Origin of the sequence: Paenibacillus sp. FSL W7-1287 (assembly GCF_038004245.1) — a bacterium.
Lineage (GTDB): Bacteria > Bacillota > Bacilli > Paenibacillales > Paenibacillaceae > Pristimantibacillus > Pristimantibacillus camelliae.
Genome location: NZ_JBBORD010000001.1, coordinates 3,610,001 through 4,401,003, shown reverse-complemented (window position 1 = coordinate 4,401,003; position 791,003 = coordinate 3,610,001). Strand labels below are relative to the sequence as shown.

General features: G+C 42.3%; 747 protein-coding genes, 9 pseudogenes, 1 riboswitch and 1 other annotated feature (1 of these 758 cut by a window edge). Of the genes and pseudogenes, 639 read left to right on the top strand and 117 right to left on the bottom strand.

Translation table 11 applies throughout. The features are described from left to right. Positions 1-100 precede the first annotated feature (100 nt). The 35 genes and pseudogenes from NSQ99_RS20165 to NSQ99_RS20005 all read left to right on the top strand — a co-directional run bounded on the left by NSQ99_RS20165 (position 101) and on the right by NSQ99_RS20005 (position 27,826). Positions 101-568 carry a hypothetical protein gene (locus NSQ99_RS20165; protein ID WP_340838706.1) on the top strand — a complete coding sequence of 156 codons (468 nt, stop codon included), beginning with the start codon at positions 101-103 and terminating at the stop codon, positions 566-568. A gap of 139 nt (positions 569-707) precedes the next feature. Further along, positions 708-1,253, top strand: coding sequence for a hypothetical protein (locus NSQ99_RS20160; protein ID WP_340838705.1), 546 nt, complete (start codon positions 708-710; stop codon positions 1,251-1,253). A 386-nt stretch (positions 1,254-1,639) separates the two neighbouring features. Beyond that, positions 1,640-1,774, top strand: coding sequence for a hypothetical protein (locus tag NSQ99_RS20155; RefSeq protein WP_340838704.1), 135 nt, complete (start codon positions 1,640-1,642; stop codon positions 1,772-1,774). Between the two features lie 803 nt (positions 1,775-2,577). Beyond that, positions 2,578-3,033: a DUF4279 domain-containing protein gene (locus NSQ99_RS20150; RefSeq protein ID WP_340838703.1), complete on the top strand. Its 456-nt coding sequence runs from the start codon at positions 2,578-2,580 to the stop codon at positions 3,031-3,033. Between the two features lie 126 nt (positions 3,034-3,159). Further along, positions 3,160-3,636, top strand: a complete 477-nt coding sequence (locus NSQ99_RS20145; protein WP_340838702.1) for a GNAT family N-acetyltransferase — start codon at positions 3,160-3,162, stop codon at positions 3,634-3,636. 177 nt (positions 3,637-3,813) lie between these two features. Beyond that, the gene (locus NSQ99_RS20140; RefSeq protein WP_340838846.1) at positions 3,814-4,281 is read left to right on the top strand and encodes a DUF2691 family protein; all 468 of its coding nucleotides are present in this window, start codon (positions 3,814-3,816) and stop codon (positions 4,279-4,281) included. Between the two features lie 2,533 nt (positions 4,282-6,814). Then, positions 6,815-7,603, top strand: coding sequence for a DUF5677 domain-containing protein (locus NSQ99_RS20135; RefSeq protein WP_340838700.1), 789 nt, complete (start codon positions 6,815-6,817; stop codon positions 7,601-7,603). Positions 7,604-8,450: 847 nt separating this feature from the next. Beyond that, a complete protein-coding gene (locus tag NSQ99_RS20130) occupies positions 8,451-8,867 on the top strand; it encodes a GNAT family N-acetyltransferase (RefSeq protein WP_340838699.1) in 417 nt (138 codons plus the stop codon). Between the two features lie 205 nt (positions 8,868-9,072). Next, positions 9,073-9,612 (top strand): hypothetical protein, encoded by a 540-nt coding sequence (locus tag NSQ99_RS20125; protein ID WP_340838698.1) that lies wholly within the window; start codon positions 9,073-9,075, stop codon positions 9,610-9,612. A 190-nt stretch (positions 9,613-9,802) separates the two neighbouring features. After that, the gene (locus tag NSQ99_RS20120; RefSeq protein ID WP_340838698.1) at positions 9,803-10,342 is read left to right on the top strand and encodes a hypothetical protein; all 540 of its coding nucleotides are present in this window, start codon (positions 9,803-9,805) and stop codon (positions 10,340-10,342) included. Between the two features lie 173 nt (positions 10,343-10,515). Continuing rightward, positions 10,516-11,022 carry a GNAT family N-acetyltransferase gene (locus tag NSQ99_RS20115; protein WP_340838697.1) on the top strand — a complete coding sequence of 169 codons (507 nt, stop codon included), beginning with the start codon at positions 10,516-10,518 and terminating at the stop codon, positions 11,020-11,022. A gap of 185 nt (positions 11,023-11,207) precedes the next feature. Beyond that, positions 11,208-11,720 (top strand): hypothetical protein, encoded by a 513-nt coding sequence (locus NSQ99_RS20110; RefSeq protein ID WP_340838696.1) that lies wholly within the window; start codon positions 11,208-11,210, stop codon positions 11,718-11,720. A 209-nt stretch (positions 11,721-11,929) separates the two neighbouring features. Next, positions 11,930-12,424: a DUF6933 domain-containing protein gene (locus NSQ99_RS20105; RefSeq protein ID WP_445670534.1), complete on the top strand. Its 495-nt coding sequence runs from the start codon at positions 11,930-11,932 to the stop codon at positions 12,422-12,424. Positions 12,425-12,646: 222 nt separating this feature from the next. Continuing rightward, the gene (locus NSQ99_RS20100; RefSeq protein ID WP_340838694.1) at positions 12,647-12,988 is read left to right on the top strand and encodes a hypothetical protein; all 342 of its coding nucleotides are present in this window, start codon (positions 12,647-12,649) and stop codon (positions 12,986-12,988) included. A gap of 1,014 nt (positions 12,989-14,002) precedes the next feature. Further along, entirely contained in the window at positions 14,003-14,176 is a 174-nt protein-coding gene (locus NSQ99_RS20095) for a hypothetical protein (RefSeq protein ID WP_340838693.1), read from the top strand. A gap of 92 nt (positions 14,177-14,268) precedes the next feature. Further along, positions 14,269-14,427, top strand: coding sequence for a Fic family protein (locus NSQ99_RS23280; RefSeq protein ID WP_445670533.1), 159 nt, complete (start codon positions 14,269-14,271; stop codon positions 14,425-14,427). 344 nt (positions 14,428-14,771) lie between these two features. Beyond that, positions 14,772-15,050, top strand: coding sequence for a hypothetical protein (locus NSQ99_RS20090; RefSeq protein WP_340838692.1), 279 nt, complete (start codon positions 14,772-14,774; stop codon positions 15,048-15,050). A 326-nt stretch (positions 15,051-15,376) separates the two neighbouring features. Then, complete coding sequence (locus NSQ99_RS20085; RefSeq protein ID WP_340838691.1) at positions 15,377-16,006, top strand: hypothetical protein; 630 nt, start codon at positions 15,377-15,379, stop codon at positions 16,004-16,006. 246 nt (positions 16,007-16,252) lie between these two features. After that, the gene (locus NSQ99_RS20080) at positions 16,253-16,801 is read left to right on the top strand and encodes a GNAT family N-acetyltransferase (RefSeq protein WP_340838690.1); all 549 of its coding nucleotides are present in this window, start codon (positions 16,253-16,255) and stop codon (positions 16,799-16,801) included. Between the two features lie 224 nt (positions 16,802-17,025). Further along, positions 17,026-17,577, top strand: a complete 552-nt coding sequence (locus NSQ99_RS20075) for a GNAT family N-acetyltransferase (RefSeq protein ID WP_340838689.1) — start codon at positions 17,026-17,028, stop codon at positions 17,575-17,577. A 284-nt stretch (positions 17,578-17,861) separates the two neighbouring features. Continuing rightward, a pseudogene (locus NSQ99_RS20070) lies at positions 17,862-18,308 on the top strand (GNAT family N-acetyltransferase); the annotation flags it as partial. Positions 18,309-18,531: 223 nt separating this feature from the next. Continuing rightward, positions 18,532-19,188 carry a 3'-5' exonuclease gene (locus NSQ99_RS20065; protein ID WP_340838688.1) on the top strand — a complete coding sequence of 219 codons (657 nt, stop codon included), beginning with the start codon at positions 18,532-18,534 and terminating at the stop codon, positions 19,186-19,188. Between the two features lie 279 nt (positions 19,189-19,467). After that, positions 19,468-19,905 (top strand): annotated as a pseudogene (locus NSQ99_RS23275) (DUF2569 domain-containing protein); the annotation flags it as partial. Between the two features lie 219 nt (positions 19,906-20,124). Beyond that, on the top strand, positions 20,125-20,580 hold the full coding sequence (locus NSQ99_RS20060; protein ID WP_340838687.1) for a GNAT family N-acetyltransferase: 456 nt from the start codon (positions 20,125-20,127) through the stop codon (positions 20,578-20,580). A gap of 261 nt (positions 20,581-20,841) precedes the next feature. Further along, the gene (locus tag NSQ99_RS20055; RefSeq protein ID WP_340838686.1) at positions 20,842-21,798 is read left to right on the top strand and encodes a phosphotransferase; all 957 of its coding nucleotides are present in this window, start codon (positions 20,842-20,844) and stop codon (positions 21,796-21,798) included. A 20-nt stretch (positions 21,799-21,818) separates the two neighbouring features. Then, positions 21,819-22,334, top strand: coding sequence for a DNA topology modulation protein FlaR (locus NSQ99_RS20050; protein WP_251667111.1), 516 nt, complete (start codon positions 21,819-21,821; stop codon positions 22,332-22,334). 214 nt (positions 22,335-22,548) lie between these two features. After that, a complete protein-coding gene (locus tag NSQ99_RS20045; RefSeq protein WP_340838685.1) occupies positions 22,549-23,073 on the top strand; it encodes a GNAT family N-acetyltransferase in 525 nt (174 codons plus the stop codon). Positions 23,074-23,125: 52 nt separating this feature from the next. Further along, on the top strand, positions 23,126-23,512 hold the full coding sequence (locus NSQ99_RS20040; protein WP_340838683.1) for a hypothetical protein: 387 nt from the start codon (positions 23,126-23,128) through the stop codon (positions 23,510-23,512). A 241-nt stretch (positions 23,513-23,753) separates the two neighbouring features. After that, on the top strand, positions 23,754-24,041 hold the full coding sequence (locus NSQ99_RS20035; protein ID WP_340838682.1) for a hypothetical protein: 288 nt from the start codon (positions 23,754-23,756) through the stop codon (positions 24,039-24,041). Positions 24,042-24,163: 122 nt separating this feature from the next. After that, the gene (locus NSQ99_RS20030) at positions 24,164-24,673 is read left to right on the top strand and encodes a hypothetical protein (RefSeq protein ID WP_340838681.1); all 510 of its coding nucleotides are present in this window, start codon (positions 24,164-24,166) and stop codon (positions 24,671-24,673) included. A 143-nt stretch (positions 24,674-24,816) separates the two neighbouring features. Then, positions 24,817-25,011 (top strand): hypothetical protein, encoded by a 195-nt coding sequence (locus tag NSQ99_RS20025; protein ID WP_251667116.1) that lies wholly within the window; start codon positions 24,817-24,819, stop codon positions 25,009-25,011. A gap of 358 nt (positions 25,012-25,369) precedes the next feature. After that, positions 25,370-25,699 (top strand): hypothetical protein, encoded by a 330-nt coding sequence (locus tag NSQ99_RS20020; RefSeq protein WP_340838680.1) that lies wholly within the window; start codon positions 25,370-25,372, stop codon positions 25,697-25,699. A gap of 212 nt (positions 25,700-25,911) precedes the next feature. Beyond that, positions 25,912-26,679, top strand: coding sequence for a nucleotidyltransferase domain-containing protein (locus tag NSQ99_RS20015; RefSeq protein ID WP_340838679.1), 768 nt, complete (start codon positions 25,912-25,914; stop codon positions 26,677-26,679). 58 nt (positions 26,680-26,737) lie between these two features. After that, positions 26,738-27,190: an immunity 26/phosphotriesterase HocA family protein gene (locus tag NSQ99_RS20010; RefSeq protein ID WP_340838677.1), complete on the top strand. Its 453-nt coding sequence runs from the start codon at positions 26,738-26,740 to the stop codon at positions 27,188-27,190. A 60-nt stretch (positions 27,191-27,250) separates the two neighbouring features. Beyond that, positions 27,251-27,826 (top strand): hypothetical protein, encoded by a 576-nt coding sequence (locus NSQ99_RS20005; RefSeq protein WP_340838676.1) that lies wholly within the window; start codon positions 27,251-27,253, stop codon positions 27,824-27,826. A gap of 582 nt (positions 27,827-28,408) precedes the next feature. On the opposite strand, the gene istB (NSQ99_RS20000) is transcribed toward NSQ99_RS20005, so the two are convergent. Together istB (NSQ99_RS20000) and istA (NSQ99_RS19995) are read right to left on the bottom strand one after the other, a co-directional pair. Then, positions 28,409-29,164, bottom strand: coding sequence for an IS21-like element helper ATPase IstB (gene istB, locus NSQ99_RS20000; RefSeq protein ID WP_340836581.1), 756 nt, complete (start codon positions 29,162-29,164; stop codon positions 28,409-28,411). Then, positions 29,161-30,444, bottom strand: coding sequence for an IS21 family transposase (istA, locus tag NSQ99_RS19995; RefSeq protein ID WP_340838675.1), 1,284 nt, complete (start codon positions 30,442-30,444; stop codon positions 29,161-29,163). The genes istB (NSQ99_RS20000) and istA (NSQ99_RS19995) overlap by 4 nt, the downstream gene beginning before the upstream one ends. Positions 30,445-30,517: 73 nt before the next feature. Between istA (NSQ99_RS19995) and NSQ99_RS19990 the strand changes: the two genes are divergently transcribed. From NSQ99_RS19990 to NSQ99_RS19875, 24 genes are all read left to right on the top strand, one after another. After that, the gene (locus tag NSQ99_RS19990) at positions 30,518-30,775 is read left to right on the top strand and encodes a GNAT family N-acetyltransferase (RefSeq protein WP_340838674.1); all 258 of its coding nucleotides are present in this window, start codon (positions 30,518-30,520) and stop codon (positions 30,773-30,775) included. A 545-nt stretch (positions 30,776-31,320) separates the two neighbouring features. Next, positions 31,321-31,683 (top strand): hypothetical protein, encoded by a 363-nt coding sequence (locus NSQ99_RS19985; RefSeq protein ID WP_340838673.1) that lies wholly within the window; start codon positions 31,321-31,323, stop codon positions 31,681-31,683. 231 nt (positions 31,684-31,914) lie between these two features. Then, on the top strand, positions 31,915-32,655 hold the full coding sequence (locus tag NSQ99_RS19980; RefSeq protein WP_340838672.1) for a class I SAM-dependent methyltransferase: 741 nt from the start codon (positions 31,915-31,917) through the stop codon (positions 32,653-32,655). A gap of 242 nt (positions 32,656-32,897) precedes the next feature. Next, entirely contained in the window at positions 32,898-33,047 is a 150-nt protein-coding gene (locus NSQ99_RS19975) for a hypothetical protein (protein ID WP_251667124.1), read from the top strand. Positions 33,048-33,310: 263 nt separating this feature from the next. Then, positions 33,311-33,826: a GrpB family protein gene (locus tag NSQ99_RS19970; RefSeq protein ID WP_340838671.1), complete on the top strand. Its 516-nt coding sequence runs from the start codon at positions 33,311-33,313 to the stop codon at positions 33,824-33,826. Positions 33,827-33,963: 137 nt separating this feature from the next. Then, positions 33,964-34,173, top strand: a complete 210-nt coding sequence (locus NSQ99_RS19965) for a DUF6366 family protein (RefSeq protein WP_251667128.1) — start codon at positions 33,964-33,966, stop codon at positions 34,171-34,173. Between the two features lie 419 nt (positions 34,174-34,592). After that, a complete protein-coding gene (locus NSQ99_RS19960) occupies positions 34,593-34,991 on the top strand; it encodes a hypothetical protein (protein ID WP_340838670.1) in 399 nt (132 codons plus the stop codon). Positions 34,992-35,445: 454 nt separating this feature from the next. After that, positions 35,446-36,015 (top strand): histidine phosphatase family protein, encoded by a 570-nt coding sequence (locus NSQ99_RS19955; RefSeq protein WP_340838668.1) that lies wholly within the window; start codon positions 35,446-35,448, stop codon positions 36,013-36,015. Between the two features lie 126 nt (positions 36,016-36,141). Continuing rightward, on the top strand, positions 36,142-36,594 hold the full coding sequence (locus NSQ99_RS19950) for an NUDIX hydrolase (RefSeq protein WP_340838667.1): 453 nt from the start codon (positions 36,142-36,144) through the stop codon (positions 36,592-36,594). 118 nt (positions 36,595-36,712) lie between these two features. Then, a complete protein-coding gene (locus NSQ99_RS19945; protein ID WP_340838666.1) occupies positions 36,713-37,147 on the top strand; it encodes a hypothetical protein in 435 nt (144 codons plus the stop codon). A gap of 167 nt (positions 37,148-37,314) precedes the next feature. Beyond that, positions 37,315-38,163 carry an AraC family transcriptional regulator gene (locus NSQ99_RS19940; RefSeq protein ID WP_340838665.1) on the top strand — a complete coding sequence of 283 codons (849 nt, stop codon included), beginning with the start codon at positions 37,315-37,317 and terminating at the stop codon, positions 38,161-38,163. A 100-nt stretch (positions 38,164-38,263) separates the two neighbouring features. Continuing rightward, on the top strand, positions 38,264-38,725 hold the full coding sequence (locus tag NSQ99_RS19935) for a hypothetical protein (RefSeq protein WP_340838664.1): 462 nt from the start codon (positions 38,264-38,266) through the stop codon (positions 38,723-38,725). 24 nt (positions 38,726-38,749) lie between these two features. Next, positions 38,750-39,199, top strand: coding sequence for a GNAT family N-acetyltransferase (locus NSQ99_RS19930; protein ID WP_340838663.1), 450 nt, complete (start codon positions 38,750-38,752; stop codon positions 39,197-39,199). 46 nt (positions 39,200-39,245) lie between these two features. Beyond that, entirely contained in the window at positions 39,246-39,824 is a 579-nt protein-coding gene (locus tag NSQ99_RS19925; RefSeq protein ID WP_340838662.1) for a hypothetical protein, read from the top strand. A gap of 1,088 nt (positions 39,825-40,912) precedes the next feature. Beyond that, a complete protein-coding gene (locus NSQ99_RS19920) occupies positions 40,913-41,206 on the top strand; it encodes a hypothetical protein (protein WP_340838661.1) in 294 nt (97 codons plus the stop codon). A 71-nt stretch (positions 41,207-41,277) separates the two neighbouring features. Further along, on the top strand, positions 41,278-41,733 hold the full coding sequence (locus NSQ99_RS19915; RefSeq protein WP_340838845.1) for an NUDIX domain-containing protein: 456 nt from the start codon (positions 41,278-41,280) through the stop codon (positions 41,731-41,733). Between the two features lie 256 nt (positions 41,734-41,989). Beyond that, positions 41,990-42,373 carry an NUDIX hydrolase gene (locus tag NSQ99_RS19910; RefSeq protein WP_340838660.1) on the top strand — a complete coding sequence of 128 codons (384 nt, stop codon included), beginning with the start codon at positions 41,990-41,992 and terminating at the stop codon, positions 42,371-42,373. Between the two features lie 75 nt (positions 42,374-42,448). Next, a complete protein-coding gene (locus NSQ99_RS19905; protein WP_340838659.1) occupies positions 42,449-42,895 on the top strand; it encodes a hypothetical protein in 447 nt (148 codons plus the stop codon). 124 nt (positions 42,896-43,019) lie between these two features. Further along, on the top strand, positions 43,020-43,778 hold the full coding sequence (locus NSQ99_RS19900) for a class I SAM-dependent methyltransferase (RefSeq protein WP_340838658.1): 759 nt from the start codon (positions 43,020-43,022) through the stop codon (positions 43,776-43,778). Positions 43,779-43,836: 58 nt separating this feature from the next. Then, complete coding sequence (locus NSQ99_RS19895; RefSeq protein WP_340838657.1) at positions 43,837-44,220, top strand: nuclear transport factor 2 family protein; 384 nt, start codon at positions 43,837-43,839, stop codon at positions 44,218-44,220. Between the two features lie 98 nt (positions 44,221-44,318). Beyond that, positions 44,319-44,654 carry a cytoplasmic protein gene (locus NSQ99_RS19890; RefSeq protein ID WP_340838656.1) on the top strand — a complete coding sequence of 112 codons (336 nt, stop codon included), beginning with the start codon at positions 44,319-44,321 and terminating at the stop codon, positions 44,652-44,654. Positions 44,655-44,728: 74 nt separating this feature from the next. Continuing rightward, positions 44,729-45,577: a sugar phosphate isomerase/epimerase family protein gene (locus NSQ99_RS19885; RefSeq protein ID WP_340838655.1), complete on the top strand. Its 849-nt coding sequence runs from the start codon at positions 44,729-44,731 to the stop codon at positions 45,575-45,577. A 151-nt stretch (positions 45,578-45,728) separates the two neighbouring features. Further along, positions 45,729-46,214 (top strand): NUDIX domain-containing protein, encoded by a 486-nt coding sequence (locus tag NSQ99_RS19880; RefSeq protein ID WP_340838654.1) that lies wholly within the window; start codon positions 45,729-45,731, stop codon positions 46,212-46,214. Positions 46,215-46,368: 154 nt separating this feature from the next. Continuing rightward, entirely contained in the window at positions 46,369-46,551 is a 183-nt protein-coding gene (locus NSQ99_RS19875; protein WP_340838653.1) for a PspC domain-containing protein, read from the top strand. 184 nt (positions 46,552-46,735) lie between these two features. Here NSQ99_RS19875 and NSQ99_RS19870 read toward each other — a convergent pair whose 3' ends face one another. Next, positions 46,736-47,695 (bottom strand): IS30 family transposase, encoded by a 960-nt coding sequence (locus NSQ99_RS19870; protein ID WP_340834498.1) that lies wholly within the window; start codon positions 47,693-47,695, stop codon positions 46,736-46,738. Between the two features lie 61 nt (positions 47,696-47,756). Here NSQ99_RS19870 and NSQ99_RS19865 point away from each other — a divergent pair, with 61 nt between their 5' ends. The 3 genes from NSQ99_RS19865 to NSQ99_RS19855 all read left to right on the top strand — a co-directional run bounded on the left by NSQ99_RS19865 (position 47,757) and on the right by NSQ99_RS19855 (position 49,713). Then, positions 47,757-48,569, top strand: a complete 813-nt coding sequence (locus NSQ99_RS19865; protein ID WP_340838844.1) for an alpha/beta hydrolase — start codon at positions 47,757-47,759, stop codon at positions 48,567-48,569. 153 nt (positions 48,570-48,722) lie between these two features. Further along, positions 48,723-49,181 carry a GNAT family N-acetyltransferase gene (locus NSQ99_RS19860; RefSeq protein ID WP_340838652.1) on the top strand — a complete coding sequence of 153 codons (459 nt, stop codon included), beginning with the start codon at positions 48,723-48,725 and terminating at the stop codon, positions 49,179-49,181. 28 nt (positions 49,182-49,209) lie between these two features. Further along, positions 49,210-49,713 carry a GNAT family N-acetyltransferase gene (locus NSQ99_RS19855; RefSeq protein WP_340838651.1) on the top strand — a complete coding sequence of 168 codons (504 nt, stop codon included), beginning with the start codon at positions 49,210-49,212 and terminating at the stop codon, positions 49,711-49,713. 1 nt (position 49,714) lies between these two features. Here NSQ99_RS19855 and NSQ99_RS19850 read toward each other — a convergent pair. Then, a protein-coding gene (locus NSQ99_RS19850) for an IS3 family transposase (RefSeq protein ID WP_340835616.1) occupies positions 49,715-50,835 on the bottom strand; the annotation gives its coding sequence in 2 pieces (ribosomal slippage) (positions 49,715-50,586 and positions 50,586-50,835; 1,122 coding nt in all). Between the two features lie 191 nt (positions 50,836-51,026). On the opposite strand from NSQ99_RS19850, the gene NSQ99_RS19845 reads away from it, so the two are divergent. The 98 genes and pseudogenes from NSQ99_RS19845 (at position 51,027) to NSQ99_RS19360 (ending at position 110,134) form a co-directional block, all read left to right on the top strand. Beyond that, positions 51,027-51,416 (top strand): tautomerase family protein, encoded by a 390-nt coding sequence (locus NSQ99_RS19845; RefSeq protein ID WP_340838650.1) that lies wholly within the window; start codon positions 51,027-51,029, stop codon positions 51,414-51,416. Between the two features lie 44 nt (positions 51,417-51,460). Continuing rightward, complete coding sequence (locus NSQ99_RS19840; protein ID WP_251667153.1) at positions 51,461-52,024, top strand: histidine phosphatase family protein; 564 nt, start codon at positions 51,461-51,463, stop codon at positions 52,022-52,024. A gap of 118 nt (positions 52,025-52,142) precedes the next feature. Then, a complete protein-coding gene (locus tag NSQ99_RS19835) occupies positions 52,143-52,667 on the top strand; it encodes a phosphotransferase-like protein (RefSeq protein ID WP_340838843.1) in 525 nt (174 codons plus the stop codon). Positions 52,668-52,703: 36 nt separating this feature from the next. Next, positions 52,704-52,853 (top strand): hypothetical protein, encoded by a 150-nt coding sequence (locus NSQ99_RS19830; RefSeq protein WP_340838649.1) that lies wholly within the window; start codon positions 52,704-52,706, stop codon positions 52,851-52,853. 6 nt (positions 52,854-52,859) lie between these two features. Beyond that, complete coding sequence (locus NSQ99_RS19825; RefSeq protein WP_340838648.1) at positions 52,860-53,417, top strand: HAD-IIIA family hydrolase; 558 nt, start codon at positions 52,860-52,862, stop codon at positions 53,415-53,417. Between the two features lie 38 nt (positions 53,418-53,455). Beyond that, entirely contained in the window at positions 53,456-54,229 is a 774-nt protein-coding gene (locus NSQ99_RS19820) for a nucleotidyltransferase domain-containing protein (RefSeq protein ID WP_340838647.1), read from the top strand. Between the two features lie 262 nt (positions 54,230-54,491). Beyond that, complete coding sequence (locus tag NSQ99_RS19815; protein ID WP_340838646.1) at positions 54,492-55,055, top strand: hypothetical protein; 564 nt, start codon at positions 54,492-54,494, stop codon at positions 55,053-55,055. A gap of 26 nt (positions 55,056-55,081) precedes the next feature. Beyond that, the gene (locus tag NSQ99_RS19810; protein ID WP_340838645.1) at positions 55,082-55,867 is read left to right on the top strand and encodes an HAD family hydrolase; all 786 of its coding nucleotides are present in this window, start codon (positions 55,082-55,084) and stop codon (positions 55,865-55,867) included. A 277-nt stretch (positions 55,868-56,144) separates the two neighbouring features. Continuing rightward, positions 56,145-56,705, top strand: coding sequence for a 2'-5' RNA ligase family protein (locus tag NSQ99_RS19805; RefSeq protein ID WP_340838644.1), 561 nt, complete (start codon positions 56,145-56,147; stop codon positions 56,703-56,705). Continuing rightward, the gene (locus NSQ99_RS19800; protein ID WP_340838643.1) at positions 56,705-57,208 is read left to right on the top strand and encodes a hypothetical protein; all 504 of its coding nucleotides are present in this window, start codon (positions 56,705-56,707) and stop codon (positions 57,206-57,208) included. Before NSQ99_RS19805 ends, NSQ99_RS19800 begins: the two co-directional genes overlap by 1 nt. After that, positions 57,205-57,723: a DNA topology modulation protein gene (locus tag NSQ99_RS19795; RefSeq protein WP_340838642.1), complete on the top strand. Its 519-nt coding sequence runs from the start codon at positions 57,205-57,207 to the stop codon at positions 57,721-57,723. Before NSQ99_RS19800 ends, NSQ99_RS19795 begins: the two co-directional genes overlap by 4 nt. Next, complete coding sequence (locus tag NSQ99_RS19790; RefSeq protein ID WP_340838641.1) at positions 57,724-57,912, top strand: hypothetical protein; 189 nt, start codon at positions 57,724-57,726, stop codon at positions 57,910-57,912. 246 nt (positions 57,913-58,158) lie between these two features. After that, the gene (locus tag NSQ99_RS19785; RefSeq protein ID WP_340838640.1) at positions 58,159-58,539 is read left to right on the top strand and encodes a VOC family protein; all 381 of its coding nucleotides are present in this window, start codon (positions 58,159-58,161) and stop codon (positions 58,537-58,539) included. A gap of 58 nt (positions 58,540-58,597) precedes the next feature. Further along, a complete protein-coding gene (locus tag NSQ99_RS19780; protein WP_340838639.1) occupies positions 58,598-59,074 on the top strand; it encodes an NUDIX hydrolase in 477 nt (158 codons plus the stop codon). 19 nt (positions 59,075-59,093) lie between these two features. Continuing rightward, positions 59,094-59,999, top strand: coding sequence for a serine hydrolase domain-containing protein (locus tag NSQ99_RS19775; RefSeq protein ID WP_340838638.1), 906 nt, complete (start codon positions 59,094-59,096; stop codon positions 59,997-59,999). 84 nt (positions 60,000-60,083) lie between these two features. Further along, positions 60,084-61,094, top strand: coding sequence for a hypothetical protein (locus NSQ99_RS19770; protein ID WP_340838637.1), 1,011 nt, complete (start codon positions 60,084-60,086; stop codon positions 61,092-61,094). Positions 61,095-61,146: 52 nt separating this feature from the next. Then, the gene (locus tag NSQ99_RS19765) at positions 61,147-61,671 is read left to right on the top strand and encodes a hypothetical protein (protein ID WP_340838636.1); all 525 of its coding nucleotides are present in this window, start codon (positions 61,147-61,149) and stop codon (positions 61,669-61,671) included. 29 nt (positions 61,672-61,700) lie between these two features. After that, on the top strand, positions 61,701-62,171 hold the full coding sequence (locus NSQ99_RS19760; protein ID WP_340838635.1) for a hypothetical protein: 471 nt from the start codon (positions 61,701-61,703) through the stop codon (positions 62,169-62,171). A gap of 102 nt (positions 62,172-62,273) precedes the next feature. After that, complete coding sequence (locus NSQ99_RS19755) at positions 62,274-63,089, top strand: GNAT family N-acetyltransferase (protein ID WP_340838634.1); 816 nt, start codon at positions 62,274-62,276, stop codon at positions 63,087-63,089. Between the two features lie 108 nt (positions 63,090-63,197). Further along, positions 63,198-64,010, top strand: a complete 813-nt coding sequence (locus NSQ99_RS19750; protein ID WP_340838633.1) for an aminoglycoside phosphotransferase family protein — start codon at positions 63,198-63,200, stop codon at positions 64,008-64,010. Between the two features lie 7 nt (positions 64,011-64,017). Beyond that, positions 64,018-64,605, top strand: a complete 588-nt coding sequence (locus NSQ99_RS19745; RefSeq protein ID WP_340838631.1) for a hypothetical protein — start codon at positions 64,018-64,020, stop codon at positions 64,603-64,605. Between the two features lie 149 nt (positions 64,606-64,754). After that, positions 64,755-65,153 (top strand): DUF2500 domain-containing protein, encoded by a 399-nt coding sequence (locus tag NSQ99_RS19740; RefSeq protein ID WP_340838630.1) that lies wholly within the window; start codon positions 64,755-64,757, stop codon positions 65,151-65,153. 43 nt (positions 65,154-65,196) lie between these two features. Further along, entirely contained in the window at positions 65,197-65,628 is a 432-nt protein-coding gene (locus NSQ99_RS19735) for a VOC family protein (protein ID WP_340838629.1), read from the top strand. Between the two features lie 44 nt (positions 65,629-65,672). Next, a complete protein-coding gene (locus NSQ99_RS19730) occupies positions 65,673-65,954 on the top strand; it encodes a hypothetical protein (RefSeq protein ID WP_340838628.1) in 282 nt (93 codons plus the stop codon). Further along, positions 65,951-66,451: a hypothetical protein gene (locus tag NSQ99_RS19725; RefSeq protein ID WP_340838627.1), complete on the top strand. Its 501-nt coding sequence runs from the start codon at positions 65,951-65,953 to the stop codon at positions 66,449-66,451. Before NSQ99_RS19730 ends, NSQ99_RS19725 begins: the two co-directional genes overlap by 4 nt. A 169-nt stretch (positions 66,452-66,620) precedes the next feature. Next, positions 66,621-67,058 (top strand): GNAT family N-acetyltransferase, encoded by a 438-nt coding sequence (locus NSQ99_RS19720; RefSeq protein WP_340838626.1) that lies wholly within the window; start codon positions 66,621-66,623, stop codon positions 67,056-67,058. A gap of 40 nt (positions 67,059-67,098) precedes the next feature. Beyond that, positions 67,099-67,515, top strand: coding sequence for an NUDIX hydrolase (locus tag NSQ99_RS19715; RefSeq protein ID WP_340838625.1), 417 nt, complete (start codon positions 67,099-67,101; stop codon positions 67,513-67,515). Between the two features lie 32 nt (positions 67,516-67,547). After that, entirely contained in the window at positions 67,548-67,994 is a 447-nt protein-coding gene (locus tag NSQ99_RS19710; RefSeq protein WP_340838624.1) for a DUF1569 domain-containing protein, read from the top strand. A 32-nt stretch (positions 67,995-68,026) separates the two neighbouring features. Further along, positions 68,027-68,527 carry an AAA family ATPase gene (locus NSQ99_RS19705; protein ID WP_340838622.1) on the top strand — a complete coding sequence of 167 codons (501 nt, stop codon included), beginning with the start codon at positions 68,027-68,029 and terminating at the stop codon, positions 68,525-68,527. A gap of 91 nt (positions 68,528-68,618) precedes the next feature. Further along, entirely contained in the window at positions 68,619-68,924 is a 306-nt protein-coding gene (locus tag NSQ99_RS19700; RefSeq protein WP_340838621.1) for a hypothetical protein, read from the top strand. Positions 68,925-69,299: 375 nt separating this feature from the next. Next, positions 69,300-70,070 (top strand): nucleotidyltransferase domain-containing protein, encoded by a 771-nt coding sequence (locus tag NSQ99_RS19695; RefSeq protein ID WP_340838620.1) that lies wholly within the window; start codon positions 69,300-69,302, stop codon positions 70,068-70,070. Between the two features lie 86 nt (positions 70,071-70,156). Then, complete coding sequence (locus NSQ99_RS19690; RefSeq protein ID WP_340838619.1) at positions 70,157-70,618, top strand: RNA polymerase subunit sigma; 462 nt, start codon at positions 70,157-70,159, stop codon at positions 70,616-70,618. Between the two features lie 33 nt (positions 70,619-70,651). After that, positions 70,652-71,176, top strand: a complete 525-nt coding sequence (locus NSQ99_RS19685) for a GNAT family N-acetyltransferase (RefSeq protein WP_340838618.1) — start codon at positions 70,652-70,654, stop codon at positions 71,174-71,176. A gap of 54 nt (positions 71,177-71,230) precedes the next feature. Then, positions 71,231-71,743 carry an AAA family ATPase gene (locus NSQ99_RS19680; RefSeq protein WP_340838617.1) on the top strand — a complete coding sequence of 171 codons (513 nt, stop codon included), beginning with the start codon at positions 71,231-71,233 and terminating at the stop codon, positions 71,741-71,743. A 29-nt stretch (positions 71,744-71,772) separates the two neighbouring features. Beyond that, complete coding sequence (locus NSQ99_RS19675) at positions 71,773-72,171, top strand: HIT family protein (RefSeq protein ID WP_340838616.1); 399 nt, start codon at positions 71,773-71,775, stop codon at positions 72,169-72,171. 339 nt (positions 72,172-72,510) lie between these two features. Beyond that, the gene (locus NSQ99_RS19670; RefSeq protein ID WP_340838614.1) at positions 72,511-73,116 is read left to right on the top strand and encodes a class I SAM-dependent methyltransferase; all 606 of its coding nucleotides are present in this window, start codon (positions 72,511-72,513) and stop codon (positions 73,114-73,116) included. Positions 73,117-73,163: 47 nt separating this feature from the next. Further along, positions 73,164-74,138, top strand: coding sequence for a serine hydrolase domain-containing protein (locus NSQ99_RS19665; protein WP_340838613.1), 975 nt, complete (start codon positions 73,164-73,166; stop codon positions 74,136-74,138). Positions 74,139-74,212: 74 nt separating this feature from the next. Continuing rightward, positions 74,213-75,070, top strand: a complete 858-nt coding sequence (locus NSQ99_RS19660) for a GNAT family N-acetyltransferase (RefSeq protein ID WP_340838612.1) — start codon at positions 74,213-74,215, stop codon at positions 75,068-75,070. 40 nt (positions 75,071-75,110) lie between these two features. Then, positions 75,111-75,464 (top strand): hypothetical protein, encoded by a 354-nt coding sequence (locus NSQ99_RS19655; RefSeq protein ID WP_340838610.1) that lies wholly within the window; start codon positions 75,111-75,113, stop codon positions 75,462-75,464. Continuing rightward, complete coding sequence (locus NSQ99_RS19650) at positions 75,461-76,228, top strand: class I SAM-dependent methyltransferase (RefSeq protein WP_340838842.1); 768 nt, start codon at positions 75,461-75,463, stop codon at positions 76,226-76,228. The genes NSQ99_RS19655 and NSQ99_RS19650 overlap by 4 nt, the downstream gene beginning before the upstream one ends. Before the next feature lie 361 nt (positions 76,229-76,589). Continuing rightward, entirely contained in the window at positions 76,590-77,102 is a 513-nt protein-coding gene (locus NSQ99_RS19645) for a DUF6886 family protein (protein WP_340838608.1), read from the top strand. Positions 77,103-77,133: 31 nt separating this feature from the next. Next, positions 77,134-77,607: a VOC family protein gene (locus NSQ99_RS19640; protein ID WP_340838606.1), complete on the top strand. Its 474-nt coding sequence runs from the start codon at positions 77,134-77,136 to the stop codon at positions 77,605-77,607. Between the two features lie 41 nt (positions 77,608-77,648). Continuing rightward, complete coding sequence (locus tag NSQ99_RS19635; protein WP_340838605.1) at positions 77,649-78,059, top strand: GNAT family N-acetyltransferase; 411 nt, start codon at positions 77,649-77,651, stop codon at positions 78,057-78,059. A 105-nt stretch (positions 78,060-78,164) separates the two neighbouring features. Continuing rightward, a complete protein-coding gene (locus tag NSQ99_RS19630; RefSeq protein ID WP_340838841.1) occupies positions 78,165-78,641 on the top strand; it encodes an NUDIX domain-containing protein in 477 nt (158 codons plus the stop codon). Between the two features lie 15 nt (positions 78,642-78,656). After that, positions 78,657-79,412, top strand: a complete 756-nt coding sequence (locus NSQ99_RS19625) for a class I SAM-dependent methyltransferase (protein ID WP_340838603.1) — start codon at positions 78,657-78,659, stop codon at positions 79,410-79,412. A 239-nt stretch (positions 79,413-79,651) separates the two neighbouring features. Next, positions 79,652-80,122: an NUDIX hydrolase gene (locus NSQ99_RS19620; protein WP_340838602.1), complete on the top strand. Its 471-nt coding sequence runs from the start codon at positions 79,652-79,654 to the stop codon at positions 80,120-80,122. 79 nt (positions 80,123-80,201) lie between these two features. Beyond that, entirely contained in the window at positions 80,202-80,603 is a 402-nt protein-coding gene (locus NSQ99_RS19615; RefSeq protein ID WP_340838601.1) for a hypothetical protein, read from the top strand. Continuing rightward, positions 80,603-80,758, top strand: a complete 156-nt coding sequence (locus tag NSQ99_RS19610; RefSeq protein ID WP_251667204.1) for a hypothetical protein — start codon at positions 80,603-80,605, stop codon at positions 80,756-80,758. Before NSQ99_RS19615 ends, NSQ99_RS19610 begins: the two co-directional genes overlap by 1 nt. An 87-nt stretch (positions 80,759-80,845) precedes the next feature. Beyond that, positions 80,846-81,523 (top strand): ribose-5-phosphate isomerase RpiA, encoded by a 678-nt coding sequence (gene rpiA, locus NSQ99_RS19605; RefSeq protein ID WP_340838600.1) that lies wholly within the window; start codon positions 80,846-80,848, stop codon positions 81,521-81,523. Positions 81,524-81,574: 51 nt separating this feature from the next. After that, positions 81,575-82,015, top strand: coding sequence for an aminoglycoside 6'-N-acetyltransferase (aac(6'), locus tag NSQ99_RS19600; protein WP_340838599.1), 441 nt, complete (start codon positions 81,575-81,577; stop codon positions 82,013-82,015). A 147-nt stretch (positions 82,016-82,162) separates the two neighbouring features. Then, the gene (locus NSQ99_RS19595) at positions 82,163-82,618 is read left to right on the top strand and encodes a GNAT family N-acetyltransferase (protein WP_340838598.1); all 456 of its coding nucleotides are present in this window, start codon (positions 82,163-82,165) and stop codon (positions 82,616-82,618) included. 58 nt (positions 82,619-82,676) lie between these two features. Beyond that, a complete protein-coding gene (locus NSQ99_RS19590; RefSeq protein WP_340838597.1) occupies positions 82,677-83,060 on the top strand; it encodes a VOC family protein in 384 nt (127 codons plus the stop codon). A 72-nt stretch (positions 83,061-83,132) separates the two neighbouring features. Continuing rightward, entirely contained in the window at positions 83,133-83,669 is a 537-nt protein-coding gene (locus NSQ99_RS19585) for a hypothetical protein (protein WP_251667208.1), read from the top strand. Between the two features lie 26 nt (positions 83,670-83,695). Continuing rightward, the gene (locus tag NSQ99_RS19580; RefSeq protein ID WP_340838596.1) at positions 83,696-84,127 is read left to right on the top strand and encodes a hypothetical protein; all 432 of its coding nucleotides are present in this window, start codon (positions 83,696-83,698) and stop codon (positions 84,125-84,127) included. A 29-nt stretch (positions 84,128-84,156) separates the two neighbouring features. After that, positions 84,157-84,519 (top strand): n-acetylglutamate synthase, encoded by a 363-nt coding sequence (locus tag NSQ99_RS19575; RefSeq protein WP_340838595.1) that lies wholly within the window; start codon positions 84,157-84,159, stop codon positions 84,517-84,519. 1 nt (position 84,520) lies between these two features. Then, a complete protein-coding gene (locus NSQ99_RS19570) occupies positions 84,521-84,958 on the top strand; it encodes an oxidoreductase (protein WP_340838594.1) in 438 nt (145 codons plus the stop codon). A 25-nt stretch (positions 84,959-84,983) separates the two neighbouring features. After that, a complete protein-coding gene (locus tag NSQ99_RS19565) occupies positions 84,984-85,355 on the top strand; it encodes a DUF4180 domain-containing protein (protein ID WP_340838593.1) in 372 nt (123 codons plus the stop codon). 40 nt (positions 85,356-85,395) lie between these two features. Continuing rightward, the gene (locus tag NSQ99_RS19560; protein WP_251667212.1) at positions 85,396-85,785 is read left to right on the top strand and encodes a hypothetical protein; all 390 of its coding nucleotides are present in this window, start codon (positions 85,396-85,398) and stop codon (positions 85,783-85,785) included. 35 nt (positions 85,786-85,820) lie between these two features. Next, complete coding sequence (locus tag NSQ99_RS19555) at positions 85,821-86,045, top strand: DNA-directed RNA polymerase subunit alpha C-terminal domain-containing protein (protein ID WP_432806925.1); 225 nt, start codon at positions 85,821-85,823, stop codon at positions 86,043-86,045. An 81-nt stretch (positions 86,046-86,126) separates the two neighbouring features. Further along, a complete protein-coding gene (locus tag NSQ99_RS19550) occupies positions 86,127-86,882 on the top strand; it encodes a class I SAM-dependent methyltransferase (RefSeq protein ID WP_340838592.1) in 756 nt (251 codons plus the stop codon). Position 86,883: 1 nt separating this feature from the next. Beyond that, positions 86,884-87,606, top strand: a complete 723-nt coding sequence (locus NSQ99_RS19545) for a hypothetical protein (RefSeq protein WP_340838591.1) — start codon at positions 86,884-86,886, stop codon at positions 87,604-87,606. A gap of 426 nt (positions 87,607-88,032) precedes the next feature. Continuing rightward, positions 88,033-88,812 (top strand): class I SAM-dependent methyltransferase, encoded by a 780-nt coding sequence (locus tag NSQ99_RS19540; RefSeq protein WP_340838589.1) that lies wholly within the window; start codon positions 88,033-88,035, stop codon positions 88,810-88,812. Positions 88,813-88,926: 114 nt separating this feature from the next. After that, on the top strand, positions 88,927-89,517 hold the full coding sequence (locus NSQ99_RS19535; protein ID WP_340838588.1) for an AAA family ATPase: 591 nt from the start codon (positions 88,927-88,929) through the stop codon (positions 89,515-89,517). 62 nt (positions 89,518-89,579) lie between these two features. Next, on the top strand, positions 89,580-90,089 hold the full coding sequence (locus NSQ99_RS19530) for an HXXEE domain-containing protein (protein ID WP_340838586.1): 510 nt from the start codon (positions 89,580-89,582) through the stop codon (positions 90,087-90,089). Between the two features lie 14 nt (positions 90,090-90,103). Continuing rightward, on the top strand, positions 90,104-90,397 hold the full coding sequence (locus tag NSQ99_RS19525; RefSeq protein WP_340838585.1) for a hypothetical protein: 294 nt from the start codon (positions 90,104-90,106) through the stop codon (positions 90,395-90,397). Between the two features lie 28 nt (positions 90,398-90,425). Further along, entirely contained in the window at positions 90,426-90,953 is a 528-nt protein-coding gene (locus NSQ99_RS19520; protein ID WP_340838584.1) for a DUF4275 family protein, read from the top strand. Between the two features lie 2 nt (positions 90,954-90,955). After that, positions 90,956-91,387 (top strand): NUDIX domain-containing protein, encoded by a 432-nt coding sequence (locus tag NSQ99_RS19515; RefSeq protein ID WP_340838583.1) that lies wholly within the window; start codon positions 90,956-90,958, stop codon positions 91,385-91,387. 14 nt (positions 91,388-91,401) lie between these two features. Beyond that, on the top strand, positions 91,402-92,238 hold the full coding sequence (locus NSQ99_RS19510; RefSeq protein WP_340838839.1) for a YwqG family protein: 837 nt from the start codon (positions 91,402-91,404) through the stop codon (positions 92,236-92,238). 52 nt (positions 92,239-92,290) lie between these two features. Next, positions 92,291-92,749, top strand: coding sequence for a hypothetical protein (locus NSQ99_RS19505; RefSeq protein ID WP_340838582.1), 459 nt, complete (start codon positions 92,291-92,293; stop codon positions 92,747-92,749). Between the two features lie 46 nt (positions 92,750-92,795). After that, positions 92,796-93,071 carry a hypothetical protein gene (locus tag NSQ99_RS19500; RefSeq protein ID WP_340838581.1) on the top strand — a complete coding sequence of 92 codons (276 nt, stop codon included), beginning with the start codon at positions 92,796-92,798 and terminating at the stop codon, positions 93,069-93,071. A 35-nt stretch (positions 93,072-93,106) separates the two neighbouring features. Then, positions 93,107-93,775: a hypothetical protein gene (locus tag NSQ99_RS19495; RefSeq protein ID WP_340838580.1), complete on the top strand. Its 669-nt coding sequence runs from the start codon at positions 93,107-93,109 to the stop codon at positions 93,773-93,775. Next, a complete protein-coding gene (locus NSQ99_RS19490) occupies positions 93,765-94,301 on the top strand; it encodes an SMI1/KNR4 family protein (RefSeq protein ID WP_340838579.1) in 537 nt (178 codons plus the stop codon). The genes NSQ99_RS19495 and NSQ99_RS19490 overlap by 11 nt, the downstream gene beginning before the upstream one ends. Positions 94,302-94,336: 35 nt before the next feature. Next, on the top strand, positions 94,337-94,954 hold the full coding sequence (gene yqeK, locus NSQ99_RS19485) for a bis(5'-nucleosyl)-tetraphosphatase (symmetrical) YqeK (protein WP_340838578.1): 618 nt from the start codon (positions 94,337-94,339) through the stop codon (positions 94,952-94,954). Positions 94,955-95,015: 61 nt separating this feature from the next. After that, a complete protein-coding gene (locus NSQ99_RS19480; RefSeq protein ID WP_340838577.1) occupies positions 95,016-95,876 on the top strand; it encodes an aminoglycoside phosphotransferase family protein in 861 nt (286 codons plus the stop codon). 260 nt (positions 95,877-96,136) lie between these two features. Then, positions 96,137-96,877 (top strand): class I SAM-dependent methyltransferase, encoded by a 741-nt coding sequence (locus tag NSQ99_RS19475; RefSeq protein ID WP_340838576.1) that lies wholly within the window; start codon positions 96,137-96,139, stop codon positions 96,875-96,877. Positions 96,878-96,919: 42 nt separating this feature from the next. Further along, entirely contained in the window at positions 96,920-97,351 is a 432-nt protein-coding gene (locus NSQ99_RS19470; protein WP_251667227.1) for an NUDIX hydrolase, read from the top strand. 43 nt (positions 97,352-97,394) lie between these two features. Further along, positions 97,395-97,958, top strand: a complete 564-nt coding sequence (locus NSQ99_RS19465; protein WP_340838837.1) for a YdcF family protein — start codon at positions 97,395-97,397, stop codon at positions 97,956-97,958. 6 nt (positions 97,959-97,964) lie between these two features. Next, positions 97,965-98,528: a GNAT family N-acetyltransferase gene (locus NSQ99_RS19460; protein WP_340838575.1), complete on the top strand. Its 564-nt coding sequence runs from the start codon at positions 97,965-97,967 to the stop codon at positions 98,526-98,528. Between the two features lie 69 nt (positions 98,529-98,597). Then, positions 98,598-99,113, top strand: coding sequence for a DinB family protein (locus tag NSQ99_RS19455; RefSeq protein WP_340838574.1), 516 nt, complete (start codon positions 98,598-98,600; stop codon positions 99,111-99,113). Between the two features lie 34 nt (positions 99,114-99,147). Further along, positions 99,148-99,690 (top strand): annotated as a pseudogene (locus tag NSQ99_RS19450) (AAA family ATPase). A gap of 16 nt (positions 99,691-99,706) precedes the next feature. Beyond that, a complete protein-coding gene (locus NSQ99_RS19445; RefSeq protein ID WP_340838573.1) occupies positions 99,707-100,507 on the top strand; it encodes an aminoglycoside adenylyltransferase domain-containing protein in 801 nt (266 codons plus the stop codon). A gap of 13 nt (positions 100,508-100,520) precedes the next feature. Continuing rightward, the gene (locus NSQ99_RS19440; protein ID WP_340838572.1) at positions 100,521-101,036 is read left to right on the top strand and encodes a GNAT family N-acetyltransferase; all 516 of its coding nucleotides are present in this window, start codon (positions 100,521-100,523) and stop codon (positions 101,034-101,036) included. A gap of 24 nt (positions 101,037-101,060) precedes the next feature. Next, positions 101,061-101,543, top strand: coding sequence for a hypothetical protein (locus NSQ99_RS19435; protein WP_340838571.1), 483 nt, complete (start codon positions 101,061-101,063; stop codon positions 101,541-101,543). Positions 101,544-101,566: 23 nt separating this feature from the next. Continuing rightward, a complete protein-coding gene (locus NSQ99_RS19430) occupies positions 101,567-101,827 on the top strand; it encodes a hypothetical protein (RefSeq protein ID WP_251667234.1) in 261 nt (86 codons plus the stop codon). 255 nt (positions 101,828-102,082) lie between these two features. After that, entirely contained in the window at positions 102,083-102,574 is a 492-nt protein-coding gene (locus tag NSQ99_RS19425; protein ID WP_340838569.1) for an NUDIX hydrolase, read from the top strand. Further along, on the top strand, positions 102,567-103,043 hold the full coding sequence (locus tag NSQ99_RS19420; RefSeq protein ID WP_340838568.1) for a DinB family protein: 477 nt from the start codon (positions 102,567-102,569) through the stop codon (positions 103,041-103,043). Before NSQ99_RS19425 ends, NSQ99_RS19420 begins: the two co-directional genes overlap by 8 nt. 71 nt (positions 103,044-103,114) lie before the next feature. Continuing rightward, positions 103,115-103,726 carry a hypothetical protein gene (locus tag NSQ99_RS19415; protein ID WP_340838567.1) on the top strand — a complete coding sequence of 204 codons (612 nt, stop codon included), beginning with the start codon at positions 103,115-103,117 and terminating at the stop codon, positions 103,724-103,726. Between the two features lie 17 nt (positions 103,727-103,743). Next, complete coding sequence (locus NSQ99_RS19410; RefSeq protein ID WP_340838566.1) at positions 103,744-104,379, top strand: histidine phosphatase family protein; 636 nt, start codon at positions 103,744-103,746, stop codon at positions 104,377-104,379. 45 nt (positions 104,380-104,424) lie between these two features. Next, positions 104,425-104,853 carry a GNAT family N-acetyltransferase gene (locus NSQ99_RS19405; protein ID WP_340838565.1) on the top strand — a complete coding sequence of 143 codons (429 nt, stop codon included), beginning with the start codon at positions 104,425-104,427 and terminating at the stop codon, positions 104,851-104,853. A 68-nt stretch (positions 104,854-104,921) separates the two neighbouring features. Further along, positions 104,922-105,569 (top strand): HAD family hydrolase, encoded by a 648-nt coding sequence (locus NSQ99_RS19400; RefSeq protein WP_340838564.1) that lies wholly within the window; start codon positions 104,922-104,924, stop codon positions 105,567-105,569. Positions 105,570-105,735: 166 nt separating this feature from the next. Next, complete coding sequence (locus NSQ99_RS19395; RefSeq protein ID WP_251667242.1) at positions 105,736-106,239, top strand: HIT family protein; 504 nt, start codon at positions 105,736-105,738, stop codon at positions 106,237-106,239. Positions 106,240-106,322: 83 nt separating this feature from the next. Next, entirely contained in the window at positions 106,323-107,111 is a 789-nt protein-coding gene (locus tag NSQ99_RS19390; protein WP_340838563.1) for a class I SAM-dependent methyltransferase, read from the top strand. 13 nt (positions 107,112-107,124) lie between these two features. Beyond that, a complete protein-coding gene (locus NSQ99_RS19385; RefSeq protein WP_251667244.1) occupies positions 107,125-107,490 on the top strand; it encodes a VOC family protein in 366 nt (121 codons plus the stop codon). A 14-nt stretch (positions 107,491-107,504) separates the two neighbouring features. After that, on the top strand, positions 107,505-108,209 hold the full coding sequence (locus NSQ99_RS19380; RefSeq protein WP_340838562.1) for a class I SAM-dependent methyltransferase: 705 nt from the start codon (positions 107,505-107,507) through the stop codon (positions 108,207-108,209). A gap of 17 nt (positions 108,210-108,226) precedes the next feature. After that, complete coding sequence (locus NSQ99_RS19375) at positions 108,227-108,772, top strand: GrpB family protein (protein WP_340838561.1); 546 nt, start codon at positions 108,227-108,229, stop codon at positions 108,770-108,772. Continuing rightward, entirely contained in the window at positions 108,769-108,975 is a 207-nt protein-coding gene (locus NSQ99_RS19370; protein WP_340838560.1) for a hypothetical protein, read from the top strand. Before NSQ99_RS19375 ends, NSQ99_RS19370 begins: the two co-directional genes overlap by 4 nt. Before the next feature lie 58 nt (positions 108,976-109,033). Further along, positions 109,034-109,492, top strand: a complete 459-nt coding sequence (locus tag NSQ99_RS19365) for a GNAT family N-acetyltransferase (protein ID WP_340838559.1) — start codon at positions 109,034-109,036, stop codon at positions 109,490-109,492. A gap of 33 nt (positions 109,493-109,525) precedes the next feature. Beyond that, positions 109,526-110,134, top strand: a complete 609-nt coding sequence (locus NSQ99_RS19360; protein ID WP_340838558.1) for a hypothetical protein — start codon at positions 109,526-109,528, stop codon at positions 110,132-110,134. A gap of 52 nt (positions 110,135-110,186) precedes the next feature. Here NSQ99_RS19360 and NSQ99_RS19355 read toward each other — a convergent pair whose 3' ends face one another. Continuing rightward, entirely contained in the window at positions 110,187-110,594 is a 408-nt protein-coding gene (locus NSQ99_RS19355) for a hypothetical protein (RefSeq protein WP_340838557.1), read from the bottom strand. A 104-nt stretch (positions 110,595-110,698) separates the two neighbouring features. Between NSQ99_RS19355 and NSQ99_RS19350 the strand changes: the two genes are divergently transcribed. From NSQ99_RS19350 to NSQ99_RS19260, 19 genes are all read left to right on the top strand, one after another. Then, entirely contained in the window at positions 110,699-111,643 is a 945-nt protein-coding gene (locus NSQ99_RS19350) for an acetamidase/formamidase family protein (RefSeq protein WP_340838556.1), read from the top strand. Between the two features lie 33 nt (positions 111,644-111,676). After that, positions 111,677-112,375, top strand: coding sequence for a metallophosphoesterase (locus NSQ99_RS19345; protein ID WP_340838555.1), 699 nt, complete (start codon positions 111,677-111,679; stop codon positions 112,373-112,375). 12 nt (positions 112,376-112,387) lie between these two features. After that, positions 112,388-112,792: a hypothetical protein gene (locus NSQ99_RS19340; protein ID WP_340838554.1), complete on the top strand. Its 405-nt coding sequence runs from the start codon at positions 112,388-112,390 to the stop codon at positions 112,790-112,792. A 5-nt stretch (positions 112,793-112,797) separates the two neighbouring features. Next, positions 112,798-113,190: a zinc ribbon domain-containing protein gene (locus NSQ99_RS19335; RefSeq protein ID WP_340838553.1), complete on the top strand. Its 393-nt coding sequence runs from the start codon at positions 112,798-112,800 to the stop codon at positions 113,188-113,190. Positions 113,191-113,194: 4 nt separating this feature from the next. Continuing rightward, entirely contained in the window at positions 113,195-113,740 is a 546-nt protein-coding gene (locus NSQ99_RS19330) for a nucleotidyltransferase family protein (RefSeq protein WP_340838552.1), read from the top strand. Between the two features lie 9 nt (positions 113,741-113,749). Then, a complete protein-coding gene (locus NSQ99_RS19325; RefSeq protein WP_340838550.1) occupies positions 113,750-114,448 on the top strand; it encodes an HAD family hydrolase in 699 nt (232 codons plus the stop codon). 132 nt (positions 114,449-114,580) lie between these two features. Then, on the top strand, positions 114,581-115,252 hold the full coding sequence (locus NSQ99_RS19320; protein ID WP_340838549.1) for an AlkZ-related protein: 672 nt from the start codon (positions 114,581-114,583) through the stop codon (positions 115,250-115,252). 49 nt (positions 115,253-115,301) lie between these two features. Next, positions 115,302-115,940 carry a CPBP family intramembrane glutamic endopeptidase gene (locus NSQ99_RS19315; RefSeq protein ID WP_340838548.1) on the top strand — a complete coding sequence of 213 codons (639 nt, stop codon included), beginning with the start codon at positions 115,302-115,304 and terminating at the stop codon, positions 115,938-115,940. 2 nt (positions 115,941-115,942) lie between these two features. Then, positions 115,943-116,779: an inositol monophosphatase family protein gene (locus NSQ99_RS19310; RefSeq protein WP_340838836.1), complete on the top strand. Its 837-nt coding sequence runs from the start codon at positions 115,943-115,945 to the stop codon at positions 116,777-116,779. A gap of 48 nt (positions 116,780-116,827) precedes the next feature. Then, a complete protein-coding gene (locus NSQ99_RS19305) occupies positions 116,828-117,631 on the top strand; it encodes a hypothetical protein (protein WP_340838547.1) in 804 nt (267 codons plus the stop codon). A gap of 38 nt (positions 117,632-117,669) precedes the next feature. Next, positions 117,670-118,272 carry a histidine phosphatase family protein gene (locus NSQ99_RS19300; protein WP_340838546.1) on the top strand — a complete coding sequence of 201 codons (603 nt, stop codon included), beginning with the start codon at positions 117,670-117,672 and terminating at the stop codon, positions 118,270-118,272. Beyond that, positions 118,217-118,681 (top strand): RidA family protein, encoded by a 465-nt coding sequence (locus tag NSQ99_RS19295; protein ID WP_251667259.1) that lies wholly within the window; start codon positions 118,217-118,219, stop codon positions 118,679-118,681. The genes NSQ99_RS19300 and NSQ99_RS19295 overlap by 56 nt, the downstream gene beginning before the upstream one ends. Positions 118,682-118,702: 21 nt before the next feature. Continuing rightward, entirely contained in the window at positions 118,703-119,161 is a 459-nt protein-coding gene (locus tag NSQ99_RS19290) for a GNAT family N-acetyltransferase (RefSeq protein ID WP_340838545.1), read from the top strand. Between the two features lie 135 nt (positions 119,162-119,296). Further along, positions 119,297-120,172, top strand: coding sequence for an alpha/beta fold hydrolase (locus tag NSQ99_RS19285; RefSeq protein WP_340838544.1), 876 nt, complete (start codon positions 119,297-119,299; stop codon positions 120,170-120,172). A 47-nt stretch (positions 120,173-120,219) separates the two neighbouring features. Continuing rightward, the gene (locus NSQ99_RS19280; protein WP_340838543.1) at positions 120,220-121,032 is read left to right on the top strand and encodes a hypothetical protein; all 813 of its coding nucleotides are present in this window, start codon (positions 120,220-120,222) and stop codon (positions 121,030-121,032) included. 193 nt (positions 121,033-121,225) lie between these two features. After that, on the top strand, positions 121,226-121,858 hold the full coding sequence (locus NSQ99_RS19275) for an NUDIX hydrolase (RefSeq protein WP_340838542.1): 633 nt from the start codon (positions 121,226-121,228) through the stop codon (positions 121,856-121,858). Further along, positions 121,848-122,231 (top strand): glyoxalase superfamily protein, encoded by a 384-nt coding sequence (locus NSQ99_RS19270; RefSeq protein WP_340838541.1) that lies wholly within the window; start codon positions 121,848-121,850, stop codon positions 122,229-122,231. Before NSQ99_RS19275 ends, NSQ99_RS19270 begins: the two co-directional genes overlap by 11 nt. Before the next feature lie 151 nt (positions 122,232-122,382). After that, on the top strand, positions 122,383-123,135 hold the full coding sequence (locus tag NSQ99_RS19265; protein WP_340838540.1) for a class I SAM-dependent methyltransferase: 753 nt from the start codon (positions 122,383-122,385) through the stop codon (positions 123,133-123,135). A 32-nt stretch (positions 123,136-123,167) separates the two neighbouring features. Continuing rightward, positions 123,168-123,566 carry a hypothetical protein gene (locus NSQ99_RS19260; protein WP_340838539.1) on the top strand — a complete coding sequence of 133 codons (399 nt, stop codon included), beginning with the start codon at positions 123,168-123,170 and terminating at the stop codon, positions 123,564-123,566. A gap of 22 nt (positions 123,567-123,588) precedes the next feature. Here NSQ99_RS19260 and NSQ99_RS19255 read toward each other — a convergent pair whose 3' ends face one another. Next, positions 123,589-124,335 (bottom strand): YqjF family protein, encoded by a 747-nt coding sequence (locus tag NSQ99_RS19255; protein ID WP_251667269.1) that lies wholly within the window; start codon positions 124,333-124,335, stop codon positions 123,589-123,591. A 134-nt stretch (positions 124,336-124,469) separates the two neighbouring features. Here NSQ99_RS19255 and NSQ99_RS19250 point away from each other — a divergent pair, with 134 nt between their 5' ends. The 23 genes from NSQ99_RS19250 (at position 124,470) to NSQ99_RS19140 (ending at position 138,198) form a co-directional block, all read left to right on the top strand. Beyond that, positions 124,470-124,955 (top strand): NUDIX hydrolase, encoded by a 486-nt coding sequence (locus tag NSQ99_RS19250; protein WP_251667270.1) that lies wholly within the window; start codon positions 124,470-124,472, stop codon positions 124,953-124,955. Positions 124,956-124,978: 23 nt separating this feature from the next. Then, positions 124,979-125,173: a hypothetical protein gene (locus NSQ99_RS19245; RefSeq protein WP_251667271.1), complete on the top strand. Its 195-nt coding sequence runs from the start codon at positions 124,979-124,981 to the stop codon at positions 125,171-125,173. An 86-nt stretch (positions 125,174-125,259) separates the two neighbouring features. Beyond that, the gene (locus NSQ99_RS19240) at positions 125,260-125,904 is read left to right on the top strand and encodes a pyridoxamine 5'-phosphate oxidase family protein (RefSeq protein WP_251667272.1); all 645 of its coding nucleotides are present in this window, start codon (positions 125,260-125,262) and stop codon (positions 125,902-125,904) included. A gap of 63 nt (positions 125,905-125,967) precedes the next feature. Beyond that, positions 125,968-126,825, top strand: coding sequence for a pentapeptide repeat-containing protein (locus NSQ99_RS19235; RefSeq protein ID WP_340838538.1), 858 nt, complete (start codon positions 125,968-125,970; stop codon positions 126,823-126,825). 21 nt (positions 126,826-126,846) lie between these two features. Next, complete coding sequence (locus tag NSQ99_RS19230; protein WP_340838537.1) at positions 126,847-127,104, top strand: DUF2164 domain-containing protein; 258 nt, start codon at positions 126,847-126,849, stop codon at positions 127,102-127,104. A gap of 43 nt (positions 127,105-127,147) precedes the next feature. Beyond that, a complete protein-coding gene (locus NSQ99_RS19225; protein WP_340838536.1) occupies positions 127,148-127,426 on the top strand; it encodes a hypothetical protein in 279 nt (92 codons plus the stop codon). 19 nt (positions 127,427-127,445) lie between these two features. Then, a complete protein-coding gene (locus NSQ99_RS19220) occupies positions 127,446-128,330 on the top strand; it encodes a PhzF family phenazine biosynthesis protein (RefSeq protein WP_340838535.1) in 885 nt (294 codons plus the stop codon). Between the two features lie 134 nt (positions 128,331-128,464). Then, the gene (locus tag NSQ99_RS19215) at positions 128,465-128,902 is read left to right on the top strand and encodes a GNAT family N-acetyltransferase (RefSeq protein WP_340838534.1); all 438 of its coding nucleotides are present in this window, start codon (positions 128,465-128,467) and stop codon (positions 128,900-128,902) included. A 207-nt stretch (positions 128,903-129,109) separates the two neighbouring features. After that, positions 129,110-129,658 (top strand): GNAT family N-acetyltransferase, encoded by a 549-nt coding sequence (locus NSQ99_RS19210; RefSeq protein ID WP_340838533.1) that lies wholly within the window; start codon positions 129,110-129,112, stop codon positions 129,656-129,658. 61 nt (positions 129,659-129,719) lie between these two features. After that, positions 129,720-130,223 (top strand): GNAT family N-acetyltransferase, encoded by a 504-nt coding sequence (locus NSQ99_RS19205; protein ID WP_340838531.1) that lies wholly within the window; start codon positions 129,720-129,722, stop codon positions 130,221-130,223. A gap of 15 nt (positions 130,224-130,238) precedes the next feature. Further along, a complete protein-coding gene (locus NSQ99_RS19200; RefSeq protein WP_340838530.1) occupies positions 130,239-131,225 on the top strand; it encodes a GNAT family N-acetyltransferase in 987 nt (328 codons plus the stop codon). A 71-nt stretch (positions 131,226-131,296) separates the two neighbouring features. Beyond that, positions 131,297-131,911 (top strand): hypothetical protein, encoded by a 615-nt coding sequence (locus tag NSQ99_RS19195; RefSeq protein WP_340838529.1) that lies wholly within the window; start codon positions 131,297-131,299, stop codon positions 131,909-131,911. Positions 131,912-131,952: 41 nt separating this feature from the next. Then, the gene (locus NSQ99_RS19190; RefSeq protein ID WP_251667286.1) at positions 131,953-132,273 is read left to right on the top strand and encodes an antibiotic biosynthesis monooxygenase family protein; all 321 of its coding nucleotides are present in this window, start codon (positions 131,953-131,955) and stop codon (positions 132,271-132,273) included. Positions 132,274-132,296: 23 nt separating this feature from the next. Beyond that, positions 132,297-132,515, top strand: a complete 219-nt coding sequence (locus NSQ99_RS19185; RefSeq protein ID WP_340838527.1) for a DUF4083 family protein — start codon at positions 132,297-132,299, stop codon at positions 132,513-132,515. Then, positions 132,512-133,057 carry a hypothetical protein gene (locus NSQ99_RS19180; RefSeq protein ID WP_340838526.1) on the top strand — a complete coding sequence of 182 codons (546 nt, stop codon included), beginning with the start codon at positions 132,512-132,514 and terminating at the stop codon, positions 133,055-133,057. The genes NSQ99_RS19185 and NSQ99_RS19180 overlap by 4 nt, the downstream gene beginning before the upstream one ends. 7 nt (positions 133,058-133,064) lie before the next feature. Next, positions 133,065-133,517, top strand: a complete 453-nt coding sequence (locus NSQ99_RS19175) for a VanZ family protein (RefSeq protein WP_340838525.1) — start codon at positions 133,065-133,067, stop codon at positions 133,515-133,517. Between the two features lie 31 nt (positions 133,518-133,548). After that, positions 133,549-134,211 carry an HAD family hydrolase gene (locus tag NSQ99_RS19170; protein WP_340838524.1) on the top strand — a complete coding sequence of 221 codons (663 nt, stop codon included), beginning with the start codon at positions 133,549-133,551 and terminating at the stop codon, positions 134,209-134,211. Between the two features lie 19 nt (positions 134,212-134,230). Continuing rightward, positions 134,231-134,512, top strand: a complete 282-nt coding sequence (locus NSQ99_RS19165; RefSeq protein WP_251667297.1) for a hypothetical protein — start codon at positions 134,231-134,233, stop codon at positions 134,510-134,512. 88 nt (positions 134,513-134,600) lie between these two features. Next, positions 134,601-135,107, top strand: coding sequence for a DinB family protein (locus NSQ99_RS19160; protein WP_340838523.1), 507 nt, complete (start codon positions 134,601-134,603; stop codon positions 135,105-135,107). A gap of 230 nt (positions 135,108-135,337) precedes the next feature. Continuing rightward, positions 135,338-136,129, top strand: a complete 792-nt coding sequence (locus NSQ99_RS19155) for a GNAT family N-acetyltransferase (RefSeq protein WP_340838834.1) — start codon at positions 135,338-135,340, stop codon at positions 136,127-136,129. 175 nt (positions 136,130-136,304) lie between these two features. Beyond that, positions 136,305-136,670 (top strand): hypothetical protein, encoded by a 366-nt coding sequence (locus tag NSQ99_RS19150; protein WP_340838522.1) that lies wholly within the window; start codon positions 136,305-136,307, stop codon positions 136,668-136,670. Between the two features lie 18 nt (positions 136,671-136,688). Next, on the top strand, positions 136,689-137,636 hold the full coding sequence (locus NSQ99_RS19145; RefSeq protein ID WP_251667302.1) for an aminoglycoside phosphotransferase family protein: 948 nt from the start codon (positions 136,689-136,691) through the stop codon (positions 137,634-137,636). A gap of 118 nt (positions 137,637-137,754) precedes the next feature. Next, a complete protein-coding gene (locus NSQ99_RS19140; protein ID WP_340838521.1) occupies positions 137,755-138,198 on the top strand; it encodes a VOC family protein in 444 nt (147 codons plus the stop codon). A 59-nt stretch (positions 138,199-138,257) separates the two neighbouring features. Here NSQ99_RS19140 and NSQ99_RS19135 read toward each other — a convergent pair whose 3' ends face one another. Next, complete coding sequence (locus tag NSQ99_RS19135; RefSeq protein ID WP_251667305.1) at positions 138,258-139,307, bottom strand: flavin-containing monooxygenase; 1,050 nt, start codon at positions 139,305-139,307, stop codon at positions 138,258-138,260. 217 nt (positions 139,308-139,524) lie between these two features. Between NSQ99_RS19135 and NSQ99_RS19130 the strand changes: the two genes are divergently transcribed. From NSQ99_RS19130 to NSQ99_RS19110, 5 genes are all read left to right on the top strand, one after another. Next, on the top strand, positions 139,525-139,671 hold the full coding sequence (locus NSQ99_RS19130) for a hypothetical protein (protein ID WP_251667307.1): 147 nt from the start codon (positions 139,525-139,527) through the stop codon (positions 139,669-139,671). Positions 139,672-140,166: 495 nt separating this feature from the next. Beyond that, positions 140,167-140,709: an AAA family ATPase gene (locus NSQ99_RS19125; RefSeq protein ID WP_340838520.1), complete on the top strand. Its 543-nt coding sequence runs from the start codon at positions 140,167-140,169 to the stop codon at positions 140,707-140,709. A gap of 93 nt (positions 140,710-140,802) precedes the next feature. Next, the gene (locus NSQ99_RS19120; RefSeq protein WP_340838519.1) at positions 140,803-140,943 is read left to right on the top strand and encodes a hypothetical protein; all 141 of its coding nucleotides are present in this window, start codon (positions 140,803-140,805) and stop codon (positions 140,941-140,943) included. Further along, positions 140,943-141,098, top strand: a complete 156-nt coding sequence (locus tag NSQ99_RS19115; protein ID WP_340838518.1) for a hypothetical protein — start codon at positions 140,943-140,945, stop codon at positions 141,096-141,098. The genes NSQ99_RS19120 and NSQ99_RS19115 overlap by 1 nt, the downstream gene beginning before the upstream one ends. Before the next feature lie 53 nt (positions 141,099-141,151). Beyond that, on the top strand, positions 141,152-141,472 hold the full coding sequence (locus tag NSQ99_RS19110) for a hypothetical protein (RefSeq protein WP_251667310.1): 321 nt from the start codon (positions 141,152-141,154) through the stop codon (positions 141,470-141,472). 93 nt (positions 141,473-141,565) lie between these two features. Here the strand turns inward: NSQ99_RS19110 and NSQ99_RS19105 are convergent, their stop codons facing one another. Beyond that, the gene (locus tag NSQ99_RS19105; protein WP_251667311.1) at positions 141,566-142,030 is read right to left on the bottom strand and encodes a cupin domain-containing protein; all 465 of its coding nucleotides are present in this window, start codon (positions 142,028-142,030) and stop codon (positions 141,566-141,568) included. A 164-nt stretch (positions 142,031-142,194) separates the two neighbouring features. On the opposite strand from NSQ99_RS19105, the gene NSQ99_RS19100 reads away from it, so the two are divergent. The 5 genes from NSQ99_RS19100 to NSQ99_RS19080 all read left to right on the top strand — a co-directional run bounded on the left by NSQ99_RS19100 (position 142,195) and on the right by NSQ99_RS19080 (position 147,269). Next, positions 142,195-142,962, top strand: coding sequence for a DUF4184 family protein (locus tag NSQ99_RS19100; RefSeq protein WP_251667312.1), 768 nt, complete (start codon positions 142,195-142,197; stop codon positions 142,960-142,962). A 171-nt stretch (positions 142,963-143,133) separates the two neighbouring features. After that, the gene (locus tag NSQ99_RS19095) at positions 143,134-143,514 is read left to right on the top strand and encodes a glyoxalase (protein ID WP_340838517.1); all 381 of its coding nucleotides are present in this window, start codon (positions 143,134-143,136) and stop codon (positions 143,512-143,514) included. Between the two features lie 195 nt (positions 143,515-143,709). Then, on the top strand, positions 143,710-143,892 hold the full coding sequence (locus tag NSQ99_RS19090; protein WP_340838516.1) for a hypothetical protein: 183 nt from the start codon (positions 143,710-143,712) through the stop codon (positions 143,890-143,892). A 125-nt stretch (positions 143,893-144,017) separates the two neighbouring features. After that, positions 144,018-145,337, top strand: coding sequence for a sensor histidine kinase (locus tag NSQ99_RS19085; RefSeq protein WP_340838515.1), 1,320 nt, complete (start codon positions 144,018-144,020; stop codon positions 145,335-145,337). 213 nt (positions 145,338-145,550) lie between these two features. Further along, positions 145,551-147,269, top strand: coding sequence for an ABC transporter ATP-binding protein (locus tag NSQ99_RS19080; RefSeq protein ID WP_251667316.1), 1,719 nt, complete (start codon positions 145,551-145,553; stop codon positions 147,267-147,269). A 135-nt stretch (positions 147,270-147,404) separates the two neighbouring features. Here NSQ99_RS19080 and NSQ99_RS19075 read toward each other — a convergent pair whose 3' ends face one another. Beyond that, the gene (locus NSQ99_RS19075; protein WP_251667318.1) at positions 147,405-147,878 is read right to left on the bottom strand and encodes a glutathione peroxidase; all 474 of its coding nucleotides are present in this window, start codon (positions 147,876-147,878) and stop codon (positions 147,405-147,407) included. 37 nt (positions 147,879-147,915) lie between these two features. Then, positions 147,916-148,575 (bottom strand): response regulator transcription factor, encoded by a 660-nt coding sequence (locus tag NSQ99_RS19070; RefSeq protein ID WP_340838514.1) that lies wholly within the window; start codon positions 148,573-148,575, stop codon positions 147,916-147,918. 214 nt (positions 148,576-148,789) lie between these two features. On the opposite strand from NSQ99_RS19070, the gene NSQ99_RS19065 reads away from it, so the two are divergent. From NSQ99_RS19065 to NSQ99_RS19040, 6 genes are all read left to right on the top strand, one after another. After that, a complete protein-coding gene (locus NSQ99_RS19065) occupies positions 148,790-150,154 on the top strand; it encodes an MFS transporter (RefSeq protein WP_340838513.1) in 1,365 nt (454 codons plus the stop codon). Positions 150,155-150,270: 116 nt separating this feature from the next. Further along, complete coding sequence (locus NSQ99_RS19060; RefSeq protein WP_251667324.1) at positions 150,271-150,612, top strand: DUF1516 family protein; 342 nt, start codon at positions 150,271-150,273, stop codon at positions 150,610-150,612. Positions 150,613-151,522: 910 nt separating this feature from the next. Further along, a complete protein-coding gene (locus NSQ99_RS19055; RefSeq protein ID WP_340838512.1) occupies positions 151,523-153,838 on the top strand; it encodes a sensor domain-containing protein in 2,316 nt (771 codons plus the stop codon). A 164-nt stretch (positions 153,839-154,002) separates the two neighbouring features. Beyond that, positions 154,003-154,881, top strand: a complete 879-nt coding sequence (locus NSQ99_RS19050; protein WP_340838511.1) for an SMP-30/gluconolactonase/LRE family protein — start codon at positions 154,003-154,005, stop codon at positions 154,879-154,881. Between the two features lie 126 nt (positions 154,882-155,007). Continuing rightward, a complete protein-coding gene (gene pepT, locus NSQ99_RS19045; protein ID WP_340838509.1) occupies positions 155,008-156,228 on the top strand; it encodes a peptidase T in 1,221 nt (406 codons plus the stop codon). Positions 156,229-156,266: 38 nt separating this feature from the next. Next, the gene (locus NSQ99_RS19040; protein ID WP_340838508.1) at positions 156,267-157,349 is read left to right on the top strand and encodes a Gfo/Idh/MocA family protein; all 1,083 of its coding nucleotides are present in this window, start codon (positions 156,267-156,269) and stop codon (positions 157,347-157,349) included. A gap of 835 nt (positions 157,350-158,184) precedes the next feature. Here the strand turns inward: NSQ99_RS19040 and NSQ99_RS19035 are convergent. Then, positions 158,185-158,622 carry a hypothetical protein gene (locus NSQ99_RS19035; RefSeq protein ID WP_340838507.1) on the bottom strand — a complete coding sequence of 146 codons (438 nt, stop codon included), beginning with the start codon at positions 158,620-158,622 and terminating at the stop codon, positions 158,185-158,187. Positions 158,623-159,225: 603 nt separating this feature from the next. Between NSQ99_RS19035 and NSQ99_RS19030 the strand changes: the two genes are divergently transcribed. The 13 genes from NSQ99_RS19030 to NSQ99_RS18970 all read left to right on the top strand — a co-directional run bounded on the left by NSQ99_RS19030 (position 159,226) and on the right by NSQ99_RS18970 (position 178,016). Then, positions 159,226-160,797, top strand: a complete 1,572-nt coding sequence (locus NSQ99_RS19030) for a response regulator transcription factor (RefSeq protein ID WP_251667332.1) — start codon at positions 159,226-159,228, stop codon at positions 160,795-160,797. Next, a complete protein-coding gene (locus NSQ99_RS19025) occupies positions 160,797-162,590 on the top strand; it encodes a sensor histidine kinase (protein ID WP_340838506.1) in 1,794 nt (597 codons plus the stop codon). The genes NSQ99_RS19030 and NSQ99_RS19025 overlap by 1 nt, the downstream gene beginning before the upstream one ends. A 106-nt stretch (positions 162,591-162,696) precedes the next feature. Then, positions 162,697-164,412, top strand: coding sequence for an extracellular solute-binding protein (locus tag NSQ99_RS19020; protein WP_251667335.1), 1,716 nt, complete (start codon positions 162,697-162,699; stop codon positions 164,410-164,412). A 98-nt stretch (positions 164,413-164,510) separates the two neighbouring features. Then, positions 164,511-165,476 (top strand): ABC transporter permease, encoded by a 966-nt coding sequence (locus NSQ99_RS19015; RefSeq protein ID WP_251667337.1) that lies wholly within the window; start codon positions 164,511-164,513, stop codon positions 165,474-165,476. 12 nt (positions 165,477-165,488) lie between these two features. Beyond that, positions 165,489-166,394 carry a carbohydrate ABC transporter permease gene (locus NSQ99_RS19010; RefSeq protein WP_251667339.1) on the top strand — a complete coding sequence of 302 codons (906 nt, stop codon included), beginning with the start codon at positions 165,489-165,491 and terminating at the stop codon, positions 166,392-166,394. 114 nt (positions 166,395-166,508) lie between these two features. After that, complete coding sequence (locus NSQ99_RS19005; protein WP_251667340.1) at positions 166,509-167,645, top strand: glycosyl hydrolase family 8; 1,137 nt, start codon at positions 166,509-166,511, stop codon at positions 167,643-167,645. A 397-nt stretch (positions 167,646-168,042) separates the two neighbouring features. Further along, positions 168,043-168,597, top strand: a complete 555-nt coding sequence (locus NSQ99_RS19000; protein ID WP_340838505.1) for a glycerol-3-phosphate responsive antiterminator — start codon at positions 168,043-168,045, stop codon at positions 168,595-168,597. 23 nt (positions 168,598-168,620) lie between these two features. Next, a complete protein-coding gene (gene glpK / locus NSQ99_RS18995; RefSeq protein WP_340838504.1) occupies positions 168,621-170,111 on the top strand; it encodes a glycerol kinase GlpK in 1,491 nt (496 codons plus the stop codon). A gap of 146 nt (positions 170,112-170,257) precedes the next feature. Continuing rightward, entirely contained in the window at positions 170,258-171,946 is a 1,689-nt protein-coding gene (locus NSQ99_RS18990; protein WP_340838503.1) for a glycerol-3-phosphate dehydrogenase/oxidase, read from the top strand. A 324-nt stretch (positions 171,947-172,270) separates the two neighbouring features. Further along, positions 172,271-173,386: a sugar ABC transporter substrate-binding protein gene (locus tag NSQ99_RS18985; RefSeq protein WP_251667343.1), complete on the top strand. Its 1,116-nt coding sequence runs from the start codon at positions 172,271-172,273 to the stop codon at positions 173,384-173,386. 178 nt (positions 173,387-173,564) lie between these two features. Next, the gene (locus NSQ99_RS18980) at positions 173,565-175,085 is read left to right on the top strand and encodes a sugar ABC transporter ATP-binding protein (RefSeq protein ID WP_340838502.1); all 1,521 of its coding nucleotides are present in this window, start codon (positions 173,565-173,567) and stop codon (positions 175,083-175,085) included. Next, positions 175,082-176,068 (top strand): ABC transporter permease, encoded by a 987-nt coding sequence (locus NSQ99_RS18975; protein ID WP_251667344.1) that lies wholly within the window; start codon positions 175,082-175,084, stop codon positions 176,066-176,068. The genes NSQ99_RS18980 and NSQ99_RS18975 overlap by 4 nt, the downstream gene beginning before the upstream one ends. Before the next feature lie 421 nt (positions 176,069-176,489). Next, the gene (locus NSQ99_RS18970; RefSeq protein WP_340838500.1) at positions 176,490-178,016 is read left to right on the top strand and encodes a carboxylesterase/lipase family protein; all 1,527 of its coding nucleotides are present in this window, start codon (positions 176,490-176,492) and stop codon (positions 178,014-178,016) included. A gap of 24 nt (positions 178,017-178,040) precedes the next feature. Here the strand turns inward: NSQ99_RS18970 and NSQ99_RS18965 are convergent, their stop codons facing one another. Then, entirely contained in the window at positions 178,041-178,796 is a 756-nt protein-coding gene (locus NSQ99_RS18965; RefSeq protein WP_340838498.1) for a helix-turn-helix transcriptional regulator, read from the bottom strand. A 130-nt stretch (positions 178,797-178,926) separates the two neighbouring features. Between NSQ99_RS18965 and NSQ99_RS18960 the strand changes: the two genes are divergently transcribed. Next, positions 178,927-179,868 carry an alpha/beta hydrolase gene (locus tag NSQ99_RS18960; protein WP_340838497.1) on the top strand — a complete coding sequence of 314 codons (942 nt, stop codon included), beginning with the start codon at positions 178,927-178,929 and terminating at the stop codon, positions 179,866-179,868. Between the two features lie 97 nt (positions 179,869-179,965). Next, on the top strand, positions 179,966-180,382 hold the full coding sequence (locus NSQ99_RS18955) for a DUF3237 domain-containing protein (RefSeq protein WP_340838496.1): 417 nt from the start codon (positions 179,966-179,968) through the stop codon (positions 180,380-180,382). Between the two features lie 307 nt (positions 180,383-180,689). Here NSQ99_RS18955 and hflX read toward each other — a convergent pair whose 3' ends face one another. Further along, complete coding sequence (hflX, locus tag NSQ99_RS18950) at positions 180,690-181,976, bottom strand: GTPase HflX (RefSeq protein ID WP_340838495.1); 1,287 nt, start codon at positions 181,974-181,976, stop codon at positions 180,690-180,692. 170 nt (positions 181,977-182,146) lie between these two features. Here hflX and modA point away from each other — a divergent pair, with 170 nt between their 5' ends. From modA to NSQ99_RS18930, 4 genes are all read left to right on the top strand, one after another. Then, a complete protein-coding gene (gene modA, locus NSQ99_RS18945) occupies positions 182,147-182,938 on the top strand; it encodes a molybdate ABC transporter substrate-binding protein (protein ID WP_340838494.1) in 792 nt (263 codons plus the stop codon). Next, on the top strand, positions 182,935-183,609 hold the full coding sequence (gene modB, locus NSQ99_RS18940; protein ID WP_340838493.1) for a molybdate ABC transporter permease subunit: 675 nt from the start codon (positions 182,935-182,937) through the stop codon (positions 183,607-183,609). Before modA ends, modB begins: the two co-directional genes overlap by 4 nt. A 124-nt stretch (positions 183,610-183,733) precedes the next feature. After that, positions 183,734-184,513: a Cof-type HAD-IIB family hydrolase gene (locus NSQ99_RS18935; RefSeq protein WP_251667357.1), complete on the top strand. Its 780-nt coding sequence runs from the start codon at positions 183,734-183,736 to the stop codon at positions 184,511-184,513. Positions 184,514-184,590: 77 nt separating this feature from the next. Continuing rightward, positions 184,591-185,406 carry a protein-glutamine gamma-glutamyltransferase gene (locus NSQ99_RS18930; protein ID WP_251667358.1) on the top strand — a complete coding sequence of 272 codons (816 nt, stop codon included), beginning with the start codon at positions 184,591-184,593 and terminating at the stop codon, positions 185,404-185,406. A gap of 696 nt (positions 185,407-186,102) precedes the next feature. On the opposite strand, the gene NSQ99_RS18925 is transcribed toward NSQ99_RS18930, so the two are convergent. Further along, positions 186,103-186,561, bottom strand: a complete 459-nt coding sequence (locus NSQ99_RS18925) for a DUF4395 family protein (RefSeq protein ID WP_340838492.1) — start codon at positions 186,559-186,561, stop codon at positions 186,103-186,105. Between the two features lie 27 nt (positions 186,562-186,588). Beyond that, positions 186,589-187,242 (bottom strand): peptidylprolyl isomerase, encoded by a 654-nt coding sequence (locus NSQ99_RS18920; RefSeq protein WP_340838490.1) that lies wholly within the window; start codon positions 187,240-187,242, stop codon positions 186,589-186,591. Positions 187,243-187,945: 703 nt separating this feature from the next. Between NSQ99_RS18920 and NSQ99_RS18915 the strand changes: the two genes are divergently transcribed. After that, positions 187,946-188,728: a YheC/YheD family protein gene (locus tag NSQ99_RS18915; RefSeq protein WP_251667362.1), complete on the top strand. Its 783-nt coding sequence runs from the start codon at positions 187,946-187,948 to the stop codon at positions 188,726-188,728. A 66-nt stretch (positions 188,729-188,794) separates the two neighbouring features. Here the strand turns inward: NSQ99_RS18915 and ytxJ are convergent, their stop codons facing one another. Next, positions 188,795-189,133: a bacillithiol system redox-active protein YtxJ gene (gene ytxJ / locus NSQ99_RS18910; RefSeq protein ID WP_340838488.1), complete on the bottom strand. Its 339-nt coding sequence runs from the start codon at positions 189,131-189,133 to the stop codon at positions 188,795-188,797. A gap of 169 nt (positions 189,134-189,302) precedes the next feature. Between ytxJ and NSQ99_RS18905 the strand changes: the two genes are divergently transcribed. The 9 genes from NSQ99_RS18905 to deoC all read left to right on the top strand — a co-directional run bounded on the left by NSQ99_RS18905 (position 189,303) and on the right by deoC (position 200,384). Next, positions 189,303-189,878, top strand: coding sequence for a TetR/AcrR family transcriptional regulator (locus NSQ99_RS18905; RefSeq protein ID WP_340838486.1), 576 nt, complete (start codon positions 189,303-189,305; stop codon positions 189,876-189,878). A gap of 72 nt (positions 189,879-189,950) precedes the next feature. Continuing rightward, on the top strand, positions 189,951-191,951 hold the full coding sequence (locus NSQ99_RS18900) for a YhgE/Pip domain-containing protein (RefSeq protein WP_340838485.1): 2,001 nt from the start codon (positions 189,951-189,953) through the stop codon (positions 191,949-191,951). 475 nt (positions 191,952-192,426) lie between these two features. Next, positions 192,427-193,563 carry an ABC transporter ATP-binding protein gene (locus NSQ99_RS18895; RefSeq protein ID WP_251667368.1) on the top strand — a complete coding sequence of 379 codons (1,137 nt, stop codon included), beginning with the start codon at positions 192,427-192,429 and terminating at the stop codon, positions 193,561-193,563. Further along, complete coding sequence (locus NSQ99_RS18890) at positions 193,553-194,368, top strand: ABC transporter permease (RefSeq protein ID WP_251667370.1); 816 nt, start codon at positions 193,553-193,555, stop codon at positions 194,366-194,368. The genes NSQ99_RS18895 and NSQ99_RS18890 overlap by 11 nt, the downstream gene beginning before the upstream one ends. After that, positions 194,355-195,158, top strand: coding sequence for an ABC transporter permease (locus tag NSQ99_RS18885; RefSeq protein ID WP_285855684.1), 804 nt, complete (start codon positions 194,355-194,357; stop codon positions 195,156-195,158). Before NSQ99_RS18890 ends, NSQ99_RS18885 begins: the two co-directional genes overlap by 14 nt. Continuing rightward, entirely contained in the window at positions 195,155-196,228 is a 1,074-nt protein-coding gene (locus NSQ99_RS18880; RefSeq protein WP_251667371.1) for an ABC transporter substrate-binding protein, read from the top strand. Before NSQ99_RS18885 ends, NSQ99_RS18880 begins: the two co-directional genes overlap by 4 nt. A 530-nt stretch (positions 196,229-196,758) precedes the next feature. Beyond that, positions 196,759-198,036, top strand: a complete 1,278-nt coding sequence (locus tag NSQ99_RS18875; RefSeq protein WP_432806926.1) for a Glu/Leu/Phe/Val family dehydrogenase — start codon at positions 196,759-196,761, stop codon at positions 198,034-198,036. Positions 198,037-198,068: 32 nt separating this feature from the next. Next, positions 198,069-199,046: a diaminopimelate dehydrogenase gene (locus NSQ99_RS18870; RefSeq protein ID WP_251667372.1), complete on the top strand. Its 978-nt coding sequence runs from the start codon at positions 198,069-198,071 to the stop codon at positions 199,044-199,046. 657 nt (positions 199,047-199,703) lie between these two features. Beyond that, the gene (gene deoC, locus NSQ99_RS18865; protein ID WP_340838477.1) at positions 199,704-200,384 is read left to right on the top strand and encodes a deoxyribose-phosphate aldolase; all 681 of its coding nucleotides are present in this window, start codon (positions 199,704-199,706) and stop codon (positions 200,382-200,384) included. A 99-nt stretch (positions 200,385-200,483) separates the two neighbouring features. Here the strand turns inward: deoC and NSQ99_RS18860 are convergent, their stop codons facing one another. Continuing rightward, complete coding sequence (locus tag NSQ99_RS18860; RefSeq protein WP_340838475.1) at positions 200,484-201,548, bottom strand: peptidylprolyl isomerase; 1,065 nt, start codon at positions 201,546-201,548, stop codon at positions 200,484-200,486. A gap of 241 nt (positions 201,549-201,789) precedes the next feature. On the opposite strand from NSQ99_RS18860, the gene NSQ99_RS18855 reads away from it, so the two are divergent. The 5 genes from NSQ99_RS18855 (at position 201,790) to NSQ99_RS18835 (ending at position 211,293) form a co-directional block, all read left to right on the top strand. Next, a complete protein-coding gene (locus NSQ99_RS18855; RefSeq protein WP_340838473.1) occupies positions 201,790-203,793 on the top strand; it encodes a bifunctional diguanylate cyclase/phosphodiesterase in 2,004 nt (667 codons plus the stop codon). A gap of 38 nt (positions 203,794-203,831) precedes the next feature. Next, positions 203,832-205,268 (top strand): HD-GYP domain-containing protein, encoded by a 1,437-nt coding sequence (locus NSQ99_RS18850; protein WP_340838472.1) that lies wholly within the window; start codon positions 203,832-203,834, stop codon positions 205,266-205,268. 22 nt (positions 205,269-205,290) lie between these two features. Next, positions 205,291-209,157 (top strand): response regulator, encoded by a 3,867-nt coding sequence (locus NSQ99_RS18845; RefSeq protein WP_340838471.1) that lies wholly within the window; start codon positions 205,291-205,293, stop codon positions 209,155-209,157. Positions 209,158-209,285: 128 nt separating this feature from the next. After that, positions 209,286-209,987 (top strand): response regulator transcription factor, encoded by a 702-nt coding sequence (locus NSQ99_RS18840; RefSeq protein ID WP_251667392.1) that lies wholly within the window; start codon positions 209,286-209,288, stop codon positions 209,985-209,987. A gap of 112 nt (positions 209,988-210,099) precedes the next feature. Then, on the top strand, positions 210,100-211,293 hold the full coding sequence (locus NSQ99_RS18835) for a putative bifunctional diguanylate cyclase/phosphodiesterase (RefSeq protein ID WP_340838469.1): 1,194 nt from the start codon (positions 210,100-210,102) through the stop codon (positions 211,291-211,293). 162 nt (positions 211,294-211,455) lie between these two features. Here NSQ99_RS18835 and NSQ99_RS18830 read toward each other — a convergent pair whose 3' ends face one another. The 5 genes from NSQ99_RS18830 to ilvA form a co-directional block, all read right to left on the bottom strand. After that, positions 211,456-211,674 (bottom strand): hypothetical protein, encoded by a 219-nt coding sequence (locus NSQ99_RS18830; RefSeq protein WP_251667395.1) that lies wholly within the window; start codon positions 211,672-211,674, stop codon positions 211,456-211,458. 113 nt (positions 211,675-211,787) lie between these two features. Beyond that, positions 211,788-212,408 (bottom strand): TraX family protein, encoded by a 621-nt coding sequence (locus NSQ99_RS18825; RefSeq protein WP_340838467.1) that lies wholly within the window; start codon positions 212,406-212,408, stop codon positions 211,788-211,790. Between the two features lie 195 nt (positions 212,409-212,603). Then, positions 212,604-213,080: a large-conductance mechanosensitive channel protein MscL gene (gene mscL, locus NSQ99_RS18820; RefSeq protein ID WP_340838465.1), complete on the bottom strand. Its 477-nt coding sequence runs from the start codon at positions 213,078-213,080 to the stop codon at positions 212,604-212,606. Between the two features lie 133 nt (positions 213,081-213,213). Beyond that, positions 213,214-213,777: a TVP38/TMEM64 family protein gene (locus NSQ99_RS18815; protein WP_251667400.1), complete on the bottom strand. Its 564-nt coding sequence runs from the start codon at positions 213,775-213,777 to the stop codon at positions 213,214-213,216. Positions 213,778-214,303: 526 nt separating this feature from the next. Continuing rightward, positions 214,304-215,569, bottom strand: coding sequence for a threonine ammonia-lyase IlvA (gene ilvA, locus NSQ99_RS18810; RefSeq protein WP_251667401.1), 1,266 nt, complete (start codon positions 215,567-215,569; stop codon positions 214,304-214,306). A 95-nt stretch (positions 215,570-215,664) separates the two neighbouring features. Here ilvA and NSQ99_RS18805 point away from each other — a divergent pair, with 95 nt between their 5' ends. The 6 genes from NSQ99_RS18805 (at position 215,665) to ltrA (NSQ99_RS18780) (ending at position 224,161) form a co-directional block, all read left to right on the top strand. Further along, positions 215,665-216,201, top strand: a complete 537-nt coding sequence (locus tag NSQ99_RS18805; protein WP_340838464.1) for a hypothetical protein — start codon at positions 215,665-215,667, stop codon at positions 216,199-216,201. 68 nt (positions 216,202-216,269) lie between these two features. Beyond that, entirely contained in the window at positions 216,270-217,121 is an 852-nt protein-coding gene (locus NSQ99_RS18800; protein ID WP_251667403.1) for a helix-turn-helix transcriptional regulator, read from the top strand. Between the two features lie 67 nt (positions 217,122-217,188). Continuing rightward, the gene (locus NSQ99_RS18795; RefSeq protein WP_340838463.1) at positions 217,189-217,860 is read left to right on the top strand and encodes an SOS response-associated peptidase family protein; all 672 of its coding nucleotides are present in this window, start codon (positions 217,189-217,191) and stop codon (positions 217,858-217,860) included. 601 nt (positions 217,861-218,461) lie between these two features. After that, complete coding sequence (locus NSQ99_RS18790) at positions 218,462-220,294, top strand: assimilatory sulfite reductase (NADPH) flavoprotein subunit (protein ID WP_340838462.1); 1,833 nt, start codon at positions 218,462-218,464, stop codon at positions 220,292-220,294. Positions 220,295-220,363: 69 nt separating this feature from the next. Further along, the gene (cysI, locus tag NSQ99_RS18785) at positions 220,364-222,103 is read left to right on the top strand and encodes an assimilatory sulfite reductase (NADPH) hemoprotein subunit (RefSeq protein WP_340838461.1); all 1,740 of its coding nucleotides are present in this window, start codon (positions 220,364-220,366) and stop codon (positions 222,101-222,103) included. A 732-nt stretch (positions 222,104-222,835) separates the two neighbouring features. Beyond that, complete coding sequence (gene ltrA, locus NSQ99_RS18780) at positions 222,836-224,161, top strand: group II intron reverse transcriptase/maturase (protein ID WP_251670020.1); 1,326 nt, start codon at positions 222,836-222,838, stop codon at positions 224,159-224,161. Between the two features lie 288 nt (positions 224,162-224,449). On the opposite strand, the gene NSQ99_RS18775 is transcribed toward ltrA (NSQ99_RS18780), so the two are convergent. From NSQ99_RS18775 to NSQ99_RS18750, 6 genes are all read right to left on the bottom strand, one after another. Beyond that, positions 224,450-225,343 (bottom strand): carbohydrate ABC transporter permease, encoded by an 894-nt coding sequence (locus tag NSQ99_RS18775; RefSeq protein WP_340838460.1) that lies wholly within the window; start codon positions 225,341-225,343, stop codon positions 224,450-224,452. Between the two features lie 49 nt (positions 225,344-225,392). Then, positions 225,393-226,304, bottom strand: coding sequence for an ABC transporter permease (locus NSQ99_RS18770; protein ID WP_340838459.1), 912 nt, complete (start codon positions 226,302-226,304; stop codon positions 225,393-225,395). A 61-nt stretch (positions 226,305-226,365) separates the two neighbouring features. After that, positions 226,366-227,979: an extracellular solute-binding protein gene (locus NSQ99_RS18765; RefSeq protein WP_251667409.1), complete on the bottom strand. Its 1,614-nt coding sequence runs from the start codon at positions 227,977-227,979 to the stop codon at positions 226,366-226,368. Positions 227,980-228,337: 358 nt separating this feature from the next. Next, on the bottom strand, positions 228,338-230,644 hold the full coding sequence (locus NSQ99_RS18760) for a helix-turn-helix domain-containing protein (protein WP_340838457.1): 2,307 nt from the start codon (positions 230,642-230,644) through the stop codon (positions 228,338-228,340). Positions 230,645-232,180: 1,536 nt separating this feature from the next. Continuing rightward, a complete protein-coding gene (locus NSQ99_RS18755; protein WP_251667412.1) occupies positions 232,181-232,903 on the bottom strand; it encodes an amino acid ABC transporter ATP-binding protein in 723 nt (240 codons plus the stop codon). Next, positions 232,896-234,371, bottom strand: a complete 1,476-nt coding sequence (locus NSQ99_RS18750) for an ABC transporter substrate-binding protein/permease (protein WP_251667413.1) — start codon at positions 234,369-234,371, stop codon at positions 232,896-232,898. Before NSQ99_RS18750 ends, NSQ99_RS18755 begins: the two co-directional genes overlap by 8 nt. A gap of 254 nt (positions 234,372-234,625) precedes the next feature. Between NSQ99_RS18750 and NSQ99_RS18745 the strand changes: the two genes are divergently transcribed. From NSQ99_RS18745 to NSQ99_RS18735, 3 genes are read left to right on the top strand one after another with little or no spacing between them, the layout of a single operon-like run. Further along, a complete protein-coding gene (locus tag NSQ99_RS18745; protein WP_340838456.1) occupies positions 234,626-236,362 on the top strand; it encodes an ABC transporter ATP-binding protein in 1,737 nt (578 codons plus the stop codon). Next, complete coding sequence (locus tag NSQ99_RS18740; RefSeq protein ID WP_340838455.1) at positions 236,359-238,263, top strand: ABC transporter ATP-binding protein; 1,905 nt, start codon at positions 236,359-236,361, stop codon at positions 238,261-238,263. Before NSQ99_RS18745 ends, NSQ99_RS18740 begins: the two co-directional genes overlap by 4 nt. A 20-nt stretch (positions 238,264-238,283) precedes the next feature. After that, positions 238,284-238,652, top strand: coding sequence for a hypothetical protein (locus NSQ99_RS18735; protein WP_251667416.1), 369 nt, complete (start codon positions 238,284-238,286; stop codon positions 238,650-238,652). A 70-nt stretch (positions 238,653-238,722) separates the two neighbouring features. Here the strand turns inward: NSQ99_RS18735 and NSQ99_RS18730 are convergent, their stop codons facing one another. Both NSQ99_RS18730 and NSQ99_RS18725 read right to left on the bottom strand, forming a co-directional pair. Then, on the bottom strand, positions 238,723-239,502 hold the full coding sequence (locus tag NSQ99_RS18730; RefSeq protein WP_340838454.1) for an exodeoxyribonuclease III: 780 nt from the start codon (positions 239,500-239,502) through the stop codon (positions 238,723-238,725). Positions 239,503-239,556: 54 nt separating this feature from the next. Continuing rightward, positions 239,557-240,246 carry a DUF4190 domain-containing protein gene (locus NSQ99_RS18725; RefSeq protein WP_340838453.1) on the bottom strand — a complete coding sequence of 230 codons (690 nt, stop codon included), beginning with the start codon at positions 240,244-240,246 and terminating at the stop codon, positions 239,557-239,559. A gap of 185 nt (positions 240,247-240,431) precedes the next feature. On the opposite strand from NSQ99_RS18725, the gene NSQ99_RS18720 reads away from it, so the two are divergent. Further along, positions 240,432-242,309, top strand: a complete 1,878-nt coding sequence (locus tag NSQ99_RS18720; protein ID WP_340838451.1) for an LTA synthase family protein — start codon at positions 240,432-240,434, stop codon at positions 242,307-242,309. A gap of 119 nt (positions 242,310-242,428) precedes the next feature. Further along, a complete protein-coding gene (locus tag NSQ99_RS18715) occupies positions 242,429-243,928 on the top strand; it encodes an ABC transporter substrate-binding protein (RefSeq protein WP_340838450.1) in 1,500 nt (499 codons plus the stop codon). 62 nt (positions 243,929-243,990) lie between these two features. Here the strand turns inward: NSQ99_RS18715 and NSQ99_RS18710 are convergent, their stop codons facing one another. Next, positions 243,991-244,959, bottom strand: coding sequence for an acetylxylan esterase (locus NSQ99_RS18710; RefSeq protein WP_340838449.1), 969 nt, complete (start codon positions 244,957-244,959; stop codon positions 243,991-243,993). A 295-nt stretch (positions 244,960-245,254) separates the two neighbouring features. On the opposite strand from NSQ99_RS18710, the gene NSQ99_RS18705 reads away from it, so the two are divergent. The 9 genes from NSQ99_RS18705 (at position 245,255) to trhA (ending at position 252,253) form a co-directional block, all read left to right on the top strand. Further along, a complete protein-coding gene (locus tag NSQ99_RS18705; RefSeq protein ID WP_251667422.1) occupies positions 245,255-245,815 on the top strand; it encodes a hypothetical protein in 561 nt (186 codons plus the stop codon). 79 nt (positions 245,816-245,894) lie between these two features. Then, entirely contained in the window at positions 245,895-246,578 is a 684-nt protein-coding gene (locus NSQ99_RS18700; RefSeq protein WP_251667423.1) for a response regulator transcription factor, read from the top strand. Beyond that, the gene (locus NSQ99_RS18695) at positions 246,571-247,704 is read left to right on the top strand and encodes a HAMP domain-containing sensor histidine kinase (RefSeq protein ID WP_340838448.1); all 1,134 of its coding nucleotides are present in this window, start codon (positions 246,571-246,573) and stop codon (positions 247,702-247,704) included. Before NSQ99_RS18700 ends, NSQ99_RS18695 begins: the two co-directional genes overlap by 8 nt. 887 nt (positions 247,705-248,591) lie before the next feature. Next, positions 248,592-249,449 carry a M15 family metallopeptidase gene (locus NSQ99_RS18690; protein ID WP_340838447.1) on the top strand — a complete coding sequence of 286 codons (858 nt, stop codon included), beginning with the start codon at positions 248,592-248,594 and terminating at the stop codon, positions 249,447-249,449. Next, a complete protein-coding gene (locus tag NSQ99_RS18685; RefSeq protein ID WP_340838446.1) occupies positions 249,446-249,955 on the top strand; it encodes a VanZ family protein in 510 nt (169 codons plus the stop codon). Before NSQ99_RS18690 ends, NSQ99_RS18685 begins: the two co-directional genes overlap by 4 nt. A 105-nt stretch (positions 249,956-250,060) precedes the next feature. Further along, the gene (locus NSQ99_RS18680; protein ID WP_340838445.1) at positions 250,061-250,405 is read left to right on the top strand and encodes a LapA family protein; all 345 of its coding nucleotides are present in this window, start codon (positions 250,061-250,063) and stop codon (positions 250,403-250,405) included. Positions 250,406-250,489: 84 nt separating this feature from the next. Then, positions 250,490-250,681 carry a hypothetical protein gene (locus tag NSQ99_RS18675; RefSeq protein WP_251667428.1) on the top strand — a complete coding sequence of 64 codons (192 nt, stop codon included), beginning with the start codon at positions 250,490-250,492 and terminating at the stop codon, positions 250,679-250,681. 181 nt (positions 250,682-250,862) lie between these two features. After that, on the top strand, positions 250,863-251,576 hold the full coding sequence (locus tag NSQ99_RS18670; protein ID WP_251667429.1) for a hypothetical protein: 714 nt from the start codon (positions 250,863-250,865) through the stop codon (positions 251,574-251,576). A 32-nt stretch (positions 251,577-251,608) separates the two neighbouring features. Continuing rightward, positions 251,609-252,253, top strand: coding sequence for a PAQR family membrane homeostasis protein TrhA (gene trhA / locus NSQ99_RS18665; protein WP_251667430.1), 645 nt, complete (start codon positions 251,609-251,611; stop codon positions 252,251-252,253). On the opposite strand, the gene NSQ99_RS18660 is transcribed toward trhA, so the two are convergent. Next, complete coding sequence (locus tag NSQ99_RS18660) at positions 252,250-253,068, bottom strand: lipase family protein (RefSeq protein WP_251667431.1); 819 nt, start codon at positions 253,066-253,068, stop codon at positions 252,250-252,252. The two genes, trhA and NSQ99_RS18660, sit on opposite strands and share 4 nt — an antisense overlap. A 199-nt stretch (positions 253,069-253,267) precedes the next feature. Between NSQ99_RS18660 and NSQ99_RS18655 the strand changes: the two genes are divergently transcribed. The 15 genes and pseudogenes from NSQ99_RS18655 (at position 253,268) to NSQ99_RS18590 (ending at position 263,658) form a co-directional block, all read left to right on the top strand. Then, entirely contained in the window at positions 253,268-254,239 is a 972-nt protein-coding gene (locus NSQ99_RS18655) for a Gfo/Idh/MocA family protein (protein ID WP_340838444.1), read from the top strand. Positions 254,240-254,376: 137 nt separating this feature from the next. Next, entirely contained in the window at positions 254,377-255,066 is a 690-nt protein-coding gene (locus tag NSQ99_RS18650; RefSeq protein WP_340838443.1) for a helix-turn-helix domain-containing protein, read from the top strand. Positions 255,067-255,086: 20 nt separating this feature from the next. Beyond that, entirely contained in the window at positions 255,087-255,941 is an 855-nt protein-coding gene (locus NSQ99_RS18645) for an IS3 family transposase (RefSeq protein ID WP_340838442.1), read from the top strand. A 188-nt stretch (positions 255,942-256,129) separates the two neighbouring features. After that, positions 256,130-256,375: a tyrosine-type recombinase/integrase gene (locus NSQ99_RS23270; protein ID WP_445670556.1), complete on the top strand. Its 246-nt coding sequence runs from the start codon at positions 256,130-256,132 to the stop codon at positions 256,373-256,375. A gap of 635 nt (positions 256,376-257,010) precedes the next feature. Beyond that, on the top strand, positions 257,011-257,388 hold the full coding sequence (gene tnpA / locus NSQ99_RS18640; RefSeq protein WP_340838441.1) for an IS66 family insertion sequence element accessory protein TnpA: 378 nt from the start codon (positions 257,011-257,013) through the stop codon (positions 257,386-257,388). Next, positions 257,378-257,734 carry an IS66 family insertion sequence element accessory protein TnpB gene (gene tnpB, locus NSQ99_RS18635; RefSeq protein ID WP_340838440.1) on the top strand — a complete coding sequence of 119 codons (357 nt, stop codon included), beginning with the start codon at positions 257,378-257,380 and terminating at the stop codon, positions 257,732-257,734. The genes tnpA and tnpB overlap by 11 nt, the downstream gene beginning before the upstream one ends. Before the next feature lie 74 nt (positions 257,735-257,808). Continuing rightward, positions 257,809-257,952: a hypothetical protein gene (locus NSQ99_RS18630; protein WP_340838847.1), complete on the top strand. Its 144-nt coding sequence runs from the start codon at positions 257,809-257,811 to the stop codon at positions 257,950-257,952. 49 nt (positions 257,953-258,001) lie between these two features. Beyond that, positions 258,002-258,187, top strand: a complete 186-nt coding sequence (locus tag NSQ99_RS18625) for a transposase (protein WP_340838439.1) — start codon at positions 258,002-258,004, stop codon at positions 258,185-258,187. A gap of 183 nt (positions 258,188-258,370) precedes the next feature. After that, positions 258,371-259,357, top strand: coding sequence for a S8 family peptidase (locus NSQ99_RS18620; protein WP_340838438.1), 987 nt, complete (start codon positions 258,371-258,373; stop codon positions 259,355-259,357). Between the two features lie 14 nt (positions 259,358-259,371). After that, a complete protein-coding gene (locus tag NSQ99_RS18615; protein WP_340838437.1) occupies positions 259,372-260,301 on the top strand; it encodes an SAR2788 family putative toxin in 930 nt (309 codons plus the stop codon). A gap of 145 nt (positions 260,302-260,446) precedes the next feature. Then, the gene (locus tag NSQ99_RS18610; protein WP_340838436.1) at positions 260,447-260,911 is read left to right on the top strand and encodes a hypothetical protein; all 465 of its coding nucleotides are present in this window, start codon (positions 260,447-260,449) and stop codon (positions 260,909-260,911) included. Between the two features lie 504 nt (positions 260,912-261,415). Continuing rightward, positions 261,416-261,898, top strand: a pseudogene (locus NSQ99_RS18605) (IS21 family transposase); the annotation flags it as partial. Between the two features lie 305 nt (positions 261,899-262,203). Beyond that, positions 262,204-262,608: a helix-turn-helix domain-containing protein gene (locus NSQ99_RS18600; protein ID WP_340838434.1), complete on the top strand. Its 405-nt coding sequence runs from the start codon at positions 262,204-262,206 to the stop codon at positions 262,606-262,608. Between the two features lie 192 nt (positions 262,609-262,800). Continuing rightward, the gene (locus NSQ99_RS18595; RefSeq protein WP_340838432.1) at positions 262,801-263,217 is read left to right on the top strand and encodes an ATP-dependent DNA ligase; all 417 of its coding nucleotides are present in this window, start codon (positions 262,801-262,803) and stop codon (positions 263,215-263,217) included. Between the two features lie 84 nt (positions 263,218-263,301). After that, on the top strand, positions 263,302-263,658 hold the full coding sequence (locus NSQ99_RS18590) for a hypothetical protein (protein WP_340838431.1): 357 nt from the start codon (positions 263,302-263,304) through the stop codon (positions 263,656-263,658). Positions 263,659-264,935: 1,277 nt separating this feature from the next. Here NSQ99_RS18590 and NSQ99_RS18585 read toward each other — a convergent pair. After that, positions 264,936-265,175: a hypothetical protein gene (locus NSQ99_RS18585; RefSeq protein ID WP_340838430.1), complete on the bottom strand. Its 240-nt coding sequence runs from the start codon at positions 265,173-265,175 to the stop codon at positions 264,936-264,938. Positions 265,176-265,284: 109 nt separating this feature from the next. Between NSQ99_RS18585 and NSQ99_RS18580 the strand changes: the two genes are divergently transcribed. The 3 genes from NSQ99_RS18580 (at position 265,285) to NSQ99_RS18570 (ending at position 266,144) form a co-directional block, all read left to right on the top strand. Continuing rightward, positions 265,285-265,536 (top strand): DUF7662 domain-containing protein, encoded by a 252-nt coding sequence (locus tag NSQ99_RS18580; protein ID WP_340838429.1) that lies wholly within the window; start codon positions 265,285-265,287, stop codon positions 265,534-265,536. Between the two features lies 1 nt (position 265,537). Beyond that, entirely contained in the window at positions 265,538-265,714 is a 177-nt protein-coding gene (locus NSQ99_RS18575; protein ID WP_340838428.1) for a hypothetical protein, read from the top strand. A gap of 130 nt (positions 265,715-265,844) precedes the next feature. Further along, entirely contained in the window at positions 265,845-266,144 is a 300-nt protein-coding gene (locus NSQ99_RS18570; protein WP_340838427.1) for a Cthe_2314 family HEPN domain-containing protein, read from the top strand. Between the two features lie 175 nt (positions 266,145-266,319). Here the strand turns inward: NSQ99_RS18570 and NSQ99_RS18565 are convergent, their stop codons facing one another. Then, positions 266,320-267,279: an IS30 family transposase gene (locus tag NSQ99_RS18565; RefSeq protein WP_340834498.1), complete on the bottom strand. Its 960-nt coding sequence runs from the start codon at positions 267,277-267,279 to the stop codon at positions 266,320-266,322. A 998-nt stretch (positions 267,280-268,277) separates the two neighbouring features. On the opposite strand from NSQ99_RS18565, the gene NSQ99_RS18560 reads away from it, so the two are divergent. Next, positions 268,278-268,595 (top strand): hypothetical protein, encoded by a 318-nt coding sequence (locus NSQ99_RS18560; RefSeq protein ID WP_340838425.1) that lies wholly within the window; start codon positions 268,278-268,280, stop codon positions 268,593-268,595. A gap of 1,023 nt (positions 268,596-269,618) precedes the next feature. Here NSQ99_RS18560 and istB (NSQ99_RS18555) read toward each other — a convergent pair. Together istB (NSQ99_RS18555) and istA (NSQ99_RS18550) are read right to left on the bottom strand one after the other, a co-directional pair. Further along, positions 269,619-270,368, bottom strand: a pseudogene (istB, locus tag NSQ99_RS18555) (IS21-like element helper ATPase IstB); the annotation flags it as partial. Then, a pseudogene (gene istA, locus NSQ99_RS18550) lies at positions 270,365-271,566 on the bottom strand (IS21 family transposase). The pseudogenes istA (NSQ99_RS18550) and istB (NSQ99_RS18555), both read right to left, overlap by 4 nt. A gap of 286 nt (positions 271,567-271,852) precedes the next feature. On the opposite strand from istA (NSQ99_RS18550), the gene NSQ99_RS18545 reads away from it, so the two are divergent. The 3 genes from NSQ99_RS18545 to NSQ99_RS18535 all read left to right on the top strand — a co-directional run bounded on the left by NSQ99_RS18545 (position 271,853) and on the right by NSQ99_RS18535 (position 275,361). Further along, the gene (locus NSQ99_RS18545; RefSeq protein WP_340838423.1) at positions 271,853-272,269 is read left to right on the top strand and encodes a hypothetical protein; all 417 of its coding nucleotides are present in this window, start codon (positions 271,853-271,855) and stop codon (positions 272,267-272,269) included. Between the two features lie 1,355 nt (positions 272,270-273,624). Then, entirely contained in the window at positions 273,625-274,632 is a 1,008-nt protein-coding gene (locus NSQ99_RS18540; RefSeq protein ID WP_340838422.1) for a restriction endonuclease, read from the top strand. Positions 274,633-274,758: 126 nt separating this feature from the next. Beyond that, on the top strand, positions 274,759-275,361 hold the full coding sequence (locus tag NSQ99_RS18535; RefSeq protein ID WP_340838420.1) for a hypothetical protein: 603 nt from the start codon (positions 274,759-274,761) through the stop codon (positions 275,359-275,361). A gap of 120 nt (positions 275,362-275,481) precedes the next feature. Here the strand turns inward: NSQ99_RS18535 and NSQ99_RS18530 are convergent, their stop codons facing one another. Next, positions 275,482-276,276 (bottom strand): hypothetical protein, encoded by a 795-nt coding sequence (locus NSQ99_RS18530; protein WP_340838418.1) that lies wholly within the window; start codon positions 276,274-276,276, stop codon positions 275,482-275,484. 357 nt (positions 276,277-276,633) lie between these two features. On the opposite strand from NSQ99_RS18530, the gene NSQ99_RS18525 reads away from it, so the two are divergent. Continuing rightward, positions 276,634-277,377 carry a site-specific integrase gene (locus NSQ99_RS18525; protein WP_340838416.1) on the top strand — a complete coding sequence of 248 codons (744 nt, stop codon included), beginning with the start codon at positions 276,634-276,636 and terminating at the stop codon, positions 277,375-277,377. A 566-nt stretch (positions 277,378-277,943) separates the two neighbouring features. Here the strand turns inward: NSQ99_RS18525 and NSQ99_RS18520 are convergent. Further along, positions 277,944-279,125: a magnesium transporter CorA family protein gene (locus NSQ99_RS18520; protein ID WP_340838415.1), complete on the bottom strand. Its 1,182-nt coding sequence runs from the start codon at positions 279,123-279,125 to the stop codon at positions 277,944-277,946. Positions 279,126-279,335: 210 nt separating this feature from the next. Here NSQ99_RS18520 and NSQ99_RS18515 point away from each other — a divergent pair, with 210 nt between their 5' ends. Further along, entirely contained in the window at positions 279,336-279,860 is a 525-nt protein-coding gene (locus NSQ99_RS18515) for a hypothetical protein (RefSeq protein WP_340838413.1), read from the top strand. 54 nt (positions 279,861-279,914) lie between these two features. Here the strand turns inward: NSQ99_RS18515 and NSQ99_RS18510 are convergent, their stop codons facing one another. Both NSQ99_RS18510 and NSQ99_RS18505 read right to left on the bottom strand, forming a co-directional pair. Continuing rightward, positions 279,915-281,156, bottom strand: a complete 1,242-nt coding sequence (locus NSQ99_RS18510; RefSeq protein ID WP_340838411.1) for an NAD(P)/FAD-dependent oxidoreductase — start codon at positions 281,154-281,156, stop codon at positions 279,915-279,917. Between the two features lie 35 nt (positions 281,157-281,191). Next, positions 281,192-282,103 (bottom strand): AraC family transcriptional regulator, encoded by a 912-nt coding sequence (locus NSQ99_RS18505; RefSeq protein WP_340838409.1) that lies wholly within the window; start codon positions 282,101-282,103, stop codon positions 281,192-281,194. Between the two features lie 159 nt (positions 282,104-282,262). Here NSQ99_RS18505 and NSQ99_RS18500 point away from each other — a divergent pair, with 159 nt between their 5' ends. From NSQ99_RS18500 to NSQ99_RS18485, 4 genes are all read left to right on the top strand, one after another. Beyond that, a complete protein-coding gene (locus NSQ99_RS18500) occupies positions 282,263-283,435 on the top strand; it encodes a galactokinase (RefSeq protein ID WP_340838407.1) in 1,173 nt (390 codons plus the stop codon). 552 nt (positions 283,436-283,987) lie between these two features. Next, positions 283,988-284,974 carry a UDP-glucose 4-epimerase GalE gene (galE, locus tag NSQ99_RS18495; RefSeq protein WP_251667437.1) on the top strand — a complete coding sequence of 329 codons (987 nt, stop codon included), beginning with the start codon at positions 283,988-283,990 and terminating at the stop codon, positions 284,972-284,974. A 30-nt stretch (positions 284,975-285,004) separates the two neighbouring features. Next, positions 285,005-286,585, top strand: coding sequence for a UDP-glucose--hexose-1-phosphate uridylyltransferase (locus NSQ99_RS18490; protein WP_340838405.1), 1,581 nt, complete (start codon positions 285,005-285,007; stop codon positions 286,583-286,585). Positions 286,586-286,702: 117 nt separating this feature from the next. Further along, positions 286,703-287,140, top strand: coding sequence for a hypothetical protein (locus NSQ99_RS18485; protein ID WP_251667439.1), 438 nt, complete (start codon positions 286,703-286,705; stop codon positions 287,138-287,140). An 83-nt stretch (positions 287,141-287,223) separates the two neighbouring features. Here NSQ99_RS18485 and NSQ99_RS18480 read toward each other — a convergent pair whose 3' ends face one another. After that, positions 287,224-287,445, bottom strand: coding sequence for a DUF1128 family protein (locus NSQ99_RS18480; protein WP_251667440.1), 222 nt, complete (start codon positions 287,443-287,445; stop codon positions 287,224-287,226). A 133-nt stretch (positions 287,446-287,578) separates the two neighbouring features. On the opposite strand from NSQ99_RS18480, the gene yyaC reads away from it, so the two are divergent. The 10 genes from yyaC (at position 287,579) to NSQ99_RS18430 (ending at position 297,522) form a co-directional block, all read left to right on the top strand. Continuing rightward, positions 287,579-288,136, top strand: a complete 558-nt coding sequence (gene yyaC / locus NSQ99_RS18475) for a spore protease YyaC (protein WP_340838403.1) — start codon at positions 287,579-287,581, stop codon at positions 288,134-288,136. Further along, complete coding sequence (locus NSQ99_RS18470) at positions 288,133-288,966, top strand: alpha/beta fold hydrolase (protein WP_340838401.1); 834 nt, start codon at positions 288,133-288,135, stop codon at positions 288,964-288,966. The genes yyaC and NSQ99_RS18470 overlap by 4 nt, the downstream gene beginning before the upstream one ends. After that, the gene (locus NSQ99_RS18465) at positions 288,963-290,165 is read left to right on the top strand and encodes a class I SAM-dependent methyltransferase (protein ID WP_340838397.1); all 1,203 of its coding nucleotides are present in this window, start codon (positions 288,963-288,965) and stop codon (positions 290,163-290,165) included. Before NSQ99_RS18470 ends, NSQ99_RS18465 begins: the two co-directional genes overlap by 4 nt. An 87-nt stretch (positions 290,166-290,252) precedes the next feature. After that, complete coding sequence (locus tag NSQ99_RS18460) at positions 290,253-291,947, top strand: histidine kinase N-terminal 7TM domain-containing diguanylate cyclase (RefSeq protein ID WP_251667444.1); 1,695 nt, start codon at positions 290,253-290,255, stop codon at positions 291,945-291,947. 76 nt (positions 291,948-292,023) lie between these two features. Then, positions 292,024-293,106: an HD-GYP domain-containing protein gene (locus NSQ99_RS18455; RefSeq protein WP_340838395.1), complete on the top strand. Its 1,083-nt coding sequence runs from the start codon at positions 292,024-292,026 to the stop codon at positions 293,104-293,106. Positions 293,107-293,285: 179 nt separating this feature from the next. After that, the gene (gene tsaE, locus NSQ99_RS18450) at positions 293,286-293,762 is read left to right on the top strand and encodes a tRNA (adenosine(37)-N6)-threonylcarbamoyltransferase complex ATPase subunit type 1 TsaE (RefSeq protein ID WP_340838393.1); all 477 of its coding nucleotides are present in this window, start codon (positions 293,286-293,288) and stop codon (positions 293,760-293,762) included. After that, positions 293,762-294,550, top strand: a complete 789-nt coding sequence (gene tsaB / locus NSQ99_RS18445; RefSeq protein ID WP_340838391.1) for a tRNA (adenosine(37)-N6)-threonylcarbamoyltransferase complex dimerization subunit type 1 TsaB — start codon at positions 293,762-293,764, stop codon at positions 294,548-294,550. The genes tsaE and tsaB overlap by 1 nt, the downstream gene beginning before the upstream one ends. 32 nt (positions 294,551-294,582) lie before the next feature. Beyond that, positions 294,583-295,035 carry a ribosomal protein S18-alanine N-acetyltransferase gene (rimI, locus tag NSQ99_RS18440; RefSeq protein ID WP_340838833.1) on the top strand — a complete coding sequence of 151 codons (453 nt, stop codon included), beginning with the start codon at positions 294,583-294,585 and terminating at the stop codon, positions 295,033-295,035. Further along, positions 295,028-296,053, top strand: a complete 1,026-nt coding sequence (gene tsaD / locus NSQ99_RS18435; protein WP_340838389.1) for a tRNA (adenosine(37)-N6)-threonylcarbamoyltransferase complex transferase subunit TsaD — start codon at positions 295,028-295,030, stop codon at positions 296,051-296,053. Before rimI ends, tsaD begins: the two co-directional genes overlap by 8 nt. 788 nt (positions 296,054-296,841) lie before the next feature. Further along, positions 296,842-297,522 carry a response regulator transcription factor gene (locus tag NSQ99_RS18430; RefSeq protein WP_251667449.1) on the top strand — a complete coding sequence of 227 codons (681 nt, stop codon included), beginning with the start codon at positions 296,842-296,844 and terminating at the stop codon, positions 297,520-297,522. A 223-nt stretch (positions 297,523-297,745) separates the two neighbouring features. On the opposite strand, the gene NSQ99_RS18425 is transcribed toward NSQ99_RS18430, so the two are convergent. Further along, positions 297,746-299,686 carry an ABC-F family ATP-binding cassette domain-containing protein gene (locus NSQ99_RS18425; RefSeq protein ID WP_340838387.1) on the bottom strand — a complete coding sequence of 647 codons (1,941 nt, stop codon included), beginning with the start codon at positions 299,684-299,686 and terminating at the stop codon, positions 297,746-297,748. Between the two features lie 139 nt (positions 299,687-299,825). Here NSQ99_RS18425 and NSQ99_RS18420 point away from each other — a divergent pair, with 139 nt between their 5' ends. From NSQ99_RS18420 to NSQ99_RS18330, 19 genes are all read left to right on the top strand, one after another. Then, positions 299,826-300,407, top strand: coding sequence for a 5-formyltetrahydrofolate cyclo-ligase (locus tag NSQ99_RS18420; protein ID WP_340838386.1), 582 nt, complete (start codon positions 299,826-299,828; stop codon positions 300,405-300,407). A 21-nt stretch (positions 300,408-300,428) separates the two neighbouring features. After that, complete coding sequence (gene moaC / locus NSQ99_RS18415; protein ID WP_340838384.1) at positions 300,429-300,902, top strand: cyclic pyranopterin monophosphate synthase MoaC; 474 nt, start codon at positions 300,429-300,431, stop codon at positions 300,900-300,902. A gap of 29 nt (positions 300,903-300,931) precedes the next feature. Further along, a complete protein-coding gene (locus NSQ99_RS18410; protein WP_251667453.1) occupies positions 300,932-301,420 on the top strand; it encodes a MogA/MoaB family molybdenum cofactor biosynthesis protein in 489 nt (162 codons plus the stop codon). A 15-nt stretch (positions 301,421-301,435) separates the two neighbouring features. Continuing rightward, positions 301,436-302,506, top strand: a complete 1,071-nt coding sequence (locus NSQ99_RS18405; RefSeq protein WP_340838381.1) for a molybdopterin-binding protein — start codon at positions 301,436-301,438, stop codon at positions 302,504-302,506. A gap of 33 nt (positions 302,507-302,539) precedes the next feature. Then, positions 302,540-302,773 (top strand): twin-arginine translocase TatA/TatE family subunit, encoded by a 234-nt coding sequence (tatA, locus tag NSQ99_RS18400; protein WP_251667455.1) that lies wholly within the window; start codon positions 302,540-302,542, stop codon positions 302,771-302,773. A gap of 58 nt (positions 302,774-302,831) precedes the next feature. Continuing rightward, the gene (gene tatC / locus NSQ99_RS18395) at positions 302,832-303,647 is read left to right on the top strand and encodes a twin-arginine translocase subunit TatC (protein ID WP_340838378.1); all 816 of its coding nucleotides are present in this window, start codon (positions 302,832-302,834) and stop codon (positions 303,645-303,647) included. 316 nt (positions 303,648-303,963) lie between these two features. Then, positions 303,964-304,308: a PadR family transcriptional regulator gene (locus NSQ99_RS18390; RefSeq protein ID WP_251667457.1), complete on the top strand. Its 345-nt coding sequence runs from the start codon at positions 303,964-303,966 to the stop codon at positions 304,306-304,308. Next, positions 304,308-305,327, top strand: coding sequence for a hypothetical protein (locus tag NSQ99_RS18385; protein ID WP_340838376.1), 1,020 nt, complete (start codon positions 304,308-304,310; stop codon positions 305,325-305,327). The genes NSQ99_RS18390 and NSQ99_RS18385 overlap by 1 nt, the downstream gene beginning before the upstream one ends. A 115-nt stretch (positions 305,328-305,442) precedes the next feature. Next, positions 305,443-306,579, top strand: a complete 1,137-nt coding sequence (locus NSQ99_RS18380; protein ID WP_251667459.1) for a zinc-dependent alcohol dehydrogenase — start codon at positions 305,443-305,445, stop codon at positions 306,577-306,579. 318 nt (positions 306,580-306,897) lie between these two features. Next, positions 306,898-308,100 (top strand): NEAT domain-containing protein, encoded by a 1,203-nt coding sequence (locus NSQ99_RS18375; RefSeq protein ID WP_340838372.1) that lies wholly within the window; start codon positions 306,898-306,900, stop codon positions 308,098-308,100. Between the two features lie 29 nt (positions 308,101-308,129). Next, positions 308,130-309,857, top strand: coding sequence for an S-layer homology domain-containing protein (locus NSQ99_RS18370; RefSeq protein ID WP_340838370.1), 1,728 nt, complete (start codon positions 308,130-308,132; stop codon positions 309,855-309,857). A 79-nt stretch (positions 309,858-309,936) separates the two neighbouring features. Beyond that, positions 309,937-310,908, top strand: a complete 972-nt coding sequence (gene isdE / locus NSQ99_RS18365; protein ID WP_340838368.1) for a heme ABC transporter substrate-binding protein IsdE — start codon at positions 309,937-309,939, stop codon at positions 310,906-310,908. A 12-nt stretch (positions 310,909-310,920) separates the two neighbouring features. Next, positions 310,921-311,901 carry a FecCD family ABC transporter permease gene (locus tag NSQ99_RS18360; protein ID WP_340838366.1) on the top strand — a complete coding sequence of 327 codons (981 nt, stop codon included), beginning with the start codon at positions 310,921-310,923 and terminating at the stop codon, positions 311,899-311,901. Beyond that, positions 311,891-312,667 (top strand): ABC transporter ATP-binding protein, encoded by a 777-nt coding sequence (locus NSQ99_RS18355; RefSeq protein ID WP_340838365.1) that lies wholly within the window; start codon positions 311,891-311,893, stop codon positions 312,665-312,667. The genes NSQ99_RS18360 and NSQ99_RS18355 overlap by 11 nt, the downstream gene beginning before the upstream one ends. Positions 312,668-312,791: 124 nt before the next feature. Further along, positions 312,792-313,073 (top strand): co-chaperone GroES, encoded by a 282-nt coding sequence (gene groES / locus NSQ99_RS18350; RefSeq protein WP_251667465.1) that lies wholly within the window; start codon positions 312,792-312,794, stop codon positions 313,071-313,073. Positions 313,074-313,137: 64 nt separating this feature from the next. After that, positions 313,138-314,766 carry a chaperonin GroEL gene (gene groL / locus NSQ99_RS18345; protein WP_340838361.1) on the top strand — a complete coding sequence of 543 codons (1,629 nt, stop codon included), beginning with the start codon at positions 313,138-313,140 and terminating at the stop codon, positions 314,764-314,766. 787 nt (positions 314,767-315,553) lie between these two features. Next, entirely contained in the window at positions 315,554-317,719 is a 2,166-nt protein-coding gene (locus NSQ99_RS18340; protein ID WP_340838359.1) for an ATP-binding protein, read from the top strand. Further along, complete coding sequence (locus tag NSQ99_RS18335; RefSeq protein ID WP_251667487.1) at positions 317,703-318,401, top strand: response regulator transcription factor; 699 nt, start codon at positions 317,703-317,705, stop codon at positions 318,399-318,401. Before NSQ99_RS18340 ends, NSQ99_RS18335 begins: the two co-directional genes overlap by 17 nt. A gap of 192 nt (positions 318,402-318,593) precedes the next feature. Further along, entirely contained in the window at positions 318,594-319,247 is a 654-nt protein-coding gene (locus tag NSQ99_RS18330) for a hypothetical protein (protein WP_340838358.1), read from the top strand. Between the two features lie 222 nt (positions 319,248-319,469). Here the strand turns inward: NSQ99_RS18330 and NSQ99_RS18325 are convergent, their stop codons facing one another. The 3 genes from NSQ99_RS18325 to uidA form a co-directional block, all read right to left on the bottom strand. Further along, entirely contained in the window at positions 319,470-320,276 is an 807-nt protein-coding gene (locus NSQ99_RS18325; RefSeq protein ID WP_340838357.1) for a LysM peptidoglycan-binding domain-containing protein, read from the bottom strand. A gap of 185 nt (positions 320,277-320,461) precedes the next feature. Further along, a complete protein-coding gene (locus tag NSQ99_RS18320; protein WP_340838355.1) occupies positions 320,462-321,850 on the bottom strand; it encodes an MFS transporter in 1,389 nt (462 codons plus the stop codon). Between the two features lie 183 nt (positions 321,851-322,033). After that, complete coding sequence (uidA, locus tag NSQ99_RS18315) at positions 322,034-323,848, bottom strand: beta-glucuronidase (RefSeq protein ID WP_340838353.1); 1,815 nt, start codon at positions 323,846-323,848, stop codon at positions 322,034-322,036. A gap of 173 nt (positions 323,849-324,021) precedes the next feature. Here uidA and NSQ99_RS18310 point away from each other — a divergent pair, with 173 nt between their 5' ends. After that, complete coding sequence (locus NSQ99_RS18310; RefSeq protein ID WP_251667492.1) at positions 324,022-325,248, top strand: helix-turn-helix transcriptional regulator; 1,227 nt, start codon at positions 324,022-324,024, stop codon at positions 325,246-325,248. A 161-nt stretch (positions 325,249-325,409) separates the two neighbouring features. Here the strand turns inward: NSQ99_RS18310 and NSQ99_RS18305 are convergent, their stop codons facing one another. The 6 genes from NSQ99_RS18305 to NSQ99_RS18280 are packed head-to-tail and all read right to left on the bottom strand — an operon-like array spanning position 325,410 to position 330,976. Continuing rightward, positions 325,410-326,240, bottom strand: a complete 831-nt coding sequence (locus NSQ99_RS18305) for a carbon-nitrogen hydrolase family protein (protein ID WP_340838350.1) — start codon at positions 326,238-326,240, stop codon at positions 325,410-325,412. Positions 326,241-326,257: 17 nt separating this feature from the next. Beyond that, positions 326,258-326,926: a cyclase family protein gene (locus NSQ99_RS18300; protein ID WP_251667494.1), complete on the bottom strand. Its 669-nt coding sequence runs from the start codon at positions 326,924-326,926 to the stop codon at positions 326,258-326,260. A gap of 42 nt (positions 326,927-326,968) precedes the next feature. Then, positions 326,969-328,069, bottom strand: coding sequence for an ABC transporter substrate-binding protein (locus NSQ99_RS18295; protein ID WP_251667495.1), 1,101 nt, complete (start codon positions 328,067-328,069; stop codon positions 326,969-326,971). Positions 328,070-328,098: 29 nt separating this feature from the next. Beyond that, on the bottom strand, positions 328,099-328,923 hold the full coding sequence (locus tag NSQ99_RS18290) for an ABC transporter permease (protein WP_251667496.1): 825 nt from the start codon (positions 328,921-328,923) through the stop codon (positions 328,099-328,101). Position 328,924: 1 nt separating this feature from the next. After that, positions 328,925-329,686, bottom strand: a complete 762-nt coding sequence (locus tag NSQ99_RS18285) for an ABC transporter ATP-binding protein (RefSeq protein ID WP_251667497.1) — start codon at positions 329,684-329,686, stop codon at positions 328,925-328,927. A 6-nt stretch (positions 329,687-329,692) separates the two neighbouring features. Next, positions 329,693-330,976 carry an MFS transporter gene (locus NSQ99_RS18280; protein ID WP_251667498.1) on the bottom strand — a complete coding sequence of 428 codons (1,284 nt, stop codon included), beginning with the start codon at positions 330,974-330,976 and terminating at the stop codon, positions 329,693-329,695. A 219-nt stretch (positions 330,977-331,195) separates the two neighbouring features. On the opposite strand from NSQ99_RS18280, the gene NSQ99_RS18275 reads away from it, so the two are divergent. Then, positions 331,196-332,089 carry a LysR family transcriptional regulator gene (locus NSQ99_RS18275; RefSeq protein WP_251667499.1) on the top strand — a complete coding sequence of 298 codons (894 nt, stop codon included), beginning with the start codon at positions 331,196-331,198 and terminating at the stop codon, positions 332,087-332,089. 70 nt (positions 332,090-332,159) lie between these two features. Here NSQ99_RS18275 and NSQ99_RS18270 read toward each other — a convergent pair whose 3' ends face one another. The 3 genes from NSQ99_RS18270 to NSQ99_RS18260 form a co-directional block, all read right to left on the bottom strand. Beyond that, positions 332,160-332,597 (bottom strand): MarR family winged helix-turn-helix transcriptional regulator, encoded by a 438-nt coding sequence (locus NSQ99_RS18270; RefSeq protein ID WP_251667500.1) that lies wholly within the window; start codon positions 332,595-332,597, stop codon positions 332,160-332,162. Positions 332,598-332,612: 15 nt separating this feature from the next. Then, entirely contained in the window at positions 332,613-333,089 is a 477-nt protein-coding gene (locus tag NSQ99_RS18265; protein ID WP_251667676.1) for a glutathione peroxidase, read from the bottom strand. Positions 333,090-333,371: 282 nt separating this feature from the next. Further along, on the bottom strand, positions 333,372-334,856 hold the full coding sequence (locus NSQ99_RS18260; RefSeq protein ID WP_340838346.1) for an ABC transporter substrate-binding protein: 1,485 nt from the start codon (positions 334,854-334,856) through the stop codon (positions 333,372-333,374). 398 nt (positions 334,857-335,254) lie between these two features. On the opposite strand from NSQ99_RS18260, the gene NSQ99_RS18255 reads away from it, so the two are divergent. The 3 genes from NSQ99_RS18255 (at position 335,255) to NSQ99_RS18245 (ending at position 347,494) form a co-directional block, all read left to right on the top strand. Beyond that, complete coding sequence (locus NSQ99_RS18255; protein WP_340838344.1) at positions 335,255-337,243, top strand: cohesin domain-containing protein; 1,989 nt, start codon at positions 335,255-335,257, stop codon at positions 337,241-337,243. A 103-nt stretch (positions 337,244-337,346) separates the two neighbouring features. Then, the gene (locus tag NSQ99_RS18250) at positions 337,347-338,372 is read left to right on the top strand and encodes an S-layer homology domain-containing protein (protein WP_340838342.1); all 1,026 of its coding nucleotides are present in this window, start codon (positions 337,347-337,349) and stop codon (positions 338,370-338,372) included. Between the two features lie 509 nt (positions 338,373-338,881). Beyond that, entirely contained in the window at positions 338,882-347,494 is an 8,613-nt protein-coding gene (locus NSQ99_RS18245; protein WP_340838341.1) for a family 10 glycosylhydrolase, read from the top strand. A gap of 109 nt (positions 347,495-347,603) precedes the next feature. On the opposite strand, the gene NSQ99_RS18240 is transcribed toward NSQ99_RS18245, so the two are convergent. Beyond that, positions 347,604-348,278, bottom strand: coding sequence for a DUF1129 family protein (locus tag NSQ99_RS18240; RefSeq protein ID WP_251667504.1), 675 nt, complete (start codon positions 348,276-348,278; stop codon positions 347,604-347,606). Beyond that, positions 348,256-348,606 carry a PadR family transcriptional regulator gene (locus NSQ99_RS18235; RefSeq protein ID WP_251667505.1) on the bottom strand — a complete coding sequence of 117 codons (351 nt, stop codon included), beginning with the start codon at positions 348,604-348,606 and terminating at the stop codon, positions 348,256-348,258. Before NSQ99_RS18235 ends, NSQ99_RS18240 begins: the two co-directional genes overlap by 23 nt. Positions 348,607-348,861: 255 nt before the next feature. Between NSQ99_RS18235 and NSQ99_RS18230 the strand changes: the two genes are divergently transcribed. Then, entirely contained in the window at positions 348,862-349,455 is a 594-nt protein-coding gene (locus NSQ99_RS18230) for a sigma-70 family RNA polymerase sigma factor (protein WP_251667506.1), read from the top strand. Next, entirely contained in the window at positions 349,430-350,389 is a 960-nt protein-coding gene (locus NSQ99_RS18225) for a DUF4367 domain-containing protein (protein ID WP_340838335.1), read from the top strand. Before NSQ99_RS18230 ends, NSQ99_RS18225 begins: the two co-directional genes overlap by 26 nt. A gap of 145 nt (positions 350,390-350,534) precedes the next feature. On the opposite strand, the gene NSQ99_RS18220 is transcribed toward NSQ99_RS18225, so the two are convergent. After that, positions 350,535-350,870, bottom strand: coding sequence for a type II toxin-antitoxin system PemK/MazF family toxin (locus NSQ99_RS18220; protein WP_340838333.1), 336 nt, complete (start codon positions 350,868-350,870; stop codon positions 350,535-350,537). Then, a complete protein-coding gene (locus tag NSQ99_RS18215) occupies positions 350,867-351,133 on the bottom strand; it encodes an AbrB/MazE/SpoVT family DNA-binding domain-containing protein (RefSeq protein WP_340838331.1) in 267 nt (88 codons plus the stop codon). Before NSQ99_RS18215 ends, NSQ99_RS18220 begins: the two co-directional genes overlap by 4 nt. A gap of 356 nt (positions 351,134-351,489) precedes the next feature. Between NSQ99_RS18215 and NSQ99_RS18210 the strand changes: the two genes are divergently transcribed. Genes NSQ99_RS18210 through NSQ99_RS18185 form a run of 6 tightly spaced genes read left to right on the top strand, consistent with a single transcriptional unit; the run spans position 351,490 to position 359,912 of the window. Beyond that, on the top strand, positions 351,490-352,536 hold the full coding sequence (locus NSQ99_RS18210) for a hypothetical protein (protein WP_340838329.1): 1,047 nt from the start codon (positions 351,490-351,492) through the stop codon (positions 352,534-352,536). 24 nt (positions 352,537-352,560) lie between these two features. Then, the gene (gene wsfD / locus NSQ99_RS18205) at positions 352,561-354,015 is read left to right on the top strand and encodes a glycan biosynthesis hexose transferase WsfD (protein ID WP_340838327.1); all 1,455 of its coding nucleotides are present in this window, start codon (positions 352,561-352,563) and stop codon (positions 354,013-354,015) included. A gap of 22 nt (positions 354,016-354,037) precedes the next feature. Beyond that, positions 354,038-355,678 carry a hypothetical protein gene (locus NSQ99_RS18200; protein ID WP_340838325.1) on the top strand — a complete coding sequence of 547 codons (1,641 nt, stop codon included), beginning with the start codon at positions 354,038-354,040 and terminating at the stop codon, positions 355,676-355,678. A gap of 10 nt (positions 355,679-355,688) precedes the next feature. After that, complete coding sequence (locus tag NSQ99_RS18195) at positions 355,689-356,939, top strand: glycosyltransferase family 2 protein (protein ID WP_340838324.1); 1,251 nt, start codon at positions 355,689-355,691, stop codon at positions 356,937-356,939. Positions 356,940-356,989: 50 nt separating this feature from the next. Next, entirely contained in the window at positions 356,990-359,089 is a 2,100-nt protein-coding gene (locus NSQ99_RS18190) for a cellulose biosynthesis cyclic di-GMP-binding regulatory protein BcsB (protein WP_340838323.1), read from the top strand. Beyond that, positions 359,058-359,912, top strand: a complete 855-nt coding sequence (locus NSQ99_RS18185) for a diguanylate cyclase domain-containing protein (RefSeq protein ID WP_340838321.1) — start codon at positions 359,058-359,060, stop codon at positions 359,910-359,912. Before NSQ99_RS18190 ends, NSQ99_RS18185 begins: the two co-directional genes overlap by 32 nt. Before the next feature lie 95 nt (positions 359,913-360,007). On the opposite strand, the gene NSQ99_RS18180 is transcribed toward NSQ99_RS18185, so the two are convergent. Next, entirely contained in the window at positions 360,008-361,780 is a 1,773-nt protein-coding gene (locus NSQ99_RS18180) for a glycerophosphodiester phosphodiesterase (RefSeq protein ID WP_340838319.1), read from the bottom strand. Between the two features lie 279 nt (positions 361,781-362,059). Between NSQ99_RS18180 and nirB the strand changes: the two genes are divergently transcribed. The 5 genes from nirB to NSQ99_RS18155 all read left to right on the top strand — a co-directional run bounded on the left by nirB (position 362,060) and on the right by NSQ99_RS18155 (position 369,333). Beyond that, positions 362,060-364,468 (top strand): nitrite reductase large subunit NirB, encoded by a 2,409-nt coding sequence (nirB, locus tag NSQ99_RS18175; RefSeq protein ID WP_340838316.1) that lies wholly within the window; start codon positions 362,060-362,062, stop codon positions 364,466-364,468. A 2-nt stretch (positions 364,469-364,470) separates the two neighbouring features. Next, positions 364,471-364,788: a nitrite reductase small subunit NirD gene (nirD, locus tag NSQ99_RS18170; protein ID WP_251667527.1), complete on the top strand. Its 318-nt coding sequence runs from the start codon at positions 364,471-364,473 to the stop codon at positions 364,786-364,788. Between the two features lie 279 nt (positions 364,789-365,067). Then, positions 365,068-365,865 carry a formate/nitrite transporter family protein gene (locus tag NSQ99_RS18165; protein ID WP_340838313.1) on the top strand — a complete coding sequence of 266 codons (798 nt, stop codon included), beginning with the start codon at positions 365,068-365,070 and terminating at the stop codon, positions 365,863-365,865. A gap of 187 nt (positions 365,866-366,052) precedes the next feature. Continuing rightward, the gene (locus NSQ99_RS18160) at positions 366,053-368,455 is read left to right on the top strand and encodes an S-layer homology domain-containing protein (RefSeq protein ID WP_340838311.1); all 2,403 of its coding nucleotides are present in this window, start codon (positions 366,053-366,055) and stop codon (positions 368,453-368,455) included. A gap of 374 nt (positions 368,456-368,829) precedes the next feature. After that, positions 368,830-369,333, top strand: a complete 504-nt coding sequence (locus NSQ99_RS18155; RefSeq protein ID WP_251667530.1) for a CarD family transcriptional regulator — start codon at positions 368,830-368,832, stop codon at positions 369,331-369,333. A 126-nt stretch (positions 369,334-369,459) separates the two neighbouring features. Here NSQ99_RS18155 and NSQ99_RS18150 read toward each other — a convergent pair whose 3' ends face one another. Genes NSQ99_RS18150 through NSQ99_RS18140 form a run of 3 tightly spaced genes read right to left on the bottom strand, consistent with a single transcriptional unit; the run spans position 369,460 to position 372,856 of the window. Beyond that, complete coding sequence (locus NSQ99_RS18150; protein WP_340838309.1) at positions 369,460-370,047, bottom strand: HAD family hydrolase; 588 nt, start codon at positions 370,045-370,047, stop codon at positions 369,460-369,462. Between the two features lie 44 nt (positions 370,048-370,091). Further along, on the bottom strand, positions 370,092-370,610 hold the full coding sequence (locus tag NSQ99_RS18145) for an MgtC/SapB family protein (protein WP_340838307.1): 519 nt from the start codon (positions 370,608-370,610) through the stop codon (positions 370,092-370,094). 26 nt (positions 370,611-370,636) lie between these two features. Further along, positions 370,637-372,856 carry a glycoside hydrolase family 88/105 protein gene (locus NSQ99_RS18140; RefSeq protein WP_340838304.1) on the bottom strand — a complete coding sequence of 740 codons (2,220 nt, stop codon included), beginning with the start codon at positions 372,854-372,856 and terminating at the stop codon, positions 370,637-370,639. A gap of 226 nt (positions 372,857-373,082) precedes the next feature. On the opposite strand from NSQ99_RS18140, the gene NSQ99_RS18135 reads away from it, so the two are divergent. The 9 genes from NSQ99_RS18135 (at position 373,083) to NSQ99_RS18095 (ending at position 383,702) form a co-directional block, all read left to right on the top strand. Further along, on the top strand, positions 373,083-374,090 hold the full coding sequence (locus NSQ99_RS18135) for a LacI family DNA-binding transcriptional regulator (protein WP_340838303.1): 1,008 nt from the start codon (positions 373,083-373,085) through the stop codon (positions 374,088-374,090). 380 nt (positions 374,091-374,470) lie between these two features. Beyond that, entirely contained in the window at positions 374,471-374,644 is a 174-nt protein-coding gene (locus NSQ99_RS18130) for a hypothetical protein (RefSeq protein ID WP_251671621.1), read from the top strand. A 163-nt stretch (positions 374,645-374,807) separates the two neighbouring features. Then, positions 374,808-376,070, top strand: coding sequence for a group II intron reverse transcriptase/maturase (gene ltrA / locus NSQ99_RS18125; RefSeq protein WP_340838301.1), 1,263 nt, complete (start codon positions 374,808-374,810; stop codon positions 376,068-376,070). A gap of 274 nt (positions 376,071-376,344) precedes the next feature. After that, positions 376,345-378,207 (top strand): 3D-(3,5/4)-trihydroxycyclohexane-1,2-dione acylhydrolase (decyclizing), encoded by a 1,863-nt coding sequence (gene iolD / locus NSQ99_RS18120; RefSeq protein ID WP_340838300.1) that lies wholly within the window; start codon positions 376,345-376,347, stop codon positions 378,205-378,207. A gap of 63 nt (positions 378,208-378,270) precedes the next feature. Beyond that, positions 378,271-379,158, top strand: coding sequence for a myo-inosose-2 dehydratase (gene iolE / locus NSQ99_RS18115; RefSeq protein ID WP_340838298.1), 888 nt, complete (start codon positions 378,271-378,273; stop codon positions 379,156-379,158). Between the two features lie 56 nt (positions 379,159-379,214). Beyond that, positions 379,215-380,228, top strand: a complete 1,014-nt coding sequence (gene iolG / locus NSQ99_RS18110; protein ID WP_340838295.1) for an inositol 2-dehydrogenase — start codon at positions 379,215-379,217, stop codon at positions 380,226-380,228. A gap of 106 nt (positions 380,229-380,334) precedes the next feature. Beyond that, the gene (iolB, locus tag NSQ99_RS18105; protein WP_340838293.1) at positions 380,335-381,168 is read left to right on the top strand and encodes a 5-deoxy-glucuronate isomerase; all 834 of its coding nucleotides are present in this window, start codon (positions 380,335-380,337) and stop codon (positions 381,166-381,168) included. Then, a complete protein-coding gene (gene iolC, locus NSQ99_RS18100) occupies positions 381,169-382,170 on the top strand; it encodes a 5-dehydro-2-deoxygluconokinase (protein ID WP_340838291.1) in 1,002 nt (333 codons plus the stop codon). A gap of 83 nt (positions 382,171-382,253) precedes the next feature. Further along, on the top strand, positions 382,254-383,702 hold the full coding sequence (locus NSQ99_RS18095) for a CoA-acylating methylmalonate-semialdehyde dehydrogenase (protein ID WP_340838289.1): 1,449 nt from the start codon (positions 382,254-382,256) through the stop codon (positions 383,700-383,702). A 195-nt stretch (positions 383,703-383,897) separates the two neighbouring features. Here the strand turns inward: NSQ99_RS18095 and plsY are convergent, their stop codons facing one another. Continuing rightward, positions 383,898-384,509, bottom strand: a complete 612-nt coding sequence (gene plsY / locus NSQ99_RS18090; protein WP_251667541.1) for a glycerol-3-phosphate 1-O-acyltransferase PlsY — start codon at positions 384,507-384,509, stop codon at positions 383,898-383,900. Positions 384,510-384,695: 186 nt separating this feature from the next. Here plsY and NSQ99_RS18085 point away from each other — a divergent pair, with 186 nt between their 5' ends. The 10 genes from NSQ99_RS18085 (at position 384,696) to NSQ99_RS18040 (ending at position 395,671) form a co-directional block, all read left to right on the top strand. After that, a complete protein-coding gene (locus tag NSQ99_RS18085) occupies positions 384,696-385,007 on the top strand; it encodes a hypothetical protein (RefSeq protein ID WP_340838286.1) in 312 nt (103 codons plus the stop codon). Positions 385,008-385,018: 11 nt separating this feature from the next. Continuing rightward, positions 385,019-385,180 carry a hypothetical protein gene (locus NSQ99_RS18080; protein WP_251667543.1) on the top strand — a complete coding sequence of 54 codons (162 nt, stop codon included), beginning with the start codon at positions 385,019-385,021 and terminating at the stop codon, positions 385,178-385,180. 47 nt (positions 385,181-385,227) lie between these two features. Further along, the gene (locus NSQ99_RS18075) at positions 385,228-385,896 is read left to right on the top strand and encodes a DNA alkylation repair protein (protein WP_340838283.1); all 669 of its coding nucleotides are present in this window, start codon (positions 385,228-385,230) and stop codon (positions 385,894-385,896) included. Positions 385,897-387,040: 1,144 nt separating this feature from the next. Further along, entirely contained in the window at positions 387,041-388,450 is a 1,410-nt protein-coding gene (locus NSQ99_RS18070; protein ID WP_340838282.1) for an extracellular solute-binding protein, read from the top strand. Positions 388,451-388,523: 73 nt separating this feature from the next. Continuing rightward, on the top strand, positions 388,524-389,396 hold the full coding sequence (locus NSQ99_RS18065) for a carbohydrate ABC transporter permease (RefSeq protein ID WP_340838281.1): 873 nt from the start codon (positions 388,524-388,526) through the stop codon (positions 389,394-389,396). 7 nt (positions 389,397-389,403) lie between these two features. Further along, the gene (locus NSQ99_RS18060; protein WP_340838280.1) at positions 389,404-390,231 is read left to right on the top strand and encodes a carbohydrate ABC transporter permease; all 828 of its coding nucleotides are present in this window, start codon (positions 389,404-389,406) and stop codon (positions 390,229-390,231) included. Between the two features lie 21 nt (positions 390,232-390,252). Then, positions 390,253-392,076, top strand: a complete 1,824-nt coding sequence (locus NSQ99_RS18055; RefSeq protein ID WP_340838278.1) for a cache domain-containing sensor histidine kinase — start codon at positions 390,253-390,255, stop codon at positions 392,074-392,076. Then, complete coding sequence (locus tag NSQ99_RS18050; protein WP_340838276.1) at positions 392,051-393,601, top strand: response regulator; 1,551 nt, start codon at positions 392,051-392,053, stop codon at positions 393,599-393,601. The genes NSQ99_RS18055 and NSQ99_RS18050 overlap by 26 nt, the downstream gene beginning before the upstream one ends. A 3-nt stretch (positions 393,602-393,604) precedes the next feature. Further along, complete coding sequence (gene nagZ, locus NSQ99_RS18045; protein ID WP_340838832.1) at positions 393,605-395,209, top strand: beta-N-acetylhexosaminidase; 1,605 nt, start codon at positions 393,605-393,607, stop codon at positions 395,207-395,209. A 315-nt stretch (positions 395,210-395,524) separates the two neighbouring features. Then, positions 395,525-395,671 carry a DUF3953 domain-containing protein gene (locus NSQ99_RS18040; protein WP_340838831.1) on the top strand — a complete coding sequence of 49 codons (147 nt, stop codon included), beginning with the start codon at positions 395,525-395,527 and terminating at the stop codon, positions 395,669-395,671. A gap of 388 nt (positions 395,672-396,059) precedes the next feature. Here the strand turns inward: NSQ99_RS18040 and NSQ99_RS18035 are convergent, their stop codons facing one another. Next, entirely contained in the window at positions 396,060-397,418 is a 1,359-nt protein-coding gene (locus NSQ99_RS18035; RefSeq protein WP_340838275.1) for an MATE family efflux transporter, read from the bottom strand. A gap of 169 nt (positions 397,419-397,587) precedes the next feature. On the opposite strand from NSQ99_RS18035, the gene NSQ99_RS18030 reads away from it, so the two are divergent. From NSQ99_RS18030 to NSQ99_RS18000, 7 genes are all read left to right on the top strand, one after another. Continuing rightward, on the top strand, positions 397,588-398,544 hold the full coding sequence (locus NSQ99_RS18030; RefSeq protein ID WP_340838274.1) for an ROK family protein: 957 nt from the start codon (positions 397,588-397,590) through the stop codon (positions 398,542-398,544). A 22-nt stretch (positions 398,545-398,566) separates the two neighbouring features. Further along, positions 398,567-399,415: a MurR/RpiR family transcriptional regulator gene (locus NSQ99_RS18025; protein ID WP_251667680.1), complete on the top strand. Its 849-nt coding sequence runs from the start codon at positions 398,567-398,569 to the stop codon at positions 399,413-399,415. A 1-nt stretch (position 399,416) separates the two neighbouring features. Further along, positions 399,417-400,145: a glucosamine-6-phosphate deaminase gene (gene nagB, locus NSQ99_RS18020; protein ID WP_340838273.1), complete on the top strand. Its 729-nt coding sequence runs from the start codon at positions 399,417-399,419 to the stop codon at positions 400,143-400,145. Next, positions 400,142-401,308: an N-acetylglucosamine-6-phosphate deacetylase gene (gene nagA, locus NSQ99_RS18015; protein ID WP_340838271.1), complete on the top strand. Its 1,167-nt coding sequence runs from the start codon at positions 400,142-400,144 to the stop codon at positions 401,306-401,308. Before nagB ends, nagA begins: the two co-directional genes overlap by 4 nt. Positions 401,309-402,165: 857 nt before the next feature. After that, complete coding sequence (locus NSQ99_RS18010) at positions 402,166-402,384, top strand: hypothetical protein (RefSeq protein ID WP_340838270.1); 219 nt, start codon at positions 402,166-402,168, stop codon at positions 402,382-402,384. A 103-nt stretch (positions 402,385-402,487) separates the two neighbouring features. Further along, the gene (locus tag NSQ99_RS18005) at positions 402,488-403,432 is read left to right on the top strand and encodes a serine hydrolase domain-containing protein (protein ID WP_340838268.1); all 945 of its coding nucleotides are present in this window, start codon (positions 402,488-402,490) and stop codon (positions 403,430-403,432) included. Positions 403,433-403,591: 159 nt separating this feature from the next. Then, positions 403,592-404,770, top strand: coding sequence for an MFS transporter (locus tag NSQ99_RS18000; protein WP_340838267.1), 1,179 nt, complete (start codon positions 403,592-403,594; stop codon positions 404,768-404,770). A gap of 698 nt (positions 404,771-405,468) precedes the next feature. On the opposite strand, the gene NSQ99_RS17995 is transcribed toward NSQ99_RS18000, so the two are convergent. Next, positions 405,469-405,993 carry a superoxide dismutase family protein gene (locus NSQ99_RS17995; RefSeq protein ID WP_251667561.1) on the bottom strand — a complete coding sequence of 175 codons (525 nt, stop codon included), beginning with the start codon at positions 405,991-405,993 and terminating at the stop codon, positions 405,469-405,471. A 288-nt stretch (positions 405,994-406,281) separates the two neighbouring features. Between NSQ99_RS17995 and NSQ99_RS17990 the strand changes: the two genes are divergently transcribed. From NSQ99_RS17990 to pulA, 6 genes are all read left to right on the top strand, one after another. Beyond that, positions 406,282-407,682 carry a circularly permuted type 2 ATP-grasp protein gene (locus tag NSQ99_RS17990; RefSeq protein ID WP_340838266.1) on the top strand — a complete coding sequence of 467 codons (1,401 nt, stop codon included), beginning with the start codon at positions 406,282-406,284 and terminating at the stop codon, positions 407,680-407,682. Between the two features lie 24 nt (positions 407,683-407,706). Further along, positions 407,707-408,681: an alpha-E domain-containing protein gene (locus NSQ99_RS17985; protein ID WP_340838264.1), complete on the top strand. Its 975-nt coding sequence runs from the start codon at positions 407,707-407,709 to the stop codon at positions 408,679-408,681. Continuing rightward, a complete protein-coding gene (locus tag NSQ99_RS17980; RefSeq protein ID WP_340838263.1) occupies positions 408,678-409,598 on the top strand; it encodes a transglutaminase family protein in 921 nt (306 codons plus the stop codon). The genes NSQ99_RS17985 and NSQ99_RS17980 overlap by 4 nt, the downstream gene beginning before the upstream one ends. A gap of 185 nt (positions 409,599-409,783) precedes the next feature. Next, positions 409,784-411,208 carry an amidase gene (locus NSQ99_RS17975; protein ID WP_340838262.1) on the top strand — a complete coding sequence of 475 codons (1,425 nt, stop codon included), beginning with the start codon at positions 409,784-409,786 and terminating at the stop codon, positions 411,206-411,208. A gap of 993 nt (positions 411,209-412,201) precedes the next feature. Beyond that, positions 412,202-413,098, top strand: coding sequence for an alpha/beta fold hydrolase (locus NSQ99_RS17970; protein WP_340838260.1), 897 nt, complete (start codon positions 412,202-412,204; stop codon positions 413,096-413,098). A 327-nt stretch (positions 413,099-413,425) separates the two neighbouring features. Beyond that, the gene (gene pulA, locus NSQ99_RS17965) at positions 413,426-421,162 is read left to right on the top strand and encodes a type I pullulanase (protein WP_340838259.1); all 7,737 of its coding nucleotides are present in this window, start codon (positions 413,426-413,428) and stop codon (positions 421,160-421,162) included. Positions 421,163-421,700: 538 nt separating this feature from the next. Here pulA and NSQ99_RS17960 read toward each other — a convergent pair. The 4 genes from NSQ99_RS17960 to NSQ99_RS17945 form a co-directional block, all read right to left on the bottom strand. After that, complete coding sequence (locus NSQ99_RS17960; protein WP_340838258.1) at positions 421,701-422,693, bottom strand: cation diffusion facilitator family transporter; 993 nt, start codon at positions 422,691-422,693, stop codon at positions 421,701-421,703. Between the two features lie 282 nt (positions 422,694-422,975). Beyond that, positions 422,976-423,155, bottom strand: coding sequence for a YjfB family protein (locus NSQ99_RS17955; RefSeq protein WP_340838256.1), 180 nt, complete (start codon positions 423,153-423,155; stop codon positions 422,976-422,978). A gap of 337 nt (positions 423,156-423,492) precedes the next feature. Next, positions 423,493-424,326: a carbohydrate ABC transporter permease gene (locus NSQ99_RS17950; protein ID WP_340838255.1), complete on the bottom strand. Its 834-nt coding sequence runs from the start codon at positions 424,324-424,326 to the stop codon at positions 423,493-423,495. Continuing rightward, on the bottom strand, positions 424,326-425,216 hold the full coding sequence (locus tag NSQ99_RS17945) for a carbohydrate ABC transporter permease (protein ID WP_251667571.1): 891 nt from the start codon (positions 425,214-425,216) through the stop codon (positions 424,326-424,328). Before NSQ99_RS17945 ends, NSQ99_RS17950 begins: the two co-directional genes overlap by 1 nt. A gap of 150 nt (positions 425,217-425,366) precedes the next feature. Between NSQ99_RS17945 and NSQ99_RS17940 the strand changes: the two genes are divergently transcribed. The 11 genes from NSQ99_RS17940 to NSQ99_RS17890 all read left to right on the top strand — a co-directional run bounded on the left by NSQ99_RS17940 (position 425,367) and on the right by NSQ99_RS17890 (position 438,798). Further along, positions 425,367-427,184, top strand: a complete 1,818-nt coding sequence (locus NSQ99_RS17940) for a sensor histidine kinase (protein WP_340838253.1) — start codon at positions 425,367-425,369, stop codon at positions 427,182-427,184. Continuing rightward, positions 427,177-428,820, top strand: a complete 1,644-nt coding sequence (locus NSQ99_RS17935; protein ID WP_340838251.1) for a response regulator transcription factor — start codon at positions 427,177-427,179, stop codon at positions 428,818-428,820. The genes NSQ99_RS17940 and NSQ99_RS17935 overlap by 8 nt, the downstream gene beginning before the upstream one ends. Positions 428,821-428,950: 130 nt before the next feature. After that, the gene (locus NSQ99_RS17930; RefSeq protein ID WP_340838249.1) at positions 428,951-430,261 is read left to right on the top strand and encodes an ABC transporter substrate-binding protein; all 1,311 of its coding nucleotides are present in this window, start codon (positions 428,951-428,953) and stop codon (positions 430,259-430,261) included. 441 nt (positions 430,262-430,702) lie between these two features. Continuing rightward, positions 430,703-432,790 (top strand): alpha-galactosidase, encoded by a 2,088-nt coding sequence (locus tag NSQ99_RS17925; protein WP_340838248.1) that lies wholly within the window; start codon positions 430,703-430,705, stop codon positions 432,788-432,790. Positions 432,791-433,243: 453 nt separating this feature from the next. Continuing rightward, positions 433,244-433,606, top strand: coding sequence for a hypothetical protein (locus tag NSQ99_RS17920; protein ID WP_340838246.1), 363 nt, complete (start codon positions 433,244-433,246; stop codon positions 433,604-433,606). A gap of 203 nt (positions 433,607-433,809) precedes the next feature. Then, a complete protein-coding gene (locus tag NSQ99_RS17915) occupies positions 433,810-434,328 on the top strand; it encodes an SRPBCC family protein (RefSeq protein WP_251667577.1) in 519 nt (172 codons plus the stop codon). A 134-nt stretch (positions 434,329-434,462) separates the two neighbouring features. Then, positions 434,463-435,607, top strand: a protein-coding gene (locus NSQ99_RS17910) for an IS3 family transposase (RefSeq protein WP_340836217.1) whose coding sequence is annotated in 2 segments (ribosomal slippage) — positions 434,463-434,736 and positions 434,736-435,607 — 1,146 coding nt in all. Because the reading frame shifts where the segments join, the coding sequence is not laid out codon by codon here. Positions 435,608-435,812: 205 nt separating this feature from the next. After that, positions 435,813-436,481 carry a hypothetical protein gene (locus tag NSQ99_RS17905; RefSeq protein ID WP_251667578.1) on the top strand — a complete coding sequence of 223 codons (669 nt, stop codon included), beginning with the start codon at positions 435,813-435,815 and terminating at the stop codon, positions 436,479-436,481. A 105-nt stretch (positions 436,482-436,586) separates the two neighbouring features. Continuing rightward, positions 436,587-437,003, top strand: coding sequence for a DUF6157 family protein (locus tag NSQ99_RS17900; protein WP_340838245.1), 417 nt, complete (start codon positions 436,587-436,589; stop codon positions 437,001-437,003). A 268-nt stretch (positions 437,004-437,271) separates the two neighbouring features. Continuing rightward, on the top strand, positions 437,272-437,649 hold the full coding sequence (locus NSQ99_RS17895; RefSeq protein ID WP_251667580.1) for a hypothetical protein: 378 nt from the start codon (positions 437,272-437,274) through the stop codon (positions 437,647-437,649). A gap of 180 nt (positions 437,650-437,829) precedes the next feature. Further along, positions 437,830-438,798 carry an ArsR/SmtB family transcription factor gene (locus NSQ99_RS17890; RefSeq protein WP_251667581.1) on the top strand — a complete coding sequence of 323 codons (969 nt, stop codon included), beginning with the start codon at positions 437,830-437,832 and terminating at the stop codon, positions 438,796-438,798. A 397-nt stretch (positions 438,799-439,195) separates the two neighbouring features. On the opposite strand, the gene NSQ99_RS17885 is transcribed toward NSQ99_RS17890, so the two are convergent. Further along, positions 439,196-440,182, bottom strand: coding sequence for a glycoside hydrolase family 43 protein (locus NSQ99_RS17885; protein WP_251667582.1), 987 nt, complete (start codon positions 440,180-440,182; stop codon positions 439,196-439,198). Positions 440,183-440,419: 237 nt separating this feature from the next. Between NSQ99_RS17885 and NSQ99_RS17880 the strand changes: the two genes are divergently transcribed. The 12 genes from NSQ99_RS17880 (at position 440,420) to NSQ99_RS17825 (ending at position 465,455) form a co-directional block, all read left to right on the top strand. After that, a complete protein-coding gene (locus tag NSQ99_RS17880) occupies positions 440,420-444,337 on the top strand; it encodes an alpha-L-arabinofuranosidase C-terminal domain-containing protein (RefSeq protein ID WP_340838242.1) in 3,918 nt (1,305 codons plus the stop codon). Between the two features lie 918 nt (positions 444,338-445,255). Next, positions 445,256-446,662: an ABC transporter substrate-binding protein gene (locus NSQ99_RS17875; protein ID WP_340838239.1), complete on the top strand. Its 1,407-nt coding sequence runs from the start codon at positions 445,256-445,258 to the stop codon at positions 446,660-446,662. 102 nt (positions 446,663-446,764) lie between these two features. Then, positions 446,765-449,743 (top strand): extracellular solute-binding protein, encoded by a 2,979-nt coding sequence (locus NSQ99_RS17870; protein ID WP_340838237.1) that lies wholly within the window; start codon positions 446,765-446,767, stop codon positions 449,741-449,743. After that, positions 449,740-450,705, top strand: coding sequence for a carbohydrate ABC transporter permease (locus NSQ99_RS17865; RefSeq protein ID WP_251667586.1), 966 nt, complete (start codon positions 449,740-449,742; stop codon positions 450,703-450,705). Before NSQ99_RS17870 ends, NSQ99_RS17865 begins: the two co-directional genes overlap by 4 nt. Then, positions 450,705-451,574 (top strand): carbohydrate ABC transporter permease, encoded by an 870-nt coding sequence (locus tag NSQ99_RS17860; RefSeq protein WP_251667587.1) that lies wholly within the window; start codon positions 450,705-450,707, stop codon positions 451,572-451,574. The genes NSQ99_RS17865 and NSQ99_RS17860 overlap by 1 nt, the downstream gene beginning before the upstream one ends. A 10-nt stretch (positions 451,575-451,584) precedes the next feature. Then, entirely contained in the window at positions 451,585-453,084 is a 1,500-nt protein-coding gene (locus NSQ99_RS17855) for a hypothetical protein (protein WP_340838235.1), read from the top strand. Next, entirely contained in the window at positions 453,081-453,695 is a 615-nt protein-coding gene (locus NSQ99_RS17850) for a Yip1 family protein (protein WP_251667589.1), read from the top strand. Before NSQ99_RS17855 ends, NSQ99_RS17850 begins: the two co-directional genes overlap by 4 nt. A gap of 12 nt (positions 453,696-453,707) precedes the next feature. Continuing rightward, positions 453,708-456,209, top strand: a complete 2,502-nt coding sequence (locus tag NSQ99_RS17845) for a DUF5696 domain-containing protein (RefSeq protein ID WP_340838231.1) — start codon at positions 453,708-453,710, stop codon at positions 456,207-456,209. Positions 456,210-456,231: 22 nt separating this feature from the next. Further along, positions 456,232-457,089, top strand: coding sequence for a carbohydrate ABC transporter permease (locus tag NSQ99_RS17840; protein ID WP_340838230.1), 858 nt, complete (start codon positions 456,232-456,234; stop codon positions 457,087-457,089). Positions 457,090-457,093: 4 nt separating this feature from the next. Next, complete coding sequence (locus tag NSQ99_RS17835) at positions 457,094-458,074, top strand: carbohydrate ABC transporter permease (protein WP_340838228.1); 981 nt, start codon at positions 457,094-457,096, stop codon at positions 458,072-458,074. A 557-nt stretch (positions 458,075-458,631) separates the two neighbouring features. After that, positions 458,632-460,197 carry a glycoside hydrolase family 43 protein gene (locus NSQ99_RS17830; protein ID WP_340838227.1) on the top strand — a complete coding sequence of 522 codons (1,566 nt, stop codon included), beginning with the start codon at positions 458,632-458,634 and terminating at the stop codon, positions 460,195-460,197. Between the two features lie 533 nt (positions 460,198-460,730). Further along, a complete protein-coding gene (locus tag NSQ99_RS17825; protein WP_340838226.1) occupies positions 460,731-465,455 on the top strand; it encodes a LamG-like jellyroll fold domain-containing protein in 4,725 nt (1,574 codons plus the stop codon). A gap of 129 nt (positions 465,456-465,584) precedes the next feature. On the opposite strand, the gene NSQ99_RS17820 is transcribed toward NSQ99_RS17825, so the two are convergent. Then, positions 465,585-465,983 (bottom strand): SRPBCC family protein, encoded by a 399-nt coding sequence (locus NSQ99_RS17820; RefSeq protein WP_340838224.1) that lies wholly within the window; start codon positions 465,981-465,983, stop codon positions 465,585-465,587. A 314-nt stretch (positions 465,984-466,297) separates the two neighbouring features. On the opposite strand from NSQ99_RS17820, the gene NSQ99_RS17815 reads away from it, so the two are divergent. The 23 genes from NSQ99_RS17815 (at position 466,298) to NSQ99_RS17705 (ending at position 491,270) form a co-directional block, all read left to right on the top strand. After that, positions 466,298-466,930, top strand: coding sequence for an FMN-dependent NADH-azoreductase (locus tag NSQ99_RS17815; protein WP_251667596.1), 633 nt, complete (start codon positions 466,298-466,300; stop codon positions 466,928-466,930). 790 nt (positions 466,931-467,720) lie between these two features. Further along, positions 467,721-468,674, top strand: a complete 954-nt coding sequence (gene trhO / locus NSQ99_RS17810; protein WP_340838222.1) for an oxygen-dependent tRNA uridine(34) hydroxylase TrhO — start codon at positions 467,721-467,723, stop codon at positions 468,672-468,674. Between the two features lie 334 nt (positions 468,675-469,008). Further along, positions 469,009-469,764, top strand: a complete 756-nt coding sequence (locus tag NSQ99_RS17805) for a tyrosine-protein phosphatase (protein WP_340838219.1) — start codon at positions 469,009-469,011, stop codon at positions 469,762-469,764. A 23-nt stretch (positions 469,765-469,787) separates the two neighbouring features. Beyond that, positions 469,788-470,783, top strand: coding sequence for a stalk domain-containing protein (locus NSQ99_RS17800; RefSeq protein WP_340838218.1), 996 nt, complete (start codon positions 469,788-469,790; stop codon positions 470,781-470,783). Positions 470,784-470,811: 28 nt separating this feature from the next. Further along, the gene (locus tag NSQ99_RS17795; RefSeq protein WP_340838217.1) at positions 470,812-473,184 is read left to right on the top strand and encodes an S-layer homology domain-containing protein; all 2,373 of its coding nucleotides are present in this window, start codon (positions 470,812-470,814) and stop codon (positions 473,182-473,184) included. Positions 473,185-473,304: 120 nt separating this feature from the next. Further along, on the top strand, positions 473,305-474,054 hold the full coding sequence (locus tag NSQ99_RS17790) for a YveK family protein (protein ID WP_340838215.1): 750 nt from the start codon (positions 473,305-473,307) through the stop codon (positions 474,052-474,054). Next, positions 474,035-474,736, top strand: coding sequence for a CpsD/CapB family tyrosine-protein kinase (locus NSQ99_RS17785; protein ID WP_340838213.1), 702 nt, complete (start codon positions 474,035-474,037; stop codon positions 474,734-474,736). Before NSQ99_RS17790 ends, NSQ99_RS17785 begins: the two co-directional genes overlap by 20 nt. A 22-nt stretch (positions 474,737-474,758) precedes the next feature. Further along, a complete protein-coding gene (locus NSQ99_RS17780) occupies positions 474,759-476,612 on the top strand; it encodes a polysaccharide biosynthesis protein (RefSeq protein ID WP_340838211.1) in 1,854 nt (617 codons plus the stop codon). A 66-nt stretch (positions 476,613-476,678) separates the two neighbouring features. Then, positions 476,679-477,800, top strand: a complete 1,122-nt coding sequence (locus NSQ99_RS17775; protein ID WP_340838209.1) for a DegT/DnrJ/EryC1/StrS family aminotransferase — start codon at positions 476,679-476,681, stop codon at positions 477,798-477,800. Then, entirely contained in the window at positions 477,797-478,435 is a 639-nt protein-coding gene (locus tag NSQ99_RS17770; RefSeq protein ID WP_340838207.1) for a sugar transferase, read from the top strand. Before NSQ99_RS17775 ends, NSQ99_RS17770 begins: the two co-directional genes overlap by 4 nt. After that, complete coding sequence (locus tag NSQ99_RS17765; protein ID WP_340838206.1) at positions 478,432-479,055, top strand: acetyltransferase; 624 nt, start codon at positions 478,432-478,434, stop codon at positions 479,053-479,055. Before NSQ99_RS17770 ends, NSQ99_RS17765 begins: the two co-directional genes overlap by 4 nt. A 137-nt stretch (positions 479,056-479,192) precedes the next feature. Further along, complete coding sequence (locus NSQ99_RS17760; RefSeq protein ID WP_340838204.1) at positions 479,193-480,245, top strand: glycosyltransferase; 1,053 nt, start codon at positions 479,193-479,195, stop codon at positions 480,243-480,245. Positions 480,246-480,278: 33 nt separating this feature from the next. After that, positions 480,279-481,067, top strand: coding sequence for a glycosyltransferase family A protein (locus tag NSQ99_RS17755; protein ID WP_340838202.1), 789 nt, complete (start codon positions 480,279-480,281; stop codon positions 481,065-481,067). Between the two features lie 54 nt (positions 481,068-481,121). Continuing rightward, positions 481,122-482,285, top strand: a complete 1,164-nt coding sequence (locus NSQ99_RS17750; protein ID WP_340838201.1) for a glycosyltransferase family 4 protein — start codon at positions 481,122-481,124, stop codon at positions 482,283-482,285. Between the two features lie 97 nt (positions 482,286-482,382). Next, positions 482,383-483,759 carry an O-antigen polymerase gene (locus NSQ99_RS17745; RefSeq protein ID WP_340838199.1) on the top strand — a complete coding sequence of 459 codons (1,377 nt, stop codon included), beginning with the start codon at positions 482,383-482,385 and terminating at the stop codon, positions 483,757-483,759. Beyond that, positions 483,743-484,318: a serine acetyltransferase gene (locus NSQ99_RS17740; protein ID WP_340838198.1), complete on the top strand. Its 576-nt coding sequence runs from the start codon at positions 483,743-483,745 to the stop codon at positions 484,316-484,318. Before NSQ99_RS17745 ends, NSQ99_RS17740 begins: the two co-directional genes overlap by 17 nt. A 22-nt stretch (positions 484,319-484,340) precedes the next feature. Next, on the top strand, positions 484,341-485,261 hold the full coding sequence (locus NSQ99_RS17735) for an ATP-grasp fold amidoligase family protein (RefSeq protein WP_340838196.1): 921 nt from the start codon (positions 484,341-484,343) through the stop codon (positions 485,259-485,261). A gap of 68 nt (positions 485,262-485,329) precedes the next feature. Continuing rightward, entirely contained in the window at positions 485,330-486,778 is a 1,449-nt protein-coding gene (locus NSQ99_RS17730) for a lipopolysaccharide biosynthesis protein (RefSeq protein WP_340838195.1), read from the top strand. A 68-nt stretch (positions 486,779-486,846) separates the two neighbouring features. Beyond that, positions 486,847-488,217 (top strand): UDP-glucose dehydrogenase family protein, encoded by a 1,371-nt coding sequence (locus NSQ99_RS17725; protein WP_340838193.1) that lies wholly within the window; start codon positions 486,847-486,849, stop codon positions 488,215-488,217. Continuing rightward, on the top strand, positions 488,198-489,223 hold the full coding sequence (locus NSQ99_RS17720) for an NAD-dependent epimerase/dehydratase family protein (RefSeq protein WP_340838192.1): 1,026 nt from the start codon (positions 488,198-488,200) through the stop codon (positions 489,221-489,223). The genes NSQ99_RS17725 and NSQ99_RS17720 overlap by 20 nt, the downstream gene beginning before the upstream one ends. A gap of 51 nt (positions 489,224-489,274) precedes the next feature. Then, positions 489,275-490,150: a UTP--glucose-1-phosphate uridylyltransferase GalU gene (galU, locus tag NSQ99_RS17715; protein WP_340838190.1), complete on the top strand. Its 876-nt coding sequence runs from the start codon at positions 489,275-489,277 to the stop codon at positions 490,148-490,150. Further along, positions 490,150-490,605: a VanZ family protein gene (locus NSQ99_RS17710; RefSeq protein WP_340838188.1), complete on the top strand. Its 456-nt coding sequence runs from the start codon at positions 490,150-490,152 to the stop codon at positions 490,603-490,605. Before galU ends, NSQ99_RS17710 begins: the two co-directional genes overlap by 1 nt. Then, on the top strand, positions 490,602-491,270 hold the full coding sequence (locus NSQ99_RS17705; RefSeq protein ID WP_340838186.1) for a hypothetical protein: 669 nt from the start codon (positions 490,602-490,604) through the stop codon (positions 491,268-491,270). The genes NSQ99_RS17710 and NSQ99_RS17705 overlap by 4 nt, the downstream gene beginning before the upstream one ends. A gap of 73 nt (positions 491,271-491,343) precedes the next feature. Here the strand turns inward: NSQ99_RS17705 and NSQ99_RS17700 are convergent. Then, a pseudogene (locus NSQ99_RS17700) lies at positions 491,344-492,675 on the bottom strand (IS3 family transposase). A gap of 459 nt (positions 492,676-493,134) precedes the next feature. Between NSQ99_RS17700 and NSQ99_RS17695 the strand changes: the two are divergent. The 8 genes from NSQ99_RS17695 to NSQ99_RS17660 all read left to right on the top strand — a co-directional run bounded on the left by NSQ99_RS17695 (position 493,135) and on the right by NSQ99_RS17660 (position 500,594). Continuing rightward, the gene (locus tag NSQ99_RS17695) at positions 493,135-493,272 is read left to right on the top strand and encodes a sporulation protein YjcZ (RefSeq protein ID WP_251667619.1); all 138 of its coding nucleotides are present in this window, start codon (positions 493,135-493,137) and stop codon (positions 493,270-493,272) included. A gap of 114 nt (positions 493,273-493,386) precedes the next feature. Continuing rightward, positions 493,387-494,538, top strand: a complete 1,152-nt coding sequence (locus NSQ99_RS17690) for a CobW family GTP-binding protein (protein WP_340838184.1) — start codon at positions 493,387-493,389, stop codon at positions 494,536-494,538. Positions 494,539-494,610: 72 nt separating this feature from the next. Further along, complete coding sequence (locus tag NSQ99_RS17685) at positions 494,611-495,081, top strand: hypothetical protein (protein WP_340838182.1); 471 nt, start codon at positions 494,611-494,613, stop codon at positions 495,079-495,081. 176 nt (positions 495,082-495,257) lie between these two features. Then, positions 495,258-495,485, top strand: a complete 228-nt coding sequence (locus NSQ99_RS17680) for a hypothetical protein (RefSeq protein WP_340838180.1) — start codon at positions 495,258-495,260, stop codon at positions 495,483-495,485. Positions 495,486-495,700: 215 nt separating this feature from the next. Then, complete coding sequence (locus NSQ99_RS17675) at positions 495,701-495,910, top strand: hypothetical protein (protein ID WP_251667623.1); 210 nt, start codon at positions 495,701-495,703, stop codon at positions 495,908-495,910. A 292-nt stretch (positions 495,911-496,202) separates the two neighbouring features. After that, a complete protein-coding gene (locus tag NSQ99_RS17670; RefSeq protein WP_340838177.1) occupies positions 496,203-497,096 on the top strand; it encodes a DUF6612 family protein in 894 nt (297 codons plus the stop codon). 236 nt (positions 497,097-497,332) lie between these two features. Next, entirely contained in the window at positions 497,333-498,370 is a 1,038-nt protein-coding gene (locus NSQ99_RS17665) for a LacI family DNA-binding transcriptional regulator (RefSeq protein ID WP_340838176.1), read from the top strand. A gap of 28 nt (positions 498,371-498,398) precedes the next feature. Continuing rightward, complete coding sequence (locus NSQ99_RS17660; protein ID WP_340838174.1) at positions 498,399-500,594, top strand: alpha-galactosidase; 2,196 nt, start codon at positions 498,399-498,401, stop codon at positions 500,592-500,594. 559 nt (positions 500,595-501,153) lie between these two features. Here NSQ99_RS17660 and NSQ99_RS17655 read toward each other — a convergent pair. Further along, positions 501,154-501,585 (bottom strand): GreA/GreB family elongation factor, encoded by a 432-nt coding sequence (locus tag NSQ99_RS17655; RefSeq protein WP_251667627.1) that lies wholly within the window; start codon positions 501,583-501,585, stop codon positions 501,154-501,156. A 491-nt stretch (positions 501,586-502,076) separates the two neighbouring features. Here NSQ99_RS17655 and NSQ99_RS17650 point away from each other — a divergent pair, with 491 nt between their 5' ends. Beyond that, on the top strand, positions 502,077-503,075 hold the full coding sequence (locus NSQ99_RS17650; RefSeq protein ID WP_340838172.1) for a cell wall hydrolase: 999 nt from the start codon (positions 502,077-502,079) through the stop codon (positions 503,073-503,075). 353 nt (positions 503,076-503,428) lie between these two features. Here NSQ99_RS17650 and NSQ99_RS17645 read toward each other — a convergent pair whose 3' ends face one another. Both NSQ99_RS17645 and NSQ99_RS17640 read right to left on the bottom strand, forming a co-directional pair. Then, a complete protein-coding gene (locus NSQ99_RS17645; protein WP_340838171.1) occupies positions 503,429-504,802 on the bottom strand; it encodes a sodium/glutamate symporter in 1,374 nt (457 codons plus the stop codon). Between the two features lie 3 nt (positions 504,803-504,805). Beyond that, entirely contained in the window at positions 504,806-506,005 is a 1,200-nt protein-coding gene (locus NSQ99_RS17640; protein ID WP_340838168.1) for a lysophospholipid acyltransferase family protein, read from the bottom strand. A gap of 213 nt (positions 506,006-506,218) precedes the next feature. On the opposite strand from NSQ99_RS17640, the gene NSQ99_RS17635 reads away from it, so the two are divergent. From NSQ99_RS17635 to glpX, 13 genes are all read left to right on the top strand, one after another. Next, a complete protein-coding gene (locus NSQ99_RS17635; protein ID WP_340838166.1) occupies positions 506,219-506,653 on the top strand; it encodes a GNAT family N-acetyltransferase in 435 nt (144 codons plus the stop codon). A 230-nt stretch (positions 506,654-506,883) separates the two neighbouring features. Then, complete coding sequence (locus tag NSQ99_RS17630; RefSeq protein WP_340838165.1) at positions 506,884-507,831, top strand: ABC transporter ATP-binding protein; 948 nt, start codon at positions 506,884-506,886, stop codon at positions 507,829-507,831. Further along, positions 507,828-508,571, top strand: coding sequence for an ABC transporter permease (locus NSQ99_RS17625; protein WP_340838163.1), 744 nt, complete (start codon positions 507,828-507,830; stop codon positions 508,569-508,571). Before NSQ99_RS17630 ends, NSQ99_RS17625 begins: the two co-directional genes overlap by 4 nt. Continuing rightward, a complete protein-coding gene (locus NSQ99_RS17620; RefSeq protein ID WP_340838161.1) occupies positions 508,558-509,244 on the top strand; it encodes an ABC transporter permease in 687 nt (228 codons plus the stop codon). The genes NSQ99_RS17625 and NSQ99_RS17620 overlap by 14 nt, the downstream gene beginning before the upstream one ends. A gap of 23 nt (positions 509,245-509,267) precedes the next feature. Then, positions 509,268-510,395, top strand: a complete 1,128-nt coding sequence (locus tag NSQ99_RS17615) for a sensor histidine kinase (protein ID WP_340838159.1) — start codon at positions 509,268-509,270, stop codon at positions 510,393-510,395. Continuing rightward, on the top strand, positions 510,373-511,119 hold the full coding sequence (locus tag NSQ99_RS17610) for a response regulator transcription factor (protein ID WP_340838157.1): 747 nt from the start codon (positions 510,373-510,375) through the stop codon (positions 511,117-511,119). The genes NSQ99_RS17615 and NSQ99_RS17610 overlap by 23 nt, the downstream gene beginning before the upstream one ends. A gap of 744 nt (positions 511,120-511,863) precedes the next feature. Further along, positions 511,864-512,577: a YwaF family protein gene (locus NSQ99_RS17605; protein ID WP_340838155.1), complete on the top strand. Its 714-nt coding sequence runs from the start codon at positions 511,864-511,866 to the stop codon at positions 512,575-512,577. Positions 512,578-513,353: 776 nt separating this feature from the next. Next, positions 513,354-513,710, top strand: a complete 357-nt coding sequence (locus NSQ99_RS17600) for a helix-turn-helix domain-containing protein (RefSeq protein WP_340838153.1) — start codon at positions 513,354-513,356, stop codon at positions 513,708-513,710. Continuing rightward, on the top strand, positions 513,668-514,594 hold the full coding sequence (locus tag NSQ99_RS17595; RefSeq protein ID WP_340838152.1) for an IS3 family transposase: 927 nt from the start codon (positions 513,668-513,670) through the stop codon (positions 514,592-514,594). Before NSQ99_RS17600 ends, NSQ99_RS17595 begins: the two co-directional genes overlap by 43 nt. A 383-nt stretch (positions 514,595-514,977) precedes the next feature. Beyond that, positions 514,978-515,724 carry an ABC transporter ATP-binding protein gene (locus NSQ99_RS17590; protein ID WP_340838150.1) on the top strand — a complete coding sequence of 249 codons (747 nt, stop codon included), beginning with the start codon at positions 514,978-514,980 and terminating at the stop codon, positions 515,722-515,724. Then, the gene (locus NSQ99_RS17585; RefSeq protein WP_340838148.1) at positions 515,718-516,860 is read left to right on the top strand and encodes an ABC transporter permease; all 1,143 of its coding nucleotides are present in this window, start codon (positions 515,718-515,720) and stop codon (positions 516,858-516,860) included. The genes NSQ99_RS17590 and NSQ99_RS17585 overlap by 7 nt, the downstream gene beginning before the upstream one ends. Positions 516,861-517,109: 249 nt before the next feature. Continuing rightward, entirely contained in the window at positions 517,110-518,171 is a 1,062-nt protein-coding gene (locus tag NSQ99_RS17580; RefSeq protein ID WP_340838830.1) for a M42 family metallopeptidase, read from the top strand. 202 nt (positions 518,172-518,373) lie between these two features. Continuing rightward, positions 518,374-519,393: a class II fructose-bisphosphatase gene (glpX, locus tag NSQ99_RS17575; RefSeq protein WP_340838146.1), complete on the top strand. Its 1,020-nt coding sequence runs from the start codon at positions 518,374-518,376 to the stop codon at positions 519,391-519,393. A 481-nt stretch (positions 519,394-519,874) separates the two neighbouring features. Here glpX and NSQ99_RS17570 read toward each other — a convergent pair whose 3' ends face one another. Continuing rightward, entirely contained in the window at positions 519,875-521,377 is a 1,503-nt protein-coding gene (locus NSQ99_RS17570) for an FAD-dependent oxidoreductase (RefSeq protein ID WP_251667642.1), read from the bottom strand. A 207-nt stretch (positions 521,378-521,584) separates the two neighbouring features. Between NSQ99_RS17570 and NSQ99_RS17565 the strand changes: the two genes are divergently transcribed. Beyond that, entirely contained in the window at positions 521,585-522,028 is a 444-nt protein-coding gene (locus tag NSQ99_RS17565; protein WP_340838143.1) for a CBS domain-containing protein, read from the top strand. A gap of 57 nt (positions 522,029-522,085) precedes the next feature. On the opposite strand, the gene NSQ99_RS17560 is transcribed toward NSQ99_RS17565, so the two are convergent. From NSQ99_RS17560 to NSQ99_RS17545, 4 genes are all read right to left on the bottom strand, one after another. Continuing rightward, positions 522,086-522,760 carry a stalk domain-containing protein gene (locus NSQ99_RS17560; protein WP_340838141.1) on the bottom strand — a complete coding sequence of 225 codons (675 nt, stop codon included), beginning with the start codon at positions 522,758-522,760 and terminating at the stop codon, positions 522,086-522,088. Positions 522,761-522,978: 218 nt separating this feature from the next. Next, the gene (locus NSQ99_RS17555) at positions 522,979-524,406 is read right to left on the bottom strand and encodes an ABC transporter substrate-binding protein (protein ID WP_340838139.1); all 1,428 of its coding nucleotides are present in this window, start codon (positions 524,404-524,406) and stop codon (positions 522,979-522,981) included. 680 nt (positions 524,407-525,086) lie between these two features. Further along, entirely contained in the window at positions 525,087-525,917 is an 831-nt protein-coding gene (locus tag NSQ99_RS17550) for a carbohydrate ABC transporter permease (protein ID WP_340838138.1), read from the bottom strand. Further along, the gene (locus tag NSQ99_RS17545) at positions 525,914-526,768 is read right to left on the bottom strand and encodes a carbohydrate ABC transporter permease (RefSeq protein WP_340838829.1); all 855 of its coding nucleotides are present in this window, start codon (positions 526,766-526,768) and stop codon (positions 525,914-525,916) included. The genes NSQ99_RS17550 and NSQ99_RS17545 overlap by 4 nt, the downstream gene beginning before the upstream one ends. A gap of 339 nt (positions 526,769-527,107) precedes the next feature. Between NSQ99_RS17545 and NSQ99_RS17540 the strand changes: the two genes are divergently transcribed. The 3 genes from NSQ99_RS17540 (at position 527,108) to NSQ99_RS17530 (ending at position 528,480) form a co-directional block, all read left to right on the top strand. Further along, positions 527,108-527,605: a PCYCGC motif-containing (lipo)protein gene (locus NSQ99_RS17540; protein ID WP_340838137.1), complete on the top strand. Its 498-nt coding sequence runs from the start codon at positions 527,108-527,110 to the stop codon at positions 527,603-527,605. A gap of 53 nt (positions 527,606-527,658) precedes the next feature. Continuing rightward, positions 527,659-527,755: riboswitch (guanidine-I (ykkC/yxkD leader) on the top strand. Between the two features lie 69 nt (positions 527,756-527,824). Beyond that, positions 527,825-528,166 (top strand): DMT family transporter, encoded by a 342-nt coding sequence (locus NSQ99_RS17535; RefSeq protein WP_251667648.1) that lies wholly within the window; start codon positions 527,825-527,827, stop codon positions 528,164-528,166. Continuing rightward, positions 528,166-528,480, top strand: a complete 315-nt coding sequence (locus NSQ99_RS17530) for a DMT family transporter (protein WP_251667649.1) — start codon at positions 528,166-528,168, stop codon at positions 528,478-528,480. Before NSQ99_RS17535 ends, NSQ99_RS17530 begins: the two co-directional genes overlap by 1 nt. A gap of 89 nt (positions 528,481-528,569) precedes the next feature. Here NSQ99_RS17530 and NSQ99_RS17525 read toward each other — a convergent pair whose 3' ends face one another. Beyond that, positions 528,570-529,025 carry a DinB family protein gene (locus tag NSQ99_RS17525; protein ID WP_340838135.1) on the bottom strand — a complete coding sequence of 152 codons (456 nt, stop codon included), beginning with the start codon at positions 529,023-529,025 and terminating at the stop codon, positions 528,570-528,572. 231 nt (positions 529,026-529,256) lie between these two features. Between NSQ99_RS17525 and NSQ99_RS17520 the strand changes: the two genes are divergently transcribed. The 4 genes from NSQ99_RS17520 to NSQ99_RS17505 are packed head-to-tail and all read left to right on the top strand — an operon-like array spanning position 529,257 to position 531,428. Beyond that, positions 529,257-529,634: a GntR family transcriptional regulator gene (locus NSQ99_RS17520; RefSeq protein WP_340838134.1), complete on the top strand. Its 378-nt coding sequence runs from the start codon at positions 529,257-529,259 to the stop codon at positions 529,632-529,634. Further along, positions 529,634-530,515, top strand: a complete 882-nt coding sequence (locus NSQ99_RS17515) for an ABC transporter ATP-binding protein (RefSeq protein WP_340838828.1) — start codon at positions 529,634-529,636, stop codon at positions 530,513-530,515. Before NSQ99_RS17520 ends, NSQ99_RS17515 begins: the two co-directional genes overlap by 1 nt. Continuing rightward, positions 530,496-531,107: an ABC-2 transporter permease gene (locus NSQ99_RS17510; protein ID WP_340838133.1), complete on the top strand. Its 612-nt coding sequence runs from the start codon at positions 530,496-530,498 to the stop codon at positions 531,105-531,107. The genes NSQ99_RS17515 and NSQ99_RS17510 overlap by 20 nt, the downstream gene beginning before the upstream one ends. 39 nt (positions 531,108-531,146) lie before the next feature. Then, a complete protein-coding gene (locus NSQ99_RS17505) occupies positions 531,147-531,428 on the top strand; it encodes a YfzA family protein (RefSeq protein WP_340838131.1) in 282 nt (93 codons plus the stop codon). Positions 531,429-531,515: 87 nt separating this feature from the next. Here the strand turns inward: NSQ99_RS17505 and NSQ99_RS17500 are convergent, their stop codons facing one another. Further along, positions 531,516-532,202: a metal-dependent hydrolase gene (locus tag NSQ99_RS17500; protein WP_340838130.1), complete on the bottom strand. Its 687-nt coding sequence runs from the start codon at positions 532,200-532,202 to the stop codon at positions 531,516-531,518. A gap of 375 nt (positions 532,203-532,577) precedes the next feature. Between NSQ99_RS17500 and NSQ99_RS17495 the strand changes: the two genes are divergently transcribed. From NSQ99_RS17495 to NSQ99_RS17470, 6 genes are all read left to right on the top strand, one after another. Further along, positions 532,578-534,047: a PTS mannitol transporter subunit IICB gene (locus tag NSQ99_RS17495; RefSeq protein ID WP_340838129.1), complete on the top strand. Its 1,470-nt coding sequence runs from the start codon at positions 532,578-532,580 to the stop codon at positions 534,045-534,047. 75 nt (positions 534,048-534,122) lie between these two features. Further along, complete coding sequence (locus NSQ99_RS17490; protein ID WP_340838127.1) at positions 534,123-536,183, top strand: BglG family transcription antiterminator; 2,061 nt, start codon at positions 534,123-534,125, stop codon at positions 536,181-536,183. Positions 536,184-536,201: 18 nt separating this feature from the next. Further along, entirely contained in the window at positions 536,202-536,636 is a 435-nt protein-coding gene (locus tag NSQ99_RS17485; RefSeq protein WP_251667658.1) for a PTS sugar transporter subunit IIA, read from the top strand. 1 nt (position 536,637) lies between these two features. Beyond that, positions 536,638-537,786, top strand: a complete 1,149-nt coding sequence (locus tag NSQ99_RS17480; RefSeq protein ID WP_340838125.1) for a mannitol-1-phosphate 5-dehydrogenase — start codon at positions 536,638-536,640, stop codon at positions 537,784-537,786. Between the two features lie 22 nt (positions 537,787-537,808). Next, a complete protein-coding gene (gene ptsP, locus NSQ99_RS17475; RefSeq protein ID WP_340838123.1) occupies positions 537,809-539,530 on the top strand; it encodes a phosphoenolpyruvate--protein phosphotransferase in 1,722 nt (573 codons plus the stop codon). A 168-nt stretch (positions 539,531-539,698) separates the two neighbouring features. Continuing rightward, positions 539,699-539,962, top strand: a complete 264-nt coding sequence (locus NSQ99_RS17470; RefSeq protein WP_340838122.1) for an HPr family phosphocarrier protein — start codon at positions 539,699-539,701, stop codon at positions 539,960-539,962. Between the two features lie 152 nt (positions 539,963-540,114). Here NSQ99_RS17470 and NSQ99_RS17465 read toward each other — a convergent pair whose 3' ends face one another. Then, complete coding sequence (locus tag NSQ99_RS17465) at positions 540,115-540,570, bottom strand: XF1762 family protein (protein WP_340838121.1); 456 nt, start codon at positions 540,568-540,570, stop codon at positions 540,115-540,117. 129 nt (positions 540,571-540,699) lie between these two features. Here NSQ99_RS17465 and NSQ99_RS17460 point away from each other — a divergent pair, with 129 nt between their 5' ends. Then, entirely contained in the window at positions 540,700-540,900 is a 201-nt protein-coding gene (locus NSQ99_RS17460) for a hypothetical protein (RefSeq protein WP_340838119.1), read from the top strand. A 698-nt stretch (positions 540,901-541,598) separates the two neighbouring features. Here NSQ99_RS17460 and NSQ99_RS17455 read toward each other — a convergent pair. Beyond that, positions 541,599-542,435, bottom strand: a complete 837-nt coding sequence (locus NSQ99_RS17455) for a patatin-like phospholipase family protein (protein ID WP_340838117.1) — start codon at positions 542,433-542,435, stop codon at positions 541,599-541,601. Positions 542,436-542,662: 227 nt separating this feature from the next. Here NSQ99_RS17455 and NSQ99_RS17450 point away from each other — a divergent pair, with 227 nt between their 5' ends. The 10 genes from NSQ99_RS17450 (at position 542,663) to NSQ99_RS17405 (ending at position 552,195) form a co-directional block, all read left to right on the top strand. Beyond that, positions 542,663-543,040: a GntR family transcriptional regulator gene (locus NSQ99_RS17450; protein ID WP_251667664.1), complete on the top strand. Its 378-nt coding sequence runs from the start codon at positions 542,663-542,665 to the stop codon at positions 543,038-543,040. Between the two features lie 61 nt (positions 543,041-543,101). Continuing rightward, on the top strand, positions 543,102-543,890 hold the full coding sequence (locus NSQ99_RS17445; protein WP_340838115.1) for a hypothetical protein: 789 nt from the start codon (positions 543,102-543,104) through the stop codon (positions 543,888-543,890). A gap of 13 nt (positions 543,891-543,903) precedes the next feature. Then, positions 543,904-545,211, top strand: coding sequence for a hypothetical protein (locus tag NSQ99_RS17440; protein ID WP_340838114.1), 1,308 nt, complete (start codon positions 543,904-543,906; stop codon positions 545,209-545,211). 194 nt (positions 545,212-545,405) lie between these two features. Continuing rightward, entirely contained in the window at positions 545,406-546,695 is a 1,290-nt protein-coding gene (locus NSQ99_RS17435; protein WP_340838113.1) for a hypothetical protein, read from the top strand. 97 nt (positions 546,696-546,792) lie between these two features. Then, positions 546,793-547,494 (top strand): ABC transporter ATP-binding protein, encoded by a 702-nt coding sequence (locus NSQ99_RS17430; RefSeq protein ID WP_340838111.1) that lies wholly within the window; start codon positions 546,793-546,795, stop codon positions 547,492-547,494. Positions 547,495-547,668: 174 nt separating this feature from the next. Then, a complete protein-coding gene (locus NSQ99_RS17425) occupies positions 547,669-548,640 on the top strand; it encodes an ABC transporter substrate-binding protein (protein WP_340838109.1) in 972 nt (323 codons plus the stop codon). 60 nt (positions 548,641-548,700) lie between these two features. Next, entirely contained in the window at positions 548,701-549,702 is a 1,002-nt protein-coding gene (locus NSQ99_RS17420) for a FecCD family ABC transporter permease (RefSeq protein ID WP_432806930.1), read from the top strand. Beyond that, the gene (locus tag NSQ99_RS17415) at positions 549,699-550,733 is read left to right on the top strand and encodes a FecCD family ABC transporter permease (protein WP_340838106.1); all 1,035 of its coding nucleotides are present in this window, start codon (positions 549,699-549,701) and stop codon (positions 550,731-550,733) included. The genes NSQ99_RS17420 and NSQ99_RS17415 overlap by 4 nt, the downstream gene beginning before the upstream one ends. A gap of 11 nt (positions 550,734-550,744) precedes the next feature. Continuing rightward, positions 550,745-551,545, top strand: a complete 801-nt coding sequence (locus NSQ99_RS17410; RefSeq protein WP_445670529.1) for an ABC transporter ATP-binding protein — start codon at positions 550,745-550,747, stop codon at positions 551,543-551,545. Continuing rightward, positions 551,542-552,195, top strand: coding sequence for an IucA/IucC family C-terminal-domain containing protein (locus tag NSQ99_RS17405; RefSeq protein ID WP_340838104.1), 654 nt, complete (start codon positions 551,542-551,544; stop codon positions 552,193-552,195). The genes NSQ99_RS17410 and NSQ99_RS17405 overlap by 4 nt, the downstream gene beginning before the upstream one ends. 56 nt (positions 552,196-552,251) lie before the next feature. Here the strand turns inward: NSQ99_RS17405 and NSQ99_RS17400 are convergent, their stop codons facing one another. After that, positions 552,252-552,815: a GbsR/MarR family transcriptional regulator gene (locus NSQ99_RS17400; protein WP_251667672.1), complete on the bottom strand. Its 564-nt coding sequence runs from the start codon at positions 552,813-552,815 to the stop codon at positions 552,252-552,254. Positions 552,816-553,053: 238 nt separating this feature from the next. Here NSQ99_RS17400 and NSQ99_RS17395 point away from each other — a divergent pair, with 238 nt between their 5' ends. The 15 genes from NSQ99_RS17395 (at position 553,054) to NSQ99_RS17325 (ending at position 567,133) form a co-directional block, all read left to right on the top strand. Then, the gene (locus tag NSQ99_RS17395; protein ID WP_340838103.1) at positions 553,054-554,253 is read left to right on the top strand and encodes a quaternary amine ABC transporter ATP-binding protein; all 1,200 of its coding nucleotides are present in this window, start codon (positions 553,054-553,056) and stop codon (positions 554,251-554,253) included. After that, a complete protein-coding gene (locus NSQ99_RS17390; RefSeq protein ID WP_251667674.1) occupies positions 554,250-555,080 on the top strand; it encodes an ABC transporter permease in 831 nt (276 codons plus the stop codon). Before NSQ99_RS17395 ends, NSQ99_RS17390 begins: the two co-directional genes overlap by 4 nt. Before the next feature lie 19 nt (positions 555,081-555,099). Then, positions 555,100-555,984: a glycine betaine ABC transporter substrate-binding protein gene (locus NSQ99_RS17385; RefSeq protein WP_251667675.1), complete on the top strand. Its 885-nt coding sequence runs from the start codon at positions 555,100-555,102 to the stop codon at positions 555,982-555,984. A gap of 437 nt (positions 555,985-556,421) precedes the next feature. Next, the gene (ehuB, locus tag NSQ99_RS17380; RefSeq protein WP_340838101.1) at positions 556,422-557,309 is read left to right on the top strand and encodes an ectoine/hydroxyectoine ABC transporter substrate-binding protein EhuB; all 888 of its coding nucleotides are present in this window, start codon (positions 556,422-556,424) and stop codon (positions 557,307-557,309) included. After that, positions 557,309-557,965, top strand: coding sequence for an ectoine/hydroxyectoine ABC transporter permease subunit EhuC (gene ehuC / locus NSQ99_RS17375; protein ID WP_251669039.1), 657 nt, complete (start codon positions 557,309-557,311; stop codon positions 557,963-557,965). The genes ehuB and ehuC overlap by 1 nt, the downstream gene beginning before the upstream one ends. Positions 557,966-557,967: 2 nt before the next feature. Then, entirely contained in the window at positions 557,968-558,642 is a 675-nt protein-coding gene (ehuD, locus tag NSQ99_RS17370) for an ectoine/hydroxyectoine ABC transporter permease subunit EhuD (RefSeq protein ID WP_340838099.1), read from the top strand. 359 nt (positions 558,643-559,001) lie between these two features. Further along, positions 559,002-559,850 (top strand): ectoine/hydroxyectoine ABC transporter ATP-binding protein EhuA, encoded by an 849-nt coding sequence (gene ehuA, locus NSQ99_RS17365; RefSeq protein ID WP_340838825.1) that lies wholly within the window; start codon positions 559,002-559,004, stop codon positions 559,848-559,850. After that, positions 559,847-560,383 carry a diaminobutyrate acetyltransferase gene (gene ectA / locus NSQ99_RS17360; protein WP_340838098.1) on the top strand — a complete coding sequence of 179 codons (537 nt, stop codon included), beginning with the start codon at positions 559,847-559,849 and terminating at the stop codon, positions 560,381-560,383. The genes ehuA and ectA overlap by 4 nt, the downstream gene beginning before the upstream one ends. After that, positions 560,380-561,687, top strand: a complete 1,308-nt coding sequence (ectB, locus tag NSQ99_RS17355) for a diaminobutyrate--2-oxoglutarate transaminase (RefSeq protein ID WP_340838097.1) — start codon at positions 560,380-560,382, stop codon at positions 561,685-561,687. Before ectA ends, ectB begins: the two co-directional genes overlap by 4 nt. 21 nt (positions 561,688-561,708) lie before the next feature. Next, the gene (locus NSQ99_RS17350; protein WP_251669031.1) at positions 561,709-562,092 is read left to right on the top strand and encodes an ectoine synthase; all 384 of its coding nucleotides are present in this window, start codon (positions 561,709-561,711) and stop codon (positions 562,090-562,092) included. Positions 562,093-562,607: 515 nt separating this feature from the next. After that, a complete protein-coding gene (gene thpD, locus NSQ99_RS17345) occupies positions 562,608-563,480 on the top strand; it encodes an ectoine hydroxylase (RefSeq protein ID WP_340838095.1) in 873 nt (290 codons plus the stop codon). Positions 563,481-564,595: 1,115 nt separating this feature from the next. After that, positions 564,596-565,213, top strand: a complete 618-nt coding sequence (locus NSQ99_RS17340; RefSeq protein WP_340838094.1) for a hypothetical protein — start codon at positions 564,596-564,598, stop codon at positions 565,211-565,213. A gap of 72 nt (positions 565,214-565,285) precedes the next feature. Beyond that, positions 565,286-565,477, top strand: coding sequence for a helix-turn-helix transcriptional regulator (locus NSQ99_RS17335; protein WP_251669025.1), 192 nt, complete (start codon positions 565,286-565,288; stop codon positions 565,475-565,477). Positions 565,478-565,488: 11 nt separating this feature from the next. After that, positions 565,489-565,965: a hypothetical protein gene (locus NSQ99_RS17330; RefSeq protein ID WP_251669023.1), complete on the top strand. Its 477-nt coding sequence runs from the start codon at positions 565,489-565,491 to the stop codon at positions 565,963-565,965. Between the two features lie 484 nt (positions 565,966-566,449). Continuing rightward, positions 566,450-567,133 (top strand): hypothetical protein, encoded by a 684-nt coding sequence (locus NSQ99_RS17325; protein WP_251669021.1) that lies wholly within the window; start codon positions 566,450-566,452, stop codon positions 567,131-567,133. Between the two features lie 200 nt (positions 567,134-567,333). Here NSQ99_RS17325 and NSQ99_RS17320 read toward each other — a convergent pair whose 3' ends face one another. Next, on the bottom strand, positions 567,334-567,798 hold the full coding sequence (locus NSQ99_RS17320; RefSeq protein ID WP_340838090.1) for a hypothetical protein: 465 nt from the start codon (positions 567,796-567,798) through the stop codon (positions 567,334-567,336). A gap of 262 nt (positions 567,799-568,060) precedes the next feature. On the opposite strand from NSQ99_RS17320, the gene NSQ99_RS17315 reads away from it, so the two are divergent. From NSQ99_RS17315 to NSQ99_RS17290, 6 genes are all read left to right on the top strand, one after another. Next, positions 568,061-568,558, top strand: coding sequence for a GNAT family N-acetyltransferase (locus tag NSQ99_RS17315; RefSeq protein WP_251669017.1), 498 nt, complete (start codon positions 568,061-568,063; stop codon positions 568,556-568,558). Positions 568,559-568,575: 17 nt separating this feature from the next. After that, positions 568,576-569,085, top strand: a complete 510-nt coding sequence (locus NSQ99_RS17310; protein WP_251669015.1) for a phage tail protein — start codon at positions 568,576-568,578, stop codon at positions 569,083-569,085. An 84-nt stretch (positions 569,086-569,169) separates the two neighbouring features. Then, on the top strand, positions 569,170-569,673 hold the full coding sequence (locus NSQ99_RS17305) for a phage tail protein (protein WP_340838087.1): 504 nt from the start codon (positions 569,170-569,172) through the stop codon (positions 569,671-569,673). 10 nt (positions 569,674-569,683) lie between these two features. After that, positions 569,684-570,214: a phage tail protein gene (locus NSQ99_RS17300; protein WP_251669011.1), complete on the top strand. Its 531-nt coding sequence runs from the start codon at positions 569,684-569,686 to the stop codon at positions 570,212-570,214. An 87-nt stretch (positions 570,215-570,301) separates the two neighbouring features. Beyond that, entirely contained in the window at positions 570,302-578,878 is an 8,577-nt protein-coding gene (locus tag NSQ99_RS17295) for an Ig-like domain-containing protein (protein ID WP_340838085.1), read from the top strand. Between the two features lie 435 nt (positions 578,879-579,313). Next, the gene (locus NSQ99_RS17290) at positions 579,314-581,431 is read left to right on the top strand and encodes a glycoside hydrolase family 3 protein (protein ID WP_340838083.1); all 2,118 of its coding nucleotides are present in this window, start codon (positions 579,314-579,316) and stop codon (positions 581,429-581,431) included. A gap of 368 nt (positions 581,432-581,799) precedes the next feature. Here NSQ99_RS17290 and NSQ99_RS17285 read toward each other — a convergent pair whose 3' ends face one another. From NSQ99_RS17285 to NSQ99_RS17275, 3 genes and pseudogenes are all read right to left on the bottom strand, one after another. Further along, complete coding sequence (locus NSQ99_RS17285) at positions 581,800-582,984, bottom strand: IS256 family transposase (protein WP_210178541.1); 1,185 nt, start codon at positions 582,982-582,984, stop codon at positions 581,800-581,802. 469 nt (positions 582,985-583,453) lie between these two features. Further along, positions 583,454-583,935, bottom strand: a pseudogene (locus NSQ99_RS17280) (nucleoside deaminase). A gap of 407 nt (positions 583,936-584,342) precedes the next feature. Then, complete coding sequence (locus NSQ99_RS17275) at positions 584,343-585,638, bottom strand: IS110 family transposase (protein WP_340838081.1); 1,296 nt, start codon at positions 585,636-585,638, stop codon at positions 584,343-584,345. Between the two features lie 365 nt (positions 585,639-586,003). Between NSQ99_RS17275 and NSQ99_RS17270 the strand changes: the two genes are divergently transcribed. From NSQ99_RS17270 to NSQ99_RS17220, 11 genes are all read left to right on the top strand, one after another. After that, positions 586,004-586,879, top strand: coding sequence for a cell wall hydrolase (locus NSQ99_RS17270; RefSeq protein WP_340838080.1), 876 nt, complete (start codon positions 586,004-586,006; stop codon positions 586,877-586,879). Between the two features lie 284 nt (positions 586,880-587,163). Continuing rightward, entirely contained in the window at positions 587,164-587,718 is a 555-nt protein-coding gene (locus NSQ99_RS17265; protein ID WP_340838078.1) for a glycerol-3-phosphate responsive antiterminator, read from the top strand. Between the two features lie 243 nt (positions 587,719-587,961). Further along, the gene (locus NSQ99_RS17260) at positions 587,962-589,311 is read left to right on the top strand and encodes an ABC transporter substrate-binding protein (RefSeq protein ID WP_340838076.1); all 1,350 of its coding nucleotides are present in this window, start codon (positions 587,962-587,964) and stop codon (positions 589,309-589,311) included. Beyond that, on the top strand, positions 589,304-590,266 hold the full coding sequence (locus tag NSQ99_RS17255) for a carbohydrate ABC transporter permease (RefSeq protein ID WP_251668992.1): 963 nt from the start codon (positions 589,304-589,306) through the stop codon (positions 590,264-590,266). The genes NSQ99_RS17260 and NSQ99_RS17255 overlap by 8 nt, the downstream gene beginning before the upstream one ends. Next, positions 590,256-591,113 carry a carbohydrate ABC transporter permease gene (locus NSQ99_RS17250; RefSeq protein WP_251668991.1) on the top strand — a complete coding sequence of 286 codons (858 nt, stop codon included), beginning with the start codon at positions 590,256-590,258 and terminating at the stop codon, positions 591,111-591,113. The genes NSQ99_RS17255 and NSQ99_RS17250 overlap by 11 nt, the downstream gene beginning before the upstream one ends. Before the next feature lie 99 nt (positions 591,114-591,212). Continuing rightward, the gene (locus tag NSQ99_RS17245; protein ID WP_340838071.1) at positions 591,213-592,028 is read left to right on the top strand and encodes an HAD family hydrolase; all 816 of its coding nucleotides are present in this window, start codon (positions 591,213-591,215) and stop codon (positions 592,026-592,028) included. After that, complete coding sequence (locus NSQ99_RS17240; protein WP_340838069.1) at positions 592,025-592,732, top strand: glycerophosphodiester phosphodiesterase; 708 nt, start codon at positions 592,025-592,027, stop codon at positions 592,730-592,732. The genes NSQ99_RS17245 and NSQ99_RS17240 overlap by 4 nt, the downstream gene beginning before the upstream one ends. Before the next feature lie 415 nt (positions 592,733-593,147). Next, the gene (locus tag NSQ99_RS17235; RefSeq protein ID WP_340838068.1) at positions 593,148-593,921 is read left to right on the top strand and encodes an ABC transporter ATP-binding protein; all 774 of its coding nucleotides are present in this window, start codon (positions 593,148-593,150) and stop codon (positions 593,919-593,921) included. 112 nt (positions 593,922-594,033) lie between these two features. Continuing rightward, positions 594,034-594,768 (top strand): ABC transporter permease, encoded by a 735-nt coding sequence (locus NSQ99_RS17230; protein WP_445670555.1) that lies wholly within the window; start codon positions 594,034-594,036, stop codon positions 594,766-594,768. Between the two features lie 120 nt (positions 594,769-594,888). Continuing rightward, positions 594,889-595,779, top strand: coding sequence for a TauD/TfdA dioxygenase family protein (locus NSQ99_RS17225; protein ID WP_340838064.1), 891 nt, complete (start codon positions 594,889-594,891; stop codon positions 595,777-595,779). Between the two features lie 146 nt (positions 595,780-595,925). Continuing rightward, positions 595,926-596,909: an ABC transporter substrate-binding protein gene (locus NSQ99_RS17220; protein ID WP_340838063.1), complete on the top strand. Its 984-nt coding sequence runs from the start codon at positions 595,926-595,928 to the stop codon at positions 596,907-596,909. A 67-nt stretch (positions 596,910-596,976) separates the two neighbouring features. Here the strand turns inward: NSQ99_RS17220 and NSQ99_RS17215 are convergent, their stop codons facing one another. Both NSQ99_RS17215 and NSQ99_RS17210 read right to left on the bottom strand, forming a co-directional pair. Continuing rightward, the gene (locus NSQ99_RS17215) at positions 596,977-597,261 is read right to left on the bottom strand and encodes a helix-turn-helix transcriptional regulator (RefSeq protein WP_340838061.1); all 285 of its coding nucleotides are present in this window, start codon (positions 597,259-597,261) and stop codon (positions 596,977-596,979) included. A 17-nt stretch (positions 597,262-597,278) separates the two neighbouring features. Then, entirely contained in the window at positions 597,279-597,443 is a 165-nt protein-coding gene (locus tag NSQ99_RS17210) for a hypothetical protein (RefSeq protein WP_340838059.1), read from the bottom strand. Positions 597,444-597,604: 161 nt separating this feature from the next. On the opposite strand from NSQ99_RS17210, the pseudogene NSQ99_RS23265 reads away from it, so the two are divergent. From NSQ99_RS23265 to NSQ99_RS17195, 3 genes and pseudogenes are all read left to right on the top strand, one after another. After that, positions 597,605-597,751, top strand: a pseudogene (locus tag NSQ99_RS23265) (beta-xylosidase family glycoside hydrolase); the annotation flags it as partial. A 1,356-nt stretch (positions 597,752-599,107) separates the two neighbouring features. After that, positions 599,108-600,400: a group II intron reverse transcriptase/maturase gene (gene ltrA, locus NSQ99_RS17200; protein ID WP_340835877.1), complete on the top strand. Its 1,293-nt coding sequence runs from the start codon at positions 599,108-599,110 to the stop codon at positions 600,398-600,400. Positions 600,401-600,613: 213 nt separating this feature from the next. Next, positions 600,614-601,417: a DUF2935 domain-containing protein gene (locus NSQ99_RS17195; RefSeq protein WP_340838055.1), complete on the top strand. Its 804-nt coding sequence runs from the start codon at positions 600,614-600,616 to the stop codon at positions 601,415-601,417. Positions 601,418-601,516: 99 nt separating this feature from the next. Here NSQ99_RS17195 and NSQ99_RS17190 read toward each other — a convergent pair whose 3' ends face one another. After that, positions 601,517-603,082, bottom strand: coding sequence for a histidine kinase N-terminal 7TM domain-containing diguanylate cyclase (locus tag NSQ99_RS17190; RefSeq protein WP_340838053.1), 1,566 nt, complete (start codon positions 603,080-603,082; stop codon positions 601,517-601,519). Positions 603,083-603,342: 260 nt separating this feature from the next. Here NSQ99_RS17190 and NSQ99_RS17185 point away from each other — a divergent pair, with 260 nt between their 5' ends. The 17 genes from NSQ99_RS17185 (at position 603,343) to NSQ99_RS17105 (ending at position 616,775) form a co-directional block, all read left to right on the top strand. Continuing rightward, a complete protein-coding gene (locus tag NSQ99_RS17185; RefSeq protein ID WP_340838052.1) occupies positions 603,343-604,572 on the top strand; it encodes a DUF4367 domain-containing protein in 1,230 nt (409 codons plus the stop codon). A gap of 175 nt (positions 604,573-604,747) precedes the next feature. Then, the gene (alr, locus tag NSQ99_RS17180) at positions 604,748-605,920 is read left to right on the top strand and encodes an alanine racemase (protein WP_340838050.1); all 1,173 of its coding nucleotides are present in this window, start codon (positions 604,748-604,750) and stop codon (positions 605,918-605,920) included. A 342-nt stretch (positions 605,921-606,262) separates the two neighbouring features. Further along, the gene (locus tag NSQ99_RS17175) at positions 606,263-606,544 is read left to right on the top strand and encodes a CopG family ribbon-helix-helix protein (RefSeq protein WP_340838048.1); all 282 of its coding nucleotides are present in this window, start codon (positions 606,263-606,265) and stop codon (positions 606,542-606,544) included. Between the two features lie 3 nt (positions 606,545-606,547). After that, positions 606,548-606,898: a type II toxin-antitoxin system PemK/MazF family toxin gene (locus NSQ99_RS17170; RefSeq protein WP_251668965.1), complete on the top strand. Its 351-nt coding sequence runs from the start codon at positions 606,548-606,550 to the stop codon at positions 606,896-606,898. 181 nt (positions 606,899-607,079) lie between these two features. Then, the gene (locus NSQ99_RS17165) at positions 607,080-607,817 is read left to right on the top strand and encodes a flagellar biosynthesis protein FlgA (RefSeq protein WP_340838046.1); all 738 of its coding nucleotides are present in this window, start codon (positions 607,080-607,082) and stop codon (positions 607,815-607,817) included. Beyond that, complete coding sequence (locus tag NSQ99_RS17160) at positions 607,801-608,652, top strand: hypothetical protein (RefSeq protein ID WP_340838045.1); 852 nt, start codon at positions 607,801-607,803, stop codon at positions 608,650-608,652. The genes NSQ99_RS17165 and NSQ99_RS17160 overlap by 17 nt, the downstream gene beginning before the upstream one ends. A 15-nt stretch (positions 608,653-608,667) precedes the next feature. Then, positions 608,668-610,029: an ATPase, T2SS/T4P/T4SS family gene (locus tag NSQ99_RS17155; RefSeq protein WP_340838043.1), complete on the top strand. Its 1,362-nt coding sequence runs from the start codon at positions 608,668-608,670 to the stop codon at positions 610,027-610,029. Further along, a complete protein-coding gene (locus NSQ99_RS17150) occupies positions 610,019-610,966 on the top strand; it encodes a type II secretion system F family protein (RefSeq protein WP_340838042.1) in 948 nt (315 codons plus the stop codon). Before NSQ99_RS17155 ends, NSQ99_RS17150 begins: the two co-directional genes overlap by 11 nt. A 14-nt stretch (positions 610,967-610,980) precedes the next feature. After that, the gene (locus NSQ99_RS17145; protein WP_340838040.1) at positions 610,981-611,865 is read left to right on the top strand and encodes a hypothetical protein; all 885 of its coding nucleotides are present in this window, start codon (positions 610,981-610,983) and stop codon (positions 611,863-611,865) included. Positions 611,866-611,892: 27 nt separating this feature from the next. Continuing rightward, on the top strand, positions 611,893-612,042 hold the full coding sequence (locus NSQ99_RS17140) for a hypothetical protein (RefSeq protein ID WP_251668953.1): 150 nt from the start codon (positions 611,893-611,895) through the stop codon (positions 612,040-612,042). 131 nt (positions 612,043-612,173) lie between these two features. Continuing rightward, a complete protein-coding gene (locus NSQ99_RS17135; protein ID WP_251668951.1) occupies positions 612,174-612,320 on the top strand; it encodes a hypothetical protein in 147 nt (48 codons plus the stop codon). Then, complete coding sequence (locus tag NSQ99_RS17130) at positions 612,317-612,742, top strand: hypothetical protein (RefSeq protein ID WP_340838038.1); 426 nt, start codon at positions 612,317-612,319, stop codon at positions 612,740-612,742. The genes NSQ99_RS17135 and NSQ99_RS17130 overlap by 4 nt, the downstream gene beginning before the upstream one ends. Positions 612,743-612,755: 13 nt before the next feature. Next, complete coding sequence (locus NSQ99_RS17125) at positions 612,756-613,241, top strand: hypothetical protein (protein WP_251668947.1); 486 nt, start codon at positions 612,756-612,758, stop codon at positions 613,239-613,241. A gap of 23 nt (positions 613,242-613,264) precedes the next feature. Further along, entirely contained in the window at positions 613,265-613,744 is a 480-nt protein-coding gene (locus NSQ99_RS17120; RefSeq protein ID WP_340838036.1) for a PH domain-containing protein, read from the top strand. Next, the gene (locus tag NSQ99_RS17115; protein ID WP_340838034.1) at positions 613,737-615,395 is read left to right on the top strand and encodes a PH domain-containing protein; all 1,659 of its coding nucleotides are present in this window, start codon (positions 613,737-613,739) and stop codon (positions 615,393-615,395) included. Before NSQ99_RS17120 ends, NSQ99_RS17115 begins: the two co-directional genes overlap by 8 nt. Before the next feature lie 51 nt (positions 615,396-615,446). Then, positions 615,447-616,427 carry a phosphotransferase family protein gene (locus tag NSQ99_RS17110; RefSeq protein WP_340838032.1) on the top strand — a complete coding sequence of 327 codons (981 nt, stop codon included), beginning with the start codon at positions 615,447-615,449 and terminating at the stop codon, positions 616,425-616,427. 30 nt (positions 616,428-616,457) lie between these two features. Further along, complete coding sequence (locus NSQ99_RS17105; RefSeq protein WP_340838031.1) at positions 616,458-616,775, top strand: HesB/YadR/YfhF family protein; 318 nt, start codon at positions 616,458-616,460, stop codon at positions 616,773-616,775. Between the two features lie 209 nt (positions 616,776-616,984). On the opposite strand, the gene NSQ99_RS17100 is transcribed toward NSQ99_RS17105, so the two are convergent. From NSQ99_RS17100 to NSQ99_RS17090, 3 genes are read right to left on the bottom strand one after another with little or no spacing between them, the layout of a single operon-like run. Beyond that, positions 616,985-617,842 (bottom strand): SDR family oxidoreductase, encoded by an 858-nt coding sequence (locus NSQ99_RS17100; RefSeq protein WP_251668937.1) that lies wholly within the window; start codon positions 617,840-617,842, stop codon positions 616,985-616,987. Positions 617,843-617,880: 38 nt separating this feature from the next. Continuing rightward, positions 617,881-618,957, bottom strand: a complete 1,077-nt coding sequence (gene uxuA / locus NSQ99_RS17095; protein ID WP_251668935.1) for a mannonate dehydratase — start codon at positions 618,955-618,957, stop codon at positions 617,881-617,883. A gap of 46 nt (positions 618,958-619,003) precedes the next feature. Continuing rightward, positions 619,004-619,687 carry a GntR family transcriptional regulator gene (locus tag NSQ99_RS17090; RefSeq protein WP_340838029.1) on the bottom strand — a complete coding sequence of 228 codons (684 nt, stop codon included), beginning with the start codon at positions 619,685-619,687 and terminating at the stop codon, positions 619,004-619,006. A 240-nt stretch (positions 619,688-619,927) separates the two neighbouring features. On the opposite strand from NSQ99_RS17090, the gene NSQ99_RS17085 reads away from it, so the two are divergent. After that, positions 619,928-620,773 (top strand): YitT family protein, encoded by an 846-nt coding sequence (locus tag NSQ99_RS17085; RefSeq protein ID WP_251668931.1) that lies wholly within the window; start codon positions 619,928-619,930, stop codon positions 620,771-620,773. A gap of 561 nt (positions 620,774-621,334) precedes the next feature. Here the strand turns inward: NSQ99_RS17085 and NSQ99_RS17080 are convergent. Both NSQ99_RS17080 and NSQ99_RS17075 read right to left on the bottom strand, forming a co-directional pair. Then, entirely contained in the window at positions 621,335-622,603 is a 1,269-nt protein-coding gene (locus NSQ99_RS17080) for an MFS transporter (RefSeq protein WP_340838027.1), read from the bottom strand. Positions 622,604-622,607: 4 nt separating this feature from the next. Continuing rightward, positions 622,608-623,333 (bottom strand): glycerophosphodiester phosphodiesterase, encoded by a 726-nt coding sequence (locus NSQ99_RS17075; RefSeq protein WP_340838025.1) that lies wholly within the window; start codon positions 623,331-623,333, stop codon positions 622,608-622,610. A gap of 205 nt (positions 623,334-623,538) precedes the next feature. Between NSQ99_RS17075 and NSQ99_RS17070 the strand changes: the two genes are divergently transcribed. Then, a complete protein-coding gene (locus NSQ99_RS17070; RefSeq protein WP_340838024.1) occupies positions 623,539-624,354 on the top strand; it encodes a DUF421 domain-containing protein in 816 nt (271 codons plus the stop codon). A 38-nt stretch (positions 624,355-624,392) separates the two neighbouring features. On the opposite strand, the gene NSQ99_RS17065 is transcribed toward NSQ99_RS17070, so the two are convergent. Further along, positions 624,393-625,106 carry a hypothetical protein gene (locus tag NSQ99_RS17065; protein ID WP_340838022.1) on the bottom strand — a complete coding sequence of 238 codons (714 nt, stop codon included), beginning with the start codon at positions 625,104-625,106 and terminating at the stop codon, positions 624,393-624,395. 362 nt (positions 625,107-625,468) lie between these two features. On the opposite strand from NSQ99_RS17065, the gene coxB reads away from it, so the two are divergent. The 21 genes from coxB (at position 625,469) to NSQ99_RS16960 (ending at position 650,370) form a co-directional block, all read left to right on the top strand. Then, positions 625,469-626,521, top strand: coding sequence for a cytochrome c oxidase subunit II (gene coxB / locus NSQ99_RS17060; protein ID WP_251668923.1), 1,053 nt, complete (start codon positions 625,469-625,471; stop codon positions 626,519-626,521). Between the two features lie 77 nt (positions 626,522-626,598). Beyond that, positions 626,599-628,434, top strand: a complete 1,836-nt coding sequence (gene ctaD, locus NSQ99_RS17055; protein ID WP_340838824.1) for a cytochrome c oxidase subunit I — start codon at positions 626,599-626,601, stop codon at positions 628,432-628,434. Next, a complete protein-coding gene (locus NSQ99_RS17050; protein ID WP_340838019.1) occupies positions 628,431-629,048 on the top strand; it encodes a cytochrome (ubi)quinol oxidase subunit III in 618 nt (205 codons plus the stop codon). The genes ctaD and NSQ99_RS17050 overlap by 4 nt, the downstream gene beginning before the upstream one ends. 4 nt (positions 629,049-629,052) lie before the next feature. Continuing rightward, positions 629,053-629,373, top strand: a complete 321-nt coding sequence (locus NSQ99_RS17045) for a cytochrome C oxidase subunit IV family protein (protein ID WP_251668919.1) — start codon at positions 629,053-629,055, stop codon at positions 629,371-629,373. A 123-nt stretch (positions 629,374-629,496) separates the two neighbouring features. Beyond that, the gene (gene ctaG / locus NSQ99_RS17040) at positions 629,497-630,411 is read left to right on the top strand and encodes a cytochrome c oxidase assembly factor CtaG (RefSeq protein ID WP_340838016.1); all 915 of its coding nucleotides are present in this window, start codon (positions 629,497-629,499) and stop codon (positions 630,409-630,411) included. Between the two features lie 26 nt (positions 630,412-630,437). Next, positions 630,438-630,908, top strand: coding sequence for a DUF420 domain-containing protein (locus tag NSQ99_RS17035; protein ID WP_251668915.1), 471 nt, complete (start codon positions 630,438-630,440; stop codon positions 630,906-630,908). Positions 630,909-631,116: 208 nt separating this feature from the next. Continuing rightward, a complete protein-coding gene (locus NSQ99_RS17030; RefSeq protein ID WP_340838013.1) occupies positions 631,117-631,842 on the top strand; it encodes a hypothetical protein in 726 nt (241 codons plus the stop codon). 14 nt (positions 631,843-631,856) lie between these two features. Further along, complete coding sequence (locus NSQ99_RS17025) at positions 631,857-632,243, top strand: GntR family transcriptional regulator (protein ID WP_251668911.1); 387 nt, start codon at positions 631,857-631,859, stop codon at positions 632,241-632,243. A 12-nt stretch (positions 632,244-632,255) separates the two neighbouring features. Beyond that, positions 632,256-633,161, top strand: a complete 906-nt coding sequence (locus tag NSQ99_RS17020; RefSeq protein ID WP_251668909.1) for an ABC transporter ATP-binding protein — start codon at positions 632,256-632,258, stop codon at positions 633,159-633,161. Between the two features lie 19 nt (positions 633,162-633,180). Beyond that, positions 633,181-634,083, top strand: coding sequence for an ABC transporter ATP-binding protein (locus NSQ99_RS17015; protein WP_251668907.1), 903 nt, complete (start codon positions 633,181-633,183; stop codon positions 634,081-634,083). After that, complete coding sequence (locus NSQ99_RS17010; protein WP_340838010.1) at positions 634,043-635,389, top strand: ABC transporter permease; 1,347 nt, start codon at positions 634,043-634,045, stop codon at positions 635,387-635,389. The genes NSQ99_RS17015 and NSQ99_RS17010 overlap by 41 nt, the downstream gene beginning before the upstream one ends. A gap of 78 nt (positions 635,390-635,467) precedes the next feature. Next, positions 635,468-635,647: a hypothetical protein gene (locus NSQ99_RS17005; protein ID WP_340838008.1), complete on the top strand. Its 180-nt coding sequence runs from the start codon at positions 635,468-635,470 to the stop codon at positions 635,645-635,647. Positions 635,648-635,761: 114 nt separating this feature from the next. Beyond that, positions 635,762-636,247 (top strand): small multi-drug export protein, encoded by a 486-nt coding sequence (locus NSQ99_RS17000; protein WP_340838007.1) that lies wholly within the window; start codon positions 635,762-635,764, stop codon positions 636,245-636,247. 355 nt (positions 636,248-636,602) lie between these two features. Beyond that, a complete protein-coding gene (locus NSQ99_RS16995; protein ID WP_340838004.1) occupies positions 636,603-639,584 on the top strand; it encodes a family 43 glycosylhydrolase in 2,982 nt (993 codons plus the stop codon). A 252-nt stretch (positions 639,585-639,836) separates the two neighbouring features. Then, positions 639,837-642,143 (top strand): glycoside hydrolase family 95 protein, encoded by a 2,307-nt coding sequence (locus NSQ99_RS16990; protein WP_340838003.1) that lies wholly within the window; start codon positions 639,837-639,839, stop codon positions 642,141-642,143. A gap of 22 nt (positions 642,144-642,165) precedes the next feature. Further along, on the top strand, positions 642,166-643,449 hold the full coding sequence (locus NSQ99_RS16985; protein ID WP_340838001.1) for a Gfo/Idh/MocA family protein: 1,284 nt from the start codon (positions 642,166-642,168) through the stop codon (positions 643,447-643,449). Between the two features lie 20 nt (positions 643,450-643,469). Beyond that, the gene (locus NSQ99_RS16980; RefSeq protein ID WP_340838000.1) at positions 643,470-645,116 is read left to right on the top strand and encodes a pectinesterase family protein; all 1,647 of its coding nucleotides are present in this window, start codon (positions 643,470-643,472) and stop codon (positions 645,114-645,116) included. Positions 645,117-645,130: 14 nt separating this feature from the next. Then, positions 645,131-646,234 (top strand): glycoside hydrolase family 88/105 protein, encoded by a 1,104-nt coding sequence (locus NSQ99_RS16975; protein ID WP_340837998.1) that lies wholly within the window; start codon positions 645,131-645,133, stop codon positions 646,232-646,234. Between the two features lie 17 nt (positions 646,235-646,251). After that, the gene (locus NSQ99_RS16970; protein ID WP_340837996.1) at positions 646,252-647,814 is read left to right on the top strand and encodes a glycoside hydrolase family 43 protein; all 1,563 of its coding nucleotides are present in this window, start codon (positions 646,252-646,254) and stop codon (positions 647,812-647,814) included. A 20-nt stretch (positions 647,815-647,834) separates the two neighbouring features. Beyond that, positions 647,835-648,851 (top strand): pectinesterase family protein, encoded by a 1,017-nt coding sequence (locus tag NSQ99_RS16965; RefSeq protein ID WP_340837994.1) that lies wholly within the window; start codon positions 647,835-647,837, stop codon positions 648,849-648,851. Then, positions 648,841-650,370, top strand: a complete 1,530-nt coding sequence (locus NSQ99_RS16960; RefSeq protein ID WP_340837993.1) for a glycoside hydrolase family 43 protein — start codon at positions 648,841-648,843, stop codon at positions 650,368-650,370. The genes NSQ99_RS16965 and NSQ99_RS16960 overlap by 11 nt, the downstream gene beginning before the upstream one ends. A 7-nt stretch (positions 650,371-650,377) precedes the next feature. On the opposite strand, the gene NSQ99_RS16955 is transcribed toward NSQ99_RS16960, so the two are convergent. Beyond that, positions 650,378-651,223 carry an AraC family transcriptional regulator gene (locus NSQ99_RS16955; RefSeq protein ID WP_340837991.1) on the bottom strand — a complete coding sequence of 282 codons (846 nt, stop codon included), beginning with the start codon at positions 651,221-651,223 and terminating at the stop codon, positions 650,378-650,380. A gap of 241 nt (positions 651,224-651,464) precedes the next feature. Here NSQ99_RS16955 and NSQ99_RS16950 point away from each other — a divergent pair, with 241 nt between their 5' ends. The 18 genes from NSQ99_RS16950 (at position 651,465) to NSQ99_RS16865 (ending at position 684,250) form a co-directional block, all read left to right on the top strand. Further along, entirely contained in the window at positions 651,465-652,589 is a 1,125-nt protein-coding gene (locus NSQ99_RS16950) for an ABC transporter ATP-binding protein (protein WP_340837990.1), read from the top strand. Between the two features lie 24 nt (positions 652,590-652,613). Then, positions 652,614-655,598: an extracellular solute-binding protein gene (locus NSQ99_RS16945; RefSeq protein ID WP_340837989.1), complete on the top strand. Its 2,985-nt coding sequence runs from the start codon at positions 652,614-652,616 to the stop codon at positions 655,596-655,598. After that, a complete protein-coding gene (locus NSQ99_RS16940) occupies positions 655,588-656,556 on the top strand; it encodes a carbohydrate ABC transporter permease (protein ID WP_340837988.1) in 969 nt (322 codons plus the stop codon). The genes NSQ99_RS16945 and NSQ99_RS16940 overlap by 11 nt, the downstream gene beginning before the upstream one ends. Then, positions 656,556-657,425: a carbohydrate ABC transporter permease gene (locus NSQ99_RS16935; RefSeq protein WP_445670527.1), complete on the top strand. Its 870-nt coding sequence runs from the start codon at positions 656,556-656,558 to the stop codon at positions 657,423-657,425. Before NSQ99_RS16940 ends, NSQ99_RS16935 begins: the two co-directional genes overlap by 1 nt. A gap of 24 nt (positions 657,426-657,449) precedes the next feature. Next, on the top strand, positions 657,450-659,603 hold the full coding sequence (locus tag NSQ99_RS16930; RefSeq protein WP_340837985.1) for a YIP1 family protein: 2,154 nt from the start codon (positions 657,450-657,452) through the stop codon (positions 659,601-659,603). After that, entirely contained in the window at positions 659,600-661,843 is a 2,244-nt protein-coding gene (locus tag NSQ99_RS16925; RefSeq protein WP_340837984.1) for a DUF5696 domain-containing protein, read from the top strand. The genes NSQ99_RS16930 and NSQ99_RS16925 overlap by 4 nt, the downstream gene beginning before the upstream one ends. Next, positions 661,840-662,709 (top strand): carbohydrate ABC transporter permease, encoded by an 870-nt coding sequence (locus NSQ99_RS16920; RefSeq protein WP_340837983.1) that lies wholly within the window; start codon positions 661,840-661,842, stop codon positions 662,707-662,709. Before NSQ99_RS16925 ends, NSQ99_RS16920 begins: the two co-directional genes overlap by 4 nt. 29 nt (positions 662,710-662,738) lie before the next feature. Continuing rightward, positions 662,739-663,707 (top strand): carbohydrate ABC transporter permease, encoded by a 969-nt coding sequence (locus NSQ99_RS16915; protein ID WP_340837982.1) that lies wholly within the window; start codon positions 662,739-662,741, stop codon positions 663,705-663,707. A 55-nt stretch (positions 663,708-663,762) separates the two neighbouring features. Further along, a complete protein-coding gene (locus NSQ99_RS16910) occupies positions 663,763-664,446 on the top strand; it encodes a response regulator transcription factor (RefSeq protein WP_340837981.1) in 684 nt (227 codons plus the stop codon). Positions 664,447-664,451: 5 nt separating this feature from the next. After that, a complete protein-coding gene (locus NSQ99_RS16905) occupies positions 664,452-665,840 on the top strand; it encodes a sensor histidine kinase (RefSeq protein WP_340837980.1) in 1,389 nt (462 codons plus the stop codon). Between the two features lie 17 nt (positions 665,841-665,857). Then, the gene (locus NSQ99_RS16900; protein ID WP_340837979.1) at positions 665,858-668,116 is read left to right on the top strand and encodes an exo-rhamnogalacturonan lyase family protein; all 2,259 of its coding nucleotides are present in this window, start codon (positions 665,858-665,860) and stop codon (positions 668,114-668,116) included. Positions 668,117-668,273: 157 nt separating this feature from the next. Then, the gene (locus NSQ99_RS16895; RefSeq protein ID WP_340837978.1) at positions 668,274-669,662 is read left to right on the top strand and encodes an ABC transporter substrate-binding protein; all 1,389 of its coding nucleotides are present in this window, start codon (positions 668,274-668,276) and stop codon (positions 669,660-669,662) included. A 129-nt stretch (positions 669,663-669,791) separates the two neighbouring features. Further along, positions 669,792-671,672, top strand: a complete 1,881-nt coding sequence (locus tag NSQ99_RS16890) for a GDSL-type esterase/lipase family protein (protein WP_340837976.1) — start codon at positions 669,792-669,794, stop codon at positions 671,670-671,672. 21 nt (positions 671,673-671,693) lie between these two features. Further along, positions 671,694-673,319, top strand: a complete 1,626-nt coding sequence (locus NSQ99_RS16885) for a hypothetical protein (RefSeq protein ID WP_340837975.1) — start codon at positions 671,694-671,696, stop codon at positions 673,317-673,319. A gap of 193 nt (positions 673,320-673,512) precedes the next feature. After that, entirely contained in the window at positions 673,513-678,861 is a 5,349-nt protein-coding gene (locus NSQ99_RS16880) for a pectinesterase family protein (RefSeq protein ID WP_340837973.1), read from the top strand. A gap of 237 nt (positions 678,862-679,098) precedes the next feature. Next, a complete protein-coding gene (locus NSQ99_RS16875; RefSeq protein WP_340837972.1) occupies positions 679,099-681,834 on the top strand; it encodes a glycoside hydrolase family 95 protein in 2,736 nt (911 codons plus the stop codon). A 56-nt stretch (positions 681,835-681,890) separates the two neighbouring features. Then, entirely contained in the window at positions 681,891-682,916 is a 1,026-nt protein-coding gene (locus NSQ99_RS16870; RefSeq protein ID WP_340837970.1) for an alpha/beta hydrolase family protein, read from the top strand. A gap of 527 nt (positions 682,917-683,443) precedes the next feature. Then, the gene (locus NSQ99_RS16865) at positions 683,444-684,250 is read left to right on the top strand and encodes a phosphotransferase (RefSeq protein WP_340837969.1); all 807 of its coding nucleotides are present in this window, start codon (positions 683,444-683,446) and stop codon (positions 684,248-684,250) included. 210 nt (positions 684,251-684,460) lie between these two features. On the opposite strand, the gene NSQ99_RS16860 is transcribed toward NSQ99_RS16865, so the two are convergent. Continuing rightward, positions 684,461-684,778, bottom strand: a complete 318-nt coding sequence (locus NSQ99_RS16860; RefSeq protein ID WP_251668896.1) for a hypothetical protein — start codon at positions 684,776-684,778, stop codon at positions 684,461-684,463. Between the two features lie 213 nt (positions 684,779-684,991). Between NSQ99_RS16860 and NSQ99_RS16855 the strand changes: the two genes are divergently transcribed. Next, on the top strand, positions 684,992-685,876 hold the full coding sequence (locus tag NSQ99_RS16855) for an alpha/beta fold hydrolase (RefSeq protein ID WP_251668894.1): 885 nt from the start codon (positions 684,992-684,994) through the stop codon (positions 685,874-685,876). Positions 685,877-685,961: 85 nt separating this feature from the next. Here the strand turns inward: NSQ99_RS16855 and NSQ99_RS16850 are convergent, their stop codons facing one another. Beyond that, complete coding sequence (locus NSQ99_RS16850; RefSeq protein ID WP_340838823.1) at positions 685,962-686,912, bottom strand: AraC family transcriptional regulator; 951 nt, start codon at positions 686,910-686,912, stop codon at positions 685,962-685,964. Positions 686,913-686,990: 78 nt separating this feature from the next. Here NSQ99_RS16850 and NSQ99_RS16845 point away from each other — a divergent pair, with 78 nt between their 5' ends. The 4 genes from NSQ99_RS16845 to NSQ99_RS16830 all read left to right on the top strand — a co-directional run bounded on the left by NSQ99_RS16845 (position 686,991) and on the right by NSQ99_RS16830 (position 690,979). After that, on the top strand, positions 686,991-689,090 hold the full coding sequence (locus NSQ99_RS16845) for an alpha-L-rhamnosidase-related protein (RefSeq protein ID WP_340837966.1): 2,100 nt from the start codon (positions 686,991-686,993) through the stop codon (positions 689,088-689,090). Between the two features lie 175 nt (positions 689,091-689,265). Continuing rightward, a complete protein-coding gene (gene hxlA, locus NSQ99_RS16840) occupies positions 689,266-689,898 on the top strand; it encodes a 3-hexulose-6-phosphate synthase (RefSeq protein WP_251668890.1) in 633 nt (210 codons plus the stop codon). A 5-nt stretch (positions 689,899-689,903) separates the two neighbouring features. Further along, a complete protein-coding gene (gene hxlB / locus NSQ99_RS16835) occupies positions 689,904-690,467 on the top strand; it encodes a 6-phospho-3-hexuloisomerase (protein WP_340837965.1) in 564 nt (187 codons plus the stop codon). A gap of 155 nt (positions 690,468-690,622) precedes the next feature. Continuing rightward, the gene (locus tag NSQ99_RS16830) at positions 690,623-690,979 is read left to right on the top strand and encodes a winged helix-turn-helix transcriptional regulator (RefSeq protein WP_251668886.1); all 357 of its coding nucleotides are present in this window, start codon (positions 690,623-690,625) and stop codon (positions 690,977-690,979) included. 15 nt (positions 690,980-690,994) lie between these two features. On the opposite strand, the gene NSQ99_RS16825 is transcribed toward NSQ99_RS16830, so the two are convergent. Further along, entirely contained in the window at positions 690,995-691,855 is an 861-nt protein-coding gene (locus tag NSQ99_RS16825; RefSeq protein ID WP_340837964.1) for an AraC family transcriptional regulator, read from the bottom strand. Positions 691,856-691,984: 129 nt separating this feature from the next. Between NSQ99_RS16825 and NSQ99_RS16820 the strand changes: the two genes are divergently transcribed. The 7 genes from NSQ99_RS16820 (at position 691,985) to NSQ99_RS16790 (ending at position 707,496) form a co-directional block, all read left to right on the top strand. Beyond that, on the top strand, positions 691,985-692,839 hold the full coding sequence (locus tag NSQ99_RS16820; RefSeq protein ID WP_251668882.1) for an amidohydrolase family protein: 855 nt from the start codon (positions 691,985-691,987) through the stop codon (positions 692,837-692,839). Positions 692,840-692,938: 99 nt separating this feature from the next. Next, the gene (locus tag NSQ99_RS16815) at positions 692,939-693,871 is read left to right on the top strand and encodes an aldo/keto reductase (protein WP_340837962.1); all 933 of its coding nucleotides are present in this window, start codon (positions 692,939-692,941) and stop codon (positions 693,869-693,871) included. 32 nt (positions 693,872-693,903) lie between these two features. Beyond that, positions 693,904-694,950 (top strand): zinc-binding alcohol dehydrogenase family protein, encoded by a 1,047-nt coding sequence (locus NSQ99_RS16810; RefSeq protein WP_340837961.1) that lies wholly within the window; start codon positions 693,904-693,906, stop codon positions 694,948-694,950. 29 nt (positions 694,951-694,979) lie between these two features. After that, on the top strand, positions 694,980-697,370 hold the full coding sequence (locus NSQ99_RS16805; protein ID WP_340837959.1) for a glycoside hydrolase family 95 protein: 2,391 nt from the start codon (positions 694,980-694,982) through the stop codon (positions 697,368-697,370). Between the two features lie 212 nt (positions 697,371-697,582). Continuing rightward, a complete protein-coding gene (locus NSQ99_RS16800) occupies positions 697,583-699,889 on the top strand; it encodes an AraC family transcriptional regulator (RefSeq protein WP_340837958.1) in 2,307 nt (768 codons plus the stop codon). A 324-nt stretch (positions 699,890-700,213) separates the two neighbouring features. After that, positions 700,214-701,215: an S-layer homology domain-containing protein gene (locus tag NSQ99_RS16795; RefSeq protein WP_340837956.1), complete on the top strand. Its 1,002-nt coding sequence runs from the start codon at positions 700,214-700,216 to the stop codon at positions 701,213-701,215. A 92-nt stretch (positions 701,216-701,307) separates the two neighbouring features. Beyond that, positions 701,308-707,496 (top strand): rhamnogalacturonan lyase family protein, encoded by a 6,189-nt coding sequence (locus tag NSQ99_RS16790; RefSeq protein WP_340838822.1) that lies wholly within the window; start codon positions 701,308-701,310, stop codon positions 707,494-707,496. Positions 707,497-707,607: 111 nt separating this feature from the next. Here the strand turns inward: NSQ99_RS16790 and NSQ99_RS16785 are convergent, their stop codons facing one another. After that, the gene (locus NSQ99_RS16785; protein ID WP_251668854.1) at positions 707,608-708,444 is read right to left on the bottom strand and encodes a helix-turn-helix domain-containing protein; all 837 of its coding nucleotides are present in this window, start codon (positions 708,442-708,444) and stop codon (positions 707,608-707,610) included. Positions 708,445-708,562: 118 nt separating this feature from the next. Here NSQ99_RS16785 and NSQ99_RS16780 point away from each other — a divergent pair, with 118 nt between their 5' ends. Together NSQ99_RS16780 and NSQ99_RS16775 are read left to right on the top strand one after the other, a co-directional pair. Beyond that, on the top strand, positions 708,563-710,617 hold the full coding sequence (locus tag NSQ99_RS16780) for a beta-galactosidase (RefSeq protein ID WP_340837954.1): 2,055 nt from the start codon (positions 708,563-708,565) through the stop codon (positions 710,615-710,617). Between the two features lie 157 nt (positions 710,618-710,774). Further along, positions 710,775-711,398 carry a GDSL-type esterase/lipase family protein gene (locus NSQ99_RS16775; protein ID WP_251668850.1) on the top strand — a complete coding sequence of 208 codons (624 nt, stop codon included), beginning with the start codon at positions 710,775-710,777 and terminating at the stop codon, positions 711,396-711,398. Positions 711,399-711,476: 78 nt separating this feature from the next. Here NSQ99_RS16775 and NSQ99_RS16770 read toward each other — a convergent pair whose 3' ends face one another. Continuing rightward, entirely contained in the window at positions 711,477-712,742 is a 1,266-nt protein-coding gene (locus NSQ99_RS16770) for a copper amine oxidase N-terminal domain-containing protein (protein WP_340837950.1), read from the bottom strand. A gap of 597 nt (positions 712,743-713,339) precedes the next feature. Here NSQ99_RS16770 and NSQ99_RS16765 point away from each other — a divergent pair. The 5 genes from NSQ99_RS16765 (at position 713,340) to NSQ99_RS16745 (ending at position 717,309) form a co-directional block, all read left to right on the top strand. Beyond that, positions 713,340-713,522, top strand: coding sequence for a hypothetical protein (locus tag NSQ99_RS16765; RefSeq protein WP_340837948.1), 183 nt, complete (start codon positions 713,340-713,342; stop codon positions 713,520-713,522). Positions 713,523-713,582: 60 nt separating this feature from the next. After that, positions 713,583-714,296 (top strand): hypothetical protein, encoded by a 714-nt coding sequence (locus NSQ99_RS16760; RefSeq protein WP_340837947.1) that lies wholly within the window; start codon positions 713,583-713,585, stop codon positions 714,294-714,296. 237 nt (positions 714,297-714,533) lie between these two features. Next, entirely contained in the window at positions 714,534-715,229 is a 696-nt protein-coding gene (locus NSQ99_RS16755) for a class I SAM-dependent methyltransferase (protein ID WP_340837945.1), read from the top strand. Between the two features lie 101 nt (positions 715,230-715,330). Beyond that, positions 715,331-716,191, top strand: a complete 861-nt coding sequence (locus NSQ99_RS16750; protein ID WP_340837943.1) for a serine hydrolase domain-containing protein — start codon at positions 715,331-715,333, stop codon at positions 716,189-716,191. 317 nt (positions 716,192-716,508) lie between these two features. Then, entirely contained in the window at positions 716,509-717,309 is an 801-nt protein-coding gene (locus tag NSQ99_RS16745; RefSeq protein WP_340837941.1) for a polysaccharide deacetylase family protein, read from the top strand. Positions 717,310-717,403: 94 nt separating this feature from the next. Here the strand turns inward: NSQ99_RS16745 and NSQ99_RS16740 are convergent, their stop codons facing one another. The 3 genes from NSQ99_RS16740 to NSQ99_RS16730 form a co-directional block, all read right to left on the bottom strand. Beyond that, complete coding sequence (locus NSQ99_RS16740; protein WP_340837939.1) at positions 717,404-717,901, bottom strand: hypothetical protein; 498 nt, start codon at positions 717,899-717,901, stop codon at positions 717,404-717,406. A 78-nt stretch (positions 717,902-717,979) separates the two neighbouring features. Beyond that, on the bottom strand, positions 717,980-718,702 hold the full coding sequence (locus tag NSQ99_RS16735; RefSeq protein WP_340837937.1) for a rhamnogalacturonan acetylesterase: 723 nt from the start codon (positions 718,700-718,702) through the stop codon (positions 717,980-717,982). Next, positions 718,699-719,610 carry an AraC family transcriptional regulator gene (locus tag NSQ99_RS16730; RefSeq protein WP_340837935.1) on the bottom strand — a complete coding sequence of 304 codons (912 nt, stop codon included), beginning with the start codon at positions 719,608-719,610 and terminating at the stop codon, positions 718,699-718,701. The genes NSQ99_RS16735 and NSQ99_RS16730 overlap by 4 nt, the downstream gene beginning before the upstream one ends. A gap of 279 nt (positions 719,611-719,889) precedes the next feature. Here NSQ99_RS16730 and NSQ99_RS16725 point away from each other — a divergent pair, with 279 nt between their 5' ends. From NSQ99_RS16725 to recD2, 6 genes are all read left to right on the top strand, one after another. After that, positions 719,890-720,210: a UxaA family hydrolase gene (locus NSQ99_RS16725; RefSeq protein ID WP_340837933.1), complete on the top strand. Its 321-nt coding sequence runs from the start codon at positions 719,890-719,892 to the stop codon at positions 720,208-720,210. Positions 720,211-720,214: 4 nt separating this feature from the next. Beyond that, the gene (locus NSQ99_RS16720; RefSeq protein ID WP_340837931.1) at positions 720,215-721,384 is read left to right on the top strand and encodes a UxaA family hydrolase; all 1,170 of its coding nucleotides are present in this window, start codon (positions 720,215-720,217) and stop codon (positions 721,382-721,384) included. A gap of 22 nt (positions 721,385-721,406) precedes the next feature. Further along, positions 721,407-722,198: an SDR family NAD(P)-dependent oxidoreductase gene (locus NSQ99_RS16715; protein ID WP_340837929.1), complete on the top strand. Its 792-nt coding sequence runs from the start codon at positions 721,407-721,409 to the stop codon at positions 722,196-722,198. A 35-nt stretch (positions 722,199-722,233) separates the two neighbouring features. Further along, a complete protein-coding gene (locus NSQ99_RS16710; RefSeq protein WP_340837927.1) occupies positions 722,234-723,007 on the top strand; it encodes an SDR family NAD(P)-dependent oxidoreductase in 774 nt (257 codons plus the stop codon). Positions 723,008-723,094: 87 nt separating this feature from the next. Continuing rightward, positions 723,095-724,027 carry a fumarylacetoacetate hydrolase family protein gene (locus NSQ99_RS16705; protein WP_251668828.1) on the top strand — a complete coding sequence of 311 codons (933 nt, stop codon included), beginning with the start codon at positions 723,095-723,097 and terminating at the stop codon, positions 724,025-724,027. 204 nt (positions 724,028-724,231) lie between these two features. Beyond that, positions 724,232-726,637 carry an SF1B family DNA helicase RecD2 gene (gene recD2 / locus NSQ99_RS16700; RefSeq protein WP_340837925.1) on the top strand — a complete coding sequence of 802 codons (2,406 nt, stop codon included), beginning with the start codon at positions 724,232-724,234 and terminating at the stop codon, positions 726,635-726,637. Positions 726,638-726,691: 54 nt separating this feature from the next. On the opposite strand, the gene NSQ99_RS16695 is transcribed toward recD2, so the two are convergent. The 6 genes from NSQ99_RS16695 to NSQ99_RS16670 form a co-directional block, all read right to left on the bottom strand. After that, positions 726,692-727,621 (bottom strand): metallophosphoesterase family protein, encoded by a 930-nt coding sequence (locus tag NSQ99_RS16695; RefSeq protein WP_340837923.1) that lies wholly within the window; start codon positions 727,619-727,621, stop codon positions 726,692-726,694. A 97-nt stretch (positions 727,622-727,718) separates the two neighbouring features. After that, entirely contained in the window at positions 727,719-728,042 is a 324-nt protein-coding gene (locus NSQ99_RS16690; RefSeq protein WP_251668821.1) for a DMT family transporter, read from the bottom strand. Positions 728,043-728,069: 27 nt separating this feature from the next. Continuing rightward, entirely contained in the window at positions 728,070-728,840 is a 771-nt protein-coding gene (locus tag NSQ99_RS16685) for an HAD family hydrolase (protein ID WP_340837921.1), read from the bottom strand. Between the two features lie 22 nt (positions 728,841-728,862). After that, positions 728,863-730,218, bottom strand: a complete 1,356-nt coding sequence (locus NSQ99_RS16680; protein WP_251668818.1) for an ABC transporter substrate-binding protein — start codon at positions 730,216-730,218, stop codon at positions 728,863-728,865. Between the two features lie 94 nt (positions 730,219-730,312). After that, the gene (locus NSQ99_RS16675; RefSeq protein ID WP_251668816.1) at positions 730,313-731,155 is read right to left on the bottom strand and encodes a carbohydrate ABC transporter permease; all 843 of its coding nucleotides are present in this window, start codon (positions 731,153-731,155) and stop codon (positions 730,313-730,315) included. Positions 731,156-731,174: 19 nt separating this feature from the next. After that, on the bottom strand, positions 731,175-732,053 hold the full coding sequence (locus NSQ99_RS16670; protein ID WP_340837918.1) for a carbohydrate ABC transporter permease: 879 nt from the start codon (positions 732,051-732,053) through the stop codon (positions 731,175-731,177). 190 nt (positions 732,054-732,243) lie between these two features. On the opposite strand from NSQ99_RS16670, the gene NSQ99_RS16665 reads away from it, so the two are divergent. The 39 genes from NSQ99_RS16665 (at position 732,244) to moaA (ending at position 774,946) form a co-directional block, all read left to right on the top strand. After that, the gene (locus NSQ99_RS16665; protein ID WP_340837915.1) at positions 732,244-732,807 is read left to right on the top strand and encodes a GbsR/MarR family transcriptional regulator; all 564 of its coding nucleotides are present in this window, start codon (positions 732,244-732,246) and stop codon (positions 732,805-732,807) included. A 202-nt stretch (positions 732,808-733,009) separates the two neighbouring features. After that, complete coding sequence (locus tag NSQ99_RS16660) at positions 733,010-734,026, top strand: LacI family DNA-binding transcriptional regulator (RefSeq protein WP_340837913.1); 1,017 nt, start codon at positions 733,010-733,012, stop codon at positions 734,024-734,026. A gap of 90 nt (positions 734,027-734,116) precedes the next feature. Continuing rightward, positions 734,117-734,827: an RraA family protein gene (locus tag NSQ99_RS16655; RefSeq protein WP_251668808.1), complete on the top strand. Its 711-nt coding sequence runs from the start codon at positions 734,117-734,119 to the stop codon at positions 734,825-734,827. Between the two features lie 111 nt (positions 734,828-734,938). Further along, the gene (locus NSQ99_RS16650; protein ID WP_340837910.1) at positions 734,939-735,808 is read left to right on the top strand and encodes an NAD(P)-dependent oxidoreductase; all 870 of its coding nucleotides are present in this window, start codon (positions 734,939-734,941) and stop codon (positions 735,806-735,808) included. 34 nt (positions 735,809-735,842) lie between these two features. Then, positions 735,843-737,213, top strand: coding sequence for an ABC transporter substrate-binding protein (locus NSQ99_RS16645; protein WP_340837908.1), 1,371 nt, complete (start codon positions 735,843-735,845; stop codon positions 737,211-737,213). Between the two features lie 57 nt (positions 737,214-737,270). Then, positions 737,271-738,161, top strand: coding sequence for a carbohydrate ABC transporter permease (locus NSQ99_RS16640; protein WP_340837906.1), 891 nt, complete (start codon positions 737,271-737,273; stop codon positions 738,159-738,161). A 13-nt stretch (positions 738,162-738,174) separates the two neighbouring features. Continuing rightward, positions 738,175-739,059, top strand: coding sequence for a carbohydrate ABC transporter permease (locus NSQ99_RS16635; RefSeq protein WP_251668800.1), 885 nt, complete (start codon positions 738,175-738,177; stop codon positions 739,057-739,059). Positions 739,060-739,082: 23 nt separating this feature from the next. Next, positions 739,083-739,778 carry an RraA family protein gene (locus tag NSQ99_RS16630; protein WP_251668798.1) on the top strand — a complete coding sequence of 232 codons (696 nt, stop codon included), beginning with the start codon at positions 739,083-739,085 and terminating at the stop codon, positions 739,776-739,778. Further along, positions 739,756-740,823: an Ldh family oxidoreductase gene (locus tag NSQ99_RS16625; RefSeq protein ID WP_340837904.1), complete on the top strand. Its 1,068-nt coding sequence runs from the start codon at positions 739,756-739,758 to the stop codon at positions 740,821-740,823. Before NSQ99_RS16630 ends, NSQ99_RS16625 begins: the two co-directional genes overlap by 23 nt. Positions 740,824-740,827: 4 nt before the next feature. Next, positions 740,828-741,991 (top strand): iron-containing alcohol dehydrogenase, encoded by a 1,164-nt coding sequence (locus tag NSQ99_RS16620; RefSeq protein WP_340837903.1) that lies wholly within the window; start codon positions 740,828-740,830, stop codon positions 741,989-741,991. Between the two features lie 20 nt (positions 741,992-742,011). Next, on the top strand, positions 742,012-743,478 hold the full coding sequence (locus NSQ99_RS16615) for an aldehyde dehydrogenase family protein (RefSeq protein ID WP_340837902.1): 1,467 nt from the start codon (positions 742,012-742,014) through the stop codon (positions 743,476-743,478). A gap of 59 nt (positions 743,479-743,537) precedes the next feature. After that, complete coding sequence (locus NSQ99_RS16610; RefSeq protein ID WP_340837900.1) at positions 743,538-744,683, top strand: glycerate kinase; 1,146 nt, start codon at positions 743,538-743,540, stop codon at positions 744,681-744,683. Positions 744,684-744,691: 8 nt separating this feature from the next. Next, on the top strand, positions 744,692-745,657 hold the full coding sequence (locus NSQ99_RS16605) for a 2-hydroxyacid dehydrogenase (RefSeq protein ID WP_340837899.1): 966 nt from the start codon (positions 744,692-744,694) through the stop codon (positions 745,655-745,657). Positions 745,658-745,787: 130 nt separating this feature from the next. Then, positions 745,788-746,456, top strand: a complete 669-nt coding sequence (locus tag NSQ99_RS16600) for a hypothetical protein (protein ID WP_340837897.1) — start codon at positions 745,788-745,790, stop codon at positions 746,454-746,456. 168 nt (positions 746,457-746,624) lie between these two features. After that, a complete protein-coding gene (locus tag NSQ99_RS16595; RefSeq protein WP_340837895.1) occupies positions 746,625-748,892 on the top strand; it encodes an MFS transporter in 2,268 nt (755 codons plus the stop codon). A 291-nt stretch (positions 748,893-749,183) separates the two neighbouring features. Then, positions 749,184-749,840 (top strand): SGNH/GDSL hydrolase family protein, encoded by a 657-nt coding sequence (locus NSQ99_RS16590; RefSeq protein WP_340837893.1) that lies wholly within the window; start codon positions 749,184-749,186, stop codon positions 749,838-749,840. Positions 749,841-749,961: 121 nt separating this feature from the next. Beyond that, positions 749,962-750,181: a binding site (T-box leader), on the top strand. Positions 750,182-750,229: 48 nt separating this feature from the next. Continuing rightward, a complete protein-coding gene (gene argS / locus NSQ99_RS16585) occupies positions 750,230-751,942 on the top strand; it encodes an arginine--tRNA ligase (RefSeq protein WP_340837891.1) in 1,713 nt (570 codons plus the stop codon). 212 nt (positions 751,943-752,154) lie between these two features. Continuing rightward, positions 752,155-753,981 (top strand): copper amine oxidase N-terminal domain-containing protein, encoded by a 1,827-nt coding sequence (locus NSQ99_RS16580; RefSeq protein ID WP_340838821.1) that lies wholly within the window; start codon positions 752,155-752,157, stop codon positions 753,979-753,981. A gap of 244 nt (positions 753,982-754,225) precedes the next feature. Further along, positions 754,226-754,768 carry a hypothetical protein gene (locus tag NSQ99_RS16575; RefSeq protein WP_251668782.1) on the top strand — a complete coding sequence of 181 codons (543 nt, stop codon included), beginning with the start codon at positions 754,226-754,228 and terminating at the stop codon, positions 754,766-754,768. Positions 754,769-754,937: 169 nt separating this feature from the next. Continuing rightward, positions 754,938-755,225: an SGNH/GDSL hydrolase family protein gene (locus NSQ99_RS16570; protein WP_340837889.1), complete on the top strand. Its 288-nt coding sequence runs from the start codon at positions 754,938-754,940 to the stop codon at positions 755,223-755,225. A gap of 112 nt (positions 755,226-755,337) precedes the next feature. Then, positions 755,338-755,928 carry a DNA-3-methyladenine glycosylase gene (locus NSQ99_RS16565; protein ID WP_340837886.1) on the top strand — a complete coding sequence of 197 codons (591 nt, stop codon included), beginning with the start codon at positions 755,338-755,340 and terminating at the stop codon, positions 755,926-755,928. Between the two features lie 83 nt (positions 755,929-756,011). Next, positions 756,012-757,181, top strand: coding sequence for a MalY/PatB family protein (locus tag NSQ99_RS16560; RefSeq protein WP_340837885.1), 1,170 nt, complete (start codon positions 756,012-756,014; stop codon positions 757,179-757,181). Positions 757,182-757,435: 254 nt separating this feature from the next. Next, a complete protein-coding gene (locus tag NSQ99_RS16555; RefSeq protein WP_340837882.1) occupies positions 757,436-757,669 on the top strand; it encodes a DUF2249 domain-containing protein in 234 nt (77 codons plus the stop codon). A gap of 21 nt (positions 757,670-757,690) precedes the next feature. Next, positions 757,691-758,014, top strand: a complete 324-nt coding sequence (locus NSQ99_RS16550; protein ID WP_251668772.1) for a hypothetical protein — start codon at positions 757,691-757,693, stop codon at positions 758,012-758,014. Between the two features lie 331 nt (positions 758,015-758,345). Beyond that, on the top strand, positions 758,346-762,023 hold the full coding sequence (locus tag NSQ99_RS16545) for a nitrate reductase subunit alpha (RefSeq protein ID WP_340837879.1): 3,678 nt from the start codon (positions 758,346-758,348) through the stop codon (positions 762,021-762,023). After that, the gene (gene narH, locus NSQ99_RS16540) at positions 762,013-763,554 is read left to right on the top strand and encodes a nitrate reductase subunit beta (protein WP_251668769.1); all 1,542 of its coding nucleotides are present in this window, start codon (positions 762,013-762,015) and stop codon (positions 763,552-763,554) included. Before NSQ99_RS16545 ends, narH begins: the two co-directional genes overlap by 11 nt. Next, positions 763,547-764,113, top strand: coding sequence for a nitrate reductase molybdenum cofactor assembly chaperone (narJ, locus tag NSQ99_RS16535; protein WP_340837877.1), 567 nt, complete (start codon positions 763,547-763,549; stop codon positions 764,111-764,113). Before narH ends, narJ begins: the two co-directional genes overlap by 8 nt. After that, complete coding sequence (gene narI / locus NSQ99_RS16530; protein WP_251668764.1) at positions 764,100-764,798, top strand: respiratory nitrate reductase subunit gamma; 699 nt, start codon at positions 764,100-764,102, stop codon at positions 764,796-764,798. The genes narJ and narI overlap by 14 nt, the downstream gene beginning before the upstream one ends. A gap of 26 nt (positions 764,799-764,824) precedes the next feature. After that, the gene (locus NSQ99_RS16525) at positions 764,825-765,292 is read left to right on the top strand and encodes a GAF domain-containing protein (protein ID WP_340837875.1); all 468 of its coding nucleotides are present in this window, start codon (positions 764,825-764,827) and stop codon (positions 765,290-765,292) included. Continuing rightward, on the top strand, positions 765,289-766,347 hold the full coding sequence (locus tag NSQ99_RS16520; protein ID WP_432806946.1) for a sensor histidine kinase: 1,059 nt from the start codon (positions 765,289-765,291) through the stop codon (positions 766,345-766,347). Before NSQ99_RS16525 ends, NSQ99_RS16520 begins: the two co-directional genes overlap by 4 nt. Positions 766,348-766,350: 3 nt before the next feature. Beyond that, positions 766,351-766,998, top strand: coding sequence for a response regulator transcription factor (locus NSQ99_RS16515; RefSeq protein WP_340837873.1), 648 nt, complete (start codon positions 766,351-766,353; stop codon positions 766,996-766,998). 56 nt (positions 766,999-767,054) lie between these two features. After that, positions 767,055-767,573, top strand: a complete 519-nt coding sequence (locus NSQ99_RS16510; RefSeq protein ID WP_340837871.1) for a hemerythrin domain-containing protein — start codon at positions 767,055-767,057, stop codon at positions 767,571-767,573. A 195-nt stretch (positions 767,574-767,768) separates the two neighbouring features. Continuing rightward, positions 767,769-769,259, top strand: a complete 1,491-nt coding sequence (locus NSQ99_RS16505) for a nitrate/nitrite transporter (protein WP_340837869.1) — start codon at positions 767,769-767,771, stop codon at positions 769,257-769,259. 28 nt (positions 769,260-769,287) lie between these two features. Beyond that, positions 769,288-770,307 (top strand): ThiF family adenylyltransferase, encoded by a 1,020-nt coding sequence (locus NSQ99_RS16500; protein ID WP_340837866.1) that lies wholly within the window; start codon positions 769,288-769,290, stop codon positions 770,305-770,307. A 936-nt stretch (positions 770,308-771,243) separates the two neighbouring features. After that, positions 771,244-772,503, top strand: coding sequence for a molybdopterin molybdotransferase MoeA (locus tag NSQ99_RS16495; protein WP_340837863.1), 1,260 nt, complete (start codon positions 771,244-771,246; stop codon positions 772,501-772,503). Then, on the top strand, positions 772,500-773,063 hold the full coding sequence (mobB, locus tag NSQ99_RS16490) for a molybdopterin-guanine dinucleotide biosynthesis protein B (RefSeq protein WP_251669047.1): 564 nt from the start codon (positions 772,500-772,502) through the stop codon (positions 773,061-773,063). Before NSQ99_RS16495 ends, mobB begins: the two co-directional genes overlap by 4 nt. Positions 773,064-773,114: 51 nt before the next feature. Beyond that, a complete protein-coding gene (moaD, locus tag NSQ99_RS16485; protein ID WP_251668753.1) occupies positions 773,115-773,354 on the top strand; it encodes a molybdopterin converting factor subunit 1 in 240 nt (79 codons plus the stop codon). 1 nt (position 773,355) lies between these two features. Then, entirely contained in the window at positions 773,356-773,964 is a 609-nt protein-coding gene (gene mobA, locus NSQ99_RS16480; protein WP_251668751.1) for a molybdenum cofactor guanylyltransferase, read from the top strand. After that, entirely contained in the window at positions 773,933-774,946 is a 1,014-nt protein-coding gene (gene moaA, locus NSQ99_RS16475; RefSeq protein WP_251668749.1) for a GTP 3',8-cyclase MoaA, read from the top strand. Before mobA ends, moaA begins: the two co-directional genes overlap by 32 nt. 143 nt (positions 774,947-775,089) lie before the next feature. Here moaA and NSQ99_RS16470 read toward each other — a convergent pair whose 3' ends face one another. The 3 genes from NSQ99_RS16470 to uraA form a co-directional block, all read right to left on the bottom strand. Then, on the bottom strand, positions 775,090-776,970 hold the full coding sequence (locus NSQ99_RS16470) for a cyclic nucleotide-binding domain-containing protein (RefSeq protein WP_340837859.1): 1,881 nt from the start codon (positions 776,968-776,970) through the stop codon (positions 775,090-775,092). A gap of 97 nt (positions 776,971-777,067) precedes the next feature. Then, positions 777,068-777,682, bottom strand: a complete 615-nt coding sequence (locus NSQ99_RS16465) for a hypothetical protein (RefSeq protein WP_340837857.1) — start codon at positions 777,680-777,682, stop codon at positions 777,068-777,070. Between the two features lie 123 nt (positions 777,683-777,805). Beyond that, the gene (uraA, locus tag NSQ99_RS16460; protein WP_251668743.1) at positions 777,806-779,095 is read right to left on the bottom strand and encodes a uracil permease; all 1,290 of its coding nucleotides are present in this window, start codon (positions 779,093-779,095) and stop codon (positions 777,806-777,808) included. Between the two features lie 257 nt (positions 779,096-779,352). On the opposite strand from uraA, the gene NSQ99_RS16455 reads away from it, so the two are divergent. The 9 genes from NSQ99_RS16455 to NSQ99_RS16415 all read left to right on the top strand — a co-directional run bounded on the left by NSQ99_RS16455 (position 779,353) and on the right by NSQ99_RS16415 (position 789,523). Continuing rightward, a complete protein-coding gene (locus NSQ99_RS16455; protein ID WP_251668741.1) occupies positions 779,353-780,135 on the top strand; it encodes a GTP pyrophosphokinase in 783 nt (260 codons plus the stop codon). A gap of 103 nt (positions 780,136-780,238) precedes the next feature. Further along, the gene (locus NSQ99_RS16450) at positions 780,239-780,616 is read left to right on the top strand and encodes an ATPase (protein WP_340838818.1); all 378 of its coding nucleotides are present in this window, start codon (positions 780,239-780,241) and stop codon (positions 780,614-780,616) included. A gap of 188 nt (positions 780,617-780,804) precedes the next feature. After that, a complete protein-coding gene (gatC, locus tag NSQ99_RS16445) occupies positions 780,805-781,092 on the top strand; it encodes an Asp-tRNA(Asn)/Glu-tRNA(Gln) amidotransferase subunit GatC (RefSeq protein WP_251668739.1) in 288 nt (95 codons plus the stop codon). A 28-nt stretch (positions 781,093-781,120) separates the two neighbouring features. Beyond that, positions 781,121-782,578, top strand: a complete 1,458-nt coding sequence (gatA, locus tag NSQ99_RS16440; RefSeq protein ID WP_340837856.1) for an Asp-tRNA(Asn)/Glu-tRNA(Gln) amidotransferase subunit GatA — start codon at positions 781,121-781,123, stop codon at positions 782,576-782,578. A 25-nt stretch (positions 782,579-782,603) separates the two neighbouring features. Then, complete coding sequence (gatB, locus tag NSQ99_RS16435; RefSeq protein WP_340837855.1) at positions 782,604-784,052, top strand: Asp-tRNA(Asn)/Glu-tRNA(Gln) amidotransferase subunit GatB; 1,449 nt, start codon at positions 782,604-782,606, stop codon at positions 784,050-784,052. Positions 784,053-784,932: 880 nt separating this feature from the next. Next, the gene (locus NSQ99_RS16430) at positions 784,933-785,655 is read left to right on the top strand and encodes an MgtC/SapB family protein (RefSeq protein WP_340838817.1); all 723 of its coding nucleotides are present in this window, start codon (positions 784,933-784,935) and stop codon (positions 785,653-785,655) included. Continuing rightward, positions 785,637-787,232: a DUF4097 family beta strand repeat-containing protein gene (locus tag NSQ99_RS16425; RefSeq protein WP_251668733.1), complete on the top strand. Its 1,596-nt coding sequence runs from the start codon at positions 785,637-785,639 to the stop codon at positions 787,230-787,232. The genes NSQ99_RS16430 and NSQ99_RS16425 overlap by 19 nt, the downstream gene beginning before the upstream one ends. Before the next feature lie 58 nt (positions 787,233-787,290). Then, positions 787,291-787,716 (top strand): peroxide-responsive transcriptional repressor PerR, encoded by a 426-nt coding sequence (gene perR / locus NSQ99_RS16420; protein ID WP_251668731.1) that lies wholly within the window; start codon positions 787,291-787,293, stop codon positions 787,714-787,716. Positions 787,717-787,810: 94 nt separating this feature from the next. Continuing rightward, positions 787,811-789,523 (top strand): glycosyl hydrolase family 18 protein, encoded by a 1,713-nt coding sequence (locus NSQ99_RS16415; protein WP_340837852.1) that lies wholly within the window; start codon positions 787,811-787,813, stop codon positions 789,521-789,523. Positions 789,524-789,642: 119 nt separating this feature from the next. Here the strand turns inward: NSQ99_RS16415 and NSQ99_RS16410 are convergent, their stop codons facing one another. Beyond that, complete coding sequence (locus tag NSQ99_RS16410; RefSeq protein ID WP_251668727.1) at positions 789,643-789,996, bottom strand: DUF2614 family zinc ribbon-containing protein; 354 nt, start codon at positions 789,994-789,996, stop codon at positions 789,643-789,645. An 85-nt stretch (positions 789,997-790,081) separates the two neighbouring features. Here NSQ99_RS16410 and NSQ99_RS16405 point away from each other — a divergent pair, with 85 nt between their 5' ends. After that, positions 790,082-791,003 carry the 5' portion of a nucleotidyltransferase-like protein gene (locus NSQ99_RS16405; protein WP_340837848.1) on the top strand. The gene runs 29 nt beyond the window's last position, so 922 of the gene's 951 nt are visible here — the first part of the coding sequence; the start codon lies at positions 790,082-790,084; its stop codon lies beyond the right edge, outside the window.

Below are 791,003 nucleotides of genomic sequence, written 5' to 3'. Positions count from 1 at the left end.
GTGACAACCTGCTTTAGGCAGGTTCGTTAATGCAAGAACGTTATGCGTAATTAATACTGATATATCAAAAAAGTGGTTCAGAAAGTAGAGGTGGTAACACTTGGATGGGATCATCAATGAAATACTAAGCAACTTGAAACAGATATGCTTGGATTTGAGACCTGATTCTAAGATAAATAAAGTAGCTTTCAACCAAGTATATCAGTTGTTAGAAAGCCATCGAATAGAACTAAAGAAGCTTGAAGTTGTCCCTGCAGATTTTGCAATGGGGATACTGTATACTTCATTTTCACTAATACACCAATGTAATTATTCTAAATCTAAAACTGAATTAGGGAATGAATGCAGGATGTTCTATCAATCAATTTTAAGAACGTTTGATATAGAAATCGAAATAAGTGAATTGAATGATGAATGGATCAAAAGTAAATTTAAAGAAGAAAAAAAGGAAGTAAGGATAAACGATTTTATTAGATTGATAAAAACTTTGTATGAATTAAAACTGAAGGACGAAAATGAAGAATTAATACCGGTTATTAATAAAGCAATGACAGAATTAATGAAGTAATCTCGTAAGTTCTGCCAGGAAGGCATTAACTACGCATAACACAGCATTAACGCATCGTCGCATACGCTCCTTGGTCACTGGTGATGCTTTTGGCAGAGAAGTAGATTCACGTGACAACCTGCTGTGCGCAGGTTCGTTAATGCAAGAACGTTATATGAAAGGGGCGAAGAGCTTGAACTCAATTTTAGTAGATTCAAGCGAAGTAGAATATTATACGTATCTTGGTCCAATATTTGAAGCCATTCAAAACAAGCAGAATGATTATAATTGGCTAATAACAGAATTGAATACTAATTGGATCCCTGATAATTTTCTTAATTATTTTGATCAGTATACGATTTATGAGGGCTATTGGGATCCTGAGAATAGATATTTGATATCAGGAACTCAACTAACAAAATTGATTAAAGATCATAAAATTCAATTCATTTGGGGAGTACTATCAGGCTTTAATAAATCAGAAAAGATTGATATTAATTCTTTGGATGTTGTTCCCTTCGCTGATGGTAATACAGCATTTTGGGAAGTGGGAGTTTCAGTTCAACATCCTAAAGCAGAAATTGAAATTATATGTTGGGATTCAACATTAACCCTTCTAATTAGTAAGGATCAATCAATAGTTAAAAACTTTAAGGAATATTTTAAAGAAGCGAGAGATCTTGATGAATACAATATAAAAGAATAGTTTCCAGAAGTATCGAGGAAGTTGCCCCCATCATATAACACAGCATTAACGCATCGTCGCATACGCTCCTTGGTCACTGGTGATGCTTTTGACAGAGAAGGAGATTCATGTGACAACCTGCTGTGCGCAGGTTCGTTAATGCAAGAACGTTATGTGACATAATCGAAAAACGAATGTTAAGTAGGCTCTTGACAGAGAAGTAGATTAAAACCGAATGGTTGAGAAGGCTTTTGGCAGCGAAGCAGATTAAACCAAATGGTTGAGAAGGCTTTTGACAGAGAAGTAGATTAAAAACCGGATGGTTGAGAAGGCTTTTGGCAGCGTAGTAGATTAAAAACCGGATGGTTGAGAAGGCTTTTAGCAGCGAAGCAGATTAAACCAAATGGTTGAGAAGGCTTTTAGCAGAGAAGCCGATTAAAAACCAGATGATCGCGCAGGCTTTTGACCGAGAAGTAGGTTCAAAAAGCGATGGTTTGAAAGCAATGAGCAGGAAGCGATTACGTCACATAACACAGCATTAACGCATCGTCGCATGCGCTCCACGGTCACTGGTGATGTGTTTGGCAGTGCAGTAGATCCATGTGACAACCTGCTGTGCGCAGGTTCGTTAATGCAAGAACGTTATATGCCAGTGACAATCCCGAAAAAAAGTTTAGAACGTATATCGTCCACAACGTCCTGTTGTTGAAGTGAATTCGATTTAAAGATTAGTTAGTTAAAGGCGTTAAAAACTGGAAACACATGTTAAAATATAATCATCAATGATTCATACGATAGTACCCAAGTATGGAAAAGACGTAGTTATGAAGTGAACTCGGTGATGTTCGCAGGCGCGGATTGAAAAGATTTGATTACGAAGCAGACTCGATGATGTTCGCAGGCGCAGATTAAAGACTTAATTACGAAGCAGACTCGGTGGCGTTCGCAGGCGCGAATTGAAAGCCGTATTCGAGAAGCAAGGTTGTTATTAATTCATTATCTACATAAAAAGAACAAGTTTTTTGTTTTCACTGTAAGAGTCCACAAAGAGGCTGAAGTTTGAAGCCAAATCCTACCGAAGAAGTTAACCCCATAAATAAAAAACACAAGTGTATTTAGGAATTGATTAAAAAGCATGAGGGACGCCGTCCATGGCTTAATTCGAAGAAGCCGGGATCGCGCCAGCATATAACACAGCATTAGCGCATCGTCGCATGCGCTCCTCGGTCACTGGCGATGTATTTGGCAGAGAAGGTTATTCATGTGACAACCTGCTATAGGCAGGTTCGTTAATGCAAAAACGTTATACAACATCCCGCAATTATTAAACCATATGAGGTAGTTTATGCTAGAGAAAACAAATGCAAGAGTTTATCTAAGAATATATGGTGATAGTTTTCCAATTGATTTATTAACAGAATTACTAAAAATACAACCTACCCAAGCATACAGTAAGGGAGAAGAAATAATTAGAAAACCCAATCCAAATGTTATTTATAGAGGTAAACATTATAGACAAGAGTCAGCATGGGAATTAAGCACAGAATATGAAGAAACATATGATTTAGAAAAACCAATAGATGAAATATTAATACGATTAAAAAACAAAGAAGAAATAATTAAAGATTTTTGTAAGGAATATGATTTAAAGTGTCATTTTATGATTGTGATTGTAATCAAAAATGGGGAAACGCCATCTATAGTTTTAAATAAAGAATTAATAAGTATAGCGAATTACATAGAAGCAGAAATTCATTTTGATTTGTATGCTCACCCATATGAGTCTGAATTTGATAGTTAATACGAAGATGGCGGGACGTCGTATAACACAGCATTAACGCATCGTCGCATACGCTCCTCGGTCACTGGCGATGCTTTTGGCAGAGAAGTAGAATCATGTGACAACCTGCTATACGCAGGTTCGTTAATGCAAGAACGTTATGAGAAATTCCTGAAACATATGAAAGAAAAAGGTAAAGTGACTTTAATGATTAATTTAATAGAATATAAAAATCGACAGGAAATAATTAATTTACTAGCTGAATGTATGTATCCAGATGAAGAGCGAGTAAAACGAGTATACGAGCAATATAATAATGATGAATCAAGAATTTTATTTGGAAAAATCAAGAACAATCAATTAGTCGGAATTATCGGAATTATATGGTTATCGAAGTGCGAAGTTGAATTAAAACATATATCAGTGAAATCAAGCAATAGAAGGCAAGGACTAGGAAAAGAAATGATTAATGAATTTATAGAAGAAAATCATATAAAGAGGGTGGAAGTGGAAACAGATAAAAACGCAGTGGATTTTTATAAAAAGATCGGATTCAATGTAACAAGTTTAGGCGAGAAGTATCCTGGAGTAGAAAGATTTAAATGTATTAAAGATTGTTGTTAAGAGTAATTACAAGAGGTCAGGAACTTCTCATAACACAGCATTAGCGCATCGTCGCATACGCTCCTTGGTCACTGGCGATGCTTTTGGCAGAGAGGTAAATTCATGTGACAACCTGCTATGCGCAGGTTCGTTAATGCAAGAACGTTATCAGAAATCAGCATAAAGAGCGGTGAAGAGATGAAAAGAGGAATTAGTTTTGAAATCCCTAATGAGTATGGGAGATTTCTAGAAGAGATTCTGAAACCATTGGATGTAACAGCATTTGATTGGTTTGTTGGGGGAGAAGAAGCCTATATTGTGACAGATAAGGGTCTTTCAAATCCACTCTTTCCAGAAATGGTTTTAGGAATGAAAGGAGAAATCCTGAAAGATATCATTGAAAATAATAAGTACTACTTAATATTTGCAGATCTAAAGGCTTATCCAAAAGGAACATATATAACCGAAATTAATACTTATAAGGAATATCTAGATTGTGATTGTCAACTATCATTACTTGTAATTGATAGTTCTTATATATCCATTTACTGTAAAGAATCTGAACTACTCGAGGATCTTTATGAGAATGCAAGGATAAGTGGATTTAATCCACTTGAATATATAACAGATGAGAATGATTTTAGAACTGGCTTATCAGTGTGGTAATGAATTGCTAAACATTGATAGTTTTACTTAGAAGTCGCTGACATCTGATAACACCGTGTTCACGCATCGGGGGACAAGCCCCCTCGGTCTGGCAGAGGGATTTCGGGGAAGCTGTAGCAGCCAGACACATCCGCACCGACTAAGCGCATCGCGCCCGGTCACTACTTGACCTTAAGTCGGTGGGACGTCGTGAACACAACAACGTTATATGCCAGTGACAATTCCGAAATGGTTTAGAACGTACCTCGACCACAACGTCCTGTTGTTGGAAGTCGATTCGATTTAATTACTCGAAAAGCAAAAGATTAGTTAGTTAAAGACATTAAAAACTGGAAACACATGTTAAAATATAATCATCAATAATTGATACTATAGCAAGTTCAAGAAGCAAGGTTGTTATTAATAAATCATTTAAAAACCCAAAGAGTACAAGTTTTTTATTTTCATTTCAAGAGTCTACAAAGAGGCTGTATCTTGAGCCAACTCCTACCGAAGAAATTAACCCCATAACTAAAAGACACAAGTGTATTTTGGAATATATATAAAAACATGAGGGACGCCGTCCATGGCTTAACACGAAGAAGCCGGGATTGCACCAGCATATAACACAGCATTAACGCATCGTCGCATGCGCTCCTCGGTCACTGGTGATGCTTTTGGCAGAGAAGTAAATTCATGTGACAACCTGCTTTAGGCAGGTTCGTTAATGCAAGAACGTTATATGCCAGTGACAATCCCGAAATGGTTTAGAACGCACCTCGACCACAACGTCCTGTTGTTTGAAGTCAATTCGATTGAATTACTTGAAATGCAAAAGATTAGTTAGTTAAAGGCATTAAAAACTGGAAACACATGTTAAAATATAATAATCAATGATTGATAAGATAGTACCTGAGTATGGAATTGAAAGACTTATTTACGAAGTGAACTCGGTGGTGTTCGCAGGCGCGGATTAAAAATAGAGTTTCGAAGCGGACTCGGTGATGTTCGCGGCGCGAATTGAAAGACGTAGTTCAAGATGTATGGTTGTTATTAATTAATCATTTGAAAACCCAAAGAACAAGTTTTTTGTTCTCACTGTAAGAGTCCACAGAGAGGCTTAGTTTGAAGAGCCAAATCCTACCGTAGATATAACCCCCATAAAAAGACACAAGTGTATTTAGGTATTGATTAAAAACATGAGGGCCGCCGTCCATGGCTTAACTCGAAGAAGTCGGGATTGCACCAGCATATAACACAGCATTAACGCTACGTCGCATGCGCTCCTCGGTCACTGGTGGTGCTTTCGGCAGAGAAGTAGATTCATGTGACAACCTGCTTTAGGCAGGTTCGTTAATGCAAGAACGTTATATGCCAGTGACAATCCCGAAATGGTTTAGAACGCACCTCGACCACAACGTCCTGTTGTTTGAAGTCAATTCGATTGAATTACTTGAAATGCAAAAGATTAGTTAGTTAAAGGCATTAAAAACTGGAAACACATGTTAAAATATAATAATCAATGATTGATAAGATAGTACCTGAGTATGGAATTGAAAGACTTATTTACGAAGTGAACTCGGTGGTGTTCGCAGGCGCGGATTAAAAATAGAGTTTCGAAGCGGACTCGGTGATGTTCGCGGCGCGAATTGAAAGACGTAGTTCAAGATGTATGGTTGTTATTAATTAATCATTTGAAAACCCAAAGAACAAGTTTTTTGTTCTCACTGTAAGAGTCCACAGAGAGGCTTAGTTTGAAGAGCCAAATCCTACCGTAGATATAACCCCCATAAAAAGACACAAGTGTATTTAGGTATTGATTAAAAACATGAGGGCCGCCGTCCATGGCTTAACTCGAAGAAGTCGGGATTGCACCAGCATATAACACAGCATTAACGCTACGTCGCATGCGCTCCTCGGTCACTGGTGGTGCTTTCGGCAGAGAAGTAGATTCATGTGACAACCTGCTTTAGGCAGGTTCGTTAATGCAAGAACGTTAGACGTAATGCGAAGGTTAAAAACTATATGATGGTTAAAAGCCTTTTCTAAGGAATGTTCCCACACGGGAACTGATTGAGGTTAAAAGCATTTTTCTAAGGAATGTTCCCACACGGGAACTGATTGAGGTTAAAAGCATTTTTCTAAGGAATGTTCCCATACGGGAACTGATTGAGGTTAAAAGCACTTTCTAAGGAATGTTCTCACACGAGAACTGATTGAAGTTAAAAGCATTTTTCTAAGGAATGTTCCCATACGGGAACTGATTGAGGTTAAAGCACTTTTCTGAGGAATGTTCTCACACGAGAACTGATTGAAGTTAAGGGCGTTTTTATCTAAGGAATGTTCTCACTCGAGAACTGATTAAAGTTAATAGATTTTGCAATAGTAATTCGAAGGAGGCACTCCGTCTAACACAGCATTAGCGCATCGTCGCATGCGCTCCTAGGTCACTGGTGATGCTTTCGGCAGAGAAGATTATTCATGTGACAACCTGCTGTGCGCAGGTTCGTTAATGCAAGAACGTTAGGCGAAATTATTCTAAAGGATGTTATTTATGTATATCAAAGAAATAGCATGTGAAATGAAACAAAACCATGAAAAATCTTTGGAAGCAAATAAGTTAATGCTAGAACAGTTCGAGAAATTTTTACTTGCTGGTCAGATCCCAGATAACCTCCTTTCACATCTGACACTTTATTTTCTTACTAAGTTCCATAAATCAGCACTTTCTTTTCGATTATTAGTGATTACGGGTTTTGACGAGGATGCAAGTGTTATTTTACGAACGCTTGTAGAAATCGCTATTACTCTTGGTTATATTTCTAATAAACCCGATGAAAGAGCTGATAGATTCATAGAGTACGAATATATAAATCAGTACAGGCTATTACAAGTTATAGACAAGCATTTTTTTGATACAGTTATTGACAGTGAGCGTAGAAATCAAATTTATAATGACTACGAAAATAATAAACACCATTATAGGAATAAAACACAATGGTCAGATAAGAGTATCGCGAAAATGGCAGATGAAATCGGAATGAGTTTTTGGTACGATGCAGTTTACAAATTTGATTCAAGCTATGTACATTCAAATATTAGTGCTACAAGAGGATTTATAAAAGATGGAGTTGACGGATTGTTATTAGCTGTTGGTCCACAAGTATTTAGTGCAACAGACATTATTTCTAAAGTGTGTGAATTATCTAGAATGATTTTGTATACAGGTTTTAATAATATTGGAGTAGACACGACTGAAATGATTGAAACATGGAATAAAGCACAGGAATTGATTAAAGGAGAATTTCGTTTGCTTCACAATAAAGAGAATAACTTCGCCTAACAGAACATTAACGCATCGTCGCTTGCGCTCCTAGGTTGAAAGAGGTATCTACAACGGAGTATGCTCATCAACACAGACACCCACCTAAGATAAGAGCTTTCTAAGGTGGGTGTCCGTCGTTAATGCAAGAACGTTATATGCCAGTGACAATCCCGAAATGGTTTAGAACGTATCTCGTCCACAACGTCCTGTTGTTGAAGTGAATTCGATTTAGAGATTAGTTAGCTAAAGGCATCAAAAAATGGAAGCATATGTTAAAATATAATCATCAATAATTGATATGATATTACCCGAGTATGGAATAGACGTAGTTACGAAGTGAACTCGGTGATGTTCGCAGGCGCGGATTGAAAAGATTTGATTACGAAGCAGACTCGATGATGTTCGCAGGCGCAGATTAAAGACTTAATTACGAAGCAGACTCGATGATGTTCGCAGGCGCTAATTGAAAGCCGTATTCGAGAAGCAAGGTTGTTATTAATTCATTATTACATAAAAAGAACAAGTTTTTTGTTTTCACTGTAAGAGTCCACAAAGAGGCTGAAGTTTGAAGCCAAATCCTACCGAAGAAGTTAACCCCATAAATAAAAAACACAAGTGTATTTAGGAATTGATTAAAAAGCATGAGGGACGCCGTCCATGGCTTAATTCGAAGAAGTCGGGATCGCACCAGCATATAACACATTCATTAGCGCATCGTCGCATACGCTCCTCGGTCACTGGTGAAGCTTTCGGCAGAGAAGTAGATTCACGTGACAACCTGCTGTGCGCAGGTTCGTTAATGCAAAAACGTTATGAGAAATTCCTGAAACATATGAAAGAATAGAAAAAAGGTAAAGTGATTTTAATGATTAATTTAATAGAATATAAAAATCGACAGGAAATAATTAATTTACTAGCTGAATGTATGTATCCAGATGAAGAGCGAGTAAAACGAGTATTGGAGCAATATAATAATGATGAATCAAGAATTTTATTTGGAAAAATCAAGAACAATGAATTAGTCGGAATTATCGGAGTTATATGGTTATCGAAGTGCGAAGTTGAATTAAAACATATATCAGTCAAATCAAGCAATAGAAGGCAAGGAGTAGGAAAAGAAATGATTAATGAATTTATAGAAGAAAATCATATAAAGAGGGTGGAAGTGGAAACAGATAAAAACGCAGTTGATTTTTATAAAAAGATCGGATTCAATATAACAAGTTTAGGAGAGAAGTATCCTGGAGTAGAAAGATTTAAATGTATTAAAGATTGTTGTTGAGAGTAATTACAAGAGGTCAGGAACTTCTCATAACACAGCATTAACGCATCGTCGCATTCGCTCCTTGGTCACTGGTGATGCTTTTGACAGAGAAGCTGATTCATGTGACAACCTGCTATAAGCAGGTTCGTTAATGCAAGAACGTTAGATGAAATCTTCAAGTGCTATTAAAAACTTTAAAAATAAAAAGAAAAGGAAATTTTAAATGACATTCAATTTGTATCATTACTTTGATAAAGACGTTGGTCCGTTCAGAAACTTATCCAAACTAACAATTGAGGAAGCAGAAGAGGTTTCAAACCGAATTAAGATAGACGGAAAGGCTTTTGCAAGTCGAAGATCAAATGATTATATGAGTATTAGAAGAGAATTGGAAGCCATAGCCCGCGAGCAATTCATTGCCAAGGGGGGTAGACCCTATAATAGATTTCCGCATTACATGACATTGGAGTCTTGTGATTGGTTATTGTCGTGGTATAAGAACCCGGGTCAAATTGTAATTTCATGGGAAGAGTTGTTAGAAGAGACAGTTAGTTTTACATACGGAGATTTGTTCCCCACAATGAGATATGAGGATGGCAAACCCTATCGGAAACAAGTCTACACTAAAAGTGAAATCAAAGAAATAATAAGTCAGTATGGATTTCCACAAGAATGGAATTCGAATGGGTCTCACGGACCAGAGAGATATATTGAAGTTCAGGTATGGGATGAAGAAGTAATAAAACGGTTTTTGAATGATTGATTGAGGGATGAAGACTTCATCTAACACAGTATTCACGAGTCGGGCATATGCCCTTGGTCACTTTGATGCTTTTGGCTTAGTAGTAGATTCAGTGACAACTTCCTGCGGAAGTTCGTGAATACCTAAACGTTAGATGAAATCTTCAAGTGCTATTAAAAACTTTAAAAATAAAAAGAAAAGGAAATTTTAAATGACATTCAATTTGTATCATTATTTTGATAAAGACGTTGGTCCGTTCAGAAACTTATCTAAATTAACAATTGAGGAAGCAGAAGAGGTTTCAAACCGAATTAAGATAGACGGAAAGGCTTTTGCAAGTCGACGATCAAATGATTATATGAGTATTAGAAGAGAATTGGAAGCCATAGCTCGCGAGCAATTCATTGCCAAGGGAGGTAGACCCTATAATAGATTTCCGCATTACATGACATTGGAGTCTTGTGATTGGTTATTGTCGTGGTATAAGAACCCTGGTCAAATTGTAATTTCATGGGAAGAGTTGTTAGAAGAGACAGTTAGTTTTACATACGGAGATTTGTTCCCCACAATGAGATATGAGGATGGCAAACCCTATCGGAAACAAGTCTACACTAAGAGTGAAATCAAAGAAATAATAAGTCAGTATGGATTTCCACAAGAATGGAATTCGAATGGGTCTCACGGACCAGAGAGATATATTGAAGTTCAGGTATGGGATGAAGAAGTAATAAAACGGTTTTTGAATGATTGATTGAGGGATGAAGACTTCACATAACACCGCATAACGCTACGTCGCATGCGCTCTTCGGTCACTAGTCATGCTTTTGGCAGGGAAGTCTATCCACGTGACAACCTGCTATACGCAGGTTCGTTAATGTAAAAACGTTATGTGAAACCCCGAAATACATTTTTTGAGGTGAAGTCATGGAAGCAATTCGAATATTGGTCCCTGAAGATGCGGAAACATTCCGCGATATTAGACTTGAAGGTCTATTTGAATCACCTGATTCATTCGGTTTGACTTATGAGGAGTATCTTAATCGAGATATTGAAGTTATTAAAAGAGGATTAGAAGCAAAGTCTGGTAGTTTTACTCTTGGTGCTTTTGATTCGAGTAGTCAATTAATAGGGGTAATTGGATTTGTACAAGAACAATCCATCAAGTTTAAACATAAAGGTTTTGTATGGGGAATGTATGTAAGATCAGGATATCGAAATCAAGGAGTAGGTAGACGCCTCGTAGAGCAGGTAATTGAGCAAGCTAAACAGATAGAAGATCTTGAACAAATTAATCTATGTGTGGTTGTAGGTAACGAGAATGCAAAGAGCTTATATGAATTGATTGGATTCCATGTATATGGAATGGAGAAAAGAGCTCTCAAACATAATGGTAAATACTATGATGAAGAACTAATGACTTTGTGGTTGTAAATCTAAAATGTCGGGGCATCACATAACACAGCACTAACGCATCATCGCATGCGCTCTTTGGTCACTGGTAATCTTATGACAGAGAAGTAGATTCACGTGACAACTTGCTATGCGCAGGTTCGTAATGCAAGAACGTTATATGAAAGAGTCGTATACAAATCCGTATTGCATTTCAGAGGAGAGATATGAAAAAAACTCTATTTATAATAGTAGGACTGATTATAGTTGGTTCAATCTTTTATTTGGATTTCTCAAGTAAATACTCGATTGATAATAATATATTTGAAATTGAGGAGGAAATTGAAAACCGACTAGAAGCTGACATCGAAATTAAGAAATCTCAATTAACTAATAATAAATTTCATTTTGTTTTTGATATGAATGGAGTATTGGGATCTGGAGAACTAAGAAGAGGCTGGAATAACAAATATAAATTTGAATATGTAGGACATGGGACAAATTCGATAAGAGAAAGAATAATTAAAACCAACAAAGGACAATATTTGAAACTTGCTGGTCGAAACATTGAAAACATCGGAAAAGTCAAAGCTTATATTGATGATGAGATATATGAAATTGATGTTCCCGATGGAGAGTACTTCTTAGTATTAGAACCAGTTAAGGAAACAGAGCTTGAATTTACAAAAGCAAAGATCATTTTTGATAGAAAAGGAAATGAAATGAAATATATAGAATAAGCCTACCTGAAGAGTAATCCGATGAGGGCGTGACTCCATTATATAACACAGCATTAGCGCATCATCGCATCATCGCATCATCGCATACGCTCCTCGGCCACTGGTGATGTTTTTGGCAGAGAAGGTGATTCACGTGACAACCTGCTAAGTGCAGGTTCGTTAATGTAAGAACGTTATGCGAAACCAGAACCAGAAAGGAGAGTGACGAAGTGCTCACCCTCAGACTAACAAAAGATCTGTTGAAAGATATGAAGACATTACCGATTGAAGTTGATAATGCTCCTAGATTATTGAGTTGGCATGTGAATATATACAATTTGAATAAACGAAAACACATTGTCTTTGTGAATGATATGACGAGATTATCTATCATTATTAATGGAGTAAGAACCGGTCAGTTAGAGAGATTGAAAGAGAAATTTCTAGATACTCTTAAAGACTACCTACTCAGAGAAGGTGTTAATAAGGCTCACATTATTGAATACTTTGAATTTTGCAGTGAAATCGTTATTTCAAAGACAAATAATCGAAGTGTTTTAGGAACAATGAAAGAAGTTACGTTCTTTGTTGAGGATGATTTTAAGAGTGACTTTGAACGGTTAAAGTGGTTAAACAGATTCATTCATAAACCTATAGACTACCAGGAACCAATTAAACTATTTAAGGAAGTTTTAAAGGATCCTAATAACTATAATACGTTGTAAGTAACTCGAGGTGGCACTGGCATCGCATAACACCGCATTCACGCTGCGGGCCGCTGTCGCGCCCCTTCCTCCGACTGAGGATTTTCGAGGGAGTGGAAGCAGGCGGACAACCCTGTACTGGCTAAGTCCGTCGGACCCGCTTGCTTCGCTCACTTAAGCCTTTCGGGTTCGTTAATGCAAAAACGTTATCGGAAATTGCTACAAAAATATTGAGGTGTTTCGATGAAGCAAAAGAACCCAAAGCAAATAAGAATTCTATCGTTTTTTTTAATAATAGAATCCTTAATATTAATTGGATTACTTACATTAAGTTATTTTTTATATATGGATCATGTAAACACTAAAATTTTTATTGATGATATCACTGATTTGATACTCTTGTATTTTATGAACTTTATGCTTTGGTTAAATGAAGTGTATAAATTTACAGAATTTAACAATAGAGAGATAGCTATTGGAATCGGTTTATTACTCTTTGTTGCTTTTGTCCTTTCTGTAAAAAATGTCCGGGGACTAATTCCAAATCTTATAAGGTCAGCTCTAGACCGAAAATTAATATACTGATATATTTCAATGATCTTATATTTTATTGGCTTAATTTATATTCTGAATCAAATTGGTTTTTGGGAGGTTAGATTATTAAAGGATTCAGTAATATGGTACTTAACTGTAGCATTTGTAACTACTTTTAGATCCACAACAAAAGCAAGAGATTTAGGCTTCTTTTACTTATTTTTGAAAGATAATATAAAAATTATCGTAGTTTTTGAATTTATTATGAATATGTATACATTCTCTGTGTTAATAGAATTCATCTTAGTCTTCGCGATAACATTTTTTTCTATACTTATTTCTTTTATCCATTCATCTCCTAAATATCAGGACAAGAACAGCAAAATATTAAAGAACTTCTTTAATACTTTATTATCAATATTGGTCTTAACGATTTTTATTAACTCTGTACGAAAATTTATTTTAGAATTTGAAAACTTGATAATTCTTGATGTATTGAAGGATGTAATGTTACCCATTGCATTGTCGCTTCTTTTTGTATTTTATATTTATGCTTTTGTAGTAGTGGTATCATATGAAACATTATTAATGGGGATTAAAAGACTTAAGACGATCCAAGATAGTCTTCGACCGAAACTTATATTAAAAGTTTTGATATTTTGCAACATTAATATTGTTAGAATCAAGAATTTTATTCATTGGAGTGGGGTTTTCAAAAATTATATAAACAATGACCAAGATATTAAAAACTTATTTAGAAGGTATAAGGAAACTAAAGAAATCAAGCGTAGTCAAGAAGGTAGCAACTTCAGTTAACACTGCATTAACGCATCGTCGCATGCGCTCCTCGGTCAATGGTGATGCATCTGGCAGAGAAGCTCATTCATGTGACAACCCTGCAAGGCTAAGTCTGTCGCCCCGTTGCGCTACGCTCTACTCAAGCCTTTCGTGTTCGTTAATGCAAGAACGTTATATGAAATAACAGGATTCTAAATTGAATGACCAGAAGTGTATTTTTTATACATGTAGAGTATAATGTAAGTAAATGGATTTGAGGTATTTTGAATGAGACTTGAGGAGAAATTAGTTCAAGATTTTTTAAAACTAACCCACGAAAAACAACTAGAAGTAATTGATTTCGTTGAGTTTTTGAATAGAAAGAATGACCAACAGATTGAAAGCTTAATGGACAGCATCATACATGAAAATAAAGAAGCACTTGATGAGTTAGCGAAATAATGAAGACAATGACAATAACTATAGAACAACTTCTACATTTCCATAAAGATTATTAACCAACTAGTGGAAGTGATGGGATTAGAGATCGATGAATGATTGTGAGTGCTATTGGTCGAGCATTTGTGACTTTCGAAGGGCAAGATTTATACCCTGATGTATATAAAAAGATCGCAGTAACAACACACGCTTTAATAAAAAACCACGGATTTGTAGATGGAAACAAGCGAATAGGTATTGCAACCATGATTTAACTACTAAAATTAAATGAAATAAGAATTGAATATACTCAGAAGGAATTAGTTGATTTAGGTACTGGCATAGCAGAAGGTAACTTAACTGAAGTTGATATTGAACTCTGGATTAAAAGACATCAGGTATAAGAGCTTGGTGTCTTTTTGTATTTCAAGGAGTCCGTTACTTCGTCTAACACCATATTCACGCATCGTCGCATACGCTCCGCGGTCACTGGTGATGATTCTGGCTGAGAAGGAGATTCATGTGACAACCTGCTGTGCGCAGGTTCGCTAATGCTAGAACGTTAGCAGAAATCATCGAGAACATATAATAAATAACTTTTGAGAAAGAGAGGTGCTTTATGGAAAAGATTCACCCACATTATTATTTAGGAGCATTGATTGGTTTGGTTATAGGTTACGTAATATCAAAGATTTATCAAATATGGGCAATTGTATATCGTGAGAGTAATTTTGACCCTCATATGATAGATTCTTTGGAGACTAATTCACCACCACTTTGGATTACAGCAACTGAAAACCCAAACTTGTTTTCATTTTGGGTTACTTTGATATATATCATTGTCGGTGTTATTTTTGTGAGAATATTACATAAAAGAAAAATAGCTAAACATGATTAATCGGTAACATCGAGCGAATGTTTTGATTATCAATTTAAAATAACATAAACGAAAATTAAGTTAGATTAAAAGATCGGATATAAAGGCGAGTTAGTGCAATTATATCATCAATTCGGGAAAGCTAGGGACTTCTGCTAACACCGTATTCACGCATCGTAGCCTTTCGGCTGCTCGGTCTGCCCGTTGCAATCCGGAGAAGAGGGTTCAGGCAGACAACTCTGCGAGGCCAAGTCCGCTGGACCCGGTGCCTTAAGCCTCTCGGGTTCGTTAATGCAAGAACGTTAGGTGAAACCACTTGCGAAAGTGATAACCAGGGGAGATTTGAAATGAAAAAATATATTGTAGTAGTTTCTATAGTTGTGATTACATGCCTGTTGGTAGGATGTGAGGCAAACGTAAATAATACGATTAATAGTAATGAAAGGAATACTAGCCAAACAAAAACTAATAATCATATAGTTATTGATGCCATTAGCTTGTTAGATGAAGAATACTCGATACTAAAAGCAGCAGGTACAAACAATTCGATGGTTTTTCAAATTAGTTTAGGGAATGTAAATGTACAAAAAATCAACTATTGGATTGATTATTATAGAGACGGGGAATTGTTCGAAACAATATTGAATATGGGAAGTCAAGTTCCAGAACTATCTGAATCTAGAGAGTATAGGTTGTATCTAACAACAACTGGAATACATTCTAGTCAAGAAATATGGACGTTGGCATTAAGAGAAAATGGAAACGTTAGTAGTGGGCAATACGAGAATAAGATTAACGAATTTGATAGTACAATGACTCATCCATTACATGAAATATCAACAGGAATAAATGAAATTACTGATTTAGGAATGATCATAAGAAATAATGGGAAAGACCATATGGCATCAAGCAATGATATAAAGAGTGTTATTAAAGAAAATCAAGAAGTATATGTTTTAAGATGCAAGTTTGATTGAGGGAAGGGGCATCGCCTAACACCATATTCACGCATCGGCCATTCGCCCTCGGTCGCCGGGAGGTATCTCAGGGAAGGGAAGTCAAGCGACAACCCTGCACTGGCTAAATCCGTCGGACCCGCGCAGTCGCGCTTAAGGCAGTGAGGGTTCTTAAATACAAGAACGTTATAAGAAATGGGGCAATGCGATTGAAACCAATAAAATAACCTCCACAAGAATTGATAATATTATAGGAGGTAGTGAAGCATGATCAAAGAGACAAATATACAAACAGATAGACTAATTATTAGACCATATCAAGAGAGTGATCTCTTGGAAGCCTTTCACTTGATGCAAGATAAAGAGTTATTCCAATTCTTGCCAATGGATGTTATGCCTTTGGAAGAATACAAGGATCTTTTTAGTTGGTTAATTAGTTGCTATGAAGTTAACTTTACAGCAGATTGGTTTAAGTATTCATTTGTAATCACGGATAGAGATACCGGACGTCATATTGGATGGTGTGGAGTTGGATGCTTAGATTTTAGTCACAATTGTAAAGAAGTGTTTTATCTAATTGGTAAGAATTATTGGGGTCGAGGATATGCGACAGAAGCACTTCAAGGACTAATTGATTATTGTTTTAATAATCTTAGATTGAATAAACTGACCGCAGTAGTAAAGCCAGAAAACATATCATCTAGGAAAGTACTAGAAAAATTAGGGTTTAGTTATGAATATACGGTTTCAGAATTGCCGGAAGAATTTGAATTTTATAACGGAGAATTGTTCTATTCAATAAGTAAGGATACCTAATTTTCTCGTAAAGCAAAGCTTCGATGGCCCCCACATCTTATAACACTGCATAAACTCATCATCGCATGCGCTCCTGGTTGAAAGAGGTATTCACAATGAAGCAAGCTCACCAACACAGACGCCCACCTAAGATAAGAGCTATCTAAGGTGGGCGTCCGTCGTTAATGCAAGAACGTTATGAAACCGACGAGAAAGTTAAAAAACCTTGAAAGGATGTTTTAGACATGCCACATCTAATTGGCGACAGAATTGCTCTTAGGGAATATCGGATTTCGGATTTAGATAGTATAAGCCAATGGGTTAATGATCCTGAAATAACTAACACTTTATCTGATGTTTTCTTGTATCCTCATTCAAGGAATGAATCAGAGACTTACTTAAACGTGATAATGGAAGGAAAATCTAGTACCAAAAGTTTTGTCATCGCAGAAAAAGACTCTTTAGAATACATCGGTCAAATAGATCTATTTAACCTTGACTGGAAGAACCGATTTGCTGTAATGGCTATCGTCATAGGGAAAAAAGAATATTTGGGTAAAGGATATGGCAGTGAAGCAATTCGAGTATTACAAAAGTTTGCTTTCGAGGAATTAAATTTAAATAGAATAGAACTTGATGTCTATGATTATAACGCTCGAGCCTATAAATGTTATCTTAAATGTGGATTTAAGGAAGAAGGAAGAATGCGACAAAAACTATTTAAAAATGGCCGATATCGGGATGTCATTAGAATGGCAATATTGAAAGAAGAATTTGAAGAACTGCCTTGTAAGTGAATCGATGAAGTCATCGGCGTCATATAACAATTTGTTCTTGCATCGGGGCATACGCCCCTTAGTCACGGTAGTTAAGTTCGGAAAAGTAATTGCCGAGACACATCCGCACCGACTAACCGCATCGCTGTCGATCAATTTATCGTTCGCTTAACTCGGTGGGACGTCGTGAACACGGAAACGTTATAAGAAATCATCGCAAAATTTCATAAAACAATATCTGATAGGAGAATATCATGATAGAAACAAATAGATGTAGATTATTTAAATGACAAGACAGTGACTATGATGAATTGAAAAAACTATATACAAATCATCAAGTCAGAAAGTATCTCGGAGGAGCAATTGATGATGAGATTCTATTAAGGAATAAGTTCGAAGAAATTTTAGGAATCTGGAGCAATACCTATGTTAACTATTGGGTTATCAGATTAATAGCTAATAATGAATTTATGGGTCTCGTGACATTGGATAATTATCATGATGGAAAGAATATTGAAGTATCCTATCAATTTCTACCAGAATGGTGGGGCTCTGGATATGCTACAGAAGTACTCAAAACAATAATTGATTATTCATTTAAGGAATTGGGACTTTTAAGATTAGTGGCTGAAACACAAACAGCAAATATATCGTCTTGTAGACTCTTAGAAAGAGTCGGAATGATATTAGAAAGTAATCTATATAGATTCAATGCGAAACAATCTCTATATAGTATTGAACGTAAAATTTAAGTAATACTAGAAAGGCTATGATTATGACATCACATAACACAGCATTAGCGCATCGTCGCACACGTTCCTCGCATACTGTGATGTTTTTGGCATTGAAGTTGACTCAAGTGACAACCCTGCAAGGCTGAGTCTACGACCCGTTGCGCTACGCTCCACTTAAGCCTTTCGGGTTCGTTAATGCAAGAACGATAGCTGAAATTACTACGAAGAAAGAGGGGAAGCAATGAAGGTAATAAATCTATCTGAAAGTGAGTATGTCATTAATGAGTTTTCTCTTGAAGAGATAGGAACAAGAAAATTCTGTGTGTTTGATTTTGAAGCAACTGGACCGGATCAGTTGAATGATTTTATAACGCAAATTGGAGCAGTGATACTTGGTAAAGATGGTTTAATAGTTGAACAATATAAGACTTTCGTACGACCACCAAAACCAATACCTGAACTCATTGAAAAACTAACCGGCATCTTTAACAAGGATGTGGAAAACGCTCGTTCCTTTTCAGATGTTATAGATGAATTCTTTACTTTCTTCAGTGGATGCGTATTAGTAACACAAGCTGGATATGAATATGATCTCCCACTCTTACTCGAAGAGTGTAGAAGAAATAATAAACCACTGGAAGCTCCCCTAGTAATAGATACGAAAGCGCTGTTTACATACTTACACCCAGAATATACTGAAATTGTTTCAACTAACTCTTTGATTAGTTATTATATGATCGATGATACGGACATTCAAAGGCATGACGCATTGGGGGACAGCATTCTAATATCGCGAATTTTTAACAAGATGATGGATGAATGCTGGGACAAGGGTATTGATCAGATTAGATTCAATAATTTGAAAGTAAAGAAAGTAAGGCTTACACCTTTGGAATAGTAGATTAGAGACGGTAATAACTTCAGCTAACACCGCCTTAGCGCATCGTCGCATACGCTCCTTGGTCACAGGTGGTGCTCTTGTGGAGAAGCTAATTCATTAACCCTGCAACACTGCAAGGCTCTAAGTCTACGCCCCGTTACGCATGCGCTACACTTAAGCCTTTCAGGTTCATGCAAAACAATTATAAAAGATAGGAAGTGTTACTCGATGGAAACGAAACGTGAAGAAAATATAAATGCTTCAAAGCCACTTGGGATATAAGGTTTTGGAGGCTGGCTTATTCTTGTTCAAATTGGAATTTTTGGGACATTAATTTTAACAGGTATACAATTGTTCATTTACTCAATTCCAACATTGAACTCTGAGACATGGTCTATGTTAACATCAAGAGAATCTGAATTTTATCACGAATTATGGGGGCCATTAATTATATTTGAAGTAATCTATAACACTTTATTAATTGGATTTTGTATTTATGTATTATTCACTTTTTATTCTAAGAAACGTATGCTTCCTAAACTAATGATCATCTTTTACGCTGGAAGCTTATTAATAGGTGTAATTGACTATATTCTAATGCAAATGATCCCTTTAGCTAAGGAATTAGAAGATGGTAGTTCTGTTAGAGATTTATTTCAATCTACTTTGATATGTTTAATTTGGATACCTTATTTTTTGAAATCAGTTAGAGTGAAAAACACGTTTGTAAGATGAATCAGGCATTAATATCGTATAACACTGCATTAATGCATTGGGACATTCGTCCCACGGTCAGCAGAAGCTTTTGGTAGAGAAGTAGATGCTGCTGATAGGCCTGCGAGCCTAAATATATCTATCCGTTCCGCTTTGCTTCACTTAAGGCTCCTGGGTTAATTAATGCAAAGACGTTTTATGAAATGGCTGATATATCAAAAACCTTTAGGAGAGAGAATAATGAAACTTTGTATTATAGGAATTAGAGATAACTCAAATTATGTTGAACAAGCAATTAAATATTTTACTGACTGTTGGGGAATTGATGAAAGAATTTATCGAGATTGTATTACTCACAGTTTAACAACCCAAAGTAGTCTTCCTCGTTTTTATTTAATGCTTGAAGGTGCTCGAATAATAGGAGGATATGGATTAGTAACGAATGATTTTGTAAGTAGACAAGATTTATTTCCATACTTATGCGCACTATATATTGAAGAAGATATGAGAGGGAAGGAATTAGGATCCGTATTGTTAGAACACGGTAGGAAAGAAACAAAAAAATTAGGGTTTGATAAGTTGTATTTATGCACGGAACACAAGGGATATTATGAAAAGTATGACTGGAAGAAAATCGGTGAAGGCTATCACCCTTGGAATCAAACTAGTCAAATCTATGAAGTAGATACATTCTAGTGTAAGGATACCATAGAAGCCAGCATATCTTATAACAAAGCATTAACACACCGTCGCATGCGCTCCTCGATCATTGGTGATGCTTTTGGCAGGGAAGCTTATTCATATGACAACCTGTTATGCGCAGGTCCGTGAATGCAAGAATGTTATATGACATTCGGAAGAACGGGTGAAAATACCATTTATCAGAAAGAAATATCAATCGAAGTTTAGAGATACCAATCCATTATGTCCTAAAAAATTTTAGGAGGAATCTATAGAATGGCATTAGAGAAAATTGATGTTTCAAAAATTATGGCTAATTACGGATTTCATGAGGTTAATGAATTTCAATTAATTAGTCAGGGATTAAATGATACCTATTTAGTATCAATAAAAAATGATAATCAATTTATTTTAAGGGTTTATCGACCAAAGTGGAGGAATGTTAATGAGATTAATTTCGAGTTAGAACTTTTAATGCATCTTCAAAGAAAAGGTTTTTCTTTATCCACACCAATTTCTAAAAAAGATGGGACCCTAATAAATGAAGTCATAGTAAATGGGATTAACAGAATTGCTGTATTATTTACCTTTGTGCAAGGAGAACCCTTTTTAGTAAATGAAGAGAATAGTTATTTGTTTGGAAGAAAGGTAGCACAATTCCATACGTTAACCGAAGACTTTCAAAGTAAATATGATCGATTTGATATAGACTTAGAGCATTTGATCGATAGACCTCTCATAACCATTAAACCGTTCTTAAAACAACGTCCCTCTGATTGGATATATTTGAAAACTCTTGGAGAGAAACTTAAAGAACAAGTATTAAAATTATCCTTAAATCATTTAGATTGGGGTATTTGTCATGGGGACTTAGGTAATGGAAATGTTCATTTCTACCAAAAGAATTTAACTTTCTTTGATTTTGATTGCTGTGGAGTTGGATGGAGAGGCTACGATATCGCAGTATATAGATGGGATACAAAAAAAAGTGGGGAGCCTAATAGTGAAGAGGATAAAATATGGGAAGCATTTCTTAAAGGATATAAGGAAATAAAACATTTAAGAGCAATAGATTTGAATATTGTCCCTTTGTTTGTTTCAATACGACAACTGTGGTGGATGGGGTTACATATGAGTAATGGTGATGTTTGGGGGTTAGATTGGATAAATGATGATTATTTCGATCGTACAATACAATTTTTAAGGGAATGGGAATCCAATTATTTGGTTTAAATAAACAGGAGAATTTAATTATGTCTAGACTTTTAAGAATCCATATTATAGGTTCAACGGGTAGCGGAAAAACATATCTCGCTCAAGCTTTGTCAGAGAAGTTGAATATAAAATATTATGAACTAGACACAGTAATGTGGAGTAGTAAAGTGGAATTCGCCGGAAAGAATTCTCCAGACGTAAGGGATAAATTATTACATGAAATAATTGATAATGATAGTTGGATTGTAGAGGGAGTTTATTATAAATGGCTTTCCGATAGCTTTTCAAGAGCAGATATAATTTATTACCTGGATACTAATGTTATGATTCGACACATCAGAATCATTATGAGATTTATTAAACAACGAATAGGCGTCGAAAGATCTACATACAAGCAAACATTAGGAGGTCTGATAAAAATGCTCATCTGGAATCATAAATTTAATAATACAAACCGCAAACAAATCTGTAGTTTCTTAGCCCCCTATAAAGTTAAAGTAAAAGTATTAAAAACCAACAGGAAAATTATTAGATCACTAGAAGAAGGCAAGTGACATCACATAACACAGCTTTAATGCATCGTCGTTCAAAGCCTAGGTGTTGATCCTTCGAAGGAAGGAGAATTTATGGAGAGCTGATTCACGTGACAACCCTGCAAGGCTAAGTCTACCGACCCGTTACGCTACGCTTCACTTAAGCCTTTCGGGTCCGTTAATGCAAGAACGATATATGAAATGGAAGCAAATTATAAAAAAAAGGTGATATCTAATGAATGTAGATGTAACAAGAATTCAATTAGACCAAAAGGACAAATTCCTAAATCTATATAATCTTTATCTGTATGATTTATCGCAGTATACAGGTGAAGACCCGCAAGATAACGGTGAATTTGATCCGACCAATACTTATTTATACTTAGAGAGGGAGGAGTTGTATCCCTTCTTTCTTCAGTACGAAGAAAAAACAATTGGTTTTATATTAATCTGTTCACCTCCGTTTGTACCCGAGGGAATTGATTATACTGTACAAGAGTTATTTTTACTAAAGAAGTATCGAGGCATGAATCTTGCTTCTAAAGGTGTAGCAAAGGTATTAAAACAGTTTGAAGGAAAGTTTAGTATTAGTCAGCTTGAGGCGAATAAGCCAGCAGTTAATTTTTGGAGAAAATACTACCAAAAATACAATCTAAAGATTGTTGAAGAGGAAGAAAATATTGAGATTGAAGGCTTACAAGGAGTACATAAAGTAATAACCCAAACTTTTGAAATTCTGAAATGCAATAAAATCAAATAGATGGAGATAACAAATGATAAAGAGCATATTCGTTTTTTTACTTATAATCACTATGATTTCAGGATTTGTATTGTTATTTCATTACAGGAATGATAAACAAAAAGTTTTTGGTGTTTGTTTTTTAACTATTTTCATATGTTTTCTATTATCGATACCCTTGTATATAGGAATGAAGAATTCTATAGAAAATACAATAAAGGAGTCAATAATTGCTCGAAATGGTGTCATCATATCTATCAATAAGAATGAAAGTGACAATACTCCATTTAAGGACAAAGTTGAAAGATATAACACTATATATGAAATTAAATACCAAGTGGGTAAAGAAGTTTTTACAGCATGGTATCGGTCAGTTGATATACCTGTAACAAATATTGAAGAGGACTTAACTAGTACAAGGGGTAGATTTTATAAAGAAGAATGGATTTATAATGATTGATACAAAGATGTATTGCACTTCAGATAACACCGCATTAGCGCATCGTCGTTAACGCTCCTCTGTCACGGCGATGCAGTTGGCAGGTAACAGATTCACATGCTAAACCAGCAAGGCAAAGTCTGCGACCCGTTACGCTCCGCTCCGCTTAAGCCCTTCGGCTTCGTGGATCCAAGAAATGTTAGCAGAAATGAGTTCAAAATTAATGAAGATACTAAAGAAGTTTAAAAAACAGGAGGTATTTATGAGTGTAAATACAAAGGTTTTAAATTATTCTCTTTGGATTTCTTTAATAACAATGATTATCTTTCCTGGTAGTCCTGAAGGTGTGAAGGGTATAAAATATGGTTTTCCAATTTCATTTATAACATATTATCACCAAGATCGTTGGCTTATTAGAGGGGTTAATCTAAACATTCTTAACTACTTTATCAATACACTTATTATTTATGCACTTCTTCTCATAATTATTAAATTATATAGTAAGTTTTCAAAACGTAATGTAAGACAAGATAAAGACGGTGGTTTATAAAAATGAAGAATCATATTTGTGAGAATAGTCGAGAAGGCATTTACTTCTGTTAAACTTAAATAACATAAAAAGAGGTGAGTTACCTGAAGCCTAAGGCAGTCACATCTATAATTTTTCTATTATTGATTGCATTGATTTTTATTAATCTTCAAAAAGTTAAACCAAATGACCACACAACAGTAGAAGAAGCGATGAATTATGCGGGTATTGATTATGATGAGATTTATTACATTATTGAAAACATAGGAAATAATATTATTTTTTACGGAAAAGATGATATATTCTCGGTTGGATTAGTAACAAAAAATAGATCGAAATATCAATGGATATATGGGTTCGGTAGTAAACAATTTAATGAAACCGATCAAATCCTAACAAGAGCTTTTACAAATTTACCTACTAAGGAATCTGCAAACGATGATGAACTTGTATCGTTAACTTTTGGTGTAATAAATGATGAAGATATTGAAGAGTTAAAGATCCAATACAAGGACCAGTTATTAAGAAATGCAACGATTATTCCAACATCAAAAGGTCCAATATGGTTTTGTTTTTCTGATACTCCAGTTAATTATGATCCTGATGTGGTACGAATTTATAAAAATGGAGAAACAAGACCGGGATGGTATTGAAATGATTATATGGATAGGTGAATCGAGGAAAAAGGAGCATCAGCTAACTCAGTTTTCACGCAGCGGCTGAGCGTTGGTCACTTTGATGCTTTTGGCAGCTGACAGAAGATTCAATAGATAAAGAGAAAGGTAATGAAGGGAAGATGAAAGATTATATTTATGTAATTTATGTGCTGGCTCTAGGAGTGGTCTCATTTTTCACAGGAGAGATTGTAACATTCATAATGTTAGGAATTATTTTAATGGCATTAACGAATATGTTGAGGGTTCAAAAAGAAATTTTAAAGAAATTAAGTGATCAAAACAGTAAAGACAAAGAGAAAAGAGAGTCCAATTAAAAGCAAGTTTGAAGTTAAGATGCTCCCAAAAGTTGAAAGGTGAAATATAAATTTTGGTAAAGCATGAAAACATAAAAATCCAAACATGAAGAAAATGATACGAATGGTTTTGAACGTAAATCAGAGAAGGCTAGATAACTACATACAGCTAACACAGTATTAGCGCCACGTCACATTCGCTCCTCGCTTAATAGTGATGTTTTTCGCAGAGAAGCAGATTCACGTGACAACCTGCTATGCGCAGGTTCGATAATACAAGAACGTTAAGTGAAAATACCAGCAAACAGTTTAATTAAGTATGCTTCTCAGGAAGATGTATTACATTCATAAATTAAATTACCTTATTAAGGAACTTGAAATGACGACAATAGTGATTATTATCTTAACGTTTTTGATTTCAATTTATTTAGGTCCTTATGGAGTGTTGATTGTGTTAAGTGTTATTTGTGGTGTGGTTGTAAGTAATTATAAAAGAAATAAAAGAATAGAAACGGATCTTCAGAAAATCAAAGAAAAACTAGGAATTGAAGAAAGAGAAGAAGCTAAGGTATCAAATGAAGAGATCGAAAAGGAATTAGAATCTGAGTTATTAAGTGAAGAAGAAAATGATGAGAAAAATAAGCATATCGAGAATGAGTTTGACGAATATACTAAAACAGAAGATAATAAGAAAAATCAAAATGAGTAACGAGTTTATGGAGTTTTCACAGAAGGCGGTAACCTCAATTAACACAGCTTTAAAGCATCGTCGCTCCGACTCCTCTGTTGGAAGAATTAGCAGAGAAGTAAGCTCATCACCAACACAGACGCCCACCTAAGATAAGAGCTATCTAAGGTGGGCGTCTGTCGTTAATGCATGAAAGCTAGCCGAAAGAAGTTCTTAATTTAGGAGGAGTCGATATGATATTAGAAAAAGTTATTAATAGAATTGTAATACAACGTGAATATAGGGATTTTGTTGATCAATATCTAGATAATATACTTACCGAATTTAAAGATAAGATTGATAGCATTTATATGTGTGGCTCGATTCCAAAAGGAACGGCTAAACCTTTTTTGTCAGATGCAGACTTTACTATTGTATGTGCAAATCCCAAAGATATTGATTACGAAAGATTGACAAATATTAAAGACAGGCTTTTGGAAGAATATCCATTAGTAACTAAGATTGATACGATAATTTGCTCGATTGACGATGTATTAAGTAAACCGAATGAGTGGGGTTTTTGGGTTAAGATAATTTGTGTATGCATATATGGTCAAGACGTTGGTGAAAAAGTACCACCGATAAATATCTCTCCAGAATTCATTCTAGATTTAAATACAGAGACCAAGAAAGAAATAGATCGAATACATAATTTACTTTCTAATGCTAGTGATACAACAATGAAAACTAGATATATTAAAGGCTACTCTAAGAAATTAATTCGTGCATTATATTCTTTGGTTTTAGAAGATACAGGTGTATGGCAAGATGACATTATTAAGATGAAGAATGCCATAATCAACTATTGCGAGATTGACTCCGCTTTAGTCGATTATCTGTATGCTTGTTACTTGGATAGTGATGTACCTGTTGAAGAGTTTCTGGGAATTGCAGGTGAAGTATATAGCTATTTTGAGAACGCCTTAAATACACTGGCTGCTTCCAGAACTTCCTTCGGCTAAAAGAGGGGGAAATGAGAATTAAACCAAACTGAATAGTGAGTTTACAGATTTAATTCAGATGTCTAAAAGCAGGAAAAGACCGGTTGTGGGTGATGTTTTTGTTGTTCAACCTTTCGAAGGATCCTATTATTTTTGTAAAGTAATAAAAACTAAGTTACAGACTAAGAATGAAAATCACAAAAATATGAATTTAATTTACATTTACAATTATGAGTCAAAAAACAAAGAAGTTCCGGATGATCTTGATAGATATTCTTTTTTATTACCTCCAACGGTAGTGAATAATCAAGGATGGCTAAAGGGCTATTACGAGACGGTACAAAACTTAAACGTTTCTGATCTTGAAGAGAACACTGAATTTGGTTTTTTTGATAATTATGAAAACAGAAATACCTTTTATGATATTAATGGAGAAAAGATAGATTATAAACCGAAATATTCTTCATTCTACTGGTTAGCTAGTTATGGAGCAATTGGAAGAGGCATACATAGGGTTCTAAAAGGTGAATAAATTTTTTAATGCAATAACGTTATGAGAAATCGGTGAGATTTGAAAGTTGGTGATAAATAGATGATTGACGAAATAGAATGCCATAGATATTTTTATAAATTCCTTAAAGGAACAATAACATTAAGTGAGTTAGAGCAATGGCTATATAACCATGAAGAGCTCGAAGAAATCCTTGGGAAATCTGTATATTTCGAATTGATATCTAGAGATTATAAGAACAAATATGCATTAGAAGATACAAAAAAACAAATAAAAGGACTAATAAATATAGGCTTCTTTGAACAAGAACGTATCATTAATAGTCTAGAGAAATTAATTGATACTTCAGAAGGATACTTAGAGAATTTGGAAGCTTTGTATGATGACTACTGTGATGGATATACTTTTCTTCGATACATAGCACTAGTATACATCACGACATCTGATGAATATATAGAAGTTTTGAAACAAGATAAAGTCAAGTTAAAAGACTACAGTGAAAAGATAAACAAAGAAGCAAATAGAATATTGCGATTTTTTGCAAATAATGAACTGAGAATTGTGATTGAAAATGAATATATTGATATAAGGGAACTCGGAGATAGGATTGAATTACATAGTATTAATGAAATGCTTGCAGAACGTAGCGATTGTTAAGTATTTCAGGAAGTCACCAACATTTCTAACATCACATTAGCTAGGCGTCGCATAAGCTCCTCGGTAACTGGTGAAGTTTTCGTCTGAGAAGCTGATTTACGTGACAACCCTGCAAAGCTAAGTCTGTCGACGCGGTGCGCTGCGCTTCACTTAAGCCTTTAGAGTCGTCAATGTAAGAACGTTAAAGAATCGAAAACCTTTAAGATAGGGAGTGATCGTATTAACCTATTACATACTTGTTGGGAAACGGAAAAGTTAATTGTTGAAGATGTTAATCTTAATGAAATTAATGAAATTCAACAAATATATGAAACAAGTAGCAATATCGAGATCTGGGATGGAGTAAAAACAGATGTAGATTATACTTTGAATTGTTATATGAAAGGAGATTTACCTCCAGGGGGCAAGAAGGAAAGTTATAAGATGCAGTCTATAAAGATTAAAAAACAAGATAAGAGATTGATTGGAATAATAAGCTTATATCATGGTTATCCAAAAGATAACAATATCTATATTACTTCGATGTGTATGTAAATGTCAACATAAACATGTACACTTTCGCTTGTCTAAGGATGTACAAAATCACTTGTCCTCTTGAACTAAATGATCCTTCAATCGGTAAGATTCGCCTACAATGGTAACAACGGTTGCGTGATGCAGAATACGATCTAAGATTGCATTGGCTAGCTTCGGTTCACGAAACACTTCATCCCATGCTCTGAAATTAACATTCGTTGTAAAGATCGTGCTACGTTTCTCATAACGCATATCAATGAGCTGAAAGAACAGTTTGGCATCTTCGGGTTCAATAGGAAGATAGCCAATCTCATCAATGATGAGCAGCTTGTATTTTGTGTAGTGCTTCAATCTTGCTTCCAGACGATTTTCTAGCATGGCGCGTTTCAAATTCTGAATCAGATCATGACATTTTATGAAGTACGTACTTGTACGTTTCTTTGCTGCAGCGATGCCAATTGACGTAGCTAAATGGGTTTTCCCAACACCACTGGGACCTAGGAATACAATGTTTTCATTTCCTTCAATGAAGCGCAAGCTAGCGAAGTCTAGCATTTGTTCACGGTTTACGGAGGGCTGGAAACTAAAGTCAAACTCTGAAAACTCCTTCTGGTGGGGAAAAGCACCAACCTTCACCATCGCGTGAATCATGTTCTGTTCACGCACATCAATCTCATAGCTTGTGAGCTTCACAAGCGTATCCATAAACGACAGTTGGTTGTGAATACTGAAATCGACGACTTCGTTCAGATGGCTTACCATTTGCTTAAGGCCTAAATACTCTAGGCTTCTTACGGCTTGCTGGTAGGTGGTTATATTCAATCGAATGCACCTCCAATCGCTCGTAGGTTCTTCTTGGCCAAGTCATTAATATCTGGATAGCTCGGCATAGACAATCTTAAGTTTTCTCTATAATGCTCTTCTTTGTAATTCAATTTCGCTTCACCAAGAGGATGGCATACAAGAAGTTTCGTGTTATAATAAGCATACAAATGGTTATCATAGACTTGTATACCTACCGTTTTTCCTTGATACCCAGTGGGGACTGAGTATTGTCTGGATTGGTAGGAGATCATGTTCGATACATTGATCTTCACAAGCTTATAATGTATGCGATAGGAACTTCTTACACGCTCCGCTGGTAACGGGTGTAAGGAGTTCTTTTCCTTTTCTAAGGCTAGAACTGGTACTTTTCCCGTTCCTTGATGAAACGATTGGTTTATACGATCGCATAGCCTCTGAATGTAGACTTGAAGCTCTAGTAAGCTTAACTGACCTTGGTAGGCATGGATCTCATCTAAGATTTTCATTTGTGCTTCCACCTTTCCTTTGGTGCGAGGACGTCCTGCGATACAGGGTCTCACTCGAAATCCAAAGTCAGCTGCATATCCAGCAAACCTCGTATTCACTTTTCCAGCAGTATGTTCCGTTCTGGCTTCGTCCATGACCGTCTTCATGTTGTCAGTTAGGATCTCGTGCGGAACACCACCAATAATTTCAAAGGCCTCGGTCAGGAAGGATAGAAGCACGCTTTGTGACTTTGACACGCTCATATGGTACACCCTAAACCGTGAATAGGAGAGCAACAGCACAGCTACATTCACTTCCACCTTTTCTCCTTCTTTCGTTTCAAAGGGAATGCTTTCTTTCCAGTCTAACTGAGCCTGCACACCTGGATCTGTTTCAAAGCGAATGGTTCCTTGTGGTGAAGACATACGCTGTCCATGCTTAAAGTAAGCTTCAAACTCTGGTTTCCGAGCGATGTATGCTCTAAAGGCAGATGCAGAACATTGCAGTCCATGATTGTCTGTTAGGTACTGCCAAAGCACTCGTTTGTAGTAAAACACTTGCTTGCTGTCTGTGGATAGCAGTGCAGCAATGATTTCATAATACTCATCGATTTTGGAACCTTTGTCCCGTGATCTCTTTCGTGTAAATCCATCTAAGTATTTCTGAATGGTTCGACGATCCACACCCAGTTCTCTTGCTAACTGACTTTTATTAATTTTCATATTGAGATTCTCCATTAATAATTTGAGTTTAGGTAAATCTAGTAAACTACGAATCTCCATATTCGATTGAACATTCAACGTGATGTACATACTCATCTCTCCCTTGAGACAAGTATGATTGCTCTCGTCAAATCTGTACATCCTTATTCAAGCACTTCTGTACATGTTAAGAATAGCATTTATAATGTGTATAAAAAATGACTATAAGAAGAAAGGATTTGGACAAGAAGTTATAGAGCAACTAATTAATGAGTTGAAAATGTTAGGATATAAAGAAATTAGAGTAAATGTATCGTTAAAGAATTGGCCAGCTTTAAGATTTTGGATCAACCAAGGATTTAATAGTGTTAATGGAGTGCATGGAGATAAAATATATTCCGAGAAAACATTTGCGAGTCTAGAATTGACAAGGATTTTGTAAGTATTTCAAAAAGGGCCGATTCCATCAGATAAAGCGAAAGATAAAGAAAATAAATTAAGAGCATCAAAAAATGGAAACACATGTTAAAATATAATAAACAAAAATTGGTTCCCCAGCATGTTCAAGAAGTCCACAATGAAACTATATCTTGAAGCCGAAACCCACCTTAGATGTTAACCCCCATAAATAAAACACACAAGAGTATTTAGGATTTGAGTAAAAAGCATGAAGGCCGCCGTCCATGGATTAATTCGAGGAAGTCGGCCATAGTTTCTAATATAGCATTAACGCATCGGGCCATTCGCTCCTAAGTGATGCATTTGACAGAGGAGTGTATTCACGTGACAACCCTGCAAGGCTAAGTCTGTCATCCCGTTGCGCTATGCTTCACTTAAACCTTTCGGGTTCGTGAATGCAAAAACATATAAGAAATCGGCGGAAAGGTATTAAGAAAGAATATCGGCATAGAGGACTATGGATTTAGGAGGAGCTGTGAGGGTTATTAATTAATAAAATCAAACTCTTTAAGATAAGGGTGGGGTATTTTGATATTTTTAAGGAAATCTTTAGGGTTTGTTTTAACTACTTTGTTAATTGGAATATTTCTTACTTTATTTTATTCGATAACAGAAGGTACAAGTTTCTTAGCAATTGGAGTTCTTTTTACAGGTGCTTTTCCATTTGTCCTTTTAATTGGGGTACCTGTATCTTGCTTTTCTGATTATCTAACAAAAAAATTAAACGGAATACAAAGAAACCTAGTGGCATTATTTATTCATAGTACATTTGGTTTAATAGCTGGATTAGTGATTTCTTTTTTCTTTGAGAGTTTATTTCTTGTTGGGGTAACAATGATAGCTGCACTTTTATTTTGGTTAGTTGACGAAATTTTGAGGAAGAAAATTTAATGGCCTGATCCTCAAAGATTGAGGAACGATAGTTAGTTTAACATCGAACGCGAAAGATCTTTGAAGTAACTTGAAGGAGTCGCTGACATCAATTAACAACGCATTCACGCAACGGGTCTAACGGCCCTTGTTCGCTGACGTGAGCTTGAGGGCGTTGGAGCTGAGACAACCTGCTTTGCGCAGGTTCGTTAATGCAAGAATGTTATACGAAAGGATCGAAAGGGGAATTCGATGGATTTAAATGAGGAAGTAAAGAAAAGATGGGATGACTTTGCAGAGGATATGGGTAGAGCTTATACGACAGAAGGTGACCTTAACAGAATATATTTACTAAATCCAGCGATATTACAATTAGTTGGCCAACTAAAAGGTAAGCATGTATTGGATGCAGTTTGTGGTGAAGGTTACTTAAGCAGGAAAATGTTTGCTGACGGGGCTAAGGTAAAAGCGTTTGATTTCTCTTCTCGAATGGTAGAAGTAGCAAAACAAAAGAGCAAAGGATTTAACATACCAATATTACAAGGTGATTTTCAAGATTTAAGTATGATTAAAGATAATGAATTTGATATCGTTATTTCGAATATGGTGATTCATGATTTACCTTATCACAACTTAGCGATAGGTGAAGCATATAGAGTATTGAAGCCTGGTGGTATTTTTGTGTTTTCTATCTTACATCCGTGTTTTGATACTCCTGAAAGCGGTTGGGTCAAAGACAGTAATGGTAATAAATTGTATTGGAAGGTATCCAAATATTTCACGGAAGGGATAGTCAGGCAAGAGACAAGTAATGGAAGTATACTTATGTTCCATCGAACTTTATCGAACTATTTCAAGACATTAAGACAATGCGGTTTCGTAATCGATGATTTGATTGAGCCAGAACCAACAGATGAAGCAATTGAAGCACACAACGATTATATGAACTTTAAGAATATGTGTCACTTTATCGTTATAAAGGCAGTGAAGTGATTTGGAGTAGATTCGAAGAAGGAGGTCCATTCGTATAGCATCGCATTCACGCTACGACGCTGCGCTCCTCGCTCATTGGTGATGCATTGGCAGAGAAGTTATTCCACATGACAACCATGCAAGGCTAAGTTTTCGACCAGTATCTCTACGCTCCACATGAGTCTTTCGAGTTCGTTAATACAAGGACGTTATACGGTATTACGATCACAACGTCTCTTACAATAATTTAAAGGTGGGTTGAAATGATAGTAATTATTATCATATTAATTTTAATATTTTTTGCTGTTCTTGATATTAGTGTTACAGGTCATAAGCAATTAAAACAATCAGAAGATATTGAACATGCAATATATCGATTGATAGAAATTACAAAACAAAAGGATAAAGAATAAATAGAGACCACACAATAAAATAAAACGCTCAGAGACGTCCTTTCTATATTTGAGAAATTCGGTTCACAACCACCTATAACACAGCATTCTGCGTCGCATACGCTCCTTGGTTGAATGAGGTATTACAAAAAAGCTAGCTCACCAACATAGACGCCCACCTAAGATAAGAGCTATTTAAGGTGGGCATCCGTCATTAATTCAAGACCGCTATCAGAAATGACCGCAATATAGTTTTGAAGAAAATTCTAAGGAGTGTTAACCAAATGGAAATAGTAACTGTATCTGATTATAATCCATTATGGAAAAAGGAATATGAAACAGAAAGAGGAAAGATTATTAAAGAGCTCAAAGGTATTTTAATTGGAATCGAACATATAGGCAGCACATCCATCCCAGGGTTATCTGCAAAGCCTATAATAGATATCATGGTTGGGGTAAAGTCACTAGAGGATGTAACAGATGTTTACAAAGAACGATTATATACTATTGGATATGAGTTTGTTGAACACGCTAATTTCCCACATAGGAGATTTTTTCGAAAAGGAGAATGGCGTGCGGGAACCCATCATTTGCATATTTACGAATTTGAAGGAGTTCATTGGAATAATAACTTGTTTTTTAAAGAATATTTGATTAACAACAGAGAAGCAAAAGAAGAATATAGTAAGTTAAAGAAAGAATTAGAACAGCAATATAAGCATGATCGGGTAGGGTATACCAAAGCAAAGGAACCATTTATACAAGGAATAATGAAAAAAATAAGTTTGAAACAAATATAGAAAGTTTGTAAGTACTGCAAAGCAGGTAGCCACTTCTGCTAACACAGTATTAACTTATCGTCGCAATCTTTCAGATCAGAAGTCAACGAGAGAGAATCTAGTTGCAGAAGTATTGAATTTTATCAGGAGGTGGGTACATGGAGCTTCAAAAAGAGACACCTGAAGAAAAAAGAGAACGTTTAAGACAAGAAGAATTAAAGAACAATCCCAGTGGAGCGTTTGGTGATGGATTAAACAGGGCTGGATCAGGAAATTTTGCTGATTTAATTGGAGGAATGGGCTGGAAAGGCACAGGAATTTTAATTCTAATAATTATAGGGTATTTACTTTATAAATATTTTTCTTGAACAAGAAGAATATAGTGCATTTACAAGCATTCTTAATAACTATTGAAAAATACTATTATGCGTATTGCTTTCAAGCCAAAATATTAATTTACTTGAAAAGCAAAAGGTTATGATAATTAACGGCATCCAAAAATGTAAACATATGTTAAAATGTAATAATCAAAGATCGATCTCCCAGCATGTTCGAGAAGTAAGGTTGTTATCGCTATTCATTGAAACCTGAAAAGAACATGTTTTTTTAATTTTTATTATGCATCTACAATGAGGGCTGCTTTTGAAGCTCAAACCTACTTTAATATTAATCTCATAAAGAAAACCAATAATAAAGATCAAATCATAGAAAAAGGAATGATCTAATGGTTTAACTAAAGAACAAAAAGCTAGTAGGCTTGATTTTATTCTTAATTGGATTAGTACTATTGTTTTCATTAATAATACCAAAAAAAGAGGATCATCAATTATTTTATATTAGTGGATTGGGAGCATCTATTTCTTCAGCTCCAAGCGAGATGGAGGTTCTTAATTATAATTTGAAATTCTCCATACTTAGTAGTAAGAATTTTAAGATTAAAAGTATTAAACCGATCTTAAACGAGAAACTTGAAAATATATTGTTAAGTAATTCTATAAATATATCAGTAGAAAAGACTCTATCTAAGAGCAATGAATTGTTAATAGAAGGAGAAATGATAGTTGATACAAGCACCTTAGAAGAAGAGGAATTAAATCACCTCTTGCTAGATTTAAATACATTTAAAGTGGTGTTTAATAATGGGGAAGAAATAATCTTAAGTAATGGAAGTGGAAGTGGAAGTTAGCCGAGCATGATAATTGTTTGGGAGTACTGAAACATCAATCGTTCATATAAGGAGGCGGGGGGTTATAAAACTAAGATATCTCATGGGTCTCACAGTATCCTTTCTATTAATTATTTATGGTTTTTGGAAATTAAACAATTTCTTTGAACCAAAGGTTGGGCCCGTTGGAAATGGACCAAGTGATACAATTATTAATTTAGTTTGGATAATATTCAGTGCGAATATGTTATTAGGTTTCGGAGGAATTGTATTTTTTACTTATTTAATTTTTAAGAAGAAAAAATGAGTAGTTAAAAACTTGCTTTTGGCAGAGAAGTACATTCAAGTGCCCCCACAAGGCAAGTATACGACCCGTCTCGCATACGCTCCACCTAAGCCTTTCGAGTTCGTTATGTAATGACGTTCTCTACAATCGCAGACAGACAATGCAGATAAATTTATGGAGAATGAATATATGGAAACCTATATATATTTGGTGAGACATGCGGAATCTCCATATACAGAGGGGAACGAACGTACAAGAGGTCTGACTACTAAAGGATACTCTGACTTAGCAACCGTAACTGAAATACTTCAAAGTGAAGAAATAGATGTGATCGTTTCAAGTCCTTATACTCGTGCAGTGTTAACTGTGGAGCCGATCGCAAAGATACTTGGTTTAGAAATAAAAATCTTTGAGGATTTAAGAGAACATCATTTTTGTTCAGAAGACTATAATCTTTCTGATGATGATTTGTCAGTATCCATCGAAAGATTACTCTCCGATCAATACTTTTCATTACCTGGTGGAGAGTCAAACAAGCAGCTTTTAGCTAGGTCACTACCTGTATTTATGAAAATGCTAGATCAATTCAAAGGGAAGAGAGTGGTGATTGGAACTCATGGAATCATAATGACTGCATTAATGGGTTATTATGATTCACAATTCGATTATAAATTCTTCAAACAAACAACAAAACCTGATATTTACAAAATGACTTTCAGAGAAGAACAATTAATACAAGTTGTAAGGTTATGGAGATAGTGCATGTACCTAAGTAATCATTATTCTATAACTCAGCGCTAATGCATATTCGCATACAGTCCTCGGTTAATGCAAAACATTAGAAAGGGCAACAATTATCAAAGTATATGAAAGAAGGGGATTGTATTGGGGTATATTATGGATTTGCGAAAAATAGTTGGAACGAGACCTATAATTATGGCCGGTGCATGTGTACTTTTAATACGTGATGGTACGTTATTGTTGGAAAAAAGAACTGATAACGGCTTGTGGGGACTTCCAGGAGGCTCGTTAGAACCAGGAGAAACTATGGAAGAAGTAGCTGTAAGAGAGCTTTATGAAGAAACGGGATTAAGAGCGAAAAGTCTTGAATTAATGAATGTTTTCTCTGGTGAAGACCTTTATTACAAGTATCCACACGGTGATGAAGTCTATAACGTAGTTGCAGCCTATATATGTAATGAATTTGATGGAAGCATAAAAAAAGATCATCGCGAAGTAGATGAGATTAAGTTTTTTAATATTAATAATATCCCTAAGAATATAAGCCCTCCGGATAAACCTGCTATTCAAGAATTTTTAAGACGAATAGAGATGTAATAAATAGGAGAACAGAATTGATACTAGCCAAAGAAGAAACTAGATTCAAAATGACGTGGTTCTTTAATATGAGACCGTTAGAAGACATCTCAGCATCAGTTTCTATAGGAGGGAATCAATGAAGCAATATCAAGTAAGATCAACATTTATCTCTACAAAAGGCTTATTAATAATGTGCATATTGATGTTACTCAATGTAGTATTGACAGCTATTTTCTTCAGTGGACCATTTCAAGGTGAATGGTTTTCATTATTGTTATCTATTTTTTTATTAATATTTCTAGTTGGGATCGTTTTTGAGTCACGTACAGTAAAGTTATTCAAATTCAATAGAGATCAAATCACTTTAGGTTCAAGCGTGGTTAATCCTGATAATTTAGTAAAGATTACGATTACTCATAAACAGATAGAGTTGACTCAGGCAGAAAAGATGCTTTTCAAAAAGGCTATATTTATTCGTATTGTTCATTCGGAAGAATTGAAGTCAATAACTGAGCACTTATCGAAATTTGCGAAAGAACATGGAATTACAATAGAAAAACAAATGGGATAGGATGACTTCGAAGAAGACCGAGCTCCCTATAACAATTCGTCTCAACGCGTAGAAGAATGTTAAGCTAACGGGAAATATAGCTCAACGGTACTGACAATTTCGTGCAGGAAATGCACGGTAAGTCATCTCTAACTGCTGTAGTATTTAACTCGAAGGGAGGGAGAACGATGGATTGGTTGGAGAGGATGAATAGTGCTATGGATTATATCGAATCGAATATGACGGATCACATTTCGATTGATGACATAGCGAAGATCGCTTGTTGCTCTACGTATCATTTTCAACGAATGTTTCCGTTCATTACGGGGATTTCGTTATCCGAGTATATCCGGCGTCGACGATTGACATTGGCTGCATTTGAACTGCAGACAACGGCAGCAAAGGTTATTGATATATCCATGAAATACGGATACCAATCGCCAGAAGCATTCGCACGGGCGTTCAAGAATCTCCATGGAATCATGCCAATATCTGCGCGCGATAAAGGTGTTTCCTTAAAAGCCTATCCTCGAATGTCCTTTCATATTTCTATAAAAGGAGATGTCGAGATGGATTATCGTATTGAGCAAAGAGGGGCATTTGAGATGTTCGGCGTTGATAGTGTTGTTAGTCAGAATTTGCAAACAGCGTTTATGGAAGTTCCAGCGTTCCGTAAGCAATGTGATGAAGACGGCAGTGTAGACCTAATGAACGAGCTTCTGGGGCGCTTTGGTAATACTGTGTTGCACGCTGCCTTATATGATCACACGGGAGAATCATTCAAGTACATGGTCTGTTATCACTTACCAAAGGGACTTGAAATTCCAGATAGATTTACACAGCTTTCTGTCCCTGCATTAACATGGGCCATATTCCCTGAGCCACAATGTGATTTGCAAAAACTATGGGAACGTATATATTCGGAATGGTTTCCGACATCTGGATATGAACAGGTTGAGGGTCCTCAATTCGAAATGTATTATGGAATGCAAGGGCATACACAGGGTGAAATCTGGATACCTGTAAAGAAAAAGTAATGATTGCGGGTACGAGAGTGCGGCGATGGATCCGATCCATCGCTTCTTCTGCGTTCAACAAAACTGCTCAACTAATGGCTAATGAAAAGGAGCTAATCAATTGGAAATATTGAAGAACAACAAACTCATAATCTTGCAGTTATTACCGTTTATTCTAGGGTTGCTACTCAACTATATTGTAGTTTATTTGCCTTTCTATGTTTTTATTATTTGGCTTTTAAGTATTGGTTTCGTTTTATATTGGTTTTGGGTAGGTAAACAGTTTGGACAATTAAGTTTAAATAAGCTATTAAGCTTTTGTTTAGGCAATATTTTATGGGCAATCTCATTTGTACTTTTCATTTGGCAATTCCTACTTGTGGATGATTCAAAACGCAATATGTTTTTAGCAATAGTTTCACAATGTTATGGTCAATTTACAGTATTGTTTTCAACAAAAATTGTTATGGCATATGGAGAGGTCATTGATAGTAACCAGGTGATGATCACGTCATATATTTTAATGTTTTTCATTTACGTTATTGGGTTTATCTATGGTGCAGTTAGAGCAAGTAAAACATAAACTCAAGAAAATGAGGGAGCTCTTATGACGAATATATCTGTTCGAGTCATAAAACCGAATGAATTAGATCAATTACTAGCATTGTATAAACATCTAAACCCGGATGACCCAGAATTGAATATTAGCGAGATTCATAATCATTGGAATGAAATAATTAGTGACCCGTTAATGAAGATCATTGTTGTTGAGTGTGATGGAAAGATAGTTTCGTCATGTGTTTTAGTGTTAGTTAGAAATCTTACAAGAGGAGCTAGGTCTTACGGGTTAATTGAAAATGTTGTTACTCATTCAGATTATAGAAAACAAGGTTACGGAAGATTAGTCCTTCAGAAATCAATTGAACTCGCCCAAGAGCATAATTGTTATAAAGTTATGTTAATGACAAGCTCTAGAATGGAAGGAACGCATAGATTTTATGAAGAATGTGGATTTGAAAAAGGGGATAAAACAGCATTTATCAAAAAAATGTTGTGAAGTTAGATCAAAGAAGCGGTGACAGCCTAACAGGTAGGAGAAATCTATGAAGAGACGATTAAAAAAGTATATTTTCTTCTTAATTGCCGGATTAATTTTTATTCTTGGATTTGTTTTGCAAGGGATCGATTTATTCTTAAATCCACCTCTTAGTGACAAAAAGAGTTTGACTTCTAATGAAATAAATTCCTTTTATTTTCAAGAAGGTGAGTATAATTTGTTTTATGAGTACGACACAAATAAAAGGGATTTTGGGATTGTCAATTTTACAAGAACAATAGAAATTAGTCCTGATTCGCTTAACGTTAAAATATTTGCGGTTCAGGATCAATTAGAGATTGTAGCTAAAGAAGACGAGTCGATGACGTTTACAGATCATACGATTCAAGGCAAGTCGTTATATAGTTTTAACATTGAAAAAAGCGGTATGTACAATGTCGAATTAGATGATAAGAATTATGTATGGAATACAGAAGTTCAATATAGCATATTAGCTAATTTCAAAGGTATTATACTTTCAGGTTTTAAGCGAATAGGTATTCATATTTTAGTATCGATTCCATTTTTATTAATCGGTTTGTATATGTATTTAAGGGATAGGAGGAACAAAACATTAATAACATAATGGAACTTGGTCAAATGAATATATGATCAAAATGTTTAGAATGTTCCTCGCGTCCACAACGGCGAGTTTGTTGAAGTGAATACGCTTGATTTACTTGAAAAGTGCGAGAAAAAAATAAAGGTACCAAGCGACTGGAAACATATGTTAAAATTGATTAACCGAAGTTAAACCTCCAAAGCCGATGCCTACCTTAGATGAAAACTCCATAAATAGAAGACATAAGATTATTTGATGATTAAAAACATGAGACTGCCGTCATGGCTAATCCGAGGTAGTCGATCATAGTTCATCGTATAACACAACAATAACGCTTCGCAGCATGCACTCCTCGGTATTTACAGAGGATGCAAGCAAGCACATTAATGCACGCGCCCACCTAAGATATGAGCTATCTAAGATGGGCGTTTGTTGTTCGTGTAAGACGATATGAGAAATAGCCGCAAAGCATATACTTACTCATCCGAGCTTAGCTAACTTTAGGAGATACCAACGAAAGCGACAATTACGACAAAATATTAATAATCAAGGGAGGTGTAGTTGCATGTTGTTAATCATAGTAAGCATGTTAATCACTGTTTTATATCTCGCCTTTTTGATCTTTGGACTTGTACTATGTAGAAAAAATTCATTTAAAGAAGGATTTTACTTCTTTCTAATCCTAATTGTGCACAAGATTGCATCTTACCTTTACATACCGTTACTTAATAAATTAACTGATACACTTGCAACCAGGAATAAGCCTCTTCCGATGAATATGACGATTGGAGAAGTTGTTGGTTGGTGGACGTTATTCCCCATAATGATAGACCTCGTTGCTTTTGGAATTTTAGCCTTTGGGTTATACAAAATGTGGAGAAATAAGATCACTTTACATAAAAGTAAAGATTAAAGTTCACTTTCTTTCAATTTGAATGGGGGAATAATATTGGATTGGCTCATATCTTTGATTGCGATATCTATAGCAATTGGTGCCTTTGTTGAAGTTGAATTAAAAAATAGGAAGTTAGAAAAGAGAATTAGGAACTTAGAAGATAAAATCAAATGATTCTGATTAAATTTAGATAAAGATTTAAGGAGGAACAAACGCCATGAGAATTATTTCACTGCTCTTTCATAAAAAATTCGACTATGTCGTATTTCCGATTGGATTAATTGCGATCTTGATGTTAATTGTAAACTTATTTTCAACGTCAAAGATGGATACTTCTATGCTATGGGGACAAATTTTTATGGTAGTTCTATATTATTTGGTTACTAGGGGAAAGGCAGAAAGAAACTTTATTAAGCAGGGGATAGAACCAGTAATTGTCCTATCGTTGTTTGGAATTTTAGTTATTTTAGGTTGCCTTGCTAATGTAATAATTTTGATGGATTTAGTATGAGGCTCACTCATGAGATAGTTTTGCTTACTGGGGAATTTGAAAAAATCAGTTATTAGGAGGATTTATTAGTGATGATCAGAAGCTCCGTCTGCGCCATGATAACGAGAAATAATGAGATTCTAACGATAAAGAAACAAGAGGAGGAGAATGCCATTATATTTATTATGCCTGGAGGAGGGCAGGAATTCGGAGAAACACTACTAGAAGCTCTTCGCCGAGAGGTTCGGGAAGAAGTCGGAGCGAGTATAAAAAACGAGAAATTGATATTTGTAAGAGAATATATTGGAATGAATCATGAGAATTCGGAAAGGGATAGGAAACTTCATATCGTTAGTCATATCTTCTCTTGTGAAATTGAAGAAGAAGGTAAATATCACTTAGAACCCGATCAAGATCAGATCGGAATGGAATGGCTCAAAATAGATGAATTAGAAAAATATAATTTTTATCCGAGAGAAGTGATTAATGAACTTAAAAAGCTTAATACAAGTACATACACTGCAACCTATCTTGGAGATATCAATTAAAACCTTTAAAGAGAGGATGAATAGCCAATAGATAGTTTATTTGAATTATTATTTGGTTCAATTTATGCCATAGAATATGTTGAATTTGTTTTTGGACAAGAATTATAGAAAAGAGCTGAATGAAAACATAGAAATTAGGACTACATTTATATACGAGTTGGAGAAGCGGCTTTAGTTATGAATAGATAACAGAAATAAAAAAGATGTACCTATCTTAAATAGAAAATGATTAACACACAGTAGGGAGAGGTTCTGTATGATATCTCAAGCAGTGATCATAAAGAACAATAAAGTCTTAATGGTTCGTCAATACGTTCAAAGAGGAGATATTGTTTGGAATTTTCCAGGGGGAGGAATTGAAGAAAATGAAACTCCTGAAGAAGCAGGTATTAGAGAAGTCAAAGAAGAGACAGGGCTAGAAGTCACAAAACTGAAATTAATACATGTGGAAGACGAGAAGTACACTTATTTGATCAATAACATAAGGGGTAGAGTAGTACTTGATAAAACCATTAAGGACAATGAAGATATTCTAGAAGTTAAGTGGGTATCGCTAAATGATGAAAATAAATTTGATACGTATACAAAACCTATAATAGCTATATTAAGTGAACTAGAAGAAGGTCCGTCCGCCATATAACACATGCTTCGGATTCGCATCTCGGTCACCAGATTACGAAATTCAACTCTAGCTTGTATGAAAGAAGATGAGTGAATGGATGAATTAAGAGGAAATAGAAACTCATTTGTTCTGTCAAATGGCTTATCAACCAAAAGTCTTTATTTAAATCTAGGCATGATGTTAGTACTTCTCTGCTTTTATGCTACGTCTATTTTTTATGAAATTCCTATTCTAGTAAAAGTTATGAGTCTACTGATTTTTCTTACTTTAGCTTTATTTAGTATCCGGGAAGTATTCAAAAGTACAATGTTGATCGTTGAGAATAATAGATTATTAATGGGGATCGATGAAATTAAAGCATCAGAAGTGGAGGAAATCATCTACAATAGTTGGATTATTTATATCAAACGTAGGAACAGAAGTACACTTAGAAAGTACGTAACGATTTCGCTACGGGATAACAAAGAAATTGAACATTTAAAATGTATATTAAATGAGTTTGGAAAGAGTAACGACATAAAAGTTAGAAAAGCGTTGTAGGTGACTTATTAGTGAGCGCTATGCTTTGAAATATCTCAAAATAAGATCCATCTAAGATGGTTATCTGTCGTTAATGCAAGGGGGTTACCAAATACCCAAACTTTAAAATAGAAAGAGGTGTCTAATGCAAGAAAAACAAACGATGACTAATAGCATAGCATGGAATACAAATGCTTATGAAGCATGGACGAATCATTATGGGCACCCTGAAGTACAAGCAGAAAACTTAAAACTCAATGGGTCACATAAGCTTCGTAGATGGTTAAAGTATATCGGCGACCCAAATGAAAAGAGAATAATTAATCTTCTTGGTTCAACGGGGAGCAAGGCCATACCATTGGCGCTGCTCGGCTCAGATGTCACGATTGTTGATATTTCCAATGAGAACCAACGATATGCTCTAGAAGTTGCGCATTATGCTAATGTGAAACTTAATTATGTTTTGGCGGATGTTCTAAATATACCAGCTGAGATGAATCTTAGTAATTATGATTTAGTGCTAATGGAATTTGGTATTTTACATTACTTTTCTGACTTAAACCCTATCTTTGAGTTGGTAAATAACTTACTAAGTAACAATGGCCGACTAATATTGACGGATTTTCATCCTTTTTCAAGCAAAGGCTCTAATTATTTCGATTCTAGTCTGGTAGTAGAGAAGATAGCCTTTTCAGACTTCCTTTCAGAAGAAGATCGTAAAGACCAACCAAAAGTTCTTTTGAGAAAATGGACGATGGGTGAAATTCTATCTACATTAGCAGATAAGAATATGGTTTTAAGAAAGTTAGAAGAGGAGCCGCATCCTATAAATAGTGGTGTACCAGCATTCTATACAATCGTAGCTGATAAAATAAATGAATATCAAACACCCCTAATTCCATAAAACATAGTATCAGTAACTCCGGAAGATAGCATGAGAGTAAAGTGTTGGAGGATTATTTATGATGAGAAATACGATGAAAAGACTGGTTCAAGAGTATGTTAAGGCATACAATTCTTTCGATGTCGAGGGGATGATTCAACTTCTACATAGGGATGTTATCTTTAAGAACTATTCTAACGGAAAAGTTAATGTTGAGACTAAAGGAATCAATGAGTTTAGACATGTTGCAGAACAATCTAAGACTTTATTTACTTTCAGAGAGCAGAAAATAAAGGAAATATCATTCTCTAGTGAAGTCGCCGAAGTTCTAATTGATTACATCGGAGTACTTGCAATCGACTTACCTAATGGACTTAAAGTGGGGGAAAGAATTAATTTAGAAGGTAAATCGATTTTTCATTTTTGTAATGGGAAAATATCGATAATCGAGGATTATAGTTAATTCAGCCGCCCACCCAGATAAGACATATCTCTAAGGTGGGCGGCTGTTGTAAAAACGAAAGAAGAAATACCCAAAAAAAGATAAGGGATGTGACGTCAATGTTTTATAGAAGAAAATTTTATATCTTAAAAAATGAGTTTGTAGATATTTTTAATAAACATTTTATTGAGACCAATTTGCCAAATCAAATTAAGTATGGAGCTAAATTAGTGGGAAGATGGATGGTTCCTCATTCGGATACGACCACTGAAATATTTGCTATTTGGGAATATGAGAGCTATGAAAAGTATCTGGAAATCGAACGAAATGTTAGAAGTGATATTAAACATCTTAAACGAATTAAGAAATGGTATGAAGATCATGGCGGCAGAGATTATGTAATGAAGGAATATTTAATCGAGATTAGGGAAGAGGAATTAGTTTCAACGGTGTGACCGCAGTCGTACATCGTCACTGTGCTATTCAGTCACAAGTGGTGCTTTGTGCATAGACATTAACAGTAGATTAAATGGAGGGATCAAGGAATGTTAGAACATTCTTAAGATTAGAAGAAACAAGAAAGGGTTGGCTTATGCTTACTATTTATGATTGGTTCGGCTATCAGTTGCCGAATAGGGAACGTTTTCGACTTATAAAAGATGCTGGCTTTGACGGGGTTTTATTATGGTGGAGTAATGGTTTTGAGCGTGACTGTTTTGGCCAGAACGATTACCGTAAAGGACCGGAAATTGCGCGAGAGGTCGGTCTATTTATAGAAAATATCCATGCACCTGTCCAAAGTGAAAACAACCTCTGGCTTGATAATCTAGAAGGTGAAATGGTTACCGATTGCTATTTGCAATGTATTGCGGATTGTGCCGAATTCGAAATACCAACAATGGTGTTGCACTTGCCTAACGAGGAAAATCCATGTAACACACTCGGTTTGGATAGAATCAAGAGAATCACTGAAAAAGCTGAACAACTTGGTGTCAATGTTGCACTCGAGAATTTATGGAACATATCCAATTTATCATATGTGCTGGATCAGGTGGATTCCCTGCGTATCGGTATCTGTTATGACTCCGGACACCACTACCGCCATTATCCGGAAATTGATTTATTATCCAAGTATAGTTCTCGGCTGATGGCACTACATTTACATGATAATAATGGAAGTTATGCTCAACACGGGTTACCCTTTGACGGTACGATTGATTGGTCTACAATTATGCAGAAGATTGCTAACATAAATTATTCGGGTGCGATTGCAATAGAGGCTATGAATTGGGATTATAAGGAATTAACAGCTATTGAATTCCTACATAAAGCGTCTGAACGAGCAAGAAAGCTGGAAGCATTAAAAATTGAGGCTTAAAAATTAATCAGCATATGCACGAGAAAAAAGAATAGGAAAACCCTCTAGGATGCGACTCGTGAAATCATCAACAACCGATAAAACAGTATTATTGCCATGGTCGCTTAGACGCGCGCATTAGTCCGCCCGAGCAAATTTTAGGAGGTAATTTGTGACATCTCATATTCGTATTAGACCAACTGCTCTTATTATGAATGAAGGACATATTCTCTTAATTGAATATCAAGAGAACAATCAATATCATTACAATTTACCTGGTGGTGGAGTTGAACAGGGTGAGTCGGTTACGGATACGCTTAGGAGGGAATTGTTAGAGGAAGCAAATGTTGAAATCAAAATTGGGAAGATTGCGTTTCTATATGAGTACTGTCCCCACAAGCAATCAGGAGATTATGACTCTGAGACCCCAGTACTAAATATTATTTTTGACTGTGAAATTCAGGATGGATTCATAGCAAAGTTACCCGAAAGTCCAGACCCCAATCAAGTTGGAGTACGATGGATACCGATAGATAAACTAGATTCAATAATCCTATATCCTAACATTAGAGAACATATAGTTGAGTACTCAAAAACGAGAAGAAATATTGAGCTAATAGAAGATCATCAATTAAAGAGTTATTTTGAGCAATATTGAATAGCTAATATAAGAGATAAGCAGATCAAGTAAAGTCATGTAATTCCCGGAATGTTGACCTACGAAAACGATTTTCGAATAGGAATAATATCTAAGAAACTTTAGTCCTTTGAAGATCAAGGTCATCGTCTAACAGAAAGGTGGTCATTCCTAATTGAAAAAACTTAGAAAGTCTGCGAAACATAGATCCATATTTGGAATTTGTGGTGGCATTGCTGATTTTTTAGGTATTTCCGCGTTAAGTGTACGATTAATCTTTTTAATCACGTTACCAACATCGATCTTAATATACATCATCTTGCATAACTCAATGGATGAAGAAAGAAGGACTTTATAAGTTTCAAGCTTTACTGGCTCGTAATGCAAAGCTTGTTAGCGGAGCTGAGAGATGAAAAAGGAAGTGGGATCATAGAAATGATATATGAATCCAAAGTCTATAAAAGGACTGAGCAGTCTTCGATTTATGCTGATATCTACTATCATGGAAGCCAAACTCCGGTAATTATTTATATGATAGATTGTCAAGCTAAGTGCGACAACTCGTCCATAATCGCTTCGTGAGAAGTTTTCCAACCTAGACATTTACGTGGTCTATGGTTGATTAAATCTAAAGCACATTCAAGTTCAGCTTGATCTATCGTGTTTAAGTCGAACTTCTTAGGAAAGAATTCTCTGAGAAGCCCATTGGCATTTTCGTTACTGCCTCTTTGCCAAGATGAATAAGGATCAGCAAAGTAAACCATCAAGCCGTGCTCTTCTAACAATGCTTGATGGCAAGCGAATTCCTTCCCACGGTCAACGGTAGCTGTAAACATAGGTAAAGCAAGCTCTTCTAAAGCCGTAGCAACAGCTTTCTCCATAGACAAGGCTGAACGGTCAGGCATTTTTACAGCGTAGTAATAGCGTGTTTTTCGTTCGACAAAGGTAGCCAAGCAGCCTTTACTTTTACCACGGCTAGAAACGACAGTATCAAGCTCCCAATGACCAAAGGTTTCACGTTGCTTCACTTCTTTTGGACGTTGCCTGATGGATAATCCAAGATTAAAGCGACCTCTGCTTTCACGAGGCTTTCTACGCTTTCCCTTGTGTCGCAAGAAGATGGTGTTTCCTTGGACGAGCTTCCCCTGGTAAATCCAGCGATAGATGGTCTTAAAGGATACCGCGTGCTCAGGATCGTCTTGTTTCATTCGACCTTCAATTTGTTCTGGAGACCATGTTGCAGCCAGAGTTTGAGTAAGGTAATGTGCTCTGTCTTTGTTCCACTTTCCTTTTGGTTTACTTTGCATCCGCTTGTGCTGATAATCGGCTTGTGCGTCGCTAGCCTCATAAGTAGAAGAGTGGTTATTCATGCGTTGTATTTCACGAGAAACCGTAGAATGGTGGCGCTTGATCTGCTGTGCAATGGCTCTTGCACTCCATCCTAAATGTAATAATGTTTCTATTTTTGTACGCTCGTTTATGGTAAGATGTGTATAGCTCATGACGAGTTCTCCTTGTAGGTGGTGTCTGGTAACTTCATTCTACACGAATTCGTCATGAGTTATTTTTTTAGGTGTCGCACTTCATATTACAATCTTTCATATACATAGTGGAGCATTGATATTTGGTACTCGAAAGTGGTTACCAATAGAGCAGGTTGAAATATTTAAGAATGCTGGATTTAGTATTATAAGCATTGACTATAGGCTTGCACCAGAGACGAAACTCCAATTCATTATTGAGGATATAGAAGATGCCATACATTGGATTAGATCTACTGCATCTAAAATGTATGATTTTAACACGGATAAGATAGGTCTTATTGGATGTTCTGCCGGAGCTTATCTTAGCTTGGTCAGTGGGACAATGAAGCATAAACCTAATGCAATCGTTTCCTTTTACGGCTACGGTGATATCCTTGGAAAGTGGTATTCTGAGCCAAGCGAATATTACTGCAAAAGAGTAGCTGTTAACCTTATGGAAGCTGAAAAACATCTTAGTAAAGGTGAAGTATCTGAAGGCTCGTGGGATAGGTTTAATTACTACCTTTGGTGCCGTCAGCATGGAAACTGGGTTGAAAAGGTAACAGGCTTTGATCGAAATGGAGATAGCGAATTATTAAAAAGGTATAACCCTATCGATAATATTTCTAAGGACTTTCCTCCGACCCTCTTTTTACACGGAGACAAAGACACAGACGTACCTTACGAACAATCTTTAATGATGTATGAACAATTACGAAAAGCTGGAATTGAAACTGACCTAGTTACTATTCATGGTGCTGATCATGTATTTGATCAATATATTAATGATGTACAGGTTAAAAATGCGTTTGAGAAAACAGTAGTATTTCTCAAAAAACATTTAAGTGAATAAGGGCTTTCGCCCGCTTATAGTCAGATGTATAATTAAGGAATTAAGCTCAGAGAATGACAATCAAAGAACTAACCTAAGATAAGAGCTATCTAAGGTTGGGGCTTTTCGTAAATGCAAGAACCGGACGAATGAATATTGAATGGAGTAAGATCAATGGAAGTAATCATAAAGGAATTAACTGAAGGGCAGAGCATACCTTATCATTTATTGCTACTCGCGGACCCTTCAAAAGAAATGGTTGATACTTATATTAAGAGAGGTATTTGCTACACCGCATCTTTTCGAGATGAAGTGATAGGGGGCTTTGTCATCTTAACAACCAAACCAGAGACAATGGAAATTGCTAATGTCGCAGTTCGAGAGGATTTTCAAGGATTAGGGATTGGAAAGAAATTAGTCTTAAGTGCAATAGAAAAAGCCAAGGAGAAACAGGCAAAAACTATTGAAGTTGGTACAGGAAACTCGAGCGTAAACCAAATTGCACTATACCAGAAATGCGGTTTTCGGATTGTTGGAATTGATCAAGATTTTTTTATAAGAAACTACAGTGAAGAGATATTTGAGAACGGCATACAATGCAGGGATATGATTAGATTCAGATTAGATATTTGAGAATCACTGAATAAGAGGTGGCTAGCGAATGGCTATAGCGCTATGTAGAGCAGGTCTGAATGAAGCAACTATTATTCACGAGATGCAAGTAAGAGCATTTTTACCATTGTTAAATAAGTACCTTGACTATGAAACAAGTCCTGCTAATGAACCGTTAAATAGAATCATACATAGGTTGAATCAAACATTTACGGATTATTACCTTATAAGGCTATCGGATATTAACGTAGGAGCAATACGGATCGTTAGAAAAGAGAATCAAGTGCACCGAGTAAGTCCTATTTTTATTTTGCCCGAATATCAAGGTAGAGGGATCGCACAACAAGTATTTGCCTTAATCGAAGAGAAATATAATAACGCAAGAAAATGGGAATTAGACACCATAGCACAGGAAAAAGGAAATTGTTATTTATATGAGAAATTAGGATATCAGCAGACAGGAGAAGAAAAAGAAATCAATCATAAGATGTCTATTGTTTTTTATGAAAAGAAGCTAACCAACACAGACGCCACCTTGGATTGTCAACAGTAAATCAGACAACTTTTTTAAGGGCTTCTTGGCGATACTGAACAGGCGTCATATAGTCTAAGGTTCCATGAATACGATGCTTGTTGAACCAGTTAACGTAATCGTATAATTCCAATTCCAAATGACGAAGGCTCTGGAAGTTCATCTGGTTCACAAACTCTGTTTTCATGATCTTGTAGGTAGCTTCAGCCACTGCGTTGTCGTATGGACAGCCTTTCATACTTAGTGATCGACCAATTTCAAACGTCTTTAAAAGCTCGTCCATCTTTTGATTTTTGAACTCGCTGCCACGGTCGGTATGAAACCATTGAATCTGACGCAGATCACCCTTAACGGTCGCAAAGGCGCGTGTAATCAGGGCCGCGTCCTTGTTCGGGCCTGCACTATGACCAATAATTTCTCGATTAAATAGATCCACCAGCACACAAATGTAATGCCATCGGCTCTGGACTTTTACATACGTCAAATCACTGACCACGAAGCGTTTCGATTCCGTTTGTTCAAACTCGCGCTTCAGGACATTCGCCGTTGCAGCTTCGTTACAGTCCGTTTTAAGGGGCTTATATTGTGCCACCGTGTAGGTGGAAACGAGCCCTTGCTCTTTCATGATGCGACCAATGCGGCGCCTGGAGACGATAAACCCTCGCTCGCGGAGCTTCACTTTGATCTTGCGTGTGCCGTAGGCTTTTCGATTCTTGAGAAAGATATCTACAATAGCTCCAGTGATATCGTCCTCAGTATTCCGTTCTTGGGCGTCGTAATAGAATGTACTTCTTGCGATTTGCAGGACGTCGCACATTGCTGATACCGAGTATTTATCACGGTTATTCTGGATGATAGCTACTTTCGTCCCATGATCAGCGCGGCTTGCTTTAAAATGTCGTTCTCCATCTTGAGTCGTTGAATCTCTTTACGCATGGCAATGAGCTCATTTTCTTCCGAAGAGCGATTGTCCTTCTCCTTGAAGGAGCCCGTTGTCTGAGCTTGGTTGATCCAGCGGTCCAAAGCAGAAGCTGTAAGGTCATATTCTTCCACAATCGCTGCTCTGGTTTTCCCATTTTCGTAGAGCTGCACCATTTGCTTTTTGAATTCAGTCGTAAACGTACGTCGTTGTTTTTTAGGCATTGTAGAGATCCGCTCCTTAATATAATAGTTTTATTCTACAAGCCCTTATTTTTTCTGTCCAACTTAGTGTAGCCGATCCACCTAAGATAATGAGCTATCTAAGGGGGCGTCTGTTATTTTAGATTTAGAGTGGCAGGAAGTAAGTAAGATTAGCGTAAAGCATTCAATATTAAAAAAGAGGTGAAGTAGATATGGCTCAAGTCAAAGTATATGGACTGAAAGAACACTTAAAACCTAATCAAGCACATGTATCCGAGGCAATTCATTCATGTATTGTCGAGGCGTTTGAATATCCGGTTGAAAGGAAATTTCAACGTTTTTTTAACTTAGAGAGAGAAGATTTTATTTACTCGAAAGATCGTACAGAAAGATACATGATTATTGAGATCAGTATCTTCGAGGGGCGATCAGTAGAGGCGAAAAAAAGACTCATTCACTTATTATTTGAAAGAGTTTGCAACGCAATGAAAATCGATAAGAACGATCTTGAGATTACTATATTTGAGACACCGAAACATAATTGGGGGATCAGAGGTCTACCTGGCGATGAACTGCAGCTTAACTATAAAGTGAAGATCTAAGTGCGCATATTGTAAATGAGTTGCGAAAGGGAGAAACAGCGTTAATGGAGACCATAATATATTTTGTTAGGCATGCTGAATCGATTTATGTAGAAGGCGAAGAAAGAACAAGGGGATTATCAATCCAAGGAACAAATGATGCAGAAACTATTAAAGAAACACTGAAATCTGAAGAGATAGATTTGTTTATCTCAAGTCCATACGGGAGAGCAATTGATACGATCCGTCCTACAGCTTTATTGCATCAAAAAGACATTTTAATAGAAGAGGATTTAAGAGAGAGAATGATTGGTGATTTTGCACCAGCGACATTTACAGAAGCTAAAAAACGTGTTTACGAAGAATGCCAATTTGCTTTCCCAAACGGAGAATCTAGTATACTCGCACAACAAAGAGCTTCGAATGTAATTGAGAGAATAGTTGATGCACATAAAGGAAAGAAGATCGTCATTGGCACACACGGCGATATTATGACGCTAATGCTGAATAATTTTGATAAACGTTTTGGATATAATTTTTGGTTATCCACATCAATGCCTGATATCTATAAGGCAGGCTTCAAGGGATCAGAGCTCATTGAGGTTATAAGAATGTGGAAGCATCAATAGGAAAATTATGTTACACAGCTAAATAAACTAAATGAAGCTGCACATTGCACATGCTGAAATATTATTACGTTTAATTAATATAGTCAAAAAACACTTCAATCTAAAGGATGATACAAAAATGGATAAAGGAAAAATTATATTCTTAAACGGTGTAACAAGTTCTGGAAAAACATCTATTGTGGAAGCTATGCAGGGTTATTCTGAACCATTTTTCTATGTTGTTGCTAATGATCTTTTTGAACAAATGGTAGGAGACAAACATCTGCAGGAGGACTATTGGAAGCATTTAAGTGAAGTAATTATTATGATGTATCAAATAGCAAGAACATTTTCAGATAGCGGGAAGAATATCTTAATTGATGGAATACTTGTTGAAAGACCTGAATTAAAGCCACACTACGATAAAGTGAAAGACATTTTTGATGGGTATCCGTTAGAAATCGTTGAAGTTTACTGCCCGTTAGATATATGTCGTGAACGGAATATAGAGCGTGGTGACAGAACAGAGGATCAATCAGAAATGCAAAGTAGAATAATGGCGGAAAACATTAACTATAGTTGCTTTGTTGATACCAGTGTGAATTCACCAGAAGAGTGTGCTGAAGTTATTATAAAGACATATTTTGGGGATGCCACGACATAAATGAACAATTGTAACTGAAATAAAAGGAGAATAGGAATGGAATTACTAATAATAATTGCAGCAGTTGTTGTATCAGTTATTATCAGCAACCAATATTACAGCTTGAAAAGGATGGATAAACTACAAAACTCGTTGGATAAGTTAAATCAAAATTTAGAAAAAATGGTTACAAAGAAAGTGGAGTGATTGGCAGTGGGTGTGATTGAAGCAGTCTTTATCGATCGTGATGGAACCATTGGCGGGGTAGAAGATAAGGTGATCTATCCAAATGAAATGATAATTTTTCCTGAAGTGGAGGAATCGATTAAGAGGCTTAAAGAGAAAGGGTTACTCATTTTATCATTCACTAATCAACCTGGGATTTCACGAGGGGAAGCAAATAGGGATGATTTTGAGGTTGAATTAAAAAGCATCGGCTTCGATAGGATATATCTCTGTCCGCACGAGCATAACACAGGATGTAATTGTAGAAAACCATTGCCAGGAATGCTGTTACAAGCTGCTAATGAAAATGATTTGGATTTACGAAAATGTGTAGTGATAGGAGACCGTTGGACAGATCTTGTATCAGCCCAAGAAGCGGGGTGTATTAAGATCTTAGTGCAAACCGGTGCAGGCAAAAAAGATCTGAAGAAATATGAAGATGGACAGTATTTTGGAAAGTATAGAGAAGCATATCCAGACTATATGGCAACAAACATTAAAGATGCTGCCCAGTGTTTCTTAAATCATTGCAAGGAACCCTCATAACACAGAACGCTAGACGAAACGAGGAGGAGAGAATTGAAGTGAAAACCACTATATTACAATCTCTTAAGCAAATCGAAACGGAGAACAATATAAAAATACTATATGCGTGCGAGTCAGGTAGTCGAGCATGGGGAGTTCCATCTCAAGACAGTGATTACGATGTGCGATTCGTTTATATCCATCATCCAGATTGGTATCTATCTATAGATGAAAAAAGAGATGTGATAGAGCTACCTGTTAATAGCTTATTAGATATAAACGGCTGGGATATTAGGAAGGCACTTAAATTATTCAGAAAATCTAACCCATCCTTTCAAGAGTGGCTGCAATCAGGAATTGTATATGACCAAAGGAATTCATTTATAAATAAAGTGAAGGATTTACGCTCTGAGGTGTTTTCTCCAATGGCATGTGTTCATCATTACCTGAGTATGGCCAAAGGCAATTATCACAAGTACCTTCAAGGAGAACAAGTAAAATCTAAAAGATACTTGTATGTTTTACGTCCATTATTGGCAAGCAGGTGGATAGAAGAATACAGCACAATGCCACCACTATTATTTAATGAATTACTACAAGCTATCCTTCCAGAAGGTGAGCTACGTGATCAAGTTGATTCCTTACTACATAGAAAATTGAGTGGAGCTGCAAAGGATGTAGAATCAAAAATTGACATTATAAATAGGTATATTGAAAGTGAACTGAAAAGCCTAGAAGCGTTCGCAAAGCATATGGATCATGAGCCAATGGATCCGACAAATAAATTAGACCAGCTATTTAGGGAAACACTCAAGGAAGTATGGTCAACGTAGGTTAGAGAAGTGAAGATAGGCATGAAGGCTAATATGAAAGGTAGCTGTGAATAAGATGAATTTTAAGGTCAGAGTGCAAAATCCACCGTTAATTTCGATGCTATGCCTACTAATTAGTTTCATCATGTTAGTTAATAGTTCAGAAGGAATGGTTCAAAATAAAAATAGAAGATAAATCAGAGATTGTAAGAAGGATGAAGGAAGTGACAAAAGATAAAGACGTACAAATCATATTGAGATAAATGATGTAATGGAGGGAAAGATGAAATCCAAAATACTATCTACGCTCATACCAGTATTGCTGGTATGTTCTTTAATATACTTTATGGGGTTTAGGTTAGATGGATTAACGGCTGCAAGAGCAAATTCATTCGTCCCTAAGGACTCCATACTACAAGATCAAGTCGATTATAAATGGGGCACCGTTTATATATTTGATTCCCCTGAAAAACCTATGACAGCTATTAGTATGAAAAAACTTGGATTCCTCTGGATTTCAGATACGTCAGTATATTTTTTACGTAACGAAGAACCAATTAGGACAATTGGTGGGGTTAGTTTAGCTAATGAGAAAGAAAAAGCAACAGTATTCAGTGTGATGGTTGAGGATCGAGATGTTGCTTATATAGAGGCTGGACCAGAGTCGCATCGGAAACAAAAGCAGGTCATTCTAGGAGAACCGATCACATTCTCATGGGACGTACATATTCAATGGAATAACTTGAACCCGAAGGCATTAAACGGCGAAGGCGAAGTTATCTATGAATATCGATATGCAAAGTCTAACATTATACGACTAGAGGATTTGAAATGGTATCCTGTTTAAATTAGAGGAAGAAAGGCAGGTGAATCATGGTGTACTCTGCAATAGTTTTAGATCTAGATGGAACACTTCTTAATTCAGAAAAGAAGATTTCAGACAGGAATTACAAGAGTGTCATGGCTTGTCTTGAGCGAGGAATGCATGTCATCTTTGCTACTGCTCGTCCTCCAAGAGCCGTATATCGTTTTCTACCAAAGGAATTATTAGATGTCGGCTCATTTGTATTTTATAATGGAGCCTTAATTTCCAGTACTAGTCTAGCTACGCACCTTCATGAGCCTATTCCTTCGATTCTATCATCAGAAGTTCTTGATTATTGCATAAACGATAATCCAAATATTGAAATAGCGATTGAAGTACAAGATGAATGGTTTAGTCTGAAGCATATTGACCACTCTGCTGTCACAGGAGTGAAAGAAAGCCCAACGGTAAGGTCTCTTAAGGATCTCAAAGAGCTAGACGCTACAAAAATTTTGATAACTGGAGACATGAATGTAGAGGGGCTCAGGGGGAAATTCGATTCAGACTTAAACATCATAGTAACGGATAGTGGACAGTTGATTCAAATCATGTCGAAGAGGGCATCAAAAGAACTTGGAGTAGCTAGATTACTTAAAGGATTAGGGATATCGAGTGAAGAGGTTATTGTTTTTGGCGATGATCATAATGATATTGGACTATTCACCACTTGTGGGTGGTCAGTTGCAATGGGGAATGCCATAAAAGAATTGAAAGATATTGCAAGTAATATTACGGAAAGCAACGATAATGATGGAGTTGCCATTGAATTAGATCGGATTTGGGGAGCCATTTGACCCAAGTGGTCATGAACCTGGAGATTGATCCATCAGACTGGAGAGCGTATGATTTCATCTATAATTTCAATTCGTGGAACGCAAACACCCAACATTATTACTAGCTGGCACTTATGACCCTGTATGCTGTAATGAGCAACAATCAGGATACTTAAATAACATCCAGAATGGTCAAATTATAAATTTTGAGAGAAGTGCTCATTTTCCAAGACTGGAACAACCTGAAAAGTATACGACCGAGGTAATAAAATAAATTTGAAGTTTCAGAGCTGATTGAATGAAGCACTATGCAATCGAAGTATTTTTTGATCAAGCGTTTGCTACATACGTTCGCGAACTTTGGAGACAATGTGATCGTCATAATCTGTCATCATTTATGAATCAGGTTGAGGGTACCGAACCACATATAGCACTTGCCCTATATGAAAATATTGATTTGGAGAGTATATCAAAGAAATTTAAAGAGTTTGCTAGCCAAAATCTAGTTAGTTTTGAGTTATTGTTTGATGCGGTAGCGATCTTTCCAACCTCCAACGTGACTTTCTTACAACCTAATGTAAAGCCTGAATTAGTAGATTTAATGATCAATATTCATGATTATTTTGGAGAATTTAAGAACCAATGTAACTTGTATTACTCACCCGACAGATGGTTTCCACACGTTACAGTAGCAAAGAATAATACATCGGAGGAACGAAGGGAAACCGTTGAGTTTATTATGAATAGAGTTAAACCTCAAGAGACTGGAGTTGAAAGATTAGTTTTAGTAGAAATCGAATATGTCGATGGGAACGTCATATGTAGAAATATTGAGAGCAAGATTTTGGAGAACACGTAATGAAGAAGCAGATAATATTAAGCTTATTATTTATTTTAATTCTTACAGCATGCAGCAAAAGTAACACTACTGAAATACGAACTAATTTAATAGATGCGACAAGTGAAGTGGATATTTGGAATAGTATGCAATATGAAGTTACTTCAGATATTAACTTGATAAGAGCCATTGAGCCTGAATCGTCTGAAGGAGTTATTCTAATTAATTTTTGGATTAGACTTGAGAATAGAGGGAGTCAACCAGCTCAAGATTTCAAAGTGACATTGATTGGTGCGAAGCCGAGTTTGCATATTAATGGATCAATGAGTCAGGGAGTAGATGGTAAAGAGCTTGAAGTTGATACCGTTTATGAATTAATGGGGCATTTTACATTTGCTAATATGGAGGATCTGAATCAATTCATCGAAACATCTACCATACTAGTAGAGTGGAAAGAACAGAATAATCATAAAAGAATGGAGTTGAAGCTTCCTGTAAAACAAACTAAGGGTGATATAGAATGAAAAAAGTGATGCTAATTGGGCCTGGTGGTTCGGGGAAATCTACTTTATCTAGAAAACTAGGTCTGTTATTACATCTACCCGTTTACCATCTAGACGCATTACATTGGAAGCCAGGGTGGGTTCCAACTCCAGATGATGAGTGGGATGATTTGCAAAAGGAACTGATAAAAAGAGATGAGTGGATCATCGACGGGAATTATGGTCGCACCATTGATATTCGACTTTCAGAAGCTGACACCATTATCTTCTTTGATTATCCAAGAGTAATACCCATTTACAGAGTGATAAAACGTAGAATAAAGTATCACGGCAAGACGCGGCCTGACTTACATGAAGGCTGTCCAGAGAGAATTAGTCTGGAGTTTCTGAAATGGATATGGAACTATAAAAGGGATAAACGACCAGGTATACTTGAAAGACTTGAGAAAGTTAAAGACGATAAGAGAATCATTGTTTTAAGAAATCAAGCTGAGGTATATAGACTTATTGAAGAGATTAAGAGAGGAAGTAGTTAGATGGATAACTTGATGTACGTTACTGAAATTGTAGTTTTAGTAGTAGGTGCTGTACTTCTTATTGTAGGAAAACTTAAGAAGAAAAATATAATGTTCGGCATTGGTATTGGAATATTAATTGCATCCATTGTGTTAGGCGTTCCGGATTTTATTAGAGGCTTTAATGATGCTCTCGGAGAAAATCTTTAAGTTGCGAAGAACAAACACAGGAGGTATTGCTCATTTTTGGATATCTGAAGGAGTTCGATTTCAAAAGCTTCTGATTTTAATGATTTATTAAGTACAATTAATTCCGAGAAGTAGCTAACCAACATCAACATAGACGCCCACTTAAGATAAGAGTTATCTAGGTGGGCGTCTGTCGTTTAATGTAAAAATACTATGTAATTAGCGCATTGCAAAGCAACATTAATTTAACTTTGGAGGTCTATGATTATGAAAAAGCCAATAGCCAATCGAGTAGATACCATATTTATTCATGTAATGGATTTGCAGAAATCAGTAGAATGGTATAGCCAATTGCTAGGTGTGGAAGTTAAAGGTGAAGTTCATGGGCCGATATATACATTCAATATGGGAGAGGGGCGACCTGGGTTAACGCTTGATAATCATTGCTTTGATGAAGGTTACGAACTCAAACCCCTGAACCAACCACTCTTTAACTTGAGTGCTTCAGATATACATGAAGCATATCAGCATGTAAAAGATATTGGCACAAAATTCTTAAGTGACATTCAGCATTATCCAGATCTATCTGAGTTCACCTTTAAAGATCCGGATGGAAATATCATTATGATTTGTACTTGCTTTAGCTAATGCTAGAGATAAATCAAATGAGATATATCCAAATTTCCTAGACAAGGATGTGATTTCTATGATGATATCATTTGATGTAGGTGAATCACAGAAGTTTAGCGTAAGAGCCGTTGCTATAATCATCAAGGAAGACCGAATATTGTTTCAGCAATTCAACAATAGTGAATACTGGTTTTTGCCTGGCGGTAGAGTTGAAATGATGGAAGAGCTGCACGAAACCATTGAAAGAGAAATTAGTGAGGAATATGGATGGAGTATCAAAAATAAAAAGCTGGTATGGCTTGTAGAAAACTTTTTCAACCTAGATAACATAGAATTTCATGAGTTGGGATTCTACTTTTTGGTACAGGTTGAAGATAAATTAGAAATTATGGAAAGTGACTTTCATTGCCTAGAAGGAATCTCTGTAAGCAGGTGGTTTCGCATCAGTGAGTTAAACCAGCATCCAGTCGTTCCTGATTTCGTCAAACAGGGGATTGATGTAGAACAGCTTCGTACTACCAATGAAGTGAAGCATATTATTAACCGTGGGTAGCAATTGGAGGTACTGAATAATGGATACGAGAACTCTTAGTGATCGCAAATTCAAAGCATTAATTACGTATACAGAAAATGCTAAAGAGAAGTTTGGGGCTTCAGCCGCGTCTATTGTTATCCTTCAAGACAATAGAATATTAGCTGAATGGTATTCTGGTAAGCATCACTACAAGAAAGGATCTCTAGAAGTAACGTCGGATTCTATGTTTAATTTGTATTCATTAAGGAAGACCTATGTAGGCCTAGCAACTGCGATTGCAGTTGTAGAGAGTGAAATATCCATTGACAGCAAGCTTTCTGATGTCCTAACTAAGCCTAAATTAGAACTCGGCCACACCACAATAAGAGATCTTGCAACAAAAACAGGTGCTAAATACTTTGGAGCAGATAGGATCGAACGCGAGGAAGTAGCGTGTTATCTCATCAAAGAACTTACAGGCTATAATATCGCTGAATTAATCAGAGAACGAATATATAAACCGATGAAATTAACTAATACGGAGTGGATTTCAGTTCCGAAAGAAAGGTTAGTATGTGACTTTCAAGCTGCGGACGGCTATGCATCCGTAAGAATTGGATCCAATGAAGGTCACGAAAGAAACCTATATTCGAGTGCGAGAGAGCTTGCTCAATGGGGTAATTTACATCTTAATAGAGGACAGCATCATGCTATTCAGTTAGTACCTAAGGAAGTATTTGCGCTCAGTGAGCAATTGAGATTAGATACAGTAGATAAGCATCGAATCTTTGGATGGTACTATCAGGATAAGTGCTACTATGCTACTGGTGCAGCAGGTTGTCACTGTGTAATTATTCCCGAGTTCAATGCAGTAGCAGTTCGAATGCTCAATAAATATACAGAAGATTATACGGTGGATCAAAAATTATTTAATGAGCTATTTTATCATTGCCTTCAAGCATGATGTCTAGAAGTCTAAACATCAGCTGCTATAGCATGAAGGTTAGTACGTAAGACACTGACATGTCACACGATTGGAGAAGGATCAATGTCAAAACGAGCTTGGAAGGTTGAGCCCAATGAAGCACTGGATCTCACCTTTTTCGTTAATGCCATATCGCCTGATGAATTCTATAACGCTCACTATCAAGACGTCCAAATACGCTGGCTACAAATACTATCCGAGAGCGAGTATAGTAGGATTACAAAAATAACGCAAATCTTGCCTGTTTCAGCTCTCGCCACAGTGTTTAGTACCTTTAATGTGAATACACTTGAAGACATTATTGAATTTCTAACTCACATGGATGAAAGCTATCAGGCCAATGTACGAGGGACGGATTACAGTAGAATTGAAGGCTGGTTTAAGATTTTATGTAATCACCGAGATGATGTAGTGGATAGTTTTCATATCATCCAACAACACAATATACATCTTCGTTGGAGAGAGAGCATACAGCCACAGATTAAAATGGTTACCGAGCAGTACACACACATTCTTTCCGAACTTTACTCGCTGCAATCCTTTCAACTATTGATATCTAAATTTCTAGGAGAGCCTGAAGTAGAATCAGACTATATCATTTACATGTGTACATACATAAAGCCAATAGCAGTACAGTTAAGCCAAAACGCTATGGCAGTTCATCAAGGGCCGCCAGGTTACATGCCGTTACTATCTAATCTATTAAGCGTCATTGTTCATGAATCTTTACATGGATTCGGAGGGACAGATGAAGCGCAGAGAGAACAGAATATTTATCTTGAAAAATATCCGCCGCTGATGAAGAAGTATGAAGAAATGATAACGACATGGAAGAGTGGTCCGGAAGAGTTTTTTGTTATAGCAGCGGAGACATATATTACTGAAAAGCTAGGTATCCGCTCCTACGCGCAATGTATCAATTATTTAAGGAGTCAGAATGGGGGCATGCCTTTTTCCGAGGTGATCTACATAAAATTAAGGGAAGAGAAGCCGGAGACGAAACCGGAATGGAAAGGGTATGGCGACTGGTTAGTTCATGTGATGAGAAATAATGAATTAATAAATTTTGATTAATAGCGTGAAGAAGTTATACATAGCTTTGTAAGCATACGTTAGTTATTAGGTGGTGGGAAGAATTAAAATTAAAGCGGTTTATCTTTTCATAGTGCTGCTTCTCGCAACAAGTATCATCTTCCTTTTTCTATTATTAAATGGGAAGAACACCAAATCAAACGTTGAAGTCTTTACACTAAATGGTGAGGGAATATATTGGACCGTGGAGAACCATAAAGTGATTAGGACTAAAAATACAATTTGGAGAGGCTCTGCAGGTTTGCACTACTTAGGAAATGAGGAAGACATTGTAGACTCAAATTACTTCAGCTATCAATTCGTTGAGGTCAAAGGGAATTATGAGACAGAAACAGTATTGGCGGGATCATCTAACTCATCAACTAATGAAGGTGTAAATATACTGGGGAATATTGATAAATTAGGATCTATAAGTGGACCATTATCCCCACGTGAGAAACAAATGACAAAAGATGATTTTGAACGATCTTATATGATTGTAGCTTGGACAGATAGTAAAGGCGAAGAGAAGAGTGAAAGGATTGAGTTAAATATAGCGGACCATATTGAGTTGAAATAAATCCAAATAAACGTATGACTGAGGTTCTTATGAAGAAGATCAAGATTGTACTCTTAATAATCGTATTGCTTATTCCGCTATCTATTGCTTCTCTCTTTGTTGTTTTTCCGATACTAAACAACATCAGTTTGAGTAAGTTCGAGAGATATCCATTACCAGAAGAGACTTCCTTAATAGAGGTGAAATCCGTTGTGGGGAAGCTCAATGGTAATGGAAATAGCATAGATTTTTTTGTTGGATTACTAATCCAGAGTGAGCTCTCGAAGGATGAGCTAACGCTTTACTATGAACATGCACAATATGCAGGCGCAAAGGTTGAGAAACGAAATGTGTTAATTGAAGTACTTACGGTTGAGGATAGAGTATTACACTCTAAGTACCTCGAGCATAGACAAATGAAATTCAATAAGCTCGAAACTATAAATGATCTCACGGGATACTATTTTGTAACGATCTACGATGGAGGGTATCAGGCTATATTTGATCTTAGAGGAAATTGAAAAGTGAATCCAAGCAGGTGAGTTCAATATGAATGTACAAGAAAAAGACAATGATTATGTAACTTTTTTGTATGGTAATAATAACGAAACGAGTGAACGATTATGATCGAGTTGAACCCAAAGGACTATGCTCTTGTCGAGTCATTGTTCGCAATGAAGAAACAATATATTCCGGCTTTATCTGTTATTCATGAGAATTTTCCAGGAAGAGTATTTGTTAATCGAATATATGAGCCTAGTATCGCCATAGTATGGGCAACGGGCAGATGGATGTATTTAGAAGGCTGCATAAATAGTGAGGATGACAAAGTAGAACTGAGCAGTTTTATTCACGATGTAGTGGTGCCCGATTGTAAGCAGCAAAACATAAATTGGTTCGAGATCTATACCTCAGATAATGAGTGCTGGGATGATCTTCTGCTAAATAATACATACCTACATCGTCTTAAAGCAGATAAGCATTATGAGTCAGTGTATACCTTCAATTTAGAAAAATATATGAAGCTTAACAACAGGAATACTAGATCACTAGACGATATAACAATTGACCTATTGGAGTATGAAATCCTTCCTCAAAAGCTACGCTATTTACCATACGTAGCTGATAAGTTTATGACAAAAACTTGTATAGGTGTCGAGCTTAGAAGAGAAGATGTACGAATCGCAGTATGCAGAAATAACGGCTTTGTGTTCGGGAATGAGTATTTTATTGACGTGGATACCTTTGCTGAAGAAATGAGAGGCAAGGGGTACGCAACGTTAGCTGCAGCGCGATTAATTGATCATTTACTGGATAACAAAATGTTTCCGTTGTGGGAGACGACGCATCAGAATATTCCATCTCATAAGCTGGCGTTGAAATTAGGATTTGAGGTACACGATAGCTATCCAGTGTATGCATTTATGCTGGAGGAGTAAGAAAACTGATTATTGAACAAACTCTAAGCTCAGACAACAAACGACCTAGCCTAAGATAAGAGCAATCTATGGCTAGGTCGTTTCATATCTTATGAAGGAGTATCGATAATGGAAGAGTTGAAACTTATAGGACAAGGTCGAACAGCTGATATATATGAATTTCAAGATGATACGATTATCAAACTTTACAAGCAGAGTTTCCCGCATGACGCTATTGTTCAAGAATTTGAAGTAAGTAAATTCGTTTATTCGCTTGGTATTAAAACCCCACTCCCGGTGAAAATAACCCAAGCTGACAGTAGAACGGGCATAGTCTATGAGAGAATTCATGGAACATCGCTACTTAAGTTAATAACGACAATGCCGTGGTTAATAGATAAACATTCAAAGACATTAGCGAAGCTGCACTATGACATCCATAGTCATCCTGATGTAAGCGGGGAATTGAGAGATCAAAAGGGATGCTTAATAGAAAATATTAATAAAGCCCCCTTGCTAGACAAAGATGAAAAGGAGAAGATCATCGCGTATCTTAAGGAGCTCCCTACGAAGAGTAAGCTATGTCATGGTGATTTTCATCCGGACAATGTGCTAGTTGGTGAGAAAACGATCATTATTGATTGGATGACGGGGATGTCTGGTAACCCAGCAGGAGATGTTGCTCGAACAGCGTTACTGCTTAGTCATGGAACCATGCCTGAAGAAAGTCCGCAGATGGTAAAAAATATGGTTGCGAAGCTCCGTAACAGAATGAAATCGGTGTACTTAAAGCACTATATGAGATGGAGTGGACTTGCTTTATCTGATATTGAGAGCTGGATATTACCTGTAGCTGCCGCTAGATTAACGGAATGGCTACCTGATGAAGAAAAAGAAGAGTTAATAAAGATTATAAGGGAGCGCTTGAGTGATGGGAGGTAGCCGTTCAATGATTAGAGCCCTAACAAAATACGTTATTGCTATTGCAATATTATCCATGTTACTCCTTAATACTGTAAAGGCTACAAGCTGGGTTGATCTAAAACCAGAGGAAGTCCTTGAAAGGGCGACAGTTATTGTTCAAGGAACATATGACTTTTCCAAGAAGCTGAAAGGAAGCAATTCTATTTGGCTAGGTTATGCATTTCATGTAGAACAGGTGTATAAAGGCAGTGCTTCCAGTACAATCATCGCTGGTATAGATGGGTATGATACTGGCTGGGTAGACGCTATTCAACGAGAACATGGAAGCTTCGTTTTGTTTCTGGAACAGCAGGATGGAGTCGATTTTTTAACCCCTGTAGGTGGCCCTAACGGAATGATTCATATGCAGAACAACGAAGTTCAGCATCATGATGAGAGTGAAAAAGAATTTTTTACTCAGTTTTTGAAAAATACAAACAGTTACTCACCTGATAAAGGTTTAGAGAAAGTTCGTACAGCAAACAGCTGGAATTATCTCGTCATTGGACTTATATGTGCATTCATGATTGCCGTTCTCTATATCGTTTATAGAAAACGAAAAAATTTGGCCTGAATATATTCCTGGCAAAGAAGAAAAGTTAGTCGAATGCAACAATATATGGAAACATATGTTAAACTAAATACGTTATAAGATTGAGATCGTTTTATCGTTAATACAATTAAATATTTAATGGATCAATTCTTAAAGGAGAAGATCACAACATGCATTATAATGATAGTTTTTCTGGCTTTGTTAATGGAGCACCACCAATGTTCAAGTTATTCGGAGGACTTATATTTTTAATAGTCATTGGGGGCTTTCTATTCGTTATTATCAAAGGCTTAAGCACTTGGACATCAAATAATAGTGCAGAGAGAATATATACACCATGTAAAATTGTTGATAAAAGAACGGAAGTCTGGGGAGGCTCCGGCGATTCAAGGGCTAGTACAAATTACTATGTAACATTTGAATTTAATGATAGTACTCGAAAAGAATTTTATGTGAAGCCAAGTCAGTTTGGATTATTAGTCATTGGAGATAGCGGTGAGCTGGCGTATCAGGGGACTCGATTTCTAGGCTTTAATAGAGTAATTGATGGTCATAACAACACAATATAGTCGACGCGATAGTACAAAATAATAAAAAGAAGGTGCAAATATTATGGTACCAGAACGAGTGAGCCTAGTAACAATTGGTGCAAAGAATCTTCCTGCGTTAAGGAAGTTTTATCAGCAATTAGGTTGGCGTGAGACAGAAATTAGCTCAGATGACTATTGCGTATTTAGGACAGCAGGTGTTCTATTGTCTCTCTTCCCGATTGAAGAATTGTTAAAGGACGCAGGTGTACATCCAGATCAAATGACAGAGGGCTTCAAAGGTATTACACTCGCAATTAATGTTGAGCAGCCTGAGGAAGTAGATCGGGTTACGACTGAGGTTAGAAATGCAGGAGGAACAATAATACGAGAAGCTAGCGATGCATTCTGGGGAGGAAGAACATCATATTTTATGGACCCGGAAGGGAACGCTTGGGAAATTGCTTGGAATCCAACTGCGATCTTTGATGATCGAGGGGCAATGATTAGCTTTTAGTTTCTTTATAACTGATGAAATTTCAGAAAGACCGGAGGGGAAAATTGAAGAAATTCTATGGATTAGTTCTTTTAATCACAGGAATAATGCTAGTTGGCTTAAGCGGCTTAGAAAGAATTATAATTTATGTGGCTTTGCATGATAGGGTAGGCGATTATCGGCACTTAAAAATGATAACACCCAATGAAATTTGGAATATAGCGACACTCACATTAACTTTAGGAATACTGCTTTCGATTATTGGGCTGATTGCTTTATCGTGGAAATACATAGCTACATATAGGAATGAAGTTAAAGAAATAGAACAAGGGTTGAAGTCGGAATGAAAAAGAACGTAATCTTAGTTCTAGTTATTTTTATACTTATCGTTGCTGTAATCATGTTATTGCTCTATCAAAAAAGTGAGCGAGAAAGATTAGATATTATTAAAGAAAGACTAACCTTTAATTTAATCCAATTACAGTTGATCGAGCTTAAAAATGTGATAAAGGAACAGTCGACAAGTCACTCGATTGATTATGAAGAGATAAATGAAAAGTTTGAATATCTGACTAAAGGAATAGCTATAACATTGTCGGTTTCCAGTCTAGCTAAAGGGATAAGTAAAGAAGACGAGGAATTACTCTTTACATTATATGAACATTTCAGTCATTACGTCGATAAGAGTGAAGGTGTAATTTACTCAGAGAGTGAATGGATTGAGATTATCAAGATTGGTGAATCTATAAAATTATCAGGGTTTGATGAAAGTGAGACGATCTCAGAGAACTGGAGCGACACTATAATTAAATTAAGAAAGTTATCAGCTAACATAAATGAATGAAACCTGCCAATTTTGATATCAAACGTTCATCACTGTGCTAGAAAAAATGAGCAAGCTCATACATACACAACCACAGACGCCCACCTAGATGAGACTATCTACGGTGGGCGTCTGTCATTATGTTAGTAACAGTTATGCTTAAACCATTTCACTAAAGGAGAAAAGCTAAATGAATATAAGAGAATACAATAGCAATGATCTCCATGCATTAGTTGAATTAATGGGCGAGCTAGGTTATCCGACAGAAGAAGAGATCTTGAAAAAGCGAATGGAAAGAATAGAGTGTGATCCTATGTGTTTTACATTTGTAGCAGAGGTGCACAGTCAAGTCGTGGGAATGATAGGTATTAGGCAGCTGTATTCATATGAAATAGATGAAGTGGCGACACAAATCAACGCATTAGTTACAAAAAAAGAGTACCAAAGAAAAGGAATTGGGACAGCACTTATACTTTATGTGGAAGAATGGACAAGGAATAATGGATCGGAAACGATTGTTTTAAATAGTGGTATTAAAGAAAGTAGAAAAGCAGCACATGAATTTTACAAAGCATTAGGATTCGAAGTAACAGGCTACAGATTTATAAAAATGGTAACGATGCGCTAGATGCTGATGGTGATAAAGATTAGAAAAAGGAGGAATTGACATGAATAGACATACGCATTTGGGCGTATACGGCATCCTAATTAAGGATGCAAAGATATTACTAATAAAAAAATCTAGAGGTCCGCATAAGGGGAAGTGGGATTTGCCGGGAGGATCGATTGAATTTGGGGAAGAACCATATGAAGCACTAACCAGAGAGCTATATGAAGAAACGGGTATACAACAGTTTTCTGCAACGCTTAGAACTGCAAAGTCATATACGTTAATATATCCGATTAAAGAGAATCAATTAGAAGAATTGCATCATATAGGTATCCTCTATGATGTGGAGTTAACTAGTAAAGCGTTTGAGCTTAAGATAGATGGGGATGGAGAGGATTCTTTGGGTGCCGAGTGGGTACCAATTGAAGAGCTTGAACATATGGAGACGACACCATTTGTTAAGGAGATCTTTTAGATAATAGATGCTCTTTAGAAGGAGTTAAATGTATGTATAACATATTCGAACAGGATCGGACCGATGAAATTATCAATCGTATTCAACAATTACGACCAGATTCAGAGCCCCTTTGGGGGAAAATGAATGTCACACAAATGCTGGCTCATTGCTCATCCTTTCAGGACATAGCAACGGGGGATTTAACTTCTGCAAGAAGCTGGCTTGGAATGGTAGTAGGAAGATTTGTGAAGCCCATGTTTTATAATGATAAGCCACTGCCGCAAAACATGTCCACCATTCCTGATATTATGATTACAGACGAGAGAGATTTCGAGCTAGAGAGGGAATCCTTAATCCAAAAAATCATTACGTTCCAACATAATGGACGAGATCAATGGACAGCTTCACATCCATTTTTCGGTAAACTTTCATCGGATGAATGGGGTAAGGGGATATATAAACATTTAGATCATCATTTAAGACAATTTGGTGTGTAATGTATGTGAAAGAAGAGAAGGGGATATTAGTAGTGGAGAGAAAATTACCTTTGTTTATCGTAACGGGTGCAAGCGGGTCAGGTAAAACATTTGTGATAAAAGAACTACGGAGAATACTTCCAGATTTTGATATATTTGATCCAGATCATCTTGTAGAGTTTATCGGGTATGATTGGGAAAAAATGCGTAATATATGGCTGCGCGTTGCACGGAATATCGCTCAAGGTGGTCGAATGACGATATTATGTGGAACCATGATGCCTTGGGATATTGAAAAATGTGTAGACTTTCCATTTTTTGATCATGTATATTATATAAACTTACATTGTAATGAAGAAATACGTGAGCAGCGTTTACGTGAAAGAAACTGGTCAGATGAAGAAATAGAAAATCATAAGCATTTTGCAAAACGATTGCTAGAGATTGCCGATGAGGCATACAGCCCGCCTATGCCTACAGTTGACACGTCGAATACAGATGTAACTGAGGTCGCATCCCAGATAAAAGAATGGGTGCTTCAATATGCTTATTAGTAAAAACGATGAACATCTCTAAACAGTCGCTAGCATCACTTAATAAATACCTGAAAGTAATTAAAGAATGTGACACGGAGGAGGTTATGATTTGGCTATTACAGTAATATTACTTACTATTGCTATCGTGTACTTGATATCCATACTTATTAAAAGAAGCATAATAAGAGCGCACACGGCTGAAATTAATAGAGTAATTAACAAGAAAGGGGGAGAAATAATTACAATCGAGAGTTATATTCTAAGAAAATTTATTCATTACAACATAAAGTATAAAATGAACGGAAAGATGTACTATGCGGAGTATCTTTCCTCTAAAACAATCAATAATGTTCATGTAAAAGCTAGATTTGGAAGAGGAGAAGAATGGACGTTTTATAATGACGAAATAAATTAAAATGAAAGAGGAAGAAGACTAAAATGGCTACTCTTATCAATTGTCGTGTATGTAAAAACACAGTCTCATCAAATGCAAAACTTTGTCCTCATTGTGGAGAAAGATCTCCTGAGCCGTATATCGACACATTAAAATACGGACTAATAGGTTTTACAGTAGTTATTGTAGTTGTCTTAATTTTAGCTGGTCTACTCAATTATATATTGTAATGTAATCATGATGAACTGCAACGGTCCAAATGAGTATAAGATATGTACACGCAAGCTCACCAACACGGACGCCCACCTAAGATAAGAGCAATCTGAGGTGGGCGTCCGTCTATATGCATACGGGGTAGATGAAGCTACTCAGAATTAGATTAAAGGCGGTGGATGAATGAAGTCTTGGGAAACAGCATTAGATCAATTTCTTGTTAATTGGAGGCAAAGAAAAGAGGTTATTGGGATAGTCGTATGTGGCAGCTATATCACGGGAAATCCTTCGAAACGCTCAGATATTGATGTACATATTATTATACAGGATGAATGCGACTGGAGAGAACGTGGCAATCAGGTCGTGAATGGGTTCTTGATCGAATACTTTGTAAATCCACCTAAGCAGATTAGAAGCTACTACGTAGAAGACTTTAATGACCGCAGAACCATGTCGATGGTTCAATTTATGACAGGTAAAGTTATTCAGGATAAAGTTGGAGCGGTAAAAGAACTAATAGAAGAGGCACATGTTTGGAAGGAAAAGCAGTATGAACCAGTAAAAGCGCCAATAGCCGAATTAAAAAAGTACGAATTGTGGGATACACTTGATAACTTATTAGATTGTTACGAAGAAGGCAGAAGCGATTTTAACGTAGTATTTTATCATTCACTACAAAGGCTGTATTGCGTCTACTCTTCATTGCTATGTATCGAGGAGATTCCATACTACCAGTTATCCCGTTATTTCACTGATCCTAACTATCTAAAAAAGTATATGAAGGAACCGTTTCCCGATATGTACTTTTCTCAACGTTTTATAAATGCAATGACGGCAGAAAATCAGGATGAAAAAATTAGAATATTTACAGAGCTAACAGAGCACGTGCTTCATACATTCGGCGGTTTCGATATAGATGGTTGGAGAATAAGAAGTGAGTTGAGCCTTCTGTAAGCGTAAGCCTTGTGGGTGCGTTATTATTCGGTTAGTCATCTCAATAAAACGTAGGGCGGTGTAAAGTGAGATATTTATCGGCTATCATGGTTATTTCATTAATGTTAATGACTGTAGGTTGTGTTTCTCCCGAGTCGAAGTCTAGCACACTATTCGAATTAAGTAAGGATGAAACGAGAATATACGAAAGTCTGAAACAGGATTCAGATGTATCTTTATTGCATGGTGTCGATCCGCTAACTATTGCAAAGCTCTATGTATTATCCCTATATGAATCTAGCTATGATGTCACATATGAATTGTATACGCAAAGAGAAGGGTATGTAGCATGGACAAAAGAGGAGGATCAGCAAATACCGGTAGAGCATCGAGGAACGAAAGAGAAAATTAAAGATATTTACAACAATATTGAAGATGGAAGGTTTGTGCAAACGAGTGATTATGAAGGGTATATAGAGTATGAGGCTGAGAAGGGTGAGAAGTCTTATTTTGGAATGATTCAAGATGAGAATGGGATATGGAAGGTATCGTTCATGCCAATTCAATAGAAAGTTGGACTATATCAAAAAGGGATGAGTTATATGAATAATCATTTAATCTTGGTAAAGCCGCAAGCGGAGCTTAAAGATGAGTATTTATCTTATTATCAAGAATGGAAAGACTCAGGGGAAGTGATGATTCCTTGGGTAATAAGCAAGGATCCAAGCGATTTTCCAACAATGCTGAACTGGCTTTCTGACCATGAGATTGGCAAAGGTTTGCCTGATGGATGGGTACCGTGCTCTACCTTTTGGTTGATCAATACCAATCGCAGCATACTAGGTGTTGTAAACATCCGACACCAGTTAACCGAATTTTTGTTTAATGCGGGTGGACATATAGGTTATGGCATTAGGCCGTCAGAAAGACGCAAGGGAAACGCTACTAAAATATTGGAGTTAGCCCTTATAGAGGCTAAAAAACTCGGCATAGATGACGTGCTAGTTGTATGTGATGCGAATAATATAGGCTCGGAAAAAGCTATTGTAAAAAATGGAGGAATACCAGACTCGGACTACGTTGAAGAGGATGGAAATGTCATTAAAAGATACTGGTTGAAAGCATAATGAAAATTAGTTGATGTCTTAGGATTGATGAAATGGAAAGCAATAGTTCAAGAGGTGGTAAGAATTATGCGGATCCACATCATTGGTGGTTGCGGAAGCGGGAAAACATACATAGCTAAAAGACTTTCTAAGGAACTAGGAATCGAACATTACCAAACAGATAATCTAGTGTGGGATCGAAGTGATCCCAATAATCATATTAAATATCCTAAAAGTATCAGAGATGAACTTCTTCAAAATATAATCCTACAAGATTCGTGGATCGTTGAAGGTGTACATCAAGAGTGGGTACATAGTAGCTTCGCAGAGGCAGACTATATTTTCATTATAAAACCTAGTCTGTTTATTCGAAATAGGAGAACATTAACGAGATTTATTAAAACAAGATTGGGAATGGAAGAGCGTAACTATACGCAGGACATAAAGAACTTATTAGTCATGTTCCGCTGGAATCGTGATTTTGAAAGAAAAAATATCTATGAAGTTATGGAAGCAACCTCACGATTTGCAGAAAAGCGACATATTGTTAAAAGCAATATGGAAATTTTAAAGCTGCTCAATATTTAGAGTGGAGAGAGTGGAAGGAAAGGGTTCATATGAAGTGTATAGGATGTCAGTTGGCGAACAAAGAAGTTGAAGCCTATGTAATTTACGAAGATGAATGGATAACTTGTATTCTTGATATTGATCCTATACAAGAAGGACATACTTTGATTCTGCCTAAAAAGCATATTGAAGATTTACGTCAATTAAATAATGAGCCTAGTCAGGCAATCATGAACGCTTCTATTAAAATTTCTCAAGCATTAACGAAACGATATAAACCAGATGGTATCACCGTCATTCAAAATAACGGAATATTTAATGATCTTAATCATTATCATATGCATGTATTTCCGCGATACCTAGAAGATGGATTTGGATGGACAGAGCCTAACATAGAACAATCCATATCACTGAACGAAGTAAAGAATAAACTTATTCAATGTTTTTAGAGGAGTGAAATTCTGTGTTAATTTCCCGCTCAATTTGGATTTCCCGATTACACATTCGTTGCAGATATAGATAACCCAAGACCATTTATAGTGAATAATGAAGCGAGCAGTATTACTTTTTGGGATGGCGAAACGGACATAGGATATATCAATGAAATTGATAAAGAGCTATTAAACTATTATTAGTATCGTTAAGTATATATAGAATGAGGCGGATATATGAGTAAAAGCAGATCTGCAATGTATTCAATAGTTATAAGTTACTAGGTTCTATGAATCACAACTAATGAGAATGCGAGAAGCACTTGGAATCAGAATTAAAGGGAGGAGCTAGTTAACATGAATGTCAAAGAAACCCTTAGAAGCAGCTACAATCAAAATGCAAAATTAAGAGACAAACCTGATGTGGTGTCGTGGAAATTACTAGAGCGTGATCATTTTCTTTCACTCCTAGATAAGAGAGAACAAACGACTATTTTAGACTTGGGGGCAGGTACTGGTCAACATGGAAGGTATATGGCGGATCATGGCTTTGACGTTACCTGTGTTGACCTAAGTCCGAACATGGTTGATGCATGTATCCAAAAGGGACTAAAAGCTATCGAAATGGATATGTATCGTCTGAGCTTTGAGGACGATGCTTTTGATGGTATATGGGCGTTAAATTCATTGCTTCACATTCCTAAGGCAGATTTATTAAATGTGCTTAGAGAAATAAGACGCGTGCTGAAGCCTGGTGGTGTTTTTTATATGGGTGTTTATGGCGGATACAATAGCGAAGGAATTTGGGAGGATGATCCATACCAGCCACAGCGTTTCTTTTCCTTTTATGATGAGATAGCAATGAAAGAGACAGTCTCCCAAGTATTCACGCTTCAAGAGTTTAGAACCGTTTCACTGGATGGGATGAAGTTAGATTTTCAAGGCATAGTGTTAAGAAAGTGAGTGGTGGATTGCTGCATGAAACAAAACTAGAAAAATAGGGGGCATATATGATATCGACGAATAAAATAAAAGATCAAATTTCAACAGTTCTTGAACAAGCCAATTTCAAAGGAAGCTTTTTGGCTGCTAATCGTGAAGGTATCATTTATACTGGCTCCTACGGATTAGCTAATGCAGAACTTAATGTTCGAAATACAACATCAACAAAATTCAGAATCGGGTCCCTGACTAAGCAGTTCACTGCTTTATCCATCTTACAACTAGTCGAGAATAATTACCTAACCGTAAATGATACGTTAGATCGTTTTATACCGGAATATCCTAGCGGGAAAGAGATCACCATTCATCAACTACTTTCGCACTCTTCGGGGATCTATAACTTTTCGAATCGAAGCGATATTATGGAATGGTACAAAAGCTCAATGACAATTAAAGAAACCATTGATAGCTTTCAGCACCAACCAACAAGCTTTAATCCTGGCGAGAAATACGAATACTCAAATTCAAATTATGTTCTATTAACGTATATTATTGAACAAGTATCTGGATTGAGCTATGAGGTATATCTCCAAAATAATATATTTAATGTTCTTGGAATGAACGATACTGGATATGACAATGAATCAGAAATAATTATCAATCGTGCTACTGGCTACTATTATAAAGATGAGATACTTAATAATGCGCCCTACATCAATATGAGTATTCCGCAAGGAGCGGGAGGACTTTATTCTACAATAGAAGATTTATATAAATGGGATCGAGCACTATATTGTGACAATTTGTTGGGTGAGAAGATAAGAGCGGATTTCTTCACTCCTAAAATCGAAAGTTATGCATACGGCTGGATGGTGCAGTATTTTGGAAATATGAAAGTGCTGTTTCATACAGGAGGAATTCATGGGTTTAGCTCATTTATTTGTAGATTTCCTGAAGAACAAGTGTGTGTTATTGCCTTAAATAACTATTCGCAGGATATTAGCGGTATTGCTGTTCAAGTTTCACAAATGATTCTTCGATGATCTACGGATCAATAGTCTAACGACGTGCAAGTGATCGTAAAGGGTACTTTCAAAAATGATGTGAGGTGAGCTTTATGGTGGAGTACTCTTTAGAGAAAGCAGATATGGATTTATTTGCGGTGTATCAGGTTATATACTCGGGTACAGATATTGAAATGTGGTTTGATTGGAATACTCGCTTGAACGATACCAAGTTTACTGATCATTGCTATTGGATTATGCATGAAGATGTGAAAATAGGCGGAGCAATTATCAACAGCGATACAGTAATATATCCATTTATCATTCCTCCTTTTTCAGACAGATTCAAGTTTTGGGACATTCTATTAAAGTGTTGTAAGGAGATAAAGCATATTAATGGGATGCTGCACGATGATGTTAACATATTGCTTTCGTCAGGCTTTAAGGTGAATGTAGTACGGCAGGTTATGTGTCGTCCAGCTGATATAAACAATAAAGTAGATCTTCCGGATGGATTTTCAATGTATGCGTTGAATGAAGCGGTTCATGTCAATGAATTATCAAAAGTTATAATAAGTGGTTATGCTGGAGGAATTGATCATGAGATCTATGGTGTTCCTAATGAGGATCAAGTAATAAAGGACAATAAATATTTAATGGAAGTTTATAAACATAGAAATCTATCTATATATATCGTTAATGAAATGAACCAGGAAATCGTAGCACTTTGTATTGCTGGTATTAGTGAGAACATGCCATTAGGCTTTGCAGAAATAGGCGAAGTATGTGTTTTACCCCAGTATAGAAATAAAGGAATCGCTGAATTTATGCTCCGACATATTATTGCGACTGCATTTGATTACACACCCGTTGTTAAACTCTGTGTAACTGTGGGGAATCAAGCAGAGAATCTTTACCGAAAAGTAGGATTTCAACCTGGACCGCGATTCGCAAATATGAGCAAAAGATAACGCTGAACTATGAAAAAATATATCAAAGGAGCTGAGTCGTATGAAGGCCATGAAATTACGTCCCTTTATTCCGTCTGGCACGGACTACCCTCGTGCCGTACAATTTTATATCGACCTTGGTTTTGAAAAGGTTTATTACAGTGATGAGCTTACAATCTTCAAATTCGATGATATAGAATTTCATTTGCAGAACTATCAAAACACAGAATTACAACATAATTACATGGTTGAACTATGCGTTCAGGACTTGGATGCATGGTGGCAGCATATTCAAGACTCCGAGTTAGTGAACAAATACGATATTAGAGTGAAGCCCCCTCAGATTCAGCCATATGGGAAACGTGCTATCCATCTTATCGATACTGCAGGTGTTCTCTGGCACATGACTGAATAGGAGAGGAGTTCACCGACTTGAATAAATATAAGATTCATAAAACTAACAGCAATTATTGGAATACAAAAGGCAATGACGTGTTAGGAGCAATCGTGCTTCCACTCTATGGAGCATATATCTCAGAAGACAAACATCAGCTTTTTGGGGATGTCGCAGGGAAAAACATGTTAGAGATTGGGTGTGGAAACGGACACTCCTTGCAGTATCACGGAGAGCGTAAAGCAGCCGAACTATGGGGAATAGATATATCAGAAAAACAAATTGAAAAGGCAAATCAGCATTTGACTGACTGTGGACTTTCTGCAAAATTAATCTGTACGCCTATGGAAGAAGAGTGTGGCCTACCTGTCGATTATTTCGACTTTGTATACTCAATTTATGCCCTAGGCTGGACAACCGACCTAGAAGGTACTTTTTCTCGGGTTGCTTCTTATCTAAAAAGAGATGGTGTATTTATTTTCAGTTGGTCTCATCCTATACACAAATGTGTTGTTGAAGAAAGTGATCGTTTTGTATTTAACAAAAGTTATTTCGACGATTCCTGGTATTCCGTATCTCCTGACTTTTGTGAAGGAGCATTAACCTTATCTGACCGCAAGCTATCAACCTATGTAAATGCGTTAGCGAAGGCAGGGTTTGTCATTGAACAAATGATTGAGGAAACGGACGATGAATTGATGCCGCTTCGCGATGAAAATGATCGTCTTGCAAAAAGAGCGAGGATGTATCCGGTTACCTTCGTTATTAAGGCAAGAAAGCTTTAACCTACTGAAGAAAGTGTCAATAAGTTCGAGAGGAAGAGCAATTAATAAATGCATCCAAATACGAAGTGTTTGGGAAGTACCGCAATTTCTTCAGATCCATTCTCAATTAGCGGAAGATCCCAATAATGTGACGCTTAGAGCAAGATTTAACCAGTTGGAGCATATTATTGAAGTTCATAAAGAAATGCTTGCAATCGAAGTGCCATCATCATAATAAGCAAGCTCACAAGTCGAGACGCCCACCTAAGATCAGAGCTATCCAAGGGGGGCGTTTGTCGTTCATGCATAATTTGATGGAAACGTGCGCCAAATAGGCTAGATCGGCTAGATCAGGCATAAAAACAAGGAGAGGATGCTCATCATGTTCCTATATCATTTTAGTGAGGAATCAGATATAAAAATATTTCACCCTCGTAAAAACTTGCATCATGAACATTTGCCACCTGTCGTTTGGGCGATAGATGAGGAGCATTCCGTCAATTATTTATTCCCAAGGGATTGTCCAAGAGTAATATTTAGAAGGTCTGAACGTATGAGCAAGGAGGATGAGTTGCATTTTTTCAGGGATAGTCATGCTGACACAATTATAGCTGTCGAGAATGACTGGTTGGAGCAAATAAGCAATACTAAGCTGTTTAGATACACATTTCCAAAAGAAAGCTTTGAGATGGAAGATGGCATTGCTGGCTACTATATCTCAACAGTATCGGTTGAACCGCTGAGGATAGAGCCGATAGAAAACCTACTACTAGAGATCGTAAAACGGAAAGTTGAGCTAAGATTCACACCAAACCTTTACCCAATTAAGGAGTCGATTTTATCGTCATCAATCGATGATTATTCCATCATTAGATTTAGAAATGCTAAGCAGTGATGCAGTGATATAAAGAAGAGGAGGAAAAACAATGGGTGAAAATGAGGAAGCTAAAGTGGGAGAAAGACTAGAGGACATTACCGGTGTAACTTGTATCTATGTTCCGGTAAGCGATGTTTACAAGTCTATTAAGTGGTATCAGGAGAATTTAGGATACCAGCCTTCAGACAAAGAACGAGTGGAGCCAGGGATGGTCACGGCTATACTAAATATTCCTAATCGCAATCGCAATGGAGATATGCCTATACCCGGTTTAAGGCAAGTAGTGCCTGCATTGTTCCTTCACCAATCAGATGAAGAGGGTGGGCGACTTCGCTTTACCTGGTCAATGGACGACAGTGACAAACCGCATGCAATGGCGTGCTTTATCACTCCACGGATAGAGGAGCTTATTAATCGTTTCAAGGATAACGGAGTCCATATTATAAGCGAACGGATGACAAGTGGACCCAACATAACTTTCGCTGACCCTGACGGTAACGTCTGGGAGGTTTGGCAACCATAAAAAGATAATCTCATTAAATTAAGTATAAGGTGGTTTCGTTTATGGAAGTTATAACTGAAGAATATATGATTAGCTCCGATAAAAATCTGTTAAATTATGATGTAATATATGATTTACTATCAGGATCATATTGGGCTAGTCATAGAAGTAAAGAGAGGATAGTTAACTCAATAGAACATTCATTGTGTTTTGGGGTATATCAATCAGGTGAGCAGATAGGCTTTGCGCGGGTAATTACAGATTGGTCTACGATGTATTGGTTATGTGATGTGATCATTGACGAAAGGCATAGGGGAAAAGGAATAGGGAAAAAGCTAGTAAAAACAATCATTGGCTGTGAAGAATTAAGAGGTTTATCTGGATATTTAGGAACCGCCGATGCACACGGGTTATATGAACAATATGGATTTGAAAGAAATGCGGAAAGATTTATGGCTAAAAGACCCAAATGAATCCACTTATTGTACGGACAATCCGAAGCAGTAATTCATGGGGAGTTATAACAAGTATGTAATCCCTCCCTAATAATAAGTTACATGGAGGTGTTATCTGTGGGAATGTCTGATTATTATAAAGACCTCAGAGAACTTATTGGTGACGAACTAATATTTATGCCAGCTGTAGCAGGAATTATAAGGAATGCAGAAAAAGAGATTTTATTCGGTAGAAAACATAATGAATCTAATTGGGGGTTAATTGCTGGAGCTATTGAAATTGGAGAGACGCCCGCAGAAGCAATGGTAAGAGAAGCTTTTGAAGAGACAGGACTTGTTATAGAACCAGAGCGAATTATTGGGATTTACGGAGGAAGAGATCATCGTTTTATTTATAAAAATGGCCACAAAGTTGAATATTTAACAATTGTGTTCGAATGTAGCATTAAGGGTGGAAATTTAAACAGTGATAACGAGGAAATGAAAGAACTGCAGTATTTCTCTGAAAATAATATACCTCCAATAGAAAATAACTACCCAACATACATATTTAGATCTCAACAAGATGAACGAGCACATTTTGAACGTAACTCTAAATGAAAAGGAGGTCTAGTGGTGAGCATCAAGCAGTCATTCTCAAACAAGGTCAATGATTATGTGAAGTATCGTCCAACATATCCAAGTGAAGCGATAGATTACTTATATGATATTGTCCACATCAATAGGAATTCGACCGTAGCTGATATTGGAGCTGGTACGGGGAAGTTATCGAAGTTACTCATCGAAAGAGGTACTCCTATTATTGCAGTAGAACCTGATGAGGAAATGAGAGCAGCTTCCAAACAATTACTTGGCAATGAACCAAACTTTTGTGCTGTAGCGGGATCAGCAGAAAAGACAGGCTTGGATAATCATTCCGTGGACTTTATCGTATGTGCACAAGCCTTCCACTGGTTCGATCGTAATGTAACAAAGGTAGAATTTAAGAGGATTCTAAGAGAAGGCGGTAAGGTTATTTTAATCTGGAACACACGTCAAACGACGGGTACGCCGTTTCTAGAAGGGGTAGAACGCTTATTGCATAACTACGGCATCGATTACGCCGAGGTCAATCATAAGAACATTACAGAAGATGAATTGCGTTCATTCTATAAAGAAAATACTATGGTTAAATCCGTTTTTAAGTTACAGCAGTTGTTGGAGTATGAGGGGCTGCTCGGACGAGTTTTGTCCTCTTCCTATACTCCTATGCCTGATCATCCTAACTACAGACTTATGGTGCAAGAGTTAGAAAGGTTATTCGAACAATATGAGGAAAACGGTAAAGTTGCCTTACAGTATGAGACAGAGCTATATTTCGGAGAAATATAAAGTTCTTCTAGAGAACATAAGCAAGATCTTTTTAAGTATGGAATATAATGGTACAATAGGGAGGAGTATCAGATAATTGTATAGGCATTAATAGTGATTGATCGTATATAAAAAAACAAGCAAGCTCGCCAACACAGACCCCCACCTAAATGATAAAAACTATCTAAGGTGGGGGTCTGTCATTAATGGTGGAACATCTGGCAGAACATATGAAGCTTTTATGAGAGGAGAACAATCCAATGAAGTACAGAGCTGTTGCACTATGTCTAGTAAAAAGTGAAAATCAATATTTACTTGTTGAACAGTATGATGAAGTATTAGATGTAACCTATTACAGGCCTGTAGGTGGCACCATTGAATACGGAGAAGATAGCAAGAGTACAGTAATACGTGAAGTACGAGAAGAGATAAGTGCTGAAATTAGTGAGCCCATATTAGTATCGGTCATTGAAAATATTTATCCTTATGGAACAAGTATAGGACATGATATTAATTTCATCTATGAAGCTGGCTTTATAGATGAAAGCTTCTACACTAGAAAACAGATAATTGGAACTGAGGGGGAAGAGTCATTTAATGCCATCTGGATAGACCTTGCTACCATCAATAAAGATGATAAAAGGAAATTGGTCCCAGAAGGCTTAATGACAATCCTAACAGAAGAAAATGATAGCAAGTTAAGCGAGATTAAACATTATCGAACAAGATAAATATCGGGTGCGTTACGTATTAGAGACCATAATATACGTAACAAAGCAACAAGATTGCACGAGATAGGGGGCAAAACTCATGAAAATTGGGATATTGAGAAAGTTTATCTCTAGCATGATTACAGCGGTAATATTATCGATCATACTCGTGTTTGTCCATGGATATGCTCCTTTTTTAGTCTATTTTATGTACAGCGCAATTGGTTGTCTAATAATAGGAATGCCTTGTTCTATTCTAGCAGAGTTCATAGTGATGAGGGTGAAGCATAGTATTTTACGCCTATCAATAGGTTTAGCATTACATCTATTTCCAGCGGGAATTATTGTTCTTCTGCTTTCTTTCGACGAACCTGGTGGAATCATGGTGGTTCTCAAGTACGGCAATATTTTTGTGTATTCGATCATTACCGCGGCTACAGTCTTATGGCTTGTTGATGCGGTATTAAAAATCGCTATAAAAGGTAAAGAGGTGAGCTACTAATGGATATCGTCTGGTCTAGTACAATTATTACACTAATCGCCGCAGCAATTGTAATAGGTAGTATTGCTTTGCTGATCGTATTGTTGATCAATTCAAAAAAGAGAAAAGCAAGAATTGAAGAAAAGATAGATCGTTTATTAGATCAAAAGGAATAGAACTATGAAAAATATAGATGATCTAGAATGGGAAAAGTGGGACGTCATTAGACGTAAAGGGAGATTCGTATATATCCTTGGGAGGACATGATGGAAGCAAAAAGAATTGCTGCTGAAAGAGCTGTTGATTACATACAGAACGATATGATTGTAGGTTTAGGTACTGGCTCAACCGCCTATTGGGCAATACAAAAGCTAGGCTCCAAAATACAAGAAGGTCTTAATATTAGAGCGATTGCTACATCTAAACAATCTGAAGAGCTAGCGGAAAAGCTTAGAATTCCAATGATTTCTTTTTCAGAGATTAGCGAAATTGATATCACAATAGATGGTGCTGATGAAGTTGACGATCGCTTTAATCTGATCAAGGGTGGCGGAGGAGCGCTATTGCGAGAGAAGATTGTGGCTGCAGCAACGAAAGAGTTTATCGTTGTGGTCGATGAGAGTAAGGTAGTAAAGCATCTCGGTAAGTTTCCGCTACCCATAGAGATCGTAAAATTCGGTTACGAAATAACGATAAGAAAGCTTCAACAATTAGGATGTGAACCTGATTTACGAAAGTTGAACAACGAAGCTTTCGTAACAGATAACGGCAATTATATCGTTGACTGTAAGTTTGCCAAAATAGAAAATCCAGAAAATCTTCATCATAGCATTAACCTTATACCGGGGGTTGTCGATAATGGGTTATTTATTGATATGACGAAGAAGGTAATTGTCGGATATAAAAATGGTGAAGTAAAGGAAATTCAGAAAAGAAGCTAAATTATGTTGATTTGCAAGGTTTCCCTAATTTCATAGAGGGATGTGTTCATTATGATCATTGAGAAGGCAAATAAGAAAAATCTCGATGAAGTAACCAGCTTAGCGATAAAGCTGTGGCCAGAGAACATATGGAGTGAGCTCAGGGCTGAATTTGAGAAACAGTTAGATTCCAAGAAAGACGTTGTTTATCTAGCGATCACTGAAGGTCGCTATGTCGGGTTTATACATATGTCGCTCAGATATGACTATGTCGAAGGCTCGAGTTCAAGTCCTGTTGGATATATTGAAGGAATCTATGTAGATGAAAACTACAGAAACAAAGGCATCTCTAAAATGCTCGTTGAAGCAGGAGAGATTTGGTCAAAATCGTTAGGCTGTACAGAAATAGCCTCAGATACAGAGCTGCATAACGTTGGAAGCCAACAATTTCATAAAAGTATAGGTTTTAAAGAAGCGGCAAAAATCGTAGCCTTCATTAAAGCTATTAAATAAGCTAACTAATAGTAACTACGGTAGAACAAGCACAGAGCTAGTAATATATCATTCATCGAAGAGTATAGAGCAAGCCTAAGCTCACCAACGCAGACGCTCACCTAAGATTAGTTATCGATGGTGGGCTTTTTTCATGGAGGTGTACGATTGATTATTCGCGCTAGCAATAGGAATGATATCGATCAGCTAATTAAGCTTAGATATGATTTTACTGCTGAATACAAGGCAGTAGATCCCGGTGTATACGGGGCATTTTCACAAGAATGCAGGGAGTTTTTTGAAAATATATTCGCTTCAAAACAGTGGATGGTTTGGGTTGCAGAGATAGAAGGTAGGATCATAGCACATGTTTTCCTGCAAATTATTGAAACGATACCTAGGCCAGGGAGACAGCGATCGCCATACGGGTACGTCACGAATGTGTACACCATACCAGAATACCGTTCACAAGGGTTCGGAAGTGGAATCATGGAGGAACTTAATCGCTGGGCGCAGCAGAATCAGTTAACGTTTCTAATGGTATGGCCAAGTGAGACAAGTGTTGATTTTTATGAAAGACATGGATTCGAAAAAGCCCTCGAGGTGATGGAGAATCATTTATAAAAATGCTCAATGTTCACTTTCCTATTAAGAAATAATAAAAGCTATGGAGGTCGGCGAAATGGCCAATATCGTTGGTTATATAGATTGTGTTTATTTACCTGTGTTGGATCAAGAGGAAACAATAAAGTGGTATCAAGAGAAGCTTGGGTTTGATTGGAATGGACATTGCTTTGAGCTTGGATACGGGCCAGACATCATGCTAGTGAACGTCAATAATAAAGAAGATGTAAAGTTAACTTATAATACGGACCACTGGGAAGGCGAAGATTTCGAAATGTATATCCTTACATACAAATCGCCTAATATCGAAGAAACCTATGAAACCTTGAAGGAAAGAGGAGTAAAGGTATCAGATATTAAAATGTATGACGGCAATCGAAAATGTTTTAGATTCTATGATCTCAATGGACATCGATTTGATGTGTGGTCAGGCTGGCTTTAATTCATATTTATGCTGTAGACGCTGTAGTTATAGTAATGTGAGTGTGCCTGGGGAAGTGGAGGTTATATCCGTATGTATTATTATAATGGACACATAGATGACTTCTTACATGGCGTTATGAACGATGATGTTGGTCCAAGGGAATTTGAGAGTTGGATAACAACTAATAAAGAGCTACTGGAAGATTACATCGGAATGAATGAATATCAGCGTTTACTAGCGATTGATTATACGACAACGAGTGCTATTAATCACATAAAAGAGCAAGTAAAGCTGATACTTGATACCCCAACATATGATCACGAAACAATGTGCGCTCTACTTACAGAGTTACTAGAGAATAAAGACGCATATGTAAAATGCTGCCGTCAAATTTATGAACATTACTGTAACGGTTTTGATTTTTTCAAGGATATTGCACTTACTGCAATATGCTACGATTACGATCATCGGTTAGAGCAACCAGATGATTTAGAAGGATTTTTTAAGGAAAGAGAATTTATTGTGAAAGAAGCAACAAAGATATTAGAGTATTTGAAATCAGGTGAAATTAGAATAGTAGAGACTTACTACTACTTGGATCGAAGAATTACAGGTAAAAGGCTGTAAAGGGGATTATTATGGTATGGATAAGGATGATAAGTGCATTAGTGACTTCATTCATCATTAGCTTAGTGGTGGTTTTGAGTGGAAATAACTCGGTAAATCAATCAGAGACAAATCTTGATTCTACAAGTTTTATAGTAGAATTGTTAGTTTTATTTATACCGATAACCTTTGTATTTTTAGTTATCGCTGTACCATATTCCTTGTTTGTAGATCGTTGGATGGAAGGTTTACAATGGAGTCGTTTAAGTCGAGAAAGATTTGCTGCCCTACTATACATTGCAGGAGGAGCCATAAGCTTACTTACCATTAGCTTGCTAATAAGTCATTCTATTCGACTCGTTAGTATAAGATGGATGTTGGTGCTTGGAGGATTAATGTCTCTGACATACTTTATAGTAGTAAGAATACTGGTATTTATTTTTCGTAAGATTAAGCGAGGTAGATATGAAAACATATAGGGGCTCGGTCCAATTTTTGCTTAAATGAGGTGTTCATTATTCAAGCAATTCATTATAACAATAAAACATTTGTATCGATAGAAAATACGAGTAACGGTGAAGTATCAAGAGAAACTATATTTCATTACAAGCAGCAAGATCATTTCGTTTGGGCAGATTATTCAGGTGGTGGCATCTTACTTGGTCATCTAATTGGAGTAGTAGATGAAAGAGGTACTCTAGAGATGAGATATCATCATATCAATGAAGCAGGGGAGCTAATGACGGGTGAGTGTACATCTATCCCTGAAATATTATCCGATGGCCGCATGAGATTATATGAATCTTGGCAATGGACATGTAAAGACCAATCCAAGGGGCAATCCATAGTGGAAGAAGTTAAAGAGGAATAGAATGAAGCATATAAATCACTTAACTACAGTACGTTCTAGTCGATATGATCGCAATGATCCTGCGCAAGAAGGTAATAAAAATACAGAGTTTTTTGATTTTATTATCGATGGGCAATCACTGTACCAATGGCTCAAAAAGTATGATATGGTTCCAGCTTTAGGGTGGGGCAGTCAAGTGCATCAGAAGCAAATGCAGGATTATTTCGTATTAAACAAAATGCATCCCAGCTTATACTATAGATACCCGATACTTGTGTGCCCTTGGTGTGGGGATGAGGAATGCGGTTTTATTTCGGTTTTTATCGAGAGACATGAAGACTATGTCATATGGAAAGACTTTAAGCTAGAGCCGAATAATATTACCATCAACATAGGTCCATTTTTTTTCGAGTGGGCTAATTATAAAGCAGCAATACTTAAAGCATATCGTACTGAATGAAAGTAAGCTAATTAGGAGGATGACGATGAAAATTACGAAGATTAATCATAATGGGGTAGACATTGCATTAGTGACGAGTGATGAATTATTAATTACTGATGTTCAGTCAGCATTAGACCTTCTTGCAACGGTTGGCTATGAAGCGAGAACTAATCGGATCATTATCGATAAATCAGCAATAGATGAGCAATTCTTTGACTTAAGTACACGTATCGCAGGAGAGATCCTTCAAAAATTCATAAATTATGAGACGAAGCTTGCTATTGTGGGTGACTTTTCGACTTACCAAAGCAAAAGCCTGAAGGATTTCATCTATGAAAGTAACAATGGACGGGATCTATTCTTTTTGCCCGATAAAGATCAAGCCGTTGAAAAATTAAGTAAGCACAAGAACTAGAACGCCATACTTCGCTTAGATTAATTAAAGGAGTTAATCAATGAGTGAACGAAAAACAGAAAAGCATTTAACGATAAAATTAATTACATTAATGATTCAACTGATATTAGGCGTGGCGTTTATTATTATAATGGATGTGGGCTACAAAGTTATAAGTCTGACGACTCTACTCTATATTGCTCTTGCCATTCTAATGTATCTTGCATTTAATACAGGGATGGATTTAATGAAGCGGGATTACAGAACGATAGTTGGGAAATTAATTACCCTATCCAATAGCTTATTAGTTGTTGAAGATGACTATGGTAAGTCACACAAGCTCAGACTGTATGAAAGACCAATACACGATATTAATAAAGATAGTGCAATTGAAGTGAAATATTATATAAGAACCAAAGCAGTAAAAAGCATAGCGATTGTAAAAACATAGATGTTTTTAATTGAACTTTGACTGAAGAGGTAGGAATGACAATGAAAGATAATAAAGTGAAGATAGATGCAAGTGGATTCCTTGCGAAGCTTAGTGCACCTGCACGAAACGCATTGCTCAACGAAGGCGTCGAGACATTGCAGCAACTGGCCCAATATACGGAGAAGGAAATCCTTAAGCTGCATGGTATTGGACCCGCATCCCTACCGATTATGCGGGCTTCACTAGAAGAAGCTGGCTTATCCTTTAAACAAAACTAGCATGATGCCCTTCTATGATGGTAGTTATCTAAGAGGGGCATTTCTATTAATGATATAAAGTAAGTAACAAGGGAGAGATCAATGAGCACCTTTAACTATAAAGCATTTTATGACAGGGTTGGAAAACAGAACGGCTGGGATTTTAGTAAAGTCCAATGTACAGTCGCAGGAGAGATGCCTAACCTTTATCATCTTGCAGCCCAGCATTCTCCTAAGAAAAAGCTGTTATTAGATATCGGGACCGGTGGCGGAGAGCAGGTATTAGAGCATTGTCGAGCATTTCAATTAGTGGTCGGGATTGACAGTTCATATGAAATGATTCATGCTGCCAATACAAATTTGAAGGCCAGTGAACATAGTAATTTTCGTTTCTTTCAAATGGATTGCACAGATTTAAAGTTTCCAGACCATATGTTTGACATGGTGTCTTGTAGACAGGCTCCTTTTGATCCCAATGAAGTTTCGAGAGTATTAGCACCTAGTGGTCTGTTTATAACGCAGCAGGTCAGCGAGCATGATAAATATAATTTGAAACAAGCGTTTAACCGTGGACAATCTTATGGTGAAGCGGATGGAGCACAGCAGAAAGTGTTTGTTCATCAACTTCAAGAGGCTGGGTTTATTAATATTGAGGTTCATGAATATGATGTAACGGAGTATTACCACTCAGCTGAAGACTTGATTTTCTTGTTGAAGCACACTCCTATCATTCCATCCTTTGGGATTGAAGAGCAAGATTTCGATATTCTTGAAAAATTCATTGCTGATAATCAACAATCTAAAGGAATAAAAACGAATTCAAAAAGATACATAGTAACAGCTTCTAGAGGAGTTTGAAGTGAATAAAAACAACAACATAAGAGATTTAATTTATATTAGTGGGAACGAAATAAACCATAATTGTTTTTACTCCTATGGTATTGAATTTCATGAATTTATGTCCTGTATAAGTGAGAAACCAGAATTACTCATCTTGCTTAAACATAAGTTCGATGATGCATTACTAAATCTACATTCAAGATTTGAATATGTTACTTCAAATGAACTGAAGGATTTAATTAATGATGACGTGTATGGCTACGGGGACTTTTGCTGGATCGATATGAAAACAGCAGATGAACTCGATCATATGAGCAAACAGCATATCGCAGAGTTACTATATTTCGGACATTTAGCAGAGCCATTACACAGATTACCAATGGCTAGATTTGCTTACTATGCACATGATGATGGATGGTTCAATAAACTCTATGTAACAGATATTGAGGATTATGAATGTTTACTTTGGAAAGTACTTTTGCTTAAATTAACGAAACTAACTAGAAGGTCATTTGTAGATATTCCCCCAAATCTATCAATGGTTCTTTTAGAATTTACCAAAGAAGGTTTGTTTATTGATTTATCAAAAATAAAAAAGAGCAGGAATGAAGTTGCGATACCAATAACTGCAATTGGTCATTACAGAGACATGGATAAAGTCTATGATTTAAGAGATGAGATTGAAGAGTATAAGCTTTATCTAGTATATTCGCAGAAATCGTGGAGAATGGAGGTTAAATGAAATGGAAGCTGTTATCATGTATTCGGCTTTAATATTTATGCCTATCTATGCCATGGTGTTTATTGCATCCCTCTTTAATCTATTAGGAATTTCAAGGCGTTGAAGTTGTTTGCGGAATTAGCTTTGCCCTTATGATGTGGACGCTGAGTGGCACGATTTTGCTCGGTGCAGGTTAAATTATTGATTAAGAATATAAGCAAAGACTGTCACAAATAGAAAAATAATGTATAATAATGGAATAAGCGTGCTGATGCAAACGACGACCGAGCCTAAGATAAAGCTATCTGAGGCTCGGTCGTTTTCATAGGCTTAGGGAGTGATGACAATAAATAAAATCGGTCTATCCCCAAAAAGGAAAGAAGAGAAATATGAGTATTTGTTTTAAGAAGTAAATAATAGCTTGATTATAAACAAAAAGGAGAATGCATGATGTACAGCTCATACGGGGAACTTTGCACAGAAGTTTATGATCTTAGCAAACCGATAAACCCAACATCTAGCGATGTAAAGTATTATATAGAACGACTTTCACATGTTAAGGGGAAGGTTCTTGAAGTAGGTTGTGGGTCTGGTAGGGTCCTGATTCCATTACTGCAAGCAGGAATTGCAGTTGATGGTTTGGATCATTCAATACCGATGCTGGAATCCTGCCGGAGCAGGTGCAAAGAATTGAATCTTTCACCTCACTTAATTGAAGGTGAGATGCACGACTTTAATATAACTGGTCAGTATGATGCCATTATCATTCCAGGCGGAACGTTTCAATTAATAGAAGGCCGAGAGCAAGCGATGAGAACACTTGATCATCTTCACGCATGCTTGTCACCTGGAGGCAGTTTAATTATGGACCTCTTCATCCCAAGTGACTTTAATACAGACATGACGATTACGAAAACGTATGAAACGTCCAATCAAGAGGTTATTGTGTTAGAGGACAAACGTATTGAATGTAACATACTAGAGCAGAAGATGGTGTCTTTATTAAAGTATGAGAAATGGAAAGACGGTTCGCTGTTAAAATCTGAGCTACAGCGTTTACCACTAAGCTGGTACGGTCGCTATGAGTTCGAGTTTATGCTTAAAGAGTTAGACTATCAAGAGGTTACAATCTCTGCTGAATATTGCTACAAGAATAGCCCTACAATAGCTGGACAGATGATGACATATGAAGCCATTAAGGCAGTTGATGTTAATGAGTCAAGCTAAATTTTTATTGATTGTAATTAAATAGATGAGAACAATTTGATAGACAGTAAGTAGTCGATAGGACGCTATTATTCAGCTAATGTTATACAAATAATACAGCAGGATGTGATACTATTGATCATTTGGATTAACGGTGCTTTTGGAGCGGGAAAGACAACGACTTGCTTCGAGTTAAGCAGAAGGCTGCCGAATTCATTTGTATACGACCCGGAGAATGTAGGATATTTTATTAGAAAAAATGTTCCTAAATCAATATTAAAGGGTGATTTTCAGGATCATACAATATGGCGTGAGATGAACTACTCCATGCTTCAGACGATATGCAATGATTACGACGGAATAATTATCGTTCCTATGACGATTGTTAATCCTAAGTATTTTGATGAAATCATCACTAAGCTGCGGTCAAACGGAGTAGAGGTTAAGCACTTCGCTCTTCTAGCAAGCCGCGAAACGTTATTAAAGCGTCTAAGGAGCAGAGGAGATCATAAAAATTCATGGCCAGCGAGGCAAATTGACAGATGTATGGCTAGCTTATCCCAGGAATTATTCGAGCAGCATATCCAGACAGACAACTTAACTACAGAACAAATTATCGAGCTAATAGCAGAAGCCTGCAATATTGAGCTACAGCCAGATCATAGAAGCGCTGTAAAGAAGAAAATCGATCGTTGGATGAATCAATTAAAACATATTAGAATCTAGTATCAAAAGAGCAAGCATAATAAGTAAATTAGACTGAATGGGTGTGATCTAGTATGCCAGAGATGTCATTACAAACATTAATCTGGTTGTTCATTGTGATCTTTTTACTTCATGATTTAGAGGAAATCATATGGGTTGAATCTTGGATTAAGAAAAACAAACAACATGTGATGAATGTGGTACCCACTTCAATAAAGCGTAGATTAGATAAGATGCTTACTATTACAAGCGGTCAATTTGCACTTGCTGTTTTACTTGAATTTATTATCTTCATTCCATTTACTTATCTCGCTGCGGAGAAAGGAGTTTATCTGATCTACCTATCAATGAACACTATCTTTTTACTGCACGTATTCACTCATGTAGGTCAATCCCTGTATCTAAGAATGTATACACCAGGGGTAGTTAGTGCAGTGATTTTTGTCCTTCCGTATACTTTGTATGTACTTCATAGTTTACTTGCAAAGGAATTAGTAACATGGGAAGAAATCTTGTTAAGTATTCCGATTGGACTATTGATAATACCAATCGTATTAGTCGGTCATGAGCTTGGAAAGAAGTTGGTGAGGTAGGAGGTATTTATACTATGAAAAGGGGTTTGCGTTTCACAATTGAAGCTATTATCGTAGCTATAGTGACACTATCTATTTTTTACATCTGGCCAATCGTGCAGGGAATGTTACTTACTAACAATCATGTTCCTGACGTTGTAGCTAATTATGAATCCGTTGATCACCTACAATCTAGCGTTTCTTTTGGAACAATCACTCATACGGGCTGGGGATTTAGGTTTATATGTTCAATTCTAGCTGCAGCAGCTTATTTTTGGTTACGCAGCGGACTTGTAACTATTAAACAGAGAAACAGAAACAATTCTTAAATCGACAAAGCAGCTAGGAGGAAAGAATGTGATTAAAGATAAAATAATAGAAATATTAGATCGCCTGCCAGAGGAAGAACAGCAGCACGTATTAGATTATGCAGTGCTTATTGAGCGAAGGTATCAATTTAATTGGAACTTGTTTGGCAAGGGCGTAGAAATAACCGATGTATTCGAAGAAGCAGAGAAAATTATAGCGCTATGGGAGTATAGGTTTTCAAGCCATCTTAGTGAAGAGACTAAAAAAAGTATTTATTATGATCAGTTTAAGTGGCATATCTTTAGTTATGAAAAAGTGCATAGCCTAACAAAAGACGAAGCTAGAAGTGCATTTGATGAAATACGAAAAGATGAACTCTATCTCATGTATGAGGGCCGTCCATTTATAACGCGGTTAAGCAATGCTAAGGATGTGGTCGCTGTGGACTTTGATAGCGAACAGGATGTATATATTTTTGACACAAGCTGTACATGGACCTATGTCCATACGCATGAATCCTATTGCGGGCCGTATTTTACTTCTATATCCATGATACCGAATGAAGGAGAGGGGTAACGATGGAAAAGAGTCAGGATGCTTCAGGCATTATACTAATTGATCAATTCAACAGAGTATTGCTAGTTCATCAAACCTATGGAAGGAAGGTATGGTCCATACCAGGAGGAATGGTGGAGCCAGGCGAAAGTGCTTGGCAAGCAGCAGAAAGGGAGCTGAAGGAAGAGGCGAATATTGCTGCTGAAGCGATAGAACTAGCGGGGGTTTATTTTCAGCCGCATAGAAACAGATATATTTATACGTTTAAAGCCTTTAAGTATGTGGGTGATATTCAGGTTGACCATATGGAGATTGATGAATATGGTTTTTTTGATATCGATTCTTTACCTAGGCCTATATCGAGCTTTACAGCACAACGCTTAAGAGATGCGGTCACGAGCTCTAAAGCAATATTTAAGGAAGAAGATCGAGCCAACTATCATATTCTAGAATAGGAATGGAGATCGTGATGAATGTGAATGCAACAAAAGAACATATTTTACGTTTGTTTAGAGAGGCTGGTCTAGAAGAGTACGAGAAGGAATTTGAACAGTATATAACACCTTCTATTAGAATGGAGACCATGCAAGCATCGGATGAGGAAATAATGGTCGGTGAAACAAAAATAGGTGGAAACCCAGATTTACCACCTGATTATACGTGGCCTAGGTGGAAAACCTACCCGATGTCTTTTATCGCCCAAATTAATTTAGCCTCACTGAGTAAAGAGGTTTTGCAGCATTACGATATCCCTAGTAAGGGAATATTATCATTTTTCTATACCGCTCATCCTGATGCGATGTATGGGAATAAGTGTGAGCTGTTTTATAGGAGCAAGGACACGGCTAAAGTATTTTACTTTGACGATCAGCAGACGCTTACTAGAACAGCTGCACCCTTTGAGCAGCATGAGGAGTTTTGGTTTAAGCCATGTAAGGTCAAGTACATTGTCGATTGGACTATTCCTGGCTCCGAGACATATGAGATCAGTAAGGGGTTAGGTATGGGCTGGAACCACAACAGAGAGGTGTTCGATAAATACTGCTTTGTTTTTCAATATCGTTTTATTGATGAATTTCATAATCGTAGTCAATGGCATGAACCTATACATAGATTTTTAGGAAATCATGATGCTATCCAATCAGGCTATGTAGATGGCGATCATAATCTGCTATTACAGATCGATTCTGATAACCTTGTAGGCACGATGTGGGGAGACACGGGGAGAATATACTTTTTCGGCTGTATCGAGAAGCTTAAGCAGATGAATGTAGCTGATGCTTATGCTGTAATGGAGTGTACTTAGTAGTTTTTTGAGTTTAAAGTTCAGATGATATTGTTATAAGGGGTTATGCAGCTTGAATAAAAGATATGAAATAAAAGCGCCGCAATCTCACTATATTCAAATGTTCGGACTTCTCGTTATATTGACTAGTCATACATTGGTGACGTTATATGCATCAAGTAAAGAAGCTACCTTATTGTATACATTAAAGTGGGTGATAATTTCCCTCATTGTAGTCATCATCATCACCCAAATATACTTACTTCTTCGTTTTGGCAGGGAAATCACCATTACGCCTGAGCGTATTATAACGAAGCAAAGTGATATTGCTGTTACAGAGATTGAAAAGATCATTATACAGGGGTATTTCATAGAGAGCGTAGGCATTAAAAGAATTGGAAGAAAGCTGATACAGACGGACTTACACTTTAGGTTTAAAGAGGATGAAGAAAAGCATATAGAGGAATTAAAGAAATGGGCTGAGCTACATGGAATCCCCGTAGTACGAGGAAGAATTATAAAGTGGCTATAAAGAGCTGTTATTGCTTTAAAAGTAGTAGAGAGGATGGATAACGATAATGACGAGCAGTAAGAGCATGCAGAGATGGAAGAAGATCAAGAAACAAGGACTGTTTCGATTTATAGTTGTTTATGGAATTCTATTGTTTGGTATCGTTGCAACGATTATTGCATTTTTTGTTGATAGAGTTTGGATATACGGGCTCGACTATTCCAATTATTTTACTGACGGTTGGGGACGAACAGTATTCGAAACCTATATTAAATGGAGTATCATAGGAATCATTTGGTCCTTGTGGATGTGGTTTCTCTATGTCAAACGGTTAGGTAAGTAGTTCATTATAACAGCCCTATGAAGGGAGATATATTGATGCTCTCACTAGTTCTTAGAACACTACTCTACGATGCGCCACAAGTGATATTTAGTGATGCTGAGATTAAGGAATACGAGAAGATAAATTCAACGATAAAAAATGGTGAGCTGCTAACCCTTGACCACCATATCTCAAAGTATCGGTTATTATTATATCTGTCGCAGCATCACAATTATTTATTTCATGGCTCCAATCATCCTTCTATAGATGAATTCGAGCCGAGGGAACAGACCTTATATAATAATAAATTAACTAAAGCTGTGTTTGCATCGTCAGAGCCGATGTGGTCTATATTTTATGCGGTGTTTGATCGGAGTAAATTAGTAGGGAGCTTTCGCAACGGATGTCTTGTATATAAAAATAAAAAGTATCATTTTTATTCACTCAATGAATCTACAAAAAACAACGACCCATGGACGGAAGGAGTCATTTATCTTCTACCTAGAGATACCTTTGTGCAGCCAGATCAGAAAAAACTGCACTTCGACGAATGGATTTGTCATAACTACGTTAAGCCATTAGGTAAGATTAAGGTTAATGCAAGTGATTTTATATATAAGAATAAAGTTGCAACGCATCAAGCTCACGAATCACTCATTAAAACCTGGATGCTCTATAAACGCAGAACGCGGAATAAGAAACAAGGTGATCGTTATGATGAATGATCAATTACTTAACTTGTTATATAAAGAAAACGAAGCACACGAATTATATGAACAGGCAAATAGGGAACAGATCGAAAGAACGGAAAGGGAGTTAAATTTCGAGCTTCCAGTGTCTTACCGAGAATTTGTTAGCAAGCTTAGCAATGGTGCATATCTATATGGAGTTCAAGAGGTAAGTTCGGTAGGAGACGGTAATCATCAGATCTATCCCATTCAACATTTATATAAACAATTGAATATTGCTGCTCCATTCCAGAAGGTTACTATTTCCGATAACAAGGATATTTTACTGAGTGAGCTAGTACCATTCTCTTTAGATCACAATGGAAATGCATGGTGTTTTATTGGGGACCAATTAATCAAAGGGGAGTATAGAGTTGGTTACTTAAATAGAGAAAACTATCAATTATATGGTGTGCTTGCTAATTTTACTGAATGGATAAAAATCCTCATCAATTATAAAGAAGAAGTGATCCGACAGCTGTATGATGATGATTTTTTATGTAATGAATTAAGTCTTGGATAAAAATTTATGTAGCTCTTACATATACGGAGGTTAATATGCATTCAATCCTTGAACCATACGCTCTCAATTTTAGCTCTTCCAATCATCTTGCACAGAACGTAGAGTCATTTTTCGCAGCACATAACGATCCAGAAACATGGAAGCATACGTTAAAGGTTGCGACTGAAGCTAAGCGGGTTGCTGAACACTACGGAGTGGATTCTTCTAAGGCCGAGCAAGCAGCGCTTCTGCACGATATTAGTAATGCGGTACCTGTTCGAGAAATGCTTTCGATCGCCCAAGCATTGTCGATCGACATCATGGAAGAGGAATATCAGTATGCTCGCATCGTTCACCAAAAGCTATCTAAAGCTATGGCGGAACAACTATTTAACATTAAGGATCAAGAAATACTTGATGCGATTGAATGTCATACAACCTTGAAGTCAGGCTCACATCTACTCGATAAAGTGCTATTTATATCAGATAAAATATCTTGGGATGGTGAGCATCAATATCTACTGAATATTCGGGAAGAAGTATATAATGGCAATCTCGATGCAGGAATCATCATTTACTTAAATCATATTTGGGAGCAAAGATCAAAACTGAAATTAGTACATCCATGGTTAATAGCAGCTAGGGAACAGCTTCTGAGCAAGTTAAATTCATAAGGCGTCTATTGTATGAAGATCAATAATAGAAAGATTCTCGGCATGGAGGAAGGGAACTCCTATGAATATCCAGTTGATTCAGTGGATGGAAATTGAGCAAGAAGCGTTGAACTTATTAACAACAGCAGACTATGAACGAATACCTCTATCGCCAGGGCTTGAAGCTGAGGTAGTACAGCTAAATTTTACACCTATGAGTAACCATAACCAGTCCTTTGTTCTGAAGATTTGGAATAAACACTCATTGCCTGACGTGGGCAGGCAGTATGAGCTCCTAGCTAACCTGTTCCAACAAGGCATCTCAGTTTCTAAACCATATGGCTGGGGAGTGAATGAGGATCGTCACTCCGTCTTACTGATGAGCTACGATGGCAAGCCTATGACGAAGCTAGATAAGAGTATGATAAAGAAATTAGCGCAAATGCTTGTTGATGTTCATCGTGTGAAGATCTTAGATGCTAGGCTTGCTCCTAGCTATGACTTTGTAGATTACTTTTATCCAGGAATAGAGAAGCATAGTGATATCTATGAGCAGCTAATGGGCATCTTGAATTCCGTAGAACTCTCACAGCAACACTTCATCCATGGTGATTATAATCTGGGAAATGTACTAGAAGAACAGGGCCAACTTACAATCATTGACTGGACTAACGGACAGCTAGGAGATCCAAGATATGATATCGCATGGTCTGTATTTTTAATGAAGCTCTATGCTGGCACTCGCTATGGAGGAATGTACTTTTCAGAATTTGTAAAGCTAACAGACTACTCCACTGAAGAGCTGAAAGCCTTTGAAGCGATGGCTTGCTTGCGCTGGATCTTACTAAGCCGATTAACGGATATCCCAAGGGACCCCAACACATTAAAACGAATAAGAAAACTAATACAAGACAATGGATTAATTCATGAGCAGCTCCTGTAGATTGCAATACACATCATGTGAAGAATAACCGTGAGGATGTGTAAGCAATATATGAACCTTCATATTAAAGGTAATGTGAATAATGGAGCGGGAAGGATGGCTAGCAATATCGAAGAAATCCTTCTTTGATTTATAATGATGTGGATGTATAATAATGGTAACACTTCAACAAATGACCCAGCCTAACACTATTTAAGGGCTGGGTTTTGTCATTTATACATTAGGTTACTGAACAGATTTAGAGGATAAGGAGGTTTGTGATGAAGCAGAATCTTTATGACGATCCACAGTTTTTCAATATGTATAAAACATTAAGAGACTCGAAGATTACTTATAACGATTTTATAGAACAACCGGCAATGAGAAGGCTGCTTCCCGAAGTGGAGGGGCTAACGATTGCTGACTTGGGCTGTGGCTTCGGAGATCTCGCTTTGTATCTAGTCGAGAACGGGGCGCAGCAGGTGGTCGGTGTTGATCTATCGGAAAACATGCTGCAGCATGCCAAAAAACATGAGCGAATTCAATACGTACGAAGCTCAATGGAAGATATCGAATTTGAGCATAATCAATTTGATCTCATTGTCAGCTCATTAGCCTTTCATTATGTAGAAGATTTCGAAGCGTTAATTCAGCGCATTACGAAGTGGATGAAGCCGAATGGCTATCTCGTGTTTTCGACCGAGCATCCCGTCATATTAGCACATAAAAGTCAATCAGGCTGGATAAGAGATGCTAATGAGCAGCCGCTTTATTGGCCAATGGATAACTATGGCGAGGAAGGAGAGCGAAGCCAGTTTTGGGGGATAGACGGTGTCATTAAATACCATCGAAAGCTATCAACGCTCGTGAATACACTCATACGACATGGGCTAGTCATTCAAGAGATCGATGAGCCTGAAGCGACCAAGGAAGGTCTTGTGAAAATGCCTAGAATGGTGAATGAAAGAAAAAGACCTTCGTTTATCGTCATTAAGGCTAAGCGAATGGTAACGGAGCAATAACACCACATTTGTAGCTAGTTTAATAGAAAGAAGGGTGCTAATATGTCAGGAAAGTTAATGGGCGCAGCAGCTGTCATATTGGATCAAGAGGATCGTGTTTTACTAGTGAAGCATAGCTACGGAAAGAACAATTGGGATCTACCTGGTGGAAAATCTGAGATCAACGAGTCAGCACAGGAAACGGCTAAGCGAGAGGCGCTAGAGGAGATTGGACTGGAGGTCACGGTAGGTCAGCTAACAGGGATCTATTATGATGCAGAATATGATATGCACCATTTTGTATTTACAGCAGCTACTCGGGAGAATGACATGCCAAAGCCTAGCTCTCCAGAGATACTAGAATGCGGATATTTCTCGGTAGAAGATCTTCCGAAGCCAATTAGCGACTTTACAGTGCGGCGAATTCATGATGCCATTGGGCTCGATGCTCAGCAGTTATTTCATGTCATTGGTCCAAGAAAGTGGCTAGAATAGAGGGTGTTTTGGATAAGAAACGGAGCTGCAGGAGGGTGCTATGATGACATATCCCTTTGATTGTATTCGTAATTTTATGTTCTTTGATACAGCGTTACATCCTAGTGATGTGATCTTGATTCCAGGTGCAAGACAGCCCCAGCTTATGCAAAGGGCAGCTGAGCTATATCATCAAGGATTGGCACCGATCATCTTACCTTCAGGTGGTCAATCGAAAAACTCAGAACCAACCGAATGGGAGTTTTTACGAGATGTAGGCCTAGCGCTAGGCGTGCCTTCTGAAGCCATCTTGAAAGAAGATCAAGCTACCAATACTTTCGAAAATGCTCGAAATTCATTAAAAGTGTTACAACAAGCAGAGATAGATGCTAAGAAGGTGTTATTAGTGTGTAAAAACTACCATGCTCGCAGAGCATTGCTAACGTATCAGTTTGTATTTCCCCCAGATACAGAGTTTTATGTAGCTCCTGTAGTTGATAAAACAGGAATTACCAAGGATAACTGGTTTCAACATGAAGGAAGAATTAATGTCGTAATGAACGAATTGGAGAAGACGGGGAAATATTTTCGAAAGGCTATCTATCAAGTAGGAGCTGTAAGGAAGTGATGATTGATGAGCTTTGGTGATCTAGAAGGTGAAAGGGTCAAACTGCAGCCAATAGAAATCAAGCATGCTGACCCGCTGTTTCATTGCTCTAGGAATGAAAAACTGTGGGAGAAGCTGCCAATCCAAGTTAATACATTAGACGAGATGAGAGAATTTGTTCAAGCCGCCATAACAGGCAGAGAGTCCGGTGAACAATTTCCGTATGTGGTGATAGATAAAACAACAAATCGAATCATAGGTACAACTAGATACTTAAGAATTTCAACGCTGCATAAGCATTTGAATATTGGATGGACGTGGTATGCCGAAGAGGTTTGGAGAACAAGGGTGAACACAGAAGCAAAATATTTACTGTTAACACAGGCATTCGAGTTGTGGAAAGCAGTACGAGTCGAATTGATAACGACGACAGATCATTTGACATCACAGAAAGCGATAGAACGAATCGGGGCAACTAAAGAAGGTGTCTTAAGAAAAAAGTATAACAACAGGGACTATGTCATCTACAGTATTATTGACGATGAATGGGATGCAGTTAAGACAAGATTAGAAACTTTACTTAAGCAATAGGTGAACAATGAGCAATTCGATCAATGATCAACAAAATTAGCTCAGCTATTAGTATAAGGGGGTGCGTCTATGAGACCTGATCAACGCGAATATACGCCAATAGCTCAGAAATATATTGATTTAGTTACAGAGGGCAATATTAGTGAGATATTAAATAAACAGAATACAGACAGCTTATTGTTATTGAATACCGTAACAGAAGAGCAAGCAAATGGTCGATATGCACCAGATAAATGGTCACTTAAAACGGTTATAGGACATATCGCTGATGTAGAAAGATTATGGAGCTACAGACTGTTTAGAATTGCGCGCGGTGACGCAAGAGAATTTGCAGGATATGATCGAGACATATTTGCCGAAATGTCAGCTTGCGATCAGCTACCTTTTAACATGGTGCTTCAGGATTATACGGCGGTACGTAACGCGACCGTAAGCTTAATCAATAACCTTTCAGATGAAGCTATGCTCCGAACGGGAGAGTTTAGCGATCATAAGCTATCAGCGAGAGCATGCGCCTATGTTATAGCTGGGCATGAGACTCATCATCTCAACATTATAAAATCCAAATACTTAGCGATCGAATAATGGACTACAAGACAATAGAAGGTAGTGTATATAAATGTTTAATAATCAGCCTAGCATTATATTAATTACAGGGATTATGGCTAGCGGTAAGTCAACGATTGCACAATTACTTGCGGAACAGATAGAATACTCTGTTCATTTGCGAGGAGATATTTTCCGGAAAATGATTGTGAATAATCGAACGGAGGTCAGCCCAGATGCCGAGGAAGCCGAGCTAGAACAATTAAAGCTTCGTTATCGTCTTGCAGCACAAGCAGCAGACCTTTATTACGAAGCTGGCTTTACTGTCATCGTTCAAGATGTTGTCATCGGTCCAGTATTAGAGGACTTTATATCTTATATTCGCAATAGCCCCTTATATGTCGTCGTTCTATGTCCGAATGAGGAGTCAGTATCTATTCGGGAAGCAACTAGATCGAAAAAAGGCTATGGCCTTTAGACGGTAGATGCTCTGAATAAAGTATTGCAGGAAACACCTCGCATCGGTCTATGGGTAGATTCTTCGAACCAAACACCTGCAGAAACGCTTACTGACATAATGGCTAGATTAGAGCAGGAAGGGCGATATCACAATTGAACAGAGGTGCACGTTAATGATGTATGGCTGGGAAGACTGTCCACAGGACATTAGGAATCAAGTAACTCTATTGAATGATAGATTTATTCAATATATCGGTGACAATCTAGTAGGGACGTATATTCATGGATCGCTCTCCCTTCATAGCTTCAATCCAAGACGCAGCGATATCGATATGATTGTGCTCCTGAATGATAAGCTAGATCTTGATACCAGATTCGTGTTAATTAAGGAGCTGCTGCATATCTCGAACAATCCTGCACCGATTGAGATCAGCTTTATTACGAAGGCCGCCATTAAGCCATGGCAACACCCTACCCCCTTTGAATTACATAGCAGTGAATATTGGAGAGCTGAATATGAAGAACGCGTAGCGTCTGGCGACAAAAGCTTTTGGGCGGAAACACCAACAGATAGTGATTTAGCGTGTCATCTCACGTTAATAAGAAGTAAGGGAATATGCGTATACGGTGAACCGATCGCTGACGTTTTCCCCGAAGTTCCTGAAGCAGACTTCCGCTCCTCTATTCTAAATGGGATCAATTATACAGCTCGTGCAATACAAGCTAATCCTGTATACGAGATCCTTACATTATGTAGAATTCTATCTTATCTTAAACGTAAGGAAATCATCTCCAAGCGAGAAGCGGGTCTATGGGCACTCGAAAAAATTCCTGATCATCTAAAGTATCTGGTCAAAAGTGCAGTCGAGGTTCATGAAGGGTCAAGAGAGGAAATGGTTGAAGCGAGTGTCGCGGATATAGACGAATATGCTTCGCTAATGAAAAGCTACATTAGTCAATACATTGGAGATTAGGAAGAGGTAAACCATGACAGCTGATATTGTAATAAAGCAACTATCCAATCATGATGAAGTGAAGCTGCTAGACTATGAATTTACTCAACGCTATCCATGGTACCGTTCAGGTGATTATTATGAGCGATGCCTTAAAGAAAATATCGAAAATAATCGTATAACGTTATTAGCTTTCTACAAGGGAAGAGCAGCAGGCTGTTGTCACTTGTTATTCGAATCTGAGTATCCCAGCTTTCGAAACGAGAATATTCCTGAAATAAATGATTTGAATGTATTTCCTGAGTATAGGCGAAAAGGGATTGCAAGCAGACTGTTTAATGAGTTAGAAAGTATAGCATCCAAAAAATCTAAATATGTAGGGCTAGGCGTAGGTCTTTATCGAGACTATGGAAATGCACAAATTATGTATGGCAAACGTGGTTATGTAATGGATGGAAAAGGAATGACCTATAACAATATTCAAGTTGAGCCAGGCCAGACTGTTATGGTCGATGATGAGTTATTAATCTACTTAATTAAAGCATTGTAAAAGAGCCAAAATAGGGGAGGGAATATGAAGAAAGTATTATATCTTCTTTTGAATCTTGTCGTTATATTTCTATTGTTCATGTTTGGAAATGGAATGACGCCTCGCCCTGGGAGCTCTTCTGGTAACGGAAATCCCGCCATTCTGCTGTTTGTACCTTTAGGTATTTTATTCATCGTTTTAGTAGTCCAATGGTTTAATCTTACTAAGAAAAGAGCACATATCAAAGTCACCATTATTACACTTCTTGTATTGGTATGCCATTTTATAGCGGGCTTCTACTACCAAGTTGCAAGCTACCGTAAGTATCGGGACTATTTGGCAGAAGTCCATGCAGAACAATTTGGATCTGTAGACTGGGAATATATTAATTCAATCACAAGTGGGCTCTCCATTCATATTAACAATCAATATTTTAACTGGAATACTTGCTTCTTATTTGTTAGCTTCTCGATGTTCATAGCGTTAATGATTAACGTAATTAAGCTGCGAACGGAAAAACAATTATAGCTTTTGCGTGCATAGGGGGAATTATGAGTAAAGGTAAGGTCGTGCTTATTGGAATTGTTCTTTCATTACTAGTACCAATTATTCATGTTACTACCTTAGATGTCAGCACATCGTATAAGAGTTCACTGCTACCGCATAGTCAAGGAAATGTACATGTTGCCTACTGGTATTCCTACACAATTATTGATTTCTTAAGAGATTTTGCTGTAAGTATGCTGGTGTATTTGTTCATTGTAGGAATTATTCGTCGTATAAGATCGGGGTTGTATTTAAGAAATCAATAGTAAACGCATCTTGTTACGTATTACTCAAAATTAAATAAAGCTGATTAAGGTGAGACTATGCAGAAATGCATGAAGTGTCAGGAAAAATTGGGCTACAAACAAGTATTGAAATCTGGGTTTTTAGATCAGCTCTAGATTTAGAGTTACATTTGGAGTTATGCTCATTCCATTATTAAATGTCCTTGCTTTGTCACCATACTTAATTAGATTCAAGAGGGTAGATATGAAATAGGAACATTAGAAGGGGTGAGACGGATGTTTTATGTCAATGCAAGAGCGATCATTGAAAGAGTTAACCATGGTCACATAGAAATTGTTATACAGAATCGCGTTAAGCCGAATGAGCCACTTACGATCGAGCTTCCTGGAGGACGCATCGAGTTATATGAATCTCTAATCCACGCACTGAGAAGAGAGGTCAAAGAGGAAACGGGCTTAGACGTGACGGAAATTGAAGGGGAAGATTTGCGAATCGTTACAGAAGGGACGCATTTTAATGTGGAGTGTGTGAAGCCGTTTGCAGCATTCCAGACAGTAAAAGGTCCCGTTGACTCGCTGGGATACTACTTTCGATGCAAAGCAGAAGGAGAACTACTCATTGCCGGAGATCAAACTACAGGTATTAGGTGGATGAAAGTTCAAGATGTAAGCGATCTATTAGATGAAGAGCCTCAGCAATTTTCAGAGATCGATAGAGCAGGAATTGTGTATTATCTTAATCAAATGAGGAGGGAGCTTAATGGCTAAAACTGCTGAAGAAATGATCGAAGGATTTAGAGCATTTATTGATTATGTGGAAGGGCTAAAAGCACTCGATGAGAAGGATTGGAGTCAGCCAATATCTGAAGGGAAATGGTCCATGAAGGACATTTTGAGCCATATCATGCTGTGGGATAAGTACTTCTATGAAGAAGCCATAGTGAAGATTGAGCTTGAACAACCGTTGACGGTTAGGCATCTCGATTTTGATGAATTTAATGAGAATGCTATGGAATATGCTAAAACTCAAACAAAGGATGAACTTATCGCTCAGTTTATTGAATATCGAACGAACATTGTGAATAGTATCGCTGGATTATCTGAGGATGCATACTTAAAGAGCTATAAAGACGGGGATAAAAAGAAGTTTTCTGTTCATAGTTATTTGCGTAGCTTTATCTCTCACGATAAGCATCATAAAAAGCAGATTGAGAAGTATATGAAATCTTTGAAGTAGTATGGAATAGTGACAATCAAGCTTTCAAGTGCACATACAAGCTACGCCGAAGTAAAAATACGGAGGTTCCTATGCGTAAACTTGCTTCACTGTTATTCATCATGTGTTTTTTGGTCGGTTGTACGGCGGAACCTAGCTCAAAAGTAAAGCCTACGACTATAAAGCTAACTCCTGTTGACCTATTCCAAGGTAGTGGCGAGAAATTCAAGCCTTTCCTAGGTCCGATGTCTGGAGCATTTAAGCTTCGTTATGCTGGCAATAAGCCTAATGTACGCATAGATATCGATATATGGGAGAACGGCAAAAAAGTGTCTAATGCAGGCTCAATAGGTGATTTGTTTTTTTCTACAGATGAGCAGATAGCTAGTGATGAGATCGAAATCATCATTTCGATTAATACGGTTTCTTTACAGAATGATGAGATCTTTAAGCAAGTAAAATTAAACGTAAGGCATGACTCTGGACATAGCGTATACACTTTTACAGTACCGTGGGATGAAAAATATGGCCCACAAGGCTTGTTACAGCATAGCCGGCCTATGACCTTTCAAGCTAGTGAGTCCATTCATGTATTCGGTTTACATGCAACAAGCACGAACGGTATACGTACCGGAGACTTATCTCCTGAATCTTTAGCTAGATTTGAAAAAGCAATTATCTTCACATTACATGTTGAACCATAGATTAGAGAAGGGGCAGGATGATGAATAAAGTAACCGTTTATCTGGTGAGACATGCCATTAAAGAACGAACGATAGGTGATGTGCCTATTACGTCAGAAGGCGAGATACAAGCACAACGAACAGCACAGTATTTCAGCAGCATGCCTATTCATACTATCCTTGCTAGCCCGCTTAGAAGGGCAACAGAGACTGCACAGCATATATCTACATCTACCAATATAGAGGTGAATATTGATCATCGTCTTCGAGAGCGAGCGAACTGGGGAGACTTACCTGGTCAAACGTTTGAGGAATTTGTGGAAATGTGGGATCGTTGTACGCTAGAACCTGACTACATCCCGCCTATAGGGGATTCTGCTAGACAAGCGTGTGAGAGACTATCTTCTTTGCTAGCAGATTTAGTAGAGGCAGAGGTAGAATCATCAGAATCAGGAAATGATGCTTCAGATCGCAGCATTGTCATCGTTACGCATGGCGGGTTAATAACGGATTATTTGGCCAATACGTTTCCGGAAAGCGACCTTAATCGTTTTCACACTCATTTTATTACCCAGCAAAGTCAGCTCGTACCGGAGTGCTCGATTACCGAGCTTGTATATGAAGACGGTAGCTTTAGCCTCGTTCGTTTCGCAGCAGTAGAACATCTAAATTAGCGATTGTTACGAATTATATTCTAGTAAGATTCGGTGGGGGATACGATGCATAGAGAATATATTACACATAGAAGAGTGCCAACAATTCAAGAGTATGAGAGGATTTGTATTGAGGTTGGCTGGAAAGACTATATTAATTTTGAGGTTGCTGAGCAGTCTCTCGATCAATCGCTATTTGGTGTAGTTGTTGAATTCCGAGGTGATGTTGTGGGGATGGGTAGAGTAGTTGGTGATGGTGCTATTTATTTCTATATTCAAGATATTGCTGTCGTGCCTATGCATCGGAGCAGGGGGATTGGTGACTTGATTATGACGGCCATTACACAATATCTACAGGAGCATGCACCAGAGAAAGCATTTGTGGGATTGTTCTCCTCCCAGGGCAAAGAGTCGTTCTACAATAGACACGGATTTAACAAGCATGAAGGTATGACAGGAATGTTCGGTGTTATTCATGGTGGTGAGATCAAGTGATGTTCGCAAGTGCTCGATGAAATTATCATTGTTTGGTTGACCACAACCTTCATTAGGAGGAGGGTAGTATGTACCGTACAATAAAAGGGGTCATCTTTGATATGGATAATACATTACTGCGATCCAATATCGACTTTGAATTGATGAAGAAGGAGACATATGCATTTCTTTCGTCTAGAGGGATACTAACTACAGATATTAAATTACAGGAGCATACCACTTCAACAATTATTGAGAAGGCACTGCTAACGAATCGGATGTCAGAGGATGTCATTAAGGAAATGTGGAAAATCGCTGTGAAGCACGAAATAATTGGCATGCAAGAGGCTAAGCTAGAGCCCGGAGTTGTGGAGCTTTTAGAGAGTATGAAAGGCAAGTATCATCTAGTTGTTGTGACGAATAACTCTATGAAAGCGGCTGAAGCAGCGCTGCAGGATAACAGCATTATGGAGTACTTCGACCATCTCATTGGAAGAGAAATGATGGCTTCACTTAAACCGTCTCCCGATGGTTTTTTACAGGTGCTGAATGTATATAACGATACGTTATCAACTGAATGGATATCTGTTGGTGATGCATGGATTGACGGGAAAGCCTCTACGGAAGCGGGGATTACTTTTCTATCCTATAATGGTGATATTGTAAAGATGAATCAGATGGGTGTATTTCCAGACGCTCAGATTAAAGATATTAGAGAATTATTGCAGTTTATATAACCCACCTAATACGTTTAATGTTTATGAGATAAAGCTTTCGTTGACTAGCCACTCAATGTATAATTATGGTAGAAAATACAGACACATAAGACTCAGCCAATATAAGTGTAAACTGTGGCTGGGTCTTTTTTATAACATAGCATAGATTACTGTGATGAGGTGTTTTATGCCAAGAGAAATATTACTAGCAGATGGAAGAAGCGTCGAGGTGGATTGCTTAAGCTGTGCTTTAACAAGTGGACTAATTACTCCGACTGGTGGTGTCATCTTTGAGTCTAGCAATTTCCATGTTCATCAAGACGTTGGATACCCAATTAGAGGCCTTGTCATTATCGCATCTAAGCGTCATTTTTATTGTATAGATGAGCTTACCGAAGAAGAACAGAGTGAATATATGGCGTTAATACATAAGGTTAGACAAAAGCAAAGAGAAAGACTTGGTATTGAAAAGGTTTATTATTTTTATAACGAAGATACGACGCATCATTTTCATTTGTGGATGGTACCTAGGTATGAGTGGATGAATCGCTTAGGACGGTCAGTAGAATCATTACGGCCAGTGCTATTGCACGCTAGGAATGAAATGAATACTGAAGAGAATATGAAGGGCGTTATGGAGGGAATTCACTTACTTAGGGAAGCACTCCGAGCCGAGATTGATGGGTCATAAAAATATGTTATCGAGATGATTAAATTAATAAGCTTTCCTTTATATGTATGAAATTGTAAATTCTAAACAGAGGTGAATTTACAATGAAGAAAGTTAATTTTGGCCACGTAGCACATGACTATGCGAAATATCGCGATGAACTGCCGAGTATCATCTTTCAGCAGCTTCTTGAAAGAAACATCAGCTTTAAAGGCAAGTACGTACTAGACTTAGGGGCTGGAAGTGGGATTTTTAGCAGAGCTATGTCGCAGCAAGGCGCTACGGTAACAGGAATAGAGCCAGAACAAAATCTAATTAATCAAGCTGAGATAATGGATCAATCCATCGGGCAAACCATTAAGTATATTCATACGAGTGCTGAGAGCATGTCATTAGTTCATAATTCGATCGATCAATATGACATGATTACGGCATTAAGATCATGGCACTGGTTTAACCGGGATATCGTCAATCATGTAGTTATGCAACATCTCAGGAAGCAAGGATATCTCATTGTCATTCATTCAGCATTCGTTCCTCAGCATTCACAAGAAGCTCAGGAAACCATCAGAGCTATAAAGGAATGTATCCCTAATTTGAAGCCTGCTGGCTCCATGGGAGAGGCTAAAGAACGTAGAAATGGGCTTCCAGTTAATTGGTTTGGTGAATGGGAAAGGATTGGTTTTCGGATAATCGACGAGTGGCAATATGACTATCAGCTAGTTTTTGGAATAGATGAATGGTGCGGTAAGGTGCGATCACTGTCATGGTTAACGAACGAGAATGAGGAAGTAAAGGGAAGGATTATGAATAAGGTTAAGGAATATTTGAGTTCATACTCTGAGCCGTTAAGCATTCCGCATCAATATTCGGTTGTCATCCTACAAAAATAAGGGAGAGATATAGATGTCATTTATTAACGAGATGCACTATTTCAGATTACCAGTAGCGAACCTTGAAGAAGCCATTAGCTGGTATACGACCTGTTTAGGGCTGAAGCTTCGTAGAAGGAAGGATGATGAACTAGCAGTGATGGAGCTACCCGAAGGTCCGCTGCTAATTTTAGTAAAGGCAGATGAAGGGTTTATAGGCCATTTTACCGCAGACGGCATCGAACAATTTTCGATCGGCTTTACTTGTCCAGACATCCATACGTTTTATTCTCATTTAGTAGAGCAAGAGGTAAGAGTGGAAGAGATGCAAGAGGATGAGGGGCATTATTATTTCTGCTTTTATGATTTGTGTGGTAATAAGCTGCAAGCCCATTGGTAATAGGAGGACGCGAGATGAATCGCCTTCAGCTGATAAGGAAAAGTGAGAAAGCGTATCATGACCATTGTTATGAGCATGATGAGTTATTCAAGCCAGGGTCATGGCTGCATAAACCAGTCAAGACGGTAATGGAGCTCCTTCCGATGCTTGAACAGAACAAGGAAGTAAATGTGCTTGATTTAGGTAGTGGTGTTGGTAGGAATAGTATACCGATTGCTGACTATTTTAAAGAAAAGGCTGGTAAAGTCGTATGTGTCGATTTACTGGAGTCTGCGATTAAGAAGCTTGGGCAATATAGTGAGCAGTATAATGTTAGCCATAAAATTCATCCTGTCCTGTCAGATATATCAGAATACTCTATCCCACATAACGAATTTCATTTGATAGTCTCGGTGTCAGCACTGGAGCATGTCGATTCTGAGAGAACCTTTGATGAGGTAATCGTGAATATGATTCTCGGTACACAGATTGACGGGATAAACTGTATCATCATCAGCACAGGAATTAAGGAAACGATGATCGATACAGGTGAAAGCATAGAGCCGATGTATGAAATATTGTTCGAAACAAATCACTTAATCGAAAAGCTTGAGCGGGTATATAAAGGCTGGCATCACATCAAGCTTATAGTTAGGCCTTATGCTATTGAGATTGTAAGAGAAGGTCAACGAGTTAGATTAGAAAGTGATGTCGTCACTTGGGTAGTCCAAAATGTGTGATGCAGGGAGATTAATTGATGGAAGATCAGTGGAGAATTGCTCCATACAATACAGAATGGATCACGTCATTCGATGATATAGGTACTCAGCTGAGAGAGGTATTGCAGGAGCAAGCTGTTCGAATCGATCATGTTGGCTCTACATCAATTGCAGGTCTCGAAGCTAAACCGATCATTGATATTCAAATATCTGTTGTAAATTATGAGGATGTCTTTAGTTATAAGTCAAATATTGAATCTATCGGATTTCAACTTCGCGAAGAAAATCCAGATAAAACGAAAAGATACTTTAGAGAAATACCGGGAGCGAGAAGAACACATATCCACGTGAGGCAAGCAGGAAGCTTTTCGGAGCAGGTGACTTTGCTTTTTAGAGATTACCTAAGAGTGCACCCAGAGGATTGTAAAAGGTATGCTGAAGAAAAACATAGATTAATGAGCTTATATAAGCATGACCGACCAAAGTACGTGGAAGGCAAAGGACCTATCGTATGGGATATTATTAAACTTGCACATATATGGTCTCAGGAAGTAGGCTGGAAACCCGGCTCGTGTGATAAGTGATAAAAATAACAGGGAAACTAGGTGAAGCGGCTATGAAGGATATCTATGGATTAATTATGTTTATAGGGGGATTTCTTGGCTTAATATTAACCTATTTCTTAAGCCGGATAACCGGGGATAGTGTAATCTCGGCCATATTCTATATTGTATCTTTTCTATTGATTGTGTTTGGAATTATTAATGACAGCAAGAAAAATAAATAGAATCGCATTTTATCAATACGAGGGTTGAGCCTATATTCAAAGGAGGATGTGAAAAACAATGTCAAAGCTAACCATGAAACAAGCGACCATAGAGCAGATTGATGATGTCGCCTATTTGTTTAATGAATATCGTGTGTTTTATAAGCAAACATCGGATTTGAACGGGGCAAAGCAGTTTATACAGGATCGATTCCAGCAGCGGGATTCTGTTATATTTCTAGTGATAGATGAGGAAGAGAACAAAGCAATTGGCTTTACGCAGCTTTATCCGTCGCACTCCTCTGTTTCGATGAAACGAATATGGATATTGAATGACTTATATGTGCTTGAATCACATCGAAAGCAAGGTGTTGCCTCACTACTGCTAGAGGAAGCAAGAAGCTATGGCGTATTAACAAATGCAGCAAGAATCAGCCTTTCTACCGCTATAAATAATGAAACTGCACAGAAGCTCTATGAACAAAAGGGATATCGGCAAGATAATGAGTACTACCATTATTCATATGAGCTGCAATAACAAATGTAAACATGCAATAGAAGGGAGTTTCAAGTGAAGGAACGCAACCTAAGAATATTACTTATATTTTTGTTATTGATATCCGTACTGATTAATATTAGTTATTACATGGAAGATAAGCATGCTGTTAGTCAAAAAAGATGGCATAGTGAACAAGACTTGGAGTTTATTGCACTTGTCGGTAATAACTTAGCCAATCATTTAGAGAACTTCTTGAATTATTCCATTGAAGCAGTAACTGACCAAGATATTGAGAGTAATGAAGAGCGGCATTTGCTACAAACTGATATGTGGAGAGTTGCTCATGGAGAGAGTAACAACATTAGCTATTATTTGGCAAGATTGAGCCCACATCTTATGAAAGATTTAAGACCGAAGTGGAGCCTCCTTATTCATAGCCTACATCGTGTTAATGGAATCTTAAGTGGACTAAATACAGACTTTCTAGCACAAAGATCATATGACATTAGTGATGAAGAAGTTGAGCAATTAGATGCTATTATTATGGTGTATCGAAAGCTATATGAAACGGTAGAGAGTGGAGCCCCGTACCCCGTCCTAGTTATTGATGAGTTAACAGAACAGATGATGATCATAGATCAAAATTACGCTGAAATAGTAGAAAGAGTTGAACCGAAATAAATTAACTTACTTTTAGAGTGTTTAGTTACGATCACTTCAGCAAGCTATACGATTAATCCACAAGCTTCCTTGTCTTTAAATCTTTCACGGTATACATATAACCTTCTTGCTCATTATTCATAACCATCTGCACGATCTCGTCATGATGAATTGCCTTTACTTCAACTGTAATATTGTATACGGTTGCTCCACCACTCGCTGATGCTTTGCGGCCGGCATCTGTAGGAAAAAGGATGTTACCAGTTATATAGGACTCAATGTTGATGATTTTTACTTCGTCAAATTGCGGGTATTCCTCTTGATAGAGCTCTTGAAGCGATTGATATATCGTAGCATGCAGCTGCTGAAGCAATGCTTGCTCTAATAGGTACGCTCTAGATTCAGTATTAGCAGAGGCTTGAGGAATAGCTGTAAGCAGTATCATGAGTATAAAGATGCAGCTTAGTATACGTTGGTTCATTCGCATTTTTCATCACCGCCGCTATAGATTGTTTCCAACTGGAGTGAAATTATTCTAGCAGCATTGCCTAAGTCAATTTATCCCACGAAATAAAAGGAGGATTAATGATGGCAGTTTATACAATGAACGCTACTCGAAATAATCTATACGGATCACTGTCTGCTGAATTTGAACCGTCACTAACGATTAAGTCTGGAGATACCGTTCGATATTCATGTTTTGATGCGGGCTGGGGAACAGCGTCTGAGGAAGGAAAGCGAATAAAGCCATTTGGCAGAAGAGATGGATTAGATCCAGGACATGCACTTAGTGGACCGATCAAGATAGAAGAGGCAAAAAAAGGGATGGTTCTAGAGGTAAAAATTAATGACATTATTCCTGGCCCATATGGATTTAATTCTGCAGGTGAGTATCCGAATTGGCAGAACCAAAAGCTTAACCTAACACAATATAAAGAAATAACGCTTAATTGGACACTAGATCGTCAAAATATGGTCGGTGTCACGGAGATCAATGGTCGCACATTTTCCGTAGGCTTAAACCCATTTATGGGTATCTATGCAATGCCGCCAGAGGAAGCGGGTATACATAGTACTTGGCCGCCACGTTTCTGCGGTGGAAATATAGATTGCAAAGAATTAACGAAAGGCAGTGTATTATATTTGCCTATTCCAGTAGATGGAGGTTACTTCTTTGTCGGGGATGGGCATGCCGCACAAGGGGATGGTGAGATCAGCTGTCAGGCCATTGAATGTCCGATGGAGCTAGTCGATCTTACATTCACCGTACATCAAGATATGAGTCTTAACATGCCAATAGCCAATACACCAAGTGGCTGGATATGCTTCGGGTTTCACGAAGACTTGAATGAAGCAACCGTACAAGCGATGGATGAAATGCTTAAGCTGATGTGCAAGCTTTATAACGTCAATCGTGTTGAAGCGATTGCACTCGCAAGTACAATAGTTGATTTAAGAATTACTCAGGTTGTTAACGGTGTTAAAGGTGTTCATTCTATACTCGCTCACGGAGCATTGCGATCACATTAGTGAATTACCTAGCCATCTAATAGGAGAAAAAACATGAGAACGATAATGATTAGTGACATTCATGGATGCTTGGATGAATTGAACGCACTGCTTCATGCGGTAGAGTACAGCCCTGTGCGTGATAAGTTAGTATTGCTTGGCGATTACGTAGATAGGGGCCCGAAAAGTAAAGAGGTAGTAGAACAGATTATGCAATTAGTGAATGAACACGGAGCTATTGCTATAAAAGGTAATCACGATCAACGGCTGGTTGACTTAATCCACAATCGAGACGTAAAAGAAAAGTTCATCGAGCACGGCGGATTAAAAACAATTACTAGCTATACGAACAGTAAGGATATTACGCTAGAGGAAGCAATGGAATACATCCGAGACAAGTATATCGACCATATTCACTTCTTATCGTCGTTGCCATTGTATTATGAGGATCAGGATCATATTTACGTACATGCAGGAATTAATCCCTCTGTTGCGGATTGGAGACTTACATCGAAACATGACTTTCTCTATATTAAGGAGCTGTTTATTCGTAACAAAACAACGGTGAAGGATAGGAAGATAGTTTTTGGTCATACCAAAGCCATCGATATTCATGGTACGCCAGATGTTTGGTTTTCAGACGATAAGATTGGGATCGATGGAGGTTGCGCTTACGGATTACAGTTAAATGCCTTAATATTTAATGGTACTAAATACGAGAATTTTTCGATAAAGAAGGCTAACATTGTATAAAAAGGAGATGCGATGAAACGTATTCTACTCCTCCTCTTACTATTGTTATTAGCTGCATGTCAGAGCAACAACGAAGCGACATTATTACCGATCACCATCGAAGAAGCCTATCCAGGTAATATGATGGATGTTACCATGATTGAGCTTATTGATGGGAGCTCGGGTGAACGAGTAAAACTGACGAGCAAAAGTGAAATCGATAGCTTGTTAAATGATATAAAAGATTTGGTCTTGGAGCCTGATCCTAATCAAGAAGGTAGAGTGGGATACCTTTATAGATTGGTACTATACGAGGAAGAGCGGTTGACGCTCGATTTTTTACCGACTGCCATGAACGAGACGTATTATTTGTTGAATGAGCAGCTGCACGGCATATTACAGCAGTTGTACACCGAGAAATTTAATAAAGAGGAGTGATCTCTGTGATCCAATGTCCTTGGTGCAGTAACCATGTCCAATTAGTTCATTCCACTTGTCCAGAATGTAAACACGTGGTTTTACCTGAGCATTTAGATGAAATGCTTAACGGAGATCATCAACAAGAAAATGATACTAACGATTATAGTCATCTTGATGTGAAAGAGATACTATTGAATAGGTTTCATTGCTCAAAGTGTAAGCATGATTCGTGTAACGTGAAAGAGGTAGCGATGACTGGAACAGGCTTGAGTAAGCTATTAGATATTCAGCATCAGCATTTTCTGTTTGTTTCATGCTTGAACTGTGGAATTACAGAGATCTATGATCCAGATGTGTTAAGAGGAACGAAATCTGGTCAATTAGGCACGATTATGGATGTGTTATTTGGAGGCTAATATAATGCAGCTAGAGACGAAGCTAATAGATATTATGCGTACGAACGAGAATGTAATGGAGGATTTACAGCTTGTACAACAACTGAATTTACCTCATTGGTGGATAGCTGCTGGCTATGTTAGGAACTATGTATGGGATTACTTACACGGCTATGAGCAGAACACTCCGCTCAATGATGTGGACATTGTCTACTATGACCCAAAGAATATATTAATGAGTCTCGAAACGGAGCTAGAAGCTAGCTTACTAGAGAAAAAGCCAGTGTATCAATGGTCAATTAAGAATCAAGCTAGAATGCATGTGAAGAACAATGACCATCCCTTTGAGAGTGTTGAGGATTCCATGAAACGATGGCCGGAAACAGCGACAGCTGTAGGAATTACGTTAAGCGATACCAATGAGATAAGGATCATCGCACCTCATGGCTTAGACGATTTATTTAATCTAGTTGTTCGAAAAAGCGAATTCTTTAGAGATGAAGCTTATTACCGTGAGCGCGTACGATCTAAGGGATGGAGTACATATTGGCCCAAGCTGATGATTACATAGGGGGGCGCGATGATGGTTGTCGGTGTTAAAGCTATATTTTTTGACTTGTTCGAAACATTAGTCACTGAATTTTCTGAAGGGAAACGTATATCCGAAAGAGCTTATGATTATCCAAGGCTCCTTGGTTTATCTCATGAGCAATATAAGAAGGAGTGGAGACTCCGAAGTCAGGCAAGAATGACGGGAGCATTTCTAGACTATCCTGCTGTCGTTAAAGACATATTAGCTGGCTACGGAATAGACAACAAGGAAGAGGAGATTTATTATCTATATGAGGAGAGAATCAAGGAGAAGAAAATTCCTTTTCATCAACCTCAGCAAGAAGTGATGACGATGCTTGCAGAGCTGAAAAGCAGAGGCTTCAAGCTAGGCTTAATTAGTAATTGCACCGAGGAAGAAGTTAGACTATGGGATCAGTGCGAGCTAGCAAAGTATATGGATCTTGTTATTTTCTCCTATCAAGCAGGGCTAGCTAAGCCAGATCGTGAAATATATAAGCTAGCATGTGATCAATTACAGGTTGAACCATCAGAAGCTTTGTTTGTCGGCGATGGCGGCTCTAGCGAACTAGAAGGTGCAGAACGAGCAGGGTTAACACCAGTACATGCTGTATGGTTCAATACTCATATAAGCAGCAACTATATTAAGCTGCATAAACCAGCTGAACTGCTGGATTTCATTACATCTGGAGTTCATAATATAAAATAACACATAACAATCATAGACGCTCACCTTGGACGAAAGCTCATTAAGGTGGGCGTTTTTCGTGTGTGGGATGACCTCGATTAGCCAGACTCTATTAATGAGCAGCTTAAAAATATCAATAAAGGATGAGATACTATGCCACCGATAAGCTACGAGCAATTTATACAATTAGTAGAGAAATATAAGATTTTTCCTTTCTCAGAATTTGTTCCAGAGTATCCTTCATTAACGGTTGCTGCAGCTAGCAATGACTGGCATACCGATCAGGAATCAGATCCATGGCTATGGCGCGTTCGTATTGTTCAAGATGGGATCGCCGCGTACGGTAAGTTTTTCGGATCAAAGGCGACCTTTATTCATGCACCAGCTTTCCCGCTTGTTCGGACGATACTTACATCCAACCGAGACGTACGGGAGCGTTACAACGATGGGCTAATGTCACGAACGGCTTATCAGCTTTACAACATAATAAGTGAGCATAACATTATTGACTCTCGCCGTTTACGTAAGGAAGCGGGACTAGGTGCCAAAGAGGACAAAAAGGAATATGAAAAGTCGCTTGTGGAGCTTCAAAATAGCGGTGACATCGTCATCACAGGAGCAGTGAAACAGAATGAAGAAGTAGAGGGCTGGAGCAGTATGTGTTACCAGCCTTCCGAGCTTTGGTTGAATTCCTTGCAAATCAATGAAGCTAATCTTTCAGCAGAAGAGGCTAAGCAATTGCTCAGCGCACAACTGATCGAGAACTGTTCGACGAAAGCCTATCGTTATTTTATGAAAAAGTTACAGCTTGACGCTGGCAAGTAACTTACTTTCTCTCGAAATCAACATTCGACTAAAAAGGGGAAGGGGTAGTTTGCTGTTGCTGTTGGTTGCATTAGCCGTATCCATATTGCTTACGTGGTCCTATAAATTAGTTGAATATTGCTACAAATTAGGCGGAGGTACGCTACAGTCACGCTATGTTCTCTATATATGGGCCGCGCTGATCTTGCTACTTCTACCTATCTTAAAAGGAAATATTGTATTCAATCTACCTATAAACATTAGAACCATCATTCCAGCTTTAATCATTATATTTATCGTAAATTATGTCGTTTCACGGTACTCCGGGTATGATCCCGTAGGGAGGTTTAACATTGTGAACTTTGCGATTACGTATCCGATTATTGAGGAGATTATTTTCCGAGGAATGTTGCTTCCGTATTTGAATCAAACTTTAGAAACTACAGAGTTTGTTGAAATATTGTATATGCCTGTTAGTCTTCCAATCATCATTACAGCTTTTTTATTCGCGATAGCACACCTGCAATACTATAAGCTCTCCTCACAAAGTATTCGGTATATGTTGTTTGCTTTTATAGGTGGGATCTTTTTCGGAGCTATCGCGGACCTTACTCAGTCCATTATGTTTACATTGCTGCTCCATATTGAATTTAATGTATTAACCATATACTTTGCTAAAAAACATAAAAATAAGCTAAGAGGTGCATAGTGCTGGATTACAATACGATTGAACGTGCAAAAGAGTTATCTATAACGGTCATACGTCAAGCTGGTCTTATTGCTAAAGAAAAATTCGATAACTTTAATGAGATAAGTATGAAGGATCAGCATGGTGATGTCGTTACAGAGGTTGATTACCTTGCAGAGAAGATTATTATTAATGCGATACAAGAAGCATTTCCAGATCATCAGATACATAGCGAGGAAGCCGGGAGCATCGGACAAGAGAACGATTGGTTATGGCTAATCGATCCATTAGACGGTACGAACAATTTTGCAATAGGGCTTCCTATATTTACGACATCCATTACATTAATGTATCAGCGAGAGCCTGTGCTCGGAGTCATCTATGAGCCGTTAACCGATCGTTTGTTTGTATCGGTTATAGGCCAAGGCAGCTATTGCAACGAGCGTCCTCTGCAGGTGAGAAGTAATCCGACTCTACTTAAAGGGAATATAGGCTGGATCCAAGGTCACGTCGTACAGAATGATAGCAGAGCTACAAAGCTAAGACAGCATATCGACCTCAAATTTAAAAGAATGATGAGGCTATGGGCGCCGACCCTTCAATGGTGCATGCTCGCTAAAGGAGATATTGATGGAATTGTGCTCTATAACTCTGAAGGCGATGATTTATATTCTGGCCTTCTCATGGTGCAAGAAGCGGGTGGTGTTGTTATCGATTTTGAAGGGAATCCATTCAAAGGGATGAACGAGCAGCCATATCTCATCGCATGCCATCCAGATCATAAAGAGGATCTACTAGCTATCGTCAGAGAAGGGCTAAGCTATCAACATCTAGAAAGCGGTAGCTTTCGTGCGAGGTGAGCGCACGCTCTATAAACTTGCTAAGAGGCGAGAGGCAGGTGAGGCAAAATGAGATGGTTAGTAATGACATTGGCAGCAATCATTCTGTTAGTGACAGGATGCTCTCTTAATGGTACGAAACAAGACACCAAGCCATTTCTTTTCTCATATGAGTTAAATAAAGTAGAGCCACAGCATCAATCCGTAATAGATCCGTGGTTGGAGGCTGCAAGAAATGATCCAGAAATAAGAATACACACATATGAAACGGAAGATGGGTATAAGTACAGCTATGTCAAAAGCTATAAAGATGTTGAGGTTTCTTATATTTATACGAATAATCAAGGTCAATTGAAGCAGCGGTTTATTAAAGGCTCAAACGATGATGAGATTCTCGTTGTTATTCAATACAATACTTCGATATGCTGTAACATGAACATATACGTAACGGATGATCAAGATAAATACCAGTACCCGGATGATTTTAATTTTACGTTCAGCTATGGAGTGCTACATAAAAACAAATTAGATACGTTTGAGAACACCTTCACGAAGGATCTTATCATCGATGGATTAATACAAACAGACCTAGTACTAACGGATGACGAGAAGAAGCGTATTTATGAGAAAATGCAAGAAATTAACCTCTTTGATTATCCTGAGTTTAGTGCGGGTGTAAACGGTGAACCAACGGTTGGTTATATCTTTGTTGTTGAACGCAATGGGGAAGAGCAGACGATCGGCTGGAGTGGTGGCTTTACCAATGAGCAAAAACACCAAAGGTTTAAGTCACTGGTGGATATGATTATTGAGATCATTAATTCACATGAAGAATATAAAGCACTACCAGAAGCATCGGGCGGCTACTCATAAACTCAAGTTGTAGAGCAAAGCAAAAACGCGAGGTGTTCATGAAAATCGGAATTGTACGACATTTTAAGGTAGAAGAACATACAACGAAATACTGGATGTCGGCACAGCAGTTCAGTGAGTGGGTTGATCATTATAATCGTGCTAGCATTGAAGAAAACACAATGATAACAGTCTCAGATTGGGATTGCTGCTACTCTAGTGATATGGACAGAGCACTTCAAACGACAGAGAGGCTCTATCAAGGAAAGCCAGTCATTACTCCGCATTTAAGAGAAATCGACATTAAACCGCTGTTTCAGACGAAATTGAAGCTGCACTTAAATATGTGGCTGTTTTTAGGGAGAGCGGGCTGGATCTTTAATCATTCTTCACAGGAGAGTAGAAGCTTAACAAGCAACAGAGCTAACCACATATTAAATGAGATCGAAGAAGGCTATAAAGGGAGAAATGTATTAATCGTTACTCACGGGGCATTTATGATGGTTTTAAGAAAAGCTCTAATTGAGCGCGGCTATATAGGAGATAGGTTTTATAAACCGGAAAATGGAAGGGTATATATCTTCAAAAAAGAAAAGGGTGTTTATGATGGGGAGAATAGAAGAACGTTTGCTGGAGCTTGGGATCATACTGCCGAAAGCTAGCAATCCAGCAGCAAGCTATACTAACGTTGTTATTGTAAATGGACTGATGTATGTGTCAGGAAAAGGACCGACCGATCACGTCAAAGGAAAGCTTGGAAAAGAATTTACGACAGAGGATGGCTATACCTATGCAAGACAGGCCGGTCTGGAGGTTCTCGCTGTTGTCAAAGAAGAATTAGGTACACTGGACCGAGTGAAGCGAGTGGTAAAAGTACAAGGCTTCGTTAATGCCGAGCCCCAATTTGAAGAACATCACAAAGTATTAAATGGATTCTCTGAGCTTATGTATGAAGTGTTTGAACAGAAGGGAGTACATGCCAGATCCGTGCTAGGTGCAGTTTCGGTAAGGGATAATCTCCCTATTATCGTCGATACCATATTTGAAGTTGAAGATGAAATATCTAACTAACAAGCTTAAGAAGGTGATCACTTGGACAGCATTACGATTCGACCAATAACTCGAAACAATTGGGAAGATGCAATAAAGATAACGGTAGCGGAGTATCAGAAACCTTGGGTACCCTCTGTCATGGAAGGTATTGCGTATGCACATATTAAACCTTGGGATGAAGCGTTAGATCCGTATATTATAGATTTGAACGGAGCTATCATTGGATTTTTCTATTTAAGTTACACGCCGGGAAGCGAAGATAATTACTGGATTGGTGGTTTCCAAATTGCAAAGGAGTTTCAAGGTAAAGGTTACGGTAAACAAAGCATGAAGACCATAATCGACTTTATTACGCAACAGCATCCAAATTGTAAAGAGATTTCATTAACTGTAGAAAAGGCAAACGATAGAGCCCAAAGCTTGTACGAAAGCCTGCTTTTTGTTAGTGAGAATAAGACAAATGCTTACGATGAAATGATATACAAATTAATGGTATAGTTTGCAACAGACAATATGTAAGAAAGAAAAATATCCAGCATAGAAACCTACCTAAAAAGCTCATTAGGTAGGTTTCTCTTATAGATGCGACCGTAGAACAGTTTGAAAGCAATTAGGAAGAGGGTGCAGAAAGCAATGAAACGATATAAAAGTCCACTAGGCAGACAATTGATATTCGAATCCTATGACAAGCTTCTTGATGACTGGGGCGTGAGTATAAAGGAGAAGGATATAGAGACTACATATGGTCATACGCATATCATTAAAGCAGGTGATCCTCAAAATCCACCATTATTGCTATTACACGGAACGGCGGATAATTCGGCCATGATGTGGATCTATAATATTGAGCAATTAAGTGAACACTTTTATGTCATTGCTGTCGATGCTATCGGCGGCTCTGGAAAAAGCGAGCCAAATGAGCAATACTATAAGAGCTTTAATCAGATTACTTGGATAGATGAGATTCTAGATGCGCTTAAGATCGGTAAGACTAATATATGCGGCATATCGTATGGTGCATTTCTGGCATATTATTATACCTTAAACAGGCCTAATCGTATAAATAAAGCGATATGCTTAGCGGGTGGTATTCCCGCAGGTCAATTTGAAGTGTTTACGAAGATGATGGCTGCTTTTTTGCCGGAGGCAATGTTCCCAACGGAGAAGAGCTGCAAAAAGCTATTAAGGAAGCTTTGCGGGGCTAATTATCAATCATTTGAGAATAATGAACTATTAATGAAGCATTGGTATTATTTATTGAAGTACTTTAATAACGAATCGATGATGCAGCACAAGATCAACATCGACAATAATATGGATCTATCGGATACAAGGAGCAAGGCATTATTTATTATTGGGGAGCAAGACCGACTATCACATTACCCTAAAGCAATAAAAAGGCTTGTCCATTATGATATGAATTACAAAATTATTAAAGATGCAGGGCATGCGATTAATCATGAGCAACCAAGCCTCATTAACAAGGAAATCATGGAACATATTCTATAGAAGTGCGTATTCCTGTTAATGTACATAGCCTTAGAAAAGAGGAAAGTATGCTTAAGAAAAAGACAGTCATCTATACAGTCATCGTCATTATTATGCTGTTCGTATTAAGTAATGAATATAGAACCGTATGGAACCCACAGCTTGAGGGAAGTAGCGAGAATAACAATGGCGCCTTTCTATCGAGTCAATACTTCCATGAGCTGGAGCAATTGTATGAGCGAATCCGACTCAACAATGAACAATGGTATATTTTCGACGATGCTAAACAAGTGGCTGCGAAAGCAGTTGTAGATAAGATGATGGAAGATCTAGTGAAACAACCTGAAGCATTAATGAACCATGTAAACGATCATCTGTTCTTTGAGATGTTTGATGAAAATATAAGAAGAATAGGCGATATCACTCAAGAGATCCATTACTTTAGAAATGTATTGAACGAATATAGTGGAGCACCCGAACGATTGACCGATATGATTGAGTTAACGGCTCAAGGGAAATGGAGGCTATTTAGCGCGAGGTTTCATCGATACCATTCAGAGGACATGAATGCAGCGTTAAATGTTAAATTCATCTCAGCAGATGGACGATTTGAAGTGGTATATAACGCAGAGACAGAAGAGCTGGTCACTGATGCTGTGAATATGGGAACGTATAATTACGCACCAGGATCTTTACATCCTTTGAAATATTATAGACATTACCGGTATGATGTTGCACCTTGGAAGAAATGGGGCAATGTTGAAGACGTCTCCTACGAGGATATTATGAAATTAGAGTCCAAGCATGGTACTGCTGAAGAAAAAAAGAACTCTAGCGAAATTGAAGAGAAGATAAAGCAAGTGAAGAAGCAGCTTCAATAATGGCGTGATGTGACCCAGCCGAGTGTACATTAGTCCGTTGGGCTGGGTCTTCCATAAAGAAAAAGTACGAATCCTCCTCCCCTGTATCGTTTGTTTATATGATATAGTAAGCAAATACGGTTGTCTAATATATGGATTTAATAACAGTAATAGGTTAGAACGATCAATACTACATGGCCAAGGGAGAATAGCGATGCAATCTGAGCTAATTAATATTGTTAATGAACAACGAGAACCGATAGGTGTGGCAACTCGTGAGGAAATACATAAACAAGGCTATTGGCATGAAGTGTTTCATTGCTGGTTAGTTAACAACATAGATAACGTCGATTATATTTACCTTCAGCTGCGAAGCGAGAAGAAGAGAGATTATCCAAACTTATTAGATATAACAGCTGCCGGACATTTATTGTCTGATGAGACAGTGGAGGATGGGGTAAGAGAAGTGAATGAGGAGCTTGGTATCGACATTTCGTATGAGGAGCTTATTTCGCTAGGCGTTGTCGATTATGAGGTGACGCATGGTCAACTGATCGATAAAGAGTTTGCTCATGTACATGTCCACCGTTTCAATGGGGAGCTAGATGAGTTTTCACTCCAACGAGAAGAGGTTGCAGGCGTATTTATGGTACGCTTTGATGACTTCTATGAGATGTGGACGAGTAATAAGAACGATATCGATATTCAAGGGTTTGTGCTAGATGAACAGGGATATAGAATCGAAATGCAAAAGAAAGTAGGAAGAGAGCAATTTGTCCCGCACAACGAGGTATTCTACCAAAAAATCTTAGGTCGAATAAAGGAGGTATTAGAAAATGAAGCTTAGCGGAATCATACCTATTCTTCGCATATTTGATATTACTAAGGCAAAGGAATTTTACTTAGAATACTTAGACTTTAAGCTCGACTGGGAGCATCGCTTTGAGAATGACATGCCCTTATATTTGCAAATATCCAGAGATCATACACAGCTGCATCTAAGTGAGCATCATGGAGATTGCAGCCCAGGCGCTGCAATAAGAATAGAAGTAACGGGGATACATGAATTTCATAGCAGGCTTGTAAGTAAAAACTATCGTTTCGCTAGACCTGGGCTAGAGAGCACCCCTTGGGGCAGTAAGGAATGCACGGTCACAGACCCCTTCGGCAATCGTATTATTTTCTTTGAATATGAAAAAGTGAATCAGCATGTCAGCTGACAAAAACTCCTTTAAAAATATGTTAGTGAGATCTGTTAGAAAAAGATGTATAATATTGGAATAAACTACCCAGAATCGAAACCGTCTAAGAACTATAGCTATCTTAGACGGTTTCTTTTATTTTTATAAAAATCGAAATGGAGTGATCACATTGAATAAGCGTCTGAAAGAGCAAGGCCAAACCAATAAAAAAGCATGGGAGCATCGTGCATATGAATTTTGGCATAAAAGAGATGGATTACCCCAGGAAAGTGCATCACGAATGATGGAAAATCCGTTAGCGTGTCTTAAGAAGCATAAGGATTACTTTAGAGAGGTTGAAGGATTGAAAATTGCCAACCTATGCGGATCGAATGGACGAAAAGCTGTTCCACTAGCTTTACTTGGCGCAGAAGTAACGGTGTTTGATATTTCCGAGGAAAACAAAAAGTACGCTCTGGAGCTAGCTGAGAGCGCTCATACGACGATAGATTATGTCGTTACGGATATCTATGATATTGATCTCGAGAAGTATAGAGCACAATTTGACCTTCTATATTTGGAAGGCGGCATCCTGCATTATTTCGGTGATCTGCATTTATTTATGACGATTCTCCATACCATATTGAAGGAGGATGGAAGGCTCATCCTTAGTGATTTTCATCCTTTATCCAAGTGCATCGTTAGTAATGGAGAAGTTAATTATTTTGATTCGGAGTTTAGAAGCGGGGACGTTGCTTACAAAGGATGTTTCGAGGAAGAAGAACAGGCTGATTTTCCAGATGTAATGCTTAGGCTTTATACGCTCAGTGACATCATCAATGCTGCACTGTCTGCTGGCTTCCAGCTAAGAAAGTTCGATGAGCATCGTGGCTGGAACAATGAAAACCTACCATGGGAATTTACAATCGTAGCAGATAAATAGGGACTAAGAAACGAGAGGAATATTGATCGACCATGAAGATCTTTTTACAGCGTTTGCTCTGGCTAATTGTCATATGCGCGATGTTTTGGGGCATCACGGAGCTGCTTTTTTATGTCACGTACACATTTGGTTATGACATAAACCCTGTATATATTACGCTTATTACCCTTTTACTAATGGCAATATATACAGCGGTAATCTGGTTTGGATTTCGCGGCAAGCTTTGGTACGTATCTCTGCTTAGCTTGCTGCTTTGTCCAATCGCATATGTCATTATGCTACTTGCGTTTGGCAGTATGACTGCAATTGAAGGAGACGATTATTCAGTAGGCTTTTACGGAATCACTACATTTGTTTACAATGCCATGTGCTTATTGATTGGTACGCTCATCGGCAATTCTCTTCTTCTATATGATAGGACACGAAGGTAGAATGAAGATCTCTAAATCCACTTTATGCACGAAGCAATGGCCATACCCGAACATCTACGCCCTTGGAATAATGCAGTATGGGTGGTACTGACTCGACATGAATACCTTGACCGGATAGCATTGTGTTATCGCGAATTTCCGCTTCGGCATGCTGAAGGGGCCAAGGGCGATGAAGAATATCGCAACGAACAATTTTTCCATTTCGAGAAGTGGTATAGAAGCAATATCGCTCAGTCAGCCACTCGTCAAATGAGCCAGCTTCTGCCAGATAAGGCTCTGAGATCTTCCGATAACTGCAATCTAGTAGGATCGATGGATCTGACTTGCGAGCACTGCTAAAGTGATGTGTATGCTCGCTTTCGCTTTGCTGCCGCTCCATGCTCGCGTGGGCATAAGGGAGATGACAAAGCTTTCGGGCAAAGACAACCATAGGCAAGTTGGTTGCATCAAGGCTGAAAAAATAAACGCCAGGCTTATCATTTATCGTTACATACGTCCGTACATTGAGCTCAGGGAAAGAAGGAGCTGCTGGAAGTCCGCGAAACTTCACGTTATCCATATCAAAAGCAACGAGGCCAATCCAGCCCCAGCCATCATAGCTGTCTAGAGCAAGTGTGTCAGGAACAAGCTTACGGAGTGTATTTAGCTGTATCGGATAATGAATAAACAGCGCATGATTCCAGGATTGCTGCATCCCCCAAGGTAGCTTTGGAAGTGGCCAGGGACGATGACTAGCGTCCCATAGATCGTTTGTATGATCGGTTGGCATTGTCATTCACTCCTACAGTAGATTAATATGTTAAATATTATCAAATATAAAATGTTACATCAATCAATAAACCTAATGTTCATCATAAAGTAGGAAATAACCTATTCCATCTCACATAAGAAGCAGGTGATGTTTTGTTTTCGAGGCTTATTAATCGATTACCGCGTGATTGGCTAGTGTATATGTATAAGCATATGCCATTTGATAAATTAAAAAACTGGATTGTATATCGTGCGCAGCATAAATTTCTAGTCTCTGTTCTTGGCGTAATTACGAATGAAGCAGGTCAGGTGCTGCTGCTAAAGCATGTTTATCGAGATGAGCCCTGGGGAGTGCCAGGCGGCTGGATGGAGCTGGAGAAGCCTGAGCAGGCACTGGCAAGAGAGGTATATGAAGAAACGAAGCTAACCGTTGAAATCACAGGACTTGCTAAGGCGATATACGGCGAGAAGCCTGTAAGAGTAGATTTAGTATTTAGAGGAAAAATTGTCGGAGGTACGTTTGCTCCTAGCTCTGAAATATCAGAGATTATGTACTGTGATGTTGATCGCTGGCCAGAAGGCATGCCAGATGTGCAAAAGAAGCTGATCAACGATGTGCTCTCTAATGAAAATAGATAATAACGGTGTTGAGGAGGGATAAGATGAGGCTCGCAAAAAGCTTTATTCTCGTTGTCGTTAATTTAGTTGCCCAATTGTGGACAGGGTTCGACCGAAGACCTGAATTCTACGACCAACATACACGAACGAGTACGAAGAAAGGCTATATCCTGTTTGTATCCCTGATCGTTATAGCAACGTTTGGAATCATCACTTGGCTATACAATCGAATCTACTAAGCGTTAGTACTGCTAGAGAAAAATGTGGAAATTTATGTTAACCTATATGTACGACTTGAAACTTCTAATAGATTGGGTGGATTACGATGAACAGCATCTTTAGAAATGTAATAGAAACGTTCGAGGAATTCAACGAGCTGCAGGCAGAGCTCGGACAACCAAGTAACGTTGTATCCAATAAAGTCATTCATTCATTAGAGTCAACTAGTAAGGATTTTATTAGTAATTCTCCATTTATCGTCATCGCAACGTCGGATGGCAAAGGACGCTGTGACGCATCGCCTAGAGGGGACCGTCCGGGCTTTGTACATATCATAGATGAGAAGCATCTGTTTATACCAGAGCGACCCGGCAATAGAAAAATGGACTCTATTCAAAATATATTGCAGAACCCTCATATCGGAATCATCTTCATCATACCTGGAATGGATGAGACCTTTCGAGTAAATGGAAGAGCATGCATTAGTCGTGATGAGGCGTTATTAAGTAAAACAGCAGTGAATGGGAAGCTGCCGAAGATGGGCATTGGCGTCGAGATTGAAGAATGCTACATGCATTGTGGCAAAGCATTTAAGAGATCAGGCTTATGGGATGCTGAGCAGTGGCTGCCTAAAAATGAACTGCCTTCAGCTTCTAAAATAATTGCTGCGCATGTAAGTGAAAAAATGCAGGTAACCGCTGACCAGATTGAAAAATCTCTAGAGGATACCTATAAAAATCGGTTGTACTAAACGAGCTAACCTTGCTCGTAACACTAGACTCAATGATGTAACTGGAAAAAGGAAGTGGCAACAATGTCAGTAGCAGATTATACCTATACATTGGAAGCTCGATATTCCGCGAAGTGTGAGGAGTGTTTCGGCTTATGCTGTGTCGCACTTCCATACGCAAAGTCTGCGGATTTCGCATTTGATAAGGATGGCGGGCAGCCATGTCGACATTTACAGAACGATTTTCGTTGTGGCATACATACACAGCTGCGGAGCAAAGGCTTCAAGGGCTGTACGGTGTACGAATGCTATGGTGCAGGACAAAAGGTTTCTCAGCAGCTATATAGCGGAATTGACTGGAGACATGTAGAACAACAACAAGCACAAGAGATGTTTGCAGTATTACCCGTCGTTCAACAGCTTCATGAGATGCTCTACTATTTACAGGAGTCCCTTATGCGGAAAGAAGTGTCTATACTGCATGAACAGATCGAGCAGTTGATGAGTGAAACAGAGGCATTGACGCTGCAATCACCAGCATCAATTCTTAAGCTGGACGTGAACGAGCATCGCAAAAATGTAAATGAAGTGCTCATAAAGGTAAGTGCGATCGTTCGGGCAGCACAGAATAAGACGAATCAATCTAAGCGGCAAGCTTTACAGGGGAGAGACTATATTGGTGCTAACTTAAATAAAGCATGCCTCATCGGTGCTAGCTTAAGAGGCGTTCTCCTCATTGGGGCCGATCTAACAGAAGCTGAGTTGCGCGGGGCTGATTTTATAGGGGCAGATATGCGAGATGCTAACCTACGTGGTGCTGACCTCAGCGGAGGGCTGTTTCTAACCCAAGCACAAATTAATTCCGCGCTCGGTGATAAGCGAACGAAACTGCCAGCTCATCTCGAGATGCCATCACATTGGTTAGATGCTAGGAAATCTTAATAGTAGTAGGAGAATGATCATATGCTTAGAGTAAACATACCTAAAGAAGATAAAAACATGATGATTCATAATGTACAAGCATATTTTGAACTGGAGCGCTCAGAGACGATTGGTGAGCTCGCTGCTGAACAGTTCATCGATTTTATGATGAATGAGCTCGGACCATACATGTATAATCAAGCCTTAACGGATGCTAGAGCAGTGCTGCATGAAAAAATCAATCAATTAGATGATGAACTTTACATACTAGAAAAACCGGTACAGCAACGTAGAAGATAAGTCGGAGTATAAAACTAATTATTCATTCCAGGAGGTTAGCAAGATGAGACGGAATGTGCGTTTATGGATAGAATCCGTAATAGTTTCCGCATTTCTAATCGTTATGTTTTATATATGGCAGATCGTTCAAGGCTATATGACTACGAAAAAGATGATTTCATCAGCTGTGGCGCCAAGTGTTAACACAACGGTTGATTTGCCGTCAGAGGTAGTGTTCGTGTATACAAATCAGGTAGATTGGGCGGTGCTGCTTGGCTGCTTTTTATTGTTGGCTGTTGTTTATTATGGAGTGCGAATGGTGATTAATCGTACAGGTAAATGATTCTAGAGGAGGTGGTTGCATGAACAGTATACAAGTCCTGCACTATGATGCGTTTTCTACTGAGAAGAACAAAGGAAACCCCGCAGGGGTCGTCATAGATAGCCCCCAATTAACGGAAGCGGATATGCAGCGTATTGCGAAGAAAGTGGGCTTTAATGAGACGGTGTTCGTACTGAGCTCACAGGTTGCAGATGTTAGATTGCGATATTATACACCTGGTCATGAGATCAATCTATGCGGTCATGCAACGATTGCTTCCCTATATTGTCTTAAGACGAAGGGGTTAATCGAAGCCAATACGATAACGATTGAAACAAATGTTGGCGTACTGCCCGTTACATTTGACACGATAGAAGATCAACTCGTGATTACGATGAAGCAGGATGAACCGCAGTTTCAAGCTTTTCAAGGTGATGTGGATAAGCTCGCAGCATCGCTTGGATTGTCGCTGGAGGAGATCGATCTCGCAAAACCGATTGTCTACGGAAGTACTGGCACGTGGACATTGCTCGTTCCAATTAAGAGGTTAAGCAGCTTCCCTAGAATGAAGCCTGACAATCAACGGTTTCCTGAGATATTAATAGAGAATTCTAAAGCATCCGTACATCCATTATGCTTTGAAACGATAGACAAGGCAGCGATGATGCATGCTAGGCATTTTTCATCACCTTATTCTGGGACGATTGAGGATGCTGTAACCGGAACAGCATCTGGTGTGATGGGCGCATATTATTTAACGTATATGGATACACAATCACGATCGCTACAGTGTGTCGTTGAACAAGGACAGGAAATCGGTAGAGATGGGCGAGTATTTGTAAAAGCGATTCGTAATGACCAGCCATCGATCGACGTATACATATCAGGAACAGCAGCTTATGTTGGGCAGATTACGATAGATTAGATGCTTATCATGTTGAAAGGAGTGATGTGGTATGAAAAATTGGGCGATGCGTGATAGAAAAGGTGTTCTCTATTAATACAGAGGAATAGGATGCAATCTGATTCCTCTGTAAATTCTATGCTGGAGGAATCGCTATGGGCATTAGTTTAGGAGCTGTAACGAGAAACAATTGGTTTGAGTGCACGCAGCTGGAAGTGACAAGTGAGCAAAAAGAGATGTTTCCTGCTCCAGTTGTATATTGGATTGCAGAATCGAAGGTTGTTCCTGAATATGAGCCACTTGCCGTGTATCACGATGAGGAGCTTGTAGGCTTCGCTGTATACTGCACTGCTCCAGATCATGACGGTAACTATTGGATACCTGCGTTAATGATGGATGTAAGGTTTCAACGGAAGGGCTATGGTAAGGCAGCTATGATCGAACTCATTCATTATATGAAGGAAAACTATGCATGTGACCGACTGATGATCGGTCATAGACCAAATAATGTGGTTGCCAGTAAGCTCTATCAATCTTTGGGCTTCGTCAAGGTTGGCGAGGTGGATGGAGAGGTAATTCGACTGCTCCAATAAATTCACTAGTAATTGACATTAACTAGAAATCGTACTATTATAGCTTAAACTATTTTATATTGCACGTGCACAACTTTTTATTAATTATAATTTTACTCAGAACATAACGCCCACCTAAGATTAAGAAGCTATCTAGGTGGGCGTTTGTCATATCAAAATGATCACAATAACAGTGAGCATTGTCACCACATTTAGGGGGGGATAGATATGTTTAGCTATCGAATTGATGATGAGCTGCAATTAACGCTATTAGAACTTCGGCATGCACAGGAGCTGTTTGAGCTAACTGATCGTAATCGAACCTATCTAAGACAATGGCTACCGTGGGTTGATGGAACAACAACGGTGGATCATACGACATGGTTTATTGAATCAACGATGCAGCAATTTGCTAGCAATAACGGATTTCAAACGGCTATTACGTATCAAGGACGCATTGTTGGCTGCATTGGACTGAATGGGATCGCTTGGGGTATCAGAAAAACGGCGATCGGATATTGGCTCGCTGCCGATTATCAAGGGAAAGGCATGATGACACGTTCATGCCGAGCCTTAGTCAATTATGCATTTAATGAGCTGAAGCTAAATCGAGTTGAGATCCGTGCAGCTGAGTTTAATAAGAAGAGCCGAGCCATTCCAGAGAAACTAGGCTTTGTACAGGAAGGCATCGTCAGGCAAGAGGGATGGCAATACGATCATTTTATTGATCTTGTCATATATGGCATGCTGGCAGAGGATTGGAACGTAGTGAAATAGCAGTGAAGTGAGATCGATGCAGTGATTGTCGTAGGATCATCCTTACAGGGGGCTGAATGTGATGCAGCAAATAAATATCGTAGAGGTTTCACTGGATGAGAAGTTTATTCTTAGTCAGTTAATAGAGCTATATGAATATGATTTCAGCGAATTTAATGACCGTGATGTGAATCCATTTGGGCGATATGGCTATAAGTATTTAGATCATTATTGGACAGACGAGGGCCGGCACCCATATTTCATTATCGTTAATGAGCAATACGCAGGTTTTGTTCTCATTAACACATATTGCTATCTTCAAACGAGCGCTGATGCAAAAGCGGTGGCAGAATTTTTTATTATGCGTAAATATCGAGGAAAAGGAATCGGTAAAGTCGCTGCCAAACGTATCTTCGATCGATTTCCTGGAGATTGGGAAGTGCTTCAGCACGGGAACAATGAGCCATCCAAGATATTTTGGAGCAAGGTGATCTCTGAATATACAGATGGAAAATATAGCTTGCTCGATGTGGAGACAGAAGCATGGAAGGGCCAAGGATTTGTGTTCAACAATGTACAAAATTAATAATGAGGTGCTAGGATGAGCTTTGAGATTCGTAGAATCCGGCTACCCGATGACTACACTCCAATTGCAGCATTATTAAATCATATATTATCGGAGCCGACGAAAGCAGAGTATTTGGCGGAGGAAGATTCAAAAATCCCTTCTCCAGGTAAATTATCAAAGGATGAGCTTGGACGATTGACTGGCTTCGATCGCTACCGCGTTGTTGCCGTGAATGAAGAAGGGGATTTGCTAGGCTACGCTATTTCTTGGAGAGCGCCATGGACAGCACCGGGGGAGCTGAATCATATGCTTATCGTTGATCCAAGAATGCGCAACCAAGGAATCGGAAGTAAGTTATATGAAGCGATAGAGCATTGGGCGAAAAGTGCTGGTGCAAGTAAACTTAATTTTGAAGTACCCGACAATGCACCAGAATCCATACAATTTGCCAAGCACAGAGGCTTTGAGATTCAAAGACATTACTTTGAATCGGTACTGGATTTATCACAGTATGATCAGCCTATACTCGTTCACTTGAATGAGGCAATCATCATAACCCCTTATTCTGAAGTATCGTCGCCAGACATTGATCAGAAGCTGTATGAGCTTTATCGCGAAACTAGCTTCGATATTCCAGGCTTTAGCGGTGATTATTTTGACTACGCGGAATGGAGAAAATGGACTCTCGACTTACCCGGCTCTAAGCCTGAATATGTGCTGCTGGCGATGGATGAGGAGAAACCTGTCGGGGTGACGCAGCTACTATACAATGAATCAACGCAGAGTATGTATTTTGAATATACAGGTGTAAGAAAGGCTTACCGTGGCAAAGGTATTGGATTAGCTTTGAAAGCGAAAAGTATTGAGCTAGCACAGAAATTACAAGTGAAGGTTATGAGGACGAATAACGATTCGCTTAATGCCCCCATGCTGCGTATCAATCGGGACAAAATGGGATTTGAACATGTTCCGGGCGACTATCATATAGTTAAAACACTTAGTTTTCAACATGCAAGGTAAGGTCAAACTGAGTTAAACATTTTACTGTGCACCTTATATGAGTGCAATAACATTGGAGTAGGTGAACAACGATGAAGCTATACATTGGACAACCGACATTAGAAAAGACCATTACGCAGCTTGAGCAAGCCATGAGAAATTATACAGATATTGATGTCATAATCTACCCTGAAGGCTACCTTAATGAAAATATCGAAGGTGCTCAAGAGCTTGCAAAAGCCTATAGCACCTCGATCATTACAGGATATAGAAAGCCTAAGGACTGGGCGATTATCATCAATGACGTAGGGGAAATCATACTTAATCGAGCAAAATATGAAGCGTCTCCTGTCGTACAAATAAATAATTACAATATCGGGTTTATGCTCTGTGACGAGCTAGTTCTGCAAGGGACAAGTAAAATTACAGGAACAGCTCCTGATCTCATTATTCACCCGATTGGTGTAGGTATGTTTAGTGATGAGCAGTTCGATGAGTGGCTGACTGAAGCGAAAAGACTGGCGATTGAGAGTAAGGCCGTAATCATTGGTGCAAGTCACGCAGATGGTTCATATCGAAATTGTGGTATATCGATTCCTATTGCGTATGGCATCGCACAGGATGGCAGCGAAATATTTGTGTCTAGGAATGATATTCGTTCCATTCTATATGATACGAGCACACAGCAGGTTGTGTATGTGGAATAAATAATACGAAGCGGGAGTAAATAAGGATAGGGGAGAAGCTTATGATACTTGAATTAGCCATATTGAACATTAAGCAAGGGCTGTGCGATTCATTCGAGCAATCGTTCCAAAAAGCATCTACGATCATCTCGAGCATGGATGGGTATATTGAGCATCAGCTGCAGAAATGTGTAGAGACACCTAATCAATATTTATTATTAGTAAAGTGGGAATCGATTGAAGCACATGAGATCGGCTTTAGACAGTCAGATCAATATCAGGAATGGAAGCAACTTCTACACCACTACTATGATCCATTTCCAGTTGTCGAGCATTATACGAGCATATACTCACAAACAGCTAATCGAGGTGGGGAGGTGTAGAGGTGCGTTTCGATTTCTATAGAATGATGGGCGTTATATACCCTGTTATCGTTGTTGGTCTTATGATACTTTTTCTAGTCAGCTTCTACCTTTTTATTAATAGGCTAATAACTAGTAGACGTAACACAGTGAGCTCCCTGCAAAATATAGAGCATAAACTGGATCTTATACTAAGTCAATTAAGCAAGGAAGAAGGAGCTGTGGAATTTAAAACGAGCAATAGGAAGGGAGTAGGGGAATGATTAAGCTGAATGAGCTTTCTTATCTCATCATAAGAGTGCTGGCGATTGTATTCTTTTTATTTGGATTGAATCATCTGATGAATTTACTAGAGTTTTCTATCCCATCCTATATGAGCATTGTTGATTATCTCTCATTTTTTGAAGCATTTTTAATGGTTGGTATACCGGCATGTATTCTCATTATCGTGAGCATCGTTATGTGGTTGCTAGCTGGAAGAATATCATCCCTTCTATTACCTAAAGTGGCTCCAGCTGAGCAAGAACTGAATATCGTCCATGTTAAGTATCTGGAGGGCTATATTTTAGCAGTGGTTGGATTGCTGCTAGCCGTATTTTCATTTACTGCTATGCTTAGATTAGTGTTGACGTATTTCGTTATTCCAACTGAGCAGGGCTTCGCATTTACGAATCAAGTCCAGCTGTATTCAATTGTCGAGCAGGGCTTGCGCTTCATCATTGGAATCGTGCTATTCGTTAAAGCGGAAGGATTCGCCCGCCTGCTTAGGAAGATTAGAAGTGTTGGCTTAAAGGAGCAGTCTTAGGCGAGATATGAATAAAATATTTGTGAAAATAGCTGTTGCATTACTAGGATTTTATACATTATTGTTAAGCTACTGGATGCTAATTGGGTTTGGGAGAAGGTCCACCTCCAATCACTATATGATTAATCTCAGGCCATTTGAGACGATCTCTCATTTTATGCAGTTTGATCGCTTTAATACATCGATATGGGTTGTGAATCTTATTGGCAATATCGCTGTGTTTGTACCTTTTGGCGTGCTGCTCCCCATTGTATTCGGTAAACGAATCGGTAAAACGTACTTTGTTTTCTTTGTTGGTCTGCTTATATTAGAAGGCTTGCAGCTCGTTTCGAGAAGAGGAAGCTTTGACATCGATGACTTTATATTAAATTCAGTAGGTTTCTTTTTTGGATACGGAATTTTTAGACTGTTATATTTAATAAAGATGAACATGAAACGCCCATCTAGATCTGATATTTAGAGAGGCGTTTTTTTGTGAAAGGGAGGCGGACATGAAGGAACTGAAGGGTATTATATTTGATTTGGATAATACGCTCTTGGATCGTACGAAGACGTTTGGTCAATTTACAACGAAGTTTTTACAGCAGTATTTTAGTCATATGGAAGAGAAACAAGAACTGTATGATATGATCATCGACCTTGATCAGGACGGGTATAAGGATAAGAAAGAACTGTTCGCGCAGCTAATCGATGAATTCCCGTGGAAGGAAAGACCGACAGTACAGGATTTGATGGCTTTCTATGAATCGGAATATGTTAGCAGCGCAGTAGCGATGGCTCATGCTCATGAGGTGCTGTCTTCTTTAAAAGAAAAGTATAAGATCGCACTCATTACCAATGGCAGAACGATGATACAATACGGTAAAATTGATCGACTCAGCATGAGAGATCAGTTCGATGCGATCCTCGTGTCGGAGGAAGCAAAGGTTAAAAAGCCGGATTCACTCATATTCCGCATGGCATTAGAGAGATTACAGCTGCAACCTGAGCATTGTATCTATATCGGTGATCATCCAGTGAATGATGTGCAAGGTGCTGCAGCGATAGGAATGAATACAATATGGATCAAGGTGAATCAACCTTGGAATGAGCAAGTGAAGGTGAAGCCGATACATACGATTACAAGGCTTGATGAGCTGCTTACCATTCTATAAAACAATAGGAGGTATCCTGATGAAACAAAGAGTAAAATTTTACTACAGATTGTTTATGAAGCAACCACTATGGTTTAAGGTTCTAATCCCTTTAACGTTCATCGCTTCACTATTGTTCAGCAGCTCACTCTTCTCCTATAACTCTAACTATGATAGCCTCGCAAAACTATCAGCAGCTTTATTCTTTTTAGTTTTTGGCTTGAAGCTAAGAAGAAATGTGAAAGTATCGGCTGTATTTTTCGTACTCGGAATAGTATGTTTAGCATTATCATGGAGCAGCTTTGATTCCAGCATAATTTAGAGCCTGAATTTATTAATGGATTAGCTAAGTCAATGAATAATTAACTCGGCTAACTACATGACATCATTAAATCAAGGAGTGAATAAAGTTGAGTCAAACTCTGACATTACATGGGTATCATGTTTGGGCGAATGAGCTTGTTTTTGAGCATCTTAAGAAGCTGCCTGGTGACATATGGAGTCAAGCATTAAATAGTGTATTCCCTTCCATTCAAGCAACGATGTCACATATTTATGCTATGGATGCGATGTGGCTTAATGTGATGCAAGGTGGAACGTTCGAAGAAGCTAGGACTGTAGTCGTCGAACAGCTGAGCCAATCTTCAAACTTAACGATTCAGCATATGGAGGAGCGATATTCGCTGCTTGCAACTGACTACCGCCGTTTTATTTCCTCATTAGACACAGACACAAGCATTGCGATTTCACATCCTGCCTTTGGAACTGTTTCAACAGCAATGACTGATTTAGTCCAGCATGTTGTCAATCATGGTACCTATCACCGAGGTAATATTACAGCGATGCTTCATCAATGTGGGCAGAAAGGTGTTCCGACCGATTATATGTTTTACTTGTTTTCTCTATCTAAATCTTAGAAATATATTATTACCTTATTAAATATTGAATATTTCCATTACCAAATTTTATGGTAAACTAGTATAGGTAGTAAAATACCATATACATATATAACATAATTACATAAAGTGAGACAGCTCGGACGTCTACCTATGATTGCTATTATCTAGGTAGACGTTTATTTTTGGGAATATTAACTGTAAAAAACTGCCTAATTTAACGAAGGAATAAGGGGGAGTAGCAGTTGCCGATGAATACATCGCTCGCAGCAATCATCGAGAAAGCAGAGATTGACTATATGCTCGATAGAATGCAAGCGATCAAGGAACGTGATGGAAACCCTGAAGGAATTGAGATCCGACGTTTTCATGACGCCATTGCGTTTTACAGCCGAACGATGCCGTGGGGCTTGTTCAATAATGTAAAGGGAACGATTCAAGAAGAAGATGTTGAGGCTATTATTGGGTTTTATGAGGAAAGAAGCAGACCGTTCGAGCTTCAATTCATTCCAAGCAAGGCGAATAAAGCTGTTTTTAGGCTGCTGCATGATCGGTCCTTCTATCAAGCGGGATTCCATACTTCAATGTATCGCGAACTGCTTCATGAGATCGAGCTATCTAACAATAAGCAGCTACTCGTGCGTGAGCTGCACGAGGACGAATTTGAATTATATGCCCAAATTCATTGCCTTGGTACAGGGCTTTCCCTAGATGGTCAATCCTCTGTTGCCAGCAACAATCGTGTACTGCATGGCCGTAAAGGCTGGCGATATTATATTGGTTTCTATAATGAAGAGCCGGCGGCCGTCGCTGTTATGCATATGAAGGATCAGGTGGCCTCGTTAACCTTTGCTGCAACATTGCCAGCATATCGACAATTGGGACTGCATACGGAGCTGCTGCTCTATCGCATGAAGGAAGCGCTTCGACGTGGCTGTAAGCTAATTGTCGGACAATGCGCTTATTGCTCCGGGAGTCACCGTAATATGGAACGAGCAGGTATGAAGCTCGCTTATACGCGATCCACTTGGACTCAAGTATAAATAAGGAGGTAATCTATGAGGAATGTACCTGTACTGCAGCATGATAGACAATTTACAGCAGATGAACCGCTGCCTCATCATTACGCCGAACGAGGCGAAGCAGATCAAATATAGCATATAAAAAAGGCAAGCCTTTCAAAACGATTGTAACTATAGATATAAGAGAGGAAAGGTAATGGCGATATTAGGTATACTTCTTGCGTTAATAACGACATATTTTTTTGGTGAATATGGTTTAGCTATCATTATTTGTATTGCATTTGGCTTAGTAATAAGTATGTACTTCAAGCAGCAGAAGCTCTATGCTGATGCTCAAAAAATTAAAATAAAGCTCGGAATTGAAGATGTACATACGATTAAGCATCAGCTTAATGAGGAAGAACGTGCAGGAGTGAGGCAAACGCAGTTGAGGCAGGATCAAGTCGAGACAGAAGAGAATTTTGATTATGAGTTAAGTATTGAAAAAGAGCTCGAGCAGTATGAGAAGCATCATAATGATCTATTAAACAAACGGCCTCATCGATCGGATAAATATAAATAGCTCAGGAGGAACCTAACGATGGTAGATGTTCAGCAACATATTAAGCAAATCCAGAGTATTCCTTTGTTTCATGATGAGCCAATAAGTATTGAGCCCATTCTTAAGGGCTACTCAAATGACATGAAGTATAGGGTTACATACGAGCAGCGTCCATACCTAGTTAAGCTGTTCGAGGAGAGACAGTTCACTGCTAAGCAAGAAGAATATGACGTGCTAGGCAGCTTACGACAGCTAGGTGTGAATTGCTCAGAACCTATCGCACTAGGGGTGAATGGCTTAACAGGCACAGGTTATCTCGTATTAAGCTATGTCGAAGGTGAAGATGCGTCAGAGCTTCTTCCGCATTATTCGAACAGTGTTCAGTACCGTATAGGTCAACAAGCAGGCAGGCAATTGCGCTTGATCCATCGAATTAAGGCGCCTCCTACGATGACTTCATGGGATGAGCGAAAGCTTAATAAGCATAAACGATACTTGGAGCGCTACCAATCATTAGAGCGTAGTCTGAAACTATCCTCTGATGAACAGATAATCTCGTTTATTGAAGAGCATCTGCATCTTATGCAAGGACGACCTAACCTGCTGCAGCATGATGATTTTCATGCTAGCAATCTCATTGTAAAGAACGAGCAATTAGCGGGTGTCATTGACTTTAATCGGATGGATTGGGGCGATCCGATCCATGAGTTTCTTAAGGTAGGTTTTTTCAGTGTGCCGGTTAGTATTCCATTCTCCATCGGTCAGATTCGCGGCTATCATGGTGACCAAGAGCCCACGGAGCATTTTTGGAAGCTATATTCCCTGTATACGGCGATGAGTGTGATCGCGTCAATGGTGTGGATAACAAGTGTGAAGCCTGAGGAAAGTGAACAGATGCTTATTCGTTGTGAGCAAGTGCTTGAGGATCATCATCACTTTGCATCTGTCGTACCAAAGTGGTACGTTGACCATACAGGCTGGCTGTAATTTTCAGTAGCTTGAAGTCAGGTGTGACACAATGCCGCGCAGGTCATTATTCCAGTGAGGCAATACAATATATATTCTTCAGGCGGTGATTAGCTTGAAGGTTAAGGAGTTGTATCGCATGGACATTAAATTCAATCGAATTGGATACGTTTACGTACCGATCTCTAACATGGAAGCTTCTATTGCTTGGTATGCCAAGCACCTTAATTTTAAGCTGATGAATAAGTTTGAGGATCGTGGCTCCATGTTAGCTGTGCTGCATCATCCACATCGGCATTCGATTGCACTGCTGCTTATAGAGACAGATCAGCCCCATCGACTGGAAATTAATCGTAACGGAAAACCATTTCCGATCATGGCCATCAACTGTACCGACATTGAGCAAACACACCAGCAATTTAGAGCCGCGCAGCTTGATGTGGAAGAGCTGCATACGTTAGGAAAGGGTGAAGCTAAATATTTTTATTTCCGAGATAATGAGGGGAATCTGCTTGAGGCTGCTTGGTCGATATGGGATATGGAGGATGAGTTGAAAGATAACTTTTTCGTTAACGCTGAATAGAAGCACACAAGAAGCACAGCTGAGCATTGGAATGCCCTGGTGTGCTCTTTTTGTTGATGCTATAACCTACTAGCGATGACGCTGTATAAGTAGCTAGCGTCTCTACCCACTCCACCGATTAATGCAGACCCACGATGGGATTGCCAAGGTAAACCGAGTACATATAAGCCCTCTACTGGTGTAACTCCTTTAACGTGAAGAAGCTTGCCGGCATCATCGACTACTTGGGGAAGCTTAATCCAGCTGTAGTCGGCACGAAATCCAGTTGCCCACACAATATTTTTCACATGAAGCTTGCTTTGATCTGCAAAGACAATCTGACCATTGTGTACAGCGACTGTTTGTGGTTTTAGCTGTACAATACCACACATTAATGCTTGCTTTAATTCAGTTCCGAAAACAGGATCACCTTTACTTATTAACCATCTGCCAAACAAGCTATCTGCCGATGCCCGCAGCAAGCCAAGCCTATGAAGCCACCAGAAAATGCTTCGCTTCCCTATCTGTAGTGGGAAAAACAAGAGCTTGCGATTCGTAGATAAGGTTACCTCGCGATCCTCGCTAAGCTCGACGGCAAGCTGGGCGCCCGAGTTACCTCCGCCAACAATAAGCACGGGTCCAGGCTTTAAGTCAGAAGGGGAACGATATTGTGACGTGTGCAGCTGATAGATGTCAGGATCCACCTCAGAAGAGAAAGTAGGCAAGTAAGGCTTATGAAATGGTCCAGTTGCAACAATCACCTGCTTTGCCACCAATCGTCCTCTGCTTGTATCAAGCAGGAATTGATTGGCCTCCTTTGTTAAGGACTCGACGCCTATATCGAGCTCAATATTGAGTTGAAACTGTACCGAGTAGCGCTCCAAGTAATCGGCGATCTCATCTTTTGAGGGATATTGATGTGGTGATCCATCAAGCGGCAGACCAGGCAGCTGACTGTACCATCTAGGAGTGAACAATATTAACGAGTCATAGCGCTGTCGCCAATTGTCACCTATTCTTTTCTCTTTACCGAGTACAACATAACGAATCCCCGCCTGCTGCATATAATAAGCTGCGGCAAGACCTGCTTGGCCAGCACCGATAATAATAACATCATAAGCCTGGATCATTATTTTCACCTCTACATGGATTGTAAAACCAAACATGAACATATGCTCATATTTAGTTTATGTCGAAACATCGTTTGTGTCAACATTTACCACGTATGATGCCTTCAATATAACATGACCGTAGAGAAGGGAAGGATAGCTGGAACAGAATGACGATCCATCTCAGCTGGTGCTGTAACACAAATATGGTTTGATACATTACTGTGAGGTGTAGTGAATGGAATTATTTCTTATATTTATGTTGGTCTTTATATTCATTTCATTGCTTTCAATCGAACGTTTACTGAAAAAAAAGCTTGATCAGTCAAAAGCACTAGAGGAAGCGATAAATAAACTCATCGAAATTACGAAAAACAAACCGTAGTACAAATGATCAACTATATTTTTTCTTTATAAAAATGTAAAAACTTGGTTAAAATGTTGCGTAATCACCTAATGAAATGCATGATATGACAAAAAAAGAGTATTTGATTATATTTTTGTCAATTTATGATGATTTGATGTTAAAATAGGTCTAAAGGATTGCGCTTATTGTCCTACCTCGAATGCGGATAACAAACAGTCCGATAAGTGTGTGCAATCTATAAATAATTACTACCTCCCCTCGATAAACTATGCTTAAGCATAGCTCGCCCTTGACTCCACGTACCCTCACTAGTTTTTTGTGAAAAAGAAGAGCTGCAGCAATTCCCACATCACGCTGCAGCTCTTTTTATGGTTCAATAAAAATTGTGTAATATTTGAAATAAAACCGCCTTAAAAGATAACATTTATGTTAATATTAGGTGGGTATTTGATGTTAACATCCAGGTTAACGATAAACGTATTTTTAATAAAATGTTTACGGTGGAGGTGCATCATGATCATAATGATTAACGGAGCAGTTGGCTCTGGAAAAACTTCAGTAGCTTATATGCTTCAACCTATGCTTGAGAAAAGCATTATTTTTGATCCCGAAGAAATCGGCTGCATGCTTAAAAGGATCATTCCAGATCACGTGAGGCTAAAAGAAGAACAAACCGGTGACTACCAAGACATGGAGTTATGGGGGATACTGACGGTAAAAACAGCACGCGAAATGATTGAAAGATACAATACAGATTTAATTATACCTACAACGATTTATAAACCTGAGATCTTTGAATTTATCGTAAAGGAATTAAAAGCGATTGATCCAGAGCTTTATCATTTTTGCTTAGAAGCTTCTGAGTCTACGATCTACCAGCGATTGAAGAAAAGAGGAGATGAGCTTAACGAATATACTTACACGCAAACTTTGAAATACACGGAAGCATTCAAGAATCATCGCTTCGAGCAGTTTATTCAAACAGATGATAAAGACACAGATGATATTGTTAGTGTCATTATGAATCAGCTACCTGTATACCAGCAATTGCAGTAGCAAGATAACTACATAAAGCCGAAATGCCGTGCTCCTTTTGAGTAGTGTTGTTATTAGCTGGTGTTTCGGTTTTTATCATTAAGGGGAGAGAATATGCTAAATACGATGCTGCTTCTAGTCATTATCGCACTGCTCATCCGTATCAATATTAAGCTGGGGCTCGTCAAAAAACGTGACTATGTAGCAGAGGCGATGGAAAGAGATCGACAATACAAAGAGAACAAGGGGGAGTAATGACGTTGGAGATACTGGCAATTATAATTTTAATTGTGTTAATTATTGGCTTTGCAGGTGTCATCGGTAATCAAACAACGACCTTACGACAGCTAGAACAAACTCAGCGTTCATTAGAACAATTGCACCAAACGGTTGAATCAATGAAAAAGTAGTCTCGCTAGATGATAAGAAAAGAACAGATGCATCAAAGGGAAGAGGGAAAACGATGGAAAGAAAAATCGTAAAAACAGGAATATACAGCTTTATCCTTGGTCTACTCGTAGGCTTATTTGTGTTTAAGGGCTACACTGTGGACTATTATAGCAGTTCTAGCTATACGATCTATTATGATTCACTAGATCAGTATATTTTTCAATTGCTTCGCTTCTCTGCTGCGTGCTCGTTGCTAGCGATATTGATCGCTGGGTTTGACCAGCAGAATGAGTTGATCGCAAGTGATCGACCAGCCATTCGCTTTTTGAAATTAATTTGCGTCGCATGTTGTGTAGTCATTGCCTCATACTGGATCGTTATCGGATTGTACTAATGAATGATGATACAGCAACCTCTTTATGATAAAAAACGTCCATCTATGAAGTGATGTCACATAGATGGACGTTTTTAGTATACATCGTTGATATTAGCTTCTATCAATTAGCTTGAAGTCGTCGTAATGAAAGCCTGGGGCAACGACACAGGAAACAAGTACAGGCTCATCACCGAGTGGCTTGGCCATTTGCCACTCATTGGCAGGTACAAGCGCTTGTAGCTGCTGTCCTGCAGCAATGTCCGGCCCAACGATAATTTCTTGTCTAATAGCGGGGTCTTTATCTGTACCACCTAACGTTAGAAGCAACGGGCTCCCTGAATGCCATAGCCACAGCTCGTCAGAGTACACCTTATGCCAATCAGAAAATTCATCAGGATGTAGTAAAAAGTAGATTGAAGTTGCCGCTGGGCGTGGACCAGAATAAGGCTCGCCAAGCACATGCTGAGGAATCGTAAAATTTGCTTTCCAAAGCTCTTTATACCAGCCACCTTCAACATGTGGTTGAAGTCCGAGCTGCTCCACGAGTGGAGAACGTTTTTGTTGAACTGCTTGCATGAGTACACTCCTATCATTAGCTTCTACGGTGAAGCTTTCTATTATCATTTCTTATTCTACAATGCTATCTTTATATCGTAAATTGATGAAAATGTACATAGCAACTTCTTCTATCCAACATAAATATTAATGTTAGCTAATCGCTATTGAAAGGAGACAAGCTTATGCCCTTTACTGTAGCGCATGCTTTTTATGCACTGCCGATCCGCTATATAAAGCCAAAATATTTTAGTGCTACAGGACTTATATTAGGCAGTATGTCACCTGATCTAGAATACTTTCTGCACCTTGAGCCTTATCGGAGCATCGGTCATACATGGCAAGGATTATGGCTGCAAGCATTACCCTTAAGTATCATTCTCGCAGCCTTGTTCCATTATGTAGTGAAGAAGCCGCTGTCTATTCACCTTCCGGGCATATGGCAGCTGGACGCTCGCTGCTACGCCATGCTGCAGCAAGAGCAGCTTCGTTCATGGCGAGCGTGGTCGATCTTTGTATTATCCGCCATCATAGGGTTCGTTACTCATATCACACTGGATGAATGGACACATGCACATAGCTCCTTCATCGAACTGCTGCCATGGATTTGGAATGAATCGCTGCTCTCACTACCCATATACAAAGTACTGCAGTACAGCACCTCGCTCGTCGGATTGATCGGGATGGTGGTGATACTGCTGTTAAGTCTATCGAGAATTAAACAGGATAAGCTCAAGCTCAGTAAGCTCCATGTCTCCAAGATTAGCAGCAAGCAGAAGTTAATGTACTGGTCAATAGCTGTCCTAGTTGCCATTGTAACGACGCTGCTTAAGCTAGCTTTTAGTGCGAGTGGTAATACGCTCGGAATATTAGTCGTAGCACCGATCTCGGGTCTAGTACTAGGCATTGTTGTGGCATCGCTGGCTCCTACATACCAAGCATTTAGAAAATAAGGGCGTTCACATATTGTTCACATCTGGCAGATATATTTGTTCCTTTTCGGCGATAGGGTAGTAAAGCTGCTGCGTTCTTGAAGCTGTCTTGGACTGCTCTTGGCGTAAGCGACTGCGCGATGCGAGACATGATGGAGTGCATCGTGACAATGTTGAATGAGGTGGATATGAATGAATATGATTAAGGGCTTGCTTCACGCACAAATTACTATTCCTACTGGTGCCGAAAAAGAGGCGAGAGCCTTTTATTGTGATGTACTTGGACTAGAGGAAGTTAGCAAGCCTGCAAGCTTGATTGATCGTGAAGGCTTTTGGCTAAAAGCCGGCGATCGTACACTTTTTGTCGGTGTATCTGATACAGAGGGACGAAACGCTTATCTTAGTTATGAGGTCGCAAATATTGATGATATGAGAGAGCGACTGCAATCCTATGGAATATTGCTTAAGGAATGCAAGGCTATTCCAGATTACGAAAGGTTCGAATGCTTCGATCCATTTGGCAATATACTAGAGTTTATAATGCCAATAAGTGCATTCACCTATTGCAGCTGATAGAGCAGCGAGCTTAGACCATATCTATTGAAATATAATATTAAGCTTCAGTATATGTCTTAGGCTATATCTATTAAACTGGACTGAGAGACTTTGGACATCATTATATGATGATGTCCAAAGTCTCTCTTTTATATATTCGAACATACTCATTATTTCGGCAAGACAAGCATACGATAGGGAAAAGGGAAACCGATGAAGGAGAGTGGGGATTGGATGGTTTACTTGATTATTGCGCTTAATATCGTCATTACATGTCAGCTTATTGATTTAAGAATGAGTATACCAGAACGAGATTATGTGGAGGAGGCAATGATTCGAGACGCAAAGCATCGAGCAAAGCAAAGAACACTTAATCAAAACAAGCTGAAAAAATAAAAATACGTTATCAAGTAGGATTGAAAATCGTTCACATAAGAGAATTTGAACTTTTTGTCGAATGATTTGTTATTATGAAGGTAAAATTCCTCTAACATATGAACAGAAAGGCAGCTCGATCATTTATGACTCTGATCATTTATGGAATAATGGAGCATATCCTTTTGCTTCTCGCATTCTTCTACATCATCGATAAGAAGCCATCTCGAAAGCAGCTTCTGCTGTATATAGGAATAATCGTTGCACCGACAACCATCTTGATGTATCTTACTCCACAGTACATAGCCATCGCCTATCTCGTGATCTCAGCACATCTATTATACTACTACTTTGAACGAACGATTTTTTCGATTATATCCTGTTCTGTCATTATCGTTAGCACCATTATATCGGATTACTTTTCCATGCTGCTGCAGCCAACCTTCAGTAAAGTATTAGGCAGCAGCGGCACACTCGCACTGACACTGCTCTTTTTTGTGCTGATGTTTACGCTATTGATATATTGGTACAAGCAATATATGTATAGACAGTTTCAGGCACTTGAGCCGCCATGGTATATTAAGGCGCTGTTAGTTGCCATTCTCCTTAGCACAATTGTTGTTGTCTATATGAACATATTCGACACTCGCGATAGCACAAGTGAAATTATATTGATGAATCTCGTGATACAGATAAGCTATTTCATCTCTATGATCGTGCTGAGTAGTCTATTGATCTTATATATGAAGAAACGCAATGCTATCCATTTTCAAGAGATGGAGCAGGAGCAGTTTCTTCACTATATGAGTGAGCTTGAGCTCGTTAATCATGATATGCACAAGTTCAGGCATGACTACGTAAATATATTGCTTACTATGCGAGGTTACCTAGATGACAATAACCTCGAGGGGCTGCGTCAATACTTTCACGAGCATATCTTGAAGGTAGAGCAGCAAACACTTCATCATCATTTAATGTTTATGCAGTTCAAAAACATAAAGATTCAAGAGCTGAAGGGGCTTATAGCGACCAAGTTAATTACGGCAGAGAAGAACGGCATTGTTGTAAATGTTGAGATTCCGGATCTTATCACCTCGATTGATATGAATATGATCGACCTAGCTAGAGTGATAGGAGCCTTACTTGATAACGCAATTGAAGCGAGTGAATGCATTGAGCATCCAAGCATCAATCTTGCTATCATTGATACGGTTAATGGTGCGATTGTCATCGTTATTGAAAATCGTGCAACGTTAGAGGGCTGTAACGTACATAGGATCTTTGAAGAGCATTATTCAACAAAGGGTAAAAATCGTGGACTTGGGCTAGCTACGGTTAATAGAATCGTTCATCAATACCCAAATGCTCATCTAGAGACGTTATGTGAACCAGGCTGGTTTACCCAAAAGCTTACAATCGAAGCTGCTGTTTCATCAAGTGCTGCGGCTGCATCAGGCACCGCTTGATGCAGTAGCCGCGTTATTCGTAGTAAAACAGGCTGTGGTCCACTAGTGATCACAGCCTGTTTTACTTATACTTGCATGGCTTGTCCAACGAATGAAGCGTGAAATTGATAGATAATTTTTCTTAAGCTTGCAACATTGGCAATCATTGTCTATACTCAACTATTATTAATCGCATTAAAATCTTCGCATGAATAAAAGGGAGAAAAGACATATATGATTGCAAAGTTTTTTAGTTTTTATCGGCCCTATAAGAAGCTATTTATACTTGATTTTAGTTGTGCAATCATTGCTGGTTTACTTGAGCTTGCATTTCCGCTGGCTGTGAGATATTTTACGGATACACTATTGCCAACTGGGCAGTGGGGCAGTATTGTCGCAGCTTCACTAGCACTGTTGGTGCTATATATTATCAATACGGTCTTGATGTATATCGTCAATTATTGGGGACATACACTCGGCATAAGCATTGAAACGGATATGCGTAGAAATTTATTCTCTCATATCCAGAAGCTATCCTTTCGATTTTTTGATCAATCGAAGACAGGGCATTTAATTGGTAGATTAACGAATGATATGAATATGATTGGTGAGATGGCGCATCATGGACCGGAGGATTTATTCATTGCAATCATGACGCTAGTCGGTTCGTTTGTCATTATGCTAACGATCAACTGGAAGCTTGCCGTGCTGACCTTTATCGTTGTGCCGTTAATTATCATCGTTGTTATTCACTTTAATAAAAAAATGACGGCAGCGATACACCAGCTTTATAAGGATATTGGAGACTTTAACGCAAGAATCGAGGACAATGTTGGAGGGATTCGTGTCGTTAAAGCTTTTACGAACGAAGCATTTGAGAAAAAACAATTTGCACGCAACAACGCGCAATTTAAGTTTACGAAGCTGTCTTCCTATAAGTTAATTGCGAAAAGCAGCTCGATTACCTATATGATGATGCGCTTCGTTACATTATTTGTTTTGGTATGTGGTACTTGGTTCGTTATTCGCGGGGAGCTGAGCTACGGTGAATTCATCGGATTCATACTGCTTACAAATGTATTTTTCAGACCGATTGAGAAGATAAATGCAGTAGTCGAAAGCTACCCACAAGGCTTTGCTGGCTTTAAGCGTTATGTCGAGCTGATGGAAACTGCGCCAGACATTAAGGATCACTCACAAGCGAAGAAGCTGACGAATTTCCAGAATGAGATCAGGTTTGATAGTGTTAGCTTCGGTTATGAATCTCATCAACGAATATTGAACAATATTAACTTAACAATTAAGCAGGGACAAACGGTAGCCTTCGTTGGACCATCCGGTGCTGGTAAGACAACGATTTGTAGCTTGCTGCCACGCTTTTATGAGGTGAGTGAGGGCTCCATTCGTATTGATGGTGTGGACATAAGGGAGTATACTCAGCAGTCCTTGCGACAGCATATCGGCATCGTACAGCAGGATGTATTTTTATTCGCTGGAACTATTCGTGAGAATATCCAATACGGAAAGCTGGATGCGACGGAAGAGGAAATATGGGAAGCAGCACGACGCGCACGGCTTGAGTCATTCTTGAAGGAGCAGCCAGACGGACTAGATACCGTCATCGGCGAACGTGGTGTAAAGCTGTCAGGCGGTCAAAAGCAGCGGATTGCCATCGCCCGTATGTTTCTGAAAAACCCACCTATTCTTATTCTTGATGAAGCGACCTCTGCGTTAGATACGGAAACGGAGGTTGCCATTCAGCAGTCGCTAGCTGAGCTGTCAGTAGGTAGAACGACGCTCGTTATCGCACATCGACTGGCGACCATTAAAAACGCTGATGTGATCGTTGTGGTAACCGAGGAGGGCATTGCCGAGCAAGGTAGTCATGCTGAGCTGCTAGATGCTGGTGGTGCGTATGCGAAGCTGTACGAAGCACAATTCGGACTGCAATAATTGATAAAGTAAGCGATAGCGTTATGTAATATTGGAAGGAAGAAAAAAGGGCTTGATCGTAGGCTGTGCTTCAAGAACACTTGAGTGCAAAGCCTTGGATCAAGCCCTATTTATATGTCACTGCAATGATTAAATTTATAGTAGTTTTTCAATATCTGCTTCAAGCTTTTCGGGTGTTGTTGTTGGAGCGAAGCGTTTAACGACATTGCCTTGACGATCGATTAAAAACTTAGTGAAGTTCCACTCAATTTTGCGAGTAAGTAAACCGCGCTTTTGCTCCTTTAAGTAGTTAAACAGTGGATCGGCTGCATCGCCATTGACGTCGACCTTTGCAAACATAGGGAAAGTAACACCGAAATTCATCTGGCAGAACTGCATCGTTTCGTCCAGTTCTTCAAATTCCTGATTATTGAATTGACTGCATGGGAAACCAAGAATGACAAGTCCTCGTTCTGCATACTTGTTATAAAGTGCCTGAAGGCCTTCAAACTGTGGCGTGAATCCACATTTGCTTGCCGTGTTGACGATGAGTACGACCTTGCCTTCATAATCACGCAAGGAGCGAAGCTCGCCTTTCGTATCCTTAACCTCATACTGATAAATGGTCATACGGTCCGTGGCCCTCCTATCGATCTATTTTAGCTTGCTACAGCTTATAGTGCTGACTTACGGGACGAAAACTTTGATCCTGCTGCATTCGTTCGATCGCTTCAATCTTGTTTCGAACTCTTAATTTATCGTATATTTTCCGTAAGTATTTTTCAACTGAGCTTTCACTTAAATGCACCTTTTTAGCAATAAGCGCATTAGTGTAGCGTTTATATATAAGCTCTAATATATGCTGCTCTGTAGGTGTCAAATCAATCTCCCAGTAATGCTTATCATGCTCGGAGCGGTGCAGCTTTATTTGTTGGAATAGATGGAGGGGGATCACGGTTTTACCATGCATGACAGCAGTAAGCAATTCTGCAAGCTCGGTAGCAGAAGCTGACTTCGTAAGCATACCGCTAACACCGCTTTCAATGAGCTGGTTAAAGAATGGGGCGTAATCGTAGCCAGTATAAACAATAATATGAAGCTGGGGATAGCGCTTCTTAAGATTTGCAGAAAGCGTGACACCATGATCTTCGTTTAGATTGAGCTCTAGTAAAACAATGTGAGGCTCCTCTGATTCTATCAATTCTATACTGTCACCCCAAGATGTTCCACATCCACAGATTACTATATGATCCATAGGTTCTAATAAAGAGATAATTTTTTGAGCGATATGCTCGTCCTTTTCAATGAGTAGTATTTTTATTAGCATAGGCTATAAATTTCTCCTTACATAGCAGATATAGTCATCTGTAAGAATAATATAAAAGCATAAACAATAATTTACATAAACATTATAGATAGTATATCATAAACTATATAAAATTGTTTATTTTAACAATTTGTAGTATAAATATGATCGTCATCATGATATTAACTTCATTGAGCCAGTAATCAAGATTAAGTTATGGATAGGGAGATATTCTATGGCATATTCGCAGCATTATGCTTCTAACACGAGTAGTACTTCTACGACAAAGCTAGAGCGCTTAAGCTACGGTGGTTATTCTTTTGGTCAAAATCTAATCTATATGCTGCAGCTGCAATTTTTGACCTACTTCTATACCGAAGAAGTAGGGCTGTCTTTAGGAGCTACTGCAACACTGCTCTTTGTAGCCAAGCTTTGGGATGCGCTCAATGATCCAATGATGGGTGTGATCGTGGACAAATGCAAGTTTAAAAGCGGTAAGTACATCCCGTGGCTGAAGGTGACTAGTCTTATCGTTCCTTTAACGATGCTGTTTGCATTTATCAATCTTGATGCCAGCTATTCTGCAAAACTCGTATTTGCTTATGTCACCTATATCATATGGGGAATGGCTTACACCGTATCCGATTCTCCGATGTTTTCCCTATCTACTGTTATGAGTCAGAGCGTGTATGAGCGTGATCGTTTAATTGCAAATGCTAGAATGACAGGTGCGATAGCAGCGATTATGACGGCATTGTTCATGCTAATAAAAGGCTCAATAGGCTGGATGGGTGCAGTGGGGGTCTATTGTGCAGTTGCTTTGCTCACCATGCTGCCGCTTCCATTCGTCGCGAAGGAACGTGTCACCTATAAGGAAGAACAAGCTGTCTCATTCTGGAAACTAGCAGGCTCCTTCTTACGCAATAAGTACTTTTTTATTTTCTTTCTTGGCTATCTCATCATGAGTACTACGAATACACTGCAGACCATTGCGGCATATTTCGCCAATTCTAATCTAGGTAATGAGCAGATGCTGACGGTTCTATTAGCTGTGCTCGTGCTGCCGATCGTCATCGTATCTCCATTACTGCCGAAGCTAATCATCGCATTTGGTAAGAAAAAACTGATGATTATATGCTGCATAGCTACCATTGTATTATGCATAATTCAGTATGCAGTCGGCTATGAGCATTTCACATTATTTTTAGTCATCGCTGCCATCCGTGTGCTATTTATGCAGGTCCCACTTCTTTTATATGGAATGTTTACGGCTGATTGTATCGAATATGGCAATGCCGTTACCGGTCAACGTACAACAGCACTGGCTTTCTCCGTTCAGACGATGTTTACGAAGCTGGCAAGTGCGTTGTCTTCCTCACTATGCTTAGCTCTTCTCGCTTATTTTGGCTATGTAGAACAGGCAGCCCAGCAGACGAATAAAGCGCTTGAAGGAATCTGGATCATCTTTACACTTGTACCGATCATCGGCTATGCTGCGATGCTAGTTGCGATATATTTTTATCGACTGGATGAGTCAGAGGTCGCAAAGTATGTTCGCCTTAATCAAGAGAAGGCAGAAATGTTAGATGTGAAGCAATAGCGGTCTATCAGTCTATGGTCGTCATTTGATTATTGCTACAGAACTGATATAATTTTAAGAGATATGGTTAAAATCAATACATAGGTCATAGAAAATGAATCGAAGGAGGTAAGACGATGGATTCTGCAATTTATCATACGCATGCTGGTTCATGGGTTGTGCTCGTTATTTTGTTTTTGATTTCTTATTTCATTCCAAAAAACAAAGTACTGCCAATGATCCTGCGTTTGTTCTACTTGATTATGATTTTCACGGGTGGATATATGCTGTTCACTGGAGGCTACGGCGGTACCTATCATTTGAAGGCGGTACTGGCGATTCTATTGATCGGTATGATGGAAATGCTTCTTGCTCGACGCAAAAAGGGTAAAGGCGTATTGCCATTCTGGATTGCGCTTGTCGTATTACTCGTTGTAGTCGTACTGATCGGCTATGGCGTAATTTCATTTACATCGTAATAGCAATGTAAAGAAGGCTGCAGTGCTGAGGGGGGACCCTTGGCGCTGCAGCTTTTTTAGTTGGTGTTGCGCTGGAGCACTCTATGCAGTTGTTGCTTTGGAGCACTGCTGCGGGTGTTGCTTTGGAGCACTGCTGCGGGTGTTGCTTCGAAGCACTGTTGTAAGTAACGCTTCGAATTCTAGCTGTGCAGCGCTCCGTTCCACTCAGAGGGCTCCAGCGACTTTTGTTCTCGGATTTAGCATAACTTTTTGGGATAAATCCTCGAACAGGGCCGCGCGCTTCGCTTTCCGCTCTCTGGCGGATCTTCGCTGGAGCCTCTAGTATAGTCGATGCTTCGGAGCACAGTGCAAGCAACGCTCGAAAGTGTAGCGTGCCAGCGCTCCGTTCCACTCAGAGGGCTCCAGCGACTTTTGTTCTCGGATTTAGCATAACTTTTTGGGATAAATCCTCGAACAGGGCCGCGCGCTTCGCTTTCCGCTCTCTGGCGAATCTTCGCTGGAGCCTCTAGTGTAGTTGATGCTTCGGAGCACAGTGCAAGCAACGCTCGAAAGTGTAGCGTGCCAGCGCTCCGTTCCACCCAGAGTGCTCCAGCGACTTTTGTTCTCGGATTTAGCATAACTTTTTGGGATAAATCCTCGAACAGGGCCGCGTGCTTCGCTTTCCGCTCTCTGGCGGATCTTCGCTGGAGCCTCTAGTGTAGTTGATGCTTCGGAGCACCTACCCACTTACTAGCAGTTATGTCTGCAACTTGTTGCTTGTCCCTCACGTATGTTCTAGTAAAGTCAGGCTTTTTGGCATTCGTAATTAGCATATGTACGGAAAATTTCACCAGTAATATGTTAATCGTTTGATGTATAATGCTTGTAATACAACATATGCACGTAGCTTTGTAGACAGCAGGGTTAGGGGATGATGATGATGGATAAGTCCGTTGCTAGTGTTCATATAGATGCTAAGGTATGGAATCAGCTTTATTTATTAGCAGAGCTAGATAATCAGCACCGCTTTATAGCGACGAACGATAGCTTCCGGAGTTTGACTAACGATCACTTCATACAAGGTTGCGCGATTAATCAATGCTTCCAGCCATTTTATCTATTAACAAATCAAAAGATAGGGTGGCTATATGTATGGGATAAAGTCAAGGAGCATGGTGTTTGGCGAGGGTATATTTATTTGTCTGATCAGTTTAGCGCAAGGCTAGTGCTATATGTTTCTATTCTACAAAAGGAAGATTTATCGGGCTATTATGTAATCGGTGAGAATCGAACGAAGCAATATGATGAGCTGGATCGGCAATTAGAACAGCTTCGGGATCTGACACATATGAAGGAAGCCTACGATGAGGCATCCATTATTGCGATTACCGACCCGAAGGGCGTCATTACGTATGTTAATGATATGTTCTGCCAAATATCCAAGTACGATCGGACTGAGCTGATCGGTCGCACACATCGCATTATTAATTCCAAGCATCATCCGAAGCAATTCTTTAAGGATATGTGGAGCACGATAAAGCAAGGCCACGTATGGCGGGGTGAAGTGAAAAACAAGGCTAAGGATGGAAGCTATTACTGGATGAATACGACGATTGTGCCTTTTTTAGACGAAGGTGGCAGGCCGTATCAGTATGTATCGATTCGATCGGATATTACAGATCGTATTGCGGCAGAGACCGAGCTAGCAAAAGCGATGGAGCATGATTTTAGACGTACAATAAAAGAGCTTCAAAACTGTATCTTTAAAACGGAAAAGAACGATAAGGGTCACATCATCTTTACTTTAAGTGAAGGCAAAATAGCCGAGGAATTGTCCATGACAACAGAGCTCGTAGCTGGCAGGATGCTGAAGGAGGTATGGGGAAAGCGTTTTGAAGAGGTAGAGCAATATTTTGAGCGTGCTTTTAGCGGTGTAAGTGTACAATTTGAGCTTTCCTATGGTGAGCGCTTTTTTTATATCTCTCTTTCTCCTATAGCTAAGAACGGATCCGTTGTTGAAGTTGTTGCTTCCATGATGGATATCACGGAGCGAAAGCAAGCGGAAGAGATGATTTACTACATGGCTCATTACGATGCTTTGACGCAATTACCGAACAGGACCCTTTTTAATGAGGAGCTTCATCAAGCAATTAAAGTTGCAGAAAAGGATAAGCACCAGATTGCGGTTATGTTTATGGATCTTAATCACTTCAAGCTTGTTAACGATTCACTTGGACATTCCATGGGGGATGAATTGCTGCAGCAGGTGGCACAACGCTTGAAAGATCATTTGCCAGAGCACGCTTATGTTTCTCGTCAGGGCGGCGATGAATTTACACTATATCTAGACTATGCGGATCGCATGCAGGCTAAAGAGCTGGCAACGCTTATTGTTGAACAGATGGCTGCTCCATTCATTTTACACAACAATGAAGTTTACATATCACCTAGTATTGGCATATCCATGTACCCTGATGACGGAAAGACCATTGACGAGCTGCTTAAATGTGCGGATGCCGCGATGTATGTTGTTAAAGATGAACGTACGAGTCATTATTGCTTTTTTACTGAAGAGCTGCATCAGAAAATTACAGAGCGGATGGAGCTGGAACGGGATCTAAGGCAAGCAATTCCGCGCGGAGAACTAGAGCTATGGTATCAGCCGAAAATGAATTTAAAGCACAATGAGATTATTGGGCTAGAAGCATTGCTGCGCTGGAATCATCCAGAGCAAGAAATTGTAGCCCCTAACCTATTTATTGGCATTGCAGAGGAAACTAACCTGATATTGCCGATCGGTAAATGGGTGCTGTATGAAGCCTGCCGTCAAATGAAGGAGTGGCTGTCAATCTGTACGAGACATGTCACTGTTGCTGTAAATATCTCCTTTCGACAGTTTTCAGATCATGAATTCCCTGATCTGGTAGCGAGCGTGCTGAAGGAGACGGGACTTCCACCTCAATATCTAGAGCTGGAGATTACTGAAAGTGTTGCACAGGATGTAGAGTATGCCATTCGTGCGCTGAAAAAAATTAAAGAGCTTGGCGTAGGCGTCAGCATTGACGATTTTGGAACAGGCTATAGCTCGCTCAGCTCTTTAAGTCAGTTTCCGGTTGACCGATTGAAAATTGATCAGAGCTTTGTACGGAATCTCAATCCTAGCAATCAGGCCATTATACGGACAATTATTGATATAGCTAATCATATGGGGATTACGGTTATTGCTGAAGGTGTAGAAACGATGTAACAGGTAAAATTTCTGAATGAGCATCGTTGTCAGGAAGCGCAGGGTTATTATTACAGCAAGCCGCTGCCTAGGCACGAGATTCCTTCTTACATTGTAAGGCATAGTTAATTTTAAGAATTTGTGACATAATCAGGTTGAATCATAATTGTGTGGGAGGTTTCATTATGAATCCATTAAAATTAGTCACTTCGACTACTTGCCAGCTCGCGGAGGGACCTCAATGGCTGGAGGATACGAGTCAATTGCTGTGGGTAGATATTGAAGGGAAAGCTATTCATCTGGTCACGCTGAACTCAGAGGAGCATGAGGTCATTCCTATGCCGCAGAGGATTGGAGCTGCGATTCCTGCAACGGATGGCTCTATTGTTTGTGCGCTTGAGGATGGAATCTATCTTCTTCAGCCTGACCGATCATTGACGCAGCTTACGGAGCTTGAAAGTGATAATCCCAATCATCGCTGCAACGACGGAAAAGTGGATGAGACAGGAAGGCTCTGGATCGGTACGATGCCAATGGGCGGAGCAGCATGGAGCGGTGCTCTCTACAGCTGTGACGATGCGGGAACGATTGTTAAACATGTAGAGGAGCTAGGCTGCTCTAACGGGATGGATTGGAGCTTGGATGGACGTACGATGTACTTTATCGACTCGCCTACTAAGCGTGTCGATGCATTTGACTTTGATGCATCCAGTGGCACAATTACGAATCGTCGTCCTATTGTGCAGTTCGAGGATGCGTTAGGGGTGCCGGATGGCATGTGCACAGATGCACAAGGCAGACTATGGGTAGCCCATTGGGGAGGATACTGTGTAACGTGTCACGATCCTGTTAAGGGTGAGGAGCTGCAACGCATTTCTCTTCCTGCATCACAGGTGACGTCCTGCTGCTTTGGCGGACCTAATCTAAGTACACTGTTTATTACCACTGCCAGCATTGGTCTTAGCGAAGAGCGTTTAAAGCAAGAGCCACTTGCAGGCTCGGTGTTCAGCATTGAGGTTGATGCGGTTGGAAAGCTAAACCCTCGCTTTAAAATAAGCAAATAATTAGATGTTGACTAAGTGACGCGGCAAGAGTGAGAAATGATTCTTTGATCGCTGCAAAATTTCACTATTGAATGTCGCTCATGTACAATAGGAGCAGTAACGCTATTGACAAAGGAGCAATCAATCATGAGAGAACAATTACTAGAGCGTTTTATATCCTATGTTCAGATAGGGACACAGTCTGATCCTAGCTCCGAGAGCTGCCCATCTACGGAAGGACAGTGGGTGCTTGCCAGACAGCTGGTGGAGGAGCTTAAGGAGCTTGGACTATCTGATGTTACACTAGATGATCATGGTTATGTAATGGCCACGCTGCCGGCTAATTGCGATCAGAATGAGCCAATTATCGGGTTTTTAGCCCATATGGATACAGCAACAGAGCTTACGGGGGCCAACGTTAACCCACAAATTGTTGAACAGTACGACGGAGGAGATATCGTGCTGAATGCCTCTCAGCAAATCGTCCTTTCGCCAAAGCAGTTTCCTGAGCTTAGCGGCTACGTCGGTCAAACGCTTATTACGACGGATGGGAATACGCTGCTCGGTGCAGATGATAAGGCAGGTATTGCTGAAATTATGACAGCAATGGCTTATTTACAGGCGCATCCTGAGATTAAGCATGGCACGATTAAAGTGGCATTTACACCAGATGAAGAGATCGGCAGAGGTGCAGATCGCTTTGACGTTGCCAAGTTTGGGGCAGACTTTGCCTATACGATGGATGGTGGACCGCTTGGAGAGCTGCAATATGAGAACTTTAACGCTGCCACCGCTGTGGTGACCTGCTATGGACGCAGTGTACATCCAGGTACTGCTAAAGGAAAGATGATTAATTCAACGCGAATCGCACTTGAATTTCAAGCAGCGATGCCTGCACTAGAAACGCCTGAGCATACGGGGCATTATGAGGGCTTTTATCATTTGAATCATATTGAAGGTGGGGTAGAGCAGACGACTCTACATTACTTGATTCGTGAGTTTGACAAAAACAAGTATGAGGAACGTAAGCAGTTTATGCAGCAGGTGGCTAAGCAGCTACAGCATACATATGGTGAGCAGGCAGTAAAGCTGGACATTACCGACAGCTATTTCAATATGCGAGATCAGATCGAGGGGAATATGGACATTGTGAATCGTGCGCATGCTGCGATGGTTAAGCTTGGTATAGAGCCGCTTGTCCAGCCTATTCGTGGTGGAACAGATGGCTCCAGACTTTCTTACATGGGGCTGCCAACTCCGAACATTTTTGCTGGCGGAGAAAACTTTCACGGTAAATATGAATATATTTCACTCGACACGATGGAAAAAGCTGTACAAGTCATTGTAGAAATTGCAAAATGCAAATAAGGGATATTACCCAATCTACTTAACGGGGGAGCAATAACGTGCAGAAAGTAAAAGTAGGTATTATAGGCTGTGGAAACATCAGTGACGCGTATCTTAAAAACTGCGTTCACTACGAGCATTTGGAAGTCGTTGCTTTAGCAGATCTTAATCTAGAGCTGGCACGCAGCAAGGCAGCAACCTATGGGATAACAAAGGTCATGACAACCGATGAGCTGCTGGCAGATCCAGACATCGAAATTGTTTTGAATCTAACGATTCCACAGGCGCATGCGGAAATTAGCCTTGCAGCGCTTGAAGCTGGAAAGCATGTCTATTCAGAAAAACCGCTTGCTGTAACGGTAGAGGATGGTCAGCGCATCATTGCTAAGGCGAAGGAGCGTAATCTGCGTGTTGGTGTTGCTCCAGATACGGTACTAGGTGCCGGTATTCAAACGTGCCGCAAGCTGATTGATGATGGCGTAATTGGTAAGCCGATTGCTGCATCTGCATTTATGCTATCGGGCGGTCCAGAAAGCTGGCATCCGAATCCTGCCTTTTTATATGCGAAAGGCGCTGGCCCAATGTTTGATATGGGTCCGTATTACCTATCCGCATTCATTACGCTGCTTGGACCGATTAAACGTGTAACCGGGTCAGCGGTTATTTCCTATCCGGAGCGGGAGATTACAAGTCAGCCACTTAACGGGCAAATGATTGAGGTAGAAACTCCGACGCATATTAACAGTGTAATTGACTTTGAGAGCGGTGCGACAGCAACGCTAACGACGAGCTTTGATATTAAGGGGGGCAGCACACTTCCTAATATCGAGCTGTATGGCAGCGAAGGAACATTAATTGTTCCTGACCCTAACACCTTCTCGGGTCCAGTTAAGCTAAGAAAAGCAGGCAGTGATCAATTCGAAGAGATTCCATTGACGCATCCGTATGATGGTCCAGACCGTGGTGTCGGTCTACTCGATATGGCGCTTGCTATTAGAGAAGCTCGCCCACATCGTGCTAGCGGTGAGCTTGCGCTGCAGGTGCTGGAAATCATGCACGGTGTTCATATTGCTTCAGCAGAGGGTAGGCATTACAATGTCCAACACCAGTGCGACAGACCTTCAGCAATGCCCGCAAGGTAAATTAAAATTGCTCGACTTTGATGACGATGTAACTTCTTTGAAGTGGATTCGACGTCGAATATGTCACGCTCAAGTGCGCTGTGGTGCTCACGTACCTAATGCGTACGCTGCGCTCCTCTCTTACTAGTCGCGAGCCATCTTCTTGGTCCTGAAAGCCGAGCATTTTAAATCTTCATTGGAAGGGTAATTTAAAATTGCTCGACTTTGATGACGATGTAATGCGTTGTAGCTTAGTCGACGTCGAATCTTGCACGCTAGCGAAAACTCCTGTGCTCACGTACCAATAGCGTACGCTGCGCTCCTCTTTTTCTACTAGCGTTCAAGCTTCTTGGTCCTGAAAGCCGAGCATTTTAAATCTTCATTGGAGGGGTAATTTAAAATTGCTCGACTTTGATGACGATGGAACTTCTTTGAAGAGGATTCGACGTCGAATATGTCACGCTCAAGTGCGCTGTGGTGCTCACGTACCTAATGCGTACGCTGCGCTCCTCGCTTACTAGTCGCGAGCCATCTTCTTGGTCCTGAAAGCCGATCATTTTAAATCTTCATTGTAAGAGTAATTTAAAATTGCTCGACTTTGATGACGATGTAATGCGTTGAAGTGGATTCGATGTCGAATATGAGGTTCAACCGAGAACTCCGGTGCTCACGTACCTAATGCGTACGCTGCACTCCTCTTTTTCTACTAGCGTTCAAGCTTCTTGGTCCTGAAAGCCGAGCATTTTAAATCTTCATTTCTTACCCCTAGAATGTTTGATATAATAGCATTCTAGGGTTTTTATTTTGTTTATCTATATTTAATTTCAATGCTAAGGTTAAGCAAACGGCATGAGGTCTATATCTTTCGCAGCTCCGATTCGGGTATGTGCTTGGTTAGCTTGTCTAATTTATAAGACGGAAACCAGTCTGTGTGAGTGACGTTGCTTCCATATTTAATTACATGAGTAACCGTGTACGGAGACATGTATAAATTGTGATGGATGAACGGGTTTACTAAAATAAAATCTCCTTGTTTCAGACTCCTCATAGAAAGCTTATCTTCATTAGACAATTCGGCGTACACCAGCCATCCGCTTTGAACCACATAAAGTTCAGTAAGTTTCTTGTGGTAATGACTATTTTGCCACCCACCCTCGTTTGCTGCTTCTGTTCTTATATATGATGTTCCGTCAGAGCTTCTTAATCGGAATCGTCTTTCGCCATTGTCCATGAGTTGATGCATCGTTTCAACGCCTAATTCTCGGGCTTCTTCATCAGAAATTCTTTTTGGCACATTGAATCTCCCCTCTATAAAAAAGCTTATTCATTTTAAAGTCCTTAAAAAATCAGTGGAAATCAGTTAACAGATAAACAACCGTCCTTTGTATCGTAGCGTGTGTATCGTTAATAGACAATAGGAGTAAAGGTGTTAGCGGAATCGAAGCGACACCCCACGAAGCCGCCTAGCGAAGAAACGACGAGGGCAAGCCCACGAAGCGACACCCACAACAAGAGCTCCAGCGGAGTAATGGTGAGAGCGAAGAAGCGAAGCGTTTGCCCACGAAGAGCCCCAGCGGAGTAAAGGTGTTAGTGGAAAAGCAACGCGTTTGCCTTTGTTCCCGGATTTCTACCTTTAAGATTCTTCAAGAAATCTGGGAACAACAGCAATTGAAACAACACCCTTTACGGAGCGCCCGAAATCAGAGGGCAACAGCAATCGGAGCCTCAGCATATACGTAGCGCTGAAGTCTCAGCATATACGTAGCACAGTAGACAATTTTCACTATGAATTATATGATAATGGCATAGAATCCAAATTACTGGCTAAGTGACTTATATGCCTAAAGATTACTTTTGAACACTAACATTATACAAAAACGTTTCGGGGGTGAATTGCATGTTGCGTGTGTTATTGGTGGATGATGAGACGTTTTTTCGTCAAGGCCTGCGAGCGATTGTAGATTGGCAGGCGTGCGGTTACGAAGTAATCGGTGAAGAGGATAATGGAGAAGATGCTTTTCAATTTATTATGAAGGAACGGCCTGATGTTGTGATTACGGATATCCGCATGCCGGAGGTAGATGGGCTCGAGCTGATTCATAAGGTGGTCCAAGAAGAGAAGCTAAATACAAAGTTCATTATTGTAAGCGGTTACGATGAATTTAAGTACGCACAACAGGCAGTCAGATATGGCGTGTGTGATTTTTTGCTTAAGCCTATCGATGAAGCTGGACTGGAGGAAACCTTGCAGCAGCTTGCTGAATCTATACATCGGGAATCACGCCAGCAGGAAAAATCAATAACCCATCAAAATCAAGAGCTGCTTAGCCAGCTGGAGCACGCTGCACTTACAGACGAGCAGCTAATCGATATTTATATGAGATTGGGGCTTGATTATGACAGCGATCATTATTTCGTATTAATGGAGTACCATCCAACGGCGGAAAGCCGTAAGCAGGAGCTGCTAGGTTACAATCAGCTTCAGCACATGGTGCATACGATTCAGGCACTACTTCCCGACTTAGGCATGAAGCTAATATTTCCGCAGAGAGGTCAGCTTGGCATTATTGTGCCATATTCGTTTCTCCATAAGCATTCCTCGATCGAGATGCTTGTAAGGCAGCTCTACAATCGTTTAGCTGTTAACCAGGAGCTATATATTTTTTATAGCGATAAATGTACGGGCGTACATTTTTTACCAAAATCATATCGGGAGGCGCTTCATGCCTCGCAGTTCAAGTATATCGACGATCGTGTATTGTTTGATTATGCACAGCTAAAGGAGCTGGATCTCCGTACAATTATGCTTCCATCGGAAACGTATAAGGATCTGCTGCATGAGATCGAAAGCAACGATGGAGAAAGAATTGAACAGGAGCTTGATGCTTTGCTGGAGCAATTCGGCAAGCAGCGCTGCTCCGTTGAAGCAATTAAGGCTACCATTCACAAGCTAGTAGCGGATTGTCTCCATATCGTACAAACGATGCAAATTGATAAGGAGAGACTTAGTCATTTGCATGAGCTTATTGGCTGGGATTCATCCTATATGAATCGAACGACACTGCGTGAGCTGCTACTCTCATTCGCCCTGGATTGCAGCCACTGCATTGCAGAGGAACGAAAGGAAATGGCGAAAGGTGGTATTCAGCGCATTAAGAAGTATATTGATCAGCATTACGCGGAACCGATCAGCTTAAAATCAATTGCAGCGCATTTTTACATTAACCCAGTATATCTAGGGCAGCTGTTTAAGAAAAACTACCAGCTGTACTTCAATGAATACTTGCTGCAGCTACGTATCCAAGAGGCAAAAAAACTGCTTCGCCAAACGGATCTTAAAATCTATGAAGTAGCTGAACGCGTAGGCTTCAGCCATCCTGAATATTTTGTATCTCAATTCGAGAAGCATGAAAAGCTTTCCCCCACAGCATACCGTCAGACATTTAAGAGTAATGCAGGTGAGCAATAATGAAGCTAATCCATCGTATAAAGCAGAATCTGCATCTTGATGATATCCGATTGCGTAACAAATTTTTTATGATGTATATCCTATGTGTATTTATTCCAATCATACTCACGAATGTCATCTTTTACAATTTAATGAGTAGTAATGTTCAGGAGCAGCGGATGGTGGACATTAAGCTATCGTTAGATCAGGTTCATTTGGAGCTTGAACGAATGATTGAAGCAGCTGTCAGTGTATCCTGGGTATTCTACACCGATTACACGCTATATTCCATGCTGGATGCACATTATAGTAATCCTGCTGATTTCGTAGAAGCCTATGACAACTATATGCGTCGCGTCATAAACAGCTACACGCCAGTATATACCTCCGTGCAAAATATAAAGATCTATGTCGATAATCCTATGGTGCTGCATTCAGGTGGTGTCGCATTCCTATCGAATAAAGTACGTGATACTGATTGGTATAAAACGCTGGATCTCAGAACGCCCAGTGAGGCAATATTCGTGAAGGCCTACAAGGAAGATAGCATATCGTTTGGTCGAACGGAGCAGTTTAAGGACACCTTTAATATCATTCGTGTGATGGATTATTTCGACTCGCTCGGTACGTGGGATAAAGTATTGAAGATTGAGCTTAAGACGGAAGCTTTTGACGTCATACTTGGTAACTTGAATATTCCTGGAAGTGTGTATTTGGTTGATCCAGACGGTATCATCCAGTATACGACGAACCGAAACATTAATTGGCGAGAGGAGCAATTAGCTATCGATTCGCTTCATACAGGCAGTCACACGGTTGTGTTTGAAGGCGAACATTACGATATGCTGCCATTGCAAGGCTGGAACATTGTAGCCCATGTGCCGGAGTCTCAAATTATGCATGAGGCGCCAGAGGTAAGACAGTACGTGCTATGGATTGCAATCACCAACATATTGCTGGCGACGATCATTATCGTAATCATCTCCCGTTCGGTTACGAAGCGGCTTGGCTTTTTGCTCCGTCAGATGAAGCGTGTGAAGAACGGTAACTTCGACATTGTCAATAATAGGGATGCGCTCGATGAAATCGGACAGGTAACGAGTGAATTTAACCGAATGACGCTACAGATCAGCTCGCTCATTAATGACGTGTACGTAGCAGATATTAAAGAAAAGAATATGGAGCTGGAGCATCGGTATGCTCAGCTAAATGCACTGCAAAGCCAGATCAATCCACACTTTTTATTCAACGCGCTGGAAACGATTCGTATGCGCAGTATGATGAAAAACGAGACGGAAACAGCCAAAATTATACACAATATGGCGAAGATTTTTCGCAGTTCATTAACCTGGAAGCGCGATAAGGTGAAGCTAAAGGAAGAGGTCGATTTTATTGTCTGCTTCTTAGAAATTCAAAAATATCGCTTCGCTGATCGTTTAGATTATAGCATCGAGCTTGATCCAGAGGCTGAACGTTGCCTAGTTCCTAAGATGATTTACCTACCTTTCGTTGAGAATGCATGTATTCACGGGGTTGAGAAGGTAAAGCAAGGCGGTAAGGTTACCATCTCACTCAAGCTTATAGAAGACCAGCTGCATTTTCACATCCATGACAATGGTGCGGGGATGAACGAGGAGCAGGTACAGCGTATCTATTCTTATCTGGAGGAAACGAAGGACCTTGGCGAACGGATTGGCATGCAAAATGTAATTTATCGGTTAAAGCTGTTTTATGAAGACCAATTCACTTTTACCGTGCAAAGCGAACAAGGTGTAGGTACTTCGATCCATCTCATCATTCCTGTGAACCATTAGAAACTATAGTTTTTATATTAGATTCTAAAGTTCTCTCACTGCGTATGGTTGGCTCCTCTTGTTACAATGTAAGTGCTTACAACAAATATTAAAGGGGATGAGTCGCATGAAAAGAAAAACTCCGGTGTATGTTGCAGCAATGCTCGTACTTGTGCTTGCGTTAGTTATTACGGGCTGCTCTGGCAATAACAGTGGTGGCACGACTACTAACAACAACTCAAGTACTACAACACCTTCTAACAGTGAGGGTGGCAGTGATGAAAAACCATTAGAAAAAGTAACATTTACTTACTTCAATGGTGCTGGTGCAGCGAAAGATATTAATACGAATGAAACAACAATCGGTAAAATTCTAGAGGACCAAACAGGTGTTAACTTCAAAATTGAAAACCTTGTTGGTGACCTTAACACGAAAATCGGTACGATGACAGCATCAAGAAAGTACCCTGATGTACTAATTCCAGATGCTGCAATTGATGAAGTTCTAGGAGCTGAAGGTTTTATCGACCTAACAGATCTTATTGAGGAGCACGGTCCAAACATTAAAAAAGCATTTGGCAATGATTTAGAGCGTCTAAAAACAGAAGACGGTAAGCTTTACTACTTGCCGATGTCTGCACAGGTTGGAGAGTTTATTCCAGACCCTAACATTGGTCAAGGTGCATTCTGGGTACAACGTCGTGTATTGAAGGAAGCAGGCTATCCAGAAATTAAAACGATTGATCAGTATTTCCAACTCGTTCGTGATTACGTAAAAAATCATCCGGAAGAGGATTTAACAGGCTTTATTGCACTAACGCATGACTGGAGATTCTTCGCTACGACTAACCCTCCAATGCACTTGGCTGGTTATCCTAACGATGGTGAAGTAATCGTAGACATGAACACTCATGAAGCTAAGGTATATGCAGCTAATGAGGATACAAAGCGTTATCTGAAATTATTGAACGAGCTTAACGCTGAAGGCTTGTTTGATAAATCTTCATTCATCGACAACTATGATCAATACTTGGCGAAACTAACGAGTGGAAAAGTAGTCGGTTTCTTCGATTACGGCTGGCAAATTGGTAATGCGCAAAACGTGTTAACGGATGCAGCGAAAGCTGATCCATCACAAGATGACTTTGTATACTTCCCACTTCCAGTAACATTTGATGGACAAAAAGATCAATACCTAGATCCGCCATCCTTTGTTAAAAACCGTGGTATCGGTATTACGATCAGTGCGAAAGATCCAGTTCGTATCGTTCAATACTTTGATAATCTTCTAAAAGAAGAAAACCAAATTCTAAGAGGCTGGGGTATTGAGGGCGAAACATTCGAAATCGATGAGAATGGTCGTTACTATCGTACAGCTGAGCAAATCGCTAAAATTGATGAGTCTTTCCGCGAATCATTTGGTTTCAAATACTATGACTGGAACTGGCCAATCTATGCTACAAGCTCCACGTTGTCAAATGGTAACGCTGCAGCACCAGGCGTTCAACCAGAAGTATTCCAAATGAGCTTAACTGAGGCTGATAAAACAATTCTTAACGCTTACGGCGCACAAACTTACGCAGAAATGTTTGCTAATCCAGACGAGCGTCCATGGTTCCCAGCATGGGGAATTCCGAAAGAGCAAGGCTCACCAGAGCAACTCTATGAAACGAAGAAAACTGAAATTACTCGTAAGTATTTCCCTAAACTCGTTCTTGAGGATCCAAGCAAGTTCGAAAGCAACTGGGAAGAGTATCTAAGCGAGTTCAATAAGCTGGATACAGCAGGCTATGAAGCATTCGTAACTGCAGAAGTGAAAAAGCTTGTTGAAGAAGCGAAATAATTGAAGCTTAAGTGGGACCATGCGGTGGAGTGAGCCTCCATCGCTGCGGTCCCTTCTTTCAACCATAGATTGCTTGACGTGAGAGAGGAGAATTCACAATGGAAAAAGTGGAGGTAGCTGAAACTGTTCATTATCCGAAAAAGTCGCCAAATAAGTTTTTGCAATTTTTGAAGCAATGCGGAAAACAACATGCACTTTTAGTAATGACGATTCCATTTTTAATATGGCTTTTTATATTTAAGTATTTACCAATATGGGGTTGGACCATTGCTTTTCAAAACTATAGACCGAGTAAAAGTTTTGCGGAACAGGAATGGGTTGGCTTTCAGCACTTTGCGTTTTTGTTTGAGGACGAGCGGTTTTTAAGAGTATTGCGTAATACATTAGCAATGAGTGGAATTAATCTAGTACTAGGCTTTGTCACAGCCATTGCATTAGCACTTTTATTAAATGAAGTTCGCGTTGTTGTGTTTAAACGGGTTGTACAAACGATAAGTTATTTGCCTCACTTTATTTCTTGGGTTGTCGCAGCAGGGATTGTGCAGCAGACGCTATCGCCAGATGGCATTATTAATGAACTGTTATTGCGATTTGGATTAATTAAAGAAGATATATTATTCCTTGGTATTGGTGAGTACTTCTGGGGGATATTCGGAGCTGCGCATGTCTGGAAGGATGTAGGTTGGAATACAATTGTATATTTAGCTGCCATGACAATGATCGACCCGGCACAGTATGAAGCCGCAGAGATCGATGGTGCAGGTCGAATACAACGAATGTGGCACATTACGTTGCCAGGAATTAAGTCCGTAATCGTTGTCCTGCTTATTATGAATATTGGTTATCTTCTAGAATCTGGCTTTGAGCCGCAGTACCTATTAGGAAACGGTATGAACGTCGACTATTCAGAGAATATAGATATCTTTGTGTTGAAATACGGGATAGCACAAGGTAACTTCTCTTTATCGATAGCTGCAGGGATGTTCAAAACAGTTGTCAGCTTCATTCTGCTGTTTGCAGCCAATAATATCGCGAAGCGCTTAGGCGAAGCGAGACTTTACTAGAAAGCAGGTGAGATGATGCGTACAAATTTTTCAACAAGCGATAAAATATTTGATTACGTAAACTATGCTTTGTTGACATTATTAATGATTGTAACGCTCTATCCATTCTTAAATACACTAGCCATTTCATTTAATGATGCGAAGGATTCTATTCGTGGTGGCATTTATCTATGGCCAAGAGAATGGTCATTGGACAATTATCGTTATGTCCTCTCAGAAAAAAGCATTTATAACGCAACCGTCATTTCTATCCTAAGAACAGTAATTGGTACAGTAGTAACCGTTTTTTGTTCTGCTATGGTAGCGTATGCGATCAGCAGACAGGATTTTGTTCTGCGCAAGTTCGTAACAGTTGCGTTTATTTTGACAATGTATATTAACGGTGGATTGATTCCTAACTTCCTATTAATTCGTGACCTTAACTTACTAGATTCGTTTTGGGTATATATATTGCCAGGTATTATCGGGGTATTCAACCTTATTATTATTCGCTCCTTTATTGACGGACTTCCGGAAAGCATTCTGGAATCAGCTAGAATCGATGGAGCTGGTGACTATCGTACGTTCTTCAGCATCGTGCTGCCGTTATGTGTGCCCGTGCTTGCAACCGTTGCGCTGTTCAGTGGTGTGTTTCAATGGAACTCATGGTTTGACGTGTTCTTATACAACTCCTCTACGATTGAACTAAGTACGCTGCAATATGAGCTGCAAAAGATTCTGCAAAACTCTAATGCTTCAATGACACAGAAGACAGCAGGAGATGCGTTCGCGGGGGCGATGCAAAACCAAGGTCAGGTAACACCTACTGCTGTTCGGGCAACGATGACGATCGTCGCATCTGTGCCAATTATTATGGTTTATCCATTCCTACAGAAATACTTTGTTAAAGGTATGATGGTCGGTGGCGTAAAAGGTTAAATTTACACAGTAACATCTATACTTTGACACGTTCGAATGATGCTCGAATTGCTTTATAATGGTCTACATTCAAGCTATTTTACAACTAAAATAAATAGAAATGGATGATGGCAGATGACGAATGCAGTAAAGCAAGGTGCTTACTATACGGGACAATATCGCAATCTGTTTGCTGAATACGGTTACAGTGAAGCAGATATTGCCGCAAAGCTTCAGCACACATGGGATGCGTTGTTTGGCGATGACGAGACAACGAAAATTTACTATGAGCTGGACGAGGACAAAGGCTATTTGCTAGATACAGGTAACCATGATGTTCGCTCTGAAGGCATGTCTTATGGAATGATGATGGCCGTTCAATATGACCGTCAGGATATTTTCGATAAGCTGTGGAACTGGACATACAGCTTCATGTACATGACTGAGGGCATTCACAAAGGCTACTTTGCATGGTCCTGCCAGCCTGATGGGACGCGTAATGCTCAAGGGCCAGCACCAGATGGTGAAGAGTTTTTCGCGATGGCGCTATTTTTCGCTAGCAAGCGCTGGGGAGATCGTGAGGCACCTTACAATTATAGCGAGCAAGCGAAGGACTTACTTCGTACTTGTCTTCATCAGCAGCCACCGGGCTTTCCAATGTGGAATCCAGAAAACAAGCTGATTAAGTTTGTACCAGAGGTGGAATTCTCAGATCCGTCGTATCACCTGCCCAACTTCTATGAGTTGTTTGCGCTGTGGGCACATGAAGAGGATCGTACCTTCTGGAAGGAAGCTGCGCAAGCAAGTAGAGATTATATTAATATAAGCTGTCACCCGGTTACAGGACTTGCTCCTGAATACGCACATTATGACGGTACTCCGAATCATATTCGCGGCTTTGGTTATTTCTTCAGTGATGCGTATCGTGTTGCTGCTAATATCGGCTTAGATTATGCATGGTTCGGCGTTGATGCTCGTCAGCAGGATATTGCAAATCGGATTCTTGCATTTTTTGCAGACAAAGAGCCGGATGATTATCGCCGCTATACCATCGAAGGGAAGCCTTTCGAAGAAAAGTCGCTTCACCCTGTAGGATTATTGGCGACCAATGCTCAAGCAGCATTAGCAGCTAGCGATGAGCAATTGGCAAAAGCAGCTGTTGAATTATTATGGAATACACCGCCACGTACAGGCGATCGCCGCTACTATGACAATTGCCTTTATATTTTTGCGATCCTTGCATTAAGCGGTAACTACCGTATTTATGCATAATAATTTCTTGCAGCAATAACGATTCAATTACGATATCAACAACTGCATCCATTCAAAGAGGCTTATCCACGGCTAATTCAACGCTGTCGGATAGGCCTTTTTTGCAGCTTCATTATCGCAGGCCAGTAGAGCTACAGCGATGTAGCAGAGCTCGTTACCAATAATCACCTTTTAGTATTGGTACTTGACGCAGTAAGCCGTAGTCATTCATAATATTGTCGAATAACGAATGATAGCATTTACATTCCCATTTAAGTAACTGTTGTTCGCTTCGTTATCATTTGTGCAGATGAACAAACCATTATGATTGTCACAATGAATTCTCACAATATCGCCATAACGATGTTCTATAACAAAGCACTAGCCAATGAATAGCACACTGTAAGGAGAGGGATCGATGAACCAACTTAATCAGGCTGTACTTCCAGCTGCTCGCAAGATGAAGGATGTAGAGGCTGTTCTAGAATCTTCTCATCACTATATGGTATTGCTTGGCGGTCACATCGGACAGTTAAAGGCGATCGTTGACTTGATCAAAGGACATAACAAGCAAGTTTTTCTTCATGCTGATCTGATAGACGGATTGAAAAACGATGAGCATGCAGCTGATTTTCTATGTCAATCGATTCGTCCAGCAGGTATTATCTCAACAAGAGCAAGCGTTGTCATGCGAGCGAAGCAGAGAGGGTTAATAGCCATTCAACGTATGTTTTTAATTGATAGTGATGCGATCGAGCGGAGCTATCGTGTGATTGAGAAGGCAAGTCCTGATTACATCGAGGTGCTGCCAGGCATTATTCCGGAGATGATTCAGGAAGTGAAGGAACAGACGGGCATCCCTGTTATTGGTGGAGGCTTGATTAAGACGCATCAGCATATTACGGAAGCATTAGATGCAGGAGCAGCAGCGATTACGACCTCTCGAAAGGAATTATGGACCTATCGCAAATGATAGAGAGTAAAGGAGGAGTTCGTATGGCAACATTCATGATGTCGATTGATCAAGGGACAACAAGTACACGGGCATTATTGATTAATAAGCAAGGCGAAGTTATTGAGATTGTACAGGAAGAACTGCCATTAATTTATCCTGATCCTGGGCATGTAGAGGTTGATGCGGAGTACATATGGGAGTCAACCTTGCGTGTAGTGCGACAGCTGTTACAAAAAGCTAACGTTGAGGCGAAGGCCGTACAAGGGATCGGGATAACGAATCAGCGGGAAACGACGATTATATGGAACAAAGAGACAGGGAAGCCAATCTATCATGGTCTAGTATGGCAATCACGTCAAACCTCAGCGCTATGTGAGCAGCTAAAAGCAGAAGGGCATGAAGAGACCTTTAACAAGAAGACAGGACTCGTCATAGATCCTTACTTTTCTGGCACGAAGGTTCGATGGGTGCTTGAGCATGTTGATGGTGCGAGGGAGCTTGCTGAGCAAGGAAAGCTATTGTTTGGTACAGTGGAGAGCTGGTTGATCTGGAAGCTGACGAACGGCCGGGTGCATATTACTGACGTATCGAACGCATCTCGGACTCTGATGTTTAATATTTATACTCGCGCATGGGACGAGGAGCTTTTGCAATTGCTCACAGTCCCATCGTCTATGCTGCCTGAGGTGAAATCTTCCTCCGAAGTCTATGGCTATCTTGATGAGGGTGTGGTAGGCTACCCGATTCCTATCGCTGGCGCAGCAGGAGATCAGCAGGCGGCGCTGTTTGGCCAGCAGGCTTATCATGTTGGAGATACGAAAAACACGTACGGAACTGGCTGCTTTATGCTAATGAATACGGGTGAGAAGCCGATTTCCTCTAAGCATGGTCTGCTTACAACGATAGCCTGGGAGATTGATGGTAAGCTAGAGTATGCACTGGAAGGAAGTGTATTTATAGCTGGTGCGGCGATTCAATGGCTGCGTGATGGCTTGCGCTTGATTGAGGATGCTGCAGAAACCTCAGAGGTTGCAGCTAGCTTAGAATCGTCAGAAGGCGTCTATGTTGTACCTGCTTTTGTAGGGCTGGGCACACCGTATTGGAACAGCGATGTACGTGGTGCGATGTTTGGGATCACAAGAGGGACATCGAAGGCACACTTGATTCGAGCAGTACTAGAATCGCTAGCTTATCAATCTCGTGAGCTGCTTGCGGTCATGCAAGAGGATTCAGGCGTTAAGCTATCGAAGCTGGCAGTAGATGGCGGTGCAATTCGCAATGATTTTCTGATGCAATTTCAAAGTGACATCTTAGGCGTAGTAGTAGAACGACCAGCTGCAAGTGAATCCACTGGACTTGGAGCAGCGTTTTTGGCTGGTCTTGCTGTAGGCTACTGGAGTGGCAAGGAAGAGCTTACTACGCTGCGTAAAAGTGAACGTGTTTTCATACCGCAAATGGAAGAAGCAAAGCGAGAGCAGCTATTCAAGGGCTGGCTTCGTGCTGTGAAGGCGGCAATGGCATTTTGTGAGTAATTGTGATATACTGACGACAAGTTAATAATGGTTGGAGATATGGAGAAACCGCGAATGCCGTTCATATGAGCTTTTATGCTCGTACAGAACGGCTTCCGAGGTTTCTCTTTTTTGTTTTATCTGCACGAATTAAGGGAGATGAGAGCATGAGAAGACAGCGTGAGGAAGAGCAGTTTAGTGTGTTGCATCGTACGCAAACGCTAGAGAGGATGGCTAGTGAACAGCTTGATCTGCTAGTCATCGGTGGGGGAATCACTGGAGCAGGTATAGCTCTTGACGGCGCAGCAAGAGGTCTAAAGCTAGGCTTAATCGAGATGCAGGATTTTGCAGGCGGCACATCGAGCCGCTCTACAAAGCTTGTACACGGTGGACTGCGTTACTTGAAGCAATTGGAGATTGGTGTTGTCGCTGAGGTAGGGAAGGAACGGGCCATCGTATACGAAAATGGACCTCATGTGACAACGCCAGAGTGGATGCTGCTGCCTTTATATAAGGGAGGTACATTTGGCCCCTTTACAACATCCATCGGTCTGCGAGTCTACGATTTTTTAGCAGGTGTAAAACGAAATGAGCGCAGAGCGATGCTTACTGCTCAGCAGACGAGGGCTAAGGAGCCTTTGCTGAAGGAGGAAGGTCTTAAAGGCGGCGGCTACTATGTGGAATATCGAACGGATGATGCTCGCTTAACGATCGAGGTAATGAAGAAAGCGTATGAGCTTGGCGCCCTTGCTGTGAACTATGTAAAGGCTGAGCAGCTGCTGTATGATGATAATCATAAGCTAGTCGGTGTTCAGGTGCGTGATGTTACGACCGATCAAACCTATAAGCTATATGCTAAGAAAATGATTAACGCAGCGGGCCCTTGGGTGGATACGATTCGTGAGATGGACGGCTCGAAGAAAGGAAAGACGCTGCGTCTAACGAAGGGAGTTCACCTTGTATTCGACCAGTCTCGCTTTCCGCTAAGGCAGGCAATATATTTTGATATTCCTGACGGGCGTATGGCCTTTGCCATTCCACGTGAAGGGAAGACCTATTTCGGAACGACAGATACGAATTATACAGGTGACGCGGCAAGTCCAATGATAACAGCAGAGGATCGCAGCTATTTACTAGCTGCGGCGAACAACATCTTTCCGAGTCTTCAGCTGCAGGATGAAGATATAGAATCGAGCTGGGCAGGACTGCGCCCACTTATTCACGAGGAAGGCAAATCACCGTCTGAAATATCCCGCAGAGACGAGATATTCGTTTCGGATACGGGGCTTATATCGATAGCAGGAGGCAAGCTGACCGGCTATCGTAAAATGGCAGAGAATGTTGTCAATAAAACACTGGAGCTTCTCGCAAGCGAGGGTCGTCCATTACAGGTGTCGAACACTTCGACGCGGAACATTCCTATTTCCGGTGGGGAATTCGGCGGCTCCCACAACATGGCAGCCTATATGGATACTAAAATTGAAGAGCTTACGCTGCTGCCTATCAGCAGAGAGGACGCTGCTGTGCTAGTCAAGCGTTACGGTACGAATATCGATACGATCTATTCGATGGCGCAAGACGCGATTGCTTGGGGCAAGGCGTACCAGCTGTCTACTCTACAAGCGATCATGCTTAAATATTCGCTACAGTACGAGATGACGGTTAAACCAGATGATTATTTCATTCGACGAACTGGGGATCTGTTTTTCCGCATTAATGAGGTGGAGACCTGGAAGGAGCCCGTGCTTCAGGCGATGGCCGCTGAGCTTGGATGGTCAAGTGAACAACTAGAGCAATATCGCACAGAGCTTGAACGCAAGCTTGCCGAGGCAAAGCAAGCACATCCGGATCGGTAAGTTGTATAACGTTGTATGCATAATAGAAAACTAGACTCGTTGTATATGGAAAGTAAATATACGGGTAGCTAGAATAAATAGTAATCAGTAGTTAAAGATCAAAATGACAGGCAGGATTAGAGAGCATAGATGAGTGGAAAGGGATTGCGCTACGATAGGTAATCCCTTTTTTTGTATGATTATGCATAAAAATTAGTATAATAGTATCTTTATAAAAAAATATGTTGACACCTTATTCTAAATCCGATAGGATTACTGTGTATTAACTACTTCATTGACTTTAAGCAATGAATAACTAGGAACAGACATAAAGGGGAGAGTTAAATGAAATCTAGCAAGTTGTATTCATTAGTAATGTTATTACTGGCAGCCGTATTGGTTGTTACTGCATGTGGAAGTAATAATGGCGGCTCATCTTCATCTAATACGCCTAAAGTTGAAGTAGAAAACCTTCCAGCTGCATTAGTTGAAAAGGGAGATATTAAAATTAAAGTCATCCGTAAAATCGGTGGCGACGATCATACAGCACAATTTCTAGCAGGAGCGAAGAAAGAAGGAGAATCACTTGGTTTTCAAGTCGATACGTTTTCTGCTAATGGCGATACATTAAAGTTCCATGAAGCACTTGAGCAGGCAGCTAATTCAGATGCTGATGCGGTCATTGTTTCACACGGTGACGATCAAACAGCAGTAGAGCTTGTTCAAAATATTAGAGATAAAGGCATTGAGGTTGTCACGTTTGACTCACTTGATGAGATGCAATCTGTAGAAGGTGTGACGACGACTTCTCAGGATGATCGTTCACTAGCTACACTTGCACTTGATCATTTGCTTGAAGAAACAGGCGGGGAGGCTAACATTTTTTATCTTTGGGTAGATGGTTTCCCAGCCATGGTACGCCGCAACGAAGTATATCAAGAAGTATTGTCTGCTAATCCAGGCATCGTAGAGCTTGAACGTTTCGGAGTAGCTAGCGCTAATACATCTGTCGATACGCAAGATGCGGTAGCAATGCTTTTGGCTAGATACCCAAAGGGTGAGCTGGATGCGATCTTTGCAACATGGGATGCATTTGCGATTGGTGCTTACCGAGCACTCGTAGAAGCGGGTCGTACAGAAGTTAAAATCTATGGTATTGACGTGTCTAATGCGGATCTAGAAGCTATTCAAGCAGAGAACAGCCCATGGGTATCTACAGCTGCTGTTGATCCAAAGCTAATCGGTGCAATCAATGTACGTCTAGCTGCTAAGAAGCTTGCTGGAGAAGAGACGCCTCCAACGCATAATCTTGAAGCAAGCCTAATTAAACAAGCCGATCTGGCAGCTGCAGCTGAGCCAGTGAAGGAAGATGAGCTGAGCTCTATTATTCCAAGCTGGGGCACTAGCGATGCATTCCTTGAGGATTGGATGAAGGACCTTAAGGCAGCAAACGAGAAGTAATGCTTGCATCATTTATATGAGTTCAGCGTATACGAACCAAAATACTAGTAATCGTTAATAATCAATATTAATAATGAGCTTTTCATCGTACAATAGCAATATAGCAATGCGTAGAGCGCCCTTCTCATTCTAGCTATGAGGAAGGCGCTCTATATCCTGTTGAAGGTGGTGGGAGCAGTTGAAGCCTAACGAAAAAGTCAAGCTGGAAATGAACGATATATCGATTGCCTTCCCTGGTGTACAAGCATTGTCTTCTGTAAACTTTCAGATGATGTCAGGTACATCACATGCATTAATAGGCGCAAATGGAGCGGGTAAGTCAACGCTAATGAAGGTGCTAGCTGGAGCGTATGACCATTACACTGGCAGTATAACCTTGGATGGGAAGCAGCTGCCAATCCGTAAGCCCAAGGATGCCAAGGATTATGGGATACAGATTGTGTATCAAGAGGTAGACATGCTGCTTATTCCAAATCTATCAGTAGCAGAAAATATTATGCTGGAGAAGCTTGTGCATGACTACAAGGGGAAAAGCATTGTAAGCTGGAAAAAAATCCACAAGGAAGCAGCGGAGATTATGACGAGTGTTGGGTTGGTGCTGCCAACAGGAAAGCTCGTTCAGGAGCTGACACTAGCAGAAAAACAGCTCGTGCTGATCGCGCGGTCGCTAACGATGGATTGTAAATTCCTTATCCTTGATGAGCCGACCGCGCCACTTAGCGATAGTGAAACGTCTCGTTTATTTGCATTAATTGAGCGATTGAAGCAAGAAGGAGTCGGCATTATATTTATATCCCACCGTCTACCAGAGCTGTTTCAAATCTGTGATGACATTACCATTCTACGTGATGGACAGCACGTAATCTCCGCACCTATTCATTCGATGGATCAAGCACAGGTTGCGCAGCATATGCTCGGCACACAGCTAGAAGCACAATTCCCTGAACGATCCTCCCATGCAGGCGAGCTTGCCTTCGAAGCGGACAACATAGCAGACGGTGATAAGGTTCATGGCGTTTCTATGCATGTACGTAAGGGAGAGATAGTGGGCATCGCTGGTCTTGTTGGGGCAGGAAAAACGGAGCTGTGCCGTATATTATTCGGAGCAGCACCTAAAACACAAGGTGACATTCGGCTAGACAGCAAGCGGATCAGCTATAAAGCTCCGCATCAAGCGGTTGCACACGGAATAGCAATGATTCCTGAGGAGCGTCGCCGTGAAGGAATATTTGTTGAGGATACGGTTGGTGTGAATTTAACGATTGCTAATCTTACGCCACATACGAGAGCGAAGACGTGGCTTAGCCGAGCGAAGGAAAGACTCGCTGCACAATCGATGATTAGTAAGCTGGGCATTAAGACGCCTAATGACATAACACGTGTCGCTAACTTATCTGGCGGTAACCAGCAAAAGATCGCCATTGGCAAATGGTTGCTCGCTGATGCCGAGGTGTATATTTTCGATGAGCCTACCAAAGGCGTCGATGTCGGAGCGAAGCGGGATATCTACAACCTGATCGCTGAGCTTGCTGAGCAAGGGAAAAGCGTTATCTTCGCCTCAAGTGAAATGGATGAAATGATCGGAATTACCGATCGAATGTACGTCATGTATGACGGGAAGGTAGCGAAGGAGCTCGTAACTGCTCAAACGTCAGAGGAAGAAATTATGTTTTATAGTACTGGAGGACAAGCAGGATGAAGGCAGCAAAAGTCAGCGGCAAAGGAATCAATTGGTTTGATTTTCTTTACAAGTACGGAACATTAATTACCATCGTATTGTTGATAGCATTTTTTGGCCTTGCTACAGATAATTTCTTAACGAAGGAAAGTATTATCGGAATCTTTCGCTACATCTCGATTACAACGATCATTGCGATTGGTTTAACGCTGTCCTTAGCGGTCGGTGGCTTTGACCTGTCCGTAGGCTCTACCGCTTCATTAGCGAATGCAGTCGTTATATCTATGTTTGTGTGGCACAGTCAAAACATGTTTGTAAGCATCCTTGTCGTCGTTGTGCTGTGCGTGCTTGTTGGTGTCATTAATGGTTTTCTTGTCACGAGCTTTAAGATTCAAGATATGCTTATGACGCTTGCTACGATGTTTGTCATTCAAGGGGTTGCCTTAACGTATACACGTGGTGCAACCATCTCAAAAAATATGATTATGCCTAGCGGTGATTACGCTCCAGGCTCCATTCCAGCAGTATTTGGGCAATTGGGAAAACAACCATGGATCATAATTATTATGCTCGTTGCCGTACTGATTGTTCACCTATTGCTCACGAAAACGAAGCACGGCCGTTATATGTATATGATTGGTGGTAACGCTGAAGCGGCTAAGCTGTCTGGGATTCCGGTGAAAAAATATCGTTTTATTGCTTACGTGCTAGCAGCATTGTTTGCTGGAATTGGCGGTATGGTTCTAGCTGCACGTGTTATGACAGCTGAAGTGAATGCGGGGGCTCCGTACTTGATGGATGCCGTGGCCGCAGCCTTTATCGGCTACTCCGTGTTAGGCTCTGGTAAGCCGAACGCATTCGGTACGTTTGTTGGTGCTGTATTGATCGGGATACTATCGAATGGTCTCATTATGTTGTCTGTACCGTATTATGCAATGGACATTGTTAAGGGAGCGGTGCTCGCGCTAGCGCTTGGCATTACCTACTATAAGCGTAAGCATTAATAGGTTTGACAGCTACGTACGGCTTTACAATTCGAATTCGACTTCTACTAGAAAACGACTGCCTTTGTGCACTGCACGCCAATGGTTAAACACATCTAACCATTGACCTGTAGTGCAGTGGTGGTCGTTATTTTATTATGCGACTTAACGATGGTCTTTATATGTTCTCTTATATCTCTGACGTCTTTTTATAGCTGCTTACGTTCTGTCACGTCTACGCATATTTCGTCCCATATATGAACGCGCCATTATTTTGTTAGACCAACGACCATAGAATATATCAATTTTATATGAGAATGCATCATTGTAATCATAAGGGGTGTCCATTAAAGTCTAACTTGAAAGAGTAGTGAGATGTGTAAGCGTTTTCTGTGTTGTGACATGTTTAAGCAAATATGTGTAGTAGAAGGGAGCGTTAGTCATGTTAAGGCTAGTTAAAGTTGAGAATGGTTTAGTGCAAGGCTTACCAGCAGCTGATCCCCGCATTACAAGCTTTAAAGGAATTCCGTTTGCAGCACCGCCTACAGGTGAGAATCGCTGGAGAGCACCTCAGCCTGCTGAGGATTGGGAGGGCATTTATAACGCGTATGCCTTTGCTCCGGTTTCTATGCAGGTTAGACAGGAGATAGATGATAACAATATTTATACGCGAGAGTGGGCAGTTGAGCCTGACATTGCCATGAGCGAGGACTGCCTTTACTTAAATGTATGGACACCTGCGAAGGACCCTTCTGAAAAGCTTCCGGTATTTGTATGGTACTTTGGCGGGGGGCTCCAGGTTGGTCATACTGCCGAGATGGAGTTTGACGGAGAGCGTATTGCTAGACGAGGGATCGTCGTCGTTACGATCAATTATCGCCTGAATGTATTTGGCTTTTTAAGTCATCCAGACATTACGGCAGAGGCACCAGAAGCACCCGCTAATTTCGGACATCTCGACCAGCAGGCAGCCACAAGATGGGTAAAGCGCAATATAGCCGCATTCGGCGGTGATCCTGACAATATGACGATTGGCGGACAATCTGCTGGTGGAGGAAGCGTCATGAGCCAGCTAACCTCGCCACAGAACGAGGGATTGTTTCAGAAGGCGATTGTTCAAAGCGGCGTATTTACACCATTGTATCCAGGGAATCGAATGCCTAGATTTAGAAGAACCTTAGCAGAGGCTGAGCAGGAAGGCGTTACCTTTTTCGAATATTTAGGTGTGTCCTCTCTTGCAGAGGCACGTGAGCTTGACGCCGTTTATTTACGTGACAAAGCGGTCGCTTATAAAGGCTTTTGGGGGACGGTGGAGGATCAGAAGTTCAGTGTTGGCAACCCATTTGAGTTGTTTATGGAGAATAAGCGCCTAATGGTGCCGGTAATGCTAGGACATACCTCCTCAGAATTCTTCAGTGCTCCGAATGTTAGTAGTATTGAGGAGCTGCGACAAATGGCTGAGGAAATGTTCGGCGATGATGCTGAGAACTTTTTAAAGCTATGTCAGATTGATTCAGCTAATGTTGCATTGTCTAAGGAGAAGGCTGCGGTGAGCAGCATTGAATATGCGATACGGGTATTGGGTCATGAAAACACCAATTCTGGTGCGAATACGCCTATGTACTATTATAACTTTGACGCCGACATACCGGGCTGGGACAATCCGGGCACATTCCATTCGGTCGATCTTTGGTTTTTCTTCGAAACGCTTGCTAAGTGCTGGCGTCCATTTGTCGGGAAGCATTACGATCTAGCACGTCAGATGTGTAATTACTGGGCGAACTTTATTCGTAGCGGTGATCCGAACGGTGAGGATAGCACGGGTGACCAGCTACCGACATGGGCACCCTATACGTCAGATGCACCATACGGAATGCTTTTTGCGGAAAAATCAACATTTTTGGAGCAGCAGCCAAGTGATATGATGCAGTTTCTTGTGCAGCAATATTTTAAGAAAAACAAAAAATAAACTAATCAATTTAGGGGCAGCCTACTAGCTGCTCCTAAATTGATTAGGCGTAACACCGGTCACCTTTTTGAATTGTCTAATGAAATGCTCGACATTTTGATATCCGCATCGAAAAGCAATCTCTGTAACGCTATCCGTACTATGACTTAAATGCTCCTTAGCTAGACTAATACGGCTTTCAATAACATCCTCCATACAGGTTACTCCGAAAGCTTTTTTATACATCGTTTGCAGGTAGCCGGGGCTGATCATTAGCTGCTCCGCCATTTTTTGAACCGTCCAGTAATCGTTAGGATTGTTTTGAATTGCGTTACGCAGCTGTAATAGATTGTAATACTGTGGTGTGAGTTTAGTTTGGATGTTGGATTCGAGCAGCTTATTGAACAATAATCGAAGCAAGTAATCTATGGAGGAACGTTTGTAGTCTCTATCATAATTGTGTTCTATCGTTAATAGCTCCATTAGCTTATGGCAGAAGATAGGATCGTTTAAGGAAAATGGTACACCGAGCGGGAGTGACGTTTCTGTAATGTACGGCTCTTTCGTTTCAAAGCGAAGCCAGTCATTCTTGAATTCGTCAGCACAAGCTTTATAATAAACCTTTTGCTGGGGACGATAAAGGATAGCGCTATGAGCGGGGTATTGTTGAAGAGTACCGTCGACCCAGAATTCAGCAGGTGTTTTCGTCATAACGAGCAGCCAATGATAGCCTACAGGAACATCGATTACGAAATCGCTAGCATGTGTCCGATTACATTCAACATAGTAAATATGCGTCATCCTAATCCCCCTTATCTATTGAACCTATTATAGCATAGGAGAGTATGTGCAATGATAGCGTGCTAAGGGAGGATATTTAAGGGTAATTCAGAAGTACTACTAGTGACAACTAAGGAAAGGAATGATTGTTATGGATAAAAAAGCAGCAGCGATTGCAGCTAATGAGATGCCAGAAGGAACACAATTGATTTACGGTCAGTATCCTGAGAGAGGGGCCTATTATTCTAGCAGCTACATCCCGAATATAACCTACGCTGAATACGATGGGATAGAGAGAACACTTCAGCTCATTGTGCCACATTGTGCGGGGAGAAAGTTTCCTTTAGTTGTGTTTATTCAAGGCTCAGCATGGAGAAAGCAGGACAAGTACGCAGCCATACCTAATCTTAGTCATATTGCAGCAAAGGGATATGTCATTGCAAGTGTCCAGATTAGAGAGACAGATATCGCTCCTTTCCCGGCAGCGCTAGAGGATGTGAAATGCGCGATTCGCTATATGCGAAAGCATGCAGAGCAATATGGTGTAGATCCGCAGCGAGTGGCGGTATGGGGAGACTCCTCTGGAGGCCATCTATCCTTAATGACTGGACTTACAATTGGCGAGTATAATAATGGGCTGTACCAAGATTATTCGGATGAAGTTAGCGCCGTCGTGGACTATTATGGTGTCTCAGACCTCCTAACGCTAGGCCGGTATAATGATATTCTCGATCATGATGCAGCGGATTCTCCAGAAGGATTATTCATTGGCGAAAAAAAAGTAAAAGAACATATCGAGCTTGCTAAAAAAGCGAGTCCTTTCTATCAAAATATGAACAAGGAGCTGCCTCCGTTTCTTATCGTACATGGTGACAGCGACAGCATCGTACATATTAATCAAAGCGTAGAGATGTATAAAGCACTCAAGGAGCACGGTCAACAAGCGCTTTTTTATAAGGTTGTCGGCGGGGAGCATGGGATGGGAGTGTGGCATCCACAGGTGCTGGATGTTACCGAAAAATTTTTATCGGCACATTTATATCGCCCGATGCTTGAAAAGCCGCCTTTCCAGCATGAAGTAGAGGCTGAATAACCTGTGTCCCATGATGGAAGGCTCACGCTAGTCTAATATATAAAATATAACAGCAATCATAGCAATAGATAGAGACATTACACTGGAGATGATAAGGTTGAAGCTGGAGCATATATTTACCGTACATGTCAGAATTGACAAAGCGATAGAGCTGAAGCAGGAAGAAGGGCTTTCTGTAGTGATGATTACCTTTGGCGGGACTGTCACAGGACCTTATTTTGAAGGAGAGGTGCTTGAGGGCGGAGTAGATACACAAATCATTGGCAAGGATACGCATACATTATCTGCAAGATATATGCTGAAGGGAAAGGACCATACCGGCAATAGCTGCACAATTTATGTGGAGAATAACGGTCATATTCATAAAAATGAAGCTGCTGCATATGCTTTTCGAACGACGCCCAAGCTTATTACAGATAGTCCATCGCTTTCCTTCTTGAATGAAGCACTATGTGTTGGTGAAGGAATACCGACAGAAAACGGGATAGATATTGTCATCCGTAGATGGGTGTAGTATTCGGTATAGAGGCTGAAACGAGATGAAACGACCACAACATGGTGGTCGTTTTTTATGTCTACCTAACTAATACAATGAGATAGAGATCGCTTATCTAATTATCTTCTATATACGATCAAACTTATAATCTATTAAAATGATCATGTTTGATTGAGTGTTAGATGCAATAAAAAAGCTGGACAGAATAACAAGAAGTTTTCTGCCCAGCTCAGCTGTATTTCGTTATAGAGACTTATTAAACAGACTGTTAATGAGTTAATGATATGCTTGGTGCTAAGTCATGCCGTCCATATTGGATGCATGACTAGCTTAACGCATGATCAATAAAGTGCTCCTTGTAGCGATCAAAATCAATCTGACTGCATTCCATCTCAAGTCGGGTGCCGTTTTCTTCATATTCTGTGGAGAAAATTTGGCCATGCTCATTAAAATAAGAGACGATACCGCCCTGATCATATGGAATAAGTACGCTGCATTTTACATAATTGCTGAATAGCTGTGCTCGAATCGACTGAATGAGCTCCTCTAATCCTGCGCCATCGCGCACGGACATGTAGATCGAGTTGCCATTTACTGCAGGATACGGTGTATCGGTTAGATCACATTTATTATAGGCGTAGATCATGTCGATGCCCGTTGTTCCTATGTCCTCTAGCGTTTGATTTGTCACCTCGATCAGCTTATCGTAGTCCTCGTTCGAATAGTCTACGACATGCACGAGCAGATCAGCCTCCGTCACTTCTTCGAGCGTAGATCGGAACGCTTTAATAAGATGGTGCGGCAGCTGGCTAACAAATCCGACGGTATCGGTGAGCAGGAAGCTTTTATTATCGGGCAGCTCAATATTGCGTACGGACGTTTCTAATGTAGCGAACAGCATATTCTTCACAAAAACTTCCTTTGTCGTATCCGGGTCAGTATAACGCAGTAGGGCGTTCATTAAGCTTGATTTCCCTGTATTCGTATAACCTACAAGACAGACAACAGGAACCTCATTCTTCTTGCGCTTCAAACGCTGAGTTTGTCTTGTTGCAACGAGACGCTCAAGCTCATGCTGCAGCATGGAGATCCGCTCTTCAATACGACGACGATCCAGCTCCAGCTTCGTTTCCCCTGCACCTCTGTTGCGCAAGCCTGCGCCACCGGCACCACCTTGACGGCTAAGGGAGGCACGCAAGCCAACAAGACGAGGGAGCATATATTGAAGTCGTGCAACCTCAACCTGCAGCTGAGCCTCTCTCGTTTGTGCGCGCTCTGAGAAAATATCTAGTATAAGGATCGTACGATCAATAACCTTACGATCAAGCTCTGCCTCTAGGTTGCGGATTTGAGAAGGGGACAGCTCATCATTAAAGATGATGGTTTCTACTTGATGGGCTTCTGCCATCGCACGCAGCTCGTCAATTTTTCCCGTGCCTATGTAATGGGAAGGATTAATACGCTGCGCTTTTTGAGACAGCCGATCTACTACACTAATATGGCAAGCTTCAGCTAAAGAAGCTAGCTCATCCATACTGTAATCAAAATCAGCCTGTGGTCGATCATTAATATGCAGGCCTACAATAATGGCTTGCTCTAATTGTTCACTCATAAATATCCCTCCATCCGAGTTGGAAACAGTGTAGCATATGAAAAAAGTGCAAGCAACCTATAGTATACCCGGCTTTTCCGTGTCTACACAGCTACCATTATGACCAATTTCGTGCTATTGTGAATGTTATTAGTGATAGCAATGCAGCATGAGAAGCAAGGAGGTTTGCTATGAATAGAATGATAAAATCCCTTCTCACGGTCGCAATACTTCTCCTAGTCTGTACAAGCTGCTCCTCTACAAGCGACAGCGGTACATCTGAAGCTGGTTCAACAACGCTGCTTCTATCTGCAGCAGCAAGCTTGAGTGAAGTGATGGATCAGGTCATCGCCTCATTTCATAAGGAGCACTCCAATATTAAGATTGAAGTGAATTATGCTTCCTCAGGTACATTGCAGCGACAAATTGAACAGGGTGCACCTGCCGATCTCTTTATATCAGCGGGCGAGAAGCAGATGACTTCACTAGTTGATCAGGGGCTCGTTACGCAAGTCGTTCCGCTGCTTAGTAATGAGCTTGTTGTCGTTGGAGGATCAACGCTTCAGCTCACGACAGACACACTGGAGCAGCTATTGCAAGAGACTAACCCTTCCTTTATAGCGATAGGTGAGCCCGACACGGTTCCTGCTGGTCAGTATGCGAGGCAGGCGTTAGATAGCCAGCAATTATGGTCTGTTTGGAAAGAGGATGTTGTATTTGGAAAGGATGTGCGCCAAGTGCTTGCCTATGTTGAACAAGGAAATGCTGATCTTGGCTTTGTATATAAAACAGACGCAATGTCTTCGAACCAGGTGAATATTATTCACACCGTAGATGAAGCGCTGTATGATCCGATCATTTATCCATTAGCCGTTGTTTCTACGACAAAAGCGCCAGAGGCTGCTCAGTTATTTTATGACTACTTGCAGCAGGAGCAAGCGATAGCAATCTATAAGCAGTATGGGTTTACGGTTGCACAATGAGTGAAGTATTTAGCTGGCAATCCTTTATTACTCCTGTCATTGTTTCCTTAAAAATTACTTTGCTTGCTAGTGTTATCGTCTTTGTTCTTGCGCTTGTTGCTGCCAGATGGATGAGCAGATCGTCATTTCGAGGGAAGCTATGGATTGATGTCTTGTTTATGCTGCCGCTTGTGCTGCCACCCACTGTTGTTGGTTTTATACTATTATATGCATTCGGGAAGCAGGGATTCGCAGGACGGCTGCTTTATGAAGTGTTTGACTTCTCTGTTGTGTTTACATGGTGGGGAGGTGTTATTAGCGCAGTGGTCGTTGCTTTTCCACTCGTTTATCAAACGATAAAAGCCGGCTTCGATGGCATAGATCGTGATCTGGAGGACGTCGCTAGATCACAAGGAGCTAACGAATGGCAGGTGCTGCGTTACATCTCAATGCCGTTAATTTATCGCATGCTGCTTGTCGGTTATATGCTCGGTTTTGCTCGGGCACTCGGTGAGTTCGGTGCAACGCTAATGCTCGCGGGCAATATTCCGGGCCGGACACAGACGATCGCTACTGCGATTTATATCGCAGCAGATAGCGGAAAAACCTCACTTGCGCTTGGCTGGGTTATCGTCATGATTTTGATATCCATTTTACTGCTGCTTATTGTGAGACAGCCCGCAAAAGATTAATGCTATGCGCCCTGAGGAAGTGTTTGTCATTGCTTTATTAAGCAACTGTTCGCTATACTTTGAGGAAGATGGTTCATAAAGAAGAATAAAATAATAGATAGATATAGAACATAGGAGAGAGAACATGACTTATAAAATCGCATTTTTTGATATTGATGGAACTCTAGTTAATGAAGAAAAAGTTATTCCACAGGATACGATTGCTGCCATAGCTGAAGCTAAGGCGAAAGGGGTAGAGCCCGTCATCGCAACAGGTCGTGCTCCTTACTTCCTGCAATCATTGCTCGAGGAGGTTGGCATTGAATCCTTCGTATGCTTGAACGGTGCATATGCCGTATATAAGGGGAAGCCGATCTATCATAATCCGATTGATCCAGCGACAGTTGAAGCGTTCGTAACCGTTGCGCGTGAGCAGGGACATGCCCTTTGCTTTGAAGGTGAGACGCGCTACACGACGGATCAAGTGGACAATGAACGGGTGCTGCGTTCTGTTGGTTCATTAAAGGTACATTTTCCTGAGCATGAGCATGATTTTTGGACAAAGGAGCCAATTTATCAAATGTTCCTTCATGCGCTGCATGATGAAGAAGCACACTATGAGCCATTTCATGATCGCCTAACATTTATCCGTTGGCATGAGGATGCACTTGATGTGCTGCCTATTGGCGGCTCAAAAGCAAAGGGCATTGAAGCGATGCTCGCTGAGCTAGGTTTCGATAAGTCTGAAGCCATTGCCTTCGGAGATGGCCTGAACGATAAAGAGATGCTTGAGTATGTTGGCTTTGGGATCGCGATGGGCAATGCGCATCCTGAAGTGATTCCTTATGCGGATTATGTAACGACGCATGTAGATGAGCAAGGGATTCGCAATGGACTAATCAAGGCTGGTATCTTGGATAAATAAATTAGGCATTTATTCACCATTTACTAGAAGCGGGCGTACAATAACCTAACGATGCATAGGCATAGGAGGTTATTGACGTGATCGTACTTAAAGCAGGCTCACTCAATGAGCTGAATATTGACAGCTTACCAGAAGTCGAGCAAAAAATCGTACGCTGGAAAATAGCTAGCCGTAATCGCTATGAGTATTCCTCATTGGCTGCCCTGAAGTTCGAGCTAAAAATGAGAAGACATACAGTAGAGGCTTCATATGCGATGTTTCAAAGCGGGGCCCAGTTCGCGACATTTTTTAATTCGAGATGTAATCCAGCTTATTGGATTCGGACCCGTAATGGAGGATTTTTGCTGCGTGGAGATGTAAAACCATCCGATGCGATTCGAGATATATTTATCAATGGTCATTTGTATGCATTTGAATGCTCAGGTGCCATTATCATCTTATATTATCGAGCAGCACTAGAAACGATAGGCGATGCGACCTTCAACTACTATTTTCAGAACTTGTTCTTAAGAGAATGGCAAAAGGACTATGATCTACAGCTTGTCGCTAGCTATGATCTAAGTGATGTCTACCCTGGAGATGTATGCTATTTCCGCAATCCAGATCATCATCCGCGACATCCAGAATGGCAGGGTGAAAATGCTGTCATGCTGGACTATGACTTATTCTTTGGACATGGTGTAGGGATTCAGAACTCAGCTGGCATCATTGCGAATTTGAATCGTGCACGCAGACCATTTGCACGCCGTTCTGCTTATATGGAGAACTTAATTGTGCGTCCTGATTTTGAGAGGCTGCGCAGCTTAATTGTCTACGAGCAGCGACTGGCGGTGCAGAGTGGGGTGTTGGTGCTTGAAGAAGCAGAAGAACAGCCACTTGGAGAGGTCATATAAGGAAATTTAAAACGCACGCCTTTGATGACGATGGCACTTCTTTGAAGTGGATTCGACGTCGAATATGAGGTTCAACCGAAAACTACGTTGCTCACGTACCTGGTAACGTACGCTGCGCTACTCGTTTTCTAGTTTCACCTCATCTTCTTGGTCCTGAAAGCCGAGCGTTTTAAATCTCTATTGGAGAGGTAATTTAACTCGCACGACTTTGATGACGATGGCACTTCTTTGAAGAGGATTCGGCGTCGAATATGACCCGCTCTAGTTCGCTGCGGTGCTCACGTACCAGGTAACGTACGCTGTGCTCCTCGCTTACTAGTCGAGGGTCATCTTCTTGGTCCTGAAAGCCGAGCGTTTTAAATCTCTATTGGAGAGGTAATTTAACTCGCACGACTTTGATGACGATGGCACTTCTTTGAAGAGGATTCGGCGTCGAATATGACCCGCTCTAGTTCGCTGCGGTGCTCACGTACCAGGTAACGTACGCTGTGCTCCTCGCTTACTAGTCGCGGGTCATCTTCTTGGTCCTGAGAGTCGAGCGTTTTAAATCTCTATTGGAGAGGTCATTTAAAACGCACGACTTTGATGACGATGGAATGCGTTGTAGTGGGTCGATGAGAGGGAAGTAAAAAAAGCTGGGGTGTTCTCTGGACATGAAGTCATGTCCTGTGAGAATACCCCAGCTTGCTTTTATCATTAAGATTTTGTCTGTCCACGAAGCGCTTTGTACTTCTTGTATTGGAAGTAGATCGTACAGCCAATGCAATAGCCTAGTAATGCAGCTAGTGCCGCTAATCCCATTAGACCAGCGATGATGTTGGCAGCAAGTGTCCATTGTAGCGACAAGCACAACATAGATAGTGTAAGGAAGGTGACTCCGATACTGAGGTTGAATTTGACAAGCTCAGCAGCCTCGGTGTTCTTCTTTCCGTAGATGGACTTCGCTAAAGGTTCAAGCAGTGTAACAAATACATTAGCGCCAGGACCGAACAGCAATGTCAGCACTTGGATTAGCCATAAAACAGCAAATACCCATGGTAAATCAAATACAATCGCAATCGCTATACTGATAACAATACCAATTTGATTGCTCCTTACTTTAGAAAGAGGGACTTCCTTTTGAGCTCCCTTATCGTTGGCATCCTTTAATATCATCAGATTTCCCCTCCCCTGTAACAAGCTCTACTCTTTAACAAGCTCCTGGAGCTCGCTATCGCGCAGGTCTACCGTTACCTTTTTCATCGCAAGTGGTTCTAAAGGCTTGTCCTGTGCACCACGCTTTTGCGCTGCGATTTCATCTACAACTTCCATACCTTCTGTCACTTCACCAAATGCAGCGTACTGTCCGTCTAGATGAGGAGAGTCAGCGTGCATTATGAAAAACTGTGAGCCCGCACTATCCATGCTTTGTGATGTTCGAGCCATAGAAATAACGCCGCGTGCATGCACCATCGGATTATCAAAGTTATTAGCTGTAAATTCTCCTTTGATTGTGTATCCTGGGCCACCCGAACCCGTTCCAGTCGGATCTCCGCCTTGAATCATAAAGCCCGGAATAACACGATGGAATATGACCCCATCGTAGAAGCCTTCCTGGACTAACGATACAAAGCTGCTCACCGTGTTAGGGGCAATTTCAGGATAAAGCTCGATTTTAATAATTCCCCCGTTACTCATCTCAATGGTTACTTCTGGATGCTTGTTGGAGTCAAGCAGCTGTAGTGATGCATTGGAATACTGAGGCTCAGTAGTCTCCTGTGGCTGTTCATTGTTGTTTCCACACCCACTTAAAATAAGCAATACGCTGATAAGTAAAGCTAGATGTTTATAACGCATTGTTTCTACTCCTTTTGGCTGAGATTATTAAGTTACATATAGTTTAACACAGCTTTAGAGGATATTTAAAATGCTCGACTTTGATGACGATGCGTTTTCTTTGAAGAGGATTCGACGTCGAATATTGCACGCTACCGAAAACTTTGGTGCTCACGTACCAAAGACGTACGCTGCGCTCCTCGTGTTCTAGTATCGTGCAATCTTCTTGGTCCTGAAAGCCGAGATTATAAATCTTCATTGGAAAGAGGATATTTAAAATGCTCGACTTTGATGACGATGCGTTTTCTTTGAAGAGGATTCGACGTCGAATATTGCACGCTACCGAAAACTGTGGTGCTCACGTACCAAAGACGTACGCTGCGCTCCTCGTTTTCTAGTTTCACCTCATCTACTTGGTCCTGAAAGCCGAGATTTTAAATCTTCATTGGAAAGAGGATATTTAAAATGCTCAACTTTGATGACGATGCGTTTTCTTTGAGGTGGATTCGACGTCGAATAGGAGGTTCAACCGAAGACTGTGGTGCTCACGTACCAATGCAGTACGCTGCGCTGCTCGCTTACAAGTTGCGAACGATCTTCATTGAAAGAAGGATATTTAAATCTTCATACAGGATGCACTAGCTGAGCAGGTTGATGTCCATATCGAATCTTGTTCTAGAAACATATGCTATAAGAGGATTTCTTCGAGAAAGGAGTAATCGCGATGAAGCAGCCTAGAGCAATGATTTCGGCTAAAAGAAAGACAAAGGGAAGACGTTCTAATAAGCTCATTAAAACATCGATTCTATTAGGTAACGAGTTTATTCGTGCTCATATTCCCTCAACTAGCTATATGACGAGAGCTTCACTAATGCGAATGGTAAACAAATATGGAATGGTCTATGTTAAACCTCGGAATGGTTCCATGGGGCGTGGTGTAATTCGTATTAAGAAACAAGGTTTGCGCTATTCCTGTCATACAGGTGCAAAAGTGAAAAGCTATAAAAGCTTCGATGAATTGTATTCAGCTATTTTAAAGAAGACGAAGGGTGAATCGTATATCGTACAAAAGGGTATACATTCACTTCGTTACCACGGAAAAATATACGATTTTCGTGTAGTGGTACAGCGCAGTCCTAATGGACGATTTGAGGTTACAGGCATAGCAGGACGCATTTCTAAGCGAGGCAGAGTGGTAAGCAATGGAGCGGGTGGGGGATCGGTAGGTTCGGTTGACAGCCTGCTTACACCTTATCAACGTAACGTTGCATTGCCGCGTATGAAGACTTTAAGTCTTGCCGTTATGCATGAGGTGCGAAAGCATTGGCCATCGCTAAATGAAATTGGACTTGATATTGCCCTCGATTACAATTTAAAGCCATGGATTATTGAATATAATACTAATCCAGATCACTTAATGTTTGTAGTGCTGAGAGACCGTCAAGCGGTAGCACGTATTATTCACTATGGTGCGAGATACGGTAAAAGATACCGTCTATTTCATTAAAATGACTAACAAAAAGGAAGTGTGCAACCCAAGCACACTTCCTTTTTGTTAAGCAATAAGCATTGATTAGTCCAATACAGCTGTAATATGAGCCTTTGTTACTGACCAATGTGATGCGCTCCAAACCTTTTCTTTATTTTGCAGCAGCATGATTTGTGGTGATTCATGCTTAATGCCAGTGTCATCTGCAATTTGTAAAGAAATTGGACGTGATTCAATTACTTTAACGAGCAAATATTCCGCATCACTGCGCGGTTTATCTGCTAAGTAATTAGAAAACTCCTCATAAGCGTTAGCGCTAACAGGGCAGGTTGTACTATGTTTAAATACAACAATAGGATGCTCCTTAGAGCGTTCAAATGCTTGCTCCCATTGCTCGGCAGTCGTAATTTCTGTAACGTTCATCTTCAAGACCTCCTTTAAGTCATAGCTCTATTATAGCTTTTACATACCAAATCGCAAAGTTCACAATTAAATGTTGCAAACTAACGAAGCATCTATTAGAATAATGTTACTGGAACTGACCAGAAAATGAATTTGGTCAGTCGGTCATTTTGGTATGGTGGTGATAAATATGAATGTTGATCGTCGAACACTTATCGTCGAAGCAGCTAGTAAATCGTTCGCTATGTTCGGATACAAAGCTACAACGATGGATCAGGTTGCCAAGATTGCTAATGTTGGTAAAGGCACGATCTATACATTTTTTGCAAATAAGGAAGAACTGTTTCAGGAAGTGCTTAATCGAATGCTTAAGGAGATGAAGGCTGCATCTGACAATGCGATGGACAAGGAGTCGAGCTTTTTTAATCAAATGTCTGAGGCGCTTAATGTATTGCTGGAGTTTCGTGAGGATCATGAGCTCGCGCTTAAGCTTACACAGGAAGTGCGTGAGATCGGTACACCAATGGCGCTAGATGCCATTAATCAGATGGAGTACCTAATTATTGAGCATATTGCAGACAAGGTGAAGATAGCGATTGAACGTCAAGAAATTAAACCCTGCAATCCAGAGCTCACAGCATTTGTCATTTTAAAGCTATATATGGCACTAGCGGTTGAGTGGGGGCATCGGCATACAGCAATGGAAAAAAGTGAAATTGCCTCCCAGCTAAGATTTTACTTGGAAAAGGGACTGGCATCTTCTTAAGAGGATGCCCTCTTTTCTTTCATTAACAATCAACACAACTGAACAACTTAGATAAGACAGGGGAGAGAGATCATGGCAAGAAAAAATAATCAAGTAAAGGCAGAGCTAGGCAGTATTGTGCGCAATCCTAAGGTTGTTATTCCAGTCATTGCGGTAATGCTTGTGCCTTTATTATATTCGGCATTATTTTTAGGTGCTTTTTGGGATCCGTACGCACGGCTTGATAAAGTGCCCGTAGCGATCGTCAATGAAGACAAGGGTGCTGAATTTGAAGAAGACACCTTATCCATCGGTAATGAATTTATTGAAAAGCTAAAGGAATCAGATGATTTTGCTTGGAGCTTCGTAACAAAAGAAGAGGCGTTGCAGGGCTTAGATGAAAATGAATATTATATGATGCTTGAAATTCCGGAGCAATTTTCAGAGCAGGCCGTTTCACTGACAACAGATGAACCACAGCAAGCGGAGCTGCTCTATACACCTAATGAGGCGTATAACTTTTTAGCTTCTCAGATCGGGGATACTGCTGTTTCCGAGTTAGCTTCCGTGTTGAACCAATCTATAACAGAGACGTATCTTGCAACCATTTATGACAAAATTGGCGATGCTCTCGAAGGCATACAATCGGCGAGCGAGGGTGCGGTGCAGATCGCGAGTGGTGCAGGTGACGCCAAGGAAGGTGCCGATAAGCTTATCACTGGTCAGGAGCAATTAGGCGCTGGTTTAGTTAAGCTGCAATCAGGTGCTGGTAAGTTGAATGATGCAGGTAAACAGCTGTCGAAAGGCTTATCTGAACTACAATCGGGAAGTCAATCGCTTAATAATGGCCTGAATGAGATTGGTCAGGCAGGACAAGCACTCAACCATGGTGCAGCAGAGTTAAGTGAGCAATATAAAGCTTTAGATGCTGGACTACTGCAAGCAAGTGAAGGAACAACAAGCTTAAAGCAAGGTGCACTGAAACTTCAGGCTGGGTTGCAGCAGCTGGCTCAGCAGAACGAGCAGCTAGCAAGCAGTGAAGCATTTAAACAGCTGTTGGCCGGTAGTGAAGCGTTAGCGGAGGGCTTGCTTGCTAAAGAGCAGGGTGAAGCAGAGCTTACAGCTGGTTCACAAGCGGTAACAGCAGGTATTGGCAAGCTTGCGGCTGGAGCAGAGCAGCTCACAGCGGCAGTGGATCAAGCAGGTCAAGGAGCAGGCAGCCTAGCGGATGGCGCGAACTCTGCAGCTACTGGTGCTAGTCAACTAGCAGAAGGACTAGGACAGCTGCCAAGCTCGATTGCACAATTAATATCAGGTAACGATTCGTTAATTGCTGGAGGCAAGGAGCTTTCAACTGGACTTGCTAAGCTGGATGATGGCGCAAATGAGCTTGCAGCGGGCTTAGGAAGTGCGGATGGTGAAGCATTAAATCTTACACTCACTGAGGATATGAAGCAACAGTTTGCGAAGCCGGTTGAGGTTGTTAAGGAAGCATACACAGTCGTACCTAACTATGGAACGGGCTTTGCACCGTACTTTATCTCACTGGGCTTATATGTAGGCTGCATGCTATTAACGATTGTTTATTCTATGCGCGAGCCAGCACTGAAGCCAGCCAATAGTACAAGCTGGTACATGGGGAAAACGGCTGTAACCTTGCTTATTTCCGTTGTACAAGCGTTAGTGCTAGGAGCAGCGATACTGCTTGTGCTTAATCTAGAGGTAGCTAATATGGGAGCATACTTCGGGTTTATGGTTATAACAAGCGTCTCCTTTATGATGCTCATCCAGCTGCTATGCGTAACCTTAAAGGATGTTGGTCGCTTTATTGCTATTGTTCTATTAATATTGCAGCTTACAAGCTCAGCAGGTACGTTCCCACTGGAGCTAGTACCCGAATGGCTGCAAGCCATTAATCCACTGCTGCCAATGACGTATTCTGTACTAGGATTCAAGCAGGCAATCTCTAGCGGCAATATGGTTATGTTCTGGGATAATGCATTCGTTTTAATTGGATTTGCTCTTGTATGCTCTGCGCTCACATTTATATTTATGCGTTTTAGCTATCGTAAAACAATATCGGCAGAGCAATAGAAAGAGATAGAATAAAGCAGTAAAAAATCTTTATAAAAGGAACAATCGTAGAGGCATCTTTGTAGCGACCCTTTGAAGTTAGAACACATATTCTAACGTTGAAGGCACTGCTACTTGATGCTCCATGCTGATTGTTCCTTCTGTTTTAAACTAGCTCTTAAGCTTACATAAGACTCAGATTTCATCCAAGTAATCTGTCATATGCGAGTAAAAAGCAATGGAGACAGCACTAGGTTTTAGCACATGCATATGTACTTGAATGAAGTAGATCTAAATGCTAAAAAAGTAGCGTTTAACATGCGAATAAGTAACCAAAAATGCAGTAAAACTACGGTGTTTCCTCTAATTTGTATGCAATGATACAGTTATTGACATAATGTAAACGAATGCATTTTTTGATCGTGTCGAATTTTAACACAATTTGTGAGTAATCATGTATAATCACTTTAATTGCACTGATAAAGGAGTTATGATAATGGACCAAACGATTATTCGCTTTGAGGATGTTTCGAAGCGATATAGCGACCAAGAACCGGCTGTACTTAAAAATGTCAGCTTTGAAATTGAACGTGGTAAATTTTATACGCTTCTTGGTCCTTCAGGCTGCGGTAAAACGACAATTTTACGTCTAATCGCAGGCTTTACAGCGCCTTCCGAAGGAAAGATTTACTTTAACGGCAAGCTCATTAACAATAAGCCTGCTAATGAACGCCAAGTGAATACCGTATTTCAGGATTATGCGCTTTTTCCGCATCTGAATGTGTTTGAAAATGTTGCCTTTGGCCTGCGCATTAAGAAGTTGAAGGAATCTGTCATCAAAGAAAAGGTGGCTGAGGCGCTTCGCTTTGTTAACCTGAGCGGCTATGAAAATAGAGAAATTACCGAAATGTCTGGTGGTCAGCGTCAGCGTGTCGCGATTGCACGTGCGATCGTCAATGAGCCTGAGATCTTATTGCTTGACGAGCCGCTATCTGCGCTTGACTTAAAGCTGCGTACCGAAATGCAGTATGAGCTGCGCGAGCTTCAACGTCGTCTCGGTATTACGTTTATATTTGTTACGCATGATCAAGAGGAAGCGCTCGCGATGTCCGATGAGATATTCGTCTTGAATGAAGGGGTCATCCAGCAATCGGGTACGCCAATCGACATTTACGATGAACCGATCAATCGCTTCGTTGCTGATTTCATTGGGGAATCGAATATTGTTAAAGGTAAGATGATTCAAGATTTCGAAGTAGAGATTTCCGGTAAAAAGTTCGAGTGTGTAGACCAAGGCTTGAATCCGAACGAGATTGTCGATATCGTTATTCGTCCCGAGGATATCGAGATTGTGAGTCCACAGTCAAGTCAGCTGCCTGCGCGAGTTGATTCTTTGCTGTTCCGCGGTGTTCATTATGAAATCTGCTGCTATGATGACAACAATAATGAATGGCTTGTACACAGTACACGTAAAGCGACAGTCGGAGAAAGAATTGGGTTGTATTTTGAGCCTGAGGCGATTCACGTTATGCGTCTAGGTGAGACGGAGGAAGAATTTGATAAGCGTCTTGAGTCCTATGAAGAAGTGGATTCTAAAGACAGCGCTGGCGAGGAGATGAATCATGGAAGCTAGAACTCGCACGATATATCTGATCCCATATTTTATGTGGCTGGTTCTATTTGTCGTGGCGCCGATCTTGCTTATTGTATATTACTCCTTCTTTAATGTAGAAGGACAATTTACGTTTGCGAATTACGAGAAGTTTTTTACACCAGTCTATATGAAAATGACGCTAAGCTCATTCTGGTATGCGCTACTGATCACCTTCTTCTCATTGGCAGTCGCGTATCCAACGGCTTATCTACTAACGAAAACAAAGCATAAAGCGCTTTGGCTGCTGCTAATTATTCTGCCAAGCTGGATTAACCTACTATTAAAAGCGTATGCCTTTATCGGGATTTTTGGCACGTACGGTATTGTTAATGCGCTGTTTGAGGTTGTTGGCATCGGCAATCAGCAGATTCTGTTCACAGATTTTAGCTTTGTGTTTGTGTCGGTTTATATTTTTATACCGTTTATGATTTTACCTATATATAATGCACTTGAGAAAATGAACCCTTCCCTTATCTACGCAGCACGGGATTTGGGTGCTTCATCATGGGTAACATTCCGTAAGGTTATATTCCCACTGACGCTTGACGGTGTGAAGGCTGGCTGCATCGCGGTATTTATTCCTGCCCTATCACTGTTCATGCTGACTCGTCTCATTGCAGGTAATCGCGTCATTACGCTTGGTACTGCCATTGAGCAGCACTTCCTCGTTACGGAGGACTGGGGAATGGGTGCAACGATCGCTGTATTCCTCATCATTATTATGGCTCTTGTCATGGGACTGTTGGGCTTAAGAAAGAGAGGGCTAGATCTTGTCAAACGCTAAATTTAAGCTCTCTAACCTCTATCTGATTGCAGTGTTTATCGTACTGTACGCACCTATTGCGTATTTAATGATCTATTCCTTTAACAGCGGTGGCACGATGCAAGGCTTCGAGGGCTTTACCCTTGAGCATTACTCGGAGGTTCTTCAGGACACAAGACTGTTAATTATTGTGCTGAATACCTTTATCATCGCACTGCTGTCGGCAGCTATTGCGACAATTATCGGCGTGTTTGGTGCGATCGCGATTCATTTTCTACGATCAAAATCAAAAACGACGCTGCTTACGCTTAACAATGTGTTAATTGTAAGTCCTGACGTTATCATAGGTGCGTCATTTCTGATTCTGTTCACCATCGTTGGCATACAGCTAGGATTTACTTCGGTATTGCTATCACATATCGCATTCAGCATACCGATCGTTGTCGTCATGGTACTACCTAAGCTACAGGAAATGAACAATTCTCTCATTGATGCTGCCCGAGATCTAGGCGCAAGCCCATGGCATGTGATCTCGCGTGTTATTCTGCCCTATATTAAGCCGGGAATATATGCAGGCTTCTTTATGGCGCTAACGTACTCGCTTGATGATTTTGCTGTTACCTTCTTCGTCACAGGTAATGGATACTCTACACTAGCGGTTGAGATTTACTCTCGAGCACGTCAAGGTGTGTCCTTGTCGATAAACGCTCTATCAACGTTGATCTTCTTGTTCACGATTGTTCTTGTTATTGGCTATTATTACATCGAGCGCCGTAATCAGCGTCCAGCGAATGGAGGTGCTCAAGGATGAAGCAGCTAACGAGAATATTTCTGCTTATTTTCATCGCCAGCTTTGCCCTGATCTATCTGGTCAATATGCTGAACAGAAGTGAAGGCTATGCTGGAAACAATACGATTACGATTTATAACTGGGGCGATTACATTGACCCTGAGCTCATTGAACGCTTTGAAGAAGAGAGTGGGCTAAAGGTTATCTATCAAACCTTTGATTCTAATGAAGCGATGATGACTAAAATTAAACAGGGCGGCACGACCTTCGACATTAGCATCCCTTCTGAGTATGCGATTGAGAAGATGAAGGATGAGAATCTATTGCTGCCCATCGATCATAGCAAGGTGCCAAACCTACAATATATCGATCAACGATTTTTAGATTTGTCCTTTGATGAAGGGAATGAGTATTCGATTCCTTATTTCTGGGGGACGGTGGGTGTCGTTTATCATCCAGATCTTGTAGGTGACTTGACGTTTGACAGCTGGGACGATCTATGGGATGAGCAGCTTAAAAACAATATCTTCTTGCTTGATGGTGCACGTGAAGTAATTGGGATGGGCTTAAACTCATTAGGCTACTCACTCAATGACACGAATGAAGAGCATCTACAGGAAGCGCTCCAAAAGCTTTCTACTTTGACGCCGAATGTAAAAGCAATCGTAGGCGATGAGATCAAGATGCTTATGGCAGGTGAAGAAGCTGCTGCTGCATTAGTGTGGTCTGGAGACGCTGCCGAAATTATGTGGGAGAACGAGGCACTGGAGTATATTGTGCCAAGTGAAGGCTCTAATCTATGGTTTGACAACATGGTCATCCCATCTACGGCTAGAAATATTGATGGCGCTCACCAGTTTATTAACTTCATGCTCGATCCTGAGGTTGCTGCACAAAATACAGAGTATGTTGGCTATTCGACACCAAACGCGGCAGCTTTGGAGCTTTTAGATGAAGAGATTTCTGGTGACGAGCGTTTTTATCCAGATGAGGAGCTAACCGCAAGGCTTGAGGTGTATGAGAATTTAGGCCCTAGAATGCTGTCTCACTATAACGATTTGTTCTTAGAATTCAAGATGCATCGAAAGTAGAATAATGACACATTATAATACAAACCTACGAATAATACTTATCCGACTGATTCTTATACAGTCGGATAAGTGTTTTTTATTTGCACTAAAAATATATTTTATTGATCGTTTGCACTTTCTGCACATTTGTTTTACCTATCGGTTAATTGTGAACGAATTGTGAACTTACTGATATGGACATGAGATAAAAGAAGTAGTATTGCATGCGAATTAGGAATCATTTCTGATAATTAATGAGTTGAAATTCTTTGTCCATTACTTTCTTTAGTAGAAAAACTATAAATAACTGACATGATGTGTGGATTGAATATGGTGTCCAAGCATGAATTCTGGATGAAATTTCAATTTATTTCAGTTGCGTCAACAAACATGATGCTTAATATGATTAAATATAACATAATAGTGTTAGTTAATTTGACAATGGATTTTTCCAAAAAAAATTTGCACTAAATGCACACAAAATTCTTCCCAAAATCTAAATTTAGGAGTATGCTGTATGTAACGACACGATCAGGTGATCGAATTCTAAAATGAAGGGCAGATCTAATATGACAGTATCCGTTATTCAAGAAACTCTTAATCCTTATGAGATTGCACAACAGCAAGTAGATGCTGCAGCAGCTCTATTAAACTTGCCAGAACATATTGCGAACGTGTTAAAGCGCCCAATGCGTGTGCTTACAGTAAACTTCCCAGTAAAAATGGACGATGGTTCTGTACGTGTGTTTGAAGGCTACCGTTCACAGCATAACGATGCGATCGGTCCTACTAAAGGAGGAATTCGATTCCATCCGGATGTGACATTGGACGAAGTTAAAGCACTTTCTATGTGGATGAGCTTTAAATGTGGTGTAGTAGGTTTACCTTATGGCGGCGGTAAAGGTGGCGTTATTTGTAACCCTCGCGAGCATAGCAAAGGTGAGCTAGAGCGTATTAGCCGCGGCTTTATGGAAGCTATCGCAGCATTTGTTGGTCCTCAAAAAGATATCCCAGCTCCAGACGTTTATACAAACGCTCAAACAATGGGCTGGATGATGGACACGTACAGCAAGCTTGCTGGCGTTAACTCTCCAGGTGTAATTACAGGAAAACCAATTATCCTTGGTGGATCTCAAGGTCGTAACGAAGCGACAGCACAAGGCTGTGTTTACACGATTCTTGCTGCGCTTGAGGATATGGGGAAATCACCAGCTGATGCAACAGTTGCAATTCAAGGATTTGGTAATGCAGGTCGTATTGCAGCGCGTTTGCTTGACGAAGCTGGCTGCAAAGTTGTTGCAGTTTCTGACTCTAAAGGCGGCATCTACGATCCAAATGGACTAGATCTTGCGAAAGTTGGAGAGCTTAAAGATAATGCTTCCATTCTAGATTACGGTCAACAATACCATATCTCGAACGAGCAATTGCTTGAGCTTGACGTTACTGTTCTTGTGCCAGCTGCACTTGAGAACGTCATTACTTCAAAAAATGCAAATGATATTAAAGCAGCAATCGTAGCCGAAGCTGCGAATGGACCAACAACTCCAGGTGCGGATCGCATTCTAACGGAAAAAGGAATTATCGTTATTCCTGACGTGCTTGCAAATGCAGGTGGCGTAACGGTTTCTTACTTCGAATGGGTTCAAAATTTGATGAATTATTACTGGAGCGAACAAGAAGTACTTGAAAAACTAGAAGTAAATATGATTAACTCTTATAAGGCAGTGCGCGATCTTGCGAAAGAATATGATGTAAATCTACGTAAGGCTGCTTATATGATCGCGATCAAACGCATCTCTGCTGCTATGGAAGCAAGAGGTTGGGTTTAATATTTACAACATAGAAAGGTGAGTTATACGTTATGACAAATCGGATTCGCGTTGGAATCGTAGGATACGGCAATTTGGGCCGTGGAGTTGAATTATCCATCGCGCAAAATCCGGATATGCAGTTGGATGCAATTTTCACTCGTAGAGACCCTGCAACGATCTCTTCGAGCACAAAAGCATATTCGATTGAAGAGGCAGCAAGTTTTGTAAATGATATTGATGTCATGATCCTATGCGGAGGCTCCGCAACAGATCTACCTGAGCAAGGACCACAGTTTTCTAAAATGTTTAACGTAGTAGACAGCTTCGATACGCATGCGCGTATTCCTGAATACTTTGATGCAGTCGATGCATCTGCACAAGAAGGCGGTAAGCTTGCAGTGATCTCGACTGGTTGGGATCCAGGTTTATTCTCAATGAATAGATTGCTGTTTGAATCAATTCTACCTGAAGGGAATGGCTATACATTCTGGGGCAAAGGCGTTAGCCAAGGTCACTCAGATGCCATCCGCCGAGTAGCTGGAGTTAAAGACGGCAAGCAATACACGATTCCAATGGAGGAAGCGGTGCAGCGTGTTCGTAACGGTGAAAACCCGGAGCTTACAACGCGTGAAAAGCATTTGCGTGAGTGCTTTGTCGTAGCTGAGGAAGGTGCTGATCTTGCGAAGATTAAGGATGAGATTGTTTCAATGCCTAACTACTTCGCGGATTATGAAACCATCGTTCATTTCATTACTGAGGAAGAATTGAAGCAGAACCATTCTGCAATGCCGCATGGTGGTTATGTGCTTCGCAGTGGTAAAACTGGTCAAGATTCTACTCAAATTATGGAGTTCGGCTTAAAGCTAGGCAGCAACCCAGAGTTTACCTCTAGTGTGCTTGTTGCATATGCGCGTGCAGCATATAAGCTGCATAAAGAAGGGCAGAAGGGTGCTAAAACGGTATTCGATATTCCACTTGGATACTTGTCACCTAAATCTGCTGCAGAGCTTCGTAAGGAATTATTGTAATAAGCAGTAGCTGGTCATGATAAGCAGGGTATCATGACCATGCTTTTACTCTTCATTTGTATAATGTGAATAGAAATTTGCATTTGTCTAATAACGTGAACCCATCCTTTCTTTAATTCAAGTCATAAATGAATGATCAGCTCAACATTTCCATCACTTCACATTCCTATGGGATGAGGTAGTGATAGAGATGTTGAGCTTTGCTGTACATATAAACATTAAGCACCAAAGCAAATGCTAACAATGAGCGAATCTGTTAAAATGGTGGAATAAAGGTTGAATATAGCTAGGAACTGAGAAGCGCAGCTACACGTTTTCGAAGGAAACGGCGGCGAATGCATGAGCTTGTTATTGGTACGTGAGCACTGGAAGGTCCGGCTGAATTCAATATTCGAAGTCGAGTAATCTCACAGTTCAACCTCGTGATCAAAGCTGGGCTTTTAAACACCTATTTTAATGAAAGATCAAACCGTTCACCTTTCAGCACCAAGAAGATTGAAAGAAGCTAGGAACTGAAGCGCACAGCGTACGTTATTGGTACGTGAGCACTGGAAGGTCCGGCTGAATTCAATATTCGAAGTCGAGTAATCTCACAGTTCAACCTCGTGATCAAAGGTGTGCGATTTGATCTACCTCTTCAAGGAAGGAAGAATGAATGTGGATAGAAGAGATCTAGCATCAACCCTCGACCACACACTGCTCAAGCCAGATGCAACCGAGCAGGCGATTATATCGCTTTGTGAGGAGGCGGCTGAACATAGCTTTGCAACGGTTTGTGTTAATCCTTGCTGGGTAAAGCTTGCTGCGAAGCAACTGCAAGGCGCTGAGCAAGTGGGGATTACGACTGTTGTTGGATTTCCATTAGGAGCTGCTTCCAGTGCAAGTAAGGCTATGGAAACGAAGCAGGCGGTTGAGGATGGAGCAACAGAAATTGACATGGTTCTAAATATCGGCTATCTAAAAAGCCGGATGCTAAACGCAGTTAAGTCAGATATTGAAGCGGTTGTTGCTGCTGCGGGTGATCGAGCACTTGTTAAGGTCATACTAGAAACCAGCTTACTAACCAATGATGAAATTATTGAAGCGTGTAAGCTTTCAGTAGAAGCCGGAGCACAATATGTGAAAACGTCGACTGGTCTTAGCTCAGGCGGTGCGACGACCGAGCATATTCAGCTAATGCGTGCCACCGTAGGTCCAAATATCGGTGTTAAGGCATCAGGCGGTATTCGGGATTATGAAACAGCAATTGCGATGCTGGAAGCTGGTGCAAGTAGAATCGGTGCGAGCAGCAGTGTAGCAATCGTGAATAGAATGGACGCAAAGCAAGACGGTTATTAATATAACGAAGGGTTTTTCGTTCTTACGCGGAGGCTCGCGTACAATATATACACAAAAGGCTTGCGTCCTCAGTGACGCAAGCCTTTTGCTTGTCCAAAATTATTCTGCTGCAGGTTCATTCGCTGCAGAGTCGTTTGCTGGAGTATCGTTTGTTGCTGGTACTTCAGCTCCTTTATCATCTACAAGGTTATTCGTAATTTTTGCTTTAGAACGAAGATCCTCTGTATATGTGCTGTTATTCGCGTAAATTTCTTCATTAATTAGCTTAACCTTAATAGCATCCTTCATCGTATCAAAGTTAGCCTCAGTCGCTTCTTGGTAGTCAGTTTTAAGAATAATATGGTAACCGAACTCCGTTTCCACAATATCGCTTAGCTCATTAACTTCAAGCGCGAATGCCGCTTCAGAGAATTGAGGTACCATCTCCTCGTAAGTGAAGAAGCCAAGATCGCCGCCAGTTGTCGCAGTGCCATCAGTGCCGTACTGCGCTGCTAATTCAGCAAAGTCTGCTCCATCTTTTAATTGAGCAAGAATATCCTCTGCCAGTGCCTTGTCCGTTACAAGGATATGAGAAGCTTTAACCTTTTCCGCGGAACCGCCTAGGTTACTTTTGTTCTCATCGAAATACGTTTGAACTTCCTCATCCGTTACATCAACAGTATCTTGAAGCAAGAGACGTACAAGGGTTTGTAGTTTAAGTTCGTTTTTAAGATCGTCCTCAGTCATGCCATAGTAAGATAGGAAGCTTTGGAAATTCTCTTCAGAGCCGTAATCAATTTTTAGAGCTGCAATGTCAGCTGAAAGGTCTGCATCTGTAAGCTTAATGTTTTTAGCTTTAGCTTCTTGTCCAACAACCTCTTCCGTAATCATACGATCAAGCACGCTTGTAATGCTGTCTCCATAATATTGCTGAAGTGTGCCAAGTAAATCCTTTTGTGTAATTTTCGTACCATTAACTGTTGCAAGTGTTTCTTCCTTGTTGCCCCCGATTGGGAAGATAATCACTAATATTAGCGCTATCGCTAATATGATGGATGCAATCATCCAAAAAGGATTGTTTTTTGAGCCCCCACCGTTTCTTTCATTGTTGTTAACGATAGGTGCGTTACCCGCAACCTCATTGTTTTCTGAGAATTGCTGAGATTGCGTTTCTTTATTATCCATTCAATTGAACTCCTCTCAAATATAAAAGTCTGTTAATACTATAACAAATTTCTTTACGAAAAACATTAATATAAGCTTAAATAATAAAGCGCTTTAGGGATATGGCGAATAAACTCGAATTATGTCGATAAATTCGACAAATTATTATTCGAAGGTAATTGTAAAGCGCTATTTAAAGGTTATAATGTTGTATATAATTGTAGAATTAATCTTTATTTACGGATCGTAGTGGAGGGTTATTTTGGTTTTATTAACGGGAAGTTACAATATATGGATCGTTGCATTGTCGCTTATTATCGCCTTTTTTACATCGTACCAAGCGTTAGGGCTAACAAAAAAGGTCACGATGCTACAACATAAAGTTACATGGATATGGTTAACTATTGCAGGCTTTGTTATGGGCTGCGGCATATGGACTATGCATTTTGTTGGAATGATTGCCTTTCACTTGCCTATTCCGATAGACTATCATTTTGGAAAATCTCTTATATCAGTTTTGGCTAGTATCGGTGCATCAATGCTAGCATTTTACGTGACGAGTAAGAAAGCATCTCAAGGCAAGCTGCTGCTTGCAAGTCTTTTTATGGCCTCAGGCATTGTAACGATGCATTATGTCGGTATGTCCTCTATGATGAATGAATTTATGACAATTAGCTATGATCCTATCATGTGGACTCTCTCAGCAGTTATTGCATTTATAGCCTCCTATGCAGCACTAAATCTCTTTATGAGAATGAAGAAGAAAGGAAGCTTCCTTCATCGAGCAGCTGCTGCATTGCTTATGGCTTTTGCAGTAACTGGCATGCACTATGTAGGGATGGAGGCAAGCTCTTTCTGGTGCATTGATCCCGCATATATAACCCAGCAGGCACAGATGCAGGCTCCTGCTAGATTGCTCATTACTGTACTTGTTGTAATTGTAGTTATTATCTTGCTGACCTGGCTGGCGCAAGTATGGGAGCAATTAATTTATAAGAGAATGGCATATACCGATTCCTTGACTGGACTTAATAATCGACATGCTATGAACGAATTTTTCAAAACAACCTCCTTAGTTAATCGTAAGCAAGCTGTCCTGTTTATTGATCTGGATCAATTCAAATACATTAATGACACACTAGGACATGATGTCGGAGATCAATTAATACAGCATGTGGGTGATAAGCTTAGAAGGTATGCAGAACCTCCGAAGCGAGTATTTCGCATGGGCGGAGATGAATTTATGATTGTCATTCCATATAACGAGAAGGAAGAGGTTCATCAAGCAGCGAAGCAGCTGCTGCAGGAAATTAGTTCACCTATATTACTAGGAAAGCACCAGCTGGAAGTAACCTGCAGCATTGGTGTGAGCTATGCAGTAGAGCACGGAATTACGAAGAATAGCCTGCTGAAAGCAGCGGACACGGCGATGTATTACTCGAAAAAATTAGGTAAGAACCAATATTGCGAGTACTCCAAGGAAATGGAAGATAAAGTGATACGCAGGCTCGAGATTGAAAAAGGGCTGCGCGACGCTCTTGCGAAGAAAGAATTTCAATTATATTATCAGCCCAAATGGGACATTAATAAGAATCGTCCGATAGGCTTTGAAGCACTGCTTCGCTACACTAGTCCGGTGATCGGTGCTGTGACGCCTGATGAATTTATCCCGATTGCTGAAGAAACAGGGCTTATATTGCCCATAACAGAATGGGCACTTAGCACAGCATGCAAGGACTGTTATGAGTGGAATATAGATAGTGATGATGAATTAGTCGTTTCTGTCAATTTATCTAGTAAAATAATAGAGTCAAACCGTCTAAGTGACATGACAAAACGTGCACTAGAACAAACAAAGCTATCTCCACATCTATTAGAGCTTGAAATTACGGAGCAGATGCTGATGAACTGTGGAGCTGCTGTGAAGGAACAAATCGAGCCGTTGCAGAAGCTAGGTGTTAAATTGTCGATGGATAACTTTGGCTCGGGTTATTCCTTCTTAGGGTCGCTCGAGGAGCTTCAATTTCAAACATTAAAAATCGATAAAAAGTATATTGAGCAATTTGAGCTGCCTACGAAGCAAGCCATTGTGCGCTCTATTATAGGACTGGCTAAGCAATTGCAAATTCAGCTTATTGCGGAAGGTGTGGAGACAGAGTCGCAGCTGCAGTTTATACAAGCAGCAGGCTGTCATTTGGCGCAAGGATTTTACTTTAAGAGGCCAATGCCGTTCAATGAGATTGGAACATGGATTAAGGAGCTGTAAGACGAACTGAGATAGAGAATAGGAACGGAGGAACATCTATGCGTTCTCGCAGACTCGTGCTGCTTCAGCTAGGACTAGCAATGATTATACCTATTATTATTTATTATTGGTTGCAACAACTGCCCTTTAATCATGATACAATCAAGCATTCCTCTTTCATATATATGATAGGTATGGTGGCCTTGTTAGCTATCATTATTTCGGTTGTGATAGGAGTAGTCGCTCATCAAATTAGAAATATAAAGGTATTGTTTGTATCCCTTGCTTATGCATCGATTGGCGGTATGCTCATTCTTCACGGATTATCGATACCGAGGCTTGGAGCAGTATCAGAGCAGCATTTTTACTTGTACGCACAGCTTGCATTAGTGCTATCGTCATGCTGGCTATGGCTGAGCTCACTTTCAGCAGATCATATGCTTGTCAGATACTTGATTAAGCATAGAAAAAAGCTGATGCCAATATCGTGCGCAGCTATGGTCGTTGTCGGTTTAGTTATCTGGATCGCTGAAAGCAATGAAGGTAACGTTATCTTATTCCATGATCATACAATTCGTCTAACGACGCTCATCATTTTGCTCTTGAACACGTGGACCGTTTATCGGCATCTCATTACCTATATGGCTTCACGGTTTTCTATACAGCTCGCTATCGTGTACAGTACAGGCTGGCTGAATACAGCTCAAGTGGTGCTTGCTACGACTTCTCCTAACGGCATCGGCTGGTGGGTGCATCACATACTATTGTTCTTATCCATGATGGTCCTGATGATCGTTATCGTGAATGAATATTCGAACAATGAATCACTTAAGGATTTAGTGAAGCAGCTGTATCGTGCCGATCCTGATCGGTGGATTCAAACCTATATGACGCAAAGTGTTAGTGAGCTAGTGAAGAAAACAGAAGCAAAGGATGCCTATACTGCGGGCCATAATTACCGCGTAACGGTCTATGCTTTGAAGCTAGGTGAGGAGATGGGACTTTCCTCATCGCAGTTAAAGTCGATTGCGCAGGGTGGGCTAGTCCATGATGTTGGGAAAATATTTATTCCCGACTACGTGCTTAATAAGCCTGGTAAGCTAACCGATGATGAACGCAGGCTAATTGAAAAGCATCCGCTGGATGGCTATAACATGTGTAGGCAGATTGGATTTATGATTGAGGAGCTGGCTATCATTCGTTCCCATCATGAGAAGTGGAACGGCACAGGATATCCAGACAAGCTGTCGGGAGAATCTATCCCTCTAGTCGCTCGCGTCACAGCGATCGCAGACGTATTCGATGCGTTAACATCATCACGTTCCTATCGAAGAGCAATGTCATTAGAGAAAGCGATGAGCATCATTAATGAGGAAAGCGGAGAGCATTTTGATCCGCGCTGTGTTGAAGCTTGGAAGAAGCTCATAGATGAAGAAAAAGATTTCTTTGAACAAATGCTATCTAGTCATAGCAAGCCAAGTGGCGCTACTAGCTAGCGATAGATGGGAGGATTGACCGATGAATACATTATCTCTCCGCACAAAGGGCTTAATTATTATTATCGTAATATCATTGGTGCCTCTGTTGATAGTCGGTCTTTTTAATTATACATCTGTTAAAAATGATATGATTGAAACAGAATTAGATAATATTCGACTGAAGCAGGATAGTAGGTCTTTATTTCTTCAATCCTGGCTTGATATACGTAAATCTGAAGTTCTTGTCATGAGTCGCACGAATGAAGTAAGATCTGGGAACACGGCCGCTATGAAGGGTTACTTAGAACGTGAGCGTGCTCTTAATGAATTTCAGTACAGTGAAATTGGCTTTGTTACTCAAGACGGCATCATTACGAGTCTAACTGGAAAAAAGAGTACACTAAAAGAGCAGCTGCCGATAGCAAGATCGTTACGAGGCGATATCGTTTTAACTGACCCCGTATCTACCGGTGCGGAAGAGCGGTTAGGCTATATTAGTGTGCCTGTTTATAGTATGGATGAATCTAATGAATTGATAGGTGCGTTATTCGCAGCGTATGCCTTCCCACCTGCAGCATATAGTGAAAAGCTGCAAATCGAGGAAGGCAATTTGTATTTATACAATCATAGTGGGCAGCTTATTTATGATCATATACATACCGTGTTTTCGAATCAGCAGGATATCGTGTTACGTAATCATCTAAAAGAGCTGGCTGGACTAGCCTTGATCGATCCAGTGGGCAACAAGGAAGTATCTGTTTCACTGCAGGACTATATCATTTTTTATCAGAAGATCGGTGGAACAAACTGGGTAATTATGGAGGTCAAGGATCTTGGCTCAATCAACAAGCTGGCGGCACCTACCTTATGGCGTATGCTGCTCGTTGTTGCGTTAGCCATCGGCTTAATAGCGGTAGTGTTTTATCTATACTTCCAATCTATTATTACTCGTCTTAAAGCGATTTTACAGGTTACGAAAAGAGCAGCAGCAGGTAACTTTGATGGAGATCACCTAAATGCATCTACACAGGATGAGATCGGTAATTTAGCTAAAACGGTAAATGGCATGATGAGGCGATTGCAGCTTATGTTCGACCGACTTGATGCTGTCATTAACCAGAATAAAAATCCAGTGTTCGTCATGGATGAACGTTATTACATTACATATCTCAACAAAGCAGCCGAAGAAATGATTGGCTACACGTCAGAGGAATTGGTTGGCAAGGCGACCCCCTTGATCTTTATGGATATGGATGAGGTTAATGAGCTGGCTGAAAAGTTTTCGCAGGAAATTGGAAGAGAGGTTCAGCCAGGTGTGGAGCTGTTTATAGAGCTCAGAAAGCATTATCCAAACTATGAATATGAATTGACTATATTGCACCGTGACGGACGCAGAACCCCTGTATTCAATCGCTCAAGCAGCTTGAAGGATAGAAGTGGCCGCTACTCGGGCATTATTGCTCTCCTAACGGATCTATCAGAGCAAAGACAATTAGAGACTGATAATAACCGCCTGCAGATGGTCGTTGCTTCCGCGAAGGACCTCATTGCATCCGTAGACCAAAACTCGAACATTATTTTTATTAACCAAGCTGGTCGAGACATACTTGGCCTAGGCGAAGAGGAGCTGCGCGGTCTGTCGTTAAAAAGCTTGCTGCCTGAGCACATGTACAAGCTGCTGCTGAGGGGAGCTATTATTGCTCGTAGGCAGGGATTCTTTGAGTGCGAGGCTCAGTTCCAAAATATTGCTGGTAAGTTTATTAATGTCTCCATCATTATCGTGACGTATGAGGATTCCATGACAGGAGAAACGATGTTTTCCTGCATCTCGAGGGATATTACGGAGCAGCTAGAGGTGCAGCGTAAGCTTGTCCATGCGACCGAGGTGGCTGAAGAGGCTAACAAAGCCAAAAGTAATTTCCTTGCGCTGATGAGTCATGAAATCCGTACGCCACTTAATGGCATCATCGGACTGTCTCAGCTATTGCAAAAAACGGATCTCGATCATGTACAGCATGATTATGTACAGCATATGAAGGACTCATCAAGTATGCTTCTAAATATCGTAAATGATATTCTCGACTTCTCTAAGCTTGAAGCGAAAAAGATCGAGCCAGACTTATCTACCTTCCAAATGCATGTGCTTATTAATCATCTTGCTGACCAATTAAATGTTTTCCTTGGGGGCAAGGAGCAATTTGAATTTAAAATCGAAATTGATGAGCATGTACCGCACAGTGTAATCGGAGATGCATTGCGACTTGAGCAGGTATTGTCTAATCTTTGCGTCAATGCTGTAAAGTTTACTGAGCACGGACTTGTAGAGCTCACGATCACTGTGGCAGCTGATCGCGATGATGAAATAGATCTGCAGTTCCTCGTAAGAGACACGGGAATTGGTATGTCGGAGCAACAGCTGAAATATATTTTTAAGCCATTTACGCAGGCCGATTCTTCAACGACACGAAAATACGGGGGAACTGGTCTCGGTTTAGTTATCTCGAGAAATCTAGTTGAGCTGCTTGGCGGGGAGCTACACGCTGAAAGTAAGCTGCACGAAGGTAGTGCATTTACATTTACATTGCCATTTAAGAAAGTAGCGTATCAATATACACCAGAGCCTATTCGGCAGAAGCAGCAGTCAGTGAAAGTTGAAAGTGTTGCATGGATCATTGAGGATCATGAGCTAATGGCTAATTATTGGTCCCAGCAGCTTGCTGGCTGCGGCTATAATGCTGTAAAGAAACGATCCTGGAAAAAGGCTTACCTGCGATTAATGCGCTTAGGAGAAGGGGCTTACCCTGCGTTCATTATCGTCGATATGGAGATGAACGATATGTACGGTATGGATACATGGCTAGAGTTTCAGGAAGCTGCTGCAGAACGAAATATTCCAATCATTGCGATAACTACAGCGTATGGACGTGAGGAGCTATTACTGCTGGAGCCTGAACTGCAGCCACAAGCGATATTAACGAAGCCTGTCACGCAGAAACGGTTCCAAGATGCGATTGATCATGTGCTGTATGAAAAAACGAAAAGTCGTCAAGCTCCTAAGCATGAATCCGAGCTGAAGCAGAATCTGACAAGTAATAAGGCAGCAGAGCTCATCGAGCTTGATGAGCCTCAGCTGCAGGTGCTGCTCGCGGAGGATAATAAAATAAATCAGCTTGTTGCAGCGGAGATGTTAAAGCATTGCAATTGTAAGGTAACGATTGCTAATGATGGATTGGAAGCCATACAGCAGATCGAAAAGCAGTCGTATGATCTTGTCCTTATGGATATTCATATGCCGCAGATGGATGGGCTTGAAGCAACGAGGTATATTCGCTCGCAGGAGCAGTATCGTGAGCTTCCTATTGTTGCTGTAACGGCAAATGTATTGGCTTCTGACCATGAGCAGTATGTGCTGCAAGGGATGAATGCTGTCATTACGAAGCCGATCACGCTGCAGCAGCTTGAGCAGATTATTCAGCAGTATACGCAGAAGCAAGCGTCACAGCAGAGTAAGCAAAACGCTCAGCCTGTTCTTGCAAACGAAGAGCTTCTTGTTAAATTGGAATCACTCTCATCCATTGATGCAAAAACTGCAATCGAGCGCGTGAATGGGAAAATTAATATTTATATGCATATGCTTGAACAGTTTTTAGATGATTATTCTTTCTTTATTTCGAAGCTTAAGCAGTATTATGAAAGCAACGATTACGATGAGATAACAAGAGCACTGCATACGTTGAAAGGTGCATCAAGCTATCTTGGAGCACATCATATTGTTTCATTGACAGTAGAGGGCAAAAGAATATTACGTGAGAAGCAATCCTCGATGCTTCCAACATATATTAACGAGCTGGAATCGGCATTAAACGCTGCATTATATGAGATTTCAACAACTTTAGAGCACCCTTAATAGTTGTCTAACAATTTCTTAATAGAAATCTAACAAATCGTTGTCGTAATGAGTGGGATGTTGTATAGTATTAGATAACGAGACAATATAAGGAACGCAGAACTGAACAAATCATAAGGGTGACGTCCATGTATAAAGTGTTAGTCGTAGAAGATGACGTTATGATGAGTGATATGCTGTCCATGTATTTATCGGAGGAAGGCTATGAGGTAAAGCAAGCCTTTGATGGAACTGAGGGATTTCAGCTAATTGAGCAGTTTAAGCCGCATCTGTTGTTGTTAGATCTCATGCTGCCAGATATGAACGGGATTGATTTGTGCTCTAAGGTTAGAGATGAATCAATGATGCCGATAATGATTCTATCGATGAAGAATGAAGTTTCAGAACGTGTATCCGCTCTAAAGGCGGGTGCTGATGATTATTTGTGCAAGCCTTTCAGCATGCATGAGCTGACTGCTAGAGTAGAGGCGCTTATCCGTAGATCAATTCATATGAATACGACATATGAGGAGACTAGCTTGCAATCCGGGGCAGATAACTCGATCATGCTAGATTATGAGCGCAGGCAGCTACTCGTTAGAGGAGAGCCTGTCGAAACGACATTTTCAGAATACGAAATTATGAAGCTGTTCATTACCTCTCCTAACAAAGTATTTAGCAGAGATGAGTTGATTAGCGCTGTACGTGGCTTTGATTCGTTCGTTACAGATCGATCAATTGACGTACATATCGTTAATTTACGTAAAAAAATTGAGTACAATCCGAAAGAGCCGAAATTAATAAAAACAGTATGGGGGTTTGGTTATAAATACACCCCTAGCATAATTTGACTGTCCTTTTAACAAAGGGCAGTTTTTTTTATGATAAGCTATACCATTTATAGCCGAATGATGTAAAATAACAGTAGACTATCTAGAGATTACAACTGTGAGGTGTGGTGATTTGCTAATTACTACCATTGATTGGGAAGCTGGCTTAGATGCCCCGTTCGATCAGATGAAAATGAGATCGGCTATTCATGAAAAGCTAATCACCACGAAGTGGATTTTTCGGGATTTTATTCGACATATTGAGGAAAGACAACACAAGCTGGTCATGATTCTTGAGATAGAGAGCTCCTCGCTTAAGCGGGTGGAGGGCGCGATAAGAAAATGCATTGGTCAGACGCTAACGATCGACGGACGAATCTATCCCATTCGGCTCTATATCGGTTCCTACTATGATGAGCAGCATGCTTACGACGAGCGTGATATTCTGCGGAGCAAGTATGCATTGCAGCTAGCGAAGAAACAAGGTGTCAAACGAAGCCAGGTTATGGTTCAAGAGCAGGCTGAGCAGTACAATCAGGAAATTCTCATTGAATCACTGCTATCGAACGGCATTGTCAATAGACAATTTCATTTAGATTTTCAGCCTATTTATAGATTGATAGACGGGGAGTTAGTTGGGTTTGAAGCACTGGTGCGCTGGCATCACCCTCAGCTAGGTTTATTAAGCCCGATTCAATTTATCCCTTTAGCAGAACAGAATGGCTTTATTTCGGAGCTTGGAGAGTGGATTATCGAAGAAGCATGTAGACAGCTCGTAAGCATCCATGAGCGACTTGGGCAATCAACTTTGCGTGTTTCTATTAATGTATCTCCTGTTCAGTTTAAGCTTTGTAATGTTGCCGAGCTTGCATTAAAGTATGCTCAATGCTTTGGGTTAGACCCATCCTATATTCAGTTTGAGCTCACTGAGAGCACGATGGAGTTAGTAGATGAACAAGTTATCGAAGCAGCTGCGGCCTTAAAGGGTGCAGGATTTAGTGTTGCTATTGATGATTTCGGTACAGGCTATGCTAGTCTAGAAAGCGTAAGTGCGATGCCAATTAATTGCGTAAAGCTGGACAAGCACTTCATTGATAAGATCCAATCGAACAAAGCTTATTTAACTATTGTGAAGCATACGATACGCATGCTGAACGAGATGGGGCTGGAGCTTGTTGCGGAGGGTGTCGAGACGCAGGAGCAGTATGAGTTATTATCAATATTAGGTTGTACATATGCTCAAGGCTATTATATGAGTAAGCCGATCCCAACGGTTCAGCTAAGCCACGCAACTATAGCAAAACTACTAAACTTCAAAATTGCTTAAATCATATAATGCATATAAACCATAACCATATAAAACGTATAGAGCATATCATTCATATAAAGCAAATACCCCCAAAGGTGAATCACACCCTGAGTTAGAAGGAAACTAACGATCAGGGCTTCATTCAGCCATTTGGGGGTTTTTTAATAGTTAGTAATGAAATTATGAAACCTCTAGATAAAGCTTTGTTCCATCATTATATTGGAAAATCGCTACATCACGGACCATTTCGACAGAGGTGATCGTTTTCCACTTTTTACGGAAGGAAAAGTCGTATTCAAGTTCCTGCAGCTTATTGTTCAGCTTATCGTAATTTTGAGGCTTCTCTGTGGGGAAGTACACAGGAACAGAACGATTTTTATATTTAATAATTTTCATCATCGGGAGAACCTCCTAAAACTTTATGTTTATAGTATATAAACTAAAATTTAAGAGGGAGTGAATAATACGTTTAATAATCGTTTACTAATCTAACACTTTTCTAATACATTTGTTTAGATATTATAGAAAATTATTGCGATTATTAATAAATGCAATGGATAAAAGCTTCTCCATAACCAGCGAGGAACATTTATCTGATCGACTTTCTTAACCCAATTTGGTAGAAAGCTAATAAAGCAAGTAACAATTAGGCTAAAAAATTGAATCCCCCATACTAATAAATAGAGGAGCTCTAGCAAGCCGTGATAGAGTACCATACGCTCCCTGGATGCGTATCTAAATATGAGCATAAGTGCAAGACCATATGCCCCATAATCCAGGGAAAACCATTCCGCGGCAAAAAGCGCAGTGATTACTCCTAAACATTGAATGATCGGTTTTTTGGCTGCTGCATCCATGAGCTTAAATAATAATAAGCCGACAAGTAGCGTGACGATAATATTGAAATGCTTCGTGTCAAACGCCCATTGATACATGGGCTGGGATATAGCTGCAAGCAGAGCAACTCGTAGCACATACTTTGTGTAACTGCGCGTACGCTGGTAGCCGATGACCATCAAGTATGCATATAACGGAAAAGCAATTCGTCCAATGATACGAAGCCACTGCTGATCTGGAAAGAAGACAGCGCCGATGTGGTCAATGAGCATTGTAAGCATAGCAATCCATTGCATGCTCATTCCTCCTTTAACTTACTATGAGCAATAAAAAGAGCTGGAGGACAAGCTTACAGCGATACTGTAAACGAGTCATTCCAGCACTTAACCATACAGGTAAAGAAATGTAGAGATGTGATGTCAAAGCACTATAATAACCGCTTGTCCTACCACGAATAGAGGTAGAGGGTGTTTAACGAACGTTTTCATATACTAAGCATTGCTTGAGGTAGCCTTTAGCTCCGATGTGCAATATTTGCAGCGCGTTGCCTTGATTGGCACTTGTGATAAGCAATGTGGGCATTCCTTCTCCGTAGGTGCTGCAGCAACTTCTTCTTTTTTCTTCTCTTTTTCTGTAATTCTTCTAAGGTGATTGATTCCCTTCACCATAAAGAAAATACAGAGTGCGACGATTAGAAAGTCAAGCACCGTATTAATAAAAGCACCGTATTTGAGGTATGGAACCTCTGCTAGTTTTGCCTCATCTGTAATATTCTCTGTATTTACAAGAGGTATCTTCAATTCTTTAAAGTTTATTTCTCCTAACAATGCACCGATCGGGGGCATAATGATATCGTTAACGAGTGACGTAACAATTTTACCGAAGGCACCACCAATAATGACACCAACAGCAAGGTCAATGACATTACCCTTAACAGCAAACTCTTTAAATTCCTGCAATATTTTCATAGTATATCCTCCAAATCTAACTTTCAACGACTGTAGTTAACATAGTTGTAGCTACGAAACTAATCTAGCACCGACGGCTGAATTTATCAATATTTAATTTTATTGCCGTAAGGATTAATAGAAATACGACTAGTTACTTATTATAACGCTTCTCTAGTTTTTTTCCGCCAATCCAGAGCACTGCAATACCCGCGATGGACGCGATAATTCGCCATGGCTCTGTGAACAGATTCGTAATATCAAAGCTTAGTAAAGCGATAAGAAGCACCATCATTGCCTTACCAAGCGAAATAGCGACTAGGAAGGAATGAAAAGGGAGCTTACTTAATGCTGCGACAATGGTAATGAGTACAGATGGTGTAAACGGGAAGCAGGATAACAGAAACAAAGGGGTGAAGCCTTTGCTTTCAATCCAGCCAAATACTTTCTCTGTAGAAGCGTATCGTTTTAGCAGACGTTCCCTTAATCGGTGACCGTATTTTCTGCAGATTCCGAAAAGTATGATTGCTCCACTGACAATCCCTACCCAAGAAAATAATATACCGAAGCCAAAGCCGTATATATTTACATTTGCTGCAATAATGACGATAAGAGGCAAAAAAGGCAGGAATGCCTCAAGCAGCGGAACGAGTATACCAGGCAAGGGACCAAGGCTCGATAGGCTCTCAAGAAATTGTTCAATTTGCTCTAATGTCATACAATATGATTCTCCGTTCCAGCAATTTAATATAGGATATATTTTCTCTATCTACTACGTGTTCAGGTGATCAAAATGTCCGGCTGAATTCAAGATTCGAAGTCGAATAAGCCTTCAGTTCCGCCTCGTGATCAAAGTGGGTGATTTTGAACTACCCCTTCAAATAGAGGTTCAATAATTCAACTTTCAGCACCGAGAAGGTTGAAAGAAGCTAGAGACAGAGGAGCGCAGCGTACGCCATTGGTACGTGAGCACCGGATGGCTCGGCTGAATTCAAGATTCGATGCGGAATAAGCTCTCAGTGCTACTTCGTGATCAAAGTTGGATTGTTGAACTACCGCTTCAAATAGATGTTCAAAAGGTCCGGCTTTCAGCACCAAGAAGATCGAATAAAGCTAGGGACTGAGGAGCACAGCGTACGCCATTGGTACGTGAGCACCGCAAGGCCCGGCTGAATTCGATATTCGAAGTCGAATAATCCTACAGTTCCGCATCGTGATCAAAGTCGGTCATTTTGAACTACCCCTCAAATTAGGATGTTGAATAGTACGGGATCCTTGTTCAACTCAACAAACGGATACCCCCTACTTTCCATGCGCTCGATCAACGCCGCATAATCTTCTCTATATTTTAGCTCTATGCCGACAAGTGCTGGTCCATTATCTTTATTTGATTTTTTAACATATTCAAAACGAGTAATATCATCGTTAGGTCCAAGCACCTGCACTAGAAATTCTCGTAGTGCACCTGCGCGCTGTGGGAAGCTAACCATGAAGTAATGCTTATAGCCTTCATAGATTAAGGAGCGTTCCTTAATTTCCTGCATACGATCTACGTCATTGTTTCCGCCGCTAACGACACATACAACGGTTTTTCCTTGAATCTGCTCCTTGTATTGCTCAAGCGCTGCAATAGGCAGGGCACCTGCAGGCTCAGCTACAATCGCATTTTCATTGTATAGATCTAGCATCGTTGTACATACCTTGCCTTCATTCACATGAATAACGTCATCGAGCAGCTCCTTACACACTGCATACGTGAGATTGCCGACTCGTTTAACTGCTGCACCATCTACAAATTTATCAATCTGTGGCAAGGTGAGCACTTCATTATGATCAAGCGCGTAACGTAGCGAAGCAGCTCCTTCCGGCTCAACACCGATAATCTGTGCGCTTGGAGCAATGCTTTTCATATAGGAGCTAACACCGGCTGCAAGCCCGCCGCCGCCAACTGTAACAAATACAAAGTGCGGTGCCTGCTCAATATCATTTAAAATCTCTAGCCCAACCGTACCGTTTCCTGCTATAATCATTCGGTCATCGAATGGATGGACAAACGTATAGCCGCTTGCTTCGCTCTCGGCAACTGCTTCATTATAAGCATCGTCAAATGTATCGCCTTTTAGTATAATCTCAACGGAGTTTCCACCGAAAAACTGAACCTGCTTCACTTTTTGGTTTGGCGTCGTGCTAGGCATAAAGATTTTACCTGGAATACCTAGAGTTTGACAGGAGTAGGCAACACCTTGAGCATGATTGCCTGCACTGGCGCAGATGACACCGTTTAGAGGTCCTTGCTCAGATAAGGAACGAATCATATGGTAAGCTCCACGAATTTTAAAGGAGCGGACGATTTGTAGATCCTCGCGCTTTAAATATATATTTGCGCCGTAGCGCTCAGAAAGTACGCGATTGAATTGCAGGGGAGTATGTGAAATAACATCCTTAAGATGCATATGGGCTTGTACGATTTCTTCTAAACCAATTTTTACCTGAGTTTCGGACTCGTTCATAGGTTACATCGATCCTTTTCTTGTTTTAATATATATCTTGTTACTTTAATAATAGTATATCATTAGGTAGATCTCCATGCAGAGGGGTGAAAATTATGAAAAAAAGATGGATATTGCTGTTGTCGGTATTGTTAGGCTTAATCATCCTTGTTGTTGGTCTACTCGTCTATATTTATCCTAAAGAAAAATTAACGATGGACTACACACGCGTGCAGTATGAAGAGAAGTTTGCAGATATTGTGCGTAGGCTGGAGCCTGAGATCATATTAAACGAATCAGATATTAACGCAATCATAAAGTCGAATTTGGATACTCAGCTTAATGAGCAGCTCGTCATAGAAGGCGCTCATTTTACAGTAGGTGATCAAAAGCTGTACGCCAAGCTGAACGTGAAAGCGTTAGATGCTGTAAGAGCGGAGTTGCTTGCGGTTTACTTGATTGAATGGAAGGAGCCGGAGCTAAAGCTTATTCCTGTTGAATTAAAGGTTAAGCAAGTAACATTGCCAACCTCAGTACTGAAGGAGATTGCTATTCAAATTTATGACACGAACAATGCCATTGTATCTGTGGAACGTCTGAGTACGATCGGCAATGAGCTTGTTATTCGATTGAAATTTAATCTGTTTAGATAATGAACAGCGGCGAAATGCATGACACAATCGCTGTAGACTTATAGATAATGCAAGAGGAGAGAGTATAGTTGGAATCATCATTAGTCATTACATTTAAGTCGCCACCATTTCCTTATTTCATAGAATCTAATTCACATACGTATGAAGTCGGAGAAGAGCATCCGAATCGAACGAACATTGGCTTGTTCGATATGATTTATGTAAGGGAAGGGTGCTTATATATCGGTGAGGGGGATCATCGATGGGAGCTTCGTAGAGGTGAAGTATTAATCCTCCGTCCCGATGCTTGGCATTATTCGTATGCACCGTGCTCTGAACGCACGACGTTCGACTGGCTTCACTTCCAATCTGCAGGTCCTTGGGAGGAGATTGAAAGCAGCGAGCAGGGCGTCTTACGCGGTGATTATTACACATATGCGCTGCGGGTGCCTAAGCATATAAAGCTGCAAGCAACCAACGAGATGAAATCATTGCTGGAGGCACTGCATGAAGCAGCAAGGAATAGCTCACATGGTGCGTTCTGGGATCGACAGCAGCGTTTTCTTCATTTGCTGCAAATGCTAGATGAAGGCTGGAGAAGCGATACAGCAAAGGCTTCCGTCATTGTAGCAGAGAAAGCAGCTGCATTCCTAAAGCGTAATTATCGCCAATCGATCAGCAATCAGATGCTAAGTGATGCGCTAGAGCTGCATATCAATTATATAACGCGCAGCATGAGTGAAGTGTTTGACTGTACGCCTCAGCAGTATTTGCTCTATTATCGTATTGACCAGGCAAAGCTGCTGCTGATCAAAACAGATTGGCCAATCTCGCAAATTGCATTGGAATCTGGCTTCAAGCAAACGGCGCATTTCTCAAGATTGTTCGCCAATCAGGTTGGATTGTCACCACTGCGCTATCGTAAGAAATTTACACACTAGATGCATAATTTACCTCCTTGCTACAAAAACTGGAATGACTCGTTCCATTGCCAAGGAGGTTTTTTAGATGATTGGACGCTTTTCGTTAAAGGCTGAAGTATCGGATGTTGCAGAACAGTTTAGAGTAAATCGGGTTGAACAAGCACATAGTGAGCGCTACAACGTAGTACCTACACAAGTCGTATCGGTCGTTATGAATGATCGACATCAAGAGCGCGTCATTCAGGAAGCGAGATGGGGTATGTTTCCGTTTTGGGCGAAAGACTCTGTCAATACATCCAAAGCTGATATTCGCCGTAAGCCGTTTCTGCATGAATTAGCTAAACGCAGCCGTTGCATTATTCCATGCACTGGATTCTATGGTGCGAAGCTAGTTGGACAAGAGCGTGATCCTCGCGCGATGCATATCGTTATGCAGGGAAGACCGCTGTTCGGGATTGCTGGAATTATGGATTGCTTTCGCAATGCACAAGGCAAGGAATACCGTGTATTTACAATGCTGACGGAAGAAACGCTAGGTCATATGAGTGAGTGGCAGCCAACCTTGCCAGTCGTGCTTGATGAAGAGGGTGTAGAAGCGTGGCTTAATCCACATGAACGCAATATCGATTTGCTGCAAGTATATTTACCGCGCTTAGAAAGCTATCAGCTGAAGGCATACCCTGTAACCAATGATGTACACAATGAACAATATGACGCGCCAGACTGCATCCGTGAGCTGAAGATTGATTATGCGTGATTAAGCAATCAGGCTTGATGTACTGATGCTAGGTGAAAATAATTGGTGTGGCTTGTCCAAACGATGAGATAGGTGCTCATGATATCGTTTGGACAAGCTGTTTTTGTTTCTTGAGAAATGTTGTATTAAACATAGCCAATCCCCTAAAAGGAAAACGTAAAACACTCCCCACGCTAGCTATCCTTTTTTCTAACAAGAGTTAAGTACAATATAAAACCTACAATTGATGCTAAGGAAATGTATACATAGATAGGTGCTAATTTATAGCTTATGACATGAAAGATAATTAGAAGTATTGCTATTGAATAATTGAATAGAAAGTTATTTTTCTTCATAAACGGCACGCCTTTACAATGGTTTATACGGCAGAATATTTCGCAGGAATCCTATATTTTTGCTTAACTTCATTTTAACTAAAACCTACCTATAAATGTCCATATATTACCTATAAGAAAACTCTTAAAATCTCTTCAATATTTCTTATAGACCGAATCCTTCGCTTTACATTGACCCTCAACGACCGAATATGGTAATTTTAATGATAGAATAATTCAGAGTAATATGATAGGAATTAAATATATCATTATGCGGGGTGTAAAGCTTGCAATTATTAGTCACGAATAGTCCGTTTTCGGAAGAGCAGCTACAGCATATTAATGCACTGCTTCCGACTTTAACTGAAACCCAAATCCATTGGCTGAGCGGATATTTAGCCTTTTATCGTAGCAATAATGTGCAGGGGGCATTACAGGCTGCTGCACCACAAGGATCGGTTGCTGCGGTTGCTCCAGTCGTAGAGGCTGTTCAATTGCCTAAGGAAGCAACGATTATTTTCGGTTCACAAACTGGAAATGCTCAACGACTTGCAGGAAGATTAGCAGATCGCTTAAAAGCAGAGGGTTATGACGTTACGGTGTCTGCTATGAATAAGTTTAAACCGAACGATCTAAAGAAGGTTGTTAACCTATTTGTACTTGTAAGCACGCATGGGGAAGGCGATCCGCCAGACAATGCGGTTTCTTTCTATGAGTTTTTGCATGGTAAACGTGCACCGGAGCTTAAACATGTAAAATACTCCGTGCTAGCGCTTGGCGATACATCGTACGAATTTTTCTGTAAGACGGGTCAGGACTTTGATGCACGCTTGAAGGAGCTAGGAGCAGAGCAGCTCGTTGAGCGAGCAGATTGTGATGTAGACTACGAGGAGACAGCAAGCGGCTGGATCAATGCTATCGCTGAGAAGCTTAACAGCGCGCAAGCAGCGCCAGCTGTTCAAGCAGCTGTTGCAACGGAAGCTGCTGCACCCGCATCTGTTGAATATACTCGTAATAAACCATTCCAGGCTGAAGTGATTGAGAGCATAAACTTGAACGGACGCGGCTCAGATCGTGAGACACGTCATCTTGAACTATCGCTTGAAGGATCGGGTATTGTATATGAGCCAGGTGATGCGGTCGGTATTGTGCCGCATAACGATCCTGGGCTCGTGAAGGAGCTTATTGAAGAGCTTGGCTGGAAGCCATCAGAGCAAGTAACGACTAAAGATGGTGCTACGCTGTCTGTTGAAGAAGCGTTAACGAAGGAATATGAAATTACGACTCTATCAAAAACATTGCTAGAGAAGTTTGAACCATTTGCTAAAAATGATAAATTCAAAAAGCTATTGGGTAATGCTGCTGAGCTTAAAGCTTATGTGAAGGGCCGTGACTTACTTGACTTAATTCAAGACTATGGTCCGTTTACATGGCAGCCAAGCGATGTGGTTAGCGTGCTTCGCAAAATTCCAGCGCGTCTATACTCAATCGCAAGCAGTCTTGCTGCTCATCCAGATGAGGTGCATTTAACGATTCGCAAGGTACAATATGATGCACACGGCAGACAGCGCAATGGGGTGTGCTCGGTCTACGTCTCAGAGCGCTTAGAGGTTGGCGATCATGTCTCCGTATTCGTTCAATCCAATCCAAACTTTAAGCTTCCGGCAAGCCATGAAACGCCGATCATTATGATTGGACCGGGTACTGGTGTTGCACCATTCCGTGCATTTATGGAAGAGCGTGAGGAAGCGGGAGCAAGCGGTAAGTCTTGGCTGTTCTTCGGGGATCGCCATTACGTGACGGATTTCCTCTATCAGACAGATTGGCAGCGCATGCTAAACGAGGGCGCATTGACGAATTTAGAGGTGGCATTCTCTCGAGATACGGAGCAGAAGGTGTATGTACAGCATCGTTTACTCGAGCATGCAGCTGAACTATATGCATGGCTAGAAGAAGGAGCGCACCTATATATTTGCGGCGATGAAAAGCATATGGCCCATGATGTACATGAGGCATTGCTTCAAATTATTCAAGAGCAGCGTGGCGTAAGTGCCGAAGCAGCAGCAGCTTATCTAAGTGAGCTGCAGGATGCAGGGCGATACCAACGTGACGTGTACTAATAGATATTAGAATAGCAGTTATTACAACTGATCGAGGTCGTTTCATAGAGCTATGGGGGAGGTAACGTGATGACAAGCAAGAAGAAGGTAGAGCCAATAGGCGGCACACCAAGTGATGTAGAGGATCTGAAGGTAGCAAGTAAGTATTTGCGTGGCTCATTAGCAGAGCAGCTAAACAATCGCGTAACTGGTGGATTGACGGAGCTTGACAATCGACTGTTAAAGTTCCACGGCAGCTATATGCAGGATGATCGTGATTTGCGTCAAGAACGTGAGAAGCAAAAGCTGGAGCCAGCGTATCAGTTTATGCTTCGTGTAGTAACTCCAGGCGGCGTTGCAACACCAGAGCAATGGCTTACGATTGATGAGCTTGCGGATAAGTACGGGAATGGAACGATTAAAGCAACAACACGACAAGCCTTTCAATTGCATGGCGTGCTGAAATGGAATCTAAAGAAAACGATAAAGAGCATTAATGATACGCTATTATCGACACTAGCAGCGTGCGGTGACGTTAGTCGTAACGTTATGTGTAATCCGAATCCGTTACAATCAAAAGTGCATGAGGAGATTCATCATATTTCCAATGAATTGACTCGTCACCTTGCTCCGCGAACACCAGCCTATCATGAAATTTGGCTGGATGGCGAGAAGCTTGAAAATCCATATAAGCCATACGGCGAAGCAGTTGATCCGGTAGAGCCCATCTATGGGCATGTGTATTTGCCTCGTAAATTCAAAATCGGTATCGCTGTTCCACCGTCGAATGATATTGATGTATACTCGCAGGATCTCGGGTATATTGCGATCGTTGAGGATGAGAAGATTGTTGGTTTCAATGTAACGGTTGGCGGCGGTATGGGGATGACCCATGGTGACACGAATACGTATCCTCAGCTTGGCAAGGTGATCGGCTTCATTACACCGGATCAGGTGCTTGAGGTAGCTGAGAAGGTTGTAACGATCCAGCGCGATTATGGTAACCGCTCTGTGCGTAAAAATGCCCGCTTTAAATATACGATTGATCGCCATGGTTTAGACTGGTTCAAGGAAGAGCTACATGAACGTCTTGGCTGGGAGCTTGCTCCTGCACGAGAGATTCACTTTGAGAACACGGGTGATCGTTATGGCTGGTCGAAAAACTATGATGGTACATGGAACGTGACGCTGTTTATTCGTGGCGGACGTATTGACGATACAGAACAGAGCCAGGTTAAAACAGGCCTGCGTGAAATCGCCAAAGTACTAAAAGGAGATTTCCGTCTAACTGCTAATCAAAATGTAATGATCGGCAACATTCCGTCTAAGCAAAAGGCCGCGATTACAAAGCTGTTGAAAAAATACAATATATCAATCGGTGAGGAGTTATCAGGCTTCCGTCGTAATGCACTATCCTGTGTTGCATTGCCGACTTGCGGCTTAGCAATGGCTGAAGCAGAGCGTTATCTGCCATCCCTGCTAGATAAGCTAGAGCCGATCATTGAGAAGAACGGCTTGCTTGATACTGAGATTAATATTCGTATAACAGGCTGCCCGAATGGATGTGCTCGTCCTGCACTTGGCGAGATCTCCTTTATCGGTAAATCTCCAGGCAAATACAATATGTATTTGGGTGCTGGCTTTGCAGGTGAGCGTTTAAACAAAATGTACAAGGAAAACATCGGAGAAGCAGAAATACTCGAAACGCTTGAGCCAATTATTGCGCACTATGCGAAAGAGCGCAAAAAGGGTGAGCATTTTGGAGATTTCGTTATCCGTGCAGGCTACATTAAAGCAACAACGGACGGTACAAACTTCCATAGCGCATAATTGCTTGCAATGAATGTGATGTGATGAGTGTAACTCAATAGTCCCTAATAAGAAGCAGGGTGGAGAAACATAACGTTTCTCCACCCTGCTTTTTGTGCGCTTGGCAGCGCAATCGACTAACGAGTGAAAGTCTCCAGCACACCGCAGGTGGCGGAAGTGCATAGCTGACGCATAGTGCGTAGTTCGCGAGAATGCGTGCGGAGGATGCGAAGGCAAAACCCGGAATAGGCGGTTTAACCATGTTGGCTGACGGAGTCGGATAACTCTGCAAAAGAAGAGGAAGTCCTGTACCACCATAGACTCCGTAAGTTAAGAGGACTGGATTCGGGGGAAAGTCGGTTGACGTGACCCAAGGAGATCTCATCATTTCCATATCAAGTGGTAACCATTGCTCGAGATCGTGAGGATCAAGACAATGTTAAGAGTGGTGAGAAGTCAGACGTAGGGATAGTAGTTACAAAGTTTGCCGGAAAGACCGCAAAGGCAAATGAATTGGCGCGATGTCGTCAATACAAGCTTCGACTCAAAAGGCGAAGACTTGTGTGAAGCCCGAAACCGTGGAAGAAGAGAGATGGAGAGAAGCCATGTGCCAGACAGAAGCCGGGGAGCTAGGATGTGCGTAGATCCGGGGAATGAACATAAGGAGAAGCCGTCTGGGGCGAGTACTATTTTGGAAATGAAGATTGCCGTAAGGCTACAAATCATGGAACGAAATCGGGAAGGAAAACGAACATGGAAGAACAAGGAACAACCAATCACTCTCGTGAAGGAGTAAATCAAAAGGAACGCAAATGGTACAGCCTCATCGACAAGATATGGGCGAAGCCAAACCTAGAGGAAGCCTTTAAAGAGGTCAAGCGAAACCGAGGTTCAGCAGGGATTGATCGAATGACCATCCAGGCATTCGAATCGCAGTTGGAACACCATCTAGAAGTGGTTCAGCAGACACTAAAGAACAAGACGTATCACCCAAAACCCGTACGTCGTGTCTACATCCCCAAAGCAGACGGAACGTCAAGGCCGCTGGGCATTCCTACCGTGGGAGACCGAGTGGTTCAAGCCGCAACGAGGCGCATATTGGAACCGATTTATGAATCAAAGTTTATGGATTGTAGCTATGGGTTTCGACCGGGAAGAAGTGCACACATGGCATTGAAGAAGATCCGTCAAGATCTAAACGATGGATATCGATATGTGATTGATGCAGACTTGAAGTCTTATTTCGACACCATTCCGCATGAGAAGCTCATCCGCATGGTGAAAGAAACCGTAGTCGATGGAAGTGTGTTAACTTTGTTGGAGAAATTCCTGAAGGCAGGTATCCTAGACGGTGGAAGCTTTCACCTAAATGAGCAGGGCACACCACAAGGGGGAGTCATCAGCCCTCTGCTAGCCAATATCTATCTACATCCGTTAGATCTGGCGATGACGGAACGCGGGCATCGACTGACACGCTATGCAGATGACTTTGTGATTTGTTGTCGTACGCAAAAAGGAGCAGAGCGGATTCTAAAATCGGTAACGAAGCTGCTAGAGAGAGAAATGGGACTTATCATTCATCCAGAAAAGACGAAAATCGTCAATAGCAAGAGGGAATCTTTCGAGTTTCTTGGGCATGAATTCAAACCAGGGAAATGGATGGTACCGTCAGATAAAGCGATGACAAAATTCAAGAAACGTGTGAAGGAAATCACAAGACGAAACCAAACGGTGGATGTGCAGCAATTGGTGAAGAAAAAATTGAATCCCTATCTCCGTGGGTGGGGCAACTATTTCGGAATGGCAGATGTACAGATGAGATTTCGGGATCTGGACAAATGGATAAGAAGAAGGCTTCGTTCTGTCCAGTTGCGAAGCTGGAGAAAGGTGCGGAAACTTCACCGAGAGATGCGTAGAAGAGGATGGAAAAGCCGTGACCTACCTGGGCTACGTATGACAGCATGGCGCAGTTCTCATTCCACTTATGCTCAATATGCGATGCCAAATCAATGGTTTGAAGAAATCGGTCTTTGCAGTCTATCTATGATTTACAAAGAACTTCATCCCCAGAGGGGATAGTCACTGGAGGAGCCGGATGCGATGACCCGCATGTCCGGATCTGTGAGAGGCCTATGCGCATGCGCATAGGCCTACTCGATTTCATCTATCATCATTTCAGTAAAGGTTACACCGGAGTGGTTTGTGAAGCAACAGCGAAGGAACGAAGCAATTCTGAAAATAACGTGGGTCGCCTTTAAGTCCTAATGCCCCCTTATTAATAAGATTAGGCATTAGTATTTAAAAAGCGACTGGAGGAATGCTTTGCTTCCGAAGTGATGAATCTTCATAACAGAATAGGTGTAACATTTACCCCTTCACCGATCCAATCATCACGCCCTTATCAAAGTACTTCTGAATAAACGGATAAACGAGCAGAACTGGCAGCGTCGAAATAATGATGACGCCATATTTAATCTGATCGGCGTAGCGCTGTGCATAGCCGCCCGCACTTCCTCCGGTACCTGCACCTCCTGAGAATACCTGATTAGATAGCAGAATATCACGTAGCACGATTTGAAGCGGCTGCAGCTCATTGCTGCGAATATAGATCAGACCAGTGAAGAAGTTATTCCAGTGTCCAACCAGATAATATAGGCCGATAACAGAGATTAATGCCTTCGACAGCGGCAGAGCAACCGTCATAAAAAACTTAAAGTGCGAGCAGCCATCCATCGCAGCGGCTTCATACAGCTCCTTAGGCAGTGAGTTTTCAAAAAACGTACGTGCAATAATGAGATAAAACACGTTCACGCAAAACGGAATAATGAACACCCACACCGTATTAATCAGATGGAGATCCTTCATAAGCAGATAGGTCGGAATTAAACCACCATTGAAAAACATCGTAAACACGAAAGCGAACATGATGTACTTTCCATACTTAAACTCCTTACGAGACAATACATAAGCAGCTGGCAAGGTTACAAGCAAATTTACGAGTGTGCCCGCAGCAGTATAGAAGATCGTGTTACGATAGCCGGTCCATATGCGGCTATCCTGAAAAATTTCAGAATATCCGAAAAAGCTAATGCCTTTGGGAAACAGCAATACTTTACCTGTCGAGACAAGCACAGAATCGCTGATCGAAGCGATGACGATAAAATACAGCGGGTACGCAATCAACAAAAATATAGCGGCACAGATCAGTCCAAGTACGATGGTGAAGCTGATCTCTGGTATAGATTTTGATCGAAGTGACATCGCGCTGCTCCTTTCTATATATGGTGCAACCAGCAGCCGTTAAAGCTGGTTAATACAGGCTCGTTTCAGACATTTTTTTCGAGATTGCGTTCATGCTAATTAGAAATATAAAGTTGATAATCGTGTTGAACAGTCCGATCGCGGAAGCATAGCTGAATTGACTCGACACGATCCCAATCTTATAGACATACGTGGCAATAACCTCGGATACAGGCAAGTTTAATGAGTTTTGCATCAAAAATATTTTCTCAAAGCCAGTGCTTAATATATTCCCCATGCTTAAGATGAACAGAATAATAATCGTTGGCTTCAGTGCAGGCAGATCGATATAGCGGACCATTTGCCAGCGACTTGCACCGTCCATCTTGGCAGAATCATACAGCTGCGGATCAACGGTAGACAGAGCAGCTAAGTAGATGATACTGTTCCAGCCGCAATGCTGCCATATATCTGACAGGACGTATACAGGGATAAACGTATTGGTTGAAGCGAGTAGATTAATATGACCAAGACCAATAGCTTTCATAAAATGTCCCACGATTCCAGTTTCTGAAGAGAGAAGGACATTAAGCATACCAACTAGGACGATCACCGATATAAAATGCGGCAAGTAAACCGTTGTTTGCATCAGCTGCTTTGCACGTTTTAGCCTGATTTGGTTAAGCAGCAGCGCTAATATAATTGGAGCAGGAAAGCCAATTACGATCGTTGCGAAGCTGATGAAAAATGTGTTTCGCATCAAGCTGCCGAATTGATAGTTTTCAATAAATTGCTGAAAATAAGCGAAGCCTCGAAATTCTCCTCCTGTCAGCCCTTTACTAAAGTCAAAATCTTTAAAGGCAAGCTGAATGCCATACATCGGAATGTAGTTGAATATAAAGATCGCAGCAATGGCAGGGAGCACCATGAGCCATAGCTGATAATCACGGATAAAGGTGTTGCGAATAATAGATGGTTTCATAGGCAGCCTCCTAAAAGGAAGATGCTAGTAGGTCAGTACTAGCATCTTAACGTTCATTTGCTTACTTTCTAGCCTTATATTCTTCGAAGTAACGCTGCATAATTTCTAGGTTTTGAGGCAGGCCTGCTTTCTCAGCTTCCTGCACATAGCTGTCCCATTCTTGCTCGATCCCGCCAGACGTTACCCATTTGGCAAAGCTTGTATCGGCAAGATTCATTAGGTTTGTATTGTTTAAGCTCATCGTATTATTGTCTTGGCTGGAGTACTTAATAAAGACGCTCGGATAGATGTCCTCCTCAGGGTTAATGCGACTCAGCGCTTCCTGCAGAGACTCAGAGTGATCTAGCACCTCCTGCATATCAGTTCCGAGAGTTAGCTTAATGTCATCGGAGATATAGAAGGCACCGTTATCGGCCCAAGTTGATGTCCATTTCCATGTACCTGGGTCCATCTGAGGATCCTTCGGTGGAAGCACGGAATACGAGCCGTCACCATTGTCTGCGATGTTAGGACCAATTGATCCGAACAGCACTTGAATACCAACCTCAGGAGCATACAGCTCATTAATGAAGCGCATCGCAGCATCCTTCTTTTTTGACTTGGCGGACATGACAATCGCATTGGCACCATAATTCAATGTGTTAAAGTCATAGCTCCACGACACATCACCGTTGTAAGAGGCGCTCCATTTTAACGGAGCCATCGACGTATACTGCGGCGCTAGCTGCTCCCCGAAGCGGTCAGATGCCACCCAGCCCCATGTAAAGCCGACCTTAGCGATATCTCCTTCACCGCGAGCAACGGATTGGAATTTCGTATAGTCATGTGTGAATACTTCCGTGTTAATGAGTCCAGCTGCATAAAGCTTGTTGAGAAACTTCACAAGCTCTTTATAGCGCTCATCCACTAGGAAATTTTTGACCTGACCATCCTCCACGAAGTAGCCTTGACCGCTAACATCGGAGGACAGGTTGATGCCCATGCCACCAAGCATTACGGCTGGATTGAAAAAACCGCCAATGCCACCGGGCCAGTCGACAGGAATCTCATCGTTAGGATCGCCATTGCCGTTTGCATCCTGTTCTTTGAAGGCTAGCAGTACATCGTACAGCTCATCCCAATTGGTAGGCATCTCTAAGTTCAAATGATCGAGCCAAGTTTGGTTAATGTATTGACGATTGACAGAGTCGGGCCAAAAGCGTTGATATTTAGGCAAGCCTAATATCCGGCCATCCGTTTGTGTAGCGATGACCTGGGTAGCAGGATTGTCCTCGAACATCTGCTGTACGTTAGGCGCTTGATCGAGCAGCTCGTTCAGATCCTGGAATAATCCATTAAACTGAGCAAAATCAGCATCGGTAATAACGTTTGGTCCAACAAATAAATCTGGAATATCGCCGCTTGCTAGCATCGGACCTTTTTTCTGTCCCCAATCTGCCGTGATTTCCTGCCATTCGATATCAACATTCGCTTTTTCTTCAATTTCTTGCAGCCATTCCATCTCGGCTAAAGGTTTAGTGAGTGCATGCTTCACCACAATAGCAGTGAGCTTCTCCTTCTTACCGCTTGGTGCTGCAGATCCGTTGCTTGGCTGGTTACTGCTGTCGTTGCTGCACGCAGCGAGCAGTGTTCCAAGAAGTGTGAAGACAAGTAAAACGTACATCATCTTTTTCATAGTCGACCCCCCTAATCATATTGGAAGCCAAGCGTTTTATTTTTTCGCTGGAAGTGGATTCGGCTTGGCGATATCAGTGTAGTGCAGCGCGATACGCTTCGTAAACGAGCAAGAATTGAGTGATCCGCAAAATTTGAAAGCGCTTAACTTAAGAGCTAATCCATCGCTTTACAGCTTCATTCCAGTATGTGCGTTTCAAAAAATGTAGATCGCTTTAATTTTTGTATATTCTACTTTATAAGCATAGAAAAAATAGGGAGCTGTATGCGTTCGATGATGAACGTTGGCAAACAGCTCCTGCTTTTTTTATCGTTCAAAACATCGATGTTACGATGCAGATCGATTCTGAACGACTATTTTATTGTTCGTGGTACATGGATTGTTCCGACGATTTTGCTTGCTCACGATATTGACCGGGTGGCATTCCGATAATTTTTTTGAAGGAGCGGATGAAGCTAGAAGCATTAATATAGCCAACCTGAAGTGCGATCGCTTCAATAGATTCCTCAGTGCTTTTCAGCAATTGGATCGATTGCTGAATTCTTAGCTGATCTGTATACTCTTTAAAATTTTGCCCCATCGACTTTTTAAAGTGGTAGCTAAAGTTGGAAGGGGACATTTGAAATTGGTCAGCCATAAATTGAAGAGACAAATTTGGATCTGCCCAGTGCTCCTCCATTAAGGCGATAATTTGCTCAGATGGTGTGCGTCTTGCTGTATTAGGCAACGCCGCTAACGTAAGCTCACAAAGCTTGCGCGAGGTGTCCGACATAATATTGAGCATTTGATCAAGGGTATAGCGATGCTGAAACACGAATTCAATATGATTGAGGATAGAGCTGTTATCCTGCTGATGCTTTTCAAGTGCATTGAACAAAATGCTCATCGTATTTAGATAAATCGTTCGTCTAATATGCGGCAGCATTCCATCATTGCTCATATAGCTTTGTATTTGCTTGGTTAGCTGTTCGATCTGCTCGACATCGGTTTTAATAATAGCGAGCTCTAACGATTGCATCAACTCCGTTTGATATGAGATCACACCTTGTGAAGATTGAAGCGCATCAGAATATTCCATAATCATCGTTGTCCGCTGGAAGCGTATTTGCTCTAGGCAGCGCGAGGCTTGAAGATAGGCAACGTAAAAGGACTGTGGCTGCTCATGGTTCAACTTATGCTTATTACTAATGCCAATCAAGCAATCTACACCGTATTGCTGCTTGAGCTGCTTTTGTAGCTCCTCAACACATTGGAGGAGAGAAGCTTGCTTATGATGATTGAATATAATGATAAATTCACGATTGTATGTGCTTCTGACAATATGGATACTCATCAATTCATCGTTAGAGGAGGCTGCTTCTAGCTGCTCTCTACAGTATTGCAGCATACCGTTGTCTAGCTCTTGCTCAAGTAACACTGTGCTTACCGTAACGTACGGATATGGAAAGTGAATATCGTATGGACTTGAGTCGATGCAGAAGCTATCCCAATCGTCGTACTGACCTAGCAGCAGCTCTAGTATTATTTGATCACGAATTTTAGGTTCTGTTAATTTGATCTTCTCGTCAAGTGTATCTCTCGTTATGGTCAGCTGATTGAGCGCGTAATGAATCGTATCAATTTCATTTAGCTTGTCATTGTTCGTTGGCTCGAACAGGGTTGAAGCGGCATCAACCAAGCGCTTAATCGGCTCGTAATTATGACGCAATGATAGATATACGATGCCGGATGTAATGACGACAATAATGAGCAGCAGCAGTAAGGTCATATATTGAATATTTCTAACATCCTGAATGGTCTCCGTCACAGGCAGCAAGCGAATATAATGCCAGCCCGTGCTTTCTGAGACTTGCTCAGAGATTAAGTATTTGTCGGCATGGATCGTTTTCTCTATCGTGCCTTGAAGCTGTACTTGCTCCGATTGCAGCACGGTATGAAAGTCGGTAGCTTCGACCTCCTCACAGCCGATGGAGGCAACTAAGCAGCGTTTATCGTGATCTGTAATAATGAAGATTCCATTAGAATCCTCGCCGCTAGAGTTCATCATATCCAAAATCGTACGCTCTCTAACTAATATGAGGAGGGAGCCAGGAGATTGCTCACCGCCAAGTGGAAGTGGGAGAACAAAGCTTAGAAGCTTCACGCTATGGCCACCAGGGACAATGACAGATTCAACAGGTCGAACCATCGGGCTTGTCAGCTGCTGTAGATCCTCATCCATTTGCGAAACAGGCCACTGTGCATAATAGTAGCCAACGCCTCTTCGATCAAAATCGTTCAGCGTGTATGCGCTTCCTTTATTGCTGAAAAAATATTGCGCATCCTTTAGATAGAGCAGCGCATTTTCAATAAAAGCGTCCGTTACATTGTATTTTTTCATTTCATTCATAATGATGATGTGCTGGTAGGGGTTGTCTGCAACCATATAGGGCTTGATGTCGCGATTGTGTAAAATCTCAGAGGGAAGGTTGTACACATACTTTGTAAAAATATCCATCGAATGCATGAGCTGCTCCGTAGAATGCTCGTTCCAATCGCTGGACTTTTCCTTAATAATGTTTGTCGTAAACGGATAGAAGAAGGCGAGTATGATAAGCAGAGGCAGCACGACTAACATAACATAGGAGACAAGTAATTTATGAAGAAGCCTTATATTTATTCTCATATTCATTCTCCATATCGTTGGTTAAGTGGATTGCAATACTTCATAAACCGCTGAACTGGTTGAATTATTATGAATAAATCAGTGGGAGTGTCTTACTATTATATAGTATATCTAGTCCAATATACATACACACAGCGCATATAGAAAGGGCTATCTCTGGCGTTTAGGATAATGCGAGAGATAGCCCTTCTCGGCTTTGATGACGAAGCAATTTCAGGAAGTTTATTCGGCGTCGAATATGAGGTTCAACCGAAAACTACGTTGCTCACGTACCAAGAACGTACGCTCCGCTACTCGTTTTCTAGTTTCACCTCATCTTCTTGGTCCTGAAAGCCGAGCATTTTTGACTTTGATGACGAAGTTGTTTTTTAGTAGCCTATTCGGCGTCGAATATGAGGTTCAACCGAAAGATTATGCTTCCGATGTATGTTTTCTTCGAAAACATTGTAGTTGCTCACGTACCAAGTAATGTATGCTGCGCTACTCGTTTTTCTAGTAAGACTCCAGCGGAGCTAACCATCTCTAAAGCGACCTCCTGACGAAGGAAGGTTCGAGCGTAGAGAAGGTAAGCGGAGCACTGAAAGCCGAGCATTTGAAACTCTAATGCTCACGTACCAAGTCCGTATGCTGCGCTACTCGTTTTCTAGTAAGACTCCAGCGGAGCTAACCATCTCTAAAGCGACCTCCTGACGAAGGAAGGTTCGAGCGTAGAGAAGGTAAGCGGAGCACTGAATATGGAGAACAAACGAAGGAACCTCTCCAAGGTTTGATCTTGAAAGACTCCAGCGGAGCTAACCATCTCTAAAGCGATCCTCCTGACGAAGGAAGGTTCGAGCGTAGAGAAGGTAAGCGGAGCGCTGAATATGGAGAACAAACGAAGGAATCTCTCCAAGGTTTGATCTTGAAAGACTCCAGCGGAGCTAACCATCTCTAAAGCGATCCTCCTGACGAAGGAAGGTTCGAGCGTAGAGAAGGTAAGCGGAGCACTGAATATGGAGAACAAACGAAGGAACCTTCCCAAGGTTTGATCTTGAAAGACTCCAGCGGAGCTAACCATCTCTAAAGCGACCCTCCTGACGAAGGAAGGTTCGAGCGTAGAGAAGGTAAGCGGAGCACTGAATATGGAGAACAAACGAAGGAACCTCTCCAAGGTTTGATCTTGAAAGACTCCAGCGGAGCTAACCATCTCTAAAGCGACCCTCCTGACCAAGGAAGGTTCGAGCGTAGAGAAGGTAAGCGGAGCGCTGAATATGGAGAACAAACGAAGGAACCTTCCCAAGGTTTGATCTTGAAAGACTCCAGCGGAGCTAACCATCTCTAAAGCGACCTCCTGACGAAGGAAGGTTCGAGCGTAGAGAAGGTAAGCGGAGCGCTGAATATGGAGAACAAACGAAGGAACCTCTCCAAGGTTTGATCTTGAAAGACTCCAGCGGAGCTAACCATCTCTAAAGCGACCTCCTGACGAAGGAAGGTTCGAGCGTAGAGATGGTTAGCGGAGTGCTGAAAACCGAGCTTTTTGAACTTTTATATTTGTCGTTAAAGCACTTGCTCTAGGAAACGAATAGCACGCTCGCTTTGCGGATTCGTAAAGAACTGATCCGGTGTAGCTGATTCTATAAGCTGGCCTTGATCTAGGAAATAGATAGTATCTGCAGCCTCTCGTGCGAATTTCATCTCATGTGTAACGATGAGCATCGTCATGCCAGAATCGGCAAGGTCTTTAATAACGTTCAGCACTTCCTTAACCATCTCTGGATCGAGGGCAGAGGTTGGTTCATCAAACAGCATAATTTCAGGCTCCATCGCGAGGGAGCGAGCAATGGCAACGCGCTGCTTTTGACCACCTGAAAGCTTGGACGGATAGCTGTCAGCCTTATCTGCAAGCCCAACCTTCGTTAGCAGCTCCATAGCCTTACGCTTAGCTTCCTCTTGAGAGATGCCCTTCACCTGTGTTGGTGCAAAGGTGATGTTCTCCAAAACCGTCATATGCGGGAATAAGTGAAAGTGTTGAAACACCATTCCGATATGCTGGCGAATACTTGCGACATCTGCCTTAGGCGAGGTAAGCTCTTGATCACCAATGAGGATCGTACCGCTTGTCGGCACCTCTAATAAATTCAAACAACGTAAAAAGGTTGATTTACCAGAGCCGGAAGGGCCGATAATCGCGACAACTTCACCTTTATTCACTGAAGTAGAGATCCCTTTAAGTACTTGTTGTTTTCCGTATGATTTTGTGAGTTGTTGTACTTTAATCACCGCGACGAAGTCTCCTTTCGAGCATGTGAGCCAATGATGTAAGAATGAGCACGAGCACGTAGTAGATCGCTGCTACAAGCAGAAGTGCTTCGAAGGCACGGAAGGTATCCGCTCGTACGATATCAGCACGACGCATGAGATCAGCGACCCCGATAATCGATACAAGTGACGATTCCTTAATTAGAGCCACACATTCATTAACTAAGGCAGGCAATATGTTGCGCAGCGCCTGCGGGAAGATGATGGAGATCATCATTTTACGATAAGGAATGCCTAGCGCCATTGCTGCTTCCTGTTGACCCTTGTCCACAGCCATAATTCCAGCACGAATCGTTTCAGACAAGTAAGCGGCTGAGTTCAGACCGAAGGCAAGTCCTGCAGCAAGCAATGGTGGAATATCATAGCCTGTTAGCTGTGGTGTAGCATAATAAATTAATGTAAGCTGGACAAGCAGCGGCGTACCACGGAATATCGAAGTATAGCCGGTTGCGAACCACTTAAGCGGCTTAATGCCGGAAATTTTAAATAACGATAGGATGCTGCCGAGAATTAGACCAAGCAGCGCTGAAACAAGTGTGAACAGCAGCGTTACGCCAACACCCTTCAGGATGTAAGGGACATACCCTTGAAGCACGCTAAAATCGATTAATGCTTTGCTACTTTCAACGCTATCAACCTTTTTAGGCTCTGGCTCGGGAAACCATTGCTGAAGCAGCTCGTCCAATTTGCCGCTTTCCTTCATGTCAGCAATGACTGTATTGAATTCCTCGACATACGGTGAGCCTTTAGGAAAGGCTATAGCATAACCACCGTCATTGGCATCGGCAGGAAGAAAGTTCATTACCAGCGAAGGATTGGCATTCGTCATTTCTACAGCGACTGCATCCTCTACGATAGCAGCAGCTATACGGTTAGAGTTAATTTCTAGTATAAGGTCAGCAATTTTGTTTAGTTTGCGAACCTCAGAAGCGTTAGGCACTTGATTGGCTACAGCTTCCTGCACAGAGCCAAGCTGTGCACCGACAACGAGACCTTCTAATGACTCGAGGGTTTCGTAATTATTGTCAGCTTTAGAGACAATCGTATTTCTTGCGAAATAATACGGATCAGAGAAATCTACGCTTTTTTTGCGCTCCTCTGTTGCGGACATGCCTGACATAACAAAGTCAACTCGACCAGTTTGCATTGCTGCAATTAGACCGCTAAAGTCCATGCTTTGGATTTGCAGCTCATAGCCAAGCTCGCTTAATATCGTCTTAGCTATATCGATATCAAGCCCAATAATTTCACCGTTATTTTTTGCATCTACGCTTTCATATGGTGGGAAATCCGGTGAGGTACCCATAATTAATGTCTTCTTTGGAGTCTCAGCCGCTTCTTGTGCATATACGCTGAACATCGGGCTGAACAAAGCGAACAGTAGCACCAAAGCGATCATAGGTACATAAAACAATTTCTGCTTATTCATGATGACCTCTTCTTTCATTGTTAATATAACTAATCAATTATAGGTGCAAACGATAGGATTGTAAATGGTCTAGCAAGCGCGCTTTAGCTTGACTGACTGCAAGGAAAAAGAAAAAAAGTTAAAAAGTTGAATGCTAGGAGCTGGTATTGATATAATTTGATCGTTAGGCTTAACGAAACCTATTATATCCAGTTCATCGTAAGTCTACTATTATATATGGACAAAGTGCCATACATAGAAAGAAGGATGGATCGATGCTTCAATTGATGCGTTATTTGAGGCCGTATCTTTTTACGATTATCGCAATTATTATTTTGATATTAATGCAATCATTAGCGGATTTATATTTACCTACATTAATGTCAGATATCGTGAACAATGGGATACTCACAGGCGATACGGGCTACATATGGAAAATGGGTGGCTTTATGCTCGGAGTGTCTATCATCGGGACGATTGTATCCGTGCTTGCAAGCCTGTATGCCTCAAAGGTTTCATCATCATTCGGTAAGATAGTCCGACATGATGTGTTTGACAAGGTAGAGAGCTTTTCTCTTCAGGAGTTTGACAAGCTCGGTACTGCATCTTTAATTACGCGTACAACGAATGATATTAATCAGGTGCAGCAGGTTATTTTAATGATTTTGCGCATGATGGTAATGGCGCCGCTTATGTGTATCGGCGGAATCATTATGGCACTGTACAAGGATGTACAGCTGTCGATGGTATTATTAGTTGTTCTGCCAGTGCTGGCGCTTGCCATCTTTATTATTGTACGCTTTGGCATGCCTCACTTTAAGATTATGCAGAAAAAGCTAGATCGCATTAATCTAGTGCTTCGTGAAGGATTAACGGGTATACGCGTTATTCGCGCCTTCAATCGTACCTCGTTCGAGGCAGGACGCTTTACCGATGCCAACAAAGATCTAATGAATACTGCCGTTAAAGTAAATCAGATTATGGCCTTTATGATGCCGGTCATGATGCTGATTATGAACGTATGTATTATTGCTATTGTGTGGTTTGGCAGTAAACGTATTGATATGGGACAGATGATGATTGGAGATTTAATGGCATTTATTCAATACGCGATGCAAATTATGTTCTCATTAGTGATGATGTCCATGATGTTTGTCATGCTGCCAAGAGCACAAGCATCTGCTGTGAGAATTAATGAGGTCCTCAATACGGAACCTTCTGTTGTAGACAGCCATGAGCACAATAGAATAGCTGCTAATCCTGCATTGAAAGGAACGATAACCTTTCGTAACGTAAGCTATACTTATCCTGGCGCTGAGAAACCAGCTGTACACAACATATCCTTCGAGAGTAAACCAGGCGAAGTGACAGCGATTATCGGGGGAACAGGCTCAGGCAAAACAACGTTGATCAATTTAATTGAGCGCTTCTTCGACTGTGATGAGGGTGAGGTCATGCTGAATGGAGTGGATGTGAAGCGTTGGGGACTTGAAGAGCTTCGCAATCAGATGGCTTTAGTTCCACAGAAAAATATGATTTATAGTGGTACCATTACGGAAAACATCCGTTATGGTAAGGAAGATGCGACGGAGGAAGAGGTGCGCGAGGCAGCTGCCATTGCTCAGGCGCTCCCATTTATTGAAAGAATGGAGCATGGCTTCGACACGGTGCTATCGCAAGGTGGAACCAATATTTCCGGTGGTCAGAAGCAGCGCCTATCCATTGCTCGTGCCCTTGTTCGTAAGCCTTCTCTATATTTATTCGATGATAGCTTCTCCGCGCTTGATTACAAGACGGATGCTGCATTACGCAGTGCGCTGAAGGAGCATGTTACGGATGCTGCGATGATTATCGTTGCTCAGCGTGTTAGCACGGTTATGCATGCTGAACAAATTATCGTGTTGAACGAAGGAGAAATCGTTGGTAAAGGCACGCATCAAGAGCTGCTAGAAACTAGCGATGTCTATCGAGAGATCGTTCAATCGCAGCTGTCAGAGGAGGAGAGCGCATGAGTAAAAGCCATAATGCACGTGGCGGAGCAAGTCGCCCGCCAGGACCGGGAGGTCCAGGTGGTCCTCCTGGCATGATGATGCCCGGGGTAAAGGCTAAAAACTTTAAAGGAACATTGAAGCGACTACTGGGATACCTTAAACCATTCCGCCTCAGACTCTTTATCGTTTTGCTAACGGCAATACTAAGCACACTTTTTGCTATTATAAGCCCAAAAATTTTAGGGGAAGCGACAGATGTACTACTGGACGGATGGTTGGCTAAATTTAATAATGAGCCAGGCGCAGCAATTGATTTTCAGCGCATTGCTTATATATTAGCGATCCTTGCTGCCCTTTACGTCATCAGCTCACTCTTTGCTTTTCTTCAGCAGTATTTAATGGCTAGAGTTGCGCAGAAAGTAGTTTACGACCTGCGCGAAGACGTAAATACGAAGCTTGGACGACTTCCATTAAGGTTTTTTGATAAAAGATCCAATGGTGATATATTAAGTCGAATGGTCAATGATGTGGATAATATCGCCAATACCCTTCAGCAAAGCTTAACGCAAATGATCACCTCAGTGGTAACACTGCTCGGTATTATTATTATGATGCTAACGATTAGTCCATTGTTAACATTGATCCTTGTTCTTACGCTACCGCTTAGCTTTGTCGTCATTGCACTAATCGCCAAGCAGTCACAAAAGCATTTCAAAAGCCAACAGGACCAGCTTGGACAGCTGAATGGACATGTTGAAGAGATGTATACAGGACACACGATCATCAAGGCGTTTGGTCGAGAGAAACAATCGGTCGAGAAATTCCGCCAAATGAACGAGGTGCTGTATCATTCAAGCTGGAAGGCTCAGTTTATCTCTGGAATTATGTGGCCGTTAATGGGCTTTATCGGAAATATCGGCTACGTGCTGATTTGTGTAGTCGGCGGTATCCAGATGACAAAAGGTAATATTTCGGTAGGTAACATTCAAGCCTTTATACAATATGCAAGACAATTTACGCAGCCGATTATGCAGACGGCTAATATCGCTAACATTATTCAATCTACCATTGCTTCTGCTGAACGTGTATTCGAGCTTCTTGATGAAGAGGAGGAGCAGGAGCTAGCGCAACCAACGAAAAAAATCTCGAATCCGAAGGGCAATGTTTCGTTCGAGCATGTGCAGTTTGGATACAGCGAGGATAAGCTGCTCATGAAGGATTTATCACTTGATGTGAAGAGCGGTCAGATGATTGCTATTGTTGGTCCAACGGGTGCAGGGAAAACTACACTAGTTAATTTGCTTATGCGCTTCTACAATATTCAAGGCGGTAAGATTACGATTGATGGGGAGCGGATCGAAAGCTTCAATCGTTCGTATGTACGTTCATTGTTCGGTATGGTGCTGCAGGATACGTGGCTGTTTAATGGAACGATACGTGACAATATTGCCTATGGCCGAGCGGGTGCTACGGAGGAAGAGATTATCGCTGCTGCTAAGGCTGCCCATGCGGATCATTTTATTCGTACGCTGCCAGAGGGGTATGATACCGTGTTAAATGAGGAAGCATCCAACATCTCCTCAGGACAAAAGCAGCTGCTTACGATCGCACGAGCGATATTGGCTGATCCACCGATGCTCATTCTAGATGAAGCAACAAGCAGTGTCGATACACGAACAGAGCTGTTTATTCAACAAGCGATGCATAATCTAATGCAGGGAAGAACGAGCTTTGTTATTGCTCATCGACTATCGACAATAAAAGATGCAGACCGTATACTGGTCATGAATCAGGGATCGGTCATCGAGCAGGGAACGCATGAAGAGCTGTTAGCTGCAGGAGGCTTTTATGCTGATTTGTACCAAAGCCAATTCGCCAATGGTGGAGCTGGTGAAGTTGAAATGGAAGAGTATCAAAGTTAGATTGGAGACGGAAACGACTAATGTATAACATCGAAATAGACCTGGTGGCAGATTGGGTCAGTATTGTGAAGGAAGTTTTTCGCGGAAGCGGCATCGTGCTAGAGGATGGGTTAACGACAGAGGATATAGCAGAAATATATTTCGCGCAATCGCTGCCTGAGGAGGAGGCTGTCTCTCTTGCTCATGAAACGCTGAAGCGACTGAAGGAGATGGAGCAGATCATTGCAGCTAACATGGATGAAGTCATCGTGCCTGATATTCGTAATCGTACAGGCTACGAAGGTGATACATTCCACTTTAGCTGGGTATTCGATCAAGGCGAGCATATCGTTGAGACCTATTCCGAGTACCGGATTCCGTTAACACAGGAGCCCCAGCAAAGCGAGTAGTTTAATCATAAAAGTAGGCGTCTCCCAGCCATTCTTCCAATGGTCAAAGGAGACGCCTATTTTATTACTGCTATGCTTGCTCATCGAGCTGAAGCTTTAATATTACCGGACAATGATCACTGCCCATCACATGATCTTCGATCGTGGCCTCGACAATCCCACTTTTCAGCTGCTCTGATACGAGGAAATAGTCGATGCGCCATCCAATATTTCGCTCCCGAACTTTAGCCATAAAGGACCACCAGGTGAAACGGTCCTCCACCTCTGGGTAGAGATGGCGGAAGCTATCGACAAATCCTCTCTGCTGAAGGGAGGTCATGCAGCCGCGTTCCTCAAATGTAAAGCCTGAGTTGCCAATATTGGATTTTGCATTTTTCACATCTATGTCAAGATGCGCAACGTTTAGATCACCACAAATGATGACTGGCTTTTTGCTGTTTAGCTCTGTCACATACTCTGCAAAGCGCTCTTCCCACTCTAATCGGTATGGTAATCGGGAAAGATCACGCTTAGCATTTGGTGTGTAAACGGTAATCAAGTAGAACGACTCATATTCAAGCGTAATGATACGTCCCTCAGGCTCTTCGTTCTGCTCGATGCCATAGTGGACAGATAACGGCTCGTGCTTCGTAAAAATCGCTGTACCAGAATAGCCCTTCTTCTGAGCGTAGTTCCAATACTGCTTGTATTCACTACCAAGATCAAGCTCAATTTGTCCTTCCTGCAGCTTTATTTCTTGTAAGCAGAAGAAGTCTGCATCATAACGATGAAAATGCTCGAGAAAGCCTTTCGTGACACAAGCACGCAAGCCATTTACGTTCCAGGAAACAAAGTTAAATTCTTTATTCATACGATATTCCTTTATGCGTGCTCAAAAAGACACTTTTTGAACATACTCTTTTTGTTAATAATAGTAGTTATTCGATTCTGAAAACAGTGCGATAGCAAAGACAACGATTAATAGAATAATACCGTATAAAACTGTACCAATAATACTTGTTACAAGACCGCTAATTGCAAGTCCTTTACCATCCTCTGGTCGTTGCTTTAGTTCTTTAAGCGATAGGGTACTGACGATAATACCAGCAATACCGATAAAGAAACCGATGTATGGAAGCATAATTGACGCAATACCAAGAATAAGAGAGACGATGGATTTTGTGTTTGTCTTTTTAGCCATATAAACAGGCTGTTGATATGGATAGCCGCCAGGCTGCTGTGGTGGATATTGGTATTGTCCTTGGTTATACTGCCCTTGCTGCTGACCATAAGGCGCTTGCTGATAATGCTGCTGCTGTTGTTGCTGCTGCTGAGTATATCCGCCTTGACCATAAGGTGCTTGGTCGTAATTTACTTGCTGCCCTTGTTGAAAACCGCCTTGCGGCTGCTGTCCTTGCTGATACGAATAAGGATTCTGGGCACCCTGCGTTGTTTGACCAGGTTGATTATATTGCTGCTGGTTAGGATCCTGCTCATAACGAGGCTGTTGTTCCTGTCCAGCTTGCTGTTGATTCGATTCACCTGCAGTCGAATTCGGTTGGGACGGATTCGCTTGATCGTCAAATGGTCCCCCGTTATTTGATTGCTCGCTCATTCATAATCCTCCTTGAGAGATACATAGTTATGTTTTCTATCATAACAAAGAATATGGTAATCAACAATGAACAACCAAATTTTTGAAAGTTATAACAGAAAGTTGACAACTGCTGTATCAAGGTTAATAATGCAATTTGTTAAGAACATGTAAAGAGAAGCTTTAATGAAGTAGGGAGTGAGTAAATGAAAGCATTAAGAGCACATCTAGGACTCGTATGGACCGTAACGTTAATGCTCAAGCTGCTGCTTTTTCGTCACATGGTGTTAAATGATTACTCATGGTACGGGATCGTTTCAGATGCTGCTGCGGTAGGTCTTATTATGGTAATACCTGCTTGTATATGGACAGGGGCATGGCGCAAAGTAACGCAAACCATTGCAGCAGTTGCCATATCTATACTATGGTTCGCTGTAGCTATTTATTATAGTTATTACGGAAATGTGCCGACATACTACACATTATCCAACCTCAATCAGGTGGGACAAATTCGGGAAAGCATCGCTTCATCCATTGAGCCATATATGCTACTGTTTTTTATTGATTTTGTCATTGTAGCGATTGTGCTGCTCATTTGGCGTGATAAGCAGGAAAAGCGCTCTATCCAATGGACAATCTCCAGTCGCAGCATATGGCGGCCTAGAATATATCCGATGCTTACTGCAGTTATATGCCTGCTGGTCGTTATATGTAGCTTATATAGCAGCAGACATATTGAGAACAGTCATGCATTAGCCAAAAGACTTGGTGTCATAACCTATCAGTTGGCATTTAACCAGACAAATGCGATGAAGGCTGTTCAACCGTCTGAAGAGGAGATTAGTGAGCTTAGGAAACAGGTGCAAGCGTGGCTGGAGAGCCAAAATGAGCCGGAGCAATTGCTATATCACGGTGCTGCAGCAGGCAGTGATTTGATCGCTATACAAGTCGAAGCGATGCAGAATTTCGTTATTGGCTTAGAGGTGAATGGTCAGACGATAACGCCTTACCTCAACCAGCTGGCAGCAGAGCAGAGTCTGTATTTCCCACATATTTATCAGCAAATCGCTGAAGGTAATACATCGGATGCTGAGTTTATGATGAATACGGGAGCCTACCCTAGCGCGCTTCAGTCAACGAGCAAGCAGTTAACTGGAAAATTAGCATATAGCCTGCCAAGATTGCTTGCACAGCATGGGTATGAATCGTACACCTTTCATGTGAATGACGTTACCTTTTGGAATCGTAATGAAATGTATCCCGCTTTAGGGTTTAATGATTATTTCGATAAGCCTAGCTTTAAGAATGATGAATTTAACAGCTGGGGTGCTTCGGATGAGCAGCTGTTTAAAGTAGCTCTACAGAACATGCTGGAGCTGGAGCGACGAGATCAACCGTTCTATGCACATCTCGTTACCGTATCTAGTCATCATCCCTTTAAAATACCAGAGCAATATCAAATGTTAAACCTGCCTACGGAGCTTGAAGATACTCAGCTTGGACATTACCTCCAAGCGATTCACTACGTAGATCGTCAGCTGGAGCGGTTTATGAAGGAGCTAGATGAGCATGGCTTGCTGGAAAAAAGCGTAGTAGCCATATATGGTGATCACTTTGGCTTGCAGCCAAAGGATAATCCGCCCGAGTGGGTTAGTGAGCAGCTAGGTATTCCATATCACGAGACAATAACAAGGATGAACATTCCATTCTTCATTCATGCTCCTAATGTTGCAGGAGAAGTGGTTGAGCAGGTGGGCGGACAGGTAGATATGCTGCCGACGGTGTTGAACCTGCTAGGAATAACGGAGAAAGGTTCAGAGCTTATTATATTTGGATCTGATCTGCTTAATGTAACGACGAATATTGTCGGTGCTAGATATTATTTGCCAACGGGTAGCTTTTTTAATGATGAGGTACTCTTTATTCCAGGCGAAGGCTTTAAGGATGGGGAGGCAGTATCACTAGCGACGTTCGAGCCTGTCGCCCTAACTGATGCGCTGGAGAAGGAGTATAACTATATTATTGAATTGATGTCCATTTCTGATCGATATACGACGTTATATCCTATTAGAGCTGCGGAATAACTTCTAAATATAAAAATTCTGAGAAAAATTTCAGAAAATGATGGAAACCTTGCAACCTTTTTCCGATGTGCTACGTTAGTAGATGCAGAGTGAAAAAATTTGAGAGGTGTAAACGCACAATGAAAAAATGGATGAAGACCAGTCTTGCCGTCTGTATGTCTGCGGCGTTGCTTGCAGGATGCAGCTTTGGAAGTAAAGGCAACAGCGGCAATGAAACCGAACCGTCAACACTGAAAGTTATGTATTACGATGAGAGCTCCTTCTTTTCGGAGTATGGAATGGTATACAGTGCTGTTAATCCAGATGTTGAGATCGAAGTTGTTAACACGAGCAAAATTTATGAGCGTACGAATGATGGCGAAACGGACTATAATGAAGCGTATTTGCAGTTCATTGAAGAAGAAAAGCCGGACGTCATTATGATTGAACCATCTCAGCTAACTTCTCTCGGAGATGAAGGTAAGCTGTATGACATTGAAAACTTTGTCAATGAAGAGAAGTACAATGCAGCTGGTCTTGTTCCAGGCTTAGTTGATTCTATGAAAAATCTTGGTAACGGTAAGCTGTACGGAATTCCAACGAGCTTCTATAGTCAAGTCATCTACTATAATAAAGACCTGTTTGATGAATACGGCGTGCCGTACCCAACCGATCAGATGTCTTGGGCCCAAATCATTGATCTAGCTAAAATGTTCCCTACAGATGGGGAATATCCAGATCGTGTTTACGGCTTGAAAATGGGCTGGGGACAAGAGCTAAGCGAGATTGTTAATACTCTATCTCAAGGTGAAAACCTACAAATGTTCAATGCGGATACACTGCAAATGACGATCGATACTCCAGCATGGAACTCGTTAGTAGAAACAGCGATTTCTGTTATGAACTCTAATTCTCTTTTCTATGATAGCATCATGTGGGAAAATGAAGGTGCTGTGAGCAGAATGGATTATTATGCTCGCGATCCTTTCTATGCTGGTAAACTTGCTATGCGTCTAGATGGAAACTACTTATTACAAGAGCTTGAGAATCTATCAACTTATGCTGAAAATCCAGATGATTTAATTCAAAACTGGGATATCGTTACGGCTCCGGTAAGCTCATCGAACCCGGAAGAATCCAGCTATATTAACTATCAAGGTATCTTTGCTATTAACAGCCAGTCAACGAATATCGAGCAAGCTTGGAATTTTATTTCCTATATTACAGGTGACGAATATGCACGTGTGAAATCTAAAGTGTCTTATGGCAATATGCCGCTTCGCAGTACGTATATGAAGAAAGACGATGATCGTAACTACGATGCATTCTACAAAGTACGTCCATCTACGTACAACAATTCTATGGATTATACGAAAGTTCCACAGATCTTCCAATTCGAATTCTATAGCTTGATGCAGACTGAGCTAGCGAAAGTTAGCAGTGGTGAAACGACGGTTGCTGAAGCATTATCTACTTTGCAAATTAAAGGTGATGAGCTTCTTGCACAAGGAATGATGTCTCAGGAAGAAATGGATAAGTACTGGGAAGATAAATACGGTGAAGGTGGCGGCATGGAAGTATTACCTATGGACGTCGTCGAAACGGAAGAGATCGCTGAAGAAGAGGTAGTTGAGGAGTAAGGATATACGTTAACGAGCTAGCTCGTCATGAATAGTATTCTGACAGCTAGCTCGTTTTACTTTTATTTGCTTTGCAGGTAATCCATAAAGAGCTGTAAACGAATCGTAACCGAAGCTGGAGCTTGCTCGTGACCAAAGTAGCGGTAGACTTCAATGTCTTTGTCGCATGTAAGATGGTTATATGCAGCAAATATTGTAGACGGTGGTGTAATATCATCGATCAGACCGACAGTTAACCATGTATAGCATTTGATGCGAGGAGCAAGATTCATAATGTCAAAATAACTTAGCGTTTGCTTCGCATTTACTTCTAACTGAGGCGAACTGGAATTACGTCTGAAATATTCATTCAGCTCATAGTATGGACCATTAGGCGTCACATCAATAGCGCGCTCGAAGTTCGACAGGTAAGGGTAATCAGCAACGGCCAATACTGGAGTTTCAGATAGTGCTGCAGCCGCTAATGTAATAGCTCCGCCTTGGCTGCCGCCAGTAACTGCGATACGCGTTGCATCAACCTCAGGCTGCGCAGCAAGTACGTCTATTGCACGCACAGCATCCATGTAAACAGCTCGGTAGTAATATTCATATTTGTTCTGAATACCTTGAGTCATCCATCCTGTGTTATGTCCGTTGCTGGCAACGACATTATTAATAGAACCAGCAAATTGTCCACGGCAGAACATACGTAGCACAGCATAGCCCTTTAACGCTAGGTTCACTGCATGATGAACATCGCCATCATTGACCCAATTATAGCCATGGTACTCAACAATGCCTGGCAATGGATCGCTTTGTTCAGGGATTGCTAACACACCTTCGATTTGTGCGTCATTAAAGCCTTTGTAGTAGACGCGATAAACCTTTAATCCTTTTACGGGGTAAGCGATTTCATGTCTTTCATAGGAAAGTGGAACCTGCGCCAAATCGGCTAATGTTTCCTCCCAGAATGAATCAAAGTCGGGTGCTGCGGTAGAGCTTGGTTTATATTGTCGCAGCTGCTCAAGCGGCATATCATATGGTTGTGGCATAGCATGTACTTCCTTTCATATATAATTGAACTAGTATACTAGTAAATTGTGCCACACTTATTGCACCGATACAATGCTAAATTGCTATAGCTATTAGTGGATGAGATACATATATTTGGTCTATTTACTGTCTACTAAAAATGAAGTAATATGAATACATATATGAAATGTTAAAAGATGGATACTTGATTCCGACTTATGTCTAGTATTGAATTAATACCTTGGGCGGTTACAGTGGATTGCAGAATAAGATATTGTTATGTTCATAAGATTCATTCAGGAGGTCAAATTTAGTATGGAGAAGGAAATCTATATTTTACTTACAAATACAGGTACATTGCTCGCCCGTTCTATTCAGTTTTGTACTGGTGAACAGTATAGCCACGTCTCCATAGCATTTGACACGGAGCTCAAAGAGGTATACAGCTTTGGACGTAAGGATCAAGCGAATCCATGGATCGGTGGATTTGTTCAAGAGGATGTTCGCGGACCTTTATTTCACAATTCGCCGTGCAAACTCTATAAGTTGCAGATAGACGAGCAGGCATATACCAATATCCGAGAACAAATTGATAGCTTTATGAGAGATGAAGACAAATACCATTACAACTTTCTAGGTATCCTTGCTGTACTTTTTGGGATCCACTGGCAGCGTAAGGATCATTATTTTTGCTCGCAATTTGTTAATAGTATTCTACAGCAGGCAAATGTGCATATTATTAATAAATTGCCTACGCTTACGACACCGGCTGATTTTATGTCAGCTAAAATGGAGCTGATGTATCAAGGCAGCCTTCATTCTTATATCGGTACGCTGTACAATTCGCGTCGCAGAAAGCAATTTCGTACAGCCTAAGCATTCTTTCTCAAAAAAGGATGCTTTTTTTTATGTTATTTAGACTAGCGAGTATATACATGGTTGAGGTGAATAGTAAATGGTTAATATTCTGATAGCGGAGGATGACGAGGATATCGCAAAGCTGATCGCGATGCATTTAGAGCAGGAAGGCTATTCGGTTGTGATTAAACAAGATGGTCTTTCAGCGCTTAACTATGCAAGCAGTCATCCTGTAAGTCTAATCATTATGGATATTATGATGCCGGAGCTGGACGGGCATCAGGTAACGAAAAAATTACGAGAGCACTACACGATGCCTATTATTTTCCTTAGTGCGAAGACAACAGATATGGATAAAATTACGGGGCTTGTTATTGGAGCGGATGATTATGTAACAAAGCCCTTTAATCCGATGGAGCTTGTCGCTCGAGTCAATGCCCAGCTGAGAAGATATCGGATGCTAGCTCAACCTAATCCGACAGAGAGCACGGTGCTCGAGCGTAATGGTCTACGTATTGATATTGATGCTCGTACAGTTCAGCTATATGACCGAGAAATTGAACTAACGCCTAAGGAATTTGATATCCTGCATTTGCTCGCTCAGCATCCTAAAAAAGTGTTTAGCTCTGAAAATATATTTGTACATGTGTGGGGCGAATCCTATATGGATTCGGCAAATACAGTGATGGTACATATCCGGACATTGCGGAAGAAGCTAGGTGAAGATAAAAATAAGTGGATCAAAACGGTATGGGGAGTGGGGTACAGCTTCAATGGATAATAGGCTGAAGAGGATCGTTGGCAGAGGAAGCTTTCGGACAAAAATGCTGGGCGCATTTGCACTGAGTATGCTGATCTCAGCTTCTACGACTTACCTATTGTATCTAGCATTGAGGCAATATTACCGCAGCTATGTCTATATGGAGGATCCGCTGGCAGGCTGGAGGCACTGGATGGCTGAGATCGGTGATCTCAATGTATTTTTAATGATCTTCATACCACAATCTATTATTATGTTTTACCTTATTACAAGGCCATACGTGAAATACTTTAATAATATTTCAGAGGGGATTCATCATTTAGCCAGCGGTAATTTTACACATAAAGTAGAGCTGTCAACGAATGATGAGCTGCAGCAAATTGCTGATGATATTAATCGAGCTGCAGAAAAGCTGCAGGAAGCAACCCGCAGAGGAGATGTCGCAGAGCAAAGCAAGGACCAGCTTATTATGAATCTTGCTCATGACTTGCGTACACCACTTACCTCGGTCATCGGATATTTAAGCTATATTTTACAGCATGACACGCTTGACCAAGAGCGCAGCAAGCATTATACAACCATCGCCTATGCTAAATCGAAACGGCTTGAGAGCTTAATTGAGCAGCTGTTCGAGATTACGCGTATGAACTATGGACATATTACCCTTCACCATGAGCCGATAGATATCGGTGAACTGCTAACACAGCTAGTTGAAGAAATGTCCCCAATGTTCGAAGCGCATCATGTACAAGGTCGTATTCAGCTAGACGGTGATCTTAATCTAAATGCGGATGGTGAGCTGCTTGCGCGTGTGTTTGAAAATTTACTCAGCAATGCTGCACGCTACGGCAGCGATGGCTTGTATATTGACGTAACCGTCGAGCGTCAAGCGGACAATATCGTAATACAAGTAACCAATTATGGTGCCATGATCGAGGAAGAAGACATGAAGCATTTATTTGATCTGTTTTACAAAGGAGATCGATCCCGCACACACCAGGAAGGCAATAGTACAGGCCTTGGCCTATACATTGCGAAAAACATCATCGAGCAGCACGGGGGTTCGATTGGGGTGGGGAGTGACGTAACACGAACAAGCTTTACCATAACCCTCCCTGTAGGGGTAGGTTCAAATGTACGACTTTGATGACGATGTGTTGCGTTGTAGAGTATTCGACGGCGAATCTTGAACGCTAGCGAAAATTCCGGTGCTCACGTACCAAATACGTACGCTGCGCTCCTCATTTTCTAACTAGCGGTCAAGCTTCTTGGTCCTGAAAGCCGAACGTTTGAACCCCTTATTGGAAGATGTCGGTTCAAAAGTTCAGCTTTGATGACGATGTTGCTTCTTTGTAGCGTATTCGACGGCGAATATGAGGTTCAACCGAGAACTCCGTTGCTCACGTACCAAGAATGTACGCTGCGCTACTCGTTCTCTAGTTTTACCTCATCTTCTTGGTCCTGAAAGCCGAACATTTGAACCCTTATTGGAAGATGTCGGTTCAAATGCTTGCAAGGAAAGAGCTTCAGCTCCGCTCAATGTCCCATCAGCGCCCCTCATTCCGTGAGAATGTTAAGCGATGGAGACATTGATTGCGGAGCGCTGGTAACAAATGCTGCTCCGATTCAGCCCTAAAATCATGAAGGACGTAGCACACGCGTGCAAAAAAAATGCTTCAGCTTTTGCTACATATCACCAAAAGCGCCCCTCATTCCGAAGGAATGTTTAAGCGTTGGAGATATGTAGCAAAGCGAGTGGAAGTTCAAAAAGCCCAGCTTTGATGACGATGTGTTGCACTGTAGCGTATTCGACGGCGAATATGAGGTTCAACCGAGAACTCCGTTGCTCACGTACCAAATCCGTACGCTGCGCTACTCGCTCTCTAGTTTTACCTCATCTTCTTGGTCCTGAAAGCCAGGCTTTTTGAACAACTATGTTCTTTTAAGAAACTCTTAAGAATTAACCCGCTTTTTTATTAAAGAGTTTTCACTATACTGTGGATACTTTAGTAAAAGAAGGAGAGCAACGCAATAATGAAAAAGTGGTTTTTCATATTAGCAGTTTTTATTATTATCGTCATCGTTGGTCAGCAGCTTCAAAAGGATAAGCTGGAGATTAAGTCTGAAACTATCCAAGAGCAAAAGGATGGGGAATATACTGTTGTTGAAATCGATGAGGAGCAGATGAAGATCGGTAATCTGCTCCTTATTAACGCACAGAATCAGCTTGATCCAAAGGGGATTGCTAGTGATCTTATCACCATTAATCGAGAGAAAGCCTTAGACCATGGCTATTCGTTGTCCAGCGATGAGGTAAAGCTTTCACAAAACATGCTAGCTGCATTTCATGAAATGATGAATGCAGCACATGATGACAATATCAATCAATTTTTAATTACGAGCGGTTATCGCAGTCTGGAGCATCAAGCGCAACTATACGAGGAGGTTGGCAGTGTGTATGCTTTACCTGCTGGTTACAGCGAGCATAACAGCGGCCTAGCGCTTGATATTAGCTCAACGATGTCGAAGATGGAGGTTGCACCAGAAGGCAAATGGCTGCAGCAGCATGGGGCAGCCTACGGCTTTATATTGCGGTATCCAGAGCATAAGCAGCATATTACAGGCATTGGTTATGAGCCGTGGCATTTTCGTTATGTAGGACTTCCACACAGCTTAATTATGCAGGAGCGTGACCTTGTGCTAGAGGAATATATCGAATTTTTAGCTGATGAGGGGCAGCTTACGGTTAATACAGGCGACGAAACCTATACCATTACACATTATGATTATGAACCACAGCTTACGATTAAGATTGAACCTCGTGTAGACTATGAGATTTCTGGTAATAATGTGGGTGGTATCATTGTAACAACAAGGGAGAGGTTAAGATGAAGGCATGGAGAATGCTGCTATATATAGCCTTTCTGGTAAATCTCTACGTGCTGCTTGTCATTATATTATTTAAGATGTCGCTGCCACAGCTAGATGTCATTTATCAACAAGTGGAGCTGCTGCTAGAACGTCCTGCACTGTTATCTGGTCGAATAGAAATGGCAAACTTTGTTCCGCTGCACACTATTAAGCAAAGCTTATCTGGAAATTTAGCGTTGATGCAGTGGCTTAATCTCTACGGCAATATTGCGATCTTTGCTCCGACGGGAATCATCATTGCACTATTATCTAAAAAGGAGCACTTAGCGAATGCAGCTTTTGTCTCCTTTATCATAAGTCTGTCTCTCGAAACGATGCAGCTGCTATTTATGATGGGCTCATTCGATGTTGATGATCTTATCCTCAATACAGCAGGCGGGCTGCTCGGTGCTATCCTTATCACTGCTGGAACAAGAGTCGTCAAGCTAGTCGCCCCTATTAAGAAAGTATTTGGCTTACTGCGCTAAATGCTTAAGTGTATGAATCTGGCCTGCATAGCTTACAATATATTGAAGCGGGATACTTTACGTACTGCTTAATGTGTGAGAATCTAATAGCAGGAGGGATTTGACATGAAAAGTCAGTGGACATTAATTGTTGGCTTGTTATTTGCGCTTATTATAGCCATCTTTGCTGTTATTAATGTAGAAGCCGTAGAGGTTAATTACTTATTTGGCTCAACGAGCACGCCGTTAATTCTCGTTATTATGATATCTACTTTATTTGGTGGACTAGCTGTTGGTTCGCTAGGGATGTTCCGCGTTTTTGTATTGCAGCGTAAAGTGAAGCAGTTGGAGAAGCAGCTGGAGAAACAGCAAACTGATGAAGTGGAAGTGATCGAAAGTCCAATGGTCGTATCTGAGGACGAAAAATTAGAAATACATACAGATGAGCAGCAAAATGAAAATAAAAATTAAATGTTTGCCACATTGTTCGCTTTATTTAAAGGCTATAAGTATTGTACAATAAAGGCATAGTTGCCTAAAAGGTAGGTGTTGTAATTGTCACAACAATCTGAACAAGAAGAACAAAAAGCGATTAGTCAGGCTGAACGCGCAAAACAGCTTTTAGCTGCACGTAAGCAGCAACAGCAAGGATTGCAAGGAAAGCAGCATCAGTCTACAGGGACAAAAAAATTAGTAAGCCAAAATACAAAAAAGGTTAACAATCAGCGCAAGAAAATGGGCGTTTAATGAAACGTATGGATGGCCCTCTTGCAGCACAATAAGACGCCCTGTATGGGCGTTTTTTTGTTTCTCTAGGCGACAGGAAATTATTTTCTAGTCGTCTGTTTGCATTATTTTTTGCTATAGCCAGCATAATGTAACTATGCTTAAACCAACCTTATATACTAACACATTCGGAGGAAGACAGATGCAAGCTAGTCAATCATTAAAAGTATTTTTACTAGCTGGTGTAAAGACGAGTCCGAGCGCATTCCATACATTGCAGCAGCGCTTGCAGCACAAGCTTCAAGAAAAAGGCATTACACCAGATATCGAGATGTTATTTCCATATGGTGAGATGGAACGAAACTTACTATTGCAATTGATGGAGGTACGTGCTGACCTATCAACATATGCGTACAATGCTGGAATTGGTGGAAGAAAGGTATGGAAAAGAATCGAGCCATATACCGATTCAAGAAAGCTGCTGTTGATTGGGCATAGTGGGGGTGGGGTAGCCGCGTATCAAATCGCAAGAAAAATATATGAGGATCGCTTGCCGATTGAAACAAAAGTAATCCAAGTTGGTTCTCCGAAAACACGGATTATTCCCCCGCTCAAACAAAATGTGAGCTATATTCATTCGGTCGATGAGGACGGAAAATATAAAGATCCTATAACGAAGCTGGGCAGCTGGGGTGGATGGACGATTCGCCAAGATCGGCTGCCAATGCCACAATGGGATACTAAAAAGTACGCACCAGGAATGATCGTTGGCGTGAATACGATAGGAGGCCATGCGGATTACTTTAGGCACACCACTCCATTTACAGATGAACTGAGCAGCTGCAATCTAGATAAGACGTTACAGCGCATCGACGGTTGCTTGAATGATTGGTTGTTATCCGCTACACTTACTTAATTAATATAGTTTGTTAGTTAGGAAGTGAAAGAGTGGCTAATACACACACCTATACGAAGGGTGAAGAAATAGCAAATGCGATAACACACGGAATCGGTGTGCTGTTAAGTATTGCTGCACTTGTGCTGCTTATTGTATTTGCAGTGATGAAGGGGACCGCCCTGCATGTTGTAAGCTTTACCATCTACGGCACATCCATGGTGCTGCTGTATACGGCTTCCACGCTCGTACACAGCTTTCCAGAAGGCAAGGCTAAGCGGGTATTTGAATCACTTGATCATTCATGCATTTATATCTTTATTGCCGGCACGTATACGCCAATATTGTTTCATATCGTACAAGGTACACTGGGCTGGGTGCTGTTCGGAGTGGTATGGGGCTTAACCGTCTGCGGTATTGTATTCAAATCAATGTTCGCTAATCGGTTTTTATTTACATCCACCATTTTGTATATATTAATGGGATGGTGCATCGTTTTTGCTTGGAATAGGCTTGCAAATCATTTTGATCCCCAAGGCTTAACTTTGCTTGTTATTGGCGGCGTGCTATATACAGTTGGTACCGTTTTTTATATGTGGCGCAGCTTTCCTTATCATCATGCAGTATGGCATTTGTTTGTGCTGGCAGGCACGATTGTTCATTTCTTCTCAATACTACTGTACGTGCTGCCAGCTTAATCCTCAGCTTCACCTGGACAAAAACCGAGAGGGCTAGAGCAGATTGCGTTCGCAACATCTGGCATATCTGAGGCTAAATCGTGGAAATAGCTATCCATGATGTGATTGGATGCTACGGACCCATGGCGAAAATTTCGCTGTACCTCGCCTTTAACATGAAGATAGAAGTAGGTCTCATCGGTTTGAGGCGAATGATAGACTAGCGTTGGAAGATGAGGCACAATATCGTACTTATTTTGAAAACGCCAGTGCAGTGGAACGGTATAGTTATATGCTTTGACAAAGGCAGGATCGCCAACTCGTGGAGCGCCGAATGTATAGACGATTGGGCCTTGAAACGGCATATAGGTGGCGATATCAAGCGCAGCGAGAGTTGCCAAGGCACCACCTAAGCTATGTCCAGTAATATAGAGCGGCAGAGAAGGATCTAGCTCGCTCAGTAGCTCCATGACCTGTGGCCGGAGCTTGTAATAAATGTCGGTGAAGCCCTTATGGGTTAAACCGGCATTTTTTATTGGGAAATATTCTGTCTGCTGAGCAATGAAATCATGCACCCAATCCATCGAAGTACTGCTTCCGCGGAACGCAAGAATTGCATTTTGCTCGGAGGCAAGTACAAATCCATAACGATCATTTTCGATTCCGAGCTCAGAAGTGACTATCGAACCAACTAATTCATATTGATCCGGCTTAATGAATGCCCCCGTTTCTTTATTGGCAAATTGAATGTACGTTTGGCTGCATATCGCAGCAAGAAATAATGCGCTTTGATAATTTGGCTCCTGAATGATACGTTGAGATTGCCCGTTCACCATGATGTCCCCTCCGATCATATGTGGTAAGTAGACTATATAGTATGTAGATACTATCGAATGGGTAACTGCTGAGTTGAAAGAATTAAAGTAAGTGCAGCGCGACATAGACATTTTTTTGAAGTGTTCGCTATAATAGTGGGAGCATGAAGTACATACATCAGCATGAGCTTTATCGATAAAATGACAATACGGAGGGGAAATGATGACACTTAAAGTTGGATTAATCGGTACAGGCTGGTTTGGAGATATGCATGCAAAGCTGTTGACACAGCATAAGGATGTTGAGCTGCAAGCTGTAACTGCCAGCTCGCAGGAAAAGGCAGAAGCGTTCGCAGCAAAGCTTCCAAATGCAAAGGGGTATGGGGATGTTCAGCAAATGCTGGATGCGCATTCATTAGATGCGGTTTATATATGCACACCACCGTTCGCACGAGGTAACTTTGAGCAGCAATGCATCGAGCGTGGCATACCGTTTCTAGTGGAAAAACCGTTGTACAGTGAAGCTGAGCTACCTGAACAGCTATTGGAGGCAATAAAGGCGAAAGGCCTTATTACATCTGTCGGCTATCATTTTAGATATATGGATGGAACGGATCGAGCGCAGGAGCTGCTAGCTAACAGGCAGCTTGCACTAGCATTGGGTTACTGGATGGGCGGAGCGCCAGGAGGAACTTGGTGGCGCAGACAAGAACGTTCAGGCGGTCAATTTGTTGAGCAGACAACGCATATCGTCGATCTGTTGCGCTATATTGCTGGTGAAGTGACTGAGGTATATGCTGCTTATCACGAAGGAATTCTAAGCTCACAGGACGCAAATGCGAACGTTGCAGACGCGGGTACGGTGACGTTGAAGCTTGAGGGCGGAATGATTGCAACAATTAGCAACACCTGTATTATACCTGCTGGTGAACAAGCAGGGCTTCATTTCTACACGAATGAAGGGAAGCTTGAGATTAGTCATGGCGGAGTAAAGGATTTTACAGCTGCAACGGTGATTGAATATAAAAATAAAAGCAATCCATATGAGAAACAAATGGAAGCATTTTTACACGCGGTAAAAACAGGCGATACCTCGTTAATTCGCTCTAGCTATGAGGACGCTTGTAAAACACACCGAGTAACCATGGCTGCCAATGCATCCGCTCTAAACGGACAAGTCATTAAGCTATAAGTGTAAGGTAGAAACAAGAAGTACAGACCCCTCATTTAAACAAAAGGTGGCACAGAGAATTTCTGATATGCTCCCATCATAGTAGACAGTAGAAATAAACAAAACTTCTACCGCTACTAATGATGGGAGTTTTTCTAATGTCTAAAAGAAGTCCAATTTCTTTAGAATTGAAATTGCATGTCGTACGGCGATGCCTTGGACATAAATCAAATCCGTACTATGAGGCGAAAAAGCTCGGAGTTAAAACAGACACTGTTAAAAATTGGTTAAGAAAATATGAAGCAGATGGTTTAGATGGGTTAAAGGAATCAACTAGATGGAAAACTTACTCCAACGAGTTGAAGCTTGCTGCTATTAAAGATGTATTGTCTGGTCAATACTCTGTAGCAGATGCAATAAAAAAGCATCATATTTCAAGTGGAAGTGTCCTGCAGAAATGGATTTCCAAGTATACTAGTGAGATAGAATTGAAACCTACTCGTAAAGGAAGAGGGCTATCTCCTATGAATAAAGGACGTAAAACCACGTTTGAAGAACGCATTGAAATTGCACAATATACCATCGCTAATGGTTTGGATTATCAGAAAGCAATCGGAAAGTATGGTGTCTCTTATCAGCAAGTCTATGCATGGGTTCGTAAATATCAGGAAGGCGGTGAGGATGCTCTCAAGGACAACCGTGGTCGTAAAAAGCCTGTAGACGAACTTGATGAGCATGAACGTCTTAAGCTACGGATCAAGGAGCTAGAAGCTCGGAACGAATACCTAGAGATGGAGAATGCCTTCGCAAAAAAGTTGGAAGAGATCAAGCGACGAAATACACGCTAACCCTTGTTCGACACGTAAATTTGTATCAAGCGATTCAAGAATTGAACAAAGAAAAAGGGTACGCCATTACAATGTTATGTGCACTAGCGGGGGTTGCTCGATCTGCCTATTATAAGTGGTTAAACTGGACGCCATCTGCTAAGGAAATGGAAGTTCGTTCGTTAGCCAAAGAAGTACAGCTTCGTTATGACAAGCGAAAAGGGATACTTGGTTACCGTCAAATACGTACTCAGCTTAACCGAAAACTCAAAAAGAAGTACAACAAGAAGCGCTATTACCGAATCATGCGAGCCCTTGGACTCAAAGCGGTCATTCGTAGGAAACGACCAAGCTACGTGAAAGCCCCTGAGATCCATATTGTTGAAAATGTAATGAATCGTAGCTTTGATGCCCAATCTCCTAATTCAAAGTGGTGTACAGATGTGACAGAACTGAAGTTTGGAAATGGTTGCAAAGCCTATCTAAGCGCGATTATTGATGTGTACGATAACTCCATTGTTTCATGGGTATTAGATCGTTCCAACAACAATAAGCTCGTGATGGATACGCTGAAGAAGGCTTATGAGAAAAACCCTGGTGTAACCCCACTCATCCAAAGCGACAGAGGCTTCCAGTACACCTCCCATGAGTATAATCGACTCCATGTGAAATACGGATTTAGGAAAAGCATGTCTCGCGTGAGTCGATGTCTGGACAACCAGCCGATTGAGCGATTTTGGGGGACTTACAAGTCGGAGAGCTATTATCTCACAAAATACGATACCTATGAAAGTATTCTCAAAGACGTTAGCGAATATATTCGCTATTACAATAATTATCGATATACAGAGTGTTTGGACGGGTTGTCTCCTAACGAATACCGGCAAATTGCATAAAAAAGAAACCTCAGCTCTATTCAAATGAGCCGAGGAATCTAATCTAACTTTTTGTTTTTTACACTGTCCACTTGACAGGGAGCACTTCATTTCTGTACCACCTTTTGTTTTTATAGATATGGAGATGATTCGCCGCCGACTAAACTACAAAGAAGTGACCTCGTCATCAAAGTCGTGCTTTAGAACATATCATCACTACACTAGCTAAACAAGCTAATGTCACTACAGAGTCCGGCAATCAGGTCTCAGCGCACAAGTTGAGACATACCTTCGCCACGACATTGTACAATAAGAATCCTAAAGTAGATGTTCTCATATTAGGCTCGTTGCTAGGACACAGCGATCCAAATTCAACTAAGATCTATACTCAGATTTCGAAAGATGTTATGAGAGACGTTTTAGAGACAGATCTATATAATATGGACAACAAATAATTAATTTCAGGAATGAAAAAGAGGAGGGCAAGGACTAAAAAATGCAGATTTCCACTTTTGATCCAAGAAATAAATCTTTTTGTTTTCGTATGGATGGGTATAAATGTTTCTTTCGCAAAACAGGTAAATGTTCTCTTGAGTTGACTAAGAGTGAGACTGAACAATACATAAAGAAAGAAAACGAAGAGAGAAAGTTTGTAATAGATGAGGACTCCCATTGGTATTACCCTAAAAACTCTGTGAAGTATTGCCAGTTATTAAGAGATGATATACTGCAAAACGGAGTCAAGAGAGAAATTATAGTTTTTAGTAACTCATGTGGTCATTATTCATTTGATGCCGGTCAACACCGATCTTGTATTGGAAAAAGATCTAATATATCCTCGATTCCTGTTGAACAACATGGAGATAACGAATCTCTATGTAGCCATTGTTCTAGCATGAAGAGCAGCTTAAGGTACCGTATCCAGGCATTATTTCGAAAATCTTTCTGGTTTATAGGTTAAACGTAAGCGTCTAATAAGAGAGTGTATAGAAGTACCCGATCAACTTTGAGATAATTCCTTTAGAGTAAAGTCACAATTGTCTTTAGAGTTTTTAGACTTTACTCTAAAAACTCTAAGGAGTGGATCAAATTGACACCTGCAAAAATGGCTCAACAGTACCGCCTTCAGCAATGGATCGAGACCATTAGAGATTGTAAAAATAGTGGACAAACCGTCACCGCTTGGTGCAATGAAAACCAGGTCAGCACAAAAAGCTATTACTACTGGCTTCGTAAAATTCGTGAATCCATGGTTGAAGCTGCTTCTATCCCTTCCGTTGTTAATAAGAATGAACCGACACTTATCCCTGTCCCTTCCTCTATACGGACGCCTGCCTTACCGTCCAAAGTAAACGATGAACAAGCGGCCATTATTCTCCGTACCGATGCCGTGACCATCGAAATTCATTCGCACGCTTCTGCTCCTTTAATTGAACAGATGCTTCGCAGTCTTCACTATGTTCGGTGACATTTCAAAGGCTGAGCAGCTATTCATTGCGTGCGGTTATACAGATATGCGTAAGTCCATTGATGGATTGATTCATTTGGTTCAGCATCAGTTGCACCTCAATCCCTTTCAAAATCATCTATTTCTATTTTGTGGTCGAAAACGTGATCGGATGAAGGCCTTGTACTGGGAAGGGGATGGCTTTGTTTTGCTATACAAACGATTAGAATCCGGACAGTTTCAGTGGCCCATGGATGCTGAGGCTGTACGTTCCATTACTCCACAGGAATTTCGATGGCTGCTTGAGGGACTTTCCATTCATCAGCCTAAAGCCGTGAAAAAGCTAGATTTCCTGCCTACCGTATAAACTAGTAAAATATAGATTACATGCTCTATTATGGTATAATAATCATATAGAAAAGAGCAAAGGAACGGAATTTTATGAGCCCGATCGAGCAGATTCAACAGATGGAGCATCGCATTGGCGATCTTGAAAAAGAGAATAAACGACTGCAGGAAGCCGTACAGTTTTTGACAAAAAAGCTGTATGGGAAAAGCTCTGAAAAGACAGCCGTGCTCCCCTGAACTGCACCCCAATTGTTAGACACATCTAACAATTGGAGGTGCATTTTTTATGGCTAAATTCACCCTAAGTCAAAAACTAGATGCTGTTACGAGATACCAAAATGGTTCCGAAAGTGTTAGAGAAATCGCAAAATCTATTCATGCGAATAAATCTGTTGTTCTGAATTGGATTAAACAATACGAATACCATGGATTATTAGCTTTTGAAAAATCCTATTTTCGCACGATTAAGTAGTGTCATTTCGTCACTCTTAAAACAAAACGAAGTATATTAGCCTCATTTCATTCGTTAGTTAGTAAGTTTGTGTTTGATTATACTTTTAGTATCCAAAAATGTTTTATAGTGGTTATATTTCTTAATTATGGTTAGATGGTATAATTAGTGGCTGTAGGAGATTAAGAGAGGAGGAAGTTTCATATGATCAAGAGAGTACCAATTAAATCATTTAATCATCGATTGAAAATATTAACTTGTGTACTAGTTCTCGTGATTTTTTCAAGTTGTGGTAATTCTCAGGGTCTTTCTGATAAGGTAGTTTCTCAAGAACGTTTATCTGAATTATCATTAGAATCGAATCAAATCATCCCATGGGGAGTAGCATACCAAAACTTTTCTGAAGTTCATAATAGCGAAAAAAAAGTAAAAATAGCTATTATGGATAGTGGAATTGATTTCTCGCATATTGAACTTGAGGGGAAGATAGTAAAAGAATATGACGCATTGTTAGATCAAGAAAATCAAACTCCTACAGATAGTTTAGGGCATGGAACTGCAATTGCTGGAATAATTTCCGCAAATGACAATGATATTGGGATTGTTGGTGTAAGTAGTAATGAAAATGTCGAACTTTATTCTGTAAAGGTATTAAATGATACTGGAAAAGGTGAAACATCACATTTAATTAGTGGGATAGAATGGTGCATAGAGAATAATATTGATATCATAAATATGAGTTTTGGTATTCTTCGAGATCGTGAAGAGCTAAGAGAAGTGATAGACAATGCAGTTAATAACGGAATTATTATAGTAGCTGCTGTAGGAAACAAGTACCGAACTTCAGTAGATTTCCCTGCAGGCTATCCCAATGTAATCTCTGTGACTGCTATAGATGTTAATGAAAATAAATTATTTTCGGCGTCAGAAGGAAAGGTTGATTTTAGTGCTCCTGGTGTAGATATACTAACTATTTCTCCAAATAATGAGTATCAGGTTGTAACTGGAACATCTTTCGCATCAGCACATATAACAGGTGTCATTTCTAATCTTTTACTTAACAGAAATTATGAGAAAAATTATGACCTGTTAGAACAAATAAAAAGTGACTTAATTAGTTTGTCCCATAATTTAGGTCCTGACAGTGATCACTCAATTTATGGATATGGTTCAATCAGCATTAAAAATTGAAAGGATGAATAAAAATGAAAATTTCATTTAACAAGAAATCTTTATTATCACTTATTTTGTCTATTGCATTGGTACTTACATTCTTCTATCAACCTCATCCAGTATATGCACACGAAACTTCATCAGATCATTTAGCCACACACGTTCATGAAGTTGAAGACATTGAAGATTATTTAGCATCATATAAACTTGATACCCAGGTTAGTAATACTGAGCAAGAAACGATAGTCAGTAAAGTAGTAAGTGGGAAGAGTAAAGTCAGTAAATTTTTTAATACTAAGTCTGAAAACGAACTAGAAAGTGAATTTAATAGTTTGGAAGCCAGTATGATCCTTGATAAGGAAACACTACAAATTCGCCTTATTACTAATGAAATAAGTGCTAGTACAGGTGAAGAGTATCGGGAGTATGATGTTGTAATTAATGCTTTAGGTGACAATGGTGATATACAGGCTACATTCACAGATACCGAGACGTTAGAAGTATATGAAGTTAATCAAGATGAATTACAGGCGTCTTTGGTATTTCTAGTTCCAATTGGAGTGGTAATAGGGGAAATATTGCTAGCACATTTACTAGCAATGGCGCTCGCTGTTACGATAGGCGGTATAGCTTATGCTGCATGGCACGAAATTGCAAATACACTAAGAAATGATCCCACTTATGATCATTATGCAGCAGAACTTTATTTAGGTAAAGTTTATATAGGTCCAGCTCTTTCATTTACTCAAGCTTGGCAAAGACTTAGTCCTAATTCAGGTTTGCGTGATGGAATTGGAAATGTATTTTCAACATCGAGTGCTAAGGCACTAGCTGTTGCGACTACGGCAGGAGGCGGTAAATTAGCTGTAGGTCCAGAATTAACTTGTAATCAATTACCGGGATTTTTATACTTTACACATTATCATACTCATGATCGTAGAGGCGGACATTCTTTCTTTTAATTAAAGTGTATTAAAGTAACAAATAGTTAGTAGTTTGATACTACTAACTATTTGTTTATTGCTAACTAAGTATAATTATCCTAAAGATCTAAACACTAATGCATAGAATATTTCCAGAAAATCCTCAGTGTTAAAGGAGAAAAACATGAGTGAAATTACATTCATAGCGTCTAAGAATAGTTTACCAGAAATTGTTCGAACTGGAGCTAGACTAATTAATGTCAAAGATATGTCTCAGATCAATAATCAACAAGAAACTGGAACGATCAAGGAGTTAAATGAAGAAAGTGAGTTAATATTTATTGATGATGAAAATCTTTTTAATAACTTGAGTATTAGTAGATGCGGTATTCTACCAAATGGTTTTAAAAAATATATTACCTTGGAGTATGTCTATATAATAGAGGCAAGACTAAAAAGTAATTTTATACACCAAACTTTTGACTATATATTAAATCTTCCAAAACATATTGAGGTTGAGTTGTGGTCAATTTGGGATGGATATGAAGAACAACCAATAAAGTATAGAAAAATAAAGAGGGATGAGTTAAGTTATAAGGATTTAGAGTTTTTTCTTGATGGTAGCTGTTGCTTAGTTATTGAAAAATAATCACGTTTAATATTGGATGAAAAGTGATCTGAAAACTAACGATTATTCAAGGTATATAATATCTGCTAAAATCGTAATATACAATGCCCTTTTAGTTTCTCTTAGCTGCGGCAGCGGCAAGCGTTCATAATTTAAGGGTTACACCCACCTAGCCATTCCTATAAGGAATGGCTTTTTTTTAGATTCACACAATTGGGGTATTTATCGGACTGGTGAAATAAATTGGGAGATATATAATACTGATTATGCCTATAATGTTCGATGGGCTAGTCAGTTTAGTAGTAACAGACCTATCGAAAGATCTCTTAATCACGAATTGCAGTTTGAAAAAACATACAGATCTAAACAACAAAAGCTCGTCGCTACGGGCTATAAAATTCTGAAGGACGCCGTGAAACTAACCAAATAAATATAAATGCTAGTCTAAATATGTACAAAAACGCTTGAATAAAAATGTACAGAATTGCTTGTCACGACATAATGGTCTCGAGAGGAGAGATCGTGATGTACATGACGCTAAATATTCAAACAAACGTCGAGGTTCGTAGTTTACTAGACTTACCTAATCTAAAATTGTTAATGGAGAATCTCAAAATGAAAATTAATAAAAGTGAATTAGCAAGAAAGATGAACGTGGATCGTCGAACGATTCAGAAATATCTAGATAGGTTTAAGAAAAGTGAAGGAAGAAATCGTGAGTCTAAATTAGACGCTTATTATGACATCATTTCAGATTTATTATCTGAAGAAAATAAGCAAGTATTTTACTACAAGCGTGTACTGTGGCAATATCTCACGGATAACCACGGTTTGAGATGTGGCAGTTCTACCTTTTGAGCCTACATCGCTCGCAAGCCCGAGTTTGAACGGTACTTTACAGAAGGACGTCGCTTGCCTTCACGTCAGAGTGTCGTACGCTATGAAACGGCTCCTGGTCAGCAAGCACAGTTAGATTGGAAGGAAAGTATTCCCTTTGAAACACGTAATCAGAGAGGAGCTTGTCCTCTATCTCAGCGTGGATTACAACATACCATTACTACGCTGACTAAACAAGCCTGGTCACTACAGAGTCCAGGAAACAGGTATCAGCTCATAAGTTGAGACATACCTGCAACGACATTGTACAATAAGAACAATAAGGTAGACATTCTTATTTTAGGATCATTGTAGGACACAGTGAATCTAAACTCTACTAAAATTTATTTATACCCGTATTTCTCAAGATGTCCTGAGAGTAGTATTAGAGATAGATCTGTATAATGAGTAACTATGATAAGAAGGGGAGGTGACGTATGCGAGCTAGATACTCAGATATTGATAAAAATATAATGGAGGTTACTTCAAGAAACTTAAAGAAGCTGCTTCAACGTAAAAAGCTCACTCAAAAAGCACTAGCCGATATGACCGGATTATCTACAAGTAGCATCTCAGATATGGTCACAGGTAAGACACTTATATCTCCAACTAATCTAGAAAAAGTTTCGAATTGTCTGAAGGTGGATAAAAGTGTGATCATGCATAATGCGAAAGATTCACTAGGTAACCCTCTTCATAATGTTTTTAACTTAGTAGATATCTGCGACGATGATGAGATAATAGATAAATATTATCCTAAGTACGCTGGTACTATAAATGAATTTCAAGCGCGGTCATATTTACAATATGTTCGTTTTTTGAAGAGTCAAACAGGCAGCTAAAACAGCACTGAGCAAAGTTCAGTGATAAATACAAACAATACTATAATGCCCTATAAAGATACACTACATTTGTTTTATTAAAAAGAGTGTAATTATAGGGTATTTTTGTGCCGTAAATTAGTTACCAGTAATTGATTTAGTTATTATTCTGAGGTCATTTTGGAAAGAATGGCTCGTAAGGGAGGGGAAACAGTGTTTATACCACCGATGTTATTAGAAAAAGTTAAGGAGCCGTACAATCATCCATCTTATATATTTGAACCAAAATTAGATGGTCATCGTTTGATATTGAGTTATTCTGAGGAGGCGACTAGATTATATACTCGCCATAACACCAATGTGACGTTTAAGTATCCCGAGCTGCACATTAACAATAAGGTTCCTTCAATGATATTAGACGGTGAAGTTTGTGTTCTTAATAATGATGGCAGCGATTCTTTTGAACAATTGATGCAGCGTTTTGCCTTATCCGATAATAAACGAATTGCACGCAGCGCGAGCAATAATCCTGTAACTTATTTTGTATTTGATATTCTATACTTTGATGGCCGCGATGTACGCTTATTACCTTTACATGAACGGAAGGGCATATTAAAAGAAGCTTTCTAATATATTCAGAACCCTCAGATACAAGAGATGTTATTCATTAAAGAGGAGGGGGAGCGGTTATGGCAGGTTATCCAGCAACGTGACATGGAGGGGATGGTGGCAAAGAAGTATGAGTCCACATATCAATCACGCAGGAGTAAGGATTGGCTTAAGATCATTAATTATAAGTATATTGATGCTTACGTTAAGGGTATGATGACCGAAGAATTTGGATGGATTATAGAAATAGATACAAATGAGGGAAGACAATATGGGGGAGTAATCCACGTTGGCGTCCCGCTTTGGGCTAAAAGTGAACTAAGTATGCGGATCAAGGCATTCACTAAAGAGAGAAAGAAGAAGGCAGTGTACTGGAAGGAAGATATACCGATTACGGTTAAATTTAGAGCTTGGACAGAAAACGGATTGCTTAGGATACCAGAGTTTGATGGTTTCCGCTGATATAAAGGAAGAGGCATTACTCATGCCTCTACTGTAATCGTGTGAAAACTCAAAGTACAGCATAGTACTATAGGAAATGTGGTGCTATAATTTCTAAACCAATGACTTAACCTGTTTAATTAGAGGGTTGAGAAGTACTCGTTTTTCTGTAATCTCTTACTTCTATTAAACTTCTTAAGCAACTAAAGCTTAAAGCACCGCAACTGGCTACAATTATTACTTTTTCATACGCATCCGATTCGAAAGAGCTAAGTGCTAACGCGAAAGTTACAGTAAGAAATGCATCTTGAATTAGATTAATTACCCATATAAAGAGTATATATCTTTTTTGTTCTTGTAGTTTGCTTTTTAGATGAGAAACTGACAACTGAAACAGATATGTAATGATAAGTAGAACCACTGAATAATAGAGATTCCAATATTGAATATTCCAAAGATCACTTAAGACTTGCTGAGCGTAGTCTTTTAGTAGAGTAGAGTTGTGATTTTGTGGAATCACAATTTCCTCTTTCCATAATGTAAAATAAACTAAAAAGGGTACAATAAATATGTCGATGCAAAAAATAATTATAGACATTGTAAGTCTATCTAATAATGAAGAGTTGACGACCACCTCTTTTACAATATGTTTTTGAGCAACATAAATAAGTATAAAAGGTGCTAAGCAAGATAGGATAACATACACAAAGAATACAATTGGGGGAAGCTGAACAGTTCTGAATATAAATGTAGTCATATAACTCGGGATAAATGATATCTTTGCTGTTGTTAGAGTAAGGTAATATAGTACAGATTTTGTTGAGAAATATGTAAATACTACTGTTATTACAATAGAAAAAAATTGTGTCCAGGCATACCATTTAGTTTTTGAGTCATAGTAACGTATTGCTAAAATAGAGGAAAGACATAAAAAAAAGTAAACAGTGATAGTGAACATACTATTAGGAATGTGATGGTCAATAAGCCATTTGTATAGTCCTAAGATTGCTATAGAAGCGATTATGGACAAGATATAATTCAATTTAGTTTTCATTTTCAATTTGTTTAACATATATCACCTCAAAATTAATATCAAGGAATTAATCACTGCACATTAATAATTTATTGAACAGTATTTAACACCATTAACTATTATTTTCTCCTAAAAACAAAAGAGGGGTACTAAAATGGTGGTGGTCATAGGGTCAATTCGTGGCTGCTTTTTTAACACAAGTTGTTGCGAATCGTTATTATTTACTGCAGGTGAATCTAGTTCAATCATATTAGATCTATTAAGCTTATGTTGAGTTACTAAACGTTTGTTCATTAAAGGAGGATAATATGCCCGGCAATGCATTAACCGTCTCTACTATCCCAATTTTCAGCATCCCTGATACATCTGCATGATCCTGAAAGCTTTGCTTTAACTCCTCAACCTTTGATGTGATTTCCTTCGCATACTCCAATAATCGCATTATTGCGTAAGTAATAACAGCTATGGCAAAGTATAAGGCTCCGAACTCCTTAAAATGCTCCATTGATTTCCTGTCCAGGTATTCTATAATACCATTATATACAAATTAGATTTATTTCTTTTGCTTTTTTCGAGAATAATAGTTTTGTTTGTACTAGATGGGAGTTAAAACAATGAGTTTAAGGCAAAGTAAATATGAACTTCTCCATAAATATTTAAAGAAAAGCGACAATAATATGAGTTTAACCTTCTTAGATTTGGAGAAAATACTCGGATTTGCATTACCATTATCGAGTTCTAAATACATAGCGTGGTGGGATGGATCTTCACGGCATACTCAGGCTTACGCCTGGACAGAAGCAGGCTATAAAGCTATACCAAATTTGAAAGAAAAGAAAGTTGAATTTGTTAAAAGGGGGATATAATTTGACAGCTATAATCGCTATGTGTTTGAACGATGGCGTGTTTATAGCAGCTGATTCGATTAGAACAGATTTGAAAGATTTTACAAAACAACGTTTTAAAAAGATTGTTAAACAGACAGACTCATTCTTTATTTTCTCAGGTGGCCTGGTTGATTATACTGATATCGTAAACGTTTAGAATTAGTAATATTGGAAATACTAAAATTAATAGCGTAAGCTTAGCCGGCTTTAGCAATACATACGCTTCACGAATGAGATGCGCATCTCGGAATTTGCCGTGTACAAATACTGGTAGGCAAAGAGAAAAAGTGGGGCAAGAAATTCTGAGAGCTGAGTTTTATGCCTATCTTAATGCAGTTCTCGGCTCACTTGACCTGATTCTTCATGAAATTAATATCTTGTATCAACTAGGGATTGAAGAAAGAAGAGTTAAATTATCCAGAGTTAAAAGTGCTCTTCAAAACCGTGGCACATTTGAGGTATCTACGCAACTTCAATCTCTTGAGAACTTAGATTGGTATAAATCTCTCAGAGATTTAAGAAATAAGGCAACTCATAATCCAGGGATGATATGGACTCTTTATTTAGTAATAATTCCGGAAAAATAACACTTCCTGATGATCCTTTTTCAAGAGAATCAAGCTCAAGCATAGAAATAAGTTCATATCTGGAAAAGACACTGAATGACACAGAGACATATATTGATAGCATTCAGACTATTATTTTAAGGGAAATTTGAGGAGGGGAAAAAATGTTCAATATGTTTTTTAATATGATAGATTGTCAAGCTAAGTGCGACAACTCGTCCATAATCGCTTCGTGAGAAGTTTTCCAACCTAGACATTTACGTGGTCTATGGTTGATTAAATCTAAAGCACATTCAAGTTCAGCTTGATCTATCGTGTTTAAGTCGAACTTCTTAGGAAAGAATTCTCTGAGAAGCCCATTGGCATTTTCGTTACTGCCTCTTTGCCAAGATGAATAAGGATCAGCAAAGTAAACCATCAAGCCGTGCTCTTCTAACAATGCTTGATGGCAAGCGAATTCCTTCCCACGGTCAACGGTAGCTGTAAACATAGGTAAAGCAAGCTCTTCTAAAGCCGTAGCAACAGCTTTCTCCATAGACAAGGCTGAACGGTCAGGCATTTTTACAGCGTAGTAATAGCGTGTTTTTCGTTCGACAAAGGTAGCCAAGCAGCCTTTACTTTTACCACGGCTAGAAACGACAGTATCAAGCTCCCAATGACCAAAGGTTTCACGTTGCTTCACTTCTTTTGGACGTTGCCTGATGGATAATCCAAGATTAAAGCGACCTCTGCTTTCACGAGGCTTTCTACGCTTTCCCTTGTGTCGCAAGAAGATGGTGTTTCCTTGGACGAGTTTCCCCTGGTAAATCCAGCGATAGATGGTCTTAAAGGATACCGCGTGCTCAGGATCGTCTTGTTTCATTCGACCTTCAATTTGTTCTGGAGACCATGTTGCAGCCAGAGTTTGAGTAAGGTAATGTGCTCTGTCTTTGTTCCACTTTCCTTTTGGTTTACTTTGCATCCGCTTGTGCTGATAATCGGCTTGTGCGTCGCTAGCCTCATAAGTAGAAGAGTGGTTATTCATGCGTTGTATTTCACGAGAAACCGTAGAATGGTGGCGCTTGATCTGCTGTGCAATGGCTCTTGCACTCCATCCTAAATGTAATAATGTTTCTATTTTTGTACGCTCGTTTATGGTAAGATGTGTATAGCTCATGACGAGTTCTCCTTGTAGGTGGTGTCTGGTAACTTCATTCTACACGAATTCGTCATGAGTTATTTTTTTAGGTGTCGCACTTCATATTACAATCTTTCATATGAAAAATAAAGAAAAAGATAAGAACAAAAAAAAAGAGTACAGTTATTTCTCTGCCCAAGAATACGGATGTACCTCCTGTAAATAAATATAAAGATTTACTAGATAAGTATGATTATTTGGATAAAAAACAATAGGAAAACCACCTAGCCAGCATATTTCATTGAAATTCTTAACGAAGCTGCGTTCCGAAGCTATTTTGAAAGCCTGTATGAAGGAAAAATAACGTTAAAATTCAAGCCTATCATATCAATTCCTATGAAGAACAAGTTCTATATGATTTGATCAAATTTGAAAAGACTTACGGAATCAAAGAAGATAGCAGCGACTATGAAATTAAAGTATTTTCTAAGATATCAGAAATTACTATAGAACGATGTAATGCTGGTGATTATATTAGTTCAGTTGAGGTTATCGAAGGTAATCATTTTTCATCGGATTGTGACACATACGGAACAGCATACGGTCAAAAGGCTTGTAATCAGTATCATTTTCACAATACAGAGACAGGTAATTATGTAGTTCTCTACCATCGGTATTGGTGTTTGTAAATGGTTGGATTAAATAATTTAGAAAAAGCGCCAGGCAAAATGCCTTGTGCTTTTTTTGATTTTAAGGATGGCATCACGGGATCGTCATTTGCACCTTATCAGCCATCTCTACAGTCACGGTAGGCGACCACGCTCATCGCCTTAATCCACATTCTAGTTGTCAGAGGAAAATATAGTATTAGACTAGAACGGGATTAAGTTTCCTCGGTACAATGTAGTTTTCTCAAGAATGCTCGCACCAATGTTCACGAAAACCCGTTTCCAAAGTGTTGACAAGTCAAAAAAAATTTTATATGCTGGTGGTGTGGAGTGGAGTAAATCCAGTGATTGAATTTTAAGGAGGTCATTATGGAAATTCGTATAAAAATTTCAGACGCAGAATTTGCGGAAATTGAAAGTCGGTCGAAAGCAGCAGGATTCCCCACAGTTACTGCTTATGGTCGTAGTCTGCTTTTTCCCGAACAAAACTACGAACTGAAGTGGGCAGAGGTAAAGGCATACATTAGCAAACTCGAACCTGACGAAGTCTTTCAAATACGCGACGCTTTGCCTAATCCCCCATCACTCTTCGGAAAATGGGCTTATGACCAACGTGCCGAGTTAGGCATTGAACCAGCTGGTAAAGACCGCCAAAACACAAATAAATGGCGTAAAATTAAAGACTGAGCGGATTGGGGTGGTGTCAATGACAAGTGATGATTTAATTGCTGCAATGAACAGTTTAAGCCTCGTAGAAAAAAGGAAGTTTATAGAGTATGTAATTCAGAAATACTCCATAAAGGCGTGTGAAGGTTCGTATATTGTTAGCCACGATTGGTGGTTAAATGATAAAGACGATGATTACGATAGGTCAGACCAAAAAACAAAGTAAAGGCATTTCAACTTGTCATATTCACATAAAATACCAATGAATTCGGGGATGACTATGGACAAAGAACTGGAAGACAACCTGGCGAATGAGTTTCCATTCATGAAAAGAGGGGACAGTTATGAGGAACAGGAGAAAAGTGGAATAATACGGGATAAATTTGGTGCTTTCGGGTGTGAAGTTGGTAATGGCTGGTATGTAGTTTTACGCGAATTATGCCAAGAAATAACCCAGGCTTACAATAGAGCGGGGTTGCCTGTAGTAGACATTGTCGTGGATCGTGTGAAAGAGAAGTTCGGTCAACTAAGGTTTTATTACCATCGGGTAGACAACGACCCTGCTATTCACTCCATAGATCCCCTTGCCCTTGCAGAGCTTCATAAGGAGGTTGCTATTTTAGTACGACAGTGCAGAGAGCATTCTACCACTGTATGCGAAAGTTGCGGAGCACCCGGAGTATTGCGAAGAGACTTAAGGTGGGTGCAGAGCCTTTGCGATCAGTGCCATTCACCACGAAAACAAAAAATCGACGAGTGGAGATTGAGAAAGGAGCGAAACGATGGACAAAAAATATGAAGAAGAACATGAGGAGGCATTAAGCTTTTTCTACGATGAATTTCTGTGTAATTACAGTGAGGAAGATGCAGGTGAAGTGTTCGACGGCTTTGATGACTAATTGCTAGAGAGCAAAAGGATAGTCTAATACTATATTTCTTTTTTTGATGGAATGCAGAAATGAATTCACAGTAGACGAGAGGCTTTGTAAATGTCAACATAAGCATGTACACTTTTGCTCGTTTAAGCATGTACAAAATCACTTTATCTTCTTTCGCTAAATCATCTTTCAAACGGTAGGATTCGCCTACAATCGTAACGACGCTAGCGTGATGTAAAATACGATTTAGAATCGCATTCGCAAGCTTGGGCTCGCGAAATACTTCATCCCATGCCTTGAAGTTTACGTTTGTCGTAAAAATCGTGCTGCGTTTCTCATAGCGCATATCTATTAGCTGAAAAAAGAGCTTGGCATCTTCTTGTTCAATCGGTAAGTAACCAATTTCATCAATAATAAGCAGTTTGTACTTCGTGTAATGCTTCAACCGAGACTCTAGGCGGTTTTCAAGATGGGCTCGCTTTAGATTTTGAATCAGATCATGGCATTTAATAAAGTAGGTGCTTGTTCGTTTCTTGGCAGCTGCGATGCCAATAGCTGTAGCTAGATGGGTCTTACCAACCCCACTAGGGCCTAAGAATACGATGTTTTCGTTTCCTTCAATAAAACGTAAGCTCGTTAAATCTAGCATTTGCTGCTTGTTCACACTGGGCTGAAAGCTAAAGTCAAAGTCAGCTAGCTCTTTCATATGGGGAAAGGCTCCAACTTTCACCATCACATGAATCATATTATGCTCCCGAACTTCAATTTCATAGTTCGTTAGCTTAATGAGCGTATCCATGAACGACAGTTGGTTATGCACGCTAAAGTCAATGACTTCATCTAGATGTGTGATCATTTGTTTAAGCCCAAGATATTCGAGATTCCTGACGGCTTGTTGGTAGGTGGTCATACTCATTCAAATACACCACCAATCGTACGCAAGTTCTTTTTAGCTAACTCATTGATGTCAGGATAGCCTGGCATCGCACGTTGCAGTTGTTCACGGTAATGCTCTTCTTTGTAATTTAATTTTGTATCGCTTACTGGATGTCTAACAAGAAGTTTCGTGTTATAATACGCATACAGATGATTGTCATAGACTTGTATTCCAACCGTTTTTCCTTGGTACCCAGCGGGAACTGAGTACTGTTTGGATTGGTAGGAGATCATGTTTGCCGCATTGATCTTAACAAGCTTATGATGTATGCGATAGGAACTTCTTACACGCTCCGCTGGTAACGGGTGTAGGGAGTTCTTTTCCATTTCTAGGGCAAGAACAGGCACCTTTCCCGTACCTTGGTGAAACGATTGATTCACGCGATCTCCTAGCTTTTGGTTTTGAAGCTCCGGAAGGCTTAACTTTCCTTGGTATGCATGGATTTCATCGAGTAGTTTCATCGGTGCTTCAACCTTACCTTTAGTGTGTGGTCGACCGGCTACACATGGTTTCACCTTAAAGCCAAAGTCGTCAGCAAAGGCAGCAAACTTTGGATTGACTTTACCCTTGACGTATTCGTTCCTAGGCTCATCCATGACCGTTTTCATGTTGTCTGTCAGGATTTCTTCAAAGGCTTCTGTTAAGAAAGATAGGAGTACAGCTTGTGACTTCGTAATGCTCATATGGTAGAAACGAAAGCGTGAGTATGAAAGTAGTAATACGGCCACATTGACCTCAACTCTGACCAGGAGCCGTTTCATAGCGTACGACACTCTGACGTGAAGGAAAGCGACGTCCTTCTGTAAAGTACCGTTCAAACTCGGGCTTGCGAGCGATGTAGACTCTAAAGGTAGAACTGCCACATCTCAAACCGTGGTTATCCGTGAGATATTGCCACAGTACACGCTTGTAGTAAAATACTTGCTTATTATCTTCAGATAATAAATCTGAAATGATGTCATAGTAAGCGTCTAAATTTAGACTCACGATTTCTTCCTTCACTTTTCTTAAACCCATCTAGATATTTCTGAATCGTTCGACGATCCACGTTCATCTTTCTTGCTAATTCACTTTTATTAATTTTCATTTTGAGATTCTCCATTAACAATTTTAGATTAGGTAAGTCTAGTAAACTACGAACCTCAACGTTTGTTTGAATATTTAGCGTCATGTACATCACGATCTCTCCTCTCGAGACCATTATGTCGTAGACAAGCAATTCTGTACATTTTTATTCAAGCGTTTTTGTACATATTTAGACTAGCATTTATACTGTACTCTTATCCATCGTTTTCCCCTTTACACGCCATCACTATCATTTTTTACTTATTCACTCTATACATTAATATAAATAGCAATATCATCTTATATTGGTATTTAACATGGTATAATAAAAAGAAATATGTTAGTTTTTGTCTCTTTTATTCATATCTATATTTATGGACAGAATGGGTGAAGTTTAAATGAGCCAAATGGATAGTTTAATTCAAGAAAACTTAGAAGTCAGCTATAAAAGAGAACGTGTTGGCCAAAGAGAATTCTACTCTTACCATTTCATTTATAACGAAATGAATGAGGCAGAAAGACAGAAGTTTTTTCAAGAATTACATTATTTACATCATAATTCTAAAGTTGTATTGCGCTGTAGGTGCAATCCGGATAAACTCATTGAAATGATTCCTGTTCATAAGGATGATGGCTACCATCTGAGGAGCGGGATAAATATGAAGAAAGATCATATCGAGGGCTGCAATTTTGAGGGGAAACATAATAGTATCTATCCGAATTGGCAAGAAGTAGATGGGATGATTCGAGTTAATTTCGAAGACTACTTAAATGTTGCACCTCACAGCAGTAACACGGTAAGAAGGCACGCATAATGAAGGGGGCGGTCGTACAAGCCCTAATACATTCAATAGGATGACGTTATATTCTTTCTTTATGAGACTACTACTAGACACATGGAATAGATTTATTTCGTCGTGTGCAGCTGGTAAGAATTCGAGATATCCAACCTTAGAAAATATGTATCGGTATATAGAGAAAAAAGCAGAGAAAATCAGTTTGGAAAAAATAATACGATACAGGAAGTACTTTTTGGTGGATACGGGGATATAGCTAAGTTTATTTCTAGGATAAAAATGAGCAAGAATATATGCGCTATGGCGCTCCTACAGTTTGAAGATGTATTTGAGTATTCTGACACCCATGTGCGTATTGTAGGAAGCCATATCATTCATAAAAACTCTTTTGAGATTTTATGTGAGAAGGATAAGTGGAACGATGCGCAACGATCGTTAAGCGGCGTACAAGTCCATATCTTATTGGCGGTTGGATTATGGATACTGGTTACGGTAAACCAGTAGAATACCGATCAGTCACGCTGCTACGCGTTAGTTTACACGGTGTTATTGTCGAGAGTTCGTATGAGCGACACTTTTATAATCATTGTCATAAGCAAAAGTGTCTGATCATTCGACCATTTGAATTACAGTACTATCCTTCCTGGAATGGGATGCTGCCGGACGGACTTTTTATTGACACTCCCATTGAAACTTTCATTGAAATTTTCGGTATGTCTGAAAATGTAGAGATCTATCACGAGAGGAAGCGACAAAAGATAGCCCACTTTTCGTCGTTAAAACAAAGAAGTAAACCATTTGATTTTTGGTATTGGGATGTAATAAAGCAACAGGACATGCCTGAGATCCCATCAAAATTAGTAAGTTTAAAGTAGGTTTCTAAATGGAAGCTCCTGTACGAAATTCAATTTTCACAAAACATGATTTATTCTATTAAATAGGGAGGGATAAACGTGCCACAAGTGAATATAAGGATTGGTCAGAGATGTTACTATGTAGACAACTACTTTCATGTAATCAGAAAATCTTACTTAAAATCATTTATTTCTGATCATGAATGGGAAATACATTATTTTACCGAGGGCAAGAAATCTATTGTCGCGGGAACATTAGGCGTAAATATTTTCTTGACTGAAAAGAAATCTTTATTAACAATGCGTGAGATCAAAGGCTTAGAAATAATCAGAGGTAGCAATGGAGACCGGTGCTCTGAGTGTCTCGATTTAATTAATCATTTAAACCTTTGTTCATGCATTACTTCAGTGTACGAAAACCTTCATAAGGACAATAGATACAAACCCTTAAAGGGATATTATGAAGAATGGAATTCTTGAATAACACTTAAATTAGGTACTTGAAAGGAGAGTTAAGAGATGGGTACAGCCTCGATGAGACGAGGAGTATTAGTTAGACAAACTTCCGAAGTGATTGGTTACAAGGCAGGACTTGCGTTGACGAGGAAAGAATTCGATGACATCATGCCGAAGCAGTATAAAGAGATATGGCAAGGACAAGACGATGAGTACCTACGTATTCGTGCTGAAGTTTTTGATGGTCTTATCGCACACTTGCTTTACGAAGTAGGTAATACATCCAGTCCTGACATGCTACCGCATGTCTCCCTTTCTAGAAAGTATATAAATACACCACAATTACCGCTATATTCTGAGATTAAAAGAGAATGGACTAAGTACCTCTCTAACTGGATTAAACAGAATAAAAATAATAATAACAAAATAATTGATCCGGTACCTTATGTGAAAGAAATAATTGATAAACACGGTACTACAGGCTATCATATCGCAATGGAAATAATAGAAGCTATGTCCAAACAACAACACATTAGTCCTTTTTCAGGTGTTAGAATCGTAGATTGGAAAGACACGGCTGAACTTGCAGCTCTATTTAAGAGTCGGTCATTAGAGACGCAATACGGAACGTTTTTTGATCAGCGTTATATTGATTTTTTGAGTCAACAATTTGAGCGGATCGGTGATATTCATTGGCGAAAGTTCGAAGCTCTTACTTGTGAATTTTTCGAACGCCACGGTTATTATGTTGAGATTGGTCCAGGATCGGATGATGGAGGTATCGATGCTCGTGCATGGCTAAAAGATCCAGCTTCTGATGCTCCACCAGCAATCCTTATTCAATGTAAACGACGTAAAGAAATGGTTGACTCAGGCGTCGTCAAAGCATTGTACGCAGACGTATTGCATGAGAAAGCGGATAGGGGCTTAATTGTTACTACACGTAGCCTTTCACCTAGTGCTAATGAAGTGAGGCTTGCTCGTGGGTATCCCATTGATCAGGCGGATAGGTCAACACTGAAAAAGTGGATCGAAGTCATGCGTACGCCAGGCACGGGCATATTTATGTGATGAATAATATTAGAGGCTAGTAGATGCTGCACGTCTTTACAGTATTTGATAGATTGGTATAATTAACAATACAATAAAAACTATTAGCTTTTGTAATGGTGAATCTTAAGTAAGGGACGGATCAACTTGTTATTTACTTCAAATCCAGATATTTACAAGAATGCTTACCCTAATTGGCAAAAATCTTTCAGGCAACGTAACGATTTGTTTGATCTATACTCTAGACATTTCAAAGAGGCGGCTGATAAGCTAATTGACTCTATTGGAGACAACCGTGGCCATGTTGCTGATAGTATCATAAACCCAGCACTTTTCTTGTATAGACACTCTATAGAATTAGCACTAAAAGCTATCTTGTATCATATCTACATGTCATCAGATTTAGATGAGGAAAAAATTGAAGAAAAACTAAATGGACATAGCCTTAATAGTTTATGGTCCAAGGTTAACAATGAAATTAGGAGCAAATATAAATTTGGATCTAAGCAAGATGAGAAAAATGAATTTAAAAAAATAGGCGCATTAATTAACGAATTGTATGAAACAGATGATAGTTCAATGATTTTTAGGTATCCATTTGATACAAAGCTTAATGAGTACACATATGGAGATGGCAAAGAAAGTTTTAGCATTGATTTCATTCATTTCAAAAACCAGCTAGATTATTTACATGTTAGATTAAGGTATTGGATCTATGATCAGATTACAGAGGCTTGGAACCACGAATAGGGTATTTACTACGAAATATTGAGTATGTTGTTAGCACGATACAAAATAAGCCGATGCTCTAAAGTGAGCATTGGCTTATTTTTACTTAACTTTACGAGCCGAATTCCATAATAATGAATCTTATACAATGCTCCAATTCAAGCAAGGGTTCTTAGAGCTATCTAAGTAATTCAAGTTTGTTTTGACCGTTTGGATATAGTGAGATAACGTATCTGAGAAGATCATGCCTGTGATCGGTATATGTGAGCTGTTTTTATTATTGCTAATATCATGTAATTCCAGTCTGTGTGGTCTTCTGGCACCATGGGGGAATTGATCTAACAAATGGGTCTTGATTCGCTTCGATCTTATCTGACTTCTATATATCGGATACCATATTAGGTAGGGAACACTTTTTTGATCGAGTTTGCTCGCAAGCTCTTTAACCCGTTTCATTTCAGTAACAGGTGCTTTTGTGTAAAAAGGATCAATAAAAACAAGATCTGGTGAGTTAGTAAGATTTAATACTCCGGTGAAGCCATTTCCATGAGTGTAGCAAATCTCTGTATGATTGCTGATATGGGGAGCAACCGCAGTACATACACTTTGATTAATCTCAAAGATCGTTTCTTTGAAAGATTTGATCTGTGATTTTTTTAATAGGTCATAAACTTGCATCCAAGATGACAGATAAGAATACCGTGCAGCTGATGTTGGTGGGTTATTAATTTGTGTATAAAGAGTTGAAGGCAATGAATAGTTGTATTTTTTGCTTAAGTAGTAATATCCAAGTGGTGCGCTACCGTTATGTGTTACGGTATGATTATCGTAATTCCCATGAGTCTCTACGTAGTTAAAATTTTCCTTCCTAATTAAATTCACGACTTCTAGTAATACATTATGTTTCCAGACGTCGCCAAAGTTTGCCGCGCTCATTCATATATCGCATCCCTTCGTATTCGTTCAACTCAACTAATAATATCTTGTATTTTAATAGTTTGCCAATATATAGTAGTATATCGGCGGCAATTCAATAAATGCAAAGTAACCCTTTATTTGATTTGGAAATAAGCACATGGATAAAATATATTTTTGTTACTATAACCAAACTATTGTAACTAAAATGTATTTAATATTTTTATCAAAGATTTGAAATGGTTACAATAATATACTAACTGGTTCAGCCTCCGTATTAAAAGACACAGGCTTTAATAATTTATCATTCATTGATAACGTGGAACATACGTTCTAATTTTGGTTATGACATGCTATAATTAAACAGAGGTGATTAATATGTCTAAACCATTAGATATCTTAATTGATACATATACATTAAGCCTTCGGAATCGAAATTTATCCGAGTTGACGATTTCTTCCTATACCAGTACATTATCTCGATTTATTTCCTTCTTAGAAGATAAAAAATACGTCACTAGTATAGGTGATGTTACAAAAGATCATATTGAAATGTACCTGGCTCAATTAAAGCATCCCGCTACAATAAAGAAAAATGGAGTAATCGTAAAAAACGAAAAGGCTAATGAACCGTTAGAAGCAACGACTCGAGCGACGGTCATTGCGGCACTTCGTTCCTTTTTCAAGTGGGCGCATGCACATAGTTACATTACGACCAATCCAGCTGCGTTAATAATTAATCCGCGCACAGCAAGAAAAAATGTAAAAACAGTATCCGAAAAAAATGTTAAGAAGTTATTTAGCAAGGCAGAGCAATCGAAGTTCCCTTCAAGAGATCGCTTTATCTTTACACTGATGCTTTCAACAGGACCTCGTGTTCAAGAAGTAGCTAAATTGAAAATTGCTCATGTCAATAAAGAGGAGCGGAAAATATTCATATCCGGAAAAGGCAACAAGGAGAGAGAACTATATATTTCTGATGCATTATTGGAGGACTTAAATGAATATTTATCCGATCGAGAAAAAATTCTAAAAGAACACGGGAAACTCGATGAGGAAAGTTTGCTTATTAGTCAGAAAGGCGCTAGGCCTCTATCTAAGCGCGGATTGCAAGGTACCTAATTCCAATGAGGGTTCAAACGCTCGGCTTTCAGGACCAAGAAGATGAGGTGAAACTAGAGAACGAGTAGCGCAGCGTACGTTAGTTGGTACGTGAGCAATGGAGTTCACGGTTGAACCCCATATTCGCCGCCGACTAAACTACAAAGAAGTAACCTCGTCATCAAAGTCGTGCTTTTGAACCAACCAAATTACAATGAAGGTTTCAAACGCTCGGCTTTCAGGACCAAGAAGATGAGGTGAAACTAGAGAACGAGTAGCGCAGCGTACGTTAGTTGGTACGTGAGCAACGGAGTTCTCGGTTGCACCTCATATTCGCCGCCGACTAAACTACAAAGAAGTAACCTCGTCATCAAAGTCGAGCTGATTAAACCTACCAATTTCAATGAAGGGTTTAATCACCGGCTTTCAGGACCAAGAAGATGGGACGATACTAGAAACCGAGGAGCGTAGCGTACGTTAGTGGTACGTGAGCACCGAAGGTTTCGGTAGCGTCCCATATTCGCCGCCGATTAGGCTACAGCGCATAGCTTCGTCATCAAAGTCGAGCTGATTAAACCAACCTCTACCTATTTGCGTTTTCTTGATGGTAGCGGGCCGTCCACCACCTGCTCCTGCTTAACCTCTCGCTGAAGCTTTTGTTTTCCTCTGTGCTTCCGAGAAGGTAGTGCCTGCTGCTCTTCCATAGCATGCTTATCTAAAATCATCTCATTGAGCTTATGCTGCTTTATATTTTTTCGTTTTGAATGCGTGTCAAGAATATCGCCAGTCCAGCCCTTTCGCCAAAGCAGGAAATAAATAAATCCAGTCAATATCAGGATTGCCCCAACCATATAGAGGAACCCTAGCGGCTCTTGCTTAAACGGCAGATCTATAAAGTTTGTGCCCCAGATCGCACCAATAATGGTTGCTGGCAAGCAAATGGCAGTGAAAATCGTAAGCGTACGGATAATTTCATTGCCTCGAAAATTAGATAACGCATCATCTACAGAGATAAGCGTATCGATTTCAATAGCATAATGCTTTAGCAAATGATCAATTCGCTGCAGCCGGTATTGAATGCGAGAATAGCCCTCGCTCGCCGTTAACAACTCCAAAAAGGCTTCCTTTGCAAGACCCTCTAGCTCACGAATCGGTAAATACAAATGACTATAATGAAGCAAATCATAGCGACGCTCAATAATGATCTCCAGTAAATCCTTGCGATTACGATCCTTCATGTCACGTTCCAGCTCGCCTAATCTTTCTTCAAACTGATCTAAGCCGATATGTATGCTCTCAAGTAGTGTGCCTAGCATAAGAAAGAAGGCTTCAGGTGCATTGGAGCAGCGCTCATAATCTTCAAGCAAATGGAATTGTTGAAGACGCAGTGAGATCCGAGCGTCTCGATGCATGGTTAAAAGCTTTGTTTCCGAAAGCCAAAAATGAAAGGGAGTCGTATCGGTCACATCCTTAGACAGCTGTACAATAATCGTCCCTTGTACAACTGATCCGTAACCGTCAATTTTTTTGATTAATATATTATTCGTAAATCGTTCATAGCTGTCATTAATCCAAACTGCAGCTTCAGGATAAGCTTGAATGAGCTCTTGCTTCTCATTCATATAGCGTTCATCTGATTCTTGTAAGGAAGCCGCTATCGATCTGGTACTGGATTGCTGCTGCCTTCGCTGCGTAGCAACGGAAATATGCTTTAGCTGCAGAACATGCCATTCCCAGCCCGTCATATAACGAAGATTTCGATGGATCAACGGATCTGCAACCTCCTTTTTATCACGTGCGTACAAACATCTACTTAACATCATAGCGTAACCGAAAACATGGCACAACTATAACAGTCAAATAATACATGATTAGAACTTATCTCTGAATATTCGACAATTCCCTTCGTTTGTGAGTGATCCAGAAGCAAATGGGGAATAACAACAATGAAATTGTTATATGTATGAGGAGGTTTAGAAATGATTACAAAAGTTCTGCTATATAATAGCGAGCATGATTGTGCGGAAGGATTAAAGGCTTTGGAGAACAGCGGAGTTCCAGCTAATCAGCTGCGGGTAATTGTATCTAATGTGGAGCATAGCCGTCTGCTAAATGCAGAAACAGCCATTCATATTGATTTGTTAAGTGAAATAGCTGCTGCCAATCGAGGACAGGATGACCTTATTGAACGCGCAGATGAAGGATTTATTGTGCCGTTCTTCACACCACAAACTACTCTACAGGTGCCACTTGGTGGTATACCTGGTATTGTTCAGCAGGATTTTGAACAAGAGCACGGTGTTCCGTCACTAATGGAATATGGCTTAACAGAGGAGACTGCTCATCGTTGTTTACATGCACTTCGCGCTGGGCAATGTGTCGTATGCATTGAGGAGGAGGCGAATGACTCAGGCTTGTTCAATCAATTAAGCCTTGGCTTTGCTGACGAACGAGAGCAGCACGTTCCAGATGCTGGTGCAGCTGAAGTGTTGATTAATGAATAATGAAGCCTTTGCCTCTATTCCTTGTTAACGGGAGTAAAGGCAAAGGCTTTTTAGTTATCTGGAAAGTCTGGAAAGTGAAAGCATCGACAGCAGCTCATGCTCGGCAGTATTTGCATTGCCGAGCACGATTGGTACGGCAAGCATTGCGCCAAGCATGCTGTAAATCGTCCCGTTACCTCCATAGCCTAAAATGTACACATGCTTTGAATTGGAAGGATCTAATCCAATGTAAGGTAAGCCATCCTGTGGTTCGTAAAAGTAAGCGTTCCAGCTTTGATAGGCAGCAGCATGAAAGGAAGGGAAGAGCTCGTTAAGCTTCGCGAGCAGCCTATCAATATGTCTGTTAATGGAAGGCTTGTCTCGATCAAGCTTGGATGAGGTTTCATCCAGACCGCCGATGATTACACGGGAATCGGGGGTGGTTCGAGCATACAAATATGGCCTTGCGGTTTCCCACAGCAGCATCCCATTATACCAGCTGCTAAGATCAGCAATTGGCTCTGTAACAACGACATATGAACGATTAGACTTAACATTTAATTCTGTGAGCTGCAGCTGCTCAGAATGGTAGCCAACGGCATGGACGATATATTCAGCTTCAATTGTATACTGATCATTAATAAGAACAGAGAAAGCTCCGTTGTTATGCTGCCGAATTGACGATGCCTTAGAATGTTCAAACAGCTTTATCCCTCGTTGGCTTAAATATTGAGCGAGCCTGATGACGAATAAATGCTGATTGATTTCAGCATCTTGATGCGTGACTAGGGCCAATCGTTTCGAAAATGGAAAGTGCTGCACAATGATATGCTGATCCCACAGCTCACAAGGCAGATCAAGGCTAGACAAAGCTTCATATTCCTTTTGTAATTTATCAATATCCTTTAGATCCGAGCAATATTGCATGCTTGATCGTGACTGTAGCTGGCAATCTCCTACTTCTTGCTGCAGCAGGGATGCGATTCTTCGAACTTCATCAATTGCACGGAAGCAGCTTCTATAAAACAAATCAGCTTTTTGCCTACCAATCATTTTACGAAGCTCATGCAGCATAAGATCACTACAATATTGCAGCAAGCCTGTGCTTGCCAGTGAACTGCCTTCCGATATTTCTTTCCCTTCGACTAGAACACATTCGATATTTTGCTCATGCAGCTTAAACGCAGTAAGTAGGCCTGACATGCCGCCACCAATAATTAATACTTTCGTTCGGAGCGACTCACGTAGAGTAGGCCACTCTGTATCGCCTGTCGTAAATGTGTTCCAGTAATTAGCTCCTGTATGAAGCTCTTTCATAAGGGAATCACCTCGGAATTAGTATGCCTTGGTGATCAGTCTTCTAATACTTGTTTTCGATAAGATGTAGGTGATTGCTGATAGGCTTTCCGAAATTGCTTAGAAAAGTAAAGCGCATCCTGAATTCCTACCGAGGCAGATACCTGCTCAATCGTAAGCTCAGGTCGTTCTCTCAGCAAATGTCTTGCATGATCAAGGCGCAAATTAAGTAAGAAAGTGCTCGGAGGCATGCCGACCTTCTGCTTGAACAATCTCGATAAATAGGCACGATTATAGCCAAATGCTTCTGCCATATGCTCAATGCTGACGGGATGTGTATACTGTGAAGTCAGATAGTGCACCATTTGTTTATGAAGCTGCTGCTCTGCATGAGATGAGCTTGGCAGCAGCTGAGCTTCTGGGAGCTGCTTCTTTCCGTAGTCTGACATTATAAGCTGGAGCAAGCCTGATGCTCGTATAGATGAAGTCACATGACCTTCGCGAAACGCTTCTAGTATTTGCTGATAGCTGGAGGCTGTATGGTTATAATCATCTAAGGATACAACTTCACAAGTGGGCTGAAACCCTGCAAGTGCAACGAGCTGATTAGCCTCATCGCCAGTGAACGCAACCCATCGGTAATGCCACGGATCATTTGCGTCCGATTCATAGGATATGAGCTGATTGGGGCGAATGAGGAATGTATCACCTGCCTTGAGTTGATAGCGCTCATGCTCCGTAACATAGCTGCCACGTCCACTTAGAACAATGTGCATAAGGTAAAAGCTATATACTTTAGGACCAAGCCGGTGGTTGGGGAGTGTCTGACTTTCCCCTGCGAACAGGACATGCAGGCTGCCGTTTTGCTCCATGCTTGGATTAGAAGCAACTCGATAGCTTTCTGGTTTATAGACAGCCTGCTTGTCTGGTGGCTGCTCCTCTGGTCGATTGAATGAGGTATGGAACATTGCTAACCCCTCCTTATGTACATTGTACCGTATTGAAATGATGTGTAAAGTCACATTAGTCCATACACATTTCACTTGTAACCATTTAGTTAAATGAGTTTAATGTCTATAATAAAAGCAAGATCTACAATAACATTGTTGTAAAGGATGGTACGATTCATGGCGAATATTCAAGAGTTGAAAAATGAATTTGTAAAACGCTTTGGAGCTTCCGAGCAAGACATTCATGTGTTCCACGCACCAGGTCGTGTTAACTTAATAGGAGAGCATACAGATTATAACGGAGGCTATGTGTTTCCGGCGGCATTGACGTTCGGTACGACGCTAGTGGTTCGCAAAAGAGAGGATAAAGGTCTAGGACTAGCCTCTACAAATTTCCCAAGCACTAGTGTACTGAGCGTGGAAAAAGTAGTTTATGACGAAGCCGATGATTGGATGAATTATCCGAAGGGGATCGTAAATGAGCTTCATCAGCAGGGAGTCGTATTCAGCTCAGGATATGATCTGTTGTTCCACGGTGAAATTCCTAACGGTGCTGGACTATCTTCCTCCGCATCCATCGAGGTGGTTACTGCGTTCGCGCTGCTTACGCTTGAGAAGCAACCAGTGGATACGGTGAAGATCGCATTAATGGCACAAAAATCAGAGAACGAATTTAATGGTGTGAAATGCGGAATTATGGACCAATTTGCTGTAGCAAACGGCAAAAAGGACCATGCAATATTGTTAATGTGCGATACGCTGGAGTATGATCTTGTTCCATTCCAATCCGGCAGCTACAAGCTTGTTATCGGTAATACGAACAAACGTCGTGGTCTAGTTGATTCAGCCTACAATGAACGTCGTGCTCAATGTGAGCAAGCGGTACAGGATCTACGTCAGGCTCATCCTGAGCTAACATTGCTCGGTCAGCTATCGCTAGAGCAATTTAACGCTTCAAAGCATCATATTAAGGATGAGGTTGTGCTTAAGCGCGCACAGCATGTCGTTGAGGAAATTGATCGTGTGTTGAAATCAATGGACGCACTAAAACAAAATGATCTCGAGCAATTCGGTCAATTAATGAATGGCTCACACGATTCACTGCGCGACTTGTACGAGGTTACTGGAGCTGAATTGGATGCAATGGTTGATGCAGCACGTAAAGTCAACGGCGTATTAGGCGCGCGTATGACAGGAGCTGGCTTTGGAGGCTGTACTGTATCTCTTGTTCATGAGGATTCCATCGAGCAGTTTAAGGAGCAGGTTGGTAAGGAGTATACAGAGAAAACGGGGTTGGTGGCGGAGTTTTATGTGTGCTCTATCGGAAACGGCGTAGAACAGCTCTCCTAGAGCGGACTTTGATGACGATGTGTTGCGTTGTAGCTTAATCGACGGCGAATATGGAACGCTACCGAAACCTCCGGTGCTCACGTACCAATAACGTACGCTGCGCTCCTCGGTTTCTAGTATCGTCCCATCTTCTTGGTCCTGAAAGCCCGCTTGCGGACTTTGATATCGATGATTATGCTAACGCAGCATAGTCGACATCGAATCTTGAACGCTAGCGAAAACTCCGTTGCTCACGTACTAACTAATGTACGCTGCGCTACTCGTTTTCTACTAGCGTCCAAGCTTCTCGGATCTGAAAGCCCGCATTTTGAACCTTTATTGGAAGTTGAAGTTCCTTTTTCGACAGTCACTCAGTAGTGCCTACGATGCGGACTCGCTTACAAGTCGCGAGTCTTGTGGGTATTGGATAGCTGAGACTATATGGAATGCTATCGCGGCATCCAGTGCTCACTTCGTAGTACCTACGTTGCGGGACTCGCTTACAAGTCGCGAGTCTCTATTAAGAATAGTAAGACACGTTTTTATATATAAAAAATTGAGGGAGATGTTATCATGGCGGTTTTAGTTACTGGTGGTGCAGGTTATATCGGTTCTCACACGGTTGCTGCTTTGCAAGAACGCGGTGAGGAGATTGTAGTCATTGATAATTTACAGCAAGGCCATCGAGAAGCGCTTTTAGGCGGCAAGCTGTATGTTGGGGATTTGAGAGATGGCGAGACGCTTGATAAGCTGTTCAGCGAAAATCAAATCGATGCGGTTATTCATTTCGCAGCAAACTCTCTTGTTGGCGAAAGCATGAAGGTGCCAGGCAAATACTATCACAACAACGTGTACGGAACGCTTTGCCTGCTTGAAAAAATGAATGAATATGGCGTGAAGAAAATCGTCTTCTCCTCGACTGCAGCTACGTACGGCGAGCCAGAAAATGTGCCTATCGACGAATATGATCGCACAGCACCTACGAATGCTTATGGTGAAACGAAGCTCGCTATGGAGAAGATGATGGGTTGGTTCGATGTTGCCCATGAAGTGAAGTATATTTCACTTCGCTACTTTAACGCTGCGGGTGCACATGCGAGCGGTAAAATTGGTGAAGCGCATGATCCAGAAACGCATCTTATTCCTATCGTGCTTGAAGCAGCACTAGGCAAGCGTCCACATATTTCTGTGTTTGGTGATGACTATGCTACTGAGGATGGTACATGTATCCGCGATTACATTCATGTAAGCGATCTGGCAGATGCACACGTGCTTGCGCTTGATGCTTTGCGTGCAGGCAAGGATAGTGCCATTTACAATCTTGGAAGCAGCAATGGCTTCTCTGTAAAAGAGGTAATCGACATCGCACGTGAAGTAACTGGTCGCGAGATCCCAGTTGTTATGGAACAACGTCGTGCGGGAGATCCAGCGGTACTTATCGCATCGTCAAGCCGTGCACGTGAAGAGCTTGGCTGGAATCCTTCACGCAGCAATTTGAAAGAAATTATTGCAAGTGCTTGGAGCTGGCATCTTAACCACCCTAACGGCTACAGCAAGTAATATTACGTCAAGAAGGAAGGGGAATTAATTATGACAGCACAAGGAGCAGCAGAGCAGGCGCAGTTGCAAATTGCTCGCCTAGTTCAATTCGCCGAACAGCAGCAGCTAATTAAAGCTGCCGACAAACATTATGCAACCAATGCATTGCTGGATTTGTTCAGCTTTGATGAGCCCTTTGATGGGGAGGTTCCAGCAGAGCAGCTGACATCTCCGATCGATCCTTTGGAGCAGCTGCTGGATTACGGCTACAGCATCGGACTTATACCTGAGAATACACTCACATATCGTGATTTGCTTGATGCCAAAATTATGGGGATATTCGTACCTCGACCTTCAGAGCTTATTGCAAGCTTCAACCAGCTTATGAAGGAACAAGGCGTAGAAGCAGCAACGAATATGTTCTATAAGCTTAGCATCGACAGCAATTATATCCGAATGGATCGAATTGCAAAAAATCCGAACTGGCTGCATGCTACGGAGTACGGTGATCTGCAAATGACGATCAACCTATCGAAGCCAGAAAAGGACCCAAAGGAAATTGCATTGTTAAAGACGCTTCCGCCGGCTAAATACCCAAAATGCTTGCTTTGCGTTGAAAATGTTAATTATGCTGGTCGAGTCAACCATCCGGCAAGGCAGAACCATCGCACGATTCCTTTGACGCTACAGAACGAGGAATGGCACTTGCAATATTCGCCGTATGTTTACTATAACGAGCATAGTATTGTGTTCAAGGGTGCGCACGAACCGATGGCGGTTACCCATAGCTCGATGGCACGCTTGCTTGATTTTGTTGAGCAGTTTCCGCATTATTTTATCGGCTCTAATGCCGACCTGCCAATTGTGGGAGGCTCTATTCTATCTCATGATCATTTCCAAGCAGGCAAGCATGTTTTCCCTATGGAAACAGCAGCAATGGAAGCAAGCTTCACATCAGAGGCTTACTCAGCTGTTAAGCTTGGCATAGTAAAATGGCCAATGTCGGTCATTCGTCTGCAAAGCCAATCGAAGGAAGAGCTTAAAGCGTTGGCTGCAGCTATTCTAGATGCATGGCGCGCATATAGCGATCCGGCAGCGGATATTTACGCATTCTCTGAACAAAATGGAGAACAAGTGCCTCATAACACGATTACACCGATTGCACGCTTGCTTTCTAGCGGAGAATTTGAGCTTGATCTTGTGCTTCGCAACAATCGTACAAGTGAAGAGCATCCAGACGGAATCTTCCATCCGCATAAGCATTTGCACCATATAAAAAAGGAAAACATTGGATTAATTGAAGTGATGGGATTAGCAGTGCTTCCTGGTCGCTTAAAGGAAGAGCTGGCACAGATAGCATCGATTCTTAGCAGCGGAAGCACTGATGGAATAGAAGCAGCAAAAGCTGCGGAGCATCCACTTCATAAGCATGCCGAGTGGATTGCGTCACTAGCAGAGCTGCATGGAACAGACTTGTCCGAGCAAGCTGCACAGCAGCTTGTTGAGGAGCAGACTGGTGCCAAATTCCTAGATGTACTGAAGGATGCAGGAGTTTATAAACGAACGGTAGAAGGTCAAAAAGCATTTAAACGATTTATATATTCTTTAAACTTTCATGAACAATTGAATTAATTGACAAAAAATTCCCATTTGATAGCAACAAATGGGAATTTTTTATTGTAATTAAATATGGATTGTGGTATTTTCTATATAATAATATAAGTAAATGTCGATTGTGGAGGGGTTGTAATGGTCGAAAAAATGCTGCCATTAGAAGATTTCTTGAAACTTGATTCAGATGAGCAGGTAGAAAAACTCAAGCGCTGGAAAATGAAATATACATTGAAGGACATAAGAGAAGCGTGGAACTTTAAGCACTCAGCTCAATACTATATGCTATTAAAAAAGTTACGCATATATGAGCGTGTTGTTAATAAGTCTGACAAATTTTATCCTCAGGCTGATAATCAGCGGTTAGGTGCGGATGGAGTATGGCGAACTTTCAATGAACAATCGAACAGCTTGAGCGATCATTTCAATTTTCAACTCAACACAACGATTACAGGGACAGAGCTTGCTGAAAAATTAGAACGGATTGCTTATTTTCTTAAGGGTGAAGCTAAAAATGTAAGTGTTAAGCTATCCATAGTCATGAGTGAAAGTGACAATAAAACAGAATTAGCATAAAAAAAGACTGTAGCAGTATGATGAGCCTCGATACGTACGTCATTCGATAACAATACGGAGGATCAACCGCTACAGTCTTTTTACTATTTACGGAGCTTTCCTAGCTCGGATACGAGTGCTTCAACTTCACTAATACTAAAGTTCTCTTTCGATGCAACGATCTCATAGATGTCTTTAATATCCTCGTAATTATTCAAATTAAAGCTTGATGCCTGCATTGCTGCTGCAGAAGCCATTTTAAGCTTAGATTTAATTGCCTCAATCATAAATACCATATTATCTACAGATGCTTGCTCCAAATTCATCCTATTATCGCTCCTTAACATAACGTTATTGGTCATTGTACCACGAATTTCGGCCCAATCACTAACAAATTGAACTAAGCTTTAAAATTCGATACAATAGACGCTGTATAAACTAGAAGGGAACTAGCATTAGATGAAAGAATTAGCTAAGCTCCACGAGAAGCGTGACGCTGTAGTATGCGAACATAACGTAGCGGAGCTGTTCCATTTTTTAAGAGCTATTTATGAACAATGTCCACTTCCTGAGGACATTGTCTTTATTTGCATAGGTACAGATCAATCGACAGGCGATTCCTTTGGTCCATTGATGGGTAGTATGTTAATGAAGATGGGATTTCCTAATGTGATAGGCACACTCGCTTTTCCGTGTGACGCTTACCGGGTTGAAGCGCAGGTTCAAGCACTTCAGCAGCAGTCGAAGCATGTTGTCGCTATCGACGCTTGCTTAGGGAAGCCAAAGCAGGTTGGGCAGTTTATTATGAATGACGGTCCATTGCTGCCAGGAGCAGCTACTGGTAAAGGCTTGCCGGCAGTTGGCGATTATAGCATTGCTGCCGTCGTTAACGAGATCGGTCCAAAGGCATACTGGAAAATACAAAATGCTTCGCTGTATGTCGTTATGGAGCTTGTCGAGGTGCTGTCTACACAATTTTCAAAGGTATGGGGAATGAACAAGGAGGGTTTGATATGAAAACACAAACGATGAGCAACAATAGCTTTACACTTAAAAATGGACTAACGATTGCTTATTATGATTCAGCCCCGGACAAGCAGCTGCCGGTCGTAGTGCTGCTGCATGGGTATTGTGGGAGCTCATCATACTTTCAAGAACTCACTCCGCTGCTAGAGCGCAGCTGCCGCGTCATTACTCCTGATCTAATCGGCCATGGAGCCTCTGCTTCATATGAACAAGTCACGTATGCATTGCAGGAGCAAGCACAGTTTATGATAGAGTGGTTGGATGGAATAGCAGTTTCGAGTGCCGTGATGCTTGGTCACTCACTAGGTGGTTATATTACACTAGCTGTAGCAGAGCAGAAGCCGTCGTTCTTATCAGCATTTGGTCTGCTGCATTCTACAGCATTGCCCGATTCGGAGCAGGCTAAGCAGAATCGGGAGCAAGCGATACGCACAGTTCAGGAGCAGGGTGTACAGTCGTTTGTTGATGGTTTAGTCCCTAAGCTTATAGCTGCGGATCATCCACAAAGGACAGCGCTCATTGAGATCGCCTCAGCGATCGGCTACTCAACAACAGCCGCAGCTGTGTCTGGGTATGCTAGAGGCATGAAGGAGCGACCAGATCGTACGTTAGTCATTGAGGAGACAAGTCTGCCTGTTCTGCTTATATCTGGTGCTAAGGATGCCATTGTAAGCTCGGAGAACACCTTCGCAGGCCGCAACGCTTCGACCGAATGTCACATTATTGCAGAAGCAGGTCATATGGGCATGCTTGAGGCACCGCAGCAGCTTGCTGCTATTATCGAGAAATTTATCTCAACTAAAGGAGAGACCATAGATTGAATACGAAAAGCAGCGCAGAAGTACAGCTAGAGCAGGAGCTGGTAGAATGGATCGAGCAGGATTCACTCTATCAGGTTATATTAAGTTCACCGAAGTCGAAAAATGAAGAGCTGACAGCAAAGAAAATAATTGTTCGCCCAGTTCAATTGAAACAAGGGCTATATTACCAGTTTGAATCATATTATGCTAATAAAGTACTGCATGAAAACGTTTCCCCCGCAGATACAGCAGAAAAACTTATGCAACTTATGATCAATCAGTATAAGCAAACCAACATTAAGCAAAAGCATTGCCAGCTTCATATTTTAACGAATAAAAAGGGACAGCTAACGATTAAGCGTAAAGAAGTAGAGCAAGTGAAAGAGATTGCTCCACGTACGCATAATCGACAAAAGCATAGATTGTTGGAGGAAGGTAAGCCGATTGCTTTTTTAGTCGAGCTTGGCATCATGACAGCCGATGGAAAGGTTCATGCGAAGAAGCAGGATAAATTCAAGCAAATTAACCGTTTCCTTGAAATGGTTGAGGATGTAGTCGATGCATTGCCGAATGATCGTACGATCAAGATTATCGATTTTGGCTGTGGTAAATCGTATTTGACGTTTGCACTATATCACTACTTAACAATTGAACGAAACCGTAGTGTAGACATCATTGGGCTAGACCTAAAGCAGGATGTGATCGCTTTTTGCAACAGCTTGGCGCAAAAGCTGCAATATGATCAGCTTAAATTCATCGTTGGAGATATCGCTGACTTTAATGAGCTCTCAGAAGCTGATATGGTCGTTACGCTACATGCCTGCGACACTGCGACGGATGCTGCTATTAGCAAGGCCGTTACATGGGGAGCTGCCGTCATCATGTCTGTACCATGCTGTCAGCACGAGCTGTTCCCGCAAGTTAAAAGTGAGCTGTTAGCACCATTGCTGACTCAGGGCTTATTGAAGGAAAGATTCTCTGCCTTGGCAACGGATGGAATGAGAGGACAGCTGCTTGAGGTAATTGGCTATAAAGTGCAGATGCTAGAGTTTATTGACCCCGAGCACACACCTAAAAATTTAATGATTCGAGCAGTAAGACCTAAAGCATTAACCTTTAATCAATCAAAATGGGAGCAGTATCACGCATTTAAGAGCTTGATAGGTGTTGAGCACACATTAGAGAAGCTGCTTGATGAAGAGTTGCTGAAAAACAGATAGAATTGGAAATATTTAAGCATTACTAATTGTAGTTTTCTGGATGGTTTGCTATATTAAACTGTGATAGATACATGAATGGGTGGTTATATGGGATTATCAATGATCATTGATTTTGGCATATTTTTGGTCCTGCTTGGTACGTTGATATTTTTGATTTTCACAAAAACGATATCCATATTAAACCGTGTATATTTGTCACTGCATTTAGGATTCATGTTCTGGGCATTATTACAGTTTGCAGCTGGCACAACCGCGCACATTGAATATCGGTTCTTGTTCATAAAGCTCTCTTATGTCGCATTATCATCCTTAGGTGTGGGATCGTTAGTCTTTACACTATACATTATTAACCGAAGCTCCTTTCTTAAAAGTACTTCCTTCAAGCTTGCAGTCCTCCCGAACATAGCTGCTAATCTATTTATATTATGGAACCCTAACGGTTATTTTCTAACACTGAATCAAGATCTAAGCTCTGATAAAGCATTCATATATGGAAAATTTTTTGGCATTGTCATCGCTTTGCTGATGATTTATGTGTCAACCTCTATATTATTGTTAATCAGGAGCTACTTTCATTCCAAGCAAAATAGTATGGTACGCTATGTTTGTAGATTTGCATTAATTGGCATCGGTATTATCCTTGGGTTTGGCTGTGTAGACCTTATTCTAAACATCATCTATCTCCAGCTAATGGAAACCTATATCCCGATATTATCGGTAGGCATGCTGCTGTCAGCATTATATATGTCGATTAATGTGAATCGCATGAATGTGCTAGATATCATTTCTATCGCTCATCGCGATGTGATGAATACAATTTCGGTTGGGATATTAGTTTTAGATCGTGATGAACATATTGTAGAAATGAACCGATTTGTCGATGAGATCCTTCCATTTAAAATTGGGGAGCGCTTTGAGCTTGAGAAAGTAAAGGAGCAGCTTCCGGCGAACAACTGGAGCATCATCGAAAAGAAGCTGAAGCAGCGTGAGGTTGATCCTTTCATTAAGCTGGAGTTTCAATGGACAATTATAGAGCCGGAAGAACGCAGCTTATTAGTTCAATCCTATCCTATTGTCGGTAAGCGAGCTAGGCTGATGGGTTATATGTTCACGCTGCAGGATTTGACAGAGGTTAATCGACTCGCTGATAGTCTAAAGCGACAAAATCTTCTCTTGCAGCAGCGAAACAATGAATTAATTAAGACACAAGAAGATTTATATGAAGCAAATCGAAAATTGGAAGAGATTGCAGTTACAGATGCACTGACAGAGTGTTATAATCGTAGGTATCTTATGCAATTTCTAGAAGTAGAGCTCGTTAAAAATATTAAGGAGCAGCTTCCTTTCACCATCATCATATTCGATTTGGACTATTTTAAGCTTATTAATGATGCTTATGGTCATTTGAATGGGGATACTGTGCTCGTACATACAGCTCGCAAGGTGAAAAGCTTGCTAGGCAGCAAAGACAGACTTGCTCGTTATGGTGGGGAAGAATTTATTGTTTATATGCCAGAGCTGTCTGCACTAGAGGCACATAGAAAAGCGGAACAGATCAAAAATGAGATAGAAAATCAGCTTGTTTGGATTGAGGATGCAGAAGACCATATTTCTGTAACCATCAGTGTTGGTATTGTTACGATTGATAATTATGAGCAGTTTAAGGTAACGGATTCAAAGGTTTTTCTACAGGAAATTATGAATTTGGCAGATACTGCTTTGTACGAAGCGAAATACAAGGGTAGAAACTTAATTGTTAACCGCAGTACTGCAATTAGCTGAAGGTCGTTGCACATAAGATGTGGTGTGTAACGACCTTTACTTAATGAACGGCATCACAAAGAAGGCAGGGTAAAATATGAAGAGAATGCACATTGATCTAGTAAGCTCTGGAGATATTATCGCTAAAACTATTTTTCAGGAAAACGGTAATGTTCTACTTGGTTCGGGGATGGAGCTTACAGAACGATATATTCGACGTTTGCGAAGCATGGGAATCGACTACGTATTTATTGAAGACCCATTGACAGAAGGTGTTGTACCTGATGAGCCGATCTCGGATGCAACCCGTAATGCGGCAGTGAACGAAGTGTATATCGCGATGAATGCATTTAAGAATAATGATTTAAGTAAAGGAAAAGTCATTGCACCGAATATCGGGAAAAATTTCAGGGATGTTTTTGGAAGTATTATGAGTGATCTATCATCCAGGGAAAATATACTCGTGAATTTGACGAGTATCCATTCGGTTGATTCTTATTTGTTTCAACACTCCGTTAATGTTGCCGTATTGGCAGGAATCATCGGCTTAGCGAAAGGACTTAATCGTACGCAGCTGGAGGAGCTCGGCATTGGCGCGTTGCTATTCGATATCGGCATGACGAAAATGCCGGATAAGATTCTTAAACAGAGCGGTGAACTAACGAAGGAAGAAAGAGCCTTGCTTGAAACTCATCCGAAGGAAGGCTTCGATATATTACGTAAGCATCATGATATCTCACTGGTGTCTGCACATTGTGCATTTCAGCATCATGAGCGATTTGATGGTTCAGGCTATCCGCGTGGCTTGAAGGGTAATGATATTCATTTGTATGCACAGATTGTTGGTTTAGCCGATATGTACGATGCTTTAGTTTCACCGCGACCATACCGCAAGCGGTATCGCACAAGTGAAGCGATCGAGTTTTTGTTTGCAGCAGGCGGTACTTATTTTGATCATGAGCTTATTAAGCTGTTTTGCAGTCATATATCCATCTATCCGATTGCGACCATGCTGCTGCTCAATACAGGACAGACTGTCGTTGTCGTAGAGAACAGCGAGCGAGCCTTGCATCGACCGATCGTACGTGTTGTGAAGGAAGCCGATGGCTCGGTTCCTAAAACGCCGTATCAATTTGATCTTAAGGATGAACTGCACATTACGATTGTGAAGGAGCTGTAAGCAGCTGTGCTTAGCGATATCTGTCTTAAAAAGATTACGGATGCCTTATGGCTTGCGTAATCTTTTTTATTGGAGCTGAAGGGCTTATCGCTTTGAAACATTAAGCGATTAAGGTACAATATACTTTAGACTTTAGGATGGCAGGGGTAATTATTTTACATAGATAAGTGGTGAAACGGATGAATAGTAGCAAGTGGCAGCTGCCAATCGATTCGCTCGAAGAAACACAGCGATTAGCAGCATATATCGGCTCACAGAGCTGGCCTGGTCTTGTCATAGCGCTAGATGGAGATTTAGGTGCTGGTAAAACGACCTTTAGCAAAGCACTCGCTGCCGCTATTGGTGTGAAGGAGGTTGTAAGCAGTCCTACCTTTACAATTATTAAGGAGTATGAGGGAGATCTTCCATTTTACCATATGGATGTATACCGCTTATCACTAGAGGAAGCGGATGAGCTGGGTCTTGATGATTATTTTTACGGTCATGGGGTTACGGTTGTCGAATGGGCCTCACTCATCGAGGAGCTCATGCCTGAACAATTTTTAGCGATACGTTTGGAGTATATCGACGAGCAGCAACGTATGGTTCATATGGAAGCATTCGGTGAACGTTACGAGCAATTGCTGCAATACATACAGGATTGGAGTTTAACTTGATGAATAAGCAATCGACCGTAATGGCGATAGATACTTCTACTGCTACAATGGCAGGTGCAGTATTAAGTGGCCAGCAGCTGCTAGCCCAAGTGCAAACGGAGGCAGAGCGTAACCACTCTATTCATATTATGACGAATATCGAAGCGATGCTTAAAGAAGGTGGGCTCAAGCTTACTGAGCTTGATGGCATAGTTACAGGGATCGGGCCAGGCTCCTACACCGGTGTGCGAATTGCAGTAACAGCTGCCAAAACGCTAGCCTGGACGACGGCAAAGCCCTTAATCGGTATATCTAGCTTAGCAGCACTTGCGATAAGTGGTGTAATGGCTGAGCCTAAGCGGGGATCTGCGCTAATTATTCCGATTATGGATGCAAGAAGAGGACAAGTGTATACGGCTGCCTTCTTGGTTGATGACAAGGAGAATAGCAGCGGGCAAAGGCTGCATAAGGATCATATCGTGATGATGGAGCAGTGGTGCACGGATTGGTCGTTGAAGCTTGATGAATTGAAGTCTCAAGGCATTGAAACCGTACTGATTGTCGGTGATGTAGATAAGCATGAAGAAAGTATTGTGACCTTTCAAGCCTCTGCAGCGACGCACGGCATTCAAGTGGTGTCTAGCAGCCAACCAATGAATGGACGAGCACTAGCAGAGCTTGGCCGCGGCGAATGGTTGGCTGAAGAGCGTACGTTCATGAAGGAAGCACATGAGCTCGTACCAAATTATGCGCAGCTAACAGAGGCTGAAGTGAAACAAAACGCGAAGGAGCAGGGAGAGGGTAAGTAATCGTGTTAGCTGAAGATTTTGTATTCCGTAGAATGACACTCGATGATCTCCCTGACATTATGAGCATAGAGCAGGATTCCTTTACAACACCGTGGACCGAGGAAGCTTTCATCAATGAATTGACTAACAATATGTTTGCTCAATACATGGTCATGGAATATCAGGGTAAAGTGATTGGTTACGGTGGGATGTGGATCATCGTTGATGAAGCCCATATAACAAACATCGCCATCCTGACACCTTATCGAGGACAGGGGCTTGGTAAGCGCCTTATGCACGAGCTGCAAAAGACAGCACGGTTTTTGGGAGCTGTTCGCATGACGCTAGAGGTTAGAGCAAGCAATGAGATTGCTCAGCGCTTGTACAGACGCTATGGCTTCGAGGCTGCTGGCATTAGGCCGGGCTATTATTCAGACAATCAAGAGGATGCGGTAATTATGTGGGCGGACTTGCCTAAAGGAAGGACGGGCACCAGTGATGAGTGAGGAACTAATATTGGCGATAGAAACAAGCTGTGACGAAACGAGTGCAGCCGTTATTCGCGGCGGGAAGCATATATGCTCGAACATCGTATCAAGCCAGATTGATATCCATGAGCGGTTTGGCGGTGTTGTGCCTGAGATTGCATCCCGTAAGCATGTCGAGACGATTACGAGAATTATTGAAGCAGCAATTAAAGAGTCAGGCTACGAAGCGAAGGATTTGTCAGCGATTGCTGTAACGGAAGGACCAGGTCTCGTAGGTGCGTTGCTCGTAGGCAATGTTGCAGCGAAGAGCTTAGCTTTGGCACTAGATATCCCGCTCATTGCGACGCACCATATTGCAGGCCATATCTATGCAAGTAGGCTAGAGCACACGATGGTTTTTCCGGCATTGGCACTCGTTGTTTCCGGTGGACATACCGAGCTTGTTTTACTGCCACAGGAGGGCGTATTCCACATTATTGGCAGAACAAGAGATGACGCTGTTGGCGAAGCCTATGACAAGGTGGCTAGAGCACTGAAGCTACCTTATCCTGGTGGCCCACACATCGATCGTCTGGCACAGCAAGCCGAGGAGGAAATTGTTCTTCCTCGAGCGTGGCTAGAGCAGGACAGCTACGATTTTAGCTTCAGCGGGCTGAAATCAGCTGTGCTCGCGGCTATTAATCAGCATCGGATGAAGGGCTTAGAGTTAAATGAGTCGGCGCTTGCTAAAGGCTTTCAGCAATCGGTTATTGATGTGCTCGTAACGAAAGCGTTGCGTGCTGCAAAGCAGTATGAGGTGAAGCAGCTTATTCTATGCGGAGGAGTAGCTGCCAACCGGGGGCTTCGTACGGAACTTGCTGCTGCTTGTCAGCAAGAAGGACTGCAGCTAATCGTTCCATCGCCAAAGCTTTGCACAGATAATGCTGCGATGATCGGAGCTGCGGCTGCTGTTAAGTATAAGCATGGAGAATTTGCTGGACTTGATATGAAGGCAGATCCTGGCCTTTCATTAGAAGCATGGTCAATCAAAATATAACCAATGAGACTGCTTTAGATGGTTAAGTCGTTTAGTACGATGAGACGCTCTAAAGCAGTTTTGCTTTTAGAAATTAAAGAACAATACTAACAGTTCGAAATGTTAGTGTGAATATAGTTATTCACATAAGAACAGAGTGTTGTGGATAATGGCAATAAAAGCTTGCTACAAAGGCATTGTTTTATTTATAATCGATTTAATGAAAGTGGATAGATTTTTCACGGAAAGACTGTTAAAACTGTGGATAATGTGGATAAATTCTGTGCATAACTTTGTGTATTCATCTATTTATGAAAAAACCTTTATTTTAGGGGGCATTTTAACTGCTTTAATGACAGAATTGACTAACAATTTATTCACTATTGTTAATAAGTCTGTTGATAACTAATATGTCTATTTGTTATGAAATACGATTTTCCGTAAAAACTTTTGAGGATATTAACTATTTATCGTATAAAATATTAACTGTATAATGGAATTATTCCTGTATAATCCTCTGAATCCTCAAATTTCCATGACATTCACAACCAATTGATGTTTAGTCTCTCAATTCTTCATTACTTATGCTGCACTGAAATTTCCACCGAAGTAATCCTCTGTATCAACTCTACACAATCCTTCTATTCTTTATTGTTTTATATGACCTATCGTATCGAGATTAATTGCACTGCGAACATATTAGTATAATGAGGCATTGTGAAAACGCTTTATTTCTTGCTGCTTACATTTGACATTACTTGAAAAAGTCCTGATGTCACAAGCAGTTAATTATGAAAGGAGTGAGATGGTTGATTAGAAGTATTTTGGTCGTTGATGACCATCCGACAGTCGGCTACGGCACAAAGTCAATTTTAGAGCGAAGCTTTAATTGTCATGTCGCTTATGTTATGTCAGGTAAGCAAGCAATCGACGCATTTCAAGGTCAGCGCTTCGATATTGTCGTTTGCGATTATATGATGCCTGCTATGGATGGAATAACTCTCGCGAGAAAGCTTAAACTTATTCAGCCGGATATTAAAATCGCCATGTATTCTGGCTATGAGCTAGATACTCATTATAATGCGATGATGGAGGCTGGGGTACAAACAATCTTGACGAAGGATTGCAGTGTAGAGGATATTGAAACGGCTCTTAGTAATCTGATGAGAGGATATTCCTTCCTGCCGACACCATTGCTTAATAAGCTAAGACTTCCTGGTTTTCTAGCAGCCGTAAGAGATCAAGAGCTTCATGAAGAATTGAAATTTGATAAAGAGGATATACAATTGCTGCAAGGCATTGTAGATGGCTATTCTAATCGAGAACTAGCGCAGCTCCATAATCGGAGCCAGCGAGCAGTAGAGTATCATATAACGAAGCTTTATAATAAAGTTAATGTACGTTCACGTATTCAACTGATGCGCTTCGCACTGATGCATCAACTTGTTGATGAATCGTCGTTCGATCAGAAGCAGAACGTAAGCGGTTAGCTAGCAAGAATTACATAGGGATTCAGAATCATTTGACAGGGAGTAAGACGGTAAGAAAAAGCCAATAAGCGAAGAATAAGAAGCAATATAAACTAATTATCAAACATAGTAAGTACCCAATACTATAAATACAATAGCCGCCCCTTCACTTATGCACCAGCACATGCTGCATAAGTGAAGGGGCGGCTATCTATTAAGCCTATACGTTCGTTCATGTATCGATTTAGCTCATTAGTTGTTCCCATTGCTCGTAGCAGGAATCAAGCTGTTTTTTACGAGCTGCAATCTCTTCTTGGATCTCTTGAATACGAATGTAATCATTAAAGATTTCGGGGTCAGTCAGCTTCTCTTCCCACTGAGCAACACCTTCCTCTAGCTCAGCGATTTCTGCTTCAAGTGACTCCAGCTTGCGCTGTTTATTGCGCTCCGCACGTTTTTGTTGTTTTTCGACTTCATACGATTGTGCTGGAGCAGCTGTCGCTTCCTGCTGCTGGTTTTTCGCGCTCACTTGCGCTGCTTGAGCAGCTTCCTGTCGTGCTTCTTCCCATTCGAGCTTTTTCTCCAGCATATCGTCATAATTTCCCAGGAAATAGTTAGCGCCGTTCGGAGTTAGTTCGACAATGCGCTCCGCCATTTTATTAAGAAAGTATCGGTCATGTGAAATAAAGAGGACAGTACCCTCGTAATCGATCAGTGCTGCTTCTAATACTTCTTTACTGAATAAGTCCAGATGGTTCGTAGGCTCGTCGAGAATGAGCAGATTAGCTTGTGCAAGCATAAGCTTGGACAATGAAACTCGGGCTTTTTCCCCGCCGCTTAAGGAGGAAACACGCTTCAATACATCCTCTCCGCTAAACAGAAAGTTACCAAGGACAGTACGTATCCGCACCTCATCCATATGAGGATATGCGCCCCATACCTCCTCGAGCACCGTGTTACTCGGATTGAGAACATTATGCTCTTGGTCGTAGTAGCCAAGCTTAACATGTGAGCCGAAGGTAATGTCGCCTGTCGTCGGCTGAAGCTGACCAACGATTGCTTTAAGTAGCGTAGATTTTCCGATCCCATTTGGACCAATTAGAGCAACCATTTCGCCACGCTGCAGCTGAATATCGACATCCGTAAACAATGGAGCAGTACTGCTAGGAAACTGAACGGACATATGACTTACCTTCAATACATCCTTGCCGCTCATTCGTTCAACCTCGAAGGAGAAGCTAGCGCGCTTGAGATCTCCCATTGGTCGATCGACGCGATTCATTTTGTCCAACGCTTTTCTGCGACTTTGTGCGCGCTTTGTCGTTGATGCTCGTACGATATTTTTTTGAATAAATTGCTCCATTCGAGCAATTTCATCCTGCTGCTTCTCATAGTGCTTCATCGCAATTTCGTACTCCGCCGACTTTAACTCCAAATATCGACTGTAATTGCCTGTATATTTTTTAGCTTGATGGCGCTCGATTTCAACCGTTGTCGTAGTCATGGCATCAAGGAAGTAACGGTCATGGGATACGACAAGAATCGCACCGGGATATGCGCGTAGATAGCCTTCAAGCCAAGTCAATGTTTCAATATCTAAATGGTTAGTTGGCTCATCGAGCATAAGCAGATCGGGAGCCTGCAGTAATATCTTAGCTAGTGCTAGTCTAGTTTTTTGTCCGCCACTTAGTGAAGCGATGGGGGTATGATGATCGAAATCACCAAAGCCCATGCCGTGAAGGACACTGTTGATTTTAGTGTTGATCTCGAAGCCACCGTTCTGCTTAAACCAGTCCGAACGATTAGCATAGCGGTCTAGAATTTCTTGATATTTCTTTTCATCATTGTGCAAGCTTGGATCGGCAATTTTAAGCTCTAGTTCACGTAATTCTTGCTCAGTCTGAATGAGATCTGAGAATACGAGCAGCATTTCTTCGATTATGGTGCGATCAGATTGCAGACCGCTGTTCTGTGCCAAGTAACCAAGCTTAGTTTCCTTCGCTTTATGAATGTCACCGCTGTCATAGCTTATTTCTCCAGCGATGATTTTGAGCAATGTCGATTTGCCTGCACCATTCACACCTACGAGGCCTATTTTATCTCGCTCTAATATTTGTAGATTAATATTGGAAAGTATCGGATCAATTCCGAAGCTTTTTGTTAGATTGGATACTTGAAGAAGCATTCTTAACCTCCATCAAAATGTAGTGGTGCATGATCGTGTGTAGCTACTATATAGTGTATCATAAGCACGTGTTTGAATGGCGAAACTAGCAAAACAATGGTACACTATTATCAATTCCTATGAACGAGGGTGGAAGCCATTGAATGAGATAACGCATGAGAAAAAAATGCTTAGACAGAAGCTGTCGGCTGTGCGCAATCAACTGTCGCCAAGTGTTGGCATGGAGCAGTCTGAGCAGGCCTGTCAACATCTGATCGAGCTAACCCAAGCGCTTCACATTCGTTCTGTGCTCGTCTATATTCCTTTTCGCAGTGAGCTTAATACATGGCCATATGTTGAATGGTGCTGGCAGCACCATATTCATGTCCTTGCTCCTCTCTGTGATGTAGCAACACATACAATGATTCTTTACCCATTATACAATAAAGATCAACTTCGTAGTGGAGCTTATGGAATTATGGAGCCGGATAACTTAAAGCTTAACCCTACTAATGAAATTCCAGAGGCCGTTATCGTGCCTGGACTTGCCTTTAATAGTAAAGGGCAGCGACTAGGCTATGGCGGTGGATATTATGATAGGCTGTATGAGCGGTTTGGCGATCATACGACATGGATCGGCATTGCCCATGAACAGCAGCTTGTCGAAGAAATACCTGTAGATCATTATGATATTATTTTGAACTTTGTCGTCTCGAATAAAGGAATTGAGACGTTTTCATAGAATGAAAGGAAGTAGAAAACAATGGCATTTACTCATTTTAATGAAGAAGGTAGAGCAAGAATGGTTGATATCTCGGAAAAGGATGTGACGAAGCGACAAGCAACGGCAACATCAATGGTGAAGATGAACCGAGATACATTGCAGCAGATTAAGGCTGGCAGCATCAGCAAGGGGGATGTCCTTGCCGTGGCTCAAGTTGCTGGAATTATGGCGGCAAAGCGAACGTCGGAGCTTATCCCGATGTGTCATCCACTAAGCTTAACAGGCGTCGACATTTCATTCACAGATAATGGAGAGGACGAGCTGTATATAGCTGCAACCGTAAGAACGACAGGGAAAACAGGAGTAGAGATGGAGGCATTAACTGCTGTTTCTGCGACTGCACTAACGATATATGATATGTGCAAGGCATTGCAAAAGGATATGGTCATTGGCCCAACTGCATTACTTGAGAAGACGGGCGGAGTACATGGGGATTATCGTCGTGAACAATAAACAGATAGAGTGAACGGAGGATATGGGAGATGCAATGGAAGGTAGCGATACTAACTGCTAGCGATAAAGGAGCACGCGGTGAACGTGAGGATGTGAGTGCACAGGTTATTCGTGAACTGGTAGAGGATGAGCTGGGTGGTCTAATCGTGGACTACCGAGTGGTGCCAGATGAGCAGGATGAGATCATGGCTGCTTTAATTGAGATGACGGAATATTATGAAGCGAACCTAGTCATTACAACGGGTGGTACGGGATTGTCTGCAAGAGATGTAACTCCTGAGGCGACGCTTAAGGTCATTGACCGCCAAGTTCCAGGCATTGCTGAAGCGATGCGTATGGGTGCATTAAGCAAAACAAGAAGAGCAATGCTGTCACGTGGCGTGTGTGGCATTCGTGGTAATACATTAATTATTAATTTGCCGGGTAGTCCTAAGGGCGTATCTGAAAGCTTGCTGGCGATTATGGATCAGTTGCCGCATGCACTGACGATTTTGTCGGGAATAGAATTAGAGCATTAAAGGAGCACGACAGCGATGACTGAGCATCAGCAAGAACAAGCTACATCTATTGATCATAATGTAGAACCGCATGTATCAAAGGCGACAACACTAAAGGAAGTATCCATTTATGATGCGATTGGTTTAAGACTCGCTCATGACCTAACGCAAATTATTCCTGGACAGTTTAAAGGAAGATTATTTAAAAAGGGTCATCTCATTACAGAGGAAGATATTCCGAAGCTGCTTGATATCGGTAAGGAGCATATCTATGTCATGGAGCTTGGTGATGAGGATTTGCATGAGGATGATGCGGCCAAACGTATGGCCAAAGCATTAATGGATGAACAGCTGCTGCTGAATGACCCGCATGAAGGAAAGGTTAGCGTAAAGGCTCCGGTCATAGGCGTTGCCAAAATTGCAAAAGAGATTGTTGATGAGGTTAACCGTATCGGCGAGATTGCTTTGGCAACGATACGAAACAACCAAGCCGTAGCCGCTCATGGCCAGCTTGCTGCAACGAGAGCTATCCCGCTTGTTGTCGCCAAGGAAAAGGTAGAGCGAGTTGAACAGCTTGCTCAGCAATATCGAGAAGCCAATGGATCTGCTCCTATATCCGTTATTCCTCTGCCAAGTAAGCGAATAGGCTTGCTTACTACAGGTAGTGAAGTGTATAATGGCAGAATTAAGGATAAATTTGGTCCTGCTGTTAAAGCTAAGCTAGAAGAGCTTGGTTCGACTGTGGCCGAGCAGCGGTTTGCGCCGGATGATCGTGATGTCATCGTAAGAGAAATCCGATCACTTGTAGACAGCGGCTATGATATGATTGCGGTTACAGGTGGAATGTCAGTAGACCCTGATGATCGAACACCAGGAGCGATTGCTGCCGCAGGTGCTGAGATCATTAGCTATGGAACGCCAATGCTTCCTGGCTCGATGCTATTAGTAGGATATATAGAAGGAATTCCGATTGTAGGATTACCAGGCTGCGTGATGCATGATCCTTATACTTCGTTTGATGTGCTGCTGCCAAGACTACTACTTGGGGAGCGCATCGAGAAAGAGGACATCGTGGCGTTGGGTTATGGCGGCTTACTTGGCTTCTAAATGAACTTCTAAGATATAAGGAGGTAGGTTTATATGAGCGGAATTGGCGTAGGTGGAGTTATTTTATTAGTACTTATTGCGTTGTTGTTATTTGGTCCGAACAAGCTTCCAGAGCTAGGACGAGCAGTTGGCAGAACGCTGAAAGAATTCAAAGCTGGAGCGAACGAGATGATCGACTCCAACGATAAGAAAAAAGAAGAGGCTGCACCCATCGAGGCTCAAGCGGTTCAACAAGCAGATCGTACAAACAAGCGGTTACCAGATTAAGCTGGCCCGCTTTTTTCTTGCATTCACATCATGAAGGAAAAAGAGAGGTGTCCTGCAAATGAGCTTGGAAAGTCAAGCAAAGCGTCTCGGCTCTGTGACGGGCAAGCTAGTCTCTGAGGAAGGACTCATGTCTCTCGTTGAGCATTTAACAGAGCTTCGTAGACGACTCATCTATGTGTTAATCGTGCTAGTTCTAGCTCTAGTCGGTGGATTGGTTATAGCTAAGCCTACTTATCAGTTTCTGCTCAATCAAAAGCCGGCAAACGGTAAGCTAGTTTTACATACCTTTTCTTTTTGGGATGGAATCGGTATTTATATGCAGATCGCCTTCGTACTGGCGTTTGTCATAACGATTCCTTTTATTGTGCTTCAGCTATGGCTGTTCGTAAAGCCTGCACTGCACCCGCACGAGCAGCGATCAACTCTGAAGTATGTGCCCTTTGCGCTTCTGATGGCGCTGCTGGGCCTAGCCTTCGCGTACTTTGTCGTTTTTCCACTTGCGTTCAACTTTACGCGCTCCGTTTCTCAGAGTCTAGGCTTAGAGGAAACGTTCGGTGTCGTGCAATACTTTGAATTTATGTTCGGAATCATTATTCCGATTACATTGTTATTCGAGCTGCCTTTACTCATTATGTTTCTAACTGCGATTAGAATTGTTAATCCAATAAGACTGAAGAAAATGCGTCGACTTGCGTATTTTATTATGTCGGTGATTGGTGTCATGATTACGCCTCCGGACTTCATCTCGGATATTCTAGTTATCATCCCGTTAATCGTCTTATATGAAATTAGTGTGTGGATGTCGAACTCCGTATATAAAAAGCAGCTAGCTAAGGATGCGGAGTGGAAAACACAGGTCGAGACGTCAGAGTAGAAAACCTAATAGCTATGTAGCGTTAATGCCCCGCGTGCTGCGGGGCATTTTTTCTGTTGCCAAAATGTTCGGCATGTGATGAGCTTGTAACTTCTAACCTTTAAGTTCAATGTAGTCTAAAGCACAGACCGTGGAATGCTAATAGACGTGAAGCGAAGTGAGAATTCCAAAAAAAGTTGGTACTTACGGCTTGTTAAGCTTCTTTGCTATGAAATACTACATAATCATAAAAACAAAATTAATATAGTTTCACTAATGTTAAGTAATTGACAATAGTGTGTGTCGTACAGTATAGTAAAAACAAGGAGATGATGGTATGGATTCTACCGAAGAACTGATTAACTCATTAATGGTGGAACTGAAGCGTGGAACGTTAGTTTTGCTCGTACTCAGCCAGCTTCATCAACCAGAATACGGATATTCCTTAATTCAAAAATTAGAAGAAAAAAACGCTCCTATTGAAGCTGGAACTCTATATCCACTCCTTCGAAGATTGGAAAAACAGCAATTGCTGAAAAGTGAATGGGATACGACTGAAAGCCGTCCGCGTAAATTCTACATGTTAAGTGAGCAGGGCAAGGAAGTATACGCTAAGCTAAAAAGCGAATGGCAGACCTTATCTCAGCAGCTAGCAGCCATTTTAATGGAGGAGAATGTTTAATGGAGCTTATTGATCGTTATGTTTATGCTGTAACAGAGCAGCTACCGGAAGATATGAAGGAAGATGTAAGCAAGGAGCTGCGTAGTAACATTGAAGATATGCTGCCTGAAGATTACACCGTGGAGGATGTGAAGGCTGCATTAGAGCAGCTCGGCAATCCATGGAAGATCGCTGAGGAATATCAACCGAAGCAGCGCTACTTGATCGGTCCTGCACTCTATAGTCAATACATCAAGCTGCTTAAGCTAGTCCTAGGGATTGTGATGACCATCGTTGCCGCGATAACGGCATTTGATTGGGTAATTACACCTCCATCTGAAGGAGCCGATCCCAGCAGCTTTGCTGAGATGCTAGTAGAAGCGATAGCAACTGTTGCAAATGGAGGTCTGCAGGCCGCGCTGTGGGTAACGCTTATATTTGTTGCGATAGAGCGAGGCTGGTTTGGGATAACAAGAACGAAAGGGTTAGCGATAACAGATGATTCATGGTCTGTTAAAGATTTGCCATCGCTACCTGTGCAATCAACTAAAATTTCAAGAACCGGTACAGTTATCGCTATGATTGCTGCGTTGCTTGGTACAGCAATCATCTATTTTCGCCCGGAGCTTATTGGCTTTTATGTTAGAGGAGATGATGGTGTATATACGATCTACTCACTTTTAGAAGCCGAACGCTTGCAGCTTTATATCCCATTTATTCTCGTATTAGTTCTTATTCAGATGATTCTATTTGTATGGAAGTATATTGTGCAGTATTGGAATACGAGGTTATGGACGGTATATACGCTAGCCAGTGTACTCATTGGTATTCTGCTCATCGTAATGGTTAATGATACAGCTTTATTCCAAGAAAGCTTTTTCATCGAAGTCGCTCAATTATTTGATGCTTCCCTTTCGAGTGTATTGAAGCAGCGGGAAATGATAGAGCGTGTCATCGTAGTATCGATTGTCATCATTACGCTGTGGGATGCGGTTGACTCCTATATGAAAACAAGAAAAGTGAAGCAAAAGAAATCGTAAGATAATTGAAGAGCTGAATTCGAATGTAAATAGTCATTTGGATTCAGCTTTTTTATATAGAAATAACACTTTCAACACATAATAGCTCCGAGTAAATAAAAAGGAGCGATATTTCATGAAGGCCGTTACGTATCAAGGAATAAAAGATGTTCAAGTAAAAGAGGTTGAGGACCCGAAAATAGAAAAGCAGGACGATATTATTGTTCGACTTACGAGTACAGCAATCTGTGGCTCGGATTTGCATCTTGTGCATGGCATGATTCCGAATTTGCCGAAAAACTATGTCATTGGACATGAACCAATCGGGATCGTCGAAGAGGTGGGGCGCGATGTTGTTAAGCTGAAAAAAGGTGATCGCGTCGTCATTCCGTTTAATGTGTCCTGTGGGCAATGCTTCTACTGCCAAAATCACCTGGAAAGTCAGTGTGATAATTCGAATCCAGAGGGTGAAGCTGGAGGCTTTCTTGGCTATTCCCCGACATTTGGGAATTATGTAGGCGCACAGGCCGAGCTGCTGCGCGTTCCGTTTGCTAATTTCAGCTCCTTCAAGGTACCAGAGGATAATGAAATGAGTGATGAGCAGCTGCTGTTTCTGTCTGATATATTGCCAACAGCGTACTGGGGAGTGGACAATGCGGGAGTTAAGGAGGGAGACACGGTCGTCATTCTCGGCTGCGGTCCCGTCGGCCTGCTCGCTCAAAAGATCGCTTGGCTGAAGGGAGCAAAGCGTGTTATTGCTGTCGATTATATCAATTATCGCTTGGAGCATGCGAAGAGAACGAATCAGGTGGAAACCTACAACTTTGAGGACGAAGAAAACATCGGCAGCTTTATTAAGGAAATAACAAAGGGCGGTGCGGATGCCGTCATTGATTGTGTTGGGATGGACGGTAAAAAAACTGTGGTGGAGATGGTTGAAACTGCACTAAAGCTTCAAGGGGGATCAATGGGGGCTATTCAAATCGCTTCGCAGGCTGTAAGAAAGGGCGGTACAGTTCAGCTTGTCGGCGTTTATGGCACACGCTACAATATGTTCCCACTAGGTGATTTCTTCGCAAGAAATGTAACCCTTAAGATGGGTCAGGCTCCGGTTATCCATTACATGCCTGCCTTATATCAAATGATAAAGGAAAATAAGCTTGATCCAACCGATATTATTACGCACAGGCTCCCATTAGCTGATGCGCAGCATGCCTATGAAATTTTTGATGAGAAGAAAGATAATTGCATAAAGGTTATACTTAAGCCATAGCTTAAATTTCATATTAAATGTTATTCAGGCAGCTGCTGCACGGGAGTGGATATGATGCTCCTAGTGCGAAGCTGCTTGAAGCATTTTAAAGAGGAGAGCTAAGTATATTGAGGTACGGATAGCAGGAATATATGTCGAATTGTTGAAAGTTGGCGATTGAATGGGCGAAATCATGCAAATGGTGGTTGACGGTTTAATTTACCATCATGTATCCTTTTATGTGGAATGACTGTAATATCAATAAAGCTTTACTAATGTTCGTGCAGGACATTTATTTTTTTAGTATTAAGTGAGAATGATAATCAATTGGAGGTGCATATGAACAGTCTAACCAATAGAACATCACGAATGATGGTCGCGCTTCTTTTTCTAATCGGAATTGTGCTTTTCCATGCACCGCAGAGCTTTGCAGCAAGCGAATTAGCGGATGGAGAATACACCATTGATTTCGAAATTTTAAAGGGTGATCCGAAGGATGATTCGACGTCTCTAGCGAACGGGTACTGGAATAAGCCAGCGACGCTCATTATTAAAAACAGCACGCTTACCGTGCGAACTGTCATTAATAAGGACGCTTGGGTTACTGAGTTCTCGACTAAACAAGGATCAAGCTTTACCGAAACGAAGGTCATCTCGCGCAACACAGAAAAGGATACACGTCTGGTGGAATTTAAGATTAGCAGCTTGAGTGAGGATCTCGTAGCTACCATGAGCGTCGATATTCCAAGTCAAAATTACTATCATTCCTATGAAACACGTTTTCGTTTTTATCCAGATACGATTACACCTGTTAAATTAGACGAGCCTACTGCAACGGAAGCTCCAGCCTCAAGTGCAAACGATTCGTCAAAGATAACGAAGGAAGAGAAAGCAACAGCGGGAAGTACGTCCGCTGATGATCGCGCTAGCAGCCCTCAATCCTCAAAGCAGGAGGCTGCAGCAACGAAAAAGCCTACAAGCGGATCTACCGCAGCGTCTGATGGTGTTAGCACTACAGCTAACAGCAATACAAGCAAATCTAGCAGCAATGATGCAGCTGACAGCCAAAGCAACAGCAGCAATGCTGGGAGAGAATCAATGACTAGTGTAGAAAGCGGTAACATTGGCGGTGGCAGCAGCGGTAGTAGTAGTGCAGCTGATAGCAGCGCAATAACAAGCTCCAGCGATACAGTGAGCAAAGACAGCTCAGCCAAGACCAAGAATGATGGAATCTCGCCGGAGACGGAAGCTACATCTGAGGTCGTGTACGCAGGCGATACCCTGCTTTCAGAGGAAGCGGTACAGCGGATACAGAGTGGTGCATCACAATTGGTGGAGGAAACAGCTTCTGCAGAGGACGTTTCCCAATTGCTCGCTTCTAGTGATGTGGACGTAGAGAATACGTCAGCTGCAGTGCTCCATTCCGATGAGGAACAACAAGGTGGTAAAGTAACCATCGCAATTATCATTATTATTGGTGTGCTTTTTGTTGTTGGATCTATTATATGGATCGTGAGAAATCGTAAGCGTAATAACCATTAACTTAATCAATGATTATGGAGGATGCTAAAATGAATAACAAATTTGTAAAAACAATAACATCTCTTACTGTTGCTGCACTGCTTGTAGGTACGGCACCTGCCTATGTACTAGCGGAGGAAGCTGCGACAGTATCAGTTGGTGAGCAGCAGCAAGCTGAGCAAAGCATCGTACATTTTATTAATGCGTCAAAGCCATCATCAATATCATCAATGATCGCTTATATTGCGAATCCGAACGTATATGAGAAGGATGGCGTTACATATTTGCGTATCGATGTACAACAAGTGTATGACGTAAAGATAACAGTAGAAGGCAAGGAAGGGGTAAAAGCAGCAGAATATGATACGACAGTAATTGACCGCAGCGGCAAAGAGCAGCAGGTGACTTATTATACACTTGATTATGCATTAAGCGATGCATCCAAAGCAATTGAGGCAGAGGCATCCTACTTCGTACCAGGCTTTTTCACAGAGCCACAGTCGCACGACATTTACATAATGATCAATAACGATGTAGAAGCTGCTTTGAAGGAACTAGCTGTTCTACTGCCGCAAGCGCAAGCAGTCGCTGAGCCATCCAAAGGATTAGCAGAAGCCATTACGAAAGCAGAAGCTGCGAACAGCTACTTAACGGAGAAGGCGGAACTTGAGAAAGCAGTTCAACAATTACGTACAGCTTTTGCTGAAGAGCCGATCGCAACTCCTGTTCATTATGTGAACGAGTCTGATCCAAGCAAGCTGTCTGCTATGGGCAATTATTTAGCTAATGCTAAAACGTATAAAAAGGACGGCACAGCATATCTACGTGTAGATGTTCAGCAAAGCTATGATGTTAAGGTGCTTGTAGAAGGTAAGGAAGGTACGAAGGTTGCAGAGTATGAGACAACGATTAACGGCCGTACAGGTCCTCAGCAGGTAACGTACTTTACCTTCGATTACGCATTGTCTAATATTAATGAGGTGCTTGAAGCATCCGCTTCCTACTTTGTGCCAGGTGTATTCGAGGAGCCACAATCACATGACATTAAGCTTGTCATCGGTGAGGACGTAGAGGCTAGCAAGGCAAAGCTGTTGAAGGCAATTGCAGCGGCAGAAACGGTTGCAGAGCCATCCGAGGCACTGAAGGCAGCAATCGCGGAAGCTAACAGCAATAATAGCTATCTTCGTTCTAATGCTGAGCTGGCAGCAGCGGCAAAAGCACTAATCGAGCAAACAAAAGCAGAGCTTAGCTTCACGGATTTATCTAGCCACTGGGCTAAAAATGCAATCACTAGTGCAGTAGCTACAGGTATTGCTACTGGCTATCCAGATGGAAGCTTCAAGCCTGATCAATATATTACACGAGCTGAATTTACGAAGCTGCTTGTTGAAGGTCTTGACCTAGCAGCATCTGCAAAAGCGTTAGACTTTACTGACGCAGCATCGATTCCGCAGTGGGCGCAATCCTCTGTTCAAGCTGCAGTAAGTGCAGAAGTCATTACAGGCTATCAAGACGGCAGCTTCCGCAGCGACGGTCACCTTACACGTGCTGAGATGGCAGTAATGATTACGAAGGCGCTTGATCTTGAGCTTGATGCAGCTGAAGCGTTGACCTTTAACGATGCTGACAGCATTCCTAGCTACGCGAAGGAGCGTGTTGCAACGGCAGTGAAGCACGGACTTATTCAAGGACTATCGCAAGAACGTTTCGGAGCAAATGAAAACGCAACTCGCGCACAGGCGATTTCGATTATTCTACGAGCTGTAGAACAGCAATAAATCAATATTCGATAGATCCACAACGTACAGAGGACCTCGGTTTCGAGTGTCCTCGCATGTTTTTTAGGAGGATTGGATAATGGTCAGACAGAGAATTACCTTTGCAAGCAGCTTGCTACTCATATTACTGCTGCTTGCTGGCTGTGGCAGCAATGGAACGAGTAACTCATCTGCTCAGCCAAGCAACAATAACGGTGCAAGCTCTACGAATCAATCCGTTACAGCGAGCACTGAGCAGGGGCTTGATGAAGAGCAAGCAGAAGCTCCTCAGCACCGGATCGTTTCAACGACGGTAGCAATTACGGAAGTGTTAGATGCACTGGAGCTGGATGTTGTAGGTGTGCCAACGACAGTTAAAGAGCTGCCTGAGCGTTACGAGGAAGCTGTTGAGGTTGGAAATCCGATGAGCCCTGATATGGAGCTTGTAAAAAGCTTAAAGCCAACACATGTGTTGTCGGTAACAACATTAGAATACGATCTAGAAAAGTTGTTTGAGCGGGTAAATATTGACGCCAGCTATCTCGATTTTACGAGTCTGGATGCGATGAAGGAAGAAATTAGAAAGCTTGGCGAGATGTTCGATCGTCAGTCGCAGGCAGAAGCGCTAATTGCAAGCTATGATGAGAAAATCTCAAATATTAAAGCTGAGGTAGATGGACAGCCAGCTCCAACGGTTTTAATATTGATGGGGATTCCAGGCAGCTACTTAGTGGCAACAGAGAACTCCTATATCGGAGATCTTGTTAAGCAGCTTGGCGGAAACAACATTGTGACGGATTCTACGGTTGAATTTGTCGCATCGAATACAGAATATTTGCATCAAGGTAATCCTGACGTCATACTTCGTGCGGCGCATGGCATGCCGGATGAAGTTATTGAGATGTTTGATGAGGAATTTCGATCCAATGATATATGGAAGCATTTTAATGCAGTAAAAAACGGTCGTGTTTATGATTTGCCAGAGGATTTCTTTGGCACAACAGGTAATTTGGCCGCAGATGAAGCGCTAGACCTTATGGCTGACTTCCTATATCCCGACCGGAAGGGGTAGGTCATAATAACGATGAGAAAAACGATGACCTATATCGCTGCCATCGTGCTATTAATCGGTGTTACCTTGTACGCGATCAGAACGGGCAGCATCAAGGTGGGCTTGGCCGAGCTTATCTCTGGCTTGCTCTTTGGCGGTAACGATAATGTAGATGTGATCCGTGATCTTAGATTTCCGCGTATCATAGTTGCGATAATGAGCGGTGCTGCACTTGCGGTATCTGGTGTGCTGCTACAGTCGGTTATGCGCAATCCGCTTGCGGATGCTGGGGTCATAGGCATCTCAGCGGGAGCGGGCTTTGTTAGTGTGTTGACGGTCATGATATGGCCAATGCTATTTTTTTGGATGCCATTATTTTCGGTTATCGGTGGTTTAATTGCGTGCTTCCTTGTCTATACCTTCTCATGGCGTTCTGGATTACAGCCGCTGCGCCTAATATTGGTTGGTGTTGCGATTAATGCGCTGTTTACCGGCTTGAACCAGCTTCTCAGTTTTCGAGGGGGGATCGCAATGAGCACGGCGAATCAAGCGTCCAGCTCTATGTTTGCGCTGAAAACATGGGATGATGTAAAGGTGATCGTCCTATACGGTGTAATCGGACTGATTGCTGCATTTGCACTAAGCACATGGTGTAATTTGCTTGCACTTCAGGATCGAACAGCTGGCAATCTTGGACTGAATGTGATGCGTGCTCGTGTGATCGTTTCCTTTGTAGCGGTGCTGCTTGCTTCCGTAGCAACAGCAATCGGGGGACTTATCGCCTTTGTAGGCTTGCTTGTGCCGCATATTTCTAGGCAGCTTATTGGCACCGATCATCGATTGCTTATTCCATTCTCGGCAATTATGGGCGGATTACTTATCCTTATCGCAGATACAGTTGGTAGGACATTGCTTACGCAAACCGAAATTCCGGCCTCTGTCATTATGACGATAATCGGCGGCCCATTCTTAATCTTTATGCTGATGAGGAGTGATCGTGTACATGGAAATTAAGGAGCTTAGCTTTGCTTATAAGCATCGTGCACTGATCATCAACGGTATAACGACCGAATTTCTAAAAGGGAAGATTACGACGATCATCGGTCCTAATGGCAGTGGGAAATCAACTTTGCTCGGTCTCATGGCGCGCAACTACATACCCCAGGCAGGAAAAATTATTGTCGAGGGTCGCCAGCTGCAACAGCTGAAGGCGAAGGAGCTTGCTAAGCTGCTCGCCGTCGTCCACCAGCAGAATGAAGCACCTTACGACTTAACGGTAGAACGACTTGTCGCTTATGGACGACTGCCATACCGTCATATGTTCTCTCAAGAAACGGAAGAGGATCGCGAGGCGATCGATTGGGCATTAGAAGTAACGAAGCTTGATAAGCTGCGTCGTCAGCGACTCCATGAGCTGTCGGGCGGACAGAAGCAGCGTGCCTGGATCGCTATGGCATTGGCTCAGAAAACGTCGGTGCTGTTTCTTGATGAACCGACAACGTATCTAGATATCTTTTATCAGATTGAGCTGCTTGAACTCGTGAAGGAATTAAATGAGACATATGGATTAACGATTGTAATGGTGCTGCACGATGTTAATCAGGCTGTACGCTATAGTGATGAGATAAAAGTAGTTAAAGATGGCTCTATCATAGCTGAGGGTGCACCAGAGGACGTTATGACCGTCGAATTAATGAAGCAAGTGTACGATGTGAAAGCGATTATTCGAAGAGATGAAGAAGCAGGAATGTATATTGTGCCTATCGCTGTAAAAGCATAGGCATTTTTTTTGTGTAAATACTTGAAATCAACCATTAAAATAGGTAAAATATGAATTGTTAGCACTAAGCACTATCGAGTGCTAACAATTCGGAGAACTATTCATATAAGGAGGCTTTTATCAAATGATTAAACCTTTAGGTGAACGTGTATTGGTTGAACCAATCGCACAAGAAGTGACAACAGCTAGTGGTATCGTGCTGCCAGATACAGCAAAGGAAAAACCACAAGAGGGTAAGGTTGTAGCTGTAGGTAGCGGAGTGTTAAAAGACGGCGCTCGAGTTGCATTGGAAGTGAAACCAGGCGACCGCGTTTTGTTCTCTAAATATGCTGGTACAGAAATCAAATATGATGGCAAAGAGTATTTGATCATGAAGGAAAGCGACATCCACGCGATCTTCGAATAGGATCGACGTTCACACATATACATGCATATGAATTGAAAAATACTTAATTGGAGGGAAATAAATAATGGCTAAAGATATTAAATTTAGTGAAGATGCTCGTCGCGCGATGCTGCGCGGTGTAGATCAGCTTGCAGATGCTGTTAAAGTTACACTAGGACCAAAAGGACGTAACGTCGTTCTTGAGAAAAAATTCGGTAGCCCGCTAATTACTAATGACGGTGTATCCATTGCGAAGGAAATTGAGCTTGAGGATGCATTCGAAAACATGGGTGCGCAGCTTGTTAAAGAAGTTGCTACAAAAACTAACGATATCGCTGGTGACGGTACAACAACAGCTACGGTTCTAGCTCAAGCGATGATTCGCGAAGGCTTGAAAAACGTAACGGCTGGTGCTAATCCAATGGTTATCCGTAAAGGGATCGACAAAGCGGTTAAAGCTGCAGTTGTTGAGCTTAGCAATATTTCTAAAAAGGTTGAATCCAACCAAGATATCGCACAAGTTGGTGCTATTTCCTCTGCTGATGAAGAAGTAGGTCAATTGATTGCTGAAGCGATGCAAAAAGTAGGCAATGACGGCGTAATTACAGTAGAAGAGTCTAAAGGCTTCGTTACTGAGCTGGAAGTTGTTGAAGGTATGCAGTTCGACCGTGGTTACATCTCTCCATACATGGTGACAGATACAGATAAAATGGAAGCTGTCCTAGACAATCCATATATCTTGATCACTGATAAAAAAATTACGAACATTCAAGAAATCCTTCCAGTGCTTGAGAAAGTTGTTCAATCTGGTAAACAACTTCTTATTATCGCTGAGGATGTTGAAGGTGAAGCACAAGCAACTCTAGTTGTGAACAAGCTTCGCGGTACGTTCACTTGCGTAGCGGTTAAAGCTCCTGGCTTCGGTGACCGTCGTAAAGCGATGCTTCAAGATATCGCAGCTCTAACTGGTGGTCAAGTGATTACAGAAGAGCTAGGTCTTGACTTGAAATCTACTGATGTAGATTCTCTAGGTTCTGCTCGTCAAGTTCGCATTACGAAAGAAAACACAATTATCGTTGACGGTGCTGGTAACAAGGATGACATCCTAGCACGTGTTAACCAAATCCGTGTTCAATTGGAAGAAACAACTTCCGAATTTGATAAAGAGAAGCTTCAAGAGCGCCTAGCTAAACTTGCTGGCGGTGTAGCGGTAATCAAAGTTGGTGCGGCTACTGAAACAGAATTGAAAGAGCGTAAGCTTCGCATCGAGGACGCATTGAACGCTACTCGTGCAGCAGTTGAAGAAGGTATCGTTTCTGGTGGTGGTACTGCACTTGTGAACGTATATAGTGCTGTAGCTGCTGTAGACGCAGAAGGCGACGAAAAAACTGGTGTTAACATCGTACTACGTGCGCTTGAAGAGCCAGTTCGTACAATCGCAGCTAACGCTGGTCAAGAAGGCTCTGTTATCGTTGAGCGCTTGAAAAATGAAAAAGTAGGTATTGGCTACAACGCTGCTACTGGTGAGTGGGTAAACATGTTCGATGCGGGTATCGTTGACCCTGCTAAAGTAACTCGTTCTGCACTTCAAAACGCAGCATCTGTTGCAGCTATGTTCCTAACTACAGAAGCTGTAGTTGCTGACAAGCCAGAACCAAAAGCTCCTGCAATGCCTGACATGGGCGGCATGGGCGGAATGGGCGGCATGATGTAATGAAATCTTCATCGAAGTCATTCGATGAAGTGCGACCGCGATAAGCGGTAGCTTTCATTGCAGATGGAGCTGAGAAACGCTCCATGCGGTATCAAGGTGTTAGAGCTCTTGCATAGCAAGGTTTCTCCTTTGATTAACGTCAAACGGCCACATTTAACCACAAATAAGGCACTTTAGGGTGATGAAAATTACTCTAAAGTGTCTTTTTTTGATTCTAATTAAACTAGTAATAATCTATAATGAATGAACTAGAAGGTTAGGTGTCATGTAGGAGGGGGTTACAATTTTTTACCATGATGTAGTCTGCAATAATTGTAAAAAAACATTTAGGGTACATGAAGGCTCATCTAAATATATACAAGCCAAAGAAAGAAAGGTTAAGTTTTTTTGTTGCGAGGATTGTGCTGATAAGATACGATTTGAAGCAATTAGGAATTTTATGCGCGGGTATAATCTTTGATGATTTGAAAATTTATAATTTACATTTTAAGAAAGATAATGCTATTCTAATAGGATGGTACATCATATAAATCAGATATAATACGCTGTAACCTTTAAACAAGGAGCTGATCTAAGCGATAATTATCGCTTGACTCAGCTCCTTTAGCTTTTTTATCTCATTTTATATAAGTAACTTAAAGTTTTCTTTAACTTAGCCAAATATAGAAGCAAAACCTCATGATCTCTTACATTTGCTAACGACAGATTTTGTTAGGGATGTTATTATTTAAATAAATTCCTACAAAAATCGATGTTGATAGATATTGCAGATGGAGGTCAATTCATCATGAGGAGAATGCTAGGATTGAGCTCTAACATAAATGTAATTCAAATTGTTACTGCCGTTATTCTTGGTTTGGTAGTAAGCTTTATCCTCATGTCAGTACCACACCTCCCAAAAATCGAAAGTAAGCAAGGTATTCTTGATATAAGCCAGATACATATTAGTGAAGAACCGATAAAGCTAAAAGGTGAATGGGAATTTTACTGGCAGGAGCTGCTGCTGCCTGAAGATATACACGACCGTATAGCCCAAGAAGGTAACACCGATCGCTTAATTAATATCCCTAGCTCTTGGAACGGCTATTCGGTAGACGATCAGAAGCTCGATGGGACAGGCTTTGCAACCTATCGGATGGTCATCCAGCTTAGTGAGCAGGATAGCAACGGGCGGCTAGCTCTACGGTTGCCTACGATTTTTCATTCATATAAATTATGGGTTAATGGTGAACGGTTAGCAGAAGTAGGTGAAGTAGGGCGGGACAAGAGCAGTGTCACGCCAAATTTGGCAACGAAGCTAGTATTCTTTCAACCGGAAAATGATAGGGTTGAGCTAGTCATGCAGGTTGCCAATTTTCATCATAACCGAGGAGGTATCACCAAGTACATAGAGCTAGGTGGTAGTGATCAATTAGCAGTTAGAACAAATCTAAAAATCGCTGCTGAAATGTTCATCACCGCAAGCTTGCTAGTCATTGGTATATATCATCTGCTGCTGTTTGTACTAAGGCGAAAAGACAGGGCTACGCTCTATTATGGTCTGTTTACCACATTATTCGGTATTCGCTCCTTGTTAGTCGGGGAACATCTAATGACACAAGTGTGGCCAAACATGCCATGGGAGCTACAGTTTAAAATAGAGTATCTCGTTCTTTGTAGCAGTGCTTATCTCATCACGATGTACTCTGATTGCATATATCCGAATTATATTGCACGTTGGTTTCATCTTGGTACACGGCTTGCAACAGGGGCGCTTTGTATCGTTGTTCTGGTGACACCAGCCATAGTCTATACAAAACTATTGCTATTGATTGGTTTGGTTGTTGTTGTTCATGCCATTTATCTGATTATAGGGCTAGTTCGGGCAGCTCTTCAGCGTGTGGAGGGAGCGTTGCTCTTTCTACTAGTGTCGATGGTAGCCTTTATTGCGACGGTCAACGATTTCTTATATTACAGTGAATGGTCACCGATTGAAAATTCGTTTTCACTCGCTCTGTTGGTCTTTACCATTGCACAGATGATATTGCTTTCTGCAAGGTTTACGAGAACGGCTGCAAACGAGGAGAGAGTTACGCTTCAGCTACAGGATGCTAACAATAAGCTGACTGAAATGAATACGAATTTGGAGCAGCTTGTACTAGAGCGTACGAATGCTCTAACTGTGGCTCATGCTGAGCTTCGCCTATCCTATGATCAATTACTTCTCTCTGAGCAGGGAAGGAAGAAGCTTCTCGCCTATATTACCCATGATTTGCGTATGCCACTAGCCAATATGCTAGGCTATGTCGAGGCTGTTCACGATGGGGTCAAGCCAGAACGCAATGAGCAATACCTCAAGTATATTCGTGATAACACAATAAGAATTAACCGTATGATCGAGGAGTTATCCTTTTTGTCGCATCTGGAGACGGGGCAAGTCGCGTACCAGATGGAGGCCGTTTATGTGACTCAATTCATACAGCAGTTTTATGAACAATATGAGCTAGTTGTGCGTGATGCAGGTTTAGAGTTCAGACTAGATACTAGAGCTGTAGATGATCTGCGAAATATGCCCATTGTTACAATGGATACGCAACGGCTAGAGCAGGCGTTGTTTAATCTAGTGTCGAATGCGATGAAGTTTACGCCGAAAGGTGGAGTCGTACGTCTAGCAATAACTGTGGACAAGGCGAACGATACCCGCCATGCGGTAATTAGCGTACAAGACTCAGGGATAGGGATTCCTCCCGAACAGTTAGAACAAATTTTTGATCGCAACTATAGATATGCTCGACCGGGCATGGATTTAGAAGTTGAGGGAAGCGGACTTGGACTGGCCATTTGTCGAGAAATCGTGCAAGCACATGGTGGGACGGTTTGGGCAGAAAGTGATGGAATAACTGGTTCAATTTTTTATATATCGCTTCCATTTATTCGCGAAGAGGGAAGGGGACGGAATGATGGACAATTATAAAATTATGATCGTTGATGATGATCCGCATATATGTGAAATTGTTCAAGCATATTGTGAGAAGGACGGCTTTAGTACCTCCTATAGCCATAACGGCAGAGATGCGATGAAGCTGCTGACATCGTTCGAGCCTGATTTAATTGTGCTCGATGTTTTACTAGCAAATGAGAATGGAATAGATTGGTGTAAGGACGCTCGTAATCATACGGATGCACCGATTGTATTTCTAAGCAGCCGTGAGGAAGACGAGGTTAAAATCAATGCATTAAACTATGGTGGGGATGATTATGTAACGAAGCCATTTAGTCCAGGGGTGCTTATGGCTAAGATCAAGGCTCATCTTCGCAGAGTATCGACAGGTAAAAGAGAGCAGCTACTGGAACTACCGGGATTGACGCTTGATTTCTACTCGCAGTCCGTCAACATGGTTAGTAAAACCGTTTATTTATCCAAAAAAGAGTTTTCTCTACTGTCCTATATGGCGCAACATGTGAATCGTGTCGTCAGTGTCAATGCGCTGTTTCAGCTTATATGGGGGATGGAGAGTCTGGAGGACACGAGAACGGTTGCTGTCCACATTAGCAATCTGCGGAAAAAAATAGAGAATGATCCTGTTAACCCCGAGCGAATTATTACGGTTCGAGGAGAAGGGTATATGCTAGTTGCTAAGCATACACGAGCTTAAGTAGGTAAACATAGCTGCCGGAATAGTCACTTATAGAGTCAATAAAAATAGCGGAGTAGGGGTTATCCCTGTCTCCGCTATTATTCATTTAACAGTTTAAAGTTTCCTTTAAGTTTCTTATGTGAGATAGCCTGCCATGATAAAATATGAATAAAGAATCAGTACGATTTCGTAGCTCATAGAAGATGAGAGGTGAGTCGATTGAAGATTATGACCGTTCCATTCTTATCTATTCTGCCGAATGCGAACAAAGGGCATGCAACTGAAGCTGTTGATGCTGCTAGTAAAGTGAACGTGCAACCGTTCGATGGAAACCAGCAACAATTGAATGTTAAGCAAGCCCTGAAGGAGCAAATACTGCGAAAGCTATCAGAGCTGCAAGCATTGGTAACCGAACAAGGGCACGATAACCCGAAGGTTAAGCTTATCATTGATAAATTTCGCAATGGTAAGAAGCTAACGTCAGCTGAGATAGCTTATCTAAGTCAGCATGCGAAAGGTATAGTCGATCATATCGAGCGAATTTCTCGTGAGCGTGAAATCGTCGAACATAGGATGAGCGTTGCACCCTCGAAAATGGATGTGCAGAATGTTGTCCTGCTTTCTCTTCAGCAAGTCGCAAAGCACCCTAGCACGGAAGAGCGCATCGTACGTGCAGCGCAGATAGCTGATGCACAGTACGAGTATATGCAATCAGAAGATTATAGGAATAAGCCTAACGGGCCTTTAGATGATCGAGAGAAACAAGCTAGCAACCGTATAGGTAGTAGAAAAGATATGATGCATACGTTAATGGCTATTGTCGCATATGAGAAAGCTAAGCTTTTGACGATGAAACAACCATGAACGCATTGAAAAACGGATCTCATAACGATTCCTCTTAACAACATGCCAATGTTTAATTAATATCTCATTCCACAAAAAACTCACTTCTATTCTCAGCTAAAATTGATATCCCCTCATTAGAAAGACTAGCTAGCTGAGCTTCGTTCAACTTAATCAATCGCATTACCTTAGGGCATGCTAATGGTAATGCTTTTTTTTGTTTACATACCCATACCACCCTGATTAGGAAAAGTAGACTCTGACTCTAACTAAATCAACAATTCGACCATCCTCAGCACTGCGGTCATAAACCCACAACTCGCCTTCCTCGGTCGTTGGGTGCTGATCAAAAGGGAGCTCAAGTGAAAAATAACCATAGGCAGGAGCTCCCTGTTGTGCGGTTGTAAAGCGTTCATTCGTTACGATCATATGGTTACCATCTCTTATCTGCATCAGAACATTAGCCTCGAATACGCGTGCAAACCCTTCAACGTGAACACCGCTAGCAATATATTCTCCAACAGGTGGACGTACAACGGTTATATTACGCGTTGACGGTGCTGGAATGATTAGACGAAATGCTGGATAAAGCAGATCTCGAGAGAATCCAGGTCTGCCTTCGTTTGCTTGCAGAATCGACTGAACAGAAATTCCTAACTGACTAGCGATTTGTGTTAAGGTGTCTCCTGGGTGAATCTCGTATTGAAAAGCAGGCACCCAAAGAGGGTGGTTAATTAATATAGCGTTCGCATCTGCTAGTTGATTCACCCCCGCTAGTAAATCATAGTGAGCGGAGAACCTGCGGCCAATGGAGAATAACGTATCGCCTGGCTGTACGATATAAATGCTTCGATAAGGCTGCACCGCTGGTGCAGGCACGACCAGCAGCCAGCCAGGATAAATGAGATATGGATCGGTAATAGGCGGATAGATGGCATTAGCCTCTTGAATAAGGTCTACCGTGCTGTTAAATCTCGATGCAATAGAGTATAAAGTGTCCCCAGGCTGGACGGTATATAAAATCTGTGTTTCTTCTATAATTCCCAACATCAATCATCCCTTTATTAGACGTATTACCACATCCTATTCGCCTAAATGAACAAAGGTGCGATTTCACAGCAACTGTTAAGCAAACGGTATATCGAATGTACACCAACAGTGAATACACTATAAAATCAAAGAAAAGCCTCTTACCAATTCGCAGCATTGGTAAGAGGCAAGGCGTATAGTTTATGTTACTTCTTTCTTCTTTCTGCGAGCTCAGCTGAGAGCTGCATCGTGCGTTTCTTATTCAATGGATATAGGAACATCAGAATGAAGAAGATAACAATATAGATAATAGCTGGAACCAAGGTTGCTAGTCCATAAATTCCATTCAATGTACTTTCCGCTTGTACATCTAGTGTGGAGTTGTAGCCAACTGCACCGAGTGCATAACCACCTATGCCTCCTGCGATGGCTTGACCGATTTTGCGAGCCATAGAATAGATGGAGTAAACGGTTGCATCTTCACGCATATCAGTTAAAAACTCGTGATAATCAATAACATCGGTGACAAATGCCCAAACTACTAGGTTGAACAAGCCCATCGCGAACATTCCGATTGCAGAGATGATAACAAACTGCAAACTGCTAATATCATTTAAGAAGTAAAGCAAAAGATAAGTTGCCCCTGCTAATGCCATGCCAGCAGCTGCCAGTTCTTTCTTGCCGAATCTTGCAACTAATGGCTTGATTAGAGGTGTTGCCAATAATACAACCGCTGCTTGAACAAAGCCGATCGCACTTAACATTGCTGTGTTGTTAAAGAAATCCTTGAAGAGGTAGGCGTTAACTGTACCAATCAACATCATATTGATCATAAAGATTAACGAAGCGATAAGAATCCAGATCAACGGCTTGTTCTTAACTAGACCCTTCATTGTTTTACCGAGATTTTTATTCTGTTTCGTATCAGGTTGATCGACAATTCGTTCTGTAGAGAGCTTATAGCATCCAATATAACAAGCAATTGCTAGCACACCAAATAATACAGCTGCCATGAACATTCGGTCAGCATCCATTTTGTTATCTACGAACACAATTAGTGGGCCCAGTACGTTAATGATTAAGCTAGCGAGCATAGCGCCCATCGTTCTCCATGTAGATAATGTTGTACGTTCGACAGGATCTGCTGTAATCACAGAAGCCATAGACCCGTAAGGGATATTGACTGTACTGTATAACGTTCCCCAAACGATATAAGTAACGAATGCCCAAGCTAGGTAGAACCCATCACTCATACCAGGGATTTTGACAAACATGAGCACACCCGATAAGACAAGTGGGAAGGACATTCGAAGTATCCAAGGCTTAAACTTCCCATGCTTAGTCGCTTTTCTCGTATCGATAAATCTTCCCCATGCAAAATCAGCGAATGCATCCCATAGTCTAGCTATGAAGAATAGGGTACCGACAAGCTCAGCACTAATATGAAAAATATCAGTATAATAAACCATTAAGAATGCGCTTACTAAAATGAAAAAGAAATCATTACCGAAGTCACCGAATAAATATCCGAGTTTATCTCTCATCCCAAATGGGCGGTTTGTCTTATTTTCTAGTTTACTTGTAGATGGACTCATCGTATTGTCCCCCTTTGTTGAATGAAAAGCTTGTATATGAAATATTAATTTGGATGCTTTGCTTTACATCAAGGAGCAATTGCCCTCTTGTTCATTAAGAGGGCAAGGGCTACACTTGAATGGCTTATTTCTTCGTGCGCATTGGTACTACTATGCAGAGATTTTTGAATCAGGTATTCGTCATTAATTTTTATAGCCTTGGTGAGGGATGCTATTCCAGCGTTCGCTGAGATAGCGTACAACCATTTTCGGCTCTCTAGCTCGAGTAAAGATTCCTTTTTTATTACCTTGAACTCGTACGATGCCAAATTTCGTTTGGAAATCTGCGAAGTTCCACAGCTGTTCGCCGATAAAGTTTGGAATTTCATCGAACACCTTACTATTCATGCGATAGTAGTCCTCTTGATACTCCTCGCTAAATGGCTCACCGTAAACGCTATGGAAGCCTGCAACGGTATCTGCGCCATATTCAGTGTACATAATTGGCTTCTCAGGATACATCGTTTGCCATTCTAACAGCTCTTGGCGCGTTTTATTCTCAGCTGTTTTCAAATCCCCAAGCTGTACATACCAGCCATAATAGCGGTTCAGTGCAATGACATCCACGAGCTCTGTGCATTTATCAGCCTTAGGCAAGGCCATCATGATATTAACGAAGGTGCATGGGCGATTTTGCGGATCTAACTCGCGTGCTAATGCGAACAATGGAGCAAAATACTCATACGAACCTTTAGCGAAGCTTGCAGGTTCATTAGCAATCGACCACATGACAACACAGGCATGGTTTTTGTCACGAGCGATCAGCTCTTTAATGACTTGCTCATGAGCTTCCGTTGTGTTCATTTTTACCCAAGTATCGTCTTCGATATCTCCGCCTTTTTCCAATATGGAGATGTCAAAGTTAAAGTTTGAGAAAAGTCCGACAGCAGGAGTTTCATCAATGACGACGATCCCTTCACGATCACATAAACGCATCATTTCCTCAGAATAAGGATAATGTGAAGTGCGGAGAGAGTTTGCTCCCATTTTTTTCATTAGCTTAATATCGTGCACGTTATAGGCTTCGTCCAGTCCGCGACCACGGATATACGTATCCTCATGCTTACCAAATCCTTTAAAGTAGAAGGATTCACCGTTAAGCAAGAACTTACCGCCAGTTACCTCGATTTTACGAACACCAAATGGCTCCTCGTATACATCAACGAGTGCACCGTTTTGATAGCCTTCAACCTTAGCAGTATAAAGATACGCCGCAAGTGGCTGCCATAGGTTAACATCATTGATTTTAAGCTGAACGTCTGCGCCTGAAGCAGTAGCAACGGCTTGCCCTTGCTCATCAACGATCGTTACCTTTACTTCATCAAATGCGCCTGCAGTCTTCACTTTAACCTGCACATCTGCTTCGCTATTTACAAGATCGACATCTGGAATGATGACGATGTCTTCAATATAGCTCTTAGGTGTAGAATAGATCTTAACTGGGCGATGTAGGCCGGCATAGTTAAAGAAGTCGAAGTTTTCATCTACCTTACGTACCAGTTTACCGTTTTCATCTGTCGTTTCACGATAGTTACCAACGGGAAGTGTAGAGTAGTCCAGCAAATTACTAATGCGCACGGTTAGGCGATTTGAGCCTGACACAAGGTGATCGTTGATCTCAGCTTCAAATGGAGTAAAGCCGCCCTTATGGTGAACGACGAATTTTCCATTTACATACACCCACGCTTCATGTGTTGCAGATCCGAAGCGGAGAACTAATCTTTGGTCGTGCAGCGCTTTAGCGACCGTAAAGTCTGTCTCATACCATACATATCCGTTATGCTGTCTTATTTCAGCTAATACAGCCTGATCGTTGAATGAAGCGGGTACAGCCATAAGCTCCTGTGTTGGCAGTGGTTGATTCAAGTCTAGCTCTTGCTCTTCATGATCGATCATGAATCTCCACACACCGCTAAGATCCATGACGATTCGACTTTCAGTTGAAATTGGGTATAACATGTTGTTCATTCCTCCAGTCAATTTATAGTTTGTCATCTATGCTTCTTATGGAAATGAAAGCGTTTAATGTAAGTGCTTTATTTGATTATAAATAATGATTGGTGCTAATATTAGTAATATTATTACTTCATTCGTACAATATTAGCTTTTTTTGCTGAAGAGAGGGGCAGCTGATGGTCAAGCATGATTATCGGGAATATATAAAAATCATTCAAATCATCCATTCATTAACGAAAATGGATATCCGCTTAATGGATCATAGCAGTACGATCATTGATCAGATTAGTAATCATACAATTCCGGCTGTACTTCATCAGCCAAATGATGAGCATCGTTATATCAATGATGTGCTAAGAGCGAATGAACATGGACATTATTATCATTTTGTCAATTCATCTGGCTTGGAATATGTTGCAGCTGGCATCTGGAAGCATCAAAGTTTAGATTGCAGCATCATCGTTGGGCCATTCATTTCGAGTATAGCCGTCCTCGATTTTGTTAAAGATGTCATCGTAAACAATCAACTGCCCGTAGGAGAACGTAATCAGTTAGAGCATTTTTATAAATCCTTGCCTGTTGTCGGTGAGAGTGAGCTACAGCATATCGGTGAGCTGATCGGTCATCTATGTATGCATAACCATATTCGTTCGAAGCAAATTACAGCTAATACCCGCAGGCCAACTCGAAATACGAGTGTGCATAAGGTGATGCTGGAGGAGCAGAAGGAAACGATTGAACGTAGATATGAAATTCAAAATAACGTGATGGATGCCATCTCTAGAGGAGATAAGGAAGAAATCACGAAAGTGCTTGTTCAGCTCAGTGCAGAATTGGTGGCGTTCACAGATCGCGTACCAGAAAGTCCGATTCGATCCTCTAAAAATATTGGGTTCGTGCTGAACACGATGTGTAGAATTGCAGCTGAACGAAGTGGTGTACATCCTGTTTACTTGCATAATATATCGGAACGATTTGCGATTTTAATAGAAAAGACGTTTACAATACCACAGTTGAATGCATTGTTTCTGACGATGGGGCAGGATTATTGTGAGCTCGTAACTACGGTTGCTACAGGGCAATATAGCTTGATTGTCAAGAGAGCGATTGATTATATTTTGCTCAATCTAAGTCACCCGTTATTTTTAGAGCAAATCGCTGAGCAAATTCATATTACTCCTACTTATCTATCTAGAAGGTTTAAACAGGAGACAGGGGAGACGATCATCGACTTCATTAACCGTAAACGGGTAGAAGAGGCGGCGGTATATTTAAGAAGAGGAAATATATCGGTGACAGAGGCTGCTTTTTTGGTGGGCTATAATGATTTGAATTACTTTAGCAAGGTGTTTAAGAAGATTATGTCTGTAACGCCATCGCGTTATGCCAAAGGTCTAAGCTAAGTAAGCTATATAAAAAGCACCATAGAAGATTCAGTAGCTCTGACTGAATGCTCTACGGTGCTTTTGCGTTTATTTTTAATTCTTATCTTCAGTACTGCATAGTTATCTTATACTGCTTGCTGCTAAAGCTAGTAAAAACGGTAGCTAGCATTAAGTTAGCATTAAGTTAGCATCATATCTCTTTTGAACGGTAGACGCAGATGAGCTTCCCAGCGATCCTCAAGATCTATAGTGTGTGTGAGCAGAACATCATCCTGCGACGTATCTGCAAAGCCCAATATTTCACCACCAAGTGGAGAGACGATCATGCAATGACCATAATACTCCTTACCATACTCAATTCCAGTTTTATTAACGCCTACAACGAATACATTGTTCTCGAAGGCGCGGGCACGCAGCATTAGCTTCCATGTGTCGGAGCGCCAGTCGCTTGCGAAGGAGCTCGTTGCTGTAAGGTTGAAAATGATGTCGGCGTCATGCAGTGCCAGCTCTCGAAAGCCTTCCGGAAAATGGCGATCGTAGCATATTTGCAAGCCGATCTTCACATGATCCGCTGGAATAACTGGATAGCCTAGATTGCCAGGCTCAAAGTATATTTTCTCGTAATTGCCCATGGCGTTATTAATCATCGGCGCGGGAATATGAACCTTGCGGTACTTGCCTGCAATTGCCCCATTGGAGTCAACGACCATCGCTGTATTGTAATAATGTCCTTTATCTACCTCTGCATATCCAAAAATCGTGGTTAGCTTAAGCTCCTTAGCTTTATTTCGAATCGTTGTAATCTCCTCACAATTGTCCTCCATAAAGTAATGTCGGAACTGCCTTAGATAGATTACAGGAAAGAAAGGAGTGAGTGCCAGCTCTGGAAATGCGACTACCTGTACTCCTTGATCCTTAGCCGTCTCCATCATGCGAACAATGCGTTCTAGATTTACCTGTATATCTTCATCATTAGGAGCCATTTGCGCAGCGCCAATCGTTAATTTCATAGTGCAACTCCTCTCAATTATTCGATAACAAAGACGCGTGCAGGACCACCGCAGCCATTTTCAATTTTTATTGGAATTGCATAGAAATCGACCACATCACCATTGATCGCAGATAGGTTTGTAATGTTCTCAATAATGCAGACATTGTTGCCAAGCAATGTACGATGAACAGGAGCCTCAGTTCCGTTGAATGAATCATTGACGCTAGGTTCATCTGGTGGATGATCTAGTGCTACTGCCTTAATACCAGCCTCTACAAGCCACTGAGCTAGCGAGGTTTCAATATAGTGACCCATGCGATAGTAATCGTCATTGCCAAAGCTTTTCTCTGACCATCCGGAATAGAAGATAACAAAGCAATTCTTTAGTTTATCCTGAGTCAACCCCTGATCGAGAAAATGCTGAATCGTTACAGGCTCACCTGGCTGGATTTTATCCTTAAGTCTTAGTACATGAGCTTTTCCCATCAGACGCTCTAATGGAACCTGATCGATGGTCCAACCATCCTTCACAAAGTGGAATGGAGGGTCGATATGTGTTCCTACATGAATGCTAAAGGAAAGGACTGCATTAGTTCGGTGATGCTCCTCATGTGTATGGATCATTTCATAGGTAACCGGTGGATGTCCAGGTACAAGTGATACATTCGGTCCAAGCTCTGTAGTTAAATCGATAATTGTTGGCATAGGTATTGCTCCCTTCGTTATTAAAAGCTATTTAGTAGAATGTTAAGGTGTCCAAGTTACTAAAGTAGGGTCGACCTCCAATAGGAAGCCTGGATTTACAAACTCGCTGAAGTCAGGTAGTTCTTTAATTTTTTCGTTGGCCAATAGGAAGCTAGAGGTGTTCTCTATGTCTTCAATAAGCTCAGGCGTGATCGCTAGAGAGTACTCATTTAGAGACATAATTTCAATGGCATCAGCCAGGTCAAGCTGTAGTGTTTCTGCTGCATGAGCTGCTGCTTGGTCAGGGCTTTCGTGAATAAAGGCTACAGCCTTGCTTAAAGCTCGAAGCACGGCCTTAACGGTATTCGGGTGCTTCTCGGCAAATTTAGTATCAGTAAGCAATACAGAATGAAAACCAGCTAGCTTTTGAGGACCTTCTTCGCCAGGTACATAAGATTGTGAGGCAGAGATGAAGCGCATAGCTCCGATTTTAGTTGTATTCAATATAACTGGCTCCCATACGACAAAGGCATCAATATCACCTTTTTCGTAAGCGATGGTCATCTCAGTACCGCCCATCTTGTAGATATCCATAGAGGATGTATCTAAGCCATAGTGCTCGACGATTTGTAAAAATAGTGCCTCTGACGTGTTGCCAGGGGAGTAGGCAATCTTCTTACCATTCAAGTCCTCCGGTGTTTTAATGGTGTTCGGATTAACGACCATAGATTGAGCGCCAGAAATATCAGATTGCTGGGCGATAATTTGTACTGCGCTTCCAGATCCTTTTAAGATGGTTGCCGGCGAATCTCCGACACTACCAATGGGAATGCTTCCGCCTGCAAGAGCAGCTGTTACATCGGCACCAGATTGAAATAGCTCTAAGTTAATATCTAAGCCTTCCTCGGAGAAATAACCTTCCTCGATGGCTACGATGATTTCAGAAGCAAGCTGCAAATCCCGAGCGGTGCCAATTGAGAGGCTGCTGACTTCTAGGCTAGGCTGCTTAGCTTCATCTTGCTCTGCGTTACTTGCTTGATTGGTGCCAGATGCTGCATTCGTGCTCGTGTTCGCGGTATTCGCAGCATTGTTGTTACCGCATGCTGCTAAGATGACAAGCGATAATACGGTTGTAGTTAGAAGGGCGAATTTTTTTGACCTCATAGTAAGTTCCTCCACTTTTCTATTTATTTTTACTTCCAACGAACCAATGCCTTTTCTGCACTAAGCAGTATTCGATTAATAGCGAAGCCTACTAATCCAATCGTAATCATGCCAACCATGACTTCATCCGTCTTGAATAGGTATCTTGCCTCTTGAATGAGGAAGCCTAATCCTGCGTTAGAGGCAATGAGCTCAGCAGCAACTAATGAGATAAAAGCCATACTTACACCAGCTCGCATACCGATAATGATATTGGGAATAGCAGATCGCAGAACAACATAGTAGAAAATCTGCAAGCTATTGGCTCCTAAAGTTTTAGCTGCTTTAATATGAACGGGATCTACCTGCTGAATACCTCCCATAACATTAAGCACGATAGGGAAAAATGCTGCGTACGTAATGATGAAGATCTTCGAGGATTCACCGATACCGAACCATAGAATCGCTAATGGAATGATCGCGATGGGGGGAATAGGTCGCAGCACCTCAATTACGGGATCAACGGCTTTACGAACATTGTCCCACATGCCTAGCACAAGTCCCGTTGGAACAGCGATGGCGATAGCTAGAAAGAAGCCGGAGAACACCCGTCCAAGACTAGAGAGGGTATGATCGATTAGTACGCCATTCTGAATGAGCCTCAGGAATGAGCTGAAAACAGTCCATGGACTAGGCAATAGCGAGGTTGAGAATATCCCCAAGGCGGATACGAATGCCCATAGAGCAATGGCGGCAAGAATACCGATTGATTTGATGCTGATGTTCTTTAGCGCTGGAACTCCGAATGATAATTTGTTCGTTCGTTGCTGAACAAGTGTAGATGTTATGACTCCTTTTTGGTTAACGACTCCCATACTAGGCAACCTCCCCTTCTAAAATTGCACTAATGAGCTTTTGATAATGAAACATACGATCATCGTTTCTGTCACGAATTCTCGGTAGATCAACCTTTATATCTAGGGCGACGCGTCCTGGATTAGGCATAAGAACAATAATTCGATCTGCCAAGTAGATGGCTTCATGAATACTGTGTGTGATGAACAGGCAAGTGATTTTATTTTGCTCCCATATTTTTAGAAGCTCACTTTGCATATGCTGTCTTGTTTGTTCATCAAGTGCAGCGAATGGTTCATCCATGAGCAGAATGGAAGGGTTATTCGCCAGAACTCTTGCGAGGCTGACACGTTGCTTCATTCCTCCAGAAAGTCTACTAGGATAGTGCTTTTCAAAGCCCTCGAGCCCAACCATACGAATAAAGGAGCGGGCCAACTCAAGGTATTGCTGCTTGTTCATGCCACTCATCTTAAGTCCAAACGCAACATTCTGCTCGACGGTGAACCAAGGGAATAACGCATATTCTTGAAACATTACGCCACGCTCTTTACCAGGCTTGCTCACAAGCTGATCCTGCAGCAGAATCTTACCCTCATACTTTTGAAATCCAGCAATACAATTCAGCAGGGTTGTTTTCCCACAGCCACTTGGTCCAAGGACACAGACGAACTCACCTTCTTCGATCGATAGGTTCATATGATTGAGTACCGTATGAACGTTTTTGTTATTGCTGAAATTTACTGTTACATCGTTAATCTTAATAAATGATTCCGTTTTGACCATTTCTTCTCACTCCTTTGTATAGTTCACTTGAGGATCCTTTAATTTACCTAGAAGCTTCATTGAATAGAGACTGACGAGAGCTAAAGGCAAAGTAACGACGGCAAATGATAAGGTTAGACCGACAATTTGACTAGTAGCACCAAGAGCTAGTGGACATACCCAATTTGCCATTCGATTAGACATGAGTCGCAAGCCCATTCCTAAGCCGCGATTTTGTTTACTAGTTGATTTTGATAGTAACGAGATGGCTAAAGGTTGGTTTAACCCAGTACCGATACCCACGAATATAATAGAGAGGATGATGCCCATTTGATTGGGGAGTATGGTGAATCCCAGTAACCCGACCAAGCTAATCAATAAAGCTGCGCCTGTCGTCCGCGTTCTTCCGTACCCTTCAATTAATCGTGCAGCAAACGGTCTTATAATAATGGAGGCAAGAGACCATAACGCAATGAGCAAGCTAATTTGATCTGGAGTATAACTTAGCTCCTTTAGATAGATAGGTAGATACGTAACACGGATAAACAGTATAAATGCAAGACTAAAGCTGATCATCGTCGCAGCTTGAATGCCGCTATTGCTTAGATAGAGTTGACCTCCTACCTTGTAGCTTCCAATAAAGGAGAAGCGGGGCTTCTCTTCCTGCGTAATGCTTACATTCGCAGTGGTTGTATTCGCAGCACTTGAATTCACATTACTTGTATCGCCAGCACTTGAAGGTGTAGTGTCTGATGGTTCCTTCGCATTCTTCGGCATGATAAGAAAGACGGCTAATAAAGCAAAGGAGAGAGCCATGTAGCTAATAAATACAAAAGTGAAATTAAAAGCTCCGTAAATCAAACTGCCAAACAGAGGACCTGCTAATTGTCCGAATGCGGTAAAGAAAGACATCCTCGCAATGGCCTTTTCACGAGATCCACCACCAACGAAGGTAACGATGGTTTGGCTTGAAAGCCAGACGGCGATATGACCGATTCCGACGAGTGTTTGAACGATTATGAATATGAAAAAACTATCATAGAACAGTAACAGCAAGCTTCCTAAGATCATAAAGGCTGCACCTAGGACAAGCATATTTTGCTGACCGATTCTGTCGGCGATGTAGCCAATCTGGATAGTAAACAGAAAAGGAACAAAGGTTTGAGCAGCAAAAATGATAGAAATTTGAATAATCGAAAAATTTAATCCCGATACGTAGAGAGACAACATTGGTGTAAACATTTCTGATAAGAACCAGTATAAGGTTGCTGCGTAAGTCCCTGCCCAGAATAGCCTACTATTTTTATTCATATTGACACTTCCAAACTATAAGCTACACTCAAGTGAGTTTAATGTTATATAAACTAACGTTAATTAAGCTTATTTTGATGTATCCGGCCGGTTAATTAGTATGTTATAGTATAACTAGTAACATAACAAGCGTGATTCTTGAATGGACTTATTCAAATTTCGAATGTAAATGCTTTTATATGTAAATTAATATGACATAACGTGTAAGAGGTGATTGAGGTGAATGATTTACAAATTGAAGCGTTTCTAGAAGTGCTACGTCACAACAGCTTTTCTAAGGCATCGCAGGAAATATTCGTCCCACAGCCTACATTGACCCATCGTATTAAGCAATTAGAGGATGAATTAGGGGAAATGTTGATTTATCGTAGTTCAAAAGGAATCATGCTAACGTCAGCAGGAAAGCTATTTCTTCCTTACGCGAGACAAATTTATGATGCAGTGAATAAAGGGAAGAAGCAGATTGAATTTGCCAGCAAAGGCATCTCTGGTATGCTTTCATTCGGAGTATCATTTGCTTTAGCTCAATACGTGCTACCTCATTTGCTGGGGCAGTTTCTTAAGCTGCATCCCCACTTTCACATTAATATTAACGCGCAGCCCTCCGAGGTTGTTATTCATAATATAAGAGAACGAAAGGTTTCGTTTGGCTTAACACGCCATCGCTCGAGTGATGCTAATTTGCAGTATGAATTGATTCATCAAGATGCTGTTCAAGTGCTAGTGTCTCCTAACCATCGCTTTAGTAGGCACGAGTATATTGATATACATGAGGCATGTGAGGAGCAAGTCATAACATACCCTCAAGGTACGTTTTTTCGTGAATTGATTGAAAACTCTCTTCACCCTTACAATGCCCGTGTGCTTCACCCGATCGAAATTAATCATAGTGAGCTGATTAAAAGCTTAGTGAAGGAAGGACATGGCATTACGTTTTTGCCAAACCTCTACACTCAAAAGGATATAGAACTTGGAGAGCTCATCGCTGTACCGCTAGTGCATAATCCATTTCCTTATCGTGATACCTATATCGCTTATAATGAAGATTATACGGACGGTAGCTTTCAGATTTTTCTTGAGTTTACAAGAGAATTTTTTAAGTCTTATCCGTAACAAATAAAAGAGAGCCAGTCTCCTCCACAATAGCGGGGGGACTGACTCTCTTTTTTTCACTTGAGCTTTACTACTGCTTAGCCTGCTCAAGCTTTTTCTGTAATTGCTGCAGCTGTGTCATCAGCTGCACATATTCATCAATGGATATATTGCAGTTAATGATTCTTTCCTGCACGGCCTTGGTGATGCTTTGCTTCTGCTCGTATGCTTTAGCTTCCAGATGGACAAGTACTTTGCGCTCGTCCTCCTTAGAGCGTTCCTTTCTAAGCCAACCGCTTTTCTCCATGCGAGAGAGGATTGGCGTGAGCGTACCTGTTCCGAGATTGATCTTCTCACCTATTGCTGTTACGCCAATGCCATCCTTTTCCCACAAAGCCAGTAGCACGAGGTATTGCGGATAGGTGAGCTCAAAGTCTGCTAAGACGGTGCTATATAATTTTGAAAATTGACTAGAGGTCTCGTATATGGCAAAGCAGAGCTGCTTATCTAAAGTAAGAAAATCATCCATATGTCCATTTATCTCCTAGAGCAATTGTTTTATTTTTTGTTCGATTTTTTCAGGCTCTGTGGTTGGGGCAAAGCGCTCGACTACATTCCCTTGTTGATCTACTAGAAACTTTGTGAAGTTCCACTTTACTTGCTTAGATAACAGTCCTTTTTGTTGATCCTTCAAAAATGTAAATAGCGGGTCTTCTTGCTCGCCATTAACATCGATCTTCGCGAACATAGGGAATGTGACGCCATAGTTTACCTGACAAAACTCAGTAGTTTCTTCGATGGAATCAAATTCTTGATTATTAAATTGATCACAGGGAAAGCCAAGAATTTCAAGACCTTGGTCGTTGTACTGTTCATATAGCTTTTGAAGTCCAGCGAATTGCGGGGTGAGGCCACACTTGCTCGCCGTGTTTACGATTAGAATAACCTTTCCAGCGTAATCCTTCAATGCTTTCTTTTCACCATTTGTTTTCGTTACTGTGAAATCATGTACAGTTGTCATCATTATATCCCTCCAGTGAAATAATAAATAATACGCATGAATTGGTGCTTCATTGAGAATGTTAATGTTATATTTTTAATCGCCTGCAATTGAATCGCTTACGATTATATCGTACACGATATATATTAGCATGGAGGATCATCCTTTGTAAATAGATGCAGTTTGAAAATTAATGAGTAGATACATAAAGGGACCGCTCAATCGTTAGTCATCACTAGCGATATTGAGCGGCCCTTACTTTACTAACTACAAAAGATTTCACGGCTTTACGAGCGTCTATCTCTATCTGGTAATAACACCGGGACCGAGAACATCCTGTTGCTCTTGCAAATAAAGCTTCAGCTCTTCTTGCGACATTATCTCGGTAGCAAGCAATTCGTTTCCTTTGATTTGGAGCTCAGATAAAGCGTGCTCTATCGTCAATTGACCATCACTTATGCTCGCAAATTCCTGCTGCAGCATGCTAGGAAATTCGTAGACGAAGCGCTGAGGTACTTGATGATAGGCCGGTACATTGTTGATCGGCTTCAGCTTGTAAAAAGCAGCGTAGTTACGACCGTCACCTTTATCGAAATACTGAGCACGCAAAGGAATATTTCCGTAGCTTTGTTTAGATTGCACACGAGCAAATTCATCGCCAGTAATGTAAGAAATAAATGTCCAAGCAGCTTCTTTATTCGTTGAGGCAGCATTGATGGCAAATAAATTATAGAACATCGAATAGCCTGTTGAATCGGGATTTTGCAATCCGACAGGAGCGGTTACCATGTCCCACTGCTGAACAATGTCTTCAGGATCCTGAGCGTTATTCTGTGCAATCTCAATGGTATCAATGTAATAGTTGCTTTCAAGCTTCATAGCAAGCCTTCCTTCAAGGAAAGGGTCTCCAAGTGAAGACTCGGAACTAGCTTCGTAATCACCACTATAGATGTAGTCATAATAGAATATAGCATCCGAAGTAAGCACTTGATTGCTTTGCTCTACAATAGATTCCCAAGCTGGCGTATCAATAGACATTTGCATCGTGTCGCTATTAAAATAATTAAGTCCCTCTGCAGTAGCCAACACGTTAACAACCTCAGTTAATTCCTTACTCCAGGCCATTTCCAGTCCATATATGCGATCACTTGGAGCTCCATCTGTTGGAAAATGATTGGCGAGGGCAACGATCTCATCCCACGTCATCTGGTCCGTTGGATAAGGAACGCCGTATTGGTCAAACAAATCCTTGTTATAGAATAAAGCCTGAGAGCGGAAGGTGGAAGGGATTGCGTACACTTGGCCTCCGCCAATATCCTTCATATAATCATGCAGACCAGGGTTAAATCCACCCACATTATAGCTTTCCTCAGCGACATATGTATCCAGATTATATAGCTTACCGTTTTCAATCAACGAAGTGATCGTAGTCGGATCAAGTAATACCACATCAGGCTGCTCTTGCTCAATAAACGCATCGAGTGCTTTGTTCATATCTTGATTGTATTGATCGAGTAACGTATTTTCTAGAGACAGTGTATTGACAACTTCAAGCTCAATATTAGGATACACCGCGCTAAATAACATGCCGAACTCCTGATAAAAGTAATCCTCACTACCGCTATACATTACTTTAAGTGAATTTGCGAGATCCTTTTGGCTACCTTGTTTATCTTGTCCTGTGGCACAGCCTGAAAGTACAGCGGCTGATAGACAGATAGCAACTCCACCTCTTAACCATCGTTTCTTATTCATGCCTTCATCTTTGACATATCGTAGTTTTTTCATATATACCTTCCTCTCTAATTAGCGTAACGCATAGCTTTGAATGTAAGTTCATTGTATCGTTGATTGATTTGGTTAGTCGTGTGATCTAGGTGTCAATATTGCAATGTTGTAGCTTACAACATTGTCACCTTCGATTACGTGACATGATTAACGAAAATAAGTACGTTTTCAATGAAAAATAGTCAAGATTGGACAGCCACTAAACTACAGTTTTTTCAAAATGAATTTGTTAAACTCAATTTATGCTAAAACGAAATAGCACATAGAATAAGACAAAGGAGATGGTTTTAACGGTATTGTGAATGTAGTTTATGTACAGAAGCTAAAACGTTAAAGTTGAAGGGAGTAATGATGTGAACATGTTTAAGAAGAGGTTCGTAACGATTTATCTGACTCTATTGGCTCTGGTATTCTGCATACCTACGGCTTTTGCATCAGAGACGACATCGGATGAAAACACGCTGCCGTTTATTTTACTCAACAAGAACTTTGCGTTTATTGAACGTACGGATGCCGTCATTATAGATGCGGGAAAAGATGTAAGCGGTTCCTCGATTTCTGCTTCAGATTTTGACGTCCATGTAAAAGCTACAAGAAAGGTCGATCCAAGCTTCGTGGCATATGACGATACACGCGAAATTATGGATGTATATACAAGTCAGGTCAATGATTCCGAGAATCCATCTGATACGGGCCGTTATATTGTTATTGATTTTAATGATAACGGCTTCGGCGATGGCGGAGCGACAAATGACGGTGGTTATACCTTTGATTTACAATACACGGTTACTTATAAAGGAACACAGATTGAGTACGTTGATGGTACTTCAATTGTACCTGAAGCATTGGTGCAGACAGATGTAGTGAGCCCTGTTCTAGACCAATACCAATATGCAAACCATGATGGGCTAGATTACAGCTATTTCCTTAATGAGGAGGCTGACGGTCCGCTGCCTCTAGTCGTTTTCTTCCATGGGGGCGGACAGGGGAACGATATCTATACGCCGATAAGATTCAGTAATGGTGGTACAGTATGGGCTAACCCTGAAAATCAAGAGAAGTATCCAACTCATGTTCTAGCGCCTCGCAACGCAACCACGGTTTCAAGCATGCACAAAGTAAAAGCTATCATTGATGGGATGATTGAGGACGGCAAGGTCGATCCAAACCGGATCTATATTACTGGCTTCTCTATGGGCGGAGGCTCCACTTGGACCTTCCTACAAACATACCCTGATGTCGCAGCAGCAGCAGCGCCTCTCTGCCCTGCTGGTGGTCCTGGCAGCGTGGACAATGCAATGAAGGTTGCTAATCTGCCGCTGTGGACCTTCGTTGATGAAGAAGATTTCCTATACAACTCTGTCGTCAATACAGACAGAACGTATTCACCTTATTGGAACGACTCCTTGTTGACGATTATTCCTTTTAATCAATTGAATGATCCTCCTTATAATGGCCATAGATTTGACGGGCATGCTGTTTGGCTACCGGTTTACAACGAATACGTGCATCCGGAGCGTGGCATGCTTATCGACTGGTTGTTCTCAAATAGCAAAATTAAAGGAATTGCTGATGTAGAGGTTAATACAGATGCAGGAGTTGCTCCAGTATTACCTGCAGCGGTGGCTGTCGAAGTCAATCGCAGCGCTGATGGCGTTGTTACGGAAGAGCGTTCAGTTGTGTGGAATGCGATTGATCCACAGCTTTATAGTGCACCAGGTGTATTTGTAGTAGAGGGTACGATTGAAGGTATGGTGGAGAAAGCAACCGCTACTGTAACAGTCGGCTCTGTTGCAACGAGCTCTGCAAAGCTATCTGGCCCAGAAGCTGTGCAAACGGGTCAAGATTTTGATGTAATCTACGGTCTGCAAGGCTTGAATCAAGAGGTGTATGCACAAGACATAACAATCGAGTACGATGCTGACAAACTAGAGCTTAACGGAGATGTAGTATCGGTAGATGCTGACAAGTTTGTCATCGTAGAGACGGATGAGCAGGAGGGATCAATTCGCATTCTAGGTATTCACTTGAATGATAGCGTGAATGACCCGAATCAAGATCTTATTAAACTAAGCTTCACAGCAAAAGCTACTGCAGGCATTGCCAATATTGAGGTGACACAGCTACTACTAGCCGATGGCGAAGGTGTAGAGGTGGAAGTGGACGGGGACACACATATCGTTCAGATCAATAAACCAACAGTTCCAGGTGACTTCAACAACGACGACAGAGTAAGCGTTGGCGACTTGGCTCTACTTGCAAAAGCATACGGCAAAACTTCCGACAGCCCAGATTGGGATCAAGTGAAGAAGTATGACCTGAATAATGATGGCACCATCGATATTGAAGATCTAGTTGGATTAGCTCGTCTTATTCTGATGAATTAATCGTTAAAAGGCAGTCCAAGGGTATCACCTATGCTTATTGCAGCTGGTACCCTTGGAGCTGTTTCTTGCCCAGCCATTTCTAAGAAAAGGGAGACGATTGCAATTGAAGATAAAAAAAATCCCGTTGCTGCTGTCCATGCTTCTGTTATTTGCGATGATGCCGATTATGGCGTATGCAGAGGACAAGCCATCCTTTATATTAACTACCTCCATCAATGAAGCAAATGTTGGAGATGAAGTAATAGTTACGGTCGAAGGCCATAGCGCGAAGAACGTTTATGGATATGAGCTTCGTCTATCCTATGATCCTAATATGCTAGAGTTCCGTAAAGCATCTACAGCTTGGGAGGGCTTCACGGTCCCACCGATTGTTGAAGATGGGAGCATTATATTTGCACATTCTAAGGTGGGCAATGCCGTCGGTGAAAACGGGGATATGCACTTAGCTACATTGCGCTTCGAGGCCATCGGAAAGGGAGATGCTTCCGTTCAATTAACGCGCGTCAAGCTGGTTGACAATGACGGCAGCAGCATCACCTCTGAGCCAGCTCTGATATCGAAGCTTAGTATATCGACGACGAGCTATATAGATACGGCAGGTCACTGGGCAGAGGGAAACATTAGCAGAGCAACCGAGAAGGGATGGGTGAAGGGCTACCCAGATGGGAGATTCGCTCCAGACAAAGAGGTTACTCGAGCAGAATTCATTACTATGCTTTCACGTGCACTAGCATTGACAGCTTCCTCTGATCAAGATCATACGTTTAAGGATGATGCACAAATTCCACAGTTCGCAAAAGCTCACGTATCACAATCTGTTGCAGCCGGCTTGGTAAAAGGCTACGGTGACGAAACGTTTAGACCTTCTCAGTGGATTACACGTTCTGAGATCACAGTGATGGTGATGCGCGCGATAGGGTACGAAGATGAGATGGAAGTGAGTCCAGCGCTAGCCTATAATGATGCAGACCAAATTCCCGCTTGGGCTTACCCAGCGATTGCAGCAGGTACGGAAATGGGTATAGTTAAAGGGAAGGGTCAAAATAAGTTTGCTCCAAGCAGTAACTCGACTAGAGCTGAAGCGGTAACCTTACTTCTAAGGATCGTAGACCATATTGGTACAAATTAAATCCAAATTAAAACCTAAATAATATATAAATTTTGTAAACGTTGTTCCCTATTAACCATGGGGAACAACTTTTTTTGTTTTTAATCCGTATAGTTAAATCAATACGATCTGAACTCATTCTAGCAAAACACCATAAATCTCAGAGGAGGAAAGGCTATTATATTCTATGGATTTTTAATTATCGATCTTTGAGGGACTTCACCCCCTATTACATCATACCGTCCATATCTGACATGCCTAAACGACATTTATCTTTGTTATTTTACAATTTTATTTCGAAATAAAATTTCATAATAAAATATGTTTGTGAAATTTATTGACGAAATAATGGAAATTGTTTAATATTCAGTTAGATCATACTGTACGAATTTAAGCTGTCGAAGTTGAGAGCCTGATAAACAAAGAGAAAACAGGGAGAAAAAATTACTCTATAGGGAGGGACGGAAAAAAGTCGAAACTGTTCAGTGGCTTGGAGCGGAATACTAAAAATAATAAAAGGGGCAGTGAAAATGAAACGAATATTTGTGCGTAGTAAAGCATTGTGCAGCATGATGCTTATCGTCGTTATGCTAGCATCCATGTTACCTGCAATTCATGTTTCAGCGGCAGTTACTCCTCCAGATCCAGATGCATGGACACCATATCAACAGTACTTAAACTCGGATGTTTCTAAGAAGGAAGATATGCGTGCGACTTGGATTGTAACCGTTTACAACTCAGACTGGCCATCCTCAGCATCATTAGCTATCTCTGATCCTGTAGCGAGAATGGAAAAGCAAAAGCAGGAACTAAGTGATATTTTGGATGCGGCAGCTGCAAGCAATTTGAATGCAGTTATGTTTCAGGTTCGCCCATCTTCCGATGCGCTTTATGAATCTGATCTAGTTCCTTGGTCTACAGTTATGACAGGGACACCAGGCGGTGATCCAGGCTATGATCCGCTTCAATATGCAATAGATGAAGCACACAAGCGTGGCATAGAGCTGCATGCATGGTTTAATCCATATCGTGCTGCCACTGCAGTAAATGATGCCATGGTTGATCAACTTAAGGCACTGCCAAAGAGTATTTTCAACACTCATCCTGAATGGATTAAAAGAGCCTATGATGGTGTGTATGTCGTAGATCCAGGTATACCTGAAGCTCAAGAGTGGATAGTAGATTCCGTTATGGAAGTTGTTAATAAGTATGATATTGACGGCGTTCATTTCGATGACTATTTCTACCATGAAGGAAAAGCGTTTGATTATGATGACACAGCTACATTTGAAAAGTATAAGGGTGGTTTTACAGATAGAGGAGATTGGCGCAGAAATAATACATATACGCTAATTAGCACTCTTTCCCAAGAAATTCGTTCAGCAAAACCTTGGGTCCAGTTTGGAATTAGCCCTGCTGGTATGTGGGGCAATATTAAAGATGGCCATGTTAACGGTTCTCCAACTGCTGGCGGTGGACCAAACTATGATAGAGCTTTTGCAGATACATTAAGATGGGGAAATGAAGGATTAATTGACTACTTGACCCCGCAGGTTTACTGGCCCTTTGGCCGTGATGTGGCACCTTACGGTGTAATAGCTTCATGGTGGGCGGATCACCTCACAAATCCTAATACAAAGCTGTATATGGGTATGGGATTGTATAGGGTAAATGATACAGCCAATCCAACCGAAACAGCATTTTTGGATCCCTATGCCAAGGATGAGATTATTAGAGAGATTCAGCTGAATACAAATTATGTAAGCGATATCACGGGCCGCGGGATCGATGGTTCATTCCTATACCAGAGTAGAAATATTGTTCCAGGTACAGGAGCTTATAAAAAGGAAGCTGTAGAAAATGGAGTAAGAACCGTCTGGGCCAATAAGGCTATAGCTCCAAGATCAACCTGGAAGAGCAGTGTTGCTCCAGCGATGCCCACAGACGTTACTGCCGAGGCTGTAGATGGTGTTACACAGGTTACATGGACATCTAATGATGAAACAGGCAGCACAGAATATTATGCAATTTATAGATTTGCTCAGGATGAAAATCTTGATACATCAGATTCAACAAAAATTATTGCAGTTATTGGTAAGATTGTTGATCGTGACGGTAATGACATAACAAGCTATATCGACACATCTATATCAGATCCAAGCAAGGTACAATATGTTGTCACTGCACTTGACCGCCTCCATAATGAGAGCACGCCAAATGCACCGACACCGGTTAGTGCGATCGATGCAGACATTACTACTGCAGTTGGCACAGCCCCGGTTCTTCCGGCATCCGTAAAGGTTAACATGACATCAGGTTCTCCGGCTAATATGATGGTAAAATGGGACGAAATAACTGACCCTAATCTTTATTCCACTGCCGGAAATAGCTTTGATGTAACCGGGACAATTATTAATACTAACGGAACACTAACAGAAATGACTGTAACCGCACGTGTTTCAGTTGTTGCACCAACTATAAAATATATTAATCCTGTTATTGTAAAAACAGAAGAAAAGACAGCTCCGGTATTTCCAGCTACCGTTGATGTGATTTATACAGATAATACCGTTTCGTCACTTCCTGTTACATGGGAAACGCCAGATCCTGCAGATTATCAAGATGCTGCACCTTTCGGTGAATTTAGAAATCCAAGTGTGAAGGGCATAAAGGGAACAGTAGAGGGAACTTCATTAAAAGCAGAAGGCAATTATATTGTTTATCCGGAAATTACTTTATATGAACCGATAGCTGTTAATACTCGGGTAGGAATACCTCCAATCCTTCCTACTACTGTAAATGCCACATACTCTGATGGTACAAACGAAAGTGTAGCAGTAGTATGGGACGATATTCCGGCAGAAAACTACGCTAGTATTCATACGTTTACCGTAGAGGGTACGGTGGCAGGTGCCGCTAAGAAGGTAGAAGCTGCGGTAACTGTTGAAAGCGCTGTAAACATAGTTAGCATTGAACCAGTATATGTAAAGACAGGTATTGGCGTAGCACCAAAGCTTCCAGCTACCGTTAATGTAACCTATGATGATGATACAACAGACACTGTTTTAATAACCTGGCCAACTGTGGATCCAGCTGAGAGCTCATCAACTCGCAGATTTACTGTTACAGGGACAATAAACGGTACATCCACTACTGTTACAGCTACCGTTGAAGTTGCTGCAGTTATCGTGCTGGATGACTTTGAAAATGGGGTTGTTAACGGTAGCGCTGCCCAAAGCATGATTAAGTGGACAGGCGACAGCGTCAGCAGCACACCACCAACTTTGTCCTATGATACCGCTATAAAGCATAGTGGAAATAGTTCTTTGAAGGTTGACTATAAGTTATCCAAAGTTGCAGGTACTGCAAGCGCCTATGTTCGTCCGAACCAAGGTACGGGCATTGTGTTTAACCCCGGGGAAGTACCGCAAAAGATAGGTTTCTATGTATATGGAAATAATGTTAAAACGTATACGCTAAGGGCAGAATTCCGTTCAGGAATTACGGCAGGCTCCGCTAATAAAAATCAAGACATATTTGGTGCACTGGATTTTAGTGGATGGAAGTACCTTGAGTACCCTGTGGATCCCGCTTATCAAACGACGGGCCTTACTATAACACTTATGCCAGGTATTGTTGCCACTTCAACCAATGATAAGGTCGACAGCACAATTTATATAGATGATCTTGTGGCTGTTTATGGAAGTGAAACAATGGATACAGCAGAAATAAGTGAGGCCATTACAGCTGCACAGAGCCTCTATGACAGCACAACTGCTGGTACAGGCAACGGTCAATATCCTTTATCAGAGCGCGAGGGCCTTAAGGCTGCTATTGATGCTGCAGCTAGTGTTATGAACAATCCTGCGGCCGTTATGGCAGATGTTTATCATGCTACCGATTTGCTTAACTCAGCAGTTGATGCATATATTGCTGCGGAGATTGTAAGCGAGCGACATGAGATCATAGAGGATTATGAAGATCATGGCAGCGGAAAAAGCATGATTGACTGGATTAATGATGGAGGAAGCACTAAGCCTACGATTTCATATACCAATGATCCTGATTATGTGAAAAACGGAGATCGATCATTCAAGATTGACTATAATTTTGCGGGAACGACTGGTACAGCTAGTGCTTATGTAAAAGGCGCATCCTACCCTAACCCAAAATTAAAATTTACTGGAGACAATACACCAAACAAAATTGGTTTTTGGCTGTATGGTAATGATGAGACGATATTCAGCTTACGTGCAGAAATAAGAAAGGCAGACGGTACTTCAGCCACTACTGCCAATTTCTTACCATCCAATTCAGTGATGAAATCAGGCTGGAATTTTGTAACCTATGAGATACCATCAGCAACTTTTAATGCATCAACTGGTCTTTTATTAAACATTATGCCTGGATTAGTTGAAATTTCTGATAGTGGTAGAGTAAACAGTACGATCTACATTGACGATCTTACTGCGATTTATAATATTACTCCGGCTGCAACATTAAATAAAACAGCACTAATCGGAGCTATTGCAACTGCAAATTCTCTGCTTCTTGGTGCAGAGGAAGGTACACAGGGAGGTCAGTACCCTATTGGCTCAATAGCTAATTTGAATGCTGCTCTCATTGCCGCACAATCAATGGTAAGCAGCACAGAACAGTCAGATGTTGATCTTGCAGCAGAAGCACTAAATGAGGCAGTTGATACGTTTAAGTCATCACAAATTCCGCTAATAGATAAACCGGGTTTAAAAGCTGCGATAGATGCCGCAAAGGCAAAGCATGATGCTGCAGTTGAAGGAGCATTGCCAGGACAATATCAAAGCGGAGCTAAGGAAGCGCTGCAAGCTGCATTAGATGCAGCAAACATCGTATATGACAATGTGGATGCAACACAAGGAGATGTTGAGGGGGCAAAAACTGCATTAGCACAAGCTGTTACTGATTTTGACGCAATGGTGGTTCCACCTCTAGTAACAACTGATTTGGATACTGCCATGGCAAAGGCAATTGCTCTGCATGATGTTGCAAATGCAGGAACAGAACCTGGACAATATCCACAAAAATCAATTGATGATCTGGCATTGGCAATAGCAGCTGCAACAAATGGTAAAGCTGAGGCAGAAACCCAGACAGATATTGATCTTATATTAAACGATCTCAATGCTGCAATTAACGCTTTTGAGGAGACAATGGTTCCATTAAATGTTGATAAAACTGAACTGATTGAGGCTATAGCAGATGCTCAGGCTAAGGTTAATTCAACAGTAGTAGGGACACTTGGAGGACAATATCCAGAAAGTGCAAGAACAGCAGTTGCAAATGCCATCTCAGCAGCACAAATCGTTTTAGACGATATTCGTGCTGAGCAGGATGCGATTGATGCTGCTGTAACAACATTAAATACAGAAGTAACAAAGTATCTTGCAGCACGAATAGCAGCACCATGGGATAAGTATAATGTTCCAGAGGTAACGCCGGTAAATAAACGTGAGATGCGAGCTGCTTGGATAAGCACTGTTGTGAATATTGACTGGCCGTCAACAGAATCATGGGAGATTGAAGATACAGAAGCTCGTATGGCGGTGCAAAAAGCAGACCTTATAAAAATTCTTGATGATTTAGCAGACACAGGCGCGAATGCAGTTATGTTCCAGGTAAGGCCGACATCAGATGCATTTTATAAATCAGAGCTTGCACCATGGTCATATTGGCTAACAGGGAAGCAGGATGTTGATCCGGGATATGACCCGCTGCAGTTTGCAATTGAAGAAGCACACAAGAGAAATCTTGAACTGCATGCATGGGCTAACCCATACCGTGTTTCCATGCCAGCGGCAATGTATAAGGATGAATCAGGAAATCCTCTAAAGGATTTAGATGCAGTAGCTGAAATGTTGAGCAAGGTTCCTGATAGTATCTATGCGAAGCATCCGGAATGGATAAAGGTGGGCACAAACCGCTTTGTCCTTGACCCAGGAATTCCAGAAGCTGCGCAATATGTTGAAGATGCTGTGATGGAAATCGTAATGAATTACGATATAGACGGCATACACTTTGACGATTATTTCTATGTTGGCAGCAATGGCGGTTTTGATGCCGGATATAGTGATCAGAGCACATATGATACCTATGCTGACAAAGCTCAGTTTCCGAAAATTGAGGATTGGCGTAGAAATAACACCTATACACTGGTTAAAAATCTGCATGAAAAAATAAATGCAGCAAAGCCGTGGGTTAAATTTGGGATTAGCCCAGCAGGTGTATGGGGCAATATGAAAGACGGGCATCCGGATGGTTCCGAAACTTCGGCAGGAATACCAAACTATGACCGTGCTTATGCAGATACGAAGAAGTGGGTTCTAGAAGGAATAATCGATTATATTACTCCACAGGTGTACTGGACATTTGCTAATTCAGCTGCAGGGTATGGCGTTGTGTCATCATGGTGGTCAGACTTGATTGAAAACAACCCTCATGTACAAACACAGCTATATATTGGCGTAGGTTTGTACTGGCTAGATCCTAAGGAATCAGCTACTGATAAATATTGGACTACGCTGGGTGTTGGGGATCAGGAAATTGCACGTCAGCTTAAGTTTAATGCTGCAAATCCAAATATAGACGGTACGATGATCTTTACGTATAACTCATTTAATGCTAATTCACCTAATGCGAATTCTGCTGCATCACTTATAAAGAATGACTTATGGGCAAATAAAGCTCTTGTGCCGGCAATGCCGTGGAAGGGTGGAGTTGCACCTGAAGCTCCGGTAATTGTAAGTGCAGCATATGAAGAGGGAAGCAATACAATTCGTTGGCAGGATAATGATGATAACACAGCATACTACGCAGTTTATCGATTTGAAGATGATGAGGCTGTAAACATTGACAATCCTGTTAAATTGATTGCTAAAGTTCGTAAGAGTGAGACGGATCTGCACAGCTTTACGGATAATACAGGAAAACCATCAAGTCTATATGTTGTGACTGCATTAAACAGGCTTAGTGATGAAAGTCTTCCGTCAAATCCAAGCACTCAATTACAACTAATTGATACATCTGCATTGGAAAGTGAAATCGAAGCAGCCGAGGAACTACTGGATCATGCAGAGGTTGGTACAGAAGCTGGGCAGTATCCACAAGAGGCACTCGATGCATTGGAAGCTGCAATAACAGCTGCATTAACTACCAAAGTGGATGCACAGACTCAAGAAGAGATTGATCGTGCAGTGGAAAACTTGAAAGTCGCAGTAGAAAGCTTTAAGGCTGCACTAATAGTGGATCCGAATGTTAAAGTCGAGGAAGTAAGCCTTGATAGAGAAACGCTTCAATTAAACATTGGCGATGCTTACCAATTAACAGCGACGATTACTCCATCAGAAGCAGCTAATAAGAATGTAATATGGACATCAAGCGATGATGGAATTGCAGCAGTTGATCATACCGGTAAGGTTACAGCAATTGCAGAGGGTATAGCTGTGATTACAGTGACAACTGAGGATGGCAATAAAACGGCAGCCTCTGTTGTAACGGTAAGTGCACCATCAGAGACAGTTGATACAACGGCATTGGAAAGTGAAATAGAAGCAGCCGAGGAACTACTGGATCATGCAGAGGTTGGTACAGAAGCTGGGCAGTATCCACAAGAGGCAATCGATGCGTTGGAAGCTGCAATAACAGCTGCATTAACTGCCAAAGTGGATGCACAGACCCAAGAAGAGATTGATCGTGCAGTGGAGGACTTGAAAGTCGCAGTAGAAAGCTTTAAGGCTGCACTAATAGTGGATCCGAATGTTAAAGTCGAGGAAGTGAGCCTTGATAGAGAAACGCTTCAATTAGTCGTTGGCGCTGTATTCCAATTAACAGCGACGATTACTCCATCAGAAGCAGCTAATAAGAATGTAACATGGACATCAAGCGATGATGGAATTGCAGCAGTTGATCACACTGGTAAGGTTACAGCAATTGCAGAAGGTACAGCTGTAATTACAGTGACAACTGAGGATGGCAATAAAACGGCAACCTCTGTTGTAACGGTAAGTGCACCATCAGAGACAGTTGATACAACGGAATTGGATAATCAAATAAAAATTGCTACAGATTCAAGAGACATGGCAGGAATCGGAACAAATCCTGGACAGTATCCGCAAAGTGCGAAAGATGCGCTGGAAGCCGCAATAACAGCTGCATTAACTGCCAAAGTAGATGCACGGACTCAGGAAGACATCGATCATGCAACTGTAAGCTTAAAAGTTGCTGTAGCAAGATTTATAGCTGCAAAAATACCACAACTAGAACATAAAGTTACACATGTTACAGGTGTAAGCCTTGATAAGCAGACATTGGAGCTGATTATTGGCGATGAATCTCGTCTGACAGCAGCTATTTGGCCAAATAATGCTGATAATATGCAGGTGACATGGAAATCCAGCAACGAAGATGTTGCAATTGTCGATAGTACAGGTAGAGTTGTAGCAAAAGGCAGCGGCACAGCCATCATTACAGTAACAACGACAGATGGAAATATAACTGCAACCTGCGTTGTACATGTAAGTGCTCCGGTAATAGAAGATGAGGAAACGAAGCCTGAAGAGGACGCTGAAGTCGAATTTAGTGACATTCCAGGCCACTGGGCGGAAGCAAGCATTAAACTTGCAGCGGCTAAGGGGATTATTAGTGGCTATGCTGACGGCACATTCAAGCCGCAGAGCGAGGTTACCCGCGCCGAGTTTGCAGTGATGCTGGCTCGCATGCTGAACTTGCAAGGAAACGGAGCCGCGCTGGAGTTTAACGATGAGGCAGGCATCGGCGAGTGGGCGAAGCAAGGCATCGCTCAAGCTGTGGAAGCTGGAATCGTGAACGGCTACTCCGATGGCAGCTTCAGACCGAATGCGAAGATCAGCCGCACGGAGATGGTGACGATGATCGTGAACGCGTTTGGTTTAGCCAACAACACAGGGGCATCCACTGTATTTGCGGATGACGAAGAGATCCCTGCATGGGCGAAATCAGCGGTTGCAGCGGCTGTTGAGAATGGGCTCATTCAAGGCATCGGCGGCAACAAGTTCGCTCCGAATCAAACGGCAACAAGAGCCGAGTCGGTAGTGATTCTGCTTAGAGCGCTAGAGTACGCAAGCCTATAAATTTGCGATTGATTAGTAAAACTAGGCCCCCGGCAATTATGCCGGGGGCCTAGCATTTCTTATGGTCATGCGCTTATCTATATATAGGTAAACGTAAAGTTAGTAGCCATTAATCTTTCTTCTCCAGCCATTTCCCAGCACCATACAGGACTGCTCCAATAACGATTAACCAATAGACTGGAATGTCGATGGAAGCCCCGAACGAAGGCATGAAGTAAAGACCAGCTATGAATAGTCCACATAAGCCAGCTCCAATTAGAAACGATAGTATCATTTCATTCCTTTTATTGACTACACGAAAAGCTGACCAGCGAAGATAGCCTAAAATTACATATACAGTGAAATATACAGCAAGAAGTGAAGCAATCACTCCAAGAATTATGCTTCCTGCATAGAAATGATAAACCGATTCTCCTACATTGAAGCCATAGCTTAAAATCGTCGCTAATACACCAGAAGCAAAAGCAAAAGTACCAAGAAAGATACAACCCATCATAAGCAAAAGCTTAGTTACTGCTTTGGGCAAAGCCCTTGGCAGCTCGCCGATAATTTCGCGGGCGTAGGCCTTCGGATCGTTTCCGAATACTTCCTCGGCAGTGCGTCCTTCGGTTTGAGCGTCTAGCAGATGATCAAGCACCTCTATTAATATTTCCTCAGTTTCACGCTCCGATTTATTAAAGGACGTACGAATATAAATCAACAAACCACTATAATACGCTTCGTTTTCCTTGTTCAGCAGCTCACGTTTTTGATTGTTCGCTTCAATCAGTTCTTTTAGTTCCATGCGTGTTGTCCTCCTTAGCTAATAATTCATCGACAGGACCCTTTAGATTATTCCAATGCTTAATGAATTCCTGAAGCCCTTCCTCTCCCTTGGTTGTAAGGGTGTAGTATTTCCTGTTTGGACCGCTTGGCGATTTTCTCATTTCACCGACAATCATTTTTTCCTTCTGAAGTCGAAGTAGAATAGGATAGATCGAACCCTCGCTAACCTCAATACGCATCGCGTGGAGCTTCATCGTCAGCTCATAGCCATAGGTGGTCTCGTTTGATATAATTGCGAGGATACATCCTTCTAATATTCCTTTCAACAGCTCGCTTCTTACTGACAATATCCTCACCTACCTTGTATAACAATATAGTGATGCAAAAAAAATGCTGCGTATAAAGTACTATAATAAAGTAAAATGAATAGCAGTCACTACCTTGCAATGCCAAGTAGCTAAAAACAGAATATCATATCGTTATTTCTATTTCAAGAGAAAAAAGGCTAGCATGAAGAAGATTGTATATGAATTTTTTGTTTTGAACCTTTTTAATAAAACGAGCCAATAGTATATGTAACACCTAATTGGAGGGCCGGTCCTATGAAAAACATTGATTGGAGCCCTTGGCTTATCCGGATGAGCCAGGGTGATAAGGAAGCTTTTCGGATGGTATATGAGGAGACGCGAGATCATGCCTATCGGTTAATCTACTATCTTACTTCCAGCAAGGAAGATGCCCCGGACATTATGAGCGAGGTATACATAGAATTGCTGAAAAGTGCAGGCAATTACCGACCAGAGCAGTCTTTTAAGGCGTGGTTCAACGGATTAATTGTCAGGCAGGTGAGAAATTGGAACCGTAAGAGCTGGCGGCTTTATCGCATTGTAGAGAAGGTAAAGCTTATGACAGACACTTCGCATGATCGAGCATCAGAAGCCCAGTTTTCCGCGATTAGTGATCAGCTGGAGCTGTATCCCATCCTGAGAAAGCTTCCTCTTAAAACAAGAGAAGTGATTGTTCTACGGTATTATCAGGATTGTTCATTAGAAGAAATTGCCGCCTTATTAAATATTCCTTTAGGCACAGTTAAGTCTAGGCATCATCATGCCCTGAAGCAGCTGCGCCGATATTTTGAACAAATCCAAGGTAGAAAGGAGCAGAATGATTATGTCTATCGAGAAGCAACTAAGTGAAGTATTCAAGCATAATGAGGCTTCCCTGCAATGCCCACCTTCATTGGATAATCGTATTATGGCGGAATATGAACAGGCGGCAATGGATAAGGGGAGAAATGTAAAGATGATGAAAAAAGGACGTTTACCTAAAGTCGCACTAATTGCTATCATTGTTGTTTTATTATGCGGATTTGCCTATGGAAGCAAGTTTTTGTTCTCAAATGCTACGGATAAGCTTAGCTATCAATTATATTCTAGTGATGCGTTCCATCTGAAAGAAGAGACTTTTCAAAATGTTAGGGCAACGATTAACGAGGTGCAATCTCAATTGGCACCTGGTGAAGCGGCGCTTGTATATCTGCCTGAAGTCATTAAAGATTTCCCGCTATATGGTGTGTATAATCCTGAATATATAGCTGATAAGCAGCAGTGGCAGCAAGTATTAGAGGAGCAGGGAGTCACAGAGCAGCTTCCTGATTCATTGCTAGGAGACGAGTATCAATTTGAAGCGGGTGCAGTGATGAACTATCCGTTAATTGGATTAGATCAGGATGATCTCATCGCGGAGCTGGAAGCTGAAAGGAAGAGCAGTAATAACGAAAAGCCAATATGGAGATTGACTGATCGAATGATGGATTCCTACTCTAAATTTACATCTGTATACCGAGCCGCACATGGTAATGCGATTCAGCTCTCTTGGCAAATATACGATGAAGTAACAAAAATTGATGGCTACACGTCGCCTACGACCGATGTTGAAGAGCTTAATCTAAATGGTAAAAAAGCTCACTACACTAAAAACAACCAATCTCTGTTAGCTGAGAGTGGTGTGCTGCAAAGTGTAATGTGGTTGGCAGAAAAGGACGGAAAGTCAATTATGTATACCATAGAATCTGATTCGCCAGACATATCGAAGGAAACGCTAATTGAGGCTGCAAAGAGCTTACCTTAAATGGATTCAGAGGAGTTTAGAGTTTAAGTGTAATCTGCCCAGTTAACTAAGTCCAGTTTAAATGAATCTTACAACAGATAAGAGTTAATGATTTATATAGAAAGGCGGAGCATTTTTGCTCCGCCTTTTTATACTTAATTCCATATCAAGCAAGGATTGAGCGTACATTACGAAGAATACTAATAAAAAAATCAGACTCAGTAGAAATATGATCAACAATTTTGATTTTACGACGTCGTACATCTAGACTCTTAAATTGATCGGTAAGTACAACACCTGAAAAAGCATGTCCATCAGGAATAATGACTTCAAAAGCATAGTCTTTCGATTGGTTAGTAATAGGGCAGACCACGGCGAAACCAGTTATTTCATTAAAATCGTATTCTGAAAGTACAATAGCTGGACGTCGACCAGCCTGTTCTCGTCCAGCTTGTGGATCGAAGTCCAACCAAATGAAATCGCCTCGTGAAGGAACGTTCAAATTAACTCGTCTCCTTCGATATCCAAATCTATTTCATCATGCCTTTGTGAATTTGTTTGGACCTTAGACAGAAGTTGTTTAAGATGTGAGCGTAACTCCTCAGATGTTTCTTGCACAGCAATGGGTCTAAGTAAAATATGATTTTCTGGTGTGAGTATGGCCTCGAGCTCTGATCCTTCGGTTAGATTCAGGCGCTTAATAAATTGATTAGGAATACGAACGCCGTTACTGTTTCCCCACTTACTAAGTGTTACTGTAGTCATAATCATCACGTCCTTTTTGTTATCTTTAGTCAATTATATCGCGCTCCTCCACATTTGTATATCTACAGGATATACAAAATGATTGAGTTTGATGCAAATTATGTAAAATTATAAAGCTTATAATTATGACATCCAATACCCTTATTTGGAAAATGTAAAATTCATAAACATTCCCAATTTTGTTTTCAAATTCATTCATAGTATGGTATAAATGGTATCAGAATATGTCGATCTTTGTCGATTCATAGTAAGAGCTTCTGAGAAAGGAGCGATTGGATTTGCGTTCAACTATAACTACTATTCTTTGTTCAATTCTGTTCCTTAGCATCATAATGCTAGCTGCATGTGGAAGTAATGTGTCGGTGAAGCAAGCTGCACTTCCTCCACACCAAAATAGTGTTAACAGCGATAGCCAGCGCGACGATAGAAAGCAGCTGCTGCAGCAATTTGTTGCCAATAAGCTTACTGGTAGTCATGGCATCTATACCAATTACATAGATACAGCGCAAAATGAGCTTGCCGCAACCGGGCATGAGGTGCTAAGTGAATCGATGGGGCTATTAATGAGGGTTTATGCACTGACTCGCGACCAGATTCAGTTTGATAAAGCATGGGAGCTTGCCGAGCAGACCTTTGCGATGGAGAGCGGATTTAGCTATCGCTTCAGTCCTAAGCTGAACAAATTGTACTCCGTCAATGCGGCGGTCGATGACCTCAGAATAATAAGAGCACTTTATGAGGCCGAGGAAGCCTTTGCCAATAAACGTTACGGAGAATTAGCTGATAAGCTTAGCGCTCGCTTTATGAAGCACAATGTTCGCGATGGCAAGCTGTTTGACTTTTACGACAACGAGCATAACATGACGAACGCATTCATTACGCTGTGCTATATTGATCTGCGTACACTACAGCTGATGCCAGAAGGAGACAAGAAGGATGTACTCGCTCAATCGATGCATTCCATCATACAGGGCGGATATTTATCTGATGATTTCCCGTTCTATGAAACGAGATACGATTATAGCTCCGAGCAATATGAATCGGATGAAATTCGTACGGTCGAGTCACTGCTTACGATTCTATCATTAGTAGAGGTAGGACAGCATCATCCGAAAAGCATCGACTTCATCAAGAAGCAGGTGCAGCAAGGAACGCTGTATGGCCGATATACCCGCGATGGGCAGCCTTTAACGACGATTCAATCCACTGCGATCTATGCGATTACTGCTATGATCGGATCAATGCTTGGTGATCAAAGCCTCTATGAGGATAGCATGAGCAGAATGGAGCAGTTTCAGGTGCTTCAGCAGCAAAGCGAGCTATATGGGGCTTATGGTGATATCGAATCGCTGCAGGCATTTTCCTTCGATAATTTAATGGCCTTACTGGCATATGCATATTAACTACTAAGAAAAGGCTGGATAATTATGAAGCTGAAGCAGCATCTTCTGAATATAGAGCAAAGCCGTTATGTAACGCCTGCCACGGTAAGCGCGATGGGTGTGTTCCTTATTACGTTTTTTGCGTTATTTGTTCCGCCCTATATCGGGATGGCAGACAATGGTGACTATTTTCGGATACTGTACAGTAATGGATTGTATTTTCATGATCCGAGCTATGAGAGTCAGTACCTCGGCTACTTCGTGAAGCAATATGGCATATTGCAATATTTTAACGAAAACGGAGCAACGATATTTTCATCACAATCGCTATTTATTAAGCTTGCTCTTCATATCAATACATGGCTATTCAGCACCGAAATCTTCGATATACGGTTTCAGGCTGCCATTTACTTAATGCTATATGCTATAGGGATTTATTTACTAGTAGAAGCATTGACGTGGAAGATTGAGAAGACCCGTGCTTATATCGTTAGCCTCGTTACGATATTTTTGTTCGCAGATACCGCTTATACCGCATACTTCAATTCGTTTTTTAGCGAAAGCGTCGTATTTATCGCCTTGATCTATGCTGTAGCAGCAGGCCTGCTGATTTATCGGAGCAGGTATAACGATTACGTCATGCTCGCCATATTTACCGCTGCGAGTATACTGCTGACGACAAGCAAGCAGCAAAATGCACCCGTTGGTGTCATTATAGCGGTTATGGGCATTCTATTAATTTTTATAAAGCGCAACAAGCTTCATAAAGTGTTAACGGTATCATCACTTGTCATCATCCTAGGTGCTGGCGTAGGCTCCTATGTACTCATAAGCGATGAATTTAAAAACATTAACAAGTACCATGCGATGAATCGTGGCGTTCTGCTGCATTCATCAGATCCAGAGGCTGCACTAGAATCGTTTGGCATTGATAAGCAATTCGCTGTCCTTAACGGTGATATCTATTATTTGCCGTATACGACGATAGATGTAAATTCTAGCTTTTTGATAGACAACTTTTACGACAAATATGGTTATTTTTCGATTCTATTCTATTATGTAAAGCACCCCGACCAAGCGGTAGAGATGCTGAATATGGCAGCGAAAAATGGTTTTGCTATTCGTCCGCAAGCGATGGGGAATTATGAGCAGTCCGTTGGCAAGCCCTTCGGTGCGCAAACATCATTTTTCTCTCTATATAGCGATCTAAAGCAGGCGATCGCGCCTAAAACATTCGGTTTCATTGTACTATGGATCATTGTCATCATTGGATTATTCTCGCCATCCTTTATTGCAGCGTTAAAAACGAAGGACCGCAAGGCGATGATCCGTCTGCCGTTAATCGTGACACTTATCTTTATCGGATTATCAGCTATACTCGTATCCATTATTGGAGCGGGAGATGCGGATCTAGCGAAGCACCAGTTTTTGTTTACGGCATGCTTTGATGTCGTTACCTATATCGCAGTATCTAGCTGGATAGGGCGTCAATTGTGGTAGCAGAGAAGAGGTGATGTACAGCATGAGCCACAAAAATTTTTGGTTTCTCATAATATTCAGCATCATCGTCCTTTGGCACGGCAGCGCGCTAGTTTCCTATGCGGCAGAGCTTCAGAAAATCGTTAACGAAGCTACAGAGCAAAATGAGCACGTATCCTATGCAGCAGATTCTAGGACGCAAGTAACCGAAGCTATGGAGCAGCAAGCACCGAATGTGCTGCTTGTATACGACAGTCTTGCAGTTGGCAGTGCGAAGGAAGGCAATGTTGATGCGCTTAAGCGCCTGCTCGGTGGCATGGGAGCAGTGGTGAAGATCGTTGACGCAGAGCGATACGTGTCAGGCACGATGGAGTCGTACTCGCATGTCATCCTCCTGCGCAATCATGCAGATTGGAGCTATGACACAGAAGAACTCATGCAGGAGCTGGCGCAGTATGAGGGGGGCTACCTGCATATCGGCCCAGGCCCAACCGAGCAGCTGGCTACGGCGCTCAATCTTGAGCTGAAGGCGCAGCTGCCTATTACAATCAGGATGAAGATGGATGCCTTTAGCGACACGATTACACTAGACAACGATAAGCTATTCGTAGCTTCAAGTGCTACCAAGGCGCACACCTATGGTAGCCTACAGTACGGCGATGAAAGTACGGACACTTCATATGGAGCAAGACAAGGTAGATTTGCCTATATCCCCTTCTACTATAAAGGAGATATGAGCGAGTGGGCGGCGGGTTATGTATTTAACGATTGGCTTAATATAGAGCAGCAAGGACATGTATATGTGCTACTAACAGAGGTGTACCCTTTCTCCGACTTGGACATGCTTAGGGAGCTTAGTGATCGACTGTATGAAGCGGGTATTCCATTTATCGTTAGCACGAAGCCGCTGTTCAGTAACTTTGATTACCCTGCAGCCAAGCGATATGTCGAAACGCTGAGATACCTGCAAGCTCGCAATGGCAGCATCCTCATTGATGCACCTGCGGTTGCGGATACGATTAGTGCGGATCTGTCCGTGCTAACAGATAATATAACATCCTATATTCACTTTTTAGCTGAGCATGACGTTGCACCGCTTGGAGCAACGGCGGAAATGTACTGGTTTCAGGATCAATACTACACGGCTGAAGGGCTCGACTTCTACGATTCGGTCATTATGCTGCCTAATGTAAAAGTGATGAGCAATATGCCGACCGATACACTATCAGCCTATTCCTCCTCGCTCTATAGCATCAACGTAGACGAATGGCAAACCTATGCGAGGAGTCAACAGGTCATATCTACTATGCCGTTCAATATTGCACTAACCTTGGACATGCAGGAGGAGCTTGATGTGCTGGAGCAGCAGCTCACATGGCTAACGAAGTCATGGACTGCCTATAGCGACTATAAGGCAGGCAATCATCGTGTAATAACGGACAAGGACGAGATTGTTGCCAAGCAGGGCCGGTTGAGAATCAATGGAGAAGCGGCTGTACTGCAGGAGGCATATGATTCGATTAGCTCTGAGTATGTTTACATCGAGAAGCAGGAGGAAAGCCTTAAGCAGCTATTCACCGTTCAGAACAGAATTTTTATCGTATTGATCGCTGTGGTGCTCGTCATCTTTTTCGTATTTATTATGATTGGCTATCGCATGTACAGAAAAAAATATATGAGATAGGAGGGTGCAAATGACCACAGCAGACATCATGATGCTCTTTTCAGTATTTAGTATTTGGTCATTGCTGCTCGTCAATGTCGTCCTTATTATCGCGGGCTACGGCTATTACATGAAAAATGATAAGCGAGACATACCAGACATTGAAGGAGAAGCACCGTTCGTATCCATTATGGTGCCCGCGCATAATGAAGGGAAGGTAATTGTGCAGACGGTTCGATCACTGCTGGCGCTAGATTATCCGCATGATCGCTATGAGATTATTATCATTAATGACAACTCCTCGGACAACAGCAAGGAGCTGCTTGAGCAGCTGCAACAGCAGCATGCAGGTAGGCAATTGATCATTATCAATACGGATGCAGTGACGGGAGGAAAAGGAAAGTCGAACGCGCTCAATATTGGCTTCCAGCGAAGCAAAGGGGAGCTAATCGCGATCTATGATGCAGATAACACACCAGAGAAGACAGCGCTGCGTTATCTTGTCGCAGAAATCGTTCATGATTCCTCGTTAGGGGCGGTAATTGGCAAATTCAGAACACGCAATCGCGACGTTAATCTGCTTACACGTTTTATTAATATTGAGACGCTGTCGTTTCAATGGATGGCCCAGGCAGGAAGATGGAATCTGTTTAAGCTATGTACGATACCAGGCACGAATTTTATATTAAGACGAAGCATTATTGAGGCGATCGGCGGCTGGGATACGAAAGCAATTGCCGAGGATACAGAGATTAGCTTTCAAATCTATCGACTCGGCTATCGTATCAAGTTTCAACCAAAATCAGTAACGTGGGAGCAAGAGCCGCAGTCATTGAGGGTTTGGTTCAAGCAGCGTACAAGATGGGCCAAAGGAAATATTTACGTCATCATTAAAAACATTCCGCTATTGTTTGACCGATCAGCGAAACGTGTGCGTTTTGACATTATATATTTTCTATCGATCTATTTTCTACTGCTTACCTCTCTACTATTATCCGATACGATATTAATTATGAATGCACTTGGGTATGTAGAGACGACCATAGCAGGCTTTAGCTCATTTTTATGGCTATTAGCCATCGTGCTGTTCATTGTCGGGACATTCGTTTCTCTCGTTACAGAAAAAGGGGAAATGCGACTCTCTAATGTATGGATCATTATGCTCATGTACGTCACGTACTGTCAGATGTGGATGGTCGTAGCGGCATACGGTCTATATCAGTACGTAAAGGATACGATATTCAAGCGCGAAGTGAAATGGTATAAAACTGAACGATTTTAGCATTGTTTTAGCATAACAACAAGAATGACTTACTAAAAGGAAGCGTGCTTATGATGATAACAAAATTACGTTGGACCCGACTTTTGTTTTTCGTTTTATTGTTCTGTTGCGCGGTACAAGCCGCGTCAGCTGAAGAGGCACCAGAACAGAAGATTGAGCATAGCCTTTCCACGCAGTCGATGTCAGGCTATCAATCTATGAATGACCAATATTTTGAGCTGGAAAGCTATTGGGAGATTACTAAGGTGCTATTGCAGCTGCAGTATGATGCATCGCCATTAGTGGACGAGCAGCTGTCCAGCATGACACTTTACGTGAACGGGACGCCCTTTCACTCCTTTCGGCCTGCTGCCGAGAACAATCAAGAGTTGACTGTTGCGATCCCAAGTAAATTGCTCGTTGAAGGCGTTAATACGTTGTCGCTGCAAGGGAATCGTACAACGAGTACAGATGAGCAGCTGTATAATGTGTGCACCGTCAATGATGAGCGTGATAATTGGATGACGGTTAAGGATAGCTCGACGATATCCATTCACTATGTGAGCAAGCCATCTCAGCAGCATATTAGTGATGGCTATGAGCGTTTCATTGGCATTGACACATCGAAAGCCTCATCCCATGCAGTAGTCGTTAGCGATGAGCAATCAGCCGCTGAGCTGGAGGCTGCACTTTATAGCATTGCTGGATTGTCTAAAGCAAAATCTAGCGGCGATAAGCAGATTCCATTGCTTATAGAGGGAGATCAAGAGATTGCAAGCAAGCAAGTAGTGCTCTATATTAGCAAATTAGCGCATTTGCCAGCTTCTATCAAAGCTCAGCTAGGAGATACAGAGCTTGCAGATCGCGCCATCATTAAGCATGTACAGCTCGGTGGTCAAACGATGCTGCTCGTAGCCTCTGATAGCGATGAGCTGCTTGTAAAAGCTGGACGATATGCCGCCAACCAAGAGCTCATGGAGCAAACGACGTTAGCTGAGAAATATATTGATGAGGATACGGATGTGTTGACACCACCTGTCCAGGTTAGCCAGTTTATTAAGCTAACAGAAACGGGGGACAAGCTTACCGGTCCGATGCATCAAGAAAAAGAATATTATATCGCCTTGCCAGCGAATCAATCGATTGCTGAAGCGAGCAAGATTAGTCTAGATTTGCGATATGCTCAAAATCTTAATTTTGATCGTTCGTTAGTGACGGTATTAATCAATAATAAGCCGATTGGCAGCAAGAAGCTGTCAGAGGTAATGGCGAATCAGGATATGCTTGAGCTGCCTATCCCGAAAAATCTCGATGTGAACGGAAATTTCACCGTTAAGGCTGCTTTTGATTTAGAGATTGATCATACGCCATGCACTGTAACTCAGGATCAAATGCCATGGGCATACATTGATTCTACATCAATGCTGCAATTGAATACGGTAGATCGCAGTGATCTGCTGTTCAATTACTATCCGGCAAACTTTATGCGGGGCGGAGGCTTTAATGCGATTGCCATCGTAATGCCCGAACAGCTGACTGAGGCTGATTATCGCTCTGTCGCGAACATCTTCCATTTGCTCGGACGCTACGCACAGACAAACCATGGCGAAATCCATGTATATCAAGACTCTGTAGATGAAACTGCGCTGGAGAATAAGCATATTATCGCGATTGGCTCGTACCAGAATAATGCACTCATTCGTAAGAATAATGAACAGCTTTACTTCAAATTCGATGAGCGTGGAGCGGGCTTTATCTCGAACGAGAAGAAAAGCATCGAAACCGAATATGGCAAACGCATCGGATCGCTTCAGCTGCTTCCATCTCCATATAGTGAGGGCTACGGCATGATGCTTGTTACAGGGGCGGAGCCGCAGTACTATGAGCTCGCATCTCAAGCGATTGCTTCGGAAAGCACGCTGTGGAAGCTATATGGAGACAGCATTGTCGTAGATAAGGATGGTCATCTGTCTGCGTATCGCTTTAAGGAAGAGCTGCAGCAATCGGGAGGAATGCTCCCTATTTTTGAGCGGGATGATGTACAGAGCTTTGTGCTTTCTGCGATGCTTACGATCATCGTAGCCATCGTAGCCCTGCTGTTATTAACTCGTAAACATTGGCGTAGACGGAGGAAAAACGATGAAACGAATTCAAAACAGCTTAGTATCTGATGTCGCGTTTTTATTGTTTATCGGTGCTTGCATTGTAACGATGATTTTTATTGCGAGTGATCCTAGCTCCTATGTAACGAACATGTTTTTCTTGAACACGACGTTTCTAATTGCAATCATCACCTATTTTACGACAATAATGACCGGCTTAATTCTTAATCTGCTTTTTATATTCGGGTATGGTTCGTTTACGCTATATCAAGCGGCCACGACAGGTGAGCTCGTAGGTGCTGCCAATTACTACTGGCTAATCATTACACCTATTTTCACGATATTCATATGGCTGTATACACAGACGAATCGCATGCTACAGGAAGAGAATTTGCGGCTGCGCAATCAAAACTCCTCGCTTGCAATGATAGATGAAGCGACACAATTAAAAAATACATTGTCCTATCAGCAGGACGTGACGACGTTTATGGCACTGTCAGAACGCTATGATATTCCTTTGACGCTGCTCGTTATAAAGGTGAAATATTGGGATGAGATTAAGCGGATTATGAACACTGAGCAATTTTCTAGTGTGCTGATGGAGGTCTCCGATATGAGCCAATCACTAGTGCGCAGCAATGATTCGATGTATTTGCTTAATAAGGAAAACCCAACCTGGGGGCTAGTGCTGTTTACTGACCTTGAAGGCTCATCCATCGTTATTAAGCGATTGAAGGATCAGATCGACACACTAAACGATGAAGAATTTAAGCAAAAGTTTACTGTCGAGCTTCAGCTGAAAATTGGTGCTGCGCAGTATGATAAGCTGCAGCCTGTATCACCGCTCGAGCTGATTGCTCAGGCAAAGCGGACGATGGAGTATGATGTGTAGAAGATGGACGTATTCATAATAAGCACTACGTACGAATGATAAAGAAGCAGCCGGTTGTCGAGATTATTCGATAACCGGCTGTATCTATTTCAATCTTACAGATTCAATTCAATCATCGATTGTGCACGTCCAGGATAATCGGTAATCATGCCGTCGATACGGAATTTCAATACTTCCTTCATATTTTTAGAGCTGTTGACAGTCCACACCCAAACTTCACGGCCTGCCGCATGAGCCTCCTCGACTAATTGTTTGGTTAGCATCGTTTGTTCAATCGTATAAAAATCGACATCCAAAGTGTTTAATGAACCTAATGCAAAATAGAGCACTTGTCCGATTTTAATATTTGGCTCAAGCATGCGAATTTGAAGCAGCGCGCTTTGATCGAACGACTGAATATAAACTTCCTGGCCCATGTCAAAGGCTTGAATCTGCCGAACGATCTCATGGACTAAAGCATCGCTTGGCCCATATGGCTTTAAATCAATCAACAGCTTCGTACGCCCTTGAGCTACCGCTAATGCTTCTGTAAATGTAGGAATATAGACAGGCTCCATATTGGCATCATAGCCAATAACAAAATTGCTTAATTCCTCAAATGTAAGATCAGCGATTCGTACCGGTGTCCCCGTCATGCGCAGCAAGGTTTGATCATGATGAAGCACAGCAATTCCATCCTTTGTCATTTGTACATCAATCTCAACGGACTGATAGCCTTTTTCGATCGCATCGATAATAGAAGGCAACGAATTTTCAGGCGCATGTTCAGTATCACCTCGATGTGCTGAAATCACCACCGTCCATTTAGCATAAACGAGATTGTCATTCGCTCTGAAACCGATATAAAGAGCTAAGCTTAGGTACACAATGGCTATTACTACAAACCATAAGTGTGGGCGATTTATCCTTTTCAAGGAAGCGAAGAATCGTTTTTCCAAACGACCTAACTTGCTGCGATAAACATAGGCGCTATCTTGCGGCTTCTTTCCTTGGCTGTAGCCGAAATAATAAAATAAACGAGTCAACACGATGATATTAATAGGAATGACTAGCAACGTGAACATATACGTCAAAATTGTCGATAGCGTTAACGAGTAATGATTGGAGAAGGCTTTAAATAAATCAATATTTAACCACACCGGCAAATAAGAGAGTGTAGTAATAACGAGAAAGCTGCCCCCAACTACAGCTCCGTTCAGCAAGGCCAGAGCGACAAACAGCCGCAAGCGTCTTCCCCGCGTCAACGCCTGACTGCTGCGAATGGCTTCCGTAATGGTCTTACCCTCCAACATAATAAAATGCAGCACAAACACCCAGCGCAGTACAATATACAACAATATTAAAACGAGTGCGACGTATATAAAAGTCATCGTAGTTGAAGCATCGATCACTTGATTTTGAAAGAAGATAGGCAGATTAAATAATGCATAAAATGATTCTGAAAATGGAGAATCAATAAACGGTATCAGTAAAAGTAGAAAAAACAATAACTGTACAAAACCAAATCCGAGCAGCCGCGGTGTTCTGCGCAGCGTCGTCAACAAAGCATCAGTAATCGTAATATCTTTGCTAAAGTATGCTTGCTGGACGATGATAACAATTACACATAGCTCAATAAATAAGGCAAAGGAAGAGAGTAGACCAATCAAAACTAACCCGGTCACACCCTCATAACTCATGCCAATTCGGTATACTTCCCCATTGAGCAAGGAGCCTGATCCTACTACCATCAATATTCTATTAAAGAGTAAGGTGATGACTGGAATAATGACAAAGCTTGTAAGCAGCATAAAAAAGTATTCAAATACAAGTAGTTTCTTATAAGAGGATCGAAAGTCTTGCAGACTTCTCCCTAGTAGTTTCAGCATGTCGAATCATCCTATCTGCTCAATAGATTCTCTAGTCTATGTTATTTTGCTATGCAAATTTTTTTCCTGTCAAGAACTTTTACTAATTTAGTATAAAGAACTAGTCTTTTAGCACCTTTTAGCACCAAATTCTATTTCATCAGGATAGGGATTTGTCATAATCAACAATTAGGGAGTTCCCTAATATACGAACGCAAAAAGGAATGCTATCATTAAAACATGAAATGTGAAAAGATTCACAATAAGTAAGTGATATTTTTCACTAATAGGAGGTACGCAATGATGAAAGAGAGACTATTACTTATTGGCAATGGGATGGCTGGTGTAAGAACGATTGAGGAAATATTGGAGCGAGACTCCTCAAAATATGAAATCACCATTATCGGTGAAGAAAAATATACGAACTACAATCGGATTATGCTGTCCAACGTGCTGCAAAACAAAATGACGGTAGATGAAATCATTACGAATCCGATGCAATGGTATGAAGAGAACAATATTAAGCTTGTCAATCATGATCCAGCAGTAGCGATGGATACTGAACGGAAAGAAGTAACGACAGAAAGCGGCTTAAAGCTCGCTTATGATAAATGTATTATTGCAACAGGCTCACGTGCCTTTATATTACCGATTGAAGGCTCACAGCTCGAAGGGGTTATCGGCTTCAGAACGATCGATGATACACTTCTCATGCTTGAGCAAGCGAAAAAGTTTAAGCGTGCTGCTGTTATTGGCGGTGGCTTGCTTGGTCTTGAGGCTGCGAAAGGTCTCGTTGATCAAGGCATGGAGGTTACCGTTATTCATTTGGAAAAATGGCTAATGGAAACACAATTGAATGAACCTGCGGGTAACCTGCTGAAAAAGGATCTAGAGAAGCAGGGCATTCAGTTTCTAATGGAGAAGAAAACAACGCGCATTATCGGCACAACGAGAGTAGAAGGACTTGAATTTAGTGATGGGACGACGCTGGAAGCAGATGTCGTCATTATGTCAGTTGGTATTCGCCCTGTGACGCAGCTTGCGAAGGATGCAGGCTTAACGGTCGAGCGCGGGATCGTTGTGAATGATTTTATGGAAACAAGTGCAGCTGATGTCTATGCGGTTGGAGAATGTGCACAGCATAACAATATGGTGTATGGACTCGTTGCTCCATTGTATGAGCAAGGTAAAGTGCTTGCGGATCTACTAACGGATCGACCTGTCGAGGGCTACAAAGGAAGCACCGTATCGACCTCTCTGAAGGTATCGGGCTGTGATCTGTTCTCTGCAGGAATCATTCGTGAGAGTGATGAGGTAAAAAGCATCGAGGCTTTCAATGGGCTTGCAAACAGCTACAAAAAGCTATTCATTAAAGATCATCATATCGTCGGTATTGTGTTGTACGGGGATGTTTCTGAAGAGAATCGCTATCATAAAATGCTGCGCGATAAGAAGGATATTTCTGAGCTGAATCCTGTTACGTTGCTCGCTTCTGCAGAGGATGGAGGCGTAAGCGATAGTGTAGTGAACTGGGACGATGCGGATACAGTGTGCGGCTGTAATGGCGTAACCAAAGGAACGATTGTGGGTGCCATTCAGACGCAAGGACTTACATCTGTTGCAGAGGTTTCTCGCTGCACGAAGGCTGGTAACTCTTGTGGTAAATGTAAGGGAGATATTGGTGAGCTGCTTGCTCATGTCCTTGGCGATAAAGTGGCTCAAGCACCAACAGGAATTTGCGGCTGTACTGATCTGACTAGAGATGAGATCGTATTGCAAATTCATGAGAAAGGCCTAATGACCTCGAAAGAGGTATTTAAGGAGCTGCAATTCCGGAACGAGGAAGGCTGCTCGAAGTGCCGCCCAGCTATAAACTTCTACCTTAATGTCGCGTTCCCTAAAGATCATGAGGATGAAAAAGAATCTCGCTTCGTCAATGAGCGGATGCACGGCAACATTCAGAAGAGCGGTCAATTCTCAGTTATACCAAGAATGCGTGGAGGTCAGACAACACCACAACAACTGCTGAAAATTGCACAGGTGGCAGAGAAATATAATGTACCGCTTGTAAAAGTAACAGGCAGCCAGCGAATCGGCTTGTATGGTGTCAATAAAGAAGATTTGCCTGACATCTGGGAAGAGCTAGATATGACATCAGCTTCGGCTTATGCGAAAGCTGTTCGTTCTGTAAAAACATGCGTTGGTGCAGCCTTCTGTAGATTTGGAACGCAGGATTCTATGGGCCTCGGCATCAAGCTCGAGGAGCGTTTCGAGTATATCGATACTCCGCATAAATTCAAAATGGGTGTATCTGCTTGTCCACGTAGCTGTGCAGAGAGTGGAGTGAAGGACTTTGGTGTCATCGGCGTAGAGAATGGCTTCCAAATCTATATTGGCGGTAATGGTGGTACAGAGGTGAAGGAAGCACAGCTGCTGACAACAGTTGAAACTGAGCAAGAGGTTATCGATATTTGCGGTGCTATGCTCCAATATTACCGTAAAACAGGGGAATATGCAGAGCGTACAGCGCCTTGGATCGAGCGTTTAGGCTTTGATCATGTGAAAGCAATATTGCTAGATCCGGCTCAACGTCAAGCATTAAACGCTGAGCTAGATGAAGCGGTAGCCGGTAAACGCAAGGATCCATGGACTGAGGTTCGCAACAACGAAAACAATGAAAAAGAGCTTTATACGGTAGGGAGAGTGTAAGGATGATCGAGCAAAAACAAAAGGTATTCGTAGCTAAGCTGCAAGAGCTGCCGATGCGCATCGGCCGAGAAGTCATTGTCGATGAGAATAAAATTGCCGTATTCCGTCTATCTGATGATCGTGTAAGGGCAATTGGCGGCGTATGCCCGCACAGTCACGGGCCATTAGCCGAAGGCATCGTATCTGGAGATTATGTATATTGTCCACTGCGTGATTATAAGGTTTCTCTGATTGATGGCAAGGTCCAGGAGCCAGACGATGGCAGCGTCGCAACCTATGAGGTAGTGATCGAGGACGACAGCGTATATATCTTGTTATAAACTCAATATTCGAAGCCGAATAAGCTTCAGCTTTACTTCTTACGTTTACTTGAGATTATCACCGCGAATCGTTTTTGATTGACGACCTTGTTCCAAAGGAACACCGGAGGAAATCAAAAATCGATGAGCGAACTGAGAAGCGCAGCGTACGTAGTGGGTACGTGAGCATTCGAAGGCCTGGCTGAATTCAAGATTCGATGTCGATTAACATTCAGTGACACATCGTGATCAAAGTCGGACTTTTTAAGCATCCACTCCAATGTTGGAAGGAGGAAGACCATGTACAAACAAACAGTCCAAACCCTCGCCGAAGCCGGAGCCGCGAAGCGCGATTATATGAAGCAGCATAAATTGGGCTATTTCATCTCTACGCTGCTGGCAGGCGCTTATGTGGGGCTTGGGATTATACTCATATTTTCTATAGGAGCACCGCTTGCACAAGCGGGCTCCCCTTACCAGTCATTAGTGATGGGAGCGAGCTTCGGTATTGCATTGACCTTAGTCATTATAGCGGGTGCAGAGCTGTTTACAGGTAATAACATGGTGTTTACCATCAGTACGCTCTCCCGCAAAACTACGCTTAAGGATACAGGGACGAATTGGCTGATCGTATTTATTGGCAATCTGCTAGGCGCAATCATGTTAGCGTATTTAATTAGACAAACAGGGCTGTTCAACTCGATCACTGCTGATCATTTGATCTTTACAGCCGCAGCTAAAAAGATGACCTTGCCATTCTCTGATTTATTTTTCCGAGGTATTCTATGTAACTGGTTAGTCTGCCTTGCAGTTTGGATGAGTATGAGGCTGAAGAGCGAGGGAGCGAAGATGTTCGCTATTTGGTGGTGCTTATTCGCCTTTATTGGAAGCGGCTATGAGCATAGCGTAGCGAACATGACCTTGCTAAGTGTCGCGATGTTTTTACCGAATCATCCAGAGGTTATTGATCTTGGAGGCTGGCTGCACAATATGATACCCGTTACGCTTGGCAATATGGTAGGTGGCATATTGTTTGTAGGTATGGCTTACTGGAGAATATCTCCTGTGAAGCAGGTTGAAGAATTAAACCGGCATTAGCTCTATATGATTAGTGAAGCCTCATTGACAACTTCAATGAGGCTTCTTGCTATGTTTGGAACGCTAGCTGACTAAATATTGCTGTAATGCGTTGCATACTTCTGTCTTATGCCTGTTGTTAATGCAACCTTTTGTAATGTAGATAAGTCTAATAGATGAAGATATTGACAATTAAGGGGTTGATAAGGTGAGGAAAAGAATTGGTAAGGCATCAGCGATTCTCATAACGGCAGCGATGTTAACAGCTATGCTTTCTTCAGCTGCATATGCTGAAACTGCAGGAGAAGGAGTGAAAAGCTTAATGAGTCAAGCGTCATCCGGACAAGCAAGCCAAAGCACATCATCGTCTGCTCAAGACTCACAATCCAATGAAGCAAAGTCAGCATCCATTACGAAGGCGAAAGCCGAGGAGCTGGCACGTAAGTATGTCAATATACCAGAGGAATACGTGCTGCAAGGGGCGAATTTATCCTCGGACCGACTGATCAAAGGAATCCGCAATATTTGGGGATTGAGCTTTGTTAAGCGTGTCAATAACAAGCAGACAGGGAGTATTTACGTTGGCATTCATGCTGACAATGGTCAGCTCATCAACTACAGCTTCCATAATGCAGTCGATACAAAGCCGAGCTATCCGCTTAAAGTAGAGCGTGATGCAGCCGAAACTGTGGCCGAAGCGTTTATCTCCGAGGTTGCAGCTGATTATGCGGGGAAAGTTAAGCTGAATGAAAGCTATGGCGCCGCTGTGCTGCCAGCACTAACCGGCGATGTACGACATCATTTCAGATTTGACCGCTATGTAAATGAACTTCCATTTCTAGATAATTATATTGATGTCGTTGTCGACAGCGAAGGCTATGTTGTGGAGTACAACTTCGTCTGGGATGATACCATTGTTTTTCCACGAGTCGAGAGCTATTTAACGCTAGAGCAAGCGACGAAGAAGCTTCATGATACCGCTACCCCAGAATTAAAATATATAATGACGGCTGGAGAGAATGGTAAGCGTATTCCCGCCCTAACCTATGAGCTAGCTCCTTTTTCTATTCATGCAGTTACCGGTAGTAAGTGGGATGAGGCGATCTACAGACACTATAGATACGCAGGCGAAGTGTCCGAAAAGCCGGTCACTGACAAGCCATTATCCTCCAAGCCTCAGCTGACTAATATTAAAGAAGAGCAAGCGATCGAATTCGTTACATCTGCATTTGGGCTGCCTGAGGGTGCTGAGCTGAATCATTCCAGCTATAACGAATATACAGATGATGTAACGGAACAATTAAGCTCAAGCTGGAATTTTAGCTGGAACGTTAAGAAGGATGGGAAGGAAGCAGGATCGATCTGGGCGGCAGTGGATGGACAGACCGGAGCGGTGCAAAGCTATAATCTATATTGGCGTAACAGTGATGCCCCTGAAGGCAAGGAGCTATTCGCATTAGCTGATGCGACCAAGGCTGCTGAAGAAATCATTAAAAAGCAGCTGCCGTGGCTGTCACATGAGCTGCATCTCATTAAGCCCGATCCGAAGCAATATGAGAATCTGAGCGCCTCTGATCTATCTAGCTACTATATTCGCTTCGTTCATAAAGTGCATGGAGCCAGCATTGAATATGATCATGTTAATGTAACGATTGATGCAAAAACAGGAGAAATTACTGGATTTGAATCCAATATTCATCCGTTCGACTATTCGAAGCAAGCGCCTAAAACGATTGCAACATCTGAGGCCATAGCTCGCTTTATGGATTATTATCAGGTACAGCTAACGTATAAGGTTGCCAATGAATACTCCTTAGATGGTCAGCCGATTCCAATTGAGAAGTATAATGTCATGCTTGCATCTGGCGATAGTGACTCTATTGAGAAAGTAACGATTGAATCCACAGTTAACCTCGTCTATCGTCTTGAAGCGAAGCCACTTGATGAGCGAGTGTTTCTCGATGCTGTGTCAGGACAATGGCGGAGTATGGAGACGGGAGAAGTGACTCAGCTGGAGCGTCCTCAGGTGCTAGACATCGAGGGGCACTGGGCTCAGCGTCAGCTAGAGCTGATGGTTGCTTACAAAGCGCTTGACGTAGTGGATGGAAAGGTAAGGCCGAATGCGCTGATTAAGCGTGGAGAGTTAATTAAAATGCTCGTCATCGCAAGAAACGGCGGAAATCGATACTATGCTACCGCTAATGATTCTTCTGCACAGAATTCGAGCTCCTTTAAGGATATCAGTGTCGGTTCAGAATATTTCGCTTATGTCGAAGATGCGCTCCAGCAAAATCTGATAGATATAGGGGATGGGTCCTTTAATCCGGAAGGAACCGTCACTCGAGATGAGATGGCAGAGCTTATTGTACGTGCATTAGGCTACAATACGCTTGCACAGCACGAGCATATCTTTGCAGATAAATTCAACGATTCACAGCATATAAAGAACAAAGGTCAAGCAGCAATCGTTGTTGGTCTCAACATTATGAGTGCTAACGCAGATGGGAAATTCCAGCCGAGTAAAAAGGTGCAGCGTGCAGAAGCAGCAACTGCATTCTTCCGATATTTACAGTCTCGAGCTGATCTACAGGAAGCTCCATTACGATATTAGAAGATTCAGCCTCTCCCACTACTAAGTGTGGAGAGGTTTTGCTGTATATATAATAACTTAACGCTCATAATAAGAGGGAGCACCAATAAAAAAGAGGGTGTACATAGAAAAAAAGCAGGCAAGCTGCATGAAACGCATCCATCGTGAATATGCTTTAAAATAGACTTGACATATATATGGTATAATATATATAGGTAGTAACAAATGTAGCTAATGGCAGTGAATGATGAGCAAATTGTGATGCAATAAAAGACCGTTTCAATCTGTTGGTAGTATACTACATGGTGAAAAAAATCACATTTATTTTTAAGCTCTGGTTCCTTACCTAACCTCATTCTGCTAAATATGTTTTTCATAATCAGGAGGAGATTGTAATGTTTGAACATGGAGATTATGTTGTATATGGTAGTAGTGGCGTCTGTCAGGTTGATGCGATAGGCAAGCCAGATATACCTGTTGCTGATGAAAGCAAGAGCTACTACAAATTGTTGCCTGTGCACGGGACAGAAGTGATATATTGCCCTGTAGATACGAAAGTGTTTATGCGGCCTATTATTCCTCGTGAAGAGGCTGTTCAGTTAATACAGGCAATCGGTCAAGACGATATGCCTAGCCTAGATACGAAAAAGGTACACGCCCATCAGTTTTATGAATCACTGCTTAATACCCATGACTGTCGTGATCTCGTTCAACTCATTAAAGTGATTTATTCAAAAAATAATGTGACGAGCGAGCTTCGAAAAATGGGTGGCACCGATCAGAAATATCTTAAAACAGCCGAAGATTTATTGTTTACAGAGCTTTCGGTTGCACTCGGTGCTTCCAAGGATGATGTGAAGAAAGAAGTGGAGGCTGCGCTTTATACAATGATTGCATAATGGCAGCATCGTTAATAACAAGAAGCAGGCCTCTCAGCCATGTATGTGGCAGGGAGGCCATTTTGTGCTTATTAGCTATAGATTACCGTCAATCGTCTATATTCGTCTATGTTCTAAATTGCAATTTCATTGAGGTATTATGTTCGCACCAATATCTGTCTTTATCTCTGGCTTGATCGGCAGACCCTGCTCCAGTCGTTCATTTAAGCGTTCAGCTAGCTCAACGAGCTCCATAGGAGTTTCAATTGTGTAGTCAGGAGCCTCAAGCTCGTCGGCAGGCGTTTTTGGATATCGCGGCGTCCAGCTAAGATGTACACTCGTAATACCAAGCTGATTGGCGCCTTTAACGTCACGACTTAGATTGTTCCCAACCATAATAATTCGCTGTACATCCTCTGGCTCTAGGTCAAGTGATCCCATTGCAGCCTTAAACATACGTGAACTAGGCTTGTATATTCTAACCTGCTCAGAGTAGGTTAACGTTGTGAAGCAATCGTATACGCCGTTTTGCGTTAATATGTTTTTGAACGATTGTGCCAATCCATCTGCTACGATTGCTAACGTAAACCCGCGAGCATGCAGCTCCTGAACCATCTTGTCGGCACCAGGAATAACATCCGCTGTAAGCACGACCTCGTTCTCATCGCGTATCTCCGTGCTCTCATCAATAATGGTATCGCCACTATCTAGAAAAATAATAAGTTGCTTTTTCATCCTTTCATCCTCCATCTACATCGTATTGTGAAAGCTAACGATGCTTAACCATTGTGCTGCTTAGGTATAGCATCATGGTACATGCGCTTATATTCGAGCTGCTGCTCACGACCTTCAACCCATTCGCCAAGCTTTAAGAACAACGTTGTGACAAGCAAGGCAAATATGACGATTGTATAGAACCCTGCACCGATTCCAATCCCTGCTCCGCCAGCAAAAAAAATCATGGCAGCTGAGGTAAGACCGCTAATTTTCACACCGTCCTTAAGGATGACACCAGCACCGATAAAGCCAAGACCCGTCACGATCTGAGCGGCGAGACGCATCGGATCCATCATCGTTTGCTGACGTAATCCAGCATAAAGCGTTACGCTCTGAATCGACACGATTGTAATTAAAGTAGAGGCGGCAGCTACATACATGTATGTTTTAACGCCAGCTGGTTTTTGCTTATGTGTGCGGTTTAGACCAATGATAAAGCCAAGTATACAGCTGACTAATATTCGAAACAGCCACTCAAACTCACCCAGCCAAGCTACAATGAGCTCATCCGTATACAACACATGCAATCACCCTCCTTTTTAAATGATCAAGCACGCAGCAGCTCGACCTCGACGCCGGCTAGCATCATAATGCCAATCCCGTGATTGTCATTCACTACGGTTCGGAGATCATACATGTAGTAATCAGGTGCGAAGGAATATCTTGAGCCGCTGCACACGCCATGCACATGCCCTTGCCGGGTAATCGCATAGTTCGTTAATGCATTCCAGCCGTGCGATACGACCGTTTTATAGTCTACAGCATCATCTAACCAGCCAAAGCGAAGACCTCTTGCAATGCCATATACGAACATCGCCGTACAGGAAGCCTCCTTGTAGCTAGTAGGCTCATTAACGACCTGATGCCATAGGCCGCTGTCACTTTGATAGGAGACAATTCCTTGTACAAACTCTCGATAGAATGATAGAAGCTCATCGTATAACGCATGCTCTGTAGGGAGCCTTTCTAGCAGCTCAGATAGTGAGAACAGCACCCAGCCGTTGCCACGTCCCCAAGGTACTCGAGTCGCACGGTTATATTTGAAGTCATATACATGGCTCATCAATCGCTGATCTTCCATGAACAGATAAGATTTATATAGTATAAATTGCTTGGCAGCCTCATCTAATGCAGCTTGTTTATTAAATAACGCGGCATAACGAATGAGAAAAGGGGTGCTCATATATAAGTCGTCGGCCCACATCGTGTCAGCTGAGTATTCACCCTCGCATAAGCGATAAAACGCACCATCTGCTCGTCTTTCGAGCTTATGAAGTATAAAATCAGCAATTACATCTGCGATACGTGCATAGCCTGCGTCTCCTGTAATACTGTAAGCTTCAAGCATAGCTGAACCGAATGAACCGCAGTTATCGAGCATTTTGATTAGGACAAGCTGATGGTTAATCGAAGGGAAGCCATATTGCTCATAGTCCCAAAGCGAATACTCATACCAGTCTGTACAGGTAGAAATATGCTGCAATGCGTATTGCACCATATCCTCGCGTCCAAGCAGCTTACCGCTGCGCAGCAGACCGTACATCGTTACGCCAAGCGGATAATCCCATCGAGCATAATTGCTCATCGTACCAACGGTCCATTTATTGCTTAGCATGGCGTTCTCATAGAAAGGTCGAACAACATAGTTAGGTGCATCGAGCTGCCAATAAAGCAGTTTACCGTTCATCCCTTGTATGAGTGCACTGGGATTGAATGATTCATTGCTTGGAGCTGACATAGCGTCGGCAGCTAACGGTCCAGCATAGATCCATGCTCCACTATATCCATGAATAAGCATTGGAGGCGTATAGATTAGCTCTTTGCCGTTCATATGAAAGGTAAGCTCAAAGCCCCAATGCTGCTCACCACTAGCTGTCCATACCTGAACATGCTGTAGCTGCTTGCTCGATGCAAGCTGCAGCTGCTCCGTATACGAGCCAGCTGTAGTCGAGCTGAATACCAGCTGATCCTCAATCCATATCGTTGTCGCCCCATCTGTGTGAAGGCTCATCGTTATAGCAGTGCTGTTGCTAGGGACATCTAACATTGTTCTGGCAATGGCTGATGCATTGGGCTGATACCCGAATAGTCGCTCCATATGATGCTGAAGCAGCTCCTGCTCTGACCATTCACAGCGTGGATGCCAAGTGAGCTCCGTTTGCTTTTCATGCTCCGTGTAAGCTGGGAAATACTGCTGAGCTTCACCGTAGATGGACTGTGAGCAAGGCTCGGAATAGAGCCAACCAGCCTGGCCAAAGCGGTTAGAGAAGGGGGACAGCACCTGAAGGATACGGACCTTTCCTTCCTCAGCACCGAAGCGGCAGCCAAAGCCCGCAACTGTTTTTCGAGCTTCGATTAAGAGGCTGTTCCAGCCCTTTCGGAAGAGCAGTGGAATCGAAGCGCTTCCATTTGGCTTTAACTCTTCGATGACAGTAGAGCGATACAGCCTCTGTTCGTTTAGATATAGTGTAATCGGGCCAAGCGGCTCCATTACGGCATCAATCGAGCGCTCCTCATCACTCCACACTAGCGCCATCGCATAAACATATGAGCCGTTCGGACTTGCTGCATATCGTTCCGTAAAATCTAGAAGGTACAAGCCCTCACTGTTTTGCATAATACCCGAAGTGGAGAAAGCGCGATGGATAAAGGGAAGAGGTGGGTTAGCCCCAATATAACGATTAGCGACAACCTCAACGACGCGGCTGTCCTCTGAACCAAAGCTATAATAAGCACTTTCTTTCACATCAAATTCCAATGCGGTCACGCACCTTTCCTCTCTAGTTACAGGCACAAAAACATGGTACTATATAGTGAAGGGTAAGCGTTTTCCCTTCTATTGTAAAAGTTAACCTGAAGTTATGCAATACATAATTTCAATATTTTACTAGGATGGGGTAATATAAGAGTAAGAGAGCTACCTGTTCGTGATAGAAATAATTAAATTTTACTGATGCATTCTATTTATCTTTTAGATTGTGGGGAGTAACGGAATGAAGATAACGATCTATGATGTGGCGGAGAAAGCAGGCGTGTCCATAGCCACGGTTTCAAAGGTCATAAACAACACAGGAAGAATTAGCGATAAAACAAGAAAAAAAGTTTGGAGCATCATGGAGGAGCTTGATTATCAGCCAAGTGCAGTTGCATCAGCATTATCAGGTAAAAGCACCTTTACGATTGGTCTCACCTTACCGGATCTAGCCAATCCGTACTTTGCTGAGATCGCCAGAGCGATAGAGGATCAGGGAAGGAAGCATGGCTTCAATGTGTTTATGTGCAGCACCGATAATGATGCAAGCAAGGAAGAGGAGTATTATCAGCTCTTTATGAAAAAGCGCGTCGATGGCATTATTATGGTTTCCCGTGATAAGGAAAATGTGATTGTAAAGAAGATATTAAATGAAAAGGTGCCGCTCGTGATGATTGCTCGTGAGTTCTTCGCCGTACCCGTCACATCTGTCATGGTGGATGATTATTATGGCGGGATGCAGGCAGGTCAGCATTTGCTGGAGCAAGGACATCAGCGTATAGCCGTTATCGTTGAAAACTTAACGGAGCTAGGAAGCAAGGAAAGGCTTCGTGGGGCTAGCGATGCTGCGAAGGAGGCCGATATTGCTATTCCAGAGAGCTATGTAATTGAAGGTGGCTATACTCTTGATAGCGGCAAAGCAGCAATGAAGCAGCTGCTTATGCTTGAACAGCGACCAACAGCAGTATTTGCCTGCAATGATATATTGGCGATCGGTGCGATACAAGCGGTAAGAGAAAGTGGACTGCGCGTGCCTGAAGACATCTCTATCGTAGGCTATGACAATACGATATTAGCAACCATTGTTGACCCGCAGCTAACGACTGTCGCGCAGCCGATCAAGGAGATTGGAGAGCGAGCTGTGGCACTGCTAGTCGAGCAAATCCAAAGCAAGGAATCGCTTAGACAGCGTGTCGTGCTTATGCCGGATTTAGTCGTAAGGCAATCGACTTGTGAGATTTCAGAATAGGTTGTTGCCTCTAAAAATGTAAATAACGGAATTTTACATGATCTATAATTATAATAATTATGAAATGGCACTTCACTCATACATTCAGACAAGTGGATGTGTTTTCATGAGAAAAAATTAGAAAGGCTTCGCATAACAGATGCGAGGCCTTTTTTGCTGTGTGCCCAGCATGGGCGCTATCTCTAGGGTTCAAGTCCCGAATGGTGAAGGCAGTAGTAGCCATAGCTTAAGGCAAGGGTGTCCATCGCGAGGTGGAATCTGAAGGAAGCCAGCGGCAAATCTCCGGTCTGAGGGACACGAACTTCATACAAGGCTAGCGTACGTTGGATGAAGTTGCCGCACAAACTGAAGTCCATACTGCCGAAGGCGTACGAGAGTAAATGAAGCAGATAGATGGAGAGGAAGATAGCGTTCTTACCTGGGGAGATCTGTGCGGAATGCGAAGTGAACTTCGTAACCTTGCCCACGAGGGCGAGCTGAACGTACAGAAGTCAGCAGAGGTCATAGTACGCAGGCTGTTGCAACAGCTAGCGGAAGGACCGAACATGGAATAGGAATGAAGAATCTTGGCGTTCGAGGATGGGCGATGAAAGCAGACAATCCGAAAGGACTTATCTGAGGAAAGTAGCGGTGAATACGCGAGGGTACTCGGAAGGGCAGAGCTCATCAGCGGCACAAAGAGAAAGAATCATTCACGCAAGGGAGTTGTATCTAAGGATGATCGAAGAAATACTGTCACGAGAAAATATGCTATCGGCGCTAGCGAGGGTCGAAGCGAATAAAGGAAGCCACGGCGTAGATGGCATGTCGGTAAAAGATTTACGCAGACACCTCGTACAACATTGGCAAACCATTCGTGAAAGCATAAAGAAAGGAGCGTATGAACCGAGTCCAGTCCGTCGGGTCGAAATCCCGAAACCGAACGGTGGAACTCGGCTCTTAGGCATACCTACGGTGACAGATCGCCTCATTCAACAAGCAATCATCCAAGTATTAACGCCTGTATTTGACCCAACGTTTTCCGAGCAAAGTTATGGATTTCGCCCACAACGGCGAGGGCATGATGCGGTAAGGAAAGCACGAAGCTACATGGAAGAGGGATACCGCATTGTGGTAGACATTGACATGGAGAAATTCTTCGACCGAATCCATCACGACCGCTTAATGGCAAAACTAGCGGAACGAGTGACAGACAAAATGGTGCTGAAACTTATTCGCGGCTATCTGCAAGCGGGAGTAATGGAAGGAGGTCTCGTTCAAGCGACAACGGAAGGGGCTCCGCAAGGAGGTCCACTTAGTCCGCTATTATCGAACATCGTCCTAGACGAGTTAGATAAGGAACTGGAAAAGAGGAACCTTCGTTTCGTGAGATATGCCGACGACTGCAACATCTATGTGAAAACGTGGAAGGCAGGACAACGAGTGATGAGCTCCATTACTGCATTCATCGAAGGAAAACTGAAGTTGAAAGTTAACCGAGAGAAAAGCGCGGTTGACCGTCCATGGAGGCGTAAATTTCTAGGTTTCACGTTCAGCTGGGAGAAGAAAAATCCGCGAATAAAGATCGCAAAGCTATCACTAGATCGAGTGAAAACAAAGATTAAATCGATCACCTCTCGGAGTAAGCCAATCCCGATCGAACTACGAATAAAGGAACTTAATCAATATCTCACAGGCTGGTGCGGTTATTATGCATTAGCCGATACGAAAAGTGTGTTCCAAGCGTTGGACGAATGGATAAGAAGAAGGCTTCGAATGTGTATATGGAAAGAATGGAAGCAGCCGAAGACAAAGGTCAGAAAACTGCTGTCGTTAGGCGTTTCGAAACAAAAGGCACATGAATGGGGAAATTCGAGGAAGAAACACTGGCGAATTGCATGTAGTCCGATTCTTCATCGGTCAATGAACAACCAATATTGGTCATCTCTTGGACTGAGAAGTTTAACGGACAGATACAGTCTTTTGCGGAATATGACATGAACCGCCGTGTACCGAACGGTATGCACGGTGGTGTGAGAGGACGGGGGCTAGCCGCCCCCTCCTACTCGATTGGACATTGAAGCTTAGCCTTATAATCCTTCGTTGGAATTCATGTTGGTGGCTATATAATGGTCAAAGTTCTTAGCGAAGATTTTGTTTAGATTGATATTGACATTTATTACAATACGAGTATAATTCGCATTAAAAGGTAAGCGCTTAACCTTGTTTGCCCTTTAACCACTTTACCCTTAAATAAGAATGTGAGGTGCTACGATTGGAAACGGTACGATTGACGATGGCACAGGCATTAATCCAGTTTTTAGATCAGCAATATGTTGAGCTTGACGGAGTCGAACACAAGTTTTTTCAGGGCATTATCGGTATTTTTGGGCATGGAAACGTAACAGGAATTGGTCAAGCGCTTGAGCAGAATCGTGAAGGACTACCATTTATTCAGGGGAAGAACGAGCAAGGCATGGCTCATGCAGCGATTGCCTTCGCCAAGCAGAAGAACCGATTGGCAACCTACGCTTGCACGTCGTCTATTGGTCCCGGGGCATTAAATATGGTTACCGCAGCAGGTGTTGCTACGGTGAATCGGATTCCGCTCCTCCTGCTACCTGGCGATATATTTGCTAGTCGTCTGCCTGACCCTGTACTTCAGCAGATTGAATACCCGATGGATTATACGATATCCGCGAATGATGCCTTTAAACCGGTGAGTAAGTTTTGGGATCGAATCAGCAGACCTGAGCAGCTCATACCATCCGCTCTGCATGCAATGCGCGTGCTTGTTGATCCAGCAGAAACGGGTGCTGTCACACTTAGTCTCCCTCAGGATGTGCAATGTGAAGCCTATGATTACCCTGCTTCATTCTTCGAAAAGCGAGTTCACCGCATTGAGAGGCAAATGCCATCACCAGCAGCGATCAAGGATGCAGTAGAGCTTATAGCAGAAGCAAAGCATCCGCTCATTATTGCTGGCGGCGGCGTTCATTACTCGGGTGCACTTGCCGAACTACAACAGCTAGCTGAGCAATGTCACATTCCAGTCACTGAGACACAGGCTGGCAAAAGCGCAATCTCTTGGCTACATCCAATGTCCTTTGGCGGTGTTGGAGTAACAGGGACGGAGCCAGCTAACCTCCTCGCAGCAGAAGCAGATCTCATCATTGCAGTCGGAACAAGATTGTCTGATTTTTCTACAGCATCTAAAACAGCCTTCAAGAATCCCAATGTTAAATTTCTAAATGTAAATGTATCAAGTCTCGATGCGTACAAAACAAGCGGTGATCGAATTATCGCGGATGCAAAGCTTGCTCTAGATCAGCTGCTAACCGAATTGAAAGCGATTTCCTATCGTTCCTCTCATGCACCAGAGAGGCTGCAGCATTTAAAGCAGGCTTGGGATGCAGAGGTTAATCGATTATACGATGTTGAATCGGAAGCGGGACTTGTGCAGACGAGTGTGCTGGGCGAGATTAATCGTTTTATTGACGAAGATGCGATTGTAGTGTGTGCAGCGGGTAGCATGCCTGGTGATCTGCACCGAATGTGGAGAACGACATTGCCTAAAACGTACCACATGGAGTATGGCTTTTCCTGTATGGGCTATGAGGTTAGCGGTGCCTTCGGTGTGAAGCTTGCTCAGCCAGATCAGGAGGTTTATGCACTCGTAGGGGATGGGAGCTACTTAATGCTGCATTCTGAGCTGCTGACCAGCTTGCAGGAACAGAAGAAAATTACAATTCTACTGCTCGATAATCACGGTTATCAATGCATTCATAACTTGCAGAGAGAGCAGGGGAGCGGTAGCTTCGGTAATGAATTTAGAGCAAGAGCAGATAATGGTCAGCTTGATGGAGCGTATCTAGCCATAGACTTTGCAGCACACGCAAGAAGCATGGGAGCGCATGCCTACACGGCAACGACGAAGGAAGAGCTGAGAGAAGCATTAGCTCTGGCGAAGCAGCATACGAAGACAACACTTATTTCGATACCAGTATTGCCAGGCACGAATACATCAGGCTATCAATCGTGGTGGCAGGTTGGCGTTGCAGAGGTGTCCACACAGCCGTCCGTCCAATCCGCATATAAAAGCTATACCGACAATGTGAAGCGCATCAAGCAACTTTGAGAGCACATCTAGTCTTAGCAAGGAGCACAGGAGCACATTAAACCATTGTAATGGGAGGTTCATATGACGATATCATTGGGAATATCAGCAATTAACTGGGTCAATGAAGATATTTTATCGTTAGGCGATCATTATACCGCGGAGCAGGTGCTGTCAGACATGAGTCAGTTAGGCTTTGCTGGTACGGAGTTTTGTCGCAAATTTCCGAGAGATGCGGCCTCGCTTAAGGCGCTGCTTTCACAGTACAACATGGTAATGAGCTCGCAATGGAATTCGGTACATTTTAGCGACCCAGCGAGAAAAGACGATGAGCTTGAGAAGTATAAGCAGCGTGTTGATTTTTTAGCGGAGATGGGCTGCAAGCATGTCGTAACCTGTGAGAGCGGCAACACATTCGAGGACTTAACGCAAAACAAGGTTAGCATTGAGGAGTTGTCCGAGGAGCAGTGGGCTTCACTTATCGATGGGCTGCATCAGGCTGGACAATATTGCAAGGATAAGGGAATGAAGCTCATCTATCACTACCACGGGGAAACGGTTATCGAAAAGCCAGAGCAGATTGATCGACTTATGTCATCGACCAATCCCGAGCTTGTTCATCTGTTGTACGACACTGGGCATGCCTATTACGGCGGCTACGATCCGCTCGAGCTGCTTAACCGTTATTACGATCGGATTGCTTATATCCATCTGAAGGATATTCGCCAAGCCCAGCTGACGGAGCTAATCCAGTCAGGCTTGCGCTTTAGAACAGGTGTACAGAATGGTGTATTCACCGTACCGGGTGACGGCTGCATCGATTTTGCTCCTATCATTCAGCAATTGCTTGATCGTGGCTATGAAGGCTGGATCATTATTGAAGCAGAGCAGGACCCCGGGATAGCCGATCCGGTTATATACGCTCGTCAAGCGCTGACGTATTTGAAAGCAATCGGACTAACGACAGCATAGAAGATACCCCGTTAACAATCAAAGCAATTGACACTGAGGCAAAGTGAGGTCGTTGTATGACAACGAAGATTGGAATTGGAATTGTTGGCGTAGGAAGAATTGGAAGGCTGCATGCCGAGCATATGAAAAAGCACAGTAACATTGAATTAATTGGTGTGTCGGATGTGCAGGTTACAGAGGAGCTTTTAAAGTGGAGCGAACCGTTTAACCTATCGATCGTTACGGACAATTATATGGAGCTCATTCAGGACGAGCGAGTTAAAGCGATTTTTATATGCTCGCCAACGAATACACATATCGACATTATTAAGGCAGCCGTTGCACATAACAAGCATATTTTTTGCGAGAAGCCAATCAGCTTTCACTATCAAGATACGAAGCAGCTGCTAGAGCTTGTACAGCAGTCTGGCATCATCTTTCAGGTAGGCTTCAATCGTCGCTTTGATCATAATTTCTATAAAGTAAGACAGCTCATGGATAATAACAAAATTGGACAGCCGCACATCATTAAAATTACTTCACGCGATCCAGCACCTCCCCCTGCGAGCTATATTGAGGCATCTGGCGGTATGTTTATGGATATGAGCATTCATGATTTTGATATGGCACGTTATATAAGCGGCAGTGAGGTAGAGACGGTATTTGCTGAAGGTGCAGTGCTCGTAGATCCGAGCATTGGAGAGCTTGGTGATATTGATACAGCCATTATTACACTGCGCTTTGCCAATGGTGCGCTTGGTGTTATCGACAATAGCCGCAAAGCAGCCTACGGCTACGATCAGCGTGTCGAGGTGTTAGGGGAAAAGGGAAGCATCAGTGTAGAGAACGATGTGCCCACAACGGTGAAAATTAGTACGGAGCAATCAATAGAAACGGATCATCCGAAATATTTTTTCCTTGATCGATACATTGAATCCTACGAGGTCGAGGTTGAGCAATTTATACAAAGCATAATGAACGGAGCTCCATCTCCTGTCACCGTCGTTGACGGCTATGAGGCGGAGCGAATCGCTTATGCGGCGAGGTTGTCGTTGCTTCAGGGAAAAGTCATCCACATGAACGAAATTTAGAGGTAGTTCAATATTCCGACTTTGATGACGAAGCTTCGCGCTGTAGCATAGTCGACGTCGAATCTTGAATTATTCATTTATCTGCAAGCAAAGGAGGTTTATCAGAATGAGTAAGTTAAGAGTTCCATCTCAGCTCAACGAAGAGACGGGTCTAAGCGTTCAGGTTACGCCTGAATCGGCAGGCTGGAAGTACGTGGGCTTTGAGGTTATTAAGCTGCGTGCAGCTCAGAAGCTGGAGCAGCTTACTGAGAGCAATGAGGTTGCTGTTGTTGTACTGTCAGGGATCGTTTCCGTAAAAACGAATGATGCAGCTTGGAGCAGCATTGGCAAGCGTATGAGCGTATTCGAGAAGATTCCACCCTACACGGTATATGTACCTGCTCAAGATCACATAGAGGTCATTGCTGAAACAGAGGCCGAGCTTGCTTTTTGCAAAGCGCCCGGTCGTCGCAGCTATGAAGCTCGATTGATTACACCAGAGGACGTCGGAGTTGAGCTGCGTGGGCAAGGCAATACCGAGCGACTGATTCACAATATATTGCCAGAATCTAAGGAAGCAGACAGCTTGCTCGTAGTCGAGGTTTTTACACCAGATGGGCATTGGTCGAGCTACCCGCCGCATCGCCATGATGAGCTTGATCTTCCTAACCAATCTTTGCTGGAAGAGACCTACTATCACAAGCTATCCCCTGAGCACGGCTTTGCCATCCAACGTGTATATACCGATGACCGCTCACTTGATGAGACGATTGTCGTGCAGAACAACGATGTAGTGCTCGTTCCGAAGGGCTACCATCCGGTCGGGGCTCCTCCCGGCTATGAGAGCTATTACTTAAATGTCATGGCTGGACCTGTGCGGACGTGGAAGTTCTATAACGATAAGGACCATGAATGGATCTTTGAATCGTGGCAAGCAAAAAAACGAGAGGAGGATCAATAGATGCTTCAGTTTAATGCTTCGAAACCACTTGATTTTATTGCTCTAGGACGGCTATGCATTGATTTGAATGCGAACGAAATACATCGTCCAATGGAGGATACCGTTACCTTTACAAAATACGTTGGCGGTTCTCCTGCGAATATTACAATCGCTGCTGCAAAGCTCGGCTTAAAGTCTGGCTTTATCGGTCGAATTTCGGATGATCAGCATGGAAGATTTATTAAGCGCTATCTCGAGCAGCATGCTATCGATACGTCAAATGTAATCGTTGACCGCTCTGGCTCCGTAACGGGGCTCGCCTTTACAGAAATCAAATCGCCAACCGATTGCAGCATCCTTATGTATCGCGATAACGTTGCCGATCTTAAGCTGGAGCCAGGTGATATTAACGAGGCGTATATCTCATCAGCGAAGGCACTGCTTATCTCGGGAACAGCGCTAGCGAAAAGCCCTTCTCGCGAGGCTGCGCTTAAAGCTGTCGAGCTTGCAAAGCAGAGCGGCGTTGTCGTGATGTTTGATATTGATTACCGCGGTTATACATGGAGCTCGAAGGAAGAAGCGGGGATCTACGCGAGTTTAATTGCTGAAAAAAGCGATGTGATCTTCGGTGGTCGTGACGAATTTATGCTTATGGAGCTCATGCTTGGTCGTGAAGCGTCCGACGAGCAAATTGCCCGTCGTTGGCTGGATAAAGGCGCAGCACTTGTCGTTATTAAGCACGGCGGGGATGGCTCGGTCGTCTATACGTCACAGGGCGAGCAATATACGGGACGCATCTATCCTGCTAACGTCGTAAAAACGTTCGGTGCGGGAGATTCGTACGCGGGCGCATTTATATATGGATTAATGAATGGAGAGTCTATCTCGACCTGTCAGCAATGGGGGGCAGCTGCAGCATCCATCGTCGTAGCGAGCCATAGCTGCTCTGATGCGATGCCTACCTTTGACCAAATTAAAGAGCTGATCAAGCAGCATGGGGATCAAGGAGAAGTACTAAAGTAAACGGAAGAGGAACGAAAGCGAGCGGAGAGCATTAGTTAAGTAAGCAGGTCTCTAATTGATTCAATCGGAGAGGAGCAATAGTGATGTCAGTAAAGCAAATCGAGAACTATATCGGAGGCAAATGGATAGCATCAAGCAGCGAAAACAGAGAAGACGTGCCTAATCCCGCAACAGGTGCTGTAATCGCATCAGTACCACACTCGACAAGAGTGGAGGTAAAGCAGGCGATACAAGCAGCTAAGGCAGCATTTCCATCGTGGAAAAATACAGCGGTTCCGAAAAGGGTGAAAATACTATTTAAGTATCAGCAGCTGCTCGTTGAGCATTGGGAGGAGCTGGCGAAGCTCATTACGATTGAAAACGGTAAAAGCTACAGTGAGGCATATGGTGAAGTACAGCGTGGGATTGAATGTGTAGAATTTGCGACTGGAGCTCCAACGCTGATGATGGGCAGCGTGCTGCCTGACATAGCAACAGGTTTGGAGTCAGGGATGTATCGCTATCCAATCGGTGTTGTTGGCGGGATAGCGCCATTTAACTTCCCAATGATGGTACCATGCTGGATGTTCCCTCTTGCGATTGCCTGTGGCAACACATTTGTACTGAAGCCGTCAGAGAGAACGCCGATCTTGGCATGCAGACTTGCTGAGCTGCTAGAGCAGGCAGGACTTCCAGATGGCGTATTCAATGTCGTGCATGGCTCACATGATGTCGTTAATGAATTGCTGGAGCATGAAGATGTTAGTGCGATATCCTTTGTAGGCTCACAGCCAGTTGCGGAATATGTGTACAAAACAGCAGCAGCTCATGGCAAGAGAGTACAGGCACTAGCTGGTGCTAAAAACCATTCCATCGTGCTGCCTGATGCGGATCTTGAGCTGACGGTGAAGGAAATTATCAATGCCTCCTTCGGCTCGGCAGGTGAGCGCTGCATGGCGACCTCGGTTGTCGTTGCAGTTGGGGAAGTCGCCGAGCCATTAATTGATAGGCTCGTAGCAACGGCGAAGGAGCTATCAATTGGAAATGGTAGCGAGGGAGATTATTTCCTAGGTCCTGTCATCCGACAAAGCCATAAGGAGCGCACCATTAGCTACATCGATGGTGCAGTCGAGGAAGGAGCGGCATTGCTGCTGGACGGACGAGAAGCAGCGAAAAGCATGGATAAGGGCTATTTTGTTGGTCCAACCATCTTTGATCATGTAACGAGCGAAATGAAGATATGGCGCGATGAGGTTTTCGCACCGGTGCTGTCAATCGTGAGAGTAGACACGCTGGATGAAGCAATCGCGCTAGCTAATCAATCTGAATTCGCAAATGGTGGTGTGCTGTATACGAACAGCGCAAAAGCGATTCGACATTACCGCGACCATATCGATGCGGGCATGCTAGGCATTAATGTCGGTGTACCTGCGCCCATGGCATTCTTCCCATTCTCGGGCTACAAGAAATCCTTCTACGGTGATCTGCATGCAAACGGAAAAGACGGCGTAGAGTTCTATACAAGAAAGAAAATGATCGTCGCTAGGTACTAATAATAGGAACTCTCATCTAAATAACAAAAACCGCTTATCCCAGGTCTATTACAGCCATGGAATAAGCGGTTTTTTCTGCTCCCTCCATACATCGAAAGCATATGCTTTGTCCTCTGATTTCTCCCTTGCAGCATACTTTTTTGAAAGGACAACAGCAATGGGAACATCACTTTGTTTGTAGCAGCTACTTAGATGTTATTTCTTCCTATAAATTCGCTCACTTTTCAATCGTTTATCATTTGTTTTAGGCTCGATTCCATTTAGGAGATTCCTAATGTTCGATCTATGCAAAAACAGAAGAAAAGGAAATAAACAGCCTGTAATCACCATAAGGGTGACATCGTCAGTGAATAAAGAATAAATAAAAATAGATAAACCTCCGCCTAATGAACCGAATACGACGTATTTGGTAATAAAGATAAGTCCAAAAAAAGAAACGATGCCAACTAAGCACATTAACGGATTAATAACGATAAAAACTCCCGCAGTAGTCGCCATCGCCTTCCCGCCTCTAAAACCAGCAAATATTGGGAAGCAATGGCCAACAATAGCAAATATACCGATGTAGATAGGGTGAATGTCATATCCGAATACATAGACTAATGAGGTTGCTAAAGCACCTTTTGCAATATCTCCGATCATAACGGCGATTCCTGCTCGTTTACCCAAAATTCGTAATGTATTGGTTGCTCCCAAATTCCCACTGCCGTATTGACGCACATCAATATTAAACAATTTCTTACCGACAATTAGGGCAAATGGAATAGAACCGATTAAATAACTCAAAAGCATAAGGACTAGGATCATAAAGGTCTCCTTAAAGTTATTTTTCACTTGTAGGATAAGGTTAGTCTAATCATATTTCGTGTTGGAGTGGATGTCTATTCATTTTTTGAATGAGGCATTAGACAGGATAAAATTATCTGCTATGCTATAATATAATTTGTTATATGCAGCAAAAAGTACACTAAGGTTAAAAAATGGGGTTAAATAATGAATAATACAAGATTTCGAATTACAAGAAAGCTACACGAAAATCATGTGGAAAATGCGATATCTCTTGAAGAATGCAAAGCTTTTTTTGCAGAGCAACATGATTTCTTATATACGCAGCAATATTCTGTTCGGCAAAATGGCACAGTGATGACCATCGAAGGCGAGATTTTTATGTGGCAGGTTGGAGAAACACAAATTCCATTTCGATATTATGATGGAGACATCTACGTGTTTGTTTCGCATGAAATTATTTACGCTAAAATGCTGAGCATAGCTGAAGAGCTGCACGCCCAGTATATCGAGGGATAGGAAGAGATAAAATGAGATGCGGTGAACAATGCTTCCTCGTAACATATGAAGTTAAAGGTGAACAAAAGGTTGCAACAATATTAGCAAGAACACCGGTAGAAGCAAGAAAGAAGCTTCGCGGTGATATTGGCGCAGATGCCGATATATTGGCCGTTAAACGAGAAACGAGATAATTATGTAAGGCAATGAGAGAATCTTTGCTAGGAAGGAGTTGTATAACATGAATGCACATAAAGCTACAACAATAGAACGCTCTTCAAAAGCGGAAAACATCCTGTCTCAGATTAATAGTAAAACGAAGCTAGGCGACATACGAAAAATCGCAAAGGACATTAAAAAAGATCATGAGCTAGCGATGGAGCTTTGGTCCACCGAACAGTTTATGCCAAGACTATTAGCAATCCTAATTATGGATAAGAAACTTCTTTCACAAGATGTGCTCGATAAGCTTGATCAGGATATGCAAATTCACACCTTTGATGAGCGAAATAACTTAATGGATTGGTTGATGGCTAATCAGCTTACCAAAGACAAAAAGACAATTGCATTGATGGAATCATGGGAGAATAGCCCGTCAGCACTTCAAAGAAGAATTTTCTGGTATTATCAAGCGCGCTTGAGATGGACTGGACAAACACCGCCAGATAATACCGAAGAATTACTATCAGCATTAGAAGCAAAAATTGCGCAGGAAGAACCGGAAGTCCAATGGGCAATGAATTTTGTTGCAGGCTGGATAGGCATCTATAATGAAGAGCATCGTGCACGTTGTATTGAGCTTGGTGAGAAAACAGGACTTTACAAAGATGAAATGGTATCAAAGGGCTGCACCCCTAACTACTTACCGGAGTTCATTACAATTGAAGTGAACAAACGACAAAATAAATAGTTGCCCCTGAAGAGCAACTAGATAAGCGAAGGTAGCGGCGTAAGCAACCAACAATGGACATCACTCGCATATAAATAAGAAGAGATAAGAGCAAATTCCACGGCTAACTCAGTCAGGCATTTGCTCTTTTTATTGTCCACCCCCAACCAACCAGCGGAAAACATAGTGTTGAAAGTACACCTTGCCACAGTGCATCCATGACCGAGCGGAAAACATAGTGTTGAACTACAACCTTGCCAGATTGCATCCATGCTTGAGCGGAGAACAGTGTTGATCTACAAACATTCCAGCATACATCCATGACCGAGCGGAGAACATAGTGATTGTGTAAAAGCGCAGCGGTTGCCTTTGTCCTCTGTTCTCAACATTGATACTAATTCAAGAAATCAGAGGACAACAGCAATTGAAACAACACTATGTTTGTAGCGTGCTTACAATAGCTCCTTTGCCAACACTATGTTTGTAGCGGGCCAACAAGAGCTCCTTTGCCCAACACAATGTTTGCAGCCGAACTATAACCTAAGTAAACATTATCATGCTTCAAGCCAATCTCTTCACTACTGAACCACAGTTCAACCTACAAACACCCCCCCAACCAAACTGCTGAAAACATAGTGATGATCGACAACCAAGCCACACTACACCCATGACTAAGCGAAAAACATAGTGTTGAACTACAACCTTTGCCGCAGAGCGCATCCATGATTAAGCGAAATACATAGTGTTGATCTACAGACATGCAGGGTACATCCATGACCGAGCGGAGAACATAGTGATTGTGTAAAAGCGGTAGCGGTTGCCTTTGTTCACGGATTTCTACCTTAGAAGTACATTAAGAAATCCGTGAACAACAGCAATTGAAACAACACTATGTTTGTAGCGGGCTTACAATAGCTCCTTTGCCCAACACTATGTTTGTAGCGGCCTTAAAGAGCGACTCTACCTTCAACACTATGTTTACAGCGACCTTCAAAGAGCAACTCTGCCTTCAACACCATGTTTGCAGCAAACAAATCAAAGAAAATTCCCCCGTAACCTAAAAAATATCGTTCTTATATCATTCTATATTCGTTGCTATAATCTAGCTGTAAGAAGGGATTAGTAATGATCATGATACAATCCATTATTATGAGGGGGTCAAGTTATGAAGAAAACGTTAATGACAGTCGTAATGCTAGTTCTTGTATTAACTACCGTGCTAACAGCATGTAGTGGAAACAACGGAAGCAATGGGAACAATGGTAACAATGGAAACTCAGCAACCGAGGGAACGAACAGCACGAGCACACCTTCACCAACGCCCACAGCTGAAAACACAGAGCAACCAGCAGAACCATTCTCCGTCTCACTTCGTCACATCCAGATCGGAGAAGCACAAAAATTCCGTAAAGCGATATTGGATGATGTCGTTGCTATGACGGAAGCAGAAGTACCAGGCTTAACCTTTGAGCTTGAAGGCGTAGAGGATAGCGTCAACCGCTTTACGAAGCTACCAGCAGAGATGGCTGCAGGCAACCCGCCGAAAATTTTTGATTTGTTTGGCGGTGAAGGCGATGCACTAAAATACGGTGCAGCGGGTCGTTTGCTTGATTTGACTCCAATCATTGAAGAGCTTGGGCTCAGTGATAAGTTTTTGAATCTGGATCAATTTATTTTAGATGGTAAGGTTTACGGTCTTCCGATCGGTGGTAACACAGAAGGCTTCTACTATAACGAAGAGCTGTTCGCGTCACTTGGCTTAACTGAACCAAAAACTTGGGATGAACTTGAGCATGCTGCGCAAACGCTTACAGACAATGGCTACACAGCCTTTGCAATGGGATCTAAAGGAGCATGGGTGCCGTTAATGCTCGTCAATACACTAATTGGTCGCTATGCAGGACCTGACTCCATCGCTGGGCTAGCATCAGGTGATGCGACATGGAATTCCCCTGAAGTAGTGGCTGCCTTCGAAAAGTACGGGGAATGGGTAGAAAAAGGCTATTTCACCAAGGGTGAGCTTGGCTTCGAATATGCGGATATGCTAAATGAGTTTGTAACAGGCAAAGCAGGGATGATGTTCGATGGAAGCTGGAGATCCTCCGTATTTAGTGATGAGGCTCAAGCAGGCGCATTAACGAATAAGGTCGGCTTCTTCACGATGCCAGCGGTTGATGGCGGCATTGGCGATCAAACCTTCGTTAATGGTAACTACAGTAACGGCTACGGCTTTTCTTCAGATCTAACGGAGCAGGAGCTTGTTGCGATTAAAGCCTTTATCAAAAATCTGTACAGTGAGGAAATGCAGCTAAGAGGCTTGCTGGAGGATGGAATTTTGCCTTCCATTAAGCTGTCTAGTGATGCCATGAATCAAGTGGAGGATAAAATCGTTAAGAAGGTCATTACGATTATGAGTGAATCTGGCGGCGCATTCTCTCACTTTGACTCCACCGTGCCATCCTCTGTCTACAAGGAATCCGAGGATCTAATTTTGAAGCTGATTGCTGGCAGAGAAACACCACAGTCAGTCGGCGACAAGATGCAGGCAGTGCAGGATAAAGCGAGCGAGGAATAATAGCTTTTGAATGGGGGAGAGTCGCCGATGCTAGGCAGCCTCCCCTATTTTAATAAGAAATGAGGGAAGACAGATGAAGCAAACGCTGCGAAATCCTTGGATTTATCTAATTATGGTTGTACCGACATTAGTACTGTATTGCTTGTTTTTTATTTATCCGATGGTTACCTCATCCTTTTATGCATTTACGGATTGGAACGGCTTATCGCAATACAAGTTTATTGGCTTTGATAATTTTATCGCGATATTCCGCGATTCTGATTTTATACACGCGATTGGCAACAATATGCTGTTCATTGCCTTTGCGGTGGTGGTTCAAGTACCGCTCATTATATTTTTTGCGATATTAATAGCTAATGTTCGGAGGCTGCAGCGACTATACAAAACAATGGTGTTCATCCCTTCGATATTATCGACCTCAGTTATCGGGATATTGTGGGGCTTTGTCCTTCATCCGAACATCGGTCCTGTAAATAAGCTGCTCTCCCTTTTTGGAGTAGATACGATTTATTGGCTGGCTGATTCTGCTTGGGCGCTGCCTGCTGTACTTGTCGTCAATGCGTGGCAGTGGATGGGCTTTTATATCGTACTTGTGCTTGCTGCCATATTAGCGCTGCCTAAGGAAATGAATGAAGCTGCTGAGATTGATGGCGCTTCAGGCATACAGCGTGCATGGTACTTAACCGTACCGCTTATAAAGCCCATTGTCTCTGTCGTTGTGATGCTATCGATTGCAGGAGCGATGCGTGTGGTCGATATCGTACTTGTTATGACGCAAGGCGGGCCGGTTGGAGCAACCGAGGTTATGGCTTCCTATTTGGTCAATGAAGCGATGGGTGTCAATCCGAACTATGGGCTGGGCACTTCAATCTCACTAGTCATCTTTGCCTTTGCGTTACTGCTAACTGCAATCTATCAAGGAACATTTGGAAGAACGAAGGAGTGAGACGGCCATGACAATATTAAAGAGAACATCACCACATATGATCCTACTTATCTACGTGGCGGTCGTTATGTTTCCGTTTGTGTTTGTATTGTTTTCTTCATTAAAGGAAAGCAATATTGAGATTGCGGAGCGCCCCTTTGCTTTTCCTACTAGTTTTTATGTTCAAAACTACATCGATGCTTGGGTGAAGGCGAAAATTAATGTATACTTTTTTAATAGTATATATTTGGCAACGACGTCAGCGTTTACCGGTGTTCTGCTATCAGCGGCTACAGCGTATGCATTAACACGGATGAGGTTTATGAAGGTCAGTAAAGTGATCTATCAATTCGTACTGATCGGCATGCTTATTCCTGGAAATGTGCTGTTTATTGCACAGTATATTCTTGTCATGAATATGGGAATTCTGAACACGCACTGGGCGCTGTTTCTCCCGTATACAGCAGGCGCCTTGCCTGTAAGTGTATTGCTTATCGCAGCATTTATGAAATCTATTCCAGGCGAGCTGGAAGAAGCGGCAATCGTCGACGGTATGGGTGCATTTCGATTGTTCTATAGAATTATACTGCCGTTAACTTTGCCGGCACTCGTTACCGTATTTATTGTCAATTTTCTCGGCTCCTGGAACGAGTATTTGCTAGCGAATTTCTTTATTAGCAAGGATGAGTTGAAAACGCTACCAACGGGAATGGTTGGCTTCCGTGATGCGTTCCAGACGAACTATGCGCTCATTAGCACAGGTATTGTATACAGCGTGACACCGGTGCTCATTCTATATGCTTTCCTGCAGGAAAAAATTATAGAGGGTGTTACAGCTGGCAGCGTGAAGGGATAAGGGAAGGGATTGTGAAGCTGTATGTCTCTGCAAAAAAAGCTGGTCATGGCTTTTGTAGGCTTAATTATATTGCCGCTGCTTGTGCTAGGTACGATCTCCTATGAGTATATCTCGAATCGTACTGCACTTGGCTATTCCGAAGCTACGGAGCTGACGCTGCGCGCCTTGCTGCTCAGCGTCGATCAAGTGTTTAACGATATGAATAACGTAACGGACAGCACCATCGCGAGCCGTGCTATTCAGGAGGCGTTAAACAATTTGCAGACTACTGAGCTCGATCAAATCAATTACTTAGAGCTGAATGCGATCCAGCGCAATTTTAGAGAGCTGCTTGTCAATCATCCTTCTGTAAGCTATGCCTTTATGTATACGCTGCAGCAGCAGAACGTGCATAAGCTGTTCTCTAAGGCTAGCTTTACCCCGCTCACATTTGAGCAATTTATCGAGCTGCCGATCTATCAAGAGGTCATCAAGCGGGATGGCCTTCCGCTATGGATTGGGCCTTATGAGCATACAGAGCTAACAGGCAACGATCAGGTCTTTACGCTTGCAAGAGTTGTAAAGGATATTGATACCTTAGATAACAAAGGAATATTACTCGTACAAATTCGCAATTCAGATTTAGAGGCGATCTTTAGATACTTCCGCTATAAGCAAGAGTTTACGAAGTATATCATTGTAAATGCGGATGGGCTCATTATGTACGACAGCAACGGTTTGCTGGAGCAGAGACAGCTAGGCGATCTAATGTCTGAGCTAAAGGTGAATACGGGTGAGCGTAATGCAAGCCTGCGCACAGATTTTCAAGGTGTAGACTCGATTGTGTCTGTTACAGCATTTGATAATTATGAAGGCTGGAGATTAATTGCGGTCACGCCTTGGAGTGTCATTGCTGGAGAAATTAGATGGATCGCGGTTGCTGTGTCGTCGTTAATTGGCTTGTGCATGCTGCTTGCCTGTGTCTTTATTATATATTTTGCACGCCGCATTACGATGGCAATTATAGATTCTGTTAAGGTAATGCGCGAGGTGGAGCTGGGCAATTTACAGGCACGGGTTGACGTTCGCGGCAACGATGAAATCGGTCTGCTCACGCGAGGAACGAATCGGCTAATCTATCGGCTGGAGCAGCTAATTTCCGAGCTGCAGGAGCAGCATGAGCGGAAGCGGGCTGCCGAGATGACAGCACTACAGGCGCAGATTAAACCGCACTTTTTGTTTAATACGCTGGAATCAATCAATATACTCGCTATTCAGAATCAAGGGAAGAAAGTAAGTCAGATGGTCTCGAAGCTAGGCAATATTTTACGAATCAGCATCCAGCAGCAGGAGGAAATAACGATTGAGCAGGAGCTTGCTCACGTTCGCAGCTATCTTGATATACAAAAATATCGGTTCGAGGAGCTGTTCGATTACGAGATTGTCGTAGCTGATGCCCTGAAGCATGAGCTAACGTTGAAGCTGTCGCTTCAGCCGCTTGTAGAAAATTGTATACAGCATGGCTTTGAAGGGATTGAGTATTTAGGCTTGATTCGTATTGCTGTTACGGCCGACGAGCAGCATATATATTTTAGAATAGAGGATAACGGATTAGGTATACCGCAAGCTCAATTGGAGAAGTTCACGTATTTGTCAGAGCAGCAAGTGAGCTTTGATAATTCGCCAGAGCGAGGCGAGCGTAGAGGGATCGGCGTTAGAAATGTGGCCGATCGTATACGATTGCGTTACGGCAAGCCCTACGGACTCATGATTTGCAGCACGCCATACGCTGGCACCATTATTCAGATGACAATACCAAGAAGAAAGGATGGGGATGCTCGTGAAACTAAAGGCGATATTGATTGATGATGAAATCAATATTATACGCAATTTGCAGCAGGTGCTGCCATGGGATGAACACCGGGTGGAAGTTGTCGGTACAGCTAAAAATGGAGTGCAGGCGTTGGAGCTTATTCACGCTCATCATCCCCAGCTCATTTTCTGTGATATAAGAATGCCTGTAATGGATGGGATTGAGTTTCTGCAGGAGCTGCGACAAATTGACCAAGAAGCAGAGGTTATTATGCTCACTGGCTATCAGGAATTTGAATATGCGCGTTCTGTACTGCGGTATCAGGTAATGGATTATGTGCTAAAGCCAATTGATTATGATGCACTTATACAGCTGTTTGAGAAAACAGTGCAGCACATTCGTGACAAGCTGCAGCAAAATCAATATGCCGAAGAGACGCAGCATCGTATGAAGCATATCGCCTATGAGAAAGCATTGCTTGAATATATCCGTGGCTTTCATAGAGAAGGCCAATCTGGGGCAAATGATAGACTTGTGCTGTCGGATAACAGGCTAGCGCTGTTTGTGCTAGAGCTTCCGCAAGCCGAGCAATCGCACAGTCTATTAAGCGATCAGCTTGCGAGCGTGAAGGAAGGCATGGCAGCGTATGCTGCTGATTCTCATGTGCATCTGCTGCATGTCGCAGATCGATTTTGGGCTTTAGTGCTAGCAGGGAAGCTGCCGCATATGAATGGTAGTCAGCTAGAGCAGATGATGAAGCAGATTGCCCGTTCGCTGGATGGCAGAGAGGAGCTTGCGATCGCAGCCTATGAACGAGCAATGACGGCGGAGGAGCTATATCTTGTATGGAATACGATGTGCAAGGAGCTTTCGTTTGCACATCAACCGTATGTGACCGTGAGGGAACTAGAGGACACCCGCCAAAGCAATGAGCAGCACATATGGCACTGTGCCGATCAATGCATTGCAGCCATTAAGCATCTGGATCAGGCTGCTGCTAGAAGCTCACTCAAGCGTATGAATGAGCTGCTGCGTGTACGCACCATGCAATCGCTGCAGCAGCTGGAGATGCTCATTCACTCGATTATCGTCTATATGCTCAGAGAGCTTCGCCGCTATGAGGCGATTCAATCTGCAACGGAAAAGCAGGTGTGGCGACAATTAAACGCGACAAGTAAGCTGAGAGAGCTGACGCTATTGATCACTCATATGGTCGAGAAGGCCTTTTCTGAGCATTCCAATAAGCGTCCGCAGGTATCGATTCATGTTGCCAAGGACTTTATCGAATCGCATTTGTCAGAGGATATTGCTGCTGAGGAGGTTGCGCAATATTTAAACATTAGTGTGAGCTACTTTAGCACCATATTTAAGCAGCAATATGGCATGACGTTCATTGAATTTGTGACTCAGGCTCGCATTGAACGAGCGAAATCGCTGCTTTCTATCACTAAGAAGAGCATCTCCGATGTAGCGAAGTCTGTTGGTTATACGGAGCGAAGATATTTTAATAAAGTGTTCCAGAAGAGAGTGGGAATGCTCCCTTCGGAATATCGCGAGCAGAATGGGAGTGTGGGATGATTGATGTATGGTGAGCTGAGTGAATTAACGCTAAGGCAGAAGCTAGGCCAAATCTTTATGTTTGGCTTTGACGGACATCATGTGCCGCCGCATGTACAGGACTTGCTGCGGGATTACAGGCTGGGCAATATCATTTATTTCAGGCGTAATGTATCACATAGCGAGCAGATTATTGCGTTGTCTCAGGAGCTGCAGCAGCAGTCTGCACGATGGAACAGTATACCTTTGTCTATTGCGATCGATCAAGAGGGCGGAATGGTCGCTCGGATTGACCGTGACGTTACCGTTATGCCCGGTCAGATGACGCTAGGTGCAGCGGGGAGTGCGAAGTACGCCTATGATGCAGGGAAGATATCCGGCATGGAGCTTGCCCAGCTCGGCATAACGATCAATTTTGCACCTGTGCTCGATGTGAACAATAATCCGCTTAACCCTGTTATCGGTATACGATCCTTTGGCGAGCAGCCAGAGCAGGTTGCCGAGCTCGGTGTGTCGATGATATCCGGCTATCAGGAGATGGGCGTTGCAGCCTGTGCCAAGCATTTTCCTGGTCATGGTGACACGACGGCTGATTCACACGAGGAGCTGCCTGCTGTCATGCACTCGCTTGATCGGCTCCATCGAATCGAGCTTGTCCCTTTCAAAGCTGCCGTTGCAGCTGGAGTCGAGCTAATTATGACTGCCCATGTTCAATTTCCAGCCTTAGAGCCTGACGGTAAGCCAGCTACGCTATCGCATCGTGTATTAACAGAGCTGCTGCGTGAGGAACTTGGATTTGAAAGCGTTATTGTAACAGATTGCTTAGAGATGAAGGCAATATCTGAAGGTGTAGGCGTAGGAGAGGGAGCAGTCGAAGCATTCAAGGCAGGAGCAGACCTCATATTAGTAAGCCATCGATTGGATCTGCAGCTTGAGGCTTATGCTGCGCTGGAGCAAGCAGTGCTTGCAGGGGAGATTAGCGAGGAGCGTCTAAATGAATCCGTTAAGCGTGTGCTGAGCATGAAGCAGAGGCAGCAGCATAAGCTGCAGCAGGCTAAGGCTAGTAGCGATTTCCTCCCGATCGGTGCAGCAGAGTCGATCGAGCGCTGCCAGCGTATGATGGAACAGGCTGTAACACTTGTTCAGGATCAAGCGGGTTATTTGCCACTTGATAGAACGGAGCAGACGCTTGTTCTATGGCCTGAGGTGCGAGAGTCTACTCAGGTTGACGAGGTAATCGAGCAGGAGCTAACGCTAGGCAAGCAGCTTAATCAGCTCGGGCTGTCTACTGTCGAGCTCGTTATTGGCACAGAGCCAACGGAAGAGGAGCTCGAACAGGTAGTGCATATGCTGCAGCAAGAGCGCTTTGGTCAGATCGTGATGGGCATGTATAATGCCTCATCCTCATCAGGTCAAGCTCATATTGTACAGCTGCTGTCTAAGCTGTCTGAGCAGCAGAAATCGAAAGTCATTTTTATATCGCTGCGCAATCCTTATGATCGCTCCCTATTAAGTAGCAGCGATACCTATATATGTGCCTATGAAAATAGACCTCAGATGCTGCAAGCATTAAGTCTTGCTCTAGTTGGCAGCATCCCGTTTCAAGGAAAGCTGCCAGTACAGCTTTGAGAATTCAAGTAAAGTAACATTTCGAGCAACTGCATTCCGATTGGTCAATGTGGCTTCAATATCACTAGGTAAGCATTCATGAACAAGGAGGCATCTCCTCATCTTTTATTCGTGATGAGGAGATGCCTCCTTAAAGTTGATACAAGGCCCAAGGTTAGAAAGCTTGCAGCCAGAAGTATGAGAATAACAAAGTTCAGTTTAGTACAAGGAGGTAGATAAGCCTTGTTAATATTTTTGCGGGTTCTATTTTCAATAGTTACAATAGCAATAGCCGGATATTCATTAATAACAGGTGATTATAAATATCAAGCATACATGACTCTATCTTTAGGCTTAACGATGTTGGTAACGGGAATACATGAATACCAAAATAATAAAAAGGTAAGCGGTTGGTTATTTATCTTACTGTTTGCATTGTTTCTATATTTGTCTATCCACAGATTAATTATTTTAGGGAGATGAGTGGGAGTCATTCGACCTTTATAATATGCTTTCAGTGGTATACCTGGATTAGATTTACTAAATGTTGTTGTTACGAGATAAAATGATATGGAGTTAACTGCTTTGTTCCTAGGAGCGAGAGGTTTTTTGCTTATAAAGTATTCAACTCCTCGAACGAGCGGAAAACATAGTGATTGTGGTAGCGATTGCCTCAAAGCTTTCTGAAAGAAAGCTACTTCGGAAGCATATACTTTGTTCCCGGATTTCTTCTAATGTATATTTCATCAAAGAAATCTGGGAACAACAGCAACTAAAACAACACTGTGATTGGAGCGGGACTTCATAATGAGAAAATTGAAGTCCACCGAAAGTCTTGAGAATAATCCTTCGCATCACCAGCTAAGCTTCATTATACAAGCTTATGCCGATACCACTTATCTCCTCTGAAGCGCATGTAGAACACAGCCCCACGAATTCCCCATTCAGCGACCATCGCTATCCATACACCAACGAGACCAAACTGCAATGTAATGCCAAGAATATAACCAAGAATGACGCGGAACAGCCACATCGTAAGCAATGAAACGATGGAGATAAAGGTTGAATCACCAGCTGCACGCATAGCCGAAGGCAGAATGAAGCTGAGCGACCAGAAGAGCGGCTGTGCAACCGAAATTATAATAATGAGCTGGAATATATCAGGCACAATCTCACTAGGTGGATTATATAGTCCGACTAGCGAAGGGAATATCGCGAGCAAGACAGCTGTAATCACAACGAAGAAAGCACACGACAGCCATAAGAAGGAACGAATAAATTTACGAGCGTCATCAATCTCTCGACGTCCTATGCACTGCCCAACAACAGTGACGATAGCTACGCTTAAGGTGCTGCCGCCAACCTGAAACAGTAGAGAAAGAGAATTACTGATCGCATTGACTGTAATAGACAGTGTTCCAAGCTGGACAATAAACGTTTGTGTAAGCAGCTTCCCACCATTAAAGAACAGCTGCTCCGCCGCAAAGGGCAAACCAATAAACATAATCTTTTTTAGCAAAGCTAATTGGGGCTTGAATACATCCTTGAGCTTAACGTTTAAGGCGTGGCACATTTTGAATAGGTAAAAGACTGCAATCGAGGCACCAAGAACACGGGCGACGATATATGAGATAGCAAGGCCCAGCACGCCGAGATCCATCACCGTAATGAATAAGATATTCAAGACAAAGTATGTTAAATTCAATATGACAGATAGAAATAGACAAGCCTTCGTCTCAGACACACCACGCAAAACACCAACGATCGATTGATAAATTGCAAAAAACGGATAAGAAATACTGCTGCCAATTAAAAACAGCTTCGCGTTTGCAAGCACGTCAGCATCAGCGCTGCCGAACAGCAGCTGCAGCAGCTGAGAATGAAACAAAATAATAAGTATACATAAGGAAATAGATATGACAGCAATGGCCGAGATAGCTTGTGATGCGGCTCTTGATGCCTGCTCCGGATTTCTGCCGCCAAAATATTGCGCAACAATGACAGTACCGCCTGTTGCAATCGCAATAAATACACTGACAATAAAAATATTCAGCGAGTCAACGACACTAACCGCACTGACAGCCGCCACACCAGAAGAGCTGATCATGGCAGTGTTTAATATGCTGATTAGAACGATGAACGCTGAATCTATAAAAATAGGGATAATCAATGAAAAAATTTGCTTCGCATTCATTGTTTTCCCTGTAAATTGCTTTTGAAAATAGGACATAGCCATAGTGAACATATTGTTTTGTCATCTCGATTCTTTTATAGATCTTTATCTATTATAGCATGCAAATGTAGAAAATATGGAATGATAATAGTCGGAGTTGAAAATAATTATCTAAATTGGTAAACTAATTATGAAAATAATTTTCCTATAGAGGAGGTTGCAGCCCGTGATATCTACACAAAGTACGAATTCATGTGCAGTCGGTATTGATATTGGAGGTACGAAAACGCTTGTAGCACTTATCGATTCCAAAGGCAGCATACTCGATAAAATCGAATTTCCCTCCATGCCCGAGACTGGCTCTGATCATATGATGAAACGGATTCGCGAATCCGTTTCATCCTTATTAAAAAGTCTGCCGAGTGATGGACAGCTGATTGGGATAGGCATTGCGACAGCAGGTGTTATTGACTCCGCTCGCAAGGTGATTGTATATGCATCCAATTTGGGATGGGATCATGTTGATGTTGGCACAGAGCTTGAGCAGAGCTTCCAGGTGCCTGTTAAGCTAGGCAATGATGCTAATTTGGCTGCAGTTGCCGAATATGTATGGGGAACAGAAAAAGAAATCAATGATTTAATCTATGTTACTGTCAGCACAGGTATTGGCGCAGGAATTGTGAGCGAGGGCCGACTGGTGAAGGGTGCTTCAGACAGTGCAGGAGAATTCGGACATATATCCATAGATCTCAAGGGTGAGCCATGCTCCTGCGGTAACGTAGGATGCTTAGAAAATTATTGCTCTGGTACTGCAATTGCGCGTATTGCGAATGAGCGGTTAGCTCCAACAGAGCAAGGCGATGCTTGGACAAGTAAAGCCGTGCTGGATGCCGCACATCGGGGTGACGAAGCGGCATGTGCTATTATAGACGAGGCTGCCTTTTATCTCGGCAACGGAATAGTTTCATTAATACATTTATTTAACCCATCACAAATTATTTTTGGTGGTGGAGTGATGAGCGCCGAGCATCGATTATATGAAGAGACGAAGCGCATAGTCGAGGAGCGCTGCTTGCCAAGCATGTATAAAGAGGTTACGATTCGAAGAACGGAGCTTGGTAAAGAGATTGGAGTTTTAGGAGCAGCAGGACAATTCTTTATGGATGACGCTGCAACTCGCTAAGGAGGATGCCTACTTGAGTTTAATGCAAGCGATGAAAGATAGTGTTGGTAGCTTAACACCTCAAGAGAGAAAGCTCGCAGAATATATTCTCCAGCATCCAAGAGAAGCGGTACATTTAACAATTACGGAGCTGGCAAGGCTCTCAGGGAGCAGCACAGCTACGATTTCAAGATTTTGTAGAGCATTTCAGGTGGACAATTTTAGTGAGTTTAAGATGAGGCTGGCGATGGAGCTTGTCGAGGAGCCTGCTGGCAGTACCTATCAGGATATTGTAGCGGGTCAATCTCTTGATCATATTGTCGCTGCGATTACGGCAAATCACCTTCGATCTGTATCTGATACTACAAAGCTTCTAGATTATGGTAAGCTAAGAGAGACGATAGATGTACTTCATCATGCGAACCGCATCGATTTATATGGAACTGCAACCTCTGGTGTGGTCGCGAATGACTTCTATCAGAAGCTAATTCGTATCGGTAAATCAACAGCTGTATTTTCTGATCCGCATATGCAGCAAACCTCTGCTGCATCTCTTATGCCAGGTGACGTAGCGATCGGCTTCTCTTATTCGGGAGAAACGATTGAAACGATCAGCGCTCTTAGTAGTGCAGCCGAGCAAGGAGCGACAACCATATCGGTCACGAAGCATGGCGCAAGCACATTAGCGAGTATAGCGGACATCAGTCTATTTATATCATCCTCAGAAGCAGGGATGAGACGCGGGGATATGGCTTCAAGAATGGCACAACTGCATTTAGTAGACATCTTATTTGTTGGATTAGTAAGTGAGTACTTCGATACGTATGTTCCACGTCTAGAACGCTCGTATCAAAACGTAAAACGATTTGTGAAACAAAAGAGAGGAGATTGACATGAATATTTTAAAGTTTAACTCTGAAGCAAAGCTTAATGAGGCTGCTGCTCGTATTATTACTTCTACAGTACAGGTAAACCCTTCCGCGGTGCTTGGATTAGCAACAGGTGGAACGCCGATAGGCATTTATAAAGAGCTTGTGAAGGATTATAATGAAGGGCTTGTTAGCTTTAGCCGCGTAACGACGTTTAATCTGGATGAATATGTTGGTCTTTCACCAGATCACCACCAAAGCTACAGCCATTATATGAAAGAGAATTTGTTCAATCATGTCGATATCGTGGCTGAGCGTACAAATATTCCTTTTGGCTTAGCTGATCAGCTTGAAGAAGAATGCCGTCAATATGACGAGCGCATCGAAGCAGCAGGTCGAATTGATATTCAGCTGCTTGGTCTAGGGCATAACGGTCACATTGGATTCAATGAGCCAGAAGATGAGCTGTCCAGCAGCACACATGTCGTTAACCTTGCTGAAGAAACGAAGCAAGCCAATGCACGCTTCTTCACGGAAACAGAAGAGGTTCCTAGCCAAGCGATTACAATGGGCGTAGGTACGATTCTAAAAGCTAAGATGCTTATGCTCGTCGTAAAGGGCGCAGACAAAGCAGAAATCGTGAAACGTGCGCTTACAGGACCAGTTACGACACAATGCCCAGCTTCGCTGCTGCAAACTCACCCAAATCTTGTTGTACTCGTTGATGAAGCAGCAGGTAGCTTACTCCCATGACACATACCATCATACACAATGTACGAGTCGTTCAAGAGCAATCAGTGCTAGAGCTTGGGTGGGTAGTTGTACAGAACGATTGTATTATTGCGATAGGCTCAGCTGAGGATCAACTCCCAGAGCTGCCGGAGGATACAGTTAAACTTGATGGAGCCGGAGCGTATCTCGTTCCTGGCTTTATCGACATACATGTTCACGGTGGAGCGGGCGAGGACTTCATGACTGCTAAGCAGGAAGAGCTTGATACGATAACACGCTTCCATATGGAGAACGGAACGACGGCGATGCTGGCTACTACGGTAACCGGTGCTAATGAGCATCTAACAGCTGTGATTGACGCGGTTCAGCAGTATCAGCAGCGACCTATGCCGTATGCTCAGTTAGTCGGCGTTCATCTGGAAGGGCCTTTCGTCAATCCGAAATGGAAGGGCGCACAGAACGAAAGCTACATGATCGAGCCTCAGCTGCCATGGCTGGAAGCATGGGTTAAGGATTATCCAGGTATCATTAAAATGCAAACATTGGCCCCAGAGATCAATGGTGCACCTGCCTATATTAAAGCGTTGTCGGAAGCAGGTATCGTTGCTGCACTAGGTCACACGGATGCGCACTATGCGGATGTACAAGAAGCAGTGAAGAGTGGTTTAACTCATGCTGTTCACACGTTTAATGCGATGCGTGGCCTGCATCACCGTGAGCCTGGAACAGTAGGTGCGGTATTAACGACACCGGGCATTACCGCTGAAATTATTGCGGATGGTGAGCATGTTCATCCTGTTGCGGTTCAACTTATGCTGTTAGCAAAGGGTGTTGACGGGATCGTGCTCGTAACAGACGCGATGTCCGCAGCTGGCATGCCGGACGGTGAGTATATGCTTGGAGAGCTGCCTGTTGTCGTAACAGACAATATTGCTCGGTTAAAGGATGGCGGCAGCTTAGCTGGCAGCACGTTAACGATGATCCGAGGCTTTCAATTCTTAATTCGTGAATTAGGAATCTCAGTCGTTGAAGCGAGCCGAATCGCGAGCCTGAATCCAGCAAAGGTGATTGGGCTGGATCAGCAGTATGGAAGCATTGCTGTAGGCAAACGTGCGGACCTATTGCTGCTTGATGGGGAGTTTGCGATACAGTCAGTCATCATAGGCGGCGAAGTCCGCATTTAGAGGTAGGTTAAAAAGTCCGACTTTGATGACGATGTAATCCGTTGTAGCGTATTCGACGTCGAATATGGGGTTCAACCGAAACCTGCGGTGCTCACGTACCAATACCGTACGCTGCGCTCCTCGTTTTCTAGTTTCTCCCCATCTTCTTGGTCCTGAAAGCCGAACTTTTTAACCACATTTATAGTAGGATGTTCAAAAGTCCGACTTTGATGACGAAGAATTGCGTTGTAGCTTATCCGGCGTCGAATCTTGAACGCTAGCGAAAACTCTGGTGCTTACGTACCAATACTGTACGCTGCGCTCCTTGCTTTCTATAAAGACACCAGCGGAGCTTACCATCTCTAAAGCGACCTCCTGACGAAGGAAGGTTCGAGCGTAGAGAAGGTAAGCGGAGCGCTGAAAGCCGAACTTTTGAACTTACAATTAAAGTGGGATGTTCAAACGTCCGACTTTGATGACGATGAATTGCGTTGTAGCTTATTCGACGTCGAATCTTGAACGCTAGCGAAAACTCTGGTGCTCACGTACCAATACTGTACGCTGCGCTCCTCGCTTTCTATAAAGACACCAGCGGAGCTTACCATCTCTAAAGCGACCTCCTGACGAAGGAAGGTTCGAGCGTAGAGAAGGTAAGCGGAGCGCTGAAAGCCGAACTTTTTAACCACATTTATAGTAGGATGTTCAAAAGTCCGACTTTGATGACGAAGAATTGCGTTGTAGCTTATCCGGCGTCGAATCTTGAACGCTAGCGAAAACTCTGGTGCTCACGTACCAATACTGTACGCTGCGCTCCTTGCTTTCTATAAAGACACCAGCGGAGCTTACCATCTCGTGAGCAGGTAGGTGCTTATTTTCTAATGTCAGATGGTACAAGCTCGTCTATGTATCGTAAGGCGGATGATTACCTATCACCAGCACTTGCAACGGTTGCGAGCTGGCTAGAGGAGCATGACGAGGAAACGGTAAATGATGCATTGCTGCAAAATTTGAATAAATCAATACGGATGAAAACCTTCGATGATTGCAGCTTAGCGGTTATGACGAAGGTTGAATGCAGTAGTCAGAGTGATGACTAGCTAAAGCTGCTATTGTGCAGCATAATATAGGGGATATGTGGTGTTAAACGCATATCCCCTATTGTTATGTATAACAATAATAAGCATAAAGGACGGATATGAGGTGAGAGTTGAAAGGATGAATAAGGATGAGATCAGGAAGCATTTACATAGCAATCATGTGTCCAACTTTATTATAGAGCATCACAATAAGATTGTGTTCCAATATGAACAACAGGAGCAAGCCTCTGAGCAGCTGCTTCCTATTAATTCTTGTACAAAGAGTATCGTCTCATCGCTTTACTGTATTGGATTATCTGAAGGCTGGCTGCCTAGCATACATACCCCTATTGTAGAGTGGTTTCCTGAGCTAAAGCATAGCAGCGATGAGCGCAAGCTTCGCATAACAGCTGAGCATGTGTTAACCCTGACAGCAGGCTTCAGCTGGGACGAGTTTGGAGGAAGCAATAACTTCCCGCGTATGACGAGAACGGATAAGTGGCTAAAGTATACGCTCGATCAGCCGCTTACCGCTGAGCCAGGGACAAGCTGGAGCTATAATTCAGGCATCTCTCAGCTTTTATCCGCGATCATTACACGAGCAAGCGGAAGAAGCTTGGCTGAGCTTGCTGAGGAGAAGCTGTTTCAGCCGTTAGGTATAGAGGAATACCGCTGGAAGCAGGATCCTGAAGGCTACTATACTGGTGGCTATGGCATGGAGCTGACAGCCATGGACATGTTGAAATTCGGACGCTTATTTCTCCAGCAAGGCAGCTGGAAAGATAAGCAGATCATTCCTGCAGAGCTTTGCAAGCAAGCGACATCTCCCTATATTCAAGTCGAAGCACCTGAGCATGGTTATTACGGCTGGCATTGGTGGTGCGATGAGCAGGATGGTCTGCCATTTTTCTATGCTCGCGGCTATGGCGGTCAATTTATTATTGTCGTTCCGAGCAGCGAGGCTGTCATTGTATCTACACGAAACCAAAAATACAAAGCTCGTTCACCGCTTGAGCTTTTCCGTGAGCTGGTATGCCCGTATCTTAAGCGTTCGCTTAATAATAACTAGAGCAGCGGCATCATATAATGGGTAGAAGACCGATAGAATCCAACGTATCATCGTTAACATATGTAGTATCAGCAATAGGATCTGAAGCATATTTGCCGTATGAATCGAAGAATCGAAGCAATATATAAGTTTCGAGATGAGTAGAAGGAGGCTGGAGAATTGAGCCAGCAGCAACGTTCTTATCGATTGATGACGGCAAATTTGTTTAGTGGTGCATTGCTCGTGCTATCGGCACTATACTTTACTGTCCCAATCATCCAAGTATTAAGTCAGGAGTTTAGTGTGTCGACTAGTACTGCAGCGTGGGCAGGAACAGCCTTTTCCGCCTTTTTTGCGATAGGCTGCTTAATTTACGGTCCATTATCGACTCGTCTCGGTCGAAAACGTGTTATGGTGGCGGGCTTAATCGGCTTGGCCCTAGCTACGGGGCTAACCTTTTTCACAGATTCCTTTGCTATGCTGCTGCTTCTTCGCTGCCTACAGGGTGCTACTGCCTCCACGTTTTCTCCTGTTGCTTTAACGTATGCGGGTGAGATGTTTCCACCTTCTAAGAGAGTAACGGTGATTGGATTTATAAGTACTGGATTTTTAATGTCCGGTATCTTTGGGCAAGTGTCTGCTAGTGTATTAACGTATTGGAGTGGCTGGGAAAGCTTGTTTTTAGTGTTTGGTTGCTTATATGCATTACTGGCTCTATGCTTTGTCATGTTTTTACCTGAGGCACCCAAGGCATCCGTTAGAGCACAGCAGAAAGCAACTGGTTCACTATTGAGCAATCGAAGCTTATTGCTTTGCTACGTCGTAACGATTACCGTGCTGTTATGCTTTGTCGGAACATATAGCGCGCTCGAGTTTCATCTCAGCGAGCCGCCGTTTTCTCTCCAGTTTTCTGAAATTGTTACGATAAGAGCGGTAGGGATTGTTGGGATGCTGCTCTGTCCTTTTGCAGGAAAGCTATGCAGACGCTTTGGAATGCCAGCCATTCTGCGGACAGGACTCGCAACTAGTGTGCTGAGCTTAATACTGCTAGGCTTTGTGAAGCAGGAGCTTGAATATGCGGTTGTAAGTGTATTTTTTGTTTCAGGCATTGCACTCATCGTTCCATCATTAATCGCTCTAATTGGTGAGCTAGGCGGCAGTAAACGAGCACTCGCAACATCGCTGTATACCTTTATCTTGTTTATTGGCGCATCCCTTGGCCCCATTACAGCAATCGCTGTAATTGAACAAGAGTGGAGCCTATCGGTGTACCATATATTTGCCGGCTTATTTCTCATTAGTTTACTTTGCTCCTTATTCGTCAGACAGCCAGAAGCGGCAACGAGTGGTCAACGATAATCGGCGGGAGTTGTTACTCAATGAGACGATACAACTGACACGATAACAACAAAAGGGATATTCTTGGGGCGTTACGTACGCTCAAGAATATCCCTTTATTTTTGCTGCACGTGATCAAAGAAGGAGCTTTTTGATTTACCGATTCCAATAAAGGATCAAAAAGTCCAGCTTTCAGCACCGAGAAGGTTGAATAAAGCTAGGGACTGAGGAGCGCAGCGTACGTAATGGGTACGTGAGCACCACAAGCCCCTAGCTGAATTCAAGATTCGAAGCCGAATGAGCTTACATTATTCCCTCGTGATCAAAGTTGGAACTTTATGAGCTACCATTCCAATAAAGATTCAAAAAGTCCAGCTTTCAGCACCAAGAAGATTGTACGAAGCTAGAAACTGAGGAGCGCAGCGTACGTAATGGGTACGTGAGCACCAGAAGCCTCGGCTGAGTGCAAGCTTCGCCGTCGAATACACATTCAGTACTACCTCGTGATCAAAGTTGGAGCTTTTTGAATTACCGATTCCAATAAAGGATCAAAAAGTCCTACTTTCAGCACCGAGAAGGTTGAATAAAGATAGGGACTGAGGAGCGCAGCGTACGTAGTGGGTACGTGAGCACCACAAGCCCACTAGCTGAATTCAAGATTCGATGTCGAATAAGCTTACAGTGTAACCTCGTGATCAAAGTGGACTTTTTGAATTTCCTTACTTTGCAGAACTGATGACTCCACATGCAATGCGCGCCCCAGCATTCCCCGCAGGATTACTCACATAATCATCGGCATCCGCATGAATAACTAGCGCAGAGCCTTGCTTATTACGAAGTGAGTTTTTCTTACCCTTCTTGAGCGTTACCTCGCCTGTACTTATCGTAACATCAACCGATCCATCCTCAGAAACAACGATGTTCGGTAGGTCTCCATTATGAAAGCCCTTCGGATTGTTGAAGCCATGCTGCTTGCCCTTCGGGTTAAAATGCTCACCAGCAGTTTTGAAGTCAGGTGGCTCGCATAGGCCCTTCTCATGAATATGAATCGCATGCTCGCCTGGCGGCAGCTGCTTTGCTTGAACGTGAATATTAACCTCTTTGCCTTCTTGGATAAATGTAGCCTGACCAATCGTATTGCCACTTGCGTCAATGATCGGAATAGACAGAGGTTTTTCTGCTGCATAGCTCATTGGTGCCAGTAAAAATACCATCAGCACACAGCTAATGATTACTTTTTTCATTGTGTCCTCCTAGATGGGTTCATTGATATGAAAATAGCTTGCTCACCTTACACTATAAATATACTAATGATTAACAAGTGAAGAATAAGATAAGCAGGGTTAACACATACTTATTGCTGGTACAAGTCAGGTAAAAATAGTTAAAAGCTAAAATGTGCTTAAGATCTAATGTCCAGGCTCTGAAATCGAATTTGTAAACACTAATATTGCAGGAGGTGGGTCAACATAGCAACAGCCAAGAAAACAAAGGCATCATTTCTATACGATAGCAGGTCTTTTTATGATGAGATGTTCGATCCAAGTGGAAGCATTCGCCCACAATATGCATCGATCCATGCTCAATTCGCAACGATGAGTCCTGCACTTCAATCCATTCGTCAGCAAGCCTTGAAGCAGCGTATGATCGAGGAAGGGATTACATTTACCCTTTATCAATCGGATCAAACAGAGAAAGCTTTAGAGAGAACGATCCCATTTGACTATATACCACGTGCGATTGCAGCAGAGGAATGGGAAATTGTTGACCGAGGTCTGCGTCAACGTGTACAAGCACTTAATGCATTTTTACATGACATCTACCATCAACAGCAAATTATTCAGGATGGCATTATTCCGAGAAGAATGATCGTATCCAATATTTATTTTCGCCCTGAAATGATGTCCCTCGATGTCCCGGGAGGGGTATACATTACAACCTCAGGCATTGATCTTATACGAGACGAACACGGACAATATTTTGTGCTGGAGGATAATTTACGATCGCCTTCAGGATTTTCGTACTTATTTAGAGGCAGAGCATTAATGAGAGAGCTGTTCCACGATCTATATCTTCAAAGCTCTGTGATGGATGTTGAGCGCAGCATCAATGCTTTTTTAAGCTCACTGCGAAGCATTGCACCCAATGGCAAGAAGGATCCCGTTATCGCGCTGCTTACGCCCGGGGCATATAATTCGGCATATTTTGAACATACGTTTTTAGCGCAGCAGATGGGGATATACCTCGTAGAAGGAAGAGACTTGCTCTACAAGGATCACAAGATCTATATTCGTGAACTGAACGGTCTCCGCCAGGTTGATGTCATATACCGCAGAATAGATGATGAATTTCTAGACCCGCTTGCCTTTAATCCGCAATCATTGCTTGGAATACCGGGTGTAATGAATGCTTATCGAGCAGGTAATGTCGCAATAGCGAATGCGCCTGGTACAGGAGTTGCTGATGATAAGGCGATCTACGCTTATGTGCCTGATATGATTCGTTATTACTTGCACGAGGAGCCGATACTAAGTAATGTTCCTACCTACATTCTCGATAGAAAGGATGACTATGAGTATGTAATGGAGCATTTGCGAGAATTAGTAGTGAAGGAAACATCACTGTCTGGTGGCTATGGGATGCTAATTGGGCCATCGGCCACAGAATGGGAGCTAGCTGAATTTGCTAAAGCTATTCAAGCAAATCCATCCCGTTATATTGCACAGAAAACGATGAAGCTATCAACTGCGCCTATTATGCACGAAGGAACCATGACACCTCGTCATATTGATCTGCGAGGCTTTGTCCTTAAAGGAACTGAAAATCATGTTATACCCGGTGGATTAACGAGAGTCGCATTAGTTGAAGGCTCGCTTGTTGTCAATTCCTCGCAGGGTGGCGGGGTAAAGGATACGTGGGTGCTAAAAAAATAAGCAATAATGAAATGGGGGATGCGAATGCTTAATCGTACCGCTGAAGCTTTATTTTGGATTGGGAGATATATGGAGCGTGCAGAAAACCATGCCCGATTGATTGATGTCTACTACCATATACAGCAGGATGAGTTCATTAATCATTATGATTATGAAGAGAATCAGCAGGATGATAAGTGGAAACGTATTGTAGATGCGATAGGAAGCAAAGCAGCCTTCGAGCAAAGGTATGCGAATTATAGTGAGCAAACGGTACTGCGTTATATTACGCTTGATCAGGTTAATACGAACTCACTTGTATCCTGTGTTAGCCATGCGCGTAATAATTTGCGTATGCTGCGTGATCAAGCACCAGCCGAGCTGTGGGAGGTCTTGAACAGCTTCTATCTTTGGTTAATGGAGCAAAGCGAAGAAGGTTTTTATAAGGAAACACCACATCAATTTTTATCTCAAATTAAGCAGTGGTGTCATATGTTTTACGGATGCGCTACTTCAGTGATGACTAGACAGAATGAGTGGTATTTTATGGAGTGCGGCAGATATTTGGAGCGTGCAGAGAACACGCTGCGCATTCTTCGTACGGTACAGCCGATGAAAGCAGCAAGCTCAAGTCCATCCTATCCCTATCTGCAAGGTATTCTTCAGTCGATGAGTGGACATCAGGTTTACAGGCGTATTTATGCTGATCGAGTGTCCGCTGAACCGATATGGGAATTTGTTATTTTTAATCCGATTTTTCCACGATCTGTACACTATGCCTTTCGTCAGCTTATTAAGCAAATTCGGAGCCTAGAATTGACGGATCAGCCGTTAAAGCTGGCTCATGATCGAATTGTAAAGCAGCTCAGTAAGCTGATTGCTGAGCTTGATTGTATTGAGAGCTCCGAGCTTGATCATGAGAGTAAGGATGAATTAACGTTGCGACTACTCAATTCGTGCTCATGGATTGGTGGCGAGATCGGAAAAAGCTTTTTTCTTGCTGGAGTGGTTAGCGTATGAAGCTAAAAATCAGCCACAGCACTACCTATCACTACGCGCAGGAAGTCATGGACAGTGTCAATGAAATAAGGCTTACGCCTGTCACGAATGAACGGCAGTCCTGCTATAATCATAGTCTTTCCATCGAGCCCAATGTTCCGATGTTTACCTATGACGATAGCTTCGGCAATCGTGTTCATGCTTTCTCCATCAATCAACCACATCAAATGCTTACAATCAAATCAACCATGCTTGTCGTGACGACGGAGTCATTCACTATGGACGATAAGAAAAAGCTCAGTACGCTTAAACCAAGCGTAGCGTGGGAATATCTTGCCTCGGAGGAGCTTATTAATCGCTATATCGAATTTTTATTGCCAACCGCCTATACGGAAATTACTGAAGAGATTAAGCAGCTGGTAGATAATATTCCGCAACTAACCTTGTGGGAAGCCAAACAAGGAAGTGTTGGGGTGCCTGCTTCCTCAGTGTACGCTTGGCTTGATGCGCTGAGCAGCTATATCCGTACTCACTATATCTATGATCCTGAGGCAACGACCGTAAGAACGAAGGCGTATGAGCTTATCTCGAAGCAGCGCGGAGTATGTCAGGATTTTGCACATTTAATGATTGCTGTTTGCAGAGCGAAGGGGATACCTGCGCGTTATGTAAGTGGTTATCATTTTGTAGGTGATCTTCACGGCGGTGCCGCAGATTTTGAGCAGGCTTCTCACGCATGGGTTGAAGCGTATGTGCCAGATCTAGGCTGGTGCTCGTTCGATCCGACGAATGAGGCAGAGTTCGATGATCGCTACGTAAAGCTAGGGCATGGACGGGATTATCAGGATGTTGTGCCAGTGAAGGGCGTATATCGCGGAACTAGTGAGCAGCAGCTCATCGTGTCGGTAGATGTGCAAAGGCTGACAGGTGAAGCATGAGCATGAACCAAGCTGATCATGAGCCGAGATGAGCTTTGAGTAGTTGTTGAGGCAAGGTACAAATTGAGCTTAGAGGCTTCGTGCTTCTAAGCTCTTAATTTTTCAGATCAGGTGAAAACATGTATAGAAAAAAAGTGGACACGTAGTATAGTAGTAGTAGAGAAATGGGTAAAGGAGGAAGAAGGTTGAAGCAAATATTAGATATGGATGCAACGGAGCTTTCTACTCGAATTAAAAATGGGGAAATTACATCACTTCAAGCAACACTTACATACATAGAGCATTTGAAGGCTGCGAATGAACGGATTAATTGCGTCACCGTTGATCGATATGAGGCTGCAAGGCAGGAGGCGATACGTGCAGATCTTCAGCTGCAAAACGGTGAACCAACAGGGAGGCTTCATGGTGTCCCCATTAGTATGAAGGATTGCTTCAATGTCGCGGGAATGGCTACGACCTCAGGCTTAATTCATCGTGCGCAAATGATTGAGACAGAGGATGCTGCAGTCGTTAAGCGTTTGAAGCAGGAAGGGGCAATCATCTTAGCTAAAACGAATACCCCAGCGCTTTGCTTCTGTGAGGAAACGGACAATAAGCTGCATGGACGCACGAATAATCCATGGGATCTGAATCGTTCCGCAGGCGGCTCTAGCGGTGGAGAAGGAGCGTTGATGGCAGTGGGCGGAGCTGCTGTTGGTCTTGGCGCGGATATCGGAGGCTCGATCCGTTTTCCAAGCCATTACAATGGCATCGTAGGCTTTAAGTCAGCGAATAGTCAGGTTGATGATACAGGAAACTTTCCACCCGTCACCATTCCTGAACAGCGGAGAATGCTTGGGATCGGTGCAATGGGCAAATCCGTAAGAGATGCTCAGTTCATCCATGAAATCTTAACTGATGGTAAGCGTAAATTTGTTGATTTGGATCGTTACGAGATCGTCATACCAGGCAAGCAGCCTGATATTCCACTTGGTCCTGATACAGAAGAGCTGCTCGAGCAAATACGCGGCAAAATTGGGGAAGACTATCGTGTAGTAGATGAGCTCCCACCGCATTTTCATGAATCCGCGTTGTATTGGCAGGAGCTAATGAGTATTAATGGAGCCAAGCATGTTCAGCAGCTTATGAGCGAAGGTGGTACAAAAAGTCCGCTTACAGAGTATGTGAAGGAGAAGTTAACTGGTCGCTCTGACTGTCATTCTTACTTGTCCTGGGCTTTACTTGGCGCAGGCTTATTCAAGCCCTCTGAGGAACGACTACAGCAAATTCGTGTGGCACTTCAGCAAGGTGATCAGGAGCTTGAGCAATATTTTGAGGGTAAAATACTGATTTTGCCTATCTATCATGAAGCGGCACAGAAGCATGGGAAGCAATACAGCGAGATTTTCTCTATCCGTAAAACCTACAAAAAGTACATGCCCTACATTGCCTATGCCAATGTTTGGGGATTACCTGCCTTAACGCTTCCGATCGGGACGGATAAACAGGGAATGCCAATTGGTGTTCAGCTTATATCCGCAGCAGGCCACGAGGACGCACTGTTTCAATTCGGTGAGTGGGTGGAGGAGGCGATATACAGCTACAAGCGTTGCACATCCTACGACTTATAGCGGATGCTCAAAAGTCCAGCTTTGATGACGATGTATTGCGCTGTAGCTTATTCGACGTCGAATATGGGATCGCTAGCGAAAACTGTGGTGCTCGCGTACCAACTAACGTACGCTGCGCTCCTCGTTTTCTACTATCGTCCCATCTTCTTGGTCCTGAAAGCCGAACTTTTGAGCTTTCATTGGTAGGGTTATTTAAAATACTCGACTTTGATGACGATGTAGCATCATGGAAGTTGATTCGGCGTCGAATCTTGAACGCCAGCGAAAACTGTGGTGCTCACGTACCAAGATCGTACGCTGCGCTCCGCGTTTTCTACTATCGTCCAAGCTTCTTGGTCCTGAAAGCCAAGCATTTTAAATTTCAATTGGAAAAGGGGATGCTCAAAAGTACGACTTTGATGACGAGGTAACTCCACAGAAGTTGATTCGACGTCGAATATGGGATCGCTAGCGAAAACTGTGGTGCTCGCGTACCAACTAACGTACGCTGCGCTCCTCGTTTTCTACTATCGTCCCATCTTCTTGGTCCTGAAAGCCGAACTTTTAAGCTCTCATTGAAAAAGGGGATGCTCAAAAGTCCAGCTTTGATGACGATGCATCGCGCTGTAGTTGATTCGGCGTCGAATATGAGGTTCAACCGAAAGGCTTTGCTTTCGAAGCGTGTTTTCTAAGAAAGCACTGTAGGTGCTCACGTACCAACTAGCTTTCAATCCCCTTGGTACACTAACAACAACTACAGCGAAGCTAACCATCTCTAAAGCGACCTCCTGACGAAGGAAGGTCCGAGCGTAGAGAAGGTTAGCGGAGCGCTGAGAAGGTTAAGCGTAGCGCTGAGCGTGGATAACAATCGAAGAAACGCCCCAAAGGCTTGATCAAGTAAAAGGCTACAGCGAAGCTAACCATCTCTAAAGCGACCTCCTGACGAAAGAAGGTTCGAGCGTAGAGATGGTTAAGCTGAGCGCTGAAAAATGTGTAAAGGATAAGGTATAGTCGATGGATGTCTTTTTGGAGAGTGGATACCGAGAGCAATATAACATGCATTATGACGAGAGCTTAGCTTTGTTTCAATGTCCTTATATCGATCAGTACCTGCATACTTCCTTTGGCAAAACCTATGTGCTGCAATTTGGCAATAGCAATAACCCTCCACTAGTGCTGCTGCACGGCATGACGATGAGCTCCGTTATGTGGTATCCAAACGTTAAAGCATGGAGTGAGTATTACTGCGTCTATGCCATCGATATTATCGGTGATATTGGAAAAAGCGAAGCTAACGAAATCATTATGCAAAAGGAAGAAGCTGTAGCATGGCTGAAGGAAACGGTTGATGCACTTGGTTTGGATCAATTTTATCTAGCAGGACATTCCATCGGAGGCTATATCGCGCTAAGATTCACGATGGCTTATGAGGAACGTGTCAAAAAGCTCGCATTATTTGCGCCTGCTGCGGCCTTTCACCGCTTGCATTGGAGGTTTTTCTATTATTCCTTTCCGGGCTTGCTCTTTCAAACGGAGAAGTGGGTGGATCGAGCATTTCGCGGATTGTCAGCGGAAGGTCTGCCTTTTGCACCGGGCTATAGAGAATTTATGCTAGCAGGCTATCATCACGCGCTTCCTCGATTGAGATTGTATCCGCTGAAAATCGAGCCAGAGGAGCTAGCCACGATTAAGCTGCCCGTCCTGCTTATGATCGGTGAGCACGAGGTGCTTTATCCCGCTCATAAAGCAATGGAGTATGCTCAGACCAATGTTCCATATATCACCTGCATCCTTGTACACGATGCCAATCATACACTAACGATTGAGCAGCCACAGATCATTAATGAGCAAGTATTAAGCTTCTTACATTCGGAAATAAGCAGAGCTGAGGATGAATCCTCTGATAAATAAGATTGAGTTAATATAGCAAGTGACAGATAAGTACGTACGAAGAGGTTATTAATATTATCGTGAAATAAGGGAGAATCTCGAGGCTAGACATCCATTGCGAGATCATCTCCCTTTTTAATTTATTCAAATTGCGATTGACAATAAATAGACGGTCTACTATTATATTTTATGAAAACGATTGCACAAACTTCCGTGTGATACATATGAAACTCCTTAGAACATGCCGCTAAACACCATAGTTTCCGGCGAGTATTAAGCGGCACTCGTCATCAATTAATGCAATCGTTTGCGCAAATTATCGAAAAATGAAGAACGGAGGAGTGCTATATGTTTAACGTACAGAAGAAATGGGTGGCTGTGCTTTCGATTGTTGCATTATTATTATCATTGTTTCCAACATCAGCTGCCTACGCCGAAGCTGAAGTGGCTGCAGAAGATGAAACGTGCGGCTACATTACAGTGGATGGCTTAAAGGACGATCTGTGGAATAGTGTGCCGACCCTAGGCACGTCAGCATCAAAGGGCTGGAATGATTTCCACATCGATAACCTGAAGCTGACGAATGATTGCACCTATTTATATTATTGGATCGACGGTGTGAAGCTGGATAATTGGGGAGAAAACGGACTCTATCTTAATCTGGCAATATCAATCAATGGTGGACCTGCAGCTGATGTTGATGTGAATGCTCCATGGGGCACAGGCTTTAACTTTAGCGCTGCAGAGGAACTGCCAAGCTATCAGGTCGTGAGCCGCATTAAGAACAATAATGAGCTTAACGGCGCAGCGATATACAAGACAGACAATTTAAATGAACCGATTGCTTCAAGCTGGGGAGAAAGTAAGGGTACCCAGTTCGCCAACGCCATTGATACGGGCTTCGAGGGTCGTATTCCTTTGTCATTGCTAGGTCTAGCAGAAGGTGACTCGATTAAAGCGATAGCTGTGCTAAGCGGAAATAATGACCTCGAGCATGGCGCATTCGATGTCATTCCTGAAAGCGCAAACAATAATATTGCGCAATCCTGGAACGTATCAGCAGAACCAAACACACAAGCTGAATATACTACATCATACAGCATTAGCTTTCAAGCACCGGAGCTTGTACTGGCAAGCTCTGTACCAGCAGCAGGTGAACACAATGTAAGCACTGAGCTATCAGAAATACGGTTGAATTTCTTAGGAGAGCTAGTCTGGGATGATGCAAGCCAGCTGCCAGTATTGCAGTCTGCCGACACAAGCGTTGCTGTTGAAGCGGGCATAGATGAAGGAGCTGTCATCATCAAGCTTCTTGAAAAGCTTAGCTATCATACAACGTATACGATGACATTGCCTGCTGGATCGATAAAAAATCTAGCGGAGGATAAGACCATTACATTTACAACAGAGAAGGACCCGAGCACAATGAACACTTACAATATTCACTATTACAGGTTGGATGGACAACAAAGTCAGTGGGATATTTGGACGTGGGATGATGTTAATGATGGTAGAGAGATAGATTTTACGGGTACGGACGAATTGGGATTTGCAACAGTAAGCCTTACAAGTGATGCCCGTATAATTAATGTGATTACACGTCCTGGTGATTGGAGTACACAGGAGGAAACACGCATCATTACCATGCCGCAGGGGCAGCAGAGTGTTGATGTTTGGCTTATTCAAGGGGATGAAACAGTTTATTACAATGCAGAGGACGTAGATCTATCTGCAAAGGTTCAAGCGGCATTTATGGATTCACTAACGTCGATTAATGTCACGACAACTGAAGAGCTGCAGCCTGAACAGCTGAATGGATTTTATGTTATGGAGCAGGCAGAGCAGGTGAGCGTTGCGGTGAAGCCTGAGAAGCTTGGCAAGCTTCTCTATCGTCTAACGGTTGACGAGGATGCGATTGACGTTACGAAGTTATACCGAGTGGGACACTCCTCACTCAATAGCACAGAGCTAGTGTTTCGTAACGTGCTGAACGACCAGAAGTTTTATTACGGCGGTTCAGACCTCGGGCTTACCTACCATACGACTGGCAGCACATTTAAGCTATGGGCACCAACTGCTACTGCTGTATCCGTTGCTATCTACGACGAAGCAGGTCAGTATAATGCGGCTGGCAAAGTAGAGGATCATACAGGTGGCACCGAAACGATTCTTGAGCGTAGCGAACAAGGCGTATGGTCAGGCACGGTCAATGGAGACTTGGCAGGACAATATTATATGTACCATGTGCAATTTGCAGACGGCAGCAGTCACTATGTCGTTGATCCTTACGGGCGTGCGGTAGCAGCTAATGGGGCAAGAACGGCTATCGTCAGCTTGGAAGCGACTGATCCGACAGACTGGAGCAACGATCAGAAGCCAGCATTTATGCAGCCGACGGATGCGATTATCTATGAGCTGCATATTCGAGACTTTTCCATTTCTGAGGATTCAGGAGTAAGTGAAGCGAGTCGGGGCAAATATGCCGCATTTACAGAGTCTGGTCTCGTCGATGAGTTTGGACATTCGCTCGGTATTGATCATTTGGTGGAGCTGGGCATTACACATTTGCATCTGCTGCCAGCCTACGATTACCAGACGGTCAATGAGCTGACGGTGAATGATCCTGCATCCACGAATCCGAAATTCAATTGGGGCTATGACCCGCAAAACTATAACGTACCTGAAGGCTCATATTCGTCAGACCCAGCTAATCCAACAGCAAGAATTACTGAATTCAAGCAAATGGTTCAGGCGCTTCACGAGCGAGGCATTCGCGTCGTCATGGATGTTGTATACAATCATACGTATTCGATCGAGGATGGACCATTCAATAAAATTGTGCCTGGCTATTTCTATCGTACGAACAGCAATGGCTCCTATTCCAACGGCTCTGGTGTAGGCAATGAAATTGCGACCGAGCGTCCAATGGTGAGGAAATATATTAAGGACTCCGTAAATTACTGGGCACAGGAATATCATATCGATGGCTTCCGCTTCGACCTTATGGGGATTATCGATACGACAACGATGGCTGAAATTACGCAGGAGCTTCATCAGGAGGTTGATCCGTCAATTCTAATCTACGGAGAGCCGTGGATGGGTGGCTCTACACCGCTTCCAGGAACGGATCAAACGCTGAAGGGTTCACAGAAGGATTTGAATTTTGCTGTATTTAACGATCATTTCCGATCTGCCATTAAAGGTGATAGCGATGGAGCTGGCAAAGGCTTTGCAACAGGGGACTTAGAAGCAGGCAACATCGATGGAATTCTGAAGGGGATCATCGGTGCAACGACTGATTTTACGAACGCACCAACGGAGACGATCAACTATGTGACCGCTCACGACAATCTAAATTTATGGGATAAGGTGTTACGAACTCAGAATTTGTTTGAAGAGCTCAATATGCTGTCCATTACAAACGGTGAGCTGAATAACGGCGGTAATGTAGACGATGCAGTAGCAGCTGCTAATCCGTATCGATATGTTGATCAGGAGGACGTATTTGCTAATGAAACGGTAAAACGCTCACTTCTTGCTAATGGTATTGTGCTGACTGCGCAGGGCATTCCGTTTATTCATGCGGGTGATGAGCTGCTTCGCAGCAAGTATGGCGATCATAACAGCTATCGCAGCCCGGATTCAGTGAACAAGATTAATTGGGGCAATAAAGCAAGCTTTGCGGATATCAATGAATATTACAAAGGATTGATTAAGCTTCGCACCTCCCATCCAGCCTTCCGTATGACGACGAAGGCAGAGGTCGATGCGCATCTAAATGTATTCGAAAGTGCCAATGGTGTTGTCGCCTATACATTAGGCGAGTATGCCAATGGAGATGAATGGAAAAACATCGTTGTTATCTACAATGGAGCAAGTGAAGCACGCAACATTAAGCTACCTGCTGCAGGAGAATGGAATGTAGTCGTTAACGCAACCTCTGCAGGCACAGCTGTTTTGTCAAAGGCAACGGATAGTGTAACGGTTGACCCGATCTCAATGATGGTGCTTTACGATGAAGCGACGGAGGATACGTCCATTCCAACAACGCTAGAGGTAAAGCTTGCGAAGAAAGCGATGGAAGCAGGTAAGGATATGATCGCTACTGCTGTCGTGAAGGATCAGCGGGGCCGCATCATGACAGGAGAAGAGATTACATGGAGCTCCTCGAATGAAGGCGTAGCGACGATAACAGATAGCGGTAGAATTAGAACGTTGAAGGAAGGCACAACGACGATTACAGCGTCAGCCGGTGAGCTAACAGCTTCTGCTCAGTTAATTGTCGCTTCATTAATACCAACTGAGCTTGTTATTCAAGGGGAAGACATGGTCTATGCTGATTTTACGTCGAAGCTTACGGCGACAGTTAGAGACCAATTTGGCCAAGTAATGAGCAGCCAGCCACTGAAGTGGACGTCGAGTGATCAACAGGTTGCAAGTGTCGATAGTACTGGAATCGTTACTGGTGTGTCACCTGGTCATGCAGTTATAACCGCTGCGATAGGAGACATCAAGGCTAGCTTCACGGTTGAGGTCAAGTCGTACGTGAAACGCTATATCCAATTTGAATATGAGCGAGAGGATAAAGACTATACAGATTGGGACCTATGGGTATGGAATACAGGCGTGATAAATGATGCGATTCCATTCACTATCGAAGCTGGAAAAGCGATTGCTTTAGTTGAGGTTGCACCTAATGTCACTCAGGTTGGCTTTATTGTACGAAAAGGAAACTGGTTAGAAAAGGATACGGAGGCTGACCGATTTGTAAATATTAGACTGGATGAAAGCTATGTCGTCGTTAAAATTACGAGTGGGCAGGCAGAATTCCTTCAAACACCATATATAGCAGGCCCAATAATCGAAGGAAATGATGTTACCTTCTACTACCGCAGCGAAGAGCTATATCGTAGTAATGAGCACCATCGTATTTCAGAAGTGAAGGTGAAGCTTGGCGATAGAGAATATTCAATGACGTACGATGTAGTAGGTGAATACTACAGCTATACGTGGCAGGATATGGAGGAAGGAGAGTACCCGTACACATTCCTCGTTACGATTGATGGTGAAACGATCGAAATCGTAGATCCGAAAAATAATGTGGATGGTGTATCGAAAATTATTTATCAGCCGATCAAAATTGAATTGAGTGCTTCGATTGCGCCAGACAGCTTCAATTACAATACACACAGCCTGCTGACGATTGAAACGGACACGCCGAAGGAGCTAATTAGCAGTATTTATGCTGATTTGACTGCGCTGGGCGGCCATGAGCAGGTGCCGATTGATAAGGAGCTGATGGCACTAACGATCTCAGTCACTGATGATGTCACTGCAGGTGTCAAATCGATTCCAGTAACGATCATTGACAGGAATCAAGTGGAGCATCAAACCTCTGCTGAAGTAACGGTGAACGCTCGACAAGTTAGTGGAAAGCATGACTTCGATTGGGATGAAGCACGCATTTACTTCATGCTGACTGATCGCTTCTACGACGGAGATGAGAGCAATAATGATCCGAATGGCGAGAGCTATGATACAGATCATGCTCAGACGTATCATGGCGGGGACTTCCAAGGTATTATCGATAAGCTGGATTATTTAGAGAAGCTAGGGATTAATACGATATGGATTACGCCAATCGTTGACAATGTGGACTGGAATGTAGGTCATGGTCAGCCGTGGCAATATCAATATGGCTACCATGGCTACTGGGCAAAGGATTTCACGAAGCTCGATGAGCATCTTGGAGATTTGGATACCTTCAAGGAGCTCATCGACAAAGCGCATGATCGTGGCATTAAGCTGATGGTAGACGTTGTGCTTAACCATACAGGCTACGGAATGGATGCTGAGGATGAGCGGCTGAATGTGCCGAACTATCCAACAGAGGAAGAGCAAGCGGTGTTCAGTGGTATGATTCGCAATCCAGCAGGAGCGGGAGATCTACATGGTGAGTTAGCCGGACTGCCAGATCTTCGCACAGAGGATGCGGCCGTTCGTGAGCAGATTATCGCGTGGCAGGTTGATTGGCTAGAGCGTGCACGTACTGAGCGGGGGGACACGATTGACTACTTCCGGGTAGATACTGTAAAGCATGTCGAGCCGACGACGTGGACACAGTTCAAAAATGAGCTAACGAAAATTGAGCCTCAGTTTAAGCTAATTGGTGAAGTATTCGGCGCATATGTCGATGACCAAAGAGGCTACCTAGGCTCTGGGATGATGGATTCGTTGCTTGATTTTAACTTCAAGTACATTGCGCGTGATTTCGTGAACGGCAGCGTTGATTCTGTAGAGGAAACGTTACAGGCTAGAAATGAAAAGCTGAATAATGCTGCAACGTTGGGTCAATTTTTAAGCAGTCATGACGAGGACGGCTTCCTCGTCACCTATGCGAATAATGATGAAAGTAAGCAAAAGATTGCTGCTTCACTGATGCTGACAGCTAAGGGTCAGCCGGTTATTTATTACGGCGAGGAGCTTGGCCTGTCTGGTAAAAATGCCAATTTTGATGAGGGCAATTATGGCGATAACCGATACGATATGCCATGGGATGAGCTAGAGGAACGCAGCGATATGCTAACACATTATCAAAAGCTATTAGCTGCACGCAGCCAGTACTCTAAAGTATTTGCCAAGGGCACTCGTACAAAGTTAGCTGGTGGCGACACTGATCAATACATCGTGTTCGAGCGCGCCTACAACAACGATGAAGTGTATGTAGCGATCAATGTTAGTGATGAGTCGCGTAATGTAACGTTTGAGGTGGATGCGAAGGCTGGTGCTATATTGACAGAGCTGTACAGCGGCAATCATATCGTCGTAAGTCAGGATAGCACCGTTACACTCGAGCTTCCTTCTCGCATCAATGGCGGAACAATCATACTTGCGAATCCAGCTGTTGTAAGGCCAACTCCAACACCACCAATTCCAGCACCGAATACAGGTGAACCTACTGGCAATGATGGTCATCTGACGATTAGTGACGAGCATTTGAATGGGGATTACTATGACGTTCGTTTGAGCTTGTCAACGTCAACGAACACGATAGCGCTTGATCCATCGAAGCTTCATAAGCCAGTGCGCTTGCTAGGAGATAGTTTCTCGGTTGTGATCTCTGTCGAGCAGCTCGAAGCATGGGCTTCACAGACTGGTAAAATGACCGTTACACTAACTGCAGCGGAAGTGAAGCAGCAGCTTGATTCAGCAGCCAATGCAAAGCAGGCACAGCTGAGTGCACAATCGCCAATCCTTGAGCTTACTTTTGCCAATGAGCAAGCAGACAAAGCGCTTACAGCCATTAAAGCTGGCTTTACGCTAAGCTTTACAGCAGGTAGTGGTGATGGTCTGTTGACGAACGTGTATCAGCTGCTTAAGAATGGAACACTGCAATACGTACCTGCGAAGAAGGCAGATGGACAGTTCACAGTGTCTGCAGCTGAAGCGGGAAGATATGTGCTAATCCGCTATGAGAAGGTGTTTGCTGATGTTACAGCAGAACATTGGGCATCCAGCCTTATTCAGCAGGCTGCGGCTAAGCAGTTCATAGAAGGAAAGAGCGAGAATACCTTCGCTCCGAACGATACGATAACGAGAGCAGAATTTACAGCAATATTAGCTCGCATCTTAGGATTATCCCCTGATGGCGCGGCGCCGTTCATTGATGTTGCAGCTAATGCATGGTATGCGCCAGCGATTGCAGCCGCATATGAGGCAGGTCTAGTAAATGGAGTCAATGACCACAGTTTTGCGCCACAGGCAGGCATCACCCGCGAGGAAATGGCCGTGCTGCTTGTACGCGCATTGGACTACAAGAAGCAAGGGGCATTGGGAACAGCTTCGCAGGATGCAGTTGGTCAAGGAACCACAGACGGCACATCATCCGTAGTGATTCCACAACACAACAGTGTATTGAACTACGAGGATGCAGATCAGATATCATCATGGGCGATGGAAGCTATCCGTAAAGCAACAGAAGCTGGCATCATGCAAGGTAAAGGCAATCATCATTTCGACCCAAGAGGACAGTCAACAAGAGCGGAAGCTGTCAAAGTGTTACTAGCCCTAGAAGCTCAGCAATAAAGCGCGGCAAAGCTAAGCACAATAAAGCAATAAGCATGTCGACTAAAACAACCAGCACAATAGCATCTGCTTATTCTAAGTAAATGGAGCAGCATTGAAGGGTGAATTCACCCCAATGCTGCTCCTTTATTATGTAATGAAGATGGCCTACGAAGTGACGCCTACAAACCACCCCAGCGGAGTAAACGGTCAAGATTCGCAATGAAGCGACGCCAAAGAAGAGCTCCAGCGGAGTAAGCGGTGAGGTTCCAGCTACAAAGTGACCCCCAAGAAGCCGCTCCAGCGGAGTAAATGGTGAGAGCGTAAAAGCGAAGCGTTTGCCTTTGCCCTCTGATTTCTACAAATAATAACCTTCTAGAAATCAGAGGGGAACAGCAATTGCAGCCTCACCGTTTTACGGAGCGCTGAAATCAGAGGGGAACAGCAATTGCAGCCTCACCATTTGCGTAGCGCTGAAACCAGAGGGGAACAGCAATCGAAGTCTCACTATTTACGGAGCGCTGAAATCAGTGGACAACAGCAAATGAAGCCTCACCGTTTACGGAGCCACCGGACACGGCTCATGCACCATCACTGACGTTTCAATTTGAAACGTGCTATGCGAGATCCCGAACTGCTCCTCCACAAGCTTAATCGCACTCCGTAGTACCGCTTGCTGGTCGGCCTCATCCTCTATGACAAGATGACAGCTAAGCGAATCCATATTCGACGTTATCGTCCAGATATGCAGATCATGCACGTCAATAACATGAGGCAAATTAGACAGCTTTTCAAGTACAGCCTGCTGATCGATTGACGATGGTGTCCCTTCCATTAAGATATGCAAGCTTTGCTTCAATACGCCCCAAGCACTGCGCAGAATGAGAAGGGCTACGATAACGCTAATAATTGGATCAGCGTAATACCACTCAAAGCTAAGCATAATGATCCCTGCAACAATTGCTCCGATTGAGCCAAGCGCATCGCCAATTACGTGCAGGTAAGCGGAGCGCATATTCAGATTATGCTCGACATCCCCTTTTTTCATAAGAAAATATGCAGATAGTAAATTAGCCGACAAACCGATGCAAGCAATCCAAATCATCGTTCCACTAGCAACAGTAGGGGGAGCGCTAAACCGCTCGATCGCCTCCATAATAATGAATGCAGCGACAATAAATAACGTAACAGCATTCAGCAAAGCAGCCAGTATCTCAAAACGATGATTGCCGAAGGTGCGCTTAGGTGTAGCTGCCTTTGCTGCTAAGCTAAATGCAATGAGGCTAAATAACAGTGAGCTGCTATCACTAAGCATATGACCGCTATCTGATAGCAAGGCAAGACTATTTGTCAGCAATCCTCCTACAAATTCTAGCACCATAATACCTGCTGTAATAACTAGTGCAATAATGAGTCCAGTACGGTTGCCGTCCACAGGTCCATGATGATGATGCAATCCATGATGGCTGTGATTATGGTGATTGTGAGAGCTATGGCTGTGACTATGATTATCGTGACATTGATTGCTGTGATGTCGATGTTCTTCTGACATATCATTTCCTCCTCAATCAATCGATCATTGTAATAGTGTTGGTTAGTCTTGTTTGTATCATGTATGATATGAGACCCAATAGATCGATTAAATACTTATAAATTTATTAGTTGTTGTTACTATTAACTATATATGAACACATGCTCATATATAGTTAATCATAAGAGAGAAATATTGTCAATACGTTCTTACTTGTCTAGCCAGCCATTTTAACAAGAGTCGTATATAGAAAAAAAAGAGCGCCCAATCAATCGATTGAGACGCTCTCGCTACAGCTTACTATTACACGCGAATATTAAGCTTGTTCCCTAGATTAGGATCAAGACTACCTTCTAGCACTTTAGTGATCAGCTGGGAAGCCATGTCCTTATTCTGATCCAATGATTTTTTCAACAAGCTAACTGAAACTTCCTGCTTAACAGAAGCTAGGCTGTTGGAGACTGATGCTGCTGCGATATCCATCCATTTCACCTCTTTGCATTGTTATTTGTGCTACAAAAAAAGCAGCTAGGTCTATAAGAAGACCTAGCTACTATATCGACTTGTTTGCTTGAGTTCATTATAGAAAACAACCATTCATTGTAACCAGCGGAGTAATGGGCAGGTTCGGCAACGCAGCAACACCCACGAAGACACCCCAGCGGAGTAATGGTGAGAGTGGAAAAGCGAAGCGGTTGCCTTTGTCCACTGATTTCTACATTAAAAATACTTCTAGAAATCAGTGGATAACAGCAATTGTAACCTCACCATTTACGTAGCGCTGACAACAGCAATTGTAACCTCACCATCTACGGAGCCCTTACCCTTTAACGGCGCCTGCTACAACGCCCTTAACGATATACTTTTGCAGGAACATAAACACGACGATTGAAGGAAGCACCGCCATAACCATAGCTGTCATCGCATACTGCCAGTCAGAAGTATATTGACCCACGAAGGTATAGGCAGCTAGCGTTAACGTCTTAGTATCCGGAGAGCCGTTTACGAGCAGCAATGGAAGCAGGAAGTCGTTCCAGATCCACATGACGTCAATAATAACAATTGTCGTTGTTACGGACTTAAGCAACGGGAAGATAACGGAGAAATACAATCTAAAGCCTGATGCGCCGTCAATCGTTGCACTTTCATCAATTTCTTTTGGAATCCCCTTCACGAAGCCGTGGTAGATAAACACCGCAAGCGGAGCACCAAAGCCCCAATACAGCAATCCGAGACCAACCGTGCTTTCAGACAAATTCAACTGATTCGCCAGCTGCACAACGCTAAGCATGATGGACTGGAATGGAATTAGCATTGGCATAATACATAGCATGTAGATCAGAATGCTCCAGCGAGATTTCGTACGTGCGAGCTTATAGGCTGCAATCGATGACACGAACACAATACCTGCTAAGCCAAGAACAGTAATCACTAGATTGTTCGTGAACAGTTTTGGATAATCGATAAACTTCCATACATAGGAGTAGTTCTCGAACATTAATTTCTCCGGTAGCGCAATAACATCGCGCATGACTTCACCGAATGATTTGAAAGAGTTGTTGATTGCCAAGAATAATGGGTATAGAAACAGCAGTGATGCAAGAAACATAACGATTTCTAGTATGATTCTGCCAATCGTTTTCCGTTTTTTCATTATGCTTCAACCTCCCTGCGTTTGAACAATGTAAGCTGAATAATGGTAATGACCAATACGACAACGAACAGAACAATTGCCTTTGCTGTACCGTAGCCGAATAGGTTGTTCTGGAACGTATCGCGATAAATATCATACGCAACGCTGTAGGTCGTTCCACCTGGACCACCGGCAGTAAGTGATAGAATAACATCAAATACTTTAATGGAGTTTGTTAGTGCCATAAACACACTTATCGTAATCGAAGGTGCGAGCAGTGGTAATGTTATATTGAAGAAGCGACGAATCGGCCCAGCTCCATCAACTACAGCTGCTTCCTTCAGATCATCAGGTACGGATTGCAAGCCAGCGATATAGATAACAAGATAGAAGCCGACGGATTGCCATATCGATACGAGCAGTATGGAGATAAAGGCGAGCTTTGGATCACCTAGCCAGCTTAGCTCGAAAATGCCCCAGCCTGTACTTTTACCTAGAGACTCGAAGCCTTGCATGAAGATAAATTTCCAGATGAAACCAACGATAACTAGACTTAAAATATACGGTATAAAAAATGCAGCCCGCAGCCATGTCGTTGTTTTTAGCTTCATATTAAGTAATAGTGCAAGCAGGATGGCGATCACATTGATCAGAACAATGTAAAGCACCGTATATTTGATCGTAAACCAAGATGCTTGTGCGAAGTTCGCATCTCCCATAAAAATTTGCTTATAGTTTTCTAGTCCAACAAATTTTGGTGAGCTAGAGATCCCGTTCCATTCCATTAAGGAGTAACGAATCGTCATAAAAAATGGAATATAGAAGGCGACAGCAATACAGATGATGACTGGTATAGTGAACAGTCCAAATTCTAGCTTGTCATTCCCTTTTCTACCTAAAAACTTGAACATAAGGCACCTTCTTTCTTGTAGTTCGTTGCATGATAACGTTATATTACTTATTATAGAGAGCAGTCTTGAGCGGCTGAATGGATTTTAATTATCAGTTAAGGGTAAAAAAGTGAACCAACGGTAAAGTATGAAAACAGGAGGTCATAACGTATGAGAAGCATCAAGAGATTGCATGAATGGGCAACTGGCCGACTTGTTAACAAGCTCAACCTATTGTTTTCAGCAATTATTATTTTAGTGGTAGGCAGCTTAACGCTAATCTCCTATCAGATGCTGCAAAAAGAAGCGATCGGTCATAGTATTTCCAGTACCTCGAACAACTTGAAGCTTGTTAATCAGAATCTGGAGGACTACGTGAAGGAGATGGAAAAACGATCGCTGCCTCAAAGTAATTTTGACGAGCTAAGCTATGCATTCGTGCATGAAGCGGAAAGCTACTCCTCGAAAATGCTTATAGAGGAATACTTGCGAAGCATTTTCTATAACGAGATGGATCTGGAGGGCATTTATTTATACCTTTTTAACTCTGGGAAATATTACGAGGTGAAGCGTCTTCGCAACGACATTACGATATCGACGCATGAGGACACGAGTCCAATCGAGCAGCCGTGGTATGAAGAAGCATTGCAGAGTCAGTTCAATCGTTCCTATCAATCACTTGAATTTACAACGATTGAAGACAGCTATCATGCACGTGCGGAGCAAGGCTACTTCGCTTACCATCGTGTGATGCGCTCTATAGCGACCAGAACGCCACAGGCCGTCATTTCTTTCTACTATAATCGCACCGTTTTTGATGATATTGTAAAGGATATTCCGATTGAAGGAGATGAGCAGCTGTTCTGGCTGAGTCCGACGAATGAGCTGTTTATGGCAAGCAATCAGGACACATATAAGCAATTGGTTGATCATCAAGTGATCGATGCACTGACCGATGAGCACGATGGACAATACTCATATACGATAGACGATCATAAGTATTTGGTGATTTACAATATTGGGGATAAGGAAGGCTGGAAGCTCATTAAGCAAATCCCCTATACTCAGATCAATGCGAGCGCGAAGCAAAGTTTGCAATTCAGCTTATTAATCGGGATCGGCTTTCTCGTGTTGGCTGTCCTGCTAGTGTTCATATTTGCTAGTCATATTACAAAGCCGCTCATTCGACTGTCCACGCAAATGAAAAGGTTTAGTGCAGGGGACTTTGATGCAACACTAGAGGTAGTCGGCACGGACGAGCTGGCATATATTTCGCACCGTTTCAATTCGATGGTTCGTCGGACAAATGAGCTTATTAATGAACGGTACAAGCTGAAGCTCGCTGAAAAAAACGCAGTGCTGAAAGCGCTAGAGGCGGAGATCAACCCTCACTTCCTGTACAATGCGCTGCAGGCTATTTCCACTAAGGCTCTGAAGAATGGACAGCTGGAAATCGTCGACATGGTCGATTCACTCGCCATGTCACTTCGATATTGTATAAGCGGAAGTGATATTGTTACAGCACAAGAGGAGCTGAAGCATATCGGTCATTATTTAGCGATACAAAAGGCTCGATTCGGCGAGCGCTTAATCGTTAATATGGATGTGCCAGAAGCGTTAACGACAATCGATGTACCGAAGCTTTCTATACAGACACTGGTGGAAAATGCGGTCAAGCATGGACTGGAGAAGGTATCAACTCCTGTTACCATAAACATTTCCGTACGTTCAGAGGAGCATCACGTGACGATAACGGTAGAAAATAACGGTCCTGCTATCGTGCAGGAGAAGCTAGCGGAAATTAGACACTGGCTTGCACAGGACTGGGAGGAAGCGCTATATAAGCAGGAAAGCATTGGCTTAGTTAACTTAAATGCTCGTCTTAAGCTGCTTTACGGCAATGAGTCAAGGCTAGAGATAGAAAGTGATGAGAACAGCACGAGAATGATCATTATACTGACAAGAGGAGGCAGCAGGGGAAATGATTAACGTTATCATTATTGATGATGAAGAGCCGCTTCGTGAAGCCATTAAAATTTTGGGGCAATGGGATGAGCTTGGAGTCTCCCATATATATGAAGCGAATAACGGCAAGGCAGCATTAGAGCTTCTTGCCCAACACCCAATTGACATAGCACTCATTGATATGAAAATGCCTGAAATGAATGGCAAGCAGCTGCTACAGGAACTAGAGCGAAAGTACCCAAGGCTGCTTACGATTGTAATAAGCGGCTACGATGATTTTGAATACACGAAGCAAGCGATACGATCGCGAGTTGTTGACTATCTGCTAAAACCAATCAATCGTCAGGAGCTCAATCAATCACTGCGCAAAGCAGTCGATCTAATGGAAGCGAGACGGAAAGAGGAAGAAGAAAGCATTCATCAAAACATTACGCTGAACATGTCATTGCCGAAGCTGAAGGAGAAGCTGTATTTATCGCTTATTGATCGCAGCTATACGAGCTACTACAATGAGGACCTGGTGAAGCTTATCGGTGTTGATCAACCCAATCAGCTACTAGCAGCAGTATCGATCTATATGCTTAACATGAAGCAGCTGGCGAAGCGACGCTTTAAGGAGGATATTGATCTGCTTCATTTTGCAGTGACGAATATTGTCCACGATATTACATCAAGCTATTTTCAAAGCTTCAGCTTTGCTAATCCGAAGCGTGAGCGGGATATTATTACGATCCTAACATTTGAGGGCAGCTATCGTGAGGATATGCTCTACAAGCTCTATCATCAAATGAATAAGCTCAGTACAACGCTCAGAGAGCTATTCCAGCTAGAGGTTGTTATTGGCATAGGCTCTCCAGTTCACAATATTCAAGAACTAACCGTTAGCTTTGATCAAGCAAAACGTGCAGTGATGAAATATGATCTAAAGCGTGAATACAATAGTGGAGCTGTGATGAAAAGTGACGATGCGCTGGAAGGGAATACGTCAGAGTATCAGTCTGTGCTTACACGTCTCAACCAGCTAAAGCAGGCATCGGAAGCGGGCAGAGCGATGCAATCCTTCTATCAATACCTCGCTGGGCAGCTAGAGAAAGCAGAGCAGTTTACACTCGGACAGTCAGAGAAGCTGCTTGAAGAGATGATCATTATGTTTAATGATGTAGCGATGGAATTCGGTGTAGCGTCTTCGAAGCTGCCTATTGGAGCAGATGAACCGCTTCGTGTGCTTGGTATCGATGGAGATTATTCCAACACCGAGCAGCTGGGCTCTATTCTGCAGCAGCTTGTGCAGGTGTATAAGGAAATGATCGACCAGGAGCAGCAGCAGGACACTAGCTTTAAGATTCAAGATATTAAGAAGTATATTGATCAGTATTATTACGAGGATATTAAAGTCACGATGTTTGCAGAGAAGTATTACTTAAGCCGAGAGTATTTGATGAAGCTTTTCAAGCAGCAATATGGAAGAGGAATTCATGAGTATGTGCAGCATGTGCGCATGGAGAAGGCGAAGGAGCTGCTGGCAGATGAGCAGCTCAAGGTGCAGGAAATATCCGATATGCTAGGCTATAAGGATAATAATTACTTCAGCAAGGCCTTTCGCAATCGGTTCAATATGACGCCCTCTGAGTATCGTCAGTCACTAGAGCCGAAACTGTGAAAAAGTGAAATGTATCCTGATCGAACACTTTTTTACCCTTTTTTCTTCACTTATATACATTTTTTGCTGAATGAATTTTCATTAGAATGAAGGTGTAAAGAACATAACATTTTTGATTGGGGGCATTCAAATGTTTAAGAAATTTTCCTCGCTGGCCGTAAGCTTGGTGCTAGCTGTAGGTCTGCTATCCGCATGTGGAAGCAGCAACAATGACAATTCCGCAGCGAACACTAACAACCCAGACGGAGCTGGAGATGCAAAGGTAACGATCAATATGTTTACCGCTTCACCAGAGTATACCGAAGCATTTAACGCTTATATCGAAGAATACAAAAAGGTTAAGCCGAACGTAACGATTAACCTTGAAATTATGCAAGCCGACTACAACACTGTACTAAAATCTAAAATTTCTTCTGGACAAACTCCAGATGTATTCCAAACAACAGCAGGCGGTGACATCGATACATTTGCTGAATATAGCGCTGATTTGACAAATGAGCCGCTAGCGGCAGCGATGACAGATGCTGTTCGCACAAGCATGACATCAACTGACGGCCGTGTGCTTGGATTGCCTGTAAAAGGGAATCTAATGAGCTTGGTTGCTAATATGGATCTGCTTAATCAAGCGGGCGTTACTGAAATTCCCCAGACGATTGCTGAGATGGACGATGCTATTGCTAAGCTAGAAGCTGCTGGTATTACACCGTTCGCGAATGCTTATAAGGAATGGTGGGTATGGAAGCATATCTTCCAACACTATGTAAATGCAGCTGCTGAGGATGCTGGAATTTCTGCACAGGAGCTAGTTAACCAATTTATCGCTGGTACAACAACGTTCCAAGAGCATTCAGTACTTTACAACAACTTCTTTGAGTTTATCGACAAAACCGTTACACATGGTACGAACAAGCCGCTTGAGCGTGACAGCAATGCGCAAGTGAGTGACTTCGCTACAGGTGAAGCAGCATTCCTAACAGGTAAAGGTGCTTGGGATGAGGAAGCAATCAAAAAGATTACTCCAGATATGAACATTCAAATCGCAGGCTATCCTGTAAGCGACAAACCAGAGCAAGCAACAATTGCAACAGGTGCTGACCAAGCGCTTCGCATTAACAAGGATTCTAAAGTTGTAAACGAAACAATCGAGTTCTTTAACTGGCTGTACACTTCTGACTACGGTAAGAGCTGGTTCTCTGAAGTAGCGCGTGTAATTCCACCAATTAAAGATGCTCCGCTTCCAGATCTTGATATGCCGAAGCAAATGGATGAGATTCTGAAAGCAGGTAAATCTGGTGAATTGTCCGTTAACTACTCTTTGGATACATTCCATCAAAAATTCGGTGAGCTAATGCAGGCATATATCGGTCAAAGCAAATCTAAAGATCAAGCGATCGATGAAATTCAAAAAGCTTGGATTCAATTCGGCTCATCCGCACAATAATAGCTAGCTAAATGAGAAGGTTGCTTCAGCAGCTCTAAAAAACAATGACTCAGTACGATTGTGCTGAGTCATTGTTGTATCTAGGCATGGTAAAAATGAAGTAAATGACGTGTATCTAGGTATCGTAAAGAGTGAAGTAAGTAACGTGTATCTAGGCATGGTAAAAAGTGAAGTAAGTAACGTGTATCTAGGCATGGTAAAGAGTGAAGTAAGTAACGTGTATCTAGGCATGGTAAAAAGTGAAGTAAGTAACGTGTATCTAGGTATGATAAAAAGTGAAGTAAGTAGCGTGTATCTAGTTTGTTAAGTGCTTAATAATTGGCGAGTAGTTTTGCCTAGTGGTAATTAGTGAAGTTTAGCGAATCAAGTAGGCAGTAAACATAGTGGCTTCTTATGCCATCACTTAGTAAAACATTATTAGTAGTGGAGGGGAATTATATAATGAAGGAACAAATGATTACGGTAGAAGAGCAGGGCTTGCACCTTGTCTTTCGTGTATCTGAAGAAGGAGATGTTTCGCTTCTTCATATCGGCACCTCTCAACTGGACATGGAGCTGATCCCTAAGGATAAGATTGCGGGCTATCGCATGCTAGAGCTGCAGCTGACAGGAGAGGATCGTGCAGAGTATCATGGTCGCTCACATCGCGCTTCGTTTCCTGGGCTAAGACTCATCTACCGTTCACATGAGGATAGCCGTAATGCACAAGGAAGAAAGCTAGTAATTACGCTATATGATCCTGTAACAGCCATTACTGTAGAGCAGCATTATCAATTCTATGGAAAGACTATACGCAGCTGGTCTACTGTACTCAACTCGGGCAGTGAAGGGGTTGCTCTAGAATATATTTCATCCTTCGCATTTACAGGATTCGGCAAGGAAGGCAGCCTCGATCGGAGCGATAAGCTTAAGCTGTATATTGCGCATAGCGGCTGGCAAAGTGAGCTGCAATGGCAAAGCTATACATTGCCTGAGCTAGGCTTGAACCATCTGGCAGATCGCGGCTCCAAGCGATTAGCTTTCAGCAACACAGGTTCATGGTCCTGTGCAGAAACGGTGCCAATGGCGGTGCTGGAGAATAAAGAGAACAACACAGCTCTATACTGGCAGATCGAGCATAACGGCTCGTGGCATTGGGAGCTCACCGATCAAGTGGATCAGCTGTCATTGCTAGTCGGAGGGCCGAACGAGCATGACAATCATTGGTGGGAGAAGCTAGAGCCTGGCGAAAGCTTTACGTCAGTGCCTGTATCCTTTGGTATAGTCGAAGGCGGTTTCGAGGAAAGTGTAGCGGAGCTTACGCAATACCGCAGAAGCATACGTCGCCCTAACGAGGATAATGAGCTGCTACGTATCATATTTAACGACTATATGAATTGTTTATGGGGAGCGCCGACTACAGAGAAGCTGCTGCCGCTCATTGATGCTGCGGCAGAGGTTGGCTGTGAGTATTTCTGTATCGATGCAGGCTGGTACGCCCCTGGCGAATGGTGGGATGGAGTTGGTCAGTGGCTGCCTTCTATTGAACGTTTCCCTGAAGGAATAAAGTACGTGCTGGATTACATCCGCGATAAAGGTATGATTCCCGGACTGTGGCTTGAGATCGAGGTCATGGGCATTCATAGTCCGAAGCTTGAAGAGACGGATGATAGCTGGTTCTTTATGCGTCACGGTAAGCGAGTGAAGGATCGAAGCCGTTATCAGCTTGATTTCCGCAATCCAAAAGTGATCGAGCATGCGAATGAAGTGATTACTAGACTCGTAGAACAATATGGAGTCGGCTACATTAAAATGGACTACAACATTAATGCGGGCATAGGGACAGAAACCGATGCCGATAGTGTAGGTGCTGGCTTACTGGAGCATAATCGCGCCTATCTGAACTGGCTAGATCAAACCTTCGAAAAGTACCCTGAACTCGTTATTGAAAACTGTTCGTCGGGCGGTATGCGAATGGATTATGCAATGCTTAGCCGCTACAGCATTCAATCGACTAGTGATCAAGAGGATTATGTTAACTATGCAACGATTGCGGCAGGCGCACCTGCTGTGCTGACGCCAGAGCAGGCGGCAGTTTGGTCCTACCCTTTACGTGAAGGAGATGATGAAGAAGTCATCTTCAATATGGTCAATGCATTGCTGCTGCGTGTTCATCAAAGTGGACATTTAGCGGAGCTCAGCAAGCCTAGACTTGCTCTCGTGAAGGAAGCGCTAGATTACTATAAAGAGATCCGTCCGCTTATTAAGGAAGCTATTCCATTCTGGCCACTTGGATTGCCTGATCATCAATCGGAATGGGTGAGTGTTGGGCTCAGACATCAGGAGCGTAGCTTCATCGCTGTTTGGCGAGTGAGAGGCGAAGCACAGTCTGTCGTTCTTCCGCTTGCTGGAAGAGGCTTCGAGTCCAGCGATATTCGCATTGCTTATCCAGAGCAGCATGGCAGCGAGCTTAGCTGGAATGCTGAAAAGCAGGAGCTGACAGTAACGATGCCCCAAGGTAAAGTAGCTCGGCTAATTGAGTTGACATAGCATGGTGAGATATTGTAAAAAGCACCGCCGAACATGAACTTTGGCGGTGCTTTTCTACGTGAGTTAGAGCGTACAATTGCGGTGCGGTACGAGGACATATGTTAATGTGTGCGTATTGTTGTAGCGTGTAGCTGGGGCGTATTTGTGTGAAAAAACATATAAAAAGCTCGTAGAAGCAGAGGAATGACGCGATTTGTGTGAAAAACCACCCAAAACACAAAAAATGGCGCACAACTGGACCGTTTTGTGTGAAAAACCACCCAAAATGCTCGAAGTAGCGGGAAGGAGGAACATGTTGTATGAAAAACCACCCAAATCACAAGAAATAGCGTACAACCGCCACTTTTTGTGTGAAAAACCATCCAAAAACCATCAAAGTAGCACACAACCACTACGTTTTGTATGAAAAACCACCTAAAACGCTCGAAATAGTGAGTAACTGGACCGTTTTGTGTGAAAAACCATCCAAAAACCATCAAAGTAGCACACAACCACTGTGTTTTGTATGAAAAACCACCCAAAACACTCGAGGTAGTGAATAACCAGCGCGCTTTATATGAAAAACCACCCAAAGCACACGAAATAGCGCCCAACCACTACGTTATATATGAAAAACCACCTAAAACGCTCGAAATTGCGAGTAACCACCGCATTTTATATGAAAAACCACCTAAAACGCTCGAAATTGCGAGTAACCACTACGTTTTGTATGAAAAACCACCCAAAGCACACGAAATAGCGCCCAACCACTACGTATTATATGAAAAACCACCCAAAAACCATCTAAATAGCGCCCAACCACCGCATTTTATATGAAATACCACCCAAAATGCCTCTAAATTTCGCACAACCACCACGTTTAGTATGAAAAACCATCCAAACCCGTCTGCAGCAGCATCGATCTAGCTCTAGCAGTTTTCGTAGCCGCTTTTCGAGCCGTCATATAACATACATTTGCGTTAACCTGACCTTATTCGTTATGATGGGATTAGCATATACGTCTAAGAGGAGATGAATAGATGTTTTCGAGAGCAAAGCTAGGTAAGATTAGCTCCAAGGTTAAAGGGCAATCGTTGTTTTTAGAGCAAGTATTTCCAGCTTCACGGGAGGAAGTGTTCCAAGCTTTTATTGATCCTGAGCAGCTTAAAGAATGGTGGGGCCCGAACGGTTGGGAGCTAACCTTTTGTGAGATTGATGCAAAGCCAGACGGATATTGGCATTTCTGCATGACGTGCACGGACAAAAGCAAGGAGTACGTAGGGCAACAATCCTGGGGGAAAGCGATCTATGTCGAGATGGACAAGCCGAATCGCATCGTGTACCGAGATTGCTTCTCGAATGAGGCTGGCGAGATCGATCCAAGTCTTCCAGAATCGATCGTTGTGTTAGAGTTTGAGGATCAAGCGAAATTTACACGTGTAAAAAGCGAGGCTCGTTATCCTTCTCAGGAAGAGCTAGACTCCGTGCTAAAAATGGGGCTCGTTACAGGCATAACAGAAACATGGATGAAGCTAGATCAATTTTTGAGGAAGAAATAATTACATAGAATACACTTACAAAACGCCTACCTAGATCAAAGGAACTGCCCCCATAACGTGAGACACATCAAAACACCTTCAAGAAATGTAAATCATGTCGTAAGATATGAGTACAACTTGGAGGTGTATTTTTTATGAGCACAAGAGTAAGTTATCCTGTTGAAGTTAAAATGAAAGCAATAGAAATGAGACTTCAGGGGTTCCCTGTTAAACAAGTGATGGAAGAACTGAACATCCGAAATAGAAGTCAACTAAAAATATGGATGAAATGGTATCGTGAGGGTCAGCTTCACCGTTTAGATCAGCCTGTAGGGAAACAATATTCGTATGGAAAAGGTCCGGAGTTTGCTTCTGAAACGGAAAAATTACACGCAGAGATTCGGTTCTTAAAGCAACAAATAGACGTGCTAAAAAAGTACAAAGCGTGGGAAAGGACGTGGATAGAGAGGTAGCCACTAGCTTTATCAAACATCATGTAGAGCTGCCTGTTAAACTAGTTTGTGAGATATTAAACATATCAAGAGCGACGTATTATCGTTGGAAGAAACATCAGAAGAGCGAGCAAAATGAAACACTTGTTATGCTTATTCGTCAGTACTGTATGTCACATAAATTTAGATTAGGTTATCGTAAAATTACAGCGTTGATCAATCGGACCATTCATGTGAATCACAAAGTTGTACAACGTATTATGCAGCAATATGGCTTACAATGCCGTGTAAAGCCTAAGAAACGCAACCTAATTGGACAACCATCCACCGTGGCAGAACATATACTTAAACGTGAATTCAAGGCAGAACGTCCCCTTCAGAAACTCGTTACGGATATTACTTACTTGCCATTTGGACAGCAGATGTTGTATCTTTCGAGTATTAAAGACTTGTATAACGGTGAAATCATTGCCTATACCATCCGTTCGAAACAAGATACAGAATGTGTACTTGATACACTGAATCAGCTTCCAGAGTTACCCTCCGATTGTTTATTACATAGCGATCAAGGTTCGGTATACACATCGAATACTTACCAAGATGCGGTAAAACAAAAAGGCATTACCATGAGCATGTCCCGTAAAGGTACACCCGCTGATAATGCCCCCATTGAATCGTTTCACGCCTCTCTAAAGTGCGAAACATTCTATCTCGACCATTTGACCTGTACGACGACTGCAATCGTTGAACAGACAGTCAGAGAATATATTTATTATTATAACCATTTTCGCATTCAAGCGAAACTAAATAACCAGTCTCCGATTGAATTTCGGAAACTGGTTGCATAGAAGGTGTTTTGATCCCTGTCTCAAAAACGGGGGTCAGTTCCAAACATCTGAGGTAGGTGTTTTTTGGTCTAGGGGACACACATTACAACATATGTCTTCAAATGTAACTATACAATCGATGACTTCAATATAGGGTTAGTTTATGGATATATAGAGAAACAGACATGGATATGCTTAAGTTTTCATCTACAAGGAGGGGTGCTCGTTGGTGTGGAGAAGAAAGGCATGGATTTATAGTATGTTGCTATTCATTTCGTTGTTATTTCTTATGGTTGACCATCGTGGACTGAATTTTGGGGATCATATCTTTCGATGGTTTGGACTTCCAGCGTGGAGTAGAGGAGATCAGGGCTTACATTATTCAGTCGTATTAGGGTTGATCTTAACCTTATTATGCGGCAATCTTGTAATTCGTCACTTTAGAAAAAAATATAATAAAGTGGCAAGAAAAGTCGTAGTCGCTTGTATATTATTGTTTATACTTTTTCCTCTCGTGACAAAGTGGGCGCTAATGCTTGTACATGTAAACGACACTGGATTAGCCGTACTTGATTATTCGAAAAAAGATTATCGCTGCAGCTATACGACAAATGAAGGGATTGTATCGTATCGTTGTACGATTCAGTTATTTAATTACGGAAAGGAAAAGGTAGTGGTAAACATAAAACCAATACTGGAGAGAGTGTATGAACGAACAAGTGATTACCCCGCTATTGAAATTCAGTATAGGCAAGTGACTCTAGAGCCTAGATCGGGCGCTACATACTCGATGACCTTTGAGAGTAAGCCTACAGAACAAGCTTCTTTCGGGAGTAATCGCAATGGCGGTGTAAGCTTTCTATTAGATGGTCAAGAGAAGCATGTGCAGTGGTAGGGAATTAGGCGCCAAGTGAAGTGACTACAATGGTAATGAAATAGAAGAACAACAATAGCTTTATATTGGTGTTAACAAAGTAACGAATTAGAAGGAGGAGCTTGAATGAGAAAGGATCACAATCACTACAATATGTTTGTTGAAGTTGCAGAGGATTGTCCAGTGACGGCTGGACAAATTCCAGTAGCAAAAGATGAAACTACGAAAACCATTGCAGTACTTCAATATGAAATGATAGCTGAACAGCCTTACACGTATACACAAGAGGACGTATTATTCGAGGTATATGCCCATCGCAACAACATTCCCGTTGAACGTAGAGAGGAAGAACGGGAAAAGTTCTTTTCTAAAGGTCAACCGTGCCTTCGAACCTCAGCCCTAGGTAAGCGTTATGGCTGGGGAATACATCACAATGCCGAAGGAAAGCTGGCATTATATGCGGTTGATTCCGCTGAGTATCACGCATTAAAAAATGATGAAAGGATGAAGCATGTGAGAGCAATGCGCTCCAGTCGCAAGTAAGTTAACGAGAATTGAGGACTATGCGTTCAGTCGCAAGTAAGTTGTCGAGAAGAGAGCTGAGGACTATGTGCTCCAATCGCAAGTAAGTTAACGAGAATTGAGAGCTATGCGTTCGGTCGCAAGTAAGTTGTCAAGAAGAGAGCTGAGAACTATGCGCTCCAGTCGCAAGTAAGTTAACGAGAATTGAGATAAATTGACTCCAGACGTCCCATATAAGTAATCAAATAGTAAGACTGTGCTTAACATATCCACTTTTTAGGAGGTTAATATGATAGCAGCATGGATTGGAAGCATATTGTTTTTCGCAGTTGCTATATTGTACATACTGTTAGCTTTAGGTTTACCATATGGGGAGCTAGCAATGGGCGGGAAGCACAAAGTCATGCCGAAAAATATGAGATTTGCTATTGTAATTTCGGTATTTGTTCAGTTGTTTGCCATCCTCTGTATACTCCAAGCAGGTCACGTGATTTCTATTGAAGCAATAGCTTCATTTGCTAAAGGCGCATGTTACTTCTTTGCGTTTTATCTCATTATTAATACCGCTATGAATGCTATTTCTAAAAGTAAAAAAGAAAAGCTTGTAATGACACCTTTATCGTTTATTACGGCGATCTGTTTCTTTATTACAGCATTATATAGTTAAATTGATTTACATAGTATTTTAGGATGACAGACAGAATAGAAAAATATAGTCTGTTGTTTGTTTTAACCTGCTGATACATAACAAATTGGACATATGCTCAAAAAGAACTACAAAGAAATGATTTATGTTATACTTAATTATGTTATTATTGTTAATAAGTATATTAATAGGGTGGTTAATATGAAAATAGACATTTCACAGCATTCCTTGCCCGTGTATGAGGCGTTGGCAAGTAATGTGCGTATCGAGATGATTCGTTTGTTGGCAGTGAAATCCATGAATATAAAAGAGCTTGCTGATGCTATGGGATTAAGTAGTGCGATTATGACGATGCATGTGAAAAAGCTTGAGCGTGCAGGCATTATTAAGTCTTCCATGCAACCAGGTAAGGGTGGCGCTAAGAAGGTTTGTACACTAGTTACCGATTCTATCGAAATTATTTTTCCGCCGAAGGTTGAAAGCGTATATCGTGACTGCCACGTGACGGAAGTTTCGGTCGGTCACTACACTGATTTTGAGGTTACACCAACTTGCGGATTAGCAACTACAGTAAAGGTGATTGGAATGTTCGATGAACCTCGTGCATTTCTTGAGCCAGAGCGAGTAAATGCGAAAATTCTTTGGTTCGGTCAAGGCTATGTTGAGTATCGATTAGCCAACTATTTGAATAAAAATGAGATTCCTGTTGAGCTGGAAATCTCAATGGAAATCTCGTCTGAGGCACCCTTTGCTAACGAAAACTGGCCGTCGGATATTACGTTTAATTTGAATGGAATCGATCTTGGAATGTGGACGAGTCCTGGTGACTTTGGTGGCGACAAGCAGCGTGGACGTTATACACCTGATTGGTGGTGGGACGAAATTAACCAATACGGACTACTCAAGGTGCTAAAAATTAACCAAGAGGGTACTTTTATAGATGGAACGAAAATTTCCGAGGTCAAGCTATCTGATCTTGATCTGGAAATAACGCAGTGGAAGTTTAGAATCTCAGTTCTCGAGGATGCAGAGAATGTTGGGGGCGTTACCTTGTTTGGTAGCGGGTTCGGTAACTATAACCAAGACATCGTGTTCAAGCTGTATTATGATCGCAAGCTAACAGATATGGAAGTACAGGAATTGCAGGCTTCCTCTAAAACGAATAAATAAATCAATCTCATGAATCTCTTGCATTGTTTAAGCAATGGCACAACGACAACTAAGCATGAGCATAGGCCATAAATTGAGCGATATTCGCTTCAATGGCCCTTGCGCATGCTTTTTTGCTTTCCATGATATACGCTTATGAATAAAAAAGCCCGGACCACTGCTTTTACAATAAGCAGAGGACCGAGCTAATGTGTTAACGAGAGGTACTAGATAGCTAGACCTATCATTAAATAATGCTAGCCTAAACAATCAAACTAATCTCAACGTAAAAGCTATAATTTAACAATCAATAGAAGACTGTTCAATGCTTTAAGCTACTATCTAATCATATACCTATGCAACTAATGTTGATAGAGCTGTAACTTTTAGATCATAGCGAGCGGTATGTCGATATTCGCTAGGCTTTTACACCTGCTGCTAATGGAATTGATGACTTAGCTAACGGCTTGCCAAAGTCAGGGAAGCCTGATGGCGTCCATTTTATAGGCTGCACGCAAGTATGGCGGTTTGGTACATACAGCGGATCTCCAATCATTTCCTTACAGTCGCGGGCATGATAAACAAGTATATCTGTTTCTCCATCCTCGGCAACAGTAAAGCTGTTATGTCCAGGACCAAACATGGAATGCTCTTCATGTGTAGTGAAGACTGGAGCAGGTGATTTGTGCCAAGAAGCAGGATCAAGCAAGTTGCTGTTCTCATCTGCCCACAGCAAGCCCATACAATAATTATGATCTGTAGCGCTTGCAGAATAAGTAATGAAGATTCTTCCGTTTCGTTTAATAACGGCTGCACCTTCATTCACAAGGAAGCCGATTTTCTCCCAATCATATTCTGGGGTAGAGATGCACGCTTGTTGATCTGAGATTGTCCATGGGTTAGCCATCGGTGCGATATATAGATTAGAATTTCCTTTAATGCTCGGGTCCTTTTGTGCCCATACATAATAACGAACACCATGATGCTCGAACGTTGTAGCATCTAAAGAGAAAGACTCCCATTTTGTTTTAACTTGACCTTTCTCAACCCAAGGACCATCAAGTGGATTGCTTGCCTCGCACTCAAGTGCAAACATACGGTGATCGAATAAGCCATCGTTAGTTTCTGTTGTGCGTGCAGCGGCAAAGTAGATGTACCACTTTTGATCAATATAATGAATTTCAGGGGCCCAAATGTTCGCACTCATTAGACCAGAATCATGCTTTTTCCAGCATACAACAGGCTCAGCATCTGCAAGACCATTGATCGTCGTTGCTCTACGCAGCTCTATACAATCATAGGCTGGCACCGATCCAGTGAAGTAATAGTAACCATCTGTGTGTTTATAAATCCAAGGATCAGCTCGCTGAGGAATAATCGGGTTTACGTACTCAGTGGTAGACATAGGGTAAAATCAATCCTCCTCATAGTAAGTTAGTTAATAAAAACATTAAGTATTTACAATAATATTAATATCACACAAACCTACTGCTTTGTCTAGTGTTTAATTTAAAAACAGATAGAAAACAGGCAAAAACCTATACATAAAGGTGTTTTTCTTCATTCAACTATTGAAAAAAGGGACGGTGTAGGTTAAACTGATTCGCATAAAGGTTAATATTTAATTAATTTATTAATAATAATGAGGATTGGCGGTGGTCTTGTGACAGATGTACACATACAGCAACGATTGATATTACATTATGCTAAGACAACGGATGAACGAGTTGGTTTGTCAGCCGAAGCTGCGAATAAAGCAACAACCGATGCGGCACAAAAAGCAACAACCGATGCAGCGCAAAAAGCGGAGGTGTTGGCAAGTGAAAGAGCCGATGCTTCGCAAGGAGCTGTGGCACAAACACAAACACAGGCTCAAGCGCAAGCTGGCTCCGATTGTTCTGGTTTGGACAATCATGCAACCGTTTACGGAAAGGTTGCGGCTAAACAGTTGAAGGGCAGACCAGCGATCGTATTTGAAGGAGGCGTGCATGGAAGTGGCTACTTACAGCTTCCAGCGGGGATACTGGCTGAGGTTAATGACTATACAGGACTAACGGTTGCGAGCTGGATTTATTTAGAGCCGGGACAAAGTGTATGGGAACGAATTTTTGACTTCGGTGAAGGACCGCAGGGACCGTATATGTTCCTGACGCGGAATTTGCGAGGTGTATGCTTTAACGGCTCCGATCTTGCAGTAGACTACAATAAGCAGCTTCCAGTTGGTGAGTGGATTCACGTTGCGTTAGTTGTAAGCGGTACAAATGGCGCGACGGAAAGCAAGGCTGGTCCAAAGCTTTACTTGAACGGGCAGCTTGTCGTCGATGGGACGATTAGTCAAACCTCGAGTGGCACATATCTTGCTTATCGGCAGTGGCTTGCTACGCTCGAAGGCGAAGGGTATCGCCAAAATTATATTGGTCATTCCCAATTTGCAGCCGATCAAGATTTTAGAGGGGCGATTTCTGACTTCAGATTGTATGCAGCGACTTTGTCTGATGAGCAGGTCATCGAGCTAATGTGCGAAACATTAAGCGATGAGCAAATTATCGAGCTTGCAAGACAGATCGACATTACGCTGCCAACCTCTATCGTGACTGAATCGCTAGAGCTACCTGAGGAACTATTGAAAGGACTCGTTACGGTAGAGTGGACTTCCTCTAACCCAGAGGCTCTATCTCATCGAGGCATCATTAATACACAACTAGAAAAGCCGCAGGCCATTACGCTTACAGCAGCATTAACTAGAGGAGCAGCAAGCTATCAGACCTCGATGGAGCTAACAGTGCTTCCAGCGTCTACTGTTCCATATGAAATCGTCCTTAAGCCTAATGGCAAATCAGAACAGGTCAGTCCTGTTATGTATGGTTTGTTCTACGAGGATATTAACAACGCTGCCGATGGCGGTATCTATGCAGAGCTTGTCCGCAATCGCAGCTTTGAGGCGTTTAGCTTCGATAGCTTCTCTCACGTATGCGGTGAGCACGGTCACTCCACTGGCCGCAGACGTAATCCTCTAGAGGGCTGGTACGGCGATGTTGATCGAGTGGAGGTATGCAGCGAAGGCGGACTTAATGAGTACTTTAAGCTGACGGACGCTGAAGTGAATAATACCTATATTACCGCACCTGCGGGTGCTACGCTTATTAATAAGGGCTTCAATGACAGCAATCATCATTGCGCGATGTCCTTTATCGCTGGAGACAGCTACAACTTTACCATATGGGCTTACTCAGTTAATTCCACCAATCTGCATATTGTACTGCAGGACGCAGAGGGCAAAGCGATCAGTGAAGAGCTGGAGCTGCAGATCGATTCTGATGGAAATTGGCGCAAGTACGGCGTCGAGCTGCCACTAACACTGACAGCGACAGAAACGGTGCTTGGTCAGCTGGCAATTACGTTCAGTGATGAGACGTCGATTGATATGGTTTCGCTATTCCCAGAAAAGGTATGGGGAGCACAGGAAGAGGAAGGCTCGCCATCGGCTCATCGCAACTATAGCGGTAACAGCAACTATCGCTTACGCAAGGATATGGTTGTCGCACTGCAAAATATGAAGCCGAAGTTTCTACGCTTCCCTGGCGGCTGTATCTCAGAGGGCTCGCATGTATGGGAGAACGTATATGATTGGAAGCAGTCAGTTGGCGAGATTGAAGTTCGCAAGGAGAACTTTAACGTTTGGGGCTATATGATGACGCTTGGGCTCGGCTACATGGAATACTTCCAGCTGGCAGAGGATCTTAATGCTACACCATTGCCGGTTATGGCATGCGGTGTGCTCTGTCAGGCGCGCAGTGATTATGCGAATCCTGCTGGCGGTGCATTAAGAGATTACTATATTAAAAACTTTACAGATTTAATAGATTTCGCAATTAGCGAGGACTTTGAAGGAAATGAATGGGCAAAGCTGCGGGCGACGATGGGTCATCCAGAGCCGTTCGATCTACGTTATCTCGGTGTCGGCAACGAAAACTGGGGGACAGAGTTTTTTGCAAATTTTGAAGTGTTCAAAACGGCAATCGACGCTTACATGGAGAAGCATTATCCAGGTCGTGAGCTGATCATTATATCTACAGTCGGAGCACAGGCAGACGATGACGCTTATCAGCAGGGATGGAAGTTTTTGCGTGGACAATACAAGGGCTCTGAGACGATCGCATTTACTGATGGAAGCGAGCGAATCGTGGAAACAGTAGAGTGGTACAGCGAGCAGTCGAATTATATGGATACAATTGTTGACGAGCACTATTATCGCTCGAACGATTATTTGCTGCGCAACGCTGATCGCTACAATTATTATTTCCGTGCGTACGATGAGCAGGGGCAGCTGGATGAACGATTAACCTCTAAGGTATTTGTAGGTGAATATGCATCAAACGATAAAAACACATTGGCAGGAGCGATTGCTGAAGCAGCGATTATGACTGGCTTCGAAAACAATGCCGATGTTGTGCGATTAGCTGCTTATGCACCGTTGTTCAATAAGGTGCTGACCGACGGCTCATACCGCTGGACGCCGGACTGCATTTGGTTTGATGATACAGATATATGGTTTACACCTAACTACTATGTGCAGACGATGTTTGCTTCGAATATCGGTACAGAAACTGTTCCAAGTGACTACTATACGTATCGTCGCGGTAAAAAGGTTCGCTTGAAGCCAGAGGGAGGCATTTCTCTATCGACAGCAGCTGGACATGTTGTGCTGAAGTCAATCGCGATTAGATCACATAACGGAGAGCTGCTTTTTGAACAGGACTTTACGCAGCAGCTTGCAAAGCAGTGGCGCTGGCTTACTGGCAGCGATTCGTCTATGTGGGAGGAAGGTGTCGGTGTAACGCTTAAGCCGAACGGACACAAACGCACGGGGCTATATCTCGATGTGAATTGGAGCGGGGTGCAGGTCGATGTTATTGCACATCATGTCACGAGTGATGATGGACTGTATGTCGGCGTTGGCTTGCAGAATCCGAACAGCTCTAAGCACGATGTCATTGAATATGTAGCTGGACAGGACGGAAAAGCGACTGGAATCAAGGTGTTCAAGCAAGGAATTGAGGCATATACGCTTGGAGATTTTGCGTCAAGCACGATGGCGGGCAATATGCGAGCTGCCTATGATGAGCAGCTAGAGTCTGATACTACGTACAGCTATAGCGTGGTGTATGGTGGAGAGCACGGCGATCAGCTGAGCTGCCGTCACCGCAAGCTGGATGAACAGAGCTATCGATTTGATAGCACGTACAAGCTGGAGGCTTATAATGATGAGGTGTTCTACTCCGTGACACGCGATGAAACTCATCTATATATGAAGCTTGTGAATGCTGATCCGACTGCCAAATCGGTCACCATCGATCTAACTGAGCTGGATGTAAAAGAACAATTTGCATTGACGACTTTGACGGGCGATAAAGAGCTGCTCCACACTCCTAATGTGAATAAGAAGAATGCAGAGCTTATCGTACCTGTTAATGCAAAGGGTAATATTAAAGACGGCAAGGCACTGCTTAAGCTGCCGCCGCATGCTGTTCAGACCGTCGTGTGGGAGCTGGAACGCTAGTAGTAGAATGCTAGATAGATGTTAATTGAAGAGATGACTTGACTTATGAGGTAATATAAAAGGCAAATTAACATCATAAAATGCGAGACAAAAGTTGCAATCGTAAAGGATGCAGGCTGATTGCTGAGGGTTAGAGGTAGAGGAGTATGCCGCTTAAGAATAAGCAGCAGAAGAATGATTACTGGCTTGGCTGATGCCGAGCCAGTAATCCTATACTTGCGAATGGCTATGCAAGGACAAGCTTAGCCATTGCGATAATTAAAGCTGCCACAGAGCTACATGAGGGGTGATCTAATAAGGTAACATCTGCTCACAAAAGCAGGCTTGGATCTAATAAGGTATCATCTGCTCACAAAAGCAGGCTTGGATCTAATAAGGTATCATCTGCTTACAAAAGCGGGCTTGTATCTACTAAGGTAGCAATTGCTCACTAAAGCGGGCTTGTATCTACTAAGGTAGCATCCGCACTACTAATGCAGGCATGGGTCTATTACGGTAGCATCTGCTCTACTATTCGACTAGGAGCATCTACTATTGCATGGTTGATCTATTACAACAGCCTACTATAATAGGGGCAGGAGCCACCCCTCTAATATGGAATAAAAAAAAGTAGAAAGTTTATTGTTTATGTATTGACTAATCATTAATAAATAAGTAATCTATTAACATAGACATAAACGATAACCACTTTCGTCTATGGTGACGCTTTCTTTCCAGCCTACATAAATTGAGACTTTCTTTTTTTAACGCATGTGTAAGCGATTGCAAACACATGGAGAAAAACTAAAGATTTCGTTAACAAAAATGCTTGGAAAGTAACGTAAAAAAGATGGTTTCGTTAATGTTTATATTAATTAGTATACATCAGGGGTCATACATTAAAGCTTCTCCAACAAATACAAATTAGGAGGTAAAGACATGAGATTTGCAAAATTCAGTAAAATGACATTCGCATTGCTAGCATTGATTCTTGTATTAGCTGCTTGTTCTGGTGGCAACTCCGGTACAACGACAAACAACGGTAATAATGAAGGATCAACGCCTACGAATGTTGAGCAGACAAATGATGGTGGTACGGATGCTGAAACACCAGCAGCTGTCGAAGAGGATTTTGGCAAAGATGTTTCTGGTGAAGTTTCTATTTGGGTATTTAACGAGAATGTATTCGAGGAAGTAGCAGAAGCATTTATGGCTGAATATCCAAATATTAAAGTAAACACTGTGTTCGTTCCGTTTGCAGAGCTGCACGACAACCTGCAAACAGCACTAGCGAGCGGCACGGGTGCACCTGACATTGCAGAGGTTGAAGTGGGTAACTTCACTCGTTATGTAACAGGTGGCGTGTTGGAGGATCTTCTTGCAGAGCCTTATAACGCTGGTAAATATAAAGATCTAGTTCCTGCATACAACTGGGAGCGCTGGATGAGCCCAGACGGAACACAGCTGTTAGGTATGCCGTGGGATTCTACGCCTGGGGTTTGGTACTACCGCGCTGATATCGTAGAGGAGCTAGGCTTCCCAGCTGATCCAGAAGAGCTTGGTGAATTCATTAAAGACGGTGAGAACTTCCTTCAGCTTGCACAAGCTGCAGCAGCACAAGGCAAGCAGGTTATGGAATGGCGTGATGGTCCGATCCACTGGGCTGGTGACGAGATCGGATACTTCGATGATAATTTAGGCTGGGTTCGTGAAAACGACAAGCTAGTTCAAGTTCTTGACTACACAAAACGCGGCAATCAGCTTGGCTGGGCACCGCATCTAGCATACGGTACAGATGAAGGTAAGCCGCTTGTACAATCTGGTCAATTGATGGGTATGGCTCTAGGCTCTTGGGGTGCACGTGACCTAGAGGTTAACTTCCCAGAGCAAGCAGGTAAATGGAGAGTTACGAACCTACCGTTCGACATTAACTTCCCAATCGGTGGTTCAAGCTTCGTTATTCCTTCTCAATCTGAGAATAAAGAAGCCGCATGGGTATATCTACAATGGGCAATGCGTTCACAAACAGCTTGGGAGATTTGGACAAAGTACTCCATCCAGCCTGGTTATACGGACATTGCTCAACAAGATTGGTATGCAAGTCATAAGAGCGAATTCCTTGGCGGTCAAGAGGATTACAAGCTATATGAGAAGATCGCATCCGACATCCCTACAAAACGTCTAAATCCGCTAGATGGTGCGGCTTGGAACATTTGGGTGCCTCGTATTCTTGATGCGCTTGATAACAACGTAGACTCTCGTACAACGCTTCAGTTAGCGAAGGAAGATGTTGAATCGATGCTTGCTGAGGATCTTGCTAAGCTTAAGGCTGATCTAGGTAAGTAACACGAAAGCAATGATACTGACAATCCGAATCAAGTCGCCCCGACTTGATTCGGATTATTTATCCGTGCAATTAGCTAACAAATTAAGATTGGGGGGAGCAGCTTGGTCAGATTTTTGAAAAAGTATACAGGAACCATACTGATATTAATCGTGCTGGCATCATTGCTAGTGTGGTGGAATAACAATCGCAGCTTCGACCAAAACGTAATGGCCGATGTGCCACGCCATGATAATTTGGATGAAGCGTCACTATTAGATGGAGAAAATACAAGTGCGTTACTAGAGCAATCCTATTACAAATACTATTACGGTTATGTAGGTCAAGGTGCCACAGATGTTCAGGGTATACATCTTACGATCCCTTCCATGGATTACAGCGCAATTAGCGACAGTGGTACAACGGTAGAGCGTCAGCTGGACGGTAAGTTCGGTGATGTTATCGCATTACGCGATGAGAAAAGCTGGGTAGAGTATGAGGTGGACATTCCTCAGGACGGCTTCTATATGATCGGTATGGACTATTATGCGCTTGAAGGCAAGCGTTCAGGTCTAGTTAGAAGTATTCAAGTGGATGGAGAATATCCATTCTATCAAGCAAAGCAAGTGGAATTCCAGCGCATGTGGCAGGAATATGGTGAGCCGTGGTATGACAACCAGGGCAATGAGTACAATCCGAAGCGCCAAGAGGTATTCGGATGGCAGTATCGTGACTTTATCGATTCAGAGGCTAAAGTAGCACAAGGATTCCGTTTTTTCTTTAGCAAAGGCAAGCATACGATTCGTATCGAGGCGATTCGTGAGCCTGGTGCAATTGGTGAGCTTCATGTCTATGCACCGCCAGTAATTCCTACATACGAGGACGTGGCAGCGCAGTATGCACAAGACAACCTTAAAGCAACGACAGGTCATTATTTAACGTTCCAAACAGAGCTTGCGACGTTAAGATCTGATCCAACATTAAAACGAATAGAAGACCGCGAGCCTGATACTGTTCCTTTCAATAGTGAAGCGATCGTGCTTAATAGCTTTGGAGGCTTAAGCTGGCGAGAAGGTGGTCAATGGGCTGAATGGGAGATCGATGTTCCCGAAAGTGGTTTATACAATATAGGAGCTAGATTCGGACAATGGTTTCTGAATGGCTTCCCTGTGCAGCGCAAAGTTTTTATTAACGGTGAGCTGCCATTTATCGAGATGAATTCAGTGCCGTTCCCTTATAAGCAAGAATGGCAAATTAGCAACTTCAGCCAATCGAATGAAGAGGATTACTTGTTCTATCTGAATGAAGGCAAGAACACGATTCGTATGGAGGTTCAAGTTGGAGATCTTGGCGAGGTGCTAGAGCTCGTTACTGATACATCTCAGAAAATGTCTGAGCTGACACGTGAAGTTATTCGAGTTACAGGAACGAACCCTGACCCGAATGCGGACTGGAAGCTAGATCGTAATATTCCGAATATCGTAGAGCGTCTGCAGAGCATGGCGTGGAATATCGAGGATGCGATTACGATGCTGTCATTGTTCGGTGTTGATGAAGGCAGCTCGGAGATTAGTACGCTTTACGAGGCGAGAGGCGTGCTTGTTGATATGTCTGAGAATACACGCTCTATTCCGGCTCGTTTGAATCAGTTTAGAGAATTACAATCATCACTTGGGATCTGGGTTAACGGCTTAAGTAAACAAAGCTTGCTTATGGATTACTTAATCGTGAAATCTCCGGATCAGGATTGGCCAAGACCTGCTGCACCGATCTATACGCGTATTGGCACAAGCATTAGCGATCTACTGCTAACCTTTAGAAAAAATTACGGCGGAGTAGGTACTGTTTATAGCGATGATGAAGAAGTGCTTGATGTATGGGTTGCGCGTGGTCGTGACTGGGTCGACATTATTAAGCAAATGATCGATGAAGACTTTACACCGGAAACTGGCATTAAGGTTAATGTAAACGTTATCCCTGCCAACCAGTCACAGGTGCTAATGCTCGCTAACACCTCAGGTCTGGCGCCAGACGTTGCACTTGGTGTAGATGGCGAGGTGCCGATTGACTTTGCGGTGCGTAATGCACTTATCGATCTAGGCAGCTTCGATGACTATGAAGAGGTAGCTGCACGCTTCCGTCCAGGAGCGCTTATTCCTTATAAGTACAACGGTGGAAACTTTGCACTTCCTGAGAATCAAAACTTCTACATGCTATTCTATCGCAAAGACATTATGGCGGAGCTTGGCTATGGGGAAGAGGATATGCCGGAAACATGGGAAGACGTTATGGAGCTCATTCCTATATTGCAGCAAAACGGTATGGATTTCTTCTATCCGCATGCGATCAATGATACGAAGCAGGCAATTAATGAATTCGCACCGTTCCTATTCCAGCATGGCGGAGAGTTTTATTCCGAGAACGGCAGCAAGTCCGCATTAGATTCGCCAGAGGCTATTGAAGCAATGCGGATGTGGACGGGATTATTTACGAACTACAAGATCGAGAAGCAGGCTGATTTCTATAACCGCTTCCGCTCGGGCGAGATGCCAATTGGTGTAGCTGACTACTCTACGTACATTCTACTATCCACTGCAGCACCTGAGCTGACAGGCTGGTGGGGCATGAAGCCAATGCCTGGTATGCGTCAAGAGGATGGTAAGATCAATCGTTCAACGGGTGGTCTTGCTCAAACAGGTATGATTTTCAAGGATACGGAGTTTCCAGAGCAGTCGTGGGAATTCCTGAAATGGTGGACTAGCGCCGATGCACAGGAGCGCTTTGGATCTGAACTCGAAGCATTGCTTGGTGTTGAGGCTCGCTGGAATACAGCCAATGTTGAAGCATTGCAGCGTTTGCCATGGCAAGCAGAGGATATTGAAGCGATTCTTGAGCAATGGGAATGGTTCCGTGAGCGCGAGGTCGTGCTTGGTGGTTACTATACGACACGTTATATCGCTAATATATGGAACGAGATCGTACTAAATGGTCGAATTGTCCGCGAATCGGTTGAGGATGGCGTTAAGGAAATTGATAAAGAGCTAGCCAAAAAACGAGAAGAGTTTGGTCTAGATGATGTTGAACAAGGAGGGACGACAGAATGATAGCTGAAAAAACAGAGACACAGGCAGGAGCAGTAATGGCCCGTTCTGAGTCCCGCTTTAAGAAAAAAATGCAGCTCTTCTGGGCTGATGTGAAACGCAGTAAGGTGTCGCTACTTTTTGTAGCGCCCTTCCTGCTCCTGTTTACGCTTTTTATCGTCGTACCGATTATTATCTCGGTATCGCTAAGCTTCTCGTACTATAACATTTTAGAATCACCGCGCTTTATTGGGTTTTCCAACTATAAGCTTCTCTTTATTGAAGATGATATTTTTATGCAGGCTGTTGGGATCACACTCAAGTTTGCGATTATTACTGGTCCAATCGGCTACATTATGGCGTTTTTACTTGCATGGTTAATTAGTCAAATTCCAACGAAATATCGGTTTTTCTACACGCTATGCTTCTACACGCCATCGATTGCCAGTGGAACCGCGATGTCCGTTGTTTGGCTTTATATGTTTGCAGGGGACCGGAAAGGTTTGCTCAATCACTGGCTCATTCAGCTTGGAATTTTTGATGAGCCGTTCTTATTCCTACAGGATATTCGCTCCATCGTGCCGGTTATCGTTATCGTTTCGCTATGGATGAGCATGGGTGTAGGCTTCCTTGCCTTCCTTGCCGGCTTGCAGAACGTACCGACTGATTTATATGAAGCGGGTGATATTGACGGTATTCGCAACCGCTGGCAGCGCCTATGGTATATTACCGTTCCATCGGTTAAGCCGCAGCTGCTGTTCGGCGCCGTTATGCAGGTCGTCGCCTCGCTGCAAGTATTCGATATTAGTGTGCAGCTCGTTGGTTTGCCGAGTCCGCTTTATGCAGGTCACACGATATTGACGCATCTGTTCGACTACGCATTTATTCGATTCGAGATGGGCTATGCATCTGCCATTGCAGTGGTGCTGTTCTTGCTGATGATGGGCTTGAACCGCCTAATCTTTAATCTGTTGGGGAGGGATTAATGATGTCTCGATTACGATCCATAAGAAGAAGAATTGACTGGGGCGGCATTGGTCTCTATACCTTTCTAACAGCGTTTGGGTTGTTAATGCTTATGCCGCTCGTATATCTTGCGTCCACAGCGCTCAAGCCAATTAGTGAGCTGTTTCTGTTCCCGCCAAGATTTTTCGTAATGAATCCAACGATGGTTAACTTTCGTGACCTGTTGCTCGTTACAGGAACATCTGCGGTACCATTTATTCGTTATATCGTGAACAGCATTATCGTCACGGCAGGTATTGTCGGCGGTGGTGTCATTATTTCAGCGCTAGCAGCTTATCCGCTTGCTAAGCACAATATGGTGTTCAAAAAGTTTTTCTTCGATCTCATCGTAGCGTCTCTGATGTTCTCTCCGCTTGTACTGCAAATTCCACAGTACTTGATCATGAGTAAATCAGGTCTGATGAATACGTACTTTGCCTTGATCCTGCCATACTTGGCAGCTCCAGTAGGAATGTTCCTAATGGTACAGTTTCTGCGTCAGATTCCAGATGCATTATTGGAAGCAGCACGGATCGATGGGGCGTCAGAATGGAAAATATTTTGGTCAATCGTTATGCCTATGCTGAAGCCGGCCATTGCTACGTTCGCATTGTTCAGCTTCATTAGCGCATGGAATGATCCTTACCCAGCGATGGTGTATACAACGAGTGAAAACATGAAGTCTCTGCCGCTTGCTATTCAGACAATTCAAGGGGGAGCCGGAGTGATCGCGCGTGTGGGTACATTCGCTGCAGCCAGCTTTTTGATGATTATTCCTACGCTGCTCGTCTTTATCGGAACGCAGCGCATGGTGCTTCAGACGATGGCTCACTCGGGCTTGAAGGAATAGGAGGGCAGCTATGAAACCATTAAAAAAAGTGCGAATCCTCGTGCTGATGGCGTTTATTATGGCCTTGCTAGCTTCCACCGCTCATGCGGCAACGCCCTATGAAAGCTATACGATCAATTCGCAAGGCAATGATATACGCTCTATTGCAGGGTTCGTGTATGACAGCTCGATAACAGGGCTTGATCTGGAATCAGGAGCATTTGTCCGACCAGAATCTCTGTTTATTACGAGTGATGGCATGATTTATATTGCGGATGCGGGCAATAACCGCATCGTTCAGCTCGATAAGCAGCATCAATTTGTACGTTTGATTGGAGACGCGGATGGCAAAGGCAAGCTTAGCGAGCCGAAGGGTGTCTACGTGAAGGAAGACGGTACGATTTACGTAGCGGATACGAAAAATGGCCGTATCGTTATCTTCAATGCAGACGGAACGTTTCAACAGGAGTTTTTGAAGCCGGAAAGTCCGCTCATTGGTGCGACGTTTTCCTACTCACCCTCCAAAATTATTCTTGATAAGCGCGACTATATGTATGTCGTTAGTGACGGGAATACGCAAGGTTTGATTCAGCTTGATCCGACCGGACAGTTCAAAGGCTTCTACGGCGCCAACCATGTTGGCTTCAGCTGGTCGAGATTGTTCATTCGGCTCATCGCCACTGAATCACAGCAGCAAAAAATTGCAACCGTTCGTCCAGCAGAGTTTTCCAACTTGGACATCGACAAGGAAGGGTTTATGTATACAACGACGATCGGTGAAGACTTCAATCAGATTAAGCGTCTATCACCTGTCGGTGTCGATACGTTAAACATGGGCTTCCAGCGACAATACGGTGATTTTTATAGTGCAGGTCCATTCTCGATGCCTTCATTCATTGGAGTGTCTGTCGATCAGAATGGGATCATTACTGCACTGGATCTACAGGCAAGTAAAGTGTTCCAGTATGACAAGCTGGGCAACTTCCTATTCGCCTTCGGCGGTGTAGGAGAGCAGCGCGGAATGTTTACAACGCCAGCTGATTTGGCGCAATCTGCCGATGGCAATATTTACGTTGTAGACCGTGGACGCAACTCCATCGAGGTGTTCCGTAAAACGCCTTTCGCGACCCTCGTACAAGAGGCGTCAACCTTGTATGTAGATGGACGCTATGAAGAGGCACAAGCGATGTGGCAGGAGGTTATTCGTCAGAACAGTAACTTCGAGATGGCCTACCAAGCGATCGGTAAAGCTCTTTATAAGGAAGAGAAATATAAAGAAGCGATGGAATACTTCAAGCTTGCAAGCGCACGCGGCGACTATTCGATGGCGTTCAAGGAATATCGCAAGGAGCTCGTGAAGGAAAACTTTGCAGTTATTGCGATCAGCGTAATTGTTCTGTTCATCCTGCTTCGTATCTACATTCCGAAGCTGTCACGCTGGCTTGCACGCAAGGTGAAGGAGAAGTCACAGCTGAAGCCAAGTGTACCAGTGAAGAAAAGCGTATTAGTAAAGGAGAGTGAGACGGTATGAGTCCATTTGTAATGATCCATAAAATCATGTTCCGTCCATTCGACTTTTTTGAGGATATTCAGAACCCTGGCATGGTGCGAATTAGGCAAGCGATCACGTTAATTATTTGCGCCTATCTAGCCCGAGTTGTCTCGATCTATCTTGTAGGATTTGCCTTCGAATCGCGGGAGGCGTATCAGATCTCGATTCTACAGGAAGCGATCTGGATTTTCGTGCCTTGGTTTACATGGTGTGTGGCCCATTGGGCCGTTTCAGCCATTCTAGATGGTGAGGGAAAATTTGTAGAGATTGTATATGGCAGTGCGTATGCGCTCGTCCCGTACATCGTGTTCATTATCCCCATTACGCTGCTTACTCAGTTTTTGGCGCTTGATGAATCCGGCATCGTCAATCTACTGACGAGTGCGATCTATCTATGGGTTATCTGGCTTTATCTACTTAAGGTTAAGGTGCTTCATAACTTTGATCTTCCGAAAACGCTATTTATTACATTTTTAAGTATTATTGCTGTACTTATTTTATGGTTTATATGCATTCTGTTGTTCGGCTTGGCGAATCAGTTCGTCAACTTCTTGTTCGATATCGTTAAAGAATTAAGGCTAAGAGGGTAGGGGGACTGCAAGATGAAGCGAAGAAACATAGGCTGGAAAAAACTAATCTTAGTTATGCTGCTTGCTGTCGTCCTCGTAAGCCAATCCTCTGCACTTTCTTCGATTGGAGATATTTATGCAGAGCAAGCAGGCGACACTGCAGCTTCTGCAGTGGAGAACGAGCAAGCTGAATCCGCTGTAGAAGGTGATGCTGGAGATCAAGCAGCGGCAGATGATGCAGCATCAGAGCAAGCGGATGCGGGGGCAACAAACAGTACTGAGCAAGTGGACGCAGCTGCATCGGATGCAGCTGGTGGCACAGAGCAAGCTGACGCTGCGGCGTCGGATGCAACTGGTAGTACGGAGCAAGCTCCAGCAACGGATGGGTCCGTTGCAATTGGTGGAGCAGCAGTACCGGTCGGTGGCGAAGTGACGCTCTCGAAGGTAACGGCGACGACTGAGGTGCTGAGCAATGACAAGTTCAAGCTATTCATTGATGAGGCAACGGGCAATGTTCGTGTCGTCAGCAAGCAGTCAGGAACGGAGTGGCTAGGTGCACCGCAGGTGCCGTCTACACTGCCGCCAAACAATAAAAAGTTCGTCGATTCTCCGCTCCATCTTCGTTATACAGAGGGCTCTGATATTACGACGACCTATTCTCTGAAGGATAGTACAACGACAACGAGCTATAAGGTAGAAGGCGATCAAGTGGTGCTCGATATTAACTTCGGTGCCGAAGGCATTGCTGTTCAGATGATCTATACACTTACTGATCGTGGCTTGCAGCTCGATATTCCGTTCGAAAGCATTGTAGAGAGCGGGTCGGCAAGACTGACGAGCTTGGAGCCGCTGCCGTTTTTCAATGGCGCGCTTGAAACAGATGAAGGGGCAATGCTCATTCCTGATGGTTCGGGTGCATTGCTTAACTTCCGTACGAATCACGAGCAGTACTTGAAGGGCTACTCGGAATACATCTATGGCAACGATACGACGTTTATCTCTCATACACACGATATGCTGTCAGCAGAGGGGAAACGCGGTAATACAATCCGCGAAAGCATTGCGCTTCCTGTGTTCGGTATATATCGCAATGGCGTCGGGTCGATGACCATCGTTCAGGACGGTCAATATGAAGCGAAAATTAACGCTAACCCTGCGGGCATTCGCGCAATTCCTGTTTACCGCAGCGCCGTAGAGTTTATGTACCGCAAAAACGATATTATTTTCATTGGTAATTCAGGCATGATTCCTTATTTCCAAGGTACGATGATCGCTGGTGATCGCAGTGCACAGTATGTGCTGCTTGAGAAGGAAGAGGCCAACTATGTCGGCATGGCAAAGGCTTATCGCAGCTATTTGCAAGAGGAGCAAGGTGTTACGCCAGTAGCCGATCAGGCGCCAAATCTATCGCTTAAGCTGTTCGGTGGCATATTGCGAGAGGAGATTATCGGAGACACCTTTATTAAGCTGACAACGTTCAAGCAGGCTGAGGAGATCATTGAAAGCTTAAAGGGGCTTGGCGTTGGCAATATCGTTGCCACCTATGAAGGCTGGACGAAGAATGGTGTGTACGGCGCACAGCCGCAGCATAAGGTTGCAAGGCAGCTTGGCGGCAAGAGCGGATTGAAGAAGCTTACTGCATTTACAGAGGAGCAGGGTGTACCGCTTTACTTGCGGGCTAACTATGTGAAGCCTTTTGAAGCAACGGGCAAATACAGTGAGCGCAAGGACGCTGTTCGCGGAATGGATCGTGAGCTGCTTGTTGCTACGATGTATTGGCCTAGTGACCGCTGGACGAAGAATTATCTAACCTTCCATTACTTGAAGCCGGAGCAAGCCTTAAACAAGTACTTGAAGAAGCAGGTTGATGATCTTGCAGCACTCGGGATAGATGGCCTGCAGCTTCAATATATGGGAGAGCTTATCTACTCAGATGAGGATAAAGCATCGATAACGGATCGTTCGGTCGCGGCAAATGCTTGGATCGAAAGCATGAGGCTAGTGAAGGAAGAGGTCGGATCGGTAGCCGTTGAATACGGTAACGCATATGCACTAGGTCTAGTTGATCGGATCGAGGATGTGCCGTTATTCCACAGCAATTACATTTATACAGATGAAGCGGTGCCTTTCTATCAGCTCGTCGTTCACGGACTTGTGCCTTACTATGCTGGTCCTATCAACCTGCGTGAGGATGCCGAAGTAGAATACTTGAAAGCAATCGAGTATGGTGCACTGCCAAGTGCAGAGCTGACTGGCGAGCTTAGCAGCAAGCTGCACCGTACAGCAGAAACGAGACTGTTCAGCTCTTATGCTGGAGACTGGACTGCGCAGATTGCAGAAGAATATGCAGAGCTGCTGCCGCTGTACGATGCTATCGCTGGCCAGCAGATGACGAATCATGAGTATCTAGCACCGAAGGTGTTCCGCACAAGCTATGCGAATGGAACTGCGGTTATCGTCAACTACAGCAATGAGGCAGTTACGGTGGATGGTGTAACGGTCGATAGCATGAACTATACATGGAGTAAGGGGTGAAGGAAGCAGCATGAAATTTAAAATGAATATGAGAAAACGTCACATCATGGAAGGCTATTCCTTCATCATGCTTTGGATTGTAGGATTTATGGCGTTTATGGCGATACCGCTTGGACGCTCCATCTACTATTCCTTTCAAAATCTATCACCGAGTAAGGCAGGGCTAGTTGCTGAGTATGTGGGGACGCAGCATTTTCGAGCAGCGTTTACCGTAGATGTGCAGTTTCTGCCGCTGCTGCAAAGCACATTTACGAATATGCTGACGCATGTTCCGCTCGTGCTGATCTTCGCAATGACCAGTGCCTTGCTATTGAATCGACATTTTAGAGGGCGTATGCTGTTCCGTGGAATTTTCTTCTTGCCTGTTATTATCGCTTCGGGTACGACGTTGAAGAAGCTGATGGAGCAAGGTGCGACGAATCTTCCGATCTTCCTGGATTATGATCTATACAATATGCTGCGCCTATTCATTCCAGGTGATCTGCTCATTAATCTGCTGACGTATGCAGATGCACTAACGATGGTTATGTGGGATGCGGGCGTACAGACGCTTATCTTCTTAGCGGGACTGCAGACGATCTCACCTGCGTTATATGAAGCTGCAAAATGTGACGGGGCTACGAAATGGGAAAGCTTCTGGAAGATTACCTTTCCTATGATTATGCCAATGATTTTGGTCAACACCCTGTTTACGATGGTTAGCTCCTTCACGCGTGCAGATAATGGCGTCATGGACTACATTAACCAGAGAGTGTTTGCAGAAAACAACTACGGATATGCTTCTGCTTTAGGCTGGATTTACTTCGTATTGATCTTCATTATGATCGGTATTGTATTCCTTCTATTTAGAAGAAGCTTATCGTCGATGGAAGGCAGGTAATCGTATGGCGAATCCGCAGCAATTTATAAATAACCTTAAGGTGAGCGATAAAATTAACCCTGCTGTGAAGTTTTACACGATTAAGAAAAGTAAAAGCTTTGTCGGCAATTTATTCTATTATTTCGTATTGCTAAGCTTATCCTTTGTGTTCTTGTACCCGCTCTTGTACATGGTATCCAAATCGTTAATGCAGACCTGGGATGTAGCAGATGCAACCGTTCGCTGGGTTCCGCATCAGCTTAACTTTCATAACTACGGCGTAGCATTTACGGAGATGAAGTATTGGCAAGGTCTATCGAACAGTACCATCATCTCGCTCGGGAGTGCGCTACTGCAGATCGTGTCTTGCTCGCTAATTGGCTACGGTTTTGCCCGCTATCGCTTCCCGCTGTATGGGTTATGGTTTGTGCTATTGATCTTTACATTCTTAGTTCCGCCACAGACGATCGTTGTACCGCTATACATGTTTTTTAGCGATCTAGGCTGGATCAATACGCATTTACCGTTCATTGTGCCGGCGGCCTTCGGTCATGGTTTGCAGGGGGCGCTGTTTATATTAATCTTTATCCAGTTCTACCGCCGCTTGCCGGCAGTGCTTGAGGAGGCAGCACGGATCGATGGAGCGGGCGCCTTCCGTACGTACTGGCAGATTATGTTCCCGCTTGGACGTCCTGCGATGATTACGGTGTTCCTGTTCTCGATCGTATGGCACTGGAACGACAACTTCCAGCCAAGTCTGTACTTGCGGCTTCCGCCATTCTACAATCTGGCACAGCGCATGAACGGCTTTTATGGTAAAGCTTCAATGACCGCCGATCAAATGAGTACAAGTGTTTCGTCGGGGGCAATAGGTATGGCTCCGACGGTTATGAATCAGATGATGGCCGGGGTTGTGCTGTCGGTAATTCCGATTCTTATCCTGTATTTGTTTGTGCAGAGGTACTTTGTGGAGAGCATCGAACGAGCAGGAATTGCAGGCGAGTAGTAGAGGTAGTTCAAAAAGCACAGGCTTGATGACGATGCTCTGCGTTGTAGCTTAGTCGGCGTCGAATCTTGAATTCAGCCGGGTCTTCCGGTGCTCACGTACCAACTACGTACGCTGTGCTCCTCAGACCCTAGCTTCTTTCAACCTTCTTGGTCCTGAAGCCCGAACTTTTTGAACCTTTATTGGAAGGGTAGTTCAAAAAGCACAGGCTTGATGACGATGTAGCGCGTTGTGGCGTAGTCGGCATCGAATATTGAATTCAGCCGAGCTTTCAGATGCTCACGTACCGAGAACGTACGCTGCGCTTCTCAATCTCTAGCTTCTTTCAATCTTCTCGGTGCTGAAAGCTGAACTTTTTGAACCTTTATTGGAAGGGTAGCTCAAAAAGTCTAACTTTGATCACGAAGTAACGCGCTGTAGCTTAGTCAAAGCTTCCGAAGTGACTTTTTGTTGCTGAGAAGCACATCAATACAAAAAGTCTGAGTTAATGCTTCCGATGTAACTTTCGTTGCAAAGAGGCACATAAACGAACGTACGAAAGTTTGTAGGAGGATTCAATGAATAAAAAATGGATGATTGCAATGAGCTGTGCTGCTGCGCTTCTGCTCGTGTCAGCTTGCAGCAAGGAGCAGCCTGCTCCTTCTGCGACGCCTGAGCAGACTGTCAATCAAGAGGATGGCGGCGAGCAGCAAAGCAAGGAGCAAGTGGAGGAGCAGGAAGAGACGCCTGCCCCCACTGAACAAATTACGATAGAAGAAGGTACTCCAGTGTTTACGAATGCATCTGTACATGATCCCTCCGTTATTTATGCGGACGGTATGTTTTATGTTTATGGTTCACATCTAGCTGCAGCAAAAAGTCCTGACCTCATGAATTGGACGCTTATCGGCACTGGTGTTGTCGATGGCAACCCTCTTATTCCTAACGTAAAGGAAGAGATGGCTGAAGCGCTGGAGTGGGGCCAGACGGAGACTTTTTGGGCTGGTGATGTGATTCAGCTCGCGGACGGAAAATATTACTTCTATTATAGTGTGTGTAAGGGAGACTCTCCGCGAGCTGCGATCGGTCTTGCTGTGTCCGATTCTCCTGAAGGTCCGTTCGAGGATCTTGGCATGTTCCTAAAGTCAGGCATGTGGGGGCAGCCGAGTGAGGATGGCACGATCTATGATGCGACGGTTCATCCTAATGCGATTGACCCACATGTGTTCTTTGATAAGGAAGGGCTGCTATGGATGGTATACGGCTCTTACTCAGGCGGAATTTTTATTATGGAGCTAGACCCTGCGACAGGCTTGCCGCTTCCTGATCAAGGCTACGGGAAAAAACTGCTAGGCAAAAACCATGTTCGTATTGAGGGGCCATATATTCAGTACAGCCCTGAAACGGATTATTACTACTTATTCCTATCATACGGTGGCTTGGATGCCAATGGCGGCTACAATATGCGCATTGCTCGCTCGAAGCAGCCGGATGGTCCTTATCTCGATTCAATGGGTAACGATCTCATTGATGCTCAAGGTCCACCAGGGTCGTTCTTCGATGATCGTGCGATTGAGCCGTATGGCGTAAAGCTGGTCGGCAACTTCATGTTCCGACGTCAGCCGGGTGAAAGCGGCGGCGGTGTTGGTGCTGGATATGTGTCGCCTGGACATAACTCCACGTTCCACGACGAGGAGAGTGGTAAGTACTTCAACATCTTTCATACTCGCTTCCCATTCCGAGGCGAAGGTCATGAAATTCGTGTGCATCAAATGTTTTTGAATGAGGATGATTGGTTCGTCATGGCGCCTCATCGATATGCAGGAGAAACGATTGGTACGTATACGAAGGAAGAGGCTGCTGGTGCATACAAGCTAGTGAATCATGGCCGCGATATATCGGCAGAGGTGAAAAACTCTATCGTTGTAGAGCTTCAAGCTGATGGCAAGATTACTGGCGAGCTATCAGGCAGCTGGGAGCTAAGCGGTGAGCACAATGCTACGCTTACGATTGACGAGGTTGTATATCGCGGAGTATTCCTGCGTCAGTATGACGAGCTAACGACACAGGAAGTTATGACATTCTCCGTTCTGTCTGAGGAAGGCATCTCCCTGTGGGGTAGTGCTGTTGCATTGAAGGAGTAATAAGAGCAGTACTGTCACATGGGACGTAATATCAAGGACAGCGTTGCTGTAATGAATCAGCAGTAACATGGGCACAGTAACATGAGTATATGAGTGCATGAACACAGTAACAGTAAGTTGATAACGTAGCTTCAGCACGCTATTGATGCTTATATCTAATATAGAAGCCAAGCAATAGCGTGTCTGAACTTCGTTGATCATAAGATGATAGAAGCAAGAAAGAAAGAAAGAAAGAAAGAAAGAAAGAAAGAAAGAAAGAAAGAAAGAAAGAGCAGCAAGATCGTACATTAGTAGCATTACAAATTATCACAATATTTTGAATTTTCAGTCACAAGGAAAGATATCTTGGCGCTCCATGGGATATCTTTTTACAGATTAGCATTTCACACAAGCATTTACCTCCGCAGATTCCACTCCAATATACAGATCTAAAATCTACATTCTAGAAAACTCACAAATCTTACAACGACAACCATTAGATCTTCCAGACTAGGCTCTCAAACTATGAATAGTATTAGGAGGAATAGGCAGTTATGAAAAAGAAACTGTATTTTCGCGTAATAGCTATCGTCCTTGCATTTGCAATGGCTTTGCCGATCACTTTACAGACGGGCTATGCAGCGTCTGTTGTATCCGCTTCAGACATCGAAGGACATTGGGCGGAAGAGGATTTTACAGCGTGGACAGACAAAGGGTTGATTTCAAGTGAAGAGGATGGCAGCTATCAGCCGAATAAGCCTGTTACACGCGCTGAATTTGCTGCTTTGATCAATGCAGTGTTTAATTTGCAAGAGGAAGCAGAGATTGCTTTCAAGGATGTTCAACAGTCAGCACCCTACTATAGCGACATTATGAAAGCGGTTGCAGCTGGCTATATGAACGGATATGGAGACGGTACAATGAGACCGTTTGCTCCTGTTAGCAGACAGGAAGCCGCGGTTATCCTGCATCGAGTGTTTCAGCTAGCCCTTAATGACAACGATGGCTCCGGTACCAATAAGCACTCTGATGTTGCCAGTCTACCTGAATGGAGCCGCGCTGCTGTTGCTGCGCTAGTGAATGAAGGCTATGTTCATGGTTATTTGGACGGTACCTTTAAGCCGCAGCTTACGATTAGTAAAGCCGAGGCTATTCGATTAATTGGGGCAATCGGTGGCGAGCTGCTCGTTAAGTCAGGCACTTATAAAGCTCTCACTGGTCGCAACGCTGTCGTGAATACACCTGGTGTAATCATTGAACAGTCAACATTTACAGGCAATGTATATGTGACGGAAGGTGCGGCAGATGGCGAGTTTGGGCTTGATCACACAAGCATTGATGGCACGCTGTATGTGGCAGGAGCATCAAAAGCTGTAACTGTAGACAGCTCCAGCGTTGGGACGATTGTACTTAACGATGACTATTATAATGAAGCTTTCCGTCTCGTCTTAGCTGGAACGACTTCTGTAGGAGAGCTTGTTCTGCAATCCACGGTTAGAGTTGTAGCAGAAGAAGGCGTTACTATAGATAAGCTCGTAATCGATGGACTGCCAGAAGATGCTGTGATCGAATTGATCGGAAGCTTCGGCTCTGTCGAGGTTCGTTCAACGAACAAGCCGACGATTAAGCTAGATGGTACGATTGGCAGCTTAAGTGGGGAAGCAGCGAACGTAGTGGAGGGTAAGCTTGAAGACTCAACCGTGACACCAACACCGACTTCGACACCAGTGACTAATCCTGGCCCAGTAACAACGCCCAGTCCAACAGGAACACCTGCACCATCTCCGGTGCCAGACTTAACTGAGCCGCCTCTGTTCCGCAATGATTCTGTACATGATCCATCTATTAACGTTGTAGATGACATGTACTATGTATTTGGCTCGCACCTTGCCGCAGCAAAGTCACCAGACCTCCTGCAATGGGAAACCTTTGCAAGTGGAGTGAATTCGGATAATCCGCTATTTGACGATGTGCTTGTAGATTTGAAGGAAGCGTTCGAATGGGCAGAGCTTGAAGGGCTTTGGGCAGCCGATGTGATCGAATTGAATGGCAAATACTATATGTATTACAACGCGTGTAGGGGAGATGCACCGATCTCAGCGCTTGGTATTGCTGTAGCTGATGACATTGAAGGTCCATATGTGAATCAGGGGATTATATTGAAATCTGGCAAAGGCAAAGCACCGCTTAACGATGCCAACTATAATGCGAATATTCATCCAAATGCGATTGATCCACATCTGTTCTTTGACGAGCAAGGCAAGCTGTGGATGGTCTATGGTTCATACTCAGGTGGCATATTTATAATGGAGATGGATGCTGAGACTGGACTGCCGATTGCTTACGAGGACAGTGAGCTCAACTCAGAGAATGATGGCTATGGCCGTAAGCTAATGGGCGGCAATCATGCGAGAATTGAAGCGCCTTACATTCAATATGTACCAGAGTCTGGATACTATTATTTATATGTGACGTTTGGCGGACTTGATGCCGTTGGTGGCTATAATATGCGTGTTTCACGTTCATTGACGCCAGAAGGCCCATATTATGATGCGGAAGGCAATGATATGCTGAAAGCAGCAGGTAAACCAGGCGGTGGTCTGGTAGGCAACGACGTTAATATTGCTCCTTATGGTGTAAAGCAGCTGGGCAATTATGTATACGACAACTTATATAATGAAGCGAACTATCCATCCTATGGTTATGTGTCCGCAGGACATAACTCTACTTACTATGACGAGGATAGCAAAAAGCTGTTCAATATATTCCACAGCAGGTTCCCGAATAGAGGCGAACAGCATGAAATTCGTGTTCATCAAATGTGGATCAATGAAGATGGCTGGCCAGTGATGGCTCCTCATCGCTACTCCGGTGAAACGATCCGTACGGTGACCGAAGAGGAAATCGTTGGACCATATCATTTCATCAATCATGGTAAAGAGATTACGAGTGAGATCTTCGCAACTAGCTATATTGAAATGCTGCCGAATGGACAAATTACGGGAAGCATTACAGGTACATGGGAGCTAAGCGGAGAGCGTGGCTACGATGTGAAGCTGAGCCTGCTGGAAAATGAGCAGGAGGTACAATATAGCGGTGTGTTCGCAAGACTGTGGGACGCAACGAACGAGCGGTATACGATGACCTTCACGGCATCGTCTCAAGCTGGTGTAACGGTATGGGGAAGTCAACTGCCAACGATTAGCGATCAGCAGCTTGTGGACAACGTGAGTGAGTCACTTCATATTGGAGATGCAACGCGAGTATATAAAAACTTGTCGCTAATAACTGTAGGCGCGCTAGGTAGTGTTATAGAATGGGAGTCTTCCGATGAGAGCATCGTGCAAGTCGACGGAACGATTCATCGTCCTGCATACGGCAGCGGTGATGCCGAGGTGACGCTAACAGCGAAGATTACACGTGGAGATGCTAGCACCGAGAAAGTATTTGAGCTAATCGTAAAAGAGCAGCCTGCGCAACCACTCTATGATGGTATGATTGCGCATTATGGGTTTGAAGGAGCTCTTGTTGATCAGATCTATAATAGCCGAGCGGGAGAGATGACAGGAAATCGCATCGATAACGGTGGAGGCACGATCACCTATAGCGATGGTGTTGATGGTCAAGCCGCAGTGTTTAACGGCGAATCCGGCATCCGTCTGCCAGAAGGATTAATTAACAATACTTCGACTTATTCGGTATCGCTATGGTTGAAGCCAGAGCAGCTGACAGATTTCACAACAACATTTTTCGGGGCTGTTCCAGTAGATGGCGGCTACGAATATATCAGCATTGTGCCGAAGCATGGCTTCTGGAACAACATGGTGGCTTGGGGCTATCAAAACGGTGCGCATTATGATGCTCATTCCCACACGGTACTGCCGCTGAATGAGTGGACGCAAGTTGTTGTTACCGTAGAAAGCAATGCTGTTAATGTGTATGTGAACGGCAGCTTGAAATTTACGGGTACTGGCTTCCCTAATTTGTTCGGCTCAGATAATGGTCAGTTTGCACTAGGAGTAAACTATTGGGATCTGCCTTTCAAAGGGAAAATGGATGAGCTGCGCATCTATGATGTTGCAATTCCTGCTGAGCAGGTTGCTACGCAATACGAGCAGGATCGCTCCAATGTGTGGGCGTTAAAGCTGAGTGCTTCGCAGCTTAATCTTGTAGCTGGCGGAACGGCTTCATTGTCAGCAGCTATCACTCCAGCATCTGCAAGCGATCAACCATTGCAGTGGCACAGCACAGATGAGGCGGTAGCAACGGTTGCGAGCGGTGTGGTGACAGCAGTTGCGGCAGGTGAAGCAGTCATTACCGTTAGCTCTGTGAATGATCCGAGCAAGCGTGCCGAAGCACGTGTAACGGTAACAGAGCAAGTGATAGCAGTTGAAACGATAGATCTGGAGCGTGAAGAAGTCGTGCTTCGCGGAGGTGCATATATTCCGAGCAATATTGTCATATTGCCAGACAATGCATCGATAAAAGAGCTAAGCTGGTCGATCGACGATGCTGCTATCGCGGACATTCATCCGCACACTGGAAAAGTCATTGCCAAGTCTGAGGGAAGCACTACGGTTACAGCAACTGCAGTAGATGGGAGTGGCGTAAGTGCATCATATACTTTAGTTGTTAGCAATGAAGGGCTCCTTGCACACTATGCCTTCGAGGACAATCTTAATAACGGAGTAGTTACTGCCTTCGGTTCGGGGACAGTTATAGGCGGCAAGGTTCATGAAGTTGGAGGCAGCATCACATACGGAGAAGGTGTTACTGGCCAAGCGGCAAGCTTTGATGGTCAATCTGGTGTACGACTGCCAGACGGCTTAATTGCAGATGACACATACACTGTAGCATTCTGGTTAAAGCCAGAGCAATTAACCCCATTCACCACAACATTTTTTGGGGCACGCACGGGAGATGATTGGATCAGCTTTGTGCCTCAGGGGCATGATGGTGTAGCCGGCAATACGATGCTGTGGTCGACGTTGAAGCTAGAGGATGGAGCGAGCTGGATCGATGCTCATGTTGGCTCCAGAATCGCAGCTGGTCAATGGGTGCATATTGCTTTTACCGTCGCTCAGAACAACGTGACGATCTACATTGACGGTGTTAACAAGTATGAAGGAAGCTTCAATAACGTATTCACCGATGCGAGCGGCGTATTTACGCTTGGTGTAAACTATTGGGATGTACCGTACAAAGGTCTGTTTGATGAGCTGCGTATTTATGACGATGCGTTGAGTGCGGAGCATATTACGTACTTAGCAGCTGAATAATTATAATGAATTGAACAACAAAGAATCGCCCAGTCGTTGCCTCTGCAATGGCTGGGCGATTATATTTCCTAATTTCTAATTATCTAGGTTGGCAGCTCATTAGTGCCTATCATTCACTCACTTACGCAATTATGCAAATGGGCGTAAAGCCTCTTTATATCGCTCATACAAGCCTTTCCATTCGCTTTTATCATCGACGAGCTCCTTGCCATCAAGTAAAGTCGAGATCGCATCAAGGCAAATATGCCAGCCTGCCAGATCACGCGGAGTGTGATCCGTAATGGTCGAGAGCTTTTCAACAAATACGACTCGGCAGCCATCCGCTGTTTGCTCCAGTTCAAATGCTACAACGTCACGATCCCATGTAAACTCAAGCAAGCGCTGCGGCTCTAGTGCGAGGATCTTCATTTCTTCGAAGCTGCCATCACCCATATCGAAGGTAATGCGGCCATCCACCTGTAAGCTCTCCACTGCAAGCTCGGGGAACCATTGCTGGAGCTTATCATTCTCCGTTAAGTATGCCCACACTTTTCTACTGCATACGGGTACATCCGTTCCATCGTTACAGTAAAATGTTGATCGTTCTTCGTAATCTTACCTAGCATCGTAAATTACTGCTGCGGGTATGTTATGTAAACAGCAGCTTCCTCCTTTATTCGAATTCTTTCTATATAATATTCGCTTTAACTGCACAGAAATTCAATGCACAAACACTCAGTTCAAAAATTTGTAACTATATTTTTTTAAGTTGCTATTTATTTTTTGATTCGTACAGGTTATAATAGACTCACATCTTAAAATTAAGATAAATAAATATAGTCAGTCATAAAGGAGATAGAGAAATGAAAGTACTTTTAGTTAAAGCTAATAACCGCCCAGCTTCTGATGCGGTATCTTCCAAAATGTTTGAAGCATTCCAAGCAAACCTGAAAGGTGCTGAAGTTTCAACTTTCGACGTATTTGCAGAGGACATGCCTTATTTCGGTCAAGATTTCTTTGATGCATTCGGCAGAGCGCAAGCTGGCACTTTGACAGACAATGATCAACGTCTTCTTGCTGCTAAGCAAAAAGCTATGGATGCACTAAGTGCAGCTGATGTTGTTGTATTTGCATTCCCACTTTGGAACCTAACAATTCCTGCAGCACTACAAACATTCATTGACTACACTTACCAAGCAGGATATTCCTTCAAATATAATGAGCAAGGTCAAATGGTTTCACTTCTAACTGATAAAAAAGCAATTTTCCTAAATGCACGTGGCGGAATCTACTCTAGCCCAGAAGCTGCACCAATGGAAATGTCCTTGAACTACATGCGTAACGTAATCGGTGGTGTTTACGGTATGGAAATCATCGATGAAGTTGTAATCGAAGGCCATGCAGCAAACCCAGCGCAAGCTGAGACAATTATTGCTGAAGGTATCGAAAAAGTTAAAGCAGCTGCTGAAAAGCTTTCTCTTGTTGCTGCAAAGTAATATTGCCCTAACTTGAATCAACGGCTAGCCAAAGTCAGCATGATATACAACAATAAGCACTAGTCCGTTGTGCTATAGATTATACAAATGAGCAAGATTGAAAGGATGATGCATTCATCCCCAATCTTGCTCATTTTATCTTAGAAAGTATGATTAACTTATGTAAGTGGCATTCATAATATACAGCGTTACTTGTAAATCATGACATTACGATTTATTTTTTTTCCACAACCAATACACTCACTTGAATAGTAGGTGTAACGATGCTTTTTGAATAGTTTGCAATCTAGCCAATACTTAAAACTTCTAATATTCCCTAACATATTAATTACAGCCTCCCTTTGTTTAAGTATCTTAAAGAGATAAATTTAGCCTTCGTTAATCAGGACGTTACAGCGTAACATATTACCTCTAGGCGGCCCTTCCATATATTTACTACTAGTATACAGAAATATCCAAATGATATCTATGTGGCTTCCCGACCAAAATTTTATGGGTGCTGCTCCTAATGTGTACATAATTATTCAGGACTATGAACCTAATGTGTGTAAGACGCTGTCATATTCATGTCAATAACTAGAACATCTTTCCTCCTTTTCTAACAAAAAACCAACCGCTGCTTGTATTAACAATTACTGCTCATTGCAATTTATGAACAAAGTTCGATATAATCATGGAATGAGATTCTACAATTAGAGGTAGTTGAGCAGTAACATATAGTGCATTTGCCCTAATGAGAATCACTCTATCAGGTTATTTCCTGGAAAAATACATGATAGGTGGTAAAGAAATGGATTATCGAATTTTATTGTATTATCATTACACAAGCATTGAGGATCCCGCAGAATTTGCTAAGGAGCATCTAGCATTCTGCAAATCACTTGAACTAAAAGGACGTATACTTGTTGCTAATGAAGGCATCAACGGTACAGTTTCTGGTACAGTCGAGCAAACAAACGCTTATATGGAAGCGATGAAGGCTGATCCGCGTTTTGAAGGCATGGTGTTCAAAATCGATGAGTCAGAGTCCCACGCATTTAAGAAAATGCATGTGCGCCCTAGACCGGAGCTTGTTAACTTGAGTCTCGAAGACGATATTAACCCGCTTGAGATTACAGGACGCTATGTCGAGCCTGCGGAGTTTTATGAGCAGATGCAGCAGGACGATACGATTGTCATTGATGCTCGTAATACGTACGAGTATGATGTTGGTCATTTTGAAGGTGCGATCCGTCCTGACGTTGAATCATTCCGTGAGCTGCCAGATTGGATTCGTGAAAACCGCGATATGCTTGAAGGTAAACGAATCTTGACGTACTGCACAGGTGGAATTCGCTGTGAGAAGTTCTCTGGCTGGTTAGTTCGTGAAGGCTTTGAGGATGTAGGTCAGCTGCATGGCGGTATCGTAACCTATGGCAAGGACCCTGTGGCTAAGGGACAGCTATGGAACGGACAATGCTATGTTTTTGACGAGCGTCTTGTCGTGCCGATTAATCAAGTGAGCCCAACCGTCGTTGGTAAGGATCATTTTACAGGTGAGCCTTGTGAACGATATATTAACTGTGCGAACCCAGAATGCAATAAGCAAATTCTAAGCTCAGAGGAGAACGAGCATAAGCACCTTGGCGGATGTACACCGGAGTGCAGCGAGCACCCACGCAATATGTATGTTGCGCGTCATGGTCTTAGTGCAGAGGAAGTTGCTGAGCGTGTGAAGGCGATCCGAGCAGAAGTAATGATGTAATAAACTATATAATGTAAAAGTGAATCGATGGTAGACAAGAGTGGGTTTTGCAGGGTATATTTGGAAAGAGGAAAATATACCCAGAAACCCTTCTGTATGCCATTGATTTTTTATTTACAAAAATGGCGCAACTTTACTATATCAATTTGCGTTAAATTAGATGATAATAAATTTTAGCAATAAATAACTTAATAATTGACACAGTATTGTAACAATTATTTTTTAGGAATTGTAATTTTTAGCCACTGTCTACAAATCTATTATTGAGTATGGTAGAATAATTTAGGCAGACTCCTGAAAAGCTGTAGATATTTGGAAATGAGAGGGAAGACAAGTGATCGACATACATACGCATATACTACCTGGATTAGATGATGGTGCTGGCTCACTTGATGAGTCGATTGCTTTGGCAGAACAAGCAGTACAAAACGGTATTCACACCGTTATAGCTACACCACATCATCATGCTAGAGGATATTATACAAGCTATGAACAGATCGAGCTTGAAGCGGCGAAGCTGAACGATGAGCTAGACAAGCGAGGAATAGCACTAGAGGTTCTCGTTGGTCAAGAGGTTCGCGTCTATGATGAGCTGCTGCAAGATCTGGAGGGTGGATTGCTTACGACACTAGCATCTACTCAATATATGTTGATAGAATTCCCGTCTGCAAATGTGCCGAAAGGGGCAGATGAGCTGTTTCATGAGCTCAGACTGCTTGATATAACCCCGATCATTGCTCATCCAGAACGCAATCGCGAGCTGGCGGGCAATCTTCGTCTGCTTTCAGAGCTAGTTGAAGCGGGGGCATTAGCGCAGCTAACCAGTTCTTCGGTTTCCGGGAATATGGGACGCAAGCTGCAGAAGCTATCGCTTGAGATGTGCAAGAAGGGACTCGTGCATTTTATTGCATCGGATGCCCATCATGCAGTTAAACGACCATTTGATCTTGCTCAAGGCTATGATGCTGTTGGCAAGCAATTGGGACAAGCGTTCGTAGATTACTATCAGCTCAATGCTCAGCGGCTTGTACGGAGTGGACCTATTAGTAGAGAAACTCCTGCCGCAAAGCGGAGATTAATATTCTGGTAGAATACAAGAAAAGGAGGAGTACAGTGAAAGCAAACAAATTAGGCATCAGGGCGATTCTCTTAGCTATTGCATGTGTGCTTATGGTCTCGATTGGAACTACACCAGTCAATGCCGTGACGAAGCAGAAGAATGTCGTTGTGTACAAGGCAAATTTCCACTTTGTTGTGAATGGTCAAGTTTATCACGCGCCAAAAGACACGCAAGGCTTTCTGTATAACAATCGTACATATGTGCCGATTCGCTTCGCTAGTTACTTGCTAGAAAAGTCGGTTGAGTGGAATCAGATGACATCGACGGTTTCTGTGAAACAACCTAGTGAGAGTCAACTGAAACAGTTGCAAAACTACAAGAAACAATATTTGGTGCCCAATGTCGATGTGAAAAAGCCAGCTTCTTCTTTGAAAAAAGAAACCATCTACACTTTGGTTGATGCTGCAGGTTACAACTTCTTCGGGAAAGAGCAATCCATACCGAAGGATGTTACGACATTCTTGCATAAAGGAACACTATATGTTCCACTTCGTTACTTTGCAGAATTGATTCAACATGATATCTCATATAGCTCTGCAACACATACCATTACGATGAACACACGCAGCCAGAACGGCGACGGTGATAATGGCACTGGTAATGGCAACACAGGCGGTACAGTTACTGATCCTGGTACAGGAGATATCGAGAATCCAGGTAGTGGCGCAGGTGAAGTTGTGCCACCAACTCGTGAAGAGCTGGTAAGTGCAGTAGATTCTCAGCTGAGACGCATGGAACAAAGAGTTACTACAATAGGCTACACAATGTATGAGAAATACTCTAATGCGACAACGCCAGAGGAGATACAAAGTATTAAGGATGAGTTTTATGCATTAATAGCTAAAACTGATGGTGAAGTTCAAGCAATCCTTAGTCAATTAGACAAGGACTTGACTACATACAACTATGAGGTTGGCAGTGACTCTGCTGATTTCAGAGCTGCTTATGAGGCTAAAAAAGAAGTAGCTCTAGCATTAGTTTTTTCTTAAATTCTTTAATTAAAAGGGAGAGAGTAGAATGAAGAAAAAAGCATTATTAGCAAGTGCAGTTGCTCTAGTAACTGCAAGCGCAATGACTTTCGCGCCAGTATCGTATAAGGTGATTGATAAGGCTTCTGCAGCTACAGCTGATGTAGAAAAAGCAGCTAACAAGCTAGCGAAAATTTATGCTGTATTGAACAGCGAAGACAATACTGCACTAGCAGCTGCATATGATGCATTGCTTGCTGAAGTAGAAGCAGATGCAGCACAATTGGTTGACCTTAATGGAACTAAGCTTGAAGCTGGATTGGGTGTCGCGAAAGCTTCTGCTGTTCAATTGGCTCTTGTAGACCTAGTGAAAGCAGTAGCAGTAGAATACAACACAGACAACGCACAGTTTAGTGATCTATCCGATGCTGTTGAAGGTAAACTAGATGCATTGAAGCTAGCATTTGGTGACATCGCTGAGGGTGTTACTCGCGATGACCTAGCTAAGCTTCTTGAAAGCATTCAAACTGCAGCTCTAGCTGAAATCGCTGAGTTCGAGTACACAGCTGGTCTTGATTATTCTGATCTAGTGTACAGCAGCGTTCTAGCGGCTGTTGAAGCAGAGTGGAACAAAGCTGACAACAATGAAATTGTTGCAGTACTAAAAGAAGTATACGGCGCAGCTAACTTCGCTGACTTCGAAAGCGACGTTGAAGCTGCTAAAGAAAGCTTCAAACAATATGTTGAAGCAGAAGGCAATGCAAGTGTATACAAAAAAGGTGCAGCTGCACTAGCAATCAGCTATGCTAACTACCACCTATCAGAGGTTCAACAACCGTTGCTTCCTAACTACACAGGCAGCAGCATCGTACTAAACCCAGATCTATTCGGCGTTAGTGCATTGCCATTGTCTGCTCTAGCGTGGGAAACAAGCGATAATGCTACAATTGCTGTTAACGACGAAGGCGATCTAGTACTTAGCGTATTAAACTATGGTGCTACGACTGTAACAGCAAAACTTAAAGCTAATCCAAAATTACCTCAGGAGTTTGTTGGTACAGTACTATTCAGCCAAACAGTTAACGTAAGTCCAATTGGCGGCGGTATTACTGGTCCGATCTTCTCAGGTAACCTAGAGCTAGTTGCTGACTACGAAGCAAAAGCGAAAGCAATTGCTGGTGCAGTTGATGCATTCCTAGCTGAAAATCCTGAGCTTTACAACAACACACTTACATTTGAATTGAAACGTCTAATTGAGAAATATGTTCGTGAAGCATTGCTAGTACAAGCTGCTGGTGCAGTAACTGTACAAAACGGTGTTTCCACACTAGGTGTATCTCCTGCTTCTATGGAAAACATCTACAATACTCAACTTAAAACTGTTCAAGACGCTGTTACAGCAGCTCTTGAAGCTAAAGGCATCAAGCTAGATATCAATACAGTAATGACTTACAATATCGGTATCTCCTCTAACGCTCTAGTGAGCGTGAGTAAGGAGCTTAAAGATTCCCTTGCATCTAAAGGCATCGATACTGTAGGCGTTAAAACTGGTGATGCAGCTGTTGAGATCGCACTTGATCAACTGGAATCTTCCAGCACAGTAAGCATCAAGAAATCTGAATCAAAAGTAGCAGGCGCGAAATCTGATCTATACAGCATTGCTGTAAAAGATGCAGATGGCAAAGCTTTAACAGCCTTCGAAAAACAATACCGTGTGACACTTCCAGTGAACGGTAACGGTTCGAATGTAACAGTTGCACATGTAACGGGCGGCAGCCAAACGCTAGTAGGCGGTCAATACGATCCAGCAACGAAAACAATTACATTCTATACTAACCAACTAGGTGACTTCGTTGTTGTTGAGAACAATGCTTCCTTCAACGATACAGCAGACATCGCATGGGCTAAGGATCAAATCCAAGAGCTTGCGAACAAAGGTCTTCTACTAGGTAAAGGTAATGGCAAATTCGATCCAAACGGTGATGTAACTCGTGCAGAGTTCACTGCAATGCTAGTTCGTGCATTCAACCTAAATGCATCAGCTGACATCACATTCTCTGATGTAAGTGAAAATGCATGGTACTATGATGCAGTATCTGCTGCTAGAGCATATGGCATCATTAACGGTCGTAGTGCATCTACGTTCGATCCAAACGCTAAAATTTCACGTGAAGAAATGGCTTCAATTGCAGCTAACGCATTGAAGGCAGTTCTAGGCTACCAACCAGCTGCGAAAGAAGATGAAATTCTTGATCAATTCGTAGATGGTGATAAAGTTGTAGCTGTTCACCGTGCAAACGTTGCTTTGGTTAAGAACGAAGGCATCATTCAAGGTAAAGGTAAAGACAATTACGATCCAAAAGGCGATGCAACAAGAGCTGAAGCATCTGTAATTCTTGCGAAAATCCTTGACCGTAGATAATTAAATATGCATAACATGCTAGAGTAAAGTGTGAGAGTTTTTACCCCGTGAGCAGTTGGGGTAAAGACTCTTACTTCTTGAAGAGACCGAAGATCATGTATATGGGGGTACTTATAGTCCATGGAGCTAGAATTAAGAGACTACGTCAGGATCATATTAAAAAGAATTAAACTAATAATAGGATTAGTTGTTGTATTAGCAATAATAGCAGCTGTATTCAGCTATGGATTTATGAAGCCAGTGTATGAATCTTCTACAAAGCTAATCGTGAATAACTCTCAAGATATGTCAGGAGCAATCGACCTTAATAGTGTAAACCTAGATTTAAGATTAGTAGAAACATATAAGCAAATTATTAAAACAGCAGCAATAACCGATAAAGTTGCAGAACGCAATCCGGAGCTTGGTTTAACAGGTGACCAGATTAATAAGATGATCTCCGTATCATCTGTAAGCAATACACAGGTGCTGACGATTTCAGCTCAGCACAATGATTATCCAACAACAGTAGCAGTAGTGAATGAAGTAGCAAATGTGTTCGTTGAGCAAATTCCAACGATCATGACCGTTAACAATGTAAGCATATTGAATGAGGCGAAGCTGGTTGACAACCCATCGCCAGTAGCGCCTAATCCAATTTTGAATATAGCATTAAGTATTATTGTTGCATTATTACTTGGTGTAGGACTCGCTCTATTGCTTGAATACTTAGACGATTCCATTAAGGATGAGCATGATGTACTCCAATATGTCGATCTTCCTGTACTGATGAGTATTCCTCGTGTTACGCAGGAGGATTTAGAGATCGGTAAACAAAAGTCAAGTTCGGTAAGAGCGGAGGTAGGATCAAATGTCACAATCTCAAAGTAACAGTCAAGCGAGATATCTCATTTCCGTAACGAATCCGAAGTCTCCAATTAGTGAGGCCTACCGTACACTGCGGACAAATATTAGCTTCTCTGCGGTTGACGAGGATCTTAGGGTCATTATGGTAACCTCTGCAGGGCCGGGAGAAGGGAAGTCAACGACGGTCGCTAACCTAGCAGCAACCTATGCACAAAGCGATAAGCGCACGGTACTGATCGAGCTTGATCTGCGCAAGCCTACCGTACACAAGACGTTCAAGCTATCGAATCGACTTGGCATTAGTCATGTATTAACGAAGCAGGCGTCGCTTGATGAAGTGATTCAAGATACGAATATTCCTAATCTAAGTGCTATTACAGCGGGCTTGATTCCACCTAATCCTTCTGAGCTTGTTGGCTCTAAGGCACTTGGCTCTATACTGGAGCAGCTGAAGGAGCAGTTTGATCAGATTATTATCGATACACCGCCAGTACTTGCTCTTACGGATGCACAGCTTATATCTACCCATTGTGATGGTGTGGTACTTGTTGCAGAGGCTGGTAAAGTGAAGCGAAGCGCATTGCTTGATGCGAAGGAACGTCTGCAAATTGTTAAGGCTAAAATTGTCGGCGTCGTTCTGAACAATGCGAAACGTAAAATAAAAGATGACTACTATTACTATTATTATGGACATGACGAAAAATAGTTATCAATAGTGGGGGACTAGCATGAGTAAAGTAAGGAAAAATTTGATATTGCTCATGGTCGTAGACTGCATCATCATTGCTGCATGTACAGCGTTGTCGTTTGTGCTGTATGCCAACGGCGATCTTAGTAAGATTGGAACATCAAGCGCAATATTATTCGGCCTGTTCAGTATTGCACTAAGTGTAATCTCCTTCTACTTTGGATCGATGTATAAGCGAGTATGGCAATTCGCAAGTATTGGGGAAATGCTGCTTATCTTCAGATCGGCAACTGTCGGGATGGGATTAGCGTATGTTGTTACACTTATTATGAAAGATTTATATGTTCCGTTATCTGTAGCGATTAATAGCTATCTGCTCGTTATGCTTGGTGTCGGTGCCTCACGCTTTGCTATTCGGTTACTGAAGGATCGTTACGTGAAGCAGGATCTTAGCGGCTTTAAGAAAACACTAATTATCGGTGCTGGAAGCTGCGGGGTAGTTGTCGCACGGGAGCTAATGTCGAATGTAAACTCTAATCTATTAGCTGTTGGCTTTATCGATGATGATCCAGTTAAGCTGCATCAATCTGTCGTAGGACTGCCTGTGCTTGGCAATCGCTCGCATATACAGGAAGTCGTAATGCAGCATGAGATTACAGAGATTATTATTGCGCTGCCTTCAGCATCACGCAAAGAAATCTCTGAGGTTATATCGACCTGCAAGCAGACGAATGCCAATATGAAGATCATTCCTCATATTAATGACTTGCTTGAAGGTAAGATATCCATGAAGTCATTGCGCAATGTAGAGGTAGAGGACCTGTTAGGTCGTGATCCGGTCATTCTTGAAAGTGATGGCATTAAGGATTATATCGAGGGCAAGGTAGTACTCGTGACTGGGGCCGGTGGTTCTATTGGTTCAGAGCTTTGTCGCCAGATCATAAGCTTTAACCCAGGTCAGCTGCTGCTGCTCGGTCATGGAGAGAATAGCATCTATCAGATTCATCGCGAGCTATCGCCTAGAGGTATAAAGCTTATACCAGTCATTGCAGATGTACAGGATAGAGCAAGAATGGAGGATGTGTTCCGTAAGCATCGTCCACAGGTTGTATTCCATGCTGCGGCGCATAAACACGTCCCTCTTATGGAAGAAAATCCCTCTGAAGCCATAAAAAACAATGTGTTCGGCACACGCAATGTAGCGGATCTTGCCGATCAATATGGATCTCATAAATTTGTACTGGTCTCTACGGATAAAGCGGTCAATCCGACAAGTATTATGGGAACGACAAAACGCATCGCGGAGATGTATATTCAGTGTCTTGCGAAGCAGTCGAAGACAAGCTTTAGTGCAGTACGCTTCGGTAACGTACTTGGAAGTCGCGGCAGTGTTATCCCATTGTTCAAGGAGCAGATTGCGAAGGGCGGCCCTGTAACGGTAACGCATCCTGAGATGATCCGTTACTTTATGACGATACCGGAAGCTTCTCGTCTTGTTCTGCAAGCAGGAGCATATGCAATGGGCGGGGAGATCTTCATATTGGATATGGGTGAACCAGTAAAAATTGCTGATCTCGCTCGTGATCTAATTAAACTATCTGGCCTTGAGCCTAATGTAGACATTATGATCGAATATACGGGTATCCGTACAGGAGAGAAGCTGTATGAAGAGCTTCTGCTGAATGAGGAAGGTATGACGGATACGAAGCATGATCGAATCTTTATCGGGAGACCTGTAAACTTTGATCGAGAGAATATAGAGCTGGAGCTTCGCCGATTAGAACGTATACTTGGTCAAGACAAGGAAATGATACAAGAGCTATTATCTCGCATCGTACCAACATACAGTGGAGGAAAGCGCGAAGCGAGTAAAGTGCTTGTACCAAGTAGCTAATTATCTTAAGGAGGAGTGGAGCGAGTCTCTGCTTCTCCTATTCTTATTTTGATGGAGGTCCTGACAATGACACAGCCTGCACGTATATTTTTATCATCGCCACATATGAGTGATCAAGGTTATGAACAACAGTATGTACAGGAAGCATTTGACACAAACTGGATTGCTCCACTCGGAACGAATGTTAACGAGTTTGAGCGCGAATTCGCAGAGAAGGTACATATTAAATCAGCGGCAGCACTATCATCTGGTACTGCTGCAATCCATTTGGCTCTGAAAGCTGCAGGAGTAGGCTCTGGAGATATTGTGTTTTGTCAATCGTTGACATTCTCAGCAACAGCAAACCCAATTATTTATCAAGATGCTATTCCTGTTTTTATAGATAGTGATTATAAGACATGGAACATGAGTCCAGAGGCATTAGAAGAAGCATTTCATAAATACCCAAATGTAAAGGCAGTTGTTGTCGTACATCTATATGGTTTATCTGCAGAAATTAATCGGATCAAAGAATTATGTGATCACTATAACGTAGCATTAATCGAAGATGCAGCTGAATCACTTGGGACTTATTACAATGGTCAGCAAACAGGGACATTTGGCGATTATGGCATATTCTCTTTTAATGGAAATAAAATTATAACCACCTCAGGAGGTGGGATGCTCGTTTCTAATAACGAGGAAATGATCCAAAAGGCTAGATTCTGGGCTACTCAATCAAGAGAGCCTGCAAGGCATTATGAGCATAAAGAACTAGGCTATAACTATCGAATGAGTAATGTCGTAGCAGGTATCGGCAGAGGCCAATTGAAGGTTCTTGATGATCGGGTAAATAAAAAAACGGAAATATATCGTCACTATATAAATGAGTTATCTGAACTAGATGGGATTCAGTTTATGCCAGAGAACAATTGGGATCGTCCAAATTATTGGCTAAGCAGTATACTGCTTCAAGGTTCTATTAGACCACTAGACTTAATCAATGCACTTGAGAAAGAGAATATTGAATCGAGACCTGTCTGGAAACCAATGCATCTGCAGCCTTATTTCGAAAAGTATGATTTCGTTGGTACTAATGTCGCTGAACAGTTGTTCCTTAATGGAGTTTGTCTTCCATCTGATACTAAGATGAAAGAGGAAGACTTGCACCGAGTAACAAAACTTATAAAAGGATTGTGGCGGATATGAAAAAAAAGGGCTTTTATGAACGATTTATTAAAAGACCACAGGATTTTATATTGGCTTTAATTGCATTGGTGCTATTAAGTCCTATTTTATTGCTAGTAGCGATACTCGTTAGAATTAAGCTAGGTTCCCCTGTAATTTTCAAGCAACAAAGACCTGGCTTAAATGAAAAGATATTTGAAATGTATAAATTTAGAACAATGACGGATGAAAGAGATAGTAATGGACAGCTATTGCCTGACGATGTAAGACTAACTAGATTCGGTAAACTGTTAAGGTCAACTTCTCTAGATGAATTACCTGAATTGATAAACATCTTAAAGGGTGATATGTCATTCGTTGGACCTAGACCACTACTCGTACAATACTTGGCACTATATGATGAAAATGAAAAAAGACGTCATGATGTTAGACCCGGCCTATCAGGTTTAGCACAAGTAAATGGACGTAATGCAATTAGCTGGGAAGATAAGTTTGCCTTAGATATTAAATATGTTGATAGTGTTGAGTTTTTAAGCGATTGGAAAATTATCTTTCTAACTGGAAAAAAAGTATTTGTTCGTGAAGGTATAAGCTCAAATACCGCTGTAACAATGGAACCATTTAGAGGAACTAAGAAAGAAAGTGTAGGTCTATGAATCAGAACTTGATCATAATAGGCGCTGGTGGACATGGCAAGGTAGCAGCTGATATTGCTATGAAAATGAAAAAATGGGATCGAATTTCTTTTTTAGATGACAATGTATCAAAAAAAGAAGCACTAGGCATACCAATTATTGATACCATAACAAATTGGCCCGAATATGAGCAACAATGCGACTTCTTTGTTGCAATTGGTAATAATACGATTCGAAAAAACATTATGACGCAATTGGAGGGAAATAAGGCGAGTATTGCCACACTGATCCATCCCTCAGCTATTATAGGTGAGCAGGTACTAATAGAATATGGTACTGTGGTCATGGCAGGTAGTGTTATTAATAGCTGCACAAAAATTGCCAAAGGTTGCATTATTAATACCAGTTCTTCTATTGATCATGATAATAATATAGGAGAATATGTCCATATTTCTCCAGGTGTTCATATTGCAGGAAATGTGAACATTGGTGCATTGTCCTGGCTTGGAATTGGGAGTACAGTTATAAATGACGTTGAAATAGCAAGCAACTGTACAATAGGGGCTGGAGCTGTTGTTATTAACACTATCAATGAGCAAGGAACATATCTAGGAATTCCTGCTGTACTTCATAAAAAATAATAGACTTACTATGGGGAGAAGAGATGGATATTTTTCTATATGTCATATTCATTATAAGCTTATTTGTTATTTTCTGGGCAATGATTGGTTATTCTTTTTCTATTAAATTGATCAATAAATTGTACAGGGGAAGAAGATTGAATAAAGATTATTCACATATTCCTACTGTGACGGTGATGGTGGTAGCTCACAATGAAGAAAAAGTGATATTGGAAAAGCTTAATAATGTTACTAATTTAGATTATCCTAAAGATAAATTAGAAATTTTAATAGCGTCCGATAATAGTACAGATAGAACAAACGGTATAGTTCAAAATTTTATTAGTGAGAATCAAGATGTGAATGTTAGATTGTACCAATCGAAAGAAAGAAAAGGGAAAACCAACGCTCAAAATGAAGCGTTTCGAACTATTACATCTGAATATATTGTGATGACTGATGCCAACTCTATGTTAGCTCCCAATGCTGTAAAAGAATTAATGGCATCTTTTACATCAGCTGATATTGCTTATGTAGCTGGAAAGTTAGCTATTACTAACCAAAACACAAGTGATGTTAGTAAATCAGAGGTTAGTTATTGGGACGGTGATTTATTCATCAGAGAAATTGAAGCCAGGATGCAAACAATTACTGCCGGCAATGGTGCCTTATATGCTTGCCGAACAAGTGATTATTATGAATTTGATCCAATTGAAAGTCACGATAGTGCAATGCCTTTATACTACGCACTACAAGGTAAACGAGCAATCTGTAATCATGATGCAATTGCTTATGAAAAAGCAGGAGAGGTAATTCAGGACGAGTTTAACAGAAAAGTTAGAATGAATAGAAAGATACTACAGAGAATAATTCCTGATATTCGTTTATTCAATGTATTTAAATATAAATGGTTTTCTTATTTTTATTTTGGTCATAGAACGTGCAGATATCTTTTATGGCTATCTCACTCATTGCTTTTAATAAGTAGTGTTCTGTTAATCTCTAATTCTTGGTTTTTTCTAGTTGCTAGTATTGGTCAGATAATATTCTTTTTACTAGCAATTTTAAGAGCCTCTTTTGATATTAGTAACAAATACATCAATATGATTTATTATTACTGTGTAACGATTGTTGCTCAATGGTTAGGAGTAATTAATATAGTTACTGGTAAAGCTAAACCGTTCTGGGAAAAGGCAGAAAGTACAAGGTAAATATACTTCAGCTGTTAAGGAGAAATAGAAAGTATGAATCTTCAAGTGTTAGTATCTACGATGCATCAAGAAGATTATAGTTTATTAGAGCGCATGAATATAAAAACTGATGCAATTATAATAAATCAATGTGATAAAAATGATTTTTGCGAGTTTAATTATAATAATCATAACATTAAGTGGATGTCATTCAACGAACGCGGAGTAGGTTTAAGTAGAAATAATGCTTTAATGAGAGCTACTGGAGATATTTGCTTAATGGCTGATGATGATATGGTCTACTCAATAGATTATAATGAGACCGTGACAACTGCTTTTAAGAAAAATCCTAAAGCTGATGTTATTTTATTTGATGTTCCTATTCATAAGAAAGACGGAACAATTGTTTCTAAAGTGCAGAAGAACGGAAGAGTGTTTTACCACAACTGTTTAAAGTATGGAACGGTAAATATTGCATTTAGAAGAGAACAAATAATTAAAAAAAATATTAATTTTTCATTATTATTTGGTGGTGGGGCACGATACGGAAGCGGTGAGGATACATTATTCATTATAGATTGCCTAAAAAAAGGATTGAAAATATATTCACATACTTCAAAGATAGCAACAATCCATGAAAATCAATCCACCTGGTTTACAGGGTTTAATGAGAAATATTTTTATGATCGAGGAGCTCTGTTTAGAGCCATATCAAAAAAAGCAGCCTATTTATTAGCTTTGCAATTTGTCTTTAGAAAAAAGAGTCTATATAAAGAAAATATGAGTACTAAGGAAGCCTTAAATACCATGCTCAAAGGTATGAAGGAGTTTGCTGAGAAATAACTAATAGGGTGTAACTGCATTTTTGTAGTTACATTTCTATACACGAGGTGAACAATGAAAAAGAAGATAGAAAGAATATGCATTATCGCAGATGCATATCCAACAAAAAACAACCCGAAAAATCCATTTATTGAGCAATTAGTTATTGCATTTACTAAGTTAGGGATAAATTGTACTGTTATAAATCCTGTATCCATTACTCAACATTTGATGCATAAAAATGAATTACCTCCAATTGTATCAGAAAGAAACACTGATGCAGGAGTAATTAAAATTTATTCTCCTAGATACATGACTTTTTCATCTATTAAGAAAGGTCTAATCAATACTAACTTGTTGAATGCTTACTTTTTTCAGAAAGCTTGCATTAAAATGATAAAGGAAATTGGTGGCGATTTTGATGCCGTTTATGGACATTTTCTATCACCTGCAGGAATAACGGCAAATGAAATTTCGAAAGTGTTTGGTATACCTGCTTTTTTTGCTTATGGCGAAAATACCAACTATACAATTGATCGTTTAGGCATTGAAAGAGCGAGGAAACGACTGAATGAAATAAAAGGTGTTATTTCCGTTTCTACTGCAAATAGAGAAAATCTTATCAATCAAGATATTATTAGTAGTGAAAAAATAGAAGTTTTTCCTAATTCAATTGATACCAGTCTTTTTTACAAACGAGATAGAGTAAAAATGAGAGAAAAATATAATCTACCTCAGGATGCATTCATCATTGTTTTTGTTGGAAGGTTTATTGAGATAAAAGGTGCGAATCGGCTATCAGCTGCAATTGATAAAGTTGGAGCTGATAAGGTAAAATCAATATTTATTGGCTATGGCGATGTGAAACCTAGTTGCGATGGTATTTTAATTGAGGGTAAACAGAACCATGAAAATATACCAGAGTTACTGTCAGCTGCAGACATATTTGTTCTTCCAACTTTAGCTGAGGGGTGTTGTAATGCAATAATTGAGGCAATGGCATGTGGATTACCTATTATCTCATCAGACAGATCTTTTAATGATGATATCTTAGACAATACATGTTCAATTAGAATTGACCCTACCAACATCAATGAGATTGCTGATGCAATAGATAAATTGCATGGCAATAATGATCTACGTAATCAACTTTCGATAGGAGCTTTAAAAAAAGCTGAAACTTTGAAAATTGAAAATAGAGCTGTCAATATTATTAATTTTATAGAAGAAAAAATATAGGTAATAGAAATTAAATTATACTAATCGTATAGTTTTTAGGATTGACATTATTATGATGTAGACCAGAGAAAACTAGAAAAGGTGTTCTAATATGGGGATGTATTCAATTGTTATTGCCTTATTTATTTTGCTATTTATAACTTTATTTGAAATAGTAAGAAAAAAAGAGGGAATATTTGATTTTCTAACGTTTATAAATTTAATTTTCATACTATTATATAGTATTGCCCCTATGTACATGTACTTCTTTAACGATCATTTGACTTGGTCCGTGCTCAGAAGAACTGATATTCATAGTACTTCATTTTTATTAGGCGAACTAATGGCACTTATCTTTTATGTAGTAATGATAAGTTGTTATTATTTTGCGAATAAATTAAAGCTTACAAAAAAGCTAAGATCCAGAGCCTCGGTCATTTATAGAGAAGCTAAGGTTAGAGATTTTTTCTTAGCATCTGTAGTACTGTTTATTATTGGTGTAACCACTTGGTATATATACATGCAATCATTAGGTGGCTATAGTGAATATATGAGATTAGGGGAACTTTTAAGAAATGATGGTAGTGTTGTACAAACACCTTTAGCTTTTTTCAAACATTTCAATTCATTATTATTTATTTCCGGCTTCTTGTTTTTTAGTCTTATTAAGGAAACAAAAGGGATGAAAAAAGCAATAGTGTTATTGTTGTTTGTTATATCTACTATTCTTTCCTTTATTATATTATTTCAAAATAGTGGACGAATCACATTATTGCTATTTATTATAACCATACCACTAGCATTGATGCTTAGAAGAAACAAAGTTAGAGTCTTTACTTTGTTCTCTTTAGGGGCATTATTCTTAGTTTTAGTATTATTCGGTGATCAAATTTTAAAAATTGGACAAGACACATCATATACAACAGTAACAAAAACAAAAATTGAAATTTTAGATAGTGTTATACGAGAATTTGCATTTCCTTATAACAACCTTGGAAATTTGATACCTTTGTTTCCGAATTATTTTGATTTTAGATATGGGTTACCCGATATCACTGGGGCTATTTTGCAATTTATTCCAAGTAGATTAGTGTCATTTGATTTTCTTAATAATCAAACTGTATCTCAATTTAATACAACACTCTATAATAATTACGGCCAAATTCCAATTGATCTAGTATCATTTGGATACATTAGTTTTGGAATAGCAGGTGTAATACTATTAGCGAGTATTTTTGGGGTATTCATTAGATTTGTAGAAAGTTTCTTTTCTTATAAAGAAAGTTTAATTGCATGTATTTTCTACGTTTGTTTTATGCTACAGGCAGCTCTTGCTGTTGTATATGGGGATCCACATCAAGTAGTTTTTAGTAATTTTAAATATGTATTCTCACTAATATTAATAGCTATTATTGTAAGAGTTCCGAAAAAAACAACGAAAGATAGAAACATAATAAATAATATCGGGAGAACGAGTAATGTTTATAAAAAATAAAACTGATTTAAACGAATTTCTAACTTATGAAAGTCAGAAGTACGGTAGGAAAAACAAACGTATACCATTATTTTGTATCGGCGAGAAGGCATATTTGTGGAAGTACAATGCACTATTAAGAAGGACTGAATATTATGTAAATAAAAGAAACAAAGTAATAGGTACTTTTTTTAGAGTTTGGTTATCTTACTATCAGAATAAACACAAAATTCATATTCCTATTAATACGTTTGATAAAGGATTAAAGTTAATGCATTTAGGCTCTTTTTTAGTAAATAAAGATGTTAGAGGTGGAAAGGACATAACTTTACATGTTAACACCTCATTAGTTGCTGGTGGTACTAATGATCACTGTCCAGTTTTAGGTGATGGTGTTGTTGTGGGAGTAGGTGCAGTGATATTAGGACAAGTTACGCTCGCTAATAATGTCGCAGTTGGTGCAAATGCTGTTGTCACTAAATCATTTGATGAGGATAATATTGCAATTGCAGGAGTTCCTGCAAAAAAAATAAGTAATAATGGAAGATTAGCCTGGAATAATAGACAGAAAATAAAATGATCTAGGTTTAGGATGTGATAGATTGCAAATTAAAAATGTCATAAAGAATAATGAGCTGGTTTTTAATTGTTATAAACGAATGCTGATTTTTAGTAAGTACATTCAATTTAAGTATTTTTATATATCTACCGTGAAGCGAAACTTTAAGAAACATCTAGGGTACGAGCTCAATCTTGAAAATCCGCAAACCTTTAATGAGAAACTTCATTGGCTAAAAATTAACTATAAAGATGATTTAATGACCAAATATGCGGATAAATATTATGTAAGACAATTAGTGAAAGAGAAGCTAGGACCGGAATATTTAATAGAGTTATATGGAGTTTATAATTCAGTTGATGAGATTGATTTAGAAGTATTACCTTCTGAATTCGTGTTTAAGCCAACTCATAGTTCAGGAAGAGTAATAATCTCAAAAAATAAAGAAGATATTAATTGGAAAAAAAGTTTTAAGGAAATGAATAGATGGCTTCGAGATAATTATTTTTATCAAAGTGGAGAATGGGTATATAAAAATATTCAACCTAAAATAATATGCGAGAAGTTACTAGAAGAAAACATTATTGATTACAAGGTGTATTGTTTTAACGGGGAACCATTATTTACACAGGTTATTAGTAACAGAAAAAATGGAAAGTTTAATGTTAATTATTATGATCTTGATTGGCAAGCAATTGAGATTCGAAGAAAAGATCATGATGAAAACAAAAGTGGAATTAATAAGCCGATTAATTACGAACATATGCTGAAAAATAGTAAGTTAATTGCTTCAAATTTTCCTTTTGCAAGAATGGATTTCTATGAAGTGGACAATAAACTTTTCTTTGGAGAAGTAACTTTCTTTCCTGCTAATGGATTAATCAATTTTTCGGACTTAGATGAAGATAGAAAATGGGGAAGTTATTTAACTCTACCAGTTGAAAAGCATTTCAACAAACTATAAATCCTCATGAGCTCTTATACCTAATCGAGGCATTGTTGGATGAAAATTCGTTGTAAAGGGGGATTGTATTGAAAGAAAGTACCATTCAGTCCAAAATTATAAACGCAACAAAGTGGTCATCGTTAACTGAGATTGTTGCAAAACTAATAACACCGATTACTAATATGGTTCTTGCAAGAATCCTTGTACCAGAAGCATTTGGAGTAATTGCTACAATTACAATGATCATTAGTTTTGTTGATATGTTTACTGATTCTGGATTTCAAAAATACCTTGTACAACATGAATTTAAAGACAATAAGGAAAAATATGAGAGCGCGAATGTAGCTTTTTGGGCAAACTTTTCTTTATCATTGTTTTTCTTAGTTATTATTATTATATTTCGAGAGTCTATTGCAACATTGGTTGGAAATCCTGGATTAGGTATAGTAATTGCAATTGCAAGTCTACAACTTCCACTTACCGCGTTTTCGAGCATTCAAATGGCTCTATATAGAAGAGAGTTTGATTTCAAGACACTCTTTCTGGTAAGAATAGTCTCAATATTGATACCTTTTGTCATAACTATACCATTAGCGCTATTGGGATTTAACTACTGGGCGTTAATTATAGGTACTATAGCTGCTCAAATTTCTAATGCGATTATTTTAACATACAAGTCAAAATGGAAACCCAAACTTTATTTTAACTTTGGGCAACTTAAAGCTATGCTGTCTTTTAGTATTTGGAGTTTAATTGAGGCAATTTCTATTTGGTTAACAGTTTGGATAGATGCATTTATAATAGGTACGATTCTAAATGAATTTTATCTTGGATTATATAAAACATCAATAACTATGGTTAATTCAATAATGGGGCTTGTTACAGCAGCAGTTATACCAATATTGTTTGCAGCTTTATCTAGATTTCAAAATGACGATAAGTCCTTTAAACAGATCTATTATAAATATCAAAGAATAGTTGCATATATCGTTATTCCTATGGGATTAGGTATATTCATATATAGTGATTTTGTAACGAATATTATGCTCGGCAGTAAATGGACTGAAGCGAGCGACATTATTGGGATATGGGCATTAACTTCGGTGTTGTTGGTAGTCACGTCAAACCTAAATAGTGAAGTTTATAGATCAAAAGGAAGACCAAAACTATCTTTTATTTCACAAATGATCCATCTTGCATTCTTAATCCCAACGTGTTTAATAAGTATTCAGTTCGGTTTTTGGATTCTAGTTTATTCAAGAGCGTTAATAAGGTTACAAGGAATGGTAACAAGCTTCATCATAATGAAATTTATTATGAAATTCCCAATAACTGAAACACTAAAAAATCTAAAGAAGCCAGTTTTGTTTTCAATATTAATGAGTGGCGTTGCTTATCTGTTGATGCAATTGAATGATACGACTATTTGGTCCTTTACTTCAATAGGAATTTGCATATTATTTTATTTTGGTCTTATTTATTTGTTTTCAAGAGAGGAACTAATCAGTATAAGAAAAATGATAAAGAGAACATGAGATGATTGTATGTAGATAATTAAGTCATGTTGAATCTATAAACCGTGAATAATAATGGAGGTATTTATATGTACAAAATTGCAGTTGCAGGAACAGGTTACGTAGGCCTTGTTGCTGGGGTATGCTTTGCTGAAGTAGGACACAAGGTCGCTTGTGTTGATATAGATGAAAAGAAAGTACAATTGATGAAGTCAGGAGTATCCCCAATCTATGAGACTGGACTAGAAGAGTTAATGCAGAAAAACTATGCTGCAGGTCGAATAGATTACACTACAGATTACAAGTCTGCTTATAAGGACGCAGATGCAATTTTTATTGGGGTAGGCACACCAGAGCAACCTGATGGATCTGCTAATCTAGGATATATTGCAACTGTTGCTCGACAAATTGCAGAGTCAGTAGAAAAAGATTGTCTTGTTGTTGTTAAGTCCACAGTTCCAGTAGGTACGAATGATAAAGTGGAGCAATTTATTCAAGACTTTCTAGTTAATGATGTAAAGGTGGAAGTGGCATCTAACCCAGAGTTCCTAGCTCAAGGATCTGCAGTACATGACACATTGCATGCAGCTAGAATCATTATTGGAACTGAAAGTGAATGGGCTGAAGAAACTCTTAAGCAAATTTATGAGCCCTTTAATATTCCGATTGTATCTGTTAATCGTAGATCAGCTGAAATGATTAAGTACGCTTCTAATGATTTCTTAGCGCTGAAAATATCCTATATGAATGATATTGCAAACTTATGTGAGCTTGTCGGCGCTGATATCCAAGACGTTGCTAAAGGGATGAGCTACGATGAGAGAATCGGAAGTAAATTTCTAAATGCAGGTATTGGCTTTGGTGGCTCTTGTTTTCCGAAGGACACAAAAGCGCTTGACTATATTGCTAAGCAGCACGGCTATGAGCTTAAAACAATTAAGGCAGCTATTGATGTCAATAAGGATCAGAAAACACTATTGTACAAAAAAGCAAGTAAACGCTTGATCACATTAAGCGGTCTAAAGGTTGCGGTATTAGGCTTAACCTTTAAGCCTGGAACGGATGATCTAAGAGAAGCGGCTTCTCTAGAAAATATTCCATTACTGCTTGAACAAGGTGCAGACATATATGCTTTTGATCCAGTAGGTAAAGCCAACTTTGAACGTTTCTATCCAGAAGGTAAGCACGCTAGAGGAAGCATTACTTACGTAGAGCATCCTGAGCACGCATTGGACGGAGCAAATGTCTGCTTTATATTCACAGAATGGGGAGAGATTAAGTCTATTGCTCCTACAGAATATAAGAAGCTAATGAGAACACCTTTAGTGTATGACGGTAGAAATATTTATAATGTCGATGAGATGGAAGCTGCAGACATTGAATACCACTCTATAGGTAGAAGATCAACGTATAGAAAATCATTAAAGGAGACGAAGGCACTTGAACTTCAAAACTCTTGATTTGTCTAAAGTTTACTTAGTGACTGGAGCAGCAGGTTTTATTGGTTATTACTTATCCAAGCGATTGCTTGATCAAGGATGCCAGGTCATCGGTATTGATAACTTAAATGATTATTATGATGTTAAATTAAAACAAACTCGTCTAGATCAGTTATTGCCATATTCCAATTTCGAATTTGTCAAAGTTGATATATCGGAAAAAGAAGCAGTGATGGAATTGTTCGAGAAGCGAAAGCCTCAGGTCATTGTGAATTTGGCAGCTCAAGCTGGTGTGCGATACTCAATTGAAAATCCGGATGTTTATATCCAGAGTAACGTGATCGGTTTTTATAATATACTAGAAGCATGTAGAGCTTTTCCTGTCGATCACTTAGTATATGCATCTTCTAGTTCGGTCTATGGAGCCAATAAGAAGGTTCCTTTTGAAGAAACGGATTTTGTTGACCATCCAGTGTCGCTATATGCATCAACAAAGAAGACAAATGAACTAATGGCTCATACGTATAGCCATCTCTACAAAATCCCAGCAACAGGACTTAGATTCTTTACAGTTTATGGTCCATTAGGTAGACCTGATATGGCATACTTTGGATTTACGGATAAGTATTTCGCAGGTGAACCAATTAAGATCTTCAACAATGGGGATTTTGAACATGATCTTTATCGTGACTTTACGTACATTGATGATATCGTTGAAGGAATTCAGCGACTATTGAGTAATCCACCAGAAACTGAAGTACAGCATAAGGTGTTTAATATCGGTAACAACAACCCTGAGAAGCTAATGACCTTCATTTATGCACTGGAGGAAGCTTTAAGTAACGCTCTGGGAAGAAAAGTGGAATTTGAGAAAAGCTTTGAGCCGATCAAGCCTGGAGATGTTCCTGCTACCTATGCCTCTACTGATCTGCTTCAACAAGCTGTTGGATTTAAGCCAAAGACTACCATTCAGGAAGGTTTGCAGCAGTTTGCAAATTGGTACGTTGACTACTACAAGTTAACATAAATAACGGATAGATAAGGTGAGAGAACGAATAAAACATAGGAGGGCGTAACCATGACTGTACGTAAAGCGATTATTCCTGCAGCGGGGCTAGGGACACGATTTTTACCAGCTACGAAGGCGCAGCCGAAGGAAATGCTACCAATTGTAGATAAGCCAACGCTGCAATATATTATTGAAGAAGCTGTGGAATCTGGGATCGAAGAGATTCTTATTATTACGGGTCGTAATAAGAAGTCAATTGAGGATCATTTTGACAAGTCCGTAGAGCTTGAGCTTGAGTTAGAAGCAAAAGGTAAGATGGAGCTACTAGAAGAGGTTCGTAAGATCTCGAATATGGTGAATATCCACTATATCCGTCAGAAGGAACCCAAAGGTCTTGGTCATGCGATCTACTGTGCGAAAAGCTTTATCGGTAATGAGCCATTTGCTGTTTTATTAGGCGATGATATTGTCTATTCTGATAAACCTTGCTTAAAGCAGTTAATTGACGTGTATGAATATTACAATAGCTCAATACTTGGTGTTCAGCAGGTGGAACTCAAGGATGTACACAAATATGGTATTGTTGACGGACATAAGATTGATCCGACAGTATCCCGTGTCAATCAGCTAGTGGAAAAGCCGAAAACGGAGGATGCTCCAACTAATATTGCAATTCTCGGACGATATATTATTACACCGGAAATTTTTAACATTCTAGAGAATACACCACCTGGTGCGAACGGTGAAATCCAATTAACTGATGCGTTGAATCAGCTATCGCGTACAGAGGCGGTCTATGCCTATGAGTTCAGTGGACGTCGATATGATGTAGGAGACAAGCTTGGTTTTCTGGAAGCAACGGTGGAATATGCCCTTCGTCGTGATGAGTTGCGTGGTCCATTCTTAGAATACTTGAACAGCATAACAAAGGAATTCAATAATTAATGCAACAAAAGCCTAAAATACTGCGTCTAATGCTAGTAGTGATTACACTACTTGTCATCGTAGGGATTTTTCTTCTGTCGAATCAGCCCGCGAGTAAATCAGGTGAGCTCAGTATGACAGTTGCGACATATTCCTTTCCCTATGTTGAAAAGTGGACAAGCCAAGATATTAGCCTAGCGCAGTGGAATCACAGCTTGCGTAAGTTTGCGCATTTCTCACTATATTTCTTTCTTGCTTCTATCATCATGGTGCTATCTCGAGTACATGGCTGGAGCTGGAGAAGGTCTTTGTTCGTCTCTCTCTTTATATCGATGAGCTATGCCATTATTGACGAAACGCATCAATGGTTTATTGACGGGAGAGGGGCAAGTGTTAGAGATGTGGCGATTGACAGTGCAGGTGCAATGCTAGGAATAGTAGCAGTTTATTTAGTTGGACGGAGATGGTTAAAATGAAGAAATGGCAAAAGGTAACGATCTGGGTAGCCAGTATTCTGATTGTACTTGTAGTAGGCGGTTTATTCGCAGCTAATTATGCAGTTGATAAAGTACTCGATTCCATGGTAGGGATGAGTATAGATGACTTACTGGAAGAGGATACTGAAGCGTCAACTACACCTGATGAAGTAGACACTACATCACCAATCGAAGGTGAAGATAAAGCTGACGGTAGTAACATCTCGAATCAATCAGAAGATGGAGTACAGTCAGGAGACTCTAATGCTGGAGGTCAGGATACCGAATCTACATCCTCAGACAGCACAAGTAATCAGCAAGGATCAACAGAGAAACCAAACGCAACTACTAAGCCAGAAGGTAACAAATCTGACACAGGCTATACCGCAGAGATCTCTACAGACAAAGCAAAAGAAGTTCAAGACAACATTACTGTAAGTGAGAAGGCAAAAGTTGTAACAACGCTCATGGGCAGCTTGTCTGCTTCTGATATTTCTACATTGCAAAAGTTAGCTAGTGGTGGACTTAGTGTCGAAGAGAAAAAGCAAGCTAAAGAAATTATGCTTGAAAAACTTTCTGAGGATCAATATAACGAGTTAATCGCCATTGCTGCCAAGCATGGATTAAGCCAAGGAAAAAAATACTCTGAGACTAAAGCTGAATAATAGTCTCTCACACACGAAAAAGGAAAGCGGTCTGAGTGAAATGTACCCTTTGTAAAGGACAATTATTAAAAGGTCAGGCAACTTGAATAAGCTGCTGTCTGTATTTTGCAGGCGGCAGCTTATTTAGATTCCACTGACCACGATAATGATTGTAATAGATTATATAGTCTAAAATCTCTTGTCTAACCTCGTCTAACGTTTCACAATGACTAATTCTTGTTTCATCTTTAAAATGACCAAAGAAGGATTCTTGCGGGGCATTATCCCAACAACTCCCTCTACGTGACATCGATTGACCTAACTTCATTTTCTTTATCAGCTTTTGAAATTTCGGATTCGTATAGATCACACCTGTTCGGAATGAATAATAGCATCTTTGGTTAAATGACGGTGTTTTAACTTCAGTTTCTGAAGCGTGTTGATTGCAATATCTAATGTGATTTTATCGGATACTTCATAGGCTAAAATTTCATTTGTTTCAGCATCTTTTATGGTAGACAAATAGGCACGCTTGCCGTATCTATACGTTAAATAGGTAATGTCCGTTAATAATACTTTTCCTGCTACCCCTTGCTTAAACTGACGTTGTAGCAGGTTTGGACATGTTCGATGTTCCTTTGTTGCTTTCGCCATTCTTCGGTATGGATTGGCTTTTCGAATCAGACATAGGATTGAAAACCTTTTCATAATACGACGAATTCGTTTTAAGTTAAATACAATCTGATATTGATTTTCTAACGTCATTTTAATTTGACGTGCCCCTTTGTTGCGATGGCGGAAACGATAGGCTTTTAGAATGATCGCTCTCAATTTCATATCGGCTTCCTCACGCTTTATCCGATTGCGTACTGCCTCTTCTTTGAAATAACCATAATAGCCTGAACGTGATACGCCTGTGAGTTTACAAAGATAGCTAGCAAGACGTTTTAATTGATATTTCTCAATGATATGATAAATGAGTTGAAATTTTTGACCGGTACTTAATAGGATTTCTTTTTCATCATCTGCCTTTCTAGTTGATCGAGCTTTTTTAGTAGTTCATTCTCCGCTTGTACTAATTTCATCCTCGCCTCTAAACGTGCATATTTTTCTTCGATGCTTAACTCACGCTCAACGGGCGACCAGAACTGTGCTTACGTGTATCCTCTAATCCCGCTACTCCGTTATCCTCATAAGCTGCACGCCAACGACTAGAAACCTTCCAGATGCGTGTCGTCCCTAACACTTCTGCATCAAACCCAGCTTCTTCAAAAATTTGAAATGGGAGTTTCCCTTGCTCATTTTCATGAATAAATAACTGCTTAAATGCGTCCGTATACGTAATTGCTTTTTCGCTAACTCTTTTTACATGAGGATTCTGTCTTAATTGTTCCTGTTGTTGTTTTATAAATAATTGTTTGCTCATATACATCCGCTCCGATTGTTGTTTTTTTCATTATAAACAAAAAAAGACCCAATAAGATGACCTTTTTCAAGTGTCCATCTTCTTGGGTACATTTTAGAGTACCGCTTTCCTTTTTTGCGTGTTGTCTACGTTCTGTTGGTATTTTGGATATTAATAATAGTTGAAGCAACTAATCAAAATAACTAAGAGAACAAACAACACCAGAATAAAAGCTGCGTTAGAGTGATTTCCGTAACCTCCAGCGAAACCTTTCATAGCAACATGCACCTCCTCAAATAAGCGACTACACCAATAGTATATGCTGACTGGCATTCGTGGAATGGACGGATGTCTATACGCTAATGAAGATAGGCAAGCGTGGAATTGTTGGATAATGCCTATTGATTTAGGCCGTTGCCCAAACCATTCGTCCAAAAAAACATATGATATGGTGTACCTTATCGAAAAGGAGTTGACAGTATGAATTACGCAGCTAAAGTATCTGGAGCTGGAAATCAAGCATACGGAAAATTTAATGGTGGCTACGGCGGAACGACTGCTGCTTGGTTTCTAGTATTGTTCATCTTGTTAGTTATTATCATTGCTTGTGTACTGTAAGTAGGGGAACTTACGAAGTCCTTGGGCGAAGGAGCGCCCAAGGACTTTCTCTTCGTTGTTTGACTACGTTATAATGGAAGCAATACATAGAAGAAGGAAGGCTAGTCACTTAAGATGGTACCTATCTATTTGTTATCAGGATTTTTAGGAAGCGGTAAAACAACATTGCTTCAGCATATGATCGCACAAGCTCAGGCTGCAGGGCTAACACCTGCGGTACTGATGAATGAGCTGGGCGAGGTGAATTTGGATGGCCAGCTCGTCAGCCGAGAGGTTGCGATGGCAGAGGTGCTGGGAGGCTGCATATGCTGCAGCATGCGAGGAGATCTATCTCTTGAGCTGAATCAGCTGCTGCAGAAGTACAAGCCTGATCTCGTCATTGTTGAATCAACAGGCGCGGCACACCCGATGGAAAGCATTGATGCAATTACGGAAACCTCAATGTACAAGCATGCGACGCTGCAGGAGGTTGTTACGGTTGTTGATAGTGAGCATCTGCTTGCTCGTGCCAAGTCCGCTAAAGATAAGACGTTTCGTCTAATGCAGGAGCAGATCCGGTGTGCATCACTGCTTATATTGAATAAGAGCGATCGATTATTCCCAGAGCAGATTGTCGAGCTTGAGCAGCTTGTTCGGGAATGGAATGCGCATGCCAAGCTTGTAACTGCAGCACATTGTCAGCTGAATGATTGGAGCTGGATGCTGCAACCGACATCAACGAGCAACGTGCGAGATCGGCTTGTTAACGTAGTAGAAGATGCTCAAGAGGACTTTGCCCACGCCGTTAATGATGCAACTGATGAGGAAGCTTACGAAGTGGATCATGCCAATGATGATGCTCAGGAGGACTTTGCTCATGCAGTTAATGAAGCATACGATGATATCGCGCATGCAGATGAACATATAGACAAGCATGGCTCTCACGGAGGAGCGGACGTAGCTAAGCATACTCACGCTCATTCTGATCATGCTTCACATGAGCATCATGCACACGTTATGGCCTATACACATTATTGGAAGCAGTCTCCACATAGCGAGCAGTTCGAGGCATGGCTGAAGCAGCTTCCAGAAAACATTTATCGGGCGAAGGGCATTGTCACATTCCGCGATGTTCCGAGTAGATTCCTCTTCCAATATGCCTATCGAGAGTCAGATTTCTTGCGCATTGAGCCGCAAGGCGAGGTTCATAATGTAGCTGTATTTATCGGTGAGCATTTTGATGCGCAGTGGCTAAAGCAAGAGCTAGAGAAGCTTGAACAGCAATAACTGGAATACCCTCCCATTGCATGGGTAATACTAGATGTGTAGCAACAAGTACATGCATAGTGGAGGAATAAGATGAAAAAGATTGGATTATGGCTAACAAGCGCAATGCTCGCATATAGTCTCTACGTACCGGTAGCGTTCGGAGCTACTGCGCAGCTAGAAGAGGAAAGCTCAGCTGCCAAGCAGGAACAGCAGGCCGACCAAGAGCAACATGGTAAGCATAAGCACTCGCACGCACACCCTGGCAAGAAAATGACGAGCGAAGAGATTCAAAAGATGCGCATGAAAAAGCTTCAGCGTCTTGCGACTTACTTTGAGATCGATACAGAAGGAAAATCCCTCGAACAGCTAAAAAAGGAAGTCGATCAAGTGAAGCGTGATCAGCCTGAAAAGTGGGAAGCGTTCAAGCAGGAGTTCCGCGCTAAGAAGCTCGAGAAAATCCGCGAGTATGCAAAGCAAAAAGGAATTGATGTGGAAGGCAAGACGATGGAGCAGCTGCACGATGAGCTGCACGAGCTAGAAGAACGCCACAATCATTCTTAATATATGTAATGAATATAGCGGTGTGAAAGAGCATTACGGGAATACTCGTAATGCTTTTTCTATAAGGGAAGATACGATAAACCTAGTTCGTTATAGCTTGTCGAAAATAAAAAGATGTTATTGCAGGAAGTTCCTCTTATGGTGTCGAAATAGAGCGCTATAGGAGGAGTTAATATATGTCAAATTCATATCTTAAACATCTTAGAAAAAACAAATGGTTTCACGGAACTACTTTAGCTGCATGGCATGATATATGCAAGCAAGGTATAGTATCTAATTATAATAAAGGAAATGAGCTTGATTTTGGTTATGGATTTTATCTAACACCTATAAAAGAACAAGCTGAGCACTTTATAAGTACAATGTTGGAGTATCGTAAGCAAGAGAGTTTTTTGTCTGAGTAGAATTGCAATTGTCATTGAGTTCACATTCTCACCAATGGAATGGATGATGTCAGACAGGTACAAGTATTTAATCCTAAACAATTATGATGATAACTTCGCTGAATTTGTTTTTCACAATAGAATTAATAATGCTAATGGTGAAAATCAACATGATTATGATTTTATATTTGGCGTGATGAACGATATTATTGAAACCGTAGAGGAGTTGAGAGTTGATGACTACTTTAACAAAAGAAAATCAGACATTGCTAGTAAAAGAGTTGAGTAATGCGTTAATTAAATTTTCTCAAGAAAAGCTATCTCCCGTTTTAGCTAATAAAGTAGCTACCCTTGCAGTAGAAAATGTCGATTTTACAAATTCAGCCCTTGCTCACAAAGGGATCAATTGGTACGCTAAAGATTTGTTAAAACGGATCAATTATTAAGTCATAAGTGAGTTAGAATTCTATGGTCACAATTCCAAAGAGGATTGTGGCTTTTTTATTTCCATCTCCTTCTCCCCCCCTTCCCCCGCCAACACTAGCTTCTCCACCGATATATACTTTTGAACTAGGACCTAAGAGGGTGTTGACCTGAGGGGGAGATATGGTATAATTTCCCGTATTGTTGTAAAATGCCCAGTTATTTACTGAGCTAGTGCAACACTGTGAGCGTCTCAATGATCATGACACTTCTATACGCTTGCAGATAGAGACTAGGTGAGGGGAGAAACACGAAATGAAAAAAACGTTATTAGCATTGCTGCTTGTTATGGCACTAACGCTGCTTGCAGCATGTGGTGAGGGGAATAAGGAGCCAGCGAACAGTAATTCGCAAACAACAGGTTCACAAGGTGAGCAAACTACTGAGGAAGAAACTGATCCAGTTGTAGAGGAAACTCCAGATGCTGAAGTAAATGAGGAAGCTAATTCTGATGCAGATAAGGAACTATTCGTTGCTGTCGTTGGTGAAGCTAACAATCTGAACAGCTTTACGGTTAAGATGACCGCTGACCAAACGATCGATATGGATGGCGAGGTTATGGAAACAAAGACAGTTAGCGATATGGACGTAACGATGAAGCCAGCGTTAGCGTTCAAACAGTTAACTACGGTTGAAGCTGCAGGTGAAACACAAGTCATCGATTCATACTTTACAGAGGATGGTTTCTTCGTGAAAGAACCAAGTGCTGGCGTATGGATGAAGCTTCCTGCAGAAATGATGGACCAAGTGCTGCAAGGGGTAAATCAAGAATCGCTTGATCCTTCTGCACAGCTTGCACAGCTTGTAGACTACTCTGAAAGCTTTGCTGTAGAAGAGAAGGATGGTAATTACATCTTCACGCTGAATGCAAAGGGCGAGGAGTTTAATAACCTGCTTTCCCAGCAGCTGGGTGATCAGGCTGCAATGCTTGGAGGCTTTGAAGTAAATGCTGCTGAATATGTTATCGTCGTTGAAAAAAGCAGCAATAAGCTAATCAGCATGGATGTGTTCACAGACATGAAGATTCAAGCTGAGGGTCAGAATCTAGCTATCGTATCTACGGTTACAACAGATTATTCAAACCATAACGGAATTGAAGCGATTGAGCTGCCAGAAGAGGCGCTTAACGCACAAGAAATCGAAATGTAATCTTATAGGCTTAGGAATAGGAAGAATGGAAGCAGAGTGCACCGCACCCTGAGCTTCCATTCTTTTTTTTGTAGCAATGACACTTGCACAGATGGTGTAATCTAATGTATGATGTACTTGTTAAGTAAATTTATTAACTAAATAATTAATGATAAGTAACGAATGTTAACTAAACGTAACCAAACATCATTACTGATCACATGTCGTGTTCAACTAAAGATAAGGAGGGATGTCTGTTGGCAACGATTCGTGAAATAGCTGAGCTGGCTCAAGTATCTACTGCAACGGTATCTCGAGTGCTTAATAACGATCCAACCTTAAGCACAAGTGCTGAGACGAAGGAACGAGTTTTTGCCATTGCGGAACAGCTAGGCTATAAGCCGCAACGATTAAGAAGGCAGAAGCAGGAGATGCAGCGGGCAGCTGCTGATATCGGGCTTTTGTTCTGGGCCACAGCGGATGAAGAGAACAATGATCCTTACTTTAAGGCGGTACGTCGAGGAATTGAAGTTCAATGTGAAGTACTTGGACTTACGATTGGCAAAGTCATTCGCGGTGATCATTTTGCTGCGATTGCTGAGGCAGCCTCTCTGGATGGTTTGCTTGTCGTTGGCTCGATTGAGGCATCTGATGTGTTAGAGGCTTACCCTCATCCCGATCGTGTCGTTTTTGTTAACAACGGCGAGGATATGCATGACTATGACACTGTCCATTTGAATTTTGAAGGTGCGATTCAGTCTGCTTATGAGCATCTAGTACAGCTGGGACATGAGAGAATTGCGTTTATTGGCGGTATTGATCGGATTCGTTCCTTGCGTCAGCCTGAGCAGCTGCGTCAAATTGAGGAGTATCGCTATCGGGCTTATGAGCGCATGCGAAATAAACACGGTCACAGCTTCGAGGGAGTTGAGTGGGTCGACGATTGGTCCTCGCAAGGGGGCTATGAGGCGATGAAGCGTATGCTTACAAGGTCGATTCAGCCTACAGCCTGCATCGTTGCTAGCGATCATATGGCAGTTGGTGCATTACGCGCGCTTCATGAAGCTGACATCTCTGTGCCTGCACAGATGTCGATCATTGGCTTTAACGATATCGAGCTGGCTGCCTTCGTCATGCCGCCGCTTACGACAATTCACGCGTACACCGAGCTGCTTGGTAAAACTGCAGTCGACATGCTAGTGGAGAGACTCGAAGGCCGTGAAGCACCGAAGCAGGTGAAGATCGGGACAACCTTCGTTGAGAGAGAAAGCTGTCACGCAATAGGCATGGAGTAAATCAATTTATCATTCGGGAGGAATTGCAATGATTACTTATAATGAAGAAACACGAATTTTTCATTTGAAATCAGTCGATACAAGCTATGTGTTGAAGGTCACGGAGCAGGGCCATCTTGAGCATTTATATTGGGGACGTGCGATTCAAGGAGTGAATTTAGGAAAGCTGCATCAGCACTATGTTCGTCCGTCGTTTACACCGAGCACGGATCTAGATCATTTGGAGTATTCCTTAGATACGCTGCAGCAGGAGCTTCCTGCCTATGGAGATTCGGATTTCCGTTCGCCTGCTTATCAATTTCAGCTGCCTAATGGCAGCACAGTGACGAATTTCCTCTATGAATCTCATGAGATTGTAGCGGGTAAGCCACAGCTTGAAGGTCTGCCAGCGGTATATGCGGAGGAGGATGCGGAAGCTGAGACGCTGCTTATTACGTTGCGTGATGAGCTGACGAATGCTGCGATTGTTCTGTCCTACAGTGTATTCCGTGATTATGCTGCCATTACTCGTTCGGTGCAATATCGCAATGAAGGTACGGATGTGCTTACACTGAACCGTGCGCTTAGCATGAGTGTAGATATGCCTGGCTATGATTATGAGATGCTGCATTTGTCTGGAAGCTGGGCGCGTGAGCGTTATGTTCATCGCCGCAAGCTTGAGCCTGGCATGCAATCCATTGAAAGCCGCCGCGGGGCGAGCAGTCATGCACAGAATCCATTCCTCGCTTTAATCAGTGAAGGTGCTACGGAGCAGCATGGAGATGTGTACGGCATTAACCTAGTGTACAGCGGAAACTTTGTCGCTGGTGTTGAGGTAGACCCTTACCTGCACGCTCGTTTGTTTATCGGTATTAATCCTTTCGACTTTAGCTGGAAGCTGGAAGCGGGAGAGGTGTTCCAAGCGCCAGAGGTTGTGCTTGTCCATTCCTATGAAGGGATCGGCGGCATGTCTCGTCGTTATCATGATCTATATCGCAATCGACTAACGCGTGGACAGTTCCGCAATAAGGTGCGCCCGATTCTAGTGAACAACTGGGAAGCAACATACTTTGACTTTAATGAAGAGAAAATTACGAGCATTGCGCAAGCGGGCAAGGAGCTTGGCATTGAGCTGTTCGTGCTAGATGATGGCTGGTTCGGCAAGCGTAACGATGACACAACATCACTTGGCGATTGGTTTGTCGATCGCAATAAGCTGCCTAATGGACTTGAAGCACTCGTGGATAAGGTACGTGAGCAAGGCATGCAGTTCGGGCTATGGTTCGAGCCGGAGATGATCTCTCCTGACAGTGAGCTGTATCGCCAGCATCCAGATTGGTGCCTGCATGTCGAAGGACGTCGCCGCACGCAAGCGAGAAAGCAGCTAATTCTCGACCTTTCTCGCGAAGATGTGCAGCAGTACATTATTTCGACAATTTCAGACGTGCTGTCGAGTGCACCGATTACGTATGTCAAATGGGATATGAATCGCAACATGACGGAGATCGGCTCTGCGCTGTTGCCAGCTGATCGCCAGCGTGAAACGGCGCATCGCTATATGCTCGGTCTATATCATGTAATGGAGAAGATCACGACGAGCTTCCCTCACATTCTATTCGAATCGTGCTCAGGCGGTGGCGGTCGCTACGATGCTGGAATGCTGTATTATATGCCGCAGACATGGACGAGCGATAACAGCGATGCAATCTCTCGCCTTAAAATTCAATACGGAACAAGCATTGTATATCCGATCAGCTCGATGGGCGCGCATGTATCCGCCGTTCCGAATCATCAAGTGAACCGTATGACCTCACTGCTTACGCGTGGGTATGTCGCTTTGTCAGGTAACTTTGGCTATGAGCTTGATCTATCTAAGTTTACCGAGGAAGAGAAGGAGCTTGTTCGCTACCAGATTGAGCTGTACAAGGAGATCCGTCATATCGTTCAATTCGGTGATTTCTATCGTTTGCGTAGTCCGTTCGAAGGCAATGATACGGCTTGGATGTTTGTGTCTAAAGATAAAACAGAAGCATTTGTCGTTTATGTGAAGGTGCTTCAGGAGCCGAATGCTGCGATTGGCCGCTTCCGTCTCCAAGGGCTTGACCCGAACAAAACCTACCGTGTGTTCGATAGTCCAGACGCAGGCGTGTATAGTGGCGATCACCTGATGTATGCAGGACTTACCATTCCTCCCTTCTATGGTGATTTCCAAAGCTGTGCATATCGCTTGAAGGTGGAAGAATAATCGCTTAGCAGCATTGAAAAGGCATCAATCAGATGTAGAGCCCAGAACGCTAGAGAGTTGATCAGTAGAGGATGACAGGGCTTGTGACCTGATGAAGCAGTAACATAAAAAGCAGGTGGAGAAATGTGACGTACATTTTCTCCGCCTGCTTTGTTGTTACATACGGTTCGTAAGCGCTTGCGAGAAGCGATTCGATCAAGTGTACGCAAGGACGAATAGGTCGCTACCGTCGCAATGACGCTGCCGTCATATTAAGACTACCTCTGTAATGACGCTACCGTCGTAATGTTACTATGCCTGTAACGCCCAACGCCGTTACTAGGTGATTGGAGGGACATTGGACGTGCATTTTGTGTGAAAAATCATCTAAATGCCGTTACTGTTGCGTCCAAACGTGTGTTTTGTTTGAAAAATCATCTAAAATGCCGTCACTGTCGCGTCCAAACGTGCGTTTTGTATGAAAAATCATCTAAAATGCCGTCACTGTTGCGTCCAAACGTGCATTTTGTATGAAAAATCATCTAAAATGCTGCCGTGCCGGCGTTAGTATGGCTACAATTTAAGCTGCGGCTTGCTCGATCGTAACGATGCGGATTTTCATTATGCCTGCAGGTGTCTCTAGCTCTAGCTCGCTGTGTATTGGCGCGAGCAGAAGCTGGCGTCCAACAGGTGATAGCAGAGAGATCTTCCCTTCCTCAGGATTTGTTTCGTGCGGAAGTACGATGCAATATTTATCAATAAAGCCGTCCTCTAAATATTCTATCTCGATGTCATGATGCAGCAGGACGAGCTGCTGCGCGGGAGGCTCGGAAAGTGTCAATAGATTTTTAATGTATTGTATATATTGATCAAGCAGCTGTTCAAGACGTTTGTGTTCCACATTGTGCTGCAATACATATTGCTCCATCTGGTGGCTGCGAATTTCCTCAAGCTGAAGCAGCTGCTCATGCATGACATTCTTCTGCACATTCCAAGATTCACTATGGCTCATAGTAGATATCACCCCCGATCCATCCATGTAAGATCAAGTGTTCAGTGCTAAGTTTCATCGAAAAACCTCCTTACGGTAATAGACCCAAGCCAAATGACTGGGTCTCTCTTTATCTTACCACGGAAAAAAAATAAGTCCATCTCACCCAGCATTATCCAGAAAACTTCTCATTTTTTCTCATAATTGCATGTTAGCTGGTCGATTTTTTATGAAAATGCAGAATTTTTTCATCTTTTTTTCGTGATGAGAGACAAGTTGGTCGGGAGGGGAGACTTTATAGATTACAAGATTAAAAAGACTAGACTTATCAAGGGATTTTGGGCAACTTCAACAAATTTCCATTGACAGAAAATGATTTGGAAACGCTATTGTAAAATTCATGAAAACTTCATCTATGAGATAAACCTAATGAAATATTGAGATTTTGCTATGCTATAATGCTTAACAGACCAGGACCTCGAGCAATTCTAAACAGAGAATCGGGAGGATTTATGTTAAAACTGACAATGAAAGTAAGTAGAATTTGTGTGCTAGCGATGCTAGTGATCTCTCTTCTTACTGTAGTTCCATTTTCAGCATCTGCTGCAGTAAAAGACTCGCGAGAGGTTGAGAACACGCGAGTAATCTTAGATGGCAGCCCTATTGAGCTAGGCTCTCCCCTACATATGGTGAATGGCAGAATGTTTATGCCTGCAGGTTTAGTGGCCAAAGCATTGAGTGCTTCTGTAACTTGGGATGCAGATGCACAAGAAGCGATTTTTATTACAAAGAGCGACGATGAAGTAATTTTAGGGGACGGAGTGCCTACCGTTTATTTCAACGATCAACGATATGTATTAGATGCTGTACCTTATCTGATTGATGGTAGATTGTATGTTCCAGTACGTTATGTCGCTGAGTTTCTTCATGCAGACATTCATTGGAACGATGAAGAGCAGACGCTGACGATTACAAGCGTACCGCTAGAAACAGTAAGTGATGACAATACGTTAGCAGACATTAGCGCAAGACATGGATTGTCCCAAGCGCAGGTTGTTAAACGCAACGGGTTCTCATCGAAGGAATCAATTAAAAATGGGATGAAGCTAGCTGTAATTATTCCATCCGTGCTCGAGAACAAGGCTAAGCCTTTTACAGAATCGGAATATCAGCTGCTTGCAAAGCTCGTTCAGGTCGAATCGGGCTATGAATCCTATGAGGGCCAGCTTGCTGTGGCCAATGTTATTCTCAATCGTGTGGAGCATCCAAGCTTCCCTAGCACGATTAAAGATGTGATCTATTCGGGTAAGCAATTCCCGCCTGCTCACAATGGCTTGCTTGATCGCAGTAAGCCGAATGCAAGTGTATTGAAAGCGACGAAGGATGCGCTTAATGGCAAAAACAATGTTGAAGGCGCATTGTACTTCTTCAATCCGAGATATTCCAAAGGGTCGTTCTGGGACAGTCTTAGCGTTGTTGCAACGATTGGAAATCATCGTTTTGCGAAATAATTGATGTCGATTATAGTTAGCAGTATCGCGTATTGTAAAGTGCGCGGTGCTGCTTTTTTAATTGAAAAAGGCCAGAGACGTTATACGCCAATCTGGCGGTTTATTATAGGGGAATGTGAGAGAGATTCGTGAATTGGGAGATAAGCCCCTTAAATCGTCTTATAGCGTCTCTAGCTTCAAGGTAAAGCGTATGATACTTGCCCTACAGGTGGTATAGACGATAAAATGGATGACCTCGCAGCGTTAATAACCATAAAAAAGCAAAAAATAGCAAGGGGTGGATAGCAGCAGCTGGGCTGCGCTCTCACTCCTTGCTATTTGTCGCGCTCCTTACTCTTTCTAGCGGTCAGTCGTTACTTTTTCTCTTGCTTTCGCGTGCGGAGGAGCAGTGCTCCGAACAACAGACCGAAGTATGCGATCAGGATGAGCAGCGTATACACATACATCTCAGGCTTGTTCTCACGGTAGCCGATTACCGGAATGTTAAGCACGAGCAGCATCGGGAAGCCGAACAGTATCGCACTCGCGCTTCCGACGACGAGATTATCTGCGGTATTGGAACGGAATTTCGGATCGACACCCTTCACAAGCGCGAGCCCCGTCGATATCGTTCCAGTCAGCATGCCATAGAAGCCGAGCACATTTGGCAGCTTTTCCTTCGGAAATGCCCGTGGTACGATCCAGAGCATATACCAGATGGTCACTGCTCCTCCCAGCGTTGTAAGCAGGAGGATCGGGATGGCGTATTCCTTTAGGGCATGGATCGATATCGCAGCAATAGATGCAGTGATCATATAATCAAATGCGAAGCCTGACACTCGCTGCATCATGTAATGATCAATCGTATGCTCCGTACGAAAGCCGCGTTTTTCCAGCTTCGTAAGAATGCTGCGCACAAGCATGGCATACAGGCTGCCAATAATAAAGTGAAAGCCAATAAGCAGCTGCGCAAAGGTCTCACCGAACGAGCCGAGCGGTGTGAGCAGCCTTTCCGCTGCAACGAGCGTTAAGTACGTCATGAGGTAGACGATGCCAATTAGCACAACCTGATAGGTTAGCCGATCAATGGCGTCTGCGAGTGGAGCTTCCTTATGCTGCGCAATAGCTGCACTACGTTGTTCCTCCTCGTCTTGCTCGTTATAGCTGCGCTGCTGGTATGACTTGCGGCGGCTTAGTACGTTCATGAGCACGACACCGATGATCGTTGCCCATAAGAAGCCGATGCCAGCTACAGCAAGTCCGAGATTGCCGCCTTCCTTAACTCCAAGCGCCTCCCAAGAAGAGCCAATCGAGTACGCTTGTCCCGGTCCTTGACCAAAGCCAAGTGGAAGCAATAGCCCAAGCCCTTGAAACATATCGGGATAGAACAGGGCAACTAATACGATAAAGAGGCCTAGACCGACAATCCCTTGGATGAGATAGGTCGACACGATAATTAGGCCGGAATTTACAATGCCAGGGCTGTTTGTAACCTCTCGTGACTTCAAGGACAAGGCGATAAAGCCTATGCCCATCAGATGGTATACGAGGTTGCCAAGTCGATCATAATCGAAGGGCAGGAAGCCGAGCAGATCTGGACCAAGCAGAATACCGAGAAAGCCAGCCAGCATCGCTGTCGGCACGATCCATTGGCGTAAAAATGACAGCCGTGATTTCAGTACGGCAGCGACAAATATAAGTAAAGAGATGAATACAAAATCGAGCATATATTGCCAAGAGTCATTCATATGCTATCCCTCCTTCTGTACGCTGGAGAGCTTCAATATCTGATACCACATATAGGCAGACGTTCGTGGATGAAAGAAATCCATTCGAATCATTCGTTCGTCATAGTGAAAATCCAGCTTGCTATTCATGTGAACATTAACACCATCGAGCTTGTCGATGGAGAAACGGATCGGGTCGCTGTTATTGCTCGGTGTAAAGAGGATGTGGTCCTTATGCCAAGTTAGGTTTCCAGTCGATAGAAGCATAAGCGGACGTTCATGCTCTGAAACGAACAGCTTCACCTCCGTTTTCAGCACATCTCGCCAAGCGGTCTCATGGCTCGCTGCGAACAGCTTCTTCTTCGTATATTGCAGCTGCCAATCGTTCCATTCGTGTACATAGCGATAGAAAAGCGGCTTGTTTTTCGGCTCAAAGCTGCCATATTCATTGTATCTAACGCTGTAGTCACAGGAGCGGCATCTGAAAAGGTCATCCTCAGAATGAAGGCTGCCAATCGTATTACAGGACGGACATACATAAAGCAAACGCTCTAAATAATTCGCAAGACGCTCGCCCTTATAGGCAATCCCTTGCTCCTGCTGCCATGCGAGCTCGTCAAAGCTTAGCGCCTCGGTTAGCTTGTTATGGATCGTCTCAATATCCGCATCCTTAAATTCATCAACATCCCATTTTTTCTCTAGAGATAGTGAAATTTTGCCGGTACGATCAGAATCAGCCCAGCGTGGATGGGTGAGATATCCACCTTGTATCGTTCCAATAACAACCGGTATGTTCAGCAGCTTCACGAGCTTAGCTGTAGATTGTACGATCGATTCCGTTTGCCCATCCCAGCAGCGGTTGCCCTCTGGGAAGATGCCGATGACGCGGTTATGCTTCTTGGCAGCAAGCATATTGCGAATGGTGCTTGTGTCCAATCTTGCCTTCGTTTTTGGAATCGCACCGGTGTAGTCCAGCACTTTCTTAAGCAGCGGATGTCGAAATAAAGGAGCTGCTGCAACAAAGCAAATAGGCTCCTCAACAAAGCAGTTGATAATGAGAGGGTCCCAATTATTTGTATGGTTCGACAATATAATGTAGGGAGGCTTCAAATCTATCGTATCGTTACGAATGATCTCGATTCGAAATTTCCGCGTAAGATATGCTTTTAAAGGCGATATAATCATTTTCCGCTCAATGGTGCTCGGCTTTCGTTTAATACTCAAGAAATCACCCGCTTACTTTTTGTAATCAACCAGATAAATGATATCAAACTACGGAGGAAAATGTCGAGGATTATCGAATAATAATAAGGGAATAAGCAAAATAATAGATAATTACCACTTTTAATATGCTCGATCTATAATAAACCTAGTACTTTTTAACAAATTTTATGGTGAGCAGTGATTCGAATTGATTGTAGGAGGACGAGCAGTATTATGAAATGGGAGATTGTGACAACGGAAGCTCAGCTGCAGCAAGCTAAAGCGATTCGTCATCGCGTATTTGTAATGGAGCAGGGCGTGAGTGAAGAGCTTGAGCATGATGAATATGATAGGCTCACTGAGCAGTGTATACATATACTATTATATGAAGGCAATGAAGCGGTTGGTACAGGTAGAATTCGCAAGGTAAATGAGGAAGTCGGCAAGCTGGAAAGGATTTGCGTGCTGCATGAGGTTCGGGGAAAGGGCGCTGGAGCGGTAATCATGCAGGCTCTTGAGTCAATCGCAAGCAAGCAAGGATTACATGAGACGAAGCTAGGAGCACAGCTTCAAGCTAAAGGCTTTTATGAAAAGCTAGGCTATGAGACTTGCTCTGATCTGTTTATGGATGCAGGTATCGAGCATGTGTTGATGCGTAAGAAGCTGTAATGAGTAAATGAGCGAGTTGCTGCGTGATCAGAATACGCAGTATGCGCAGTATGCACGTAATATTGGAAGCAAGCAGCCATATAGCCTGGGATTAGAGAGGGTAAAGCCTCCTCATCCCAGGCTATTTTCTTTATACGCCTACTGCTGGTCTATATAAAATGACAAATGTAACTACTATTAGATTAGTGATCTTGCCATAATGAAAGCAAAAAAAGAGAGAGGTGCATGTCATGACGATTGCTTCGATGCGAGGTGTCGTTAAGCGTTACGGCTCATATGTAGCGCTTGATAGCATTGATCTAGACATCCATGCAGGTGAGATCATCGGTCTACTTGGTCCGAATGGAGCAGGGAAAACAACGCTTATTGGAACGCTAACTGGGATGAGGCCCTTTGATCATGGAACCGTAGAGCTTTTCGGTCAGTCCAAACATCCTTTCACCCATGAGAACAAGGAGAAAATCGGGCTCGTCACTCAGGAGATTACGATATTTGAAGAGCTGACGGCTAAAGAAAACCTGCATTTTTTCGCGGGGGTTTATGGTCTAAAGGGAGAAGTGAGAAAGCAAAAAGTACGCGAGGTGCTGGAATTTGTCGGTCTATCGGATCAGGCTAATAAGCTGCCAACTAAATTTTCAGGTGGCATGAAGCGAAGGCTTAATATCGCATGTGCGCTGACGCATAGTCCTTCGTTTCTTATTATGGATGAGCCAACGGTTGGAATTGATCCACAATCAAGAAATTATATATTAGAGGGCGTTAAGCGATTAAGGGACCGTGGCACGACGATTTTATATACGACACATTATATAGAAGAGATTGAAGCGATTGCCTCGCGCGTGATCATTATGGACCAGGGCCAGATTATAAAGGAAGGCACGCCAGCAGATCTCATTCAAACGATCCAGCACGAGGAAAAAGTGAGCTTTGAGGTGACAGATCCAGAGCGTATTCCTGAAGGCAGCCTGGAGAAAATCGCTGGCGTTAGAAGAGTCCTTACAGCAGGTAACGATATTACGGTTATCTCCGATGCCGGGTCTGGTAATTTAGATCGAATGCTTTCTATTATAAAGGAGCATACCGGTGTGCTCGGCATTCAGACTGAGCGACCTAATTTAGAGGATGTGTTCTTTACGCTAACGGGCAAACAATTGAGAGATAAGGGGGAGGAGCAGTGAGAGTACTTTCTACGGTAAGATTTACTTTACTAAGAATGCTAAGAAACTATATTGTTTTACTGCTGCTGCTTATCGTCCCCATCGTTTTAATCTCCTTGTTTTCGCTCATATTGTCTGGTGCGGTTACGGATACAGGGGAGCCTTATCTGAAGCAACCTGCCGTTAGCTTAGTTTTATGCTTTCAGCTTTTTGGCGGTTCAACCGTGATGTATATGATCCATTCTGAATTGTTTACCGAGCATCGAGCGAGAATGCAAATGCTGCCTATTAGTCTAACGATGTATGCTTTCTCCATTATGCTGTGCGGAGTAGTGTATTCGGTGATGCTAGGTGTGATCTTGATGACCTTCACTCAATTTGTACTTGGCGTGATCTGGGAGCATTGGCTATGGACGATCTACCTCATCACCCTAATGGCTATATTATCGAGCGTCGTTTATCTCGTCTTCATGTTCGCAGTCAAAGTCTACAAAACTGCTGAACGATTAAGCGAAGTATACGGGATTGGCTTTATTTTATTGGCGGGCTTATTTTTCCCGATGCCGGATCACGCATTTTTTAGATTCATGGGCTCTTACGGAAATCCGCTAACGCTATCGACCATCGCCATACATGAGATGAGCATGAACAACACCTCGAAAGCATGGTTCGCGGCAAATATTCTCTTGGCAGCAACGATCATCTTATTTCTCGTTATGATGGTTGTGGGAAGGAGGAGGTTCATGCGTGACCGTGTTTAAGTTTTCACTTAAGAGAAGCTTCAGCAACAAAACGAACCTTATTCTTCTCACCTTATTCCCTATCGCATTTATATTTTTCCCGGAGGGTGAATACTGGCCTGTCCTTCCTTACGGCTATCAGTATTTCGGAATTGTGCTGCTGTTTATCAGCATCCGGCTCACCACCATCATCCTCGTTGATCGAGCAAAAGGCGTTGTGAAGCGTTTGGCCGTTGCACCGATTAGCTACGGGTCGTATCTATGTCAAAATCTATTGGCATTTTCTGTTATACTTGTTATGCAATGTGCGATCGTTGTCTATGGAGGTGTCCTGCTAGGCGTCGAGCTGTATCAGCCCCATTGGCTTATGCTGTTATATGTGTCCTTCAGCTTTACTTCCTTAGCTATTGCGCTCGCATGGATCTCGATATTTCGGAGCAAGGAGTCTGCATTTCTCATCTATATGTCGCTCGTTACGCTGTTGGCGATATTAGGCGGGCTGCTCATGCCGCTGCAGATATTCCCAGAGGCTCTTATTCGAATTACTGTACTGTTTCCAACCTACTGGCTCAATCAAGGGATGAGCTGGATTGCCTCTGAGGGGCCAGTTGGTGATTTTATACTCATTAATGGGGTCTTGTGGCTGTATACGATCATATTTATGATATTAGGTAGTACTCGGAAAATTCATTAAGCTCGAAGCGGGGAGGAGGAAGGATGAAAGCGATCAAGGAACCAACGTTATATATTCATGGATGGCGCTTTCTGCAAATAGGACTGCTTATGCATGTATGGATCGTTGGTGATTTAGGCTTTCGTGCTTTTATCCTTATTCTGCTCTTGCTTATCTTGACCAGCCTGCGATGGCGTTTTCGTCTGCCGGTCTGGTCGGTGCTGCTAGATGTACTGCTTTGTTTATTGTTATTTCCTTATACAGACATTCACTATGTTGCTTTAGCGATTCCGATGTTCGAGCTTGCGTTAAGGGGGAAATGGATGCTGTCCTTGCTGCTCGTTGCTGGATTTTCGCTGCTGCATGCATTACATGTGATTGACTCAACGATAGATCTGATATTCTGGTATCATCTTCATGCTTTCTTGTTTGGGTGCTTCTCATGGCTGACGATCAAGTCTCAGCAAAGCTATAAACGAGAAGCAGATGAGCAGCGCAAGGCCCGAGCTGAGCTTGAACGGATTAAAATGGATTTGCTCGAAGCGAATCATTCTGCCATACATCATGCGGAGCTGATGGAACGATACCGGATATCTAGGCAGCTTCATGATCATTTGGGACATGATCTGACCGGTGCATTGCTCGCAACACAAGCATATGAGTATGTGAAGAATTCAGAGGAAGGTGACAAGCTGCTTGCGGAAGTAAGGCAGCGCTTGGAGCGCAGCACCGTAAGCTTGAGAGAGGCTGTGCATAATGTGACACCAACAGCAATGATTGGTGTAGAAAGACTAGACTATATCATCAGCAGCTTTCAGCACAAAGACATCGCCTTCTACAAGGCAGGCGATATGCTGCTCGTGTCCGCCTATATGTGGGGGCTGCTGGAGGCCTGTCTGAAGGAAGCATTGACTAATGTAGCTAGACATAGCGATGCGACGAAGGTAAAGGTAGATCTTCAAGTTACGGAATCCATTGTACGGCTTTCGATTCATGATAATGGCTCTGTTACAGCAGGCAGCCATGAGGGGAGCGGACTAAGAGGTCTTAAGCTAAGAGCACGCTCAATAGGGGGAAGCCTATCCGTTAATGGACAGGATGGGTTTCTCGTTGTATGTGTGATTCCGCTTGAGAAGGTAGGAGGAGCAGATGAAGCTACTAATCGTCGATGATGATCCGCTTGTATGTCAAAGCCTGCAGCTATTGCTCGGGAAGGAAGAGGGATTTCAAATAATCGGCACAGCATCCAATGGACAAGAGGCTGTAGCGCTTAGTAGAAATGAGCAGCCAGACGTTATTCTGATGGATATTCAAATGCCTGTCATGGATGGCATTGAGAGCACAAAGATCATTAAGCAAGAAGCGCCTTCGATTCATATTATGATGCTAACGACCTTTAAGGATGAGAAGAACATTAGACTAGCATTGAGGGCGGGGGCAGAGGGATATCTGCTAAAATCCTCCCCGATTAATAAAATGGCCGCGCAAATTAGAGCCCTAGTAGCCGGCACGACTGTTCTAGATCCAGATGTTCTAAGAATCATCATCGAGCCAACCAATGAGCCCGATAAAGGGAGTCGAGAGAACGAGGGTCTGGCGAGTCAGACTAACGAAGGTCTGGCAGGTCAGTCTAATGAAGAGTTGGCGAGTCGGGCTAATGAGGGGTTGCCGAGTCAGGTTAATGATGTGATGACGAGTCTGTCCAACCAAGGGCTGACGAAGCGGGAGATGGATATTGTTGAACTCGTTGCACATGGGCTGTCTAATAAAGAAATCGGAGAACAGCTATTTATCGGCGATGGAACAGTGCGAAATACGCTAAGCATTATTCTAGATAAATTAGAGCTGCGCGATCGGACGCAGCTTGCGATCAAATACTGGCAGGGTAAGCAATGACGGTGATAAAACCAAAGCATGAAGCTGCATGAAGCAGCTTGAGCACATGGGAAGCAAAAGTTTCGGTGAACACAAGGACGATGAATAATAGTGTTCAAGGGACAAGGATGAAGTGACATTGAGGGCGGAATCGATGGTCGAGAGACAAGGATGAAGTGACATTGAGGGCGGAATCGATGGTCGAGGGACTATGATGAAGTGCCATCGGGGGCGGAATCGATGGTCGAGGGACTATGATGAAGTGACATTGAGGGCGGAATCGATGGTCAATAGACTATTGATGAGGTCGCAAAGAAGATGAAAATGATGATCTAGGAACAATGTGACATCAAGGATGAAAACGAAGTTCGAGGGTCTGATGATAGATAAACTAAGACTGAGGTTTAAGTGACGGCGAAAATAATGGTGGGGCACATATTGAAAGTAAAATTGTCAGAGATCACAATGATCGAGGGACTGATGAAGTCGCTATGAATGTGCTCAATGAATGCTCAATGAATGCTCAATGAATGCTCAATGAATGCTCAATGAATGCTCAATGAATGCTCAATGAATGCTCAATGAAGGCGAGAACGATGGAACAGGACTAATGTTAGCTATTGTTAGATAAAGTGTTGTTATAGGTAACTATGGCAGAAGTAACTATACGGAAAGACAGAAAGTACTACAACAGATCGCATGTATCGCATCATGTGCATGTAGCCTACCTTAAGCTGCATAATAATGAAATTGAGGTGATGAGGGATGGAGCAGGGCTTTGTTGCTTTTGACCAAGTGCATTGGAGCTGGCTTGCTGGTATAGCCGTAGCTATTATTATGCTTACGTGGCTATATGTGCGTTCCCCTGAACATAGGCGAACCGTCATAAAGCGTGTGCTGGCATATTCGTTATTAATTGGCGAGCTCGTTAAGCTGATTGTTGTATGGCAGCTAGGCAAGCCGTTGCTGTTCTATATACCGATTCATCTATGCGGTATGGCGATTGTGCTGCTTATGCTGCATGCATATCGTCCATTTGCGGTCGTTAACGAGATACTATTCAGCTTAACGCTATCTGGCGCGATCATAGCGCTCTTGTTTCCAGGCTGGACTGATGAATCAACGATGGGTTTCCTGCATATTCATTCCTTTGTCTTTCATGCGATCATCATTGCGTATCCGATCATGCTGCTAGCTTCGGGTGAGCTAAAGCCGCAAGCGAAGCAGCTATGGAAGGTTGGAATATTTCTCATCATTGTTATCCCGCTCATTTATCAGTTTAATGCAGCAGTTGGGACGAATTATATGTTCCTCAATCGCCCGATAGCCAATTCACCATTAATGGTCATCTATGATACGTTCGGTAAGCACGGTTATATATGGGGATTAGTGCTCGTCACGATGCTAATCTGGGTCATTCAATATAGTGTGTATGGTGTTGTGAGTTGGTATCGAGGCAGGAATGTCGCGCGGGGGTAGTATAGATGTTGCTATTGGCGTTGCTAGATTGTAAGAGGACGAGTGATGGATCAACTCATGGGCATGCTGCATGGTCGATATAATAGGCAAGCGACCTGGATAGTGAGTGCATGACGAACGAACGTAACAATGGAATGTATCATGGTCATGCAACCTCGACAGTGACCGTGCGACGAGCGAACGTTAAGGGAACGCTACATGGTCTAGCGAACTCAATTGAGACTCAGCGACGAGCGAACGAGTTAAGGGAATGCAACATGATTAAGCGACCTCGATAGTGAGGGCGCACATCGAACGAACGCCTCAAGATAATACAACATGATCGAGCGTTCTCGCCAGTAAGTGCTTAATGAGCTAATGGATGCAAAAACACCTCTTGAGTGAGCTTTGCTACTGCAAAACTCTACTGCAAGAGGTGTTTTTGTCTCATAGGCTTACTGTGATTTGTAGTCAATAAGAGTAGCAGCGCACCATCTCATTATTGTCAACAACGCTAAGTGGGTAGCGGTAAGCGTATGATTGCTGATGATAAGCTAGAATAGCTTCACTTCAAGGCTTCAACTATGATATTGAGAATCATTATCATAATAATAGCATAGCCTAGTTCATTATGCAAGTGCGTGGTAAAACATTTTAATAATATGCCAAATCCGCGAAATAGTGCCAACCATTCGGCGCAAGTACACATTTTGTGTGAAAAACTATTTAGCCCCCTAATCATTTTGGACACTACTGTCTACTTCAGATAAAATAATGATTAGTGGAGGAGTAGGTCCATGAGAAGAAAGTCTAACCACTTAGAATCCATAAAAAAAGAAGCTGTATCTTTATTGTTAGATGGTTATCGAACAGAAAGTGTTGCCAGAAAACTAGAAGTTAATCCGGTTACAGTCAGACGATGGTTGAAGCAATATGAAGATGAGGTGGATCTAATCATGGCGCAAAGAAGAAGTAAAGAAGAGCGTATGCAAGAAGCAGCCGAACAATTGCCTGTACTTAAAGAAAAATACCAAAAAGCCATAAAGTTGCTTGGTGAAAAAGAGCTCGAGATTGAGATCCTTCGTGAACTCGTAAAAAAAAAGCATCCCGATTGGAAACCGCCATTAAGTGGATCCAAAAAGGATATGCTGTAAGAACGGTCTTACGTATCTGTAGTGTAGCTTCTTCTACTTATTACTACCGACTCAAACATCCTGTGAGAAAGTGCTCAGGGAGTACGGGGAGGCCTATTCCAGGATACTCAAAGAATCGTGACGGTCAGTCTGTGTCTGACGGCCGAATTAAGGGCTATTTGAGACGTCTCATTCAAGGTGAGCATGCCTCCAGTGGTTACCGCAAATTGACTACTCTATTACGCCGTACATATAAGTTAGTGATTAATAAAAAGAAAGTTTACCGGCTGTGCAAGGAACTAGATATTCTCTCTCCACAACGTAAGATTGCTCATCCCGTGCCCAGAAAACTCGCTAAAAACCGCACAGTTACAGGACCTAACCAGCTATGGCAAGTCGATATTAAATATGGTTACATCACCGGTAAAAGAAGCCACTTCTACGTAGCAAATATTATTGATGTGTTTGATCGTCAACTCGTTGGCTATTACCGTGGTAGATCCTGTAGCACACAAGATGTTATTCGAGCTATTCAAAAAGCTTTATTGAAGCGAGACATTCATCAACACACCCACACCCTTGTGATACGTAGCGATAATGGGCCACAGTTTACCAGTCGGCTATTCGCTAACTTTGTGGAGCAAATGAACGTGGAGCATGAGCGTATTCCAAACAGTAGTCCCAATATGAATGCTTACGTGGAGTCGTTTCACAGTATATTGGAACGTGAATGCTTTCAACGTAACTATTTCGAGACGTATGAGGAGGCATTTATGGAAGTCGATCGTTTTATGGAGTATTACAACAACAGACGATTACACGGGAGCCTAAGAGATGTTCCACCTGTTGAATACTTGGAGTTGATAAAGTCTGGACAAGTGCAACCGCAAAAAATTGCACTTTAATGCGATTGCACAAGTAAAAGTACGATAGTGTCCAAACTTAGGGGGTTAAACCGAAAAGCATACAAAACGTCGCCAATCGGTGCGCAAATCCGCAATTTGTGTGAAAAACCATACAAAGCGCCGGCAATCGGCGCCCAAATGAGCGATTTGTGTGAAAAATCATACAAAACGCCGTCAATCGTCGAGCGAATCGGCAATTTGTATGAAAAAGCATACAGCCCCCCACCACTCGCCGCCCATTTTCACCAGTAATGAATAAGCTCTAAAGTTTAGTATAATGAAAACACGCTATGAACTCATGGCGTGTTTTTGCTTTTTGAATGTAACATTTTTCCTTACGCTACGTAGAAACTGTAAAAAGCTAGGGAGTGGAGGCGAACGGAATGGAACTGGAGCAAAGGAAGCAGCTTGACGTACAGATAGAGGAAGCGGGCTATAAAGAGAATGAAGCTTCCATACGAAACATATTTTTCAGTGTAGAAAAAGGAAAGCTAGTAGGATTGATAGGGCCCAATGGTGCAGGGAAAAGTACAACGATTAAGTCAATTATGTCGCTTACGCCATATCGTAAAGGAAATGTTCAGCTTGGTGATGGCAACAGCGGAACGTATGCGTATGTGCCCGAGCAGCCGATCTATTATGATTACTTTACATTATGGGAGCATCTGTGGCTCGCAGCTTCAGTGAATAATATTGATAAAAAGCTATTCGAGCAGCGAGCAGAACGACTACTGGAGAAGTTTAAGCTTACAGAGCAGAAGCACCATTATCCGGGCAGCTTCTCGAAAGGAATGCAGCAAAAGCTGATGCTTATGATCGCATTTATGCTGGAGCCGGATCTGTATATTGTTGATGAACCATTCATTGGGCTTGATCCTCAGGCAACGCTTGATTTTATCTCGTTGTTGAATGATGCAAGGCAGCAGGGAGCGGCTGTGCTGATGAGCACGCACGTACTCGATAGTGCAGAGCGTTTATGTGATACCTTCATCTGTCTGCATCATGGCGAGATTGTCGCTAAAGGGGATATGGAACAGCTTCGAGCTCAGGCAGGCTTAACGAATGAGCATACATTATTCGATTGCTTCCATGCATTCACGAGCGATGCTACGGATGTGATAGAATGCTGACTCCTGCAAAGCTTTTTTGGATTCGATTGAAGCAGCATTATCGGTATATGGGGAAATCATTACATACGATTGCAGACTGGACCGTGTGGCTATATATCATCGTACCTGCGCTGTTTATATTCTCAGGCTTATATATTGAGCTATGGACCAAGCTACCAGAATGGTCGTACGTCATGCGCTGGGAGCTAATTATCGTAGCAGTATCTAGTATGATGCTGTACTTTCAGGTTCATATCGGGGTAGAAGAAGCCGACCGCCTTGTCTTGCTTCAGCATCGAGATTGGCATATGAAGCTCAAGCGGTATGGTTATGCTTATAGTGTCATCCTGCTGCTCGTGCGTTTACTGCTGGTGATGGGGCTGCTGCTCCCATTTATTAAAGGTACGACAGATCTATCGAACGAGCAGCTGTTGCTGCTGCTCGGCTACAGTGTTATAGCTGGAATGACGATGCTGACGATCAATCATTATTTCAATAAATCTGGAGCATGGTGGCGCAAGATATTAAGGACGATGCAGCGCACGTTCATCGTAGGTATTATCTATGTACTCCCAGCTGCTTTATATATGCTTGAATTTTTATCCAAGCCTTATATGCTTGTTGCCACTGGTGTACTGTTCTTTGTACTCATCGTGCTAATATATCACTTTATGACAAAGTCCTTTAACTATGGTCAGCAGCTGGAGCAGGAGCAAGAAAAACGTGCAAGATTTACTGGGATGCTGTTAAGTCAAGTGGAGGAACAAACTCAATCAACGAAGCGACTAAAAAAGCCGTGGATCTTCCGCTCCTCCCAGCGATTGTTCAAATCAACGGATCAGCGTTTCGTCGTGACAGAGCTTCGGATTAAGGCAATGCTCCGTTCTAAGCAGCTGCTTCAAGCCTGGATTATTCTCATCGCAGTCGGCAGCTATGCCATCTTTCTTGTTGGAGGCTCCGGGGGATGGGCAGTCGTTGTAGGTATATACTACTTACAGCGTTTCGCGCTCAAGCTGCAATGGGATGAATGGGTAAAAAGAGACTATTTATCACTTTATATTAAGGAGCAGCTTGCCGGCTATAAGCTGTCGCAGAATATATTATCGATACCTGCTCTTATCATATGGATTGTAATTGCGATTCTGTGCAGCATATAAGCATATAAGCGGGCTAACCGCTGAATAATGTAATAGAATGATTTGTTCATGTATAGAGGGGACAAATCAAAATGCCAGGAGAGAAGGCCAGGCCTTAAAGCAGGAAGATAAAGAGCAAAGAATACAGATTCAAGAATACAGGAAAGATAAAGAGTCAAGAATGCAGGCAAGAAAATACGCTGAAAAGGAAGCTAGCAAAAGAGGCCAAAAAGTAAGCATGAAAGAAGGTAGACGAGCGTGGATTATAATATGAATCACGATTCAATACTAGAGTTAGATGAGCCATACGTTGTGCAATGGCTTGAGAAGCTGCTGAAGACGCCGAGTCCAAGCGGCTATTGCAGGCAAATCATAGCGATGCTGCAGGAAGAGGTTGAGCGATTAGGCTATGCTGTTGAGCTGACCCCAAAGGGCAACGCGATCATTACCGTTCCGGGCGAGGATACGGAGCATGTGCTTGCATTGTCGGCGCATGTGGATACATTAGGCGCGATGGTACGCTCCATTAAAGCAAATGGAATGATACGTTTTACGCCAATTGGGGGATATGCGATGCATACGGTTGAGGGTGAATATTGTCTCATTCATACGAGAGATGGACGGGAATTTGAAGGGACCGTGTTGTCGACCAAGCCATCTGTCCACGTATATAGTGATGCCAAAGAGTGGAAGCGTGAAGAGGCGAATATGGAAATCCGCATCGATGACATTGCGAGCAGTAAACAGGAAACGGAAGCGCTGGGCATTGCGGTTGGCGACTTTATCTCGTGGGATGCACGCACGCGCATCTTATCTAATGGCTGGGTGAAATCCAGACATTTGGATGACAAGGCTAGTGTAGCAGCATTGCTGGGACTGTTGAAAGCATGGAAGGATAAAGGGATTCAGCCAAAACGGACAACTAAGATGATCATCTCTACCTATGAAGAGGTAGGACATGGAACAGCATATATTCCGTCAGATATCGTTGAAATGATTGCTGTTGATATGGGCGCCATCGGTGATGACCTATCGGCAACGGAGAAGGATGTATCGATCTGTGCTAAAGACTCCTCTGGGCCGTACGATTATGAGATGACCTCGACGCTGATCGAGCTAGCCAAGCGCTTGAAAATTCCTTATGCGGTAGATATTTATCCGCATTATGGCTCAGACGCATCTGCAGCACTGCGAGGGGGCAGCAACATTCGAGCTGCGCTTATCGGTCCAGGCGTACATGCTTCCCATGGCATGGAGCGGACACATGTCCAAGCGATTGTTGGTACGGCTGCTTTGCTTCATGCCTATACGATGGAGCCATATCGCGAGTAGCTGGCGAGAAATCATTGAAAAAACGCAAAATTTATGAGTTGTCAAGCCGAAAATGACAAAATATATGATTTATAAAATGTTTTTAGTACTAACATCTAATATCTTTATGGTGTTTATAGCCCCTTGTATATTGCGGTTCATTTCCAATCTATGGTACATATGTAGGAGATAGAAATCTACTGAAATGATCGGGGGGCTATGGATGGAAAGAGAACTCGCATTGGAAATTGTTCGTGTAACAGAAATGGCTGCACTGGCTTCTGCTCCATGGATGGGGCGCGGTGATAAAAACAACGCGGATGGTGCTGCAACTTCTGCGATGCGGAAAATGTTCGACTCAGTATCGATACACGGTACAGTCGTAATAGGTGAAGGGGAAATGGATGAGGCACCTATGCTGTTTATTGGCGAGGAGGTCGGAAGCTTCCAAGGTCCTGAAGTAGATGTTGCGGTAGATCCGCTTGAAGGTACTGAGATTGTTGCCAAAGGGCTGAACAACGCCTTATCGGTTATTGCGGTAGCCGATCGTGGGCAGCTGCTTCACGCACCTGATATGTACATGGAGAAGCTAGCCTATGGACCGCAGCTCGTCGGTAAGGTTAGCATTACAGATCCAATGGAGGTAACGCTGCACAAAGCAGCGGCAGCTTTGAACAAGAAGGTGTCAGATCTCACGGTCATGATTCTTGATCGTGCGCGACATGAATCCTTGAATAAAATTCTTCGTAAAACAGGCGTGCGTATTAAGTTTCTACCAGATGGTGACGTTGTTGGCGCGATGGCACCAGCCTTCCCGGAAACAGGGATAGACCTTTACGTCGGCTCGGGCGGTGCTCCAGAAGGCGTGCTTGCAGCGGCCGCTCTCAAATGTCTAGGCGGTGAAATTCAAGGACGTTTAATGCCAGCAGATGCGACAGAATATGCGCGCTGTATTGCAATGGGTATATCCGATCCTTATCGTGTACTAACGATGGATGACATGGTTGGAACGAAGGATGTTATCTTTGCAGCAACTGGTGTAACACCTGGGGAGTTTTTAGGCGGGGTTCGCTACTTGAGCGATCAGCGCGCTGAGACAGATTCCATTGTGATGCGTGCAAAGACCAAAACAATTCGCTACATCAAAACTTCACATTACTTACCGAATAAGCCGCTAATCTTTGAAAACCCTGAGCAGGAACAGGATCAGTCGTCACTAGAAACGTCTGCGTCTGAGAAGTAAAGCAAGGGTTGTTGCACAATAGATATGATCTATAGCTTGAAGCTGTTGCACAATAGATGTGCTCTAATAGCTCGAAGAATCTGTGGGCTTAAAGCTGTGGAGCAATAGAAGGAAGAATTAGTAGGAAGACAAGAAGGAAGAAAAAGTAGTAGTTTAACGAGGGATAGCCATTTTATTAATCTACTAAATGAACATCTGGCTAAAGACTTTCGGTTAAAGAGCGTTCAGCTAAACAGCGCTCGGCTAAACAGAGCTCAACTAAACAGCGTCAACTAAACAGCAGTCAACTAAACAGCAGTTAACTATAGAGGGTTAGTAACGCTAGAGCAACAGTAACTATTGGGCTACAGTAACGATAGAGCAATAGTACAATAGACAGTTGTATCAAAAAGCAGCAGCGACGGATCGAGCAAACTCAATCCATCACTGCTGCTTTTTTTGTTCACGAAGACGTATGTTAATGAGATGGGATAGCTAAGCGTTATTGGATGCGATGCAGCGGCTTATCTGCCGGACCATCGAGCACCTCGCCTTGATAGGAGAAGCGGGAGCCATGGCACGGGCAATCCCATGATAGATCTCCGCTATTCCATTCTACCTCGCAGCCCATATGAGTACATGTCGTATCGACAATAAATAGCTTTCCTTCTTGATCACGATATGCACCTGCTCGTTTGCCATGCAGCGAGACGACAGAGCCCTCCCCGTTTTCGAGATCCTCAGCATGTCGATTGCTTGCAAACAGCTTGCCCTTCACCATATGCTTAGCCATATTGCCTGCATAGGTTAGGAAGGTTTTGATCGTCGGATCAGCATAGAAGCGTTTAGGTGCGAACAGATCGACATAAGGGGAGCGTTCACCAGTAATGACCTTTTCTAATAGAAGCGCTGCAGCTGTTCCTGTCGTCATCCCCCACTTTTTATAGCCAGCGGCAACATATAGCTCTGGCTTATTATCAGTCGCCCCGATGAATGGGAGCTTGTCCAGCGTCGTTAAGTCCTGCGCGGACCAACGATACAGCAGCTTTTCTATGCCGAAGGTTTCCTCAGCAAATTGCTCCAAAGTCTCATAGTGCCTAATCGTGCATATGCCTTGCCCCGTAGGATGATTCTCACCACCTACAATAATATGCTGTTCTCCATCGATCATTACGGAGCGTAGTGAGCGCTTCGACTGGTCGATGCTAAGAAACATCCCTTCAGGATACTCCTGCTTTGGCTTAAAGCATAGCGCGTAGGAGCGTTCAGCATACATTCTCGCGAAGAAAAACTGTTGGTCATCGTAGAATGGAAAGTGGGAGCAGCTTACGATTTGCTTGCTTTCGATTTTGTGCCCTTCCTTCGTAATGACATAGGAAGGCTTGTCGACAGCGGTAGCCGTCGTATGCTCGAAAACCTGCACTCCTTGCTGCACGGCTAGTTCCAATAGCTTGTTTAAGTACTTGACTGGGTTAAATTGAGCCTGCTTAGGCATCCGCAGACCAGCACGAGTCTTAAATGGTAGTGGGGTAGAATCCGTTAGTTCACCCTCAATTCCTAATGCCTGATAGGCTTGCAGCTCCTTCTTAAGATCAGGGACGAGATCTACACTCGTTGTATAAAGCCAAGCATCCTGCTCCTTAAAGTCACAATCGATGGACTGCTCGGTTACGGTCTGTTTAATCCAAGAGAGTGCTTCATTATTAGCCTGATAATATTGCTTCGCATACTTCTCTCCAAAATGAGACAAAAACTCATCATAGATTACATCATGCTGGCAGGTGATTTTCGCTGTCGTATGTCCAGTCGTTCCGCTTAATACTTCCCCAGCTTCGAGCAGGACGACTGATTTACCCTTTTTCGACAGCAGATAAGCTAAAGTAACACCGCTTATTCCTCCACCGACAATGACAACATCGGTTTTTAGATCCTCCTTTAAAGATGGAAACTGAGGGAGCTTGGTTGAATTAAGCCAATAGGATTGCGGATACTGAGGTAGCTTCATTGTGCTTTTGCACCTTCCTTAACTTTTTTGTTAGCATCTACATCATTCATCTTTTACATCGTTCATCACATCATGCTTATGATCGTTATTGTTAGCATTATCCTAATCAGCTAAATTTATGTGTACTGCTAGAGCGATTCATTGGGATAAAAGGCACCCACAATGTACAATCTAAGCGCATAATAGCTTAAAAGGTGGCTGATTAAGGTGAAAAAAGTTAAGGATCTAATGACAGAGGGCTGTGTGACGGTAACTCCAAAAGATAATGTATATAAAATTGCTGTATTGATGGCAGAACATGATATTGGTTTCGTTCCAGTGGTGGAGGATCAAGATCATACAAAGCTGATCGGAGTGGTAACCGATCGCGACCTCGTGAGACGTGGTATTGCGATGAAGAAGCCGGGCTCTACTGCTGTTACCGAAGTGATGACGGAACAACCGATTACCGTATCTCCAGAGGAATTGGCCGATGAGGCAACCGATATTATGGCTCATTATCAAGTACGCAGATTGCCAGTCGTCGACCAAGGAAAGCTAGTAGGGGTCGTTACACTAGGGGATATGGCGTTAAAGAATACTTCCAATGCATCGCATGCGCTGCATGATATATCGAAGCACGAACAGCTTGATACGCATTATTTGCAGTAAGGCTTACATCTCGTTAACATATAAAAAAGCCGGCCCATGGCCGGCTTTTTGTATGTTTTATTTAAAGTAGGAAGTTGTAAGTGGAACAAATACTTGCCCGTTTCTATCTGCACTGCCGTGAACATATAAAGTATCTACGCCACCGATATCTACTTCAATAGTAATCAAGCCTTCGCTCGGATCAATGACTTCGATTTCTTTTAGAATAATGTCATTATCTGAGTCTTTGATCTGAATTTTTTCAAACGGCTCGCCGAGGGCAGCTATTTGTAGATATAAGGTTTGATATCTACCCTTTGGATACAGCATGAAGCTAACTCCACGATTGGCATTATTATCGTTATAGAAGGCCTCTTTGTAGTCCTTGCCTTTGTACGTAGTTTGAGCTGGATCTTTGGTGTGATTGTCGCTTCTGAAATCTTTGGATAGAGCAATACCATCGACGACTTCCCCTAAATTAATCGTTTCTGTTTTGCCGTCGTAATTAACCGCCACGCCAAGCGCATCAGAAACTGCGCGAACCGGAAGATAAGTTGTGTTTTTGTAGCTGATAGGAACTACTGCAAGACCACTGCTGTCTTTAAGCTGTGTAGGAACGCCGTCCACTTTAAAGGAAATACCAGGATTTAGATATGCCTTAATTTCTTGCAGCTTCGTTGCTCCATATACTCCCGTTGCCATACTTGCAATTACAGTCGTTGCCATAATCGTTGCAAATACCTTTTTTTTCACAATTTTCCTCTCCTAACTATTATTGATACGTCTATGATAGCATTGAAGGCACATTTGTCATGAGAAAAATTTCCTGTTTTTATTAAAACATATAGGAAAATTGCAGAAAAACACTACAAAAGCCCCTCGTCTGTGTGACTAAAGTTAGTAAGGCTTGTTAACCTTAGTGCCAATTATAGGACAAGGGGCTGCTTGCTAGTGCAGTTATTTTGACTGTCTTATTGGACTGTCTTATTATATGTGGAAATTTTGTCAGTGATCTGCTGTGCTCCGCTAGTCAGCGCATCCTGCGGTGATTTTACGTCGTTTAGTGCTTCCTCAATCGCGCTTTCTACGATCTGACGAGCCTCCGGGAACACACCCATTACAGCACCTGTTGAGGCCGTGCTTGGTTTAGATGCATGGAGCTGGTCGACTGCCGTTTGAAATTGAGGGTATTTTGCTAAATTGTCAGAAACAAGCGTTTCTTCATAGGCAGCCTTCGTTATTGGAAAGTAGCCAGTGTTAACATGCCAGTAAGCTTGAGTTTCCGGCTTAGCTAAGAACTTAATAAACTCCCAGGCTGCTTGCTGCTCTTCCTGTGATTTGTTATTCATGATCCACAGGCTTGCACCACCAACAACGACACCGCCCTCAGCTGCATTTGCTGCTTTTGGCAGGAAGCCAGTGCCAACTTCGAATTGTCCTTCCGCAGCATCAACAATACCGCGCAGCGAAGCAGTTGAATCAAGTGTCATAGCAACTTGCCCTGCAAGGAATGCTTTTTTCGTATCGGCTGTTGCACGTCCTAGATTGAGTGCATGTCCTTGATCGACAAGCTCCTTCCACCAAGTAAGTGTCTCAACGCCGACTTCATTATTCAAATTAGACTCCGTAGCAGCTGAAGTACGACCGTTGCCATTGTTTAAATAGTCACTACCTTGATTTGCGAAAAATTGCTCCATAAACCATCCGTATATCGCAAAGGAAGCTCCAGCCTGTCCACCCTGTGTCAGCTTTTCAGCATACTCTGCAACCTCCTCGAAAGTAGCTGGAGCTTTATCTGGATCTAGACCTGCTGCTGAGAACATGTCTTTGTTGTAGTAGAGGATTGGGTTAGAAGTATTAAAGGGCATAGAATGCAGCTGACCATCAAAGGAATAGTAATTAGTAATGTTCTCTTCAAGCAGAGAGAGGTCATATTGCTCTGCATCGATGAACGTTTGAATAGGAGTTGTAGCTCCAGAATCGATCATAAAGCGAGAGCCGATCTCGTAAACCTGGATCAAAGCTGGACCTGACTTGGAATCCATCGAAGCCTTCATCTTGTTCAGGCTCTCATCATACGAGCCTTGGTAGACTTCTTCAACGATAATGTCTGATTGCGAGCTGTTGAATTGAGCTACAAGCTCAGTTACTGCAGCACCTAGCTCTCCACCCATGGAATGCCACCATAATACATTAACTGGCTCACTGCTTTTCGTAGATGAGCTTGATGCTTGACTTGCACTGGACGTAGTGCTCGTTGACTTGTTAGCTCCGCCAGTTTCTGTGTTAACGTTGTTACTCGCGTTATTACCTCCAGAACCATTGCCACAAGCTGATGCAAACATAAGGATGAAGGTTAAACTTGCTGCCAGACTCCATTTCAATCTTGATTTGATCATTGTTTCTCTCCCTTTTCTCTTAAAGTTTCCGTTCAAAAAGTTTGCTTGAATTCAAGCTTCGATGCCGATTAAGCACCAAAAAGATCGAATGAAGCTAGGGCTGAGGAGCGCAGCGTACGTTGTGGGTACGTGAGCACCAGAAGACCAGGCTGAATTCAAGCTTCGATGCCGACTAAGCATGCAGAGTGCAGCTCCGTGATCAAAGGTGGACTTTTTGAACTACCATCAAATGACGTTCAAAAAATTCAACTTTCAGCACCGAGAAGATCGAATGAAGCTAGGGCTGAGGAGCGCAGCGTACGTTGTGGGTACGTGAGCACCAGAAGACCCGGCTGAATTCAAGCTTCGATGCCGACTAAACAATCAGTGCAGCTCCGTGATCAAAGGTGGACTTTTTGAACTACCATCAAATGACGTTCAAAAAATTCAACTTTCAGCACCGAGAAGATCGAATGAAGCTAGGGCTGAGGAGCGCAGCGTACGTTGTGGGTACGTGAGCACCAGAAGACCAAGCTGAATTCAAGCTTCGATGCCGATTAAGCATACAGAGTGCAGCTCCGTGATCAAAGGTGGACTTTTTGAACTACCTCTAAAAAATTTATGGTTACACTCTAGCACGAGTGGCTACCACCAATCCCATAACAACGCAGCAATGGAGTAATACTGGAACAACACCAGTACTAGCCCTTCACGGCACCAGCCGTAATTCCGCGAACGAGCTGCTTCAGTCCAACTATTAACAGAATGAAGGAGGGAATTAGAACGACGAGCACGCCTGCAAGCAGATGATTCCATGAGCTCATTTCCTCAAATTGAAGCATACTGACACCGATCTGCACGGTGCGCATCTGATCGCTGTTCGTTACAAGCAGCGGCCATAAGTACATATTCCACGAATTCAGAAATACATAGACAGAAAGTGAAGCCAGTGCTGGACGAGAGAGTGGGAGCACGATGGTAAGGTAGTGTCGAATATGTCCAGCGCCGTCGATTCGAGCAGCCTCGAACAGCTCTCTTGGCAGCTGCAGGAAAAACTGACGCAGTAAAAACACCCCGAAGGCTGATGCGAAGAATGGCAGTGTCAGCCCTTGATAGGAGTCGAGCCAATCCCAGGATCGAATCGTGAGATAATTTGGAATAATAGTCACTTCCCAAGGGATCATCATTGTCGATAAAAATAGAATGAACCAGAATTGTTTCCCGGGAAATAAGATGTAGACAAATGCATACGCAGCCATTGAAGCGATACAAACCTGACCAATCATAATGACTGTTGCCATAATAAAGCTATTGCTAATAAAGGTTGAGACAGGAATTAGCTTAAATACAAGCAAGATGTTCCCGAAATATAGCTGCTCCGGGATTAACTTAGGCGGATAAAGTGACGATTGTGCTGGATCCATAATCGCCTGCAGCAGTGTATATAGCAGCGGGAATATCGTCAGCAGTGCAAGGATGGTCAGTACGAAATATACAGTAAAGGTCGGTAAGGCTGCGCTCCGAATGTTCATTGATAATGCACCTTCTTTTCAACAACTGCGAATTGGATAATCGTTAATAAAAGAACGATGACAAATAAGACGAGTGCCAAGGCACTTCCTGTACCATACTGATAATTGACGAAGGCTTCCTTATAGATCGAATAGACAAATACCTCGGTCGCTCCAGCTGGACCACCCTTTGTAAGCAGATGAATTTGTCCAAAGGCTTGAAAAGCACTTATAATTGAAATGACCGTCAAGAAAAACAGTGTTGGCGACAAAAGTGGCAGTACAATTTGCATAAATGCGCGAATTGGTCCAGCGCCGTCGATTTTTGCGCTTTCTACTAAATCACCTGGAATGCCCTGTAAGCCGCTTAATACGATAATGTAATTGAAGCCAAAGTTCATCCAAACCGTCATTAGTGAGATGGACACTAGTGCAGTTGAAGGACTTGTCAGCCATTGAACAGGGGCAATGCCTCCCAGTGAAAGTAAATAATTGAGAATACCTAGTGTTGGATGAAATAGAATCGTCCATATGACGGCTGATGTGCTAACAGACATAGCCAGTGGCATCGAAAATAAAAATTGGTATAGCTTCATTCCAGGCCAGCGAATATGGGTCAATGCGGCAGAGATGACTCCTAGAATAATGCCTGTAGGCACGGTGAACAACGTAAACAGTGCAGTTACCTTTAGACTGTTCCATAGCATATCGGAAGAAAGCAATGCCGTGAAATTATCTAAGCCTACGTACGCTGCTACTCGGCCCCTCGGATCTGTAATATGAAAGCTGAGATAGACAGATTGGATCAGAGGATAAAACAAAAATAATCCGAAAAGCACGAGCGAAGGAGCCAAGAAACTATAGCCGAGCATACTTTCCTTCCATGTACGCCACTTGGCTGCTTGGATGTGCAATCTAGTAGAACGCTTCGCTTGCGCAGCTGGCAAGGCAACTTCACCAACTCTCGATTTCATGAATGATACCACCTTTGTACAATCTTTTAGGACTTCCCATCCATCATAGGAAGTATTTGTTAACTAGTTGTTATCCAGAAGTTAAAGTATTTTGAAGAAAGTGGTTGATCATGTAGAATACTCACAACAACGATGCTGTCGTAGTGATTAAACTTACATTACAGATCGTTCGTATTGAGGTATACTATGAGAAAATGAACGAACTCTACGAAAACGATGTAAAGAGGCGAGGATATAGTGAGAAGATACGTAGCATTAGCAGCAAGTATAGTTATTGCTGGAGGCGTGCTAGCAGCCTGTGGGAATGCAGCTGGCAGTAATGAGACTAATCATAACGATGCTCATGGTGAGCATCAGCATGTAGTAGCAAGTGGTGACCTGCAGGAAGTAACGTCATCTAAAGAGACACTTCCTTCTTTCTTGAATGTTGCATCGGAGAAAACTACCTTAGCGTATCAAGCAGCTGTCCTGCTGCCAGAGGCGCTTCAGCAAATTCCTTGCTACTGTGGCTGCGGGGAGAGCGCTGGTCATAAGAGCAACTTCAATTGCTTTGTCGCTGAGATTCGAGAGGATGAGGTCGTATGGGACGATCATGGTACTCGCTGCGGCATATGTGTAGATATTGCACTTAAGGCTGCGAGCTTGCTTAAGGAAGGACAATCTCCAGCCGATATTCGCAGCCTGATCGATGAGCTGTACGGTGAAGGCTTCGGGGAGCCAACGCCACTATCTTAGGCATTTACCTTGAAATCATATGAAAACTGTGTATAATAAAAACTAATTGTATAGTAAAAGTTTTCTAGGGTTCCGTAGCTTCGTGCTGGTCTGGTCCGAGAGAAAACTCACAGCATTGCTGTGTCACGGAAGGATAAAAGCCTGGGAGAAACTGTTGTTACAGTTTTCACTCAGGCTTCTTTGTTTTTGCCGTTCATTACATTAGGAGGTGTCGACTACATGAATAAAAATTGGGTTAAAGTATTTATTGCAGCATTTTTGGAGATTTTTTGGGTCATCGGATTGACTCATGCCTATGATTTTTGGACATGGACCTTTACAGTTATTGCAATTATCGTTAGTAACTATCTCATGATTACTGCAGCGCAGGTACTGCCCGCTGGCACGGTCTATGCTATCTTTGTCGGATTAGGAACTGCAGGTACCGTCATGTCTGAAATTCTATTCTTTGATGAGCCCTTTCATTGGGTGAAAGTGATTCTAATAGGAGTACTGTTAACTGGGGTCATTGGACTAAAGCTAGTTACTGACGAGAAAAGCGAGAAAGGGGCTGAGGCATAATGGCTTGGGTAGCATTAATTTTAGCAGGCTTATTGGAAACGTTTGGTGTCGCTATGATCAATCAGCTATCTATAAAGCGAAACTGGCAAACAGTCGCTTTACTAATTCTAGGATTTGGCTTAAGTCTTGGATTACTTAGCTATGCCTTACGTTATATTCCGATGGGAACAGGATATGCGATCTGGACTGGAATCGGTGTTGTTGGCGGTGCTTTAGTAGGGATGATCTTCTATGGAGAGTCAAAGGATTGGAAGCGTATGGTATTCATCGCTATGGTTTTAGGAGCAGCTGTTGGACTTAAATTATTTTCATAATGATTATTGCTAGAAAGATATAGCAATAAGAAGGAATAAGCCTAATTTCAACAAAGAAATTAGGCTTATTTTTAATTTGTTTTATCCCGTTAGAGCCTCGCGAACGTAATGTAGTCGACTTGGATGGGTTCAGCCGATTCGATACGGAGTGCTCGATTGATCTGTCCACGGTGATATTGGCCATGCAACAGAACCTGAGAAAGGATATCCCGAACGGAAGTTTGGAATGGAGTCCCGCTCTGATTCGTATAGTTGACCATCTCATCCAGCTTGGATTCCTCGAGAGCTTCGATATATAGGCGGTACTGCTTGGCATTCTCTTCGAACATCGATTGGATCTCGCTTAGACTCTCCGCTTGCTCCCACAGCGAAAATTGTGCGCTGCCCTTGCCCTGCAATCGGGACAACCACACTTGTTCTGCAACCGCGACATGTCGAGCGAGCTTCAGAAGCTCCATGTTCTGCATATTACTCATCTCTAGAGCCTCTAAGATACGTTTGTCCGCCCAGTACATATGGTCCATCATACGCTTTATCGTCTTCATCACGTTGTTCCCCCTCTTGAATAACATCATTCATTATATTCCATTAAGTTTAACTATAATGACAGCAGTCTATATACCAAAAACGAAAAGCAATAACATAATGTTGCGATTACTTGCTCGATCGCAGCAAAGTTTCCGTAGCTGTAAAAAAGTGCTTGAAAAGCGTTTGAAAGGTGTGTATATTGTATATAGTGTATATATACAATTAACCTGTGTGAGTGAGGTCGTTGCATGCAAATTATTATATCGAACTCTTCAAACGAACCGATATATGAACAAATTTACAGTCAGATTAAGAGACATATATTGACGAATGAGTTGAAATCAGGGCAAGCTCTGCCTTCTATGCGCCAGCTGGCGAAGGAGCTAGACATCAGTGTCATCACCACGAAGCGAGCTTATGAAGAGCTGGAGCGGAATGGCTTTATCTATTCGGTTGTTGGCAAGGGCTCCTTTGTCTCAGAGCAAAATAATGAAATGATTAAGGAAAGAAAGATGAAGGTCATCGAAGAGCAATTACTGTCTGCTGTTCAGAACAGTAAGGAGATTGGTCTTAGTTTAAATGAGCTATTAGATTTGTTAACGATGCTATATAGGGAGGAATTATGATGGAAAACGTCATTGAGCTTAAGCAAGTCCATAAATCATTCCCAAACTTTCAGGTAAAGGATCTTTCGTTTTCTGTAAAAAAGGGTTTTGTAACGGGATTTATTGGTGGCAATGGTGTAGGTAAATCAACCACGATTAAAATGCTTATGAATTTATTGCAGCCGGATGCAGGAACGATATCGATCTTTGGAATGAATTATAACAAGCATGAAAAGGAAATTAAGCAGCGTATCGGCTTTGTCTATGATGAAAACATATTTTACGAGCAGTCGACGATGCTAGATATGAGAAGTATTATGAAATCTGCATATGCCAAATGGGATGATGAGCTCTTTCATTATTATGTTAAAGAATTTGAGCTGCCAATAAAACAAAAAATTAAGTCCTTCTCGAAGGGGATGATGATGAAGGCGTCCTTAGCTTTAGCTTTGTCACATCATGCTGAGTTGATCATTATGGATGAGCCAACGTCAGGACTTGATCCTATCTTCCGCAGAGAGCTGCTCGATATTTTGCATAGCTTTATGCAGGATGGGGAGAAAACAATTTTCTTTTCTACTCATATTACGACGGATCTTGATCGCATTGCCGATTACATTACGTTTATTCATAATGGTGAGCTTATGTTCAGCAAGGAATATTATCAGATCGAAGAAGAGTACGCCATTATCAAGGGAGCTACAGAGCTGCTAGATCGAGATACAGAGAAGGAATTTATAGCAATACGGAGATCTAATCATGGCTTTGAAGCATTGACGAGTAATAAGGCTCAAGCCTCTCATCTTTTTGGTGACTCAGTTTTGCTGGAAAAGCCATCATTAGAAGACATTATGTACTACACGAAGAAGGGAGCTGAAGGCGGTGCTGCAATTAATACGTAAAGACGTCATGCTACAAAAGAACACGTTGCTCATCATGCTACCGCTTTTAGTCGTTTATATCGCATTAAATGCCTCTGCGACAATTTTATCAGGTGTTTTATTTACGATAGCCATTACGATGCAATCCTTTATGCTAGACGAAAAGCGGCAAATCCACATACTGTTCAATTCTTTGCCGTATACACGTAAAGAAATCGTAACCTCTAAATATATTGGTGTTTTTTGTTTTACAGGTCTAGTACTGCTTACTATCCTTATTGCTAATCTTGTGATTCATGGTGAGTCGCCAACCTGGAAGGAGCTTCTGTTCATTCTGTGCCTTACGACGCTGTTTTTCTCATTTAGCTTGCCTTTTTCGTATCGTTTCAAAAGTCAGTATCTATTGTTTGCCAGTATTGGAACATTTGCAGCGTATCTCGTCGTTATTAATGTGTTTATACCTAATTTGCATGATCTGATAAGAGAAGTCGTAGCGTTTCTGTTAGCGATGGAGCAAGTTCAGCTCTATGTTCTTGTCGGCTGTGCCTTGGTAATCGTATATATTCTGTCATGGCTGCTGTCTATTCGGATTTATGAGAAGAAAATGTTCTAGTTCGATATTCAACATTCAACATGGTGAGATGGGGAGGTTATGATGTTGGAGACTACAACTCGTAAACGTACAATTTTCAAATGGGGCTGGCTTAAATACATTGGTATTTTTGCTGCTATTCAGTTCTTTTTTATGATCTTTGATCGCTTTCCTCCTAGGTTTAGAGAGGGAACAGTGCTTTCTCGACTGTCTGAATCTACATGGTTTACAGAGAAGTTTACATTTTATGAAACACCTGAATTTAATATTCTCACTGTGTTTTTTGCGCTAATATTTCTGCCATCGGCCATGATCAGCGCAATAAAAAGTATACGGCAATAAACCATCATAAAAAATAGAGCCGGCACGGATCGCAGCTTTAGCTGATCATCCATGTCGGCTTTTTCGTATCTGTTCAGTTTTATCGTCTTAGATCGTGATCGACTGTCCTGGAGTAAGTGCGTGACCTTGCTGGCTTTGCTGCTCAAGCTTAGCGACAAACGTCTCACCGCTTTGTTGAATTGGAGGGAACGTATTGAAATGAATCGGAAGGATGTGCTTAGCACCTGTCCACTTCGCTGCAAGCAAGGCTTCTTCTGGTCCCATCGTAAAATGATCACCGATTGGTACCGCTGCAATATCGATGTCATGCAGATCGCCGATGAGCTTAATATCGGAGAACAGTGCCGTATCACCCATATGATATAATACCTTATCTCCCATCGTAACTATGACGCCTTGTGCTTGACCCGCATAATGAGTGACTCCATCAACTTCATAGGATGAGCTATGAAAGGCCTGCACAAACTTTATCGATACCTGCTCATCTAGCTGAAACTTGCCTCCTGTGTTCATACCTAACGTGCTTGCACCTGTTGGACTAATAAGGTTCGCTAGCTCCACGACTGCATAGATTGGACAATCATTCGCTAGGGCGATCGAAGCAGCGTCGGCAGAGTGATCGTGATGACCATGTGTAAGAACGACAGCATCTACATTTACTTGCTCCGGCTGCAATGGTGCAGTGGGATTGTCACGCAGGAACGGATCAATAATTAATCTTTTTCCTGCCCCTTCTACGAGCAGACAAGCATGACCTAAAAAAGTAATCTTCATATGTAATGACTCCTTTCTTATCAATCGTTCTGTCCCAGTATACCATGATCCATAAGCTAATTAGAAATGAAGCAGCGATTAGGTAGGCAAGTGATGGATGTGATGTCGTTGTGCGTTGGATTTGCCCACCAATAGCTATATTTCAAGCACTGCGTAAAAATATTTTTTATAAAAAGTTCAACATGATGGTGTATGAAGGTATTTATGAAAACGCTTTAATGACAATGCTTTGAGGGTCTTCACAAATATTTTAATTCGATTGTGGCAACAATACGACTGACAAAATGTCATTTTCCTTTTGTTGCTTGGGATTTGGGGATTGGGTAGGATGAAAACAGATAGATTACTAAAAAACATATCTTAGGAGGTTTTGGTATGGAGCAGCAGAATGGCGTACGCGTTGCCGTTCAAAAGTTTGGGCGTTTCTTAAGTGGTATGGTTATGCCCAATATTGGAGCATTTATTGCTTGGGGACTGCTAACCGCTTTATTTATTCCAACAGGCTGGTTGCCAAATGAAAAGCTGGCAGCACTCGTAGATCCAACCCTTAAATATCTTTTACCACTTCTAATTGGTTATACTGGTGGTACGATGGTTCACAAGCAACGAGGCGGGGTTATCGGTGCGTTAATGACAATGGGTGTCATCGTAGGCTCTAACATTCCGATGCTGCTTGGAGCAATGATCTGTGGTCCGCTCGCAGCTTGGATACTTAAGAAATTTGACGGACTGATTGAAGGTAAGATTAAGTCCGGCTTTGAAATGCTAGTTAATAACTTCTCACTTGGTATCATCGGTGGAGCGTTAACAATCGTTTCTTACATTGGTATTGGTCCGATTATTGAGAAAGTGACGGCAATACTTACGACAGGCGTGGAATTCCTCGTTAATCATAACCTAATTCCATTAGCTAATCTTATCATTGAGCCAGCAAAAATATTGTTCCTGAACAATGCGATCAACCATGGTGTATTAGGACCAATTGGTTTGAATGAAGCGGCTCAGGTTGGTCAATCGATTCTGTTCTTACTAGAATCTAACCCAGGTCCAGGTCTTGGTATTCTGCTTGCTTACATGATTGCAGGCCGTGGTTCTGCACGAAGCACAGCGCCTGGTGCGGTTCTTATTCATGCAGTTGGTGGTATTCATGAAATTTACTTCCCGTATGTATTAATGAACCCTAAGCTAATCATTGCTGTTATTGCAGGTGGTATTTCAGGCACATTTACATTCTCTATTCTTGGCGCAGGTCTTGTTGCTACACCTTCACCGGGTAGTATTATCGCTCTAGCTGCGATGGCGCCAAAAGGCGGTTTGCTGCCAGTGCTAGCAGGCTTTATCGTCGCAACCGTTGTAACATTCGTTATCGCATTCTTTATGCTTAAGACGACTAAGAACAAAGGTGAAGAGGAAGATTTGGAAGCAGCGGCTCAAAAGATGAAGGATATGAAAGCTGCGGGCAAAACAGCAGCAACGGATTCAGTATCTAATCCAAATCAAGCTGCAAATGAGAGAGCATTGAATGAAGTCGTTGGCAGCGATGAAGCGGATGATAAGAAAGCTGCAGAGGATGTTCACAAAATTGTATTCTCCTGCGATGCAGGTATGGGGTCTAGTGCGATGGGCGCTTCTATTCTACGCAAGAAGATGAAGGCAGCCGGCTCAGACATTACTGTAATTAATACTGCAATTAGCGATATTCCAGACGATGCGGACATTGTCATCACACATAAAACGTTAACGGATCGAGCAAAGCAAAAGGCACCACAAGCGGAGCATATCTCCATTGATAACTTCCTTAAGAGCCCAGAGTATGAATTGCTTGTAGAGCGTTTAACGAAATAAAAAAGTTTAGGCCACAATTGCTGGAGCGTATGCTCTGGCAATGTGGTCATTCTAAGCATATAGGCGGGTAATAAGATGAATATATCAATTCGAACTCGTCAGATCATTGAAAATCTTCTGCATGAAGAACAAGGACTAACCATTAGTGAAATAGCGAATCATTTGGAGGTAAGTCCGCGTACTGTTCATCGAGAGCTAACAAGCGTAGAGGAAACAGTGACAGCCTATCACATTGAGCTGATTCGCAAATCAGGACTAGGCATTAAGCTCAGCGGAGATCAGGAATCGATGCATGCGTTAGAGGAAGCATTGTCATCGTTATCGAAGATAGAGTTTACATCGGAGGATCGGCAGCTGTTGATCCTATGCATGCTTCTCGCAGCTGATGAGCCCATTAAGCTTTTTGCTATCGCACACGAGCTGAAGGCCGCTGTATCCACGATAACGAATGATCTTAACACGCTTGAAAAATGGGTAAGAAAATGGCGTGTAGCGCTTGTTCGCAAAAGAGGTCTCGGTGTCATATTGTCTGCACCAGAAACTCAGCTTAGAGAATTAATTCGACAAGTAGTCAAGCTGCGCTTAGACCCAACAGAGCTTATAACGAGCTCTAAACAGCTATCTGGGCATCCTATCTATGAACGGCTGTTCCAGCTTGCTGGTAAGTCGGTAATGTCGGATGTCGAAAGTGTGCTGTGGTTATGGGAAGAGCAATGGGAAAGTCAGCTTAGTGAGGATGGCTATACGGATCTGCTGCTGCGCTTGTCGATCGGCATTAGCCGCATTCGGGCAGCGCGTTTGATCCAGCCGGGTGAATGGCGAAGACTTAAATACGAGGAATCTGAAAGTGAAGCAGGGGTTGAGCGTTTAACGGAGCTGTTGTCAGAGCATTTTGAGCTAAGCTTCACAGTGGATGAGAAGAAGTATATCTACTACATCATTCATCACGTTCGCGAGGAGCATGTACTGGCACTGCTCGGTGATGATCTATCATTAACGCAAGCGATCGCTCAAATTACAATGCATGTCGAGAAAAAATTCCAGGTAGACCTTAGAGAGGATCGATCACTTAGAGACGGGTTGTTCCATCATATGAAGCTTACGCTGCATCAGCTGAATGCTGGACAGACGATACGCAATCCTTTGCTGGAGCACATTATGAAGGACTATGAGGAGCTTTTCGAGACCGTTCGCGACGCAGCTCAAGCTTATCTACCTAATCTACACATACCGGATGAGGAAATCGGATATATCGTTACGCATTATGGCGCTGCGCTTGAAAGATTAAAGCATCTGCAGCCAGATGTACATGCGATATTGGTTTGCAGTACGGGGATTGGCTCATCTAAGCTGCTTCAGGTACGCCTGCAAAAGGAATTTCCACAAATCCGAATTATCGATCGTGTTTCGTGGTATGAGGCTTCTAGGCTCTCAAGCGACCGGTACGATATTATCATCTCAACGATTGATTTACCGATCAATCCAGCTGCTTATTTAAAGGTCACGCCTTTAATCACGCAGGAGGATGCAGATCGGCTGCTTGCTTTTATCCGTGATACAGCGATTGTGAAGAAGCCATACCCAGTCGACATGTACTCGGACGATGATATTCGCTCTAAGCCTGATCTAGATCAGCTTCTAAGTAAAAAGATAACGCTCGATCATATTATATGGATTATCGAGCAGTTTGAGATCGTTGAGCTTCGGGAAGAATACAACGATCTATCTTCGATTCTAGAGGCCGCTTGCGTACATGAGCAGCATAAGGAAGTGCTGACGGAAGCCGATCTAGTTAAGCATCGCTTGCTCGATCGAGAAAAAAACGGCAGTCAAATGATTCCCGACACCACGCTGGCGTTATTTCACACGAGAAGCTCGGCTATTCACACTTCTTCCTTAACGCTGTTCAAGCTAGATACTCCAATCTATATGGATAAACAGCAACAAATTCAGCTAGAGCATTTCTTGTTAATGCTGGCGCCGCAAAGCTTGCCTTGGGAAGCTCTTGAGGTGCTTAGTGAAATCAGTGCGTTGCTGCTAGAGGAAGAGATGATTGAGCTGTTAGGCCGCGGCGATGAGCAGGATATTCGTCAATACTTAACGAAAAAGCTACATGAATTTTTTAACACTAAATAAAAAGGTGAGTGACATCAGATGAGTATACTATCTACTAATAAAGTGAAGCTAAATGCAAAGGTTAATGACAAATTTGAAGCGATTCGCATTGCGGGTGAGCTTCTAGTTCAAGCAGGGCATGCAGAAGCAAGCTATGTGGACAGCATGATTGAGCGTGAAAATACATTGTCTACTTATATGGGCGGTGGACTTGCGATTCCTCACGGAACGAATGAGGCGAAGGGCAAAATTAAGAGCACAGGCTTATCCATCGTACAAATTCCAGACGGCGTTGACTTTGGTGATGGAGAAATCGCACATGTTGTGATCGGTATCGCTGCAATTGGTGATGATCATATGGATATTTTAACGAGTGTAGCGATGGTTTGCTCAGACGATGAGAATTTGGAACGGATCATTAAAGCTGAGACAGCAGAGCAATTAATCGAAATCTTCGAAAGCGAGATGGAGTAATATGATTGCTTTACATTTTGGAGCTGGTAATATCGGGCGCGGCTTTATTGGCTTGTTGCTTTCGCAATCTGGCTATGAGGTCGTATTCTCCGATGTTAATCAGGATATTGTGCAAGAGCTGCAGAAGCGCGGACAATATACAGTCACGCTAGCGAATGAAACGCATGACCAGCTGCAGGTAACGGGTGTGACTGCGATCGATGGTACTGATCTGGAGAAGGTTGCGGAGACCGTGGCTAAAGCAGATCTCGTTACAACGGCGGTCGGCGTTAACATCCTGAAGCATATTGCAAAGGGTATTGCGCTTGGCATTGAGCGTCGTGTTGCACAGGGTGCGGCACCACTGCATGTCATTGCATGTGAAAATGCGATTGGCGGCAGCACACAGCTGAAGGAGCATGTATTCACTCATTTGCCAGAGGAAGTCAAAGCAAAGGCTGAGCAAATCGTAGCCTTTCCTGATGCTGCGGTAGATCGCATCGTTCCGATTCAGCATCACGAGGATCGCTTGGCCGTAACGGTTGAGCCGTTCCATGAATGGGTGATTGATGAGTCGGCAATGTTCGATGGCTATAAGGTCATTGATGGAGTGCATTATGTAACAAATTTGCAGCCTTTCATTGAACGCAAGCTGTTTACAGTGAACACAGGGCATGCTACAGCTGCTTATATTGGCAATCTTCATCGCTACGAAACGATTCAACAGGCGATGGCGGATGAGCAGGTTGTAAGCGAGGTAAAAGCGACGCTAGCAGAATCTGGCGGAGCCTTAATTGCACACTATCAGTTTAATCAAGCTGAGCATCAGCAATATATAGATACGATTATTGAGCGTTTCCGCAATACGGAGCTGACGGATGAGATCTCACGGGTTGGTCGTTCGCCGATTCGTAAGCTGTCTCCGAATGATCGCCTTGTGCGGCCAGCAATGCTTGCCCTAGAAGTTGGGATAGAGCCAAAGCATCTAGCCAACGTTATGGCAGCAGCGCTTCGCTTCGATGTTGCAGACGACCCGGAATCTGTAGAGCTGCAGCAATTGCTGAAGGCTATCGGTATTAATGAAACGTTAACGAAGGTAACATCTCTTAGTAAGGATCATCCTATTCATCGCATGGTGGTTGCAAGCTATGAGGCCTCGTCTGCAAAATAATCATTAGGATGGAGGATGAGTAATGAAATCTGAACATATTACAGGTGTGGCGGCATCTCCAGGAATTGCGATTGCGAAAGCATTCAAATTCACCAACACAGAGATCCGCCCAACGAAAACAACGATTACGGATACAGAAAAAGAGACAGATCGTTTTCGTGCAGCAGTAGAACAAGCGAAGCAAGACATTGAACAAATTCGTCAATTAACGGAGCAGCGTCTAGGAGCACAAAAGGCTGAAATATTCGAGGCGCATATTTTCCTGTTAATGGACCCTGATCTTATAGATAATACAATCGATAAAATCTCCGATGAGAAAATTAATGCAGAATATGCATTGCATGAAGTAGCTAGCCTTGTCATTGGCATGCTGCAGGAGATGGATAATGAGATGCTGCGTGAACGTGCAGCAGATGTTAAGGATGTTACGGGGCGAGTGATTGCTTACCTGACAGGCAAGCCTTACGCCACACTAACGGGAATATCGGAGGAAACGATCATTGTTGCCAATGATCTGACACCGTCAGATACAGCACAGCTTGATCTGAATTACATCCGTGGCTTTATTACGGAGATTGGCAGCCGTACGTCACATTCCGCTATTATGGCTCGCTCGCTAGAGCTGCCAGCAGTTGTAGGCACAGAGTCATTGCTTAATCGCGTCGAAAATGGTGCAACAATCATTATGGACGCAACGGAAGGTCGAATCATCATCGATCCAACGAATGAAGAGCTTTTTGAGTATGAAGAGAAAAAGCGCCAGTATGAGGAGCGTAGAGCACAATTAAAGCTGCTTGCCGAGCAGCCTTCAGTGTCTGCTGATGGCGTGCACGTAGAGCTTGCAGCTAATATTGGTAGTGTTGAAGATGTAGCGAAGGTGCTCGAGAATGGAGCCGACGGTATCGGTCTGTTCCGCACAGAGTTCATCTATATGGGACGCAAAAACTTCCCAACCGAGGAAGAGCAGGTTCAGATCTACAAGCATGTGTTAAGCAAATTAGAAGGCAAACGAGTCGTTATTCGTACGCTCGATATCGGCGGAGACAAGGAGCTTGACTACCTTGAGCTGCCGAAGGAAAGCAATCCGTTCCTAGGCTTGCGTGCGCTGCGGCTGTGCTTGTCACGCGAGGATATCTTCCGTACACAGCTTCGCGCCTTGCTGCGTGCTAGTACTGCAGGCAAGCTGAACATTATGTTCCCGATGATTGCTGTGTTAAGCGAGCTTCGTGAAGCGAAGCGAATCCTTGCTGAGGAAAAAGCGAAGCTTCTAGCAGAGGGAGTTGCGGTGTCGGAGGACATCGAGGTTGGAATGATGATCGAAATTCCAGCAGCAGCACTGAATGCAGATGCCTTTGCGAAGGAAGTAGACTTCTTCAGTATCGGTACGAACGACTTGATTCAATATACAATGGCAGCAGACCGTATGAATGAAGCGGTAGCTTATCTGTACCAGCCATATCATCCAAGCATTCTTCGTCTTGTGCAGATGGTCATTAAGGCAGCAGAGCGTGCTGGCAAATGGTCTGGTATGTGCGGCGAGATGGCAGGAGATCAGATTGCAATTCCATTGCTGCTTGGCCTAGGCTTGAATGAATTTAGCATGAGCGCAAGCTCAATTCTCCCTGCACGCGAGCAGATTGGTCAGCTGTCACAGCAGGACTGGAAGGCGATCGCCGAGGAAGCATTAACACTAGGTACGCAGGAAGAAGTAAAACAATTAGTGGAACAAAAGCTAGCTCGATAAAGCAGAGTTGATTAGTCACATAGATTGAGCTGATAGAGGTTAATCAATAAGGCTAAGTTGACCGTGGTAAGTTAATAAGTAAGAGTTAAACCGAGGTCCAGTCAGCAAGGTCGAGTTAGAGTTAGACTACATGTAGTCATAAAGATGTTATATAAAGGAGTGTTTCAAATGATCTCAGAAACATATACAATTATTCATCCACAGGGCTTTCACGCACGCCCTACGAAAATTTTCGTTCAAGCAGCATCGCAATATCCGTGCAAGGTTAACCTAATTAAAGGCGAAAAGAAAATCAACGGCAAAAGCTCATTGAGCATGCTAACTCTAGGTCTTTCCGCTGGTGATGAAGTAACGCTAGAGGTAGACGGCGAGCGCGAGGAAGAAGCACTAAAAGAACTAGGCGGCCTTCTAACTCAAATTTTTGAAGAGTAGTCCGCAACGATAGCTTAAGAAACAAAAGGAACAAGAAGTGATGATGACATCATCTCAGGCTTGTTCCTTTTTGTTTGCTTACTTCCCGTATTGACAGTTGTTATTCGACAGAATGTATTCTCTTTTGTTTTACATTTTCGTCGTACAATTCACTAACTGATTTCCCAAATTGCTTTATCTTCAGTTGGGCATCGCTCGGCTTTTACTCTAGGTCTTGAAGGTACATTCCAGCCTTTTTCTTTACCCTTAGTTGCGCCGATTACCTTCCAGCCCGATGCTTTTAAGCTTGTTCCCGTTTCAGACTTCAATGTATAAGTAATAAGCCTGTGATACCCCATTGCCCTTGCTGCTCTCCATGCAGCTGCGTAGAGCATAGAGTTAGCATTCCTATGACCTTCAAGTACACAGCAGCGCGTGACTTCTAGTGTCCATCCATCATCATTGTGCCTAGCCACTGGACGACCAACTATCACAACACCTATCACATTCTCACCATTACTAAGACCAATCGAAAACTTATGCCCTTGCGGAGCTACATTGTGCCTATGATGTTCATTTACGAATGCTTGAGCTTCTTTTAAGGACAATGGTTGTAAAGTGTACTTCACGCTCATCCCTCCTTCCAGCAGTTTATGGATCGTATGTCCAGTAGCACCTCGACATATATCTATACTCAGACTCATATGGACAACTCTAAGTAATAAAGGTAAAATAAGGTATTAATGGAGGTGATTTAGTTGAAAAATCAAATACTTGTACAACAAATGTTTGAAGACTTTGAATTAGGGCCTGAAGAAAATCTTGCAGAGGTCATATCTGACAGACTTAATGCTAATCAAAGACTTACACATGGCAACTTACTCTGCATACATCAAGTAATACATCAGGCACCTAATAAATACGTCATTATCATCAATGAGCTTAAAACTACTGAGTAACAAACTCTGCGCCATAAATTGGCGCTTTTTCATTTCATGGAATGATTAAATGCTTAAATTTATCAGATAAACATTCATCTTTCTTTGCGCTAATTCAATTCACATATTGCACCTTATGAATCAACGGCGCACCTTTGCGTGCATTAATTTGTGTTAACATTAGTAAAAAGGAGTGTGATTATAAAATGAAATTGTCGTTTAAGGATAGAGTGACATCCCCTTACTTTATTGCCTACGCTTTAATAGGAATATTTTTAGCTCTATTGTTTTGGCTAACAGATTCCCCTGGTGGAGAAGGGTGGAAGTTTTTAATCATACTGTTTTACATCCCATTGGGTTCAGGGATTGCCCACATGTTAACCTTGAAAAGAGTTCAGAATAAAGGAAAAGAATAACTATATTATTTATCTTGTTCTCTTACTACATAGTTTGAGTCAACTAGCATTCGCCTTGCTGTGCAGTTTTATTCTAGACTCATCGCCTAAGGAGCAATAATCGTTTCTTCCTCCCCAAAATCCTTCACTTCTTCAAGTATGCGAGCTACACGTGTAATGGTTGCTTCAAAGCTTCATTTATTGTTAAGGCACGGTTGTCTGAATTGCCTATCCGAGTGTAACGCAAAATAGGCAGCCCGAAGGCTGCCTAGGTACGATCAATTTTCTCTTTTTGACGCTATTTTTGTGCTCCGAATCTCACATTTACTGAAACAAGGCTCGGATGTGATCGATCTTCTCCTCAGCTAGCTGGTATCCGTGCTCGCAGCTTTGCTTCAGCTTGCTATAGTCCTTCTCAAAGCTCTCGAGCTTATATTGAGGCCTTATGATGACTGCTTTGCCTTCCGCCTCAAGCTGCTCACAAAAAGCGACCGTTTCATTATAGATGTTATGGCGAGTAATTAGCAGCTCAGCAAGCTTTGGGTACTTGCGGTTCAGCAGCTTGGCAGCTACACCATTAGCCCTGCTGTATGTTTTCGTATAGCCCTTGGGCTGTGTAAGCACGATAAGATGCTTGTCATGACCGTCTTCTATTGCTTTACGAATCGGAATTGGATCACTAATTCCACCATCGTAGTAACTGCTGCCGTTGATCTCAATGGCGGGAAAGTAAAGCGGGATCGCACAGGAGGCGCGCAGCATCGTCCAAGCTCGATCAGCCTTCATTCCATCCATATATTCGGTTAAGCCAGTATGTGCATTCGTTACACCGACAAGCACTTGTCCGTCATAGCTTTGGTACGTATCTATATCGAATGGAATATGCTTATTCGGTATCTCATCAAATACGAAGTCAAGGCCGAACAAGCTGCGATTACGTAAATAATTGCGAAATCCTAAATAGCGCGGATCATTACGGAACTGCTCCATAATTTGCAGGTTGCGCTGCTTCTGCTTAGATATATAAGAAACACCATTGCTAATTCCAGCTGAAACACCAATAACATATGGGAACATGATGTCATGATCAAGTAAAGCATCCATTACTCCCGAGCTGAAGATTGGGCGTAACGTACCGCCCTCTAAAATTAAACTAGGCATGTTGCATAAACCCCTTTCCTACTTCAAGCATAACATGTTTTGGGACGAGCAAGTAAGAGGCTCAAATCTATTTGTACGCAAGGGAATCCACAAAGCAATTAACATTCTTTATTAGGAAAAGGATAAAATTGATAGAAATATTTAGCTCTCAGATTTTATGGTAGTTATTGACAAAATAGTTGTATTAGTAGCATAATACAGTTATGACAGGAGGCAGGTGAGCGTTTTTGCTTAATTTTTATGAGCTGCAACTAAACAACAAAGAACCGGTATACGTGCAGCTAGCTTTATATGTAAAACGTCAAATCCTGCTCGGGCAAGCATCTACGGGTGATCGACTGCCATCAAGAAGAGAAATTGCCGCTCAGCTGCATATCAATCCCAATACGGTACAAAAGGCGTTCAGGCTAATGGAGGATGAGGGCTATGTGCGCACGAGCAGTACGCAAGGGAGCATCCTATATGTAGATGAAGCAATCCGTACCTCTATTGAGGATGAGATGATGCGCGGGATGGTCAGTGAGTTTATTGGATCAGCGAAGGAAGTGAATTTATCCTTCAAGAAGGTCGTTGATCTAATTAGTGAGCTATGGGATGAGTCGTGAATGAACAATGGGGAGTCATGCATACATTGTACTATGCCTATAATACAATCGAGGTGATAAGGTGAGGCAGTTTTATCGATTAATGAATGCACAGTTCAGTGAGCTCGTCATCAGTGTATTGTCGCTATGCGTAACGCTGATCGCCGCTTCGTGGCTGCTCGTGCTTTATAAGATTAAAGACTATAACCAATATGCTGTACATGAACGATTCGAGGATATATACGCAACTTCTGGATTGCCTATCGTATTTCTAATCTGTGTACTAGCGGTCATTGCTTTATTTGTTAAGTCATTTTATTCGTCCTACTGGGGCAGTAAGAGCATTTACACATTGATGACGCTGCCTGTGAAGCGAGAACTTGTTTACTTAAGCAAGCTATGCTCGTTTGCAATTAGTATGCTCATGCTTTTATGTGCTCAGCTTCTTGGTTTTATATTAGCGTACAATTACATGGCATTCAAAATTGCGAGCTACAGCAATGGAGAATTTGAAGTAACGAACGGGCTGTTTCTTGCCTTTATTCGGTCTGATTTTATGCGTCTGCTGTGGCCTTATGGCTTCGCAAATGTGCTCTCGACAGTAAGTATCTTTATTGTCATCATTACGTGGGTATATCACTTAGTGCTATGTGAAAGAAGTCAGCGCAGATTGGGAGGGGCCTTAATTGCAGCAGTGTTTTGGCCAATATATCTCGTAGTAACGATGAGGCTAGATGCCTTTAGTAGCCAAGGTTCTTTTAATAGCTACGATTCATCCAAATTAATATTGTACAGCGCCATTCTACTCGTCATAAGCGTAATTTGTGTATGGCATAGTATCGTGCTGCTAAGAAAGGGTGCAACGACGTAAGGAGGGAAGCGTGATGAAAAGGTTAAGATGGTCAACGTTAAAGCGTCATATCGCGCTCACGCTTACAATCGTAGCTGCCGTATTAATAATTGCAGCACTCGTTCTAGTTCGAGGAGCGAAGGAGCATGGAACGTATGAGATTGCCCATCTGTATGGTGATCCTTCGGTTATGGAAGGGATAACGATAAGCGGTGCTGTTCAAGATGAAAATCATAGAACAAGCTTTGCGTGGCTAGATGATCATGTAGACACTAAGACAGAAGTGTTTGCTAAACCTCAGCGAAATTGGACTTATCATTATTATTCGGATATGTATCAGCGAATTAACGACTACTATTATACCGTGAATCTCAACTCATATAAGGGATTAAAGATAGAACGCATTAGTCTCCAACACAATAGGTGGGAACGTTCGGAATATATGGAAGTGGAACTGCCAATGGCGAGACTATTTAATAAAGAAAGATATACCTCTGAAGAAAAGAAGAAGCTAAGCTACGGCTTAGCAGAGGTTGAGGGAGAATTATATATTACCCTCGTAACCACGACAGGATATGAAGGGGTAAATTGGATATTCAAGCTTAATTCTGATAAATGGTATAAGCAATTATATCCAAATGCTTCGTTTGAACCTACTCAAATTATGAGCTATAGATCTGATCGTAATGATATTGAGAATACTACGCAAACGGCTGTACTTGGCTTAGAAGCGGTTGGTGACAGTCTTGCCTTAATTTTAGTGCGAGACGATAAACTCGTCATTGAAGGCTATCGTACTGATGGTGAGAAGCTGGGTGAGACAGCAGTAACCCCATTCATATTCGAAGAAATCAATAATGAGCTTGCAGATGGAGACAATTATGCTCGTTATGGGGTTGAGTATGAGGCTTATCGTGATGCAGAGAATGGGATGCTTACCTTAAGTTTTCTTAACCAGCAATCGCAACGTACTGCTGTTACCGTACAATGCACGGAGGATGGAATTAAGCTTATAGACGTAACAGAATTAAAAAAAGTAGATAAATTGCTGCGAGGTTATAGTGAATCTCTATATGATGAGCGAATTATAGCCTATAAGGCAGGGAAGCTTTATGAGGCGGGAGTATATCGTGAAATCAATCAGTCAGATAACAATGTTTGGTATAGGTTATTACCGATTCGTCTTCTTGTTCATGTATATGAGCGAGGCGAGCTGGTGTACGCCGGCGAGTTGATGACTGATGTCAATGATGATCTCGTTCGGATTAAGAATCATAGTATGCATAATCTCAACTATAGTGATGCGGAGTATCGCAACTTCTTTGACCTTCATATTGATTGACTGTTTGGCTCTAATTATTTGATTGTGACTGGTTGATTATCGATGATTAATTGATCTAATTGACTAGAGTAAGCCCAAAGCAAGCCCAAAGCAAGATACTTATAAGTAAAAGGTATCTTAGTAAAACGTATTCTGAGTAAAACATATGTCGAGATAAAGCGCATCGTGAACGATGCAAGTGAGGGGGAAGCGTGATGAAAAAATTAAGATGGTCAGCATTAAAGCGTCATATCGCGCTCCCGCTTGCCATCGTAGCTGCGGTTTTAATAATTGCAGCACTCGTCCAAGTTCGAGGAATGGAGGATCAAGGAACGTATGAGATTGCCCACCTTTACGGAGATCCATCCGTTATGAAAGGGATCAATATAAGCGGTGCGATTCAAGATGCTAATCATAGAACAAGCTTTATGTGGCGCCATGATCAGAATCACGTCGACACTAAAACTGAAGTCTTTGTTAATCAACAGAAGGATCGGGTTTATCGGTATTTTCGAGGAATGTTCCATCCTATTAACGATTACTATTATTATGTTAATGAATTCAAAGATTTAGGTTTTTTTGTAGATCGAGGTACGATTACTGACGGCAATTGGAAAGGGCATGACTCGATAAACCTTGATATTACTGTTAAACCTTTAGTTAAGAAAGATAATAATATCGAAAGGCTTTATGTCGATAGAAATAATGGGTTGACGGAGACTGAGGGGGATATTTATTTTACGCTAGCATCAACCTCGGAATATAAAGGGATGAACGGCATTTATAAACTGAACTTTGATCAACGGGAAGAAGAAACAGCCCCCATAATGACGTTTAGCCTCGACAATACTACGGAAGAGGATGGACCACGAACAGCAGTGCTTGGATTGGAGTCCGTTAATGATGCACTCGCACTCCTATTAGTCAAGGATGATAAGTTAGTCATTGAAGGGTATCGGACGGACGGTGCTAAGCTTGGGGAGGTTGTAGTGGCTCCTTTTCTATTTCAGCATATTAATGCTGAGCTTGCAGATGATGCTAGTCTAGCACGCTATGAAGTGACCTATGAAGCGTATAGCCAAGAAGAAACTGGAGTGCTTAGCTTAAGCTTTAACAGTAACCAATCTCATCGAACCATCGTGACTTTACAGCGCTCTGAAGAAGGTTTCCAGCTTGTAGACATCACGGAAATTGATAAAGAAGATGAGCTTCTTCGTGAGCGTAGTTATAACGAATTTGGTGAGCGTTTTATAACGTATAGAGACGGAAGGCTATACTACGTCGGAGTTTTCCATGAATTTCTCGATAATGAAGGCAATGCTTTAGATCCAATGTCACCGATTCGAATACTCGTACATGTGTATGAGCAAGGGAATATCGTGTATACAGGCGAGCTTATAACCGACATAAACGATGATTTGCTTCGAGTTAGTCCGTATGATTTATCTAATTACAATTATGATCGGGCGGAATACCGCAACGTATATGATCTGTATATTCATTAAAATACCCTATAAGAGCGTGCGAGGTGCTCAATGGAGTTAAGCTAAGCCTGTACAGTAAAATAGGTCACCGTCCGTTGCTTGTTAGGAGGTAGAAATAATGATTGAACTAAAGTTTCTAGAGAGAGCCGCGCTGAAAATTCAAGACATTACGCTGCGCGCAGGTGAAGTAACAGCAATTGTAGGTGCGAATGGAAGCGGGAAGACATCGCTGCTTAAGATGATTATGGGACTTAGTGAGATAGGGAGCTATGGTCAGGTTCTTATTGATGGAAAGCCAGTGCAGCAGCAATACGAGCTGCTTTCATTCATTACGGAGGAAGGCAGCTATATCCCCTATATGACCGTCGAGCAGTACGGTGCATTTCTTGCAGATTATTTTCCTAAATTCAATCGTGCGCGCTATGTGCAGCTGCTTCATTATTTCGATCTATATCCAAGTGATCGAATAAAGATAATGTCCACCGGTCAAAAGGCGAAGCTCGAAATATGTGCAGGCTTTTCTAAAGGTGCGAAGTATATATTGATGGACGAACCGTTTAATGGCAAGGATATGTTCACGCGTCGCGACTTCTTGAAGCTGATGATCTCTAGCATGAAGGAGGATGAAGCGATTATCGTGACGACGCATATGATCGATGAGATTGAAAATGTTATCGATCGCGCGATTGTGATGCATAATGGACGAATTAAGGCCGATGTGATGATTGACGAGCTGCGCGAGGAAGGGCTGACACTGCCACAGCTCATGGCGGAAAAGGCAAGGTACAATCCGAAGGAGCATAGTAAGTTAATTGATTAAAACTGACACAATGATGAAGAGAAGCAGCATGCAGCTGCTTCTCTTTTTGTTCTTGGCAAGTCATAGAATTTATTACGTTTGAGAATAATTCTCAAAAAAGTGTTGCCAAAATTTACACTTTGTACTACAATCCTAATTGAAAATGAATATCATTATTGATTGGGAGAGAAGAGAATGAAGAACATGCTTTGGTCTACTATAGTAGTCGTTGCGGCAGTTGTAGCGGCTCTTACTGCTTGCAGCAAATCCAGTAACGAAGGGGCTCAAGTAGTCACATCCAATACAACCAGTGAGAATTCCACAAAGGTTGAAATTTCTCATGTATTAGGCACGACGACGATTGAAGGAAAGCCTCAACGAATCGTAACCCTCTTTCAAGGGGCAACAGATACATTACTCCAATTCGGTGTCACTCCAGTAGGTGTGGTCGAATCTTGGGCACAGCAGCCAATGTATGATTATCTAAAGGATGACTTGCAAGACGTGACCTATGTTGGGCTGGAGACTCAACCGAATCTCGAAGAAATATCTGCACTGAAGCCAGATCTTATTATTGCGACCCAGGTTCGTCATGAGGAAATCTATGATCAGCTGTCCCAAATCGCGCCAACGGTTGTAAGCACCATTCTTTACGATATTCGTGAGACGACGTCGTTGATTGGTCAGGCTATTGGTGAAGAAGATAAAGCAAAAGCATTAATCACGGATTGGGAAGGGCGAGTTAGCGACTTTAATTCCAAAATATCTAAAGTAGAAGGCTGGCCAATGAGTGTTTCGGTGATTAACTTTCGTGAGGATCACGCAAGAATTTACGTGACAGGCTTTGCTGGCTCAATATTAAATGAGCTAGGCTTTAGAGGGCCGAAGAACTTAGAGGGTGATGATCTGGAGATCGTAAGACTAACCGATAAGGAAAGCATTCCAAACATGAATGCCGACGTTTCGTTCCAATTTTTCGAGGATAATGAAGCGGTTAATAAAACCTACGAGGAATGGACATCACATCCGCTTTTCCAAAATCTAGACTCGACCAAATCGAACCAACAGTTCAGAGTCGACGAGATTACATGGAACTTTGCAGGTGGCTTGAAGTCTGCACATCTGATGCTTGATGATCTATATGAGCATTTCAAAATCGAACAGTAGGGTGGATAAGGGGAATCATTAAGCTTCCCCTTTTTCTATGGAAGAAGAGGGTAGGTTATGCTGCAAACAACATTTGTTAAATCCATCGGTTTATGTGTGCTCTTTGTTCTCGTAGCGTGTCTAATCTATTGTAGTTTAGCGATGGGGCAGCTATCGATATCATTTAGAGCGGTATGGGACGTTATGAATCATTACAACGCAGAGGACACGGAGCATTTAGTTATTGCAACGAGTCGTTTCGCAAGAGCCATGATCGCGTTAGTGCTTGGCATGACCTTGGCCGTTGCAGGAGTGCTTGTGCAGGCATTGACTAGAAATCCAATTGCTGCACCTGATTTGGTGGGAGTAAATGCAGGAGCTATTTTCTTTATTGTGCTCGCAATCACTTGGCTGAATATACAATCGTTAGCTGGTTATATGTGGTTTGGTTTTCTTGGCGCTGCACTTTCGGGGACGGCTGTTTTTTTGCTAAGCAGCTGGGGAAGAGATGGTCTTACGCCAATCAAAATTATATTAGCAGGTACCGCACTTTCAGCTCTTTTTATTTCATTCACACAAGGGTTATTAGTCATTGATGAACAGTCAATTCAGACCGTGCTGTTCTGGATAGCGGGCTCAATTGCAGGGCGAGATTTAGAGATGCTGTTATCTGTGCTGCCGATCTTATGTGCTGCTCTTTTTATAAGCTTATTGCTTGGCAAATCCATGAATGTATTCAGCTCAGGCGATGATATCGCTAAAGGACTCGGTCAGCGAGTCGGGCTGTTAAAAATATTGATGGGCATATTGATCGTCATTCTAGCAGGCGGATCGATCGCCATCGCAGGATCAATCGGCTTTATCGGGCTAATTATCCCACACGTATCGAAAAAGCTGGTGGGCACCGACTATCGTTGGGTCATTCCTTATGCAGCTTTATTAGGTTCCCTACTATTATTATGTGCTGATATTGCAGCTAGGTTTATCATTATGCCACAGGAGGTACCTATTGGAGTGATGACGGCCATTATAGGTGGACCTTTCTTCGTATATCTTGTGAAGAGAGGGGTGTCTAAACGATGAAAGCTTGGACGATCCGACTTTTTCAAGGAAAGGTATCCCTTCAGCTATCGATGAGATGGCTAGTTGCTCTATTCATCCTAAGCCTCGTGCTCGTTGGGCTTTTTATTATTGCGCTGGCAGCCGGCAGCAATTGGATTCCATTGCATGAAGTCATCTTACAATTGACAGGTTACATAGATACTCATAGCTTTGTAATCGAAACGCTTCGCTTGCCTCGTATTCTATTAGCTATCTTAGTGGGATCAAGTCTAGGAGTCGCCGGACTTATATTACAAGCGATCGTACGGAATCCGCTTGCGTCTCCCGACATTATAGGGATTACAAGTGGAGCATCCTTTGGTGCAGTAACGTTTATTACGTTAGGAACAGGCATCGTAAGCATGCAGCTTCTACCTATCGCTGCGATTGCTGGAGGCTTGTGCACCGCACTGCTTATTTATATTATTTCTTGGAATAAAGGCGTAACTCCGATTCGGCTCGTGTTAATAGGTATTGGCATCGCAGCGATATTAAAGGCCGGAATCTCATTTATGATTGTGTTTAGTAATGCCGTAGTTACGACAAAAGCGTACATATGGTTAACGGGAAGCTTATATGCTGCAAGCTGGAGCGATGTATCCGCTATGCTGCTATGGATGCTGATCCCAGTTCCGATATTGCTTGTTCTAGGCAGAAGCATGAATGTATCAGAGCTAGGGGATGATGCTGCAGTGAATGCGGGGATTCGTGTGCAGAGTCAGCGCTTCGTATTTCTGATGTGCAGCGTCATACTTGCGGGAACTGCAGCTGCCTATGCCGGCGGAATTGAATTTGTAGGGCTAATGGCTCCGCATATCGCCAAGCGTCTTACCGTTAGAGCGTTTAATCGTTTAATTCCTTTAACGGCTCTGATCGGAGCAATCTTAGTGCTGGTTGCAGACATTATCGCAAGAACGATGTTTTTGCCGAGGGATATTCCAGCTGGTGTATTTACTGCCGCAATCGGAGCACCGTTTTTCATATATTTACTGTTTCACAATAGAAATCGCTAGGAGAGATCACGATGATTGGATTACAATTACAAACTGAGCAATTAACGCTTAACTATGGCGAACAGCACATTATTGACAATTTAAGCTTCGAAATCCCTCTCCACAAAATTACGGTGCTCGTTGGTGCGAATGGAAGTGGAAAGTCTACATTGCTCCGATCGATGGCGCGGCTTTTAAAGCCGAGCTCCGGTCATGTATTGCTTGACGATCAATCTCTTCAAAGCATCTCTACCAAAGAAATAGCGAAAAAATTAGCGATTTTGCCGCAGGGACCTATTGCTCCAGAAGGATTGACCGTACAGCAGCTAGTTAAGCAAGGGCGTTATCCTCATCAACGTTGGTATCAGCAATGGTCGGAGGAGGATGAGCACATCGTAGAGCAGGCGATGTCAGCAACTCAGCTGCTTCTATTTAAAGACAGACCATTGGAGCAATTATCTGGAGGACAAAGACAGCGAGCATGGATTGCGATGACGTTAGCTCAAGAGACACCAATTCTGCTATTAGATGAACCGACCACGTATCTGGATATGGCACATCAAATTGAATTGCTTGATTTTTTGTTTGAGTTAAATCGTACGAAACAGCGTACCATCGTCATGGTGCTGCACGATTTGAATTTAGCTTGTCGTTACGCGGACCATCTTGTCGCCATCCATAATAAAACGATTGCAACGCAAGGGAAGCCCGAGCATATCGTTACTTCGGAAATGGTGCAGGAGGTATTCGGAATGGCTGCCATTATCCATGAAGATCCTTTTTTTGGAACACCGTTATGTATACCTAAAGGGAAGGGAAGACGTATTAAATGAGCCTAGAGCATTATGGGATAAGGGTGCGACAAGCCGAAGCGGGAATTCCATTAGACCAGCTGCTGGATAAGGAACGATTAACATCTATTATCCGCCATTATGCCCAGCGTATACATACCGACGATATGACGATTGCGGGCTCTTTATTTATGAAGCGATACGCTGTACTCACAGCAGCAGCAGCGGTTTACTATTACGATCTTCAAGAAGAAAAGATGGATTGGTGGACGTCTGCACAGTTTGATGCGGAACATTTCACTTTGCTTATCGATGAGTCAATCAGTGAGCTTGTCGACGACAGCTGGCGCGCGAGGATATTCAGGGAGCATTTAACGCCAATGCTTGAATTGATAGCTAAAGAATGTAAAATCAATGAGCGGATTCTATGGGAGAACATCGCTGTTCGAATAAATTCTGTTTTTCGGGAATATGAGCATACGATGTCAAGCAAGCTATTGGATCAAACCTACAGCGTACTAACAAGTAAGCCGTGTAATTGGCTCGGAAGAGAACAGAATCCTTTTGCTGCTAGTATTCACCGAACATTTAATGATAAAGCGAATCCGAAACGGAAAACATGCTGCCGTTATTATCAGATAAGCACCTCCACGGAAACTCCATATTGCTATGTATGCCCACTCTGGAAGTGAAAGAGCATCGAAGCAAACATACAAAAAAGGGAAGCCTTCGGGGCTTCCCTTTTTTCTTATAAATCTTCTTCCTTCGGGATGAATTTAAAGATTTCACCAGATTCCAGCGAATCAATCAGACGTTCCAGCCATTTGTAGTAGCTTACGGCTTCACGTATCTTCTGTTCATCCTCCGACAATATAGCTTGAAACTCTGCATCTTCAGGATATTGCTGCTTAAGCTCCTCGATTTCCTTCAAGGTGCGCTTCATTGCACTTTTATTCTGCTCAACAGCCTTCATCCATTTGATTGCAAAGTAATCTGCGAAATTTTGATGAAAATCAGGCTCGACCATATAAAGATCTTTCCGTGATCCTTTGCTCCAAACCTTGCTTATCATTTTTAGATCGTGTAATGTGCGCATCCCCGTACTCATGGAGGTTTTACTCATCCCCATCGTCTGACTCATCTCATCTAAAGTAACAGGATGCTGATTAAAAAACATATGACCATATAAATGACCAATCGATAAGGTAACACCGTATAAGTCCATGTTCTTACCAATTGACTCAATTACCCGTTTACGTGTACTTTGCAATTTTCCGATTTGCTCCTCGGACAATGCTGCAAGTCTGTTCATGTCCTTCCTCCTAGGAGAAATATCTCCTTCACATTCTATATTAAGTATTGTAAACAATAGTGCGTAAAGATGTAAAGAAACTGATTGGATTGAAAAAGGGAGGAATACAGAGCATACTGGATGTAAAGTACGTAAAGTTAAAACTGTACAAACTATACAACTTCTCACGCCTTTTGACCTTCTTTGATGAATGTCGGTACACTATTAAGGTCGAAAAGATTCAAAAAGGAGGCATCGTATGGCGATCTTAGAAGCCAAAAGGCTAACTAAAATATTTGGATCCGATCCGAAAAAAGTCATTCCATTATTGGATAAGGGATTGTCAAAAGAAAAAATACTGGCAGAAACAAATATGACTGTCGGTGTAAATCAAGCTGATTTCGCTATAGAAGAAGGACAAATATTCGTCATTATGGGTTTATCAGGTAGTGGTAAATCAACACTTGTTAGACTTCTTAATCGGTTGATTGAACCAACATTAGGTGAGGTTCTGTTTAGAGGAAAAGATATTCTAAGTATGTCTGCAGAAGAACTGCGTCAATTTAGAAGAAAAAATGTTGGCATGGTGTTTCAGAAATTCGCACTATTCCCACATCGTACCGTTATTCAAAATATCGAATTTGGTCTTGAGGTTCAAGGGATTAACAAAAAAGAGCGTCGCGAAATGGCGATGCAGGCATTAGAGCTCGTTGGACTTAAGGGCTGGGAAAACAGCTACCCTGACCAACTAAGTGGTGGTATGCAGCAGCGTGTCGGTCTAGCAAGAGGTCTTGCGAATGATCCTGACGTATTGCTTATGGACGAAGCCTTTAGTGCGCTCGATCCGCTTATTCGTAAGGATATGCAGGATGAGTTAGTTGAGCTTCAAGCGAAAATGAAGAAAACGATCGTATTTATTACGCACGATCTGAATGAAGCACTGCGTATCGGCGACAAGATCGCACTGATGCGTGACGGTAGTATCGTACAGATCGGTACGCCAGAAGAAATTTTAATGCAGCCTGCCAATAAATATGTAGAACGATTTGTTGAGGATGTAGATTTATCTAAAGTACTGACAGCTTCACACGTGATGATTAAGCCGGAGACCATTACACTAGAGCGTGGTCCGCGTGTTGCACTTCAGCTAATGAGAAGCCGCGGTATTTCGAACCTGTATGTTGTTGATAAAAGCATGAAACTGCTCGGTGTTATTACGGCAGAGGATGCGGCTGAAGCAATTAAAACAGGTCAAAGTCTTGAAGAGGTAATGCTTAAAGATGTTCCTACACTTTCTCCGGATACTGTCATTAATGAAATCTTCGATACGATTAGTAATACGAAGGTTCCCATTTCTATTATTGATGACAACGGAAGATTGAAGGGGATTGTTGTTAGAGGTGCGGTGCTTGCTGCCTTGTCAGGAAACAACGATTTAGAGGCAGGTGATAGCGTATGAATTTACCCAAAATCCCGCTAGCAGAATGGATTGAATGGATTGAGGATTGGTTAAAGCTGAATTTTGATCCGGTTTTCAAATTTATTAAAAGTACAATTGAAGGCATGGTCAACGGCTTAGAGTTTGTATTATTAGGCGTTCCTGCATTAGCGCTCATCGTTATATTCGCGGCGATCGCATGGTATCTAGGTAAATGGAGAATGGGTGTCTTCACGCTTGTAGGACTATTCATTATTCAGAACTTAGGTTTATGGGACAAAACCATGCTTACGCTAGCATTGGTATTAACGGCTACGATTATTTCCGTTGTTTTCGGTGTACCAATCGGAATATTGTCTGCGCGTAGTGACCGCTTGCAAAAAGTTATACAACCTATACTAGATTTCATGCAGACGATGCCAGCATTCGTATACCTTCTCCCGACGGTAACGTTCTTCTCACTAGGGGTTGTACCTGGTGTCATATCGTCGATCATATTCGCAATTCCACCTACGATAAGGCTTACGAATCTTGGTATCCGCCAGGTTCCGTCAGAGTTGATTGAGGCTGCGGACGCATTTGGCTCAACGCCAGGTCAGAAATTGATTAAATTACAGCTCCCACTAGCTGTACCGACGATTATGGCAGGTATTAACCAGACGATTATGCTTGCATTATCTATGGTCGTTATCTCGTCCATGATCGGAGCTCAAGGTGTTGGTGCCGATGTATATCGTGCGGTAACGCAAAACAAAACAGGGGTTGGCTTTGAGGCTGGTCTTGCCATCGTTATACTAGCGATTATCTTGGACAGACTGGCTCAAAATATAGTAAAAAAATCTAAATAAATCAGGAGAGTGATTAAGAATGAAGAAGAAATGGTTAAAACTAATCACGGCAGCACTAGCTGTTATGGTGATTGCAGCTGGATGTTCTAATTCATCAAATGGTGGCAATAGCTCTACAAACGAGAAGAAGGAAATCACGCTTGCATACGTAGCGTGGGATTCTGAGATTGCAAGTACGAATGTTGTGAAAGAAGTATTTGAAGAGCGTCTTGGCTATAAAGTAAATATGCTTCAAGTTGATGCAGGCCCGATGTTCGCAGGCTTGGCAGATGGCAGTGCTGATGCTATTCTTGCGGCTTGGCTACCAGGAACTCATGCTTCTTATATGACTGAATATGGTGACAGATTCGAGGATCTAGGTCCTAACCTTGATGGAGCGAAAATTGGTATGGTTGTACCAACGTATATGGACATTAACAGCATTGAGGATTTAAACTCAGTTGGTGAGTCCTTAAACTATACAATTACTGGTATTGAGCCAGGTGCTGGTATTATGGAAGCAACGAATAATGCGCTAGACGAGTACGAATTGCGTGATCAATGGACATTGCTTGAGAGCTCATCTGCAGCTATGACACAAGAGCTATCGAATGCTTATGACAAGCAAGAGCCGATTGTTGTAACAGGCTGGACTCCTCACTGGAAGTTCGCTAAGATGGACCTTAAATATCTAGAGGATCCGAAGGGTGTATATGGTGCTGAAGAACAGATTCACACGATGGTACGTGATGGTCTAAGTGAAGATCAGCCTGAAGCTTATGCATTCCTTGATAAATTTTACTGGTCCCCAGACGATATGGCTGAAGTTATGATTCAAATTCAGGACGGTAAATCTCCTGAAGAAGCAGCTAAAGCTTGGGTTGAAGCTAATGCAGATAAAGTAGATGCTTGGTTGGCTGAATAATAGAAAATTATATAATATTACTTGGTTAGTTCACGGAGTAATATTGCTTAAAAGCAGAGTCGTATGATACGGCTCTGCTTTTTTTGTATGAGCAATATAGTAGAACGGAAATTCGACATATCCATGGCATGATGATTAAATTGTCGATTTTCGTTGTTTTTGGGCTAAAAACCTTCATATTCCTTCGATTTATAATAATAAATTAATCTTATCTGAAATTCTCTAACGCTCACTATATAGGAAGAGATTTTTCTGTAAAACGTTTCCTATAGCATTTGGGAGGATATGGCAGGAATTAACTGGATCGTTCAGGTCATCTCGGCTCTTGCAAGCTAAGCGTAGGTTAACCATGGATATGGGATTTTACCGAGGGTGAGGCAAATGGGGAGGTATGTTAACCTAATAACCGTATTCAAAATTAGAAGGGAGCTTGATGAATGAAAAGTTTAAAGCACATTGGACTTTGCTTGGTGCTGATTTGCGTATTAGTTGGCTGCAGCAGCAACAGCAATACGAACAATGGCAAGCAAGCAGAGGCATCAGAGACGACATTAGCTAAGGCGCAACGGGAGGGGTTCATTACAGTTGGCTTCGCCAATGAGATGCCGTATGCATATGCAACACCCGATGGGAAATTGACAGGCGCATCCGTAGAGGTTGCACGTGCGATATTAACAGAGCTTGGCATTGAACAAATGGATGGCGTACTTACAGAATTCGGTTCACTCATTCCAGGCCTGAATGCTAAACGATTCGACTTAGTTACTGCTGGGATGTTTATTACGAAGGAAAGAGCAGAACAAGTTGACTTTGCCAATCCGGAGTACAGTATCGGTGAAGCGATTGCGGTAAAGAAAGGGAATCCGCTAGACCTTCATAGCTACGAAGACATCAAGAACAATGCAGAAGCGAAAGTAGCCGTGATGGTTGGTGCGATCGAGGTTGATTATCTGAAAGGTGTAGGCGTTGCTGAATCGCAAATCGTTACCGTACCTGATCAGCCTTCTGCGATATCGGCGCTTCAGTCCGGTCGTGTAGATGCTATAACAATGACAGGACCTTCGCTCCAAGCAGTTCTTGACTCTGCACAGGACAGCGACATCGAACGTGTGATGGACTTTGAACAGCCAGTTATTGATGGTGTTAGTGTTCGAGGTTACGGCGGGGCAGTATTCAGACAAGACGATGATGAGTTCCGAGAAGCCTTTAACGCAGAGCTAGAGAAGCTTAAGGAATCTGGAAAGCTGCTAGAAATTTTAATGTCGTTCGGATTTACAGAACAAGAGCTGCCAGGTGAGATGACAGCGGAAGAGCTGTTGCAATAATGGATGTGTTCTCATTCGAGCTATTACCTCCACTGCTTAAAGGGCTGAAGGTAACGATGCTTCTAACATTGTACAGTACGATCGTAGCCTTATGTGTTGCATTTTTAGCTGGCTTTGCCCGATTATCAGAAAATAAGCTAGTACGAGGTATTGCAACGGTATATGTGGAGGTGTTTCGCGGAACATCTTTGCTAGTTCAGCTGTTTTGGATGTACTTCGCTTTACCGATGCTGCTTGATATACGATTGTCGGCAATGACCACAGCAGTTATAGCGATAAGCTTAAATTATGCTGCCTACGGCTCCGAGGTTGTGAGAAGTACGATACTCGCAGTACCTAAAGGACAAGTAGAAGCCTGTATCGCACTTAACTTAACGAGATTCCAGCGCATGACAAGAGTTATTATTCCGCAAGCCTGGTCGATGATGCTGCCAAGCTTCGGGAATCTGCAGATCGAGCTGCTGAAGGGGACCTCGCTTGTCTCACTCATTACGCTAGCCGATCTTACCTACCAAGGCATGATGCTACGCTCGTTTAGCATCTCACAGACGACGGCGATCTTTGCATGGATCCTTATTCTATACTACGTTGCTGCTTCAATTCTGACGTATCTAATTAGACTAGCTGAACGCAGAGCAGCGGTAGGGAGGGGATAAACATGTGGGATTGGCATTATGTGTGGGAGATACTCCCTAAGCTATTAACCGTCGTTCCAATTACGATAGCCGTTACATTGGCTGGCTTTATCATCGCAAGTCTACTGGGGATGCCGCTGGCACTAGCTAGAAGATCGAGAAGTCGATGGATCTCATTGCCAATTACAGCGATTGCTGATTTCATAAGAAAGACTCCGCTCATTATTCAGCTCTATGTCATCGTATTTGTTTTCCCCGAGATGATCGGAGTAACCTTGTCACCGTTCATTGCAGGAGTTATCGGATTAGGTATTCATTACAGTACGTATATGTCTGAGGTTTATCGATCTGGCATCGAGGCAGTTCCCAAGGGACAATGGGAGGCTTCAACTGCGCTAAACTTTAGCAAAGCAAAAACATGGTTTCGCATCATACTTCCTCAATCTATACCACCAACGATACCGGTGATGGGGAATTATCTCATCGTCATGTTCAAGGAAACCCCCGTGTTATCAGCCATTACACTCGTTGAACTACTTATGACAGCTAAGGAATTAGGTTCATCCTCCTTTAGATACCTTGAAGAGTTTACGCTGGTAGGGATCATATTCTTTGCACTTAGCTATCCATCCGCGCTGCTCGTGCGGGCTTTAGAGAAACGAATGCAAGGAAGGGAAAGGAGTGCAGCAACAAAATGAGTCAGAATATTTCGACAAATCATCATGCTGAAGCTACAGATTCAACAACTTCAACGGAACATACAACAACTGAGCATATGACAACGGATCATGCAACTACGAATTATGCAACAACTGATCATATCACAACGGATCATGACGCAACTGAACTTACCACAACAGATCATGCAACAACGGATCATACCGCAACAGATCATGTGTCCGAAAATAATCGTTCACCCATTAAAGATACAACCGAAAGTACATCTCAAGCTGCAGCCGTTCGAAGTAGAACCGAAAGTCCATCTCAAGTTGCAGCCAATATGAATACAACAGAAAGTACACCCCAAGCTACACCTGTTCAAGCTTCACCAGATCAAATGAATGACAACTCTTCAGATACATCACTAGTGCAGCCTATTGTCCGCTATCGTAACGTTACGAAAGCATTTGGCGATCATGTTGTACTAAAGGAATTGAACCTAGACATTATGCCTGGTGAAAAAATCGCTCTTATCGGTCCGAGTGGTTCTGGTAAAACGACCATTGCTCGTTTATTGATGACGCTGGAACGACCAACCTCAGGAACGATCGAGGTTAACGGCGAAATGCTGTGGCATATGAAGCATAAAGGAAAGCTAGTTGCAGCCAGTGAAAAGCATCTGCATCGGATGCGGGGCAGTATCGGGATGGTATTCCAGCACTTTAATCTATTTCCGCATATGACCATATTGCAAAACGTAATGGAGGGCTTAGTTCAAGTGCGTAAAATGCCCAAAGCACAGGCAGAGGAGCGAGCGCTCGAGCTATTAAGTCAAGTTGGTCTACAAGAGCATACGAAGCATTATCCCGCTCAGCTGTCTGGCGGCCAAAAACAAAGGGTAGCCATCGCAAGAGCGCTTGTGATGCAGCCACAAATTTTGCTGTTTGATGAAGTCACCTCTGCACTAGATCCTGAGCTTGTTGGTGAAGTGCTTGATGTAATAAAAGGAATTGCAGCGAAAAAAGATACAGCGATGATGTTGATTACCCATGAGATGGACTTCGCAAGAGATATTGCAGATCGCGTCCTGTTCACAGATGGAGGAGTCATCGTTGAAGAAGGTCCTCCTGAGCAAATTTTTGGGAATCCGCAAAGCCCAAGACTGCAAAGCTTCTTAACGCGTTTTCTTAGTGATCGGCAGTATCAGCTGGCCGAAGAGCATGTAGCTACAGGTGTAGAATCATGAAGCAAATGATAAGCAGTCTACTTCGGTACCGAACGCCTAGCAAACGTGATGGTGCAAAGCTATGGAAGCTAGTGAAAGACAGCGGCAAGCTTGATGTTAATAGTCCATACTTTTATATAACGATGAGTCATTGGTTCTCTAACAGCTGTATGATCGTAGAGGACATCAACAATGATCGAATAATCGGAGCCATTGTAGGCTTCAGACAACCTGAACACCGCAATCGACTTTTTATTTGGCAAATAACAGTTCACGAGGATTATAGAGGGCAAGGGATTGCGTTAAAGCTATTGGATGAACTAGCAAGTCAATCTGGTACGGAGTATGTCGAGGCAACGATCTCTCCATCTAACGCAGCATCCCGTCGTTTATTTGAAAAGTGGTCAGCTATGATAAAGGCAGACATGATAAAAAGTGAAAGTGAAGGCTTTGGTATAGAGTTGTTTCCCGAGCAAGCGCATGAACAGGAGGACTTATATATAATCGGTCCCCTGAAAAATATAGAGAGCAAAAAGGAGAGAAACGATAGATGACAAATTTTAACGTTCAAAACAACGACCTGCACGTTTTTGAATCACTAGAATCAGAGGTTAGAAGCTATTGTCGCTCGTTTCCAACAAAGTTTCAAAAAGCATCTGGCTACCAATTATGGGATGCCAATGGTCGATGCTATACTGATTTTTTCGCTGGCGCCGGAGCTTTGAATTACGGGCACAACGAGCCTCGTATGAAGGAGCAGCTGCTTCAATATTTAACTGGCGATGGCGTAACGCATAGCTTAGATATGGCAACAGAGGCAAAAGAAAAGTTCTTATCTGCCTTCCACGATATTATTCTGAAGCCGAGAAAGTTGAAGTATAAGGTGATGTTTCCAGGACCAACGGGTACCAATTCTGTAGAAAGTGCATTGAAGCTTGCAAGAAAGATTACTGGACGAGAGACAATCATGAGCTTCACAAACGCATTTCATGGGATGACGCTTGGAGCGTTGGCGGTTACTGGTAACAAATTCAAGCGTAATGGCGCGGGTGTTCCGCTAAATCATACCGTATCGATGCCATATGATGGCTATATGGGTAAGGATATCGATTCGTTGCAATTTATCGAAAATTATTTACAGGATAGCGGAAGTGGCATGTCACTGCCAGCAGCTGTGATCGTGGAGACGATTCAAGGCGAAGGCGGCATCAATGTGGCGAGCACGGAATGGCTGCAGGGGCTGGAGCGCTTATGCCGAAGCTATGGCATGCTGCTAATCGTCGATGATGTGCAGATGGGCTGCGGCAGAACCGGAACGTTCTTTAGCTTTGAACGCAGCGGCATCGAGCCGGATATTGTATGTATGTCCAAATCCATAAGCGGCTATGGTCTGCCGATGGCGATTACGCTATTGAAGCCTGAGCTTGATGAGTGGACCCCTGGAGAGCATAACGGTACCTTCCGAGGCAACAATCTTGCATTCATCACGGCAACAGAGGCACTGCAATATTGGAAAACAGACAAATTTTCAACAGAAATCGCTGTAAAGGCAGAGAAGGTAGCGCAAGCTTTAGCAAGGTTGGTCAAGAAGTATCCCGAGCTTAAGGGCGAGTACAGAGGTCTTGGCTTGATGCAGGGCATCGCGCTAGAGCCAGGTATTGCTGATCAGCTCTCGAAGCTAGCTTTCGAAAGAGGATTGATCATGGAAACCTCTGGAACAGACAGTGAGGTAATTAAAATTATGCCGCCATTAACGATCGACATATCAGCATTAGAAGCAGGTCTGCAAATTTTAGACGAATGTATGCAAGAGGTATTAGTTGAAGCAAACAATGAAGCACAGGTTGTAAATAGCTAACTTGGGATGGAGGAAAATGCCATGATCGTAAAACATTTAGAGGATGTTATTGGTACAGAATTTGATATTGATACACCTACATGGAACAGTCGAAGATTAATTCTTAAGAAGGATGATGTCGGATTCTCTCTGCACGATACGATTATTAAAGCAGGTACAGAGACGATGATTTGGTATAAGCATCATATTGAAGCGGTTTATTGCGTTGAAGGGGAAGGCGAGATCGAGCTGATCGATACGCGAGAAACCTATAGCATTCGCCCAGGCACATTATATGTGCTGAATGGGCATGAAAAGCACTGGCTGCGAGGAACGACAGATATGAGGATGATATGTGTATTCAATCCGCCATGCACAGGGCAAGAGGTTCATGATGAAGAAGGAGCCTACGTGGCAGCGGAATAATAGATTCTTGCGAGCGGTATACGTAGCAGCAGATTGGTAGGTTTTGCGTAGTGTATGTGTCAGCAGATTAGTTGGTTCTTGTGGAAAGTCTACGAGTCAGTAGATTAATGCGTTATTACAGAACATCTACGTAACTGCAGGATAATGCGCTTTTGCAGAAAGTCTACGAGTCAGCAGGATAATGCGCTTTGCGGATCGTCTACGTAGTTGCAGGATAATGCGCTTTTGCAGAACATCTACGAGTCAACAGATTAATCGCTCTTGTATGCAGTCTGTGGTGCAGGCAGATCGTTAGTATGCGATCTACAGAGTGCTGGTTGAAGCTTCGTTATGAAGTTTGTGAGGGCAGGCAAAACTCAGTCATGAGCGATTACCAATTGTATTGTACGAGTTCGAATGAAGCTCGCGAGGAACCTAGTAAGTCTGCCAATCATTCCGATTCAACTGTAAGCACGAAAGATTAAGTGTAAATAAATTCAAGCATAATCATTTTAATTAAAAGGAGTAATGTCGATATGAAGCAATTAGTTGATGTGTATCCTACACGTAAATCAAGTGAACCAGCACTATTGGAACGTAAGGACCCAGTCGTTTATCAATCGAGGTTGAATCAAAGTGAAATCGGAACTGATGAGCTTAGCTTCTATGAGCAGAACGGCTACTTATTTCTAGAATCCTTCTTCCAAGAGGAAGAGGTCGAGGAGTTCAAGCAAGAGACAAAACGATTACTTACAGAGTCTCGAGGGTCCGATCGTCCAGAGGTCATATTAGAGCCTGAAGGTGAAGAGGTACGAAGCGTATTCGCCGTTCATAAAGATGATGTATTCTTTCAAAAATTAGCTAACTCACCACGCTTGCTAGCGATTGTTAAGCAAATACTCGGAAGTGATGTGTACATACATCAATCAAGAATAAACTTTAAACCCGGCTTCACAGGTAAAGAGTTTTATTGGCACTCTGATTTCGAAACATGGCATGCGGAGGATGGGATGCCTCGTATGCGCGCACTAAGCTGCTCGATCGCGCTTGAAGATAACAACATCTACAATGGCGCACTTATGATTATCCCAGGTTCTCATCAATGGTTCGTAAGCTGTGTAGGGGAAACGCCTGAGGATCATTTCAAAGATTCACTGCGCCGCCAAGAATATGGAGTACCTGATCAAGAGAGCCTAACGAAGCTCGTACAACAAGGTGGAATTAATATGCCAACTGGCAAAGCTGGATCTGTGCTTCTGTTCGACTGTAATGTCATGCATGGATCGAGCGCCAACATCTCACCGTATCCGCGCAGCAATGCATTTTTCGTATACAACAGTGTCGAGAATAAGCTGGAGGATCCGTTCGCAAGTCAAAAGCCTAGACCAGATTATATTGCAACAAGATAAGGTACGGCGCGGCAGGGTGTCAATAAAAGTCCACCATCCTTCTGGATTAAACGAATGCAGACTTGCTTAATAAGCGTAATGCAGAACTTGCTTAAGCGTAATGTAGGTTTGTTTAATAAAAGTAATACCTGCTTGTTTAATAGGAGTAATACAAACTTGCTTAATAGTCGTGGACTAATGTATCCGTAACATTGGGTAAGGAGCTGCTATAGGTACTGCACCCCAAAAGTTAGAATGAGAACCTAACTTTTGGGGTGCTTTTTTGATTCTGCCAAGTGTTGCATAATTAGTTGCTGAATGCCCACCTGAATGCCCTGCCCAAACATTCATGGCAATGACATTCGCTCCGACTGTGTCGGATAGAGTATATGTGACGACGAATCAATAAAGTATGGCATGATTATTTGAACCTGCACATTTTAATGAAGAAACAATCAATGACCTTCACGCCGACAGCTTACGGAAAGTATCTATGGGGGATATTATATATTTAGTGTGGTGATGCGTGGAATATCATATCATGTTACAATAGGGAATATATGTAAACTTTGGTTGACTCTTATTAATAAGGTGGTCAATATGGTTAACTTGAAATCAAGAAATTATATCTTAACCTCAATATGTACACTAATTATGTTTTCCGTTACTGCTGTAATAGGCTTATTTCCTCTTCTATTTATATTTGCACCGATTATTTGGGGAGCAGTATATAAGTTGATCACCTATATTCAAAGTAAGAGAATGACAAAAAATAAAAATAAGCTTGAACATCATTAGCTCATTTTTTTATATTATACTTGGTGAATGAGTGGATCCAGAAGTCAGTGAGAATTGACGTCTGGGTCCACTTTACTTCGTGCTAGAGCGTGAAGATAAGTTTGCACACATCCCGGTGGCTCGTCCACATTATATGAAAAACCACCCAAACCACTCCCAAATGCTCGTGACTCAGCCGAATTGTATGAAAAACCACCCAAACCGCTCCCAAATGCTCGTTATTCGGCCCAGTTGTATGAAAAACCACCCAAACTACCGCAAAATGCTCGTTATTCAGCCGAATTGTATGAAAAACCACCCAAACTGCGCCCAATATGCCCATGACTCAGCCAAGTTGTATGAAAAACCACCCAAACTGCGCCCAATATGCCCATGACTCGGCCGAATTGTATGAAAAATCACCTAAACCGCCGCAAAATGCTCGTTATTCGGCCCAGTTGTATGAAAAACCACCTAAACTGCCGCAAAATGCTCGTGATTCTGCCCAGTTGTATGAAAAACCACCCAAACCGCTCCCGAATGCTCGTTATTCGGCCCAGTTGTATGAAAAACCACCCAAACTGCCGCAAAATGCTCGTGATTCTGCCCAGTTGTATGAAAAACCACCCAAACCGCCGCAAAATGCTCGTTATTCGGCCCAGTTGTATGAAAAACCACCTAAACTACCGCAAAATGCTCGTGATTCAGCCGAATTGTATGAAAAACCACCTAAACTGCCGCAAAATGCTCATTATTCGGCCCAGTTGTATGAAAAACCACCTAAACTACCGCAAAATGCTCGTGACTCAGCCGAATTGTATGAAAAACCACCTAAACTGCCGCAAAATGCTCATTTGTCGGCCGAATTGTATGAAAAATCACCCAAACCGCACCACAAGCCCCGCGACACAGCCATTTCATGCAGCATGCGAGGCTGCTGCAGACACATTAAACAAATCACAACATATTGTATGTAAAGCACGCTTGACATTTACTGTAGAATCATTTATTCTCATTGTAAAGTGAGCTTTACATTGAGGAGGTTCATCATGAATAATGTTATTCGTGAGCTGCGTTTACAATTCAATATGACGCAGGAGCAGCTTGCAGAACAGGTCGGCGTGTCGCGACAATCGATCATTGCGATTGAGAATCAGAGATATAAACCCTCTCTGGAGCTGGCTTATAAAATCTCAAAAGTTTTTCATAAAACAATTGAAGATGTTTTTATATTCGAATAGGAGGGACATAGATGGTATACGTAGGGATTTATGGTGGCTTGTTGATTGGTTTGCTAGGCTGGTATTTCGGTAGAGTAGCAGCACGCAAAAAAAGAGGCTTGGATGAGATGAACACCCATATTTGGAGTAAGGCGCGCTCTACTTCATGGTACTTTACAGCAGCAGCGATTTATCTGTTAATGACATTGGAGGTGACTGGGATGAAGCTAAATCTTATTCCTGCGCTTTCTATCCTTCTACTTGTTCACTTAGCTAGTTGGGCGATAGCAGGCACTTTTTTCTCATTAAATTTTATTAGTCCAGATTCCCCTAACAATGTTGTTATATTGTCAGCTATTATTGGCGCTACCTTCTTATTAATTTTTGCGATCATATCAGTCTTAACGGGTAACTGGAAGTTTCTACTTACCGCTATCCCACCCGTTATCATGATTACGTTAATATCGATTGCACAAGCTCGATTAAAGAAGCATGCTAATCCAAAATAATTCATTCTAGCTCTTGAAATTTGACCTCATTGTGACATACTAGAAGCAACTAGTATAAACAATATGGCGAAGCACGCTCGGAATTCCTTTATGTGAAAAAGGAATGACCGGGCGTTTTTTTTGTTGCTTCTCATGATTACGTGCAAATACTGCAATTCTTATGATTACAAACATTAACGCTACGCGTTACATCCACAGAAAAGGAGTGAGAAAGAGTACATTACATACAGAGAAAAGGAGTGAGAAAGAGTACGTTACATTCACAGAAAAGGAGTGAGAAAGAGTACGTTACATCCACAGAAAAGGAGTGAGAAAGAGTACATTACATTCGCAGTAAAGGAGTGATATAGAGCACGTTACATACACAGAAAAGTAGCAAGATAGAGAGTTAGCTAAACCATCATATGAAGTGCAGCTTTAATAAAGTGAAATTTTTGCTGAACAGAGGTTATTGCCCTTTAATAATATAGTAGAGGTGAACAGTATGAGTTTAACGATTGAACAAGATAAGTGGCTTCAAAAACATTTGGCTAGTCGAAAAGGGGAACGAAGAGATGCATTGAAAAGAGGGCATGGCTACGGAAATCAATTGTTTATTGAGCAAATATGGTGGCCGCTTATGGGGCATTTCAATGGCTTACATCCGGAATATGAAGTGAAGGACTGGCGAGGTCGTGCTTACTATGTTGACTTCATGTGGAAGCTAGGAGGGTACCGCTTTGTATTTGAAATCATGGATTATGGTTCACATGGCAAGGAACGATCAAAATATCGCATGGATTTGAATCGAGGGTTATTTCTACAATCGCAAGGCTTTCATTACATAGAGCTATCGCTAGATGACCTGAAGGAAAATCCTATGTTTATACTAAATATGCTTCAAAGCATACTATCATCTTATTTAGTAGTAACGATCGAGCAGAATGGTGAAATCCTACGTAAGTTTACGAAGATTGAACGGCAATTAATGAGCTTTGCAATTCGCCATAATCGGATTCTAAAGCCAGTTCATGCAGCAAGAGAGCTAGAGCTTTATAAGGCAACCGTCATCAAGTATTGTCGTATTCTCGTAGAGAAAGGCAAGCTTCGCGCGGTGCCATCTGGAGTGTCGGGTCGAGTGTACCAATATGAATATATCGGATCGATTCAAAGTCCAGACCTGGTATAAGCGGACAGAACTTCGCAGAAGAACGAGAATCCTGTAGAAGAACGAGAATCCTGTAGTAGAACCAAAACTCCGCAGAAGAACCAAACCCTGTAATATAACCAGCTAGAACTATAACCAGAACCCTGCAGTAGAATCAGAACCAGAGCTCTAACGTTGAGAATTTACAACATAAGAGTATGCAGCAATGCTGGGTAGCCGAGCTATATAACTAAATCTTTTTTCTTAGCATCCGCATCTAAGGCTGCTCTAATAGCTACGCCAACCCCAATCCCAAGCGGCAATCCTAGACCGATATTATCAAAAATAAGAAGTCCGAAAACTACACCTAAACTTGTGCCAAGAGACATATAAATACTTAAATAAAGTCCACTTGTCACCATTTTATGCTGCTTCATTAAATGAGATTTAATCGAGTCTATTAGCTGCTTATGGACCGAAACATCAGCACTTGAGAGCTGCGCTAACTGATCTCTTCGATGGACGAAGTGGTTCTCCAACTCAATGAGCTGTTGAACACATACTTCACAAACTGGAGCAAAGGAGCTCAGTTTTTCGATGATGCGATGACATCTCTCTAACTCTAGCTTAGCAGCTACTGGCTCATCAACTTGATGACTCAATTCGTAAACGATTGCCTTTAGGTTATCCATTCGCTGTTGATCCATTACATAAACCTCCTAAGTTTTGCTTAACGACATATAAATATTGCAATTCCTCTTTAGTAATTATCTTAACAAAATGCCATCCATTTGTGTTAATCACATTTCCCCTATTTGAAATATTACTCACGAAACGACTTACTCATAGACTCTATTTGTTACTATCAAGCTACAGTAGAAATGATGCTGAAAAAAATAGGTTGTTAGCGAAAAATGTTCCTGTTAGAATAAAGAAGAAAATGTAAATTAAAGTTAAAGGAGACTTTTAATGTTACCTTTTCATTTTCGTCCTGCTGATCCTAAGGATGATAGTTTTTTATACGAGCTGTATGCCTCTAACAGACAGGAAGAGGTGGCATCCTGGGGATGGCCACTTGAACAACAGCAATCATTTCTACATATGCAGTGGCTTGCACAACGATCCTCTTACAAAGCTCAAGTTCCCAATGCGAAACAAACCGTCGTTATACTCGATCAGAACCCCATCGGACAATTTATTGTGGACTATACTCCCGTTCATCTTCACCTTATCGATATTTCGATCCTACCGTTATTTCGTAACCAAGGAATAGGGACCTCCTTATTACAAAGCCTTCAACAAGAATCCACTCAACTTAGGAAGCCCATTAATCTTAATGTGATGAAAGGAAATCCTGCTAGTCGTTTATATGAACGGCTGGGGTTTTCATATATTGGTGCCACGAATACGACGGATAATATGGATCTGTATGCATCTATGACGTGGCTGCCACCAAATTATATTTAAATGAAAGGAGCTAATCTATGAGTGATCAGTACGTAGGGGAAATAAGAATGTTTTCTGGTAGCTTTGCACCAGCAGGCTGGGCTTTTTGTGACGGCTCTAGGGTCAGCATTGCTGAAAACCAATTATTGTTCGCGCTTATCGGCACAACGTATGGAGGGGACGGTCAAACGTATTATAATCTTCCGGATCTGAGAGGACGTCTTCCAATTCATCGGGCTACAAACTATCCACTCGGACAAATGGGTGGGGTAGAACAAGTAACACTGGTTGAATCTCAGTTGCCTATGCATACTCATCCTGCTTATGCTAATAACTCTTCCGCAGCTACAACAAGCAGCTCTCCTGCCGGTCAAGTTTGGGGCTATAGTGGAGGCATAACGAATTACCAGACGTCGAATCCAGATGTAACGATGTCGCCTTACTCGCTCTCGAGCGTAGGAGGCAATCAACCTCATAACAATATGATGCCTAGCTTAGCGGTTAGTTATATTATTGCACTCCAAGGGATCTTTCCGTCGCAGTCGTAAAAGGAACACAGCTTGTGATGTGAGTATAATGAATCATTTCGTTTCAATAGGAATGAAATTACTTTATAAAAAGGAGGAATGGGGATGTCAGAACCGTTTTTAGGTGAGATCAGAATGTTTGCCTTTGGATTAATCCCTAAAGGGTGGCTTCCATGTGATGGTCAGCTTTTGCAAATAGCTTCAAATTCAGCTTTATATGCTATTTTAGGTACAGCCTATGGTGGCAATGGAACAACGACCTTCGCCTTACCTAATCTACAAGGAAGTACTCCAATTGATTGGAATAATGAGTACCCAGTGGGTTCTAGGGGTGGTGAGACGAACCATACGTTAATAATCACTGAAATGCCACAGCATAGTCATCAGGCTCAAGCAAGTACAAATGGAGCAAGCTTGCCTAGCCCTGCCGGTAACGTATGGGGGAAAACTCCTGATTCTCGTCCCATTTATGCTGCTACACTCAACACTTCGTTGAATCCTTCAGCGCTTAGTGTCGCGGGTGGAAGTCAACCCCATACGAATATGCAGCCATACACAACATTGACATATTGTATTGCAATACAAGGCGTTTTTCCGTCAAGACCATAGGAGGTGTATTATGGAACCGTTCATTGGAGAGATTAGACTATTTGCTGGAAACTTTGCGCCGAGAGGCTGGGCACGGTGTGACGGTAAGATATTAAACATTCAACAGAACACCGCACTTTTTTCTATATTAGGAAATATATATGGCGGTGATGGAAAAACAACATTTGCTTTACCAAATTTACAAGGGAGAGCAGCGATTGGACAAGGTAGCGGTCCAGGTCTTACCCCTAGACAGCTTGGAGCTAGTATAGGACAGGCGACAGAGACACTAACCGTAAATCAGATTCCAAGCCATACACATATCCCTAACGGGACTAGTGTATCGTCATCAACGACAGCTACGGCTGATCCAACGAATGCGATATGGGGAAGTGAAAATGCGATATCCCCATACAAGCCTTATGATTCCACGCCAAATTCAGCTATGAGTCAACAAGCCGTTGGCAGTGCGGGTATTAGTCAGCCACATAACAACATGCAACCATATGTAGGATTAACCTATATTATTGCACTAGAAGGGATCTATCCACCAAGAAGTTAACTATAGAAAGCCGCCCTCACGATAGGTACGCAGGGTGGCTTTCGTCTGTGCATCATACTTAAATTCTAGGAGGTGAGCTTAAGGTATATGAAAACTAAGGTTATTTTAAGCCTTACAATTAGCTTTTTGTTGTTTTTTATTATTACTTCATCATTAACAAAACCAGTAATAGCGTCTGAAACAATTGCATTGCCCGCAACTGACATTACTGATGGGGCTGGTCCTAATATCCTCGTAGGTAAAGATGATACGTTAGAGTTTTTATCTGCATTGAAATTTTCAGGTATTGATACTGATCGATCCGTAACTTCGGCATATTTACAGTTGACTGGTGAAAGTGGAATTGCGAAGCAAATGAATGTGGCAGTAGCTGAAAATAGCTGGTCCAATGGAGCACCACTACTACCAGGGCTAACAGGTCCATCTGTGAACGTGTCTCTAGGCAGTCCAATAGAGTATTACCCTGAGAATGCAAAGTACAGTATAGATGTTAGCCCTTTATTAATGGATCCGAGCAATATTGGGCCACCAAGTGGAACCATTTCTTTCGTTTTATCCTCAGACGATTCATCATTCTTTTTTGCGAATAATGATCATCCTGAATATGCTCCTAAGCTTGTCATCGAATATGGGGCGCCTCTTGATGAAGATCCACCTGTTTTTACAGGTGCCTCGCCTAATATATTTAATGTTACTTCAAATAGTGCGACCTTGAGGGCTCAGTTGAATGAGCCAGGTACTGTCTATTATGTATTGGTAGCTAGCGAGTCTCAAGCTCCAAGTAATGAACAGGTAAAGGCAGGACAGCAAGAGACTGGTGAGCCAGCACTTTCTGGAAGCTTTAACGTAGATACTGCATCTACCGATGTGGACTATCTCATACCAGACTTGATAGGAAACACCGCTTATGATTTATATGTGGTCGCAGAGGATGAACTAGGTAATTTACAATTGACAGTTACAAAGCTGGCCGTACAAACGTTGAATAGCCTACCAACAGATTTACAACTAAGCGCTACGACCATTGGTGAAAGTGCTGGAAGTGGTGCAGATGTAGGGGTGCTGTCAACGACGGATCAAGATGTAGGAGATAGTCATACTTATGCATTGGTTAGCGGAGAAGGTGATGACGATAATAGTAAATTTCAAATTAGCGGTAATTTGCTTCGTACGAGCGAGAGTCTAACTCCTGGGACGTATTCCGTTCGTATACGAACGACTGACGAAGCAGGTGCTACGTTCGAGGGTCGATTTGCGATTAGTGTGGTCGATGATATCCGACCTGCTGCACCGGTTATTAATACTCCAGCTGATGGTACAATTACAACCAATACCAAGCCATATATTAGCGGCTCAGCAGAAGCAAGCAGTACAGTAACAATATTCATAAATGGTACCTCAGTAGGTACAGTAACAGCTACTTCTGGTGGAGACTGGGGGTTCAATCCATCTGTTGGTTTGATGGACGGAATGTATAGCATAACAGCTACCGCAACGGATGCTGCAAACAATACAAGTCTGAGCTCTACGGCGATATCCATAACTATAGACACGACAGCACCGACTTCACCGAACATTACATCTCCGAGCGCAGGAACGGCAACCTCTGACGTAACACCAACTATTATTGGTACAGCGGAACCAAGCAGCACAGTAACAGTAATGAGGAATGGTGAGTCACTAGGAACGACAACAGCTGAAGGAAGCGGAGTATGGTCGTTTACATCGGCAACTGAATGGTCTGAAGGGTCATATAACTTAACCGCCTATGCAACGGATGTCGCTGGGAATACAAGCGTTAACTCTGCTTCAGTATCCATAACCATTGATACGACAGCACCTGAGGCGCCGATCATTACTAGCCCAAGTGATGGTACAGTTATCTCAGCTGCATTACCAACGATTAGTGGTTCAGCTGAATCGGGCAGCATGGTGCATGTGTATAGAGATGGTGTTTTACTAGGAACGACAAGAGCAGAGGTAAGTGAAGACTGGTCGTTTACAGATATAATCAACTGGACTGATGGGACATATACCATCTATGTAATGACAATAGATCCCGCAGGGAATACAAGCGTTGACTCTGCGCCAGTAACAGTGACGATTGATACAACAGCACCAAGTGCACCGATCATTATAAGCCCTATTGATGGTGCAATAACAGCCAATACACAGCCAGAAATTAACGGTACTGCAGAGCCGGACAGCACGGTAGAGGTGTTTAGAGAAGGCGATTCACAAGGTACAGCTTTAGTGGATGGAGAAGGGAATTGGTCCCTTACACCGGCAGATGAATGGCTAGATGGAGCATATAGAATAACCGCTAAAGCAACGGATAAGGTAGGCAATATAAGTGATGATTCGATAGAAGTAGCCATAACAATCGATACGATAGCGCCAGACGCACCGACCATTACTAGCCCGCTGAGTGGGACACTAAGCTCCGATGCGATGGTGAGCATTAGCGGGAGAGCTGAAGCAGGCAGCACGGTAGAGGTTTATCGTGATGGCGTGTTATTAGACACGGCAACAACAGATGGAAGTGAGGTCTGGACGTATTCTCCGACGAGCGCATGGTCGGATGGAACGTATAATATTACGGCTAGAGCAATTGATGCAGCAGGAAATAGTAGTGTTGACTCTGCAGCAATATTGCTGACAATTGATGCAACAATTCCGGAAGCACCGACCATCACGAATCCAAGCTCAGCTATAGTAAGCGCTGATGCGAAGCCAACGATTAGTGGGACAGCAGAAGCGGACAGCACAGTGATTGTTTATAGAGGTGGCACGGAAGACGGATCGACAGTAGCAGATGGAAGTGGAAATTGGACCTATACGCCTCTAAGCAACTGGTCGGATGGAACGCATACTGTTACGGTTAAAGCAGTTGATGCGGCAGGCAATACTAGTGATAGCTCTACAGCAGTAGCCATTACAATTGATACGACAGCACCAATCGCACCAATCATTACGAGTCCATTACATGGAGCAGTAACTTCGGACGCGATGTTAAGCATTAATGGTACAGCAGAAGAAGACAGTTTAATAGAAATATTTAGAGATGGTGATTCACAAGGGACGACAACTGCAGATGAACGCGGCGATTGGACGTTTACAGCGTCCAGCGCATGGTCGGATGGAACGTATAGCATTACCGCTAAAGCAACCGATGCGGTGGGCAATACAAGCGACGAATCTGCAACAATATCGGTAATCATCGACACAACTGCACCGGCAGCACCGATCATTGACAGTCCAATAGATGGTACAGTAAGTCTAGAAGCGACGCCAACAATCAGCGGTACCGCTGAATCAGACAGCACAGTGGAAGTGTTCAGAGAAGGCGTGTCACAAGGGACGACAATAGCAGATGGAAGCGGCGATTGGACGTTTACACCGACAAGCGCATGGCCGGATGGAACGTACAGTATTACTGTAAAAGCAACGGATACAGCAGGTAATACGAGCGTCGATTCAGAAGCAGTCGTGCTAACGATTGATACGATAGCACCAAGTGCGCCAATCATTACAAGTCCAATGGATGGAACAGTAATCGCAGAAGCGACGCCAACGATCAGTGGTACGGCTGAAGCAGACAGCACGATAGAAGTGTTCAGCGATGGTATCTCCCAAGGGACGACAACAGCAGATGGGAGCGGCGACTGGACGTTTACACCGACAAGCGCATGGTCGGATGGAACGTACAGCATTACTGCAAAAGCAACAGATGCGGCAGACAATACAAGCGTTGAAGCTGCAGCAGTCATGCTAATCATTGATACGACAGCACCAAGTGCGCCAAGCATTGCGAGTCCAAGTGATGGAACGGTAAGCGCAATTGCGACACCTACGATCAGCGGTACTGCCGAAGCAGACAGTACAGTTGAAGTGTTCAGAGAAGGTACTTCACAAGGAACGACAATTGCAGATGGAAGCGGGAACTGGAGCTACACACCGACAAGCGCATGGTCGGATGGAACGCACAGTATTACCGTAAGAGCAATCGATGCAGCGGGCAATACAAGCGACGAATCTGCAGCAGTCATACTAGTCATTGATGCAACAGCTCCCAATGCACCAAGCATTACGAGTCCTACGGATGGAGCAGTAAGTAATGATACGACACCAACAATCATTGGTAATGCCGAAGCAGATAGCATAGTGGAAGTGTTCAGAGATGGCACTTCACAAGGAACGACAATCGCAGATGAAAGCGGCGACTGGACGTTTACACCGACCAGTGCATGGTCAGATGGAACGCACAGCTTAACTGCTAGAGCAACCGATGCAGTGGGTAATACAAGCGACGAATCTGCAGCAGTCATACTAGTCATTGATACGATAGCACCGAGTGAGCCAAGCATTGCGAGTCCAAGTGATGGAACGGTAACCATTGATGCAACACCAACGATCAGTGGTGCGGCTGAAGAAGACAGCATAGTGGAAGTGTTCAGAGATGGCGATTCACAAGGGACGACAATTGCAGATGGAAGCGGCGAGTGGAACTTTACACCGACCAGTGCATGGTCAGATGGAACGCACAGCATAACTGCTAGAGCAACGGATGCAGCAGGTAATACGAGCGCCGAATCATTGGCAACTACAATTAGTATTGATACAACAGCACCAAGTGCGCCAAGTATTACGAGTCCAAGCGATGGAACAGTGAGCAATGAAGCAACACCAACAATTAGAGGTACGGCTGAAGCAGACAGCACAGTGGAACTGTTCAGAGACGGCGATTCACAAGGGACGACCACAGCAGATGGAAGCGGTGATTGGACCTTTACACCGACCAGTGAATGGCCAGATGGAACGCACAGCATTACTGCTGAAGCAACAGATGCAGCAGGTAATACAGGCGTTGAATCTGCTGAAGTAACATTAGTTATTGATACAACAGCACCAAGTGCACCAAGCATTACGAGTCCAAGTGATGGTACAGTAAGCAATGAAGCTATACCAACAATTAGTGGTACGGCTGAAGGAGACAGCACTGTCGAAGTGTTTAGAGAAGGTGTCTCACAAGGAACGACAATCGCAGACGAAAACGGCGATTGGACGTTTACACCAACCAGTGCATGGTCGGATGGAACGCACAGTATAACTGCAAAAGCAACGGATGCAACGGATAATACAAGCGATGAATCTGCAGTAGTCATGCTAGTCATTGATACTGTAGCACCAAGTACGCCGATCATTACGAGCCCAAGTGATGGAGCAGTAAGCACTGATGCGACACCAACGATCAGTGGTACGGCTGAGGCAGATAGCACAGTGGAAGTGTTTAGAGATGGTGATTCTCAAGGAACGACTACAGCAGATGGAAGTGGCGATTGGACGTTTACACCAATCAGTGCATGGTCGGATGGAACGTATAGTATTACTGCTAAAGCAACAGATGCAGCGGGCAATACAAGTATGGACTCCACAGAAGTAACGCTAGTAGTTGATGCTACAGCACCAACCGCACCGATCATTACGAGTCCAATAGAAGGAACAGTAAATGCTGAAGCGACACCTACGATCAGTGGTACGGCTGAAGCGAACAGCACAGTGGAAGTGTTCAGAGATGGTGATTCACAAGGAACGACCACAGCAGATGGAAGCGGTGATTGGACGTTTATACCGTCCAGCGCATGGTCGGAAGGACCGCACAGCATTACCACGAGAGCGATGGATGCAGCGGGTAATACGAGCGCCGAATCAGTTGCAACAACGATAATCATTGATACAACAGCACCAAGTGCGCCAAGCATTACAAGTCCAAGTGATGAAGCAGTAAGCACTGATGCGACACCAACGATCAGTGGAACGGCTGAAGCAGATAGCACAGTGGAAGTATTCAGAGATGGAACTTCACAAGGAACGACAATCGCAGATGAAAACGGCGATTGGACGTATACACCAACCAGTGCATGGTCGGATGGAACGTACAGTATTACGGCTAAAGCAACGGATGCAGCGGGTAATACGAGCGATGAATCTGCAGCCGTTAAGCTAGTACTTGATGCAACAGCGCCAAGTGCGCCAAGCATAGCAAGTCCAATTGATGGAACAGTAAGTCCAGATGCCACACCAACGATCAGTGGTACGGCTGAAGCGAACAGCACAGTGGAAGTGTTCAGAGATGGCGATTCACAAGGGACGACCATAGCAGATGGAAACGGCGATTGGACATTTACACTGTCCAGCGCATGGTCGGATGGAGCACATAGCATTACCGCGAGAGCAACGGATGTAGCGGGTAATACGAGCGAAGAATCTGCAGCCGTTACGTTAGTGATTGATGCAACCGCACCAATAGCACCAAGCATTACGAGTCCAAGTGATGGAACGGTAAGCACAGAAGGGACACCGATAATCATTGGTACTGCTGAAGCAGACAGCATAGTGGAAGTGTTCAGAGATGGCGATTCTCAAGGAACGACCACAGCAGATGAAAACGGTGATTGGACGTTTACAGTAACCGGCGCATGGTCAGATGGAACGTACAGTATTACGGCTAAAGCAACGGATGCAGCGGGTAATACGAGCGATGAATCAGCAGTCGTTAAACTAGTGATTGATGCAACAGCACCAGGTGCACCAAGCATAGTAAGTCCAAGTGATGGAAACGTAAGTGCAGACACGACACCGACAATTAGTGGAACGGCTGAAGCGGACAGTGTAGTGGAAGTATTTAGAGATGGCCAGTCACAAGGGACGACCGCAGCAGATGAAAACGGTGATTGGACGTTTATACCAACCATTGCATGGGAGGAAGGAACACACAGCATTACCGCGACAGCAACGGATGCAGCGGGTAACACAAGCACGGATTCCACAGTCATAACACTAGTGGTCGATACGACATCACCAGTCATTACGTTAATTGGAGAATCTAGCATTCGAATTGTACTCGGTACAAATTATGCTGATGAAGGAGCTACAGCTCTGGATACGCGACAAGGTGATTTGACCTCTAGTATTGTCATCACCAATAATGTCGATACCGACGTCATTGGTGAGCATACCGTTACTTATTATGTTGAGGACGAAGCGGGCAACGCAGCGCTTGCAGTTGAGAGAACAGTCATCGTCATACCACCAGCTGTAACCGTAGCTGGAAGCACAGGGGATCGCACGATAGCGGTTAGTGATGCAATACCTGGCGCGACGTTGACGTTGTACGATGATAAGCAGGCTCAGGTTGGGGAGCAAGGCACGGCTGACCCTGATGGGATGTTCGTTTTCCAAGGAGTATTACCAGGTCAAGGCTATTATGTAACGCAAACCGTTAACGGTTTGACAAGTGATTCATCTCTTCCGATAGATGTATCCGAGCCGAGTATACCAACTCAGCCAGTACCAGTGACACCTGAAAATGCTCGCAAGGCCTCTATAATATTTGATGGGCATGGTAAAGATATTGTCGTGCAGGTCGACATCGTCCGTGTAAGAAACCAAGCAGGTAAAATCGAGGATATGGTTGTGCTGAATGGTAATCATGCAATGGATATTGTTGAAGAGGCACTGACAATAGAAAACAAACTTATACATGTACTCATTGATGATATACCGAACGAACCTGTAGATGAGGTTAATTTATCTATTGAGCGTGATTTTATCAAGAAGCTAGCTACAAGTGGTTTATCCGTAAACATTGTTACTGACTACGCTGCGATCACATTATCGCAACAAACATTGCAGCAAGTAGAGCAGCAAGGCAAAAGCTTGAGCTTCAGTATCGTTCCAAGTCGTAATGAGTCGATAAGACGAGAAATAGCAAAGCGCATTGCCGCTAGTGAGCAAGTGAAGGCGATTACTGGTGGAGGCGATATTAAACATGTTGGTACACCGGTGAATATTAATGCCATTACTCAAGCAAAAGCTACAATTCCGCTGCTAGGCATCGAGCTTCCACAAGACAAGACACAAATGCAGCAGCTGCTCAATTCACTTGCTGTATATATGGAAAGTAGTGAAGGAGCAGTGAACATACAGCGTGGAAAGCTAGTATACGACGTTAATGGTAAGCCTGAAGGCATCGAGATTGACATGAGCAGCTTCACCACATTTGCAATATTCAGCTTCGATGCAGGGAAGCATACATCATATGTAAGTGGCTATGCGGACGGGACCTTTGCTCCTAATCGTAAAGTGACCCGTGGAGAGCTGGCGGCTATGCTTTCAAGATTATTATCTGATGAGCTTAAGTCCAATGCTCCCTCAACATCATATCAGGATGTGGCAGCTACACATTGGTCGGCACAGTATTTGGCTAATGTTCAGCAGCTTGGCCTAATGAATGGTTATCCTGATGGCACATTTAGACCAGATCAGCCGGTTACTCGAGCAGAATTTGCTAATGCTGTCGTACGACTATTGGATGGCAAGCGAGGAGAGCATGCTTATACTGTGAACGATATCGAGGGTCACTGGGCATATGGAAGCATGCGAAGTATGCTGGAAAAAGGGGCAATGAAAGGCTATCCAGACGGCACCTTCCGTCCAAATGCAGCACTTACAAGAGCAGAAGCGGTTAGTGCATTAAACAGAATGTTCGAGCGTCAACCGATAAAAGGACTTGAAAATCCATATTCTGATGTAGCTATGGATCACTGGGCTTATGGTGATATTCTTGAAGCTTCAGTAGAGCACTCACCATCAGAACACTAAAGTAAGCTTTAACTAACATGATTAGCTGTTAGAAAGTCAGTAATAATTGACTTTCTAGCAGCTTTTTTTTGCAATGCAATTTGGCAATTATATTATAAAAACGTGCAACTGTAGTGTAAGCTATTATCTACGCTTAGCTGTATAATAATGAACGGTAATGTAGCTATAAAGAATGCTATAGAGGTATGTGACAAATTTAACAAATGAAAACGGTTAATATGAGATATGTATTCGTGGCATGAATTGAAACGAATGAGCTCAGTTTTGAAGTGTATACCCTTCTTATTCCAATACCATAATAAGATGATTAGATTGAGTAGAATGCTTTCCAATCGTTTTAGCATTCAAGCACGAGTGTCAAGATGTTTAATTGGTTTACAGTAATTGCTTTTTATATAGACACTATTTATTAAGTAGCTAAGGAGTGAATTTTCATTGCAGAAGCAACCAGAATTAGTTGTAAGAAAAAAGCAGCTTATCGAACAAGAGGGATTAACCTTTAAAGATCTTAATAATAATGGGAGATTAGACCCTTATGAAGATTGGCGCTTAACGCCGAGAGAACGTGCAGAAAACCTTGTATCCTTAATGAATATGGACGAAAAAATAGGCATGATGCTAATTAACTCTCGAAAAATGGGGCTTGCACAGGAAGATAAAAGCAAGACGAGTCATGACGGAGTATTAGATGAAGGCATTATCGAAAAAGGCGAAACCATCTTTGCGACAAGCAAAGTATATGGAACGACCCATACAATAGAAAACAGAAATTTAAGACACTTTATTTTAAGAGATAACTTTAGTCCTGCTGATATGGCAGAGTGGATTAATGCGATGAATGAGGTTGCAGAGGGTACTCGTCTAGGTATACCTGTACTTGTGACGTCCAATTCACGTAATGAAAATGGGGAAGCTGTTTTTGGCATGAATGATGCGATCGGTATCTTTTCCACTTGGCCAGGAACACTTGGGCTAGCTGCAGCGGCGAAAGGCGATATTAAAAATGGAGGCGATGCCTCTTTAATTAGCCAATTTGCCAGCATTGCACGTAAAGAATGGGATGTGACTGGATTAAGAAAAGGCTATATGTATATGGCTGACGTTGTGACCGATCCAAGATGGCAGCGGACTTACGGTACCTTTGGTGAGGATCCAGAATTTATAGCGGATGCTATTGGTCGTATTATTAAGGAATTTCAAGGTGAGACACTTGGAAAGCATAGCATCGCGATGACGATTAAGCATTTTCCTGGTGGTGGCGCACGTGAAAATGGATTTGACCCGCATTATGAGGAAGGGAAATGGAACCTATACCCGACACCGGGAAGCTTAGAAAAGTATCATCTTCCACCATTTAGAGCAGCAGCAAAGCATGGAGCATCCTCCATCATGCCGTACTACTCTATACCAAGCATCAAGAAAAGTGTTGTTCAGCAATTTGAAGGCGAAGATATTCCTTTTGAAGAGGTCGGTTTTGCTTTCAATCACTATTTCTTGAATCATATTCTTCGCGGGGAGCTTGGATTCAAAGGCTATATCAATAGCGACAGCGGTATTATTAACAATATGAGCTGGGGCATGGAGAAGCATAGTGAGGCAGAACGTTTTGCCAAGGCAATCAATGCAGGTACGGATATTATTGCAGATACGAACGATATTGAAAATCTAAAACTAGCGGTTAGCAAAGGCTGGATTAGTGAGAAACGCATTAATGAAGCCAATGTACGACTGTTGACAGAAATGTTCGCGTTAGGCTTGTTTGATGATCGTACGTACAATGAACCACAAAAAGCTACTGAAGTGGTTAGCACGAAGGAGCACTGGGAAGCTGCGTATGAAGCACATAAAAAATCAGTTACCGTATTGAAAAATTCTAACCAAACGTTGCCGTTAACGAAGGACAAGCTTGAAGGCAGAAGCGTATATATTGAAGTGTTCCATAAGGAAGCAGAGAGAGCTGCTGCTTATACAGAAAAAGCAAGAGATGAAGCGAAAGAGCTGGGCTTGTTTACCCTTACCAACAACTATGAAGAAGCAGATGTAGCCGTTCTGTTCTTACATCCGAAATCAGGCTCATATTTCAACGCTACACTTGGATTGTTAGAGCTTGAAATTTGTGAGGATAAAGTGGTATCTGGACTTGACGGTACGTTATATCAGGAAACAACGCTTTCTGGCATGAAGCATCTTAAAGAAGTAACAGATAGCATTCATAGCCGTGGAGGCAAAGTAGTGATGAGCGTGAATATTATTCTGCCATGGATCTTAGGCAATATTGAACCGATGGCAGATGCGTTAATTGCAGGCTACGATACATTCTTTAATGCGCAGCTTGAGGTGATTGCAGGAAATCACAAGCCAACTGGTGTACTGCCGCTTACTTTGCCAGCAAACGAAGAGGTTATCGCCGTTTATCAAAATGGTGAGTCGGTATCGAGAAACGATGTGCCTGGCTACGACAAGGATAAATATATGCCTAATGGATTGAGCTATATCTATAAGGATTGCGATGGCAATGAGTATAAGCTTGGTCATGGCTTGAACTATGAATAGGTAGAATGTAGATCAAAAAAAGCTGTCGAGAGTCAGAGTAAGCTGACTATCTCGGCAGCTTTTTTAGTTATTTAATTATTTGATATTTTTACTTGTATCGGATTTTTGCTTCGAGCAATTAGCTACTTGATCTTTCATTGCCAAAAGCAGCGATTCGATTGTTACTTTCATCCACTATAAGCTGTACAATGCGTTATCTGTAATGTTAAACTTGAAATATTATCCATTTTAAGGTTATATTATTTATTTTGTCGCTTGATATATTGATGATGTTGAGAACGTTGTGCTAGAATCAGAACCTTTTAGATTTGTGGGTAGCGTCAAGAATTTTGTGTAAATAAAAATAACCTTTACTTGTAGCAGTTGAATTACGTGTTGCTTTTGAACATGGCTTGTAGTTCTGCACGAGCTTGGTCAAAGCCAATATGACATCTTGTAGCAAAGCGTTGGTTATAGCCTTCGAACTGTGAAACTAAAAATTTCTCTAGTGCTTCTTCGTGAGGAAATTGTTCTTTCCGTTTCGTGTATTTCTTGATCTGCTTGTTAAAAGATTCAATAAGATTCGTAGAGTAAATGCTTCTCCAAATCGACTGTGGAAAGCTGTAAAACGTGAAGATATACGGATTCTCCACTAAAGCTTTCGTTGCTTTAGGATAAGCAGTTTTCCACTTATCACAGAAACGTTCTAGCGCTTCACGACCAGCTTGCTCATCCTTTGCGCGGTATATTGTTTTGAAATCATCACAGATCTCAGCACGATCAGACACACGCACTTTATGAGCAAGATTGCGAGCAAGATGAACACAGCAGGTTTGGTATTTGGCACTTGGAAAGACCTCGAAAATGGCATCAACCATACCTTTTAACCCATCAGAAATAAAGAGTAGCACTTCTTCTGTGCCTCTTTCTCGAAGGTCTTGCAGAAGCTCTTTCCATACGTAGGCAGACTCAGTTGGAGCGATGGCATAGCTAAGCACCTCCTTAGAACCGTCTTCACGAATGCCTACAGCTAGGTAAACGGCTTCTTTCGAAACAGTCTCACGCTTTACAGCAATGTAGGTTGCATCCAAATAGACACAGACATAGCGCTGGGCTAATGGGCGCTTTAGGAACGCATCAACATGCTCTACCATCACTTGCGTCATGTTAGATATGGTTTGTGGTGTGTAATGATGCCCATACATTTTCTCGATCAGATCAGCGATTTCAGTCATGGTTACGCCCTTTTGGAACATATGAATGACAAACGATTCTAACGTGTCGTTGGATCGCTTGTAGGGCGCTACGGTCTGCTGCTTGAACTCTCCATTACGATCACGAGGGATTTGAAGGTGCAGATCGCCGTATTCCGTATGGAGCGTACGTGTATAGCTGCCGTTACGAGAATTGCCTGTATTGAAGCCTGCACGATCATACTTTTCGTAATCTAGGAAGGCGGTTAACTCGGTTGTTAACAAGTGATTCATCGCTCTTTCGAGGTGAATACGAAAAATTTCAGTCACATCTTGTTTTGTAACTAGAGCTTGGACTAAATCTGTTGTAAAATGATTCATAGGGAAGACCTCTCTCTGTGAATTTTGTGTGGTAACTCAATTCTACAAGAAAAGGTCTTCCTTTTGCATTTATTCATTTACACATAATATTTTATACTCTCGATTTGTGTGATAAATCATATAAAACTTAATTATTATCTAGTAACGGCGGCAGTTTATATGATTTTTCATATAACTTGAGGAGATAAAAGGGCAGAAGAGGGGGAGTTGTATGATTTATTACAACTCCCCTTAAATTTGTCTACGATCAGCAAGTTTTGTGTAAAATTTCATACAAAACTCTGCAGCACCACAAAACCGCTATGCACCAATAGTCCGCTGAGCACCACAAGAGCTAGCGGAATCACCAAAAGTTGTAGCCTCAGCTACTCGGGCGCGTCTCCTCAGAGCCTCAGACGGCCAACTCCATGCCCGCCAACACAGCACTCCGCGCCGCTACTCAGCACGCGGGCTGCCCGCCACTGAGCGCCTACTGCCGACTACTATGAAACTGGCGATGCAGCTCATGCACTTGCTCAGCAAGCTCAGGAACAGGTCCATCGATGGCCGTATCGCGAATGACCTCTTGGATCGGCAAGTTAAGTACACGGGACGGTGCAACGCCCAGCTCGCTCAACCACTGCGATAGCTGCTCACTCGAGCTTGCGTAAACGATTCGTCCTAATCCTACCCAGCCGTGTGCTGCAGAACACATCGGACAGTGCTCGCCGGATGTATAAACGGTAGCCCCCGCTCTTTCTTCAGGTGTCATGTTCTCAGAAGCCCATCTCGCTATGGCGAATTCAGGATGCTGGGTATGACGCCGCCAGCAACATGGTTGTGATCCTCAAACAGCACATCTCCTCCTGCAGAAACTAGAATCGATCCGAAAGGCTCATCACCCAGCTCAAGTGCAGCCTTTGCTAGCTCAACACAGCGCGTTAGATGCTTAATATCAACGTCATTAATCATAAGATCTCCTCCCACTATAAATTAGTTTTTTCTCGCAAATACTCACTCATTCTTAGAATTTCAACCGTTGATGATATTGAGATATGGAGATATCATGTAGTAGTGTAATATTTTTCTGGGCAAGTCGATTGCAGGAATAAAGCTTGGAATCAATTTTCCAATCTATGGATACTCATCAGTATGATCGCACCTTGGATATCCACACCATTCCCTCGACGGTTTACCCTCCCATGTCACACTGGGTCTATGCCCTTACATTCCTTCGTTCTACCTCTCAAGGGGTGGATGCCACTTCTTGCTCCTTTACTGGGTCGTTGCCCTAATGGTGATTATTCTGTGGCTGCTCCGTGCTTCCTTTATCGTTGTTGAACACTTAGATTTATGAGTCTTGCGATAGAAATTTGATGTTATGCTGCTACCTGTAGTTGGGCCTGACGAACAGGTCCTAATACATCTTGAGAATTATAAAGTATTTTCTTTGTTCCTAGTGTATACAGCACTCGAATGAGTTTTCCACAGAGCGCAACAAGCGATTGTTTCTTTTTCAAGGGGTTCACACTACGCGTTGTGTAGTAGTTGTGCAGTGCTTGAAATTCCGCATTCTTAGCAACCATTGGCATGACAGCCCGGTAGAGTAATGCACGGAGTCGAGAACGCCCTCGTTTACTGATGCTGGACTTTCCCTTCTTTTTTCCCGAGCTATTCTCTCGAAGATTAAAACCTGCCAAACGGATAATTTGCTGTCCGTGATTGTATTTGCTTAAATCTCCCGTTTCCGCCAAAAAACCGGCGAGAGTGGCGGCTCCTACTCCAGGAATGCTTAACATCTCCGAGGAACCGGGTATCTGTTCTAACAAAACTTCCACTTGACCCATAATGTCTTCAAGTTGTCTTGTTAGTAATTCATACTGCTCAAGGAGAGCCTTCATTTCTATTCTGGCAGCCGTCAAACCTCGTGTTATCCCGATGGAGACGGAAGCTGCCTTCACTAACTTTTCAGCTCTCTTGATACCTACAGCCCGTTTCACGTCCTGCTTCCAACGCTTAAGAATGTTGAGCGATCCGAGGGTGATAATCTCCTCAGGTGTTGGAAATTCCGAAAGCGTGATGAGTGATGCTTTGCCTTCCCAGTCCTTAAATACTTCGCTGTATTCCGGAAAAAACCGATCTAGCCAGTTCTGAATACGACGTTGCACTTGACCTAGATTTACCATGACCTTCTCACGTAGATTCATAAAAATTCGTAGATCGGCGTACACCTCAGTAGGTAATTGTGGCTCTGTGTACTTCCCATTACGAACCAGATCTGCAATGACCTTCGCATCTTTATAGTCATTCTTGGTTTGGGAATTGTCTTCGAGTTCTTTCGTCTTATTCACATGATGTGGATTGACAACCACCACTTTGATACCCTCATTCTGCAAGAATTCGGCAAGTGGGAACCAGTAGTGTCCAGTGGGCTCAATGCCAAAGATGACGTCTGTCTTGACATGTACCCGTTGTAATTCTTTCATCCACGATACTAGTTTTGTTAGGCCATCCCGTTGGTTTTGAAACACACAATCCTTTCCGAGCTCAATGCCTCGAAATTCGATTGCTCGGGCAACATGAGTTTCTTTAGCGATGTCTGCTCCGACAACAAGTGTTTGTTCGGTAATTCCTAGAATTCGTTGATTTTGCTTCACTTTTTGCTTATACTTCATGTTGAGCGTCCTCCTCTTAATTAGGGCAGTGAATGGTCCACATTCCAAGACCCAGCATACAGGAGACGCTTTTTTCGATCAAACCTCAAATTAATTCATTACAGGAATGGCTCCTTTATGTCCAATCGTAGTAAAGTTTAGCTTTAATATCAAATCAATGAAGGACTCTTATACTATAAATACGCTACGGTAAACATTAGAAAGCTCTCATCATTTTAAGAGTCGAATAAGTGATTGTGCAGAAATCCGCATAACGTCGGTATTCAGCTTACTTCGATAGAATAGTCGTCTCTCATTATCCTTTATTTGGAATCTAGTTGACAAGCTATTTTGTCGTATAATGGTGCGAGATGAAGGAGGTGGAAGTGATAGCAAGCAAACGTTGGAAGTTACCAGTAGTGCTTTTGCTCATGGTGGTATTAACTTGGCCAACCTTAAGTGTTTCGGCGCAAACACCTGCTAGCACGACCGTATATATTGACAATGAACCAATTAAAACAACTGTAATCAATCAACATGGCTATCAGCTTGTACCAGCGAGGTTTTTCCAAAAGTTCGGTGTAACCGTGAATTGGAGTCCAAGCTATCAAGCGGCTATACTAAGAAATGCTTCAATTGAAATCGGTTATCCTGTAAGTAAGCGCTACACTGACTACCAGCATGTGGCGCAAGGTAGCTGGTCTAGAGATCATTTGGATACGGAGACCGTACTTGTTGGCGGTGTATCCTATGTTCCACTAGCTTATACGGCTAAAAAGCTTGGTTTGCATGTTCGATATGACTCGAAGCTTAGAGCTGCAATCCTTTCAACACAAGAAAACAGTATCGTTGCTTTATCAAATACGAATACGAATCAACCAACAGAAGAAGAGCTTTACTGGCTAAACCAAATTACAGAGGCTGAAGCAGGTGGAGAGAGCTTCGATGGCAAAGTAGCTGTCGCTGCGTCTATTCTTAACCGAGTAGAGGATCCAGCATGGCCAAGCAATATTATCGATACGATCTTTCAAGTCGAATATTATAATGGAAAATCATACTATCAATATTCACCGGTGCTTGATAAACGAATACATACGGTGAAGCCAAGTGAGGAAACGAAACGTGCCGTACAGCAAGCGATTAATGGCTTTGACCCTAGTATGGGCGCGGTCGTGTTCTACAATCCGGATAAAACGGACAATGCTTGGGTGAGAAGTCGTCCAGTAACGACTAAAATCGGTAATCATGTATTCGCAAAATAATATTAAGTGAAATCATAGCATGTGACATTATTTAATAGACTTCAACATTTACAAAAGCTTTACGTCACACTAATACTGCGTAAATGATTGAATAGTAAGTCGAAAACCAATGAAATAAGGGTAAAACCTATGAGAAAGCCCAATCTAGCTTAATGTAACGAGGATAATCCCTCATTAACGTTACATGCTAGATTGGTTTTTTTATTTTACATATATTTCACACTACGTTAACATCGAAAAAATATGGAGGGGATATAGTTTAAGAAGTGAAAGGGGGATACACCATGGTCGAACAACAATTAGAAGAGTTGCCTATTATCGCATCAATTACGAAGCAAGAGCAGATTGAAGCGGTATTGAAGAGCAAGGTGAAGCGAGTTAATTTGATGACCGGAGATATCATGACGCTTTCCTCGATCATCACTGATTTACATAAGGCTGGTAAGCAGGTGCATGTGCATCTGGAGATGGTGAGCGGTCTTGGAAGAGATCTTTCCACCGTTCAATATCTTAGTAAAACCTTCGGAATAGATGGCATTGTCTCGACGAAATCGAATATGATTGCGGCTGCGCGACAAGTTGGAATTCGCTCGATTCAGCGCATATTTGGAATAGACACAGCAGCTATTGATACGGCGATTAAAATGATCGGACAGGTTCAGCCCGATGAGGTTGAGCTAATGCCGGGATTAATGCCAAGGGTCATTAAAGACTTGAAGCAGAAGATTAGCTGCCCATTAATTGTAGGCGGACTGATTCGGCACGAAGAGGAAATTCGTCAGGCGCTTGAATACGGTGCAGATTACGTCTCAATAGGCGATAAGCGGTACTGGCTATAGGTGGATACATGAGATAAATAATACATGGCGACATGGATGGGTAGATGGGTTCATGGTTACACGGACGGAAGGCTAGATTGAAAGAGTGAAAGATTGATAGAGTGATAGTTGATGGATGATCGTTTGATCGATGGATATAGGTCATTAAAGTAACGAATGTTCTAATACGGGTGGAGATGCTGAGAAAACCCACACATCAAGATGAAGCAAGCAAATCAAATCTCGAGAGGAGCATGACAAGCAATGAAGACGAAAAAGAAGTGGATGACTACGATGATGGCTGGTGGACTAGCCCTTGTTGTTACAGCATGTGGCAGTGGAGATGCGAATAACGGAGGGCAATCTAGCGCCAATGCTAACAATGCACCAGTTCCAGTGGAGGCGGCGAAGGTTGTAGAGAGTACAGAGCCTATCACGATCCAATACTGGCACTCTCACGCAGAAGCTCAGATGGAGGGCTTGAACTATATGCTTGAGGAGTTCTCGAAGAAATATCCTCACATCACGGTTGAGCCTGTATTCCAAGGCGGTTATCCTGATCTTCACAAGAAGCTTCAAGCAGCTGTAGCTGCGAATGATGTTCCGGCTGTAACGAATGTTGAGGTATCTTCTTTGCCTACGTTCGGTGATAGCGGTGTGTTTACAGACTTGACACCATGGATACTACGCGACAACACAGCAATGGATGATTTCTCAGAGGGTATGATTAATGCCTATGCTTTCAATGGCAAGCAATATGGTTTCCCGCTAATCGTAAGTACTAGTGTATTCGTATATAACAAAACGTTGCTGGATGAGCTTGGTGTACAGCCACCGCAAACTTGGGATGATATCGATGCGTTTAACGAAGCAGTAACGCTAAAGGAAAACGGTGAAACGACTCGCTATGCGTTCTCTGTGCCTGGCTGGGATGCTTGGTACTTTGATCCATGGATGATCAATGGCGGTGGTCAAATCTTAACAGACGATCAATCTGCTTCTGCAGTAGAAACACCTGAATCGATGCGCTATATCGAAAACTTCTACAAATGGAAAACGGATGGCTACATGCATATCGGCTATGGTAAGGGCGCTTCTGATAATATGCGTCAAATGTTCCTAGGTGGCGAAATCGCTATGGTTCAGCATACATCTGCGAACATTAAAATGTACAGAGAGAACGCTGACTTTGAAATTGGTGTTTCCTTTGTTCCAGGTGATGTAAAACGTATCTCTAACATCGGTGGTGCAGGGATTGCGATGATGGATGGAGCAAGCGATGAGGAAAAAGAAGCAGCTTGGAAGTTTATTGAGCATATGACGTCGGCTGAACACAACATCAAGTGGGCAGAATCTGTGGGCTATCTTCCAACTCGTAAATCTGCCATCGATTCAGAGGAAGGCAAGCAATACTTTGAAAGATGGCCGCAATATGAAGCTGTGTTCGAGCATTTTGACGATGTAACGCCACGTCTACAGCATATTGCGTATCCAGAATTCAGAACACATTACATCGAAGTGATTGGTGAGCTTGCTCTGAACAATGTAGACCCTGCTACGTTAATGCCGCAGGCAGCAGAGAGAATTAACGAGATATTGGCAGATTATGAGTGATAAGCTTATGAACAATAACAATAAACAAGAATTGAAGCTAGCGGCGTCCACACGGACGCCGGTTTCTGTACGCAACTGGAGAACTGCGCTGGAGAAGTGGAAGGATTTTATGTTCGCTTTACCGGCCATAGCATTATTGGCTGTCTTTCTGTACTATCCTCTTGTCAACTCGTTCTATATTAGTTTAACGAACTGGAATATGACGAGACCGGTCAAGAAGTTTGTTGGTATAGATAACTATACGTATTTGCTAGGTCATGAGGATTTCTATCAATCACTTAAAATTACGTTTACGTATACGATTATGGATGTCGTATTAACATTAGCGATTGGCTTGTTGCTCGCTTTGTTGTTTAATGTGTCGTCACGGTTCTATGCCTTTATGCGAGGCATTGTCTTTATGCCATACTATATTTCGATGGTTATAGCTGCCATGGTATTCGTATGGATTTATAACGGGAAATACGGCTTGCTGAACCGTGTTGTGGCGATGTTCGGCATCGATCCCGTAGAATGGCTCATTAATCCGAGTACAGTACTGCCAGCGCTAGTTGTCGTGTCGGTGTGGAAGGGAGTCGGCTTTGCAATGATCTTATTTATTGCGGGTCTACGCAGCATTCCTGCAGATTACTATGAGGCAGCTGCCATTGATGGAGCGAATAGATGGATGCTATTCCGTCATATTACCCTTCCATTATTGTCCCCGATGACGCTATTCCTTGTCATTACGACCTTTATATCGTCGATGCAAGTATTCCAATCGATTGATATTATGACGAATGGTGGACCTTTGAATGCGTCCAATGCGGTTGTCTATTGGATCTATACGATGGCGTTCTCGCAATTTAGAACAGGCAGAGCATCGGCGCTTATTATGATTTTCTTTGTGATCATATTGCTTCTTACAGCATTGCAGTGGTTCATCAGCAGGAAGAAGGTGCATTATGAGGGATAGCAGAATGGCTGGACAAAAGAACAGTAAAGTGGTCAGCTTCATACGAGTCGTGCTAGCGGTGGCGGTCACCCTTATCATCTTATTTCCTGTCTATTGGATGGTTGTAAGCTCACTAAAAACACAGGCGGAGATGCGATTAGCTGTACCGACCCTATGGCCAGAAACCTTTTCTTGGGGAAACTATGCTGAGGCATTTCGCGTTATTCCATACGCTAAATACTTCTCCAATACCCTCATCATGTCTATTGGCTTAATAATTTTGCAGCTTAATGTTGCACTATGGGCAGCATACGCCTTCGCCAAAGGACGCTTCTGGGGGAAAGAGTTTTTGTTTCTGCTCGTACTGGCAGCATTAATTGTGCCGGATCAAGTTACGTTCATACCTGTCTATGTGATGATGTCCAAGCTCGGTTGGCTGGATACGTTCTGGGCGTTAATCGTACCGAATGGCGCATCTGCTTTTGGTATATTCCTGCTGCGACAATCGTTCAAATCACTTAACAATGATGTGCTCGAGGCAGCGCGAGTAGACGGTGCTGGTCGTTTTGCACTCATTTATCGCATGCTTGTGCCTATGGCGATGCCAACGATCGTCACCTTTATCGTATTGATCTTTATTGCAGCGTGGAACTCGTATTTCTGGCCGCTTATCATGACAAATTCGAGTGATATGCGGGTTCTGACAATCGGTATCGCGTTCCTTCGTGACTCGATTGCTGGTGATGAATCATTGCATTTCCACATTATTATGGCTGCAAGTGTTATGGCGATATTGCCGATCATTGTCGTTTACAGCTTAATGCAAAAGCATATTGTAGCAGCAATGGCGAACTCAACATTTAAATAAGACACCGCTAATATATTAGTTGTAACGCTATAATAAGGAGCAGGTTGAGTACTGGAGAAAGCCTATGTTCCTTGGCAGCGGGCCGAGGAGGAAGGGAAAGTGGACAGCAATATTCGCTGTATTGTTAGCGATCTGGATGGCACATTGCTCGGGCCGGATCATTCGCTGCCTAATGAGGTAATTACGGCTATTCAAGCCTATAAAAAGCAGGGCGGCCTGTTCACGATAGCGACGGGTCGTCCTTTGTTAACTGCACAATCTATTATTGATCAAATAGGAATTGAGATTCCTGTTATCCTGTGCAACGGAGCTGTGCTGGCGGTATCTGGAAAGGTAGTGGAACGAATATGTCTTAAAGCAGCAGACATCGCTGATATGCTGATTGATGCACATGTGCATGGACTTATGGTGCTGCTGTTCCGTGAAGACAGCATTGAATGCTTTGCTAAGAACGAGGAGGTTGAGGCATTCGAGCATAAGGAGCGAATCAAGTGTAATCTCGTTGCCGTTAATGATTCAAGCTGGAGAGCAGGTGAGCTTGAGAAAGTCATATTGCTAGGCGAGATTGAGGCGATTGAAGAATTATGGAGCCGATGGTCACAGGAGCTTAATCATATCGTCGAAAAGTTCCAATCGGAGCCTAATTATATGGAGCTTATATCGGCACAGACGAGCAAGGGAAAGGCACTTGAGAGACTGTCGGATATGCTCGGTATTGATAAAGCCAGCATGATGGCGATAGGCAACCAGATGAATGATCTGCCGATGCTGGAAGCAGCTGGCGTTGGTGTCGCAGTTGCGAATAGTCCGGCTGAGCTAAAGGCTGCTGCCGACTATATTTGCTCTGCATCCTACGGTGCAGGCGTAGTAGAGGCGATAAACAATCTCGTGTATGGAAGGAGCATGATCACATGACAATACGAGGCTTAGCCCATCGAGGGTATCCACTTAAGCATCCAGAAAATACACTGCGCGGCTTTCGTGCAGCGCTTGAGCTGAAATTCACGCATCTGGAATTCGATGTTCATCTTACAAAGGACGGTGTACCTGTCGTCATTCATGATCCTACGGTGGATCGTACGACGAATGGAACAGGCGCAGTAAAGGATTTTACGTTGGAGGAGCTGCGTAAGCTTGATGCCGGGGGTGGAGAGCAGATTCCAACCTTGGAGGAAGCGCTGCTGCTTGTAAAGGATCGAATGCTCGTTGATATCGAGCTGAAGCAAACCGGCAGCATGCATGCTGGACTTGAAGCAGCAGTCATCGAGGTGATCAAGCGTGTGGATATGAAGAAAAAGGTGTTTCTCACCTCCTTCGATCATTATTCCATCATGCGTGCTAGGGAGCTAGATGCAGAGATAGAGCTAGGCCTTGTCATCTATGGTGCGACGCCAGCGGTATTTCCGTTTATGAAGCAGCTAGGAGCAAAGTATTTGTCATTAAAATATGTGTTTCTTACGCCGGAGTACGCGGAGGAGGCTAAAAAACACGGTATACAGCTTATGGTTTGGACGCCGGATGACGAGAATCAACTGCAGACATTGAAGTCAAATTATCCAGATGTGCTCATCTGCACAAACAATCTTGAAGGCTGGGCGAAGGTGTATCAGGGCGCATAGGACGAAGCATTTGAAATAGAATGTGGACGACGAATAACTTAAGTATAAGCAGGTGGAGTGGACGATACGTAGTCCGATAATCCGCCTGCTTTTGCTTTTATATATATAGATATATATCGCAGTATTCACATTGCAGTGATATAAAGTGCTCATCTGCGCGATATACTACAGATCATGATGTTTACTGTCCATCGCAAGTCTAAATCCTATATGACCAGCAGAGACATTTCCAGCTTTTCACATTAAACCAAGTTTTTTTATCGGAATACTATTGACAGTATATATAGTATCGTGTAAATTATTGGTAACAAATGAATAAGCAACCGACTTTTTCGAAAAGAGGTTAACCGATTCTGATTTTCAGCTCAGAATGCGGTTGACCTCTTTTTGTTTGTTTGGGAGAGGAAGGGATACGATGACAGCTGTAACCGCGCTACGAATTGATCAGCTCAACAAAACATTCTCCACCAATGCACAGAAGGTGCATGCGCTGGATCGATTTGATCTGAAGGTGCAGGAGGGGGAACTGGTATCGATTATCGGACCTAGCGGGTGTGGAAAAAGCACATTACTTAAGCTAGTTGCAGGGCTGGATACCGACTATGAAGGAAATATTCAAGTGTTTTCTGAGCCGATCATTGGCCCATCCAAGGAACGGGGGTTTATCTTTCAAGAGCATCGCTTGTTCCCATGGGCGACTGTGGAAGGCAATATCGCAGGAAATCTAAAGCTGAAAGATGCGGCGGTCCGCAAAAAAATTGATGACTTAATTGGTCTCGTTAATTTACGGGGATTCGAGAAGGCTTATCCTCGACAAATTTCAGGAGGAATGTCTCAACGCGTAGCGATCGCCAGAGCATTACTAAGGAATCCGAAAATTTTACTGCTAGATGAGCCGTTTGGCGCTTTGGACGCTTTTACTAGGGAGCATTTGCAAGAGGCACTACTAAACATATGGGAAAAGAATAAAACGACGATGTTACTCGTGACGCATGATATTGATGAAGCCATTTATTTATCGTCAAGAGTTGTCGTGATGGATGCTCATCCTGGGCGGATAAAAGCAATAGTGCCCATTGAGCTGCCGCTGCCAAGAACGCGGTCATCGAAATCATTTTTAGAGTATCGTTCACTCATTATGAAATATTTGAATCATGACATTGAGGAAGTGGAAGATTTCAGTATCTAAACATGAAGAGGGGAGAGATTTTGTGGCAACAGTAATGACAACTGAGCTGGAGGTGCAGCACCTGCCGAGGAATGAGAAAACGGTAAGGAAGCTGCCAGGAGTGATTCGAGCGATGGCTATCCCGTTCATCATATTGGTTGCTTGGGAGGCTTTAGCTAGATCAGGATATTTAGCCGTCAATTTGTTTTCATCTCCAACATTGATTCTATTAAAAGGATACGAGCTGATGAAGTCAGGCGAACTAATAAAGCATCTGGCCATTAGTTTGCAGCGTGCCGTTATAGGATTTGGACTGGGTGGTCTTCTCGGTCTTGCCTTTGGCGTCTGGGTTGGCATGAAGCGAAAAACGGAGCAATACTTAAACCCAACTTTGCAAATGGTACGAACGGTGCCGTTGCTTGCGATTACTCCTTTATTTATTTTATGGATCGGCTTTGGCGAGCTATCAAAAGTATTACTCATATCGTTAGGGGCATTTTTCCCTTTATATTTGCAATCATTTTTAGGAGTGCGCAACGTCGACAATAAGCTATTTGAAGTAGCGAAAATTTTAGAATATTCAACGGCTGAAAAAATTACAAAGGTTCTATTTCCGGGATCATTGCCGAACATTTTATTAGGCATACGGTTATCGTTAAGTACCGCTTGGATGTGCTTAGTTGCAGCTGAATTACTCGGTGCAACGAAAGGGGTTGGCTTTATGATCCAAGATGCCCGTGCATTTATGGCTACAGATAAAGTGTTTGTTGGCATTATTATTTTTGCTCTTATCGGGAAGCTTTCGGATTCCTTCGTTCGCGTTCTAGAGGAACGTCTGCTTAAATGGCAGGATAGCTTTAAAGCCTAATATCATCGTTCAAGAGAGGTGGTGATGCTGAGCAACGAGATCGCTAATTGTTTACTGACTATAAGCATGACTGTGTAAGCTGTAATCGTGTCAAATAATAATGTGAAGAGGTGGATGGTTATGTCAACAACAACTATTGAAATCGTGAAAAAGGCTGGTCGTATTGGTGCAGAGATAAGAGGGGTAAAGCTTTCGGCGGATTTGGATCAAGAGACCTTTGCGTACATTCAAGAGGCATTGAAGGAGCATCTTGTACTGTTTTTCCGTGGACAGCAGCATTTGGATGATGTACTGCACGAGAAATTTGCTGAGCGTCTGGGTGAATTGTATGTACATCCAACGGTACCGGTAAAAGAAAATACAAACGCGATCTTTGAGCTTAATTCAGAGTATGGTGCTAAAGCAAATACATGGCACACAGATGTTACCTTTGTACCAGAGGTTCCACGATATTCCGTTTTGCGCGGTGTAACGATTCCGAGCGTAGGCGGTGACACGGTGTGGGCTAATACGCACACCGCATATGAGGACATACCAGCAGAATTAAAAGCACTAGCTGAACAAGTATGGGCAATCCACTCAAACAAATTTGACTATGCTGCATTTGCCTATTTGAATCAAGCGAAAGACAAGGATATAGAGCAATATCAAAAGTATCGTGAAGTTTTTTCTTCAACGGAGTATGAAACACGTCATCCATTAGTCTTTACACATCCAGAAACAGGGAAAAAGCATTTATTACTAGGTGGCTTTATTCGTCAGTTGGAGGGGTATTCTACATCAGAGTCCAACGCACTTTATAATATTTTACAAAGCTATGTGACACGTCTAGAAAACACGGTTCGTTGGAATTGGCAGGAAGGTGATCTGGTGATATGGGATAATCTTGCCACACAGCATTATGCTGTTGCAGACTATGAAGAGAAGCGCGTCGTGCGTCGTGTAACGGTATCGAAAAGTACACCGAAAAATGTTGAAGGTGAAGCTAGCTCACTCATTAGAAAGAAATAGTAATTGAGTGCTTGTACAACAAAAAGGTAAAGGTGATCAGGTAAAGACAAATAAGAAGTAGTAAGTAAAGCACCACTTTATGTGGTGCCCTTTCTTTTCGACGACTTTTCGGCTTTACAAGGATAATTCTGAAAGGAAGAGAACGCATGAAGAAACATACTATATATACCTTAGCTACTCTTATCGTGATTAGTACACTGCTGGCTGCTTGCAGCAAAGTGAATGGTTCAAGTGGCGGAGACCAATTGACGGCCGTACGTATTGCAAATATGAACCTTTCTGTATTGAATGTGGCGAGAGAAGCAGGTTACTTAGATGAAGAATTTGCGGATTATCAGGTCAAAATTGAATGGTCACAGCATCCTAATGGACCACCTATTAATGAAGGTATTGCATCCAAGCGTATTGACCTAGCCGTATTAGGTGAAGGTGCCATTGTGGGAGGTGCTAACAATGACTTAGACACCGTATTAATATCGTTAGCAAGTGACGGTCTTGTTGGAGTCAATTCTATCATTGCCCACAAGGATAGTGGCGTTCAAAGGATAGAAGACTTACAGGGTAAAAAAGTAGGTGTTGCGGTAGGAACTTCTCACCATGTATTTTTGCTGAAGGTTTTAGATAAGGCCGGACTATCCATTGACGATATTGAAGTTGTTAATCTAGCGATTACTGATGCTCATCCTGCGTTTCAGACTGGACAGATCGACGCTTGGGTAACAGCGGATACGTATGCGAACATAGAGGCTGCCAATGGGGCAGTGCTCATAACGAATGCCAAGGAGCATCAAATCTACTCTCCGACCTTTTACATTGCACGTGGAGAATTTGCACAGCAGCATCCAGAAATCGTTGAAGCGTATTTGCGTGCTATCGATCGTGCCATTGATTTAGCAGAATCCGATTATGACCAGTTTATTGAATTTGCTGCGAAGGCTGCAAGTCAAGAGGTTGAGCGAATTAAAGCCTATGAATTTGGTGTCTACCAAAATGAGGCACCATCGGATGAATTATTGGATCAATTTCAGCAATCCGTAGAGATATTGAAGAGCTTGAATTATGTGAATAAGGATATTAGCATCGAGAAGTTTATTGATACAAACTATATCAACAAACTAAAAGCTGAATAAAGTACAAACGAAGGTAGCTTTAAGTATGAAGAGGTGAGTAGAGTCAGTTGACACTACTCACCTTTTTTTAATTCGCTTTGCGATAAATTTTTGGAGTCATGCCGTATTTTTTACGAAAAGCTCTGGTGAAATAATTACTATCATTAAAGCCGCTATTATATGAGACCTCGGTAATGGCGAGATGAGTGTTTTTCAATAGCATACAAGCATGCTCTAAACGGAGGTGAAGCAAATAAAAGTTAGGTGTCGTTTGATAGTACTTACGAAATATTCGATTCAGATGTCTTATCGAAATATCTGAGTGATGCGCGATATGTTCAAGGGTGATCGGTTCGAGATAATGATCTTCCATATAGGACAGAGCTTTGGCTAAATGATGATGTGGTTTTGTGTACCGACTTTTTGTTGTTCATATTGTCTAGATAGATAGACAAGTAAACCTAGAAACATCGAAGCGAGCATCGTTTGATAGGCTTGAGGCTTAGATTCATACTCACTAATCATCGTGTCTATCGTTGAAGAGACATATTCCAAATTTGGGATTGGTAGACTCAGCTTGCTTTCGTAATGCTGAATATTGCGATAATGAGGTTCAACGATAAATAATATGCTTGATATCCATTCATGCTTTTAAGATCAGAGCCCGCATATTTCAACATCTCTGGACGATACATAATATTGCAGATTTTGAAGTATCCGGAGAGACACATCTGCTGTCAACAGAGGTTGCAGGAGGATTTACAGGGATATTCATCGCCATGTATGCCTATAGTGCTGCAGAGACAGTTACACCTGCAGCTTTCGATTGGTTTGAGTATGAGCCTGCTAGAGAGAAGCAGTAGCATCAGCATTACATGAGATTAACTATTTACATGAATAGCCTTAAAAGACGCAAGCTTACATTTATCCGTAGGCTTGCGCTTTTAGTTACGCATATGACAAAAAAATTGAAAGCTATGAAGAAAAGCAAGGATAGAAGTAGATTAGGTTTATAATAGAAAAGCTTAATTTTTATTCACTAAGCATTACATTTAGGCTTCTATGAAGGCTATACTGCGATTGGAAAATAAGGGTGAATCGGATTGATAGAACATTACTACCTCTGGCTGCTGTTAATTGGTATTTGTATTTATGCGTGGATTAAGAAGGATAAGGATTATTTAATCCCTGCAGCTTTAGTGGCAATCTTTATACTTATTAATATTCTGGATATATCTTGGAAAGTCAAAGTTTGTTTGATTGTTGGTTTAACCTTATTATTTTTTGTGTGTCTTATTATTAAAGTGTTGCTTTATGCTAGACGTATTAAATGATGTAATGTTTTGATATTGAAATGCTATCATTATAATAGGTGAAGAAATGAACAAAAAACAGCTGCTTTACCACGGCTCTCTCTTAGTTACAATATGGTTTGAGTACTTTATCGTTGTAAGTATAATTGCGATGTTTATTTACCATAAGGATTTAAAAAACAGAATTATACAGTCTATTTTATTGGTTCTATTGTTCTATTTGTTAAGTAAGGGTATGGATGTAAGTAGCAAAGTTATTATTACGTTTCCCCTCATTGCTGTCATGTTTCTTTATGAGCCTTTTAAGGAGTGGAGAGATAACCGTAGCAAGTTGTGAAGGACTCCTAGTACATGGGAGTCCTTTTTTTATTGAGGCGTGCCCAGAGGCACGCATTATCTAGTTGGTGAAAGTCCAACCGAAGGAGGGGCCAAGCCACCTTTGTAGCTAGGGTACCTGCGTATGGCGAAATCTGTACGTAGAAGCGTATCGACGAAAGTACCTGTCAGAGATAGGGCGAGCAACATACCAGGCTGTAACATAAAGTGAATCCTGCCGCGTCGTTAAAAAGGCCTTGCAAAAGGGAAAAGGGGAAGCCGAGTCTCGCTAAATTAGACGAAGGCCAAGGAAGCTGCACAAGAACTTGGAACAACAGTGAAGAATCCTCCGGCGTATGGGGAGCTGCATGGTATGAAAGATAATGCAGTGAACTGGGGAGACCCTCCCCTGCACAGAAAAAAAAAAAAAAAAAACTGTAAAGAGATACTCTATAAGCCCAAAAAGCGAAATGAGTCATCTGCAGGAAGGGAGTCCGAGGGGCTCATAGTACCTAAGAATCTCAGGACAACATAACCTGTGGGAGGAAAGGAGCCCTGCTTTGTTCAAGCTATTTAAGGAGGTACGAGTGAGTGAATGCCAAAAGGCTAACAACACCAAAGGAAAAAGTTCAACAACTCCAAGAAAAGCTAGGTCATGCAGCCAAGGAGAACAAAAAGCGTAAATTCCACGCTTTGTATGACAAAATCTATGCATGGAATACATTGGGGGAAGCTTGGAACCGAGTACGGGCAAACAAAGGAGCAGCTGGAGTCGATGGTGAAACATTGGCGAATATCGAAAAGATAGGCGTCGAGGCGTTTCTACATGACTGTCAAAAGCAACTAGAACAAGGGAATTACCATCCCGAGCCTGTAAGACGGCAATACATTCCGAAGAAGGATGGGAAGCAACGTCCGCTAGGTATTCCAACCGTGCGAGATCGAGTCATACAAATGGCAACAAAACTCATGATTGAGCCCATATTTGAAACTGACTTTCAAGAATCCTCTTATGGTTTTCGACCGAAGCGCAGTGCTAAGCAAGCGCTAGATCGTATACGAAAGGCATGCAACCGTAAAGGTAACTGGGTGATCGACGTCGACATCCAAGGCTACTTTGACAACATTAATCAAGAGAAACTGATGAAGTTGGTGGAAATGCGAATCAATGACAGACGAGTTCTGAAACTCATTCGCAAATGGTTGCAAGCTGGTGTAATGGAGGAAGGACAAGTCCGACGTTCAGATTTAGGCACACCTCAAGGTGGAGTCATTAGCCCGCTATTGGCGAATATCTATCTGAATTATTTCGATGTGATATGGGAACGACATGGTAAAGCATTAGGTGAACTTACGAGGTACGCAGATGATTTTGTCGTCGTGTGCAAAACCAAGAAAGATGCCGACCATGCGTTTAAGTTGATTAGAGCCATTATGGAACGATTAGAACTAACGCTGCACCCTACAAAAACTCGAATCATCGGTCTATGGACAGGGGAAGAAGGTTTTGATTTTCTCGGTATGCACCATCGAAAAACGAAGGCAGAAACGTCAACGGGTAAAATATACTATACTACTCAACAATGGCTGACAACGAAAGCAGAAGAACGGATACGGGAAGTGGTCAAAGAAAGATTAGCGCCCCCACGTATGCGTGTCATCTCCTTCGCAGACCATGTGAAATGGTTAAACCCAAAGATTCAAGGATGGCGTAATTATTATTACACTTCCTACAGTCAGTTAAAACTAGCTAAGCTAGATTGGTATATTTTACAACGATTCACAAGATGGTACGCCAAGAAGAGACAGCGAAGAAGATGGATGAGCTCATTTCATGAAGTAAAGTTTATAGCCAAGCAAGTTGGATTAAAAACACTATTGTAATCTGCATGCGCATGAAAGAAGAACATCGGAAAGCCGTATGAGGGAAAACTTCACGTACGGTTTGATGAGGAGAGACTGAAATAAAATTCAGCCTTTTACTCTAGAATATTTTCTCTATGCTATCGCCTAGTCAAGCCGCAGCTGCATATAGTGAAAAAACAACAAGAAGAGGATGAATTTCACTCATCTTGCAATTACTTGGAGGGATAAGCATTGAATACTTCACAGTCTGCATTATTTGAGCATCGGTTTTGGTTACAGATTTTAGGTGACCATGCACGATTCATTTTTAATACACTATCACCGGTGGAGCAAGAAGACATACGAGTAGCAGCTTCTTATATCGAAGCATTTGATCAGCTGCTAGGCGCTGCCAGAACTATTCAGTTGGAGTCAGAACTACATTCACTAGCCACACAAGCGCACAAGCTGACAGAGCAGTTTAGAGCATTTAAGCTTGATTTATTAAGCCGAGCCTTGCTTGGAAAAGTGAAGATCGGCTTAACACCAACCTTTATTAATCATATGCTCAATGAGCTAGAGGAATATTTGCGTATTTTAAATGAACTCGTGCAAGGAAGGCCTGTACCTACCTTCGATGCGTTGCATCACGATTTTTTGTGGCTTCCTGATGCAGTGGGCCACGCGGCTACTATTGCAAGTGATCTAGATAGTGTAGAGAAACGGTTAATCAAGCAAAGCAAAGAATTCCAAAAGCATTTTGAGCAGCTTTATATGAAGAGTATCGAAATGGCAGGATACATGAGAACGAATCTTAAGGATTTTCCAGCGTTCCGCAAGCTTCATCATGAAGTTGATATTGAGATGAAGTTATTTGTGGGATTTCTAAATGAATTAGAAGAGATGCAATTCTCAGCTGAAGTTTTAGACAGAATTAGTCCTTTAATGCCTGATCATATGATGCGGGAGGAATGTTATTATCTAACGAAATTAGCTCAGCTAGGATTAGTTTCTCAGCCTGATTGCGAAGCGGATAAACCGCGGGTAGAGGATTAGATACCGCAGCAAATGTAGAGGTTATACGGTTGAAAGATAGGGGGAACTCATATCAGCTTTCACTGATACAGGTTCCCCTGCTTTATGAATAATTCCATTTTATCCCACGAATTCATGCTCTTCCTTAAAAACCTGCACTTGATTTCGGCCAGCTCTTTTGGCAGCATAAAGTGCTTCATCAGCTTTTTGAAGAAGTTGATAGATTGTTTCCTCCATAGCTCCTGTCGTTACCGATACTCCAAAACTGGAGGTAACGGATACAAATCGGTCATTTTCAACTAGAGGCTTCTGTTCAATGCATAATCTAAGGTGATTAGCGAAGTTTTCCCCTTCCACTAGTGTATAACCAGTTAAAGCGAGAACAAATTCTTCACCTCCATATCTCGCAAATAACATATGTTCTCCCAGCTCTGCCTTACATATTTGAGCCACATGTAGTAGCATTTGATCTCCGGTATGATGGCCATACGTGTCGTTCACTTTTTTGAAAAAATCAATATCAAATAGAATAATCGTAAAAGCTGACCTATTATCTTTTGCTTTTATTAGGCTTTGCTCACTTTGCTGGAAAAAGGCATGACGATTGTATATTTGCGTAAGCTCATCATAATAGGCTAGTCTCTCTAACTTTTGTTGTAAGGTATGTAGCTCTGTTATATCTGTAAAAATAATTAATATGCCGGAGTTATTATTTGATTGCTGAAGTATAGAGATACGTAGTTGATACAAGTAACCAGCATGATGTATCGTAGTATTCAATTTATCTGTTATCGTAACTAGCTGAACAGGAAATGATTGATTCGTTAGCTTATACCAAACTAGATCAAAAGGGGTCCCAAGCATGGACCGATCCAATATACTAAACATATTTTTACATGCTTGATTATATTCAATTAATTGATAGCTGCCATTAAGTACGATAACACCATCATTCATATGATTAAAGATCGTTTCCTTAGCAATAGGCATAATGGATAGCATTCGAGAAGAAGTAATAGACCAGAGGTACAATACAGAAGAAACCCAAATGACCATCGGTACAGGATCGATACCATCGGGTGTCACACCTATGAATAATAAAAATGCAGTTACTATTGGAAGCAATTGACCACAGATGAGAGCAAATATTTGAGGTTTATATACATTATCAGTTTCCTTCCAGCGAAACAGAAGCAATAATAACGCAGCAAGCATACAGCTAAAAATGTAAATATTATGTGCTGCAAACCAAGCCCCATATTGAATCTCACTAAATGGAGCTCCAAGCACCGGATGGATAACGTAAAGTTTATAGAAAAGATGGTGATATTCGTTTGTTATATTGATTAGAAAGGTAAGAAGAGGAATGCTAAGTATAGCAATGATTCTTTTTCTTGTTGCGCTATAACCTAAATATTGCATGACAAACAATAAGCCTAACGGAGGGAAAAATGGAAGTCCTACATACTGTACAATATTCCAAAATCTAAGTTGTTCTATAGAAGTGGATGTTAAGCTAAAGGCATAACCAAAACAATAAATCACTGTAAATAATATATTCCACATGAACAATTTTGAGATGCTTGTATAATGATGTCTTTTCCAATAAGTGTAGACTAGAATAGACAAATTCAATACAACCGAAGTACACACTAATGTTACAAATGCCTCTAGCTTCGATTCCAATGGTTTTACCCTCTTTCATAGGATATATCTACATTATGTTATCACGATTGAGAAAAATTGTTAATGTATTATAGGTTCGCAAGGCGTTTGCAGAAGCCTACTATGATGAGCACCTTCCCTGTAGACAGTAACAAACTATTATTCACATGTAATGTAACAAAAAAATCTGGCTAGCTCGTCAACTTTGTCCGCATAAATGGTCAAGTCCCCTCATAGTATGTATCAGCCAGTAAAAACCAAGTTGTAGAGGGGATGATTTCATGCGTCGCATGACATGGATCGCGGCAATTATACTAAGCTTTGCACTAGTGTTATCTGCTTGCGGTACGAAGGACGCCGAATCCGTGGTGAAGGATTTGGACAAATTTTTGAATAGTATGGAAGGCTATACGGGAACAGGCACGATGACGCTGCATAATGGGCAGCAGCCTCAGGTATATCAAGTTGAGGTAGCTTATCAGAAGCCGGAATCTTATCGCATCCAGCTAACGAATGTTGAGAAGGATATTACGCAAATCGTGCTGCGCAACGACGAAGGGGTGTTTGTTCTAACACCGAAGCAAAAGAAAATGTTCCGTTTCCAAAGCGAATGGCCTCAGAAGCAAGGTCAAGTGTACTTGTACCAAACATTAGTCCAAAGCATACTTCTTGATGGCTCTCGCGAATTCACGACAACCGAGGATGCTTACGTCTTTGATGTCATGGCACAATACAACAACACTTCACTTGCTCGCCAAAAAATTTGGCTAAGTCAGGATGATTATCATCCACTTCAGGTTGAGGTCAGCGACACGAACGCAATGGTACTGGTTGATGTGAAGTTTGACACATTCCAATTCAATCCAAGCTTTGCAGAAAATTATTTCTCCACAGATGCGAATATGAGCGCTGGTGCTGCGATAGCACCTGAGCAGCAGGTCGATCCGAATGCTTCCGAGCAAGAAAGTGTTGCGCCGGGCGATGACGGTGTAGGCACAGGCGATCTCATGAATCCAGATGAGGAGAGCGATGAGCAGCAAGCAGATGACGAGCATAATGCTCAAGCACCTGCAGAAGAGGGCGCGTCTAGTGATGAGGAAGATGGTGCTGCAGAGCCAGGAACCGATGCAGCAAGTGAGGAACCAACATCTGCAATACCAGGGCAGCAAGCAGGCTTCGTTGCACTAGAGCCAACGTATATGCCACTTGGTGTAAATGAGAAGGACATGACAGATATTGAATATGCAGGCAGCCCAGGCTTAATGATTCGCTACGAGGGCACGTACAACTACACCCTTATCCAAACGGCAGCTAAAGATATGGCGACGTCGCTAGTACCTGGTGACTTTAAAGATCTTGGCTTTACCTATGGTGAATTGACAGCTGGAGATAATATTCAAACGTTAAGCTGGACTTACAATGGAAATATGTACCGTCTAAGCAGTGCGGATCTTCCTGAATCAGAGCTAGTTAAGATTGCTCAATCCGTTCAAGCTGAGATTTCCAAGTAAGTAAGCTTCCTATACATGGCAGGCGATTGCACTGGCGAATGACGATTCGCTGGAGCAATCGCCTTTTGCTAATTATACGTATTGAATTCACCTCGGATCGGCATTGACACGCGATATGAGGAGGGGGTAACATTACAACTATTGGCGCAGCAATTAGGAAGTAGGTGGATCAATTTTGAGTACGTTTTATCGACCAACATGGGCAGATATTTCATTGGATGCCCTTTATTATAATATAGAAGAAGTGCGCAAGGGCTTAAAGCCTGGAACGCGAATTATGGCTTCGGTTAAAGCCAATGCGTACGGGCATGGCGTAGTAGAAATCGCTCGTGCTGTGGAGCGCTATGGTTTGGATTACTTAGGCGTTGCCTTTCTTGATGAGGCGCTTAGATTACGTGAGGAAGGTATTCAGCTGCCTATTCTCGTGCTCGGCTTTGTTGCTCCAGAGCATTTGAAGCTGGCGCAGCAGCATAACGTTACAATCGCGCTGTATCGCGAGGATCAGCTGCAGGCTGCGCGTGCATTAAGCATTAATGATCATGCACCACTGAAGGTGCATATTAAGCTTGATACCGGTATGGGCCGTCTTGGTGTGCTAGGCATCGATGCTGCGATAGATTTTATCGAACGTTCCCTTCAGGTCGAAACGCTCGATGTGGAAGGAATTTTTACACATTATTCGAAGGCAGACGAAGCAGACAAAACGTACACGAAGCTGCAATATGATCGTTTTCATGCAGTAGAGCAGCACGTGAGAACGCAAGGCTGGGATATACCGATTATTCATGCTGCGAATAGTGCAGGGAGCATGGATACGCCGGAGTGGTCAGGAGATATGATCCGACTTGGAATTGCGATGTATGGATTATATCCGTCTGAGGAGGTTAGCAAGAAGATTAAGCTAAAGCCAGTGCTAAGTTTGAAGACAAAGCTTGTGCATGTGAAGCAAGTACCGTCAGTGTGGGGAATTAGCTACGGTGCGCGTTATTATGCGGAAGCAGATGAGTGGATCGGCACATTGCCAATCGGCTATGCGGACGGCTTCAGTCGCATGCTGACGGGTAAAGCAGAGGTGTTGATTAGAGGCGAGCGTGTTCCAGTAGTTGGCGCGATCTGTATGGATCAATGCATGGTTTCCTTAAATAAGCTTAAGCAATACGAGCTGTCTGACCTTCTTGATGAGGAGGTTGTTCTTATCGGACAGCAAGGCAGCGAAGTGATTACGACGAACGAGCTTGCTGACCAATTAGGTACAATCAACTATGAGCTAACTTGTATGCTTGCCAGCCGTGTACCTCGTCGATATATAGAGAAGGATCAATTGATTGCGTTGAGCAATGGTGCATAAATAACAGGTGAATGCAGCTACACTCTGCATTCGCCATACATAGGCAGCATAAAGGGATATACTGGAATATATTCTCTTTAATTAGATGTGGCTAATCAACAAGATGTAGTGTAATATAGAAGTAATGTGGAAAGCTAGGCCCAAATATATGTATGTTGGCAGGAATTACATATCGTTTTTTGTTTTAACAAAAAAGGATTAAAACGCTATATCTAGAAACCAATATGTAATGGGTATAGCATACTTGATATATATGCTTCATATATATTGAAGTATAGAATAGATATAAAAATGTCATAATGTGTAGTATAGTGTTGGAAAAGTTTTGGAGGTGCGAATTCTGTGGCCAATATTCATAATACGAAGCGAATCATGATCAGCTTGCCAGATCAACTGTTAGAAGAAGTAGATGGAATTGTCGCAACTGAAAATTCAAATCGCAGTGAGTTCATTCGCCAAGCAATGAAACTGTATCTTCTCGAACGTAAAAAACGTCAAATTCGAGAAAAAATGCAGAGAGGCTATATGGAAATGGCAAGAATTAATCTTAAAATTGCCTCAGAAGCTTTTCAAGCGGAGGAAGAAGCAGACCATACTCTAGGTCGTCTTGTTAGCGGGGTGTAGGGATTGATCGTAAAACGCGGAGATGTATTTTTTGCGGATTTATCACCGGTAGTCGGCTCTGAGCAAGGTGGAGTTAGGCCTGTTCTCGTCATTCAAAATGATATTGGTAATCGATTCAGTCCAACAGTTATCGTCGCAGCAATTACCGCACAGATTCAAAAGGCAAAGCTACCTACGCATGTTGAAATGGATGCAGAAAGACATGGCTTTGATCGAGATTCTGTCGTTCTGTTAGAGCAAATACGCACGATCGATAAGCAGCGTCTGACCGACAAAATTACGCATCTGGATGATGAAACGATGCGCAAGGTTGACGATGCTTTATTAATTAGTGTTGGTTTAATTGATTTTTAGCAATAGACAATAGATGGTAAGTTTGTTATAATATGTCTAACCGCATATGAACGTGTGAAGAACGCAGCGTTTTCGTCCAAGTGACGAGGGCACTGCGTTCTTTTTTTGTTTCTATGCTGGGAGAGCAGTTGCAAGCAGCTTGAGCACTAAAGCTGCAGACTGAAGAAAGAACGGGATTGAGGTGAGTGCAATGATAAGTAAACGGAGAATGCTGCTATCTGTATGTGCAGCCTTGCTTGCCGCCCTTGCGGTATACGGATTGTATTATGTTCAGCTCGAACGTGTTCAGCAGGAAGAAAGGGTTAATATTCTTGCACCTAGCAGCTGGATTGATGCGGGGCAGCCCATTACGATACAGCAGCTGGCATGGCAATCTATTCCGAGCTCAATGGCAACTGATGATATGTTGTATGAGCTGGACGAAGTGGTGGGGCAGGAGGCGGTAATCCCACTCGGCACAGGAGAGCCGATCCTTAAGTGGAAGCTGAATAAATTTTCACTTCATCCGAATGCGCAGCAGGCAACATTTCAAATTCCGAAGGATTATATTAAATCTATCTCTAACGGTATTCGGGCCGGTGACGAGGTATGGTTTTATCTTTCCTCAGATGAAGGCGAAGCAGAGAGGCTATTCACGGAAGGAATCGTTGTGGCCTCAGTGAAGACAGGCTCTAATAATGAAGTGGATGTTCCGAATGAAGCAGAGAAGCATGCCATTGTGCGAAGCAATGCAGAGCAGATGTATGCCTCACGCAGAGATGCAAACGGCATGATTGAGTACATCAATGTTAATCTTACAGAAGCGCAATGGCTGGAAATTGATCGGCGCTGCAGCGGTGGGCAAAGCAAGCTGGTTATCGCATATCATTCACTGCCAGCTCAGGTGAAGGGACAGATGACGAATGGCGACGCCTATTGAACAGCAGAGCAGACTGTTAACCTTTATCGGTACGACTCCGAACATCGGGACAACGCTGTTAGCACTAGCCGCTAGCGTTCGTATAGCGGAGCAGACAGGGAAGCGAATCGCATACCTATGCTTGAATCTAAAGTCATCTAAGCTGCATCGTTATGTTGGTATTGATGATCCGCATGCTAGCCTCGATGAGCTGTTGCCTACATTGCGGAATGAAGATCTATCTCAGGAGCAGCTTCACCTTGCGATGCATCGTTATCACAGTCATTCGGAGCTATATATTCTATTCGGAAACCGTTATCGAGAAACAGCGGAGTATTACGGCGTCGAGGAATTGACGCACTTAATTGATATGGCTAGAAAAGCCTATGATTACGTCATTCTAGATGTGAATGCATACTGGGACAATGCTGGAACAATCAGTGCTTTGCTTGAGACGGAAGCAGTTATTCTCACAACAACCGGAGCGCTATCCCATTTTCAGGATGATTATATTGCCTGGGCAGGCATGATGGGTAAGCATATTCAGCTAAGCAGTAAAAAGCTATACCATTCTGTCATTAAGCATCGTGGTGGTGGTTTATATCAAAGTCGTGATTGTCGCGAGCAGCTGCCTGGTGAAGCACTGCCTGAGGTAACGATCCCGCCGACGCTGTATGAAGCTCTTGACAGAGGGGAACTGAAGCAATGGCTGCAGACTGGTGAAGGAAGTAAGTGGCTAACTCATTATTGCAAAGTATTCCTACCAGAGCTTAAGCACATAGAAAAATCGAAAATGAAAGGCTATAAGCTGCGCTGGCTGCACGCATTTACAGCTGGCTTAACGAAGACGAAATGAAGGTGATGAATCGTAATGGATGAACAACATAATGTTAAACGCTTCTCAGCTCTTGATTATATGTCACGTCGACGCAAGCAGCAGGAGCAGGAGCTAGAGGATGAACGTGCTGGCATAGAACAATTCCAGAAGCTATGTCATGAGCTGCGGGGATTTCTGGCAACGCCACGTGGCTACAACGAGGAGGAGCGAAGGCAATATAGTGAACAGCTCAATCGCGCTGTATTGGGCTATCCAGATGCACGCCGTTATATATTACATCTTATATCAGATCGATTGCTGCAGCTGCATGTTCAGGATATAGCGAATTATACACATCCCTATGCAACACTAGCTGAAGCGATCTTTGCTGAAATTGTTGGACTGCATGTCCTTGAAGCAATCATTGCCGAAACGGAAGGACTTGAGGAAATTCAAGTCGTCGGCACGCAAATATTTACGGTCATTCGCGGCGAAGTAACACTATCCAATTATCGCTTCGAGCATGTCAAGGAAGTCGAACGAATCCAGCAAAACCTCGTACTATTCAATAATGATCAAATCAATATGAAGAAAAGATGGGCAGAGGTCATGCTACGGGATGGATCACGCGTCACCATCACCGGAAATGGATATACTTCCTTGCCCACCCTCACGATACGCTTCTATACCCTTCGCAATATTCCACTGCAGCAGCTAGCAAACGCTCCTTACCGCATGATGTCTCCATTTATTCTAAAGCTTCTCCAAGCGATATTAGCGTCAAGGTACAATCTTGTTCTCATTGGACAGACGAATACAGGAAAGACGAATTTGTTAAAAGCACTAATTGCTGAGCTGCCATCATCCGAACGGCTAGTTACGATTGAAGGTCGCTACGAGATGATGATTAGCCGTGATTACCCCGATCGGAACATTATTGAATACGAGATCAATGAGGATGATTATTTACATAGCTCTAGGCAAGCATTCAAGCTTGCACTGCGTCAATCGCCACAGCGCATTATTCATGCAGAAATTCGTGATGATGATGCCAATATCTATGTGCGTGCCTGTACGCGGGGACATCGCGGGAGCATGACGACCGTGCACGCGAACGAGCTTGAGGATGTGCCTGAAGCGATCGTTGATATGTGTATGCTGGATGGAAGAGCGATGGATCCTCATCGATTGGTGAAACGGATTGCACAGTATGTAACAGAGGTTGGGATTCAGCTTAAGTACATAAACGGAAGACGAGTGATCGCACGTATTGCACATTTGAGCTGGAGCGATGAGAAGGTAACGGTAAAGGATTGGGCGAGCTATGACGAGCAGAAGGATGACTGGGTAATACATTGGTCGGAGCTGAACCGTCATTTTCCACAGCTTCAGGAGGCTGATTGCTTTGCTAATTAGCGGAATGATTGTTGCATTGCTTGGCATCATCTTTCTACTGTTGTTTGTTGCTATTGAATGGACCTTGCAATGGCTTGTGCAGCGTAAAACGCTTCGTGCACGCTTGAAGGGTGGTAACAAGCATACCCCTTCGGTCCAGCGACCAAGCAGCTCGACTAAGCTTATGCTTTCAGTTATGAAACATCTCGAGCAGCTATTGCATTCCCTTCAAATCCCGCTAAAGGGCAATCAGTTGTTCAGTACTTTGCTTGGGCTTTTTATTGGCGGCATGCTGCTAGGCAGCTGGCTGCTCGGTACCTGGAAAGGGGCGCTGCTGTTCGGTGCGATGATTGCTGCGCTTCCATATTTGGTGCTGAGATTCATACTTGTCCATCGAAGGCTTGAGGCTCAGATCGACTTCCTACCTGCACTTGAATCGTTTTATCAATGCTATCTCATTACAGGTGAACGGCAAATCAAGGTGGCACTTGCCCGCTTAATTGAGGAGAAGGTGATGACGGGAGCAATGAAGCGCATATTCGAGCAGCTGTACCGTAACTTATCGGTGCTGGAGGATGATGATGAGAGCTTAGAGCTGTTCGCTCATGCGCTGGGACATCTATGGGCGGATTATTTTGTGCAAATGCTGAAGGTTGCGATGAGTGAAGGCGTGAGCATAAGTGGCAGTCTTAAGGAGCTTATCAGTGATATGAGAGCAGCTCGTCGTGCCAACGAGCAGGAGCGTCATCGATTGCTGGAGATTCGCATTGCCAACTTTACACCGCTATTGTTTTTAGCGTTATTTGTTGGTATTAATGTGTACTACAATCGTGAGCAATCGATTCAATATTATGTTCATGATCCGAACGGTCGAGAGATGCTGCTGCATATGTTTGTGATGATATTTTTATCCTTTCTAATGGGATTATATCTGTCACGCAAGAAATTGAACGATTAAAGGAGGGAGCAGGCGTGCACCAATATATCGATTACGCGGTTATACTTGGTCAGTATTGCTTGAGCTTCATAGCGCTGCTTATGCTGCTTTCACTCCTTCCAGCAGCAAAAACAAGCGTCGTGTACAAACGAATATGGGGATGGCAAAAGCACGAGCCATCTGCCAAGCTGCTGCGACTTCTGCGAATCGATCGAGAGCAGCTGCAGTATAGCGAGCGTGCGATACTGCTGGCTGGCTGCGGCTTCGAGCTGTCTGTTTTAACGTATTATACATGTCGTCGTTTATTGCTTGGCGGATGCACCTTGATGCTGCTAGCGCTGACAGCAGGCATTTATTATCGTATATGGCATGCTTCTATGGCGGTCGTTAGTGTGGCTGCCTGTATCATTGCAGCATTGTGTATGCTTCTATGGGATCGGTATTGGCTAAAGCTATACCGCGAGCTAAGAGCAGTAGCAATTACCCGAGAGATCTATGCGATTAGTCATCAGCTGCTGTATTTTGAAGACTCGTCACTGCATATCCACAATAAGCTCAGGCGCTGCTTACCGTATTGCAGGCTGCTGCGCAGAGACATGGAGACGTTGCTTGCTGAATGGTATCACGATCCTGCATTAGCGCTGAATAGCCTTAAGCTAAGGATCGGTACAGCGGAGGGAATTAGCTTCGTAGAGTGCATCGATGCACTTCGGCAGCAGCATAATGCCAGCTTTTATGAGCTGCTGCGAGCCCATCTTCGTGACTATAAGGAAAGGCTGGAGCTCGCTAAGGAAAGCCGGAAGGAGACAGGCTCCTACGTTCTTTTTGTCATTGCCGGGATTCCGATTCTATACACGTTCCAAGTGTTTTTATATCCATGGGTGCAGGAAGTGAATAAGCTGATGTCGCTAATGAACTAGCTAGCTCATTTGAGAGGAGGTGATGAGATGAAAAATATTCTAATGACCGTTATGCTGCTTGTCGTCGTTGTTCTACTTTTCAACAATATTGTTGCCAAGGAGGGAAACGGAACAAAAGCGCAAATCCAAACACAAGGTGATGCGGCCAACCTCCGCATTGGCACCATTAATCCGTAATGTTGCATTGTTGAATGAACATTGTAAACGTTATCTTTATTCACAAATTTATCCACAATATCCACTATCCACATCTGAATAGTTATATTTAACAGATGAGGGATTCAGAATGAGAGCAAGGTGGTGAATATATGCAGCAGCTGCTTATAACGGGCCTACTAGTTATTTGTCTGCTTCTCGTATATATAACGACAATTAGCGGTGAGCAAGGAATGAAGAAGGAACAGCAGCGTGCCCATCAGAAGGTCATTGAGTATGTAAAGGATATTGACGCATGAAGCAGCTTTTAATCTTCATATTGCTAGCAACAACGCTGTGCTGGATGATGTTTGCACCTGTGTATAAGCATGTCTATATAATGCGACAAGCGCTGCTCCAGCAGGAGGTTGACTATTTGCTAGAGGTTGGCACAAGTGGGCAGTACGGCTACATTAGTCAGATGCTAATTGATCAATCTCGTGAGCGGCTTAAGAGCTTCGGATTAGAGCCATCACAGCTTGTTTATGAAGCAAAGAGCACGCTAGGCCAATCCGTGCTTACATCGAGTGAGCGGGTGCCACGTGGTGAAGGGATAGCTCTGACAATAAGCTACCCTGTGGAAGGGTTATTCGCCATTGATGAGCTTATTGGTGTTCAAGCTCCTGATAAACAGCGAATAACCGCTTATGGTGTACAAATGAGCGAGTATGTTCAACCATAGGGAGAGATGCTGAATGTACAAGCTGTTAATTATTCCACTCATGCTCATTGTATGGTTGTCGTTATATGCTGGCGCAATTGATCAGGAGCTCGCGATGAAAAGCTACTATAAGGGCAAGCAGGCGGTTAATCGAGGGGCGCATGCAGCGGCGCTCCAACTGGATTCACTTGCTCTTGCAGAAGGGATATTTCAGCTTGACCCCATTCAAGCAAGAGCAGAGGCTGAGCGAATGATTTATCTTAATCTTTTGCTTGATGAGGCAGGTAATCCAACTGCGCAATCCTTTATTCGTAAGCCTGTTCAGATCGTTCACTTTGACGTGCTTGATGCTTCTCTTTCGTACCCCTATCACTATAAGCTTGATAGCTACGACTTCCAGACAACCTTTGAACGTCCTGCTGTAATCGTTGTTATTAAGATTTCATATCCCCGTATATTTTCAATCAATAATCCTGTAGAATGGAATATAATTGGCAGCGCACAGCTTGTGCCGCTATAATTTTCTGCAGGAGGATTGGTTTAATGCAACGAGAACTTAGTCAGAAACTACATCCTGACTACATTAAAGCTTCAAAGGTGTCCAGCATAATCAGTCATGTGGTCACACTGCTGCTTGTATCAGGTTGGCTCGGTTTCGCGCTTTGGAAGGATTGGACGCTTATTCCCGTTTGGATCGCTTACGGAGTAGTGCTGCTATCATTTATCGTTTTTACTTGGATCGTGCCGATCTATGAATATCGCAGCTTTAAGTTCGATGTATTTGAGGAAGAACTAGAGATTTACTCAGGTATTTTATTTCATTCCAATAAGCTTGTTCCGATGGTTCGAGTGCAGCATGTAGAGGTTGGCAGCGGACCGATTATGAGGAAATACGAGCTGGCAAGCTTGAGTGTCGTTACTGCTGCGACGAAGCATGAAATTAAAGGCTTGCATAAAGAGGATGCTGAAGCATTGAAGCAGCGCATTGGTGAGCTTGCTAAGGTGGATGAGCAGCATGACTAATCCAAGACATTTATCGAAGCTCGATATTTTGATTAATTTTATTAAAAACATCCGTGCGTTCATTGCACTTATCGTCATTGTAATCATTAATATCGAAAAGCTAGAATTTTTGAAAAGCATCTGGGGAATCGCAGCAGTCATTGCCCTGGCTGTGCTTAACTTCGTTCTATCTTATTTGCCTTGGAAAAAGTTCCTGTTCTCATTGGAGCAGGATCGTCTAATCATACACAGAGGAGTATTAAAGCGTGAGGAGAAAACGATCTATTATAATCGTATTCACTCTGTAAATGTGCAACAGCCGCTTTTGCTTCGGATATTTGGTCTAGCTAAGCTGCAGATCGAAACGCCAGGTGGCACACCAGGTGTTCCTGAAGCTGAGCTGAGAGTGCTTAAGCATAGCTATGCGTTAACGCTTCAGCAGCAGCTTAAGCATTTGCGTACGACTAGTCTTGCTAAGAAAAATGAAGCTGTTAACGAAGCGTCCTCACTTGCAGCAATGCCGCAACTAGAAGGCGTGGCTACGACGTCTGATCCTAGTGAGCAGCATCTAGCTTCCGGGCAATCTACTGAGCCGGTGCAGCGGACAGAGGTTGACATAGAAGAGGGTGCGCTCACTGAGCAGTCATCACATGTGGGTGAACTGATCATCGAGGAGCCTGACTATCGCTTCAAAATAAGCGCAGGTCAGCTGCTTAAAGCTTCCTTAACCTCGATGAATATGAATGTCGCCATTATTTTTCTACTCGGGATCTATTCCTTCGCGGATGATGTGCTAGAGCTCGTATTTCCGGATCTCTATGATCAAATGCTAGATGTATTCCCTAGCTTGTACGATAATGTCGTTGGGGATGTCTCTCAGCAGTTTTCAGCCGTAACGATATTCGTTATTGCGGCTATTACAGCTGTCGTCCTTGGATTCGTATGGCTGCTTTCGATCATACTTTATCTGATCAAATTTGGAGACTATCAGATTAGTAGAAGTCAAGAGCAGCTGTCCGTATCCTATGGATTACTTGAGAAAAAGAGCTTCATCTTCGATATGAATAAGGTTCAGGCTGTCATCATGGATGAAAATCCGCTTCGTCAATGGCTTGGTTTTGCAGAGCTTCGCGTTCAGGTCATTACGTCTAATGCGATGGAGCAGCTTGTCATCCACCCGTTTGTTCGAAAGAAAGATATCCCTTCGATTATGAATGAGCTGATGCCTGATCGACCGCTTAATCTGCGAACACAGCTTCATGCGCCGCCTACTACATCATATCGGATGTATGCCATGCTTCCGACATTGCTTGTCCTAGCTATATGCGGTGCTGCCGCTTGGCTGTGGAAGTGGAATGCTCTGTGGTTTCTGCTGCTTATACCTGTAGTACTTGCTTGGTCATGGCTATGCATGCGTTCTGCTGGTGTGTGGCTTGAAGATGGTGAGCTGGTGCTGCGTAAGCGAAGCATCAACCGTGTTACGTATTTCGTTCGCCGTAAGCATATTGTAACGCTGGGAATGAAAACATCACCGATGCAGCGTAAGCGGCAGCTCCGTACCATTAACGTTCAGGTATTAGGCAGTGTATTTCCTTATCGTGTGAAAAGTATTGCTGATGAACATCTCCTTCCGATCTGGCAATGGTATTCAAGGAGCGGGAAGAAGCAGTAGTTCCTTAGCCGATTTGGTAGATTAAGCGATGCATGGAGAGGATGGAGCAGTATGATCAGTCGTGAGCTTGAGCAATGGATTCAATCAACGTGGAAGGAAAATGTTGAGCTGATCCATGTTGAAAAGCTTATAGGGGGGATATCCTCCTCTATTTTTCGTATAGATATACGTAATCAGGCCTGGGACAGTGCGAAAAGCTTCGTGCTTCGTGCCGTGCTACCAACCGATAGCTTGAATGAGGATAACGGCATTCTTGGGAAGGAAGCTATTGTTCTTAAGCAGCTTGCCTCATTAAAAGATGCTGCATTGCTCAAGAACTTTCCACGCTGTATTCCTCGTTGTATAGCATATGATGCAACTGGGGAATATGCAGGTGTACCTGCGCTGTTAATGACCTATGTCAATGGGAAGGTTAGCTTGCCTCCTGAACCATCACAGCATTGGCTGCAGGAGCTTGCACGCGCCATTAGTCCAGTGCATCGGGCTTCTGCCCATCGTGCTGTTGTTCCGTGGAACTATTATCGATATGCTGCAAGTCATTTAGAACGCCATCCCGCATTCGAGTGGTCAAAGCATCCGGACCGTTGGGCAGCGATAATCGACCATGTATCACAACGGGAACCAAGCTACGTCCCTTGCTTGATTCATAGAGATTACCACCCAACCAATGTTCTCTGGGATGAAAGCCAGCAGCAGGTGCTCGGCATCGTTGATTGGGTAAATGGCTGTATGGGGCCAGCTGGAGTCGATGTTGGACATTGCCGGAGCAATCTTGTCCAGCTCTATGGCTTGCAGGCAGCCAACGCTTTTCTTGAAGCTTATATTGAAGATCATCCAGAGTTTAGCTATGATCCTTATTGGGACATATGCAGCTTGCTCGATATGACGTACTTTGGACCTGTCGTAGTGTACGAAGGCTGGCTAATGCTGGGCTTTCAAGGGCTGACGGCAGAAGGAATTGAGCAAAGGATTGAACAGTATGTCGAGGATTTGGTACAATTAATGCACACCAATCGTTACAGCAAGAATTGAGGTTTCTAATCAACGTTGAACACAAGCAACATGAATGTATACAAAGGGGTGTGCAGAACGATGGCGTTAATAGTTGATAAGCCAGCAGCAAGCTGGTACAAATCAGAGATGGAGCTTAAGCAAGGCGATCATGTTCGTATTTATGTACGGCTTGGCGGTTGCGGCAGTGTACATCCTGGCCTTTCACTTGGTGTCATGCAGGATGAGCCTCGCGACATCGGTGTAGAGGACCAAGTTGAGGGCATACACTTTTTTATTGAACAAGATAATATGTGGTACTTGGAACAAAAAGACCTTCATATATCCTTTGATTCCGAGAAGGAAGAAATCATTATGGAAGTTAAATAAGTGGATGTTAACCGTAAGAAGAAAGCCTGTTTCCTACTGGACATGTTACCTGGGGTGCATACCCCTTGGCGACTGTAACTAGGAAACAGGCTTTTTTTCATTTTGTTGATTACCGTATTGCCAATTAATATATACTGTAATATATCAAATAAATATACCGTATACGACGATATGAACTATACTTAGCTATTTTTGTAATATTACTATACTTACACGCCAGCGTAGGACATGAAGCCGCCATCCACGGGAACTGTAATTCCTGTGACAAAGCCGGAAGCTTGATCGTCACACAGCCACAGCAGTGTACCAAGTAGATCCTCAGGCTTACCGAATCGACGCATCGGTGTATGTGTAATAATTTTATTGGAGCGTTCCGTGAGTGATCCGTCCTCGTTAACTAATAGACGGTGGTTCTGCTCCGTCAGGAAGAACCCTGGTGCGATGGCATTGACGCGAATACCAGCGTTCGCCATATGAACCGCTAGCCATTGTGTGAAGTTATCAATTGCCGCCTTCGCAGCACTGTAGCCAGGTACCTTCGTCATAGGAGAAGGTGCACTCATCGAGGACAAGTTTATAATAACAGGACTTTCTGCTTCAAGCATTTGCTTAGCGAATACTTGAGAAGGAATTAACGTACCTACAAAATTCAGATCCATTACTTGGCGAATACCTTCAGGCTGAAGATCGAAGAAGGACTGCACCTCAGGGTTTTTCCAATCCTCCATGCTAAATGTTTCGTTGGTAGTGTTGGCACTTGCCTGATTGCCGCCTGCACCATTGATGAGGATGCTACACAGCCCAAGCTGTTCCTTGACTGCTTCTGCTGCAGCTTCAACACTGGCAGTATCTGTCACGTCACATGAGATGCCAATCGCCGTTCCGCCACTTGCTTGAATGCTTTCAACAACAGCGTCCACCTTTGCTGCTGTTCTTCCTAATATCGCTACCTTTACGCCTTGACGTGCTAGCTCAGCTGCCATAGCGCTGCATAGGACACCTGAACCACCTGTAATGACCGCGACTTTGCCAGCTAGTGCTGGATGAATTGCTTGTGTATTTGACATCGTATTGCCTCCTCTAAATCGTGTATAGTATAGTAAACCTAAGATAGCTTTCCTTTATCGGCATAGCGGTAAGCATCCCACAGTCCTAGCAGATGCATAATGCCCATACCACGGTCATACAACCCATAGCCTGGACGACATACCTCATCCCATACATGACGTCCATGATCTGGGCGTGCATATCCGGTAAAGCCAACATCATAATACGCTTTCATAATACCTGCGATATTTACCGTTCCATCCTCTGTTCGATGGGATGTTTCAATAAAATCTCCGTTCTCTTCTAAGCGAACATTACGAATGTGTGCAAAAGGGATGCGATCAGCAAATTCATGGATCATTGCGATGATGTCATTGTCTGGTCTAGCCCCAAGTGAACCGCTGCACAGTGTAATGCCGTTGGATGGATGATCAACCAGCTTAATAAGACGACGTAGGCTCTCCTGACTGTTAATAATTCGCGGCAATCCAAACAATGGGTACGGAGGATCATCTGGATGAATAGCCATACGAATTCCGTGCTCCGCTGCAACAGGTACGATCTGTTCTAGGAAATATGCTAGATTATCCCATAGCTTTTCTTCGTCAACAGACTGATATGCCTCAAGCGTCACGGAAAGCTGAGCAAGACGCTCCGGCTCCCACCCAGGCAGCTGAAATTCTGAATTGCTTTGGAAGAAAGCAACAACCTCATGCGGTGTTAGGCTTGCAACCTTAGCCTTCTCATAAAACATAGCGGTAGAGCCATCCTCTAATGGCCCGTACAAATTCGTTCGTAGCCAGTCAAAGACAGGCATAAAGTTATAGCATATTACCTTTACTCCAACAGTTGCCAAAGAAGCAATGGTCTTTTTGTAGTTCTCAATGTAACGGTCGCGTGATGGCAGACCTAGCTTAATATCCTCATGAACATTAACGCTTTCTACTACATCGATATGGAAGCCGGCTTCATCTGCTTGGCGCTTAACCTCTTGAATACGCTCAAGCGGCCATTCTTCACCAGCAGCTATATCGTGTAGCGCCCATACAATGCCTTCAGTCCCTGGAATTTGTTTAATATGCGAGAGTGGAATCGGGTCATTGCCTTCTCCAAACCAGCGAAATGTCATACGCATTTGATTGTTCCTCCTAATATGATATGGGTTTGTAAAATTAATAGATCTATGCAAAATAATGAGGATACTTTTCATTTAGCATCGCTAAATCGTCAATTCCGCGATTGAGATGCTGCTTCATAATCGCAACAGCTTTTTCGCTATCCTGTGCTTTAATGGCTGCAATAAGCTGCTCGTGCTGCTCGACAATTAGCTTCCAATCGTGGTTATCAAGGAGTCGTAATTTTCGACTGCGGTCAAGATGAGCAGTCAATAGGCTCATTGTATTCCACGTATGAATTTTGCTTGTGCCTGTGAATAGCAATGCGTGATATTGCTGGTCGAGGGTAAAGATCTGATCAACGTCCTCACGAGAAAGGCATTCCTTCTGCAGTAGAACATTTTGCTCAAGCTGTTTAAGTGAAGCTTCGGGAAACGATTGACACGCCAGCTCAACGATGGCACATTCAAGCTGACTTCTCATAAATCTTGCTTCTTCAACTAGCGAGCTGTCGATAAGCGATACGAGCGTACCGCGCTGTGGCAGCACTTGGACTAGCCCTTCCTGTGCCAGGCGCACAAAGCTTTCTCTGATCGGGGTTCGACTAACCTTGAACTGCACGGCCATTTCATTTTCAGATAGTGCAGTGCCAGGTAAAATCTCCAACGAAATAATTTGCTGCTTTAATGAATCATACACCTGATCTCGAATTGAGCGAGCGCTTACATTTGATAATAGAATAAGCTCCACCTCACTAAATAATTTAATATTTACATACTACCATACAAGTTAGAGTTTGAGAATATATTTATACTTTTTTTTGCAATTTATAGATATGAGGAGTAAAATTAATAGTGCTCGTTTACATTAAAAGGTTTTTAGCTATGTATTTTTGTCTATACTTTTCTTAGTGAAGTTTGATAACAATTCCAAAACAGAAGTGGCATATGCATGGATAAGACCAACTTTTCACCGAAGGGGAGTACCACTATGTCTGTTGGAGAGATAATTAAACGCTATTTCTTTATTACAATTGGAGCTATTCTAATGGGGATTGCTCTAGAGAAATTTCTAGTACCCTATGAAATTATTGACGGCGGAATTGCCGGGATCTCGATTATGCTATCCCATCTGACGCCTGTGCCTCTGAGCGTGCTGCTATTTGTATTAAATGTCCCTTTTCTTATTATCGGCTATAAGCATTTAGGTAAAGGCTTTGCCTTTTCAACGCTATATGCTATTGCGGTGATGTCGCTAACAACAGCTATGCTGCACCATTCTGGACCGTTCCCTGATGATAAGCTGCTTGCTGTACTATTTGGCGGCATGCTGCTAGGTATGGGAGTGGGCTTAGTTATCCGTTACGGTGGCTGCCTCGATGGTGTAGAAACCGTCTCTATATTAATCTCTAAAAAGTTGAAAGCATCTGTAGGCAACATCATTATGGTATTTAACGTGATTATATTTATCATTGCTGGCTTTGTTTTTGAATGGAGCTCCGCTATGTACTCGATCGTTACGTATTACTTGGCAAGTAAAGTGATTGATATCGTTGTGGAAGGCCTAAACGAATCGAAGTCTGTAACGATCATCTCACAAAAATACGAAGAGATCTCACAAGAAATTGTAGAAAGACTAGGGAGAACAACGACGTTGATGCACGCAACTGGCGGCTTCTCAGGCCAAGAGGTTAAGGTCATCTATTGCGTGGTATCTCGGATTGAGCTATCCAAGCTGAAATCAATTGTGCAGCTAAAGGACGCGCAAGCCTTTATTGCAGTCGAATCGGTGGCCGATGTTGTAGGCGGAAGCTTCAGCCGACAAAGTGCACATTAAATATAGCTTCACTGTAGCAACTTAGCAAAAACAAAAATCTCAAGTTCTGGGTGAACCTCACCCAAGAGCTTGAGATTTTTTCAAAGCCGCAAGCAACGCGGCGACCAAACACGCAGCCGCACCAGCGGAGTAAGTGGAGAGGTAGCCCAACGCAGCGACGCCCCCAAACCGCCTCAGCGGAGTGATGGTGATGCTATCCAACGCAGTGACGCCCCCAAACCGCTCCAGCGGAGTGATGGTGATGCTATCCAACGAAGCGACGCCCCCAAACAGCTCCAGCGGAGTAGCAGTTGAGGTTACCCGACGAAGCGACGCCTACAAACCGCTCCAGCGGAGTAAATGTTGAGAGCGTAAAAGCGAAGCGGTTGCCTTTGTTCCCGGATTTCTACATGATAGATACTTCGTAGAAATCTGGGAACAACAGCAATTGAAGCCTCAACATTCTACGGAGCGCTGAAATCAGAGGGCAACAGCAATTGTAACCTCACCATCTACGGAGCGCTGAAATCTGGGAACAACAGCAATTGAAGCCTCACCATCTACGGAGCGTACCAACAGCAATCATTGTGCCAACGTTACAGGCTCAGACGGACGCTGCTCTCGAATCGAGATGATGCACAGAAGGGCAAGCACCATGCCGAACGAAGCGACATAGAACAGAGAAGAGTAGCCTAGAATGTCCATAAACAAGCCCATGAGCGGTGGCGACGATAATGCGGCAAGTGAAGATGCAATATAGTAGATGCCAGTTCTGGTACCAATGCTGCTTTCCTTGCCTAACGAAATAACATAAGGGTAGGAATTAATATTAATGAATGCCCAGAACACTCCGCCAACTAGTAATAAGCTGCGAAGCGTTGTCATATCTTGCACGAAGGAGATCATCGCGAATAAGATGATCAAACCGATAATCCCTAAGGTAATAACCTGCTTCTTACCAAATTTAGCGCCGAGATAGCCTGCTGGTATCGCCGTTACGACAAAGGCGACACTAAAGTAAGCTAGAGACATGGAGGCTTGAGAATCGCTAAGCTTCAGCTCATCGGTTGCATATATCGTGAATAATGCCTCGATGCCCTGATAGGAGAAAAACCAAAAATATATAGCAGCGAGCAGTAAAACTGTTGGTAATGTCCATTCCAACGCATATGGCTTCAGCTCACGCTTAGCCTGTGCCAGTAGGGTATGGGCGCGTCCCCAGACACGTGGCCGATCTGCTGCTTGATCTGCTACTGTATCTATTTGGCTGCTCGTAGGCACATATTCGAGCGCGTCACGTCTTTCTCGAATGAAAATTAGTAGAATGCACAAGCTGAGCAGCGTCAACACAGATGAAGAGAAGAAGGGAAGTGCAATGTGCTGGTCGTACAGCTTAGAGCCTACTGTAAAGGCAAGGATAGAGCCTAGCCCTCCCATTAGATTGATGATGCCATTGGCTTGTGTCCGCTTATGTGCAGGGGTGAGGTCGGGCATTAGCGCTACAGTTGGCGAGCGATATAAGCTCATCGATAAGTTCATCAGCACCATAAAGGTAATGAGTAGAGCGTAGCTGGTATGTAGTGGGATAAGTGCACCGAATATAGCGGCAAGCGGCATGCCAACAAGTAAATAAGGCATGCGCTTACCTAGTTTAGTATCCGTTTTATCGCTTTTTCGACCGATGTACGGCTGGAGAAAAAGTCCGAAATAATTGTCCAGCGTCATTAAAAAACCAATAATTGCTGCACTATCAACGAACTTTCTTAGAAAGAGAGGAACGAACGCATTGTACAGTGCCCACACTAAGCTAATGCTAAAAAAACCAAACCCAAGCAGCCAAGTTTTTTTCATCCCGTTACTCCTTTGCTAATAATTGATGAAGCCGATCTGGATAATCTGTTATGATGCCCTCCACACCTGCTTTAAGACAAGCCTCCATCTCATGTACTTCATTTACCGTCCACACATTGTAGATCACTCCGTTACGCTTTGCCTCTGATACCCATTCACTATTCACAGCATATTTAGGAGCATGCAAAGCTGTAGCACCTAACGTTTTTGCATAATTCCAAGGTTGATATAAGCCTTCCATATACAGAATTCCAGTTGCTACCTGAGGATCAATAGCTTGGCACGCAGCAAGTGCATAATGGTTGAAGCTAGATATGATGCATTGCTGTTTAAGACCATGCTTTTCAATCGAATTCAATATTTTGCGCTCAATACCAGGATACTGAACGATGCCACTTTTGATCTCAATATTAAGGATTAGCCCTTGCAGCTTAGCAAGCTCCAGAAGCTCATCCAGCGTAGGGACTTTCTCTCCAGTGAACCGATCACTGTACCAAGAGCCCGAATCTAACGCTTTAAGCTCACTTAGCGTTACATCCTTTACTAGTTTATTCACACCTGTCGTACGTAGAAGGCTTTCATCATGAATAAGTACGAGTTCACCGTCTGCAGTCATTTGTACATCTGTTTCAATGCCAGTAGCTCCTAGCTCCACAGCATATGTAAAAGCGGCCATAGTATTTTCTGGGCAATATCCGCTAGCCCCGCGATGTGCGTAGTTCACCGTCATAATTCTATCTCCTTGTTTGAAAAATATGGTTCCTATACCTTCGATCGTATCATACAAATTTCCATGTTCCTAGTTATATTTTCGTAAAATGAAAGGGTTTACAATTTTATAGATTACATAGCTCGTAAACCGCCTATTCTTCTTATCTAGTAAAAACCTGCGTATTAGTTTTTGATAAATGGCTAAGCTAGTACTGGAGGGATAAATGATGTTTATGAACATATTATTGATTAGTGGAAGGACCATAATTGCTATTGCGCTTATGTTTTTTTTGACGAAGCTGCTAGGAAAAAGGCAATTATCTGAGATGTCGTTGTTCGGTTATATATCGGGAATTAGTGTCGGGAATATCGCAGCTTATATTGCACTTGAGGAGAATGAAATGTGGCTGCTTGCATCCGTTTCGCTCTGCATATGGGTCCTTATCGTTATTATTCTGGAGAAATTCACGCTAAAAAGTAAAAAGATGCGTAAAGTCGTTGATGGTGATCGACGTCTTCTAATCTCAAATGGAAACGTCATAAAGGATGCATTGAGAAAAGAAAACATGACTGTAGAAGAATTACTTGAGAAGCTTCGAGATAAGGATGTATTTCGCATTGCAGATGTAGAAATGGTTTCAATGGAGCCGAACGGGGAGATCAGCATATTTCTGAAGGCTGAGCACAATCCGTTAACTCCATCGATGATTGGCTATCCGATTGAAAAGGAAGAAGAACCGATAACCATTATCATTGATGGCTCCTATGAGTTTGAAGCTTTGAAAAATAACGGATTAGATCAGAATTGGGTTGAAAAGCAGCTTGCAAAGGTCAACGTTGCTTCGAATCAAGTATTTATTGCTCAGTATACGAAGGATAAGAGCTTGTCCATCCATACGATGGATCAACGTACACTCGAGGTAAACCTAGAAAATCCACAAAAAAATGCATTTAACAAGACAGAGATGGAGCAGATCAAGAAAAGCTTATTGCAGGCGATTGCGATCATCGAGCAGCAAACGAATAAACCATCTGGATAGTCGTATACATTTATATAGTAGAAATACTATCGCAATCATTAACGATTGCGATAGTATTTTAAGGAAGTAGGCATTACTTTTCCATCAAAAAACTGGTGGTTAATAAGAATATTGAATTGATCCATATAAGGATCCAAGGACTCTCCACCCCATACGACCTGTGCGAATTCGTCGAGATAATACATGAACTCCTTGTTGGCAGAGAGATGCACCTCACGAATGGCATGCTGTTGATTTTTAACGGTATCGATTACGGTTTGTACAAAAACTGGAGAGAGCTGCGAGTTATCGTTTACCGTCAAGTAGCTTTGAAAAGGGTTGTTGTGTATAGACATTGGCGCTTGAATCGGTTCATTAAATACGGATGAGTCTCGCTCACCACTCGGCTTTGAACGAATAAGGCCTTGAGCGGTATTGTCGAGTACTACACCTATAAAAGCGGTATAATCCGAGATAAATACTCTCGCATCCGCCACTCCACCAATAGAGCTGACAGCATCGGCTAGACTCGGGCTGTACGAAACCGTTCCTTTAGCATACTGTCTAGGTTCTCGATTGGTTTGCTCCAGCGCTCTCAGTTCTTGCTGCTTAGTTTTTCTAGCCTGTAAACTACCGTAATCCGTAGAACGCAGTGGCTTCGTATACCTCTCCATTTCGGTTTGAGCTCCCTTGCTGCATCCTGTTAGCGCCACCATACTTAAGAGCAGCATAGCTAGCACGAAAGCACCATACTTTGCATTAGGCTTTATCATAAGTTCACTCCTCAAGGAATTGTTACTATTCATCGTCTGAAAAATGTGGACAAAATATGCATGGTAAAACGATACAGACGCATCCTAAGGTAAGAAAAGTAGTATTATTGGAATGAAGAAGCAACGTTAGTAAAAACTATGAGAAGAAGTAAAGCAATACCGTCAAGATTCATTTGATTTTGACAGCTTTGAGAACAATTTGTGAACTTCCTGTGGAACATTGACAAAAGGTTGTCACAACTTTATATTTAATAAAGTGATTTGATGCAGGATTTGTAAAATCATCATCTTTGTTACACGCAGCAGGCTGTTGGCCACAGAGATGGCTGCTGTGAAAACGTCAAAAGTGGGGTTGATTATTAATGAAACGGTGGCAATTTGTGAAACGCTTTGCGCCTTTAATGGCCCTTCTGGTGCTTGTGCTGTCAGCTTGCGGAAGAGAAGATTTGTCAGCGCTTAATCCACAAGGTCCTGTAGCGCAAGAACAACGAGACTTGATGCTTATTTCCATTCTTATCATGTCGATCGTTGTTGTTAGTGTGTTTGCGATTTCAATTTACGTATTGATCAAATTCCGCAGACGCAAAGGGGACAATAGCATCCCTAAGCAAGTGGAAGGAAGTCATAAGCTAGAGGTTATCTGGACTGTCATTCCGATTATTTTGCTAGTTGTTTTAGCAGTTCCGACACTAAAATCAGTATTCTCTTTAGCGAAGGATTACACGGAAGACCCGGAAGCTTTGCAGGTAATTGTAACTGCGCATCAATATTGGTGGGAGTTTGAATATCCGGAGTTAGGTATTAAAACTGCGCAAGAGCTAGTCATTCCTACTGGTAAAACGATCTCTATCCAAGCAAAAACAGCAGACGTCATTCACTCTTTCTGGATTCCGTCATTAGCTGGTAAGACGGATACGAACCCGGATGGCAACGTTAACAAAATGTATTTCTCTGCACCAAAAGCAGGTGTTTATCAAGGTAAATGTGCTGAGCTTTGTGGACCTTCACATGGTTTGATGGATTTCAAGGTTAAAGCTGTCGAGCCATCCTCCTTCGAGCGTTGGCAAATAGCGATGCTTGATACGGTTCAGCTTCCGAGCGATTCAGAAATCGCGAGCGCTTTTGAAAGCCAATGCCTAACTTGCCATGCAGTAGGTGATTACGGCGGTGGTGCATTCCCTAACTTAACGGGTATTGGATCTCGTGAAAGCGTAGCGGGCATACTTATTAACGTTGAAGAAGGCGAGATTGAGTATAAGCATGAGGATACAGTATACAACAATCTGTACAAATGGATTAAAGATCCTGAAGCTGTAAAACCAGGCAACCATATGACAGGTGCTTATCAACTGACAGATGAAGAGGTTGCTGGCATTGCTGAGTACTTATCCAATCTAACGCTTGACTTTGAATAATCACTATCAACAGTGTAAAGGAGGTAGCTATCTTGGCACATGCACATGCGCATGCGGTTAAGCGTCGTACAGGAATTATGGACTGGTTAACGACGGTTGACCACAAAAAAATAGGGATTATGTATTTGCTTGCAGGAGGATTTTTCTTCCTTATTGGTGGCCTAGAAGCAATCTTAATTCGATTACAGTTAATGTTCCCTCAGTCCGACGTCGTATCGGCACAGTTTTACAATGAATTGATTACGATGCATGGTACAACGATGATTTTTCTTGCAGCCATGCCGATCATATTCGGGTTTATGAATGCTATTATTCCACTACAGATCGGGGCACGTGACGTTGCGTATCCGTTTGTCAACGCATTGGGCTTCTGGACATTCTTCTTTGGTGGACTTTTACTTAACATCAGTTTTATCGCTGGTACGGTACCTGATGCAGGGTGGACGATGTATGCGCCACTTTCGGGAACTACATACACAGAACATCATGGTACGGATTACTATGTCATCGGTCTGCAGATCTCTGGTATCGGTACGCTGATAGGTGGTATCAACTTCCTAGTTACCATTATCAACATGCGTGCTCCAGGCATGACATTCATGCGTATGCCGATGTTTACATGGGCATCGTTCATTACATCAGCGCTTATCCTTTTTGCATTCCCTGCGTTAACCGTTGGACTTGCAGCGCTAATGTTTGACCGGATATTTAGCGGTAATTTCTTTAACCCAAGTGCCGGCGGTAACGTCGTACTATGGGAGCATATTTTCTGGATCTTCGGACACCCTGAGGTATACATCTTGATCCTACCGGCATTCGGTATTATCTCAGAAGTTGTATCGACCTTCTCACGTAAACGTCTGTTTGGTTACAGCTCCATGGTCTTCGCGACGGTGTTGATCGGTTTCCTAGGCTTCATGGTTTGGGCTCACCATATGTTTACGACAGGACTTGGGGCCATTGCCAACGCATTGTTCTCGATTGCTACGATGCTAATTGCCGTACCAACGGGGATTAAAATATTCAACTGGCTATTTACGATGTGGGGCGGCTCAATACGCTTTACCGTTGCGAACATGTTCGCGGTCGGTTTTGTTCCAACCTTCGTAATGGGTGGAGTTACCGGGGTAATGCTAGCTGTTGCGCCAGCTGACTACCAATATCATGATACGTACTTCGTTGTAGCCCATTTCCACTACGTTATCGTAGGTGGTCTAGTCATGGGTATCTTTGCTGGAATGCATTATTGGTGGCCAAAAATGTTCGGCCGCATGCTAAGTGAAAAGCTTGGTATATGGACGTTCTGGATGTTCTACATCGGCTTCCATCTAACATTCTTCGTACAGCATTTCCTTGGACTATTGGGTATGCCTCGTCGTATATGGCAATACCTAGATGGTATGGGCTTGAACAACTTGAACTTCATTAGTACAATTGGTGCACTGATGATGGGTGTTGGTACGATTATGTTCCTTATCAATGTTGTCATTACGATGCGTAAACCAAAAAATCTTTCTAATGACCCGTGGGAGGATGGACGTACTTTAGAGTGGACGATTCCATCACCTGCACCAGAATACAACTTTGCTCAAACACCACTTGTACGTGGTTATGATGCATGGTGGCACGAAAAGATGGAAGGCAATACAAAAATGACGCCAGTAGAGCCAATCGGCCCTATTCATATGCCGTCACCGAGTATTTTACCGTTCTTCATGGCGGTTGGCCTATTTATCGCAGGCTTTGGTTTCATGTACTCGAAGCCAGCTGATTGGGGTACTACTGGTCTAATCATTGGAGCTGCCGGCTTGCTTATTACATTTGGATGTATGGCGCTTCGTTCTTGGTTTGATGACCATGGCTTCCATATCGAAGAAGAAGAAATTCTTAAAGATCAGGGGGTTAAGGCATGAGTTCACATTCACATGTAGAAGGGCAACTGCCGCATGAACCAGAACGTGCTACCCTAGAGGGTCGCAATAAAATCACTGGTTTTTGGTTATTCCTTGGTGGAGAAACGGTATTGTTCGGTACGCTATTCGCAGCGTACTTAACATTACGTGGACAAATCATGGATGGACCTGCTCCGAATGAGTTATTCGACTTTGCACTGGTTGCTGTTGCAACTGCACTGTTGTTAACATCAAGCTTAACAAGTGTATTTTCAATGCAGGCGATGCATCGTCATGATGTTAAAGGACTCATTGGTTGGCTTCTTGTAACGCTTGTTCTAGGAGCGGCGTTCCTCGGAGTTGAGATCTACGAGTTTAACCATTATGCGCATATGGGACATACGTTCTCCGCTAGTGCATTTTCAACCTCTTTCTATACATTGGTTGGATTCCATGGAGCACACGTAGCCTTTGGATTGTTCTGGGTAATCCTATTGTTGCTCCAATTGAAGCAGCGCGGATTAAATACGACAACGGCACCTAAAGTGTATCTGTTCAGTTTATACTGGCACTTTATCGACGTTGTATGGGTATTCATCTTTACAGTCGTTTACTTGATGGGAAAGGTGGGTTAATACTATGGCAGGACATGAACAAACAACGCAACGCAGCGATGTCAAAACGACAAAGCAAGAAGGTTCAAAAAAGCATATTATCGCTTTTATATTCTCCATCCTATTAACTTTCATCGCATTCGCTCTAGTTATGGCTGGCGAGATCAATATTGATTTCGTATATATCCTGTTAGTCGTATTAGCGATTGTTCAAGTATTTGTGCAAATGGCTTTTTGGATGCATATGAAGGATCGCGGACATACATTTGCGATTATTGCAATATTAAGTGGAGTCATCGTTGTCTTCACTTGTGTGATCATGGCATTATTCTGGACGACTTGGTAATATAGACATGATCAATTTAGCAAGGGGGTCCTAGTGACCCCCTTCTTCTATTCACTTATACTGCGTAACCCTGTATGATGGATATAGACTTGTACTATGGATGCATAAGAAAGGAGCTTCAACATGTTTGGCTTGCAATATTTTAAGTTTCAAGAGGTATGGAGTCCAATGTTTTTGTTTGCAACGATCGGGATCATCATCGGATATTTATATCTCGTTGGGCCGTGGCGCGAGAAGCATTTTCCACAGGAAGCACCCGTTTCTTTAGGAAGAAAGCTGCTATTTATTACTGCAGCTGTACTCTATTACTTAGCGTATGAAGGGCCGCTAGCTTTACTAGGACATATTATGTTCTCGTTCCATATGACAAATATGGCATTGTCCTATTTAATTGTACCTCCGATGGTGCTTGCGGCTGTTCCGGGCTTTATATGGAAGAAAGCTTTCTCTGCTTCGTTCTGGGGCAAGTTTAAATTTCTTATGCATCCGATAGTTACGCTTATTTTGTTTAATATGATGTTCTCGGTCTACCATATACCTGTTGTTCATGATTACGTCATGACCAATTTTGCTATCCATCGTTTATACTATCTAGTGATGCTAGTTGCTGCATTTATGATGTGGTGGCATGTGAATACGCCAATAAAGGAAATTCCGCATATGTCACACGTTAAGCGCATGGCATACATATTTGCGAATGGTGTTTTACTTACACCTGCCTGTGCGCTTATCATTTTCTCGAATGAGCCGCTTTACGCCATCTACAACGATCCACAAGTATGGGTGAATGCTATGGGCTTCTGTATCCCAGGTGATACAAGCTATTTGCTTACGGAATTTGGAGGACCACAGTTCTTCAATACGTTTACTACGCTCGAGGACCAGCAAGCTGGCGGTATCGTTATGAAGCTGATCCAAGAAGTAACCTATGGTGTATTGCTCGCGTTTGTATTTCGTGAGTGGTTTACAAGAGAGCATAAGCAGGAGGCAGTTGACGAGCAGCTGATGCGCGATGCGATGGCAATTAAGCAGAAATAATTTTTGATGGGGAGGACAAGCAGGACATGGAAGGACATGAGTTTGAAATATTTCCTGCAATCAGCACGTTTTTTATTGCGCTTAGTGCAATTCTAGTAGCGATCGGCTGGAAGCAGATTCTAAACAAGAAGCGAGAGCAGCATCAGAAAACGATGTTCTGGGCAGCGATTGCTGCAATTATCTTTTTTATTATTTATGCCTCTCGGACCATCTTTATTGGTAACACAACATGGGGTGGACCGGATAGCCTGAAGACGATTTATCTTATCTTTTTGTTTTTCCACATTGTACTGGCAACCGTAGCTGCGGTATTTGGTATCACGACCTTAACATTAGGCTACAAGAAAAAGTATGACAAGCATCGCAAGCTGGGACGGGTAACAGCCGTCATCTGGTTCATTACAGCGATTACTGGCGTCACAGTTTACTTTTTACTTTATATCTTCTACCCAGGTGGTCATACAGAGCCATTCATAGATGCTTTATTCCGACAGTAACATATGACATATGTACATCTAGCGCAAGCTGCAACCGCAGCTTGCGCTTTTTTATTGGGATAGTAAATACGAAAATATCGTGTACATAAAATTAATGAAAATATTTCCTGGAAAATAGTTGACACAACAATATAGCGTGTATATACTGTGTATATAGATATATACAGTATATACAGCGCTGATGTTAATCTTGCAAGGAGGATACTCGATGAAGTATTGGGAAGGGGTACACTATCTGCTATGGAATGATATCCGTAATGCGCGATGGAAAAACCTTGTTTTATTAGTGTTTATCGCTTATTTATCCATATTTACAAGTGATGGCATGATTGAAACTATTTCAACAGATAGTTATGAATCTCAGTTTTTAATGGACTATCTTATTATTATGGTTTTATCCGTTGTAGGTCTAGTTACAACTCATTTATATGGGTATGGCTGGAAAAAGGATTTGCTAGCAGAACGGTTAGCGTATTGGCGCTCACTACCAATAAAAATTGACCAAATTGTATGGTCTAGACTTACCGGAGTTACGTTATTTAGTTTTTTAGCGGTTGTCGCGTATTACGCGTTAACTGGATGGATTATGATAGCCAGTCGTGGTGTCTCAATTGATCTTGGACACTATATCATGCATGGATTAACAGTATTTGCAATCATTTACGTATTCAATTTATTTTATCTCTATATGGAGATGTGCTTTTCTTACAAGAAGTATACGGTTTACTGCTGGACTATTCCTTTTATCAAGCTCGCAATCGTTATCGCATATGTATTTATCTTTGATTTCTACTTATTAAAGGGAATATATGATGCTGTACAGAAATCACCGATCTTGATGATCGCAGCAAGCATCATACTTATTATTGCAAGCTTTTCCCTTGCATTTCGCATAATCAATGAAAGAGTGAGAACTAGAAATATAACAGCATAAGAAGGTGATAAGTGATGCGGCTACCGATCGCGATTAGTGAGCAAAGTGCGGAGCCATTGTATTATCAGATAGAAGTCCAGCTTCGAGCACTTATCATTAGTGGATCGCTTCAAGCAGGAACCTTGCTGCCTTCGATCAGAGAGCTAGCCTCACAGCTGAAATGCAGTGTTATCACCATAAAGCGAGTCTATAGCGATTTGGAGGCGGAAGGCCTGCTTCGTACAAAGCAAGGCACTGGTACGTATGTATCCCATGTGGAGAAGGAATCACGTGAGGAGCAGAAGCACAGTGTTGTGAACGAAGCGATTGATCAGTTGCTTGAAGCAGCTGAGCGTGTACAGTGTACCAAGCAGGAGCTTGAAATGCTGCTAAAAGAAAAGTTGCAGCATTATGAACCGTAAAGGAGATTGAATATGGGAGAATATGCGATTGAACTGCAGGATGTGAAGCTTACTAGAGATCATTTCGCATTAGGGCCGGTCACACTTTCGATCCCTAAGGGCTATGTGACTGCGATCGTAGGACCTAATGGCTCAGGCAAAAGCACATTATTCCGAATGATCATGAACATTCTTAAGCCTCACCAGGGAAGCGTTACGGTACTCGATCAACAGCTTAATCATCATAACGATGATGAGTTAAAGCAGTTGATCGGTCATTTGCCAGAAGAGGCGACTTCATTTGATGATTTCTTGAAAGGCTATGCGAAGGCACAGTTTCATGCCAAATGGTTTCAAAATTGGAACAATGAAACGTATCAGCGTTTACTTTCTATTCTTACGACAAGAGACGATCTGCAGCTTAAAAAAATGTCAAAAGGAATGAGGCGTAAGTTCGATCTGTCGATTGCAATGGCCCACCATCCGAAGCTGCTTTTACTAGATGAGCCATCCTCTGGACTCGATCCGATCGCGTGGAAAACGATGATTGAGGTGCTACATCAATATATGGAGAATGAGGATCATACCATATTGATGGCAACGCATATCGTTGATGAAGTGAAGCGGCTTGCTGACTATATCGTATTCCTTGTAGATGGGCAGGTGCTTGGAACCTATGAAAAGGATGAGCTGCTGCAAAGCTGGTCAACGTACTTTATCGAGGCTCCATCTGGCGGTACATTTGATCCACATCTAATGCCTGGCTATTGCGAGCATAAAGTGGTTAGCAGTGGGTTTTACGAGATTGTTTGTTCGAATAGCTTTGAAGCTGAACGCTGGCTGGAAGGTCAGGAATTGACCGTGCGCAGCAAACAGATTTTAGAGCTTGATGAAATATTATTTCAGCATATGAAAAAGGCAAGACAATACGCAAAATAATGATAAGGTGGGGAATACTGTGAATCCATTAGTAGTGAATAATGTAGTAAAGCACTATGCAGACAAAACAGCAGTCAGCGGCGTACAGTTTGAAGTGTCTAAAGGAGAAATTTATGGTCTATTAGGAGCTAACGGCGCAGGTAAAACGACAACGATGCGTATGATTCTAGGACTTATCTATCCAGACCAAGGCGAGATAAAATATAACGGAAAGCCGTACAGCAACGAATTGTTGAAAAACGTAGGTTATCTGCCAGAGGAGCGCGGGCTGTATCCTAAAATTCGCGTAAGTGAGCAATTAATCTATCTCGCTCAGCTTAAAGGCATGTCAGCGAAAGACGCAGATCGCAGTCTAAAATATTGGCTTGAGCGCTTCGAGGTACCTGAAAATTACAATAAACGTGTCGAGGAGCTGTCCAAAGGGAATCAGCAAAAAATTCAATTTATCTCTGCAGTCATTCATAATCCGCAATTTATTATTATGGATGAAGCATTCAGTGGTCTTGACCCCGTAAACGTTGAGCTGTTGAAGGCAACGGTGAAGGAGCTGCGTGATAACGGTGCAAGCATCGTATTCTCTACTCACCGTATGGAGCATGTTGAGGAGCTATGCCGTAATATTACGATTCTTCATCGCTCGAAGGAAGTTGTTAAAGGCAGCGTTAAAGATATTAAAAGCAAATTCCCGAAAGAAAAAGTATGGCTGCAAACAAAGGAAGAGGTTGCAGGTTTAGAACAGCTTTCAGGAGTAAAAGCAGTACATCGCCATGAAAATGGACTAGAGATTGAAATTGCAGAAGAAAAAGTAGCGGCACAAATTCTTAATCATGCTTTATCTCAAACAGAAATCGAGCATTTCCAAGTGAAAGAGCCTACATTGAATGAAATCTTTATTAGAACGGTTGGTGATCGTAATGAATAATTTCTGGACAGTTGTACGCTTTACCGTAATGAATAAATTAAAAGCAAAAGCATTTATTATTTCTACTCTCGTATTTTTACTTATTATTTCAGTTGTAGTCAACATTCCTTATATCATTATGCAATTCCAAGGTGGCGGCGAGGATAAGACGCAAACGGTTGGCTATATTCAAGATGGGCAATCCCTTGGATCAGTTACTGGCCAGCAGTTAGAGCAGTATTTTGCTAATATTGAAGGCAGCAAGCTAACATTCAAAGGCTTTGCAACGTCAGGCAATGCAGCTAGCGACGAAGAAACACTGAAGTCAGAGCTAGATGCAGGTGAGCTATACAGCTATTTGCAGTTTGGTGAAGCAACAGATAGTGGCTTCCCAGAAATTATCGTAAAAAGTGAGAAGCTGCTCGATTATTCCGTAGCGTCTCAGATTGAAGCAGCATTACAAGTCATTCGTCACAATAACATTTTGTCAGAGGCAGGACTAACCGAACAGCAAATGAAGGAGCTTCAAGCACCAATTGTTGTCGATGCTGTACAAATTAAAGGATCATTGTCTGCTGGCGGCGAAGGTGAAGGTAAAACAGCTGAAGAACAAGGCGTTAATATGGGCATTATCTACTTCATCATTATTTTCTTATTCATGGCGGTAATGATCTCTGGTCAAATGATCGCATCAGAGGTAACAGCAGAGAAAAGCAGCCGTGTAATGGAAGTATTAATTACAAGCGTATCTCCGCTAACAAGCATGTTCGGTAAAATTACAGGTATGTTCCTGATCGTTATTATTCAGCTTGCATCTTATCTTGCAGTTGGTGCGATTAACCTGAGCCTACCACATAATGCTGAAATGCTGAAGGAGCTTAATATTGATCTGTCTGTAGTTGATCCGATGCTACTCGTATTCGCAGGCTTGTATTTCTTAGCGGGCTTCTTCCTATTCGCAACGCTATACGCAGCGCTTGGCTCAATTGTAAGCAGAACAGAGGATCTGGGTAATGCAGTAATGCCAATGACATTTATCTCATTAGCAGGCTTCTACATTGCGATCTTCAGTATCTCTACACCAGATAGCTTACTCGTGAAAATTTGCAGTCATATTCCATTGTTCTCACCATTCGTTATGGTGTTAAGACTTGGATTAACAGATATTGCGTTATGGGAAGTACTCGTATCGTTTGCAATTTTACTCGTTACAATCTACTTGGCGGTTGTACTCTCCGCGAAGATTTACCGCACAGGTGTATTGATGTACGGTAAGCGCCCAAGCATGAAAGAGCTTCGCAAGGCGATGAAGGCGTACAAAATCTAAGGATTGAATGGAACTGTGGGCAATACGTAATGTCATTGAAAGAGAGGATTACTCATCTGAAGAGGGGAGGCGCTAGTCATGCGTCCATGTAAAGGCCCGAAAAATCAAAAAAAGTCTGCTTCAGGTATGATAATGGGTATTGCAATAGGGATTGCTATCGGGGTGGCACTGGATAACATTGCCGTTGGTATGGCGATTGGCGTTGGAGTAGGTCTAGCATTCAGCTCTACAGCTTTCAGTTCACCCAAATGTAAGTGATTATTGCAGTTAAAAGAGAATATCTTTATATAAAAGGGCAACTGTGGGCAATACGTAATGTTGTCATACATTACGACTATAAGACTTGCATACATCAAAAAAGGATGGTACAACATGCTAGAGCAATTTTTACAAGAGTTGCAAAACTCAAATCCGATATTACAATTCATTGGGGTTATGATTGTGGCAATGATCCCATTTATCGAAGGCTATTTTGCAGTACCTGTTGGGATTGCGATTGGATTCTCTCCATTGATGACGATAGTAGCTGCAATCTTTGGAAACTGGATCTCAGTTATGGTTGTTATCCTGGCTAGTGATCGTGTTAAGCAGTGGCTACAAAGTAGAAAAACATCTGAACGTAAACAAGAAAAGCAAAACAAACGTTTAGAACGAGGACAGAAGCTATTCCATAAGTATGGTGTTCCCGGAGTATCACTCCTTGGTCCGTTGTTAATCGGGGACCACATAGCTGCTTTAATTTGTATTGCGTCAGGTGCATCGAAACGATACGTAATTATTTGGCAAACAATTGCTATTGTAGTATGGGCTGTTGGAATGGGGATTTTAGTGCTGTTAGGTATTAATCTTGTAAAGTAATACCGCTAAAAAGAGAATATCCAAATGAAAAAGGGCAAATTATCGGTCGTGTTATGACTGATATTTGCCCTTTTCATTTAATCTTATAAATTAATTACTGCGCAAGCTCCTGATAGGCTTTCAAAGTTTAAGGCATAACATAATAGGTATGTCTCTCTAATAAAGCTTCCGCATCTTTTAATGCAGAAATAGGTAGCTCTCCTGAATTGACTTTATCAATAATGTCACGCATTTCTTCATATTCATTAATAGAGCATAAAAGGATTAGAATAGTAGATTTATGACATGAAATTATACAGAAATTTAATTTTTTGTACTTTATACTTTGGGTATTAAAATACAAGGAGGTACATCATTGAGTACGTTTCATAACCCAATCATTCCAGGATTTTACCCTGACCCCTCCGTCGTGCGGGTAGACGAGGATTATTATTTGGTTACGTCGAGCTTTGAATTTTTTCCCGGAGTCCCAATCTTTCATAGTCGTGATCTTGTGAACTGGCGACAGATCGGGCATGTGCTTGATCGCCCATCCCAATTAAATTTGGATGGAATTGAGCCTTCACGAGGTATTTGGGCACCTACGATACGTTACCATCAAGGCATATTTTATATGATCACCACTTTTGTTGATAACGACAAAAAACAACATAACTTTTATGTCACCACAAAGAATCCTGCAGGGGACTGGTCCGATCCTGTATTCTTGGATGATGCACCGGGAATCGATCCATCACTTTTATTCGATAATGACGGGAAAGTGTACTATACTGGCAACCGAATACCGCCTGAAGGGCAAACACATGCCAAGAATATGGATATTTGGCTGCAGGAGCTTGATGTCGACAAAGGCCAGTTAGTCGGGCCTAAATATAGCATATGGCAAGGTGCGCTTAAGGTAGCACATGCGCAGGAAGCGCCGCATTTGTATAGGATTGGCGACTGGTACTATATTATGATCGCCGAGGGAGGTACCGGAGTTACACATGCCGTCACGATTGCAAGAAGTAAAAACGTAATCGGCCCCTATGAAGGATATAAAGGCAATCCAATCCTAACCCATCGTCACCTTGGCCGTGACTATCCTATCGTGAATGTGGGACACGGTGATCTTGTTGAGACACAGCATGGGGAATGGTGGATGGTATGTCTTGCATCGCGTCCGTATGGCGGATATTACCGTAATCTAGGTCGAGAAACCTTCTTAACACCGGTGAAATGGGAGAAGGAATGGCCGGTCGTTAATCCTGGTAAAGGAGTAGTGGAAGCTGAAGGTCAAGCCCCAAGTCTTCCAGCCTGTCCTTGGCCAAACGATCCTATCCGGGATGATTTCGATGGTGAGCAGCTTGGCGATGTATGGAATACACTGCGTACTCCTCGTGAAGCTTTTTATAGTTTAACTGATCGCCCAGGTTATTTAAGATTGCGGTTAAGACCTGCGACACTGGAAGAGGTCGCACAGCCGTCGTTTATTGGACGCAGGCTGCAGCATTTTAGCTTCAGAGCATCAACACAGCTTGCGTTTAAGCCACAGCAAACAGGAGAGGTTGCCGGCATCGTCTTACTGCAAAATCAAAACTATCATTATAGATTTGAATATGGCCAGTATGGGGATGCGACAGAAATTAGACTTCTCAAACGTAAAAATGGTGTGACCCGTATACTGGCTTCACAAGCTTACATCGGGGGACAGGTCCAGCTTCAAGTTCAAGCTGACGAACAGGATTATCGGTTCTCCTTCCGTGCTGACGACACGTCGGAATGGGTTACGCTCATGGAGCAGGCAGACGGCAGAATTCTGAGCACGGATGTGGCAGGCGGCTTTACTGGAGCATATATGGGGATGTACGTAAGCTCGCAAGGAATGACATCTGATAACTATGCAGATTTTGCATGGTTCGAATATGAGGCACAAGCGAAAAGTGGCCGTCCTGAAAGACCTAGCATCCCTAGTCATGAATATTCCATCATCGATTATGGTGCGTCAGGCGATGGAATCACCTGTAATACGAAAGCCATTCAAGCTGCGCTGGATGAGTGCGCCGATGCGGGTGGCGGCAAGGTAGTGATTCCAGCAGGAGTATGGCGCACGGGTCCATTATCACTTCGTAGTCGGCTTAACCTGCATCTTGAGCAAGGAGCGCTCTTGCTATTCGAGCCAGATCCTGCGCAATATCCTTTGATTTCTTCTTTTTTTGAAGGATCGAAAGCGATTCGTTGTCAATCTCCGCTGGACGGTGAAGGTCTGCACGATGTGGCTATCACTGGCGAAGGAATTATCGATGGCGGAGGCCAAGGCTGGCGTCCGGTAAAGAAATTTAAAATGACCGACATGGCTTGGAAGAAATTAATCCAATCCGGCGGTGTGGTAGATGAGAAGAGTAATATATGGTGGCCTTCAGAAGGCGCGATGAATGGTGAAGGTCTATGCAGGCGTCTGCGCGAACAAGGGATTACGGACCCAGATGCCTATCTGCCAATCCGAGATTACTTGAGGCCGACCTTGTTAAGCTTACGCTCATCAGAGCGAGTGCTGCTGTCGGGTCCGACGTTTCAAAATTCACCCGCATGGAACCTGCATCTATTCAACTGTGAACAAATTACAGTAGAGCATGTGACGGTGCGTAACCCATGGTACTCTCAGAATGGTGATGGCATAGATCTGGAATCATGCCGTCATGCCTGGGTAGAGCACAGCTCATTTGATGTTGGTGATGATGCGATCTGCCTGAAATCAGGCAAGGATGAGGAAGGGCGTCAACGAGGGCTGCCTACCGAGTACGTCACAATAAAGAACTGCACAGTGTATCATGGTCATGGTGGTGTCGTCATCGGTAGTGAGATGTCGGGCGGGGTAAGAGCGGTCAGAGTTTCTGATTGTACGTTTATCGGTACCGATATCGGTCTTCGCTTTAAAAGTGCAAGGGGCCGCGGTGGTGTTGTCGAGGACATAGAAATAGAACGTATCCGTATGAATGGGATCGTCCATGAGGCCGTGTCATTTCATATGTTTTATGAAGGTAAAGAAGGGTCCGAGGGTTACAACGATAAAACGTATCCCGTAACAGAGGAAACGCCAATCTTCCGAAATATCATCTTGCGTGACATAGTATGTCATGGTGCTAGTACAGCATTGCTATTGAACGGCTTACCTGAAATGCCGATTAGCGAACTTACTATAGATGGATTGTATGCAGTGGCTAACAGGGGAGTCATCGGTCGATATGTGGATCTCATGGCCTTGGCTGATATTCGCCTTGATATTGAAGCGGATGAACAGATTGAACTCGTTCAATGCTCTAATGTTACCTTAGATGGCGCAGCTTATCGTTCTTGAATAAAGGACCACCTCGTTTAACCTTCTAGGTTGAATCGAGGTGGTCTTTTATTTTGCCCTGAAGGGGGCTTATGCAGCTAGTAGACAACGAAATCCGCCCACTCTTTTAGATGAAAGTGCCGTTTCTGGATGTGAGAGCATAAAAAGCAAAGTTATACGGTAAATACAGCTTTAAAGGTTAAAGAATTAGTGAGTGCTTTCACTTATACTAAGTATCAAAACAGCAATCTTTTGACAAGGAGTGGGGCATTGGTGCAGCTACAATCGGAAACATTGATGTGGTACGATAAGCCGGCGCAGGACTGGAACGAGGCATTATCGGTGGGGAATGGCCGTCTTGGTGGTATGGTCTTTGGTACCGTGGAGCAAGAGAGAATACAATTCAACGAGGACTCCATATGGTATGGCGGACCAAGAGATCGCAACAACCCCGATGCATTCGAAAATCTTCCTGCAGTCCGGAAGCTATTGTTTGATGGAAGGCTGAAAGAGGCGCATAAGCTAACGGAAGCAGCTTTTTCCGGTACGCCGCGAAGCCAAAGACATTATTTAACCGCAGGGGATTTATTCATTCGTTTCGAACACAATGAAGGTGAATTACGAAATTACCGCAGGGAACTGGATCTAGAGCGAGCGTTAGCTTTAACTACCTATGAATATGCAGGTATTAACTATCGTCGTGAAGTGTTTTGCAGTTATCCTGACCAAGTGATGATTGTGAGGCTAGAAGCGGATTGTCCTGGAGCGTTAACCTTCACTTCGCGGTTCGAACGAAAAAAGGGCATGAACGTGGATCTGACTTACCGACATGGGTCAGACACGATTGTCATGACCAATGAATGTGGCGGAAAAGATGGAATTACATATAGTGCAACGGTCAAAGCGATCCATACAGGTGGAACGGTTCAGACTATTGGTGAGCATATCATCGTTGAACAAGCGGATGAAGTAACACTTGTGCTTGCCATCGCCAGCACATATCGATATGCAGATCCGATCAATCCATGTCTAGCATGGCTGGAGAATGCAGCAGCGAATTCCTATGAACAGATGAAGCAAAGACATATTGAAGATTATCAGCATTTATTTCAGAGGGTGAAGCTTGGGCTTGGCGAGGATTCTGGTAGAGATTGGGCAACCGTACCAACCTCTGAACGCTTAAAGGATGTACAGCAAGGGGGCAATGATGCTGGTTTATACACGTTATATTTCCACTTTGGAAGGTACCTGCTCATTTCTTCAAGCCGACCTGGATCACTGCCGGCGAATTTACAAGGGGTTTGGAATGACTCGATGTCTCCGCCTTGGGGCAGTAAATATACAATAAATATCAACACGCAAATGAACTATTGGCCAGCTGAAATTTGTAATTTAGCAGAATGTCATGAGCCTTTGTTCGAGCACATTGAGAGAATGAAGAAGAACGGCCGTATTACGGCACAAACCATGTATGGCTGCCGGGGATTTGTAGCTCATCATAATACAGATATTTGGGCGGATACCGCACCTCAGGATCATTGGCCGCCAGGTACCCAGTGGGTTATGGGCGCTGCTTGGTTGTCGCTGCACCTGTGGGAGCATTATCAATTCAATCCAGATGTAACTTTCTTGAAGCGAGCGTATGAAACAATGAAGGAGTCAGCTTTATTCTTTGAGGATTTTCTTGTGGAAAGTCCCGAAGGATATCTAGTAACGAGTCCATCAGTTTCTCCAGAGAATAGATACAAATTGCCAAATGGCGAAGTTGGAACGTTATGCTATGGCCCTTATATGGATACGCAAATTTTATTGGAGCTGTTTAATGCTTGTATAGAAGCAAGTACAGCATTAAATATCGATGAAGTATTACGCAACAATTGGCAAGAAATGAGGGCTCGTTTACCTGAGATGAAAATCGGCAAACATGGTCAGCTTCAAGAGTGGATTGAGGATTATGAGGAGCAAGATCTTGGGCATCGTCACATTTCTCATCTGTTCGGCCTACACCCGGGGACAACGATTAGCCCGCAAGCTTCGCCTGAATTGGCTGAAGCCGCAAAAGTGACGTTGACTCGTCGGCTAGCCAACGGTGGAGGGCATACAGGATGGAGCCGTGCATGGATCATTAACTTCTGGGCTCGCTTATTGGATGGAGAACAGGCTTATGAGCATACGAAGGAATTGCTGCGCAAGTCAACGCTGCCGAACTTGTTTGATAATCATCCTCCATTTCAAATTGATGGAAACTTTGGAGGGACAGCAGGAATCATCGAAATGCTTCTTCAAAGTCATCTTAATCATATTCACTTACTGCCAGCCTTGCCTCAAGCTTGGTCTTCCGGGCGCGTAGCAGGCATTCGAGCAAGAGGCGGCTTTGTGATCGATATGATATGGGAAGGGCTGCAGCTAAAGGAAGCACAGGTGAAGTCCGAGAGCGGACAGACGCTTCGCCTATTCCAGGAGCATCCAGTTCGAGTGATCGGATCAGATGGTAAAGAGATTATAGTGAAATCGAATGGTCAGCTGATTTACTTCCCTACTATAAAGGGCGAGACCTATACGATTCTACCACTAGCTTAGCGACTTCATTGGAGGAATAAAGATGAAAAAAAGATATGCAGTATGCGGAGTAAGCAATCGTGCAATCGGCATGTTTATAAAACCAATAGTGCGAACATTCGGCTCTGTAAGCGAGCTGGTCGCTCTATTAGATATAGATCCGCGAAGAGCAAGACTATGCAAGGGAACGGTTCAGGAGACTAAAGAGGTTCCAGAATATACGCCTGATCAATTTGAACAGATGATTAAGGAAACGAAGCCTGATGTGATCATTGTAGCAGGACGTGATGATACTCATGCGGAATACATCATTAAAGCGTTAACACATGATTTGGATGTAATCTCAGAAAAGCCGATGGCAACAACAGCAGCTGATTGCCAAAGGATTATGGAGGCTGAGGACAACAGCAAGGGAAAAGTAATCGTTACGTTTAATTATCGCTACTCACCTATTCATACAAAGATCAAAGAGCTGGTTGCCAGCGGAGCAGTCGGACGGGTAACCAATGTGGATTTGAACTGGTATATCGATACATACCATGGCTCCAGCTATTTTAAACGCTGGAATCGGAGGAGAGAGCATTCTGGAGGGCTTTCCATACATAAAAGCTCCCATCACTTTGACCTCGTACGCTGGTGGATTGATCAGCAGCCAGAGCAGGTCTTTGCTTATGGCGGGCTGCATTATTACGGAGCAGACGGCGAAGCGAATCCTCGTAAAGAGGATGGAAGGCATTGCAGCACATGTGATGTAAAATGGGAATGTGACTATTACAGCCGCTGGAATTCACGCAGTGCGGATATTAAAGTGAAGGATGATCATTTGGGCACCGTCGACACCGAGGGGAACTACACGGGTTACAGCCCGGATGCTTGTATTTTTGATTCTGAGATCGATATCGAGGATGTTTATAGCGCTACGGTTAAATATGATATGGGAGCGCTGCTGAGTTATTCAGTAAACTTCTCGGCCCACTATGAAGGGTATAGGCTGGCGATCAACGGAACCAAAGGTCGAATTGAAACGATGGAGTATCATTCGCCAAACCGGACGCCTTTCGACATTCCCGAATGGACCATCGATTACTTCCCGCTCTTTGGTTCAAAGCAGACGATCCATGTCGTGCATAGAGAAGGCGGACATGGCGGTGGTGACCCTGTTCTGCGAGAAGAATTATTTCTAGGGGAAGATCAGCATCGTGCATTTCGGATTTTGTCTGGTAGTGTGGATGGCGCGTACTCCATTGCTACTGGTGAAGCGGTTTGGAAATCGGTGAAAGAAAACAAACCTATCAATATTAATGATTTACTTCGATATGAAATTTAGTTAAAAAGAAGGAAACGCGAATGAGGGGGGATATAGGAATGCTGCCTATGCTTACTGCTGCTAATTACTATTGCGACGATATGAATGTAAATATGGTAATAGCCGATCGCTTGCTTACTTGGCAAACAGACGGAGGTGGCTGGGGCAAAGATATTCATAACCGACCTGATCCGAAGAACGATCAAAAAGTTTTGATCGATCGTGCTTGGGATGCGAAGGAGCCACGGTCGCGTATCGTTGATCAATCAGGCAATGAAACGGGTACTCTTGAAAACGGTGCCACAGTTAATGAAATGATCCTGCTAGCGAAAGTATATCGTGAAACAGGTGATAGACGTTACAAAGATGCGTTAGTAAAGGCAGTTGATTATTTGCTTGATATGCAATATGCAAATGGTGGCTGGCCGCTTACTTATCCGCTGTTAGGCAATGACACTGATAGAATTACATTCGATGGAGCCGCGATGATACGAGCAATGAAAATATTATCACTGATCGAACGAACAGAATATCCATTTGATTATGTACTGTTAGATGCTGTTCGCGAGCAAAAATTAAAGGAGTCACTACAAAGAGGTTTTAAATTTATCGAATGTACTCTAACGGCATGGGGAAAGCATCATGATCCGGAAACGGACATTCCAAATCACGATGAAGATCGAGTGTATGGAGAAGCTGTGAGCACGAATTCACAGAACAATGGACAATTGAAAGTTGTTCCCGAGAATCGCTATGCAGAGCAGGTGGAAAATAAAATCATCCCATTAGCGGATATTACAGCGGATACGCTCATTGTTGTGGCGAAGGATGGCAGTGGCGATTACGTTGATGTACAGGCGGCAATCGATGCAGTTCCTGCAGATAATACAAAGCCGGTTGCGATTTATATTAAAGAAGGTCTTTATCATCAAAAGCTGGTCATCCCTAAAAACAAACCTATGATCACATTGGTAGGCGAAAATAAATTTCGGACGATTCTGACCTATCTTGATATAACGGGAACAGGGTTCAATGGAGGTAGCACGATCGTTGAAGCGGATGATTTCACCGCTTTAAACTTAACTTTTGCAAATGAAGCTGGGGCGATAGGCACGGCGGCCGCGCTAGAGGTTAGAGGAGATCGAGGCTATTTTGAAGGCGTCCGCCTCTTAGGCTATCAAGACACATTATATTTGAATTCGAAACAAGGGGGCCGGTTCTATTTCCACGATTGTTATATTGAAGGAGCGGTAGATTTTATTTATGGCCCGGCAACGGCCTTCCTTGAGAACTGTGTCATATTTAATAAACGCTCCGGAGGATATATTACAGCTGCAAGTACGCCTAAAGAGCAGAAATACGGAATCATATTTTTGAATTGCACAATTACGGGATATCCATGGGTTAAGGATGTGTACTTTGGACGCCCTTGGCGAGATTATGCGAATGACGTGTTTTTACATTCGTTGATTGAAGAAGGAGTGATTCATCCGCAGGGTTGGCATAACTGGGGAAGCCTGGATAAAGAACAAACAGCAAGATATCGGGAATACGGGAGCTACGGACCTGGGGCGGATATTCGTTTACGTGCCAATTGGACGAAGCAATTAAGCAGTGACGAGGCGATGGAGTATACGGCTAAAAACATCCTCTCAGGTAAAGATGGATGGGCTCCAACAATAAAATGAAATGTGGTGATGAGATGACGCAACAATGGTCTAAAAAAACGGCTGCAACAATTGTTGGTCAAGCGGGTGAAGACCAACTGCATGAGGAGATCAGTAAAAGATGGGCTTATGTTCCCGGGATGATGCTGATGGCCATTGCAAGAACAGGTGAGCATTATCAGATTGATGAATACTATGATTTCATGAAACGGCATATGGATTTGTTTATCCAAGAAGACGGGACGATTAAAGGTTATCGGATTGAAGAATATAATTTAGATCAAATCAACCAAGGTAAAAACTTATTCCAGCTTATGGAACAAACAGGCGAAAAGCGTTATGAACAAGCAGCTCATCTGCTAGCTGCCCAATTAATTGGACATCCGAGAACGACGGATGGAGGGTTCTGGCATAAGAAAGTGTACCCGTTCCAGATGTGGCTTGACGGGCTGTATATGTCATCTCCATTTCTAGCGCAGTATGCACAAGTCTTTGAGCGGCCCGAGCTATTCGACGAAGTCGCTCATCAGCTGTTATTAATTGAACGGAAAACGCGGGATCCGCGTTCAGGCTTACTGTATCACGGCTGGGATGAAGCGAAGGAGCAGGTATGGGCCAATCCGCAAACCGGCTGCTCTGCTAATTTCTGGAGCCGTGCGCTGGGATGGTATGCAATGGCCATCGTGGACAGCTTGGAATTCTTCCCCGTCGATCACCCACAGAGAGGAACACTAGTTGGGATCTTCCAACGGATCTGCAATGCACTTTACGGCGTACAAGAAGAACAGAGTGGCTTATGGTTTCAAGTGATGGATCAAGGATTCAGGGAAGGCAACTATCTAGAGACCTCAGGCTCTAGTATGTTTATATATGCGCTGGCTAAGGGGTCACGTCTACAATATCTTGAGAATCCAGCGAGACGTAATGCGCTCCGAGCATATAACGGACTCATTAACCGTTATGTAGAGGAAGACCAAGCGGGTGTGCACTTGCATAACATTTGTCATGGAGCGGGATTAAGTCTTGAACGTGATGGGTCCTATGGCTATTACATCAGAGAAAAAAGAGTTTCCGACATTCATATCGGGGTTGCTCCTTTTATTCTAGCTAGTTTAGAAATCGAGCGGCTCGAACAATAAAGGGGGGAGTGGTCTAGATGAGTAACAATGTCAGTGAACGAAATCGTAAAGCGTGGGTTGCGGATCAAGGGGACGGGACATTTATCAATCCGATTCTACATGCTGATTATTCTGATCCGGATGTCATAAGAGTAGGAGATGATTTCTACATGACGGCATCCAGCTTCGGCCATATCCCTGGCTTGCCGATTCTGCATTCCAAAGATTTGGTCAACTGGAAATTAATCAATCATGCGATCAAGCGAATGGATTTGCCTGGGTATGACCAAACACAGCATGGGAATGGTGTGTGGGCACCGGCGATTCGATTTCATGACAACAAGTTTTGGATATTCTATGGGGACCCGGACATCGGAATTTTTATGTGTACCGCAACAGATCCAGCTGGAGAATGGTCGCCTCTCCATCTCGTACATGAAGGGAAAGGCCTGATCGACCCATGTCCTTTCTGGGATGAAGATGGTTCGGCATATCTTGTTCATGCCTATGCAAGGAGTCGTGCCGGAATTAAACATTTGCTAAGGCTTTGCCCGATGTCTCCAGACGGCACTAAGCTGCTTGGCGAAGGGGAAGTGATCTTCGATGGAACAGAACATCATCCCACAATAGAAGGACCTAAAATGTACAAACGCAATGGTTATTATTATATCATGGCACCGGCTGGCGGTGTTTCGACCGGCTGGCAGACAGCTCTTCGAGCAAAAAATGTCTTAGGTCCGTATGAAGATAAGATTGTATTACATCAAGGAAGCACGCCGGTGAATGGCCCCCATCAAGGCGGCTGGGTTGAGCTTGCATCGGGAGAATCATGGTTTCTACACTTTCAGGATAAAGAAGCATATGGTCGGATCGTTCACCTTCAGCCTGTTCAGTGGGTCAATGATTGGCCGTTGATGGGTGAGAACCACAACGAGAATGAAGCTGGTGAGCCTGTATTACACTACAAGAAGCCCGATGTAGGCAAGCAATATCCAATAGAGGTACCTGCTGATTCCGATGAATTCTCAGGGCCTGCACTTGGCTTACAGTGGCAATGGCAGGCGAATCCGAATAGTGATTGGTACTCCTTAACCGATAGAGCGAGTCATCTACGCTTATTCGCTCAGCCATTGCCAGCAAGTACTGACACATTGTACAGAGCGCCGCATCTTGTCATGCAGAAGTTTCCTGCGCTGACGTTCAATGCATCTGCCAAGCTGGACTGCACTTTCTTAAAGCCAGGAGAAAAAGCTGGTCTTGTCGTATTCGGTCACAGCTTCGCCTATCTAGCTATTGAAGCTAAACAGGATAGCGATCGTTTATTGTTGGTTTATGTTGAAGGAAATGCCGACAAGGAACAAGTAAAATGGCAAGCTGAGCTAAAATCTAACACAATCCAGCTGTCTGTACATGTAAATGAAGAGGCGAAATCAACGTTTTCCTATAAATTAGATAACGATGAATCGATAATTGTAGATGCGCTTCCGTTTCAAGCGGTGAAAGGACATTGGGTCGGTGCAAAAGTAGGTCTATTTGCGTTAGCTCAATCATCCAAGGAAAGTAATGGCTATGTCGATGTGGATTGGTTTCGAATCAATTAGTGATAAGGAGGATGAACCCGATGATCGTTTCAGCCGATGGAAGTGGTGATTTCACAACGGTACAAGATGCAATAGATGCCATCCCAGCAGACAACACTAAGCCTATGAGGATACATATAAAAAATGGCATATACAAGGAAAAGATAAGGCTTGAAAAACCTTATGTAACGCTAGTTGGCGAGGATAAAGATAGAACAATCATTACTTATGATGATCATGCGAATAAGCTATTTCCGAATGGCGAGCCCTACGGTACCTTTAACTCGTACACCATTCTGTTCGGAGCCCACGATATTACGGCCCAAAATCTATCTTTTGTTAACTCGGCTGGAAAAGCGGGGCGGGTGGGCCAAGCATTAGCAGCCTATGTAGATGGCGATCGAACGTCCTTTTACAACTGTCGTTTTCTCGGACATCAAGACACTCTATTTACGGGGCCATTACCGAAAAAGCCGGTCCAAGGCTCAAGTTTCGGCGGTCCGAGAGAATCAGAGGATAGAGGGCAAATTCGTCAATATTATGAGAATTGCTATATTGAAGGGGATGTTGATTTTATCTTTGGCTCAGCTACCGCCGTGTTCAATCGATGTGAAGTTTTTTCATTAACACGGGATACGGGGCAGCCAGAGGGGGATCATTCGGCGCCAAGAAAAGTTCATGGCTGGATTACAGCGGCATCTACTCGGGAGCATGTGGAATTTGGTTACGTATTTATCCACTGCCAACTAAAGAGTAATGCGCCAGCTCAGACATACTACTTGGGCAGGCCTTGGAGAAACTATGCAAAATCGGTGTTCATCTCTTGTTGGCTGGGCGAGCATATTATTAAAGAGGGTTGGCATAACTGGAATAAACCAGAAGCAGAGCAAACCGTGCAGTATGGCGAATATAACAGCAGTGGACCAGGCGCAGCTAATGAGAAACGCTGCAGTTGGTCAACGGTCATGAATGCTGAGGAAGCAGCTCGATTCACGATTTCTAATATATTGTCAGGTGAGGACGGATGGGATCCGGTGGTGAATGATCATGACATATAGAGTCTATACAAATCCTATTCTTCCGGGCTTTCATCCAGACCCTTCCATCATTCGTGTGGAAGATGATTATTATATGGTTAACTCAACTTTTCAGTATTTCCCGGCCATTGTTATTTCCCACTCGCGGGACTTGGTGCACTGGAGATATATTGGCCATGCCATAACGCGTAATGAAGATATTAACTTGCTAGACTTACCCGATTCCTATGGAATATGGGCTCCTGATATTTCGTATGTGAATGGGATGTACTATATATTTGCTACACTAAGACTTGCAGGTTCTGGCCGAGCTAATATTATGATGAAGTCCGTTCGACCAGAAGGCCCGTATTCTTCCCCAGTTGTGATCAACACGATGGGGATAGATCCTTCTCACTTTGTTGATGATGACGGAACACGTTATATGGTTTATGGCAGCAAAGGAGCGCAGATTGTTAAGCTGAATAAAGATAGCACCGCAGCTGTAGAAGAGCCTGTACACCTATGGGAAGGAACAGGCAGAATTGCCCCGGAAGGGCCACATATCATAAAAAAGGACGGATATTACTATATTATTCTGGCTGAGGGAGGGACAGAATATGGCCACTGCATCACAGCAGCTCGTTCGAAGTCTTTGTACGGGCCTTATGAAGCCAGTCCATTCGACCCTGTGCATACACAGTCGGATCGACAAGCACAGATACAACGAGCCGGGCATGGGAAACTAGTCCAAACTCAGCATGGAGAATGGTGGATCGTGCACTTAGGCGGGAGGCCGCTGGGCGGAGGATATTGTACGCTTGGTAGGGAGACCTACCTTGAACCGGTACAGTGGACAAAGGATGGCTGGTTTACCGTGAATGAAGGAAACGGGCCAAGTCTTATTCAAAGAGCCCCTAATCTGAATGAGGTGGTCTATTCAGAACCGGAGCTCGATGAGTTTGCTGGCAAAAGCCTGCCGTTGCATTGGCAATTTGTGAGAAACCCGGAAGCAGCCAACTGGTCCTTAACGGAGAGGCCCTCACATATTAGAATATGGACGAGTGATGGAGAGCTTGACTCGATTCGTGCTAGAAACATACTTCTCCGTAGAGAAAGACATCATCACTATACAGCCAGTATGAAGCTAGAATTTCAGCCCAAGCACAATGGCGAGCAGGCGGGACTAGTTTGCTACTACGACTCAAGATGCTACATCAGCCTAAGCTCGATCTATGATCAAGGATTAAAACTAAAGCTCGAGGAGAATCGTGCTCAAGTGAGATCATGTCTTGCTGTCAAAGACATCGTGCATAAAGGAGCTCTATTCCTAAAAGTAGTCGTAAATGCAGAACGTAGAATGTTTTATTACAGCTTGGATCTGATTGAGTGGTACGAGATTGGACGGGTTGACAACGCTTTATTTTTAAGCGATGAAGGGACGCTAGAGAAAAAATCATTCACGGGTACAATGGTTGGATTTTATGCTCTACACGGCGGTAGCGGGCGCCGTATCCCGGCTGACATCGATTGGTTTTTATATCAGACTATTGATCATTGATAGTGACCTAATCATTTTTCCGTCGATAGCGAAGCGGTGTCGTACCCGTCAGTTTTTTGAAGGCTTTATTGAAATGGGCGATATGCTCAAACCCGGTTTGCTCAGCTATAAGCTGAACTGCATCAGTGCTATTGACCAATCTTTTTTGGGCTTCACGAATACGAACAACGAGTATATATTCTCTAAAATGAAATCCAGTAAGGCGTTTGAAAATGCGGCTAAGATAAGACGGACTAATATAGAATTGCTTAGCGACTTGCTCCAAAGTAACTTTCATAGCGTAATTGTCATTAATATATTGAGCGATTTCGGACACCCGATGATGCATCGGGTGTTCATAGTCTTGAGTATCTTCCGGCTGAGATAATAGCTTAATACGATGCAATAAAATAAGTAATTCATTCAACAATGAACGTACATAGGACGTGTAATGATGGTTCGACTCTTCACATTCTTTAAGCATTTTAGTTAGGATTCTTTCAATTTCCAGTTGATCACTCTCCGGAATGCGCATAAGCCCCGACTTACCTTCCTGCAATATTTTGGCTAAGTGAAAGTCCCCTTCTTCTATAAAACTCTGTGAAAAGTTAATTAAGATCCGTTCAAACTTCAAATTGTCTGAGCTTGCTGTGGAGTGAAGAGCGTGTGGATGAATAATCATCATATCTCCTTTTTTCACGGTATACACCTTGCCATCCATGAAATAAACCCGTTCACCATTTAACAAGTAATACAGCTCAAAGAAAGGATGTTCATGAGGTCTTGGCATGCTGCTTGATCCCGTTCTTAGCATGTATTGAATGGAAAATGAGTCGTCGCGAATCGTATACTTTGGTCTAATTTGATCCATCATTATTAACACTCCTTAAGAAAGGCTTGTTTGTTCGAATATATAGTGCAATTTACAGCCGCGTCAAGTACGAGGGCAGATTCTTTACACTATCTTTACAAGTAGTTACATTATATGAAAGAAAATTAGAGAGTTTTGCAATCCTACCAATCTTTACACTATGTTTACATCATAGCTTTTATAATTTAAGTAACGAAGATAACGAATCTAAACTATTAAGCAGTGAGAGTAAGGGGGTTTATCTATGGCACGAATACTATTTAATTCTGTAGTGAAAAGGTATGGTAAAGATAAACAAGTAGTTGTAAAAGATTTTAATTTAAGCGTGGAAGATAAAGAGTTTATTGTTTTTGTTGGTCCTTCCGGCTGTGGGAAGTCGACAACATTGCGTATGATTGCAGGGCTTGAAGAAATAACGGAGGGCGAAATTTTTATTAACGACCAACGTGTAAATGACTTACCACCTAAAGATCGTGATATTGCGATGGTGTTTCAAAACTATGCCCTTTATCCCAATATGAGCAACTTTGAAAACATCGCTTTTGGATTACGTTTACGTAAGCTACCAAAAAGCGATATTGAAACAGCGGTTAAGCGAGCAGCAAGAGTACTAGAAATTGATAATCTACTGCATAGAAAACCTCGTCAGTTATCAGGGGGCCAAAGACAGCGTGTCGCATTAGGCAGGGCGATCGTTCGAGAACCTCAAGTGTTTCTCATGGATGAACCACTATCTAACCTAGATGCAAAGCTTCGTGTTCAAATGCGTACCGAGATTATAAAATTACAAAAACAGTTAGGGATTACAACCATTTACGTGACTCATGACCAAACTGAGGCAATGACGATGGGAGATCGCATCGTTGTTATGAACGATGGCATCATTCAACAGGTGGATGTTCCTGAGGTGATCTATAATTCACCGGCCAACCGCTTTGTGGCCAGCTTTGTAGGCTCACCCCCGATGAATTTTATAGATGGAAAGCTCGTTGGAAGAGATGAGAAGTTATATTTTGAAACGAGAAGATTTTCATTGCTGCTGCAACGAGGGAAATGGTCGCCGTTTCTGGAGCGATATATGGATCGTAGAATCACTTTAGGTATTCGTTCCGAAAATTTAAGTGTTGAGCCGATTATGTTCCAAGCCTATCCAGACGCAATGATTAAAGGTGTTCATAAGTTAAATGAACTCATGGGGGCTGATCGTTACCTTTATGTCAATGTCGGATTAGATCAGGATGTCATCGTTCGTGTTAATCCAAGGTACAACTATAAAGTGGATGAGCAAATCGAATTTGTAGTCGATATGAACAAAATATTATTCTTCGATCCTGACACGGGTGTGAGGATTGGTTCAAATGACAGTTAGTGTTAAGTAGGAGTGTGATTGAGAATGAATGAGAGCTCAAATAGGATGACGTACCTACGCAAACCGTTATACGTATTTTCAATGCTGGCTTTGGTGCTAGTTTTAATGTCAGGCTACGGGGATTCCAAACAAGCACTTGCAAATGAAAATAATCTAAGCGAGATCGATTCGGAATTACTGTATTCGAACACTGTTCAAACTAATCAATTGGAGCCAGACTATGTAACTCGCTTGAAAGAATGGAACGATGCAGGGATTGACGCTGCTGAAGCTACATTAGTCATTAAAGCTGCGGATATAAAACGTCATTCAGAAGGCTCATTGCATAAAGTAGGTAGCTATGCGGGAGCTGAAGATGTGCTAATCTGGAACAACCAAGCTAGTCATTGGGTTGAATATGAAGTAATTATTGATGACCCGGGGTTATATGAGCTAAGTCTAGTCTATCATTCTTACAATAATGAAAGCGCTTCAAAAAATTACAGACCAACGATTATGGCAGTTCAGATCGATGGGCAATTCCAATATCGAGAAGCCAGATCGATTGAGTTCACTAAGTTATTCAAGGATGAGCTCCCTCTGCGACAAGATGAGTTCGGCGACGATATTCGTCCACGGCCAATCGAACTTGAACAATGGATAACGAGGTCTTTTAAGGATAGCGAAGGTATGTATGTAAACCCGTTGCGTTGGTATCTTGACAAAGGAAAGCATACCATTCGATTGCAGACTCAAGAATCGATTGCGATCGATCAAATCGTGATAAGCTCTCCGCAATCGGTTCCTCAATACACCGACTACTTAGCTGGATTGCCTGGAGAAAGAAATGGGTCTGGAGAGATCATTCAGATCGAAGCAGAAATCATGAACTCGAAAAACGATGTATCATTGCAGATGGCTGTAGATCAAGATCCGCTAGTGACACCAAATGCTAACGGCAAGCAAATATTCAACACGGTAGGTGGCACGAGATGGGAACAGGGCGGCAAGGCGATAACATGGTCATTCGATGTTCCTAAAGATGGTTGGTACAAAATTGCAATAAGGGCATTCCAAGGCTATCAAACGAACAAGCGGGTGTTCAGAACGATTTATATCGACGGGCAAATCCCGTTCAAAGAACTGGAAGCATATCCGATCGAGTATGCCTCAAGTTGGCAAGGGGTTACTTTGCAGGATGCGGACGGCGGGGCTTTCGAATTGTATTTGAACGCCGGTGAACACAGCATTACGATGGAGGCAACGAATGCACCTTACGCTTCAATTCTAGCGGAGGTTAAAGATACATTACTTATTCTAAATGGTTTGTCCCAAGATCTCTACGCATTGCAAGGTGGAGAAAATGATGTGAATAGGACCTGGGATATCGAAAATAACTTTCCGGAGATTCCGCTGAAATTAGAAGTCGTTCAACAAAAGTTGAAACAGATTGAACAAGAAATGATACAAGTGAATGGACGGACAGACAACAACTCGCAAATGATTAGATCTGCGATTAGTGATGTTGAAGCTATACTTAAATATCCGAATGATATTCCGTATAAGCGCGATAATGTGTCAAGTGTGCAGCAGAGCATAGCATCCGTACAGCAACCGCTGACACAATCGCCTCTGATGATAGACAAAATCTATATAGCATCTATCGATGATTCCTTTCCTAGAATGCGCTCGAATTTGTGGGAGCGTTTTCAAAATAGCATGAATCAGTTTATGATTTCATTTAACGATGAACGTCAATTAAGTGCTGGAGACGATCAAGTTTTAAATGTATGGATGGCTTACGGCCGCGATTATGTTAACGTCCTGCAAGATCTAGCCGATCAGTATTTCACTCCTGAGACCGGCATCAAAGTGAAGGTAGATTTGCTTCCAGACGAGAATTTGCTCGTACTTGCTAATGCTGCAGGTAGAGTACCGGATATTGCTATTGGAATGACCGAAGGACGGCCTGTAGAAATGGCGATACGTGATGCTGCTGCTCCGATTAGTGATTTCCCTGGCTTTGAAGAGCTTGCCGCTCAGTATGCACCAGGTGCTATGATGCCGTACTATTATGCGGACAACTATTATGCTGTACCAGAATCACAGCAATTCAATGTATTGTTTTATCGCAAAGATATATTAGAGCAGTTAGAACTTGAAATTCCTACAACATGGGAGGAAGTTCTGCATATCCTTCCCACTTTGCAACAAAATGGCTATGACTTCAATATTCCAACTGATTACCTGCCCTTTATTTACCAGAATGGCGCAGAATTTTATTCGCCAGATGGTATTACGACGGCATTGAACAGTGCTGAGGGATTTCAAGCCTTCAAGCAGTATACTGACTTTTACTCCTTATATGGCATTAAACGACAAGTTGCAAGCTTCTACCAGCACTTCCGTGATGGCGTTATGCCCATTGGGCTGGGAGATTTCAACATGTTTTTGCAAATGTCTGTTGCCGCTCCGGAGCTCAGAGGATGGTGGGGCATTGCACCAATACCAGGTATTAAGCAAGAAGATGGAACGATCGCACGTTGGGCAGGAGGCGGTCAGAAAGCAACGATGATCTTTGAGAAATCCAATAAAAAGGATGAAGCATGGCAATTTATGAAATGGTGGTTGGAAGCAGAAACCCAGGAGCGATTCGGTTCTGACCTAGAAGGGTTTTATGGTATCGCATTCCGTTGGAATACGGCTAATGTAGAAGCATTTAGTCATTTTCCGTGGCAGGCTGAAGAGCTCAATGTATTTCTTGAACAATGGCGTTGGTATAAGGATATGGCGCATGTACCGGGGTCCTACTTTATTCCGAGGGAATTGAATAACGCTTGGAACAGAACGGTATTAGATGGGCATAACTTCCGAGCCTCTCTGGAAGAAGCAGTACTCAATATTAACCGTGAACTAAGAAGAAAAGCAATTGAATTCAAGTATATAGACGAAGAAGGTAATGTTTTAGGGACGTATGACCCTCCGATGATCACTGAACCTTGGGAAGGAGCGAAGAAATTTGTCCGGTAAAGTTCAATTATCACAAACTCAGCAATCCACTCGATTACGTAAAAATCGTCTATCGTTAATGATAGACGAAATATGGAAAAGCCGAGTAAGTTACCTATTTATCGCTCCTTTTGTCCTTGCGTTTAGTCTTTTTATAATCATTCCCGTAATCGTTGCGTTTGGCTTAAGCTTTACGTATTTCAATACAATCCAAGCCCCTAGCTATGCGGGGTGGGAGAATTTTCAATACTTACTGTCACAGGATATTATTTTCCTGAAGCATGCGCTTCCGAATACACTCACTTTTGCCTTGATTGTAGGGCCTGGAGGCTATATTGCAGCTTTTGTTCTAGCATGGTTAATTGCACAAATACCGGATCGTTTGCGCATATGGTTTGTTCTTGCATTCTACGCGCCTTCTCTCACCGGCGGGGTAGTGATGAATATTATTTGGCAGCCAATGCTTTCGGGCGATCGGATTGGATATTTAAATAGTTTTCTATTAGGCCTGGGCATCATCGATGAGCCTCAATTATGGGTGATTGATCCGAAATACTTGATGATATCTATGGTTGTCGTCACGATGTGGTCCAGTATGGGGGTTGGCTTCCTCGCGATGGTTGCAGGGATCCTAAACGTTGATAAGCAGCTTTACGAGGCTGCTAGAATTGATGGGATTAAAAGCAGGCTGCAAGAAATTTGGTACATTACCATTCCGTACATGAAGCCGCAAATGTTATTTGCTTCCGTTATGGCGATTGTAGGAGCATTCAAAGCGGGGCAAGTCGGCGAACAGTTATCCGGTATGAAGCCGACTCCCGAGTATGCCGGTCATATGATTCATAGCCACATCTCAGATTATGGACTTATTCGGTACGAAATGGGCTATGCAGCTGCCTTATCTGTTGTACTGTTGTGCATGATTTATTTCTTTAACCGACTGAGCTGGCGTTTATTCGGCCCTAAGGGGGATGAGTAATGATGCTCTTAAAGAAAATAAAGCGAATCAAATTGGATAAAACTCAAATTTTCCTTATGTTTTTACTTACGTTCGGCGGGGCTTTTATGATGCTGCCATTAATTTATATTTTCAATCACGCTCTAAAACCTTATTCAGAGTTGTTCCTTTTTCCGCCGAGGATATTTGTGCAGCAACCGACATTGTCTAATTTTACGGAGTTTTTCATCGTTCTTCGTGACTCTGTCGTGCCGACGAGTCGTTACTTATTTAATAGTTTGCTTGTAACTTTCCTTGGCGTTACTCTTGTGATTGTTATCAGTGCACTTTGTGCATACCCGTTGTCCAAACATCGTTTTTATGGGAGTAAGCTTCTGTTTTCAGTTATTCTAGTTTCTCTAATGTTCGTACCGGAAGCTATGGAGATCCCAAGATATGTTGTAATCGCAAGGTTAGGGATTATGGATACTTATTTAGGGCATATATTCCCGCATATTGCAGCTTCCGTAACTGTCTTTTTAATTAAGCAATTTATGGATCAAGTGCCGAATGAGCTAATCGAAGCAGCAAAGATCGATGGGGCAAAAGAGTGGACGGTATTCATGAGAATCATGATCCCTATATGTATGCCTGCCATCGCGACAACAGCGATTCTAACGTTTCAAACCATATGGAATGATACTTCCACATCGACTTTGTTTATGCAGAATGATTCAATGAAGACGTTCCCGTTCTTCCTTAGTACAATTACGAACAACCTTGCGAACCAAGTCGCAAGACAAGGTGCAGCAGCTGCTGCAGCAATGATTATGTTTTTGCCTACACTTATCGTATTTTTAGTATTTCAACGAAAGGTCATCGCAACGATGGCTCACTCCGGTATCAAATAAGCAGAAGGGAGGGATTAGAATAGAATGAGCCTGCTGAAAAATAGACGTCTATATGTAAGCGTACTGGCTGCTATGTTCATCTTTACGTTGCTATTACCTTCCGTTGCAAGAGGGGAGGTCATGTACAATACGTATACGAAAGATGGCTTTGATAAAATCGTTTATGGTATGCAGCCCGCATACACTCCGTGGAGAATAATAGGGGCTGATCTCTTTGAAGTCGATCCAAATGATCCTGAAAAGTTCATACCATCACCAATGAATAACCCACAGGATGTTTTTATCGATAAGCATGATCATATCTATATCGCCGATAGCGGAAATAATAGAATTATTCATTTTGATGAGGAAGGAAGCTTTATCCGCTTTATTAAGTCTGAAGAAGATCCATTTAACAATCCTCATTCCGTATTTGTGGCGGATAACGGAAACCTATATGTGGCGGATACGGGTAACAAACGTATTGTTATATTAAATTCAGAAGGCGAGATTATCAATATATTCGGTGCGCCGCAATCTCGGTTTATTCCAAGTGATCTAATATTCGATCCGATTAAGATTGTCGTAGATCAGCGGGGCTATATGTATATTGTCACGCTAGGCGGCTACTATGGAGCAATTCAGCTAGATCCGGAGGGCAAGTTCAGTAAGTTCTATGGGATGAATAAAGCGCCTTTCTCAGCTATCGATGCGTTTAAGAAGGCTATTTATACGAGAGAGATGTACGCGAATGAATTAAGTAAATTGCCACCAGCCATCACTAGTATTGCGATTGACGACAATGGGTTTATATACACGCAAACAAGTGGAATGGATGTGACCAAGGAACAGGTAAAAAAGCTGAATTTTGAAGGGAAAAATATATTTGCTGCCAATAACTCTCTTGGTGCTGTAAATAATTCTTATGGTGAATATACCAATCGTGATGTGCGCGCTATGAACAGTGCATATCCTAACCTAACAGATTTAGCTGTAGACTTGGAAGGCAATTTTGTAGTCATCGACAAAACCTTTAACTATGTAAGTCAATACGATGCTAATGGTGATCTCTTGTTTTTCTGGGGTGGGCAATCCGCCAATGGGATTACCCAGCTTGGGCTAATTAAAAGTCCCACCTCTGTTGAAATTAACTCGAAGCAGGATTTATTTATATTAGACGGACAAGAAAATGTGCTGCAGCAATTTTATTTATCGGAATTTGGTTCTGTTGTCTATCAAGCAAACAGCTTGACTCTAGCAGGAAAATACTTAGAAAGCGAGCATTATTGGCAAGAGGTATTGAAGTTAAATGCGTTCTACAGTCCCGCGTTAAGTGGATTAGCTAAAGCTGCATATCAAAAAGGTGATTATTCACGATCGGCTGCCTTGTATAAGCAAGCTGGCAATGAAATAGGATATTCAGAATCCTTTTGGCAAATCCGGCTTCAATGGATGCAGATGAACTTTTCAACGCTTGCGACTCTTTTTGTTGTGATCGGTATTGTATTTTTCATCACAAAAAAAATAGTGCAAAAAGTGATAGGTAAACGGGAGCGGTCTATTACGAAGCGCAAAGCTCATCCGTTTGTGGAACAGCTAAAGCATGGAATATATATATTAAAGCATCCTATTGACGGTTTTTCGGCCATTCGCTTTGAAAATAAAGGAAGTCTGTTAAGTGCAACCGTAATCTTAATTTTAGCTTTTATTGCTGTTGTCATTTCAAAGCTATTTACTAGTTTTTCTTTTAACAAGATTATAGTAAATCAAGTCAATATCTATATGATTTTGATCCAGTTCTGTATTGCAGTTGGTGCATGGGTCATCTGTAATTATTTGATCAGTTCCATTCTTCGTGGAGAAGGACGTTTTCGAGATGTATTTATTGGTTGTGCATATGCACTAATACCACTCATTATTGTAGGAATTCCGTTAGCTCTTGTCTCCAATGTGTTGACGTTATCAGAAGAGCCAATCTATTACTATATCAAGTACGGGATGTATGCTTGGGTAGGACTAATGTTCTTTTGGAAAGTACAAACATTGCATAACTATTCAGTGGGTGAAACGGCCACGAATATTGCACTATCATTATGCGCTATTGCGATACTAGCTGTTCTATCTTTAATTGTGATTGGTCTATCTAATGAAATTATTGTATTTATCAAAGAGCTGTATTTGGAGGTGATACTGCGATGAAGTGGGCTTGGAATCATAAAAAATGGATTGGTTATGGCGGAATTATACTCCTACTAATAATACTAATCAGCCAAATGAACATTACGTGGCGTGATACCAACGCTCCAGTCTTGGCGCAGAATCCGGATACAGTGACGGGTAATGAGCTTGAAGGTCTACCCAATGAGAAAGATTTCGTTCAAATAGCAGAGAACGATATTTTACGATTGAAGTTCGATGAATTGACAGGGCATTTTATGGTTGAAGATAAGCGTAACAGTAACGTTTGGCGATCATATCCGGATCCTGAGCAGTGGGACAATGTTGGAATTGGTGGGGGCTGGTTAACAAATTTGCAGTCTACAGTCATGTTTCAGCATATTGACTTTAGCAATCCGAAAGCGAACCCTAGAGAATCGAATGCAATCAAAGAGTTAACAAAAGTAATCGATGTTCAACTTCTGGATCATGGCGTTGAGTTTAAACTGGATATTCAAAAATCACAGTTCATCATTCCCGTTCGAATCATCATACAAGATGATTATGTGGAAACAACAGTAATAGATGATGGCATCGAAGAAATCGGAAATAATAGCTTGTTATGGCTCAGATTATACCCATTTTTCTCAGCGGTCCAAAATGATGAGAATGGATACTTATTCATTCCAGACGGTTCAGGGGCATTGATCTCGTTCCAAGAGCAACGTTCATCCATTAAACAACTATATCAAGAACGAGTGTACGGAGCAGATACTTCGTTTATTTCTTCTCCGTCAAGCCGCAACAATGTGCTAATGCCAGTCTATGGATTGAAATCGGGAGACAAAGCATTTATAGCTGTCATTCATAAAGGTGCTGAATATAGCGACGTTGTCGCATCGCCATCAAGTGTATTCAGTAATTATAACTGGATCGGCTCGCAACAAGCTTATCGAATGAGATACAGGCAAGTTACGAATGCAGAGGCTAATCGTAGCTTCGAAACGTACACGAAAGATTCAAGATTTGATGGAGATCGGGTTACCCGTTATTATTTGCTCGATACGGATCAAGCGGATTATGTTGGGATGGCATCAACTTATCGTCGATATCTTATGGAAGAGTATGAGTTAGACAAGATAACTCCGAAGAACGGAGAGGTCCCATTATACTTGTCATTACTCGGCGCAGATCGTGAAAAAGGATTAATTACCGATCGGTATGTCAAGGCGACAACGACATCTGAAGCGATGCAAATCGTTCAGGAGCTTTATGGGCTTGGTGTCGAAAATATGGTCGTAAATTATACAGGCTGGCAGAAAGACGGATATAGCTCGCTCGGAGGGTACTTGGATGTCGACAAACGTATTGGTGGCAATCAAGGGATGCGGCATTTCATTGAATACGCTGATTCATTGGATATCCCTGTATTCTTAGATGTGAACTATTCAATTAACACTACTGCAGCAACGGGTTTCCGGCCAAGACATCATGGTGTACGGGATTTATCTGGAACGATCATGAGCTATTCCCACTATAGCGGCGATCAAATGACATTATCCAGTAGAAAGTATATCGTTGATTCTCTTAGAAAGGATCTGTCATCCTATCAGAAGCTTGGGATAACGGGCTTGACGATGTCCGGTATAGGCCATAACGTCAGCACTGATTATAATTCTAAGTTTGGGGGAACTCGAACAGAAACGATTCGATATGATCAAGAAGCGTTACGTATGGTTAAGGAAAATGTCGGCTCGACGCATGCCGTAAATCCAGGGTTTTATACCTTAGGTCAGATTAATCATATTGATCAATTAGCAGATGACTATTCTTATGATTTATTTTCATCCAGGGCGGTGCCTTTTGCACAAATTGTGCTGCATGGTTTAATTACGTATACTTCAGCACCTGAAAATAATCGCAGTGAGTTCCGGCGTGATTTTTTAAGAGATATTGAATATGGTGCATATCCTTCGTTCGACTTTACGATGGTTGGATCGGAAGAGCTCATAGGCGTCTACTGGTACACGCCAAAAAACTCATCCTTCAATGACTGGAAAGTTGATGTAGTGGAGCAATACCAGCGCTATAATGAGGCGCTTAAGGATGTACAAGATCAATTCATCGCCGGTCATCGGGAGCTTGCAAGTGGTGTTATGGAGACTGAATATGAAAACGGGAAGAAAGTCGTTGTTAATTACAATCGTAAGGAATATAGCCTTGGACAGATCACAGTTCCAGCGATGGATTACATCGTAATAGAAGGGGGGAAGGAACAATGAAGCGTTTCAAAAGATTAAAAGCATCTTCATCGGGCAGATTGGAAGGCTTACTGTTTCTTTCTCCTTGGTTGGTTGGTTTTTTTGCTTTTATGGTTTTTCCACTTGGATTTTCTTTCTATATGAGCTTTAATAATGTACGAATCACTCCACAAGGCCTAGATATTCAATATAAGGGGCTAACTTATTATAAGTCTATTTTGTTTCAGAATGGCAGTGTCTTATATGACCATTTAATTCCTTTTCTTAGGCAAGCCCTGCTAATGATTCCGATCATCGTCATCTTTGCATTATTAGTGGCGATCATGCTGAATTACAAATTTCCGGGTCGGGCTGTCTTTAGAACAATCTTTTTTCTACCAGTTATTTTTTCTACCGGAGAGATTATTCAAGAGTTTTATAGCCAAGGCGATGGCGCGCTTGGCTTTCTAGAACAATATGATCTCAGTAGTTATATATCGATGGTCTTACCAAACTCCTGGGCTGGGACATTAACTAAGGTACTGGATTCCTTCGTATTAATTCTATGGTATTCAGGAGTACAGATATTGATATTCCTAGCAGGCAGACAGACCATCTCCACATCGGTATATGAGGCAGCGAGAATTGATGGAGCTAGCCCATGGGAGTCCTTCTGGAAAATTACGTTGCCAGCGATGATTCCGTTCATCTTTCTTAATCTGATATATACAGTAGTAGATCTTTTCACGTACCCGTGGAATCCAATTATTGAACGGGTAAAATCAAATTCTGATTATGGATTGTCTAGTGCTTTGATTTGGATTTACTTTGCGATCATACTCCTTTTCTTAGCTGTCGTATTCCTTGTTTTCCATAGAGTTACAAGAAACCATCAACAAACAAATTAAATTTTATCTGTTAGAAAGGAGGTATTCGTTTGGAAAAGGTAAAATCTAAATTAAGTAAGAAATCCGCATTGACATATAAATATCAATTACCACTATCGAGAGCTCGCAACTTTCTTTTTGGAATTGAAGTAGATAAAGGACTATTGTTTAAGATTTTTCTGTACGTGCTGCTGATCGATACCGCTTTTATTTATATTAACCCGATCTTAACAATGGTCTCTACAATGTTAAAAAATGAAAGTGATTTAACGAATCCATCCGTCCTTTGGATTCCTAACGAATTATACATGGGCGTGCTACAAAACGCCTGGGATAAACTGAATTATGTAAAAAGCTTTGCGGTGAGTGCAGGCTTATCTTCAGTTGTCGCTTTATTACAAACCTTTTCATGTGCTATTGCTGGATATGCGTTTGCTAGACTGAATATTCCTTGGAAAAACTTTTGGTTTTTCTGCTTGTTGCTAACATTTATCGTTCCACCTCAAGTGACAATTTTACCTAATATCATTCTGGCAAATCAATTAGGGGTAATGCAAACCTTCATTCCAATTGTGTTGCCTGCTGTGCTTGGGCACGGATTAAAAGGGGCTTTATTCGTCATCATCTATCGGCAATTTTTCTCAACACAGCCAAAAGAGCTTGAAGAGGCGGCGAAGATTGACGGTGCGAATGTCTTCACTGTCTTTCGCAAAGTGATGCTTCCGCTTGCAAGACCAGCAATGGTTGTCGTTTTCTTGTTTTCCTTTGTTTGGACTTGGAATGATTTTTACTTGCCGAGTATGTATTTATACAATACCAACTATCAACCTTTATCACTAGGCATATCATCTATTTCCCATCAATTGAATCTGGAAGCGGAAGTAGGCGGACCAAGTGTATTCCAGGATTCAATAAAGATGGCGACTGGTTTCTTAATGATCATGCCATTGCTTATATTGTATTTGTTCACGCAACGATGGTTTGTTGAAGGCATTGAAAGAACTGGACTTGTAGAGTAAGTATAAATTGGTTGTTTTACTACTCAGGGGGGGGATTGTCATCCGTATTCTCGTAATGGAGGATGAAGCCGAAATTAGAGATGTCGTAGCCGCTTATTTTCGCCGAGAGGGCTGGGAAGTAGATGTTACAGGAAATGGACATGAAGCCTTGCAAATTTTTGATTATGGAAAGCATGATTTAATAGTACTAGATTTAAAGGTTGAAGGATTAGCAGGAGAGGAAGTTTGTAAGCTGATCCGAGAAAAGTCAAAAGTTCCAATTGTCATGCTCACATCCAAATCATTGGAAAGTGATATTATAAACGGCTTAAACATTGGTGCTGATGACTATGTAGTGAAACCTTTTCGGGTTAAGGAACTAGTAGCTAGAGCAAAGGCGATAACACGTCGGATAGCAGTGGATAAGACGGATACAGAAGCATCGTTGCTCAGCTTTGATAATGGTTATTTGCGAGTAAATTTATCTACGAAAGAAGTACTTGTCAACAATCAATTAGTTAAATTAACGAATACAGAATATAAGTTGCTTTCTGTATTCGTAAGTAAGCCTATGAAGGTATTTGAACGAAGCGATTTGATGTATAGAGCGCTAGGCTATCGGTTTCACGAGGATGGTCGTTCGCTCGATGTTCATGTTAAAAATTTACGTAAAAAAATTGAGCGCGATCCTCGAAATCCAGAATATGTGGAGACAGTGGTTGGTATGGGATATCGCTTTGCCACGAAACCAGATGGGTGATCACAATGAATCAAATCATTTCTTTTTTTAGACGGACATATACATTGCTGTTTTTTGTTTTTTTCATATTCTCGCTTGTGTTTATCTTTTTAATCTCCACGTTTTACAACATTTATTGGGATGGTATGATTAACAGCTACCATGAGCAAATGATTGAAAGTGACGGCTATAAATTGTTGGATGATATGAGGGAAAAGCAAATCGCAGGCGGTCCGTTAAAAGAGGAAGATGTCCAGTGGTTAAAGCGAAGGACCCGATTATATGGTGTATTAATGGAATACGTCGATAACGAAAATAAAGTATGGTTTGATACAATTTCAGAATATGCTGGCAAACTTACGGTTCAAACTCAAGTACCTTATGTGGTTCAAGGCTCGCTTCAAGGCCAAATTAAACTAGCACAGTTCGAAGCTTCAAGTGAGCTTAATCCAGCGATGGTTAATTTTCGGGAGACGTTAAAGGTACGCTCGAAAATGATATTTGTAACGATTATGCTGTTATCGACCATTATTAGCTTTCTGCTTGCAACCGTATTAACCAAGTATTTAATAAAGCTCGACCAATACGCTCAGTTGATTCGTCAAGGTAAATGGCACACAACGTTTCCGATAAAAGGCCCGGAGGAAATAAGGCGATTAGCAATTACGCTGAAAGAGCTTGCCATAGAACTGGATAAACAGGAAGAGCTGAGAAAAAATTTAATGGAAGATATGATGCATGAGCTGAGAACTCCAATTACATCAATTATGACGAGGCTAGAGGCGACGATTGATGGTGTGTATGAAGCGAACGATGAGCAGCTTGAGAAGATGTACAACGAGCTAGATCGTCTTTCGAGGCTGTTGCACGATATGCAGCGAGTTTCTGTAGCGCAGGGCGCGACGTTTGAAATGCGTGTCAAAAGAACGGACGTAGTAAAGCTTTGCCAAAATGTATACTTGGATTTCCGCATGTTAGCTAAGAAAGCGGAGGTCGATATGAGGTTTGAACCAACCTATACCCCTCACTATGCAGAGGTTGATCGTGATAAATTATCCCAAGTAGTGACCAACTTGTTATCCAACGCCATTAAATATACCCAACCTGGCGGCCGGATCGTCCTACAAGTTGAATGCACGCAGGATCAAACGATTATCAAATGTATGGATACTGGAATCGGGATTAGTGAAGAGGATTTACCATATATCTTTAATCGGTTATTTCGTGCTGATAAATCTCGATCTCGATTTACCGGTGGGGTTGGACTTGGTTTGACGATTGCGAAAGCCTTAGTAGAAGCACATAGGGGAGAGATCACTGTTAGCAGTGAGTATGGGAAAGGTTCGATATTTACCGTCATCATTCCTAGTACATATATGGCAATTCAAGAGCGGCATCGAACAACTGATTCCTAGATTAAGGAGTGATTTGGTTGAATGATTCGGTTCGATTAACGGTTAACAACGAGCTTAATTTCTGGCGTAATAATGAGCTGGTTGCTTCAGGTGTTCCGGTTCCATGGAATACTCAACTCGAGCATACAGATTCCATAGTCATCCACGATGAACAAGGAAAACCAGTACCTGCTCAGTTCCATCCGCTCGCATGGTGGCAGGACGGCAAAATGATAAAATGGCTATTCGTACAAATAAGATGCGATATTAGACCGAAGGAATCCAATACTTATGTGCTGAAATTTCATGCGAAGGAGCCGTTTCTTAACAATAATGACCGTAAAATAGCAGTACTGATTGATGAACAGATCGTTCTGGATACAGGACGAATGAGATGTAGCTTAGGGAGTGAACACTCTCTAATCGATCATATAGAATTGCTTACTAATGGACAATGGCGAAGGGTCGATCCCGAACGAGGCGGAAAACCAGAGATGGAGCTTCTGATGGTAAATGGAGAACGCTTTCACTGGGGGAGGCCGGAAATTAGGGAGATAGAGCAGAATGGACCAGAAAAAGCTGTAATTAAACTATCTGGCCCATATATACAAGTCGACAAGGGATATGAAAGTGATCTTACATACGAACTGCGTATTGAAGCTGCTCAAGGTCATTCGGACCTTAAGCTGACCCATAGATTGATCAATCATCGACAAGCGAATCAACTTGAGGAATTATCACTTCAGATTCAGGTGAACGAAGCGGATTATACTCTGGGAAATGGAAGTAACGTAGCAATTCATTATTCCAAGGATCAAATCGGAAATGGACGTTCGTATGGAGTTATTCAAGAATCGGAAGATGAGGCTCTGGTTGGTCATTTAAATGGTTCACATTTAAATACCTCTTATGGTCGTCATCCGTGGTGGTTGACGGCGGATGCTGGATCTACCTGCATAATGGCAACGGTTAAGCACTTCTCGCAAAGGTTTCCCAAAACACTCGAAGCAGGAGATACAAAATTAAAGGTTGGATTGTTGCCCGGACGCTCGTCCGTAAAAGATTCTTTTTTGCCAGCTAATCAGATACAGCGTCACTACTCGCTTAATGAGGGAGAATCACGTACACACGAGATTCTACTATCCTTCTCAGAAGTTAAGAAGGAAGAACAATCTTGGAATCAGAAAGCATTGGCCTTTCACAACCCTATGTATGTTATGGCGACATGGGATTGGTACTGCAGTTCAGGAGTGCTAGGGGATATGCTTCCCAAATCAGATCGATTCAAGCGATATGAGCAAGCTGTAGACGAATCACTAGCTATTCACCTAGATAGACGGGAATCGTTTCGCTTATATGGCGATCGGAATTTTGGTGACGACCAATACACACGGCCCGGTTCATGGAACAATGGGGAGTATGACTATGCCCATGTAGGAATGCTGCATTTCCTGCGTGGTGCTGGAGCTGCTTGGTTTGAATTGGTCGCGGCTCCCTATGCTAAACATATGATGGATATTGATGTTTGTCACTCCGGACCTTATATCGGGAAAGTACACCAACATACGGACTGGCATAATTCAGAGCCTGCAAAGCTAGGATCACATGCTTGGCTGCGCGGATTAATCACCTATTACTGTTTCACTGGAAATTTCTTCGCGAAGGATACTGCGCTCATGATCGCAAACACTTGGAGCGGAATGATTATGAGTGAAGAGAAGATCGAGGCGACAGAGCGAGGGATGACGTGGCCGGTGATATCCATGCTGGCGATGTATGATGTATTTCCTGAACAACGCTTTCTTCAAGCGGCTTCGAAGCTGATCGAGCAAGTGCTGGTCATGCAGGATCCGATAGAAGGACACTTTAACGGCTCAATGGATCGCCCAACGACAAAGGATAATTGGGGGACGTTCGTCATCGGTTCGCCAGTCATCGAATCATTAGTTATGTACTACCAGACGACTCAAGACATTCGTGCTAGAAAGGCCGTAGTCATTGCAGCACGTCGTCTAGCAAGATTAAATTGGCTGGAGGAGCTTGGAGCATGGGAGTATACGCATTCGATGTTAAAAGGCTCCGAACGAGTTCATAATGCCAAAACGGATAAAATGGTTACACCTGCAGTGCTTTATGGATACTTATATTCAGGAGATGATGAACTGCTGCAAAAAGCACTGCAAGCATTTGCTTATACCGAAAATATTGCTGCAAAAAATGGTAAGGACATGGGTCAAACATACTGCTTTGGAATTCGTATTCCTGCATTAATTCAAATGGCAAATAAAAAAGTATAGTTGAGCAAATAAGATGAAGTTTGCTGCAGTAAAGCACATTAAAAGACGTAGAAAGCACTACCATTTGTTTTTACAATTAAACTGATAATGTTCTTGTAAGTGCTCGATAGAACAGGTATTGCAAGCGTTATCAAAACAAATAATAGGAGGGTTATAGATGAAAAGGAAAGGTTTAATGTCACTCGTTCTTATTCTACTTCTCTCAACAATTTTAGCCGCTTGCAGTAGCGGATCGAACACAGAGACAAATTCAAGTTCTAACAATACGGGTCAGAACAACACTGGCAATACAGCAACGAAGAGTCCTTCAAATGACACGGGCACAGCAACTGAGGGGGAATCAAGCGACACGATTGATGAGCCTGTAACGCTTGCAATTACTAACTTAGGTGGGTCTTCCATAGAGCAGAACGAAGCTAACTTTGGGAAAGCGATTAGAGAAAAATTCCCCAATGTTACAATCGAGTGGAAAATGGTAGATAAAGAACGTAGAATCGAACACTTGATTCTTGATGGCGAAAATATCGACCTTTATTTGGTATCGATCGGAAACTTCTTTAACGTTGTTCCACAGAACGGTTTAAACTTTGATATGACAGAACTTGCAGAAAAATATAACGTTGATTTAAGCGGTGTTGATTCAGCGATGGTTGATCCGATGATCGCAAATTCTGGCGGCGAGCTTTGGTCCGTTCCGGTTTTCAACTCAGGCTTAGTCATTTATTACAATAAGGATATGTTTGATGAATTTGGTATTGATTATCCGGAAAGTGGTATGACTTGGGATGAAATATACGAATTATCGAAAAACTTCAACAAAACTAAAGATGGCAAAGATTATGTAGGTTTCGGGATCTCGAACCACCATCATACGAAATTAAACAACTTTGGTTTGCCTTATGTGGATCCAACTACAGAATTGTCAACGTACGATAACGAGCAGTGGAAATCTATTTTGAATGTATTTTCAAAGTTAGGTGAAGATCCGGGTTATCGTAACTTTATGAACCAAAAGGAAAAACCAGGCTTAGCGGATTCTCAAGATTTTTATGATGGCAAAGCAGCAATGCTTGGCACGATTGTTCATCACATCGGAAATGAAAACTTTAGAACAATGGACTTTGATTGGGACATGGTTTCCTATCCAACATTTGATGAACAGCCAGAAATCGGAAGTCAGGCTTATCCAACCTATTTTGGAATTCCACCGCAAGCCAAAGAGAAGGATGCGGCAATGCAAGTTATTAAATTCCTTATTTCTGACGAGTTCCAAATGCAAGCCTCTAAAGAGGGAAATATGCCGGTTGTTACCAATCCAGAGGTTCAAGCCGTATATGGCACTACTGAGTATGCGGATAAAAACGTAAGCGCAGTATTCCATAACAAATTTGCGCCTGTTATGCATAAAACACCTTATGATGGTGACGTAGAAAAAGCAGTTACGCAATATCTTAATGAAATAGCTCTAGGCAACATCGATATTAACACGGCATTGCGTCAGGCCAAGGAGCAAGGTGATCAAAAAATCGCCGAGAAAAAACTATAACTTACTACCAAACGGCTGTTCCAGAAATGGGACAGCTTTTTTCAAAAAAGCAGCCTAGAGTATGCTCTAATATCGCTGTCTCAGAAGGGGCCTGGGAGCGTGTAACATGCTCTTTCCGCAACTCCAAAAGTGAGGTCGAAGAATATGTTCATCGCTTATAATTTCACGAATACTCCGAAAGAAGGCTATGTAACCGTACTATATGATCAAGAAAGCGAAGCACCAAAGTATCAGCCCAACTGTGGCTATGGTTTTGTGGAGCAAGATATTCATCCTGGCATTACATTCCGAGTTGATGCACCTCCAGGAGCATACGAAATTATTGTAAAAACAACGATAGATGTATCCGATATTTTAGTTTCGATCTCCGGTATGCAAGCCGTTGAATTGCTGAAGGATGGATACTGGGATGCTGCGGGCAAGGTATCGAAACAAGCGATAGCCAAGACAGACGGAGATCTATGGACATATTGCTATGCGAATGGGATGAATTATATCGATATTGAAATTGAGCCTAAGCATTCGCATTTACACAAATCGATTGGTATGAAAGAGATCGTAATTAAACGGCTACAGCAAAAGGTGAGATCAGAGGAGCTGCTGCCGACAATTTACTTGCTGGGGGATTCAACAGTAAAGTCATATACATTCGACGAGGCTCCGATGAGCGGTTGGGGCCAAGTGATTGGCAATCTTTTTGACGAAAGTAAAGTAAAAGTCACGAATTACTCTATGGGTGGGCGTTCATACAGAAATGCTTATGCGGAAGGTCGACTGAATGACATTTTAATCTCGGGGGTTGTTGGTGATTATATCATGATTCAGTTCGGTCATAACGATGAGCGGGAGGATGAGCATGAGCGTTTCGGCAGAGGATCAACGGAAGAAATGTACGAGGCATACGTTAAAGACCTGTATATTCCAGCGGTTCGAGCGAGAGGAATGATTCCCATTCTAGTCACTCCGATGTCTAGAGTGAATGGTGCAGCTAGACCAGGGCACATTTATATGAATTCATTCAAAAATAGAAGATTTCCCGATATTCTAAAGCGTCTAGCAAGAGAGCTTCAAGTTCCAGTTATCGATCTTAATTCGGAAAGCGTTGCTTACTACAATGAAATCGGTGTAGAAGCAACAACCGCGATGTTCATGTCGATTGAAGCGGGGGAAACGCCTGGGAAAACGAATGATGGGAGCTACGCTAACGGACATCCAGCCAATAAGGTGGATGGAACACATTATAAGGAAGCGTTAGCCAAGCAATTCGCGCGAATGATTACTACTCAATTAGCAGATCTCGGGCGCACGGGCGATGCTACAGCTAGTGAACTGACTTCATATTTAAAGAATAACGTTAAGCATGCGATCGCTACGGGCGATTGGTCTATTGTGTATCCCGAAGTGACAAAGGACACGTCAGTGGGGAGATATTCTTACTATCGGAATCAGATTGAAAAGCTGCTGCAGCTCGGTGTAATGAGCAAGGATCAGCATGGTTGCTTTCATCCGGATCAATGCATGTCGACTCATGAATTTATAACAGCCCTGTGCACATTGCTAGAAATAGATCGAGAGGAATTGGCAGAGCTGCCTGAAGGTGATCTGAACAGGGAAGTGATGGCTTCTCTTCTATATGAAGCATACAATGCTAAGTTCACAGCTAAGCCGAGGTACATGACAGACTATAACGGAAATACGAATATACAAGCAGGTGTAAATTATGATCCGAATTTAGATACAGGAGCGCAAGGGATAGATTATGATCCGATATGGCCTTTTGAGAAGCTCACAGATATAGATCTATTGTCAGCTCCATTCAAGCACAAAGTAAAAGCTGCATATGAGCTCGGTCTCATCCGAGCGGAGGATGGGATTTTTCGCGGGAAGTACATGAATGGTACAGCGCTTGAGCCGCGAAAGTACGTAACAAGAGAGAAGGCGGCTAAAGCATTATATTTTATTTGGGTTCTTTCCCAGCCAGTAAAGAGTGAAAATCATATCAAGCTGTGAACATGAGGGTGGTGGTATATCGTGACGATTGAACATCAGAAAAATACTCATCAAAAGTTAAACAAACGATACGTTGAACACGTTAGACGATGGGCTGACATCATATTGGAGGTAGGAAAGGACCGTTATGGGAATGAACAGTCTCCATTGTTCACTGATGGCATTCATGTCAAAAACCTAGATCCGCTAACCTGGAAATCACAAGGGGAAAATTGGATATTATCTAATCTGGCAAGCCAGCAAAACTGGTTTCGAACATTGTACGGGCTAACAGAGCTGACTGGTGACAGTCGCTATGCTGAAGCCGCTCGTAAAGCGACAGCCTATGCTTTACAAAATATAAGATACGGCAAGCTTATGGCCTGGGGTGGGCATATGGCCTATAATTTGATCGATAAGAAGATCGTTCACGCTGCGGATAAGGGACCGCAACATGAATTGAAATGTCACTATCCATTTTACGAGTTAATGCTTGAGATCGATCCCAATGAAACGCTTGCGATGATCGAAGCCATGTGGGATAGTCACATCTCGGATTGGAACAATCTCGAATTCAACCGTCATGGCCAACCGAGAGTGCAGTATGCCGGTTACGGATCGGGTAAGGTTTGGGATCGGAATTATAGAGAAGATCCAGTTTTCTTTACCGGAAAAGGTCTTACTTTCATTAATGCCGGTAGTGATTTATACTATGCCGCTGCCTTCATCGGTTCAAAAATGGGCTTGGAGGCTCCAATTGTCTGGGCTGAGCGATTGGCAGCTCGCTATGCGGAAACCGCTAATCCGAAAACCGGGATGACAGGATATCAGTTCAGTATAAGCGTATTACCTGGTCAGCGTGGTGATCGGGCAATTGAACAATTCGGCGAGCAATTAGCAGATGATCGACCGATAGAAGCAACATTGTCTACCCCCTCACAAATCCAAACGATAGTCGGTAAAGCGGCATTATGTCGCATGGCTATCTTTGACATGCTGGGTGAACGTGGACGTACTTTTCTAGATTGGGCAATAGCTGATCAGCTTGCATATGGCCGTTGGGCTTACGAGGAGGCGGAGAACGAGTTTCATCCTATTCTAACTAATGGGAGAAGGTTGACCAACCTGGTCTTGGAGAAGGACGGATATTATGGCCGCCAAGGAAAAGAATTAAAAGCGATGAAAGCCAATGGATTTCTCTTCTGGGCATATGCTTCAGGTTACAGACGTTCAAATCATTCTGAATTGTGGCATATCGTTCGAAGCATGGCTGTTGGCCTCGGTCTTGGTGACATCAACGAAGCAGGTCAATGCTTATACTCTGATCGAATCAATAGCATTAACAGCTCTGATCCTTATATTTTGTTTGGGCTTCTAGAATTGGCAGAAATCTATCCTAATGGACCTTTCCTCACAATGGCACAGCGGATTGGCGACAACATTACAGCTGATCGATGGTATCATAGTTTTTTTATTCCTAGCGAACGCCATTTGTATGCGAAATTCGACACTATTGAGCCATTAGCTTTGTTGCATCTCGATGCAGCAATACGCGGCGAGCGAAACCGTATGCCGCGTTATTTTGGCGGCAGCTCCTTCTTTAGTGCAGCTTATGATGAAAGGGGTCATACTTCGGATTCGTACTTCTATTATTCGTGCGTTGATTAAAAATAGAACGTTTCTTTAATTGAAAAACGGAGTAAACATAAACGTTTGGAACGCCAAAGCTTCCAATAGAGCAAATTTTGCAAAAGGTAAGCCCCTAAAAGACAACGACTTGCTAAGAAGTTTCTTAGTAAGTCGTTTACAATATCATGTAAGCGCTTTACAGTGCATTTAAAGGAAAACAAGGAGGGTTTTAATGTTAAAAAAATGGCGAAAACGTTTTGTGCTAATGTTGGTTACCGTGATGCTTGCTACATCCCTACCAGTGACTAGCTTCGCAGCTGATGAAGACAATGATCGCCTTCTAGCTTTTCCGGGCGCAGAAGGCGGCGGTATGTACACAACAGGTGGTCGTGGCGGTGAGCTATATAAAGTGACGACACTAGCCGACTCTGGTCCTGGTTCCTTACGTGATGCAGTCAGTGAAAGTAACCGAATCATCGTATTTAATGTGGGTGGTGTAATCGATTTGGAGTCTCCACTTAAAATTTCTGGCTCCAACTTAACGATTGCCGGTCAAACGGCACCTGGTGACGGAATTACGATTGCTGGTTATCCAACTACTCTTGAAGGCGACAACATCATTATGCGTTATTTGCGTTTTCGTTTAGGTGATCATTATCCTAGTGAGGCCGATGCATTCGGCGGACGTTATATGAAGGATATTATCATCGACCATAGCTCCTTTAGTTGGTCTGTTGATGAAGTGCTGAGTATATATGGTGTAGAAAACTTGACGATTCAATGGTCGATCATTTCTGAAGCGATGCATATGAGTCAGCATGTAAAGGGTAAGCACGGCTACGGTGGTATATGGGGAGGTAAGAATACTAGCTTCCATCATAATCTTATTGCACATAATTCAAGCCGAAACCCAGCACTAGACAGTACAGCTGGTAACAGTCATGACTTTAGAAATAACGTCGTGTATAACTGGGGACATTTCTCCGCCTATGGCGGTATAGGAGCGAATAATAATTTAATTGAAAATTATTATAAACCCGGGCCTGAAACGCAAAACATTCGCTTTATGAATGCTGAAACGAATGGAAGCTATTATATCGCTAGAAATGTGATGGAAGGCTATCCTCATATGACAGCCGACAACTGGGAAGGGGTACACAAATATCCAGATTATATTCAATTGAACAGTCCGGTCTCTTTTGATCATAATCCAATTACGACGCAATCTGCTGAAGAAGCATATGCAGCTGTATTAGCTGGATCAGGCGCAATATTGCCACGGAGGGATTCGATCGATTCCCGGATCATCAATGAGGTTCAGAATAGATTAGGTATTCACATTAATTCGCAAAATGAGGTAGGGGGAGGCTCACAATTTGAAGTCGTGTATTCGGATTTAGTTGATACGGATGGTGATGGAATACCGGATGAGTGGGAGCTTGCTCATGGCTTAGATCCGGAAAATCCGCAAGATGCAATGCAATATGCTCCGAGCGGGTATCAGTATATTGAAGCGTATATCCATTCCATTGTCGAAGAGGCCGATCCGCTTGTTGGTCTATCCAATCCTGAGGTAGCGGTTGTAGCTCCAGTTAATAATTATATGATGACTACAGGGGCGGATGTATCGATCGAAGCATCAGCACTCGCCAAAAACGATGCGTCCATTGCAAAAGTGGAGTTCTATGCCAACGGTGATAAAATCGGAGAAGCTCAATCCGCTCCATATGAAATCGTTTGGAAAAATGTTCCTGATGGTACGCATTATATCGTGGCCAAAGCGATGGATGATCAAGGCTATAAAACGGATTCGTCTACCGTTTTTGTTCATGCCAATACGATAAATGATATTCATCCGTGGAATTCAGCAGACATTGGTAATGTGCGCATCCCAGGTCATACTCAATTGGGTGAGCAAGCTGATCAAGTCATTGTAAAGGCTGCCGGAGATATTGGCGGCACTGAAGATGCTTTTCATTACGCGTACCAGCAAAGCACTGGCAATATGGAAGTAATCGCTAAGATCGAGCATATTACTCCGACAGACAGCGAAGCTGAAGCAGGAATCATGTTCCGTGAACGATTGGATGCTGATTCTCCATTCGTTGCACTGATGGTACCTTACATTAGAACAGGATTGAAAGGAGTTACACTAAGCAGGTCAGTCGAGGGCGGCTCTGTTTCCAAGATTGAACCGAATCAACAATTTTTGCTGCCGTACTGGGTGAAGCTCGTACGGCTAGGCGATCAATTTACATCATTAGTGTCTCAGGATGGGAATGATTGGACAATCGTTGGAGCTGTAAATGTACCTCTTACACAGGATGTGTATATTGGATTAGCAGCGGACTCTTCTAGAGTGAGGAGTGAAGTTGAACGATACAATAAATCCGTATTCTCTAACGTATCTATAACGTCTTTATCTGAAGACTATCCGACACCGCCACAGCAAGTGCAAGCGGAAGCTGGTGAGAAATTAGTCAAGCTAACGTGGGAGGAGGTTGAGGACGCTGCGACTTACAATGTAAAGGTGAGCAACAAGCCGAACGGGCCTTATACGTTGTTAGCCAGCGATTTAACAGAGACGACCTTCACTCATTCGGATTTAATCGTTGGAATGACTTATTACTATGTCGTATCCTCTGTCAATCAATATGGAGAGAGCTTTGATTCAATTGAAGTGAATGCTATTCCGGCAGGTCAGCCAGAAACCATCTATTACATTCAACACGATTATGAGAATATGGAACTTGGCTCTACACCGACCGAGTATAAGATTACACCGAATCCACAGGATGATGATCATACGGTAACGATCGAAGCTGTTCCGGCAGATTCCACCAGGAATAACTCAACAAAAGCGCTGAAGGTGTATGATAATGCGGCTGGCAGCACGTTCTTCGAGCTGCAGTTTCCAAAGCAATTAGCGACATTTGTATTGGAATTTAACTATATGTCACCTTCACAGCCTGGAACAAGTGCAATCGTTCATATGAAAGATAATGGGGCAACAAGAACACCGATTATGATCGAGATCCGTAAACCACAGGTTCCTGAAGCTGAAGATCAGTACACACTTGTTTATAAAAATAAAGCGAATCAAGATGTGAAGCTAACCGATCCTTTAGAAAACAACCGCTGGTACAATTTCAAAATTGTTACGAACGTTGCAGCAAATCAAATGGATATTTACTTGGACCATGAGCTTATTGCTCAACAGGTTGAATTAAAAGATGATATGAGAACGCTAGGACTTGGCTATGTAATGATGGGCCGCACACCTGGTGGAGGTAAAGGAACGATGTATTTTGACAACTTTAAAATTTACGTCGAACCGATCGAAGCGCCCAAAGGATTACGTGCTACAGCTGGCAATAACAAGGTACAGCTCGATTGGAATGTAGCGAGTGGAGCATTAACCTATCATGTTAAGCGGAGTACTACAAGCGGCGGACCGTACGTGACAATAGCAGAGCATGTAACAGAAACGTTGTTCATTGATTCAGATGTCATCAATGATACAACCTATTATTACATCGTAACTGCAGTTGGTGAACAAGGTGAAAGCGGGCATTCGAACGAAGCGTCTGTAACGCCGATCGAACTGCCTGATACACCGCCAGCACCAACGGGAGTGCAAGGCTTTTCGCGTAATTCGCAAGCAGAGCTTGCGTGGGATGAGATAGAGAATGCTACTCATTATACGATTTATCGTCGAGTGCAAGAACAAGATTATGAGGTGATTCGTGATCAATATAAGCTTACCTCGTATCGGGATGGTGGATTAATGAATGATCGAGCTTACGAATATGTCATTACAGCTAGTAATATCGGTGGAGAAAGTGCATTATCGGACAGCATAGTGATCACACCGATTGGTACATTACAAACACCTAAGCTTAGCTTAACGGCAGAAGATCAGCAAATCGTGTTGAACTGGACTGGCGATGAAGGGGCTGGCTTTACGATCCAACGAGCAAAGGATATTGTTGGACCTTATATGGTACTTGCAGACAATGTAAATGCGTTCACTTATACGGATAACACAGTAGAGAACGGTGTTCCATACTACTACATCGTTACCGCAAAACGAGGAGATCAACAAAGCCTGAATAGCCAGGTGACAGCAATCCGCGCGAAAGCGAATGACGGCAAACCCGATGCGCCAAGTTACGTTAAAGCTATTAATTTCCCACATGCTGTCCAATTGACCTGGGATGATGTAGCAGGTGCTGATGAATATCATGTTTATCGACGTTTAGCTGGAGAGGAAAACTTCGAGCGAATCGCTGAACACATACAAGGTCTGACCTACTTGGATCAAGAACTACCGGTTGGTATTACGTATGAATACACGGTAGCTGCAGTGAATAGTAATGGTGTAGGCTTTGGCTCACCGATAGCTGAAGTATTAACGCAACAAGTAATCACAGTAGCTCACAACGGTACAGGGGATTATGAGACTGTACAGGCAGCAATTGACTCGATTCAGAGCAATAATGTTGAGCCGATTACAATTTTGATTCAACCTGGAGAGTATCGTGAGAAGATCGATATCTATCGCAAGCATAACATTAGTATAATTGGCTTAGGAGCAACACCAGAGGATACGGTGCTTGTTTACGATAACCATGCAAAAACGTTGGACGAAAACGGCAAGGAAATCGGCACGAATGCGAGCTTCAGCATGAGAGCAGAGGCTAATGACTTTACTGCAGAAAATTTATCGATCATTAACGATGCAGGCAAGGATGCCGGGCAAGCGGTTGCGTTAGCCGCTAGGGGCGACCGTCAAGTGTACCGTAACGTTCGCATCATTGGATGGCAGGATACGTTGCTAGCGGAAGGGCCAGGGAATCGCCAATACTATGTTGATAGCTATATCGATGGTCATGTCGATTATATCTTCGGTTCAGCGAACGCGGTATTTGAAAACAGTATGATCCATAGCAAAGCCGGCGGCTATATAACAGCTGCATCCACACAGGAAGGAACGCACGGCTACGTTTTTGTTGACAGCAGACTTACTGCAGATCCAGGTTTAACTGGTATGGTTGATCTAGGCAGACCATGGAGACCTTTCGCGAACGTTGTATACATCGATACATGGATGGATGACCATATTATGCAGGCAGGCTGGAACAACTGGGGCAATTCTGATAACGAGCTTACTGCTCGCTATGGGGAATATAACAGCACAGGGCCAGGGGCGAAGGTGCAATCACGTCATGTCTGGACGACGCAGTTAACAGAGGATGAAGCCCAGCTGTATAGCGTGAAATCCATGTTAAATGGTTCAGATGGTTGGGACCCGAGACGGTTGCCAGTTCTACCCTTGGCAGATGAAGACGAAGAAACAAATGTTCCTTCATTGGAAGAGTTAATCTCACTTGTAGCGCATTTCGCACAAATCGGAGAGATCAATAATGGGGGTATTGCGAACAGCTTGACTAAGAAGCTTGAAAATGATAGCCTTAACAGCTTTATTAATCAAGTTCGGGCACAGCGAGGCAAGCACATTTCCATCGCTGCTGCAGATGCATTGCTTGAATATGCGCTTAAGATAAGTCAAATGGAATAATATAATGCGCCAAAAGACGATCCCGATTCTGTCAGGGGTCGTCTTTTTTCCATATCGAAAAGTTTAAGTTAGCTATTTTACGATGACATATAAAGCAAAGTTTATAGGTAACGGCAGCATGGTTTAGGGAAGAAATAGATCAAAGCTTGCTCTACAATGATATTAATTTAAGTATATTAGCTAGCAGTTGCAGACGTGTCTGTGTCAAAGATTATCATGGTGAAAGGATGATATAAATTGAGTAGCAACAACTCATCACATGCAACAAAAGTACGGTTTGATCCACGTAACGTCATTTGGTTCAATGATGTGCCCAAAGAAGGCTTCTGGAAGCTTAATCCGAATAAAGATCGTAGAGATGAATATAAGGATGAGAACGGCCAACCTATGCTGAATCCTTATAATGAAAAGGGGAAGGTATTTAATAACGGTGAATATTATGAATACCTTTGGACTCGTGGCTTGCCGATCGGGAATGGACGATTAGGTACAATGGTTATGGGAGCAATAGATAAGGAAGTTCTGCAAATCAACGAATGCACGGTATGGACTGGCGCCCCTTATGTAGATGAAAACAACCAACCAACTAGTGGTACGACGAAAGAGGCATGGAAGGAATATAGAGGTCAACATGCTGATGGTTCCCCAGCAGAAATCGGCACAATTCCCGATAGTATCTCATACCGGGCATTACATATTGACAATGCTGCTACGACTGAAGCTGTTCAGCATCGATACAACATTAAGAAACAAGTTGAGCAAAATTTCCTTGGAACTCCAAGCAGACAATATTCCTATCAATCATTTGTAGAGGTCCATCTTGATTTCGGTCATGAGATTGAGGAAGTGCGCAATTATACACGTCATCTCGATTTAGACAAAGGTTTAGTTGCTGTAGAGTACGAACATAAAGGCACGTATTTCAAACGTGAAAGCCTAGCTAGTCATCCTAATCAGGTCATTGCGACACATGTAAGTGCAAGTGAAAAGGGCAGCCTGAACTTTTCAGCAGAACTTCGTACGTTTCATGTTGAAGATGCCAAGTGGAGAAGGATAAGTGACAATCAAATTGCATTGACTAGTAAGCCTCAAGGGGATGGCAATGCCATTCAATTTGAAGCACGATTATGGATCAATACGCTTTATGGTGAGATTACGATCAGCGATGACCATCGGTCTATTATCATTTCAAGTGCAGATCAAGCAACGATCTTTATCGTTGGTGCTACAAACTATGTTAACTATTTAACATTAGATAACGATAAGCCCTCGCAGGATTGCGATCGATATATTGCTAGTATTCAAAATAAAAGCTTCGAGAGTATCAAAGCAGCGCATGTGAGCGATCATGCTGAGCTATACGATCGAACTTTCTTGAAAATTAACAATACAGCTAGCACATCCTTTGGTAACGTTCCAACAGACCAACGATTACGTCCAGCTGGGTTTCTCACAGGCGGTGAAAATCTCAGTGGTTCCACATATTGCAGTCAGGGTGACAACGACCTAGCCGTATTGGAATTTAACTTCGGAAAATATTTATTGATTTCAGGTTCAAGACCAGGTGGGCAGCCACTAACACTACAAGGGCTCTGGAATTCAACCAATAGCCCAGCCTGGTCAAGTAAGTATACGGTAAATATCAATACCGAAATGAATTATTGGCCGGTTCAAATCTTAAATTTGCATGAGTGTGAGTTAACCTTAATTAATGCATTAGAAGATTTGTTCCATTCAGGACAAATCACAGCAAGAGAACATTATGCTATCGAAGGTGACGGTGCTTGGATTATGCACCATAACTTTGATCTGTGGCGCGGAACCCAACCGATAGACAATGCGACTGCTGGACTATGGCCAACGAGCGGAATTTGGTTAGTATATCATGCATGGCAAGCCTATTTATATACTCTAGACAAAAAGTTATTATCTACATGCTATCCGTACATGAAGGGATTAGCACACTTTTTCAATCAATTTCTCGTTAAAGACCCTGAAACTGGCTTCTTGATCACTTCAGCATCAGTTTCACCCGAACATGGCGATGTACAGCCAGGACCAGCAATGGATACACAGCTGATTCGTTTCCTTTATCGTGGAATGCTACAGACTGCTGACATCTTAGATAAAACGGAAGAGGATGCACAATTACTTGCAACCAGTAAGGAGAAGCTTGCACAAGTTGCTCCGAATCTAGTTGATGAGAATGGATACATCAAAGAATGGGTGAGGGGAGACGTTGCCTTTAGTCTATCACTTGATACTTCTGATCCTCCGGAGTTTATAGTTGTCGATCCGATTACGAATGAACGCATTCATCTAAAGCGTCATTGTGCAAGTAACGATACAGATCATAAGCATGCATCGCACCTTTGGGAGCTTTACCCTGGGGATTCTTTAAGCTTGTACAATCAATCAGAAGAGCAGCAAAAAAATATTAACGGCTTTAGAAAAGGAGTAATCGCCAGAGGACTAAAGAAACAACAGGGTTGGGCGCTAGCCTGGAGAATTAATCTACGAGCAAGATTAGCAGATGCTGCTGGTGCAAACATTTTGCTTAAGCACTTGCTAGCAAGCCGTACCTCACCAAACATGTTTGATCAGCATCCACCGTTCCAAATCGATGGAAACTTCGGTGTGACCGCTGGGATAGCAGAAATGCTGCTACAAAGCCATGATGGGGTATTGACTCTATTACCGGCTTTACCTAAAGAATGGCCTTCTGGAGAATTTAAAGGATTCAAAGCTCGTGGAAATATTGTTGTTGATGTGAAATGGGAGAATGGTATTCCGGTCGAGACAAAGGTTACCGCAAATCATGGCGGCATGGTGAAGGTTCGTAGTCCACACAGTTCAACAGCAGTCGTTCGTCAAGGAGAAGAAATCTTCCCTGTAACAAAAGAAGAGAATAATACGGTACTAGTCGTAGATATGGAAGCTGGCGAAACGTATACGATCACGAGATTTAGCTAATCGAGTCGATTTTTAAAGAGGAAGGGAACGAATCATAAACGGGAGAGTGCTGAACGATGCGACTAGAGGCTTTTATGAAGGATTTAATTGATCAGGCAGTTCAAGATCGAAAATATGCATATCGAACAGGAATGTCATGGAGTGATTGGCGCAGCCAATTAAAGGAGCATTTCCAAGAACGCCTCGGTGCGATCCCTACACAACGAGCAGAGCTACAACCAGAATTACTAGAAAGCACAAGCTTCGATGACTACGTAAGGGAACGAATAGAGATAACAACGTATGAGGGAATGAGAATGCCAATCTATTTGCTTATACCAAAGGAAGCTGACGCTACTCGATCGGCAGTAATTGCTATACATGGGCACGGATACGGAAGTAGGGAAATTGTCGGCATAGAACCAGATGGTAGTGAACGAGTGAATACGGCTGGGTTGCATAAAGATTTTGCTGTTGAGTTAGTCAAGAAAGGCCATGTCGTAGCTGCGCCCGAGCTTTTTGGGTTTGGAGATCGCAGACTACACGCAGAATTAACTGCTGATGATCCGAAAAAAAGTTCCTGTGCATTTCTTTCGGCACAACTGATGTCCATTGGACAAACGATTGCTGGCTTCCGCGTATACGAAACACAGCGAGTTGTTGATTATTTGCAAACAAGATTGGATGTGGATCCACAGCGGATTGGGATTATGGGTATCTCAGGAGGCGGATTAGTTGCAGGGTTTACTGCTGCCATAGATGAGCGTATTTCAAGTGCAGTAGTCAGTGGCTATGCAAGCACCTTCACGGACAGCGTTTTATTTCGACTTCATTGTCTAGATAATTACATTCCGGGGATTCTTCAAGATGCTGAGATGCCGGATTTGCTAGGTTTAATTGCACCTCGAGGATTGTTCATTGAATCTGGCGATAGTGATCAGGTGTTCCCACAAGAATTCGCTCGAAAAGCATATGGACAATTGCGAGACATCTATGAAGCAGCACAATTCCCAGAAAATCTGGCAGTAGATTTCTTCCAAGGTGGGCATGAAATTCACGGCACTCTTGCCTATGCTTGGCTACAAGAACAGTTGAAAAAGTAATTGATGATATGGATTTAGGAGTCAACTGATAAAGTGCAAATATCAATCTTCAGTGGTTGATATTTGCACTTATCATTTGATCGTACAAAATGAGTAAGCTCATGATAGGCTTTCAAAGTTTCAGGCTTAACATAATATTTATGTCTCTCTAATAAAGCTTCCGCCTCTTTTAGAGCAGAAATCTCCTGAATTGACTTTATCAAATGTAGCGTATTACTTCATATTTACTAATAGTAACTTTACTGTCCATTGAGTTCTCTGACGTTGATTTTGAATTATGATCAGAAGAAGCAAACACAGTTGAAATAACCACTATTAGACTAACAGTTACGCTGCCTAACAATAGTTTTTTATTCAGCATTCTTACCTCCTCGTAAAAGAAACAATACATATTCTACGACCCAATTGCCTATTTATAGACCACCTCAATTAACATCCTAACAATTCCTAAATTAAAAATCTGTACATTTGTAAAAATTATACTATTATTAATTTGATTGTAAAACTTTGAAAAGGAGTTTATCACAATGGATAATACTTTACATATGACGAGAACCGATTTGCAGAGTTATATCAAAGAAGTTTTCGGTGCCGGTTATATCGTATCTAATGTAACGCAGATGCAAGGTGGTGCACAAAAAGTCGTATATAAAGTCGATTGTGACAATGGTTTTACATGCGTATTATACGTATGGGATCTGGCGTTGAATTACTTTCAAAAAGAAATAGAAAACGAAGATTTACATTCACGATCATATGGTGGGGATTTGTTCGAACAAAACAATAAATTATTAACTGAAATCGGAATTCCAACTCCTGCTCTGTACGATCTGAATAGAGAGAGAAGTCGATATCCTTTTGATTATGCTCTTGTCGAGTATGTAGAAGGAAAGAAGCTAGACGCTTATATTAATCAAACGGATAAAGAGGCTAATTATGAACTATTTCAACAGGTAGGAAATATGGTAGGAAAGATGCATGCTAATGAGAGAGATATCTTTGGAAAGGTGAATGAAATTAGGAATGACATTAAACAATGTCACGAACTGCAAATGCAGAAATCCAAAGCAGATTTACGTTATATCAGTCAATATATAGATAATTTTAAGATTAATCATAACAAGCTGCTAGAAAAATTGCAGGAACTGGAATCAAGGATAACATATAGAAATCGTTATGGCTTTACTCATGGGGAATTAGGTCCTGATCATTTCATTGTTAATAACAAATTAGTCCCCTATGTCATTGATATCGAAGGTGCTGAATTTTTTGATATTGAGTATGAGCATGCTTTTCTACACATTCGATTTGGAGATCACTATCATTTTTTTTGATAACGATAAGCTAGATCCTTATAGAATGTTATTTTATCAATATTATCACCATATTTCGTTAACTGCTGGTTTTTTGAAGTTGCTTCATAGAGGGTTTCCTAATCAACAGTTTGCCGAAAGTATCATAAAGCATCAATCCGAAAATGCATTAAGCTTCATAAAAGGATAATTGAGTAAACAATGCTCCTTAATGTTCACTCCTCGAATTCTTCAAGTCTTACTGTTCCGATAAATGAGACAGCAGCAGTTACTAGACTGTTTTTTTGGAAGCGTAGCAGGATCAATTGGTCCACCACAGCTATACTCAATCGTTACCTTTCTCCCAAATGGGACCCATTGTACATTTTCTTTGGCACCACAATCTTTACAAATAATCCCGCATCCATCTTGAATAGAGCTGTTAAACTCAATAAAATGGTTAACTGCTAATGATCGCGCCGTTGAATCATTCAACCAAGGACTCCAATATGCAGTCACGATTAAGCTAATAGAAAGTAAAAAGAAAAATGCGAGTATATACCTTTTCATTCTTACACCATCCTATTTGAAATTTAATACGTAAGCTAAAGACGTTTTCGAGAATAGAAAAAAGTAGGAACATAGGAAAATATATGACACATTCTGAGCCTTGTGTTGTATTATTAAAATTAGGTCAGATGTCCTACTCGCAGTTCAAGATAAGTTTAATATAACAATAGAAACAGCTGAACCAAACGTTAATTAAAGGGGAACGAAATCGTCATGAATAATCAGTCTACCCTATTTAAGAGCTTGCAGCATGAAAAGAACTATATGAATGCTTATGAGAGTACGCTATCCCTATGGCCTGTACCCTATGAATCAATATATGTAGAAACGGATTACGGCACGACCCATGTCATAAGGTCTGGTCCAGCAAACGGTGAGCCAATCATATTACTGAATGGTTTCGGCTTTAGTGCTACGATGTGGTACCCAAACATTAAAACGCTCTCTGCTGACTATCAGGTATATGCTGTAGATGTAATGGGGGAATTTAACCGTAGTACGGTTAAAGCTCATTTCCGTGAGAAAAAAGATTATGTGAATTGGCTGAATCAGCTGTTAGATGGGCTGAATATCGAGCAGGCAATTTTTATTGGACATTCTAATGGAGGCTGGCACACATTGAACTTCACGATACATATGCAAAGTCGTGTCAAGAAGATCGTTCTGCTCGCTCCAGCTGCATCATTCACTTCATTCTCAAAACAATTTGGCATACGTTTATTAGCGGCAAACATTATCCGTACGCGACTCGTTATTATCGACTTCTGTGCCCGTTGGTTCATCGCGAAAGAAAACCATCATAGAGTGAGCGATAAACTGTTGGAGCAATTTTATTACGGAATTGTAGGGTTTGGCTGGAAGTATAAGATATTAGTGCCTTCCGTATTCAGTGATGATGAGCTTAAAAAGGTGAAAGTCCCCGCGCTGTTAATGATTGGGGATAAGGAGGTTATCTATAAGCCACAGCGTGCTTTTGACAGAGCCATACGCTTAATCCCCCATATTAAGACCCGCCATATTACTGGTGCAGGACACGCATTAAATATAGAAAACAGTGAAGAAGTTAACCATGAAGTGATACAATTTTTAGTAGATTAATATGTTGAAACACATATCATATTTTTGGTGACTTATTAGAACATAGAGATGATTAAAGCCAATCGCTCTTAACTATCTCTATGTTTTATTGATCGTACACTTTTTCTTTTTTTCGATATTCGCTCGGACTTGTTCCCAACCATTTACGAAATACCTGCCGAAAATGTGCTATATCACGATAGCCTACGTTATTTGCGATATGATCGATTTTATGATCGGTCTCGACTAGCAATCTGCATGCAAGCTCCATCCGTTTATGCTGTACATAATCAGAAAACCCCATTCCGGTCCACTTGCCGAATAAACGTATGAAATGCCGTTGGCTCATGCCGGATTTCTCAGCTATACTTTCAAGCGTCAAAGGGTCTGTTAGATGTTCATTGATATAATCTATTGCAAGCGATAGTTCAGTAGGCGTTGCACTATTGCCAACCATGTTGTTATCGATATTTTCTAATTGCTCCAGTTGTCGGGCTATATGTACTATCAGCTGAAGCAGAATGGACATCATGCTCGCCTCATATCCTGGTTTCATCTCCTCATATTCTTGATGAAGCTGCTCGAATGCACTCCCGAGCCGCATGGCTCTATCTACGATCCGAATGTAACTCCCTGGCAGGCCATCGAAAATTGACCATAATATATGATTCGAACTCGTGCTGTATGAAGCTAACCAACTCTTTAGCTCACTGATAAACTCAGGACGGATACAGAGATTGTAGACGACTAGTTTATGCTTTCCAGATGCATCACTGGGACGTAATATATGTGAGGTGCCTAGTGGCAATAGGTACATATATCCTTTAGCGGTGCGTTCCATACTCTCACCGACGTAATGGTAGCCCTCTCCTGACTTAATATATACCAGTTCCAAGAATTCGTGATCATGCTCACGTAGGTCGAAGCCTTCATGATAACGATTAACAAACAGTGGAAAAGATCCTCGAAATAGCTCAGATACCGATGAATGATGGATTTGTGCCTTTTTTGCTTTGTTCGTCTCTTTTTTAATCGATATGTCATGACTACCAACCATATTTGTCACAATACCCTTTCTCCGCTTAGTTGCAAATAGTATACAATCATACCCATAAAAGGAAAAGGGGAAAGTGTAATGGATCAAAGCTCAAGCAATCAAACTGCGTTCTGGATTTGGTATCCCGGAGATTTTGAGATAAGGCTGCACGAGAAGCTGTCAGTCAAACGGAGGTCACGAGGGGTGATGTATCCTGCCTTTTGGCGGCTTGATCGTCACTATTCAAACATATTCTTTAGATATACATACGACCTACCGCAGGAGGAACAAATCAAAATTACTTCCGATGGGACGTTCTCACTTATTCTTGACGGGAAAGACAATGCCCGTTTTAATGATTCGGTTGTTACGCTTCCAGCCGGCCACCATGAAATTCTAGTCTGTGTGTTTAATGATGTAGAGGCTCCTGCGTTATTCATTGAAGGATCACATATTCGGACAGACTCTAGCTGGGAAGTAAGCTCCTATCAGAACGATTGGCTGCCGGCAGCATCTTGGACGTTTGACTCACCAGAAAATCGCCCATCACAGTTCCGTTTAGCCGTTACGCCAAAGGAGCCTGCTTCGGAAGAGCTTAGGGACGGACATCCGTTTCTTGACTTTGGTCGTGAGACATTCGGATATTTGCAATTTCATAATTTGAAGGGCGCTGGGACCGTCAATATTTATTACGGTGAATCGATTGCAGAGGCCATATCGCCTGGGGAATGCTACAGCTTGGATCGATTCGATGCTACAGAAGCAGGTTCGCGTGCTAAGGATGGTATCTATACGCTAGAAGACGCGAATGCATTTCGTTATGTATGGATTCATGCAGATCCTGGTGTGAGCTGGGATCGCATATCGATGCTGTATGAATATGTACCCCTTACCTATCACGGTTCGTTCGAATGCTCAGATCCTAAACTGAATGAGATATATGAGATGGGGCTGTATACGCTGCATTTGAATACGAGGGAATTTTTTCTCGATGGCATTAAACGAGACTTCTGGGTATGGTCAGGTGATGCATACCAGGCATTTTTGATGAATTATTATAGCTTTTTCGATTTGGATGTAACTCGCAGGACACTTATCGCTCTTAGGGGTAAAGATCCGTTAGAGAGACATATGAATACAATTCTCGATTATTCTTTATATTGGTTTATTTCACTTTATGATTATTATCTTTACACGGGTGATTTGGAATTTATTAAGCAATATTACGAACGAGCAGTCAGCTTGATGGAATTCTGTCTTAAGCAGCGCAATGAGGAAGGGTTCCTTGAGGGAAGACCGCAGGATTGGGTGTTTGTGGATTGGGCGGATCTTAACAATACGGGTGCGGTAAGTACGATTCAATTGCTGCTCGTACGAAGCTTAGAGGCGATGAGCACGTTCGCCAGACTGCTGGGCGATCAGACGGCCACTGATTCCTATGAAAAACTTGCCCAAGAGATCAAAGCAAAGACGTTCGAACTGTTCTGGGACGAGGAGAAAGGAGGACTGCTGCATCACCGAATCGACGGCGTCACGCAGCCTATGCTGACGAAGCATGCCAGCATGTTCGCCATGAGCTACAATTATCTCACGCCTGAGCAGCGCGATAGCGTCGTCCGACAAGTTCTGTTGAATCCGGATGTACCCCAAATTCGCACGCCATATATGCGCTTCCACGAGATGGGGGTGCTGTGCGAAGCGGGGCAGCATCACCAAGTGCTGCAAGAGATTCTTTCTTATTGGGGTGGCATGATCTCGCTCGGTGCAACGACTTTTTGGGAGGAGTATGATCCATCGCTTACGGATGATGCCCATTACAGCATGTACGGGGTCGCCTTCGGCAAAAGCTTATGTCATGCATGGGGTGCAGGACCCGTATATCTTTTTGGAAAATATTTTCTAGGTGTGACTCCTACTTCACCGGGCTATGAAACCTATCAAATTCGACCGAATCTCGGTGGGTTAGAGCATATGAAGGGAACGGTGCCTACAGGAAAGGGATTAATTAGTGTCGAGGTAGACCTCACTACTATTCGTGTTCACAGCACGCACGGAAAAGGGAGTTTTGTTATTGAAAGCAGCGAATTACCTGAATGCACCAATGGCATCGTTCGCTCGATCGGTAGTGATTGCTATGAACTAACGATTGAAGCTGGCGAAAGCTATGTTATTTCTTACAAAGCTAATAGCTTAATATGAATCTCAAGCTGAATGTCCTATGGAGATAGCCTATAGGCATCCTTCAGAATTAGCTTCCTAACACTCCAATAGTATCCTGCAAGTAACTATCCCACTTACAAGTGCGTACTTCCGCTGTTGTATGTTCAGTTCTATAATGATGAAGCAGAATTGAACAAGAAGGAGAGTATGTATGATGAAATTACAATTGGCATTGGACCTTGTAAATATCCCTGACGGAATCGCACTTGTTAAAGAGGTAGAACAATACGTAGACATCGTTGAGATCGGTACGCCGATCGTTATTAACGAGGGGCTTCATGCAGTTAAAGCAATGAAGGAAGCATTCCCTCATCTGGAGGTACTCGCAGACCTCAAGGTTATGGATGCAGGCGGCTATGAGATTATGAAAGCTTCTGAAGCAGGAGCAGACCTAGTTACAGTGCTTGGCGTAGCGAATGACAAGACGATTCAAGGTGCTGTAGAGGAAGCGAAAAAACTAAATAAGCAAGTGCTAGTAGATATGATTAACGTGGCGGATCTTGAGCAGCGTGCACGTGAAGTCGATGCTCTTGGCGCAGATTATATTTGTGTGCATACCGGCTATGATCAGCAAGCTGCTGGCGAGAATCCATTCGAGGATTTGTTAACAATCAAGCGTGTCGTAACTAACGCGAAAACAGCAGTTGCAGGCGGCATCAAGCTTGAAACACTTCCAGAAGTTATTAAGGCTCAGCCGGATCTTGTTATTGTCGGTGGCGGAATTACTGGCGTGAATGACAAAGCTGCAGTTGCATCTGAAATCCAGCGCTTGATCAAACAAGGTTAAGCAGCATGAGCAGTAATCAATACGTAAACGATATTCTGAATGAGCTGCAGCATACGCTTAGCCAGATCAACGATTCGGAAATGCAAAGCATGGCGGAGCATATCCTTCGATCGAATAAAATATTCGTTGCAGGAGCTGGTCGATCTGGCCTTATGGGTAAAGCATTTGCGATGCGCTTAATGCATCTCGGCTTACAGGTATATGTGGTTGGGGAGACCGTTACACCAGGCATTGGACAGGGTGATATGCTGCTGCTCTGCTCGGGTTCAGGTGAGACAGGAAGCCTAAAGCTGATGGCTCAGAAGGCGGCAGGTGCAGGAGCAACGATTGGTCTCGTTACAATCAAGCCGGAATCCACGATTGGTCAAGTCGCAGAATCCGTTGTACGAATACCTGCATCGGCGAAGGAGGAGACAGCTTCAGCTGGTGCTGCCGTCACCAGTCAGCCGATGGGCTCACTCTTTGAGCAGGGGTTATTGCTAGTCATGGATGCTCTAGTATTGTTACTAATGAATAAACAAGAGATCACGGGAGCGGATATGTTCGGCAGACACGCTAACCTAGAATAATGACATAAGGATCGGAATCTGCTAGCAAGAGCAGATTCTGGTCCTTTTTCCTTATCATTGAGTCCAGAGCATGCTTTGCATCTGCAATGCCCCTCTAGTAGAATAAACATAATGATGTTGTTTCTAGTATGAATGGAAGATGGGAGGCTCGTCTCATGGCCACTGAAGTGAAAGATAGAATTAATTTGCAGGAAATTAACTGTGAAAAAGAGCTGACACTTGCCGTTATTGGAGGTAAGTGGAAGTTAATTATATTATGGAATCTTGGGCTCGAAGGCACGAAGCGGTTTAGTGAGCTGAAGCGTCAGATTCCACATATCACACAAAAGATGCTCACAAATCAGCTGCGTGAGCTAGAGGAAGATCAACTGGTCGAACGCAAGGTGTTCGCTGAAGTACCCCCTCGTGTGGAGTATTCACTCAGTGAATACGGGAAGACCTTAATGCCTTTATTGCACGCGATGTACGATTGGGGAAAAAACTATGGAGAAAATGTCATCTGGAAATCGTAAAAGCTTTTTATGATTTCACTTGTCCTTGCGGCGATAGCTTTTTGGGGTTTCTCCAGTCAGCTTCTTGAATGTTTCGTAAAAATGCCTCATGCCTTGAAAGCCGCAGCCTTGGGCGATCGTTTCGATCGTATCATCTGACGACAGAAGCAACTCCTTTGCTTTGGCGATCCGCTTTGCATTTACGTAGTCGGTAACGTTCATGCCTGTTAGCTGTTTAAAGACACGCGAGAAGTGTCCTGCACTGACGCAGGCTTTCTCTGACAATTCCGCAAGTCCACCGCATTGCACAGGATCGAGATTAATGTCATGCAAAGCGCTTTGCATCCATTGAGGAACGAGCCCTGCTGCAGCTAACGTGTCCGTTTTCATCATTGGATGTCGGAATAATTCAAGCAGTATCTGCTGCAATTGCAGCCAAAGTGCTTGGCGATATCCCTCATTTTTCTCTTGTAATTCATGGCCCATATGTTCAATCGTTGCTTCGATCCTTAGTTGGACGGACTTAGGTAAAGTCAGCTTGTAGTTCCTCGTCTTTCTAGCAATGTCAAAGCCCTTAAAGGGGTCATATTCATTGCCTAGAACAAAGGTTTGGACGAGTGACGGTGCAAAAAATATAGCAGTAGAAACGATCGGTTCATCAGCAGACGGAAATGAACGATGAATCGTATTGCCCGGTATGAGAAATAAATCACCGGGCTTTTTTTCGTACAAGGAATGATCGATAAAAAACGTGCCACTGCCTTCGTGGATATAGACGATTTCATATAGATCATGCAAATGATCAGGCAGCTCATTTCCCGTATCTCTAAGCCCTTTATAGACAACCTCAAGCGGAAATATTGGATCAACATAAAAAGGTTTACGAATCGGTTCCATTCGGATTGTCTCCTCTTTTGTCCCATGGGATGAATAGATCATAATCGGACATAAATTTGTAAAAATATGATATTTATATTCCCTATTATACGTGTACAATCATAATCATCAAGAGGGGAGAGGATTTGTATGCGTATTGATGCTCATCAGCATTATTGGTCGATGACACGAACGGATTATGGTTGGATTACGCCGGACTTGCTGGCGCTGTACAGAGACTTTATGCCTGAGGATCTCGACATCCATCTACAGAAGCACCATATCGACGGTACGATTGTTGTGCAAGCAGCTCCTACGATAGAAGAGACAGAGTATTTATTGTCATTAGCTGATCGCTCCGATTCTATTCTTGGTGTCGTTGGATATCTCGATTTATTCAATCCCGCTCACCGAACACATTACGAACAGTTTCGGAAGCACCCGAAATTCGTCGGCTTTCGTCTCATGATTCAAGAGATGTCAGATGCAAGCCGTGTACTTGAACGCAGCTTTGTGGAAGCGCTTCAAGAGTATGCAAGAGAGGATATTCCCGTCGATCTTCTCGTAACATCGAATCAGCTGGAAGTGCTGAATGAGCTGCTAGATGCAGTACCTGGCCTGAGAGGCGTCATTGATCATATTGGCAAGCCGAGAATCGCGGAGCAAGCATTCGAGCCTTGGGCAGCACAGCTGGAGCGGGCAGCAAAACATCCGAAACTATACTGCAAGCTTTCTGGCATGGTGACTGAGGCTGATCACCAAGCATGGAAGCCTGAGCAATTTAGACGTTATATCGAGCATGCACTCCATGCTTTTGGCACGGATCGCGTCATGTTCGGAACAGATTGGCCCGTTTGCCTCCTTGCGGCAAGCTACGATGAGGTGGTAGGGGTATTAGAAGGGAACCTACCGGACATGTGGAATGAGCATGAGCGAGCGAAGCTGTTTGGTGAAAACGCTAGAGCTTTCTATAAGCTAAATGAGCTAAATTCAATGCCTCAATAAATGAACACCCCGGTTACACAGGAAAGCACATGTGATAAAGGTATTAGCTGTAATGGTTAGTGAAGAGGATAATATTCAAAGGTTAATTGGAGGTTGGGCATGAAGTATCGTCTATTAGGAAGTACAGGACTAGAGGTTTCAACACTTAGCTTTGGCGCGTCCTCACTCGGTTCCGTGTTTCGAGAAACGGATGACAGAGAAGGAATTCGCACCATGCATGCAGCGCTTGATGCGGGAATTAATCTCATCGATGTCTCACCATATTATGGGGCGACGAAGGCAGAGACCGTTTTAGGTGAAGCGATTAGTCAGACCTCACGGGATCGCTTTTATTTAAGCACCAAAGCGGGCAGATACGGGATCGATACGTTCGACTATTCGAGGGCTACCATCATATCCAGTCTAGAAGAGAGTCTTCGCAGACTTAAAACTGACTATGTGGACTTTTTATTTTTGCATGATATTGAGTTTGTTCAACCCGATATCATTATAGAAGAAGCAATCCCTGCGTTGAACTCGCTAAAAGAGCAAGGCAAAATCCGCTTCTCCGGCATTTGCGGCTTGCCGCTTGCGCTTTTTGAGCATATGCTTCCGAAGGTTCAAGTGGATGCCATTATCTCTTATTGTCATTATTCTCTGAATGATCATTCCTTGCTCAAGCTGCTACCACTCCTGGAGAAGCATCAGGTTGGTCTAATTAATGCTTCACCGCTCTCAATGGGACTCTTAAGCACTCGAGGAGCGCCTGATTGGCACCCAGCTCCAGAGAAGGTGAAGGAAGCATGCATGCGTGCTGCAAAACTAGCTGAGGTAAAAGGAGCTGACATTGCTAAGCTGGCGGTTCAGTTTTCAACAAGTCATCCAAGCATACCTACTACGCTCGTCAGTACGGCCAATCCTGATAACATCATAAGAAATGCTGCATGGATTGAAGAACCGATTGATGAAGAGCTGTTGAATGAGATCTTACAAATTCTACAGCCAATTCATAACGTTACGTGGGAAAGCGGAATACCGCTTTATAACAAATAAAGGAACGAAGAATTGTAGAAAAGAGGTGACGTATGAAGGGGATTGTATGTGAAGAGGTTGGTGTATTCCGAATGCTGGACAGTATGCCTGAGCCCAAGTTAACAGAAGAGCATGCGATCGTATCGATTCGTAGAATTGGGATATGCGGTACCGATTACCATGCGTTCAAGGGCAATCAACCGTTCTTCCAATATCCAAGAATTTTAGGCCATGAGCTGAGTGGTGTCATCGAGCAGATTGGTGAGAATACTGCTGGTCTAGCAGCTGGAGATAAAGTAGCTATTATTCCCTATCTGCATTGCGGGCAGTGTATTGCCTGCCGCAGAGGAACAACAAACTGCTGCATGAATATGCAGGTGCTTGGTGTTCATGTAGATGGGGGAATGCGAGAGCGAATTGCAGTGCCTGTGTCACATCTTATTCAAGCGGATGGGCTAACCCTGGATGAAGCCGCGATGATTGAGCCTCTTGCGATAGGTGCACATGCTGTAAGACGGGCAGATATTGGGCCGCACGACACAGTGCTTGTTATTGGCTCAGGTCCGATCGGCCTTGCTGTAATGGCCTTTGCAAAGCATACGGGAGCTAAGGTTATTGCAATGGATATTAATGAGGAACGACTTGCTTTTTGCAGAGCATGGGCTAAAGCAGATGAGACGATGAATGCATTAACGATGGAGCTTACGAATAATGGAGAGCAAATTGATGTGAAGCAGCGACTTGCCAAGCTAACGAATGGAGAATTTCCGACAGCCGTGTTCGATGCTACAGGTAACGTCTCATCAATGAAGGATTCATTCGAGCTCGTTGCACATGGAGGACAGCTGATCTTTGTAGGTCTTGTAAAAGGAGAAATCTCATTCTCTGACCCTGAATTCCATAAGCGTGAGCTGACACTGATGGGCAGTCGTAATGCAACAGCTGCTGACTTCCAGCATGTAGCTGCGGTGCTACGCAGCGGAAGCTTGGATATTAACCAATATATTACGCATCGTTCGCCCTTTGATCAGATGATAGACGAATTCGAGATTTGGCTTAATCCAACAAGCAAAGTCATTAAAGCGATTGTAGAGGTCTAGCACTAATCTTAATTCAAGGAGGATATAGGATGAAGCTTACATATCAGAAGCCAGCGATTGAATGGACAGAGGCACTGCCGATTGGTAACGGGAGACTCGGAGCAATGATTTTTGGCGGAGTTGGTACAGAGACCATTCAGTTAAATGAGGATACCCTTTGGTCAGGAGGACCGCGTGATTGGAACAATCCGCGCGCCTTAGAGGTTCTACCCGAGGTGAGAAGGCTCATTGAGGAAGGAGAATACGTGAAGGCTGACCAACTGTGCAAGGAGATGCAGGGCGTCTTTACACAATCGTATTTACCGTTTGGTGATCTTTCTATTATTTTCGAGCATGGCGATCAAGCAGATTCGTACGCTAGAGAGCTGGATCTGCAGCAAGGCATCTCCCGTGTTCAATACAAGGTGGGCGATGTTCAATATTCACGAGAAATCTTTGCATCGCATCCGGATCAGGTCATCGTCATCCGTCTACAGTCGAGCAGCGAAGGCATGCTGAGCTTTACAGCTCGGCTCGACAGCAGCTTGCAGGCTCAGTCGTTACATGATGATGAACATTGGATTGTGCGAGGTAAAGCGCCCGTATACGTGGCACCTAACTATCATCGTGTAGAGCAGCCCATTGTGTTCGAAGAGGAGGGGCAAGGCAATGCGATGACGTTCGAGGGCAGACTAGCGGCAGTTACAGGTGATGGAAGCATCTCGGTGGATCAGGACGGGCTACATGTACGGCAGGCTACCGAGGTGACCTTGTATATTAGTGCAGCAACAAGCTTTAACGGATTCGACCGTTCACCTGGCAGAGAGGGGAAGGAGCCAGGGAAGCTTGCTCAGGCCTATATAACAAAGGTGCTAGATTCTCCATACGAATCACTTCGCAGCGCGCATATCGAAGACTATAAGAGCTTATTCGATCGCGTGAATATCCATCTTGGAGAAAGAACTAGCCCAGCTCATATGTCCACGGATGACAGAATTCAGAAGTATGGAGCATCTGATCCGAGCTTGGTTGAGCTGCTATTCCAGTACGGTCGGTACTTGATGATCTCGAGCTCTCGCCCAGGCACTCAGCCTGCTAATTTACAGGGGATCTGGAATAAAGAGATACGTCCGCCTTGGAGCAGTAATTATACGCTTAACATCAATGCAGAAATGAACTACTGGCCAGCTGAGATCTGTAATTTGTCAGAATGTCATGAGCCGCTGCTTGAGTTTATTGGAAACTTGGCCGTGACAGGCAAGAAGACAGCTGAGATCAATTACGGTGCTCGCGGCTGGACGGCTCATCATAATTCGGATCTATGGGCACAAAGCTCGCCTGTTGGGGACTTTGGTCAAGGTGATCCGATATGGGCTTTCTGGCCAATGGCTGGCGCATGGCTTAGTCAGCATCTATGGGAGCATTATGCCTTCGGCAGAGATGAAGCTTATCTACGCAATCAGGCCTATCCAATAATGAAGGAAGCTGCGCTGTTTTGCTTGGACTGGCTAATTAAAGATCAGAATGGACATCTGATTACGTCTCCATCAACATCTCCTGAGCATAAGTTCAGAACAGAGAATGGCAGTCTTGCAGCGGTAAGTGCTGCCTCAACGATGGATTTGTCAATGATTTGGGATTTGTTTACGAACTGTATCGAAGCTGCAGAAGTACTAGACATGGATGAGGCCTTTAGAGCCGAGCTGGAACAAGCGAGAAGCTCCTTGCTTCCGCTGCAAATCGGTAAGCACGGTCAGCTGCAGGAATGGAGTCAGGATTTCGAGGACGAGGATGTTTATCATCGCCATGTATCGCATTTATTCGGCGTTTATCCAGGACGCGAGCTTATGAAGGAGCGCGCACCAGAGCTATTCACTGCAGCTCAGAAGTCGTTGGAACGCCGCGGGGATGGTGGTACAGGCTGGAGTCTTGGCTGGAAGATTAATCTATGGGCTCGCTTCCAGGATGGCGAACGTGCTATGAATTTGATCTCGAACCTGCTTCATCTTGTTGATGCGAATGCAAGAGGGGAGAGAGGCGGCGTATACGCAAATCTTTTCGATGCCCATCCTCCTTTCCAGATCGATGGAAACTTTGCTGCAACCGCAGGTATTGCAGAGCTGCTCCTTCAGTCTCATCAAGGCTTAATCAGCCTTCTGCCAGCATTGCCGAAAGCTTGGCCTACTGGTAGTATAACTGGCCTGCGGGCACGTGGAGGATTTGAGGTTAATTTGCAATGGAGCAATAGTGCACTGAGTGAAGCGGAGATCACATCACTGAATGGGGAGACATGCACGGTTTTTGCAAGTGTGCCGCTTGAGGTGAAGGATCAGCATGGACGAGAGGTTAAGCTGCTTGATGCCGCTGAAGCTGGCTGCATTTCTTTTGCAACGGAAGTAGGAGTTAAGTATGAGCTGACACCGAAGCTTGGTGTCGAGTAATCGTTCGATATTCATATGTAAAGCAGATGCGCTAATTCATTTATAGGATTAGCGCATTATTTTTTTGATGTTCGTGAAAGTTCGACAGCTTTACCGTTGACAGTTTATGGACCATCAAGTATTCTAAGGCATATTTATTACATAAAAATGTAAGCGCATACATATTATCTTCCTTTTGGTATCGTTAATCGTTGTAGAAAGGAGAGGTAACGATGAAAAACCTTCCATTGCTGCTCAAGCATACGGTAATCCTTATGGGGGTAATGTTAATTTCCGTAGCTATCTTAGTTTGGTACAGTGTGACACAAATGATGAACTATTCAGAGCGTGAGATCGCAGAATCATCCTTAGCTGAGACGAAAGCGAATCAAGAGCTAACGGACAAAGTTATGGAGAACATCGTTGACCATAGTGTGCGAATAGCATCATCTGCGTTATTGAATAGCATGCAGGAGACTCGTTCCATAGCGAGTATGACGTATGATACATCAAATGTGAACAGCGCTGCTACGATACTAAAGGAACTGTATGAGCTAAACAAAATCAATCCGAGCATCTATTCATCGTTTATTTATATGGAGGATGCGGATTATATTATCTCTACCGATAAAGGTATTACTGCCTTGCATAATTACGAATCGGTTCATTGGATGAACACAGCATTAGAGAAAAGCGAAGGCGTGCAAGGTGTATGGTTTAGTCGCTGGGATCAGACAGATGAAAAGTCTATCCTCTCCTACGTTTTACCATTACGTAGCTTGTCTAATACAGTAAAAGGCAGCTTAGTGGTCAATATTCTAGAAACAGAGTTTACGCAATATTTATCGTCTAACCAAACAGGCTTTAATGAATATATATTGATAAATGAGAATGGGTTTATTATATCTCATGTCGATCAAGCGATGCTCTTTAAGAACATTGTCCACGAGCCATTCTTCAATCATCTGTTTAATGAGCGTCAGGAGGCAGGGTATACCTATAGGGAGCAGGATCGTGCACGGCAGTTAGTCACATGGAGTCGTTCCGTATCTACTGGCTGGTTGAATGTTAATATATACGAGGTCAGTAAGCAGATGGCTGCCATCTACCGACTGCAAAAAAGCATTTATATATTAGCGTTTATTATGATTATATTCGGCTCCTTGTTCTCCTTAATTGTAACGAAAAGATTATCTGTTCCGATCAAAAAATTAGTTATGATGGTAAACCATCGCCTACATTACGGTGATCAACCTAAAAATGAGCTTAACTTCCTTGAAGAAGCATTTGAAAGAATGCAGGATGAGGCCGAAGAGCTGCAGCAGCTGTTGAATGAAAGTAAACAGGCCACCAATGATATCGCTTTGCAGCAGTTAATACGAGGTGAAGTAACCGAGCAAGCTCGTACACTATTTAAACGGAGAAATTTTATAGTCGCCATTCTATCGATTGATGCCTATCGCCAATACATGATTAAGCATGGCAGCGAGGCTAGAAGCTATCATCGTTATAAATGGATTGCAGCGATTGACCGGTTAAGTATGGAGCATACAAAACTGAAGTGTGTAGATCAGGGAGACGGCTATTATGTGATATTCATCAACAGTGATAACGTAGCACGATTAATGGATCAGGAGGCATTGTCTGAGCTGATAAAAGCATTGCAGCTTAAGGCAGTAGAGATATTTCATCAATCAATAACGATAAGTGTAAGTGATCTATTTTATTCGATTCATGACGTGCAATCTCATTATATATCTGCATTAGAGGGCTTGAAAAGAAGATTACTGCAAGGCTACGGACATATATATTATGGCTCGAGTACAAGTACAGCGGACGACGAGCAGAATCATTTTTATCCGAATGCAAGTGAGAAGAAATTGCTAAGCTATATCGATCAATGTAATTTTGATAGTGCGAAGCAGGAGATTGCCAACGTATGGCAAGATTTTAGCAACCAAATGCATATTGCTCCAGATCAAGTGCTCTACATCTGTCATCAGCTTGTCGGCGTGACGCTTACGCATTTGAGAGAGAAGAATGTGAATGTCCAGCATTTATTCTCAAGTCATCGAAATATATATACGCAGCTCGCAATATCTGAAACCTTAGATGACGTAGAAGCTGCACTTGTAAGCTTTTATGAGGATATCATCAGTCATTTGCTTGAGCTTACCGCAGGTGAAGGAACTCAGTACGGACATAAAATCATTCATTACTTAGACAATAATTATCGTAAGGATATTGTATTCGAAGAGATGGCTGAAGAAATTGGTATTAGCTATTCCTATATGCGAAAAATTATTACGCAAGTGACAGGCATGACCTTGGGCGATTATGTTCATGCACAACGCATTAAGCAGGCCAAGAAATTACTGCGATCGAGCGAGTTAACGATTAAACAAATAGCAGAGGAAGTAGGCTACAACAATATAAGAAGCTTTAACCGCTTTTTCCAGAAGGTCGAACATATGACACCAAGCGTATATCGATCTCAGCAGCATCAAACAATGAATAGAAATAAGCATGTATTGAATTGAATACGTATATTTCTCTCCCCTCTTAATGGAAGGATGCTTCCGTTAAGAGGTTTTTTATTGGTTAAGGAGCTGGAATGTTTTGTTCATTTATGGACTGTTTTGATCATCCGTTACTTAAGGAGGAGCAGCTAAGCGCGAAATCATATCAAAACAGCCCTTCTGTATCAAATCTGATGATTTTCAAGTCAATCTTTAACGGGTAACATACATTTTGCGCGGACTAACTGTTAAAGTGCTATGCTCCAGGACTAACTAGATAGCGCTTCCATTGCGTAATCGGAGAAGTTACTGGAGGACAAATCAAAAGGAGGAATGGACTACGTTATGACTAACCTGAAGAAGCAATTATGTTTATTCTTAACAAGTGCTTTATTAGCGATGCTCGTTATTTCTGTCACTGCAGTGGCAGCATCATCGCCTACGTTTAGCGCTAAGTCAACGCAGGATGGAAGCAATATTGTGTTAGAGCTTACGGGTGAGCAGCTTGATGATGTATACGCCTATGAATTTCGTGTGGCATTTGATCCAGAGCAAGTGAAGTTTGTCAGTGGAAAAAGCCCTCAGGAAGGATTTACAGCTGACCCTATGGTTAGCGAAGGCAGTGTGCTGTTCGCTCATACCAAAACAGGTCAGGCTAAAGGAATGGATGGCCAAGCAATACTAGCCAGCCTTACATTCGAGAAGCTTCATCCAGCAGATCATGTGAGCTTTACCATCTCCTCGATTAAGCTAGTCCATTCATCATTAGAGCTTACTGCAGTTTCGGAGGAATTAACGGTAATGGCATCTGGAGCTTTGTTTACTGACATTGCTGGGCACTGGGCCGAAGCAGCGATTAGCAAGGCTAGTCAGCTGGGCTGGGTTTCAGGCTATGCTGACGATACGTTCCGTCCGCAGGCTAATATTACCCGCGGTGAGTTTGTCACCATATTAGTAAGGGCACTCGGTCTAACAGCGGATGCTTCAGCATCGCTGAGCTTTAAGGATGTGGATGCTATTCCAGCATGGAGTAAAGGTGCCATTGCTGCTGCTGTAAAGGCAGGTTTAGTGGAAGGCTATAACGACGGAACGTTTCAAGCGGATAAATTAGTGACACGTGCTGAAATGGCTGCAATGATCGTTCGATCACAAAGCATTGCCATTGATGATGGGGCTAGTGTTACATTTGCCGATGCAGAGGCTATACCGAGCTGGGCAATTCCTTATGTATCGGCTGCAGCAGACAGAGGCTGGATTCACGGGGTAGGCAACAATACCTTTGCACCATTAAAGCATGCAACTAGAGCAGAAGCGACTCAAATGCTAATCAATTTAACTGCAGAATAAGCGTATTGCACGTTGTAGCTAATGTTATGTAAATGAGCATAGAAGGAGGCGTCATGCAAGTGGGAAGAAAACAATCATTTTCGAAAAAGTCCATGGTTGCGTTGCTTCTAGCAATCATTCTGGCATTTCCAATCGTTTTGACTCCTAATGTGACACAAGCGAGCACAGCTGAATCAACAGCTGCTGTAAAAGAGATGGAATTCTTGAAGCGCGGACTTGTGGCGATTCTGACTGAACATGGTGTTTTTCTGAGCTGGAGATATTTGAATACGGATCCGGAGCATATTGCATTTAACGTATATAAAAATGGCATGAAGGTTAATAACGAGCCAATTATTAATGGAACGAACTATGTGGACACATCAGGCTCAGATAGCTCACATTATCAGATATCTACCATCATTAATGGCGTAGAAACGATTGATCCTGATCGTGTAGCAACATGGCATAACAACTATTTGCCTATTCGACTAGATAAGCCAGCAGATGGCAGAACGAAGCTCGGAGATCATTACAGCTACTACGCTGGTGATGCAACGGTAGCTGACGTTGACGGGGATGGTGAGCTCGAGATTGTATTCCTCTGGAGTCCGAGCAACTCCAAGGATAATTCACAAAGCGGCTACACTGGCAACGTATATATTGATGCGATTGAGCTAGACGGAAGCAAGCTATGGAGAATTGATCTAGGTGTTAATATTAGGGCGGGTGCGCACTATACCCAGCTCATGGTGTATGACTTGAATAGCGATGGAAAAGCCGAAGTCGTCGTTAAAACTGCGGATGGAACCATTGATGGTCAAGGCGTCGTTATTGGTGATGCATCTGCGGATCATCGCAATGATGGAGGCTATATTTTAACCGGTCCAGAGTATTTAACCTTGTTCGACGGTGCAACGGGTGCTGCCATTTCGACCGTTGACTATCATCCGCCTAGAGGAAATGTAGGCGATTGGGGAGACGGATACGGCAACCGAGTCGATCGCTTCTTAGCAGCGATTGCTTACTTAGATGGTGAAAAACCAAGCGTCATCGTCAGCAGAGGCTATTACACTCGAACGGTTATTGCCGCCTATGATGTGATCGATCATTCGTTAGCTCAACGTTGGGTATTCGATACAGATGTTGATGGTCAGCAGTATATGGGTCAGGGCAATCATGGCTTAAGCGTTATCGATGCTGACGGAGACGGCAAAGACGAGATTATGTTTGGAGCACTGGCGATTGATGATGATGGTACTGTGATGTACAGCACTGACCTCGGTCATGGTGATGCCATGCATGCAGGCAAGCTAGATCCCAATCGTGCAGGCTACCAAGTATTTAGTGTTCATGAAAACCGCAGCGCAGAATATGGAATTGAGATGCGTGACGCAGCAACAGGAGAGATACTGTGGGGAGAATATACTGGTGTAGATACAGGACGAGGGATGTCCGCAGATATCGATCCTAACTATCCGGGCTATGAATCTTGGGCGACGGGCATTACAGATGGAGCGGCAGTACCTATTGCTAATCTATACGCCGCTGATGGCACAATTATTGCATCTAATGAAGATGTACCGAAAACGGCTAACTTTGCGATATGGTGGGATGGCGATCTTCAGCGAGAGCTATTCGACCATCAATGGGATAACAGCACAGCGAAAGGAATCCCGCTCATTTACAAATGGGACTATGAGAATAAGAAGCTAAATGAAATTTTTAGAGCTGAAGGAGCACTTACTAACAATCATACAAAAGGGACTCCAGCTATTCAGGCCGATATCATCGGCGATTGGCGTGAAGAGTTTTTAGTGCGCAATGAGGATAGTACGGAATATCGACTATACAGCACGACGATACCTACAGATTATCGCATTCCAACATTAATGCAGGACCCAACCTATCGTCTTGCCGTTGCGTGGCAAAACGTAGCCTACAATCAGCCGCCACATACTGGTTTTTATCTTGGAACAGAAGCAACAGATTTCCCTAAGGTCAATATCTCGTTCCCAGCTTCACCGCAAAGCTTAGAGGAAATGTTCCGTTTTAGCTTTGGCTCCCAGCAGATTGAAGGAGCTACCCAAGTGGAGAGCACAGAGTTCAGTGACGCCACCGGCTATGGCTTTAATCATATTGCAGGAGTAACGGTAGGTGAACAGCAGGTTACCGCTTCAGAGGACAGTGCGTTCCAGGTTAATGTGCCTAATGCGAATTATCGAGTAACGGTAACGCTTGGTCACGCGACTGAGGAAAGTCATATAGGGCTGAAGTCAGAGTACGTTCAAAAACTTGCAAATACGTCTATAGCAGCAGGTGAAGGCTACACTCGTACATTTGACGTAGCAGTAGTAGATAATCAGCTAGAGTTTACATTTACCGGTACAGCGAACAGCATTAAAGAAATGGTGATCGAGAAGTATCCAGCTAAAGCAGCCGGCTCAGCAGTTACCATCTATATGGCTGGGGATTCAACGATGCAATCCTATAGTGATATGTTTGCTCCACAGCAAGGCTGGGGTGAGCAGTTTGGGCGTTACTTCTCTTCCGAGGTTGTCGTGAAAAACCATGCGATTGGCGGTAGAAGCAGTAAGTCGTTCTTATTTGATGGGCGCTTAGACAACATCTTGCATGAGATTAAGCCAGGAGATTACTTCTTTATCTCATTTGGCCATAATGATGCATCTGCAGGCATTCCAGATCGTTATGCGTCGCCAGAGGATTATAAGATGTATCTCAAGCGCTATATAGATGGGGCAAAACAACGAGGTGCAACTCCAATCGTGCTGACACCAGTTGGACGCAGAGACTTTAATACTGTTACACAGCAGTTCAATGTGAGCTTCCCTGAGTATGTAAATGCTGCGAGAGAGGTTGCCGAGCAAAACGATGTTCAACTTATTGATCTGAGCAGTCTTAGCATTGCATTCTATGATGAAGTAGGGCTTGCTGCAACAGAGAAAATCTTCCTGCATACCAATCCAGGAGAGTATCCTCGTTATCCGGATGGTGTAAGTGATAATACGCATTTTAGCCAGCTGGGAGCACAAGCCATTGCCAAGATAGTGGCAGAAGCAGTTGAAGAATTGGAGCTTACGATATCGCCATATGTCATTGATCCTGAGTTTGTTATGCCAGAGCCGGAGCCTGAAGCACAAGTGTTCGAAGAGGATTTTGAGCCGGATGGCTCAGTAGATGCCTATTCTATCGTGAATGCAACGGGGTATGGCGGGCAACTTGCACCATTTATTGAGGAATATGACGGGTCAACGGTATTGAGATTTACTGGTGGAGGCAGCGGGCCGCGTGCAAGAGTATTCCGTCTGTTCGACCCTATTGGCGGCAACCTCATCAAGATGAATTTTGATTGGCATCCAGGTACGATTGGAATAACACCAAATGAAGGTACGATCTCGATACAAGACAGCAATGAAAATATTCTTCTAACGTTATATGCCAAATCAGATTCAAACCCAACGGCTATCGACTATGCCATTGGTCCAAACGGTGATGATCGCGCATCAAGTACTGTAATGAATAAACAGTGGGTGAACGTAGATCTTACGATCAATTATCAAGCGAAAACGATGGATCTGACGCTAACAAGCAGAGCAGACAGCAATCAAACGAGCACGATTACAGGTATTGAGATTCCTTCTGGAATCAGCTATCAGGAAAATGTTCGTGCGATTCGTTTCCTTGGAACAAGAGCATCTGGTAGAAACCTAGATTGGACGACGTATTTGGACAATGTGAAGATTATGGGTGAATTTTTACCACCGATTGAAGGGGATAAATCATTGTTAGTTGAGCTTTATGATGAGATAAGCATAATGGATACTTCTAGCTATACTGAACAATCGAAAGCAGTGCTAGCTCATGCTCTCGCTGAAGTCGGAGCTGTGATCGAGGATAATTTGACAGCGGAGCAGATTAAGCATTTATTGAATGTTTTGACGGTAGCGCGGGATTCATTAACGACAGAAGCAGCTGCTCCTGTTACCGAGGTTAAATTCGACTTTGGATCAGGTAATGCAGAAGAAGGCTACATTAAGGTCGACGCAACGAGAGCTTATATTCCAGGCAATCATTATGGCTTCTTAGATACATCACTGCTCGTTGAGGAAAACAGAGAAACTGGCAATGCACTGAATGAAGACTTCATACGTACAGGTGCGAATACCTTCTATGTTGAGATGGAGCCTGCAAATTATCACGTACAGATGGTTATCGGTGATAGCGCAGAAGCAACGAATGTAGCAGTGGTTACAGAGCAAATGAGTAAAGTTGCATCGACGACAATTCCAGCTAACGAACATAGCGTCATTGAGTACGATATTGCTTTAATTGATGGTGTGTTTAACTTTGATATTTCGGGAACCTCTGCAAAAATTAATGCACTGACCATTACAAAGCTGGATAGTAATGGGGTAGGTGAGAAGCCGAAAATCTATCTAGCAAGCGATTCTACTGTAGCTAATTACGCTGAAGGCTATCGTCCACAAGCAGGCTGGGGTGAACGATTGCAGGATTATCTCAACGTGGAAGATGTTACCGTCGATAACCGAGCAATAGGTGGATTAAGCAGTAAAACGTTCTTAGTAGGCGGCCATCTGAATGAGATCCTGCTAGATATTCATCAGGGCGACTACTTGTTCATGCAGTGGTCACATAACGATTCCACGCCATCTAGACCTGAACGTTACCTAACACCTGAAGAGTTCAAAGTGTACTTAAAAACATATATTGATGGCGTTAACCAAAGAGGAGCAACTCCTGTTCTAGTATCGCCTGTAAATAGAAGAGATTTTACAGGTGATGTATTGAATAAGAGCTTCCCTGAATATGTAGCAGCGATGAAGGAAGTTGCTGTGGAAACAGGAACGACGCTGCTTGATCTTAATCACGTGAGCTGGGAGAAGTTCCAGGAGCTTGGATCTGAAGGCACGAAGGATGTATTTATGTGGGTGGGCGCAACAGAGGATAATACGCATTTGCAAATGAATGGTGCTAATATGGTAGCTGGCATGGTCGCTCAGTTGTTACAAGCGTCAGAGCTACCGATTGCTGCAGCAGTTATTGTGACGGAGCCTGAACCAGAACCGACGCCAGAACCAACACCAGAACCGACACCAGAGCCAACGCCAGAACCGACTCCGACACCGGAGCCGACGCCAGAACCAACACCAGAACCAACACCAGAACCAACACCAGCACCGACACCAGAACCGACACCAGAACCAACGCCAGAACCGACTCCGACACCGGAGCCAACACCGGAGCCAACGCCAGAACCGACTCCGACACCAGAACCGACACCAACACCAGAGCCAACACCAGAACCAACACCAGAACCGACTCCGACACCGGAACCGACACCAGAACCGACACCAGAGCCAACACCGGAGCCAACTCCATGGGGTGCTGGGGAGATGAGTGGACCAGCAACGGTTAGCTCAGGTCACTTTGTTTCACTAAATATTACTGTAGCTGAAGTTGAGACCGCATTTAGTGCGATTGATATTGAGTTTGAATATGATCCGTCAAAAGTAGATTTTAGAATGGTTCAAGATGATGAAGGAGCTTATGAATTAGATGCTGGTGCAATTACTAATCTAGATGAGCGGCTACAGGTTATTCGTGCAACAGTACAACCAGCTAGCGGAAAGGTAAGAGTAATCTTATTGGTGACAGAAGAAGATAGCATAATCGAAACGGCTACAGATTTGTTCACCTTGAATGGTATCGTCAAATCAGGCCAGCCAAGTGGTAAATCGAGTATTCATATTACAAAGTTTGAAGTGGCAGCAGAGGGCAAGCTCGGCTATATCAAGCTAGAGGAAGCTGAGCACACGTTTAATATCCTTGCAGTACCAAGCTCAGTTATCACACCACCTCCAGCTGTAGATAACGACAGCACGAAGCTTGAACAAGAGATCACTGCTGCAACAACGATATTAGAGCGTGCAGTAGAAGGTGAAAAGGTAGGACAATACAAAGCAGGAGCAATAGCTAAGCTAAAGCAAGCGCTTGATGCAGCAAAAAATAACGGTCATACAGCTTCAGCCTTGTCCGCCCTTCAGGAAGCGATCGAAGCCTTTAGCAATGAACGTGTTACATTAACAGGCTCCGGTCCGATCTCCATTGCTGATTTGTCACTGTTAGTGAAGTATTATGGTGTCACTGCTGATGATGAATCATGGTCTGAGATTGAAACGGCTGATGTATTGGAAGCTAAAGTAATTAACATCCAAACTCTTGCAGCAATTGCACAGTTGATTGCTGAGGAACAGTCGTAACGAGGATATTAGCATAAGCAATTGCAGAGAAGAGGGACCGTTCCATAAGGAGCGGTCCCTCTTTTATTACGCTACATCATTACAACAACTATTGAAGGTTTCGTAGAGCTTTTACTCTGGTACCATTCCGTATAACCTGCGATAGGTCTCAGGAGTCATTCCGACCTTTGACCGAAATGTTGCTACAAAGTGACTCGCATCTCGGAAACCGACCGCTTCACCAATTTTACGAATGGTCCATTCTGGCCTTGAGGGTAGCAATTCCTTTGCTTTGCGAATACGCAGCTGTATTAAATATTGATAGGCCGTTTGACCGAATAGCTCACGAAATTTTTCATTTAGCTGTCGTTCACCTATCCCTAGCTGCTTTGCCATTTGTGCTAAACCGACCTCTGGATTAGCGTACTCATTTTCTAGCCAATCAAGCAGTATTTGAACACGCTGCAGGCGCTTGGATATGGATGGTTGGCTTTCTGTTCGAGCCTCCGTTCGAAGCAATGTGATGAATTGGTACAGCAGTGAGGAGGAATGCCACCCTGAAGGATCGCCTCCAGCATCATTGATCTCCATAATTTGAATGAAAATTTTAGATATTGTATCATTTTCTGCTTCCCATTGAAAACGTTCAATCGTATTCCAGCCTAAAGCTTGGACGATATGCTCCGCAAGGCTGCCATGAAAGGTAATGTATCCCGTTTGCCAGAGACTGCTTTTCGCTTCATATCGATGTGGCGTATCTGGGGCGAGCAGTATTCCAGAGCGTTCGGTCAACTTCCAGCTTTTGTTTTTTGTAACAAGCTCGCCTTCTCCTCTCAATGTCTGAAGCCAGTGGAAATAAGGATAGCCGGATGGCCGCTCGATTAACTCCTGTTCCGTATTAATTCCGATCGTTTCTAGCTGAAGGGGCAGTAATTCTGCAAGTGTGGCAGGGACGATGCGACGGTTCATAAAAAACCTCCATATTCTTATATGGTATCTCGTTTATTTTATATAGGAACTAATAATTATTGCGCTTACAATGAAGGAGTATACTGCAGTTTTATCATATAAGTTAAGGAGTGACAAGATGATTAACTCAAAGAAAAATAAAATATGGTATGGCGGAGATTACAATCCTGATCAATGGGAGAAAGAGGTTTGGGACGAAGATTTACGCATGTTCAAGCTTGCTGGTATAGATGTAGCGACATTAAACGTATTCGGCTGGTCGAAAAATCAGCCAGATGAAGATACTTATGATTTTGGCTGGCTTGATGAGATGATGGATAAGCTGCATGCAGATGGAGTTGGTGTTTGTCTTGGAACTAGCACAGCGGCACATCCTGCTTGGATGGCGCGTAAATATCCGGATGTGCTTCAGGTTGACTTTTATGGCCGTAAGCGTAAATTCGGAGGTCGCCACAATTCCTGTCCGAACAGTCCGACGTTCCGCAAGTATTCCGTGCTTATGGCAGAGAAGCTGGCAGAACGCTATAAGGATCATCCAGCATTACTGATCTGGCATATTAACAATGAGTATGGCGGAGCGGGAAATTGCTACTGTGATAACTGTGAAGCAGCTTTTCGTGAATGGTTAAAAGAGCGTTACGGTACGCTAGAAGCGCTAAACCGTGCGTGGAACACAGGCTTCTGGGGACATATCTTCCACAGCTGGGAGGATATTGTGCTGCCTAGTGGACTAAGTGAGGAGTGGCCTGGGGCGAATGGACGTACGGAAACGAATTTTCAAGGGATATCACTTGATTACATGCGCTTCCATTCAGATAGTTTACTAGAATGCTATAAGCTCGAGTACGAAGCAGTTAAAAAGCATACGCCAGATATTCCAGTTACGACGAATATGATGGGAGCATTTAAGAAGCTGGACTATCATAAATGGGCAAAATTCATAGATGTGATATCGTGGGACAGCTACCCGAGATTCGATACACCTCACAGCTACACGGGCATGATGCACGATCTTATGCGCGGATTGAAGGATGGGCAGCCGTTTATGCTGATGGAGCAAACTCCAAGCCAGCAAAACTGGCAGCCATACAATTCACTGAAGCGCCCAGGTGTAATGAGACTGTGGAGCTATCAATCAGTTGCGCGTGGTGCAGATACGGTTATGTTCTTCCAGCTACGCAGATCAATCGGTGCCTGTGAAAAGTATCACGGCGCTGTCATTGAGCATGTTGGTCATGAGCATACACGTGTGTTCCGCGAATGTGCGCAGCTCGGTGCTGAGCTGAACAAGCTTGGTGATTCACTCATTGATTCTCGTTTTAAGGCGAAGGTCGCGATTGTCTTCGACTGGGAAAACTGGTGGGCGATTGAGATGTCCAGCGGTCCAACGATAGACCTTCGTTACGTTGATGAGGCGCATAAATACTACAAGGCACTATATGAGCTAGGCGTTGCAGTTGATGTAGTAAGTGTAGAGGCAGATCTTAGCGGCTACGATCTTGTTATTGCACCAGTGATGTATATGGTGAAGCAAGGTGTTGCACAAAAGCTTGAGCAGTACGTTCAGGCTGGCGGCTCACTCATCTCTACCTTCTTCAGCGGTATCGTTAATGAAAGTGATCTTGTAAAGGTCGGTGGATACCCTGGCGAGCTAAGAAAGCTGTTTGGCATCTGGGCTGAAGAAATTGATGCACTGCTGCCAAGCCAGCGTAACCGCATGATATTATCTGAAGGTGCTTCTGGTATGAAGGAGGAGTACGAGTGCGGACTGCTATGTGACCTTATCCATAGTGAGGGTGCCGAGGTGAAGGCGGTATACGGCGATGACTTCTACAAGGGTATGCCTGCGTTAACCGTCAACAAATTTGGGGAAGGTGAAGCGTGGTACTTAGCAACGAGTCCAGAGCAAGCGTTTCTAAAGGATTGGTTGGCACAGCTATGCGTTTCCCACGGCATTGAGCCTTTCATTCACTCGCTTCCTGAAGGAGTTGAAACAACGATTCGCTATAAGGATGATCAGCAGTATTTGTTCGTGCTGAATCACAATGATGAGACGGTTCAGATTGATCTAGGTGAAACAACGGGAATTGACCTGTTAACCGATCGTTCATTGGATGGCGGTAAGCATGAGCTCTCCAGTCACGATGTTATGATCATTAAGCTAAAATCATAAGCTTAAACAAGCAGGCTGAAACAGCTGAGCTATAGTCTTACGTATTCACGTTTCTAGATAATATCAAGGCACTGCTGTAAGCAGTCGCCTTGATATTTTTTTGCTAGTTTGATTAGATATAGCTTAAAGGAACGATGAATGTGTAAGGGGGACTCGGATGCGCAGTCTATTTATTGTTGGGGATAGTATCTCGATTCAATATGGACCGTACTTGAAAAGGTTTGTTGTAGGCAGCTATCAGTATGATCGGAAAAGAGGGGAAGCTGAAGCACTAGAGGATTTGGACAAGCCGGTTGGCGCTAACGGAGGCGATAGCGATATGGTTCTAGCGTATTTGACAAGTGAGCATAGAAAAGGTGTGCGCTACGATGTTTTACTCGTCAATTGCGGCTTGCATGATATTAAAACGGACCCGCAGACAGGCGCGAAACAAATTCCACTGGAAAGATATCGCACTAATCTTGAAGAGATCGTAACTATATCGAAGAAGATGGCGAAGAATTTAATTTGGATTTGTACGACGGATGCTGTCGAGCAGGTACATAATCGGGAGGACTCGACCTTTTTGCGCTTTCATGACGATGTTGTGACTTACAATGCTACAGCAGATGAGGTTATGAGGAGCCACAGCGTTTCGATGATCGATCTATACACCTTTACACGAAGGTTTGGCATTCAAGCATATTGCGATCATGTGCACTATACAGAAGAGGTTAGACAGCTCCAGGCTGCTTATATCACTGGCTGCTTGGATAGTCTAATTGAGCAAGGACATTTCTAGAAGAAGTCAGTAATTAAAAAGAACAGTACACTGCTCTGGTGCTCTAATGAGCGAGGGGCAGTATACTGTTCTTATTGTTTATTTGGTTGTGATCGTTACGGTGCTTGTTTTGCCATCCCACATTACGTTAGCTCCTAGCGCTTCACTAATGAAACGAAGAGGAACCATGGTGTGGTTGTTTTTTGTTTGAGCAGCTACATCTAGCTTAACATTCTCACCATTTTTGCTTGCCATATTGCTTCCAATGGCTAATTGGATCGTTGTGTTTCCTTTCGTAGCTTTTACAGATCGTTGGGCTTGATTCCACTCAACGTTGGCACCTAAGCGCTCAAAAATCGCTCGCATCGGAACAAGCGTAGTGCCATTTACGACAAATGGAGGCTGTTCAAATTGCTGCAGCTCACCGTCAATGATGACCTTAATCGAATCAAAGCTAATAACAAGTGCCTTCGCTTCAATTCCGCTACCAAACAATCTTTCTCTTAGATCGCTTATATCCTCTAAACTATCGCTACGTTGTTTAAGGATTTTGCGAACTGTCTCATTACGTAGATCAACGATATCATTCATTGTACGCTCTCTCAGCTTCTTGATGCTGTTCATAGCTGAGTCGCGTTCTGCTTGAAGATCCTCTTTACCCGTTTTTAGAATGCTATCCATGCTTTTCTTGGCTTGTTCTTGAGTAATATTTCCTTGCTTATATTTCCACATTGTACTCGTTGAGTAGTTAGGATTGCTTTCATTGCGCAGCTTCCACATGATACTTGTAGAATAGCTTGAATTAACCGTATTCGCATATTTCCACATCGTGCTCGTAGAATAGCTAGGGTTGATCTCATTTTTATATTTCCACATCATACTCGTGCTATAATTCGGATTAATTTGATTGTTGAACTTCCAATGCAAGCTAGTTGAATAGTTCTTATCGATTTCCTTGCTGTACTTCCATAGTGCACCTGTTGAGTAGCTAGGGTTAATTTGATTCTTGTATTGCGTTAGCTTCGAATTGTAGGATCGATCATCGCCATACTGATTGATGAGCGCTTTATAATCTTTATCAAGCAAATCATCTAGATATTCTAGATCTTCATCCAGCAACTTCTCTAGCTTCTTCTGCTCATCAGCTGTCTTTTCTAGAAACAGCTCATAATGATTCGTTTCCGTCTTCAAATCAGCTTTGTATTGCTTTGTAAACTCATCCTCTAATGCTTCGTACTTTTCTGCAATGTCATTGATAAATGTTGTGCTTGCTGCATGTGACGTACCGACTGGTAAAGCGAATGAACTAATTAAAATAAATGCAATCAAAGCTAGAATATTAATTCTGATCGCTTTTTCTCTCATTGTGTTATTCCTCCATTTTTTAAACATATTGTAGATATATCGTGATCCAACCTGTACCATTCGTCTTTTAGTTAAAAACCCCTGCTCAATTTCCGTAAATTGGAACTTTGCACCTATGATAAATAGGAAATTTGTAGCAACGGCCCCGTACTTTTGTAGCACTATGTGTTGCTCCGTACATGTTGAGGCTCCGATTGCTGTTGTCAGAGCTCCGTACATGGTGAGGCTCCGATTGCTGTTGTCCTCTGGTTTCTTGGATAACTGTCAAAGTAGAAACCAGAGGACAAAGGCAACCGCTTCGCTTCTACGCTCTCACCATTACTCCGCTGGGGCTCTTCTGGGGCGTCGCTCCGTAAATGTTGAGGTTTCAATTGCTGTTGTCCACTGATTTCAGCGTTCTGTACATGGTGAGGCTCCGATTGCTGTTGTCCTCTGGTTTCTTGAATAACTGTCAAAGTAGAAACCAGAGGACAAAGGCAACCGCTTCGCTTCTACGCTCTCACCATTACTCCGCTGGAGCTCTTCGAGGGCATTCGCTTCGTAGTGAAACCTCAGCGTTTACTCCGCTGGAGTTCTTCTGGGGTGTCGCTCCGTAGTGTGACCTCAGCATTTACTTCGCTGTGGTGGCTTGTAGGTATTGCTTCGATGTGGTCCTCAGCATTTACTCCGCTGTGGTGGCTTGTAGGTATTGCTACGATGTGGCACCTCAGCATTTACTCCGCTTTAGCGGGTTGTGTAGGCTGCGCTACGATGTATGCACCTGAGCATTTACTTTGTTAGGTGAGAGTACCGCAACATTACGCTATTTATGTTCGTTATTGCTAGAAAGGGGGAATTGGGATGTATCGGGTGATGGCTACTTTACTGATTGCTCTTATGTTTTTAACAGGATGTACGAAGCCGACAGATTCCATCGAGGGACCAATCGAGGACATTTCGGATAGCAGCTTAGTTATTAATTGTTCAGATGAAGTGAATCGTGGAAAGAAAGGTCCGATCAATGATATTGGATATAGATGCTCTGTGGAATTTACAGATCAGACGGTTTTTCGCGATATGCATGGAAGCTCATTAACTGTCAATGAAATTATTTCAGGCTCAACCGTCAAGGTTACTCTTTCAGAACCAGTAGATCTTAGAAAAAGAATGGAAAGCGATAAACCGTTAGGGCTTGTTGCCTACGATGTTATACTGCTCACTCGTGAACAAGTCTCCTCAAAAGAGGTCATTATTAAGGAGCTAGAAAAACAAGGACTAGACGTTATAGAAGGTGTTAGAGATCCCCAGAGCCCTTTTCAAATAAGCCTGGGAGGTATTGAGCCACAGGTTTATTCTGTAAATGGTGAAGAAGTAATTCTGTATCAATTTCCGTCGGAGGAAGAACAGCTTGAAGGCTGGGTGCAATTTCTCGAGAAATCGGCAGCTATGGATATTGGAGCATTTAAGAATTACAATTTGGATTCATTTTTGCTCATCCTCAAGTACGGAGAAGATCTTAACACGCAAACGGATAAGAAGATACAGCGAGCAATCGATGAATTAGCAAGCTATTGAATATGGTATAAAGGTAGAAAGGACGGATGAACCATTAAGCAATCTATGAAGAGTTTATTAAAGCTTTGTGTGGTCGTTATCATATCGGTTTTTATCCTCGTATGCTTATTCGGCGTCATTTTCTTTGGAGGGCTATGGTTTAAGGATATCTTCACATTATTGTAATTAACCAATATGATACGGAATGAATGACTCGAATTTCTAATTACTATAGATTAACTGGGAGATGGTTGAATCATGCATAATAATGAACGAAAGTTAGCAGAAAGCTGGATAGCTAATGCAGATGCTTGGACAGAATCTATTCGGCAACAACAGATAGAAAGTAGAAAGATTGCTACCGATCAGGTTGTCATTGATGCTATACAAGCCAGAAATCCAAAAAGAGTGTTGGATATTGGCTGTGGCGAGGGTTGGTTATCAAGAACTGTAAGTAATTTAGGAATAGAGGTAGTTGGAATTGATGGCAGTGAAAAGTTAATTGCTCACGCTCAAGCAGCGGGTGGAGCACAGTTTATTCACTTAAATTATGAAGAATTGATAGCGAATCCTGAGCAAGTTGGCAAGAACTATGATGTTGTCGTATGTAATTTTTCTTTATTATCACAAGAGCTTTCTCCTCTGCTTAGAACGATGTCTTACGTTTTATCTGACCGAGGGGTAATCATGATTCATACGCTTCACCCGTTTAATGTTTTGAATCAACCTTATGAGGATGGTTGGCGCGTGGAAACCTTTGAGGGAATGGGGGATGGGTACTCATCTTCGATGCCTTGGTTCTATCGCACAATGGGCTCTTGGCTTAAAGAAATAGGGTCAGCAGGACTATCGCTTATCGACATAAAGGAACCGTTAAATCCAAAAACGGGAAAGCCGTTTTCTCTTCTGATGACAACGGCAAAAAATATAAGAGTGAGCGAAGAATTCGAATAGAGGAGTAAATTTATGCAATCCATTCGATTGAAACTAGAAACATACATTAACAACTATGTGGACATGTCTACGGCGTTATTCAAGTTACCCGTAAAGGTGAAGTGCTTTTTGAAAACGCATACGGTTATGCAAGCGTCGAGTTCGGAATTAAAAACGAGATAAACTCCTGCTTTTCAATTGCTTCCATATCAAAACAGTTTACTGCCTTTGCGATCATGCTTCTTTATGACAAGGGAATGCTCGATATAGATAAATCTGCACAATTATATCTCCCTGCGAATATGAAGATTAACAAGCTGATTACTATTCATCATTTACTATCGCATACCTCTGGATTGTATAACTTTTATAATTTTGATGATGATTTTTTCGCTGGTTACAACAGAATGGATTACTTACATAACGAATTCTTCCAAAAGTATATTACTAAAGAACCAACAAACCCGCCAGGCACGACATATGATTACAATAATTCAAACTATAATCTTCTTGCATGGATTATTGAAAATGTTTCAGGTGAGAAGTTTGAAGAATATATTAGAAACAATATTTTGTTACCCCTTAATATGATGAACAGTGATGTTGATGACGGATGTAAGCCTATAAAAAACAGATCAAGTAATTATTCTAGAGATTTTGATTCAATTATAAAAAGTCCATATTATAATGAAAAGTTTAGCATTGGTGCTGGTGCGATGGTTTCAAATTGCGAGGATTTGTTCAAATGGTACAGTTGTTTGCGAGATAAGAAAATCCTATCGCCAAAAACATACGATAGATTATTAAAAGTGAACAAAAACAATTACTGCTATGGACTAGAGCATCATCATATTTACGGCACTGATAGATATTCCCATGGGGGAGATCACCTAGGAATAAGCACCTATATGCAAAATTATTTCGATGAAGATATATGTGTAATCATTCTTTCAAATTTAGAAAGTATTGCGGAACCTATTTGAAGGATAAGATTCAAGTAGAGCTTATTAATGGAAAATTATACTTTACGAGATTTTCAGGAAATCTTCATATCGAAATCTATCCTGTAGGGGAAGGGGAATTCGCTCGGAGATATGTTGACCAGAATCATCCATACGCTATTACAAAAAATAAAAATGGGGAGTTTACTTTTTTTGGTTATAGCAAGGATGATCCAACAATTTAGATTAACGATTAGGGATTATATGTGCTAACAGAAAATAATGCAGGAAATTACACCGTAATGCTAGAACACATTAGTGAGCTAGAATTCTACCAGTGATCAGGAGGCATTTTTCATATGAATATTCGCTTTGATCGTTTTCCGAATGGAGTAAATAAGGCAGTAACACTTAGCTTTGATGATGGACGAGAATATGATCGCAGACTCGTACAATTATTTAATCAATATGGCTTAAAAGGAACGTTTCATCTTAATAGCGCGTTCTTTGGCAGAGAAAGCTATATTGAAGCAAGCGAGGTTGCGGAGCTTTTTAAAGGACATGAAGTATCGATTCATACGACGCATCACCCCTTTCTAGAGCAATCTCCGCAGGAGCAGGTTGTCTTTCAGGTTGTGCAGGATCGCCATGCACTGGAATCGCTAGTTCGCTATCCTATTCGTGGGATGAGCTATCCGTTCGGTACATACAATGAGAGCGTGATCGAGCAGCTTCGTTCTATCGGGATTGAATATGCCCGTACGGTGAGCAGTCATGGCTCCTTCCATATGCCAGAACAATGGCTTGCTTGGCATCCGACCTGTCATCATAAAAATATGCTAGAAGCGGCAGATCAATTTTTAACACTGCAGCATCGACATTCAAGGATGAGCCTACTGTACGTATGGGGACATAGCTACGAGTTCGAGAATGATCAGAACTGGGAGCTCGTTGAGCAGTTCGGCGAGAAGATTAGTGGCCGTAACGATATTTGGTATGCTACGAATGCTGAGATTGTTGCTTATATGAATGCGCTTCAAGCTCTACGATTCACAATGGATGGAACTGTTATTCACAATCCAACCGCAATGGATGTATGGATTAGTGTGAATGATCGTGCTGTAGAAGTGAAGGCTGGAAGTTTAATGGATTTGGCATAAGCTAAGTCAATCACCTTAAAATATTGCTTGTACGAGTAAAGCCTGCTCCAAGACGACCGAAAATGTCGTGGAGCATGCTTTTGCTTATCTAAATTTAGTTGAGCTTTTTAAGCTCTCTTGCAAGGCGAGAGCTGCGAAGCTTCTTATGGCGCAACCAATCATTAATCTCTTCCGATGTTTGATAGGATAGTCGTATATGATAATAATTGATGTATTCTCCGATTGCAAAAAGGTACAAAAACAAGAAAAAGTAAAAGTTCGCTGGGAAGCTGCTCAGCTGAACAATGATTAATGGAACGCCGAGAACTATAAGAACAACATTAATTAACTTGCATGCCTTGAACAAACGGAGCCAACGATGAGGCAGCGCGCCTAGGTCGCCATGCTTTATCTGATTGTATTTCAAATACCAATAGTACGTGCCCTGAAGCAGAATAAATTCTAGTAAAATAAACGCATACGCCGTATATCCGCTGAGACTTGCCCACTCATACTTTTGTAAATAAACGAGCCATACGAATAGAAATACAATCGTTGCTGTGAGCTCGCCTGTATATAGATGGAGTAGCTTTTTCTTGACTTTGTTATGCATTGTATCCTCCTAATGAAGCCTATCCAATAAAACAGCCGCATCTCCTTTATAAAGAAATACGGCTGTTTTGTCTATAGATTAATCTAAATTGATTACATATTCCGAGATCGGTAAGGGTAACTGCTGAACAGCTCCAGCTACAAGACGTGCTATGTGCATCGCACCGTGCTCCTGAAAGTGCGTATCATCTGCTTTACCATCGGGAAAGGCTTCATAGATGCCTGGTTCAACATGTAAAAATACAGATCGAGTAGCCTCTAAGCCAATCTCATTGTAATAATTCAAGCTAAGCGCATTAAGATCAATGAGCAGAACCTCAAGCTCATCGGCAACTTCCTTCATCCCTCGTACATATTCTGGAAAGCTCATTTGAAAGACACCTGCAGCCTCATCAAAAATTCGACGGCCAACTGGTGTAACGAGAATAGGATCTGCTCCTGCCTTGCGAGCCTCATTTACATAAACCTTTAAATAGTCCTTATACTCTGGGATGGTCGTATAGCGCTCTGGAACGCTGATGGTAGCATCGTTGTGACCAAACTGTATCAACAAAAAATCGCCTGGACGAATCTCTTCTATTATATTTTGCAGTCTGCCTTCCGTTAGAAACGTTTTACTGCTTCGACCACCGATGGCATGATTGCTAATACGAACGTCATCTGTGAAGAAGTGACCTATCATTTGCCCCCAGCCAGCCTCAGGCTCCCAGTACTCCTCAAAGGTTTGGACAGTAGAATCGCCAGCAAGATAGATCGTTGGACGAGCATTTAACTGTTTATCGCTGTTATTAAGCTGTTTCATTCTATAATTCCCTCCATTTCAGTAAGTTTAGGTCGTTTAATATGGTGCATATGACGATAGGTCGCAGGTGTGTAGGAAGTCATACTTTTAAAGCAACGGTAAAAGTGGGGAATGCTGTCAAAGCCGCACTTTTCGGCAATGAGTGAAAGCTTATCATCGGTTTCAGTGAGCAGCTGCTTAGCAGCAATAATACGCTTCATCATTAGGTACTGCGTAACATTCATCCCCGTCAGCTGCTTGAACACTCGACTAAAATGCGAGGAGCTTACATTGGCGCTTCGAGCTAGCTGTGCTAAGTTCCAGCCCAGTGAATCGGTTCCCTCAAGCTGCTTGAGAATCTCCTCCATCCAGCGAGGAGCGAGTGTATAGGTTGGTACTGTCTCTATAGCTGGATTGCTCTGTTGTACTACACGGCTAAGCATGATGAGAATAAGCTGAAGCGTGTATAGTGCTGCACTTTTGTATCCGATTTGCCGAGACGATACCTCCTCTTGGATGCGTTCAAGCTGTTGTTCAATCGTCCGCTGCTGCTCCTCATTAAGTACGATTCGGTAAGTAGAAGATTGCCTTGTGGTATGAAAGAGGTGGAGCGCATGATAGGCATCATCCTGAAGCTCCTTTAATGAAAGCCCTCCATGAAAAAATATCGCTGTCACCGTAATAGAGGAATGCTGCTCTAAGATCGCTCGGTGAATCGTATTCGCTGGAATCACAAACACATTTCCTTGCTCCATATCGTAAAATTTATGATCGATAAAGAAGCTGCCTTTTCCTTTATAAACATAGACGAGCTCAAACCAATCCTGTATATGATCAGGGAGCTCATTATCCGGCCCTCTTTGCTGTTTATAGTCGATGATGAATGGTAGTAGATCTTGCTTACTGAGGTGTTTTTTGATCGGCTGCATGAATAGATGTCCTCCTTTACTATATATGGGGAATATCATAAAAGAGTATATCGTTGCACGTTTACGCAATTTTTATCGCTAAATCGGATGATATAATAAAGGTAAGTCGATTGGAAGAATAAGTTATTTTTACATGAAAACCATCAGCATAATGGAAGGCAAGATAACATAAATTTTAACTCATAGTGAAAGCGTTATCAACAAATTGTGGACGAACTAGCTTTATGAATCAGAGATAGAAAATAACGTTTCGAAAAGAAGAAAAGGGGCTGATCGACGATGAAGGAGCGTGTGGAACAGGGAGCTGCATCAATCGTTATGCATGAAAGTGATGATGTTGCAACAGCGCTTGAGTCCTTACAAGCAGAGCAGCAAGTGGTGGTTAGGATTGGAGAGGCGTCCATTCCAATGAAGCTAAAGCAACCTATTCCGTTTGGTCATAAATTTGCTATTCGTGCGCTGCTAGCGGGTACAGAGGTACGGAAGTATGGAGAGGTCATTGGGCGCGCGTCTAAGGCTATTGCGCTAGGCGAGCATGTTCACGTTCATAATCTAGAAGGAATTCGTGGTCGTGGCGACCAAGCGAGCAAGGGAGGGTGAGAAGTTGACTACCATTCAGATGTACAAGAGAAGTAATGGAGAGTTTGGCATTCGTAATCATTTACTCATTATTCCTACCGTCATATGTGCGAATCAGGTAGCGAATCGTGTCATGCAGCTTGTCCCCGATTCTGTTGCGATTCCTCACCAGCACGGCTGCAGCCAGATCGGAGCAGATAAACAGCGTACCTTTGATGTGCTGGCTGGAACAGGTAAAAATCCTAACGTTGGCGCAGTGCTTATTATTAGCTTGGGCTGCGAGGTGATCGATCCTGCGGAGCTAGCCAGAGAAATAAGCAGGACTGGAAAGCGCGTGGAATGGTTCGATATTCAATCCGTAGGAGGCTCGATTAAGGCGATCCAGCACGGGACACAGCTTGCGAAGGAGATGCGTGCAGAGCTTGATCGAATGGAGCAGGTAGCAGCCCCGCTAGCTGCATTGAAGATAGGCGTGAAATGCGGCGGCTCCGATGCTACGAGCGGGTTATGCTCCAACCCTGCTCTGGGCGCAGCGGTGGATCAGCTGATCGCAAGCGGCGGCAGCACAGTAATCGGAGAGACGACTGAGATTATCGGTGCAGAGCATGTGCTGGCACAGCGAGCTGCGGATGAACCAACAAAGCAACGGTTGTATGATATCGTTGCAGCCTTCGAGGCCGAGGTTACTCGCATGGGCGAGGATATGCGAGGAGGCAATCCAAGTCCCGGCAATATTGCTGGCGGGCTGACGACAATTGAGGAGAAATCTCTTGGCTGTATTAGCAAGGGCGGTACAACACCTATAAAGGGTGTTATTGAATATGCCGAGGCATTGCCACAAGACGGGCAAGGCGGGCTGTACTTTATGGATTCGCCAGGCAACGATATCGAGTGTGTGTCAGGCATGGCAGCCGGGGGCGTGCATCTTGTTTGCTTTACGACGGGACGCGGAACACCTACAGGCTCAGCGGTTGTTCCAGTCATTAAAATTACTGGCAATAAGCAAATGTATGAGCGAATGCAGGACAATATGGACGTTGATGTAAGTGATGTGCTGCAGGGCGGCCTGACGCTGCAGCAAGCGGGGGAAGCGATCTGGCAGGAGATTGTCGAAGTAGCCGGCGGCAAGCTGACGAAGGCAGAGCTGCTTGGACATACCGAGTTTAGCATTAATCGGATTGGACCGAGCTTATAACGATAACGGGGAGGGCAGCACCATGAGGAGACTAGAGGGGAAGAAGGCGTTAGTAACTGGCGGCAGCCGTGGAATTGGTGAAGCGATTGTTATTAGGCTGGCAGAAGAAGGCGCATCCGTGGCGATCAACTATACGTCGGAACGATCAGAGGAGCTGGCACGGCAAGTCCAGCTGAAGGTTGAGGCGCTTGGCGGCAAAGCATGTGTCGTACGGGCTGATGTTGGCAATAAGCAGCAGGTGGTAGAGATGTTCCAACAGGTAGAAGCTGAGATTGGGGAGATAGATATTCTAGTCAACAATGCTGGCATCGCTCCCTTCGAGCCATTTCTAGAGGTGTCAGAGGAAACGTGGGATCGTACTTATGATACGAATGTAAAATCCATCTTCCTGTGTTCTCAGCTTGCTGCGCCTCGGATGATAGCAAAAGGCTACGGCAAAATCATTAATGTGTTGTCGACAGCAAGCCTCGTTGTTACAAGTCCATTAATCCCGCACTATCAATCCTCAAAAGCAGCAGCACATATGCTTACCAAGGGGATGGCCATCGAGCTTGGCAAGTATGGTATCAATGTAAATGCTGTAGGTCCAAGCACAGTAGATACTGATATGTGCACGGATTACTTAGCAGATCCAGACATTTATCGCAAGGAAGTAGAGGCTAATCCAATGAAACGGCTTGGCACATCTAGGCAAATTGGTGATGCTGTTGTTTTTCTAGCGTCAGAAGAAGCCATGCAAATTAACGGGCATTTGCTCATGGTTGATGGCGGGTTAAGTGTCAAGGCAGCTCAGCCAGAGGATCATATCCATTAAGTAGAGTTAAGTAGAATAAGTGAGGAGGGACATTCTTGAAGCTTCAGAACAAAATCGCAATCATTACTGGAGCAGGCTCAGGGATTGGCAAAACGACTGCACTTCGTTTTGCTAAGGAAGGCGCAATTGTCATCGTCAATGATCGAGATACCGAGAAGGGGCAATCGGTCGTGCAGGAAATTAAAGAGCTGGGCGGCACAGCGACCTTCTTATGCGCGGACGTAACGTCTGCAGAGTCCGTGCTGTCTATGATTGAGCAAGCAATTGCAGCCTATGGTCAGATCGATATTCTATTCAACAATGCCGGCATTAGTGGAATTGGTCTGCTGCATGAAATAGAGCCAGATGCATGGCAAGCGGTGATGGACGTGAATATTAAAGGCGTGTATCTTACGAGCAAATACGTGCTGCCCTATATGATGGCTAAGCGAAGTGGATCAATTATCAATATGTCCTCGTGTATTGCAGAGATAGGACTCGCGAATCGAGCAAGCTATGCAGCGTCCAAAGGAGCGATCCTTGCATTAACGAAATCAATGCAGGTCGACTATGCGCCTTATAACATTCGTGTCAATGCACTGCTGCCGGGCACCATATTAACACCATTCGTTGAGCAGTATTTGCGTACCTCCTACGATGATCCAGAGCAAGCGATGGTTGCGCTAAAAACAAGACAGCTAAGCGGTGATCTGGGCACACCAGAGGATGTAGCGAGTGCAGCATTGTTTCTAGCCTCAGATGAATCGAAATTTATGATGGGGTCGCCGCTATATATTGATGGCGGGGTAGTATTTGGTAAAAATGCGTAATGTTGTTGATAATGAAGAAGGATCAAATTATAGTGAGAACATAGCATCTGAATATACAATCCATTCATAGAAAGGAAGAATAGTAGGATGAAATTATTAAGCTTTTATAACGATGATAAGCTCCATTTAGGTGTTTTGTTAGAGCAAGGGGTTCTCGATGTACATAAAGCAGTTCAAAAGCTAGCTCCTGGACCCGATCAATCGCTAGCCGTAACGATGGAGGAAGCCGTTTATGGTGGAACAGCAGCGCTTAATCAGCTGGGAGACTTTATCGAAGCGAATAATAATGAGCTTACAGCGGATAAAGAGCTATGGCTTGACGAGAAGGAGCTCGCATTTGGCCCATGCGTGCCAGCGCCAAGCAAAATAATATGTGTAGGCACGAATTATCGCAAGCATGCTGAGGAATCCAATATGCCGATTCCAACGGTGCCTATTCTGTTCAATAAATTCGCCAATACGATTGCTGCACATAAGGAGGTTATCCCACTACCGTTCAATTCGACTCAGGTCGATTATGAAGCAGAGCTTGGTATCGTCATCGGCAAGGAAGCGAAGCGGGTTTCGAAGGAAGATGCACTAGATTATGTGCTTGGCTATTGCAATGTGAATGATTTGTCCGCACGAGAGCTGCAATTCCGCACTCAGCAATGGCTGCTAGGAAAGAGCTGCGATAAATTCAGTCCTGTTGGACCTTACCTTGTTAGCGCAGATGAAGTGGGCAACCCGAATGATCTAACGATTCGCTGCATCGTTAACGGAGAGGTTCGTCAGCACTCCAATACGTCCGATATGATCTTCGACTGCAGTGAGATCATTAGCTATATTTCGGAGCATATGACACTCGTACCAGGTGACCTTATACTGACTGGAACACCGGAAGGTGTGGTCTTTAATGGATTTGACGGGAAGGTATGTCATAGCAAGCCGCATCTTGAATGGCTGAAGGAAGGCGATATCGTCACGATCGAGATCGAGAAGCTTGGCTCCTTAACGAATCGAATGATGCAGGAAGTGTAACGGATAAGAGATACTGCTTAATAGAATTAGTAGCTAGCTTAACTTTCATAAATTCATCCTTATAGGAAGCAGCAGTCAGTTAGATTGGCACAAGAACGTGCAGTCTAGCTGACTGCTGCTTTCTCTATCTTTAGCTTTATGTAAGAGCTTGATTAAAAAGAATACTACAATGCTGAATTGCGAACGGCTGTTCCATTCCTATGTATGAAGCCGTATAATGTAAGCATAAAAGTAGGTGATAGGATGAACTGGAATAATGGATTAAGCAAGCAGCGGCTTCCCCAGTGGCTTGATGCACTAGAGGAGAAGCAGTGTGTGAAGCGTCAGGTAACCGTAGCGGAGCTGCTGTTCGAGAATGAGGATTCAGGGTTTGCTGCATATGCTTGCGTAGAGGATAAACGGACGAGCTTCCGTATCGCAGGTGTATTTCCATTTATATTAAAACAGGATCAAAGCTACTGGATTGAAGGTAGAGTAGCTTACTATAAAGATACGAAGCAGATAGCGGTGGATTCCGTTTACTTAGCACGCCCAGTCACAACCGATGGCATCATCTTGCTGCTGCAAAGCTTGGACGGACTGGATAAACGTGCCTTTACATTGCTGGAGCATTTCGGTGAACAGGTGCTAGATATAATGCTGGAGAATCCAAAGCGCGTAGCTGAAGAAGTATCTGGCATTAGTGAAAGGCAAGCCGAAGCATGGAGTATGCAGCTAAAGCTGCTTGGCGGTAACTTTGATTTGCTTGCTAAGCTGCAAGGGTGGGGGCTTAGCTTGAATCAGGCGAAAAAGCTAATCGCCGAGCTAGGGCAGCAGGTGGATGCACAGATAGAAAGCAACCCATATATGCTTGCAAAAAGAGTAAGAGGCTTCGGTTTTAGACGCTGTGATGCTATTGCTCAGGAGCTTGGCTTCGATATGCGTTCGCGAAGTCGTATCGTTGCTGCGATACGTTATGTGCTGCGCGAAGCCTCGTATGAGGGACACTGCTTTTTAAGACGCCCAGAGCTTGTAGATAAAGTGAAGCAGACGCTAGATCTGCCACCTAGTGAGCTGCACAGCCGAGGTATTAGCTTCGAGAAGCGGGCGATCGAGGCTTTGCTTGAGCCGCTACTAGAACGTGGGAAGCTTATTGAGGATGCGGGTAGAGTTTATTTGTCTGAGCTTTACTACGCTGAGCTGAAGGTAGCAGCCTCCATATTACGTCTACTGCTGCATCAGGGGATAGCGTTCCCTAACGCTGAGAGTGAGCTGCAAGCTTATTTGCAGGATAAGGGGTTGCATCTTGAGCAGAAGCAGATTGAGGCGGCGCTTCAATTTACAGAGCAAACGGGAGGCATGTACATCTTAAACGGAAGTGCAGGCTGCGGAAAAACATTTACACTGAACATTATTCTTGATCTGCTGGAGCGCCAGTATGAACGGATGAGCTTGCCGTTTGAGGTAAAGGTATTTGCGCCTACAGGTAAAGCTGCCAAGGTTGCCGCCAAGGCAACGGGGAGAGCATGTACGACAATTCATCGAGGGCTCAAGTACAATCCAGAGCGAGGCTTTGAGTATAATGAGCAGTCGCCGCTGCCTATCGATTGTTTGGTGCTGGATGAAAGCTCGATGCTGGATATCGCGCTGGCTAAGCATCTGTTCAGTGCTATCCCGCCGCATTGCAAGGTTATATTCATGGGCGATACGAAGCAGCTGCCAAGCGTCGGTGCAGGTAATGTGCTGCATGATCTTATTGCAAGTGAGGTTATCCCAGTTGTCACGCTAGATGTGGTAAAGCGTCAAGGCAAGGATTCGGGAATTGTTGCCAATGCGACTCGTATTATTCAAGGCAAAACGATTGCGCCTCAAGCTGCAGAAGGCGATGCGTTCGTCATCGCTCAGTCAGATGCAGCACGTATGCAGATGACAATGCTACGCTCCATCGCTCGATTAATGGAGACGAAGGACTATTCATTAGAGGATATACAGGTGCTTTGCCCGCAGCGTAAAGGGGAAGCGGGCACGTACGTGATGAACTGGCTTATTCAGCAAGCCTTCAATGACCAACGAGAAGGGCTGAAGGTTGAAAACTGTAAGTTTAGGAAAGTGAACGATGCCGATGGCGAAGCAGAGCAGCTTACCCTATACTTTATGCCGGGTGATAAGGTTATTCATACGGCCAACAACTATGCCATGAAGTGGTATAGCAGAAGCGACACGGGTGAATACGTTGAAAATGCTGATGTGCTTGGCATAACAAATGGAGAATGCGGCATCATTGAGGAAATAAAGCTAGTTCAGAGCGATGAGGAGCATGAAGAAGCGGTTGTCATCGTGTGCTATGAGGATGGCTATGTCATGTATACTAATGGCCTAGATGAGCTGGATCACTGCTATGCGATGACCGTACACAAATCGCAGGGCTCACAGTGGCCAGCCGTACTTTTGGTCGTCATGCAGGAGCACTATCATATGCTCGACAACAGTATTTTTTATACAGGCTATACGCGTGCTAAGCAATTCGTATGTGTGATTGGGCAGCAGCGGGCGATCGACTATGCGATAGGGTCCTTTAAGCATACAGCGCGCAATAGCAGCTTGAATGAGAAATTTTTGGCTACCTCCTGAAGGCAGAGGAGAAAACGAAGGGTGCATGCGAAGCTAGCATGCACCCTTCGTGCATTATTTATACTTGATTGTGAAGTGAGCTTCATTAACCCACGACTGATTGACAAAATTACGACCTCGAACAACAACCTTGCTGTTATACACATCAACATAGTAACCTTGACTGCCGTATTTGAATTCATCCTCATCTGTCCATAGATAGGCAACCGACGCTGCATTGAACATCGCCGGAGCAGAATCGTTATAGGTGTAAGGTGCCCCAAGCTCCCAGTGTGAGTGCCCAGAAAACATTACGACCTGTGGATAATTGCTTAGAATAAGCTTAAGCTTTTCATCCTCGATAACACCATACCAGTTCTGATGCTCCAGCGAGCCAGCTACCGTATTTTTCAGAGGCTGATGCAGAAAGAGAAAGATGGGCTTTTCGGGAGTGGCTTCCTCAGCAAGGCGCTGCTTAAGCCATTCTAGTTGTATCGAAGACAGAGAGCAGTATATTGGAAGTCCCTGCTCCGTGCTTAGGAAGATAAAATGATAGCCGTTAATCCAATGGTCATGATAGAGTGCGGAATTGCCGATTCGTTCAAGAAATCTTCCAGATCGATCCTCCCAGCTCCCAATCTCAAGTTCCGGTTTGCTATTGGATAGATTATGAGCCGGAAACTTATTCTTAAACTGCTCCCATAATTGCTGAAGCTGCTCTTCGCTTTCGGGAAGCCCGACATCATGATTGCCTGTCGTTATATAAAGCGGAGGAAGCTTCTTCTTATGCTGGTTCCATATGCGCTGAAACTGATCGTATTCTTCATGGAATCCATGATCCGTTACGTCACCTATATGCATAATTCCTTTGCTTTCCGGGCATTGAGCGATAATATCTCGTAATGCTAGATCTAGATGCTTATTATACTGATGCGCGGGATCAATCGTAATATGCGTGTCTGTAATGACTTGAAAGGAAAAGATTAATCGTTCATTGCTAATCAATGCTTCTGCTCCTTTCTCCTTTTAATAGATTGTGCACTCAAGTATTCCTTCTGCTTAACGCTTTTTCGATTTGTAATGTGATCGATCGTTTGTGTTACTAGTGTGCTTTGCTGCTCATATTCAATCCGATGACGCCGATAATAATGACAGCCATCCATAATAGAGAGGCTACATTTAGCTGATCCTTAAATACGCTGTAGCCGATTATTGTAATGAGCACAATACCAACGCCTGACCATATGGCGTACGCAGTGCTGACATTCATATACTGTAAAGCGAAGTTAAGTGAAGTAAAGCTAGCACCGTAAAACATAAACATAAGTACAGAAGGGACGATATGCTTAAAGCCAGCTGATAGCTTCATCGATATCGTTCCTAAAACCTCTAATACAATGGCAAGAAACAACCATATCCAACCCATGCTGCTCAACCTTTCCTTCGCCTACATTTAAGAGAAGGCAATGTCTGTATAGCTATAAATAATATGATCCGCATCAGGATAATCGCTTGCATGCAGTGACGAATCGGATAAATACGCGATGGAGGCTATTGTGCCTGAGGATCGGGCCATCATCATATCGCCATTTGTATCGCCAATCATGACAACCTCTGAAGGAGCTAGACTCAGCTGCCTGCACACTAGCTCAATCATGTCCGGGTAGGGCTTGCCCCTGGCAACACTATCATGTCCAATGATCGTATCGAACATTGAATCGATCCCTAACCAGTTAAGCTGCTGTCTGGCGGGAAGTGTATCGTCGGCTGTTGCAACGGCTAGCTTAAGCTGATGCTGCTTGCATTGCTGCAGCAGCTCCACGACATGTGGAATTGTCTTGACGCGCTGTTCATCCTCCAGCTGCTTGCTTGCAGCCTGCTGACATTGCACAGCAAGCAGTCGAGCTTGTGCCCAGGTTAACCCGCGATGATAGCCCTGCAGTGCAACGATGGTAAGCAGGTCGTACAAGCTACCGACAGATAGCGGTCCTTGACGGTCATAGTCGACAACGCCTTGCCCATAGCGATGAGTAACGCCAAGTAAAACATACGAATCACTTGATAAAGGGGCAAGCTTAAGCCTTTTTAGCTCGCTAGAAAAACGGTCGAGCATAAGCTCGACCCAATAGCCCCAAGTATGAAGGAAATCCACAAGTGTTCCGTCTTTATCAAAAACGATTCCTTTAATCGGGATTGTCCGATTATCTACATGCAGCAACGTCAATGTGCTTCACCTACATTATTAATTATTTTTTGTTGATCAAATCAAGCTCACGTTGTGCCGTTTCCTTCGCTTCCTTCAACGCTTCTGCAGCTGGTACATTGGCAATTTGCACCTTGTCTGCAGCGATGGATAACGCATCGTTAATTTTTCCGCCTGTCGGATCAAGGAATGGAGAAGAAGCATGCGACGCCTGCATCAATGGCACAGTGCTTTGCGGATTTTGCTCGGCATAGGCTTTAAATTCCTCTGTATCCAGTGCGGATTCACGAACTGCAATGTAGCCTGTGTTCATGGACCAGAAGGCTGTGTTTTCAGCGCTCATGAAGAAACTGAACCATTTGTAAGCGGCCTTCTGCTCTTCAGGACTCGCATTCGCAGGAATACCTGCCATAATCGCTTCTGCTACTGGAGCTCCTACACCCATGCCTTCCCAGCCAGGCTGCTCCATCGCGCCTATAATAGAAAAGTCAAGATCGCCTTGATCGCCGCTAGAACCAGTATAGCCTGCAGCTCTGCCTTGCATTACGTCGTCAATCGTTTTGTACCAATATTCCCATCCTTGACCGCCAGAGTGGATGCGCATAATGCCATCCTCATGAATCCATTTGCGGAATAGTTCCCATGTTGTAACCCATTCCTCTGAATCAATCGTTACCGTTTTGCCGTCCTCGCTTAAGATGGATCCACCTTTACTGAATACAGCATCCATCATATTTTCTCTGCCCCACATTGGCTCCCAGCCATAAAATGTTGTTTGATTGCCGTCTGTTTCAGTCATTTTTGCAGCAGCCTCAGCAAGTGCTTCCCATGTTGTCAGGCTAGCAGGGTCAATCTGATGCTTTTCCAATGCATCCTTGCGGTAGTACATGACTTGTGTTGTGCCGTACATTGGAAGGAAATATTGCTTGCCATCAACCTGTCCTTGCTCGAGGAAGGTTTGGATGACATCCTCTGTGTTGAAGTCTGGATCGCCTGCAATTAATTCGTCTAAAGAAGCGAAGTAGCCTTTCTTTGCCCAGTCTACATTAGATGCAAGAACCGCAGCTGGCGCAGTATTCGTAGCAATAGCTGCTTGCAGCTTTTGAACGGTCTCAGAATAGTCACCCTGCACGACCGGCTTTACAATGACTTCTGATTGTGATTCATTGAATTTGGTTATGAGCGTTTGCATATTCTCACCAAGCTTGCCGCCTAGTCCATACCAGAATTCAATTTCTATGGGGTTGCTGCTAGTAGAGGTACTGCTAACGGCAGTCGAGCTGCTCGTTCCTGCATTGGAAGCGGTGTTGCTGCTAGAGCCTGCATTGCTGCCACATGCAGCAAGCACCATAAAGGAAAGTATGAGTAGACCTGACAAACTTCTTTTTACATTCAACATAAAGAGTCCTCCTTGTCGATAGAGCATGTATGATTAATCCTCTTAAAAACGTAATGAACTTGTGAGTGCTAGATTGCTTGTCTGTGTTGTCCTGCTAGCCTTTTGTAGCTCCGGCTGAGAGGTTGACACTATGAATAATTGTTTTCTGCGTAAAAATAAACAGTAACAGCAGTGGAGCGATCGTCATTGCGCTGGCAGCCATAATGAGTGGCCACTTTAACCCGTATGCACCTCCTTCCACAAAGAAGCTCCGCAGACCAGCAGACACTAATTGCAGCTTAGGGTCATTGGTAATCAACATGGGCCAAAAGTAGTTGTTGTATTGCTCTATGAAAGTAATGAGTGCTAGTACAGCAAAGGATGATCGGGTAATCGGAACAATAATCGTCCACAATATACGAAAATGAGACGCACCATCTACCTGACCTGCTTCAACCAGCTCATGTGATACCTGTAAAAAGGCTTGCCGGATTAAAAAGATCGAAAATACACTTACACAGTTTGAGAAAATGAGTCCAGCATAGCTATTCAAAAGCCCAAGCTCATTCAAGATCAGATAACTCGGCAAATACGTTGCGGTAGCGGGAATCATATAGCCAATCAAAATCGTGGTCGTAAAGAAACCGCTAAGTCGAAATTTCATATGCGTAATGGCGTATGCAAGCATGCTGGAGTTCAAAACCTGCAGCAGCACGATCATGGATGCAACAAATACACTGTTAAACACATATTGAGCGAATGGTGCAGCCAGCCAGGCTTCCTTAAAGTTGTGCCATAGCGGATTGCTAGGCCACAAGGTTGGCGGGAACTGCCATATTTCATCGTTCGTTTTTACAGCGCTGCTAACCATCCAGAAGAATGGAAATGCCATCGCTATAGATAGGGCAGCCATAAGAAGCTGTCTGAATGATCGAGTAACCAATTGTTTAGATAGCATGAGACCTTCCCTTTCCCGATTAGTTATAGTGAACCGTTTTCCTAGCAACGATAAAGGATAGACCAGATAGAATCAGACATCCCAAAACGATAATGATCGCTATGGAGGAAGCTTCACCGATTTGATAGGATGTGAAGGCTGATTGATAATACATGTACAGCAAGGTTCTGGTTGATCCAGCAGGTCCGCCTTGAGTTAGTACATTAATTTGATCGTAGGCTTGTATTGCTTGAATAAGCTGTACGATAATAAGAAAGAACGTAGTTGGCGATATTAGCGGCAATGTGACATGAACCAGCTTTCCCCAGTAACCAGCACCATCGAGCTCTGCTGCTTGGGACAGCTCGGGAGGTACGTTGCGAATCGCTACCATATAGAAAATCATTGCCCAGCCAGCTGACTTCCATATCGTTACGATAAGAACAGCGACCAGTGCCCAGCTTGGATCCTCTAGCCAGCGGATCGGGTCTTGTCCGAGCCAGGACAAGATGAGATTAATGAGGCCGATTTTCGGCTCATACATCCATGACCACACTATGGATACTGCAACAGTAGGTGTTACCCAGGGTGAAAACAGCAGCGTTTGATAGATAGCCGTGCCTTTCATCTTGCGTTCAAACAATAGAGCAAGCGCGAATCCGATGATTATTATGGGCAGCACACTTCCGATGCAGAACAGCATCGTGACCCGCAACGCCTGGTAAAATTGTGGGTTATCGAACAATCGGATATAATTGTTCAGGCCAACATAGGTTTTAACAGGATTCATAAAGTCCCATTCCATAAAGCTTAAGTAAATAACGTACCCAAGTGGGATAAACCAAAACAGCATTAAAGGAACAAGGGCAGGTAGGGTAAATGCCAAAGCCTTTGCATCATTCAACAAGCTTTTCCTCACAATTTTTCCTCCTAGATGGTGTTTGAAAATTCAAATTTTATTGAATCTTTGTTATAATTGTAATGCAATACCGTATTTTTTCTCTTTGTTCAAAAAATATTGTACGTTAATTTGTGATATAAAAGGTTAACTAGCTGTAAACATGAATTTAAGCTTTTGTAAATCAGAAATCACTTGCGGAGGAGTTCTTATGAGAAAAGCGAGAATGGATAAACTGGAACAGCATGCCACGAAGGTCGATCAGCTCAGAGCTAAAGTTATTGATGCGATTGCTGTAACGATGGACTTGTACGGAGTAAATTACACGTTCGGCGAATTGTACGGCGTTATGTTTTTTGAGGATCGTCCGATGACGCTGGAGGAGATGCAGGAGAGCATGGGCATGAGTAAAAGCAATATGAGCTATGCGATTCGCTCATTATTGAATACTCAGATGGTAACGAAGCTTAAGGAGAAGGATGAACGTAAAGACCTATATCGTGCGGAGACGGATTTCTTTCATACCTTCCAGACGTTCTTTGCTAATAAGCTCCAGCGTGAAGTTGATGTAATGAAGGAAGCGATATCGCAAGCCATTCCAATCTATACGGATGTAATCGTGGATCGGGATACAGAAGAAGTAGAAAGAAAGCTCTGTCTAGAGGATTTGCATAAACTAAAGGAGGCGCTTAGCTACTACGATTGGCTGCAGCAGTTCGTTAATCAGTTGAAGGAAGGAAGCTTTTTTCCAGAGAATCGTACTCAGAAGTTATAAGAAAAACACAAAAAAATATTTGTCTTGTGTGATGATAATCTAATAAACCTGTGCATAGGATTAATTATCACCATTAGGAAACCGATTCCCAAAGACACCGAGAATCACTCACTTATTTGCCACTTTATCGTGCTGTAAGCGTTTGATTGCGGTGTTTTTTTGTTTAACGATTTCTAAAATGAGAAGGTTGGGAGGTTGCGTCATGAAAATCACCATTGCAGATGTAGCTCAAAAAGCGAAGGTTTCTAAGACAACTGTCTCCCGCATTATTAATGGAAACTATGCACATACAACGGAGGAAACGAAGCAAAAGGTTCTAAGAGCGATTGAAGAGCTTGAGTATCGTCCTAACGCATTGGCCCAAGGATTAAAAGCAACAAAAACGAATGTCATTGGTATGATTTTATCGAATTTGAAAAATCCATTTTGGTCGACTGTCCTTGAAGGCATAGAGGATACGTGCAGAGCGTCGGGATATCATTTGATGATATTTAATTCTAATGAGAACGAGCATGTAGAAAAAGAGCTCATTAAGGAATTTAAGACACGAAGAGTAGATGGCATTATTATTCATCCGACGTGCAAGGATCAGCTGATCTATGACAGGTTAATTGAGGAGAAGCATCCGCTTGTCATTATTAATCGTAGGGTCGACAATCCAATGGCAACAGGTGTTGTGGTGGATAATGTAAAGGGAGCTTATATTGCCGTCAACCATTTGCTCAAATATGGTAGAACCAGAGTGGCGGTCGCAGTTTTTCAAAATCCATACGTAAGCACATGGAAAGAGCGTGTTGAGGGCTACAAAAAAGCAATGCTTGCTAACGGGTATGCTGAGGAGCAATGCAAAATTTTAGAGCTGGAGGAAGGCAAGCCGCAAATCGAACCGATTAAACGATGGATCAAAAGAAATTCTGATGTGGATGCCATCTTCTCGACTAACACAACGGTGACCTTGGAGGTAATCGGAGCATTGAAGGATATGGGGAAACAAATTCCACATGAAATTGCGATTGTGAGCTACGATGAAACGATTTGGTCGAAATACATCGATCCACCGTTAACAACGATTAAGCAGCCAAGTTATGTGATGGGTCAGCAAGCAGCGCAGTGCTTAATTGATCAAATAGAGACGAAAGAAAAGCTAGAACCGCAAATGAATGTGCTTGTACCTGAATTAATTATAAGAGCTTCATGTGGTGCAATACCGCAGGATTAAACTTGAAAGGGGTGATGTTCCTCTGTAATGGATTGAGACTCCAAGCAGGCGAGCAATAAATAAAATTATGACATGAGGAGAGGGTTAGTAATGAGTGAACAAAAACAAGCAATGACGGAACGTGAACAATTGTTAGAGCTGTATAAGGATCTTCGCGTGACAGATGTACGTGACGGAATGGACTGGGTCGGGATGCATGGCTATGGTACCGTTCATCATGACATTAAGCCTTTGTTTCGTACCCGTGTTGTTGGGATTGCACGTACTGCACGTTATTTGCCATATGAAGGTCCAGCGCCGAAGCTAACGGGCGATGAATATACGAAGTGGGTGAAATGGTATTACAAAGAGGTATGCAATGATCCGTGGGGACAGGATATTGAAGAAGGAGATTTTATCGTCATGGATGTTGCTGGTGTAGATGTCGGCATTCTTGGCTCCAACAATACGCTTGATTTTAAATTAAAAGGGGCAAGAGGTTACCTGACGAATGGCGGCGGAATTCGTGATACGGATGAGGTTATTATGCAAGGGATTCCAGTTTGGTCTAAATTTATCTCTCAAGGGATGGATCAAGCACGTATTCGTTTCTACGAAAAAGATACTCCAGTTGCAATTGGTGGCGTAGCGATCTATCCAGGCGATGTGGTCGTTGCTGATGGTGATGGTGTAATTGTGGTACCAAGAAAACTTGCCTTCGACGTTGCTAAGTACGCACATCAAGAGCTTAACGGAGATAAAGCAGGAAGAAAAAGACTATATGAAAAGCTCGGTTGGGAGCTCGATGAAACGGTATTATAAAAACTCCAGTAACTGGTCCTTACTGGAGTATGATCGGAATCCTCTTTAGTGTAGCACAAGATTTGTTTTTCCACAATTTAGAAATAATATAACGACAAAGGAGTTAGAAGAATGACTAAACCATCTGTTGGATTTCTTGGTCTAGGAGCTATGGGGCTGCCTATGGCAAAGCATCTAATTCAGAGTGGCTACCCGTTGCATATTACGTGCAATAGAAGCCGTTCTCCTGTCGATGCGCTTGTCGCTTTAGGCGCTACAGAGCATTCTTCTGCTAAGGAAGTCGCTAAACATAGTACATTCATTGTGACGATACTGCCGACGGATAAAGAGATGGAGGAGGTACTACTAGCTCCATCCTTTATTCGATCGATAACACCAGGAACTACCTTAATAGAAATGACTTCGGGTTCTCCATCGGTGATGAAACGAATTGCTGAAGCTTACTTAGCTTCCGGTATACCGGTGCTGGATGCACCGGTAAGTGGGGGAACAGTCGGCGCTGAAAAAGGAAAGCTAACCGTAATGGCAGCTGGTGATCCGAGCACGCTTGACCATTGCCAATCCTTGTTGTCCTGCTTTGCCGCAACGATTCATTACGTAGGCTCCATCGGCGCAGGTAAAGGGATTAAGGCAATTAATCAGATGATGGCAGCAGTACACATGCTCGCTGTATCGGAGGCTGCAGTGCTAGCTGAGCAGTTGGATATTGAGCCGCATATGTTGAGAGAAGTCATTATGAGCAGTTCAGGGGCATCGTGGATGCTTGAAAATAAACTGGAAGCACTGCTTCAAGAAAACTATATACCGGGCTTCAAATTATCGCTTATGCGAAAGGATATTCAAATTGCAGCAGGTGAAGGAAAAACAGTGGATTTGCCGCTTTCAAACTTCGCGCTAGCGTTATATCAACAGGCAGAATCAACGTACGGAAATTTAGATTTTGCTGCGATATCCCAATATCTATCAGAAAGAGGTACCTGAGGCATCGTATATGTTGATCAAGGGAGGAAACAGGATGTCAAAAATGATGAAATCGCTAATGCTTTATGCGCTAAGCATCATCATGATTGCTACGTTAGCTGCTTGTAGTTCCAATACTCCAAACGATGCAGCCAATACAACCAGTACCCCAAAAGCTACTAATCAAAATGATTCTAATCAACAAAATGAACAAAACGATAAAAAAGATGAAGTCGAAATTCGGTTTACTTGGTGGGGCGATACGACGCGCAATGAGCTCTATAATGCAATCGTCGATCGTTTTGAGGAAGAATATCCACATATTAAGGTTAAACGAGAATTCGGTGGCTGGGGAGATTACTGGGATCGGTTGACAACCCAAGTTGCCGGAGGCAATGCACCTGATGTAGTGAGTATGCATCAATTCTATGTTTCTGATTATGCGCGAAGAGGGGCACTGCTCGATTTATCTCAAGTTGTAGATAGCGGAAGTTTGGATCTAACGAATTTCCCTGAGTCTGCCATTAATAGCGGACGTATCAATGACACGCTGTATATGGTTCCAAAAGGGGTAACGATGCCAGGCTGGGCCTACAATACTGCCGTTTTTGATGAGCTTGGTATTGATTATCCTGATATGAACTGGACATGGGAGGACTATGCTGCAAAAGTAACGGAAATCTATGAGAAATCAGGCGGTAGCCTTTGGGGCTCAGTAGATGGAAGTGGTGGCCAGCCTCAGCCGAATTTCCGTTACTTTACAAGGCAGCATGGTCAGGATCTGTATACAGCAGATGGACAGATTGGCTTTACAGAGGAAACACTCGTTAAATGGTGGAGCATGTGGGATGAGCTACGTAAAAAAGGTGCGATTCCAGATGCTGCAACAGGTACAGAATATGAAAATGCTCCGCTCGAGCAAAACATGTTCGTTACAGGACTAGTAGCGATCACTCAAATCCCTGCGAATCAGATTTATTTGTACCAGCAGCAGTTTACCGAGGGTGAAATTCGGATGGTAAGGATGCCAACACTCGCTGGTGGTCAAAATGGTGAATATATTGAAGGCGCATACTTAAGTATTACTGAAAAGTCTAAGCACCCTGAGGAAGCAGCGCTGTTTATAGATTTCTTCATTAATTCAGAGCGTTCGCTTGAGTTGTTTAAAGTAGAGCAGGGCTCACCTGCTTCAACAACGATGAGTGAATTTGTTAAACCATTGCTTGAACCTGCTCAGCAGCGTGCAGTTGATTTCATTCAGGAAGTGCTGCCATATGCGACGGATGCGGTTTATGCTCCACTAGGCGCAGCAGAGATTCAGCAGCTGTTCAGTGATCAGGCTAGTAAAATTGCATTTGGGCAAATGTCGGTTGAAGAAGCGGCAAAAGCATTTATGACTGAAGCACAAGCCATTCTTCAACGATAGACGACACTCATCCTAAGGGATAGCAGCATACAGCTATCCCTTAAAGGAGGAAACAGAATGAACAAATTAAAACAAGCCTGGAGGAACAATTGGGTAGGCTATTTGTTTTTAAGCCCATGGTTAATCGGTGTTCTGACATTAAGCGCTATTCCTATGATCGCTTCCTTATACCTGTCCTTTACGAGCTACGATATGTTTACCCCTCCTAAATTTATTGGCTTGGAGAACTATGCAACGATGTTTCAAGATGCAAAGTGGCGTGACTCGCTTCGTGTGACATCAATGTATGTGTTTTTAGGTGTTCCTTTACAGCTAATCTTCGCACTGGCCATCGCAGTATTTCTAAATCGCGGAATCAGTGGGTTGAAGTTTTATCGTGCAATCTACTATGTTCCTTCTTTATTTGGCGGCAGCGTAGCGATCGCCTTGCTATGGCGTCAGCTATTTGGCAGCAAGGGTCTCGTTAACAGCTTTTTAATTACGCTCGGTTTTGAGACGAAAAACTGGATTGCTTCGCCGGATACTGCGCTTTATACGCTTATTGTGCTTATGATTTGGCAATTTGGCTCACCTATGGTTATCTTTCTCGCGGGCTTAAAGCAAGTTCCGATAGAATTGTACGAGGCGTCTAAAATTGATGGAGCTTCGAAGTGGAAGCAGTTTAGTAGGGTGACGCTGCCTCTAATTACTCCAGTCGTATTTTTTAATCTTGTTATGCAGATCATCGGCGCATTTCAAGCATTTACGTCAGCCTATATTATTAGCGGCGGAAGTGGTGGGCCACTTAATTCAACTTTATTCTATACGTTATATTTATATCAAAAGGGCTTCACTCATTTTCAAATGGGCTATGCATCTGCGATGGCTTGGTTTCTGCTGCTGTTCATCGCCTGTGCGACGGCAATCTTATTTTTAACCTCGAAGAAATGGGTCTATTATCAAGAGTAGACGAGGTGATTCTATGAAAAAAGACACCGTATACGAAGTAAGAACATATTCAAGCACTTCCATCAGCAAGCTCTCCAAAAAGCTACTAAAGCATGTACTTATTGTGACCATAGGATTAGGTATGCTTTATCCATTGCTTTGGCTGTTTAGCTCCTCATTCAAGCCGAATACTGAAATATTTCAAAGTAATTCCTTCTTCCCTCAAACCTTCACATTAGACAACTATAAGCAGGGCTGGAGTGGTTTGTCCGGCGTCACGTTTGGCAAGTTTTTTGCGAACAGCTTTTTTATAGTCGCGATGTGTATTATCGGAAATGTCATCGCCTGCTCCATGGCGGCATTTGCATTTGCACGCTTGAAGTTTGCTCTTCGCAAAATGTGGTTTGCCATTATGCTGATCACAATGATGCTGCCCTTCCACGTCACGATCATACCGCAATATATTATTTTCAATTCTTTAGAGCTGGTGAACACCTATGTACCGTTAATACTGCCTAAGTTTCTAGCTGTAGAGAGCTTCTTTATCTTTTTAATTGTTCAATTTATACGCTCGATTCCTGGAGAGCTCGATGAAGCTGTCAAAATCGATGGCTGCGGACCGTTTAAGCTATACATCTATCTCATCATGCCATTAGCACTGCCAGCTTTAGTAACGACAACGATCTTCACCTTTATCTGGACGTGGAATGATTTCTTCGGCCAGCTGCTCTATATAAGTGAAATTAACCTGTACACTGTGGCACTTGGATTACGCATGTTTTTAGATGCTATGGGTCAAAACTCTTGGGGCGCACTTTTTGCGATGTCCATATTATCACTTGTGCCGCTGTTTGCTATTTTTATATTTTTTCAACGCTACTTGATCGAAGGAATCGCTACGGGAGGACTAAAAGGATAAGAGAGAGATTAGGAGGTAGAGCCTTGACGAATCTTGGATTTCGAGTATTGCCTTTAAAAAGACGACCGTCACAGCATCTGATCAATGAATATAAGACGGTGGTTACACCTCATATCAGTGATAATTTGAACCGTATGTTTGCGATGAACGCTTATCTTCAGCCTTACCATAAACAAGGGAAGCTTGTCGGTCCAGCGATTACTGTACGAACACGTCCCGGTGATAATTTGATGGTTCATAAGGCGATCGACATGGCTAAGCAAGGTGATGTCATCGTCGTGGATGCAGCAGGAGATATGACCAATGCTATAGCAGGAGAGATTATGCTGCGTCTTGCGAAGAAAAAAGGCCTCAGTGGATTTGTAATTGATGGCAGCATACGTGATGTTATGGCGTTCCGAGAGGATACGTTCCCTGTTTATGCTAGAGGCGTTACCCATAGAGGTCCATACAAGGATGGGCCTGGTGAGATAAATACTCCGATTAGCGTAGGGGGGGCTATCGTGCACCCAGGAGATTTAATCGTTGGTGATGAGGACGGTGTCGTCGTTGTCCCATTTGATGAGATTGATCATGTCCTGCAGCTCGTTAAGGCACAACAGATGAAGGAAGCGGAAATTATGCAGGCGATCGAGGAAGGTACCATTGATCGTAGCTGGATCGATCAAACATTGAAGCAAAAGGGATGTGATTATTGTGGTTACACCCCGAACGTATAATTGGCGGCTGCTGCTTCAATTTTGCAGCGAGCTGTTTATTAGGGCAGGCATATCCAAACAAGATGCTGATATTATTGCAGGCTCATTAGTCGAGGCGGATCTACGAGGTGTAGATTCACATGGTGTTGTACGTATGCCAATTTATCTAAAGCGTGTTGAAAAAGCGATGATCAATCCTCATGCGGAGATGAAGATGGACATGGATCTTGGCCATATGTGCTTACTAGACGGCAGCAATCATTTTGGTGCGGTCATTGGACAACGGGCCTTGGAGCTAAGCGTAGAGAGGGCTAAGAAGCATGGCATCAGTGTAATTGGGGTGAAGCACTCCAATCATTTTGGTACTGGCGCATTTTATGTTCAGCAAGCTACAGCTGAAAATCTCGCCTTAATCGTTATGTCGAATGCTTCCCAAACGATGCCTCCAACTGGAGGAATCAGACCATTTATAGGTACGAATCCTATTGCTGTGGGTGTACCAACGAAGCATGATCCGCCTTATTTGCTAGATATGGCTACTAGTGTTGTTGCACGAGGGAAAATTATTGTTGCAGCACAAAAAAATGAAGCTATTCCTGAGGGGTGGGCAGTCGATAAAGATGGAAATCCTACGACCGATCCGTTTGCCGCACTTGATGGGGCTGTATTGCCGCTTGGCGGGCCAAAAGGCTATGGCATTTCTATGTTTATAGACATTTTTAGCGGGGTGATGACAGGAGCCGGTTTTGGGAAAACCGTCAATAACATGTATGAGAACTGGAATGTACCCCAAAACGTAGGTCATATGTTTATTGCGATCGATATTGATCGGTTCATGCCAATTGAGCAATTCAAGGATCGAATGGACCAATACATCCAAGATATAAAAGGGGAGCCTAAAGCACCAGGAGTTTCAGAGATTTACATTCCCGGAGAACTTGAATTCTATCGGAAGCAGAAGAGGATGAAGGAAGGTATTGTTTTGTCAGGTTCCTTAGTAAAGGAATTAAGTGATATTGGTACGAGCTATGGTGTTCACTTTGAAGCAGCTCAGGCAGGAGGATGAAGTAATGAAGCTAAGACAACAGGTAACCTATGAGATTCCAACAAGGATCGAATATGGGATTGGCAGTATTCGCAAGCTACCGAGCTTGATAGAGCAATTGCAAGGTTCAAAGGTGCTCATTGTTAGTGATCCCGGCGTGCAGCGGGCAGGCGTTGTAGACCAAGTGAGTCAGTTATTGAAGCAAGCAAAGCTGCCCTATCTATTATTTACAGATATTAAAGCAGATCCTGATCTATCTTCCGTGGATGGCGGGCTTGCACTCGCTAGGCAGGAAGGCTGTAATCTAGTGATTGGGATCGGCGGAGGAAGTGCGCTCGATATCTCTAAGGCGATAGGCATTATGCTGGCAAATCCAGGCCATATTCGTGATTATGTGGGCATCAATAAAGTTCCTAATCAAGGCGCTCCAGTTATCGCAATTCCTACGACTGCGGGAACTGGCAGTGAGGTCACGATATGGTCGGTATTGTCCGATCGAGAGCATAAAGTCAAGCTAAGTGTAGGAAGTACGTATAATTGCCCTACCATTGCATTGCTCGATCCTGAGCTTACACTTTCACTTCCTGCTAGTGTTACGGCAGCTACAGGAATGGACGCGCTCACACATGCGATCGAATCCTATGTCAATAAGGCAACTCATCCGATCTCAGAAGCTCTCGCGATTCATGCGATGAAGCTCATTGCTAAAAGCTTACGTACTGCAGTAGCTCAGGGCGATCATATTGAGGCTCGAGCTGATATGCTCTATGCAAGCTTGCTTGCAGCAATGGCGTTTAATTCCACACGCTTAGGCTTGTCTCATGCATTAGCATTGCCGCTAGGCGCTCACTTTCATATCCCTCATGGAACGGTCAATGCGATGCTGCTGCCTGAGGTTATGGAGTTTAACCTTATTGGCAATCTGCCTAAATACGCTGAAATAGCAGCCATCTTTGGTGAGCGAACGGAGGGGTTGTCACAGCGTGAGGCAGCTATGAAATCGGTAGATGCGATTAGACGGCTGAAGGTGGATGTGGGGATTACACAGACACTGACAGATTATGGCGTGCGCGAGGAGCACTTGGCATTTATAGCGGATGAAGCGATGACCTCTGGTAATGTACTAGTAAATCCGCGAGGAGCAACTGTCGAGGATTTAAAAGCGATTTGCCGACAATTATTGGTGTAACCAAGGAGGGAGGGAACCGCATGCTGGAATGGCTACAAAACCAAGGTGGAACATACCATAACTTTATTGATGGAGCATTTGTAGAGAGTCGAACCTCGTATATACCGATCTACAATGCTGCCAATGCGGAGCAATTGCTAGGTTATTTTCCAGACAGCTCGGAGCGGGAAGTTAATGTAGCCGTCGATGCAGCAGAACGAGGTCTATCTCGTATTGCCCAGCTCTCCATGACAGAACGATCTCATATCATGCTGCGATTTGCTGAGCTGCTGTTAAGAGATCGTCAGGAGCTTGCTTATCGAATAGCGGCGGAGCAAGGAAAGGTGCTGTCTGAGGCGTTAGGAGAAGTGGACCGAGCGAGAAATGAAGCGATATTTGTTGCTACCGAGGCACTTCGTGTGCAGGGCTTGCATGTCCCTGCGGAACGGGCTGGGATGCACAATTATGTTCAACAAGTCCCGATAGGCGTGGTTGCCGCGATTGCGCCTTGGAATTTTCCAGTTGTGACACCTGTAAGAAAAATTGTACCTGCATTTATATATGGCTGCTCGGTTGTATTTAAGCCTGCTTCGTATACTCCATTTGCTGCAACTAAACTGATGGAGCTGTTTGCTGAAGCACAAGTTCCCAGTGGCGCGATTAATATGATCGTAGGCAGCGGTCGAATAGTTGGTAAAGCTTTAGTAGCTCATCCTAAGGTTAGAGGAATAAGCTTTACAGGATCTACTGATCAAGGAATGAACATTCATCAAGTCGCGGCAGCTCGACTCGCGAAAACACAGTTAGAATTAGGTGGGAAGAATGCAGCCATTGTGTTATCTGCTGATCATGTAGCCAAGGTTGCTAAGCAAATTGTCAGCGCTGCCTTCGGTTGTACGGGACAGCGCTGTACAGCAATCAGCAGAGTGATTGTACGATCATCTATAAAGCAGGAGCTAACTAGTGCAATCGTAGAAGAAGCGCAGAAGCTAAATATTGGTCCAGCGTGGAAAGAAAGTTCACAAATGGGGCCGCTTATCAATGCAAAGCATATGGAGTCTGTCTGCACACATATTAAGGGCGCTATAGATGAAGGGGCAAGATTGTTAACAGGTGGTGGACGGATGACAGGTGGGCTGTATGACAAAGGGAACTACCTAGAACCAACCATTTTCGATCATGTACAAAGTCAGATGAAGATTGCCACTGAAGAAGTATTTGGTCCCGTATTAACGATTCAAGAGGTAGACTCAGTAGAAGAAGCGATCGAAGTGGCGAATGCAACGAAATACGGCTTGGCCACATCCATCTTCTCGACGATTCTCCAAGAAGCCTACGCTGTTTCTAACGCGATTCAATCTGGGATGATTCATATTAATCATGGTACATCAAGCGCACATCATCTGCCATTTGGCGGTGTGAAGCAGTCAGGCTTTGGCGCTTTTTCTATAGGTTCAACCAATCAACAGTTTTACACGGAGCCAAAAGTAACGTACATTGAATATTAGATATACATTAGATCCGTCGAGTAATGAGATTGCTCGATTGGTGCTTTGGTGGTGATTAGATGAATATTGTTATTGCTCCGGACTCCTTTAAGGGGTCATTGTCCGCAATGGACATTTGCGAAATCATTGAGTCAGAAATTAAGCTGGATCATCCACAAGTGAACTGCATCAAGCTCCCATTAGCAGATGGAGGTGATGGAACGCTAGATGTACTGCTTCATTCAACAAAAGGCCGGAAGCTAACGTGCAGCGTATCCGATCCACTAGGCAGAACGATAGAAGCGTCCTACGGTGAGATCGATAAGCAATCGGTATTTATCGAGATGGCTCAAGCATCTGGATTGCCATTACTAGAAGTTCATGAACGTAATCCTCTACAGGCCTCTACAAGAGGTACAGGAGAGATGATTGTTCATGCTATGGAAAGTGGATATCGAAACATTTACGTAGGACTAGGCGGCAGTGCTACTAACGACGGTGGAGTTGGTATGCTGGAGGCGCTAGGCATCTATTTGCGCTCGGAGCAAGGTGAACGACTGCCTGCACTAGTAACATCGCTGCAACAAGCAGCTACAATTGATGATAGTAAGCGTCATCCCTTATTAGATGAAACAACATTCTTCATGGTAAGTGACGTCGACCATATACTGTGCGGTCCTCAAGGAGCAAGTTATATCTTTGGCCCACAGAAAGGCGCAGATTCTGCAATGGTCGAACAGCTGGATCGATGGCTGCAGAGCTTTGGAAAGCTATTGTCTAGTAAATATCGCTACGAGCAGCTTGCGCAGCAAGCAGGGACAGGAGCAGCAGGTGGTCTTGGTGCTACCATGCTTGCAGTTTTGAAGGCGCAGCGAAAAAAAGGGATAAAATTTGTATTAGAAGCCTTGCAAGCAGATAACGCATTTCGTGATGCAGACCTCATAATTACGGGAGAGGGCAAACTGGATCAGCAAACGCTGGGCGGTAAGGTGATTGCAGGGGTAAGTGAACGAGCTCAAAAGTATCATAAGCCTGTAATTGCGCTCTGTGGCAGCATTCAGCTCACGATGGAGGAGCTGAAGCAGCTCGGGTTGCTATCTGCATTTTCTATTGTACGGCAGCCATGCACACTGCAGGAGGCAATTAATCATAGTGAAGAACTGTTGCGCTGGCAAATTCAACAAATCATTCGTACCTTTATGCATTCTAACGCTATGAAAGGATGAAGGTGCTAATGAAGCCACAAATTTATGTAACGAGGAAGATACCTGATCAGGCTCTCCAACTGCTATTAGAGCATACTGAAGTGTTAATGTGGGAGAAAGAGGATATGCCAGTTCCAAGAGACATACTTGAAGCGCATATCCGTCAAGTGGATGGACTCTATTCCATGCTCACGGATACGATCGACGCTACGCTGCTCCAGCAAACAACTCGTCTAAAGGTCATTAGCAATATGGCCGTTGGTTATAACAATATTGATATTAACGCAGCCAATAAAAAAGGCATTACTGTGACTAATACTCCTGGGGTATTAACCGAAACGACAGCTGATTTAACGTTTGCTCTATTGATGGCGACAGCAAGAAGGATTGTTGAATCACAGCAGCTTGTTATGGCTGGACAATGGAAAACTTGGTCGCCTATGCTGCTAACTGGCCAAGATATATTTGGAGCAACGATCGGTATAATAGGGATGGGACGTATTGGTGAGGCTTTGGTTAAAAGAGCACAGGGCTTTCAGATGGACATTCAATATTATAATCGAACGAGGAAGCCAGAGCTGGAGCATCAGTATCGTATGACTTACACTGATCTACATACATTACTAGCTACATCCGATTTCGTCTGTATTATGACGCCGCTGACTCCAGAAACGAAGCATATGATTGGAATGGATGAGCTAAAACTGATGAAAAAAAGCGCAATTTTAATCAATACAGCACGTGGCGGAATAGTTGATGAGGCTGCATTGTATGAAGTGTTGAGTCAAGGTGGGATTTGGGGGGCTGGACTTGATGTATTTGAACAAGAACCAGTGCCTGTAGACCATCCACTTCTATCATTGCCTAATGTCGTGGCTTTACCTCATATTGGCAGTGCGTCGATACAAACCAGAACGAAAATGGCCATTGTTGCCGCACAGCAGCTAATCAAGGTGCTAGATGGTGAAAAAGCTGAGCATACGATTACTATATGAAAGAACAATTGAAATTCTCCCCCCAATTGTTAGACAGATAAGTCTAATAATTGGGGTTCTTTGTAGTTGAATACTATTCATTGTCAGCATCTAATGAAAATACGGTAGCTAGATTCATTCAAGGAGGTTCATGAACAATATTCATGATGCGCCACCGTACAAGCAAGTTCCAGGACTTAAGCCAGTGATTACGGACTATTTGGCAAGTTTGTCGACTGACATTATGAATGCCATTGAAACGTACAAGAAGCAAGCAGGAAGTCGAGCTTTTAGCATCGATCAGCTTCAACAACAGATCACTGCTAGCATTGGTCAGGAAGCTGTTGTCGTTCGAGCGGGTTACTTAAGTGTGGAGGAAGATGTAACCTTTGGTAGTCCAACAAAGCCAGTCATTGATATGGCAGATGGCATTAACACGAACAAAGAAGTTACATTAACGGTGTACGGCAATCTTATATTGGAGAATGGATTAAAAGGTAATACGAAGCTTAATGTTCATGTTAATCGTGTAAACCAAAGCTATGGAAACCTATGGGCGAAGAGCACGATTCATCTGAACAATGATTCCAATGTATTGGTAGCAGATACGCTGTATGCGGGGGTGCTTACGTACAATAGCGGTACCCTTGCTGTCGATGCAGATCAGTTAATTGTACAGGGTGACCTGTCTATTAACACGGAAGTTGAGATGAATATCGCAGGTCAAATGGTTCTAGGCGGCATCGTCTCTAACAATTTGGTAGCGAATTTAAACATTAAAGGCGTCGATCTTTTTGTTCGCGATCATGGTAAACAATGAACTGTACAACCTCTTCCCCCCGCAATATACCTCGTTCCTTTACCTTTGCTAGATTTCCGCTTCTTCGGCCAAAAACCAGCCCCAAGACGGGGGTTACCAATTCAGTTTTGCCTTATACTTGTCAAAGTGCCTCTTGGTAATGAACTGAATTCGAAAGGCGGAAAATCCATGGAAAAAAACAGTTCAAATACTCAAACGGAAGTTATAAGAAGTGCCTTATCCAGGCTTCCTCTATTACGCGTGACCTCCCTTCATGCAGGTTGGAAGGGAGCTATTCTCGTGTTATCTTTTGTTACGATATGCATAGTATTTGTGCAAGCATACTATTATCTTGGGTCGCGGGGAAGCATTATGGACTACTTCGCTGGAATTGTCCTGTCCGTTGTTGCAATTTTAATAATAACGGGCATCATTGCGGGATTATTGCACTGGGCGAAAAAAATGCCTTCCCGATACATATGGTTCATGCTTGCCTCATTTTGTTTACTACTGATCAGTTTTTTTGGAGCGGTCCAGCTATCGTTACTTGTTACATTCTCCATAATCCTTTCTACTTCGTTATTTGGAGCCTTGCTATATTTCTTTATCAAGGGAGGCTACCGCAAGGCTGCAACATGGGTGAGGGTAACGGTAGGTACAAGCGCTGCTGCAGTATTTATTTTTATCTGCGTGCTGGGATACTGGATTACCAGCAACGGTCAAATGCAATTAGAGGTGCCTCATCCCCTGCAAAAGACTAAGTCAGCGGAGAAATACCAAACAACGATGACAAATCCCGCAGAGATCGGGGTATTCCGAGTAAACTCCATAACCTATGCTAGCGAGTCAACTTATCGTCACGACCTTGACGTTGAAGGACGACTGATAACACAGTCCGTCGACGGATCCGCTTTTGTCGACAACTGGAGTTCCCGGCGCACAAGCACTTTCGGGTTTGGATCTGAAGCCATGCCTTTAAACGGTACGGTTTGGTATCCTGAAGGAGATGGTCCCTTCCCACTCATTCTAATCGTGCACGGTAATCATTTGGCGACCGACATTTCCGACCCAGGGTATGCCTATTTGGGTAAATTGCTGGCAAGTCGCGGATATATTTTAGCTTCCATCGATGAGAACTTCCTGAATAGTTCGCCTTACGATGATCTTTTCGTTATAGATGGATTAAAGGATGAGAATCGTGCGAGAGGCTGGTTAATGCTGGAGCATTTGAAGACGTGGGACACATGGAACACCACGGAAGGAAATCCGTTCTATGGCAAAGTGGATATGCAGCATATTGCGTTGATCGGGCATTCAAGAGGAGGGGAAGCCATAACTGTGGCGGCAACTTATAATGAGTTAACGGCTTATCCTGAGGACGCCAACATCAAGTTTGATTACGACTTCAACATTCGTTCCCTTATCTCGATTGCAGGAACCGACATGCAATATGAACCGAGCGGGCAACCCATTGAACTGCACGATATCAACTATTTGGCTATGCACGGCTCCCACGATATGGATGTTACTTCTTTTGCCGGAGCCAATCAATACTATCGTACGCAATTTACGGAAAACAGCGAATTTTTTAAATCACAGGTATATATCTATGGGGCAAACCACGGACAGTTCAACACAGCATGGGGTAGACACGATGCTGTAGGCATTGGCAATCTTCTGTTGAACAACGCCGAACTTCTTCCTGGTGAAGAACAATCCCGTGCGGCAGAAGTTCTAATCTCAGCGTTTTTAGAAGCTACACTCAAGGGGAATGACCGGTACCGTATGATGTTTGAAGACTTGGGATACGCGAGAGAATGGCTCCCTGAAACGATGTATATTAGTAATTATTGGGATGCGAACACAACCTTGATCAGTAACTATGAAGAAGATTACGATCCGGGGACAACGACATTGCCTGGTGGACGGCTGGAAGGTGAGTCCCTTAAGCTCTGGAAGGAAGGCAAGGTGCAAATGGAATTTAAAGATGACCAGTACAGCGCGGTTTCATTAGGATGGGATCATGCAGTTGCCCCATCAACTCCTACATACGAGGTCATATTGCCTGAGTCCGGGATCGAAACGTCCGAAGAAAGTACCATCTTATTTTCCATTGCAAATAATGATGCGGTTAGTAAGATAGAGGATACGAATGCATTGGTGGACTTAACCATAGCTATAGAAGATGAGAATGGAAATGTCAGTCGATTACCACTTAGTCACGTCTCTCCACTTCTACCCATGTTTGAAGGAGTTCTTGCCAAACGACCGCTTGGTTTCCTTCGAACGATCAAGGAGCCGGTTTTTCAGAATTTTTCCTTCGAAATGGCTGACTTTATAGATGCTAATTCCAATCTTAAGCCTCAGCGGATCAGTAAAATCAGATTTATATTTGATAAGACAACACAGGGCAGTATCTTGATAAAAGACTTAGGAATTCGTAGCGACAAGCTCTAAAAAATAAAATCATAATCTAACTCTTATTTGCTTCTCCGATCCGTCTGGACGGTGGGATGGTACCGACAATATTTTGATTTTTGTGCTAATTGAATTTGATAGTCCATAAAACATCGGCAGTCTGGGACTTTATATTCTCGTCCTGGCTGCCGATGTTTATTTTATTGGGATCAAAATCGTTGTTGCTGCTTTTATGTTTTTTGTCTATTCTAAATATGATAACGAGAAATAAGCTGATACAATACATAGCATCTAGATAAATTCTTATTTTTATAAAAGGAGACGAATGCGATGTTATTAAACAAAGGCGATAAGTTATTATTTATCGGGGATTCGATAACAGACTGTGAACGGAAACGACCAGAGGGCGAAGGTCTGTTTGGCGCATTAGGCAAAGGCTATGTCTCACTCGTTGACGCGCTGCTGCAGGCTGTCTATCCGGAATTAGGCATACGTGTTGTGAATAAAGGCTTGGGCGGCAATACCGTTCGGGATTTGAACGGAAGATGGCAAGAGGATGTGCTGAATCAGCAGCCAGACTGGTTAGCTATTATGATCGGCATTAACGACGTATGGCGCCAATTCGATACTCCGTTCATTAAAGAGTGGCATGTGTATGCAGATGAGTATGAAACGACACTTCGCAAACTTGTAAGTGAAACGAAGCCTACCGTTAAAGGGCTTGTCCTTATGACACCATTTTATCTTGAGAGCAATGAGCAGGACGGCATGCGAGCTATGATGGATCAGTATGGCTCGATTGTACGGAAGATCGCTGAAGAAAATGATGTGATCTTTATTGATACGCAAGCTGCATTTAATGTAGTGCTTGAAGAGCTGTACTCCGCGACATTAGCTTGGGATCGTGTTCATCCAACTGCAGCTGGACATATGGTGCTTGCTCGCGCCTTCTTGGATAACATTGGCTTCCAGTGGAAGCGTTCATAGCATTGCAGTCATTTACATAAGATAGTGTCACTAAGCAGCACCTGTCTCGTCACGGTAGGTGCTGCTTATTATTTGTTTGCAATATTTCAAATTATGAGTAAAATAGTAAAAAACAATAAATCAAATATCGATGAATGGGATAGTACTTCAGTCGAACGGTTCAAGCGAGCTGGGTAGGTGGGAGCCAGTACAATAGACTGCAAGGAAGCGCACCCAGGAGATAATTTGCTGAACAGTTGAGTAGGCAAATTCGGTCAAGGACCGTTATCAAATAGAGTGGCGAATCAATTTGATTCGTATATTGAGTGGTACCACGGGAACGAAAGGCTCTCGTCTCAAAAAATGAGACGAGGGCCTTCGCTATTTTAAATAAAAAGGAGCATCGACCTATGGAAATGTATAAACGGATGATCGCAAGGCACATATCAGCATTATTAGATCAAGTGGGGGAAGAGGAAATTACGGCATTACTCGACTACCCTCAGCATGCGGCAATGGGCGATATATGCTTGCCGTGCTTTAAGCTAAGCAAGCTGTATCGGAAATCTCCTCAGCATATCGCTGAGCAATTGACCGAGCGGCTTTCATCAGACATGATCGAGCGTGTAGAGGCGGTCGCGGGTTATGTGAACATTTTTCTTAATAAAGGCAAACTGGCTAAGCAAATCATAGAGCAGATCCTCGGCCAAGCTGACAGCTACGGCTCACGCAATATCGGCCAAGGTAAAACAGTGGTTATTGATTTCTCCTCGCCTAATATTGCAAAACCGTTCCACATTGCGCATCTGCGCTCAACGGTCATTGGACATTCGTTGCATCGTATATTTTCATTTCTAGGCTACAGCAGTATCAGAATTAATCATCTTGGAGATTGGGGAACTCAGTTCGGCAAGCTGATCGTTGCTTACAAGCTCTGGGGCGATGAAGAACAACTTGAAAAGCATGGAATTGATGATCTATTGAAGCTGTACGTCAAATTCCACGAAAAGGCCGAGCAGCAAGCATCCCTTGAAGATGAAGCACGTCAATGGTTTGTAAGGATGGAGGCTGGAGATGAGGAGGCTTTGCAGCTCTGGCACCAATTTGTGAACATTTCCATTACTGAGTTCCAGCGCATCTATGACCTACTAGGAGTCGAGTTTGATTCCTATGCGGGTGAAAGCTTTTATAATGATAAGATGGAGCAGGTCGTATCTGAGCTGGAGCATAAACAGCTGCTTGAAAAAGACGAGGGCGCCTCACTTGTGCGACTAGATGCTTATCATATGCCCCCTGCTCTAATCCTAAAAAAAGACGGTAGTTCACTGTACCATACACGTGATATTGCAGCGGCGATTTATAGAAAATCAACTTACAACTTTGAAAAAGCGATCTATGTAACGGACTATGCTCAGAATCTGCACTTCCAGCAATGGTTTAAGGTTATTGAGCTAATGGGCTATGAGTGGCATAGGGATTTGCTTCATGTAGCATTTGGTCGCGTCAGCTTAGAGGGAATGGGTCTATCGACTAGGAAAGGAAATGTCATTAAGCTTGAGGATGTCCTTATGCAGGCGATTGCGAAAACGAAGGATATTATTGAAGCAAGAAACCCATCGCTGAACGATAAAGATAAGGTAGCTAAAGAGGTGGGTGTAGGTGCGGTCATATTTAATGACTTAAGTTCGAGCCGTATAAAAGACATTGTATTCACCTGGGAGGACTCACTTAATTTTGAAGGAGAAACAGGTCCGTATGTTCAATATGCACATGCACGAGCATCTAACGTATTAAAGAAGGCAACACAAAAGCTTGGTCAAGAAGGTGTTGTACTTGATGGGGGATTAGCTATGCTAACTGACGATGCATCGATTCAAGTCATTAAACAATTGGCACAGTTTACTGAAAAAGTAGAGCTGGCTATGCATAAGCTAGAACCTTCGATCATTAGTCGGTATGCTATTGATCTTGCTCAAAGCTTCAATCAATTTTATCATCATAATCCGATACTGAATGCACAGGATGAGGTTCGTCAAGCAAGGCTGGCCTTAGTGAAGGCTGTGCAAATCACCCTTCGCAATGCATTGTACCTCATCGGTCTTGCTGCACCAGAAGAAATGTAGAATGCGCCTGCCGTAATGACGGCAGGCATTTATTTTAGTCAAAAAGCATCAGGTTAAGACAAATGGCATATATTATATTCGAAATAATTACAAATTATTACATTTAATCATATAAGATCACTAGCCGAAATAACGAAATAATATATACAGAAATGTAACATACTGGTATAATCGATCTAGTTATCTAAGATCTTAAGGAGGTATCTTGATTGATGAATTTGAAGTTGAAAAAGGTATTATCTGTATTTATGATCTTATCTATGATCATTGCAGCAGGCTGTCAAGCAGTAGACGGTCTGAACTTGAATCAAGTCATTAAAAATATGACGAAGGTAAAATCAGCCGAAGGTACATATGAGTTTGAGTTCAAGCTAGCGCTGAATGAGGAAGAGATTGCAGAGCAAGTTGAACTAGAAGGTGAGGATGCTGAAGAGCTCCTTTCTCAGCTACGTAATTTTTCACAAATTAAGCTTGCCGTTGACCACTATAAGGTACAGGATGAAACGCATGCATCCATGAAAGGGACATTAACCTTCGGTGAGCATAATGCGATCGGCTTCGATCTACGTATGACAGATAAGCTGATGGTTATTAAGCTAGATGGAGCAAAGCAACCATTCTCTATTGATCTGACGGGTGAGCGTCAGCGTCTGCTTACTAATCACTACTATGAAACAGAGCTAGGCTTCAGCTACGAGGAGCTTTATGCAGATGAAGAATATTATATTGACGAAGAGCTTTATGGTGATGCAGAAGCCGAATATGCAGCTTATGGCGAAGAAATGATTGCAGCTATTCAGCAAATTTCTGAGCTGGTAACCGATTATAGCATTGGTCATCTGCCTAACATCGAGCGCCTTAAGGTCGAGCATACTACAGAGATGATTCGCGGAGAACAAGTTGCGTTGTTTAATCTACAAGGCGAGCTTAAGGGCATGGAGCTTTGGAACTGGGCCAAAAAGCTTGTGAATGCACTAGCCAATGATAGAGAAGGTCTAGAGAAGCTGTTCAACGAAATATTTACGATTGTATCTGAGCATGAGGATAGCTTCGCTAATTTAGACCTATCGATGATCTCGCAAGGCTTCTATACAGGCAATTATGAATATACTGCAGCGGGTCCTTATGCCTATGTTGAAGAAGATTACGAAGAGCTAGACTTTGAGAATGAGGACATTATCGATGAATTTATTAGCATGGAGAATGAAGAAGCAGGCACAGACAGCGATGAGAGCATAGAGCCAGAAATGACACCTGAAGAAATCCAAGCTCAAGTTGTTGAAGAGCTCATCAATGCACTGCAAGAGCTGAAGCGTTCAATGAATGAGCTGGAGCAAGAGGACGGGGATACGCTTAAACAAGTGCTGAATGATTCTCTTTCTATTAAATTCAACTACGGAATTGATATGAGCTTAGATGTACGCAAGCAAGGCTTCTCCATTGATTATCGAGTGGATCCAGCCCTGAAGGAAGAACAGGAGCTGTATGGCTTTGACGGATTTACCATTACGACAAATTCTCAAATGTGGAATGTTAATGGCGAGGTTAAAGCATTAGAGCCAGTAACGACGCTCAGCACCGTAAGTATAGAATCACTGCCATATCTGCAAGGCTATGAAGTTATTCGTTTATTTGAAGAGGATGCACTTATCTCAAATATATTGCGTAATCAGCTTCATTTTACAGAGCAAACATACTGGAGCTTTGTTGATGAAGAGTCAGATTACGGTATGTACTTGACTAATAATAAACTGGCGATGATTCCTGCTCGCGAAATCATCGAGGAATTCGGCGGTAAGGTTTCATACGATAAAGTGAAGAACAGCATCGTGCTTTATGATGATGCGACGAACACAACGATCGAGATTCAAACAGGTAGCCGCGATGTTATTGTAAATGGTGTTGAAGCACAATGGGCAGCACCGGTGCAAGCACGCAACGGAGTAACGTTTGTGCCAGCACGTGATATGGCCAATGCTTTAGGTGCCGATATCAGTTGGTCCAACTCTGGCTATCTTGAAATTACGAGAGAACCTTAATGAATTAAAGGCATAATATTGAATGATACGTAATCTGAAAACCAATCAAGCTATCGAGCTTGGTTGGTTTTTTTATTTATTATGAAATCGATTCATAGATTAGTGAAACTAGCAATATAGTATAGTAAAGCAGCGATGATAGTACGCAGCAAAATTATATTAATCTATGAGGGATAGGTATGTTAAAGCTAGATTGTGAGAATACTAGCTACTAAATAAATGATTGAAGGAGGCGCTGTATTCTATGGAGTGGGTCGTATTTTGCAGTATTGCCTGTTGTATCGCTTTATTTATCTATAGAGAATGTGTCGTCCTTTATATTGCTCGAGCAAAAGCATCAGGAATAATGCTAGAATCATCAACGCTGCATCTTATTCGACACCATACCAATCGACGTATCCAGCGCCTAGATTATTGGTTGTTGGCAGCTATTGCTGCAACGCTTCTGTTGTATATCTGGTGGATGGTTCTTCGCATCCATGAAAACCCCGGCATTCAGGAGCTGACGGTGCTGGAGGCAGGAATAGCACTGCTTTTGTACATTGTATTTCCTTCTCGTAATATAACTCATTTCATTACGGAGAAAGGTCTAGAGGAATCAGGGAAAACGACGGATTGGGATCGAATTTACGCGATATATATTTCGCATGAAGGTGCAGCGCGCAGAAGGCTGCTCGTGACCTTTAAAGGTAGGGCGGCTAATGTGGAAGGCTATATGTACGACAGAGATTTGAGTTGTCTAAAACAGCTTGCCGCTGCGCATCCAATTATGTTAAGAGAAATCTAGCGGCATTGCACTTGTTTCTAGTATCATTGCACTTGTTATTCATTTACGCGGTATGCTACAGTCATTTTAATAGAGGCATTATTATTAATGAATATAGACTTACATATGGGAGGCAACATGATGAAGGATCAGCAGAGTATCATATTGTTTCAAGGAGACTCCTTTACTGATGGAGCCTTTTGTTTTGAAGACAGAGGATACAGAGCCGAATGGGGACGTGTGGCAGGAGATCATGCCTCGCTACCAGCAGACTGTTAGAGAGCTTGCCGAAAAATATCAAGCTATATTCGTGCCGTTGCAACAGTTATTTAATGAAGCATGTGAAAGAGCAGAAGCAAGCTTCTGGATATATGATGGGGTGCATCCTACTGCTGCTGGCCATCAGCTTATCGCGGATCAATGGCTAGCCATCGTTAAACAGTATGACGAAGTGGCATGGTTCGAAGCTAAAAAGTAAACGTAGAAGAGAGATCACAATCGCATTTATAACTCCTATCGTTCGGAGCATAATAAACAGAGGCAGAGTTGCTTAGGTACCTGTCTCTAATTTGTGTATGGAGGGAGAAAAGATGGAGTATCATCCATTACCGCTTGAGTTTTATAGCCAGTCCTCTCTATACGTAGCTGAGCAGCTTATCGGAAAGCTTCTAATTAAAGAGACGGAGGAAGGAATCACTGCAGGATATATTGTTGAGACTGAAGCATATGCTGGTCCTGAGGATCAAGCGGCGCATAGCTACAACAATAGACGTACTCCACGGACCGAGGTAATGTTTGGTCCGGCTGGCTATATTTATACCTATCAAATGCATACGCATTGTTTGGTCAATATCGTTGCCGCTACAGTCGATATACCACAAGCTGTATTAATTCGAGGAGTAGAGCCTTTTATCGGAATTGACCTTATGAGGCGCAGAAGAGGTGAATCTAAACCAGATCGAGAGCTGACTAACGGTCCTGGGAAGCTGTGCAAGGCGCTTGGTATTACAATGAATGATTACGGGCATTGTGTCACTGAACGTCCGCTATGGATAAGTGAAGGTAAAACATTTACAGAGATCACTACTGGCCCGAGAATCGGTATTCCTAATAGTGGTGAAGCAAAGGATTATCCATGGAGATTTTACGTTAGCGGACATCCGAACGTATCACGAGGGTAATCCCATTGGCGAGCAGCTGTATTCGTGCTACCATAAGTATATAAGGTAGTTATTGATATAGAAAAATAGGTGAGGTGTGGAGCTTGGCATATAACTTTGATGAATTAATAGAACGTCGTAATACTCGTTCTTACAAATGGGATCAAGTAAAAACGTTGTTCGGCGATGAAGATATTCTTCCGCTATGGGTAGCAGATATGGATTTTTACAGCCCGCCAGCTGTTAGAAAGGTCATTCAAGAAAGAGCAGAGATCGGTATTTTCGGTTACAGCTATAGAACACCAAGCTATTTGGAATCCATCACAAATTGGTTTAAGCGACGTCATCAATGGACCATTAAAAGTGATTGGATTGTAGATGTGCCCAGCGTAGTAACGACGTTGAGCTTATCGATTGATCTGTTCACCGAGAAGGGCGATTCCGTTGTCATCCAATCGCCTGTATATTATCCGTTTTATGATGTGATTAAAGGCAATGGACGTAAAATCGAGCGTAATCCTCTTCAAATGATAAATGGAAGATATGAGATGGATTTTGCTCACCTAGAAACCCTGTTCGCAGCAGGAGCGAAAATGATGCTGCTATGCAATCCACACAACCCGGGGGGGCGCGTCTGGGAGCGAGAAACGCTGGAGCGTTTGGCTCAGCTGGCACTCCAATACAATGTCATCATCGTATCTGACGAAATTCATTGTGATTTAACTTTCCCAGAACATCCGTATACACCATTTGCATCATTATCTGAGGAAGTAGCCAATATTACGGTGACTGCACTTGCTGCGACGAAAACCTTTAACCTACCAGGTTTACATACTTCATTTGCAGTTATCTCTAATCCGAATATGCGCGCCATTTTCGATCAACGCGTAAAGGTGCTTAGCATTCATATGGCTAGTCACTTTGCTCAGGATGCCGTTCAAGCAGCCTATAATGAAAGTGAACAGTGGCTGGAGGACATGCTTGTCTATGTGAAAGGGAATATGGATTATGCTGTTGCTTATCTGGCAGAGCATGCACCGGCCATTAAGCCTCTACTATCTGAAGGTACTTATCTGCTGTGGCTAGATTGTCGTGCGATTAGCGAGGAGCCAGCTGTACTGAAGGAATTAATGCATAAGAAAGCAAAGGTCGCTTTTAATGAAGGCTCGATGTTCGGAGTGGAAGGTGCTGGGTGGCTGCGTGTGAATATGGCATGCCCACGCTCGATATTAGAACAGGCGCTTAAGCAGTTTGCTGACGCCATTAAGGGATAGATAGGTAACAACAACATATAAGGCTGGATGGAATCTCTCCAGTCCACGTTCAATCGTAGAACGTGGACTGGAGAGATTTTTTTGTGGAATATGTCTAAATTGTGTCGGCATCATATCATTTGCAAATTAGTGACATTTAAAAAAGTGTGCTCCTCGTCACTCTTAATCCATCGCATATGACGTATTGTATTAAGCAAGGGATACGATTCTATTTATTTTGAAAAGCAGAAATTACTTTTTAGGAGGAAAATACAATGGAAAACTATACAGCTACAATTAATGCTATGGAATACCCGCCGCACCTTAAGCACAAAGTTATTTTTGAAACCTTCAACAAGCTAAATGCTGGTGAAGCGATGCTGCTTATTAACGACCATGATCCGAAGCCGTTACGCTTTCAATTTGAGTCGATGTATGAGGGGCAATATGACTGGGAGTATGTACAGCAAGGACCTACCTTGTTCCAAGTGAAAATTAGTAAGCAATAATATGGATGGGAGTGTGGCATAATGGCTGCTGTTGAAATTATTGATGAGAAAACAATAAAGATCAAAGTTACGGTCGACGATGCCATTACTATGGTTAAGGAGGCAGCTCATCATCTTGATGAATATGCCTCTGAAATCATCACGATTTATAATAAAATGCCAGAGTTTGACTATACGTATTTTTGCTTTTATGCCTATAACAGCGCAAAGCTATTTGAAAAGATGCTGAGCATTGACCCAAAGGAGTATTTGTCCTTTTCTTTAGATGCACCAGACGGTTTTTTCTATGCTTTGTATGGTGGAATGTGTGGTCTATATGACCAGGCAAAGAAATTAGTTTCTTGATAGCTGAGGAGGCATTCAGATGAATAGATAAGATGCAACCCCTACTCAAGGAAGTCTACGATCCTGAGCTAGGTATAAACGTTGTAGATCTAGAACTCATCAGCGTATATTTGTAAGAACGGTCCTTCCTTTTCATGCGAGAAGCATGCTATTAGGAAGGACTTTTTTATTGCCATCGTCACGAATAGGGAAATCTCCGTAGAGAAAAGGGAATGCCCTAATATAAAGTGTCGCTTCTTCACTTCATAATAAAAAACAACACATGAATAACATTTGATCCCCTCAAATTTATTACATTGTTGATCGTTCAACGAAGGAGTGATGGCGTCACATGAAAAGAAAATTCGGCCTGAAGTTCTTTAAGCCTAAAGAAAATTACTCTAATAACTGGTCTACCCTTGAGGAAAAAAATAGAGATTGGGAAAATATGTACCGTAATCGTTGGTCGCACGATAAGGTTGTACGCACGACACATGGTGTGAACTGCACCGGCTCATGCAGCTGGAAAGTGTTCGTGAAGAACGGCATTATTACGTGGGAAAACCAGCAAATAGATTATCCATCCTGCGGACCGGATATGCCAGAGTTTGAACCACGAGGCTGTCCACGCGGTGCGTCATTCTCTTGGTATGAATATAGTCCGTTACGTGTGAAGTATCCTTATGTCCGCGGACATTTGTGGCGTATGTGGAAGGAAGCCTTGACGAAAACAAGTAATCCGCTTGAGGCTTGGGGCAGCATCGTTGAAGATCCAGAAAAGGCAAAGCTTTATAAGCAGGCTCGTGGTAAGGGTGGACATGTCCGTGTTTCTTGGCAGGAGGTCGTGCAGCTTATTTCCGCGCAGCTCCTATATACCATTAAAACATACGGGCCAGATCGAATCGCAGGCTTTACACCGATTCCAGCTATGTCAATGATCAGCTATGCTTCTGGCGCACGTTTCATCTCATTATTAGGTGGCGAAATGCTTAGCTTCTACGATTGGTACGCAGACTTACCGCCAGCCTCTCCACAAATTTGGGGCGAGCAAACAGACGTACCTGAGTCATCCGATTGGTACAATGCAAGCTACTTGATGATGTGGGGCTCTAACGTTCCGCTTACACGTACACCGGATGCGCACTTTATGACAGAGGTTCGCTATAAAGGGACGAAGGTTGTCTCCATTGCACCTGACCATGCTGAAAATGTAAAGTTTGCAGACAACTGGCTGGCTCCGAATCCAGGTACAGATGCTGCGCTTGCACAAGCAATGACGCATGTTATCTTGGACGAATTTTATGTGAAGCGTGAGGAAGAGATGTTCCTTAACTACGCGAAGCAGTATACTGACCTGCCCTTTCTCATTATGCTCGATGAGCATGAGGCTTCATTAAAAGCAGGAAGATTTTTGCGAGCGAGTGACCTAGGTCACTCCACTGAGCATGCGGAGTGGAAGCCGGTTATCGTAGATGAGCTAAGCGGCGAGCTGCTTGTACCTAACGGAACCCTTGGGCAGCGTTGGGAAAAGGATACGAAGTGGAATCTGAAGCTTGAGCGCGAGGATGGCTCACGGATTGAACCAGCTTTAACTATGGAATCGCAGCAAAGTGAATGGGTTGATATCGTGTTCCCTTACTTCGATCAAGCAGGGAAAGGAACCTTTGTTCGATCAATTCCAGTACGTAATATTACGTTAGCTGATGGCAGTGTGCAGCGTGTAGCGACCGTATACGATTTGATGCTTAGCCAATATGGCGTACAGCGCCTAGGCTGCAAGCATGCAGCGAAAAACTATGATGATGCAAGCTCGCATTATACACCTGCTTGGCAAGAAAAAATTACAGGAGTGAAGGGCTCACTAGTCGTACAAATCGCTAGAGAGTTTGCTCAAAATGCAATCGATACTGGCGGTAAATCAATGATTATTATGGGCGCCGGAATCAATCACTGGTTTAATAGTGACACAATCTATCGCTCCATCTTGAATCTCGTTATTTTAACGGCATCACAAGGTGTCAACGGAGGTGGCTGGGCGCACTATGTAGGCCAGGAGAAATGCCGTCCAATTGAAGGCTGGAGTACCGTTGCCTTTGCCAAGGACTGGCAAGCAGCTTCTCGTCAGCAAAATGCAACCTCATTCTTCTATTTTGCAACGGATCAATGGAAATACGAAGAAATGAATAATGAATCTTTAAAATCACCTACTGCAGGTGATATATCGTATAGCCATCCAGCGGACTATAATGTGCTGGCAGCTCGCCTAGGCTGGCTTCCTTCTTATCCGCAGTTCGATAAGAGCAGCCTTTCCTTTGCTGAGGAAGCGAAGCAAAAAGGGAAAGAGGACAATAGCGATATCATTCAAGAAGCATATGAGCAAGTCGTTAATGGCAAAACAAAATTTGCGGTCGAGGATCCAGATGCTCCAGAAAACTATCCGAGAAGCTTATTTGTATGGCGTTCGAATTTAATATCCAGCTCAGCAAAAGGGCAGGAGTATTTCATGAAGCACTTGCTAGGCACAAGCAATGGTTTGTTATCTACGCCGAATGAAGAGGAGAAGCCAGAGGAAATCGTATGGCGTGATGATGTAGAAGGGAAGCTTGATTTGCTTGTTGCACTTGATTTTCGTATGACTGCGACGCCGATGTACGCGGATGTCGTGCTTCCAGCAGCAACCTGGTATGAAAAGACGGACTTGTCATCAACAGATATGCATCCATTCGTTCACCCATTCAATCCAGCGATTGATCCGCTATGGGAATCAAGATCTGATTGGGATATATATCGTACGTTGGCACAGACACTATCAGAAATGGCTAAGGACTATATGCCGGGTGTATACAAGGATCTGGTTGCAACTCCGCTTGGACATGATACACCAAGTGAAATTGCTCAGCCGCTAGGGAAGGTCAAGGACTGGAAAAAAGGAGAGATTAAAGCAGAGCTCGGCAAGACGATGCCTAACTTTACAATCGTCGAGCGCGATTATACTCAAATATACAATAAATATGTAACGCTCGGCCCGAACCTCTCAACTGGTAAGGTAGGCGCACACGGCGTAAGCTTCTCGGTTAGTGAAGAATATGAGGAGTTGAAGAAGATCAACGGTAAGTACGTTGACGATACGATTAAAGCTGGTTTACCGAAGCTGCATACTGCCAGACATGCTGCTAATGCCATCTTGCACCTTTCATCTGCAACAAACGGTAAAGTATCGCAGCGTGCTTGGGAATCGGAGGAGCATCACACAGGTGTTGAGTTAAAGGATATATCTGCTGATCGTGCAGCGGAACGAATTACGTTCCAAAGCATAACGGCTCAGCCAAGAGAAGTGATTCCTACGCCTGTATTTAGTGGCTCGAACAAATCTGGCAATCGGTACTCTCCATTTACAACCAATATTGAGCGTCTTGTACCGTTCAGAACATTGACAGGACGTCAGCATTTTTATCTCGATCATGAGATCTTCCTGCAATACGGAGAGTCACTACCAATCTATAAGCCGACTTTGCCTCCAATGGTGTTCGGCACACGGGACAAAAAGATAACGGGTGGCAGCAACGATACACTTGTACTTCGTTATTTGACGCCGCACGGGAAGTGGAATATTCATAGCACGTATCAGGATAATTTGCACATGCTGACTTTATTCCGCGGGGGACCGACTGTATGGATGAGCAATGAGGATGCAGCTCCATACGGGATTGAAGACAACGATTGGGTTGAAGTTTACAACCGCAATGGTGTTGTAACAGCAAGAGCGGTTGTCAGCCATCGAATGCCTAAAGGGACACTGTTTATGTACCACGCTCAGGATAAGCATATTCAAGTACCTGGTTCAGAGATTACGAATGAACGAGGCGGCAGCCACAATGCACCAACGAGAATCCATTTGAAGCCGACACAGCTAGTTGGCGGTTATGCACAGCTAAGCTATGGATTCAACTACTACGGACCGATCGGCAACCAGCGTGACGTATATGTAGCCGTTCGTAAAATGAAGGAGGTCAACTGGCTTGAAGATTAAAGCGCAAATAGCAATGGTGATGAACCTTGACAAATGTATCGGCTGCCATACGTGCAGCGTAACTTGTAAGAGCACGTGGACCAATCGCGAAGGCGCAGAGTATATCTGGTTTAACAATGTCGAGACCAAGCCAGGCATCGGCTACCCTAAGCGCTGGGAGGATCAAGAGCATTACAAGGGCGGCTGGACGCTGCGTAAAGGTAAGCTAGAGCTTAAATCAGGCAGCAAGCTGTCCAAAATCGCACTCGGAAAAATCTTTAACAACCCAGATATGCCAGAGATGAAGGATTACTATGAGCCTTGGAATTATGACTATGAAAAGCTAACAACATCAGGTGAGAAAAAGCATCAGCCCGTCGCACGTGCGAAGTCATCGATTTCAGGTGAACATATGGACTTGAATTGGGGACCAAACTGGGAAGATGATCTTGCCGGTGGTCACATTACCGGCCCGAAGGACCCTAATATCGAAAAGATTGAGGAAGAGATCAAATTTAACTTTGAGAAGTCATTCATGATGTATTTGCCACGCTTATGCGAGCATTGCTTAAACCCAAGCTGCGTAGCATCGTGCCCATCTGGCGCGATCTACAAGCGTGACGAGGATGGCATCGTGCTTGTCGATCAAGAGGCTTGTCGCGGCTGGCGTTATTGTATGACAGGCTGTCCGTATAAGAAAGTATATTTCAACTGGAAAACAAATAAAGCTGAAAAATGCACATTCTGCTTCCCGAGAATTGAAGCGGGCTTGCCAACGGTTTGCTCAGAAACATGCACCGGTCGTATTCGCTATCTAGGTGTGCTGCTGTACGATGCAGATAAAGTAATGGATGCTGCATCGACGCTAAATGAACAGGAGCTGTACCAAGCGCAGCTAGATTTATTTCTTGATCCCAATGATCCGAAAGTGATCGAGCAAGCGCGCATAGACGGCATTAGTGAGGAATGGATTGAAGCAGCACAGCAATCACCAGTATACAAGCTAGCGATTGAGTATAAGCTAGCATTCCCATTACATCCTGAATATCGTACATTGCCGATGGTATGGTATGTACCACCGCTTAGCCCGATTATGAGTCATTTTGAAGGTAAGGATTCGATTCAAAATCCGGATATGATCTTCCCGGCAATTGAAGAGATGAGAACGCCAATTCAATACTTAGCGAATATGCTAACTGCAGGCGACACGAAGACCGTCAAGGAAGCACTGCAACGAATGGCAATGATGCGCTCCTTTATGCGTGCCAAGTTTACAAAGCATCCATTCGAAGATTCTAAGCTTGCAAGAGTTGGTCTAAACGCTTATCAGATGGAAGAGATGTACCGATTGCTCGCGATTGCAAAGTATGAGGATCGCTTCGTAATTCCAACATCGCATAAAGAAGGCTATATGGATACGTATCGTGCGCAAGGCTCAGAAGGCTTCGGAATGGATTGTAATGGGTGTGGTCCTGTATCGCCAAGCATGGAAATGAAAAGTGGTAAGGACCTGTACAAAGAGAACTTCTATGGAGGGATCTGGCGTGATTGATCTAAAAAAGCTTGCAGAGCATAGAAGCTCATTTGGATTTTTTGCTGAGCAACTTGCCTATCCTGATAAACGAACCTTTTCCAATATGGACCAAGAAGGAGACTTCCCAGCTCAAGTATCCGAGCTGATCACAGACTATTGGGAGACTATGAAGCAATTAAGCTTAGATGAGATTCAAGAGCGCTACGTAGAGACCTTTGACTTTCAGAAGGACTCCACACTTTATATGACCTATGTCAAATTCGAAGATGCTAAGGAAAGAGGACAAATGCTAGAGCTGCTAAAATCTAGCTATGAGCTAAACGGAATGGAGATTGCGGATAATGAGCTTCCTGATTATTTGCCATTGATGTGCGAGTTCATCTATGCCGCGAACTGGGAAGACAGCCAGGAGCATGAATGGTTTCAAACGATGCTCGCAGTAATGGAGGATGGAAGCTATGCGCTGCTTCAAGCGCTGCAAAAGCAAGAGAGTCCCTATGCCTATTTAATAAAAGCATTTCGTGAAACCTTCAAGCTATGTCTTCAGCAGGAGGTAGATACTCATGAGCATGCTTAATCAGTTCACGTGGGTCATTCTGCCCTACTTATGCTTAGTTGTATTTATTGTCGGGCTCATCTATCGATACCGTTATGATCAGTTTGGCTGGACAGCCAAGTCAAGTGAGTTTATTGAGAAGAAGCATCTTGTGATCGGGAATTGGCTTTTCCATATTGGCATTGTGCCCGTGTTTTTCGGGCATGTTGCTGGCCTAGGCATTCCTAAGACATGGATGAATGCGCTTGGCGTTAGCGATCATTTATATCATATCGGTGCGATCTACATTGGTAGCTTATTTGGCTTTATGACATTAGCGGGGATGCTTATATTAACGGCGCGCCGCTTCGCAATAAAGACGGTACGCAAATTAAGCTCAGCATCGGATTTATTCGTTAATGTTATGCTGCTAGCGATTGTGTTTATGGGGATGTATTCTACGCTTGTAACGAATTATGTTATACCAGAATTCGATTATCGTGATTCGATCTCAGTCTGGATAAGAGGTTTATTTATGTTTACACCTGATGCATCCTTAATGACGAATGTGCCGCTTTCCTTTAAAATTCATATATTACTTGGCTTTTTTATCTTTGCCTTATGTCCATTTACCCGTCTTGTTCATATCTTTAGCGTTCCCTTGAATTATGTACAGAGAAGCTCTATTCTATATAGAAAGCATAGATCTACTGGCCATAAGAACTAAGGTTTCTGTTAGGAGAATTGAATAAAATGAAGCAGTTTTGCGATAACTTCGATTATCAAATAAAAATCGATGAATTACGGGAAATACTTGGGTGTGACTTTATTTCACTTGCTATAGCAAAATCAGCTTCTGAAGGCTCTGAAATTACATGGCAATACGCTTCTGGCAATTTGAATGATCGCTATAAGCGTATTGTTCTCCATAGCGGTAAAGGAATTGCAGGCATTGTGTTTAAGACAGGTAAGAAGATGGTCGTAGACAATGTCGAGAAAGAGATGCATGACAAAGAGTTGTTTAATTATCCAATTCTTGTGTCGGAGCGATTACACAGTTTAGTTGCATTTCCACTGTATCAGTATTCACGTGTTGCTGGTGTGCTGCTTGTTGGGTATCGTGAAGAGCAACGTCTAAAGCCGCAGCTGTACGATGAGCTTAATCAACAGTGCCCAGAAGCTCATATTGGAGCTTTTGAAATAAAGGGGTTGTCGGTGTGAAAACATTATCTGGTGAGGTTAGCAAGCAATTGTTGGAGCATATGTTCAACAACAATATCGAGCCGATGTTCTTTTTTGATGCGCGGGGAGCAATGATTGCGATGAACCCTGCCGCTGAGAATATATTAGATCCCTTAGATGTTCAACAACTATATAACGCGCAAGGTAACGACAATTTTTGCCTTACATGCAGGGGCTACACGACTGAAAAAGAACTAACCACCTGCTTGAATTGCTACATGAAGAACGATTCCGCTAATTTTAGTTCATTCCAAATTTATTTGAAAACGAGACATAAAGGTGTGATCCCATTTTCAGCAAGCTTTCAAGAAATTGATAGCAACGGGACTCGATTATTAATGCTGCGGGATCTAACTAGACAGCTTGCAACGCAGGAGACACTGTACCGCAATACAATGATGAAAAATACGATTAAGGCACAGGAGGATGAAAGAAAGCGAATTTCTAGAGAGCTGCATGATAGCGTTGCGCAAGAGTTACTTAGCTCCCTTGTTGATTTGCGAGTATTGAAATATTTGAATGTGCCAGATGAGGTATTGCAGAAGCTTCAACATACGGAAGCTTCTCTTACTCGTCTTTTGGATCAGATACGCAATCTCTCTGTTGAGCTAAGGCCGTCGTCATTAGATGATTTGGGGTTGGAAGCAGCATTCCGTTCCCATTTCAAATGGATTGAAAAGAACTATGGTGTTATTGTGGAGTTTATCGCTGAACTACACGGCACACGATACAATAGTGAAGTTGAAACGGTCTTTTATCGAGTATGTCAGGAGTCCGTGCTTAACGCATTAAAATACGCCGGAGTAGATGAAATCTCCGTGAGACTATTTGAAACAGAGCATTTTCTTGAAATGGTCGTTGCAGATAAAGGACAGGGCTTTGATCTTAATAAAAGAGATTCTAAAGGAACAGGACTTGGACTGTACGGTATGAAGGAACGAGCCGAGCTCGTAGGTGGAGAATTGCTTATTACATCACAATTAGGTCAAGGAACAACGATTCATCTAAAAATTCCTACCAGAAGGGAGGAATAACTAATGAAAATTGTTATAGCAGATGATCATGCAGTTGTGCGTAGCGGGTTTGCTATGATTATTAACTTTCAGGAGGATATGGAGGTAATAGCAACAGCAGCAGATGGGATTGAGGCCTACAGTATGGTAGCCCAGCATCGTCCAGACATATTATTGATGGATTTAAGCATGCCACCAGGTGAAAGCGGCTTAATAGCAACAGCCAAAATAAACGAGAATTTTCCGGATACGAAAATATTAATTTTGACGATGTATGATGATGAGGAATATTTGTTCCATGTGTTGAAAAATGGTGCACGCGGATATGTACTGAAAAATTCTCCCGACGAGGAGCTCATAAATGCCATACGCGTCGTACATCGAGGAGAAATTTATATTCATCCAAAGATGGCGACGTCATTAGTACGTGAGTTTGTTGGTCAAAAGCAAGAAGTGGACAGCAATACTCCATTTCAAATTTTAACTACTCGAGAAATTGAAATCTTACCGCTCGTTGCTAAAGGCTATGGCAATAAGGAGATTTCAGAGATGTTATTTATTTCAGTAAAGACTGTCGAAGCGACAAAAGCGAAAATTATGGAAAAGCTTAATCTGAAGACGAGACCAGAGCTCGTAGAATATGCGCTTAAGAAGAAGCTGTTGGATTTTTAAGTGGACCATATCGTCGAACTCTGCTAACGATACAGTAGCAGAAAGGTGGTTACACCATGAGTGCACTTCAGCTAAATAGCACAATACCAGCTATGCGCATCCTTGAACTTGAGCATCGCTACTTATCACATTTGATGAATGAATGGCATCAAATTGTGTTGGCGCTGCAAAAAGGTGGGTATAGCACTGTTCAAGCACGCGGAGAATTAGAACGATTACGTCAGCTTATTCTCGCATTTAAGCAACCATTAGAAAAACATTGCAAGAAAGAAGAAAGCTACTTCTTCCCACTGCTTGGTCAATATATCGGCTACGATCAGGGACCGATTATGTCTATTGAACAGGAGCATGAGGAAGTAACATCCTATATTGATCATTTTCTTCACCACGCTGTTGGTGAGCATACATTAGAAGAGATACGCAGCATTGTAGGTGATGCAGCAGAGGCATTTGAAATATTGACGGTCCACTTTGTTAAGGAGGAATCCGTGCTGTTTTCGATGACAGCTCAAGTGATGAGTAAGCCTGATCAAGAGCGTTTAGCTCAGCAGCTGCATACATTAATCGATGAATAATATACAAGCTCACATAAAAACCATGAGTAAGGCCGGTTCGTTCCTGCCACTGCTCATGGTTTTTAGTTTTTTTAGGGTGAATAGGGAATTTACATTTAAACAAAGGGAGTTCCCTAGTAAGCGAAATCGGCAAGCTAAGCTACAATATTTGTAGGGGATCAATTGTAAATTCTTCAACCAAGAAAGGTGATGGATTTGATTAGAAAATTGCAGTTACCATTGCAAACAATGAACTTAATTGTTGGCTTTGCAGTATGGGTCGTTATTTCCTCTTTAATGCCTTATATGCGAGAGGATATCAGCATTCCAGAAAGCCAGATTGCTCTTATTACCGCAATACCTGTAGTGTTAGGCTCAATTTTACGTATTCCGCTTGGTTACTATGCAAACGTGATTGGTGCTCGACTAGTATTTTTTATTAGTTTTATTTTGTTATTATTCCCTGTTTATTATATAAGTGAAGCGAATTCTGCTACGGATCTAATTATTGGCGGTTTGTTTCTTGGTATAGGCGGTGCAGTGTTCTCTGTTGGAGTAACCTCATTGCCAAAGTATTACGCTAAAGAAAGACATGGTTTAGTTAATGGTATTTATGGTCTTGGTAATATTGGGACTGCGGTTTCGACCTTTGCTGCACCAATCATAGCTAACCAATTTGGCTGGAGTACCACAGTAAAATTTTATCTCATCGTGTTGCTAGTCTTTGCATTGATTACTTTTATTGTAGGTGATCGTAAGGAAACAAAGGTGAAGACTCCCATTATGGAACAGATTAAAGGCATATACAAAAATGAAAAGCTTTGGTTGTTTTCATTGCTGTACTTTATTACGTTTGGGTCGTTTGTAGCGTTTACGGTGTATTTGCCGAACTTCCTAGTGAGCAACTTTGACCTGAGCAAGGTGGATGCGGGCATTCGCACAGCGATATTCATTGCGGTAGCAACCTTTATGCGTCCCGTTGGTGGCTGGCTGGCGGACCGCTTTAATTCGTTGTATATGCTAATTGCAGCCTTTGCTGCATTAACGGTTGCAGCAATTTTATTGGCATTCTCACCTGGCATTGCTTTATATACGATTGGCTGCTTAGCGATCGCTTTTTGTGCAGGTGCAGGTAACGGGATTATCTTCAAGCTTGTTCCACAATACTTTAACAATCAAGCGGGGATTGCAAACGGAATTGTTTCGATGATGGGTGGACTTGGTGGATTTTTTCCTCCCTTGCTTCTATCAGCGATCCATTCACTTACTGGTCAGTATTCGATCGGATTTATGCTGTTATCACAGGTTGGTTTAGCAAGCCTAGTCCTAATCCTATGGATGCTTTATCATGGCAAATTAACGGTGATGGCAGATGTGTTTAAGAGCACCGCGCAAGGGATTCTTGTAACTAATAGCAACGGTGTTATTGAAAGTGTTAACCCTGCCTTTACGAAAGTTACCGGTTATACAGAAGAGGAAGTCATAGGTAAGAAGCCAAACGTGTTGAAGTCAGGTCGACAATCTAGCGAATTTTATTCTGAAATATGGAAGAGTATAAGAGAACATGGCATGTGGCAAGGCGAGATATGGAATCGTCGAAAAAATGGCGAGGAATATTTAGAACTATTGAATATTAGTGCAGTGAAGGATGAAACGGGTGAGGATATTCGCTATGTAGGGACGTTCTCAGTGCTGAATAAAGAATAAACAATGCAGCTAGAAGAGGTGAGGGTAAATGGATAATCGTTATGCACGACAGACACTGTTTAGACCGATTGGCAGCGAAGGTCAGCGAAAGCTTGAGCAAGCAGTTGTTTCAATTATTGGTTGCGGGGCACTAGGCTCCGCAACTGCTGAAACATTAGTACGTGCAGGAGTCGGAACGTTGCAGCTCATTGATCGCGATGTAGTGGAGCTGTCGAACTTGCAACGACAACATCTGTTTACGGAGTCCCATGCTCTTGAAAAAACACCTAAGGTCGTAGCAGCTGAGCAAAGACTTCGTGAAATTCGCTCTGATGTACTGCTTTCTACGACGATTGATCATGCCGATGGTAGATTGATAGAGCAGCTTGTTCGTACGAGTGATCTGGTGATCGATGCGACGGACAATTTTGAAACAAGATTGATGATTAATGACGCTGCTCATAAATATAATCGTCCATGGATTTACGGAGCTTGCGTAGGCAGCAGTGGTGTTGTATTTCCGTTTATACCCGGTATGTCGGCATGCTTTCGCTGCTTGCTTCCTATACTTCCTGCACTGAATGAAACCTGCGATAGCACAGGGATTATTGGGCCTGCAGTTCAAGTAACGGCTGCCTTGCAATGTGGAGAAGCATTAAAGTGGCTTACTGGTAATAAAGAAAGCATGATGACCAAGGTGCATCATTTTGATCTGTGGGGCAATGATCGACTAAATATCGGGGTAACAAAAATTAAGCAAGAGCATTGTCCTACCTGTGGCTTAGCGCCGACCTATCCATCATTAACTACCTCTGACCGAGCAAAATTCGTTGTATTATGCGGCAGAGAAACCGTTCAAGTGATCCCAGATCATCAGCGAACGATTACGTTGGACGATGTAGAGCGTGTAGGCAAATGTTCAGCTAAGTTGGTTCGTAGAACACCCTACTTCGTAGAACTTGCACTGGAGCCCTATCGCTTAATTGCTTTCAGCAATGGGCGGCTGCTCATCCATGGGCTTAAAGATAAGCATGAAGCAAGGAGGTTGTATCATCAGCTATTTGGCTAGGGCTTGGATATTTATGTAGTTTTTTATCGTTTGGCTTTCAGTACCAAGAAGATGGCAGGCTAGTAGAGAGCGAGGAGCGCAACGTAGATAACGGCTACGTGAGCACAGAAGCGAACGCTGGCATGACATATTCGCCGTCGAATAAGCTACAGGCTTGAGCTTCGTAATCAAAGTCGAGCGATAAAAACAACAACTCCGCATATCATCTCTACGCTCGGACATTTCTTCGTCAGGAGGTCGCTTTAGAGATGATATGCTCCGCACTCTATTGAAAGAAGATGGCGTGCTAGTAGAGAGCGAGGAGCGCAGCGTAGATAATTGCTACGTGAGCACAGAAGCGAACGCTAGCATGACATATTCGCCGTAGAATAAGCAACAACGCTCGAGCTTCGTAATCAAAGTCGAGCGATAAAAACAACAACTCTGCATATCATCTCTACGCTCGGACATTTCTTCGTCAAATGAACAGCTTCGTAATCAAAGGCGAACGATTAAAACAACCAATCCAATAAAGGTTTTAATCGTTGGGCTTTCAGTACCAAGAAGATGGCGTGCTAGTAGAGAGCGAGGAGCGCAGCGTAGATAATGCCTACGTGAGCACAGAAGCGATCGCTGGCATGACATATTCGCCGTAGAATAAGCAACAACGCTCGAGCTTCGTAATCAAAGTCGAGCGATAAAAACAACAACTCCGCATATCATCTCTACGCTCGGACCTTCCTTCGTCAGGAGGTCGCTTTAGAGATGATATGCTCAGCACTCAATTGAAAGAAGATGGCGTGCTAGTAGAGAGCAAGGAGCGCAGCGTAGATAACGGCTACGTGAGCACAGAAGCGAACGCTAGCATGACATATTCGCCGTCGAATAATCTGCATTGAACAACCTCGTAATCAAAGTAAAACGATTAAAACTACAACTAAAAAGGAGGAGAGAAAAGTGGAGTTCCGAAAACCTATCCCCCTACACTCGGCAATTAAGCTAATGATGGAGCATACTCCACTTCTAGAAGTGGAAGAGATTTCGTTACACGATAGCTACCACCGCATATTAGCTGAGCCAATCATTGCAAAGCATAATATTCCTCCTTTTGATCGATCGCCTTACGATGGCTTTGCGATCCGTTCAGAGGACTCTGCTGGTGCTAGTGAGCAGCAGCGTGTTACTTTCCAAGTTGTAGATCATATTGGAGCAGGAAGCGTATCTAGTCGAACGCTTGGCAAGGGAGAAGCTATACGTATTATGACAGGTGCGGCCATGCCAAAGCAGGCTGATGCGGTTGTTATGCTTGAGCAAGCGAAGCTTTCTGAAGCAGGAGATCGCTTTACAATACGAAAGTCGTTCCAGCAGCTAGAAAATGTTTCGCTTAAAGGAGAGGATGCTGCTGCAGGCAAGGTGCTGCTAGAGGCTGGTGGGCTTATACATCCAGGTACGATCGCATTGCTGGCTACACTTGGATATGCGAAGGTAAAGGTGGCGCGGCGACCTGTTGTCGGCATTATCGCAACAGGCTCTGAATTACTCGAAATTGATGAGCCTTTAGTAGATGGGAAAATTCGCAACAGCAATGAACCAATGCTTCAAGCTCAGCTAGAAAGAATAGGCGTACCGTATCGCTCATACGGCAAGCTGAAGGACCAGCTAGACGATTGCTATAACCTAATAAAGCAAGCATTATCTGAAACGGATTGTTTAATTACGACAGGTGGTGTAAGTGTTGGTGATTATGATTACTTGCCAGCCATCTATGAAAAGCTCGGAGCAAAAGTGTTGTTTAACAAAATAGCGATGCGTCCTGGAAGTGTAACGACCCTTGCAGAGCTAGATGGTAAGCTATTATTTGGCTTATCTGGTAATCCGTCTGCTTGTTATACAGGCTTTGAGCTTTTTACAAGACCTGCGCTTCTTAAGATGATGGGAGCCAATAAGCCTTATTTGCGCCACACACAAGCAAAGCTAAGTGAAAATTTTACGAAGGCTAATCCATTTATGCGCTTTATTAGAGCAAGCATAACCTTGGCAGAAGGACGAGCACGAGTTGCTCCTGCAGGCTTCAATAAATCTAACGCGGTAACTTCTCTAGCACATGCGGATGCACTCATCGCTTTACCTGGCGGCTCCCGTGGTTTTTCAGAAGGAGATGTTGTTGACGTTCTGTTGTTAGGCACGGAGGAAGGTGAGCGCGAGTGGAACCTATGAAAATACTACAGGTTGTCGGCTATAAAAATTGCGGAAAGACGACGCTTATTTCACGATGGACAGAGCTTTTATCGGAGTGTAATAAGCAGGTTGCCGTTATTAAGCACCATGGTCACGGCGGGGCACTTGAGCAGCCTAATGTAGAAACGGATAGTATGCGTTATATGCAGGCAGGCTCCACTAGCTCAATCGTGTTTGATGATCAACTCATTCAGCTGCATATGAAGCAGCAGCCGCCTTCCTTAACGATGGCGATTGAGATGGCAATGCTTGCAGCTCCTGAGATTATCTTGATTGAAGGTGAAAAACAGGCTCACTATCCCAAGGTTGTATTGTTAAGAAGTGCAGAAGACTGGAAGTCCTTACGCTCTCTAGAGAATATCGTAGCAGTCATAATAGATGAAGCTGTTGATGACCCAGAAGATATTTACGACGAGCTCGGAATTCATAATGAATATGAGCCTATCCATGACAATAGCTCAGGTTGTCCCATCATTGGGTTAAAGCGCGATGATCGCGAGAAAATTAATGAATTTTTACTACATTGGTTAAGTAAATAACATTATTCTTTATCATTGTTAGAAATTGTTATAGTGAGGTGAGATTAGCTTATGATTATTATTAAGTATTTTGCTAGATTGAAGGAGATTGTAGGCAAGAGCGAGGAGCAATTAGCAGTTGAATCGATGACTGTTCAGGAGCTAATAGATTGCACATCATTTACTTATGAAGGATTTTCAGCCTATGCAAGCTCACTTCATGTTGCGATCAACGAGGAATACGCTAAGCCAAATGATTTAATTGTTGCAGGTGACGTGGTAGCATTTATTCCGCCTGTAAGTGGTGGCTAAAATGAGGACCGTCGGAGTAGTACTGGCTGGTGGAGAGTCAAGGCGCTTCGGTTCACCTAAGGCTTTCGCAATGATAGAAGGTGAGTATTTTTATGAGCGAAGCTATCGCTTGCTCGCCGAGCAATGTGATGATGTAATTATTGTTACGCGTGAGGAGCTTTTACCGAAATTCCCTATTGGTAAGAAGGTAATAACGGATTGCGCTGAGGTGAAGGGTAACGGTCCACTTTCCGGGATCTATTCTGCCATGCAAGAGGAGGCTGCTGATCGATACGTAGTCTTGCCTTGTGATATGCCCTTTTTAACTGTCACAGCGATACAGAAGCTTCTTGCTGCTGCGATTAGTGAGGCAGTTTATAGTATTCGTCTGGACGATGATTATCATCCGTTAGTTAGCATTTGGCCCCAAGCCGTGCAGATGTACATTAGGCAGGCGCTAAAGCTAAAGCAATTTAGTGTAATGAAATTATTGCAACGGATGGACGTGGTTTGGCTTAATGGAGAAGTTCTTTTTGACAATGCGCCGCTTATTCTTCAAAATATAAACAATAGAGAACAGATGAAAGAAGTGAACAGGCATGACAGCATTCGTAGAAGACAGACACCATAGGCCATTACGTGACTTACGTATATCCGTTACAGATCGCTGCAACTTTCGTTGCACGTATTGCATGCCTAAAGATATATTTGGAGATGATTTTCCGTTTCTACCTAAGCATGAGCTGCTATCTTACGAAGAGATTGTTCGATTAGCAGAGATTTTTGTATCGCTTGGAGTAAAAAAAATTCGTTTAACTGGCGGAGAACCGCTATTGCGTAAAGACTTGCACAAGCTTGTGAAGCAAATTAACATGATTGATGGTGTTGAGGACGTTGCTTTAACGACCAATGGACTTCTACTTCATAAGTATGCAGAATCATTATATGAGGCTGGCTTGCGTCGATTAAATATTAGTCTTGACGCACTGGACCCTAGTATTTTTGGCGAAATGAATGGAAGAGGAATTGAGCCCGCTAGCATCTTGAAAAATATAGATGCTGCAGTAGCAATGGGGTTCGAGGTTAAAGTAAATATGGTCGTACAAAAAGGCGTCAACGATAGTGAAATTGTGCCGATGGCAGCTTATTTCAAGGATCGTAATGTGACGCTTCGTTATATTGAATTTATGGATGTAGGTAATGATAATGGCTGGAGCTTAAAGCAAGTACTGACCAAGCAGGAGATGCTGCAAATGCTGCAGCAGGAATATGAGCTTAAGCCTGTGGAGCAGGCTTATTTTGGAGAGGTCGCGAAATATTACCGCTATAGTAACAGCACCTCAAAAATAGGTTTTATAACTTCGATATCGGAATCGTTTTGTTCTTCATGCACTCGTGCAAGATTGTCTTCGGATGGTAAAATGTATAATTGCTTATTTGCCACGAAGGGCTTTGACCTGCGCTCACTATCTCGCAATCATGCAACCGATGAGGATCTGAAGGCAGCGATATCACATATATGGACAGGACGTGACGATCGCTATTCGGATGAACGTACTGCCAATACAGCTAAGCTGCGCAATAAAATTGGAATGTCTTATATCGGCGGATAGCATGACCTATCGATATCGGATTAATTCAATTAAACCGAGGAAGGATAAATGGGTTTTGAATGAAGAAGCATCATTCTTAGTCCACTAGTCTCCCATTCCTCGGTTTTTTGGTATGTCCTAATTATCAACTTGTGGTCAACGAATCACCTTGTTACTCGAAGTGCTTGACCGCATCGCGCACAATAGCTTGCGCTGGCTGGAGTAACAGTGCCGCAGCCGTCGCATAACAAGGAGGCTGTGTCATCGGCTTGTAAAGACAACGAGCGATATTGAGCATATTTTGCTGAGGGCTCTTCAATAATAGGATTCATTACCTTAAGTGCATGTACTTCATCGCGCATTCCCTTTTTAAGCAAGAGGTATAACAATACTAAACCAACGAGTCCTATAATAATCATTCCGAGTAATCGACCGGTATATTCATTGTCCCAAAGCGCATGCAAACTGATGCTAATAACCATTAGTCCAATCATTATTAAGGAATTAACTTTAGAGCGTTCTAAGTTTTTGTTGTGCAACCCGTACCATAAGCCTGCTGCTGCGATAGCAGTCCATGTCCCATGTCCAAATGGAGAAAGCAGGGCACGAACCCAAAGCACAGCGAGCATGTCTGCAGCAGTACCTTGTTGAAGATATGTCCAGCCATATAGAATGCTTTCTACTGCTGCAAAACCCATACCGATTGCCGCGCCAAATACGATAGCATCCATTAAAAAGCGTTGCTTCCGACCTCGCAGCCATAGGATACAGACTAGCAGCTTCAATGACTCTTCAATTAAGCTTACAGTGATGGGCTCCGCAATTGAGCCAAGCTTGCTTTCTGAGCCTTGCCATCCACCAAATATGAACAGTCGTTCTAGAATAAAAGCACTTGGTGCAGCGGTAATAGCAGCTATGATAAAGACCAATGCTAGTCGTGATACACGATAGCCAAGTAATTGAGTGCCTCTTATAAATGATACAAAGGATACAGGCCCAGCTAGACCGCCAATAAAGAGGGCAGCTCCGATCCATGCTGGATGCCTCAACCAGATTGCACATATTGTCGTTAATATAAATAGTCCACCGAGAGAAAGCACGATACTGATCCAATGATCGCTTTTTTTGTAGTCCTGCTGCTTATCCCTCTGCTCGTTCTCTGCTGATGATCGATCCATATGCTGGTGCTTGTTGTTGGAGATTGACGAAGAAGCTGTATGAGCTAACGAATTAAGCTTTGGTTTAAGCACCTTAATGAGCTCTGGATGACGAATGCAGGCTAGCTCAATGAATTGTCTATGTACTTGCTCGAATTGCTGTAATATAAAATGAAATTCCTCTTTGCCGATGATTAGCAGCTCACTATCCTCTAAAGCAGTAATCGTTCCGCTATATGGACCATCAAGAAGCAGGTCGATTTCTCCAAAGCAATCTCCACTTGCTAGCGTACCGACTTTACGGTCGTTTCGCTTGATCTGAAAACGTCCCTTCGATATCATGTACAGCTGAGTAGACAATTCTCCTTCTGTGAGAATCGTGTCACCGCGTTTAACCTTCGAAATTCGGGTAATTTCTGCTAAGCCTCTTAGCTCTGCGTCTGGGATAGTAGACCATATCGTTGTTTTTCGCAGTAATCCGTGCAGCAAACGTATTCTCGAGGAGAAAAGGAGACTCTCGTGAAACATCGGGCTTGCTTTGGCAAGACGGTAGAAGTCAACCGATTTTAAGCGGAGTACCTCCAGCTGCCCGATTGCTGTTACGTCAGCAGTACGCTTGTCCTGCATAATTAAAGCAATCTCACCGACTATAGCTCCTGGAAGAAGAACATCAAGGGCTATCTGTCGAGCAGTTAAATTGCTACTTGAGACGAGAGCCTTTCCACCTACAATAAAATAGCAGCAATCCCCGATTTCCCCTTCAGTGATAAGCTTTTCATGATCGGATAGCAGCATATAATCCATTGCAGAAACAGCTGCTTCAAGCTCGTACTCGGGAACACCCTTCATAAGTATGTGATTACGTATCAACTCGATTGAGCTTTCCATGTTCATCTCTCCATAGCAGAACGGAATCTCCCCTATGCAGGAGAGATTCCGTCCAATCATCTGATTAATTTATTATATATCAGATCGTATGAAGTTGTTAACGCATATTTCCAATAATTGAGCTTCTTGAGTCTTGCATTTTTTTAACAAAGTTCGTCATTATATCAAATGCCTCATTACGTTTGTTCGAAAGGCTTTGCAGACGAAGCATATCCATCTGCTGAGAATTTGAGGCGTTATCTACTCTGGCCTTTAATGTAGTAATCATTGTATCGATTTCATGCAAGCTATAGCTTTGTTTTGACTCTGACAATATACCATACTCCTTAAGGGAGTCGGTTGTTGTCTGGTCTAATGTATAGCTAACCTTAGTTGGGTGCTTTTCACTTACTAGAAAAGTAATTAACTTATTGAGCTCGGCTAGGAGCTCATTGCGCTTAGTAACCTCATTAATTTGATCTCTTAATTGTGTTTCTAGCAAGTTAGCTCGATTGCTCTGAACCATGAGCAAAGCTGTTTCGATGTCCATGCTTTGTATTTGAAGTGGGTTTATGCCATTTACGCCCATGTAGCCGATCATATTATCTGTTCCGCCACCGTTAATTGCACCTTTTACAGCTTTATATGCTTCATCATTCATCATAATTCCTGTTCCAATAATCATTCCGAACAACATCATGCCAACCATAGAGAGTATGATCTTTTTATTCATTACACTTGACCTCCGCATTTCATATTCAATCTTATAGTTACACTATAGCTCTCTATTCCATGCCGGTCTGTAATGTCAGTTACAAAATTCAAAAAACGTTGAGCGATTAGTTTAGCGATGTAATTAATGACTTGATTCCTCGTAGTCATTAGAAACCTTCCACACGTCGAACAGCTTCAATAGAAGACTAAGCACGATAGCAACTACTGTTGCTAGTGACATGCCGGACATTGCGAAATCACCGATTTTTAGCGTAACGCCGCTTAAACCAACTACTAGCACGACTGTTGTAAGGTAGAGGTTAGAAGGCTTACTGTAGTCAACCTTTGATTCGATAAGCATACGGAAGCCGGATGCTGCAATGACACCGAATAATAGTAGAGATACGCCCCCCATAACCGCTGCCGGAATGTTAGCAATTAGCCAGGAGAATTTACCTAAGAAGGACAATAGAATCGCGATCACTGCTGCGAGTCCAATAACGAACGTTGAGAACACACGTGTAATGGCTAGTACGCCGATGTTTTCGCCATATGTGGTATTCGGTGTAGAGCCGACAAAACCAGATAGGATCGTCGAGATACCATTACCAAGCAAGGAGCGATGTAGCCCAGGATCCTTAGACAGGTCTTTTCCAACAATATTGCTCGTTACAACAAGATGTCCAATATGCTCGGCAATGACGACAAGTGCTGCTGGTGCGATTGTAGCAATCGCTATCCAATTGAACGTCGGCGTCGTAAGTTCTGGTGCACTGAAGAATGAAACTGCACCAATGCCTTCAAAGTCCATACCCATGAAGATGGCCAGTACATAGCCGAATATAATCCCGAAAAGGATTGGAATGATACGCATAAAGCCTCGGAACAAGACCGAGCCAAGTACAGTGACTGCTAACGTTGCAGTAGACAGGATAACGGTATTAGGGTCCATCGTCCAATCAAGATCAGTTGGATCACTCGGTATCCAACCAGCCATTCCTGCTGCTACAGGCACAAGCTCAAGTCCAATGATCGCAATAATTGCTCCCATTGCTGCAGGTGGGAAGACAACGTCAATCCACTTTGTGCCTGCTTTAGCTACGATAAGTGCAACTATTGTAAAAATAACACCTACTACTATAAAGCCGCCGAGAGCATCAGAATAGCTGCCACCAGCTTCCTTAGTTATTACTGCTGTAGCTGGAGCGAGGAAGGCGAAGCTCGAGCCTAAGTAAGCGGGAATCTTGCCTTTACAAATTAATATGTACAGCAGTGTACCGATCCCGTTCATCAATAAGCAGATCGCTGGATCGACACCCAAAATGTTCGGTACAAGCACAGTAGAACCAAACATTGCAAAAAGATGCTGAAGACCGAGCATGAGTGACATTGGCAGTGCAGGTCGTTCATTAACCCCTATTGCTTTACGCATGAATGATTAACTCCTTTTATTTAATTGTTTTTAATCCTACATGATTCTACATTAGCATTTACTGTTCGACAAGGACTTTTCTCACTTATTGTTCACAATTTCTTAAAAAAAGATGAGCTGAACATGATTTCTATTCGTAGAAGAGAATGTAGCCCAGCTGGGACAATTTGCGAAAGCTATTAGCCATCGTTTACAATTAGGATGACACACACGTAAAGTGACCTGCACAAGAAGTAGGACAAGTGAGGAGATTACGGATGGAAAATTATCAGATCATTTCGAATCAGGTAGAGCAATTTAAACGCCTGCGTGAAGATGTAACTAGAGTGATGATGATGTACCAGTTCGCGCTAAATGAACTCGAAACGAAGATCGAAATTCTAAGGGAAGAATTTCAGCTGCTTCATGACTATAATCCAATTGAACATACCAAATCCCGTGTAAAGACGTTTGATAGCATCATTGGAAAAATTCAACGAAAAGGTCTCCCGTTTTCTCTTGATAGTATCCGTAACGGAATTAAGGATATTGCAGGCATTCGGATTACTTGCTCATTCATATCGGATATCTATCATATTCAAGACATGCTGGAAAAGCATTTTGACGTAGAAATCTACGAAGCAAAGGACTATATTAAAAATCCTAAGCCCAACGGTTATCGCAGCCTGCATCTTATTGCAGGGGTACCGGTGGTCATGACGACCGGCCGTGAATTGGTTTGTGTAGAAATACAAATTCGTACGATTGCGATGGACTTCTGGGCTAGCTTGGAGCATAAAATATTTTATAAGTATGATGAGGCTATTCCATCACACCTCACTCATGAGCTAAAGCAGGCTGCAGATGCAGCTAATGTGCTTGACCAGCAAATGGAAAGATTGCATAAAGAAATTACGATTATTAAGGAAAAGCAAAATCACGATGAAGGTGATGAATTTACGAAGCTGATTCTGTCTCAGGTGGGCCAATCACAATTGAGATTGCCTCCTATTATCGAGCAGGAGCTTAGTCAAAATCTTAACGGACATTCAAAAGGATAATGAGAAAATTACCCAATAGCAATGGACAGATGCTAGAATGTTTAGTAGGATAGTATGCATATTATATTAGCATCACACGTGCTAAGCATAGGGGATGAGGATGATGTTGCCACTAGGATCCAAGATCGTTATTGTTGAGGATCAGTTTGAGCAGAAGCTTCCGATCGGCGAGTACGGGTACATCATAGCATATGATCGCAATGCTGATAATGTATTTGACTATGTTGTGCGTGTCCCTGGGCTTAATCGTAATTTCGCTGTTCCTAAGGAAGATATTGAACTAGAATCCGAGATTATTAAGCAAGAAGCGGAGAAAGTAGAGAAAGCAGCACTTATTGATTATGCACTTGCCACACATAATGAGAAGTTATTTCACTATATTATGAATGGTGAAGAGGAAGATACGCCAGAGGAAGCGGATGAGACGCCAATGACTGGTGAGGAATTTATACGCCAAATTAATTTGAAAGCTTGGATATAGTACAATATGTAACAAAGGTAAGGAGCAGTTTCGGCCATTTGAGCTGAGCTGCTTCTTTTGCTGTTGTTAGATCATTGCTATAATAGTCTTTGGCAGGATATAATATAAGGCAGAATGTACATAAGAGTTCCCGTAATAATTACGAATACGTGCATTGCAAGGATAGAAAAACTAAGGAGAGTAGTGGAATGAGCATAACATTGAAAGATGTTGAACATGTAGCGAATCTTGCTCGCTTAGAGCTGTCGGATGCGGAAAAGTCTCAGTTTACAGATCAGCTAAATGCGATATTAAAATATGCTGAAAAGCTAAATGAGCTGAATACAGATGAGGTAGAACCAACAAGTCACGTATTCCAGCTTGTAAACGTAATGCGTGATGATGTGCAGAAGGAATCCTTACCGATTGACAAGGTACTACTGAATGCACCAGACGAAGAAGATGATCAAATCAAGGTACCAGCGGTCATTGAATAATTGGAGAAATTGAAGGGAGGAACCTTTGTTGTCACCTTTTGAATTAAGTTTGCAAGAAGTCGGAGCGAAGCTAAGAAGCAAGGAGCTGTCAGTTACTGAGCTTGTTGATGCTTCCTATAAGCGCATCGCGCAAACCGATGATACCATTAAAGCTTTTATTACACTAAATGAGCAGGAAGCGCGCAAGCAAGCGGGCGAGCTGGATCAAAAGCTAGCTAGCTCAGATGCACAAGGCGCGCTATTCGGTCTGCCAGCGGGTATTAAGGACAATATCGTTACGGAAGGGCTGCTTACAACATGTGCCAGCCAATTTTTAAGCAACTACAACCCAATCTATGATGCTACAGTTACTCGTAAGCTGCGCGATGCGGGTACCGTTACGATCGGTAAATTGAACATGGATGAGTTTGCGATGGGCGGATCGAATGAAAACTCCAGCTACTTTGCGACACGCAATCCATGGAACACTGAGCATGTACCAGGTGGTTCAAGTGGCGGTTCAGCAGCAGCTGTTGCAGCTGGACAGGTTTATTTCTCACTAGGCTCTGATACAGGCGGTTCCATCCGTCAGCCGGCGGCTTACTGCGGTATTGTTGGTCTTAAGCCTACATATGGCCTAGTATCGCGCTTTGGTCTAGTGGCATTTGCGTCTTCACTTGATCAGATCGGGCCGCTTACGAAAAATGTTGAGGATGCAGCACATGTGCTTCAAGCGATTGCTGGCTATGATGCGAGTGATTCCACTTCTGCCAATGTTGCGATTCCTAACTATAGTGAAGCATTGACTGGTGATGTAAAGGGTCTTCGTATTGCCGTACCTAAGGAGTATCTAGGTGAAGGTATTGATCCACGTGTTAAGGAAGCTGTAATGAATGCGCTGAAGACATATGAATCTCTTGGCGCAACATGGGAAGAGGTATCGCTGCCGCATACAGAGTACGCGATTGCTACGTACTATTTGCTAGCTTCCTCTGAAGCATCCTCTAACCTAGCGCGCTTTGATGGTGTACGCTATGGAGTTAGAGCTGAAAATCCTGACAACCTGATTGATCTGTATCGCAAGTCGCGCTCTCAAGGCTTTGGCCCAGAGGTGAAGCGCCGTATTATGCTAGGTACATATGCGCTAAGCTCCGGCTATTACGATGCTTATTACTTAAAGGCACAAAAGGTACGTACTTTGATCAAGCAAGACTTTGATCAGGTATTCGAAAAATATGACCTCGTTATTGGACCAACAGCACCAACAACTGCATTCCGTATCGGTGAGCAAGTGGGTGACCCGTTAACGATGTATTTGAATGATATTTGTACGATTCCAGTTTCATTAGCTGGTGTTCCAGCCATTAGTATTCCTTGTGGACAAGCAGATGGGCTGCCTATCGGTATGCAAATTATTGGTAAAGCCTTTGATGAATCCACTGTATTGCGTGCGGCACACGCATTTGAAGCGAATACTGAATTTCACAAGCAGCGCCCAACGCTATAAGCTCTGCGTGATGACGAAAGGATAGATGAATATGACTACGAACAAATATGAGACGGTCGTAGGCCTAGAGGTTCACGTTGAGCTGCATACGAACAGTAAAATTTTCTGTGGCTGCTCAACTGAATTTGGCGCGCCTCCGAACTCGCATACATGTCCGGTATGCCTTGGTCATCCAGGCGTACTTCCAGTATTGAATCGCCAAGCAGTAGAATATGCGATGAAGGCATCGATGGCATTGAATTGCCAAGTGGCAGATATCAGTAAATTCGACCGTAAAAACTATTTCTACCCGGATTCACCAAAGGCGTATCAGATTTCACAATATGATCAGCCGATTGGTGAGCACGGCTATATTGATATTGAAGTGAATGGCGAAACGAAGCGTATCGGGATTACTCGCGTGCATCTGGAAGAGGATGCGGGTAAGCTGACGCATATCGATGGCGGTTACGCATCGTTAGTAGACTTTAACCGTGTCGGTACACCGTTAATCGAGATTGTATCTGAGCCAGATATTCGCACACCAGAGGAAGCGAAGGCTTACCTTGAAAAGCTTCGTTCCATTATGCTGTACTGTGATGTGTCTGATGTGAAGATGGAAGAGGGCAGCATGCGTTGTGATGCTAACATCAGCTTGCGTCCTTATGGCCAGAAGGAATTTGGTATCCGCGCGGAATTGAAAAATATGAACTCCATGCGTAACGTCGTGCGTGGTCTTGAATATGAGCAAATACGTCAAGCTGAAATATTGGATGCTGGCGGCGAGGTAGTTCAGGAAACACGACGCTATGATGATGCTTCAGGCAAAACATTCTCGATGCGTGGAAAGGAAGAAGCACACGATTATCGTTACTTCCCAGACCCAGACCTAGTAAAAATTCATATTAGCCAGGAATGGAAGGATGCCATTCGTGCGTCGATTCCAGAGCTTCCTGATTCTCGTAAGGCTCGTTACACATCCGAATATGAGCTTTCCAGCTATGACGCTGAGGTCATTACATCCTCTAAGCAGCTTGCTGATTTGTTCGAGGAAAGCTTGCAATATACGAAGGATGCGAAAGGCGCTGCCAACTGGATCATGGGTGATCTACTCGGCTACATGAATCAGAACAACAAGGAGCTGTCCGATGTTGCATTAACTGGGCAAGGACTTGGTGAAATGCTAGAGCTGCTTGCGAAAGGAACCATTAACGGTAAAATTGCGAAGACCGTCTTCAAAACGATGCTTGAAACAGGTAAGCTTCCTCAACAAATCGTTGAAGAGCAAGGACTTGTTCAAATTAGCGATGAAGGAGCTCTACTTGCAATCGTTGATGCTGTTATCGAACGCAATCCTCAATCTGTTGAAGACTACCGTGCAGGTAAGGAGAAAGCGATTGGCTTCCTTGTTGGTCAGCTAATGAAGGAAACTAAAGGTAAAGCGAACCCGGCGATGGTGAATAAGCTGCTAGTAGACCGCTTAAAATCCCAATAGGGTCAGCTTTGATCACGATGTAGTACAGGATGTTTACTCGGCATCGAATATTGAATTCAGCTAAAGGTCTTCCGGTGCTCACGTACCAAAAACGTACGCTGCGCTCCTCAGACCTTTGCTTTATCCAATCTTCTCGGTGCTGAAAGCTGACCGTTCAGCTTTGATCACGAAGTATCACTGAATGCTTATTCGGCATCGAATATTGAATTCAGCCGAGCTTTCCGATGCTCACGTACCAGAAACGTACGCTGCGCTTCTCAATCTCTAGCTTTATCCAATCTTCTCGGTGCTGAAAGCTGACCTGGTCAGCTTTGATCACGAAGTATCACTGAATGCTTATTCGGCATCGAATATTGAATTCAGCTAAAGGTCTTCCGGTGCTCACGTACCAAAAACGTACGCTCCGCTCCTCAGACCTTTGCTTTATCCAATCTTCTCGGTGCTGAAAGCTGACCTGGTTAGCTTTGATCACGAAGTATCACTGAATGATTATTCGGCATCGAATATTGAATTCAGCTAAAGGTCTTCCGGTGCTCACGTACCAAAAACGTACGCTCCGCTCCTCAGACCTTTGCTTTATCCAATCTTCTCGGTGCTGAAAGCTGACCGTTCAGCTTTGATCACGAAGTATCACTGAATGATTATTCGGCGCCGAATATTGCGTTTTGAAAAAACGCACTTCGGAAGAGTATGCCTCGGTGCTGAAAGCTGAATGTCAGCTTTGATCACGAAGTTATACTGAACATTTTGTACGCATAACCTATAGAGTATGAACAGTTGCTACTGCGCGATTTCATGGTGAAATCGCGCAGTAGCGCTATTGTCGACGCTTCGTCATTATTTACATTCATTTAAAAGGAGTACTTGCATGCAGGCAGCAATGGATAGTCCTTGGTATATTAGTGAAGTTGAGATTCTTATACGCTTACTCGTTGCACTTGTCCTCGGAGGAATGATCGGCTTTGAACGGGAGCAGCATAATCATGCCGCTGGTTTTCGTACGAACATCTTAGTATGTGTCGGTGCATGCCTCATGATGCTATTGTCCATATACGGATTCTCCGATTTCGTCAATGAGTGGAATGTACGTGTAGACCCTGCACGTTTAGCAGCCGCTGTTATTACCGGCGTAGGTTTTCTAGGTGCTGGGACGATCCTGTTCACCGGCAAGAAAATATCTGGCTTGACGACTGCGGCCTCGCTTTGGGTTGTGGCCGCGATTGGTCTAGCTGTCGGTGCAGGCTTTTATTTTGCATCCGGGGCTGTAACCTTAATGGTCATCCTAACATTATGGCTCTTCAATAAACTGGAGCAACGCTTCATTCGTAATAAAAAGAGCTATGTCATTCACTTGATCTGTGAAGATCGTACCGCATTAATGAAAACGACTCAGGATAAGCTAAAGGAGCATCGTGCTACATTGCACAAGCTTTCATTAGAGGATGCTGATGGTAGTAGGTTGAGGCACGTAAGTGATATCGATGAAAAACTGATCATGATTACATATTTCGTAGATATTGAACGAAAGCAGCATGATGCTATGATTTCTTTAATTCATGAGTTAAAGCAAGTGGAGGGCGTTCGTTGGATCGAGTACGAATAACACGTAAATACTGGTTGATTGCTAGCCTGGCAGTTTTGCTGCCGGGCCTTGGTCATTGGCTCATTGGTAAGCGAGATAAAGCCATATTTATTGCAAGTAGCTTTCTATTCCATATAACCCTTGCATATACATTGTTACATATGGTCGTTATTGAGCAGCCGCTAAGTATTGCTTACATCATCATAATTGTGCCGTATCATTACTTCTATGCAATCTTTAATAGCCTACAAACTGCCCATTATAAGTACCACTATCCGTCTGTCTGGATGCTATGGATGTCCAGCGTTCTGTTAATATTAGCATCAGCGCTATGGGTACCATTTGATATGATGTATCCGTTTAAGCAGCTGGTCATCAAGCTATATCCAATAGCGCTGCTTGTAAGCATTGCCTGCTATTTACTGCTACACCCGTCTCATATAAAAAACGGAAAGCTTTACATTGCTCGTGTAAGTGCAGCGCTAATCCTCCTTAATATCGTCGTGTTGCTTATACTTAAGCAAATCGCACCAATTCAATGGAGCAATTGGATCTATGTGCTGCCGATCATCGTTATGATCGAGCTCATTGTTCTGTTTTTGTATCGTCTTCGAAAACTAGTCCACTCCGGCTACTCCACTGACTTAAGGGGGTTATGCACAGCAATCGTTTTTGTTATTAGCTCTTATGTTGTGGTCGAGTACAGTGATTATCCTTCACAATTGCTAGAAAGCTTCCACGCTCCAGTTATTGATCAAGTGGTGTTGGACGATGCTAATGGTTTCCGCTATGAGCTTCCGCCAATTAAGGTGCCAATCGATGAGTTGACTTCATTTCAGCTTCGTCACCTGAACGGCCATGTCCGTGTTCAGGCTGGTGATGTGCAGGAATTGACGATTATTCCGGTGCTTTATGTTAATTCGCCAGACGAGCAGCCAGCTTTGGATGTAAGAGCTCAAACAAGCGTTGATGTGAAGTTTAATGATGAACAAGGGATTACGATAGAGACGGTAATGCCGCGATATAGCCTTAATCAATACCCTAGATTAAATATGACCGTTATCGTACCAAGATCCGCACGGTTTGTGAAGGATGTGTCAGTTCGTGTGGAACACGGTGCTGCTGTCGTCCAAGACTTTGTTGCATCTGGTGCCATTAAGGTCGAGAGCAATAGGGCTGCTATTCATATGCGAAATCTAATAGGCAGCGTAAATGCTGAAACCAAGCATGGGTCGATTTATATGAAGGATATCATGGGCAATGTATCTGCTCAAAGTAAAAAAGGCGATATAACTATCATTCATCCAACACGAGAGGTTGCTGTAACTGCATTGAGTGGTGATGTCTATGTGAAGCTGAATAGACTCAATGGAGATATGAGCTTAACGGCTACAGTTGGAAATATGCAGGTTAAACTACCCAATGGATCAAATTATAATTTACATGCTAAGGTAGCTTTTGGAAATATTGTCAAAGGGTCGCTAGATGAAGAACAGATTAAAGAGCTTTCAATCCGCAATGGTACTGGGAAGTATGAGATAGAATTGTACGCATCCGATTACATTCTGCTACAAGGCGAGATTCCGTCGATTCATTGACAAAACTTTAGAACTAAACGTACAATAGAATTATTATTAAAAGAAAGGCGTGAGGGGAATGATTGCCAACGTGCAATTGGCTTTAGAACAATTGAAAACGAACGGCGTGCGTATGACCCCGCAGCGACACGCTATTTTAAGTTTTCTGATGGATACAAAAACGCATCCTACTGCTGATGATATTTACAAGGCATTATCACCAACGTATCCAAGTATGAGCGTTGCAACGATTTATAATAATTTGCGTTTATTTGTAGAAGCGGGTTTAGTAAGAGAGCTGACATATGGAGATGATTCTAGCCGTTTTGATGCGGATTTGTCAGATCACTATCATGCCATTTGTAAACATTGTGGATCGATCGTAGATTTTGTTCATCCACCGCTTGTGGAGGTTGAACGCGCAGCATCAGAGAGCACAGGCTTCGTCGTACAAGGTCACCGCATGGAAATTTATGGGATATGTCAATCTTGCAGCCCAGAATAGTTAAATGAACAATTGAAACATGAATCTATGAACGTGCAGATCAGCGAGAAACTCGCTATTTTGCACGTTTTTAATTAGGAGAGAGAGAAACCATATGACACAACAGCAATTCCCGCCACGGCGAAGACATCGTCGACGTGGTGGAGTATACTGGTTGATATTTACGATCGCCCTAGTCATTACCTGTGTAATAGGTTACATGAAGCTTGTACCTTCGTTCGAGCAACAAGAGGTCGTGTATTCTCACGACCATCCTATTTATTACAATGGAGAGCTGCAGCAGCATGGTGCACTTGTTCAGGACGGGCATATTAAGCTACCACTACCCTTGCTAGATGAGCTTTTAGAGGATTCACCTATTCATTATGAGTCAGAGACCAACACCTTAGTACTAACAACCTTGGATAAGGTGCTGCGTTTTAAGACAGAATCTTTGACTGCATTATTAAATGAAAAAAGCTATGAGTTGAATATTACCGCACAGGTAGAAAATGATACAGTATATATTCCTGCAGAATTAATCGAGCAGCTATATGGACTGCATATTGAACAGATGGATAAAGTCATCGCATTATATGATGGGCAGTTCACTATAGATACAGGGTCGATTATTCGTAAAAACGGAACGGCATTACGTTCTGAGCCGACTATCAAAAGCGCCTATTATCGCGAGCTAGCACTTGGCGAAAGGCTCTTAGTCTGGGAGACAGGCGAGGATTGGACAAAGGTGCAGACTGAAAGCGGGACTCAAGGTTATGTTAAATCAGCTCATATTCAAAAAGGGGATGCCATCGTGTATTCGCCTAGCCTAGAGCAATATGAGGGTCTTAAGCACGATCTTTCGGGTAAAAAGATTAATTTGACATGGGAAGCGATTTATAACAGGCAGCCCACATTATCGACTATGCCAAGCATGGAAGGGTTGAATGTTGTTAGTCCAACCTGGTTCGAGCTTGTGGATGCGGAAGGAACGATTCAAGGTAAAGCTACCCATGAATATATGGAATGGGCGAATAAACGTGGTTATCAGGTCTGGGCGCTGTTCAGCAATGGCTTTGAGCCAGATTGGACAACCGCAGTGCTTGCAAGCACTGAGAAGCGCTTCGCTATGATTCAGCAATTAGTTGCATTTGCTGAGTTGTACCAGCTTGATGGAATTAATATTGATTTTGAAAATGTGTATACGGAAGACAAAGAGAATTTAGTACAGTTTGTAAAAGAAATGATGCCAATTATGCACGAGCAAGGACTCGTTGTTTCGATTGATGTTACACCGAAATCGAATAGCGAGATGTGGTCTGTGTTTTTGGATCGTGCAGCTTTAGGTAAGCTCGTTGATTATATGATGGTTATGGCCTATGACGAGCACTGGGCATCAAGCCCTAAGGCAGGCTCTGTTGCATCTTTACCTTGGGTTGAGCAATCAATTAAGAGAATTCTCGAAGAAGATCAGGTAGCACCTGAAAAGCTAATACTAGGGATGCCTCTTTATACGCGTGTATGGTCTGAAGAAACACTTGAGGACGGCTCAACGAAGGTAAGCTCGAAAGCTATTGGTATGACCAAGGCTCAAGAGATTATCACGGAACATCAATTAACACCTGAGCTAGATGAAGCGAGCGGTCAGCACTATATAGAGTATGTGGAAGATGGGATCAAGCAGCGTATTTGGCTAGAGGATGAGCGATCGATAGCTGGACGTATTGACCTCGTTCATAAGTATAAGCTAGCTGGTGTTGCGACATGGGCGCGCACATTTGCTAAGGACGATATATGGAAGGTTATTGATGAAGAGTTGAATCAATAATGCACTTATTTAATCTTATAATGATATGAAAAAAGCTAGAGGCTGGCAGCCTCTAGCTTTTTTCTTTGCGTAATATGTACTTGGTAGCAGAAAGTGGCTGTGTAACATTTAGAGCAATTCTAATCTGCTGCAGGTATTGTATTCGCTTGATCAGGATCAAGCGTTAATATGGTTTTGCAGTACATGCAGCGATCTGTTTTTCCAAGCATTTTCGTTGGACGATTACATTCAGGGCATTGGAGCATCGTCGCGCTGGTTGACATCATTCCTGCCCAAAAGTAAATGGCGACACTAACAAGCAAGGCAATCATTCCAAGTACTAGGAAAATAGCAGCGATAATTTTACCAACATCTCCAAACAATAATATGCCGCCTGTTCCAAGAATCATAACACCCATTCCAACAAGGGTGAAAATCATTCCCCATAGTCGAAACTCATTAATTTTTGCTGTTTTGAAAAATAAGTTTTTCATGAGAATACTCCTTTCTAAAGCGTTATGATAATAAAAGTCACAATTAATTACATAAAACATTTCAAACTTAAGCAGGAATAAACCTATGACTGTCGAAAATTTTTATTGTCTGCAATTTCATATTATATCGTATAACATTGCGATAAGCTATACGGAGGCAGTAGTGGAGGATATAAAAAAACATTTACTAGAAAGATATGATGCAAGCTCAGATGTTCAAGGTTTAGTGCTGATGCATAATACAGAGCGATATCCATTTCATACGAATGAATATGTATACTATGTTTTGGTTGTATCCTCACTTGAATTAATTACACGTAAGATTGAGCATTTAGAGATAGAGAATGAGCGAATCTTCATCCGAACGGTCCATATTAAGGATATTGAAAATCCTTCCGTGAGTTTTAGCCGCTATCATCTAATGGATTGGCTGCTTACAGGTGAAATTATCTCAGACCCTCAAGGTGTTCTCGAGGAGCTAAAGGAGCAAATACTTGAATTTCCTGAGGAGCTCCGCAATCAACGTAAGCTAAAAGCTTACAGTGGATTTATTGAAAGCTTATTTCATGCAAAGCGCAATATGACAGAAAGCAATACTCTCGATGCCTATTCTCAAATATTAGTAGCCATTCACCACTGGGCGCATATTGTGCTAATTGAAGAAGGACTGCATCCAGAATTGACAGTATGGAAGCAGTTGAGAAAGGTTCATCCTGGAATTTATAAGCTTTATGAAGAGCTAATTGCGAGTCCTGAATCGATCGATCAAAGAGTAGAGCTGGTAATGCTAGCGTGTGAATTCTCTGTAATGAGTAAAATGAAGGATTGCTGCTCTTATCTATTAGAGTTAATGAAGGAAAAGAATGAAGCTTGGAGTATTTCAGAATTACAGATGCACCCGAAATTGCGTTACATTGCAGAAGATATTACATTAGTTATTCAAAAGCTTGTTCAGGGACATCTTCTTAAGGAAGTGGCAACGTTTAATAACGATCAGGTTGATGAGG

Bases quoted from the DNA above. Each gene is read 5' to 3' on its own strand.
- NSQ99_RS20160 (WP_340838705.1), top strand. From the start codon at position 708: ATGCAAGAACGTTATATGAAAGGGGCGAAGAGCTTGAACTCAATTTTA.
- NSQ99_RS20150 (WP_340838703.1), top strand. From the start codon at position 2,578: ATGCTAGAGAAAACAAATGCAAGAGTTTATCTAAGAATATATGGTGAT.
- NSQ99_RS20145 (WP_340838702.1), top strand. From the start codon at position 3,160: ATGCAAGAACGTTATGAGAAATTCCTGAAACATATGAAAGAAAAAGGT.
- NSQ99_RS20140 (WP_340838846.1), top strand. From the start codon at position 3,814: ATGAAAAGAGGAATTAGTTTTGAAATCCCTAATGAGTATGGGAGATTT.
- NSQ99_RS20135 (WP_340838700.1), top strand. From the start codon at position 6,815: ATGTATATCAAAGAAATAGCATGTGAAATGAAACAAAACCATGAAAAA.
- NSQ99_RS20130 (WP_340838699.1), top strand. From the start codon at position 8,451: ATGATTAATTTAATAGAATATAAAAATCGACAGGAAATAATTAATTTA.
- NSQ99_RS20125 (WP_340838698.1), top strand. From the start codon at position 9,073: ATGACATTCAATTTGTATCATTACTTTGATAAAGACGTTGGTCCGTTC.
- NSQ99_RS20120 (WP_340838698.1), top strand. From the start codon at position 9,803: ATGACATTCAATTTGTATCATTATTTTGATAAAGACGTTGGTCCGTTC.
- NSQ99_RS20115 (WP_340838697.1), top strand. From the start codon at position 10,516: ATGGAAGCAATTCGAATATTGGTCCCTGAAGATGCGGAAACATTCCGC.
- NSQ99_RS20110 (WP_340838696.1), top strand. From the start codon at position 11,208: ATGAAAAAAACTCTATTTATAATAGTAGGACTGATTATAGTTGGTTCA.
- NSQ99_RS20100 (WP_340838694.1), top strand. From the start codon at position 12,647: ATGAAGCAAAAGAACCCAAAGCAAATAAGAATTCTATCGTTTTTTTTA.
- NSQ99_RS20095 (WP_340838693.1), top strand. From the start codon at position 14,003: ATGAGACTTGAGGAGAAATTAGTTCAAGATTTTTTAAAACTAACCCAC.
- NSQ99_RS23280 (WP_445670533.1), top strand. From the start codon at position 14,269: ATGATTGTGAGTGCTATTGGTCGAGCATTTGTGACTTTCGAAGGGCAA.
- NSQ99_RS20090 (WP_340838692.1), top strand. From the start codon at position 14,772: ATGGAAAAGATTCACCCACATTATTATTTAGGAGCATTGATTGGTTTG.
- NSQ99_RS20085 (WP_340838691.1), top strand. From the start codon at position 15,377: ATGAAAAAATATATTGTAGTAGTTTCTATAGTTGTGATTACATGCCTG.
- NSQ99_RS20080 (WP_340838690.1), top strand. From the start codon at position 16,253: ATGATCAAAGAGACAAATATACAAACAGATAGACTAATTATTAGACCA.
- NSQ99_RS20075 (WP_340838689.1), top strand. From the start codon at position 17,026: ATGCCACATCTAATTGGCGACAGAATTGCTCTTAGGGAATATCGGATT.
- NSQ99_RS20065 (WP_340838688.1), top strand. From the start codon at position 18,532: ATGAAGGTAATAAATCTATCTGAAAGTGAGTATGTCATTAATGAGTTT.
- NSQ99_RS20060 (WP_340838687.1), top strand. From the start codon at position 20,125: ATGAAACTTTGTATTATAGGAATTAGAGATAACTCAAATTATGTTGAA.
- NSQ99_RS20055 (WP_340838686.1), top strand. From the start codon at position 20,842: ATGGCATTAGAGAAAATTGATGTTTCAAAAATTATGGCTAATTACGGA.
- NSQ99_RS20050 (WP_251667111.1), top strand. From the start codon at position 21,819: ATGTCTAGACTTTTAAGAATCCATATTATAGGTTCAACGGGTAGCGGA.
- NSQ99_RS20045 (WP_340838685.1), top strand. From the start codon at position 22,549: ATGAATGTAGATGTAACAAGAATTCAATTAGACCAAAAGGACAAATTC.
- NSQ99_RS20040 (WP_340838683.1), top strand. From the start codon at position 23,126: ATGATTTCAGGATTTGTATTGTTATTTCATTACAGGAATGATAAACAA.
- NSQ99_RS20035 (WP_340838682.1), top strand. From the start codon at position 23,754: ATGAGTGTAAATACAAAGGTTTTAAATTATTCTCTTTGGATTTCTTTA.
- NSQ99_RS20025 (WP_251667116.1), top strand. From the start codon at position 24,817: ATGAAAGATTATATTTATGTAATTTATGTGCTGGCTCTAGGAGTGGTC.
- NSQ99_RS20020 (WP_340838680.1), top strand. From the start codon at position 25,370: ATGACGACAATAGTGATTATTATCTTAACGTTTTTGATTTCAATTTAT.
- NSQ99_RS20015 (WP_340838679.1), top strand. From the start codon at position 25,912: ATGATATTAGAAAAAGTTATTAATAGAATTGTAATACAACGTGAATAT.
- NSQ99_RS20010 (WP_340838677.1), top strand. From the start codon at position 26,738: ATGTCTAAAAGCAGGAAAAGACCGGTTGTGGGTGATGTTTTTGTTGTT.
- NSQ99_RS20005 (WP_340838676.1), top strand. From the start codon at position 27,251: ATGATTGACGAAATAGAATGCCATAGATATTTTTATAAATTCCTTAAA.
- istA (WP_340838675.1), bottom strand. From the start codon at position 30,444: ATGTACATCACGTTGAATGTTCAATCGAATATGGAGATTCGTAGTTTA.
- NSQ99_RS19990 (WP_340838674.1), top strand. From the start codon at position 30,518: ATGTTAAGAATAGCATTTATAATGTGTATAAAAAATGACTATAAGAAG.
- NSQ99_RS19980 (WP_340838672.1), top strand. From the start codon at position 31,915: ATGGATTTAAATGAGGAAGTAAAGAAAAGATGGGATGACTTTGCAGAG.
- NSQ99_RS19975 (WP_251667124.1), top strand. From the start codon at position 32,898: ATGATAGTAATTATTATCATATTAATTTTAATATTTTTTGCTGTTCTT.
- NSQ99_RS19970 (WP_340838671.1), top strand. From the start codon at position 33,311: ATGGAAATAGTAACTGTATCTGATTATAATCCATTATGGAAAAAGGAA.
- NSQ99_RS19965 (WP_251667128.1), top strand. From the start codon at position 33,964: ATGGAGCTTCAAAAAGAGACACCTGAAGAAAAAAGAGAACGTTTAAGA.
- NSQ99_RS19955 (WP_340838668.1), top strand. From the start codon at position 35,446: ATGGAAACCTATATATATTTGGTGAGACATGCGGAATCTCCATATACA.
- NSQ99_RS19945 (WP_340838666.1), top strand. From the start codon at position 36,713: ATGAAGCAATATCAAGTAAGATCAACATTTATCTCTACAAAAGGCTTA.
- NSQ99_RS19940 (WP_340838665.1), top strand. From the start codon at position 37,315: ATGGATTGGTTGGAGAGGATGAATAGTGCTATGGATTATATCGAATCG.
- NSQ99_RS19930 (WP_340838663.1), top strand. From the start codon at position 38,750: ATGACGAATATATCTGTTCGAGTCATAAAACCGAATGAATTAGATCAA.
- NSQ99_RS19925 (WP_340838662.1), top strand. From the start codon at position 39,246: ATGAAGAGACGATTAAAAAAGTATATTTTCTTCTTAATTGCCGGATTA.
- NSQ99_RS19920 (WP_340838661.1), top strand. From the start codon at position 40,913: ATGAGAATTATTTCACTGCTCTTTCATAAAAAATTCGACTATGTCGTA.
- NSQ99_RS19915 (WP_340838845.1), top strand. From the start codon at position 41,278: ATGATCAGAAGCTCCGTCTGCGCCATGATAACGAGAAATAATGAGATT.
- NSQ99_RS19910 (WP_340838660.1), top strand. From the start codon at position 41,990: ATGATATCTCAAGCAGTGATCATAAAGAACAATAAAGTCTTAATGGTT.
- NSQ99_RS19905 (WP_340838659.1), top strand. From the start codon at position 42,449: ATGGATGAATTAAGAGGAAATAGAAACTCATTTGTTCTGTCAAATGGC.
- NSQ99_RS19900 (WP_340838658.1), top strand. From the start codon at position 43,020: ATGCAAGAAAAACAAACGATGACTAATAGCATAGCATGGAATACAAAT.
- NSQ99_RS19895 (WP_340838657.1), top strand. From the start codon at position 43,837: ATGATGAGAAATACGATGAAAAGACTGGTTCAAGAGTATGTTAAGGCA.
- NSQ99_RS19890 (WP_340838656.1), top strand. From the start codon at position 44,319: ATGTTTTATAGAAGAAAATTTTATATCTTAAAAAATGAGTTTGTAGAT.
- NSQ99_RS19885 (WP_340838655.1), top strand. From the start codon at position 44,729: ATGGAGGGATCAAGGAATGTTAGAACATTCTTAAGATTAGAAGAAACA.
- NSQ99_RS19870 (WP_340834498.1), bottom strand. From the start codon at position 47,695: ATGAGCTATACACATCTTACCATAAACGAGCGTACAAAAATAGAAACA.
- NSQ99_RS19860 (WP_340838652.1), top strand. From the start codon at position 48,723: ATGGAAGTAATCATAAAGGAATTAACTGAAGGGCAGAGCATACCTTAT.
- NSQ99_RS19855 (WP_340838651.1), top strand. From the start codon at position 49,210: ATGGCTATAGCGCTATGTAGAGCAGGTCTGAATGAAGCAACTATTATT.
- NSQ99_RS19845 (WP_340838650.1), top strand. From the start codon at position 51,027: ATGGCTCAAGTCAAAGTATATGGACTGAAAGAACACTTAAAACCTAAT.
- NSQ99_RS19840 (WP_251667153.1), top strand. From the start codon at position 51,461: ATGGAGACCATAATATATTTTGTTAGGCATGCTGAATCGATTTATGTA.
- NSQ99_RS19835 (WP_340838843.1), top strand. From the start codon at position 52,143: ATGGATAAAGGAAAAATTATATTCTTAAACGGTGTAACAAGTTCTGGA.
- NSQ99_RS19830 (WP_340838649.1), top strand. From the start codon at position 52,704: ATGGAATTACTAATAATAATTGCAGCAGTTGTTGTATCAGTTATTATC.
- NSQ99_RS19815 (WP_340838646.1), top strand. From the start codon at position 54,492: ATGAAATCCAAAATACTATCTACGCTCATACCAGTATTGCTGGTATGT.
- NSQ99_RS19810 (WP_340838645.1), top strand. From the start codon at position 55,082: ATGGTGTACTCTGCAATAGTTTTAGATCTAGATGGAACACTTCTTAAT.
- NSQ99_RS19805 (WP_340838644.1), top strand. From the start codon at position 56,145: ATGAAGCACTATGCAATCGAAGTATTTTTTGATCAAGCGTTTGCTACA.
- NSQ99_RS19800 (WP_340838643.1), top strand. From the start codon at position 56,705: ATGAAGAAGCAGATAATATTAAGCTTATTATTTATTTTAATTCTTACA.
- NSQ99_RS19795 (WP_340838642.1), top strand. From the start codon at position 57,205: ATGAAAAAAGTGATGCTAATTGGGCCTGGTGGTTCGGGGAAATCTACT.
- NSQ99_RS19790 (WP_340838641.1), top strand. From the start codon at position 57,724: ATGGATAACTTGATGTACGTTACTGAAATTGTAGTTTTAGTAGTAGGT.
- NSQ99_RS19785 (WP_340838640.1), top strand. From the start codon at position 58,159: ATGAAAAAGCCAATAGCCAATCGAGTAGATACCATATTTATTCATGTA.
- NSQ99_RS19780 (WP_340838639.1), top strand. From the start codon at position 58,598: ATGATGATATCATTTGATGTAGGTGAATCACAGAAGTTTAGCGTAAGA.
- NSQ99_RS19775 (WP_340838638.1), top strand. From the start codon at position 59,094: ATGGATACGAGAACTCTTAGTGATCGCAAATTCAAAGCATTAATTACG.
- NSQ99_RS19770 (WP_340838637.1), top strand. From the start codon at position 60,084: ATGTCAAAACGAGCTTGGAAGGTTGAGCCCAATGAAGCACTGGATCTC.
- NSQ99_RS19760 (WP_340838635.1), top strand. From the start codon at position 61,701: ATGAAGAAGATCAAGATTGTACTCTTAATAATCGTATTGCTTATTCCG.
- NSQ99_RS19755 (WP_340838634.1), top strand. From the start codon at position 62,274: ATGATCGAGTTGAACCCAAAGGACTATGCTCTTGTCGAGTCATTGTTC.
- NSQ99_RS19750 (WP_340838633.1), top strand. From the start codon at position 63,198: ATGGAAGAGTTGAAACTTATAGGACAAGGTCGAACAGCTGATATATAT.
- NSQ99_RS19745 (WP_340838631.1), top strand. From the start codon at position 64,018: ATGATTAGAGCCCTAACAAAATACGTTATTGCTATTGCAATATTATCC.
- NSQ99_RS19740 (WP_340838630.1), top strand. From the start codon at position 64,755: ATGCATTATAATGATAGTTTTTCTGGCTTTGTTAATGGAGCACCACCA.
- NSQ99_RS19735 (WP_340838629.1), top strand. From the start codon at position 65,197: ATGGTACCAGAACGAGTGAGCCTAGTAACAATTGGTGCAAAGAATCTT.
- NSQ99_RS19725 (WP_340838627.1), top strand. From the start codon at position 65,951: ATGAAAAAGAACGTAATCTTAGTTCTAGTTATTTTTATACTTATCGTT.
- NSQ99_RS19720 (WP_340838626.1), top strand. From the start codon at position 66,621: ATGAATATAAGAGAATACAATAGCAATGATCTCCATGCATTAGTTGAA.
- NSQ99_RS19715 (WP_340838625.1), top strand. From the start codon at position 67,099: ATGAATAGACATACGCATTTGGGCGTATACGGCATCCTAATTAAGGAT.
- NSQ99_RS19710 (WP_340838624.1), top strand. From the start codon at position 67,548: ATGTATAACATATTCGAACAGGATCGGACCGATGAAATTATCAATCGT.
- NSQ99_RS19695 (WP_340838620.1), top strand. From the start codon at position 69,300: ATGAAGTCTTGGGAAACAGCATTAGATCAATTTCTTGTTAATTGGAGG.
- NSQ99_RS19690 (WP_340838619.1), top strand. From the start codon at position 70,157: ATGGTTATTTCATTAATGTTAATGACTGTAGGTTGTGTTTCTCCCGAG.
- NSQ99_RS19685 (WP_340838618.1), top strand. From the start codon at position 70,652: ATGAATAATCATTTAATCTTGGTAAAGCCGCAAGCGGAGCTTAAAGAT.
- NSQ99_RS19675 (WP_340838616.1), top strand. From the start codon at position 71,773: ATGAAGTGTATAGGATGTCAGTTGGCGAACAAAGAAGTTGAAGCCTAT.
- NSQ99_RS19670 (WP_340838614.1), top strand. From the start codon at position 72,511: ATGAATGTCAAAGAAACCCTTAGAAGCAGCTACAATCAAAATGCAAAA.
- NSQ99_RS19665 (WP_340838613.1), top strand. From the start codon at position 73,164: ATGATATCGACGAATAAAATAAAAGATCAAATTTCAACAGTTCTTGAA.
- NSQ99_RS19660 (WP_340838612.1), top strand. From the start codon at position 74,213: ATGGTGGAGTACTCTTTAGAGAAAGCAGATATGGATTTATTTGCGGTG.
- NSQ99_RS19655 (WP_340838610.1), top strand. From the start codon at position 75,111: ATGAAGGCCATGAAATTACGTCCCTTTATTCCGTCTGGCACGGACTAC.
- NSQ99_RS19645 (WP_340838608.1), top strand. From the start codon at position 76,590: ATGTTCCTATATCATTTTAGTGAGGAATCAGATATAAAAATATTTCAC.
- NSQ99_RS19640 (WP_340838606.1), top strand. From the start codon at position 77,134: ATGGGTGAAAATGAGGAAGCTAAAGTGGGAGAAAGACTAGAGGACATT.
- NSQ99_RS19635 (WP_340838605.1), top strand. From the start codon at position 77,649: ATGGAAGTTATAACTGAAGAATATATGATTAGCTCCGATAAAAATCTG.
- NSQ99_RS19630 (WP_340838841.1), top strand. From the start codon at position 78,165: ATGTCTGATTATTATAAAGACCTCAGAGAACTTATTGGTGACGAACTA.
- NSQ99_RS19620 (WP_340838602.1), top strand. From the start codon at position 79,652: ATGAAGTACAGAGCTGTTGCACTATGTCTAGTAAAAAGTGAAAATCAA.
- NSQ99_RS19615 (WP_340838601.1), top strand. From the start codon at position 80,202: ATGAAAATTGGGATATTGAGAAAGTTTATCTCTAGCATGATTACAGCG.
- NSQ99_RS19610 (WP_251667204.1), top strand. From the start codon at position 80,603: ATGGATATCGTCTGGTCTAGTACAATTATTACACTAATCGCCGCAGCA.
- rpiA (WP_340838600.1), top strand. From the start codon at position 80,846: ATGATGGAAGCAAAAAGAATTGCTGCTGAAAGAGCTGTTGATTACATA.
- NSQ99_RS19590 (WP_340838597.1), top strand. From the start codon at position 82,677: ATGGCCAATATCGTTGGTTATATAGATTGTGTTTATTTACCTGTGTTG.
- NSQ99_RS19585 (WP_251667208.1), top strand. From the start codon at position 83,133: ATGTATTATTATAATGGACACATAGATGACTTCTTACATGGCGTTATG.
- NSQ99_RS19580 (WP_340838596.1), top strand. From the start codon at position 83,696: ATGATAAGTGCATTAGTGACTTCATTCATCATTAGCTTAGTGGTGGTT.
- NSQ99_RS19570 (WP_340838594.1), top strand. From the start codon at position 84,521: ATGAAGCATATAAATCACTTAACTACAGTACGTTCTAGTCGATATGAT.
- NSQ99_RS19565 (WP_340838593.1), top strand. From the start codon at position 84,984: ATGAAAATTACGAAGATTAATCATAATGGGGTAGACATTGCATTAGTG.
- NSQ99_RS19560 (WP_251667212.1), top strand. From the start codon at position 85,396: ATGAGTGAACGAAAAACAGAAAAGCATTTAACGATAAAATTAATTACA.
- NSQ99_RS19555 (WP_432806925.1), top strand. From the start codon at position 85,821: ATGACAATGAAAGATAATAAAGTGAAGATAGATGCAAGTGGATTCCTT.
- NSQ99_RS19550 (WP_340838592.1), top strand. From the start codon at position 86,127: ATGAGCACCTTTAACTATAAAGCATTTTATGACAGGGTTGGAAAACAG.
- NSQ99_RS19540 (WP_340838589.1), top strand. From the start codon at position 88,033: ATGATGTACAGCTCATACGGGGAACTTTGCACAGAAGTTTATGATCTT.
- NSQ99_RS19530 (WP_340838586.1), top strand. From the start codon at position 89,580: ATGTCATTACAAACATTAATCTGGTTGTTCATTGTGATCTTTTTACTT.
- NSQ99_RS19525 (WP_340838585.1), top strand. From the start codon at position 90,104: ATGAAAAGGGGTTTGCGTTTCACAATTGAAGCTATTATCGTAGCTATA.
- NSQ99_RS19515 (WP_340838583.1), top strand. From the start codon at position 90,956: ATGGAAAAGAGTCAGGATGCTTCAGGCATTATACTAATTGATCAATTC.
- NSQ99_RS19510 (WP_340838839.1), top strand. From the start codon at position 91,402: ATGAATGTGAATGCAACAAAAGAACATATTTTACGTTTGTTTAGAGAG.
- NSQ99_RS19500 (WP_340838581.1), top strand. From the start codon at position 92,796: ATGACGAGCAGTAAGAGCATGCAGAGATGGAAGAAGATCAAGAAACAA.
- NSQ99_RS19495 (WP_340838580.1), top strand. From the start codon at position 93,107: ATGCTCTCACTAGTTCTTAGAACACTACTCTACGATGCGCCACAAGTG.
- NSQ99_RS19490 (WP_340838579.1), top strand. From the start codon at position 93,765: ATGATGAATGATCAATTACTTAACTTGTTATATAAAGAAAACGAAGCA.
- yqeK (WP_340838578.1), top strand. From the start codon at position 94,337: ATGCATTCAATCCTTGAACCATACGCTCTCAATTTTAGCTCTTCCAAT.
- NSQ99_RS19480 (WP_340838577.1), top strand. From the start codon at position 95,016: ATGAATATCCAGTTGATTCAGTGGATGGAAATTGAGCAAGAAGCGTTG.
- NSQ99_RS19475 (WP_340838576.1), top strand. From the start codon at position 96,137: ATGAAGCAGAATCTTTATGACGATCCACAGTTTTTCAATATGTATAAA.
- NSQ99_RS19470 (WP_251667227.1), top strand. From the start codon at position 96,920: ATGTCAGGAAAGTTAATGGGCGCAGCAGCTGTCATATTGGATCAAGAG.
- NSQ99_RS19465 (WP_340838837.1), top strand. From the start codon at position 97,395: ATGACATATCCCTTTGATTGTATTCGTAATTTTATGTTCTTTGATACA.
- NSQ99_RS19460 (WP_340838575.1), top strand. From the start codon at position 97,965: ATGAGCTTTGGTGATCTAGAAGGTGAAAGGGTCAAACTGCAGCCAATA.
- NSQ99_RS19455 (WP_340838574.1), top strand. From the start codon at position 98,598: ATGAGACCTGATCAACGCGAATATACGCCAATAGCTCAGAAATATATT.
- NSQ99_RS19445 (WP_340838573.1), top strand. From the start codon at position 99,707: ATGATGTATGGCTGGGAAGACTGTCCACAGGACATTAGGAATCAAGTA.
- NSQ99_RS19440 (WP_340838572.1), top strand. From the start codon at position 100,521: ATGACAGCTGATATTGTAATAAAGCAACTATCCAATCATGATGAAGTG.
- NSQ99_RS19435 (WP_340838571.1), top strand. From the start codon at position 101,061: ATGAAGAAAGTATTATATCTTCTTTTGAATCTTGTCGTTATATTTCTA.
- NSQ99_RS19430 (WP_251667234.1), top strand. From the start codon at position 101,567: ATGAGTAAAGGTAAGGTCGTGCTTATTGGAATTGTTCTTTCATTACTA.
- NSQ99_RS19425 (WP_340838569.1), top strand. From the start codon at position 102,083: ATGTTTTATGTCAATGCAAGAGCGATCATTGAAAGAGTTAACCATGGT.
- NSQ99_RS19420 (WP_340838568.1), top strand. From the start codon at position 102,567: ATGGCTAAAACTGCTGAAGAAATGATCGAAGGATTTAGAGCATTTATT.
- NSQ99_RS19415 (WP_340838567.1), top strand. From the start codon at position 103,115: ATGCGTAAACTTGCTTCACTGTTATTCATCATGTGTTTTTTGGTCGGT.
- NSQ99_RS19410 (WP_340838566.1), top strand. From the start codon at position 103,744: ATGATGAATAAAGTAACCGTTTATCTGGTGAGACATGCCATTAAAGAA.
- NSQ99_RS19405 (WP_340838565.1), top strand. From the start codon at position 104,425: ATGCATAGAGAATATATTACACATAGAAGAGTGCCAACAATTCAAGAG.
- NSQ99_RS19400 (WP_340838564.1), top strand. From the start codon at position 104,922: ATGTACCGTACAATAAAAGGGGTCATCTTTGATATGGATAATACATTA.
- NSQ99_RS19395 (WP_251667242.1), top strand. From the start codon at position 105,736: ATGCCAAGAGAAATATTACTAGCAGATGGAAGAAGCGTCGAGGTGGAT.
- NSQ99_RS19390 (WP_340838563.1), top strand. From the start codon at position 106,323: ATGAAGAAAGTTAATTTTGGCCACGTAGCACATGACTATGCGAAATAT.
- NSQ99_RS19385 (WP_251667244.1), top strand. From the start codon at position 107,125: ATGTCATTTATTAACGAGATGCACTATTTCAGATTACCAGTAGCGAAC.
- NSQ99_RS19380 (WP_340838562.1), top strand. From the start codon at position 107,505: ATGAATCGCCTTCAGCTGATAAGGAAAAGTGAGAAAGCGTATCATGAC.
- NSQ99_RS19375 (WP_340838561.1), top strand. From the start codon at position 108,227: ATGGAAGATCAGTGGAGAATTGCTCCATACAATACAGAATGGATCACG.
- NSQ99_RS19365 (WP_340838559.1), top strand. From the start codon at position 109,034: ATGTCAAAGCTAACCATGAAACAAGCGACCATAGAGCAGATTGATGAT.
- NSQ99_RS19355 (WP_340838557.1), bottom strand. From the start codon at position 110,594: ATGAACCAACGTATACTAAGCTGCATCTTTATACTCATGATACTGCTT.
- NSQ99_RS19350 (WP_340838556.1), top strand. From the start codon at position 110,699: ATGATGGCAGTTTATACAATGAACGCTACTCGAAATAATCTATACGGA.
- NSQ99_RS19345 (WP_340838555.1), top strand. From the start codon at position 111,677: ATGAGAACGATAATGATTAGTGACATTCATGGATGCTTGGATGAATTG.
- NSQ99_RS19340 (WP_340838554.1), top strand. From the start codon at position 112,388: ATGAAACGTATTCTACTCCTCCTCTTACTATTGTTATTAGCTGCATGT.
- NSQ99_RS19330 (WP_340838552.1), top strand. From the start codon at position 113,195: ATGCAGCTAGAGACGAAGCTAATAGATATTATGCGTACGAACGAGAAT.
- NSQ99_RS19325 (WP_340838550.1), top strand. From the start codon at position 113,750: ATGATGGTTGTCGGTGTTAAAGCTATATTTTTTGACTTGTTCGAAACA.
- NSQ99_RS19320 (WP_340838549.1), top strand. From the start codon at position 114,581: ATGCCACCGATAAGCTACGAGCAATTTATACAATTAGTAGAGAAATAT.
- NSQ99_RS19305 (WP_340838547.1), top strand. From the start codon at position 116,828: ATGAGATGGTTAGTAATGACATTGGCAGCAATCATTCTGTTAGTGACA.
- NSQ99_RS19300 (WP_340838546.1), top strand. From the start codon at position 117,670: ATGAAAATCGGAATTGTACGACATTTTAAGGTAGAAGAACATACAACG.
- NSQ99_RS19295 (WP_251667259.1), top strand. From the start codon at position 118,217: ATGGGGAGAATAGAAGAACGTTTGCTGGAGCTTGGGATCATACTGCCG.
- NSQ99_RS19285 (WP_340838544.1), top strand. From the start codon at position 119,297: ATGAAACGATATAAAAGTCCACTAGGCAGACAATTGATATTCGAATCC.
- NSQ99_RS19280 (WP_340838543.1), top strand. From the start codon at position 120,220: ATGCTTAAGAAAAAGACAGTCATCTATACAGTCATCGTCATTATTATG.
- NSQ99_RS19275 (WP_340838542.1), top strand. From the start codon at position 121,226: ATGCAATCTGAGCTAATTAATATTGTTAATGAACAACGAGAACCGATA.
- NSQ99_RS19270 (WP_340838541.1), top strand. From the start codon at position 121,848: ATGAAGCTTAGCGGAATCATACCTATTCTTCGCATATTTGATATTACT.
- NSQ99_RS19260 (WP_340838539.1), top strand. From the start codon at position 123,168: ATGAAGATCTTTTTACAGCGTTTGCTCTGGCTAATTGTCATATGCGCG.
- NSQ99_RS19255 (WP_251667269.1), bottom strand. From the start codon at position 124,335: ATGCCAACCGATCATACAAACGATCTATGGGACGCTAGTCATCGTCCC.
- NSQ99_RS19245 (WP_251667271.1), top strand. From the start codon at position 124,979: ATGAGGCTCGCAAAAAGCTTTATTCTCGTTGTCGTTAATTTAGTTGCC.
- NSQ99_RS19240 (WP_251667272.1), top strand. From the start codon at position 125,260: ATGAACAGCATCTTTAGAAATGTAATAGAAACGTTCGAGGAATTCAAC.
- NSQ99_RS19235 (WP_340838538.1), top strand. From the start codon at position 125,968: ATGTCAGTAGCAGATTATACCTATACATTGGAAGCTCGATATTCCGCG.
- NSQ99_RS19230 (WP_340838537.1), top strand. From the start codon at position 126,847: ATGCTTAGAGTAAACATACCTAAAGAAGATAAAAACATGATGATTCAT.
- NSQ99_RS19225 (WP_340838536.1), top strand. From the start codon at position 127,148: ATGAGACGGAATGTGCGTTTATGGATAGAATCCGTAATAGTTTCCGCA.
- NSQ99_RS19220 (WP_340838535.1), top strand. From the start codon at position 127,446: ATGAACAGTATACAAGTCCTGCACTATGATGCGTTTTCTACTGAGAAG.
- NSQ99_RS19215 (WP_340838534.1), top strand. From the start codon at position 128,465: ATGGGCATTAGTTTAGGAGCTGTAACGAGAAACAATTGGTTTGAGTGC.
- NSQ99_RS19210 (WP_340838533.1), top strand. From the start codon at position 129,110: ATGTTTAGCTATCGAATTGATGATGAGCTGCAATTAACGCTATTAGAA.
- NSQ99_RS19205 (WP_340838531.1), top strand. From the start codon at position 129,720: ATGCAGCAAATAAATATCGTAGAGGTTTCACTGGATGAGAAGTTTATT.
- NSQ99_RS19200 (WP_340838530.1), top strand. From the start codon at position 130,239: ATGAGCTTTGAGATTCGTAGAATCCGGCTACCCGATGACTACACTCCA.
- NSQ99_RS19195 (WP_340838529.1), top strand. From the start codon at position 131,297: ATGAAGCTATACATTGGACAACCGACATTAGAAAAGACCATTACGCAG.
- NSQ99_RS19190 (WP_251667286.1), top strand. From the start codon at position 131,953: ATGATACTTGAATTAGCCATATTGAACATTAAGCAAGGGCTGTGCGAT.
- NSQ99_RS19185 (WP_340838527.1), top strand. From the start codon at position 132,297: ATGATGGGCGTTATATACCCTGTTATCGTTGTTGGTCTTATGATACTT.
- NSQ99_RS19180 (WP_340838526.1), top strand. From the start codon at position 132,512: ATGATTAAGCTGAATGAGCTTTCTTATCTCATCATAAGAGTGCTGGCG.
- NSQ99_RS19175 (WP_340838525.1), top strand. From the start codon at position 133,065: ATGAATAAAATATTTGTGAAAATAGCTGTTGCATTACTAGGATTTTAT.
- NSQ99_RS19170 (WP_340838524.1), top strand. From the start codon at position 133,549: ATGAAGGAACTGAAGGGTATTATATTTGATTTGGATAATACGCTCTTG.
- NSQ99_RS19165 (WP_251667297.1), top strand. From the start codon at position 134,231: ATGAAACAAAGAGTAAAATTTTACTACAGATTGTTTATGAAGCAACCA.
- NSQ99_RS19155 (WP_340838834.1), top strand. From the start codon at position 135,338: ATGAATACATCGCTCGCAGCAATCATCGAGAAAGCAGAGATTGACTAT.
- NSQ99_RS19150 (WP_340838522.1), top strand. From the start codon at position 136,305: ATGGCGATATTAGGTATACTTCTTGCGTTAATAACGACATATTTTTTT.
- NSQ99_RS19145 (WP_251667302.1), top strand. From the start codon at position 136,689: ATGGTAGATGTTCAGCAACATATTAAGCAAATCCAGAGTATTCCTTTG.
- NSQ99_RS19140 (WP_340838521.1), top strand. From the start codon at position 137,755: ATGGACATTAAATTCAATCGAATTGGATACGTTTACGTACCGATCTCT.
- NSQ99_RS19135 (WP_251667305.1), bottom strand. From the start codon at position 139,307: ATGATCCAGGCTTATGATGTTATTATTATCGGTGCTGGCCAAGCAGGT.
- NSQ99_RS19130 (WP_251667307.1), top strand. From the start codon at position 139,525: ATGGAATTATTTCTTATATTTATGTTGGTCTTTATATTCATTTCATTG.
- NSQ99_RS19125 (WP_340838520.1), top strand. From the start codon at position 140,167: ATGATCATAATGATTAACGGAGCAGTTGGCTCTGGAAAAACTTCAGTA.
- NSQ99_RS19120 (WP_340838519.1), top strand. From the start codon at position 140,803: ATGCTAAATACGATGCTGCTTCTAGTCATTATCGCACTGCTCATCCGT.
- NSQ99_RS19115 (WP_340838518.1), top strand. From the start codon at position 140,943: ATGACGTTGGAGATACTGGCAATTATAATTTTAATTGTGTTAATTATT.
- NSQ99_RS19110 (WP_251667310.1), top strand. From the start codon at position 141,152: ATGGAAAGAAAAATCGTAAAAACAGGAATATACAGCTTTATCCTTGGT.
- NSQ99_RS19105 (WP_251667311.1), bottom strand. From the start codon at position 142,030: ATGCAAGCAGTTCAACAAAAACGTTCTCCACTCGTGGAGCAGCTCGGA.
- NSQ99_RS19100 (WP_251667312.1), top strand. From the start codon at position 142,195: ATGCCCTTTACTGTAGCGCATGCTTTTTATGCACTGCCGATCCGCTAT.
- NSQ99_RS19095 (WP_340838517.1), top strand. From the start codon at position 143,134: ATGAATATGATTAAGGGCTTGCTTCACGCACAAATTACTATTCCTACT.
- NSQ99_RS19090 (WP_340838516.1), top strand. From the start codon at position 143,710: ATGAAGGAGAGTGGGGATTGGATGGTTTACTTGATTATTGCGCTTAAT.
- NSQ99_RS19085 (WP_340838515.1), top strand. From the start codon at position 144,018: ATGACTCTGATCATTTATGGAATAATGGAGCATATCCTTTTGCTTCTC.
- NSQ99_RS19080 (WP_251667316.1), top strand. From the start codon at position 145,551: ATGATTGCAAAGTTTTTTAGTTTTTATCGGCCCTATAAGAAGCTATTT.
- NSQ99_RS19075 (WP_251667318.1), bottom strand. From the start codon at position 147,878: ATGACCATTTATCAGTATGAGGTTAAGGATACGAAAGGCGAGCTTCGC.
- NSQ99_RS19070 (WP_340838514.1), bottom strand. From the start codon at position 148,575: ATGCTAATAAAAATACTACTCATTGAAAAGGACGAGCATATCGCTCAA.
- NSQ99_RS19065 (WP_340838513.1), top strand. From the start codon at position 148,790: ATGGCATATTCGCAGCATTATGCTTCTAACACGAGTAGTACTTCTACG.
- NSQ99_RS19060 (WP_251667324.1), top strand. From the start codon at position 150,271: ATGGATTCTGCAATTTATCATACGCATGCTGGTTCATGGGTTGTGCTC.
- NSQ99_RS19055 (WP_340838512.1), top strand. From the start codon at position 151,523: ATGATGATGATGGATAAGTCCGTTGCTAGTGTTCATATAGATGCTAAG.
- NSQ99_RS19050 (WP_340838511.1), top strand. From the start codon at position 154,003: ATGAATCCATTAAAATTAGTCACTTCGACTACTTGCCAGCTCGCGGAG.
- pepT (WP_340838509.1), top strand. From the start codon at position 155,008: ATGAGAGAACAATTACTAGAGCGTTTTATATCCTATGTTCAGATAGGG.
- NSQ99_RS19030 (WP_251667332.1), top strand. From the start codon at position 159,226: ATGTTGCGTGTGTTATTGGTGGATGATGAGACGTTTTTTCGTCAAGGC.
- NSQ99_RS19025 (WP_340838506.1), top strand. From the start codon at position 160,797: ATGAAGCTAATCCATCGTATAAAGCAGAATCTGCATCTTGATGATATC.
- NSQ99_RS19020 (WP_251667335.1), top strand. From the start codon at position 162,697: ATGAAAAGAAAAACTCCGGTGTATGTTGCAGCAATGCTCGTACTTGTG.
- NSQ99_RS19015 (WP_251667337.1), top strand. From the start codon at position 164,511: ATGGAAAAAGTGGAGGTAGCTGAAACTGTTCATTATCCGAAAAAGTCG.
- NSQ99_RS19010 (WP_251667339.1), top strand. From the start codon at position 165,489: ATGATGCGTACAAATTTTTCAACAAGCGATAAAATATTTGATTACGTA.
- NSQ99_RS19005 (WP_251667340.1), top strand. From the start codon at position 166,509: ATGACGAATGCAGTAAAGCAAGGTGCTTACTATACGGGACAATATCGC.
- NSQ99_RS19000 (WP_340838505.1), top strand. From the start codon at position 168,043: ATGAACCAACTTAATCAGGCTGTACTTCCAGCTGCTCGCAAGATGAAG.
- glpK (WP_340838504.1), top strand. From the start codon at position 168,621: ATGGCAACATTCATGATGTCGATTGATCAAGGGACAACAAGTACACGG.
- NSQ99_RS18990 (WP_340838503.1), top strand. From the start codon at position 170,258: ATGAGAAGACAGCGTGAGGAAGAGCAGTTTAGTGTGTTGCATCGTACG.
- NSQ99_RS18985 (WP_251667343.1), top strand. From the start codon at position 172,271: ATGAAATCTAGCAAGTTGTATTCATTAGTAATGTTATTACTGGCAGCC.
- NSQ99_RS18975 (WP_251667344.1), top strand. From the start codon at position 175,082: ATGAAGGCAGCAAAAGTCAGCGGCAAAGGAATCAATTGGTTTGATTTT.
- NSQ99_RS18970 (WP_340838500.1), top strand. From the start codon at position 176,490: ATGTTAAGGCTAGTTAAAGTTGAGAATGGTTTAGTGCAAGGCTTACCA.
- NSQ99_RS18965 (WP_340838498.1), bottom strand. From the start codon at position 178,796: ATGACGCATATTTACTATGTTGAATGTAATCGGACACATGCTAGCGAT.
- NSQ99_RS18960 (WP_340838497.1), top strand. From the start codon at position 178,927: ATGGATAAAAAAGCAGCAGCGATTGCAGCTAATGAGATGCCAGAAGGA.
- hflX (WP_340838495.1), bottom strand. From the start codon at position 181,976: ATGAGTGAACAATTAGAGCAAGCCATTATTGTAGGCCTGCATATTAAT.
- modA (WP_340838494.1), top strand. From the start codon at position 182,147: ATGAATAGAATGATAAAATCCCTTCTCACGGTCGCAATACTTCTCCTA.
- modB (WP_340838493.1), top strand. From the start codon at position 182,935: ATGAGTGAAGTATTTAGCTGGCAATCCTTTATTACTCCTGTCATTGTT.
- NSQ99_RS18935 (WP_251667357.1), top strand. From the start codon at position 183,734: ATGACTTATAAAATCGCATTTTTTGATATTGATGGAACTCTAGTTAAT.
- NSQ99_RS18925 (WP_340838492.1), bottom strand. From the start codon at position 186,561: ATGATATTAAAGGATGCCAACGATAAGGGAGCTCAAAAGGAAGTCCCT.
- NSQ99_RS18920 (WP_340838490.1), bottom strand. From the start codon at position 187,242: ATGCGTTATAAACATCTAGCTTTACTTATCAGCGTATTGCTTATTTTA.
- NSQ99_RS18915 (WP_251667362.1), top strand. From the start codon at position 187,946: ATGAAGCAGCCTAGAGCAATGATTTCGGCTAAAAGAAAGACAAAGGGA.
- ytxJ (WP_340838488.1), bottom strand. From the start codon at position 189,133: ATGAACGTTACAGAAATTACGACTGCCGAGCAATGGGAGCAAGCATTT.
- NSQ99_RS18905 (WP_340838486.1), top strand. From the start codon at position 189,303: ATGAATGTTGATCGTCGAACACTTATCGTCGAAGCAGCTAGTAAATCG.
- NSQ99_RS18900 (WP_340838485.1), top strand. From the start codon at position 189,951: ATGGCAAGAAAAAATAATCAAGTAAAGGCAGAGCTAGGCAGTATTGTG.
- NSQ99_RS18895 (WP_251667368.1), top strand. From the start codon at position 192,427: ATGGACCAAACGATTATTCGCTTTGAGGATGTTTCGAAGCGATATAGC.
- NSQ99_RS18890 (WP_251667370.1), top strand. From the start codon at position 193,553: ATGGAAGCTAGAACTCGCACGATATATCTGATCCCATATTTTATGTGG.
- NSQ99_RS18880 (WP_251667371.1), top strand. From the start codon at position 195,155: ATGAAGCAGCTAACGAGAATATTTCTGCTTATTTTCATCGCCAGCTTT.
- NSQ99_RS18875 (WP_432806926.1), top strand. From the start codon at position 196,759: ATGAAGGGCAGATCTAATATGACAGTATCCGTTATTCAAGAAACTCTT.
- NSQ99_RS18870 (WP_251667372.1), top strand. From the start codon at position 198,069: ATGACAAATCGGATTCGCGTTGGAATCGTAGGATACGGCAATTTGGGC.
- NSQ99_RS18860 (WP_340838475.1), bottom strand. From the start codon at position 201,548: ATGGATAATAAAGAAACGCAATCTCAGCAATTCTCAGAAAACAATGAG.
- NSQ99_RS18850 (WP_340838472.1), top strand. From the start codon at position 203,832: ATGCGTTCTCGCAGACTCGTGCTGCTTCAGCTAGGACTAGCAATGATT.
- NSQ99_RS18845 (WP_340838471.1), top strand. From the start codon at position 205,291: ATGAATACATTATCTCTCCGCACAAAGGGCTTAATTATTATTATCGTA.
- NSQ99_RS18840 (WP_251667392.1), top strand. From the start codon at position 209,286: ATGTATAAAGTGTTAGTCGTAGAAGATGACGTTATGATGAGTGATATG.
- NSQ99_RS18830 (WP_251667395.1), bottom strand. From the start codon at position 211,674: ATGATGAAAATTATTAAATATAAAAATCGTTCTGTTCCTGTGTACTTC.
- NSQ99_RS18825 (WP_340838467.1), bottom strand. From the start codon at position 212,408: ATGCAATGGATTGCTATGCTTACAATGCTCATTGACCACATCGGCGCT.
- mscL (WP_340838465.1), bottom strand. From the start codon at position 213,080: ATGAAAATATTGCAGGAATTTAAAGAGTTTGCTGTTAAGGGTAATGTC.
- NSQ99_RS18815 (WP_251667400.1), bottom strand. From the start codon at position 213,777: ATGACATTAGAGCAAATTGAACAATTTCTTGAGAGCCTATCGAGCCTT.
- ilvA (WP_251667401.1), bottom strand. From the start codon at position 215,569: ATGAACGAGTCCGAAACTCAGGTAAAAATTGGTTTAGAAGAAATCGTA.
- NSQ99_RS18805 (WP_340838464.1), top strand. From the start codon at position 215,665: ATGAAAAAAAGATGGATATTGCTGTTGTCGGTATTGTTAGGCTTAATC.
- NSQ99_RS18795 (WP_340838463.1), top strand. From the start codon at position 217,189: ATGATTGGACGCTTTTCGTTAAAGGCTGAAGTATCGGATGTTGCAGAA.
- cysI (WP_340838461.1), top strand. From the start codon at position 220,364: ATGACAAGCAAGAAGAAGGTAGAGCCAATAGGCGGCACACCAAGTGAT.
- ltrA (WP_251670020.1), top strand. From the start codon at position 222,836: ATGGAAGAACAAGGAACAACCAATCACTCTCGTGAAGGAGTAAATCAA.
- NSQ99_RS18775 (WP_340838460.1), bottom strand. From the start codon at position 225,343: ATGTCACTTCGATCAAAATCTATACCAGAGATCAGCTTCACCATCGTA.
- NSQ99_RS18770 (WP_340838459.1), bottom strand. From the start codon at position 226,304: ATGAAACCATCTATTATTCGCAACACCTTTATCCGTGATTATCAGCTA.
- NSQ99_RS18765 (WP_251667409.1), bottom strand. From the start codon at position 227,979: ATGAAAAAGATGATGTACGTTTTACTTGTCTTCACACTTCTTGGAACA.
- NSQ99_RS18760 (WP_340838457.1), bottom strand. From the start codon at position 230,644: ATGAGAATAAATATAAGGCTTCTTCATAAATTACTTGTCTCCTATGTT.
- NSQ99_RS18750 (WP_251667413.1), bottom strand. From the start codon at position 234,371: ATGAATAAGCAGAAATTGTTTTATGTACCTATGATCGCTTTGGTGCTA.
- NSQ99_RS18745 (WP_340838456.1), top strand. From the start codon at position 234,626: ATGCTTCAATTGATGCGTTATTTGAGGCCGTATCTTTTTACGATTATC.
- NSQ99_RS18740 (WP_340838455.1), top strand. From the start codon at position 236,359: ATGAGTAAAAGCCATAATGCACGTGGCGGAGCAAGTCGCCCGCCAGGA.
- NSQ99_RS18735 (WP_251667416.1), top strand. From the start codon at position 238,284: ATGTATAACATCGAAATAGACCTGGTGGCAGATTGGGTCAGTATTGTG.
- NSQ99_RS18730 (WP_340838454.1), bottom strand. From the start codon at position 239,502: ATGAATAAAGAATTTAACTTTGTTTCCTGGAACGTAAATGGCTTGCGT.
- NSQ99_RS18725 (WP_340838453.1), bottom strand. From the start codon at position 240,246: ATGAGCGAGCAATCAAATAACGGGGGACCATTTGACGATCAAGCGAAT.
- NSQ99_RS18720 (WP_340838451.1), top strand. From the start codon at position 240,432: ATGAAAGCATTAAGAGCACATCTAGGACTCGTATGGACCGTAACGTTA.
- NSQ99_RS18715 (WP_340838450.1), top strand. From the start codon at position 242,429: ATGAAAAAATGGATGAAGACCAGTCTTGCCGTCTGTATGTCTGCGGCG.
- NSQ99_RS18710 (WP_340838449.1), bottom strand. From the start codon at position 244,959: ATGCCACAACCATATGATATGCCGCTTGAGCAGCTGCGACAATATAAA.
- NSQ99_RS18705 (WP_251667422.1), top strand. From the start codon at position 245,255: ATGGAGAAGGAAATCTATATTTTACTTACAAATACAGGTACATTGCTC.
- NSQ99_RS18700 (WP_251667423.1), top strand. From the start codon at position 245,895: ATGGTTAATATTCTGATAGCGGAGGATGACGAGGATATCGCAAAGCTG.
- NSQ99_RS18695 (WP_340838448.1), top strand. From the start codon at position 246,571: ATGGATAATAGGCTGAAGAGGATCGTTGGCAGAGGAAGCTTTCGGACA.
- NSQ99_RS18690 (WP_340838447.1), top strand. From the start codon at position 248,592: ATGAAAAAGTGGTTTTTCATATTAGCAGTTTTTATTATTATCGTCATC.
- NSQ99_RS18685 (WP_340838446.1), top strand. From the start codon at position 249,446: ATGAAGGCATGGAGAATGCTGCTATATATAGCCTTTCTGGTAAATCTC.
- NSQ99_RS18680 (WP_340838445.1), top strand. From the start codon at position 250,061: ATGAAAAGTCAGTGGACATTAATTGTTGGCTTGTTATTTGCGCTTATT.
- NSQ99_RS18670 (WP_251667429.1), top strand. From the start codon at position 250,863: ATGCAAGCTAGTCAATCATTAAAAGTATTTTTACTAGCTGGTGTAAAG.
- NSQ99_RS18660 (WP_251667431.1), bottom strand. From the start codon at position 253,068: ATGGTGAACGGGCAATCTCAACGTATCATTCAGGAGCCAAATTATCAA.
- NSQ99_RS18655 (WP_340838444.1), top strand. From the start codon at position 253,268: ATGATGACACTTAAAGTTGGATTAATCGGTACAGGCTGGTTTGGAGAT.
- NSQ99_RS18650 (WP_340838443.1), top strand. From the start codon at position 254,377: ATGTCTAAAAGAAGTCCAATTTCTTTAGAATTGAAATTGCATGTCGTA.
- tnpB (WP_340838440.1), top strand. From the start codon at position 257,378: ATGTTCGGTGACATTTCAAAGGCTGAGCAGCTATTCATTGCGTGCGGT.
- NSQ99_RS18630 (WP_340838847.1), top strand. From the start codon at position 257,809: ATGAGCCCGATCGAGCAGATTCAACAGATGGAGCATCGCATTGGCGAT.
- NSQ99_RS18625 (WP_340838439.1), top strand. From the start codon at position 258,002: ATGGCTAAATTCACCCTAAGTCAAAAACTAGATGCTGTTACGAGATAC.
- NSQ99_RS18620 (WP_340838438.1), top strand. From the start codon at position 258,371: ATGATCAAGAGAGTACCAATTAAATCATTTAATCATCGATTGAAAATA.
- NSQ99_RS18615 (WP_340838437.1), top strand. From the start codon at position 259,372: ATGAAAATTTCATTTAACAAGAAATCTTTATTATCACTTATTTTGTCT.
- NSQ99_RS18610 (WP_340838436.1), top strand. From the start codon at position 260,447: ATGAGTGAAATTACATTCATAGCGTCTAAGAATAGTTTACCAGAAATT.
- NSQ99_RS18600 (WP_340838434.1), top strand. From the start codon at position 262,204: ATGCGAGCTAGATACTCAGATATTGATAAAAATATAATGGAGGTTACT.
- NSQ99_RS18590 (WP_340838431.1), top strand. From the start codon at position 263,302: ATGGAGGGGATGGTGGCAAAGAAGTATGAGTCCACATATCAATCACGC.
- NSQ99_RS18585 (WP_340838430.1), bottom strand. From the start codon at position 265,175: ATGGAGCATTTTAAGGAGTTCGGAGCCTTATACTTTGCCATAGCTGTT.
- NSQ99_RS18580 (WP_340838429.1), top strand. From the start codon at position 265,285: ATGAGTTTAAGGCAAAGTAAATATGAACTTCTCCATAAATATTTAAAG.
- NSQ99_RS18565 (WP_340834498.1), bottom strand. From the start codon at position 267,279: ATGAGCTATACACATCTTACCATAAACGAGCGTACAAAAATAGAAACA.
- NSQ99_RS18560 (WP_340838425.1), top strand. From the start codon at position 268,278: ATGGAAATTCGTATAAAAATTTCAGACGCAGAATTTGCGGAAATTGAA.
- NSQ99_RS18545 (WP_340838423.1), top strand. From the start codon at position 271,853: ATGAGCCAAATGGATAGTTTAATTCAAGAAAACTTAGAAGTCAGCTAT.
- NSQ99_RS18540 (WP_340838422.1), top strand. From the start codon at position 273,625: ATGGGTACAGCCTCGATGAGACGAGGAGTATTAGTTAGACAAACTTCC.
- NSQ99_RS18530 (WP_340838418.1), bottom strand. From the start codon at position 276,276: ATGAGCGCGGCAAACTTTGGCGACGTCTGGAAACATAATGTATTACTA.
- NSQ99_RS18525 (WP_340838416.1), top strand. From the start codon at position 276,634: ATGTCTAAACCATTAGATATCTTAATTGATACATATACATTAAGCCTT.
- NSQ99_RS18515 (WP_340838413.1), top strand. From the start codon at position 279,336: ATGATTACAAAAGTTCTGCTATATAATAGCGAGCATGATTGTGCGGAA.
- NSQ99_RS18510 (WP_340838411.1), bottom strand. From the start codon at position 281,156: ATGAAAGAGCTTCATACAGGAGCTAATTACTGGAACACATTTACGACA.
- NSQ99_RS18505 (WP_340838409.1), bottom strand. From the start codon at position 282,103: ATGTTCCATACCTCATTCAATCGACCAGAGGAGCAGCCACCAGACAAG.
- NSQ99_RS18500 (WP_340838407.1), top strand. From the start codon at position 282,263: ATGGCGAATATTCAAGAGTTGAAAAATGAATTTGTAAAACGCTTTGGA.
- galE (WP_251667437.1), top strand. From the start codon at position 283,988: ATGGCGGTTTTAGTTACTGGTGGTGCAGGTTATATCGGTTCTCACACG.
- NSQ99_RS18490 (WP_340838405.1), top strand. From the start codon at position 285,005: ATGACAGCACAAGGAGCAGCAGAGCAGGCGCAGTTGCAAATTGCTCGC.
- NSQ99_RS18485 (WP_251667439.1), top strand. From the start codon at position 286,703: ATGGTCGAAAAAATGCTGCCATTAGAAGATTTCTTGAAACTTGATTCA.
- NSQ99_RS18480 (WP_251667440.1), bottom strand. From the start codon at position 287,445: ATGAATTTGGAGCAAGCATCTGTAGATAATATGGTATTTATGATTGAG.
- yyaC (WP_340838403.1), top strand. From the start codon at position 287,579: ATGAAAGAATTAGCTAAGCTCCACGAGAAGCGTGACGCTGTAGTATGC.
- NSQ99_RS18470 (WP_340838401.1), top strand. From the start codon at position 288,133: ATGAAAACACAAACGATGAGCAACAATAGCTTTACACTTAAAAATGGA.
- NSQ99_RS18460 (WP_251667444.1), top strand. From the start codon at position 290,253: ATGGGATTATCAATGATCATTGATTTTGGCATATTTTTGGTCCTGCTT.
- NSQ99_RS18455 (WP_340838395.1), top strand. From the start codon at position 292,024: ATGAAGAGAATGCACATTGATCTAGTAAGCTCTGGAGATATTATCGCT.
- tsaE (WP_340838393.1), top strand. From the start codon at position 293,286: ATGAATAGTAGCAAGTGGCAGCTGCCAATCGATTCGCTCGAAGAAACA.
- tsaB (WP_340838391.1), top strand. From the start codon at position 293,762: ATGAATAAGCAATCGACCGTAATGGCGATAGATACTTCTACTGCTACA.
- rimI (WP_340838833.1), top strand. From the start codon at position 294,583: ATGACACTCGATGATCTCCCTGACATTATGAGCATAGAGCAGGATTCC.
- tsaD (WP_340838389.1), top strand. From the start codon at position 295,028: ATGAGTGAGGAACTAATATTGGCGATAGAAACAAGCTGTGACGAAACG.
- NSQ99_RS18425 (WP_340838387.1), bottom strand. From the start codon at position 299,686: ATGCTTCTTCAAGTATCCAATCTAACAAAAAGCTTCGGAATTGATCCG.
- moaC (WP_340838384.1), top strand. From the start codon at position 300,429: ATGGCATTTACTCATTTTAATGAAGAAGGTAGAGCAAGAATGGTTGAT.
- NSQ99_RS18410 (WP_251667453.1), top strand. From the start codon at position 300,932: ATGCAATGGAAGGTAGCGATACTAACTGCTAGCGATAAAGGAGCACGC.
- NSQ99_RS18405 (WP_340838381.1), top strand. From the start codon at position 301,436: ATGACTGAGCATCAGCAAGAACAAGCTACATCTATTGATCATAATGTA.
- tatA (WP_251667455.1), top strand. From the start codon at position 302,540: ATGAGCGGAATTGGCGTAGGTGGAGTTATTTTATTAGTACTTATTGCG.
- tatC (WP_340838378.1), top strand. From the start codon at position 302,832: ATGAGCTTGGAAAGTCAAGCAAAGCGTCTCGGCTCTGTGACGGGCAAG.
- NSQ99_RS18390 (WP_251667457.1), top strand. From the start codon at position 303,964: ATGGATTCTACCGAAGAACTGATTAACTCATTAATGGTGGAACTGAAG.
- NSQ99_RS18385 (WP_340838376.1), top strand. From the start codon at position 304,308: ATGGAGCTTATTGATCGTTATGTTTATGCTGTAACAGAGCAGCTACCG.
- NSQ99_RS18380 (WP_251667459.1), top strand. From the start codon at position 305,443: ATGAAGGCCGTTACGTATCAAGGAATAAAAGATGTTCAAGTAAAAGAG.
- NSQ99_RS18375 (WP_340838372.1), top strand. From the start codon at position 306,898: ATGAACAGTCTAACCAATAGAACATCACGAATGATGGTCGCGCTTCTT.
- NSQ99_RS18370 (WP_340838370.1), top strand. From the start codon at position 308,130: ATGAATAACAAATTTGTAAAAACAATAACATCTCTTACTGTTGCTGCA.
- isdE (WP_340838368.1), top strand. From the start codon at position 309,937: ATGGTCAGACAGAGAATTACCTTTGCAAGCAGCTTGCTACTCATATTA.
- NSQ99_RS18360 (WP_340838366.1), top strand. From the start codon at position 310,921: ATGAGAAAAACGATGACCTATATCGCTGCCATCGTGCTATTAATCGGT.
- NSQ99_RS18355 (WP_340838365.1), top strand. From the start codon at position 311,891: ATGGAAATTAAGGAGCTTAGCTTTGCTTATAAGCATCGTGCACTGATC.
- groES (WP_251667465.1), top strand. From the start codon at position 312,792: ATGATTAAACCTTTAGGTGAACGTGTATTGGTTGAACCAATCGCACAA.
- groL (WP_340838361.1), top strand. From the start codon at position 313,138: ATGGCTAAAGATATTAAATTTAGTGAAGATGCTCGTCGCGCGATGCTG.
- NSQ99_RS18340 (WP_340838359.1), top strand. From the start codon at position 315,554: ATGAGGAGAATGCTAGGATTGAGCTCTAACATAAATGTAATTCAAATT.
- NSQ99_RS18335 (WP_251667487.1), top strand. From the start codon at position 317,703: ATGATGGACAATTATAAAATTATGATCGTTGATGATGATCCGCATATA.
- NSQ99_RS18325 (WP_340838357.1), bottom strand. From the start codon at position 320,276: ATGTTGGGAATTATAGAAGAAACACAGATTTTATATACCGTCCAGCCT.
- NSQ99_RS18320 (WP_340838355.1), bottom strand. From the start codon at position 321,850: ATGAGTCCATCTACAAGTAAACTAGAAAATAAGACAAACCGCCCATTT.
- uidA (WP_340838353.1), bottom strand. From the start codon at position 323,848: ATGTTATACCCAATTTCAACTGAAAGTCGAATCGTCATGGATCTTAGC.
- NSQ99_RS18310 (WP_251667492.1), top strand. From the start codon at position 324,022: ATGGTCAAGCATGATTATCGGGAATATATAAAAATCATTCAAATCATC.
- NSQ99_RS18305 (WP_340838350.1), bottom strand. From the start codon at position 326,240: ATGAAATTAACGATTGGCGCTGCGCAAATGGCTCCTAATGATGAAGAT.
- NSQ99_RS18300 (WP_251667494.1), bottom strand. From the start codon at position 326,926: ATGCCAACAATTATCGATTTAACTACAGAGCTTGGACCGAATGTATCA.
- NSQ99_RS18295 (WP_251667495.1), bottom strand. From the start codon at position 328,069: ATGAGGTCAAAAAAATTCGCCCTTCTAACTACAACCGTATTATCGCTT.
- NSQ99_RS18290 (WP_251667496.1), bottom strand. From the start codon at position 328,923: ATGGGAGTCGTTAACCAAAAAGGAGTCATAACATCTACACTTGTTCAG.
- NSQ99_RS18285 (WP_251667497.1), bottom strand. From the start codon at position 329,686: ATGGTCAAAACGGAATCATTTATTAAGATTAACGATGTAACAGTAAAT.
- NSQ99_RS18280 (WP_251667498.1), bottom strand. From the start codon at position 330,976: ATGAATAAAAATAGTAGGCTATTCTGGGCAGGGACTTACGCAGCAACC.
- NSQ99_RS18270 (WP_251667500.1), bottom strand. From the start codon at position 332,597: ATGGATGATTTTCTTACTTTAGATAAGCAGCTCTGCTTTGCCATATAC.
- NSQ99_RS18265 (WP_251667676.1), bottom strand. From the start codon at position 333,089: ATGACAACTGTACATGATTTCACAGTAACGAAAACAAATGGTGAAAAG.
- NSQ99_RS18260 (WP_340838346.1), bottom strand. From the start codon at position 334,856: ATGAAAAAACTACGATATGTCAAAGATGAAGGCATGAATAAGAAACGA.
- NSQ99_RS18245 (WP_340838341.1), top strand. From the start codon at position 338,882: ATGAAACGAATATTTGTGCGTAGTAAAGCATTGTGCAGCATGATGCTT.
- NSQ99_RS18240 (WP_251667504.1), bottom strand. From the start codon at position 348,278: ATGGAACTAAAAGAACTGATTGAAGCGAACAATCAAAAACGTGAGCTG.
- NSQ99_RS18230 (WP_251667506.1), top strand. From the start codon at position 348,862: ATGAAAAACATTGATTGGAGCCCTTGGCTTATCCGGATGAGCCAGGGT.
- NSQ99_RS18225 (WP_340838335.1), top strand. From the start codon at position 349,430: ATGTCTATCGAGAAGCAACTAAGTGAAGTATTCAAGCATAATGAGGCT.
- NSQ99_RS18215 (WP_340838331.1), bottom strand. From the start codon at position 351,133: ATGACTACAGTAACACTTAGTAAGTGGGGAAACAGTAACGGCGTTCGT.
- wsfD (WP_340838327.1), top strand. From the start codon at position 352,561: ATGAAGCTGAAGCAGCATCTTCTGAATATAGAGCAAAGCCGTTATGTA.
- NSQ99_RS18200 (WP_340838325.1), top strand. From the start codon at position 354,038: ATGAGCCACAAAAATTTTTGGTTTCTCATAATATTCAGCATCATCGTC.
- NSQ99_RS18195 (WP_340838324.1), top strand. From the start codon at position 355,689: ATGACCACAGCAGACATCATGATGCTCTTTTCAGTATTTAGTATTTGG.
- NSQ99_RS18190 (WP_340838323.1), top strand. From the start codon at position 356,990: ATGATGATAACAAAATTACGTTGGACCCGACTTTTGTTTTTCGTTTTA.
- NSQ99_RS18185 (WP_340838321.1), top strand. From the start codon at position 359,058: ATGAAACGAATTCAAAACAGCTTAGTATCTGATGTCGCGTTTTTATTG.
- NSQ99_RS18180 (WP_340838319.1), bottom strand. From the start codon at position 361,780: ATGCTGAAACTACTAGGGAGAAGTCTGCAAGACTTTCGATCCTCTTAT.
- nirB (WP_340838316.1), top strand. From the start codon at position 362,060: ATGATGAAAGAGAGACTATTACTTATTGGCAATGGGATGGCTGGTGTA.
- nirD (WP_251667527.1), top strand. From the start codon at position 364,471: ATGATCGAGCAAAAACAAAAGGTATTCGTAGCTAAGCTGCAAGAGCTG.
- NSQ99_RS18165 (WP_340838313.1), top strand. From the start codon at position 365,068: ATGTACAAACAAACAGTCCAAACCCTCGCCGAAGCCGGAGCCGCGAAG.
- NSQ99_RS18155 (WP_251667530.1), top strand. From the start codon at position 368,830: ATGTTTGAACATGGAGATTATGTTGTATATGGTAGTAGTGGCGTCTGT.
- NSQ99_RS18150 (WP_340838309.1), bottom strand. From the start codon at position 370,047: ATGAAAAAGCAACTTATTATTTTTCTAGATAGTGGCGATACCATTATT.
- NSQ99_RS18135 (WP_340838303.1), top strand. From the start codon at position 373,083: ATGAAGATAACGATCTATGATGTGGCGGAGAAAGCAGGCGTGTCCATA.
- NSQ99_RS18130 (WP_251671621.1), top strand. From the start codon at position 374,471: ATGAAGCAGATAGATGGAGAGGAAGATAGCGTTCTTACCTGGGGAGAT.
- ltrA (WP_340838301.1), top strand. From the start codon at position 374,808: ATGATCGAAGAAATACTGTCACGAGAAAATATGCTATCGGCGCTAGCG.
- iolE (WP_340838298.1), top strand. From the start codon at position 378,271: ATGACGATATCATTGGGAATATCAGCAATTAACTGGGTCAATGAAGAT.
- iolG (WP_340838295.1), top strand. From the start codon at position 379,215: ATGACAACGAAGATTGGAATTGGAATTGTTGGCGTAGGAAGAATTGGA.
- iolB (WP_340838293.1), top strand. From the start codon at position 380,335: ATGAGTAAGTTAAGAGTTCCATCTCAGCTCAACGAAGAGACGGGTCTA.
- iolC (WP_340838291.1), top strand. From the start codon at position 381,169: ATGCTTCAGTTTAATGCTTCGAAACCACTTGATTTTATTGCTCTAGGA.
- NSQ99_RS18095 (WP_340838289.1), top strand. From the start codon at position 382,254: ATGTCAGTAAAGCAAATCGAGAACTATATCGGAGGCAAATGGATAGCA.
- plsY (WP_251667541.1), bottom strand. From the start codon at position 384,509: ATGATCCTAGTCCTTATGCTTTTGAGTTATTTAATCGGTTCTATTCCA.
- NSQ99_RS18085 (WP_340838286.1), top strand. From the start codon at position 384,696: ATGAATAATACAAGATTTCGAATTACAAGAAAGCTACACGAAAATCAT.
- NSQ99_RS18080 (WP_251667543.1), top strand. From the start codon at position 385,019: ATGAGATGCGGTGAACAATGCTTCCTCGTAACATATGAAGTTAAAGGT.
- NSQ99_RS18075 (WP_340838283.1), top strand. From the start codon at position 385,228: ATGAATGCACATAAAGCTACAACAATAGAACGCTCTTCAAAAGCGGAA.
- NSQ99_RS18070 (WP_340838282.1), top strand. From the start codon at position 387,041: ATGAAGAAAACGTTAATGACAGTCGTAATGCTAGTTCTTGTATTAACT.
- NSQ99_RS18065 (WP_340838281.1), top strand. From the start codon at position 388,524: ATGAAGCAAACGCTGCGAAATCCTTGGATTTATCTAATTATGGTTGTA.
- NSQ99_RS18060 (WP_340838280.1), top strand. From the start codon at position 389,404: ATGACAATATTAAAGAGAACATCACCACATATGATCCTACTTATCTAC.
- NSQ99_RS18055 (WP_340838278.1), top strand. From the start codon at position 390,253: ATGTCTCTGCAAAAAAAGCTGGTCATGGCTTTTGTAGGCTTAATTATA.
- nagZ (WP_340838832.1), top strand. From the start codon at position 393,605: ATGTATGGTGAGCTGAGTGAATTAACGCTAAGGCAGAAGCTAGGCCAA.
- NSQ99_RS18040 (WP_340838831.1), top strand. From the start codon at position 395,525: ATGACTCTATCTTTAGGCTTAACGATGTTGGTAACGGGAATACATGAA.
- NSQ99_RS18035 (WP_340838275.1), bottom strand. From the start codon at position 397,418: ATGTCCTATTTTCAAAAGCAATTTACAGGGAAAACAATGAATGCGAAG.
- NSQ99_RS18025 (WP_251667680.1), top strand. From the start codon at position 398,567: ATGCAAGCGATGAAAGATAGTGTTGGTAGCTTAACACCTCAAGAGAGA.
- nagB (WP_340838273.1), top strand. From the start codon at position 399,417: ATGAATATTTTAAAGTTTAACTCTGAAGCAAAGCTTAATGAGGCTGCT.
- nagA (WP_340838271.1), top strand. From the start codon at position 400,142: ATGACACATACCATCATACACAATGTACGAGTCGTTCAAGAGCAATCA.
- NSQ99_RS18010 (WP_340838270.1), top strand. From the start codon at position 402,166: ATGTCAGATGGTACAAGCTCGTCTATGTATCGTAAGGCGGATGATTAC.
- NSQ99_RS17995 (WP_251667561.1), bottom strand. From the start codon at position 405,993: ATGAAAAAAGTAATCATTAGCTGTGTGCTGATGGTATTTTTACTGGCA.
- NSQ99_RS17990 (WP_340838266.1), top strand. From the start codon at position 406,282: ATGTTCGATCCAAGTGGAAGCATTCGCCCACAATATGCATCGATCCAT.
- NSQ99_RS17985 (WP_340838264.1), top strand. From the start codon at position 407,707: ATGCTTAATCGTACCGCTGAAGCTTTATTTTGGATTGGGAGATATATG.
- NSQ99_RS17980 (WP_340838263.1), top strand. From the start codon at position 408,678: ATGAAGCTAAAAATCAGCCACAGCACTACCTATCACTACGCGCAGGAA.
- NSQ99_RS17970 (WP_340838260.1), top strand. From the start codon at position 412,202: ATGGATGTCTTTTTGGAGAGTGGATACCGAGAGCAATATAACATGCAT.
- pulA (WP_340838259.1), top strand. From the start codon at position 413,426: ATGTTTAACGTACAGAAGAAATGGGTGGCTGTGCTTTCGATTGTTGCA.
- NSQ99_RS17960 (WP_340838258.1), bottom strand. From the start codon at position 422,693: ATGTCAGAAGAACATCGACATCACAGCAATCAATGTCACGATAATCAT.
- NSQ99_RS17955 (WP_340838256.1), bottom strand. From the start codon at position 423,155: ATGGATATCGCAGCAGCATCAGTCTCCAACAGCCTAGCTTCTGTTAAG.
- NSQ99_RS17950 (WP_340838255.1), bottom strand. From the start codon at position 424,326: ATGAAAAAACGGAAAACGATTGGCAGAATCATACTAGAAATCGTTATG.
- NSQ99_RS17945 (WP_251667571.1), bottom strand. From the start codon at position 425,216: ATGTTCAAGTTTTTAGGTAGAAAAGGGAATGACAAGCTAGAATTTGGA.
- NSQ99_RS17940 (WP_340838253.1), top strand. From the start codon at position 425,367: ATGAGAAGCATCAAGAGATTGCATGAATGGGCAACTGGCCGACTTGTT.
- NSQ99_RS17935 (WP_340838251.1), top strand. From the start codon at position 427,177: ATGATTAACGTTATCATTATTGATGATGAAGAGCCGCTTCGTGAAGCC.
- NSQ99_RS17930 (WP_340838249.1), top strand. From the start codon at position 428,951: ATGTTTAAGAAATTTTCCTCGCTGGCCGTAAGCTTGGTGCTAGCTGTA.
- NSQ99_RS17925 (WP_340838248.1), top strand. From the start codon at position 430,703: ATGAAGGAACAAATGATTACGGTAGAAGAGCAGGGCTTGCACCTTGTC.
- NSQ99_RS17915 (WP_251667577.1), top strand. From the start codon at position 433,810: ATGTTTTCGAGAGCAAAGCTAGGTAAGATTAGCTCCAAGGTTAAAGGG.
- NSQ99_RS17900 (WP_340838245.1), top strand. From the start codon at position 436,587: ATGAGAAAGGATCACAATCACTACAATATGTTTGTTGAAGTTGCAGAG.
- NSQ99_RS17895 (WP_251667580.1), top strand. From the start codon at position 437,272: ATGATAGCAGCATGGATTGGAAGCATATTGTTTTTCGCAGTTGCTATA.
- NSQ99_RS17890 (WP_251667581.1), top strand. From the start codon at position 437,830: ATGAAAATAGACATTTCACAGCATTCCTTGCCCGTGTATGAGGCGTTG.
- NSQ99_RS17885 (WP_251667582.1), bottom strand. From the start codon at position 440,182: ATGTCTACCACTGAGTACGTAAACCCGATTATTCCTCAGCGAGCTGAT.
- NSQ99_RS17880 (WP_340838242.1), top strand. From the start codon at position 440,420: ATGAGGATTGGCGGTGGTCTTGTGACAGATGTACACATACAGCAACGA.
- NSQ99_RS17875 (WP_340838239.1), top strand. From the start codon at position 445,256: ATGAGATTTGCAAAATTCAGTAAAATGACATTCGCATTGCTAGCATTG.
- NSQ99_RS17865 (WP_251667586.1), top strand. From the start codon at position 449,740: ATGATAGCTGAAAAAACAGAGACACAGGCAGGAGCAGTAATGGCCCGT.
- NSQ99_RS17860 (WP_251667587.1), top strand. From the start codon at position 450,705: ATGATGTCTCGATTACGATCCATAAGAAGAAGAATTGACTGGGGCGGC.
- NSQ99_RS17855 (WP_340838235.1), top strand. From the start codon at position 451,585: ATGAAACCATTAAAAAAAGTGCGAATCCTCGTGCTGATGGCGTTTATT.
- NSQ99_RS17850 (WP_251667589.1), top strand. From the start codon at position 453,081: ATGAGTCCATTTGTAATGATCCATAAAATCATGTTCCGTCCATTCGAC.
- NSQ99_RS17845 (WP_340838231.1), top strand. From the start codon at position 453,708: ATGAAGCGAAGAAACATAGGCTGGAAAAAACTAATCTTAGTTATGCTG.
- NSQ99_RS17840 (WP_340838230.1), top strand. From the start codon at position 456,232: ATGAATATGAGAAAACGTCACATCATGGAAGGCTATTCCTTCATCATG.
- NSQ99_RS17835 (WP_340838228.1), top strand. From the start codon at position 457,094: ATGGCGAATCCGCAGCAATTTATAAATAACCTTAAGGTGAGCGATAAA.
- NSQ99_RS17830 (WP_340838227.1), top strand. From the start codon at position 458,632: ATGAATAAAAAATGGATGATTGCAATGAGCTGTGCTGCTGCGCTTCTG.
- NSQ99_RS17825 (WP_340838226.1), top strand. From the start codon at position 460,731: ATGAAAAAGAAACTGTATTTTCGCGTAATAGCTATCGTCCTTGCATTT.
- NSQ99_RS17815 (WP_251667596.1), top strand. From the start codon at position 466,298: ATGAAAGTACTTTTAGTTAAAGCTAATAACCGCCCAGCTTCTGATGCG.
- trhO (WP_340838222.1), top strand. From the start codon at position 467,721: ATGGATTATCGAATTTTATTGTATTATCATTACACAAGCATTGAGGAT.
- NSQ99_RS17795 (WP_340838217.1), top strand. From the start codon at position 470,812: ATGAAGAAAAAAGCATTATTAGCAAGTGCAGTTGCTCTAGTAACTGCA.
- NSQ99_RS17790 (WP_340838215.1), top strand. From the start codon at position 473,305: ATGGAGCTAGAATTAAGAGACTACGTCAGGATCATATTAAAAAGAATT.
- NSQ99_RS17785 (WP_340838213.1), top strand. From the start codon at position 474,035: ATGTCACAATCTCAAAGTAACAGTCAAGCGAGATATCTCATTTCCGTA.
- NSQ99_RS17780 (WP_340838211.1), top strand. From the start codon at position 474,759: ATGAGTAAAGTAAGGAAAAATTTGATATTGCTCATGGTCGTAGACTGC.
- NSQ99_RS17775 (WP_340838209.1), top strand. From the start codon at position 476,679: ATGACACAGCCTGCACGTATATTTTTATCATCGCCACATATGAGTGAT.
- NSQ99_RS17770 (WP_340838207.1), top strand. From the start codon at position 477,797: ATGAAAAAAAAGGGCTTTTATGAACGATTTATTAAAAGACCACAGGAT.
- NSQ99_RS17765 (WP_340838206.1), top strand. From the start codon at position 478,432: ATGAATCAGAACTTGATCATAATAGGCGCTGGTGGACATGGCAAGGTA.
- NSQ99_RS17755 (WP_340838202.1), top strand. From the start codon at position 480,279: ATGAATCTTCAAGTGTTAGTATCTACGATGCATCAAGAAGATTATAGT.
- NSQ99_RS17750 (WP_340838201.1), top strand. From the start codon at position 481,122: ATGAAAAAGAAGATAGAAAGAATATGCATTATCGCAGATGCATATCCA.
- NSQ99_RS17745 (WP_340838199.1), top strand. From the start codon at position 482,383: ATGTATTCAATTGTTATTGCCTTATTTATTTTGCTATTTATAACTTTA.
- NSQ99_RS17740 (WP_340838198.1), top strand. From the start codon at position 483,743: ATGTTTATAAAAAATAAAACTGATTTAAACGAATTTCTAACTTATGAA.
- NSQ99_RS17725 (WP_340838193.1), top strand. From the start codon at position 486,847: ATGTACAAAATTGCAGTTGCAGGAACAGGTTACGTAGGCCTTGTTGCT.
- galU (WP_340838190.1), top strand. From the start codon at position 489,275: ATGACTGTACGTAAAGCGATTATTCCTGCAGCGGGGCTAGGGACACGA.
- NSQ99_RS17710 (WP_340838188.1), top strand. From the start codon at position 490,150: ATGCAACAAAAGCCTAAAATACTGCGTCTAATGCTAGTAGTGATTACA.
- NSQ99_RS17705 (WP_340838186.1), top strand. From the start codon at position 490,602: ATGAAGAAATGGCAAAAGGTAACGATCTGGGTAGCCAGTATTCTGATT.
- NSQ99_RS17695 (WP_251667619.1), top strand. From the start codon at position 493,135: ATGAATTACGCAGCTAAAGTATCTGGAGCTGGAAATCAAGCATACGGA.
- NSQ99_RS17690 (WP_340838184.1), top strand. From the start codon at position 493,387: ATGGTACCTATCTATTTGTTATCAGGATTTTTAGGAAGCGGTAAAACA.
- NSQ99_RS17685 (WP_340838182.1), top strand. From the start codon at position 494,611: ATGAAAAAGATTGGATTATGGCTAACAAGCGCAATGCTCGCATATAGT.
- NSQ99_RS17680 (WP_340838180.1), top strand. From the start codon at position 495,258: ATGTCAAATTCATATCTTAAACATCTTAGAAAAAACAAATGGTTTCAC.
- NSQ99_RS17675 (WP_251667623.1), top strand. From the start codon at position 495,701: ATGACTACTTTAACAAAAGAAAATCAGACATTGCTAGTAAAAGAGTTG.
- NSQ99_RS17670 (WP_340838177.1), top strand. From the start codon at position 496,203: ATGAAAAAAACGTTATTAGCATTGCTGCTTGTTATGGCACTAACGCTG.
- NSQ99_RS17660 (WP_340838174.1), top strand. From the start codon at position 498,399: ATGATTACTTATAATGAAGAAACACGAATTTTTCATTTGAAATCAGTC.
- NSQ99_RS17655 (WP_251667627.1), bottom strand. From the start codon at position 501,585: ATGAGCCATAGTGAATCTTGGAATGTGCAGAAGAATGTCATGCATGAG.
- NSQ99_RS17650 (WP_340838172.1), top strand. From the start codon at position 502,077: ATGTTAAAACTGACAATGAAAGTAAGTAGAATTTGTGTGCTAGCGATG.
- NSQ99_RS17645 (WP_340838171.1), bottom strand. From the start codon at position 504,802: ATGAATGACTCTTGGCAATATATGCTCGATTTTGTATTCATCTCTTTA.
- NSQ99_RS17635 (WP_340838166.1), top strand. From the start codon at position 506,219: ATGAAATGGGAGATTGTGACAACGGAAGCTCAGCTGCAGCAAGCTAAA.
- NSQ99_RS17630 (WP_340838165.1), top strand. From the start codon at position 506,884: ATGACGATTGCTTCGATGCGAGGTGTCGTTAAGCGTTACGGCTCATAT.
- NSQ99_RS17615 (WP_340838159.1), top strand. From the start codon at position 509,268: ATGAAAGCGATCAAGGAACCAACGTTATATATTCATGGATGGCGCTTT.
- NSQ99_RS17610 (WP_340838157.1), top strand. From the start codon at position 510,373: ATGAAGCTACTAATCGTCGATGATGATCCGCTTGTATGTCAAAGCCTG.
- NSQ99_RS17605 (WP_340838155.1), top strand. From the start codon at position 511,864: ATGGAGCAGGGCTTTGTTGCTTTTGACCAAGTGCATTGGAGCTGGCTT.
- NSQ99_RS17600 (WP_340838153.1), top strand. From the start codon at position 513,354: ATGAGAAGAAAGTCTAACCACTTAGAATCCATAAAAAAAGAAGCTGTA.
- NSQ99_RS17590 (WP_340838150.1), top strand. From the start codon at position 514,978: ATGGAACTGGAGCAAAGGAAGCAGCTTGACGTACAGATAGAGGAAGCG.
- NSQ99_RS17585 (WP_340838148.1), top strand. From the start codon at position 515,718: ATGCTGACTCCTGCAAAGCTTTTTTGGATTCGATTGAAGCAGCATTAT.
- NSQ99_RS17580 (WP_340838830.1), top strand. From the start codon at position 517,110: ATGAATCACGATTCAATACTAGAGTTAGATGAGCCATACGTTGTGCAA.
- glpX (WP_340838146.1), top strand. From the start codon at position 518,374: ATGGAAAGAGAACTCGCATTGGAAATTGTTCGTGTAACAGAAATGGCT.
- NSQ99_RS17570 (WP_251667642.1), bottom strand. From the start codon at position 521,377: ATGAAGCTACCTCAGTATCCGCAATCCTATTGGCTTAATTCAACCAAG.
- NSQ99_RS17555 (WP_340838139.1), bottom strand. From the start codon at position 524,406: ATGATCAAATCAAGATTGAAATGGAGTCTGGCAGCAAGTTTAACCTTC.
- NSQ99_RS17550 (WP_340838138.1), bottom strand. From the start codon at position 525,917: ATGAACATTCGGAGCGCAGCCTTACCGACCTTTACTGTATATTTCGTA.
- NSQ99_RS17545 (WP_340838829.1), bottom strand. From the start codon at position 526,768: ATGCTCGGCTATAGTTTCTTGGCTCCTTCGCTCGTGCTTTTCGGATTA.
- NSQ99_RS17535 (WP_251667648.1), top strand. From the start codon at position 527,825: ATGAATAAAAATTGGGTTAAAGTATTTATTGCAGCATTTTTGGAGATT.
- NSQ99_RS17530 (WP_251667649.1), top strand. From the start codon at position 528,166: ATGGCTTGGGTAGCATTAATTTTAGCAGGCTTATTGGAAACGTTTGGT.
- NSQ99_RS17525 (WP_340838135.1), bottom strand. From the start codon at position 529,025: ATGAAGACGATAAAGCGTATGATGGACCATATGTACTGGGCGGACAAA.
- NSQ99_RS17520 (WP_340838134.1), top strand. From the start codon at position 529,257: ATGCAAATTATTATATCGAACTCTTCAAACGAACCGATATATGAACAA.
- NSQ99_RS17515 (WP_340838828.1), top strand. From the start codon at position 529,634: ATGGAAAACGTCATTGAGCTTAAGCAAGTCCATAAATCATTCCCAAAC.
- NSQ99_RS17505 (WP_340838131.1), top strand. From the start codon at position 531,147: ATGATGTTGGAGACTACAACTCGTAAACGTACAATTTTCAAATGGGGC.
- NSQ99_RS17500 (WP_340838130.1), bottom strand. From the start codon at position 532,202: ATGAAGATTACTTTTTTAGGTCATGCTTGTCTGCTCGTAGAAGGGGCA.
- NSQ99_RS17495 (WP_340838129.1), top strand. From the start codon at position 532,578: ATGGAGCAGCAGAATGGCGTACGCGTTGCCGTTCAAAAGTTTGGGCGT.
- NSQ99_RS17490 (WP_340838127.1), top strand. From the start codon at position 534,123: ATGAATATATCAATTCGAACTCGTCAGATCATTGAAAATCTTCTGCAT.
- NSQ99_RS17485 (WP_251667658.1), top strand. From the start codon at position 536,202: ATGAGTATACTATCTACTAATAAAGTGAAGCTAAATGCAAAGGTTAAT.
- NSQ99_RS17480 (WP_340838125.1), top strand. From the start codon at position 536,638: ATGATTGCTTTACATTTTGGAGCTGGTAATATCGGGCGCGGCTTTATT.
- ptsP (WP_340838123.1), top strand. From the start codon at position 537,809: ATGAAATCTGAACATATTACAGGTGTGGCGGCATCTCCAGGAATTGCG.
- NSQ99_RS17470 (WP_340838122.1), top strand. From the start codon at position 539,699: ATGATCTCAGAAACATATACAATTATTCATCCACAGGGCTTTCACGCA.
- NSQ99_RS17455 (WP_340838117.1), bottom strand. From the start codon at position 542,435: ATGCCTAGTTTAATTTTAGAGGGCGGTACGTTACGCCCAATCTTCAGC.
- NSQ99_RS17440 (WP_340838114.1), top strand. From the start codon at position 543,904: ATGAAAAGGTTAAGATGGTCAACGTTAAAGCGTCATATCGCGCTCACG.
- NSQ99_RS17435 (WP_340838113.1), top strand. From the start codon at position 545,406: ATGAAAAAATTAAGATGGTCAGCATTAAAGCGTCATATCGCGCTCCCG.
- NSQ99_RS17430 (WP_340838111.1), top strand. From the start codon at position 546,793: ATGATTGAACTAAAGTTTCTAGAGAGAGCCGCGCTGAAAATTCAAGAC.
- NSQ99_RS17425 (WP_340838109.1), top strand. From the start codon at position 547,669: ATGAAGAACATGCTTTGGTCTACTATAGTAGTCGTTGCGGCAGTTGTA.
- NSQ99_RS17415 (WP_340838106.1), top strand. From the start codon at position 549,699: ATGAAAGCTTGGACGATCCGACTTTTTCAAGGAAAGGTATCCCTTCAG.
- NSQ99_RS17410 (WP_445670529.1), top strand. From the start codon at position 550,745: ATGATTGGATTACAATTACAAACTGAGCAATTAACGCTTAACTATGGC.
- NSQ99_RS17405 (WP_340838104.1), top strand. From the start codon at position 551,542: ATGAGCCTAGAGCATTATGGGATAAGGGTGCGACAAGCCGAAGCGGGA.
- NSQ99_RS17400 (WP_251667672.1), bottom strand. From the start codon at position 552,815: ATGAACAGACTTGCAGCATTGTCCGAGGAGCAAATCGGAAAATTGCAA.
- NSQ99_RS17395 (WP_340838103.1), top strand. From the start codon at position 553,054: ATGGCGATCTTAGAAGCCAAAAGGCTAACTAAAATATTTGGATCCGAT.
- NSQ99_RS17390 (WP_251667674.1), top strand. From the start codon at position 554,250: ATGAATTTACCCAAAATCCCGCTAGCAGAATGGATTGAATGGATTGAG.
- NSQ99_RS17385 (WP_251667675.1), top strand. From the start codon at position 555,100: ATGAAGAAGAAATGGTTAAAACTAATCACGGCAGCACTAGCTGTTATG.
- ehuB (WP_340838101.1), top strand. From the start codon at position 556,422: ATGAAAAGTTTAAAGCACATTGGACTTTGCTTGGTGCTGATTTGCGTA.
- ehuC (WP_251669039.1), top strand. From the start codon at position 557,309: ATGGATGTGTTCTCATTCGAGCTATTACCTCCACTGCTTAAAGGGCTG.
- ehuD (WP_340838099.1), top strand. From the start codon at position 557,968: ATGTGGGATTGGCATTATGTGTGGGAGATACTCCCTAAGCTATTAACC.
- ehuA (WP_340838825.1), top strand. From the start codon at position 559,002: ATGAATGACAACTCTTCAGATACATCACTAGTGCAGCCTATTGTCCGC.
- ectA (WP_340838098.1), top strand. From the start codon at position 559,847: ATGAAGCAAATGATAAGCAGTCTACTTCGGTACCGAACGCCTAGCAAA.
- ectB (WP_340838097.1), top strand. From the start codon at position 560,380: ATGACAAATTTTAACGTTCAAAACAACGACCTGCACGTTTTTGAATCA.
- NSQ99_RS17350 (WP_251669031.1), top strand. From the start codon at position 561,709: ATGATCGTAAAACATTTAGAGGATGTTATTGGTACAGAATTTGATATT.
- thpD (WP_340838095.1), top strand. From the start codon at position 562,608: ATGAAGCAATTAGTTGATGTGTATCCTACACGTAAATCAAGTGAACCA.
- NSQ99_RS17340 (WP_340838094.1), top strand. From the start codon at position 564,596: ATGAAAAACCACCCAAACTGCGCCCAATATGCCCATGACTCGGCCGAA.
- NSQ99_RS17335 (WP_251669025.1), top strand. From the start codon at position 565,286: ATGAATAATGTTATTCGTGAGCTGCGTTTACAATTCAATATGACGCAG.
- NSQ99_RS17330 (WP_251669023.1), top strand. From the start codon at position 565,489: ATGGTATACGTAGGGATTTATGGTGGCTTGTTGATTGGTTTGCTAGGC.
- NSQ99_RS17325 (WP_251669021.1), top strand. From the start codon at position 566,450: ATGAGTTTAACGATTGAACAAGATAAGTGGCTTCAAAAACATTTGGCT.
- NSQ99_RS17320 (WP_340838090.1), bottom strand. From the start codon at position 567,798: ATGGATCAACAGCGAATGGATAACCTAAAGGCAATCGTTTACGAATTG.
- NSQ99_RS17315 (WP_251669017.1), top strand. From the start codon at position 568,061: ATGTTACCTTTTCATTTTCGTCCTGCTGATCCTAAGGATGATAGTTTT.
- NSQ99_RS17310 (WP_251669015.1), top strand. From the start codon at position 568,576: ATGAGTGATCAGTACGTAGGGGAAATAAGAATGTTTTCTGGTAGCTTT.
- NSQ99_RS17305 (WP_340838087.1), top strand. From the start codon at position 569,170: ATGTCAGAACCGTTTTTAGGTGAGATCAGAATGTTTGCCTTTGGATTA.
- NSQ99_RS17300 (WP_251669011.1), top strand. From the start codon at position 569,684: ATGGAACCGTTCATTGGAGAGATTAGACTATTTGCTGGAAACTTTGCG.
- NSQ99_RS17295 (WP_340838085.1), top strand. From the start codon at position 570,302: ATGAAAACTAAGGTTATTTTAAGCCTTACAATTAGCTTTTTGTTGTTT.
- NSQ99_RS17285 (WP_210178541.1), bottom strand. From the start codon at position 582,984: ATGAATCATTTTACAACAGATTTAGTCCAAGCTCTAGTTACAAAACAA.
- NSQ99_RS17275 (WP_340838081.1), bottom strand. From the start codon at position 585,638: ATGAAGTATAAGCAAAAAGTGAAGCAAAATCAACGAATTCTAGGAATT.
- NSQ99_RS17265 (WP_340838078.1), top strand. From the start codon at position 587,164: ATGGTCGAACAACAATTAGAAGAGTTGCCTATTATCGCATCAATTACG.
- NSQ99_RS17260 (WP_340838076.1), top strand. From the start codon at position 587,962: ATGAAGACGAAAAAGAAGTGGATGACTACGATGATGGCTGGTGGACTA.
- NSQ99_RS17255 (WP_251668992.1), top strand. From the start codon at position 589,304: ATGAGTGATAAGCTTATGAACAATAACAATAAACAAGAATTGAAGCTA.
- NSQ99_RS17250 (WP_251668991.1), top strand. From the start codon at position 590,256: ATGAGGGATAGCAGAATGGCTGGACAAAAGAACAGTAAAGTGGTCAGC.
- NSQ99_RS17240 (WP_340838069.1), top strand. From the start codon at position 592,025: ATGACAATACGAGGCTTAGCCCATCGAGGGTATCCACTTAAGCATCCA.
- NSQ99_RS17235 (WP_340838068.1), top strand. From the start codon at position 593,148: ATGACAGCTGTAACCGCGCTACGAATTGATCAGCTCAACAAAACATTC.
- NSQ99_RS17230 (WP_445670555.1), top strand. From the start codon at position 594,034: ATGGCTATCCCGTTCATCATATTGGTTGCTTGGGAGGCTTTAGCTAGA.
- NSQ99_RS17225 (WP_340838064.1), top strand. From the start codon at position 594,889: ATGTCAACAACAACTATTGAAATCGTGAAAAAGGCTGGTCGTATTGGT.
- NSQ99_RS17220 (WP_340838063.1), top strand. From the start codon at position 595,926: ATGAAGAAACATACTATATATACCTTAGCTACTCTTATCGTGATTAGT.
- NSQ99_RS17215 (WP_340838061.1), bottom strand. From the start codon at position 597,261: ATGGAAGATCATTATCTCGAACCGATCACCCTTGAACATATCGCGCAT.
- NSQ99_RS17185 (WP_340838052.1), top strand. From the start codon at position 603,343: ATGCGTCGCATGACATGGATCGCGGCAATTATACTAAGCTTTGCACTA.
- NSQ99_RS17160 (WP_340838045.1), top strand. From the start codon at position 607,801: ATGGCGACGCCTATTGAACAGCAGAGCAGACTGTTAACCTTTATCGGT.
- NSQ99_RS17155 (WP_340838043.1), top strand. From the start codon at position 608,668: ATGGATGAACAACATAATGTTAAACGCTTCTCAGCTCTTGATTATATG.
- NSQ99_RS17140 (WP_251668953.1), top strand. From the start codon at position 611,893: ATGAAAAATATTCTAATGACCGTTATGCTGCTTGTCGTCGTTGTTCTA.
- NSQ99_RS17135 (WP_251668951.1), top strand. From the start codon at position 612,174: ATGCAGCAGCTGCTTATAACGGGCCTACTAGTTATTTGTCTGCTTCTC.
- NSQ99_RS17130 (WP_340838038.1), top strand. From the start codon at position 612,317: ATGAAGCAGCTTTTAATCTTCATATTGCTAGCAACAACGCTGTGCTGG.
- NSQ99_RS17125 (WP_251668947.1), top strand. From the start codon at position 612,756: ATGTACAAGCTGTTAATTATTCCACTCATGCTCATTGTATGGTTGTCG.
- NSQ99_RS17120 (WP_340838036.1), top strand. From the start codon at position 613,265: ATGCAACGAGAACTTAGTCAGAAACTACATCCTGACTACATTAAAGCT.
- NSQ99_RS17115 (WP_340838034.1), top strand. From the start codon at position 613,737: ATGACTAATCCAAGACATTTATCGAAGCTCGATATTTTGATTAATTTT.
- NSQ99_RS17110 (WP_340838032.1), top strand. From the start codon at position 615,447: ATGATCAGTCGTGAGCTTGAGCAATGGATTCAATCAACGTGGAAGGAA.
- NSQ99_RS17105 (WP_340838031.1), top strand. From the start codon at position 616,458: ATGAATGTATACAAAGGGGTGTGCAGAACGATGGCGTTAATAGTTGAT.
- NSQ99_RS17100 (WP_251668937.1), bottom strand. From the start codon at position 617,842: ATGTCAAATACACAAGCAATTCATCCAGCACTAGCTGGCAAAGTCGCG.
- uxuA (WP_251668935.1), bottom strand. From the start codon at position 618,957: ATGCGTATGACATTTCGCTGGTTTGGAGAAGGCAATGACCCGATTCCA.
- NSQ99_RS17085 (WP_251668931.1), top strand. From the start codon at position 619,928: ATGTCTGTTGGAGAGATAATTAAACGCTATTTCTTTATTACAATTGGA.
- NSQ99_RS17080 (WP_340838027.1), bottom strand. From the start codon at position 622,603: ATGAAAAAAACTTGGCTGCTTGGGTTTGGTTTTTTTAGCATTAGCTTA.
- NSQ99_RS17075 (WP_340838025.1), bottom strand. From the start codon at position 623,333: ATGACGGTGAACTACGCACATCGCGGGGCTAGCGGATATTGCCCAGAA.
- NSQ99_RS17070 (WP_340838024.1), top strand. From the start codon at position 623,539: ATGATGTTTATGAACATATTATTGATTAGTGGAAGGACCATAATTGCT.
- NSQ99_RS17065 (WP_340838022.1), bottom strand. From the start codon at position 625,106: ATGATAAAGCCTAATGCAAAGTATGGTGCTTTCGTGCTAGCTATGCTG.
- coxB (WP_251668923.1), top strand. From the start codon at position 625,469: ATGAAACGGTGGCAATTTGTGAAACGCTTTGCGCCTTTAATGGCCCTT.
- ctaD (WP_340838824.1), top strand. From the start codon at position 626,599: ATGGACTGGTTAACGACGGTTGACCACAAAAAAATAGGGATTATGTAT.
- NSQ99_RS17050 (WP_340838019.1), top strand. From the start codon at position 628,431: ATGAGTTCACATTCACATGTAGAAGGGCAACTGCCGCATGAACCAGAA.
- NSQ99_RS17045 (WP_251668919.1), top strand. From the start codon at position 629,053: ATGGCAGGACATGAACAAACAACGCAACGCAGCGATGTCAAAACGACA.
- ctaG (WP_340838016.1), top strand. From the start codon at position 629,497: ATGTTTGGCTTGCAATATTTTAAGTTTCAAGAGGTATGGAGTCCAATG.
- NSQ99_RS17035 (WP_251668915.1), top strand. From the start codon at position 630,438: ATGGAAGGACATGAGTTTGAAATATTTCCTGCAATCAGCACGTTTTTT.
- NSQ99_RS17030 (WP_340838013.1), top strand. From the start codon at position 631,117: ATGAAGTATTGGGAAGGGGTACACTATCTGCTATGGAATGATATCCGT.
- NSQ99_RS17025 (WP_251668911.1), top strand. From the start codon at position 631,857: ATGCGGCTACCGATCGCGATTAGTGAGCAAAGTGCGGAGCCATTGTAT.
- NSQ99_RS17020 (WP_251668909.1), top strand. From the start codon at position 632,256: ATGGGAGAATATGCGATTGAACTGCAGGATGTGAAGCTTACTAGAGAT.
- NSQ99_RS17010 (WP_340838010.1), top strand. From the start codon at position 634,043: ATGAAATCTTTATTAGAACGGTTGGTGATCGTAATGAATAATTTCTGG.
- NSQ99_RS17005 (WP_340838008.1), top strand. From the start codon at position 635,468: ATGCGTCCATGTAAAGGCCCGAAAAATCAAAAAAAGTCTGCTTCAGGT.
- NSQ99_RS17000 (WP_340838007.1), top strand. From the start codon at position 635,762: ATGCTAGAGCAATTTTTACAAGAGTTGCAAAACTCAAATCCGATATTA.
- NSQ99_RS16985 (WP_340838001.1), top strand. From the start codon at position 642,166: ATGAAAAAAAGATATGCAGTATGCGGAGTAAGCAATCGTGCAATCGGC.
- NSQ99_RS16980 (WP_340838000.1), top strand. From the start codon at position 643,470: ATGAGGGGGGATATAGGAATGCTGCCTATGCTTACTGCTGCTAATTAC.
- NSQ99_RS16975 (WP_340837998.1), top strand. From the start codon at position 645,131: ATGACGCAACAATGGTCTAAAAAAACGGCTGCAACAATTGTTGGTCAA.
- NSQ99_RS16970 (WP_340837996.1), top strand. From the start codon at position 646,252: ATGAGTAACAATGTCAGTGAACGAAATCGTAAAGCGTGGGTTGCGGAT.
- NSQ99_RS16965 (WP_340837994.1), top strand. From the start codon at position 647,835: ATGATCGTTTCAGCCGATGGAAGTGGTGATTTCACAACGGTACAAGAT.
- NSQ99_RS16960 (WP_340837993.1), top strand. From the start codon at position 648,841: ATGACATATAGAGTCTATACAAATCCTATTCTTCCGGGCTTTCATCCA.
- NSQ99_RS16955 (WP_340837991.1), bottom strand. From the start codon at position 651,223: ATGATGGATCAAATTAGACCAAAGTATACGATTCGCGACGACTCATTT.
- NSQ99_RS16950 (WP_340837990.1), top strand. From the start codon at position 651,465: ATGGCACGAATACTATTTAATTCTGTAGTGAAAAGGTATGGTAAAGAT.
- NSQ99_RS16945 (WP_340837989.1), top strand. From the start codon at position 652,614: ATGAATGAGAGCTCAAATAGGATGACGTACCTACGCAAACCGTTATAC.
- NSQ99_RS16935 (WP_445670527.1), top strand. From the start codon at position 656,556: ATGATGCTCTTAAAGAAAATAAAGCGAATCAAATTGGATAAAACTCAA.
- NSQ99_RS16930 (WP_340837985.1), top strand. From the start codon at position 657,450: ATGAGCCTGCTGAAAAATAGACGTCTATATGTAAGCGTACTGGCTGCT.
- NSQ99_RS16925 (WP_340837984.1), top strand. From the start codon at position 659,600: ATGAAGTGGGCTTGGAATCATAAAAAATGGATTGGTTATGGCGGAATT.
- NSQ99_RS16920 (WP_340837983.1), top strand. From the start codon at position 661,840: ATGAAGCGTTTCAAAAGATTAAAAGCATCTTCATCGGGCAGATTGGAA.
- NSQ99_RS16910 (WP_340837981.1), top strand. From the start codon at position 663,763: ATGGAGGATGAAGCCGAAATTAGAGATGTCGTAGCCGCTTATTTTCGC.
- NSQ99_RS16905 (WP_340837980.1), top strand. From the start codon at position 664,452: ATGAATCAAATCATTTCTTTTTTTAGACGGACATATACATTGCTGTTT.
- NSQ99_RS16895 (WP_340837978.1), top strand. From the start codon at position 668,274: ATGAAAAGGAAAGGTTTAATGTCACTCGTTCTTATTCTACTTCTCTCA.
- NSQ99_RS16880 (WP_340837973.1), top strand. From the start codon at position 673,513: ATGTTAAAAAAATGGCGAAAACGTTTTGTGCTAATGTTGGTTACCGTG.
- NSQ99_RS16870 (WP_340837970.1), top strand. From the start codon at position 681,891: ATGCGACTAGAGGCTTTTATGAAGGATTTAATTGATCAGGCAGTTCAA.
- NSQ99_RS16865 (WP_340837969.1), top strand. From the start codon at position 683,444: ATGGATAATACTTTACATATGACGAGAACCGATTTGCAGAGTTATATC.
- NSQ99_RS16860 (WP_251668896.1), bottom strand. From the start codon at position 684,778: ATGAAAAGGTATATACTCGCATTTTTCTTTTTACTTTCTATTAGCTTA.
- NSQ99_RS16855 (WP_251668894.1), top strand. From the start codon at position 684,992: ATGAATAATCAGTCTACCCTATTTAAGAGCTTGCAGCATGAAAAGAAC.
- NSQ99_RS16850 (WP_340838823.1), bottom strand. From the start codon at position 686,912: ATGGTTGGTAGTCATGACATATCGATTAAAAAAGAGACGAACAAAGCA.
- NSQ99_RS16845 (WP_340837966.1), top strand. From the start codon at position 686,991: ATGGATCAAAGCTCAAGCAATCAAACTGCGTTCTGGATTTGGTATCCC.
- hxlA (WP_251668890.1), top strand. From the start codon at position 689,266: ATGAAATTACAATTGGCATTGGACCTTGTAAATATCCCTGACGGAATC.
- hxlB (WP_340837965.1), top strand. From the start codon at position 689,904: ATGAGCAGTAATCAATACGTAAACGATATTCTGAATGAGCTGCAGCAT.
- NSQ99_RS16830 (WP_251668886.1), top strand. From the start codon at position 690,623: ATGGCCACTGAAGTGAAAGATAGAATTAATTTGCAGGAAATTAACTGT.
- NSQ99_RS16825 (WP_340837964.1), bottom strand. From the start codon at position 691,855: ATGGAACCGATTCGTAAACCTTTTTATGTTGATCCAATATTTCCGCTT.
- NSQ99_RS16820 (WP_251668882.1), top strand. From the start codon at position 691,985: ATGCGTATTGATGCTCATCAGCATTATTGGTCGATGACACGAACGGAT.
- NSQ99_RS16815 (WP_340837962.1), top strand. From the start codon at position 692,939: ATGAAGTATCGTCTATTAGGAAGTACAGGACTAGAGGTTTCAACACTT.
- NSQ99_RS16810 (WP_340837961.1), top strand. From the start codon at position 693,904: ATGAAGGGGATTGTATGTGAAGAGGTTGGTGTATTCCGAATGCTGGAC.
- NSQ99_RS16805 (WP_340837959.1), top strand. From the start codon at position 694,980: ATGAAGCTTACATATCAGAAGCCAGCGATTGAATGGACAGAGGCACTG.
- NSQ99_RS16800 (WP_340837958.1), top strand. From the start codon at position 697,583: ATGAAAAACCTTCCATTGCTGCTCAAGCATACGGTAATCCTTATGGGG.
- NSQ99_RS16795 (WP_340837956.1), top strand. From the start codon at position 700,214: ATGACTAACCTGAAGAAGCAATTATGTTTATTCTTAACAAGTGCTTTA.
- NSQ99_RS16790 (WP_340838822.1), top strand. From the start codon at position 701,308: ATGGTTGCGTTGCTTCTAGCAATCATTCTGGCATTTCCAATCGTTTTG.
- NSQ99_RS16785 (WP_251668854.1), bottom strand. From the start codon at position 708,444: ATGAACCGTCGCATCGTCCCTGCCACACTTGCAGAATTACTGCCCCTT.
- NSQ99_RS16780 (WP_340837954.1), top strand. From the start codon at position 708,563: ATGATTAACTCAAAGAAAAATAAAATATGGTATGGCGGAGATTACAAT.
- NSQ99_RS16775 (WP_251668850.1), top strand. From the start codon at position 710,775: ATGCGCAGTCTATTTATTGTTGGGGATAGTATCTCGATTCAATATGGA.
- NSQ99_RS16770 (WP_340837950.1), bottom strand. From the start codon at position 712,742: ATGAGAGAAAAAGCGATCAGAATTAATATTCTAGCTTTGATTGCATTT.
- NSQ99_RS16760 (WP_340837947.1), top strand. From the start codon at position 713,583: ATGTATCGGGTGATGGCTACTTTACTGATTGCTCTTATGTTTTTAACA.
- NSQ99_RS16755 (WP_340837945.1), top strand. From the start codon at position 714,534: ATGCATAATAATGAACGAAAGTTAGCAGAAAGCTGGATAGCTAATGCA.
- NSQ99_RS16745 (WP_340837941.1), top strand. From the start codon at position 716,509: ATGAATATTCGCTTTGATCGTTTTCCGAATGGAGTAAATAAGGCAGTA.
- NSQ99_RS16740 (WP_340837939.1), bottom strand. From the start codon at position 717,901: ATGCATAACAAAGTCAAGAAAAAGCTACTCCATCTATATACAGGCGAG.
- NSQ99_RS16735 (WP_340837937.1), bottom strand. From the start codon at position 718,702: ATGAAACAGCTTAATAACAGCGATAAACAGTTAAATGCTCGTCCAACG.
- NSQ99_RS16730 (WP_340837935.1), bottom strand. From the start codon at position 719,610: ATGCAGCCGATCAAAAAACACCTCAGTAAGCAAGATCTACTACCATTC.
- NSQ99_RS16725 (WP_340837933.1), top strand. From the start codon at position 719,890: ATGAAGGAGCGTGTGGAACAGGGAGCTGCATCAATCGTTATGCATGAA.
- NSQ99_RS16715 (WP_340837929.1), top strand. From the start codon at position 721,407: ATGAGGAGACTAGAGGGGAAGAAGGCGTTAGTAACTGGCGGCAGCCGT.
- NSQ99_RS16705 (WP_251668828.1), top strand. From the start codon at position 723,095: ATGAAATTATTAAGCTTTTATAACGATGATAAGCTCCATTTAGGTGTT.
- recD2 (WP_340837925.1), top strand. From the start codon at position 724,232: ATGAAGCCGTATAATGTAAGCATAAAAGTAGGTGATAGGATGAACTGG.
- NSQ99_RS16690 (WP_251668821.1), bottom strand. From the start codon at position 728,042: ATGGGTTGGATATGGTTGTTTCTTGCCATTGTATTAGAGGTTTTAGGA.
- NSQ99_RS16680 (WP_251668818.1), bottom strand. From the start codon at position 730,218: ATGTTGAATGTAAAAAGAAGTTTGTCAGGTCTACTCATACTTTCCTTT.
- NSQ99_RS16675 (WP_251668816.1), bottom strand. From the start codon at position 731,155: ATGCTATCTAAACAATTGGTTACTCGATCATTCAGACAGCTTCTTATG.
- NSQ99_RS16665 (WP_340837915.1), top strand. From the start codon at position 732,244: ATGAGAAAAGCGAGAATGGATAAACTGGAACAGCATGCCACGAAGGTC.
- NSQ99_RS16660 (WP_340837913.1), top strand. From the start codon at position 733,010: ATGAAAATCACCATTGCAGATGTAGCTCAAAAAGCGAAGGTTTCTAAG.
- NSQ99_RS16655 (WP_251668808.1), top strand. From the start codon at position 734,117: ATGAGTGAACAAAAACAAGCAATGACGGAACGTGAACAATTGTTAGAG.
- NSQ99_RS16650 (WP_340837910.1), top strand. From the start codon at position 734,939: ATGACTAAACCATCTGTTGGATTTCTTGGTCTAGGAGCTATGGGGCTG.
- NSQ99_RS16645 (WP_340837908.1), top strand. From the start codon at position 735,843: ATGTCAAAAATGATGAAATCGCTAATGCTTTATGCGCTAAGCATCATC.
- NSQ99_RS16640 (WP_340837906.1), top strand. From the start codon at position 737,271: ATGAACAAATTAAAACAAGCCTGGAGGAACAATTGGGTAGGCTATTTG.
- NSQ99_RS16635 (WP_251668800.1), top strand. From the start codon at position 738,175: ATGAAAAAAGACACCGTATACGAAGTAAGAACATATTCAAGCACTTCC.
- NSQ99_RS16620 (WP_340837903.1), top strand. From the start codon at position 740,828: ATGAAGCTAAGACAACAGGTAACCTATGAGATTCCAACAAGGATCGAA.
- NSQ99_RS16615 (WP_340837902.1), top strand. From the start codon at position 742,012: ATGCTGGAATGGCTACAAAACCAAGGTGGAACATACCATAACTTTATT.
- NSQ99_RS16610 (WP_340837900.1), top strand. From the start codon at position 743,538: ATGAATATTGTTATTGCTCCGGACTCCTTTAAGGGGTCATTGTCCGCA.
- NSQ99_RS16605 (WP_340837899.1), top strand. From the start codon at position 744,692: ATGAAGCCACAAATTTATGTAACGAGGAAGATACCTGATCAGGCTCTC.
- NSQ99_RS16600 (WP_340837897.1), top strand. From the start codon at position 745,788: ATGAACAATATTCATGATGCGCCACCGTACAAGCAAGTTCCAGGACTT.
- NSQ99_RS16595 (WP_340837895.1), top strand. From the start codon at position 746,625: ATGGAAAAAAACAGTTCAAATACTCAAACGGAAGTTATAAGAAGTGCC.
- NSQ99_RS16590 (WP_340837893.1), top strand. From the start codon at position 749,184: ATGTTATTAAACAAAGGCGATAAGTTATTATTTATCGGGGATTCGATA.
- argS (WP_340837891.1), top strand. From the start codon at position 750,230: ATGGAAATGTATAAACGGATGATCGCAAGGCACATATCAGCATTATTA.
- NSQ99_RS16580 (WP_340838821.1), top strand. From the start codon at position 752,155: ATGAATTTGAAGTTGAAAAAGGTATTATCTGTATTTATGATCTTATCT.
- NSQ99_RS16575 (WP_251668782.1), top strand. From the start codon at position 754,226: ATGGAGTGGGTCGTATTTTGCAGTATTGCCTGTTGTATCGCTTTATTT.
- NSQ99_RS16570 (WP_340837889.1), top strand. From the start codon at position 754,938: ATGGAGCCTTTTGTTTTGAAGACAGAGGATACAGAGCCGAATGGGGAC.
- NSQ99_RS16565 (WP_340837886.1), top strand. From the start codon at position 755,338: ATGGAGTATCATCCATTACCGCTTGAGTTTTATAGCCAGTCCTCTCTA.
- NSQ99_RS16555 (WP_340837882.1), top strand. From the start codon at position 757,436: ATGGAAAACTATACAGCTACAATTAATGCTATGGAATACCCGCCGCAC.
- NSQ99_RS16550 (WP_251668772.1), top strand. From the start codon at position 757,691: ATGGCTGCTGTTGAAATTATTGATGAGAAAACAATAAAGATCAAAGTT.
- NSQ99_RS16545 (WP_340837879.1), top strand. From the start codon at position 758,346: ATGAAAAGAAAATTCGGCCTGAAGTTCTTTAAGCCTAAAGAAAATTAC.
- narI (WP_251668764.1), top strand. From the start codon at position 764,100: ATGAGCATGCTTAATCAGTTCACGTGGGTCATTCTGCCCTACTTATGC.
- NSQ99_RS16525 (WP_340837875.1), top strand. From the start codon at position 764,825: ATGAAGCAGTTTTGCGATAACTTCGATTATCAAATAAAAATCGATGAA.
- NSQ99_RS16515 (WP_340837873.1), top strand. From the start codon at position 766,351: ATGAAAATTGTTATAGCAGATGATCATGCAGTTGTGCGTAGCGGGTTT.
- NSQ99_RS16510 (WP_340837871.1), top strand. From the start codon at position 767,055: ATGAGTGCACTTCAGCTAAATAGCACAATACCAGCTATGCGCATCCTT.
- NSQ99_RS16500 (WP_340837866.1), top strand. From the start codon at position 769,288: ATGGATAATCGTTATGCACGACAGACACTGTTTAGACCGATTGGCAGC.
- mobB (WP_251669047.1), top strand. From the start codon at position 772,500: ATGAAAATACTACAGGTTGTCGGCTATAAAAATTGCGGAAAGACGACG.
- moaD (WP_251668753.1), top strand. From the start codon at position 773,115: ATGATTATTATTAAGTATTTTGCTAGATTGAAGGAGATTGTAGGCAAG.
- mobA (WP_251668751.1), top strand. From the start codon at position 773,356: ATGAGGACCGTCGGAGTAGTACTGGCTGGTGGAGAGTCAAGGCGCTTC.
- moaA (WP_251668749.1), top strand. From the start codon at position 773,933: ATGACAGCATTCGTAGAAGACAGACACCATAGGCCATTACGTGACTTA.
- NSQ99_RS16470 (WP_340837859.1), bottom strand. From the start codon at position 776,970: ATGGAAAGCTCAATCGAGTTGATACGTAATCACATACTTATGAAGGGT.
- NSQ99_RS16465 (WP_340837857.1), bottom strand. From the start codon at position 777,682: ATGAATAAAAAGATCATACTCTCTATGGTTGGCATGATGTTGTTCGGA.
- uraA (WP_251668743.1), bottom strand. From the start codon at position 779,095: ATGCGTAAAGCAATAGGGGTTAATGAACGACCTGCACTGCCAATGTCA.
- NSQ99_RS16455 (WP_251668741.1), top strand. From the start codon at position 779,353: ATGGAAAATTATCAGATCATTTCGAATCAGGTAGAGCAATTTAAACGC.
- NSQ99_RS16450 (WP_340838818.1), top strand. From the start codon at position 780,239: ATGTTGCCACTAGGATCCAAGATCGTTATTGTTGAGGATCAGTTTGAG.
- gatC (WP_251668739.1), top strand. From the start codon at position 780,805: ATGAGCATAACATTGAAAGATGTTGAACATGTAGCGAATCTTGCTCGC.
- gatB (WP_340837855.1), top strand. From the start codon at position 782,604: ATGAATATGACTACGAACAAATATGAGACGGTCGTAGGCCTAGAGGTT.
- NSQ99_RS16430 (WP_340838817.1), top strand. From the start codon at position 784,933: ATGGATAGTCCTTGGTATATTAGTGAAGTTGAGATTCTTATACGCTTA.
- perR (WP_251668731.1), top strand. From the start codon at position 787,291: ATGATTGCCAACGTGCAATTGGCTTTAGAACAATTGAAAACGAACGGC.
- NSQ99_RS16415 (WP_340837852.1), top strand. From the start codon at position 787,811: ATGACACAACAGCAATTCCCGCCACGGCGAAGACATCGTCGACGTGGT.
- NSQ99_RS16410 (WP_251668727.1), bottom strand. From the start codon at position 789,996: ATGAAAAACTTATTTTTCAAAACAGCAAAAATTAATGAGTTTCGACTA.